The organism is Prauserella salsuginis (assembly GCF_024648885.1).
GTDB classification, from domain to species: Bacteria; Actinomycetota; Actinomycetes; order Mycobacteriales; family Pseudonocardiaceae; genus Prauserella; species Prauserella salsuginis.
Genome location: NZ_JANBBF010000008.1, coordinates 1 through 922,746, shown reverse-complemented (window position 1 = coordinate 922,746; position 922,746 = coordinate 1). Strand labels below are relative to the sequence as shown.

850 protein-coding genes, 4 tRNA genes, 5 pseudogenes and 2 riboswitches (1 of these 861 only partly in view) are annotated in these 922,746 nt (G+C 70.9%); of the genes and pseudogenes, 533 read left to right on the top strand and 326 right to left on the bottom strand.

Features of this window, described 5'->3' with window-relative positions:
- From LY40_RS05770 to LY40_RS05735, 8 genes are all read right to left on the bottom strand, one after another.
- Nucleotide 1: a 1-nt sliver of a TenA family protein gene (locus tag LY40_RS05770; RefSeq protein WP_258936155.1), read on the bottom strand. The gene continues 572 nt to the left of window position 1, outside the view; a 1-nt sliver of its 573-nt coding sequence is all that appears in the window; only part of the start codon is in view: it crosses the left edge, with 1 base visible at nt 1; its stop codon lies beyond the left edge, outside the window.
- 56 nt (nt 2–57) lie between these two features.
- Entirely contained in the window at nt 58–801 is a 744-nt protein-coding gene (locus LY40_RS05765) for a glutamine amidotransferase (protein WP_258936154.1), read from the bottom strand.
- 133 nt (nt 802–934) lie between these two features.
- A complete protein-coding gene (locus LY40_RS05760) occupies nt 935–1,975 on the bottom strand; it encodes a phosphotriesterase family protein (RefSeq protein WP_183787220.1) in 1,041 nt (346 codons plus the stop codon).
- Nucleotides 1,972–2,994, bottom strand: a complete 1,023-nt coding sequence (locus tag LY40_RS05755) for an ABC transporter permease (RefSeq protein WP_183787219.1) — start codon at nt 2,992–2,994, stop codon at nt 1,972–1,974. The genes LY40_RS05760 and LY40_RS05755 overlap by 4 nt, the downstream gene beginning before the upstream one ends.
- The gene (locus tag LY40_RS05750) at nt 2,991–3,770 is read right to left on the bottom strand and encodes an ATP-binding cassette domain-containing protein (RefSeq protein WP_258936153.1); all 780 of its coding nucleotides are present in this window, start codon (nt 3,768–3,770) and stop codon (nt 2,991–2,993) included. The genes LY40_RS05755 and LY40_RS05750 overlap by 4 nt, the downstream gene beginning before the upstream one ends.
- Nucleotides 3,767–4,780, bottom strand: a complete 1,014-nt coding sequence (locus LY40_RS05745; protein ID WP_258936152.1) for a substrate-binding domain-containing protein — start codon at nt 4,778–4,780, stop codon at nt 3,767–3,769. The genes LY40_RS05750 and LY40_RS05745 overlap by 4 nt, the downstream gene beginning before the upstream one ends.
- Entirely contained in the window at nt 4,765–5,709 is a 945-nt protein-coding gene (locus LY40_RS05740; RefSeq protein WP_258936151.1) for a carbohydrate kinase family protein, read from the bottom strand. The genes LY40_RS05745 and LY40_RS05740 overlap by 16 nt, the downstream gene beginning before the upstream one ends.
- Entirely contained in the window at nt 5,706–6,560 is an 855-nt protein-coding gene (locus LY40_RS05735) for a BtpA/SgcQ family protein (protein ID WP_258936150.1), read from the bottom strand. The genes LY40_RS05740 and LY40_RS05735 overlap by 4 nt, the downstream gene beginning before the upstream one ends.
- Before the next feature lie 283 nt (nt 6,561–6,843).
- Here LY40_RS05735 and LY40_RS05730 point away from each other — a divergent pair, with 283 nt between their 5' ends.
- The 6 genes from LY40_RS05730 to LY40_RS05705 all read left to right on the top strand — a co-directional run bounded on the left by LY40_RS05730 (nt 6,844) and on the right by LY40_RS05705 (nt 13,423).
- Nucleotides 6,844–7,857, top strand: a complete 1,014-nt coding sequence (locus LY40_RS05730; RefSeq protein WP_183787214.1) for a LacI family DNA-binding transcriptional regulator — start codon at nt 6,844–6,846, stop codon at nt 7,855–7,857.
- A gap of 130 nt (nt 7,858–7,987) precedes the next feature.
- On the top strand, nt 7,988–8,350 hold the full coding sequence (locus tag LY40_RS05725) for a hypothetical protein (RefSeq protein WP_258936149.1): 363 nt from the start codon (nt 7,988–7,990) through the stop codon (nt 8,348–8,350).
- The gene (locus tag LY40_RS05720) at nt 8,351–9,589 is read left to right on the top strand and encodes a putative T7SS-secreted protein (protein ID WP_183787212.1); all 1,239 of its coding nucleotides are present in this window, start codon (nt 8,351–8,353) and stop codon (nt 9,587–9,589) included.
- Between the two features lie 2 nt (nt 9,590–9,591).
- A complete protein-coding gene (locus tag LY40_RS05715; protein ID WP_258936148.1) occupies nt 9,592–10,578 on the top strand; it encodes a hypothetical protein in 987 nt (328 codons plus the stop codon).
- A gap of 116 nt (nt 10,579–10,694) precedes the next feature.
- Entirely contained in the window at nt 10,695–11,204 is a 510-nt protein-coding gene (locus tag LY40_RS05710) for a YbaB/EbfC family nucleoid-associated protein (RefSeq protein WP_258936147.1), read from the top strand.
- 113 nt (nt 11,205–11,317) lie between these two features.
- Nucleotides 11,318–13,423, top strand: coding sequence for an AfsR/SARP family transcriptional regulator (locus tag LY40_RS05705; RefSeq protein ID WP_258936146.1), 2,106 nt, complete (start codon nt 11,318–11,320; stop codon nt 13,421–13,423).
- 61 nt (nt 13,424–13,484) lie between these two features.
- On the opposite strand, the gene LY40_RS05700 is transcribed toward LY40_RS05705, so the two are convergent.
- From LY40_RS05700 to pruA, 7 genes are all read right to left on the bottom strand, one after another.
- Nucleotides 13,485–14,111 (bottom strand): response regulator, encoded by a 627-nt coding sequence (locus LY40_RS05700; protein WP_308216668.1) that lies wholly within the window; start codon nt 14,109–14,111, stop codon nt 13,485–13,487.
- A gap of 5 nt (nt 14,112–14,116) precedes the next feature.
- Nucleotides 14,117–15,346 (bottom strand): hypothetical protein, encoded by a 1,230-nt coding sequence (locus LY40_RS05695; RefSeq protein WP_258936145.1) that lies wholly within the window; start codon nt 15,344–15,346, stop codon nt 14,117–14,119.
- Nucleotides 15,339–16,409 (bottom strand): sensor histidine kinase, encoded by a 1,071-nt coding sequence (locus LY40_RS05690; RefSeq protein WP_258936144.1) that lies wholly within the window; start codon nt 16,407–16,409, stop codon nt 15,339–15,341. Before LY40_RS05690 ends, LY40_RS05695 begins: the two co-directional genes overlap by 8 nt.
- A gap of 446 nt (nt 16,410–16,855) precedes the next feature.
- Entirely contained in the window at nt 16,856–18,364 is a 1,509-nt protein-coding gene (locus LY40_RS05685) for a methyltransferase domain-containing protein (RefSeq protein WP_258936143.1), read from the bottom strand.
- Nucleotides 18,365–18,455: 91 nt separating this feature from the next.
- Entirely contained in the window at nt 18,456–19,427 is a 972-nt protein-coding gene (locus LY40_RS05680; RefSeq protein WP_258936142.1) for an NADPH:quinone oxidoreductase family protein, read from the bottom strand.
- 187 nt (nt 19,428–19,614) lie between these two features.
- On the bottom strand, nt 19,615–20,571 hold the full coding sequence (locus LY40_RS05675) for a proline dehydrogenase family protein (RefSeq protein ID WP_183787204.1): 957 nt from the start codon (nt 20,569–20,571) through the stop codon (nt 19,615–19,617).
- Between the two features lie 5 nt (nt 20,572–20,576).
- Entirely contained in the window at nt 20,577–22,214 is a 1,638-nt protein-coding gene (gene pruA, locus LY40_RS05670; protein ID WP_183787203.1) for an L-glutamate gamma-semialdehyde dehydrogenase, read from the bottom strand.
- A gap of 151 nt (nt 22,215–22,365) precedes the next feature.
- Here pruA and LY40_RS05665 point away from each other — a divergent pair, with 151 nt between their 5' ends.
- Complete coding sequence (locus LY40_RS05665; protein ID WP_258936141.1) at nt 22,366–23,994, top strand: PucR family transcriptional regulator; 1,629 nt, start codon at nt 22,366–22,368, stop codon at nt 23,992–23,994.
- 17 nt (nt 23,995–24,011) lie between these two features.
- On the opposite strand, the gene LY40_RS05660 is transcribed toward LY40_RS05665, so the two are convergent.
- The gene (locus LY40_RS05660; RefSeq protein ID WP_258936140.1) at nt 24,012–24,743 is read right to left on the bottom strand and encodes a hypothetical protein; all 732 of its coding nucleotides are present in this window, start codon (nt 24,741–24,743) and stop codon (nt 24,012–24,014) included.
- A gap of 133 nt (nt 24,744–24,876) precedes the next feature.
- Between LY40_RS05660 and LY40_RS05655 the strand changes: the two genes are divergently transcribed.
- Nucleotides 24,877–26,238 carry a dicarboxylate/amino acid:cation symporter gene (locus tag LY40_RS05655; protein ID WP_258936139.1) on the top strand — a complete coding sequence of 454 codons (1,362 nt, stop codon included), beginning with the start codon at nt 24,877–24,879 and terminating at the stop codon, nt 26,236–26,238.
- Between the two features lie 438 nt (nt 26,239–26,676).
- Here LY40_RS05655 and LY40_RS05650 read toward each other — a convergent pair.
- Nucleotides 26,677–26,752: transfer RNA gene (locus tag LY40_RS05650), tRNA-Lys, on the bottom strand.
- Nucleotides 26,753–27,050: 298 nt separating this feature from the next.
- Between LY40_RS05650 and LY40_RS05645 the strand changes: the two genes are divergently transcribed.
- Nucleotides 27,051–28,259 (top strand): L,D-transpeptidase, encoded by a 1,209-nt coding sequence (locus LY40_RS05645; protein WP_258936138.1) that lies wholly within the window; start codon nt 27,051–27,053, stop codon nt 28,257–28,259.
- Nucleotides 28,260–28,543: 284 nt separating this feature from the next.
- Here LY40_RS05645 and LY40_RS05640 read toward each other — a convergent pair whose 3' ends face one another.
- The 4 genes from LY40_RS05640 to orn all read right to left on the bottom strand — a co-directional run bounded on the left by LY40_RS05640 (nt 28,544) and on the right by orn (nt 30,402).
- Nucleotides 28,544–29,017 (bottom strand): SRPBCC family protein, encoded by a 474-nt coding sequence (locus tag LY40_RS05640; RefSeq protein ID WP_258936137.1) that lies wholly within the window; start codon nt 29,015–29,017, stop codon nt 28,544–28,546.
- Nucleotides 29,014–29,367: an ArsR/SmtB family transcription factor gene (locus tag LY40_RS05635; RefSeq protein ID WP_258936136.1), complete on the bottom strand. Its 354-nt coding sequence runs from the start codon at nt 29,365–29,367 to the stop codon at nt 29,014–29,016. The genes LY40_RS05640 and LY40_RS05635 overlap by 4 nt, the downstream gene beginning before the upstream one ends.
- Nucleotides 29,368–29,627: 260 nt before the next feature.
- Nucleotides 29,628–29,703: transfer RNA gene (locus tag LY40_RS05630), tRNA-His, on the bottom strand.
- 96 nt (nt 29,704–29,799) lie between these two features.
- The gene (gene orn, locus LY40_RS05625; protein WP_258936135.1) at nt 29,800–30,402 is read right to left on the bottom strand and encodes an oligoribonuclease; all 603 of its coding nucleotides are present in this window, start codon (nt 30,400–30,402) and stop codon (nt 29,800–29,802) included.
- Nucleotides 30,403–30,772: 370 nt separating this feature from the next.
- On the opposite strand from orn, the gene LY40_RS05620 reads away from it, so the two are divergent.
- The 4 genes from LY40_RS05620 (at nt 30,773) to LY40_RS05605 (ending at nt 36,056) form a co-directional block, all read left to right on the top strand.
- Nucleotides 30,773–31,810 carry a DNA-3-methyladenine glycosylase family protein gene (locus tag LY40_RS05620; RefSeq protein ID WP_258936134.1) on the top strand — a complete coding sequence of 346 codons (1,038 nt, stop codon included), beginning with the start codon at nt 30,773–30,775 and terminating at the stop codon, nt 31,808–31,810.
- A 9-nt stretch (nt 31,811–31,819) separates the two neighbouring features.
- Complete coding sequence (locus LY40_RS05615; protein WP_258936133.1) at nt 31,820–32,545, top strand: M50 family metallopeptidase; 726 nt, start codon at nt 31,820–31,822, stop codon at nt 32,543–32,545.
- A 139-nt stretch (nt 32,546–32,684) separates the two neighbouring features.
- Complete coding sequence (locus tag LY40_RS05610) at nt 32,685–33,926, top strand: aldehyde dehydrogenase family protein (RefSeq protein WP_183787101.1); 1,242 nt, start codon at nt 32,685–32,687, stop codon at nt 33,924–33,926.
- Between the two features lie 420 nt (nt 33,927–34,346).
- On the top strand, nt 34,347–36,056 hold the full coding sequence (locus LY40_RS05605; RefSeq protein ID WP_258936272.1) for a DEAD/DEAH box helicase: 1,710 nt from the start codon (nt 34,347–34,349) through the stop codon (nt 36,054–36,056).
- 77 nt (nt 36,057–36,133) lie between these two features.
- Here the strand turns inward: LY40_RS05605 and LY40_RS05600 are convergent, their stop codons facing one another.
- From LY40_RS05600 to LY40_RS05590, 3 genes are all read right to left on the bottom strand, one after another.
- Complete coding sequence (locus LY40_RS05600; protein ID WP_258936132.1) at nt 36,134–37,216, bottom strand: adenylate/guanylate cyclase domain-containing protein; 1,083 nt, start codon at nt 37,214–37,216, stop codon at nt 36,134–36,136.
- 7 nt (nt 37,217–37,223) lie between these two features.
- Entirely contained in the window at nt 37,224–37,673 is a 450-nt protein-coding gene (locus tag LY40_RS05595) for a universal stress protein (protein WP_183787099.1), read from the bottom strand.
- Between the two features lie 90 nt (nt 37,674–37,763).
- Nucleotides 37,764–38,885, bottom strand: a complete 1,122-nt coding sequence (locus tag LY40_RS05590) for a coiled-coil domain-containing protein (RefSeq protein ID WP_228726651.1) — start codon at nt 38,883–38,885, stop codon at nt 37,764–37,766.
- Nucleotides 38,886–39,218: 333 nt separating this feature from the next.
- On the opposite strand from LY40_RS05590, the gene LY40_RS05585 reads away from it, so the two are divergent.
- On the top strand, nt 39,219–39,596 hold the full coding sequence (locus LY40_RS05585) for an SPW repeat protein (RefSeq protein ID WP_183787098.1): 378 nt from the start codon (nt 39,219–39,221) through the stop codon (nt 39,594–39,596).
- A 66-nt stretch (nt 39,597–39,662) separates the two neighbouring features.
- On the opposite strand, the gene mce is transcribed toward LY40_RS05585, so the two are convergent.
- Nucleotides 39,663–40,109, bottom strand: coding sequence for a methylmalonyl-CoA epimerase (mce, locus tag LY40_RS05580; protein WP_183787097.1), 447 nt, complete (start codon nt 40,107–40,109; stop codon nt 39,663–39,665).
- A 190-nt stretch (nt 40,110–40,299) separates the two neighbouring features.
- Here mce and LY40_RS05575 point away from each other — a divergent pair, with 190 nt between their 5' ends.
- Complete coding sequence (locus LY40_RS05575) at nt 40,300–41,484, top strand: acetyl-CoA C-acetyltransferase (protein WP_258936131.1); 1,185 nt, start codon at nt 40,300–40,302, stop codon at nt 41,482–41,484.
- Between the two features lie 122 nt (nt 41,485–41,606).
- Here the strand turns inward: LY40_RS05575 and LY40_RS05570 are convergent, their stop codons facing one another.
- Nucleotides 41,607–42,557, bottom strand: a complete 951-nt coding sequence (locus LY40_RS05570; protein WP_228726650.1) for a LysR family transcriptional regulator — start codon at nt 42,555–42,557, stop codon at nt 41,607–41,609.
- 51 nt (nt 42,558–42,608) lie between these two features.
- Between LY40_RS05570 and LY40_RS05565 the strand changes: the two genes are divergently transcribed.
- Nucleotides 42,609–44,054 carry an MFS transporter gene (locus LY40_RS05565; protein ID WP_183787095.1) on the top strand — a complete coding sequence of 482 codons (1,446 nt, stop codon included), beginning with the start codon at nt 42,609–42,611 and terminating at the stop codon, nt 44,052–44,054.
- 30 nt (nt 44,055–44,084) lie between these two features.
- Here the strand turns inward: LY40_RS05565 and LY40_RS05560 are convergent, their stop codons facing one another.
- Nucleotides 44,085–45,131: a class I mannose-6-phosphate isomerase gene (locus LY40_RS05560; RefSeq protein WP_183787094.1), complete on the bottom strand. Its 1,047-nt coding sequence runs from the start codon at nt 45,129–45,131 to the stop codon at nt 44,085–44,087.
- 61 nt (nt 45,132–45,192) lie between these two features.
- Nucleotides 45,193–46,314 carry a 5-methyltetrahydropteroyltriglutamate--homocysteine S-methyltransferase gene (locus tag LY40_RS05555; protein WP_258936130.1) on the bottom strand — a complete coding sequence of 374 codons (1,122 nt, stop codon included), beginning with the start codon at nt 46,312–46,314 and terminating at the stop codon, nt 45,193–45,195.
- 310 nt (nt 46,315–46,624) lie between these two features.
- On the opposite strand from LY40_RS05555, the gene LY40_RS05550 reads away from it, so the two are divergent.
- A complete protein-coding gene (locus LY40_RS05550; protein WP_183787092.1) occupies nt 46,625–46,981 on the top strand; it encodes a DUF3817 domain-containing protein in 357 nt (118 codons plus the stop codon).
- Nucleotides 46,982–47,017: 36 nt separating this feature from the next.
- Here the strand turns inward: LY40_RS05550 and LY40_RS05545 are convergent, their stop codons facing one another.
- The gene (locus tag LY40_RS05545; RefSeq protein WP_183787091.1) at nt 47,018–47,518 is read right to left on the bottom strand and encodes a MarR family winged helix-turn-helix transcriptional regulator; all 501 of its coding nucleotides are present in this window, start codon (nt 47,516–47,518) and stop codon (nt 47,018–47,020) included.
- A gap of 219 nt (nt 47,519–47,737) precedes the next feature.
- Between LY40_RS05545 and LY40_RS05540 the strand changes: the two genes are divergently transcribed.
- Entirely contained in the window at nt 47,738–48,043 is a 306-nt protein-coding gene (locus LY40_RS05540) for a thiamine-binding protein (RefSeq protein WP_183787090.1), read from the top strand.
- 33 nt (nt 48,044–48,076) lie between these two features.
- On the opposite strand, the gene LY40_RS05535 is transcribed toward LY40_RS05540, so the two are convergent.
- Nucleotides 48,077–48,481 carry a hypothetical protein gene (locus tag LY40_RS05535; protein WP_258936129.1) on the bottom strand — a complete coding sequence of 135 codons (405 nt, stop codon included), beginning with the start codon at nt 48,479–48,481 and terminating at the stop codon, nt 48,077–48,079.
- A gap of 258 nt (nt 48,482–48,739) precedes the next feature.
- On the opposite strand from LY40_RS05535, the gene trxA reads away from it, so the two are divergent.
- A complete protein-coding gene (gene trxA, locus LY40_RS05530) occupies nt 48,740–49,726 on the top strand; it encodes a thioredoxin (RefSeq protein ID WP_258936128.1) in 987 nt (328 codons plus the stop codon).
- 181 nt (nt 49,727–49,907) lie between these two features.
- On the opposite strand, the gene LY40_RS05525 is transcribed toward trxA, so the two are convergent.
- Complete coding sequence (locus tag LY40_RS05525) at nt 49,908–50,528, bottom strand: LysE family translocator (RefSeq protein WP_258936127.1); 621 nt, start codon at nt 50,526–50,528, stop codon at nt 49,908–49,910.
- A gap of 89 nt (nt 50,529–50,617) precedes the next feature.
- Here LY40_RS05525 and LY40_RS05520 point away from each other — a divergent pair, with 89 nt between their 5' ends.
- Nucleotides 50,618–51,091 carry an Lrp/AsnC family transcriptional regulator gene (locus LY40_RS05520; protein ID WP_258936126.1) on the top strand — a complete coding sequence of 158 codons (474 nt, stop codon included), beginning with the start codon at nt 50,618–50,620 and terminating at the stop codon, nt 51,089–51,091.
- Nucleotides 51,092–51,129: 38 nt separating this feature from the next.
- On the opposite strand, the gene LY40_RS05515 is transcribed toward LY40_RS05520, so the two are convergent.
- The gene (locus LY40_RS05515; RefSeq protein ID WP_183787087.1) at nt 51,130–52,602 is read right to left on the bottom strand and encodes a neutral zinc metallopeptidase; all 1,473 of its coding nucleotides are present in this window, start codon (nt 52,600–52,602) and stop codon (nt 51,130–51,132) included.
- A 124-nt stretch (nt 52,603–52,726) separates the two neighbouring features.
- On the opposite strand from LY40_RS05515, the gene glgP reads away from it, so the two are divergent.
- The 6 genes from glgP to LY40_RS05485 all read left to right on the top strand — a co-directional run bounded on the left by glgP (nt 52,727) and on the right by LY40_RS05485 (nt 59,770).
- On the top strand, nt 52,727–55,282 hold the full coding sequence (glgP, locus tag LY40_RS05510; RefSeq protein WP_258936125.1) for an alpha-glucan family phosphorylase: 2,556 nt from the start codon (nt 52,727–52,729) through the stop codon (nt 55,280–55,282).
- Between the two features lie 48 nt (nt 55,283–55,330).
- A complete protein-coding gene (locus LY40_RS05505) occupies nt 55,331–56,173 on the top strand; it encodes an ABC transporter ATP-binding protein (RefSeq protein ID WP_258936124.1) in 843 nt (280 codons plus the stop codon).
- A 63-nt stretch (nt 56,174–56,236) separates the two neighbouring features.
- A complete protein-coding gene (locus LY40_RS05500) occupies nt 56,237–57,016 on the top strand; it encodes an enoyl-CoA hydratase/isomerase family protein (protein ID WP_258936123.1) in 780 nt (259 codons plus the stop codon).
- A gap of 2 nt (nt 57,017–57,018) precedes the next feature.
- Nucleotides 57,019–58,005: a class I SAM-dependent methyltransferase gene (locus LY40_RS05495; protein WP_183787084.1), complete on the top strand. Its 987-nt coding sequence runs from the start codon at nt 57,019–57,021 to the stop codon at nt 58,003–58,005.
- Between the two features lie 75 nt (nt 58,006–58,080).
- Complete coding sequence (locus LY40_RS05490) at nt 58,081–59,271, top strand: class I SAM-dependent methyltransferase (protein ID WP_258936122.1); 1,191 nt, start codon at nt 58,081–58,083, stop codon at nt 59,269–59,271.
- A gap of 73 nt (nt 59,272–59,344) precedes the next feature.
- Nucleotides 59,345–59,770, top strand: coding sequence for a hypothetical protein (locus tag LY40_RS05485; RefSeq protein ID WP_183787082.1), 426 nt, complete (start codon nt 59,345–59,347; stop codon nt 59,768–59,770).
- 36 nt (nt 59,771–59,806) lie between these two features.
- On the opposite strand, the gene LY40_RS05480 is transcribed toward LY40_RS05485, so the two are convergent.
- Nucleotides 59,807–60,151, bottom strand: a complete 345-nt coding sequence (locus LY40_RS05480; RefSeq protein WP_258936121.1) for a MerR family transcriptional regulator — start codon at nt 60,149–60,151, stop codon at nt 59,807–59,809.
- 120 nt (nt 60,152–60,271) lie between these two features.
- On the opposite strand from LY40_RS05480, the gene LY40_RS05475 reads away from it, so the two are divergent.
- Nucleotides 60,272–60,985 carry an SDR family oxidoreductase gene (locus LY40_RS05475; protein ID WP_183787102.1) on the top strand — a complete coding sequence of 238 codons (714 nt, stop codon included), beginning with the start codon at nt 60,272–60,274 and terminating at the stop codon, nt 60,983–60,985.
- A gap of 81 nt (nt 60,986–61,066) precedes the next feature.
- On the opposite strand, the gene LY40_RS05470 is transcribed toward LY40_RS05475, so the two are convergent.
- Nucleotides 61,067–61,561 carry a carboxymuconolactone decarboxylase family protein gene (locus LY40_RS05470; protein ID WP_258936120.1) on the bottom strand — a complete coding sequence of 165 codons (495 nt, stop codon included), beginning with the start codon at nt 61,559–61,561 and terminating at the stop codon, nt 61,067–61,069.
- A gap of 264 nt (nt 61,562–61,825) precedes the next feature.
- Here LY40_RS05470 and LY40_RS05465 point away from each other — a divergent pair, with 264 nt between their 5' ends.
- The 7 genes from LY40_RS05465 to LY40_RS05435 all read left to right on the top strand — a co-directional run bounded on the left by LY40_RS05465 (nt 61,826) and on the right by LY40_RS05435 (nt 68,334).
- The gene (locus tag LY40_RS05465) at nt 61,826–62,737 is read left to right on the top strand and encodes an RNA polymerase sigma-70 factor (protein WP_183787079.1); all 912 of its coding nucleotides are present in this window, start codon (nt 61,826–61,828) and stop codon (nt 62,735–62,737) included.
- 300 nt (nt 62,738–63,037) lie between these two features.
- Entirely contained in the window at nt 63,038–63,445 is a 408-nt protein-coding gene (locus LY40_RS05460) for a YciI family protein (RefSeq protein WP_183787078.1), read from the top strand.
- Nucleotides 63,442–64,617, top strand: a complete 1,176-nt coding sequence (locus LY40_RS05455; protein ID WP_258936119.1) for an RNA polymerase sigma factor — start codon at nt 63,442–63,444, stop codon at nt 64,615–64,617. The genes LY40_RS05460 and LY40_RS05455 overlap by 4 nt, the downstream gene beginning before the upstream one ends.
- A gap of 259 nt (nt 64,618–64,876) precedes the next feature.
- Nucleotides 64,877–65,398, top strand: a complete 522-nt coding sequence (locus LY40_RS05450) for a YlcI/YnfO family protein (protein ID WP_183787076.1) — start codon at nt 64,877–64,879, stop codon at nt 65,396–65,398.
- Between the two features lie 97 nt (nt 65,399–65,495).
- Nucleotides 65,496–66,344, top strand: coding sequence for a DUF4097 family beta strand repeat-containing protein (locus tag LY40_RS05445; RefSeq protein ID WP_258936118.1), 849 nt, complete (start codon nt 65,496–65,498; stop codon nt 66,342–66,344).
- Nucleotides 66,345–66,550: 206 nt separating this feature from the next.
- Complete coding sequence (locus tag LY40_RS05440; protein ID WP_258936117.1) at nt 66,551–67,510, top strand: ATP-binding cassette domain-containing protein; 960 nt, start codon at nt 66,551–66,553, stop codon at nt 67,508–67,510.
- A complete protein-coding gene (locus LY40_RS05435) occupies nt 67,507–68,334 on the top strand; it encodes an ABC transporter permease (protein ID WP_258936116.1) in 828 nt (275 codons plus the stop codon). The genes LY40_RS05440 and LY40_RS05435 overlap by 4 nt, the downstream gene beginning before the upstream one ends.
- 145 nt (nt 68,335–68,479) lie before the next feature.
- Here the strand turns inward: LY40_RS05435 and LY40_RS05430 are convergent, their stop codons facing one another.
- The 3 genes from LY40_RS05430 to LY40_RS05420 all read right to left on the bottom strand — a co-directional run bounded on the left by LY40_RS05430 (nt 68,480) and on the right by LY40_RS05420 (nt 72,183).
- A complete protein-coding gene (locus tag LY40_RS05430) occupies nt 68,480–69,325 on the bottom strand; it encodes an alpha/beta fold hydrolase (RefSeq protein ID WP_228726648.1) in 846 nt (281 codons plus the stop codon).
- A 618-nt stretch (nt 69,326–69,943) separates the two neighbouring features.
- Nucleotides 69,944–71,182, bottom strand: a complete 1,239-nt coding sequence (locus LY40_RS05425; RefSeq protein ID WP_258936115.1) for a C40 family peptidase — start codon at nt 71,180–71,182, stop codon at nt 69,944–69,946.
- Between the two features lie 44 nt (nt 71,183–71,226).
- A complete protein-coding gene (locus LY40_RS05420; protein ID WP_258936114.1) occupies nt 71,227–72,183 on the bottom strand; it encodes a nucleoside hydrolase in 957 nt (318 codons plus the stop codon).
- A gap of 297 nt (nt 72,184–72,480) precedes the next feature.
- Between LY40_RS05420 and LY40_RS05415 the strand changes: the two genes are divergently transcribed.
- The 3 genes from LY40_RS05415 to LY40_RS05405 all read left to right on the top strand — a co-directional run bounded on the left by LY40_RS05415 (nt 72,481) and on the right by LY40_RS05405 (nt 75,220).
- Nucleotides 72,481–72,675 (top strand): hypothetical protein, encoded by a 195-nt coding sequence (locus LY40_RS05415; protein ID WP_183787069.1) that lies wholly within the window; start codon nt 72,481–72,483, stop codon nt 72,673–72,675.
- Between the two features lie 278 nt (nt 72,676–72,953).
- Entirely contained in the window at nt 72,954–73,709 is a 756-nt protein-coding gene (locus LY40_RS05410) for an acyltransferase (RefSeq protein ID WP_183787068.1), read from the top strand.
- 254 nt (nt 73,710–73,963) lie between these two features.
- Nucleotides 73,964–75,220, top strand: coding sequence for a M14 family zinc carboxypeptidase (locus LY40_RS05405; protein WP_372497681.1), 1,257 nt, complete (start codon nt 73,964–73,966; stop codon nt 75,218–75,220).
- Nucleotides 75,221–75,363: 143 nt separating this feature from the next.
- On the opposite strand, the gene LY40_RS05400 is transcribed toward LY40_RS05405, so the two are convergent.
- Entirely contained in the window at nt 75,364–75,753 is a 390-nt protein-coding gene (locus LY40_RS05400) for a cupin domain-containing protein (RefSeq protein WP_183787066.1), read from the bottom strand.
- 52 nt (nt 75,754–75,805) lie between these two features.
- Between LY40_RS05400 and LY40_RS05395 the strand changes: the two genes are divergently transcribed.
- A complete protein-coding gene (locus tag LY40_RS05395) occupies nt 75,806–76,771 on the top strand; it encodes a GlxA family transcriptional regulator (protein WP_258936112.1) in 966 nt (321 codons plus the stop codon).
- A gap of 166 nt (nt 76,772–76,937) precedes the next feature.
- On the opposite strand, the gene LY40_RS05390 is transcribed toward LY40_RS05395, so the two are convergent.
- On the bottom strand, nt 76,938–78,371 hold the full coding sequence (locus LY40_RS05390; protein WP_183787064.1) for a short-chain fatty acyl-CoA regulator family protein: 1,434 nt from the start codon (nt 78,369–78,371) through the stop codon (nt 76,938–76,940).
- 225 nt (nt 78,372–78,596) lie between these two features.
- Here LY40_RS05390 and aceA point away from each other — a divergent pair, with 225 nt between their 5' ends.
- From aceA to LY40_RS05375, 3 genes are all read left to right on the top strand, one after another.
- On the top strand, nt 78,597–79,874 hold the full coding sequence (aceA, locus tag LY40_RS05385; RefSeq protein WP_258936111.1) for an isocitrate lyase: 1,278 nt from the start codon (nt 78,597–78,599) through the stop codon (nt 79,872–79,874).
- A gap of 153 nt (nt 79,875–80,027) precedes the next feature.
- A complete protein-coding gene (gene aceB, locus LY40_RS05380; protein WP_183787062.1) occupies nt 80,028–81,635 on the top strand; it encodes a malate synthase A in 1,608 nt (535 codons plus the stop codon).
- A 327-nt stretch (nt 81,636–81,962) separates the two neighbouring features.
- Nucleotides 81,963–82,805, top strand: coding sequence for a Pr6Pr family membrane protein (locus LY40_RS05375; protein WP_258936110.1), 843 nt, complete (start codon nt 81,963–81,965; stop codon nt 82,803–82,805).
- On the opposite strand, the gene LY40_RS05370 is transcribed toward LY40_RS05375, so the two are convergent.
- Entirely contained in the window at nt 82,762–83,208 is a 447-nt protein-coding gene (locus tag LY40_RS05370) for a MarR family winged helix-turn-helix transcriptional regulator (RefSeq protein ID WP_183787060.1), read from the bottom strand. The genes LY40_RS05375 and LY40_RS05370 overlap by 44 nt on opposite strands.
- Nucleotides 83,209–83,255: 47 nt before the next feature.
- Between LY40_RS05370 and LY40_RS05365 the strand changes: the two genes are divergently transcribed.
- Nucleotides 83,256–83,654, top strand: coding sequence for a DUF5313 family protein (locus LY40_RS05365; RefSeq protein WP_258936109.1), 399 nt, complete (start codon nt 83,256–83,258; stop codon nt 83,652–83,654).
- Nucleotides 83,655–84,060: 406 nt separating this feature from the next.
- Nucleotides 84,061–84,873, top strand: a complete 813-nt coding sequence (locus tag LY40_RS05360; protein WP_183787058.1) for a S1 family peptidase — start codon at nt 84,061–84,063, stop codon at nt 84,871–84,873.
- A 117-nt stretch (nt 84,874–84,990) separates the two neighbouring features.
- Here LY40_RS05360 and LY40_RS05355 read toward each other — a convergent pair whose 3' ends face one another.
- Nucleotides 84,991–86,256 (bottom strand): glycosyltransferase family 4 protein, encoded by a 1,266-nt coding sequence (locus LY40_RS05355; protein ID WP_258936108.1) that lies wholly within the window; start codon nt 86,254–86,256, stop codon nt 84,991–84,993.
- 733 nt (nt 86,257–86,989) lie between these two features.
- Between LY40_RS05355 and LY40_RS05350 the strand changes: the two genes are divergently transcribed.
- Nucleotides 86,990–88,741: a glycoside hydrolase family 2 protein gene (locus tag LY40_RS05350; RefSeq protein WP_307876637.1), complete on the top strand. Its 1,752-nt coding sequence runs from the start codon at nt 86,990–86,992 to the stop codon at nt 88,739–88,741.
- A 31-nt stretch (nt 88,742–88,772) separates the two neighbouring features.
- On the opposite strand, the gene LY40_RS05345 is transcribed toward LY40_RS05350, so the two are convergent.
- The 4 genes from LY40_RS05345 to LY40_RS05330 all read right to left on the bottom strand — a co-directional run bounded on the left by LY40_RS05345 (nt 88,773) and on the right by LY40_RS05330 (nt 92,367).
- The gene (locus tag LY40_RS05345) at nt 88,773–90,281 is read right to left on the bottom strand and encodes a 1,4-alpha-glucan branching protein domain-containing protein (RefSeq protein ID WP_258936107.1); all 1,509 of its coding nucleotides are present in this window, start codon (nt 90,279–90,281) and stop codon (nt 88,773–88,775) included.
- Nucleotides 90,278–91,048, bottom strand: coding sequence for a class I SAM-dependent methyltransferase (locus LY40_RS05340; RefSeq protein ID WP_183787054.1), 771 nt, complete (start codon nt 91,046–91,048; stop codon nt 90,278–90,280). The genes LY40_RS05345 and LY40_RS05340 overlap by 4 nt, the downstream gene beginning before the upstream one ends.
- Before the next feature lie 75 nt (nt 91,049–91,123).
- Nucleotides 91,124–91,309: a hypothetical protein gene (locus LY40_RS05335; RefSeq protein WP_183787053.1), complete on the bottom strand. Its 186-nt coding sequence runs from the start codon at nt 91,307–91,309 to the stop codon at nt 91,124–91,126.
- Between the two features lie 176 nt (nt 91,310–91,485).
- Entirely contained in the window at nt 91,486–92,367 is an 882-nt protein-coding gene (locus tag LY40_RS05330) for a DegV family protein (RefSeq protein WP_258936106.1), read from the bottom strand.
- Nucleotides 92,368–92,561: 194 nt separating this feature from the next.
- Between LY40_RS05330 and LY40_RS05325 the strand changes: the two genes are divergently transcribed.
- From LY40_RS05325 to LY40_RS05305, 5 genes are all read left to right on the top strand, one after another.
- Nucleotides 92,562–93,347, top strand: coding sequence for an electron transfer flavoprotein subunit beta/FixA family protein (locus tag LY40_RS05325; protein WP_258936105.1), 786 nt, complete (start codon nt 92,562–92,564; stop codon nt 93,345–93,347).
- A gap of 32 nt (nt 93,348–93,379) precedes the next feature.
- Complete coding sequence (locus LY40_RS05320) at nt 93,380–94,339, top strand: electron transfer flavoprotein subunit alpha/FixB family protein (protein ID WP_258936104.1); 960 nt, start codon at nt 93,380–93,382, stop codon at nt 94,337–94,339.
- 159 nt (nt 94,340–94,498) lie between these two features.
- Nucleotides 94,499–95,266 carry a GNAT family N-acetyltransferase gene (locus tag LY40_RS05315; protein WP_258936103.1) on the top strand — a complete coding sequence of 256 codons (768 nt, stop codon included), beginning with the start codon at nt 94,499–94,501 and terminating at the stop codon, nt 95,264–95,266.
- On the top strand, nt 95,263–96,288 hold the full coding sequence (locus LY40_RS05310; protein WP_372497680.1) for a lysophospholipid acyltransferase family protein: 1,026 nt from the start codon (nt 95,263–95,265) through the stop codon (nt 96,286–96,288). The genes LY40_RS05315 and LY40_RS05310 overlap by 4 nt, the downstream gene beginning before the upstream one ends.
- A 222-nt stretch (nt 96,289–96,510) precedes the next feature.
- Nucleotides 96,511–97,587 carry a Glu/Leu/Phe/Val dehydrogenase dimerization domain-containing protein gene (locus LY40_RS05305; protein WP_183787047.1) on the top strand — a complete coding sequence of 359 codons (1,077 nt, stop codon included), beginning with the start codon at nt 96,511–96,513 and terminating at the stop codon, nt 97,585–97,587.
- A 94-nt stretch (nt 97,588–97,681) separates the two neighbouring features.
- On the opposite strand, the gene LY40_RS05300 is transcribed toward LY40_RS05305, so the two are convergent.
- Nucleotides 97,682–99,799: a VanW family protein gene (locus LY40_RS05300; RefSeq protein ID WP_307876534.1), complete on the bottom strand. Its 2,118-nt coding sequence runs from the start codon at nt 99,797–99,799 to the stop codon at nt 97,682–97,684.
- A gap of 505 nt (nt 99,800–100,304) precedes the next feature.
- Between LY40_RS05300 and LY40_RS05295 the strand changes: the two genes are divergently transcribed.
- The 4 genes from LY40_RS05295 to priA all read left to right on the top strand — a co-directional run bounded on the left by LY40_RS05295 (nt 100,305) and on the right by priA (nt 104,030).
- The gene (locus LY40_RS05295; RefSeq protein ID WP_183787045.1) at nt 100,305–101,312 is read left to right on the top strand and encodes a PHP domain-containing protein; all 1,008 of its coding nucleotides are present in this window, start codon (nt 100,305–100,307) and stop codon (nt 101,310–101,312) included.
- A 92-nt stretch (nt 101,313–101,404) separates the two neighbouring features.
- The gene (locus LY40_RS05290) at nt 101,405–102,562 is read left to right on the top strand and encodes an MFS transporter (protein WP_258936102.1); all 1,158 of its coding nucleotides are present in this window, start codon (nt 101,405–101,407) and stop codon (nt 102,560–102,562) included.
- 9 nt (nt 102,563–102,571) lie between these two features.
- Entirely contained in the window at nt 102,572–103,201 is a 630-nt protein-coding gene (hisH, locus tag LY40_RS05285; protein WP_183787043.1) for an imidazole glycerol phosphate synthase subunit HisH, read from the top strand.
- A 91-nt stretch (nt 103,202–103,292) separates the two neighbouring features.
- Nucleotides 103,293–104,030: a bifunctional 1-(5-phosphoribosyl)-5-((5-phosphoribosylamino)methylideneamino)imidazole-4-carboxamide isomerase/phosphoribosylanthranilate isomerase PriA gene (priA, locus tag LY40_RS05280; protein ID WP_183787042.1), complete on the top strand. Its 738-nt coding sequence runs from the start codon at nt 103,293–103,295 to the stop codon at nt 104,028–104,030.
- Nucleotides 104,031–104,061: 31 nt separating this feature from the next.
- Here the strand turns inward: priA and LY40_RS05275 are convergent, their stop codons facing one another.
- Entirely contained in the window at nt 104,062–104,445 is a 384-nt protein-coding gene (locus LY40_RS05275) for a PPOX class F420-dependent oxidoreductase (RefSeq protein ID WP_183787041.1), read from the bottom strand.
- A 10-nt stretch (nt 104,446–104,455) separates the two neighbouring features.
- Nucleotides 104,456–106,234 carry a hypothetical protein gene (locus LY40_RS05270; protein WP_258936101.1) on the bottom strand — a complete coding sequence of 593 codons (1,779 nt, stop codon included), beginning with the start codon at nt 106,232–106,234 and terminating at the stop codon, nt 104,456–104,458.
- Between the two features lie 257 nt (nt 106,235–106,491).
- Here LY40_RS05270 and hisF point away from each other — a divergent pair, with 257 nt between their 5' ends.
- Both hisF and hisI read left to right on the top strand, forming a co-directional pair.
- Nucleotides 106,492–107,265 (top strand): imidazole glycerol phosphate synthase subunit HisF, encoded by a 774-nt coding sequence (gene hisF, locus LY40_RS05265; protein WP_258936100.1) that lies wholly within the window; start codon nt 106,492–106,494, stop codon nt 107,263–107,265.
- On the top strand, nt 107,262–107,633 hold the full coding sequence (gene hisI, locus LY40_RS05260) for a phosphoribosyl-AMP cyclohydrolase (protein ID WP_258936099.1): 372 nt from the start codon (nt 107,262–107,264) through the stop codon (nt 107,631–107,633). The genes hisF and hisI overlap by 4 nt, the downstream gene beginning before the upstream one ends.
- Before the next feature lie 33 nt (nt 107,634–107,666).
- Here hisI and LY40_RS05255 read toward each other — a convergent pair whose 3' ends face one another.
- Entirely contained in the window at nt 107,667–108,296 is a 630-nt protein-coding gene (locus LY40_RS05255; RefSeq protein ID WP_258936098.1) for a TetR/AcrR family transcriptional regulator, read from the bottom strand.
- 75 nt (nt 108,297–108,371) lie between these two features.
- Here LY40_RS05255 and LY40_RS05250 point away from each other — a divergent pair, with 75 nt between their 5' ends.
- From LY40_RS05250 to glyA, 24 genes are all read left to right on the top strand, one after another.
- Entirely contained in the window at nt 108,372–109,946 is a 1,575-nt protein-coding gene (locus tag LY40_RS05250; RefSeq protein ID WP_258936097.1) for an anthranilate synthase component I, read from the top strand.
- A complete protein-coding gene (locus tag LY40_RS05245) occupies nt 109,939–110,703 on the top strand; it encodes a Trp biosynthesis-associated membrane protein (protein WP_258936096.1) in 765 nt (254 codons plus the stop codon). The genes LY40_RS05250 and LY40_RS05245 overlap by 8 nt, the downstream gene beginning before the upstream one ends.
- A gap of 145 nt (nt 110,704–110,848) precedes the next feature.
- Nucleotides 110,849–111,658 carry an indole-3-glycerol phosphate synthase TrpC gene (gene trpC / locus LY40_RS05240; RefSeq protein WP_183787034.1) on the top strand — a complete coding sequence of 270 codons (810 nt, stop codon included), beginning with the start codon at nt 110,849–110,851 and terminating at the stop codon, nt 111,656–111,658.
- A gap of 5 nt (nt 111,659–111,663) precedes the next feature.
- The gene (trpB, locus tag LY40_RS05235) at nt 111,664–112,887 is read left to right on the top strand and encodes a tryptophan synthase subunit beta (RefSeq protein WP_183787033.1); all 1,224 of its coding nucleotides are present in this window, start codon (nt 111,664–111,666) and stop codon (nt 112,885–112,887) included.
- A complete protein-coding gene (trpA, locus tag LY40_RS05230) occupies nt 112,884–113,669 on the top strand; it encodes a tryptophan synthase subunit alpha (protein WP_258936095.1) in 786 nt (261 codons plus the stop codon). Before trpB ends, trpA begins: the two co-directional genes overlap by 4 nt.
- Nucleotides 113,670–113,711: 42 nt before the next feature.
- Nucleotides 113,712–114,911: a prolipoprotein diacylglyceryl transferase gene (gene lgt, locus LY40_RS05225; protein WP_258936094.1), complete on the top strand. Its 1,200-nt coding sequence runs from the start codon at nt 113,712–113,714 to the stop codon at nt 114,909–114,911.
- A gap of 290 nt (nt 114,912–115,201) precedes the next feature.
- Nucleotides 115,202–116,050: a CoA transferase subunit A gene (locus LY40_RS05220; protein WP_258936093.1), complete on the top strand. Its 849-nt coding sequence runs from the start codon at nt 115,202–115,204 to the stop codon at nt 116,048–116,050.
- Nucleotides 116,047–116,841, top strand: a complete 795-nt coding sequence (locus LY40_RS05215) for a CoA-transferase subunit beta (RefSeq protein ID WP_183787029.1) — start codon at nt 116,047–116,049, stop codon at nt 116,839–116,841. The genes LY40_RS05220 and LY40_RS05215 overlap by 4 nt, the downstream gene beginning before the upstream one ends.
- Nucleotides 116,838–118,013, top strand: a complete 1,176-nt coding sequence (locus LY40_RS05210) for a thiolase family protein (protein ID WP_258936092.1) — start codon at nt 116,838–116,840, stop codon at nt 118,011–118,013. The genes LY40_RS05215 and LY40_RS05210 overlap by 4 nt, the downstream gene beginning before the upstream one ends.
- Nucleotides 118,014–118,074: 61 nt before the next feature.
- Nucleotides 118,075–118,842, top strand: a complete 768-nt coding sequence (pcaD, locus tag LY40_RS05205; RefSeq protein ID WP_183787027.1) for a 3-oxoadipate enol-lactonase — start codon at nt 118,075–118,077, stop codon at nt 118,840–118,842.
- 26 nt (nt 118,843–118,868) lie between these two features.
- Nucleotides 118,869–119,693 (top strand): IclR family transcriptional regulator domain-containing protein, encoded by an 825-nt coding sequence (locus tag LY40_RS05200; protein ID WP_258936091.1) that lies wholly within the window; start codon nt 118,869–118,871, stop codon nt 119,691–119,693.
- The gene (locus tag LY40_RS05195; RefSeq protein WP_258936090.1) at nt 119,690–120,259 is read left to right on the top strand and encodes a nucleotidyltransferase family protein; all 570 of its coding nucleotides are present in this window, start codon (nt 119,690–119,692) and stop codon (nt 120,257–120,259) included. The genes LY40_RS05200 and LY40_RS05195 overlap by 4 nt, the downstream gene beginning before the upstream one ends.
- A gap of 99 nt (nt 120,260–120,358) precedes the next feature.
- The gene (locus LY40_RS05190) at nt 120,359–121,234 is read left to right on the top strand and encodes an AAA family ATPase (protein ID WP_258936269.1); all 876 of its coding nucleotides are present in this window, start codon (nt 120,359–120,361) and stop codon (nt 121,232–121,234) included.
- Between the two features lie 56 nt (nt 121,235–121,290).
- A complete protein-coding gene (locus LY40_RS05185) occupies nt 121,291–122,406 on the top strand; it encodes a vWA domain-containing protein (RefSeq protein WP_258936089.1) in 1,116 nt (371 codons plus the stop codon).
- A complete protein-coding gene (locus tag LY40_RS05180) occupies nt 122,399–123,523 on the top strand; it encodes an XdhC family protein (protein ID WP_258936088.1) in 1,125 nt (374 codons plus the stop codon). Before LY40_RS05185 ends, LY40_RS05180 begins: the two co-directional genes overlap by 8 nt.
- A 304-nt stretch (nt 123,524–123,827) precedes the next feature.
- The gene (locus tag LY40_RS05175) at nt 123,828–124,361 is read left to right on the top strand and encodes a (2Fe-2S)-binding protein (RefSeq protein ID WP_258936087.1); all 534 of its coding nucleotides are present in this window, start codon (nt 123,828–123,830) and stop codon (nt 124,359–124,361) included.
- Nucleotides 124,358–126,799 carry a xanthine dehydrogenase family protein molybdopterin-binding subunit gene (locus LY40_RS05170; RefSeq protein WP_258936086.1) on the top strand — a complete coding sequence of 814 codons (2,442 nt, stop codon included), beginning with the start codon at nt 124,358–124,360 and terminating at the stop codon, nt 126,797–126,799. Before LY40_RS05175 ends, LY40_RS05170 begins: the two co-directional genes overlap by 4 nt.
- Nucleotides 126,796–127,650: an FAD binding domain-containing protein gene (locus tag LY40_RS05165; protein ID WP_258936085.1), complete on the top strand. Its 855-nt coding sequence runs from the start codon at nt 126,796–126,798 to the stop codon at nt 127,648–127,650. Before LY40_RS05170 ends, LY40_RS05165 begins: the two co-directional genes overlap by 4 nt.
- A gap of 283 nt (nt 127,651–127,933) precedes the next feature.
- Complete coding sequence (locus tag LY40_RS05160; RefSeq protein ID WP_258936084.1) at nt 127,934–128,773, top strand: SRPBCC family protein; 840 nt, start codon at nt 127,934–127,936, stop codon at nt 128,771–128,773.
- Between the two features lie 76 nt (nt 128,774–128,849).
- On the top strand, nt 128,850–129,917 hold the full coding sequence (locus LY40_RS05155) for an NAD(P)-binding domain-containing protein (protein ID WP_258936268.1): 1,068 nt from the start codon (nt 128,850–128,852) through the stop codon (nt 129,915–129,917).
- Nucleotides 129,918–130,234: 317 nt separating this feature from the next.
- A riboswitch (glycine riboswitch) is annotated at nt 130,235–130,332 on the top strand.
- A gap of 47 nt (nt 130,333–130,379) precedes the next feature.
- Complete coding sequence (gene gcvP / locus LY40_RS05150) at nt 130,380–133,223, top strand: aminomethyl-transferring glycine dehydrogenase (RefSeq protein ID WP_258936083.1); 2,844 nt, start codon at nt 130,380–130,382, stop codon at nt 133,221–133,223.
- A 4-nt stretch (nt 133,224–133,227) separates the two neighbouring features.
- Nucleotides 133,228–134,307 carry a glycine cleavage system aminomethyltransferase GcvT gene (gene gcvT, locus LY40_RS05145; protein ID WP_258936082.1) on the top strand — a complete coding sequence of 360 codons (1,080 nt, stop codon included), beginning with the start codon at nt 133,228–133,230 and terminating at the stop codon, nt 134,305–134,307.
- 10 nt (nt 134,308–134,317) lie between these two features.
- On the top strand, nt 134,318–134,692 hold the full coding sequence (gene gcvH, locus LY40_RS05140) for a glycine cleavage system protein GcvH (protein WP_183786725.1): 375 nt from the start codon (nt 134,318–134,320) through the stop codon (nt 134,690–134,692).
- 3 nt (nt 134,693–134,695) lie between these two features.
- Nucleotides 134,696–135,967, top strand: a complete 1,272-nt coding sequence (gene glyA / locus LY40_RS05135) for a serine hydroxymethyltransferase (protein ID WP_258936081.1) — start codon at nt 134,696–134,698, stop codon at nt 135,965–135,967.
- Nucleotides 135,968–136,085: 118 nt separating this feature from the next.
- Here the strand turns inward: glyA and LY40_RS05130 are convergent, their stop codons facing one another.
- Both LY40_RS05130 and LY40_RS05125 read right to left on the bottom strand, forming a co-directional pair.
- Entirely contained in the window at nt 136,086–136,748 is a 663-nt protein-coding gene (locus LY40_RS05130) for an O-methyltransferase (RefSeq protein WP_258936080.1), read from the bottom strand.
- 214 nt (nt 136,749–136,962) lie between these two features.
- Entirely contained in the window at nt 136,963–137,754 is a 792-nt protein-coding gene (locus tag LY40_RS05125; protein WP_258936079.1) for an IclR family transcriptional regulator, read from the bottom strand.
- A 155-nt stretch (nt 137,755–137,909) separates the two neighbouring features.
- Between LY40_RS05125 and LY40_RS05120 the strand changes: the two genes are divergently transcribed.
- The 8 genes and pseudogenes from LY40_RS05120 to LY40_RS05085 all read left to right on the top strand — a co-directional run bounded on the left by LY40_RS05120 (nt 137,910) and on the right by LY40_RS05085 (nt 147,266).
- Nucleotides 137,910–138,623 carry a CoA transferase subunit A gene (locus tag LY40_RS05120; RefSeq protein WP_183786729.1) on the top strand — a complete coding sequence of 238 codons (714 nt, stop codon included), beginning with the start codon at nt 137,910–137,912 and terminating at the stop codon, nt 138,621–138,623.
- A gap of 9 nt (nt 138,624–138,632) precedes the next feature.
- Nucleotides 138,633–139,283 (top strand): CoA transferase subunit B, encoded by a 651-nt coding sequence (locus LY40_RS05115; protein WP_258936078.1) that lies wholly within the window; start codon nt 138,633–138,635, stop codon nt 139,281–139,283.
- 1,103 nt (nt 139,284–140,386) lie between these two features.
- On the top strand, nt 140,387–141,736 hold the full coding sequence (locus LY40_RS05110; protein WP_183786731.1) for a sodium/glutamate symporter: 1,350 nt from the start codon (nt 140,387–140,389) through the stop codon (nt 141,734–141,736).
- A gap of 57 nt (nt 141,737–141,793) precedes the next feature.
- Complete coding sequence (locus tag LY40_RS05105) at nt 141,794–142,603, top strand: IclR family transcriptional regulator (RefSeq protein WP_183786732.1); 810 nt, start codon at nt 141,794–141,796, stop codon at nt 142,601–142,603.
- On the top strand, nt 142,600–143,430 hold the full coding sequence (locus tag LY40_RS05100) for a DUF6282 family protein (RefSeq protein ID WP_258936077.1): 831 nt from the start codon (nt 142,600–142,602) through the stop codon (nt 143,428–143,430). The genes LY40_RS05105 and LY40_RS05100 overlap by 4 nt, the downstream gene beginning before the upstream one ends.
- A 54-nt stretch (nt 143,431–143,484) precedes the next feature.
- Entirely contained in the window at nt 143,485–144,405 is a 921-nt protein-coding gene (locus tag LY40_RS05095; protein ID WP_183786733.1) for an alpha/beta hydrolase, read from the top strand.
- 17 nt (nt 144,406–144,422) lie between these two features.
- Nucleotides 144,423–144,896, top strand: a pseudogene (locus tag LY40_RS05090) (FAD-binding oxidoreductase); the annotation flags it as partial.
- A 207-nt stretch (nt 144,897–145,103) separates the two neighbouring features.
- Nucleotides 145,104–147,266 carry an FAD-binding and (Fe-S)-binding domain-containing protein gene (locus LY40_RS05085; RefSeq protein ID WP_258936267.1) on the top strand — a complete coding sequence of 721 codons (2,163 nt, stop codon included), beginning with the start codon at nt 145,104–145,106 and terminating at the stop codon, nt 147,264–147,266.
- Nucleotides 147,267–147,609: 343 nt separating this feature from the next.
- Here the strand turns inward: LY40_RS05085 and LY40_RS05080 are convergent, their stop codons facing one another.
- Nucleotides 147,610–147,957 (bottom strand): hypothetical protein, encoded by a 348-nt coding sequence (locus LY40_RS05080; RefSeq protein ID WP_258936076.1) that lies wholly within the window; start codon nt 147,955–147,957, stop codon nt 147,610–147,612.
- Between the two features lie 229 nt (nt 147,958–148,186).
- Here LY40_RS05080 and LY40_RS05075 point away from each other — a divergent pair, with 229 nt between their 5' ends.
- From LY40_RS05075 to LY40_RS05055, 5 genes are all read left to right on the top strand, one after another.
- Nucleotides 148,187–150,469 (top strand): molybdopterin-containing oxidoreductase family protein, encoded by a 2,283-nt coding sequence (locus LY40_RS05075; RefSeq protein WP_258936075.1) that lies wholly within the window; start codon nt 148,187–148,189, stop codon nt 150,467–150,469.
- On the top strand, nt 150,469–151,254 hold the full coding sequence (locus tag LY40_RS05070) for an SDR family NAD(P)-dependent oxidoreductase (protein ID WP_183786736.1): 786 nt from the start codon (nt 150,469–150,471) through the stop codon (nt 151,252–151,254). Before LY40_RS05075 ends, LY40_RS05070 begins: the two co-directional genes overlap by 1 nt.
- A gap of 351 nt (nt 151,255–151,605) precedes the next feature.
- A complete protein-coding gene (locus tag LY40_RS05065) occupies nt 151,606–152,709 on the top strand; it encodes a TRAP transporter substrate-binding protein (protein ID WP_258936074.1) in 1,104 nt (367 codons plus the stop codon).
- Nucleotides 152,710–152,785: 76 nt separating this feature from the next.
- A complete protein-coding gene (locus tag LY40_RS05060) occupies nt 152,786–154,123 on the top strand; it encodes a TRAP transporter large permease (protein ID WP_258936073.1) in 1,338 nt (445 codons plus the stop codon).
- On the top strand, nt 154,120–154,680 hold the full coding sequence (locus LY40_RS05055; RefSeq protein WP_258936072.1) for a TRAP transporter small permease: 561 nt from the start codon (nt 154,120–154,122) through the stop codon (nt 154,678–154,680). Before LY40_RS05060 ends, LY40_RS05055 begins: the two co-directional genes overlap by 4 nt.
- Before the next feature lie 15 nt (nt 154,681–154,695).
- On the opposite strand, the gene LY40_RS05050 is transcribed toward LY40_RS05055, so the two are convergent.
- A complete protein-coding gene (locus tag LY40_RS05050) occupies nt 154,696–155,652 on the bottom strand; it encodes an alpha/beta fold hydrolase (RefSeq protein WP_258936071.1) in 957 nt (318 codons plus the stop codon).
- 131 nt (nt 155,653–155,783) lie between these two features.
- Here LY40_RS05050 and moaA point away from each other — a divergent pair, with 131 nt between their 5' ends.
- The 14 genes from moaA to LY40_RS04980 all read left to right on the top strand — a co-directional run bounded on the left by moaA (nt 155,784) and on the right by LY40_RS04980 (nt 166,934).
- Complete coding sequence (gene moaA, locus LY40_RS05045) at nt 155,784–156,815, top strand: GTP 3',8-cyclase MoaA (RefSeq protein WP_258936070.1); 1,032 nt, start codon at nt 155,784–155,786, stop codon at nt 156,813–156,815.
- 40 nt (nt 156,816–156,855) lie between these two features.
- Nucleotides 156,856–157,371 (top strand): VOC family protein, encoded by a 516-nt coding sequence (locus tag LY40_RS05040; protein WP_183786742.1) that lies wholly within the window; start codon nt 156,856–156,858, stop codon nt 157,369–157,371.
- Nucleotides 157,361–157,882 (top strand): nuclear transport factor 2 family protein, encoded by a 522-nt coding sequence (locus tag LY40_RS05035; protein ID WP_258936069.1) that lies wholly within the window; start codon nt 157,361–157,363, stop codon nt 157,880–157,882. Before LY40_RS05040 ends, LY40_RS05035 begins: the two co-directional genes overlap by 11 nt.
- 4 nt (nt 157,883–157,886) lie before the next feature.
- On the top strand, nt 157,887–158,570 hold the full coding sequence (locus tag LY40_RS05030; protein WP_183786744.1) for a TetR/AcrR family transcriptional regulator: 684 nt from the start codon (nt 157,887–157,889) through the stop codon (nt 158,568–158,570).
- A 169-nt stretch (nt 158,571–158,739) separates the two neighbouring features.
- Nucleotides 158,740–159,180: a hypothetical protein gene (locus tag LY40_RS05025; RefSeq protein WP_258936068.1), complete on the top strand. Its 441-nt coding sequence runs from the start codon at nt 158,740–158,742 to the stop codon at nt 159,178–159,180.
- The gene (locus LY40_RS05020) at nt 159,177–159,623 is read left to right on the top strand and encodes a MaoC family dehydratase (RefSeq protein ID WP_258936067.1); all 447 of its coding nucleotides are present in this window, start codon (nt 159,177–159,179) and stop codon (nt 159,621–159,623) included. The genes LY40_RS05025 and LY40_RS05020 overlap by 4 nt, the downstream gene beginning before the upstream one ends.
- Nucleotides 159,624–159,639: 16 nt before the next feature.
- Nucleotides 159,640–160,596 carry an LLM class flavin-dependent oxidoreductase gene (locus LY40_RS05015; RefSeq protein ID WP_183786746.1) on the top strand — a complete coding sequence of 319 codons (957 nt, stop codon included), beginning with the start codon at nt 159,640–159,642 and terminating at the stop codon, nt 160,594–160,596.
- Nucleotides 160,593–161,453 (top strand): LLM class flavin-dependent oxidoreductase, encoded by an 861-nt coding sequence (locus LY40_RS05010; RefSeq protein ID WP_258936066.1) that lies wholly within the window; start codon nt 160,593–160,595, stop codon nt 161,451–161,453. The genes LY40_RS05015 and LY40_RS05010 overlap by 4 nt, the downstream gene beginning before the upstream one ends.
- Nucleotides 161,454–161,464: 11 nt before the next feature.
- Entirely contained in the window at nt 161,465–162,619 is a 1,155-nt protein-coding gene (locus LY40_RS05005; RefSeq protein WP_183786748.1) for an acetyl-CoA C-acyltransferase, read from the top strand.
- A 54-nt stretch (nt 162,620–162,673) separates the two neighbouring features.
- Entirely contained in the window at nt 162,674–163,069 is a 396-nt protein-coding gene (locus LY40_RS05000) for an OB-fold domain-containing protein (protein WP_183786749.1), read from the top strand.
- Complete coding sequence (locus LY40_RS04995) at nt 163,066–164,202, top strand: thiolase family protein (protein ID WP_183786750.1); 1,137 nt, start codon at nt 163,066–163,068, stop codon at nt 164,200–164,202. The genes LY40_RS05000 and LY40_RS04995 overlap by 4 nt, the downstream gene beginning before the upstream one ends.
- Nucleotides 164,195–165,421: a cytochrome P450 gene (locus LY40_RS04990; protein ID WP_258936065.1), complete on the top strand. Its 1,227-nt coding sequence runs from the start codon at nt 164,195–164,197 to the stop codon at nt 165,419–165,421. Before LY40_RS04995 ends, LY40_RS04990 begins: the two co-directional genes overlap by 8 nt.
- Nucleotides 165,418–166,182, top strand: a complete 765-nt coding sequence (locus tag LY40_RS04985; RefSeq protein WP_183786751.1) for an SDR family NAD(P)-dependent oxidoreductase — start codon at nt 165,418–165,420, stop codon at nt 166,180–166,182. Before LY40_RS04990 ends, LY40_RS04985 begins: the two co-directional genes overlap by 4 nt.
- 32 nt (nt 166,183–166,214) lie before the next feature.
- Complete coding sequence (locus LY40_RS04980; protein WP_258936064.1) at nt 166,215–166,934, top strand: SDR family NAD(P)-dependent oxidoreductase; 720 nt, start codon at nt 166,215–166,217, stop codon at nt 166,932–166,934.
- A gap of 77 nt (nt 166,935–167,011) precedes the next feature.
- On the opposite strand, the gene LY40_RS04975 is transcribed toward LY40_RS04980, so the two are convergent.
- Genes LY40_RS04975 through LY40_RS04955 form a run of 5 tightly spaced genes read right to left on the bottom strand, consistent with a single transcriptional unit; the run spans nt 167,012 to nt 170,359 of the window.
- Nucleotides 167,012–168,037 (bottom strand): alcohol dehydrogenase catalytic domain-containing protein, encoded by a 1,026-nt coding sequence (locus tag LY40_RS04975; protein ID WP_258936063.1) that lies wholly within the window; start codon nt 168,035–168,037, stop codon nt 167,012–167,014.
- Nucleotides 168,034–168,354, bottom strand: a complete 321-nt coding sequence (fdxA, locus tag LY40_RS04970) for a ferredoxin (RefSeq protein WP_258936062.1) — start codon at nt 168,352–168,354, stop codon at nt 168,034–168,036. The genes LY40_RS04975 and fdxA overlap by 4 nt, the downstream gene beginning before the upstream one ends.
- A gap of 24 nt (nt 168,355–168,378) precedes the next feature.
- Complete coding sequence (locus tag LY40_RS04965; protein WP_258936061.1) at nt 168,379–169,617, bottom strand: NAD(P)/FAD-dependent oxidoreductase; 1,239 nt, start codon at nt 169,615–169,617, stop codon at nt 168,379–168,381.
- Nucleotides 169,614–169,802 carry a ferredoxin gene (locus LY40_RS04960; protein WP_258936060.1) on the bottom strand — a complete coding sequence of 63 codons (189 nt, stop codon included), beginning with the start codon at nt 169,800–169,802 and terminating at the stop codon, nt 169,614–169,616. The genes LY40_RS04965 and LY40_RS04960 overlap by 4 nt, the downstream gene beginning before the upstream one ends.
- On the bottom strand, nt 169,799–170,359 hold the full coding sequence (locus tag LY40_RS04955) for a VOC family protein (protein ID WP_258936059.1): 561 nt from the start codon (nt 170,357–170,359) through the stop codon (nt 169,799–169,801). The genes LY40_RS04960 and LY40_RS04955 overlap by 4 nt, the downstream gene beginning before the upstream one ends.
- A 179-nt stretch (nt 170,360–170,538) precedes the next feature.
- Here LY40_RS04955 and LY40_RS26340 point away from each other — a divergent pair, with 179 nt between their 5' ends.
- The 9 genes from LY40_RS26340 (at nt 170,539) to LY40_RS04910 (ending at nt 179,667) form a co-directional block, all read left to right on the top strand.
- Nucleotides 170,539–171,702 carry an acyl-CoA dehydrogenase family protein gene (locus tag LY40_RS26340; protein ID WP_183786757.1) on the top strand — a complete coding sequence of 388 codons (1,164 nt, stop codon included), beginning with the start codon at nt 170,539–170,541 and terminating at the stop codon, nt 171,700–171,702.
- Nucleotides 171,703–171,870: 168 nt separating this feature from the next.
- Entirely contained in the window at nt 171,871–173,574 is a 1,704-nt protein-coding gene (locus LY40_RS04945) for a class I adenylate-forming enzyme family protein (protein ID WP_183786834.1), read from the top strand.
- Nucleotides 173,571–174,161, top strand: coding sequence for a VOC family protein (locus LY40_RS04940; RefSeq protein ID WP_183786758.1), 591 nt, complete (start codon nt 173,571–173,573; stop codon nt 174,159–174,161). The genes LY40_RS04945 and LY40_RS04940 overlap by 4 nt, the downstream gene beginning before the upstream one ends.
- Nucleotides 174,162–174,216: 55 nt before the next feature.
- The gene (locus LY40_RS04935; protein WP_258936058.1) at nt 174,217–174,753 is read left to right on the top strand and encodes a VOC family protein; all 537 of its coding nucleotides are present in this window, start codon (nt 174,217–174,219) and stop codon (nt 174,751–174,753) included.
- The gene (locus tag LY40_RS04930) at nt 174,750–175,613 is read left to right on the top strand and encodes a sugar phosphate isomerase/epimerase family protein (RefSeq protein WP_258936057.1); all 864 of its coding nucleotides are present in this window, start codon (nt 174,750–174,752) and stop codon (nt 175,611–175,613) included. Before LY40_RS04935 ends, LY40_RS04930 begins: the two co-directional genes overlap by 4 nt.
- 88 nt (nt 175,614–175,701) lie before the next feature.
- Nucleotides 175,702–177,156, top strand: coding sequence for an aldehyde dehydrogenase family protein (locus tag LY40_RS04925; protein WP_258936056.1), 1,455 nt, complete (start codon nt 175,702–175,704; stop codon nt 177,154–177,156).
- A 14-nt stretch (nt 177,157–177,170) separates the two neighbouring features.
- Nucleotides 177,171–178,301 carry an NDMA-dependent alcohol dehydrogenase gene (locus LY40_RS04920; protein WP_258936055.1) on the top strand — a complete coding sequence of 377 codons (1,131 nt, stop codon included), beginning with the start codon at nt 177,171–177,173 and terminating at the stop codon, nt 178,299–178,301.
- A 22-nt stretch (nt 178,302–178,323) separates the two neighbouring features.
- Nucleotides 178,324–178,866, top strand: a complete 543-nt coding sequence (locus LY40_RS04915; RefSeq protein WP_258936054.1) for an EthD domain-containing protein — start codon at nt 178,324–178,326, stop codon at nt 178,864–178,866.
- A gap of 21 nt (nt 178,867–178,887) precedes the next feature.
- The gene (locus LY40_RS04910; RefSeq protein ID WP_183786764.1) at nt 178,888–179,667 is read left to right on the top strand and encodes an SDR family NAD(P)-dependent oxidoreductase; all 780 of its coding nucleotides are present in this window, start codon (nt 178,888–178,890) and stop codon (nt 179,665–179,667) included.
- 343 nt (nt 179,668–180,010) lie between these two features.
- Here the strand turns inward: LY40_RS04910 and LY40_RS04905 are convergent, their stop codons facing one another.
- From LY40_RS04905 to LY40_RS04890, 4 genes are read right to left on the bottom strand one after another with little or no spacing between them, the layout of a single operon-like run.
- Nucleotides 180,011–180,934 (bottom strand): PfkB family carbohydrate kinase, encoded by a 924-nt coding sequence (locus LY40_RS04905; RefSeq protein ID WP_258936053.1) that lies wholly within the window; start codon nt 180,932–180,934, stop codon nt 180,011–180,013.
- Nucleotides 180,931–182,400, bottom strand: a complete 1,470-nt coding sequence (locus LY40_RS04900) for a purine-cytosine permease family protein (RefSeq protein ID WP_183786687.1) — start codon at nt 182,398–182,400, stop codon at nt 180,931–180,933. Before LY40_RS04900 ends, LY40_RS04905 begins: the two co-directional genes overlap by 4 nt.
- Nucleotides 182,401–182,423: 23 nt before the next feature.
- The gene (locus LY40_RS04895) at nt 182,424–183,425 is read right to left on the bottom strand and encodes an ADP-ribosylglycohydrolase family protein (protein WP_258936052.1); all 1,002 of its coding nucleotides are present in this window, start codon (nt 183,423–183,425) and stop codon (nt 182,424–182,426) included.
- The gene (locus LY40_RS04890) at nt 183,422–184,147 is read right to left on the bottom strand and encodes a GntR family transcriptional regulator (protein WP_258936051.1); all 726 of its coding nucleotides are present in this window, start codon (nt 184,145–184,147) and stop codon (nt 183,422–183,424) included. The genes LY40_RS04895 and LY40_RS04890 overlap by 4 nt, the downstream gene beginning before the upstream one ends.
- A gap of 346 nt (nt 184,148–184,493) precedes the next feature.
- Between LY40_RS04890 and LY40_RS04885 the strand changes: the two genes are divergently transcribed.
- On the top strand, nt 184,494–184,721 hold the full coding sequence (locus LY40_RS04885; protein WP_258936050.1) for a hypothetical protein: 228 nt from the start codon (nt 184,494–184,496) through the stop codon (nt 184,719–184,721).
- Between the two features lie 58 nt (nt 184,722–184,779).
- Here LY40_RS04885 and LY40_RS04880 read toward each other — a convergent pair whose 3' ends face one another.
- From LY40_RS04880 to LY40_RS04860, 5 genes are all read right to left on the bottom strand, one after another.
- A complete protein-coding gene (locus tag LY40_RS04880; protein ID WP_183786673.1) occupies nt 184,780–185,001 on the bottom strand; it encodes a hypothetical protein in 222 nt (73 codons plus the stop codon).
- A 103-nt stretch (nt 185,002–185,104) separates the two neighbouring features.
- Nucleotides 185,105–185,392 carry a YrhK family protein gene (locus LY40_RS04875; RefSeq protein ID WP_183786672.1) on the bottom strand — a complete coding sequence of 96 codons (288 nt, stop codon included), beginning with the start codon at nt 185,390–185,392 and terminating at the stop codon, nt 185,105–185,107.
- Nucleotides 185,393–185,428: 36 nt separating this feature from the next.
- Nucleotides 185,429–186,670 carry a multidrug effflux MFS transporter gene (locus LY40_RS04870; RefSeq protein ID WP_372497679.1) on the bottom strand — a complete coding sequence of 414 codons (1,242 nt, stop codon included), beginning with the start codon at nt 186,668–186,670 and terminating at the stop codon, nt 185,429–185,431.
- A gap of 185 nt (nt 186,671–186,855) precedes the next feature.
- On the bottom strand, nt 186,856–187,494 hold the full coding sequence (locus LY40_RS04865; RefSeq protein ID WP_183786670.1) for a hypothetical protein: 639 nt from the start codon (nt 187,492–187,494) through the stop codon (nt 186,856–186,858).
- A gap of 2 nt (nt 187,495–187,496) precedes the next feature.
- Nucleotides 187,497–188,159, bottom strand: a complete 663-nt coding sequence (locus tag LY40_RS04860; RefSeq protein WP_183786669.1) for a hypothetical protein — start codon at nt 188,157–188,159, stop codon at nt 187,497–187,499.
- 199 nt (nt 188,160–188,358) lie between these two features.
- Here LY40_RS04860 and hrpA point away from each other — a divergent pair, with 199 nt between their 5' ends.
- The gene (hrpA, locus tag LY40_RS04855) at nt 188,359–192,270 is read left to right on the top strand and encodes an ATP-dependent RNA helicase HrpA (RefSeq protein WP_258936049.1); all 3,912 of its coding nucleotides are present in this window, start codon (nt 188,359–188,361) and stop codon (nt 192,268–192,270) included.
- A gap of 80 nt (nt 192,271–192,350) precedes the next feature.
- Here hrpA and LY40_RS04850 read toward each other — a convergent pair whose 3' ends face one another.
- Nucleotides 192,351–193,949, bottom strand: coding sequence for an ABC-F family ATP-binding cassette domain-containing protein (locus LY40_RS04850; protein WP_258936048.1), 1,599 nt, complete (start codon nt 193,947–193,949; stop codon nt 192,351–192,353).
- Between the two features lie 273 nt (nt 193,950–194,222).
- Nucleotides 194,223–195,818: a bifunctional 3'-5' exonuclease/DNA polymerase gene (locus tag LY40_RS04845; protein ID WP_372497702.1), complete on the bottom strand. Its 1,596-nt coding sequence runs from the start codon at nt 195,816–195,818 to the stop codon at nt 194,223–194,225.
- A gap of 492 nt (nt 195,819–196,310) precedes the next feature.
- Between LY40_RS04845 and LY40_RS04840 the strand changes: the two genes are divergently transcribed.
- Nucleotides 196,311–197,936, top strand: a complete 1,626-nt coding sequence (locus tag LY40_RS04840; RefSeq protein WP_258936046.1) for an acyl-CoA synthetase — start codon at nt 196,311–196,313, stop codon at nt 197,934–197,936.
- A 258-nt stretch (nt 197,937–198,194) separates the two neighbouring features.
- On the opposite strand, the gene LY40_RS04835 is transcribed toward LY40_RS04840, so the two are convergent.
- On the bottom strand, nt 198,195–199,061 hold the full coding sequence (locus LY40_RS04835; protein WP_258936045.1) for a hypothetical protein: 867 nt from the start codon (nt 199,059–199,061) through the stop codon (nt 198,195–198,197).
- Between the two features lie 223 nt (nt 199,062–199,284).
- Here LY40_RS04835 and LY40_RS04830 point away from each other — a divergent pair, with 223 nt between their 5' ends.
- The 6 genes from LY40_RS04830 (at nt 199,285) to pucL (ending at nt 204,350) form a co-directional block, all read left to right on the top strand.
- On the top strand, nt 199,285–200,484 hold the full coding sequence (locus LY40_RS04830; RefSeq protein WP_258936044.1) for a S8 family peptidase: 1,200 nt from the start codon (nt 199,285–199,287) through the stop codon (nt 200,482–200,484).
- 162 nt (nt 200,485–200,646) lie between these two features.
- Nucleotides 200,647–201,402, top strand: coding sequence for an SDR family oxidoreductase (locus tag LY40_RS04825; RefSeq protein ID WP_258936043.1), 756 nt, complete (start codon nt 200,647–200,649; stop codon nt 201,400–201,402).
- Nucleotides 201,402–202,064 carry a histidine phosphatase family protein gene (locus LY40_RS04820; RefSeq protein ID WP_258936042.1) on the top strand — a complete coding sequence of 221 codons (663 nt, stop codon included), beginning with the start codon at nt 201,402–201,404 and terminating at the stop codon, nt 202,062–202,064. Before LY40_RS04825 ends, LY40_RS04820 begins: the two co-directional genes overlap by 1 nt.
- 460 nt (nt 202,065–202,524) lie before the next feature.
- The gene (uraD, locus tag LY40_RS04815; protein ID WP_228726586.1) at nt 202,525–203,037 is read left to right on the top strand and encodes a 2-oxo-4-hydroxy-4-carboxy-5-ureidoimidazoline decarboxylase; all 513 of its coding nucleotides are present in this window, start codon (nt 202,525–202,527) and stop codon (nt 203,035–203,037) included.
- Nucleotides 203,034–203,360: a hydroxyisourate hydrolase gene (uraH, locus tag LY40_RS04810; protein WP_183786656.1), complete on the top strand. Its 327-nt coding sequence runs from the start codon at nt 203,034–203,036 to the stop codon at nt 203,358–203,360. Before uraD ends, uraH begins: the two co-directional genes overlap by 4 nt.
- A gap of 105 nt (nt 203,361–203,465) precedes the next feature.
- Nucleotides 203,466–204,350 carry a factor-independent urate hydroxylase gene (pucL, locus tag LY40_RS04805; protein ID WP_183786655.1) on the top strand — a complete coding sequence of 295 codons (885 nt, stop codon included), beginning with the start codon at nt 203,466–203,468 and terminating at the stop codon, nt 204,348–204,350.
- A gap of 180 nt (nt 204,351–204,530) precedes the next feature.
- On the opposite strand, the gene LY40_RS04800 is transcribed toward pucL, so the two are convergent.
- Nucleotides 204,531–205,358, bottom strand: a complete 828-nt coding sequence (locus LY40_RS04800; RefSeq protein ID WP_308216667.1) for an IclR family transcriptional regulator — start codon at nt 205,356–205,358, stop codon at nt 204,531–204,533.
- 214 nt (nt 205,359–205,572) lie between these two features.
- Here LY40_RS04800 and LY40_RS04795 point away from each other — a divergent pair, with 214 nt between their 5' ends.
- From LY40_RS04795 to LY40_RS04785, 3 genes are read left to right on the top strand one after another with little or no spacing between them, the layout of a single operon-like run.
- Entirely contained in the window at nt 205,573–207,030 is a 1,458-nt protein-coding gene (locus LY40_RS04795) for an NAD(P)-dependent malic enzyme (RefSeq protein ID WP_183786654.1), read from the top strand.
- Complete coding sequence (locus LY40_RS04790; protein WP_183786653.1) at nt 207,027–208,379, top strand: DUF6986 family protein; 1,353 nt, start codon at nt 207,027–207,029, stop codon at nt 208,377–208,379. The genes LY40_RS04795 and LY40_RS04790 overlap by 4 nt, the downstream gene beginning before the upstream one ends.
- A 46-nt stretch (nt 208,380–208,425) precedes the next feature.
- Nucleotides 208,426–209,274: a bifunctional allantoicase/(S)-ureidoglycine aminohydrolase gene (locus LY40_RS04785; RefSeq protein ID WP_183786652.1), complete on the top strand. Its 849-nt coding sequence runs from the start codon at nt 208,426–208,428 to the stop codon at nt 209,272–209,274.
- 481 nt (nt 209,275–209,755) lie between these two features.
- Here the strand turns inward: LY40_RS04785 and LY40_RS04780 are convergent, their stop codons facing one another.
- On the bottom strand, nt 209,756–211,462 hold the full coding sequence (locus tag LY40_RS04780) for a nucleobase:cation symporter-2 family protein (RefSeq protein ID WP_258936041.1): 1,707 nt from the start codon (nt 211,460–211,462) through the stop codon (nt 209,756–209,758).
- Nucleotides 211,463–211,966: 504 nt separating this feature from the next.
- On the opposite strand from LY40_RS04780, the gene LY40_RS04775 reads away from it, so the two are divergent.
- From LY40_RS04775 to LY40_RS04760, 4 genes are all read left to right on the top strand, one after another.
- Nucleotides 211,967–212,803, top strand: coding sequence for a hydroxypyruvate isomerase family protein (locus LY40_RS04775; RefSeq protein ID WP_258936040.1), 837 nt, complete (start codon nt 211,967–211,969; stop codon nt 212,801–212,803).
- A gap of 61 nt (nt 212,804–212,864) precedes the next feature.
- A complete protein-coding gene (locus LY40_RS04770) occupies nt 212,865–213,809 on the top strand; it encodes a 2-hydroxy-3-oxopropionate reductase (RefSeq protein ID WP_258936039.1) in 945 nt (314 codons plus the stop codon).
- A gap of 84 nt (nt 213,810–213,893) precedes the next feature.
- Complete coding sequence (gene gcl / locus LY40_RS04765) at nt 213,894–215,681, top strand: glyoxylate carboligase (RefSeq protein ID WP_183786649.1); 1,788 nt, start codon at nt 213,894–213,896, stop codon at nt 215,679–215,681.
- Between the two features lie 5 nt (nt 215,682–215,686).
- Nucleotides 215,687–216,961 (top strand): glycerate kinase, encoded by a 1,275-nt coding sequence (locus tag LY40_RS04760; RefSeq protein WP_258936038.1) that lies wholly within the window; start codon nt 215,687–215,689, stop codon nt 216,959–216,961.
- 222 nt (nt 216,962–217,183) lie between these two features.
- On the opposite strand, the gene bcp is transcribed toward LY40_RS04760, so the two are convergent.
- The 3 genes from bcp to LY40_RS04745 form a co-directional block, all read right to left on the bottom strand.
- Nucleotides 217,184–217,648, bottom strand: a complete 465-nt coding sequence (gene bcp / locus LY40_RS04755) for a thioredoxin-dependent thiol peroxidase (protein ID WP_183786647.1) — start codon at nt 217,646–217,648, stop codon at nt 217,184–217,186.
- Between the two features lie 153 nt (nt 217,649–217,801).
- On the bottom strand, nt 217,802–218,428 hold the full coding sequence (locus LY40_RS04750) for a TetR/AcrR family transcriptional regulator (protein ID WP_258936037.1): 627 nt from the start codon (nt 218,426–218,428) through the stop codon (nt 217,802–217,804).
- 30 nt (nt 218,429–218,458) lie between these two features.
- Nucleotides 218,459–220,141, bottom strand: coding sequence for a GMC family oxidoreductase N-terminal domain-containing protein (locus tag LY40_RS04745; RefSeq protein WP_258936036.1), 1,683 nt, complete (start codon nt 220,139–220,141; stop codon nt 218,459–218,461).
- Nucleotides 220,142–220,331: 190 nt separating this feature from the next.
- Here LY40_RS04745 and LY40_RS04740 point away from each other — a divergent pair, with 190 nt between their 5' ends.
- Nucleotides 220,332–221,141 carry a siderophore-interacting protein gene (locus tag LY40_RS04740; RefSeq protein ID WP_183786644.1) on the top strand — a complete coding sequence of 270 codons (810 nt, stop codon included), beginning with the start codon at nt 220,332–220,334 and terminating at the stop codon, nt 221,139–221,141.
- Between the two features lie 172 nt (nt 221,142–221,313).
- On the opposite strand, the gene LY40_RS04735 is transcribed toward LY40_RS04740, so the two are convergent.
- From LY40_RS04735 to LY40_RS04710, 6 genes are all read right to left on the bottom strand, one after another.
- Complete coding sequence (locus tag LY40_RS04735) at nt 221,314–222,312, bottom strand: TIGR03842 family LLM class F420-dependent oxidoreductase (protein ID WP_258936035.1); 999 nt, start codon at nt 222,310–222,312, stop codon at nt 221,314–221,316.
- Nucleotides 222,313–222,324: 12 nt separating this feature from the next.
- Nucleotides 222,325–223,722 (bottom strand): dihydropyrimidinase, encoded by a 1,398-nt coding sequence (gene hydA / locus LY40_RS04730; protein ID WP_258936034.1) that lies wholly within the window; start codon nt 223,720–223,722, stop codon nt 222,325–222,327.
- Between the two features lie 13 nt (nt 223,723–223,735).
- Complete coding sequence (locus LY40_RS04725; RefSeq protein WP_258936033.1) at nt 223,736–224,578, bottom strand: nitrilase-related carbon-nitrogen hydrolase; 843 nt, start codon at nt 224,576–224,578, stop codon at nt 223,736–223,738.
- A complete protein-coding gene (locus LY40_RS04720; protein WP_183786640.1) occupies nt 224,529–226,145 on the bottom strand; it encodes an NCS1 family nucleobase:cation symporter-1 in 1,617 nt (538 codons plus the stop codon). Before LY40_RS04720 ends, LY40_RS04725 begins: the two co-directional genes overlap by 50 nt.
- A gap of 197 nt (nt 226,146–226,342) precedes the next feature.
- A complete protein-coding gene (locus LY40_RS04715; protein ID WP_183786639.1) occupies nt 226,343–226,744 on the bottom strand; it encodes an SSI family serine proteinase inhibitor in 402 nt (133 codons plus the stop codon).
- A gap of 36 nt (nt 226,745–226,780) precedes the next feature.
- Nucleotides 226,781–228,436, bottom strand: a complete 1,656-nt coding sequence (locus LY40_RS04710) for a PucR family transcriptional regulator (RefSeq protein ID WP_258936032.1) — start codon at nt 228,434–228,436, stop codon at nt 226,781–226,783.
- A 109-nt stretch (nt 228,437–228,545) separates the two neighbouring features.
- Here LY40_RS04710 and LY40_RS04705 point away from each other — a divergent pair, with 109 nt between their 5' ends.
- The 20 genes and pseudogenes from LY40_RS04705 (at nt 228,546) to LY40_RS04610 (ending at nt 246,561) form a co-directional block, all read left to right on the top strand.
- Nucleotides 228,546–229,862, top strand: coding sequence for an aspartate aminotransferase family protein (locus LY40_RS04705; RefSeq protein WP_258936031.1), 1,317 nt, complete (start codon nt 228,546–228,548; stop codon nt 229,860–229,862).
- A 64-nt stretch (nt 229,863–229,926) separates the two neighbouring features.
- Nucleotides 229,927–231,426 carry a CoA-acylating methylmalonate-semialdehyde dehydrogenase gene (locus LY40_RS04700; RefSeq protein WP_183786636.1) on the top strand — a complete coding sequence of 500 codons (1,500 nt, stop codon included), beginning with the start codon at nt 229,927–229,929 and terminating at the stop codon, nt 231,424–231,426.
- A 108-nt stretch (nt 231,427–231,534) separates the two neighbouring features.
- Nucleotides 231,535–232,560: a heat-inducible transcriptional repressor HrcA gene (hrcA, locus tag LY40_RS04695; RefSeq protein WP_183786635.1), complete on the top strand. Its 1,026-nt coding sequence runs from the start codon at nt 231,535–231,537 to the stop codon at nt 232,558–232,560.
- A gap of 39 nt (nt 232,561–232,599) precedes the next feature.
- Nucleotides 232,600–233,760 carry a molecular chaperone DnaJ gene (dnaJ, locus tag LY40_RS04690; RefSeq protein WP_183786634.1) on the top strand — a complete coding sequence of 387 codons (1,161 nt, stop codon included), beginning with the start codon at nt 232,600–232,602 and terminating at the stop codon, nt 233,758–233,760.
- Nucleotides 233,761–233,762: 2 nt separating this feature from the next.
- On the top strand, nt 233,763–234,560 hold the full coding sequence (locus LY40_RS04685) for a 16S rRNA (uracil(1498)-N(3))-methyltransferase (protein ID WP_258936030.1): 798 nt from the start codon (nt 233,763–233,765) through the stop codon (nt 234,558–234,560).
- Between the two features lie 310 nt (nt 234,561–234,870).
- Nucleotides 234,871–235,254, top strand: coding sequence for a histidine triad nucleotide-binding protein (locus LY40_RS04680; RefSeq protein ID WP_258936029.1), 384 nt, complete (start codon nt 234,871–234,873; stop codon nt 235,252–235,254).
- 140 nt (nt 235,255–235,394) lie between these two features.
- Nucleotides 235,395–236,498, top strand: coding sequence for a PhoH family protein (locus LY40_RS04675; protein WP_258936028.1), 1,104 nt, complete (start codon nt 235,395–235,397; stop codon nt 236,496–236,498).
- Nucleotides 236,495–237,046, top strand: coding sequence for an rRNA maturation RNase YbeY (ybeY, locus tag LY40_RS04670; RefSeq protein WP_183786631.1), 552 nt, complete (start codon nt 236,495–236,497; stop codon nt 237,044–237,046). Before LY40_RS04675 ends, ybeY begins: the two co-directional genes overlap by 4 nt.
- A complete protein-coding gene (locus LY40_RS04665) occupies nt 237,043–238,377 on the top strand; it encodes a hemolysin family protein (protein WP_183786630.1) in 1,335 nt (444 codons plus the stop codon). Before ybeY ends, LY40_RS04665 begins: the two co-directional genes overlap by 4 nt.
- The gene (locus LY40_RS04660) at nt 238,370–238,705 is read left to right on the top strand and encodes a cytidine deaminase-like protein (RefSeq protein ID WP_183786629.1); all 336 of its coding nucleotides are present in this window, start codon (nt 238,370–238,372) and stop codon (nt 238,703–238,705) included. Before LY40_RS04665 ends, LY40_RS04660 begins: the two co-directional genes overlap by 8 nt.
- A gap of 86 nt (nt 238,706–238,791) precedes the next feature.
- Nucleotides 238,792–239,715: a GTPase Era gene (era, locus tag LY40_RS04655; protein ID WP_183786714.1), complete on the top strand. Its 924-nt coding sequence runs from the start codon at nt 238,792–238,794 to the stop codon at nt 239,713–239,715.
- Between the two features lie 124 nt (nt 239,716–239,839).
- Nucleotides 239,840–240,229, top strand: a complete 390-nt coding sequence (locus tag LY40_RS04650; protein WP_258936027.1) for a CD225/dispanin family protein — start codon at nt 239,840–239,842, stop codon at nt 240,227–240,229.
- Nucleotides 240,226–240,675 carry a DUF2752 domain-containing protein gene (locus tag LY40_RS04645; RefSeq protein WP_258936026.1) on the top strand — a complete coding sequence of 150 codons (450 nt, stop codon included), beginning with the start codon at nt 240,226–240,228 and terminating at the stop codon, nt 240,673–240,675. Before LY40_RS04650 ends, LY40_RS04645 begins: the two co-directional genes overlap by 4 nt.
- Nucleotides 240,676–240,763: 88 nt before the next feature.
- Entirely contained in the window at nt 240,764–241,258 is a 495-nt protein-coding gene (locus LY40_RS04640) for a CD225/dispanin family protein (RefSeq protein ID WP_258936025.1), read from the top strand.
- A 524-nt stretch (nt 241,259–241,782) separates the two neighbouring features.
- Nucleotides 241,783–242,259, top strand: coding sequence for an RDD family protein (locus tag LY40_RS04635; RefSeq protein ID WP_258936024.1), 477 nt, complete (start codon nt 241,783–241,785; stop codon nt 242,257–242,259).
- Between the two features lie 117 nt (nt 242,260–242,376).
- Nucleotides 242,377–243,210 (top strand): annotated as a pseudogene (gene recO, locus LY40_RS04630) (DNA repair protein RecO); the annotation flags it as partial.
- A gap of 271 nt (nt 243,211–243,481) precedes the next feature.
- Nucleotides 243,482–244,336: an isoprenyl transferase gene (locus tag LY40_RS04625; RefSeq protein ID WP_183786625.1), complete on the top strand. Its 855-nt coding sequence runs from the start codon at nt 243,482–243,484 to the stop codon at nt 244,334–244,336.
- Complete coding sequence (locus LY40_RS04620; protein ID WP_183786624.1) at nt 244,333–244,743, top strand: YbjN domain-containing protein; 411 nt, start codon at nt 244,333–244,335, stop codon at nt 244,741–244,743. The genes LY40_RS04625 and LY40_RS04620 overlap by 4 nt, the downstream gene beginning before the upstream one ends.
- A 37-nt stretch (nt 244,744–244,780) precedes the next feature.
- Nucleotides 244,781–245,800 carry a permease gene (locus LY40_RS04615; protein ID WP_183786623.1) on the top strand — a complete coding sequence of 340 codons (1,020 nt, stop codon included), beginning with the start codon at nt 244,781–244,783 and terminating at the stop codon, nt 245,798–245,800.
- A complete protein-coding gene (locus tag LY40_RS04610; protein ID WP_258936023.1) occupies nt 245,797–246,561 on the top strand; it encodes a TIGR03943 family putative permease subunit in 765 nt (254 codons plus the stop codon). The genes LY40_RS04615 and LY40_RS04610 overlap by 4 nt, the downstream gene beginning before the upstream one ends.
- A 4-nt stretch (nt 246,562–246,565) precedes the next feature.
- On the opposite strand, the gene LY40_RS04605 is transcribed toward LY40_RS04610, so the two are convergent.
- Together LY40_RS04605 and LY40_RS04600 are read right to left on the bottom strand one after the other, a co-directional pair.
- The gene (locus tag LY40_RS04605; protein WP_183786621.1) at nt 246,566–247,033 is read right to left on the bottom strand and encodes a Fur family transcriptional regulator; all 468 of its coding nucleotides are present in this window, start codon (nt 247,031–247,033) and stop codon (nt 246,566–246,568) included.
- Nucleotides 247,030–247,533, bottom strand: coding sequence for an ArsR/SmtB family transcription factor (locus LY40_RS04600; protein WP_183786620.1), 504 nt, complete (start codon nt 247,531–247,533; stop codon nt 247,030–247,032). Before LY40_RS04600 ends, LY40_RS04605 begins: the two co-directional genes overlap by 4 nt.
- 348 nt (nt 247,534–247,881) lie before the next feature.
- Between LY40_RS04600 and LY40_RS04595 the strand changes: the two genes are divergently transcribed.
- From LY40_RS04595 to LY40_RS04570, 6 genes are all read left to right on the top strand, one after another.
- Complete coding sequence (locus LY40_RS04595; RefSeq protein WP_258936022.1) at nt 247,882–249,270, top strand: glycine--tRNA ligase; 1,389 nt, start codon at nt 247,882–247,884, stop codon at nt 249,268–249,270.
- A 59-nt stretch (nt 249,271–249,329) separates the two neighbouring features.
- The gene (locus tag LY40_RS04590; protein WP_183786713.1) at nt 249,330–249,890 is read left to right on the top strand and encodes a YdcF family protein; all 561 of its coding nucleotides are present in this window, start codon (nt 249,330–249,332) and stop codon (nt 249,888–249,890) included.
- 105 nt (nt 249,891–249,995) lie between these two features.
- Nucleotides 249,996–251,420, top strand: coding sequence for a deoxyguanosinetriphosphate triphosphohydrolase family protein (locus tag LY40_RS04585; protein WP_308216666.1), 1,425 nt, complete (start codon nt 249,996–249,998; stop codon nt 251,418–251,420).
- Between the two features lie 28 nt (nt 251,421–251,448).
- Nucleotides 251,449–252,576: a serpin family protein gene (locus LY40_RS04580; protein WP_183786617.1), complete on the top strand. Its 1,128-nt coding sequence runs from the start codon at nt 251,449–251,451 to the stop codon at nt 252,574–252,576.
- Nucleotides 252,573–254,351 carry a glycosyl transferase gene (locus LY40_RS04575; protein ID WP_258936021.1) on the top strand — a complete coding sequence of 593 codons (1,779 nt, stop codon included), beginning with the start codon at nt 252,573–252,575 and terminating at the stop codon, nt 254,349–254,351. The genes LY40_RS04580 and LY40_RS04575 overlap by 4 nt, the downstream gene beginning before the upstream one ends.
- 210 nt (nt 254,352–254,561) lie before the next feature.
- Nucleotides 254,562–255,158, top strand: coding sequence for a carboxymuconolactone decarboxylase family protein (locus LY40_RS04570; protein ID WP_183786616.1), 597 nt, complete (start codon nt 254,562–254,564; stop codon nt 255,156–255,158).
- Here the strand turns inward: LY40_RS04570 and LY40_RS04565 are convergent.
- Nucleotides 255,130–256,062 carry a sigma-70 family RNA polymerase sigma factor gene (locus LY40_RS04565; RefSeq protein ID WP_183786615.1) on the bottom strand — a complete coding sequence of 311 codons (933 nt, stop codon included), beginning with the start codon at nt 256,060–256,062 and terminating at the stop codon, nt 255,130–255,132. The genes LY40_RS04570 and LY40_RS04565 overlap by 29 nt on opposite strands.
- A 52-nt stretch (nt 256,063–256,114) precedes the next feature.
- On the opposite strand from LY40_RS04565, the gene dnaG reads away from it, so the two are divergent.
- From dnaG to LY40_RS04550, 3 genes are all read left to right on the top strand, one after another.
- Nucleotides 256,115–258,013, top strand: coding sequence for a DNA primase (gene dnaG / locus LY40_RS04560; protein ID WP_258936020.1), 1,899 nt, complete (start codon nt 256,115–256,117; stop codon nt 258,011–258,013).
- A complete protein-coding gene (locus LY40_RS04555) occupies nt 258,010–258,540 on the top strand; it encodes a hypothetical protein (protein ID WP_183786613.1) in 531 nt (176 codons plus the stop codon). Before dnaG ends, LY40_RS04555 begins: the two co-directional genes overlap by 4 nt.
- Nucleotides 258,541–258,618: 78 nt before the next feature.
- Nucleotides 258,619–259,383 (top strand): trans-aconitate 2-methyltransferase, encoded by a 765-nt coding sequence (locus LY40_RS04550; protein ID WP_183786612.1) that lies wholly within the window; start codon nt 258,619–258,621, stop codon nt 259,381–259,383.
- Between the two features lie 75 nt (nt 259,384–259,458).
- Here LY40_RS04550 and LY40_RS04545 read toward each other — a convergent pair whose 3' ends face one another.
- Nucleotides 259,459–259,659 (bottom strand): hypothetical protein, encoded by a 201-nt coding sequence (locus LY40_RS04545; RefSeq protein WP_183786611.1) that lies wholly within the window; start codon nt 259,657–259,659, stop codon nt 259,459–259,461.
- Between the two features lie 186 nt (nt 259,660–259,845).
- Here LY40_RS04545 and LY40_RS04540 point away from each other — a divergent pair.
- Nucleotides 259,846–259,918: transfer RNA gene (locus tag LY40_RS04540), tRNA-Asn, on the top strand.
- Between the two features lie 355 nt (nt 259,919–260,273).
- Nucleotides 260,274–261,854 carry a cation:proton antiporter domain-containing protein gene (locus LY40_RS04535; RefSeq protein ID WP_258936019.1) on the top strand — a complete coding sequence of 527 codons (1,581 nt, stop codon included), beginning with the start codon at nt 260,274–260,276 and terminating at the stop codon, nt 261,852–261,854.
- A 28-nt stretch (nt 261,855–261,882) separates the two neighbouring features.
- Here LY40_RS04535 and LY40_RS04530 read toward each other — a convergent pair whose 3' ends face one another.
- The 4 genes from LY40_RS04530 to LY40_RS04515 all read right to left on the bottom strand — a co-directional run bounded on the left by LY40_RS04530 (nt 261,883) and on the right by LY40_RS04515 (nt 266,008).
- Nucleotides 261,883–262,761: an alpha/beta fold hydrolase gene (locus LY40_RS04530; protein ID WP_258936018.1), complete on the bottom strand. Its 879-nt coding sequence runs from the start codon at nt 262,759–262,761 to the stop codon at nt 261,883–261,885.
- Nucleotides 262,762–262,906: 145 nt separating this feature from the next.
- Nucleotides 262,907–264,352, bottom strand: coding sequence for a PepSY-associated TM helix domain-containing protein (locus tag LY40_RS04525; RefSeq protein ID WP_258936017.1), 1,446 nt, complete (start codon nt 264,350–264,352; stop codon nt 262,907–262,909).
- Between the two features lie 91 nt (nt 264,353–264,443).
- A complete protein-coding gene (locus LY40_RS04520) occupies nt 264,444–264,998 on the bottom strand; it encodes a hypothetical protein (RefSeq protein ID WP_258936016.1) in 555 nt (184 codons plus the stop codon).
- A 260-nt stretch (nt 264,999–265,258) separates the two neighbouring features.
- Nucleotides 265,259–266,008, bottom strand: a complete 750-nt coding sequence (locus tag LY40_RS04515) for a FadR/GntR family transcriptional regulator (protein WP_183786373.1) — start codon at nt 266,006–266,008, stop codon at nt 265,259–265,261.
- Nucleotides 266,009–266,335: 327 nt separating this feature from the next.
- Here LY40_RS04515 and LY40_RS04510 point away from each other — a divergent pair, with 327 nt between their 5' ends.
- The 25 genes from LY40_RS04510 to LY40_RS04390 all read left to right on the top strand — a co-directional run bounded on the left by LY40_RS04510 (nt 266,336) and on the right by LY40_RS04390 (nt 291,267).
- Nucleotides 266,336–267,265: an alpha/beta hydrolase gene (locus LY40_RS04510; RefSeq protein WP_183786372.1), complete on the top strand. Its 930-nt coding sequence runs from the start codon at nt 266,336–266,338 to the stop codon at nt 267,263–267,265.
- Nucleotides 267,266–267,375: 110 nt separating this feature from the next.
- Nucleotides 267,376–268,992: a flavin-containing monooxygenase gene (locus tag LY40_RS04505; RefSeq protein ID WP_183786371.1), complete on the top strand. Its 1,617-nt coding sequence runs from the start codon at nt 267,376–267,378 to the stop codon at nt 268,990–268,992.
- Nucleotides 268,993–269,011: 19 nt separating this feature from the next.
- Complete coding sequence (locus tag LY40_RS04500; RefSeq protein ID WP_183786370.1) at nt 269,012–269,335, top strand: EthD family reductase; 324 nt, start codon at nt 269,012–269,014, stop codon at nt 269,333–269,335.
- Between the two features lies 1 nt (nt 269,336).
- The gene (locus LY40_RS04495; RefSeq protein WP_183786369.1) at nt 269,337–269,792 is read left to right on the top strand and encodes a nuclear transport factor 2 family protein; all 456 of its coding nucleotides are present in this window, start codon (nt 269,337–269,339) and stop codon (nt 269,790–269,792) included.
- Between the two features lie 80 nt (nt 269,793–269,872).
- On the top strand, nt 269,873–270,991 hold the full coding sequence (locus LY40_RS04490) for an NDMA-dependent alcohol dehydrogenase (RefSeq protein ID WP_183786368.1): 1,119 nt from the start codon (nt 269,873–269,875) through the stop codon (nt 270,989–270,991).
- A gap of 13 nt (nt 270,992–271,004) precedes the next feature.
- Entirely contained in the window at nt 271,005–271,433 is a 429-nt protein-coding gene (locus LY40_RS04485) for a nuclear transport factor 2 family protein (RefSeq protein WP_258936015.1), read from the top strand.
- Nucleotides 271,430–271,867, top strand: a complete 438-nt coding sequence (locus LY40_RS04480) for a nuclear transport factor 2 family protein (protein WP_258936014.1) — start codon at nt 271,430–271,432, stop codon at nt 271,865–271,867. Before LY40_RS04485 ends, LY40_RS04480 begins: the two co-directional genes overlap by 4 nt.
- Before the next feature lie 13 nt (nt 271,868–271,880).
- Nucleotides 271,881–272,297 carry a nuclear transport factor 2 family protein gene (locus tag LY40_RS04475; RefSeq protein ID WP_258936013.1) on the top strand — a complete coding sequence of 139 codons (417 nt, stop codon included), beginning with the start codon at nt 271,881–271,883 and terminating at the stop codon, nt 272,295–272,297.
- Nucleotides 272,298–272,330: 33 nt separating this feature from the next.
- Nucleotides 272,331–273,926 carry an AMP-binding protein gene (locus tag LY40_RS04470; RefSeq protein ID WP_258936012.1) on the top strand — a complete coding sequence of 532 codons (1,596 nt, stop codon included), beginning with the start codon at nt 272,331–272,333 and terminating at the stop codon, nt 273,924–273,926.
- Nucleotides 273,919–274,407 (top strand): hypothetical protein, encoded by a 489-nt coding sequence (locus tag LY40_RS04465; RefSeq protein WP_258936011.1) that lies wholly within the window; start codon nt 273,919–273,921, stop codon nt 274,405–274,407. Before LY40_RS04470 ends, LY40_RS04465 begins: the two co-directional genes overlap by 8 nt.
- Nucleotides 274,404–274,907 carry a MaoC family dehydratase gene (locus LY40_RS04460; protein WP_258936010.1) on the top strand — a complete coding sequence of 168 codons (504 nt, stop codon included), beginning with the start codon at nt 274,404–274,406 and terminating at the stop codon, nt 274,905–274,907. The genes LY40_RS04465 and LY40_RS04460 overlap by 4 nt, the downstream gene beginning before the upstream one ends.
- Nucleotides 274,900–275,325, top strand: a complete 426-nt coding sequence (locus LY40_RS04455; RefSeq protein WP_183786362.1) for an acyl-CoA thioesterase — start codon at nt 274,900–274,902, stop codon at nt 275,323–275,325. The genes LY40_RS04460 and LY40_RS04455 overlap by 8 nt, the downstream gene beginning before the upstream one ends.
- Nucleotides 275,326–275,592: 267 nt before the next feature.
- On the top strand, nt 275,593–277,053 hold the full coding sequence (locus LY40_RS04450) for an aldehyde dehydrogenase (protein WP_258936009.1): 1,461 nt from the start codon (nt 275,593–275,595) through the stop codon (nt 277,051–277,053).
- 91 nt (nt 277,054–277,144) lie between these two features.
- A complete protein-coding gene (locus LY40_RS04445) occupies nt 277,145–278,824 on the top strand; it encodes an FAD-dependent oxidoreductase (protein ID WP_258936008.1) in 1,680 nt (559 codons plus the stop codon).
- Between the two features lie 48 nt (nt 278,825–278,872).
- The gene (locus LY40_RS04440) at nt 278,873–280,060 is read left to right on the top strand and encodes an ABC transporter substrate-binding protein (RefSeq protein ID WP_221213402.1); all 1,188 of its coding nucleotides are present in this window, start codon (nt 278,873–278,875) and stop codon (nt 280,058–280,060) included.
- A 46-nt stretch (nt 280,061–280,106) separates the two neighbouring features.
- On the top strand, nt 280,107–280,997 hold the full coding sequence (locus LY40_RS04435; protein ID WP_183786359.1) for a branched-chain amino acid ABC transporter permease: 891 nt from the start codon (nt 280,107–280,109) through the stop codon (nt 280,995–280,997).
- Nucleotides 280,994–281,914 (top strand): branched-chain amino acid ABC transporter permease, encoded by a 921-nt coding sequence (locus tag LY40_RS04430; RefSeq protein WP_183786358.1) that lies wholly within the window; start codon nt 280,994–280,996, stop codon nt 281,912–281,914. Before LY40_RS04435 ends, LY40_RS04430 begins: the two co-directional genes overlap by 4 nt.
- Entirely contained in the window at nt 281,914–282,714 is an 801-nt protein-coding gene (locus LY40_RS04425) for an ABC transporter ATP-binding protein (RefSeq protein WP_258936007.1), read from the top strand. The genes LY40_RS04430 and LY40_RS04425 overlap by 1 nt, the downstream gene beginning before the upstream one ends.
- Complete coding sequence (locus tag LY40_RS04420; protein ID WP_258936006.1) at nt 282,707–283,435, top strand: ABC transporter ATP-binding protein; 729 nt, start codon at nt 282,707–282,709, stop codon at nt 283,433–283,435. The genes LY40_RS04425 and LY40_RS04420 overlap by 8 nt, the downstream gene beginning before the upstream one ends.
- The gene (locus tag LY40_RS04415; protein ID WP_258936005.1) at nt 283,432–285,060 is read left to right on the top strand and encodes an AMP-binding protein; all 1,629 of its coding nucleotides are present in this window, start codon (nt 283,432–283,434) and stop codon (nt 285,058–285,060) included. Before LY40_RS04420 ends, LY40_RS04415 begins: the two co-directional genes overlap by 4 nt.
- Nucleotides 285,050–285,820: an enoyl-CoA hydratase/isomerase family protein gene (locus LY40_RS04410; RefSeq protein ID WP_183786352.1), complete on the top strand. Its 771-nt coding sequence runs from the start codon at nt 285,050–285,052 to the stop codon at nt 285,818–285,820. The genes LY40_RS04415 and LY40_RS04410 overlap by 11 nt, the downstream gene beginning before the upstream one ends.
- A 114-nt stretch (nt 285,821–285,934) precedes the next feature.
- Nucleotides 285,935–287,431 carry an aldehyde dehydrogenase family protein gene (locus tag LY40_RS04405; protein WP_258936004.1) on the top strand — a complete coding sequence of 499 codons (1,497 nt, stop codon included), beginning with the start codon at nt 285,935–285,937 and terminating at the stop codon, nt 287,429–287,431.
- Nucleotides 287,432–287,489: 58 nt separating this feature from the next.
- On the top strand, nt 287,490–288,254 hold the full coding sequence (locus LY40_RS04400) for an SDR family NAD(P)-dependent oxidoreductase (RefSeq protein ID WP_258936003.1): 765 nt from the start codon (nt 287,490–287,492) through the stop codon (nt 288,252–288,254).
- A 29-nt stretch (nt 288,255–288,283) separates the two neighbouring features.
- Nucleotides 288,284–289,324 (top strand): LLM class flavin-dependent oxidoreductase, encoded by a 1,041-nt coding sequence (locus tag LY40_RS04395; protein ID WP_258936002.1) that lies wholly within the window; start codon nt 288,284–288,286, stop codon nt 289,322–289,324.
- Between the two features lie 245 nt (nt 289,325–289,569).
- Nucleotides 289,570–291,267 (top strand): alpha-amylase family glycosyl hydrolase, encoded by a 1,698-nt coding sequence (locus tag LY40_RS04390; protein ID WP_258936001.1) that lies wholly within the window; start codon nt 289,570–289,572, stop codon nt 291,265–291,267.
- A gap of 164 nt (nt 291,268–291,431) precedes the next feature.
- On the opposite strand, the gene LY40_RS04385 is transcribed toward LY40_RS04390, so the two are convergent.
- Both LY40_RS04385 and LY40_RS26335 read right to left on the bottom strand, forming a co-directional pair.
- Complete coding sequence (locus LY40_RS04385; protein WP_258936000.1) at nt 291,432–292,580, bottom strand: NAD(P)/FAD-dependent oxidoreductase; 1,149 nt, start codon at nt 292,578–292,580, stop codon at nt 291,432–291,434.
- A complete protein-coding gene (locus LY40_RS26335) occupies nt 292,577–293,827 on the bottom strand; it encodes a cytochrome P450 (protein ID WP_183786347.1) in 1,251 nt (416 codons plus the stop codon). The genes LY40_RS04385 and LY40_RS26335 overlap by 4 nt, the downstream gene beginning before the upstream one ends.
- 180 nt (nt 293,828–294,007) lie before the next feature.
- Here LY40_RS26335 and LY40_RS04375 point away from each other — a divergent pair, with 180 nt between their 5' ends.
- From LY40_RS04375 to LY40_RS04350, 6 genes are all read left to right on the top strand, one after another.
- Entirely contained in the window at nt 294,008–294,205 is a 198-nt protein-coding gene (locus LY40_RS04375; protein ID WP_258935999.1) for a ferredoxin, read from the top strand.
- 8 nt (nt 294,206–294,213) lie between these two features.
- On the top strand, nt 294,214–295,029 hold the full coding sequence (locus LY40_RS04370; RefSeq protein ID WP_221213398.1) for an enoyl-CoA hydratase/isomerase family protein: 816 nt from the start codon (nt 294,214–294,216) through the stop codon (nt 295,027–295,029).
- Nucleotides 295,029–296,702 (top strand): AMP-binding protein, encoded by a 1,674-nt coding sequence (locus LY40_RS04365; protein WP_258935998.1) that lies wholly within the window; start codon nt 295,029–295,031, stop codon nt 296,700–296,702. The genes LY40_RS04370 and LY40_RS04365 overlap by 1 nt, the downstream gene beginning before the upstream one ends.
- Before the next feature lie 133 nt (nt 296,703–296,835).
- Nucleotides 296,836–297,765 (top strand): HpcH/HpaI aldolase/citrate lyase family protein, encoded by a 930-nt coding sequence (locus LY40_RS04360; RefSeq protein ID WP_258935997.1) that lies wholly within the window; start codon nt 296,836–296,838, stop codon nt 297,763–297,765.
- Nucleotides 297,758–298,252 carry a MaoC family dehydratase gene (locus LY40_RS04355; protein WP_372497678.1) on the top strand — a complete coding sequence of 165 codons (495 nt, stop codon included), beginning with the start codon at nt 297,758–297,760 and terminating at the stop codon, nt 298,250–298,252. The genes LY40_RS04360 and LY40_RS04355 overlap by 8 nt, the downstream gene beginning before the upstream one ends.
- A 64-nt stretch (nt 298,253–298,316) precedes the next feature.
- Entirely contained in the window at nt 298,317–299,486 is a 1,170-nt protein-coding gene (locus tag LY40_RS04350; protein ID WP_258935996.1) for an acyl-CoA dehydrogenase family protein, read from the top strand.
- Between the two features lie 131 nt (nt 299,487–299,617).
- On the opposite strand, the gene LY40_RS04345 is transcribed toward LY40_RS04350, so the two are convergent.
- The 3 genes from LY40_RS04345 to LY40_RS04335 form a co-directional block, all read right to left on the bottom strand.
- On the bottom strand, nt 299,618–300,400 hold the full coding sequence (locus tag LY40_RS04345; protein WP_258935995.1) for a crotonase/enoyl-CoA hydratase family protein: 783 nt from the start codon (nt 300,398–300,400) through the stop codon (nt 299,618–299,620).
- A gap of 60 nt (nt 300,401–300,460) precedes the next feature.
- Nucleotides 300,461–301,219, bottom strand: coding sequence for an SDR family NAD(P)-dependent oxidoreductase (locus LY40_RS04340; RefSeq protein ID WP_183786338.1), 759 nt, complete (start codon nt 301,217–301,219; stop codon nt 300,461–300,463).
- Between the two features lie 105 nt (nt 301,220–301,324).
- Entirely contained in the window at nt 301,325–302,530 is a 1,206-nt protein-coding gene (locus LY40_RS04335) for a thiolase family protein (protein WP_258935994.1), read from the bottom strand.
- Between the two features lie 173 nt (nt 302,531–302,703).
- Between LY40_RS04335 and LY40_RS04330 the strand changes: the two genes are divergently transcribed.
- The 4 genes from LY40_RS04330 (at nt 302,704) to LY40_RS04315 (ending at nt 306,801) form a co-directional block, all read left to right on the top strand.
- A complete protein-coding gene (locus tag LY40_RS04330; RefSeq protein WP_258935993.1) occupies nt 302,704–303,852 on the top strand; it encodes an acyl-CoA dehydrogenase family protein in 1,149 nt (382 codons plus the stop codon).
- A 220-nt stretch (nt 303,853–304,072) separates the two neighbouring features.
- Nucleotides 304,073–305,242: an acyl-CoA dehydrogenase family protein gene (locus LY40_RS04325; protein WP_258935992.1), complete on the top strand. Its 1,170-nt coding sequence runs from the start codon at nt 304,073–304,075 to the stop codon at nt 305,240–305,242.
- On the top strand, nt 305,243–305,992 hold the full coding sequence (locus tag LY40_RS04320) for an SDR family NAD(P)-dependent oxidoreductase (protein WP_258935991.1): 750 nt from the start codon (nt 305,243–305,245) through the stop codon (nt 305,990–305,992).
- 5 nt (nt 305,993–305,997) lie between these two features.
- Nucleotides 305,998–306,801: an amidohydrolase family protein gene (locus LY40_RS04315; RefSeq protein ID WP_183786333.1), complete on the top strand. Its 804-nt coding sequence runs from the start codon at nt 305,998–306,000 to the stop codon at nt 306,799–306,801.
- 157 nt (nt 306,802–306,958) lie between these two features.
- Here the strand turns inward: LY40_RS04315 and LY40_RS04310 are convergent, their stop codons facing one another.
- Complete coding sequence (locus tag LY40_RS04310; protein WP_221213397.1) at nt 306,959–307,696, bottom strand: FadR/GntR family transcriptional regulator; 738 nt, start codon at nt 307,694–307,696, stop codon at nt 306,959–306,961.
- Complete coding sequence (locus tag LY40_RS04305; RefSeq protein ID WP_258935990.1) at nt 307,696–309,045, bottom strand: CaiB/BaiF CoA transferase family protein; 1,350 nt, start codon at nt 309,043–309,045, stop codon at nt 307,696–307,698. The genes LY40_RS04310 and LY40_RS04305 overlap by 1 nt, the downstream gene beginning before the upstream one ends.
- A gap of 281 nt (nt 309,046–309,326) precedes the next feature.
- On the opposite strand from LY40_RS04305, the gene LY40_RS04300 reads away from it, so the two are divergent.
- Nucleotides 309,327–310,748, top strand: coding sequence for an MFS transporter (locus LY40_RS04300; RefSeq protein ID WP_258935989.1), 1,422 nt, complete (start codon nt 309,327–309,329; stop codon nt 310,746–310,748).
- Nucleotides 310,749–310,773: 25 nt separating this feature from the next.
- Here the strand turns inward: LY40_RS04300 and LY40_RS04295 are convergent, their stop codons facing one another.
- Both LY40_RS04295 and LY40_RS04290 read right to left on the bottom strand, forming a co-directional pair.
- Nucleotides 310,774–311,784 (bottom strand): NAD(P)-dependent oxidoreductase, encoded by a 1,011-nt coding sequence (locus LY40_RS04295; RefSeq protein ID WP_258935988.1) that lies wholly within the window; start codon nt 311,782–311,784, stop codon nt 310,774–310,776.
- A complete protein-coding gene (locus tag LY40_RS04290) occupies nt 311,784–312,854 on the bottom strand; it encodes an FGGY-family carbohydrate kinase (protein ID WP_258935987.1) in 1,071 nt (356 codons plus the stop codon). Before LY40_RS04290 ends, LY40_RS04295 begins: the two co-directional genes overlap by 1 nt.
- Before the next feature lie 288 nt (nt 312,855–313,142).
- Between LY40_RS04290 and LY40_RS04285 the strand changes: the two genes are divergently transcribed.
- The 4 genes from LY40_RS04285 to LY40_RS04270 all read left to right on the top strand — a co-directional run bounded on the left by LY40_RS04285 (nt 313,143) and on the right by LY40_RS04270 (nt 317,157).
- Complete coding sequence (locus tag LY40_RS04285) at nt 313,143–314,462, top strand: MFS transporter (protein ID WP_258935986.1); 1,320 nt, start codon at nt 313,143–313,145, stop codon at nt 314,460–314,462.
- A 155-nt stretch (nt 314,463–314,617) separates the two neighbouring features.
- Complete coding sequence (locus tag LY40_RS04280; RefSeq protein WP_258935985.1) at nt 314,618–315,604, top strand: sugar-binding transcriptional regulator; 987 nt, start codon at nt 314,618–314,620, stop codon at nt 315,602–315,604.
- Nucleotides 315,601–316,236 carry a class II aldolase/adducin family protein gene (locus tag LY40_RS04275; protein ID WP_183786325.1) on the top strand — a complete coding sequence of 212 codons (636 nt, stop codon included), beginning with the start codon at nt 315,601–315,603 and terminating at the stop codon, nt 316,234–316,236. The genes LY40_RS04280 and LY40_RS04275 overlap by 4 nt, the downstream gene beginning before the upstream one ends.
- 165 nt (nt 316,237–316,401) lie before the next feature.
- On the top strand, nt 316,402–317,157 hold the full coding sequence (locus tag LY40_RS04270) for an SDR family NAD(P)-dependent oxidoreductase (protein ID WP_258935984.1): 756 nt from the start codon (nt 316,402–316,404) through the stop codon (nt 317,155–317,157).
- 14 nt (nt 317,158–317,171) lie between these two features.
- On the opposite strand, the gene LY40_RS04265 is transcribed toward LY40_RS04270, so the two are convergent.
- Nucleotides 317,172–318,110, bottom strand: a complete 939-nt coding sequence (locus tag LY40_RS04265; protein ID WP_183786323.1) for a LysR family transcriptional regulator — start codon at nt 318,108–318,110, stop codon at nt 317,172–317,174.
- A gap of 95 nt (nt 318,111–318,205) precedes the next feature.
- On the opposite strand from LY40_RS04265, the gene LY40_RS04260 reads away from it, so the two are divergent.
- The 14 genes from LY40_RS04260 (at nt 318,206) to nrfD (ending at nt 335,696) form a co-directional block, all read left to right on the top strand.
- Complete coding sequence (locus tag LY40_RS04260; RefSeq protein ID WP_258935983.1) at nt 318,206–319,630, top strand: CitMHS family transporter; 1,425 nt, start codon at nt 318,206–318,208, stop codon at nt 319,628–319,630.
- The gene (locus tag LY40_RS04255; protein ID WP_258935982.1) at nt 319,627–320,967 is read left to right on the top strand and encodes an acyclic terpene utilization AtuA family protein; all 1,341 of its coding nucleotides are present in this window, start codon (nt 319,627–319,629) and stop codon (nt 320,965–320,967) included. The genes LY40_RS04260 and LY40_RS04255 overlap by 4 nt, the downstream gene beginning before the upstream one ends.
- Before the next feature lie 82 nt (nt 320,968–321,049).
- Nucleotides 321,050–321,355: an AtuA-related protein gene (locus LY40_RS04250; RefSeq protein WP_183786320.1), complete on the top strand. Its 306-nt coding sequence runs from the start codon at nt 321,050–321,052 to the stop codon at nt 321,353–321,355.
- A 442-nt stretch (nt 321,356–321,797) separates the two neighbouring features.
- Entirely contained in the window at nt 321,798–323,255 is a 1,458-nt protein-coding gene (locus LY40_RS04245) for a GntP family permease (protein WP_258935981.1), read from the top strand.
- A 114-nt stretch (nt 323,256–323,369) separates the two neighbouring features.
- Nucleotides 323,370–324,545 (top strand): CaiB/BaiF CoA transferase family protein, encoded by a 1,176-nt coding sequence (locus tag LY40_RS04240; protein ID WP_258935980.1) that lies wholly within the window; start codon nt 323,370–323,372, stop codon nt 324,543–324,545.
- 69 nt (nt 324,546–324,614) lie between these two features.
- Nucleotides 324,615–325,445, top strand: coding sequence for an HpcH/HpaI aldolase/citrate lyase family protein (locus LY40_RS04235; protein WP_183786317.1), 831 nt, complete (start codon nt 324,615–324,617; stop codon nt 325,443–325,445).
- Nucleotides 325,446–325,466: 21 nt separating this feature from the next.
- Nucleotides 325,467–326,390, top strand: coding sequence for a LysR substrate-binding domain-containing protein (locus LY40_RS04230; protein WP_183786316.1), 924 nt, complete (start codon nt 325,467–325,469; stop codon nt 326,388–326,390).
- 196 nt (nt 326,391–326,586) lie between these two features.
- Nucleotides 326,587–327,213, top strand: coding sequence for a YjiH family protein (locus LY40_RS04225; protein ID WP_258935979.1), 627 nt, complete (start codon nt 326,587–326,589; stop codon nt 327,211–327,213).
- A gap of 102 nt (nt 327,214–327,315) precedes the next feature.
- Nucleotides 327,316–327,954 carry a YjiH family protein gene (locus tag LY40_RS04220; protein WP_258935978.1) on the top strand — a complete coding sequence of 213 codons (639 nt, stop codon included), beginning with the start codon at nt 327,316–327,318 and terminating at the stop codon, nt 327,952–327,954.
- 384 nt (nt 327,955–328,338) lie between these two features.
- Nucleotides 328,339–329,385 carry an ABC transporter ATP-binding protein gene (locus LY40_RS04215; RefSeq protein WP_308292554.1) on the top strand — a complete coding sequence of 349 codons (1,047 nt, stop codon included), beginning with the start codon at nt 328,339–328,341 and terminating at the stop codon, nt 329,383–329,385.
- Between the two features lie 120 nt (nt 329,386–329,505).
- On the top strand, nt 329,506–330,342 hold the full coding sequence (folP, locus tag LY40_RS04210; protein WP_183786432.1) for a dihydropteroate synthase: 837 nt from the start codon (nt 329,506–329,508) through the stop codon (nt 330,340–330,342).
- A gap of 73 nt (nt 330,343–330,415) precedes the next feature.
- Nucleotides 330,416–333,793 carry a formate dehydrogenase gene (gene fdh, locus LY40_RS04205; RefSeq protein WP_258935977.1) on the top strand — a complete coding sequence of 1,126 codons (3,378 nt, stop codon included), beginning with the start codon at nt 330,416–330,418 and terminating at the stop codon, nt 333,791–333,793.
- Nucleotides 333,790–334,719 (top strand): 4Fe-4S dicluster domain-containing protein, encoded by a 930-nt coding sequence (locus tag LY40_RS04200; RefSeq protein WP_258935976.1) that lies wholly within the window; start codon nt 333,790–333,792, stop codon nt 334,717–334,719. The genes fdh and LY40_RS04200 overlap by 4 nt, the downstream gene beginning before the upstream one ends.
- The gene (gene nrfD, locus LY40_RS04195; protein WP_183786312.1) at nt 334,716–335,696 is read left to right on the top strand and encodes an NrfD/PsrC family molybdoenzyme membrane anchor subunit; all 981 of its coding nucleotides are present in this window, start codon (nt 334,716–334,718) and stop codon (nt 335,694–335,696) included. The genes LY40_RS04200 and nrfD overlap by 4 nt, the downstream gene beginning before the upstream one ends.
- A gap of 28 nt (nt 335,697–335,724) precedes the next feature.
- Here nrfD and LY40_RS04190 read toward each other — a convergent pair whose 3' ends face one another.
- Nucleotides 335,725–336,138, bottom strand: coding sequence for a nitroreductase/quinone reductase family protein (locus tag LY40_RS04190; protein WP_258935975.1), 414 nt, complete (start codon nt 336,136–336,138; stop codon nt 335,725–335,727).
- Between the two features lie 94 nt (nt 336,139–336,232).
- On the opposite strand from LY40_RS04190, the gene LY40_RS04185 reads away from it, so the two are divergent.
- On the top strand, nt 336,233–336,790 hold the full coding sequence (locus LY40_RS04185; RefSeq protein ID WP_183786310.1) for a TetR/AcrR family transcriptional regulator: 558 nt from the start codon (nt 336,233–336,235) through the stop codon (nt 336,788–336,790).
- A 366-nt stretch (nt 336,791–337,156) separates the two neighbouring features.
- Here LY40_RS04185 and LY40_RS04180 read toward each other — a convergent pair whose 3' ends face one another.
- The 3 genes from LY40_RS04180 to LY40_RS04170 all read right to left on the bottom strand — a co-directional run bounded on the left by LY40_RS04180 (nt 337,157) and on the right by LY40_RS04170 (nt 339,286).
- On the bottom strand, nt 337,157–337,687 hold the full coding sequence (locus LY40_RS04180; protein ID WP_258935974.1) for a glyoxalase superfamily protein: 531 nt from the start codon (nt 337,685–337,687) through the stop codon (nt 337,157–337,159).
- Nucleotides 337,688–338,164: 477 nt separating this feature from the next.
- Nucleotides 338,165–338,473: a hypothetical protein gene (locus LY40_RS04175; protein ID WP_183786308.1), complete on the bottom strand. Its 309-nt coding sequence runs from the start codon at nt 338,471–338,473 to the stop codon at nt 338,165–338,167.
- A 204-nt stretch (nt 338,474–338,677) separates the two neighbouring features.
- A complete protein-coding gene (locus LY40_RS04170; protein ID WP_258935973.1) occupies nt 338,678–339,286 on the bottom strand; it encodes a TetR/AcrR family transcriptional regulator in 609 nt (202 codons plus the stop codon).
- An 86-nt stretch (nt 339,287–339,372) separates the two neighbouring features.
- Here LY40_RS04170 and LY40_RS04165 point away from each other — a divergent pair, with 86 nt between their 5' ends.
- Complete coding sequence (locus LY40_RS04165) at nt 339,373–340,110, top strand: GAP family protein (RefSeq protein WP_258935972.1); 738 nt, start codon at nt 339,373–339,375, stop codon at nt 340,108–340,110.
- Between the two features lie 608 nt (nt 340,111–340,718).
- Nucleotides 340,719–340,943, top strand: coding sequence for a hypothetical protein (locus LY40_RS04160; RefSeq protein WP_258935971.1), 225 nt, complete (start codon nt 340,719–340,721; stop codon nt 340,941–340,943).
- Nucleotides 340,944–341,316: 373 nt separating this feature from the next.
- Here LY40_RS04160 and LY40_RS04155 read toward each other — a convergent pair whose 3' ends face one another.
- From LY40_RS04155 to LY40_RS04145, 3 genes are read right to left on the bottom strand one after another with little or no spacing between them, the layout of a single operon-like run.
- A complete protein-coding gene (locus LY40_RS04155; RefSeq protein ID WP_183786304.1) occupies nt 341,317–341,934 on the bottom strand; it encodes a TetR/AcrR family transcriptional regulator in 618 nt (205 codons plus the stop codon).
- Between the two features lie 33 nt (nt 341,935–341,967).
- Complete coding sequence (locus LY40_RS04150) at nt 341,968–344,352, bottom strand: acetyl-CoA acetyltransferase (RefSeq protein ID WP_183786303.1); 2,385 nt, start codon at nt 344,350–344,352, stop codon at nt 341,968–341,970.
- Nucleotides 344,349–345,479, bottom strand: coding sequence for an MBL fold metallo-hydrolase (locus tag LY40_RS04145; RefSeq protein WP_258935970.1), 1,131 nt, complete (start codon nt 345,477–345,479; stop codon nt 344,349–344,351). The genes LY40_RS04150 and LY40_RS04145 overlap by 4 nt, the downstream gene beginning before the upstream one ends.
- A 133-nt stretch (nt 345,480–345,612) precedes the next feature.
- Between LY40_RS04145 and LY40_RS04140 the strand changes: the two genes are divergently transcribed.
- Together LY40_RS04140 and LY40_RS04135 are read left to right on the top strand one after the other, a co-directional pair.
- Nucleotides 345,613–346,362, top strand: a complete 750-nt coding sequence (locus LY40_RS04140) for a vitamin K epoxide reductase family protein (protein ID WP_308216664.1) — start codon at nt 345,613–345,615, stop codon at nt 346,360–346,362.
- A 60-nt stretch (nt 346,363–346,422) separates the two neighbouring features.
- On the top strand, nt 346,423–347,022 hold the full coding sequence (locus LY40_RS04135) for a class I SAM-dependent methyltransferase (protein WP_258935969.1): 600 nt from the start codon (nt 346,423–346,425) through the stop codon (nt 347,020–347,022).
- 45 nt (nt 347,023–347,067) lie between these two features.
- Here LY40_RS04135 and LY40_RS04130 read toward each other — a convergent pair whose 3' ends face one another.
- From LY40_RS04130 to LY40_RS04120, 3 genes are all read right to left on the bottom strand, one after another.
- Complete coding sequence (locus tag LY40_RS04130) at nt 347,068–347,829, bottom strand: tyrosine-protein phosphatase (protein ID WP_183786430.1); 762 nt, start codon at nt 347,827–347,829, stop codon at nt 347,068–347,070.
- 58 nt (nt 347,830–347,887) lie between these two features.
- The gene (locus LY40_RS04125; protein WP_372497701.1) at nt 347,888–349,453 is read right to left on the bottom strand and encodes a long-chain-fatty-acid--CoA ligase; all 1,566 of its coding nucleotides are present in this window, start codon (nt 349,451–349,453) and stop codon (nt 347,888–347,890) included.
- Between the two features lie 178 nt (nt 349,454–349,631).
- Nucleotides 349,632–350,387: a TetR/AcrR family transcriptional regulator gene (locus LY40_RS04120; protein WP_183786300.1), complete on the bottom strand. Its 756-nt coding sequence runs from the start codon at nt 350,385–350,387 to the stop codon at nt 349,632–349,634.
- 105 nt (nt 350,388–350,492) lie between these two features.
- On the opposite strand from LY40_RS04120, the gene LY40_RS04115 reads away from it, so the two are divergent.
- The 8 genes from LY40_RS04115 (at nt 350,493) to LY40_RS04080 (ending at nt 359,650) form a co-directional block, all read left to right on the top strand.
- A complete protein-coding gene (locus tag LY40_RS04115) occupies nt 350,493–352,028 on the top strand; it encodes an acyl-CoA synthetase (RefSeq protein WP_258935967.1) in 1,536 nt (511 codons plus the stop codon).
- Nucleotides 352,029–352,077: 49 nt separating this feature from the next.
- Nucleotides 352,078–353,367, top strand: a complete 1,290-nt coding sequence (locus tag LY40_RS04110; protein ID WP_258935966.1) for an acyl-CoA dehydrogenase family protein — start codon at nt 352,078–352,080, stop codon at nt 353,365–353,367.
- Between the two features lie 7 nt (nt 353,368–353,374).
- A complete protein-coding gene (locus LY40_RS04105) occupies nt 353,375–354,469 on the top strand; it encodes an acyl-CoA dehydrogenase family protein (protein ID WP_258935965.1) in 1,095 nt (364 codons plus the stop codon).
- Between the two features lie 74 nt (nt 354,470–354,543).
- Nucleotides 354,544–355,326 (top strand): enoyl-CoA hydratase/isomerase family protein, encoded by a 783-nt coding sequence (locus LY40_RS04100; RefSeq protein ID WP_183786297.1) that lies wholly within the window; start codon nt 354,544–354,546, stop codon nt 355,324–355,326.
- Nucleotides 355,323–356,210, top strand: coding sequence for a crotonase/enoyl-CoA hydratase family protein (locus LY40_RS04095; RefSeq protein WP_258935964.1), 888 nt, complete (start codon nt 355,323–355,325; stop codon nt 356,208–356,210). The genes LY40_RS04100 and LY40_RS04095 overlap by 4 nt, the downstream gene beginning before the upstream one ends.
- A gap of 148 nt (nt 356,211–356,358) precedes the next feature.
- Entirely contained in the window at nt 356,359–357,696 is a 1,338-nt protein-coding gene (locus LY40_RS04090) for an acyl-CoA dehydrogenase family protein (protein ID WP_258935963.1), read from the top strand.
- Entirely contained in the window at nt 357,693–359,045 is a 1,353-nt protein-coding gene (locus tag LY40_RS04085; protein WP_258935962.1) for a phosphotransferase family protein, read from the top strand. The genes LY40_RS04090 and LY40_RS04085 overlap by 4 nt, the downstream gene beginning before the upstream one ends.
- A 194-nt stretch (nt 359,046–359,239) precedes the next feature.
- Entirely contained in the window at nt 359,240–359,650 is a 411-nt protein-coding gene (locus LY40_RS04080; protein WP_258935961.1) for a ChaB family protein, read from the top strand.
- A 27-nt stretch (nt 359,651–359,677) separates the two neighbouring features.
- On the opposite strand, the gene ligD is transcribed toward LY40_RS04080, so the two are convergent.
- From ligD to LY40_RS04060, 4 genes are all read right to left on the bottom strand, one after another.
- The gene (ligD, locus tag LY40_RS04075) at nt 359,678–360,709 is read right to left on the bottom strand and encodes a non-homologous end-joining DNA ligase (protein WP_183786292.1); all 1,032 of its coding nucleotides are present in this window, start codon (nt 360,707–360,709) and stop codon (nt 359,678–359,680) included.
- Entirely contained in the window at nt 360,706–361,791 is a 1,086-nt protein-coding gene (locus LY40_RS04070) for an ATP-dependent DNA ligase (protein ID WP_258935960.1), read from the bottom strand. Before LY40_RS04070 ends, ligD begins: the two co-directional genes overlap by 4 nt.
- 216 nt (nt 361,792–362,007) lie before the next feature.
- Nucleotides 362,008–363,054: a sigma-70 family RNA polymerase sigma factor gene (locus LY40_RS04065; protein WP_258935959.1), complete on the bottom strand. Its 1,047-nt coding sequence runs from the start codon at nt 363,052–363,054 to the stop codon at nt 362,008–362,010.
- A gap of 34 nt (nt 363,055–363,088) precedes the next feature.
- A complete protein-coding gene (locus LY40_RS04060) occupies nt 363,089–364,105 on the bottom strand; it encodes a GlxA family transcriptional regulator (RefSeq protein WP_183786290.1) in 1,017 nt (338 codons plus the stop codon).
- Between the two features lie 114 nt (nt 364,106–364,219).
- On the opposite strand from LY40_RS04060, the gene LY40_RS04055 reads away from it, so the two are divergent.
- A complete protein-coding gene (locus tag LY40_RS04055; protein WP_258935958.1) occupies nt 364,220–364,450 on the top strand; it encodes a hypothetical protein in 231 nt (76 codons plus the stop codon).
- Between the two features lie 63 nt (nt 364,451–364,513).
- The gene (locus tag LY40_RS04050; protein ID WP_258935957.1) at nt 364,514–365,281 is read left to right on the top strand and encodes an NAD(P)H-dependent oxidoreductase; all 768 of its coding nucleotides are present in this window, start codon (nt 364,514–364,516) and stop codon (nt 365,279–365,281) included.
- A 307-nt stretch (nt 365,282–365,588) separates the two neighbouring features.
- On the opposite strand, the gene LY40_RS04045 is transcribed toward LY40_RS04050, so the two are convergent.
- Nucleotides 365,589–365,804 (bottom strand): hypothetical protein, encoded by a 216-nt coding sequence (locus tag LY40_RS04045; RefSeq protein ID WP_258935956.1) that lies wholly within the window; start codon nt 365,802–365,804, stop codon nt 365,589–365,591.
- A gap of 83 nt (nt 365,805–365,887) precedes the next feature.
- Here LY40_RS04045 and LY40_RS04040 point away from each other — a divergent pair, with 83 nt between their 5' ends.
- The 6 genes from LY40_RS04040 to LY40_RS04015 all read left to right on the top strand — a co-directional run bounded on the left by LY40_RS04040 (nt 365,888) and on the right by LY40_RS04015 (nt 372,922).
- Nucleotides 365,888–367,384 carry an aminotransferase-like domain-containing protein gene (locus LY40_RS04040; protein WP_183786286.1) on the top strand — a complete coding sequence of 499 codons (1,497 nt, stop codon included), beginning with the start codon at nt 365,888–365,890 and terminating at the stop codon, nt 367,382–367,384.
- Nucleotides 367,385–367,572: 188 nt separating this feature from the next.
- On the top strand, nt 367,573–368,631 hold the full coding sequence (locus tag LY40_RS04035; protein WP_307876611.1) for an MBL fold metallo-hydrolase: 1,059 nt from the start codon (nt 367,573–367,575) through the stop codon (nt 368,629–368,631).
- 222 nt (nt 368,632–368,853) lie between these two features.
- On the top strand, nt 368,854–369,339 hold the full coding sequence (locus LY40_RS04030) for a PH domain-containing protein (protein ID WP_183786425.1): 486 nt from the start codon (nt 368,854–368,856) through the stop codon (nt 369,337–369,339).
- Entirely contained in the window at nt 369,336–370,871 is a 1,536-nt protein-coding gene (locus LY40_RS04025; protein ID WP_258935954.1) for a PH domain-containing protein, read from the top strand. The genes LY40_RS04030 and LY40_RS04025 overlap by 4 nt, the downstream gene beginning before the upstream one ends.
- Nucleotides 370,872–370,910: 39 nt before the next feature.
- Nucleotides 370,911–371,948: an aminotransferase class V-fold PLP-dependent enzyme gene (locus LY40_RS04020; RefSeq protein ID WP_183786285.1), complete on the top strand. Its 1,038-nt coding sequence runs from the start codon at nt 370,911–370,913 to the stop codon at nt 371,946–371,948.
- Nucleotides 371,949–372,340: 392 nt separating this feature from the next.
- The gene (locus LY40_RS04015; protein ID WP_258935953.1) at nt 372,341–372,922 is read left to right on the top strand and encodes a hypothetical protein; all 582 of its coding nucleotides are present in this window, start codon (nt 372,341–372,343) and stop codon (nt 372,920–372,922) included.
- Here the strand turns inward: LY40_RS04015 and LY40_RS04010 are convergent.
- Nucleotides 372,905–373,840 (bottom strand): ferritin-like domain-containing protein, encoded by a 936-nt coding sequence (locus tag LY40_RS04010; protein WP_258935952.1) that lies wholly within the window; start codon nt 373,838–373,840, stop codon nt 372,905–372,907. The genes LY40_RS04015 and LY40_RS04010 overlap by 18 nt on opposite strands.
- Before the next feature lie 277 nt (nt 373,841–374,117).
- On the opposite strand from LY40_RS04010, the gene rimP reads away from it, so the two are divergent.
- The 6 genes from rimP (at nt 374,118) to rbfA (ending at nt 380,085) form a co-directional block, all read left to right on the top strand.
- Complete coding sequence (gene rimP / locus LY40_RS04005; protein ID WP_183786282.1) at nt 374,118–374,684, top strand: ribosome maturation factor RimP; 567 nt, start codon at nt 374,118–374,120, stop codon at nt 374,682–374,684.
- Nucleotides 374,681–375,742, top strand: coding sequence for a transcription termination factor NusA (gene nusA, locus LY40_RS04000; protein WP_183786281.1), 1,062 nt, complete (start codon nt 374,681–374,683; stop codon nt 375,740–375,742). The genes rimP and nusA overlap by 4 nt, the downstream gene beginning before the upstream one ends.
- Nucleotides 375,743–375,846: 104 nt before the next feature.
- Complete coding sequence (locus tag LY40_RS03995) at nt 375,847–376,050, top strand: YlxR family protein (protein ID WP_372497677.1); 204 nt, start codon at nt 375,847–375,849, stop codon at nt 376,048–376,050.
- 147 nt (nt 376,051–376,197) lie between these two features.
- Nucleotides 376,198–379,146 carry a translation initiation factor IF-2 gene (gene infB, locus LY40_RS03990; protein ID WP_258935951.1) on the top strand — a complete coding sequence of 983 codons (2,949 nt, stop codon included), beginning with the start codon at nt 376,198–376,200 and terminating at the stop codon, nt 379,144–379,146.
- A 96-nt stretch (nt 379,147–379,242) separates the two neighbouring features.
- The gene (locus LY40_RS03985; protein ID WP_258935950.1) at nt 379,243–379,539 is read left to right on the top strand and encodes a DUF503 domain-containing protein; all 297 of its coding nucleotides are present in this window, start codon (nt 379,243–379,245) and stop codon (nt 379,537–379,539) included.
- Between the two features lie 96 nt (nt 379,540–379,635).
- A complete protein-coding gene (gene rbfA, locus LY40_RS03980) occupies nt 379,636–380,085 on the top strand; it encodes a 30S ribosome-binding factor RbfA (RefSeq protein ID WP_183786276.1) in 450 nt (149 codons plus the stop codon).
- 223 nt (nt 380,086–380,308) lie between these two features.
- Here the strand turns inward: rbfA and LY40_RS03975 are convergent, their stop codons facing one another.
- Together LY40_RS03975 and LY40_RS03970 are read right to left on the bottom strand one after the other, a co-directional pair.
- On the bottom strand, nt 380,309–381,349 hold the full coding sequence (locus LY40_RS03975; protein ID WP_258935949.1) for a TRM11 family SAM-dependent methyltransferase: 1,041 nt from the start codon (nt 381,347–381,349) through the stop codon (nt 380,309–380,311).
- Nucleotides 381,350–381,438: 89 nt separating this feature from the next.
- Nucleotides 381,439–382,977 (bottom strand): NAD(P)H-binding protein, encoded by a 1,539-nt coding sequence (locus tag LY40_RS03970; protein WP_258935948.1) that lies wholly within the window; start codon nt 382,975–382,977, stop codon nt 381,439–381,441.
- A 94-nt stretch (nt 382,978–383,071) separates the two neighbouring features.
- Here LY40_RS03970 and LY40_RS03965 point away from each other — a divergent pair, with 94 nt between their 5' ends.
- The 11 genes from LY40_RS03965 (at nt 383,072) to LY40_RS03915 (ending at nt 394,601) form a co-directional block, all read left to right on the top strand.
- Nucleotides 383,072–384,376 carry an MATE family efflux transporter gene (locus LY40_RS03965; RefSeq protein ID WP_183786422.1) on the top strand — a complete coding sequence of 435 codons (1,305 nt, stop codon included), beginning with the start codon at nt 383,072–383,074 and terminating at the stop codon, nt 384,374–384,376.
- A 129-nt stretch (nt 384,377–384,505) separates the two neighbouring features.
- The gene (locus tag LY40_RS03960) at nt 384,506–385,837 is read left to right on the top strand and encodes an MFS transporter (RefSeq protein WP_372497676.1); all 1,332 of its coding nucleotides are present in this window, start codon (nt 384,506–384,508) and stop codon (nt 385,835–385,837) included.
- A gap of 25 nt (nt 385,838–385,862) precedes the next feature.
- The gene (gene truB / locus LY40_RS03955; protein ID WP_183786268.1) at nt 385,863–386,753 is read left to right on the top strand and encodes a tRNA pseudouridine(55) synthase TruB; all 891 of its coding nucleotides are present in this window, start codon (nt 385,863–385,865) and stop codon (nt 386,751–386,753) included.
- A gap of 102 nt (nt 386,754–386,855) precedes the next feature.
- Entirely contained in the window at nt 386,856–387,815 is a 960-nt protein-coding gene (locus LY40_RS03950) for a bifunctional riboflavin kinase/FAD synthetase (protein WP_183786266.1), read from the top strand.
- Nucleotides 387,816–387,977: 162 nt separating this feature from the next.
- Nucleotides 387,978–388,460 carry a helix-turn-helix transcriptional regulator gene (locus LY40_RS03945; RefSeq protein ID WP_183786264.1) on the top strand — a complete coding sequence of 161 codons (483 nt, stop codon included), beginning with the start codon at nt 387,978–387,980 and terminating at the stop codon, nt 388,458–388,460.
- A 31-nt stretch (nt 388,461–388,491) separates the two neighbouring features.
- Nucleotides 388,492–389,010 (top strand): RNA 2',3'-cyclic phosphodiesterase, encoded by a 519-nt coding sequence (gene thpR / locus LY40_RS03940; RefSeq protein ID WP_183786262.1) that lies wholly within the window; start codon nt 388,492–388,494, stop codon nt 389,008–389,010.
- A 97-nt stretch (nt 389,011–389,107) separates the two neighbouring features.
- Nucleotides 389,108–389,377, top strand: coding sequence for a 30S ribosomal protein S15 (gene rpsO / locus LY40_RS03935; protein ID WP_183786260.1), 270 nt, complete (start codon nt 389,108–389,110; stop codon nt 389,375–389,377).
- A gap of 299 nt (nt 389,378–389,676) precedes the next feature.
- Entirely contained in the window at nt 389,677–391,926 is a 2,250-nt protein-coding gene (locus tag LY40_RS03930; protein ID WP_183786258.1) for a polyribonucleotide nucleotidyltransferase, read from the top strand.
- 103 nt (nt 391,927–392,029) lie between these two features.
- Nucleotides 392,030–393,391: a M16 family metallopeptidase gene (locus LY40_RS03925; protein ID WP_258935946.1), complete on the top strand. Its 1,362-nt coding sequence runs from the start codon at nt 392,030–392,032 to the stop codon at nt 393,389–393,391.
- On the top strand, nt 393,388–394,143 hold the full coding sequence (gene dapB, locus LY40_RS03920) for a 4-hydroxy-tetrahydrodipicolinate reductase (protein WP_183786254.1): 756 nt from the start codon (nt 393,388–393,390) through the stop codon (nt 394,141–394,143). The genes LY40_RS03925 and dapB overlap by 4 nt, the downstream gene beginning before the upstream one ends.
- Nucleotides 394,140–394,601 carry a hypothetical protein gene (locus tag LY40_RS03915; protein WP_183786252.1) on the top strand — a complete coding sequence of 154 codons (462 nt, stop codon included), beginning with the start codon at nt 394,140–394,142 and terminating at the stop codon, nt 394,599–394,601. The genes dapB and LY40_RS03915 overlap by 4 nt, the downstream gene beginning before the upstream one ends.
- 160 nt (nt 394,602–394,761) lie before the next feature.
- Here LY40_RS03915 and LY40_RS03910 read toward each other — a convergent pair whose 3' ends face one another.
- A complete protein-coding gene (locus LY40_RS03910; protein ID WP_183786250.1) occupies nt 394,762–395,301 on the bottom strand; it encodes a hypothetical protein in 540 nt (179 codons plus the stop codon).
- A 298-nt stretch (nt 395,302–395,599) separates the two neighbouring features.
- Nucleotides 395,600–396,160 carry a GNAT family N-acetyltransferase gene (locus LY40_RS03905; protein WP_183786248.1) on the bottom strand — a complete coding sequence of 187 codons (561 nt, stop codon included), beginning with the start codon at nt 396,158–396,160 and terminating at the stop codon, nt 395,600–395,602.
- Between the two features lie 52 nt (nt 396,161–396,212).
- On the opposite strand from LY40_RS03905, the gene LY40_RS03900 reads away from it, so the two are divergent.
- Complete coding sequence (locus tag LY40_RS03900) at nt 396,213–397,442, top strand: winged helix-turn-helix domain-containing protein (protein ID WP_258935945.1); 1,230 nt, start codon at nt 396,213–396,215, stop codon at nt 397,440–397,442.
- Here the strand turns inward: LY40_RS03900 and LY40_RS03895 are convergent.
- A complete protein-coding gene (locus LY40_RS03895) occupies nt 397,426–398,325 on the bottom strand; it encodes a DUF4097 family beta strand repeat-containing protein (RefSeq protein ID WP_258935944.1) in 900 nt (299 codons plus the stop codon). The two genes, LY40_RS03900 and LY40_RS03895, sit on opposite strands and share 17 nt — an antisense overlap.
- Before the next feature lie 2 nt (nt 398,326–398,327).
- Nucleotides 398,328–399,014: a toxin-antitoxin system HicB family antitoxin gene (locus LY40_RS03890; RefSeq protein ID WP_183786242.1), complete on the bottom strand. Its 687-nt coding sequence runs from the start codon at nt 399,012–399,014 to the stop codon at nt 398,328–398,330.
- A 21-nt stretch (nt 399,015–399,035) separates the two neighbouring features.
- Here LY40_RS03890 and LY40_RS03885 point away from each other — a divergent pair, with 21 nt between their 5' ends.
- The 6 genes from LY40_RS03885 to LY40_RS03860 all read left to right on the top strand — a co-directional run bounded on the left by LY40_RS03885 (nt 399,036) and on the right by LY40_RS03860 (nt 404,980).
- A complete protein-coding gene (locus LY40_RS03885; RefSeq protein WP_258935943.1) occupies nt 399,036–399,158 on the top strand; it encodes a hypothetical protein in 123 nt (40 codons plus the stop codon).
- A gap of 167 nt (nt 399,159–399,325) precedes the next feature.
- Nucleotides 399,326–400,078, top strand: coding sequence for an FAD-dependent thymidylate synthase (gene thyX, locus LY40_RS03880; protein WP_183786240.1), 753 nt, complete (start codon nt 399,326–399,328; stop codon nt 400,076–400,078).
- 9 nt (nt 400,079–400,087) lie between these two features.
- Nucleotides 400,088–400,489, top strand: a complete 402-nt coding sequence (locus LY40_RS03875; RefSeq protein ID WP_258935942.1) for an ACT domain-containing protein — start codon at nt 400,088–400,090, stop codon at nt 400,487–400,489.
- 55 nt (nt 400,490–400,544) lie between these two features.
- On the top strand, nt 400,545–402,086 hold the full coding sequence (locus LY40_RS03870) for a serine/threonine-protein kinase (protein WP_258935941.1): 1,542 nt from the start codon (nt 400,545–400,547) through the stop codon (nt 402,084–402,086).
- A gap of 174 nt (nt 402,087–402,260) precedes the next feature.
- Nucleotides 402,261–403,286, top strand: a complete 1,026-nt coding sequence (gene dapA, locus LY40_RS03865; protein ID WP_183786234.1) for a 4-hydroxy-tetrahydrodipicolinate synthase — start codon at nt 402,261–402,263, stop codon at nt 403,284–403,286.
- Complete coding sequence (locus tag LY40_RS03860) at nt 403,283–404,980, top strand: ribonuclease J (protein WP_183786232.1); 1,698 nt, start codon at nt 403,283–403,285, stop codon at nt 404,978–404,980. Before dapA ends, LY40_RS03860 begins: the two co-directional genes overlap by 4 nt.
- Before the next feature lie 50 nt (nt 404,981–405,030).
- Here LY40_RS03860 and LY40_RS03855 read toward each other — a convergent pair whose 3' ends face one another.
- Nucleotides 405,031–406,047: an EamA family transporter gene (locus tag LY40_RS03855; RefSeq protein WP_183786230.1), complete on the bottom strand. Its 1,017-nt coding sequence runs from the start codon at nt 406,045–406,047 to the stop codon at nt 405,031–405,033.
- A gap of 108 nt (nt 406,048–406,155) precedes the next feature.
- On the opposite strand from LY40_RS03855, the gene LY40_RS03850 reads away from it, so the two are divergent.
- Nucleotides 406,156–406,677 (top strand): Lrp/AsnC family transcriptional regulator, encoded by a 522-nt coding sequence (locus tag LY40_RS03850; RefSeq protein WP_258935940.1) that lies wholly within the window; start codon nt 406,156–406,158, stop codon nt 406,675–406,677.
- On the opposite strand, the gene LY40_RS03845 is transcribed toward LY40_RS03850, so the two are convergent.
- Nucleotides 406,658–407,401, bottom strand: coding sequence for a lysophospholipid acyltransferase family protein (locus tag LY40_RS03845; RefSeq protein ID WP_183786420.1), 744 nt, complete (start codon nt 407,399–407,401; stop codon nt 406,658–406,660). The two genes, LY40_RS03850 and LY40_RS03845, sit on opposite strands and share 20 nt — an antisense overlap.
- A 236-nt stretch (nt 407,402–407,637) precedes the next feature.
- Here LY40_RS03845 and LY40_RS03840 point away from each other — a divergent pair, with 236 nt between their 5' ends.
- Entirely contained in the window at nt 407,638–410,352 is a 2,715-nt protein-coding gene (locus LY40_RS03840) for an FtsK/SpoIIIE family DNA translocase (protein WP_183786228.1), read from the top strand.
- 89 nt (nt 410,353–410,441) lie between these two features.
- Here LY40_RS03840 and LY40_RS03835 read toward each other — a convergent pair whose 3' ends face one another.
- Both LY40_RS03835 and LY40_RS03830 read right to left on the bottom strand, forming a co-directional pair.
- Entirely contained in the window at nt 410,442–410,882 is a 441-nt protein-coding gene (locus tag LY40_RS03835) for a phospholipase (RefSeq protein WP_258935939.1), read from the bottom strand.
- 195 nt (nt 410,883–411,077) lie between these two features.
- The gene (locus tag LY40_RS03830) at nt 411,078–411,575 is read right to left on the bottom strand and encodes an amino-acid N-acetyltransferase (RefSeq protein ID WP_183786224.1); all 498 of its coding nucleotides are present in this window, start codon (nt 411,573–411,575) and stop codon (nt 411,078–411,080) included.
- Between the two features lie 64 nt (nt 411,576–411,639).
- Here LY40_RS03830 and rimO point away from each other — a divergent pair, with 64 nt between their 5' ends.
- The 6 genes from rimO to pspM all read left to right on the top strand — a co-directional run bounded on the left by rimO (nt 411,640) and on the right by pspM (nt 417,028).
- Nucleotides 411,640–413,091 carry a 30S ribosomal protein S12 methylthiotransferase RimO gene (rimO, locus tag LY40_RS03825; protein ID WP_183786222.1) on the top strand — a complete coding sequence of 484 codons (1,452 nt, stop codon included), beginning with the start codon at nt 411,640–411,642 and terminating at the stop codon, nt 413,089–413,091.
- Entirely contained in the window at nt 413,088–413,756 is a 669-nt protein-coding gene (pgsA, locus tag LY40_RS03820; RefSeq protein ID WP_372497675.1) for a CDP-diacylglycerol--glycerol-3-phosphate 3-phosphatidyltransferase, read from the top strand. The genes rimO and pgsA overlap by 4 nt, the downstream gene beginning before the upstream one ends.
- A gap of 31 nt (nt 413,757–413,787) precedes the next feature.
- Complete coding sequence (locus LY40_RS03815) at nt 413,788–414,264, top strand: CinA family protein (RefSeq protein ID WP_258935938.1); 477 nt, start codon at nt 413,788–413,790, stop codon at nt 414,262–414,264.
- 189 nt (nt 414,265–414,453) lie between these two features.
- A complete protein-coding gene (locus LY40_RS03810) occupies nt 414,454–414,936 on the top strand; it encodes a helix-turn-helix domain-containing protein (RefSeq protein ID WP_183786218.1) in 483 nt (160 codons plus the stop codon).
- A gap of 202 nt (nt 414,937–415,138) precedes the next feature.
- Nucleotides 415,139–416,005 carry a PspA/IM30 family protein gene (locus LY40_RS03805; protein WP_183786216.1) on the top strand — a complete coding sequence of 289 codons (867 nt, stop codon included), beginning with the start codon at nt 415,139–415,141 and terminating at the stop codon, nt 416,003–416,005.
- A gap of 45 nt (nt 416,006–416,050) precedes the next feature.
- A complete protein-coding gene (gene pspM / locus LY40_RS03800; RefSeq protein ID WP_183786214.1) occupies nt 416,051–417,028 on the top strand; it encodes a phage shock envelope stress response protein PspM in 978 nt (325 codons plus the stop codon).
- A gap of 45 nt (nt 417,029–417,073) precedes the next feature.
- Here pspM and LY40_RS03795 read toward each other — a convergent pair whose 3' ends face one another.
- From LY40_RS03795 to LY40_RS03785, 3 genes are all read right to left on the bottom strand, one after another.
- A complete protein-coding gene (locus LY40_RS03795; RefSeq protein WP_183786212.1) occupies nt 417,074–418,123 on the bottom strand; it encodes a quinone-dependent dihydroorotate dehydrogenase in 1,050 nt (349 codons plus the stop codon).
- 809 nt (nt 418,124–418,932) lie between these two features.
- Nucleotides 418,933–419,778, bottom strand: a complete 846-nt coding sequence (locus LY40_RS03790; protein WP_183786210.1) for a DNA-formamidopyrimidine glycosylase family protein — start codon at nt 419,776–419,778, stop codon at nt 418,933–418,935.
- A gap of 3 nt (nt 419,779–419,781) precedes the next feature.
- A complete protein-coding gene (locus LY40_RS03785) occupies nt 419,782–420,627 on the bottom strand; it encodes a ParA family protein (protein ID WP_183786208.1) in 846 nt (281 codons plus the stop codon).
- 157 nt (nt 420,628–420,784) lie between these two features.
- On the opposite strand from LY40_RS03785, the gene LY40_RS03780 reads away from it, so the two are divergent.
- From LY40_RS03780 to LY40_RS03770, 3 genes are all read left to right on the top strand, one after another.
- Complete coding sequence (locus LY40_RS03780) at nt 420,785–421,546, top strand: class I SAM-dependent methyltransferase (RefSeq protein ID WP_258935937.1); 762 nt, start codon at nt 420,785–420,787, stop codon at nt 421,544–421,546.
- A gap of 58 nt (nt 421,547–421,604) precedes the next feature.
- Nucleotides 421,605–422,858 (top strand): DNA polymerase IV, encoded by a 1,254-nt coding sequence (locus tag LY40_RS03775; RefSeq protein WP_183786204.1) that lies wholly within the window; start codon nt 421,605–421,607, stop codon nt 422,856–422,858.
- Nucleotides 422,859–423,064: 206 nt separating this feature from the next.
- Entirely contained in the window at nt 423,065–423,481 is a 417-nt protein-coding gene (locus LY40_RS03770) for an SCO2097 family morphological protein (protein ID WP_183786202.1), read from the top strand.
- Between the two features lie 324 nt (nt 423,482–423,805).
- On the opposite strand, the gene LY40_RS03765 is transcribed toward LY40_RS03770, so the two are convergent.
- The 3 genes from LY40_RS03765 to LY40_RS03755 all read right to left on the bottom strand — a co-directional run bounded on the left by LY40_RS03765 (nt 423,806) and on the right by LY40_RS03755 (nt 428,897).
- Nucleotides 423,806–426,304 (bottom strand): transglutaminase TgpA family protein, encoded by a 2,499-nt coding sequence (locus tag LY40_RS03765; protein ID WP_258935936.1) that lies wholly within the window; start codon nt 426,302–426,304, stop codon nt 423,806–423,808.
- Nucleotides 426,301–427,572: a DUF58 domain-containing protein gene (locus LY40_RS03760; RefSeq protein ID WP_183786417.1), complete on the bottom strand. Its 1,272-nt coding sequence runs from the start codon at nt 427,570–427,572 to the stop codon at nt 426,301–426,303. The genes LY40_RS03765 and LY40_RS03760 overlap by 4 nt, the downstream gene beginning before the upstream one ends.
- Nucleotides 427,573–427,703: 131 nt before the next feature.
- Nucleotides 427,704–428,897, bottom strand: a complete 1,194-nt coding sequence (locus tag LY40_RS03755; protein ID WP_258935935.1) for an AAA family ATPase — start codon at nt 428,895–428,897, stop codon at nt 427,704–427,706.
- Nucleotides 428,898–429,124: 227 nt separating this feature from the next.
- Between LY40_RS03755 and LY40_RS03750 the strand changes: the two genes are divergently transcribed.
- The 8 genes from LY40_RS03750 to LY40_RS03715 all read left to right on the top strand — a co-directional run bounded on the left by LY40_RS03750 (nt 429,125) and on the right by LY40_RS03715 (nt 436,475).
- Nucleotides 429,125–429,520 carry a hypothetical protein gene (locus LY40_RS03750; RefSeq protein WP_183786197.1) on the top strand — a complete coding sequence of 132 codons (396 nt, stop codon included), beginning with the start codon at nt 429,125–429,127 and terminating at the stop codon, nt 429,518–429,520.
- A 62-nt stretch (nt 429,521–429,582) separates the two neighbouring features.
- Nucleotides 429,583–430,158: a DUF3558 family protein gene (locus tag LY40_RS03745; protein WP_258935934.1), complete on the top strand. Its 576-nt coding sequence runs from the start codon at nt 429,583–429,585 to the stop codon at nt 430,156–430,158.
- A complete protein-coding gene (locus LY40_RS03740) occupies nt 430,155–430,799 on the top strand; it encodes a PE-PGRS family protein (protein ID WP_183786195.1) in 645 nt (214 codons plus the stop codon). The genes LY40_RS03745 and LY40_RS03740 overlap by 4 nt, the downstream gene beginning before the upstream one ends.
- A complete protein-coding gene (locus LY40_RS03735) occupies nt 430,796–431,581 on the top strand; it encodes an ESX secretion-associated protein EspG (protein ID WP_258935933.1) in 786 nt (261 codons plus the stop codon). The genes LY40_RS03740 and LY40_RS03735 overlap by 4 nt, the downstream gene beginning before the upstream one ends.
- A gap of 440 nt (nt 431,582–432,021) precedes the next feature.
- Nucleotides 432,022–432,453 (top strand): division/cell wall cluster transcriptional repressor MraZ, encoded by a 432-nt coding sequence (gene mraZ, locus LY40_RS03730; RefSeq protein ID WP_183652950.1) that lies wholly within the window; start codon nt 432,022–432,024, stop codon nt 432,451–432,453.
- Between the two features lie 199 nt (nt 432,454–432,652).
- Entirely contained in the window at nt 432,653–433,612 is a 960-nt protein-coding gene (gene rsmH / locus LY40_RS03725) for a 16S rRNA (cytosine(1402)-N(4))-methyltransferase RsmH (RefSeq protein ID WP_183786191.1), read from the top strand.
- Nucleotides 433,609–434,481: a cell division protein FtsL gene (gene ftsL, locus LY40_RS26475; RefSeq protein WP_372497674.1), complete on the top strand. Its 873-nt coding sequence runs from the start codon at nt 433,609–433,611 to the stop codon at nt 434,479–434,481. The genes rsmH and ftsL overlap by 4 nt, the downstream gene beginning before the upstream one ends.
- A gap of 53 nt (nt 434,482–434,534) precedes the next feature.
- A complete protein-coding gene (locus LY40_RS03715; protein ID WP_258935932.1) occupies nt 434,535–436,475 on the top strand; it encodes a peptidoglycan D,D-transpeptidase FtsI family protein in 1,941 nt (646 codons plus the stop codon).
- A gap of 347 nt (nt 436,476–436,822) precedes the next feature.
- On the opposite strand, the gene LY40_RS03710 is transcribed toward LY40_RS03715, so the two are convergent.
- Nucleotides 436,823–438,616, bottom strand: coding sequence for an AMP-dependent synthetase/ligase (locus tag LY40_RS03710; protein ID WP_183786184.1), 1,794 nt, complete (start codon nt 438,614–438,616; stop codon nt 436,823–436,825).
- Between the two features lie 121 nt (nt 438,617–438,737).
- Between LY40_RS03710 and LY40_RS03705 the strand changes: the two genes are divergently transcribed.
- The 7 genes from LY40_RS03705 to LY40_RS03675 are packed head-to-tail and all read left to right on the top strand — an operon-like array spanning nt 438,738 to nt 444,140.
- A complete protein-coding gene (locus tag LY40_RS03705; protein ID WP_183786182.1) occupies nt 438,738–439,154 on the top strand; it encodes a polyketide cyclase / dehydrase and lipid transport in 417 nt (138 codons plus the stop codon).
- A 4-nt stretch (nt 439,155–439,158) separates the two neighbouring features.
- The gene (locus LY40_RS03700; protein WP_258935931.1) at nt 439,159–439,947 is read left to right on the top strand and encodes a metallophosphoesterase family protein; all 789 of its coding nucleotides are present in this window, start codon (nt 439,159–439,161) and stop codon (nt 439,945–439,947) included.
- 27 nt (nt 439,948–439,974) lie between these two features.
- On the top strand, nt 439,975–440,418 hold the full coding sequence (locus LY40_RS03695) for an SRPBCC family protein (RefSeq protein ID WP_258935930.1): 444 nt from the start codon (nt 439,975–439,977) through the stop codon (nt 440,416–440,418).
- Between the two features lie 5 nt (nt 440,419–440,423).
- Nucleotides 440,424–441,596 carry an ArsA family ATPase gene (locus tag LY40_RS03690; protein WP_258935929.1) on the top strand — a complete coding sequence of 391 codons (1,173 nt, stop codon included), beginning with the start codon at nt 440,424–440,426 and terminating at the stop codon, nt 441,594–441,596.
- Nucleotides 441,593–442,237, top strand: a complete 645-nt coding sequence (locus LY40_RS03685) for a hypothetical protein (RefSeq protein ID WP_228726486.1) — start codon at nt 441,593–441,595, stop codon at nt 442,235–442,237. The genes LY40_RS03690 and LY40_RS03685 overlap by 4 nt, the downstream gene beginning before the upstream one ends.
- Before the next feature lie 18 nt (nt 442,238–442,255).
- A complete protein-coding gene (locus tag LY40_RS03680) occupies nt 442,256–443,194 on the top strand; it encodes an ROK family protein (protein ID WP_183786414.1) in 939 nt (312 codons plus the stop codon).
- Between the two features lie 49 nt (nt 443,195–443,243).
- Nucleotides 443,244–444,140, top strand: coding sequence for an NUDIX hydrolase (locus tag LY40_RS03675; RefSeq protein WP_258935927.1), 897 nt, complete (start codon nt 443,244–443,246; stop codon nt 444,138–444,140).
- A gap of 22 nt (nt 444,141–444,162) precedes the next feature.
- On the opposite strand, the gene LY40_RS03670 is transcribed toward LY40_RS03675, so the two are convergent.
- Together LY40_RS03670 and LY40_RS03665 are read right to left on the bottom strand one after the other, a co-directional pair.
- Entirely contained in the window at nt 444,163–444,756 is a 594-nt protein-coding gene (locus tag LY40_RS03670) for a hypothetical protein (protein ID WP_183786172.1), read from the bottom strand.
- Entirely contained in the window at nt 444,753–444,992 is a 240-nt protein-coding gene (locus LY40_RS03665; protein ID WP_183786170.1) for a hypothetical protein, read from the bottom strand. Before LY40_RS03665 ends, LY40_RS03670 begins: the two co-directional genes overlap by 4 nt.
- A gap of 229 nt (nt 444,993–445,221) precedes the next feature.
- Here LY40_RS03665 and LY40_RS03660 point away from each other — a divergent pair, with 229 nt between their 5' ends.
- Together LY40_RS03660 and LY40_RS03655 are read left to right on the top strand one after the other, a co-directional pair.
- Nucleotides 445,222–446,001 carry a lysophospholipid acyltransferase family protein gene (locus tag LY40_RS03660; RefSeq protein WP_183786413.1) on the top strand — a complete coding sequence of 260 codons (780 nt, stop codon included), beginning with the start codon at nt 445,222–445,224 and terminating at the stop codon, nt 445,999–446,001.
- Nucleotides 446,002–446,146: 145 nt separating this feature from the next.
- On the top strand, nt 446,147–446,647 hold the full coding sequence (locus tag LY40_RS03655) for a polyadenylate-specific 3'-exoribonuclease AS (protein WP_183786168.1): 501 nt from the start codon (nt 446,147–446,149) through the stop codon (nt 446,645–446,647).
- A gap of 58 nt (nt 446,648–446,705) precedes the next feature.
- Here LY40_RS03655 and LY40_RS03650 read toward each other — a convergent pair whose 3' ends face one another.
- Both LY40_RS03650 and LY40_RS03645 read right to left on the bottom strand, forming a co-directional pair.
- Nucleotides 446,706–447,818 (bottom strand): 3-deoxy-7-phosphoheptulonate synthase, encoded by a 1,113-nt coding sequence (locus tag LY40_RS03650; protein ID WP_183786166.1) that lies wholly within the window; start codon nt 447,816–447,818, stop codon nt 446,706–446,708.
- Between the two features lie 295 nt (nt 447,819–448,113).
- Nucleotides 448,114–448,527 (bottom strand): hypothetical protein, encoded by a 414-nt coding sequence (locus LY40_RS03645; protein ID WP_258935926.1) that lies wholly within the window; start codon nt 448,525–448,527, stop codon nt 448,114–448,116.
- A 167-nt stretch (nt 448,528–448,694) separates the two neighbouring features.
- On the opposite strand from LY40_RS03645, the gene LY40_RS03640 reads away from it, so the two are divergent.
- On the top strand, nt 448,695–449,720 hold the full coding sequence (locus LY40_RS03640) for a 6-phosphofructokinase (RefSeq protein WP_258935925.1): 1,026 nt from the start codon (nt 448,695–448,697) through the stop codon (nt 449,718–449,720).
- A gap of 180 nt (nt 449,721–449,900) precedes the next feature.
- Nucleotides 449,901–450,590 carry a GntR family transcriptional regulator gene (locus LY40_RS03635; protein ID WP_183786160.1) on the top strand — a complete coding sequence of 230 codons (690 nt, stop codon included), beginning with the start codon at nt 449,901–449,903 and terminating at the stop codon, nt 450,588–450,590.
- Nucleotides 450,591–450,637: 47 nt separating this feature from the next.
- Here LY40_RS03635 and LY40_RS03630 read toward each other — a convergent pair whose 3' ends face one another.
- Complete coding sequence (locus LY40_RS03630; protein WP_258935924.1) at nt 450,638–451,369, bottom strand: aspartate/glutamate racemase family protein; 732 nt, start codon at nt 451,367–451,369, stop codon at nt 450,638–450,640.
- Nucleotides 451,370–451,475: 106 nt separating this feature from the next.
- A complete protein-coding gene (locus LY40_RS03625) occupies nt 451,476–452,957 on the bottom strand; it encodes an NCS1 family nucleobase:cation symporter-1 (protein WP_258935923.1) in 1,482 nt (493 codons plus the stop codon).
- Nucleotides 452,958–453,374: 417 nt separating this feature from the next.
- Between LY40_RS03625 and LY40_RS03620 the strand changes: the two genes are divergently transcribed.
- From LY40_RS03620 to LY40_RS03600, 5 genes are all read left to right on the top strand, one after another.
- Entirely contained in the window at nt 453,375–454,037 is a 663-nt protein-coding gene (locus LY40_RS03620) for a DUF2461 domain-containing protein (protein WP_183786153.1), read from the top strand.
- Between the two features lie 91 nt (nt 454,038–454,128).
- Nucleotides 454,129–455,553, top strand: coding sequence for a pyruvate kinase (gene pyk / locus LY40_RS03615; protein WP_183786151.1), 1,425 nt, complete (start codon nt 454,129–454,131; stop codon nt 455,551–455,553).
- Nucleotides 455,554–455,600: 47 nt separating this feature from the next.
- Complete coding sequence (gene tesB / locus LY40_RS03610) at nt 455,601–456,503, top strand: acyl-CoA thioesterase II (protein WP_183786149.1); 903 nt, start codon at nt 455,601–455,603, stop codon at nt 456,501–456,503.
- 220 nt (nt 456,504–456,723) lie between these two features.
- The gene (locus tag LY40_RS03605; protein ID WP_258935922.1) at nt 456,724–457,584 is read left to right on the top strand and encodes a helix-turn-helix domain-containing protein; all 861 of its coding nucleotides are present in this window, start codon (nt 456,724–456,726) and stop codon (nt 457,582–457,584) included.
- A 22-nt stretch (nt 457,585–457,606) separates the two neighbouring features.
- Nucleotides 457,607–457,855, top strand: coding sequence for a DUF397 domain-containing protein (locus LY40_RS03600; RefSeq protein WP_183786145.1), 249 nt, complete (start codon nt 457,607–457,609; stop codon nt 457,853–457,855).
- A 272-nt stretch (nt 457,856–458,127) separates the two neighbouring features.
- Here LY40_RS03600 and LY40_RS03595 read toward each other — a convergent pair whose 3' ends face one another.
- Entirely contained in the window at nt 458,128–459,750 is a 1,623-nt protein-coding gene (locus LY40_RS03595) for a succinic semialdehyde dehydrogenase (protein ID WP_258935921.1), read from the bottom strand.
- Between the two features lie 223 nt (nt 459,751–459,973).
- Nucleotides 459,974–460,618: a TetR/AcrR family transcriptional regulator gene (locus LY40_RS03590; protein ID WP_258935920.1), complete on the bottom strand. Its 645-nt coding sequence runs from the start codon at nt 460,616–460,618 to the stop codon at nt 459,974–459,976.
- 118 nt (nt 460,619–460,736) lie between these two features.
- Between LY40_RS03590 and LY40_RS03585 the strand changes: the two genes are divergently transcribed.
- From LY40_RS03585 to LY40_RS03555, 7 genes are all read left to right on the top strand, one after another.
- The gene (locus LY40_RS03585; protein WP_183786139.1) at nt 460,737–461,894 is read left to right on the top strand and encodes an acyl-CoA dehydrogenase family protein; all 1,158 of its coding nucleotides are present in this window, start codon (nt 460,737–460,739) and stop codon (nt 461,892–461,894) included.
- Nucleotides 461,895–461,922: 28 nt separating this feature from the next.
- Complete coding sequence (locus tag LY40_RS03580; protein WP_183786137.1) at nt 461,923–463,065, top strand: CaiB/BaiF CoA transferase family protein; 1,143 nt, start codon at nt 461,923–461,925, stop codon at nt 463,063–463,065.
- A gap of 327 nt (nt 463,066–463,392) precedes the next feature.
- Nucleotides 463,393–463,560, top strand: a complete 168-nt coding sequence (locus LY40_RS03575) for a hypothetical protein (protein ID WP_183786135.1) — start codon at nt 463,393–463,395, stop codon at nt 463,558–463,560.
- A 356-nt stretch (nt 463,561–463,916) separates the two neighbouring features.
- Entirely contained in the window at nt 463,917–464,420 is a 504-nt protein-coding gene (locus LY40_RS03570; protein WP_183786133.1) for a helix-turn-helix transcriptional regulator, read from the top strand.
- 401 nt (nt 464,421–464,821) lie between these two features.
- Nucleotides 464,822–465,655: a lytic transglycosylase domain-containing protein gene (locus tag LY40_RS03565; RefSeq protein ID WP_258935919.1), complete on the top strand. Its 834-nt coding sequence runs from the start codon at nt 464,822–464,824 to the stop codon at nt 465,653–465,655.
- Nucleotides 465,656–465,751: 96 nt separating this feature from the next.
- Nucleotides 465,752–466,198, top strand: a complete 447-nt coding sequence (locus LY40_RS03560; RefSeq protein WP_258935918.1) for a hypothetical protein — start codon at nt 465,752–465,754, stop codon at nt 466,196–466,198.
- Nucleotides 466,199–466,202: 4 nt separating this feature from the next.
- Nucleotides 466,203–466,583, top strand: coding sequence for a DUF3817 domain-containing protein (locus LY40_RS03555; RefSeq protein ID WP_258935917.1), 381 nt, complete (start codon nt 466,203–466,205; stop codon nt 466,581–466,583).
- Here LY40_RS03555 and LY40_RS03550 read toward each other — a convergent pair.
- From LY40_RS03550 to LY40_RS03540, 3 genes are all read right to left on the bottom strand, one after another.
- A complete protein-coding gene (locus LY40_RS03550; protein WP_183786412.1) occupies nt 466,561–467,418 on the bottom strand; it encodes a spermidine synthase in 858 nt (285 codons plus the stop codon). The two genes, LY40_RS03555 and LY40_RS03550, sit on opposite strands and share 23 nt — an antisense overlap.
- Nucleotides 467,419–467,484: 66 nt before the next feature.
- Nucleotides 467,485–467,883: an adenosylmethionine decarboxylase gene (gene speD, locus LY40_RS03545; RefSeq protein ID WP_183786125.1), complete on the bottom strand. Its 399-nt coding sequence runs from the start codon at nt 467,881–467,883 to the stop codon at nt 467,485–467,487.
- Nucleotides 467,873–469,060 carry a type III PLP-dependent enzyme gene (locus LY40_RS03540; RefSeq protein WP_258935916.1) on the bottom strand — a complete coding sequence of 396 codons (1,188 nt, stop codon included), beginning with the start codon at nt 469,058–469,060 and terminating at the stop codon, nt 467,873–467,875. The genes speD and LY40_RS03540 overlap by 11 nt, the downstream gene beginning before the upstream one ends.
- A gap of 1,142 nt (nt 469,061–470,202) precedes the next feature.
- On the opposite strand from LY40_RS03540, the gene LY40_RS03535 reads away from it, so the two are divergent.
- The 6 genes from LY40_RS03535 (at nt 470,203) to LY40_RS03510 (ending at nt 480,320) form a co-directional block, all read left to right on the top strand.
- On the top strand, nt 470,203–474,309 hold the full coding sequence (locus tag LY40_RS03535) for a sensor histidine kinase (RefSeq protein ID WP_258935915.1): 4,107 nt from the start codon (nt 470,203–470,205) through the stop codon (nt 474,307–474,309).
- Nucleotides 474,306–474,758: a roadblock/LC7 domain-containing protein gene (locus tag LY40_RS03530; RefSeq protein WP_030533451.1), complete on the top strand. Its 453-nt coding sequence runs from the start codon at nt 474,306–474,308 to the stop codon at nt 474,756–474,758. Before LY40_RS03535 ends, LY40_RS03530 begins: the two co-directional genes overlap by 4 nt.
- A gap of 8 nt (nt 474,759–474,766) precedes the next feature.
- Nucleotides 474,767–475,414: a DUF742 domain-containing protein gene (locus LY40_RS03525; protein ID WP_228726485.1), complete on the top strand. Its 648-nt coding sequence runs from the start codon at nt 474,767–474,769 to the stop codon at nt 475,412–475,414.
- Entirely contained in the window at nt 475,395–476,018 is a 624-nt protein-coding gene (locus tag LY40_RS03520; protein WP_183786121.1) for a GTP-binding protein, read from the top strand. Before LY40_RS03525 ends, LY40_RS03520 begins: the two co-directional genes overlap by 20 nt.
- Before the next feature lie 108 nt (nt 476,019–476,126).
- The gene (icmF, locus tag LY40_RS03515; RefSeq protein WP_258935914.1) at nt 476,127–479,363 is read left to right on the top strand and encodes a fused isobutyryl-CoA mutase/GTPase IcmF; all 3,237 of its coding nucleotides are present in this window, start codon (nt 476,127–476,129) and stop codon (nt 479,361–479,363) included.
- A gap of 123 nt (nt 479,364–479,486) precedes the next feature.
- Nucleotides 479,487–480,320 carry an LLM class F420-dependent oxidoreductase gene (locus LY40_RS03510; protein ID WP_183786410.1) on the top strand — a complete coding sequence of 278 codons (834 nt, stop codon included), beginning with the start codon at nt 479,487–479,489 and terminating at the stop codon, nt 480,318–480,320.
- A gap of 65 nt (nt 480,321–480,385) precedes the next feature.
- Here the strand turns inward: LY40_RS03510 and kstR are convergent, their stop codons facing one another.
- Nucleotides 480,386–481,030: a cholesterol catabolism transcriptional regulator KstR gene (gene kstR, locus LY40_RS03505; RefSeq protein ID WP_183786117.1), complete on the bottom strand. Its 645-nt coding sequence runs from the start codon at nt 481,028–481,030 to the stop codon at nt 480,386–480,388.
- A 131-nt stretch (nt 481,031–481,161) separates the two neighbouring features.
- Here kstR and LY40_RS03500 point away from each other — a divergent pair, with 131 nt between their 5' ends.
- On the top strand, nt 481,162–483,336 hold the full coding sequence (locus LY40_RS03500; protein WP_307876599.1) for an acyl-CoA dehydrogenase family protein: 2,175 nt from the start codon (nt 481,162–481,164) through the stop codon (nt 483,334–483,336).
- On the opposite strand, the gene LY40_RS03495 is transcribed toward LY40_RS03500, so the two are convergent.
- On the bottom strand, nt 483,293–484,567 hold the full coding sequence (locus LY40_RS03495; protein ID WP_258935912.1) for an alpha/beta hydrolase: 1,275 nt from the start codon (nt 484,565–484,567) through the stop codon (nt 483,293–483,295). The two genes, LY40_RS03500 and LY40_RS03495, sit on opposite strands and share 44 nt — an antisense overlap.
- A 220-nt stretch (nt 484,568–484,787) precedes the next feature.
- Here LY40_RS03495 and LY40_RS03490 point away from each other — a divergent pair, with 220 nt between their 5' ends.
- From LY40_RS03490 to LY40_RS03470, 5 genes are read left to right on the top strand one after another with little or no spacing between them, the layout of a single operon-like run.
- Nucleotides 484,788–485,906 (top strand): acyl-CoA dehydrogenase family protein, encoded by a 1,119-nt coding sequence (locus LY40_RS03490; protein WP_258935911.1) that lies wholly within the window; start codon nt 484,788–484,790, stop codon nt 485,904–485,906.
- Nucleotides 485,906–487,087 carry an acyl-CoA dehydrogenase family protein gene (locus LY40_RS03485; RefSeq protein ID WP_258935910.1) on the top strand — a complete coding sequence of 394 codons (1,182 nt, stop codon included), beginning with the start codon at nt 485,906–485,908 and terminating at the stop codon, nt 487,085–487,087. The genes LY40_RS03490 and LY40_RS03485 overlap by 1 nt, the downstream gene beginning before the upstream one ends.
- Nucleotides 487,084–488,289, top strand: coding sequence for a bifunctional MaoC family dehydratase N-terminal/OB-fold nucleic acid binding domain-containing protein (locus tag LY40_RS03480; RefSeq protein WP_258935909.1), 1,206 nt, complete (start codon nt 487,084–487,086; stop codon nt 488,287–488,289). Before LY40_RS03485 ends, LY40_RS03480 begins: the two co-directional genes overlap by 4 nt.
- A complete protein-coding gene (locus tag LY40_RS03475) occupies nt 488,286–488,675 on the top strand; it encodes a hotdog family protein (protein ID WP_183786107.1) in 390 nt (129 codons plus the stop codon). The genes LY40_RS03480 and LY40_RS03475 overlap by 4 nt, the downstream gene beginning before the upstream one ends.
- Nucleotides 488,672–489,844, top strand: coding sequence for a lipid-transfer protein (locus tag LY40_RS03470; protein WP_258935908.1), 1,173 nt, complete (start codon nt 488,672–488,674; stop codon nt 489,842–489,844). The genes LY40_RS03475 and LY40_RS03470 overlap by 4 nt, the downstream gene beginning before the upstream one ends.
- A 225-nt stretch (nt 489,845–490,069) precedes the next feature.
- Here LY40_RS03470 and chsH3 read toward each other — a convergent pair whose 3' ends face one another.
- Genes chsH3 through LY40_RS03450 form a run of 4 tightly spaced genes read right to left on the bottom strand, consistent with a single transcriptional unit; the run spans nt 490,070 to nt 493,689 of the window.
- A complete protein-coding gene (gene chsH3 / locus LY40_RS03465) occupies nt 490,070–490,930 on the bottom strand; it encodes an enoyl-CoA hydratase ChsH3 (protein ID WP_183786103.1) in 861 nt (286 codons plus the stop codon).
- Between the two features lie 10 nt (nt 490,931–490,940).
- Nucleotides 490,941–492,095, bottom strand: a complete 1,155-nt coding sequence (locus LY40_RS03460; RefSeq protein ID WP_258935907.1) for a ferredoxin--NADP reductase — start codon at nt 492,093–492,095, stop codon at nt 490,941–490,943.
- Entirely contained in the window at nt 492,085–492,531 is a 447-nt protein-coding gene (locus LY40_RS03455) for a hypothetical protein (RefSeq protein ID WP_258935906.1), read from the bottom strand. The genes LY40_RS03460 and LY40_RS03455 overlap by 11 nt, the downstream gene beginning before the upstream one ends.
- Entirely contained in the window at nt 492,532–493,689 is a 1,158-nt protein-coding gene (locus LY40_RS03450; RefSeq protein ID WP_258936261.1) for a 3-ketosteroid-9-alpha-monooxygenase, oxygenase component, read from the bottom strand.
- Nucleotides 493,690–494,043: 354 nt separating this feature from the next.
- On the opposite strand from LY40_RS03450, the gene hsaA reads away from it, so the two are divergent.
- The 5 genes from hsaA (at nt 494,044) to LY40_RS03425 (ending at nt 498,419) form a co-directional block, all read left to right on the top strand.
- Nucleotides 494,044–495,246, top strand: coding sequence for a 3-hydroxy-9,10-secoandrosta-1,3,5(10)-triene-9,17-dione monooxygenase oxygenase subunit (gene hsaA / locus LY40_RS03445; protein WP_183786099.1), 1,203 nt, complete (start codon nt 494,044–494,046; stop codon nt 495,244–495,246).
- An 8-nt stretch (nt 495,247–495,254) separates the two neighbouring features.
- The gene (gene hsaD / locus LY40_RS03440; protein WP_372497673.1) at nt 495,255–496,127 is read left to right on the top strand and encodes a 4,5:9,10-diseco-3-hydroxy-5,9,17-trioxoandrosta-1(10),2-diene-4-oate hydrolase; all 873 of its coding nucleotides are present in this window, start codon (nt 495,255–495,257) and stop codon (nt 496,125–496,127) included.
- On the top strand, nt 496,127–497,026 hold the full coding sequence (hsaC, locus tag LY40_RS03435) for an iron-dependent extradiol dioxygenase HsaC (RefSeq protein ID WP_258935905.1): 900 nt from the start codon (nt 496,127–496,129) through the stop codon (nt 497,024–497,026). Before hsaD ends, hsaC begins: the two co-directional genes overlap by 1 nt.
- Nucleotides 497,023–497,598, top strand: coding sequence for a 3-hydroxy-9,10-secoandrosta-1,3,5(10)-triene-9,17-dione monooxygenase reductase subunit (hsaB, locus tag LY40_RS03430; RefSeq protein ID WP_258935904.1), 576 nt, complete (start codon nt 497,023–497,025; stop codon nt 497,596–497,598). The genes hsaC and hsaB overlap by 4 nt, the downstream gene beginning before the upstream one ends.
- Before the next feature lie 80 nt (nt 497,599–497,678).
- A complete protein-coding gene (locus tag LY40_RS03425) occupies nt 497,679–498,419 on the top strand; it encodes an SDR family oxidoreductase (protein ID WP_183786093.1) in 741 nt (246 codons plus the stop codon).
- An 83-nt stretch (nt 498,420–498,502) separates the two neighbouring features.
- Here the strand turns inward: LY40_RS03425 and LY40_RS03420 are convergent, their stop codons facing one another.
- The gene (locus tag LY40_RS03420; protein ID WP_258935903.1) at nt 498,503–499,663 is read right to left on the bottom strand and encodes a steroid 3-ketoacyl-CoA thiolase; all 1,161 of its coding nucleotides are present in this window, start codon (nt 499,661–499,663) and stop codon (nt 498,503–498,505) included.
- Nucleotides 499,664–499,896: 233 nt separating this feature from the next.
- On the opposite strand from LY40_RS03420, the gene LY40_RS03415 reads away from it, so the two are divergent.
- Complete coding sequence (locus LY40_RS03415; RefSeq protein WP_183786406.1) at nt 499,897–501,123, top strand: cytochrome P450; 1,227 nt, start codon at nt 499,897–499,899, stop codon at nt 501,121–501,123.
- 371 nt (nt 501,124–501,494) lie between these two features.
- On the opposite strand, the gene LY40_RS03410 is transcribed toward LY40_RS03415, so the two are convergent.
- The 3 genes from LY40_RS03410 to LY40_RS03400 are packed head-to-tail and all read right to left on the bottom strand — an operon-like array spanning nt 501,495 to nt 504,742.
- Nucleotides 501,495–502,655, bottom strand: coding sequence for a thiolase family protein (locus tag LY40_RS03410; protein WP_183786089.1), 1,161 nt, complete (start codon nt 502,653–502,655; stop codon nt 501,495–501,497).
- Nucleotides 502,656–502,658: 3 nt separating this feature from the next.
- The gene (locus LY40_RS03405; RefSeq protein WP_258935902.1) at nt 502,659–503,711 is read right to left on the bottom strand and encodes a thiolase family protein; all 1,053 of its coding nucleotides are present in this window, start codon (nt 503,709–503,711) and stop codon (nt 502,659–502,661) included.
- 11 nt (nt 503,712–503,722) lie between these two features.
- Nucleotides 503,723–504,742 (bottom strand): Zn-ribbon domain-containing OB-fold protein, encoded by a 1,020-nt coding sequence (locus tag LY40_RS03400; protein ID WP_258935901.1) that lies wholly within the window; start codon nt 504,740–504,742, stop codon nt 503,723–503,725.
- 100 nt (nt 504,743–504,842) lie between these two features.
- On the opposite strand from LY40_RS03400, the gene LY40_RS03395 reads away from it, so the two are divergent.
- The gene (locus LY40_RS03395) at nt 504,843–506,435 is read left to right on the top strand and encodes an acyl-CoA synthetase (protein ID WP_183786083.1); all 1,593 of its coding nucleotides are present in this window, start codon (nt 504,843–504,845) and stop codon (nt 506,433–506,435) included.
- Between the two features lie 99 nt (nt 506,436–506,534).
- On the opposite strand, the gene LY40_RS03390 is transcribed toward LY40_RS03395, so the two are convergent.
- Nucleotides 506,535–507,323, bottom strand: coding sequence for a crotonase/enoyl-CoA hydratase family protein (locus LY40_RS03390; RefSeq protein WP_183786405.1), 789 nt, complete (start codon nt 507,321–507,323; stop codon nt 506,535–506,537).
- A gap of 172 nt (nt 507,324–507,495) precedes the next feature.
- Between LY40_RS03390 and LY40_RS03385 the strand changes: the two genes are divergently transcribed.
- Nucleotides 507,496–509,112, top strand: a complete 1,617-nt coding sequence (locus LY40_RS03385; protein WP_258935900.1) for an acyl-CoA synthetase — start codon at nt 507,496–507,498, stop codon at nt 509,110–509,112.
- A gap of 94 nt (nt 509,113–509,206) precedes the next feature.
- Nucleotides 509,207–510,316 carry an NAD(P)H-dependent flavin oxidoreductase gene (locus LY40_RS03380; RefSeq protein ID WP_258935899.1) on the top strand — a complete coding sequence of 370 codons (1,110 nt, stop codon included), beginning with the start codon at nt 509,207–509,209 and terminating at the stop codon, nt 510,314–510,316.
- 14 nt (nt 510,317–510,330) lie between these two features.
- Here LY40_RS03380 and LY40_RS03375 read toward each other — a convergent pair whose 3' ends face one another.
- From LY40_RS03375 to LY40_RS03360, 4 genes are all read right to left on the bottom strand, one after another.
- On the bottom strand, nt 510,331–512,283 hold the full coding sequence (locus tag LY40_RS03375; protein WP_258935898.1) for a hypothetical protein: 1,953 nt from the start codon (nt 512,281–512,283) through the stop codon (nt 510,331–510,333).
- Nucleotides 512,280–513,407, bottom strand: a complete 1,128-nt coding sequence (locus LY40_RS03370; RefSeq protein ID WP_258935897.1) for a 5'-methylthioadenosine/S-adenosylhomocysteine nucleosidase family protein — start codon at nt 513,405–513,407, stop codon at nt 512,280–512,282. The genes LY40_RS03375 and LY40_RS03370 overlap by 4 nt, the downstream gene beginning before the upstream one ends.
- A 23-nt stretch (nt 513,408–513,430) precedes the next feature.
- Nucleotides 513,431–514,159, bottom strand: coding sequence for an NrtR DNA-binding winged helix domain-containing protein (locus LY40_RS03365; RefSeq protein WP_258935896.1), 729 nt, complete (start codon nt 514,157–514,159; stop codon nt 513,431–513,433).
- A gap of 124 nt (nt 514,160–514,283) precedes the next feature.
- Entirely contained in the window at nt 514,284–515,519 is a 1,236-nt protein-coding gene (locus tag LY40_RS03360) for an APC family permease (RefSeq protein ID WP_183786071.1), read from the bottom strand.
- A 41-nt stretch (nt 515,520–515,560) separates the two neighbouring features.
- Here LY40_RS03360 and LY40_RS03355 point away from each other — a divergent pair, with 41 nt between their 5' ends.
- Entirely contained in the window at nt 515,561–516,013 is a 453-nt protein-coding gene (locus LY40_RS03355; RefSeq protein ID WP_183786069.1) for a hypothetical protein, read from the top strand.
- A gap of 40 nt (nt 516,014–516,053) precedes the next feature.
- Nucleotides 516,054–516,491, top strand: a complete 438-nt coding sequence (locus LY40_RS03350) for an SRPBCC family protein (protein WP_258935895.1) — start codon at nt 516,054–516,056, stop codon at nt 516,489–516,491.
- 74 nt (nt 516,492–516,565) lie between these two features.
- Here the strand turns inward: LY40_RS03350 and LY40_RS03345 are convergent, their stop codons facing one another.
- The 4 genes from LY40_RS03345 to LY40_RS03330 all read right to left on the bottom strand — a co-directional run bounded on the left by LY40_RS03345 (nt 516,566) and on the right by LY40_RS03330 (nt 522,123).
- Nucleotides 516,566–518,245, bottom strand: coding sequence for a fumarate hydratase (locus tag LY40_RS03345; RefSeq protein WP_258935894.1), 1,680 nt, complete (start codon nt 518,243–518,245; stop codon nt 516,566–516,568).
- A gap of 525 nt (nt 518,246–518,770) precedes the next feature.
- Nucleotides 518,771–519,895, bottom strand: a complete 1,125-nt coding sequence (locus tag LY40_RS03340; RefSeq protein ID WP_258935893.1) for a sigma-70 family RNA polymerase sigma factor — start codon at nt 519,893–519,895, stop codon at nt 518,771–518,773.
- 252 nt (nt 519,896–520,147) lie between these two features.
- Nucleotides 520,148–520,573 (bottom strand): D-aminoacyl-tRNA deacylase, encoded by a 426-nt coding sequence (dtd, locus tag LY40_RS03335; RefSeq protein WP_183786063.1) that lies wholly within the window; start codon nt 520,571–520,573, stop codon nt 520,148–520,150.
- Nucleotides 520,570–522,123: a DUF7782 domain-containing protein gene (locus LY40_RS03330; RefSeq protein ID WP_183786061.1), complete on the bottom strand. Its 1,554-nt coding sequence runs from the start codon at nt 522,121–522,123 to the stop codon at nt 520,570–520,572. Before LY40_RS03330 ends, dtd begins: the two co-directional genes overlap by 4 nt.
- 123 nt (nt 522,124–522,246) lie before the next feature.
- Between LY40_RS03330 and LY40_RS03325 the strand changes: the two are divergent.
- Nucleotides 522,247–522,586: pseudogene (locus LY40_RS03325) on the top strand (DUF3099 domain-containing protein); the annotation flags it as partial.
- Nucleotides 522,587–522,828: 242 nt separating this feature from the next.
- Here the strand turns inward: LY40_RS03325 and LY40_RS03320 are convergent.
- A complete protein-coding gene (locus LY40_RS03320) occupies nt 522,829–523,725 on the bottom strand; it encodes a carbohydrate kinase family protein (protein WP_258935892.1) in 897 nt (298 codons plus the stop codon).
- Nucleotides 523,722–524,705 (bottom strand): pseudouridine-5'-phosphate glycosidase, encoded by a 984-nt coding sequence (locus tag LY40_RS03315; RefSeq protein ID WP_372497672.1) that lies wholly within the window; start codon nt 524,703–524,705, stop codon nt 523,722–523,724. The genes LY40_RS03320 and LY40_RS03315 overlap by 4 nt, the downstream gene beginning before the upstream one ends.
- Nucleotides 524,706–524,766: 61 nt before the next feature.
- Here LY40_RS03315 and LY40_RS03310 point away from each other — a divergent pair, with 61 nt between their 5' ends.
- On the top strand, nt 524,767–525,015 hold the full coding sequence (locus LY40_RS03310; protein WP_183786055.1) for a DUF3039 domain-containing protein: 249 nt from the start codon (nt 524,767–524,769) through the stop codon (nt 525,013–525,015).
- Between the two features lie 72 nt (nt 525,016–525,087).
- On the opposite strand, the gene LY40_RS03305 is transcribed toward LY40_RS03310, so the two are convergent.
- On the bottom strand, nt 525,088–526,452 hold the full coding sequence (locus LY40_RS03305) for a YihY/virulence factor BrkB family protein (RefSeq protein WP_258935891.1): 1,365 nt from the start codon (nt 526,450–526,452) through the stop codon (nt 525,088–525,090).
- 356 nt (nt 526,453–526,808) lie between these two features.
- On the opposite strand from LY40_RS03305, the gene LY40_RS03300 reads away from it, so the two are divergent.
- Complete coding sequence (locus LY40_RS03300) at nt 526,809–528,539, top strand: DEAD/DEAH box helicase (protein ID WP_183786053.1); 1,731 nt, start codon at nt 526,809–526,811, stop codon at nt 528,537–528,539.
- Between the two features lie 378 nt (nt 528,540–528,917).
- On the opposite strand, the gene LY40_RS03295 is transcribed toward LY40_RS03300, so the two are convergent.
- Nucleotides 528,918–529,097, bottom strand: a complete 180-nt coding sequence (locus LY40_RS03295; RefSeq protein WP_183652685.1) for a DUF7455 domain-containing protein — start codon at nt 529,095–529,097, stop codon at nt 528,918–528,920.
- Between the two features lie 263 nt (nt 529,098–529,360).
- Here LY40_RS03295 and LY40_RS03290 point away from each other — a divergent pair, with 263 nt between their 5' ends.
- Nucleotides 529,361–530,233, top strand: a complete 873-nt coding sequence (locus LY40_RS03290; RefSeq protein WP_258935890.1) for an EamA family transporter — start codon at nt 529,361–529,363, stop codon at nt 530,231–530,233.
- 359 nt (nt 530,234–530,592) lie between these two features.
- Here the strand turns inward: LY40_RS03290 and LY40_RS03285 are convergent, their stop codons facing one another.
- Both LY40_RS03285 and ppgK read right to left on the bottom strand, forming a co-directional pair.
- Complete coding sequence (locus tag LY40_RS03285) at nt 530,593–531,996, bottom strand: RNA polymerase sigma factor (protein WP_183786403.1); 1,404 nt, start codon at nt 531,994–531,996, stop codon at nt 530,593–530,595.
- Between the two features lie 206 nt (nt 531,997–532,202).
- The gene (ppgK, locus tag LY40_RS03280) at nt 532,203–532,964 is read right to left on the bottom strand and encodes a polyphosphate--glucose phosphotransferase (protein ID WP_183786049.1); all 762 of its coding nucleotides are present in this window, start codon (nt 532,962–532,964) and stop codon (nt 532,203–532,205) included.
- Nucleotides 532,965–533,141: 177 nt separating this feature from the next.
- On the opposite strand from ppgK, the gene LY40_RS03275 reads away from it, so the two are divergent.
- The gene (locus LY40_RS03275) at nt 533,142–533,951 is read left to right on the top strand and encodes an inositol monophosphatase family protein (protein WP_183786402.1); all 810 of its coding nucleotides are present in this window, start codon (nt 533,142–533,144) and stop codon (nt 533,949–533,951) included.
- Nucleotides 533,952–533,997: 46 nt separating this feature from the next.
- Here the strand turns inward: LY40_RS03275 and cei are convergent, their stop codons facing one another.
- Nucleotides 533,998–534,684, bottom strand: coding sequence for an envelope integrity protein Cei (cei, locus tag LY40_RS03270; protein WP_308292553.1), 687 nt, complete (start codon nt 534,682–534,684; stop codon nt 533,998–534,000).
- Nucleotides 534,685–535,174: 490 nt separating this feature from the next.
- Between cei and LY40_RS03265 the strand changes: the two genes are divergently transcribed.
- Nucleotides 535,175–535,483: a DUF4193 domain-containing protein gene (locus LY40_RS03265; protein WP_183786045.1), complete on the top strand. Its 309-nt coding sequence runs from the start codon at nt 535,175–535,177 to the stop codon at nt 535,481–535,483.
- Between the two features lie 133 nt (nt 535,484–535,616).
- Here LY40_RS03265 and LY40_RS03260 read toward each other — a convergent pair whose 3' ends face one another.
- Nucleotides 535,617–536,111, bottom strand: coding sequence for a DUF3093 domain-containing protein (locus LY40_RS03260; RefSeq protein WP_258936259.1), 495 nt, complete (start codon nt 536,109–536,111; stop codon nt 535,617–535,619).
- 138 nt (nt 536,112–536,249) lie between these two features.
- Here LY40_RS03260 and dut point away from each other — a divergent pair, with 138 nt between their 5' ends.
- Nucleotides 536,250–536,714 carry a dUTP diphosphatase gene (dut, locus tag LY40_RS03255; protein ID WP_258935889.1) on the top strand — a complete coding sequence of 155 codons (465 nt, stop codon included), beginning with the start codon at nt 536,250–536,252 and terminating at the stop codon, nt 536,712–536,714.
- The gene (locus LY40_RS03250) at nt 536,714–537,406 is read left to right on the top strand and encodes a DUF3710 domain-containing protein (RefSeq protein WP_258935888.1); all 693 of its coding nucleotides are present in this window, start codon (nt 536,714–536,716) and stop codon (nt 537,404–537,406) included. The genes dut and LY40_RS03250 overlap by 1 nt, the downstream gene beginning before the upstream one ends.
- Before the next feature lie 70 nt (nt 537,407–537,476).
- Here the strand turns inward: LY40_RS03250 and LY40_RS03245 are convergent, their stop codons facing one another.
- The gene (locus LY40_RS03245) at nt 537,477–538,211 is read right to left on the bottom strand and encodes an alpha/beta fold hydrolase (protein ID WP_258935887.1); all 735 of its coding nucleotides are present in this window, start codon (nt 538,209–538,211) and stop codon (nt 537,477–537,479) included.
- Between the two features lie 191 nt (nt 538,212–538,402).
- On the opposite strand from LY40_RS03245, the gene LY40_RS03240 reads away from it, so the two are divergent.
- Together LY40_RS03240 and LY40_RS03235 are read left to right on the top strand one after the other, a co-directional pair.
- Nucleotides 538,403–538,780, top strand: coding sequence for an OB-fold nucleic acid binding domain-containing protein (locus LY40_RS03240; RefSeq protein ID WP_183786041.1), 378 nt, complete (start codon nt 538,403–538,405; stop codon nt 538,778–538,780).
- Between the two features lie 27 nt (nt 538,781–538,807).
- Nucleotides 538,808–539,677, top strand: a complete 870-nt coding sequence (locus LY40_RS03235) for a DUF3159 domain-containing protein (RefSeq protein ID WP_258935886.1) — start codon at nt 538,808–538,810, stop codon at nt 539,675–539,677.
- A gap of 27 nt (nt 539,678–539,704) precedes the next feature.
- Here LY40_RS03235 and LY40_RS03230 read toward each other — a convergent pair whose 3' ends face one another.
- Nucleotides 539,705–540,361 carry a potassium channel family protein gene (locus tag LY40_RS03230; RefSeq protein ID WP_183786039.1) on the bottom strand — a complete coding sequence of 219 codons (657 nt, stop codon included), beginning with the start codon at nt 540,359–540,361 and terminating at the stop codon, nt 539,705–539,707.
- Nucleotides 540,362–541,027: a potassium channel family protein gene (locus LY40_RS03225; protein ID WP_183786037.1), complete on the bottom strand. Its 666-nt coding sequence runs from the start codon at nt 541,025–541,027 to the stop codon at nt 540,362–540,364.
- Nucleotides 541,028–541,125: 98 nt separating this feature from the next.
- Here LY40_RS03225 and LY40_RS03220 point away from each other — a divergent pair, with 98 nt between their 5' ends.
- From LY40_RS03220 to LY40_RS03210, 3 genes are all read left to right on the top strand, one after another.
- Nucleotides 541,126–543,186, top strand: a complete 2,061-nt coding sequence (locus tag LY40_RS03220; RefSeq protein WP_183786035.1) for an APC family permease — start codon at nt 541,126–541,128, stop codon at nt 543,184–543,186.
- Nucleotides 543,183–544,418, top strand: a complete 1,236-nt coding sequence (locus LY40_RS03215) for a class I SAM-dependent RNA methyltransferase (protein ID WP_258935885.1) — start codon at nt 543,183–543,185, stop codon at nt 544,416–544,418. The genes LY40_RS03220 and LY40_RS03215 overlap by 4 nt, the downstream gene beginning before the upstream one ends.
- A gap of 376 nt (nt 544,419–544,794) precedes the next feature.
- Nucleotides 544,795–545,685, top strand: coding sequence for a hypothetical protein (locus LY40_RS03210; RefSeq protein ID WP_183786031.1), 891 nt, complete (start codon nt 544,795–544,797; stop codon nt 545,683–545,685).
- Nucleotides 545,686–545,837: 152 nt separating this feature from the next.
- Here the strand turns inward: LY40_RS03210 and LY40_RS03205 are convergent, their stop codons facing one another.
- The 3 genes from LY40_RS03205 to LY40_RS03195 form a co-directional block, all read right to left on the bottom strand.
- A complete protein-coding gene (locus LY40_RS03205; protein WP_258935884.1) occupies nt 545,838–547,052 on the bottom strand; it encodes an alpha-hydroxy acid oxidase in 1,215 nt (404 codons plus the stop codon).
- A gap of 459 nt (nt 547,053–547,511) precedes the next feature.
- Nucleotides 547,512–548,900, bottom strand: coding sequence for a GntP family permease (locus tag LY40_RS03200; RefSeq protein WP_183786027.1), 1,389 nt, complete (start codon nt 548,898–548,900; stop codon nt 547,512–547,514).
- Between the two features lie 35 nt (nt 548,901–548,935).
- Nucleotides 548,936–549,487 carry a gluconokinase gene (locus tag LY40_RS03195; RefSeq protein ID WP_183786025.1) on the bottom strand — a complete coding sequence of 184 codons (552 nt, stop codon included), beginning with the start codon at nt 549,485–549,487 and terminating at the stop codon, nt 548,936–548,938.
- Between the two features lie 197 nt (nt 549,488–549,684).
- Here LY40_RS03195 and LY40_RS03190 point away from each other — a divergent pair, with 197 nt between their 5' ends.
- The 5 genes from LY40_RS03190 (at nt 549,685) to LY40_RS03170 (ending at nt 556,379) form a co-directional block, all read left to right on the top strand.
- Nucleotides 549,685–550,407 carry a FadR/GntR family transcriptional regulator gene (locus tag LY40_RS03190; protein WP_258935883.1) on the top strand — a complete coding sequence of 241 codons (723 nt, stop codon included), beginning with the start codon at nt 549,685–549,687 and terminating at the stop codon, nt 550,405–550,407.
- A gap of 40 nt (nt 550,408–550,447) precedes the next feature.
- Complete coding sequence (gene dxs / locus LY40_RS03185) at nt 550,448–552,364, top strand: 1-deoxy-D-xylulose-5-phosphate synthase (RefSeq protein WP_258935882.1); 1,917 nt, start codon at nt 550,448–550,450, stop codon at nt 552,362–552,364.
- Nucleotides 552,365–552,516: 152 nt separating this feature from the next.
- On the top strand, nt 552,517–553,257 hold the full coding sequence (locus LY40_RS03180; RefSeq protein ID WP_258935881.1) for a response regulator transcription factor: 741 nt from the start codon (nt 552,517–552,519) through the stop codon (nt 553,255–553,257).
- 18 nt (nt 553,258–553,275) lie between these two features.
- The gene (locus LY40_RS03175; protein WP_183786396.1) at nt 553,276–554,394 is read left to right on the top strand and encodes a HAMP domain-containing sensor histidine kinase; all 1,119 of its coding nucleotides are present in this window, start codon (nt 553,276–553,278) and stop codon (nt 554,392–554,394) included.
- Between the two features lie 152 nt (nt 554,395–554,546).
- On the top strand, nt 554,547–556,379 hold the full coding sequence (locus LY40_RS03170) for a C69 family dipeptidase (protein WP_258935880.1): 1,833 nt from the start codon (nt 554,547–554,549) through the stop codon (nt 556,377–556,379).
- A 69-nt stretch (nt 556,380–556,448) separates the two neighbouring features.
- Here LY40_RS03170 and LY40_RS03165 read toward each other — a convergent pair whose 3' ends face one another.
- The 5 genes from LY40_RS03165 to LY40_RS03145 all read right to left on the bottom strand — a co-directional run bounded on the left by LY40_RS03165 (nt 556,449) and on the right by LY40_RS03145 (nt 563,218).
- Nucleotides 556,449–558,557, bottom strand: coding sequence for a 3-hydroxyacyl-CoA dehydrogenase NAD-binding domain-containing protein (locus LY40_RS03165; protein WP_183786019.1), 2,109 nt, complete (start codon nt 558,555–558,557; stop codon nt 556,449–556,451).
- Nucleotides 558,554–559,756, bottom strand: coding sequence for a thiolase family protein (locus LY40_RS03160; protein ID WP_258935879.1), 1,203 nt, complete (start codon nt 559,754–559,756; stop codon nt 558,554–558,556). Before LY40_RS03160 ends, LY40_RS03165 begins: the two co-directional genes overlap by 4 nt.
- A 316-nt stretch (nt 559,757–560,072) precedes the next feature.
- Nucleotides 560,073–561,263: a ribonuclease D gene (locus tag LY40_RS03155; protein ID WP_228726508.1), complete on the bottom strand. Its 1,191-nt coding sequence runs from the start codon at nt 561,261–561,263 to the stop codon at nt 560,073–560,075.
- 145 nt (nt 561,264–561,408) lie between these two features.
- Nucleotides 561,409–562,125 (bottom strand): LuxR C-terminal-related transcriptional regulator, encoded by a 717-nt coding sequence (locus tag LY40_RS03150; RefSeq protein ID WP_183786017.1) that lies wholly within the window; start codon nt 562,123–562,125, stop codon nt 561,409–561,411.
- 538 nt (nt 562,126–562,663) lie between these two features.
- On the bottom strand, nt 562,664–563,218 hold the full coding sequence (locus LY40_RS03145) for a DUF3000 domain-containing protein (RefSeq protein ID WP_228726506.1): 555 nt from the start codon (nt 563,216–563,218) through the stop codon (nt 562,664–562,666).
- 98 nt (nt 563,219–563,316) lie between these two features.
- Between LY40_RS03145 and hemE the strand changes: the two genes are divergently transcribed.
- The 5 genes from hemE to LY40_RS03120 are packed head-to-tail and all read left to right on the top strand — an operon-like array spanning nt 563,317 to nt 567,277.
- On the top strand, nt 563,317–564,417 hold the full coding sequence (hemE, locus tag LY40_RS03140; RefSeq protein WP_183786013.1) for a uroporphyrinogen decarboxylase: 1,101 nt from the start codon (nt 563,317–563,319) through the stop codon (nt 564,415–564,417).
- 10 nt (nt 564,418–564,427) lie between these two features.
- Nucleotides 564,428–565,852 (top strand): protoporphyrinogen oxidase, encoded by a 1,425-nt coding sequence (hemG, locus tag LY40_RS03135; RefSeq protein ID WP_258935878.1) that lies wholly within the window; start codon nt 564,428–564,430, stop codon nt 565,850–565,852.
- 4 nt (nt 565,853–565,856) lie between these two features.
- Nucleotides 565,857–566,552 carry a hydrogen peroxide-dependent heme synthase gene (gene hemQ / locus LY40_RS03130; RefSeq protein WP_183786008.1) on the top strand — a complete coding sequence of 232 codons (696 nt, stop codon included), beginning with the start codon at nt 565,857–565,859 and terminating at the stop codon, nt 566,550–566,552.
- Nucleotides 566,553–566,598: 46 nt separating this feature from the next.
- Entirely contained in the window at nt 566,599–566,874 is a 276-nt protein-coding gene (locus LY40_RS03125) for a FitA-like ribbon-helix-helix domain-containing protein (protein WP_183786006.1), read from the top strand.
- Nucleotides 566,864–567,277 (top strand): type II toxin-antitoxin system VapC family toxin, encoded by a 414-nt coding sequence (locus LY40_RS03120; protein ID WP_183786004.1) that lies wholly within the window; start codon nt 566,864–566,866, stop codon nt 567,275–567,277. Before LY40_RS03125 ends, LY40_RS03120 begins: the two co-directional genes overlap by 11 nt.
- Before the next feature lie 173 nt (nt 567,278–567,450).
- On the opposite strand, the gene msrB is transcribed toward LY40_RS03120, so the two are convergent.
- The 7 genes from msrB to LY40_RS03085 form a co-directional block, all read right to left on the bottom strand.
- Nucleotides 567,451–567,888, bottom strand: a complete 438-nt coding sequence (gene msrB, locus LY40_RS03115; protein WP_183786002.1) for a peptide-methionine (R)-S-oxide reductase MsrB — start codon at nt 567,886–567,888, stop codon at nt 567,451–567,453.
- Between the two features lie 10 nt (nt 567,889–567,898).
- On the bottom strand, nt 567,899–568,198 hold the full coding sequence (locus tag LY40_RS03110; RefSeq protein WP_183786000.1) for a hypothetical protein: 300 nt from the start codon (nt 568,196–568,198) through the stop codon (nt 567,899–567,901).
- Nucleotides 568,199–568,246: 48 nt separating this feature from the next.
- The gene (locus LY40_RS03105) at nt 568,247–569,740 is read right to left on the bottom strand and encodes a serine/threonine-protein kinase (protein WP_258935877.1); all 1,494 of its coding nucleotides are present in this window, start codon (nt 569,738–569,740) and stop codon (nt 568,247–568,249) included.
- A gap of 170 nt (nt 569,741–569,910) precedes the next feature.
- A complete protein-coding gene (locus LY40_RS03100; RefSeq protein ID WP_183785996.1) occupies nt 569,911–570,594 on the bottom strand; it encodes a TVP38/TMEM64 family protein in 684 nt (227 codons plus the stop codon).
- Nucleotides 570,595–570,623: 29 nt separating this feature from the next.
- Nucleotides 570,624–571,880 (bottom strand): AMP-binding protein, encoded by a 1,257-nt coding sequence (locus LY40_RS03095; RefSeq protein ID WP_258935876.1) that lies wholly within the window; start codon nt 571,878–571,880, stop codon nt 570,624–570,626.
- A gap of 172 nt (nt 571,881–572,052) precedes the next feature.
- Nucleotides 572,053–573,552: an alpha/beta hydrolase gene (locus LY40_RS03090; protein WP_258935875.1), complete on the bottom strand. Its 1,500-nt coding sequence runs from the start codon at nt 573,550–573,552 to the stop codon at nt 572,053–572,055.
- Nucleotides 573,553–573,845: 293 nt separating this feature from the next.
- Nucleotides 573,846–574,637 (bottom strand): pyrimidine reductase family protein, encoded by a 792-nt coding sequence (locus tag LY40_RS03085; RefSeq protein WP_372497671.1) that lies wholly within the window; start codon nt 574,635–574,637, stop codon nt 573,846–573,848.
- Between the two features lie 108 nt (nt 574,638–574,745).
- On the opposite strand from LY40_RS03085, the gene zapE reads away from it, so the two are divergent.
- On the top strand, nt 574,746–575,801 hold the full coding sequence (gene zapE / locus LY40_RS03080) for a cell division protein ZapE (RefSeq protein WP_258935874.1): 1,056 nt from the start codon (nt 574,746–574,748) through the stop codon (nt 575,799–575,801).
- Here zapE and LY40_RS03075 read toward each other — a convergent pair.
- On the bottom strand, nt 575,730–576,347 hold the full coding sequence (locus LY40_RS03075) for a phosphatase PAP2 family protein (RefSeq protein ID WP_183785988.1): 618 nt from the start codon (nt 576,345–576,347) through the stop codon (nt 575,730–575,732). The genes zapE and LY40_RS03075 overlap by 72 nt on opposite strands.
- Before the next feature lie 128 nt (nt 576,348–576,475).
- Here LY40_RS03075 and LY40_RS03070 point away from each other — a divergent pair, with 128 nt between their 5' ends.
- The 6 genes from LY40_RS03070 (at nt 576,476) to LY40_RS03045 (ending at nt 583,873) form a co-directional block, all read left to right on the top strand.
- Complete coding sequence (locus LY40_RS03070) at nt 576,476–577,144, top strand: GntR family transcriptional regulator (RefSeq protein ID WP_258935873.1); 669 nt, start codon at nt 576,476–576,478, stop codon at nt 577,142–577,144.
- A complete protein-coding gene (locus tag LY40_RS03065; protein WP_258935872.1) occupies nt 577,141–578,277 on the top strand; it encodes a mandelate racemase/muconate lactonizing enzyme family protein in 1,137 nt (378 codons plus the stop codon). Before LY40_RS03070 ends, LY40_RS03065 begins: the two co-directional genes overlap by 4 nt.
- A gap of 132 nt (nt 578,278–578,409) precedes the next feature.
- Entirely contained in the window at nt 578,410–580,140 is a 1,731-nt protein-coding gene (locus tag LY40_RS03060; RefSeq protein WP_183785982.1) for an IlvD/Edd family dehydratase, read from the top strand.
- Between the two features lie 39 nt (nt 580,141–580,179).
- The gene (locus LY40_RS03055; protein ID WP_258935871.1) at nt 580,180–580,797 is read left to right on the top strand and encodes a bifunctional 4-hydroxy-2-oxoglutarate aldolase/2-dehydro-3-deoxy-phosphogluconate aldolase; all 618 of its coding nucleotides are present in this window, start codon (nt 580,180–580,182) and stop codon (nt 580,795–580,797) included.
- A 63-nt stretch (nt 580,798–580,860) separates the two neighbouring features.
- Nucleotides 580,861–582,276, top strand: a complete 1,416-nt coding sequence (locus LY40_RS03050; RefSeq protein WP_258935870.1) for an Nramp family divalent metal transporter — start codon at nt 580,861–580,863, stop codon at nt 582,274–582,276.
- A gap of 160 nt (nt 582,277–582,436) precedes the next feature.
- The gene (locus LY40_RS03045) at nt 582,437–583,873 is read left to right on the top strand and encodes an NAD-dependent succinate-semialdehyde dehydrogenase (protein ID WP_183785976.1); all 1,437 of its coding nucleotides are present in this window, start codon (nt 582,437–582,439) and stop codon (nt 583,871–583,873) included.
- A gap of 108 nt (nt 583,874–583,981) precedes the next feature.
- Here the strand turns inward: LY40_RS03045 and LY40_RS03040 are convergent, their stop codons facing one another.
- A complete protein-coding gene (locus LY40_RS03040; RefSeq protein ID WP_258935869.1) occupies nt 583,982–585,349 on the bottom strand; it encodes a DUF2252 domain-containing protein in 1,368 nt (455 codons plus the stop codon).
- Between the two features lie 34 nt (nt 585,350–585,383).
- Complete coding sequence (rocD, locus tag LY40_RS03035) at nt 585,384–586,640, bottom strand: ornithine--oxo-acid transaminase (RefSeq protein ID WP_183785972.1); 1,257 nt, start codon at nt 586,638–586,640, stop codon at nt 585,384–585,386.
- 179 nt (nt 586,641–586,819) lie between these two features.
- Here rocD and LY40_RS03030 point away from each other — a divergent pair, with 179 nt between their 5' ends.
- Together LY40_RS03030 and LY40_RS03025 are read left to right on the top strand one after the other, a co-directional pair.
- Nucleotides 586,820–588,916, top strand: coding sequence for a S9 family peptidase (locus LY40_RS03030; RefSeq protein ID WP_258935868.1), 2,097 nt, complete (start codon nt 586,820–586,822; stop codon nt 588,914–588,916).
- Nucleotides 588,913–589,866, top strand: coding sequence for an LLM class F420-dependent oxidoreductase (locus LY40_RS03025; RefSeq protein ID WP_258935867.1), 954 nt, complete (start codon nt 588,913–588,915; stop codon nt 589,864–589,866). The genes LY40_RS03030 and LY40_RS03025 overlap by 4 nt, the downstream gene beginning before the upstream one ends.
- Before the next feature lie 28 nt (nt 589,867–589,894).
- Here LY40_RS03025 and crcB read toward each other — a convergent pair whose 3' ends face one another.
- From crcB to LY40_RS03010, 3 genes are all read right to left on the bottom strand, one after another.
- Nucleotides 589,895–590,272, bottom strand: coding sequence for a fluoride efflux transporter CrcB (crcB, locus tag LY40_RS03020; protein ID WP_258935866.1), 378 nt, complete (start codon nt 590,270–590,272; stop codon nt 589,895–589,897).
- A complete protein-coding gene (locus tag LY40_RS03015; protein WP_183786392.1) occupies nt 590,269–590,673 on the bottom strand; it encodes a fluoride efflux transporter FluC in 405 nt (134 codons plus the stop codon). Before LY40_RS03015 ends, crcB begins: the two co-directional genes overlap by 4 nt.
- A gap of 120 nt (nt 590,674–590,793) precedes the next feature.
- Nucleotides 590,794–591,438: a dihydrofolate reductase family protein gene (locus tag LY40_RS03010; RefSeq protein WP_258935865.1), complete on the bottom strand. Its 645-nt coding sequence runs from the start codon at nt 591,436–591,438 to the stop codon at nt 590,794–590,796.
- Nucleotides 591,439–591,655: 217 nt separating this feature from the next.
- On the opposite strand from LY40_RS03010, the gene LY40_RS03005 reads away from it, so the two are divergent.
- The 3 genes from LY40_RS03005 to LY40_RS03000 are packed head-to-tail and all read left to right on the top strand — an operon-like array spanning nt 591,656 to nt 593,247.
- On the top strand, nt 591,656–592,024 hold the full coding sequence (locus LY40_RS03005; RefSeq protein ID WP_183785962.1) for a YciI family protein: 369 nt from the start codon (nt 591,656–591,658) through the stop codon (nt 592,022–592,024).
- A complete protein-coding gene (locus tag LY40_RS26030) occupies nt 592,021–592,164 on the top strand; it encodes a hypothetical protein (RefSeq protein WP_307876530.1) in 144 nt (47 codons plus the stop codon). The genes LY40_RS03005 and LY40_RS26030 overlap by 4 nt, the downstream gene beginning before the upstream one ends.
- 36 nt (nt 592,165–592,200) lie before the next feature.
- The gene (locus LY40_RS03000) at nt 592,201–593,247 is read left to right on the top strand and encodes an RNA polymerase sigma factor (protein WP_307876529.1); all 1,047 of its coding nucleotides are present in this window, start codon (nt 592,201–592,203) and stop codon (nt 593,245–593,247) included.
- Nucleotides 593,248–593,337: 90 nt separating this feature from the next.
- Here the strand turns inward: LY40_RS03000 and LY40_RS02995 are convergent, their stop codons facing one another.
- A complete protein-coding gene (locus LY40_RS02995; protein WP_258935864.1) occupies nt 593,338–594,606 on the bottom strand; it encodes a hypothetical protein in 1,269 nt (422 codons plus the stop codon).
- Nucleotides 594,607–594,860: 254 nt separating this feature from the next.
- Complete coding sequence (locus tag LY40_RS02990; protein ID WP_258935863.1) at nt 594,861–595,583, bottom strand: YdcF family protein; 723 nt, start codon at nt 595,581–595,583, stop codon at nt 594,861–594,863.
- A gap of 169 nt (nt 595,584–595,752) precedes the next feature.
- Between LY40_RS02990 and mgtE the strand changes: the two genes are divergently transcribed.
- Complete coding sequence (gene mgtE / locus LY40_RS02985) at nt 595,753–597,090, top strand: magnesium transporter (protein WP_258935862.1); 1,338 nt, start codon at nt 595,753–595,755, stop codon at nt 597,088–597,090.
- Between the two features lie 223 nt (nt 597,091–597,313).
- Here the strand turns inward: mgtE and LY40_RS02980 are convergent, their stop codons facing one another.
- The 3 genes from LY40_RS02980 to LY40_RS02970 all read right to left on the bottom strand — a co-directional run bounded on the left by LY40_RS02980 (nt 597,314) and on the right by LY40_RS02970 (nt 600,072).
- A complete protein-coding gene (locus LY40_RS02980; protein WP_258935861.1) occupies nt 597,314–599,209 on the bottom strand; it encodes an alkyl/aryl-sulfatase in 1,896 nt (631 codons plus the stop codon).
- 141 nt (nt 599,210–599,350) lie between these two features.
- Nucleotides 599,351–599,593 (bottom strand): DUF8691 family protein, encoded by a 243-nt coding sequence (locus tag LY40_RS02975; protein ID WP_183785950.1) that lies wholly within the window; start codon nt 599,591–599,593, stop codon nt 599,351–599,353.
- Between the two features lie 32 nt (nt 599,594–599,625).
- Nucleotides 599,626–600,072, bottom strand: a complete 447-nt coding sequence (locus tag LY40_RS02970) for a DUF7144 family membrane protein (protein ID WP_221213382.1) — start codon at nt 600,070–600,072, stop codon at nt 599,626–599,628.
- Nucleotides 600,073–600,238: 166 nt separating this feature from the next.
- Between LY40_RS02970 and LY40_RS02965 the strand changes: the two genes are divergently transcribed.
- The 4 genes from LY40_RS02965 (at nt 600,239) to LY40_RS02950 (ending at nt 607,345) form a co-directional block, all read left to right on the top strand.
- Nucleotides 600,239–602,887, top strand: a complete 2,649-nt coding sequence (locus tag LY40_RS02965) for a winged helix-turn-helix domain-containing protein (RefSeq protein ID WP_258935860.1) — start codon at nt 600,239–600,241, stop codon at nt 602,885–602,887.
- A gap of 283 nt (nt 602,888–603,170) precedes the next feature.
- Nucleotides 603,171–605,771: a winged helix-turn-helix domain-containing protein gene (locus LY40_RS02960; protein WP_258935859.1), complete on the top strand. Its 2,601-nt coding sequence runs from the start codon at nt 603,171–603,173 to the stop codon at nt 605,769–605,771.
- Between the two features lie 13 nt (nt 605,772–605,784).
- Nucleotides 605,785–606,006 carry a LapA family protein gene (locus LY40_RS02955; RefSeq protein WP_183785944.1) on the top strand — a complete coding sequence of 74 codons (222 nt, stop codon included), beginning with the start codon at nt 605,785–605,787 and terminating at the stop codon, nt 606,004–606,006.
- A gap of 169 nt (nt 606,007–606,175) precedes the next feature.
- Entirely contained in the window at nt 606,176–607,345 is a 1,170-nt protein-coding gene (locus tag LY40_RS02950; RefSeq protein ID WP_258935858.1) for an AI-2E family transporter, read from the top strand.
- 259 nt (nt 607,346–607,604) lie between these two features.
- Here LY40_RS02950 and LY40_RS02945 read toward each other — a convergent pair.
- Nucleotides 607,605–607,678: transfer RNA gene (locus LY40_RS02945), tRNA-Pro, on the bottom strand.
- 359 nt (nt 607,679–608,037) lie between these two features.
- On the opposite strand from LY40_RS02945, the gene LY40_RS02940 reads away from it, so the two are divergent.
- Nucleotides 608,038–608,502 (top strand): hypothetical protein, encoded by a 465-nt coding sequence (locus LY40_RS02940; RefSeq protein WP_183785942.1) that lies wholly within the window; start codon nt 608,038–608,040, stop codon nt 608,500–608,502.
- Between the two features lie 403 nt (nt 608,503–608,905).
- Here the strand turns inward: LY40_RS02940 and LY40_RS02935 are convergent, their stop codons facing one another.
- Entirely contained in the window at nt 608,906–609,484 is a 579-nt protein-coding gene (locus tag LY40_RS02935) for a YdcF family protein (RefSeq protein WP_258935857.1), read from the bottom strand.
- Nucleotides 609,485–609,645: 161 nt separating this feature from the next.
- Between LY40_RS02935 and LY40_RS02930 the strand changes: the two genes are divergently transcribed.
- A complete protein-coding gene (locus LY40_RS02930; protein ID WP_183785938.1) occupies nt 609,646–610,491 on the top strand; it encodes an acyl-CoA thioesterase in 846 nt (281 codons plus the stop codon).
- A gap of 200 nt (nt 610,492–610,691) precedes the next feature.
- Here LY40_RS02930 and LY40_RS02925 read toward each other — a convergent pair whose 3' ends face one another.
- The gene (locus LY40_RS02925) at nt 610,692–611,936 is read right to left on the bottom strand and encodes a Glu/Leu/Phe/Val dehydrogenase dimerization domain-containing protein (RefSeq protein WP_372497670.1); all 1,245 of its coding nucleotides are present in this window, start codon (nt 611,934–611,936) and stop codon (nt 610,692–610,694) included.
- Nucleotides 611,937–612,200: 264 nt separating this feature from the next.
- On the opposite strand from LY40_RS02925, the gene LY40_RS02920 reads away from it, so the two are divergent.
- Entirely contained in the window at nt 612,201–613,124 is a 924-nt protein-coding gene (locus tag LY40_RS02920) for a LysR family transcriptional regulator (RefSeq protein ID WP_183785936.1), read from the top strand.
- 70 nt (nt 613,125–613,194) lie between these two features.
- Here the strand turns inward: LY40_RS02920 and LY40_RS02915 are convergent, their stop codons facing one another.
- Nucleotides 613,195–613,392 (bottom strand): PspC domain-containing protein, encoded by a 198-nt coding sequence (locus tag LY40_RS02915; protein ID WP_258935856.1) that lies wholly within the window; start codon nt 613,390–613,392, stop codon nt 613,195–613,197.
- Nucleotides 613,393–613,501: 109 nt separating this feature from the next.
- On the opposite strand from LY40_RS02915, the gene LY40_RS02910 reads away from it, so the two are divergent.
- From LY40_RS02910 to LY40_RS02895, 4 genes are all read left to right on the top strand, one after another.
- A complete protein-coding gene (locus tag LY40_RS02910; RefSeq protein ID WP_183785932.1) occupies nt 613,502–614,455 on the top strand; it encodes a LysR substrate-binding domain-containing protein in 954 nt (317 codons plus the stop codon).
- Between the two features lie 95 nt (nt 614,456–614,550).
- On the top strand, nt 614,551–615,939 hold the full coding sequence (locus LY40_RS02905; RefSeq protein ID WP_183785930.1) for an MFS transporter: 1,389 nt from the start codon (nt 614,551–614,553) through the stop codon (nt 615,937–615,939).
- A 1-nt stretch (nt 615,940) separates the two neighbouring features.
- Nucleotides 615,941–617,890 (top strand): FAD-dependent monooxygenase, encoded by a 1,950-nt coding sequence (locus tag LY40_RS02900; protein ID WP_258935855.1) that lies wholly within the window; start codon nt 615,941–615,943, stop codon nt 617,888–617,890.
- A 105-nt stretch (nt 617,891–617,995) separates the two neighbouring features.
- Complete coding sequence (locus LY40_RS02895; RefSeq protein ID WP_258935854.1) at nt 617,996–618,505, top strand: DnaJ family domain-containing protein; 510 nt, start codon at nt 617,996–617,998, stop codon at nt 618,503–618,505.
- Nucleotides 618,506–618,599: 94 nt separating this feature from the next.
- Here the strand turns inward: LY40_RS02895 and LY40_RS02890 are convergent, their stop codons facing one another.
- Nucleotides 618,600–619,220 (bottom strand): TetR/AcrR family transcriptional regulator, encoded by a 621-nt coding sequence (locus LY40_RS02890; RefSeq protein ID WP_183785927.1) that lies wholly within the window; start codon nt 619,218–619,220, stop codon nt 618,600–618,602.
- 256 nt (nt 619,221–619,476) lie between these two features.
- On the opposite strand from LY40_RS02890, the gene LY40_RS02885 reads away from it, so the two are divergent.
- From LY40_RS02885 to LY40_RS02850, 8 genes are all read left to right on the top strand, one after another.
- Entirely contained in the window at nt 619,477–620,274 is a 798-nt protein-coding gene (locus LY40_RS02885) for an oxygenase MpaB family protein (RefSeq protein WP_258936257.1), read from the top strand.
- Nucleotides 620,275–620,479: 205 nt separating this feature from the next.
- Nucleotides 620,480–621,013 (top strand): MarR family winged helix-turn-helix transcriptional regulator, encoded by a 534-nt coding sequence (locus LY40_RS02880; protein WP_258935853.1) that lies wholly within the window; start codon nt 620,480–620,482, stop codon nt 621,011–621,013.
- A 161-nt stretch (nt 621,014–621,174) separates the two neighbouring features.
- Nucleotides 621,175–622,374 (top strand): homogentisate 1,2-dioxygenase, encoded by a 1,200-nt coding sequence (locus tag LY40_RS02875; protein ID WP_258935852.1) that lies wholly within the window; start codon nt 621,175–621,177, stop codon nt 622,372–622,374.
- Nucleotides 622,371–623,240: a hypothetical protein gene (locus LY40_RS02870; protein ID WP_258935851.1), complete on the top strand. Its 870-nt coding sequence runs from the start codon at nt 622,371–622,373 to the stop codon at nt 623,238–623,240. The genes LY40_RS02875 and LY40_RS02870 overlap by 4 nt, the downstream gene beginning before the upstream one ends.
- Entirely contained in the window at nt 623,237–624,415 is a 1,179-nt protein-coding gene (gene fahA / locus LY40_RS02865; RefSeq protein ID WP_183785917.1) for a fumarylacetoacetase, read from the top strand. Before LY40_RS02870 ends, fahA begins: the two co-directional genes overlap by 4 nt.
- Nucleotides 624,412–625,182 (top strand): CoA transferase subunit A, encoded by a 771-nt coding sequence (locus LY40_RS02860; RefSeq protein WP_258935850.1) that lies wholly within the window; start codon nt 624,412–624,414, stop codon nt 625,180–625,182. Before fahA ends, LY40_RS02860 begins: the two co-directional genes overlap by 4 nt.
- On the top strand, nt 625,179–625,835 hold the full coding sequence (locus tag LY40_RS02855) for a 3-oxoacid CoA-transferase subunit B (protein WP_258935849.1): 657 nt from the start codon (nt 625,179–625,181) through the stop codon (nt 625,833–625,835). Before LY40_RS02860 ends, LY40_RS02855 begins: the two co-directional genes overlap by 4 nt.
- 276 nt (nt 625,836–626,111) lie before the next feature.
- A complete protein-coding gene (locus tag LY40_RS02850) occupies nt 626,112–628,151 on the top strand; it encodes an acyltransferase family protein (RefSeq protein WP_258935848.1) in 2,040 nt (679 codons plus the stop codon).
- A gap of 52 nt (nt 628,152–628,203) precedes the next feature.
- On the opposite strand, the gene LY40_RS02845 is transcribed toward LY40_RS02850, so the two are convergent.
- On the bottom strand, nt 628,204–628,407 hold the full coding sequence (locus LY40_RS02845; protein WP_183785913.1) for a hypothetical protein: 204 nt from the start codon (nt 628,405–628,407) through the stop codon (nt 628,204–628,206).
- 97 nt (nt 628,408–628,504) lie between these two features.
- Complete coding sequence (locus LY40_RS02840; protein WP_258935847.1) at nt 628,505–629,599, bottom strand: CaiB/BaiF CoA transferase family protein; 1,095 nt, start codon at nt 629,597–629,599, stop codon at nt 628,505–628,507.
- A gap of 396 nt (nt 629,600–629,995) precedes the next feature.
- Between LY40_RS02840 and LY40_RS02835 the strand changes: the two genes are divergently transcribed.
- On the top strand, nt 629,996–630,970 hold the full coding sequence (locus LY40_RS02835) for an NAD(P)H-dependent flavin oxidoreductase (RefSeq protein WP_183785909.1): 975 nt from the start codon (nt 629,996–629,998) through the stop codon (nt 630,968–630,970).
- 97 nt (nt 630,971–631,067) lie between these two features.
- A complete protein-coding gene (locus LY40_RS02830; RefSeq protein ID WP_183785907.1) occupies nt 631,068–631,829 on the top strand; it encodes a 3-hydroxyacyl-CoA dehydrogenase in 762 nt (253 codons plus the stop codon).
- A gap of 73 nt (nt 631,830–631,902) precedes the next feature.
- On the opposite strand, the gene LY40_RS02825 is transcribed toward LY40_RS02830, so the two are convergent.
- Together LY40_RS02825 and LY40_RS02820 are read right to left on the bottom strand one after the other, a co-directional pair.
- Nucleotides 631,903–633,108: an acyl-CoA dehydrogenase family protein gene (locus tag LY40_RS02825; protein ID WP_258935846.1), complete on the bottom strand. Its 1,206-nt coding sequence runs from the start codon at nt 633,106–633,108 to the stop codon at nt 631,903–631,905.
- Between the two features lie 52 nt (nt 633,109–633,160).
- Nucleotides 633,161–634,105 (bottom strand): HTD2 family dehydratase, encoded by a 945-nt coding sequence (locus tag LY40_RS02820; protein WP_258935845.1) that lies wholly within the window; start codon nt 634,103–634,105, stop codon nt 633,161–633,163.
- Between the two features lie 646 nt (nt 634,106–634,751).
- Between LY40_RS02820 and LY40_RS02815 the strand changes: the two genes are divergently transcribed.
- The 4 genes from LY40_RS02815 (at nt 634,752) to LY40_RS02800 (ending at nt 642,748) form a co-directional block, all read left to right on the top strand.
- Nucleotides 634,752–635,573 (top strand): N-acyl homoserine lactonase family protein, encoded by an 822-nt coding sequence (locus tag LY40_RS02815; protein ID WP_258935844.1) that lies wholly within the window; start codon nt 634,752–634,754, stop codon nt 635,571–635,573.
- A gap of 33 nt (nt 635,574–635,606) precedes the next feature.
- Nucleotides 635,607–636,119 (top strand): FmdB family zinc ribbon protein, encoded by a 513-nt coding sequence (locus tag LY40_RS02810; RefSeq protein WP_258935843.1) that lies wholly within the window; start codon nt 635,607–635,609, stop codon nt 636,117–636,119.
- Between the two features lie 9 nt (nt 636,120–636,128).
- On the top strand, nt 636,129–636,842 hold the full coding sequence (locus LY40_RS02805) for a GntR family transcriptional regulator (RefSeq protein ID WP_258935842.1): 714 nt from the start codon (nt 636,129–636,131) through the stop codon (nt 636,840–636,842).
- Between the two features lie 353 nt (nt 636,843–637,195).
- Entirely contained in the window at nt 637,196–642,748 is a 5,553-nt protein-coding gene (locus LY40_RS02800; RefSeq protein WP_258936256.1) for an ATP-binding protein, read from the top strand.
- A gap of 82 nt (nt 642,749–642,830) precedes the next feature.
- Here LY40_RS02800 and LY40_RS02795 read toward each other — a convergent pair whose 3' ends face one another.
- Nucleotides 642,831–643,838, bottom strand: a complete 1,008-nt coding sequence (locus tag LY40_RS02795) for a sulfite exporter TauE/SafE family protein (RefSeq protein ID WP_258935841.1) — start codon at nt 643,836–643,838, stop codon at nt 642,831–642,833.
- Nucleotides 643,839–644,259: 421 nt separating this feature from the next.
- Here LY40_RS02795 and LY40_RS02790 point away from each other — a divergent pair, with 421 nt between their 5' ends.
- Complete coding sequence (locus LY40_RS02790) at nt 644,260–645,471, top strand: ROK family transcriptional regulator (RefSeq protein ID WP_183785897.1); 1,212 nt, start codon at nt 644,260–644,262, stop codon at nt 645,469–645,471.
- A gap of 83 nt (nt 645,472–645,554) precedes the next feature.
- On the opposite strand, the gene LY40_RS02785 is transcribed toward LY40_RS02790, so the two are convergent.
- The 12 genes from LY40_RS02785 to LY40_RS02730 are packed head-to-tail and all read right to left on the bottom strand — an operon-like array spanning nt 645,555 to nt 658,932.
- Nucleotides 645,555–646,664, bottom strand: a complete 1,110-nt coding sequence (locus tag LY40_RS02785; RefSeq protein WP_258936255.1) for an acyl-CoA dehydrogenase family protein — start codon at nt 646,662–646,664, stop codon at nt 645,555–645,557.
- Between the two features lie 5 nt (nt 646,665–646,669).
- A complete protein-coding gene (locus LY40_RS02780) occupies nt 646,670–648,508 on the bottom strand; it encodes an AMP-dependent synthetase/ligase (RefSeq protein WP_258935840.1) in 1,839 nt (612 codons plus the stop codon).
- Nucleotides 648,509–648,522: 14 nt separating this feature from the next.
- Complete coding sequence (locus LY40_RS02775; protein WP_258935839.1) at nt 648,523–649,359, bottom strand: Rv1363c family protein; 837 nt, start codon at nt 649,357–649,359, stop codon at nt 648,523–648,525.
- Complete coding sequence (locus LY40_RS02770; RefSeq protein WP_258935838.1) at nt 649,359–650,681, bottom strand: MlaD family protein; 1,323 nt, start codon at nt 650,679–650,681, stop codon at nt 649,359–649,361. The genes LY40_RS02775 and LY40_RS02770 overlap by 1 nt, the downstream gene beginning before the upstream one ends.
- Nucleotides 650,678–651,886 (bottom strand): MCE family protein, encoded by a 1,209-nt coding sequence (locus tag LY40_RS02765; RefSeq protein WP_258935837.1) that lies wholly within the window; start codon nt 651,884–651,886, stop codon nt 650,678–650,680. Before LY40_RS02765 ends, LY40_RS02770 begins: the two co-directional genes overlap by 4 nt.
- Nucleotides 651,883–652,995, bottom strand: coding sequence for an MCE family protein (locus LY40_RS02760; RefSeq protein WP_183785886.1), 1,113 nt, complete (start codon nt 652,993–652,995; stop codon nt 651,883–651,885). Before LY40_RS02760 ends, LY40_RS02765 begins: the two co-directional genes overlap by 4 nt.
- Nucleotides 652,992–653,999, bottom strand: coding sequence for an MCE family protein (locus tag LY40_RS02755; RefSeq protein WP_183785884.1), 1,008 nt, complete (start codon nt 653,997–653,999; stop codon nt 652,992–652,994). Before LY40_RS02755 ends, LY40_RS02760 begins: the two co-directional genes overlap by 4 nt.
- Nucleotides 653,996–655,030 carry an MCE family protein gene (locus tag LY40_RS02750; protein WP_258935836.1) on the bottom strand — a complete coding sequence of 345 codons (1,035 nt, stop codon included), beginning with the start codon at nt 655,028–655,030 and terminating at the stop codon, nt 653,996–653,998. The genes LY40_RS02755 and LY40_RS02750 overlap by 4 nt, the downstream gene beginning before the upstream one ends.
- On the bottom strand, nt 655,027–656,370 hold the full coding sequence (locus LY40_RS02745; protein WP_258936254.1) for an MCE family protein: 1,344 nt from the start codon (nt 656,368–656,370) through the stop codon (nt 655,027–655,029). The genes LY40_RS02750 and LY40_RS02745 overlap by 4 nt, the downstream gene beginning before the upstream one ends.
- 2 nt (nt 656,371–656,372) lie before the next feature.
- The gene (locus LY40_RS02740) at nt 656,373–657,218 is read right to left on the bottom strand and encodes an MlaE family ABC transporter permease (protein ID WP_183785880.1); all 846 of its coding nucleotides are present in this window, start codon (nt 657,216–657,218) and stop codon (nt 656,373–656,375) included.
- Complete coding sequence (locus LY40_RS02735; protein WP_183785878.1) at nt 657,218–658,027, bottom strand: MlaE family ABC transporter permease; 810 nt, start codon at nt 658,025–658,027, stop codon at nt 657,218–657,220. Before LY40_RS02735 ends, LY40_RS02740 begins: the two co-directional genes overlap by 1 nt.
- On the bottom strand, nt 658,027–658,932 hold the full coding sequence (locus tag LY40_RS02730) for an oxygenase MpaB family protein (RefSeq protein ID WP_183785876.1): 906 nt from the start codon (nt 658,930–658,932) through the stop codon (nt 658,027–658,029). The genes LY40_RS02735 and LY40_RS02730 overlap by 1 nt, the downstream gene beginning before the upstream one ends.
- Before the next feature lie 118 nt (nt 658,933–659,050).
- Here LY40_RS02730 and LY40_RS02725 point away from each other — a divergent pair, with 118 nt between their 5' ends.
- The 3 genes from LY40_RS02725 to LY40_RS02715 all read left to right on the top strand — a co-directional run bounded on the left by LY40_RS02725 (nt 659,051) and on the right by LY40_RS02715 (nt 662,938).
- Nucleotides 659,051–660,301, top strand: a complete 1,251-nt coding sequence (locus LY40_RS02725) for a TetR/AcrR family transcriptional regulator (RefSeq protein WP_183785873.1) — start codon at nt 659,051–659,053, stop codon at nt 660,299–660,301.
- Between the two features lie 126 nt (nt 660,302–660,427).
- Nucleotides 660,428–662,167, top strand: a complete 1,740-nt coding sequence (locus LY40_RS02720) for a pyruvate dehydrogenase (protein WP_258935835.1) — start codon at nt 660,428–660,430, stop codon at nt 662,165–662,167.
- Between the two features lie 201 nt (nt 662,168–662,368).
- Nucleotides 662,369–662,938: a DinB family protein gene (locus LY40_RS02715; RefSeq protein ID WP_258935834.1), complete on the top strand. Its 570-nt coding sequence runs from the start codon at nt 662,369–662,371 to the stop codon at nt 662,936–662,938.
- Nucleotides 662,939–662,963: 25 nt separating this feature from the next.
- On the opposite strand, the gene LY40_RS02710 is transcribed toward LY40_RS02715, so the two are convergent.
- The 3 genes from LY40_RS02710 to LY40_RS02700 all read right to left on the bottom strand — a co-directional run bounded on the left by LY40_RS02710 (nt 662,964) and on the right by LY40_RS02700 (nt 664,922).
- Nucleotides 662,964–663,599, bottom strand: coding sequence for a phosphoribosyltransferase (locus LY40_RS02710; protein ID WP_183785867.1), 636 nt, complete (start codon nt 663,597–663,599; stop codon nt 662,964–662,966).
- Nucleotides 663,600–663,699: 100 nt separating this feature from the next.
- Nucleotides 663,700–664,320 (bottom strand): 5,6-dimethylbenzimidazole synthase, encoded by a 621-nt coding sequence (gene bluB / locus LY40_RS02705; RefSeq protein WP_258936253.1) that lies wholly within the window; start codon nt 664,318–664,320, stop codon nt 663,700–663,702.
- 86 nt (nt 664,321–664,406) lie between these two features.
- Nucleotides 664,407–664,922 carry an ATP-binding protein gene (locus tag LY40_RS02700; protein ID WP_183785865.1) on the bottom strand — a complete coding sequence of 172 codons (516 nt, stop codon included), beginning with the start codon at nt 664,920–664,922 and terminating at the stop codon, nt 664,407–664,409.
- A gap of 465 nt (nt 664,923–665,387) precedes the next feature.
- Between LY40_RS02700 and LY40_RS02695 the strand changes: the two genes are divergently transcribed.
- The 7 genes from LY40_RS02695 (at nt 665,388) to LY40_RS02665 (ending at nt 671,472) form a co-directional block, all read left to right on the top strand.
- Complete coding sequence (locus LY40_RS02695) at nt 665,388–666,791, top strand: sensor histidine kinase (RefSeq protein ID WP_308216661.1); 1,404 nt, start codon at nt 665,388–665,390, stop codon at nt 666,789–666,791.
- A complete protein-coding gene (locus LY40_RS02690; RefSeq protein ID WP_183785860.1) occupies nt 666,788–667,225 on the top strand; it encodes a roadblock/LC7 domain-containing protein in 438 nt (145 codons plus the stop codon). Before LY40_RS02695 ends, LY40_RS02690 begins: the two co-directional genes overlap by 4 nt.
- Before the next feature lie 64 nt (nt 667,226–667,289).
- On the top strand, nt 667,290–667,631 hold the full coding sequence (locus LY40_RS02685; RefSeq protein WP_183653775.1) for a DUF742 domain-containing protein: 342 nt from the start codon (nt 667,290–667,292) through the stop codon (nt 667,629–667,631).
- A complete protein-coding gene (locus LY40_RS02680; RefSeq protein ID WP_183785858.1) occupies nt 667,606–668,259 on the top strand; it encodes a GTP-binding protein in 654 nt (217 codons plus the stop codon). Before LY40_RS02685 ends, LY40_RS02680 begins: the two co-directional genes overlap by 26 nt.
- Nucleotides 668,252–669,481, top strand: a complete 1,230-nt coding sequence (locus LY40_RS02675; protein ID WP_183785856.1) for a styrene monooxygenase/indole monooxygenase family protein — start codon at nt 668,252–668,254, stop codon at nt 669,479–669,481. Before LY40_RS02680 ends, LY40_RS02675 begins: the two co-directional genes overlap by 8 nt.
- 259 nt (nt 669,482–669,740) lie before the next feature.
- The gene (locus LY40_RS02670; RefSeq protein WP_258935832.1) at nt 669,741–670,340 is read left to right on the top strand and encodes an Rv1733c family protein; all 600 of its coding nucleotides are present in this window, start codon (nt 669,741–669,743) and stop codon (nt 670,338–670,340) included.
- 145 nt (nt 670,341–670,485) lie between these two features.
- Nucleotides 670,486–671,472 carry a DUF3048 domain-containing protein gene (locus LY40_RS02665; protein WP_258935831.1) on the top strand — a complete coding sequence of 329 codons (987 nt, stop codon included), beginning with the start codon at nt 670,486–670,488 and terminating at the stop codon, nt 671,470–671,472.
- A 127-nt stretch (nt 671,473–671,599) separates the two neighbouring features.
- Here LY40_RS02665 and LY40_RS02660 read toward each other — a convergent pair whose 3' ends face one another.
- The 3 genes from LY40_RS02660 to LY40_RS02650 form a co-directional block, all read right to left on the bottom strand.
- Nucleotides 671,600–672,511, bottom strand: coding sequence for a universal stress protein (locus LY40_RS02660; protein WP_258935830.1), 912 nt, complete (start codon nt 672,509–672,511; stop codon nt 671,600–671,602).
- A gap of 174 nt (nt 672,512–672,685) precedes the next feature.
- Complete coding sequence (dprE2, locus tag LY40_RS02655; protein WP_183785848.1) at nt 672,686–673,429, bottom strand: decaprenylphospho-beta-D-erythro-pentofuranosid-2-ulose 2-reductase; 744 nt, start codon at nt 673,427–673,429, stop codon at nt 672,686–672,688.
- A 30-nt stretch (nt 673,430–673,459) separates the two neighbouring features.
- The gene (locus LY40_RS02650; protein WP_258935829.1) at nt 673,460–673,933 is read right to left on the bottom strand and encodes a hypothetical protein; all 474 of its coding nucleotides are present in this window, start codon (nt 673,931–673,933) and stop codon (nt 673,460–673,462) included.
- A 203-nt stretch (nt 673,934–674,136) separates the two neighbouring features.
- On the opposite strand from LY40_RS02650, the gene LY40_RS02645 reads away from it, so the two are divergent.
- Complete coding sequence (locus LY40_RS02645; protein ID WP_183785844.1) at nt 674,137–674,844, top strand: MBL fold metallo-hydrolase; 708 nt, start codon at nt 674,137–674,139, stop codon at nt 674,842–674,844.
- 25 nt (nt 674,845–674,869) lie between these two features.
- Here the strand turns inward: LY40_RS02645 and LY40_RS02640 are convergent, their stop codons facing one another.
- A complete protein-coding gene (locus LY40_RS02640; RefSeq protein ID WP_183785842.1) occupies nt 674,870–675,268 on the bottom strand; it encodes a pyridoxamine 5'-phosphate oxidase family protein in 399 nt (132 codons plus the stop codon).
- A 141-nt stretch (nt 675,269–675,409) separates the two neighbouring features.
- The gene (locus LY40_RS02635) at nt 675,410–676,117 is read right to left on the bottom strand and encodes an IclR family transcriptional regulator (RefSeq protein WP_228726493.1); all 708 of its coding nucleotides are present in this window, start codon (nt 676,115–676,117) and stop codon (nt 675,410–675,412) included.
- Nucleotides 676,118–676,361: 244 nt separating this feature from the next.
- On the opposite strand from LY40_RS02635, the gene LY40_RS02630 reads away from it, so the two are divergent.
- Together LY40_RS02630 and dmpG are read left to right on the top strand one after the other, a co-directional pair.
- Entirely contained in the window at nt 676,362–677,279 is a 918-nt protein-coding gene (locus tag LY40_RS02630; protein WP_183785838.1) for an acetaldehyde dehydrogenase (acetylating), read from the top strand.
- The gene (gene dmpG / locus LY40_RS02625; protein WP_183785836.1) at nt 677,276–678,304 is read left to right on the top strand and encodes a 4-hydroxy-2-oxovalerate aldolase; all 1,029 of its coding nucleotides are present in this window, start codon (nt 677,276–677,278) and stop codon (nt 678,302–678,304) included. Before LY40_RS02630 ends, dmpG begins: the two co-directional genes overlap by 4 nt.
- 11 nt (nt 678,305–678,315) lie before the next feature.
- Here dmpG and LY40_RS02620 read toward each other — a convergent pair whose 3' ends face one another.
- The gene (locus LY40_RS02620; RefSeq protein ID WP_258935828.1) at nt 678,316–678,927 is read right to left on the bottom strand and encodes a TetR/AcrR family transcriptional regulator; all 612 of its coding nucleotides are present in this window, start codon (nt 678,925–678,927) and stop codon (nt 678,316–678,318) included.
- A gap of 91 nt (nt 678,928–679,018) precedes the next feature.
- On the opposite strand from LY40_RS02620, the gene LY40_RS02615 reads away from it, so the two are divergent.
- The 4 genes from LY40_RS02615 (at nt 679,019) to LY40_RS02600 (ending at nt 684,036) form a co-directional block, all read left to right on the top strand.
- Nucleotides 679,019–679,981: an oxygenase MpaB family protein gene (locus LY40_RS02615; protein WP_183785832.1), complete on the top strand. Its 963-nt coding sequence runs from the start codon at nt 679,019–679,021 to the stop codon at nt 679,979–679,981.
- Nucleotides 679,982–680,078: 97 nt separating this feature from the next.
- Nucleotides 680,079–681,098, top strand: coding sequence for an LLM class F420-dependent oxidoreductase (locus tag LY40_RS02610; RefSeq protein WP_183785830.1), 1,020 nt, complete (start codon nt 680,079–680,081; stop codon nt 681,096–681,098).
- Nucleotides 681,099–681,220: 122 nt separating this feature from the next.
- The gene (locus tag LY40_RS02605) at nt 681,221–682,567 is read left to right on the top strand and encodes an MFS transporter (RefSeq protein ID WP_258935827.1); all 1,347 of its coding nucleotides are present in this window, start codon (nt 681,221–681,223) and stop codon (nt 682,565–682,567) included.
- The gene (locus LY40_RS02600) at nt 682,564–684,036 is read left to right on the top strand and encodes a pyridoxal phosphate-dependent decarboxylase family protein (protein WP_258935826.1); all 1,473 of its coding nucleotides are present in this window, start codon (nt 682,564–682,566) and stop codon (nt 684,034–684,036) included. Before LY40_RS02605 ends, LY40_RS02600 begins: the two co-directional genes overlap by 4 nt.
- On the opposite strand, the gene LY40_RS02595 is transcribed toward LY40_RS02600, so the two are convergent.
- Both LY40_RS02595 and mrf read right to left on the bottom strand, forming a co-directional pair.
- A complete protein-coding gene (locus LY40_RS02595; protein ID WP_183785826.1) occupies nt 684,037–684,309 on the bottom strand; it encodes a type B 50S ribosomal protein L31 in 273 nt (90 codons plus the stop codon). It abuts the gene before it with no gap.
- A 7-nt stretch (nt 684,310–684,316) separates the two neighbouring features.
- A complete protein-coding gene (mrf, locus tag LY40_RS02590; RefSeq protein WP_258935825.1) occupies nt 684,317–685,567 on the bottom strand; it encodes a ribosome hibernation factor-recruiting GTPase MRF in 1,251 nt (416 codons plus the stop codon).
- A gap of 50 nt (nt 685,568–685,617) precedes the next feature.
- Here mrf and rpmB point away from each other — a divergent pair, with 50 nt between their 5' ends.
- The 18 genes from rpmB to LY40_RS02500 all read left to right on the top strand — a co-directional run bounded on the left by rpmB (nt 685,618) and on the right by LY40_RS02500 (nt 699,922).
- A complete protein-coding gene (rpmB, locus tag LY40_RS02585) occupies nt 685,618–685,854 on the top strand; it encodes a 50S ribosomal protein L28 (RefSeq protein ID WP_258935824.1) in 237 nt (78 codons plus the stop codon).
- Nucleotides 685,854–686,021: a 50S ribosomal protein L33 gene (gene rpmG / locus LY40_RS02580; protein WP_183785820.1), complete on the top strand. Its 168-nt coding sequence runs from the start codon at nt 685,854–685,856 to the stop codon at nt 686,019–686,021. Before rpmB ends, rpmG begins: the two co-directional genes overlap by 1 nt.
- Nucleotides 686,021–686,326 carry a 30S ribosomal protein S14 gene (gene rpsN / locus LY40_RS02575; protein WP_183785818.1) on the top strand — a complete coding sequence of 102 codons (306 nt, stop codon included), beginning with the start codon at nt 686,021–686,023 and terminating at the stop codon, nt 686,324–686,326. The genes rpmG and rpsN overlap by 1 nt, the downstream gene beginning before the upstream one ends.
- Nucleotides 686,327–686,336: 10 nt before the next feature.
- A complete protein-coding gene (gene rpsR / locus LY40_RS02570) occupies nt 686,337–686,567 on the top strand; it encodes a 30S ribosomal protein S18 (protein ID WP_183785809.1) in 231 nt (76 codons plus the stop codon).
- Nucleotides 686,568–686,623: 56 nt separating this feature from the next.
- On the top strand, nt 686,624–687,076 hold the full coding sequence (locus LY40_RS02565; RefSeq protein ID WP_258935823.1) for an ankyrin repeat domain-containing protein: 453 nt from the start codon (nt 686,624–686,626) through the stop codon (nt 687,074–687,076).
- Nucleotides 687,077–687,114: 38 nt separating this feature from the next.
- The gene (gene cobA, locus LY40_RS02560) at nt 687,115–688,362 is read left to right on the top strand and encodes a uroporphyrinogen-III C-methyltransferase (RefSeq protein ID WP_183786378.1); all 1,248 of its coding nucleotides are present in this window, start codon (nt 687,115–687,117) and stop codon (nt 688,360–688,362) included.
- A gap of 914 nt (nt 688,363–689,276) precedes the next feature.
- Nucleotides 689,277–690,038 (top strand): DeoR/GlpR family DNA-binding transcription regulator, encoded by a 762-nt coding sequence (locus tag LY40_RS02555; RefSeq protein ID WP_183785805.1) that lies wholly within the window; start codon nt 689,277–689,279, stop codon nt 690,036–690,038.
- The gene (locus LY40_RS02550; protein ID WP_258935822.1) at nt 690,035–690,979 is read left to right on the top strand and encodes a 1-phosphofructokinase family hexose kinase; all 945 of its coding nucleotides are present in this window, start codon (nt 690,035–690,037) and stop codon (nt 690,977–690,979) included. Before LY40_RS02555 ends, LY40_RS02550 begins: the two co-directional genes overlap by 4 nt.
- 1 nt (nt 690,980) lies before the next feature.
- A complete protein-coding gene (locus LY40_RS02545) occupies nt 690,981–691,433 on the top strand; it encodes a PTS sugar transporter subunit IIA (protein WP_183785801.1) in 453 nt (150 codons plus the stop codon).
- Entirely contained in the window at nt 691,430–692,992 is a 1,563-nt protein-coding gene (locus tag LY40_RS02540) for a PTS fructose transporter subunit IIC (protein WP_258935821.1), read from the top strand. The genes LY40_RS02545 and LY40_RS02540 overlap by 4 nt, the downstream gene beginning before the upstream one ends.
- A gap of 21 nt (nt 692,993–693,013) precedes the next feature.
- Nucleotides 693,014–693,283 (top strand): HPr family phosphocarrier protein, encoded by a 270-nt coding sequence (locus tag LY40_RS02535; RefSeq protein ID WP_258935820.1) that lies wholly within the window; start codon nt 693,014–693,016, stop codon nt 693,281–693,283.
- A 125-nt stretch (nt 693,284–693,408) separates the two neighbouring features.
- Complete coding sequence (locus LY40_RS02530) at nt 693,409–694,257, top strand: crotonase/enoyl-CoA hydratase family protein (protein ID WP_258935819.1); 849 nt, start codon at nt 693,409–693,411, stop codon at nt 694,255–694,257.
- 41 nt (nt 694,258–694,298) lie between these two features.
- On the top strand, nt 694,299–696,026 hold the full coding sequence (locus LY40_RS02525) for an AMP-binding protein (RefSeq protein ID WP_258935818.1): 1,728 nt from the start codon (nt 694,299–694,301) through the stop codon (nt 696,024–696,026).
- Between the two features lie 705 nt (nt 696,027–696,731).
- The gene (gene clsA, locus LY40_RS02520) at nt 696,732–697,301 is read left to right on the top strand and encodes a cardiolipin synthase ClsA (protein WP_183786377.1); all 570 of its coding nucleotides are present in this window, start codon (nt 696,732–696,734) and stop codon (nt 697,299–697,301) included.
- A gap of 115 nt (nt 697,302–697,416) precedes the next feature.
- Nucleotides 697,417–697,809, top strand: a complete 393-nt coding sequence (gcvH, locus tag LY40_RS02515; protein ID WP_228726480.1) for a glycine cleavage system protein GcvH — start codon at nt 697,417–697,419, stop codon at nt 697,807–697,809.
- 138 nt (nt 697,810–697,947) lie between these two features.
- Nucleotides 697,948–698,400, top strand: a complete 453-nt coding sequence (gene garA / locus LY40_RS02510) for a glycogen accumulation regulator GarA (RefSeq protein WP_183785793.1) — start codon at nt 697,948–697,950, stop codon at nt 698,398–698,400.
- Nucleotides 698,397–699,158, top strand: a complete 762-nt coding sequence (ftsR, locus tag LY40_RS02505) for a transcriptional regulator FtsR (RefSeq protein ID WP_258935817.1) — start codon at nt 698,397–698,399, stop codon at nt 699,156–699,158. Before garA ends, ftsR begins: the two co-directional genes overlap by 4 nt.
- Before the next feature lie 290 nt (nt 699,159–699,448).
- Entirely contained in the window at nt 699,449–699,922 is a 474-nt protein-coding gene (locus tag LY40_RS02500) for a bifunctional nuclease family protein (protein ID WP_183785789.1), read from the top strand.
- A gap of 6 nt (nt 699,923–699,928) precedes the next feature.
- Here the strand turns inward: LY40_RS02500 and LY40_RS02495 are convergent, their stop codons facing one another.
- The gene (locus LY40_RS02495) at nt 699,929–700,603 is read right to left on the bottom strand and encodes a TetR/AcrR family transcriptional regulator (protein WP_258935816.1); all 675 of its coding nucleotides are present in this window, start codon (nt 700,601–700,603) and stop codon (nt 699,929–699,931) included.
- A 235-nt stretch (nt 700,604–700,838) separates the two neighbouring features.
- Here LY40_RS02495 and LY40_RS02490 point away from each other — a divergent pair, with 235 nt between their 5' ends.
- The gene (locus tag LY40_RS02490) at nt 700,839–701,408 is read left to right on the top strand and encodes a MerR family transcriptional regulator (protein ID WP_183785785.1); all 570 of its coding nucleotides are present in this window, start codon (nt 700,839–700,841) and stop codon (nt 701,406–701,408) included.
- Nucleotides 701,409–701,642: 234 nt separating this feature from the next.
- Here the strand turns inward: LY40_RS02490 and LY40_RS02485 are convergent, their stop codons facing one another.
- The 5 genes from LY40_RS02485 to LY40_RS02465 form a co-directional block, all read right to left on the bottom strand.
- Nucleotides 701,643–702,932, bottom strand: coding sequence for a substrate-binding domain-containing protein (locus LY40_RS02485; protein ID WP_258935815.1), 1,290 nt, complete (start codon nt 702,930–702,932; stop codon nt 701,643–701,645).
- Between the two features lie 86 nt (nt 702,933–703,018).
- The gene (locus LY40_RS02480; protein WP_258935814.1) at nt 703,019–703,915 is read right to left on the bottom strand and encodes a 3-methyladenine DNA glycosylase; all 897 of its coding nucleotides are present in this window, start codon (nt 703,913–703,915) and stop codon (nt 703,019–703,021) included.
- Nucleotides 703,905–704,951 (bottom strand): hemolysin family protein, encoded by a 1,047-nt coding sequence (locus LY40_RS02475; RefSeq protein ID WP_258935813.1) that lies wholly within the window; start codon nt 704,949–704,951, stop codon nt 703,905–703,907. Before LY40_RS02475 ends, LY40_RS02480 begins: the two co-directional genes overlap by 11 nt.
- Nucleotides 704,948–706,264 carry a hemolysin family protein gene (locus LY40_RS02470; protein WP_183785779.1) on the bottom strand — a complete coding sequence of 439 codons (1,317 nt, stop codon included), beginning with the start codon at nt 706,262–706,264 and terminating at the stop codon, nt 704,948–704,950. The genes LY40_RS02475 and LY40_RS02470 overlap by 4 nt, the downstream gene beginning before the upstream one ends.
- 241 nt (nt 706,265–706,505) lie before the next feature.
- Nucleotides 706,506–707,084, bottom strand: a complete 579-nt coding sequence (locus LY40_RS02465; RefSeq protein ID WP_183785777.1) for a TetR/AcrR family transcriptional regulator — start codon at nt 707,082–707,084, stop codon at nt 706,506–706,508.
- A gap of 328 nt (nt 707,085–707,412) precedes the next feature.
- On the opposite strand from LY40_RS02465, the gene LY40_RS02460 reads away from it, so the two are divergent.
- From LY40_RS02460 to egtD, 4 genes are all read left to right on the top strand, one after another.
- On the top strand, nt 707,413–708,666 hold the full coding sequence (locus LY40_RS02460; RefSeq protein ID WP_258935812.1) for a glutamate-cysteine ligase family protein: 1,254 nt from the start codon (nt 707,413–707,415) through the stop codon (nt 708,664–708,666).
- A gap of 86 nt (nt 708,667–708,752) precedes the next feature.
- Entirely contained in the window at nt 708,753–710,183 is a 1,431-nt protein-coding gene (gene egtB / locus LY40_RS02455) for an ergothioneine biosynthesis protein EgtB (protein ID WP_258935811.1), read from the top strand.
- Nucleotides 710,184–710,186: 3 nt separating this feature from the next.
- Nucleotides 710,187–710,960: an ergothioneine biosynthesis protein EgtC gene (gene egtC, locus LY40_RS02450; protein WP_258935810.1), complete on the top strand. Its 774-nt coding sequence runs from the start codon at nt 710,187–710,189 to the stop codon at nt 710,958–710,960.
- The gene (gene egtD / locus LY40_RS02445) at nt 710,957–711,928 is read left to right on the top strand and encodes an L-histidine N(alpha)-methyltransferase (RefSeq protein ID WP_183785771.1); all 972 of its coding nucleotides are present in this window, start codon (nt 710,957–710,959) and stop codon (nt 711,926–711,928) included. Before egtC ends, egtD begins: the two co-directional genes overlap by 4 nt.
- A 70-nt stretch (nt 711,929–711,998) precedes the next feature.
- On the opposite strand, the gene LY40_RS02440 is transcribed toward egtD, so the two are convergent.
- Nucleotides 711,999–712,883 carry a phosphotransferase family protein gene (locus LY40_RS02440; RefSeq protein ID WP_258935809.1) on the bottom strand — a complete coding sequence of 295 codons (885 nt, stop codon included), beginning with the start codon at nt 712,881–712,883 and terminating at the stop codon, nt 711,999–712,001.
- Nucleotides 712,884–713,032: 149 nt separating this feature from the next.
- Between LY40_RS02440 and LY40_RS02435 the strand changes: the two are divergent.
- Both LY40_RS02435 and LY40_RS02430 read left to right on the top strand, forming a co-directional pair.
- Nucleotides 713,033–713,248 (top strand): annotated as a pseudogene (locus LY40_RS02435) (nitroreductase family deazaflavin-dependent oxidoreductase); the annotation flags it as partial.
- Nucleotides 713,243–713,701: a nitroreductase/quinone reductase family protein gene (locus LY40_RS02430; protein ID WP_258936251.1), complete on the top strand. Its 459-nt coding sequence runs from the start codon at nt 713,243–713,245 to the stop codon at nt 713,699–713,701. The pseudogene LY40_RS02435 and the gene LY40_RS02430, both read left to right, overlap by 6 nt.
- On the opposite strand, the gene LY40_RS02425 is transcribed toward LY40_RS02430, so the two are convergent.
- Together LY40_RS02425 and acnA are read right to left on the bottom strand one after the other, a co-directional pair.
- The gene (locus LY40_RS02425) at nt 713,673–714,233 is read right to left on the bottom strand and encodes a GNAT family N-acetyltransferase (protein WP_258935808.1); all 561 of its coding nucleotides are present in this window, start codon (nt 714,231–714,233) and stop codon (nt 713,673–713,675) included. The genes LY40_RS02430 and LY40_RS02425 overlap by 29 nt on opposite strands.
- 190 nt (nt 714,234–714,423) lie before the next feature.
- Nucleotides 714,424–717,234: an aconitate hydratase AcnA gene (acnA, locus tag LY40_RS02420; protein WP_258935807.1), complete on the bottom strand. Its 2,811-nt coding sequence runs from the start codon at nt 717,232–717,234 to the stop codon at nt 714,424–714,426.
- 344 nt (nt 717,235–717,578) lie between these two features.
- On the opposite strand from acnA, the gene LY40_RS02415 reads away from it, so the two are divergent.
- Nucleotides 717,579–718,262 carry a nitroreductase family protein gene (locus LY40_RS02415; protein ID WP_258935806.1) on the top strand — a complete coding sequence of 228 codons (684 nt, stop codon included), beginning with the start codon at nt 717,579–717,581 and terminating at the stop codon, nt 718,260–718,262.
- Between the two features lie 91 nt (nt 718,263–718,353).
- Here LY40_RS02415 and LY40_RS02410 read toward each other — a convergent pair whose 3' ends face one another.
- Nucleotides 718,354–719,865, bottom strand: coding sequence for a flagellar basal body protein FliL (locus LY40_RS02410; RefSeq protein WP_258935805.1), 1,512 nt, complete (start codon nt 719,863–719,865; stop codon nt 718,354–718,356).
- Nucleotides 719,866–720,026: 161 nt separating this feature from the next.
- A complete protein-coding gene (locus LY40_RS02405; RefSeq protein WP_183787411.1) occupies nt 720,027–720,536 on the bottom strand; it encodes a hypothetical protein in 510 nt (169 codons plus the stop codon).
- A gap of 155 nt (nt 720,537–720,691) precedes the next feature.
- Here LY40_RS02405 and LY40_RS02400 point away from each other — a divergent pair, with 155 nt between their 5' ends.
- The 5 genes from LY40_RS02400 (at nt 720,692) to LY40_RS02380 (ending at nt 725,907) form a co-directional block, all read left to right on the top strand.
- Nucleotides 720,692–722,077, top strand: coding sequence for an NlpC/P60 family protein (locus tag LY40_RS02400; RefSeq protein WP_183787412.1), 1,386 nt, complete (start codon nt 720,692–720,694; stop codon nt 722,075–722,077).
- Nucleotides 722,078–722,136: 59 nt separating this feature from the next.
- Nucleotides 722,137–722,724 (top strand): molybdenum cofactor guanylyltransferase, encoded by a 588-nt coding sequence (mobA, locus tag LY40_RS02395; protein WP_258935804.1) that lies wholly within the window; start codon nt 722,137–722,139, stop codon nt 722,722–722,724.
- A 130-nt stretch (nt 722,725–722,854) separates the two neighbouring features.
- Nucleotides 722,855–723,928 (top strand): AAA family ATPase, encoded by a 1,074-nt coding sequence (locus LY40_RS02390; protein WP_183787414.1) that lies wholly within the window; start codon nt 722,855–722,857, stop codon nt 723,926–723,928.
- A gap of 9 nt (nt 723,929–723,937) precedes the next feature.
- Nucleotides 723,938–724,927: a DUF58 domain-containing protein gene (locus tag LY40_RS02385; protein WP_183787415.1), complete on the top strand. Its 990-nt coding sequence runs from the start codon at nt 723,938–723,940 to the stop codon at nt 724,925–724,927.
- Complete coding sequence (locus LY40_RS02380) at nt 724,924–725,907, top strand: VWA domain-containing protein (protein WP_183787416.1); 984 nt, start codon at nt 724,924–724,926, stop codon at nt 725,905–725,907. The genes LY40_RS02385 and LY40_RS02380 overlap by 4 nt, the downstream gene beginning before the upstream one ends.
- 57 nt (nt 725,908–725,964) lie before the next feature.
- Here LY40_RS02380 and LY40_RS02375 read toward each other — a convergent pair whose 3' ends face one another.
- The gene (locus LY40_RS02375) at nt 725,965–726,441 is read right to left on the bottom strand and encodes a tRNA (cytidine(34)-2'-O)-methyltransferase (protein ID WP_183787417.1); all 477 of its coding nucleotides are present in this window, start codon (nt 726,439–726,441) and stop codon (nt 725,965–725,967) included.
- 340 nt (nt 726,442–726,781) lie between these two features.
- Here LY40_RS02375 and fabG point away from each other — a divergent pair, with 340 nt between their 5' ends.
- The 3 genes from fabG to LY40_RS02360 all read left to right on the top strand — a co-directional run bounded on the left by fabG (nt 726,782) and on the right by LY40_RS02360 (nt 729,607).
- Nucleotides 726,782–727,486, top strand: coding sequence for a 3-oxoacyl-ACP reductase FabG (gene fabG, locus LY40_RS02370; protein ID WP_258935802.1), 705 nt, complete (start codon nt 726,782–726,784; stop codon nt 727,484–727,486).
- 161 nt (nt 727,487–727,647) lie between these two features.
- Entirely contained in the window at nt 727,648–728,415 is a 768-nt protein-coding gene (gene fabI, locus LY40_RS02365) for an enoyl-ACP reductase FabI (protein WP_258935801.1), read from the top strand.
- 145 nt (nt 728,416–728,560) lie between these two features.
- Nucleotides 728,561–729,607 (top strand): ferrochelatase, encoded by a 1,047-nt coding sequence (locus tag LY40_RS02360; RefSeq protein WP_258935800.1) that lies wholly within the window; start codon nt 728,561–728,563, stop codon nt 729,605–729,607.
- Between the two features lie 105 nt (nt 729,608–729,712).
- On the opposite strand, the gene LY40_RS02355 is transcribed toward LY40_RS02360, so the two are convergent.
- Nucleotides 729,713–730,528: an Rv1486c family protein gene (locus LY40_RS02355; RefSeq protein ID WP_183787420.1), complete on the bottom strand. Its 816-nt coding sequence runs from the start codon at nt 730,526–730,528 to the stop codon at nt 729,713–729,715.
- A 79-nt stretch (nt 730,529–730,607) separates the two neighbouring features.
- Between LY40_RS02355 and LY40_RS02350 the strand changes: the two genes are divergently transcribed.
- On the top strand, nt 730,608–732,035 hold the full coding sequence (locus tag LY40_RS02350; RefSeq protein ID WP_183787421.1) for an ATP-binding protein: 1,428 nt from the start codon (nt 730,608–730,610) through the stop codon (nt 732,033–732,035).
- A 40-nt stretch (nt 732,036–732,075) separates the two neighbouring features.
- Nucleotides 732,076–734,028: a vWA domain-containing protein gene (locus LY40_RS02345; protein WP_258935799.1), complete on the top strand. Its 1,953-nt coding sequence runs from the start codon at nt 732,076–732,078 to the stop codon at nt 734,026–734,028.
- A gap of 146 nt (nt 734,029–734,174) precedes the next feature.
- Here LY40_RS02345 and LY40_RS02340 read toward each other — a convergent pair whose 3' ends face one another.
- Nucleotides 734,175–735,533 carry a cytochrome P450 gene (locus LY40_RS02340; RefSeq protein WP_183787423.1) on the bottom strand — a complete coding sequence of 453 codons (1,359 nt, stop codon included), beginning with the start codon at nt 735,531–735,533 and terminating at the stop codon, nt 734,175–734,177.
- 186 nt (nt 735,534–735,719) lie between these two features.
- Between LY40_RS02340 and LY40_RS02335 the strand changes: the two genes are divergently transcribed.
- The 3 genes from LY40_RS02335 to LY40_RS02325 are packed head-to-tail and all read left to right on the top strand — an operon-like array spanning nt 735,720 to nt 738,447.
- Nucleotides 735,720–736,331, top strand: a complete 612-nt coding sequence (locus LY40_RS02335) for a TetR/AcrR family transcriptional regulator (RefSeq protein WP_183787424.1) — start codon at nt 735,720–735,722, stop codon at nt 736,329–736,331.
- A 9-nt stretch (nt 736,332–736,340) separates the two neighbouring features.
- Complete coding sequence (gene mshC, locus LY40_RS02330) at nt 736,341–737,591, top strand: cysteine--1-D-myo-inosityl 2-amino-2-deoxy-alpha-D-glucopyranoside ligase (RefSeq protein ID WP_183787425.1); 1,251 nt, start codon at nt 736,341–736,343, stop codon at nt 737,589–737,591.
- Between the two features lie 13 nt (nt 737,592–737,604).
- A complete protein-coding gene (locus LY40_RS02325) occupies nt 737,605–738,447 on the top strand; it encodes a metallophosphoesterase (protein WP_258935798.1) in 843 nt (280 codons plus the stop codon).
- A 12-nt stretch (nt 738,448–738,459) separates the two neighbouring features.
- Here the strand turns inward: LY40_RS02325 and LY40_RS02320 are convergent, their stop codons facing one another.
- Together LY40_RS02320 and LY40_RS02315 are read right to left on the bottom strand one after the other, a co-directional pair.
- On the bottom strand, nt 738,460–739,602 hold the full coding sequence (locus tag LY40_RS02320) for an MFS transporter (protein ID WP_258935797.1): 1,143 nt from the start codon (nt 739,600–739,602) through the stop codon (nt 738,460–738,462).
- A complete protein-coding gene (locus LY40_RS02315) occupies nt 739,599–740,426 on the bottom strand; it encodes a PAC2 family protein (protein ID WP_183787449.1) in 828 nt (275 codons plus the stop codon). Before LY40_RS02315 ends, LY40_RS02320 begins: the two co-directional genes overlap by 4 nt.
- 175 nt (nt 740,427–740,601) lie before the next feature.
- On the opposite strand from LY40_RS02315, the gene LY40_RS02310 reads away from it, so the two are divergent.
- The 3 genes from LY40_RS02310 to hisG all read left to right on the top strand — a co-directional run bounded on the left by LY40_RS02310 (nt 740,602) and on the right by hisG (nt 742,484).
- Nucleotides 740,602–741,294: an HAD family hydrolase gene (locus LY40_RS02310; protein WP_372497699.1), complete on the top strand. Its 693-nt coding sequence runs from the start codon at nt 740,602–740,604 to the stop codon at nt 741,292–741,294.
- Nucleotides 741,295–741,357: 63 nt separating this feature from the next.
- Entirely contained in the window at nt 741,358–741,621 is a 264-nt protein-coding gene (locus LY40_RS02305; RefSeq protein WP_183787451.1) for a phosphoribosyl-ATP diphosphatase, read from the top strand.
- A 17-nt stretch (nt 741,622–741,638) separates the two neighbouring features.
- Nucleotides 741,639–742,484 carry an ATP phosphoribosyltransferase gene (gene hisG / locus LY40_RS02300; protein ID WP_183787427.1) on the top strand — a complete coding sequence of 282 codons (846 nt, stop codon included), beginning with the start codon at nt 741,639–741,641 and terminating at the stop codon, nt 742,482–742,484.
- Nucleotides 742,485–742,620: 136 nt separating this feature from the next.
- Here the strand turns inward: hisG and LY40_RS02295 are convergent, their stop codons facing one another.
- The 3 genes from LY40_RS02295 to LY40_RS02285 all read right to left on the bottom strand — a co-directional run bounded on the left by LY40_RS02295 (nt 742,621) and on the right by LY40_RS02285 (nt 745,218).
- A complete protein-coding gene (locus LY40_RS02295; protein WP_258935795.1) occupies nt 742,621–743,094 on the bottom strand; it encodes an SRPBCC family protein in 474 nt (157 codons plus the stop codon).
- Nucleotides 743,095–743,224: 130 nt separating this feature from the next.
- Nucleotides 743,225–744,154 (bottom strand): ParA family protein, encoded by a 930-nt coding sequence (locus tag LY40_RS02290; protein ID WP_183787428.1) that lies wholly within the window; start codon nt 744,152–744,154, stop codon nt 743,225–743,227.
- Nucleotides 744,155–744,267: 113 nt separating this feature from the next.
- Entirely contained in the window at nt 744,268–745,218 is a 951-nt protein-coding gene (locus LY40_RS02285) for a RecB family exonuclease (protein WP_258935794.1), read from the bottom strand.
- Between the two features lie 147 nt (nt 745,219–745,365).
- On the opposite strand from LY40_RS02285, the gene LY40_RS02280 reads away from it, so the two are divergent.
- A complete protein-coding gene (locus tag LY40_RS02280) occupies nt 745,366–746,508 on the top strand; it encodes a site-2 protease family protein (RefSeq protein ID WP_258935793.1) in 1,143 nt (380 codons plus the stop codon).
- 75 nt (nt 746,509–746,583) lie between these two features.
- Nucleotides 746,584–747,405 carry a tRNA (adenine-N1)-methyltransferase gene (locus LY40_RS02275; protein ID WP_258935792.1) on the top strand — a complete coding sequence of 274 codons (822 nt, stop codon included), beginning with the start codon at nt 746,584–746,586 and terminating at the stop codon, nt 747,403–747,405.
- A gap of 99 nt (nt 747,406–747,504) precedes the next feature.
- Here LY40_RS02275 and LY40_RS02270 read toward each other — a convergent pair whose 3' ends face one another.
- Nucleotides 747,505–748,266, bottom strand: a complete 762-nt coding sequence (locus tag LY40_RS02270; protein WP_183787431.1) for a hypothetical protein — start codon at nt 748,264–748,266, stop codon at nt 747,505–747,507.
- Nucleotides 748,267–748,841: 575 nt separating this feature from the next.
- Between LY40_RS02270 and arc the strand changes: the two genes are divergently transcribed.
- The 4 genes from arc (at nt 748,842) to LY40_RS02250 (ending at nt 752,925) form a co-directional block, all read left to right on the top strand.
- Nucleotides 748,842–750,656 (top strand): proteasome ATPase, encoded by a 1,815-nt coding sequence (gene arc / locus LY40_RS02265; RefSeq protein WP_183787432.1) that lies wholly within the window; start codon nt 748,842–748,844, stop codon nt 750,654–750,656.
- A gap of 168 nt (nt 750,657–750,824) precedes the next feature.
- Nucleotides 750,825–751,202, top strand: a complete 378-nt coding sequence (locus LY40_RS02260) for a hypothetical protein (RefSeq protein ID WP_183787453.1) — start codon at nt 750,825–750,827, stop codon at nt 751,200–751,202.
- Nucleotides 751,203–751,263: 61 nt separating this feature from the next.
- Nucleotides 751,264–752,202, top strand: coding sequence for an aldo/keto reductase (locus LY40_RS02255; protein ID WP_183787433.1), 939 nt, complete (start codon nt 751,264–751,266; stop codon nt 752,200–752,202).
- Between the two features lie 48 nt (nt 752,203–752,250).
- The gene (locus LY40_RS02250) at nt 752,251–752,925 is read left to right on the top strand and encodes a hypothetical protein (protein ID WP_183787434.1); all 675 of its coding nucleotides are present in this window, start codon (nt 752,251–752,253) and stop codon (nt 752,923–752,925) included.
- Nucleotides 752,926–752,933: 8 nt separating this feature from the next.
- On the opposite strand, the gene LY40_RS02245 is transcribed toward LY40_RS02250, so the two are convergent.
- Nucleotides 752,934–753,482 (bottom strand): NUDIX hydrolase, encoded by a 549-nt coding sequence (locus LY40_RS02245; protein ID WP_258935791.1) that lies wholly within the window; start codon nt 753,480–753,482, stop codon nt 752,934–752,936.
- Between LY40_RS02245 and dop the strand changes: the two genes are divergently transcribed.
- From dop to prcA, 4 genes are all read left to right on the top strand, one after another.
- Nucleotides 753,481–754,983: a depupylase/deamidase Dop gene (dop, locus tag LY40_RS02240; RefSeq protein WP_183787436.1), complete on the top strand. Its 1,503-nt coding sequence runs from the start codon at nt 753,481–753,483 to the stop codon at nt 754,981–754,983. The two genes, LY40_RS02245 and dop, sit on opposite strands and share 2 nt — an antisense overlap.
- Nucleotides 754,984–755,078: 95 nt before the next feature.
- Nucleotides 755,079–755,273 carry a ubiquitin-like protein Pup gene (locus tag LY40_RS02235; protein WP_183787437.1) on the top strand — a complete coding sequence of 65 codons (195 nt, stop codon included), beginning with the start codon at nt 755,079–755,081 and terminating at the stop codon, nt 755,271–755,273.
- Between the two features lie 79 nt (nt 755,274–755,352).
- The gene (gene prcB, locus LY40_RS02230) at nt 755,353–756,213 is read left to right on the top strand and encodes a proteasome subunit beta (RefSeq protein ID WP_183787438.1); all 861 of its coding nucleotides are present in this window, start codon (nt 755,353–755,355) and stop codon (nt 756,211–756,213) included.
- Between the two features lie 96 nt (nt 756,214–756,309).
- Nucleotides 756,310–757,104 carry a proteasome subunit alpha gene (gene prcA / locus LY40_RS02225; RefSeq protein ID WP_258935790.1) on the top strand — a complete coding sequence of 265 codons (795 nt, stop codon included), beginning with the start codon at nt 756,310–756,312 and terminating at the stop codon, nt 757,102–757,104.
- 69 nt (nt 757,105–757,173) lie between these two features.
- On the opposite strand, the gene LY40_RS02220 is transcribed toward prcA, so the two are convergent.
- A complete protein-coding gene (locus tag LY40_RS02220; protein ID WP_183787440.1) occupies nt 757,174–758,676 on the bottom strand; it encodes a bifunctional phosphatase PAP2/diacylglycerol kinase family protein in 1,503 nt (500 codons plus the stop codon).
- A 100-nt stretch (nt 758,677–758,776) separates the two neighbouring features.
- Between LY40_RS02220 and pafA the strand changes: the two genes are divergently transcribed.
- The 6 genes from pafA (at nt 758,777) to LY40_RS02190 (ending at nt 764,858) form a co-directional block, all read left to right on the top strand.
- A complete protein-coding gene (gene pafA, locus LY40_RS02215; protein ID WP_258935789.1) occupies nt 758,777–760,135 on the top strand; it encodes a Pup--protein ligase in 1,359 nt (452 codons plus the stop codon).
- A 226-nt stretch (nt 760,136–760,361) separates the two neighbouring features.
- The gene (locus tag LY40_RS02210) at nt 760,362–761,345 is read left to right on the top strand and encodes a helix-turn-helix transcriptional regulator (protein ID WP_258935788.1); all 984 of its coding nucleotides are present in this window, start codon (nt 760,362–760,364) and stop codon (nt 761,343–761,345) included.
- The gene (locus LY40_RS02205) at nt 761,342–762,322 is read left to right on the top strand and encodes a helix-turn-helix transcriptional regulator (protein WP_258935787.1); all 981 of its coding nucleotides are present in this window, start codon (nt 761,342–761,344) and stop codon (nt 762,320–762,322) included. Before LY40_RS02210 ends, LY40_RS02205 begins: the two co-directional genes overlap by 4 nt.
- 282 nt (nt 762,323–762,604) lie before the next feature.
- Nucleotides 762,605–762,967: a Sec-independent protein translocase subunit TatA gene (gene tatA, locus LY40_RS02200; protein ID WP_258935786.1), complete on the top strand. Its 363-nt coding sequence runs from the start codon at nt 762,605–762,607 to the stop codon at nt 762,965–762,967.
- Between the two features lie 32 nt (nt 762,968–762,999).
- The gene (gene tatC / locus LY40_RS02195) at nt 763,000–763,956 is read left to right on the top strand and encodes a twin-arginine translocase subunit TatC (RefSeq protein WP_258935785.1); all 957 of its coding nucleotides are present in this window, start codon (nt 763,000–763,002) and stop codon (nt 763,954–763,956) included.
- Entirely contained in the window at nt 763,953–764,858 is a 906-nt protein-coding gene (locus LY40_RS02190; RefSeq protein WP_183787445.1) for a diacylglycerol/lipid kinase family protein, read from the top strand. Before tatC ends, LY40_RS02190 begins: the two co-directional genes overlap by 4 nt.
- Here the strand turns inward: LY40_RS02190 and LY40_RS02185 are convergent.
- Nucleotides 764,821–765,234, bottom strand: coding sequence for an MmcQ/YjbR family DNA-binding protein (locus LY40_RS02185; protein ID WP_258935784.1), 414 nt, complete (start codon nt 765,232–765,234; stop codon nt 764,821–764,823). The two genes, LY40_RS02190 and LY40_RS02185, sit on opposite strands and share 38 nt — an antisense overlap.
- Before the next feature lie 137 nt (nt 765,235–765,371).
- Here LY40_RS02185 and LY40_RS02180 point away from each other — a divergent pair, with 137 nt between their 5' ends.
- The 4 genes from LY40_RS02180 to LY40_RS02165 all read left to right on the top strand — a co-directional run bounded on the left by LY40_RS02180 (nt 765,372) and on the right by LY40_RS02165 (nt 770,885).
- Nucleotides 765,372–768,185, top strand: a complete 2,814-nt coding sequence (locus LY40_RS02180) for a DEAD/DEAH box helicase (protein WP_258935783.1) — start codon at nt 765,372–765,374, stop codon at nt 768,183–768,185.
- A 178-nt stretch (nt 768,186–768,363) separates the two neighbouring features.
- Nucleotides 768,364–769,152 carry a DUF4333 domain-containing protein gene (locus tag LY40_RS02175; RefSeq protein WP_258935782.1) on the top strand — a complete coding sequence of 263 codons (789 nt, stop codon included), beginning with the start codon at nt 768,364–768,366 and terminating at the stop codon, nt 769,150–769,152.
- Between the two features lie 81 nt (nt 769,153–769,233).
- The gene (locus LY40_RS02170; RefSeq protein WP_258935781.1) at nt 769,234–770,436 is read left to right on the top strand and encodes a GNAT family N-acetyltransferase; all 1,203 of its coding nucleotides are present in this window, start codon (nt 769,234–769,236) and stop codon (nt 770,434–770,436) included.
- A 32-nt stretch (nt 770,437–770,468) separates the two neighbouring features.
- A complete protein-coding gene (locus tag LY40_RS02165) occupies nt 770,469–770,885 on the top strand; it encodes a DUF4333 domain-containing protein (protein WP_258935780.1) in 417 nt (138 codons plus the stop codon).
- A gap of 157 nt (nt 770,886–771,042) precedes the next feature.
- Here LY40_RS02165 and LY40_RS02160 read toward each other — a convergent pair whose 3' ends face one another.
- Nucleotides 771,043–771,996 carry a 5'-3' exonuclease gene (locus tag LY40_RS02160; RefSeq protein WP_258935779.1) on the bottom strand — a complete coding sequence of 318 codons (954 nt, stop codon included), beginning with the start codon at nt 771,994–771,996 and terminating at the stop codon, nt 771,043–771,045.
- Nucleotides 771,997–772,131: 135 nt separating this feature from the next.
- On the opposite strand from LY40_RS02160, the gene LY40_RS02155 reads away from it, so the two are divergent.
- Together LY40_RS02155 and LY40_RS02150 are read left to right on the top strand one after the other, a co-directional pair.
- Nucleotides 772,132–773,277, top strand: coding sequence for a M24 family metallopeptidase (locus LY40_RS02155; RefSeq protein ID WP_258935778.1), 1,146 nt, complete (start codon nt 772,132–772,134; stop codon nt 773,275–773,277).
- On the top strand, nt 773,274–773,750 hold the full coding sequence (locus tag LY40_RS02150) for an Lrp/AsnC family transcriptional regulator (RefSeq protein WP_258935777.1): 477 nt from the start codon (nt 773,274–773,276) through the stop codon (nt 773,748–773,750). The genes LY40_RS02155 and LY40_RS02150 overlap by 4 nt, the downstream gene beginning before the upstream one ends.
- Nucleotides 773,751–773,763: 13 nt before the next feature.
- Here the strand turns inward: LY40_RS02150 and LY40_RS02145 are convergent, their stop codons facing one another.
- The 4 genes from LY40_RS02145 to LY40_RS02130 form a co-directional block, all read right to left on the bottom strand.
- Nucleotides 773,764–774,843, bottom strand: a complete 1,080-nt coding sequence (locus LY40_RS02145; protein ID WP_258935776.1) for a GDSL-type esterase/lipase family protein — start codon at nt 774,841–774,843, stop codon at nt 773,764–773,766.
- Between the two features lie 97 nt (nt 774,844–774,940).
- Nucleotides 774,941–775,669, bottom strand: a complete 729-nt coding sequence (locus LY40_RS02140) for an ABC transporter ATP-binding protein (RefSeq protein WP_258935775.1) — start codon at nt 775,667–775,669, stop codon at nt 774,941–774,943.
- Entirely contained in the window at nt 775,666–776,397 is a 732-nt protein-coding gene (locus LY40_RS02135) for an ABC transporter ATP-binding protein (RefSeq protein WP_258935774.1), read from the bottom strand. Before LY40_RS02135 ends, LY40_RS02140 begins: the two co-directional genes overlap by 4 nt.
- Nucleotides 776,390–778,987: an FtsX-like permease family protein gene (locus LY40_RS02130; RefSeq protein ID WP_258935773.1), complete on the bottom strand. Its 2,598-nt coding sequence runs from the start codon at nt 778,985–778,987 to the stop codon at nt 776,390–776,392. Before LY40_RS02130 ends, LY40_RS02135 begins: the two co-directional genes overlap by 8 nt.
- Before the next feature lie 80 nt (nt 778,988–779,067).
- Here LY40_RS02130 and LY40_RS02125 point away from each other — a divergent pair, with 80 nt between their 5' ends.
- Nucleotides 779,068–779,643 carry a dihydrofolate reductase family protein gene (locus tag LY40_RS02125; protein WP_183787312.1) on the top strand — a complete coding sequence of 192 codons (576 nt, stop codon included), beginning with the start codon at nt 779,068–779,070 and terminating at the stop codon, nt 779,641–779,643.
- Nucleotides 779,644–779,704: 61 nt separating this feature from the next.
- Here the strand turns inward: LY40_RS02125 and LY40_RS02120 are convergent, their stop codons facing one another.
- Nucleotides 779,705–781,096, bottom strand: coding sequence for a sugar porter family MFS transporter (locus LY40_RS02120; protein ID WP_183787311.1), 1,392 nt, complete (start codon nt 781,094–781,096; stop codon nt 779,705–779,707).
- 328 nt (nt 781,097–781,424) lie between these two features.
- On the opposite strand from LY40_RS02120, the gene LY40_RS02115 reads away from it, so the two are divergent.
- Nucleotides 781,425–782,408, top strand: a complete 984-nt coding sequence (locus tag LY40_RS02115; RefSeq protein ID WP_258935772.1) for a LacI family DNA-binding transcriptional regulator — start codon at nt 781,425–781,427, stop codon at nt 782,406–782,408.
- Nucleotides 782,409–782,432: 24 nt separating this feature from the next.
- Here the strand turns inward: LY40_RS02115 and LY40_RS02110 are convergent, their stop codons facing one another.
- Nucleotides 782,433–783,674 (bottom strand): HAD-IA family hydrolase, encoded by a 1,242-nt coding sequence (locus LY40_RS02110; protein WP_258935771.1) that lies wholly within the window; start codon nt 783,672–783,674, stop codon nt 782,433–782,435.
- 87 nt (nt 783,675–783,761) lie between these two features.
- On the opposite strand from LY40_RS02110, the gene LY40_RS02105 reads away from it, so the two are divergent.
- The gene (locus LY40_RS02105; RefSeq protein ID WP_258935770.1) at nt 783,762–785,105 is read left to right on the top strand and encodes an FGGY-family carbohydrate kinase; all 1,344 of its coding nucleotides are present in this window, start codon (nt 783,762–783,764) and stop codon (nt 785,103–785,105) included.
- 59 nt (nt 785,106–785,164) lie between these two features.
- The gene (locus LY40_RS02100) at nt 785,165–786,049 is read left to right on the top strand and encodes a tagatose-bisphosphate aldolase (protein WP_258935769.1); all 885 of its coding nucleotides are present in this window, start codon (nt 785,165–785,167) and stop codon (nt 786,047–786,049) included.
- Nucleotides 786,050–786,105: 56 nt separating this feature from the next.
- Here LY40_RS02100 and LY40_RS02095 read toward each other — a convergent pair whose 3' ends face one another.
- Nucleotides 786,106–787,527 (bottom strand): KamA family radical SAM protein, encoded by a 1,422-nt coding sequence (locus tag LY40_RS02095; RefSeq protein ID WP_258935768.1) that lies wholly within the window; start codon nt 787,525–787,527, stop codon nt 786,106–786,108.
- Between the two features lie 98 nt (nt 787,528–787,625).
- Between LY40_RS02095 and LY40_RS02090 the strand changes: the two genes are divergently transcribed.
- The 5 genes from LY40_RS02090 (at nt 787,626) to LY40_RS02070 (ending at nt 793,354) form a co-directional block, all read left to right on the top strand.
- Nucleotides 787,626–789,263: an amidohydrolase gene (locus LY40_RS02090; RefSeq protein WP_258935767.1), complete on the top strand. Its 1,638-nt coding sequence runs from the start codon at nt 787,626–787,628 to the stop codon at nt 789,261–789,263.
- A 61-nt stretch (nt 789,264–789,324) separates the two neighbouring features.
- Complete coding sequence (gene lnt, locus LY40_RS02085; protein WP_372497698.1) at nt 789,325–790,899, top strand: apolipoprotein N-acyltransferase; 1,575 nt, start codon at nt 789,325–789,327, stop codon at nt 790,897–790,899.
- Between the two features lie 137 nt (nt 790,900–791,036).
- Nucleotides 791,037–791,801, top strand: coding sequence for a polyprenol monophosphomannose synthase (locus tag LY40_RS02080; RefSeq protein ID WP_183787307.1), 765 nt, complete (start codon nt 791,037–791,039; stop codon nt 791,799–791,801).
- Nucleotides 791,802–791,803: 2 nt separating this feature from the next.
- On the top strand, nt 791,804–792,766 hold the full coding sequence (locus LY40_RS02075; protein WP_258935766.1) for a threonine/serine dehydratase: 963 nt from the start codon (nt 791,804–791,806) through the stop codon (nt 792,764–792,766).
- A 198-nt stretch (nt 792,767–792,964) separates the two neighbouring features.
- Nucleotides 792,965–793,354, top strand: a complete 390-nt coding sequence (locus LY40_RS02070; RefSeq protein WP_258935765.1) for a hypothetical protein — start codon at nt 792,965–792,967, stop codon at nt 793,352–793,354.
- Nucleotides 793,355–793,385: 31 nt separating this feature from the next.
- Here the strand turns inward: LY40_RS02070 and LY40_RS02065 are convergent, their stop codons facing one another.
- Entirely contained in the window at nt 793,386–794,291 is a 906-nt protein-coding gene (locus tag LY40_RS02065; protein ID WP_258935764.1) for a helix-turn-helix transcriptional regulator, read from the bottom strand.
- A 100-nt stretch (nt 794,292–794,391) separates the two neighbouring features.
- Here LY40_RS02065 and LY40_RS02060 point away from each other — a divergent pair, with 100 nt between their 5' ends.
- Nucleotides 794,392–795,831 (top strand): MFS transporter, encoded by a 1,440-nt coding sequence (locus LY40_RS02060; protein ID WP_258935763.1) that lies wholly within the window; start codon nt 794,392–794,394, stop codon nt 795,829–795,831.
- A 134-nt stretch (nt 795,832–795,965) separates the two neighbouring features.
- Here LY40_RS02060 and LY40_RS02055 read toward each other — a convergent pair whose 3' ends face one another.
- From LY40_RS02055 to LY40_RS02040, 4 genes are all read right to left on the bottom strand, one after another.
- The gene (locus LY40_RS02055) at nt 795,966–796,319 is read right to left on the bottom strand and encodes a VOC family protein (RefSeq protein WP_183787302.1); all 354 of its coding nucleotides are present in this window, start codon (nt 796,317–796,319) and stop codon (nt 795,966–795,968) included.
- 268 nt (nt 796,320–796,587) lie between these two features.
- A complete protein-coding gene (locus tag LY40_RS02050; RefSeq protein ID WP_183652060.1) occupies nt 796,588–796,929 on the bottom strand; it encodes an RNA polymerase-binding protein RbpA in 342 nt (113 codons plus the stop codon).
- Nucleotides 796,930–797,187: 258 nt separating this feature from the next.
- Nucleotides 797,188–798,093 (bottom strand): thymidine kinase, encoded by a 906-nt coding sequence (locus LY40_RS02045; RefSeq protein ID WP_258935762.1) that lies wholly within the window; start codon nt 798,091–798,093, stop codon nt 797,188–797,190.
- A 27-nt stretch (nt 798,094–798,120) separates the two neighbouring features.
- Nucleotides 798,121–799,545, bottom strand: coding sequence for an MFS transporter (locus tag LY40_RS02040; RefSeq protein ID WP_258935761.1), 1,425 nt, complete (start codon nt 799,543–799,545; stop codon nt 798,121–798,123).
- Nucleotides 799,546–799,783: 238 nt separating this feature from the next.
- On the opposite strand from LY40_RS02040, the gene LY40_RS02035 reads away from it, so the two are divergent.
- Nucleotides 799,784–800,464: a transglycosylase family protein gene (locus tag LY40_RS02035; protein ID WP_183787300.1), complete on the top strand. Its 681-nt coding sequence runs from the start codon at nt 799,784–799,786 to the stop codon at nt 800,462–800,464.
- A 22-nt stretch (nt 800,465–800,486) separates the two neighbouring features.
- On the opposite strand, the gene LY40_RS02030 is transcribed toward LY40_RS02035, so the two are convergent.
- Nucleotides 800,487–801,335, bottom strand: a complete 849-nt coding sequence (locus LY40_RS02030; protein WP_258935760.1) for a glycerophosphodiester phosphodiesterase family protein — start codon at nt 801,333–801,335, stop codon at nt 800,487–800,489.
- 67 nt (nt 801,336–801,402) lie between these two features.
- Here LY40_RS02030 and LY40_RS02025 point away from each other — a divergent pair, with 67 nt between their 5' ends.
- Nucleotides 801,403–801,768, top strand: a complete 366-nt coding sequence (locus LY40_RS02025) for a hypothetical protein (RefSeq protein ID WP_372497669.1) — start codon at nt 801,403–801,405, stop codon at nt 801,766–801,768.
- 238 nt (nt 801,769–802,006) lie between these two features.
- Here the strand turns inward: LY40_RS02025 and LY40_RS02020 are convergent, their stop codons facing one another.
- The 3 genes from LY40_RS02020 to LY40_RS26470 all read right to left on the bottom strand — a co-directional run bounded on the left by LY40_RS02020 (nt 802,007) and on the right by LY40_RS26470 (nt 803,402).
- Nucleotides 802,007–802,618 (bottom strand): MSMEG_1061 family FMN-dependent PPOX-type flavoprotein, encoded by a 612-nt coding sequence (locus LY40_RS02020; protein WP_258936249.1) that lies wholly within the window; start codon nt 802,616–802,618, stop codon nt 802,007–802,009.
- 294 nt (nt 802,619–802,912) lie between these two features.
- Nucleotides 802,913–803,221: a DUF3626 domain-containing protein gene (locus LY40_RS02015; protein ID WP_258935759.1), complete on the bottom strand. Its 309-nt coding sequence runs from the start codon at nt 803,219–803,221 to the stop codon at nt 802,913–802,915.
- Nucleotides 803,222–803,303: 82 nt separating this feature from the next.
- The gene (locus LY40_RS26470; protein WP_372497697.1) at nt 803,304–803,402 is read right to left on the bottom strand and encodes a DUF3626 domain-containing protein; all 99 of its coding nucleotides are present in this window, start codon (nt 803,400–803,402) and stop codon (nt 803,304–803,306) included.
- 324 nt (nt 803,403–803,726) lie between these two features.
- Here LY40_RS26470 and LY40_RS02010 point away from each other — a divergent pair, with 324 nt between their 5' ends.
- A complete protein-coding gene (locus tag LY40_RS02010) occupies nt 803,727–804,155 on the top strand; it encodes a PGPGW domain-containing protein (protein WP_258935758.1) in 429 nt (142 codons plus the stop codon).
- Nucleotides 804,156–804,389: 234 nt separating this feature from the next.
- On the opposite strand, the gene LY40_RS02005 is transcribed toward LY40_RS02010, so the two are convergent.
- Genes LY40_RS02005 through LY40_RS01980 form a run of 6 tightly spaced genes read right to left on the bottom strand, consistent with a single transcriptional unit; the run spans nt 804,390 to nt 810,516 of the window.
- Nucleotides 804,390–805,133, bottom strand: a complete 744-nt coding sequence (locus tag LY40_RS02005) for a lysophospholipid acyltransferase family protein (RefSeq protein ID WP_258935757.1) — start codon at nt 805,131–805,133, stop codon at nt 804,390–804,392.
- Between the two features lie 51 nt (nt 805,134–805,184).
- Entirely contained in the window at nt 805,185–806,639 is a 1,455-nt protein-coding gene (locus tag LY40_RS02000) for an FGGY-family carbohydrate kinase (protein ID WP_183787295.1), read from the bottom strand.
- Nucleotides 806,636–807,664 (bottom strand): 2-hydroxyacid dehydrogenase, encoded by a 1,029-nt coding sequence (locus tag LY40_RS01995; protein ID WP_258936248.1) that lies wholly within the window; start codon nt 807,662–807,664, stop codon nt 806,636–806,638. The genes LY40_RS02000 and LY40_RS01995 overlap by 4 nt, the downstream gene beginning before the upstream one ends.
- A 43-nt stretch (nt 807,665–807,707) precedes the next feature.
- The gene (locus tag LY40_RS01990) at nt 807,708–808,172 is read right to left on the bottom strand and encodes a ribose-5-phosphate isomerase (protein ID WP_183787294.1); all 465 of its coding nucleotides are present in this window, start codon (nt 808,170–808,172) and stop codon (nt 807,708–807,710) included.
- Nucleotides 808,172–809,842: a dihydroxyacetone kinase family protein gene (locus LY40_RS01985; protein WP_258935756.1), complete on the bottom strand. Its 1,671-nt coding sequence runs from the start codon at nt 809,840–809,842 to the stop codon at nt 808,172–808,174. The genes LY40_RS01990 and LY40_RS01985 overlap by 1 nt, the downstream gene beginning before the upstream one ends.
- Nucleotides 809,839–810,516, bottom strand: coding sequence for an HAD family hydrolase (locus LY40_RS01980; protein WP_183787292.1), 678 nt, complete (start codon nt 810,514–810,516; stop codon nt 809,839–809,841). Before LY40_RS01980 ends, LY40_RS01985 begins: the two co-directional genes overlap by 4 nt.
- A 69-nt stretch (nt 810,517–810,585) precedes the next feature.
- On the opposite strand from LY40_RS01980, the gene LY40_RS01975 reads away from it, so the two are divergent.
- The 7 genes from LY40_RS01975 (at nt 810,586) to LY40_RS01945 (ending at nt 818,004) form a co-directional block, all read left to right on the top strand.
- The gene (locus LY40_RS01975; protein WP_258935755.1) at nt 810,586–811,197 is read left to right on the top strand and encodes a histidine phosphatase family protein; all 612 of its coding nucleotides are present in this window, start codon (nt 810,586–810,588) and stop codon (nt 811,195–811,197) included.
- Between the two features lies 1 nt (nt 811,198).
- The gene (locus tag LY40_RS01970) at nt 811,199–811,999 is read left to right on the top strand and encodes a DeoR/GlpR family DNA-binding transcription regulator (RefSeq protein WP_183787290.1); all 801 of its coding nucleotides are present in this window, start codon (nt 811,199–811,201) and stop codon (nt 811,997–811,999) included.
- An 84-nt stretch (nt 812,000–812,083) separates the two neighbouring features.
- Nucleotides 812,084–813,436, top strand: a complete 1,353-nt coding sequence (locus tag LY40_RS01965; RefSeq protein ID WP_183787289.1) for an MFS transporter — start codon at nt 812,084–812,086, stop codon at nt 813,434–813,436.
- Nucleotides 813,433–814,836 carry an FGGY-family carbohydrate kinase gene (locus tag LY40_RS01960; RefSeq protein WP_258935754.1) on the top strand — a complete coding sequence of 468 codons (1,404 nt, stop codon included), beginning with the start codon at nt 813,433–813,435 and terminating at the stop codon, nt 814,834–814,836. Before LY40_RS01965 ends, LY40_RS01960 begins: the two co-directional genes overlap by 4 nt.
- Nucleotides 814,837–814,992: 156 nt before the next feature.
- A complete protein-coding gene (locus tag LY40_RS01955; protein WP_258935753.1) occupies nt 814,993–815,814 on the top strand; it encodes a DUF899 family protein in 822 nt (273 codons plus the stop codon).
- A 474-nt stretch (nt 815,815–816,288) separates the two neighbouring features.
- Nucleotides 816,289–817,233 (top strand): adenosine deaminase, encoded by a 945-nt coding sequence (add, locus tag LY40_RS01950; RefSeq protein WP_183787286.1) that lies wholly within the window; start codon nt 816,289–816,291, stop codon nt 817,231–817,233.
- 9 nt (nt 817,234–817,242) lie between these two features.
- Nucleotides 817,243–818,004: a putative protein N(5)-glutamine methyltransferase gene (locus tag LY40_RS01945; RefSeq protein ID WP_258935752.1), complete on the top strand. Its 762-nt coding sequence runs from the start codon at nt 817,243–817,245 to the stop codon at nt 818,002–818,004.
- Nucleotides 818,005–818,017: 13 nt separating this feature from the next.
- On the opposite strand, the gene LY40_RS01940 is transcribed toward LY40_RS01945, so the two are convergent.
- Entirely contained in the window at nt 818,018–818,419 is a 402-nt protein-coding gene (locus LY40_RS01940) for a VOC family protein (protein ID WP_307876528.1), read from the bottom strand.
- Nucleotides 818,420–818,655: 236 nt separating this feature from the next.
- Between LY40_RS01940 and LY40_RS01935 the strand changes: the two genes are divergently transcribed.
- Together LY40_RS01935 and LY40_RS01930 are read left to right on the top strand one after the other, a co-directional pair.
- Nucleotides 818,656–819,654 carry an AAA family ATPase gene (locus LY40_RS01935; protein ID WP_372497668.1) on the top strand — a complete coding sequence of 333 codons (999 nt, stop codon included), beginning with the start codon at nt 818,656–818,658 and terminating at the stop codon, nt 819,652–819,654.
- A complete protein-coding gene (locus LY40_RS01930) occupies nt 819,651–821,093 on the top strand; it encodes a VWA domain-containing protein (protein ID WP_258935750.1) in 1,443 nt (480 codons plus the stop codon). Before LY40_RS01935 ends, LY40_RS01930 begins: the two co-directional genes overlap by 4 nt.
- 24 nt (nt 821,094–821,117) lie before the next feature.
- On the opposite strand, the gene LY40_RS01925 is transcribed toward LY40_RS01930, so the two are convergent.
- Nucleotides 821,118–821,972 (bottom strand): arylamine N-acetyltransferase family protein, encoded by an 855-nt coding sequence (locus LY40_RS01925; RefSeq protein WP_258935749.1) that lies wholly within the window; start codon nt 821,970–821,972, stop codon nt 821,118–821,120.
- A 295-nt stretch (nt 821,973–822,267) separates the two neighbouring features.
- Here LY40_RS01925 and LY40_RS01920 point away from each other — a divergent pair, with 295 nt between their 5' ends.
- Together LY40_RS01920 and LY40_RS01915 are read left to right on the top strand one after the other, a co-directional pair.
- Nucleotides 822,268–824,802, top strand: a complete 2,535-nt coding sequence (locus tag LY40_RS01920; protein ID WP_258935748.1) for an MFS transporter — start codon at nt 822,268–822,270, stop codon at nt 824,800–824,802.
- Between the two features lie 74 nt (nt 824,803–824,876).
- On the top strand, nt 824,877–825,323 hold the full coding sequence (locus LY40_RS01915; RefSeq protein WP_183787280.1) for a cupin domain-containing protein: 447 nt from the start codon (nt 824,877–824,879) through the stop codon (nt 825,321–825,323).
- Between the two features lie 81 nt (nt 825,324–825,404).
- Here the strand turns inward: LY40_RS01915 and LY40_RS01910 are convergent, their stop codons facing one another.
- A complete protein-coding gene (locus tag LY40_RS01910; protein WP_258935747.1) occupies nt 825,405–826,160 on the bottom strand; it encodes an endonuclease/exonuclease/phosphatase family protein in 756 nt (251 codons plus the stop codon).
- A 268-nt stretch (nt 826,161–826,428) separates the two neighbouring features.
- On the opposite strand from LY40_RS01910, the gene LY40_RS01905 reads away from it, so the two are divergent.
- The gene (locus LY40_RS01905) at nt 826,429–827,193 is read left to right on the top strand and encodes an SGNH/GDSL hydrolase family protein (RefSeq protein ID WP_258935746.1); all 765 of its coding nucleotides are present in this window, start codon (nt 826,429–826,431) and stop codon (nt 827,191–827,193) included.
- Between the two features lie 236 nt (nt 827,194–827,429).
- On the opposite strand, the pseudogene LY40_RS26465 reads toward LY40_RS01905, so the two are convergent.
- A pseudogene (locus LY40_RS26465) lies at nt 827,430–828,014 on the bottom strand (glycosyltransferase); the annotation flags it as partial.
- Nucleotides 828,015–828,335: 321 nt separating this feature from the next.
- On the opposite strand from LY40_RS26465, the gene LY40_RS01895 reads away from it, so the two are divergent.
- Entirely contained in the window at nt 828,336–828,773 is a 438-nt protein-coding gene (locus LY40_RS01895; RefSeq protein ID WP_258935744.1) for a VOC family protein, read from the top strand.
- Nucleotides 828,774–829,065: 292 nt separating this feature from the next.
- Here the strand turns inward: LY40_RS01895 and LY40_RS01890 are convergent, their stop codons facing one another.
- Nucleotides 829,066–830,193 (bottom strand): hypothetical protein, encoded by a 1,128-nt coding sequence (locus LY40_RS01890; protein WP_258935743.1) that lies wholly within the window; start codon nt 830,191–830,193, stop codon nt 829,066–829,068.
- A 352-nt stretch (nt 830,194–830,545) separates the two neighbouring features.
- On the opposite strand from LY40_RS01890, the gene LY40_RS01885 reads away from it, so the two are divergent.
- Entirely contained in the window at nt 830,546–831,691 is a 1,146-nt protein-coding gene (locus tag LY40_RS01885) for a response regulator receiver protein (RefSeq protein ID WP_258935742.1), read from the top strand.
- 27 nt (nt 831,692–831,718) lie between these two features.
- On the opposite strand, the gene LY40_RS01880 is transcribed toward LY40_RS01885, so the two are convergent.
- Nucleotides 831,719–832,393, bottom strand: a complete 675-nt coding sequence (locus tag LY40_RS01880) for a class I SAM-dependent methyltransferase (protein WP_258935741.1) — start codon at nt 832,391–832,393, stop codon at nt 831,719–831,721.
- Nucleotides 832,394–832,432: 39 nt separating this feature from the next.
- Here LY40_RS01880 and LY40_RS01875 point away from each other — a divergent pair, with 39 nt between their 5' ends.
- From LY40_RS01875 to LY40_RS01865, 3 genes are all read left to right on the top strand, one after another.
- A complete protein-coding gene (locus LY40_RS01875) occupies nt 832,433–833,089 on the top strand; it encodes an ArsR/SmtB family transcription factor (protein ID WP_183787268.1) in 657 nt (218 codons plus the stop codon).
- A gap of 26 nt (nt 833,090–833,115) precedes the next feature.
- Nucleotides 833,116–834,456 carry an MFS transporter gene (locus tag LY40_RS01870; protein ID WP_258935740.1) on the top strand — a complete coding sequence of 447 codons (1,341 nt, stop codon included), beginning with the start codon at nt 833,116–833,118 and terminating at the stop codon, nt 834,454–834,456.
- Between the two features lie 409 nt (nt 834,457–834,865).
- Nucleotides 834,866–835,069, top strand: coding sequence for a cold-shock protein (locus LY40_RS01865; RefSeq protein WP_183787266.1), 204 nt, complete (start codon nt 834,866–834,868; stop codon nt 835,067–835,069).
- A 223-nt stretch (nt 835,070–835,292) separates the two neighbouring features.
- On the opposite strand, the gene LY40_RS01860 is transcribed toward LY40_RS01865, so the two are convergent.
- The 6 genes from LY40_RS01860 to LY40_RS01835 form a co-directional block, all read right to left on the bottom strand.
- Nucleotides 835,293–836,660 (bottom strand): tyrosine-type recombinase/integrase, encoded by a 1,368-nt coding sequence (locus LY40_RS01860; RefSeq protein ID WP_258935739.1) that lies wholly within the window; start codon nt 836,658–836,660, stop codon nt 835,293–835,295.
- A gap of 279 nt (nt 836,661–836,939) precedes the next feature.
- Nucleotides 836,940–838,304, bottom strand: a complete 1,365-nt coding sequence (locus LY40_RS01855) for an SPFH domain-containing protein (RefSeq protein WP_258936246.1) — start codon at nt 838,302–838,304, stop codon at nt 836,940–836,942.
- Nucleotides 838,305–838,528: 224 nt separating this feature from the next.
- The gene (locus tag LY40_RS01850; RefSeq protein ID WP_183787264.1) at nt 838,529–838,960 is read right to left on the bottom strand and encodes an NfeD family protein; all 432 of its coding nucleotides are present in this window, start codon (nt 838,958–838,960) and stop codon (nt 838,529–838,531) included.
- Between the two features lie 176 nt (nt 838,961–839,136).
- The gene (locus LY40_RS01845; protein ID WP_183787263.1) at nt 839,137–839,949 is read right to left on the bottom strand and encodes a DUF3097 domain-containing protein; all 813 of its coding nucleotides are present in this window, start codon (nt 839,947–839,949) and stop codon (nt 839,137–839,139) included.
- Nucleotides 839,950–840,090: 141 nt separating this feature from the next.
- The gene (locus LY40_RS01840) at nt 840,091–840,915 is read right to left on the bottom strand and encodes an SCO1664 family protein (protein WP_183787262.1); all 825 of its coding nucleotides are present in this window, start codon (nt 840,913–840,915) and stop codon (nt 840,091–840,093) included.
- A 6-nt stretch (nt 840,916–840,921) separates the two neighbouring features.
- Nucleotides 840,922–841,500, bottom strand: coding sequence for a DUF3090 domain-containing protein (locus LY40_RS01835; RefSeq protein ID WP_258935738.1), 579 nt, complete (start codon nt 841,498–841,500; stop codon nt 840,922–840,924).
- A gap of 106 nt (nt 841,501–841,606) precedes the next feature.
- Here LY40_RS01835 and LY40_RS01830 point away from each other — a divergent pair, with 106 nt between their 5' ends.
- The 3 genes from LY40_RS01830 to LY40_RS01820 are packed head-to-tail and all read left to right on the top strand — an operon-like array spanning nt 841,607 to nt 844,937.
- Nucleotides 841,607–843,586, top strand: coding sequence for a S9 family peptidase (locus tag LY40_RS01830; RefSeq protein ID WP_258935737.1), 1,980 nt, complete (start codon nt 841,607–841,609; stop codon nt 843,584–843,586).
- Nucleotides 843,583–844,494, top strand: a complete 912-nt coding sequence (locus tag LY40_RS01825) for a S66 peptidase family protein (RefSeq protein WP_258935736.1) — start codon at nt 843,583–843,585, stop codon at nt 844,492–844,494. Before LY40_RS01830 ends, LY40_RS01825 begins: the two co-directional genes overlap by 4 nt.
- A gap of 26 nt (nt 844,495–844,520) precedes the next feature.
- On the top strand, nt 844,521–844,937 hold the full coding sequence (locus LY40_RS01820; RefSeq protein ID WP_258935735.1) for a TIGR03668 family PPOX class F420-dependent oxidoreductase: 417 nt from the start codon (nt 844,521–844,523) through the stop codon (nt 844,935–844,937).
- On the opposite strand, the gene mptB is transcribed toward LY40_RS01820, so the two are convergent.
- The 6 genes from mptB to LY40_RS01790 all read right to left on the bottom strand — a co-directional run bounded on the left by mptB (nt 844,906) and on the right by LY40_RS01790 (nt 852,575).
- Nucleotides 844,906–846,513 carry a polyprenol phosphomannose-dependent alpha 1,6 mannosyltransferase MptB gene (gene mptB, locus LY40_RS01815; RefSeq protein WP_258935734.1) on the bottom strand — a complete coding sequence of 536 codons (1,608 nt, stop codon included), beginning with the start codon at nt 846,511–846,513 and terminating at the stop codon, nt 844,906–844,908. The genes LY40_RS01820 and mptB overlap by 32 nt on opposite strands.
- A gap of 111 nt (nt 846,514–846,624) precedes the next feature.
- On the bottom strand, nt 846,625–848,262 hold the full coding sequence (locus LY40_RS01810) for a dipeptide ABC transporter ATP-binding protein (RefSeq protein WP_258935733.1): 1,638 nt from the start codon (nt 848,260–848,262) through the stop codon (nt 846,625–846,627).
- On the bottom strand, nt 848,259–849,140 hold the full coding sequence (locus LY40_RS01805) for an ABC transporter permease (protein WP_258935732.1): 882 nt from the start codon (nt 849,138–849,140) through the stop codon (nt 848,259–848,261). The genes LY40_RS01810 and LY40_RS01805 overlap by 4 nt, the downstream gene beginning before the upstream one ends.
- Nucleotides 849,137–850,156 (bottom strand): ABC transporter permease, encoded by a 1,020-nt coding sequence (locus LY40_RS01800; protein WP_258935731.1) that lies wholly within the window; start codon nt 850,154–850,156, stop codon nt 849,137–849,139. The genes LY40_RS01805 and LY40_RS01800 overlap by 4 nt, the downstream gene beginning before the upstream one ends.
- A 10-nt stretch (nt 850,157–850,166) precedes the next feature.
- Entirely contained in the window at nt 850,167–851,984 is a 1,818-nt protein-coding gene (locus LY40_RS01795) for an ABC transporter substrate-binding protein (RefSeq protein ID WP_258935730.1), read from the bottom strand.
- Between the two features lie 171 nt (nt 851,985–852,155).
- A complete protein-coding gene (locus LY40_RS01790) occupies nt 852,156–852,575 on the bottom strand; it encodes a hypothetical protein (RefSeq protein ID WP_258935729.1) in 420 nt (139 codons plus the stop codon).
- A 49-nt stretch (nt 852,576–852,624) separates the two neighbouring features.
- On the opposite strand from LY40_RS01790, the gene LY40_RS01785 reads away from it, so the two are divergent.
- Entirely contained in the window at nt 852,625–853,500 is an 876-nt protein-coding gene (locus LY40_RS01785; protein ID WP_183787517.1) for a M55 family metallopeptidase, read from the top strand.
- Between the two features lie 48 nt (nt 853,501–853,548).
- On the opposite strand, the gene LY40_RS01780 is transcribed toward LY40_RS01785, so the two are convergent.
- Nucleotides 853,549–854,034 (bottom strand): DUF6069 family protein, encoded by a 486-nt coding sequence (locus LY40_RS01780; protein ID WP_221213703.1) that lies wholly within the window; start codon nt 854,032–854,034, stop codon nt 853,549–853,551.
- A 240-nt stretch (nt 854,035–854,274) separates the two neighbouring features.
- On the opposite strand from LY40_RS01780, the gene LY40_RS01775 reads away from it, so the two are divergent.
- From LY40_RS01775 to LY40_RS01765, 3 genes are all read left to right on the top strand, one after another.
- A complete protein-coding gene (locus tag LY40_RS01775) occupies nt 854,275–856,395 on the top strand; it encodes an FUSC family protein (protein WP_183787516.1) in 2,121 nt (706 codons plus the stop codon).
- A gap of 42 nt (nt 856,396–856,437) precedes the next feature.
- Entirely contained in the window at nt 856,438–857,427 is a 990-nt protein-coding gene (locus LY40_RS01770; protein ID WP_183787515.1) for a malate dehydrogenase, read from the top strand.
- A gap of 256 nt (nt 857,428–857,683) precedes the next feature.
- Entirely contained in the window at nt 857,684–858,346 is a 663-nt protein-coding gene (locus tag LY40_RS01765; protein ID WP_183787514.1) for a hypothetical protein, read from the top strand.
- Nucleotides 858,347–858,555: 209 nt separating this feature from the next.
- Here LY40_RS01765 and LY40_RS01760 read toward each other — a convergent pair whose 3' ends face one another.
- The 7 genes from LY40_RS01760 to LY40_RS01730 form a co-directional block, all read right to left on the bottom strand.
- Entirely contained in the window at nt 858,556–859,611 is a 1,056-nt protein-coding gene (locus LY40_RS01760; protein ID WP_258935728.1) for a hypothetical protein, read from the bottom strand.
- Nucleotides 859,608–860,948 (bottom strand): hypothetical protein, encoded by a 1,341-nt coding sequence (locus LY40_RS01755; protein ID WP_258935727.1) that lies wholly within the window; start codon nt 860,946–860,948, stop codon nt 859,608–859,610. The genes LY40_RS01760 and LY40_RS01755 overlap by 4 nt, the downstream gene beginning before the upstream one ends.
- On the bottom strand, nt 860,941–861,315 hold the full coding sequence (locus LY40_RS01750; RefSeq protein WP_183787511.1) for a hypothetical protein: 375 nt from the start codon (nt 861,313–861,315) through the stop codon (nt 860,941–860,943). Before LY40_RS01750 ends, LY40_RS01755 begins: the two co-directional genes overlap by 8 nt.
- A 63-nt stretch (nt 861,316–861,378) precedes the next feature.
- Nucleotides 861,379–863,424 carry a M3 family metallopeptidase gene (locus tag LY40_RS01745; protein ID WP_258935726.1) on the bottom strand — a complete coding sequence of 682 codons (2,046 nt, stop codon included), beginning with the start codon at nt 863,422–863,424 and terminating at the stop codon, nt 861,379–861,381.
- Entirely contained in the window at nt 863,421–864,146 is a 726-nt protein-coding gene (locus tag LY40_RS01740; RefSeq protein WP_258935725.1) for a histidine phosphatase family protein, read from the bottom strand. Before LY40_RS01740 ends, LY40_RS01745 begins: the two co-directional genes overlap by 4 nt.
- 33 nt (nt 864,147–864,179) lie before the next feature.
- Entirely contained in the window at nt 864,180–865,019 is an 840-nt protein-coding gene (locus tag LY40_RS01735) for an undecaprenyl-diphosphate phosphatase (RefSeq protein ID WP_183787508.1), read from the bottom strand.
- The gene (locus tag LY40_RS01730; RefSeq protein WP_183787507.1) at nt 865,019–866,065 is read right to left on the bottom strand and encodes an LLM class F420-dependent oxidoreductase; all 1,047 of its coding nucleotides are present in this window, start codon (nt 866,063–866,065) and stop codon (nt 865,019–865,021) included. The genes LY40_RS01735 and LY40_RS01730 overlap by 1 nt, the downstream gene beginning before the upstream one ends.
- 86 nt (nt 866,066–866,151) lie before the next feature.
- On the opposite strand from LY40_RS01730, the gene LY40_RS01725 reads away from it, so the two are divergent.
- Genes LY40_RS01725 through LY40_RS01715 form a run of 3 tightly spaced genes read left to right on the top strand, consistent with a single transcriptional unit; the run spans nt 866,152 to nt 868,435 of the window.
- A complete protein-coding gene (locus LY40_RS01725; RefSeq protein ID WP_258935724.1) occupies nt 866,152–867,153 on the top strand; it encodes an aldo/keto reductase in 1,002 nt (333 codons plus the stop codon).
- Nucleotides 867,150–868,211, top strand: a complete 1,062-nt coding sequence (locus LY40_RS01720) for an NHL repeat-containing protein (RefSeq protein ID WP_308216660.1) — start codon at nt 867,150–867,152, stop codon at nt 868,209–868,211. Before LY40_RS01725 ends, LY40_RS01720 begins: the two co-directional genes overlap by 4 nt.
- The gene (locus LY40_RS01715) at nt 868,208–868,435 is read left to right on the top strand and encodes a DUF5703 family protein (RefSeq protein ID WP_258935723.1); all 228 of its coding nucleotides are present in this window, start codon (nt 868,208–868,210) and stop codon (nt 868,433–868,435) included. The genes LY40_RS01720 and LY40_RS01715 overlap by 4 nt, the downstream gene beginning before the upstream one ends.
- Before the next feature lie 123 nt (nt 868,436–868,558).
- Here LY40_RS01715 and LY40_RS01710 read toward each other — a convergent pair whose 3' ends face one another.
- Together LY40_RS01710 and LY40_RS01705 are read right to left on the bottom strand one after the other, a co-directional pair.
- Nucleotides 868,559–869,311, bottom strand: coding sequence for an enoyl-CoA hydratase (locus tag LY40_RS01710; RefSeq protein ID WP_258935722.1), 753 nt, complete (start codon nt 869,309–869,311; stop codon nt 868,559–868,561).
- Between the two features lie 59 nt (nt 869,312–869,370).
- Entirely contained in the window at nt 869,371–870,555 is a 1,185-nt protein-coding gene (locus LY40_RS01705; RefSeq protein WP_258935721.1) for a hypothetical protein, read from the bottom strand.
- A gap of 129 nt (nt 870,556–870,684) precedes the next feature.
- Here LY40_RS01705 and cysC point away from each other — a divergent pair, with 129 nt between their 5' ends.
- From cysC to LY40_RS01690, 3 genes are all read left to right on the top strand, one after another.
- Entirely contained in the window at nt 870,685–871,314 is a 630-nt protein-coding gene (gene cysC / locus LY40_RS01700; protein WP_258935720.1) for an adenylyl-sulfate kinase, read from the top strand.
- Nucleotides 871,315–871,466: 152 nt separating this feature from the next.
- Nucleotides 871,467–872,255 (top strand): crotonase/enoyl-CoA hydratase family protein, encoded by a 789-nt coding sequence (locus LY40_RS01695; protein ID WP_258935719.1) that lies wholly within the window; start codon nt 871,467–871,469, stop codon nt 872,253–872,255.
- Between the two features lie 18 nt (nt 872,256–872,273).
- On the top strand, nt 872,274–873,452 hold the full coding sequence (locus LY40_RS01690; protein ID WP_258935718.1) for a carboxylate-amine ligase: 1,179 nt from the start codon (nt 872,274–872,276) through the stop codon (nt 873,450–873,452).
- Between the two features lie 3 nt (nt 873,453–873,455).
- Here the strand turns inward: LY40_RS01690 and LY40_RS01685 are convergent, their stop codons facing one another.
- Complete coding sequence (locus tag LY40_RS01685) at nt 873,456–875,048, bottom strand: phytoene desaturase family protein (protein ID WP_258935717.1); 1,593 nt, start codon at nt 875,046–875,048, stop codon at nt 873,456–873,458.
- A 153-nt stretch (nt 875,049–875,201) separates the two neighbouring features.
- Between LY40_RS01685 and LY40_RS01680 the strand changes: the two genes are divergently transcribed.
- Both LY40_RS01680 and LY40_RS01675 read left to right on the top strand, forming a co-directional pair.
- The gene (locus LY40_RS01680; protein WP_258935716.1) at nt 875,202–876,179 is read left to right on the top strand and encodes a bile acid:sodium symporter family protein; all 978 of its coding nucleotides are present in this window, start codon (nt 875,202–875,204) and stop codon (nt 876,177–876,179) included.
- Nucleotides 876,180–876,232: 53 nt separating this feature from the next.
- Nucleotides 876,233–877,348 (top strand): CaiB/BaiF CoA transferase family protein, encoded by a 1,116-nt coding sequence (locus tag LY40_RS01675; RefSeq protein WP_183786843.1) that lies wholly within the window; start codon nt 876,233–876,235, stop codon nt 877,346–877,348.
- Here LY40_RS01675 and LY40_RS01670 read toward each other — a convergent pair.
- Complete coding sequence (locus tag LY40_RS01670) at nt 877,312–878,832, bottom strand: flavin-containing monooxygenase (RefSeq protein ID WP_443687880.1); 1,521 nt, start codon at nt 878,830–878,832, stop codon at nt 877,312–877,314. The two genes, LY40_RS01675 and LY40_RS01670, sit on opposite strands and share 37 nt — an antisense overlap.
- 215 nt (nt 878,833–879,047) lie before the next feature.
- On the opposite strand from LY40_RS01670, the gene LY40_RS01665 reads away from it, so the two are divergent.
- A complete protein-coding gene (locus tag LY40_RS01665) occupies nt 879,048–879,380 on the top strand; it encodes a MerR family transcriptional regulator (RefSeq protein ID WP_183786844.1) in 333 nt (110 codons plus the stop codon).
- A gap of 167 nt (nt 879,381–879,547) precedes the next feature.
- Entirely contained in the window at nt 879,548–880,009 is a 462-nt protein-coding gene (locus tag LY40_RS01660; protein WP_258935715.1) for a DUF6292 family protein, read from the top strand.
- Nucleotides 880,010–880,073: 64 nt separating this feature from the next.
- On the opposite strand, the gene LY40_RS01655 is transcribed toward LY40_RS01660, so the two are convergent.
- Nucleotides 880,074–880,895, bottom strand: a complete 822-nt coding sequence (locus LY40_RS01655; RefSeq protein WP_258935714.1) for a pentapeptide repeat-containing protein — start codon at nt 880,893–880,895, stop codon at nt 880,074–880,076.
- A gap of 224 nt (nt 880,896–881,119) precedes the next feature.
- On the opposite strand from LY40_RS01655, the gene LY40_RS01650 reads away from it, so the two are divergent.
- The 3 genes from LY40_RS01650 (at nt 881,120) to LY40_RS01640 (ending at nt 885,789) form a co-directional block, all read left to right on the top strand.
- The gene (locus LY40_RS01650) at nt 881,120–881,803 is read left to right on the top strand and encodes an IclR family transcriptional regulator (RefSeq protein WP_183786847.1); all 684 of its coding nucleotides are present in this window, start codon (nt 881,120–881,122) and stop codon (nt 881,801–881,803) included.
- A gap of 236 nt (nt 881,804–882,039) precedes the next feature.
- Entirely contained in the window at nt 882,040–884,364 is a 2,325-nt protein-coding gene (locus LY40_RS01645) for a cytochrome P450/oxidoreductase (RefSeq protein ID WP_258935713.1), read from the top strand.
- Between the two features lie 66 nt (nt 884,365–884,430).
- Entirely contained in the window at nt 884,431–885,789 is a 1,359-nt protein-coding gene (locus LY40_RS01640; protein ID WP_258935712.1) for an MFS transporter, read from the top strand.
- Nucleotides 885,790–885,826: 37 nt separating this feature from the next.
- On the opposite strand, the gene LY40_RS01635 is transcribed toward LY40_RS01640, so the two are convergent.
- Complete coding sequence (locus LY40_RS01635; protein ID WP_258935711.1) at nt 885,827–886,117, bottom strand: DUF2277 domain-containing protein; 291 nt, start codon at nt 886,115–886,117, stop codon at nt 885,827–885,829.
- Nucleotides 886,118–886,256: 139 nt separating this feature from the next.
- Between LY40_RS01635 and LY40_RS01630 the strand changes: the two genes are divergently transcribed.
- Both LY40_RS01630 and LY40_RS01625 read left to right on the top strand, forming a co-directional pair.
- Nucleotides 886,257–886,889, top strand: a complete 633-nt coding sequence (locus tag LY40_RS01630; protein WP_183786851.1) for a TetR family transcriptional regulator — start codon at nt 886,257–886,259, stop codon at nt 886,887–886,889.
- 52 nt (nt 886,890–886,941) lie between these two features.
- Nucleotides 886,942–888,117 (top strand): NADH:flavin oxidoreductase, encoded by a 1,176-nt coding sequence (locus LY40_RS01625; RefSeq protein WP_258935710.1) that lies wholly within the window; start codon nt 886,942–886,944, stop codon nt 888,115–888,117.
- 15 nt (nt 888,118–888,132) lie between these two features.
- Here the strand turns inward: LY40_RS01625 and LY40_RS01620 are convergent, their stop codons facing one another.
- From LY40_RS01620 to LY40_RS01610, 3 genes are all read right to left on the bottom strand, one after another.
- The gene (locus tag LY40_RS01620; RefSeq protein ID WP_183786853.1) at nt 888,133–888,753 is read right to left on the bottom strand and encodes an L-threonylcarbamoyladenylate synthase; all 621 of its coding nucleotides are present in this window, start codon (nt 888,751–888,753) and stop codon (nt 888,133–888,135) included.
- A gap of 26 nt (nt 888,754–888,779) precedes the next feature.
- The gene (locus LY40_RS01615; protein ID WP_183786854.1) at nt 888,780–889,103 is read right to left on the bottom strand and encodes an STAS domain-containing protein; all 324 of its coding nucleotides are present in this window, start codon (nt 889,101–889,103) and stop codon (nt 888,780–888,782) included.
- A 169-nt stretch (nt 889,104–889,272) separates the two neighbouring features.
- Nucleotides 889,273–890,202: an AEC family transporter gene (locus LY40_RS01610; protein WP_183786855.1), complete on the bottom strand. Its 930-nt coding sequence runs from the start codon at nt 890,200–890,202 to the stop codon at nt 889,273–889,275.
- A 375-nt stretch (nt 890,203–890,577) separates the two neighbouring features.
- Between LY40_RS01610 and LY40_RS01605 the strand changes: the two genes are divergently transcribed.
- Nucleotides 890,578–890,859 (top strand): hypothetical protein, encoded by a 282-nt coding sequence (locus LY40_RS01605; protein ID WP_183786856.1) that lies wholly within the window; start codon nt 890,578–890,580, stop codon nt 890,857–890,859.
- 27 nt (nt 890,860–890,886) lie between these two features.
- On the opposite strand, the gene LY40_RS01600 is transcribed toward LY40_RS01605, so the two are convergent.
- Together LY40_RS01600 and LY40_RS01595 are read right to left on the bottom strand one after the other, a co-directional pair.
- The gene (locus LY40_RS01600; protein ID WP_258935709.1) at nt 890,887–891,783 is read right to left on the bottom strand and encodes a universal stress protein; all 897 of its coding nucleotides are present in this window, start codon (nt 891,781–891,783) and stop codon (nt 890,887–890,889) included.
- 61 nt (nt 891,784–891,844) lie between these two features.
- Nucleotides 891,845–892,735 carry a universal stress protein gene (locus LY40_RS01595; protein ID WP_258935708.1) on the bottom strand — a complete coding sequence of 297 codons (891 nt, stop codon included), beginning with the start codon at nt 892,733–892,735 and terminating at the stop codon, nt 891,845–891,847.
- A gap of 197 nt (nt 892,736–892,932) precedes the next feature.
- Here LY40_RS01595 and LY40_RS01590 point away from each other — a divergent pair, with 197 nt between their 5' ends.
- Both LY40_RS01590 and LY40_RS01585 read left to right on the top strand, forming a co-directional pair.
- Nucleotides 892,933–895,293, top strand: coding sequence for a molybdopterin-dependent oxidoreductase (locus LY40_RS01590; protein ID WP_258935707.1), 2,361 nt, complete (start codon nt 892,933–892,935; stop codon nt 895,291–895,293).
- Between the two features lie 227 nt (nt 895,294–895,520).
- Nucleotides 895,521–896,792, top strand: coding sequence for a YeeE/YedE family protein (locus tag LY40_RS01585; protein WP_372497696.1), 1,272 nt, complete (start codon nt 895,521–895,523; stop codon nt 896,790–896,792).
- A 317-nt stretch (nt 896,793–897,109) separates the two neighbouring features.
- On the opposite strand, the gene LY40_RS01580 is transcribed toward LY40_RS01585, so the two are convergent.
- From LY40_RS01580 to LY40_RS01555, 6 genes are all read right to left on the bottom strand, one after another.
- Nucleotides 897,110–898,498 carry an MFS transporter gene (locus tag LY40_RS01580; RefSeq protein WP_183786861.1) on the bottom strand — a complete coding sequence of 463 codons (1,389 nt, stop codon included), beginning with the start codon at nt 898,496–898,498 and terminating at the stop codon, nt 897,110–897,112.
- A gap of 155 nt (nt 898,499–898,653) precedes the next feature.
- Complete coding sequence (locus LY40_RS01575) at nt 898,654–900,288, bottom strand: FAD-dependent monooxygenase (RefSeq protein WP_258935706.1); 1,635 nt, start codon at nt 900,286–900,288, stop codon at nt 898,654–898,656.
- Nucleotides 900,289–900,307: 19 nt separating this feature from the next.
- Nucleotides 900,308–901,270, bottom strand: a complete 963-nt coding sequence (locus LY40_RS01570) for an MBL fold metallo-hydrolase (RefSeq protein WP_258935705.1) — start codon at nt 901,268–901,270, stop codon at nt 900,308–900,310.
- 111 nt (nt 901,271–901,381) lie between these two features.
- Nucleotides 901,382–902,047 (bottom strand): methyltransferase domain-containing protein, encoded by a 666-nt coding sequence (locus tag LY40_RS01565; protein ID WP_183786864.1) that lies wholly within the window; start codon nt 902,045–902,047, stop codon nt 901,382–901,384.
- The gene (locus LY40_RS01560) at nt 902,044–902,772 is read right to left on the bottom strand and encodes a TIGR04282 family arsenosugar biosynthesis glycosyltransferase (protein ID WP_258935704.1); all 729 of its coding nucleotides are present in this window, start codon (nt 902,770–902,772) and stop codon (nt 902,044–902,046) included. The genes LY40_RS01565 and LY40_RS01560 overlap by 4 nt, the downstream gene beginning before the upstream one ends.
- Nucleotides 902,769–903,404, bottom strand: a complete 636-nt coding sequence (locus tag LY40_RS01555; protein WP_183786925.1) for a glycosyltransferase family 2 protein — start codon at nt 903,402–903,404, stop codon at nt 902,769–902,771. The genes LY40_RS01560 and LY40_RS01555 overlap by 4 nt, the downstream gene beginning before the upstream one ends.
- Nucleotides 903,405–903,655: 251 nt before the next feature.
- On the opposite strand from LY40_RS01555, the gene LY40_RS01550 reads away from it, so the two are divergent.
- From LY40_RS01550 to LY40_RS01540, 3 genes are read left to right on the top strand one after another with little or no spacing between them, the layout of a single operon-like run.
- Nucleotides 903,656–905,038 carry a hypothetical protein gene (locus tag LY40_RS01550; RefSeq protein ID WP_258935703.1) on the top strand — a complete coding sequence of 461 codons (1,383 nt, stop codon included), beginning with the start codon at nt 903,656–903,658 and terminating at the stop codon, nt 905,036–905,038.
- Between the two features lie 37 nt (nt 905,039–905,075).
- Nucleotides 905,076–905,813, top strand: a complete 738-nt coding sequence (locus LY40_RS01545; protein WP_183786867.1) for a response regulator transcription factor — start codon at nt 905,076–905,078, stop codon at nt 905,811–905,813.
- On the top strand, nt 905,810–906,856 hold the full coding sequence (locus tag LY40_RS01540) for a sensor histidine kinase (RefSeq protein ID WP_183786868.1): 1,047 nt from the start codon (nt 905,810–905,812) through the stop codon (nt 906,854–906,856). The genes LY40_RS01545 and LY40_RS01540 overlap by 4 nt, the downstream gene beginning before the upstream one ends.
- A 27-nt stretch (nt 906,857–906,883) precedes the next feature.
- Here LY40_RS01540 and LY40_RS01535 read toward each other — a convergent pair whose 3' ends face one another.
- Nucleotides 906,884–907,942 carry an NAD-dependent epimerase/dehydratase family protein gene (locus tag LY40_RS01535; RefSeq protein WP_183786869.1) on the bottom strand — a complete coding sequence of 353 codons (1,059 nt, stop codon included), beginning with the start codon at nt 907,940–907,942 and terminating at the stop codon, nt 906,884–906,886.
- A gap of 363 nt (nt 907,943–908,305) precedes the next feature.
- Between LY40_RS01535 and LY40_RS26025 the strand changes: the two genes are divergently transcribed.
- Together LY40_RS26025 and LY40_RS01525 are read left to right on the top strand one after the other, a co-directional pair.
- Nucleotides 908,306–909,679, top strand: a complete 1,374-nt coding sequence (locus LY40_RS26025; protein ID WP_307876527.1) for a lysozyme — start codon at nt 908,306–908,308, stop codon at nt 909,677–909,679.
- 275 nt (nt 909,680–909,954) lie between these two features.
- A complete protein-coding gene (locus LY40_RS01525) occupies nt 909,955–911,268 on the top strand; it encodes a cytosine permease (RefSeq protein WP_258935702.1) in 1,314 nt (437 codons plus the stop codon).
- A gap of 61 nt (nt 911,269–911,329) precedes the next feature.
- Here the strand turns inward: LY40_RS01525 and metE are convergent, their stop codons facing one another.
- The 3 genes from metE to LY40_RS01510 form a co-directional block, all read right to left on the bottom strand.
- The gene (metE, locus tag LY40_RS01520) at nt 911,330–913,426 is read right to left on the bottom strand and encodes a 5-methyltetrahydropteroyltriglutamate--homocysteine S-methyltransferase (protein WP_258935701.1); all 2,097 of its coding nucleotides are present in this window, start codon (nt 913,424–913,426) and stop codon (nt 911,330–911,332) included.
- A 129-nt stretch (nt 913,427–913,555) separates the two neighbouring features.
- Nucleotides 913,556–913,781, bottom strand: a riboswitch (cobalamin riboswitch).
- Between the two features lie 125 nt (nt 913,782–913,906).
- Nucleotides 913,907–915,079: an acyl-CoA dehydrogenase family protein gene (locus LY40_RS01515; protein ID WP_258935700.1), complete on the bottom strand. Its 1,173-nt coding sequence runs from the start codon at nt 915,077–915,079 to the stop codon at nt 913,907–913,909.
- 99 nt (nt 915,080–915,178) lie between these two features.
- On the bottom strand, nt 915,179–915,823 hold the full coding sequence (locus LY40_RS01510) for a TetR/AcrR family transcriptional regulator (protein ID WP_308216659.1): 645 nt from the start codon (nt 915,821–915,823) through the stop codon (nt 915,179–915,181).
- A 231-nt stretch (nt 915,824–916,054) separates the two neighbouring features.
- On the opposite strand from LY40_RS01510, the gene LY40_RS01505 reads away from it, so the two are divergent.
- The 3 genes from LY40_RS01505 (at nt 916,055) to LY40_RS01495 (ending at nt 919,595) form a co-directional block, all read left to right on the top strand.
- A complete protein-coding gene (locus LY40_RS01505) occupies nt 916,055–918,358 on the top strand; it encodes a molybdopterin cofactor-binding domain-containing protein (RefSeq protein ID WP_258935699.1) in 2,304 nt (767 codons plus the stop codon).
- 53 nt (nt 918,359–918,411) lie between these two features.
- The gene (locus LY40_RS01500) at nt 918,412–918,906 is read left to right on the top strand and encodes a (2Fe-2S)-binding protein (RefSeq protein WP_183786874.1); all 495 of its coding nucleotides are present in this window, start codon (nt 918,412–918,414) and stop codon (nt 918,904–918,906) included.
- A gap of 98 nt (nt 918,907–919,004) precedes the next feature.
- Nucleotides 919,005–919,595, top strand: a complete 591-nt coding sequence (locus LY40_RS01495) for a TetR/AcrR family transcriptional regulator (RefSeq protein ID WP_183786875.1) — start codon at nt 919,005–919,007, stop codon at nt 919,593–919,595.
- Between the two features lie 180 nt (nt 919,596–919,775).
- Here LY40_RS01495 and LY40_RS01490 read toward each other — a convergent pair whose 3' ends face one another.
- Nucleotides 919,776–922,121 carry an MMPL family transporter gene (locus tag LY40_RS01490; RefSeq protein WP_258935698.1) on the bottom strand — a complete coding sequence of 782 codons (2,346 nt, stop codon included), beginning with the start codon at nt 922,119–922,121 and terminating at the stop codon, nt 919,776–919,778.
- Nucleotides 922,122–922,746 lie beyond the last annotated feature (625 nt).

Here is a 922,746-nt window from a genome sequence, read left to right as displayed (position 1 = left end):
TGCCGGCCGCCCGCTCGAGTGCGGGTTCGCAGGTATGCAGGAGGTGACGCGACCGGCTCACGCCGCGAGCCAGTCGATCAGGCCGCCGAACACGGCCGCGTAGCCGGGCCATTGTTCGCAGAACTCGGGTGGGGCCCAGTGCGGCGAGCAGTCGGAGGTGAACACGGCGGTGCGGCCCTCGCCGTAGCCGCCGACAGCGACGAGCGGGTCGTCGCCGATCGTCGCGAGGATCTCGGTGGCAGGCCGTGGGCGCACCCGGTTGTAGCCGAGCAGGCGCGGCCACTCGCCACTCACGTCGCCGAGGGCCGGATGCTCGGCGACGACCTGCCCGTGGGCGCCCGCCGGCAGCTCCACCCGGTCGTCCTCGGGCAGCAGGTCCACCGGCAGCACCTCGTGCAGGACCGTGTTGCGGTAGGCGGCCTTCGCCTCGAACCCGGTGAACGACAGGTAGCCGCCCACCATCAGCAGGCCGCCGCCCGCGTCGACCCAGTCGCGCAGTGCGGCGAGACGGTCGCCGCCGGGGCGTGCCCCTTCGAAGACCGCCGGTGCGAGCTGCACCGAGTTCGCGCCGATGTCGGACAGCACGACGACGTCGTAGGCCTCCAGCGCCGCCTGGTCCTCGGGGAAGTCCGACGGCACGAGGTGCGCGGGCAGGTGCACGACGTCGTGCCCCCGTGCGGTCAGTGCCGTCCGCAGCGGAGCGACGCCTTCCACGTACGAACTCGTGACGAACGAGTCCACTCCCTTGATGTGGGTGGACTGCGTGATCCAGCTTTCACCGGCGATCAGTACTCGTGCCACGGAGATTTTCCCTTTCTGGTTGCTGGTTGACGCCCCGTCTCGGGGTCGGGTGCGGGTTGGTAGGACAGCGGGTCTCGGTGGGGCAGCGGATCGGTGGAGAATCGGGCTGGTGGTACAGCGCGCCGGTGGGCCCTCAGCCGCCCGCGGCGGCCTCGAACAGCCGCGGCGGGTTGGCGCGCAGCAGCGCCGACGTCACGTCGGCGGGCACGCCGAGCTCGTGCAGGCGCGCGGTGAACAGTGTCGGGACGTACCGGAAACCGTTGCCGCCGTGCACGGTGAGCATGCTCTTGAGGAACACGTCGTGGCTGAGCAGCAGCCGGTCGCCGAATCCGTCGGTGATCAGTCCGGCGACCGCCCGTGCCGTGTCGGCGGGCGCGGGCGACTGGCCTTCACCGGGGTAGCGGAACGGCATGCCGATCATGTCGAACTCCAGCCACACGCCGCGCCGTGCGACCGACCGCTGGTAGTCGACGTCGTGGCCGGACGGGTCCATGTGGCACAACACGACGGCCCCGGGTGCCGCGCCGACCTCGTCGAGGACGATGTCGAGCACCTCGTGGGCCCGGCGCTGCCATCCCGGCAGGTGCACGTACAGCGGGACGCCGGCCTCGCGTTGCGCGACGGCGGCTGCGCGCAGCGCGAGACGTTCGGCGTCGGTGAAGGCGGGGGAGACGCCGATCTCGCCGATGACCCCGGGGGAGATGCCCGTGCCACCGGCCCCGCTCCGGAACTCGTCGAGCAGCGCTGCCGCCAGTCCAGATTCGTCCGTTGTGGACAGTCCGGGAGGATGGAAGTTCTCCAGGTACCAACCCGATCCCATGATGATCCGCACTCCGGTGCGTTCGGACAGTTCCTTGAGTACCAGCGGATCCCTGCCCAGGCCCGGTGGCGTGACGTCGACGACCGTGCCGCCGCCCGCCGCGGCGAACGCGGCCAGGTCGTCGGCCACCGGTCCCGGATCGTCCAGCGTGCAGTGGTCCAGGCACGCGTAGGGCTCCTCGCGCAGCAACCATGCGATCCGAGAATCGGTCTCGGCGTCACGCAACCACGCCAGCCCGGGGTCGGCGGGAGGGCCGACCGCGGCCCGCACGTCGTTGTGCAGATGCTCGTGCGTGAGGGTCAGCCCGAGCTGGGCGGCGGGCACCGGGCCGGTGACCGTGGTGACGGCGGTCATGTGCGCCGCGCCGTCAGGTGGGAGAACAGCTGGGCCAGCGACCGCCCGCGCAGGTTGATCCAGATCGCTGCGATCAGCACCAGACCCGTCACGATCGGCGTGAGGAACGGGCTCACACCCATCAACGTCAGGCCGTTGGCGATCATGCCGGTGATCAGTGCGCCGATCACGGTGCCGACGATCGTGCCGCGACCGCCGAACAGGTTCGTGCCGCCCAGCACCACCGCCGCGATCACCGTGAGCTCGAAGCCCTCCGCCGCGTTCGCGGATCCGGAACCGAGCCGCGCCGCCGTGAGAATGCCCGCCGCTCCCGCCGCGAGTCCCGTCAGCATCAGCGTGATCATCTTGATGCGGCGGGTGTTCACACCCGCACGGCGCACCGACTCCTCCTGTGCGCCGATGCCGTTGACGTAGCGGCCGAAGCGCATGCGCGACAACAGGATCCCGCCGACCACGGCGGTGGCCAGCGCGATCCACGCCAGCGCCGAGAACCCGAGGAACTCGGCCTCGCCGATTTTCGCGACGAACAGCCGCCGGTCGATGGGGACCGAGAATCCCTCCGTCCACAGCAGAGCGAATCCGCGGATGATCGACATCGCGGCGAGGGTGACGATGAACGGCGGGATGTTCTGGTACGCCGACAGCCAGCCGTTGACCGAACCCCAGAACAGGCCGGCCAGCAGACCCACCACGATGACGAGCGACGAATCGAGACCCAGCTGCAGCAGCTCGGCGGTCATCGCCGCGACGAACGCGACCGTGGAGCCGACCGACAGGTCGATTTGCCCCGTCGTGATCACGAACGTCATCGCGATCGCCACGATCAGCGTGATCGCCACCTGCGTCGCCAGGTTCGACATGTTGTCGAACGTCAGGAAGTTCGGCGACGCCAGGCCGAACCCGATGAACAGCGCCACCGTGACGCCGAGCATCGCGACGGTCGCCTTGTTCACCCGTTCCCACCACGACGGCTCCGCCGCCAGGTCCCGCTGCGGCGGGGACTCGACCTGCGTCGTCATGCGGCCTCCTCGGTCGTCGTGTTCGAGCGGGTGATCATCCCGACGAGCGTCTCGATGTCGAGGTCGGCGATCGCGGCGTCCTCCACGCTCCGCCCCTCGTACATCACCGTGATGCGGTCGCACACCTCGAACAGGTCCTGCAGCCGGTGGGTGATGAGGATGACGCCGACACCGCGGGCGGCGACCTCGCGGATCATGCGCAGCACCTGCCGCACCTCGGCGACCGCCAGGGCGGCCGTCGGCTCGTCGAGGATCAGCACCTTCGGCTGGAACGACACGGCGCGCGCGATCGCGACCGCCTGCCGTTGCCCGCCGGACAGCTCGCCGATCTCCTGGTGCGTCGAGCGCACCCGCACGTGCAATGTGGACAGCATCTCGGCGGCCTGCCGGTGCATCTCGCCGCGGTCGACGAACGGCCCCCGGCGCGGTTCCCTGCCGAGGAACAGGTTGCTGGCGACGTCGAGCGTGTCGCACAGGGCCAGGTCCTGATAGACGATGCCGATGTGCTCGCTGCGGGCGTCGGCAGGGCTGTGGAACCGCACCTGCCTGCCGCCCACGGTGATCGAGCCCGCGTCGTGCCGGATCGCCCCGGCCAGCACCTTCATCAGGGTGGACTTCCCCGCGCCGTTGTCGCCGACGAGGCCGAGCACCTCGCCTGCGCCCAGCCGGAGATCGACCCCGCGCAGTGACTGCACCGCGCCGAACGACTTCGTGATGCCCTCGAGCGTGACGAGCGTGTCGCCGGCCCGGGCATCGGTGCTCTCGTGACTCATCATCCCCGCTCCAGGTAGTAGAGGTACTCGGACACGTTCTCCGGGGTGACGATCTGGGTCGGCACCGGAACGTCCGCGGGCACGTCGCGTCCGCAGACCAGGTCGATCGCCGCGTTCATCGACTGATAGCCGAACTCGAACGTGTTCTGCTGCACGACGCCCTTGATCCAGCCTGCGCGCAGCCCGTCGACCGCCTGTGCCGACAGGTCCCAGCCGACGACCTCGATGTCGTCGCTGCGCTGTTGGCTCGCGACCGCCGCGGCGAGGCCGATGAGTGCCGGTTCGCCGGTCGCGTAGGCGTACGGCAGATCGGGATTCCCGGTGAGCAGGTTCTCGGCCACGGTCTGGGCCTGCTCCTGGATGTTGCGCCCGTCCACGACGTGCCGGATCGCCATGCCGCCCTCGGTCACACGGTCGGTGAAACCCTTCTGCCGTTGGAGCTGCACGGTGCTGTTGAGCGCACCCACGATCCCGACGTCGCCGTCGCCGCCGCTGAGTTTCAGCAGCTGCTCGCCGAGTTGCCGGCCGCCTTCGACGTTCGCCGTGCCCACCTGCGTCGATACCGCCTCGTCGTCGACGACGGCGTCGACGGCGACCACCGGCACCCCGGCGGCGTCGGCCCGGCGGATCGCGGGCCTGATGCCGTCGGTGTCGACCGCGTCGACGATGATCGCGTCGAAGTTGTTGGCCACGAGGTCGTCGATCGCGTTCGCCTGCTTCTGCGAATCGTCGTCCCCGTTGACGACCTGCACGTCGACCCCAGCCTGCTGGGCGACGTCCTCGGCGCCGGTGATGATCTGGTTGAAGAACAGCGCCTGCAGGTTGATCGGCACGACGCCGATCTTCGGCCGGCCCCCGTCGACCTCGCAGGATTCGGCCACCTCGGACGGCGGGGGCGGGCCCTGCTGCTGCGCGCGCGCCTCTGCCGCCATTTCGCGCCTCGCCGCGGTGTCGCAGGCCGTGGCGACGAGCAGTACCCCCAGTGCGGCGAGCGCGATCAGCTTGCGTCGCATGGTGTTCGCTCCTTTCCGGGTGAACCGGTGTCCGGGCCGGATCCGCCGGCTTCGAGACGGGACAGCACCGCGGCGCGGTACGGAAGTCCGGCGCGCGCACCCGCGCGCGTGCAGGACAGGCCCGCGGCCACGGCCGCGAACCGGGCGGCGCTCGCGGGCGAGGCGTCGCGTGCGAGTTCGGTGCAGTAGGCGCCGACGAAGCAGTCGCCAGCGCCCGTCGAGTCCACAACGGACACGTCGATCGGCGGTATCTGCTGCGGCGGTCCTTCCGGCGGGACGAGTAGCGCCCCGCGGCCGCCGTCGGTGACGACCACGTGGACGTCGTGGCGCTGGGCCAGCTGCGCCCAGGCGTCGTCGTCGCCGAGCAGCGCGGTCGCCTGGGTGCGCCCGAGCACGACGTGCTCGGCGGCGCCGAGCGCGGCGATTGCCGCGGACCGGGTCTCGCAGCCGTCGAGATCGACCACCACCCGCGCCCTGTCCGGCAGGACCGACGCGGCGCTGTCCGGCAGGACCGACGCGGCGTCGGGAAAGCGGTAGCCGTCCAGGTAGAGCCAGCCGCCGGCCGCTTGCCTGGCCGCCTCGGCGATGTCGGTGCCGTCGAGGTCGTCGTCCTGGCTGATGATCGACCGTTCCCCGTCCGGGGTGAGCAGTACGAGCGCGGTCGTCAGCTGCGCGTTCCGGCGCGTCGGGCTCACGTCGACGCCGTCGGCGGCGAGGGTGTCGAGGAAGGCCGTCGACAGGGCGTCGGCACCGACCGCACCGGCGAACCGGGCGTCGGCGCCGAGGCGGGCGGCGGCGGCCGCGGCGTTGGCCGCCATGCCGCCGTCGCCCCGCTCGACCGCCACGGCCTGGATCCGCTGCCCTGCGGCGGGCAGGGCCGGCACCGCTGCCGTGACGTCGCTGTTGGCGTACCCGCAGAACACGATCACGGCAGAACCGCGCCCGCCCGCTCGGCTGCCGTGGTCAGTTCGCGGACCTTGGCCGGATCGACCCGGCCCCACCAGCGGCCGTTGTCTTTCACCGACGAGGCCACGATGACGCCGTCGCAGGCGGGCAGCAGCTCGCCGATGTTGCCCGCGGTGATTCCGGAGCCGATGACGACGGGCAGGCTCGTGTGCTCCTTGATGCCGGCCACCTCGTCGACGGCCGCGGCGTCCCCGGTGCGGGAACCGGTGGCGATGAGCACGTCGGCGTCGAAGAACTCGGCGTCCTCGGTCTGCTCGGCCAGTGTCCGGTCGGCGACGATCGCATGGGCGCCGTGCTTGACGTGGACGTCGGCGAACACCTTGACCGGGCCCGCGCCGATGCGGCTGCGGTAGCGCGTGGCGTCGGCAGCCTGGCCTTCGATGATGCCCTCGTTGGCGACGTAGGCGTTGGCCCACTGGTTGACCCGCACGAACCCGCCGCCGCCGGACCAGGCGGAGGCGATCGCGCACTCGGCGGCGTTGGACAGCACGCTCACGCCGACGCCGCCGTCTGTCGCGTCGCGCACCGCGGCGGTGACGACGGCCATCGCGGCCGACGTTTCGTAGCCGTGTCTTCCGGGCTTCGGGAACGGGATGTCCCAGTGGTTCTCCACGATGACGCCGTGGCATCCGCCGTCGAGGTAGGCGCGGGCCTCTTCCACGGCGAACGTGCGGATGTCGGCCATCGGGGCTCCGGTGTAGTGCGGACTGCCGGGCAGGGCGGGCAGGTGCACGACGCCGATCACGACCTTGTCGGTGCCGAACAGCTCACGCAGGGCGTGCGGTTTGGGAGGGAAGACTCCGAGAGTGCTCATCTGTGCTCTCTGTGCTCGGTGGGCGGGGATGCTCGGGGAAGTGGGTTCGGCGACCACGGCTTCGACACGGCCGCCGACGGGTGTGCACCGCGGGAACGGTGACTCGGGTGTGCAACTGACTTCGGTCTGCAACTGACTCCGGTGGGCAAGTCGTGTAATCGATTGCCAGCGAATTGCGGAGTACGTTAGAGAGGCTTTCAGTGGAAGGTCAATGGTCTAGCCTGGACTCGTGCCAGGGGAACCGATTAAGTTCCGGTTTCACCCACGACGGAGAGGTAAACGATTGCACCGGGTCACCATCGCGGACGTTGCCCGCCGCGCCGGAGTCTCGACGGCCACGGTCTCCCGTGCGCTGTCGGGCGGGCGCAAGGTCTCGTCGGACGTCGCCGAACGGGTCCGGGCGGCCGCCACGGAGCTCGGCTACGAGGTGAACCCGATCGCGCGGGCGCTGCGGGTGAGCCGCACCGACACCGTCGGCATGGTGGTGCCGAGCATCCGGAATCCCTTCTTCACCGCGCTGGTGGAGAGCGTCGAGCATGCGCTCGGGGCCGACGGCAAGGAACTACTGCTCTGCGACGCCCAGTCCGACCCCGACACCGAGGCCAAGCGCCTGGACGCCCTCGTGACCCGCAACGTCGACGGCATCATCGTCAGCCCGTGCCACGGCACCGACAGCACCGCCGCGGTGCAGCGGACCGCCGAACGCCTGCCGCTCGTGCAGCTCGACCGCTTCGTCGGCGGGACCAGCACCGACTGGGTCGGGGTGGACGACATGGCGGCGATGCGTGCCGTCCTGGACCACGTCCGGGCCGGCGGCGCGCGCTCGGCCGCCTACCTCGGTGCGCGGCTGACGAACTCGTCGAGCGAGTTGCGCCACGCCGGGTTCGGCCGGCACGCCGAAGAGTTCGACCTCGCCACGGATCCACAGTGGACCTTGCTCGGCGACTACAGCGTGGAGTGGGGCGAACGGGCGGTGGGCCTGCTGCACGACGCCGGGCAGCTGCCGGACGCGCTGGTGTGCGCCGACGACCTGATCGCGCTCGGTGCCGTGCGTGCCTGTCGCACCAGGGGAATCGCCGTCCCCGATCAGGTCCAGGTCACCGGGTTCGACAACATCGAGTTCACCCGCCTGGCCGAGCCGCCGCTGACCACTGTGGACCAGCCGACCCGGCGCATCGCCGACGAGGCGGTACGGCTGCTGGCCGACGCAGCCGGCGGCGGGTCCGCCACGCGCGACGCCGCACACGTCGCCCTGGTGCCGAAGCTCGTCGTGCGGGACAGCACGCGCGCAGGCTGATCGCGCCCGTGTGACGGCCGAACCACCGGCGAACCACCGGGAAACCACCACGCCCCGGCAGCATCGCGCGCAGCGCGGCAACCCACGGGTCCGCCGCGCCAGGCGGAGCCGACGAGGCACAGGGGATGGCATGGCTGGTTTCGGGGCGGTGCCCGACGAACTGCGGCTGACCGCGGGCCGGATCGCCGAGACGGTGGAGCGGGCGGCGGACGTCGCCTGGCACGGACCCGGTGGCGACTACGGGCACAGCGACATCCAGTCGGCGTGGGCCGGCTTCATGGCGGACGTCGAACAGCAGCTGCGCTCGCTCCGGGAGCGGGCCGACGAGCACGGCAGCGGATTGCGCGATGCCGCCGACCGGTACCTGGAGCAGGAACAGGAAGGCCTGAGCGTCTTCTCCGGGTTGCAGGAAGCCGTGGCACAGGCTCCGCAGGCACCCGCGTCCGGCGGGCAGCCGGGCCGGATCGCGAGTGTGCTGGACGGGGGACGGTAGATGGTCGCTCAGCTCGGGCAGACGACGGATCCGAAGCAGCTCGTTCCGGGGCACCCGGAGCAGATCGCCGAGGATCTGCGGCAGATCGTCGGCAACCTCGGCACCGTCGGCGAGGTCGGCGGCCTGCTGGGGCAGATCGATCCGCAGCACTGGATCGGCGAGGCGAGCACCATGTTCCGCGACGCGTTCGGCGCCGAACCGCCGAAGTGGACGGAACTGGTCGACACGGTCGCCAGGGGAGGGCAGACGCTCGCGGACTTCGCAGACGTGCTGGCCTGGGGGCAGGGCGAGGCGCAGCGCGCGATCGAGCTGCACACCCAGGCCCAGGCGGCCGGGCGCGCCGCGACGGCGCAGCACCAGATGCACGCTGCGGCGGGCGCGCCGGCGCCGCAGGCCGACCCGGGCGGCGGGCTGTTGGCCGAGGCGCAGGCCGTGCTCGACCACGCGCGGCAACGCGTCGACGCGGCCGGCACGCAGCTGGCCTCGACGCTCGGGCTGCAGCCCGACGGGCAGGGCGGCTACAGCCGGGAGCATGAACGGGTCCGGGAACGTCGGATCGATCGGCCGTGGGGCGGTCAGCAGGGACTGAAAGAGGATCCCGTCGCGCGGCTGGTCGACACGCTCGGCATCCAGCTGCCCAGTGCGAGCGCGCAGGCAGCAGCGGGCGTGAGTGTCGCCGAGGGCGAGATCGGCGGCGAATTCGACACGAGCGTGGTCGGGGGTCAGGGCATGCTCGGCGGTTCCCTGCTCGGAGCATCCGCCGATGCCGAGGCGACGGCCGACGCCACCGGTGCGTCGCTGGGCGCCGGGGCCGAGGCACATGCCGCCCGGGGCAGTGCCGAAGGCGGCCTCGACGCCGGTCCACTCGGCGTCAACGGCCACGCCAACGCGGCGGTCGAGGCGGCGGCCAACGCCAACGCCGACGTCGGCCTGACCGGTATCGACATCGGTGCCGACGCGTTCGCCGGCGGACGGGCGGACGTCGGCGCCGCCGTCGAGGTCGCCGGTGTCGAAGCCGGTGTCAACGCCGAGGGCTGGGCCGGCGCGGGCGCCGAGGCCGGTGCCGCGTTCGGCATGGGTGAGGACGGCAAGTTCCACGTCGGCGGCGACCTCGGGATCGGGCTCGGACTGGGCGGCAGGCTCGGCGGCGGGATCGCCATCGACCCCGCCCAGGTCACCGAATCCGTCACCGGAGCGGCCGACACCGTCGGCTCGATGGTGCGCGACCTGGGCTGGTGACGATGCTGCCGGTTCCGATCGAATTCATCCTGCCCGACGGGTGGCGCTCGGTGCCGCCTGCGCAGGCCGGCGCCCCGGACACGGAATTCCTGGCGGTGCACCCCGGTTCGAGTGCGGGCTTCACCGCGACGATCGCCGTGACCGGCGGGGTGCGCGAGGACGGTGCGGGTCTCGACGAGCTCGCCGACGAGACCGCGCACCGTCTCGCCGGGACGGCGGCCGCGGTCACGGTCGGCAGGCGCGAACGTGCCGGCGGCCGCACCAGCGGCAGCCTCACGCAGGCGCTCGGCGTGCGGGTGCGCACCGGTGGCGAGCTCACCGACCTGGCTCAGCTGCAGACCTTCCTCACGGTCGCCGAGCGCACGGGTACCGGGCGGCTGCTCGTCGTGAACATCGTGATGACGGCCACGCCCGCACAGTTGGCCGAACTGATCGGCGACTTCCAGGCCTTCGTCGCGGGCATCCGGCCGGACCTGTCGGGCTCGCCCCGTTCGTCGGCTGCCCAGGGGCCTGCCACCGCGCCGGGTCCGGCCGTTCCCGAATCGCCGGCTCCAGGAACACCGCCTGCCGAGCCACCGTCTCCGGGGTCGCCGTCCGCCTGGCCCCGACCTCCGGCGCCGCCACGACCTCCGGCGCCGCAGCGGCCCCCTGCCTCGCCACGGCCACGACCGGCTCCCGGGGCGCCGGGTGCGCCCGCCCAGCGGCCGTCACCCCAGCGCCCCTCATACCAGCGCCCCTCATCCCAGTCGCCGTCTCCGCCGGCCCCGCCGCCGGCCCCTCCGCAACCGCACGCTCCGCAGCCGCAGTTTCCGCAGCGGCACTCCACCCCGCCGCAGAGCACCGGAGAGGGCAGGCACCGCGCGCCCGGCGGGCCGGGGGAGCGCGGGATCCCGCGACCGATGCCGCGTCCTCCCGCGCCTCGCGACCGCCCCGCCGCGGCGCCGCATCCGCCGCCGCGGCGGCCTGGCCGGCATCGCAGGGACCCCTGACCGGCGGGCCACCGTTGCCGTGCCGGTCCGGCACCCGCAGGTGGCATTCGGCAAGGACAGGACTGCGTGGATCCGCCCACGCGCGACCCCGGCACACGGCGAGGAGGTACAGGGACGTGACCGATCCCGGGCAGGATCTGATGCGCCGCATCGAGGCGATCGACACGGCGGCGGCCGACAACGCGCGGGCCGCGGAGGCGTACCGGCAGGTCACCGAGGAACTCGCCGAGGTGACCGGTACGGCGACCTCGGCGGACGGCGTCGTCACGGTGGTCGCGACCGCGGACGGCGGCGTCAGCCGCGTGACGTTCACCGGCGGTGTCGGCGACGTCGCGCCGGAGGCGCTGTCGGCGTCGGTGACACACACGATCGCGCAGGCCCGCTACGCCGCGGCGCGGCAGCAGGCCGAGGTGGTGCGACGCGGTTTCGGCGACACCGACCTGCTCGACCGCGTCCTGGACGCCGACGAGCGGGTGTTCGGCGACCGCAGACCCGCCGACCCGGGGCCGTCGCCGGAACCGCAGCACGTCTCGCAGGCACCGCCACCGGTCCGACCGGGTCGCCGTGACCGCCGACCGGAACCGGATGACTACTCGGAGTTCTCCTACCTGCGCCGTGGTCGCTGATCTGGACGATTTTGTAGGCAGTTCTACCGACAAACCCTTCCGGTGCGTGTCGTTAGCGTCGGCGACGCACCGGGCGACCGGCCGGTGGCCATCACGTTCAGGTGGGGGACACGATGACGTCGATCGACATCGGCATGCTCGGGGAACTGGATGTGCGCGTGGCCGGCGCACCGGTGCTCATTCCGGGTGGCAAACAGCGACTCCTGCTCGCGGCGCTCGCGCTCCGCGCGGGGCGGCTGCTGACCACCGAGGAGCTCATCGACCGGGTGTGGGACGAGGATCCCCCCGAGACGGCGCGCACGACCCTGCGCGGCTACGTCAAACGGTTGCGGACCGGGTTCTCCCGCGCCGGGTCCGGCACCGCCATCGAGGCGGTCTCCGGTGGATACCGGCTCTGCGTGTGCCCGGGGGACATCGACCTGGAGCGGTTCCGGGCGTCGCGGCGGAAGGCGGCCGAGGCGTCCGCTCCGGCCACGGCCTGGCGGAACGGAGCCGGCGATCACGCGGCGCGCGGTGCGGCCGCGGGCAGGCGCGGCCGCACCGAGGAACTCGGACGGTTGCAGGACGCGCTGGGACAGTGGCGCGGACGGGCGTTGAGCGGACTCGAACCGATGCCGTGGGTCACGAGCGCGGCCGATGCGGCGGAGGAGGAGTACCTCCAGGTCTGCGAACGCCGCGCGGAACTGCGGCTCGAACTCGGCCAGGCGGAGCGCGCCGTGTCCGAACTACGTCCGCTCACCAGTGCGCATCCGCACCGGGAGAGCCTGTGGACGCGGCTGCTGCTGGCGCTGCACCACAGCGGCCGAACCGCCGAGGCGCTGCTCACCTACGACGAGGTGCGGCGCATGCTGGCCGACGGCCTCGGCGTCGAACCCTGTGCGAGCCTGCGGGGCGTGCACGAGCGGCTGCTCCGCGAGGACGGCCCGCAGCGTGCCCCGTCCGTGGGGAGCGGCAGGCCCGCCACGACCCCGCCCGCCGAAACCCCGCCCGCCGCAACGCCGCCCGGTCCGAACTCGCCCGCCGCTGCGGCGCCTGCTCCGAAGCCGCCCGTTCCGGCATCGGCTCCCGCGGCGTCGCCGGGCAGTGACCACGACCCCGCCCTCACCGTCGGCACGGCCATCCCCGGCGGCACCGGCACCTCAAGCAACACCGACACCCCCGGCGGCACCGACACCGACGTCGCCGCCGATGCCTGGACCGGCTCGCTGAGCGGGGCGGTCGCGGTGGCCGATGCGGCTCACCCGTTGCCCGGCAGGCGAAAGGAACTGGCCGTGCTCGATGGTGCGCTCGGCCGGGGGAGAGCGCGGCTCGTCGTCGTCGACGGTCCGGCAGGTGTCGGCAAGACGGCGCTGGTCTCCCACTGGGTGAGCGCGGCAGCGGCGGAGACGTCCCAGCCACGCTTTCCGGGCGGCGTGCTGCACGTGGACCTGCGCGGATTCGACACCGAACCCCCGCTGACGACGGCCGAGGCGCTGACCGATCTGCTCGTCCAGGCCGGCTGCGAGGTGGGTGAGCTCCCCGCCGAACCGGTGGCGCTAGCCGCGTTGCTGCGCCGGGTGACCACGCGGAACCGCACGCTCGTCGTGCTCGACAACGCCAGGGACGCCGAGGCCGCCCGGCCGCTGCTGCCGGGCGGCACGTCGGCCGCGGTCGTCACCAGCCGGAACCAGCTGCGCGGGCTGGTCGCCCGTGAGGGCGCGGTGCGGGTGAGCGTGCCGCCGCTGGGACCGCAGGACGGGGCGCGCGTGCTGGCCGCGTGCACCGGTGCCGCTGCCGGGGACCCGGCCGACGTCTACGAGTTGGTGGACCTGTGCGACGGACTGCCGTTGGCGCTGCGGATCGCCGCCGAGGAACTCACCCACGGTGGGGACTCGGATCCGGCGCGGCTCGTGGGCAGGCTGGCGGCCGAAGCGACCCGGCTCGACCAGCTCGACGCAGGGGACGAGGCCACCAGCATGCGTGCGGTGCTGACGCGGGCGCACGCGCAGCTCACCCCGCAACAGGCCGAACTGCTGCACATGCTGGCAGCCGGGGGGAAGCTGGACTTCGACGTCGACGACGTCGCAGGCCTCACCGGTCGTGGCCGGAACGAGGCGCGGACGCTGGTGCGCGGACTCGTCATGGTGAACCTCGTCGCCCAGCGCGGCCCGGACACCTTCCGGCTCGGTGACCTGAACCGGCTCGCCACCGTCGAGTGGCGGCCGTCGGACGTCCGGTGATCGTGCGTCTGGGGGTGGCACGATCACCGGACGGTCCGCCTCCGGTACCGGCTCGGCCGGATCAGAGGTCGTCGACGTTGATCAGGCCGTCCTGAATGGCCCGCGCGACCAGGGCGGCCTTGCTGCGCGCGGGCCTGCCCGCGTTGGCGTATTTCAGCCGCACGCGGTCGAGGTAGGTCGTGACGGTCTTCGGCGACAGGTTCAGCCGCTGGGCCACGAGGTCCCGTGACTCGGACTGGAACCACTCGACCAGCACTTCCTCCTCGCGGATCGACAGTTTCGGCCGATCCGAGCTGGTGTTGGCCGACAGGGCACCGGCCAGCGCGGGTGGGGTGTACGGGCGGTTCCGGGCGGCGGCCAACGTGGCGGACACGAGGTGATCGGCGCCCTCGGTCTTGGTCAGGAAGGTCACGGCGCCCAGATCGAGGCAGGTCAGCGCGGTCTGCTCGTCGTCGCGCATGGTGTAGACGATGACGTTCCTGCCCGCGTCGACGAGGCGGCGCAGCTCACCGAACGCCGGCGTGGTCTGGCCCGCCAGCTGCAGGTCGAACACCACGACATCCGCGGCGTCGCCCGGCGGCAGCCACGCGGTCTTCGAGGTCGCGCCGCTCGCCACGACCCGCAGCGGCTCCGCGGCGGCGGCATACCACTGCTCGATGCCGACCAGCATCGCAGGATGATCGTCCACGACCGTCACGGTGATTTCGTCCGCCATACCGCCTCTACCCAGAGCTTCCCGTTCTTCGTAGTGGTCGTGGTCTCGGTGCGGGTCCGTTGTTCGGCGTCGATCGCCGCGCCGATCTCGGCGGGGGCGTCGGCCACGACACTCACGCGGACCGCTGCCTGCGTGCGCATCACTGTGGCACGGGCCGTGGTGCGCGCCGACGCGAGCACCGCCGCCGCGGCCGCCACCAGTTCCTGCCGCACCGGCTGCGGCACCGGCCGGATCTCACCGCGTACCGCGAGCTGCACCGACACGCCCTGCCGCTCGGCCACGTCGATTCCCGCACGCAGCTCGTGGAGCAGCGGGTCGGACACCTCGTCGGTCTCGGCGAACAGCTGGCGCATACGGGCCGTTTCGATGGCTGCGCGCCGGCGCACCGTCTCGTCGCCCGGGTCGAGCGCACCGTAGGCCAGGCCGGTGAGCAGTGGGACGGTCGTGTCGAGAAGCCGGGCGTAGCGGGCCTGGTGGTCGCGGTGCGTGGCCTCGGCGATCTCCTCCGCGGTGCGGGTGCGCTCCTCGCGTTCGGCAGCCTCGCCCGCGTCGGACGCGGTGTGGTGCAGCACCACGGCGAGCAGGGCCACTGCGAGCTCCAACCCGAACACCGACACCGCCACCATGCCCATCTGGACCGTGATGTACCGCTCGGGCACGCCCTTGAGCAGCACCTCGATGAGAGTGACCAGCGCATGGCACGCGAAGAACGCCGCGATCGTGCGCATGCGCATGCGCAGCAGCAGGGCGAGGATGTACCAGCCCGCGATGCCGAACGACCAGTCGTCGGCGACGAGGAGCAGGTCGGGCGGAATCGGTATCGACGCCAGGGCGGAGGCGGCCACGCACACGCCGCACAGTGCGAACGCTAGCGGACGGGGCATCGGCCTGGGGCGCAGCAGGCCTGCCGCGGCAGTCACGGCGACGCCCGCCAGCATGACGAACGCGACCAGCTCGGTCCACCACGGACCGAAGCGGTCGCGGTTGGCGATCAGCTGGGGCAGGCAACTGGTGAGCTGCACCGCCACACCGACGAGCAGCACCGCGGATTGTGCGCCCCGTACCAGCCGGTCCCGCACCTGCTCGGCCGTCTGCCCGAGCGGCGGGGACGCCTCCGGCGACGGCGGATCCGGTGGGTGCGCAGTCGAGGCGGGCCAAGGAGCGGGTACCGGACCGGTCGCGGACGTGGCGGTGGCGTGGTCAGTCATACCAGCTCCAGCGGACCGTCGTGCCGTGGCCGGGAGCGGATTCGATCACGGCGGTGCCGCCGGCGTCGGTCATGCGCCCTGAGATCGACTCGCTCGTGCCGTGGTGGTGGTCGCCGACGGTGGCGGGATCGAAGCCGCTGCCGGCGTCGGCCAGTGTGACCTCGACCGCGCCCGCCGAACGCTGCACCCGCAGGTGGGCTTCGGTCACGCCGGAGTGGCGGGCCACGTTCTCCACCGCTTCGCGTACCCCGTGGGAGATCGCCAGGGCCGGCCGCGCGGGCAACGGCAGTGTGTCCGGAACGTCCCAGCTCACGTCGACGAGTGGGTGCGCGGTCGCCTGGCGGAGCAGGACCGGGAGGTCGACGGTGCCCTGGCGGGTTCCCGGCGGCGTGGGAACGGTGGTGATCGCGTCGAGGTCCCGGCGTGCGCGATCGGGCAGCCACGAGCCCTGGGGCGCACCGGCGCCGAGGGACACCATCATCAGCGTGGCGCTGGCCGTGTCGTGCAGCGTGGCGAGGTACTCGCGTTCGGTGCTGCGGCGGGCCGCGGCGACCTGGGCGGCGCGCCGTTGCGCGGCCGCCCGTTCCCGCCCGCGATCGGCCGCACGGGCGCGGGACCGGATCAGCAGGAACACAGAGCGCGACAGCAGGGCGTCGAGCAGCAGCCTGACCCCGAACAGTGCTGCGTCGGCCAGCGGGCGCACCATCGCCGCACCGGCGACGTAGGAACCGGCGGCGACGACGGTGACCAGCAAGGCGAGCCGGGGCCGGGTGGGCAGTTCGAACTGGATGCTGATACTCGTGATGCTCGCGACCGCGAACGCCCAGCCGTTGTACGCGCCGATGGCCGTCCAGGGCTGGGTGAGTTCCACGGCCGGCAGCGCGACGAGCGCCGCGGCGACGACCCTGGCCGGAACGGCGTGGTGCGGGGCCCGCCACGTCCACCACGCAGACAGTCCGCACCATGCCGTGACGACTGCGGCGACCAGCACCGCCGGTTCGTAGCGGTCCGGCACGCCGATCATGGCGAGCGCGGTGCAGGCGAGTACCACGGCGATCCGCACGCCGACGGCGTAGCGGCGGAAGGCGGCGTACAGCTTCGCCTCCGTGGGGCCCGCACTGGCCGGGTCGCTCGTCGTCGCCTGCCGGATCGGTGCTCACCTCGTCTTGCGCCGTCTGCGCGCGCGTGCCGCGCGGTCCCAGGTCTCCCCAAAAGTGCGAGCGGAGGTTATCGCTCCCCACCGACTGCCGGTCAGCCGTATGCGCTGCCACCAGCGGAAACCGGGACAACAGGGACGAATCGCCGCGGCTCGCGGAGCGCAGAGCCAAGGCCGGGCACGGCGACGTTTGGGGGACGGGCACGGCGAGGTCGGGGCGCAGCGAGGCCGGGGCGCAGCGACGTCGGGGCACGGGGACGTCGGGCACGGGGACGACGCCACGGATCGGACACCGAGTCCCACGGTCACCGGGGTCGGTGACAGCGGCGCCGAGTCCTGCGCCGGAACCGGGGTCAGGGCAGCGGCACGGTCACCGGGGCCGACCCGTTGATCGAGAACCAGCACACGAACTCGCTGACCAGGTCGAACTCCACGGCGACCGGCGCGGCGCCGGTGGCGTCGCCGAGCTGCCCGGGCACGTCGAGTCGTACCGCGACGGTCACCTCCTCGCCCGGGGCGACACCGCGTCCGGGCAACGGAGTCCGGCCGCCGGAGTCGGCGAGCCGGTCGCTCAGCATGCCGTCGGCCGTGCGCAGGCGGGCGCCGAGGAACACGGGACCGTGCGCCGCGTCGGACGGCAGCCAGGTGCGGGTGCCGGTGTTGCGCAGCAGGCACGTCCCGCGGACGGTGGTGCCGCCCACACCGGAGGTGGATGCGGTGACCTCGAGGTCGGAGAACGTCAGCTCGGCGCGGAGCCCGTCCGCGGCGCGGCTGTCGGGCGTCTCGACGCCGTCGCGGCGGAGCACGAACATGCGCCGGTCGCCGATCGCCGCGCGCGTGGGCTCCGGGAACACCGAGCCGTCGGCGTGGGCGGCCAGCACGTCCTGGAACGTTGGCAGGTCGACCCACTGCGGTGCCGAGTCGAGCAGGCAGAGCCGCAGGTCGGCGAACCCGATCCGGCGCGCCCGGTCCCACACCTGTTCGATCACCACGTCGTTCTCGAGTACCCCGAAGTGCCGCATCTCGTACTGCGACTGCGGTTGCAGCGAGTGTTCGGGGCCCGGTTCGGCGAACGCGGCCAGGCCTCCCGGCCGCAGCACGCGCACGAACTCGGCGAGTACCTGGTCGGGGTTCGGCACATGGTGGAGTGCGTCGTAGGACAGGATCCGGTCGACGCTGCCGTCGGGCAGGTCGATGCGGTGGCCGTCGAACGTCAGGAACTCCGGTTCCGGCCGGTCGCCGAGCACGGGCTGGCGGGCGTACAGCTCGCGGCCGAGTGCGAGCGCCGACGGTGAGACGTCCGCGGCGATCACGTGGCAGCCGAGCTGGGTGAGCAACCGGCTCGTCCAGCAGGTGCCCGCGCCGAAATCCAGCACCGTCATGCCCGCCGCCGGTTGCAGCCCGCGCAGCACCTGGCCGAACGTCACCAGCAGATCGGCGGCCTCGCCGGGCTCCTTCAACGGCTTCGTCAGCAGCAGCTCGGCGTCGTCGAGCGAGGAGAAGTACTCCTCGGCGGTGGCGGCCAGGTCCTCGACCGTCGTGGTGCGGATGAGTTCGGCGGCGTCGACGAACTCGGGGTCACGCGCGGCCGCTGCCCGGGCCGCGCCGGCTTCCGGCGCCGCCTGCTCGGGGGAGAGCCTGCCGGCGAACTCGTCCGAACTCGCCAGCGCTGCGCACAACTGCGGCTTCGACAGTTCTCCGCAGCGCAGCCGCTCCGTGTAGTACGCCAGCCCGTCGGCGTCCGGGGCTCTGCCGAGGATCAGCCGGTAGGCGCGATCCACGACGGCCGTCGCGGTGTGGGCGTCGGTCGCCGTGTCGGTCGCGTTGTCGGTATCGGCGGCGGTGGCTCCGGGCGTGCTCATCGCCTTCGAGGCTAACGAATGAGGGTGGCGGCACCGGGCGTTTCCCTCACGATCGCGGGCGGCCGCCGTCGCCGGCCGCCCGGCCGCCTGGTTACGCCGTCGGGTCCACCACGACCTTGCCGAGCACGGCGCGGTCCTCGAGTTGGGCGACGGCTTCGCCCGCCCGGGACAGCGGATAGGTCGCCGCGATCGGCGGATCGACCACACCGGACTCGAGGTAGGGGAGCAGCACGTCCCACTCCCCGCGCAGGCGCGCCGGATTGGCCATGACGTAGGCGCCCCACGCGACCCCGCGGACGTCGATGTTGTTCAGCAGCAGGCGGTTGACCTTGACGGTGGGGATGTCACCCGCGGTGAAACCGATGACCAGCAGCCGGCCCAGCGGGGCGAGGCTGCGCAGGGAGTCGGTGAAACGGTCGCCGCCGACCGGGTCGACCACCAGGTCGACGCCGCGGCCGCCGGTGAGTTCGGCGACTGCGTCCTTGAACCCGTCGGCTCCGGCGACGTCGTGGGAACCGACCGACGACACGAACCGCGCCTTGTCCTCAGTGGACACCACGGAGACGACATGTGCGCCCATGGCCGAGGCGAGTTGGATGGTGGCCGTGCCGATGCCACCCGCCGCGCCGTGCACGAGCACCGTTTCGCCCTGCTGCAGCTGCCCTCGCTTGAGTAGCGCGAACGTCATGGTCAGGTAGTTCATCGGCAGGCAGGCGCCCGCGGCGAAACTCATCGCATCCGGTAGTGGGAACACGTTGGTGACCGGCGCGACGACCTGCTCGGCGAAGGCGCCCGTGGTGGTGCTGGCGGCGACGCGATCGCCGGGGGAGAAACGGGAATCGGCCGGGGCCTCGCGGACGACCCCCGCCAGCTCCCCGCCGAGCGTGAACGGCGGCTCCGGCTTGTACTGGTACATGTTCTTCGTCAGCAGCAGGTCGGGGAAATTGACCCCGGCGGCCTTGACGTCGATGAGGATCTGGTCGTCGCCGGCTTTCGGCGCGGGAGTGTCGGTGACCTCGAGAGCTGCCGGGCCATCGGTGCGGGTGACCGTTGCTGCGTACATCCTTGTGCGCGCCTTTCGCCGTTGATCATCGATCGCGGGCGAGTCTATGGCGGTGGCGGGACCCCGGGACACCCCGAGGACCCGCCACCCGATGTGACACCGACGACCCCCGGCGCGCCCCCCGGGGGGCCAGCCCTGGCCCAAGCCTCCGGTGCTTTTGGGGCGCACCAGGAGCGCGGCCCGGCGGTCACTTCTGCGAAGTCAGTGCCCTCAGGAACAGCGCCAGATTGGCGGGTTTCTCGGCAAGGCGGCGCATGAAGTAGCCGTACCACTCGGTGCCGTAGGGCAGGTACACGCGCAGGTGCCGCTGCTGCCCGACGAGCCGGAGCTGCTCGGTGTCGCGGACGCCGTAGAGCATCTGCATCTCGTACTCGTCGGTGCCGCGGCCCGACTCGGTAGCCAGGCGAAGTCCGGCCTGCACCATCGCCGGATCGTGCGTGGCCACCATCGGGTAGCCGCGGCCGTTCATCAGCACCCGCAGGCACCGCACGTACGCCTCGTCGACCGCATCGCCCTGGTAGGCCACGCTCGCCGGCTCGGCGTAGGCGCCCTTGCACAGCCGGATCCGGGACCCCGGTCCGGACAGGTCGGCGCAGTCGGCCTCGGTGCGTTTGAGATAGGCCTGCAGCACCGTGCCCAGCTGCGGGAAATCGCTGCGCAGCTCGCGCACGATCGACAACGTCGAATCGGTCGTCGTGTGGTCCTCGGCGTCGACCGTGACCCACACGCCGGCCTCCTCGGCCGCGGTGCAGATCTTGTGCGCGTTCTCCAGCGCGATCCGATCTCCGTCGGCTCCCACGAACTGGCCGAGGGCCGACAACTTCAGCGAGACCTCCACGGGACGGGGTCCGCCCGCCGCGGCCTGCTCGCCGGCCAGCGGCGCGAGAGCCGACAGGAGCGACAGGTAGGCCTGCACGGTCGCGGTCGCCTGCGAGGTGTCCGTGGTGTCCTCGCCGAGGTGGTCGATCGTGATGAACCGGCCCGAGTCGAGGATGTCCCGGGAGGTGGCGAGCGCCTGCTGTTCGGTCTCGCCGGCCACGAAGCGGTCGACGACCTTGCGCGTGAGCGAGAGCCGGGAGGCCATCCGTTCGAGGCGCTTCGACCTCGCCGCGGCGAGCAGGCTCGTGCGCAGCGGAGACGGCATGGTGATCACACCCCCTGGTGCGGGTAGCGGTGATCGGTCGGGGCCACGAAGGTCTCCTTGATGGAGCGTGCCGAGGCCCACCGCAGCAGGTTCTGCGGCGAACCCGCCTTGTCGTTGGTGCCCGAGGCGCGGGCACCGCCGAACGGCTGCTGACCCACGATCGAACCGGTCGGTTTGTCGTTGATGTAGAAGTTGCCCGCGGCGAACCGCAGCTTTTCGGACGCCCTGGCCACGGCGTCGCGGTCGTCCGCGATCACCGCGCCGGTCAGGGCGTACGCCGAGCCGGAGTCCACCGTCTCCAGGATCTCATCGAACGCGCCCGGCTTCGAGTCGTCGTAGACGTGGATCGCCAGGATCGGGCCGAAGTACTCCTGCTGGAACGCCTCGTCGGTCGGGTCGTCGCCGAGCAGGATCGTCGGCTCGATGAAGTAGCCGACGCTGTCGTCGGCGCCGCCGCCGGCGGCGACCGTCAGGCTCGGCGTCGACTTGGCGCGCTCCAGTGCGGCGGCGTTGCGGTCGAACGAGCGCTTGTCGATGACGGCTCCGCCGTAGTTAGACAGGTCGGCCACGTCGCCGTAGGAGAGGGCGCTGGTCTTGGCGATGAGGTCCTCGCCCATCTTCGCCCACACCGATCGCGGGATGAACGCGCGCGAGGCCGCGGAGCACTTCTGGCCCTGGTAGTCGAACGCGCCGCGGATCAGCGCGGTCGTGAGGACGTCGGGGTTGGCCGAGCTGTGTGCGACGACGAAGTCCTTGCCGCCGGTCTCGCCGACCAGGCGCGGGTAGGAGCGGTAGCGCGAGATGTTGGTGCCGACCTCGGCCCAGAGGGTCTGGAACGTCTGCGTGGAGCCGGTGAAGTGGATGCCGGACAGGCGCGGGTCGGGCAGCACGACGTCGGAGATGTCGGGGCCGGGGCCGGTGACGAGGTTGATGACGCCCTTGGGCAGGCCGGCCGCCTCGAGCAGCTGCATCGTCAGGTACGCCGACACGGCCTGGGTGTCCGACGGCTTCCACACGACCGTGTTGCCCATGAGCGCGGGTGCGGTGGGCAGGTTGCCGGCGATGGCGGTGAAGTTGAACGGCGTGACCGCGTAGACGAATCCTTCGAGCGGCCTGTACTCGACGCGGTTCCACACGCCGGGCACCGACAGCGGCTGTTCGGTCATCAGCTGACGTGCGAAGTGGACGTTGAACCGCCAGAAGTCGATGAGCTCGCACGGGGCGTCGATCTCGGCCTGGTAGGCGGTCTTCGACTGGCCCAGCATCGTCGCGGCGGCGATGGTCTCGCGCCACGGACCGGACAGCAGGTCGGCGGCGCGCAGGAAGATCGCGGCCCGCTCGTCGAACGGCATGGCCGCCCATGCGGGCGCCGCGGCATCGGCCGCCTCGACGGCGTCGCTGACGTCCTGCCGCGTGGCGTGCGTGAACGTGCCGAGCACGGAGGCGTGCTTGTGTGGCTGCACCACGTTCTGCACGGTCGTCGCGCTGCGGCGATGCTCGCCGCCGATGACGTGGTGGACCTCGGTGGGGTTCGCGTCCAGCTCGGCCAGCTTCGCCTCCAGCCGGGCGCGTTCGGGTGTGCCGGGCGCGTACGAGTTGACCGGTTCGTTCGCCGGCTGCGGAACGTTGGTGATGCCGTCCATGGACCTCGAGACCTCCTTCGCGGACGTGCGAGCGGGTTCGCACACGTGGGTAGTGAAGCAGCGCGTGAGCATCCGTAAACTGAGCCGATCGGACAAAGCGAGCGGGAATACTTCGTCCAATCGGACAACGACCGCGTGAGGGAGGTATCCGATGGCCGACAGCGGTCGCGCGAGCACGCTGCGCGAACTCGTCGACGCCCTCGACACCGCCGTCGTGGGCGCGGTCGTGGGCGATCCGTCCGCGGTGGTCTCCTCGGTGGCGCTCGTCGACGGCGCGGAGCTCGCCGATGGCGGGCCGGCGGAGGAGAAGACCTCCGCCCCCGACGTGTGCGTGCACGTGGGGGTGCGCGATGACGAGGAGCTGGCGTACTTCGCCGCGCTGACCGGGAGGCCGGCGAGTCTGCGGCCCCGAGCCGTGCTGTCGAAGACGGCGTCGCCGGAGGTGCACGAGGCGGCCCGGAGCGCAGGGGTGGCGTTCGTCGAGGTGCATCCCCGGGCGCGCTGGGACCACGTCTTCCCGCGGGTACAGCGCATGCTCGACCGCAGCCACCGGCAACCCACCGCACCCGCCGACCCCGACCTGCTCGCCGCCGACACGGACCTGTTCGACCTGGCACAGAGCGTCGCGCGCAACGCGGGCGGCATGGTGTCGATCGAGGACGCCGCCTCGCGGGTGCTGGCCCACTCGCCGTCCGACGAGACCGCCGACGAACTGCGCACCCTGTCGATCCTCGGGAGGGAAGGCCCGCGCGACTACCTGCGGGTGCTGCACCGATGGGGCGTCTACGACCGGCTGCGCACCGGCGACGAGGTCGTCGACGTGCCCGAGCACGCCGAGCTCGGCACGAAACGACGGCTGGTCGTCGGTATCCGTGAACCGGCTGATGACGGGGAGACCGGGCGCACGCTGGGATCGATCTGGCTGCAGCAGGGTGAGCAGCCGTTCTCGCCGGATGCCGCGGACGTGCTGCGGGGCGCCGCGGCGATCGCGGCACGGATCATCGTGCGCACCCACAACGCGCCGTCCACGGAGGAGATGCTCATCCAGCGGCTGTTCGGGCTGCACGGCGAGGGCGTGGACGTGCCGTCACTGGCGGGTGCGCTGAACCTGCCGTCGGCCGGTCCGGTCGCGGTGATCGGGTTCGCGGCCTCGGAGCCGGGACGTCTCGGCCGGACCGGCAGCGTGCTGCGGCTGCACGCGAGCGCCTTCCGCCGTGACTCGGTGACGACGATGCTCGGCGACCGTGCCTACGTCCTGCTTCCCGGGTACAGCTCGCAGCAGGCGGTCGCGGCGTGGGCGCGGCAGCTGGTCGGGGCGCTCGAGGAGACGCGGTCGGTGGTGTTGCGCGCGGCGATCGCGGGCGGGGTCGCCCGGCTCGGGGACGTCGCGGCGGCACGTGCCGAGGTGGATCGGGTCCTGGACGGCACCGCCGACACCCCGCCGCAGGGGCGGGTGACGACGCTCGCCGAATCCCGGACCGCGGTGCTGCTGGGCGAGATCCTCGACATGGTCGGCTCGCGTCCGGAGATGCACGACCCGCGGGTCGACGCGTTGGGCGAGTACGACGACCGCCACGGCACCGAGCTGCGCGCGAGCGCCGCGGCGTTCCTGGCCTGCCACGGCGACGTCCGCAGCGCGGCCGAACGCGTGCGGGTGCATCCGAACACGCTGCGGTACCGCCTGCGCCGCGTGGAACAGCTGACGGGGCTGGACCTGCGCGACTCTTCGGACCGGCTGTTGCTGGAACTCCAGCTGGCCGTGCGCCTCCGCCACCGATGACGGCGTCCGGCCGGTGGTCAGGTCGCCTCGCTCGCGTGCTCGGCATGGTGGGACCGCAGGAGGGCGAGCACCGCCGCGGGATCGCCGGCGAACCGTTCGATCGGCAGCAACGCCAGGCACGCGCCGTCGCGGCCGGTCACCGCGATGTGGTTGCGGTAGTGGCGCGGGAACGTCCACCGCCTCCCGACGAACGTCCAACCGCGGTCGATCGAGGCGACGTCGGGCCACGGTGTCTCGCCGTACCCGTCCACGTCGGGTACGGCGAGCCCTTGAGCGGTGACCAGGAGCGGCGCGGGCCTGCGGGCGCGCGGATGGAAGGCCGTGGCGGCACCGGCGAGAGTGACGAGCCCGCCGAGCACGGCCATCACGGGTTCCGCTTCGCCGTCGACCCGCCAGGAGCCGACGGCCGCGACGACGAGCGTCACTCCCAGCACGAGCGTCGCCATCGCCGAGGACAGCCGGATGCCCCGCCGAGGGACGGCCGTGGCAGCAACGCCGTCGTGGATCGTCGGATACGGTGCGCGCCTGCCGCGGCGGCCGTTCGGCCAGGCCAGCAGCAGGAGGACGGCGCCGAACCCGGCGAGCAGGACACGGGCGCCCGGCGGCGCGCCGATCACGGGCAGCGCGGCGCAGACCACCATCGCTAGCCCGAACAGGCTGAGCAGGACCGGCACGACCAGATTCGCGCGGGTGCGCCAACCGCTGCCGTCGGGTGCGCGGCGGGCCGGTCGGCGTTCGGGCGTCGTCACACCTGCCATCGTCCCAGCTGAGGTAGGGCCGCCGGACCGGCCGGGTTCCACGATCTGGGACGAGGAAGACGGCGGGGGCCCGCCGTGTTGTCGATACCGGATCTATCGGCAACCCCGTCTTCGGAGCGGCTTCGTGTCCTTGCTGCGCGTGTATACGAAACCCGCGGTCTTCGCGTCCGCGGTCATCGGTTCTCTCCTCCTCGGTGCCGGGCTGGGCGCGTTGGCCCGCGTCACAGGGACGACCTGGCTCGCCGAGGTGCTGGACCACATCGGTTCGGTGTTCACCACCCTGCTGCAGATCGCGGTGGTGCCGCTGGTGTTCACCGCGATCATCGTCGGTATCAACAGCCTCCGCGGACTCGGCGGCGGGCGCACCGCGGCGCGGCTCGGCGGGAAGACGGTCGCGTGGTTCGCGACGACGTCCCTGATCGCCGTACTGATCGGCATCGGAGTGGGCCTGCTGTTCAACCCGGGCAGCGGTGGTCTCGGCGGGGTCGAGGCCACGGCCGAGAACGCCGAGAAGGCCGCCGGCAGCGTCGGGGAGTGGGGTTCGTGGACGGCGTTCCTCGACGGCATCGTGCCGGACAACTTCGTCGCCGCGTTCGCCGACGGGCAGACGCTCCAGGTGCTGTTCCTGGCGCTGGTGATCGGCGCCGCTGCCTACAGTCTGGGCGAGCGCGCCGCGCCGTTCATCGACGTCGTCACGAGCGTGTTCGAGATCATCCAGCGGTACCTCGGCTGGATCGTGCGGCTGGCTCCGCTGGGCATTCTCGGTCTCATCGGTGCCGCTGTGGCCGAGTACGGCGATTCGCTGTTCCGGCCGCTGCTGTCGATGACGGTGGCCGTGTACGTCGGCAGTGGACTGGTCATGTTCGTCGTCTACCCGACGTTGCTCCGTCTGGTGGCGAGGGTGAGCCCGGGACGCTTCTTCGGTAAGGCGTGGACGGCGATCCAATTCGCGTTCGTGTCGCAGTCGTCGGGCGCGACGCTGCCGTTGACGCGGCAGACGACGGTGAATCTGGGTGTCGACCCCGGCTACGCAGCCTTCGCGACGCCGCTCGCGAGTGCGACCAAAATGGATGGTTGCGCTGCGGTCTTTCCCGCCATCGGCGCGATCTTCATCGCCAACATCTCCGGGGTTTCGCTGAGTGTCGGGCAGTACCTCGGCATCGTCGTGGTGGCCGTGTTCGGCGCGCTCGCCACGGCGGGCACCACGGGCTGGCTCACCGCGCTGACGCTCACCGGGACGGTCATCGGGCTCGACCCGGCGCAGGTCGCCACGGGCATCGCGCTGATCTACTCGGTGAACCCGATCATGGACATGATGCGCACGGCGACCAACGTCGCGGGCCAGATCGCGGTGCCGACCGTGGTCGCTCGCACCGAGGGGCTGCTCGACGACGAGGTGCTCGACGCTCCGAGTGCGCCGCCGCTGTTGACGGACACGGGTGCCAGAGCGAGCGAGGAGAACGTCAAGGAGGGCGCGCCGGTCTGACGCACCGTTCCGGCACGTGCCGACCTGCGTGTGCCGGCACGGCACGGACACGGTGCCCACCTGGGGCGAGGCGCGCGATCCCACGGCGCGACATGGGATCGCGCGCCTCGCTGTCGGTGCCGCATGCTGCGGTGCACGGCGTGACTCGCGTTCGGTGGGTTACTGCGGTCCGGCGTGGCCCGTCGTTCGGTCGAGTGGTCTGTACCACGTTCGGTCCGTCGGCCCCCGCTGCAGACACGCGTACTACGGCGGGCTGGCGGGTCGGGGTGCCGCGTTTCGATCGCGGGCTTGGGAGGGTGCGCATCGGCTCGCGCCGGACCGGCGGCGAACGCGGAGTGGCTTCGTTCGAACCGATAGTGACTTCGACCCGAACGGAGAAGGGGCCTGAAAGAAACGGGCCGGAATGAAGAAGAGCCCCAGACCGATGGCCTGGGGCTGTGGTGCGCCGTCAGGGACTCGAACCCCGAACCCGCTGGTTAAGAGCCAGCTGCTCTGCCTATTGAGCTAACGGCGCGTCACGCGAATGAAAACCCGGTCGCTTCGGCCTGTCCGGCGCGGCGTCCTCGGTCTCCCTTGCGACGGGAAAAAGATTAGCACGGTGTGTACCGGCCCCGAACGACCCCCCTCCGGTTCCGCATCATCGCACGTCGGCGCTGGGGCGGAGGTGGAAGTGACGGCACCGGCAGACGACGCAACGAATCGGGGTGCTCGTACGTCTCACTCCTATTAACTCCGCCCTGCACACGGGGTGTGATCCGGCAGACTGGCGGTATTCGCACGAAGGACTGACAACGTCAACTGAAAGGTTGTCGATGGGGCGTTGGGGGATGGCCGCACCGGGCAGCTGGGCGCGGCTGGCAACGATCATGATCGTCGGGGGCGTGCTCGCCGCGGGATGCACGTCGACGGCACAGGAACGCGGCGCGAGTGGCGGTGGGGATGGTTCCGGGGACACGACGCGGCCAGCGCAGCCTGCCGAGCTGGACCTGTCGGTGAGACAGGGAGCCGACGACGTCGCGCCCGGCCGCGCGTTCACGGCCACGGTGCAGCACGGCACGATCACCGAGGCCTCCCTCGTGGGTGAGGACGGCACCGTCGTCGACGGCGGCACGACACAGCAGGACACCGCGTGGCGGGCGTCCGAACCGCTCGGGTACGGCAAGACCTACACGCTGAAGGCGACCGCCGAGGGGGACGACGGCGAGACCGTCACGGAGAAGGCGACGTTCACCACGCTCGTCCCACAGGGGCAGGCCGAGGTCTATCTCAACGTGCAGGAGGGCCAGAAGGTCGGCGTCGGTATGCCGCTGGTGTTCACGTTCAGCACCGACGTCCCCGACCGCAAGCTCGCCGAGCGGGCGTTGCGCGTCCGCACCGACAACGACACCGAGGGTGCGTTCCGCTGGCGCAGTGACTCCGAGGTGACGTGGCGGCCGAAGGCGTACTGGGAGCCCGGTACGAAAGTCACCGTCGATGCGGCGATCTACGGCAAACCGCTCGGCGGTGGCCTCTACGGAGCCGAGGATCAGCAGGCCTCGCTGGAGATCGGCCGCAAGGTCACCGCTATCGCGGACGGGAAGTCGCATCACATGTCCGTGTTCGTCGACGACGAACGGGTCAGGCGAATGCCGATCTCGATGGGCAAGTCGTCCTCGCCGACACCGAACGGCACCTACACGGTGATGAGCGAGCACAACGGCTACACGATGGATTCCAGCACCTACGGCGTGCCGACCGACAGCGGTGACGGCTACCGGCTGTGGGTCGAGTACGCGACTCGGATGTCGTACTCGGGCATCTTCTACCATTCGGCGCCGTGGTCGGTGGGGTATCAGGGCAATACCAACACCAGTCACGGGTGCATCAACCTGTCCACGGAGAACGCCGCGTGGCTGATGAAGAACTCGAAACCCGGTGATCTGATCACCGTGCGGAACGCGGGTGGGCAAACACTCGAACCGACCGACGGCTGGAGTGTGTGGCAGATGTCGTGGGACGAGTGGACCTCCGAGGACGCCTGAGGATCCGACGTCCGTGTCGTGGCGGGGCCGCGGCGAGATACTCCGGGGCCCCGCCACTCGACCTGCGGCGACGTGGAAACGCCGACCGGGTCCGCACCGTGTCGTTCCGGGTTGGCACCGTGTCGTTCGAGGTTGGCACCGCGTCGTTCGAGGGTGAGTCTCGGACAGCACGCCACGGTTGTCCGCAGCTGCCGAACTGTCGGTCGGGGCCGGTCGCCCGTCGTGGCCGGCCCCATGCATCCGGCCGGCAGCAGAACCCGGCCGTCGCACGACCCCGTTCGGGGTTAGCCGAGCAGGGCCGCGTACCGCTGCAGATACAGCGGCCAGCCGCCGTCGCCTGCCACGCCGTCCGCGACGGCCTGCCAGCCCGGGCCGTGCCGGTCGATGTGCCGGTGCTCCAGTTCGAGCCGCGTGCGCTCCGGGCTTTCGGCCACGAACCGGACCTCCACCTCGCTGGCGTTCGCGGGGTCGGTCTCCAGTTGCCACGTCGGGCCGATATCCCAGCTGAACACCACCCGACTCGGCGGCTCGTACACGAGCACGCGTGCCCACCGGCATTCGCTGCCGTCCTCGGCGCGGTCGTAGATGTGCCCGCCTACGTGCGGCTCGAACAACGTCTCGGTGATCGGCGCGCCGAGCAGATTGTGCTCCTTCGGCTTGAAGTCGCCGAACCGTTCGGTGAAGGTGCGGAAGGCCTTGTCGCGGGGCGCCTCGACGACGATCTGTCGCCGCACCACCGTGGTTTGTGTCTGCATCATTCTTCCTCCTTGGGCTGTTCATCCGTCGTGTTCCGGGTACGGCTGTTCCGGTCTTCGGCGACCTTGCGGTATCCGGTCAGAGCTCGGTTCCAGAACGTCTCCAGCTGTTCTCGTAGCGCGGCGACCCCTGCCGGGTTGAGCCGATAGATCCGCCTCGTGCCCGCGGTGCGTTCCGCGACGAGCCCGGCGTTCTTCAACACCTTCAGGTGCTGGGAGACGGCCGGCCTGCTGACGGGCAGCTCGTCGGCGAGTTCCCCGACCGCCAGTTCCTGTCCGGCCAGGCAGGTCATGATCGCCCGCCGGGTGGGATCGCCGATCGCGTCCCACGCCTCCGATTCGTAAGCCTCCACGAACGGTAAGCGTATACTTACGGATAGGGGGATGCAAGGCCCGTGGGCGGCAGTCAGCACCGGTGTTCAGCGCGGAGTGATCCGCGGGTGTTCAGGGATCATGTCCGCCTGCTCGCGACGTTCGGGCACGGCAGCTCACCGGCGACGGCCCGCCACGGAGGTCGCGTGGACAACCCGGATGGCTCCGGGAACTCGAGGGCACAACAAAGAACCCCGGAGGGGACGCCTCCGGGGTTCTCACTGCGTGATCTGCAGTTGTGTGGGGTGAATGACGGGGCTCGAACCCGCGACCTCCTGGACCACAACCAGGTGCTCTACCAGCTGAGCTACATCCACCATGCGAGCCGCTGAGCGCCTCGGCTGACATATCGTAGCGCACCGCCCGCGCGCGGTTTCGGGGAGGTCCACCACGGTGGTCTCCGCGGCGGGCGGTCACGGAGCAGCGGTCACCTGGTCCGCCGCGGCGCGTGCTTCGTCGCTGCTCGGCCCGGGGTGGGGTACGAACGCCGTTGCGCGGTAGTAACGCAGTTCGGCGATCGACTCCTTGATGTCGGCCAGTGCGCGGTGGGCGAGGCCCTTCTCCGGCTTGGCGTAGTACACGCGCGGGTACCAGCGGCGCACGAGCTCCTTGACCGACGACACGTCCACCATGCGGTAGTGCAGGTGGGCGTCGAGTGCCGGCATGTCGCGGGCGATGTAGCCACGATCGGTGCCGATCGAGTTGCCGGCGAGGGGAGCGGTCTGTGCATCGGGCACGTACCGCTTGATGTGGTCGAGCACCTGCTGTTCGGCGTCGGCGAGGGTGGTCGTCGAGCGACGCACCTCGTCGGTCAGTCCCGATTTCTCGTGCATCTCGGCCACGACGTCGGGCATGGCGGCCAGCGCATCGTCGTCGGCGTGGATGACGAGGTCGAGGCCGTCGTCGAGCACGTTGAGGTCGGCGTCGGTGATGAGCACGGCGATCTCGATCAGCGCGTCGGTCGCGAGATCGAGTCCCGTCATTTCGCAGTCGATCCAGACTAGACGGTCAGTCACCCGGCCACACTAACGCGCGGCCCGCAGCGCCGTGCGCCGCGCCGCTTCCCGTCGTGTCGGTAGGCCGGACGGCGCGGACGAGTGGGGGCGTGGCCGAGGTGGATGGTGGCACGAGTGGTCCCCTCGCGGCGCCGGGAGGCGAACAGAAGTCGACACTCGTGTCACGTGCGCCGGGAAACCGCCGCATTCCGGTGAATCGTGGCTGCCGCATCGCCACCTGTCGCTCTAGTGTTCGAATCAATCCGGAAACGACGACGCCCGGGACGGCGGGCGAAAAGTGGGGGACGCGATGGGAACCGGCGGGATCGGAAACGGCGGGATGGGAAACGGCGGGATCGGAAACGGCGGGATGCGATCGGGTTCGGCGCGAATGCCGGCCGCGATCGCGCGCGGGCCGGGTTCGGCCGTGATCACCCGGCTGGAACCGGCGCCCCGGGGCGACATCGACCTGACGGTGTCCGGCAGCGTCGCGCACGCGATCACGCCCGCGGTGGGCGGAGACCTGTGGGGCGTCGACGAACTGCGGCTGGCGTTCCTCCTGGACGGTGTCCGGCGCGCGGTCGGGGTGCACGTGCGGCGCCGGTCACCCGCGATGCTGGAGCTGCGAGTCACCGGAGCCGTCACGGGTGGTGTGGGCACGGACGAGGCGGCCCTCGGCGGCGTGTCGCAGGCCGATGTCGACCGCGCCGTGTCGCAGGCCCGCCGCATACTCTCGCTCGACTGCGACGGGGCGGCGTTCGCAGCCGGCGCCCGCGGCGATGCCGTACTCGACGGGCTCCGCAGGGCCTCCCCGGGGACGCGGCCGATCCTGTTCGGGTCGCCGTACGAGGCCGCATGCTGGGCCGTGATCTGCCAAGGGCTGCGGATGCCACAGGCGGTCGCCCTGTACTCGCGGGTGGTTACGCGGTACGGGCGGGTCGTTCCCGTCGGAGGCCGCAGGCGGCCGGTGATCGCACCGCCGCCGGAGTTGCGGGCGGTCTCGCCCGCGACACGGCTGTCGGCCGGCAAGCGCGAGCGGCTGGCGATCGTCGCTGACGCGGCGGAGTCCGGACTGCTCGACGCGGCTGCGTTGCGTGCGATGGATCCGGGGGACGCGGTCGACTTGGTCCGGCAGGTTCCCGGGATCGGGCCGCTGTCCGCCGAGCTGATCGTCGCCCGCGGGGCCGGGCACCCCGACGTGTTCCCCGCCCACGACAGGCTGTTGCTGGCGGCGATGGCCGACCTCTACGACCGGCCGCCCGCCGAGGTGGCCGAGCGATGGCGGCCGTACCGGAGCTGGGCGAGCTTCGTGATCAGGTTCGCCGCGGTGCTGCGCGGTGCCGGTGGGCGCGGTGTCAATGGGCGGGGTGTCGGCAAGGAGGGTGCCCGCGGGCGGGGTGTCACCACGACCCGACACCCGTTGTGGTGAGCTGGCGCGGTGCAGGACGGTATCGACGAGATCACCCGGGCGTTCGATCTGGACGTCACGACGGCGGGCACGATCATTCTCCTCAGCGGCGTGGCCACGCTGATCGTGGTCTTGTCCGGAGCGCCGTGGCGGCTGGCGCGGAACCTGCTGACGATCGTCCACGAGGCGGGGCACGCGCTCGCCGCGCTCGCGGTGGGCAGGCGGCTGCAGGGAATCCGGCTGCATTCGGACACCTCGGGCGTGACGGTCTCGCGGGGCCGTCCCGAAGGCCCCGGCATGGTGCTGACGTCGCTGGCGGGCTACCCGGCGCCCGCACTGCTGGGGCTGCTGTTCTCGTGGTTGGTGTGGGCCGAGCAGCTCTCGGCGGTCCTCGGCGTCACCGCGGTGCTGCTGCTCGGCGTGCTGGTCCTCGTCCGCAATGCCTACGGGGTCTTCTCCGTGCTGGTTGCGGCGGCGGTGCTCGGTGCCGTGGCGTGGTTCGCCCCGCCAGGGGTGCAGGCCGTGTTCGTGTACGTCGTGACGTGGTTCCTGATCCTGGGTGCGGTGCGGCCGCTGTTCGAGCTGCAGAGCAAACGCCGTCGTGGTGCCGCCCGCGACTCGGACATCGACCAGTTGGCCCGGTTGACCGGCCTGCCTGCGGCGCTGTGGCTGCTCGTGCTCGGAGTCCTGATCGGAGGCTGTGCCGTCGTGGGCGGCATGTTGCTCGTCGATCCGGCCGTCGGCGGGCCGCTGTAGCCCCCTGAGCAGGTGCCCGACCCGGGGACCGCCCGTGGGCACGCACCGGCGGTGGGGCACACTGAGGAGTCGACACCGTGACGATGACGGTGCGGACGACTGCGGGCCCGGCGCCCGCGAGCGGGGAAGGGCTCAGGCTGTGACGGACGAGGTCGCCAAGGCTGTCGAGGAGTGCGCGCGAGTGGCGAAGCACGCGGCGCCGTCGTTGGCGACCGCGTCGGACGAGGCGATCGACGTCGCCCTGACCGCGATGGCGGACCGTCTCGTCGAGTACCGGGCCGACATTCTCGCCGCCAACGACGCCGACGTGACTCGTGCGCGCGCCGAGGGGATGAGCGCGGGTCTGCTCGACCGGCTCACCATCACCGAGGACCGCCTGACCGGGATGGCCGACCAGCTCCGGCTGCTCGCCGGTGCCCCGCACCAGGCGCGCTCGGTCGACGTGTCCGCGCTCGACGGCGGGCTGAAGCTCGTCGAGCGGCGCAGGCCGGTCGGTGTCATCGGCGCGAACTACGAGGCGCGGCCCAACGTCACGGTCGACGTGGCCTCGCAGCTGGTCAAATCGCGCAACGCGGGCGTGCTGCGCACCGGTTCGGCCGCGCTCGGCTCGGCCCAGCGGCTGATCGAGATCGTCGTCGCCCCCGCCCTGGCCGCGGCCGGTATCGACGCCGGCGTCGTCCAGCTCGTCCCGCGCACCGAACGGGAGGCCGCGGCGGCGCTCGTGCGCCTGCCGAACCTCGTGCCGCTCGTCATCCTGCGTGGCAGCGGTGAGACCACGCGCGCGCTGGCGACGGAGGGTGCGAACTGCGGCGTGCGCACGCTCGCGCACGCCGACGGCGGCGGCGTGCTGTACGTCGACGAGGCGGCCGACGCCGACACGGTGGCCGGTCTCGTCAGCGGCAGCCTCGACCGGCTCGGCGTCTGCAACCGGCTCAACCTGCTGCTGGTCCACTCCGCGGTCTACGACCGGTTGTGGCCGGTCATCTCCGAGGCCCTCGCCGGCCGCGGAGTGACCCCGTCGCTGCCGCCGCACGAGCACCCGATCGGCTACGAGTGGGCCCTGGACTCGGACCGCGAGGCCACGGTTACCGTCGCTCCCGTCGGCGGCCTCACCGAGGCCGTGGCGATCGCCAACGAGCAGACTTCCGGCCTCGCCGCCGGCATCGCGACCGAGGACTCCGCCACGGCCGAGGCCTTCTTCGACGCTTATCAGGGCACCGGCGTGTTCTGGAACGCCCCGACCCGGCTGCTCGACGGCTTCAAGCTGCTCGGCGTGCCGGAGACCGGCATCAACCTGGACCGCGTGCCTGGCCCGCGTGGCCCGGTCACCTACACCGACCTGTACGTCCGCCAGTACGCCGTACTCCCGGCGTCGCGGTGAACGCACCCCCACCGCCGCAGCACCTGCGGCCGGTGGTCACCTCTGTCGGGGATGTCACGGCTGTGGCGTCGCCGCACATTCCCCGGATCAGGAAGGTCCACCACAGTGAACGACACCGCCACCGGCGACAGTACCGATAGCGCCACCGGCGCAGCGGCCACGTCGGACGACAACGACTCCAACGCCGGCGAGCCCACCGCCGGCGAGCCCAACCCCGGCGAGCCCACCGCCGCGGTCGCAGCGACCGCCGACACCACCGAAGCCCCCGACACCACCGAAGCCGGGTACGACACGGCCGACACCGACACCGACAACGACGACGACACGGCCGAGGACGAAGACGAGGACACACCCGGTCCCGCCGCTGACGCCACCGCGGACACCGCCGCGGCCGACACCGACGAGGACGCGGCCGACACCGTGGACTCCGACGAGGGCAGTGGCGAGGCGGGCGTGACGTTCGCCGACCTGGACCTGCGGCCGGAGCTGCTCGGCGCGCTGTCGTCGCTCGGCTACGAGGAGCCGACCCCCATCCAGCGGGAGGCGATCCCGCCGATGCTGGCAGGGCGCGACCTCGTCGGGCAGGCCGCGACGGGCACGGGCAAGACCGCGGCGTTCGCGCTGCCGATCCTGCAGCGCATCACCGGGCACGGGAAGGGTGCCGGTCCCAAGGCGCTCGTGCTCACACCGACCCGCGAACTCGCCGTACAGGTCTCCGAGGCGTTGCACCGCTACGGCAGCGAGCTCGGCACGCGCGTGCTGCCGATCTACGGTGGGCAGCCCATCGGCAGGCAGCTGAAGGCGCTCGAACGCGGCGTCGACGTGGTGATCGCGACGCCGGGCCGCGCGCTCGACCACCTGTCGCGGGGAACGCTGTCGCTCGGCGAGCTGAGTATGGCGGTGCTCGACGAGGCCGACGAGATGCTCGACATGGGCTTCGCCGAGGACATCGACGCGATCTTCGCGGAGATGCCCACGGAGCGGCAGACGATGCTCTTCTCCGCGACGATGCCGCCGCGCATCAACGGTCTCGTCAAGCGATTCCTGGCCGACCCCGTGCAGATCAGCGTCGGCAGGGAACGCACCGCCGGCGGGGCCGAGTCGCCGATCACGCAGACCGCCTACGTGGTGCCGCGCGGGCACAAGCCGGCGGCGCTCGGCCGTGTGCTGGACGTCGAATCGCCCGCAGCGGCGATCGTGTTCTGTCGCACCCGGGACGAGGTGGACACGCTCACCGAAACCCTCAACGGCCGCGGCTACCGGGCCGAACCCTTGCACGGTGGCATGAATCAGCTGCAGCGCGACCGGGTCGTCGAACGTCTCCGCGGGTCGAGTGCCGACCTGGTCGTCGCGACCGACGTGGCGGCGCGCGGACTCGACATCGATCAGCTCACGCACGTCGTCAACTACAACGTGCCGAGTGCGCCCGAGTCGTACACGCACCGGATCGGCCGCGTCGGCCGCGCGGGCCGTGAGGGTACGGCCATCACGCTCGCCGAGCCGCGGGAACACCGCATGCTCAAGACGATCGAACGCGTCACCGGCCACAAGATCGCCGTCAAGAAGCTGCCGACGATCGCGGATCTGCGTGCGCAGCGGCTCGAACAGACCCGCTCCTCGCTGACCGAGGCGCTGCAGGACACCGCGGATCTCGACCGGTTCCGCTCGGTCGTCGAGCCGCTCGCCGACGAGTACGACGTCGTCGAGATCGCGCTCGCCGCGGTCAAACTGGCGCACGAGGCCGGCGGCTCCATCACCGAAGAGGAAGAGATTCCCGAGGTGAAGGCGTGGCCGCCGGCGGAAGGCAAACGCGGTGGCAAGCGCGAGGGCGGCCAGGGCAACGGTCCCGGCGGCAAGCAGAAGGGCGCCCGCGCCGTCGGCCCGGGTATGACGCGCCTGTTCGTCGGCGTCGGCCGCACGTCGGGCGTCCGGCCGCAGGATCTCGTCGGCGCGATCGCGGGCGAGTCGCGACTGCGTGGCCGCGACATCGGTGCCATCGACATCGCTGATCGGTTCTCGCTCGTCGACGTGCCCTCCGGAGCGGCGGAGGACGTGATCGCCGCGCTGAAGGGCACGAGCATCAAGGGACGCAAGGCCACGGTGCGCCGCGAGCGGTACCAGAAGAAGTAGCGCACTCCCGCCGGCCGCCGGCGCTTGCGCCACGTCGCAGACCGGCCGGGTCCGTCCGTCACCGGTGCCGGCCGCCGTCAGCCGTCGCGATCGGTCCCGGCGTCGTGCTCGGTGCCGGGACCGGTGTCGCGGTCGGTCCGGCTGAGTCCCAGCAGGTCCGCTGCCAGCTGCTGGCCGCTCGACACCCGCCGGGTCGCACCTGCGCGCCGCAGCACTCCGGGGCGGAGCCGGCTGTAGCCGCGCACCGAGGTGGCGCGGCGGGACCGCACGTCGAAGTCGTCGAGTCCGTCCAGCTCGCGGCCGAGTTCGCGGTCCACCAGGACCGTGCCCGGCCTGGCGAGCGATGTCAGCCTGCTCGCCAGGTTCACCACCGAGCCGTACACGTCGCCGAACCGGCTCAGCACGCGGCCGGCCGCCATGCCGACCCGCACGTGCGGCAGGTCCTCGTCCTCACCGGCGCGTTCGGACAGGGTAAGGGCGATCTCGGCGGCGTCGGCGGGTTCGTCGCAGACGAACAGCACCTCGTCGCCGATCATCTTCACGATCCGGCCGTGGCGGTCGGCGATGATGTCGGAGGCGAGCGCTTCGAACCGCTCCAATACGGCGCTCAACTCGGCCTCGTCGACCCGGCGGGTCATCCGGGTGTAACCGACCATGTCGGCGAATCCGACGACTTCGGTGCGCGACTCCGGTTCCTCGTCGGCACCGGTGAGCAGGCGCGCCGAGTACGCGGCGAGGTGGCGCCGCCAGACGAAGTTCTGCACCCGTTCGAGCTCCGGGAGCACGCTTTCGACGAGCTTGCCGATGCGGCGTTCGTCGCCGGCCAGCTTCGGGTTGTCGGCCACCAGCGACCACAACAGATCGGCCTGCCATTCGGCCAGTCGTGACAGGTGCAGGCCGACGGCGCGGGCCACCGACGTTTCGAGTTCCTCGTCGAGCAGCCCGGCCGTCACGAGCCGGTCGACGATGCGCACGGCTTCGACGTCGGCGTCGGTGAACACGGTCTCGTCGTCAGCGGCTGTCGCCAGGCCCAGCGCACGCCACAGCCGTTTCGTCCGCTCCGGGGGAACGCCGGCCTTGTCCGCGACCTGCTGTCGCGTGTACTTGCGCTTGCCGTCGAGGAGGATTCGCTCCAGCCGGCGCGCGAGCGCCTCGTCCACGGGCGGCCTAGGTGGTGTGCACGATCAGCACGTCGACGCCGGATTTGCGCGCAACCTCGGACGGCACGGAGCCGAGGATACGGCCGGCGAGCGTGTTGAGCCCGCGGTTACCGACGACGAGCAGATCGGCGCGGCGCTCCTGGGCGGTGCTGCGCAGCGCATCCACCGGCTCACCCTTGACGGCAACCGTTTCGATGTCACGGGCGCCGGCTTTCAGCGCGCGGTCCCGCGCCGACTGCAACGTGTCCTCGGCCGGCGCGGAGCCGACGACCTGGTACGCCTCGTCGCCCAGTTCGTCCTGCGCGCGCAGCACCTCGTCCTTGCTGGCGGGGAAATAGGCACACACGATCACGACGGTGGCGCCGGCGTCCGCGGCGACGGCGGCGGCCCGGTCCACGGCGGCGTAGGACGAATCGGACCCGTCCGTGCCCACGATGACGGTCTGGTAAGCGGCCATGCTTCTCGCATCCTCCAGCGGGCTCGGTGAACCTCGGTGGTACTGCAGGCCGAACAGTAGCCGGTCGCCGTACCGGGGGCCACACCGTACCTACTCGCGAGTCGCTTCCGCTCCCGACGCACCGGCCGATGCTCCCGCGTGGGCCTTCTGGCCGTTGCGTTGCGGCAGCGACGAGTCAGTGCCGGACTGCTTGCCCTCGATGGCTGCGTCGACCTCGGCGAGCATCGACTTCGCGGACAGGACCTGGTCGGAGACCTTGTGTCGCAGCGTGCGCAGCGCTTGGACCTTGTCCTTGGCGTCGGAGACCCGCCGCTTGGCGAGCTCGGTCGCTTCGCGCACCCGGCGGTTGGCTTCCTCGGTCGCCTCGCGCACGCGCCGGTTCGCCTCGTCGGTCGCCTCGGCGACGCGGGCGTTGGCCTCGCTGATCGAGTTCTGCTTGCGCCGGTTGGCGTCCTCCACGGACTCGCGCTGCCGCCGCTCGATGTCGGCCTTCGCCGTGGCCTGCTCCTCGGCGACCTCGGCGCGGATCGCGGCGGCCTCCTCGGTCGCCTCGCGCACCCGGCGTTCTGCCTCGGCCTTGCTCGCGGCCTCCTGCTCGGCCAACTCACGCATCGCTTCGGTGCGACGCGTGGCCATCGCGATCTCGAAGTCTTCCTCGACCTTGGTGCGGCGCTGCTCGGCCTCGGTGTCGAGGCGCTCGCGCTCGTCCTTGGCCTTGGTGAGGATCGAGTCGGCCTCGGCCCGCGCGTCCGCGATGACCTTGCGGTGCTCGGCCTCCATCTCGCGGCGCCGCTCGGCCAGCTCCGTCAACAGCTGCTCGTAGCGGGCCCGCATCGCGCTGGCGTCAGCCTCGGCCTTGGCGCGGATGTGCCCGGCCTCGGCCTCGGCGCGCGCCTGCGTGTCGGCGGCCTCCTCCTGCGCGAGCCGCAGCATGCGCTGGAGACGTTCCGAGAGCCCCTCGATCGTCGTCGGCGGCTGTGCGAGGCGGTCGACCTGGCCCCGCAGGTCGTCGATCTCGACGCGGGCCGATTCGAGTTGTTTCGCCAGATCGCCGGCTTGGGAGATCGCCGCGTCGCGGTCGGAGGTGAGCATCCGCAGATCGGCGTCCAGCCGTTCCAGATGCTCATCCACCTGTGCCCGGCTGTAGCCGCGCTTCTCGAAGTCGAAGCCGGCCCCCAGCGGCACGAGATCCCGTTCGTCGCCAAGGCTCATGTCCCCACCCTAACCGCACGCGTGATCGCCACGCCGCCGAATGCGCCCGTGGCGCCGCGGTGCTTCACACGGGATTCACAGCCGGGCCGCGGCCCGGCTGTCGAGTGCCTCCCGATTCCGTCTTGCGCTGGGAAAACGGCGACGTCCGAACCATCGCCGGCGGCATTGACCGGGGGCACCCGGAAGCGCATGCTGAGGTGAGGGGCCGCCGTCGTCACCCAAGCATTCGGCAGGCGGGCACCAGCGCACCTGCCGGCGTGTGGTCCGGCGGTCGACCCCGACGGCGGGCACATGGTGTGCCCTCCGTGGGCCGATCTCCAGGAGGTGATCACGATGGCCGGATCATCGACTCATCCGGCACGTGCGTGGACCCGGCCGCACGACTGGGCCGAGGTCGTACTCGGTGCGGTACTGGCGCTGTCCCCGGTCTGGATGAGCACGGACACCGCGGCAGCGTGGACCATGTCCGTGCTCGGCGCGCTCATCGCCATCGACGGGCTGGTCTCGCTGGCCATGCCCGGCATGATCGTCGGTGAGGGAATCCAGGTGGTACTCGGTGTGTTGGCGTTCGTGTCTCCGTGGGTGATGGGCTACACGGCCTTCACCGGCGCGGCGTGGACGTCCTGGATCATCGGTGGGCTGACCGTGCTCGTGGGCGCGGCGGCGGTACCGGTGGCCAGCGCCGCACATCGGATGGCGGGCCAGCACTAGCGGCCGGAACAGTGTCGCTCACGGCGTTCCCGGCAACGCCGTGAGCGGGCATCCGGCCCTGGCGGATCAGGCGGGCTGCACCAGTTCCACGAGCACGCCGCCCGCGTCCTTGGGGTGCACGAAGTTCACGCTGCTGCCCGCGGTGCCGCGTTTGGCCTCCGGGTAGAGCATCCGCAATCCCTTGTCGCGCAACGCCTGTGCGGCGGCCTCGACATCGGTGACCCGGTAGGCGAGCTGCTGCAACCCCGGTCCCTTGGTGTCGAGGAACTTCGCGATCGTCGACTCCGCCCGCAACGGGGCGAGCAGCTGCACCGCGGTGCCACTCTCGTCGCCGGGTGCGTGCAGCATCGCTTCGCGCACGCCCTGCTCCTCGTTGACCTCGACGTGCGTGGCCTCGAGGCCGAAGCTGTCGCGGTAGAACGCGATTGCCTCGTCCAGGTCGGCGACGGCGACGCCCACGTGGTCGATCGTCGTGATGTACGGCGCCAGCGCCGCGGTTGCCTGCTGCTGCATACGCGCAGGATAGGGTCACCGGAACGCCGGTTGGGGTGCGCTTGTTCACACCGTGGGTTGGGCCGCCGCGGAGTCCGATTCCGCCGCGGCGACCGGTATCGTTCCCCGGTGAAGCGCCGCTGGTGCACAGGGCACGCGAGGCGTGCCGGGTCAGCGCCGAGAAGCATCGTCAACGCTTGGAGGAAGACACGTGTCCGGTTCCGTGATCCTGGGGGCGGCCCGCACGCCGATCGGCCGGTTGCTCGGCTCGTTGAAGGACTTCTCGGGCGCCCAGCTCGGCGGTGTCGCCATCAAGGCGGCGCTCGAGCAGGCGGGCGTGGCGCCCGAGAAGGTGCAGTACACGATCATGGGTCAGGTGCTGACCGCCGGCGCGGGGCAGATGCCCGCGCGGCAGGCCGCCGTGGACGCGGGCATCCCGATGGACGTGCCCGCCCTGTCGATCAACAAGGTGTGCCTGTCCGGCCTGGACGCCATCGCGCTGGCCGACCAGCTCGTAAGGGCGGGCGAGTTCGACCTCGTCGTGGCCGGCGGCCAGGAGTCGATGACCCAGGCGCCGCACCTGCTGCCGAAGTCGCGCTCCGGGTTCAAGTACGGCGACGCGACGCTCGTCGACCACATGGCCTTCGACGGCCTCCACTGCGCGTTCGACCAGGTCGCGATGGGCGTGTCGACGGAGAAGTACAACGCGCGCTACGGCCTGACCCGTGAGCAGCAGGACGAGTTCGCCGCACGGTCGCACCAGCGTGCGGCGAAGGCGATCGCCGACGGCGTGTTCGCCGCCGAGCTGGCGCCCGTCGAGGTGCCGCAGCGCAAGGGCGACCCGGTCGTGTTCGACACCGATGAGGGTGTGCGCGGGGACACCACGCCGGAGTCGCTGGGCAAGCTGCGCCCGTCGTTCGCCGCCGACGGCACGATCACGGCCGGTTCGGCGTCGCAGATCTCCGACGGTGCGGCCGCGGTCGTCGTGGCGAGCCCGGCGATGGCCGAGCAGCTGGGCCTGACCCCGCTGGCCGAGATCGGCGCGCACGGTGTCGTCGCCGGTCCCGACGCGAGCCTGCACGAACAGCCGTCGAACGCGGTGGGCGCGGCACTGCGCAAGGCCGGGCTCGACGCCTCGTCGCTGGACCTCGTGGAGATCAACGAGGCGTTCGCGGCCGTCGGCCTCGTCTCGACCGACAAGCTCGGCGTCGACCCGGAGATCGTGAACGTCAACGGCGGTGCGATCGCGCTCGGCCACCCCATCGGCGCCTCCGGTGCCCGGCTGGCCGTGCACCTGGTGCACGAGCTGCGCCGTCGCGGCGGCGGCCTCGGTGCGGCCTCGCTGTGCGGCGGTGGCGGCCAGGGCGACGCGCTGCTGCTGAACGTGCCCGCGTAGCCCTCGCTCACACCACGTCCGGCGCCGGTGAGCCCTCGGCTCCCGGCGCCGGACGTGTATCCGGGGCCGGGAACCGCGCGGCGTGTCCGGGGCCGGCTCGACCCACCGCGCGCGGCGGCGGGTCACCGCGGTTGCGGTGCTTCCGTGGGCAGGAGCTGGGCCGCGACCTCGTTGATCTCGTCGAGCGCCTCGGTCACGAGCGGGTGCCCGGCGTGGCCGCTGCGGGTCGCGGCGATCACCCGTCGTGCGGGTGCGGGATCGCCGGACAGCGGGACGCGCGCGACGGGACGGTCGTCGTGCAGCCGTGCCAGCCGGGGCACGAGGATCACGCCGAACCGCTGTGCGACGAGCGCCGCTCCGGTGTCCCATTCGTCGGCGTAGTGCGCGATGTTCGGGGAGAAGCCGGCTGCGGAGCACGCGGTGCGGACCAGGTCGTGGTAAGCGGTGCCGGGCCGTCCGACGATCCACTCCTGGTCGGCCGCGTCCGCCAGCGTGACGCGGCGACGTGCGGTGAACGGGTGGTCCGTGGGCACGACCAGGTCGAGCGGATCGTCCAGCAGCGGTTGCTGGTGGAACCGGTCGTCGCCGGTCGGCGGTGTGTGGGCCGTATTGATCACCAGGGCGAGGTCCACGTCACCGGCCAGCAGCAGGTCGAAGCACCGGCCCGGCTCGGCCTCGATCACCCGCATGCGGACGTGCGGGTGCCGATCGCGCAGGGCCGCCGCGACCGGGGGCAGCAGGTGCGTGGCGGCCGTCGAGAAGCCGCACACGGTGAACGGGCCGCTGGGCTCGCCGGCGAGGGCCGCGAGTTCGGCGTGGGCGCGTTCGGCCTGCGCGGACAGGACGTCGACGTGCCGCAGCACGGTACGCGCCGCGGTGGTCAGCTGGATTCCGCGGCCGCGGGCTTCGATCAGCGGAACGCCGAGTTCCTCGGCGAGCTGACGCAACTGATACGAGACCGCCGACGGCGTGTAGTGCGAGGCCGCCGCGGCCGCAGTGACGGTGCCGTGCTGCGCGACGAGTTGGAGTACCCGCAACTTCGGGTCGATCATGCAGTCATTTTGCACGGTCATGATGAAAATCGTTTGATTCTCCTCACCGAATAATCTCGGCACCATGGTCGTGTGCTGCTGGAACGTCTCGCTTCCCCTCGTCACCGCCCACTTCTCAGCTCGCCCGCGCGCACCGGTGCCTACGTGCTCGCCGTGCTGACTTTCGGCGCCTATCTGCCGAGCACGCTGTATCCGGCGTATCAGCAGACCTTCGGCGTCGACGATCTGACGATGACCGTGGTGTACGCGACGTTCGCCCTGGTCAGCGCGCCGGCGCTGCTGCTGTTCGGGCAGGCGGCCGATGCGCTCGGTGCGCGTCCCGTGCTCCGTGGGGCGCTGATCGTCGCGGCGGCCGGCTCGGCGTGTTTCGTGTTCGCCACCGGCACCACGTGGCTGCTGCTGGGCCGCGGGGCACAGGGCCTTGCGCTCGGCGCTGCGACGGCGGCTGCGAGCGCGCTCACCTCGCTGCACGGCGGCAGGCGGATCGCACCCGCGGCACTGGCGGGCATCGCGTTCGTGGGCGGCACCGCCGCCGGACCGGTCGTCGGCGGGCTGCTCGCGCGGTACGCGCCAGCTCCGGAGACCGTGCCGTTCGTGCTCCACCTCGGACTGTTGGCGCTCGGGTGGCGCCTGGTGTCCGGGTTGGGCGGCAGCGCCCCCGGGATGACCGTCGCGGCGGGCACGTCGGGTCGTGCGGGGTGGCGTCCCACGAAGCCGGCGATCCCGCGCGGCATGCGCAGGGTGTTCGCCTCGGCGGCTGCCGCGGGTTTCGTCGCGTGGATGGTGGCGGGCCTGTTCCTGGCCATCATTCCGACGCTGCTGAACCGGGCAGGGCAGACCAGCCCCGCGGTGACGGGCGCGATTCTCGGGCTGGTGCTGGTGTGCTCGGTGGCGACCCAGCCGTTCGTGGCCAGGCTGCGGGACCGGCGGGCGCAGGTACTGGGGCTCGCCGCGCTGCTGACGAGCCTGGCGTTGCTGGCGTTCACGGCGGGCGGGTCGACGGTGGTGACCCTCGTGGCCGCGGTGATCGCCGGTGCCGGGCACGGCCTGGCCTACGGCGGTGCGGCCGCGGCCGTCGACGCCGTCGCACCCGTCGCACGCACCGGCGCGATCACCGGCGCGTTGCACGTGGCGTTCTACCTCGGTTCCGGGGCGCCCGCGGTCGTGGTCGGGCTGATCACGCTCACGCATCCGCTCGCTACGGCGACCACCTGGGTCACGGCTGTGACGGCGGCGTTGGTGCCGCTGGTCGCGGTGGCGGTCGCCGTCTTTCAGCGCCCCGCGTTCCCGGTCCGCCGGACTCGCGTGTGGTGGCCGGGCGGCCTGCGGCGCGACGGGGGCCGCCGCAGGGCGGTCGCCGCGCCGTCGCGGGCGTCCGCGGCGCTGTCCCGGGTCGCCGGTACGCCGTCGCGCGAACGCCGGATCCGGCACGCCGCCGCGCATCCCGGCAGGGGTCCTGCCTTCCTGCGCCCGCGCACACGGTCGGCCGAGCGTCGGCGGCGGCGCACCAGCCGCTGAGCACCCGGCGGTCCCGGCCGGACCTGCCGGTCAGGCCGGTGGGCGGCAGCGCAGGACGGTGACGTCGCCGGACAGCTCCAGCGCGCCCGCTCCGTAGGGCACGACGACGGTGTCGCCCCGGGCGATGGGTGTTTCGCCGTGCGGCGAGGCCAGCGTGCCCGCGCCGCCGAGTGCCACCAGCACGGCGAAGCCCGGCGTGAGGGTGAGCGTGCCGGCAGGCGCGGCGCGGGGGAACAGCCGCTCGGCGCGGAAGAATCCGTCGGCGAGCGGGGCGAGCAGTTCGGCCGCCGCAGGGTCGGTGGCGTCCCGGCCGGCGGGCTCGTCATCGCCGCGCCGGATGAGCGAGGTCAGGCGCTGCTCGTCCCAGCCGGAGGTGTCGAGGACCTGCAACGCGGTGTCGAAGCCCAGACCCAGGTGGCCCTGCTCGGGGGAGTCGAGGAAGTCCCGCCACTCCATGGTGAGCGAGAAGTCGGTGGGCTGCTGCAGTTCGACGACGAACACGCCCGCGCCGATCGCGTGCGGCAGGCCGGCCGGGATCACGACCGTGTCGCCGGGTGCGACCGGGACGGCGTTGAGCGCCTCCAGCATGGACGGCGCGTCCTGGTCGCGTACCCAGTCGCGGACCGTCGCGGCGGGGAGCGTCTCGCGGAATCCGGTGTAGACGGTCGGATCGTCGCCGGAGGCCCCGACGACGATCCACGCCTCGGTCTTGCCGAAGTGCGAGTCGAAGTGCGCGCGGGCGAACCGGTCGTCGGGGTGGAAGTGGACGGGCAGTCGCTGGCCGGCGTCGAGCAGTTTCACCAGCAGTGCGGTCGAATCGCCGAACCGGCGCAGGTGCGGGTCGCCGAGCCAGCCGCGGGGGTCGGCGGTGACGGCGTCGGCCAGCCACCGGCCGTCCGGCAGGCGGGTGAGCCCGTCGGGGCCGCCCGTGAACCTCGTGGTCGTCGAGGCGACCCAGTCCTCGGGGCCGTACTCACGTGTCTCGTCCCCACGGAGAGCGGCGATGGCGGCGCCGCCGCGGTAGAACTGCGGCGGCTGGTTGGCGGGCAGGACGATCGGTTCGAGTGGCTCCGGCACGGCTCCGCACTGTAGGCCACGCGCGGGCCGACGGGTATCGCACGCGCCGCCGGCGCAGGCGTCAGCCCCAGACCTGTTCGGCCGTCTCGACGATCAACTCCAGCTTGCGGATCTGCTCGTCCTCGGTGATGTCGTTGCCCTCCTCCGTGGAGGAGAAGCCGCACTGCGGGGACAGGCAGAGCTGGTCGACGTCGATGTACTGCGACGCCTGCTCGATGCGCCGCCGCAGTCCGTCGACCGTCTCCAGCTCGCCGCGCTTGGTCGTGACCAGGCCGAGTACGACGTGCTTGCCTTTCGGCACGAACCGCAGCGGTTCGAACCCGCCGGAGCGTTCGTCGTCGAACTCGAGGAAGTAACCGTCCACGTCGAGTTCGTTGAACAGCGCCTCGGCGACGAAGTCGTAGCCGCCCTCTGCGGCCCAGGAGGAGCGATAATTGCCGCGGCACAGGTGGGTAGTGATCGCCATGCCGTCGGGCTTGGCGGCGATCGCGGCGTTCATGGTCCGGATGTTGCGCAGGTGCAGCGTCTGCGGGTCGAAGCCCATCTCGGCGACGAACTCGCGCTGTGCGGGGTCGTTGAGATAGGCGAGGCTCGTGTCGTCGAGCTGCAGATACCGGCAGCCACGGTCACCGACGGCCGCGATCTGCGCGGCGTACGCGGCGCCGAGGTCGGCGAAGAAGTCCTCGAGATCGGGGTAGACGCTCGGGTCTACGGCCGCCCTGCCGCCGCGGTAGTAGACCATGCTCGGCGACGGGATCGTGAGTTTCGGCGTGACTTCGGGGTCCACAGTGGACTTGAGGAAGTCGAAGTGGTCGCCGAAGATCGTGTGGCCGAGGCCCACCGTGCCGTCGACCTTCAGGCCCGACGGACTGAATTCGAGCTCCCCGTCGGCGTTGCGGAACTTCACCTGAAGCTTCTCGTCGCTCGCCGAGATGCCTTCGAGTTGGTAGATGAAGTCCATGTGCCACGACGAACGGCGGAACTCGCCGTCGGTGGCCGACCGCAGGCCAACCCTGCGCTGCATGTCGACGACGTCGCGGATCGCCTCGTCCTCGGCGGCTCGCAGCTGCTCGGCGGTGATGGCGCCCTGGGCTGCCTGCCGTCGCACTTCGTGGAGCGCCGCGGGGCGCAACAGGCTCCCGACGTGGTCTGCGCGGAACGGCGGCGTTCGACGCTGAGTCATGATCGCATCGTCACACAGTCACCGGCGCCCATCAATGACGCCGATTCGGCGCAGCTCGGCACCGTTCGCCGGGTGCTCCTTCACTTCCGCGCCGCAGGCCGTCCGGAGTAGAAGTCACAAAGCGCCCGAAGCGGTGACAATTCGCACCGCACGGTTACGTGTGGTCACAGTCTCACCAGGTCATGCCGACGTTCGTGAGTACGGTCACGGAACGCACGGGCATGTTGCGCGTCGCGGGCGGCGTTGGCGTATACAGCAAGTGACGTGGCTGCCCGTCCGTGGCGGCACAATCCGAGCGGAGGAGGAACCGTTGTCGAACAAGGCCGCCGTCTTGTTCCGCGTGGTCGCCGTGGCCGAGGCGCTGTCGTGGGCCGGCCTGCTGATCGGCATGTTCCTGAAGTACGTCGTCGAACTCGGCGAGGGCGGCGTGCCCGTCCTTGGCGCCGTGCACGGCGCCATGTTCGTGGTGTATCTCGTCGTGACGCTGGGCGTCGCGAAGCCGCTGGGGTGGTCGGCCGGCACCACCGTCACCGCGTTGCTGGCGAGCATCCCGCCGCTGTTCACCTGGTGGTTCGAGACCTGGGCGCTGCGCCGCGGCAAGCTCGACGGCCCGCAGCATTCCCAGCGCGGCGGCACGGCACTGTTCCGTCAGCCGGTCGGCGCCTGAGCGCCGCTCACTTCCGAATCCGCATCGGCCGGCGGCTCACTCGGTGAAGTCGCCGGCCGCTTTGCGCACCTTGGTCAACAGTTCGGTCAGCTGCTGTGTCTGCCGTTCCGTCAGGCCGTGGAGTCCGAAGTCGATGTCGGTGACGGCTTTCGTCGCGACCTCGTACCGTGCACGCCCGTCGTCGGTGATCTCGACGAGGGTCGTGCGCCGGTCCGTCGGATGCGGTACTCGCGTGACCAGGCCTCCGGATTCCAACCGGTCGACAATGTTGGTGACGCTCGTCGGGTGCAGCTGCAGCCGTTCGCCCATGACCCGCATCGGCAGTGCTCCCTGTCGCGAGAAGGTCAGCAGCACCAGCGCCTCGTAGCGGGCGAACGTCAGCCCGTGCGGCTTCAGCGCGCCGTCGACGGCCGACTGCACGATCTGCTGTACCCGCATGACGCCGGTGACGGCCGCCATGGTGTCGGAAGGCCCGATGCGGTCCTCCCACAGTTGCGCCGCGCGGGCGATCGGGTCGAACGGCAACGGACGGTTCATGGCGCCCGAAGTTAGCAGCGCGGGCGACGTCGGCGGGCACGCGCCCCGAGTCGATCGCCCACGCCGCCGCCCAGTGTCGCCGTCCAGTGTCGCCGCCTCGTGTGGCCGTCGTGTGGCGCCGCCGGAGGTGCCGGGCAGGACGCGGTCACGGTAGAACACGGGGCACGAGACGACCGGCGCACGAGGCGACCGGTACGAGAACCCCAGGGGAGCCCCACCATGATCGTCGCGTTCAGTGTCAGCCCGGCGGCCGCGCCCGACTCCGACGGCGGTGTGAGCGAGGCCGTCGCCCGCGCCGTCCGTGTCGTCCGCGAGTCCGGCCTGCCGCACCGCACCGGGTCGATGTTCACCGAGATCGAAGGCGAATGGGACGAGGTGATGGACGTGGTCAAGCGTGCCACCGACGCCGCGGGGGAGGGGTCCGCCCGGGTCGGCCTGGTGATCAAGGCCGACATCCGGCCCGGCTACACCGGCCAGCTCGACGCCAAGCTCGACCGCGTCGAGGCGCACCTGCGCGAGCAGTGACCCCTGCCGCCCGCCCGCCGGAGCGGTGCCAACTCAGCCGGTAGCCAGCGTGACGGTTGCGACGATCGCCGACAAGGACGCCGCCAACGCACTTACCGACGCGGCAGCGTTCCCGAATCCCGACCAACAGCGGCGCATCAATTCGGCCCAGCGTGAGCTGCTCGCGAGCATTGTGACGTTCTGCCACTTGTGGGAGCGGATCCAACAACCCAGCAGCAGGCCATAAGCATTGTTTCGGCATCGCTCGTGTGCACGGGTGGGCGCCAGGCACCATGTGGGTGCCGCAAAGAGCATGTACAGCAGCGACGCACAGGAGCCGGCGATGATGATCGGTAGGCTGACGTCACGTGCGGTCCACGCGTAAACGACACCGGCGACCACGAGGTATCCCCAGAAGCGAAATACTGTCCGCAATAGCTTGTTCTTCGTTTTCGCCATGCCTGCCGAGCGTATTGAGCATACGGTGACGCTACGACTGCTGAGCGTGTACGGAATCGGATACACCGATGTGACCGGGCGTATAGCTCACATCCGTGTGACTTCGTCCGTGTTGGGAGCGAGCCGCACGTGAGTGATGCCACGACGCGGCGCGAGCAGTGCCCCCCGCCGCCCGCCCGCCGGAGCGGTGCCGAGCTGCGGATTCGCTAGGATTCCACCAGTGACCCAGCTCCCAGCAGTCCGTGCCAGGATGGAACCGTGACACAGCCACGCAACACTCCAGGGGTACCGGCGGCCCTCTCCGGAGCGGTCGATCTGTCCGGTTTGAAGCAGCGCGCCGAGGCCTCGCAGCAGCAGGCAGGCCCGTCCGCGGCGAGTGGTGAGGCGCCGCCGCCGTCCGGTGGAGCCGGCGGTGATGGAGCCGGCGGCGCCGGCGGTGCCGTTATCGACGTGACCGAGTCGTCGTTCCAGGCCGAGATCGTCGAGCGGTCGATGAACACGCTCGTCGTCGTCGACCTGTGGGCCGACTGGTGCGGGCCGTGCAAGCAGCTCAGCCCGGTGCTCGAGAAACTCGCCGGTGAGGCGAACGGTGCGTGGGTGCTGGCGAAGGTCGACGTCGACGCCAACCCGCGGATCTCGCAGCTGTTCGGCGTGCAGTCGATCCCGACGATCGTGGCGATCGCGGGCGGTCAGCCCGTCGACGCCTTCTCCGGCGCGTTGCCGGAGCCGGAGATCAAGCAGTGGCTGAACAAGCTGCTGGACGCGCTGCGCGACAAGCTGCCCGGCATCCGCGCCGCGGAGGAAGGCGCGGCCGCGGAGCCCGTCGAAGAACCGGAGGACGAGCGGTTCACCGAGGCCGAGGACGCGTTCGCCCGCGGCGACCTGGCCGCCGCCGAGGCGGCTTACCAGCGGATCCTCGACGCCGAGCCCGCCAACGAGCAGGCCAAGGCCGCGCTGAACCAGGTGCGCTTCGCCGCCAGGGCGGCGGAGTCCGACGCGTCGGCGATCGCCAAGGCCGACGCCGACCCGGCCGATCTCGACGCCCAGCTCGCCGCGGCTGACCAGGAGGTCGCCCAGCAACAGGTCGAGGCGGCGTTCGCCCGCCTCATCGACACGATCCGCCGCACCGCGGGCCAGGACCGCGACCGTGTCCGGGAGCACCTGGTCGGGCTGTTCGAGTTGTTCGACCCGGCCGACGACCGCGTCGCCAAGGCCCGCCGGGACCTGGCCGGCGCCCTGTTCTGAGCAAGCGCATCCGCCCCGTCGTCCGCGGCTCCGGCCGTGGTCGGCGGGGCGGTGGCGTGCCTGGGTGTGGTGCGGCGGAAGGTGCTGCGGCGGGGTGTGGTGCGACGGAATGTGCTGCGGCGGGTTCGCCGGCCGTCGTCCACCGGCCGGTGTCGTGCGGGCCCCGGCAGGAGCCGTCGGATCATCCGAGGGCGCTCGCGAGCGTGGTGACCCCCAGTACGGCGAGTGCGAGGCCCGCGCCGATGTCGAGTGTGAGGCGCACCCGCGGCCGGGCCAGTACCGCACCGAGCGCGCCGAGCGCCGTCACGTAGAGCGTCCACCACAGTGCGGCGCAGCCGACCACCAGACCGCCGAGCAGCAGCGTCTGCGTCGGCACCGAGCCGCCGGTGTGCACGAACTGGGGAATGAACGTCAGGTAGAAGATCAGCGCTTTCGGGTTCAGCACGTTGCAGGCGAAGCCCTGCACCACCGGTGACCCGGCGCTGCGGACGGTGTCCGGGGCGCCGGTGTCCGCGCGGCGGGACCGTGCGGCGAGGGCGAAGGACATGCCGAGTGCCGCGAGGTATGCGCCCCCGCAGATCCGCAGGGCCGACAACACGTGCGGGTCCGAGGCGGCCGCGGTGACACCGGCCGCGGCGACGAGTGTCAACAGCGCGAGCCCGCTGCAGATGCCGATCGTGGTGGCGTGACCGCGGCGCGCTCCTCCGGTTGCGGTGTTGCGGGTGACCAGGACGAAATCGGGACCGGGGATGATGAGCATCAGCAGCGTGGTCCCGATGAACACGGGTAGTTGCTGGGGCATGGCAGGCTCCCGTATCGGTGGGGAAGGACATGCCGCAGCATCGGCGTCGAGTCGGCGAATATCCACCGCCCCCGGTTAGGGTTCTGCGTATGGCCAGAAGTGCCGAACTCGATTCGGTGGACATGCGCATACTCGCAGCGCTGCAGAACGATTCCCGAATCCCCAACAAGGACCTCGCCGCGGCGGTCGGCATCGCGCCCTCGACCTGTCTCGACCGGGTCAACCGGCTGCGTGAAGCGGGCGTCATCCTCGGTTACAGCGTCCGCGTCGATGCCGAGAAGATCGGGCGGCCGTTGCAGGCGCTGCTGTTCATCCGGGTCCAGCCGCACCGCCGGCCACTGGTCGACCCGTTCATCCAGCACGTGCTCGCGCTGCCGGAGACGCTGGAGCTGTACCACGTGAGCGGACCGGACGACTTCCTCGTGCACGTGGCCGCCGAGAACCCGCAGGAACTCCAGCGGCTGGTGCTCGACGAGTTCACCGACCGCCCGGAGGTCGCGCTGGTCCACACGAACCTCGTCTTCGAGCGCTGGGACGCGGGACCGCTCCTGCCGCCCGGCTGAGCCCCGAACCGCGATTCCCACACCCGCGGGCCGCGGTGCTACTTGTAGGTCTCGGTGCAGACCGAGGAACCGTCGAGGAAACCGTTGCGCAGGGCTTCGATGCGGGCGAAACCGTTGGCGACCCGATGGCCGCTGATGTCGGCCGCCAGCAGGCTGCGCGGTTGCAGCAACTCGGCGATCGCCTCGTCGAGGTCACCGGGGGACAGATACAGCGTGGAACCGCTGTTGGGGTCGTTGGCGTACTGCGCCCACGCGCCGACCAGACAGGCCGTGCGCAGCCCTGCCTGCCCGCCCTCGGTGGGGGCGCCGACGCCGTGCTGGATCCCCTGCACGTACCGGGACGCCACCTCCGAGAACACGGCGAAGTCGCCGAGGCCCGCGTCGGGTGACTTCTCGCCGGTCAGCTCGCCGACCTGGTCCGCGGGCTGGCCGATCTTCTCGAGCGTGGCCAGGTCGATGTTCACCTCGTTGCCCTGCTGGCAGTACGACACCGGTGGTGTGGACCTGCCCTGGTCACACGTCCCGTCGCCCTCGACAATCTCCGGAGCGTCGACGCCGGAACCGGAGAACGCCTGGTCGAGGCTGCGCTGGACGTGCACCATGGTGCCGGCCGTGATGGGGGCCTGGCCCTGCTGGGCCTGGTCGGTCGCGTTCTTGAACGGCACCTCGGTAATGCGCTGGTCGACCTCGGCCTTGTCGATCTCCGCGCACCGCTTCGCACCCTCTTCGAAGCCGAGCTGCACCGCGTAGGTCCGGTCGAATCCGGAGCCGTGCGCCCCTTGTTCGTTGGCGTGCGCGCCGGGTGCGTCGCGGATCAGGAACAACGCGCCGAGCACCTCGTTCACGCCGTCGGAGGTCGACAACTCGAAGTACTTGCTGTCGCCTTCGGCGATCCAGCGCATGTACGAACCGGTGAAGCAGTCGGCCTGCTGCTCCTTGACGATCGTGGACGTGCCCTCGTCGATGCCCGCCTTGTCCCCGAGCCGGGTCTGGACCGCGTGCCCGAATTCGTGGGCCAGCACCGCGGCGACGGCCATGTCGCCGAACTTCTCGCGCAGCAGCGGCAGCAGGACGCCGCGATCCCAGGCGACGAGGTCCTCCGGCGGGCAGTAGAAGGCGTTGAGTGCCATGTCCCGCGTGTTGGTGCCGCAGACCTCCTGCGAGTCGCCCTCCGGGTCGTAGGACATGAGCTTGTCGACGTGCTCGAACTTCTCGCCGAAGTGCTCCGGCATCTGCTCGTCCCAGTAATCGGTGACGTCGGCGATCGAGGCCAGTGCCAGCCGGTCCTCCATGGCGTCGGTCGCACCCTCGGCCTGTACGTCCGGTTTCGCCGCGTTGTCCTTGAGCCCGCTCTCGAAATGGGTCACCGGCAGTCCGGCGACGTCTCCGACCGTCTGAAGCTCGCCGGTGACCTGTTCACCCGCGCAGCCGGTCGCGGTCAGGGCCACGACGGCCATGCCGGCGATGATCCGTGCTGCGGCGATGCGTCCCGGGCGCCCCCCTGTCCTCATGGGGGTGCACCTTACTGAGTGGCTGCGGACGACATGCGGCGATCCGGACACCGAGTCCCGCCGAATGGTGGTGATCACGCCCCCCGCGGCTGCGTACCGGTGATCCAGTAGGTTGAATCGCAGCATGAGAGCAGTCCGCCGCTTCACCGTGCACGCGCGCATTCCGGACCAGTTGGCAGGGCTCACGGCGCTGGCGACGAACCTGCGCTGGACCTGGCACCCGCCGACGCGGGACCTGTTCGCGTCCATGGACGACGCACTGTTCCGGCGGATCCGTGACCCGCTGCGGATGCTCACCGAGATGCCCGCGGACCGGCTCGACGAGCTCGCCCGCGACGAAGCGTTCCTGAAGCGCACCCGCGACGCCGTCGACGGACTGCACCGGTACTTGACCGAACCGCGCTGGTATCAGCGGCTGGCCGCCGACCGCGAGCGCGTGCCCGCGGCGGTCGCCTACTTCTCGATGGAGTTCGGCGTGCACGAGGCGCTGCCGAACTACTCCGGTGGTCTCGGCGTGCTCGCGGGGGACCACCTCAAGGCCGCCTCCGACCTGGGGGTGCCGATCATCGGTGTCGGTCCGCTGTACCGCGCCGGGTACTTCCGCCAGGCGCTGTCGCTCGACGGTTGGCAGGTCGAGCACTACCCGGTGATCGACCCCGACGGGCTGCCCCTCGAACTGGTCACCGAGGAGTCGGGCAGGCCCGCTCTGGTGAGCGTGGCGATGCCGGGCGGCCGTGAGCTGCGCGCCCAGTTGTGGAAGGCGAGTGTCGGCAGGGCGGTCCTGCTGCTGCTCGACACCGACGTCGACGGCAACGACGACGACCTGCGGCGGATCACCGACCGCCTCTACGGCGGCGACGCCGACCACCGCATCCGGCAGGAGATCCTCGCCGGCATCGGCGGCATGCGCGCGGTGCGGCGCTACTGCGAACTCACGGGGCATCCGCAACCGGAGGTGTTCCACACCAATGAGGGGCACGCCGGGTTCCTCGGCCTGGAACGCGCCGACGAGATCCTCTCCGGAGGCGGCCTCGACTTCGACGAAGCGCTGTCGGCGGTCCGGGCGGGCACGGTGTTCACCACGCACACGCCCGTGCCGGCCGGCATCGACCGGTTCCCCGTCGACCTGGTGCAGCACTACTTCGGCGACGGCGCACTGCTGCCGCACGTCGACCCGCGGCGGGTGCTCGCGCTCGGTGCGGAGGACAACCCGGGCATGTTCAACATGGCGCACATGGGGCTGCGGCTGGCGCAGCGCGCCAACGGTGTGTCCGCGCTGCACGGCCGCGTGTCGCGGCGGATGTTCGCCGGGCTGTGGCCGGGTTTCGACGTCGACGAGGTGCCTGTCCGCTCGGTCACCAACGGGGTGCACGGCCCGACCTGGGTGGCGCGTGAGATGACCGCGCTGCTCGGCGGCAACGACGAGGAGTGGGGCCACGAGGGGGACGGGAACGGCACGCGCATCGCGGCCGACGTGACCGACGAACAGTTGTGGGCGCTGCGCCGGGAACTGCGGTCCAACCTGGTCGGCGAGGTGCGCAGGCGCGCGAGGGAGGCGTGGTTGCAGCGCGGCGCCTCGGCCCTCGAACTGGGCTGGACGGATCGGATCTTCGACCCGGACGTGCTGACCGTGGGCTTCGCCCGCCGGGTGCCCACCTACAAGCGGCTGACGCTGATGCTGCGGGACCCGGAGCGGTTGCGCGCCCTGTTGCTCGACGAGCACCGGCCGATCCAGATCGTCGTCGCGGGCAAGTCGCACCCTGCCGATGAGGGCGGCAAGGCGCTCATCCAGCAGATCGTGCGGTTCATCGACGGCGATCCCGAGGTACGCAGGCGCATCGTGTTCCTGCCGGACTACGGCATGCAGATGGCCCGCTACCTCTACCGCGGGTGCGACGTGTGGCTGAACAACCCGACCCGCCCACTCGAGGCGTGCGGTACCTCGGGGATGAAGGCGGCGCTCAACGGTTGCCTGAACCTGTCCACCAGTGACGGCTGGTGGGACGAGTTCTACGACGGCAGCAACGGTTGGGCGATCCCGACGGCCGACGGTGTCACCGACCCGCTGCAGCGGGACGACCTGGAGGCCGCGGCACTGTACGACCTGCTCGGCCAGCAGATCGCGCCGCTGTTCTACGACCGGGACGAGCGTGGGGTGCCGAAGGGCTGGCTCTCGCGCGTGTGGCACACGCTGCGCACGCTGGGCCCGAGCGTGCAGGCCTCGCGCATGGTGCGCGAGTACGTCGAGTCGTACTACCTGCCTGCGGCGGAGACGGTCGCGGAGGCCACGGCCGACGGGTACGCCGGCTCGCGCGCGTTCCACGACTACCGCACGCGCCTCGAGGTGGCCTGGCCGCGGGTGCGCGTGGCCGACACGGAGCTGCTGGCCGACGGGTCCGAGACGCTCGTGGTGGGCGCGGACGTGCGGGTGCGCGCCCGCGTCGACCTGGCGGGACTGGACGACGCCGACGTCGAGGTGCAGGCCGTGGTCGGCCGGGTCGGCGACACCGACGACCTGGCCGACGTCGTACACGTGGCGATGGAGCCGGTCGAGCGCGGCGTGTTCGAGGCGCGGCTGCGGCTGCCGCACGCGGGGGCGCTGGGGTACACGGTGCGCGTGCTGCCGCGGCACCGGCTGCTGGCGAGTCCGGCCGAGCTCGGCAAGGTCGTGTCGGCGTGACGCGGGCCCACACGCGGGCGCCCGCGGCCGGTCGGTGAGAATGTCCCCGTGAACGCGGCGCATGACACTCCACGGGACGACTCACGCACCGGCGAGCCGGAGAACCTCGAGGACCTGGTGGTCCACGCCTCGGGCGTCGGGGTCCGGCGGGGCGGCAACAAGTTGCTCGCCGATTTCGACTGGTCGGTGGAACTCGACGAACGCTGGGTGATCCTCGGCCCGAACGGTGCGGGCAAGACCACGCTGCTCAAGCTGGCGGCGGCGGAGCTGCACCCGACGACGGGCACCGTGCACGTGCTGGGGGAGCGGATCGGCCGTACCAACGTGTTCGAACTCCGCACGCGGATCGGGTTCACGTCGGCTGCGGTCAACTTGCGTGTCCCCGGTGAGGAGAAGGTGCGGGACGTCGTGGTCAGCGCCGGGTACGCGGTCATGGGCCGCTGGCGGGAGCGCTACGACGAGCTCGACACCGAGCGGGCCGACGAGCTGCTGGCCGCGCTCGGTATCGCTCACCTGGCCACACGGGAGTACGGCACGCTCTCGGAGGGCGAGCGCAAGCGCACGCTGATCGCCCGCGCGCAGATGACGGATCCGGAGCTGCTGCTGCTCGACGAACCGGCCGCGGGACTGGATCTCGGCGGGCGCGAGGACCTCGTGGCGCGGCTCTCGGGGCTGGCGCTCGACCCGGACGCGCCCGCGATGGCGCTGGTCACTCACCACGTGGAGGAGATCCCGCCCGGGTTCACCCACGCGCTGTTGCTGGCCGAGGGCCGTACCGTCGCGGCGGGTCTGCTCGACGACGTGCTGACGGCGGAGAATCTGTCGGCTACGTTCGGCCAGGACCTCGTGCTGGAGCGCTCGGGCGATCGCTTCTTCGCACGGCGCAGGTAAGCTCATTACCGGCCGGTAGCTTCCGGTCGCAGGCACGTCGAGCAAGCGTTCAAGGAGGAAGGCGTGGGCGAGTTCGTACGACTCGAGGTCGAGGCAGGCGTCGGCACCATCAGGCTGGACCGGCCGCCGGTCAACGCGCTGAACAACCAGGTGCAGCGTGAGCTCGCCGAGGCCGCGAAGGAGGCAGCGGGCCGCGACGACGTCCGCGCCGTGATCCTCTACGGCGGCGAGAAGACGTTCGCGGGCGGCGCCGACATCAAGGAGATGGCCGCCAGGTCCTACGTCGAGATCAACGAGTTCGGCGCCGAGCTGCAGGCGTCGCTGGCGTCGCTCGCCGAGTTGCCGAAGCCGACGGTCGCGGCGGTGACCGGCTACGCGCTCGGCGGTGGCCTCGAGCTGGCCATGACCGCCGACCGCCGGGTCGTCGGGGACAACGTGAAGGTCGGCCAGCCGGAGATCCAGCTCGGCATCATCCCTGGCGCGGGCGGGACGCAGCGGCTGACTCGGCTCGTGGGCCCGAGCAAGGCCAAGGACATCGTCTACACGGGACGGTTCGTCAAGGCCGAGGAGGCCCTGTCGATCGGCCTGGTCGACGAGGTCGTCGCCCCGGACGAGGTGTACGCCGCGGCGCACAAGTGGGCCGCGCAGTTCGCCGACGGCCCCGCGGTGGCGCTGAAGGCCGCCAAGGCCGCGATCGACGGTGGCCAGGACATGGATCTGCGCAACGCGCTGAAGCTCGAGACGCAGCTGTTCACGGCGCTGTGGGCCACCGAGGACCAGGCTGCGGGCATGGAGTCGTTCATCGAGAACGGCCCCGGCAAGGCCCAGTTCAAGGGGAAGTGACCGTGTCCGACGCGACGGAACGTCTCGACCCGGCGCCGAACCCGCACGCGAGCGCCGACGAGGTGCAGGCGGCCTACGCCGACCCGAAGCTCGCCAACGTGCTCTACCACGACTGGGAGGCGGGCACGTACGACGAGAAGTGGTCGATCTCGTACGACGAGCGCTGCATCGAGTACGCGACCGACGTGTTCACCGCCGTGGCGGGCGAGGAGGACAGGCCGTACCCCACCGCCATGGAACTGGGCAGCGGCACGGGCTTCTTCCTGCTGAACCTGATGCAGGGCGGCGTGATCAAGAAGGGCTCGGTGACGGACCTGTCGCCGGGCATGGTCGAGGTCGCGCTGCGTAACGCCGAGGCGCTCGGGCTCGACGTCGACGGCCGGGTCGCGGACGCTGAGCGGATCCCGTACGAGGACAACAGTTTCGACCTCGTGGTTGGGCACGCCGTGCTGCACCACATCCCGGACGTCGAGGCGTCGCTGCGTGAGGTGCTGCGCGTGCTCAAGCCGGGGGGCCGGTTCGTGTTCGCGGGTGAGCCGACGAAGATCGGCGACCTCTACGCCCGCAAGCTCGGCCAGCTCACGTGGTGGGTGACGACGAACCTGACCAAACTGCCTGCCTTGAGCGGGTGGCGGCGGCCGCAGGCGGAGTTGGACGAGTCCTCGCGGGCAGCGGCACTGGAGGCCGTGGTCGATCTGCACACGTTCGATCCGTCCGAATTGGAGCGCACGGCGCGGTCGGCGGGTGCTGCCGACGTTCGAGCGGTCACCGACGAGTTCAGCGCCGCACTTGCGGGCTGGCCGATCCGGACGTTCGAGGCCGCGGTGCCGGACGAGAAACTGACCCTGAAGTGGCGGCTGTTCGCCTACAAGCTGTGGCTGCGACTGTCCGCAGTGGACAAGAAACTGCTGTCCAAGGTGTTGCCGCGCGAGCTGTTCTACAACGTGATGATCACGGGTACCAAGCCGCCCGAGTCCGTCGAGTCGTGATCGGCCCGCAATGCGGGATCACCGGAACCAGCATCACCGGGACAACCATCACCGGAACCAGGAGCGCCGGAACCGTTGCCGTACGCCTTCTCACCCGACGACGTCGCCTTCCTGGCCTCGGCCGAGGGTGAGAAGGCGATCGCGGCCTGTGACGGGCTGGCGCTGACCGATGCGAGTTGGCTCTCCGACGTCACCACCGCGCGCCGCGTCGTGGGCGACCGCTACGCCGCGGTCCTGGAAACCGTGCTGCTGCGCCGGAAAGCGGTATCCAAACTGGACGGATCGGGCTCGTGGCTGCTGACGGCCGATGCGCTGCAGCAGGCGAGTGCCTCCCCGGTGGCACGGCATCGGGCCGAACGGCTCGCGGGCCGGGACGTGCACGACGTGACGTGTTCCATCGGGGCCGACCTGGTGGCGCTGGCCGGGACGGCGGCGCGTTGCGTGGGCTCGGACCTCGACCCGGCGCGGCTGGCGATGGCACGGCACAACGTCACCGCCGCCGGGGTGGCGCCCGCGCTGGTGCGTGCGGACGCGCTGGCGCCGGTCACGCGCGGGGCCGTGGTGGTGGCCGACCCGGCGCGGCGGGACTCGTCGGGACGCCGCGCGTGGAAGCCCGGCGACTTCGTGCCCCCGCTGGACGAGGTCGCGTCCGTTTATGCGGGGCGCGACCTCGTCGTGAAATGCGCGCCGGGCCTCGACCCTTCGGTCGTGCCGTGGGCGCGTGAGGTCGAACTCGTCTCGCTCGACGGCCAGGTGCGGGAATCGTGCCTGTGGAGCGAGGGCCTCGCCACCACGCGCAGGCGTGCGACGGTGCTCCGGAGCGACGAGGCCGGTACCGGCGTGATGCGGTGGACGATCACCGACGACGAGCCCGATGACATCGGTGTGGGCGAGCCGGGGGAGTGGATCGTCGACCCCGACGGTGCCGTCGTCCGGGCCGGCCTGGTGCGGCACTACGGTGCGCGGCACGGCCTGTGGCAGTTGGACGAGCGCATCGCCTACCTGACCGGCGACGAGCCGCCACCCGGGGTGCGGGCGTTCCGGGTGCTGGAGTTCGGCCGCTACAGCGAGAAGGAGCTGGCGGCGATGCTGCGCCGCCACGACGTGGGCCGGGTGGAGATCCTCGTGCGCGGGTTGGACGTGGATCCGAACACGCTGCGCCGCAGGCTCAAGCCGTCCGGCGCCGGCGAGGCGAGCGTCGTGCTGACCCGGATCGGGCGCCGGCCCACCGCGCTGCTCTGCAGGGCCGAACGCGTCCCGGCCTGAGCCGAGCCGGTCGTCGACACGAAAACCCGCGTTCCGCGTCCGTCGCTCGGTCCGGTGGGGCAGAATCCGGCGCATGGATATCGAGGTGTTCCTGCTGGCCATGCTGATCGTGGCCGTCGTGGTCTCCGTACCGCTGGTGATCGCGCTGACGCGGAAAGGATCGGTCGCGACCGTGCCGATGACGAAGCGGCGGCAGGTCGTGCGGGTCGAGGCGGCACCGGAACACGTCTACGCCTGGATCACCCAGCGCTGCCCGGCCGGGTTCGCCGTCGTCGACACGGACCCCGGGCGGGGCCTTGCGCTGCTCGACTCGCGGATGTCATTGGCCACCTGGGGATTCTTCTACCCCGTGCTGGTGACGCCCGAGCCGGCGGGCACGCGGGTGGAGATCGGCATCAAGTCCAAGGCGATCCAGTACGGCCCGCTGGTGACGCGCCAGCACCGGAAGCTCGCCGACGCACTGGCCACCCTCACCCACGGCCGCGTCGAGGCGGGCTGACCGGCACGCTGGCCGAGCCCGCCCTGCCTGCGTTCACTATCCGCGGCGGTCGGCAGCGTCGACGAGTTCGTCGAGGCGGGCGAGCGTGGCGGTGAGCTCGTCGATCTGTGCGCGGATGCGGTCGCGTTCGGCCCTGAGCATCGCTCGTTGATGGTCGGTGGTGGTGTCGGTGTCCATGCAGGGGAGCAGTTCGGCAACGCGGCGGCTGGGCAGGCCTGCGGCATAGAGCTGTTGTATGGCCCGAACCCGTTGGACGGCGTCCTCGGTGTACTCGCGCTGCCCTCCGGGGCTGCGGCCGGGGACGAGCAGCCCCTGTTCTTCGTAGTACCGCAGCGCGCGGACGCTGACTCCCGATCGCCGGGCGATCTCTCCGATGCGCACGGCTTCCCTTCTCTCGACATCCCGGCACGAGACTTGCACCTCACGTCTACGTGAGGTTTTAGCGTACGTGACATGACATCGAACACCGAAACCGCCGGACCCGCCGCCCCGGTTCCCGGCCTGCGCATCGAGGGTGCCGTCGCGCTCGTCACCGGGGCGAACCGCGGGCTCGGCCGCCATTTCGCCGTGCAGCTCCTCGAACGCGGCGCGGCACGCGTGTACGCGACGGCCCGGCGGCCCGAGACGATCGACCTGCCCGGCGTCGTTGCGCTGCAACTCGACATCACCGACGACGAGGCGGTCCGGGCCGCGGCCGACGCGGCGACCGACGTGACGCTCGTGGTGAACAACGCCGGGCTCAGCAACTTCACGAGCCTGGTCACCTCCGACCCGGCAGCCATTCGTGCGGAGATGGAGACGAACTTCTGGGGCACCCTGGCCGTCGTGCGTGCCTTCGCCCCGGCGCTCGCGGCGCGCGGAGGGGGCGCGATCCTCAATGTGTTGTCCGCGCAGTCCTGGCATCCCTACCCGGGCACGAACGGTTACCACGCGGCCAAAGCCGCCCAGTGGGCATTGACGAACGGGGTGCGCACCGAGCTCGCCGACCAGGGCACGCTGGTGACCGGTCTGCACCTGGGCGCCGTCGACACCGACTTCAGCGCCGCCTACGACGGCCCCAAGGGTGACCCGGCCGTCGTCGCCGGCGCGGGCCTGGACGGCGTCGAGGCGGGCTCGGTCGAGGTGCTCGCCGACGACTGGAGCGCACACGTCAAGGCTTCGCTGGCAGCCGATCCTCGCCGGATCTACGACGAGATCCGGGCAGGCGTCGTCTGACCGCTACGCCGTGCCCGGAGGCGAGCGTCACGACTCCGCGGCCGTGCGGGACGCTCGCGAGCGCCCCGCACGGCCGTCACGTCACGACTGTCCCGCGAGGGCGGCCTCGAACATGCCGGGCCGGTACGAACCGCCCTTCTGGTGGACGATCACGGCCATGCGGTTGGCCGCGTTGATCAGGCCGAGGAGCGCCACGAGCGCCGCGGTCTGGTCGTCGTCGTAGTGCTCGCGCACCGCGGCCCACGTCTCGTCCGACACTCCCTGGTGGGCGTCGGCCAGCCGGGTTCCCTCCTCGGCGAAGGCCAGCGCCGCCCGCTCCGCCGCGGTGAACACCGTGCTCTCCCGCCAAACCGCGACGAGGTTGAGTCGCTCGGCGCTCTCCCCGTGGGCGGCGGCCTCCTTGGTGTGCATGTCGACGCACCAGCCGCAGCCGTTGATCTGGCTGGCGCGCAGCGAGACGAGTTCCTGGACGGATGCGGGCAACGGCGAGTCGGTGATGACGGCACCCGCATTGGCGAACCGCTTGGCGAACTTCAGTGCCAGTTCGTTGCCGAACATGTCGAATCGGGTTTCCATGGCTGTGTCCTCCTCGTGTGTCGGATGGATGACCACACGACGCCGGCCAAGGGCGGACTGTGACAGCGACCCCCGTGTGACAGTTGTGTCGGGTGACGGGGAACCGCCGCGACCGTCGTGCCCGCACGCCGTATCGGCGCCGGACCGGTGCTGCCGCGACGAGGTTCCGCCCGGACGCCGGGGGCGCCGCGTGCCGCTGTGGGCGGACTGTCACAACGCGGGTACCCACGGCGTCGTAGGGGTGTTGTCACCGAAGGGAGCCCCATGGCCGGCATCTCGCATTCGCCCGCACCGGACTCCGACACGGCCACCGAGGTGTTCGTGGCGTACCGGAACCTGCTGTTCACCGTCGCCTACGAGATGCTCGGCTCGGCCGCCGACGCCGAGGACGTCCTGCAGGAGACGTGGCTGAAGTGGACGGGCGTCGACCTGGCGCAGGTGCGGGACCGGCGGGCGTATCTGGTGCGGATCACCACGAGGCAGGCGCTCACGCGGATGCGCACCCTCGGCAGGCGGAAGGAGTCCTACGTCGGTGCGTGGCTGCCCGAACCGCTGACCACCGTGGCCGATGTGGCCGAGGACGTGGAGCTGGCCGAGAGCGTGTCGATGGCGATGTTGCTGGTGCTGGAGACCCTTTCGCCGACCGAGCGCGCCGTGTTCGTGCTGCGGGACGTGTTCGCCGTCGACTACGAGGAGATCGCCGATGCGGTAGGCAAGAGCGCGGCGGCGGTGCGGCAGATCGCCCACCGGGCGCGCGGGCACGTGAGCGCGCGCAGGCCTCGGGGTCCGGCATCCCCGGACGAGGCGCGGCGGGCGCTCGAGGCGTTCCGCCGTGCGGTCGACACGGGCGACCTGCAGAGCCTGCTCGACATCCTGGCGCCCGACGTGGTGCTCATCGGTGACGGCGGCGGGCAGGCGCAGGCCGTGCCGAATCCCGTCGTGGGCGCCGCCAAGGTGGGCAGGCTGCTCGCGGCCGGTGCGTGGCGCGTCCCCGAGATCGGCACGCTCGCTCCGGCGAGCGTCAACGGCCACCCGGCACTCGTGCTGTGGCGCGGCGACGAGGTCGACACGGTTGTGGCGGTCCGCATCGACGACGGCCTGGTCACCGGTCTCTACGGGGTACGCAACCCGGAGAAGCTCTCCCGCATCCGGAGCGAGACGGTGCTGAGCCGCTGAGCCGCTGAGCCGCTGAGCCGCTGAGCCGCTGAGCCGCTGAGCCGCTGAGCCGCTGAGCCGCTGAGCCGCTGAGTGGCTGAGCCGCTGGGTCGCTGAGTCCCTGGGTTGCGGGCGGCACGGGAGGCCGAGACGTCGCACCGCGGAGGACGGTGGCCGACCGACGGCCCGTCTCGGGGCGAAGACGTGCGCCGGAGAAAAAGTCGGAGAAAAATCCTCGGGATCGTGTCGAGAACGGCGCACCGGCTCCGTCCCAGGGGCACGAGCGGCCACGAGGCGCCGCCACGACGAAGGAGAGAGACGATGAAGTACCTGCTGCTGAAGCACTACCGGGGTGGACCGGAACCCGTCGTCGACACCGGCCCGATCGATCGCTGGAGCCCCGACGAGGTCGACGCACACATGCGCTACATGAGCGACTTCGCCTCGAAGCTCGAAGCCACGGGCGAGCTCGTCGACGCCCAGGCGCTGGCCCCCGAGGGCACCTTCGTGCGCTACGACGGCGAAGGCCGCCCGCCCGTGACGGACGGGCCGTTCGCCGAGACCAAGGATCTCGTCGCGGGCTGGATGGCCATCGACGTCGAGTCCTACGAGCGGGCGCTCGAACTGGCGGGGGAACTGTCGGCCGCACCCGGGCCGGGCGGCGAACCGATCCACGAATGGCTCGAACTGCGGCCGTTCATGTCGGGCAAGGCCGAGACCGCCGGGTGAACCCGTCGCTGCTGCGGGAACTGGTGCCCGCGGTGATCGGAGTGCTGGTCCGGCGCGGAGCGGATTTCGCCTCGGCCGAGGACGCGGTGCAGGAAGCCGTGGTCCGAGCGCTGGAGACGTGGCCCGAGGAGTCTTCCCCAAGCTCGCCGAGCAGGGGTGACCCCATGCGCGACCCGAAGGGCTGGCTCATTGCGGCGTCGTGGCACCGGTTCGTCGACGCCGCGCGTGCGGAGGCCTCGCGGCGGGGGCGCGAGGCCGCGGTGGCGGCCGAGCCCCCGCCGGGCCCGGGTCCCGCTGCGGACGACACGTTGCGGCTGTACTTCCTGTGCGCACATCCCGCGCTGGCCCCCGCATCGGCGGTAGCGCTCACACTGCGTGCCGTCGGCGGGCTCACCACACGGCAGATCGCGGCAGCGTATTTCGTGCCCGAGGCGACGATGGCGCAGCGGATCAGCAGGGCGAAGCGGCGCATCGCGGGGGAACCGCTCGACCGGTCCGGCGACCTCGGCACGGTGTTGCGGGTGCTCTACCTCGTCTTCAACGAGGGTTACAGCGGTGACGTCGACCTGGCCGCGGAGGCCATCCGGCTCGCCCGCCAGCTCGCGTCGCTGACCGGCGATCCCGAGGTGGCGGGCCTGCTGGCGCTCATGCTGCTGCACCATGCGCGCCGCGGCGCCCGCACCGACGCCGACGGGCGGCTCGTGCCGCTCGCCGAGCAGGATCGCCGCCGGTGGGACACCGGGCTGATCGCGGAGGGCGTGCAGATTCTGCAGCGCGCGCTGGCGCGCGGCCGGCTCGGCGAGTACCAGGCTCAGGCGGCGATCGCGGCGCTGCACGCCGACGCCCCGGCGGCGGCGGAGACGGATTGGCCGCAGATCGTCGAGTGGTACGACGAACTGCTGCGGCTCACCGGAAGTCCCGTCGTGCAGCTGAACCGTGCGGTCGCGATCGGGGAGGCCGACGGGCCGCGTGCCGGCCTGGCGGCGCTGGGCGAGGTGGATCCGGGATTGCCCCGCTACACCGCCGCGTCGGCCTACCTGCATGAACGCGCGGGCGAACATGCCCGTGCGGCGGACCTGTACGCCGAGGCCGCCCGCCTCGCCACGAGCGTTCCCGAGCGGGACCACCTCACCCGGGAGGCTGCGCGGGTGAGGCACGGGGTGCGCCCGTGACGGCCGTCGTGAGTGTGAGGTGCTGCCCGGAGTGATGCCGGCGCCGGCCATCGGCGACCTGTTCCCGATGTGATCGGCATCCGGCGCGATCACGAGCTGTCGAGTCGTGATGATGCCACGATGACGCCGTGATGGCTCACCGCTGGTCGGTCCGTGGCCTGGTCATTCTCTTGTGTTCAGAGTTCGCCAGTAGCTTCGCGCTCACGCTCTGAGTCGCATCGTCTTGCTTTTGGCATCATTGTGATGCCATATTGGCGCCATGGAGCTCAACGTATACGTGAACAATCTCGGCCGCGAGTTCGCCGCACTCGCCGAGGCCGGTGGCGAGGACGCTCGCGCGCTGGTCGAACGGTTGGCGGGGTCGCTCGAGTCGGCGATACGGATGACGCTGCTGGACGCGTTGTCCGGGGCCGCCGACGAGATCACGCGGGACCTCGCTCCAGGTGCCGTGGAATTGCGGTTGCGCGGTCGCGATCCCGAGTTCGTCGTGACGCCGGCGGCCGGGGAGCCCGCATCCGACGCCGGCGGTACGGCGTCACAGGGTGACCGGCCGGACGCGGCGGTTCCGATCGCCGAGGACGGTCCGACCACCCGGATCAACGTTCGCCTGCCCGAACAGCTGAAGGCCGCCGTGGAAGAGGCCGCTGCCGAGGAGGGCCGGTCGGTCAATGCCTGGCTGGTGCGCGCCGCGTCGGCCGCGCTGGGGGGCGACGGCGGCCGCCCCGATTCCGGCACGTCGGGTGCGCCGTCCCGACAGCGCTTCACCGGCTGGGTGCGTTGACCGTGCGCACGCCATTCGGGCGCGCTGCGTCCATACGAGTTCGCCCGGTCTTGCCGGCTGCACGGCCGAAGACCCGGGCGCGTCAGAAAGGGTGAGCATGTTTGTCTTCGACACTCCCGGCCCCGTCTCCGTGATGCTCGAACTCGGCGTCGCTCGCGACGTCCGCATCGTTGCGAGCGACCGGGCGGACACGATCGTCGAGGCCGCCGCGAGTAATCCATCGGATGAGTCCGATGTGGATGCTGCACGGAACCTCCGCGCCGATCGTTCCGGTGATGAGGTACGGATCACCGGGCATAAGAACCGGCCGTTCGATTTCTCCCGGAGAACCCGATCGGCCGACATCACGGTCAAGCTGCCCGCCGGATCCCGTGTGCATGCCAAGGTTCAGCTGGGTAGCCTCCGCTGCGAGGGCGTACTGGGACAGCTGCAGGTCAAGACCGGGATGGGCGACATCCGGGTCGAACGCAGCGGTCCGGCGCGGCTCGAGACCGGTACGGGCCACGTCACCGTCGACGGAATCGGCGGCGACGGAGACATCCGCACCGGTTCCGGCAAGGTCAACGTCGGCAGGGTCGACGGCGGCGTGACCGTCCGAAACTCCAACGGCGACACCGAGATCGATGCGGTGGCCGGTGACGTTCGAGTACGGTCCGCCAACGGCGCCATCGTCGTGGACCAGGCTGGTGCGAACGTTGATGTGCGGACCCATCACGGCCCCATTCGGATCGGCGCGATCGCACGTGGGGTCGCGGAGTTGGGAACCTCGATGGGCGACCTCGACCTCGGCATCGCCACGGGCACGGCCGCATGGCTCGACCTGGAAACCTCGTTCGGGCAACTGCGCAATCTGCTGGACGACGTCGCGCGGCCGGAGGAGGCCGACGACACCGTGGCGGTGCGGGGCCGCACCTCTACCGGAAACGTCACCATCCACCGCGCCTGACCCGGATCCGCACCCTTTCACCGTTCGGTGATTCGCCGGTACGTCCCGTTCGATCGCGCTTCGCCGAACCCACTTGTCACCGTCACCGCTCGCCGCCGGTCATCGGCACGGTTCGCGAGCGACACCCGCCCCGGTCTTCGTCCGGGCGGTGCTGAGTTGGTTCCCCTTTTCTCATGTCGATGCCACCTGTCTGCGAAAGGATGAACATGACCACCACGCACAGCCCACCGGCGATCGCGATGAACGGTCTCCGACGATCGTTCGCCGACCACGTTGTCCTCGACGGTCTCGACCTGACCGTCGCACCCGGAACGGTGTTCGCACTGCTCGGTGCGAACGGTGCGGGTAAGACCACGGCCGTCCGGATTCTCACGACGCTGCTCGGCGCCGACGCAGGCAGCGTCCGGGTCGCGGGCCATGACATCGCCGCCGAGCCGGATGCCGTCCGGGCGGCCATCGGCGTGACCGGCCAGTTCTCCGCCGTGGACGGCTTGCTCACCGGCGCCGAGAACCTGCGGTTGATGGCCGACCTGCACCACCTCGGCCGTGTCACCGGGCGCGCGCGAACAGTCGAACTGCTGGACCGGTTCGAACTCACCGAGGCCGCCGACAAACCGGCCGCCACGTATTCCGGCGGCATGCGGCGAAAGCTCGACCTAGCCATGACGTTGATGGGCGAGCCACGGGTGCTCTTCCTCGACGAGCCGACCACCGGCCTCGATCCACGCAGCCGCCGCGACGTGTGGCGGATCGTCCGCGCACTGGTGGCCGACGGCGTGACCGTGTTCCTGACGACGCAGTACCTGGAAGAGGCTGATGAGCTGGCCGATCGGGTCGGCGTTCTCGACCACGGCCGTCTGGTCGCCGATGGTACGCCCGCCGAGCTGAAGCGCCGGATGCCCGGCGGACACATCCGGTTGCAACTGCGTGATGGGGACGGACTCGACGCGGCCGCACGTGTCCTGGGCCCGTCGGCCCGTGACGACGAGGCACTCACCTTGCAGGTTCCCGGCGACGGCGGCATCGGAGCGCTGAAAGATCTATTGGCTCGTCTCGATCGTCACGACATCGACGTAACGAGGCTGTCGATTCACACGCCGGACCTCGACGACGTATTCCTCGCCCTCACCGGAAATTCGGCCCAGGAGAAAGCAGGTGTGTCATGACGAGCCCGGTCATCGGACAATCCGATGTGCACTTCGGACGGTTCTATCCACTACGGGACTCGGCGACCATGTTGCGGCGGAACCTCCGGCACATGCTGCGGTATCCGTCGATGACGCTGACGCTCGTCGGCATGCCGGTCGTGTTCCTGCTGCTGTTCGTCTACGTCTTCGGTGAGGCTCTGGGGTCGGGTATCGCAGGGGCCGCCAGCGCGGGCCGCGCCGAGTACGTGGCCTATGTCGTGCCTGCGATCATCGTCATGACCGTGACGTCCACGGTGCAGGGTACCGCGATCTCGGTCGCGACCGACATGACCGAGGGCATCGTCGCGCGGTTCCGCACGATGCACATCGCCCGCGTGTCGGTGCTCACCGGGCACGTGCTGGGCAGCGTGATCCAAGCGGCTGTCGCGCTAGTGATCGTGATAGGAGTGGCGCTGCTCGTGGGCTTCCGTCCTTCGGCGGGGCCTGCGGCCTGGCTGGCCGCGGTCGGACTGCTCGTCGGTGTGACCTTCGCCCTGGTGTGGCTGGCCGTCGCCGCCGGACAGGCGTGTTCGAGTGTCGAGACAGCCAGCAACGTGCTGATGCCGCTGGTGCTGCTGCCGTTCCTCGGCAGTGGGTTCGTCCCCACGGAATCAATGCCCGCGGGGTTGCGCTGGTTCGCCGAATATCAGCCGTTCACGCCGATCATCGAGACCCTGCGTGGGCTGCTCACCGGCGGTCCGATCGGGAACCAGGCGTGGTTCGCGCTCGGCTGGTGCGTGTTGTGCGCCCTCGGTGGCTACCTGTGGTCGCGACGGCTGTTCAACCGTGAGTACGGCCGGTGACGACAGGCCACCACCCGGTGCGCATGTTCCGTGCTGTCACGCGTCTCAACTCATGGCGGGGCTCGGCCTCGTCGATGTGGCGTTGAGACTCCCGGCACGCGGGGCACCGGCCGAGCCGAGCCCGCCCACGCGTGGCGCCGCACGTCTACCGCGCGATCATGGCGTCGGCGACCTCCTCGGCGAGATCGGCGGGAAGGTCGGTCGCGGCCTGGTCGAGTACGTGCAGCCGGGCGTCGGGGATCTCACGGGCGAGTGCTTCCCCGTTGCCGACCGGGAAGAACGGGTCGCGGCGGCCGTGCACGACGAGTGTCGGCACCGCCAGCTCGGCGAGCCGCTCCCGCCAGCGCGGGGTGCAGTCCAGTGCGGCGAACACCATGCCCAGCTGGTTGGCCCCGCCGGCGGCGGGATCGGCCGACGGTGTGCGATCGAAGATGCGCGCGGCGGTGGCGCGTGCCGCGGCGGGGTCGTCGCCGAGGATCTCGGCCTTCGCGGCGGCGAACTCCACCACGGCGTCGCGATCGGACCAGTCGGGCATGGGGAGCGCGAACATGCGCTCCATGGTGTGGGTGTCGTGGTCGGGCAGGTCGGCGTCGACCGGGCCCGGCGCGACGGGCCGGGTGCCCGCGAGGGTGAGCGCCGAGAACGCGTCGGGATGGTCGAGCGCCGCGACCTGGGCGACCATGCCGCCGATGCCGATGCCTGCCAGATGCGCGGGCAGGTCGTCGAGCCCGCGGGCGAGCGCCGCCGCGTCGTTGGCCAGGTCGCGCAGCGTGTAGGCAGGCGATTCCGGGTCGACGGTCGTCGACGCGCCCGTGTCACGCAGGTCGTAGCGCACGACGTGCCGTCCCCGGCGGGCCAGCGCCTCGCACAGCGCATCCGGCCACGACAGCATCGTCGGGCCTCCCACGAGCAGCACGAGGGGCGCGGCGGCATCGCCGAAGTGCTCGAGCCCGAGCGTGATGCCGGCGGGCGTGCGGAAGGAATCAGTCATGGTCTCCATGGTCACGCAATCGGCGCGGTGTGGGTATGGCAACGCCGCCGCGTTCCCTCTCGAGTGACGCGGTGGTCCACTCTTGGCGATGTGCTCGCCGTGGGATCGACCGGTGCTGCCCCGTTCGGTACTGCTCCGTCCGGATCGACCTCGGCGATGTAGAGCTGTTCGGCGACCGGGTAGCGGTCGGCGGTGCGGGGCTTCGGCGTCGGAGCCGGCCCAATCCTGGTCGCGTTCGGTTCGTCTTCGGCCGGACAGCTCCGGGTCGACGTCCAGCCGGATCCGGGCGTCCCGGTACTCGCCTGAACTCAGGCCGGAATGCGAACACGCCGTCGACGATGAGCACGGCGTGCGGTTCGGCGAAAGTGATCGCGGACGAGTGGTCCGCCTGAGTCAACGGATCGATGCTGCAGAGTGCGCATGCGCCCGACTCCTGTGGGCCCGCCGGATCCAGCAGGAGCCTGATCACGGCGTCGTAGTCGAAGGCATTTGCGGTAGTAGCCTTCGCCGGATTCGCGATCGTGGAGATGCCGGTCGCGCCACGGCGTCTTTACCGGACCTCTCGGGCGTGCCCACGATGCCGGACGAGCCCGCTGGTTCGTACCGGGCTCGCGGGGGTCAGGCCACCGGCCGTCCGGCGCCCGCGTAGGAGTCACCCGGTTTGCGGTAGTTGTGCACCTGCACGGCCTGCCCGAAGGTCGGCGCGTCGATCATCTGCTGGTTGCCGATGTACATGCCGACGTGGTGGATCTTCGTGTTCGGGTCGCCGAAGAACACCAGATCGCCCAGTCTGGGCTCCTCGTCCGGGCCGATGATCGGCAGCGACGAGTACTGCCAGTGCGCCGTGCGTTCCAGTGACACTCCCGCCTTGCCGTACGCGGCGGTCGTCAGCCCGGAACAGTCGAATCCGGCATCGCCCTGTTCGGTGCCGTTGCCGCCCCACACGTACGGCAGGCCGATCTTCTCGATGGCGAACGTGACGGCCTGCAGGACCTTCTTGTTGGGCGGCTCGTCGGACATACCCACCGTGCCGTAGACGTTGGCCGTGGCCAGCACGCGGTGCAGGAACAGCGGTTCGTCGTGCAGCGCGGACACGCCCGCGAGCCACTGCTGGCCCTGATCGAGGTCGCGTCCGCCGTCGCACAGCGCCCGTCCCGCGGTGAGCGCCGCGTCGTCGATGTCCTGGATGTTCGGAGCGTCGCCCGATGCGGTCGCCGCCCACCGCTGCCACGCGGCGGGGGAGAGCTGCAGCGGCCCCTCGGCGCCCGCTTGCGAGATCACGTCGCCCGCGAAGTTGCGCAGCTCGATGGTGCCGATGGGGGAGGTGGGCCTGCCGTCGCGCGTGAGCTGACGGTCGCCCTCACGGCCGTGGTCGCTCGTGGTGCGCCCGATCCCGGCGAGCGTGACCCACGAGAGGTTGCATCCCGGTTGCTCCTGCTCCAAGCGAACGGTCGCCGTCGCGTAGGCGTGCATGGCACGCCGCGGGATGTCGAGCCAGCCCGCGACCTCGTCGACCCACGCCTCGAACCGGGCCCCCTGTTCCTGCGGTACGCGCTGGGCGGGGCGGGAGGTCGCATCCTCCGGTGCGGGTTCGGGCTGCGGGGTCCGCCGGGACGGAGACATCCCGCCGGACTCGGCCGGCTGCCCGCCGGCGGCGGCACCGTCGGCCGCCGCTGCCGCGGCACCGGTGTCCGCCGAGGGGTCGGGCGACAACTGGACCGCCGTGATGACACCGGCCGCCAGTACTACCGCGGTCGCGAGCGCCAGCAGCGTGGCGAAGCGACGCCGGCCGAGCGAGGCCGGCGATCCGGACGCCGGTGCCGTGGACGACGCTGTCTCGGTCTCCCCCGAAGTCATGGCTCAGAGGATACGGAGCGCCGCGGTGCGAGGCACGGTCGAGGTCAGCGCAATCCGTCGAGCAGCAGTGCGCGAAGTGCGTCCAGATCGGTGTCCACCGCGACGTCGACGTCCGACGCCGCGTCGGGAGCGTCGGTGGAGGCGCGCAGCGCCGGCAGGCGGCGGTCGGCGTGCGTGGCGCCGCGGCCAGGGCCGAACGAGCACTCGACCTGCACCGGAACGCGGTCGGTCCGCAGCGTGCCCGGCCGGATCGCCTCGGCGACGGCGACCGCGTCGTGGATCACCATGCCGTCCCAGCCGAGCGCCCCGCGGTAGTGCTCGCGGTAGTCCGGGGTGAGGGCGTGCAAGGCTGCGCCGATCGGTCCGGACGAGTCCAGTTCGTCGAGCCACGCCGCGTCGACGGCACAGCGGTAGGTCAGGTCCATCGGAACGAGCACGCACGGGGCGTCATCGCCGGCCAGCACGCGCTGGGCGGCCTCGGGGTCGCTCCAAATGTTGAACTCGGCGGCGGCCGTGGTGTTGCCGTGGCCGAGAGCGCCGCCCATGATCACGATCCGCTCGATCTTGGCCGCAGCGGCCGGATGTGCGGCCAGCAGCGCGGCGATGTTGGTGAGCGGGCCGATCGGGGCGATCGTCACCGGCTCGTCGGCGGCCTCCAACAGGTCGGCCAGGAGTGTGACGGCGTCGCGCTCGTCGAGCGGCCGGGACGGCTCGGGCAGTGCCGCCGACCGGCCGGACAGTCCGTCGGCGCCGTGGACCTCACCCGCCTCCTTCCTGCGACGGTGGACCAGCGGCCGGGCAGCGCCCGCCGCGACGGGCACGTCGGCCCGCTTGCACAGCGCCAGGATGCGACGGGCGTTGATCGTCGTCGCCGACAGCGGGACGTTGCCGTGGACCGTGGTCACGCCCAACAGGTCGACCTCGCTGCTGAGGGCGGCCAGGGCGAGGGCGAACGCGTCGTCCACGCCGGGGTCGGTGTCGATGATCAGCTTCCGTGCCACGTCCACTCCTCGCCGTTCGGTTCTTCACCGCCAGGTTACGGCCGCGGGGAGTGTCGATACGGCCGTGGCGGCGGCCGGGCCGCGGAGCCGGCATGCGGTGGACCTGACGCGGCGGATGCCGCGGATGCTCGAGTCGAAGCGGGCAGGGGAACTCGAGTCGTACGCTGCGCAGCGGGTTCTGTGCCGACCGAGGTCACACCCTCCGACTCACCGCCAGGGCGGAGGCTGTGCGGGCGGAGGCCCTGCCGGAACCGGCCGGGGCATGTCCGCCGGCCGGAGGCTCGGTACGGTCCCGGTATGAACCCCAAGGCGTTCGGTCCCCTTGCCGCCTGCCTCGGCTGTGTCGCGGCGCTGCTGGGTGGACTGGCCGCGGCACTCGACCTGCTGATGTCGGTGGAAGTCGCGATGATCGTCGGCGCTTTCGTGCTACTGGCAGGCGCGGGTGTGCTCATCGGGGCCGCGGTCGCCGCTCAGAAGAAGTCGGGATCGTAGGTTTGCCCGGCCGGGTTCCTCGCGCCCCAAGGCCTCTCGCCACCCCGCTGCGCCCACCCCGCTGCGGCCATCCCGTTGCGCCACCCCGGTAACCCGGTCAGCACGTGCCACGGACAGCGGGCGGACGAGTCCTCCGGCGTCCCGTGGCGGGACTCCGTGATGGGGGAGTGCGCGGCGTCGCTGCTCGGGCCGGAGCCGTCGCATGCCGAGCCGAGCCGGTCACGCTCCCGGCCACCTCCCGGCGGGAGACGCCGCGTGGCACAGCTACTCTCCGGGGCATGACGTCGATGTGGGGTTCGCCCGTGCTGCACCGCGTCCAGGCCTGGCGACGGGTCCGCAACGATCCCGGTCAGGCCCGGTTCCTGACGAAGGAGTCGCTGCGCTGGGTGCTGCGCAACCGTGCGTACACGCCCTGGTACCTCGTCCGGTACTGGCGACTGTTGAAGTTCCGCATCGCGAATCCCCACATCGTGCTGCGCGGCATGGTGTTCCTCGGCAAGAACGTCGAGATCCACGCGCGCCCCGGTTACGGGCGCATGGAGATCGGCAGGTGGGTGCACATCGGCGACGGCAACGCGATCCGCTGCCACGAGGGATCGCTGCGCATCGGGGACAAGACCGTATTCGGCAGACAGAACGTGCTCAACGGCTACCTGGACATCGAGATCGGCGGCTCCTCGATCATCGCCGACTGGGTGTACGTCACCGACTTCGACCACGTGACCACCGACATCAACCTGCCGATCAAGGACCAGGGCATCGTCAAGGCGCCGGTGCGGATCGGGCCCGACACCTGGATCGGCACCAAGGTGTCGGTCCTCAAAGGAACCCGCGTCGGGCGCGGCTGCGTGCTCGGTGCGCACGCCGTGGTCCGCGGCGACATCCAGGACTTCGGTATCGCCGTCGGCGCGCCCGCGCGGGTCGTGCGCGACCGCCGGGCCGACTACGAGGCCGACGCCGAGCGCCGCGAGGCGGTCAAAGACATGGCGCGCAAAGCCAACGAAGCGCTGCAGCAGACTCTCGACGAGTCCTGAGTCCGTCCTCGGGGGAGGGCACCGTCGTCCCGTCCGGTAACGGGTCGCTGTCCGCGGTGACGGTCGCTGTCCACGGTGTGGCCACCGACCGTCCTCGCTGCAGTCGGTGACACGACGCGAGATGTCCACCCGTTCGGCGGTGCGGCCCATCCGGTGCTTAGCTGTTATAACTAACTTTCGCGGTGGCGCCACCACGACATTTCTGTGCCGACCCCGCGGAGTCCTGCGGGACCCGCCGACACATGAGGAGTGCCGTGTTCAGACCGAAACGTTCGCTGGCGGCCGTCGTCGCCGGTGCCGCCGTGTTGTCGCTCGTCGCCGCCGTGCCGGCGACGGCCCAGCAGCCGGCCACGGGCGCACCCGCTGCCCAGAAGTGCAGTGACGAACCGCAGGATCTGCCCGTCCACGAGTTCACCGATCACCGGGAACTCGGCATCGAACTGCAGCGCCTCGAGCGGGTGTCCGGCGGCAAGATCGACGTCGACGAGATCGGCCGGAGCAACCGCGACCGCGAGATCTGGTCGGCCCGCGCGGGACACGGCCCCAAGGCCGTCCTGCTGACCAGCGAGATCCACGGTAACGAGAAGACCGGCACCGACGCGTTGCTGCGGCTGCTCGAGTTCGTCGGGACGAGCGACAGCCCGAAGGCCGAGCGCTGGCGCGACGAGCTGACGATCGTGGCGGTCCCGAAGATGAACCCGGACGCCGCGGAACTCGACCGGCGCGGCAACGACATGACGTGGGACGAGGTCGTCCAGCGGTACCCGCAGCTCGCCGATGCCGACCCGGCGTGGAACTACTACACCGGTCAGCGCCAGGGTGACGACTACTCGCAGCGGCCTGGTTTCGACATCAACCGTGACTACAACCCCGACCTATCGTACGAGCCGAAGGCCGCGGACTTCCCCGGAACCTCCGCCGACACCGGTTGGTACCTCTCCCCGGAGACGCGCGCCGTCCGCGACGTCTACGTCGGACTGGAGGAGGAGTTCGGCACGGTCGACACGTACGTCGATCTGCACCACCAGGGCGCGTGCTACGTGATGCCGGACGACCCGGACCGGTTCGTGACGATGTCGCTGTCCGGCAAGTTCGTCGACGACCCGGCCGCCACACCGGGTTATCAGCAGTACGCCGACGAATACGACCTCGACTACGCGAAGCAGCTCAACGTCGCGGCCTACAACGCATTGCAGGCCAAGGCGAACCACAACCCGCTGTTCGGCAACATCACCCTGTACCCGCAGGACATCAACCTGCCGGGGACGGGCTTGGGATCGTTCGCCCTGAACGGCAGTGGCGCGGTCCTGTTCGAGGTACGGGGACAGACCCAGACGCTCGGCCAGAAGTACCGCGAACAGCTCGTGCGCACCGTCTACACGGGACTCGACGGAATGTTGTCGTCGCTGTCGAGCGGTCAGGTGGACAACCTGGATCCGGCCGCCTACGACGCGATCCCGCCGCGCGGTCCGAGCATCGGGGACACGGCCCGCACCGTCGCCGAGCCGTAAGCCGGTCTCCACGACGCCGAGGACGGTCCGGGAACCCGGGCCGTCCTCGGCGTCGTCCCGGCTCGGCGCCCGTGCAGGCCGCCCGTCGGCCCGTGGCCCGGCCGATCGCGCCTGGTCGACACGTCCCGGCAGGTCCGCGGGGTCTACGCGGGCAGGCCCGTCGTCGAGGTGATGTGGTCGGGGATGCCCCCGTCGTAATCGCCGGTGCTGAGCGTCCCGGTCGGCTCGAGCAGCATCACCGCCGCACCCTCCGCCGACTCCGGGCAGTGCTCGACACCGCGTGGGACGACGAAGACGTCGTGGCGACCGAGGTGCACGACGGTCTCCGTGCCGGATTCCCGGAGGTGGATGTCGAGACTGCCATCGAGGACGACGAACAGCTCGTCGGTGTCCGGGTGGGAATGCCACACGAATGCACCCTCCAGCTTCGCCAGGCGGACGTCGTAGTCGTTGACCCGGGTGAGGATGCGGGGACTCCACGGCTCCTGGAACGACGCCAGGGCGGTGTCGATGTTCGCGGTCGCATGCGTCATATCCCGATCCTGGAGTCTTGCGCGTCTCGCCCGACAGTGCAAGGAATGACGTATGTCGCAACATTCCTCGCAGCGCCGCACCGTGGTCGCTCTGATCGACGTGGGCTCGAACCCGTTCGAGGTGGCGTGTCTGACGGAGGTCCTCGGCATCGACCGGCCAGAGATCGGCGGGCTGCTCTACGACGTGCGGCTGTGTGCGCGCGGGCCGACGGTGACGATGCGACAGGGCTTGTTCGCCATGACCGGTGTCGCGAGCCTGTCGGCGCTGCAGCACGCGGACACGGTGATCGTCCCGAATCGGCCCGACACCGCAGCGCCGCACCACCCCGACGTGCTCCGCGCGATCGCGCGGGCGCATGACCGTGGCTCCCGCATGATCGGGATGTGCACCGGTGCGTTCACCCTCGCCGAGGCGGGCGTACTGAACGGGCGCCGCGTCACGATGCACTGGCAGTGGGCCGAGGAGTTCCGCGCCCGGTACCCACACGTGTGCGTCGACGACGCCGTCCTCTTCGTCGACGACGGCGACGTCCTCACCTCGGCGGGCAGCGCCGCCGCCCTCGACCTGGCTCTGCACGTGGTGCGCCGCGATCACGGCGCGGAGATCGGTGCGGCGGTCGCACGCCGTCTCGTGTTTCCGGGACACCGGCCCGGTGGGCAGCGGCAGTTCATCGAACGCCCCATCCCCACGGAAGCCGAAAGTCCCCTCACCGCCGCCCTGCGCTGGGCCGAACACCACGCGACCGGGCCCATCTCGGTCGCGGACATCGCCGCACGGGCGGCCATGAGCCCGGCGACCCTGCACCGGCGATTCCGTGCCGAACTCGGCTGCACCCCGATCCAATGGCTGACCACGGTCCGTGTCGAGCACGCTCGGCGGCTCCTCGAACGGACCGACCTGTCCGTCGACCAGGTCGCGGACCAGAGCGGCCTGGGCACGGCGGCCAACCTCCGCAACCGCCTCGCCGAGCACACCGGTCTCACACCGACCGCCTACCGCAGAACCTTCGCCGCGTGAACCGCATCGGCGACCGCCGCCCTGCTCGCTGTCGCGCTGCTCGCTGTCGCGTCGAGGGTCCGGCACCGGCGCCCGGGCGGGCCGGCCGGCAGTCGCAGGGCCGCACGGTCCGGCTGCCGCCCTGCGACGGCGGGCGGTCAGTCGCCGGACAGTCAGTTCTCCGCCGTCACTCCTCGGGTTTCGGCACCGCCGGGTAGGGGACGAACGTGCTGGTGTTCTCGTCGACCGTGAGTTGCTTGCCGATGTGGGGGAACGCCCGCTGCGGGCAGGCGGGACGTTCACACACCTTGCAGCCCATGCCGATCGGCGTGGCCGCGGTGCGGTCGTCGAGGTCGAGGCCGGCCGAGTACACCAGCCGCCGGGCGTGCCGGAGTTCGCAGCCGAGGCCGACCGAGAACGTCTTGCCGGGACTCGCGTAGCCGCCCACGTTGCGCGAGATCGTGCGCGCGATCCAGAAGTAACTCTTGCCGTCCGGCAGCGTCGCCACCTGGGTGATGACCTTGCCCGGGGAGGTGAACGCCTCGTAGATGTTCCACAGCGGGCACGCGCCGCCCACCCGGGAGAAGTGGAACCCGGCCGCGGACTGCCGCTTCGACATGTTGCCGGCCCGGTCGACGCGCACGAACGAGAACGGCACGCCGCGCGCCTTCGGCCGCTGCATCGTCGACAGCCGGTGACACACCGTCTCGAACCCCACGCCGAACTCGTCGCACAGCCGCTCGATGTCGTAGCGGTACTTCTCGGCCATCGACAGGAACGGCCCGTAGGGCAGGATCAGCGCACCCGCGAAGTAGTTGGCCAGTCCCACGCGCGCCAGCGAGCGCGCGGCGGGGCCGGAGAACGCCCACGAGTCGGCCAGTTCGGTGATCAGGTCGTCGTACTCGAGCAGCGCGATCTGCGAGGCCATGCGGAACGCCCGCTGACCGATGCGCAGGCTCGGGGCAAGGCGCAGCACTTTCGCATCCGGCTCGTAGCGGTGCTGCTGACCTGCAGCCTCGTCGATGCCGTCGCCGGTGACCTGCACGCCGTAGTGGTCGGTGAGCCTGTCCAGCAGGGTCCGGTGCACCGTCTCGCCCCTGCGCAGGCCCATGTCGGCGGCCATGCGCTCGGCGCGTTCGTCGAGCTCGCCGACGTAGTTCTCCCGTTCGTAGAAGAAGTCGCGCACCTCCTCGTGGGGCAGGGGAGCGGCGGCGCTGCCGTGCTGGCCCATGCCGTTCTCGGTGACCAGCGCGGCGGTGGTCTCCACGGCGTTGCGGTAGTTGCGGTGCAGCTTGACCAGGGCGGATGCCACGTGCGGCAGGTTGGAGGCGAGCTCGTTGAGTTCGCCGGTCGTGGCCTCGATGCCGACCGCCTCGTCGAGCAGCGCCTCCTTCACGTCCGCGACCAGGCGCGCGGTGTCGGTGTTGGAGAAGAACTCGGTGTCGACGCCGAACGCCTCGGTGATCCGCAGCAGCACCGGAACGGTCAGCGGACGGGAGTTGTGCTCGATCTGGTTGAGGTAGCTGGGCGAGATGTCGAGCAGTCTGGCCATGTCCGCCTGGCTCATCGAGCGGCTTTCCCTCAGATGGCGCAGCTTGCCCCCGGCGAAAGTCTTGTCCATCGCAGCATCACGTCCCGTAGATCTTTCGTACCGAAACGGTCAAGTAACCGGTTCAGTCGCCGTCTTTTCCCGTTCGTGCGAATGCCGTGTTCGCAACCTTCACAACATCCTACGGAAATTTTGCAGAAATTTGCAAATTGGAGATGTGGCCGAGTTTTCGCAGCGCATGTCATGGTCGATCTACACAGCGAGTCAATCGCAAAGTTCGCAAAGGTGGAGAGTTCGATGGCACAGAACCTGGAGCAGACGGCCGCGGAGCTGAAGAAGAAGTGGGACACCGACCCCCGTTGGAAGGATGTCGAGCGCGCCTACACCGCGGAGGACGTCGCCAAGCTGCGCGGCAGCGTCGTCGAGGAGAACACCCTCGCGCGCCGTGGTGCCGAGAAGCTGTGGGACCTGCTGCACACCGAGGACTACGTGCACGCCCTCGGTGCGCTGACCGGTAACCAGGCCGTCCAGCAGGTGCGTGCCGGCCTCAAGGCGATCTACCTGTCCGGTTGGCAGGTCGCGGCCGACGCCAACCTGTCCGGCCAGACCTACCCCGACCAGAGCCTGTACCCGGCCAACTCGGTCCCGGCCGTCGTGCGCCGCATCAACAACGCGCTGGGCCGCGCCGACCAGATCGCCTGGTCCGAGGGCAACACCGACATCGACTGGTACGCCCCGATCGTCGCCGACGCCGAGGCGGGCTTCGGTGGCCCGCTCAACGCGTTCGAGCTGATGAAGGGCATGATCAACGCCGGCGCCGCGGGCGTGCACTGGGAGGACCAGCTGGCCTCCGAGAAGAAGTGCGGTCACCTGGGCGGCAAGGTCCTCATCCCGACGAAGCAGCACGAGCGGACGCTGAACGCCGCCCGGCTGGCCTCCGACGTGATGGACGTTCCTTCGCTCATCATCGCCCGCACCGACGCCGAGGCCGCGACGCTGATGACCAGCGACGTCGACGAGCGCGACCAGCAGTTCCTGACCGGCGAGCGCACGTCCGAGGGTTTCTACAAGGTCCGCAACGGCATCGAGCCCTGCATCGAGCGTGCCAAGGCCTACGCGCCGTACTCCGACCTCATCTGGATGGAGACCGGCACGCCGGACCTCGAGGTGGCCCGCAAGTTCGCCGAGGCGGTCAAGGCCGAGTACCCGGACCAGATGCTCGCCTACAACTGCTCGCCGTCGTTCAACTGGAGCAAGCACCTCGACGCCGACACGATCGCGCGCTTCCAGCGTGAGCTCGGCGCCATGGGCTTCAAGTTCCAGTTCATCACGCTGGCCGGCTTCCACGCGCTGAACTACTCGATGTTCGACCTGGCCCACGGCTACGCCCGCAACGGCATGACCGCCTACGTGGACCTGCAGGAGCGCGAGTTCGCCTCGGAGGACCGGGGTTACACCGCCACCAAGCACCAGCGTGAGGTCGGCACCGGCTGGTTCGACCTCGTGTCGACCGCCCTGAACCCCGAGAGCTCCACCACGGCGCTGACCGGTTCCACCGAGGAAGCGCAGTTCTGAGAAAACACCGTGTCACGGCCCGTTGCGTAGCGCTCATGCCGTGACACCCCCATAGCGGGTGGGCCGGTCACATCCACCGGGCCGGCCCACCCGCTTTCCCGACCACTCCGCAGCGCCCGCCGCCCGGAGTGCCCGCCCGAGAGGGGTCCGATCATGGCTGACAGGTTCGACCACAGGCTGACCGTCACCGGCGAGGCCGCAGGTCGCTACGACGAGATCCTCACCCCCGCCGCGCTCGCGTTCGTGGCGAAGCTCGACAACGCCTTCGCCGAGCGTCGCCGTGAACTGCTCGACGTGCGGCGCCACCGCCGCGAGCGGATCGCCGCAGGTGAGGAGCAGCTCGACTTCCTGCCCGAGACCGCCGCGATCCGTGACGACGCCTCCTGGCAGGTGGCGTTGCCGGCCCCGGGGCTGGAGGACCGCCGAGTGGAGATCACCGGCCCGGTCGACCGCAGGATGACCGTGAACGCCCTCAACTCGGGTGCGAAGGTGTGGCTGGCCGACTTCGAGGACGCCACGTCGCCCACCTGGGAGAACGTGGTCGGCGGCCAGCTGAACCTCTACGACGCGATCCGCCGGGACATCGACTTCGAATCGGGCGGCAAGCACTACACGATCGGCGAGGACCCGGCCACGCCCGTCGTCCGGCCGCGCGGCTGGCACCTCGTGGAGAAGCACGTCCGCATCGACGGGCGGCCGGTGTCGGCGAGCCTGTTCGACTTCGGCCTGTACTTCTTCCACAACGCCAAGCGGCTCGTGGCGAAGGGACTCGGACCGTACTTCTACCTGCCGAAGCTCGAGAGCCACCGCGAGGCGCGGCTGTGGAACGACGTGTTCCGCATGGCGCAGCGGGAGATCGGCCTGCCCCAGGGCACGATTCGGGCGACCGTGCTGATCGAGACGATCACCGCGGCGTTCGAGATGGACGAGATCCTCTACGAACTGCGAGAGCACGCCGCCGGGCTCAACGCCGGCCGCTGGGACTACATCTTCTCGATGATCAAGACCTTCGGCGACGCCGGTGCGGACTTCGTCCTGCCCGACCGCGGCGACGTCACCATGACGGTCCCGTTCATGCGTGCCTACACCGAGCGGCTGGTCCAGACCTGTCACCGGCGCGGGGCCCACGCGATCGGCGGTATGGCCGCGTTCGTGCCGAGCAAGGACGCCGAGGCCAATGCCGTCGCGCTGGAGAAGGTCCGTCAGGACAAGCAGCGTGAGGCCGCGGACGGGTTCGACGGTTCGTGGGTCGCCCACCCCGGTTTGGTGGAGACCTGCCGCGAAACGTTCGACGCCGTCCTCGGCGACGAGCCGAACCAGCTCGCCGTGCGGCGCGACGACGTCGACGTCACCGCGGCGGACCTGCTGGACGTCGCCAGCGCGGGCGGCGAGGTGACCGAGGAGGGTGTGCGCGGCAACATCAACGTCACGCTCCGGTACCTCGACGCGTGGCTGCGCGGCACCGGCGCCGCGGCCATCCACGGGCTGATGGAGGACGCCGCCACGGCGGAGATCGCCCGCTGCCAGGTGTGGCAGTGGATCCGCCACGACACCAAGCTCACCGACGGCACGGTCGTCACGCGTGAGCTGGTCACCGAATGGCTCGACGAGGAACTCGCCGCGGTGCGTGCCGATCTTGGGGATGAGACCCGGCTGTCCGACGCGCGTGAGCTCTTCGTCGAGACCGCGCTCGGGGAGAAGCTGCCGGGCTTCGTCACCACGGGTGCGTACGCGCGCTACCTGACCAACGCCACGGTCTGAGCAGCGCGACCCCGGGCACCGTCTGCCGCGCCGCCGCCTGGCGGCAGACGGTGCCCGTTCGCGTCTCCCGGAAAGAGTCACTGCGGCCGGAGCGGCTCTGTCAGGATGACGCGCATGGCAGGGCGGACACCCCAGGGGCCTGCGCAGGGCCCGCGGTCTCAGCAGCCGTACGGCGACCCGCGACAGCAGGCTCCGCAGGATCGGCTGTCCCACGGACAGCCATCGCACGGACAGTCGTCACAGTGGTCGCCTCCGCCGGGGCCGCCGGAGCCTGTGTCACCGGGACAGGGGCCGCCGCAGCCGGCAGCGGGGTCACAGCCGCCGCGGGTGCCAGGGGCTCCGCAGGGGGCGCATCCTCCGCCGCCGGGCTATCCGCCGCCCGGATACCAGGCCCCGCAAGGGCAGCCGGCGCAGCCGTCGTACGGCGCGCCGCAGCCCCGGCGGGTGCACCCCGGTGTGCTGGCCGGGGTCAGCGTGTGGCGGCTCGTTGTCGCCGCGTGTGCCCTGTACGGGGTCGGCGACGCGACCGGCTGGAGCGAGAACTTCGAGGCACTGAGCCAGCTCGCCAGCCTGCTCGCGGGCATCGTCTACCTCGGACTGCTGGCGTATCCGCTGTTCACGGCAGGCAGGCGGCACGAGCCGCGCAGTCCCTGGTTGCGCGGCGCCACGACCGTGCTGTTGCTCCTCGTCGCGGGTGCGTTCTTCGGGCTCATGGGCGGCGATCCGGATTATCTGCCGTTCGAGCACATCGTGACGCCGCTGCTGGTGCTCGTGGACTGGTGTGCCGTGGGCCGGAATCAGGCCGACACGCGGTGGTGGCACCCACTGACGTGGATCGCGTTCCCGCTGGCCTACCTCGTGTACTACCTCGCCGCGGGGCTGAGCATCTACGGGTTCCTGGACCCCGGTGACGACGAGTTCGCCGGCATGATCGCCGTGTTGCTGATCGCGGTGGTCGCTGCCGGCTACGTGCTCTACGGCATCGGCAAACTGGGCGCCGCGGTGCGGCGGGCGAACGCCCCGGCCGCACCGCCTGCTCACGGTGGCCCGCCTGCTCACGGTGGCCCGCCCGCTCACGGTGGCCCGCCCGCTCACGATGGCCCGCCCGCTCACGGTGGACCGCCGCTCAGTGACGCGCGGCCTCGATCACACGGTGCAGGGCGCCGTTGAGCCGCTCGAGCTCCGCGACGTCGAGTCCCAGGCGTTCGACGACGCGGTACGGGATGTGCTCGGCCTCGGTGCGGAGCCGTTGCCCCGCATCGGTCAGTGATACCTCGAGGGTGCGCTCGTCGCCTGCGCGTCGCCTGCGTGCGATGTAGCCCAACGTCTCCAGACGTTTGAGCAACGGCGACAGCGTGGCGGGTTCGGAGCACAACGTCTCGCCGAGGTCGCGCACGGAGCGAGGGGACCGTTCCCACAGCGCGAGCAGCACGAGGTACTGCGGATGCGTGAGCCCGTGTGGTTCGAGCAACGGCCGGTAGACGCCGATGACACTCCGGGACGCGACCGACAGGGCGAAGCACACCTGCCGTTCCAGCGCTAGCGGATCCTCTCCCAGATCGATGTCTGTCATCACCGTCACCCCGTTCGGTTAGTGCATTAACTGTTAGCCTATCGATTATGGCGGCGAGCGAGGAGAAGGTGCGTCCCGGTCCGATCCACTGGCTCCGGTACTCGGTGGGTGGCCGGCTGCCGGCCGACCTCGCTCCGTGGGTGCTGAAGGACGCGACGAACCGGGCGTGGCGTTGGCGACTCGCCGCGCGCAACCTGGTGTATCTGGTGCCGCTCGCGTCCGTGTGGTTGCTGTTGCCGGGCCCGTTGGGGCTGCGGCTGTCCCTGTCGCTGATGGCGATCGTGGTGGGCGTGTTCTACTCCCAGGCCTACGGTGACGAGAGTGTCGAACTGCGCGTCGCCAAGCACGGTTTCGCCTACGGCCAGGCGCGTGCGATCCGGCGTGAGCGGGCCATCGCGGCCGACGCCGCGAACCGGGAGCTCTACGAGGCGATCTACCGGTCGTGAGGCGCGGCCGCGGCGAGTTCGGGGCGCGTCTCAGGGGCGCATCGGAAGGCCGCGGGCCGCGGGAGGTGCGGTGTGCGCTCGGTGCCGCGCTCTTGGCCTCCGTCGTCGCCGCGCCCGCCGTGTCCGGGGTGCCGCGAACGGGCCTTTCGCACCGTGCCGGGGCCACACGTGTGGACCGTTCGTGACGATCTGACAAGGAGCGGGAGCGGGTGTCCGCCGGGAGGAACCGACGGCCGTAGGTGGTGCGGACCTGCGCATTATCCGCCCTGCGACCAGGAACAACACAGATCGCGCCGCGAGGCAAGACCCGGTTTTTGCCAGTACTTCCGTCGCTTGTCGGGCACGGGTGCGGTGCGCTGCCATGGGTGGGCGGTCAGTGACTTTCCCACATTGGAGGTAGCTCCCCATGGCTCGAAACGCACGCAACTTCGCCCGCGCCGCGGGCGTGAGCGTGGCGGCGCTGGCGGTCGTCTGCGGCTCGTTCACGGTCGCGCACGCCGACGAGACCACCGGCGTCACGCCCAACGTCGTCGGCGGGTCGCCCGCCGACATCGCCGATTTCCCCTACGCGGTCGCGCTCACCGACGCCTCGGGTTTCCAGTTCTGCGGCGGCTCGCTCATCGCCGAGGACAAGGTCCTCACGGCGGCACACTGCGCCGAGGGCCAGGATCCGGCCGACGTCGTGGCTGTCACCGGTCGCACCGACCTGACCACCGACGAGGGGAGTGAGACTCCGGTCAGCGACATCTGGGTACACCCGGACTACACCAGTGTCACGAGCGGGGCCGATGTCGCGGTGCTGACACTCTCGTCACCGGTGACCGACGCCGAACCGATCGAACTGGCCTCCGCCACCGACGATCCGAGCTACGAGCCGGGTACCGACGCGACGGTTGCGGGTTGGGGCACCACTTCGGAAGGCGGTTCCTCGTCGGACACCTTGCTCCAAGGCGCAGTGCCGATGACCTCGGACGAGGACTGCGCCGCGTCCTACGGCTCCGAGTACGACCCCGAGGGAATGGTTTGTGCCGGCTTCCCGGAGGGCGGCGTCGACGCCTGTCAGGGTGATTCGGGCGGCCCGCTGGTCGTCGACGGCAGGCTGGCCGGTGTCGTGTCGTGGGGCAACGGCTGCGCGCGTCCGGACAATCCAGGCGTGTACGCCCGCGTCGGCACCTACGCCGACGACATCGCACAGCAGCTGACCTCGGCCCGGGCATGAGGCCGGGTGGGGAACGGCCGCCCCGGCGTTCCCCACCCGCCCGGCATGTTCCGGAACGGGCGCGCAGCCCGGAGCCGTGCGGTGGTTCCGCCCGGCGTCTAGAGGTCGCCGTGGTGTTCAGTCGCCGTGGTGCCTGTCGAACACGTTGCCGGTGGGGATCTTCGGGCGGGCGAGGCCCTGTGGGCCGCCGGGCCGGGCGCGCCGATACACCTCGGCGGTGCTGGCGGCGATCCGTGCCCAGTCGAAATCGGCGGCCAACCGGGACTGCGCGGCGTGCGCGCGGCGTTCCGCGGCGCCGCTGTCGGCCAGCACGGCGTCGACGGCGCCGGAGATGGCCGGCACGTCGCCCGGATCGAACGCCAGGCCGGTCTCGCCGTCGATCACGACCTCACCGAGGCCGCCTGCCGTGGATGCCACGAGGGGACGTCGGGCCGCGGCGGCCTCGAGCGCGACGATGCCGAACGGTTCGTACCGGCTGGGCAGTACCACCGCGTCGGCGGCGGCGAGCACAGCGCGCAGGCGCAGATCGGGAAGGTGGCCGACGAAGTCGATCGCCTCGGACAGGCCGAGCGTGCCCGCCTGCTCGACGAGCTCGTCGTGGTGCCTGCCGACGCCCGCCACGACCAGCCGGGTGCCGGGATGCCGGCCCCGCACCTCGGGGAGTGCGGCCAGCAGGTCCTGCACGCCCTTCTCCCATTCCAGCCTGCCGAAGTACAGCAGCAGGGGAGCGCCGTCCGGGCTGTGGCGTGCGCGCGCGGTGGTGATCTCGTCGATGGGGACCTGCCAGCCGCGTTCCTCGATGCCGTTGTGGATCACGCTGATCGCCTCCTGATCGAGGTCGAACAGCTGTGCCACTTCGCGGCGCATCGCCTGCGAACACGTGATGAGCGCATCGGACCGGTTGGCCAGCCACCACTCGGCCGAGTGCACCTGTTGGTTCAGCGGGTGCGACAACCATCCCGAATGCCTGCCGGCCTCGGTCGCGTGGATCGTCCCGACCAACGGCACACCCGCCGTGTCGGCGAGTGCGACCGCGGGGTTCGTGACCAGCCAGTCGTGCGCGTGTACCACGTCGGGCGGCCATTCGCGCACCAGTCGTGCACCGGCACGGATCATCGCGTGGCCCATCGACAGTGTCCAGGCCACCAGGTCGCGTTCGAATGTCACATGCAGCGGGTCCTCGGCCACGCGGATGATCCGTACGCCCTCGGCTACCTCGTCGGACGTCGGATGCGTCTCGGCATCGGTCCCCGCGACATGCCGGCACAGCACCGTCACCTCGTGGCCGTCGGCGACGAGGTGACGGGCCAGAGCGTGGACATGCCGGGCGAGCCCGCCGACCACGACCGGCGGGTACTCCCACGAGAGCATCAACACGCGCATGATTGGAGGTTACTCATCGGTATGGGTACCGGCCAGCTACACCCGGCCGAGTGGTCGGTACGCCCGTCGCTCCGCCGGTGGCGATCGCGCACGGTTCACCCGATGAGCGGGACGCGCCGCGGTATGGAGGGGAGGACCATGGCCGTCCGGGTCGTTCGTGCGGCGGCTCGGGGTGCGGAGTCCCGCACACGTCCGCCAGGGCCGTGCGGGACTTCCGTTGTCCCGCCTCACCCGTGTGGCAGCCGCGGCGTCGTTCGGGCGTTCCGGTGCCGGGAGATGACGCGACCCGGCGGCGCGGCCCGGCAGCGCGATCGGGTGCCGGAGGCGGTGCCGCGGGGCGGTGCCGCGGGTGCGTGTGCCGGTGCCCGCGCCACGGTTTCTGGAACCATCGGTGGCGATGAACGCCGACATCACATCGCACTCCGCCGTGAACTCCGCAGCAGACTCCGCCGCCCAGTCAGCGCCGGAACACGCCCGGGACACCACCGCGCACCCTGTCGAGGATCCCACCGCAGCTCCAGTGGCGGAGCCCGGGACGGCTCCCGCATCGGGGCCCTCCGGGTCGACCACCGGGTCGGCGACCGGGGCCGACGCGCACGCCCTGGCAGCCGCATCGGCGCCGACGGCACCCGCCGGGCCCGTGGCACCCGATGCGGTCGGGCCGTCCGACGAGCTCGACCGCGATCCCGACCGCACGGCCGCGATCGGACCCGACGGCAGGCCGGTCGCGCCGTTGACGACGCCGTGGACCGCCGACGTCGACCCGGACGACCCGCTGCCGGAACATCCGCGCCCGCAGCTCACCCGTGGTGACCGGTGGCGGACCCTGAACGGGCGGTGGGAGTTCACCGCTGCGAGCGCCGACGGGACGCCGCAGCGCAGGGACGAGATCGTCGTCCCGTTCCCGCCCGAGGCCGCACTCTCCGGAATCGGCCGCCGGGCGGAGCGGATGTGGTACCGGCGCACCTTCGACGTGCCAGCGGACTGGCGCGCAGGCCGGATCCTGCTCCACTTCGGGGCGGTCGACCAGATCGCCACGGTGTGGGTCAACCACCAGCTCGTCGCACGTCACGAGGGCGGATACACGCCGTTCAGCGTCGACATCACCGACGTGCTGCGGGCCGAGGGCCCGGCAGGCAGCGCCCCGGACGGCAGGGGGAGCGGGGAGCAGGAGATCCTCGTGCGTGCCGAGGACACGGGTAACAGCGGCACCTTCCCCGTCGGCAAACAGGCCAACCGGCCCGGCGGGATCCTCTACACCGGCGCGTCCGGTATCTGGCAGACCGTGTGGCTGGAAGCCGTGCCGCACACCCGTATCGACCGGCTCGACATGACCTCGGACCTCGCGGGGTTCGCCGTGACGGCAGCCGTGTCCGGGGCCGAGGAACCCGCAGCGACCGGCGCCGTCGTCGAGGTCGAGGCCGCAGGCGTGACGGTCACGGGGATGCCGGAACGTCCGGTTCGGGTCGAGGTGCCGTCACCGCGGCCGTGGAGTCCGGAGGATCCGCACCTGTACGACGTCACCGTCCGGCTGCGCACCACATCGGGTGCGCTGCTCGACGAGGTCCACAGTCATGTCGGCCTGCGCACGGTCGGTCTGGTCCGCGACACCGAGGGCCGTCCGCGGATCGCTGTCAACGGGCGGATCACGTTCCTGTACGGCCCGCTCGACCAGGGCTACTGGCCGGACGGCATCTACACCGCTCCCACGGACGAGGCGCTGAGGCACGACCTGGAACAGGCGAAGGCCTACGGCTTCAACACGGTCCGCAAACACGTCAAGGTCGAGCCCGCCCGCTGGTACCACTGGGCGGACCGGCTCGGGCTGCTCGTATGGCAGGACATCCCGTCGCTGCCGATCGTGCTCGACAACCCTCCCGGCCCGCAGGCCCGTCCCGTGGACCGAGCCTGCGGGCGGTTCGAGGACGACCTGGCCGACATCGTCGCGACGCTGCGGTCGGTCACGTCGCTCGTGGTGTGGACACCGTTCAACGAGGGCTGGGGTGAGTACGACACCGCGCGAATCACCGAGGAGCTGGTGGCGGCCGACCCGGAACGGCTCGTCGTCGCCGACAGCGGCGTCAACTGCTGTCATTCGCACCCCGACTCCGGGGCCGGGCACATCTACGACGACCACACCTACGTCGGCCCGGGTAGGCCGCTCGCGACCGATCATCGGGCCACGGCCGACGGCGAGTACGGCGGGCTGGGACTGGCCGTCGAGGGACACCTGTGGCCGGGTGAGCCCGTGGCCTACGAGCTGACCGGCTCCGCCGAGGAGCTGACCCGCCGGTACGTCGAGGTGGCTCGCGAGTTGCGCACCGTGGTGCGCGAGCTGGGGCTGTCCGCGGCGATCTACACGCAGACCACGGACGTCGAGAACGAGGTCAACGGCCTGCTGACCTACGACCGCCGCGTGCACAAGGTCGACCTCGACGCCGCGGCCGAGGCCAACCGCGCGGTGCTCGCCGAGGGCACCGGTTGAGCCGCTCCGGCAGAGCGAGCGGGCCTCGAGGTCAGAGCGAACGGGCGTCGAGGCGGCCGAACGGGCTCGCCCTGCGCCGCTCGGCGGCCAGTCGGCCGCCGCGCGGGTCGCCGGCGCGATGCAGGGCCGCCAGCTCGTCGAAGCGGGCGGTGTGCTCACGGGCGCGCCGGCGCGCGTAGTCGGCGGCCGAGTCCTTGGTGACCATGAAGGCCCAGTCGCTGGACAGGGCGAGCAGTGCCTCCCGTAGGGCCTGATCCGCGACCGGGTCGCGATGGTCGCGTGGCACGTCCAGCGACAGCAGCCGCTGCTGCAGCCGGGTGTTCGCGTCGACCATGTCGGCCACCTGTTCGCCGTCCCACACGCGCCAGTCCTTGCCCGATCCCCACGAGGAGGCGGGCAGCTCCACGGGCGCGCCGACGTGGCCGGCGTCGACGGCGCCGCGCAGCGTCGTCACACGGACCCCGGCTTCCGGCAGCGCGCGCAGCACGCCCTCCAGCCACTGCGGCCCTTCGTGCCACCAGTGCCCGAACAGCTCGGTGTCGTAGGCGGCCACCACGAGCGCTTCGCGACCGTCACGTGCGCGCAACGACCGCAGTCGGGTCACGACGGTGTCGACGAAATCCTTCACGTGCGTCTGCACGGTGCCCGCGGCCCTGGCCGGGTCGTAGGGCGCCTTGTCCTGAGGCGGGACCTCTTTGCCGGTGACGCGTGACGGTTTGATGCCCACCTCGTGTGCCCACGTGTGGAAGTCGCGGTACGTCGCATGTCCGGGGTAGCCGGCCTTCGGCGACCAGACCCGGTAGGTGACGTCGAGGTCGCGGCCGAAGCAGACCACGCCGGAGTCGCCGACCGTACGTGCCGTGGCCGTGTCACCGTGGAGGGCCGGGCCGTCGACGAGGAAGCGCTGCACGCCCGCCGCCGCGTACGTGTCGGCCATGCCCGGTGCGTAACCGCACTCCGGCGCCCAGATGCCCGCGGGCCGGTTGCCGAGCCGTAGCGCCGTGTCGGCGAGTCCTTCCGACAGCGCGAACCTGCGGACCCGGTCGTCGAGCAACGGCTGGAACGGGTGCGCCAGTGGGCCGCCGAGGAGTTCGACGACATCACTGTCCACAAGCGACCGCAGGACGGGGGAGAGCCCGTGCCGCCACGTCGTCTCGAGTTCACCCAGCGCGTGGGTGGCGGCGCGGTGTTCGCCGGCCGCGAGGTCGGACAGGAGCGGGTCGCCGCGCCACAGGCTCGCGGCGTGCTCGGCACGCAGTCGCCACGTGCCGAGCCAGTCGTGCATCGCGCGCAGTGCGTACGGATCGTCGAGCTGTGCCGCCAGCACCGGAGTGACACCGAGGGTCAGCACGTCGCGTTTGCCCTCGTCGGCGAACCGACGCAGCAGGTCCATCACCGGCAGGTACGAATGGGCCCACGCCTGGTAGAGCCATTCCTCACCGACCGGCCAGGTGCCGTGGTGCGGCAGCCACGGCAAGTGGCTGTGCAGTACGAGGCAGAACGTGCCCTCGGAGTCGCTGCCGGATCCCGCGCCCGTCACGGCCGCACCGCCACGGCCACCAGGTCGAGGCTCGCGTCGAGGTCGTGGTCGTGAATGTCGAAGTCCTCGGCGCGGATGGCGGCGACGTCGGCGAGGAGCGCGTCGGGCCACTGCGCCTGCCCTGGCAGCGAGCCCATGACGACCTCGAGCTGGGCGTCGATGATCGACCCGCCGTAGCGCTCGTCGAGCGACCGCACGCCGGCACCGTGGTGCAGCCCCGCGAGCCGTTCGACCGCGAACCCGGCCTCGCGGAGCATCTCGTCCAATTCGGAGGGTGAGAGTTCCCGGGTGTGATACGGGTTCAGCGGGGTGTCGCTGTCGGGGGTGAAGGTGAGCCGGTTCGGGGTGGTCAGCAGGAGCCGTCCCCCCGGCCGGAGCACCCGGCGACATTCTGCGAGGAATCCGTACTGGTCCCAGAGGTGTTCGAGCACCTGAAGGTTGGCGACGACGTCGAGCCGGTCACCGGCCAGCGGCAGCGCCGCGAGGTTGCCGTGCAGCGCCTGTACGGCGGGGTAGCCGCGGGCGACGTGGCCGATGGCGGACCGGTCGTAGTCGAGCGCGACGACCCGGGCCGCGTGGTCGGCGATCAGGCCGGCGCCGTATCCCTCGCCGCAGCCCGCCTCGAGGACGATGGCGCCCGCGCAGTACGGCAGCAGCGCGTGATAAGCGGCTTCGTGCCTGCGGTACCAGTAATTCTCCTCCGGTACGCCCGGCACGGTGCGCTCACCGGTGAGGTGCAGGGCTTCGGCGCGCGTCGTCGTGTCCACGCCGAGAGACTAGCCGCCGTGCTGTGCCGTCCTACCTGCCGGTAACCAGACGCGGGCGCCGTCCGAGAGAACTGGTCAGCGGGACGTGGGCGGCTGTCCACCGCCGCGGGAGCCACCCGCGCCCTTGCGGATCTTGTCGAAGGCCTCCTTGGCCTGCTGGCGCTTGTGGGGGTCGCGGGCCATCCGCTTCGCCTCGGAGATCGCGCGCCTGCCCGCCGGGCTCTTCGCGAACCGGGCCACCTTGTGGAACAGCGATGCCATGTGTGGTCCTTTCCGTCGGCCGTCCGGCCGGTCATCGGGTCCGGCTGCGGGGCGTCTCACCCCGTCCGGCGCCGGCCGCGTCCTACAGTACCGGCGAGGGAGTGGCCATCGGGGTGATCGGTGGCAGTACGAGACGTTCGGAGCGATACTGCCGCCGGCTCACCGGATACGAGGGGTCATTGGGCCGGGGAGACGGTGATCCCCAGTGCTCCCGGGCCGACGTGTGCGCCGATGACGGTGCTTCCCTGTACGAGCGTGAGGTCGCCGAGGGAGGGTAGGCGCCTGCGGAGCTCGCCGGCGACGCGGTGTTCGCGGTCGCCGACCTCCATCGAGGAGATGGCGACGTCGACGGTTGCCTCGCCCGCGTGTGCCACGGCCAGGTCGACGAGTTTGGCGAGGGCACGTTTGGTCCCGGGGACCCGCGCGAGCGGCGCCACCTCGCCGCTTTTGAGCGTCAGGATCGGCCGGATCGACAGCGCGGATCCGATCACGGCGGCCGCACCGCCGATACGTCCGCCCCGGCGCAGGTAGTCGAGCGTGTCGACGTAGATGAGCTCGATGCTGCCGCGGATGCGGGCGTCCGCCGCGCTCATCACACGTTCCACCGGTGCGCCGGCGGCCGCGGCGCGCGCGGCCGAGACAGCGGCGAAGCCGAGGCTCATGTTCGTGGTGCCGCTGTCGAGGACGTACACGGGAACGCCGACCTGCTGAGCCGCCTCGCGGGCCGCGTCCGCCGTTGCCGAGAGCTTGGTGGAGATGTGCAGGCAGACGATCGCGGTGGCGCCCGCGCTCACGGCGTCCTGGAACGTCCAGAAGAACGCGCCCGGGTCCGGGGGTTGCGTGGTGACCGGTTCCTGGGCGCGCAATCGGCGCACGAGCTCGTCGCGGTCGTAGCGGTTCTCGTCGTCGGCCCGGTCGCCGACGACGACCTGGACGGGCACGACGGAGATGTCCCACTGCTTGGCGGTCCGCTCCGGCAGGCTGGCCGTGGAATCGGTGATCACTGCGACAGGCACGCGACTGACGCTACCCGGCGGCCGGCCAAAGTTTGCACCCATTAGGGGGAGTGTCATGCAGCATGCGCACACACGACGTGCACGTGGTGTAATGACGAGCGGATCGGGCAGTTATCTGAACGATCGTCCCACTAAAACGCGATTCCGGGTGAACGTGGTCACCTAGGCGCGCGTACCAGTGGTTTTGCGCCTAATCTACCGACCAGTAACGCCCTGCATTGCGCCTAAGGAGTTCCATGACCAACATCGTTGTACTGGTCAAGCAGGTGCCGGACACGTACTCGGAGCGCAAGCTCAACGAGAGTGACCACACCCTCGACCGCGAGTCCGCCGACGCGGTGATCGACGAGATCAACGAGCGCGCCGTCGAAGAGGCACTCAAGATCAAGGAGGCCGGCGAGGGCGAGGTGACCGTCCTGTGCGTCGGTCCCGACCGAGCCACCGACGCCATCCGTAAGGCTCTGTCCATGGGCGCCGACAAGGCCGTCCACGTCTCCGACGAGGCCCTGCAGGGTTCGGACATGGTCGCCACCGCGAAGGTCATCGCCGGTGCCCTGGGCAAGGTCGACGGCTACGACCTGGTCATCGCCGGTAACGAGGCCTCCGATGGCCGCGGCGGTGCGATCCCGGCGATGCTCGCCGAGATCCTCGGTGTGCCGCAGCTGACCCACGCCCGCGAGCTGTCCCTCGACGGCACGACCCTCAAGGTCGACCGCGAGACAGAGGACGGCGTGACCCACCTTGAGGCGAGCCTGCCCGCCGTCGTGAGCGTCACCGAGAAGATCAACGAGCCGCGGTACCCGTCCTTCAAGGGCATCATGGCCGCCAAGAAGAAGCCCGTGGAGACCGTCACGGTCGCCGACCTCGGCGTCGACGCGGGTGAGCTCGGCCTGGCGGGCGCCGCCGCGACCGTGCTCGAGGTCGCACCGAAGCCGCCGCGCGCCGCGGGTGAGCGGGTCGACGACGACGGTGACGGCGGCACGAAGGTCGCCGAGTACCTGGTCGGCCAGAAGCTCATCTGAGACAGACCTCATCCCACTCAAGGAGACGAACCATGGCTGAAGTACTCGTGCTCGTCGACCACGTCGACGGTGAGGTCAAGAAGTCCACGTTCGAGCTGCTCACCGCCGCTCGCTCGCTGGGCGAGGCGTCCGCGGTCGTCGTCGGCGCCCCGGGCACGGCCGGCAAGGTGAAGGACGCGCTGGCCTCCTACGGCGCGGCGAAGGTGTACGCGGCCGAGTCCGATGACGCCACCGGCTACCTGGTGACGCCGAAGGTCGACGCGCTCGCCACCGTCGCGGGGCAGGCGTCGCCGGCCGCCGTGCTGGTGTCCGCCACGGCCGAGGGCAAGGAGGTCTCGGGCCGGCTCGCGATCCGCCTCGGCGGCGCCGTGCTCGTCGACGCGGTCGGTGTGAACGCCGACGGCTCGGTCGACCAGTCCATCTTCGGTGGTGCCTTCTCGGTCAAGTCCAAGGCTGCCAAGGGCACGCCGGTCGTGTCGGTGCGCCCGGGTGCGGTCGAGGCCGAGCAGGCCGACGGTGCCGCCGCCGAGGAGACGGTGGCCCTGCCCGCCGCCGACCCGGCCAAGTCCGCCAAGGTGACCGGTGTCGAGCCGGTCGTAGGCGGCGACCGGCCCGAGCTGACGGAGGCGTCGATCGTCGTCTCCGGTGGCCGCGGTGTCGGCTCGGCCGAGAAGTTCGACGTCGTCGAGAAGCTGGCCGACTCGCTCGGTGCCGCCGTCGGTGCCTCGCGTGCCGCCGTCGACTCCGGCTACTACCCGGCGCAGTTCCAGGTCGGCCAGACCGGTAAGACGGTCTCGCCGCAGCTGTACGTCGCGCTCGGCATCTCCGGTGCCATCCAGCACCGCGCCGGCATGCAGACGTCGAAGACGATCGTCGCGGTCAACAAGGACGCCGAGGCCCCGATCTTCGAGATCGCCGACTTCGGTGTCGTGGGCGACCTGTTCGCCGTCGCTCCGCAGCTGACCGACGAGGTCGCCAAGCGCAAGGGCTGAGACACCCACGCTCGCAGCACACGGCCGCCTTCCCGCACTGCGCGGGGAGGCGGCCGTTCGCGTGTGAGGCCGGTGTGAACGGAGCGTTCACCGGGTGTGCAGCCACCGGCCACGGCCGGTGCCCGCCGCGGTTTGCCTGCCGACGCGAGCATCCCTGTCATGACGCGGTCACAGCCCCTGCTCAGTACGGACCGGACGGCGGGCGGTGCGCGGTACTCACTGCGCGTCGCCTCAGGGGAGGACGAGGTGCTCGCCGCGCAGCGGCTGCGGCACCGGGTCTTCGCGGAGGAAATGGGCGCGCGGCTCGCACCAGGGCCGGGCGGTGCGGACGTCGACCCGTTCGACGCCTTCTGCGACCACCTCGTGGTCACCGACGACGAGACCGGAGCGATCGTCGGCACCTACCGGATGCTGCCGCCGGACCGGGCGCGCGAGGCCGGGCATCTCTACTCCGACACCGAATTCGACCTCTCTGCACTGAACCCGCTGCGTGGTTCGCTCGTCGAAACCGGACGGTCCTGTGTGGACGCCGACCACCGGACGGGAGCCGTCGTCAGCCTGGTGTGGGCGGGTATCGCGCGGTACATGCTGCTGTCCGGGCATCGGTACCTCGCGGGCTGCGCCTCGGTGCCGCTCGCCGACGGCGGCGCGCAGGCCGCGGGCGTCTGGGACATCGTGCGCAGCAAGCACTTCGCCGACGAAACCCACCGCGTGACACCGCTGCAGCCGTGGCGATGCGACGAGCTCGCCCGACCCGCCCGCCCGGTCTTGCCACCGCTGCTGCGCGGGTACGTCCGCCTCGGTGCACGGGTCTGCGGGCCACCCGCCCACGACCCGGACTTCGACGTCGCCGACTTCTTCGTGCTGCTCGACCTGCAACAGGTCGACGAGCGGTACCTCAAGTACTTTCTCGGAGCCGCGGTATGAGCCACCCGTGGATGCCCGTGTCGCCGTGCGGCGACGGCTGTCTCACCCCGGAGGCGACACGCGTCGGCGCGGTGCGGCGGGCGTTGCGGCTGACCGGGGCGGCGCTGGTCGTCACCGCCGGTCTGCTGCTCGTGCCGGTGCTGGCGATACCGCCCTGCCGCGACCGCGTCGTACGCGGCGTGTTCCGCGGGCTGCTGGCCGCGCTGGGAATCCGGCTCGTGGTCCACGGTGAGCTCGACGGCAGCGGCCGCGGTGCACTCGTGGTCAGCAATCACATCTCGTTCGCCGACATACTCGGTCTGAACGCGACGCGTCCCATGCGGGCGCTCGCGAAACGGGAGATCGCCTCGTGGCCGGTGCTGGGAACGCTGGCGTCGCGGGCGGGCACGGTGTTCCTCGACCGCGAGCGGTTGTCGGCGCTGCCCGCCGCCGTGGACGCGTTGGCCACGGCGCTGCGCTCCGGGGCATTGATCACCGTGAATCCTGAGGGCACGACGTGGTGCGGTTCGGCGTCCGGCCGGTTCCGCCCTGCGCTGTTCCAGGCGGCGATCGACGCGGGTGTGCCCGTGCGGCCGGTGGCCGTCCGGTACCTGGCGGGCGGCCGGGAGACGACCCGGCCCGCGTTCATCGGCCCCGAGTCGCTCATCGCCTCGCTGCGGCGCACCGTCGCCATCCCCGACCTGACGCTCGAACTGACAGTGTGCCCCGAGATCGCACCGGGCCGCGCCGGGGATCGACGGGAACTAGCGGCGCTCGCCGACGCGGCCGTCGCCTCGGCGCTGGGCACGGTCACCGTCGCCGGCGCGGCCCTGCGGCCACGGGGTGGCAGGCCGGCGCCGGTTCCCGAGCCGGATGACGGGGCGGGTGCGTCGACACCGTCGACCGCTACGGCCGAACCCGCCCCGATGCCGGAGGAGACGGCAGGGCGGTCCGCCACGGCGCCGGTGTCGAGGGAGCCGGTGTCGAGGGAGCGCGTGTCGAGCACGGCGGTGCCGAGGGCGGCGGTCCGTCACCGACCGTGACCCCGGCGGCGCGCGGCTGCCGACGTCACGCGGCTGCGGAGCGCGTGGCACCCGGCAGGGCGGTCGGCGACCTCCGTCGCTTCCCCCTCGCCTCGACGCGGGGCTATCGTGAGCTCGCGCGGTGTGCGCTGCGGCAACCCCGCAGCCGTCGCCGTGGACCACAACCGATCCCGACCGGCGCCGACCGGCGCCGCGCCGGAACCGACAAAGGAGTCACCACCCGTGACCGACGGTGTATTCGGCCGCGAGAGCGGCCACGAGCAGGTCGTCTACTGTCATGACCGTGCCACCGGACTGAAGGCCATCATCGCGGTGTACTCGACCGCGCTGGGCCCGGCACTCGGCGGCACCCGCTTCTACCCGTACCCGGACGAGGACGCCGCACTCGACGATGTGCTGGCCCTGTCGAAGGGGATGGCCTACAAGAACGCGCTCGCCGGACTGGACCTCGGCGGTGGCAAGGCGGTCATCATCGGTGATCCCGCCACGCTCAAGACGGAGGCTCTGCTGCGTGCCTACGGCCGGTTCATCCAGTCGCTGAGCGGCCGGTACATCACGGCGTGCGACGTCGGCACGTATGTGCGCGACATGGACATCATCGCCAGGGAGACCGGTTTCGTCACCGGCCGCTCGCGCGAGGAAGGCGGTGCGGGTGACTCCTCGGAGCTCACCGCGTTCGGTGTCTACCAGGGCATGCGCGCCTCGGCGGAACACGCCTGGGGAAGTCCTGAGCTGAAGGGCAAGCGGGTCGGTGTCGAAGGCGTCGGCAAGGTCGGCAAACTGCTCGTCGGCCACCTGGCGCAGGCAGGGGCGGAGATCGTCATCACCGACGTCGACGAGCAGGCCGTCGACCAGGTCCGTGCGGTCCACCCGTCGGTGGAGGTCGTCGACGACACCGCCGCACTGATCGCGTCCGATGTGGACATCTTCGCCCCGTGCGCGCTCGGTGGTGTGCTCGACGACGACACCGTGCCCGCGTTGCGCGCGGCGATCGTTTGCGGCGCCGCCAACAACCAGCTCGCCCATCCTGGCGTCGAGAAGCTGCTGCAGGACCGCGGCATCCTGTTCGCCCCCGACTATCTCGTCAACGCCGGTGGCACGATCCAGGTCAGTGACGAACTGCGTGGCTACGACGCCGATCGGGCCCGGCTCAAGGCGACGTCGCTGTACGACACGGCCAAGGCGGTGTTCGCGCTCGCAGACGAGGAGGGTGTGCCCGCGGTGACGGCAGCCGACCGGCTGGCCGAGCGCCGCATGTCGGAGGTCTCGCACCTGCGGTCGATCCTCACCGTGGGCTGACACCGGCCGCGCGGCGACGAGAGCGGGCGGGCCCGGTTCGGGCCCGCCCGCTCTTCGTGTTCGTGGTGATCGCCGCCCGGCGTGCTGCCGGGAGTCAGGGCCGGTTGTTCCCGCAGACGATCTTGGGCTGCGGGTTGTAGCGCACCGTTCGCGTCTCCTCGTTGACGGAACCGGAGTCGAGGTCCCGCAGCACCCGCGTGTCGGTCACGGTGAAACCGGGGGCGCCCTCGCTCGGCGAGCAGTCCTCGCCCTCGGGCCCCTTCTTCGTCTTCGGCTTGACGACGTCGGTGCGCTCGCCGGTGCGGGACTGCACGTCGTACTTCTTCGTGCCCCACAGCCGGATCGTGATGTCGTTCGGCGTCCACTCGGTCTGGATCGCCACGCCGTTCGGCAGATTGTTCGTGAAGGCCAGGTCGATGATGCTTGAACCGTCCGAGTTCTGGAACACCGTCGCCTCCCGGCCCTCGGGATAGCGGCTGATGTAGTAGCTGTGCTCCTGGTGGCCGGCGTCGGTCATGCCCGCGAAGTACGACGCGTTGTACAGCGTGGTCGCGAACTGCGAGATGCCCCCGCCGACGGCCTTGCCCGGAGCGCCGTCCTCGATGATGCCCGCCTCGACGTAGCCCTGCGCCTTCGTGCGTGGGCCGGTGTGCTGGTTGAGGCTGAAGGTCTCGCCCGGCTTGACGATGGCGCCGTTGACCTCTTCGGCGACGCGGCGGATGTTGACCCCGGAATCGGCGGCGAAGTCGCCGGTCGTGAACTCGCCGATGACCTCCTTGACGCCGAGCTGCTTGGCCTCCTTCGTCGTGGTCTCGGCTTCCTGCTTCTCGTACTCGGCCTTGATCTCGCGCTGCTGGTCACGCTGCAGCACGTCCATCAGTGGCTGGAACGTCTCTTTCCACTTGATGTGTTTGCCGTCCTTGGACGGTTTGACCGTCGGTGAGCCGCCTTCGAACACGATCTCGGCGTCGCGGCCCTTCTGGACCGTGCTCGACAACTCCTCCTGGACGCCCTCGACCATCTTCTTCCGGTCGATCTTCGGCGTGAGCGTGCCGCTCTCGGGGGTGAAGCTCAGCGCCGCGGCGATCTCCTCCGGTTCGAGCGTGCCGTCGGCGCCCTCGCCGCGGACGAGTACCGGCGCCGACACCGCGGGCTCGGCGACGTCGCGCAGCATCTTCTGCACGTCCTGCGCGCTGACCGAGACCGGGGTGCTGTCGACCGGCAGTGCGATCCGCTTGCCGTCGGCCCAGTCACGCGTGATGACGTTCTCGGCACTCGACACGTCGAGCTTCTGCCCGTTCTTCGGCTCGACGGCCTTCGGATCGGCACCCTCGAACTCGATCGTGCCTTCGACCGGTTCGCGGTCCACGGTCTCCTGCACCGACACGAGCGCGTTCTCCAGCTGGTTGCGCTCGGTCTCCGTGGCGACGTCGACCTCGCGCTCGGTGAACAGGGACGCGATCCGGCTGAACGGGTTGAGCGGCTGGTCGCCCGCGCGGTCGAGGGTCTCCTTCCAGTTCAGCCGGAGTCCGGCCTGCTGGGGGTCGAACTCGTCCTCGACGTCGCCCGCGCGGTACTGCACGGGTTGCGTCATGCGCGGCTCCAGCTCGGAGCGGAGTTTCTCCTCGGCGTCCGCGCGGCTCATGCCGCCCACCTCGACGCCCGCCACGACGGTGCCGCGCGGGACGTCGCCCGAGGTGGCGAACACGTCGACCACGTAGACGAGCGCCAGCACCCCGAAGACGGCGGCGGCGATCAGCAGGGGCTTGCGGGCCTTGCCCAGCGCGGCGAGGCGGCTCTCGCCGCGCTCGTCGTCGCCGGTGTCGCCGGGGTCGGTGCCGTCGTTCCCGGAGCCGGTGCCTGCGGGCCCCGCCGCGGCGCCCTGCGCGGGAAGTGCCGCCGTCAGGTGGTGCGGCGGCGGATCGTCGGCCGGGACGGAGGGGATGAACTGCGTGGTCTCGCTCGCCGTGTCCGGCGACGTCCCGGGCGAGAGCGGTGTGCTCGCAGCAGCGGTGACGACCGTGTCCTCGTCGGAGCCGGAGCCGGAGCCGGAGCCGGAGCCGGAGACCTGCTGCGTGGTTTCCGCGTCCGTCTCCGGCCACGCGATGTGCTGGGTGGCCTCCGCGGAGCCGGCCGGCTCACCCGAGTCGCTCGCCGGGTCCGGCGCAGCGGTGTCCCGGGTCGGCGCATCGCCCGAGTCGACCCCGGGCATCAGCTGCGTGCTCTCCGTAGCAGACTCGGTACTGTCCGTGCCCGCTGGTGGGACGGCGGGCAGAATATCGGTCTGCTCGGTGTGGGATTCGGGCCACTCGTTCGGCTGCGATTCCGAAGGCCCTGGCCACCGAGGTTCCTGCGGCAAAACAACCCCTCCACGCGCTGTGCGTGCAATAACGGACCCCGACTACCGGGTCAAGATACGGCCTGTGTGCACGGTGGTCCGACGCGACCCCCGTCGGACCACCGCAGCTCGTTCTCGCAGGCCGGAACGGGTTACGACGGTCGTAGGGTGCACTGGGCCGGATGGCCGAGGGCACGGTCACGCCGGGTGCGGACGCCGACCGGATCCGGTGATCGGCAGCGCCGCGTGAAAACCGCCGCTGTCCACGATAATGACGTCACCGGATCGTAGTACGCCGACCGCGACCGGCCCGGCCGGCGGACCCTGCGGCCGGACGAGTCCCGCGGCCGGGTGAGCCGCCGAACCGGCGAGGTGAGCGATGGACCCCGTGAACGTGCTGCGCCAGATCGCCCTGCACCTGGAACGCTCCGGGGAGCCGAGCTACCGGGTGCGGGCCTTCCGCAACGCCGCCGCCGTGGTCGCGGACCTACCCGACGGGGAGCTGGCCCGCAGGGTCGAGGCCGGCACGTTGACCGAACTCGCCGGAATCGGGAAGACGACCGCGGGGGTCGTCGCCGAGGCCGTGCAGGGCAGGGAACCGGCATATCTGACGGACCTGGAATCGCGCGGTGCACCAGGCATCCCGGACGGCGGGCCGTTGCATGCAGCCCTGCGCGGGGACTGCCATACGCACTCGGACTGGTCCGACGGCGGCAGCTCCATCGAGGAGATGGCCGAGGCCGCCCGCGCGCTCGGTCACGAGTATCTCGTGCTCACCGACCACTCGCCCCGGTTGACGGTCGCCCGCGGCTTGTCGGCCGAGCGGCTCCGCAGGCAGCTCGACGTCGTGGCCGAGTGCAGCGAGCGCCTCGCCCCGCTGCGGATCCTCACCGGCATTGAAGTCGACATCCTCGACGACGGTTCGCTCGACCAGGATCCGGACCTGCTCGAACAGCTCGACGTCGTCGTCGCGAGCGTGCATTCGAAACTGCGGATGTCCGCGGCGGAGATGACCGAGCGGATGCTGACGGCCGTGGCGAACCCGCGGGTGAACATCCTCGGCCACTGCACCGGCAGGCTCGTCGCCGGACGGGGCAGGCCCGAATCGCAGTTCGACGCGAAGGCGGTGTTCGCGGCCTGCCGGGAGTTCGACGTCGCCGTGGAGATCAACTCGCGGCCGGAGCGGCTCGACCCGCCGCGGCGGCTGTTGCGGCTCGCGCAGGAGGAGGGATGCCGGTTCGCCATCGACACCGACGCGCACGCGCCGGGACAGCTGTCGTGGCTGCCGTTCGGCTGCGTGCGCGCCAGCGAATGCGGCGTGACCCCCGACCGGATCGTGAACACGTGGACCGCCGACGAGCTGACCTCGTGGGCCGCTCTGCGGTGAGGCCCTACGGTGAGGCCCTACGGTGAGGCCCTGCACACGTTCCCTGCGCCCGCCCCTGGTGGGAGCTGTACGCACGTACTAGAACTGTCGCCATGCCTGACGACGCATCCGAGGCCCGGCCCCGCGACGAGTCGCCGTGGCGGCACGGGCCGTTCCGGTTGTCGCTCGTCGCGACCGCCCTCGCGTTGACCGGCTTCTCGCTGCTGCTGCCCGTCGTCCCGCTGTGGGCGGTCCGCCAGGGAGCGGGCACGTTCGCCGCGGGCGCCGCCACCGGCGTGTTCATGGCCAGCACCGTGGTGACCCAGCTCGGCACGGGCCTGCTCGTGCGCCGCTACGGCTACCGCACGGCGATCCTCGCCGGCATCGCGTTCCTCGGCGTGCCCACCCCGGTGCTGATCGAGTGGAGTTCCCCCGAGGGCATCCTGACGCTCTCGCTGCTGCGCGGCATCGGGTTCGGCCTGCTGACGGTGTGCGGCAGCGCGCTCATCGCCGAACTCCTGCCGCCCGCCGCCGTTCCCCGCGGCTCGGGCATCTACGGTCTCGCCACCGGCCTGCCGCAGCTCATCGGGCTGCCCGCCGGTCCGTGGCTGGCCGAGCACTGGGGTTTCGTCGCCGTGTTCCTGCTCGCGACCGTGCTGCCCGCGCTCGCACTCCTGCCCGCCGTGTTCCTGCCACCCGCCCGGCCCAGTACGGAACCGGAGCGCGGCGGCGGCTTCCTTCCGACCGTGCGGGAGACGTGGCGGCCGTGGCTGCCGATGCTCGCCGCCTCGACCGGTCTCGGCGCCCTGGCGACGTTCACCCCGATCCTGCTGCTCGCCCCGGGTTCGTCCGTCGCGCTGTTGCTGATGCCGCTCGCCACCACCCTGTCGCGCTGGGCGGCCGGCAGGCTCGGCACCCGGTGGACCGGCCGGTTGCTGACGCCGGGCAGGGCCCTGTCGGGTCTCGGTCTGGCGGGCTACGCGCTGTTCAGCGAGGGCGGCCCGGTCTGGCTCGTCGTGATGTCGATGATCGTGTTCGGCATCGGCTTCGGCGCCGTGCAGAACGACTCGCTCGTGTCGATGTTCCAGCGCACGTCGGCCGGCCGCGCGAGCATCTCGTGGAACGTGGCGTTCGACGCGGGTCAGGGACTGGGCGCGGTCGCCGTCGGCGCCATCGTGTCCGGCACGTCGTACGTTGTGGCCTTCGGCCTGCTCGCGGCGTGGTCACTGGCGCTGTTGCCGGTAGCGGTGGCGCCACGGCGCGCCGGGTAGCCTGGAACCGTGCCTTCAGTTGTGATTCTCGACTACGGATCGGGCAACCTCCGCAGTGCCGAACGCGCCCTCGAGCGCGCGGGTGCCGACGTCGAGGTGACCGCGGATCCGCATGCCGCGCTCGAGGCCGACGGGCTGGTCGTGCCCGGGGTCGGCGCGTTCGCGGCGTGCGCCGAGGGATTGCGGTCGGTGCAGGGGGACCGCATCGTCGGCAAACGCCTCGCGGGCGGTAGGCCCGTGCTGGGCATCTGTGTCGGAATGCAGATCCTGTTCGAGCGCGGGGTCGAGCACGGTGTCGAGACCGAGGGCACGGGGGAGTGGCCGGGCACGGTCGAACGGCTCGAGGCCGACGTCCTCCCGCACATGGGCTGGAACACGGTGCGGGCGCCGGAGGGGTCGCGGCTGTTCGACGGCATCGACCCCGGCGAGCGGTTCTACTTCGTGCACTCCTACGCGGTCCGCGAGTGGACCCTGCAGTCGGAGCTCGGCGGCACGCAGCCGCGGGTGACGTGGGCCCACCACGGCGAGGATTTCGTCGCCGCCGTGGAGAACGGCGCGTTGAGCGCCACCCAGTTCCACCCGGAGAAGTCCGGCGACGCGGGGGCGCAGCTGCTGCGCAACTGGGTCACCGCGCTGTAGGCCCCGGTGCCGGGAGCCGTCGGTGCCGGTCCGATGCGGGCGACTGCCCCTGTAGGCCGATCGGCGGAGCCGGGCCTTAGAGTTGGCAACCGTGACGCTGACACTCCTTCCCGCCGTTGATGTCGCCGACGGCCAGGCCGTACGCCTGGTGCAGGGCGAGGCCGGCACCGAGACGTCCTACGGATCGCCGCTCGAGGCGGCGCTGACCTGGCAGCGCGACGGTGCCGAGTGGGTGCATCTGGTCGACCTCGACGCCGCGTTCGGCAAGGGATCGAACCGGGAGCTGCTGGCCGACGTCGTGGCGAAGCTCGACGCCGCGGTGGAACTGTCGGGCGGTATCCGCGACGACGAGTCGCTGAAGGCCGCGCTCGCCACCGGCGCCCGGCGGGTCAACCTGGGCACGGCGGCGCTCGAATCGCCCGACTGGTGCGCGAAGGTCGTGTCCGAGTACGGCGACCGGGTCGCGATCGGCCTGGACGTGCGGATCGGCGAGGACGGGTACCGGCTCGCCGCCCGCGGCTGGACCCAGGACGGCGGTGACCTCTGGCAGGTCATGGACCGTCTGGACCACGACGGTGCCCAGCGCTACGTCGTGACCGACGTCAGCAAGGACGGCACGCTGAAGGGGCCGAACGTCGGCCTGCTGCGCGAGGTGACGGCCCGCACCGATGCCGCGATCATCGCCTCCGGTGGTGTGTCCAGTGTGGACGACCTGCGGTCGCTGGCGGCACTGGAACGCGACGGCGTCGAAGGTGCGATCATCGGCAAGGCGCTCTACGCCCAGGCCTTCACCCTGCCGGAAGCCCTCGAAGCCGTCGCCGCGGTCTGAACGGCCGCGACGTGCCCGTTCCCTGACGGGGTCATGCGGCCAGGGTGATGGCGATGCCGACGGTGCGGGACGTCCCGCCTCGGAGCCTGCTGCCCAGCATCGCGAGCTTGCCGAACAGCCCGTACTTGCGGGCGATCGCCTCGCGGGCGCGAGCGCTGCCGGTCTCGTCGAGCACCCTGGCCGTCCCGTGCACGGTGTCGCCATGGGTGTTGGCGCCGCGCACGTCGCACGCAATCACCTCGACCTCGACGCTCGCACGGATGCGTTTGACCTTGCCTGCGTCGCGGGCGCTGTAGAGCACGAGCTCGTCGCCGTCGCGCGCGATCCACACCGGGGTCGGCACCGCCGTGCCCGACCGCCGGAACGTGGTCAGCAGCACGTACTTCTCGGCACCGAGCCGTTCCAATTCGCTCACGCCGGCGAGCCTATTCGCCGGGGCGGCCGTCGGGGCCTCCGGGCGGGGCGGGGCGTAGCGTCGAGCCGACGCCCAGGGTGTCGCCGCACGAACTGGTCGGAGCCACCGAGGCGTCGGCGACGCGCCCCGCGGTCGCCCCGGCGTAGGCACGCAGCCGTTCCAGCGTCGCCGAGTCGGGTACCACGTCCCGGCGGACCCAATCGCCGTCCGGCCACGGATGCCCGGGCTCGGCGAAGATCCGCACGTAGTCGCGCGTGAACCGCGGATCCTCCGTGAGATCACCCCCGCCCGTCCACGGCAGGCGAGTGTGGATGAACGTGGGCCGGACCTCGTCGAAGACGTAGCGTTTCGTGCCCGCCCTGTCCTCGTTGCGGATCATGTGCGCCATGCGGACGTCGGTCAGCCCGGCCATGTCGACCAGCCGTAGCCTGCTGGTCATCGAGGTGCCGCCGAGATCGGGCAGCAGTAGCGACGCGCGGTCCAGGCCGAGCAGGTCGGCGTAGCCGTTGAACGCGCGGCCGTAGCGATCCGCCACGTGACAGGCCGACAACGTCGGCGCGCGGCGGAAGTCGTAGGCGGCCACCGCGAACGACGACCCGCTCGCCACCAGCGCCACCACCATCCCGGTCACGACCGCCGCTCGGGCCCCGCCCCGCACGCGCCGTACGACCTCGGCCGCCGCCAGCACCGCGGTGAGCGCGCCGAGAACCCAGATCGGCGTGGCGAACCGCAGGTGCCCCATCCAGTCGTCCTCGAGCACGGTGAACGCGACGAGCCCCAGTCCCAGCGGCACCAGCAGTGCGAAGAGCCCGCGCCGCCACCACGGCGGCCTGGCCAGCAGCATCCCGACGAACACGCAGACCAGCAGGATCGCGGGTGCGCCCGCATAGCCGACGATCTGCCCCGCCTTCGGCAGGTCCGTCGGATACGGAAGACCTTGGGACTTCGCGATCGACGGCGCCGACAGCCACTCGCCGAACGTGACCCGGCGCCACAGAAAGTACGCACCGGCCGCACCGACGAACGCCGCCGTCGACAGCGCGATGTACCGCACCGCCGTCGACACCGGCGCTCCTCGCGACCGCCACAGCGTCCCCAGCACGACCAGCGGATACACACCGCCGTAGATCAGCCCCTCGGGCCGCGTGAGTGCCGCCAGTGCGGCGAGCAGGCCCGCACCGACCGCCAGCCGCCACCGCAGCACGGCATCGTCCAGTACCGCACGGAACACCAGCACTGCCAGCGTCGTGATCAGCAGCCCGTAGAGAGCGTTCTCCAGCCCCGAGACCACCCAGATCACGAACGACGGCGTCATCGCGAGCAGGCCGCCCACGGCGAGGGTCCCCAGCCACGGCCGCACGAGCACCCGGGTCAGCGCGGCATGGCACGCGGTGAGGATGCCCGCGCACAGCACGAGCGCGAGCACCTTCGGCAGCAGGACGTAGTCGGGGATCCCGAAGATCGTGCCGTGGTCGAACAGGCCCACGAGTCGGGCCAGCGCGAGCAACAGCGTCCACGTGACGTTGGAGAACCCTTCGACCGGCTGGGCCCCGGCCTGCACGACGGGGCCCAGGCCTTCCGAGAAACTGCGCGCGTAGGAGAACGTGATCGCGGCGTCGTCGACGATCCAGTTGCCGTAGTAGGCACCGTGCGCGCCGATCATGGCCGAACCCGCGGCCACGGCTGCCGCGCCCTGCAGGCGCGAGCGCCACCGCGGCAGGCGCGCCGCCCCGGACGCCGACTTCTCCTGCGGGTGCGCGGTCTCCGCCGCCGTTCGGGTTGCGACCATTGCTCCGTCTGCCGTCACAATCACGGGATCGTACGCAGGACCGCCGGTCGAGCCCGGGCGACACCGCGCGTGATGATCGCGTCGGGCGACCGCGGATCCCTTCTGTGCACACCGGCTTCCCCGTCGCCGCCGCAGTGATGCCCGCCTGCCTCCCACACCGCCTGAACGGACGCGTGTCGCGCGGCTTACCTAGGCACGCCCGTCTCCCACCACCGCCCAACCGGACGCGCTCCGCACGGCTTACCTACTCTGGGGGCATGTCCGTTGCGGTGAGGGTGATCCCGTGTCTCGACGTCGACGCGGGACGTGTCGTCAAAGGCGTCAATTTCGTCGACCTGCGTGATGCGGGCGACCCCGTCGAGTTGGCGCGCGCCTACGACGCCGCAGGCGCCGACGAACTGACGTTCCTCGACGTGACCGCGTCCTCGGGCGACCGCGAGACCACCTACGACGTGGTGCGGCGCACCGCCGAGCAGGTGTTCATCCCACTCACCGTCGGAGGCGGGGTGCGCAGCACCGACGACGTCGACCGGCTGCTGCGCGCGGGCGCCGACAAGGTCAGCATCAACACGGCGGCGATCGCCCGCCCGGAACTGCTGCGGGAGGCCTCCCAGCGGTTCGGCGCGCAATGCGTCGTGCTGTCGGTCGACGCCCGCCGCGTGCCCGACGGCGGCGAGCCGACCCCGTCCGGTTTCGAGGTGACCACGCACGGCGGGCGGCAGGGCACCGGTATCGACGCGGTGGAATGGGCGGTACGGGGCGAACAGCTCGGCGTCGGCGAGATCCTGCTGAACTCGATGGACGCCGACGGCACCAAGGCCGGTTTCGACCTCGAACTGCTGCGGCTCGTGCGCGCGGCGGTGCGGGTGCCGGTGATCGCGAGCGGTGGCGCCGGCGCGGTCGAGCACTTCCTGCCCGCGGTCGACGCGGGCGCCGACGCGGTACTCGCCGCCAGCGTGTTCCACTTCGGGGAGTTCACGATCGGCGACGTCAAGACGGCCCTGAAGGCCGGAAACGTGGAGATCCGGTGAGCGCGGGGGAGGCGGGCCTCGACCCGGCCCTCGCCGACAGGCTCAAACGGGGTGCCGACGAGCTCGTGTGCGCCGTGGTCGTCGATCACGCGACGTCCGACGTGCTCATGGTGGCGTGGATGGACGACGAGGCGCTCGCGCGCACGCTCACGACGCGTCGCGCGACCTACTTCTCGCGGAGCAGGCAGCAGCTGTGGGTCAAGGGCGAGACCTCGGGCAACGTGCAGCACGTGCGTGAGGTCCGGCTGGACTGCGATGGCGACACGCTGCTGGTGCGGGTCGACCAGACCGGGCCCGCGTGCCACACGGGCGCGCGGACGTGCTTCGACGCCGATCTCCTGCTGGCCGACGACGCACAGTCGAGCTGACCCCGAACACCCCTCACCCGCGACGGCCGCCGGTCACGGGTGGTCGAGGTCGCCGGTGAGGTAACGCTGGAGGGTCGGGGCGACCGCCGCGACGACGGTGTCCGGATCGGCCGAACTGAGCGGTTCGAACCGGGCGACGTAGCGCGCCATACCCAGGCCGACCACCTGGCTCGCGCACAGTGACGCGCGCAGCTCCGGGCGGTCGGTGTCAGCGGCGGCCGCGACCGGGCCGATCACCTTGGCGACCAGCACGGCGCGCAGCGTGCGCATCGCCTCGGGGTTGGCCGTGACACTGCGGATCAGTGCGGTGAAGCGGTCGCCGCCCGCGCCGTCCCAGAGTCCGACGAACGTGCGGACGATGCCTTCGCCGAGGCGGTCGCGGCCGTAGGAGGTGACGGTGGCGACCACCTCGGCCAGATCGAACGGCACCTGCAGCACCGCCTCGGCGAACAGCTGGTCCTTGCCGCCGAACCAGTGATTGACCATGGCGGCGTCGACGCCCGCGCGGGTCGCGATCGCGCGCACGGTCGCTCCGCCGAACCCGCCGTCGGCGAACTCTGCGCGTGCGGCCTCCAACAACGCGGTGCGCGTGTCCTCGCCGGCGGGCCTGCGGCCGCGGCGCCGGGATCCGTCGTCGGCGGTGCGGTGGGGTGTGCTGGTCACCCCGCCATCATCGCTGATCCGCGGGCACCGATCCCACCGCCGGGCCCGGCGGGCAGCGACGGCACAATGAACCCCATGGTCACTGCCCATTCCGTCGAGGCCGCCCGTGCCGGCCTGGGCGCTGTCACCCCGACGGCCTCGGAGTTCCGCGAACTCGCCGAGGACCGGCGCGTGATCCCGGTCGTCCGCCGTGTGCTCGCGGACGCCGACACGCCCGTCGCCCTGTACCGCAAGCTCGCCGAGGACCGCCCCGGCACGTTCCTGCTCGAGTCGGCGGAGAACGGCGAGTCCTGGTCGCGATGGTCGTTCATCGGCGTGCACAGCCCGTCGGCGCTGACCGTGCGCGACGGCGAAGCGGTATGGACGGGGACCCCGGTGGCGGGCCTGCCCACGGGCGGCGACCCGCTGGCGGTACTGCGCGAGACGCTCGAGACGCTGCACACCGAGCCGCTGCCCGGAATGCCGCCGCTGACCGGCGGCATGGTCGGCTACATCGGTTACGACGCCGTGCGCTGGCTCGAACGGCTGCCGGAGATCGCCGAGAAGGACCTCGACATTCCCGAGGTGACGATGCTGCTGGCGACCGACCTGGCGGCGTTCGACCACCACGAGGGCACGGTCACGCTCATCGCCAACGCGGTGAACTGGGACGACAGTCCGGAACGGGTCGACGCCGCCTACGAGGACGCGGTTCGCAGACTCGACGCCATGACCGCACGGCTCGGCGCGCCCGCGCCCGCCACGAACGCGGTGTTCGACCGGCCGGCTCCCGAGTTCGACCGGGCCCGCACCAAGGACGACTTCCACGCGGCCGTCGAGGCGGCGAAGGAGGCCATCCACGCGGGCGAGGCGTTCCAGATCGTGCCGTCGCAACGGTTCGAACTGCGCACCGGTGCCGATGCGCTGGACATCTACCGGGTCCTGCGCACTTCCAACCCGAGCCCGTACATGTACCTGCTGCGCCTCGACGGGTTCGACATCGTCGGCTCGAGTCCCGAATCGCTGGTGACGGTGCGCGACGGCAAGGCCACGACGCACCCGATCGCGGGCACCCGCTGGCGCGGCGCCGATCCCGAGGAGGACGCCCAGCTGGCCAAGGGACTGCTCGCCGACGAGAAGGAACGGGCCGAGCACCTGATGCTCGTCGACCTCGGCCGCAACGACCTCGGCAAGGTGTGCAAGCCCGGTTCGGTCCAGGTGGTCGACTTCTTCGCCATCGAGCGCTACAGCCACGTCATGCACATCGTGTCGACCGTGACCGGTGAGCTCGCCGACGAGGCGACGGCGATCGACGCGGTCGCCGCGTGCTTTCCCGCCGGCACACTCTCCGGTGCGCCCAAGGTGCGGGCGATGGAGCTCATCGAGCGGCTCGAACCGACCCGGCGCGGGCTGTACGGCGGCGTCGTGGGCTATCTCGACTTCGCCGGCAACGCCGACACGGCCATCGCGATCCGTACGGCCCTGGTGCGTGGCGGAGTGGCCTACGTCCAGGCTGGCGGCGGTGTCGTCGCCGACTCCGAACCCGACTACGAGGACACCGAGGCTCTGAACAAGGCCCGCACCGTGCTGTCGGCCGTCGCGGCGGCCGACACGTTGCGATCGGTGGACCCGCTGCCGCCCGTGGAAAGGACGGGCGACGACGGTGTCTGACCACGAGGGCGGTCCGCACGGTGCCGAGGAGGCCCCTGCCGCCGGAGGAGGGGCAGCAGGGCCCGCCGGGCAGGACAAGCGATCCCTGTGGGCCGTCGTGGTCGTGCTGCTGCTCGGCTCGGGCGCACTCTGGGGCGCCTCGGGGCTGGTGTGGCTGGAGGTGCCGCAGGGCCGCACGGTCGACGGCAGGCTGGCCGACGACTTCACCGGCGGCGAGCTGGTCCAGTGGCCGGTGCCGATCGCACTGCTGGCGCTCGCGGCCGTCGCCGCGACGCTCGCCCTGCGCGGTGCGGCGCGGCGGGCACTGGGCGTGCTGCTGGCGGTCGTCGGCGCGTGGACCGTGTACCTGGCCCTCGCTGGCGACACCCGCGACATCGCCTGGTCCGGGTGGGCCCCTGGCTACGAGGGCCGCACGGCTGAGCCGGTGTGGACGTTCTGGGGCCCTGCTGCCGCCGTCGCGGGCGGCGCCTGCCTCGCGCTGGCGGGTGCGGTGCTGGTCTGGCGCGGGCACCGGATGGCACGCATGGGCGCGAAGTACTCGGCTCCCGGGGACCGCGGGGCGGCGACGGACCCCGAGCTGGAGCTGTGGGACGCACTGTCGGAGGGTGACGATCCGACCGACTCCGCGGCCGCCTCCGGGGATCCGGCTGCGTCCGAGCACGCAACCGGGCCGGACGCCGCGGCCGGGCCCGGCAACGAGATCGAGCCCGGTGGCCCCCCGGGTGCCGACCGGCCGCGCGATGGCCACCCCGAGTGAAACCCGTGGTGGGCCGGGCTGTTGCCGACCCGCTGCCCGGTCTGGACGAGCCCGCGGGTTAGCATCGGTAGAGCGGGAAGGGGAAGGTTTTTGTGAGCCACCTTGCGAGTGAATCAACGGCCCCGGCACCCGGTGAGGTCGACCGGTGAGCGTTCTCGAGGACATCGTCGCGGGCGTGCGGGCCGACCTGGCCGAGCGTGAGTCGGCGCTGCCGTTCGACGAGTTGAAGAAGCGTGCCGCGGAGGCTCCCGCGCCACGGGACGTCATGGGTTCGCTGCAGGAATCGGGCATCGGCGTCATTGCCGAGGTGAAGCGGAAGAGCCCGTCGAAGGGCGACCTCGCCGCGATCCACGATCCTGCCGTGCTGGCCAAGGACTACGAGGACGCGGGCGCACGCGTCATCAGCGTGCTCACCGAGCAGCGCCGGTTCGGCGGGTCGTTGGCCGACCTCGACGCCGTCCGGGCCGCCGTGGACGTGCCGATCCTGCGCAAGGACTTCATCGTCAGCCCGTACCAGGTGCACGAGGCCCGACTGCACGGCGCCGACATGGTGCTGCTCATCGTCGCCGCTCTCGAGCAGAACGCGCTCGCCGCACTGCTCGACCGCGTCGAATCGCTGGGCATGACCGCACTGGTCGAGGTGCACAACGCCGAGGAGTGCGACCGCGCGCTGGAGGCGGGCGCGTCCGTCATCGGCATCAACGCCCGCGATCTGCACACCCTCGAGGTCGACCGGGACGTCTTCGCACGGCTCGCGCCCGGCCTGCCGATGGAGACGTTCAAGATCGCAGAGTCCGGCGTGCGCGGTCCCGGCGACCTGATGGCCTACGCGGGCCACGGGGCCGACGCCGTGCTGGTCGGCGAGGGGCTCGTGAGCACCGACGATCCGAAGGCGGCACTGGTGCAGCTCGTCACCGCGGGGTCGCACCCCGCCTGTCCGCGTCCGAGCCGGTGACCGGGATGGCCGACACCGCTTCACAGTCGTCACAGCACGACCCGGACGCCCGCGGTCACTTCGGTGACTACGGCGGCCGGTTCCTGCCCGAGGCGCTCATGGGCGCGCTCGACGAACTGGCCGCCGAATACGACAAGGCACAGCACGACCCGGAGTTCACCGCGGAGTTCCAGCGGCTGCTCTCCGGCTACGCGGGCAGGCCGTCGCTGCTGACCGAGGCGCCGCGATTCGCCGAGCACGCCGGTGGTGCGCGGATCTTCCTCAAGCGGGAGGACCTCAACCACACCGGCTCCCACAAGATCAACAACGTGCTGGGCCAGGCGCTGCTGACCAAGCGGATGGGCAAGAAGCGCGTCATCGCCGAGACCGGCGCCGGTCAGCACGGTGTCGCCACCGCGACCGCTTGCGCCCTGCTCGACCTCGAGTGCGTCGTGTACATGGGCGAGGTCGACACCGAGCGCCAGGCGCTCAACGTGGCCCGTATGCGGCTGCTCGGCGCCGAGGTCGTTCCGGTGGGGACCGGTTCGCGCACCCTGAAGGACGCCATCAACGAGGCGCTGCGCGACTGGGTCACCAACGTCGACACCACGCACTACCTGCTGGGCACCGCCGCCGGGGCGCACCCGTTTCCGGTGATGGTGCGGAACTTCCACAAGGTCATCGGCCAGGAGGCCCGCGAGCAGATCCTCGAACGGACGGGCCGGCTCCCGGACGCCGTCGCCGCCTGTGTCGGTGGTGGATCGAACGCGATCGGCATCTTCCACGGCTTCCTCGACGACGCCGACGTCAGGCTGGTGGGCCTCGAACCCGGCGGCAAGGGACTCGACTCCGGCGAACACGGCGCGACCCTGACCCAGGGCACGCCGGGCACGCTGCACGGCGCCCTGTCCTACCTGCTCCAGGACGACGACGGGCAGACGATCGAGGCCTATTCGATCTCGGCGGGCCTGGACTATCCGGGCGTCGGCCCCGAACACTCACATCTGAAGGATGTGGGCCGCGCTGAGTACCGCGCCGTCACCGACGACGAGGCGATGGACGCCTTCCAGCTGCTGTCGAAGACCGAGGGCATCATTCCCGCGGTCGAGTCCGCTCACGCGCTTGCGGGCGCGCTGCAGCTCGGTCGGGAACTCGGCCCGGACGGGTTGATCGTGGTCAGCCTGTCCGGCCGCGGCGACAAGGACGTCGACACCGCCGCCCGGTACTTCAACCTCGTGGAGGGCGTGTGAGCCGCATCGACGAGCTGTTCGCGCAGACCCGCGGTGAGGGCCGCGGTGCGTTGATCGGCTATCTGCCAGCGGGGTACCCGACGGTCGCCGAGTCCAAGGAATTGCTCGCCGCGACCGTCGACGCCGGCGCGGACCTGGTCGAGGTCGGATTCCCGTACTCGGACCCCGTCATGGACGGACCGACGATCCAGGCTGCGGCCGACACGGCGCTGCGGAACGGGTTCCGCCTCAAGGACCTGTTCGAGGTCGTCGAATCGGTCGCCAATCGCGGCGGCCGCGCGGTCGTGATGACGTACTGGAACCCGGTGTTCCACTACGGGGTCGACGCGTTCGCCCGTGATCTCGCCGCAGCGGGCGGCCTCGGGTTGATCACGCCGGACCTCACGCCCGACGAGGGATCGGAGTGGATCGCCGCGTCGGACACCCACGGCCTGGACCGCATCTTCCTCGTGGCGCCGTCGTCGTCGGACGAGCGCATCGCGTTGACCACCGCGGCCGCGAGCGGATTCGTCTACGCCACCGCGGTGATGGGCGTGACCGGCGCCCGCGACACCGTCGGAGCCGCGGCGCAGGGACTCGTGAACCGCACCCGGGCGCACACCGACCTGCCGGTCGGTGTCGGGCTGGGCGTACGTTCCGGTGATCAGGCCGCCGAGGTGTCGGCGTTCGCCGACGGCGTCATCGTCGGGTCCGCGCTGGTGACGAAGGCCGGCGAGGGCACCGATGCGGTCGCCGCGCTGACGAAGGAGCTGGCCGAGGGCGTGCGCCGGCCGCGTGCGTGACGCGGCCGAGCCCGCCCGGGTGCGCCACGTTACGGTGACCCTGTGAGTACCGCCTCTTCTGCCTTCCTCGCCACCATTCCCAGTCCGGACCGTGGCGTCTGGGAGATCGGCCCGTTCTCGCTGCGGGCGTACGCACTCTGCATCATCCTCGGCATCGTCGTCGCGATCTGGCTCGGCGAGCGCCGCTGGCAGGCACGTGGCGGTACCAAGGGCACGATCATCGACATCGCGGTGTGGGCCGCGCCGATGGGTCTCGTCGGTGGCCGGCTCTACCACGTCATCACCGACCACCACCTGTACTTCGGTGAGGGTCGCGATCCGATCCGCGCGCTGTACATCTGGGAGGGCGGACTCGGCATCTGGGGCGCGATCGCCCTCGGCGCGGTCGGTGCGTGGATCGCCTGCCGCCGCAGGGGAATCCCGCTGCCCGCGGTCGCCGACGCCGTCGCGCCCGGCATCGTGATCGCACAGGCGGTGGGGCGCCTCGGTAACTACTTCAACCAGGAGCTTTACGGCGGGCCCACGGATCTGCCCTGGGGGCTGGAGATCTACCGCCGGGTGTCGCCGGACAACCCCGCCGTCGAGGATCCGCTCGGCGGGGTGGCGATCAACGACGTGCCGGTCGAGGTCGTGCATCCGACCTTCCTGTACGAGCTGTTGTGGAACCTCGGCGTCGCGCTGCTGATCATCTGGCTCGACCGCAGGCTGCGGCTCGGCCACGGGCGCGTGTTCGCGCTCTACGTCGCGGGATACACCGCGGGCCGCTTCTGGATCGAGCTCATGCGCACCGACCCCGCCAACGAGATCCTGGGCCAGCGCGTCAACGTGTGGGTGTCCGCGCTCGTGTTCCTCGGCGCCGTGGCGTACTTCGTCCTGGCGCGGGTCAAGGGGCCGCGGGAAGCGCCGGAAACGCTGCGCAGCCCGGACGATCCGGACGTCGGCGACGGTGACGGTGACGCCGCCGAATCCGAGTCCGGCACCGCGATCTCCTCCGGCGACGGTGACGCGGACGCCGATGCCGATGCCGATGCCGCCGACGGTGGACCGGCGACGCGGCAGGGAACGGCACCGTCCGATGTCGACGACTCCGGCGATGGGCCCGCGACCGAGACCGCCGCGCACTCGGAGACCACCAGGCCCGCGGAGAACACCAGGCCCGCGGAGAACACCGCCGAGTCGGCGTCCGGTGCGGGCGACCCCGGCGGCGGGGACTCGTCCGAGAAATCCGGTGGCAGTACCTGATCCCACGACGGTTCGTCAGCAGCGCCCCCGCGGCCCACTCTGTGGCCGCGGGGGCGCTGTCGTGTGCGGCACGGACGTGCAGGGCTCGGCAGCGCCGTGTGTTGACGGGATGTTCCGCCACGGCGTATGTTCATATAAAGAACACTCGTGCGTTATACGAACACCGGTGAGGCGAAGCAGGGCCGCGCGCGTTGGCTGCGTGCACGCTCCCGTGCGCCGACCGGGCGTGCGCGTGCGACGACCACGGCGGTGACGGTGCCGCCGGTATCGGGTGAACGAGGTGGCAGAAGGTGGCGGACATCGTGTCGCTGGCCGACGGGGTCGGCGAACTGGTGCGCGACGGTGACGTCGTCGCGCTCGAAGGATTCACGCACCTGATCCCGCACGCGGCGGGGCAGGAGATCATCCGGCAGGGGCGCAAGGACCTGACGCTGGTCCGCATGACGCCGGACATCGTGTACGACCAGCTCATCGGTGCGGGCTGCGCGCGGAAGCTGATCTTCTCGTGGGGAGGTAACCCGGGCGTCGGCTCGCTGCACCGGTTCCGCGATGCGGTGCAGCACGCGTGGCCGGTGCCGCTGGAGATCGAGGAACACAGCCACGCGGGCATGGCCAACAGGTACGTCGCGGGTGCGTCCGGCCTGCCGTTCGCCGTGCTGCGCGGATATCGCGGCACGGATCTGCCGGAGCACACGGCCACGATCAAGTGGATCACCTGCCCGTTCACCGGCGAGGAGCTCGCAGCGGTGCCCGCGATCAACCCCGACGTGTCGATCATCCACGCGCAGCGTGCCGACCGCGCCGGCAACGTGCAGATGTGGGGTCTGGTCGGCGTGCAGAAGGAGGCCGTGCTGGCCGCCGAGCGCAGTCTCGTGACGGTTGAGGAGGTCGTCGACGAGCTCGAGCCCGTCGCCGGCCAGGTCGTCCTGCCGCACTGGGCCGTCACCGCCGTGGCCGAGGTTCCCGGCGGCGCTCACCCGTCGTACGCGCAGGGCTACTCCGAACGCGACAACGCCTACTACAAGTACTGGGACTCCATCGGCCGCGACCGCGACACCTTCCGGACCTGGGTCCGCGACGAGGTGCTCGCGGGACGGTCCGCGACCGAGACGACCGGCGACAAGGAGGGTGTGCGATGACCGGGGCCGCATCCACGACCGCTGTGTCCGGCGCGCAGCCGGAGTACACGTCCGACGAGATGATGTCGATCGCCGCGGCCCGTGCGCTGGAGAACGGCAAGCGGTGTTTCGTCGGTATCGGGCTGCCGTCGACGGCGGCGAACGTCGCACGGCGGACCCACGCGCCGGACCTGGTGCTGATCTACGAGTCCGGCACGCTCGGATCCAAACCGGACGTCCTGCCGTCGTCGATCGGTGACGGTGTGCTGGCCGAAACGGCCGACGCCGTGATCGGCGTGCCCGAGGTGTTCAACTACTGGCTGCAGCCGGGGCGCATCGACGTCGGGTTCCTCGGTGCCGCGCAGCTGGACAGGTTCGGCAACATCAACACGACGGTCATCGGCGACGACTACACCGACCCGAAGGTGCGGCTGCCCGGTGCGGGCGGTGCGCCGGAGATCGCCGCATCGTGCCGCGAGGTCTTCGTGGTGGTGCGCCAGAGCGCGCGCAGTTTCGTCGACAAGGTCGACTTCGTGACGTCCGTCGGTCACGGTTCGGGCAAGGGTGACCGGGAGCGGCTCGGCCTGCCGGGAGCCGGTCCGACCCTGGTGATCACCGACCTCGGCGTGCTGCGGCCCGATCCGGAGACGGCCGAGCTGGTTCTCACTCAACTGCACCCCGGTGTGGAGGTCGAGGACGTGCGTGCCGCGACCGGGTGGGACCTGCAGATCTCGCCGGATCTGACGCGGACCGAGGCACCGACCGCGGCCGAACTGTCCACATTGCGCACACTGAAGGAGGCTTCGCGGTGACCGACGTCTTCGTGCTCGACGCCGTCCGTACGCCGTTCGGCAAGTACTCCGGCTCGCTGTCGGGGGTTCGGCCCGACGACCTGGCCGCTCACGTGCTGTCGGCGCTGCAGGAGCGCAGCGGCCTCGATCCGGCCACAGTGGATGAAGTGCTGCTCGGTGACGCCAACCAGGCAGGCGAGGACAACCGCAACGTGGCGCGCATGGCCTCGCTGCTCGCCGGGTGGCCGACGTCCGTCCCCGGCGGCACCGTCAATCGGCTGTGCGGGTCCGGCCTCGACGCTGCGATGCAGGTGAGCCGGACCATCGCCGTCGGCGACGCGTCCCTGGCCGTGGCGGGCGGTGTCGAATCGATGAGCCGCGCCCCATGGGTCCTGCAGAAACCGGAGAAGGCCTTCCCCGCGACGAATCAACAGCTGCACTCGACCACGCTCGGCTGGCGGATGGTGAACCCGCGGATGCCGGAGCGGTGGACGGTGTCGCTCGGCGAGTCGACCGAACGCGTCGCCGAGCAGTACGCGATCTCGCGGGAGGCGCAGGACGAGTTCGCCGTCCGCAGTCACGTGAACGCGGCGAAGGCGTGGGACAACGGGTTCTACGACACCCATGTCGTTCCGGTTCCCGGCACCGAGTTGACGCGGGACGAGGGAATCCGGCCGGAATCCACTGTGGACAAGCTGGCGAAGCTCAAGCCGGCGTTCCGTCCGGAAGGCACGATCACCGCGGGCAACGCCTCGCCGCTCAACGACGGTGCGTCGGCGCTGCTGCTCGGTGACCGGGCGGGCGCCGACCGGATCGGCGCCACCCCGCTGGCCCGCATCGCAGGCCGTGGTGCCGCCGGGGTCGACCCGGACGTGTTCGGCATCGGCCCGGTGCGTGCCGCCGAGATCGCACTCCAGCGTGCCGGCATCGGCTGGGGAGACCTGGCCGCGGTGGAGCTGAACGAGGCGTTCGCCGCACAATCCCTGGCATGTCTGGCCGACTGGCCCGAGCTCGACCCGGACATCGTCAACGTCAACGGTGGGGCCATCGCGATCGGCCATCCGCTCGGCGCCTCCGGCGGCAGGATCCTCGGCACCCTCGCCCACGAACTGCGGCGCCGCGGCGGTGGGTACGGTCTGGCCGCGATCTGCATCGGGGTCGGGCAGGGCCTGGCGGTCGTGCTCGACGCCTGAGACCGGCGCCCGGCCCGCTCCGGGAGCGGGCCGGGCCGAAGTGGACAGCGAGGGAGAACGCATGCAGGTGCACAGCGAGGTCGAGGGACCCGCCGACGGGGACGTCGTGGTTCTGTCCGGGTCGATCGGGTCCAACCTGACGATGTGGCAGCCGCAGGTCGAGCCGTTGGTGCGAGCGGGCTACCGGGTCGTCCGGTACGACCAGCGCGGTCACGGCCGCACCGGCGTCCCGGACGGGGACGTGACCATGGCCGATCTCGGTGGCGACGTGGTCGAACTGCTCGACGGTCTCGGGGTGGACCGCGCGCACTTCGTCGGACTGTCACTCGGCGGCATGACGGGGATGTGGCTCGGCATCCACGCACCCGAGCGGCTGCGCAGCCTCGTGCTGTGCTGCACGTCGGCGAAGCTCGGCACCCCGGAGTCGTGGGCCGAACGCGGCCGGGTCGCGCGCGAGCAGGGTATGACGGCGATCGCCGACGGCAGCGTCGAACGGTGGTTCACCCCCGGCTGGCTGGCCGCCCATCCGCAGGCTCGCCGCGAGTACCATCACATGACCGCCGCGACGCCCGCGGCCGGGTACGCCGCGTGCTGCCACGCCATCGGCACCATGGATCTGCTCGACGGACTGCCGTCGATCCCGGTGCCGACCCTGGTGGTCGCCGGTGCCGACGACCCGGCGACCCCGCCCGACGGTCACGGCAGGGTCATCGCCGACGCCGTTCCGGACGCGCGGCTCGAGGTCGTCCCGGACGCCGCGCACCTGGGTAACGTCGAGCAGCCGGAACGGTTCACCGAGCTGATCACCACGCACCTCGCGAAGGCGTGAGGCGCTCCGGCTAGGTTGGGGCCTCTATGGATGGAGCAGCAGGTGCCGACGGCACGCCGGACGCGGCCGACGGGGGCAGGGGCACGCACCACGTGCAGTCGCTGGAACGCGGGCTGGCCGTCATCACCGCGTTCGGCCCGGCGACACCGCAGCTGACGCTCAGCGAGGTCGCGAAGGCCACGGGCCTGACCCGCGCCGCCGCGCGCCGGTTCCTGCTCACGCTCGTCGACCTCGGGTACGTGCGCAGCGACGGCCGGCAGTTCTCGCTCACCGCCAAGGTCCTCGAACTCGGCTACTCGTTCCTGTCCTCGCTGTCGCTGCCCGGGCTGGCACAGCCCCACCTGGAACGGCTGTCGGCCGAGGTGAGTGAATCCAGCTCCATGTCGGTGCTCGACGGCACGGACATCGTGTACGTCGCACGCGTGGCGGTGTCGCGGATCATGGCCGTGACCATCAGTGTCGGCACGCGCTTCCCGGCTCACGCCACGTCGATGGGGCACGTGCTGCTGTCCGGGCTGTCCGATGACGTGTTGGAGTCCTACCTGACCGCGGCCAGTTTCGACCGGTTCACCGATCGCACCACCGGTTCGGCCGAGGCACTGCGCAGCGAGCTCGTCTCCGTGCGCGAGGCGGGATACGCGCTCGTCGACCAGGAGCTGGAGGACGGCCTGCGGTCGATCGCGGTGCCCGTGCACGGTGCCGACGGCGCGGTCGCGGCGGCGGTGAATCTGTCCACGCACGCCTCCCGCCGCAGCCCGGAGGCGATGCGGGCCGAATTGCTGCCGCCGTTGCGCGACGCGGCCGCCCGTATCGAAGCCGACCTGGCCGCCGTCGCCCCGCCACGCGCATGACCGCCGGGTTACTGCTCGCCGCGGGGGAGGGCAGGCGTTTCGGCATGCCCAAGGCCCTCGCGGCGCATCGCGGCCACGCGCTCGTGACCCGTGCCGCCGACGCCCTGCTCGAGGGCGGCTGCGATCCGGTGGTCGTCGTCCTCGGTGCCTGCGCCGACGAGGCCCGCCCGCTGGTCCCCGCCGGGGCACGGGCGGTGGTTGCCGGCGACTGGGCCGAGGGCATGGGCGCATCGCTGCGGACGGGGTTGCGTGCGCTCGCCGACGCCGATCCACCGCCGGTGGCGGCGCTCGTCCACCTCGTCGACCTGCCCGACGTCGATGCGGAGGTCGTCGCGCGGATGTGCGGGTACGCCGGCACGGACGTGGTCGCGCGCGCCGCGTACGCCGGGATCCCCGGACATCCCGTGCTGTTCGGGCGCCGCTGGTGGGCGGAGATCGCCACGCAGGCGGCGGGCGACCGGGGTGCGCGGGACTGGCTGCGCGCCCGCGACGACGTGCAGCTCGTCGACTGCGGGGACATCGGCGGCGGGCGCGACGCCGACACGCCCGAGCTGCTTGACCCGTAAGAAGGTTGCCGCTCGCACCCTGACAGTGCCTAGGGTGAAGACGTGACACGCGAACCCGCCGCAGCCCGCTCCACCTCGCCTGCCGAGGCCGAGACGTCCGTGCCTCACGTGGCGTCGCCGGCCAAACTGGCGGCGCTGCTCGAAGACATTGGGTACCTCGCCGACGACGGGGTCGCCACCGCCGCGTTCCTGTCCCTGCGCATGGGCAAGCCGCTGTTCTGCGAAGGCGAGCCCGGCACGGGCAAGACGTCGCTCGCCGTGGCGCTGTCGGAGAGCCTGGGCCTGCCGCTGGTGCGGTTGCAGTGCCACGAGGGCATCGACGCCGCGCAGGCGCTGTACGAATGGGATTTCCCCCGGCAGCTTTTGCATCTGCGCGCGCTCGAGGCCGCCGAGGGCGGCAGGCTGAACGTCAACGACGCCGAGCAGTCGCTGTACACCGAGCGGTTCCTGCTTGCCAGGCCGCTGCTGACGGCGCTGCGCTCGTCGCCGTGCGTGCTGCTCGTCGACGAGATCGACCGTGCCGACGACGAGTTCGAGGCGTTCCTGCTCCAACTGCTCGACGAGAACACCGTGACGATCCCCGAGTTCGGCGAGGTGCGGGCCGAGCAGCCGCCACTCGTGGTGCTCACCTCCAATCGCACCCGCGAGGTGCACGACGCCCTCAAACGCCGCTGCCTTTACCACTGGCTCGAGCACCCCGACCTGTCACGGGAGATCGCGATCCTCCGGGCACGCGTGCCCGGGATCGGACAGCGGCTGGCCGAGCAGATCGCCGAGACGTTGCAGCGGCTGCGCACGATGGAACTGCTCAAGCCGCCCGGCGTCGCGGAGGCACTCGACTGGGCCAACGCACTGCGTGCGCTGGGCCGCGACGAGCTCGACGCGGCCTCGGCGGCCTCCACTCTGGGCGCGGTGCTGAAGTTCAGTGAGGACCTCGACCGCGTCCGCGCGCGGCTGGACGCGGTCCTCGGCTGAGGCGATGCCGATTCTTCGTGCTCGGACCATCGGCCCCGGCGGTGCATGATGGAACCATGGCCGAAACGGACGTGACCGATCCGCTGCCGGGTCTGGTCGGTTTCACGACCGCACTGCGTGAGGCGGGACTGCCCTGCGACCGGCATCGCGTGCGGACGTATCTCGACGCGGTCGAGCGGGTCGACGTCGGTGACGCGACCCAGCTGTACTGGGCGGGCAGGCTGACGCTGTGCGCCGATCCGGACGACCTGCCGCGCTACGACCAGGCGTTCGCGAGCTGGTTCGGCGGTGGGGAACCGGAGGCGGGCGGCCTGCCGGTGCACCGGCAGCAGCGGGCTCGCATCGCGCCGCTGTCCGGAGACGGCGAAGGTGACGGCGACGGCGAGGAGTCCGAACAGCTCAGCGTTGCCGCCAGCGATGTCGAACTGCTGCGTGACCGCGACCTCGGGGAGTTGTCGGACGCCGAACGCCGCCACCTCCGTGAGCTGTTCCAGACATTGCGTCCGGTCGCGCCGCGGCGATGGTCCTCGCGCCTGCGCCCGGCACACCGGGGCAAGCTGGACCCGCGCCGCACGTTCCGCGCGATGCTCGCCGGGGGCGGCGAGCCGGCACGGCTGGTCTACGCGCGCAGGCGCACCCGGCCGCGCCGGATCGTGCTGCTGGTGGACGTGTCCGGCTCGATGAAGCCGTACGCGGACTCGCTGCTGCGGTTCGCTCACGTCGTCGTCCGCAGCTCACCCGCCGACGTCGAAGCGTTCACCCTCGGCACGCGGCTCACCAGGGTCTCGCGAGCCCTGCGGCAGCGGGATCCGGAGCGCGCGATGCTCGCCGCAGGGGAGGCCGTCGCCGATTTCGCCGGCGGTACCCGGCTCGGCGAGACCCTCCGGGCGTTCCTCGACCGGTGGGGCCAGCGGGGACTCGCCCGGCGGGCCGTGGTCGTGGTGTTCTCCGACGGCTGGGAACGCGGCGACACGGCACTGCTCGGCGAGCAGATGGCGCGGCTGCGGCGGCTGGCGCACACCGTGCTGTGGGTGAATCCGCACGCAGGCCACGACGGGTACGAGCCGGTGCAGTCCGGCATCGCCGCCGCGCTGCCGCATGTGGACCGGTTACTGGCGGGGCACAGCCTGGCCACGTTGGAACGACTGTTGCGGGAGGTCCGAGATGCATGACGTGCTGGACGAGGTGTACCGCCGGTGGGAGGCGGGGGAGACGGTCGGCGTCGGCACGGTCGTCGCGACCTTCTCGTCGGCACCGCGCGCACCCGGGGCGGCGATGCTGGTGGGCGCCGACGGGGAAGCGGTCGGCAGCGTGTCCGGTGGCTGCGTCGAAGGAGCCGTCTACGAACTCGCGCAACAGGTGATCTCCGACGGCGCCCCGGTGCTGCAGCGGTACGGCGTCAGCGACGACGACGCGTTCGCCGTCGGTCTCACCTGCGGCGGCATCATCGACATCTTCGTCGAGCGCATCGACCGGGAGTCCATGCCGGACCTGCCGGAGCTCGTCTCGTCGGTGCGGGACGGCACTCCGGTCGCCCTGGTGACCACGATCGAGCACCCCGACGCCGAGCTGCGGGGCAGGCGGATGCTCGTGTGGCCCGAGGACGCCCGCGGCGGGCTGGGCTCGGAGCGCATCGACGACGCGGTGCTCGACGACGCCCGCGGCATGCTCGCCGGTGGTCGCTCCGGCACCCTGCACTACGGACCGGACGGGCAGCGGCGCGGCGAGGGGATGTCGGTGTTCGTCAACACCTTCGAACCGCCGCCGCGGATGCTGGTGTTCGGTGCGATCGACTTCGCCGCGGCCATGGCCCGCATGGGTGCGTATCTCGGCTACGAGGTGACGGTGTGCGACGCGCGCCCGGTGTTCGCGACGACGACCCGGTTCCCCGAGGCCGACGAGGTGGTCGTCGACTGGCCGCACCGGTACTTGAAGGCCGAGGCCGATGCGGGGCGGATCGACCGCCGCACCGTGGTCGCCGTGCTCACACACGATCCGAAGTTCGACGTGCCGGTGCTGGAGGTCGCGTTGCGGCTCGACGTCGGCTACGTCGGGGCGATGGGGTCGCGGCGTACCCACGACGACCGGCTGGCGCGGCTCCGCGAGGCCGGGCTGACCGACGCCGAGCTCAAACGGCTCGCCTCACCGATCGGATTGGATCTCGGTGCGCGGACGCCGGAGGAGACCGCGGTGTCCATCGCCGCGGAGATCATCGCGCTGAAGTGGGGCGGTGGTGGCCGCAGGCTGACCGACGTCGACGGCCGCATCCACGCCGAACAGCAGCGTTGACGGTGCGCGCTCGGGCGTGCCGGCGGTACACGTCCGGCTACGGGGTGTGGCGCAACGACGGTGGCGTGAACGGACCGTTCGTACCACCGATCGGGGGATAAGCGGCGCGACCGGAATGCGGTCTCCCTAGCTGAACTCCGCGAATGCCGAAATCACCCGGACGCGCACCCATGATCGGGGTTGTCGACTGACCGCAGACGTAGCAGGCTCGAGTGTGAAGCCGATCACCGTAGGCGGCGGTCGGTTCCGGCCGTTCCACGCGGCCCGTCCACATCCGGCGGACCGAGCCACCACAGGAGGCCCCATGCGCATCACCGTCACCGTCGACGGGACCAGCTACACGGACGACGTCGAACCACGAACCCTGCTCGTACATCACCTGCGGGAGAAGCTCGGCAAGACCGGAACCGTGGTTGGTTGCGACACCAGTAACTGCGGCGCCTGCACGGTGCACCTGAACGGGCAGAGTGTGAAGTCCTGTTCGGTGCTGGCCGTCCAGGCGGACGAGGGCGAGGTCACCACCGTGGAAGGGCTCGCCCGCGACGGGCAGCTCCACCCGGTGCAGCAGGCCTTCCGCGACAACCACGCGCTGCAGTGCGGGTTCTGCACGCCCGGCATGATCATGCAGTCGATCGATCTGCTGGCCGACAATCCGAACCCCGACGAGGAGGCCGTCCGCGAAGGACTCGAAGGCAACCTCTGCCGCTGCACCGGCTACCAGAACATCGTCCGCGCCGTACGCGATGCGGCCGGTCATATGCGGCCGGGCGCCGGCCCGGAGGCCGAGCAGGTCGCCGGCGGCGAGCGGACCACGACAGGCGTCGGAGGTGACGCATGACCGCCATGGCCGAGCCCGAGGTCGGGCGGGCGCGTGTCCGGAAGGAGGACGAGCGCCTCATCACCGGCCGCACTCGCTGGACCGACAACATCACGCTGCCCGGCATGGTGCACATGGCACTGCTGCGCAGCCCGACGGCCCACGCGCGGATCACCGCCATGGACACGTCGGCGGCCAAGGAGATGCCGGGTGTGATCGCCGTGTACACCGGCGACGACCTCGACCCCGGCGGGGAGGTCGGCATGCCCAATGCCTGGCCGATCACCCCGGACCAGAAGACCCCGCGCAGGCCGATGCTCGCCCAGGGGACCGTGAACTTCGCGGGTGAGGCGGTCGCCGCGGTCATCGCGCGCAGTGCCGCCGAGGCGGAGGACGCGCTCGCGGAGATCGACGTCGACTACGAGGATCTGCCCGTGGTGCTGGGCCTCGACAACGCGGTGGCCGACGGCGCGCCGCTGGTGCACGAGGACATGGGCACGAACAAGAGCGCGGAGTGGATCTTCGACTCGTCCCAGGCCGGTTCGGGCGGCGACGTGCAGCAGGCGATCAGCAGCTCGGACGTCGTGGTGACGCGGCGATTCCGGCAGCAGCGGCTGGTGCCTGCGTTCATGGAGCCGCGGTCGGTGGTCGTGGACCCGACGGCGCCGCAGCTGACCATGTGGTCGGCCACCCAGGTGCCGCACATCCTCAAGACCATGGTGGCCATGACGCTCGGCCTGCCTGAGCACCACGTGCGGGTGATCGCGCCCGACGTCGGCGGCGGCTTCGGCGGCAAGCTCGCGGTGACGCCGGAGGAATGCGCCGCCGTGGTCGTGGCGCAGAAGCTCGGCAAGCCCGTGAAATGGACCGAGTCGCGCTCCGAGACCATGGTCTCCGCCCACCACGGCCGTGACCAGATGCAGGACATCACGATCTCGGCCTCGCGGGACGGCACCATCACGGGGCTGAAGGTGGACCTGCTGGCCGACATGGGTGCCTACCTGGGCATCGTCGGCGGCGGTGTTCCGGTGCTGGGCGCGTTCATGTTCAACGCGATCTACAAGATCCCGGCGTACCGCTTCTCCTGCACCACCGTGTTCACCAACACCACCCTGACCGACGCCTATCGCGGGGCGGGGCGGCCCGAGGCGACGTTCGCCATCGAGCGGATCATGGACGAGCTCGCGGCCGAGCTCGGCATGGACCCGATGCAGCTGCGCGAGAAGAACTGGATCGCTCACGACGAGTTCCCGTACACCACGGTCTCGACGTTGACCTACGACTCGGGCAACTACGAGGCCGCCACCGCGAAGGCGATGCAGCTGTTCGACTACGACGGCCTACGCCGCGAGCAGGCCGAACGTCGCGACCGGGGCGACCGGGTGCAGCTCGGCATCGGCATCTCGACGTTCACCGAGATGTGCGGCCTCGCGCCGTCGCGCGTGCTCGGCTCGCTCGACTACGGCGCAGGCGGCTGGGAGCACGCGGCGATCCGCATGCTGCCGACCGGCAAGGTCGAGGTGGTGACGGGTGCCTCCCCGCACGGTCAGGGCCACGAGACGGCCTGGAGCCAGATCGTCGCCGACCAGCTCGGAGTGGGATTCGACGACATCGAGATCCTGCACGGCGACACGCAGTCCTCGCACAAGGGACTCGACACCTACGGTTCGCGGTCGCTGACCGTCGGTGGTATCGCCGTGGTCAAGGCCGCGGAGAAGGTGATCGCCAAGGCCCGCAAGGTCGCCGCGCATCTGATGGAGGCCTCCGAGGACGACCTCGAATTCGCCGACGGCAAGTTCACCGTCCGGGGCACCGACACCTCGACGGCGATCCAGGACATCGCCCTCGCGGTGTTCGCGGCACACGACCTGCCGGACGGCGTGGAGCCCACGCTGGACTCCGAGGCGGTGTTCGACCCCGAGAACTTCTCGTTCCCGCACGGCACACACCTGTGCGCCACGGAGGTCGACACCGAGACCGGTCAGGTGCGGCTGCGCTCGTACGTCTGCGTCGACGACATCGGCAAGGTCATCAACCCGCTGATCGTCGAAGGCCAGATGCACGGCGGGCTGGCGCAGGGCATCGCCCAGGCGCTGTACGAGGAAGCGGTGTACGACGAGTTCGGCACGCTCACCTCGGGCACGTTCGCCGATTACCTGGTGCCGTCGGCGATGGACCTGCCTTCGTTCACCACCGACCGCACCGAGACGGCCGCGACGTCGAATCCGCTCGGCGTCAAGGGCGTCGGTGAGGCGGGCACCATCGCCTCGACGCCGGCCGTGGTCAACGCGGTCGTGGACGCGGTGCGGCATCGCGGTGTCAACGACATTGAGATGCCGCTCAGTCCGATGCGCGTGTGGCGTGCCGTGCACAAGGGTGACACGGCAGCAGGTGGCCCCGGCGCCGAGGCCGGCGGCGGACTCGGCTCGATCGACTCAGCACACGGAGGTGCGCAGTGATCCCCGCTCCGTTCGACTACGTAGCACCGTCCACTGTGGATGAAGCGGTGCGTGCGCTCGCCGACGCGGGCGAGGACGCCAAGGTGCTGGCAGGCGGGCAGAGTCTGCTGCCCGTGCTGCGGATGCGCCTCGCCGCACCGACCACGGTCGTGGACCTGGGCAAGATCGGCGAGCTGAAGGGCGTGCGTGACGAGGGCGATGCCGTCGTGATCGGTGCGATGACCACGCACTACGACGTGCAGCGTGATCCGCTCGTGCACGACCATGCGCTGCTGCTGGCCAGGGCCACGGACACGGTGGCGGACCCGCAGGTGCGGCACCGCGGCACGTTCGGTGGTTCGCTCGCACACGCCGACCCCGCGGGTGATCTGCTCGCCCCGGCGCTGGCGCTGGACGCCGAGATGGTCATCCAGGGAACCGGGGGCCGGCGCACCGTGTCGGCCGCCGAGTTCTTCCAGGACTTCTTCACGACGTCGCTGGCTCCCGAGGACATCCTCGTGGAGGTTCGCGTGCCGAAGCACACGGGCTGGACGGCGCACTACGAGAAGTTCAACCGGGTGGCCCAGGCGTGGTCGATGGTCGCAGTGGCCGCCACCGTGCGCGCCGAGGGCGGCACGGTCGCCGAGGCGCGGATCGGACTGACCAACATGGCCTCCATCCCGGTCCGGGCGACCGCGGTGGAACAGGCTCTCGTGGGCAGGTCCGCCGACGCCGAGACGATCCGCGCGGCAGCCGAACACGCTGCCGAGGGCACGAGCCCGACCGTCGACGGCAACGCCGACGTGGAGTACCGCCAGCACCTGGCGAAGGTGCTTACGGGACGTGCCGTTGAGGCGGCGATGGCGGGCTGAACGCCGTGACCGACGAGGGCACCGCGGGCGGCCTGTCCGCGGTGCCCTCGCGGTACGTCCGCGGGGCGGGAGCGGCGCACCGACTGCTCGGGTCCGCACGGCTTGGGCCGCAGGACCCGAGCCTGCACGACACAGGCCCGCATGACCAAGCCCGCATGACACAGGCCCGCATGACACAGGGCGGCGACGGTAACCCCTCCGGAAGGAGAACGGGCTCCGACCGCCGCCGGAGCACGAGACGAGTGCGCCACCGAGCGCAGGCATCGAGGAAGGAGGTCGGCCCGTGCGGCTGGACCACGAATTCACCGTCCCGGCACCCATCGACGAGGTGTGGAAGGCGATCATCGACCCGGAGCGCGTGGCACCGTGCATGCCCGGGGCAACGCTGACGGCCGTCGAGGGCGACACGTTCAAGGGCACGGTGAAGGTCAAGCTGGGCCCGGTCTCCCTGCTCTACAAGGGCAGTGGCGAGTTTCTCGACAAGAACGAGGCGTCCCGGCAGATCACGATCAAGGCCTCGGGCAAGGACTCTCGCGGCGCGGGGACGGCAGCGGCGACGGTCACCGTCACTCTGACCGCCGAGGGTGAGACCACGAAGGGTGAGGTCGCGACCGACCTGAACGTGACCGGCAAGCCCGCGCAGTTCGGCCGCGGCATGATCTCCGAGGTCGGCGGCAAGATCCTCGACAGCTTCGCCGGCAACCTGTCGGCCGAACTGGGCACGGACTCGGCGGGCGCGGGTTCGGCGGACGCGGGTTCTGCGGGCACGGCAGCGTCGGCGGGAGCAGCGGGGTCAACGGCCGCGGGTTCTGCCGGCGGTTCGTCGGGTGCCGCGGAATCGGCGGGCCGGGACACCACTCCGGGTGCCGGGACGGGCCCGGGGCTCGCCAGCGGTGCGGCCGCTGCCTCGCCGCCCCCGCAGCCGGAGAAGCCGCAGCTCGAGTCGGTCAAACCCGGCGGCGGACAGGAAGCGGAGGCCATCGACCTGTTCGACTACGCGGGCGCATCGGTCGCCAAACGTGCCGCCCCGGTGATCGGCGGCCTCGTCGCGCTGATCGGCGTGATCGCGATCATCCGGATGCTGTGCGGCAAGAAGCAGGGCGGCGACACCGGCGGGAGCTGAGTACGAGCCCGGTCCGGCTCTACCGGCCGGGCCGGGCCTGCGGAATGAGCGGCACGAGCGTGTGGTTGAACCGGGCATGCGGGCCGACCACACTGCGGAAGTCGTCGTCATCGGCGCGGGGCAAGCCGGGTTGTCCGCCGCGTATTTCCTCCGCCGCGCCGGGCTCGCACCGGCCTCCGAATTCGTGGTCCTCGACCACGCCAAACGAGCGGGCGGTGCCTGGCAGTACCGGTGGCCGTCGTTGCGGCTCGGCGGAGTGCACGGATTGCACGATCTGCCAGGGCTCGCGTTGGGCGAGGCCGACCAGGACAGGCCTGCGTCCGAGGTGGTCAGCGAGTACTTCGCCCGCTACGAACACACCTTCGACCTTCCGGTGCACCGGCCCGCCGATGTCCGCACCGTCCGCTATTCCGGCGACGACCGGGACGGTTTCCTCGTTGAGACGCCCACCGAGTCGTGGCTGGCCAGGGGGATCGTCAACGCGACCGGCACATGGGATCGCCCGTTCCGGCCGTATTACCCGGGCCGGGAGACCTTCGCGGGCCGCCAGCTACACACCGCCGACTACACCGGCGCCCACGAGTTCCGGGATCGGCGTGTCGTGGTCGTCGGCGGGGGCAGTTCGGCCGTCCAGCAGCTGTTGGAGATCGCCCCGATCGCTGCGGAAACGACGTGGGTCACGCGCACGCCGCCCGTGTTCCGCGACGAGGAGTTCACGCCCGAGTACGGCCGCGAGGTCGTCGCTGCGGTCGACGCGCGGGTTCGGGAGGGCAGGCCGCCGCGCAGTGTCGTCAGCGTGACCGGGTTGATGCTGACGCCGGAGGTCCGCGCCGCGAGAGAGGCCGGTGTTCTCGACCGCAGGCCGATGTTCGAGCGCATCACCCCGCACGGCGTCGTCTGGGCGGACGGCACCGAGCAGCGTGCCGACGTCATTCTGTGGGCCACCGGGTTCCGCGCGGCCCTCGACCACCTGGCGCCGCTGGGGCTGCGAGAACGGGGAGGCGGCATCCGGATGAACGGAACGGAGGTCGTGGCGGAACCGCGCGTGCATCTCGTCGGCTACGGTCCGTCGGCGAGCACGGTCGGCGCCAGCCGGGCGGGTCGTGCGGCCGTCCGGGGACTGTGCGCCACACTCGCGCGCTGACCAGGGCGGGCGTCGAGACCGCGAGCACCGGGCGGTGGTGGACTCGGCGTCGCTGTGCCGGGGCGCGGCAGCGCGCAGAGACCTCCGGATACCGAGAGTAGCCGGAGGTCCTTCGGCGGGTCGACGCCGTGGCGGTATACGTCACTGCCGAGGCGCACAGGGTGGACTCGGTCAATCCCGACGCGTACGTTTAACCCCCTGATAACCGAAGATCGAGGCTGCTCGAACCATGAGCGGGAGAGACCTCGTGCGCTGGTAGCACGAGGCGCCGAAGGAGCAAAGACCCCACAATCTCTCAGGTACCGTTACCGCCATGGTGAGGCCACTCTGGAAAGTGGGCTCAGGTGAGCCTCACCCAAGGTGAAAGCCGTGTACGCACGGTGAAACTCTCAGGTGTCATGACAGAGGGGGAGTTCCCAGCGTGGCGGGTATCCCTGTCATGCGCTTGAAAGGAGCTCCTCGATGACAGTGCCCGCACTGCCTTCGACGTTCATGCCCCGGCACATCGGCCCTGCCGAGTCGGAGCAGGCAAAGATGCTGGCCGAATGCGGTTACGGCAGCCTCGACGCGCTCGTCGCCGCCGCTGTGCCGTCGGCCATCCAGACGTCGGGTGCGTTGTCGCTGCCCGAGCCCGCCTCCGAACAGGAGGCCATCGGTGAGCTGCGCGCCCTCGCGGAGAAGAACCGGCCGATGACCCAGATGATCGGGCTCGGCTATCACGACACCGTGACGCCGGCCGTCATCCGCCGGAACGTGCTGGAGAACCCGGCCTGGTACACGGCCTACACGCCGTACCAGCCGGAGATCTCGCAGGGCCGTCTCGAAGCGCTGCTCAACTTCCAGACGATGGTGTCCGACCTGACGGGCCTGGACACTGCGAACGCCTCGATGCTCGACGAGCCGACGGCCGTGGCCGAGGCGATGATGCTGATGCGCCGTGCGTCGAAGGCCAAGTCCTCGACGTTGGTAGTCGACGCCGAGTGCCTGCCGCAGACCGTCTCGGTGCTGCGCACGCGGGCGGAGGTCATCGGCATCGAACTCGATGTCCGCGACCTCTCGCAGGGGCTGCCCGACGAGTTCTTCGGCGTCGTCGTCCAGTATCCCGGTGTGTCCGGTGTGCTGCGCGAGCCGGAGTTCTACTCGCGCATCGGTGAGGCCGCCAAGGAAGCCAAGGCGCTCTACTGCGTCGCGGGTGACCTGCTGGCGCTGACCATGGTGCAGGCTCCCGGCGAGTTCGGCGCCGACGTGGCCGCGGGCAGCAGCCAACGGTTCGGCGTGCCCATGGGATACGGCGGTCCGCACGCCGGTTACCTGGCCGTGCGGGAGGGGCTCGAGCGGTCGCTGCCGGGCAGGCTGGTGGGCGTGTCGGTCGACGAGGCAGGCGCCCCCGCGTACCGGCTCGCGCTGCAGACCCGTGAACAGCACATCCGCCGGGAGAAGGCGACCAGCAACATCTGCACGGCGCAGGTGCTGCTGGCGGTGATGGCCTCGATGTACGCGGTCTACCACGGCCCGGAGGGGTTGCGCGGGATCGCCGAACGCGTGCACGGTCATGCCACGGCGCTGGCAGCCGGCCTGCGGGACGGGGGCGTCGAGGTCGTCCACGAACACTTCTTCGACACGGTGCTGGCCCGGGTGCCGGGTAAGGCCGACGCCGTCGTCACGGCCGCCCGCGAGGCCGGCATCAACCTCGGCCGCGACGGCGCGGACCACGTGCGGATCGCCTGTGACGAGGCCACGTCGGCCGAGACGGTGGCCGCGGTGCTCGCCGCGTTCGGCGTCACCGCACAGCCGGAAGGCGACTCGGCGGTCCCGGTCGGACTCGAGCGCACCACCGAGTACCTGACGCACGAGGTCTTCCACACGTACCGGTCGGAGACGGCGATGCTGCGCTACCTGCGCCGGCTGGCCGACCTGGATTACGCGCTGGACCGCGGCATGATCCCGCTGGGCTCGTGCACGATGAAGCTGAACGCCACCACGGAGATGGAGGCGGTCACCTGGCCGGAGTTCGCGGGCATCCACCCCTTCGCCCCTGCGGAGGACGCGCTCGGCTACCGGGAGCTGACCGACCAGCTCAGTACCTGGCTGGCCGAGGTCACCGGCTATCACACGGTGTCGCTGCAGCCGAATGCCGGCAGCCAGGGCGAGCTCGCCGGGCTGCTCGCGATCCGCGCCTACCACCGTGCGAACGGCCACCCCGCGCGCGACGTCTGCCTGATCCCGTCGTCGGCGCACGGCACGAACGCGGCCTCGGCGGTGCTGGCCGGTATGCGCGTGGTCGTCGTGGCCTGCACCGACGACGGCGACATCGACCTCGCCGACCTGCGGTCCAAGGTGGACGAGCACAGCGACACGCTGGCCGCGATCATGGTGACCTATCCGTCGACGCACGGTGTCTACGAGACCGGGATCGCCGAGCTGGCCGACATCGTGCACGAGGCGGGCGGACAGGTCTATGTGGACGGTGCGAACCTGAACGCGCTGCTGGGACTGGCGAAACCGGGCGAGTTCGGCGGCGACGTGTCGCACCTGAACCTGCACAAGACGTTCTGCATCCCGCACGGTGGTGGCGGTCCGGGCGTGGGCCCGGTGGCGGTGCGTGAGCACCTCGCGCCGTACCTGCCCAACCACCCGCAGTTCGAGGAGGCCGGGCCCGCGACCGGCGTGGGGCCGATCTCCGGTGCGCCGTTCGGCTCGGCGTCGATCCTGCCGATCTCGTGGGCGTACGTGCGGATGATGGGCTCGGCCGGGCTCACCAGCGCGACGCAGGTCGCCGTGCTGGCGGCGAACTACGTCGCCGCGCGGTTGAGCCCGCACTATCCGGTGCTCTACACCGGCCAGCACGGTCTCGTGGCGCACGAGTGCATCATCGACCTGCGGCAGCTGACCAAGCAGACCGGCGTGACCGTCGACGACGTCGCCAAGCGGCTCATCGACTACGGCTTCCACGCGCCCACGATGTCGTTCCCGGTGGCGGGCACGTTCATGGTCGAGCCGACCGAGAGCGAGGACCTGGGGGAGCTGGACCGGTTCTGCGAGGCGATGATCTCGATCCGTCGCGAGGTCGCCGAGGTCGCCTCGGGCACGTGGGAGGTCGAGCAGAGCCCGTTGCGGGGTGCGCCGCACACCGCCGAGCAGATCGCGGGGGAGTGGGACCGGCCGTACGATCGCATGCTGGCGGTCTACCCGGGCAAGACGCGGGCCAAGGGCAAGTACTTCTCGCCCGTGCGCCGCATCGAAGGCGCTTACGGTGACCGCAATCTCGTGTGCTCCTGCCCGCCCGTCACCGATTTCGAAAGCTGAGACGATGAAGACTCCGCTACACGACGTCCACAGTGGACTGGGCGCGTCGTTCACCGACTTCGCCGGCTGGGACATGCCGGTGCGGTACTCCAGCGACCTCGCCGAACACCGGGCGGTGCGCGAGGCGTCCGGGCTGTTCGACCTCTCGCACATGGGCGAGATCGAACTGGCCGGTCCGCAGGCCGCCGATGCGCTCGACTACGCGTTCAGCGGAAAGCTGTCGGCCGTGGCCGTGGGCCGCGCCCGGTACACCATGATGTGCAACGAGCGCGGCGGTGTGGTCGACGACCTGGTCGTCTACCGCCTCGCCGAGGAGCGCTACCTGGTGGTCGCCAACGCGGGCAACGCCGCCGAGGTGTCGGCCGAACTGGTGCGCCGCGCCGAGGGGTTCGACACGACGGTCACCGACCGTTCCGCCGAGACCGCTCTGATCGCGGTGCAGGGTCCGACCTCTGCGGCCATCGTCGGCGCCGTCAGCGACGCGGACCTGTCCACGCTGAAGTACTACGCGAGCGTGCCGACCACTGTCGCTGGGCGGGACGTGCTGCTCGCACGCACCGGATACACCGGCGAGGACGGCTTCGAGCTGTTCGTCGCGGCCGACGACGCGGCCGCCGTGTGGCAGGTGCTGACCGAGGCGGGCCAGGGCCACGGGATCGTGCCGTGCGGTCTGGCCTGTCGGGACACGCTTCGCCTCGAGGCGGGCATGCCGCTGTACGGCAACGAGCTTTCCGCGGACGGGTCCCCCTTCGCGGCGAACCTCGGCCGGGTGGTTCGGTTCGACAAGGAGGGTGATTTCGTCGGCCGTGCGGCCCTCGAGGGCCGGCCCGCACCGGAGACGGTCCTGGTCGGGCTCACCGGCAGTGGTCGGCGCGCGCCGCGGCACGGCTACCGTGTGCTGCAGGGCGACGACGAGGTCGGGGAGATCACCAGCGGTGCACTCTCGCCGACTCTCGGGCATCCGATCGCCATGGCGTACGTGCCCGTCCGGTGCTCGGAGCCCGGGACCACCCTGTCCGCCGACATCCGCGGTCGCCTCGAACCCGTCGAGGTGGTCGCCCTGCCGTTCTACCAGCGTCGCTGAAAGGCCTGACATGACGATTCCCCAGAACCTGCGCTACACCAAGGAACACGAGTGGATCTCCGTCGACGGTGACGTCGCCACCGTGGGTATCACCGCATTCGCGGCCGAGGCCCTCGGCGACGTCGTCTTCGTCGAACTGCCGGAGGCCGGTTCGGAGGTGAGCGCGGGCACGCCGTGCGGCGAGATCGAGTCGACCAAGTCGGTCAGTGAGATCTACGCCCCGGTCGACGGCGAGATCACGGAGGTCAACCAGGCCGTCATCGACACCCCGGAGTCCGTGAACTCCGATCCGTATGAACAAGGCTGGCTGTTCAAGGTCCGCGTCGAGAGCATGCCGGAGCTGATGGACGCCGCTGCCTATACCGCGCTCACCCAGGAGGGCTGACCATTGAGTTCGTTCGAAGCCGATCTGTCCACTGTAGACCCTGAGGTCGCGGCGGCCGTCAGCGACGAGCTGCGCCGCCAGCAGTCGACGTTGGAGATGATCGCCTCCGAGAACTTCGCGCCCGTATCGGTTCTCGAGGCGCAGGGCTCGGTGCTGACGAACAAGTACGCCGAGGGTTACCCGGGCAAGCGGTACTACGGTGGCTGCGAGCACGTCGACGTCATCGAGGACCTCGCGATCGAGCGTGCCAAGTCGCTCTTCGGCGCCGAGCACGCCAACGTGCAGCCGCACTCGGGCGCGCAGGCCAACGCGGCCGCCATGGTGTCGCTGCTCAACCCGGGTGACACGATCCTCGGGCTGGACCTCGCGCACGGCGGCCACCTGACGCACGGCATGAAGCTGAACTTCTCCGGCAAGCTCTACAACGTCGCGGCCTACCATGTCGACAAGGAGACCGGTCTGATCGACATGGCCGAGGTCGAGCGGCTGGCCGGCGAGCACAAGCCGCAGTTGATCATCGCCGGCTGGTCGGCCTACCCGCGGCAGCTCGACTTCGCCGAGTTCCGCCGGATCGCCGATTCCGTGGGCGCCAAGCTCATGGTCGACATGGCGCACTTCGCCGGTCTGGTCGCCGCCGGCCTGCACCCGAACCCGGTGCCGTACGCCGACGTCGTCACCACCACGACGCACAAGACGCTCGGCGGTCCGCGCGGCGGCATCGTGCTGTCGAAGCAGGAGTACGCCAAGAAGATCAACTCGGCGGTCTTCCCCGGGCAGCAGGGCGGTCCGCTCGAACACGTCATCGCAGGCAAGGCCGTCGCGCTGAAGATCGCTGCCAGCGACGAGTTCAAGGAGCGGCAGCAGCGCGTGATCGAGGGCGCGAAGATCCTCGCGAACCGGCTGTCCGAGTCCGACGCGGCCGAGGCTGGAGTGCGCGTGCTGACCGGCGGTACGGACGTCCACCTGGTGCTCGTCGACCTGGTCAACTCCACGTTGGACGGACAGCAGGCCGAGGACCGGCTGCACGAGATCGGCATCACGGTGAACCGCAACGCCGTGCCGTTCGACCCGCGGCCGCCGATGGTGACGTCGGGGCTGCGCGTCGGCGCGCCGGCACTGGCCACGCGCGGTTTCGGTGCCGAGGACTTCACCGAGGTAGCCGACATCATCGTCCGTGCGCTGCAGCCGAGCACCGGCGATGCCGCGCTCGGTGAGCTGCGCGGGCGCGTCGAGCTGCTCGCCAAGAAGCACCCGCTGTATCCCGGTCTTTCCTGACGGCGGTACCAGCACCGATCGGCAACGGCCCGATCGCGCCTCGGCGCGGCGGGCCGTTGCCGTGTTTGCCAGAAGAGTGCTCAGCCGGTGACAGAGTGCTCAGCCGGTGACAGAGTGCTCAGCCGGTGACGAGGGCCAGTGCGAAGCCGTCGTAGCCCTTGTCTGCGACGGTCTGCAGTGCCGTGGCGTCCACGCGCGGCTCGGTCGCCATCAGCTCGAACATGTGCCGGGTGCCGCGCACCCCGGGGTCGTCGGAGGCGGCGTCGGCGACGGCGCCGCCCCGGACGACGTTGTCCACGACGATCACCGTCCCGGGCCGGCTCAGCTCGAGTGCCCAGCGGAAGTAGTTGGCGTTGTTGCCCTTGTCCGCGTCGAGGAAGACGAGGTCGAACGGGGCTTCGTCGTGGAGGGTGGGCAGGGTGTCGAGTGCGGTGCCGACACGGATGTCGATCCGGTCGCCGACTCCGGCGCGGTCGACGTTGCCGCGTGCCACGTCGGCGAACCGCGGGTCGGCCTCGAGCGTGATCAGCGTGCCCTCCGGTGGCAGCGCGCGCGCGAGACAGATGGCGCTGTAGCCGCCGAGCGTGCCGACCTCGAGGATCGACCGCGCACCGACCATGCCGGCCAGCAGCGTGAGGAACCGGCCCTGTGGCGCGCTGACGGCGATGTCCGGGAGGCCGGCCTCCGCGGCCGCGCGGGCCGCGCCGTCGAGCGCCTCGTCGGAACCGAGCAGGTTGTCGGTCAGGTAGTCGTCCACCGTGGCCCATGTCCGAGGATCCATGCCCGGTAGGTTAGGCGCTGCTCGCGCAGCGTGCTCGGCAGTTTCCGCCGCGGCTCGGTGCCCGACAGTTGGAGAACCGGTACGCCGATTTGCGCCGGTGCCGGGTGCCGGTCGATCGAGAGTGTCGAATTCACGACCGTAGGCGCGGCGGGGCGGGTGCTGGCACTGCCCGTGATTGCGCTCGGTCAGCTGCCAAAGGTCGTGCGGCGGTGTGTCATCGCCCTTGTGCGGGCTTCGCGTTCGGGGTGTTGAGGTGTTGGCTGAGGACGTGTGCCTCGTGGAGGAGTAGTGCGCCGAGTTCGGGTTGCCGCTCGGGTGTGAAGCGGGTTTCGATGCCGGTGAGTGTGAGGGCCCAGGAGGGGCGTCCGGTGGGGTCGAAGACGGCTGCTGCCATGCCCCAGCTGCCTTCGACGACGAGGCCGGGGTTGACGGCGTATCCGTCGCGGCGGGTGCGTTCGATGCGGGCACGGATGTCGTCGGGGGAGTGGGCCTGCCCCCATCGGCGGGTCAGGTCGGTGCGGTCGAGGTAGGAGTCGATCTCCGCGTCGTCGAGGAAGGCAAGGGTGACAAGTCCTGCCGAGACGACGCCGAGGGGGAATCGGGCGCCTTGGTAGAGCACGAACGAGCGGATGGGGAAATCGCCGTCCTCGCGGATCAGGCACACGGTTTCCTCGCCGCGTAGCGCGGAGAAGAAGGCGCTCTCGCCGGTTGCTTCGGCCAGCCGGTGCACGCTGGCGCGGGCGTGGTGGGTGACGTCGTAGCGACTGCCCGCGGTCTGGCCCAGTAGGTAGAGCTCCGGGCCGAGGAACCAGCGGCCGGTCGACTGGTCGCGGTCGACGAAGCCTTCCTCGGCCAGCGAGGTGAGGAGGCGGTGCACCGTGGGTCGTGGGAGGTCGGTGTCACGGGCCAGCTCGGCGGTGAGGGCGCCGCTGTCGTTTCTCGCGGACAGCGCGCGCAACACGCCTCCGACTCTGCCGACCAGGTGTGCGTTCGATACCTCGCGCATGGCTCGAGCCTAGGCGTTCATTCAGTGAACGCCTAGGAAGGTGTGCGCTCGGTGTGCGATCACCTTTCGGTGGATATGCCTGGATATATTGCCAAACAGCGAGCGAGTCGTTGTACTTCTCGCCGTTCGGTAGTCGGACGGTGGGAGGTGACGAGGTGTCGAAGCTGCGTGCCGGGGCGCAGGAGGCGTTGGCCGATGTGCTCGTGGACGGGATGACGCTCGCCGTCGGCGGGTTCGGCCTGTGCGGGATCCCGAACGACCTGATCGAGGCGGTTCGGGACAGCGGGGTGACCGGGTTGACGGTGGTGTCGAACAACATGGGTGTCGATGGCAAGGGTCTCGGGATTCTGCTGGAGAACAAGCAGGTCGCCAAGGTCATCGCCTCGTATGTGGGGGAGAACAAGCTGTTCGCCCAGCAGTTCCTCGACGAGACCCTGGAGGTGGAGTTCGCGCCGCAGGGCACCCTGTCGGAGCGGCTCCGTGCCGGCGGCGCGGGTATCGCGGCGTTCTACACGCGTGCCGGGGTGGGAACTCCGGTGGCCGAGGGTAAGCCGCTGGCCGAGTTCGACGGGCATTTGCATGTACAGGAACGGGGGATCGTCGCCGACGTGGCGCTGGTGCACGCGCACACCGCGGACCCGGCGGGCAACCTCGTCTATCGGGCCAGCGCGCGCAACTTCAACCCGGTGGTGGCGACCTGCGGCCGGGTGACGGTGGTGGAAGCCGAACACCTCACCGGCGAGTTCCTCGACCCGGAACGGGTCGTGACACCGGGCATCTACGTGGACCGCATGGTTCAAGCGGCGCCGCGCGTCAAGGACATCGAGAAGCGTACGGTGCGCGCTCGCGCCGACGTGCCGACCGACTAGGAGCTACCCATGGCCTGGACACGTGACGACATGGCAGCCGTCGCCGCCGCCGAGCTGCGCGACGGCGACTACGTCAACCTCGGGATCGGCATCCCGACCCTGGTCGCCAATTATGTGCCGGACGGGGTGCAGGTGACGCTGCAGAGCGAGAACGGCATTCTGGGTGTCGGGCCGTTCCCGGTCGAGGGGGAGGACGACGCCGACCTGATCAACGCCGGGAAACAGACCGTCACGGTCAACCCCGGCGCCAGCTACTTCGACTCGGCCGCATCGTTCGGCATGATGCGCGGCGGGCACATCGACATCGCCGTCCTGGGGGCGTTGCAGGTCAGCAAAGCCGGCGACCTGGCCAACTGGACGATCCCGGGGGCGCTCGTCAAAGGTATGGGCGGTGCGATGGACCTGGTCGTCGGAGCACGCCGGGTCGTCGTGCTCACCGACCACGTGGCCAAGGACGGTACCCCGAAGATCGTCGAGGAATGCACCCTGCCGCTGACCGGCTCGGGCGTCGTCAACCGGATCATCACCGACCTCGCGGTGCTCGACGTGACCGACACCGGCCTCCGCCTGGTCGCGCTCGCCCCCGGCGTCACCGAAGACGAGGTCCGGAACCGTACCGACGCGCCGATCGCGGAGACGGCCGAAGCCGGTCGCCGATAACCGCCGAACGCGGCGATGCCACGTTTAGTCAGGCGCACCACCGGCGTCCCACGCGTCGGTTTCAGCGCTGATGGATGCCCGGGTGCGAGTGTGGGTGCGAAAAGGTTGCTTATGCGGCCTGGTTCGCACCCACGGTGACGTCTTGCGCGAGTGTTTTCCACCTGTGAACGGGCTGTGCGACGACTGCCGGACGTCTCATCATCCTTCGGCCGTCGGTTCAAGTCCGACCCGGCCCACACCAGCGGAAACGCGGCGGATGCGAACTCGTTCGGTGCTCGTACGGCCAAGGACTCGCCCGTCGACGTTTGCACCATGAGCCGTAGCGGAACGAGGCGGGCTTCCGTCTCGCTAGACGACCTGCGTGACCTGCTGCCGGAATGGCAGAGGCACCTGCGTGCCACCAACGACGATGTCGTTTACGGACTTCCCGCGGGTAAGGCTGCTACCCGGGTCGGACGGAGCAGGGTGCCGTTGCAGGTGAGTCGTGCGGGAGCTGGTCCTCGTGTATGCGGGTCGAGTCTCGGTGCGTCGGAGACGGCTGTGTGGCCTCGCCGGTGTCCCCCACGTACGCGGCGACGGAGCCGTCCGTGAGCGCGTATAGCTGCCGGAAACGCGGTGCGATCAAGCCGCAGCGCACCACCACGTGCTTGGCTCGGGTGACGTCGGCGGCCGGCATCAACGAGGCTCGTCACTCAAGTCCATGTGAGCCGTGGTTCGATATGGCGCGGTGATGCGACGTTTCTTAGCGTGATGCGTCACTGTGCGACACCGGCAAGTATGGGCCGAGAAGTCGCCGATCCCTGTCGTGACGTGGTGCGTAAGGACTTCAGGCACTCACGTGCAAACACCGGTGCATGGCGCATCATCGGCATGTTCGGGCGCATCAGGGTTCGGCGTGATCCACGGCATCGGCGATAACGCTCCGCCCGGTGAGGCAGCGCCGACTGGCTTCGGGTTGCAATAAGCGCAACAGGAAGTTGCCCCAGGTTCTCGTCAGCCTCACGCTTGGGCGCCGGCAATGACGCGTAGGGCAAGAGTTCCCATGGCTGCGTCTTCGATGTGGTCAGCGGCGAAGGCTGGCCGCTGAGGCAAGGGAGATTGATGTGACGGCGTGGGAGCTTTTCACTGATCTGGGGTTTATGTGCCTCCTACTGCTGGTAGGAACATGGCTGCGAGCGCGGGTCAGGGTTCTCCAGGCTCTTTTCCTGCCGGCCAGTCTTATTGCGGGAATGCTGGGGCTCGTCTTGGGTCCCAACGGCTTTGGCGTTGTTCCATTCTCGGAGTCCCTCGCCGACTATTCGGGGATTCTCATTGCGGTGGTGTTTGCGGCCATGCCCTTCACTTCCCGGCTGGGATCTTTCTCCCAAGCGGTCAGAAACGTCGCTGCGACCTGGGCGACGTTCCAATCGGTTGTCATTCTGTACTGGGGAGTCGGACTTCTCTTCTCTCTGGGAATCATCACCATGTTGTTCCCGATGATGGATATACCTGACGGGTTCGGTCTGATGCTGGCCGCAGGCTTCATGGGAGGACACGGCACCGCTGCGGCCATTGCCGATGTCTACGGTGACAGGTGGGTAGAGGCTCAAGCGCTGGGGATGACGGCTGCCACGGTCGGGATCGTGGTAGCCATCGTCGGTGGGATTCTGCTGATCAAGTACGAGTCTCAGCGGGGTCGGACGTCGTATCTTCAGAAATTCAGCGATCTTCCCCAGGAGCTGCGCACCGGGATGGTCCACCCTGACCGTCGGCAGTCGGTCGGGAAAAGTCCGGTCTCGACCATGTCCATCGATCCGCTGGTCTACCACGCGGGGGTGATCCTGGCGGTATCGGCCGTGGCTTACCTCATCGCCGAATGGATCTCGCAGGCGGCGGGCGGTCTCAGCGTGCCCACCTTCTCTGTTGCGTTCCTGCTTGCGATCCTCGTGGTTCTCGTGATGCGGGCCACCAAGGCGAGCAGGCATTTCGACGTGCAGCTCTTCGAGCGCACCTCCAGCTCCGCCAGCGATCTGTTGGTGGCGTTCGGTGTTGCCAGCATCAGCCCCGACATCGTGGTTTCCTATGCCGGGCCGTTGGCCCTGCTGTTGACCTTCGGTGTGGTGTTCATCGCCTCCTACTACTTCCTGGTCGCCAAGAGGACCTTTACGGACCACCCCGTCGAACAGTCCCTGTTCCTCTGGGGAGTACACACGGGCACGGTGGCGATGGGGATCGCCGTGTTGCGCATCGTCGACCCGGAGATGAAGTCGAAGACGCTCGACTACTACGGGGTGGCCTATGTGCCGATCGGCTTCGTCGACATCGCGATCATCGCTGTGTTGCCCGTGTTGGTCATCGCAGGATGGGCGTGGACAACTGCGCTGGTGCTGACCGCTGTCGGGATCGCCATCATCACGCTCGCCAAGCTGACCTTCGCCCGCACTCCGGCTGCCGCGCAGACGGAGAAGGTGTAGTTGCAAGTCATGCAACACGTAGTTGCACCGGTCGCACCGGCGACAGACAGTGGTTCCATGGACGGCATCGGCGACACGGCGGCGGGGCGGGTTCTGGCGGTACTGGAAGCTCTCGCAGAGGCCAATCGAACCGGGCGGGCCGGCATGACGACCTCGTCTCTGGCGAGGGTTATGGACCGGGACAAGTCCAGCGTGTCGCGCCAGCTCAAGCCTCTGGTGGCCCTTGGTCTGGTGGAGAAGGACCCCGACGGCGTTCACCGCCTCGGGTGGCGCCTGTTCGCTGTGGCGGCTCAGGCGGGAGACCAGCGGCTGCTGCTGCTTGCGCCACCGGTGATGCGGCAACTCAGTCGTACTGTCGGTGAACGCACTCATCTGAGTATCCGTCGCCATGATCAGGTTCTGACGATCCTCACCGAAGGGCCGCAGCGTGCAGTGGAGGCGGTGAACTGGGTGGGTAAAACCGTTCCGATGACAAGCACCTCGACGGGGCGGGCCCTGATGCTCGATGACTCAGCCGACGAGGTTCGCAGTGTGGTCGCCCTCAGTTCCGAACGCAGCGCGGAGGGGGAATCTCCTGTCGGTGATTTGTCGCAGGTCAAAGGCACGTTGGACAGCATTCAGGCTGGCCGTTCGCTGGGCTACGTCGCCGTGGTCGACGAGTTCGAAGAGGGTCTCTCGGCGGTCGCTGCGCCGGTGCGTGATGTCCACGGCCGCATCGCTGCGGCGCTGAACATCTCCGTGCCCTCGTACCGCCTGGGCGGTGGCCTGCCCGACCTGGGGCGGCGCATCCGTCATGCAGCCGACTACGTCAGCACGACCCTGGCCTCACCGGAGGCCGGCCCGACGTATCCGCCCAAGGACCAATGATGTTCGACAGCCATGTACACGCGGGCCCCGATGTCATCGACAGATTCGGGGACGACACGGTCATTGCCGAGACCTATACCAACTCGGACTTCGACGGTTTCGTACTGAAGGCCCACTACGAGTCGACCGTTGGCCGCGCACATGCGGCTTCGCGCGCGGTCGGAAAGTCGGTCTACGGCGGTATCGCCCTCAATCAGCACTGCGGCGGAATCAACCCGAGTGCCGTCGCGGCGGCTCTGGCCGCAGGGGGTCGGGTGGTGTGGATGCCCACTGCGGACGCGCACACCCAGCACGCAGCCGATCTGCCCCGGCTGTGCCGACAAGAGCCCCGTCTCGGGACACACACCTACGCCATACCCCCATTGGACGAGACGGCGGCCGACGATGTCGAACAGGTTATGGCGCTCATCGCCGATCACGATGCCGTCCTGGCGACGGGACACCTCAGCGGCGAAGAATGCCGCTGGCTCGCCGAGAGGTCCCGCTATTACGGCATCAACCGGGTGCTGTTCACGCATCCCTCCTACACCGTCCCCGGGCTGAGCCCAGCGGCGACCGGAGAGCTCGTGGCTGCCGGAGGGTACGCGGAGATCACCACGTTTCAACTGCTCCACCAGCCGGGGTGTACTCCCGCAATGTTGGCCAGGGTCGCCGAGGCGGCCGGTCGCCGGCTGGTGCTGGCATCGGATGCCGGCCAGATCGACTCTCCGGCGCCACCCGATGCCCTGGAGATGCTCATCGACGCCCTGACAGGCGAAGGTCTGGACCGAAACTGGCTCGAGGACGCGGCCTCACGTGTGCCGCAGGGGCTTTTCGCTCCAGCCTAAAGATCCTCACCTCTGTGCCGCGGAAAGATTCCTACGAAAGAAAAGGACAGAACCGTGATCGAGAACAAGACTGCCTTCTACAGTGAAGGTGCGCGCCTTCAGGCAAGTTTTTATTACCCCGAGAATGTGCCCGTCAATGTTTCCAAGCCGGTGGTCATCATCAATTCCGGTTATCAGGGTTTCAATGAATTCTACCCGAAGATGTTCGCCAAGCGGCTCACCTCGCAAGGGTTCAGCTGTTTCGGATTCGACTACCGAGGCATGGCTGACAGTGAGGGTGAGAAAGGAACCGTGCTCATCGAGCAGCAAGTCGAGGACGTTCGTAACGCTGTAACCTTCGTTCAATCCCGCGACGACGTCGACTCCCGCCAGGTCGGCCTCATCGGCTGGGGCATGGGGGCAGCCAACGTCGTCCTCGCCGCGCAACAAGGACCGAGGGTCGCTGCCGTTGCGGCGCTCAACGGTTTCTACGACGGCGAACGCTGGCTGAGGTCGGTGCACACGTACGACGAGTGGACCGCCATCCTCGAAACCGTCCGCCAAGACCGGACCCAACGCGTCCTTTGCGGTGAATCCGCACTGGCCGATACATTCGAGCATTACCCGTTGGACCCGGCGACCAAGGAGTACGTCGGTAAGGAGCTCGAGCAGGTCTACGGGTTCGGGCATCCGACTCGGCTGCAGTTCACCGAGTCCGTCATCTCCACCAAGGTCGAACGAGTCGTCCAGCACCTGGCTGGAACTCCGTTGTTCATCGGGCACGGCGTGCACAACACGCTGCATCCCATGACCGAAGCGGAGTCGCTGTTCGCCGCGGCTCCGTCGCCGAAGAGTTTCTACACGATCGACGGTCGCCACAACGACTTCATGTACGGAGACCATCCGGAGTTCATCCGGCTCTGTGAGCACGTGGAAGAGTTCATGACCGACGCCTTTCGTGACAGCGTAGAGCCCGCGCGTCTCGTTCGGGCCTGAACACGTCGGGAGAACTGATGGTGGCGCTTCGCAGCGACCTGACGACACGGGCCGCCTATGCCTCGGACGCGTCGATCTACCGGCGTGTGCCCGAGGTCGTCGTCGAGCCCCGCACCGAGGAGGACATCCGGCAAGCACTCGCTCTGGCGGCCCAGAAGGGCTGGCCCGTGGTCTCTCGCGGTGGAGGTACGTCGGTGGCCGGCAACACGATCAGCACTGGCATGCTGATCGACACCTCACGGCACTTCAACCGCATCCTGTCCATCGATCCGGACGAGATGACCGCCGTGGTTCAACCCGGGGTTGTATGTGACCAGCTGCGTAATGCGGCCGCGGCGTACGGTCTGACCTACGGGCCCGACCCTTCGACGCATGCTCGCTGCACGATCGGTGGGATGGTCGGCAACAACGCCTGCGGGTCGCATTCAGTGGTCTGGGGTACCAGCGCCGAGAACCTGGTCGCCGTGACTGTGATGCTTGCCGACGGCAGAACGGTGCAGCTGCACAGGGGCGGAACCTCTGATCCGGCGATCGAGAGTGCGTTGGCTGCGATCCGAGATCAGAACCTGTCGACACTGCGTACGGAGCTCGGACAGTTCCCCCGGCAGGTGTCGGGATACGGGTTGCACCATCTGCTCCCCGAGCACGGATTCGATGTCGCCAAATCCTTCGCCGGGAGCGAGGGGACGTGCGGGATCATGACCTCACTCACCGTGAGACTGGTCCGGAAACCCGCCGCGACCGCGTTGAGCGTCATGGGATTCGACGACGTCTTCGATGCCGCGGCAGCTGCACCGCGGCTGAAGCTTGCGGGAGTGCAGACCATTGAGGGCATGGGCGCTGATCTGCTCACTGCCCTGCGTTCCAGGCCCGGGAGAGAGCAGGCCGGATCGGCGCTTCCCCGTGGGGGCGGGTGGCTCTACTGCGAAGTAGGTGCCGATACGCAGGACGAAGCCGAGCGGTTGGCTGCCGAGCTGCCTGGATACGTCTCAGACCTCGTGAGCGATTCGCTGGTCGTCACCGACCCAGGTCATGTCCGGAAGCTGTGGTCGATCCGTGAAGCAGGCGCGGGCATCGTCACCAGACTCCCGGACGGCGGCGAGGCGTGGCCAGGCTGGGAGGACTCGGCCGTCCCCGCGGAGTACCTCAGCGACTACCTGCGCAAGCTCTACGTATTGCTCGATGAACTCGGACTGGAGGGGATTCCGTTCGGCCACTTCGGAGAGGGCTGCATCCATCTCCGGATCTCCTTCGACCTCGAGACCGAACAGGGCCTGGCCCGGTACCGCCGGTTCGTCGAACATGCTGCGGAGCTCGTCCGTTCCTACGGAGGCTCGGTGTCGGGGGAGCACGGCGACGGGCGGGCTCGTTCGGAACTTCTTCCGGCGATCTACTCACCAGCAGCGCTGAGAGCGTTCCGGGCATTCAAGGAAACCTTCGACCCTGACGGAGTGTTCAATCCGGGCGTGCTCGTTGCTCCCGAACCCATCGATCAAGGAGTACGCCCGGGGCCGGAACGGGACCAACTTGAGCTGACGCCGGTGCACGCCTTCTCTCGTGACGGAGGATCATTCACCAGTGCCGTCAACCGGTGTGTGGGTGTGGGAGCGTGCCGCTCCGACGTCGGAGCCATGTGTCCGTCGTTCCAGGCCAGCGGTGACGAGGTCCACTCCACTCGCGGGCGAGCTCGCGTGCTGGCGGAGATGCTGCGGGGCGAGAGCGTCAGCGAAGGATGGAAGTCCGCAGAGGTCCGCGAGGCGCTGGACATGTGCCTGTCCTGCAAGGCGTGTGTTTCGGAATGCCCGGTCAACGTGGACATGGCGACTTACAAGTCCGAGTTCCTTCATCATCACTACCGCCGCGGAGTCAAGGGGTTCTTCGGAAAGAATCGGCGGCCGCGCGCGCACTTCACCATGGGTTGGATGCCGCGCGTGCTGCGCTGGTTGGCGAAGGTCCCAGGCGCGTTGCGACTGGTCAACTTTGTCGAATCGTTCCGTCTTGTCGAAGAGTTCACCAAGCGGCTCGGCGGTATCGAACCGCGACGCCGGATGATCCGGTTCAACCCTGTCCCGTTGGGTCGTTGGCACAGCCGTCGGAAGAGCACATTCGAGGAGGTTGAAAGGCCGGCTGTGGTGCTGTGGCCAGACACCTTCACCAACTTCGCCTCCGCCGGCCCAGGCAAGGCGGCCGTCGAAGTGCTGGAGACCCTGGGTTACCGGGTGCTCATGCCGGCTGACGATGTCTGCTGTGGGTTGACGTGGCACTCCACGGGGCAGCTCGACACGGCGCGAAAGGTGCTCGGCCGGGCATTGGATGTCATGGACCCGCTCATCGCGGGCGGCTATCCCGTCATCGGTCTGGAACCCTCGTGCGCGGCAGTGCTCAAACACGAGATTACCGAGCTCGTCCCTGACGATTCGAGGGCCCACAGGGTCACCGAACTCGCGTCATCCTTCGGCGAGTTCATCTCCCGGCACAAGGCCGAAGGTGGTTGCTGGCCGTTCGATTCTGTTCGGGGCAATGAGCCGTCGCGGGTGTTGTGCCAGGTCCACTGCCACCAGAAAGCCACTACCGGCTACGACGCAGAGCTGGAGATCCTTGCCAGCCTGGGCGTCGATGTCGATGTGGTCGGCGGCGGGTGTTGTGGACTGGCCGGCAACTGGGGATTCGAGCCCGGCCACTTCGAGATGTCTCAGGACCTCGGCGAGCGGGAGCTGTATCCGAAGGTGCGGGCGGCAGGGGAGAACGACATCGTCCTTGCGGACGGGTTCTCGTGCCGGACGCAGATCCACCAAGGCACAGACGTCGAAAGCTGGCACCTGGCGGAAGTGTTGGCAGCTGCGCTACGGGCGGGCAGGTAGGCCAGATTCGATGGTAGTCCCGGTCGGTGCCAACGACTCGGTCGGCGTTCATCGAGTGTCGCATGCGGTGGCGGCGTGGATCGGTGACCTTGATTGTGCGTTGGCACTGGTAACTCGGTGTCGTGTACCAGTGGCCACCCGCCCATCGGCGGGCACGCACCCGCAATCAACGCACCTTTGATGGGCTCACTGGTCGCTGTCAGTCCGGCAGTGTGTTCAGCACGAGCTGACAGGATCGGAAACCCGTTCCTCGGCCGACTGCGTGTCGATCGAGCCGCCGGGAGCGAGGGTGACTCAGCGCCGCTTTTTCATGTGGCACCCGGCGGTGATGTCGACATATGCCTCACGGAGCGGCGTCGATCATGGGTGAGTCCGGATGCCAGCATCGGGATCTGAGGGTCGCCGCGCCATCTGATCGGAGCGCAGAACCTCGCCTGCAATCCACGTTCAGCATTGCGCGGAATGATGCCGGGGGCCAGGTGGCGGCACCTTGCGCGAGGGTATGCACGATGGCTTTGCTGAGGGTCGCTCGGTTGCGCAACGCATACACGCGCACGGAGTCCTCGTCGCCGAAGTGGGCACTGTTGCATAGAAGCTCAAGTCGCGAGTCGGCGACCACCACCGATCGCTGTAGGCGCTCGGCCAGATCGCCGACGAGGAACTGCGCCTCATCGGTTGCCTTGCTGCTCATCCTGGAGAACAAGAAGGTCTCGGCTCACCGTCCGCCGGCGCCCTCGAAACAGCGACTGTCGCCACTGCCTGCGGGTGCGAGGCTCGGCCCGGTGGCCGGCGGCAGCCATGGCCGGTGCATCGGAGCCTGATCTACGCGACGTGTTCGCGCCGACATCCCTTGTGGGCGAGTTCCGCACAAGGTAGCTTAAATTCACCAAACGATTGGTAGGTCGGATTGGAGTGCTGCCTTGGCCAAGCTCAACTACACCGACGGTTCCGAGGTCCGTCGGACGTTCTGCACTCTGTGCCCACAGCACTGCGGGATGCTCTTCCGGGTGGACGGCGAGGGGGAGCCGCAGGCGTTCGACGGTGATCGCAACAATCCGGTTGCCAACGGCAAGCTGTGCATCAAGGGGACGACCGCGCTCGAGATCCACCGGCACGATGACCGCCTCAACTTCCCGCTGAAGCGAGTGGGCAAGCGAGGCGAGGGCAAATGGGAGCGGATCTCCTGGCAGCAGGCCATGGACGAGATCGCGGCGAAACTGCGTGATCTGCGTGAGCAGGACGGTCCCGAGTCGGTCGCGACGCTCGGCGGTACGCACAAGACGCCGGGCGATTGGGCGAGTTGGCGTTGGGCGGCGGATTTCGGTACCCCGAACTTCGTCAGCCAGGGACGCAATTGCGGCGTCAGCGAGTACATTGCCGAGATCTCGATGTACGGCTGGGACACCGTGTACCAGAGTTTCTACCCCGGTAAGACCAAGTGCATCGTGATCTGGGGATCCAATCCCGCGGAGTCGTCGCCGCCCTCGTTCGAGCGGCTGCGCCAGTGTCAGGCCCAGGGGGCCAAGCTGATCGTGGTCGACCCGCGCAGGACCAAGACCGCGGCGCGCGCTGATCTGCACCTGCCGGTTCGTCCGCGTACCGACGGCGCTCTCGCGCTCGGCCTGATCCACGTGATGATCCGCGACGGGATCTACGACAAGGAGTTCGTCGAGAACTGGTGCACCGGCTTCGACGAGGTGGAGAAGGAGGCCGCGCAGTGGACTCCCGAACGCACCGAAGAGATCACCGGAGTCCCGGCGGACGACATCGTGACCGCCGCACACATGTACGCCACGCTCGGTCCCGCGCGGCTGTCGTTCGGTGTCGCCGCGACGCAGCTCGGGGAGGGCGCTTCGCGGTCGGCGGTGCTCGGCAGATCGATTCTGCGCGCCATCTCCGGCAACCTCGACCGTCCTGGCGGCGAACCGCTCGGCAACCCCTACGACGAGAACACCTTCTCGTGGTTGCCCAACATCAACTTCGAGAAGCTGGTCGACCACCCGCTGCGCACGCGGGAGAGCGTGAACGCACACGAAACGCCCATCACCTCGATCTCCGGATACAAGGCTTTCCGGGAGGCCACGGCGAAGATCTACCCGGAGGGTCACACGGGCACCGCCTACGTCCTGTTCGCCAGCCAGCCCGCCATCTACCGCGCCATCACCGAGCAGGACCCGTACCCGGTCAAGGCGGTACTCGTGCAGTGCGGCGAGCCGTTGCTGTCGATGGGTGCGGGCAAAGCCGCTTACGATGCGTTCACCAGTGAGAAGCTGGAACTCCTGGTGACCATGGACATGTGGATGACCCCGACCGCGCAGCTGTCGGATTACGTCCTGCCGGCCGCGGATTTCATGGAGCGCGCGGACCTCAGTGCTCACTGGGGCATCGGCAACTTCTTCGTCGTCGGCCAGCAGAGCGCCGAACCGGTGGGGGAGCGCCGCAACGACTACGACCTGTGGGCCGAGTTGGGGCGCAGGCTCTCCGACGATCCGGACTACTGGCCGGAGACCGTCGAGGGCATGTTCGACCGTTTCCTGGCTCCCTCGGGCAAGAGCTACCGCGAGTGGGCCGACGGAGAGGTGAACCACCGATTCATCAAGCCGGTGTTCTACAAGTACAAGGAACGCGGCTTCGCCACTCCCTCCGGCAAGGTGGAACTGGTGCCCAGCCTGTTCGAACGATTCGGGGTCGAGGCCCGTCCCGTCTACACCGGACCGCCGTACTCGGTGCCCGACGCCCCGGAGGGGGAGTACCCGCTGCAGATGATCCCGGGCAGCAGGGTCCGTGAGCTCACGGCCTCCAACCTCCGGCAGAGTGAGCGCCTGAAGCGGATTCATCCCGAGCCGATCTGCGATGTCCATCCTGACACCGCCACGCAGTACGGAATCTCCGACGGGGAATGGATGATCATCGAACGGCCGGAGGGGGCAATCAGGCAGCGGGCGCGACTGGACCCCTCGTTGCGGCTGGACACCGTCAATCCCGACGGTTACTGGTGGAACCCCGACGAGGCGCAGTACGAGCCGCACCTTTCGGGTGTGTGGGTGTCGAACGCGAACGCCATCACCCCGGGCGCGCCGGAACTGTCGAGCTTCGCGGGCGACCAGCCGCTGCGCGGTGCGCGGTGCCGTATCCGCGCCGGTGAGGAACCGGTAGCGCCGCCGAGGGAGCGAGTCCTGACCGGGACGACGACGGAGGACTGATGACTACGCGGGATCAGGGCGCTTTCGGCGGTCGGGCCGGCGGATGCCTCGTGATCGGCGGCAGCGGCGCGATCGGGCGGTCCGTCGCGGTTCGGCTTGCGGAACTCGGCGGCGACGTGACCGTGACCTACGCCGGCAACAGCGCCGCGGCCGAGGAGACCGCCCTGGCCGTGAAGGAGGTGGGCCGGGACGGTGTCGCGGTCCACCTGGACCTCGGCGACGCCTTCCGGGTGCGTGAGGTCGTCGGAGAAGCGGTCGCGCGGCACGGCGGGCTGCACACGGTGGTGCTGGCCGCGTCCCCGACGAACTTCCAGGGCTGGACCAGCACGATTCCGCCGGAGCAGTACCTCGAGCAGTTGCGCGTGGACTCCGGCGGCACCTACACGGTGATCTCGGCGGCTCTGCCTTCCTTGCGGGAGAGTCGCGGCTCGGTGGTGGTCGTGTCCACGGTTGCCAACCGACGTTTCGTGCTGCGGGACGTCCTCTCGAGCGGTCCAAAGGCGGCGAACGAAGCGGTCGTGCGGGCGGTGGCGGCGGAAGAGGGACGCTACGGCGTGCGTGCGAACGCCGTGGGTGTCGGCATTCTCGATGAGGGTATGACGCAGGTCCTGATCGACCACGGCGACATTCGGCCCGAAAGCCTCGAGGTGGCGCGTGGGCGGATTCCGCTGGGCACATTCGGCAAGGCGCGCGACATCGCGGCCACGGTTGGCTTCCTGGTCTCCGATGAGGCCCGTTATGTGACCGGCCAGTGGATCGACGTGGACGGAGGTTATTCGCTGTGACGGCTGCTGCTGATCCGGGACTCCCGGTTCGGTATTGACGCCGACGACGTCGTCAACCGGTCGGAGACCTGGTTCTTCGCGAACGCTTCACATGATCCGTGAGGTGTCGGGCCCCTCGTTGACGCGGGGAGCTGCCGCGACTCCGGCTCTGTTCTCGACCATGTGATCCGTGCCCGCTGGTGTTGGTCTCCCGCGCGTGACCGGGTCGGCCGAAGGTGTTCGGCGAGCGACCAACGCAAACCCGATCACGTGACCCACGTCACTATCTCCACGTTCGTGTGTGCTTGACACCACACCCCCTCGTCGAGATTAATTGACCAATCGGTTGGTGGAACAATATGAGGAGGCGCAATGACGCGCACCACCACGAGAGGCCGGGCGTCCCGGTTCCTCGCGATACTCTCGGTTGTCGCCCTGGCGATCAGTGGCTGCGGAGGTGCCGCATCCAACGCGGGCGGTCCGGTGGAGATCCGTGCAGCCCAGGTGCTTCCGCCGGGCGGCTCGCAGTCGGACCTCATCGCATGGTTCATGTCGGAACTGGAGAAGCGCACCGACGGTCAGGTCAAGACGGACGTCACGTACGGCGGCGGACTTCTGGCGGGCACCGACACGCTTCCTGGGCTGCAGCAGGGGCGCGCCGAGGCGGGCAACGTCGTACCCGCGTACTTTCCCGCCGAGTTGCCACTGAACAACATCAACATGGTGCCGATCTCGGATGCGGACCAGTCGGCTCGACTGCGGGCGTTGCAGGACCTCGCCGACGGAGTGGAGCAGTTCGAGCGAGAGTTCGAGCAACAGCAGATCGAACTCATCGGTTTCCTGCCCAACAACGCGTCCGCTGTGACCTTTGGTCCGGAGGTCACCTCGCTGGCCGACGTGGAGGGGCTCAAGATCCGCATCCCGGCGCAGCCGTCATCGGTGGTGTGGGAGGAACTCGGCGCCAAGGCGACGTTTCAGGCATCCGAAGAGGTGTACGAGTCGGTCGAACGCGGGATCGTCGACGGTGTCACGTACCCGATGGACACCCAGGTCGCCAACGGCATCACCGATGTCGCGAAGTACATGGCCTCGGATGTCGGCGAGAGTGGTGGTTCGGTCTTCGCCTTCAGTAGTCGCACTTACGAGCGACTGCCCGAGGATGCCAAGGAGGTCGTGGAGCAACTGAAGAAGGAATGGCCCGCCAAGGCCGACGAGTTGATGACCAAGTACGACCGACAGGCGTGTCGTGATTTCCTCGAGTCGGGCGGAACCATCGTGCGCTGGCGCAACGCGGACCGCGAAACGATGAAGGAAGCGGTCGAACGCCTGGCACCGCCGGTGTGGAAGGCCGAGGCGGCCAAGTCCGTCGACCGGTCCGTGGCGGACGAGTTGTGGCAGCAGTACACCGATTCCCTGGCCCGTCACTCCGGCGAGACGGGCTATGTGAACGGGCTGAGTACATGTGGTCGGAACTAGCGACGTGGTGCGGCACGGCCGGGATCACCGTGATGTGGTCAGGAAATGCCGCTGATGCGGAGCGGAGGGGTCGCCGATGAGCACGGTGGAGCTCTTCCTCGTGGTCGTCGGGATCCTGGCGGGGTGTCTGCTCGTGGGCATGCGCATCGCGCTGGCGCTGACCTTCGCAGGGTTCGTCGGCTATTACCTGCTCGACGGCTGGGACGTCGGCATGTCGACGTTGGGTGCGCTGCCGATCGAGAGCGCCTCCAAGTTCACGCTGCTGGTGATCCCCATGTTCGTGCTGCTCGGCAATGCCGCCGAGCGTGCGAACCTCGCGGAGGGTGCCTATCGCGTACTCGGGTGGTTTCTTCGTGGCCTGCCCGGCGGTCTGGCGGTGGCGACTCTGACGGCGTGCGCGTGTTTCGCCGCCGTCAGTGGCTCCAGCATCGCCACGGTGATCTCGATCGGCAATCTCGCCATCACGGAGATGCGCAAGGCCGGCTACGCGATGCATGTCGCCGCCGGTGTGGTCGGCGCGGCCGGCACGCTCGGTGTCCTCATTCCGCCGAGCGTGCCGCTGGTCATCTACGGCGTACTGACCGGTGAACCCATCGGCGCGCTGCTCATGGCCGGCATCGGGCCGGGTGTGGTCACTGCGACCGTGTACGGCGTCAGCATCATGATCCGGGCCAAGCGCAAACCGGAGCTGTTCGGCAAGGGAGCAGAGGAGGTCCTTCCGCTCAGCGACCGGCCCGCACTGCTGGCGGGTGTCTACAGCCTGTTCCGGATCGGTCTGCTGTTCGTGATCGTCATCGGCGGAATGTATTCCGGCCTGTTCACGGCCGTGGAGGCCGCGGCGGTCGGTGCGTTCGTCGCGGTGCTCATGGTGATCATCGAACACCTCCGAAAGCCACGGGAACTGCGGCGCAACCTGTGGGGTGCGCTCACCGCCGCGGTCAGTCTCAACGGAATGGTCTTCTCGCTACTCATCGGCGGGGCGATCTTCTCCTCGTTCATGGTGGCGGCCGGCGCTCCGCAGCTGCTCACCGACGGGCTGACAGGTCTGTCGCTGCCGGCGTGGCTGATCGTCGCCCTGCTGTTGATCGTGCTCGTCCCGATGGGAATGTTCCTCGACCCGACGTCGATCCTGCTGATCATGGTTCCGCTGACCTACCCGGTCGTCAGCGAGCTGGGTATGAACGGGATCTGGTTCGGGCTGCTGTTCGTCAAGTTGATCGAGATCGGCCTGCTCACGCCGCCGCTCGGGCTCAACGCCTTCGTCGTCGCGGGAATTCGGAAGGACATCGAGATCAGCACCGCCTTCCGCGGGGTGCTGTGGTACGTGCGACTGGACATCATCGTCGTGGTCCTGATGTTCACCTTTCCCGCGATCGTCACCTTCATCCCGAGCCAGATGGGACTGAGCTCATGACCGAGCGCGCCGCCACAGGAATCGGCAGGATCGCGGGTGCGACCGGCCGAGGGTTCGCCGCCGCCGTGCACGCCCTGGCGCGGGCGATGTCAGTCGTGTCGGTCGTCGGCATGTTGTTCGTGATGCTGCTCGTGACCTACAACGTCGTGCTGCGCCTGTCCGGGCAACCGGAGGTACGCGGCATCGTCGAGTACGTCGAGTTGGCGATGGCGGTACTGGCCTTCTTCGCCCTGGGCGAGGCGGAACGACGCCGACAGCACGTCTCGATGTCGTCCGTTGTGGACCGGCTGTCGGGGCGCACGTACCGGGTCGTGCGGTTCGTGGGCGGGTTGGGTGCCGCATCGGTCGCCGTGCTGCTGGCATGGGCGTCCTGGGACGTGCTGGCTGCCGCACTGGAGACGGGTGAATACAAGCTGGGTCTCGTACGACTGCCGATGTGGCCGGCACGGGTCGCCGTGTTCGCCGGTTTCCTCATCCTTGCGCTGGAACAGATCGTGACGGCTGTCGAGGATGTGCGACGTGGGCCGGAAGGCGGTACCCGGGTCCACGGTCTGTGAGCGCGGGCCTGTCGGTCACGGCCAGGTTGTGAGCAGGGAACGCAGGGTCGAGAGCAGGCTCAGCGGCTGGTCGAGCATCACGTGATGCGCGGCATCCGGAACGAAGAGCAGCGGTGTGTCGGGCCGCCCGGCCAGTGCCCGCCGCGCGCCCTCGGCGAGATACGAACGTTCACCCATGACCACGGCGAACGGCCGACACGCCTCGTCGAGGTCGCCGCCGAACCGGACGATCTGGTGGTTGCCGGTCGGGTTGGCGAAGATCCGCGGGTCGAACCGCCACTGCACGCCCGCAGCGGGCGCGTGCGGCTCGTCGACCGGTCGCAGGCCGTGCCAGGCGATGTGGTCGACGTACCAGTCGTTGTCGCACGGCTGCGGAGGGACGAGGCGAAAGCGGGCGACTCCTTCGGCGGCCGCAGCGTAGATCCGGTGCGGGCGCACCTCCCGTTCGGCCAGCGGCTGCTCGGGGGCAGGTGCGTCCGGCCAGGCAGGTGTGTCCACCAGCACCACGCGCCGGACGTGTTCGGCCAGGGCGGGATCGGTCAGGACGACGGAACTCGCGATCCCTCCGAGCGAGTGCGCGACGATGGTCGCCGGGTCGGGCGATACGGCCTCCGCCACCGCCACGACCTCGCGTGCCCACGTTCCCACTGAGTAGACCGGCCGGTGGTCGCTGAGTCCGTGCCCGGACAGGTCGAGTGCGACGACGTGTCCGCCGTGGTCGAGCAGTGCGGCCAGGGGAGCCCACCACATGGCGTGCGCCGCGCCGCCGTGGACCAGCACCGTCGCGGGTGCAGCGGGGTCACCCCAGCTGAGGTAGCGGATCGTCACGCCGTCGCACACGACCCGGCCCATCCGTCGCTCGCGTCCGAGTGCGTGGGACGCCCAGTCGGGCGGTTCGGCGACCCCGGCAGATGTCGGTGGTGTGCGGTAGTCCGCAGTGTCGGCGCGTCCGATGCGTTCCGTGGCGGCCATGCACACGTCCCCTCCGGTATGGGTACTTGATCCTGGATCGCTCTGACAATTAAACTACCAAACGAACGGTTGTCAAAAACTCGAGCAGGTGGGCGTTTCGGCGACGACGTCCCGCGTCGGAAGGGGCGTTGATGACACAACACGTTGTTCCGCGGCAGCTGGTCGACCGACTCGGCCGGCCGCTGACCGATCTGCGGTTGTCGGTGACCGACCGGTGCAACTTCCGGTGCCGCTACTGCATGCCCCGTGAGCTGTTCGGTGCCGATCACGCGTTCCTCGAGCGTTCCGAGCTGCTCGGTTTCGAGGAGATCGCCCGACTGCTCGGGGTTCTGCGGCGCGGCGGGATTCGCAAGATCCGACTGACCGGAGGTGAGCCGCTGCTCCGCAGTGGGTTGCCCGAGCTCGTGGCACAGCTGTCCGAAGTGGATGGTTGCGGGTTCGACGATCTCGCGATGACGTCGAACGGCGTGCTGTTGCCGAAGTTCGCCGACGCGCTCGCGAGTGCGGGGCTGCACCGTGTCACGGTGAGCCTGGACGCGCTGGACGAGCCGACCTTCCGTGTCATGGCCGACACCCTGGTACCGCTCTCGGCGGTGCTGGACGGGATCGCCGCCGCGCAGCAGGCCGGTCTGGGGGTCAAGGTCAACACCGTGGTCCAGCGCGGTGTCAACGACCACCAGATCGAGGATCTCGCCGCGTGGGCCCGCGAACAGGGTGTGTGCGTGCGGTTCATCGAGTACATGGACGTCGGTACGACCAACGGCTGGGTGCGCGACAAGGTGGTGCCCGCGGAGGAGGTACGTGCCCGCATCGATGCGCTGTGGCCGCTGGAGGAGGTCGCCTCTGAGGCAGCCGGCGAGGTCGCGACCCGTTTCCGTTATCGCGACGGCGGGGGAGAGGTCGGCATCATCGCCTCGGTGACCAAGCCGTTCTGCCGTACGTGCACCCGCGGCCGGATCTCCGCGGTGGGCGAGCTCTACACGTGCCTGTTCGCGGCGACCGGGTTCGATCTGCGCACGCTGCTACGCGGTGGGTGCAGTGACCGGGAGCTCCACGACGCCGTCGCCGACGTCTGGGGCGGCCGTGCCGATCGCGCGTCCGAGCTGCGCGGTGCCGGCGGTCTGAGCGGGCCGCGGGTGGAGATGTCCTACATCGGCGGTTGACCGCATCATCGGCGAGCCCATCGATCAGAAGGAGAACGCGATGCTCGACATCACCGACATCTACCACACTGGCTTCGTCGTGCCGGATCTCGACGCGGCGATGGCCGAGTTGGCCACCGTCTTCGGCGTGACCTGGAATGCCGTCGAGGAGCGGGACATGCCGGTGCTGACACCGGACGGGCATGTCGACGCGCACATGCGCTTCGTGTACTCGCGAGGCGGATCGCCGCGGCTGGAGCTGCTCGAGCCGGTTCCCGGGACGGCCTGGGAATCACCCGTGAACGCCTTCGGCCCCGGCGGTGCGCACCACATCGGAGTGTGGGCCGACGATTTCGCCGAGACGTCCGCAAAGCTCGAGGCCGCGGGTCTGCCGCGGGTGTTGACCTTCGACGACGGTAGTGGCGCCGCCGTCCGGTTCGCCTACCACCGGCTGCCCAGTGGGCCGTTCGTGGAGCTCGTGGACGGTACGCGGCGTGCCGAACTCGAGGCGTGGTTCGAGGGCGCCGAGTATCCGGCGCCGGACTCGAGCACCTTCGGGTCCTCTGATGCCGGCTGATCCGCGGGCATGGGCGTCGCATCCGCTCGACGCCGTCGCAGCGACCGCGGTCGCCGGTGAGGTGCTCAGCCGTTACTGTTGGGCGATCGATGACGGGGCGTACGACGAGCTGCACGAGCTTTTCCTCCCGGATGCCCGCGCCGACTACGGTGCGTTCCGGTGCCGGGGCGACGAACTCGCGGACGTGATGGCCGGCCTCCACCGGCATCTGCGCACCACCCAGCATCTGCTCGGCAGCGTGCACGCCGCAGCCGGGGAGGTGGGCGGGGTGCGGGTCCGCAGCCACGTCCGTGCCACTCTGGTGGGGCGCCGCGAGGGTGCGGGCTCGGCGCGGGTCGAGGTTGCCGCGTCCTATCGTGATCTGCTGCGCCGCGCCGAACGGGGCTGGCGCATCGCCGAGCGTACGGTCGATGGCCGGTGGATCGCCGGGGACCGGACTATTCTGCCGTGGTTCGGCCGCGCGTGGCGGAGTGCAGGCGCCGCGGGTACATCTAGCACAAGGGGGACGTGACCACATGTCGAAGACGGGCACCGAGCCGGCCAAGCGCGGGCGACCGCGTCGTGGACCGGACCCCGAGCGCTTCGCCGAGATCGTCGAGGCCGCCGCAGCGGTGATCCTCGAGAAGGGGTACAGCGCCACCAGTATTCAGGACATCGCCGACCGAATCGGGATCCTGAAGGGAAGTCTGTACCACTATGTCCGATCCAAGGAAGACTTCCTCTACAAGATCATCAAGGACGTGTACGACGAGGCGATCGCCGATATGCGGTCGGTGACCGAGGCCGAGCGTGCGCCCCTGGAGCAGCTGGCCGCCTTCGTGCGTGCGCACGTACTGTTCGCCGCCAAGCACCTCGTCGCCTACACGATCCAGCTGCGCGAGTTCGACCGGCTGAGCGAGGCGCGGCGCGCCGAGATTCGCGAGGGTGGCGACACCTACGTCGTGGTGCTCCAGCGGATCCTCGAGGAAGGGCAGCGTGAGGGTGTCATCGACGGGGCGATCGACCCGCGGCTGGCGAGCATCATGATCACCGGTGAGCTGAATTCGATGACGCGGTGGTACCGGCCCGACGGGGCCAAGAGCGCCGAACAGCTCGCCGACGTCTACTCCGGGATGATCGTCTCTTCGGTCGCGTCCGAGGCCGCGGTCTCCTCGGCCGGCGGAATCGAGGTGTTGCGCGCCGCGTTCGTGCAGGCCTGACGCGTCGCAGCCCGTCCAGTCCCGGCCCCAAGCCCCCAGCCCCGAGCCCCGTTCCGGTTCCCCGCCGACCCGGTGGTGGCTCGGGGTTTTTCGTTGCCGCTTCTTGGCACGGCCCGCGCCGTCTGGCAGACTTCTACCAATCAGTCGGTTGATTAAATCGGAGGTCTCGATGGCGATGACCGAGAGCGAGCTGGCGGCGATCGTCGGCACGCCGATCCCGGGCGGGTCGTACACCGTCGAGCCGTACGTGGACTGGCTGCTCAACGATGTCGTCGAGTCCCCGCGGGACGGGCGGGTCGCACACCCGCTGTTCGCCTACGTCGCCGTCGCCGTCGGCAAGACTGTGAGCTGGGACGGGCTGTTCGAGATCTGCGGTGCGACCGCCGACGACGGGCCGATGTTCGGCGAACACGAGACGGTGCTCGAACGGCCGCTGCTGGTCGGCGAGACCTTCACCGTCGGCGGGGAGTTCATCTCCGCCGAACGCAAACGGGGTCAGCGGACCGGGGTCTTCGACATCGTGGGCTTTCGGCTCTCGCTCACCGACGTCGACGGCGCGACCGTCGCCTCCACCTACAACTCGATCGTCTTCCCGAGGAGGGGTGCATGACCGTGACGAACGGACGACCCGCCGTGGACGCCGGAACGGTACTGCCCGAATGGGAGCTGCCCGCGGTGAGTGCCGAGAAGATGAAGACGATGGCGTTGGTGCTCGCCGACCCCAATCCGATTCATTTCGACCTGGACTCGGTGCGCGAGCTGGGTATGGGCGATCGTCCGGTCAACCAGGGGCCGAACAACCTCGCCTACGTCATGAACATGCTCGCGGTCTGGTCCGGTGGTCACGAGCACCTGCGGGGCATCCGGGTGCGCTTCCGTGGCAACGTCCTCGGCGGCGACCGGGTCGTCGCGCGGGGAACCGTCTCGGGCCTGCGCGACGAAGCCGAGTGTGTACTGGCCGACTGCGACGTCGAGCTGGTCGTCGACGAGAAGGTCGTGCTGGCCGGCACGGCGACCGTCGACGTCACGCACCTGACCGGTTCGGCGCAGTGACGACGGGCGGCTGCTGATGGGTGTCGACCTGGGCGTCGGGCTGTGGAGCTTCCAGTCCACTGTGTCCATGCCGCGTTCGCTTCCCGGCCTGTACCGGGATTTCCCCGCCGTCGCGCGACGTGTGGAGGAACTCGGTTACGCGCACCTGTGGCTCGCCGAGCACCGACTCTGGTACGACGGCTGGTGCCCCGCGCCCCTGATCCCGGTGGCCGCGGCCGCGGGCGCGACCAGCACGCTGCGCTTCGGCACGGCCGTGCTGCTGCTGCCGCAGCACGACCCCCGGCGGCTGCGCTCGGTCGCGGCGGCGGTTGACGCCGCGGCGCGGGGACGCCTCGAACTCGGTGTCGGTCTGGGGCACCGCGATGCCGAGTTCGACGGTGTGGGCCTGGCGCGCACCGGCCGCGGCCGCCGCATGGACGCCGGACTGGAGGTGCTCGACCGCGAGCCGCCGTGTGGCCGGTCGAACGCGGTGTGGGTCGGCGGGATGGCGACCGCCGCATTGGAGCGGATCGGACGGCACGGGATGTCGGCGCTGCTGCCCCAGACCCTCGACGCTGCCGGCATCCGCAGGGCGGTCGACACGGTGTACGCGGCCGCCCGGGCGGCAGGACGCGAACCCGGGCGCATCGGCATGGTCAAGGACGTGTGGGTCGACCCGGACGGAGACCACGCACGTTCCTGGTTCCTGCCCCGACTGCGACGGCACTACGTGGAGGAGGCCGGTGCGTGGTGGGTGCTGGACGGCTCCCACGGCTTCGCACGGCCCGAACGGCTCGACAAGCAGGTCGACCGGGCCGTGCGCAGCGCCGCGGTGGGTACTCCCGCCGAGGTCGCCGCGAGCGTCGCGGAGGCCGAGGAGGCCGGGGTCGACACGATCGTGGCCAGGATCAACTTCGATTTCGTCGCCGACCACGAGCTGGACCGGCAGCTCGAACTGCTGGCCTCGACCGTGCTCAAGGAGGTGACGGCATGAGGATCGGCGTGACCGTGCCGCTCGGCACCGTCCCCCCGGCCGAGGTCGCGGGAGTGGCCGCGGCCGTGGAGGCGGCGGCGCTCGACCTGGTGTGGCTCGACGCGGCGGACGGGCAGGAGAGTCCCGAGGCGGCGCTGGTGGCTGCCGCCTCGTGCGCCGAGGGCACGCGGACTCTGCTCGTCGGTGCAGGCACCTCGGTGACCGGTCACAACCCGCTCTATCTGGCCGAGGAACGGCATGTGGCCGATCAGCTGCTCGGCGGTCGGCTGGTGCTGGGACTGCGTGGCGACGACTACGACCGGCTCAGCGAATGGACCGGGTTCCTGCTCTCGGCCGCGGCGAACGTCCCGTTCTTCCATCGGGGCGCCGAACACGCCGTCCCGGCCGGGCTGCCGCAGCATACGGTGAATCCGGAGCAGCGGGTGCGGGTGATGCCCGCGCCGCAGTCACTCGAACCCCCGCTGTGGCTGCTCGGTGACGCAGCCACGCCGGTGGCAGCGCAGTATGCGCTCAGCCCCGTGGTGGAGCGGGACGGTTCCGCTGTATGGCGCCGGGTGGCCGACCGGCTCGGGTCGGCGGCCCGGCGGTTGCGCCGTCCGGCATTTCGCGCGTGGGATCCCGGCCGGGAGGACGCCGCCGCCCTCGCCACCCGGCTGAGGGCCGAGCGCGACGACTGGGGCCTCGACACCGCGCTGTTACGGCTTGACCCGGCTACGGGATCGGCGGCATGGCGCGCAGCAGTGGCCGACCTGGCCTCCGTGGTCCGCCCACGGCTTCAGCAGGACCGGCTTCCGGCGGGCCTGGAGGAACTCTGGGATGCCGAACGCCGCGCACATCCTTGCCCGCGAGTGGAATGAGAGGCAACGACATGACCGAAACACGGCCCGAGGCGTACATCGTGGACGCCGTCCGGACTCCGACAGGGAAGAAGGGCGGGGGCCTCAGCGCCTTGCACCCCGCGGACCTGCTGGGCGAGGTGTTCACCGCTCTGCTCGACCGTACCGGTGTCGATCCGTCCACAGTGGATGACGTGATCACCGGATGCGTCGCCCAGCTGGGAGACCAGGCGTTCAACGTCGGACGGAACGCGTGGCTCTCCGCGGGACTGCCCGTCGAGGTCCCCGCGGTCACGATCGATCGGCAGTGCGGATCCTCCCAGCAGGCGGTGCATTTCGCGGCGCAGGCGATCAAGGCCGGCGAGCAGGACATCGTGGTCGCCGGGGGCGTCGAGTCGATGAGCCGGGTCCCGCTCAACAGCTCCGGGGACCCGGGCCTCGGCTACGGGTACCCGTTCGCAGGCGAGGGCTGGGCCGAACACTTCGGTGCCGAGGAGATCCATCAGTTCCGCGGCGGCGACCTCATCGCTGAGCGCTGGGGGATCGACCGCGAGGCCATGTTCGACCTCGCCATCGCCAGTCACGCCAACGCCGCCAGAGCGCAGGAGGAGGGGCGTTTCGACGATCAGCTGCTGCCCGTCGCGGACGTGACGGCTGACGAGGGCGTGCGGCGCACGGCCGACCGCGACAAGATGCGCGGCATTCCGCCGATCAGGGACGGGGGCTTCCACAACGCCCCGCTCGCCAGTCAGATCGCCGACGGCGCCGCCGGACTCCTGGTGGCCTCCGAGCGCGCGGTGAACGAACTGGGACTGACACCCCTTGCTCGCGTGCATACGACCACGGTCGTCGGCAGCGACCCGGTGCTGATCCTGTCCGGACCGATTCCCGCGACCCGCAAGGTCCTCGACAGGGCCGGACTGTCCGCCGACGACGTCGACCTCTACGAATGCAACGAGGCGTTCGCCGCCGTCGTACTGGCCTGGGCGAAGGACGTGGGCGTGGACCTGGACAGGGTCAACGTCAACGGCGGGGCCATGGCGATCGGCCACCCGCTCGGCGCCTCGGGTGCGCGGCTGATGACCACGCTCGTGCACGAGATGCGGCGCAGCGGCGCGCGGTACGGCCTGCAGACGATGTGCGAGGGCGGCGGCCTGTCCAACGCAACCGTGCTGGAGCGGGTGTAGCGATGCGCCGCGCCGTCGGTCCGAGCCGAGGGGCGTGTGCCAGGGAGGAACACGATGAGTACGACCGACCAGACCACCGAGCCCGTGGACGATCCGCGACCGGGGTTCACTGACGGCCCGGACGGTGGCAGCGTCACCGGCTGGCGGTGCACCGCATGCCGACACCCTGTCGCACAGCTGGTGCTGTACTGCCCGGTCTGCCGGTCGCCGGTCGCCGAGAGTGCGTTCGCCCCCACCGGCGAGGTCTGGGCGTCGACGTGTCTGCGGGTGCGTGTGCCGGGCCGGACCCCGCCGTTCGCGGTGGCCTACCTCGTACTCGACGACGGGCCGCGAGTGCTCGTGCACACGCAGGGCGATCACCCACAGCCGCCGGGAAGCCGGGCGCGGGTCACCGGGGTCGCCGACACCGGCGATCTCGTCGCGGAACCCGAACAGGAGGAACTCTCATGATCGGGACCGCCTTCGTCCAGGGCGTCGGCACCTCGAGCTTCGGCCGCCAACCGGGTGTCGGCGCGCCGCTGCTGGCGCAGCAGGCCGTGGGCGAGGCGCTGGCCGACGCCGGTGTCGACGACGTGCGGGACATCGACGCGGTCTTCGCCGGCACGGTGTTCGGCGCACCCGGCACGGCGCAGCGCATGCTGCAACTGCTCGGCGTGACCGGGGTGCCGGTGCTGACCTTCGAGAACGCCTGTGCGACGTCGACGACCGCGCTGCACGAGGCTCGGCAGTCGGTGCTGTCCGGCCGTTTCGAGCGTGTGCTGTGCCTCGGCGTGGAGACGATGACGCTGCACTTCGCCGGGCCGATCACACCGGAGCACACCGATGCCGAAGGGCGCGCCGGCCTCGCGTTGCCGGGTGTCTACGCGATGGTCGCCAGCAGGTACGAGCACTTGTACGGACTCGAACCGAAGGCGTTGGCGGCGGTCGCGGTGAAGAACCGCCGGCACGGTGCGCTCAATCCACGGGCCCAGCACGGCGCGGAGGTCACCGCCGAACAGGTGCTGGCCTCGCGCATGGTCGCCGACCCCCTGACGTTGCTGCAGTGCTGCGACATCTCCGATGCCGCGACCGCCGCGGTGATCGGCCGTGGGCGTGGCGTCGACCGCGACGTGCCGATCGCCGCGTCGGCGCTGCGTTCGGGAGAACTGTGGGACCACCGCAGCACTCATCCGTGGGGTTACGAGCTGATGGCGAGGGTTGCGGGAGAGGCCTGGCACGAGGCGGGGATCGGTCCCGGTGACGTCGACCTGTTCGAGGTGCACGACGCCTTCACCATCGGTGAGATCACGGCCACCGAGGCACTCGGCATCGCGGAACCGGGTGGTGGTGGCGATCTGGTGCTCTCGGGGCACACCGCGCTCGGCGGACGGCAGCCCGTGAACCCCTCCGGCGGCCTGCTCAGCCGCGGGCACCCGCTGGGCGCCACCGGGCTGGCGCAGATCGCCGAGGCCGTGTGGCAGCTGCGGGGAGAGGCCGGGCAGCGGCAGGTGGAAGGCGCCAGAATCGCCGCCGTCGAGACGATGGGCGGCGGTACGGCGGGAATCGACGGAAACGGGTGTGTGGTGGTGGTGCTCGGTGGCTGAGACGGTGGAGCTCGACGACGTGCTCGGCGGGGAGCGGCTCGCCGATCCCTATCCCTATTTCGCCCGGATGCTCGAGGAGCATCCGGTGTACTGGAACCAGCGGTACCGGGCATGGTTTCTGCACAAGCACGAGGACGTGCTGTGGGCACTGCGGCATCCGGGGTTCTCGTCCGACCGCGTGCGACCGGTCTACGAGACGCACCTCTCGCCGGAGAAGCGCGCGGAGCGGGAGCCGACGTTCGACGTGCTGCGGCATTGGATGGTGTTCCTCGACCCGCCCGAACACACCCGCCTGCGCAAGCTCGTGACGCCCGCGTTCAGTCCGAAGCGGGTGGCGGCCTGGCGACCGCGGGTCGAGCAGGTGGTGAAGGAGACCCTGGCGGCGCTGGAGGGCAGGACGCGGTTCGACTTCATCGCGGATTTCGCCTATCCGATTCCGGCGATCGTGGTCGCCGAACTGATCGGTGTGCCGGCTGCGGACCGCGACATGTTCAAGAAGTGGTCCGACGACATCCTCACGCTCGTGTTCGGCGCACAGGGTGAGCCCGGCCGGCGGGAGAAGGCCCAGCAGGGACTCATCGAGCTGACCGACTACCTCGCCGATCTGATCACCCGCATCCGCCGCGAGCCGGGTGACGACGTCATCTCCAGCCTCGTCACCGCCGACGAGGTCGATCCGCCCCTCGACGACCGGGAGATCATCTCCACGTGCGCGCTGCTGGTGTTCGGCGGCCACGAGACGACCACCAACCTGATCGCCAACGGCACTCGCCAGCTGATGCGCCATCCGCGCCAGTGGCAGCTGCTGCGGGACGAGCCGGAACGGGTGAACACGGCGGTGGAGGAACTGCTGCGATTCGACGGGCCCTCAAGGCTGGAACAGCGGCTCATGGCTGAGGACGTGGAGCTTCGCGGCGCGACGCTGCGCAAGGGAGACAGCGTCTTCCTCGTGCAGAGCGCGGCTAATCGCGATCCCGATGTGTTCGACCGTCCGCACGAGCTCGACATCACTCGCGTCCGCAACAACCACGTCGGCTTCGGGTTCGGCGTGCATCATTGCCTCGGCAACTTCCTGGCGAGGTTGGAGGCACAGGTGGCATTCCCCGCGGTGATCGGGGCGATGCCGGACCTGGAACCGGACGGCACCGAGGAATGGCACACCACGATGATGAGCCGTGGCATGAAGACGATGCCGGTACGGCGTGGGGCTGCGGTATGAGCGAGCGGGCGGGCGTGCTTGCCGGGAAGGTCGCCGTGGTCACGGGTGCGAGCGGTGGGATCGGGCGCGCGGTCGCCTGCGCGCTGGCCCGTGCGGGTGCGGACGTGGGACTGCTCGCCCGGCGCCGCGAGGCGCTGGAGGAGACCGCCGCCATGGTGGAACCCACCGGGCGGCGGACCGTTGTGGCCACCGCGGACGTGACCGATGAGGACCAGGTGGCCGAGGCCGTGGCCGGTGTGGCCGCCGAGCTGGGCGACCCGACCGTCGTGGTGAACAACGCCGGCGGCGCGCGGTTCCTGGCACCGCTGGCCGAGATGCGGCTGTCGGGGTGGCAGAAGACGGTCGCCCTCAACCTCGATGCTCCGTTGATCTGTGCGCACGCGGCTCTGCCGGGCATGATCCGCGCCGGCGGCGGATCCGTCGTGCACGTTGGGTCGATCGTCGGTGAGTCGGCGCAGCACGGCATGGCCCATTACGGCACGAGCAAGGCGGGGCTGACGATGCTCAGCCGCGCCATGGCCCGGGAATGGGGGCGGCACGGGATACGCAGCAACGTCGTCGTACCGGGTCTCGTCGACTCCGGCGCACACGAGCACTACGAGAGTGACACCAACATGGGCCGGCTCTACTCGGCCGAGATCCCGCTCGGGCGCTGGGCCACGCCGGAGGAGATCGCGGCGCCCGTCGTGTTCCTCGCCTCCGATGCGGCCTCGTACGTGACAGGCGGGACTCTCGTGGTCGACGGCGGGCAGACCAGCTGACCGGACCGCAGATTCATGGGGAAGGGCGGAACATGACCAGAACCGTGATCGTCACCGGCGCGGCCGGTGGTGTGGGACGGGCCGCGGTGGCGCGTTTCGCCGGCGCGGGCGACCGGGTGGTCGCGGTGGACCGGGATGCGGAGGGCGTGCGGACGCTGGCCGACCGGTACGACAGCGTGACCGGTGTCGCCGCCGACGTCACCGATCCCGACGACGTCGCCCGCGTGATCGCCGCGGCGGGGGAGGTCCACGTCCTGGTCAACAACGCGGGTGTGATCGACCGTCTCGGACGGGCACACGAAGCCGGGCTCGACGAGTGGAACCGGCTGCTCGCGGTGAATCTCACCGGCCCGTACCTGTTCTGCCACGAGGTGTTGCCGGGGATGCTGGAGCGCGGCGGCGGCGTGATCGTCAACGTCGCGTCCGTCGCGGGACTGCGTGGTGGCCGCGCCGGAGCGGCGTACACGGCGTCGAAACACGGTCTGGTCGGGCTCACGCTGAACATCGCCGCCACACTCGGCGACCAGGGGATCCGCAGCAACGTCGTGTGCCCCGGCTCGATCCGCACCGGGATGCAGGTCGTCGACCACGTCTTCCCGGCCGCCGCCGAGGGCCTGCAGCGGGACCGCCGCAAGCCGCCGCCCGCGGAGGCCGACGAGATCGTCGACGCGATCGTCTACCTTGCCTCGCCGCAGGCATCCCGGATCAACGGCACGGCACTGCCGGTCGACGGCGGGTTCATCGCCTACTGAGACGCCGGTACGCCGAGGCCGGCACACGAGGCGCGCAGACGAGGCGCGCCGGACGTTCGTTCCCTGTGCCGCCGGCGTCAGCGGATCGCGATGACCGCCTTGACCACCGACTGCGGATTGTCGTGGGCGAACGCGAGTGCGTCGCCGACCTCGTCGAGGCCGAAGGTGTGGCTGATCAGGCTTCGCACGTCGGCCTGTCGTCGCTCGGCAAGTGCGACAGCGCCTGGGAAGTCCAGTGTGGACCGGCTGCCGTAGACGTCCAGCTCCTTTGCCGTGAACGTGCGCATGTTCAGGCCTACGGCCTGTTCCGAGACACCGACCAGGGAGATCCGTCCGGCCGTTGCGACGACGTCGAACGCACGCTCGACGACGGGCGCTGCACCTGTGGCCTCCACGACCACGGGCGCCCCCTCCCCGTCGGTCCACGCGTCGACCCGCTCGGGTAGCTCGTCGACGCCCCGAACGGTCTCCTCCGCACCGAGCGCACGGGCGAGGTCCAATCTGGACTCGTGTAGGTCAGCGATCAGGATTCGGGCGCCGGCATCCCTGGCCGCCACGACGACACCGAGTCCGATCGGACCGGCACCGAGGACGACGACCTGCTCGCCGGAGCGCACGTCCGGGCGCGTGACCGCCCGCAGACTCACCGACAGCGTCTCGGCGAGTGCTGCGACATCGGCGTCGAGCCCGGTCGCGGCGTGACAGTTACCCACGGGCACTGCCACCCGTTCCTGGAACCCGCCGGGCCGATGGACCCCGACCGCGTCCATCGAGCGGCACGTGTTGCGACGGCCGATCCGACACGGATAGCAGGAACCGCAGGCCACCACCGGTTCGACCGCCACGCGATCGCCGACCGAGAGCATCCCGGCGTAGGCGTCGGGCAGTGCGGCAACGGTGCCGCTGATCTCGTGGCCCTGCACGACCGGCAGCGTGGTGGCATAACTGCCGTCCCAGATGTGCAGGTCGGTGCCGCAGATACCGACGCGGTCGACCTCCAGCAGGGCCTCGTCCGGGCCGGCGCGTGGAGGTGAGGCCGGAGCTACCGTGACTGTGCGCAGTGCCGTGGTGGTGGCCGCGAGCGGCATGGCTCCGCCGCTCACGACATCACCTTCGGCAGCGCCGCGACATGCGGATGGTCTCGTTCCTCGGCGCCGTGCCCGGTGGCGCCTCCAGGGCTGCCGAGTGCGCCGAAGAACTCGGCGTTGACGGCGGTGTAGACGGACAGTTCCGTGGGCACGTCGTCCTCGTAGTAGATCGCTTCCACCGGGCACACCGGCTCACAGGCTCCGCAGTCGACACACTCGTCGGGGTGGATGTAGAGCATCCGGTCGCCCTCGTAGATGCAGTCGACGGGGCATTCATCCATACAGGCCTTGTCCTTGAGGTCCACACAGGACTCGGCGATCACGTAGGTCATCGGGTCTCCTCTGTTGCCGGGTGTTCAGGTCAGGGAGGGGCACATCGGTGCGGGATCGGACAAGGACGCGAGCAGCTTCCTGCGGACCGCCACGGCCCGTCGGGGCAGTCCGAGGGCGAGTGCGCCGACCAGGCGGTTGTCCCGGAAGTAGCCGACCACGGCGGCGTGTTCGGCGAGGTCGCCCTCGAGAACGTCGATCCGGTCGGCAAGACCCGGTGCGCCGAAGGACTGCAGGCGCAGCTCGTACTGATCGGACCAGAAGGAGGGAAGGGGAGTGAACGGCGCCGGATCGGTGTCCGCGCCGGCCAGATCGCCGAGCAGGGTCGACGCCGCCCGTCGCGCGGTGTCCAGGGGCATCTGCCAGTGCTCGACCCGACGTGGGACGTCGTCGAAGAGCGGGTTCGGGAACCGAGCCACGTCACCGACGGCGACCACGCCGGGGACGGATCCGGCCCGCATCCGGTTGTCGGTCTCGATACCGTCGGTGAGGTCGAGGCCGTTGTCTGCGAGCCATTCGACACAGGGCGACGAGCCCACGGACTGCACCACGACGTCGCCCGCCACGGACGTGCCGTCGTCGAGCTCCACGATGTGCACCCGGCCCTCGGTTCGCACGGACGACACCGCAGAGCCGAGCCGGAACTCCACGCCCTCCTGCTCGTGCCGGGTCCGCACCGCGTCGCCGACCGCACGGCCGAGCGGTCGCAGCATCGGCGCCTCGTCGAGGGCGACCACGGTGACCCGGCAGCCCAGTCCGGCCGCCGTCGCGGCGACCTCACAGCCGATGAACCCCGCCCCGAGCACGACCACTCGCGGGTGCGACCGCAGCGCGCCGTGCAACGCGCGGCAGTCCTCCACCGTGCGGATGACGTGCGTCGCGCCGCCGGTGCGGTCCACACCGGCGGGCAGCTGTCGCGGCCGCACCCCGGTGGCGGCGACCAGACCGTCGTATCCGAGGGTGCTGCCGTCGGCGAGGGTCACGGTGCGGCCGGCGAGGTCCGCGGCCACGGCCCGGGCGCCGAACCGCCACTGTGCCCGTCCGGCCTCGAGCCCGTGTTTGAACGCCAGCGCGTCGGGGTCCGGTCCCGTCACCAACGCCGTCTTGGACAGCGGCGGGCGGGTGTAGGGCGCGTGTGTCTCAGCGGAGACGACGACGATCTCGCCCTCCCAGCCGCCGGTCGCGATCGCCTCGGTGACGCGGAGTCCGCCGAGGGAGCCGCCGACGACGACGATGCGTCGGTCCCGGGTGGACGCCATGCTCATCCCTCGATCGTGATGGCCTGCACCGGGCACGCCATCGCAGCGGCCTCGACCTCGCCCCGTGCGGTGTCGCCCACCGTCGGCTGGTAGACGAGGCCACCGGCGTCGTCGAGATCGAACACCTCCGGCGCGGCGAACACGCACTGCCCGTAGTTCTGGCAGACGTTCATGTCGACGCTGATCTTCACGGCTTGCCTCCGCCCTTGAGTCCCGGGTCGGTGTAGAACCGGTCGGTGAGTTCCTTCTGCAGGTCGTCGTTCTCGGCATTGCCCGGGTGGGGCAGCCACCGGTCGCCTCCGACCTGGTAACGCGTGGCGAGTTCGATCAGCACACCGTGCGCCTTGGACTCGGGCAGGAAGTTCCACTTGAGCCACGGCATGGTGTCGGGGTGGCTGTCTTCGTCGAGCAGTACGGGCAGGCCTGCCTCGCGGCACTGCTGCATGGTGTGCCCGAAGTTGTCGCTCAGGAACGCGATGTGGTGGACGAACTCACCGCGTTTGGCGAGCACCTTGTGCACCCAGCTGTCGGGCGAGCCGGGTGCCCACATCTGGATGGAGACACCGGTCGGATCGGGGTTCTGGAAGGTGGCCCACACCATCTCGGTGCCGTCCGAGCTGCCGCGGGAGTAGGTGATCGTCTCTGTCAGCTCGGGGGTGAGCACGCCGAGGATGTCCGTCCAGTCCTCGATGGCCTGGTCGAGATCCTTCACGCAGAGCGCGACGTGGTCGATGTGCACGCGGGTCATGGAGGTCCTTTCGTTGGCCCTGATCGCTCCACTATTACACCAAACGATTGGTTGATGAAAGTCCTCGTCGTGCTTGACATCGCCCGGGGGTCGGTGTTCCATAAATCGAGCAATCGTTTGGTGGAAATCACGAGGGCTGTCGAGGTGCCGCTGCGCCGAGCCGCCCACCAGGAGGAACCGTGGACTTCGCGCTCACAGACGAGCAGGAGGCGTTCCGGAAGACCGTCCGGGAGTGGGTCGAGAAGGAGTGCCCGAAGGAGGCGGCACTCGAACTGGAGAAGCAGGAGTTCGAATACCCCCACGAACTCTTCGCGAGGATGGCCGAGGTGGGATTCCACGGCATCGGGATCGACGAGGCCTACGGCGGTTCCGGTGGCACCGAGCTCGATCAGGTCATCCTGATCCGCGAACTCGCCCGTTCCCTGGGGGGTATCGCGTGGATCTGGGGCATCAACGCCTTCGCCGGAGCGAAATCCGTCGGCTACTACGGCACGGAGGAGCAGAAGCGTCGGCTGCTGCCACAGGTTGCCGACGGCTCGAAGAAGTTCGCGATCTCGGTGACCGAGCCGGCCGGGGGGACCGACCTACTCGGCGTGCTCGCGACTACAGCCACCCGTTCCGAGGGTGGCTGGGTCATCAACGGCCAGAAGATCTGGTCCACGCAGGCCCACGTCGCCGACTACCTCCTCCTGCTGGCCCGTACGGAGAAGAACCCGGCCAAGAAGACCGGTGGTACCACACTGTTCCTCGTCCCACGCGAGGCCGAGGGCGTCGAATGCAGGCAGATCCCCAAGCTAGGCATGAAGAACGTGGGATCCTGCGAGGTGTTCCTCGATGACGTGTTCGTGCCGGACGAACTCGTGCTCGGCGATCCGGGGCAGGCGTGGTACATGCTGCTCAAGACCCTCAACAACGAGCGGATCGTGATGTCCGCGCTCGCGTTGGGCATTCTCGACGGTGTCATCGAGGAGGCCAAGCGTTATCTCGACGAGCGCGACGTGTTCGGCAAGAAGCTCGGCCGGATGCAGGTGCTGCAGCACTACTACGCCGATATGCTCATCGCCCAGAAGTCGGCGGAGCTGCTGATCTACGAGGCCGCGTGGCGCCAGGCCGAAGGGTTGGACTGCGGCATGCAGGCCAACATGGCCAAGATCGTCGCGTCCGAGGGCGCGGTCACGGCCGCCGACCGCGGTATCCAGATCTTCGGCGGCATGGGCTACGCGCTCGAAACCCAGATGCAACGGTACTGGCGGGACGCGCGCCTGTACCGGATCGGGCCGATCGCCAACGAGATGGCCCGCAACTCGATCGCCGAGATGGCCGGGCTGCCCCGGTCGTTCTGAGCCGGCCCCGCCGGACGTCGGAATCCGTGGGGGTGGCGAGGACCTGGTGTCACCGGCGGTGCCGGTGGTGCACTGTCGTCCTCTGATGTGCGCCCGGCGGGTCGAGTCTCGGCTGTCGGCAATCAGCGCACGCACACGAGCAGCAGGGAGGACACCGCGGTGACGACAATGGAGACGTCCTCGCAGCAGGTTCCGGTACCGAGAACCGTGCCAGCCGGTCGCGGCGCGGCCGGGTCGCCCGGGTGGGCCGAGGCGGTTCCGATCGGCGACGTGGTCGTGCGGGCGGCCGCACTGTGGCCCGACTCCGAGGCGCTGGTCTTCCCGGGAGAACGACTCACCTTCGCCGAGCTCGCCGCCGACGCGGAGCTGGCCGCACGCGCGCTTCGCGCGATGGGCGTAGGGCCGGGGGACCACGTCGGCATCCTCATGGCGAACTGTGCCGACTTCGCGCGCGTGTCCTACGGCGCGACGATGCTCGGCGCCGTGGCGGTGCTGATCAACGCGCGTTACCAGGGCGACGACCTGGCGCACGTGCTCGGCGACGCCGACGTCAAGGTGCTCGTGTCGGCTTGCCACGCGGGGCAGCCGTTCGGGCTCACCGACCGCATCGAGGCCGCGATGCCGGAACTCGACCCGCGCCGTCGCGACGCGTTCCCGGTGCCGTCGGTGCCCACGCTGGAGGCCGTGGTCGTCCTCGGCGACGGTGAGTGCGGACCGGCGTACCTGCGCCGGGAGGGGTTCTACACGGGTGCCGAGCACATCACGCCGGAAGAGGTGCACGCGCTGCGCAGACAGGTGTCGCTGCGCGAGGTCGGCATGATGATGTACACCTCCGGAACCACGGCCCAGCCCAAGGGCTGCGCGCTCAGCCACGAGATGGTGGTACGCAACGCCATCGCGGTGGCCGACCGCCTGGACGTTCATGGTGGGGACCGCTTCTGGGATCCGCTGCCGATGTTCCATATGTCGTCGGTGCTGCCGATGAACGGCTGCTTCTACACGGGCGCGACGTTCCTGTCGATGGAGCATTTCGAGCCCGACGGAGCCATCGCGATGCTCCGCTCCGCGCGGCTCACGCATTTCTACCCGACGTTCCCGACGATCACCCAGGCTCTGGCCGACCATCCGGAGTTCTCTGCCGTGGACTGGAGCGCTGTGCGCGTGATCAACGGTGTGGCGCCGCCCGCGACGCTGCGCGAACTGCAGAAGCTGTGGCCGCACGCCGCCGTGGTGACCGCGTACGGTTCCACGGAGACCGGTGGGTGCGTCTCGTTCTCGGTCCCCACCGACACGCTCGAGCAGCGCACCAACACGAGCGGGCCGCCGTTCCCCGGAATTCAGGTACGCGTTGTCGACGCCGAGACCGGCGTGCCGGTGCCGACCGGTGAGCGCGGCGAGATATGTGTCCGCGGCTATTCGATGTTCGAGGGCTATCGGAACGACCCCGAGGCCACCGCGGCGGTGATCGATGACGAGGGCTGGTTCCACACCGGCGACATCGGCACGGTCGACGCGGACGGGCGGATCTCGTACCTGGGGCGGCTGAAGGACATGCTGAAGGTCGGCGGGGAGAACGTGGCCGCCGTCGAGATCGAGGAGGCGCTGCAGCGACATCCCGCGGTCGGTATCGCACAGGTGGTCGGCATTCCCGACGACCGGCTCGTGGAGGTCCCCGTCGCGGCGGTCGAGCTGCGGGACGGGCACGAGATCACCGGCGAGGAACTGCGGGAGTGGCTGCACGGGCGGATCGCCAGCTTCAAACTGCCCCGGTACGTGCGTGTGGTCGACGAGTGGCCGATGGCCGCGACGAAGATCCAGAAGTTCCGCCTGCGCGAGGCACTGTGCGCCGAGCTGGGAATCGACCTGCCGTGAGCGCCGAGCCGGCGTCCGCGGCAGGCACGGCGGGCGGTGTCGGCGCCGCGGGCACTGCGAGCGCCGTGGCGGGGCTGGTGACGCGGTTCGATCACATCGCCGTCGCGGTGCCCGACCTTGCCCCGGCGGCCGCGCTCTACGCCGATCTGCTCGGCGGCACGTTGATCGCGGGCGGGGACGACGACCGGCTCGGGCTCCGGACGGTGCAGCTGCGCTTCCCGCCGGGCGTGAAAGTCGAGCTGCTGTCGCCGCTGCACCCTGAGTCGTACCTCGCGGCCTATCTCGACCGCCACGGCCCCGGTTTCCACCACATGACCTGTTTCGTCCGGGACGTCACCGAGGCGGCGAGGCGACTGGAGGAGGCCGGTTTCCGCACCGTCGACACGCGTACCGGAACCGGATGGTGGGACGAGACCTTCATCCGCCCTTCCTCCGGATTCGGCACGTTGGTCCAGCTCACCGATTCCCCGCTGTCGTGGTCGGAGCCGGTCATGCCCGACGGGGCCGGGATCGCGGACGTGCTGGCGGGTCGGATCGAGTGGAACGAGGCGCGGCCACGTTGGAAGGCCACCACGCACCCGGAATGAGACCCCGGTGCGCGGGCCGGCCGGAGAAAGCGGGAGGGAAGCGGAGGAGAACGCGATGGGGCTTCCGCACGGGGCAAGCATGGTGCAGGTCGCGTACGCGACCACGGACGTGCGTACCAGCGCCCGCCGTTGGTACGAGCTCTACGGGGCAGGGCCGTTCTACGTGCGCGAACACGTGCCGGCTCCGCGGGTCCGGGTGCCGGGGGAGGGCGGGACCGTGCTGGACGGCGTCTTCGACCACACCTGCGCGCTGGGACAGTGGGGCCCGGTGATGGTCGAGTTCGTCCACCATCACGCGCTCGAACCGGCTCCGCTGGAGCGGGACATGCGCAGGCACGGTATCGGCGTCCACCATGTCGCGTGCTTCGTCGACGACCTCGAGCAGGCGTGCGAGCGGATGGTGGAGGGCGGGGCGCGGGTGGTGGTGGACGCCGAGACGCCCGAGGTGCGATTCGTCTTCCTCGATGTGGGACCGGCCATGGGGCATCTGGTCGAACTGTACGAGCGAACCCCCTATCTGTCCGAGCTGTACGGGCGCGTGGCGCGCGCCGCCGAGGGGTGGGACGGCACCGACCTGTTCCGCGAGCGATGACCGGACCGCCGCCGGAGCGGGCGGACACGGACTGCCTGCGGGCGCTGGCTTGTCTGGACTTCCTGGACACCGAGCCCGAGGTGTTCATCGCTGCCGCTGCGGCGGCAGGGTTCGACGGGGTCACTCTCCGTGTGGCAGGCAGCCGCACCTCGGTCGCCGGTGACGTCGGCCGGGACCCCGGCCGGCGCGCGCGGGTGCTGGCCGCGCTGCGGTCTACGGGGATGCACGTGCTCGACGTGGAGGTGCTCCGGCTGCGCTGCGATCTCACGGCAGGCGAGATCAGGTCCGTGATCGACGGTGCCGCCGAACTGGGCGCGCCACGTGTACTGGTCGTCGACAGCGAGCTCGGGACCGATCGCGCACGCGACCTGCTCGCCGGGATCGTCGATGAGGCCTCTGCGGTCGGGGTGCTGCCGTGCCTGGAGCCGATGGCGTTCACGGCGTGTCGCACGCTCTCCGACGCGCTCGCGACGGCCGTGCCGGCCGGGGCGGGGGTGCTGGTCGACGCGCTGCACCTGCACCGTTCGGGCGGGACGCCCGCTGACGTGGCGGCCGCCGTCACGGCCTGCGGCGATGCCTGCATGCCCTACGTGCAGCTGTGTGACGCGTCGTGGGAACCGCCGGGACATGAGTCCGGCGGGGAGAACGACGCGCTTCGACGGGAGGCGATCGGACGGCGGTTGCTGCCCGGGCACGGCGACCTCGATCTGATGGGCCTCCTCGCGGCGTTGCCCGGCAGGCCGCTCGTGGTGGAGGCGCCCACTGCGGGCAGCGCGGCGATGTCGCCGGAGGCGCGGGCAACCGCTGCGGCGACGGCGCTGACCGAGCTTCTCCATAATTTCTACCAAACGATTGCTTGACTAGTTGCGTGTCGATCTGGAAGTGTCGTGGATCACGCGCAGACGTTCCGTGGCTGAGCAGAGTGGCTGAGCAAACCCGGAGGACACCGTGACACTGAGCGCCGACCCGACCGTTCACATCGGCCGCCTCTACATCGGCGGCGAATGGGTGCACAAGCAGCGAGATGCCCCGACCTACGAGGTCGTCTCACCCGCGACCGGGGCGGTGGTCGCCACGGCCCCGGACCCAACGATTGACGACGCCGACCGCGCCGTGGCCGCGGCACGCGACGCGTTCGACCACGGCCCGTGGCCGACGTTGCCGCTCGCCGAGCGGATCGAGGCGCTGAGCCGGTTCTGCGATCGTTTCGAGGAGCGCAAGGAGGAGTTCGACCTGGCGTGGGTCACCGAGTCCGGGCCCACGCTGGCGCACTCCGCCGCGCTCAACGGTGGCGTCGTGCTCATGTGGCGGGATCTGCTCGAACGCGCCAGGTCTGTGGCGCTGTCCGAGCGTCGCGAGGTGCCCGACGGGGTCGTGGACGTCGTTCGGGAGCCGATCGGCCCGGCCCTCGTCATCACCGCGTGGAACGGTCCCGGGCTCTACCTTGCGATGAAACTGGTCCCGGCCCTCCTCGCCGGTTGTCCGGTGGTGCTGAAGATGGCGCAGGAATCGCAACTCACCGCCGCCCTCGTCGGCGAGATGGCCGACGCCGCCGGGCTGCCGCCCGGAGTGTTGAGCGTGCTGCCGGCCTCGGCAGAGGTCAGTGCCCACCTCGTCGAGCATCCAGGCATCGACAAGGTCAGCCTCACCGGCTCCATCGGTGCAGGGAAGGCAGTCATGAGCGCGTGCGCGGGCCGGCTGGCCAACGTGACGCTCGAACTCGGCGGCAAGTCACCCGCCATCCTCCTCGGCGACGTCCCACTCGAGGACGTCCTGCCGTCCCTGGTTCCGGGGTTCATCGCGTTCAACGGGCAGATCTGTGCTGCCCTGACACGTGTTCTGGTTCCCCGTGCGCGGCACGACGAGGTGGTTGCCGCACTGGTGGCGCGGCTGGAGGCGATGCGGGTCGGAGACCCTGCCGACGACTCGTCGGATCTCGGACCGCTGGCCAGTGCGCGGCAGTTCGAGCGGGTCATGGACTATATCGCCACCGGGAAGGCCGAGGGCGGCGATCTCGTCCTCGGCGGCGGCCGGCCGGACGGACTCGACCAGGGCTTCTACGTCGCGCCGACGGTCTTCGCGAACGTCGCACCAGACGCGACCATCGCCCAGGAGGAGATCTTCGGGCCGGTGCTCAGTGTCATTCCCTACGACAGCGTCGACGAAGCCGTCGCTATTGCCAACGGCACGGCGTACGGCCTGGCTGCCTCGGTGTACGCGGCCGACGAGGAACTGGCCCGCACGGTCGCGGGCCGGATCAGGGCGGGCACCGTCGCGGTCAACACGGCCGGTGTGTCGATGTTCGCGCCGTTCGGCGGATTCAAACAGTCCGGTTTCGGCCGCGAGTTCGGTCTCGAAGGGCTCGGGGAGTTCCTCCAGTACAAGTCCGTCAAGGTGAAGTGAGCGGGAGAGATCCGATGAAGTCTCACGGTGCGGTCCTTCTGAAGACCCAGCAGAACGTGCGTAACGACTGGCACGTCGAGGAGCTGGAGGTCTCGCCGCCGAAACGCGGTGAGGTCATGGTGAAACTCAAGGCGGCCGGCCTGTGCCACTCCGACAACCACGCCGCGGCCGGTGACCAGGCGGTGGACTTCGCGCCGTTCCTCGGCGGCCACGAGGGAGCCGGCATCGTCGAGCAGGTCGGCGAGGACGTCACGGAGCTGTCCGTCGGCGACCACGTCACGTGCACCTTCATGCCCTCCTGCGGAAAGTGCGTGCCGTGCGTGCGCGGCGTCGGACAGTTGTGCGACCGGGGAGCGGGTCTGCTGCAGGGCGTCATGCTCGACGGCACCAACCGCATCCACACGGCGGCGGGCGAGCCCGTCGGCCCGATGACCTATCTCGGCACGTTCAGCGAGCGCATCGTCACCCCCGTCGATTCGGTCATCAAGATCGACGACGACATCCCGTTCCCGGCTGCGGCCGTGGCCGGGTGTGCCGTACCGACCGGCTGGGGGACGGCCGTGCGGATCGCGGACGTCGAGATCGACGACGTCGTCGTGGTCCTCGGCGTCGGCGGTGTCGGCATGAGCGCGGTGCAGGGCGCCAAACACGCCGGAGCCCGGGAGATCATCGTCATCGACCCGGTGGAGTTCAAGCGGCAAGAGGCGCCGAGGTTCGGAGCGACGCACGTGGCGGGCTCGATCGAGGAGGCGATGCCGCTGCTGACGGACCTGACCCATGGCCGGATGGCCGACAAGGTGATCGTCACCATCGGAGTGGTCGAAGGCACGATGATCCAGCCGATGCTGGGAATGCTGGCGAAAGGCGGCACGATGGCGATCGCCGGCGTGTCGTCCATGTGGGACACCGAAGCCGCTTTCAACGTCTTCGGCTTCGTGATGATGCAGCAGACAATCAAGGGCGGTCTGTACGGTGGCCTCCAGCCGCACGTCGACATTCCGCGGCTTCTCGACCGCTACCGGCGCGGGCAGCTGATGATCGACGAGATGATCACGCGCACCTACTCGCTCGATCAGATCAACGAGGCGTACGCGGATATGGAGGCCGCCCGCAACATTCGGGGCGTCATCCTCTACGACGACTGAACCGGTTTACCGGGAGCGTCCGGTGCAGCATCGCATCTTCCTCGTGCCGCCGAGTGGCGACGCCGACCGCGGGCGACGGCACTGGGAGCATCGCCACGGTGACCTGTTCGTCCGGACTCCCGGACTGCTCGGCTACCGGCAGAACCGACCGGTGGCCGAGCAGTGGGCCCGTGGCACGGCCCGCTTCTGCTCCGAGACATGGTTCGCCGACCGCGAATCCGAACGGCGAGCCTACGCATCCGCGTACTACCGCGACGTAGTGACACCCGACGAGGCCGTATTCCTCGTCCGCGACCAGGCGTGGACGGCGGCTGTGCTCGAGGGCCCCGAGTCCGCATTGCAGCCGCCCGACGGCGGCGCCGCCGTCCTGTGGTTCGACGAATCACCGCCTCGCGGCGTGTCCTGGGATCGCTGGGAGCTGGCCGTACCTGTGCCGCCACCGGGACGGGGCAAGAGGCTGTACACGACGGTCGTCGCCGACGTGGGCCGGGCGCTCACACTGGGCGCCGATGCCGGACCGGTGGCGTTGGTGGTCCGGCCGCGGGACTACCCGACGACCGGATGAAACGTCCACATTGGAGGGAAAATGCGCGAGGGGCGTGTGGCATTGGTGACGGGAGCCGGCTCCGGGCTGGGGAAGGCGTTCGCGGAGCTGTGGCTGGACCGGCACGGGCCGGTCGTCGGTGTGGACGTCGCCGCCGAGCGGATCGAGTGGCTCAACCGGGACCTCGGCCGCGGGCATCCGTCTGCCGGGTTGTGTGCCGACGTGACCGAGGCTGCCGGCAACGAGGCCGCCGTCCGCCTGGCGGAGGAGCGCTTCGGCGGGCTCGACGCGGTCGTTCTGTCCGCGGGCATCACGGCGTGGGGCGACATCGAACAGCTGGACATGGCGGTGTACGACCGGGTGATGGACGTGAACGTCAGAGCCGGTGCGCTCGGTATCCGGGCCGCAGCTCCGGCGCTCCGGCGGTCGGATGGCGGTTCGGTCGTCCTGCTGTCGTCTACGTCGGGGACAGCGGGCGAGCCGGAACACTGGGCGTACTGCACGTCGAAGGCGGCCGTCGCGAACCTCGCCCGTTCGGCGGCCGTCGACCTCGCAGTCGCGGGCATCCGCGTCAACGTGATCGCGCCGGGCCCGGTCCATACCGAGCTCACCCGGCCGATCAAGGAAACTCAGCCGGACAAGTACGACGCCCTCCGCCGGAGTCTGCCGCTGCAGCGTTGGGGAGAACAACACGAGATCGCCGAGGCCATCGCGTTCCTCGCCTTGCCGGCGTCGTCGTTCGTGACCGGGGCGGTCCTGCCCGTCGACGGTGGCGTCACGGCGATCACGGCTCAGCTGGCGCCTCGGGAGGTACCGCTGTGAGGGTGGGCGTGGCTTTGTCTAGTGGTCGTACCGCCGTGCGCCCGTGCCGAGTGGTCTCCGGGTGGCTCGCCCACGTTCCGGAGGTCGCCCGCGCGGTCGTATCGAGCAACGCGGCGACGGTCTTCATGTGGTCGTGTTCGCCGGGACGGATCCGGTGATGGGTCGTCGGACGTATCTGGGCGAGAAGATCGAGGGCACGGACGACGTGGTGTGCGGGAAAGTCGATAACACCTGACGAGGCTGCGGGTGACGGTGTGCAAGCAGCGGTCGAAGTCGCGCCCGCCTGATCCTCGGCCCGACGAACCACCACCCCCGTGCCGAACACGCGGTTCACGGGAAGATCTCACCCGCCGGGGAGGAGGAACTCGTTGAGCTCGGCTGCGGTCGGCGCCGTCGCCGGTCCGGGGCGCAGCACCGACAATGCGGCTGCCGCGTTGGCCCGTCGCGCAGCCGCACGGAGTGTCGCGCCGTCGAGCAACATCGCCGCCAGCACGCCGCAATGGGCATCGCCCGCGCCGTTCGTATCGACCGGTGATACCGGGAAACCGTCGACCCGCTCGACCGTTCCGTCCATCGCCACGAGGCACCCCGCCGCACCGTCGCGCACCACGACTGTCGACGACGGACGCAGGCGGTCGGCCAGTTCGGCGGCTGCCTTGTGCAGATCCTCGGACCCGGTCAAGCCGCGCGCCTCGCGGGCGTTCGTGCTGAGAATGTCCACCTGCGATAGCGTCGAATCCAGCACCTCCTGCGGAATCTGGGAGGCCAGGGGACCGGGATCCAACAGCACCGCCGCACCGTCCACGGACGGCAACCATGCAGCCAGCGCCGCCCTATTGGCTCCGTGCAGCAGGCTGTACCCGCTCACATACACCACATCACCCGGGCCCGCCTTGACATCGGCCAGCCGCTCGGCCGTCAGTCCGGCCTCGGCGCCGCTGCCGGTCACGAAGGTGCGCTCACCCGAATCGTCCACCAGAGCGACACACACACCGGTATCGCTCTCCTCGCTCGGCGGGCACGCCGCGGTGACGCCCTCATCGTGCAACGCCGACCGCACGCGGTCACCGAACTGGCCGGTGCCGTGCGCGCCGGCGTACACCACCTGCGCACCCGACCTGGCCGCAGCGGCCATCACATTGAAACCACCGCCCGGCAACAACGCCGTCTCCGACGCCAACACGTCACCACCCGGCTCGGGTAACGAGTCCACTCGCATCACCAGGTCCAGAATGACCTGGCCGGTGTGCACCAAGCGGCCCGTCACTGCGCGCGCTCCTGCTTCCGGCCGTGCAAGCGTGCGCCGCCGAAGGCGGCGTACAACCCACCGGCCACGACGAACGCGATGATCCAGCCCAAGCCGTTGCGTCCCAGCCAACTGTCGGCCCACACGCCGCTGAACCACACATCGCCCTGCGGGCCCGCGACGATGAACTGGTACCCGACCACGATCGCCACCGCCCACGCCCCGAGTGCACGCGGCTCGATGCCACCGCGGTACCAGTACGAACTCGACCGGCTCAGATCCATCAGCCCGGCCGCGTCGTAGCGGGTGCGCCGCAGCATGTCGACCAGGAACACACCGACCCACGCCGTCGTCGGAATGGCCAGCAGGTTGATGAACGCGATGAACGGCGTGTAGAAGCTGTCGGCGATCAACATGAAGTAGATCGCACCGAGGGTTGTCACGACGACGTCGAGAATCACCGCATACACCCGCTTCGTGCGGATGCCCAACGTCAACGTCGTCAACCCCGCCGAGTACACCGACAGGTGGTTCGACAACAACAACCCGCCGAACGCGGCGATCAGATACGGAACGGCCATCCACGACGGCAGCATGTCGCGGATCGCGGCCACCGGATCGCCGGCCTCGGCCAACGTGGGATCACCCGCGGACAGCAGGCTGCCCAACGAGATCAGCAGCACCAACGGAATACCCGCCCCTGCGGCCGCGGACGCCACGAGCGACCCTGCCCGCACGGACGGCCGCTGATAACGCGACATGTCCGCGGACGCATTCGCCCAGCCGATACCCGTGCCCGCCGCGATGGTTCCGACACCGGCGATCATCGCGCCGACGGACGCGGGCTGCGCCGCACCGACGGCGGCCCAGTCCACGGTGGCGATGAGGTTCACGGCCACGACGATGTTCAACGCCCCGAAGATCCACGTCGACCACCGCTGCACCGCGACCAACACCTGGTGGCCCAGGCCCGAAACCACCACGGTGGCCAGGACGAACACACCGATGCACACGAGCGTCAACGCCGGAGCGCTCTTCGCTCCCGCGTCCGTGCCGAACACGATGGCGCACAACGACAGCAACGCGAACGCCGCCGTCGTCGTGTTCACCGTCTCCCAGCCGAGCCGCGAGATCAGGGACACCAGCGTCGGTCCCGCGTTGCCCCGGACACCGAACACCGCTCGCGACAACGTCAATCCCGGAGCGCCGCCCCTTCGGCCCGCGATCGAGATGACACCGACGATCGCGAACGAACCGACGGCGCCGAGGATCGCCACGAGAACGGCCTGCCAGAACGCGAGATGCTGGATCGCTACGAGAGTCGCGCCGAGCGGCAATCCCAGGATCGAGATGTTCGCGGCGAACCAGACCCAGAACAACTGCATCGGATGACCGGTGCGTTCGTTCTCGGGAACGGGCTCGATGCCCCGCGTCTCGAGGACACCCTCAGCGGGCTCGTCGACACCGGTGTCGGTCGCAGTGCTCACGGCAGCCTCCTTGCTGTGTGCGCTCAGCTGTTGCGCAGTTCGAGAAGTCCCTCGGTGACATCGCCGAGGTCGAGGTCGTTGACCTTCCGCACGACGGCGGTGAGGTCGGCGGGCAGGCCCGAGGCTCCGTGCCGGGAACCGAGGACCGCTCCGCAGATGGCGGCGACCGTGTCGGTGTCCCCGCCGAGCCGGGCAGCCAGCGTCAACGCATCCAGCGGTCGATCTCCCAGGGCCTCGGCGAGCGCGAACGCGGCCACGACCGACTCCTGTGCGGCCACCGACGTGCCGATCACCTCGGCTATCGCCGCCGGCAGCGCCTCGGCGTCCAACTCCCGCACCCAGCCGCGGGCCCACCGGATCCGGGATGCGATCTCCCCGCCGGCGACCCACGGCGCCCGCGCAGCCCCTTCGGAGGCCACGCGTTCCGCGTGGTCCATCGCCGGGCCGAGGTCCGCGCCGTCGATCCCCGCCGACACCGCGGCCGCCACGGCCGCGGCCGCCGAGATGCCGAGGCTCGTGTTGTGGGTCAGCCTGCTCGCGCTCACGACCGCGTCCAGGAGCGGGTCCACGTCGGGTTTTGTGGCGATGGCGACCGGCGTGATCCGCATCGCCGCACCGTTCGTCGTGCCCGTGCGTCCCGCCTCATCGGGTGCGGCCCCGGACTCCAGCAGCTCGAGGGCCCGCTTCGTCGACGGTCCGAGCAGGTCGGCGAGGTTCCGGCGGATCATGTCCGCTTCCCAGTCCAGCAACGCACGGGCGAACGCGTGCGGCTCGATCCGCCCACGACCCTCGATGAGCAGTCGTGCGACCAGGACCGCCTGCTCGGTGTCGTCCGTGACCGTGCCTGCGGGCAGGCCGGGGGAGATGGGTTGGTGCTCGACGGCGTCGCGCAGCCCTTCCAATCGTCCGTAGTAGGTGGCGATGGACTCGCGCGACAGCGACTGGGTCGGCATGCCGAGTGCATCACCGAGCGCGAGACCTTCGAACGCACCGAGCGCGCGGTCACGGACACCGGCGCCGCTCATGCGGTACCGAACGTCAGGTGGAACTGGAAACGAGCCGGGTCCAGCAGACTGATGACGTGCTCGACGAGTCCGCCGGCGGAGTCGGTGCTGGTCCTCGTCGCCCGAAGGAACAACTCGCCCTCACGCCGCTCGAGTAGTTCGGCCGTGTGCGCGGTCAGCGACTCGGTGCCGATCCACTGCTCTCCCCGTGCCGGATGCAATCCCGCCGCGGCGAGGGTCGCGGTGAGGGAGTCGTCGACCAGCCCGCGTCGCGGCAGGTTCGCGAGCTCGCCGGTCTTGGGCACCAATGCCACCTCGTAGGACACTGGCCCCGCGGCCCGGTCACGTCGAAGTCGGCGGACCGCGATGAACTCCGCGACCCCGAAGCGGGCGGTCAGCTCGGGGTCGGCCGCCTTCTCGATGTCGAGCAGTTCCGCCCGGATGTCGAAACCCGATCGCGAGAGCGCGGTCGCCCAGCCGATGGTCTGGTCCAGTTCGACACCGTCGAACGTCACGAAGGATCCGACGCCCGTCTGGGTGGCGATGAGCTCGCGGCGCTGCAGCTCGGACAGCGCGCTGCGCACGGTGCCGCGGCTGACTTCGAACCGTTCGGCGAGTTCGTGTTCCGCGGGCAGCTGCTGGCCGCGGGTCAGCACGCCCGTATGGATCTGTCGGGAGAGTTCGTGCACCAGCCGGTCCCGCTTGCTGAACCTCGTCGGACGATCCTGATCAGTCCTGTTCATACCTGTACATTAGGTGGCGAGGTGGGTGAGCACAAGCGGCGTTCGCAGGGCCCCGGGCTCCCGCGCCGGCGGTCGCATCGTTGTGATCTGCCTCGGTTCGGAGAAATTGCGTTCGCACGCGTCTCCCGAGGTGTGGCGTGTGCCGAGGACCTGTCGACGGCCCGCCGAGGACCAACGTCGACAACACCGACACCGTCGGGTGCTGCGGCGTCGGGATGGGAGCACACCATGGTCGCTTACGTCATGGCGAACCGGTCGGCGGCGTAATCGGTATGGCCATGGCCGAAGTGCTGGGACCCGGTCGGCGCAGCGCGATCTGTGACTGATCAGCGCGATCGGCGACAGCATGGGCTCACCCGAACCGGACCTGCGCATGCACAACATGGAGCAATTCCACGGGGACGGTTCGGTCGCGACGGTCAAGGATCACGGCGGTGCGCGGGTGCAGCCCGGCACGCCGTGGTGGGGGAGGGAAGTCGAGCCCGGTGCCGTCGCCGTGCGTATCGAGGACTCCTACGACGAGGCGGTACGCCATACCGCGACGGCGGGCTTGCGCCGCGATGACCACAACTGACATCCGGCAGGGCCGGTTCCGGCCGCCGGTCGTGCCCGCGCCGGGCGGGGCGGGCACGTCACACGAGGTCGCCCGCTTCGTCCTGGTCGTGCTGGGCGAGATGGACGACGGCGTCGCGCAACGCGGCGCGGAACCGGCCGACCTCGAGCGGGCCGAGCACGGCCGTCTCCCCGGGCGGAGCGACGACGACCACCTGCTGCTCGCTGGAGAACACGGTGAGCTTGCGTTTGCGTCCCGCCAGGTCACGGCAGGGAACGACCCACTCGTTCTGATCCGACATGCCGACCGCCTTCCTCCTGCTTCATCGGGCTGAGCACAGGTGGGACGCAGCCGCGGCTACCCCATGACGCGACTGACGCACGGAATGTCACAAACCCGCTGCCTCAGAAGTCGTGTGAGGCTTCGGTGGGCTCGCCGGATCGGAATCGTCGCAGGTGAACGCGCCGCCGGAGCCGAATGGCGGGACGGATCATCAGCTGGATGCTGCCGATGAGAAACAGCCACGTCCCGGCGTACTCGGTGCTGTCGGAGAAGAACAGCACGCTGCCGATGACGAACCAGAGCGCGATCAGCAGGTCGTTGACGATGCTCGCCACTTCGTAGCGGCGGCGGATGAGTAGTTCTTCGTCGCCGATCCGGATGTGAAGCGGTCCGGGGTCCTCGTCGGCCATGTGATCACGGTGCCATTGCCGGCGCGGGACCGCAGGTCAGGCTCGGTTCGCTGTGCGGGATCCGACCATGAGCAGGAAGCTCGTCAGGGCCAGTCCGAAGAACACGGCCATGAGCGCGGCCATCGGGACGGCCGAGCCTTCGCCGAACAGTCCGATCAGCGGGGAGGCCGCACCCGCGACGAGGAACTGCAGCACGCCGAGCAGTGCCGATGCCGATCCCGCTTTGTCCGGGTGGTCCGCCATCGCCAGCGCCATGGCGTTGGGCATCACCATGCCGTTCGAGCACACGACCAGGTAGATCGCGGGCAGCAGCACGGGCAGGCCGAGCCCGGCGGCCGCGGCGATCGTGGCGGCGACGGCCGCCGTCGTGCCGGTCAACAGTCCGGTGCGCAGCAGGGACCGTTGGCTGAATCGGCCGACCAAGCGGGCGTTGACCTGTGTCATCGCGACCAGGCCGACCGCGCCGCCGCCGAAGACGAAGCTGTAGGTCTGCGGGCCGAGGCCGTAGATGTCCTGGAGTACGAAGCTGGACGCCGAGATGTAGGTGAACATGCCGGCGAACCCGAGGCCGATGGTGAGGGCGCAGCCCAGGAATGCACGGTGCCGCAGCAGGCTGAGGTACGTGCGCAGGACGCCACCGATCCGTGCCGGCCTGCGCGAGGCCTCCGGCAGCGTCTCCGGCAGAGCCAGCGCGGCGACCAGCAGGAGCAGCCCGCCGAACGCGGCGAGGACGGCGAAGATTCCGCGCCAGGAGGTGACGGTGAGCAGCTGACCGCCGATGATCGGTGCGAGGATCGGCGCCACGCCCGAGACCAGCATCAGCGCGGAGAAGAACCGGGACATGGCGATGCCGGAGAAGAGGTCGCGGACGGTCGCACGGGCGATGACGATGCCCGCGGCCGCGCCGAAGGCCTGCAGCGCTCGCGCCGCGATCAGCACTTCGATCGAGGGGCTGAGCACACACAGCACACTCGCGGCGATGTAGAGCGCGACGCCGGCCAGCAGCGGTACCCGTCTGCCGAAGGCATCCGACAGTGGCCCTGCGACGAGCTGGCCCGCTCCGAGCCCGACGACGAACGCCGCGAGCGTGAGCTGGACCAGCGAATTGGCGGCGGAGAAGTCGCCTGCCATGCCGGGCAGCGCCGGCAGGTACATGTCGATCGACAGCGGGCCGAACGCGGTCAACCCGCCGAGGATGAGCGCGAATCGCAACCGGCCGGTGCGGCTGAGCCGAGCTCCTGCATCGGCGACGGGGGCCACGGTCGTGGCTGCGGTCACGGTTCCTCCCGGTGATCGATGTGACGACGCACGTCCTCCTCGAACAAGTACCGAGCATGGCTAACTATTCCCGGGATGCGGAGTGATCTGAGACGGGTGTACCGCTCACGGTGCAAACGGGACCAATCGGGCAGGGTTGGCCGGGGGTTGCCCGTGTCGTCGCCGGTGCAGGCGGGGCGCGCCGGTCAGAGCCAGGCGGTGCGGATGCTCACCCGGCGCGGCGGGCCCGGCTCGTCGGCGCCTCCGTGCCGGTTGGTGATCGTCCACACGTGTTTCGTGGTGTCCGGCAGGCCGTAGAGGTGGTCGTCGCTGCCGCACGTGTAGGTCGGCCTGCCGGGCGGGTCGTCCTCGGTGGGGCTGGGCGCGGGGACGCAGCGACGACCGTCGGCGAGTTCGAGGAACCACGGCCGGTCGGGACGCACGTCGCCGGGCGGTCTCGGCGTGTCCTCGACGATCCGGATGCGCACGGCCTCGGACGTCGTCGGGTTCTGCACGCACAGCGCGACGTCGGGGCGCGGCCGGTGCCGGACGAAACACGGGTCGTACAGGAAGTAGCCGTCCGTGGTCATGCACCGGCGCGCATCGGGATCCGACAGGTTCACCCCGGACGCGGAGCATTTCGCCGCGGCGCGGTCGACGACGGTGAATTCCGGTGCGGGCCGGCCGGACGGGGTGAACGGGTCGAGGTGCACCGCGCGGGTCGCCGTCACCGGGGAGGTGCGAGCGGATCCGTCCGCGTCCGCATCGGTGCAGCCTGCGAGGGCGACGAGTGCGGCGCCCAGGCCGATGGCGGCGCGGCGGGTGCGCGAGCGGCGGGTCGTCACGGTCAGAACCACACCGTGCGGATCGATGCCCTGTCGAGCTCCGGGCCGGGTTCGGTGCGCCGCTCGGCCTCGCCGTGCCGGTTGGCGATCGTCCACACGCGTTTCGTCATGTCCGGCAGGCCGTAGAGGTAGTCGTTCCGGCCGCACCCGTAGGTCGGGTCCTCCTCGGTGGACTCGGGGTCGTCGGCGCCGGGCATCGGCACGCAGCGGCGGCCGTCGGCGAGCTCGATGAACCACGGCCGGTGGCGCTGTGCTTCCTCCGGTGCGGGCCCGGTGTCCTCCACGACCTCGAAACCCGTCGCCTCGCCGGTCGTCGGGTTCTGGATGCAGATCGCCCGATCCGGCCCCGGCCGGACGTGCAGGTAGCACGGGTCGTGCACTTCCTGCGAGGTGTGCGAGTCGCCCTTCAGCACGGGAGCGCAGCGGCGGGCATCCGAGCCCGCGATGCTGACCCACGACTGCCAGCAGTTGCCCTCGCCCTTCTCGACGATGTCGAGGCCGGGGTCGGGTTCGCCGGACTCGGTGAAGGGGTCCACGGTGATCTGCTCGGTCGCGGTGACGGGCCGGGTGTCCGCCGCGAGCCGGGTGTCGGGCGCGCCGCTGCATCCGCCGAGTCCCGTCAGTGCCGCGATGGCCACGACGACTCCCGGGAGGATCTTCCTCACGTGCCGCTGCCTTCCGTGTCGCGTTCACCCGTGCTGCCGGTCCCGGCCGCGAACCGCCTGGGCCGGGACACGCGCCGGGGTGCGTGTGTGGGGACACGCGCAGCCTAGAGGGCGCGTGTGAGCGCCGGTGCGGGCCCCGCCGCCGAGTGGCGATAATCGGAGGAGCGGAGCGGACGCGCCCGGTAGGCTGTCGGGCGGTATGTCTGCACGTTCCCCTCTCGATGAGCTGCGTCCGCGGCTGTCCGGTCTGACCATCGGCGACGCCCACCGGGTGCGGCGCCGGATCGACGGCGCCCGCAAGTCCCGCAACGCGAAGCCTGCCAAGCTCTCGGCGATCGCCGCGGAGATCTCCTCCGACATCGACCGGGCCGAGGAGCGGGTGCGCAGGCGCCGCGAGGCGATGCCGCACATCACATACCCGCAGCAGCTTCCGGTGAGCGGCCGCGCCGAGGACCTCGCCGAGGCGATCCGGGACAACCAGGTCGTGATCGTGGCGGGGGAGACCGGGTCGGGCAAGACCACCCAGCTGCCGAAGATCTGCCTCGACCTGGGACTCGGCGTGCGCGGGCAGATCGGGCACACGCAGCCGCGGCGACTCGCGGCCCGCACCGTCGCCGAGCGAGTGGCGAGCGAGGTGAAGTCCGAGCTCGGCGCGGCCGTCGGCTACAAGGTGCGGTTCACCGACACCTCGAGCGACGACACGCTGCTGAAGGTGATGACCGACGGCATCCTGCTCGCGGAGATCGCGCGCGACCGGATGCTGCGCCAGTACGAGGTCCTCATCATCGACGAGGCACACGAGCGCAGCCTCAACATCGACTTCCTGCTCGGGTACCTGAAACAGCTACTGCCGAAGCGGCCCGACCTGAAGGTGATCATCACCTCCGCCACGATCGATCCCGACCGCTTCGCGCGGCACTTCGCCGGCGCTGACGGGGAGCCTGCGCCGGTGCTGGAGGTCTCGGGACGGACGTATCCGGTCGAGGTGCGCTACCGGCCGATCGTCGATCCCGACGACCCCGACGCCGATTCGGACCGCGACCAGACGCAGGCGATCACCGACGCCGTCCGGGAACTGGTCGCCGAGGGGCCGGGCGACATCCTCGTGTTCGCGTCGGGCGAGCGGGAGATCCGCGACGCCGGGGACGCACTGGCCGCGATGGAGCTGCCGAACACCGAGGTGGTGCCGCTGTACGCGCGGCTGTCGGCCGCCGATCAGCACCGGGTGTTCCAGCGGCACACGGGCAGGCGCATCGTCGTCGCCACCAACGTCGCGGAGACCTCGCTGACCGTGCCCGGCATCAAGTACGTCGTCGATCCGGGAACGGCACGCATCTCGCGTTACAGCCACCGCACGAAGGTGCAGCGGCTGCCGATCGAGCCGGTGTCACAGGCCTCGGCCAACCAGCGCAAGGGCCGCTGCGGCCGGACGTCGGACGGTATCTGCATCAGGCTGTACTCCGAGGACGACTTCGACGCCCGTCCTGAGTTCACCGATCCGGAGATCCTGCGCACCAACCTGGCCTCGGTCATCCTGCAGATGACCTCGCTGGGCCTGGGCGACGTGGCCGCGTTCCCGTTCGTCGAGCCGCCGGACCGCAGGCAGGTCACCGCGGGGGTGCAGCTGCTGCAGGAACTGGGTGCGCTCGACGCGCAGAAGGGCAGGCTGACGCCGGTCGGCAAGCGGCTCGCACAGTTGCCGGTCGATCCGCGGCTCGGCAGGATGATCCTCGAAGGTGCCGAGAACGGCTGCGTCCGCGAAGTGATGATCATCGCGGCCGGGCTGTCCATTCAGGATCCACGGGAGCGGCCCGCCGAGCACAAGGAGGCCGCCGCGCAGCAACATGCGCGGTTCCGCGACAAGGATTCCGACTTCCTGGCGTATCTGAACCTGTGGAACTATCTGCGCGAGAAGCAGAAGGAACTGTCGGGCAACCAGTTCCGCAAGATGTGCCGCGCGGAGTACCTGAATCATCTGCGGGTGCGGGAGTGGCAGGACGTCTACAGCCAGCTGCGGCAGCTGCTCAAACCGCTCGACATCACGCTCAACAGTGTGCCGGGCGATCCGCAGCGTATCCACACCTCACTGCTGGCGGGACTGCTGTCGCACATCGGTCTGAAGGACCCCGAGAAGGGCGACTACCTCGGCGCGCGCGGCACTCGGTTCTCCGTCTTCCCCGGTTCGGCGCTGTTCAAGAAGCAGCCGCGCTGGATCGCCTCCGCGGAACTGGTCGAGACGTCCAGGCTGTGGGCGCGGGTGAACGCGCGGGTGGAGCCCGAGTGGATCGAGCCGCTCGCCGGGCACCTGGTCAAGCGCACGTACTCGGAACCGCACTGGGAGCGTAAGCAGGCGGCGGTGATGGCGTCGGAGCGCGTGACGCTCTACGGCGTGCCCCTGGTCGCGGGCCGCACGGTGAACTACGGCCGGATCGATCCGGAGACCTCGCGGGAACTGTTCATCCGCCGCGCGCTCGTCGACGGCGACTGGGACACCCGGCACCGGTTCTTCCACGAGAACCGGGCACTGCTCGACGAGGTCGAGGATCTGGAGAACCGCGCCCGCAGACGGGACATCCTCGTCGACGACGAAACGTTGTTCGTCTTCTACGACGAGCGGATCCCCGACGACGTGGTGTCGGGAAGCCACTTCGACGCGTGGTGGAAGAAGGCCTCGCGCAGCGAACCGGACCTGCTGAGCTTCGAGAAGACGATGCTCATCAACGCCGCGTCCGACGAGGTGCGCGCCGCCGACTATCCCGACACGTGGCAGCAGGGGGAGTTGCGGCTGTCGCTGACGTACCAGTTCGAGCCGGGCGCGGACGCCGACGGCGTCACCGTCCATATTCCACTCCCCGTCCTGAACCAGGTCGCGGCCGACGGGTTCGACTGGCAGGTCCCGGGACTGCGCGAGGAGCTCGTGACCGCGCTGATCAAGTCGCTGCCGAAGGCGACCCGGCGCAATTTCGTGCCCGCCCCGGACACCGCCCGTGAGGTGCTCGCGCACGTGGACCCCTCGCGTGGGCCGCTGCTCGACGAACTGAGTGCACAGCTGGAGCGGCTGCGCGGGGTCGCCGTGCCGGTCGGTGAGTGGGACCCGGAGGCCGTGGCCGACCACCTGCGGATGACGTTCCGCATCGTCGACGACACCGGCGCCGCGGTGGCCGAGGGCAAGGAGCTCGAGGCGTTGCGCGACAAGCTCGGCGACCGGGTGCGGGAGACGATCTCCGCCGCGGCCGACGACGTGGAACGCGACGGGTTGACCACCGCGGCGTTCGGAACGCTGCCGGAGGTGTTCGAGGCGAACCGCGGCGGCCACGCGGTCAAGGCGTATCCCGCGTTGGTCGACAAGGGCGACTCCGTTGCGGTGCGGATGTTCGACACACCCGGCCAGCAGGTCGCGGCGATGCGTGCGGGCACACGCAAGCTCGTCCGGCTCGCCCTGCCGTCGCCGATGAAGTACATCAACCGCAATCTCGGCAACCGGTCGAAGCTCGTCCTGTCGCGCAATCCGCACGGCGGCGTGCAGGGGCTGCTCGAGGACTGCGTCGACTGTGCGGTGGACAAGCTGATCGCCGAGGCCGGTGGACCGGTGCGGGACGAGGCCGCGTTCCCCTCGTTGGTGAAGGCGGTGGGGCAGCGGCTGAACCCGACCGTCCTCACCGTGCTGGGTGAGGTGGAGCAGATCCTCACCGCGGCCCACGAGGTCGAAGCTGCGTTGTCCGATATGGACGGACGAGCGATCGCGGAGTCGTTGGCCGACGCCCGGGCGCATCTGGATTCGCTCGTGTACGACGGTTTCGTCACCGCGACCGGCTACGACCGGTTGCCCGACCTGGTGCGGTACGTACGGGGCGTCGCTCGAAGGCTGGAGAAACTGCCCACCGATCCGGCGCGGGACGTCGAGCGGCTGCGGGAGATCACCTGGCTGGCCGACGAGTACCGCGGGGTGCTCGACGAGGTGCCGCCGCGAGCGGAACCGAGCCCGGAACTCGCCGAGATCCGCTGGATGATCGAGGAGCTCCGGATCAGCTTCTTCGCCCAGACGCTCAAGACCGCGTATCCGGTGTCGGTGAAGCGCATCATCAAGGCCCTCGACAAGGCACCGTTGTAGACAGTACCCCGTTGTAGACAAGGCCCCGTTGTAGACAAGGCCCCGTTGTAGACAGGACCCCCGTTGTACCGGCGCCGCGACTACGGGGCTTCCGTGCGGTTCAGCGTGCCGTCCAACCGTAGCCACCGCGTTGCGCCGATGGCGCGCAGGAATTCCGTGTCGTGGCTGGTCACGATGAGTGCGCCCGGGTAGGAGGCGAGCTCCCGGGTGAGGTGGCGGACACTGCTCGCGTCCAGATCGGTGGTGGGTTCGTCCAGCAGCAGTAGCTGCGGTGCCGGTTCGGCGAGCAGGAGCTGCGCCAGGCTCGCGCGGAAACGCTCGCCGCCGGAGAGCTCGCCTGCGGGCAGGTCGGCGAGGTCACCGCGCAGCAGGAAGCGCGCTAGTCGGGCGCGGATGGCGTTCGCGGTCAATCCGGGAGCCGCGGCGGCGACGTTCTGTACGGCCGATGCGGTGTCGTCGAGGGTGTCGAGCCGCTGTGGCAGGAGCCGGGCCGGCACCGGTGCGGTGACGGTGCCGGCCCGAGGAGTCAGGTCGCCGACGACGGTGTGCAGCAGGGTGCTCTTGCCCGCCCCGTTCGGCCCGACGAGCGCGATCCGTTCCGGTCCGTGGACGTTCAGGTTCACCATCGGGCCGTTGCGGAGTTCCACATCGGTCAGTCGCAGTACGTGGCGTCCGGCCGGCACCGCGGCAGTGGGCAGATCGACCCGGATCTCCTTGTCGGACCGCACGGCGTGTTCGGCCTGCTCGAGTCGTTGTCTGGCCTGTGCCAGCTTGTCGGAGCGCATCGCACGGTGCTTGCCTGCGGCGATCTCGGCATCCTCCTGGCGCTTACGCATCCGCACCTTCGGTTCGCGTTTCGTGTCCCACTGTTTCCTGCCGTAGCGAACTCTGCGGGCGAGGGTGACCTGCCCCGTCACGAGTTCCCGGCGCTGCCGTTCCACATCGGATTCGGCGGCGCGGACCATGCGTTCGGCCGCCTGCTGATGCGCCGCGACGACTGCCTCGTGATGGTCGAGGTCGCCGCCGTAGAAGGTCAGCGATCGGTCGCGAAGTTCCGCGATGCGATCGACCTCGCCGAGGATCTCGCGGTCGTGCGAGACGACCACGATCGCTCCTTTCCAGGTGCGGACGAATTCGGTGACGAGCGTGCGTGCGCGTGCGTCGAGGTTGTTGGTCGGTTCGTCGAGCAGTAGTACGTCCGGCTGGTGGAGGAACTGGGCGCCGAGCCCGAGCAGCACTGCCTCGCCTGCCGACAGGTCACCGATGTGCCGGCCGGTGTCGAGGTGTGCGAGACCGAGACGGTCGAGCGTGGCCCGGGTGCGTTCCGCGATGTCCCACCGGTCACCGACGACCGCGAAATGGTGCTCGTCGGTATCGCCGCGTTCGATCGCGGCGATGGCGGAGGTGATGTCGGCGGTGCCGAGTACGTCGGCCACGGTGCTGTCGGTGTCGAGCGTCAGGTTCTGCGACAGATGGCCGAGGCGGCCGGTCACGGTGACCGAGCCCGAGGTCGGTGTCAAGTCGCCGGTGATGAGTCGGAGCAGCGTGGACTTGCCTGAGCCGTTGAGCCCGACGAGGCCGGTGCGCCCCGGACCGAAGACGGCGGTCAGCCGATCGAGGACGACCTCGCCGTCGGGCCAGGCGAACGAGAGGTCGGTGCAGATGACGGAGGTGGACATGAGGAAGGCTCCCCGCTGTACGTGGACGACGGACAACGTGGCGATACGCGAGCAGTTCGCGGTATCTCGGAGAACCTCAGCGGACCAACGTCTCACTCCGTTCGGCGGCGGCAACTGGCGACGACGCTAGACCGCCGCGCCGGGTGGGGCAACGGATTTACGGGGCACGGAGGCCTCAGGTGAGGATGACGACGGCACCGGATGTCGGCGACCGGCCACCGGCGCCCTGCATTCCGGGTGCCGGTGGCCGGCCTGTGGGTGCGGGGCCGGTGCTCACTTGGCGTCGGCGTAGGAATCGACGACGGCGGCCGGCATCGGGAACCGCACCGGGCAGGCGGGGCCGAACACGAGGCGGGTCGTCTCGTCGACCGCCTCACTGAGACAGGTGACGACGGTGTCGGCGAGCTCGGCGGGGGTGTGCACGAGCACCTCGTCGTGCACGAAGAACACCAGCCCAGCCGGTTCGGGCAGGCGGCGGCGCAGCGTGGCGAGCAGTACCGCCGTCCAGTCGGCCGCACTGGCCTGGACGGCGAAGTTCCGGGTGAACCTGCCCCAGTCCCGGGAGGCCCGCCGCGCGGTGTCCTCGGCGCCGTCGCCTCCGGTGAGCTCGCGCCATGCCTCCGACGGCGGCGGCGACGTGCGGCCCAGCCGGGAGCGGACGGTCCCGCCGCGTTCGCCCTCCGCCGCTGCGTTTTCCACATAGGACACTGCGGCCGGGAAACGGCGCCGCAGCAGGGCGAGCGTGGCCGCGGCCTCCCCCGCGGTTCCGCCGTACATCGCCGACAGCATCGCGATCTTGGCGTTCGGCCGGTGTTCGGCCGCCGCACCGGGATGCAGCTCGGCCGCCAGGCTCGTGTACAGGTCCTCCGACCGGGACACCTCGGCCAGTCGGCGGTCGCCGGACAACGCCGCCAGAATCCGTGGTTCGAGCTGCGCGGCATCGGCCACCACGAGCTTCCATCCCTCGTCGGCGGTCACACACCCGCGCAGCACCCGGGGGATCTGCAACGCCGCACCGCCTCGGCTCGCCCACCGGCCCGACACGACGCCGCCGACGACGTAGACCGGGCGGAACCGGTCGCCCCGCACCCACTGGTCCAGCCACGCCCACCCGTGCGCGGCGTGAAGCCGCGCCAGCTCCTTGTATTCGAGCAGCGGGGCCACCGCGGGGTGGTCGATCCGCCGCAGCACGTGGGCCCGCGCCGACGGCACGGCGAGCCCCGCCCTGCCGAACGCACGCACGATGCTCTCCGGATGATCGGGATTGACCGGCCTGCCGAACGCCTCGTCGATGCGCTGCGCCAACGCCGCGAGCGCAGGTGGCCGCGAACCGGCCGGGACCCGTGGTCCGAGCAGCTCGGTCAACAACGCCTCGTGACGATCGCTGCGCCACGGCAGCCCGTCGGCCGACATCTCCACGGCCGCGAGCGCGCTGGCCGACTCGGCGGCCACCAGCAGCCGGAGCCGGCCCGACGGGTCCAGCCGGTCCAGCCGGACCCGCTGGTCGGCCAGCACGACCTCGGCGGCATCGGCCGGGTCGAGGCCGGGCGGCAGTCCCGAGCTCTGCGGGTCGAACAGCGCAGGCTGCTCATCGGGCGCGGCCACGTGCTCCGTCTCCACCGGCGGGGCGAGCCCTCGCACCCGCGCGTACGCGGCCGCGAGGGACCGTGACCGGTCGTGCGCGCCCGCGAACGCCAGCAACAGTCCTTCGACGAGCGCGAGATCGTGACAGCGCCGCAACCGGACCCCGCAGCCGACCAGCGCGGGGTAGTCGCGCTCCACCGACGGCAGCACCCACCTGGGCCGGCGTGGTTCCAGCCGCGCGGCGACTGCCGCCACCGCTTCGGCCGACAGTGCGGTGGCGACCACGGCACCCGTGCCGTCCCTGCGGAGCAGACCGCCCCCGACGAGCACACCGCTCCCAGAGACCGCACCGCTCCCAGAGACCGCACCGCTCCCAGAGACCGCACCGTCCCCGGCGAGGGCAGCGTTCCCGGCGAGGGCACCGTCCCCGGCGAGTGCGCAGTCCCGAGAGACTGCACCGACGCTGCGGACCTCGTCGTCGAGTACGGGCCCGTCCTCGGCGGTCAACTCGCCGTCCGGGATGCGCAGCGAGAAGCGGCCTGCGGAGTCCCGGGCGACGATCACATGCACGCCGCCGATTCTGCTCCCCGCCACCGACAGTCCGCTCCGCGGCCGGCGTCGTACCGTGAGTGCCTCCCCGTGCGTCGGCGATCCCGGTGCAGAGGTGATGTGGGTGAGACGTCCGTTACTCCACGGGAACGTTCACCGTGGCGAGGGTTGATCCGATTGCCCTACTACCCGGTAGGTTATGCCGGACGAGCCCGAGGAGGTGCGCGGATGAAGACGCCGCCGGCGGTATCAGAGCTGGTCACGCGTGTGACGGAGAAGGCGCGCAGTGTCGGAGTCATGTGGCGGGCCGGCCTGCTGCCCTTTCCCCGCCTGGACGAGGGTGTGCGTTCGCTCGTCCTGACGAGCACGTACGGCCCGATCGCCGGTGCGGTCCGTATCGCCGCGCGCCGGAACCCGGCCGACATCGGCCTCGTCGACGAACGCGGCCCGCTGACCTTCGACGAACTCGAGCGCAAGTCGAACGCGCTCGCCCGCGCGTGGGCCGACCGCGGCGTGGGTCCGGGCGCGAGCATCGCCGCGCTGTGCCGGGACCACCGGGGTCTGGTGCTGACCATGCTCGCGGCCAACAAGCTGGGTGCGGCGCTGCTGCTGATGAACACCGGCTTCGCGCGTCCCCAGCTGACCGACGTCGCCGCCCGGGAGAAGGTGCGGGTGCTGGTCTACGACGAGGAGTTCGGCGAGCTGCTCGGCGGCATCGAGAACGTGGACCGCTACCTCGGCTGGGTCGACGACCCGGCTGCGACCGGCGGCGTCACCACCGTCGACGAGCTGATCGACGGCACCGACGACACGGCTCCCGAAGCGCCGCCGAAGCCGGGTGGGCTCGTGCTGCTCACCAGCGGCACCACCGGAACCCCGAAGGGGGCGCCGCGGCCGAAGATCTCCGGGCTCGACTCGGCACAGTTCCTCGACCGCATCCCACTGCGGGTCGGCGAGGCGACCTACATGGGCGCCCCGCTGTTCCACGGCACGGGCATCTCCCAGTTCATCCTGTCGCTCGCGTTGGGGAACACGGTCGTGGTGCGGCGCAAGTTCGATCCGGAGGAGGCGCTGCGCGGGGTCTCGCGGTACGACTGCACGGCTCTCGTACTGGTGCCGACCATGCTGCAGCGGATCATCGACCTGGGCCCCGAGAGCATCGGCAAGTACGACACCTCGAGCCTGCGGATCATCTTCCTGGCCGGCTCGGCGCTGCCTCCGGACATCGGCAACCGTGCCACGGAGGTCTTCGGCCCCGTGATCCACAACCTGTACGGCTCGACCGAGGTCGCGGTCGCGGCAGTGGCCACGCCCGAGGACTGGGCCAAGGCACCGGGGACGGTCGGCAGGCCGCCGGTCGGCTGCCGGGTGGCGCTCTACGACGAGCGGGGCACCCGGATCACCGACCCGCACGTCACCGGCCGGGTCTTCGTCGGCAGCGGGCTGGCGTTCGAGGGCTACACCGACGGCCGCAACAAGGAGATCATCGACGGCCTGCTTGCCAGCGGCGACGTCGGCCACTTCGATGAGGACGGGCTGCTGTTCATCGACGGCCGGGACGACGAGATGATCGTCTCCGGCGGGGAGAACGTGTATCCCATCGAGGTCGAGAACCTGCTCGTCGAGCATCCCGAGATTCTCGAGGCGGGGGTCGTGGGCGTGCCCGACGAGGAGTTCGGCCAGCGACTCAAGGCGGTCGTGGCGAGGGGCGAAGGGTCCACACTGGATGCCGACGCGGTGCGTTCGTTCGTCAAGGACAACCTCGCCCGCTACAAGGTGCCGCGGGATGTGGAGTTCGTGGAGGCGCTGCCTCGGAACGCGACCGGGAAACTGTTGCGCGACAAGCTCGGCTGAGCATCCACCGCTGTCACGGCGCCGGAATCCGCGGGATTCCGGCGCCGTTTCGCGTTCGGCCGCCCACGGTCCGGTTCGGATTTCTCCGGCTCCGGGGCAATCGAGGAGTACGGGTACCGACGGAAGTTCCCGTCGAAATCGGACGACGGCGGCGAAATCGGATATGTGGTGCGGTATCCGGCAATCTGGTGCGACCGACGTCGCCTGCGGCGATCACACTCGGCGGGCCACGCTCGGTGATCGGACCGACGAAAGTCGCTACAGCCAGCCGATCCCGAAGACTCCGGGGCCGAAATCCACGGCGACGGCGTGTGCGCGCCCCAGGTCGTCGAGTGTGACGTCCTGGGACTCGGCCGTGCCGCCGTGGTTGCGGTAGGAATACCGCCAGCACTGCTCGGGCGGATGTGCCTGCTCGAAATCGACTTCGAGCAGGTATTCGGGGATGGGTTCCCAGAATTCCCGGAAATGCGCCTTCCGGGTGTCGGGACACGGATCGTGCCGATAGGACAGCGAGTATTCGACGAGATGCGTCTCGCCGGTGTCGATCGCGTTGCTGAAGATCAGCTCCGCGAGGGTGAGGTTCGTGGTGGGGTCGGCTTCGATGCGGCCCACCGAGCAGTTCCGTAACGCCGTGAGTTCCGGGGCTTCGTCGTCGTCCGAGCCGTCCTGTCGGTAGGCCAGCAACCAGCGGTCCTGGCCGTCGGCGCGGGCGCGGAAGACGGCCTTGGCCGTCACGGTGCTGTGTGCACCTTCCCCGGGCAGGTCGCCCTCGGTGACCACGCAGTGGTCGTGCAGTCCGACGAGCGACACGTCGCGTGCATCGTCGAGGCTGAGGCGCCGTGAGCGGTCATCGAGTCTGCGCCGGGACGTGCTGCCGCGCGGCCGGGGCGGGGGCAGCAGGCCGAGCAGGGTGCCGGTCGGTACGTCCAGAATCTCTTCGAGCGTGCGCACCGCGGAGATCGAACTCTGGCGTTCCGGTTGTCGTTTTCCGGATTGCCAATAGCTCAGCGCGGTGACGCTGATCGTGATGCCGTGATCCTGAAGTCGTGCCTGAATGCGGTCCAGACCGAGTCCGCTCGTGGCGATGGCGGAGCGCAGGGCCGCCGAGAACGCGGTGCCACTCACGTGCCGGATCGCCTCCCGATGCCGCACCGATAACGATATGGACAACGCTAGCAGGATCCTGTAACGCGTCAGTGGTTGACTGCACATAGTGACATTTAGACCATTCGGACTATCGCTCATTACGGTGTTCAGTCCACAACTGGTAACTGTGAATCATTGCCACTGGGCTTACCGCGCCGCTTGCATGAGTCGCGAACCTGCCGGGATAACGGAAGGAATCCGAATGGGTAACTCTCGCAAGCTGAGGCGGAGCCTGAACGTGGGCGTCGTGGCGGCCGGTGTGACCGGACTGGTCGCGGCCGGCCTGGGGTCCGCCGCTGCGGCGCCGGAGGGGCAGATCCTCTCGGCGAACACGCCCAACGCGGTCGACGGCAGCTACATCGTCGTCCTCGAGGACGGGACGAAGACGGCTTCGGTGTCGACGATGGCCACGCAGCTGGCCGGTGAGTACGGCACGAACGTGTCGAAGACCTACGACACCGTGCTGAACGGCTTCACCGTCAAGGCCGACGAGGCGGAGGCGAAGCGGCTGGCGGCCGACCCGTCCGTCGACTACGTCGTGCAGAACCAGCGGGTGCACGCGACCGAGACGCAGTCGCCGACCCCGTCGTGGGGTCTGGACCGCATCGACCAGGCGCAGCTGCCGCTGGACGACTCGTACACCTACAACACGCCGGCCGACAACGTCACCACGTACGTCATCGACACCGGTGTGGACGCCAGCCATGAGGACTTCGGCGACCGCGTGCAGCCCGGCAAGGACTTCATCGACAACGACGATGACGCCGACGACGAGCAGGGCCACGGCACGCACGTAGCCGGCACGGTCGCCGGCACCGAGTACGGCGTCGCCAAGGGTGCGAACATCGTGCCGGTGCGCGTGCTGGACGCGAACGGCTCGGGCACGACCGACGGCGTGATCTCCGGCGTCGAGTGGGTCGCCGAGAACGCCTCGGGTCCGGCCGTGGCCAACATGAGCCTCGGCGGCACCCCTGACGAGGCTCTCGACACCGCGGTGCAGGGTGCGATCGACGCCGGCGTGACGTTCGCCGTCGCCGCGGGCAACGAGAGCTCCGATGCGAGCGGCAGCTCGCCGGCGCGGGTCGAGGACGCCATCACGGTGGCGGCCTCGGGCGAGCAGGACGAGCAGGCCGACTTCTCCAACTACGGCGAGGTCGTCGACATCTACGCCCCGGGCGTGGACATCGTGTCGGCCCAGATGGGCGGCGGTGAGACGGCCCTGTCCGGCACGTCGATGGCCGCTCCGCACGTGGCCGGTGCCGCGGCGCTGTACCTGGCCGACAACCCGGAGGCCACCCCGGCCGAGGTGTCCGAGGCGCTGACGACGTCGGCGACGCCGGACGTCATCACCAACCCGACCGGCGCCACGCCGAACCTCCTGCTCAACACAGTGCAGCAGTGATCGGCTGTTGAGTGAAGCCCGCGGCAGCGGGCGGACTGCACCGGTGGCCCGGCGCCCGACGGCGCCGGGCCACCGGTCGTCGTGCACCTGGCCTTGTCCGCTGCGGGAGTGTGTTGTCACCGACACTCCGCACGCGGCGGCGGGCATGGCAGAGTTCGGCGCATGACCACCCGGAAGAGGATCCTGATCACCGGCGCCAGCTCGGGTCTCGGCGAGGGCATGGCCCGGCGGTTCGCCGCCGCGGGCCGGGACCTGGCGCTGTGCGCACGCCGCACCGACCGGCTGGACGGTTTGGCAGCGGAACTGACCGAACGGCACCCCGGAATCCGCGTGGCGGTGGCCGGTCTCGACGTGAACGCCCACGACGACGTGTTCACCGTGTTCCGATCGATGGCCGACGAGCTCGGCGGACTGGACCGGGTCATCGTCAACGCCGGTCTCGGCAAGGGACAGTCGATCGGCACCGGGTACTTCGCCGCGAACCGCCAGACGATCGAGACCAATCTGGTGGCAGCCCTGGCGCAGTGCGAGGCCGCGATGGAACTGTTCCGGGAGCAGAACGCCGGCCACCTCGTCGTGGTGTCGTCGTTCAGTGCGATCCGCGGCATGCCGCGCAACATGACGGCCTACGGCGCGTCGAAGGCCGGTGCGGCGGCGCTCGCCGACGGCATCAGGGCCGACGTGTACGGATCCCCGATCCGGGTCAGCACCGTGCTGCCGGGCTTCATCGAATCGGAGATGACCTCGCGCTCCGGTGGGCGCACCCCGCTGGTCGCCGGAGCGGACCGCGGTGCCGACGCGATGGTGAAGGCCGTCGAATCCGAGCGCGCCACCGCGTACGTGCCGTCGTGGCCCTGGACGCCGCTGTCGGTGTTGCTCAAGGCGCTACCGGTCGGTGTGTTCCGGAAGCTCGTCTGATGGGCGCGATCCACCTGGTGCGGCACGGACAGGCGTCGTTCGGGGCAGCCGATTACGACAAGCTGTCCGACCTGGGCCGCGAGCAGGCCGGGTTGGTGGGCGTCGAGCTGGCGCGCAGGCAGGTGCGGGTCGACCACGCGTGGTGCGGTTCGCTGTCCCGGCAGCGGGACACCGCGGAGCTGGCCCTGGCCGAGTGTGCGCCCGGCGTCACGGTGACCGAGGACCCGCGCTGGAACGAGTACGCCGACGGCGACGTCCTCGGCGCGCACGGTGACGGCAGGCCGCAGGACGCGCAGGATCCGCGGAGTTTCCAGCGCGTGCTGGAGGCGGCGCTCGCGGCGTGGGCGGCCGCGGGAACGCAAAGTGATGCGGCCGAGACGTGGACCGCGTTCCGCGACCGCGTCGAGGCAGCCGTCACCGAGGTGGCCGGCGCGCTCGGCAAAGGTGAGCAGGCCGTCGTGTTCACCTCGGGCGGTGTGATCGCGACGCTGTGCGGGCTGTTGCTCGGCACTCCGGAGACCCACTTGGTGCCGCTGAGCCGCGTCGCGGTGAACGCCGGGATCAGCAAGCTCGCCACCGGCCGCTCGGGCCTGACGCTCGTGTCGTTCAACGAACACGGCCACTTCGACGGCCCGACCGCCGACCACGTGACCTACCGCTAGTCGGACGAACAAATGCCGTTAGTGCGCCGGATTCGGTGCGATCACCTGTCCGATTCGGACGGTTGCGCAGGGGAGGGCGGGGCGATTCGTGCCCGCAGGCGCCGGAGGACTGCGTTCCCGTGGGTGGTGTGGTTCCCGTGACGGCACCGTTCCCGTGGACGCGGTCGTGGTGAGGGCGGTCCGTCCGGGTCCCGGCGGGCGCCGGAGCTGTATCGCACGGGTGTGATCGGTGGTTCGACCGGCCGTCCCGGCTGGTGTAACGGCCACCGCGATGACGCGCGGCCCGCCGCCGATGTCCGCCGTCGCCGCCCGTGTCCCGGGGTGATCGGGCGCCCCGTTCCTGGTCTCGAACCTTCCGGTGCTCATTCCCGGGGCCGCGTGCGATCTCGGTCGGCTCGGCGCCTTGACATCTCCCAGAGCCGCGGCTCAAAGTTACGGATAGCGAAAGTTTTAGTCCGTAATGCGAGAAGAGGAGTCGATGACGCTCGAGGAGTTCAACAGCCTCGCCGTCGCTGAGGCGGTGGAGGCGCTCCGGCCGTGCCTCGACGTCGACCGCTGGATCCACGCGGTGGCCGACGGGCGTCCCTACACCGACGTCGAGTCCTGCGTGGCCGCGGCGCGGCAGGTCGCGCACCCGCTGCGGCCCGCGGAGATCGAGGCCGCTCTGGCCCATCATCCGAGGATCGGGGAGCGGTCGAAGGGCGGCTCGGCCGAGGCCCGCCACTCCCGCCGGGAGCAGGCGGGACTCGGGGAGGCCGACGCCGACGTCGAACAGCGTCTGGCCGCGGGTAACGCCGCCTACGAGGAGCGCTTCGGGCGGGTCTTCCTCATCCGCGCCGCAGGCCGGAGTCACCGCGAGATCCTCGACGAACTCGAACGCCGGCTGGAGCAGGATCCCGACGACGAGCTCGCCGAGACCGGTGAGCAGCTCGAGCAGATCGCCGCCCTGCGACTGGAGGGACTTCTCCGATGAGCTTCATCACCGCCCACGTGCTCGACTCCACCAGCGGCACACCCGCCGCCGGCGTCGACGTCGAGCTGTACGCCGCCGACGGCGCGCGTATCGCCGCAGCTCGGACCGACCAGGACGGTCGCGTCTCCGAACTCGGCCCACAGACCCTGGAGTCCGGCGACTACCGGATCACCTTCCGGACGGGTTCCTATTTCGCCGCACGGGGGCAGGCGCACTTCCACCCGTCGGTGACCGTGGACTTCACGGTGCAGCCGGGGGAGAAGCACTACCACATCCCGCTGCTGCTGAGTCCGTTCGCCTATTCCACGTATCGCGGCAGCTGACCCAGGAGTCGGCGGGACGGTGCGGATCGGGCACGAGGGAGCACTCGGCCACGCGGCGTTCCCCGGCGGCTGGCGCGGGACATCCTTCGAGAACAGGAGCACGCGATGAGCGCTGTGAAGCTCACGAGCAACCAGTACGGCAAGGCCGAGAACCACGTGGTCCGGGTGTACCGGGACACCCCGCGCCACGAACTGCGGGATCTGAACGTCACCTCGCAACTGCACGGCGACTTCGAGGCGGCGCACACCGAAGGCGACAACGGGCACGTGGTCGCCACCGACACCCAGAAGAACACGGTCTTCGCCAAGGCCAAGGAGGAGGGTGTCGACTCGCCCGAGCGGTTCCTGCTGACCCTGGCGGGCCACTTCACCGCCTCCTTCGACTGGGTCACCGGCGGTCGCTGGTCCGCCGAGGAGTACGGCTGGTCGCGGATCGACGGCCACGACCACTCGTTCTTCCGCTCCGAGCCGGAGGTGCGCACCGCCGTGCTGGTGCGCGACGGCGCCGACGATCAGCTGGTCGCCGGCTTCTACGGGCTCACGGTGCTCAAGACGACGGAGTCGGGATTCGTGGGCTATCCGAAGGACAAGTACACGACGCTGGGCGAGACGGAGGACCGGATCCTGGCCACCGACATCTCGACCCGCTGGCGATACAACACCACTGACGTGGACTTCGACGCGGTCTACCGGCAGGTGCGCGGCATCATCCTGTCGACGTTCACCGACCACTACTCCAAGGCGCTGCAGCACACGCTGTACCAGATGGGTCAGAACGTGATCGACGCCGTCGACGAGATCGAGGAGATCCGTTTCTCCTGCCCGAACAAGCACCACTTCGTCTCGGACCTCTCGCCGTTCGGGCTGGAGAACCCCAACGAGGTGTTCTACGCCGCCGACCGGCCCTACGGCCTGATCGAGGCGACCATCGCGCGCGAGGAGGCGACCGAACGGCCGGATGTCTGGGCCGTCGTCAACGGCTTCTGCTGAGCCGGCGCGACTCGTCGCCCGGCCGCGTTGCCTCCTCGGCGCGCGTCCGGGCGACGGCCAGGCCGCCGGTGGGGCGATGCACTGCCGGGTGACGGGCCGGTGGGGCGATGCGTCGCCGGGGTGATGAACTGTCGGGGTGATGGGCCGGTGGGCGATGTGCGTGTCGGCGGAGCCGGCTGGTCATGCCTGCGCGAGGGCCTCGGAGATCTGCTCGGCGCAGCGCTGCAGTAGCGGGACGGCGCGATCGGCGAAGTCCTCGCCCACACGGCTGGTGGGACCCGAGACGGAGATCGCCAGCGGCGTCGGCGCGTTCGGCACCGCCGTGGCGTAGCAGCGCACTCCGAGCTCCTGCTCCTGCTCGTCGACGGAGTAGCCCCGCTCGCGGATGCGGTCGAGCTCCTCCTCCAGTTCTTCGAGCGAACGGATGCTGTGATCGGTGTGCGGCGGCAGGCCGGCGGTGTTGATGATCTGGCGGACCTGCTCGATGGGCAGCTGCGCGAGGATCGCCTTGCCCGCGCCGGTGTCGTGGGTGTGGGCGCGGCGGCCCACCTCGGTGAACATGCGCATCTGGTGCGGCGACGGGACCTGGTCGACGTAGACGACCATGTCGCCGTCGAGGGTGGCGACGTTGGCGCTCTCGCCGAGCTGATCGACCAGCGTGCGCAGATGCGGCCGGATGAGCGCGCCCAGCTGACGTCCGGCGAGTTCGCCCAGGCGTGCCAGCTCCGGGCCCAGGGCGTAGCCCCGGTCGGGTAGCTGCCGCACCACACCGATGCCGAGTAGCGTCTTCAGCAGGCGGTGGATCGTGGGAATCGGCAGGTCGACGGCCGCGGCCAGCTCGCTGAGTGTGGTGCGGCCACCGGAGGCGGCGATCACCGAGAGCAGGTCGAAGACGCGCTCGACGGATTGGACTCCGCCGCGCGTCGGCCGGTCGGCAGGGGTGCTGCTGACCATGGCGTCGGCGTCCTCCTCGAGGTCGGGAGTGGGCGCGGCGGGCTCCACCGGCACTCTAGATCGACTCTGGTGTGTCCGACTCTATCCGGTATCGGCCTCCGAGCCCCGACGGGGCGTTGCGGTGCGGCCGGATTCGCGCTGTGGGGTGGGCGGCGAGAGCCATCTAAGTTACCGTATCGCGGAGAGTATAGTTCGCATTGCGGAAAACCCTCCGGTGTTGAACCTCCCTGTGGAACGATGATCACTGTTGATCGGAAAGGCCCACTCCATGACACAGCCGAGCCCCGGACACTCCATCACGCTGCGGGTGGCGACACCCGCCGGACCGTCGTCGGCCACCGATCTGGTGGCGGCGGTCGCGGATGCCGGCGCGGCGCTGACCGCCTTCGACGTCGTCGAAGCCGCTCAGAACGAGCTGCTCGTCGACATCACCTGCGACACCCTCGGCGCCGAGCATGCCGCAGAGGTGGCCTCCGTCCTCTCCGCACTCGAGGGCGTGACGGTGAAGAAGTCCTCGGACCGCACGTTCCTGGTCCACCTCGGCGGCAAGCTGGAATCGACGCCGAAGGCGCCGATCCGCACCCGCGACGACCTCTCCCGCGCCTACACCCCGGGCGTCGCGCGCGTCTGCCGCGCCATCGCGGCCAACCCCGCCGACGCCCGCCGGCTCACCATCAAGCGCAACACCGTCGCCGTCGTCACCGACGGCTCCGCGGTGCTGGGACTCGGTGACATCGGCCCCGAGGCCTCCATGCCCGTCATGGAGGGCAAGGCCGTGCTCTTCAAAGAGTTCGCCGGCGTCGACGCCTGGCCGGTACCCCTCAACGCCCGCGACACCGAGCAGATCATCACGATCTGCAAGGCTCTCGCCCCGGCCTACGGCGGCATCAACCTGGAGGACATCGCCGCGCCCCGCTGCTTCGAGATCGAAGCCCGGCTGCGCGAGGAACTCGACATCCCGGTGTTCCACGACGACCAGCACGGCACCGCCATCGTCACGTTGGCGGCCCTGAGGAACGCGCTGAAGGTCGTGACCAAGCGGCTCGACGACGTCCGCATCGTGATCTCCGGGGCCGGCGCGGCCGGCCACGCCATCGCGAAGCTGCTGCAGGCCGCCGGCGCGCGCGACATCGTCGTCTGCGGCCGCAGTGGTGTGCTCGACCCGCGGGCCGAGTACGCCGACGCCCACCGCGGCTGGCTGGCCACACACACCAACCCGGAGGGCGTCACCGGCACGCTGAAGGAAGCCGTGGTCGGCGCCGACGTGTTCATCGGTGTCTCCGCACCCGACCTGCTGGACGGCGCCGACATCGCGGCGATGGCCTCGGACGCGGTGGTCTTCGCGATGTCCAACCCGGACCCCGAGGTCGACCCCGCGGTGGCGGGCCGCACCGCCGCCGTCGTGGCCACCGGGCGCAGCGACTACCCGAACCAGATCAACAACGTGCTGGCCTTCCCCGGCTTCTTCCGCGGCCTGCTGGACGCGGGGGCCAGCGACATCACCGATGACATGCTGGTCGCCGCCGCCGAGGCGATCGCGGGGTGCATCTCCGGCGAGGCGCTGAATCCGCACCACATCATTCCCACGGTCTTCGAACACGGGGTGGCCGAGCGCGTCGCAGCCGCCGTCGCCGAGGCCGCGCGCCGGGACGCGGTCGCGGCACGGTCCGCCGCGAAGGTCGTCGAGGACCACGCCCCGGTCGTCGCCGAGGGGGCGAGTGCATGAGTGCGCCGAGTTTCCACGGCGTGCTCGGCGAGGAGCTCGCCGCGGACCTGGATACGCGTCTGGCCGGTGTCGACGCCGAACTGGCAGCCCGCCACGACGGGGTCGCCGCACCGCAGCCGGTCCACACCGTCTACGTCCCCGCCGACTCCTGGCACCCGGGCCTGCCCGGGGAATGGGGCGAGCGCGCCCTCACGGCCGTCGAGCGACACGGCGGTATGCAGGCGCTGGCCGAGCGTGTGCTGCGCGCCGCGGAACGGGAGCCCGGCCCGGTGCGCACCACCGGATCGGCGCCGGACTCACCGGCCGGTGCGGCAGCCCGCGAGCAGGCGGCCGCCGGGCTCGCCGAGGCGGTGACCGCCAAGCTGCACAGCGAGCCGATCGAAGACCTGCGACTGGACTTCGAGGACGGTTTCGGCGACCGGAGCGACGAGGAGGAGGACCACTGGGCCGCCGAGGCGGGCCGCCGCGTCGGCCGGACATCGGGAGCGCCGGCTCCTCGCCGGATCGGACTGCGGATCAAATGCTTCGAGGCCCCGGTACGCCGCCGCGCACTGCGCACCCTCGACCTGTTCGTGGCCCACGTGCTCGAGGCCGCAGGGACCTGGCCGCGCGGCCTGGTGATCACACTGCCGAAGGTCTCCACCCCAGAACAGGTCAGCGCCATGGTGCAGGTCTGCCGCACGCTCGAGCGGGCCCACGGCCTCGGCGACGGCGTCATCGGGTTCGAGATCCAGGTCGAGACGCCACGGTTGATCCTCGGGCCCGACGGGACGGTGCCGCTGGCCGCGGCCGTGCGGGCCGGCGAGGGCCGGGTCACCGGGCTGCACTACGGCACGTTCGACTACAGCGCCGCCGTCGGAGTGCCGGCGGCGCAGCAGGCGCCCGATCACCCGGTGGCCGACGTCGCCAAGCACCAGATGCTGTTGGCCGTCGCAGGCACCGGCGTCGAGATCTCCGACGGGTCGACCAACGTGCTGCCCCTCGGCGACGACGACGCCGTGCTGGCCGCCTGGGACCTGCACGCCGCGCTGGTGCGGCGGCAACTGCAGCACGGCATCCGGCAGGGTTGGGACATGCACCCGCACCACCTGCCCACGCGGCACCTGGCGACCTTCCACTTCTTCCGGCTCGGTTTCGGCCCGGCCGCCGCCCGGCTCCGCGCCTACGTCCGCCGCGAGCACGGCGCGGTGCTCGACGAACCGGCGACCGCGATGGCCCTCGCAGGCCACATCCGCCGCGGACTCGACTGCGGCGCACTCGCCGTCGCCGACCTGGAGTGCTCGGTCGGCATCGACCGGGAGGAGCTGGAACACCTCACGCGCACCGGACGGACGAGGATGCCCGGCTGAGCACATTCGGTTCCCTGACCGTCGTCCCTTCGAGGAAGGAGCCCCTGTGGCAGACCATCGAGACGCACCGGAGCGGCCCGCGGCCACGACCGGCTACTACGCCCCGCACGGCGGCCACCCGCCGCAGACCGACCTGCTCACCGACCGGGCGCGGGTCACCGAGGCATACACGGTGATCCCGCGTGGGGTGCTGCGCGACATCGTCACCACCGTGCTGCCGGAATGGCGCGACACCCGGGCGTGGGTGCTCCACCGGCCGGTCGCCGGGGGAGCGGTGACCTTCTCGCAGACCATCCTCGAGATCTCCCCGGGCGGCGGTTCCGACGATCCCGAGCCGCAGCCGGAGGTCGAAGGTCTGCTCTTCGTCATGGAGGGCGAGCTGGACCTGACCCTCGACGGCGCCGCGCATCGTCTCGGCCCCGGCGGATACGCCTTCGTGCCGCCTGCGGCGGCGTGGACGCTGCACGCCGCCGGCGAGCAGCCGGCCCGGCTGCACTGGTTGCGCAAACGGCACCAGCCGCTGCCGGGCAGGCGGCCCGGCCCCGTCGTCGGGCGGGAACAGGACATCGAGCCCAGCCCGATGCCGGGCACGGAGGGGCGGTGGCGCACCACGCGGCTGCTCGATCCGCAGGACGTCGCCTACGACATGCACGTCAACATCGTCACCTTCGAGCCCGGCGCGGTGATTCCCTTCTCCGAGACGCACGAGATGGAGCACGGGCTGTACGTGTTGCAGGGCAAGGCCGTCTACCGGCTCAACGAGGACTGGGTGGAGGTCCAGGAGGGGGATTTCCTCTCGCTGCGCGCCTTCTGCCCGCAGGCCTGCTACGCCGGTGGCCCCGGTCCCTTCCGTTACCTGCTCTACAAGGACGTCAACCGGCAAGTGATGCTGTGAGCGCGACGGCAGGCTGACCACCGCGTCGTTCCGCCGGCAGCTGCCGGTTTCTTCGCCGGTTCGTCGCGGCGGTCTGCGGCGCCCGGGCCGAGGTTTCGCACATCGGCCCGGGCGCCGTCGTGTCCGGACCGTCGTTCGTGGACAGCCGCTCCCCGGGCAGCCGGTTTGGGGAGGGCCGGTGGGCCGACGGTTCCGGGGGTCCGTGGGTTGCCCGGACCGTGTCGCGTGCGCCGGCGTAACGGCAGCGGGGACGACGGCTGCCGCCGTGTCTCGAAGCCGCGGCGTGCAACCCGCAACAGGCGCACACCCCGAACCCGCAACACGAGCCCCGACATCCGCAACACGGCCCCCGGAAAGCGCGACACGGCCGCCGGAAAGCGCAACACGATGGCGGGGCCGAGGTGCGTGCTGCACCTCGGCCCCGGATGTTCGTCGCCGCCCCGTGCCGTACCCGCGTCCGGCAGGCCGGTGTGCGGCCGGTTCAGTCCTGGCGTTCGGCCGTGCCGTGGACCTGGGGCTCGCGCCGGGGCCGGGGCGGCTCCTGCGCGGCGCCTGTCTCGTCGGTGCGTCCGGTGCCGCCGCCGTCGGGTCCCGCATCCGACGGGTCGTCTCCGTCGGGGGCGACCACCTCGGGAATCTGGCTGGTGTCGGTGATCTCGCCGCACTCGATCTTCGCGCGGACCTCCTCGAGCTTGTCGTCGGGCACCAGCGGGACCTCCTCGCCGTCGCAGTCGACGAACCGCCCGTCGACGAACACGTCGCCTTCGCGCAGGTCCCGCAGATCCGACGGGGAGAGCACCCGCACCGGTTTGGCGGCGAACACCGACGGGTTGCGGGAATTGCCGGCGGTGAGCTCGTTGAACAACAGGTTCAGCAGCACCGCCATGATGGCCGCCGACGAGATGCCGGAGTGGAAGATCGTCTGGAACCACTCGGGGAAGTGGTGGTAAAAGTCCTCCTTCACCACCGGGATCATCGCGAACGCCAGCGAGGTCGACACGATGATGAGGTTCATGTTGCCGTCGTAGGACACGCTGCGCAGGTTCCGGATGCCGGACCCGGTCACCGTGCCGAACAGGACGACGCCGGCCCCGCCGAGCACCGGCATCGGGATCGCCGAGATGACCTGGCCGAAGATCGGCAGCAGCCCCAGCACGATCATGATGACACCACTGCTGGCGACCACGAAGCGGCTCTTGACCCCGGTCAGGGCCACGAGGCCGACGTTCTGGGCGAAGGCGGACTGGGTGAAGGAACCGAACAGCGGGGCCGCGGCCGAGGAGAGCATGTCGGCGCGCAGACCGTTGGCGATCCGGCGGCGGTCGACCGACGTGCCGATGATCTCGCCGACCGCGATGATGTCGGCGGCGGTCTCGGTCTTGATCACCAGGATGACGATGGTCATCGAGATGATCGAGGCGATGTCGAATTCCGGCACGCCGAAGGCCAGGAACTCCGGTGCGGCGACCGGCGAGCCGGAGCCCACCTCGCTGAAATCGGTCAGCCCGAGCAGTGCGCCGACGAGGGTTCCGCCGACGAGACCCAGCAAAATGGACAGTCGCGACAGCGTCGCCGAGCCGACCTTGCTCAGCAGCAGGATGATCACGAGCGTCAGGAACGCCAGGCCGATGTTGGCCAGCGAACCGTAGTCGTCGGACTCGGAGTCACCGCCCATCGCCCAGTCCGCGGCCACCGGTACCAGCGTCAGGCCGATGGCGGTGATGACCACTCCGGTGACCACCGGTGGGAAGAACCGGATGATACGGGCGAAGAACGGCGCCACCACGAAACCCAGGATGCTGGCCGCGACGATGGAGCCCGCCACCGTGGACAGGTCGTTGCCGGGTCCGGCGAGGATCGCCACCATCGTCGCGACCGACGCGAAGGACACGCCCTGCACCAGGGGCAGTTTGGAGCCGAGGAACGGTAGTCCCACGCTCTGCAGCACCGTGGCCAGGCCGCCGATGAACAGGCTCGCGGTGACGAGCACCGCCGTGCGGTCGGCACTCAGCCCGGCGGCCCCGCCGACGATCAGGGGGACGGCGATCAGCCCGCCGTACATCGTGAGCACGTGCTGCAACCCGAACGTGGCGAGCTTGCCGAGGGGCAGCCGTTCATCCTCCGGGCGCTCCGGGGAGGGCGGGTTCGCCTGCCGCGGCTGCGCGTCTCGGGAGGTCTTCTTGCTCATCGTTGAGCACCTTTCTGAGGTGTCGTGCCTACCGCCGCCCGGGTCGTACGGCATCGATGGGGCTCGCGGCGGCGCGGGCGCCGGAGGCCGTGGGGCGGCGGTCTTGCACGGTCGAAGCTTGAACTCCGCGATGCGATATTGGCATTCCGTATGGTGATTCAGTCACCTGCTCGCGGTCAACAGGCGATGCGCCGACGCCTTGCGAGCTCAGCGATGAGCGACCGGCGTGACGGCGGCCGCGCTTCTGATGTGAATCGGATCGTCCCTGTTCGCGGCGGGTTCCACGGCGACTTCAGGCTGGCCGCGCCGCCGGTCCGGAATGTCTCAGGGGGTGTCGGTCATCCGTCCGTCGTCCGGGGTCGACCGGAGTGGGGTGGTTGACCGCGCTTCGGCCCCCGCCCTATGCTTTTTTCATCTTACGGAGTCAAACTTCCACAATGTGGAGTTTTCCGCATTTGGATGTCCGACTCAGGTGTCCCACCGAGATCCCCACAGGAGGCCCTCATGGCATCGCGCATGAACGTCACCTCACCCGAGAGCTACATCGTCAACTGCTCGACACTGCTGACCGAGCATGCGGTCGTCGATCGCGCCGCGGCGGCTGCCCGTGCCGGCTTCACCCGCGTCGAGTTCTGGTGGCCGTTCGACGGCGAGCCCCACCCCTCCGACGCCGACGTCGACGCCTTCGTCGATTCGCTCTCCGCCGCCGGGGTTTCCTTGGCAGGCCTGAACTTCTGGGCCGGCAACATGGCGGGCGGTGACCGCGGCATGGTCGCGGTGGCGGGCCACCGCGCCGAATTCGCCGACAACGCCGCCCTCGCCGCCGAGATCGGCCGTCGCACCGGCTGCACGGCGTTCAACGCCCTGTACGGGCTGCGTCAGGGCGACCAGGAGCCGCAGGCCCAGGACGAGCTCGCCGTCGAGAACCTGATCACCGCCGCCCAGGCGGTGGCGCCCATCGGCGGCACCGTCCTCGTCGAGCCGGTGTCCGGCGCGGAGGCCTACCCGCTGAAGACCGCCGCCGACGCCCTCGCCGTCGTCGAGAAGGTCCACCGAGCGGGGGCGACCAACGTCGCGCTGCTGGCGGACTTCTTCCACATGGCCGTCAACGGCGACGACGTCGCCGCGGTCATCGAGCAGCACGCGCCGCAGTTCGGTCACGTGCAGATCGCCGACTCCCCGGGCCGCGGCGCGCCGGGCACCGGTGACCTGCCGCTGCAGGAGTGGATCGACCTCGCCTACGCCCGCGGCTACACCGGCTCCGTGGCGTTGGAATACAAGCAGGAGCAGGACACCGCGTTCGACTGGCTCCGGCAGCCCGCCGGTAGCTCGCTGGGCTGATCACCGGCCCGCGCGGACGCGCATACATCGCACCACCCGCCCCGCGCCGGGGGAGGCCGGCGTGGGGGACACACGTCGAGAGGACACCGAACTCATGAGCAAGAACATCGCCGTCATCGGACTGGGCATCATGGGCCTGCCGATGGCCAAGAACCTTGTCGGCGCCGGCTTCGCGGTGAGCGGCTACAACCGCTCCCCGGAGAAGGCGAAGGCGCTCGCCGCCGCGGGCGGCACCGCCGCCGGCTCGATCGCCGAGGCCGTCGCCGAGGCCGACGTCATCATCACCATGGTCCCGGACTCCCCGGACGTCGAGGCCGTGTTGACCGGTGACGACGGCATCCTCGCCAACGCCAGGGCGGGGACCACCTGGATCGACGCCTCCACGATCCGTCCGGACACGGCAATCGAGCTTGCCCGCCAGGCCCGCGAGGCCGGTCTCAAGCCGATCGACGCCCCGGTTTCCGGCGGCGAACAGGGCGCGATCGACGGCGTGCTGTCCATCATGGTCGGCGGCGAGCAGGCCGACTTCGACGCCATGGCCGAGGTCTTCGACGCCGTCGGCAAGACGATCGTGCGCGTCGGCCCCTCCGGCTCCGGGCAGACCGTCAAGGCCGCCAACCAGCTCATTGTCGCGGTGAACATCCAGGCGCTCGCCGAGGCCGTGGCCTTCCTCGAGGCGTACGGCGTGGACACCACGGCGGCGTTGCAGGTCCTCGGCGGTGGGCTGGCGGGTTCCAAGGTGCTCGACCAGAAGGGCCAGAAGATGCTCGACCGTTCCTTCGAGCCGGGCTTCCGGCTCCAGCTGCACCACAAGGACATGGGCATCGTCACCTCCGCCGCCCGCGAAGCCGGCGTCGCGACGCCGCTGGCCGCGTCCGTGGCCCAGCTGGTCGCCGCGACGGTCCAGCAGGGCAACGGCCACCTCGACCACTCAGGGCTGTTCACCCTCGTCGAGCAGCTCTCCAGCGGTTCAGGGGACTCCGGCAGCACGCGGAACGTCGCCTGACCGGCGGCGGATCCGTGGTCGTGTCCCAACCACCCAGCCACGATCCACATCCCAGCAGACGTCCCACAGAGAAGGAGGCGCGCGATGACACGCATGCGCGCAGTTGATGCGATAGCGCTCATCCTCGAGAAGGAGGGCGCTGTGGAGACCTTCGGGCTGCCCGGTGCGGCGATCAACCCGCTGTACTCGGCGATGAAGGCCCGCGGAGGGATCCGCCACACGCTGGCGCGCCATGTGGAGGGCGCCTCCCACATGGCCGACGGCTACACCCGCGCTGCCCCGGGCAACATCGGGGTCTGCATCGGGACGTCGGGCCCAGCGGGCACCGACATGATCACCGGCCTCTACGCCGCGCAGGCCGACTCGCAGCCCATCCTGTGCATCACGGGACAGGCGCCGGTGGCCGTGCTGGACAAGGAGGACTTCCAGGCGGTGGACATCGCCTCCATCGCGGCGCCGCTGACCAAGATGGCCAAGACGGTGCTGGAAGCCGCCCAGGTTCCCGGCACGTTCCAGAAGGCCTTCCAGCTGATGCGGTCCTCGCGGCCGGGGCCGGTGCTCATCGACCTGCCGCTGGACGTCCAGCAGACCGAGATCGAGTTCGACATCGACACCTACGAGCCGCTGCCGGTGATCACGCCGAGGGCCACCGAGGCCCAGGCGGAGAAGATCCTGGACATGCTCGCGGAGGCCGAGCGGCCGCTGATCGTCGCCGGCGGGGGCGTGCTGAACGCCGACGCGGCCGATGAGCTGGTCGAACTCGCCGAGCTGCTGGACATCCCGGTCTCGCCCACGCTGATGGGCTGGGGTGCCATCCCGGACGACCACCCGTTGATGGCGGGCATGGTCGGCATCCAGACCCACACCCGCTACGGCAACGCCACGTTCCTCGAATCCGACGTGGTGTTGGGTCTGGGCAACCGCTGGGCCAACCGGCACACCGGCGACCTGGAGACCTACCGGTCGGGACGGCGTTTCATCCACGTCGACATCGAGCCCACCCAGATCGGAAGGGTGTTCGCGCCCGACTACTCGGTGGTCTCGGACGCGGGAGCCGCGCTGGAGGCCCTGTTGACGGCCGCGCGCCGTCGAGCGGAGGGCGGCCGCGGGCTCGGCTTCGCCGACTGGGCGCGCCGGTGCGCCGCACGCAAGGGCACGCTGCAGCGCAAGACTCACTTCGAGGACGTGCCGATCAAGCCGCAGCGGGTCTACCAGGAGATGAACGCGGCCTTCGGGCGCGAGGTCACCTACGTGACCACCATCGGACTCAGCCAGATCGCCGGTGCGCAGATGCTGCACGCCTACCGGCCGCGGTCCTGGATCAACGCCGGCCAGGCAGGGCCGCTCGGATGGACCGGGCCCGCGGCGCTCGGGGTGGCCCGCGCCCTGCCGGACACGACCGTCGTCGCGCTCTCGGGCGACTACGACTTCCAGTTCATGGTCGAGGAGCTCGCCGTCGGTGCCCAGCACCGGATCCCGTACGTCCACGTCGTGGTCAACAATTCGTACCTGGGGCTGATCCGCCAGGCCCAGCGCGGCTTCGAGATGGACTACGAGGTCTCCCTCGCCTTCGACAACATCAACGCGACGGGGCGCAACGCCGGTTACGGCGTGGACCACGTCGCCGTCGCCGAGGGGCTCGGCTGCAAGGCCCTCCGCGTCGAGGACCCGGAGAAGATCCGCGGGGCCCTCGAGAAGGCGGTGAGCCAGGCCGAGGAGTACCGGGTGCCGGTGGTCGTGGAGGTGATCCTCGAGCGTGTCACCAACATCTCGATGGGCACCTCGTTGAGCGCCATCAACGAGTTCGAGCCGATGGCCGAGCGGCCGGAGGACGCGCCCACGGCGCTCACGGCGCTCGCCGTCTCGGAGTGACGCCGATGGCGGGGGCGGCGGCCGGCGGGTCACCGGGCGGGTGCGCGGGCCGATCACCGGGCACGGTGGTGATCGCTCCGGACACGTTCAAGGGCTCCGTCCCCGCCCGGGAGGTGGCGGCGGCGCTGAGCTCCGGGATCCGCCGGGCAGCACCGTCGGCCTGGGTGGTGGCCGTCCCGATGGCGGACGGGGGCGAGGGCACACTCGCGGCCGTGACCGCGGACGGGGAGGCGGACTGGGACATCGAGGTCCACCGGGTCACCGGCCCGGACGGGCGACCGGTCCCGGCACGGTGGGGTACCCGTGCCGGGACCGGGGGCACGCTCGCGGTCGTGGAGCTGGCCGAGGCATCCGGGCTGGGCGACATGGGCCCCGACGCGGATCCCATGCGTGCCACCAGCCGCGGGACCGGGGAACTGGTGCGGGCGGCGCTGGACCGTGGAGCGCGCAGCATCGTGCTGGCGCTCGGCGGAAGCGCCTGCAGCGACGGCGGAGCGGGGTTGCTGTCCGCGCTCGGAGCCCGGCTGCTGGACCACTCAGGACGGCCCGTCACCGAGGGGGCGGCGGGGGTGGCCGACCTCGCCGCGGCGGACCTGCGAACGCTGGATCCCCGGTTGCGGGACACCCGGATCGTCATCGCCGCCGACGTGGATTCACCGCTGGCCGGCCCGGGTGGGGCGGCCGAGGTCTTCGGTCCGCAGAAGGGACTCGACGCGCAGCAGGTGCGCCGCACCGCGCAGGCCCTCCGCAGGGCCGTGCCGATCCTGGCGGAGGCGGCGCGGCGGTCCGGGGGAGTGGCCTGGTCCGAACGGGTCGTCGGCGCCGCGGACGAACCCGGCGCGGGGGCGGCGGGTGGTGTCGGCTTCGCCGCGCTGGGACTGCTCGGGGCGGTCCGCCGACCGGGCGTGGAGGTCGTCTCCGAGCTCGTGGGGCTCGAGGACAAGGTCGCGACCGCGGATCTGGTGGTCACGGGCGAGGGCAGTTTGGACACGCAGTCGCTGGCGGGCAAGGTCCCGGTCGGGGTCGCAGGGTGCGCCGCCCGCCGCGGCGTCCCGGTGGTCGCGGTATGCGGGCGCAACGTCCTGGACCCGGCACAGTCGGCGGCCGCGGGGATCGACCGCGTCTGGGCGCTGAGCGACCTGGCCGCCGACGAGACGGAGTCGATGGCCCGGGCACGTGAGCTGCTGGAGACCGTGGGGAGTCGGATCGCGAGCGACCGTAGCCGCCTCGCCGCGGGGGTACCGGTGCAGGCCGGCTCCGGGGGCTCCCGGGAGGAGTGACGAGCGCTGCGCGGGTTCGGCGCTGCTGTCGGCCGGATGCCGGGCCGCAGAGAGCACCGCGACGGCCGGTGATCGCCACGGCGGCCGGTGCTCCGGCTCTGCCGCGCCGCCGGTCGGTGTCCGGTCGGTGCACGCCCCAGAGCCGGACTGCACGGGCGACCATTCGACGACGCGGGTCCCGGCCGATTCAGGCCGGGACCCGCGTCGTCGGTGTGACCGTGCTCAGACTCCGAGCGTGCGCCGCAGCTCGGCGACGTGGCCCTGTGCGTCGACCTCGTAGGCGACGTGCGCGAGGGTGCCGTCGGGACCGATGACGAACGTGGACCGCAGCGTGCCCTCCACGGTGCGGTTGCCGAGCGTCTTGGTGCCGTACGTGCCGTAGGCGCGCGCCACGGACTGGTCGGTGTCGGAGAGCAACGGGAACGTGAGTGCCTGATCGTCGATGAACGTCCGCAGCGCCTCGGGCTCGTCGGGCGAGATCCCGACGACGGCGTAACCGGCGGCCTCCAGGGACGCCAGGTTGTCGCGGAAGTCGCAGGCCTCGGTGGTGCAGCCCGGGGTGGCGGCCTTGGGATAGAAGTAGACGATCAGGTGCCGGCCGGCGTAGTCGGCCGAGCTGACCTGCTGCTGACGGGCATCGGTCAGGGTGAAGGCGGGGGCCGGCTGACCGGCCTGCAGTCGAGTCATGGGGCACTCCTGGTCCGACGAAAGATGACACTCAACCCTATCGAAATGCAGAAGAAGTTATCCACGATGCGAAGTTTCGATGTCGGGGTGTCGATGCTCCAGGGCATGAGGGCACACCCCGGGTCGGACCGGGGGACGGGTACGGACCTGGCGTTACTCGGACTGATTGCGGGCGCGCGGGATCACGTCCGCGACGAGTGTGCGGAGCACGTGGGACAGCACCGTGTGCACCTGACCGCGGTTGAGCGTCTCGCGGTCGAGCCATTCGCGGCTGGCGGCCTTCACCATGCCCGCGTAGGTGCGCACGATCGCGATCAGCTGCTCCCAGCGCTCGTCCCCGCGGTCGAACCCCATCGCTTCCAGCACCAGACCCGCCGCCTCGCGGTCGGCCTCGTCGAGGATGCGCTCGACCTCCTCGTCGCGGCCGATGCCTTCCGGGGTGATCGCGGCCAGCCACGTCTTCTGCTGTTTGCTGACCATGTCGAGGAACCAGTCGACGGCCGCGTCGGTGCGTTCGGTGAGGGAACCGTCCGGCAGGGTGGCCACGGCCGACGGCGGCAGGGTCAGCGCCCGCCGGACGACCGCGAGATACAGCTCCCGCTTCGTGCCGAAGTAGTGGTTGATCAGCCCGCGGGCGACACCGGCACGCGCCGCGATATCGCCGGTGGACACGGCGGCGTACGGCCGCTCGCCGAACAGCTCGGCGGCGCAGGTGAAGATCTGCTCCCTGCGTTCGTCGGGCTCGAGCCTGCGCCACTTCGGCGCGGATCCGGCGGTCATGCCGTGCAGTTTCGCATGTGCGCGTCCGGTTCACGCCGGTGACAGGGGGAGCCGCAGCGCACCCGGCGCGGCCTCGGGGACAACCGGGTTCTTCGGGGGCACCGCCCGGACGCGGCGGTAGTCGGAGCCGAGTGCGGGCCGCGGATCGGGCTCGCCCTTGTTGGGCCACAGCGCCATCGCTCGCTCGGCCTGCGCGGTGATGGTCAGCGACGGGTTCACTCCGAGGTTCGCCGAGATCGTCGAACCGTCCACGACGTGCAGTCCCTCGTACCCGTAGAGCCGCTGGTAGGGATCGACGACACCGGTCTCCGCGGAGTCGCCGATGGTGCAGCCGCCGATGAAGTGCCCGGTCAGTGGGACGTTGGCCAGGTCGTTCCAGCCGCCGCCGGGCAGTCCGCCGATCTTGTCGGCCACTCGCCGGGTGACATCGTGACCCGCGGGGATCCACGTCGGGTTGGGTTCGCCGACGCCCTGTCTCGTCCTGAGCCTGCCGCGCCTGGTGTAGGTGGTGACCGAGTTGTCGAGGGTCTGCATCACCAGGAGTGCGATCGTCTGCTCCGACCAGCGTCTCGGGTTGTGCAGTTTCGGCAGGTCCCGCCGCCGGCGCCACATCTCCTGCAGTCCGAGCGGCCAGCGCGGCCTGCCGGGCTTCGGGTCGACGAGCACCGCACCGAGCAGGGCGAGCAGGTTGCTGCCCTTGCCGTAGCGCACGGGTTCGACGTGTGTCACCTCGTCGGGGTGGATCGACGAGGTGATGGCGACGCCGCGGTGGTACTCGGTGTCCTCCCGGAGGGAGCGGGCGGCGAGAATCGCCTCCGAGTTGGTGCGTGCCAGTACCCCGAGCCGGTCCGAGAGCCGCGGCAGAACGCCGCGGTCGCGCATGCGGTGCAGCAGCCGTTGTGTGCCGAGGGCGGCCGCCGAGAAGACGACCTGTTCGGCGTGCAGCGTCCGCTTCCGCCATGGTTTCCCGGTGGCGGCGGTCTCGACGGCGTAGCCACCGCCGGGCCGGGGCCGCACCGCGGTCACGGTGGTGAGCGGGTGGACCCGTGCGCCAGCCCGTTCGGCCAGATACAGGTAATTCTTGACGGTCGTGTTCTTGGCGTTGTGGCGGCAGCCCGTCATGCACTCGCCGCAGTGGGTGCAGGTGCGCCGGTGCGGACCGGCGCCGCCGAAGTAGGGATCGGGCACGGTCACGCCGCGTTTCGTGCCCTCCGCACCGAAGAACACGCCGACCGGTGCGGGGCCGTGGGTGTCGCCGATCCCCATGTCGTCGGCGACCGAGCGCATGACCTCGTCGGCGGGCGTCGTGCACGGATAGTTGGTGACTCCGAGCATGCGGCGCGCCTGGTCGTAGTACGGCTCGAGCTCGGTCTTCCAATCGGTGATGTGAGCCCACTGCGGGTCGGCGTAGAACGCGTCGGGCGGTTGGTAGAGCGTGTTGGCGTAGACCAGTGACCCGCCGCCGACGCCCGCCCCGGAGAGGATCATCGCCTCCGTGAGTGGGGTGATGCGCAGAATGCCCGTGCAGCCCAGCGCGGGCGCGAACACGTAGTCGCGCAGCCGCCACGAGGTCCGGGGCAGTTCGTGGTCGGCGAACCGGCGGCCCTGTTCGAGAACACCGACCGAGTAGCCCTTCTCCGTCAGCCTGAGTGCGCTCACGCTGCCGCCGAAGCCGGAGCCGATGACCAGGACGTCGTAGTCGAACTGCGTCATGAGCACACGCTCGCCGCTTGTTGGCGAAGTGTCAAGAGGAGGAGGTCGCGCGGTCGGGTCTTCGGTTGTGTGCGCGGAGTGCGGAGGTGCCGCGCCCCTCCCGTCCCGACCGGTGGTACGGGTGGGTGCATCCGGGTTTACCTAAGGGTAGCCTTACTTCTGGGAACGACGTGAGGTGAGGAGTGCACGGATGGTCGAGAAGCGAGGTCGCAGTAGGCCGGTGATGCGCGCCGAGGTGCGGCGCACCGAACGTCTCACCCCGCACCTGATCCGCGTCGTCTGTGGCGGCGACGGCCTCGCGGCGTTCACGCCGAACACGTGCACCGACAGCTACGTCAAGGTGCTGTTCGCGCCGGACGGGGTGACCTATCCGGATCCGCTCGACCTGGCCGACCTGCCCGCCGAGCAGCGGCCCCGGATGCGGACCTACACCGTGCGCGGATTCGATCCGGACGCCCGCGAACTCGTCCTCGACTTCGTCCATCACGGCGATCGCGGGCTGGCGGGCCCGTGGGCGGCCCGGTTGGACAAGGGCGACGAGGTGCTGCTGGTCGGTCCCGGCGGCGGCTACGCGCCGTCGGACGAGGCCGACTGTCACCTGCTCGTGGGCGACGAGAGTGCGCTGCCGGCCATCGCCAACGCGCTCGAGGCGATGCCGGACGGTGCCGATGCCCGGGTCTTCGTACTGGTCGAGGACGAGCACGAACAGCTGCCGCTCGTGACGAAGGCCGACGCCCAGGTGCACTGGTTGCACCGGTCCCGCGGCGACGACCTCGTCGCCGCGGTGCGCGAGCTCGACTTCCCCGCGGCAGGGGTGCAGGCGTTCGTCCACGGCGAGGCGGGGTTCGTCCGCGACCTGCGCCGGTACCTGCTGCACGAGTGCGATGTCTCCCGCGACCGGGTGTCGATCTCCGGGTACTGGCGCCGCGGCGCCGACGACGAGACCTGGCGCGAGGAGAAGGCCGCCGAGCGGGCGGCCGAGGAGGCCGCCAACGGCTGACACACCGTCGGAACTGTCGGTGGCCGCGTCCGGAGGTCGTCCGAGAGGTGGACGGCGGGCCCGGATCGTGGGCCGGACGGCGGCCACGATGCCGACGGCAGCGGTCGCGTCCGGTCGAGACGTGGCCGGCCGGTGTTCCGGCGGCCGAACCACCGGAACACCGCCGTTGTGATCATGCGGCGAGCTTGCCGATGACGTCGCGGCCGTAGGCTCGCAGTGTCTCCTCGCGCCGGTCGTGCATGAGGTAGACGGCGAACTGGTCGACACCCAGCTCGGCGAGTTCCTCCAGTCGCCGGACATGGGCCTCGGCGGGACCGGTCAGGCAGAATCGCTCGACGATCTCGTCCGGTACGAAATCCGTCGACGGGTTGCCGGCGCGACCGTGATGGGCGTAGTCGTACCCGTCCCGCGCCGCGATGTAGTCGGTCAGCTCCTTCGGCACGGGCCCCGAGTCGCCGTAGCGTGCGACGAGGTCGGCCACATGGTTGCCGACCATGCCGCCGAACCAGCGCAACTGCTCCCGTTGGTGCGCCACGTTGTCGCCGACGTAGGCTGGAGCAGCGACACAGATCGTGATGCCCTCCGGATCACGGCCCGCGGCGCTCGCCGCGTCGCGCACGGCACCGATCGTCCACCGTGCGATGGCCGGGTCCGCGCACTGCAGGATGAAACCGTCGGCGTGTTGTCCGACCGTTTGCAGCGCCTTCGGCCCGTAACCGGCCATCCACATCTCCAGCCTGCCGCCCGACACCCACGGTATGCGCACCGCGGTGTCGTGCAGGGTCGTCTCGCGGCCCTCGGCCAGATCCTTCACGGTAGCCATACAGTCGCGGAGGGTGGCCAATGTGGACGGAGGTTTGCCGATGACGCGGTGCGCCGAATCGCCGCGGCCGATGCCGCACACCGTGCGGTTGCCGTACATCTCGTTGAGCGTCGCGAACAGTGAGGCCAGCACCGACCAGTCCCGCGTACCGGGGCTGGTCACCATCGGCCCGACCGTCATCGACGACGTCGCGGCGAGGATCTGCGAATAGATGACGAACGGTTCCTGCCACAGCACCACCGAGTCGAACGTCCACCCGTAGCGGAAACCCTCGTCCTCGGCCAGGCCAGCCAGCCGCACGACGTCCCGCGCGGGCGGATCGGTCTGCAGCACCACTCCGAAGTCCACACCCGGCTCCTCTCAGTTCAGGTACTGGCACAGGTCGCGTTCGAGGAACCGGCCGTGTCCCGCTCGGCCGTGGTAGGTGCCGCGGTCGACCACGACGCTGCCGCGGGAGAGCACGGTCTCGCACCGGCCGGTGACCGTCATGCCCTCGTATGCGGAGTAGTCGACGTTCATGTGATGCGTCTCGGCCGAGATGGTCTGCTCGGCCGCCGGGTCGTAGACGACGATGTCGGCGTCGGCGCCCGGTGCGATCACGCCCTTGCGGGGATACAACCCGAACATGCGGGCCGGCGTCGTCGAACACGCTTCGACCCAGCGGGCCAGGGAGATCTCGCCGGCCACCACACCCTGGTGCAGCAGGTCGATGCGGTGCTCGACACCGGGCATGCCGTTCGGGATCTTGGTGAAGTCGCCGCGCCCGAGCTCCTTCTGGTCCTTGAAGCAGAACGGGCAGTGGTCGGTGGAGACCACCGACAGGTCGTTGGTACGCAGGCCCCGCCACAGGTCGGGCTGGTGGTGCTTCTCGCGCAGCGGGGGAGAGGCGACGTACTTGGCTCCTCCGAAATCGGGCTTTCCGAGGTCCTCGATGGACAGGTACAGATACTGCGGGCACGTCTCGGCGAAGACGTTCTGCCCCTCGTCCCGCGCCTCGGCCACGGCCGAGAGTGCCTGTGCGGCCGACAGGTGCACGATGTACAGCGGTGACCCGGTGACCTTGGCGAGGGTGATCGCACGCGACGTCGCTTCGCCCTCCAGCTCCGGGGGACGGGTAACACCGTGTTGGTACGGCTCGCTCCTGCCCTCGGCGAGCGCGCGGGCGACGAGTTCGTCGATCGCGATGCCGTTCTCGGCGTGCATCGCGATCGTGCCGCCGATGTCGGCCGCCTTGTTCATCGCGCGCAGGATCTCGCCGTCGGTCGAGTAGAACACCCCGGGATAGGCCATGAACATCTTGAAGCTGCTCACCCCGGCGGCCACGCACGACTCCATCTCCTTGAGCGTCGCGTCGTTGACGTCGGAGACGATCATGTGGAAACCGTAGTCGACGGCACAGTCGCCGTCGGCCTTCTCGTGCCAGTTGTCCAGTGTGGACAACAGGGAACTGCCCTTGGGCTGGACGGCGAAGTCGATGATCGTCGTCGTTCCGCCCCACGCGGCGGCACGGGTTCCCGTCTCGAACGTGTCGGCCGAGAACGTGCCCCCGAACGGCATCTCCATGTGCGTGTGGGCGTCGATCCCGCCCGGCATGACGTACTTGCCCGTGGCGTCGAACTCGGTGTCGACCTCCACGTTCTGCCCGGCCAGCATGCCCGGGGCGGTCACGGCGGCGATCGTCTCGCCGTCGACGAGGACGTCGGCGGTCACGGCACCGGTGCTGCTGAGCACGGTGCCGCCGCGGATCAGAGTGCGCATCGGATCGGCCTCCTCAGGGTTTCACCAGCGTGTCGTACGAGTCGGGCCTACGGTCGCGGTAGAACGCCCACAGGTTCCGCACCTCGGCGAGCTTGCCCATGTCCAGGTCACGCACGACGACCTCGTCGTCGGTGTCCGAGGCCGCGTCACCGACCAGCTGTCCCCGCGGGTCGGCGAAATAGGTCTGGCCGTAGAAATCGTTGTCGCCCAACGGTTCCACGCCGACCCGGTTGATCGCGCCGACGTAGTACTCGTTGGCCACCGCCGCGGCGGGCTGCTCGAGCCGCCAGAGGTACTGCGACAGGCCGCGGCTCGTCGCCGACGGGTTGAACACGATCTTCGCGCCCGCCAGGCCCAACGCCCGCCAGCCCTCCGGGAAGTGCCGGTCGTAACAGATGTACACCCCGATGCGCCCCACGGCCGTGTCGAACACCGGATAGCCCGTGTTGCCGGGACGGAAGTAGAACTTCTCCCAGAATCCCTTCACCTGGGGAATGTGGTTCTTGCGGTACTTGCCGAGATAGGTGCCGTCCGCGTCGATCACCGCTGCCGTGTTGTACAGCAAGCCTGGCTGCTCCTGCTCGTACATCGGGGCGACGACCACGATGCCGTGCCGTTCGGCCACCTCCTGCATGAGCCGGGTCGTCGGGCCGTCGGGAACCGCTTCGGTGTAGGAGTAGTACTCGGTGTCCTGTACCTGGCAGAAGTAGGGTCCGTAGAACAGTTCCTGCAGGCACACCACCTGCGCGCCCTGCGAGGCCGCCGAGGCGATGGCGTCGACGGACGCCTGGATCATCGAATCCTTGTCACCGGTCCACCGCTGCTGGACCAGGGCGGCCCTCACCACTTCGTTCACCTGTTTCCTCCTCCGGAATCGGGTTGTGCGACTTGGGGTTGTCCGAGGTCGGGTTGTTCGACCCGCCGCCACCGGGCAGCGAGAGCGCGAGGAATGCCAGGAACGCGACCACGAGGCCGACGATCCAGCTGTAGTCGTAGAGGGGCTGAAGAATCGGGATGAGCCCGTCGGCGGGGAAGGGCCCCTCGCCCGGCGCGGAGTACGCCCCGCCGACGGCGAAGACCGCACCGATGACAGTCGCCGCGAGGGCGCGCCAGTTCCAGCCGCCCGTGAACCAGTAGCGTCCGCCGCCGTCGGCGAACAGATCGGTCAGCGACAGCGTTCGGCGTGCCTGGACCCAGTACCCCGCGGCGAGCACTCCTGCGGTCGTGGCGAGCACGCCGCCGTAGAAGCCCAGCCAGGCGTAGATGTAGATGTTCGGATCGGAGATGAGCCGCCACGGCTGGATCACGACGCCGATGACGCCGGTGATCAGCCCGCCCATGCGGAAGCTGATCCTGCGCGGGAACGCGTTGGAGAAGTCGTAGGAGGGGCTGACCGTGTTCGCCGCCAGGTTGGTGGTGATCGTGGCGAGCACGATGCCGAGGAGTGCGGCGATCACCACGATCGGCGAGTCGAACCGGCTGGCCAGTTCGACGGGGTCCCAGATGGCCTCGCCGTAGACCACCATGCCGCCCGAGGTGATCATGATCGACATGATCGCGATGAACGACATCGTGGTCGGCAGCCCGAGCACCTGCCCCCACGCCTGTTTCCGCTGGCCCTGCCCGAACCGCGTGAAGTCCGGCATGTTCAACGACAGCGTCGCCCAGAAGGCGATCATGCCGGTCAGCGACGGCGCGAACACCGCCCAGAACTCCGCGCCCCAGCCCAGCTGCGACTCCTGCGAGAAGATCGGGCCGAAACCGCCGGCCTTGATGAGGATCCAGATCAGCAGGATCACGAAACCGACGGTGACCAGCGGTGCGGCCCAGCTCTCGAGCCGTTTGATGGCCTCCATGCCGCGCCAGATGATCGCCATCTGCAGCGCCCAGAACGCGGCGAAGCACAGCCACAGGGTCCACGGCTGGTCGTAGAACTCCGCGGCGCCGGTCCAGCCGTCACCGAACAGTTTGCCGAGGATGACGAAGACGGCCTGGCCGCCGACCCAGGTCTGGATGCCGAACCAGCCACAGGCCACGAGCCCGCGCAGCAGCGCGGCCAGATTCGCGCCGCGAACACCGAAAAACGCCCGGGCGAAGACGGGGAACGGAATACCGTATTTCGTTCCCGCGTGGCTGTTGAGCAGCATCGGCACGAGAACGATCACATTGCCGATCGCGATCGTCATGAAGGCCTGCACCCAGTTCATGCCGATGGCGATCAGGCCGGACGCGAGCAGATAGGACGGAAGGTTGAAGGCCATTCCGTTCCACAACGCGAAGTAGTTGTAGGTGGTCCAGGTTCGTCGCTCGACGGGTACCGGGGCTAGTTCGTCGTTGAAGAACCGGCTTCCGTGAAGTGACGACGCATCGCGTAGTTCCACCCGACCGTCCGGGTGGCGGAGTTGTGCGGTCGTCGACGCCATTGGCGCATCGTGCGCGCCGTGGCGTGACGGCAGGGATTGGCAGAGTGTTCAAAGATGTGTGACCGCGGCAACAGAATGTCGATTGCGCCGCTCGGGGAAACCCGGCCGATATCACGCACGAAACCGTGGAGAAATGAGAATACCGGGTCCGATCGCCACCGCGGATGCCGGTGGCGACGGCGGCCTCCGGGAGGGAGTCAGAACCCGAACACACCGCCGGACTCGACGTCGGCGAGACACGCGTTGTTGTAGGTCGTGGTGAAGTGCACCGGCTCGCCGCGCCAGTGCCCGTGGGCCGAGGCACGCACCGGCGCGTGGATCATCGGGCATGCGGTGCCGGGTCGCACGGCTTCGAGAGCCGCGGGCTCGCCACCGGCGTCGTCGAGCGCCGCGCAGGCCTGGGCGCTGGCCGGGTGTGACCCTCCCGCCGGGTCGCAGAGCAGCTGCGTGATGGCGACCGCGCCATCGTTGTGATGCAACGACAGGGTCAAGGACGATTCCGGCGGTGCGGCGGTCGCCTGGCTGCCCAGTCCGAGCACGGCGAACGTGCACGCGGCGGTGGTCAGGGTCCGGGACAGGCGGGCGCTGAACGTACGCATGCCCTCCCTATCGGCAGGCCCGCGGGGTCGACTGTGCTACTCCGTCGAGTGGTTGTTATCGCCCGATGGGGTGAGTACGTCGTGGATCAGCAGGGCGACATGCAGTGAGACGAGGGACTCCGGGTCCTCGAGCGAGACGTTCAGCGCCGCTTCGATGCGCGCCAATTGCTGGTAGTACGCCGTCCGTGAGGTGTGTGCCGCCGCGGCCGCCGCCGACTTGTTGCCGCCGTGGTCGCAGAACCGGCGCAGCGCTTCGACGAGGCGGCTGCCGGTCGCCGCGTCCTTCGCCAGCAACGGGCCGAGCTCGCGCCGGGCGAAAGCGCCCAGTCGGTCGTCGTCCGAGAGCAGATGCAGCAGACCGTGCAGCCGCACGTCGTCGAGCCGGTGATAGCCGCCGGGCGGATTCTCGTCGCGGTGCAGCGCCGCCGAGGCGACGTGCCCGGCCTCGGCGAGGCTGCGACCGGCGTCGGCGGGCCGGTCCACGGCGGTGCCGACGGCCAGCACGAGCGGCACCGCCTGCTTCGCCTGCCGCACCTCGCCGGCAAGACGGCGCAGTACCGCGTCCGTGTCGGCCCGGGGCGAAAGTGCCAGCAGTACATGGACGCCGATGCCGTCGAGGTCGGCGACCAGCGCGGCCGCGCGCGCCCGGCGGGTCGCCAGTGCCGTCGCCTCCGCGAGGTCGCGCAACAGTGGCCCGGTCGACGCCGCCGCAGGCGGGCCGGGCAGGTCCGACAGCCGCGGCCGGATCGCGGCGCCGATCAGGCGGTGGCCGGTCAGCGGCACGTGCAGCGCTTCGGCGCGCGCGACCAGCTCGGCGAGCGGGGTGACCGTCGACGGTGTGGCGAGCAGTTGCCGGAGCACGTCACGGTGGGCCTGCCGCTCCAGACTGTCGCCACCGGCGGCCAGCAGGTGGTGCACGGCGAGTGCCGACGCGGCACGTTCGGCCACCACGACGTGCCGGTGCGGCGGCTGCTCCCCGCACAGCAGCACCAGCCGTCCCCAGTCGCGCCCGCGGGCGCCCACGATGGCCACCAGCCTGCCCGAGGCGCGGTCGTATCCGGTGCGTTCGCCGGTCCGCACCCGGCGTGAGCGCTGCTTCCAGTCGGCCAGCAGCTCGGCCGGGTCCGCGCCCGCCGCGTCGTAGGCCAACACCTCGTGGCTGAGCGTTTCCAGCACCACGGCGTGCCCGGTCAGGCGCGCCACCTCGCGCAGCACCACCTGCGGTTCCGCGCCGGAGACGGTGAGCTCGGTGAACGTCTCGTGCACCTGAGCCGCGGCCCGCAGTTCGTCGACCTGGGCGTCGACGATGAGCCCGTTCACCGTCTCGGTCACCGTCACGTACCGCGTCTCCCGCGACAACGTCACCAGCGGCAGCCGGTGCTTGTCCGCCGCGACGACCAGCGCCTGCGGCAGCCGGTGGTGCCAGTGCCGCACGAGCTCCACGACCACGCCCGCCACGCCGACGGCGGCCAGGTCGTCGACGTACCGAGCCAGCGTCGCGTCGTCGTCCGGCAGCGCGACCCCGGTGGTGAGCACCAGCTCGCCGCCTTTCAACAGCGGGGCGATCTCGGCGATCTCGGCGACGTGGACCCATCGCACCGGGGTGTCGAGACCGTCGGCGCCCGCCACGACGTGGGGCCCGCCCTGCCGCATCACGGGCAGTGCGAGTACGTCGCCGACCGTCGGGTACATGTCACCTCCGCGAGGGACCTGCCGGAACGGCAGACTGTACGGGCCCCGAGGGGAGTCCGTACAGATTGTGTGTGGCCTCGGTGCACGGCGCGCGCCGAAACTCGGAGGCATGACGGAACCGGACCTGTCGCGAAGCCACCCGCCCGACCGCCCCCTGCTCGACCGTCACCGTGCCGTGCTGCCGAGCTGGCTGTCCCTCTACTACGACGAGCCGATCGAGATCGTGAGCGCCGACGGCAGGCGGGTCACCGACGGCGACGGCCGGACCTACCTCGACTTCTTCGCCGGCATCCTCACCAACGCGATCGGCTACGACGTGGCCGAGATCTCCGACGCCGTGCGCCGGCAGCTCGACTCGGGCGTGCTGCACACCTCGACGCTGTATCTGATCCGCAAGCAGGTCGAACTCGCCGAGCGCATCGCCGAGCTGTCGGGCATCCCGGACGCGAAGGTGTTCTTCACCAACTCCGGCACGGAGGCGAACGAGACCGCGCTGATGCTGGCCACGCAGTACCGGCGCAGCAACCAGATCCTGGCGTTGCGCAACTCGTACCACGGCAGGGCGTTCGGCACGGTCGGCATCACCGGCAACCGCGGGTGGTCGGCGAGTTCGCTCTCCCCGGTGAAGGTCAGCTACGTGCACGGTGGCTACCGCTACCGCGGTCCGTTCTCCGGATTCGACGACGCCGGCTACATCGAGGCCTGCACCGAGGATCTGCGCGACGTACTGCGCACGACCACCTCCGGTGACGTGGCGGCGCTCATCGCCGAGCCGATCCAGGGCGTCGGCGGTTTCGCCACGCCGCCCGACGGCCTGTTCGGCGCGTTCAAGGAGGTGCTCGACGAGCACGGCATCCTGCTGATCTCCGACGAGGTCCAGACCGGTTGGGGCCGCACCGGCGAACACTTCTGGGGCATCGACGCGCACGGCGTGACGCCGGACATCATGACGTTCGCCAAGGGGCTGGGCAACGGCCTGGCCATCGGCGGTGTCGTCGCCCGCGGCGAGGTCATGGACTGCCTCGGGGCGAACTCGATCTCCACGTTCGGCGGCAACCCGATCGCCACGGCGGGAGCGCAGGCGACCCTCGAGTACGTGCTCGACCACGACCTGCAGGGCAACGCCGCGAAACAGGGCGCGGCGCTGATGGCCGGCCTGCGGGACATCCAGGGCAGGTACGCCCTCGTCGGCGACGTCCGGGGCAAGGGCCTGATGATCGGGATCGAACTGGTGCGGCCAGGCGGCGACGAACCGGACCCGGCCGCTGCGGGCAGGGTCCTGGAGGAGACCAAGGCGCGCGGCCTGCTCATCGGCAAGGGCGGACTGCACGGCAACGTGCTGCGCCTCGCCCCGCCGATGACGCTCGCCGACGAGGAGACCACCGAGGCGCTCGGCATCCTCGGCGAGTCGATCGCCGCCGTCTGAGCTCACCGGCCGCCCACCGGCTCGCACCGTCCACCCGATCGCATCGAACGCCGAGGAGTACGTCGTGACCGAGCACATCACCCACCGGATCGCGGGCAAGCCGTGGAACGGAACCGCCGAGCGCACGGGGGAGGTGTACGACCCGGCCACCGGCAGCGTTCGGGCCTCGGTGGACTTCGCGGGGCCCGCCGAGGTCGGCGAGGCCGTGCGTGCCGCAGCCGCCGCCTTCCCCGCGTGGCGCGACACCTCGCTCGCCGGCCGCGGTCGGGTGCTGTTCCGGTTCCGCGAGCTGCTCGCGCAGCGGCAGGACGAGCTCGCCCGGCTGATCACCGCCGAGCACGGCAAGGTCGTCTCCGACGCCGCTGGCGAGGTCGCACGGGCACTGGAGAACGTCGAATACGCCTGCAGTGCACCGCAACTGCTGAAAGGTGAGTTCAGCGAGAACGCCTCGACGGGTGTCGACGTGCACTCCACGGCCCAGCCGCTCGGGGTCGTCGGCGTGATCTCGCCGTTCAACTTCCCGGCGATGGTGCCGCTGTGGTTCGTGCCGGGCGCGATCGCCTGCGGCAACACCGTCGTCCTCAAGCCCAGCGAGAAGGATCCCTCGGCGTCGCTGCTGATCGCCGAGCTGCTCGCCGAGGCGGGCCTGCCCGACGGTGTGCTGAACGTCGTCCACGGCGACAAGACGGCGGTCGACGCGGTGCTCGAGCACCCCGAGGTGGCGGCCGTATCGTTCGTGGGCTCCACCCCGATCGCGCGCTACGTCTACGAGAAGGCCACCGCTGCGGGCAAGCGCTGTCAGGCCCTGGGTGGTGCGAAGAACCACATGGCCGTACTGCCCGACGCGGACCTCGACGGTGCCGCCGACGCCGCCGTGTCGGCCGGCTTCGGCTCGGCGGGGGAACGGTGCATGGCCGTGTCGGTCGTCGTGGCCGTCGACCCGATCGGCGACGAGCTCGTGGCGAAGATCACCGAGCGGATGCGCAGGCTGCGCGTCGGCGACGGCCGCGACCCGGACTCGGAGATGGGACCGCTGGTGACGGCCGCACATCGCGAGCGGGTCGCCTCCTACGTCGACGCCGGGGCCCAGGCGGGGGCCACCCTCGCCGTCGACGGCCGTGAGCCCGGCATCGACGGGGACGGATTCTGGCTCGGGCCGACCCTGTTCGACCACGTCCGGCCGGAGATGTCGATCTACACCGACGAGATCTTCGGCCCGGTGCTGTCGGTGGTGCGGGCCGAATCGCTGGACGCGGCGCTGGAGCTGATCAACGCCGGTCACTACGGCAACGGCACCGCCGTGTTCACCGGCGACGGCGCCGCCGCCCGCCGGTTCACGCGGGAGGTCGAGGTCGGCATGGTCGGCGTCAACGTGCCCATCCCGGTGCCGGTCGGCTACTACAGCTTCGGCGGGTGGAAGGACTCGCTGTTCGGCGACAGTCACGCCTACGGCCCCGAGGGTTTCCACTTCTACACCCGCCGCAAGGTCGTCACCTCGCGCTGGCCGTCCCCGTCGACCGCCGCGGCCGGCGGTGTCAACCTGCGGTTCCCCGGCAACACGTGACCCGCTCGCCGGCGCGTGGCCCGTAAACTCGTCGGGTGAGAGGCTCCGGTGACCCCGGCGGGCGGCGCCCGCCGGGGCGGCCGGTCCCGACGGGTGAGGAGGTGCTTGGTGGCCAGCGCTGACGAGCGACGGTTCGAGGTGCTGCGCGCGATCGTCGCCGACTACGTGTCCGAACAGGAACCGGTCGGTTCCAAGGCCCTGGTCGACCGGCACAACCTCGGCGTGTCCAGCGCCACGGTGCGCAACGACATGGCCACGCTGGAGGAGGACGGCTACATCACGCAGCCGCACACCAGCGCGGGCCGGATCCCCACCGACAAGGGGTACCGGCTGTTCGTCGACCGGCTCTCGGAGATCAAGCCGCTCTCCACAGCCGAGCGCAGGGCGATCCACCGGTTCCTCGACGGTGCGAGCGACCTGGACGACGTGCTGCGCCGGTCGGTGCGGCTGCTGGCCCAGCTGACGCGCCAGGTCGCCGTCGTGCAGTACCCGACACTGACCAACTCGACCGTGCGGCACGTCGAGGTGGTGCCGCTCACGTCGGCGCGGCTGATGCTGGTGCTGATCACCGACACCGGCCGGGTCGACCAGCGCAACGTCGACCTCGGCGATGTCGTCGCCGAGGACTCCGTGGCGCTGCTGCGCGACCAGCTCAACAACGCGCTGGCCGGCCGTAAACTGGCGGACGCGGCGGCGAAGGTGTCGGACCTGCCCGAACAGGGCCCGCCGGAGCTCCGCGACGTCATGACCAGGGTCGCGACGACGCTGGTCGAGTCGCTGGTCGAGGACCCCGAGGACCGGCTCGTGCTCGGCGGCACGGCGAACCTGACCAACAACGTCGCGGACTTCCCCGATTCGCTGCGAGAGGTCCTCGAAGCGCTCGAGGAACAGGTCGTCGTGCTGAAGCTGCTGGCGGCCGCCCGCAACCCCGGTTCGGTGACGGTGCGCATCGGTGAGGAGAATGAGGACGCGCAGATGCGGAGCACCTCGGTCGTGTCGATCGGGTACGGGTCCGACGATCTGTTGCTGGGTGGCATGGGCGTGGTCGGTCCGACACGGATGGACTACCCCGGGACGATCGCCGCGGTACGCGCGGTGGCCAATTACGTGGGCCGGATCCTGGCCGGCGGCTGACCCCGGTTTCAGGTGCGGTACTAGGAGGACGTCGAAACGGTGGCGAGGGACTACTACGGAACTCTGGGCGTGTCGAAAGACGCGAGCGACCAGGAGATCAAGCGGGCCTACCGCAAGCTCGCGCGTGAGTTGCACCCCGACGTCAACCCGTCCGAGGACGCGCAACAGAAGTTCGGCGAGGTCACGACCGCCTACGAGGTGCTGTCCGACCCCCAGAAGCGCAAGGTCGTCGACCTGGGCGGCGACCCGATGGACGGCGGCGCGGGCGGCGCCCGTGGCGGCGGCGATCCGTTCGGCGGCTTCGGCGGACTGGGCGACATCATGGACGCCTTCTTCGGCGCGGCTGCGGGTGGCGGCCGGGGCCGGGGACCGCGCAGCCGGGTCCAGCCCGGTTCGGACGCGCTGATCCGGCTGCGGCTGACGCTCGAAGAGTGCGCGACGGGTATCGACAAGGAGATCGCCGTCGACACGGCCGTGCTGTGCGACGAGTGCCGCGGTGCCGGTATGGGCGAGAACGGCTCGGTGGCCACCTGCGACACCTGCGGTGGCCAGGGCGAGGTGCAGTCGGTGCAGCGCTCGTTCCTGGGTCAGGTCGTCACGGCGCGGCCGTGCCCCGCGTGCCAGGGCCTCGGCGAGACGATCACCGATCCGTGCCGCAAGTGCAGCGGCGACGGCCGGGTGCGCGCCCGGCGCAACGTCACCGCCAAGATCCCCGCCGGTGTCGGCGACGGCATGCGCATCCGGCTGTCCGGGCAGGGTGAGGTCGGCCCGGGCGGCGGCCCCGCGGGTGATCTCTACGTCGAGGTCGACGAAGAGCCGAACGAGGTCTTCGAGCGCCAGGGCAACGACCTGCACTGCCGGCTGCGGATTCCGATGACCAGCGCTGCGCTCGGCGCGTCCGTGCCGCTCGAGACGCTCATCGACGGCGAGGTGGACGTCGAGATCGAACCGGGCACGCAGCCGGAGACCGAGCTGGTGTTCACCGGCAAGGGTATGCCGCGGCTCCGGTCGTCCGGCCGTGTCGACGGCCGTGGCGACCTGCATGTGCACGTCGACGTCGTCGTGCCGTCGAAGGTGGATGACGAGCAGGCTGAGCTGCTGCGGCAGCTGGCGAAGCTGCGCGGCGAGGAGGCGCCCGAGCTCGCGGGCAGCAGTGCCCACCGCGGCGGGCTGTTCTCCAAGCTGCGCGCCAAGAAGTGACCGTGACCGGCGGTGACGACGCCGGCGGTGACACCGGCCGGCACGCGCCGGAACCGGAGTCGACACCGCCGGTGTTCCTGGTCGACGCGCTCCCTCCGGGGGAGCACGCCGTGCTCGACGGCGAGGAGGCGCGGCACGCGGTCACCGTGCGCCGCACGCGCGCAGGCGAGCGGCTGACGCTCTCGGACGGTGCCGGCGGGCTCGCCGACTGCGTCGTCGACGCGGTCGCGCCGGGCAGGCACCCGTCGCTCGAGGTCACGGTCCGCGGCAGGCGTGCGGATCCGCCGCCGGAGCTGCGCGTCACCATCGTGCAGGCGCTGGCGAAAGGCGATCGCGGTGAGCTCGCCGTCGAACTGGCCACCGAGGCCGGGGCGGACGCGGTGCTGCCGTGGCGCGCCGCCCGCAGCGTCGCGCGCTGGGACGACGGCCCGCGGGGCGCGAAGGCGCTCGCCCGTTGGCGCACGGCCGCCCGCTCGGCGGCGAAACAGGCGCGGCGCGGCCGGGTGCCCGAGGTGCCCGAGCCGGTCGACACGGCCGGTCTGGCCGCACTCGTGGCCGAGGCCGACGGCGGGTACCTGCTCGAGGCCACGGCCGAGACGGGGTTGAAGGACGTGTCGCTGCCGGAACGCGGCGAGCTGTACCTGATCGTCGGTCCGGAAGGCGGAGTCACCGGCGAGGAGCTGACGGCGCTCACCCGCGCCGGCGCGATCGGGGTGCGGCTCGGTCCGACCGTGCTGCGGACGTCGACCGCGGGCGCGGTGGCGCTCGGCACGCTCGGCGCGCTGACCGCACGGTGGTGACCGCTCACCGAGACACGGCGACGACGAGCGGTCACCGTGGTCGCTCGTTCGCGGAGAAACAGTTACGCTGGTTAACGATCGGCCGGATCCCCTGCATGCGGCCGATTCGTCGAGACCACGCCGGGCACCTCCCCCTCGGCCCGGCGGAGCCGCGGCGCGGGTGGCGCGCGTCCCCCACGTTCCACCTGCGCCGCGGTGTTTCGGTCACCGGATCATCCCGGTCCCCACGGTGCGGTGCTTTTCGGCGCGCCGCAGGCCTCCCCGCTCTCCGGTCCCCACCCGCTGTGTCCCGACCGCTACAGTTCCCGCCATGACTGAGTCCGACCCGTCGGAAACCCTGTTCGAACGGATCATCGCGCGCGAGATCCCGGCCGACATCGTCCACGAAACGGCCACCACAATGGCGTTCCGCGACATCTCCCCGCAGGCGGACACGCACGTGCTCGTCGTGCCGAAGACGCGGTACCGCAACGTGGGTGAGCTCGCGGCCGCCGATCCGGCGCTGCTCGCCGACGTGATCGCCACCGCGCACCGTGTCGCCGAACTCGACGGTCTGGTCGACAGCGGCTACCGCGTCGTGTTCAACACCGGTGCCGATGCAGGGCAGACCGTCTTCCACGTGCACGCTCACGTGCTGGGCGGGGAACAGCTCGGCTTCTTCGGGCGTTACCGGGACGAGGCCGACGACGACTGACGTCGACGTGGGTGAGGGCGCCACAGGGCGCGGGGGAGCCGAGAATCCGGGCGCCCACGTGCCGGTGCGGCCGTTAGCATGACAGGCAGACATCCGTTATCGATCGGCACGATGAGTGCAGAAGGCAGGCCAGAGGCCACGTGGCCGGAACCGTTCCGCAGCAGACCCCCGACAGCGGCGGCACCCAGGCGCGCTCGAAGTTCCCGATTCCCGACGCGGCAACGCTGGCGCTGCTCGGGTCGAGCGATGAGAACCTGCGCGTCATCGAGGAGCTGCTCGACGCCGATGTGCACGTACGGGGCAACGAGGTCACGCTGACCGGCGAGCCCGGCGAGATCGCCTTCGCCGAGCGGGCGCTGAGTGAACTCGTCACCCTGGCCTCCAAAGGACAGCCGCTCGGCCCGGACGCGGTGCGCCGCACCGTCGGCATGCTGTCGGCGGGTAATGCGGAGTCGCCTGCCGAGGTCCTGAGCATGGACATCGTGTCCCGGCGCGGGCGCACCATCCGGCCGAAGACGCTGAACCAGAAGCGTTACGTCGAGGCCATCGACCAGCACACGATCGTGTTCGGCATCGGGCCTGCCGGTACCGGCAAGACGTATCTGGCCATGGCGAAGGCCGTCCAGGCACTGCAGGCGAAGCAGGTCAACCGCATCATTCTCACGCGCCCGGCCGTCGAGGCGGGGGAGCGGCTCGGCTATCTGCCGGGAACGCTCAACGAGAAGATCGATCCGTACCTGCGACCGCTGTACGACGCGCTGCACGACATGGTCGATCCCGAGTCGATCCCGCGTCTCACGCAGGCGGGCACCATAGAGATCGCCCCGCTCGCCTACATGCGCGGCCGGTCCCTCAACGATGCCTTCGTCATTCTCGACGAGGCCCAGAACACCACGCCCGAGCAGATGAAGATGTTTCTGACCCGGCTCGGGTTCGGCTCGAAGGTCGTCGTGACCGGCGACATCACCCAGGTCGACCTGCCGGGAGGCCAGCGCAGCGGACTGCGGATCGTGCGCGAGATCCTCGACGGGGTCGACGACCTGCACTTCTCCACCCTGACCAGCACCGACGTCGTGCGGCACAAGCTCGTCGGCGACATCGTGGACGCCTACGAGAAGTGGCAGGCCACGCAGGACGCCGCGGCCGGCGAGGCGTCCGGGGCCGCTGCTGCGGACGGCCGCGGTGCCGGCGGGGGCCGTGACGGGGCTGCGGGCAACGGCAAGCACAACGAGGATCGCGCGTGAGTATCGAGATCGCCAACGAGTCCGGGGTCGGGGTCGACGAGGAGTCGATCGTGTCGGCCGCCCGGTTCGCACTGGACCAGATGGAGGTGAGCCCGCTCGCCGAGCTGTCGGTGCTGCTGGTGAACCTCGACGTGATGGAGGACCTCCACGAACGGTGGATGGACCTGCCGGGCCCGACCGACGTCATGGCGTTCCCCATGGACGAGATGGAGGGCACGCGCAGGCCCGACGCGCCGGACGACACCTCGGCGCTGCTCGGTGACATCGTGCTGTGCCCGGCGTTCGCGCGCGACCAGGCCAAGAAGGCGGGTCATTCGCTGATGGACGAGCTGCACCTGCTGACCGTCCACGGCACGCTGCACCTGCTCGGCTACGACCACGCCGAGCCCGCCGAGGAACGCGAGATGTTCGGCCTGCAGAACCGCATCCTCGCCGACTACCAGGCGGCGCGGCTGGAGGCGTCCCGCCGGGAGGCGCAGCGCAGCGTCGACGACCGTCTGCTCGGCGCGGCCGGGCTCGACGGAGGGACGGATCAGGAGACGCCGTGAGCAGTACCGCGGCCCTGCTGCTGGCCGTCGTGCTGGTGTTGTTGGGCGGGGTGTTCGCCGCGGCGGACTCCGCGGTGAGTGCTGTGTCGCAGGCCCGTGCCGAGGGCATGGTCCGCGCGGGCCGCACCGGTGCCCGTCAGCTTGTGGCCGTCATCGGCGAACGCAGCAGGCACATCAACCTGCTGATGCTGCTCCGGCTCGCGTGCGAATTGACGGCGACGGTCCTGGTCACGGTCGTCAGCATCCGCTGGTTCCAGCAGGACTGGTTCGCCGTCGCCGGTGCGGGCGTGGTGATGGTGGTGGTCAGCTACGTGCTGGTCGGCGTCGGCCCGCGCACGATCGGCAGGCAGCATCCCTATCCCGTCGGACTGGTGGTGGCCGGTCCGGTGCGCGTGCTGGGGAAGGTGCTGGGGCCGCTGAGCAGGCTGCTCATCGCGGTCGGCAATGCGATCACACCGGGCAAGGGCTTCCGCGAGGGCCCGTTCACCACGGAGGCCGAACTCCGCGAGCTCGTCGACCTCGCGGGGGAGCGGGGCGTCGTCGGGACCGACGAGCGGGAGATGATCCACTCGGTGTTCGAACTCGGCGACACCGTGGCCCGTGGGGTGATGGTGCCGCGCACCGAGATCGTGTGGATCGAGCAGATCAAGACCGTGCGGCAGGCGCTGGCGCTGTCGATGCGGACCGGGTTCACACGATTGCCGGTGATCGGTGACACGGCCGATGACGTCGTCGGCGTGGTGAACCTGAAGGATCTGGTGCACGCCTCGATGTCCCCAGGCGGCAACGCCCGTTCGGTGGCCGAGGTGATGAGCCCGGCGGCGTTCGTGCCCGATTCGAAGCGCCTCGACAGCCTGCTCAAAGAGATGCAGGTCTCCCGGCACCACCTGGTCATCGCGGTCGACGAGTACGGTGGCACGGCAGGGTTGCTGACCATCGAGGACGTCCTCGAGGAGATCGTCGGTGACATCACCGACGAGTCCGACACCGAGGAACGCCCCGACGTCGAAGAGCTGGACGACGGCGCCGTGCGGGTGTCGGCGCGGTTGGGTGTCGACGACCTGAGCGAACTGTTCGACGTCGATCTGTCCGATCACGACGTCGAAACGGTCGGCGGACTGATGGCGCAGCGGCTGGGAAGGGTGCCGCTGCCCGGTGCCGAGGCGGAGATCGGCGAGTTGCGGCTGCGCGCCGAGGGCGGCAAGGATCGCCGCGGCCGGATGCGGATCACGACGGTCGTCGTGCGTTCCACCGACGAGAACGCGGACCGGCCGCAGCGCACCAACGGAAGCGACGAGAGTGACAGCGATAGGAGCGTCGAACATGCCTGACCTCGACCCGGAGGACGAGAAGCTCGTCATTCTGGCCCGCTCGACGAGGGCGCGGATCCAGGCCGCCGAGGGCGCCGCGGTGCGCGACACCGACGGGCGGACCTACGCGGCGGCAACGATCGACCTGCCGTCGCTGAAGCTCACCGCGCTGCAGGCCGCCGTCGCGGCCGCGGTGTCGAGCGGGGCCGAGGGACTCGAGGCGGCGGCCGTGGTGACGGCGGAACCGCTCGTGGCTGAGACATCGGTGCACGCGGTGCGTGACCTGGCGGCCGACGCGCCGGTGCTGCGCGCCGACGCCGCCGGGGACGTGCAGGAGACCGTCCGGTGACCGCTGGCGGCGGTCGCGGCCGGGACGACACCGGTGGCACGGACGAGCCGGGCGACGACCTCGCCGCGAAGCTGCGCGAGGCCGGCATCCAGGACACCGGATGGCGCGAGACGCCGGCCGAACACCGGTCGGGGTTTGCCTGTTTCGTCGGACGCCCCAACGCGGGCAAGTCGACGCTGACCAACGCGCTGGTCGGCACGAAGATCGCGATCACGTCCAACAAGCCGCAGACCACGCGGCACGCAGTGCGCGGCATCGTGCACCGCGACGACGCGCAGCTGATCATTGTGGACACTCCGGGGCTGCACCGGCCGCGCACGCTGCTGGGAGAACGCCTCAACGACGTCGTGCGCGCCACGTGGTCCGAAGTGGACGTCGTCGGGTTCTGCGTGCCCGCGGGCGAGAAGATCGGACCGGGCGACAAGTACATCGCGGCGGAACTGGCCAAGATCGCGCGGCGCACACCCGTCATCGGGATCGTCACGAAGACCGACCTCGTCAAGCCGGAGGTCGTGGCCGAGCAGCTGCTCGAGCTGCAGCACGTGATGGAGTTCGCCGACCTCGTTCCGGTGTCCGCCACCGGCGGCTACCAGGTCGACACGGTCGCCGACGTGCTGGTGAGCCAGCTGCCCGAGGGCCCGCAGCTGTATCCGGACGGCGACCTGACCGACGAACCGGAACAGCGGCTCGTCGCCGAACTCATCCGCGAGGCCGCGCTGGAGGACGTGCGCGACGAACTGCCGCATTCGATCGCCGTCACGGTCGAGGAGATGATCCCGCGCGAGGGCCGCGACGACATGGTCGACATCTACGCGCACCTGTTCGTGGAACGGCCGAGTCAGAAGGCCATCGTGCTGGGCCACAAAGGGAGCAGGCTCAAGCAGGTCGGTGCCAACGCCCGCACGCACATCGAGGCGCTGCTCGGGTCGAAGGTCTACCTCGACCTGCACATCAAGGTGGCCAAGGAGTGGCAGCGGGACCCGAAGCAGTTGGGCCGCCTGGGCTTCTAGGGCCAGCTACTGCTGGGCCGGCCGGCGATCCGCGGTGACCTCCGATCCGCGGTATCGGGTAGCCTCTCCCCGCCGTCGCCCCGGCGGGGAGAGCCGGGGTTCGGCTCGTGCCGAGGAGGGGACCGTGACCGGGCAGCATCCGCCGTATCCGGATGGCTATTCGCAGCAGCCGCAGTACCCGCAGCAGGGCTATCCGCCGGGATACGGGCAACCGCCCGGGTACGGCTACGGGTATCCGCCACCCCCGCCGGAGAACCACCTGGTGTGGGGCATTCTCACGACCATCATGTGTTGTATGCCGCTCGGCATCGTGTCGATCGTCAAGGCCAACCAGGTCTCGACACTCTGGGCTCAGGGCCTGTACGCCGAGGCGAAGGAATCCGCCGACCAGGCCAAGAAATGGGCGATGTGGTCGGCGATCACCGTGGGCATCTTCTTCGCGTTGTACATCCTGTTCATCGTCGTGGCCCTGCTGATCGTCGGTTTGTCTCTCGAGGAGATCACGCCTACATGAGTCGTCCCCACCCGGACGTACCGGTGCGGGGGCGGTCGGATCGGCTGCGACGGCTGGGTGCGCCCGCAGCCGTTGCGGTCTTGGTGATCGGCGCATCATGGCTGGTCGTGTGGGCCGAGCCGACCACGCCGGGCGGGCCGATTCCCGCGTGCCCGACCAAGGCACTTTTCGGTGTCGTGTGCCCGGGATGCGGTGCGATGCGCATGATCTACAGCCTCTTACAGGGTGACCTGGGGGCCGCGTTGCTGTACAACGCCGTCGGCGTGGTGGCCGTGGGACTGCTGGTGTGGAGTCTGGTGGCGTGGACCGTCGGGCGCTGGCGTGGCCGACCGGCGCGGAGCTGGCAGCATTGGCGCTTCGCGCCCATCGTCTCCGCCGCGGTGATCGCCGGGTGGCTCGTTGTTCGGAATCTTCCGGTAAGTCCGTTCTCGGCGCTGGCGGTGTAGCAGATCTCGGGTCCGCCCGTCGGGCGACCGACCAGCGCGGTACAGTCCCGGCGCGACGATGTTCCCGGTTCGGGGGAGGACTTACACCATGACCAATCCGTACGGACACCAGCAGGGGTACGGCCAGCCGCCTTCCGGCGGAATGCCTGCGCAGCAGCCCGGTCAGTTCGGTCAGCCGCCGCAGGGGCAACCCCAGCCGTACGGGCAACAGCCGTATGGGCAACCGTACGGGCAGCAGGCGGGCCAGTTCGGCCAGCAGCCCGGTCAGTTCGGGCAGCCCTACGGCCAGCCGGGAATGGGTCAGCCGGGGATGGGCCAGGAGATCAAGGACTACTTCGGCTGGGCGATCGGGTGCATCTTCCTGTTCTGGCCGCTCGCGATCTTCGCGATCATCAAGTCGAACGAGGTCAAGTCCAATGTGCGGCTGGGTAATCTCCCGGCCGCTCAGGAGGCCTCGAACAGCACCAAGACGATGTGCATGATCGCCACGATCATCGGCGCGATTGGTTGGGTCATCTCGATCATCATGATCATCGTGTCCATTTCGGCGGTGGACACGTACACGACGTACAGCGGCTACTGATCGTTCGTTCCGTTGGCCACGCAGCACATGCGTACTGCGTCGACAACGCTCGGCGGCGAACGACGAGTCCGTCCGCGCGCCATGCTCCAGTGGGCCGTACGGATGGGGTGGGACGGTCGGCCACTGCGACGTGTGGATCGAGGACGTTCCGGCTGTCGAGGCGAGCTCACCGCTCCGGTGGCGTGGACGGTGGAGGAGTGAGAGTGAACGAGCCGGGTCAGTGGCATAGCGGGTCGTACGGAGGGAATCGATACGGTGCGCCGCCAGGGCCTCCGGGACAGCAGATTCCACCGGGTGCGCATCCCGAGTCTCCACAGCAGCCTGCCGCGCCCGGTGGAGTCCCACCGCAGTCCGTACCGGGACGGCCGATGAGGCCCGGTTCGCAGCCGCTGCACGGCTTCCCACCACACCAGGCTCCCGGATTCGGGCCGGGCGGATTCGGCCGACCCGTTCCGCCCAGCAAACCCGGCGAAGCGTATGTGCTGATCCCTGGATCCTGGGTCCAGTTCGACGGTGGAGCGCCTTTGGAGCTGGGTCCGCTGTTGCATCGGTTCCTGGCCCGATTGTTGGATCTGCTCATCGTCGGTGCCGTGGCGGGTGCAGTCCTGGTGCCGCTGGCGATCATTTTTGGACGCGACCACGGATTCCTCGGTACCGGAGAAATGCTCCGCGGTGGCTACGCCGTGCTGCTTCCCTTGGTCCTGATGGTCTATGAGGCCATCGGACTGGCCAAACGTGGTCGTACGGTCGGCAAGAAGATCATGGGGTTGCGCGTTGTCACCCGGTCGTCGAGCACAACCGGGGCCGGGCTCGTCGCCGGTCCGGCCATCGGCCGTGCGTTCCTGACGTCCGGATTGGGCGTGCTGAACATACTCCTGTACGTCGGCTCGCTGCTTCTCCTGCTGTTCTGGCTGTCACCCGTGTTCGACACGCTCGGCCGCCGCGGCTGGCACGACGCGCACGCGAAGACCTACGTGATCTCTACCAAGCCGACGTACTGACCGGGTGGTAGGCACCCCGTCGCCGCGGCCCCACCCGCCGTTGCGTCCGCGGCGATGAGTGTCACGCCTCGGCGCTGCTGGCCACGGGTTGTCGCCCGGGCGTGGGATCATGGTCCGGTGAGCTTGTATCGGGACACCGGCGTGGTGCTGCGCGTGCACAAGCTCGGTGAGGCCGACCGCATCATCACCCTGCTGACGCGCCGCAACGGCAAGGTGCGCGCCGTCGCCAAGGGCGTGCGGCGGACGACGTCCCGGTTCGGTGCGAGGCTCGAACCGTTCGGGCACGTCGACGTGCAGTTCTACACCGGCCGCACGCTCGACGTCGTCACGCAGGTGCAGACGGTCGACGCGTTCGCACTACCCATCGTGAGCGACTACCAGGCGTACACGGCGGCCGCCGCGATCGTGGAGACCGCCGACCGGCTGGCCGCCGAGGAGGAACAGCCCGCGCTGAAGTTGTATCTCCTCGTCGTCGGCGCGCTGCGGGCGCTCGCCGGCGGCCAGCGCGACTCGTCGCTCGTGCTCGACGCGTTTCTGCTGCGCGCCATGGCGTTCGCAGGCTGGGAGCCGGCACTCACCGAATGCGCCCGCTGCGGCGAACGCGGCCCGCACGCCGCGTTCAACGTGCAGGCGGGCGGCCTGCTGTGCCCGCGCTGTCGCGTCCCCGGTTCCGTGCACCCCGCACCGGACGTGCTGGCCGTGATGGCGGCGCTGCTGCACGGCGACTGGCCCGTCGCCGAGGACAGCACCCAGTCCGTGCGCCGCGACGTCAGCGGCCTGGTCGCGGCGCATCTGCAATGGCACCTGGAACGCCGCCTGCGCTCCCTGCCGTTCGTGGAACGCCGTGCCCGCGAGGCGCCGCTGACCGCCGCGTTAGGGTCGGACCCGCATGCCAGCGGTGACACCGACGACGGCACCGACGATCCGGGCACCGGTGCCGCCGACCCGGCAGCGGTCCACCCGGAACAACAGGCCCCAGAACAACAGGCCCCGGAACAACAGGCCCGGGCACCACAGGACCCGGCAGAACACGGCCCGGCACACTCGGACGCCGCACACTCGAACACTGCGGTGACTGCGGCGACGTCCACCGCGTCGACCGGTGGCCGGGAAGCAGGCGGCGAGCCGGCGGCAGCCTCCGACGACGAGGAGTTCGGGACGGCTGCAACGGCGTGGACGGACACGGCACGGGCGACCGCGCCCGGCGAGGTGGAGGTGACAGGTGCGCTGGAAGGCTCGCGACGCGACACGCATCCAGGAGGTGCGGGAACCTGACCCGCACCCGTCGGGTGCCCGTCCGCCCCGGATCCCGTCGGAACTGGTGCCGAACCACGTCGCCCTCGTGATGGACGGCAACGGCCGGTGGGCCAACCAGCGCGGCATGCCGCGCATCGAAGGCCACAAGCGCGGCGAGTCGGTGATGATCGACGTCGCCAGCGGCGCGGTGGAACTCGGCGTCAAGTGGCTGTCGGTGTACGCCTTCTCGACGGAGAACTGGAAGCGCAGTCCCGACGAGGTGCGTTTCCTGATGGGCTTCAACCGCGACACGATTCGCCGCCAGGTCGACTACCTCGGCTCCATCGGCGTGCGCATCCGGTGGGCGGGCCGCAGGCCCAAGCTGTGGCGCAGCGTGATCAAGGAACTCGAGGCCGCCGAGGAGAAGACCAAGCACAACACGCGCATGAACATGACTATGTGCGTCAACTACGGCGGTCGCGCCGAGATCGGCGACGCGGCGCGGCACATCGCGCGGCTGGCGGCCGAGGGCAAGATCAACCCCGACAAGGTCGACGAGCGCACCGTCGCCAAATACCTGTACCAGCCGCAGATGCCGGACGTGGACCTGTTCCTGCGGCCCTCCGGCGAACTGCGCACCTCGAATTTCCTGCTGTGGGAGTCGGCCTACGCCGAGTTCGTCTTCCAGGACACGCTGTTCCCCGACTTCGACCGCACCCAGCTGTGGGACGCGTGCCTCGAATACGCCAAGCGCGACCGCCGGTTCGGCGGCGCCGTCGACCAGAGCGACGGCACCGACGCCGCCGACACCACCGCCGAACCCGGGAAGGACACCGCATGACCTCTGAGGCCGCCGACACCGCCCAGCTGCTCGCCGCAGCCAAGGAAGCGCTCGAGAACTACCTGGACGTGCAGGTCGACGACGACGGCACGCTCACGTTCAAACACTCCGACGTGCCGTGCGTCGTGCAGGCGATGCAGCTGGCCGACGGCCTGCTGGTGCTGAGCCTGACGTGTGTCGTGGCGTGGGACCTGCCGGACGATCCGAAGCTGGCCGCGGTCGTGGCCGAGCGTGCGGGGCAGGGCCTGTTCGGCACGCTCGGCATCGTGCACGGCGACAGCGGCACGGACGTCACGCTGCGGTACGCGTTCCCCGCGCAGGGGCTCGACCCGGGGCCGCTCGGCACGCTGCTGATGCTCGTCGTGTCGACGGCTTCGCAGGTGCGCTCGGAGCTCGTCAGCGCCTGAAGGGCCGCGGAACGTCGCCTGGCATGATGGCGCACTGATGGAAACCGTTGTCGACAGTGCGCGCCGGGCAGGCCGGCCGGGCAGGCGGTGGCGCATCACCTCGATGCAGGTGCTGTGCGCGCTGTTGGTGCTGGCGATCCTCGCGCAGGATCAGCTCCGCGAGGCCGTCGACGTCCCGGTGCTGCAGACGGCGACGACGGTGTTCGTGGCGATCTGCGTGCAGGCGTTGCCGTTCCTCGTGCTCGGGGTGCTGCTCAGCGGGGCGATCGCCGCGTTCGTGCCCGCGCGGGCGCTACGCCGGGTGCTGCCGCGCAGGGACTCGGCTGCTGTCGGCGTCGCCGGAGTGTCGGGCGTCGTGCTGGCCGGGTGCGAATGCGCGTCGGTGCCCGTGGCGCGCCGACTGATCGGACAGGGCGTCGCCCCGGCGGCCGCGCTGGCGTTCCTGCTGGCGGCACCCGCGGTGAACCCCATCGTGCTCGTCTCGACCGCTGTGGCGTTCCCCGGCGAACCCGCCATGGTGGCCGCCCGTTTCGCAGGCTCGCTCGCCACGGCGCTGATCATGGGCTGGTTGTGGCTGCGCTGGGGCAAGCTCGACTGGATCGCCGAGCGCGCCCTGCGGCGGCTGCCCGACACGGCAGGGCGCGACCGGTGGCGCGTGTTCGCCGAGACCGCCAGGGCCGACCTCGTCGACGCGGGCGGTTTCCTCGTGCTGGGCGGTCTGGTCGCTGCGGCGTTCGGCGTGGTTATCCCCGCGGACTGGTTCTCCTCCCTCGGTGAGCAGATCGTGCTGGGTGTCCTGGTCATGGCGGTGCTGGCCGTGGTGCTGTCGCTGTGCAGCGAGGCCGATGCGTTCGTCGCCGCGTCACTGTCGGCGCTGCCGCTGTTGCCGCGGCTGGTGTTCCTCGTCGTCGGCCCCGCCATCGACGCGAAGCTGTTCGCCCTGCAGGCCGGCACGTTCGGACGGGCGTTCGCGCTGCGGTTCGCGCCGGTCACGTTCGTGGTGGCGATCGGCTGTGCCGTCGTGTCGGGATTGGTCTTCCTGGGAGGCGTGCGGTGAGGCGCGAGACCCAGAACGTCCTGCTGCTACTGCTCGGCGGTGCGCTGCTGAAGATCGCCGTGACCGGCGACTACCTGCGCTATGTCAAGCCCACACACCAGCCGTGGCTGGTCGGTGCGGGCATCGTCATGCTCGTGCTGGCGGGCGTGGCGATCGTGCGGGACGTCCGCGACGGAGCGCGCGCTGCGGCGGGAGACACCGACGAAACCGACGACGCCGGTGACGGCCGTGGCTGCGCACCCGACGCGTGCGCGGGGGAGGGCGGACACGAACACACCGCGCGTTCGGCGTGGCTGATCGTCGTGCCCGTGCTCGCCGTGCTGCTCGTGGCGCCCCCGGCGCTGGGCGCCGACTCGGTGCTGCGGACCAGGCAGAACACCGAACCCGGAAACACGGAGTTCGCACCGCTCCCGCCCCGCGAGGTCGTGTCGCTGCCGGTGGGCGATTTCGTCGCCCGCGCCGGATGGGACGAACGCGATTCCCTCGACGGACGCACGGTGCGGCTCACCGGCTTCGTCGTGCAGACCGCCGACGGTCCGCAGTTGGCGCGCATGACCATGAGCTGTTGCGCGGCGGACGCGTTCGCCGTCCGCACCGGCCTCACCGGTGGGCAGGCGGACCTGCTGCCGTCGGACACGTGGGTCGAGGTCACGGGACACCTGGTGCCCGCCGACGACACGCGCGCCCGCGACTACGTCCCCGACCTTGCCGTGCGCACGCTGCGGGAGATTCCCCGGCCGGAGGAGCCGTACGAGACCTGACCGGTCAGCTCGCCTGCTGCGCGGCGCAGGTCGAGCAGGTGCCCATGATCTCGATCATGTGGCTGATGTCGGAGAAACCGTTGCCGGAGGCGATCGCCTCGGCCCAGCGTTCCACGGCCGGTCCCTCCACTTCGACCGTATAGCCGCAGCTGCGGCACACCAGGTGGTGGTGATGGTGTTCCGAACAGCGTCGGTACAGCGCCTCGCCGGAGTCGGTGCGCAGCACGTCGATCTCGTCGGCGTCGCTCAGCGACTGGAGTGTCCGGTACACGGTCGTGAGGCCGATGCCCTCGCCGCGGCGGCGCAGTTCGTCGTGCAGCTCCTGCGCCGACCGGAAATCGTCCACCTCGGCCAGCAGCTCGACGACCGCGGCCCGCTGCCGGGTCGCCCTGCGCCCCGGCAGCGGCGCCTTGGACGCCTTGGCTCCCGCCGAGGTGCTGTCGGCCGACGAGCTGCTCGTCGAAGTGCTCATCGCTTCGCCTCCTCCTGCACGTGTGCGACGGCGTCCACCACGATATGTGCCAGGTGATCGTCGACCAGTCGGTAGGCGACCTCGCGTCCGCGTCGCTGACCGTGTACAACGCCGGCCGCCTTGAGGACACGCAGGTGCTGGCTGATCAGCGGCTGGGCCACGTCCAGGGCGTCCACCAGGTCGTGCACGCACCGGTCGCCGTCCCGCAGCTGCAGCACGATGGCGATCCGCACCGGTGCGGCCAGTGCCCGCAGCAGCTCGCCCGCATCGGTCAGCGCGGTCGGTGACGGCGGCGGCGTCAGCGGCACCGGACCGCCCGGGTGATCGTGCCCCGCGACATCGTGCCCTGCGACATCGTGTCCGGTGTCGTCGGGATGCGGGTGACCGTCGCGGTGGCCCGGTACGGCCGGGTCGTGGCCGGCGTCGACGTGACCGTCCGCGCCCGTCTCACCGGGGCCGGGTGGGCCCGCGGGCGCCGCGTCGGAACTCGCCGTCGCCATGTCGCATGCTCCAGCCTGCGTCCGCCGTGTGCCGGCACACGGCTCTCCGGTGGGTGATCTGTGTTGTGCGGTCGCTGTGTTGTGCGGTCGTGGTCGGTTGATGGGTGTGTGCGCGTCCATCCTAGTGCGCCGACGCGGCCGGTCCCGTCGCTCGGCCGCGGAGCGGCGAGCCGGGTGCACGGGTGGGGCCGGCGCCGGTGGCCGGACGCTGCGGATCGGCGGCCCCGCGGGAGCGGCCCGCCCCTCGCAGGAGCGGCCCGCCCCTCGCAGGAGCGGCCGCGGCCTCGGGCTAGTCTGGTGCTTCACATAATCCGACCCACCACTGCGATAGTTCCCACGGAGCGTGGAGTGCCCGCCAACAACATCGAGACCGTCGTCAACCTCTGCAAGCGTCGTGGCTTCGTCTTCCCCTCGGGGGAGATCTACGGCGGTACCCGGTCGGCGTGGGACTACGGACCGCTCGGCGTCGAGCTGAAGGACAACATCAAACGCCAGTGGTGGAAGACCGTGGTGCAGGGCCGTGAGGACGTCGTCGGCATCGACTCGTCGGTCATCCTGCCGCGTCAGGTGTGGGAGGCCTCCGGCCACGTCGGCGCGTTCCACGACCCGCTGGTCGAATGCCTGGAGTGCCACCGCCGGTTCCGTTCCGACCAGCTGGCCGAGGACTACGCCGAGCGCACGGGCACGCCGATCAACGAGGACGACCTCTCCGACGTGCCGTGCCCCAACTGCGGCAACCGCGGCCGGTACACCGAGCCGCGCGAGTTCAACATGATGCTCAAGACGTTCCTCGGTCCCGTCGAGTCCGAGGAGGGGCTGCACTACCTGCGCCCCGAGACCGCGCAGGGCATCTTCGTGAACTTCCTCAACGTGCAGACCACGGCCCGGAAGAAGCCGCCGTTCGGCATCGGCCAGATCGGCAAGTCGTTCCGCAACGAGATCACGCCCGGCAACTTCATCTTCCGCACACGCGAGTTCGAGCAGATGGAGATGGAGTTCTTCGTCGAACCGGGCGAGGACGAGTCGTGGCACGAGTACTGGATCGAGCAGCGCAAGGCCTGGTACGTCGACCTCGGCATCCGGGAGGAGAACCTGCGGCTGTACGAGCACCCGCAGGAGAAGCTGTCCCACTACTCGAAGCGGACCGTCGACGTCGAGTACCGATTCCAGTTCTCCGCGGGCCAGGAGTGGGGTGAACTCGAGGGCATCGCCAACCGCACCGACTTCGACCTCACGACCCACTCGAACCACTCGGGTGTCGACCTGTCCTACTTCGACCAGGCTGGCGGCGAGCGGTACCGGCCGTTCGTGATCGAGCCCGCGGCGGGTGTCGGCCGTCCGATGATGGCGTTCCTGCTCGACGCCTACATCGAGGACGAGGTGCCGAACGCCAAGGGCGGCGTCGACAAGCGCACGGTGCTGAAGATCGACCCGCGGCTGGCGCCGTACAAGGTCGCGGTGCTGCCGCTGTCGCGCAACTCCGACCTGACGCCGAAAGCTCGGGACATCGCGGCGATGCTGCGCAAGCACTGGAACGTCGACTTCGACGACGCGCAGTCCATTGGAAAGCGGTACCGGCGCCAGGAGGAGATCGGCACGCCGTTCTGCATCACGGTCGACTTCGACACGCTCGACGACCACGCGGTGACGGTGCGTGAGCGCGACACGATGAGCCAGGAACGCATCGCCATCGACAAACTCGAGTCGTATCTGGCGGCTCGCCTCATCGGCTGCTGAGAGGCGTTGCCGTGGGGGTGACGCGGTGGATCCGCCGCGCCGTCGCCGGTGTCCTGATCATGGCGCTCGTGCTGGTCGGCGGTACGGCACTACGGGTGTGGTACGTGGCGCGTGCCGACGAACGCCCGCAGGTCGACGCGATCGTGGTGCTCGGCGCCGCGCAGTACAACGGCACGCCATCGCAGGTGTTCGCCTATCGTCTCGGCCAGGCGAAGGAGCTGTACGACCAGGGCGTCGCGCCGCGCATCGTCACGACGGGCGGACGCGCTCCCGGGGACACCTACAGCGAGGCCGAATCGGGTGCCCGGTGGCTCACCGACAACGGCGTTCCGGAGAAGGACGTGCTGACGGTGCCGGAGGGTGCCGACACGTTGCGGTCGTTGCAGGCTGCGGCGCGGGAGCTGCAGGACCGCGGCTGGGCCACGACGGTGATCGTCAGCGATCCGTGGCACTCGCTGCGGGCCCGCACGATGGCCGAGGACGCCGGTCTCGAGGCGTGGACGTCGCCGACGCACTCGGGGCCGATCGTGCGGACACGGGAGACGCAGGCCTGGTACATCGGGCGGGAGACCGTCGCGTTGCTGTACTACCACCTATTCGGCACCGACAGCATTCGGTAGTGACGACCGGCGGGGCCCGACTGCCGAGGTCGCGGACCGGCGCGCCCGCGGCCGCCGCGGCGCGCTTGCCGTGACAGGACGGGCCGGGTTCGTAGACTGACGCGGGTGTCGTACACCGAGCAGGACCGCGCACGGTTGCATCCCGAACCGGCCAAGGGCGGTGCACTGAGCGGAGCGCGGGAGGACACCCGGTCGCCGTTCGCCAGGGACCGCGCCCGCGTGCTGCATTCGGCGGCGCTGCGCAGGCTGGCCGGCAAGACCCAGGTCGTCGGCCCGGGGGAGGGGGCCGAGGTGAGCGGTGTGCCGCGAACCCGGCTCACCCATTCCCTCGAAGTCGCTCAGATCGGCAGGGGGATCGCCGAGGACCTCGGTGCCGATCCGGACATCGTCGACACGGCGGGGCTGGCCCACGACATCGGACATCCGCCGTTCGGCCACAACGGCGAGCACGCCCTCAACGAGGCGGCGGAGCCGTGCGGCGGTTTCGAAGGCAACGCCCAGACCCTGCGCATCCTCACCCGGCTCGAACCGAAGATCCTGGGCGGCGACCCGGATGTCGCCCCCGGACTCGCGGACACGGTCACCGGTGGGCTCAACCTCACGCGCGCCAGCCTCGACGCCGCGACCAAGTATCCGTGGCCGCGGCGGCCCGGCACGGCGAAGTTCGGGGTGTACGCCGACGATCTGGCCGTGTTCCGCTGGCTCCGCGGTGGTGGTGGCGGCGACGGTGGTGGCGACGGCGTCCGCACGCACGGCAACACGGGCAGCGACCCCACGAACCGCGACCCCACGAACCGCGACCCCACGGGCAGCGACGGCGGGACCGGCGACGAGGCAGGGCCACACGGTGGCCGGCGGTGTCTCGAGGCACAGATCATGGACTGGGCCGACGACGTCGCCTACTCGGTGCACGACGTCGAGGACGCGGTCCGGGCGGGCCGGATCTCGTTCGGGATGCTCGCCGACCCCGTCGAACGGGCGGCCGTCGCGGCGCTCGCGGCGAAACACTTCACGGCCGAACCGGTGTCGGCGGTCGAGGACGCCGCGGCGGAACTGCTCACGTTGCCGGTCGTGGCCGAGCTCGCCGCGCGCGGCTACGACTCGACCCTCGGCGCGCAGGTCACGCTGAAGCGGCTCACCAGCGAGCTCGTCGGACGGTTCGCCTCCGCGGCCGTGACCGCCACCCGCGAGGAGTACGGGCACCGCCCGCTGTGGCGTTACGAGGCCGACCTGCGGGTGCCCGCCCGCGTGGCGGCCGAGGTCGCGCTGCTGAAGGCGATGGCGCTGCGGTACGTCATGAGTGACCGGCGCAGGCTTGCGCTGCAGGAGGGGCAGCGGCAGCTGCTCGCCGAGCTGATCGACGTGCTGCTCGCGCGGTCCCCCGAGGCACTCGAGCCGGTGTTCCGGCAGATGTGGTCCGGCGCCGAGAGCGACGCCGAACGGCTGCGTGTGGTGATCGACCAGGTGGCGACGCTCACCGATGCGCAGGCGCACGCCTGGCATTCCTGGCACACGGGCCGCCACGCATAACCGCGCCGGATGACGATACGGTCACGGAATGGAGGTCACGACGGACCCGGCGGAAGCCGCGCACCGGACGTTCGCGCTCGCCGTGCATCGTGCGACCGCGGGGGACCCCGGAACCGACGACGCCTGCGTGTCGCCGTACTCGGCGGCGGGCGCGTTGGGGCTCGTGGCCGACGGTGCACGGGGTGAGACCGCCGACGAGATCACCGCGCTGGTCGCCGGACAGACGTCCGCGCTCGCGGACCAGACCCGGCTGCTGGACGCCGCTGCGGTGCTCGAGGCCAGGACCGGCCAGGAGGAACCGGTGCTCGCCGTGTCGAACACGCTGTGGGCGTGGGACGGCCTGGCCGTCGAGGACGGCTACGCGGAGGCGCTCGAACAGCGGGCTTCGGGCCGGGTCGCGGCCGCGCCGTTCGTCGACGACCCCGAGGCCGCCCGGGCCGCGATCAACGCCGACGTGGCCGCCACGACGCGGGACCTGATTCCCGAGCTGCTGCCACCGGGCTCGGTCGGCCCGGACACGGTCGCCACGCTGGTCAACGCGCTGTACCTGCGCTGCGCCTGGCGGCATCCGTTCCCCACCGACGCCACGGCCGACGCCGATTTCCACGGGCCCGACGGGCCGCTGACCGTGCCGATGATGCGGCAGACGGCGCGGATGCGTTACGCCGAGTTCGGGGGCTGGCAGGCCGTCGCCGTGCCCGCGGTCGGCGGTGTCGAGGCGGTGGTCCTCCTACCGGACCGCAGGCTCGCCGACGCCGAGGTCGCCCTGGACGAGACCGCGCTGGCCGACCTGCTCGCGGCGCTGGCACCGGAACAGGTGCGGTTGACGATGCCGCGGGTGTCGCTCGACGTGCCGGTTCCGCTCGGTGACGCGTTGCGGGGCCTCGGGGTGCGGCGCATGTTCACCCCGCAGGCCGATCTCGGCGGCCTGTCCGGCGATCCGCGGCTGCATGTCTCCGATGTACTGCACCGGGCGGTGCTGCGACTGGACGAGCACGGCCTCGAAGGTGCCGCGGCGACGGCGGCCACGATGCGACTCGTGTCCATGCCGACCGGTGAACCCGTGGTCGTCGACGTCAACCGGCCCTTCCTGTTGCTGGTACGCCACGCCGGTACCGGCGCCGTCTACTTCGTCGCGCGGGTGGTCACGCCGTGACATGCGCGTCGCCCGCCGCACCCTCCCGGGTGCGGCTCGACACGCGCGCCCGCGGCCGCATCGCCGACCTGCTCGTCGTGGTGGCCTGCGTGGCGGCGGCGCTGCTGGTCTACCGCGGGTTGTGGCAGAACCTCGACTCCGGCTACCTGGCGGGCAGCGGGCAGGACCAGAACATGTGGGAGTGGTTCTTCGCCGTCGCCGCGAAGAACGTGCTGACGCTGTCGAATCCGCTGCACACCGATCTGCAGAACCATCCGCTCGGCGTCAACCTCATGGCCAACACGGCGATGCTCGGCGTCGGCATCCCGCTGACGCCGGTGACCGTCCTGTTCGGACCGACCGTGACGTGGGCGCTCACCCTCACCGGCGGGCTCGCCGGGACGGCCGTCGCCTGGTACTGGCTGCTGTCCCGGCACGTCGTCGCCAGCCGAGGTGCCGCAGCGATCGGCGCGGCGCTCGCCGGGTTCGCTCCGCCCATCATCTCCCACGCCAACGCCCACCCCAACTTCGTCGTGCTGCTGCTGGTACCGCTGCTGGTGCACCGGTTGTTGTTGCTGGCGCGCGGTGAGCGGCCGGTCGCGGGCGGCGTGATCCTCGGACTGCTGGCGGCGTACCAGGTGCTGCTGGGCGAGGAGCCGCTGCTGATCGCGGCGCTGGCGCTGACGGTGTTCGCGCTGGTGTACGCGCTGTCGAGGCCCGCGGAGATCGGGCCGATGGTGCGCCCGCTCGGTACGGGCATCGGTATCGGCGCGATCGTCGCGGGCGCGATCGTGGCGGTGCCACTGTGGTGGCAGTTCGCCGGTCCGCAGAGTTACACGGGGATCGAGCACGGCTTCCAGGGCAACGATCTCGGTGCATTCACCGCGTACGCGACGGCATCGCTGGCGGGCACCGAGTCGTCGGCCGTGGACCTGTCGCTCAACCGCACCGAGGAGAACGCGTTCTTCGGCTGGCCGCTCGTGCTGGTGCTGCTCGGCGTGACGGTCGCGCTGTGGCGGGTCGCCGCCGCCCGCGCGGTCGCCGTCTCGATGCTGGCGATGGCGTGGTTGTCCACGGGGGTGCTGCTCGTCGTGAACGGCACGGGGACGTCGATTCCCGGGCCGTGGCTGTTGCTGGTCGACGCGCCGCTCGTGTCGTCGGTGCTCGAATCCCGGTTCGCGATGGCGTGCGCGCCGTTGGGCGGCATCCTGCTCGCGCTGGCCACCGAGCGCGTGCTGCGCCTGCCGTGGCTCCGGGAGTGGGCGTACGTCGCGCGGGTGGGCTGGTTCGGCGCGCTGCTGGTCGCGCTCGTGCCGATCATGCCCACCGAACTTCCCGTGGCAGAACGCGAGCCGGTGCCCGAGTTCCTCGCGTCCGGCCAGTGGGCCGACCATGTGAGGGACGGCCGATCGGTCGCCGTCGTGCCGCTGCCCGACACCGGCTACGCCGATCCGCTGCACTGGCAGGTCAGCCAGGGGCTCGGCTTCCCCCTCGCGGAGGGCTACTTCGTCGGCCCCGCCGAGGACGGTTCCGGCATCTACGGGGCGCAGCGCACGCTGCTGTCGTCGATCCTCGACGAGGTCGACGAGAGCGGTATCGCCGCCGACGTGGGAGAGGCCGAACGCACGCAGGCCGAGGCGGATCTGCGGCAGTGGCGGACCGACCTGGTCGTACTGGACGCGGATCACCCCCACGCGGAAGCGCTCCGCAGCACGACCGAAGGGCTGATCGGCAAGCCCGGACAGTTCCGTGGGGACATGTGGATCTGGGACGTCCGGTCGCTCACGTCCCCCTGAACGCGGCGGGCCCGGCTGTCGACCGTGTGCGGCGGGCGGGCGGAGCTCGAGGCACGGCCCTGCCCGAGGTACCGGCCTTCGACGTGGCGGCCGTAGGCGTGCCTGGCGCGCCGATCGGGGCTTCGACGCGGCATCCCCGTGCTGTCACATCGGCAGGCGCCGTCTCGTCCCCAGGGTGAGAATCGATCGCACACCCGAGGAGGAATCGCCATGCCCCGCATTCCCGTCGTCACCGCCGACCAGGCAGGCCCGGTGACGCGTGTGCTGTACCGCGTCGTCGCACGCAAGTACGGCGCCGTGCCGGAGCCGTTCGCCGTGACCGCCCACCACCCGAAACTGATGCGCGCCTACGGCGTGTTCGAGATGCTCGCCGAACGCGCCTCGACCGTGCTGCCGACCAGCGTGCGCGAGTTGGCCGTCTATCGGGTCGCGGTGCGGCTGGGCTGCTCGTGGTGCATCGACTTCGGGACGATGCTGCAGCAGCACGACGGACTCGACATCGACCGGTTGAAGGACATCGACCACTACGCCACCTCGCCGTTGTACACGCGGCCGGAACGGCTGGCGCTGGCCTACGCCGACGCCATGACCGACACACCGATCGCGGTGACCGACGAGCAGGTCGCCGAACTGGAACGCGAGTTCGGCCCGGCGGGTGTGGTCGAACTGTCGCTGCAGATCGGACTGGAGAACATGCGCGGACGGTCGAACGCCGCGCTCGGCATCGTCGACCAGGGGTTCACCTCCGGCGACGCCTGCCGGGTGGAACTCGGCGAGGTCAGGCGGGAGGGGACGGCAGGCGCGTGAGCTTGTCGGGGTTTACCTGGTCGTAGATCGCCACGATCCGGCCGCCGGCGACGGCGACCGTCTGCACGTGGGCGTCGAGGTCGTGGTAACCCTCGCCGCCCGGCACCGGCGGCAGGTACACGCCGAGGTCACCGTTGACCATCACCGGCCGGGCCGCCGCGAAAGCGCCCGGCCGGTAGACGGTGAGCAGGCCCACGAAGAACCGTGCGATCCTGTCGGCCCCCGACATGACGCGCCGCGCGGTGCGGGCCTTGCCGTCGGAATCGCCGATGAGCACCACGTCGGGGTGCAGCACGCGGGCGACCGCCTGGACGTCACCGGTTGCCATGGCGGTGAGCAGCTGCTCGACGACCCGCCGGTGGTCGTCGCCGGCGCGCGGCGGCGGATCCGCATCGCGCACCGTGCGCCTGCCACGGGAGGCGTACTGCCGCGCCGCGTCGGAGCTGCAGCCGAGGGTCTCGGCGATCTCGGCGAACGGCACCCCGAACGCGTCGTGGAGCACGAACGCCAGGCGCTGCTCGGGTGGCAGGGTGTCGAGCACGACCATGGCCGCCATGCGGGCGCCGTCGTCGGCCACCACGGCCTCGAGGGGGTCGGGCCTGCCGTCGGTGGCGGTCACGACCGGTTCGGGCAGCCACGGGCCGACATACCGTTCGCGGCGGGTGGCCGCCGACCGGAGCCGGTCCAGGCACAGCCGGGCGACGACGGTCGTCAGCCAGGCCGTCAGGTCGTGGATCGCCGCGCGCCGGTCGTCGTCGAGCGAGGTCAGTCGCAGCCACGCGTCCTGCACGGCGTCCTCGGCGTCGGCCAGAGAGCCGGTCAGCCGGTATCCGACGCCGACGAGATGGGCGCGTACGGCGGTGAAACGGGCGGCCTCGTCGGACGCCGCCGGAGTGTCGGGCATGGGCAGAGTATGCCCGGTCGGAGGCGATCGGGTCCTGGCCTAAAGTGGGGGCGTGGCGGGACGGATCCGGGACAGCGACATCGCGCAGGTACGCGAGCGCAATCGGATCGACGACGTCGTCGGCGAGTATGTGGGGTTGCGCCGAGCCGGTGGCGGGGCGCTGAAGGGCCTGTGCCCGTTCCACGAGGAGAAGACGCCGTCGATGAACGTGCGCCCGACGCACGGGACCTTCCACTGCTTCGGCTGTGGCGAGGGCGGCGACGTCATCAAATTCATCATGCAGATCGAGCACCTGCCGTTCGTGGAGGCGGTCGAACGGCTGGCCGACCGCATCGGGCTGCAGCTGACCTACGAGGGCGGCGGCCGTGACGTCCGCAGGGAGAACCGTGGCACGCGGCTGCGGCTGGTCGAGGTGCACAAGGCGGCACAGGCGTTCTACGCCGAGCAGCTCACCACGCCCGAGGCGGAGACGGCGCGGACGTTCCTGAAGGAACGCGGGTTCGATCAGGCGGCGGCGGCCCGGTTCGGCTGCGGGTTCGCCCCCGGCGGGTGGGACAAGCTCACCAAGCATCTGCTGAACCAGGGTTTCGAACTGGGGGAGCTGTACAAGGCGCAGATCTCCAAGGAGGGCCGTAACGGGCCGATCGACCGGTTCCACCGCCGCCTGGTGTGGCCGATCAAGGACCGCGGCGGTGACGTCGTCGGGTTCGGCGCGCGCCGGTTGTTCGACGACGACCCGATCCAGGCCAAGTACCTGAACACGAGCGAGAGCCCGATCTACAAGAAGTCACAGGTGCTGTTCGGGCTCGACCTGGCCAAACGGGAGATCGCCAAACGGCATCAGGTGGTCGTCGTCGAGGGCTACACCGACGTGATGGCGATGCACGAGGCGGGTGTGCCCACCGCGGTCGCCTCGTCGGGTACCGCGTTCGGCGAGGAGCACATGCGGGTGCTGCGCCAGCTGATGATGGACGACGACGCGTTCCGCGGCGAGGTCATCTTCACGTTCGACGGCGACGAGGCCGGTAAGAAGGCGGCGCTGAAGGCGTTCGAGGGCGACCAGACGTTCGCGGGGCAGACCTACATCGCGATCGCCCCCGAGGGCATGGACCCGTGCGAGTTGCGCCTGAACAAGGGCGACTCGGCGGTGCGAGACCTGGTGTCGCGCCGGACCCCGCTGTTCGAGTTCGCGATCCGCAGCCTGCTGGCCGAGTACGACCTCGACTCCGTGGACGGCCAGGTCGCCGCGCTGCAGCGCACCGTCCCGCTCGTCGCCCAGATCAGGGACCGCGCCAAGCGGGACGGCTACGCGACGAAGCTCGCGTGGTGGACCGGCTGGCAGGACGAGGCGATGGTCGTGCGGCGGGTGCGCGAGAGCGCGGGTGCGCCGGTGAAGGCGAGCGGGCGGAAACAGCCCTCGCGCGGTGCCGGCGCCGAGAACGGCGAGGCGCCCGCGTTCGCCCGGCCCGATCCGCGTGATCCCGAGCGCACGGCGCAGCGCGAGGTGCTGAAGGCGGCGCTGCAGGAACCCGCGCTGGCGGGCCCGCAGTACGACACGTTGCCCGAGGATGCCTTCACCCATCCCGCGTACGTCGCGGTGCACCGGGCCGTGCTCGCCGCCGGCGGCACCGGTTCCGGACTGTCCGGCCCCGCGCTGCTCGAGGCCGCGGCGCAGCAGGCCGAGAACGCGGGGGTGGCGTCGCTGCTCTCGGAGCTGGCCGTCGAGCCGCCGCAGTCGGTGGGGGACGCCGATGCGCGCTACGTGCAGTCGATGTTCTCGGCCGTGCAGGAGAATCTCGTTGGCCGTCAGATCGGTGAACTGAAGTCGAAGCTCCAGCGACTGTCCCCTGTGGACTCACCGGACGAGTACCGGGACCTGTTCGGTGACCTCGTCGCGCTCGAGGAGTACCGGAAGGCCCTCAAAGGCCAGGCCGCGGGCGGGTTCGAATGACGGTGTCGCGGTGGTGGCGCAGGCTGTCGGGGCCGTCGGTGCCGGAGGAGATCCGGGCCGTGCTGGAGCGCGGCGAGGACGTCGTCGCCGCTGCGGAGGCCGACCGTGGTCACGTGGTGGTGACGCGGCTCGGGTTGTGGTTGCCCGGACAGGACGGTCCGCGGCGGGTGGACTGGCACCTGGTGAGCAAGGCCGGGTGGGACGCCGGGACGCTCACGGTGGTCGAAGCCGAGGAGGCCGAGGAGGTGGGCGGCGCGGTTCTGCTTCGTGATCGGCCACCGGTGCGGGTCGGGCTTCCGCGTGCGGGACGGCTGCCGGAGCTCGTGCGACGGCGCGTGGAAGGGTCCATTCGGGCGCGGCACCGCACCGACCTCGCCGACGGCGGGGGAGCGTGGTTCGTGCTGCGCAAGGTGCCCGGCGCCGACGGTGTGATGCTGCAGGCCCGGCCCGATCCCGGCACCGACGTCGACGCGGTGCGGGCCATGGCCAGGGAGGCCGCCGAACGCCTCTCCGGTGGACAGTCCTGAGGCCGGTGCCGACCGGGTCCCGGCGGCCGCGGGTGGTGGGTTGTGACGCCGCCCGCCGCAGCAGTACGGTTGTACGGTATGTGGGATCCTGCTGCGTATCTGACCTACGGTGACCTGCGTGGCAGGCCCTTCCACGAGCTCGTCGCGCGGGTGCCGGCCGAGCGGCCACGACGGGTCGTCGACGCCGGCTGCGGGCCCGGCAACCTGACGGCGAGCCTGGCGCGGCGGTGGCCTTCGGCGCAGCTCGAGGCGTTCGACAGCTCACCGGAGATGGTCGAGGCGGCCCGTGCCGCGGGGATCGCGGCCGAGGTCGCCGATGTCGGCACCTGGACACCGAAACCCGACACCGACGTGCTGGTGAGTAACGCGGTGCTGCATTGGGTCAGCGGGCACGGCGACCTGTTGCGGCGCTGGGCGCGGCAGCTGCCGTCCGGGGCGTGGCTGGCGATGCAGGTGCCGGGCAACTTCAACGCGCCCTCCCATGTGCTCACCCGCAGGCTCGCCGCGAGCGAGCGGTGGCGGAGCAGATTGGCGAGCGTGTCACTGCGCGGTGCCGATGCGGTCGACGACCCCGAGGACTACGCCGACCTGTTGGCCGATGCCGGGTGCACGGTCGACGCCTGGGAAACGACCTACGTGCAGCCGCTGCACGGCGACGACGCGGTACTGGAGTGGATCACCGGCACCGCGCTGCGGCCGATCAGGGCGGCGCTCGCCGACGCCGACTGGGACGAGTTCCGCGGCGAGCTCGCCGAGCTGCTCGCCGAGGCCTACCCACAGCGGGCCGACGGGACGACGTGGCTGCCGTTCCGGCGCGTGTTCGTCGTCGCACGGACGCCGTGACCGACCCGGAGCGACCCGGCGTGGCCCGCGGCGATCTCGGCGCCGGACTGCCGCAGCGCCCGGCGCCGAGCCGGGTCAGTGCTGGGCCGACCGCCCGAACGGAACGCGTTCGCCCATCTTCTCGCCGAGCTTGGCACGCGCGACCCCCGCGGCACCCTGCACGGCGGGGTGATCGGCGACCTTGCGGTACGTCCGCACGATCTGCTCGTACCGGGTGCGCCCGGCGCGAGCGCCCAGGACATAGCCGACGGCCGCACCCAGCAGGAACTTGTTCATGGCGGTGAGCCTCCTCGTGCTGTTTCCTTGAAGCGCTCATTCTCCACCGGCCCCGTCCACGCCGAGGCACCTGGCCACCGGAAACGGTGGCGGCGCACCGGAGGGGGACCCCGTGTGAAGGCGCCAGCGGCCATGGTCTAAAGTTACTACCCGTCGACAGCGAGAGCGCCGACGACAACAGAACATTCCCCCATAGCTCAATTGGCAGAGCATTCGGCTGTTAACCGGAGGGTTGTTGGTTCGAATCCAACTGGGGGAGCAAACGCCCAGGTCGTAGACCTGGGCTTGTTTTTTGTCCGAGGTCGAGCCGGAGGGGCCCACGCGTCCCTCCGGTGCTGCGGGGACACGCCTCGATCACAGCCGATCGCCGTACCGGACGGTGCCGGGCCGTGCGCCGCGTCGTGGTGGGGGCCGTTCCGGCTCGGCGGGCCGTGGCAGGGGAGTCGGCGTGCGTCGCGGTGCGGCGTCCAAGGGGATCCACAGTGGACCGCGGGTGCGACCGCGGTGGCTGCGCCGTGACGACGTCGGTACACCCGGTGAATGCGCGACCGGAACCGGGACGATCCGGGCGCGCTGGGTACGCTGCTGCGGCGATTCGGCGGAAAGAGGGGCCCATGGAAACAGCAGCGATCTATCTCGTCGCCGCGTTCGCGGCCGGCGGCCTGGCATTGCTCGTGAAACTCCCACCGCTGGTGGGGTTCCTCGTCGCCGGTTTCGGTCTGCAGGCCGCGGGGGTCGACCACATGCCCGGCCTGCAGACACTCGCCGACCTCGGCGTGACCCTGCTGCTGTTCGGCATCGGCCTCAAACTCGACGTGCGGTCGCTGCTCAAGGCCAGGGTGTGGCTGACGTCGCTGGCGCACATGGCCTTCAGCGTCCTGCTGGGCGTCGCCATGCTGTTGGCCATCGCCCCGTTCGGCTTCGCACTGTTGGCCGACGCCGACCTGACGGAGATGGCGATCGTCGCGCTCGCGCTGTCGTTCTCGTCGACGGTGTTCGTCGTCAAGGTGCTCGACGAACGCCGGGACAACCAGACGCTGTACGGTCGCATCGCCATCGGCGTGCTGATCATGCAGGACATCGTCGCCGTGATCGTGCTGACCGTGTCCAAGGGAACGCTGCCCTCGCCGTGGGCGCTGGCGCTCGTGCTGCTCGTGCCGGGAGTCTGGCTGGCCGGCAAGGCCTGGGACCGCATCGACTCGGTCGAACTCGGTGCCCTGTTCGGCCTGACGATGGCGCTCGTGCCCGGATACGTGCTGTTCGACCTGGTCGGGCTCAAAGGCGACCTGGGCGCACTGATCATCGGCGCGCTGCTGGCCGGTCACCGCCGCGCGGGGGACCTGGCACGGCTGCTGCTGACCGGCAAGGAAGTGCTGCTGATCGCCTTCTTCGTCAGCATCGGCCTGACGGGCACGCCCACGTGGGAGGCCGTCGGCATCGCCGCGCTGCTGGCCGTGCTGATCCCCGTGAAGTCGCTGGCGTTCTTCACGCTGCTGTGGCTGATGCGCCTGCGCTACCGCACCGCCACGCTCGCGTCCCTCGCGCTCGGCAACTACTCCGAGTTCGCCCTCATCGTCGCCACGGTCGTCGCCGCCACCGGAGGCATCTCCGAGGACTGGGTCGTCGTGCTGGCACTCGCCGTGGCGCTGAGTTTCCTCCTCTCGGCCGTGCTCAACCGGCTCGCCCCCGGAATCGAGGCGTGGGTGACGCGGCGGCTGCCCGAACGCGACGCCGAATCCCTCGCCCCGGACGACCGGCCGATCGATCTCGGCGACGCCGACACCCTGGTGCTCGGCATGGGCAGGGTGGGCCAGGCCGCCGTCCAACAGCTCCACGAGGTGCACGGCCGCAGGGCCGTCGGCGTCGAGCACGACAGCGGCCGTGCCGGGCAGCTGCGGGAACGCGGCTTCGACGTCGTCGAAGCCGACGCGACCGATCTGGACTTCTGGGCCCGAGTCAGGCGCTCGGGCCGGGTCGAGCTGATTCTGCTGGCCATGCCGTTCCATGGGGAGAACCTGCTCGTGCTCGACCTGCTCCGCAAGAAGGGTTTCACCGGAAGGGTGGCCGCGATCGCGCAACGCGGCGAGGAACTCGACGACCTGCGTTCCCGCGGCATCGACGCGGCCTTCAACCTCTACGGCAGCGCCGGCATCAACCTCGCCGACCATGCCGTCGAACAGACCTCGGCCGACTGACGGTCCGCCGCGCGCCTGCGGTGAGGCCTCACACGTCGGCGGTGAGGAAGTCGAGCACGAGCGGCCCGGCGATGTCGCGGCGCTCTTCGAAGTACGCGTGCCGTGCCCCCGGTATCAGGCGCAGCGTGGCGCCGGGGATGCGCTCGGCGAGCAGCGGGGCATTGGCCGCCGGGTTGAACACGTCGTCGGTGCCGTGGACGACGAGGGTCGGTGCGGTGATGTCGGGCAGCACGTCCCACGCGTCGTGCCGGTGACTGGCGATACGGTGCCGCCGCAGCACGTGCGGGGGCGTGTCGCGTTCGCCGATCGTGCGGTACGGCCCGGGATGGGCCGCCAGCCAGGCCGGGGTGTACATCAGATCGAGCAGTGCCTGCCGGACGGCTGCGGCGTCGTGTTGTGCGAGCCGCCGTGTCACGTCCGGGTCGCGCTCGACCGCGTGCGACCCACCGGGCGAGGTGCAGCCCAGCACGAGCCTGTCGACCCGCTCGGGGTGGTCGGCGGCCAGCCATTGCGCGACCCGCCCGCCCATCGACGTGCCGTAGACGTGTGCGCGTCCTGCTCCGGCGGCGTCCAGTACGGCGACCGCGTCCTCGGCGAACCCGCGGGTGCTGTACGAGTCGTCGTCCGGCTTGTCGCTGCGGCCGATACCGCGGTGGTCCATTGTGATCACGCGGAACGCTCGCTCGAAGTCACCGCGCGCGGAGTCCCACCAGCGCCGGCTGTTCGACTGCCCGGCGATGAGCAGCAGGACCGGCCGATCCGCCCGCGCGGCGCCACGTTCCTGGGCGCCGGCTCCGTGGTCCGCACCACCCTGGGCCGCACCACCGCGGCCTCTGCCGGCAGCGTTCTCAGGGCCGTGGATCTCGTAGTACAGGGCGACCCCGTCGGCCGCGTAGGCGTAAGGCACGCCAGCGATCCTAGGCAGCGGCGCGCAGCGCCTCCGGTTGGGCGGCGGTGGGAGATGGGTGGGCCCAAAGCAGTCACGCGGAGCGTGCCCGGTTGGGGTGACGGGAGACGGGCGGGCCGCCCGCGACAGGACGGCCCGCCCGTGATCATCCGGTGTGGGACAGGCGGCGCCTGCGCAGTGCCGCCAGCCGTCCGATGAGGACGTCGACGACAACGAAGACGAGCAGGCTGAGCCCGAACAGCGGTGTCAGCAGGCCGATGGCGGCCGCGGTGGCCCCCGCGGCGACAAGAGCCCACCGGGGCAGGCCGCGCCACTGTCCGCGGGATACCGGCCTGCCGAACCCGGCGCGGCCGGGCCTGCGCTGCCACCACAGGCGGTAGCCGAGCACCGTCACGGCCGTCAGACCGGCACCGACCGCGGCGAGCGCGACCTGGTTCGGCCAGCCGAACAGCGTGCCCATGTGCAGGTCGATGCCCCAGCGGGCCAGCTTCGCGCCGAGCGGGTAGTCGGCGAATCGCACCCGGTCGGTGACCTCGCCGGTGGCACCGTCGACGGCGACCGTGTCGACCTGGGTCGGCCAGCTCCGGTCGATCTCACTGACCGTCCAGGCGTCGCCAGGCCGCTCGGGTACGGCGATCTCGATCGTGGAGGCGTCGATTCCGGCGCCGCGAGCCGCGGCGAGCACGGTCTCGACCGTCGCGTCGTCGGACGGCGCGGGCGCGGCGGTGTCACCAGGCACGGAGTCGCCGTCGGCGCCGCGGTGTTCGGCGTGCGGGTCCTGCTCCCGGTGCGCGGCCGAGGTGTCGACCTCCGGCGTGCTCCAGCCCGCCGCGGTGCGCAGCTCGGCGATGTTCGCACCGGCGTAGGCGGACCACGTGAGCCCGGTCGCCGACAGCAGTAGCGCCCCGCCCAGCATCGCGATGCCCAGCCGGCTGTGCCGGCGCGTCGCGGTTGCACGTGCCGGGGCCGGGTCCCGCCGCCGGGTGCGGTTCCGCTTCCGGCGTGCGGCCCACAGGGTGACCCCGGCCAGTGCGACCACCCACAACCAGGACGCGGCGAGTTCGCTGTAGATCCGGCCGGGTTCACCGAGCAGCAGGTTGCGGTGGAGCTGATCGAGGGTCATGCGCAGCGGCAGCACGCCGCTGGTGCCGTAGGTCGTCAGGTCTCCCGTGACCGTGCCGTCGCCCGGGTCGACGAACACCGTGCGGAACTCGGACGCTCCGAGGGAGGGATCGGCGAACAGCACGCGGGTGGTCGCCCCTGGTTCGGGGGCGGGCCGGACGGCGTGCAGCGGCGCGCCCGCGACGACCTGCTGCGCCGCGTGGACCTGCTCGGCCAGGGGGAGCGGGTCGTGCGGGGACGTCGCGGTCAGTTCGTCGTGGTACAGCCACGCTTCGAGCTGCGGGGTGAGTGCGTAGGCCGTGCCGGTGAGGGCGGCGATGAGGATGAACGGGCCGATGAAGACGCCCGCGTAGAAGTGCAGTCGCAGCAGCGCACCGCGCCAGCGGGCACGGCGGCGCGGTGCCGGGTCTGCCGGGTCTTCGGTCGTGGTGGCTGCGCGCTCCGGTGGGCGCAGTGTGGTCTCGGACATGACGGATCGCTCCTGGGACGGGCATGCGGACGTGGACGCGCAGCGGCGTCCGCCGGGACATGCAGATCACGGGCGTTTCGTCGGGTACGCGTCACACGGTGATGACGAGGGGTCGAACCGTCGACGGGGGCGGGCCGCGTCGGCCGCGGATGCGCGGGCGCAAGGCGTGCGAGACCGGCCGCTGTTGCGGTGGCGGCGGACACGGTGTCCACACCGGCCCGACGACGGCGAGCGGGGTCGGTCCGGCGGGCAGGCGTGCGGCGAGAGCGGCGACCAGGGCGAACAGGGTGTGTTCGGCGCCGGTGAGACCGGCGAACACGATCGCGGTCGCCGCGAGATGCGCGAAGGTCATCACGGCGGTGTCGGGTGCGTGGCCGTGACCCGCTCCGAGCGTGAGTACGGCGTGTACCGCGAGCTGGCCGAGGCCGAGAACGGCCAGCAGTGCCGTGGGCCGGAGCCGGACGCGGGCCAGCCCGCTGGCGATCGTGCCGATCGCCAGCACCGGACCGGCGACCGCGGGCCAGCCCGGTAGCGCACCGCCCGCGGAGGCGTGCGCGAACACGGCGAGCAGCCCGGTGGCGGTACCCGCGGCGGCGCCGCGCAGCAGGCGGCCCATACCCGTGGTCAGGCCGTCGCGTGCGCGCATGCTCGAATCCTAGACAGTGGCGCGCAGCGCCTCCGGTTGGGCGGCGGTGGGAGACGGGTGGGCCCTAGACAGTGGCGCGCAGCGCCTTCGGTTGGGCGGTGGTGGGAGACGGGTGGGCCTCAGGAGGCAGGGCCTCGCGTGTCCGTCCGGGTGACGGTGGGAGGCCCGAACCCGGCAGCTCCGTCCATGGTGGACGCCCGGTCGGCGGCCCGCCGCGGACCGGACCGGCCGGCGTACCGGTGTGGCGTGGCGGGCTCCGGTCAGCGCCAGTCGACGACCTCGTTGATCAGCGTCGGGTGGCCGCGTTTGACGTAGTTGACGTACTTGGCCATGTGTTCGTACATCAGGTCGTGCGCCGCATCGGGCTCGCCGTTCTCGATGGCCTTGGCGATCGCGACGTGGGCGTCGGAGACCTCTTTCCGTCGCGACTTGGGGAACACGATGCCGCTGACCCGGTCGCGGAAGATGTCCGACAGGGACTGGCCGAGCAGGCTGAGGATGCCGTTGCCGGACATCTCCGCGATGAGCCGGTGGAAGTCGCCGGTGTATTCGAGGTAGGCCGCATCGTCGTCGACCTTGAGGGACCCGCTGACGCGTCGCAGCTCGTCCATGTGCTGTGGGTCCTGCCGCTGCGCGGCGAGTCGGGCCATGAGCGGCTCGACGGCCAGGCGTGCTTCGATGAGCTCGCGGAACGTCGTGCCCTGTGCCTGCAGGTACAGCGTCGCCATCTGTCCGAAGTGGTCGGGCTGTGCGCCGCTGACGATCGGGCCGCCGCCCGGTCCGGGCTTGAGCCAGATCAAGCCGTTGACCTCGAGGATCCGCAGCGCCTCCCGCAGCGATCCGCGCCCGATGCCGTACTCCTTGAGCATGTGCGCTTCCGACGGCAGGTGGGCGCCCGGTTCGAGGCCCTCGGTGCGGATCTTCCGCATGATGCTCCGTGCCACGGCCTGCGCGACCTTGTCGCCCCGCTTGTACGGCCGCTGGCGCGGTTCCAGCGCGTCTTGGTCCATGTGGCGACGATACCGATGATGATCCTGGATCCCGGGCAAGGACCTGGTTACCGGCCCGGCGTCGTGGCGCGTGACGGCAATTCTCTGAACATGATTCGGTTTCGACTGTCGGTGGGGCCGATTCGCGTACTCCGCCGGCTCCGGGTCGTGCCCTGCGGCGCGCTGCGGTCGGCCGTCCGGCATGCGAACAAGACCATGCTAATCCTTGACATGAATTCGGCGCCGCCGCATACTTGCCGAGCATGTGACGCAGGTCTCTCGCCCAGGTGAGGTCCGCCTCGCGTCCACCGGTCGCACACACTCGCCAGTAGCACAAAGAGGTGCCCCATGGCTCTCGACGAGGCCACCAGTTCACTGCTCGCCCAACTCGCCGAATCCGGACAGCCGCCGATCCACGAAATGGATCCGCAGCAGGCTCGCGGGATCACCGCGGCGCTGCAGGAGATGTACGGCCCGGGGCCGGACATGGCGCGGGCCGAGACCCGGTCGATCGACCTGCCGGGCCGCTCCGTCCCGGTGCAGATCCTGGTGCCGAACGCCGCGCCGCGCGGTGTGATCGTCTACTACCACGGCGGTGGCTGGGTGATCGGCAGGATCGAGGAGTTCGAGACGCTCGGCAGGCAGCTGGCCGACAGGACGGGCTGCGCCGTGGTGCTCGTCGACTACCGGCTCGCGCCCGAGCACCGCTATCCAGCGGCGGCCGACGACGCCTGGGACTCGCTCCGCTGGGTCGAGGCCCACCTCGACGAGATCGCGGGCCGGCGAGTGCCGCTGATCGTCGCAGGCGACAGCGCGGGCGGGAATCTCGCCGCCATCGTCGCCCAGAAAGCCCGTTCCGGTGGTCCGGAGATCTCCCAGCAGATCCTCGTGTACCCCGTCACCGACTGCGACTTCGACAACTCGTCCTATGCCGACCCGGAGAACCAGCTGATGGTCAACCGTGAGGCCATGATCTGGTTCTGGGACCACTACGCCGACGCCGAGCAGCGCGCCAACGCCGACGCCTGCCCCGCGAAGGCCGGCGACCTCTCGGGCCAGGCGCCCGCCGTCGTGGTGACCGCGGAGCACGACGTCCTCCGGGACGAGGGCGAGGCGTACGCGAAGGCGCTCGAGGCCGCGGGCGTGCCGGTCCGCCACCGGAGATTCGCGGGTCAGATGCACGGCTTCTTCACCATGGTCAACGTGCTGCCCGGTAGCGCGGAGGCGATCGCCTACGTCGCCACGGAGATCGACAGTCAGCTGTCGGCCGCGGGCTGACGCCCCGGCCCAGCACCGGCTCTTCCCTCCCCGGCCGGTTCGCGGCGCCCGAGGCGGGTGCTCGTCCGTTGCCGTTCCGTCCGCCTGTCTGAATGTGAGGACACCGCTCCATGTCTGCTACCAGGAATCTGCCAGCCGAGTTGGACGCCGTCATCGTGGGCGCCGGGTTCTCCGGCCTGTATCAGCTGTACAAGCTCCGGAACCTGGGGCTGCGCGTCAAGGTCGTCGAAGCCGGTTCCGACATCGGCGGCACGTGGTACTGGAACCGGTATCCCGGCGCCCGGTGCGACGTCGAGAGCATGCACTACTCCTATTCGTTCGACGTGGATCTCGAACAGGAATGGGAGTGGACGGAGAAGTACCCGAGCCAGCCCGAGATCCTCGCCTACATCCACCACGTGGCCGACCGGCACGACCTGCGCAAGGACGTCGTGCTGGACACCAAGGTCACCGCGGCACACTACGACGAGGACGCCGCACTGTGGACGGTGCACACCGAATCCGGGGACCAGGTCTCGGCCCGCTACTGCATCATGGCCGTCGGATGCCTGTCGGTGCCGAAGAAGCCCGAGGTGCCCGGCCTCGAACGGTTCCGCGGCGACTGGTACCACACCTGCGACTGGCCGGAGTCCGGTGTGGACTTCACCGGCAAACGGGTCGCCGTCGTCGGAACCGGCTCGTCCGGCATCCAGGCCATCCCGATCATCGCGAAGCAGGCCGATGAGCTGACGGTGTTCCAGCGCACGCCGAACTTCAGCCTGCCGACCTTCAACGGTCCGATCGACCAGGAGATGGTCGCCGACATCAAGGCGCGCTACCGCGAGATCCGGGAGGAGAGCAGGCAGTCCGGTTTCGGGGTCGCGGTCGAACCGCCTACGCGGTCGGCACTCGAGGTCGACCCCGACGACCGGCACCGCAACTACGAGGAGCGTTGGCAGCGCGGCAACCTCACCGGCGTGCTCCAGGCCTACACCGACCTGCTGGTCGACGAGCAGGCCAACGAGACGGCCGCCGAGTTCGTCAGGGGGAAGATCCGCGAGATCGTCGAGGACCCGGCGACGGCCGAGAAACTGTGCCCGAAGGGTTATGCGTTCGGCACGAAGCGGCCCTGTCTCGACACCGGGTACTACGAGACGTTCAACTCCGACCACGTACAGCTGGTCGACCTGAAGGAAACCCCGCTGGTCGAGATCACCGAGCGGGGCGTGCGCACCAGTGATCGCGAGTACGAGGTCGACAGCCTGGTACTGGCCACCGGCTTCGACGCGATGACGGGTGCACTGCTGAACATCGACATCCGCGGCAGGGACGGCCTGACGCTCCGGGAGAAGTGGCAGGACGGGCCGGCGCTGTACCTGGGCCTGAACCCGGCGGGGTTCCCGAATCTGTTCACGATCACCGGCCCCGGAAGCCCGTCGGTGCTGTCGAACATGATCGTCTCGATCGAGCAGCACGTCGAATGGATCGCCGATCTGGTCGAGCACATGCAGCGCAGGGAGCTCCGCACCGTGGAGGCGACCGAGACGGCGGAGAAGGAATGGACCGACCACGTGCGCGAGGTCGGCGACATGACGCTCTACCCCCGGACCGACTCCTGGTACATGGGCGCGAACGTGCCCGGCAAGCCACGGTTGCTCATGGCCTATCTCGGCGGGGTCGGGTCGTACTGGCAGAAGTGCCAGGACGTCGCGGCCAACGACTACGAGGGCTTCGCGCTGAGCGCGTGACGGCCGGGAGGAGACATCGATGTTCCGCATCACCGTGCACTACCACCACCCGGACGATCCGGAGCGGTTCCTCGAGCACTACCGGGGGACGCACGCCGTGCTCGCGGCGAAACTGCCGGGCCTGCGGTCCTACGGCTGGGGCCGGACCACCACGTTCGACGGCTCGACACCGCAGCACTTCCTCGTCGCCGTCATGGAATGGGACAGCCGGGACGCGTGCGCCGCGGCGTTCGCCTCGCCCGAAGGGCAGGCGGCCCAGGCCGACATGGCCAACTTCGCGGGAGCCGGCGCGGACGTGAACTTCCACGAGGTCGTCGACGTCGAGCCCACGGGGAGCAGGTGAGATGGGTACCGCGATCGACGACGACCTCGCCGTCCGGCTGGACCGGGTCGAGGCGCTGGAGGAGATCCGGCGAGTGCTGCACGGCTACGCACACGCCTTCGACAAGCGGGACCTGCCGTGGTTCCTGTCGCTGTGGACCGAGGACGCGAGGTGGCAGCCGGACCCGGACACGGTGTTCCGCGGCCGGGACGGGATCCGCCGTGGCGCGAGCGAACTGTGGGAGACCGTGTTCGCCTCGCACCACTGGTCGGTCAACTCGGTGATCGACGTCGACGTGGTCGGCGGCACGGCCACGGCCGTCACCGACGTGCTGGCGATGGCCGGCACCGCCGACGGCTGGGCACAGACCGCCGCGACCTACCGCGACCTGCTCCGCCGGGTCGACGGCCGCTGGCGCATCGCCACCCGCGAGACGGACGTCCACCGGGCCGTTCCGGTGGCCGATCCGGCGGGCTGACCCACGGCAGGGCCGCCCGGCCCCGGCCGGAGCGGCCTGCCCTCTCACGAACTCTCCGCACCGCACCGAAGGGACGATCGATGAAGACGAAGGGTGCGCTCCTGTGGGCGCCGGGAACGCAATCGGGCTGGTCGGTCGAGGAGATCGAACTCGATCCGCCGAAACCGACCGAGGCGACCGTCAAGCTCGCCGCGTCGGGCATCTGTCACAGCGACGACCACCTCGACACGGGCGACATCCCGCTCGACTGGGCGCCGATCCTCGGCGGGCACGAGGGCGCGGGTGTCGTCACCGAGGTCGGGGACCACGTCGCCGACCTCGAGGTCGGCGATCACGTCGTCTGTTCGTTCCTGCCGTCGTGCGGCAAGTGCTCGATGTGCGTCGCGGGCAAGGCCAACATGTGCGCGCTCGGGGCGGGCGTGCTGGGCGGCACGTCGCCGGACGGTACGCACCGGATCCGCGCACGCGGCCAGGGTGTCGGCGCCATGTCCTATCTCGGCACGTTCGCGCCGTACGTCACGGTGCCGACGGACGCGCTGGTGAAGATCGACAAGGACATTCCGCTCGACAAGGCCGCGCTCATCGGGTGCGGGGTGCCCACGGGCTGGGGGTCGACGATGTACGCGGCCGAGCTGCAGCTCGGTGACGTCGTCGTGATCTTCGGCGTCGGCGGCGTCGGCATGAACGCGGTCCAGGGTGCCCGGCACCGCGGCGCGAAGGCGATCATCGCGGTCGACCCGGTGGACTACAAACGCGAGCGGGCGCCGGAGTTCGGCGCCACCCACACCGCCGCCACGGCGGCGGAGGCGGCGCAGCTCGTCGAGAACATGACCAACGGCCAGGGCGCCGACCGGGTGATCGTCACCGTGGGCGTCGCGTACGGCTCGGTCCTCGAGCCCGCGCAGGCGATGACCCGGCGGGGCGGTGTGCTGGTGCTCACCGCGGCGGCTCCCGTGCTGCAACGCGACGTGGAGTTCGACATGTTCACGTTCGCGATGTCGGGCAAGCGGTTGCAGGGCACGCTCTACGGTTCGACCAACGCGCGCAACGACATCCCGCTGATCGCCGACCTGTACCGGCGCGGCGAGATGAAGCTCGACGAGCTGGTCACGCGCACCTACGCGCTGGAGGACATCAACACCGCCTTCCAGGATCTGCGCGAGGGCAAGAACATCCGCGGCGTCATCGTCTACGACTGAGCGAGGGGTCGACATGGAGGAGCGCGCCGCGGAGCGGTACGAGATCATGCAACTGTCCCACCTGTACGCACGCGGCCTCGACCGGTTCGACCCGCTCGAGGCGCTCTCGGCGTTCAGTGACGACGCGGTCTGGGACGCCACGGCGGTCGGCCTCGACCGGTTCGAGGGCAGCGAGGAGATCCGCGAGTTCTTCGAACGGGACGCCGCATCGGTGGCCGACCAGTTCCACATCATCACCAACCACATCGTCGAGTTCGACGGGCCTGACTCCGCGCACGGCACCAACTACGTCTTCTCCGAAGGGCACGCCGCGTCGGGTGCGAAGTTCCGCGCCGCTGCGCTGAACGAGGACACCTACGTGCGCACGGCGTCGGGGTGGCGGATCGCCTCCAGGGCGATCTCCCCGTTGACGCCGCCGGAGCTGGAAGGGCTCGACGTATGACCACCGCCGCCGGTACCGACGTCGGCCGCGCGCTGATCGTGTCCTACCTGGATGCGGTGGGAACTCTGGACGTGGCTGCGATTCCCGGGCTGTTCCACGTCGACGGCGTACTCGACATCCCGTACGCCCCGGAGGGCATTCCCCGCACGATCCGGGGACGGGCCGCGATCGCCGAGTTCTACGCGGGCCTGCCGGACCTGGTGACGCCGATGAACTTCGCGTCCTACCGGATCGATGCGCTGGACGTCGAGGGGGAGTACGTCGCGGAGTACACATCGGACGCTTCGGTGCGGACGACGGGCCTGCCGTACCGCAACGACTACATCGCGCGCATCACCGTGCGCGGTGACCGGATCGCCCGGTTCGCCGAGTTCTTCGACCCGATTCCGCTGGTCGTTGCGCTCGGCGGGACGGTAACGCCCCCGAGCGCGTGAGGAGCACAGGAACATGGGAATCGCCGACCACCGCGCCGAGATCGAGAACCTGCTCGGCGTGTACACCTTCGCCTACGACGAGAACGACATGACGGCGATGGCGGGCTGTTTCACGGCCGACGCCGTCATGTCGATGCGGGTCGCCGACGGAGACCTCGTCGGCCCGTTCGAGGGTCGCGACCAGATCGTCGGCCTGATGGAGAAATCGCTGGCATCGCAGAACGACCAGCGCAGGCACCTGGTGTCGAACGTGGTCGTGCGTGACCTCACCGACGACACCGCCACGGTGACGTCGTACCTGACGCTGATCTCCATCGCGGATCAGACGCTGGCGGTGCTGTCCACGGCACGCTACGAGGACGAGCTGGCCCGCGAGAACGGTGCCTGGCGATTCGCCCGCCGGCACGTCCAGCTCGATCTGCCGTACTGACGTGATCGGCGCTACGGACGGAGCGGAGGACCGGTGGCCAATCAGGGTTTGATCCCCGCCAAATGGGCGGCGCTGACGCCCGGCGGGCAGGCGATCTACGACGTGACCGCCGACCGGCGGCTCACCTGGCGGCAGTTCGACGACCTCGTGCGGCGGCTGGCCAACGGCCTGCTCGCCCGTGGGCTGACCCCGGGCGACCGGGTGGCCGTCCTGTCGCGCAACTGCGCCGAGTACCAGGCGCTGTACTTCGCGGCCGGCCGCGCGGGGCTGGTGCTGCAACCGCTGAACTGGCGGCTGGCCGCACCGGAACTGGCCGCGATCGTGGCCGACGCCGCACCGCGTGCGCTCGTCGCCGAGGCCGAGTGGTCGGCTGTGGTCGACGAGCTGTGCCGCACGGTGGACGTGCCGCACGTGCTGCGGTTCGGGCCCGACGGGGACGGCGGACTGGAAGAGCTCGTCGAAGCCGCATCGGACGAGGAGCCCGCGTTCTCGGCGAAGATCGGTGACGACGATCCGTTCTTCATCCTCTACACCGGCGGCACGACAGGGCAGGCGAAAGGTGCGCTGCACTCGCACCGGAGCGCGGCCGCGGGGATGTTGAACCAGACCGTGGCCGAGCGCATCGTGCCGTCCGACGTGTATCTGTTGACCGGGCAGCTGTTCCACATTCCCGTCGTGCTGGCGATGAACTACCTCAAGCACGGCTGCCCGCTCGTGATGATGAACTTCGAGGCGAAACGGGCGCTGGAGGTGATCGAGGCCGAACGGGTGTCGGCGCTGCTGGGCATCACCACGATGCTGAACTGGATGATGGCGGTCGAAGGCTTCGAGCGTTACGACCTGTCGAGCCTGCGCAACATCCAGTACGGCGGCGGGCCGATGCCCTCGGCCATCGTGCGCCAGGCGCTGGAGGCGTTCCCCTGCACGCTGATCCAGGGGTACGGGCAGACCGAGGGCTCGACGATGTGTTTCCTGTCGCAGGAGGACCACGCGTCCGCGGTGGCCGGTGTCCGGCCGGAGCGGCTGCAGTCCTGCGGCAGGGAGGGCTTCGGCACACAGGTGCGGGTGGTCGACGAGACCGGCCGCGACGTGCCGCAGGACGGGCGCACGCCGGGACAGATCGTCGTCCGGTCCGAGGCGAACATGCTCGGCTACTGGAACCGGCCCGACCTCACGGCCGAGACGCTGCGGGGTGCGGGTACCCCCGACAGTAGGGGTATAGCTCTCGGGGGAGGCTGGATGTGGACCGGCGACATCGCGACCTGGGACGAGGACCGGTACGTGTTCATCGTGGACCGTTCGAAGGACATGATCATCTCCGGTGGCGAGAACATCTTCAGCGTGCAGGTCGAGGAGGCCATCGCCCGGCATCCGGCGGTGCTGGAATGCGCCGTGATCGGCGTGCCCGACGACGAGTGGGGCGAGTCGGTGAAGGCGGTCGTCGTGCTCAAGTCGGGACAGCGGGCCACGGAGGCCGAGATCATCGAGCAGGCTCGGGCGCACCTGGCCGGGTACCAGAAGCCGAAGTCGGTGGACTTCGTGGCCGAGCTGCCCAAGGCGCCGACCGGCAAGATCCTCAAACGGGAACTGCGCGAGCCGTACTGGTCCGGCAGGGAGCGGGATGTCTGAGACGGCCCGTGAGCCGGCCGGGATGTCGGCCGACGACGTTGCCGCCCGGATCGGACGGGCGTTCCCCGGCGGGGAGTTCACCGTGGAGCGCTGGTTCGCGTGGCTGTTGGCCGATGCCGCGCTGGCCGGGCCGGAAACGTCGACGCCCGGCGGGCCGGTCGGTGAGCCGGCCCATCCGCTGTTGGCGTGGACGGCTGCGACGCAGGCGATGGGCGTCACGTGGGACGAGCTGTTCTCCTGGTTCGGTTCGAGTGCCGACGACGGGCCGATGTTCGGCGAACACGAGACGGTGTGGCACGCGCCGATGCGCGTGGGCCGCACCTACCTCGTGTCGGGCGAGGTGACCTCGGCCGACCGCAAGTCCGGCCGCAGCGGGGTGTTCGACGTGATCGGCTATGTGTTCCGACTGCACGACAAGGAGAGTGGCGCCCACGTGGCCGACTGTTGGAACTCACTGATCCTGCCGAGGAGGCTTTCGTGAGCGACCGGGCCGACGAGGGCGTGACCGGTGCCGACGGCGCGGCGGTGGCGGATCGCATCGGGCCGCTCTCGCCGGGAATGCGACTACCGGACTGGCACGTGGCGAAGGTCGACGGCGAGAAGATGAAGACCACGGCGGCACTGCTGCGCGACCCCACGCCGATCCACTGGGACACGGCGGCACTGCGGGAGCTCGGCATGGGTGACCGTGCGATCAACCAGGGGCCGCTGAACATGGCGTACGTGATGAACATGCTCGCCGGGTTCGCGGGCGGTTACGAACGGGTACGGCGGTTGCGGGTGCGCTTCCGCGGCAACGTGCGCGAGGGAGACTCCCTGCGAGCGGGCGGCGTCGTCACCGACGTGCGCAGGCAGCGGGCGGACGACGGTGACGAGATCCTGTGCGACTGCGACGTCGAACTGTCCGTTGTCGACGGTGACGCCGTGTTGACGGGTACGGCGACCGTCGCCCTGCCGGGGAAGGGGAGCGGTGATGAGTGACCGGGATCGGCTGACGTTCCAGCTCAGCTACGGAGACTGCGATGCGATGGGTATCGCGTACTTCGCCATCTACTACCGGTGGATGGAACGCACGTACACCACGTGGCTGTACTCCCACGGGCTGCGCAGCGGCGATCTCGAACCCGACCTCGGGGTCGTCACGGTCGGCGTGAGCTCCGGTGCGACGTACCACCGGACGGCGCAGGTGTTCGACGAACTCGTCTGCCAGGCCGTGCTCGACCGGGTGGGCACCTCGTCCTACACGGTCGGCTACGAGTTCACGTGTGAGGGCGACCTGGTCACGCGAGGGCAGATGACCTACGCCTGCCGCGACGAGACGTTCGCGAAGACTGCGGTGCCGGATCGCCTCGCGGGCATCCTGCGGACGCTGCCGTCGCCGCGGTTCGACGTGCCGTAGCCGTTGCTGCTGGAGTGGCCGGGCTTACTCGTCCGGTCCGGACCACGCCGCCGTGGCGGGGAGAATCTCCCTGCCACGGCGGCGTTTTCGTGTGCCGTCCACGGAATCTCCCGGGATCGCGCCGGTTCTCCTCGTCCGAGAATTCATGACAATAAATCCTATGAAAGGCATTGACTTGGTCCCGGTCGCGGGTCAAGGTTGTTAGCGACGTCACCGCGCCCAGGCGCCGATGACGGCCAGGTTCGGTACCCGCAAAGGAGCGCGTCCATGACCTCGACGATGCACGCACCCGAGACCGTGCGGAGCTTTTCGAAGCTGTTCATCGGCGGCCGGTGGGTCGACCCGGCGGGCGACGGCGTCATCGACGTCGTGTCGCCGGTGACCGAGGAGCGCCTCGCGACGGTGCCGGATCCGACGGTCGCCGACATCGATGCGGCGGTGGCCGCGGCGCGGACGGCGTTCGACGAAGGGCCGTGGCCCCGCATGACCCCCGCCGAGCGCGCCGCGGTGCTGACCAGGGTCGGCGCCGAGGTCGAGAAGCGCTTCGGCGACATGGCTGCCTCGTTCACCGCGGAGATCGGCGCCCCGTCCGCGGTGAGCGAGGCTTTCCACCAGAACGCGCTCAAGATGTGGGCCGATGCGTCGACCCTCCACGAGCGGTTCGAGTTCGAGGAAGAGCGTTCCTGGGAGGGCGGCCACGGGGTGCTGGTCCGCGAGCCGGTCGGCGTCGTCGCCACGATCATTCCCTGGAACGGGCCGGTGGCCACGGCGTCACTGAAGATCGGCCCTGCGCTCGCGGCCGGCTGCACGGTCGTGCTCAAGCCCGCGCCGGAAGGGCCCGTGAGCCTGTACCTGCTCGCCGAGGCGCTCGAGGCCGCGGGGCTGCCCGAGGGCGTGATCAGCGTGCTGCCCGGCGGTCGCGAGGTCGGTGAGCACCTGGTGACCCACCCCGGCGTCGACAAGGTCGCGTTCACCGGCAGCACCGCCGCGGGCAGGCGGATCATGAGCCTGTGCGGCGAGCGGATCACACGCGTGACGCTCGAGCTCGGCGGCAAATCGGCCGCGATCATCGCCGACGACGTGCCGCTCGACGAGGTGCTGCCGACGCTGGCGTTCGCCGGGATCGGCCACTCCGGCCAGGTGTGCGCCGCGCTGACCCGCATCCTGGTGCCGCGCCACCGCCAGGAGGAGCTGCTCTCGGCCCTCGTGCCGATGTTCGAAGGCCTGAAGGTCGGCGATCCGACCGACGGTGACACCGTGCTCGGCCCACTCGCCGCCGAACGGCAGCGGGACCGGGTGGAGAGCTACATCAAGCTCGGCCTCGACGAGGGCGCACGGCTCGTCACGGGAGGTGGCAGGCCCGAGGCGCTGGACCACGGCTGGTTCGTCCAGCCGACCGTGTTCGCCGACGTGCGCAACGACATGCGCATCGCCCAGGAGGAGATCTTCGGCCCGGTCGTCTGCGTCATCCCGTTCGACGACGTCGAGGAGGCTGTCGCGCTGGCCAACGACTCGGACTACGGCCTCTCCGGGGCCGTGTACGCCCGCGACGCCGCCGAGGGTGAACGGATCGCCCGCCGCATCCGCACCGGCCAGGTGTCGGTCAACGGCTGGGACATGTGCGTGGTGCAGCCGTTCGGCGGCTACAAGCAGTCCGGCCTGGGCCGCGAGGGCAACGTCGAGGGTCTCGGTGCCTACCTCGAGACGAAGCTGATCCAGCGCCGGTGACCGCGCCGCTGGCAGTCCCGAGGGTTCGCGGACCTGTCGGCCGTCGCCCCGCACGTCCCGCGACCGCGTATCGCGAAAGGAACACCGAACGATGGTTGATGCGAGCGAACCGGTGATCGTCGTCGGAGCCGGTCTGTCCGGCCTGGCGACGGCTCTCGGCGCGGCGGTCGGCGGTCGGGACGTGATCGTGTTCGAGGCGGCGGACCAGGTGGGCGGTGCGGCCGCCTACTCGGGCGGACAGGTGTGGATCGGCGCCAATCCCGTCGCCGCGCGTGAGGGCATCGAGGACTCGCCCGAACTCACCGAGACCTACGTGCGGGCGATCGCCCGCGACGCTCCCGAGGTGCTCGACGAGAAGGCGATGCTGCGCTGGATCCGGACCGGTCCGGACGCGATCGGCTACTGGGAGGAGCTCGGGGCGATCCGCTGGAGGGTCATTCCCGGTCTCGCCGACTACCACAACGAGGCCGACGGCGCGCTGCCCGTCGGGAGGTACCTCACGGGCGAGGTGATCGACGGCAGTGTGCTCGGGTCATGGCGCGACACGCTCCGCGTCAGCCCGTACTTCCCGGTCGGCACGACCTACGACGAGCTCATGGAGAAGGGTCGCCGGGCGACCTATGTGGACTCCGAGGAGTCCAGATCGGGCAAGGCGGATCACGCGGGAGTGCCTGCGTTCGGTATCGCCGACGGCCGTGAGTTCGACGCGACCGAGGGAACCGACCCACTGACCTTCGGGACCGGCGTCGTGGCGAGCTTCCTGCGCCGCGTGCTGCAGGAGGACCGGATCGACATCCGCCTCTCCCACCCGGTGACCGAACTGCTCTCCGACGGCGGCCGCGTCGCGGGCGTGCGCGCCGACGGCCCGGACGGCCCGGTCGAGGTGCGCGGCCCGGTCGTACTCGCCACGAGCACCTACGACTGGGACGCCGATCTCGTGCGCGAGATGGTCGATCTCGAACCGGAGGATTTCGGCAGCGTCGCGCCGGAATCGCTGCGCGGGGACGGGATCAAACTCGCCCGCGGCGTGGGTGCCGGCATCGCGAAGATCCCGGCCACGAGCGTGCCGATGCTCCCGGGATGGCGGTCCCAGGTCGGCACCGGGTACGGCTACGGCCCCGAGTACGCGATGCCGCACACGATGATCGTCGACGCCGCGGGCAACCGATTCTGCAACGACTCCTACTGGGTCGACATCGTCGCCAAGACCCTCGCGCCCGGAGATCGGCACCTGCCGTTCTTCCTCGTCTGGGACGACCAGCACCGGAAGAAGTACGGCCTCGCCGCCACCCCGCCCGGCGGCGAATACCCCGAAGGCTGGGTCAGCTCCGCCCCGACGTTCGCCGCGCTCGGCGAGCAGCTCGGCATCGACGGGGCACAGCTGACCAGGACGGCCGAGCGGTTCAACCACTATGCGGCCCGCGGCGAGGACCCCGATTTCGGCCGCGGCACGGTCACCTACGTCAACAAGTTCGCGGGCGATCCGGACAACACCCCGAGTCCGGTCCTCGGACAGCTCACCGAGGCGCCGTTCCACGGCCTGCGGCTGAAGTTCGTGGGCACCGGCATCGGGTCCAGCGGCGTGCACATCGACGGTGACGGACGGGTGCTGGACCCCGACGGCGACGTGATCGACGGCCTCTACGCCGTGGGGTCGTGCGCCGCGCTGACCACCACCGGCACCGGCTACAACAGCGGGTTCGCACTCGGCCGCGGCGTGACACTGGCCTACCTCGTCGCACGCGAGCTGCGCGGTGAGCCGGTCCCGTAACCCCGGGCGGCACAGACATCCCCACCGACGACAGGCAGGAGGACGAGCATGCGGGCTCCCCACCGGTGGCGCCGGCTGCGGCGCGCCACCGCATGCGCCCTTGCGGTCGTGGCCGCGGTCGCGATGAGCGGCTGCGACGCGGCGCAGGGCGGTATCGCCACTCAGGAAGGCATTCCGGAGGAGATCAAGCTGCTCGGCGTGCGGGACCAGACCGGACCGGTCGCCTACGCGGGCATCGGCGGCGCCCGTGGCGGCGAGCTCGCGATCTCCGAGATCAACCGCTCCGGTTTCCTCGGCGACGGCGTGAAGCTGACCATTGAGGAGATCGACACCGCCGGGTCGATCGAGACGGCGTCGGCCGAGATGGCACAGGCCACCGCCGACCGGACCGTGCACGCGATCATGGGACCGACCCAGGGGCAGCAGGCCGCGACGGTCGCGCCGATGGTGGAACGCGCACAGGTGCCCACCATCTTCACCCAGGCGGGCTCGGACGGGGTCGTCGTCAACGACTACACGTACCGGGCCACGGCGCCGATGGCGTCGTACTACGACCTGGCAACGGAGTATCTCGCCGACAAGCGGCTCGGGGACGTCAGCGTGCTCTACAACGCCACGTTCCCGACGTTCGCGGAGATCGGCAAGGGTTCGCTGCCGAAGCAGGCCGAGCAGCACGGACTGGACATCATCTCGAGCACTCCGGTGCAGTCGACCACCCAGGACTTCACCACGCCTGTGCGGTCGATCGCCGGCGAGGACCCGGACGCGGTCGTGATGCTGCTGACCGAACCGCAGTCGGTCACCGCGCTGACGCAGCTGCGTCAGGCCGGGTACGACGGCCAGGTGATGGCGACCTCGGTGCAGGGCGGCGGCAACCTGACGGAGGCGGGTAAGCACGGTGAAGGCGTCATCTACCCGACAGATTTCTCCCCGGCGCTGACGAGCGAGAAGGCCCGTGACTTCGTGGCGGCGTTCCAGGAGCGGTTCGGGCAGAAGCCGGACGTCTACGCCGCCGAGGGCTATGACGGCATGTGGTGGCTGGCACGCGCGATCAAGGCATCCGGTTCGGCGAGTCGCGAGGGCATCAAACGCGGACTGCAGCAGGTCGCGAAGGAAGGCTTCGACGGTGCGATGGGCGAGCTCACCTTCGAGGGCAACGACATGCGCGTGCCCGGTGTGCTGGTGCGCTGGAACGGCACGAGCGAGGAACTGGTCTCACGCGGCGGTGCGTCATGACCCGCCGCATCGGCCGTGACCCGCGATCCGGAGGGAGGTGGCGGTCGTGGCACAGCACATCCTGAACGCCGTCGCCCTCGGCTCGGTGTACCTCGTGTTCGCACTCGGCATGGCGCTCGCGTGGAGCACGATCGGCATTCTCAACTTCGCCCACGGTGCGACGTTCATGTTCTCGGCGTTCACCGCGCACGTGATCACCCAGCAGGTCGCGCTGCCGATGCCGGCCGTGGTGCTGATCGCCGTCGCGGCGGGTGCGCTGATCGCGACCCTGACGCAGGTGCTCGCGTTCGGGCCGATCATGCGCAGGGCCACCGAGCACCGGGCCGCCGAGTTGCGCATCCTCATCGGCGGTATCGGGGTGGCCGCCATCCCGCTCGCCATCGCCGAGCGCGTGACGGCGAGCGCGCCCTTCGGCTTCCGCGGCAGCACCTACCAGGCGCAGGTGTTCGAGGTCTTCGGCCTGCGGATGACGACCACCGTGCTGGTGATCGTCGTCGCGGGTATCGGTATCGGCGTCGGCGTGTGGCGCTGGCTGGCGACGTCGCGGCAGGGACTGGCCCTGCGGGCGATCGGCGTCGACTCGGAGACCGCCTCGTTGATGGGCGTCGACCGGGCCACGCTCGCGCTCGGCACGATGGCGACGTCGGGGGCACTGGCGGGGCTGGCCGGGGCGCTGCTGACGTTCCAGCTCGGCGCGATCGCCCCCGCGAGCGGGGACCAGCTGCTCATCAAGGCGTTCGCGATCGTCGTGCTCGGTGGCCTCGGCAGTATGGGCGGCGTCATCGTCGGTGCGTTCGTGCTCGCGGGCGCCGAGACCTTCGTGCTGGCGATGAACCAGGGAACCTGGGTCGACGCCGTCTCGTTCGGACTCATCTTCCTCGTGCTCCTGCTGCGCCCGCAGGGCCTGTTCGGCAGGAAGGAGGTGCGGCGGACATGATCGACTGGTACTTCTCCCACATCGTGCTCATCCAGAGCACCTTCACGACGTTGCTGCTGGCGCTGAGCGTGCAGGTTCCGTTGCGTGCCGGGGTGTTCTCGTTCGCCGGCGTCGGGTGCTACGGCATCGGCGGTTACCTCGCGGCCATCGGAATGGTCCACTACGGACTGTCGACGGCTACGGCGATCCTGCTGGCCGCGGTCGCGGGTGGGGCCGTGGCGTATGCGCTCGGCCTGCTGATCCAGCGCCTCACCGGGCTGTACCTCGCGATGGCGACCGTGGCCTTCACGCTGATCATCTCGGTTCTCGTGGTCAACGGCGGCGACCTCACGGGCGGCGCCTCGGGCCTGTTCGGCGCACTCGGCATGCTCGACACCGGGCATCTGCTGGCCGTGGTGGTCGTTGTCGTGGCCGCACTGACGTTCACCGAGCTCGGACCACTGGGGCGCCGCATCGAGGCGGTCCGTGAGGACCCCGAACTGGCGTCGGCGATGGGGATCGACGTCGCCCGCTACCGGCGTGCCACGTTCGCCGTCAGCGGCATGCTGGGCGGGCTGTCCGGCTCGATGACGGTCCTGTTGCGATCGACGGTCACGCCGGACGACATCAACTTCCACCTGGTCGTGCTCGCGCTGACCATCATCATCGTCGGGGGCTCGCGGTCGTGGATCGGCGCTCTCATCGGCACGGTCATCTTCGTGTGGATGCCCGAGGTGCTGGCGTTCGTGGGCGAGTGGGAGGACGTCGTGTACGGCGTGCTCGTCGCCGCGGCGGCCGTGTACCTGCCGGGCGGAGTCACCGGTGCCGCCGTCGACGGCTATCGGAAGTACCGCAGGAAACGGCGGGAGGCGGCCGCCTCCCCGCCGGACGCGCCACCACCGCAGCAGGCGGCGGCCGCCGTGGGAGGTGATTCGTGATGACATCGAGCGCACTCGCCGGTGCCGGAGCAGGCGATGGCCGTGACGCCGAGGCCGCGACGAGCGTGTTGCGCGCCGACGACGTGGCCGTCCACTTCGGAGGCGTGAAAGCCGTCGACGGCGTGTCGATCGTGCTGACCCCGGGCCGGCTGTTCGGCATCCTCGGGCCGAACGGGTCGGGCAAGAGCACGCTGCTGGCGGCGCTGACGCGCCTCGTGCCGCTGACTCGCGGCCGGCTCGAATTCGAGGGCAGACGTTACGACAGGGTGCGACCGCACACGATCGCCGCACGCGGTGTCGCGCGGACGTTCCAGACGGTACGGATCCTGCCTGGTCGCACCGTGTTCGACAACGTCGCGCTCGGCGCCGAATCGGCGGGCTCCGGCAGCAAGGCAGAACGCGGCCGGGCACGGGAGCGGGTGCGCAGGGCCATCGAACGCACTGGATTGTCCGGAAAGGAACGGCACCGCCCTGACGAACTGTCCTACGGTCACCAGCGGCGGGTGGAGATCGCGCGTGCCATCGCGAGCGAACCGACGTTGCTGCTGCTGGACGAACCGACAGCGGGCATGAACCGGCAGGAGCGCGACGACATCACCGGCCTGCTGGCCGACCTGCGCGCCGAAGGCCTGACGCAGCTGCTCATCGAGCACGACGTGCAGATGATGGTCGACGCCTGCGATCACCTGTTCGCCATGAACTTCGGCGCGTTGATCGCCGAGGGAGAGCCCGAAGCCGTGGTGCGGCATCCGGCCGTACAGGAGGCCTACCTGGGAACGCAGGGGAGGGCACATGCTTGACGTCTCCGAATTGCACGTCAGCTACGGGCCGGTGCACGCCGTGCGCGGGGTGTCGTTCGCCGTCGAGCCGAAGCGGATCACCCTGGTGCTCGGCGCCAACGGGGCGGGCAAGTCGACGAGCCTGCGCGCGATCTGCGGTCTGCAACCCGCGCGGGGCGGGTCGGTGCGCCTGGACGGTGCGGAGCTGCTGGGCAAGCGACCCCACCGGATCGTCCGGGACGGTGTCAGCCTCGTGCCCGAGGGACGGCGGATCTTCGCCCCGCTGTCGGTGGCCGAGAACCTCCGTATCGGCGGCTACACGGCGACGCGGTCGCAGGTCGCTGCGCTCGTCGACGAGGTGTACGACCGATTCCCAATTCTCGCGCAGCGACGGGACATGCCGGCGGGACTGCTGTCCGGCGGGGAACAGCAGATGCTCGCGTTCGGCAGAGCGCTGATGGGCCAGCCGCGGGTGATGCTGCTCGACGAGCCGTCCATGGGCCTGGCACCGGGAATGGTCGACACGGTGCTGACGAGTGTCCGCGCGATCGCCGACTCCGGCATCGGTGTGCTGATGGTCGAGCAGAACGTCGACGCGGGACTGGCGGTCGCCGACACGGTGTCGATCGTGGCTCGCGGCGAGGTCGTCCGCAGCGGTGAGGCCGAGCAGCTCCGCGAGGACGCCGCGGTCGTGCACGCGCTGCTGGGGGAGGCGGCGCTGGCGGCGGAGGGGACCGCATGATCCTACCGGCCGAACCAGCCGCAGCGACGCGGTCGTCGCGGACCACCGCCCGCACGCTGGGTGCCTGGCTGGCCGAGGCGGCCGGGGCGGCGCCGGCCGGCGCCGGGGTGCTCGTCGACGGCGTCCGACTCGGCTATCGGGACCTGGACGCGCGCGCAGGGCGGGTGGCCGCCGGCCTCGCCGAGCTCGGCATCGGCCACGGCGAGCGGGTGGGTGTGGTGCTGGACGCATGCCCCGAGTTCCTCGCGGTGTGGTTCGGCCTGGCGCGGCGCGGAATCGTGGAGGTGCCGGTGAACCCGGAGGCGGGGGAATACCTGCTGCGGCATTACCTGGCCGACGCCGGTGCGGTCGCCGTGGTGTGCGATGCCCGGTACGAGGACGCCGTGCGCGGCTGCCTGCCGGCGTCGGTGCGGCACGTCGTCGTGGTCGGGGAGCCGGCCGGCGGACGCGACGGCGTAGCCGGTGACGGTGTGGCGCGGCACCGTATGTCCGATGTGGAGGAACGTGGCGCGCTGGCGGACGTGACGGCCGCTTCGGTGTCGCCGGCGGACCCGGCGGTGATCCTCTACACGTCCGGCACGACCGGCCCGCCGAAGGGTGTGGTGCTCAGTCATCAGGCCAACGTCAACCTGGCTCGGCACACCGCGGCGCTCATGGGATACACGGCCGCCGACCGGCTCTACAGCGTCTTCCCGCTGTTCCACAGCAACGCCCGGTACTGCAGCGTCATGGCCGCACTCGAGGCGGGCGCGGATCTGGTGATGCACCGGCGGTTCTCGGCGAGCCGGTTCTGGGACATCTGCCGGGAGCACGGCATCACCGCGTTCAACTACCAGGGCGCGATGATGAGCATCCTGTTCAAACGGCCGCCGCGCTCCGACGACGCCGACAACCCGGTCCGGGCGGCGTTCGGGGCGCCGTGCCCGCGGGAGATCTTCGCGGCCTTCGAGGAGCGGTTCGGCGTCCGGCTGACCGAGATCTTCGGCAGCACGGAGGTCTCCATCGTCACCGACATGCCGCCGGAGCGACGCCGGATCGGCACCTCGGGCCGGGCCTCGGTCAACTACGAGGTGGCCGTGGTGGACGACCGCGACGAGTCGTTGCCGCCCGGGCAGGCGGGAGAGATCGTGGTCCGCCCGCGCGAACCCGGCTGGATGTTCGACGGTTACCACGGCATGCCCGCCGAGACCGCGCGCAGCTGGCGCAACCTGTGGTTCCACACCGGGGACCGCGGATACCTCGACGAGGACGGCTACCTGACGTTCCTCGACCGGCTCAAGGACACGGTGCGACGGCGCGGCGAGAACATCTCCTCGTGGGAGGTCGAACGCGTCGTGGCGGAGCATCCGTCGGTGGGCGCGGTCGCGGCCTACGGTGTGCCGTCGGCGCTGTCCGAGGAGGACGTCATGGTGGCCGTCGTGCCGTCCGCCGGGGCGACGGTGGATCCGGTCGCGCTGATCCGGCACTGTCAGCGGCGGCTGACGTCGTTCGCGATCCCGCGGTACGTGCGCGTGCTGGAGGCCCTCCCGCTCACACCGAGCCAGCGGGTGGAGAAGTACCGGCTCCGCGCCGACGGCGTGCCCCCGGGAACGTTCGACCGGGAGGGGAGCACGGATGGCGGCTGAGCTCACCCGCTTCGAGCGCACCGAACCGCGGTCCGGTGTCGTCGTGCTGACGATGTCGCGGCCGGAGAAGCTCAACGCGATGGACCAGTCGTGGTTCCGTGAGCTGCACGACGTCATGGGCACGTTCGGCCACGGCGACGAGGCCCACGTGCGGGCGGTTGTGCTGACCGGCTCGGGCCGGGCGTTCTCCGCGGGCGGCGACATCGACATGTTCGCCGGTCTGGACGGGGACGTCGCGCGGGTACGACCGCATCTCCGGCTCGTATACGACGCGTTCCACGCGGTGGAACGGTGCGCCGTGCCGGTGATCGCCGCGGTCAACGGACTCGCCTACGGCGGCGGGACCGAACTGGCACTGGCGAGCGACGTCGTGCTCGCGGGCGGGTCGGCGCGGTTCGCCTTCAAAGAACCCACGGTCGGGCTGATGCCCGGCTACGGCATCGTGCGGGGCCCTGACGTCATCGGCAGGCACTGGACGCGCTACCTGGCCCTCAGCGGCCGGGACATCGGTGCCGAACGGGCCGAACGCATCGGCCTGGTGCAGGAGGTGTACCCGGACGACGAGCTGAACGAGCAGGCCGTGGCGCTGGCGGCAGAGATGGCGGCGCACCCGCCGCTGGCCGTGCAGGTCGGCAAAGCGTTCGTCAACCGCGACACGGATGGCGGTTTCGCCGAGTCGGTGGAAGCGACGGCGCTGCTGTTCGACACCGACGACCACCGGACGGCCGTGCGGACCTTCCGCGCGGCCCGTGGCAGGTGATGTGCACGCATTCGAGTTTTTCGCGCACGACGAGAACTGTCGCACGGCCGTGCGGGCTGCCTACGATCCATCCGGCGGTCGGCGGCCGTCACCGAGGACGACGAAGGAGCAGGCATGAGTGGCCTGGAGACGCGAAGTAAGAGCACCTACATCGACGGTGCCTGGTGCGACGGTGAGTCCGGAGAGACCTACACGTCGTGGAGCCCGTCGACCGAGCAGGCCGTCGGCACCGCGCAGCTGAGTTCCCCGGAACAGGTGGATGCCGCGGTCGCGAGCGCGCGGGCGGCGTTCGAGGGCGACGCGTGGCGTTCGTACGGGCCGAAGGACCGTGCGCGGGTGGTGAACCGGCTGGCCGACCTGCTCGAGAAGAACACCGAGCCGCTTGCCCGGCTGATCGGCGACGAGGTCGGCACACCCATCGGAGCGGCCCGCGGTATGCAGGTCGGCGGCCCGGTCGAGGCGCTGCGGTGGTATGCCGAGATGGCCGAACGCGGCCCACGCGGCGGTTACTCGCACGCACTGCCGCTGTACGACAAGCCGGTGCTGTCGACGAGCCTGCTGCGTTACGAACCGGCCGGGGTGCTGGCCGCACTGCCCGCCTACAACTATCCGATCAATCTGCTCGCCTGGAAGCTCGGCGGGGCGCTCGCCAGCGGATGCACCACGGTCGTGCTGCCGTCGCCGCAGGGCATGCAGACGACGCTGCGTGTGTTCGAACTGATCGACGAACTCGACCTGCCGCCCGGCGTGGTGAACCTCGTCGTCGGCGGCCCGGACGTGGGCAAACGGCTCACCGGGCATCCGGACGTGAACCTCGTGTCGTTCACCGGTTCCGACGCGGTCGGCGGGCAGGTTATGTCGCAGTCCGCGCTCGGGTCGCTGTCCAAGGCCGTGCTCGAACTCGGCGGCAAGAGCCCCAACATCATCCTGCCCGCCGCGGACCTGGATGCGACGGTCGGCCCGTCGATCCTGCGGTTCGCGCGCAACGCGGGCCAGGGCTGCGCGGCGTGGAGCCGGGTGCTGGTACCGCAGGACCGGCTCGACGAGTTCTGCGAGAAGGCCGACGCGTTCATCAGGACGATCGCCGTCGGCGACCCGCAGGAGGACGCGACGGTCGTCGGCCCCGTGATCTCGGCAGAACACCGGGCGAAGGTCGAAGGCATGGTGGCCGACGCGGTGTCGGCCGGTGCCACGGTGGCCGCCGGCGGTGGACGGCCAGATCTTCCCACCGGCCACTACCTGAACCCGGCGATCCTGACCGGAGTGGACGTCGACGCGCCGATCGCGCAGACCGAACTGTTCGCCCCCGTCGCGATCGCACTGCCATACACCGACGTCGACGAGGCGGTGCGGATCGCCAACGCGACGTCGTACGGACTGGCAGCCAACGTCTTCGGTCCGCTGGACGAGGCGATGCCCGTCGCCGAACGGCTGCGATCCGGCACGGTCACGATCAACGGCGGTGCCGGTATGCGCCCGGACGCGCCGTGGGGCGGCCCGGGGCGCAGCGGTGTCGGCCGGGAACTGGGCGAGGACGGCTTCGCCGAGTTCTTCGAGGTCAAACACATCCAGTGGCCACTGGCAGGCGTGACGCGCCCGCCGGGCACGTGACAGTCGCCGTCGCCGAACAATCCACAGTGGACCACCTGTCGAGATCGGAGAATTCGCCATGCTGCTCAAGAACAGGACCGCGCTCATCACCGCAGGCGGCTCGGGCATGGGCCGCGCCGCGGCGGAGGCGTTCGCCGCACAGGGCGCGCACGTGATCGTCGTCGACGTCGACGAGGGCGCCGCCAAGGACGTCGTGGGCGCCATCGACGGCGCGGGCGGCAGCGCGCGCGCCGAGGTGATCGACGTCCGTGACCTCGATGCGCTCAAGGCGCTCGCCGAACGCGTGCAGACCGACCACGGCTCACTCGACGTGCTGTACAACAACGTCGGGATCCCCGGGGCCGCCGGTACGGATCTGGCGATCGAGGACTGGGACGCCCTGATCGAGATCAACGCGCGCGCGAGCTTCTACCTGACCAACTACCTCACCGACGCGCTGCGGGCCTCGGGTAACGCCTCGGTGATCTTCACCAGCTCCAGCTCAGGGCTGGTCGGCTCGCCGTACAGCCCGCTGTACTCGTTCACCAAGGGCGGCATCATCGCGCTCGTGCGCTCGCTCGCGCTGGCGTTCGCGCAGGACGGGGTGCGCGTGAACGCCATCGCGCCCGGTTCGGTCGACACGCCGGGACTGCCCGCGTTCTTCCGCACCAACACCGAGGAGGAGCTGGCCGAGCGTAAGAAGGCGTTCTTCGCCCAGATCCCGATGGGCCGCCCGTCCCAGCCGGAGGAGATCGCCCAGGTCGCGCTGTTCCTCGCCAGCGACATGGCGAGCTTCGTGACGGGCGTGACGATTCCCGTCGACGGCGGCATGACGGCCAAGTAGCCCGCGCAGTCCACATCGGAGGAGAAACCGTGGAATTCGGCATCCTGATGGGAGACCAGCCGGTCGCCTCGTCGGCCCGGGAACATCTCGACCTGATGCTGCGCAAGGCCGAGGCCGCGCAACGGGCCGGGTTCACCTACCTGACGATCGGCCAGCACTTCCTCTACGACGGGTTCCGCTGGTTCCAGCCCGTGCCGCTGCTGGCACGACTGGCCGCCGAGCTCGACGAGGACGTCAAGATCGGCACGACGGTCCTCATCGGACCCGTGCACCATCCGGTGGTGCTCGGTGAAGAACTGGCCACACTGGACGTCGTGACCGGAGGGCGGCTCGTCGTCGGGCTCGGCACCGGTTATCTGCCGCAGGAGTACGCCACGATGGGCGTGCCGTTCGATCAGCGCTACCGGCTGCTGGAAGAGCTGATCGAGGTGATGACGGCGATGTGGTCGCAGGATCGCGTGAGTCATCACGGCCGGTTCTGGCAGATCGACGATCTGCCGACGCACGTGCACCCGCTGCAGCAGCCGCGGCCCCCGGTCTGGCTCGGGGCGATGCGGGAAACCGGCGTGCGCCGGGCCGCGCGTCACGGTGACGTCTGGACGATCACCCCGCAGCAGACGATCGAGCAGGTCGATGCGCTCATCCGCACCTACGCCGCCGAGCGCACGAGCCGCGGACTGCCGCTGAACCCGCTGCCGCTGCGGCGTGAGCTGATGATCGGCGACGACTTCGACGACGCGGTGTCGCGCTTCGCCGCGGTGGCGCGGGGCAAGTACGAGGCCTACGCCGGGCGCGGCATGACGCTGCTCGGTGACGACGAGGTGCGCAACTTCGGCGACACCGTGCGCGATCACGTCATCCTCGGCGACGCCGAAGCCTGCCGGAAACAGATCGCCGACATCGCGGCCGCGCTGCCGGTCGGCCCGCTGTTGGTGCGGCCCCACTGGCCCGGCATGGACGCCGAGCAGACCGAGGCCTACCTCGAGCAGGTCGGCCGGGAGATCGTGCAACCCCTACGCGGTCTGCAATCGCGCTCGTTCGACGACTTCCTGGACGGATCCGCCGTGTGATCGTCGGCCTCGTGGGCAGCGGAGGGCCGCCGCCGGCCTTCCGCGCGCCGTCACCGCACCCTGGTCGCCCGGAAGGTCGAGCGCGGTGTGTCCCCTCTCCCCGCCGTCGAATGCATACGTAGGTCTTCACTCTCGGCGATCAGCAGAGTACGCTGAGCCCGCTTGTGCATACGTAAGCATTCGGTGGAAAGGTTCAGCGGGAGGGTTCAGTGGGCCGGTCGGAGGATGCATGGTCAGCGACAGCGGTGTCCCGGGGATCGCTGCCCCGGGGATCGCTGTCACGGCGGTCGCTGCTGATCGGCGCGGGGGCGGCGCTCGCCGGTGCGGCCGCCGCGGCGGGGACGGCGTCGGCGAGCCCCGGTCACACCATCGGTGGGGCAGGCCGCGACACGCCGGGTTCGTCCTGGCTGGGCAACGCCATCCTGTACGAGCTGTATCCCCAGAGCTTCGCCGACACGTCCGGTGACGGCATCGGCGATCTCGCGGGCGTGCTGGACCGGCTCGACCACCTGCACTGGCTCGGGGTCGACACGGTGTGGATGAACCCGATCTTCCCGTCCCCGTTCACCGACGCCGGCTACGACATCGCCGACTACACCGGGGTGCACCCGCGTTACGGCACCGAGGACGACGTCGTCGCGGTCGTCGCGGCGGCGCGCCGGCGGGGAATCCGCATCCTGTTCGATCTCGTCGCTGGCCACAGTTCGGACCAGCACCCGTGGTTCCTACGGTCGCTGGGGGACGAGACCGATCACCGCTATATCTGGGCGAGCCCGGACCAGCTCCCCGAGGACGGGTCGTTGCCGGAGTCCTTCGTCGCCTCGCCGGGACCACGGCCGGGCGCGTTCTACATGAACTACTACGAGACGCAGCCCGCGATCAACTACGGTTATGCGCGGAGCAACCCCGACGAGCCATGGCGTCAGCCCGTCGACGCCGAAGGGCCTCGCCGAAACCGGGCGGCGATGCGGCAGATCATGGCTCACTGGCTCGAGATGGGGATCTCCGGGTTCCGGTGCGACATGGCCGCGACGCTCGTCAAGGACGATCCCGGCTGGGTCGAGACCGGGAAACTGTGGGGTGAGTTCCGCGCGTGGCTCGAGGCCCGTTATCCCGGAGCCGTCATGGTTTCGGAGTGGGGCGACCCGGCCACATCGGTGACCGCCGGATTCCACGGCGACTTCTACCTGCCCGTCAACGGTCCGGGCGACGGCGCGCCGTGGCGATCGCTGTGGCGGGACGAGCCGTTCTTCTCCGCGGAGGGGAAGGGGACGGCGAAGACGTTCGTCGATGCCTGGGTCGAGGCGGCCGACACGATCGGCGACGCGGGATACACGATGATGCCGATCGCCAACCACGACAGTGCCACGCGGCTCAACGACGGTGTGCGCACACCCGAGGAGTTCCCCGCGGCGTGGACCTTCCTGCTGACATGGCCCTGTGTGCCGACGCTGTACTACGGCGAGGAAATCGGCATGCGTGCCGTGCCCGGGCTGCCCGACGTCGAAGGCAGCGACGGGCGGCAGAACAACCGCACCCCCATGCAGTGGGACGACGGTCCGAACGCCGGATTCTCGGACGCGCCGGCCGACAAGCTCTACCTGCCGATCGATCCCGACCCACAGCGGCCGACGGTGGCCGCGCAGCGGCGCGATCCGGGGTCGTTGTTGCACTTCGTGCGCAGGCTGATCCGATTGCGCACCCGGTACCCGGAGTTGGGCACGGCCGGTGACGTTCGGGTGTTCCATGACGGGTATCCGCTGACCTACCTGCGGGGCGACCGCTTCCTCGTGACCGTCAACCCCTCGCGCGAGGCCGTCACGGTCGACGTCCCCGATGATCGGGTACCGCACGCGCGCCGCGTCGAGGGGCGCGGGGTGCGCGTCGACGGCCGTGGACTGGTCGTCCGCGGATTCGGCTACGCGATCCTGGACCTCGGGTGACGACCGCCGGGACGGGGTGTGAGCCGGGGGACGGTGTCTGAGCGCAGGACACGCGGTGCCGAGTGCAGGACACGCGGTGCCGGGCGCAGGACACGCGGTGCCGAGCGCAGGACACGCGGTGCCGAGCGCAGGACACGCGTGTTTGAGCGGGGACGTGCGCGGGGTCAGGACAGGGCGACCAGAGTGTCGGCGATCTGTTTCCTGGCTGGGACGAGCTCCTTCACCCGGTCCACGCCGAGCCACGCGGTGAGCCCGCCGTCGGGGGAGTACCAGCGGACCGCCGGCCTCGCCGTGTCGCTCGTGTCGACCTCGGCGCGGTCCGCAGGACCGTGCCGGCCGACGTGCTGGATTTTGCGGCCGAACTGGTCGGACCAGAAGTACGGCACGGGATCGTGCACCGGCAGATCTGCCTCGGGCGTGCCCGCGGCGCAGGCCAGCAGGACCTGGGCGGCGACCGTCGCGGCGGCACCCGCCTCGTCCCAGTGTTCGACCCGTAGCCGCGCGCCCAGCCGCGGAGACCAGCGGGCGGCGAGGTCGCCGACGGCGAACACGCCCGGCGCCGAGGTGCGGAGGTACTCGTCGACGTGTACGCCGTTTCCGATCTCGAGCCCCGATCCGGCGAGCCAACCGGTCGCGGGCCGCACGCCGACGCCGGTGACGACCACGTCGGCGGTCACGACCGCGCCGTCGGCCAGCTGCACCCCACCGGGGTCGACCGAGGCGACCTTCGTGTCGAGCCGCAGGTCGACGTCGGACCACCAGGGCGTGAACAGGGCACCGACCTCGCCGCCCAGTGCGGCCGACAGCGGGGCGGGTCCCGCTTCGAGGCACGTCACCCGGCAGCCCGCGGCGAGAGCGGCCGTGGCCACCTCGGCGCCGATCCAGCTCGCCCCGATGACCACGACCCGTGCACCGGGGCGGAGTCGGGAACGCAGGGTGTACGCGTCGTCGAGCGTGCGCACGGTCAGTTGCTCGCCGGATCCGGGCAGGCGGACCGGTTCGGCGCCCGTGGCCAGCAGCAGGCCGTCGAACGGTTCGTCGCCGTCGTCGGTGCGTACCACGCGCTCGGTAACGTTCAGCCCGGTGGCGGTCACGCCCGCCCGGAACCGCACGCCGAGCGTGTCGACGTCGAACGGCAGCGGCGCGTCGTCGCGGTCGCCCCTGAGCACGGCCTTCGACAGTGGAGGCCGGTCGTAGGGGGCGTGGTGCTCCGCGCCCAGCACGACGAGCTCGCCGTCGAAGCCCTTGCGGCGCAGCGTCGCGCAGGCGCGGGCGGCCGCGAGGCCGGCACCGGCGACGACGAACCTGGTCATCGGCCCGAACCGAACAGCGGTTCGCCGCGCCGCTCGCCGGGCGTGAACCGGCACGGAATCGAGTGGAACCCCGCGTTCGTGCCCTGGTCCGGATAGGTGACGAGACCGTCGAGGTCCACCTCGTAGTCCGGCATCCGCTCCAGGACCTGGCTGATCATCGCGCGCGCCATCGCCCGCCCGAGGTGTGATCCGGCGCAGCGGTGAACCCCCAGGCCGAACGCCATGTGGCGGTTGGGCCAGCGGGTGATGTCGATCGTGTCCGGGTCGTCGAACTGCTCCGGGTCGCGGTTGGCCGACGCCCAGCTGAGCAGTGCGCGATCGCCGCCGCGGATGTGGACGCCCTGGAACTCGGCGTCGCGCGTGACCGTGCGCGCAAGCGCCTGCGTCGGTGAGAACACCCGGAGGAACTCCTCCACCGCGACGTCGAGCAGGCTCGGGTCGTCGACCAGCCGCTGCCGTTGGTCCGGGTTCTCGTACAGCCACACCAGCGACTGCGTCACCAGCGACGCGGTCGTGCCGACACCGCCGGAGATGAGGAGTTCGAGGATGGAGTAGATCTCGTCGTCCGACATCGCTCTGCCGTCGATCTCGGCGAGGATGAACTCGCTCGTGGCGTCGTCGGTCGGGTTCTCGCGCCGCTTCGCGATGTGGGCGCGGACCGTCTTCTCGACCCACGGCACGGCGACGTCGCGGGCGTGGTTGTACTCCGCGGAGCCCGGCGCCGCCGACACGAGCGTGTGCATCGCGTCGACATAGCGCTTGTACTCCGAGGCGTCCAGCCCGAGCCAGTCGACGGTCACCGCGGCCGGCACGCCCGCCACGAAGGCGAGATCGGCCTCGCCGCTCTCGATGATCTCGTCGATGAACCCGGTGACGAACCGGTCGATGACGGGATCGAGCTTCTTCACGGCGGCGGGCGCTGTCACCTTGTTCACGATCTTGCGGTAGCCGCGGAACGTCGGAGGGTCGAGCTCGATCGGGATGTGGAAGGCGGTGGGAGCCTTCGGGATGACGATCGCCAGGCCCTCACCGCCGGATTCGTGCCGCGCCGAGGAGAACAGATCGTCGTCGCGCGAGGCTTCGAAGACGCTGGCGTAGTCGCCGAGCACCCAGTATCCGCCGTGCGCCTCGGTCCACGCGACCGGATGCTCGGCGCGGAGCCTGCGGTAGGTGCCGACCGGGTCGGCCGCGTGCTCTTCGGAGTGGTGGTCGAACGCGGCGATCGGACTACGAGCCTGCTCGGTCACGGCGCATCCCTCCTTTGGGCTTTCTCTGATAATAGTTATATGACTGCCCCAGTCAAGGCTCGACCTTTCGGTAGTTCTCTGATAATGGTTATATGTGAACAACGTGAGTGCGCCGGAGCGCTCACCCGGGGCCGCGTTGCCCCGGCCCGTTCCCGAAGCAGCGTCGCACGGAGGACAGTCATGAAGGTCCGAGCTGACGAGAACCGGTGTCAGGGACACGGTCTGTGCAACATGACCGCACCCGACGTCTTCGACCTGTCCGACGAGGACGGGCACGTCGTCGTGCGTACGCCGGATGTGCCACCGGGGCTCGAGGACGACGCCGTCCGCGGCGCCGAGGCGTGCCCGGAGCTCGCCCTGTCGGTCACCGACGAATGAGCGCGCCGATGGCAGACGGCACCCACGGCGTCGAGGTGCGCGAACACGACGGAGCCCTGTGGATCCGGCTCAACCGCCCCGATCGGCGCAACGCCTACGACATCGACATGGCGCACACGGTCATCGAGGCGCTCGGGCGGGCGACGAAACTCCACGCCGTGGTCATCACCGGCTCGGGCGGCAGTTTCTGCGCGGGCGGCGCACTCGACCAGCTCGACGATCCCGACCCGGACCTGCTGCGCACGCTGTTCCACACATCGGCGCGCATGCTGCAGGCCGTGCGCGACTGCCCCCGGCCGGTGTTCGCCGCGGTCGACGGTGCGGCCGCCGGTGGCGGCAACGAACTGGTCGTGGCCTGCGACCTCGCGATCGCGACCCCGCGAGCCACGTTCGGCCAGACCGGTCCGCGAGTGGGGTCGGCGCCGGTGCTCGGCGCGACCAACCACATGGCGGTGCAGATCGGCGAGAAGAAGGCCAAGGAGCTCACGCTGCTGTGCCGCCGCTACAGCGCGCAGCAGGCCCTGGCGATGGGGCTGATCAACGAGGTGGTCGACGTCCCGGATGGCGGTGACCAGGTCGCCGCCCTCGAAGACCGCGTCGGCGCGTGGATCGATGAGCTGAAGGCCCTCAGCCCGCTGTATCTGGAGATCAGCAAGGTCAGCTCGAACCTGTGGTGGAACACCGGCCAGGACTCGATGTCCAGCGGCCTCGCCATGCTCACGCAGGCCGTCGGCAGTGACGACATGCGGGAGGGCGCGCGGGCGTTCATCGAGAAACGGCGCCCGGAGTTCCCACCCCCGGGGACCGGAACACGGAGGTCGTGATGACACGGCGGTACTACACGGAGCTGCGCCCGACGTTCCCGGATCGCGCGCAGTGGGCCCTGCCGACGGTGCTGCGGCACTGGGCGGAGGCCACGCCGGACCGGGTCTTCCTCGACACTCCTGAGGAAGCGGCCACCTGGACCTACGCCGACACGCTCGCCGCCGCCGAGCGGATCGGCCGGGCGCTGCTCACCGCGGGCACCGTGCCGGGCGACCGCGTGGTGATCATGGCGGCGAACTCGTCGCGGTTCGTGCGCACCTGGCTGGGCACCGCGGTCGCCGGCCTGGTCGAGGTGCCGATCAACACCGCCTACGAGCACGACTTCCTCGCCCACCAGGTGCGGACCGTCGCAGCGCGCATCGCGGTCATCGACGACGTGCACGCCGAGCGGTTCGCCGCCGTCGCCGAGGCCGCGGCCGACATCACCCGGTTCTACGTCATCGACACCGGCTCCCGTGACGCCGCGCTCGCGACGTTGCGCGGTGCGGGCTGGGAGGCCGAGCCCTGGGAGGCCCTCGAAGACGGCGGCACGGCCGACCTGCCCGAGGTCGCACCGGGAGACCTCGCGTCGGTGTTCTTCACGTCCGGCACCACTGGGCCGTCGAAGGGCGTCGCGATGCCGCACGGCCAGATGTACTTCTTCGGCGACGAATGCGTGTCGCTGACCCGCCTCACCGCCGACGACGCCTGGATGACGGTCACGCCCCTGTTCCACGGCAACGCCCAGTTCATGGCCGTGTATCCGGCGCTCGTGGCCGGGGCGCGGGCGGTGGTGCGCTCGCGGTTCAGCGCCAGCAACTGGATCGCCCAGATCCGCGAGAGCCGGGCGACGGTCACCAACTTCATCGGCGTGATGATGGACTTCCTGTCCAAACAGCCGCCGCGACCCGACGACGCCGACAACGTGCTCCGCTGCGTGTTCGCCGCACCGACCGCGGCCTCGCTGGTCGAGGAGTTCCGGTCGCGCTACGGCATCGAGGCGTTCGTCGAGGTGTTCGGGCTGACCGAGACCTCGGCGCCGATCCTCTCGCCCTACGGCGAGGACCGCCCGGCCGGTGCCGCGGGCCTGGCCGCCGACGACTGGTTCGACGTGCGTCTGGTCGACCCGGACACCGACGAGGAGGTCGGCGTCGGCGAGGTCGGCGAGCTCGTGGTGCGCCCGCGGGTGCCGTGGATCTGCAGCATGGGCTACTTCAACATGCCCGACCGCACCGTCGAGGCCTGGCGGAACCTGTGGTTCCACACCGGCGACGCGCTCAAGCGGGACGTCGACGGGTGGTTCTACTTCGTCGACCGGTTCAAGGACGCCCTGCGCCGCCGCGGGGAGAACATCAGCTCGTACGAGGTGGAGACGGCGTTGCTGAGTCATCCCGCGGTGCTCGAATGCGCCGTCATCGCCGTGCCCGCCGACGCCGAGGCGGGCGAGGACGAGGTCATGGCCTATCTCATCGCCGAGGGCCCGGTGAGCGCCGAGGAGATGTGGCGCTGGTGCGCCGGCAAGGTGCCGGCCTTCGCCGTGCCGCGGTTCCTGCGGTTCGTCGACGAGCTGCCGAAGACGCCGAGCCAGCGGGTGCAGAAGGCGAAGCTGCGCGAACTGGGCATCACGCCGGACACCCTCGACCGCGTTGCCCTGCCCGCCGCGGCGCCCGCCGGTGCAGCATCGGTGCCCTGAGCGACGCAGCCGCGCCCCCGAAACCGACACGCCGGGCACCAACGCACTGGGCACCGACACACCGGGTACCGACGCTCGGCATCGGCCCACCGACACCGACCCGCGAGAGCACCGACCTGCGAGGAGCCGTCCGATGCACCCCTATCGATCCGTGCTGTTCGTGCCCGCGCACAAGCCTGAGTGGGTCACGAAGGCGATCGCCAGCGGCGCGGACGCGGTCGTGCTCGACCTCGAGGACTCCGTGCCTGCCGACCGCAAGGCCGAGGCCCGCGGCCTTGTCGCCGATACGGTCGGTCGCGCGCGGGAGGCGGGGCACGAGGTCGGGCTGTTCGTACGGCCGAACGCCCTGGACACCGGGCTGGCGGGCACCGACCTCGAAGCCGCGGTGTGCCCGGGGCTGACCGGGCTGTTCGTACCCAAGGTGCGTGATCGTGACGACGTGCTCCGGTGGGAGACGCTCGTCGACTGGTTCGAGCTCCGCAACATTCTCGAGCTCCGTGACGGTCTGGAGCCGAGCAACGGTGCCGCGGCGGGCTCGGCACTCGAGCTGATCGTGCCGGTCGAGATGGTCGAGGCGATCCAGAACTGCCGGGAGATCGCGGGTGCCTCGCCGCGGGTGGGTGCGATGATCGGGCCGACGGCCGAGCACGCCGACATCGCCCGCGCTGTGGGCTACCGGTGGAGCCGGGAGGGCACCGAGACGCTGTACCTGCGGAGCCGGATACTGCTGGCCTGCCGCGAGTACGGTCTGCACGCACTGACCGGACTGTGGGAGGACCTGTCCGACCTGGACGGCCTGAAGGCGTTCGCCGACTACGGACTGCAGCTCGGGTTCCGCGGTCAGATCGCGATCCACCCCTCGCACGTGTCGACGATCAACGAGGTGTTCTCACCGACCCCGGAGGAGATCGAGTTCCGCGAAGGCCTCGTCGCCGCCTTCGAGGAGGCCTCCGCGCGGGGTGACGGCGCCGTGCGTTACCGCGGCATCCACATCGACAAGGCGCACGCCGACACGGCGCGGGAGTGGCTCGCCCACGCCCGCCGCGTGACCGGCCGTGCGTGAGCAGCTACTCACTCGCAAGGAGCCGACCATGCCGGGCCTGTACTTCGAGGAGCTCGTCGAAGGGGAGGTCTACGACCACCCGATGACGCGCACGGTGACCGAGATGGACAACGTCATGTTCACCTCGCTGACCATGAATCCGCAGCCGTTGCATCTGGACGAGGAGTTCGCCAAGACCACGATCCACGGGCATCGCCTGGTGAACAGCCTGTTCACCATGGCGCTGGTCGGCGGGATGATCGTGTACGACCTGACCTACGGCACCACGCTGGGCAACCTCGGCTACGAGAAGGTCGAGTTCCCGAACCCGGTGTTCCACGGCGACACGATCCACGCGAGCAGCACGATCCTGCGCAAGCGTGAGTCGAAGTCGCGACCTGACGCGGGCATCGTCTGGTTCGAGCACCGTGGCATCAACCAGCGCGACGAGATCGTCTGCCTGTGCGAACGTGCCGGCATGATGATGAAACGCCCGGCGGAGGCATGAATCGTCCACTTCGGACTTTCCACGATCGCGGTATCGGTGACCGCGGCTGCCGGCTCAGGAGGCCATGATGGGATTCGGCTACGACGAGACGCACGAGGACATCCGCCAGGCGGTGCGGCAGATGTGCGGCCGCTTCGGCGACGAGTACTGGGCGGCCCACGACCGGTCGCACGAGTTCCCGTGGGAGTTCTACCGGGCTGTCGTGGCCGGCGGCTGGCTCGGACTGACCGTGCCCGAGGAGTACGGCGGCGGCGGGCTCGGCGTGACCGAGGCGGCGATCGTCGAACAGGAGATCTCCGCATCCGGCGCCGGGATGAACGGGTGCAGCAGTGTCCACATCGGCATCTTCGGCTTCGAGCCGCTCATCCGTCACGGCAGTGAGGAGCTCAAGAAGCGGTTCCTGCCGCGGCTGGTCGACGGCGACCTGCACACCTCGTTCGCGGTCACCGAACCGGACGCCGGGACCGACACGCTGAACCTGTCGACCACGGCGCGCAAGGTCGACGGCGGCTTCCGGGTGTCGGGCAAGAAGGTGTGGATCACCAAGGCCCAGGAGGCCGAGCGGATGATGCTGCTCTGCCGCACCTCGCCGCGCGAGGAGGGTGCGGGTCGCAGGCGGGGGCTGACGCTGATGTTCGCCGAGGTCGACCGCGACCACGTGGACATCAAGCCGATCCCCAAACTCGGCCGCAACGCCGTCGACACCAACGAGCTGTTCATCGACGACCTGTTCGTGGCCGACGGGGACGTCATCGGCGAGGTCGGTGAGGGCTTCACGGCCATCCTGGCCGGGCTGAACGCGGAGCGCGTGCTCTCGGCCAACGCGGCGATCGGCCTGGGCAGGGCCGCGCTGGCGCGCGCGTGCGACTACGCGGGCGAGCGCGTCGTGTTCGGCCGTCCCATCGGCAGGAACCAGCTCATCTCGGGGCAGCTCGCCGAGGCGAAGATCAAGCTCGACGCGGCCGACCTGATGTGTAAACAGGCCGCGTGGATGATCGACAACGACATCCCGTGCGGCAAGGAGGCCAACGAGGCCAAGTATCTGGCCGCCGAGGCGGGATTCAACGCCGCCGACGTGGCCATCAGCGTCCACGGCGGGTACGGCTTCGCCCAGGAATACCACGTGGAGCGCTACTTCCGGGAGGCGCGGTTGATGCGGATCGCGCCGATCAGCCAGGAGATGGTGCTCAACTACGTCGCCGAGCACGTGCTGGGACTGCCCCGCAGTTACTGAGACGCCCCACCCGCCGGGTCGTCGTGCCGGCGGGTGGGGACGGCAGACGGAGGGGCCGCCGATCCACAGTGGATCGGCGGCCCTGTTACGTGCGGTGTCCGGACGGCGGCGTGGTTAGCGATCCGGGGTGGTCATTCACCCCGCCACACCGGCTTGCGCTTCTCGGCGAAAGCGGCCGCGCCCTCCTGGGCGTCGGCCGACTTCCGCACCGGATCCAGAAACTCGTTCTGCTTGCTGAACTTCTCGTCGAGCGGCCAGTCGGCGGAGCGGACGAGCACCTGCTTGGACGCGGCCAGCGCCAGCGGGGCGTTCTCGGCGATCGTGTCGGCCAGTTCCAACGCGCCGTCGAGCGCCTCGCCGTCGCCGGTCAGCCTGTTGACCAGCCGGGCGTCCGCGGCGTCGGCGGCCGGCCACGTCCGTCCGGTGAACACGAGTTCCATCGCGAGGTGGTACGGGATGCGCTCCTGCAGTCGCAGCAATCCGCCCGCGCCGGCGGTGAGGCCGCGCTTGACCTCGGGCAGCCCGAACGACGCCCCGCCCGCGGCGACGACGAGATCGCACGCGAGCACTATCTCGAACCCGCCGCCCAGCGCGTAGCCTTCGACCGCGGCGATGAGCGGCTTCGTCGGCGGTTGCTGCACCAGCCCGGCGAACCCGCGGCCTTCGACGACGGGGATCTCGCCGCGGGCGAACCCTTTCAGGTCCATGCCCGCGGAGAACGTGCCACCCGCACCGGTGATGACGCCGACCGACAAGTCGGGCCTGCGGTCGAGTTCGTCGACGGCCTCCGCGATCTGCCGCGCCATGGCCAGCGACACGGCGTTTTTCGCCTTCGGCCGGTTCATCGTCAGCACGAGCACGCGCCCGCGCTCGCTCACCTGGAGCTCGGGGTCGTCGGTCACGGAATCGGTCACTGCACGCTCCACGAGGTCGGCGCTGGCTGGTCGGCGTTGGGTTGATCGGCGTTGGGTTGATCAGCGCGGTGCCATGCGGATGGCACCGTCGAGTCGGATCGTCTCGCCGTTCAGCATCGGATTGTCGATGATCTGTTCCGCCAGCTGAGCGTACTCGCCCGGGATGCCGAGCCTGCTGGGATTCGGGATGGTCCTGCCCAGCGAGTCGCGCACCTCCTCGGGCAGGCGCGCGAGGATCGGCGTGTCGAACAGGCCCGGGGCGATCGTGGTGACGCGGATCTGCTTGGAGGCCAGGTCCCGCGCCGCGACGAGGGTCATGCCGACGATGCCCGCCTTCGACGAGGCGTACGGCAGCTGGCCGATCTGGCCCTCGTAGGCCGCGACGGACGCGGTCAACACGCACACCCCGCGCTCGCCTTCGACCGGCTCGTTGCGCGCCATCCGTGCGGCGGCGAACCGCAGCACGTTGAATGTGCCGTAGAGATTGGTCTTCACGACGGTGTCGAACATGTCCATCGACCCGGGATTGCCGTCGCGGTCGACCAACCGCAGCGCACCGCCGCGCCCGGCGCAGTGCACGACCGCCCGCAACGGGGCCGCCGCGACGGCCGTGTCGACGGCCGATTCCACCTGGTCGGCGTCGGTCACGTCGGCGGGCGCGAACGTGCCGCCGAGCTTGTCGGCCACGGCCGCACCCTCGGAGGACGGCAGGTCCAGCACCACCACGTGGGCACCACGGTCGGCCAGCCGGGTCGCACTGGCCAGGCCGAGGCCGGAGGCGCCGCCGGTGACGACGACGGAGCTGTCGGTGAGGTCCACGGTGATTCTCCTTGTCGCGTGCGGGAGCTGCGGGAAGCTGCGGCGTTCGGAAAGCTGTGGCGTGAGAAAGCCGCGGCGTGGGGAAGTCTCAGAGTCGTTCGGGTGTCAGAGTCGTTCGAGGATGGTGGCGTTGGCCATGCCGCCGGCCTCGCACATGAGCTGGAGGCCGTAGCGGTGGCCGCCGTCGTCGAGTGCGGACAGCATCGTCGTCATCAGCCGGGCGCCGGAGGCGCCGAGCGGATGCCCGAGCGCGATCGCGCCGCCGCGCGGGTTGAGCCGTGCCTCGTCGGCGCCCTCGTCGCCGAACTCGCGCAACCAGGCCAGCGGGACCGGGGCGAACGCCTCGTTGAGTTCGACGTGACCGATGTCGGCCAGTGCCATGCCGGAGCGCTCGAGGATGCGGTGGGTGGCCGGGATCGGGGCGGTGAGCATGAGCAGCGGATCGTCGCCGCAGGCGTGCATCGCGCGGATGCGGGCCCGCGGGGTGAGTCCCAATTGCGCGCATTTCTCGGCGCTCATCAGCAGCAGCGCGCTCGCGCCGTCGGTGATCTGCGACGAGTTGCCCGGCGTGATGTGCCAGCCGATGTCGGGGAATCGGGCGCTCGTCGCCTCGGTTCGGAACGCCGGTTCGAGACCGCCGAGTTTCTCGGCCGAACTGCCGGGCCGGATCGTCTCGTCCTCGGTGACGGTGCCGTCGGGTGTGGTGACCGGGACTATCTCGCGCGCGAAGGCGCCCGCCTCGCGCGCGGCCGCCGCCCGATGGTGTGAGCGGGCCGAGTACTCGTCGAGTTCGGCGCGGTCGAGCTTCCACCGGGCGGCGACCAGTTCGGCGGCGACGCCCTGGGAGACCAGGCCGGGGGAGTAGCGCTCGGCGACGCCGTCGCCGTACGGGTCGGCATCGAGCCGCGCCGATCCCATGCGGACACGGCTCATCGATTCCACACCGCCCGCAATGGCGATGTCGTAGGAGCCGGCCATGATCGCCTGGGCCGCGAAGTGCACGGCCTGCTGGCCGGATCCGCATTTGCGGTCGATCGTGGTGGCGGGGACGTGTTCGGGAAGGCCAGCGGCGAGCCAGGCCATGCGGCCGGGAGTGGCGGACTGCTCGCCCACCTGCGAGACGCAGCCGATGAGGACGTCGTCCACGGTCGTCGGGTCGACGCCGGTGCGGTCGAGGAGCCCGGTCAGCGTCTGAGCCAGCAGGTCGACGGGGTGCACCCCGGCGAGTGCACCGCCGGGTTTGCCCTTGCCCATCGGGGTGCGGACCGCGTCGACGAGGACGACGTCGCTGACTTGCCGCGCTGGAATCATGGGTAATTACTTATCATGATATGCATGTCTAAGTCCATGTTCGCCGTCGACGATGCCGGCTCGGACGTCGGGAGTGTGCGAACTTCCCGGCGGTCGGGGCGGTGTCATCCGGTCGCCTGTTGACAACTGCGGTGGATAAACCAGGATAATGATTACAACCAAGGAGGTCGACGATGACCGATGACATCCGGGAGATCCGCCGGCTCGCCGCGCAGGTGGCCGTGGACGTCTACGCCCCGATGGCCGACGAGTTGGACGCCGAGCGCAGGCCGCTGCCGGTCCAGGAGCGCAAACGCCTCGGCGAACTGGGCTTCCTGGGCATTGCCCTTCCCGAGGAGTTCGGTGGGTCCGGAGCGCCGATCAGCCACGCCCTGGCGGTCATCGAAGAGCTCGGCAAGGTGTGCCGTCCCGCCGCGTTCCAGGTCTTCGAGTCCAACACCGGCCCCGCGCAGGTGATCAACCACCTCGGCACCGAGGATCAGCGCAGACGCTGGCTCCCCGACATCATCGCGGGCGAGAAGACGATGGCGGTCGCGATCTCCGAACCGGACGCCGGGTCGGCCGCCACCGACATGCGCACCGCCGCCAAGCCCGTCGACGACGCCTACGTCATCAACGGCACCAAACGGTGGATCTCCAACGGCGGCGAGGCCGACCTGTACCTGACCTATGCCCGGTTGTCCGACGCGCCCGGGTCGAAGGGCATCGGCGGCATCGTCGTCGAGAAGACCGCTCCGGGCCTGAGCTTCGGCGCCCAGGAGAAGCTCATGGGTTTCCGCGGCATCCCCTCGGCCGACGTCATCTTCGACGACGTCGTCGCGCCCGCCGAGGACGTCGTGGTGCCCGCGGGCGGCTTCGGCAAGCTGTTCGGCGTCTTCTCCATCGAACGGCTCGGCAACACCACCATGAGCCTCGCCGTCGCCCAGGCCGCCCTCGACCGGACGGTGGCCTACGTGCAGGAACGCGAACAGTTCGGCAAACCGCTCGTCGAGTTCCAGAGCGTGCAGACCAACCTGGCCGACATGGTGCTCCAGGTCGAAGCGGCGCGCGCCCTGCTGGAGAAGGCGGCCGACAGCGCGGGAACCGGCCTGCCCGACCCGTTCAAGGTTTCGCTCGCCAAATGCACCGCCAACGAGATGGCCAAACGGGTCACCGACCTGGGCATGCAACTGCACGGCGGCAACGGCTACACCGAGGAGTACGGCCTCGAGCGACTCCACCGCGACTCGCACGGCTGGGCCATCGCCGGCGGCACCCCGGCCATGCAGCGCACCCGCATCGTCTCCGAGTTGCTCGGCCGCCGCTTCGACCAACGCCGCTGAAGAATGTTGTTGCCAGGCTTGCGTAGCAGCGCGGGTGGCAGAACCTCACCGAGGCTATGGCTCCGGGATCGACGCCTCATGAATGCCGATTCACCACGTCGTCGCTGTCCTCGCCGGAGCCACGCTGAGAATCCGCGGCGGCGCGGGCCGGCGGACGTGCGGGCGAGCGCGACCTCGTCACTGCCCACAACACATGCGCACTAGTGAAAGGCGAGAGACAGTGGCTTCCGAGCAGTTGTTCGACCTGTCCGACGGGCACCGCAGAATTCAGCAGGTGGCCCGTGAGGTGGCCGCGGCCGTCGACCCGTTCGCCGCCGAGGCGGACGAATGTCCCGGCGTGCACGAGCGGACCGCCGCCGTGCTCCGGGAATCGGGTCTGGCCAGGCAGGTCGTTCCCGCGGCCCACGGCGGGGAGTCCGAGACGCTCGACCCGCTGTCCATCGCCGTGGTCCGGGAAGCGCTGATGTACAGCTCGGCGCATCTGGACTCGCTGTTCGGGATGCAGGGCGTGGGCAGCTACTCGCTGTCGGTCGGCGGCGCGGAGGACCTGAAGGCCGAGTGGTTGCCGAAGGTCGCGGCGCTCGAGGCGATCGCCGGGCTGGCGCTGACCGAACCGGACGTCGGCTCGGACCTGCGCGCGATCACGACGACGATCGAACGCCGCGGCGGTGATCTCGTGGTGCGCGGCCGCAAGTCGTTCATCACCAACGGCGGCGCCGCGTCGTTCTACTGCGTGCTCGGCAAGGAGGACGACGGCTACTCGATGGTGCTGGTGCCCGCGTCGTCGGCGGGACTGAAGACCGAGCGGGGTGCCGACATCATCGCCCCGCACATCCTCGGCGAGCTGACGTTCGACGACGTGGTGGTGCCGGAGGCGAACCGGCTGGGCGAGCCCGGCAAGGCGTTCTCGCTGATGCTGCAGACCCTCGCCGTGTTCCGGGTGACCGTGGCCGGATCGGGCGTCGGACTCGGGCAGGCCGCGGTCGACGAGGCGACCGCGCACGCCACGACGCGGACCCAGTTCGGCAGGCCGCTGCTCGAACTGGGCGCGGTCGGGCAGAACATCGCCTCCTCGTGGGCCGACGTCGAGAGTGCCCGGGCGATGACCTACCGCGCCGCATCGCTCGCCAGGACCGATCCGCTGTCGCACCTGGACTACTCGTCGATCGCGAAGGTCGTGGCCACCGAGGCGGCGGGCCGCGCGGCCGACCGTGCGGTGCAGAGCATGGGCCGGTTCGGCTTGGTACGCGGTTCGAAGATCGAACGGCTGTATCGCAACGCGCGCCCGCTGCGCGTGTACGAAGGGGCGACCGAGGTGCTGCTCGACTCGCTCGCCCGCAGGCTCGGCAAGGAGGCCGCGAAGAAGCAGGCCGGAAAGCAGGTGTCCTGAATGGACTTCGGACTGGACGGCGCCGTCATGCTCGTCACCGGTGCCAGCCGCGGGCTGGGCGCGGCGATGGCGACGACGCTCGCCGCGGAAGGGGCGTCCGTGGTGGCCGCCGCGCGCAGCACCGGCAGTCTCGCCGAGGTCGCCGCACGCGGGAAGGGGCGGATCACCGCGGAAGCGGTCGACATGCGCGACGAGGACGCGGTCACTGCCCTCGTCGAGACCGTGGTGGCCCGGCACGGCCGGATCGACGCGCTCGTCAACAACGCGGGCATCGCGCCCGCGGGCAAGTTCGTCGACCAGGATCCGGGTGTGTGGAAGGAGACCATGGCCGTCAACGTGATCGCGCCGATGCTGCTGGCCCAGGCTGCGGGCAGGCACATGATCGCCCAGGGGAGCGGCCGCATCGTCAACGTCGCCTCCACCACGGGAGTGCGCGGCAAACCGCACCTGGTCGGCTATTCGACGTCCAAGGGCGCCGTCGTGCGAATGACCGAATCCCTCGCCGCCGAGTGGGCGGGCAAGGGAGTGCAGGTCAACTGCATTGCGCCGGGAGCATTCGCGACCGATGCGCAGAGCGCCGTGCTCGAATCGCCCGATCTGCTGGCCCGGCGGGTCAAGAAGATCCCAGCCGGCCGCATGGCCGAGGCGGAGGAACTGATGCCGCTCGTCTGCCTGCTCGTGTCCGCCCGCTCGCCGTTCACCACGGGCTCGGTCTTCGTGGTCGACGGCGGTGAATCCGGAAAGTTGTGACAGCCATGATCATCGATGCGCACACGCACGTCTGGCCCGACAAGATCGCCGCGGCGGCTCTCGCGGGTAACCGGCTGCCCGGGCTGACCCCGCGCGGCGACGGCACCGTCGGCGGCCTGACCTCCACCATGGCGGGCAGTGGCGTCGACATGAGCTGTTGTCTGGGGATCGCGGCCGAGGCGAGGCACGTCGACTCGGTCAACCGGTTCGTCGCCGGAACGGCCAGCGACCGCCATGTCGCGGTCGGCACGGTCCACGTGGACCTGTCGGTCGAGGAGAACCTGGCGAGCCTGCGCCGGCACGGCATCCGCGCCGTGAAGATCCATCCGCTGTTCCAGAACTACGCGCTCGACGATCCGCGGCTGTGGTCGATCCTCGAGGCGTTCGGCCCGGACATCGCCGTGATCACCCACGTCGGCGCCGGCAGTGCCGACGCCCGCACCAACAACCTCTCCAGTCCGCGGATGATCGCCGACATCGCCGAACAGTTCCCCGAACTGCGACTGATGGCCTGCCACTTCGGCGGCTACAAGATCCTCGACGACGCCGAGGAGATGCTCTCCGGCGCCGACGTGGTGCTGGAGACGTCGTGGCCGCCCGGATTGAACACGCTCCGCCCGGAACGGGTGCGCAGGCTGATCCGCAACCACGGCGCGGAACGGATCGTGTTCGGCTCCGACTGGCCGATGGCCGACCCGGGTGCCGAGATCGCCGCCATCGACGCCCTCGGGCTCACCGACGACGAGACGAAGTCCGTGCTCGGCGGCACCCTCGCCCGCGTACTGGACATCGACTCACCGTGGCGCTGAGACGTGGTGCCGAGACGTGGCGCTGAGGCTCGCACTCGCGACGAGACCCGTGCGCGTGGGCGCCGCGTCGAGTGGCGCGGCGACGATCAGGGACGGTCGAGCAGTGCTGGGACTGCCGGCTTGACGGTGTGCAGGGGGCGCGACAACGTCGCGGCCCTCAGGTCAGCTGCGTCCAGGTGATCGGTGCGGCGAGGATGTCGGGGAACTTGCGTTCGGCGTACCGGACGTACTCCTCGATATGGTGCGCCATCGCGGCCGAGGACGCCTGCGGGTCGCGGGTCGCGATCGCCTCGTAGATCCGCAGGTGCGCCTTGTGTACCGCGGTGCGCCGCACCTTCGGGTAGTCGATGCCGATCGCCGACCCGTCGAGGATGCCGAGCAGGGCGTCGACGAGGTAGCCGAACATCGCGTTGCCGCTGCCGTGGGCGATGATGTCGTGGAACCGCTTGTTCTCGGCGAGGAACACGTGCTGGTCGTCCAGCTGCGCGTACATGGTGTCGACGCTGAGTTTCAGCTGGCCCAGCGACTCGTCTCCGATCCGCTCGGCGGCCAGCTGCGCCATCATCGGCTCCAGGCCCGTCCGTGCCTCCGCGATCGTGCGGAACGGGGCGTTCTCGAACTGCAGCAGCAGCGTCAGCGCTGTCGCCAGGCTCGAGGCGTCCGGTTGTTCCACCACCGGCCCGCCGCCGGGGCCGGGCCGCAGCGAGATCACGCCCTGCAGTTCGAGGAAGCGGAGCGACTCCCGGAGCGTGCCGCGTCCCACGGCGTATTCGTCGAGCATGACCCGCTCCGGCGGCAGCCGTTCGCCGACCGTGTTGCCACGCTCGTGGATGTCGGCGACGATCCGCTGCGCGACGAGCATGGCCGTCTTGCGCGGCCGGAGCGGCTGTGTCATCACGCCGCCCCGCTGGCTGCCACCCCGCCGGCGTCCGCGCCACCGGTGTGCGCGCCGGCTCGGGCGGTCCCGCCCGCAGTGGCCGCAGCCGCACCGCTGGGGTCCGCGCCGGTGCCGGGCGTCTCGCCGGCTACGGCGCCGATCACCCCGTCGGCCGCCAACGCGGAAAGCGCGTCCGCCGGCATGCCCAATTCCCCCGCCAGCACCTGGCCCGTGTGCTCGCCGACCGCGGGCACGCCCTCGTAGACGGGCCGGTCGGTGTCGCGTACGTGCAGGATCGGCCCCGGCATCATGGCGGGGCCGAGGGCGCTTCCCGCGAGGTCGACAAGCGTGCGCTGCAGGAAGTGCGGATCCGCCGCGATGTCGCTCGCGTCGTTGACCGCCGCCGACACGACCTCGTGCTCGTCGAGGATCGCCAACGCCTCGTCGCGGGACCGCGCGCCGATCCACTCGCGTACGAGCGCCTGCAGCGACTCGTTGTTGGCCATGCGCGCCGTGTTGGTGGCGTACCGGTCGTCGGTCTTCAGCTCCGGCATGCCCATGGCGTCGAACAGGCGCATCGCGATGGCCTGGTTGGACGCGGCGATCGACAGCCAGCCGCCGTCGCCGGCTTGGTAGATCCCGCGCGGCGAGGCCGCACCCGAGGCGTTGCCGTGCCGCTGCATGATCGTGCCGGACGAGGTGTAGTTCAGCACCGCGTCGCCGAGGATGAACATCAGCGGTTCGTACAGCGCGACGTCGACCTCCGAACCGTGTCCCGACAGCTCACGGCGGTACAGCGCCATCGCCGTGCCGAACGCGGCCGAGATGCCGGCGATCGAATCGGCGAAGCCGAACGGGGGAGCGGTCGGCGGAGTCTCCGGCCAGCCGTTGAGGAACGCGTAGCCGCTGGCCGTCTCGGCCACCGTGCCGAAACCGGGACGCTCGCGGTACGGGCCGGTCTGACCGAACCCGCTGACCCGGGTCATCACCAGGCGCGGATTGCGCGCGGCGAGGTCGTCGAAGCCCATGCCCCAGCTCTCGAGCCGTCCCGGGCGGAAGTTCTCGATAAGCACGTCCGCCTCGTCGATCAGCGGCATCACCACGTCGCGGCCGCGCGGGGTGCGCAGATCGATGCCGACGGAGCGCTTGCCCGAGTTCAGCCGGGCGAACCCGATGGCGGTGCCGTTGTGGGCCGGCTGCCACTGCCGGGCGAAATCACCGGCGGACGGGTCCTCGACCTTGACGACATCGGCACCGAAGTCGCGCAGCATGCGGCCGGTCGTCGGCGCCGCGTACATCGAGCCGAGTTCGATCACCCGTACACCGGCCAGCGGCCGCGCGTCGGAGGGGACGGTGTCCGTCGCCATGTCGTCTCCTCTATGCGAATGGTGATGATAGATTAGCACAACGATACGCGGTCGAAAGGTGCTTCTGTCCAGAGTTCCCAGTCAGGTTCACCTGTAAGTCAGGTCCCCACCGAAGCGCTCCGGTCAACTGTCCTGATGATGAGCATGATTGTCGAGCGTGGTCCACAACACTCGTCTTGCACGGTCGCGGGCGAAACCTGTTTACTCGGTCGGCTGACATCGTCGGCGTCCTCACCCGTGCGTGATGCGCCGGACATCGAGTGAAACGGAGGACACCGGCCGTGGCCCGAACGTCCGCGCCGTGGTCCGTGGTCGCCGTGCTCGCCGCGTCGGGGATCGCCGTTTCCCTGATGCAGACACTGGCCGTACCGCTGCTGCCCGAGTTCCCACGCCTGCTGGACACGACCCCGTCCAACGCCGCGTGGCTGATCACGATCACCCTGCTGACCGGCGCCGTGTGTGCGCCCGTGCTCGGCAGGCTCGGCGACATGTACGGCAAGCGGCGCATGTTGCTCGTGGCGCTGGGGTCGATGACCGCTGGCAGCGCACTCGGCGCCGTGAGCAGCGAGTTCGTCGTCGTGCTCGCGGCGCGCGGCCTGCAGGGGGTCGCCATCGGCGTCATCCCGCTCGGCATCAGCATCATGCGTGACGAGCTGCCGCCCGAACGGGTCGGCACGGGTATCGCCGTGATGAGTTCGACGCTGGGCGCGGGCGGGGCGATCGGCCTGCCGCTGACCGGGTTCGTCGCCGAGTACGCCGACTGGCACTGGTTGTTCGCCGGGGCGGCGGTGTTCGCCGTGCTGCAGCTCGTACTGGTGGCGATGCTCGTGCCGGAATCGCCGGTGCGCAGCGGTGGCCGCTTCGACCTGGGCGGGGCGGTGGGGCTGTCGGCGGCACTGCTGTGCCTGCTGCTGCCCGTCTCCCGCGGCAGCACCTGGGGCTGGGCCAGCCCGGAGGTGCTGCTCCTGCTTGCGGCCGCCGCGGTGATCTTCGTGGGCTGGGGCTGGTACGAACTGCGCCTGCCCGGAGGTCCGCTCGTCGACCTGCGGGTGTCGGCCCGGCCGGCCGTGCTGTTGACGAACATCGCGTCCGTGCTGATCGGCGTGGCGATGTTCGCCTCGTTCATGGTCAGCGCGCAGATGCTGCAGGCGCCGGCGGGGACCGGTTACGGCTTCGACCTGTCGCTGATGGCCAGCGGGCTCGCACTACTGCCCGTGGGCGGTGCCATGGTCGCGTTCTCGCCGTTGTCGGCGGTCATCTCCCGCCGATGGGGCCCGAAGGTGACGGTCGTGGCCGGCACGGCGCTGCTCGCCGTGGGCAACCTGGCCCGGGTCGCGGTGCACGACGCGCTGGTGGCGGTGATCGTGGTGATCACCGTCCCGGCGATCGGCGCGGCTCTCGCCTACGGTGCCGTTCCCGCGCTGATCATGCGTGCCGTGCCGCAGTCGGAGACGGCGGCCGCCAACAGTCTCAACGCGCTGTGCCGGTCGATCGGCACGTCGAGCTGTAGCGCCGTCGTCGCCACCGTGACGGCGGGGATCGTGGTCCGGGTCGGGGGCGTGACATACCCCGGTATCACCGCCTACACCGTGATCTTCGTGATCGCCGGCCTCTCCGCCGCGCTGGCAGGGGTGATCGCGCTGTTGACACCCGCGCCGCGGGCGCTCGAACCCGGGGCGCAGGCGCCCGCCGCCGCGCGCTGACACCCGGCTTCCGCCGCTGGGCGGGTCAGCCCCGTGCGGGCAGGGTCGCCGCGTTGGCGACCGACGGGATCGGACTGCCGCCCCGCCAGGCGCGCAGGGCACCGGCGGCAAGCCGTGAGTGTTCGACGATCACGTCGTCCGAGGCGCCGCCGATGTGCGGGGTGAGGGTCACGTTCGGCAGTGACAGGAGCGGGTGATCGGCCGGAAGCGGCTCGGTCCAGTACACGTCGAGGCCCGCGCCGGCTAGGTGCCCGCTGCGCAACGCGTCGATCAGTGGCTGTTCCTCCACGACGGCGGCCCTGCCCGCGTTGATGAGGTACGTGCCGCGCCGCATGGTGGCGAGCTGTTCGGCCCCGAGCAGTCCGATCGTCGACTCCATCAGCGGGACGTGCACGGTGACGACGTCGGAACCGGCCAGCAACTCGTCGAGCGGCACGACCGCGGCGTCGTCGCCGAACGTGTCGGCGGGCAGATAGGGGTCGTAGACGAGCACGCGCATGCCGAACGCCCGTGCCCTGGCCAGGACCCGGCGGCCCACGGCACCGCCGCCGAGGATGCCGAGGGTGCGCCCGCGGAGACTCAGACCGCGGAAGGCGCGATAGGGCTCGAACACGTCGTCGCTCGTCCACGCCCCGGTCCGCAACCACGCCTCGGCACGGGCGGTGTTGCGCAGTGCCGACAGCAGGAGCGAGAACGTGAGATCCGCGGTGACGTCGGCGTTGCGGCCGGGCGTGGTGGCCACCGGGATGCCCCGCCTGCTGCACGCCTCGAGGTCGACGTTGACCGGCGCCGCCCGGCACGACACGGCGAGCCCGAGATTCCCGGCGAGCGCCAGCGACGGCTCGTCGAGTACGTCGAGTTCACACACGACCGCGTCGGCCGCGGCGAGCTCGTCGTCGAGTCCGGCTTCGGCCAGCGAACGTCCCGTGCCGGACGGCGGGACCACGGTGAGGTCGAAATCGGCCGCCAGTTCGTCGGCGACGCGCTGGTCGAACGCGGCGGTGACGAGAACGCGCGGGGCGGTCGAAGAGGGCATCAGGCAAGCTCCTTGTGAGTGGGGGACGGGTGTTCGTCCCCGGCGGACGTGCTCGCTGGGGAGGACGGGTCGTCGCCGAGGGCGCGCAGGCCACGCAGGTCGGGCCAATGTGGACGGATCGCGTCGCGGACGGCGACGAACGCGGCGAACCGGGTCTCGTAGGCGGTGCGCAGGCCGGGGTCGGGCCGGAAGACGTCGAGTTCGCCGAGCAGTCGCGCGGCGGCCGCCTGGACCTCGGTTCCGGTGATCGCGGCGAGCGCGTGGGCGGCGACCCCGCGCGCGCCGAGTTCGGCGGCGGAGGCGCGTTCGATCGTGCATCCGGTGATGTCGGCGAGGATCTGGCACAGCAGTCCGCTCGTGGCCGCTCCGCCGCAGAGGCGCAGCGTTCCGCCGACACCGAGCGCCTCCTGGCATTCCCGCAGGCTGAAGGCGATTCCCTCGTACACGGCCCGCAGCAGCTGACCGGGCGTCGTCTCGGTGGACAGTCCCAGCCAGCTCGCCGAGGCGTGCGGATCGGCGAACGGGGCGCGCTCACCGGCCTCGGCTCCGTAGGGCAGGTACAGCACGCCGCCTGCGCCCGCGGAGACCGCACGCGCCTCGGCCTCGAGCGCCTCCCAGCTCTGCCCGCCTCGGCCGAGCAGGTCGCGGACCCAGTCGAGGTTCGGGGTGCCCGACATCGGGCAGAGGCATTCGAGCACCGCGCCGTCCTGCCCGGTGGCCAGCGTGATGCCGACGTCGGTGCCGACGTCCGCTCTCGTCGCGTGCACGGTTCCGAGGAAGGCGGTCGTGCCGATGATCGCGTAGGACTGACCCGGGTCGCTCACGCCGAGACCTGCGCCGCCGGCGGCGACGTCGACGTCGCCTGCCGTCTCCAGGGCCTCCCTCACGGTGCGGACCACGGCGTGCCACAGCTCGGTCATCGATTGCTCCGCCTGCGCCGGACCGGGCCGGGCGACGTGCACCGGGGCCCGGGCCGTGGCGAGTTCCGCGCCGTCGGTGGTGAGCACGGTGGCCTTGACGGCCGTGGTTCCCGCATCGATGCCGACCACGGCGACCGGGGGTTGACTCATCCGCTCTCCAGTGAACGCATTCGGTGGCACGTGTCCGGTCGAACACGCTCCGGTCGAACCCACGTCGTGACCCCACCCGGCGCATCCCGCCCGGTGAACCCACTCAGCGAACCAATTGAACATTAGTTCACTCCGCTGGTCCGTCGTTCAGTCACGCTACGACGTGAAGCTTCCGGTGGTCAACTCGCTCGGTGTCACTTGACAGCGGTCCGCCCTCGGGTCACGCTGCCGATCGCAAGTGCACGGGAGTGAACAGATGTTCAGCCGGAGCTCAAAGGAGAGTTCGCGATGGCAGAGGTGACCGGGGAACCACGCACGGGTTTCGCAGGCTGGCTGGAACGGCAGGGCATCGTCCGATCGCTGGCCTGGGGATATGTCGCGCTTCTGCTGTTCATGGTCGGCGACGGGATCGAACTCGGCTTCCTGGGGCCGTACCTGGAGTCCCGGGGTTTCGGCGCCGCCGGAGTCGCGACGCTGATCAGCGTCTACGGGGTCGTCGTCGCGGTCGCCGCATGGCTCGCCGGAGCACTCGCCGAGGCGTGGGGCCCGCGGCGCGTGATGCTCATCGGCTTCACCGTGTGGGTCGCGTTCGAGATCGTCTTCCTCGGGTTCGGCGTCGTCGCCGGCAACTACGAGGTGATGCTGCTCTCCTACGGCGTCCGCGGGATCGGGTATCCGTTCTTCGCGTACGGGTTCCTGGTCTGGGTCACCATGGACACGCCCAAGGCCGTGATCGGCAGGGCCGTCGGCTGGTACTGGTTCGCCTCCACCGCCGGACTCGGCGTGCTCAGCTCCTATTTCGCCGGTGCGGTAATCCCGCTCGTCGGCGAACTGGCGACGATGTGGCTGTCGCTGGTGTTCGTCGCGGCCGGCGGCGTGATCGTGCTCTTCCTCGTGCGCACGCGGCGGCACGAGGCCGAGGCCGGCGCGTGGGCGAACCTGCGGCAGGTGGCCCGGGGGCTCACGGTGGTGCGCACGCACCCGAAGGTCGGCCTCGGCGGTGTCGTGCGGATCATCAACACACTGTGCTTCTACGCGTTCCCGGTGTTCCTCGCCTCGCACATGGTCAACGAGGTGGGGTTCTCGCTGCCGCAGTGGCAGACGATCTGGGGCACGATGCTCTTCGCCAACATCATCGGCAACGTGCTGGCCGGGTACCTCGGTGACCGGATCGGCCCGGTGAACGTCGTGGCGTGGTTCGGCGGACTCGGCTGCGTGATCACCGTGCTCGGCATGTACTACCTGCCCGAGTGGCTCGGGCCCAACTTCCCCGTGGCCATGATCGCGGCGATCCTGCTCGGCCTCGCGATGGCGGCCTATGTTCCGCTCAGCGCGATCGTGCCGCTGCTGGCCCCGACGCAGAAGGCCGCGGCGGTCGCGATTCTGAACCTGGGTGCCGGGCTGAGCAACGCGACCGGTCCGCTGCTGGCCCGCGCGTTCCTCGGGCCGTTCGGCGTCGGCGGCATGATGTGGCTGCTCGCCGGACTCTACGCCGTCGGCATCGCGCTCACCTTCGGCCTGCGCGCGCCGGAGCTCGAGTCGGCCGATGCGGACGAGACGCTCGATGTGGAGGGTTCGTCCGGTCGTGACGAGGTGGCGACGTCGTGAGCACCGCCGGTGGGGCCGTGGTGGCCGGCGCGTCGCCGGAGGGGGAGCCGGGTGCCGGTGCGCGCGACACGCGGACGCGGCGGTCGACGGCGCTCCGGCCGGCACGGCAGGATGGTGTGAACGTACGGTCATACAGAAGAACGGATGTTCACGGCATGGAGTCGCGAGAACTGCAGGGCCGCGTCGCCCGCCTGCACTACCAGCACGGCATGACCCACCAGGAGATCGGCGACCTGCTCGGACTGTCCAGGGTGAAGGTGACACGGCTGCTCGCCGATGCGCGCCGCTCGGGGATCGTCGAGATCACGATCCACAGTTCGGCCAGCCCGTTCGGTGACCTGGAGGCCGCGCTCGTCGGCCGGTTCGGGCTGCAACAGGTGTGGATTGCCCCGAGCTTCGCCGACGAACGGCGCACCACCGAGTCGGTCGGCATGGCAGGGGCGGAATGCCTGCGCGCGCTCGTGCCGACGTCGGGAACCGTCGCGGTGGGGCTGTCGTCCAGCGTGGCGGCCACCGCCGCGCACGTGCACGCAGACCCGGCGCCGGAACTCGGATTCGTCCCGCTGGCGGGCAGCTGGGGCGGCATCTCACGCGGCATGAACCCGCACGAGGTGGCGCTGCGACTCGGTTCGGCCTTCGGCGCGCGGACCTACCACCTGCCGGCCCCGATCCTGGCTTCGTCGCCCGAGACGGCCGCCGCGTTCCGCTCCGACCCCGGCGTGCAGGAGACGATGCGCCGCGCCGCCGACGCCGACCTGCTGATCGCGGGCGTCGGCGGCATGGAGCCGCGCGCGGGGCTCCTCATCGACGAGCTCGGCCCGTCCGAACAGCGGCAGCTGACGGCCGGCGGCGCCGTCGGCGACATCTCGGCCCGGTTCTTCGACGACGAGGGAAGGGCCGTGTCCGGCGACGTGGACGGGCGGGTGGTCGGGCTCTCGCTCGACCAGCTGTCGGCGATTCCGCACCGGGTGGCCGTCTCGTTCGGGCCGCACAAGGTGCGGGCGCTGGAAACCGCGCTGCGCGCAGGACTGATGAACATGGTCGTGACCGACGCCGAGACGGCCACCGCCCTCGCGGACCCGGCAGCAGGCAACACGTCGGCCGAGAACAGCGAATCCCGGAACAGAAGGAGTGGGGCATGAAGCAGGCGAGAACGGTCGACGAACTGGTCGAGCAGCTCATCGATGTCGGCCGGATGGCCGTCGAACGCGGGCTCGTGCTCGCGAGCGGAGGCAATCTCTCCGCCCGACTCCCCGGCTCCGGCGAGTTCGTGGTGACCGCGTCCGGAACCTGGCTCGATCGACTCGAACCCGGCGATTTCACCAGAATGGACCTCGACGGCCAGGTCGTCGGAGGGCATCCGTCGCCGTCGAGCGAGTGGAAGCTGCACCAGCGCACCTACCGGGTCCGGGAGGACGTGAACGCGGTGGTGCACATCCACCCGCAGCACGCCGTGCTCGTGGACGCCCTCGGCCACCCCGTCCGGCTGTTCACATTGGACCATGCCGTCTACGTCCGGTCGGTGGGGCGCACCGACTACTACCCCAACGGGTCCGACGAACTGGCCGACACGGCCGCGGCCGAGGCCAAGGTCCACGACTGCGTGATCCTGGGCCACCACGGCTGTTCGGCGATGGGGCCGGATGTGGGTATGGCGTTCCGCCGGGCCATGAACCTGGAGGAGGCCGCCATCGCGACCTACCGGGCCCTGGCCGTCGGGGACACCGAGACGGCGTTTCCCGCCGAGGCGTATCACGCGCTGCACCACGCCTGACCGTCGGCCGCCCGACACGTCGGGTCGATTCGCGCACCCGGCTGCGGCCGGCACGCCTCGCGATCGGGGCCGCGGTCGGGCACGGTGAGCAGTGCCGTGATCGGCATCGGGCCGGCGGCGAGACGGTGGACGAACCGGTGCCACGCATCGGGGACAGGAGGACACATGGCGACCTACGACGTGGCGAACCGGTCGGCGATCGTGACGGGCGCCGGCAGCGGCATCGGACGTGCGGTGGCGCGATTGCTGGCCGCCAACGGTGCGGCCGTGGTCGCCGCCGACATCGACGGCGACGCGGCAGCGGCCGTGGCCGGCGAGATCTCCGACGCGGGCGGCACGGTGGCCGCCCTGGTCGGCGACGCGTCCGATGTCGACTTCCATGTCGAGGCGGTGGCCGAGGCCGAGAAGCTCGCCCCGCTGCGGATCGCGGTCAACAACGCGGGCATCGGCGGCGCGGCCGCCGAGCTGGCCGACCTTCCGCTCGAGTCGTGGCGGTCGGTGCTCGACCTGAACCTCAGCGGCGTCCTGTACGGGCTGCAGGCGCAGGTCCCCGTGATGGTCGCTCACGGCGGGGGCAGCGTGGTGAACATGTCGTCGATGCTCGGCTCGGTCGGTTTCCCGGGCAACGGGGCGTACGTGACGAGCAAACACGCGCTGCAGGGTCTGACCAAGAACGCCGCGCTCGAATACGGCGCGCGGGGGATCCGCGTCAACGCCGTGGGTCCCGGTTTCGTCAACACACCGGCCGTGGCCAACGCGCTCGACGAGGCCACGCAGCGCGACCTGGCAGGCAGGCACGCCCTGGGCAGGATGGCCGAACCGGAGGAGGTGGCACACCTCGTGGCCTTCCTGGCCAGCGACGCGGCCGGGTTCGTCACCGGTAGCTACCACCTCGTCGACGGCGGCTACACCGCGAGCTGACCGGGGAGCCGGGCTCAGTCGCCGGTGGTCCACCGCGCCCCGGCGGGCAGGTCGAGACCACGGGCGGCGGCGCCGAGCAGCGTGTCCCGCAACGCGCGGGCGATGCGGGACAGCGGGCGGGCGGGGTCGTGGACGAGCCGGATGTCGCGCTCGACCACGGGTCCGGTGGCGGCGGTGTGCTGCACTCCCGCGAAGCCCATCATGGGCACCACGAGCGCCGGGACCATCGACACGCCCAGGCCGGCCGCCACGAGGCCCGCGACCGCGCCGATGTTGCGGGCCTCGGTGACGGGCCCGAGCTCGATCCCGGCTTCGGTGAGAGTGCGGTCGACGTAAGTGCGGATGCTCGTGTCGCGGTCGAACGCGACGAACGGCTCGCCGGCCAGATCACCCCAGGTGACCCGTGTGCGACCGTCGAAACGGTGACCGGGCGGGAAGACACCGACGAACCGGTCGACCGCGATACGGGGAGCGCTGAGCCCGGCCGGCACCGTCGGCGCCACCGTGACCGCCATGTCCGCCGTTCCCTCGACGACGTGCGCCAGCACCTCGTCGGCGAGTCCGTCGCGCACCGACACCGTCACGTCCGGCCGGTCGCGGCGGAAATCCGCCAGCGCAGTCGGCAGCATGCTGCCCGCCAGCGAGGGCAGGGCGGCGACGGTGACCGAGCCGCGGGTGCCCGCGAGGTACCCCTCGAAGTGGTTGAGCGCCGCGTCGAAGTCGGCCAGCAGTCGGCGCGCGATCGTGAGGAATTCCGCGCCGTCCGGCGTCGGCACGACACTTCTCGTGGTGCGTTCGAACAGGGACACGCCCACTCGACGTTCGAATTCCAGCACCGATCTACTCACAGAGGACTGTGCGATGTGGAGTTCGCGAGCCGCCGCGCTGTAGCCGCCGGCATCGGCCACGGCGACGATCGCACGCAGGTGCCGCATCGACAAGTCTATGCTCATAGTGCATCAATCTATCCGGAATCAATGCTGGACGGCAGTGGGTGTCGGCAGCACACTTCTCCGCAGATCCGAAACCGTGGAGAGGTCCTGGGACAATGTTGTCTTGGCTGGGCTTTGCAACCGTCGGCGTCATCCTGGTGTTACTGCTGACCAACCGGGTGGCCGCCGTCGTGGCGCTCGCCGGCGTGCCGATCGTGGCCGCGTTCGTCGCGGGGTTCACCCCGGCCGACGTCGGTGAGTTCGCGGGCGCCGGCATCGCCGACGTCGCAGGTACCGCCGCGATGTTCGTGTTCGCCATCGCCTTCTTCGGAGTGCTGCGGGACGCGGGCATGTTCGACCCGATCATCGACCGGATCGTCGGTCTCGCCGGTGACACACCCGCCACCGTGTGCGTGGCGACGACCGCACTGGCGTGCGCCGTGCACCTGGACGGTGCCGGGGCCACGACGTTCCTCATCACGATCCCCGCGATGCTGCCGGTCTTCGACGGGCTCGGCATGCGGCGCCTGCTGCTCGCCACGTGTGTCGGCCTGGGCGCGGGTGTGATGAACCTGTTGCCGTGGGGCGGTCCCGCGCTGCGGGCCGCGAGCACCACCGACGTCCCGGTCAACGACCTCTGGGTTCCGTTGATCCCCGCGCAGATCGCAGGGATCGTGACGGTGCTGGTGATCGCATGGTGGCTCGGCAGGCGGGAGAGCAAGCGGATCACCGCCGAGGAACCGGTCCCCGTCGCGGCGGCGGGCGGGCCGGAGCCCCGCGCGGTGACGCACCCGGCCGAGTCCGGCGGTTCCGGGACGAATGCCGTCTATGCAGGCACCGACCCCGGCCCGGCCGGCTCGTCCGACGGCGGCGACTCCGACGGCGGTGACGCCACGGCGGGCGGCCTGCGCAGGCCGAGGCTGTTCTGGTTCAACATCGCGCTGACCGCTGCGGTGGTCGGCGGCCTCGTCGCAGGCCTCGCGTCCGCCGAAACACTGTTCCTGGCCGGACTGGTGCTGGCACTGGTCGTGAACTACCCGGGTCTGCGGGCACAGACCGAGCGCATCGAGGCGCACGCCAAGGGCGCCATGCTCATGGTCACCACCCTGTTGGCCGCGGGCGTGTTCCTCGGCATTCTCGAAGCCACCGGCATGATCGAGGCGATGGCGACCGCGTCCGCCGAGGCCATCCCGGCCGGTGCCGCACCCGCACTGCCATTGATCGTCGGAGTGCTCGGCGTGCCGCTGAGTCTGCTGTTCGGGCCCGACGCCTTCTACTTCGGTGTGCTGCCCGTGCTGACCGGGGTCGGTGAACAGTTCGGCATCACCGGAACCGAACTCGCGCAGGCAGCGCTGCTCGGCCAGGAGACCCTCGGATTCCCGATCAGCCCGCTGACCGGATCCTTCTACCTGCTCGTCGGCCTCGCCGGCGTGGAGATCGGCAAGCACATCCGCGCGCTCATCGGCTGGGCGTGGCTGGCGAGCCTGGTGATGCTGGCCGTCGCGCTGGCCACCGGCGCGATCCCGGTGTGGGCGGCATGACGGCGGCGCGGACGGTGCGCCTCGGCGCGGGTGCGGGATTCGCCGGAGACCGGATCGACCCGGCGGTGGAGCTCGCGCGCCACGCCCGGCCGGACTACCTCGTGTTCGAATGCCTCGGCGAGCGCACCGTCGCGGCCGGACACGCCCGCAGGCTCGCCGACCCGGCCGCCGGATTCGACCCGCTGCTGGCGGCGCGACTGCGCGGGGTGTTGCCGCACTGCCACGCGGCCGGGACGACCGTCGTCACCAACTCGGGTGCGGCCAATCCGGAGGCTGCAGGCGACTGCGCGGCGCGCGTCGCGGCGGAGGCCGGGCTCGGCACGCGGATCGCCGTGGTCACCGGCGATGACGTGCTCGACCTCGTGCGCGCACTCGACCCGGTGGTGTGGGAGACCGGTACGCCGCTGTCGGAGATCGACGACGAACTCATCTCCGCCAACGCCTACCTCGGTGCCGAGCCGGTCGCCGACGCGGTCTCCGCCGGCGCGGACGTCGTGGTGACCGGCCGCGTCGCGGACCCGGCGCTGTACCTCGGCCCGCTCCGCCACGAGTTCGGCTGGGATGTCGATGAGCACGAACTGCTGGGCAAGGGCACGCTCGTGGGTCATCTGCTCGAATGCGCGGGCCAGCTCACGGGCGGCTACTTCGCCGACCCGGTCACCAAACCCGTACCGGCCCCTGCCCGGCTCGGCTTCCCGTTCGCCGACGTGAGCTCGGACGGGACCGCCGTGCTCGGCAAACCCGACGGCACAGGGGGCAGGCTCGACAGGCGGACGTGCGGCGAGCAGCTGCTGTACGAAGTGGACGATCCCGCTGCCTACGTGACACCGGACGTGGTTGCCGACTTCAGCGGTGTCAGCTTCACCGAGGTCGGGCCCGACCGGGTCGCGGCGCAGGGCGCGACGGGCCGGCCGCGTCCCGGCGGGCTGAAGGTGACACTCGGGTTCCGGGGAGGCTGGCTGGGTGAGGGGCAGCTGACGTACGCGGGCCCGCGCTGCCTCGACCGTGCCCGGATGGCGGCCGACATCGCGCGCGAACGCCTCGTCGCCGTGCACGGCCTGCCGGAGGAGGCGATCGACGTCGAGTACATCGGTGCGGGCGCGGCGCTGCGCGGACTCGCCCCCGCGGTCGACCCCGTGGAGGTGCGGGTGCGCGTGTCCGCGCGCGTGCCGTCGGCCGAGGCCGCCGAGGCTGTCGGCTGGGAGGTGGAATCCCTCTACACCAACGGGCCCGCGGGCGGTGGCGGTGCGCGCAGGAGCGTCACGGAGGTCGTCGCGGTGCGGTCGTGTGTGGTGCCGCGCGAGCACGTGTCCCCGCGGGTGACGGTGCTGCCGTGATGGATGGGTGTCGTAGCGGTCGTGCCGCGGTGACGGGACGCGAGAAGGTGACGGCGGGTGCCGTGACGACGGGGGTGGTGTGATGGCCACGGTGGACGAGCTGGCCGACGTCCGGGCGGGCGACAAGGGGGACACGCTGATGCTGGCCGTGCTGCCCCGTGACGACGCCGCGTTCGCCGTGCTCGAGCGGCGGCTCACTGCCGATGTGGTGCGGGCGCATTTCGCCCCACTCGTCACCGGTGACGTCGGCAGGCACGTCGTGGCCGGGCTGCCCGCGCTGGTGTTCCGCCTTCCCGGGGTGCTCGGTGGCGGCGTCACCGGCTCGACGGTGCTGGACGGGCACGGCAAGACCCTCGGCTACCACCTGCTGACGCTGGAACTCGGCTGACGAACGAACACCCGCACGGGCCTGGCGGTGGTACGGACCACGCGGCCGCAGCGTCGACAGGGTCGGCGGTGACCGCGGGGCGGTGACTGTGGGGGAGGCGACCGCGGGGTGTCGAGCCGGGCGGCACGCAGCATCGTCGAACCGGTGTCGACCTGCGGGGCCGGGATCGCGGGCAGTTGACCGACCGGCAGCCACGGCCATCCACCAGCGGCGGCCGAGCCTGCGACCGGCGACAGCTGGGCCTGCGATCACCACGTCGACCAGGACGCCTCCTTCGAAGGAACACGGGCGGCCTGCCGGGCCGAACGACCGGCGGCGCCGTGGTCGCGCGGCCGGTATAAGGCCGGCCTATACCGATCTTGGTGATCACCGTCTACCGGTGCCGGCCGAGGCGTGTTTCGATCGCGTACCGGCGCTTCGGCGGAGAGGAACGGAAGACACAATGGTCGTGTTGCACGCGGCGGTCGCGATCGCCGCCGTCATCGCTCTGATCCTGGTGGTCAAGGTCGAACCGGTCATCGCGCTCGTCGTCGGTTCGCTCTATCTCGGGTTGGCGTCGGGACTCGGCTTCGAGAAGACGATCACCACGGTGGCCACGGGTTTCGGCGACATCATGGCCGAGGTCGGCCTGCTCATCGGATTCGGCGTGCTGCTGGGAGGTCTGCTGCACGCGATGGGCGCGCTGCAGAAGGTCGTGGAGAAGCTGTTGCGGGCGCTGGGGCCACGGCGACTGCCGTACGCGCTCGCCGTCGCACTGAGCTCGGTCTTCCCCTCGATCTACGTCGACGTTCAGCTCGTGCTCGCCGCGCCGCTGGCCCGGTCCGCAGCACCTCACCTCGGCCGCAACGGTCTGCCGATGATGGCCGGTTCGCTGACCGCGGGAATCCTCATCGGCTACGTGTTCGTCGTTCCGGGCCTCGGCACCATCTCGATAGCGGGGCTGCTCGACGTGCCGCTCGGCACGATCCTGCTCTACGGCTTCGTGCTCGGCCCGGTGACGGCGCTGCTGACCGTGTTCGTCTACGGCAGGATGCTGGCGAGGGGATTCTGGAACGCCGCCAAGGACGAAAGCGGGTCCACACCGGACACTCAGGCGGTGGCTGCCACCGGAGACGATGTGGGGACCGCCGCTCCGGCATCCACTCCGAAACCCGCTCCGGAACCCGCCGCGGACACCCGTGACGACGGGAGCGGCCCGGCAGCCGCGGGTGGGACGACCACCACGGCGGTCCCGGAACGTGCGATGCCTCCGCTGACCGTGTCGCTGCTGCCCATCGTCGTGCCGTTGCTGCTCATCGCGACCGGTGCGATCACCGAGGCGGCCGGGGTGAAGTCCGATGTGCTCGCGTTCCTCGGGGACCCGGTGTTCGCACTGTTCGCGGGCCTCGTCGGAGCGTATGTCCTGGCACGCAGGACACTCGGCGCCGATGCCCTCGGCGAGTCGATGACCGCGGGCTTCAACTCCACGGGGCAGATCCTGCTGGTCACCGGAGTGGGCGGGTCGCTCGGGGCGGTCATCGGCGAGACGAACCTCGACGACGTGCTCTCCGGCATGTTCACCGCGGGCGCCGGGGTGCCCGCACTGGTGACGGTGCTGCTGGCCTGGCTCGTCGCCGCCGTGCTGCACCTGGCCATCGGCTCCATCGCGGTCGCCGGGATCGCCGCGGCCGGAATCCTGGCGCCGATCATGGGCGGGCTCGGCATCCCCGCCGAGGTCCTCGCGCTGGCGATCGGTTCGGGTGCCCTGTTCGCGCTGCAGCTCAACAGCAACTTCTTCTGGATGTTCCAGACCCTGCTCGGTGTCACCACACGCGGTGCGCTGAAGGCACTGACGTTCGTGACCTCCCTAGCGTCGGTGGTGTCGCTGGTACTGGTCATGGCTCTGGGCATGGTGGTGTGACGTGCTACCGGCCGGGCGGCGGGCCACGACGACGGCACGAACCGGGCGAGGCGGTGCCCGGCGCGCCCGGAAAGCCGGAAGGAAGATCGGTGGTCGACAGCGAAAGGCGCAGGTATGCAACCTCTCCGTGGCGTGACCGTCGTGTCGCTCGAACAGGCCATCGCCGCTCCGTACGCGAGCAGGCAGTTGGCCGACCTGGGCGCGCGGGTGATCAAAGTGGAGCGTCCCGGTGTCGGGGATTTCGCCCGTGCCTACGATTCCCGGGTGCGGGGGCTGAGCTCGCACTTCGTGTGGGTGAACCGCAACAAGGAATCCCTCACACTCGACATCAAGGATCCGCGCGGCATGTCGGTGCTGCGCACGCTCATCGACGACGCGGACGTGTTCATCCAGAACCTGGCGCCCGGTGCGGCGGAGCGGGTCGGGCTCGGTGCGCAGGCCCTGCGGCAGCGTGATCCGCGCCTGATCGTCTGCGACGTCTCCGGCTACGGCGCTCCCGGTCCCTACGAGACACGCAAGGCCTACGACCTGATGGTCCAGAGCGAGGCAGGATTGGTGTCGGCCACCGGAACGCCCGAGGAGATGGCGAAGGTGGGTATCTCCGTGTCCGACATCGCCGCCGGCATGTACGCCTACAGCTCCGTGCTCGCGGCACTGCTGGAACGCGGCCGGACGGGCGTGGGCACGCACATCGACGTCTCGATGCTGGAATCCACCGTGGAGTGGATGGGGTTTCCGATGTACTACGCCTACGACGGTGCCGAGCCACCGCCGCGCGCGGGCGCGGCGCACGCGACGATCTACCCGTACGGACCGTTCACCGCAGGCGACGGCAAGGTCGTCATGATGGCCATCCAGAACGAGCGTGAGTGGAAGCTGTTCTGCGAGCGGTTCCTCGGACGTGCCGAACTTGCCGACCACCCGGACTACGCCACCAACACCGACCGCAACGCTCATCGCGACGCGCTGGGAGCGATCGTCGCCGGCCGGTTCGCCGAGTTGTCGAGCGACGCCGCCATCGCGCTGCTGTCGGACATCCCCGTCGCCAACGCCCGGGTCAACAGCGTGAGCGAGGTATGGGAGCACCCGCAGTTGGCGGCCCGCGGCCGCTGGCACGAGGTGCAGACGCCGGCGGGGCCGGTCGCCTCGCCCGCGCTGCCCGGCCTCACCGATTTCGCACCGAGGATGGACCCGGTGCCCGCACTCGGGGAGCACACGCGGGGGATCCTGGCCGGACTCGGCATGTCGGGTGACGAGATCGATGACCTGGTCGCCGACGGTGTGGCATGACCGGCGGCTCGACGAGGACGGAGACCGGGACGTCCGGTGGGCGGCCGGCAGGCGATGTGGAGGGTAGCGATGGGCGAGGACGGTAGGGAACGGACGGCGATCGCCGAGGCGGTGAGCTGGTTGTTCGTGCCGGCATCCCGTCCCGAACGGTTCGAGCGGGCGATCGGTGCGGGTGCCGACGTGGTGGTGATCGACCTCGAGGACGCTGTCGGTGCCGACGAGAAGGACACGGCCAGGGACAACCTGGTGCGGCACTGGCCGGGCGGCGACCACGTCGTCGTGGTGGTCCGCGTCAACGCGCTGCACACCGAGCACGGTGAAGCCGACCTGGCCGCATGCCGGCGGCTCGGCCCCGACGCGGTGGTGCTGCCCAAGACCGAGAGCGCCGACGACGTCGCCGCCGCAGCCACGGCCGCAGCGGCACCGGTGCTGCCACTCGTCGAGACCGCGCGGGGTCTGGTGGAGCTCGGCGGCATCGCGGCCGCCGACGACGTCGTGCGGTTGCTGTTCGGCAGCGTCGACCTCGCGCTCGATCTGGGGGTGAGCGCCGACGCGGCCCTCGACACCGCCCGTTCCGACCTCGTCCGCTGGTCCGCGGCCCGCGGGCTGCCGCAACCGGTCGACGGAGTGAGCACCGCGATCCGCGACACCGATGCGGTGACCCGTTCCGCCGAACGCGCGCTCGCTTGGGGATTCGGCGGCAAGCTGTGTATCCACCCCACGCAGGTGCCGCTCGTGCACGCCGCGTTCGCACCCACCGCCGAGGAACTGGCGTGGGCCGAGCGCGTGCTGGCCGTCGAGTCCGACGGCGCGGCGGTCGTGGACGGTGAGATGATCGATCGTCCCGTTGTCGAACGTGCGCGGCGCATCGCGTGGCGCCGGCGGCGGGACGGCGACTGACGATCGGCGACGGGCGGCTACGTGGACATCGCGCACCTGCGGGACTTCATCAGCGTGGTGGAGGCCGGGAGCCTGTCCACGGCCGCGGGCAGGCTGCACGTGTCGCAGCCCGCGCTGAGCCAGCGCATGACGCAGCTCGAGGCCCGGTTGGGGGTGCAGCTGTTGGTCCGCGGCCCCCGGGGCGTGCGCCCGACGCCCACCGGCACCGCGCTCTACCGCGACGCCCAGCAACTCGTGCGGCAGTTCGACCGGCTCGCGCGCGACGTCGCCGACCACCGTGACAACGTGCACGGACCGGTGGCGGTCGGCCTGCCGACCACGGTCGCGGCACCACTGGCTCCCGCCCTGTTCGACTGGGTCAAGCACCACTATCCCGGTATCCACCTGCAGCTGTTCGAGTCGATGAGCGGCTACATCCACGAACTGCTGCTGGCGGGCAGGCTCGATCTCGCCGCGGTGTTCCGCGAGGACGCCGCGCCGCGGGCCGGTGAGGTGCCGCTGTACTCCGAGGAGCTCTATCTCGTCGGACAGCCCGATCCGCGGCCTCCGTCCGACGCCGAGGTGGCCCTGTCCGAGCTGCACGCCGTGCCGCTCGTCACGCCCGGTGCGAACAGTCACCTGCGTGCGCTCATCGACCGCACTTTCGCCGCCGCCGGGCTGCGGCCCGCCGTCGTGGGCGACGTGGAGTCGCTCGGCACGATGCTGCGGATCGCGGCAGGCGGGCAGGCCTGCACGATCCTGCCGCTGTCGGTCGTCCCCGGTCGCGGTGAGGCCCGAGAGCTCGGTGTCCGCCGCATCGTCGAACCGGGCCTGCGCCGACACGTGGCCGTCCGGACCACCACCGAGTCGTACGAGCCGCGGGAAGCCGTGGTGGCGGTGCGTCGCGGCGTCGTGGAGGTCACCGAGCGACTCGCCGCCGAAGGGCAGTGGCCGGGCATCGAGTGACCGTGTGGCGGCCGTCGGTGCCCGCCGGTGACCGCGTGGCGGCCGCGGGTGCCCGCCGGTGCGTCGGCCGTGGCCGGGACCCGGCGGGCCGCCGTCGGCGGACCGTCGTCTGAGATCCGAGACCATTCGTGGGTGTGAGCTGTTCAACGCCGGTGCGGAGTGGTGCGACGCTGCCTGCCATCGAAGGAGGTGGCGTATGGCGACCGAACAGCGACGGGACGACGATCCCGGCGGCCACGACGCCGGGGACGGCCGTGCCGAACCCCAAGGCGGTGCCGGCCGGGTTCCGATGTGGAAGTTCTTCGCCTACAGCGTCGTCGGTGCGTTCGTGTTCTTCGTCCCGGTCTCGATCGGCGGCGAGAGCTCGATCGTGCTGGACCATCTGGTCACCGCGGTCGAGGCCGCGATACCCGCGGCGTTGCCGTATCTGATGCTGGCGATCATTCTCGCCGGCGCGGTGTACCCGTTCGTCTCCGGGACGTGGAACCGGTCGGCGATGTCGGTGGTGTTCTCGATCGCCAAGGTGGCCGGGTTCGTCGTCGGCGGCATGCTGGTGTTCGACGTCGGACCGGCATGGCTGTTCGACGAGGACATGGGCCCGTTCCTGATGAACAGTCTCGTGATCCCGGTGGGCCTGCTGGTGCCGATCGGGGCGGTGTTCCTCGCGCTGCTCGTCGGATACGGCCTGCTCGAGTTCATCGGCGTACTGCTGCGCCCCGTCATGCGGCCGGTGTGGCGCACCCCGGGACGATCGGCCATCGACGCGGTCGCCTCGTTCGTCGGCAGCTACTCGCTGGGCCTGCTGATCACGGACCGGGTGTAGCGGCAGGGCAAGTACACCGGTCGCGAGGCCGCCATCATCGCGACAGGGTTCTCCACGGTCTCGGCCACGTTCATGGTGGTCGTCGCCTCCACGCTGGATCTGATGGGCAGCTGGAACACCTATTTCTGGACCACGCTGGTGATCACGTTCGTGGTGACCGCCGTGACGGTGCGGATCCCGCCGCTGTCGCGGATCCCCGACACCTGCGCCGACGGCGTGACTCCGCGGCCGGAACAGGACGTCGGCGGCCGCCGAGTCGCGCGCGCCTGGCAGGAGGCACGTGCCACCGTGGCCGCGGCGCCGTCGCTGGGGCGCAACATCGTCGTCAACGTCGCCTCCGGGCTGCGCATGACCATGGCGATCCTGCCGTCGATCCTGTCGATCGGACTGCTGGGCCTCGCCCTCGCGACCTACACCCCGCTGTTCGACTGGCTCGGCTACCTGTTCTACCCGTTCGCCTGGATCGCACAGGCCCCGGAGCCGTTGCTGATCGGCAAGGCCGCCGCGGTGGGCATCGCCGAGATGTTCCTCCCGGCGCTGGTGGTCGCCGGATCCACGGCGGTGGTGAAGTTCATCGTGGCCGTGATCTGCGTGTCCGAGATCGTGTTCTTCTCCGCACTGGTCCCGTGCGTGCTGGCGACCGACATCCCGATCTCGGTACCGCGGATGATCGTCATCTGGTTCCAGCGTGTGGCCCTGACGATCCTGCTGGTCACTCCGGTGGCGCTGCTGCTGCACTGAGTGTCCTCGGTGCGTCCGGTCCGCCGGTCGCACCGGGGCCGTCCGGTGCATCGACGCCGCACCGCTGTGTCGCCGCGCCACTGTGGTGCTGTGCCGCCGCGCCGCCGTGCCGCCGTGCCGCCGTGCCGCCGTGCCGCTGTGTCGCCGCGCCGCTGCACCGCTGTGTCGCCGCGCCTGCCGCCGATCCACAGCCGTGCCCGACACCGGTAAACCGCGCCGCGCCCGCCGCCGTGCCGGTGCGGTGTGCCTGCCGCCGAGTCGGCGCTACCGAAGCGTGCCACCGTTAATCCGGATTCGCCTCGCTTGACCCCTCTGTGCTGGGGTGTCAGGCTGGAACGTGTTTCACATCCGGCCGCTCGTCGGAGCGCGGTTTCAGGAGGCAGTGTGGGTGCGGAAGTCGTCGTCGAAGGACTGTCCAAGTCGTTCGGCAAGCAGCCGATCTGGCGGGACGTGACGCTGACGCTGCCACCGGGTGAGGTGTCGGTCCTGCTCGGCCCGTCGGGCACCGGCAAGTCGGTGTTCCTCAAGTCGATGATCGGCCTGCTCAAACCCGACCGTGGCTCCTGCACGGTCGACGGCACCGACATCGTGCGCTGTTCGGAACGCAAGCTCTACGACACCCGCAAGCTGTTCGGCGTGCTGTTCCAGGACGGTGCGCTGTTCGGGTCGATGAACCTCTACGACAACGTGGCGTTCCCGCTGCGGGAGCACACCAAGAAGTCGGAAACCGAGGTGCGCCGGATCGTGCTGGAGAAGCTCGAGCTGACCGGTCTGTCCGGGGCCGAGGACAAGCTGCCCGGTGAGATCTCCGGCGGTATGCGCAAGCGCGCGGGTCTGGCTCGCGCGTTGGTGCTCGACCCGGAGATCATCCTGTGCGACGAGCCGGACTCCGGTCTGGACCCGGTGCGTACGGCGTACCTCTCCCAGCTGCTGGTCGACCTGAATGCGCAGATCGACGCGACGATCCTGATCGTCACCCACAACATCAACGTGGCGCGTACCGTGCCGGACAACATCGGCATGCTGTTCCGCAAGGAACTCGTCATGTTCGGCCCGCGCGAGGTGCTGCTGACCTCGGACGAGCCCGTCGTCGAGCAGTTCCTCAACGGCCGCGTCCGCGGCCCGATCGGCATGAGCGAGGAGAAGGACTCGGCGCAGATCGCCCGTGAGGAGGCCCACGCGGCCGCGGGCCACCACGACGGATCGGTCGACGATGTGCGCGGCGTCGTCCCGCAGCTGCAGCCGACCCCAGGACTGCCGCCGCGAGAGGGGGCGATCCGGCGCAAGGACCGGGTGATGTCGATCCTGCACACGCTGCCGCCCGAGGCGCAGCGGGGGATCACCGCGTCGCTGTCGGACGAGGACCGGCTCCGGTACGGCATCGGCGGCACCGGAGGGGCAGGCGCGGGGGTCGGCGCTCGACCGCGGTGACGGACGACCGGTGCCGGCGTGGCCGAGCGGCCCGGGGCCGGCGGTGGGAACCGATACGTTGGAGGGGTGCAGACCGGTGAGACTTCCGCAGGATCCGTGATCCGCTTCCGTGGCCGGGCGATGCGCTCGGACCGGCCGCTGGTCATGGCGATCGTGAACCGCACGCCGGACTCGTTCTACGACCGCGGCGCCACCTACGCCGCCGACGAGGCCCTCGCCGCGGCCGAGCGGGCGGTCGCCGACGGTGCGGACATCATCGACGTGGGCGGGGTGAAGGCGGGGCCCGGCGCGGACGTGGACGTCGACGAGGAGACGCGGCGTGTGGTGCCGTTCGTGGCGCAGTTGCGACAGCGGTTCCCCGACGTGGTGATCAGCGTCGACACCTGGCGTCGTGAGGTCGGCAGGCTCGCGTGCGAGGAGGGTGCCGACCTGCTCAACGACACCTGGGCGGGCGCCGACCCGGGGCTGGCGGAGGTCGCCGCCGAGTACGGGGCGGGCTACGTCTGCTCGCACACCGGTGGCGCGGTTCCCCGTACCCGGCCACACCGGGTGCATTATCCCGACGTCGTGGCCGACGTGATCGCCGAGGTCACGCGCCGTGCCGAGGACATGGTCCGCATGGGGGTCCCCGCCGAGGGGCTGCTGGTCGACCCCACGCACGACTTCGGCAAGAACACGTGGCACTCACTCACACTCACCAGGGAGCTGGGACGGCTGGTCGACACCGGGTGGCCGGTGCTGGTGGCGCTGTCCAACAAGGACTTCATCGGCGAGACGCTCGACCGGGCGGTGGGCGAGCGGTTGCCCGGCACGCTGGCCGCGACCGCCGTGTGTGCCTGGCAGGGTGCAGCGGTCTTCCGCGCGCACAACGTGGCCGAGACGTGCCAGGCGCTCGACGTCGTGTCGGCGATCCGCGGCGACAAACCGCCCGCCCGCGTGATCCGCGGACTGGCGTGATCGTCGCGAGCTGACGGAGCCGCGCTCGAGCGGTACGATCCCGGATACGCGACGAGCCGAGTGGAGGACGTCCATGGGTGTGAGCGATTGGATCCGGTCGTGGCCGGTCTATCGCCAGCTCACGGGCGCCGACCGGCTCGGAAGGGGAGACGCCGCCGCTTCGCCGCAGTCCCGCGAGCGGCAGCCGCGCACCGCCGATGCCGACCGGGTGGCGGCCTCGGTCTGCCCGTACTGCGCGGTCGGCTGCGCCCAGAACGTCTACGTCGGCAGCGACGCCGCGGGCGAGCGCGTGCTGCAGATCGAAGGCAACCCGGACAGTCCGGTCTCCCGCGGGCGGTTGTGCCCGAAAGGCTCGGCCAGCAAGCAGCTCGTCACCGGTGATCACCGGGAGGACCGGGTGTTGTACCGGCCCGCCTACGGCACCGAGTGGCAGGAGCTCGACCTGCCCACGGCGATGGACATGCTGGCCGACCGGGTGCTCGACGCGCGCCGCAAGGGCTGGCAGGAGACCGACGCCCACGGCAACCCGCTCCGGCGCACCCAGGGCATCGCCAGCCTCGGCGGCGCGACGCTCGACAACGAAGAGAACTACCTGATCAAGAAGCTCTTCACGGCCCTCGGCGCGGTGCAGATCGAGAACCAGGCGCGTATTTGACACTCCGCCACGGTTCCCGGTCTGGGAGCCTCCTTCGGTCGCGGTGGCGCGACGGACTATCAGCAGGACCTGGCCAACGCCGACTGTGTCGTCATCATGGGTTCGAACATGGCCGAGGCCCATCCGGTGGGCTTTCAGTGGGTCATGGAGGCGAAGACGCGCGGCGCCACGGTGCTGCACATCGACCCGCGGTTCACGCGGACGAGCGCGCTCGCGGACAAGCACGTCCCGCTGCGGGCGGGCTCGGACATCGCGTTCCTCGGCGGCGTGATCAACCACATCCTGTCGAACGACCTGGACTTCCGGGAGTACGTGCAGGCCTACACGAACGCGTCGTTCCTGGTCAGTGAGGAGTTCGTCGACACAGAGGATCTCGACGGGCTGTTCTCGGGCTACGATCCGGATACCAGCACGTACGACACCTCGACGTGGCAGTACGAGAACGGATTCCCGGAGGACTCGGTCGAAGGCGACCGGCACCGGGAGCAGTCCGCGGGCGAACAGCACGGGTCGGGCGGGCCGAAACTCGAGAGCGGCACCGGGATCGCGACCGACGAGACACTCCAGCATCCGCGCTGCGTGTTCCAGATCCTGAAACGTCACTTCTCGCGGTACACGCCGGAGATGGTGGAGCGGATCTGCGGCGTCTCCCGTGATGACTTCCTCGAGGTGTGTCGGGCGTGGACGAGCGCGTCCGGGCGGGAGCACACCGCGGCGCTGGTCTACAGCGTCGGCTGGACCCAGCATTCGATGGGCGCCCAGTACATCCGCGCGGGAGCGATCATCCAGCTGCTGCTCGGCAACATCGGCAGGCCCGGCGGGGGAGTGCTGGCCCTGCGCGGGCACGCGAGCATCCAGGGCTCGACCGACATTCCCACGCTGTACAACCTGCTGCCCGGATACCTGCCCATGCCGGACGCCCGGCACGCGGGCAAAGCCGACTACGTCGAGTCGATCCGCGGCACCCACCAGAAGGGGTATTGGCACAACGCGGACGACTACCTCGTCTCGCTGCTCAAGGAGTACTGGGGCGAGGCCGCGTCCGAGGAGAACGACTACCGCTTCGACTACCTGCCGCGCATCGACGGTGACCACGGCACCTACCGCACCGTGATGGACATGATCGACGGGAAGGTCTTCGGTTACTTCCTGCTCGGCCAGAATCCCGCGGTCGGCTCGGCGCACGGGCGGCTGCAGCGGCTCGGCATGGCCAACCTCGACTGGCTCGTCGTGCGCGACCTGACGATGATCGAGAGCGCCGAGTTCTGGCGCAACGCGCCGGAGATCGAGACCGGCGAGATCGTCGCCGAACAGTGCCGCACCGAGGTGTTCTTCTTCCCTGCAGCCTCACACGTGGAGAAGGAGGGCACGTTCACCCAGACCCAGCGGATGCTGCAGTGGCGTGACCGGGCCGTCGAGCCGCGAGGGGACCAGCGCTCGGAGCTGTGGTTCATCTACCACCTGGGACGGCTGCTGCGGCGCAAGCTCGCCAGGTCGACCGACGATCGTGACCGGCCGTTGCAGGACCTGGCGTGGGACTACCGGACCGAGGGGGACGGGGATTTCCCGGAGCCCTCAGCCGACGACGTGCTGCGCCGCATCAACGGCGTGGACCTGACCACGGGCGAACTCCTCGACAGCTACCTCCAGCTGCGTTCCGACGGCACGACGGCGGCGGGCTGCTGGATCTACAGCGGTGTCTACGCGGGCGGGGTCAATCGTGCCCGCAACCGCACCGCACGGACCGAGCAGGACGAAACGGCACTCGAATGGGGCTGGGCGTGGCCCGCGAACCGGCGGGTGCTCTACAACCGCGCCTCGGCCGATCCGCAGGGCAGGCCGTGGAGCGAGCGCAAGAAGCTCGTCTGGTGGGACGCCGAACGCGGCGAGTGGACCGGCCACGACGTGCCGGACTTCCCGAAGACCACCCCGCCCGGCTTCGAACCGGAGTACGGCGAGGCCGGACCGGGCGCGCTTGCCGGTGACGACCCGTTCATCATGCAGGCCGACGGCAAGGCGTGGCTGTTCGCACCGAGCGGCGTGGTCGACGGGCCGCTGCCGACGCACTACGAACCGCACGAGTCGCCGATGCCGAACCTGCTCTACGGCCAGCAGGGCAGTCCGGCCCGCAAGGTGTACAGCCGTGCGGACAATCCGTCGAACCCTGCACCGCCCGAGTCCGGCGGTGAGGTGTTCCCGTTCGTGTTCACCGCGGCCCGGCTGACCGAGCACCACACGGCAGGCGGCATGAGCAGGCAGCTGGCCTACCTGTCGGAGTTGCAGCCCGCGCTGTTCGTGGAGGTCTCGCCGCAACTGGCGGCCGAGCGCGGACTCACCAACCTCGACTGGGCCCACGTGGTCACCAGCCGTGCCGCCGTCGACGCGCGGGTGCTGGTCACCGAGCGAATGCGGCCGCTGCGGCTCGACGGCCGGGTGGTGCACCAGGTGTGGATGCCGTATCACTGGGGGCCGAGCGGCAAGGTCGACGGCGACATCGTCAACGACCTGCTCGGCGTGGTGCTGGACCCGAACACGCTGATCCAGGAGAGCAAGGTGGCCACCTGCGACATCCGGCCCGGCAGGCGGCCGCGCGGACGTGAGCTGCTGGAGTACCTGGCCGAGTACCGCAGGCGCGCGGGGGTGACCGTGGCGACCGGATCGCACGTGCTCACCGCGGACACGGCGGGGTCGGATGCCGCCGCACCGGGCATGACCGTGTCGGATGCGACCGTGTCGGACAGGCCGGCACCGGACACGACAGCACCGGACACGACCGATCGGGAGGAGGACGCATGACCGTCTCGCGGGAGAGCTTCTTCGGGCCGCTGGACGACGTCTCGGGCGATGCCGGTTACACCGAGCACCCGGAGCGAGTCGGGTTCTTCACCGACACGTCGGTGTGCATCGGCTGCAAGGCGTGCGAGGTGGCGTGCAAGGAGTGGAACCTCCTTCCGGACGGCGGGTTCGACCTGCTCGGCATGTCCTTCGACAACACCGGTGAGCTGAGCGCGAACTCCTGGCGGCACGTGGCGTTCATCGAACAGCCCGCGCCCCCACGCGAGGCGAGTCCGGCGAGGGAGGCGGACGCGGTCGATCTCGGGCTGCCGTCGTTCGATCTGCCCGGAGCCGGTACCGGAGAGGAGACGCGGACCGACTTCCGGTGGCTGATGAGTTCGGACGTGTGCAAACACTGCACGCACGCCGGCTGCCTCGACGTCTGCCCGACCGGCGCGTTGTTCCGCACCGAGTTCGGCACGGTCGTGGTGCAGGACGACATCTGCAATGGGTGCGGCTACTGCGTGTCCGGTTGTCCGTACGGCGTGATCGACCGGCGGGAGGGCGACGGCAGGGCGTGGAAGTGCACCATGTGCTACGACCGGTTGCGTGACGGCATGGAACCGGCCTGCGCCAAGGCCTGTCCGACCGACTCCATCCAATTCGGACCGCTGGACGAGCTGCGGGAGCGGGCGCGGGAGCGCGTGGCCACGCTGCACGAGCACGGTGTCACCGAGGCGCGGCTGTACGGCGAGGATCCGAACGACGGCGTCGGCGGCGACGGTGCGTTCTTCCTGCTGCTGGACGAACCCGAGGTGTACGGGCTGCCGCCGGATCCCGTGGTGCCGACGCGTGACGCGGGATCGATGTGGTCGCGGGCGGGCGTGGCCGCGGCTGCGTTCGCCGCGGCGGCCGTGTCCGTCTTCTTCGGACGGAGCCGCCGATGAGCCGGTCGCTGGGCCGCGTGAGTGCCGGGGACGGACGCCGCGAGCAGCGGCAGGCCGGCGAGGAGGACTTCCGCTCGTACTACGGCCGGCGGGTGCTGAAGGAGCCGGTGTGGGAATGGCTCGTACCGGCGTACCTGTTCGCGGGCGGGCTGTCTGCGGCGTGTGCCGAGCTCGCCGCGGGCGCCGACCTGACACGGCGGCCGCGGCTGCGGAAGGCCGCCCGCCTCGGGGCGCTCGGCGGCCTCGGCACGAGCATGTACTTCCTGATCGCCGATCTGGGCAGGCCCGAGCGGTTCCACCACATGTTGCGTGTGGCGAAGCCGAGTTCGCCGATGAGCGTCGGCACGTGGATCCTCGTGGCCTACGGGCCCGGTGTCGGTGTCGCGGCGATGGCGGAACTCCTGCCGTCCCGGCTGCGGCGGAGTCGGCCGGGAAAGCTGCTCGGCGTGCTGGCGCGCCCGGCCGGTCTGGCGTCGGCGGCCGTGGCTCCGGGCGTGGCGTCGTACACGGCCGTGCTGCTGTCGCACACGGCGGTGCCGGCGTGGAACGAGGCCCGTGACCGGCTGCCGTTCGTGTTCACCGGCTCGGCCGCGGCAGCGGGCGGCGGGTTCGGCATGGTGTGCGCGCCTGTCGACGAGGCCGAACCCGCGCGCAAACTCGCCGCGGTCGGCGCCGTCACCGAGCTGGTCACGTCCCGGCAGCTGGACGAGCGGCTCGGCGTCGTCAGTGAGGCCTACCGGACGGGCAAGGCCCACCGGTTGCGGCGGTGGTCGGAGTATCTGACCGCGGGCGGTGCACTGGGCAGTCTGCTGGCCGGCCGGAGCCGTGCCGCTGCGGTGGCCTCGGGCCTGGCGCTGCTCGCTGGGAGTGCGCTGCAGCGGTTCGGCATCTTCGAGGCGGGCGTCGAGTCCACGAAGGACCCGAAGTACGTCGTCGTGCCGCAGCGCAGGCGGGTCGACCGGGGCGAGCAGGCCTGAGGCGTGACACCGCGTGCGCCGGAGCTCGTCAGTCGTCGAGGTCGATGCGGATGGTCGTCAGGTTCGTGCCGAGCGCCCTGACCATGACGCCGTTCAGTCGCGGAAGGGTGCGTAGGCGGGCGCGGGCGTCGTCGTCGGGCAGGACGTGCGCGGTGCCGGAGTACCAGACGCCGCGCTGCCGGACCCGTACGCGTGGCTCGGCCATCAGGTTGCGCACGTAGGCCGACGCCTCGCCGTGGTCGGAGACGAACCAGAACCGTCCGTCGCGGATCGCCCCGCCGATGGGCGTGTGCCGGACACGGCCGGTGCGGTGTCCGGTGGTTTCGAGGAGCGCCTGGCCGGGCATGCGGCCGACGATCCGGCGCATCACCGGGTTGACCATCCGGTGCAGCCGGTTGACGACCCGGAACTTGCCTGCGGAGCGGGAGTCGCGTGCGCACATCATCCGTCCTTTCGAACGGTCGGCAGTTGCCGGTACTGGTGGTCTCTGTTGGCTACCGGTCGAAATTAGTCGAGACTGTTGGTACCGTCAAGGAATGCGTGCACACACCGGACGCCGCCGGAACGACGAGGCCAGGGCGGCGATCCTCACGGCCGCCACGGACCTGCTCGCCGCGGGTGAGCCGGTGACACTCGGTGCGATCGCGGGCAGGGCGCAGGTCGGCAAGCAGACCATCTACCGCTGGTGGCCGTCGAAAGGGGCGGTCGTGCTCGAGGCGATGACCGAACGGGCGCGGAGTCTCGCGCCGACGGCGTCCACCGGCTCCCTCGAAGGCGACCTCGAGGCGTTCGTCGCCGCGACCTTCGCCGCCGCGGGAACACCCGAATACACCGCAACCCTGCGGGGGATCGTGGCGGAGGCACTGCGGGACGAGCACGCCGCCGCGGTGCTCGCCGAGTTCACCGCCGACCGGCGGGAACAGCTGTATCTGGTCATCGAGCGATGGCTGCCGGACGTCGACGCCGACCTCGCCGTCGACCAGGTCTACGGCGTGCTCTGGTACCGCATCCTGATCGGCCACGCCGCGGTCGACGACACCGCGGGCAGGCAGTTGGCCGCAACCATCGCGGCACAGCTGCGGGCCGGCTCCTGAGTGCAACGGTGGTGTGGGCGGATGCTGCGGACTCGTGGTGCGGAATCGGCAGTGGGGCGTGAAGGCGTCTCGGCGGCAAGCGATCCGACGGAGCGTTGTCCGGTGGATTCGAGGCCCGGTCGTGGCACACCCGGCTGTCCGTGAATGTTGCCGCCCCGGTTGTTCGCAGCTCGATAGGGACATGTATCAAATGTCTGTTCGGTAATGGAAACCGTGGATGACGTTGGGGAATGATCGAGCGGGTGCGGGCCTCCGGGTGGACGACTCGCTGGCGGAGAAACTGGTGGATGCGCCCGTGACGGCGTCGCATCCGAGGAACCTCCCGGCGCTGCATGCCGGGAGGTTCCTGCCGTTCATGCCTCCGTGTTAGTCGTGCGTTTCGCAGAAGCGGAGGACGTTCCCGACCGAGTCGGTGATCTCGATCGTGGCCCCACCGGGAGCGTCGCGATCGATGCCGGGGTTGAGGCGTGGGTGCGATCGTCCGGAGATGTCGGCCAGGAAGGTGGCGGCGTTGGCTACGGGTACCCAGACTACGGTTCCCGGTGTGCCGTCACCGTGGTGCTCGGAGAGGTCGAGGATCGTCTCGCCACGGCGTATTCGCAGGTACAAAGGCATCCCGGGCTCGAAGCGGTGTTCCCATTCGACGTTGAAGCCCAGATAGTTCAGGTAGAACTCCCGTGCCAGGGCTTCGTCGTGGATGCGCAGCACCGGGACCGGTGCTCCCGTACCAGGGCATCCAGCGGACAGGTGCGCTGATGCGGTGTTCCAGTCGGTGAAGCCGAGTTGTTGCGAGACGATCTCCAGCGCGCGGCTATGGCTGATGATGACGTCAGTCGCGGCCAGACTTCGTCGCAGCGTTCGCGCGGCCATTTTGGCGTCGTTCAGGGTGAAGTGCATACGTTCGTCGCCATCTCGGTGCCGTCAGCGTGGCCGGTGCCCGCGTTGCCGTCCGGGGCACCGTGACAGTCACGAGAACCTCTGGCAGAAGATGCATTCGATGTGTTCACCAAGCCGAGATTCTCGGCGCGGGCGGCAGGCCCATCGAGTAGCCCTGCGAACAGAGTACCAAAAACGAATGTCCAGCATCCAGCGGTGAGTGAGCCGCCCCGCTGCGGGCCGTCATCGTACCGATGGCGGCCGCGAAACCTCTTTGCAGGAGAATCCATCGGGAGCTGGATGCCGATTTCAAAGCCTTCGCGGGTTCCCGCGCAGGCAAGGTCACCGGCCGGTCGCGTGGTGGGACGGCGGCGCCCCTTCCTGCGCCGCGTTCTTCTGCTTCGTCCTTGTCCAAGGTTGACCGAGACGATGAGCCGGGGCCACTCAGGACTTTGCGGTTGAGGCCGCAGGCATCCGGCAATCCAGGACATCGGACCGTCACCTGCACCAGCCCTGCGCATCTGCCGCGCGATTTCGAGCAGTGGCCGTATCCGTCGGCTCTTCGAGTGCCGCCACGGACACGTGTTGGTGCGAGAACCACGGGAGAAAGCGCGCGTAGTCGACCCGGAGGTCGCTGAGTGCGGCGAAAGCGCGGTCGTGCGCGGGTGCACCGCGCTCGAGAGGCGGCGCGGTCCACGCGTGCGTCGTGAGGACTGTGCGCACCGTGCGGCCTTCGGCGGACCAGTCGGGCGAAACGGGGATCGTGGGCAGCGAAGCGTGTGGGGTGAGCTTTGTGGTCTCGGACATAATTTCTCCTCTGTTCGAGAATGTGGTACCGCTCATGTTTAGCGGACGTCTAATACATATGTGAAGATCATGGAACTGGAAAGTGTCGACAAGATTCGGCGACAAAAGCCACCAGGGCCGCAATCCCCAGTGGGTCAAGTAGGTCGATGTGAAGTAATGGCCGCTCGCGACGCGTGGCAGGAGTGCGAACCGTCGATAGTCGGCTCAGTGCGAGATCTCGCCGCTATTCGCGTCGGCGGCGATAGTGGACACCTCGCTCCAGATGATGTCGAGCGCCCAGGTGGTGTCGCCGTCAACGGGCTGATGAAACAGGTGGAATGCGAGCCCGTCGACCAGTGCGTGAAGTCGATGCGCCCGTGAAGTCACAGCTGGAGTTCCGGCCTGTCCTGTCAGTATCTCGACTAGGCGGACGCAGAGTTTGGCGAGCTGGTGATGTGCGTCGAGGCGTACCTGCAGCAGTCCTGGCACGGCGGCCCGCTCCGCAAGGAGTGCGAGATTGACCTCGTACTCGGCTCGGGTGTCAGGGTCGAGCGGGAGAACGTTCTTGATTTTCGCGAACGCATACTCGCGTGAGTCATCGTGGGGCGTAGCAGTGAGGAGTCGTTCGGTAACGCGCTCCATCATGAGCTCGGCTGAGAATTGCACGAGTTCCGAGCGCGTCGGGAAGACATGTCTGAGCGAACCGACGACGACGCCTGCATGTTCGGCGACCGTACGAACTGAAACCGCCGAAATGCCCTGATCGAGGATCACCTGCCACACCGCCTCCGCGAGCTGGGCCTTACGTGCGTCCCTGTCCATCGTCCGCGGCATGGACACATACTAGCACAGTCGTGCTACGCTGCTGTCAAACATAGAAGCACACTCGTACTACAACCTGAAAGTGAGGGCATGTGCTCATGCCCGACACCATGAGTCTGGGCACCTTGGTTGTGCTCGCCTTGGTCGACTCCATGAGTTTTGGCACTTTGCTCATCCCGGTCTGGCTGCTGATGACACCGGGTCGGGTGCGAGTGGGGCGCGTCCTGCTGTTCCTGCTCGCCGTGACGGCGACCTACTTCCTCATCGGGCTGGCTCTGCTCGTGGGTGCCATTGCGCTGATCGACACGTTCAACGGTCTGCGGGAGACTGATGCATTCCTGATCGGCCAACTCGCGGTCGGACTCGGCCTGTTCGTCGCCAGCATCCGGATGGACAACAAGGGCGCGAGGGCGCGGGCCGCTGAGCGTGCAGCGAACGGTGAAGGACGCATCTCGCGGTGGCGGGCGAAGGCGATGGGCGACGGCACGGTCAAAGTCGGGTCGGCAGCGGCCCTGATGGCACTGGCGGTCACCGCGGTCGTGGTGGAAGTCGCGACGATGATCCCCTATCTCGCGGCGATCGGAATCATCACCACCCAAGGGCCGGGCTGGCCCGGCGATGCTGCCCTGTTGGCGGGGTACTGCTTCGTCATGATCATCCCCGCGCTCGTGCTGACGTTCGGACGTATCGTCGCCCACTCCGCGCTTGCGGGGCCGCTGAGCAGGCTCGATCACTGGCTCACCAAGCATGCGCACTCCACGACCGCATGGATCATCGGCATCGTGGGCGCGATCCTCGCCCTGCGGGCGGTATCCGCGCTGGAATGGATCGGCTGATGAGCAACGCGCCGCCATCAGCTGTCGCCGCGCTCCTCGGCCGGAACCGTCCCTTGCTCCTGAAACCCACCGAACGTCCGGAGAGCGGCAATGAAAAGAGACACACATCCTCCCACGCCGACCGGCTGGCAGGTTCTTACTTCTCTCCGTCACCGTGTCCCTCGCGTCGCTTGGGTTCGGCCGGCTGTTCCACAGAAGTATCGAGTTCAGTTCCGGGCGCCAAGACCTTCGCCTGCACCGGCGAAACCCGCGCCTCAGGACGAACGAAGTTGGCACTCGTGTCATCGCAACCCATGGCGAGGACATCCGGTCACCCGCTGGTTCGCACATTCAGCAGAGTTCAGAAAGCTCAAATGGGAGCTCGACAATGACGCTCAGGGATCGAGGCCGGATGCCACGGCACAGTGATCTGCGACGCCCGCGTCGGAGTCGATCTGCGACCCCCGGGTCGAGGTCGAGGTGCCACAAGGCCTCATCGTCGAGCTCGATGTCCGGGCAGCCACACCCCGCGGACACACAAGGCGCATATCACCCATGACCCATGCCCAGCCGGCGGTAACCGGCAGTCAGGGGTGGGCCGAAAATCAGTCAACGAAAGGTGAGAGCTGATGCGAGCAGCAATAGAGATCGTCGGAATAGTTCTGGTGATCAACGGAATCGGTGGTTTGTGGAACGACGACTTCGGGCTTTTGGCACGCTTCGCCGACGGTGCTGGTCTCACCGCAGTCCAAATAGGAGCAACCGCTGCAGGTGTGGCGCTGGTCGGTGTAAGTCTGCTGGGACGAAAGAACGCGAAGCAGCGCCAAAGGAAAACCGCAAGGTCCGACGACTGACCCGATGAGGACACTGACGATCTCCGCCGGCACAGACAGGCGTGCCACTTTTGAGTGGCCAGGTTTCCTGGCTCACAACGAAGATATGACACGTTTCGATCGGAACACCTTTCCCGAGCGGGATGCCGAGGCGTGGCCGCGCTTTCGTGCATGAAGTCACTTCCCGAGCGGTAGGGTTCTCGCCCGCCTCGGCGGCTGGTCTTCGCCCACCTGGTCGCGGAGTGGAGCCAGTGGCAGCGCGGAGCCAGCGGCAGCGCTACGACGTCCAGTGGGCGATGACCGACCTGATGGAGCGGTCCTATGTGCTGGGCGAGGCATCGACCCAGCTCCCTCGCCGACCCCTGCTTCCCAGTCCCGCCGCCGACCCGTGCCGCTACGTGCGGGTCGAGCCGAGCAGAAAGCCGACCAGATTCTCGGTGAACTCGTCCAGCCCTGCCTGGACGGCCTCCTCCAGATGCTGAGGGGTCGACAGGATGTGCGCGATCACCCCGCCGCACAGCGTGTCGAGCAGCAGGGTGACCGAGCTGTCGTCGGGCAGGTCCCCGCGCCGGATGCCGCGCCGCACCATGGCGCGGGCCGCCTTCACCTGCGCCTGCCGCAGCTGGTCGCAGCGCTCGGCGAGGCCAGGGATCATCGGTGCCTCGAGCATCATCCGCAGCGCGGCCTGCCTGCTCGGCCCCGCGTACAGCTCGACCAGCTGCCGAGCCAGTGCGGTCAGATCACCGCGCAGCGAACCGGTGTCCGCGTCGACGACCGGCGCTACGTGGGCGGCCAGCGCATCCAGCAGCAGCTGTTCCTTCGTCTCCCAGCGCAGGTAGATCGACGCTTTGCCGACGCCCGCCTGCCGGGCGACCGATTCGACGCTGAAGCCCGCCCAGCCGGCCTCGCCGAACACGGCGACGGCGGCCAGTGCGATCCGGCGGTCGACCTCAGGATCGCGTGGCCTGCCCGTGCTGGCGTGCGCGCGGTCGTGGTCAGAAGGTGCCGACATCGGCGGGTTCCGATCAGTGTGGCCGGTGCGGGGTCAGCGGTTCTTCCACTGCGGCTCCCGTTTCTGGGTGAACGCCACGATGCCCTCCATCGTGTCCTCGGCGACCAGCAGATGGTCCATCACCGACGACGGGTGGTTCACCGCCTCGACCGTGTCCGCGATGCCCGCGGTCTCGGCCATGAACCGCAGCGACGCGCGTACCGACGTCGGGGATCCGGCGAGGATCTCGGCGGCCACCTCGCGGGCTCCCTCGACGGCGCCGCCCGCGTCGACCACGCGGTTCACGAGCCCGTGGCGCTGCGCCTCGTGGGCGTCGAGACGTTTGCCGGTCAGGATCATCTCGTTGGCCAGCTTCGGCGGGATGGTCCGCGGCAGCCGCACGAGGCCGCCCGCCGCGGCGATGAGCCCGACCTTGACCTCGCTGAGCGCGAACCGGGCGGTCTCGTCGGCGACGACGACGTGGCACGCCATCGCGATCTCCAGGCCGCCGCCCATGGCGTACCCGTTGACGGCCGCGATCACCGGCTTCGGCAGGTGCTCGCGATGCGTGAGGCCCGCGAACCCGTTCTTCGGCGCCCACGGCAGGTTGCCGGACGCGGTGTAGCTCAGGTCGTTGCCCGCCGAGAACGCCTTGTCGCCGGCGCCCGTCAGGATGGCGACCCACAGGTCCGGATCGGCGAAGTAGGCGTCGAAGATCTCGTCGAGCTCGGTGTTGGCGTCCGGATGCAGGCTGTTGCGCGCCTCCGGACGGTTGATCGTGACCTCGAGGACGTGCCCGTCTCGACGGACGAGCACGTGCTCGTACGACTCGCGCAGCGCGGGAGTGCGGGGCGGGTGGAACTCGTTCATCCGCTCCTCGGTGAGCGTGACCCGGTTGCCGTAACCGAACGAGCGTGCGTACACGCGGGTGCCCACCGGGTCGCCGGTCGTGAGCAGGTCGAGCAGCTCGTCGTCGCCGCGCTCGGTGCCCGCGACGAACCGCGTGCCGTCGGCCTCCAACCGGCCCACGACAACGCCCTTCGGCCGGCCGGAGCGGCCGTGGACGGCGGTGAACGTCTCGATCGTCGCCCAGCCGTCGGCATACCTCGTGTGGCCCGGTTTCTCGGCGGCGTCCAGTTCGGACTGCAGCCGCGCGCTGTCGTCGGGCCGCCACGGCGTGGGCGTCGTCGAGTACACGCCGACGGAGTACTTGCTGAGCATGCCGCCGTTGGCGCCGACGAGGCCGTACTCGCCGGGCCGGCCGCGTAGCAGCGTCACGGCCTCGGCGATCGCGTGCATCGAGTAGTTGTTGCCCGCGCCGCCGAAGAACGGCAGTCCGCCGGTGAGCGTCAGCCCGCGCGGATCGTCCGGCGCGATCCCGAGCCCGTCGCAGAGCGCGAACACGGCGATGGGGAAGCAGCTGTAGAGGTCGAACGCGGCCACGTCGTCGAGTCGGATGCCGGCGACCTCGAGCGCGTGCCGCACGGCCGCGACGGCCGCCGGATACGACGAGAGGTCGGCCCGGTCGACGAGGGCGTGTTCGCGCAGATCCGCCTGGCCGTGCAGGAACACCCACTTCTCGCGCGGCACCCCGAGCCGCTGCGCCGCCGACAGCGACATCATCAGCACGGCCGCACCCTGGTTGACCTTGTCGCGTGAGACGACGTAGCGCGGATACGGATCGGCGATCATCCGGTTCGACTCGGTGACCGTCGTCAGTTCGGCGGCCGAGCGTTCGACCGGCGCCGCGGCGTACGGATTGCGCGCTGCGACGGCCGTGAACGGGGCGAACAGCTCGCCCATGGCGCGCGCGTACTCCTCGCGCGAGGTTTTCAGCCTGCCGCGGCGGGCGTTCTCGAACAGTGCGTACTGACCCGCCGGGTCGGCCAGGCCCGCCGCGAGGAGCTCCTGGGTCATCAGGCCCTGCAGGCCGCGGCCACGGTCGTCGAGCTGTCCGCCGACGTGTTCGGTGAAGTCGGGCTTGTCCGTCGCCGACGCGAGATGCTGGGCGGTCGAGATCGCCTCGGAACCGAACAGCAACGCCACCTCGGCCTCGCCCGCGGCGATCGTGGCGGCGAACTCGTTGACCAGATGCTGCGGACCGTGCCCGCCGACGACGTCGAGGATCGCGCGCCGCGGATCGGCGCCGACCCGCCCCGCGACCGACCGCGGATAGTTGTCCGAGCTCCCCAGCGGCGGGAACGCACCGGGAGTCGAATGCTCGAACTGGCGCATCGCGGCGGCGGTGTCGACGGCCGCCGCCACCGCTTCGGCGTCCGCGCCCGTGTCGGCCAACGCGGCACGGGCCGCCTCTGCGGCCAGGTCGACCGCCGAGAGCCGGCGATAATCCGCGTCGTCGATGCGTTCGGCGGACTGGCCCACGCCGACCAGCACGGGCGTGCGGGGATCGAGACCGTCGAGGCTGCGTGGGGTGGTCATGTCGTGCTCCTTGCGGTGGTCGACGTGGGAAACGCGGCGAGCCGGATCCGCGCGGCCTGCGCCTCCGGTCCGCTGCCGGGGTCGCCGTGCCACGTGAGCCTGCCTTGCCCGACGAGGTGCTCGAGGTGCGATTCGGTTTCGGCGAGGGCGCTGATCCGCATGTGCCCGACCTCGTCCCACGGGCGGGACCAGGTCAGGTGCGTCGCGACCTGCCACGGCGTCGGGGTGCCCAGGTCGGCGACCACATCGACGATCTCCTGGCAGCGGCGCTCGTGGTGGTCGGCGAGCAGCCGGGCACGCTCACCGAGTCCGCGGAAGCGATACTCGTGGGCCGGGAGCGCGTCGTGGTCGTCGAAGTCCTTGGTGCGCGCGAGTGAGGTGAGAAAGTCCGCCAGCGGCGAACCGGTGCCGCCCGGGTACAGCCCGATGTTCGGGGTGATGCGCGGCAGCAGGTGGTCGCCGGTCAGCAGCAACCGCTCGTCGACCTCCTGCAGGCACAGGTGCCCTGGCGTGTGACCCGGGGTCCACACCGCGCGCAGCGTCCGCCCCGCCAGCGGGACGAGATCGCCGTCCTCCAGCAGGACATCCGGATCGGCCATCGCCGCGGCCGCCGGGTCCCGCGCGTCGAACGGGCCGCCGAGTTCGTGGGCGTCCCCCTCGGGCGCGCCCCGGTTCCGCAGCCACTCGGTGAGCGTGCCGTGCGCGCCGAGGGCGCCGGACATGCGCTGGGGCAGCGTGTCGCGCTCCGCGGGGTGCATCGCGATCCAGGCGCCGGAAGTCTCGCGGAGCCGTGCGGACAGGCCGTGGTGGTCGGGGTGGATGTGGGTGGCGACGATGCCGGTCACGTCGGCGGCCGCGGCACCCGCTTCGGCGAGCCCGGCCCGCAGCGCGTCCCAACCCTCCTGCGAATCCCAGCCGGGGTCGACGACGAGCAGCCCGCCGTCGCCTTCGACGAGGTAGCTGAGCGTGTAGCGCAGCGGGTTGTGGGGAATCGGCACCGGCACCGACCAGATCCCGCCGGCCACCCGCTCGACCGGCGGCAGCGTGCGCTCCTGCCACGCGGTCCACTGGGCAGTGCCGAGGACCGTGACGCCCTCGGGTGGATTGTGTCGGCTCGGGTCCGTCAACGTTGACTCACCGGCTTTCCTAGACGGTCGTCGTCCATAAGTGCCTCACCGAACGTATCCCGCCGCGTCGACGCCGCTCAACGAGTGCTTGATCACGTCCCTTTCACGCGCGGCGCACCCGGCGGTGCGTACCGTGCGGGCAGCAGAGGTCGAGAAAGGGGAGACCGGGGGCATGTCCGGCATCAACAGCGACGACGGCGGCCGGCGGGCCGGCGAGGTGGACGGCGCCGAGAGCGATCCGGCCGACGAGACCGGCGAGGCCGAGGAGACCGGCGTGGTCGACGGGCCCGGCGGCCACTCCGGTCCCGTCGACGGCAGGTTGCGGACCGTCACCGGCTGGGTGCTGACGATCGGCGGACTGTTCGGCCTGGCGGCCGCGTTCGTGTTGACGCTCGAGAAACTCGCGCTGCTGGAGAATCCGGACTACCGGCCGAGCTGCACGCTCGATGCCACGGTGTCGTGCACCTCGGTGATGCAGAGCGACCAAGCGGCCGCGTTCGGCTTCCCCAACCCGCTCGTCGGCCTCGTGGCGTTCCCCGTCGTGGTCACGGTCGGCGTGGCCGTGCTGGCCCGCGCACGGTTGCCGCGGTGGTTCTGGCTCGGCATGCAGGCGGGCACGCTGTTCGGCGTCGGGTTCGTGCACTGGCTGATCACCCAGAGCTTGTACGAGATCGGAGCGCTGTGCCCGTACTGCCTCGTCGTGTGGGCGGTGACCATCCCCGTCTTCTGGTACACCACGGCCCACAACGTCGCCGCCGGACACCTGCCCGGCATCGCGGCGCGGCCGGTGCGTCACCACGTGTGGGGACTGGCGCTGTGGCTCGCGCTCGTCGTGTTCCTGGTCGTGCAGCGGTTCTGGGACTACTTCTCGGGCCTGCTGTGAGCGTGGGATCGGCTCTGGATCCGGCGCCGTGCCGGGGCCGGCCGTGGCACGGGGCCGGTCGTGCGTGACGCCGACCCCGCCGCAGCGGACCGGATCCGGTGGAACGAGCGGTACGCCGCGCGGCGGCCCGACTTCGCCCCGCACCCGCTCGTCGCGGACGCGCGGGCTGCGGGCCTGCCCGGTGGGCCGGTGCTCGAACTCGCGGGCGGCCGGTCGGGGAGTGCTCTCGCGCTGGCGGCGGACGGTCGCGCGGTGACCGTCGTCGACGTCTCCGACGTGGCACTGGCCCAGCTGCGCGATGAGGCGGTGCGACGTGGACTGGACTCGTGCATCGACTGCGTGTGGGCCGACGCGGCGCCCGTGCTCGCCGGTGGGGCGCATGCCGGGCCGTGGGCCCTCGTGCTCGCCACCCGATTCTGGGACGAGGCGGCCTTCACCGCCGGCGCGTCCGCCGTCGCGCCGGGCGGCGTACTCGCCTGGGAGGCGCTGCGGCAGGACGAGCCGCAGGACGAGGAGACGGCCCCGCATCCGTACCGCATTCCGCACGGCGGCCTGTCGGCTCGCCTGCCCAGCGGATTCACGGTGCTGGCCGAACAGGCGACCGACACGACGACCCGGCTGCTCGCCCGCGCACCCGGCCGAGCGGCGGACAGGCGCTGACAGGCGCTGACAGGCGGCGCGGCGACCGTGCGGGGGCGGGTCCGGTCAGTCGCGGAGCTTGGCGCGCAGCCGATCGACCTCGGCCTGTGCGAAACCATGGGTGTGCAGGTACGGGCGCACGCCGCCGTGCCGGGCGTCGACCTCCCGCAGGAACCGCTCCATCGACTCGGCGCGGGGCCGGTGCTCGTCGATCGTCTTGCGGTCGATGTCCTCGCGGTAGGTCTCCGAGCGGCGCAGTCTGCCGATGATCGCCTCGATCCGGTGCGCCGTCGCCGCGTAGTCGGCGGCGATCGCCTCCCGGTCGACGCCGGCGATCTCCAGCGCGAACGCCGTGACGACGCCCGTGCGGTCCTTACCGGCCGCACAGTGCACCAGCGCGGCACCCGGCGCGTCCGTGATCGCCCGCAGTGCGCCGACGATGCTGTCCGGCCGGTGGGCGACGTAGCCGAGGTAGTGCGCTACGACGCGGTCGGGTTCGCCGTCCGGTCCGGCGTCGCCGTCGGCCCGGTTGCGGGCCAGCAACGCGTCGTCGCCGCCGTCCGGCAGGAGGGAATGGTGGACATGCCGCACGCGCGAGTACGCACGCAGTGGTGCCGGCCCCTCGGCGTCGATCTCGTGGGCGGTGCGCAGGTCGACGACCGTGTCGAGGCCGATCGTGTCCACCAGCAGGCCGAGGTCGGCCGCCGACAGGTCCTGCAGATTGTCGGCCCGCAGCAACCGGTTGCGGGCGGTCGTCGTGCCGTCGGTGGTCGGGATGCCGCCGACGTCGCGGATGTTGACCGCGCCGTCGAGTTCGAGCCAGAGGATGCCTTCGGGGTTCGCCAGATGCGTCACGTCCGCCAGTCTTCCAGAACGTGAGCGGCGTTCACACCGCCTCGATCGGCAGCGCCCCGGAGTCGCGGTCCGCACGCAGCGTCGTCTTGAGCACCTTGCCGCTGGGATTGCGCGGCAGCGCGGACACGACGGCCAGCTTCCGCGGCCGCTTGTAGCGGGCCAGCCGCTGCGTGCACCACTCCTCCAGCTCCGCGGCCGTCGGCGGGTCGCCCTTCTCGTGCGGCGCGAGCACGGCCAGCGGTGTCTCGCCCCACTTCTCGTCGGCCATGCCGATCAGCGCGACCTCGGCGATCTTCGGGTGGCCCGCCAGGACGTCCTCCACCTCGGCACAGTAGATGTTCTCCCCGCCGGAGATGATCATGTCCTTCTTCCGGTCGACGACGTAGAAGTAGCCGTCCTCGTCCTGCCGGACCAGGTCGCCGGAATGGAACCAGCCGCCGCGGAACACCTCGGCCGTCTCGACGGGCTTGTTCCAGTACTCCTTCATCACCATCGGGCTGCGGTAGACGATCTCGCCGACCTCGCCGCGTGGGACGTCGTTCATGTCGTCGTCCACCACGCGCACCTCGACGTTGAGCATCGGCGTGCCCACCGAGCCGATCTTGCGCAGCGAGTCCTCGCCGCGCAGCAGCGTGGTGATCGGACTGCACTCGGTCTGCCCGAACGCGGTCGACAGCTCCGCCTGCGGGAACTTCTCCATGATCGTGCGCAGCAGCGTCGTCGAGGCCGGTGCGGCACCCCAGGAGATCTGCTTCAGGCACGACAGGTCCCGCTGGTCGATGTCCGGCACCGAGACGATCGCCTGCCACTGCGCGGGAACGAGGAACACCGACGACACACGCTCGCGTTCGAACGTGTCCAGCATCCCCGCCGGGTCGAACCGGCCCGACGGGGACAGCACGGTGCGCCCGCCCATGAGCAGGGTCGGCAGCATCCCGGACATGCCCGCGATGTGGAACAGGGGAGCGGCGGCCATCCACACGCGGTCCTCGCCGGTGATGCCGATCGTCGCCATGTTGCTGAACGCGTGCATGACGAGGTTGAAGTGCGTCAGCACCGCACCTTTCGGTTTCCCCGTGGTTCCGGAGGTGTACATGATGAACGCGGGGTCGTGCTCGTCGACGCGCAGCTCGTCGAACTCCGGTGACGCGTCGCCGAGGGCCGGTTCGTACTCGTCGGCGCCGGGCACGGATCCGGCCGCGGCCGCGTCGCCGTAGACGAGGCACACCGGCGGATCGGTGAGTTCGGCCGCCGCCTGCGCGTAGGTCTCGGCCAGCGGTGCGTGGACGACGGCTGCCGCGGCGCCGCTGTCGCCCAGTACGTAGGCGATCTCCCCGGCCGCGAGGCGGAAGTTGACCGGCACGCAGATGCCCCCGACGCGCGTGGCGGCGAAGAAGGCCTCGACCACTTCGAGCGTGTTCAGGCCCAGCACGGCGATCCGGTCGCCCTGCCCGACGCCGCGGTTGCGCAGGGCGTTGGCGAGCCTGCTCACCCGCTGGTCGAGTTCGCGGTAGGTGCGCACCGTGGTGCCGAAGACGAACGCCGGTTCGTCGCCGATCGTGCGGGAGTGCCGGGCGAGCTGGTCGCCCATCGTCATGCCGCGGCCCAGCATGCGGGGGATCTCTGGGGACCGGCGGGGATCGGGGGTGACTGCAGAGGGTGCGGACATCGTTGACCTCGCCATCCTCGGGAGTGGCCGTCGTCGGCGGCCACCCACGGTGTCGCCGGTCGGGCCGTGTGACCGGCGCCATAGTCGCCCGCCGTGCCGCTCGCGGTCAAGGCAGTCGAGTTAATCCTGGTTCGCCGTACAGCAGTGCCCGCGCGGCGGATTTCCACACCTCGACGTGACGATCCGTCGCCGGATCACGGGATTCGAAGGCGTACGGCAGGGCGGCGCCGCGCATGCTGGTGAACAGCAGTTCGCGCAGCTCGTCGTATCGCGGGTGCTCGCGGACCGACGGGCCCCAGATCCGGTCGGTGACCGCCCGGATGGACTCGCGCAGCTGTCGTTCGGCGGGACGCAACGCGCTCGCGAGTGCCTCGTTGGTACGCGCGGCGGCCCACAGTTCCACCGCCGCCCAGAAGTGCGGTTCGTGGAACGTGGCCCACAGCAGCTCGATACAGCGGTCGACACGTTCCGGCCCGTCGGGGTGCCCCGCCAGTGCGTCGGACACGCGGATCTCGGTCTCCCGGAGCCTGCGGTTCGCCAGATGCTGTGCCGCCGCCACCAGCAGCCCGTCGCGGGAGGGGAAATGGTGCAGCAACCGTCCCCGCGACACGCCCGCCCTGGCCTGGATCGCGAGTGTGGACGCACCCGCGTAACCGCTGTCGACGAGACAGTCGACCGCGGCGTTGAGGATCAGTTCACGACTGCCCGCGCTGCGTTCTTCCCGGCTGCGTGGTTCCTCCCGGCGGCGCGGTTCCTCGCGACGGCGCCGTGCCGCGAGCGATCCGGTGCCGCGGCCGGAGGCCGCCGCGGGTGCCGGGCCGTCGGTCGTTCCTCCATCCGGAGGGCGCGCGCGATCGGTCATGTTCGCAGCGTAAGCCCCCTCGCCGTCGCGGAACAGTCGGCATTGACTGCTACCGGTGCCACAGGGCAGGCTCACGGCAACGTCTCGGTTCGAGGAGGAGCCGTCATGTATCCGGGTACCTTCGCCGCAACCCAACCGGACAAGCCGGCCGTGATCATGGCGGGTTCCGGGGATCGCCTGACCTACGCCGAACTCGACGACCGCTCGATCCGGCTGGCGAATGCCTTGCGTGCTGCCGGATTCCGCAGCGGCGACACCGTCGCGCTGCTCAGTGACAATTCGCTCCGCGCCTACGAGGTGTACTGGGCCGCCGTGCGCTCCGGTCTCTACATCACCGCCGTCAACAGCCACCTCACCGCCGACGAGATCGCCTACATCGTGTCCGATTCCGGGGCGAAGGCACTCGTCGTGTCGGCCCCGCTGGGGCAGCTGCCCGCGCAGGTGGCCGAGCGGGTCGACGTGCCCCTGCGGCTGGCCTACGACGGAGCCGTGGCGGGCTACGACGACTACGACGCCGTGCTGGCCGCCGCCTCGCCCACCCGGCCGGACGACCAGCCCGCGGGTGCGGACCTGCTCTACTCGTCGGGCACGACGGGCAGGCCGAAGGGCATCAAGGTGACCCTGCCCGAACGGCAGATCGACGAGCCGGGGAATCCGCTGCTGCCGTTGGTGCAACTGATGTACGGCTTCGACGACACCATCACCTATCTCTCGCCCGCGCCGGTGTACCACGCGGCGCCGCTGCGGTACGGCGCGTGCGTGCACGCGGTCGGCGGGACGCTCGTGATGATGGAGAGGTTCGAGCCGGAGGCGGCACTGCGGGCGATCGAGACGTACGGCGTGACGCACAGCCAGTGGGTGCCGACGATGTTCGTGCGCATGCTGAAACTGCCCGACGAGACCCGCGGCCGGTACGACCTGTCCAGCCACCGGGTTGCGATCCACGCCGCCGCGCCGTGCCCGGTCGAGGTCAAGCAGGCGATGATCGAGTGGTGGGGACCGATCCTCCACGAGTACTACGCCGCCACCGAGGGTGCCGGCATCACGTTCATCTCGCCGCAGGAATGGCTGGAACGTCCGGGATCGGTCGGCCGCGCCGGACTCGGCGTCGTCCGCATCTGCGACGACGAGGGCGCCGAGCTGCCCGCAGGGGAGATCGGCACCGTCTACTTCGAACGCGACGAGGTGTCGTTCACCTACCACAACGAGCCGGACAAGACCCGCGGCGCGCAGCATCCCGACCACCCGAACTGGGCCACGAGCGGCGACGTCGGCTACGTCGACGCCGAGGGGTACCTCTACCTCACCGACCGCAAGGCGTTCATGATCATCTCGGGTGGGGTGAACATCTACCCGCAGGAGGTCGAGGACGTGCTGACGCTGCATCCCGCCGTCTACGACGTCGCCGTCATCGGGGTACCGGACGAGGAGATGGGGCAGCAGGTGAAGGCGGTCGTGCAGCCATCGTCCACAGTGGACGCCGGGCCGGAGCTCGCCGACGAACTGCTCGCCTACGTCCGGGAGCGGATCGCGCACTACAAGGCGCCGCAGACGGTCGACTTCGTCGACGAACTACCACGCACCCCCACCGGCAAACTGGTCAAACACAAGCTCACGGCGCGCTACGCGGTCGCGGGATGACCGGGCGCGGGCGACGGGGCCGGCAGGGCGGGGCACCACGGGGACGGGGATGGCAGAGACGTCGAAGGCAGGACCGTCGATGACAGGGCAGCAGGGGACAGGGCACTCGGGGACGGGGCAGCGGGGGACAGCGTTCCGCGAGCGGGTCCGCGGCTGGCTGGCCGAGCACGCGCCGGGCGGTGACGATCACGTGCCCGAGGCCAGCGAGAGTGCGCCGACCGAGCAGCAGCTCGCGGCGGCCAAACGGTTCCAGGCGGCGCTCTTCGACGCCGGCTTGGCGGGGCTGACCTGGCCCGCCGAGTACGGCGGACAGGGGTTGACGGCGGCCGAACTGCAGATCTTCCAGGAGGAAGCGGCGGCCTACGACCTGCCGACGGGCGTGTTCCTGATCAGCATGGGCATGTGCGGGCCGACCCTGGTCGACCTCGGCACGCACGAGCAGAAGGTGCGGTATCTGCCGCCGTTGCTGCGCGGTGAGGAGATCTGGTGCCAGCTGTTCTCCGAGCCCGGCGCCGGGTCGGACGTGGCGAGCCTGCAGACCCGTGCCGTCCGCGACGGTTCCGGCGACTGGGTCGTGACCGGCCAGAAGGTCTGGACCTCGGGTGCGCAGTACGCCGACTTCGGCGCCCTGCTGGCACGCACGAATCCGGACGAGGCCAAACACCGGGGGTTGACGATGTTCGTCGTCGACATGCACGCCCCCGGCGTGACCGTGCGGCCGTTGCGGGACATGACGGGCTCGGCACCGTTCAACGAGGTGTACTTCGACGACGTGCGGATCCCGGCCGACGCGGTGATCGGTGAGGTCGACGCCGGGTGGGCCGCGGCCGTGACGATGCTCGGGCACGAGCGCGTGTCGATCGGCGGTTCGGTGCGGCGCCGCTACGACCCGATGACGTTCGACAGTCTGCGCGACGAGGCGCGCGCACGCGGAGTGGCCGGCGATCCGGTCGTTCGCGGCGAACTCGCGGAGCTCTACGCCGCTGAGCGGAAGTTGGCGCTGCTGAACGCCCGGCTGCGGCAGCAGAGCGACGCCGGTCTCGCGCCGGGCGCCCGCGGGTCGGTGGCGAAGCTCGCGGGTGCGCAGGTGCTGTGGCAGGCGGTGCGGGTGGCGGGTCTGGTGGTCGGCCCCCGCGCGATCGCGTGGGAGCCCGGCGATCCGTCCGGCGACGCGCTCGCGCTGGCGATCAACGCGACGCCCGCCTCGAGTATCGCGGGCGGCACCAACCAGATCCAGCGCGGCATCATCGGTGACCGTGTGCTGGGGCTGCCGAAGGAACCCCAGGTCGACCGCGACGTGCCGTTCCGCGAGCTGCGCGTCGGTACCCAGGCGAGGTGACACGGCGATGCGGCTGATACTCGACGAGGAACAACGCAGGCTGGCCGACAGCGTCCGTGCCCTGCTGGCCGACCACTGCCCGCCGCAGCGGGTCCGGGAGGTCATGGCCGACGACGGTGCCGGTATCGACCGTCGACTGTGGACACAGCTGGCGGAGCTCGGCGTGACCGGGTTGCTCGTGCCCGAGGCCGCCGGCGGCGCGGGTGCCGGGCACGTCGACCGCTGCGTCGTACTGGCCGAACTGGGCGCCGCGCTGGCGCCGGTGCCGTACCTGGCCTCCGCGGTGCTGGCGACCGACGCGGCGATCGCACTGGGTGACGACACACTGGCCGAGGACCTGTTGCCGGAGATCGCAGCGGGACAGCAGACCGTCGCGGTGGCCGTGGCCGACGCGGGCGGCCGGTGGGGCTCGGCGGCCGACAGCGTGCAGGCGGCGCGGGACGGCGGCCACTGGAGGCTCGCCGGGGAAGCGGCGTTCGTCGTCGACGGTCCGTTCGCCGACCACGTCCTCGTGTACGCCGACCACGGTTGGTTCGTCGTCGACGGCGGAGCCGTGTCGTGGCGCCCCTCGCGCACGCTCGACCCGACACGGCGGATGGCGCGGGCCGAGTTCGCGCGGACGTCGGCGCGGTACGTGCCGTGCGCGGATCCCGCCGGGGTGCTGGAGGCGGTGTGGCAGCGCGCCGCCGTGGCCCTCGCCGCGGAACAGCTCGGCGGGATGCGGCGGGTGCTCGACGACACGGTCGAGTACGCGAAGGTGCGGGTGCAGTTCGGCAGGCCCATCGGCTCGCAGCAGGCCGTCAAACACGCGTGCGCCGACCTGTACGCCTCGTGTGAACAGGCCGAAGCGGTGCTGTGGCACGCGGCGTGGACCGCGGATCACGATCCGGCGGCGCTGCCCGAGGCGGCGGCGCTGGCTCAGGTCGTGCTCGGCCCGGCCGCGTTCGACACCGCGGCGTCCGGCCTGCAACTGCACGGCGGGATCGGCTACACGTGGGAACACGACGCGCACCTGTACTACAAGCGCGCCAAGACGTCCGAGCTGCTACTGGGCACCCCGGCCGAACACCGGGCGCGGCTGGCCGACGCACTGTCCATCTGAGACCGGCGGCCGAGCCGCCCACGGCAGAGTGGCGGCCGGTCCGCACCGCAGTATCCAGGACCGAAAGGGAATCCGTGGACGAACCGACCGTACTGGTGTCCCGCAGCGACGCCGTCACGACGATCACGCTGAACCGCCCGCACCGCAAGAACGCGATCGACACCCATACGTGGCCGTTGCTCGCCGAACGGTTGCGGGAGGCCGACGCGGACGAGCGGACCCGGGTGATCGTGCTCACCGGGGCTGGCGGCGACTTCTGCGCCGGGGCCGACCTGTCGGTGGAGTCGGGACTGCATCCGCTGCAGCGCATGCACCTGGTCAACCGCACGGCGATCACGCTGCACGAACTGGATACGCCGACGATCGCGCAGGTGGACGGCGTCGCCGTCGGCGCGGGCTGGAACCTGGCGCTCGGCTGCGACCTGGTCGCGGCCTCCGACCGCGCGCGATTCAGTCAGATCTTCGCCAAACGCGGACTGTCCCTCGACTTCGGCGGCTCGTGGCTGCTGCCCAAGCTCGTCGGTCTGCAACAGGCGAAACGCATCGCGTTGCTGGCTGACTTCGTCGGCGCCGACGAGGCCGAGCGGCTCGGTCTCGTGACGTGGGTCAAGCCCGCGGGCGAGCTGGCGGCGTTCGTCGCCGAGACGGCGGCCACGCTGGCCGCGGGCCCGCCCGTCGCGCTCGCCCAGACGAAGGCGCTGCTGAACGAGGGCGCCGACGCGACACTCCGGGAGGCACTGGAGAGCGAGGCCCGCGCTCAGGCTGTCAACTTCGGCACGACCGATGCGCGCGCGGCGTTCGAGGCGTTCCGGAACAAGACCGAACCCGAGTTCACCGGCGAATGGGGAGGTCCGTGACGGTGGGTGGCGATTCGACGGCCCACGGCGGGGCTTCCCACGACGCGTCACCGGCCGGCGCCGCTGCCGATGATCCGGCGGCTGCGGCGCGAGTGTCGTACACGGTGCGCGACGGGATCGCCGACGTTCGCCTCGACCGGCCGGACAAGCGCAACGCACTCGACCCGGCGATGTTCACCGGCCTGGTGCAGGTGGGTGAACGGCTGCGGGCCGATCCCGCGGTGCGCGTGGTCGTGCTGTCCGGCAATGGCCGGTCGTTCTGTGCGGGCCTCGACGTCGCCGCGTTCGAGGCGATGACCACCGGCGAGCACACGCGGCCCGACGAGGCCCGGTCCACCGACGGCCCGGCACGGTCACTCGGCCAGCAGGCGGCCCACGTGTGGACCGAACTCGCCGTCCCCGTGATCGCCGCACTCCACGGGCACGCCTATGGCGGCGGCCTGCAGATCGCGCTGGGCGCGGACATCCGCCTGGCCGCTCCGGACACGCGGCTCTCGGTCATGGAGATCGCCTGGGCGCTCGTGCCGGACATGACCGGTACCCAGGTGCTGCCGGAGCTGGTCGGCCGGGACGTGGCGATGGAGCTGACGCTGACCGGCCGTGTCGTCGAGGCCGCGGAAGCAGCGCGGCTCGGCCTGGTCACCCGCACCGAGGACGATCCGCTCGCGGCGGCGCATGCACTGGCCGGCGAGATCGCCGAGCAGAGTCCCGATGCCGTCCGCGACGCCAAGTACCTGGTGAATCTGGCGGGCCGCACCGGTCTGGCCGAGGGGTTCGCCGCCGAACAGGCCGCGATCGGCCGGCTCATCGGCAGCCCCAATCAGGTCGAGGCCGTGCGGGCGAAGCAGTCCTCGCGCCCGCCCACCTTCACCGACCCGGCCTGATCGCGGCGGAATCGGGCAACCCGCTCGCCCTGCCCGTGCCGCCTTGGTGCGGCTGCTCGCACCGGGGCACCGGCCGCCCCGGCACCGACGACACGAACCGCCCCCGGCTCCCGAGCCGCTCGGGCACCGAGGATACGAAGGAGCCCCATTGGATTTCGCGTTGCCCGAGCGACTGCACCGTCTTCTGGGCGAGCTCGACGAGTTCATCGCCACGGAGATCGCGCCCCTGCAGCACAGCGACGACAACGAGCGCTTCTTCGATCACCGCCGTGAGTTCGCCCGCACCGATCTGGCCGGTGGCGGGACGCCCAACCCCGAGTGGGAGGAACTGCTGGCCGAGGCCGCCCACCGCGCCGACAGGGCCGGTTGGCTCCGCTACGGCCTGCCGGAGGAGGCGGGCGGCAGCGGCGGGTCCACTCTGGACATGGCCGTCATCAGGGAGCACCTCGCGGCCACCGGTCTGGGCCTGCATAACGATCTGCAGAACGAAGCCTCGGTCGTGGGGAACTTCCCACTGGTGCACCTGCTGCTGGAGTTCGGTACCGAGATGCAGCGGGAGCGGTTCGTCGAATCGGTCGTCACCGGCGGGACGCGGATGGCGTTCGGCCTGACCGAACCGGACCACGGCAGCGACGCCACCTGGCTCGAGACGACGGCGGTCCGCGCAGCCGGTGGGGTTGGGGGTCCCCCCACCAATGAGGGCGTAGCCGGTGGGGTTGGGGGTCCCCCCACCAATGAGGGCGTAGCCGGTGGGGGATGGATCCTGAACGGACGGAAGCGGTTCAACACCGGCCTGCACACCGCGACCCACGACGTGATCTTCGCGCGGACGTCCGGTGAGAACGGTTCGCCCGAGGGCATCACGGCCTTCATCGTCCCCACGGACACGCCGGGCTTCTCGGTCGACTTCCACTGGTGGACGTTCACCATGCCCACCGACCATGCCGAGGTGACGCTCCGCGACGTGTGGGTTCCCGAGGACGCGGTGTTCGGTGAGGTCGGCCAGGGGCTCGCGCTGGCGCAGCACTTCGTGCACGAGAACCGCATCCGGCAGGCCGCCTCCAGTGTCGGCGCCGCCCGGTACTGCATCGAGGCCAGCGTCGCCTACGCGCGGGAACGGGTCGCGTTCGGCGCGCCGCTCGCGTCCCGGCAGGCGATCCAGTGGCCGCTCGTCGAACTGGAGACCGACGCCGAACTGGTGCGCACGCTGGTCCACAAGACCGCGTGGCAGCTCGACCGGATGCCTGCCGGCGAGATCAGCGACAAGGTGTCGATGTGCAACTACCGGGCAAACCGACTCGTGTGCGAGGCCGCCGACCGGGCGATGCAGGTGCACGGCGGCCTCGGCTACACGCGGCACCTGCCGTTCGAGCACATCTACCGCCACCATCGGCGGTACCGCATCACCGAGGGATCCGAGGAGGTGCAGATGCGCAAGGTCGCCGGCTACCTGTTCGGGTACGCCGGGCCGCGCAGGCGAGTATGACGTCGGCGGATCTGGCCACGCGACTGGCGGTCCGGCTCGGGGGCCTGTGGGGCGAGGCGGTGGCGGTCGGCGAGCCGCGGCGGCTGTCGGCGGGTGCGAGCCGCGAGACGTGGTCGTTCGAGGCCAACAGACCCGGCGCCGAGCCGGTGCGGCTCGTGCTGCGCCGAGACCCGTCCGGGCAACCGGACCCCGAGACGATCGCGCGGGAGGCCGCCCTGCTGCCCGCGGCCCTGCGGCACGGCGTTCCGGTGCCCGAACTCGTCGACCACGGCACCCACGGCGAGCCGGTCACCGACGACGGTGCCACCGGTCTTGGCGCGCCGTACCTGATCAGCCGCCATATCGAAGGGGAGACGATCCCGCGGCGGCTGTTGCGCGACGACGACTACGCGCACGCGCGTGCCGGATTGGCTGCCGAACTGGGCCGGGTTCTGGCGCGCATCCACCGCATTCCTGTCGACCGGGTCCCGGGGCTGCCGGCCCCGGACCCGCTCGCGTGGCTCACCGAGCACTACGACGCGCTCGACGAACCGTTGCCGACCGTGGAGATCGCCCTGCGGTGGCTGCATCGGCACCGGCCCGGGCCGGCCGGGGACACGCTGGTGCACGGCGACTTTCGCAACGGCAACCTCATCGTCGGCCCCGACGGGCTGCGCGCCGTGCTGGACTGGGAACTGGCGCATCGCGGGGATCCGATGGAGGACCTGGGCTGGCTGTGCGTCAAGGCGTGGCGATTCGGCGCGCCCGAACCGGTCGGCGGTTTCGGATCGCGTGCGCAGCTGCTTGACGGCTACGCCGAGGTCGCGGGGGTCCGGCCCGACGCCGGCACGCTGCACTGGTGGGAGGTGTACGGCACGGCCAGGTGGGCGGTGATGTGCGGGATGCAGGCGCGGCGGCATCTGTCCGGGCAGGCGCGCTCGGTCGAGCTCGCCACGGTGGGGCGGCGCGTGTGCGAACAGGAACACGACCTGCTGCTCGCCCTCGGTATCGAACCGGCCGAACCCGATCCGGTGACCGCACCCGAGGCGCCGGACCTGCACGGCAGGCCGACGGCGTCGGAACTCCTCGAGGCCGTACGCGACTACCTCGGCGCCGACGGCGACTATCACGCCAGGGTGGCCGCCAATGCGCTCGGCATGGTGCAGCGCGAACTCGCCGTCGGCGCCGCCCAGCAGCAGCGACACGACCGGCGACTGGCCGAACTGGGCGTGGCAGACTCCCGCGCCTTGGCCGACGCGCTCCGCCGCGGGGACCTCGACGCCGGCGACGAGTCGGTGCTCGACGTCGTCCGCCGGGACGTCGCCGACCGTCTCGCGGTGGCGAACCCCCGTTACCGCGACCGGCCGTGACGTGGACCGGCGGTGACGGGGGCCGGCCGTGACGTGGACCGGGCGTGACGTGGACCGAGGCTGCACCTGTGACGTTTCCCCACGTGCGGGCCGGGTAGCACTCGGACGGAACGCACTCCGTCGCCGGGAACCCGCCACCGGGCCTCGGTCGTGAGGGAGCTGTCGTGAGGGAGCTGTCGCGAGGAGGTGGAGCCATGCCCGGACGTCGGGAGCTGCCCGGCACGGTGCGGCGATCGTCCGAGAAGGCGCAGCGTACGTGGATCAAGGCACACGACTCGGCCGTCGAGGAGTACGGCGAGGGGCCGCGCGCCCACCGCACGGCGTTCGCCGCGCTGAAGCGCGGCTACGAGAAGGTCGGCGACCGCTGGAAGGCCAAACGCCGGCACGGGCCCTCGGACACGCAGGCCGAGCGCGGAGGCGCGGGCCGGCAGCAGTACGCGACCGCAGGCGGTGTCGACACGCGGGCACCCAAACGGCACCTGTACGAACGCGCCAAGGAACTCGACATCCGGGGCCGCGCCACGATGACCAAGCAGCAGCTCGTCAACGCGCTGCAGCGGGCGAGCCGGCTCCGCACCGCCCGTTCCCGCGACCGGTCGGACTGACCCCGGCCGGGGACGTCCCGCTCAGGCTCAGGTCTTCTTCGCCCTGCTCGGCGCCACCCGCGGGGGTTCGCCGGGCTGTTTCGGATACACCGGCGGCCACGGCGCGTCCATCAGCCCCGCCGCCAGGTCCCGCCGCGACATCTCCAGCAGCGGCTCGAGCGACTGCGGCCGCTCGCCGATTCCCGCCCACGGATCGCCGCGCTCGGCCAGCAGGCCGGGCACGGTGGCGATCGTGAGTTCGCGCGGATCGACGTCGGCCAGCTCGTCCCAGGCGATCGGCGCCGACACGAGCGCGCCGGCGACCGGACGGACGCACCAGGCACCGAACACCGTCTTGTGGGGCGCGTTCTGGTTGAAGTCGACGAACACGCGCGTGCCCCGCTCCTCCTTCCACCATTGCGCGGTGATCAGGTCCGGATGCCGCCGTTCCAGCTCGCGTGCGAGGGCGACGGCGGCGGCGCGCACGGCGTAGCTGTCCCATCGAGGTTCGAGGCGCACGTACAGGTGCAGTCCGCGTGAGCCGGTCGTCTTGATGACCGGCTCGATGCCGAGCTCGTCCAGCAGCGCACGTGCCCGTACTGCCGCCTCACGCACCTGGTCGAACGTCACACCGGGGGAGGGGTCGAGATCGATCCGCAGCTCGTCGGCCACCTCGGGAGCCGCCGCGAGGTACGGCCAGACGTGGAAGCCCAGGCAGCCCAGGTTCACCGCCCACAGCACGTGCGCCAGGTCGGCGGCCACGAGTGCGTCACTGGTCGTGCCGTTCGGCGTCGCCACGACGGTCGTGGCGAGCCAGTCCGGAACCGAGGACGGCACGCGTTTCTGGAACCACGATTTCCCGCCGGCGCCGTTGGGATAGCGCTCCATCAGCAGCGGCCTGCCGCCGAGCGTCGCCAGCAGCGGCCCGGCCACGGCCTCGTAGTAGCGCGCCAGGTCGAGTTTCGTCTCGCCGCGTTCGGCGAAGAACACCTTGCCCGGACTGGAAATCGCGACCGCGGTCCGGCGCCCGTCCGGTCCCGGCACCTCGAGCGTGACCGAGTCCTTCGCCGCCGGGCTCATGCCGGAGCCGCCTCGTCGAACAGCGCCGTCAGCTCCGCGGGAGGCACTTCCTCCAGCTGGGCGTAGGTGCACGAGGCCGGGTCCCGATCGGACCGGAACCGCACCAGCCTGCCGCCGTGCCGGAACCGGCCCGCTTGGAGGTGTTCGTACCGCACCTCGGCGACCCGCTCGATGCGCAGTGGCTCCCAGGACAGATCCTTGCCCGCGCTCCACCGGCTCTGCCCGCCCGGCATGCGGCCGCCGTGGACGGCCTGCGCCCCGGGGTCCGCCCAGTCGCGCCACGGATGCCGGTCCAGCGCGCCGGAGCGGAGCGGTTCCAGTTCGGCGGCCAGCTCGCGCCTGCGCGCCGCGGTGAAGCTGCTCGCCACGCCGACGTGGTGCAGCGTGCCCGCCTCGTCGTAGAGCCCCAACAGCAACGAGCCGACGCCCTCGCCGTCTTTGTGCCAGCGGAATCCGGCCACGACGCAGTCGGCCGTGCGCTCGTGTTTGACCTTGCGCATGGTCCGCTTGTCCTGCCGGTACGGCTCGTCGGCGGCCTTGACCATGACCCCGTCGAATCCTGCTCCTTCGAACCGGGTGAACCAGTCCTCGGCGATGTCGGCATCGCCGGTCACCGGCGTGAGGTGCACCCGGGCCGGTGCGGTGTCGAGGATGTCCTCGAGCCTCGTACGGCGCAGCGAGAACGCCTCGCCGGTCAGGTCCTCGTCGCCGAGCGCGAGCAGGTCGAACGCCACGAAGCCCGCGGGCGTCTCCGCCGCGAGCTTGCGCACCCGTGAAGCCGCCGGGTGGAGGCGTTGTTGCAGCGCGTCGAAATCCAGGCCGGACTCGCCGACGATGACGATCTCCCCGTCCACGACGCAGCGCGGCGGCAACGCTTCGGCCAGCAGCGCGACCAGCTCGGGAAAGTACCGGGTCAGCGGGCGGTCGTTGCGGGAACCGAGTTCGATCTCGTCGCCGTCGCGGAACACGATGCACCGGAAGCCGTCCCACTTGGGCTCGTAGCGCAGACCGGGCTCACGTGGAAGCTCGCGCACGAGAGTGGCGAGCATCGGCCGGACCGGCGGCATCACAGGCAGCTGCACACCAGCGATCGTAGAGCCGCGGCGGCCGTCCGGCACGGTACTTCCGGCTGCGCAGCCCGGCCACGGCGGCCGGACGCCGGCCGCGAGCTGCCGCTACGCGCCGCTGTCGACGGCGCGGACCACCGCCGATGTCTCGCGGGTGATACGACCGCCGACAGGGGAAGGCCGCCTCCGGCGCGGGGTGGACGCCGGAGACGGCCGCAGCGACAGGACGGCTCAGCTGGCCCAGGCCAGCAGCGAGCCGTGGTTCTCCGCGCGGAGCCGCGACAGGCCGCGTTCCTCGAGCGAGCGCACCCGTTTGCGCGTCAGCCCCAGCCTGCGGGCGATGTCGGGCACCGTGTGCGGGTCGCCGTCGGTGAGGCCGTACCGCAGCGCCAGCACCGTCGCCTCCTGGGCTGGCAGCGTTTCGAGCGCGGCGTTGAGTTCGCCGACCATCGACGAGTGCTCGAGCGATTCGCTGACGCCGGGTACCGATCCGGTGGTGACCAGATCGCCGAGGGTGAGCTCACCGTCGTCGTCCACCGGGACGTCGAGACTCGCCGTGCTCTGCCCCGCCTGCCGCAGCGCCAGAACGCGTTCGACCGACATGTCCGCGGCCTGCGCGAGCTCGTCGACCGACAGGTTGTGCCGGCCCTGCGCCTCGAGCGTGCGCTGCAGCCGGTCGAGCTTGGCGATCTGCTCGGCCGTGTGCATCGGCAGCCGGATCGTGCCGCTGAAGAACGCATTGCCGCGCTGGATGGCCTGCCGGATCCACCACATCGCGTAGGTGGAGAACTTGAACCCCTTGGCGTAGTCGAACTTCTCCACCGCGTGGATCAGGCCGAGATTGCCCTCCTGCACGGCGTCGAGCAACGACAGGTTGGAGTTGCGATTCTTGCGGGCCGCCGTGACCACCAGCCGCAGGTTCGCCTGCACCATGTGGTCCTTCGCGGCCTCGCCGTCACGCGCGATCTGCTCGAGGTCCCGGCGGTCGGCGGGCAGCTCGACGGCGCCGGACGGCAGCGTCGGGGCGGCGCTGCCGTCGTGCCCGGCCTGGTGGGAGCCGGTGTCGTCGCGGCCGCCGCGGGCTCGGTCGGCCCGACGGAGCAGCTCGGTGGCGTAGACGCCCGCCTCGATGCGCTTGGCCAGGTCGATCTCCTGCTCGGCGGTCAGCAGCGGGGTCCTACCGATCTCGTCGAGGTAGACACGGACCAGGTCGGCGTCTGCCTCGCCGCTGCCCGTTGCGCGCGTGCGGCGGGTCGGGGTCTTGGTGGCTTCTGCCAATCGTTGTCACCTCTTTCCGTTATGACAACGCTTGTCAGTCCTGTGGCATTCCGCCCCGGAACGTGGCGCGGTACACGCCGGGGGAGACGCCGACCACATCACGGAAGTGTGCCCGCAGCGAGGCCCCCGTGCCGAATCCCACGTCGTCGGCGATCACCTCGACGGGCCGGTCGGTCTCCTCGAGCAGCACCCTGGCCCGTTCCACCCGTTGCCGGGTGAGCCACCGGCCGGGGGAACAGCCGGTCTCGGCGCGGAAACGGCGGGTGAACGTGCGCACGCTCATCGATGCCCGTTCCGCCAGTTCGGACAACGATACGGGCCGGTCGAGATGTTCCAGCGCCCACGCCCGGGCCGGCGCCGTGGACGTACCGCCCGCCTCGGGCACCGGCTGTGGCACGTACTGGGCCTGTCCACCCTCCCGGTACGGCGGCACGACGGTGCGGCGGGCCACGTCGGCGGCCACCGCAGCGCCGTGATCGCGCCGGATCAGGTGGAGGCACAGGTCGATGCCGGCGGCCTCGCCCGCGGACGTGAGGACGTCGCCGCCGTCGGTGAACAGCACGTCGGGGTCCAGTTCGATGTGCGGGAACTGCCGGCGGAAGGTGTCGGCGGACCGCCAGTGGGTCGTGGCGCGGCGGCCGTCGAGCAGCCCGGCCGCGGCGAGCACGAACGCCCCGGTGCAGATCGACGCGATCCGGACGCCGGGCCGGACCCGGGCGAGGGCGCCCGCCAGCGCGGGTCCCAGCGCGCCGCCCGTCTCCGGCTGGCCGGGTTCCTCCGACGCGGGCACGAGCACCGTGCCCGCGTCGTCGATGACGTCCGGACCGTGGGACACGTGGATGGGGAAGTCGGCGTCGGTCGGCACCGGACCGGGCTCGAGCGTGCAGGTCACGACGTCGTACAGCAGGGTGCCCGCGCCCGGGCCGGACTGCCTGCGGGCCGAACCGAACAGCTGGTGGACGAGGCCGAGTTCGAGGGGCATGACCCCGGGACGTACGAGCACGGCGACGCGGTGCGGCCGATCGCGGTGAAGCTCTGCCTCAGGTCGCATGGCCGGATTCTTTCACATACTGGCCCTCCGGCCACTTATCTCGGCTCGGTGTCCCGATCATGCTGAGTCATGAAACGCACCTGCCGAGTACGACCCGTGAGGAGACGAGACGCAATGGTGACCACACTCCTGTTCGCGGCAGGCCTGATCCTGGTTCTGGCAGTGATCGGGCGGACGGTGCACTACCCGGGACTGCCGTTCGACGTGGAACCGGCGTTCGCCCGCTACGTCGTGACCGGCCTGGTGATCCTCTGGCACATCGGCCAGGCCAACGCCGGCGCGCGCAGCGGCGCGAGCCGCGGCAGGACGAAGCGCCGTTCGGCGGCCCGAAATGGAATGGCCTGATCCTTTCGGACAGTGGCTGTATAGCCACTGGACTGGAATAGTGGACTGGTCGAGGCTGGGCGCATGAACGTCCTGTGGATTCACGCTCATCCCGAACCGCGCTCGCTCGGCGGCATGCTCGCCGCCGAGGGCAGGCGTGCCCTGGTGGCGTCCGGCCATGCCGTGACCGTGTCCGACCTGTACGCGATGCGCTGGAACCCCGTGGTCGACGCGGCCGATTTCGGTCACGATCCGGCCTGCCGGCTCCACGTGGGCGCCGCGTCCCGCCGCGCCTACGACGCGGGCGAACTCAGCGCCGACATCGCCGCCGAACAGGAGAAGCTGCGCTGGGCGGACGCCGTCGTGCTGCAGTTCCCGCTGTGGTGGCTCGGCCCGCCCGCGATCCTGAAAGGCTGGCTGGACCGGGTCCTGGTCCACGGTTTCGGATTCGGGGTGACCGATCCGGCCACTGGCAGGGTGCGCCGCTACGGCGACGGGGAACTGGCGGGCAAACGCGGGCTCGTGGTCACGACGATCGGGGCCAGGGAGAGTTCGTTCGGCCCGCGGGGCATCCACGGACACCTCGACGATGTGTTGTTCCCGCTGCACCACGGTGTGTTCTGGTACACGGGGATGGAGGCGCTGCCGCCGCTGGCCGTCTACGGCGCCGACCGCGCCGACGAGGGCGCCGCGGGTCGCGCCGTCGCGCGGCTCCGTGACCGCCTGGCCGGACTGGCTTGCGACGAGCCGTTGCCGTTCCGCAGCGAGCGCGGGGGCGACTACGACGCGGATCTCGTGCTCCGCCCGGGGCTCGGTCCGGGGCGGTCAGGGCCCGCGCTCCACTATCGGTGAGCCCTGGTCCGGCGCGATGGGGGTGCGCCGCGGAGGTGTGCCGCGCCCGTGCGCTCCCGGCGGGCGCGGCCGCGGTGAGGGAGGGGCCCGCCGTCGGCCCGGTTCTCGCGGCGGTGGTGGTCGGCTCCCGAGGGGATGGTTGCGGCGCACGAGGGCCCGTGCCGGCCGTGACCGGGGGAAATCGACGCGGCGTCGGATCGCCGCGGGTACCTGCGGGGCACCACGGTGTGCCACGCAGGCGGAGCGTTCCGGCGGTGGCGCCGGGCACCGCGGACGGGCCGGCCTGCCTCCACCGGTGGCGCGGACGTCAGCGTGCGATCGGGGTCCGGTGGCTGGACTGTTCGGTGCGGTCCATTCGGTCGGCGTTGGCCTGGCCGATGTGCCAGAGGATCACCAGGCCGGTCACGACGTAGCGGGCGAACGCCGGTTCCACGTCGAACGGCAGTCCCGGGTAGTGCACCGTCCGCCCGATCACTGCCAGAACCAGGATCAGGCCTGCCGCGAACAGGAGTGTGGTCACCATTGCGTCTCGTCTCCTCACGGGTCGTACTCGATGGGGGTGTCATGGACTAGAATCCACGGAACACTGGACTGGAGTAAGTACCAATGGCACGAGAATTGGACCGTTTTTCTCGCGGGGGCGACCTGGTCGCCGTGCTCGGTGACTGGACTGCCGGCGAGGGGCCGCTGTACCGCAAGCTCGCGGACGCGGTGGCCAGGGCCGTCGACGAGGGCGCGCTGGCGGCCGGACGGCGCCTGCCGTCGGAACGTGAACTGGCCCGGCTGCTGGCGGTCAGCCGCGCCACCGTGGTTGCCGCGTACGAGGAGCTCGAGGCCCGGGAACTGCTGGAACGGAAGCAGGGCAGCGGGACGCGGATCAGCGACGTGGCCCGCGCCGTCCCTGCCGACGGCCGAGTGAGCGGTGGCAGGGCGGCTGCGACCTTCCAACGGCTCATCGACGGTCCCGGCTCGGTCATCTCGCTCGCCTGCGCCGCCGACGCCGGCGTGCCCGAGGTCGCCGAGGCGCTCGAGGAGGTCGCCCGCTACGACCTGCCCGGCCTGCTCGGCGACCCCGGCTACCAGGTTCGCGGCCTGCCCGCCCTGCGCGAGGCCGTCGCCGACTACTACACCGGCCAGGGACTGCCGACCTCACCGGACGAGGTCATGATCACCAACGGCGCCCACCAGGCGCTCGTGCTGCTGTCGGAGGTCTACCTCCGGGGCGCTGCGACGGTCGCCGTGGAGGCCCCGAGCTGGCAGCCGTGCCTCGATGTGTTCCGCGACGCCGGTGCCGGGGTCGTGCCCGTGCCCCTCGACGACGAGGGCATCGACGAGCGGCGCCTCGCCGCGGTGCTGGCCGAGCACCGGCCCTCGGTGCTGTACGTGATGCCGACCTTCCACAACCCGGCCGGCGTGCTGATGTCCGACCGCAGGCGCCGCCGCGTCGCCGAACTCGCCGCGCGCCACGACGTCGCCGTCATCGAGGACAATGCCTACGCCGGCTGCATCCTGGCCCGCGAGGACGCACCCGAGATCCCCGCCCCGTTGTCGGCGTACCTTCCCGCCGGGGTCGAGTCGGTCGTCGTCGAGTCGTTGAAGGCGGTGTGGGGCGGACTGCGGATCGGCTGGATCCGCGGGCCGCGCGGTCTGCTCCAGCGGTGCGCGCGCCGCAAGGCACTCGCCGACCTCGGCGGCCCGCTCATCGAACAGGCCATCGCCGCACGCCTGTTCCCGCGGCTGCCCGAGATCGTCAAGACCGGCTCGGTGGAACGCGCCGAGCGGTGCGACCAGGCCGAGCGGCTGATCACCGAGCACCTGCCGGGGTGGACCTGGCGCACCCCCGACGGGGGTTCCTCGCTGTGGCTCGCCCTGCCCGAGCGGGACGCCGACGTGTTCGCCCAGATCGCACTCCGCCACGGTGTCGAGGTCATCCCCGGTTCGACGATGGACCCGACCGGTGCGCACGACAACTACCTGCGGCTGCCTTTCATGCAGGAACCACAGGTGCTCGACGAACTCGTACGCCGGCTCGCCGACGCGTGGGGCGATCTCGTGCGCCACGGCCCCGGCGAGGAGGAGCCCCGGGCCCGCACCATCGTGTGATCCCGCGCCCGGCAGAACACGGCCCCCGGTTCGCGCGGGGCGAGCGTGGGAACCGGGCGCGGACCGTCGACGTTGCACGGAGGGGCCCTCGGGGCACCCTGCTGCAGGTTCGCGGGCCAGTGCCGTCCGCGGCCCGACATCCGTCCGTCGTTTCGAGGAGCCGCCCGGTGCGCAGAATCGCTGGCCCGATGGGATTCGCGTTCGCCGCGGCCGTCGCCGCCGTCACCGCCGACCTGGCCGCCGCGCTCGGTGGCAGGCCCGGCCCGTACCCCGGGTCGCCACAGTTCCGTGACGGTGCGTTCCGCAATCCCGAACCGCTGCGCTGGGTGCCGCCGGGAAGTGTGCGGGAGGCGGTCGGCGACATGGTCCGTGGTCGACGCAAGCGCCGTCCCTCCGGTCCCGTGCCGCAGTGCCGGACACCGGATGCCGCACCCGGCGACGGTCTACACGTGACGTGGTTCGGCCACGCGTCGACGCTCGTCGAACTCGCCGGCACGCGGGTGCTGATCGATCCGATGTGGAGCGACCGCGCCTCGCCGTCGCGTGTCATCGGTCCGCGCAGGTTGTTCGCCCCGCCGCAGGCGCTCACCGACCTGCCGGACCCGGACGTGGTCCTCGTGTCCCACGACCACTACGACCACCTGGACATGCGCACCGTCCGGCACCTCGCACACCGGAGCGCCGCGGCGTTCGTCGTCCCCCTGGGAGTGGGCACCCACCTGCGCCGGTGGGGCGTGGCGCCCGAGCGGATCACCGAACTCGACTGGCACGACGAGACCCGCCTCGCCGGACTGCGGATCACCGCCACGCCCGGACGGCACTTCTCGGGACGGGCCTTCGCCCGCAACAACACGCTGTGGGCCTCGTGGGTGCTGGCCGGGCAGCGGCACCGGGTGTTCTACAGCGGCGACACCGGCTACTTCGACGGTTTCGCCCGCATCGGTGCCGACCACGGTCCGTTCGACGTGACCCTCATGCAGCTGGGCGCCTACGCGCCGAGCTGGCCGGACGTGCACATGACCCCCGAGGAAGCGGTGGCGGCACACGTCGACGTCGGCGGCGGCCTGCTCGTGCCGGTCCACTGGGGCACGTTCGACCTCGGTCCGCACGGCTGGGCCGATCCCGTCGACCGGGCGCGCAAGGAGGCGGCCGCCCGCGGCGTCGCCCTCACCGTGCCGAAACCGGGGGAGCGGGTCGACGTGGCATCGCCGCCGGAGCTCGACCCGTGGTGGGAGTCCCTCGCCTGACCGCCCGTCGTGGTGCAGAACACGCGGTGGGGTGGGGGTGCGGCACTGCTGCTAGCGTCCGGCTCGTCACAGGTGGTCCAGAGCTCGCGACAGGGGGCGACCGTGGGGGACTCCGAATCCGGCGACGCCGACGCCGGGCGCGGCGGCACGGGTACCGCGCACGACAGGTCGCAGCATCGGACCGAGCCGGGGCGCGGGGACGGCCGCGACGACACCGGCGTCCTGCGGCTGCGGCCGCCCGCGCACCGGGTGCACCGCAAGGCCGTCGCGTGGTGGCGCACGCGCATCCTGCTCGTCGCCGCGGCGGCGGTCGCGGTGCTGGTCGTGCCGGCGGCGCTGCTGCCCGATGCAGCCCGCTTCTGGGTGCTGGTGCCCGCGGCGGTTCTCGCTGTCGCGGGCGTGGCCGCGGCGGTGGGCATGCCGATGTGGTGGTACCGCGTGCACCGCTGGGAGGTCACCGGCGACGCCGTGTACACCCGGACCGGCGCGCTGTGGCAGGAATGGCGCGTCGCGCCGATGTCGCGCATCCAGACGGTCGACAGCGAACGCGGTCCGCTGGAGCAGGTCTTCGGCCTCGCCACCGTCACGGTGACGACCGCATCGGCGAAAGGGGCGCTGACGATCCCCGGCCTGGACCGCGACCTCGCCGCCGACCTCGTGCACGAGCTCACCGAGACCACCCAGGCGACCCCGGGCGACGCGACGTGACCACACCCGACGGCGAACTCGACGGCGAGGGCACCGTGGAGCCGGACGCCGGCTGGCGGCGGCTCGACCCGCGTACCGTCCGGGTCAGCCTGCTCACCGTCGCCGGGATCTGCGTGGCCGCGGGAGTGCCCACCGGGCTAGGAATCGCCTCGTCCTCGCTGTTCTGGGCGCTCGTCACCGTGCTGCCCGCCTCGGCCGCGGCATTGGCCGGCACCGTCGTCGTCGAAGGTGTGCGGCTGCGCCGGACCCGCTACCGCGTGCTCGCCGACCGGGTCGAGCTCACGAAGGGCGTCGCCGTGCTTACTCGCAGGTCGGTCTCCCGTGACCGCATCCGCACCGTCGATCTCACCGCGGGCCCACCGTCCCGATTCCTCGGCATCGTCACCGTGAAGATCGACACCGGGGAGCAGGGTGGGTCCAGCGCGAGCTCGGTGACGCTCTTCGCCGTCTCGCGCGAGGAGGGGGAGCGGCTGCGCGCCGAACTGCTCGATCGCGGGCGCCCGGACTCGGCAGGCACGGCCGACGGCAGAATCGCGACGTTCGACCCCCGGTGGGCGCGGTACGGGCCGCTGTCGGTCCTCACTCCGGCGCTGGGCGCGGCCGCCTACGGCGGCGTGCTGCAGGTCGCCGAATGGTTCGGCCTGCGCCGCGGCGTGATCACCGGGGCGATCGACCTGCTCGGAGGGTTCGGCCTCGTCGGGGGCATCGCGATGGTCGTGGCCGTCGGCCTGGTCATCGGCGTGCTCGGCTCGCTCGCGGTCCTGGTGGAGATGTGGTGGAACTTCCGCCTCGACCGCGAGCCCGGTGGCACGTTGCGGGTCCGCCGGGGACTGCTGACGGCACGGTCGATCTCGATCGAGGAGCAACGCCTGCGCGGGGTCGAACTCGTCGAACCGCTCGGCGTGCGCCTCGCGGGCGGGGCGCGGGTCGACGCCGTCGCCACCGGGCTGCGGTCGCAGAGCGACGAGGACAAGGGCGCACGCAAGACGCTGCTGCCCGCGGCCCCGCACGGTGAGGCGAGCCGGGTCGCCGCGGCCGTGTTGCGGGAGACCGCCGGTCCGGCGTCGACCGTGCTGACGCGACATCCGGTCGCCGCGCGCGGCAGGAGGATTCGCTGGGCGCTGGCCGCCGCGGCCGCACCCGTCGCGGTGGCGGCCGCTTGCGGGTGGGTGTTCTCCTCGGCGCTGTTCGGCCAGTTGGCGTGGATCGGTGCGGTCGTCGGCGTGCCGATCGCCCTCGCGCTCGCCGTCGACGCCTACCGCAACCTCGGCCACGGCCTCAGCGGCGACTACCTCGTGGCCCGCCGCGGCAGCGTGCGCCGCAGCACCGTGGCCCTGCAGCGCCGCGGGGTCATCGGCCTGACCGCCCGGCAGTCGCTCTTCCAGCGCCGCAGGGGACTTCTCACGATCACCGCGACGACGGCGGCGGGCTCCGGTGCCTACTCCGTGCCGGACGTCGACGCGTCCGAGGGGCTCGCGTTCGCCGACGACGCCGTGCCGGGACTGTTCGGCCCGTTGCTCGAACGCGTGTGACGGTCGCCCGACGGGCGTGCCCGGCGTAGCGTGTTGATCATGAGCGCTTCCCGTCACGCCTTCGGCGCCGCGTTCGACGTACCGACCGGGTACGTCAACACGCCGAGCATCGGCATCCCTTCCGCCGCCGTGGCCGACACGGTCGCGGCGGCCGTCGACCGGTGGCGGACCGGTGCCGACGACCCGCCCGATTTCACGGCCGCCGTCGACACCTCACGCGATGCGTTCGCCCGGCTGGTGGGCGTGCCGGCCGAGCGGGTCGCGGTCGGTGCCACCGTGGCGGGGTTGCTCGCGCCGGTCGCGGCGGGCCTGCCCGACGGTGCGCGCGTCCTGTCTGTGACGGGCGAGTTCACCAGCGTCACGTTCCCGTTCGCCGCACAGGCCCACCGCGGGGTGACCGTCGAGACGGTGCCGGTCGCCGAACTGGCCTCCGCGGTCGACGGGCACGACCTCGTGGTCGTGAGTGTGGTCCAGTCCGCCGACGGAACCGTCGCCGATCTCGACGCACTGCGCGCCGTCACCGCCGATGCCGGGATCGCCGTGGCGCTGGACGTCTCGCAGGCGGCCGGGTGGCTGGCGCTCGACCTCGACTGGGCCGACTGGGTCGTCGGCGCGGGCTACAAGTGGCTGCTGAGCCCGCGTGGTGCGGCGTGGTTGGCGGTGCACCCGCGGGCGCTGGAGCGGGGCCACCCCGTTGGCGCCAACTGGTATGCGGGCGAGGATCCGTGGGACACCGTGTACGGCTTGCCGCTGCGGCTGGCCTCCGGGGCGCGCCGGTTCGACGCCTCACCGGCGTGGCTGCCGTTCGTCGGGGCCGCGGCGGCGCTCGACTACCTGGCCTCGCTCGATCTCGACGCCGTGCACGCGCACTGCGCCGGTCTGGCCGATGCGCTGCTGGACGAGCTCGGCCTGCCGGCCGCGGGCAGCGCGATCGTGGCGGTCGACACCGATGTGGCACCGGAACAGCTCGCCCGCGCGGGGTTGCGCGCCAGCGTGCGGGCGGGTCGGCTCCGCATGGGGTTCCATCTGTACAACACCTGGGAGGACGTCGATCTGGCGGTTGCGGCCCTCCGCTGACACCGGATCCGCTACCGTCACGGGCCGTGCCAGGACAGCAGCCGCAGTTCCCCGGAACGAGTGGACCACAGCCCGGACCGGTGTATGGACATCACGGACCGCAACCGCAGTGGTCCGGTCCGTCGGCAGGTCCCTCCGCCCCGGCAGCGTCGTCGACCCCGGCAGTGCCGTCGACTCCGGCAGTGCCGTCGACTCCGTCGGCGCCCACTCGCGCGGCACCACCTGCTCCCACCGTGACGGGCGCGCCCGCCGCGGCCACGGCACCGCACGCGGCAGGGGTTGCACCGGCCGGCCAGCACGCACCACCCGGTCGGCAGGCGCCACTCGGACAGCCGACACCAACCGGACAGCAGGCGCCGACGGACGGCTCCGGCAGGTCCGGTCCGTCCGGCATGTCGCCGCGGATGCGGACCGCGTTGCGCGGTGGCGCGCTGGTGGCGATCGCGGTGGTCTCCGGACTCGTGTGGTGGCTGATCCGCTACGAGCCGGCGGGCCAGGATCCGACCGCGGCGCCGCAGCAGAATCCGCTGACCAGCGGCGAGTTCGACTACACGCAGGTGGCGGGGCCGGAGATCTCGGCGGGGTGCGCGGCCAACGCCTACGGCGACGTCGTCGGCTGGTTCCGGGAGCACCCGTGTGAACAGGTGCATCGCTCGCTGTACGAGACGCGCGCACAGGACGCCCGCGCCCTGGTGTCGGTCGTGGTCGTGACGATGCCGGGGCAGACCGGCGCCAAGCAGTTGAAGGTCACCACCGACACGGACGGCACGGGCAACGTCAACGACCTGATCCGCGACGGCACCGCGAACCTGCCGGGCGCGCCGAACGTCGCCACCGGTGAGTACGCCTCCCGGGTCGTCGGCAACCGGCTCACGATCGTCGAGACCCAGTTCTTCGCCGACTCGGCAGGCCCGCCGGAGCTGCTGGGCGAGATCGCCCACGACGCGCTGCGGCTGTCAGCCGCGGCCCGGTAACGCGATCGCCGCGGGTGTTCTCCCCGCGTCGAGGCGCCAGCTCGTGCACCGGGTCGCCGATCCGACGAGGGCCTGGGTGGCGACGTCGCGCAATCCGGGATCCTCGGTGCGTTCCAGCACGCCGTGCCAGGCGCCGATCGCGTCCGTCTCGGCGTCGATCACGAGCCGCACCGCCGAATCCTGGTCGGACACCGGGTCCTCACCGCTGTACGCGGGTTCGGCCGCGCGCGGGGTGACGCCGGCGGCGCGCAGCAGCGTCTCACATGCCAGCCTGCGGTCCCGGTGCGCCTCGCCGCCGCCGGTCAGCCCGTTGTCGTAACTGTCGGGCAGGAACGCCGTCACCGTGGTGTACACCCATTCCGCGGCGTGTTCCCCGGCCAGCGCCTGTTGCAGGGCACCGACGGCCGCCTCGTCGAGCGGACCGGCCGAGACCCGTTGCAGCGGCCCCGGTTGGCCCGCGCCGAACGCCTCGTCGAGCTGTTGTGCGGCGGCGCAGCCCGCGGCCACCGCGCCGACGAGGCCTGCGCGGTATGCGGGCAGCTCGGGCACCAGGCGGGCGGCGTGCGTGCGGGCGTCGCCGAGTCGTTGGCCCAGCTCCGCCGCGCCCGCGACGGTGGCGGGTTGTGCGGACGTCGCCGTCGGCCGTGGCCGGTTGAGCCGGTCGACCTCGCGCCGCAACGCCGTGGCGTGCGCCGAGCGGACGGCCGCGACCTGTTCGGCACCGGATCCGCCGAGTGCACGGGCCGCCTGCGCGTCGGCCTCGGCGGCGTCCAGGAGCGGGAGCAGCGCGTCCGGGCTGTCGTCGTAGTCCGTGCAGCCCGCGACCGTACCCAGGCCCACGGCGGCGGGGACGGCCAGCGCGAGGCCGCGGAGCACGGCCCGGCGATTCGGAGGGGACACCGGTCGGCGGAAGGTCACGAGAAGCCATCCTGCCAGGCGATCCGGTACGGCGGCTCGCGCGGACCCCGCTGGTCGGCGGACGGCGGCGGCGACACGATAAGCTGGACCACCCCTGTCCGGCGGCGCGCGCGGCCGCCGGCGGCCGTACATTCGGACGACCTCGGCACACCGCCGGACAGACCACAGCCGGACACCGACGAACCCCCGACACCCGGAACCACAGCCACAACACCCGTACCGACGACACACATACCGACAAGACCCATACACAACAGCAACTCACGGGAGCATCACGGTGCCCAACGAACTCGCCAGCCGGCTGGAGCCCATCGTGGCCGAGGCCGTCACGGCCGCGGGTTTCGATCTCGACGCGCTCGACGTGCAGCAGGCCGGGCGGCGCAAACTCGTCAAGGTCGTCGTCGACAGCGACGACGGTGTCGGACTGGACGAGGTCGCCGACGTCAGCCGGGTCCTGTCCGAGACGCTCGACCAGCACGAACACCTCATCGCGGGCGCCTACACGCTGGAAGTCACCTCGCCGGGCGTCGACCGGCCCCTGACCACGCAGCGGCACTGGCGCCGCGCGAAGTTCCGCCAGGTGCGGGTGACCCCGACCGAGGGTGCCGAGTTCACCGGCAGGGTGGGCCGGGCCGACGAGACCGCGGTGCGCCTGCTCGTCGACGGCACGATCCGGGACGTGCGCTACGCCGATGTCGCGAAGGCCGTGCTCGAGGTCGAGTTCAAGCAACCGCCCGCAGGCGAGCTGAAGCGCCTGGAACAGGACGCCGGCGAGGCAGCCGAGGGCGACAACGACAACAGCGAGGGTGCCGCGGCGGCAGCACCGGAGGAGGAGCCGAGGTGAACGTCGACATCGCCGCGCTGCGGGCCATCGAGGCGGACAAGGACATTCCGTTCGAAGCGGTACTCGAGGCCATCGAGTCCGCACTGCTCACGGCTTACAAGCACACCGAGGGCCATCAGCCCCGCGCCCGGATCGACATCGACCGCAAGACCGGATACGTGCGGGTGCTGGCCCACACGCTCGACGAGAACGGCGAGATCGCCGAGGAGTGGGACGACACGCCCGAGGGCTTCGGGCGGATCGCCGCGACGACCGCGCGCCAGGTCATCCTGCAGCGGCTGCGCGACGCCGAGCAGGAGAAGACCTACGGCGAGTTCTCCGCGAAGGAGGGCGAGATCGTCGCGGGCGTGATCCAGCGGGACGCGCGCGCCAACGCCCGGGGCATGGTTGTGGTCGACATCGGCGGCGACACCGAAGGCGTCCTCCCGGCCGCCGAGCAGGTGCCGGGGGAGAACTATCCGCACGGCGGCCGGGTCAAGGCGTACGTGTGGCAGGTCGCCCGCAGTGCCCGCGGTCCGCAGATCACCCTCTCGCGCACGCACCCGAACCTGGTGCGCAAGCTGTTCGCACTGGAGGTGCCGGAGATCGCCGACGGCACGGTGGAGATCACGGCCGTGGCCAGGGAGCCGGGCCACCGGTCCAAGATCTCCGTGCGGTCCACGGTTCCCGGCGTGAACGCCAAGGGTGCCTGCATCGGGCCGGTCGGCGCGCGGGTGCGCAACGTCATGAGCGAGCTCGGTGGTGAGAAGATCGACATCATCGACTACTCGGACGATCCGGCGCAGTTCGTGGGGAACGCGCTCTCGCCCGCGAAGGCAGTGTCCGTCACCGTCGTTGACGAGCGGACCAAGACCGCACGGGTGGTCGTGCCGGATTTCCAGCTGTCGCTGGCGATCGGCAAGGAAGGCCAGAACGCCCGGCTCGCGGCGCGGCTGACCGGCTGGCGGATCGACATCCGCAGCGACGCCGCACCCGATGCCGGACCCCAGCAGGAGGCATCTCCTGACCCCCAGCCGGAGGACTCACCGCACACTGCGGTAACCGGTTCCACCGAGTGACAGGTCACGGGCTAAACTGGGAAGCGGTGCAACGCCCGACGTCGATGACCGGCCCGATGCGTACGTGCGTCGGTTGCCGTCGACGGGCGTGTAGCGACGAGTTGTTGCGGTTGGTCGTGGCAGGCGGCGAGCTCGTCGCCGACGAACGGCGACGGCTCCCCGGACGTGGTGCCTGGGTGCATCACGACCCGGCGTGCCTGGCCAAGGCCGAACGGAAACGAGCGTTTCCCCGTGCGCTGCGCGTGTCCGGTCCGCTGGACACGTCCGGCGTGCGGAGCGTCGTGGAACGGCTCGCCACCGGAGAATGAGAGCCCGGGAACTCCCCGGGCTCTGGTCGGAAACAAGGAAGCAGGTCGACCCGTCATGAGTCAGCCGTGAAGCTGAAGCCATGAACGCGCGACGATAAGACGAGGTCAGCGGGTACTCTGCCTGCCTGGCCTCAGTTGAGGAGAGCAGTGGCAGGCAAGGCCCGCGTGCACGAGCTCGCGAAAGAGCTCGGTGTCACGAGCAAAGAAGTACTCGCCAAGCTCAAGGAGCAGGGCGAGTTCGTGAAGTCCGCGTCGTCCACCGTGGAGGCACCGGTCGCCCGGCGTCTCCGCGATGCCTACGGCGGCGCCGGAGACAAGAGCGGCGGCAAGGGCGGCGGCAAGTCCGCGGCGAAGCCCGCCGCCAACAGTGGTGCGCCCGAATCGCAGGCGCAGGCATCGGAGGCACAGCCCGCCGCGTCGGCGCAGTCCGCGCCGCAGCAGGCGGACAAGCAGGAGGCCGCGAAGTCGGCCGCGCCGAAGCCCGGTCCCAAGCCGGGACCGAAGCCCGGCCCGAAGCCGGCCCAGCCTGCGCAGCCGGCACAGCCCGCCGAGCCGGCCGAGCAGGTGCCGGCCGCGAAGGCGACCCCAGAGAAGGAAGCGCCCAAGCAGGACGACGCCGGTGGCTCCGTGGTGCCACCGAAGCCGCAGGGCCCCAAGCCCGGGCCGAAGCCGGGTCCGAAGCAGCCGCGGGTCGGCAACAACCCGTTCGGCGTCGGTGCCGGTTCGCCCACGCCGAGGCCGGCCCCGCCGCGTCCCGGCGGCGGCCAGCAAGGCGGCGGCCAGGGCGGCCAGAAGCAGGGCGGCCAGGGTGGCCAGAAGCAGGGTGGCCAGCAGCAAGGTGGCCAGCAGCAGGGCGGTCAGCAGCAGGGCGGCGGTAACCGGCCGAGCCCCGGCAACATGCCGCCCCGCCCCAACCCGGGCATGATGCCGTCGCGCCCCGCTCGCCCGAGCGGGCCCGGCGGTGGCCGCGGCGGTCCCGGTGGCGGCCGTGGTGGACCCGGTGGCGGCCGTGGTGGACCCGGCGGTGGTCGTGGTGGACCCGGCGGCGGTCGCGGTGGACCCGGTGGTCCTCCCGCCGGCGGCGGCGGTCCCGGTGGCGGCCGTGGCGGTCCCGGTGGTCCCCCCGGCGGCGGCGGTTTCCGTGGTCGCGGCGGCGGTGGTGGCCGCGGCGGCACGGCCGGTGCCTTCGGGCGTCCCGGTGGTCCCTCGCGCAAGGGCCGCAAGTCGAAGCGGCAGAAGCGCCAGGAGTACATGGAGAACATGCAGGCGCCGTCCGTGGGTGGCGTGCGTCTGCCGAAGGGCAGCGGCGAGACGATCCGTCTGCCCCGCGGTGCTTCGCTGACCGACTTCGCCGAGAAGATCGACGCCAACCCGGCGTCGCTGGTCCAGGTGCTGTTCCACCTCGGCGAGATGGTCACCGCGACGCAGTCGGTCTCCGAGGACGTGCTCGAGCTGCTCGGCACGGAGATGAACTACAACGTCCAGGTCGTCAGCCCGGAGGAAGAGGACCGCGAGCTCCTCGAGGCCTTCGACATCACCTACGGCGAGGACGCGGGCACCGACGAGGACCTGCAGGTGCGGCCCCCGGTCGTGACCGTGATGGGTCACGTCGACCACGGTAAGACCAAGCTGCTGGACACGATCCGGAAGTCGAAGGTCGCCGAGGGCGAGGCCGGTGGCATCACCCAGCACATCGGTGCCTACCAGGTCGAGACCGAGCTCGAAGGTGACGAGCGGACCATCACGTTCATCGACACCCCGGGTCACGAGGCGTTCACCGCCATGCGTGCCCGCGGTGCGCAGGCCACGGACATCGCGGTGATCGTGGTCGCGGCCGACGACGGCGTGATGCCGCAGACGATCGAGGCGATCAACCACGCGCAGGCGGCCAAGGCCCCGATCGTGGTCGCGGTCAACAAGATCGACGTCGAGGGTGCGAACCCGCAGAAGATCCGTCAGCAGCTCACCGAGTACGGCCTGGTCGCCGAGGAGTACGGCGGCGAGACGATGTTCGTCGACGTCGCGGCCAAGCCGGGCATCAACCTCGACGGGCTGCTCGAGGCGATCCTGCTGACCGCGGACGCGGCGCTGGACCTGCGGGCCAACCCGGCGATGGAGGCACAGGGTGTCGCGATCGAGGCCCACCTCGACCGCGGTCGTGGTCCCGTGGCCACCGTGCTGGTGCAGCGCGGCACGCTCCGGGTCGGCGACTCCGTTGTGGCGGGCGATGCCTACGGGCGCGTGCGCCGCATGGTCGACGAGCACAACCGGGACGTCACCCAGGCCGATCCGTCGCGTCCGGTGCAGGTCATCGGCTTCACGTCGGTGCCGCGTGCCGGTGACACGTTCCTCGTCGTGGAGGAGGACCGGGTGGCACGGCAGATCGCCGAGCGCCGCCAGGCCCGCATCCGCAACGCCGAGAACGCGGCCAAGCGCAAGCGCGTCAGCCTCGAGGACCTGGACTCCGCGCTGAAGGAGACCAACAGCCTCAACCTGATCATCAAGGGCGACAACTCGGGCACCGTCGAGGCGCTCGAGAGCTCGCTCAACCAGATCGACGTGGGCGAGGAGGTCGAGCTCAGCATCGTGCACCGCGGTGTCGGTGGCGTGACCGAGAGCGACATCGACCTGGCGACGGCGTCCGACGCCGTGGTGATCGGGTTCAACGTGCGGGCGCAGGGCAAGGCGACCGAGCGGGCGAGCCGTGAGGGCGTCGACGTCCGGTACTACACGGTGATCTACCAGGCGATCGAGGAGATCGAGCAGGCTCTGAAGGGCATGCTCAAGCCGGAGTACGAAGAGGTCGAGCTCGGCAAGGCGGAGGTGCGCGAGGTCTTCAAGTCCTCGAAGTTCGGCACCATCGCCGGTTGCCTCGTCACCTCGGGGCTCATCCGGCGCAACGCCAAGGCGCGGGTGCTGCGCGACGGGGTCGTGGTCAGGGAGGAGCTGCCGGTGGCATCGCTGCGGCGGTTCAAGGACGACGCGACCGAGGTCCGCGACGGCTACGAATGCGGTATGACTCTCGGCAAGTTCTCCGACCTCAAGGTCGGCGACATCGTCGAGACGTACGAGCAGCGCGAGAAGCCGCGCGTGTAAGACGGACACGGCCGGTGGGGCGGGGCAGGTTCCCGCCCCACCGGCGTGATCCGTTCCGATGCGCGTACCGGCGCGGTGTGACAGGACGGTGCGACGGTGTTCGTGGGGTCGCTGGAGCTGGACGTGCTCCTCGGGGACGTGCGTTCACTGAAGCAGAAGCGTTCCGTGGTGCGGCCGATCGTGGCTGAGTTGCGCAGGCGCTTCGACGTCGCTGTCGCCGAGGCCGGACAGCGCGAGCTCTACCGCCGCGTCACCATCGGTGTTGCGGCGGTCGCGGCCGATGGCGCACGTGTGCGCGACGTGCTGGATGCCTGCGAACGGTTCGTGGCCGAACGCCCCGAGGTCGAGCTGCTCTCGGCCGGCAGGCGGGTGTACGGCGCGGACGACGAATAGCGGCCGTGTCGCCGACGCCGGGCGAGACGGCCGGAACATCAGGGTGGTACGCCGGATCCGTGAGGTGCCGGCGATCGGACGAGTGAGGGGATGGCCGTGGCTGACAAGGCTCGGGCACGCAGGCTGGCGAAGCGGATCGCGCAGATCGTCGCGTCCGCGATCGAACACGAGATCAAAGACCCGCGGCTGGGCAACGTGACGATCACCGACGCCCGGGTCACCGGTGACCTGCGGGACGCCACCGTGTACTACACCGTGCTCGGCGAAACCCTCGACGCGGCACCGGATTTCGCCGGTGCCGCCGCCGCACTGGAGTCCGCCCGTGGGGTGCTGCGGACGAAGGTGGGGCAGGGCACGGGCGTGCGGTACACGCCCACGCTGACGTTCGTCGCGGACAACATCCCGTCCGAGGCGCGCAACATCGACGAACTCCTCGCCAAGGCGCGAGAGGCCGATGCCGAGGTCGCCCGACAAGCCACCGCGGCGCAGCCCGCGGGGGAGCCCGACCCGTACAAGCCGGCCAAGTCCGACGAGGACGACCAGTAGTCCCACCCGGCCGCTACCGGTCGGCGAGGATCATCGCGGTCCGCGTGCGATGTCGCCGAGCGTGGGGGGCGCGGGCCACGGTCCCGTCGTGGCAGATCCCGCGGCGCGGTGTCTGAGCCTGTGGCGCAGTGGCAGATCCCGCGGCGCGGTGCCAGACCCCGCAGCGCGACCGAGGCCCATTCGGAGCAGGGCCGATTCGGATCGAGAGGTCCGCCGTTCGTCGTCAGCCGTCCTTCGTCGCGACGAGGATGTCGCGCACGATGGCCTGGTCCACGCGGTGGCCCAGGGTGTCGTAGGGGTCGCCGTCGCGGACGGTCAGGCCGGCGCCGGTGAGGATGCGGGCGAGTTCGTCGCGTGGCACCACGTGGGTGTTCCACGACAGGCCCAGAGCGCCGCCGCGCCGCAGGACCCTGGCCCACCCCGGAACGGCCGCGGCCAGCAGGTCGCGCGGGCTGCGTGCCGGCACTCGATCCGGTGTGCGGCTGCCGTGCTGCACGCCGTAGGGCGCGTCGGTGACAACGAGGTCGACCGAACCGGGGCGCAGCAGTTCGTCGGTGTGCAGCGTGTCGCAGTTGAGGTAGCCGAGGGTGCGGGTCTCGCCCGCCTTGTACTGCTCCTTCGACGCGGCGTACTCGACGTCCAGCCTGCGCCCCAGCCGCGCCTTGTGGTGGCGCAGCATCCCGGCCTCGGCCTTGTGCTTGACCCGCTTGGTGCGCAGCCACGTCTTGATGAACTGCTGGTAGGCCTCGAAATCCTTGCCGTCGAGTTCCAGCCCGGTGGCGTCGAACCCGTACATCATGGCCTGGTTGAGCGTCGTTCCCCTGCCGCACAACGGATCCAGCAGCCGCAGACCACCCTCGACCATCGCCCGCGGGCGGTCGGAGGCGAGCACGGTGAGGTTCAGCAGCAGCTTGGTGAACAGCTCGTTGGTCTTGCCACTGTACTTCTGGATGGTGAGCAGGTCCGAGTCGAACACGTCGGCCGGTGACAGGGGCAGTGGCCGGAGCAGCTCGCCGGTGATCTCGAACAGCACGTACGCCGACGACAGGTTCGACAGCAACGCGATGTCGTCGGCGGTCAGTGGCTCGGGCGTGCTGAACGTGACGTAGGACGCGCCGCCGATCGTGCGCGTGCCCGGCTCCCGCACCTCGGTGGACAGCACGGCCTCGCCGAATGCGGTCAGCTCGGCCTGCAGCAGTCGGGGCGAGGTGTCGGTGTAGACCCGGTTGGCCGACGGCAGGATCAGAATCGCGTACTCGGACATCGGCGTAAGAGTAGGCGAGCCCCGCTCGCGCCGGCCGTATGGGCGCGGGGCGAGCGGGGCGGCACCGAGCTGACGTCACCGTGCGGACGTCAGCGGACCGGCGGTCCGTAGACGGTGCGGTAGGGCACGAACCGCTGGAACCCGACAGCGTCGAGTCCCGGTGTGCGCTCCACGAGCTGGGGCACATCGTCGTCGGCCTGGAGGCGCTCCGCCACGACGCGCTCGTGCGCCTCCACGGTGGCGAACTCCGCCCAGTTGAGCATCCGGCTGCCGTCGACGGCGATGTGGAAGTGGTTGCCCGCCATGCCCTCCGGAGCCGGTTCGCCGTTGGTCACCGGATGCCGGCCGATCAACTCGTCGACGAACCGCTCGCCGGTGGCGGCGGTGTCGGTGCGGAACGACACGAGCACGACGACGCCGGGCTCGAACGGCTGCTCGGGGACCGCCTCGCGGTAGAGCCGGTAGCCAGCCGCGTCGAGGCGCTCGATGCCGGGGACGTCCGCGTCGATGGTGTCGTTGCGTGCGGTCCGGCCTGCCCGCCGGAACTGCTCGAGTGACTCCTCATCCGTCCACTGCGAGTAGTGCACCAGGGTGTGGCCGTCGGTGCCGAGCAGCACGCTGTGCGCCAGCAGGCCCGCGGGCCACGGGCGGTCGCGCCAGTCGTCGACGGCGGCGGCCCCGGCCGCGCGCTGGGAGCCGGTGTCGGCGACCCGCCAGGTGCTGACGAGCACGTAGCCGGCGTCGGCGCGCGAGACCGGCGGCAGCAGGCCGGCCAGATCCCGGGTGTGTGCCTCGACCCAGTCGCGATACGTGTGTGCCGGCCTGCCGGTGACGCGGGCGACGGTGTCGGTGTGGGCGGGGTCGCGGTCGGTGAAGTCGTCGACCATCCCGGCGATCACCTCGTCCGGCGTGTCCGGCCCGAGCAGCGAGCGGGCCCATTCCTCGGCGGGTTGTTCCTTCCAGGCGATGTGCCTGCCGGTGACCTCGCCGATGATCTCCAGCTGCCGTGCCGGGGTGACGAGTTCGGGTCCGGTGAGCTCGTAGCGTGCCCCGTCGTGGCCGTCCTCGGTCAGGGCCCGCACGGCGACGGCCGCGATGTCCCGTTCGTCGACCGGAGCGGTGGGCATCTCGGGCTGTACCAGGGCGACGGGCTGCCGGGAACGGATCGCCTGCGCCCATTCCAGCGTGTTGGCCGCGAACCCGTAGGGCCGCAGGAACGTCCACGACACCCCCGTGGCGCGGATCGCCTCCTCGAGGACGGCGTGCGCATGGGCGATCGGCCCCGGCTGCTCGCCGGTGGGGACGTCGTCGCGCACCGCGCCGGAGGACAGCAGCACCACGTGCCGGACGTGATCGCCGACGACGCGCACGCTCTCGGTGAGGGCGTCGAGGTCGAAGTCCGGCAGCATGAACAGCACGGCCGACACACCGTCGAGGTGCCGTGCCAGGCCGGCGGGGTCGAGTTGGCTGCCCGCCACCACTTCGGCGTCGTCCGGCAGATCCGCCGTCTCCGGGTTGCGCGTCAGCGCCCGCACGGGCACCCCTGCCTCCACTAGTCCCGCGACGACGTGGCGTCCCACCTGTCCCGTCGCCCCTGTCACCAGCACTGTTTCGTTCGTCTCGTCCATGTCCGAGACGCTAGGCGGGCTGTGACGATCACGGCATCTGTCACATGACCGGGTTGTCGGTGGGCCCGTTTACGCTCGGTGCGTGGTCGAGGTGATGGAGGAACGTGCCCCGGCGCGTACGGTGTTCGGCTTGGCCGTTCCCGCGCTCGGCGTGCTGGCGGCGGAACCGCTGTACGTGCTCGTGGACACCGCGGTGGTCGGGCATCTGGGGGCACTGCCGCTGGCGGGGCTCGCGCTGGGCGGCACGCTGCTGGCGCTGGTGTCGACCCAGCTCACGTTCCTGTCCTACGGCACGACCTCGCGGACGGCGCGGCTGCACGGCGCGGGCAGGCGCGGCGAAGCCGTCGAGGAGGGTGTGCAGGCCACGTGGCTGGCGCTCGCCGTGGGCCTGGTCATCCTCGGGCTCGGCCAGCTGCTGGCCGAGCCCGTGGCGAGCATGCTCTCCGGCGACGAGGCGATCACCGACGCGACGGTGTCGTGGTTGCGGATCGCGCTGTGCGGCACGCCGATGATCCTCGTGACGATGGCGGGCAACGGGTGGATGCGCGGGGTGCAGGACGCGGTGCGTCCGCTGCGGTACGTGCTGGCCGGCAACGGCCTGTCGGCGGTGTTGTGCCCGGTCTTCGTGTATCCGTTCGGGTGGGGGCTGGAAGGGTCGGCGATCGCCAACGTCGTCGCCCAGACCGTGGCGGGCGGGCTCTTCCTGCGCGCGCTGGCGAAGGAACGCGCCCGGCTGCGCCCGCACCCGGGCGTGATGTGGGCCCAGCTGATCCTCGGCCGCGACCTGGTGCTGCGCAGTCTCGGCTTCCAGGCATGCTTCCTGTCGGCGACCGCGGTCGCCGCACGAACCTCGACCGAGGCGGTCGGTGCCCATCAGGTCGTGTGGCAGCTGTGGACGTTCCTGTCGCTCGTGCTCGACTCGGTGGCGATCGCCGCCCAGTCCCTGATCGGCGCCGCGCTGGGCGCCGAGTCGAGGCGGCGTGCGCGGGGGATCGCCACGCAGATCGTCCGGTACGGCCTCATACTCGGCTGCGGCCTCGGCGTCGTGTTCGCGGCCGTGTCGCAGGTGTTGCCGCTGGCGTTCACCAGCGACGCCGGTGTGCTCGGCGAGATCCCGCATGCCTGGTGGTTCTTCGTGGCGCTCCAGCCCGTCGCCGGTGTGGTGTTCGCGCTCGACGGCGTGCTGCTCGGCGCGGGCGACGCCGCCTACCTGCGCAACGCCACGCTCGGCAGCGCGCTGCTGGGATTCCTGCCGCTGATCTGGGCCTCGCTCGGCTTCGGCTGGGGACTGGCCGGCATCTGGACGGGACTGACGGTGTTCATGGTGCTGCGCCTGGGATTCGTCGTGGTGCGTTGGCGTGGTGGCCGGTGGGCGGTGACCGGCGCGGTCCGGACCTGACACCGCCACAGGGCCGGCGCCCGCCCTGTGGGCAACTCCACTGCGGTCACGGGGCCGGTGCGGGTGCCGACCGGGCAGCCGATGCACTAGAACGTATGGGGACGGCCGCTGCGTCTGTCCACCCATTCGATGCGACGAGGAGGACAGGTGCCGTCGAGTAGACCGCTGAACGCCTCCGCGCCCGGTCGGGCGTGGCTGATCTGGGGCGCCGGCGCGTTCGTCTACCTGCTCGCGCTGTTCCACCGGGCCTCCTTCGGTGTCGCCGGGCTCGACGCGGCCGAACGGTTCGGTGTCGGTGCGGCGGCGCTGGGCACCTTCACGGTGCTGCAGGTCGGTGTCTACGCCGCGATGCAGATCCCGACCGGACTGCTCGTCGACCGGTACGGCCCGCGGGCCGTACTGACCGCCGCCGCGCTGATGCTCGGGTCCGGGCAGGTGCTGCTCGCACTCGTCGACACCTACGCGCTGGGCCTGCTCGCCCGCGGCGTCCTGGGCGTCGGCGACGCGCTCGCCTTCGTGTCGGTGCTGCGGCTCGCGGCCAACCACTTCCCGGGGCGCCAGTACGTCCTCGTCACGACGCTCACCGGTTCGCTCGGGTTCGTCGGCAACCTCGCCGCGACCCTGCCGTTGGCGCTGCTGCTGTCCGGCCCCGGCTGGACCCCGACGTTCCTCGTCGCCGGCCTGGTCACGCTGGGGTACGTGGTCGTGGTGCTGGCCGCGGTGCGCGACACCCCGGAGCGGCGCACGGCCTCGGCCGAGGCCAAGTCCCTCGCGGAGGTCGGCGGTGACCTGCGGGCCGCGTGGCGGGTTCCGGGGACGCGGCTCGGGTTCTGGACGCATTTCTCGATGCCGTTCAGCCTCAACGTGATGACCCTGCTGTGGGGCGTGCCCTACATGGTCGAAGAGCTCGGCTACTCGGAGACGAGCGCGAGCTCGCTGCTGATGGTGTTCGTCATCGGCGCGATGCTGTCCAACCCGCTCGCGGGCGGGTTCTTCAGCCGCAGGCCGGACCTGCGCATGCCGACGGTGCTCGGCTACGGCGCACTGCTCACGCTGACCTGGGCGGTGCTGCTCGCGTGGCCGGGCCAGGTGCCGATCGCGGTGCTGGTGGTGGCGTTCGTCCTCATGTCGCTCGGGGCGCCGGTCTCGTCGGTCGGGTTCGCCCTGGTGCGCGACTACAACCCGCTGCCGCGTGTCGGCACGGCCACGGGCGCGGTCAACGTGGGCGGGTTCTGCGCCACGACCGCCGCCTCGCTGCTCGTCGGCGTGCTGCTGGAACTGACCGGCGGCGCCTATCGGATCGCCCTGCTGGCGATCGTGGCCGTGCTCGTGTTCGGCACGTCGCGGGTCGTCGTGTGGTTCCGGCGGGCGCGGGCGGCGGTCCTCGCCGCCCAGGAGCGCGGCGAGGACGTGCCCGTGCCGGTCACCCGCACCCGTTGGGACCTGGCCTCGGTGGCCTAGTCGGCGCTCGCTACAGTCGGCGGCCGTGTCCAGACCGCCCGCGCCACCTCCCGGCCTGCTGATCGTCGACAAGCCCGCCGGCATGACGTCGCACGACGTCGTCGCCAAGGCACGCCGTTTCCTCGGCACCCGCAAGATCGGCCACGCAGGCACGCTCGACCCGATGGCCACGGGTGTGCTCGTGCTCGGGGTCGAACGCGCGACGAAACTGCTCGGCCACCTCGCGCTCGACCGCAAGACCTATCTCGCCACGATCACGCTCGGCGCCGCCACGACGACCGACGACGCCGAAGGGGAGATCCTCACCGAGACCGATGCGAGCGCGGTCACCGACGGGGCGATCGCCGCGGGAATCGTCGGCCTGACCGGCGAGCTGCAGCAGGTGCCCAGCGCCGTCAGCGCCGTGAAGGTCGACGGCAAACGGGCCTACGCGCGGGTGCGCGACGGCGAGGACGTCGACCTGCCGCCGCGGCCGGTGACGGTGCACCGCTTCGATCTGCTCGCCACCCGCAGGGAGGGTGACCGGATCGCGCTGGACGTGATGGTGGACTGCTCGTCGGGCACCTACGTGCGCGCGCTCGCCCGTGACCTGGGCGCCGCACTGGGCGTGGGCGGGCATCTGATGCAGTTGCGCCGCACCACCGTCGGTCCGTTCACGCTGGCCGCGGCGCGCACGCTCGAGGCCGTGGAGGCCGAGCCGGGGCTGTCGCTGACCCTGGCCGAGGCCGTGGCCGCGGCGTTCCCGCGCCGGGACGTCGACGCCGCCGAGACGCGGGCGGTGCGGCACGGCCAGCGGTTGCCCGCGGCCGGCATCGCGGGCGTGTACGGCGTGTTCGGCCCCGACGGCGAGGTGCTCGCACTCGCGGAGGACCAGCGCGGCGCGGCCAAGCCCGTGGTCGTCCTGCTCCCGGCCTGACGGCACACCGCTGCCGCAGCGGACCGGCCCGGCCCGGCCGCAGGGCACCCGGTCCAGCCCGGCTGACCCCGGCTGCGCGCACGGTCGTTAGGCTGCTGCACTGTGCAGCGTTGGCGCGGTTTGACAGATCTGCCCGGTGGCTGGGGGCGTTGCGTCGTCACCGTCGGGGTGTTCGACGGGGTTCACCGGGGGCATCAGGTACTCATCGATCGGACGGTGGCCACGGCCGCCGAGCTCGGGGTGCCGTCGGTGGTCCTGACCTTCGACCCGCATCCGTCCGAAGTGGTGCGGCCGGGTTCGCACCCCGCCCAGCTCACGACCCTGCGCCGCAAGGCCGACCTGGTCGAGCAGCGCGGCGTCGACGTGTTCTGTGTCCTGCCGTTCACGCCGGAGCTGTCCCGGCTCGAACCCGACGAGTTCGTGCACGAGATCCTCGTCGACAAGCTGCACGCGGCGGCGGTGATCGTGGGGGAGAACTTCACGTTCGGGCGCAAGGCCGCGGGCAACGTCGAAACGTTGGAGCGACTGGGGAAACGGTTCGGGTTCACCGCGCAGGGCGCCACGTTGCAGGGGACCGCGTTGCCGGGTGGACCCCGCGAGGCCGAGCAGATCACGTTCTCGTCGACCTATGTGCGCTCGTGCATCGACGCCGGTGACGTGGTGGCGGCCGCGGACGCGCTCGGCAGGCCGCACCGGCTCGACGGCATCGTCGTGCGGGGCGACGGCCGGGGACACGATCTCGGCTACCCGACGGCGAACCTGTCGCCGCCGCGGTTCGCGGCGATCCCGGCCGACGGCGTGTACGCCTGTTGGTTCGTCCGCGCGGACGGCGGGCAGCTGCCCGCCGCCGTGTCCGTCGGCACGAACCCGACTTTCTCCGGCCGGGAACGCACCGTCGAGGCCTTCGTGCTCGACGTCGACGAGGACTTCTACGGCCAGCAGGTATCGCTGGACTTCGTCGGGCGGATCCGTGGCCAGATCGCGTTCGACGGCGTGGACGGGCTGGTCGACCAGATCGCCGACGACGTGGTGCGGACCAGGCGGCTGCTCGGCGTGGCCTGACGCCGGTCCCGGGGACCCGTCGGCGGTGGTGGGCCGGCCGCGCGGGTGCAATAGTGAACAGCTGGTCCGTTCCGTCCCGACCGCCGGCTGCGGCCTGGCAAGATGCCGGGAGGGTCGCCGGGCCGTCCGGGGACCGGACATGCGAGGGGAGCAGGGGCTGACGTGGAGGACCACAAAATCGTCCAGCGCAACGTCTCGTTGCAGCGCGAGTGGTACGGGGAACCACTCGGCGACCGCGTGCGCAGGCTCGTCGTGGCCTTCGACGTGTCGCAGGCCTATCTGGCCGAGGTACTGGGGATCAGCGCACCGATGCTGAGCCAGGTGATGAGCGGCAGGCGCGCCAAGATCGGGAATCCGGTCGTGCTGGCGCGGCTCATCATGTTGGAGCGCAAAGTGCTGTTGCCGGAGGTCGCCGGCGGCAGCAAGGAGGCCATCCAGGCGGCGCTCGAAGACGTCAAGGAATCGCGGCCGACGGTCAGCAGGGACAGCATGCCGCTGGCTGCGGGGCCGGACGACCAGCAGGTGCTCAATGCGCTGCGCGAGGTCGCCGAGGGGGAGAACCTGATCGGCGCCGCCGAACGGCTCGATGCCGACTTCCCCTCGATCGCCGACCTGCTGCGGAGGGCGGGCAAGGACCCGCGATGACGGCGGGCCGCCCGGGAAGGTAGACGTGGGCGTGCGGCTGTTCAGTGCCCTGCCGGTGCCCGAGGCGGCGGCCGACGCGCTGCGTGCCCGGCTGGCGGAGTGCGCGGCCACCGATGCCGAGGGGCTGCGCTGGACCGCTCCGGAGGGCTGGCACATCACGCTGGGTTTCTACGGTGAGGACGAGCCGGAGGCGCGCACCGCCTGGCTGGCACGGCGGCTCGACGGTCTGCAGGCGCCCGTGCTGCGCCTGGCGGGCGCGGGCGTGTTCCCCGGGGTGCTGTGGGCAGGGGTGATCGTCGAATCCGGGCAGCTCGCCCCGCTCGCCGACGCCGTGCGCCCCACTGGTGAGCGCCGCCGGTTCCGCGCACACGTGACGGTGGCACGCGGCGGTCCGCGTGCGGGACTGGAGGAGCTGGCCAGTGACCTGGCCGGCCATCGCGGCCCGGCCTGGGAACCGGCGGAGGTCCTGCTGCTGCGTAGCGACCGCGGGCCCGCGGGGCCGGTGTATACGCCGGTGTCCCGCTTCGGCCTCGGCCGTGCGCTGCGGTGACCGCAACCGCTGATAGGCTGGATAGTCGAGTCCGGCTGCAGTCCGTGGCGGCCGGTACCGACATGACGAACACGGCACTGAACACAAGGAGTGACGCGTGGCGCTGTCCACCGACGAGAAGAAGGCGATCCTGTCCGAGTACGGCTTGCACGAGTCGGACACCGGTTCGCCCGAGGCTCAGGTTGCCCTGCTGACCAAGCGGATCACCGGGCTCACCGAGCACCTCAAGACCCACAAGCACGACCACCACTCGCGTCGTGGTCTGCTGCTGCTGGTCGGCCGTCGCCGTCGGCTGCTCAACTACGTGATGAGGGTCGACATCGCGCGGTACCGTTCGCTCATCCAGCGACTCGGCCTCCGCCGATGACTTCGTGACGAAGGGGAGTGGCCCGGCGGGTCGCTCCCCTTCGCTCCATCGGAGCCGCAATAGGCTCCCCTCGGGCGCGCGTGTCGGCACAGCGCAGGCGGGCGCGGCCCGAGACACACTTAGAGAGAGTTTCGCAGGCGATACGCGCCGCGTGCGGGGACGCCGCAGCCGGTCCTCGGTAGTGGCTCCCGGGAGTTCCTCCCGTGAGCTTCGATCGATGGCCGGCCTCGTACCCGGACGGGCCCCGAAGGGCGGGGAAGTGCGTGTCGCGTGCGGCAGTACGAGGAGTAATCACTTTCATGACAGACACAGACACCGTGCACGAAACCGAAGCCGTACTGGACAACGGCCGGTTCGGCACGCGCACGGTGCGCTTCGAAACGGGCAGGCTGGCCAAGCAGGCCGCCGGTTCCGTCGTGGCGTACCTGGACGACGAGACCATGCTGCTGTCGGCCACCACGGCCTCGAAGCAGCCCAAGGAGCACTTCGACTTCTTCCCGCTGACGGTGGACGTCGAGGAGCGCATGTACGCCGCCGGCCGTATCCCCGGCGCGTTCTTCCGCCGCGAGGGTCGCCCGTCGACCGACGCGGTGCTGACCTGCCGGCTGATCGACCGGCCGCTGCGCCCGTCGTTCGCCGACGGCCTGCGCAACGAGATCCAGGTCGTCATCACGGTGCAGAGCCTCAGCCCCGAGGACCCGTACGACGTGCTGGCGATCAACGCCGCATCGGCCTCCACGCAGATCGGCGGCCTGCCGTTCTCCGGTCCGATCGGCGGCGTGCGCGTCGCGCTGATCGAGGACCAGTGGGTCGCGTTCCCGACCTGGTCGCAGCTCGAGAAGGCGACGTTCAACATGGTCGTCGCGGGCCGCGTCGTCGGTGACGGCGCCGGTGACGTCGCGATCATGATGGTCGAGGCCGAGGGCACCGAGAACACCCTCGACCTGGTGGCCGAGGGCTCGACCGCGCCGACCGAGACGACGGTCGCGCAGGGCCTGGACGCCGCGAAGCCGTTCATCCGCGCGCTGTGCGAGGCGCAGCAGCGGTTGGCCGAGGTGTCGGCGAAGCCGACGGGCGAGTACCCGCTGTTCCCCGCCTACCAGCAGGACGCCTACGACGCCGTCGCCGCGATCGCGACCGACGAGCTCACCAAGGCGCTGGCCATCGGCGGCAAGCAGGACCGCGACGACGCCACCGACGAGGTCAAGGCGGCGGTGCTCGAGAAGGTCGGCATCGGCGAGGGCGAGGCCTTCGAAGGCCGCGAGAAGGAGGTCGGCGCGGCGTTCAAGTCGCTGACCAAGCACCTCGTGCGCCAGCGCATCCTGCGGGACCAGGTGCGCATCGACGGTCGTGGCCTGACCGACATCCGGCAGTTGGCCGCCGAGGTCGCCGCCATCCCGCGGGCCCACGGTTCGGCGCTGTTCGAGCGCGGTGAGACCCAGATCCTGGGCGTCACCACGCTGAACATGCTCCGGATGGAGCAGACACTGGACACGCTCTCGCCGGAGACGTCCAAGCGCTACCTGCACCACTACAACTTCCCGCCGTTCTCCACCGGGGAGACGGGCCGCGTCGGCACGCCGAAGCGGCGCGAGATCGGCCACGGCATGCTCGCCGAGCGTGCGCTGGTGCCGGTGCTGCCGAAGCGCGACGAGTTCCCGTACGCCATCCGCCAGGTCTCGGAGGCGCTGGGCTCGAACGGGTCGACGTCGATGGGCTCGGTCTGCGCGTCCACGATGAGCCTGTACAACGCCGGTGTGCCGCTGAAGGCGCCGGTGGCCGGTATCGCGATGGGCCTGGTCTCCGACGAGGTCGACGGGGAGACGCGCTATGTTGCCCTGACCGACATCCTGGGCGCCGAGGACGCGTTCGGCGACATGGACTTCAAGGTCGCGGGTACCAAGGACGTCATCACGGCCCTGCAGCTGGACACCAAGCTCGACGGCATCCCGTCGGACGTGCTGGCCGCCGCGCTGAACCAGGCCCGTGACGCCCGGCTGACGATCATGGACGTGATGTCCGAGGCGATCGACGAGCCGGACGACATGAGCCCGTACGCCCCGCGCGTGACCACGGTGAAGGTGCCGGTCGACAAGATCGGTGAGGTCATCGGGCCGAAGGGCAAGATGATCAACACGATCACCGAGGAGACCGGCGCCGACATCTCCATCGAGGACGACGGCACCATCTACGTCGGTGCGGCGGACGGTCCGTCCGCCGAGGCCGCGATCGACAAGATCAACGCCATCGCCAACCCGCAGCTGCCGAAGGTGGGCGAGCGCTTCCTCGGCACGGTCGTGAAGACGGCAGCCTTCGGCGCGTTCGTCTCGCTGCTGCCCGGTAAGGACGGCCTCGTCCACATCTCGAAGCTGGGCAACGGCAAGCGCATCGGCAAGGTCGAGGACGTCGTCAACGTCGGCGACAAGCTGCGCGTCGAGATCGCCGACATCGACCAGCGCGGCAAGATCAGCCTGGTCGTGGTCGACGAGGACGGCGAGAGCGACAACGACGGCGCCGCGTCGGAGGAGGCCGAGTCGACCGACGCCTGACCGGCGCAGGCACGGACGAGGACGAACACACACGACGGCGACCCGCCGACGGCATACCCTGCCGCGGCGGGTCGCCGTGTGACATGGGGCGAAAAGCAGGTTGATGGCACGGCAGAATCCCGGGCACGAACAGCCCGTCGGCAGCACCCGCACCCTGGAGTCGGTCTCCGGAGGCGGGCGGGTGAAGCGCACCGTCCTGCCCGGTGGGATGCGCGTGATCACCGAGCAGGTTCCGGGCGTGCGGTCGGCGACGGTCGGCCTGTGGGTCGGTGTCGGTTCCCGTGACGAGCGGCCCGCGGTCGCCGGTGCGGCGCACTACCTCGAACATCTGCTGTTCAAAGGCACCGGCCGGCGCGACGCGACGGCCATCGCCGAGGAGATCGACGCCGTCGGCGGGGAGCTGAACGCGTTCACCGCCAAGGAACACACCTGCTACTACGCGCAGGTCATCGACGAGGACCTGCCGGTGGCGATGGACCTGGTGACCGACGTGGTGTTCGAGGCCCGGTGCACGGACGCCGACGTCGACACCGAGCGCAGCGTGGTCCTCGAAGAGATCGCCATGCGCGACGACGACCCGGAGGATCTGCTCCACGAGACGTTCGTGGAGACCGTCATGGGTGGGCACGCGCTCGGCAGGCCGGTGCTCGGCAACCAGGAGTCCATTCAGGACATGTCGGCGCGAGCGCTGCGCGGCTTCTACCGCAGGCAGTACGTGCCGCACCGGATGGTGCTGGCGGTCGCGGGCAACGTCACACACGGCGCAGTGCTGCGGCTGGTGCGCAAGGCTCTCGGCGACAGGCTCGACGGCGACACTGCGCCCGTGGCCCCGCGTGCGGGTCGCGCACGGCCCCGCCGGACACGGAGTCTGCAGCTGCGCACCGACGACACCGAGCAGGCGCACGTCATGCTCGGCATGCCTGCCCTCGGCAGGCACGACGAGCGGCGATACGCCCTCGGAGTGCTCAACGCCGCTCTGGGCGGCGGGATGAGCTCGCGCCTGTTCCAGGAGGTCCGTGAGCGCCGCGGCCTCGCGTACCAGGTCTACTCCTCGGTGGCGACCTACGCAGACACCGGCCACCTGTCGGTGTACGCCGGATGCCAGCCCGACCGGCTCGGCGAGGTCACCGAGGTCGCGGCCGGGGTGCTCGCCGACGTTGCCGCCGACGGGTTGAGCGAGGCCGAGGTCGCGCGGGCGAAAGGTCAGCTGCGCGGCGCTCTGGTGCTGGGCATGGAGGACACGGCCGCACGGATGACCAGGCTCGGCAAGAACGAACTGAACCACGGCCGGTATCTGAGCGTCGAGGACAACGTCGCCCGGATCGACGCCGTCACGGCCGACGACGTCGCGGCGCTCGCGCGGACGCTGCTGGGCAGGCCGGGAGGTGTCACCAGCGGCGTGGTCGTCGGGCCGTACGCTCACGACGAGGACCTTCCCGACGAGTTGCACGAGGTGATCGCATGACCAGCAGTCCGATTCGCGTCGGCGTTCTCGGCCACACGGGCCGGATGGGCGCGGAGACCGTGCGTGCGGTCGAGGGCGCTCCGGACATGGACCTGGTCGCGACCGTCGGTTCGGCCGGTGACCGGGCTGCGCTGGTCGAGGCGAAGGCCGATGTCGTCGTCGACTTCACCCGGCCCGACGCCGTGATGGGCAACCTCGAATTCGTGCTGTCCCACGGCATGCACGCCGTGGTGGGCACGACCGGGTTCACCGACGAGCGCCTGGGCCAACTGCGTTCGTGGCTCGCCGAGCGGTCGGAGCTGGGCGTGCTCATCGCGCCGAACTTCGCGCTCGGGGCCGTGCTGGCGATGCGGTTCGCGCAGCAGGCAGCGCGGTTCTACGACTCGGCCGAGGTCATCGAACTGCACCACAACCGCAAGGCCGACGCCCCGTCGGGCACGGCCGCCCACACCGCGCGGATGATCTCGCAGGCCAGGGCGGAGGCCGGGATCGAACCGGGCAGCGACGCGACGGTGTCCGAAATGGATGGAGCGCGCGGTGCGGACCTGGGCGACGTCCGGGTGCACTCGGTGCGCCTACCGGGACTCGTGGCGCACGAGGAGATCATGTTCGGCGCCGCGGGGGAGACGCTGACGATCCGGCACGACTCGATGGACCGGAGCTCGTTCATGCCGGGTGTGCTGCTCGGGATCCGCGAGATGCCGAAGCGGCCCGGGCTGACGGTCGGGCTGGAGAAGGTGCTCGACCTGTGAAGGCCCGCAACGTCGCCATCGTGCTCACGGCCGCGGTGGCGCTGTACCTGGTCCTGCTGGCCGGCCGTGCGGTGGCGCTGCTCAGGACCGGTGAGCCGGTTCCCATGGTTCTCGGCGCGGGCGTGTTCGTGCTGCCCCTGTTGGGCGCGTGGATGCTGTGGACGACGTGGCGCTCCGGGAACCGGATCCAGCGGCTGGCGCGCAGGCTCGAGGCCGAAGGCGGACTGCCGGACGTCTCGGACCTGCCGCGCCGTCCGTCGGGGCGGGTGGACCGGGACGCCGCCGATGCGTGGTTCGACGAGCGCCGCGCCGAGCTCGAACAGGAGCCCGACGACTGGCGCCGCTGGTACCGGCTGGCCTACGCCTACGACATCGCGGGCGACCGCAAACGCGCCCGCGCCACGATGCACAAGGCCGTCGAGCTCGAAGCCCTCGAATCCGGCGCCGCCGACCGCTGAACGCGGATCCGGCGGCGGGGTCGCGGACTCCTGCCGCCGGGTGCGTGAACACGGCTGCGACGCGGTCGGCAACCGATCCGCCGTGCTCGTCGTCCGCTGCCACGCCGTTCGATCGATGGCCAGGATGCTCGACCGGTAGCCGGGTGCTCGTCGTCCGGTGTCAGAGCGGGATGCCGAGCCAGCCCGCGGCGACGGCGGGGGACGCGGCGAGCAGGCTGAACCGGACGAACCGGCCCGCCAGGCCCGCCCCCACGAACAGCGACGGGCGCATGTTGACGAAACCGGCCAGCACGACGGTGGCCATGTACGGCGGCAGGCCGACCACGGAGCTGACGCCGTAGGTGCTCGCCATCCAATGCGGGTGCCGGTGGCAGCGCTCGCGCAGTGCCTCCAGCCAGCCGCGCATCCGTTTCGTGCGACGGCGCCAGCGTTCCCGGCGCGGGGTGGGCGGCCGTTCCTGCCGGTGGCGGTGCAACCGCTCGTGCAGGAACCGCGGCAGGTGGATCGAGCCCCGCGCCGCGAGGTAGTACGGCAGCTTGCCGACGACCTGCCCCGCCGCGACGACGGCGCCCATGAGCAGCCAGGGGATCGTCTCGCTCTCGCCGGTCATCACCGTGATGAGGAAGAGCTCGACGCTGACCACCGGCAGCAGTGCCGACCCGACGGCGACACCGAAGGCGACGCACAACCAGGTCAGCACAGTGTCTCCGCAGGCGGTCGGGGTCGGTGGTCGGATCCGCTGGGCGGTAGCGACGCGGACGGCCGGGTCCGCGGTGCCACCACCGGCGTCACCGCGGTGGGCGCAGCATCGCAGCGGTGAAGTGTCGGTGCGGTGAAGGGATCACCGGTTCGGTGCGGTTACAGGGACGGAATCGACTATGACAGACATCGCCGCCGCGATGTGATCGGTCGCACCGATTCGCCGCCGGTTTCTCGGTTCGGGCGCGGCCGGAACCGCGCCGCCGGGTTGGCTGTTGCGGGCGTGACGGCCCGGCGTGTCAGTGGTCCAATCGGACGTCGAGTCCGCCGGTGAGGCGGAGCTCCCGCACCGTCCGTTCCCCCGTGTCGAGGGTGCGCACGGTGCCGTCCGGGTTCCAGCCTATGCCGCGGAAGAACGACAGCGCCGCCGAATCGGATTGCGAGACCCAGGTCACCCCACGGCTGTGGCCCATCGCCCGCAGGTCGGTGGCGGCCGTACCGAACAGGCGGCCACCGTGCCCGCGCCGGCCCCAGCGCGGTTCGACGAGCACCGTCGCGATCAGAGCCACCTCGGCGGCGTCGGCGGGCGGGGAGCCGTCGGCGGCCGCGGTGTCGTCGGCGGGGGCGGGGCCGGCGGCGCAGAAACCCACGGTCGTGGTCCCTTCGCGGGCCACGTAGACCGTGGAGGCCGGGTGCTCGACGGCGCGTGCCCATTCGTCGGCGAGCGTGGCCTCGTCGAGCGCGTCGACGGTGGCCTGGCCGAGCGCGTCCGCGTACGCCGTGCGCCACGTGCGCACCTGGATGGCGGCGATGTCGGCGGCGTCGTCGGGGCCCGCGACGCGAACCGTGGCGTCCGTCATACCGGCACCCTACTGGCCGGTGACGACGGAATCGTCGGGGGCGGCTGGCAGCATGCCACGGGTGAGGACCATGAGCCTGCCCGTCGCGCGCCGCACCGCCCTCGCCGCACAGGGGTTCACCGATCCGCGCCCTGCGGCGGCCCCGACCCGCCGGCACCTGCGCCGCGTCCTGTCGCGCACGAAACTCCTGCAACTCGACTCGGTGAACGTGGCGATGCGTGCCCACTACGCCCCGCTGCTGTCCCGGCTCGGCCCATACGACCCTGCGCTCGTCGACGACGCCGCGTGGCGCGACACCGCTCGTAAACCGAGGTTGCTCGTCGAGGCCTGGGCCCACGAGGCGAGCCTGATCCCCGTGGCCGATTGGCCGCTGCTGATGTCCGGGGCGAAACGGCCGGGCTGGTGGCGGGGGTATGCGCGGCTCGCCGAGCAGTCCCCGGGCCTGGTCGACGACGTGCTCGCCGTCGTCAAGGAGCTCGGCCCGGTGGGGGCGGGAACGGTCGAGAAGGAACTGACCGGCGGGGAGCGCCGCACACCCGGCTCGTGGTGGGAGCGCTCGGAGGTGAAGAAAATCTGCGAGTGGCTGTTCGGCACGGGCGAGCTGACCACGGGCACGCGCCGCGGTTTCGAGCGTTGCTACGACCTCACCGAACGGGTCGTGCCCGCCGACATCCGGCAGCGGCGCGTCGGCCCCGAGGAGGCGGCGCGCGAACTCGTCGCCTCCTCCGCCGAAGCCCTCGGTGTCGCGACCGAGACGGACCTGCGCGACTACTACCGGCTCCGCCCGCCAGAGACGCGCGCGGCCGTGGCCGACCTGGTCGAAGCCGGCACACTCGAACCGGTCCGGGTCGACGGCTGGCGGCAGCAGGCGTACCGCCATACCGCGGCCACGACGCCGCGGACGGTGACCGGCAGCGCACTGTTGTGCCCGTTCGATCCGCTCATCTGGGAGCGCGACCGCACCGAGCGGCTGTTCGGGTTCCGCTACCGCATCGAGATCTACGTACCGGCACAGCGTCGCGAGTACGGCTACTACGTTTTCCCGTTCCTGTGCGACGGCCGGCTGGTCGGGCGCGTGGACCTGAAAGCCGATCGCGCCGCGTCGGTGCTGCGCGTGCCCGGTGCGTTCGCCGAACCGGGCGTCGACCACGGCCGCGTCGCCGCGGAGCTCGCCGCGCGGCTGCGCGAGACGGCCGACTGGCTCGCGCTCGAGGACATCGAGGTCGGCGAACGCGGTGACCTGGTACCCGTGCTGCGCCGCGAGGTCAGCCCGCGGAGGTGACGAGAGCCCCGGTGACGACGACGTCGCCCGCGCCCGTGCGAGCGCGCACGGCGAGGGGAACCTCCCGGTCCGGTGCCATGTCGGCCACGTCCAGCTCACTGCGCACCCGTCCCGATCCGGAGGACAGGTCGATCTCGGCGGCCACTCCGGAGCGGACGCCGATGCGGATGGTGCCGGACCCGGTGGTCGCCTCGACCGTGCCGGCACCCGCGTCGGCCACGGTCACGTCACCGCTGCTCGTGCGGACCAGGACGTCGCCGGTGACCTCGCCGAGGCGGACCGCGCCACCGGCCGTCGTCACGCTCCCGGTCGCGGGCAGGGCGGCGACCGCCACGTCGCCCCGGCTCGCGCGCAGTTGCAGCCCGCCGCGGAGCGTGCCGGTCGTGACGTCACCGCCGCCCGCGCGGATCGTCGCCGGCCCGTCGGCGTCGCCCACACGCACCTCGCCGGAGCCGGTGGTCAGCTCGAGCCGGTGTGCCGTCCCGGTCACCGTGACGGGACCGGCCGCGGCGCGGACCCGGACGGCCGAGCCCTCGGGCGCGTGCACCGTCACCGCGAGCGGCACGCCGTGCAGGGGCAGCGCCTGCGGCCCGCGCACGACGAGAGCTCGCGCCTCGCGCTCGATGCGGCACTGCGCGATCGCCTCCTCCGGTGAGCCGACCAGGTCTTCGGTGCCGAACCGGTCGCCCACCCAGCTGAGGATGCCGGCGACGCTCTCGGTCCACGGCAGATGCGCGGCCGGGTCGTGCCGGATCTCCACCGAGCCCGGTTCACCACCGAGGTGCACGGCCACCCGTCCGAACGGGATGTCGACGTCGATGTCCACCGGATCGGAAGCCTCGAACGCTTCGGTGCGCATCGGCTCGGACTGCTGTTCGTTCATGGTCAACCTTCCACCCAGCCGTGCAGGTGTGATCGGGTCGGGTGCTCGGAGCGGCCGCCCGGGCCGCAGTCGCCGCGCTCGCCAGTCGGGCCCCGGCCATGGGGCTCGCCGGCGCCGCGCGGGCCTCGCCGGCCTCCGTGGCCGTGCAGTCCGCCGCGGACCGCCTGCTGCACCGCCTGGGCGACGAACGCGTTCAGCGACTGTCCCTGGGCCGCGGCGGCCTGTTCTGCCTGGGCCTTGATCTGCTCGACGATGCGCAGCGTGATGCGGCTGATGTCACCACCGGCGCCGGCGGCGTCGCCGAAGCCGCCCGGAGCGCCCGACGGGCCGGTGCCGCCGGTGTCGGGCCCGCCGTCGGTGTCACCAGTGACGTCATCGCCGCCGGTTCCGTTGCCGGCCGCGGGGCCGGCGCCGTCCGTGGTGCCCCCGATGCCCGAGCCCGGTCGCTCCGGTCCGGTCACGACGACCCGGACGTCGCGTCCGTCGAGCCGGACGTCCACGACCTGATCGTGCAGGTGAGCGGTGACCTCGGCCGCCATGTCGGCGAGGGCGTTCATGAGGGTGAGCCGCGCGGCGGGTTCGAGGGCGGCCGAGAGCACCGCCGCGGTGCGCTTCATGTCCTGATCGCCCGCCGAGGCGCTCGTGGCGAGGTCCTCGCGGAGGCGATCCAGATACGGCGTGAGATCCATGACACCACTCTGACGTCATTCGTGACATCACGCAACCGGATCGTGGTGTCGGACAGTGGTTCCGGTGGTGTCACCGGCGTCGTCGGGGACGTGGTGCTGCGGTGCGGTGAGTGCTGCGGTGCGGTGAGTGCTGCGGGGCAGTGAGTGCGGCGGTGCGGTGAGTACTGCGGGTGCGGTGAGTTGCTGCGGGGCGGTGATTCACCCCGCGCGGGCGCTTGCTCACCCGCGCGGGCGCTTCCGGCCCGGCCGGACGGAAAGGTCGGAGCCGGGCAGTACGCTGCCTGAGGAGTCGTCGGCAGAGGGAGTCGGACGTGGCCGAAACGGTGTCACCGCAGGTGCGCGTGATCGCGAAGACGGAGTTCCTGCCACCGGAGGACGTGGCGTGGAGCACCGACGCCGACGGCGGGCAGGCGCTCGCGGAGTTCGCCGGACGGGCCTGCTACCAGTCGTGGCAGAAGCCGAACCCGAAGACCGCCACGAACGCCGGTTACCTCGACCACATCATCGAGGTCGGCCACCTGTCGGTCCTCGAACACGGGTCGGTCACCTTCTACATCACCGGCATCTCGCGGTCGCTGACCCACGAACTGATCCGGCACCGGCACTTCTCGTACTCGCAGCTGTCGCAGCGGTACGTGCCGGAGAAGGACGCCGCGTTCGTCGAGCCGGAGGTCATCGCCGAGGACCCCGAGCTGCACGAGAAGTTCCTCGCCGCCGCCCAGGCCAGCGTGGATGCCTACACCGACCTGCTGGCGGGGCTCGAGGAGAAGTTCGCCGACGCGCCGAACGCCACGCTGCGCCGCAAGCAGGCCCGCCAGGCCGCCCGCGCGGTGCTGCCGAACGCCACCGAGACGCGCGTCGTCGTCACCGGCAACTACCGCGCATGGCGGCACTTCGTCGGCATGCGCGCCACCGAGCACGCCGACGTCGAGATCCGCGAACTGGCCGTGGCCTGTCTGCGGGAGCTGCAGAAGGCCGCGCCGAACGTGTTCGCCGACTTCACGATCTCCGAGTTGCCCGACGGCACCGAGGTCGCCACCAGTCCGCGCGTCGCGGAAGGCTGAGGGGGAAACGTGCGCCGGCTCGCCATCGACGTTCAGCCAGGGGAATACACGGTCGCCCGGTTCGACGCGGGTGCACCCGTGCCCGCCGCGTTGCTCGACCCACCGGGCGGGGAGCTCGTGTCGGTCGTCCGCACGGCCGAGGAGCTGTCCGTGGTCGGGCCGTCGGAGCGCGTGCCCGTCACCGACCGGGCCGAACCGGGGTGGCGGCTGCTGACGGTGCGCGGCCCGCTCGCGTTCAGCCTCACCGGAATCGTGGCGGCCCTGTCGAGCGAACTGGCCGCGGCCGGGGTCGCGCTGTTCGCGCTCTCGACCTTCGACACCGACCATTTCCTCGTCGCGGCCGGTGATCTCGACCGCGCGGTCGATGCGTTGCGATCCGGAGGGCACGAGGTGCACCGCGCCGACGTCTGACCGGGTGATGCGCCGCTAGGATGCGGCACGCACCGTGAGGACGAAGTGAGGGCGTGTGACCGAGAACCCCGAGCAGCAGACCGATTCGAGTACCCGGGCCCACGCGGCGTTGCGCACGGTGGCCGGGCGTTACGCCCTGCTGGAGGAGCTGGGCCGCGGCGGCATGGGCGTTGTCTGGCGCGGTGAGGACACCGTGATCGGCAGGCACGTGGCCGTGAAGGAATTGCGCCTGCCGGACGGTGCCGAGGACGCGGGCGTGTTCTCCGAGCGCATCCTGCGTGAGGTGCGTACCGGCGGACGGCTCAACGACCCGGCCGTGGTGACCGTGTTCGACGTGGTCGCCGACGGCGACGCGACGTTCATCGTCATGGAACTGGTCGAGGCGCCGACCCTGTCGGACCTCGTCGACCGGCGCGGCCCGCTGCCGGCGCACGAAGTGGCCCGCATCGGTGAGCAGGTGCTGTCGGCGCTCGAGGCCGCGCACCGGGCCGGGATCGTTCACCGGGACGTCAAACCCGGCAACATCATGGTCGCGCCGAACGGCAGGGTGAAACTGACCGACTTCGGCATCGCCCAGGCCGTCGACGATCCCCGGATCACCACCAGCGGCATGCTCGTCGGCTCACCGGCGTTCATGGCTCCGGAACGCGTCGCGGGCCAGGAGGCCATGGCCGCGTCCGACCTGTGGTCGCTGGGCGCGACGCTGTACTTCGCCGCCGAGGGCATGTTGCCGTTCCAGCGCTCGACCACGGCGGCGACCCTGCACGCGATCATGCACGAGATGCCGCCGCTGGCCCGGGCGCACGGCCCGTTGGCGCAGGCGATCATGGGCATGCTGACCGCGGCGCCCGAAGCGCGGATCCCGGCGGGCCAGGCGCGGGGCCTGCTGACCGCCGCCGCGCAGCCCGGCGTGGCGCAACCGGGACCGCCCACCCCTCCCGGCGGCGACGCCCAGGCCACGGCCATGCACTACGGCGGTCCGCCGACGCTCGCCGCGACGCCGGGCCCGGGCCCCGCGTCCGCGAACCCGACGCGGCGCAAGCTGCTGATCGTCGGCGGCGCCGTGGCGGCGGTGGCACTGCTGGTCGGCGGATTCCTCGCGGGCAAGCCGTTCTGGGGCCCGGCGGTTGACGACGCGATGGCCGAGACCCTGACCTACGGCCGCGGTGGCGACATCGCCAACTACGACATCGACGGCAGTTCGAACTACTGCGTCAACACGCCGCTCGCGAGCGGCCGGGCGCTCGCGTCGAGCAACTGGGTCGACTGCGAGGACGAGGCCCACGACGCGCAGCTGTTCGAGATCGCCCCCGCGGTACCGGAGTCGAGCGATTCCGACGCCGCGGCGGCGACGTACCCGGGTGAGGACCGGCTGCGCGCGTTCGCCGAGGCCAAGTGCACCGCGACGTTCCACACCAACCGGGTCCAGGATGACGAGCGGCCGGGCCTGCGGTTCCTGGCACTGGTGCCGACCGAGGACGAGTGGAACCAGGAGCCCGCCGACGACTTCGACTCGCCGGTCCGCAGCGTGCTGTGTTTCCTGGTTCCCGCCGACAGCGGAAGGCTCGAAGGGACGGTCACGCGGGGCGTCGCCTGACCCCGGCTCGGCCCGGGTTGCCGACCGAGGTTCCGCAGCGAGAGCGCAAGAACTTCCGGTGGTGACGCGGCGTCGGCGGTGATCCTCCGGCGCGCGGCGGGACGCGCGTGGAGTCCCGCCCGCGGGGCATGGTCGACGCGCCGACCCGGCCCTGCGGGAGGTACCGTCAGCGGCATGTCGACCGCTTTGCCTACCGCGCCCACCGCCGCGCCGGGACGTCCCTTCGGCCGCGTGCTGACCGCCATGATCACCCCGTTCGACGACCAGGGCGAACTGGACGTGACGCGGGCGCAGGAGATCGCCGAACACCTGGTGGACCTGGGCAACGACGGCCTCGTGGTCAACGGGACGACCGGTGAGAGCCCCACGACGACCGACGACGAGAAGGCGCGCCTATTGCGTGCCGTCGTCGAGGCGGTCGGTGACCGCGCCGCCGTCGTCGCCGGAGCCGGCACCTACGACACGCGGCACAGTGTCGAACTCGCCCAGCAGGCAGAGAAGGCCGGTGCCCACGGCCTGCTCGTCGTCACGCCGTACTACTCGCGGCCGACGCAGGCCGGCGTGCAGGCGCACTTCACCGCGGTCGCCGACGCGACGGAACTGCCGGTGATGCTCTACGACATCCCGCCCCGGTCGATCGTGCCCATCGAGGTCGACACGTTGCGCAGGCTCGCCGAGCATCCCCGCGTCGTCGCCGTCAAGGACGCCAAGGGTGACCTGCTGGCAGGCAGCGAGGTCATCGCCAACACGCACCTGGCCTACTACTCGGGCGACGACGCGCTGAACCTGCCGTGGCTGTCGGTCGGCGCGGCCGGTGTGGTCAGCGTGATCGGCCACGTGGTCGCGGGCCGCATCCGCGCGATGATCGAGGCCTACGAGGACGGCGACACGTCCACCGCACGCACCAACCATCGCGGCATGCTCGCGGTGTATCGTGCGTTCTCCCGCGTCGGCGGTGTCGTGTTCTCGAAGACCGCCCTGCGCCTGCGTGGCTTCGACGTCGGTGGCCCTCGGCTGCCGATCGTCCCCGCCACCGACGACCAGGTGGAGGCGATCGCCGCGGACCTGACCCAGGCCGGCGTGCCGCTCGACGCATACCGAGCGGAGGACTGGGCCGGTTCTCGTGCGCGCCGTGCGGACGAGGCCGCGGCCTACGTCACGCCCACCACCCACACCAGCGTTGGGACACTGCATCAGTGAGTGAACTCGCGGTCGGCCCCGGACCGACCTCCGCACCACCCGCACTGCCGGACGGCGCGCTGCGCACGGTCGCCCTGGGCGGCATCAGCGAAGTCGGCCGGAACATGACCGTCTTCGAGTACGGCGGCAGGCTGCTGATCGTCGACTGCGGGGTGCTGTTCCCCGAGGACCCGCACCCGGGCGTCGACCTGATCCTGCCGGACTTCCGCGCCATCGAGGACAGGCTCGACGAGGTCGACGGCCTCGTGCTCACGCACGGGCACGAGGATCACATCGGGGCGGTGCCGTTCCTGCTCCGGCTGCGGCCCGATCTGCCGGTGTACGGTTCGAACTTCACCCTGGCGCTGCTCGCGGCGAAGTGCCGCGAGCACAAACAGAAGCCGGTGCTGGTCGAGGTCGCCGAGGGTGAGCGGCGGAACGTGGGTGCGTTCGACCTCGAGTTCTTCGCGGTCAACCACTCCATTCCGGACGCGCTGGCCGTGGCGATCCGCACGCCCGCCGGTGTCGTGCTGCACACCGGCGACATCAAGCTCGACCAGCTGCCGCTCGACGGCAGGCTCACCGACCTGGCCGGGTTCTCCCGGCTCGGCGACGAGGGCGTGGACCTGTTGTGCGTGGACTCCACCAACGCCGAGGTGCCCGGTTTCGTCACGCCGGAGCGGGAGATCGGGCCCGTGCTCGACGACGTGATCGGGAAGGTGCGGCAGCGGGTCATCGTCGCGTGCTTCGCCAGCCATGTGCACCGGGTGCAACAGGTGCTGGACGCGGCGGTCAGGCACGGCAGGCGGGTGGCCCTGGTGGGCCGGTCGATGGTGCGGAACATGAACATCGCCGCCGAGCTTGGCCTGCTGAACGTGCCCGAGGGCCTGCTGATCGATCTCGACGAGGCGGTGAACCTGCCGGAGTCGCACGTCCTGTTCGTCTCCACCGGTTCGCAGGGCGAACCGCTGTCGGCGCTCTCGCGCATGGCGCGCGGCGAGCACCGGCAGATCTCCATCCGCGCCGGGGACACGGTCGTGCTGGCCAGCTCGCTGATCCCCGGCAACGAGAACGCCGTGTTCGGCGTCATCAACGGGCTCGTGCGGCTGGGCGCCGACGTGGTGCACCAGAGCAACGCCAAGGTGCACGTCTCCGGGCACGCCTCGGCCGGCGAGCTGCTGTTCCTGTACAACGCGGTCCGACCGAGCAACGTCATGCCGGTGCACGGTGAATGGCGGCACCTGCGGGCCAACGGGGAACTCGCGGTACGCACCGGGGTGACGCCGGAGAACGTGGTGCTCGCCGAGAACGGTGTGGTCGTCGACCTGATCGACGGCAAGGCGCAGGCCACGGGGCGGGTCGAGATCGGCGAGGTGTACGTCGACGGGCTGTCGGTCGGCGACGTCGGCGAGTCGACGCTGTCGGACCGGCTGATCCTGGGGGAGGGCGGGTTCATCGCGATCACCGTCGTCGTCGACTCCGCGACCGGCCGTGCGATGAGTGAACCGACCGTGTCCGGCCGGGGCTTCTCCGATGATCCGAAGGCGCTCGACGAGGCGGCGTCGCTGGTCGAGATGGAACTGTCGCGCACCGAGGCGGAGGGCATCACCGACACCCACCGCATCGCCCAGGCGATCCGCCGCGCGGTGGGCCGTTGGGTCGCCGAGACCTACCGGCGCCGCCCGATGATCGTCCCGACGGTCATTCCGGTCTGACCCGCGTGGTGAGCGGGCCCCACCCGGCCGTCCGGGTGGGGCCGTCCGGGTCAGTCGGCGGCGGGGAGTGGTTCGCCCACGGGCTGTTTCCGCGGTGACGTCAGCTGCACCAGTGCGGCACCGCCGAGCAGGATCCCGGCGCCGAGGACCTGCGACCAGGTGAGCGCTTCGCCGAGGAGTAGCCAGGCCAACCCGGTCGCGATCAGCGGTTCCATGAGCGCGAGCACGCTTGCCGCAGCCGCGGGAAGATGCCGCAGGGACGCCGTGCCCGCGCTGTAGGCCAGCACGGTCGACAGCAGGGCCACGGCGACCAGCAGTACCCACACCGGCGGCTGCCACGGTCCGAGCTCGGCCGGTGCGGTCACGACGTCGGCGGGCCACGTCCACGGCGGCGCGACGGCGCACACCGCGACGGCACCGACCGTCATGCCCCACGTGACCATGCCGAGCGGGTGCTGATCGGCGACGCCGCGTTCGCCGAGCAGGAAGTACGCCGCCGAGCACAGGGCCGCCCCCGCGCCGGCCAGCAGTCCGACCGCGTCGAGGGTGAGGCCGGCGCCGATCTGCGCCACCATGGCCAGCCCGGTCAGTGCGAGCGCGATGCCGAGCCACATCGGCCACGGCAGCCGGACCCGCCGGACGAACCGCACCCACAGCGCCACGAGCACGGGCGAGGTGAACTCCAGCAGGATCGCCACCCCGACCGGGATCCGGGACGCGGCCACGAAGTACAGCAGCTGCACACCCGCGACGCCCAGCAGGCCGTAGGCGACCAGCAACCGCCACTGCCCGCGGCGGACCCGCAGCAGCGACGGGCGCAGCAGCGCGACGCACGTGAGCATCACGAGCGCCGCGATGCCGATCCGCGCGGCGGCGACCTGTTCCGGGCCGAGGCCCGCGGTCATCGCGGGCTTGCCGATCACACCGGAACTGCCGAAACAGAGCGAGGCCACGATCAGCAACAGCACCCCGCGGCCGGCGTGCGGGCGCAGGGTGGGCGGTGAGGTGGCTGGCGGTGCGGGGGCGGCGTCGCCGCCGGCCGGCTGTGCGGGCCGGGTCGTGGTCATGCGCAGAGGTCCTCGTCGAGGTCGAAGGGATCGGGGATAACGCTGACGGTAATCGGGATCAGGGTGCGGCCGATTGAAAATTATCCCGGCGCAGCGCAACATTATTGCGTGAGTGATCTGATGCTGGACGACGTCGACCACGACCTGCTCGCGCTGCTGCAGCGGGACGCGTCCCGCACGCTGCGGGACCTCGGCGACGAGGTGGGACTGTCGCCGAGTGCGGTGCTGCGGCGGGTTCAGCGCTACCGCTCGGCCGGGCTGCTGAGCCACAACGTCGCGGTGCTCGACCCGCGGCACGTGCCCGAGGTGATCCTGTCCGTCTGCCTCGTGACGATCGAGGACGACACTCCCGAGGAGGGCCGCCGCTACCGTGCACGGCTGCTCGAGGCCCCCGAGGTGCAGCAGGCCTACGAGGTCTCCGGCGACTACGACTACGTCGTGGTGCTCGCCTGCGTGGGCATGCGCCACGAGAACGAGGTGGCGAAACGCCTGTTCCAGCAGGATCCGAACGTCAAGCGCTACACCACGCTGTTCGTGCTCGACCCCGTGCGCACCGGGGTGGCGGTGCCGACACGCGAGCCGGCGCGCGGCCGGGCCCCTGCCGGTGAGGTCAGGGGCGCCACGGACTGATCGTGTCCGTCGGCCTCGTCGGATCGTGGAACCGTGGGACGTCGGGTTCGTCGCGGCGCAGCGGGACGAGACCGTCGGTGATCGTCTGCATGATCTTGGCGTGGGCCTTCACGGCGTGGCCGGGTGTACCCGCGTCGAACCCGCTGAGGTCGACGGGGTCGCCGAAGTGCACCCGGAACGTCGGCCTGCGCAGCGGCGCGGTGAAGCCCGACCGTGCCAGAGGAACCACATCGCCCAACCCGCCGACCGTCTCGGTGCCCCAGTAGACCGCTTCGTGTGCGCCCCACTGGCTGATCGGCACGACCGGCACGCCCGAGCCCAGCGCGAGGCGGGCCAGGCCGGTCTTGCCGCGTTCGGGCCACAGACCGCGGTCGTGGCTGATCCGCCCTTCGGGATAGACGATGATCGGCACGCGCGTCGAGGTGAGTTCGTCGACGGCGTCGGCGAACTGTTGCACCGCCGAGGCGGATCCGCGGTCGACGCGCAGGTGGCCGCTGGCCTTGAGCGCCGTGCCGAGCACCGGGGCGTCCAGGAGGCCGCCCGCGAGCATGAACCGCGGTGCCAGCCCGATCGACCGGCATGCGGCCATCAGCACGAACGGGTCGAAATTGCCGATGTGGTTCGCGGCGATGAGCAGGGGCCTGCCGCGCAGCCGCCGGGGTACGGAGCCGGTGACCCGGAGCCGGCCCGCGACGCGGACGAGGTTGTGGTCCGCCGCGAGCATCGCGCGCCAGATGGCCGGCGTCCCGCCATCGCGTGACGGAGAGTGATCGTGGGTGTTACCGCCGGTCGTACCGCTCAGCATGTCCAGAAGGATGTCACGCGCACGGATGAGTGCAGCCGCCCGGTCGGCGGCGTATCGCCCTTCAGGGCCGGGTCACGGTGTGACCTCGTCGTTCGTGACGCGCGGGCCGCGTGTGGCGGCTGGGACGCAGGTGGTGATCCGGTTACCGTGGGGACATGGCGAGTGGGTCGGTGACGAAAGGCCGAGGCGGCGCGGCGCGCGGATCAGGCAGCTCCGGCGCCAAGTCCGGCGGATCCCGGCGCTCGGGCGCCGGTTCCGGGGCCCGCGGCTCCGGCGGCGGGACGGGCGGCGGGACGAAGCGTGCCTCGTCGTCGCGCACCAGGGCCGCGTCGTCGTCCCGCACCCCGGCGAGGAAACCCGCCGCGGGCGGAAAAGGTGCCGCGGCCAGGTCCGGGGCGAAGGGCCGCTCGGGCGGCAACGCGGGCTCGGCCGTCCGCGGAGGCTGGAACCTCGCGGCGAAGGCCGTCGGCGGCCTGGCCCGCACGGTCGGCCGGACCCGCGACCTGGAACCGGAACACCGCCGGGACGGGCTCGCGCTCGGCCTGATCGCCCTGGCGCTCATCACGGCCGTGGGTGTGCTGTGGGAGAGCGCGGGACCGGTCGGTGAGATCGTCACGATCGGCATGCGCACGGTCTTCGGCGCCGGTTCGGTGGCGATTCCGCTCGTGCTGCTCGTGCTCGCCGTGGCACTGATGCGCTCGGAGCCGAATCCGGAGACGCGTCCGCGCCGGGTCATCGGCATGCTGCTGATGGGCCTGGCGGTGCTGGGACTGCTGCACCTGATCAACGCGCGCCCGCAGGGGCACGAAGGACTCATGTACGCCGGCGGCGGGCTCGGCTGGTTCTCGGGCGACCTGCTCGCCCGCGGCGTCACGGTGTGGGTGGCCGCTCCGCTGCTCGTGCTGGCGCTGGTGTTCGGGGTCCTCGTGTTCACGGGAACCCCGGTGCGCGACATTCCGCGGCGGCTCAGTGAATGGGGTGCCGAGCCCGACGACGACGGCGACGCGTTCGAAGTCGACGGCGAGACGGCACGGGGCCGCGGCGGCGCGGATCCGGTGGCAGAGGGCGACCCGTCGGCGGTGCGGTTGCGCAAGCCGTCGCGACGGCGGCAGTCCGCGTCGGGGGCGGCGTCGACACTGGACGAGATGCTCGACGGCGAGGCCGCCGACACGGCTGCGTCCGAGGCGGCCGAGCAGAGCGCGACGGCGGCGTCCGGGGCCCGGCCGAAGAGCGCGGACAAGGCCGTCGACAAGAGCGCGGACAAGGCCGCGGAGAAGACCGGTGGCAAGGCCGCGGCCAAGGCGGAGGCGAAGTCCGACGCCGCGCAGGCCGAGCCCGCGCTGGCGATCACACGCACCGTCGACGGCGACTACACCCTGCCGCCGCCGGACCTGCTGACCCTCGGCGACCCGCCGAAGGCCCGCAGCAAGGTCAACGACGCCATGATCGAGTCGATCACGGGTGTGCTGGAACAGTTCAACATCGATGCGCAGGTCACCGGCTTCGTCCGCGGTCCGACGGTGACGCGCTACGAGGTGGAACTCGGCCCCGGCGTGAAGGTCGAGAAGATCACGGCGCTGACGAAGAACATCGCCTACGCCGTGGCCACCGACAACGTCCGGTTGCTCGCGCCGATCCCCGGCAAGTCGGCCGTCGGGATCGAGGTGCCCAACTCCGACCGCGAGATGGTCCGGCTCGGTGACGTTCTCCGGTCGTCCAAGGCCGGCAAGGACACGCACCCGATGGTGATCGGTCTCGGCAAGGACATCGAAGGCGACTTCGTGACCGCGAACCTCACGAAGATGCCGCACCTGCTCGTCGCCGGTTCCACCGGTTCCGGTAAGTCGAGCTTCGTCAACTCGATGCTCGTTTCGCTGCTGGCACGGTCGACGCCCGACGAGTGCCGGATGATCCTCATCGACCCGAAGATGGTCGAGCTGACGCCGTACGAGGGCATCCCGCACCTGATCACGCCCATCATCACCCAGCCGAAGAAGGCGGCGGCCGCGCTGGCGTGGCTGGTGGAGGAGATGGAGCAGCGCTACCAGGACATGCAGGCCAACCGGGTGCGCCACATCGACGACTTCAACGCCAAGGTGCGCTCCGGGGAGATCACGGCACCGCCCGGCAGCGAACGCGAGTACCGGCCGTACCCGTACATCCTCGCCATCGTCGACGAGCTCGCCGACCTGATGATGACCGCGCCCCGGGACGTCGAGGACGCGATCGTGCGCATCACGCAGAAGGCACGTGCCGCCGGTATCCACCTCGTGCTGGCGACCCAGCGGCCGTCGGTGGACGTCGTCACCGGTCTGATCAAGACGAACGTGCCCTCGCGGCTGGCGTTCGCCACGTCGTCGCTGACCGACTCGCGCGTCATCCTCGACCAGCCGGGCGCCGAGAAGCTGATCGGCATGGGTGACGGTCTGTACCTGCCGATGGGCGCCGGCAAGACGATCCGCATCCAGGGCTCGTTCATCGGCGACGACGAGATCCAGTCGGTTGTCGACTTCACCAAGCAGCAGGCCGAGCCCGAGTACACCGAGGGCGTCACCCAGGCCAAGGCCGACGAGAAGAAGCAGATCGACGAGGACATCGGCGACGATCTCGACGTGCTGCTGCAGGCCACCGAACTCGTCGTCACCTCACAGTTCGGGTCGACCTCGATGCTGCAGCGCAAGCTCCGCGTCGGGTTCGCCAAGGCCGGGCGGCTGATGGACCTGCTCGAAAGCAGAGGTGTCGTCGGACCGTCCGAGGGTTCGAAGGCCAGGGACGTGCTCGTCAAGCCCGACGATCTGCCCGCGACGCTCGCGTTCATCCGCGGTGACGACCCGCCGCAGACCGACGACGAGCCGTCCTCCGAGGAGTGATGCCCCCGGGGGCGCTGAATGCCCCAAGGGCACCTTCGGGGTATTCAGCGCCCCCGGGGCCCTTCGGGGCGCGCGTGCGGCCGCGAGTGTCAGCTCGCGCCGAACTGGCGGACCGCCTGGTAGTAGGTCCAGGCCGCCGCGTTGCACGCCGACGCGCTGCCGCACTGGTGCCGCATGTCGGTGTAGAAGTTGTCGTCGATCCGCAGCCGCGCGGCCTCGGTGAACCGGCCCTGTCGCTTGTAGTTGCGGTAGCCGAAGTCGTGGCGGTGACAGGCCGGGGTGAAGTCGTAGCCCAGCGGCCGGTCGGGTGACCAGGAACAGGCGTCGGACGACCAGTCGAGCTGGTCGGGGTAGGGCTGCTGGGCGCGGATCGCGCCGAACTGCGACAGTGAGGTGTCGAACAGGTACTGGTCGGTGATCGCGGGGGCGTCCATCGCCTGGGCGGCGGGTGCTCCGACGACGACGGCCGCCGCGACGGCGGACGAGGCGACGACGCCGCGCAGGGCGCGTTTCAGGGACGCGGAGGTCATACCGGGTGCTCCTCACGGTCGCGGGTGACAGCGAGGAACAGTGTCGCGGGAAGTGGTATGGACCACTACCGCTCTCGGTGGGACGGACGGTGAACGTTCGGCTACGTATCCGGTGACGGAGCGTCATCCCCACACGTCCTGGGGCCGCTGCGGCGACCGACGGCAGCGTTCGGCGCGGGGTCCTGCGCCGTGGGGTCAGAGTTCGAGGAGCATGCGGGTGTTGCCGAGGGTGTTGGGCTTGACGAACGGCAGGTCGAGGAACTCGGCGACACCCGTGTCGGGGGAGCGGCGCATCTCCTCGTAGACCTCCTCGGGGACGGGTGCGCCGTCGATGGCGCGGAAGCCGTGCCTGCTGAAGAAGTCGGTCTCGAACGTCAGCACGAACAGGCGGGGCAGGCCGAGTCTGCGCGCGAGGTCGATCAGCGCCGACACCAGCGCGTGCCCGATGCCGTGGCCGCGGGCGGCGCGATCGACCGCCACGGTGCGGATCTCGGCGAGGTCCTCCCACAGCACGTGCAGGGCGCCGCAGCCGACGACCTCGCCATCCAGCTCGGCGACCCAGAATTCCTGCACGGCCTCGTAGAGCGTGACCAGGTCCTTCTCGAGGAGCACCTTGCCCGCGTCCGCGTCGACGAGGCGTTTGATCTCGGCGACATCGGCGATACGGGCACGGCGAATGATCGGTGACTCCACCGCACAAACGCTAGCGGCCGGGTTGCGCGGACACGTCGATGGCCTGGTCGTTACTCTTGTCGAGATGTCTTCCGCAGATTCCTCGCCCGGCCGCAGGGTGTCCCTGCTGACCCTGGGCTGCTCCCGTAACGAGGTCGACTCCGAGGAACTCGCGGGGCGACTCGCCGCGGGAGGCTGGGAACTGGCGGGCGATCCAGAGGGCAGCGACGTCGTCGTGGTCAACACGTGCGGCTTCGTCGAGTCGGCGAAGAAGGATTCGGTGGACACGCTGCTGGCCGCGTCCGACACGGGTGCGAAGGTCGTGGCCGTCGGCTGCATGGCGGAACGTTACGGCGAACAGCTCGCCGAGAGCCTGCCGGAGGCCGACGCGGTACTGGGCTTCGACCATTACGCGAACCTCGCCGAGCGGCTCGACGACGTCGCCGCGGGCAAGCAGGTCGCCTCGCACACGCCGGCGGACCGTAGGAAGCTGCTGCCGATCAGTCCCGTCGAACGGCCCGCCGCGGCCGAGGACGTCGCGGTGCCCGGCCACACTGGCTGGGGTCCCCGTGTGCTGCGCTCGCGGCTCGACGACGCGCCGGTCGCGTCGCTGAAGATCGCCTCCGGATGTGACCGTCGGTGCTCGTTCTGCGCGATCCCGTCGTTCCGGGGTTCGTTCGTCTCCCGTCACCCCGATGAGATCGTGGCCGAGGCCGCATGGCTGGCCACACAGGGCGCGCGCGAACTGTTCCTGGTCAGCGAGAACTCGACGTCCTACGGCAAGGATCTCGGGCGTGAGTTGGGCGGCACGCGGGCGTTGGAGGCGCTGCTGCCGCGGCTGGCCGGTGTCGAGGGCATCGAGCGCGTGCGCGTGTCGTACCTGCAGCCCGCCGAGACACGTCCCGACCTGGTCAGGGCGATCGCCACGACACCGGGTGTCGCCGACTACTTCGACCTGTCGTTCCAGCATTCCAGCGAGTCCGTACTGCGGCGGATGCGGCGATTCGGGTCCACCGACTCGTTCCTGGCGCTGGTGGACCAGATTCGCGAGTACGCACCCGAGGCGGGCATCCGCACCAACGTCATCGTGGGATTCCCCGGCGAGACCGAGGACGACGTGGCCGAACTGGAGCGCTTCCTGACGGGAGCTCGCCTGGACGCCGTCGGGGTGTTCGGGTACTCCGACGAGGACGGCACCGAGGCCGAGGGCTACGACGGCAAACTCGACGAGGACGTGATCGCCGAGCGCGTCGCGCGGATATCGGCACTGGTCGAGGAGCTGACGGCCCAGCGGGCGGAGGACCGGATCGGCACCGTCGTCGACGTGCTCGTCGAACAGTCGGGCGACGACTCCGAGGACGAGGTCACCGGGCGCGCCGCCCACCAGGCACCCGAGGTCGACGGCGAGTGCGTCGTGCTCGGCGCAGGGAGTGTCGAGCGGGGTGAGCTGATCCGCTGCGAGGTGGTCGACACGGCCGGTGTCGATCTGATCGTGCGCCCGGCAGGGCCTGCCGGCGGTGAGGACGCAGCGCCGTGACCGGCGCAGCCGGAGGCGACGGTGCCTCGGGGGCTGCGGGCGGTTCCGGTCCGGCCGACGGGGCTGCGCAGCCGAGCACGGTGCCGGTGCCCACGTTGAACATCGCCAACCTGCTGACGATCTCGCGGCTGGTGCTGGTGCCGCTGTTCGTCGTCGCCCTGTTCGCGAGCAGCGCCGGCGAGGCCGAGGGCGACAGCGGTGAGATGTGGCGGTACGTCGCGGCGGCGCTGTTCGCGCTCGCGGCGCTCACCGACAACGTCGACGGCTGGGTCGCCCGCAAGTACGACCTCATCACCGATTTCGGCAAGATCGCCGATCCGATCGCCGACAAGGCGCTGATCGGTGCCGCACTGGTCGGGCTGAGCATGCTCGGCGAGCTGTCGTGGTGGGTGACGATCGTGATCGCCGTCAGGGAACTGGGTGTCACCCTGCTGCGATTCTGGGTGATCCGGCGCGGGGTGATCCCGGCGAGCCGCGGCGGCAAGGCCAAGACCCTTGCCCAGGTCGTCGCCATCGGGCTGTTCCTGCTGCCGTTGCCTGCGGTATTGGACGTGGTGAGCTGGGCGGTGCTGGTCGCGGCACTGGTGCTGACGGTCGCGACCGGCCTCGACTACGTCGTGCGTGCGCTGCGCCTGCGCGCGAGCACCTCGGGAGGGGACTCGTGACCGGCGGGTGTGTGGTGATCGGCAGGCGTTCGTGACGGAGCAGGGCGGACTGTCGCGGCGGGTCGTCGAGCTGTTGACAGATGCGGGGCAGACGGTCGCCGCGGCCGAGTCACTGACGGCGGGCCTGGTGTGCGCGACCCTGGCCGAGGTGCCGGGCTCGAGCGCGGTGTTGCGGGGCGGCCTGGTCGTGTACGCGACGGAACTCAAGCACGAGCTGGCCGGTGTGTCGGCGTCGTTGCTGGAGGCCGAGGGCGCGGTGCATCCCGAGGTGGCGGCGCAGTTGGCGGCCGGGGCGCGGCGGCGGTGCGGAGCCGATTGGGGGCTCGGACTGACCGGTGTCGCAGGTCCGGCGGCCCAGGACGGGGTGGCTCCGGGAACGGTGCACGTCGCCGTGTGTGGTCCTGACGGCCGCCACGCCCGGACGTTGCAGCTCGCGGGGGACCGCGACGCGGTGCGTACCGGTGCGGTCGGCGGGGTTCTCCTCCTGCTCGCGGAACAACTGGGCTGATGCCGGCGTTGTACCTGGACACAGCCCGCCCGGACGTTCCGGGTGCGGATGCCGACGATCGTCGCCGACGTCGTGGTGACGCCCGGTCCGGGTGGCCGGTCGTTCGCCGATGGCGGACGGGCCGCGCTAATCACTGTGCGGTGTCGGTCCCGGTCGGTACCGTGGGCGGTGGTTGAAGGGAGGCGCGTGATGACCGTGCTGCTACGTGAGGCGATCGGTGACCGGCTCCGCCATGCCCGGACCACGAGGCAGCGGACGCTGCGTGACATCTCGCGCGTCGCGAGGGTGAGCCTGGGATACCTGTCCGAAGTCGAACGCGGGCAGAAGGAGGCGTCCAGCGAGCTGCTCGCCTCGATCTGCGAGGCTCTGGATCTTCCCCTGTCGGATCTGCTGGTCAGCGTCGCCGGTGACGTCTCCGCGCTGGACAGCGTGGACACCGTCGGGGGCGTGGACGGGCCCGTCGAACCCGCTGTCGACGGCACGGACGCACCGGCCGACCGAGGGGTCGACGTCGGCGAGGCGCACGCGAGCGCCGCGAGCGGCCGTGAGGGGTTCGAGGGCGGTTCGCTCGTGACGGGCCCCGTCGGCGACGAGCTGACCGACCTCCAGCTGTCGCCGGTGCTGCGCACGACGATCCATCAGCCCGAGGCGAAGGCCGCGCTGGTGGCCTGAGTCCGATCACCTGCCGAGATCATCCGTTCGTTCGGTGGAGGCCGGTGAAAACCCCGAAATCCTTCGGGGTCTTGTGGAACGACCGCGGTCGACCTGACACGATGGAACCCAACACCGGGGGTTGCACGTTGCCAGGTCGACGGCCAGCGGTGACAACACCGGACCAGTAAGCCCGTGGGACGTGGAGAAGGCAGGCGGAAAGATGGCCAACCCTTTCGTGAAGGCATGGAAGTACCTGATGGCGGCGTTTTCGGCGAAGGTCGATGAGAACGCCGACCCGAAGGTGCAGATCCAGCAGGCCATCGAGGAGGCGCAGCGCAACCACCAGCAGCTGTCGCAGCAGGCCGCCTCGGTGATCGGTAACCAGCGGCAGCTGGAGATGAAGCTGAACCGCCAGCTCGGCGAGGTGGAGAAGCTGCAGTCGTCGACCCGTCAGGCGCTCACGCTGGCCGAGGAGGCCCGCGCCCGCGGTGACGAGCAGAAGGCGCAGGAGTACGAGACGGCCGCGGAGGGTTTCGCCGCCCAGCTGGTCACCGCCGAGCAGAGCATCGAGGACCTCAAGACGCTGCACGACCAGGCGCTGCAGGCCGCCGACCAGGCGAAGCAGGCCGTCGAGCGCAACGCCAGCATGCTGCAGCAGAAGCTGGCCGAGCGCACCAAGCTGATGTCGCAGCTCGAGCAGGCCAAGATGCAGGAGCAGGTCTCCGCGTCCCTGAACCAGATGACCGAGCTGGCCGCCCCGGGCAACACGCCGTCGCTGGAAGAGGTCCGTGACAAGATCGAGAAGCGGTACACCACGGCCGTAGGATCGGCCGAGCTGGCGCAGAACTCGGTGCAGGGCCGCATGATGGAGGTCCAGCATTCGACGACGCAGCTCGCCGGGCACAACCGGCTGGAACAGATCCGTGCGTCGATGGGCGGCGGGGCCGTGGCAGGCGAGGTGACCGACGGTGCCACCACGTCCGGTACGTCGTCGGCGGGCGCCGCGCAGCCTGCAGCCACCGGTTCGGACATCCAGAAGGAGATCCAGCAGCGCGTGCAGGCCGAACAGCAGAAGAACCAGGCCTGATAGCGGCCGGATCGGGCCGGTTCACGAGCTTTCCGGGAGGCGGTCATGGCGGGGAAGTCGGGCAGACGAGATTTCAGCGAGCTGACGGCGAAGCTCGGTAAGCACGTTGAACGACTGCCCGACTACGCGCAGAAGGCCCAGGAGAAGGTTCAGAAGTACCTGCCGCCGGAGGACCAGCGGGCATCCGGCAGTGCGGACCGCGCGTCGGATCGGGACGGTGACCGGACCGGAAGGTCCGACGGTGCGCGCACTGGCGGGCCACCCGCGCCGCGCCCGAAGGTGGACCTCACGGTCGTCACCGACGTCCGTGACAAGCTCGCCGCCTGGAACTCTCCCGAAGCCAAACACGCCCGGCGGGTGCGCTGGACGCGCCGAGCCTTCACGTTGTGGGCGATGCTGACGCTGCTGGCCGTGCTGTGGGCGGTCGCCGGGTACTTCGGCGTCATCGGGGCGTACGAGGGCGTCGAAGGTGCCCTGACCGGTGCGGCCGGCACGGTCGTGTTCGGCGCACTGGCCGTGTCGTCCGGTACGAAACTGCGCAGACTCGGCAAGGTCGAACCGCCGCGGCCCGATCCGGCGTCGATGTTGCCGCCCACCGGTTCGGCTGCGCGGGCGCCGATGGAGAAGCTCGTCGACAGCGAGCGGACGCTCACGGACCTGCTCGACCAGCTGGCCACACCGCAGCACGGTGCGCCCTCGGGCGCGACCGGCTTCGACGTCGAGGATGCGCGGGCCACGGCGATGGACGCCTCGGCGGCGCTGCGGGGGCTCGCGGCTCGTCTCGAATCGATCGAACGCGCGCGGGACGCCGCGCCGGCACGGGAACGGGACGGCCTGGACTCGGCGGTGACGGCACTGCGCGAGCAGCTCGACGAGGGCCTCGAGGGGTACGGCGCGCTCGTCGCCGCGGCCGGCAGGGCCGTCGCGGCGAGCAGCGACGGCGCGAGCCCGGCGAAGGATGCACTCACCGACGCGACCGACCGGCTCGCCGGTCTCGCCGTTGCGTTGCGCGAGCTGTCCTGAGCGAACCCGGCGCTCCGGCGCCGGAGGCCGCGCCCGACCTCGGACTCAGTGCACGTCGCGCCACCGTGCGTGCTCCGCGGCGAGACTCCGGTTGATGGAGCGCACCACCGACGGGCCGTGCAACGCCAGTGCCGTGTACAGCTGCACCAACGCGGCGCCCGCGTCGAGCATCGCCTCGGCGTCGGCCGGCCCGCCGATCCCGCCGACCCCGATGATCGGCAGCGCGCCGCCGGTGCGCGTGTGGACGAATCGCACCACCTCGCGGGCTCGCCGCGTGAGCGGGCTGCCGGAGAGCCCGCCGGTCTCGGCCGCTGCCGCGGCGTCGGCGTCCGCCAGGCCGTCGCGGCCGAGCGTGGTGTTGGTGGCGATGACCCCGGCGACGCCGTGGTCGGTGCACACCTGCAACAGTTCTCCCAGCGCGGCGTCGGTCAGATCGGGCGCGACCTTCACCAGCAACGGCGTCGTGGGGGCGAGATCGCGCAGTGCGGCGAGGATCTCGGTGAGGGAATCGCGGTCCTGCAGGCTGCGCAGGCCCGGCGTGTTGGGCGAACTGACGTTGATCGCGACGTAGTCGGCGAACGGGTGCAGGGCGCGCAGGGACGTCTCGTAATCGGCCACGGCCTCGTCGATCGGCGTGACCTTCGACTTGCCGATGCTGATCCCCAGCGGGACGTCCGGTGTGCCGTCACGGGCCAGCCGCGCCGCGAGTGCCTCGGCGCCCGCGTTGTTGAAGCCCATGCGGTTGATCACCGCGTCGCTCGCGGGGAGCGTGAACAGTCGCGGCCGGGGATTGCCCGGCTGGGCACGTCCGGTGACGGTGCCGACCTCGACGAACGAGAACCCGAGCGCGGGCCAGGCGTGCAGTGCCCGCCCGTCCTTGTCCATGCCCGCGGCCAGCCCGACGCGGCCGGGAAACCGAACTCCGAAGGCGGTGACCGGCGTGTCGGCCGCGTAGGTGCGCCGCAGTGCCGCCCGGACCGGGGCGGGCGCGGAACTCAGCAGGCCGAGCGCACGAACGGTGCGTTCGTGTACCTGCTCGGCGTCGCCGCCGTGCAGCCGATACAACGCGGGCCGGAGCAGACTGTCGAAGAGCACGGCTGTTCATGGTGCCGCATGTGTGCGCGGGCCGCCCGCGCCGGGCCGCCGGGAGCGGCGGAGAGCACAGGGACGGCCGTAGGTCACCGGTACGGTGGCAGGGCGCAGGGGTACAGCAGGTCCGGGACACGGAAACACGGCGAAGCCGGCCGGACACGGCTGAGCCGGGGTGCAGCAGCGCGGCGCGCAGCAGCGGCCGTTGCCGCCCAGCAGAGCTGTGGGACACAGCGGAGGCCGTGGGACACAGAAAGATGCTGGTGGGACACGGCCAAGCCGGGCAGCCCCCGGTGCGTCGGCCGGGGTTTCCCGGTGCCGCGGGCGGAGCCACTCGCCGATCTCGGTCGGCGGGTGCGGAATGGGGAAACCCCCGATGCGACTCCCGGACGTCGTCAGCCGTCCGGGCCCGTGGTGGACCGGTCCTCGGGAGCATCGGGGGCCGGTGACCGCCTGGTATTCGCCGGGCGGCACGCGGTGGTCCGCATACCGTCCTAGCGGACGGCCACCTCACGAGTCCTGTAGTTCTTCACTGTCGGACCACCTCCTTTCTCGTGTACCCGCCACGCTAGGCGCGTGCGGTCGTGTCCGGCAACGTGTTTTTCCGGCGGCGCGTGGACACGGCTCGCCGGCGGCCGGTTCCGGTGCTACGGGGAGCCGCGCCGTCACGGGACGCGCTGAACCCCCCGAGCCTTCGCGTGCCCCCACGGTTCGGTGTGACCGGACATGGCGCGGTGTCATCAAGGAAGGCGCCGGTCACCAAGGAAGGCGCCGGTCACCAGGGGAGGCGCGGGTCGCGAGGGGAGGCGCGGGAGTCAGCGGTGCGGTACGGGGCCGTGTTGGCATCGCGGGCAGAACCAGGTCGGTCGGCGTTCGATGCCGGCGCCCTGGTCGGCCACCCGGACGGGGCCGCCGCAGCGGAAACAGCCCTGGCGGGTGCGTTCGTACACCCAGGTGCGCCTGCCTCGGGCGAGGTCGCCGGTGGTGCTCTGTTCCCAGCGTGTCGCATTGGCGCGCAACAGCCGCCGTGCCAGGGCGACGGCGGCGGCTACGTCTACATCGGACACCGGGGTCCACGGTGTGACGCCCAACCGGAAGCAGATCTCGACCTTGTACAGGTTCCCGATGCCGGCCACTGCGGTCTGGTCGAGCAGGGCGCTGCCGATCTCGCGTCCGGGGTCGGCGGTCAGTGCGGCGACGGCGCGTGCGGTGTGGTCGTCGGTCCATTCCGGATCGAGCAGGTCGGGCCCGAGTCGGCCGACCCAGCGATGCTCGTCCGATGTGGACAGCAGGGCCAGGTCGTGCACTCGCACGCCGACGGTTTCGACGTCGCCGGCGGCCAGCACGACGCGCACCTGATGGGCGGGTACGCCCCAACGGCGGCCGGAGGGGTACGTGCGCCAGGCGCCGTCCATGCGCAGGTGGCTGTGCAGGCTCAGCTCACGGCCGGCGCCGTCGGCGCGGCGGCGGGAGCCGTGGGGTACGCCGCGGAACCGGAAGAACAGGTGCTTGCCCACCGTGCGCACGCCGGCGAACTCGGATCCGGCGAGGTCGGCGGTAGCCAGGGACGGGACGCGGAAATCCGTTCTCGTCAGTGTGCGCCCGGTCAGTGCGCGGCCGACCAGCGCGCCGGTGAGGAAGACGGTGTCGCCCTCGGGCACGGTTCACGCCGAGTCGGGCTGGGCGGAGGGGTCGTCGGCCGCACCGGGGAGGCGGTGCCGGCCCGCGCGGCTGGAGCGCAGGATCTTGGCCAGCACCATGTTGAACGTCAGCCCGATCTCGTGTGCGCCGGGGGATTTCCACTCGTGGATCGGCAGACAGGCGCCCTGGGCCTGTTGGATCGCGAGCCGGTCGGGGATGGCCGTGGGCATGACGGACCGGCCGAACGTCTCCCGTAGTTCTTCCACGCGGTAGTGGTGTTCGTACGAGCGCGGGCGCATCCGGTTCACCAGGACGCCCGCCGACTGCAACCGCGGGTTCGGGCCTTGCCGGACGGCCTCGATCGCCTCGAACGCGCGCTCGGCTCCCGACACGGCGTACATGGTGGGCTCGGTCACCAGCAGAGCCGTGTCGGCGGCCAGCAGTGCCGACCGGGTGAGCCTGCCCAGTGACGGCGGGCAGTCGAGGATCGCCACCTCGTACGGCCGTTCGCCCTGTGGCCGGGCGCGGAGCTGCTCGAGCGCGCGGGCGAGGTTGTCCAGCCGCCTGCTGTCGGGGCCGGGCTCGTTGAGCAGCTCCAGGTCCTCGGAGCTGACGAGGACGTCCAGTTCGGGACTCCAGCTGCTGGGGGCGAGTGCATCGGCGATGACCGCGTCGCGTGGCGTGTCCAGCACCGCGGTCAGGGAGGCCGTCGTCATCGGCGGGTTGAGGGTGGCCGTGGCGTTGCCCTGCGGGTCCAGGTCCGCGACCAGCGTGCGGGCGCCCCGGCGCAGCGCGGCGGAGGCCAGCCCGAGGGCGACCGTCGTCTTGCCCACGCCTCCCTTGAGACTCAGTACCGCGACCGTATGCACGCGCCCAGCGTATCGGCTCGCGGAGTGTCACGGGGTGGCGCCGCGATCACGGGGGAGATCCCTCACTCGGGTGGCGGTCGGCCGCGGGGCGTCGTCGGCGGCGTGTCCCGGTGGCGGGGCGCGCGGGCCCGGACCGCCGTGACTACGCTGGGCGCCCATGCGAACGGAGTACGCGGCCGGCCACGGATCCCCGGCCGTACGGCGAGTGCTGGTGGACGAACTGGCGCAGGCGCGCGAGCGAAGGTCCGGCAGGCCGCGGGTGATCGACGTCGGCGGTGGCACCGGCGGCTGGGCGGTCCCGCTGGCCGGGCAGGGCTGTGACGTGACGGTCGTCGAGCCGAATCCGGATGCCGTCGCCACACTCCGCCGCCGGGCCCGCGAGGTGGGTGCGGACGAACGGATCACCGTGGTGGCCGACGACGTCGACGGGCTGGCCCACCGGGTGCCGGAGGGGTCCGCCGACCTGGTGCTGGCCCACGGTCTGCTCGAGGTGGTCGACGATCCGGCCGCCGCGGTGCGTGCCTTCGCGGCGGTGACCGCACCCGGCGGCGCCGTGTCGGTGCTCGTGGCGAACCGTCACGCCGCGGTGCTGCACCGCGCACTGGCCGGCCGGCTCTCCGAGGCCACGGCCCTGCTCACCGCGCCGGACGGCGTGCTGTCGGGCGATTCGGAGACGGTGCTGCGCCGGTTCGACACCTCCGGCCTGGAAATGCTGCTCGGCGGCGCGGGCCTGGCCGTGGCGTTGATGCAGGGCGACGGCGTGGTCGCCGACGTGGTCCACCAGCTCGATGCCGGCGACGACGGCGCGGACGCCGCCAGGGAGCGGGAGATCACTGAGTTCGAGGACCTGGCCGCCGTGACCCCGCCGCTGCGGGACATCGCGAGCAGGCTGCACGTCCTGGCACGCCGGCCCGGCTGAGGTCTCCGGCCGCGCCGTGACTGCCGGGATCGTCGGTGGCGGCCGCTAGTCTGGCGCCGTGGGACGTAATGCGCAGCTGCCCGGCGGGCACGAGCGGTTCCTGGTGCGCACCGGCACCCCGCGCGAGGCGTCGCCGGACGACACCGGGTGCGGGGTGCTGCATGTCGACATGGACGCCTTCTACGCGGCGGTCGAGTTGCGCAGCCGCCCCGAGCTCGTCGGCAGGCCCGTCGTCGTGGCCGGTGCGGGCCCGCGGTCGGTGGTGCTGTCGGCCACGTACGAGGCGCGGCGCTACGGCGTGCGCTCGGCGATGCCCGCCGCGGCGGCGCGGAAGCTGTGCCCGGACGCGGTGTGGTTGCCGCCCAGCCGGGACGCCTACCGCGAGGTCTCGGACGGTGTCATGGCCCTGTTCCGCGGGATCACGCCGCTGGTGGAACCGCTCAGCCTCGACGAGGCGTTCCTCGACGTGAGCGGTGCGCTGCGCAGGCTGCAGGCGACACCGGCCGACATCGGGGCGCGGATCCGCGAGCGGGTGGCCGCCGACCACGGCATCACCTGCTCGGTCGGTGTCGGGAGGGCGAAGTTCGTCGCCAAGCTCGCATCCGGGATGGCGAAACCCGACGGCATGGTCGTCGTGCCCGCCGCGGAGACCCTGGCGTTCCTGCACCCGCTGCCGGTGTCGGCCCTGTGGGGTGTCGGCAGGCGCACCGAGGAGGCGCTCCGCAGCCACGGTTACGCCACGATCGCCGACGTCGCGGCCGCGCCGGTGGACCGCCTCCGCCGCAGCGTCGGCGCCGCGGCGGGCGAGCACCTGCATGCGCTGGCCCACGGTCATGACGACCGCACGGTGGTGCCGGAGTCGGAGGAGAAGTCGGTCGGTGCCGAGCACACCTTCGACGCCGATGTCCACGATCGTGGGACGTGTGAGCGGGAGCTGCTGCGGTTGGCCCAGCGGGTCGCCGCGACGCTGCGCCGGAAGGGGCTGAAGGGCAGGACGGTGTCGCTGAAGCTGCGGTTCTCCGACTTCCGTACGATCACTCGGGCCCGCACGCTGCCTGCCGCCACCGACGTGGCCCGCGAGATCCACGCCACCGCGACCGAACTGTTGCGTGAGGCCGCGTCCGGCGTGGCGGTGCGCCTCGTGGGGGTACGGGTCGAAGGCCTGACGGCCGGCGACGCCGCGGAACAGCTCAGTTTCGACGCGCCCGAGCCCCGGTGGCGCGATGCCGAGGTCGCGGCCGACGACGCACGATCGCGATTCGGGGCCGGGGCCGTGCGGCCGGCGTCCCTGTTGTCACCCGATGAGAGGTGATGTCGGTCGCGTTCCGTGCCCGTCCGGCGACGGCCGGAGGTCGCCGCAGGAAACACTGCGGCTGGAAGGGGAGATCGGGTAGTCGCCGACGCGCGGTGCTCGTATCCTGGAGTCTGACACCCCGACCGGGGCTGTCAGGGTCCACGTTTAAATGCGGTCCGGTGCCGCCAGGTGGCGCCGGGAAGCGCTGTGCCGGAGGAGGAAAGATGCCACTCTCCGAGCATGAGCAGCGGCTGCTCGATCAGATCGAGCGCGAGCTCTATGCCGAGGACCCCAAGTTCGCATCGTCGGTACGCGGCGCGAAGGTACGCCGCCCGAAGCGGGGCAGGCGCCTGCAGGGCGCCGCGCTGTTCGTGGTGGGCATCGGCCTGCTCGTGCTCGGCGTCGTCGTGCCGGTGCGGGTGGCCGAGATCCCGCTGATCAGCGTGTTCGGCTTCCTGGCGATGTTCTTGGGGGTGGTGCTCGTCGTCACTGCCATGCGAGCAGGTGGGGAGCCGGAGGAGGAATCCGGCAACGGTTCGGGCGGATCCGGTGGCGGTTCGTCCGGTGCCGCTCAACGTCGGCGCAGCTCGTTCTCCCAACGGATGGAGGACCGGCTCCGCCAGCGGTTCGACGACAGATGACGACGCCCGTCCGGTCCACGCCGCGACGGCGGGTCACCGAGGCCCGGGTTCCCGTGCAGGTGTGACCCGTCCGGCGCCGGATCGCGCCGACCGCACAGCCGTTCTCGAGCAGGGCTCCCCTCGCAGGAGCCCTGCTCGAGTTGTGTCGACCCCACTCGACCGGAACCGGCTCCTCGCCAGTGCCCGAAAGCGTCCCGTGGTTGCCGGATCCGGCACCGTCGCGTCGAGCCTGTCCCGTTGGGTGATCGCCGTGGGCCGGAACGAACGCGGGCTGGCGTGAACGCGGGACCGGGCGGATCGCCGCGGGCCGGGGTGCTCGCGGGTTCAGCGGTCGCGGCGGTGCAGCAGCGACCGCGGCAGTACCCGTCGCCGCCACGACAACGGTGCGCAGCGGGCGAGGCTCTCGCGCAGGCCCGCGAGTGCGCGGTCCAGTTCCGGCCGTGGGGAGTCCTCCGGTTGCGCGGAGCCGTGTCCTTCCTCACCGGCACCCGCGGCCGGGCTGTACCACGCCCGCTCCACGGCGGTGACGATCGTCTGCAGCTCGCGGCGGCCGGTGTCGTCGAGTTCGAGCCGGTCGCCGATCGTCTCCGCGGCCTGCCGGAGTGTCGCCGTGGACGGCAGGTCGAGTCCTCGGTCGGTGCATTCGGCCCGTACCTCGCGCCACGCGGCGTCCGGTGACGCCGCTGTCACGCGGGAGACCTCGGCGAGCCGCCGGCGGCGGATCAGCTCCCGGGCGCACGCGGGTCCGAGGAGTCCGGCGACGACGACGAACACGCCGAGTGCAACGGCCCAGTGCACGAGCCACGCGGCCAGCACCAGCGTGACACCCCAGGCGGCGACCACTGCCGAGACCACGGCGACGGGTGCGGCGCGGGTCGTGGCGACGCGTCTGCCCAGCACGGCGACCCCGCCGGTGGTCAGCACCAGCAGGATGCCGGCCAGCCAGCCGGGCCACTGCGGCGGCGGTCCGGCGCCCTCGCCGCGGGCCTGCTGCTCCGGAGCGTCGGCGGGCCGGGACGGTTCCGATGCGGGCGTCGAACTGTCCGGAACCTGCGACGACTCGTCCGGGTCGTCGCGAGCCGGGTTGTCCTCGGTGTCGAGGTAGTCGGGCGTGTATCCGCGGCCGTTGGTGAGCGGGGTGGGGTCGAACGTCACCCAGCCGAGCTCGTCGCCGAAATAGACCTCGACCCACGCGTGGGCGTCCTCCGAGGTGAGCACGCGGGTGCCCTGACCGTCGGTGGTGCCGCGGGTGAACCCGACCGCGACCCGGGACGGCACGTCGAGGGAACGGAGCATGACCGCCATGGCGGAGGCGTACTGCTCGCAGAAGCCGCGTTTGCCGCGCAGGACGAAGTCGGCGAGCGCGTCCGGATCGGACGCCGGTGCGGTCTCGGTGTCGTAGACGAAGCCGTTGGACGGGTCGGTGAAGTACCGCCACACGGCCTGTGCCTTGCCGAACGTCGTCGGCGCGTCGGAGGTGAGGTCCTGTGCGAGGGCACGCACGCGTGGGTCGATCCGGGCGACCTCCCGGTACCGCGGATCGGGTCCGGAGACGGTGCCGGCGGCGCGTAGTTGCTCCCGCGTCGGTTCGGACAGCGACGTCGTCATCGTGTAGGACCGCGGTCTGCGCCTGTCCTCGCTGTACACCGACCCGCTGCCCGGGTCGTAGTACCAGTCGCCCGGAGGCGGATCGAGGTTGCGGATCTTCCCGTAGGTCGGCAGCCAGACGTCGAACCAGTTGACGGGCGTGACCCGGACGGTCCGTGCCTCCCCGGAGACCGTGTCGCCCGGCACCGTCGGCAGCGGACCGTCGGCGGGACGACCCGCAGGCATGCGGCGCCCGTCCGGCAGCCCCCAGCCCTGCCCGGGTATGTACCGGGACAGCGTGAACGCGCGCATCAGCGGCGCGTTGTCGCCGAGGCCGTCTACCTCGAACATCCGGGTGGGGGTGCGGTCGCCGAGCATGCCGCGCAGCGAGGTGAACGGTTCCACGCCGAGTCCGCCGGGGGCCGACTGTCGGTCGGGTTCCGAGCCCGGCAGGCTGCCTTCGGTGCCGACGAAGGTCAGCGTCGCGCCCGCGAGTAGACCCGCTGCGACGGCGGTGGCGACGAGTCCCGACGGAGCGGCCATCGACCCCACACCGGCCCCCGATCCCCGGGCGGGGGCGCCGGTGCGCCACACCCGGTGCCGGTGGCTGCCGTCGACGGCCAGCAGCGCGGCGTACGCGACGACACCGAGCACGAACGTCCACCACGGCAGCAGTTCCGGGGTGAGTGCCGACGGCACGGCGTAGACGCACAACAGGAGGAGACCGGTCGCCGCCGGAGCGGCGGCGGTCACCGCCAGCAGATCGACCACCAGCGCGACGAGCCCGACGGTGATCATGATCAGGCAGCGGATGCCGGCACTGGCCTCGACCGGCGGGAGCCCGGTGCGGATGTCGGCGAAACCGGCTGTCAGCACCTCGTGCAGTTCGCCGAACGCCTGCGGCCCCGGGAACAGGCCGAGCACACCACCGGTGGTGAACGATCCGGTGACGAGCAGGAGCAGCGCCCCCAGTTGGGCGGCGCCGACGAGGAACGGGTGCAGTCGCAGGATGCGCAGCGCGATCCCGGTGACCGCGATGAGCAGCGCCGCCGTCACGATGTCGCCGAACCACGACCAGCCCTGCACGACGCCGGTGAGCGCCGTGGCGACGGCGATCGTCGCGAGCGCCGCCATGAGCGGTCCGACGATGCCGTGCAGGCTCACCCGTGGCCGCCAGCGTGACGGTGCGGTCTCCGGGCCGGGCGGTGGCGGTGCGGTCGGTGCGGGCGCGCTCACCGGGAACCACCCGCCTGCAGCGGGGTGGTCGCCGTGGCGCGGCACAGCTGCGCCCAGATGTCCGCGACGTCCGCGCGCCGGCCTGCGACGACGACGCGCCAGCCCGCGGCCCGCAGCAGCGCGGCCGTGTCGGTGACGGCCGCGGTGGGACCGCCACCGGGCTGCTGCCACGACGCGGTGTCGACCAGCACCGCGAGGCTGGGCGCTCCGCGGGGGCGGGTGTGGGTCAGCTCGGCGATGCCGTGGCCGCCGACGGTGCCGAGCACGGCGATCAGCTCGTGGCCCTGCGCGTGTGCCGGGCCGGAGGAGACGGCGAGGTCGCGTTCGTGGGCGGGCTGCAGGGCGGCCAGCGCGTCGAGGACGACACCGCCGCCCGCCGGGCCCGCACCGTCAGGGAGGTCGGCCAGGACGTCGCCGCGCTCGTCGGCAAGGCGCACGGGGCTGCCGGAACCGCTCAGGTGCACGCACACGCTCGCGGCGAATTCGACGGCCCATTCGAGGCTGCCGTCGGGGTGGCCGACGCCGTGGTGCGCGGCGGCACGGCGGTCGAGCAGGACGGTGGTGCCGCCCCGCCACGGCCGTTCCTCGACGCGCACCATGATCTCGTCGCGGCGCGCGGTGGAGCGCCAGTGCACCTTCCGCATGTCGTCGCCCGTGCGGTACTGGCGCACCATGACGTCCGGGTCACCCTGGCCCGCGTGGTGGCGGTTGCTGCCGCTGTCGACCCCGCCGGTGCCCGCGCCGCCGGGACGGCCGCGCAGCGGGGTGACCCGTGGCACGACCACGACCGGCGACGGCGCCGCGAGATCGCGTTCGACCTCGCAGAGCCCGAACGGATCGGTGATCGTCGCCCGCAGCGCGGCGATGCGGTGGACACCGCGCATGCCGGGCCGGATCGGGTAGCGCAACGTGACGGGGTGGTGGGGGAGCCGTTCCACCACGAACCGTGGCCGCGGGCCGAGCGGGGGCGGCAGGCGGTCTTCGAGCAGGATCTCCCCGGCGGGGAGCCGGCCGGTGCGCCACAGGTCGAGGCACACGTCGCCGTCGCCACCCGCGGGTACGCGCTCGGGGGTGACGGTGCGCCGCGCCCCGATCCGCACCTTGGACGCCGCCGCGAGCGCCGCCGCCAGCAGGGGCAGTGCCACGACGAAGGCCGCGACGCGGAGCAGCCCGCGCTCGTCGAGGACCACGGCGCAGACCGCTGCGGCGACGCCCGCGGCGAGCAGGCAGCGGCCGCGGGTGGTCAGGCCCGACAGCGCGCGTGGCAGGACCCGGCGGCGCGGTCGCACCGCCGGGGGTGCCGTCGCTCGCTCGGACCCGGTGCCGCTCGCGGGCCTGCCGGCAGGTGTCCGCGGAGCCGGATCGCCCGCCGCGTAGCTGGTCATGGTCGGATCCGTGTTCAGTGGCCGTACGGGCCGCCGTGGCCGTCCGGCGCGCCGGGCTGGCCCGCACCGGCACCCGGCCGCGCCGGCTGGCCGCCGTGGCCGTTGGCGGAGTGCGGTACCGGCGGGCGGGCGCCGGCACCGGGTGCTCCGGTGCCGGCCGCCCCACCCGCCGGCGCGCCGCGCTGGGGCACGGGAACCCGCTGCAGGACGGTGTGAATGACGTCCGAGGCGGAGCGGCGTGCGGCGAGTGCCTCGGTCGTGAGGACGAGCCGGTGGGCCAGTACGGGCACGGCGACCGCGTGCAGATCGTCCGGCACGACGAACTCGCGGCCGGCGAGCGCGGCCTGGGCGCGCGCGGCGCGGACCAACTGCAGCGTCGCCCTCGGGGAGGCGCCGAGCCGCAGTTCCGGCAGCTGCCGGGTGGCCGACACCAGGTCGACCGCGTACTGCCGCACCTCGGGCGCGACGTGCAGCTGCTGGACGGCGCGAGCCAGCTGATGCACGGTCTCGCCGTCCGACACCGGCGTGAGGTCTTCGAGCGGGTTGTGGCCCGCGTGCTCGTCGACCATCGCCAGTTCGGCCTGCGGGTCCGGGTAGCCGACCGAGACGCGCGCGGTGAAGCGGTCGCGCTGGGCCTCGGGGAGCGCGTAGGTGCCCTCCATCTCGATCGGGTTCTGCGTGGCGATGACCATGAACGGCGAGTCGAGCGGGTACGTCGTCGTGTCGACGGTGACCTGCCGTTCCTCCATGCACTCCAGCAGCGCGGACTGGGTCTTGGGAGAGGCGCGGTTGATCTCGTCGCCGACGACGATGTTCGCGAACACCGGACCGGGGCGGAACTCGAACGTCGCCTGCTGGCGGTTGTAGATCGACACGCCGGTGACGTCGCTCGGCATGAGGTCGGGGGTGAACTGGATACGGCTCACGGTGCAGTCGATGGACCGGCCCAGCGCCTTGGCGAGGGAGGTCTTGCCGACGCCGGGGACGTCTTCGACGAGCAGGTGCCCCTCGGACAGCAGGGTGACCAGTGCGATGCGGACGACGTCGGGCTTGCCGACCAGCACGCGTTCCACGTTCGCGCCGATGCGCTGTGCCGTGTCGTGCAGGTCGCCGAGGACCGCGTGCGGTGCGGGCGTTCCGGCCGTCGGATACGCGGGGCGGTCACCGAACGTCTCGGTGGTTGCGGCAGTGTGCCCTCTCGACGTCACGCGACCTCCACATTCGTGCATGCGCCCTGCTCCAGACTCCCATGAAGTGTGTCAAACACGGGCGAAACGAGGGGATTCACCCCGCGTGGTGCCTCGGTGACACCGGGCACACGGCCGCAGGCGCACGGCCACCGCGGCCGCGCGAGACGAGTGGCGGGCTGGACACCGGCACACGGTCGCCTAGGATTGCGGGCTGGAACCGTCCGGTTACGGAGAGGCACCTCGCGATGACCAGTGGTACGCCCACCCCCGTCACGGGCCCGGTCGACGTGCCGGCCGGCACCTTCGCCGTGGCGCCGGAGCTGGCCGAGGACGCGTTGCAGCAGATCAATGACCTCCAGGACGTCGTCGGCAGGCTCGTCCGGGAGGCGAAGGTGCTCGGCCGATCGGTGCCGCTCGGCGGTGGCTACGCCGGGGAGATCGGCGAGTTCATGGCCCGCTACGGCATCGACCCCGCGGGCGGGGCCGAACCGGCCTCGGGTGCGGTCTCGGACGCGCTCGTGGCGTTCGGCAGGGAGCTGGCGGATCTGCGATCCCGGATCACCACCGCGCTCGAGCAGTACCGCAGTCAGGACGAGCAGGCCGAGGGCGAGTTGAAGGGCGTCGATTGTCACGGCGGGTGAACCGGTGGTTAGGCCGGCCGCGCGGTACCGGAACGGGTGAGGGTGTACGCAGCGGTGGTGCGGTGAAGCTCCGCGCGGGGCTCGTGGCGGCGCTGTCCGGTGCGGCTCTGCTCGGGGTGTCGGCGTGCGGCGAGGCCGGCGGGGACGCGGCGGCGGGTGCAGGCGGTGCGTCGCCGGACACGCCGGTGGAGACCGGGCCGTCGGGAACGACGGCACCGTCCGCGAGCGCGGTGACGGCCGATCCGGATCCGTGTGCGTGGCTGACGCCCGCCGAGCGGTCGACGGCCGGGCTGACCGTGCCGGGGGAGCGGCGCACCGTCGGCTCGGTCCGCGCCTGCGACTACACCGAGCCGGGTGCCGGCGGCGTCACCGTCACGTTCGACACCACGTCCGCACTGGCCGAGCTGCAGCCGGAGGGGCAGACGACCCCGCTGCAGATCGCGGGGCGCGAGGCGCGGCGCGTCGCCGATCCCGCCGCCGACGACGGCACCTGCACGGTGCTGCTCGCCGCGGGGCCGGCCGCGTCGGTCCACATCGATGTCTCCACGGCGGACTTCCGCGGTACCAGCGAGTCCTGCGACCGTGCGTCGGCCGTGGCGGAGCTGATTGCACCCGATCTTCCCGGGAGGGCCGGATGAGCGAGCCGTCACCCAGCGAGCCGTCCCACGGCGGGTCACCACAGGGCGGTGCGGGCGCCGCCGGGGGAGAGGGCACCGCCGGCCCCGCACTCCCGGAACCGGGAGTGCGGTACGAGTGGTACAGCCACGAGCAGCTCAAGGACATCGTCGACAGCGGCAACGATCCCGAGTCCGCCGGTGAGATCGGCACGGGATGGCGGAGCCTCGGTCGCACGCTGCAGCAGGCGAGCGAGCAACTGGCCGGCACGGCCGCAGCCTCGGAGGAGGCGTGGCAGGGCGAGGCCGGCCAGGCGCTGCGGGCGGCGCTGGGCCGGGCCACCGCCTGGGCAGGACAGGCCGCGGCGACCGCCGGCACGCTGGGCGATGCCGTGTCGGCGCAGACGGGTGCGTCGGCGCACGCGCGGTCGGCGATGCCGGATCCGGTCTCGTACGACCCGGGCGCGATGATCCGTGACGCCATGGGCACCGGCGACCTGGCCGCCCTGGCCGGTCTGACCGACGTGATGGCGGAGCGTCGCGCCGAGGCCGAGGAGGCGCGGCGCCGGGCCATCGACGTGCTGCACGCGCGTGATCTCGCGCTGCGCGACGCGGCGCGGGTGCCCTCGTTCACGGTGCCGCCGTCGCTGAGCGGCCCGGCATGATCCGCCTCTCGGCATCGGCGTTCGACGTGCTCTGGTCGGACCTGGAACTCGGCGCGCCGCCGTCCGTGCTCGCCGTGCCGAGCGTGGGCCGCACCGAGGACGAACGCGCGAGCATCCGCCGAGATGTCTACGCCAACCTCGCCGACCGCGGTCTGTACCCCGGCGAACTGGACGAGGCGCTGCGCGGCCGGCTGGCCGGCATCGCTGCGGCGGCTGCGACGATCGAGTGCGAAGTGCTGTTCGACGCGGCCGACCCCGAACCACTCCGCGGACTGGTTGCGCAACTGCCCGACGGCAGGGGAGTGCTGGCCGTCCAGCCGAACCGCACCATCGGTCTCGACGCCGTTGCACGCGACCGCGCCTGTGCAGAGGCGGCGGCGATCCTGCCCGATGTCGAGGGCGGGCCAGGACACGGCGTGAGCCTGCCGTCGGCCACCCTCGACACGGCCGCCGATCCGGTCTACGAGGGCGGCACCGGTTCGCGCGCCCACGACCGCCAGGTGCGCGAGGTGCTGGCCATCCAGGCACGACCGGTGCTGTCGGCAGGACAGTTCTCCGTGTACCGCCGCGAGGCGACCCGGCTCGTCAGGCAGGGTGGCATCAGCTGGTTCCTCACCGACGTGGGCGCTTACACGGCCGTCGTCCGGCCCGGCCCCGCCGGCGATCCCTGGCTGACGGTGGCGCCCGCCGGCCGTGAGCGCGTGGCGGCCCGTCTCGCCGACCTCCTCGCAGGGGAACAGACCACCGTCGCCGGGTCCCCTGCGGCACCCGGCCGCCGCTGACGGCGTTCGCGCCCACGGCCGCCCGCCCCGGACGCCGGCGACCATGGTTCCCCACCCCGCTCCCCACCGGTGGTCCCATCCACTCCGGGGGCTCCCCACGGTGCTCCCCACTTCGGGGACGACGGTTCCCCACTGTCACCCACCGGACCTGCCGAACGGCGAATTTCGCCCGCGAATCGGGCATAGCGGGCGTCTTGCGGGCGTCGGGAGGTCGACTACATCCCCCGGGGCGGCGATCTTCCCCCACCGTCCCCCACTGTAGAACCACGGCTGTGACCTGGGTGAACGCCACTGGTTCGATCCTGTTTCCCGGCTTTTCACGTTGACTGTGGGGAGAAGTGGGGTACGGTGGTGAGCAGTGGGGCGGAAGGGAGCTCCGTGGTCGATGCCGGCGGGTCCGACGGGACGGATTGCGGGCTCGGCAGGGGAGGTGGAGGCCGATGTTCCTCGGCACTCACACCCCGAAGCTGGACGACAAGGGGCGGTTGACGCTGCCCTCGAAGTTCCGGGAAGCGTTGGCTGGGGGTCTGATGATCACCAAAGGTCAGGACCACTGCCTCTACGTCTTCCCGCGAGCGGAGTTCGAACAGATGGCCAGGAAGGTCGCGGAGGCCCCGTTCACGAACGAATCGGTGCGGGCCTACCAGCGGTACCTGTTCGCGGGAACCGACGAACAGCGACCGGACAGCCAGGGTCGGATTCCGATCGCACCCGAGTTGCGGCGCTATGCCGGGCTCAACAAGGAATGCGTGGTGATCGGGGCGATCACCAGGCTGGAGATCTGGGATTCCGAGGCGTGGCAGTCCTATCTGGACGAGAACGAGGACAACTACGCCAAGGCGCAGGAGGAGATCCTGCCCGGTGTCTTCTGACGCGGGAAACCGGAGATCCGGTCATGGCGTGCTTCCCGAGTTGTCGGGGACGCGGGAAGCAACGAACGGACGACGTGGGCGCGGATGCCCTCAGGCTGCGGCCCTGATGCACCTTCCCCGGTATCAGGCCCGCAACCTGTAGGCATCCGCCCCGCGTCGGGGAGGACAGTCCCGGTGGGGCGGGACGGAAGGGGGCGCAGTGACCAGTGACTCCGCGCACCTGCCCGTGCTGCTGGACCGGGTCACCGCGCTGCTGACTCCCGCGGTGGCCGACCGCGACGCCGTTCTGGTCGACACGACACTCGGTCTCGGCGGCCACGCCGACGCCCTGCTGGCGGCACATCCACGGTTGCGGCTCATCGGTCTGGACCGGGACCCGAACGCACTCGAGCGCGCCCGGCAGCGGCTGGCGCGCCACGGGGACCGTGTCGAGTACGTCCACGCCGTGTACGACGCGCTGCCCGACGTCCTCGACGAGTTCGGCCTGTCGCATGTGGACGGCGTGCTCATGGACCTGGGTGTCTCGTCGATGCAACTCGACGTCGCCGACCGTGGCTTCGCCTACGCTCAGGACGCTCCACTGGACATGCGCATGGACCAGACCACGGGTCTGCGTGCGGCCGATGTGCTCAACACGTACTCGGTCCCGGAGCTGTCCCGCATCCTGCGCGAGTACGGCGAGGAACGGTTCGCCCAGCGGATCGCCAAGGCGATCGTCGCCGAACGGGAGTCCGAGCCCTTCGACCGCAGTGAGCGGCTCGTCCGGTTGCTCTACGACGTCGTGCCCGCCGCCAGCAGGCGCACCGGCGGGCATCCGGCGAAGCGGACGTTCCAGGCCCTGCGTATCGAGGTGAACCAGGAGCTGGACGTGCTGCGTACCGCCGTGCCGGCCGCGCTCGACGCGCTCGGCGAAGGCGGTCGCATCGTCGTCGAGGCCTACCACTCGCTCGAGGACCGCATCGTCAAGCGGACCCTCGCCGACCGTGCCGCCTCGCGGACCCCGGAGGGACTGCCCGTCGAGCTTCCCGGCCACGGCCCCGAGTTCCGCCTGCTCACCCGCGGTGCCGAGAAGGCGGGCGAGCAGGAGATCGAGCACAACCCGCGTGCGGCGTCGGTACGTCTGCGCGCGGCCGAGCGGATTGGAGCGGCTGCCTCATGACTGCACCCGCACGTCCTCGTTCCCAGCCGGTCGAGCGGCCGCGGCAGAGTCCGCGGCGTGGCACGAGGCAGGCACCGGCTTCCGCTCCCGCGACCGGCTCGCCGCGCCGCCGCAGCTCTGCGGCAGAGCGCGCCTACGCTCGCCGGGCGCAGCGCGTCGAGGCGCTGCAGCGGCAGACCGAACGCAGCGAGACGCCCGAGCCGCGCAGGCTGCGCCTGCAGCTCCGGTGGCCGCGGTCCCGGGCGTCGTTCGTGCTGATGCTCATGGCGTTGATGGCCGTGGGAGTGGCGACGACGCTGTGGCTCTCGACCCAGGCGATCTCCGATTCGTACCGGCTCGAACAACTCCGCCAGAACAACGACTCGCTGGCCGAACGGTCCGAGGAACTCCAGCGTGCGGTCGCGTCGGCCGGTGCGCCGGCACAGCTCGCCGAACGGGCCGAGGCGCTTGGCATGGTCCCGGGCGGCGATCCGGCGCGGCTCGTCGTGGCCACCGACGGCGCGGTGCGCGTGGTCGGCGAGCCGAAGCGCGCGAACGGGCCCGCGCCGCAACAGCCCGCCGAGCACGGGAACGACGGCCGGGCCGCCGACGGTGGTGGCGGCCGGGATGGCGGCAACGCAGCCGACAACGACTCGCAGGGGAACGACTCGCGGGGGAACGACGCACGGGGCGGCGACGAACCGGACGACGACGCACCGGACGACGACGCACCGGACGGGCAACGCGGGCAGCAGCGTGACCAGCAGGCCGGAGCCGACACGCGCGGTGACCGCGGCAGTGGCGACGACAGCTCCCGCAGCGGTGACACTGGGGACGCCGGCGCCGATGACCGGGCTGCCGAGTCCGACGGCCAGGAGACGGCCGACTGACTCCCCGCCCGTCGGCGCGGGCGGGGAGAGTGTGAGTGATCCGGAGGGGACCGATGCGACCGAAACGACCGGCTGGTGCGGGGGGCGCGAGCGGTAAGGCGCCGTCGCGGGGGCGCGGCCCGGTGGGACGGACGTACTCGGCGAAGGCTCGTCGCGCCGGGCAGGCCCCGGCCGACCGTGGTACGCGGAGCCGGTTCGTGGCGGGCCGGATCGCGCTCGCCGTGGTGCTCGTCGCCACCGGCGTCAAACTCGTCCACGTGCAGGGATTCCAGGCGGAGGCGTTGTCGGCGCGCGCCGAGCAGCAGCGCACCACCACGATCGACATCCCGGCCCAGCGCGGTTCCATTGTGGACCGCAACGGCGCGAAACTCGCGTTCAGCGTCGAGACGAGGACCCTGTGGGCGAACCTGCGGCTGATGCGCAAGAACTGGTCCGAGGCCGAGAAGAAGAACCCGGACTCGGACGAGAGCTTCGACACGCGGGTCGCCGAGATCGCGAAGTTCATCGCGCAGCAGGTGCCGGACAAGACGACCGAGTCCGAGCTGCTCGAGAAGTTCCGCGACAAGGACTCGAGCTTCACCTATCTCGTCGACGACGTGAAGCCGTCGGTCGCCGACGAGATCCAGGAGAAGTTCCCGGAGATCGGCTACGAGAAGCGCGCCCGCAGGGAGTATCCGGCAGGGAAAATCGGGTCGAACATCGTCGGCTTCGCCAACTGGCGGATGGAGGAGCCGGACCAGTCCAAACACAACATCGAAGGGCTCGCCGGACTGGAGAGCGCGCACAACAGCGTGCTGACGGGTGAGCCGGGCCGGCAGGTCGTGGACACGGCGCAGGGCACCGACGTGGTGATCCCGGGTACGGAGCGGGAGGTGCAACCGGCGGTTCCCGGGTCCGACCTCGAACTGACCCTCGACTCCGACGTGCAGTACAACCTGCAGCGGATGCTGTCGGACTACGTCGCGAAATCGCGCGCCGACGGCGGCAGCGCAGTGGTGCTGGATTCGAAGACCGGCGAGATCTACGGGTTGACGAGCGAGCAGACCCTCGACCCGGACAACCTCGACCCGGACCTCATGACGGAGGAGGCTGTCACGCAGCCGTTCGAACCGGGCTCGGTGAACAAGCTCGTCACGGCGGCGGGGGCGATCGAGGACGGTGTCACCGGCCCCCGGGACGTCCACCGGGTCCCCGGTTCGATGAAGGTCGCCGACCACACGGTGCGCGACGCGTGGGAACACGGCACGCAGCCGTTCACCACCACCGGCATCTTCGCCAAGTCGTCGAACGTCGGCACGCTGATGCTCGCCCAGGAGCTCGGCCCCGACCGGTACATGGACCTGATGAAGAAGTTCGGTCTCGGCCAGCGCACCGGCGCCGGCCTGCCGGGCGAGAGCCCCGGCTACATTCCGCCGCGCAACCAGTGGTCGGGCACCACGTTCGGCAACCTGCCGATCGGCCAGGGTCTGTCGATGACGGTGCTGCAGATGGCGGGGATGTACCAGGCGATCGCGAACGACGGCGTGCGCGTCCAACCGCGGGTCGTCGCCGCGACCCGCACGCCCGACGGCAGGCGCGTCGCCGAATCGAAGCCGGAGCGCACGCGCGTCGTGAGTGCGAAGACCGCCCGCGAGGTGCGCAACATGCTGCGGGCGACGACGCAGGACGGCGACCTCTACGACAGCGGCACGGCGCCGCAGGCCGCGATCGAGGGGTACCAGATCTCGGGCAAGACCGGCACGGGTCAGCAGGTCGACCCGAAGACGGGTGCCTACAGCAACGAGCTCTACAACATCACGTTCACCGGGATTCTGCCCGCCGACGACCCCCGTTTCGTCGTCGGCATCCGGCTCGACGCTCCGGACACGACGCTGCCCGCGGGCAGCTCGGCCGCGCCGCTGTTCAAGCAGATCTCGTCCTACCTGGCGCAGCGGTACGAGATCCCGCTGTCGGACAAGCAGGCGCCGGTCGTGCCGCTGATTCGGCGGCAGTGACCGTCGGCGGTGGCCCGCGGCCGTCGCGGTCCGAGACACCCCGGAGGGGCGGCCACGGGTCGCGGTGGCGGTGCCCCTTCCGGGAGCACCGCTGATCCGGACGTGGCGGCACGGCCCGAGAGTGGCGGCAGGACCCCGGGGACGGTGATGTCCGCAGCGGACGGTGATGATCGCGTCTGCGACGTCGGCGTGGCCGGGATCGTGCGGCGGCCGGGGACCGTGTGCGGCGACCGCGGACGGACGGCAGGCGGTGCCGGACCCGCCGGGTGGGGCGGGAGGAGGCACACATGTGGGAGGGGTGCTCACCGCGCGGTGAGCACCCCTCCCACGTGGAACCGGCCGCTGACCTACTTGGCGTACAGCGAGTCGATGTCGCCCGCGTAGTTCTTGCTGACGACATTGCGCTTGAGCTTCATGCTCGGCGTGACCTCGCCGCCCGCCTCGGTGAAGTCCCGCGGCAGGATGCTGAACTTCTTGACAGCCTCGGCGTGTGAGACGAGCTTGTTCGCCTCGTCCACGGCGGCCTGCACGTCCGCACGCAGCTTCTCGTCCCCGGCCAGGTCGGCCACGGTGGCGTCGGCGGGCTTGCCGTTCTGCTCCTTCCACGTCGGGAAGAACTCCTCGTCGATGGTCACCAGCGCGCCGATGAACGGACGCTGGTCGCCGACCACCATCGCCTGGCTGATCAACGGGTGCGCCTTGAGCGCGTCCTCCATCGTCGACGGGGCGACGTTCTTGCCGCCCGCCGTCACGATGATCTCCTTCTTCCTGCCGGTGATCTTGACGAAGCCCTCGTCGTCGACCTCGCCCAGATCGCCGGTGTGGAACCAGCCGTCCTCGAGGGACTCGGCGGTGGCCTGTTCGTTGCGCCAGTACTCGCCGAACACCACACCACCGGAGAGCATGAGCTCACCGTCCTCGGCCACGCGCACGGAGGTGCCCGCGACCGGCCTGCCGACGGTGCCGACCTTGAAGGCATCGCGCGTGTTGACGCATGCGGCGGCGGTGGTCTCGGTCAGGCCGTAGCCTTCGAACACCGGCACCCCGATACCGCGGAAGAAGTGCGCGAGGCGCGTGCCCAGCGGGGCGCCGCCCGACACGGCCGCGATGCACCGCCCGCCCAGTGCCGCGTGCAGCTTGCTGTAGACGAGCTTGGCGAACACCGCGTGCTTGAGCTTGAGGCCCAGGCCGACCTTGCCGGCGTCGGTGGCCTGGCTGTAGGCGATCGCGGTCGCCTCGGCCGCGTCGAAGATCTTGCCCTTGCCCGCGGCGTGTGCCTTGAGCTTGGCCGAGTTGTAGACCTTCTCGAACACGCGCGGCACGGCGACCACGAACGTCGGCCGGAAGGCGCCGAGGTCGGAGACCAGATCCGTGGTGTCGGTGTGGCCGAGCGTGACGCGGGAGGTGAACGCGGTGATGGCGATGGCGCGCGCCAGGATGTGGGCGAGCGGCAGGAACAGCAGCAGCGAGTTGCCGGACTCCATCAGATCCGGGAACGCGTCGATGTCGGCCCGCACCTCGGAGAGCAGGTTCCGGTGGGTGAGGGTGACGCCCTTCGGCCTGCCCGTCGTGCCGGACGTGTAGCAGATCGTGGCGACGTCGTCGGCCCCCACGGAGCGGCGGCGGGTGTGGACGTCGTCGTCGGCGCGGTCGGCGCCGAGCGCGGTCAGCGCCTCGACCGCGGGGTCGCCGCCGTCGATCTGCCAGGCGTGGGCCAGCTCGGGCAGCCGGTCGCGGACCTCGCCGAGGGCGGCGGTGTGCTCGTCGGTCTCGACGATGACCGCCTTGGCGCCCGAGTCGGACAGGATCCAGTGGACCTGCTCGGCCGAGGACGTCTCGTAGATGGGCACGGTGACGCCGCCCGCGGCCCAGATCGCGAAGTCGAACAGGGTCCACTCGTAGCGGGTCTTCGACATCAGGCCGACCCGGTCGCCGCGCTCGATACCGGCGGCGATGAGGCCCTTGGCGGCGGAGAGCACTTCGGCGGCGAAGGTGCGCGCGGTGACGTCGCGCCACGACCCGTCGATCAGTCGACGGAAGCTCACGGTGTCGCCGAACCGCTCGGCGTTGGCCCAGACGACGTCGGAGGCGTTCTCGTCGTCGGCGATGGGCCGTAGTGCTGGGGCGCTGTATTCGCGCACGTCAACCTCCGCAGTGGGATTCCAAACAACGTTGTTACTCGCCGGTCAACTTAGCCGGTGCCGGTGCCGTTCACCATGGGTGGGTGTGCGCGTGTTGTGAGGCGCATACCATCTCGCAACCGTGACCGGATCCGAATCCGAGCCTGCGCTCGACATCGTCGACGAGACCTTCCTGACCGTGCCCCCGAGCACACTCGCCGCGGTCTTCGCGGACCCGGCGGCGTGGCGGCGGTACTGGCCCGACCTGGTCTTGGAAGTCTATACCGACCGCGGCGATCAGGGCTTGCGCTGGACCGTGCGGGGCGCGCTGGTCGGCACGATGGAGGTGTGGCTGGAACCCGTGCTCGACGGCACCCTGCTGCACTATTTCCTGCGCGCTACCCCCGTCACGGGTGAGGGCCAGCGCCTCTCCGGTGCGCTCCTGCGGCGCGAATTCGACCGACGGGCGCGTGCGGCGAAGGCGATCGCGCTGGACCTGAAGGTGACGCTGGAGGACGGCCGCGCCGCCGGGATGCCGCCGCCGGCGGCGGTAGAATGATCACGTGCGGGTTCATGTGGTCTCCGACGTGCACGGCAACGCCGAGGCGCTGGCGCGCGCCGGGGACGGTGCCGATGCGCTCGTCGTGCTCGGTGACCTGATCGATTTTGTCGACTACCACGAGCACGGTGGCGGCATCCTCGGTTCGCTGTTCGGCGCCGAGCACGTCGCCACCTTCGCCACGCTGCGCCGCGAAGGCCGCAGGCGGGAGATGGTCGAGCTGTCGAAACGGCTGTGGGGAAGCCTGGACGACCCGCGGTCGGCGGTCGACGAGGCCGTGCGCGAGCAGTACACGCGACTGTTCGGCGTGCTGTCAGCGCCGACCTATGCGATCCCCGGCAACGTGGACGCCCCCGCGCTGTGGCCGGAGTTCGAGGCGCCCGGCCTGCACTTCGTCGACGGTGACGTCTGCGACATCGGCGGGCTCCGGTTCGGGTTCGTCGGGGGTGCGGTGCTGCCGGTGGGTGCGGCCCCGCGGCGCGACCAGGCGTGGCGGCCCTACCTGCGCACGCGTGAGGAGTTCGACAAGGCCGTCGCCGGGTTGACCGGCGTGGACGTGCTGTGCAGTCACATCCCGCCCGCGCTGCCGGAACTGACCTACGACGTCGTCGCGCGGCGGGGTGAGCTCGGCTCGGAGGCGCTTGCCGACCTGATCGTGCGGGAGCGGCCCCGGTGGTCGCTGTTCGGCCACGTTCACCAGCCGCTGGCCGCTGCGAAGCGGGTCGGGGTGACCGAATGCCGCAACGTGGGACATTTCAAGCGCGACCCGCGGCCCTACGTGCTGCGATGGTGAAACACCGGACCGCTACGCTCTAGCGCCATGGCCGACCAGTCCACGCAGTCCATCGAGGTCGATGCCCCTCCGGAGCAGATCATGGCCGTCATCGCCGATCTGCCTGCCTATCCGGAGTGGGCCAAGGCGGTGCAGCAGACCGAGGTGCTGGGCACCGACGAACGGGGCCGGGCCACGCAGGTGCGGTTCACGCTCGACTCGGGCCCGGTCAAGGACGTCTACACGCTCGAGTACGACTGGGCCGACGACGGGTTGTCGGTGAGCTGGCATCTGGTGAAAGGCCAGATGCAGAAGACCCAGAACGGCAGGTACGAGCTCGAACCGCTCGGCGGTGACCGCACCAAGGTCACGTACACGCTGGCCGTGGAGCTGGCGCTGCCGATGATCGGAATGCTGCGGCGCAAGGCCGAGAAAATGATCATGGACACTGCTCTGAAGGAACTGAAGAAGCGCGTCGAGGCCGAGGGCTAACGCGCGTGCGACTGCTGCTGCTGACCGGGAAGGGCGGTGTCGGCAAGACGACGCTGGCTGCCGCGACCGGTGCCGCACTGGCGGACCGCGGGGCCGCGACACTGGTCGTGTCGACCGACCCGGCACATTCGCTGGCCGATGCGTTCGCGGTGCCGCTCGGGCACGAGCCGGCGGCGGTGGCCGACGGGTTGTACGGCGCGCAGCTCGACGTCCGCGCTCTGGCCGACGGCGCGTGGGACGGCGTGCGCGAGCAGCTGCAGGCGGCGCTGGTGCGCGGCGGCGGACTGGACGGGCTCGCCGCCGAGGAGCTGAGCGTCGTTCCCGGGGTCGACGAGCTGCTGGCACTCGGCGAGGTGCAGCGGCTCGCCGGGACGCGGCAGTGGGACGCCGTCGTCGTCGACTGCGGCCCGACGGCCGAGACGTTGCGCCTGTTGGCGCTGCCCGAGGCCGTGTCGGGGTATCTGAGGCGTATGGCGGGTCCTGTGGCCAAGCGGTCCGGGCTGGCCCGGTCGATGGCCCGGCTGGCGGACCACACCCGGTCGCTGCGGGACCTGCTGACCGACCCTGTGCGCACGAGCGTGCGGCTGGTGTTCACGCCCGAGCGGGTCGTCGTCGCCGAGACGCGGCGGACGCTGACCTCGCTCGCCTTGCGCGGCATCCGCGTCGACGGGATGATCGCGAACCGCGTGATGCCCTCGCCGGGCTGGTGGCGCGGCGCAGCCGCCGCATGGGTACGGCAGCGCCGCCGGCAACAGGACGAGGTGCTGGCGGAGCTGGCCCGTTCCGGGCTGGGCGAGGCCGCGGAGCGGTTGCGCTCGGTCGAGTACCGCGCCGACGAACCGGTCGGGGTGGCCGCGCTGCGGGAGATCGCCACCGAGCTGTACGGCACGTCGAACCCGCTCGGGCAGGGCTCGACGGCCGACGGCTCCGCACCGACGGAGGCCGGCGGCCCGCTGTTGCAGATGTTCGAAGCCGGCGACGGCTATCGGCTCCGGGTGGCAGTGCCGCTCGCCCGGGACAGCGTCGTCGACCTGGCGCGGGTCGACGACGATCTCGCGATCACGGTCGACGGTGTGCGCAGGCTGATCGCGCTGCCGGAACCACTGCGCGCCTGCCGGATCACGGATGCCGAATCCGATCCCCGCGGCGTGCTCGTGCACCTGGAGGGAGCGGAATGAGCGGCACCGACGGGCCCGCGGGCCGCGCGGGGGAACCGGGAGCCGGGGCCGGGCCCACGGCCGACGGCGCGCGTCTGGCCGAGGAGATCCGGCTGCTGGTCGACCTCGTCACCGAGCGGGCCGAGCCGTGGCTGCGGAGCGTGTTCGCCGCGGGACACGGCCAGGGTGATCCGGGCTCGTGCGAGGCGCAGACCCCGTGGGGCGGCGCCTCGCAGCCGGGCTCGCACGAGAGCGCCGCGCACCCCGGCTCGCCGGCCGGTTCCGGGGCCGACGCCGCGGCGGAGGGTGACGGCGACCGGGCATCGGCGTGTTCGTGGTGCCCGCTCTGCGCCGTCATCGCGATCGTGCGGGGTGAGACGCCGGAGATCGCGGTGCGCGTGCTCGACCAGGCCGCTGCGCTCATCGCGCTGCTCCGCGCCGTGCTCGCCGACCGGTGGCAGCCGGACGAGGGGGTGCACATGCCCGGCTACCGTCCGTCGTCCCGGCCGGGGCCCGCCCCGGCGGGCTTCACCGCCACACCGGCGTCGGTGTTCGCCGAGCGGCCCGGCCGCGGTTCCGGCGGGAGCGGGCCCGCAGGCTCGTCGCGTCGGGTTCAGCGGGTGCCCGTACGCCCGCGTGAGAGTTGGGAACCGGGGGAGTAGCCCGTGGCCGCGATCGGAATCGACGTCGGCGGCACGAGCATCCGTGCCGGGGTCGTCGACGGGACCGGCGACGTGCTCGACACCGCGCGCACCGGTACCCCGCGCGACGAGACGGCACTCGAGGAGGCGATCGCCGGTGTCGTGGCAGACCTGCGGAGCAGGCACGAGGTGGCCGCCGTGGGCCTGGCCGTCGCCGGATTCGTCGGGAGCGATCGCACGTCGGTGATGTTCGCCCCGCACCTGCCGTGGCGGACCGCCACGGTGGCCGAGCACATGAGTGCCCGGCTGGGACTGCCGGTGACCCTCGAACACGACGCCAACGCGGCGACGTTCGCCGAGTATCGCTTCGGAGCGGCGCGGGGCGCGTCGGTGGGCGTGTTCGTCGCGCTCGGCACCGGTATCGGCGCCGGCCTGCTGCTCGGCGGTGAACTGTTCCGCGGCGCGCACGGCGTGGCGCCCGAGCTGGGCCATCTGTGCCTCGTGCCGGGCGGACGGCAGTGCCCGTGCGGCAAGTCCGGCTGCTGGGAGCGGTACTGCAGCGGCACGGCCCTGGCCGCCACGGCGATCGAACTGCTGGCGACCCGGCCCGAGCACTCGACGGTGCTGGCGCGGGAGGCCGCCGGGGACCCGGGCGCCGTGACGGGCCGCCGTGTTGCCGGGGCCGCGCGGGACGGTGACCCCCTCGCGCGCAGAGCCATGGCCGAGCTCGCCCGGTGGCTCGGGGAAGGCCTGGCGCTCGTGGCCGACGTCTACGACCCGGAAGTCGTGGTCATCGGCGGGGGCGTATCGGCGTCGGCGCCGCTGTTCCTCGACGACGCGCGGGAGACGTACCTGCGCGCGGTGACGGGCGGGAAACACCGTCCGCACGCACGGATCCGGACGGCGCAGTTGGGCGACGAGGCCGCCATCGTCGGCGCCGCCACGCTCGCGGCCGAGAGCGGCCGGGGAGTGGTCTGATCCTGTCGGCCACGGGCGTGTCGCGGGCCGGACACGCTAGATTCGAACGATGCTGGTCGGCAACGGGGACGGATTCGTCAGCTGCGACTGCGGACGGCGGCACTGGGGGCTGTTCGGAGCCGCCGGGCTGCTGCTGAGCGATCCGCGTCGCGGAGTGCTGCTGCAGCACCGCGCCGACTGGACGCACGAAGGCGGCTCGTGGGCGCTGCCGGGCGGCGCGGTGCAGCCGCAGGAGACGTCTGCCCAGGCAGCGGCCAGGGAGACCGAGGAGGAGACGGCCGTGTCCGGCGAGGCCTTCCGGGTGCTCGCCCAGCGCGCCGACGAACACGGCAGCTGGCGGTACACCACGGTCCTCGCGACGGCGGTCGGTGACGCGGCGCAGCCGCGTGTGACCAACGCCGAGAGCACGGCCCTGCGCTGGGTACCGCCCGCTGACGTCGCCGACTATCCGCTGCACAGCGGGTTCGCCGCGGCCTGGCCGGAGCTTCGCGGTCAGCTCGACCGGCGGCTCGTGCTGTTGGTCGACGCCGACACCGTGCTCGGCGCGCGCCCCGGCCGGCCGGGTGGCGAGGCCGGAGCGGTGCCGCGGCTGCGCGACCAGCTGACGGTACTCGCCGGCGTCGGCGTGGCCGCGGGCGATCTGGGCCTGGGCGACGTGGCCGGAGCTGCGCATTGGACGTGGTGGCCGCACGTGGTGCTGGTCGCCGACGGCCCGGCGGCGGGCGGCTCCGGTGCCGGTGCCGGTGTCGAGCTGGTGGACGCAGGCGGCACCGGTGACGGCGGGTTCCCGGCGGTCGTCCGTCGTGCGCGGGCCGCCGGGCCCGGCGATCATCTCGTCGCGGTCACGGCCGACGACCGGCGGCGGGGGAGTCTCGGCGCCGGTGCCACGGCGACCATGGCCCCGGACGCGCTGTGGCGACTGCTCGACGCCTGCACGCCCGAGTGAGGAGCCCGCCCACGACGATGGGTCAGACCTGGGCACCGTTGGTCGGGTCGGCTCCGTCCGGCGGGCCCTGCCTGACGCGCAACAGCAGCAGCGCGAGTCCCGCCGCGAGCGCGAGCATGCCGAGCGGCGTGGCCACCCCTCCGGACAGGCCGACGAGCGACGGGGCGATCAACAGCAGCATTCCGAGGACCAGCAGCACCAGTACGACCACCGCGCCCTTGCGCGGCTTCGGCAGCGGCGGCGGTTCGGGCGGGACGAAGTGGTCGTCGGGATCCTCGTCGCCGCCGGGCGCCGGGCCGAACATCGTCTCGTCCCAGGCGATCGGGCTGTCCCGCCACCCGTCACCGCGCGAGCCCGGGGCGGTCCCGGCCGGGCCGCCGTCGTCGTCACGGTCGTCGTCGCGGTCGTCGGCAGGACCCGGTCCGGGGCGCTCCGCCAGCGCGCCGCCGCGATCGCCCGCGGCCCCGCCCCGGTCGTCACGGTGGTCGCCGCCGGGTTCGTCGAAGCCCTGCGGATCGAACGCGTGCTCGTCGAAACCCTGCGCACGGAGATCCGCGACGATCTCCTCGAACGTCGCGTCGACGTTCTCCGGTCCGTCGGAGCCTGGTCTGCTCACTTGGTCCCCACCTGCCTGACCGCGGCCGCGAACGCGGTGCCGCGTTCGAAGAGAAGCGGCGCGTCGCCACCGAGGGTGGCGACGCGGAAGCCGTTGTGCAAGACGATGTCGGCGACCCATGCCGGATCGGTACCGACGCCGTCGGTCGCGCCGCGGGCGACACCGCGGCACCGCGACACCCCGGTTCGACTGTTCCCGGTGTGCCGGAACGGCTCGGAGCCGGCGAGCACGGGCATGCCGCAGGTCCCTCCCTCTGCACGGGTGATCGGGTGTCATCGTCGCACGGCGGCGCGGCGTGCGGGCGCGAAGCGTCGGCTCTCCCCGTGGGAGGGGAGGCCGACGCCTCGCCGCAGCGGTGTCCGGTGTGAGATACATGGTGGTTGCGGTCCCGCTGTTGTGGCGGTGCACACGGCGTTCGTACTGTGATCGCTTCGGTTGGGTGCGGAGATGAGGAGGCGCGGCCCGGTGCTGTATCGGCTGCTCAAACACGTGTTGCTCGGTCCGCTGCTGCGGCTGCTGTGGCCGACGAAGGTCACCGGCACGGAGAACATCCCGGCCGAGGGCGGCGCCATCATCGCGAGCAACCACCTCGCCGTGGCCGACTCGTTCTTCATGCCGGTGTACGTGTCCCGGCGGGTGACGTTCCCCGCCAAGCAGGAGTACTTCACTGCGCCCGGCATCAAGGGGCGGCTCAAGAAGTGGTTCTTCACCGCCTCCGGCCAGTTCCCGATCGACCGCTCGGGCGCCTCGGCGGCGCAGGCCGCGCTCGACACGGCCGTCCGGCTGCTCGACGAGGGGCGGCTGCTCGGGATCTACCCGGAGGGCACCCGCTCGCCCGACGGACGGTTGTACAAGGGCAAGACCGGCGTCGCGCGCATCGCGCTCGAGGCGCAGGCGCCGGTGATCCCCGTCGCCATGATCGGCACCGACAAGGTCAACCCCATCGGCTCGAAGATGTGGTGGCCGCGGCGGCTCGAGATCCGCTTCGGCAGGCCGCTCGACTTCTCGCGTTACGAGGGGCTCGCCGGTGACCGGTTCGTGGAGCGGTCGATCGCCGACGAGATCATGTACGCGCTCATGGAACTGTCCGGCCAGGAGTACGTCGACGTCTACGCCGCCAAGGCCAAGGAGGACCTCGGCGAGGCGGCGGTGCCGCTGCAGCCGCAGGCCGGCGAGGTCGGTGGGGTCGGCCGGTCCGGGGCCGATGTGGCCTCGTCCCGGATGCCGGAGAGTCGCGCGGGCTGAGTACTCGAAGCCCGCGCCTGTGCGACGGGGTGGACGGGCGGGTTGCACGCGTGCGGGCGGCCACGGGCGGGCGGACCGCGGTACGGTCACGGGTACCGCCGGACCGGCCCACACGCTCCGGCGGGGCGCCCGTTACGGTGCTGCGGTGCGATTCTTCTACGACACCGAATTCATCGAGGACGGCGTGACCATCGACCTGGTGTCGATCGGTGTGGTGGACGAATCCGGACGCAGCTTCTACGCGGTCTCGACCGAGTTCGACCCGGCCAAGGCGGGCAAGTGGGTGCGCGACAACGTGCTCGACAAGCTGCCGTCGCCCGCCGACAAGGCCTGGCGCAGTCGCGAACGGATCCGCGAGGACCTGCTCGAGTTCTTCGGCAAGCCGTCGGACGGCATCGAACTGTGGGCCTGGTACGCCGCCTACGACCACGTCGCACTGGCCCAGCTGTGGGGTGCGATGCCGAAGCTGCCGCGGCAGCTGCCCCGGTTCACCCGGGACCTGCGCCAGCGCTGGGAGGACGTCGGCAAGCCCGCGTTGCCCAAACAGCCGGCCGACGCCCACGACGCGCTCGCCGACGCGCAGCACAACCTGGAGCGATGGAAGATCATCGAACAGGTGCGCCGGAGCGCCGGGTTCACCGACTGACCGGGCGCGGCAGGCGATTCCGCCGCGCCCGGTCGGCCAGCTCGGCCGCGCGGGACCGTCAGCCCCGGCGGGCGCGTACCGCCGCGGCGAGGTCGTCGAGCAGCGACGCCGTCGTGGTCCAGTCCAGACACGCGTCGGTGATGCTGCGGCCGTAGTCCAGGTCCGCCGCGCGCCCGAGGGTGAGATCCTGCCTGCCGTCGGCGAGGAAGCTCTCCAGCATGAGGCCGGAGATCCCGGGCTCGCCCGCGCCGATGCGTTCGGCCAGCTCCGTCACGACCCCGGCCTGGCGGACGTGGTCCTTACCGCTGTTGCCGTGGCTGGCGTCCACGACGACGCGTTCGGGCAGGTCCGCCTTTCGCAACCGGGCAAGCGTGTCGGCGACCGTGCCGGAGTCGTGGTTCGGGCCCGCGCTGCCGCCGCGGAGGATGACGTGGCAGTCCTCGTTGCCCGCCGTGGTCAGCAGCGCGGACACGCCGTCGGTGGTGATTCCGGGGAAGACGTGGCTCCCCGCGGCGGCGCGGGTGGCGTCGACCGCGACCTGCACGTCGCCTTCCGTGGAGTTCTTGATCCCCACCGGCATCGACAGTCCGCTGCAGAGCTGGCGGTGCACCTGGCTGGCCGCGGTGCGCGCGCCGATGGAACCCCACGTCACGATGTCGGCGATGTACTGCGGAATGATCGGGTCGAGGAACTCGCAGCCGACCGGCAGGCCGAGCGCGGAGACGTCGAGCAGCAACTGGCGCGCGAGGCGCAGGCCCTTGTTGACGGCGAAGCGGCCGTCGAGGTCGGGATCGTTGATCAGGCCCTTCCACCCGAGTGTGGTGCGGGGCTTCTCGAAGTACACGCGCATCACGATGTGCAGCTCGCCGCGGACCTTCTCGGCGTGGGCCGCGAGCTTCCGGGCGTAGTCGAGTGCGGCCTCGGGGTCGTGGACCGAGCACGGTCCGGCGACGACCAGCAGCCGGTCGTCGCGGCCGGACAGGATGTCCACGGCGGCCTCGCGGCCCGCGGTGACGGTGCGGGCGACGGTGTCGTCGACGGGGTGTTCCTGGCGCAGCAGCGCGGGCGACATCAGCGGGCTGACATGGGTGATGCGGTGATCGTCCAGGCGGGTGCCCGCAGGGGATGCCGCGGTGGGATCGGGGGATTCCGTGGTCGGCAGAGTGGCCATCGGGGTGACTTCCTTTCCGCAAGCCGCCCCGGGCAACACCGAGCCGGCTCGTCGTCCGGCTCGAAGTGGTTGTGGGTCAGCGCACGGTCACGCCGACCGGCCCACTCCGGGCCGGCCAGGTAAACCAGTAATAGCGCTGCATGCCCTGGACCGTAGCAGAGGCTTACCTAGCTTCATCGGTCCAGTGACCTTTGTCTAAGCCGATGGGGGCCTTGTCGATTCCGATGGGCCGCTGTCTACTCCGCTGAGGCCAGTGTCTACTCCGATGGGGTCATGCGTGGCCGGCGCGATCCGATCACCAGAGCAGGAGGGCGGCGACGGTGTCTCCCAGCGCGGCGGCCGGGGCGGCGATGCACGCCAGGAAGCCGCGGTGCCGCCACCGCGGGGGCAGTCGTCCCGTGCGCATTCCTGCGTGGACGGCGACGGCCACGCAGGAGAGGACGACGAGGATCCCGCCGGCGATCATCGGAAGGTTCGGGCCGGTGCACGAGACCGAGTCAGCCGTGCAGGCACGGAACGGCACGCCCCGTCCGCTCGCGTCCCACGATTCCATGGCCAGCAGGGCAACCAGGAGGGCGAGACCGTGCAGCGGGGTGAGTACGAGCATGACGGCGGCTGTCGCCGCACGTCCTGTCGCGCGCCGCTCGACCGGGCCGCCGGGTGGGCCCGCAAGGCCGGGCAGCTGTCCCGCGCGCGAAGTATCCGGCATGTCGGAAATATCGACACGGAAGCCGCGTCTGTTATCCGCCGCCGCGGTGAGCAGCCGAATCCGCCGCGCACGCCCCGCCGACTCCCGCCGTCCGCTGCACCGATCCAGTGATGTGTGTCTATCCTGGGCGCACACAGTGACGTGCGAACTGCGGAGGGTGGAACTCGATGCGCGTGGGTGTCCTGACCGGTGGCGGCGACTGTCCCGGGCTGAACGCGGTGATCCGCGCGGTGACCCTGAAGGGCATCGGTGAACGGGGCTGGGACGTCGTCGGATTCCGCAACGGCTGGCACGGCCCGCTCACCGGATCACTGCGCCCGCTCAGTCCCGACGACGTCGAACCGATCCTCACCCGCGGCGGCACGATCCTGGGCTCGTCGCGTACCAATCCGTACACCGAGGGCGGCGGGACGGAGCGGATCCTGGAGGTCCTGGCCGCCGAGCACGTCGACGCGCTGATCGCCATCGGTGGCGAGGACACGCTCGGCGTGGCGGAACGGCTGTGCCGGGAAGGCGTGAACGTGGTCGGCGTCCCGAAGACGATCGACAACGACCTCGGCGCCACCGATTACACGTTCGGCTTCGACACCGCGGTGCACATCGCCACCGAGGCGATCGACCGGCTCCACACCACGGCGGAATCGCACCACCGGGCCCTGGTCGTCGAGGTGATGGGCAGGCACGCCGGGTGGATCGCGCTGCACTCCGGCATGGCGGGCGGGGCGAGCGTCATCCTCGTGCCGGAACGGCCGTTCTCGATCGAGCAGGTGTCGGGCTGGGTCCAGTCGCGGTTCGAACGCGAGTACGCACCGATCGTCGTGGTCTCCGAGGGGGCGCAGCCCGACGGTGGGGCCGAGGTGCTCCAGACCGGCGAGAAGGATGCGTTCGGACACGTGCGGCTCGGCGGAGTGGGCCAGTGGCTCGCCGACGAGCTCGCGCGGCGGACCGGCAAGGAATCGCGCGCGGTCGTCCTCGGCCACACCCAGCGCGGCGGCACGCCGACCGCCTACGACCGCGTGCTCGCCACGCGATTCGGCCTGCACGCCGTGGACGCGGTCGCCGACGGGGACTTCGGGACGATGACGGCCCTGCGTGGCACGGACATCGTCCGCGTGCCGCTCGCCGAGGCCACCGCCGAGCTGAAGACGGTGCCCGCCGAGCGCTACGCCGAGGCCGAGGTCTTCTTCGGCTGATCGCGAGGATTCCTCCCGCGGCCGGTTCGGCCCGGTTGGGCGCCGGTTGCGGTCGCACGGTGGTCGAGGGGCCGTCGAATCCTGATCTACGCTGGGCAGCACCGAGAATCACCCGCAGCTGATACCGCGGTGTGCCCGGACCGGGCGCCCCCGCGTCGGGGCGAGCGACGAGGAGGAGCCGTGTCCGCTGGGAAGCTCCGTACGGATTCGCGTGCCCCGTTGCGCGAGCAGGTGCGCGACATCCTGCACGCGCGCATCGCCGAGGGAGAACTGCGGCCGGGTGACCGCCTGCTCGAGCACGACCTCGCCGCTGAGCTCGGCATCTCACGGGTTCCGGTGCGCGAGGCGATTCGCATGCTGCAGAGCGAGGGACTGCTCGAGGTGCTCCCTCGGCGGGGTGGTGTGTTCGTCCGCAGCCTGAATCGGCGTGAGCTGGAAGAGCTCTTCGACGTGCGGGAAGCGCTCGAAGTGCTCGCGGCGCGGCGGGCGGTCGAACAGGCTGGCTCGCGGCGAGCAGGGCGCATGGGCGAGCTCGCCGAGCAGGCCCGCGCGGCGCTGCGAGCGGGGGAGACCGAGGAGATGTTCCGGGCCAACGCGGCGTTCCACGACGAGCTCGTCGCGCTGGCGGGCAACGAACTGCTGATGTCGATGCTGGAACCGTTGCACGGCCGGTTGGCGTGGTTGTTCCGGTTGAACCTCGAGCCGGAACGCGTGTGCCGAGAGCACGAGGAGTTGCACGCCGCCATCGTTCGCGAGGATGCCGAGGCCGCTGCCGAGGTCGCTCTGCGGCACGTCCGCTCCAGCCGGCGCATGGTGCTCGACCACCTTGTCGACGGGGCGCTGAGCGCACCGGAACCCAGCGGGGCATGAGCTGTACCGCCGGCTGCGTCGGCGCCCGGGCCTGACACACGCGCACATCACGCCTTCGGCTGCGGTGGCGGCCAGTCGGTCATGTTCTTGCTGCGCCGCGGTGCGTACGTGCGGACCTTCGATGTCTTCAGCTGGAGGCGCACGAGGGACTCGGCGATCGTGACCGCCGCAGTCACCCCGTCGACCACGGGAGCCCCGGTGCGTTCCACGACGCGTTCGGCGAGCCCCGACATGCCGCCGCACCCCAAACAGATGACCTCCGCCCGGTCGTCGCGTACCGCACTCACCGCCTGTTCGGCGATGGCGTCGACGGCGGCCTGCGGGTCGCGTTCGAGGTCCAACACGGCCATCCCACTGGCACGCACCGAGGCGCACCGGGAGCTGAGGCCGGCGAGGGTGAGCCGGTCCTCGATCAAGGGGACGGTGCGGTCCAGGCTGGTCACGACCGAATAGGTGCGGCCGAGGAACTGGGCGGTGCTCGCGGCCGCCTCGGTGATGTCGACGACGGGGACGTCGAACAGTTCCTGCAGTCCCTCCCGGCCGTGCTCGCCGTAACCGGCCTGGATGATGGCGTCGAACGGCTCGGGATAGGCCCGGACCCGTTCCATCACGGCGATCGCAGCGAGGTGGCTCTCGTAGTTTCCTTCGACCGACTCCGCGCCGAAGGACGGCGTCAACCCAACGATCTCGGTGTCTGCGGATGCGGCAGCCTCGGCCTGTTTGCCGATCGATTCGGTGATCGAGGTCGTGGTGTTGACGTTGACGACGAGAATGCGCATCGCTGTTGTTCCCTCTGGGTTCGCTGAGTTCGTCCGTGCTGCGCGGGGAGGTTGCCCCGCAACTGCGCCTGCGGGCGGTGGTCCGGTGGATCGTGCGGCTGGTGGTCTATTCGGAGGTCACGGCGATGGACTCGCCGTCCACATCGTGCGCGTCGGACTTGCGCTCGCCGATGACGACGTAGAAGGCCGCACCGAGCAGCGCCCCGATGAACCAGGAGAAGCCGGAGACGGCACCGAAGGCAGGCACCAGCGCCAGCACGACGGCGATCGCCGCCGCAGGGACGAAGGCCCACACCGCCTTGGGGTTGTAGCCGCGCCGGTAGTGGTATTCGCCCTGCGCATCCTCCGTGTAGAGGTCCGGCACGTTCACGCGGGTCCTGCGCAACACCCAGTAGTCGGCCATGATGACGCCGAAGAGAGGGCCGAGCAGTGCGCCGAGCCCACCGAGGAAGTAGTTCACCACGACGGGGCTGTTGTAGAGGTTCCACGGCAGGATGGCCAGGCCGATGAGTGCGCTGACGATGCCCGCTCGGCGGAAGTTGAGCTGTCGTGGGAAGAGGTTGACGAGCGTGTAGATGGGCGCCACGAAGTTGGCCAGCAGATTCACCGCGATCGTGAGGACGATGAGCGCGATGGAGGCCGCGGCCAGCAGGAACATGTTGGGGATCGTCTGGACGATGTCGGTGGGGCTGGTGATCACGCGTCCGTTCAGCTCGAACTGCGCCCCACTGAGCACGACGACGATGACCGCGAAGAACAGCATGTTCACCGGGATCCCGACAAGGTTTCCGCGGACGATCGAGCGGCGGCTCTTGGCCGAGCGCGTGAAGTCGCAGAAGTTCAGCACGAACGTGCCGTAGATCACGACCCAGAGAGCGGCGCCCTCCAGGACCTGCAGCCACATCGCGCCACCGGTCAACGGGTCCGCTGTGGACAACGACATGGATCCGCCTGCTTCGATGAACAACCAGATCGCCAGGCCGCACATCGTGATGAGCGTTGTCGGAGCCGCGATCGCCATGTACTGGCGGATCACGTGCATGCCGTAACTGACGATGACGACCTGAACGACCCAGAGGGCGAGGAAGGTGATCCAGCCCAGCAGCGACAATCCCAGTACCGACTGGTTCTCCAGCACCTGCATCGAGGGGAACATGGCCACGAGCAGTGTGCTGAGCACGCTCGACGCGAGGTACGTCTGGATACCGAACCACGCGATGGCGACCAACCCGCGGACGGCCGCCGGTATCTGCGCGCCCTTGATCCCGAAGGCGATCCGGCTCATGACGGGAAACGGCACGCCGGTCTTGTGTCCCATGTATCCGGACAGGTTGAGAAGCAGGAACAGGAAGGCGGACGCGAGCGCGAAGGCTACGAGGATGCCCCACACGTTGAGTCCGATCGCGAACAGGCCGATCGCGAAGGTGTAGTTCCCGAGGCTGTGCGCATCGTTGGCCCAGAGCGTGAAGACGTTGTAGGCGCCCCAACGGCGTCCTTCGCGCTTCGTCGGGGCGAGGTCGTAACTGTACAGGCGGGAGCTGGCGGCTCCTCGGGATTCCGCAGTCGGCTGCTCGTCCGTGGTCGTCATTGACCAGCCTCCAAGTTTCCGCTGGGCAGTGGTCGGTCCGCTCGTTTCGGCGGCCACTGCCGGGGGCAGTGGCCCGCGGACGGAAGAAGGCCGCTCGCTCCTGGCGGATCCGAGGTCGGGTAGGCGGTGCTGCTGCGAGTAGCGGGTAGCGCCACGACGTTATGACGCTGTTGTGTTTTGGCGCTGTTGTGGGTTTATTCCGTTATGCGAAAGTATACTTTCGACGTGCGTGAGGCACGCTAGTCACGCCGTCAATCCACGTCAAGGCTGGGTGCGGGCGTGCGATGGGCGGCCTTCCGTCGCTGATCAGCCGGCACCGATAGCGCCTCGGTCGGTGGGCGCGAGGTGAGCGGGGCCCGTGGCGGGCACGGCCGGGGCCGGCGACCCGCTCGGCCGGCATGATCTAGGTTCGGCGCCGTGGGGTTCACGGGATTCGGCGAGTACGCGATCGACTTCTACGACGGCCTGGTGGCCGACAACTCGAAGCCGTACTGGAACGCCAATGTCGAGATCTACCGCCGCGACGTGCGCGGGCCGATGGAGGCGCTGCTCGCCGAACTGGCCGACGAGTTCTCCGACCTGGGTGAGCCCAAGGTGTTCCGCCCGTACCGCGACGTGCGGTTCGCCAACGACAAGACGCCCTACAAGACCCACTGCGGCGGGGTGATCGAAGCGGGCCGCGGCGGGGGTGCCTGCTACGTCGAGGTCGGGCCCGCCGGTCTGCGGGCGGGTGGCGGGTGTTTCCACCTCGCGTCCGACCAGCTCGCCCGGTTCCGGCAAGCGGTCGACACCGACGTACACGGCCGTGCCCTCGAGCGCATCCTCGACGATCTGCGCGACCAGGGGTGGCAGATCGCGGGGGAGACCCTCAAGACCCGCCCGCGTGGCGTGCCGGCCGACCATCCCCGCCTCGACCTGCTGCGGCATCGGAGGCTGTACGCGATCCACACGTGGGAGCCCGACGACACGCTCCACGAACCGGAGTGTCTCGACCGGGTGCGCCGCGCGTGGCGGCAGGTGCGGGCGCTGAACGAGTGGGCTCGTGATCACGTCGGTGTGAGTGCACAACCACGCCGCTGACCGGGGTGTGATCGGGCACACCGCTCGGTGTGGCGCGCGGAGACCGGATCGGTCAAGACGCGACGGCGACGACCGTCTAGGCTGTGCAGGCGTGAGCCGACGAGCGAAGATCGTATGCACCCTGGGCCCCGCAACGGCGACGGCGGAGAAGGTCCGAGACCTCGTCGAATCGGGGATGGACGTCGCCCGGATGAATTTCAGCCACGGCGACCACGACGACCACAAGCAGGTCTACAACCTCGTCCGTTCCGCCGCGGCCGAGACCGGCCGGGCCGTCGGCATCCTCGCCGATCTGCAGGGTCCGAAGATCCGACTCGGCACGTTCGCCAGCGGCCCTGTCGAATGGCGCACCGGCGACACGGTCCGCATCACCGTCGAGGACGTGGTCGGTACCCACGACCGCGTGTCCACGACGTACAAGGGGCTGGCCGAGGACGCCAAGCAGGGCGACCGGCTGCTGGTCGACGACGGCAAGGTCGGGCTGACGGTCGACGAGGTCGACGGGTCGGACGTGGTGTGCACCGTGACCGAGGGCGGCACGGTCAGCAACAACAAGGGCGTGTCGCTGCCGGGCATGAACGTGTCGGTGCCGGCGCTGTCCGACAAGGACGTCGAGGACCTGGAGTTCGCCCTCGAGCTGGGCGTCGACTTCATCGCGCTGTCGTTCGTCCGTTCGCCCGCCGACATCGACCTCGTCCACCAGGTGATGGACCGGGTCGGCAAGGGCCGTGTGCCGGTGATCGCCAAGTTGGAGAAGCCCGAGGCGGTCTACAACCTCGAGGCGGTCGTGCTGGCCTTCGACGGTCTGATGGTGGCGCGCGGCGATCTCGGCGTGGAACTGCCGCTCGAACAGGTGCCGCTGGTGCAGAAACGCGCCATCCAGATCGCGCGGGAGAACGCCAAGCCGGTCATCGTCGCGACACAGATGCTGGACTCCATGATCGGCAACTCCCGGCCGACCCGAGCCGAGGCCTCGGACGTCGCGAACGCGGTGCTCGACGGCGCCGACGCGGTGATGCTCTCCGGAGAGACGAGCGTGGGCCGGTACCCGATCGAGACGGTGCAGACCATGTCGCGCATCGTCGAGGCCGTCGAATCCGACCTGCCCGCGGTGCCCCCGCTGTCGCACGTGCCGCGCACCAAGCGGGGTGTCATCTCCTACGCGGCGCGCGACATCGGCGAGCGGCTCAATGCGAAGGCGCTCGTGGCGTTCACTCAATCGGGCGACACGATGCGCAGGCTCGCGCGACTGCACACCCGGTTGCCACTGCTGGCGTTCACGCCGCTGGAGAGCGTGCGCAGTCAGCTCGCGCTGACGTGGGGCACCCACACGCAGCTCGTGCCGAAGGCTGACTCGACGGACCGGATGATCCAGCAGTGCGACCGGGCGATGATCGAGACGGGCCGGTATCAGCCGGGCGACCTGGTGGTCATCGTCGCCGGTTCGCCGCCGGGAACGGTCGGTTCGACCAATCTCATCCGCGTTCACCGGCTCGGTGAGGACGACCACGCCTGAGGTGTGTCCGCCCGGTCGCTCCGCCGCGGCGGTGAAAGAATCGGGCCATGACGGAACTGGCGCGCGCGGCGGCATCGGAACCCGGCGACGACTCGGGCGGTGGGCAGCCGGTGCTGGACCGGTTGGTGAATCTCCTCGACCTCGAGAAGATCGAGGAGAACATCTTCCGCGGGGTGAGCCCGCCGAACTCGCCGACCCGCGTGTTCGGCGGGCAGGTCGCAGGGCAGGCTCTCGTCGCCGCAGGCCGCACGGTGCCTGCCGAGCGTCACGTGCACTCGCTGCACGCCTACTTCATCCGCGGCGGCGATCCGGCCGTGCCGATCGTGTACGAGGTCGACCGGGTCCGAGACGGTCGGTCCTTCACCACGCGGCGGGTCGTGGCGGTCCAGCACGGCAAGGCGATCTTCACGCTGTCGGCGTCGTTCCAGCTGGCCGAGGACGGCGTGGAGCACTCGGGGGAGATGCCGGACGTGCCGGCTCCCGAGACGCTTCCGACGCTCGCCGAGCGCGTCGCCCCGTACGCCGACACGCTCGCCCTGCGTGCCGGCCCGCGGCCGCTGGACATGCGGTACGTCAACCAGCCGCCGTGGGTGACCCGCGAGACCGGCGACTGGGAAGGCCGCAACCGGGTGTGGATGAAGGCCGACGGCGTGCTCCCGGACGACCCGCTGCTGCACGTCTGCGTGCTGACCTACGCCTCGGACCTCACGCTGCTGGACTCCGTGCTCGCCGAACACGACGTGTACTGGGAGTTCGACCGGGTGCTCGGAGCCAGTCTCGACCACGCACTGTGGTTCCACCGCCCGTTCCGGGCCGACGAATGGTTCCTCTACGACAGCACCTCGCCGACCGCCTCCGGGGCGCGCGGTCTGGCCACGGGCCGGTTCTTCGCCCACGACGGCGGCCACATCGCGACCGTCGTCCAGGAAGGCCTGGTCCGCGTCCTCTAGTCCACGCGCCGCGCATGTGGTGACCCGGCCGGCGCGCGGCTCGAGTGTTTTCGCGGGTGGTGTCCGCGTGGACTGCGGTGCTACCGGTCGACATTTCGCGGAAATGCAATTTGCAGTTCTCGGAATGGTCGCGAACACGGAGTGCCGACGTGATTCACCGGCACCTTCTTTTCGGCGCGCTCGGTGGTTAGATGGGGCGCGGCACGAGTGGAGGTGAGCGATGACGCGTGGTCAGGGCCCGACCGTGCGCCGCCGCAGGCTGGCCGGAGAACTGCGCAGGCTGCGGGAGGCCGCGGAGTTGACGATCGACGACGTGGCCGAACGGCTGGAATGCTCCGCATCCAAGGTGAGCCGGGTCGAGACCGGCCACGTCGGGGTCACCCCGCGGGATGCGCGCGACATGCTGGGGCTGTACGGCGTCACGGGGGAAGACGCCGACGCGCTGGTGCAGCTGGCGCGGGAGGCACGCAAACGCGGCTGGTGGCACGCCTACAACGAGGTCTTCACCGGCACGTTCGTCGGGCTCGAAGCGGACGCCGCCTCGCTGCGGGCGTACCAGGCGCTGCTCGTACCGGGCCTACTGCAGACGCGCCGGTACGCCCGTGCGGTGATCCGAGCGATGCGGCCCGACGCCACCGAGAGCGAGGTCGATCGCCGGGTCGAGGCGCGGATGGAACGGCAGGCGTTACTGCAGGACGCACATCCGCCCGAGTACTGGGCGGTGATGGACGAGGCCGTGCTGCATCGGGCCGTCGGCGGCGTGGAGGTCATGGCCGAACAGCTGTGGCGCATGCTCGACGTCGCGGCGTTGCCACACGCGACGATTCAGGTCGTTCCGTTCGGCGGTGGTGCCCATCCGGGAATGGAGGGCCCGTTTCTCATTCTCGGATTTCCGGAACAGGCCGATCAGGACGTCGTCTACGTCGACAGCACGAATGGCGGGCTGTATCTCGAGGACAGCGCCGAAGTGCATCGCTATGCGCTCATGTTCGACCATTTGCGCGCTGCGGCCGCCAACCCCGATGATTCGCTGGACATGATCGAGGCCGCCGCGCGGCGGTTCGAGAAACACGACAACTGAAACGGATCGACAAGGAGAACACATGGCCAGCGCCCCGTCCTCCCACTGCAGCGTGTCGGACAGCTCGCACGGGATCGAGCCCGGCGCGCTCGCATGGCGCAAGAGCAGCTACAGCGGTGGCGGCAACGACTGCGTCGAAGTGGCGTTCACCCCCGGCGGAACGGCGGTGCGGGACTCGAAGAATCCCGCGGGCGGCATGCTGCGGATGACGGCGTCCGAATGGGACGTGCTGTTGACGGCCGCGCGCAGCGGCGTACTCGACCGTCCTTGATCCCTTACCCGCTGCGGGTCGCGTAAGGCGGCGGGTAAGGGCCCGCGGCAGGCGCGAGCGACGTGATCGCCCGATGCCGCGGGTCCGGCCTTGCGGCGATCGTCTCGTTCACAGTCACCCGTGAACGAGGCAGTCCCGCATCATGAACCGGCGTGCGTCGCGGGGCCGAGGCTGTGGCCGCCGCATACGACCGCGGACTGTTGGGAGAAGCCGGCTGACGCGGGCGGCGCGCCCTGCCGAGCCGGTGGCCCTCGGCCCGGCAGGGGCGAGCGTCAGCGGCGGGGGAGTCGCCGCAGCGCCGCGATACCGGCCGACATGGCCTTGGCCCACAGGCGCGGCGGCATTCCGCGGAACGGGCGGAGCCGCAGGCCGCGTTGCACGGCCACCGCCTGGGCCTCGGTGTACTTGAGCAGCCCTTCGGCGCTGTTGCGCCTGCCGACGCCGGACTCCTTCATGCCGCCCATCGGCACCCCGACGGTGCCGAACGTGGCGGCGTAGCCCTCGTTGACGTTGACGGTGCCGGCCTTGATCCGCCGGGCGACCTCCTCGCCGCGGCGGGAGTCACGGGTCCACACGCTCGCGTTGAGGCCGAACTCGGTGTCGTTGGCGCGTGCGACCGCCTCGTCGACGTCCGAGTAGGAGTACACGGCCACGACCGGGCCGAACGTCTCCTCGCGGAACAGCTTCGCCTGCTCGGTGACGCCGGTGAGCACTGTCGGCTCGTAGAACAGGGGGCCCAGGTCCGGCCTCGGCGCCCCGCCCGTGACGACGGTCGCTCCGGCCGCGCGGGCGTCGTCCACGTGTGCTGCCACTGTGGTCAGCTGGTCCTGGGAGGTGAGCGAGCCCATGCCGGCGTGGTAGTCGAGGCCTGCACCGAGCGTGAGCCCCCCGGTCCGTTCGGCCAGTGCGCGGACGAATTCGTCGTGGATGCTCTCATGCACGTAGATCCGCTCGACCGACACGCACAGCTGGCCCGCCGACGAGAAACACGCGGTGACGGCACCGGCGGCGGCTTTACGGACGTCGGCGTCCGGCAGCACGACCATCGGATTCTTGCCGCCGAGTTCCAGGGAATAGCCGGTGAGCCGCTCGGCGATCTGCCCGGCCAGCCGTTTGCCCGTGGGCGTCGAGCCGGTGAAGCATACGTAGTCCGATTCCTCGACGATCGCGTCGCCGATGGTCGATCCGCGTCCCAGCACGATCTGCCAGACGTCGGCGGGCAGCCCGGCCTGCTCGGCGAGCTCGTGCAGCCACAGCGCCGACAGCGCCGTCTGGTTGTCGGGCTTCTGCACGATCGCGTTGCCCGCGGCCAGGGCAGGCAGTACGTCCATCGCCGTCAGCGCGAGCGGATAGTTCCACGGCGAGACGACCCCGACGACGCCCTTGGGGTGGCGGACCTCGCTGGCCTTCGTCAGCAGCGGCAGCGCACCCGCGGCCCGGCGTGGGGCGAGCAGCCGCGCGCTGTGCTTTCCGTAGTACGAGGCGACCAGGGCGGTCGCGCTCACCTCGTCGAAGGCGTCGATCCTCGCCTTGCCCGCTTCGACCTGCACCAGGTCGAGAACCTCGTCCTGGTGGGCCAAAACCAGATCGGCCAGCCGCAGCAGCACGCGCTGGCGCTCCCGCGCGGGCCATTCGGCCCAGGACGGCTGCACCTCGCGTGCCCGGGTGAACACCTGCCGGACCTCGGCGTCGGCCGCCTGTGGCAGCGGGGTGATCGGCTGACCGGTGAACGGAGCGGACATCGTCACCGGTGCTGCGTCCATGCCGGTGGCGACCCGGTGGGTGAGCTGCTCGGCACGCCGCCGGGCAGGCGCCCCGGACACCCCGCCGACAGGGTCAGCGGGGCCGGCCGTGGAGCCGGGGTGGCTGGGCGTGTTCGGCACGGTGCTGGTCACGGGAGCCTCCGGGGAGCCAAAAAACTGTTACTCGCGAGTAATACCTTACCGCCGAATGCAATCCCCGCAAGGCTGCGGGCGCGTTCACCCGCGACGACACCGTGGCGCCACCGGGGTGCCCCGCAGTGGCCGAGCTCGGGCGCCGCAGGGAGGCAGATCCGCGGCGGGGCCTTCTTCACCGAAGCGCAGCACTCACCGGAGTGCGGCGTCATTCACCGCAGAGTCATTCGCCGAAGTGCAGCGTCGCGATGCGCTTCCACTCGGCGAGCAGCTGCTCCCGGCGGCGCGGATCACCGCCGAGCTCGGCGTCGAGGGCCAGGCCCCGGGTCAGGTTCACCGTGAGCCAGAACAGTGTCTGCATCCGCTCCTCGGGCAGGTGGCCCGACAACCCCGTGAGCAGTTCCAGGGTCGACCGGCCCAGTGCGCGGTCGACCGGCCGGATCGCGCTGCGCAGTTCGGGGTCGGTGCGTGCGGCGATCCAGAGTTCCATCGCGGCCGTGGCGAGGGTTCCGGAGTAGGAGTCCCACAGCAGGTCGATCGCGGCGGCGATGCGGTCCGGCCCCTCGGGCAGTTCCTTGGCCTCCGGTGCACGCCTGCGCTGCAGCCTGGTCGTCAGGTGTTCCACCGCCGAGGCCATGAGATCGGACTTGGAGGCGAAGTGGTGCTGGAACGCGCCTTTCGAGACTCCGGCGCGCGCGCATATCTCCTGCATCGAGGTGCGTGGATACCCCAGCTCCACCAGGCATTCGATGGTGGCGTCGAGCAGGGCCGCGCGGGTCTGTGCGCGCCGCTCCGCCTGGGTGCGGTGTGCCCGCGCGGACGAGGGCGTGCGCGAGGACGACGGCGGTGTCGGTGGCGTCGTGGTCATGAGCGCATCACCTGTGCCCCCTTTACCGGCTGGGACGGTGGTTGTAGATTCCGATCGGAACTTACATTCCATGCGGAATGTTTTCCACCCCAGTGCCAGGTGATCAAGGAGGCCCGCCGTGCCGCTGCAACTGCCCAGGAGCCCGTGGCTGACCGAGGAGCTCGACGACTTCCGCGAGATGGCGCGGTCGTTCTGCCAGAAGGAGCTCACCCCGCATCAGGACCGGTGGATCGAGAACAAGCAGATCGACCGGGAGGTCTGGACCAAAGCGGGCGAGATCGGTCTGCTGTGCCTGTCCGTCCCCGAGGAGTACGGCGGCGGTGGCGGCAGCTTCGCGCACGAGACGGTGCTCTACGAGGAGCAGGCCCGCAGCGGTGACAGCGCGTGGGGCGTGTCCGTGCACAACGGGATCGTGGCCCACTACCTGCTCGCCTACGCGGCCGAGGAGAAGAAGCGTGAGTGGCTTCCCAAACTCGCGAGCGGCGAGTGGATCGGCGCGATCGCCATGACCGAACCGGGCACCGGATCGGACCTGCAGGGCATCACGACGCGCGCGGTGCGAGACGGTGACGAGTACGTCATCAACGGTGCCAAGACGTTCATCACCAACGGCGCGATGGCCGACTTCGTCGTGGTGGCGTGCAAGACCGATCCCGATCCCGACGCCGGGGCCAAGGGCATGTCGCTGATCGCCGTTCCGACGTCGGCGGCGGGGTTCCGCCGCGGCCGCGTGCTCGACAAGATCGGTCTGAAGGGGCAGGACACGGCCGAGCTGTTCTTCGACGACGTCCGGGTGCCCGTCGCCAATCTGCTCGGGGACCAGGAGGGCCTGGGCTTCTTCCAGCTGATGCAGCAGCTGCCGCAGGAACGGCTGCTGATCGCCGTCACCGCGGTGGCCGGGATGGAGGCGGCGGTGGACCAGACCATCGCCTACACCCACGAACGCGAGGCGTTCGGCAGGCCGCTGTCGAAGTTCCAGAACACCAAGTTCACCCTGGCCGACGCGGCCACCGAGGTAGCGGTGTCCCGCGCGTTCCTCGACCAGTGCATCGAACGGCATCTGCGCGGCGACCTCGACGTGCAGGGCGCCGCCATGGCGAAGCTGTGGACCACCGAGCGGGCCAACCGCGTCATCGACGACTGCGTACAGCTGTTCGGCGGCTACGGCTACATGATGGAGTACCCCGTCGCGCGCGCCTGGGCCGACATGCGCATCTCGCGGATCTTCGGTGGGACCAGCGAGATCATGAAGGACATCATCTCCAGGACGCTGTGAGCCGGCCCGCGGCGGAAAGGTGACATCCATGAACGCTGGACCTCTCGGCGGGCTGACCGTGATCGAACTGGCCGGTCTCGCACCGGCTCCGTTCGCGGCCACGATGCTGGCCGACCTCGGCGCCGACGTCGTGCGCGTGGACCGGGCGAGTCCGGGGGCGGACGTGCTCGGTATTCCGAACGACCCGCTCACGCGGAGTCGCCGCACGATCGGCGTCGACACCAAGACGCCGGACGGCGTCGAGGTGGTGCTGTCGCTGGCGGAGCGGGCCGACGTGCTCATCGAAGGGTTCCGGCCCGGCGTCGCCGAGCGCATGGGACTGGGGCCGGAGCAGGTGCACGCGCGGAACCCGCGCCTGGTGTACGGGCGCATCACCGGCTGGGGCCAGGACGGCCCGCTCGCGCCGGTCGCGGGGCACGACATCAACTACATCGGACTCTCCGGCGCCCTGTCCACCATCGGCAGGGCAGGCGACAAGCCGGTGGCGCCGGTGAACTATCTCGGCGATTTCGGTGGCGGCGGGCTGTACCTCGCGATGGGTGTGCTCGCGGCGCTCTACGAACGCATGTCCTCCGGTGTGGGGCAGGTCGTCGACGCGTCGATGGTCGACGGGTCGGCGCTGCTGACCACGCAGCTGTACGGCATGAAGGCGGCCGGTGCGTGGAGTGGGGAGCGGGGCGCGAACCTCCTCGACGGGGGCGCGCCGTTCTACGACACCTACGCCTGCGCCGACGGCCGGTACGTGGCCGTCGGCGCGATCGAGATGCGGTTCTGGGCCGCGCTGGTGGAGGTGCTCGAACTCGACGCCGAGTCGCTGCCGCTGCACCTGGACCAGTCGCAGTGGCCGAAGCTCCGGGAGATCCTGGCCGAGGCGATCGGGAAGTACTCCCGCGACGAGCTGGTCGCCAAGGCCGCGGGTACCGACGCGTGCCTGACGCCGGTGCTCACGCCGGAGGAAGCCGCCGACCACCCGCACAACGTCGCCCGCGGGACGTTCGCAGAGGTCGGCGGGATGGTGCAGCCCGCGCCGGGGCCGAAGTTCGGCCGCACGCCGGCGCCGGAGCCGCAGGCGCCGCATCCGGCGGGTGCGGACACGGCCGAGGTGCTGGGCGAGTTCGGCTACGACGGCGACGCCATCGCCGCGTTACGGGAGGCCGGCGCCGTCGCGTGAGGTGCGGGTGCCGGTCGCGGCCATGGGCACGCGACCGGCATCGGCGGCCGCCGTGACGGCGCGGCGTGTCGCTCCGCCGGCCCGGGCTCTCACCCTTCTAGGGTGCCACCCGGACGTGTCATCTACGGGCGCGTTCCGTAACCGGCTTCCGCCGTTCGTGTGGGAACCGGTCAGGCGGCCCACGGCCCGGTGACGATGATGTTGAATGAGCCGCGTGAGCGGCCTGGTTCACCGGCGTTCATCGGGCCGTCACCGCGTACGGCCCCCGGCACGGCGGAACCGGTGGGAGACGCGACCGGCCGCCGATGTGAAGAATTGAGTGGAGCGATGTCACCGGGACTCAAGAAATTCCTCATCTTCGGCGTCGTCGCTCTCGTCCTGTTCCTGTTGATCAGCAAACCCACCGAGTCGGCCGACGCCGTGCAGACCGCCCTGGGCTGGCTGGGAGACGGTGCCCAGGCTCTCGTGACCTTTGTGGAGCGCCTCTTTTCCTGACGGTTACGCCGCAGTATCCACATCATGGACAGTTCGTCGTCCGGTGCTCGAAACCCGGCACCGGCAAAACGTCGTGACCACCTGAAGAATGCGATCACACAGCGTATATCCAGGGCGTTTTCGGGCGGCGGACTGGACCATCCGGGTGGATTCCGAGGCCTAAAGCGCAGGTCACCGAATCTGTCGCCGAGAGGGTCTGGCGTGGAGCCGAGTCGCTCTCCTACGGTGCTCACATTGCGTGATCGGGCCGATTCGACGATTGCCCGGCGGCAGTTCGAACAGCGTTGCTCTGGTGAGCACGTTGTTCTCGGTCTTTCCGCAAGCGACTCCGATGTGCGTTGCAGAAGGAGGCAGGGATGCACGATCCCGGCGTTGACGCGGTCATCCAGCAGTGGACCTCTGAGCGTGAACAGAGCGCCGAGGAGGTCGAGGCGCACCGCATCGCCACGTCCTGGCTCGCCGAGGCCCCGCGGACGGCACAGGCGGCCCAGCAGGCCCCCGGGATTCCGGGGCAGCGGGGTGCGGCGGGTGCCGGTGCGTGGGCCGCTCTCGACAGCGCCGACACCACCTATCTGGACGCCATGCGGCAGCGGTTGCCCGAGGCGCCCGACGAGCTTCTCGTCGCCGCCGCGGGGTGGTGGCAGATGCTCGGTGACGTGCGCGAGGCCGAGGCGTGGTGGGATGCCGGCATCAGCCCGCTCGACCAGCGGGCGCTCGACTACCGCGCGGCCGGGCTGACCCCGGACGATCTCGCCAAGTGGCTCGGTCCTCTCACGGTCCTCGAACACCTGCGCAGGGGCAGCGCGCCAGCCTGGTGCGTGGCCCGCTTGGCGCGGCAGCGCCGCGACGCCGCGAGCTGAGAGCGCCCGCCGGCGCCACCGGGCGCCGGGCCGCCGGGCCATGATGCAGGCGGGCACCGGTGGAGGCGGGCAACGGCGCCGTCGCACGTGTCCGGGCCTGCGGAAGCCGCCGGCACGTGTACGGACGGACGCTGCGGCGCTGCCCGGCGTGCGCGGTGCGGCGTGCGGTGTCCTACGGAGCCGTTCGGCGTGCACGGTGCGGCGGGAGTCGTCCCGGTGCGGGCCGGCCCGCCGTGACGGCCGATCGCGCGTGACGATCCGTTCGGCGTGCCGTCCCCGTCACCGGACGGGCGTAACGTTACGGTGCCTCCGTTCGTTAGCCCCACGGGTGAATCGGTGCACGGAAAGGCCAGGCGGTGCGCACAGCGGGAACCGGGGACGGTGGGCAGCACCGTGGCGGCATGATGCCGGGACTGAGGCCCGTGGCGGCGCGACTGGGAATCGTTCTGCTCGTGCTCGCCCTCGGTGCGGGTGGCGTCTGGCTGGCGGCCGGCGCGGCGACGCCGGAGGCGAGCCCGACGACGACCGACGTGCCCGCGCGCGACATCGAACCGGCACGTGTGACGCCCGGCTCGGCTGCTCCCGCCGAGCAGGCGTCGGTGGCGCCGGAACCGCGTTCGGACCCGGGTGCCAGCAGTGGCGGTGGCCGGGAACGTTCCGCCGATTCACTCGACGCCTGGGCCGAACACACCGCGGCGGCCACCGGTGTGCCGGCCCGCGCGCTGCGGGCCTACGGCTACGCGGAGCTCGCGATGCGCGAGCACGAGCCGGAGTGCCGCGTCTCCTGGGCCACGCTGGCCGGCATCGGCCGTGTCGAATCCGACCACGGCCGTTACGGCGGCGTCACACTCCAGCAGGACGGCAGGCCCTCGGGCCCGATCATCGGTGTGCCCCTCAACGGAACCCCCGGTGTCCGCAGCATCACCGACACCGACGGCGGCCGACTCGACGGCGATCGCCGGCACGACCGGGCCGTCGGGCCCATGCAGTTCATCCCGAGTACCTGGGTGCGCTACGCCAGTGACGGCAACGGCGACGGCCGGGCCGATCCGCAGCAGATCGACGACGCCGCCGTCACCGCGGCGCGCTACCTGTGCGCCGGCGGCCGGGACATGTCCGGAGCCGACGGCTGGTGGGCCGGGATCATGTCCTACAACAACTCCGTCGAGTACGCGCAGAAGGTCTTCGGTCTCGCCGACGGCTACGCGGCGCAGGCCGCGGGCTCGCGAGGCTGAGCGGTCCCGCCGGGCCACCCGTGGTGCGGGCCCGACCTCCGTGGCCCGGGGGTGTGTGACCGCGGTCGCGGCGGTGGGAGTGCTAGCGTCGGAGACGTGAATCCCCGCTCCGTCACCTGCCGTGCCGTGGGCATCACGCTGCTGTGTGTCGCGGCCATGGTGGTGTGCTTCGGACTGGCCTGGTGGCAGTGGGACCGATTCTCCTCGGCAGGCGGAACGTTCCAGAACCTCGGCTACGTCCTGCAGTGGCCGCTGTTCGGGCTGTTTCCCGCGTTCATGGTCTGGCGGTGGCGGGTACTGAGCCGCCGCAGGGCCGACGAGGCCACCGACGGATCCGGCGCCGAGCACGGCCACGCCACGGCTCAGAACGGTGATCCGTCCGCCCCGGTGGCCGATTCCCGCGAACCCGCCCGGCGCCCCGCCCCGAAGTGGCGCAGGTCCGACAGTGACGGAAGCGACCGGGAAGACCCCGCCGACGCCGAACTCGCCGCGTACAACCGGTACCTGGCCGAGCTCAACGCACGTGACCAAGAGGTGAAGTGACGACATGGTGACGACCGACCGCGACGCCGACGGCGGGAACACCGCGGCCACGACCGCCACGGGCGGCCAGGCCCCGGGACCGTTGCGCGGGCCACTGGCCCGGTTCCGCGTCGCCGCCTTCGCCACCGGTATCGGGCTGCTCGGGCTGGTGGTCGTGATGGTGATCCGCTACGGCTTCGACAACGCGGGCCCGTCGGCGGTGTACTCGCCGATCCACGGCGTCGTCTACATGATCTACCTGGTGCTGGCGGTGGACCTCGCGCTCAAGGCCCGTTGGTCGGTGAAGGGCACGATCGGCGTACTGCTTGCCGGATGCGTGCCGCTGCTGTCGTTCTGGGTCGAGCGCAAGGTCCACCAGCGGGTCACCGCGGGGAAGAAGCTCTGACCGACGTCCGCACCGCATGCGGGGGCACGGTGCCCGCCCGCAATGCCTCGGCGTCGATCGACTCGGGTCGGTAGCCCTCGCCGCCCGCGGTGACGGCCGCGAGCCGGTCCTGCATCGTGGCCACCGGGTCGCCGATCCGGTCGTGCCTGCCCGACAGGAACGCCCACTCGTGTTCGTCGGAGCCGTAGTAGACGGCGGTGTCGAACAGCTCGGTGAATCGCCGCCATGCGGCGACGAGCGTGCGGTTGCGCCACATCGTGGGACAGCCGCCCTGGCAGGTCACCACGCCGCCGGGGGCGAGCAGGCCGGCGCATCGCCGCAGGAAATCGGCCTCGTAGAGGCGGTTGTGCTGAGCCTCGGGATCTTCGCTCTCGTCAGGTAGGTCGATCAGCACGACGTCGTAGCGGGTGCCCGCGGACTCGGCCGAGGCCAGGAAGTCGAAGCCGTCGCGGTAGTGCATCCGCACCGGTCCGTCGTGCGACTCGGCGGCGGCCAGCTCGGCCTCGGTGTAGCCGTAGGGCAGGTGCCGGGCGCACAGGCGGACCGTCTCGGCGTCGATGTCGACGTGGTCCACCCGTGCCGCCCCGTGCGCGAGGGCCATCGCACTCGCGACACCTTCGCTCGAACCGATGATCAACACGGAACGCACCTGGTCGGCCAGCAGCAGCGGCGGCACGGTCAGCGCCTCGTGGTAGACGAGCTGGGTGGCGTCGGTGCTCTGCCGCTCGCCGTCGCAGAACAGGGTGAGGCCGTGGGCGGTGCGGCCGATCACGACGTGCTGGAACTCGGTCGTCGTGTCGACCACCACCTCGTCGACCCGCCAGGTACGGGTCATGCCGTCGGCGAGCGGTTCGACGATCTCGGTCGCGGTGGCGGATCCGGTGCTGGTGGGGGACACGCCTCACCCTCCTGTCATGGTCGTCTGCCGGGCGGGGTGGCCGCGCCGGACGGTGGACATGGTCACCGGCCCGCTGCTCAGGGCGTCGCCGAGCAGCTGGACGGCATGAGCGGGGTCGGCGCGGTCACCGCACGTGAACACGTCCACGAACGCCGCCCCGATCTCCGGGTACGTATGCACCGACGCGTGGGACTCGGCGAGCATCGCCAGCACGGTCACCCCCTGTGGCTGGAACCGATGGGCGATGACGTCACAGACCGTCGCGCCGGCCTCGGTGAGCGTGCGCGCCAGCGCGGCGCGCAGAAACGGCTCGTCGTCGAGCAACCGTGGGTCGACACCGTCGAGCTCGGCGAGAACGTGCGTTCCCGAGAACGCACCGACGTCGCTGCGGTCAGTCGGCACCGGTTGGCCTCCCTTCGCGGATGCAGTAGGTACGGAGTGGCGGAATGCCGTTGAACGCCACCGACGAGTAACTCGCCGTGTACGCGCCGGCGGCAAGGATGTCGATCCGGTCCCCGGCGCGCAAGGACTCGGGTAACCGGTACCGCGTCCGCTGATACAGCACGTCGTCGCCGTCACACGTCGGGCCGGCCAGGATCACCGGACCGTCGGGACCGCCGCGGGGGTCGACGGGTTCGACGGGGTAGGTGATCGCCTCGTTCTCGGTTTCGGCGAGCCCGTTGTAGCGGCCGATGTCGAGGTACACCCAGCGGTGGTCGTCGTGCGGGTCCTTGCGGCTCACCAGGACCACCTCGGCGCGGATCAGCCCGGCCTCGGCGACGATCGCGCGCCCGGGTTCGACGACCAGTTCCGGTTCCCCGTCGGGGAGATGCGTGCGCAGGGACCGGCCGATCGCGGCGGCGTAGTCGGCCGGGTCCGGCGCGGGCCGTCGGTAGCTCGTGGCCAGGCCTCCGCCGATGTTGAGCCTGCGCAGCTGCACGCCGCGTGCTGCCGTTTCGGTGAACACGGAGGCGGCCGACGCGATCGCGCCGTCCCACGCGTCCGGGTCCTGTTGCTGTGAGCCGACGTGGATGCTGACGCCCACCGGGTCCAGACCCAGCTCTGCCGCCTCGACGAGCAGGTCCGTGGCGAGCGCGGGGCTGCAGCCGAACTTGCGGCCGAACGGCGTCGCCGAGTCCGGCGGGTCCACGAGGAGCCGCACCGAGACCTGCGCCCCGGGGGCGTGAGCGGCGATGGCGTGGAGATCGCTGCCGGCCTCGCAGGTGTACTCCGCCACGCCGGCGGCGTGGGCGTGGGCGATGTCGGCCGGCTTCTTGATGGTGTTGCCGTAGGACAGTGTGTGGCCTTCGGATCCCGCGGCCAGGCACAGGTCGATCTCGGCGGGGCTGGCGACGTCGAACCAGGCGCCCTCCTCGGCCAACCCCTGCAGGACCTCGTGGGCGGGATTGGCCTTGACGGCGTACTGGATGCGGGCCTGCGGGAATGCCGCCACGAGTGCCCGGTACCGGGCCACGACGGTGTCGGTGTCCACGACGAGGCACGGGGTCGGCGGGTTGTGCTCGGCCAGGAACCGTCGTAACGCCGGAGGCGGTGTCGGGGTGTGGTCACGGTGGTTCACGTGGGTGAGGTTCGCAGGTCCTGACCTCGGCGCCCGGTCCTGGGCCGGGTGAGTGTGCGGCGTGCAACTTGATCACCGGTCCGAGCGGCGTCCATTCACCAACCGTGTAGGCCACGCGTGGAACTGTTGCGTGTCGTGAATTCCGTGGGTGGACGGTATGGCCACCCTGTCATTTCTGTCCGCATTGCGGCCGATGATGTAGAACCACAGCAATTGTGCTCTCCGTTTTCAGGGGAGTCGCGAAAGTCGCTGAATCGGGTGACAGGAACCAGGGTTGACAGGAGAGTTCTGTTGCACGGTGTAGTGATCAGGCCGCTGATATGCCGCCGACCGGCGCGGGGAGGCGGCGGAGGACGGGGTCTGCGGACGGGTGAGTCGGCCGGCGTCCCTTCGGCGGGGTAGAGGACTGGACCACCGGTTCGAGGGACACCGGCCGGGTAGGTGCATCCGGGATACACCACAAGATCGGGGACTCTTTGAACTCGCTGCGTAATCGCCGCCCCGGTGGAGGTGGACTGCTGGAGGCGTTCAAGGCTGAGGTCTGATCCATGTGGGTGAAACTTGACCAGGAAGCTGCTGCGACTTCAGTAACCAAATTCCCACGCCGTGTTCCCGGAAAGTGGAAACCGAGTGCCGCCGAGTCGGGTGAATGACGATTTCCGCTGGTCATGCTGTGGCTGTCGAGATCATTTGGTGGCAACCCGATTGGCTGTACGATTTCTGACGCCCCGGCCAAGCGAATTGAGTGCCACGGCACGGATCTGTGGATTCAACCTGCAGATCGCAACTCGCCGGCCGGTGTCTGTGGGGAGGACGGCACGGCCGGGGCGGACGGAAGCGACAGCGGCGACCGGGCCGACGGGCCGGGTGGCGACAGCGTCGGTGGCGTCCGCGGTCTTCGGGCCTGCGGCGTCACGGCGGCGGTGTCCGGCACGAGGCCGGGCGTATCCGGCGCCCGTCCCGGAGAAGCCGGATACGGAGGAACGACCAGACATGCGGTACAGCGCGCGGTGCACAGGCCGGGTCCCGGCCGGTCCGTCCGGGCCGGCGTGCCCTGCCGGACTCCCGGACAGGGCCGCCCCGCGCCGTACCGGGCCGGAGATCGTCGTGGCCGTGAGCGAGCCGGAGAGGGAGTCACGTACGTGACCGTTGCAGGAGAAGGCCGAGTGCCCGTGGGGCAGCTTCTCGGAGAGGGCGCCCCGAAGCCGTCCCCGTGGAAGGCTCTGGCGCGCTGGCGGGACTGGAAACTGCCAGCCAAGCTCGGAGCCGTCACGGTGATTCCCATCGTCATCGCGCTGGTGCTGGGCGGACTGACGCTCGCGGCCCAGCTCGACCGAGCGGACCGGTACGACCGGGTGGCGGAGCTGGCGGAGCTCAACTCCGCATCCCGCACGCTGCTCGACGCCCTGCAGCGGGAGCGCACCGCCACCGCGGCCGCGCTCACCCAGGGCAACGGTGCCGATTCGGCGCAGCTGACCGAACTCCGCGACGAGGTGGACCGCGCGGTGGGTCCGGTGCGGGCCGCGCTCGGCACGGAGGGGGCCGAGCTCGACGCGCTCACCGAGCCGCGCGCCGACCTGAACGAGCAGCTCGACCGCCTCTCGTCGCTGCGGGAACGGGTCCGCACCGGCCAGCTCGGCGCGATCCAGGCGGCACAGTCCTACTCGGTCATCACGTCCTCGCTGCTCGCGGTCGACGTCGCAGCGGTGTCGGGTATGGGCGACCGTGCCGTGGGTGGCACTCCCACCGCGTTGCACGATGTCCTGGTCGCCCGTGAGGAGGTGTCGATCCAGCAGGTGCTGGTGTCGCACGGCATCGACCGCGGGGGACTCGCCCCGAGCGAGTTCGACCAGCTCCGGACCTCGGCGGTGCGGCTGGACGACCGGTTGACCGAGTTCGGCAGCGCGGCCACCGTCGAGCAGCGCAACGCCTTCAACGAGGCCGTGCGCGGCGAGGCGTTCGACAACCGCGAACAGATCATGCGCGGACTCCTCGCCGGGCAGGGCGCCGACGCCGCGTTCGACGAGATCCCGGCGGGCCAGTGGCAGGACGTCTCCGGTGGCGTGTTCGCCTCGACGGGGCAGTTCGCGGGCCAGCTGGGCGACGAGGTCATGACCGGCGCCGACGACGCCGCGAGCGGTGCGCACGCGGCGGTGGTCTGGCTGGCCGTGCTGTTCGTCCTGGCACTGGCCCTGGCCGCGGTCGTCGTGTTCGTGATCACGCGGCAGCTGCTGCGTTCGCTGAACGTGCTGCGCACCGCGGCGCTCGACGTGGCGGACCGGGCGCTGCCTGAAGCCGTCCGGTCGATCCAGGACGGCCAGTCGCAGAACCCGGTCGTGCGCCCCGTCCCGGTATCCACCGATGACGAGATCGGGCAGGTCGCCCGTGCGTTCGACGCCGTGCACAACCAGGCGCTGCGTCTCGCGGTCGAGCAGGCCGGTATGCGGGCGGGATTCGCGGGCGTGTTCGTCAACCTGTCCCGGCGGAGTCAGAGCCTCGTGCAGCGGCAGCTGCAGCTCATCGAGCGGCTGGAACGGGACGAGGAGGACGCCGACCAGCTGGCCACGCTGTTCCAGCTCGACCACCTCGCCACGCGGATGCGGCGCAACAACGAGAACCTCATGGTGCTGTCCGGTGACGAGCCGGGCAGGAGGTCCGGTCGGCCGGTGTCGGCGACCGACGTCCTCCGTGCGGCCGTGTCCGAGATCGAGCAGTACCAGCGGGTCGTGGTGAACACCCCGCCGTCGGCGCGGATCGTCGGCTACGCCGCGGGCGACCTCGTCCGCCTGGTGGCCGAGCTGCTCGACAACGCGACCGCGTTCTCCGCACCGGAGACTCGGGTCACGCTCTCCAGCAGGCTCCTGGACGACGGCGCGCTGCAGGTCGACATCACCGACCGTGGCATCGGTATGAACGAGGCCGAACTGGAGGAGGCCAACGGCCGGCTCCGCGACGTCGGTCCCGTCGACATCGCGACCTCCCGGCGGATGGGCCTGTTCGTGGTCGGCCGGCTGGCCGAGCGGCACGGCTTCCGCATCGCCCTGCAGGGCGGTGCGGACTCCACCGGTGTCACGGCCGTCGTGACCGTGCCCTCCGAAGTCGTCATCGTCGAACAGCAGGCGCCCACGGAGGTGCTCGCGCAGACCGCTCCCGGGGACACGGCACGCCCTGCCGGTACGCGGGGTTCGGCGACCGGGGCGGTCACCGGCCGTGGCCCGACCGCTGCGAACGGCACGGCTGCGAACGGCACGGCTGCGAACGGAACGGCGGCCACCGGCAACGGCGGGGCCGCCGGGACGAGCAGCGGACTGCCGCAGCGCCGTGCCGCCGGCTCGGCACTGCCGGCCTCCTTCGCTCCGCTGACCCAGGGCGGCGATGCTCCGTCGGAAACCGAGGTGTCCGGAACGGCGTTGTTCAGCCCGGTCACCGGTGCCGAACAGCAGGGTGGCGACACGGACCGGCCGGCGTCCGGGAACGACGACGCGGCGGGGTCCGGCCCAGGCAACGGCGGCGACCGAAACGGGCGCTCGACGGCGGACGAGGGTGGCCTGCCGATCCCGCAGCAGGGCGGCCCGGCCGACGAGCCACGGTCCGGATCACAGCACGATGCCGAGGACCAGGACCACGAGAGCGGCTCCGAATCGTCGAGCGACGGGACCGGCTCGGGAACGCGGAACGGCGCCAAGCCGAACCTTCCGCGCCGCAAGCCGGGTGCGAGCCGCACCTCCCACGACGGGAGTTCGCGGTCCGGCGGATCGGCGGGCACCGGTGCCGCGGCCGGATCCGACGGCACGTCGGACGCCGCTGCGGAGCCCGACGACGCGGACCGGAACGGTGCGGCCGCGCCGAGCTCCGGTCTCGGTGGGTCCGCCCTGTTCGCAGCGCCGGACACCGAGGTCACCGACTGGTGGAACGCCGCGACGTCGGCCAAGCAGCCGCCGGCTCCCGAACCGAAACCGAAGCAGAAGGACGGCTCCGAGGGCACGCCGATCTTCAACGACATGCTGTCGGCCTGGTTCCGCAGCACTTCGGACGGACACGAGGACCAGGGTTGGGGTACGTCGACCGACCCGCGTCGTCGGTCGGCCGCCGACGAACCCGCGGGCTACACGTCGGCGGGCCTGCCCCAGCGGCAGCGCGGCCGGAAGCTGATGCCGGGCAGCGCGTCGGACGCCGACAGCGGTGCCGTGAACGGCGTGTCACACGAGGCGCCGAAGCCTCCGCGGGACGCCTCGGGCGTGCGCAGCCGCCTGAGCAGTTTCCAGCAGGGCGTCAGCCGCGGTCGGCGCAGGAAGGACCCGGAGGACCAGGCCGACGCCACGACGGCATCGGACGCGCCCGTGAACGGCGTCGCGGCAGCCGCCGACCGGGCCGCCGCCGACTCCCAGAGCACGGCGCCGGATGCGACGGCACCGGAGACGGCAGCACAGGAGACGGCAGCACAGGAGACGGCAGGGCACGGGACGGCGACACCGGCCTCGGCGAACGCCTCGGAGAACGCCACAGCGCAGGACTCCGCTTCTCAGGACTCGGCGTCGCAGGACGCTGCATCGCCGACCCCGAAGTCGCGGGAGTCGGGGTCGGCGGCACCGGGCGGACGGGGCCCGCAGCCCCGGCGCTCCGGGGCCGACGCGCCGACGACCGCGGCGGGCCTGCCGCAGCGGCGGCGCAAGCCGCGGCCCGCCTCGGCGACGACTCCGCAGCCGCAGGCGAACCCGGCGGCCGACGGCACCTCACCGGTGAACGGCGTCCGTGCGGAGGCGACGCAGGCCGACGCGAGCGCTGCGACCGCCGAGCCGGCGACCGCAGGCGCTACGGCTGAGGATGACGCGGCCAGCGCCGCGGGCGCCGAAGCCACGACCACGGAAGCCGTGACGACGGAAGCGGCGACCACGGAAGCGGCGACCACCGAAGCCGGGACCAGGGAAGCAGCCGACACCGAGGGGAGCCCGGCCGCCACGTCCGACTGGACGTTCGCCGCGGACGAGCGGTGGCGGACGGTGGAGTCGGCGTCGGATGCGGCGCCGACCGGTTACACCCCGGCCGGGTTGCCCCGCCGCCAGCGCGGCCAGCAGCTCATGCCGGGCAGTGCGACGTCGACGGGACCGGCGGGTAGCCGGCCGCGGCGCGAGCGTGACCCCGCCGACGTGCAGGGCAGGCTCAGCAGTTTCCAGCAGGGAATTCGCCGAGGCCGGCATCGGACCGCTCAGGCGAGCGACAGCAGTGAACAGAAAGTGGAGGGTGAATGACCGCGCCGGATCGGGCTCAGCCCCAACAGAACCAGTTCGGATGGCTGGTGAACGACTTCGCCGAGCGAGTGCCGGGCGTGGCGCATGCCGTCGTCGTGTCGGCGGATGGGTTGCTACTCACCGCGTCGAACCGGCTGCCGCTCGACCGCGCCGACCAGCTCGCCGCCGTCGCCTCCGGCCTGATCAGCCTGACCCAGGGTGCCGCCCGTTGCTTCGAGGCGGGTGCCGTCAACGAGACGGTCGTCGAAATGGAACTCGGCATCATGGTGCTGATGTCCATCAGTGACGGTTCGTGCCTGGCCGTGCTGGCCGCGCCGAACTGTGACATCGGTCAGGTGGCGTACGAGATGACGCTCCTCGTCGACCGGGTCGGGCAGATCCTGACGCCCGAGCTGCGTGCGCAGCTCCAGGGCGCGGGCGGCCCGCTGGTCGGCGGATCGGTGGGATGACCGTAGCGATGAGCACTGACTCCGGATTCGGGAGCGGGAACGACGAGAGCGCGATCGCTGACGTGCTCAACGGCTTCGCGCTCACGTCCGGACTGCGCGGCCGCAAGAGCGGCAAGCGCAGGGACGAGCCCGACGACAGTCGGGAAGCAACCGGCGAGCACGACAGCCGGGAAGCAGCGTCGTCCGCACCGGCCGAACCCACCGACGTGGTGTGGCCCGGTGAGGAGGACCACGACCGGTCATGGACCGGAGAGGAGCAGTTTGTGTCGGCCGAACCCATCCCCGTCGAGCCGGTGGCGCCGCCGCTGGCGGCTGAGGAAACCGGTTTCGTCCGTCCTTACGCCATCACCGGCGGCCGGACGAAAGCGAACTACCCGCTGGAACTCGAGACGCTGATCTCGACCCGTGATGCCGCGGTCCTTCCGGTCCCCGATCAGCTCGAGCATCAGGTCATCATGGAAGAATGCCGGACTCCGCGTTCGGTGGCCGAGATCGCAGCGGTTCTGCAGGTGCCGCTCGGGGTGGCGCGAGTGCTGATCAGCGACGCGGCGGACACGGGGTTGGTGACCGTGCACCGCACCGTGGCGGGCAGCGAGAACGCCGAAGCGCATTTTACGTTGATGGAAAGGGTGTTGAGTGGACTCCGTCGGCTTTAAGGCACCGCGCCAGGCCGCGCCGCAGACGATGACCTCGGCGAAGATCGTCGTGGCAGGCGGATTCGGCGCGGGCAAGACAACATTCGTCGGTTCGGTGTCCGAGATCGTGCCGTTGACGACCGAGGCGATGATGACGGACGCGAGCACCGGCATCGACGACACGGCGGCGACGCCGAACAAGTCCACCACCACGGTGGCCATGGATTTCGGTCGCGTCTCGCTCGACGAGGACCTGATCCTGTACCTGTTCGGCACGCCCGGCCAGGAGCGCTTCTGGTTCATGTGGGACGACCTGGTGCGCGGCGCGATCGGCGCCGTCGTACTGGCCGACACCCGGCGCCTCGCCGACTCGTTCGCACCCATCGACTTCTTCGAGGACCGGGGCCTGCCGTACATCGTCGGCGTCAACACCTTCGACGGTGTGCTCCAGCACGACCTGGGTGACGTGCGGGAGGCGCTGTCGATCGACGAGAGCATCCCACTGGTGCGCTGCGACGCCCGGCAACGCGAATCGACCAAGCAGACGCTGATCACGATGGTCGAATACGCCATGCAGCAGTGGCTGGCGGTGCGCGGCGCCGCGGCTCCGAAGCCTGTCGGCTGAGTGGACGACCCCGGCGGCCGTGCTTCCGCGGCCACCGCGGGCGGGAGAGACCGTCGTCACGGTCGACTGCGGCTTTGAATTAGTAGGAAGTCCAAGTATTTTGGTGGCATGACCACCGAGCTGCACCAGCCTGTGCATCCCGTCCGGTTCGTCACTGCGGCGAGTCTGTTCGACGGACACGATGCCTCGATCAACATCATGCGGCGCATCCTGCAGGCGCAGGGTGCGGAGGTGATCCACCTCGGGCACAACCGCTCCGTCGACGAGGTCGTGACGGCCGCCATCACCGAGGATGTGCAGGGCGTGGCCATCAGCGCGTATCAGGGCGGCCACGTCGAGTACTTCTCGTACCTGGTCGAGCTGCTCCGGGAACGCGGGGCGGGCCATGTGAAGGTGTTCGGTGGTGGCGGCGGCGTCATCGTCCAGGACGAGATCGACCTGCTGCACTCGCGCGGTGTGGCGCGGATCTTTTCGCCGGAGGACGGGCTGGAGCTCGGCCTGCCGGGCATGATCAACCACATGGTCCGGGAGTGCGACGTCGACCTGGCCCAGCAGCCCGCCGGCGACCTGGACCAGCTGTTGGCGGGTGATACCCGGACGCTGTCGCGAGTGGTCTCGCAGCTGCAGCAGGGCGTCCTGTCCGCCGAGTGGCTCGGTGCCGTCCGCGAGGCGGCCCAGGCGCGGACGGTGCCCGTGCTCGGTATTACCGGCACCGGAGGGTCCGGCAAGTCGTCGCTGACCGACGAACTCGTGCGCCGGTTCCGCAACGACCAGGAGGACAAGCTCCGGATCGCGGTGCTGGCGGTCGACCCGACGCGCCGCCGCGGCGGTGGTGCACTGCTCGGCGACCGCATCCGGATGAACTGTCTCGACGGCGACCGCGTGTTCTTCCGGTCGCTGGCCACGCGCACCACCAGTGGCGAGATCCCGCAGGGCCTCGACGAGACCGTGCTGGCCTGTAAGGCGGCCGGATTCGACCTCGTCATCGTCGAGACCCCCGGTATCGGCCAGGGTGACGCGGGGATCGTCGACCACGTCGACCACTCGCTGTATGTCATGACGCCCGAGTTCGGCGCGGCCTCGCAGCTCGAGAAGATCGACATGCTCGACTTCGCCGACGTGGTGGCGATCAACAAGTTCGAACGGCGCGGCGCCGAGGACGCGCGCCGTGACGTCGCACGGCAGCTGGTGCGCAACCGTGAGGCGTTCGGTTCCGACCCCGAGGACATGCCCGTCTACGGCACGAGCGCGGCCACGTTCAACGACGACGGCGTCACGGCGCTGTACCAGGAGCTGCGCGACATGCTGGCCGACGGCGGGCTGTCGGTGTCGGCGGGGACGCTGGCGCAGGTCGAGGGCAAGGTGTCGACGCAGACGGCGACGATCATCCCGCAGCACCGGGTCCGGTACCTGGCGGAGATCGCCGAGACCGTGCGCGGCTACCACGCCGAGACCGAACGTCAGGCCGACGCCGTGCGCACCCGCGAGCACTTCGCCGTGGCCAGGGAGGCGCTCGCCGCCGACGGCGGGGACGCAGCGGCGCTCGACCGTCTGCTCGAACGTGCCGAGTCCGACGTGGACGGCAAGACGACCGAGCTGCTCGGCCGTTGGGAGGAGTTGTCCGAGTCCTACCGCGGCGAGGAGCTCGCGTTCACGGTGCGGGACAAGGAGATCCGCACCGATCTGTGGCGGGACACGCTCTCCGGCAGCAGGATTCCGCGCGTGGCGTTGCCGCGGTACAAGGACAAGGGCGAACTCGTGTCGTTCCTGCGGCGTGAGAACCTGCCCGGCTACTTCCCGTACACCGCGGGCGTGTTCCCGTTCAAGCGCGACGGCGAGGATCCGGCCCGCATGTTCGCCGGCGAAGGTGATGCGTTCCGGACGAACCGGCGGTTCAAGTACCTGTCCGCCGACTCCGAGGCAAAGCGACTGTCGACGGCGTTCGACTCGGTGACGCTCTACGGTTTCGATCCGGACACCCGCCCGGACATCTACGGCAAGGTGGGCACGTCGGGTGTCTCCATCGCGACGCTCGAGGACATGAAGGCGCTCTACGACGGCTTCGACCTCACGGCGCCGTCGACGTCGGTCTCGATGACCATCAACGGTCCCGCTCCGACGATCCTGGCGTTCTTCCTGAACACGGCGATCGACCAGCGGGTGGACGTGTTCCGTTCGGAGCACGGGCGCGAGCCGAGCGCCGACGAGGCCGCCGAGATTCGCGAGTGGACACTGCGGCAGGTGCGCGGCACGGTGCAGGCCGACATCCTCAAGGAGGACCAGGGGCAGAACACCTGTATCTTCTCCACCGAGTTCAGCCTCCGGATGATGTCGGATATCCAGGAGTGGTTCATCGAACACGGCGTCCGGAACTTCTACTCGGTGTCCATTTCGGGCTATCACATCGCCGAGGCCGGGGCGAACCCGATCTCGCAGCTGGCGTTCACGCTGGCCAACGGCTTCACCTACGTCGAGTCCTATTTGGCCAGGGGCATGGACATCGACGAGTTCGCCCCCAGCCTGTCGTTCTTCTTCTCCAACGGCATGGACGCCGAGTACTCGGTGCTGGGCCGGGTGGCCCGCCGGATCTGGTCCGTGGCGATGCGCGAACGCTACGGCGCGGGGGAGCGGTCGCAGAAGCTCAAGTACCACGTGCAGACCTCGGGGCGGTCGCTGCACGCGCAGGAGATGAACTTCAACGACATCCGCACGACGCTGCAGGCGTTGTGCGCGCTGTACGACAACGCCAACTCGTTGCACACCAACGCCTACGACGAGGCGATCACGACCCCGAGCGAGAGTTCGGTGCGCCGTGCCATGGCCATCCAGATGATCATCAACAAGGAATGGGGCCTGTCGAAGAACGAGAACCCGCTGCAGGGATCGTTCATCATCGACGAGCTCACCGACCTCGTGGAGGAGGCCGTGCTCACCGAGTTCGAGCGCATCTCCGAACGCGGCGGTGTGCTCGGCGCGATGGAGACCGGTTATCAGCGCGGCAAGATCCAGGACGAGTCGATCACCTACGAGCGGCTCAAGCACAACGGCGAGCTGCCGATCGTCGGGGTGAACACGTTCCGCAACCCGGACGACGACGAGGCGGAGGGCGAGGTCGAACTCGCCCGTGCCACCGAGGACGAGAAGCGCTCGCAGCTGCAGCGCCTCGAGGACTTCCAGACGAGGAACCACGCCGAGGCCCAGGTGCAGCTGACGCGGCTGCGGGACGCGGCGGCACGGGACGAGAACGTGTTCGCCGTCCTCATGGACGCGGCGCGGGTGTGCTCGCTCGGGCAGATCACCGAGGCGTTCTTCGAGGTGGGCGGCCAGTACCGACGCAACGTCTGACCGCGATCGGTCGGGCACCACTCCCTCCGCCGGTCACGGCCTCGGCGGAGGGAGTGACCTGTCTTTGGTCCCCGGTTGTCCGTTCCGGGAATGCATGCCGAGGGCGGCCGGTTGGGCATGGGTATGAAGTTCGGTGTTTCGACGTTCGTGACCGACGAGGGAATCCGGCCGGGCCGACTGGGTGCGGCGCTGGAGGAACGGGGCCTGAGCTCGCTGTTCCTCGCCGAGCATTCCCACATCCCCGTCAGCAGGGAGTCGCCGTATCCCGACGGCGGTGACCTGCCGCGCAAGTATTACCGCACGCTCGACCCGTTCGTGGCGCTCACCGCGGCCGCCGCGACGACGCGGGAGCTGACCGTGGGCACGGGAATCGCCCTGCTGCCACAGCGTGATCTGATCCACACCGCGAACGAGGGCGCCAGCCTGGATCTGGTGTCGGACGGCCGGTTCGTGCTCGGCGTCGGTGTCGGATGGAACCGTGAGGAAATGCGCAACCACGGCGTGGACCCGGCGACCCGCGGCGCACTGATGAACGAGCAGCTGGAGGCGTTGACCCGGCTGTGGACCGAGGAGCAGGCCGAGTTCCACGGCCGGTTCGTGGACTTCGACCCCGTGTACGCGTGGCCGAAGCCGGCCGCCACGCCGCATCCACCGATCTATGTGGGCGGTGAGAGTCCGGCGGCGTTGCGCCGTACCGTCGCCTGGGGCGACGGCTGGTTGCCGCGGCCGCACACCAGCCCGGACGAGATCCGGCAGGCGCAGGACTGGTTCGCCGAGCAGGGGAAGCCGGATGTGCCGATGGCGATCTTCGGGGCGCCCGCCGACGAGAAGGTGATCGCGGGGTGGGCCGAGGCCGGTGTCGACCACGTGACCTTCATGCTCGAGACCGCGCCGGAATCGGACACGCTGCGGGAACTCGACGAGTTCGCCGCCTTCGCGCAGCGCTACGGCAGCTGAGAGTCCGGCGGATCGTGCGGGCGTTCCCCCGGACCGCGGGGTTTGCGGGGGAACGCCCTGACGGTTCAGTCGAGGAGCAGGTGGACCGACAACTCGAGGCGTTTGGCGACGTCCGCCGCGGACGCACGGCGGGTGACCCAGGCAACGAGGTTGGCCATCCAGACGTCGGCGATCACGTGGAAGACGTCGCGGTCGTGGTCGGTGGGCTCCTCGATGCCCATCGCCTTGGCGAACATGTTCTCCATCATGGCGCCGACCTGTTCGACCTCGGCCGCCGCCGTGGTGTCGGCGAACATGAACGCCCGCACCATCGCCTCGGTGAGATGCGGGTCCCGTTGCATCATGCGGGTGTTGCGGCCCAGGACCACGAGCAGTCGCTCGGTGGACGTCTCGCCCGGGATGCTGCCGCGGTCGAGCTTGTCCTGTGCTCGTTCGAACTCGCGCGCGAGTCCGGACACGAGCAGGTGGATCTTGGACGGGAAGTAGCGGTAGAGAGTGCCGAGGGCGACGTCGGCGCGTTCGGCCACGGTACGCATCTGCACGGCGTCGTAGCCGCCCTTCGCCGCGAGGGCGAGCGTCGCGTCGAGGATGCGCTTGCGCCGGTCGCGCTGTGCCGCCGTCCCGGGCTCGTCCCCGCCCATCGGGCCGAGAGCGGTCGAGCTCCGGGACGCCGTCTTCGACGAGGCCGGCGCCTTGGGCTTGCTTGCCATCGGCATCTCTCCTGATTAAAGAACCTGTTCCAGTCCTGATCTGCAGTCTACCCAATATCGGCTGAAACCGATGCTCGGGCTACACCCGGTTAAGTGAAACATGTTCTACAATCGCCGTCGTGGGTATCGCGATGACGGACGAGCAACGAGCACTGGCCGACGCCGTGTGCGCCGCGGCGCAGTCCCCGGACCCGGCCACGGCGATCGGCGGCATCGGGTTGCCGTCGATCGCCCTGCCGGAGTCGCTCGGCGGGGCGGGCGGCGGTGTGACGGACCTGGTGGCGGGAATCGCGGCCGCAGCGGGTGAGCTGGCGGGCGGCGCCGGATTCGGCACGATCCTCGCCGGGCTCTCGTGGGCCCAGCGGCCGGAGTCCGCTGTGGCCGCCCGGCATGCACCCGCCGTGGCCGCGGGCACGGTGCGGGCGGCGGTGGCACTCGATGCGGCGGATCTCGTCGCGTGGCCGGGCGGGGACGGCGGCCTCGTCGTCGACGGCACCACACCGGTGCTGGTGGACGGTCCCGACGCGGATGTGCTGGTGCTCGCCGCGCGCACCGGTACCGACGGTGCCGAGGGCGAGCACGTGGCGAGCGTGTCCGCTGCGGACACGGTGTGGTTCGCGGTCGAAGCAGGGCGAGTCCGGGTGGCCGAGCACGAATCGTTCGACCCGAGCCGCCGCGTCGCGACGGCGCAGCTCCGGGCGGTGACCGTGCCGGCGGCCGACGTGCTGGGCCGGATCGCGGTGCCGGAACTCGCGGCCACGCTGGCGGCCGCGGAGGCTGCGGGCGTGGCGGACTGGTGCGTGCGCACGGCGAGCGAGTACGCGCGGGTCCGGGAGCAGTTCGGCAGTCCCATCGGCGCGTTCCAGGCGGTGCAGCACCTGTGCGCGGAGATGCTGTGCCGGTCCGAGTCGGCCGCGGCGCTCGCGTGGGATGCCGCACGGGCCGCCGACACGGGCGACGGCGAGCAGTTCGCCGTCGCCGCGGCGGTCGCTGCTGCGGGCGCGCTCGACGCGGCCGTCGACACCGCCAAGGACTGCATCCAGGTGCTCGGCGGGATCGGCTTCACCTGGGAGCACGACGCGCACCGGTACCTGCGCCGCGCGGTGTCGTTGCGTCAGCTGCTCGGTGGCACGGCGCGGTGGCGCTGCCGTGCGGGGGAGCTGACCCGGGGCGGTCTCCGGCGCGGTGTCGAGGTCGACGTCGACGCCCACGCCGGCAGCGGCGCCCCCGAGGGGGAGGCACTGGCCGAGACGCGCCGCGCAGCGGCCGCACTGGCGGCTGAGGTCGCCGGCCTGGCCGGGAGTGACGCCCGGGTGCGGCTCGCCGAGAGCGGTTACCTGGCGCCGCACTGGCCTCGGCCGTACGGGCTCGACGCCACGCCGGCCCAGCAGCTGGTGATCGACGCCGAGTTCGATCGCGCCGACGTGACGCGGCCCGACCTGGTGGTCGGCGCGTGGGCGCTGCCGACCATCCTCGAACACGGCTCCGAGGAGCAGCGGCGACGGTTCGTCCTGCCGACGTTGCGCGGCGAGGTGACGTGGTGCCAGCTGTTCAGCGAACCCGGAGCAGGATCCGACCTCGCGTCCCTGCGCACCTCGGCGGAACGGGCCGAGCGCGAGGGCGTCGCCGGATGGCGACTTTCCGGTCAGAAGGTCTGGACCTCGCTCGCGCACGAGGCGGACCGGGCGATCTGCCTTGCCCGCACCGACCCGGACGCCCCGAAACACCGTGGCATCACGTACTTCCTCGTCGACATGCGGGCGCCGGGCATCGAGGTGCGGCCGCTGCGCGAGATCACCGGTGAGGTGCGGTTCAACGAGGTGTTCCTGGACGGGGTGTTCGTTCCGGACGCCGATGTCGTGGGTGAGGTGAACGGCGGGTGGTCGCTCGCGCGTACGACCCTCGCCAACGAGCGCGTCGCACTCGGCGGCGGATCGGCCGTCGGCGAGGCCGTGGAGGAACTGCTGGTCGCGCAGCCCGACCTGGATGCGGAACGTCTCGGTGCGCTGGTCGTCGACGGGTCGGCCGTGTCGGTTCTCGGCGTGCGGGACACGGTCCGGAGGCTCGGGGGCGGTCAGCCCGGTGCGGAGTCGAGCGTGCAGAAGCTGCTGGGGGTGCGGCACCGGCAGGAGGTCGCCGAGACGGCACTGGAGGTGCGGGGTTCCCGCGGAGTCGTCGTCGACGAGGCGACGTCGGCGGCGCAGCACGAGTTCCTGCTCACGCGGTGTTTGAGCATCGCGGGCGGGACGACGCAGGTGCTGCTCAACGTGGTGGCGCAGCGGTTGCTGGGCCTGCCTCGCCACTGACGGGCGTTCCCGGGCCGTTGCGGTGTTGGGCGCGGGTCCATTCGAGAAACCGTTCCACGCCGCCGACGACGTGGGCGCTGCGGATCGACGGGAAGATGTCGAACGCGTGCTGTGCGCCCGGGATCTCGGCGTAGGCCACGGGCTGCGGCGAGACGGCGCGCAGGGCGTCGACGAACCGGCGTGCCTCGCGGACGGGTACGAGGCTGTCCAGGTCGCCGTGGATCACGAAGAACGGCGGTGCCGCGTCGGTGATGCGGTCCAGCGGGGAGGCGGCGACGTAGTCCTCGTGGGTCGGGTCGGGGCCCATGACGAACCGCGCCAGCAGGCCGCGCATCCGAGCGGCGCTGGCGCGGGAGCCGCTCGTCGCGGCGAAGTCGTAGACGCCGTAGTGCGGTACGCAGCCCTGCACGCTGGTGTCGCTGTCGGTGAAGCCCGGTTGGAACGCGGGGTCGTTCGGGGTCAGTGCCAGCAGCGACGCCAGGTGCCCGCCCGCCGAACCGCCCGTGGTGACGACGAACGAGGGATCTCCGCCGTAGTCGGTGATGTGGTCCCGGATCCAGGCGAGGGCGCGTTTGGCGGCCACGATGTGCTCGGGCCAGCGGGACCGGGGCGAGAGCGGGTAGTTGATCGCCACGCACGTCCAGCCGCGCCGGGCCATGTGCAGCATCAGCGGGACGCCCTGCTCGTTCTTGCTGCCGGTCATCCACGCGCCGCCGTGTACCTGCAGCAGCACGGGCCTGCCGGTGCCGGGTTCGCTCGGCCGGTAGACGTCCAGCAGGAACCGGCGTCCGCCCTGGGCGTAGGCGATGTCGCGGTCGCGCCGGACACCGCGGGTGTCCATGCGGAACGGGAACGCCAGCCTGCCCCACAGTGTCGCCACGTCGTCGGGTGCGCGCTCACCGGTCGCGGCGCGGTGGTCCGGACCGAGGGCGTCGGTGAGAGCGGTGTCGACGACGTCACGGGCGCGGCGGGCGGATGCGATGAGGGTGGCGAGTCCGCCCGCGGACGCGGCCGCCATCGCCAGGCCGGCGGGGTCGCTCGTGCGGCGATGACGGACGAGGTGGGCGGCCGTGTCGGCGGCGGTGAGCGCGAGCAGGTGCGGCGCGAGTTCGGAGGTCAGCCAGCCTGCGACGAAGGTGGGGACGGAGACCCGGTGTCCGGACCACGGCCGGATCGCGTTGGTGGTCAGGGCCAGTTGCAGCGCTCGGCGCGCACGGAACAACGCGTGCATGCGGCCAGCGTATCCGGGAACCGGTGGCGTCCTGTGTCGAGAACTGGTTCCTCCCTTGGAAATCGGGAGCGTCCTTGCCAGCGGGTGCATCCATCCAGCAAACTAGAACATGTTATAAATATCGATGGTGTCGGACCGGCGGGTCGCGGTCGTCGTGGGGACGGTCCTGCGGCGCCCGCGAGGACCGGCGACGCCGCACGGCGCTGGACGAAGGAGTCGCGTGGATTTCACTCCGGACGAGACGCAGCGCACCGCGTCCGAACTCACGGCGGGTGCACTGGCCCGGGCCGCGGGCGATGGCGGCGGTGCCGCCGACGGGGCCGAGGCCTGGCGTGAACTGGCCGATGCCGGACTGCTCGCCCTCGCCGTGCCGGAATCGCTCGGCGGGGACGGGCTCGGTCCCGCGGAGACGGCCGCCGTGGTGCGGGAGGTCGGCCGCGCCGGCTCGCACGCGCCCGCGTGGGCGACCCTGACGCTCGGCCTGGCGCCACTCGTGGACCTCGGTGCGGCCGAGCGGTACGCCGGCCTGCTGCAGGCCGTGGCGGCGGGGGACGCGCTGCTGACCGCCGCGTTGCACGAACCCTCGGCCCCGATGGCCGAACGTCCCGCGACCACCGCGACCACCGCGTCGGCTCCGGGGCAGACGGCCGCGGCCACGACGTGGCGGCTCGACGGGGTGAAGACCGCGGTGCCGCTGGGTGCCGAGGCCGAGCGGATCCTCGTGCCCGCCACCGTCGTCGGCGGCGGTACGGGCGTGTTCCTGCTCGACCCGTCGGCGCCCGGTGTGCAGGTCGTCCCGGCGCCCACGGCGTCGGGCGCGCCGGAGGCGGGCCTGCGGCTCGACGGAGCCGAGACGGGACCGCCGCTGGGTGCCGCCGGTGACCCCGGCGGTGCGCTGCGGGCGCTGCACCGACACGCGCTCTCCGGGGCCGCGGCGTTCGGCGACGGACTGCTCGCCGGGGCCCTCGGGCTCACCACGCAGCACCTGGCGACCCGGGAACAGTTCGGCCGCCCGCTGGCCACGTTCCAGGCCGTGGCGCAGCAGGTCGCGGATGTCTACGTAGCCGCGCGCACGGTGCACCTGGCCGCGGAGTCGGCGTCCTGGCGGCTCGCCGAGGGGTCCGGCGCCGACGCCGATCTCGAGATCGCGGCGTACTGGCTGGCCGAGCAGGCGCCCCCGGCGATGGCGACGTGCCACCACCTGCACGGCGGTATCGGCCTTGACGAGACCTACCCGCTGCACCGGTACTCATCCCTGTTGAAAGACCTGGTTCGCGGCATCGGCGGGATGTCGCTGCGGCTCGACCGGGTCGGTGCGCTCGCCGGAGGTGCCGCCTGATGGACATCGCGCTCACCGCTGAGCAGGAGCGGCTGCGGGACGAACTGCGCCGGTACTTCACCGGGCTCGTCACGTCGGAGGAACGCACGCTGCTGCTCAGCGAACGGCACGGACCCACCTACCGCGAGGTGGTACGGCGGATGGGCCGCGACGGGTGGCTCGGCGTCGGCTGGCCGAAGGAATACGGCGGCCTGGGCTTCGGGCCGGTCGAACAGCACATCTTCGCCGACGAGGCCGCCCGTGCCGACATCCAGCTGCCGGCGGTGACGCTGCAGACCGTCGGGCCGACGCTGCAGCGGTTCGGCACCGAGGAACAGAAGCGCCGCTTCCTGCCCGCGATCCTGGCGGGCGAGGTGCACTTCGCCATCGGCTACAGCGAACCGGAGGCTGGCACCGACCTCGCGGCCCTGCGCACCACGGCGGTCCGCGACGGCGAGTCCTATGTGGTCAACGGGCAGAAGATCTTCACGACGGGCGGCCACGACGCCGACTACATCTGGCTCGCGGTCCGCACCGATCCCGGCGCGCTGTCGGACGAGAACCGGCGGCGGCACGAGGGCATCTCCATCCTCATGGTCGACACGTCCGATCCGGGCTACTCGTGGACACCGATCATCACCTGCGACGGCGCGCACCACGTCAACGCGACCTACTACTCGGACGTGCGGGTCCCGCGGGCCATGCTGGTGGGTGAGGAGAACGCCGGGTGGAAGCTCATCACGACCCAGCTCAACCACGAGCGGGTCATGCTCGGGCCCGCCGGCCGGATAGGCGGGCTCTACGACCGGGTGCGCCGCTGGGCGGCCGAGCGGTCGACTCCCGACGGCACGCCGCTGCTGGACCTGCCCGACGTGCGCCGCGCGCTCGGTGAGATCCACGCCGTCACCCGCGTCAACGAACTGCTCAACTGGCAGGTCGCGGTGTCCGAACCCGGGTCGGTGGCGGACGCCTCGGCCACGAAGGTGCTCTCGTCCGAGCGGCACCAGCGGGTGAGCAGGCTGCTGGAGGAGCTGGTCGGCAGGCACGGCGATCCGTCCGATCCGGACACGGCCGAACTCGCCGCCTGGCTGGACACGCTCACGAAACGCAACACCGTGCTGACGTTCGGAGGCGGAGTGAACGAGATCCAACGGGAACTGATCGCACAGTTCGGACTGGGACTGCCGAGGGTGCCGCGATGAGCGCGGCCGCGGACCGTGCCACCACAGACAGTGCCACTACGGACGGCGCCGCCACGGACGGCGCCGCGGCGGACGGTCGCGGCGACCCGGCCGGTGCCGGCCGGCGCATCGAGGAGGCCGCGCGCGAGATCACCGAGGCCGGACCGTCGGCTCCTGAGCCGGCGCGGGATCCGGTGAACCAGGCGATGATCAACAACTGGGTCGAGGCGATCGGCGACGCGAACCCGGTGTACACCGACGCGGAGGCGGCGGCTGCATCCGTGCACGGCGAACTCGTCGCCCCGCCCGCGATGGCCCAGGTGTGGACGATGCGCGGACTGTACGGGGTGCGGCCCCCCGACGATCCGCTCCGCCGGGCGACCGAACTGCTCGACGAGGCGGGTTACACGTCGGTCGTGGCGACCGACTCGGCGCAGACCTACCACCGCTATCTGCGCCCCGGTGAGCACGTCGCCGCATCGTCGGTGCTGGAGAACATCGTCGGGCCGAAACGGACCGCGCTGGGGGAAGGCTGGTTCGTCACCACCCGCACGACCTGGTACGTCGGTGACGAGGCCGTCGCGGAGATGACGTTCCGGATCCTGAAGTTCCGGCCGCCGGAACAGCAGGCCACCGGCCACTCCACGGGGACAACCAACGCAGGGACAACCGGAGAAGCAGGGACAACCGGAGAAGCAGGGACCACGGCGGGCGGGCGCGATGCCCCGTCCGGTGCGGCGACGACGGACACGGCCGGCAGCGGTGACGACGGCCGTGGTGACTCCGGCACTGGTGACTCCGGCGGTGGTGAGGGGCGGGCGGCCGAGGCCGCACAGGTGCTGCGTCCGGTGGTGACGCGGGACAACGCGTTCTTCTGGGACGGTCTGCGTGAGGGCGAGCTGCGCATCCAGCGCTGGGGCGAGACACTCCGGCATCCGCCGGGGCCGATGCCGCCGGACGGTGACCTGAATGCCGAACCGGACTACGTGGTCGCGGCGGGAACCGGGACCGTCTACAGCTTTCTCGTCCATCACCATCCGCCGGTGCCCGGCAAGCGGCTGCCGTTCGTGCTCGCGCTGGTCGAACTGGACGAGGGCGTGCGGATGCTCGGCGAACTGCACGGGGTGGACCCGGCCGACGTCCACATCGGGCTCGCGGTGGAGGCGAGCTTCGACCGGATCGACGACGAGCTGACGTTGCCGGCATGGAGGGTGCGGTCATGACCATCACCGTGGGTACGGAGCTGCCACCGCTGACCGTCGAGGTGACGCCGACGTTCGTGGTCGCCACGGCGCTGGCCACCCGGGACTTCCAGGACGTGCACCACGACCGTGATGCCGCCGTCACGCGCGGGTCGCGGGACATCTTCCTGAACATCCTCACCGACACGGGCCTGGTGCAGCGGTTCGTCACCGACTGGGCCGGACCCGACGCGCTGGTCCGGTCGGTCGACCTCCGGCTCGGCGTGCCGTGCTATGCGGGCGACGAACTGACCTTCACCGGCAGTGTGGCGGAGGTCGACGGCCACGACGTGACCGTGTCGGTCTCCGGTACGGACAGTCTGGGGCAACACGTGTCGGCAACGGTACGGATCGAGGTGGCGGCATGACGGCGCTCAGCGGGACGGCGGCGATCGCCGGCATCGGCGCGACCGAGTTCTCCAAGGACTCCGGCCGCACGGAACTGCGGCTCGCGACCGAGTGCGTCTCGGCGGCGCTCACCGATGCGGGGCTGGCGCCGTCCGACGTGGACGGTCTGGTGACGTTCACGATGGACGGCAACGCCGAGATCGCCGTCGCGCGGGAACTGGGCATTCCCGAGTTGACGTTCTTCAGCCGCATCCACTACGGCGGCGGTGCGGCCGCCGCCACCGTGCAGCAGGCCGCGATGGCCGTCGCGACCGGGATGGCCGACGTCGTCGTGGCCTACCGTGCCTTCAACGAGCGCTCCGGCAGCCGATTCGGGCAGGTGTCCTCGGCGGTCGCCCAGCAGGTCAACACCTCGGGCGTGGACAACGGCTACCACTACCCGGCGGGTCTGGCGACCCCCGCGGCGACCGTCGCGATGGTGGCCCGGCGCTACCTGCACGAATACGGGGCCAGCAGCGAGGACTTCGGCAGGATCGCCGTCACGGCGCGCGCCCGCGCCGCGACCAACCCGCACGCGTGGTTCCACGGCAAGCCGATCACGCTCGCCGACCACCAGGCCTCCAAATGGGTCGCCGAGCCGCTGCACCTGCTGGACTGCTGCCAGGAGAGCGACGGCGGCGTCGCGCTGGTCGTGACGAGCGCGGAGCGGGCCCGCGACCTGCGCAGACCGCCCGCGGTCATCGCCGGCGCGGCCCAGGGGAGCGGGCCGGACCAGTACATCATGACCAGTTACTACCGCGACGATCTCGCCGGACTGCCCGAGATGGGCGTCGTCGGACGCCAGCTGTGGCGGCAGTCGGGCCGCACGACGTCCGATGTGGACGTGGCCGTGCTGTACGACCACTTCACCCCGTACGTGCTGATGCAGCTGGAGGAACTCGGGTTCTGCAGCCGTGGCGAGGCGAAGGACTTCATCGCCGACGGCAGGCTGGACCTGGACGGGCAATTGCCGCTGAACCCGCACGGCGGGCAGTTGGGCGAGGCCTACATCCACGGGATGAACGGCATCGCGGAGGCGGTGCGGCAGCTGCGCGGCACCGCGGTCAATCAGGTCCCGGGCGCGGAGACGGCACTGGTCACCGCCGGTACCGGCGTGCCGACCAGCGGCCTCGTCCTCACCGCGCCCTGACCGCGTGTCCTGCGTTCGTGCCCGCGTGTTCTGCACCCGGACACGCGTGTCCTGCGTTCGTGCCCGCGTGTCCTGCGCTCGCGGGGTTTCTGACCCTGCGCGGCCCCCAGCCGTGCCGGTCCCGCCCGGCACATCGCAGCTCCGGCGCGGTTTGCGGCGGCCGTGTGACGCCTGACCCCCGCACCTGCCGGTCGTGCGGGTGCGGGATCAGGCGTGGCGGCCGGGTCAGGCCGGTTCGAGTACGGCGTCGGAGAGGACCGCGGCGTCGTCGCGGTCGGGGGAGGTGACGCTCACGAGGATCCGGCCGCCCTCGTGCCACATGCGCACGCGCAGCGTCTCGCCCGGAAGCACGATGCCGGCGAAGGTCGCCGACCACGAGCCGACGCGGGTCACGTCGCCGTCGAGGGCGGCGTCGGTGACGGCCTTGGCGACCATGCCGTAGGTGCAGAGGCCGTGCAGGATCGGTGCGTCGAAACCCGCTCCGCGGGCGAACTCGGGGTCGGAGTGGAGCGGGTTGCGGTCGCCGCAGAGTCGGTACAGCAGCGCCTGTTGCGGCAGCGTCGGCACGTCGACGAGAAGGTCCGGGTCACGTTCCGGCGGTGCGATGCGGGCCGAGGCACCGCGGTGGCCGCCGAATCCGCCTTCCCCGCGGGCGAAGATGCTCGACCGCGCCGTCCACAGGGGATCGCCCGATTCGCCGGTGACCTCCGTCTCCTGGACGATCACCGCGGCCTTGCCCTTGTCGAGCACGTCGGCGATGCGGCTGTGCGCGGTCGCCGTACCCGACACGGGTAGCGGCCGGTGTGCGACGACCTGCTGCGTCCCGTGGACGACCTTCGCGAGGTCGATGTCGATGCCGGGAAACCGGACGGCGGGCGGTTCGGTGGCGCGGATCGTGGCGGCGACGGTGGCGAACGTCGGCAGCACCTGAAGGTCGCGTTCGGTGGCATAGCGGAGTTCCCGGGGTTCGGTCGGTGCCGACCCCGCGCCGAGTGCGAGGTGGTACAGCAGCACGTCGGAGACGCCCCACGAGAACGTGGTCTCGCCGAGGTCGGCGCCGATCGCGCGGTCGGGGTCGATGGGCATGGCGCGGCTCCTACTCGTAGCTGATCGACACGTCGTCGGTGAGCGGCAGGGACTGGCACGCGAGCACGATGCCGTCGGCGACGTCGTCGGAGTCGAGCACCTCGTTGTTCAGCATCTTCACCTCGCCGGAGGTGACCCGGCACGCGCAGGCGCTGCACTGGCCCTCGCGGCACGAGTACGGGGCGTCCCGGCCCGCGGCCAGCAGGACATCGAGCAGCTTGGCACCGCGTGGCCAGGAGTGTTGCGTGGTCGTGCCGTCGAGGTCGACGGTGATCCGCGCCGGCGCCTCATCGGTGCCGTCCGGTGTGCCGTCCCCCGCGCTGACGTCCCCGCTGCGGTCGTCCTGGCCACCGAGGTCGGACCCGTCGTCCCCGGCGGAGTCGGAGGCGGCGGCCGGTGCGGCGTTCGCGGCGAGGTCACCGGTGCCCGGTTCGGCAGCCGCAAACGGATCGCCGCCGAGCGAGACGAACGTCTCGCGGTGGATCCGCGCCCGTGGGGTGCCTGCGGCCTTGGCCGCCGCGACCACCGCACGCATGTACGGTGCGGGACCGCAGACGAACGTCTCGCGGCCGGCCAGCAGCTCGGCGATCGGAGCCAGCCGCTCGGTGGTCGGCAGCCCCTGCAGCGTCTCGAGCCAGTGCACCACGGTGAGCCTGCCCGGATACGCCTCCTCGAGCTCGCGCAGCACGCCCGCGAAGATCACCGACGGTTCGTCGGCGTTGGCGTAGACCAGGGTCATCGCGCCCGTCCCGTGGGCGAGCACGGACCGGACGATCGACAACATCGGGGTGATACCGCTGCCGCCGGCGAACAGTGCGAGGTCGGCGTCGAGGTCGGCGGGGGTGAACACACCGCTCGCCGGCAGGACGTCGAGTTCGTCGCCCGCGGCGATGTGGTCGCACAGCCAGTTCGAGGCGTAGCCGTCGCGTTTGACGGTGACCTGTGGGCGGTCCCCGGTGTATGGCGAGCTCGACAGGGAGTAGCACCGCGCCACCGGTCCGCGTTCGTCCCCGGGCACGCGCACCGTGAGGAACTGGCCCGGCCGATAGTCCAGTTCCGCGTCGAACACGATCGACCGTGCCGCCGCGGTCTCGTCCACCACGGTCTCGTCCACCACCTCGGCGACGCGGAGTCGCTGCACCCGCACCGTGCCGTCACCGCTCATAGCCGAATGCTCCGTCCCGTTCGGCGGTCGTGATGCTCTCGCGCAGGCGCTCACACGTGCCGGCGCGAGCGGCGGGGACGCCGCTCGCGACCCGTTCGGCCAGCACCGGGCAGCTCGTCGCCGCGTCGCTGATCCACTGGATGCTGGTGTGCTCCGGGCTGTTCTTCTTGACCAGGACCGTCGTCGCACAGGCGTGGCAGGCGACCGGGACGAGTCCCGCGGTGAGGAACTCCTCCCGGTCGGCGCGGGTCTGGGCGCGGACGGCCTCGGCACGTGCCGCGTCGGCACCCGAGGGCGTTGCACCCGAGGGCGTTGCGTCCGGCGCCGATGCACCCGAGGACGAGGTACCCGACGCCGCACCGGACGACGCCGCCCCGGACGGGGTCGCGCCGGGGTCGGCCGCTGCGGTGTGCGGGGAGCTGGTGTCGGCGGTCACTCAGGACACTCCCGCCTGGTCGGCCGCTGCCTCCTGCTGCTGCCGGGCGAGGTTGTCGGCGACCTCCTGCTCCCAGACCTGGTTGGCGCGGGTGACGTCCACTTCGAACTCGAACCGCCGCGTCATGTCCTCGTCGATGTCGTCGACGTCCACATAGAACTGCTCGTACCACCGGCGCAGCTGGTAGACCGGACCGTCCTCCTCGCACAGCAGCGGGTTGTCGATGCGGGTCTTGTTCTTCCAGATCTCGACGTCCTGGAGGAATCCGACGCCGACGCCCTCGGCGAACTTCTGCGCGATCTTGTCGGCCTGGGCGCCGTCGACGCCGGGCGGTTTGCGCACCGCCACGCCCCACTGCAGCACGAACGACGTCGGGCTGACCGGGTAGTGGCAGTTGATGAGCACCGTGTCGATCTTGATGCCTTTGTAGTCGTTGTGCAGCGTGTTGATCATGTACGCGGGGCCGTAGTACGAGGCCTCGGATTCGAGGAGGTTGTCCTCACCGCCGTAGTTGGACGACATGCCCATGTCGGCGCGGCCTTTCGAATTCAGGTACTGCGAGGCGATGTGGCCTTCGAAGACGTTCTTGAAGTACGTCGGGATGCCGTAGTGGATGTAGAAGAAGTGGGCCATGTCGACGACGTTGTCGACGATCTCGCGGCAGTTGGCGCCCTCGATGGTGACCGAGTCCCAGGTCCAGTTGCTCCACTCGTCGGTGAAGATGCCGTCGATCCGGGGGATCGTCACCTCCTCGGGTGGCGGGTTGCCCTCGGGGTCGTGCCACACGAACAGCTGCTTGTTCTCCTGCAGCGTCCGCCACGCGCGGGTGCGGGCCCGCAGCGGAACCCGCTTGGCGTAGGGGATCGACTTGCATTTGCCGTCGCCGCCCCAGCGCCAGTCGTGGAACGGGCACGCGACCTCGTTGCCCTTGACCTCGCCCTGCGTCAGATCGCCGCCCATGTGGCGGCAGTACCCGTCGAGCACGTTGATCTCACCGTCGGCGCCCTGGAACACGACCAGCTTGGTGCCGAACGCGTGGACGGCGTGCGGTTTGCCGTCGGCGAAGTGCTCGACGAGGCCGAGACAGTGCCAGCCGCGGGCGAACCGTTCGGGCGGCGCGCCGACGTCGATCGTGCGGACGGAGCCTGCCTGCGTCATGACGAACCTCCAGCTCTCCGGGCTGCTCTGCCCGTGGCGCATGCCCCGCTCCTCCCGTCGGCGGGCGGCGGGGGCGGTGGCACGTGCCTGTCGTAGTGAATGCCGGTCGACGACGCCTACCATAGATGAGAACGTGTTCCAGTTCTAGCGGGGATCGGCAACGCGTTTCGCCGCGTCGCGGGTCGGCGCGCAGGGGTGTGTCGCGATGGTTTCGGCCTGGCGACGCCGTGTTCGGCGGATTTCTCTCCTGGTCAGGGCCCGATGCAGTGACAAAAACAAGAACGTGTTCTACTCTGGCGGCAGGACACCGAGCAGGCGGACCTCCGGGTTCGGCGGAGAAGGAACGAGGAAGGTATGAGCGAGCAGGGCGCGCACGCGGTGATCGCCGGGATCGAAGAGTTGCTGCCCGTGCTGCGGGAGCGTGCACAGGAAGCCGAGGACGCACGGAGGATTCCCGACGAGTCGATCAAAGCCCTGCAGGAGACCGGGTTCTTCAAGCTGTTGCAGCCGAAGCCCTACGGCGGCTACGAGGCCGACCCGGTCACCTTCTACACGGCCGTCAAGCTCGTCGCGAGCGCGTGCGGGTCGACCGGCTGGGTCGCCTCGATCCTCGGCGTGCACCCGTGGCATCTGGGCCTGTTCGAGGCGCAGGCACAGGAGGACGTCTGGGGTGGCGGCGCGGGCAGCGACGGCAGTGCCGGCCCTGACACGCTGATCTCCTCGTCGTACGCGCCGATGGGGAAGGCGACCGTCGTCGAGGGCGGATACCGGCTCAGCGGCAAGTGGAGCTTCTCGTCGGGCTGCGGCCACGCGACGTGGGTGCTGCTGGGTGCGCCCGCATTCGACGCCGAGGGCAACGCCGTCGACTTCTGCACCTATCTGCTGCCCGCAGCCGACTACGCGGTGGACGACGTGTGGGACACGGTCGGCCTGCGCGGTACGGGCAGCAACGACATCCTCGTCGAGGACGTGTTCGTGCCGAAGCACCGGACGTTGAGCTTCCTGCTCACGTCCAAACTGGATACCCCGGGACAGCAGGTGAATCCGGGGCCGCTGTACCGGTTGCCGTACGGATCGGTGCATCCGAGCACGATCACGGCGCCGATCATCGGCATGGCGCAGGGCGCCTACGACGCGCACGTCGAACACCAGCGCAGGCGGGTCCGCGCCGCGTATGCGGGGGAGAAGTCGCAGGAGGACCCGTTCGCCAAGGTGCGGATCGCCGAGGCCGCCAGCGAGATCGACGCCGCGTGGCTGCAGCTGACCCACAACATCGACGAGCTCTACCAGCTGGCCTGCCGCGGCGAGAAGCTGCCGTTCGACACCCGGCTGCGCGTCCGGCGGGATCAGGTACGTGGCACCGAGCGGGCGATCGCCGCCATCGACCGGCTCTTCGAGAACTCCGGGGGTCGCGCGTTGCGGACGGGCACGCCGATCCAGCGGTTCTGGCGGGACGCGCACGCGGGCCGGGTGCACGCGGCCAACGATCCGGAGCGGGCCTACACGATGTTCGGCACCGGCGAGTTCGGCCTGCCGGTCGAGAACGCGATGGTCTAGGGGGCCGCATGTCCGACACCGCCGAGGAGGGCGACATGAGCGAGGGTTCGTACGTCACGACCGCCGACGGTCTGCGGTTGCACTACCACGAGGCGGGCACCGAGCACGCCGAGGTGGTCATCCTGCTGCACGGTGGCGGACCCGGGGCGTCGGCGTGGAGCAACTTCTCCCGCAACATCCCGGAGCTGGCCAAGACGTTCCGCACGATCGCCGTCGACCAGCCGGGCTTCGGCCGCTCCGACAAACCGACCGACCATCCGCAGTACTTCGTGCACAGTTCGACCGCCGTCGTCGGCCTGATGGACGCACTCGGCATCGAGAAGGCTCACCTGATCGGCAACTCGCTCGGTGGCGGGACGGCGGTACGCCTGGCACTGGACCACCCGGACCGGGCGGGAAGGCTCGTGCTCATGGGCCCGGGCGGGCTGAGCGTGAACCTCTTCGCGCCCGATCCGACCGAGGGTGTGAAGAACCTCGCCCGATTCGCCGCGCCGCCGGGGCCGAGCAAGGAGAAGCTCGAGGAGTTCCTGCGGGTGATGGTGTACGACCAGTCGCTGATCACCGACGAGCTGGTCGAGGAGCGGTTCGCCGCGGCGAGCACGCCGGAGTCGCTGGCCGCGATGGCGGCGATGGGCGCCTCGTTCGCGGGGCCGGACTACGAGCTGGGCATGCTGTGGCGCGAGGCGCATCGGCTCCGGCAGCGCGTGTTGCTGATCTGGGGTCGGGAGGACCGCGTCAACCCGCTCGACGGAGCGCTGGTGGCGCTGAAGACGATTCCGCGCGCGCAGTTGCACGTGTTCGGCCGGTGCGGCCACTGGGCGCAGCTGGAGTGTTTCGACGAGTTCAACCGGATCGCGACCGACTTCCTCGAGGACACGTGATGAGTATTCGTTCACTGGCATACCTGCGCATCGAGGCCACCGACATGGCGGCGTGGCGCGAGTACGGACTCAAGGTCCTCGGCATGGTCGAGGGCGAGGGCCGGAACCCGGACGCGCTGTACCTGCGCATGGACGACTTCCCGGCGCGGCTGGTGATCGTGCCGGGCCAGGCCGACCGCCTCGCGACCGCGGGCTGGGAGACGGCCAACGCGGCCGGTCTGGAGGAGGTTCGGCAGCGGCTGTCGGCCCACGGCGTGCCGTTCAAGGAGGGCACCGCCGAGCAGACGGCCGATCGCGGGGTCGACGAGCTGATCGAGTTCAGCGACCCGTCGGGCAACACGCTCGAGGTGTTCCACGGCATCGCATTGCAGCACCGCCGGGTCGTGAGTCCGTACGGGCACCGGTTCGTCACCGGTGAGCAGGGGCTCGGGCACGTGGTGCTGTCCACCCACGACGACGGGGCGGCGCTGGAGTTCTACCGGGACGTGCTCGGCTTCCGGCTGCGGGATTCGATGCGGCTGCCGCCGGAGGCCGTGGGCAGGCCCGCCGACGGAGATCCGGCGTGGCTGCGGTTCTTCGGCTGCAACCCGCGGCACCACAGCCTCGCGTTCCTGCCGATGCCGACGCCCAGCGGGATCGTCCACCTCATGGTCGAGGTCGAAAGCACCGACGACGTCGGCCTGTGCCTGGACCGGGCGCTGCGCAGGAAGGTGCCGATGTCGGCCACCCTCGGCCGGCACGTCAACGACCTGATGCTGTCGTTCTACATGAAGACGCCCGGCGGGTTCGACGTCGAATTCGGCTGTGAGGGCAGGCAGGTCGACGACGACACCTGGATCGCCCGCGAGAGCACCGCGGTGAGTCTGTGGGGACACGACTTCTCGGTGGGCATGGCATGACCTCCGCTCCGGACGCCGTGGATTCGACGGGCGCAGTGGATTCGGCCGACGCGGTGGACGTGTCCGCACGGTTCCGGTCGGTGCTCGGTCACTTCTGCACCGGTGTGGCGATCGTGACGGCGTGCGAGGACGGCGAACCCGTCGGGTTCGCGTGCCAGTCGTTCACCGCGCTGTCGCTCGAGCCGCCGCTGGTGTTGTTCTGTCCGGCGAGGACCTCGGGCACGTGGCCGGTGATCGAGCGGGTCGGGCGGTTCGCGGTGAACGTGCTGGCGGGGGAGCAGCGGGACGTCAGCGCCGTGTTCGGTTCCCGTGGTGCGGACAAGTTCTCGTCGGTGTCCTGGACACCCGCGCCGAGTGGCTCCCCGCTACTGGACGGAGCCCTCACCTGGGTGGACTGCGCCGTCGAGACCGTGCACGAGGCCGGTGACCACTACGTGGTGATCGGCAGGGTCGTCGCGCTGGGGGAGGCGTCGGCCCGGCGGCCGTTGCTGTTCTACCGCGGCGGTTACACGGTCACCGAGGCGGCGCCGGACGCGATGCCCGGAGGGCCGCGGCCCGACGACTGGTTCTGACCCAGCAGGTGGGACCGCCGGGGTCAGGGGCCGGTGACCACGCCCGCACCGGCGCCGGGCCGCGGGGATAGCCTGCAGCCATGACGAAGGTTGCCGTGGTGACGGGTGCAGGGACAGGAATCGGCAGGCAGGTCGCGCGGGCGCTGCTCGGCGAGGGCTACGGAGTCGCGCTGGCCGGGCGCAGGCGGGAACCGCTGCAGGAGGTGGCGGGTGGGTCCGCCGAGGCGCTGGTCGTGCCCACGGACGTCACCGACCCGGACTCGGTCGCCGCGCTGTTCAACGCGGTCCGTGAGCGATGGGGCCGGATCGACGTGCTGTTCAACAACGCGGGCACGACCGGCACGCGCGGGTCGGTGGACACCCTGCCGGTCGAGGACTGGAAGGCGATCGTCGACGTCAACCTCACCGGCATGTTCCTGTGCGCTCAGCAGGCCGTGCGCATGATGAAGGACCAGTCCCCGCAGGGCGGGCGCATCATCAACAACGGATCGATCTCGGCGCACACGCCGCGTCCGGAGACCGTCGCCTACGCCGCCACCAAACACGCGTTGACGGGCCTGACCAAGTCCATCGCCCTCGACGGCAGGCCGCACGACATCGCCTGCGGGCAGATCGACATCGGCAACGCCGCCACCGAGCTGACCAGTGGCTTCTCCGACGTCGGCATGCCGCAGGCCGACGGCAGCCTCAAGCCGGAGCCGACGTTCGACGCCGCCCACGTGGCCGACGCGGTGCTGACCATGGTCAACCTGCCGTTGTCGGCGAACGTGCCGTTCCTGACGATCATGGCCAACGGCATGCCGTTCATCGGCCGCGGCTGACCGCGACCGAGGGGAGCGGCCGGGCCGGCCCCCGTCGGTGTCCGCCCCGGGCGGAGGGGACGGCGCTCCGCCCGGGGCGGAGGTCACAGGCGTTCGAGGATCGTGGCCGTGGACATGGCGCCGCCCGCGCACATGCTCACCAGTGCCGTCGCCCCGTCACGCCGTTCGAGCTCGTGCAGCGCTGTGGTGAGCAGGCGCGATCCGGTGTTGCCGACCGGGTGGCCCAGCGCGATCGCGCCGCCGTTGACGTTGACCAGGTCCGGGTCGGGTTTGTGCACCTGTTGCCAGGACAGCACCACCGACGCGAACGCCTCGTTGACCTCGAACAGGTCCAGATCCCCGATCGTCATGCCCGCCCGGTCGAGCACACGCTGCGTGGACTGGACCGGGCCGTCGAGGTGGTAGTACGGCTCGGCGCCGACGAGTGCCTGAGCCCGGATGCGTGCCCGCGGGCGCAGGCCGAGGTCACGGGCCCGAGTGGCATCCATGATCAGCACGGCCGAGGCGCCGTCGGAGATCTGCGACGACGTTCCCGCGGTGTGCAGGCCGCCGTCCAGTACGGGCTTGAGGCGGCCGAGAGCCTCGCGGCTGGTCTCGCGCAGCCCCTGGTCGCGAGTGGTGAGCCGGTGCTCACCCGTCGGTGAGCCGTCGTCGCCCAGTACGGGTGCGGTGACGGCGACGACCTCGCGGTCGAAGCGGCCCTCGTCCCAGGCGGCAGCCGCCTTCTGCTGGGAGGCGAGGCCGAAGGTGTCGAGGTCCTCGCGCGTCAGGTCGCGGCGGCGGGCGATGCGCTCGGCCGCGCTGTACTGGTCGGGCAGGTCCACCGACCAAGACTCGGGCCTGCGGTGTGTCGTGCCGACGACGTTCGCCCCCAGCGGTACGCGACTCATGGCTTCGACGCCGCAGGCGATGCCCACGTCGATCGCGCCGGTGGCGACGAGCCCGGTGACCAGGTGTGCCGCCTGCTGGGCGGAGCCGCACTGGGCGTCGATGGAGGTCGCCCCGCACGCCTCGGGCAGGCCCGCATGGAGCCAGGCGGTGCGCGCGACGTTGCCCGCCTGCTCGCCGGCCTGGGTGACCGTGCCGCTGATGAGCTGTTCGACCTCGGCCGGATCGATGCCGGCCCGGTCCAGGACGGCGGTCTGGGCTGCGCCGAGCAGCTCGGCGGCATGCAGACCGGCGAGGTCCCCGCCGCGCTTCCCGATCGGCGTTCGGACGGCTTCCACGATGACCGGATCGCCCACGTCACACTCCTCCGTATGTCGGCTTCCCTTCAAAAGTAGAACATGTTCTTGTCTAGATCAATGTGACCACGCAACCCTTTCCCGGAGGAGCTGTTCGGTGGCTGTCCGTGATCAAGTTGATCCCAATCGATTCAGTAAACGGGGTTCACTCAATCTCTTCACCGAGTTAACGCCGTATGCTTCACTCGGCGAGTAGAACGAGTTCCATGACGCTGCTCGCGGAGGTCCGGCGCATGACGACGTCACTGTTGCCCAAAGGTTTCGATTTCACCGATCCCGATCTGCTTGCGCGGCGACTGCCGCTCGACGAACTGGCGCTGCTGCGCCGCACCGCACCCGTGTGGTGGAACGACCAGCCGCACAACGTGGCGGGCTTCGGCGACGACGGCTTCTGGGTGGTGACCCGCCTCGAGGACGTCAAGACGGTCTCGAAGGACAGCGAGCTGTTCTCCTCGAGCGAGAAGACCGCGATCGTCCGGTTCGACGAGAACATGGACGAGGACGGCCTCAACGCCAACCGCCTCGTGCTGCTCAACATGGACGCGCCGCAGCACACGAAGCTGCGCCGGATCGTGTCCAAGGGCTTCACGCCGCGTGCGATCAACAGGCTCGAAGAGGGCCTGCGCGAACGTGCGCGGCAGATCGTCGCCGACGCCAAGGAGAAGGGTTCCGGCGACTTCGTGCAGGACGTGGCCTGCGAACTGCCGCTGCAGGCGATCGCCGACCTGATCGGCATCCCGCAGGAGGACCGGCTGAAGATCTTCGACTGGTCCAACCAGATGATCGGCTACGACGACCCCGAGTACGACGTGGACCCGTTGACGGCCTCGGCCGAACTGGTCAGCTACGCGTTCGCGATGGCGGAGGAGCGGCGGCAGAACCCGACCGACGACATCGTCACCAAGCTCGTCCAGGCCGATGTGGACGGTGAATCGCTCGCATCCGACGAGTTCGGCTTCTTCGTCATCCTGCTGGCGGTGGCGGGCAACGAGACCACGCGCAACGCCATCACCCACGGCATGAAGGCGTTCCTCGATCATCCGGAGCAGTGGGACCTCTACAAGCGCACGCGCCCGGAGACGACCGCCGACGAGATCGTGCGGTGGGCGACACCGGTCGTGGCGTTCCAGCGCACGGCCACCGCCGACACCGAGTTGGGCGGCCAGCACATCCGCAAGGGCGACCGCGTGGCGATGTTCTACAGCTCGGCCAATTTCGACCCCGAGGTGTTCGACGAACCGGAGACGTTCGACATCCTGCGCGACCCGAATCCGCACGTCGGTTTCGGCGGTACCGGGGCGCACTACTGCATCGGCGCCAACCTGGCGCGGCTGGAGATGAACCTGATCTTCAACGCGATCGCCGACGCCATGCCCGACATCCAGGAGGTCTCGCCGCCGGAACGACTGCGCTCCGGTTGGCTCAACGGCATCAAGCACTACCAGGTCGCCTACGAGTAACCGGCCCGCCGAACCACCCGACGAACACGCGCGCACCCGCCGGGTGCGCGCGTGTTCTGCGTTCGGCACCGCGTGTTCTGCGTTCGGGCATCACGGGCCCTGTGCCCGCACGTCGTCCGGCGGCCGCCTGGCGCGGTGTGCTCGCGTGTGGCTGGTCCGTCTGTTGTCCGGCCGCCGGCCCTCGGCGTCGCGTTCACGCGGGGTTGCGCGCCTTCCGGGCTCCGCGCGGGTGTGGCGCGGTAGCCGGTGTGTTCGGAGAGCCGGGACCGGCGTCGGAACCGGCGGCGGGACCGGCGCAGCGGTGTGCCGGAACCGACGCAGCGCTGTGCCCCGGTCGCCGACGTCGGCGACCGGGGCACAGGGTGAGCGGATCAGGCGGGCTTGCCGGCGCCGACCAGCCACATGGAGAAGTACTGGGAGCCGCCGCCGTAAGCGTGGCCGACCGCCGTGCGGGCACCGTCCACCTGGTAGTCGCCCGCGCGGCCCATGACCTGTTTGGCCGCCTCGGAGAATCGGAGCATGCCGGAGGCGCCGATCGGGTTGGACGACAGCACGCCGCCCGACGGGTTGACCGGTAGTGTGCCGCCGAGCGCGGTCTCGCCCGCCTCCGTGAGCTTCCAGCCCTCGCCGTCGGCGGCGAAGCCGAGGTTCTCCAGCCACATGGGTTCGAACCACGAGAACGGCACGTAGATCTCCGCCGCGTCCACCTGGGACAGCGGGTCGGTGATGCCGGCCTGCCGCCACAGTTCCGTAGCCGCGTCCCGGCCCGCCTGCGGGTTGACCTGGTCGCGGCCGGCGAACGTGGTCGGTTCGGTGCGCATCGCCGTCGCGTGGATCCAGGCCGGAGCCGGGGCGTCGTCACCTGCCCGTTCGTCCCCGATCACCATCGCGCAGGCACCGTCGGACGACGGGCACGTCTCGTCGTAGCGGATCGGATCCCACAGCATCTGCGAGGCCTGCACGGATTCGACGGTGATCTCGGACTGGCGCAGATGGGCATGCGGGTTCAGCGCGCCGTTACGGCGGTCCTTCGCCGCAACGATCGCCCCGACGTGTTCCGGGGCCCCGGACCTGCGCAGATAGGAGCGCACATGCGGGGCGAAGTACCCGCCCGCGCCCGCACCCACCGGCATCGTGAACGGAACCCGGATGGACAGCGCCCACATCGCATTGGACTCTGACTGCTTCTCGAACGCCACGGTCAGCACCCTGCGGTGCACCCCGGACTGCACCAGGCTCGCGGCCACGAGCGCGGTCGAACCGCCGACCGAGCCTGCGGTGTGGACGCGCAGCAGTGGTTTGCCGTTCGCGCCGAGCGCGTCGGCGAGGAACAGTTCCGGCATCATGACGCCTTCGAACAGGTCGGGCGCCTTGCCCACCACGACGGCGTCGATATCGGACCAGGTCACGTCCGCGTCGACCATGGCACGGTCGACCGCCTCGCGGAGCAGTCCCGGCATCGAGACGTCGGTGCGCTTGCTGCGGTGGTGCGTCTGCCCGGTGCCCAGGACCGCGGCGCGTTGCTTGGTCATCTGTCAGCCCCTCTCCAGGACGGTGACCAGGTTCTGCTGCAGCGCGGGACCGCTCGTGGCGTGACCGAGAGTGCGGGTGGCGTCGCCGTCGAGGATGCGCTGTGCGGCCTCGCCGATCCGCGCGAGCCCGGCCGAGAACATCGGGTTGCCGGTGAGCGTGCCGCCGGACGGGTTGATCCGTACCTCGTCGCCGAGCCCGAGCTCGGTGCGCACGATCAGTTCCTGGTGGGTGAACGGTGCGTGGATCTCGGCGATCTCGACTCCGTCGGTGCCGACCGCCTCACCGGCGATGCGTGTCGACGGCGAGGTGGTGAGGTCGCGGGCGCCGAGCGACGGTGTGTCGATGCGATGGTCGATACCGTTGATCACGGCGGGCCGCTCGGTGAGGTCGCGGGCCCGGTCGGCCGCGGCGAGCACGATGACCGCGGCACCGTCGGTCACCGGGGCGATGTCGTGGCGGCGCAGCGGATCCGCGACCGGTTCGGAGTCGAGCAGGGCCGCCACATCGGTCTCGCCGCCGAACTGGGCCCGGGGATTTCCGGTGGCGTCCCGCCTGCTGCGGGCTGCGACCTCGGCGAGGTCCTTCTCGGTCCACCGGCCGGACTCCAGTCCCAGCCGGGCCTGCAGCGCGGCGATACTTACCGAGTCCGGCCACAGCGGTGCGACCGTGTACGGGTCCAGCTGGAGCGAGAGCACGCGCCGCAGCTCGCCCGCCGAGGACTTGCCGAAGCCGTAGACGAGGGCCGTGTCGACCTCGCCCATGCGGATCTTCAGCCACGCCTCGTACAGCGCCCACGCCGCGTCCATCTCGACGTGCGACTCGTGGATCGGCGGGAAGGCGCCGATCGCATCGACCGCCGAGATGAACGAGAACGCCCGCCCCGCCAGATAGTCCGACGATCCGGAACACCAGAAACCGATGTCGGTCTTGGACAGTCCGGTGCGGGTGTAGACCTCGTCGAAGATCGGCACGAGCATCTCGACGCCGTTGGTGGTGCCGTGGGTCCGCCGCACGTTGGGTGCCTGCGCGAACGCGACCACCGCGACTTCCGTCATGACTGGCCTCTCTACAGGTGGTGGGCGTACGACGCGTACGGCGCGTCGGCCTCGCCCGTCGGTTCGAAGTGCGCGATGTTCTCGAGCGTCGTGGACCACTCCTCACGCGGTCTCCACGCGGCGCGCACGCGCATGCCCATGCGCACCTCGGAGGCCTCGCAGCCGAGCACGAGGTGCAGGAAGGGGATGTCGGCGCCGTCGAGCAGGATGTAGGCGCCGACGTACGGCGGCGTGATGCGCTGGCCGAGGAACGGCACGTTGACGATGCAGAACGTCGTCACGATCCCGGTGTCCGGCAGTTCGACCTCGTCGGTGGTCGGCACGCCGCAGGTCGGGCATGCGCCGCGTGGCGGGATGTAGACCTTGTGGCAGCCGGGGCAGCGCTGGCCCAGCAGCCGGCCGTCGGCGAGTGCCCTGAGGTAGCGGCTCTCCTCGAGGGAGGCCGAATGTGTGTAGTTCAGGTGCACCGGGGTGATGACGGTGTCGATCACGCCGTCGTCGGCGTCGGTCTTCGCCGCAGGGGGAGCGGGTGCCGTCGGCGCCGCGTCGGCGGGCGGATCCGCCGCGGGCACGAAGTAGGCGATGTCGCGGATGTGCCCGACCGGTTCGTCGGCCCAGCGGACCCGGACGCGCTGGCCGGTACGGGCCGACGCCGGGTCGCCGCCGGTGTCGAGGGCGTGCAGCAGGGCGGTGTCGGCGCCGTCGAGGCGGATCAGTGCCCAGGCGAACGGCCGCTGCACCGGCTGACCGGGCAGCGGGTCGGCGACCCACGACCACGACACGACCGTGCCCTCGGCCTCGACGTCGACCAGCTCCTCGAGCGGTTCGGCGGTGCCGGGGTCGTATTCGACCGGGGGTACGTGGACCCGGCCGTCGGAGCCGCGGACGCCGAGAATGCGGCGCTGCGCGAGCGCGGTCATGAACCGCCCGAGTACGGGGCCGACCGAACGGGTGTAGTCGAAGCCGATGTCGAGCGGGGCGGACAACGGCTGTTCTGGCGTCTCGGCTGGTTCGGATTCGACAGCAGTCACGCAAGAAAGTGAAACACGTTCTCGATATGTTCGGCAACCCGTTCCTATGTTGCAACGGAGAGGGTTGCCCAAATGTGGAACGAGTTCTAGATTCGCGGATATGACCTCGACGAATGCTGCGCGCCCCGCGACCGACCGCCCCGCCGAGACCGTCGGACTGTGGAACATCGCCGCCGAACGTCCCGAGCTGACCGCCGCCGTCGATCCCGACGGCACCGAGGTCACCTACGGGCAGCTGGCCGCCAAGGCGAACACGTACGCCCGCGGTCTGCAGGCGCTCGGCCTGGAGACCGGGGACGCCATCGTGGTGCTGCAACCGAACGGGGTCGAGCTCGTCGCCGCCTACTTCGCGGCGATCCAGTCGGGCCTGTACGTGGTCATGGCGAACTGGCACCTGACGGGCCCCGAGGTGGCGTATCTGATCACCGACTCGGGGGCGAAAGCCCTGCTGGTGCACGAGCGGTTCGCCGACACCGCCGTCGCCGCCGCCGACGAGGCGGGTCTCGACGCCCGCTGCAGGTTCGCCGTCGGCTCCGTGGACGGCTTCCGCCGCGTCGAAGAGCTCGGCGCCGGCGAGGGCGACGGTAGGCCGCCGCGGCGCACGGCCGGTTCGCCGATGCTCTACACCTCCGGCACGACCGGTAAGCCGAAGGGGGTTCGGCGCCCGTTGACGGGAGCGGATCCCGACGAGGTGTCACCGGCCAACCGCGGGTTCTTCGCGATCTTCGGCATCGAACCCTTCGACGGGCACGTGCACCTGTGCGGTTCGCCGCTTTACCACACCGCCGTGCTCAACTTCGTGGCGATCTCCATCCAGCTCGGGCATCCGGCGGTGCTGATGGACCGGTGGGACCCCGAGGAGATGCTCCGGCTCATCGAACGGCACCGGGTGACCCACAGCCACATGGTGCCCACCCAGTTCCGCAGGCTGCTCGCCCTGCCGGACGAGACCCGCCTGCATTACGACGTGTCGTCGCTGCGCGTGATGATCCACGGCGCCGCTCCGTGTCCGGACGAGATCAAACGGCGGATGCTCGACTGGTGGGGCCCGGTGGTCACCGAGTACTACGCCGCGACCGAGGGCGGCGGGACCGTCATCAGCGGCACGGAGTGGTTGCGCAAGCCCGGCTCGGTGGGCAGGCCGTGGCCGAACTCCACCGTGAAGATCCTCGACGACGACGGCAACGAGCTGCCCGCGGGGGAGACGGGGTCGGTCTACCTGCAGATGGGCGGCTCGCGGTTCGAGTACCACAACGACCGGGACAAGACCGAGCGCGCGAAGGTCGGCGAGCTGTTCACGCTCGGCGATGTCGGTCACCTCGACGAGGACGGGTACCTGTACCTGCACGACCGCAAGAGCGACATGATCATCTCCGGTGGTGTGAACATCTATCCCGCCGAGATCGAAGGCGAGTTGGCCGTGCATCCCAAGGTCGCCGACGTCGCCGTGTTCGGTGTGCCGCACGACGACTGGGGTGAGGAGATCAAGGCCGTCGTGCAGCCCGCCGAGGGCGTCGACGGTTCGGCCGCGCTGACCGAGGAGCTCCTGGACTACGCCCGCGGGCGGCTGGCGAAGTTCAAGCTGCCGAAGAGCATCGACTACCGCGACAGCCTGCCGCGCGACCCCAACGGCAAGCTGTACAAGCGGCGCCTGCGTGATCCGTACTGGGAGGGCCGCAGCCGCGCCATTTGAGCTATCCGGATGCTCGGCCTCGAGATTCGTCGAGGTCGAGCACCCGCCTCTGTGTCCCATGCGAAACGCCCCCGGGGCGCCCCGGGGGCGTTTCGCATGTCAGCGGGCGCGGAAGTTCGGGGTGCGTTTCTCGGCGAACGCGCGCGGGCCCTCCTTGGCGTCCTCGCTCGCGAACACGCCGACCCCGTACTGGGACTCCAGTTTGAAGGCCTCCTCCTCGTGCATGCCCTCGGTGTCGCGCATCGTGCGGAGGATGGCCTGCACCGCGAGCGGGCCGTTCGCGGCGATGGTGTCGGCGATCTCCAACGCCGTGTCCAGGGCACTGCCGTCGGGGACGAGGCGGCCCACCAGGCCGATGTCCCGTGCCTCGGCGGCGGTGACGTGCCTGCCGGTCAGCAGGATCTCCGCGGCGACCGTGTAGGGGATCTGCCGCGGCAGGCGTACCGCCGACCCGCCGAGCGGGAACAGCCCCCAGCGCGCCTCGGAGACGCCGAACTTCGCGCTCTCACCCGCGACCCGGATGTCGGTGCCCTGGAGGATCTCGGTGCCGCCTGCGATCGCGGGGCCTTCGACGGCGGCGATGAGCGGCTTGGTCAGCCTGCGGCCTTTGAGCAGGCCGTCCATGCGGCTCGGGTCGAACGTGCCCTTGTCGAACGCGTCCGAGGGCCGGTTGCTGTTCATCGCCTTCAGGTCCGCGCCTGCGCAGAAGGTGCCGCCCGCGCCGGTCAACACGCAGCTGCGGATCTCGGCGTCCTCGTCGACCCGGTCCCAGGCCTCGGCCATGATCGCGAGCATGTCGGCCGTGAGCGCATTGCGCGCTTCCGGTCGGTTCATCGTCACCACGAGGGTGTGTCCCCGTTGTTCCACCAGAGCGTGCGCCTCGGTCATGTACGTCCTTTCGCCGGTCGGGATGCGGCGCCGGGGGTGCGCGGTCGCCGCGGGCACCGGCGTGGCCGGTGCGGACTCGCCTGCCGTGGCAGGTCCGGGATCGGTTCTGCGGAACTCCATCATTGCCCAGAAACCATTGCCCAGAACGATAACATGTTCTAGTTTGTTCGTCGTGGCCTTCAACATCGCAGACCTGCTGGAGCACGCCGTCGACGTCGCGGGCGATCGCACCGCGGTCGTCTGTGGTGACCGGAGCCTGACCTACACCGAACTGGACGAGCGGGCCAACCGGCTCGCGCACCACCTGGCGTCCATCGGGGTCGGCAAGGGTGATCACATCGGCGTGTACTCGCGGAACTCACTGGAAATGATCGAGACGATGTTCGCGGCGTACAAGCTCCGCGCCATCGCGATCAACGTCAACTATCGCTACGTCGAGGCCGAGCTGAGTTATCTGCTCGACAACGGCGACGTCGCCGTGCTGATGTACGAGCGGCAGTACTCCGACCGTGTCGCGACGGTCCTGCCCTCGCTACCGAAACTGAAACACGTTTTCGTCATCGAGGACGGCACGGACACCGAGGCGGCGCCCGGCGCGGTCCGGTACGAGGACGCCGTCGCGGGAAGCTCACCGGAGCGTGACTTCCCGCAGCGCAGCGGCGACGATCTCTACATCCTCTACACCGGCGGCACGACCGGGTACCCGAAGGGCGTCATGTGGCGCCACGAGGACGTCTTCCGCGCGCTGGGCGGTGGTATCGACTTCATCACCGGCGAGTACGTGCCCGACGAGTGGGCCCTCGCCGAACAGGGCCGTGACGGCGCGATGGTGCGTCTCCCCGCGGCACCGTTGATCCACGGCGCGGCGCAGTGGGCGGCGTTCGGAGCGCTGTTCGCGTGCGGCACGGTCGTGTTCGTGCCGCAGTTCGACGCGGACGAGGTCTGGCGCGCGATCGAGCGGCACCGGGTCAACGTGCTCACGATCGTCGGGGACGCCATGGGACGGCCGCTGCTCGACGCCTACCGCGCCGGCTCGTACGACGCCTCGTCGGTCGTGGCCGTCTCCAGTCACGCGGCGCTGTTCTCGCAGTCCGTGAAGCAGGAGTACCTCACCGAGTTCCCGAACCTCGTGCTCACCGACGCGATCGGCTCCTCCGAGAGCGGCTTCACGGGCATCGGGATGATGGGGCGCGAGGACGACCATTCGGCGGGCCCGCGCGTCAACTTCGGCAAGGACGCGGTACTGCTGGACGACGACGGCACCATCGTGCCCGCCGAGCCCGGTGCGGTCGGGCGGATCGGCAGGCGCGGCCACGTGCCGCTCGGCTACTACAAGGACCCGGCCAAGAGCGAGACGATCTTCGTCGAGGCCGGGGGAGTGCGCTACGTGGTGCCCGGCGACTACGCCCGGTACGAGGAAGACGGCACGGTCACGCTGCTCGGGCGCGGATCGCAGTGCGTCAACACCGGTGGGGAGAAGGTCTTCCCCGAAGAGGTCGAAGGTGCGCTCAAGTCGCATCCCGACGTGTTCGACGCGCTCGTGATCGGCGTGCCGGACGAGCGGATGGGCCAGCGGGTCGGCGCAGTCGTCGAACCGCGGCCGGGCGTTCAGCTGGACCTGGCCGCGCTCGAGGAGCACGTCCGGGGCGCGGTCGCGGGGTACAAGGTGCCGCGCAGCGTGTGGCTCGTGCCGCAGGTCGAACGGCTCCCCAGCGGCAAGCCCGACTATCAGTGGGCCCAGCGTCACGCCGGCGCCCACACACCCGACACCGAGAAATCGGCGGCCTGAGCGGCGCTCGCGGCCCGGGGCCGGCGCCACCCGGTGCCGCGGCCCGGCGCTGCGCCCTGTCCGGCCGGCCACCCCCAGCGTAGGAGGATCTGCGATGCGCACGTCCCTGTGCGACACCCTCGGCATCGACGTGCCGATCATCGGCTTCACCCCGTCCGAACACGTCGCCGCGGCGATCAGCCGCGCGGGTGGGCTCGGGGTCCTCGGTTGCGTGCGGTTCAACGACGCCGACGAGCTCGACAAGGTGCTCGGGTGGATGGACGCCAACACCGATGGCAAGCCCTACGGCGTGGACGTCGTGATGCCGGCCAAGGTGCCCGACGAGGTCAAAGGCGTCGATCCCGAGACGCTGATCCCGGAGCAGCACCGCGAGTTCGTCGACCGCACGCTCGCGCAGCTGGGCGTGCCCGAGCTGCCCGAGGGCGAGGGGCGCGACGGCGTACTGGGGTGGCTGCACTCGGTGGCCCGCTCGCACGTCGAGGTGGCGCTGGAACATCCGATCGCGCTGATCGCCAACGCGCTCGGCTCGCCCCCGCCCGACGTCATCGCGCAGGCGCACGACGCGGGCGTGCCGGTGGCGGCGCTCGCGGGGAAGGCCGAGCACGCGGTTCGGCACGTCGACAACGGCGTGGACTTCGTCGTGGCACAGGGGCACGAGGCGGGCGGGCACACCGGTGAGATCGCCTCGATGGTGCTGTTGCCCGAGATCGTCGACGCCGTGGGCGACCGGGCCCCGGTGCTGGCCGCGGGCGGGATCGGCTCGGGCAGGCAGGCCGCGGCGGCGCTGGCGCTCGGCGCGTCCGGTGTGTGGACCGGCTCGATCTGGCTCGGCACCCGCGAGTACCTGGAGACGATGCCGTCGTCGGAGCCGATGCAGCAGGCGCTGCTGGCGGCGACGTCGGCCGACACCGTGCGGACCCGGATCTACACGGGCAAGCCGGCGCGGCTGCTCAAGACGCGCTGGACGGAGGCGTGGTCGCAGCCGGACGCCCCGCAGCCGCTGCCGATGCCGTTGCAGAACCTGCTCGTGGCGCCCGCGCACAACCGCATCCACGCCTCGTCCGACCCGTCGGTGGTGTCGATGCCCGTCGGTCAGATCGTGGGCCGGATGAACGAGGTCCGCCCCGTCGCCGACGTCGTCGCCGATCTATGCTCCGGCTTCTCCGGTGCCGTGCAGCGGCTCACCGGGATCGACGACGGTTGATCGCCCGCTTCCTGTCAGTGTTGCACCGGTTCGCGTTGGATCCACTCCTTTCCCTCGGCCGCGATGCCTTCCAACAGTCGTAACGTATGGACAAAGCCAGAGGCATCGAGGTTCATCTGTGCCACGTTTTCCGTCTTTTCGGACTTCTGTAGACCTTCTCCGGAAGAAATGACTACCGGTATATTTCGAGGGTCGCCGTTTGTTAGGGTAAGATTCAGTTCGTACTCGGACTCTGCTGATTGCCTGACGTGAATTGAGGAAACCGCATCAAACCGGAAGTTGTGACGGTCCTGTTCTCCTGGGTCAAGGTTCTTGAAGTCGAGTTCGGTACTTATCTCACGAACGCCATCCCTGGTGATAAGGAATGTTTGTACATTGTATTTCGAGTAGCGCCAGGGGCCAAGATTTCGGCGTGCGCGGTAGCTGTTGGCCGCAGGTGATATGAGCGTTGCTTCGCGAATCACGTCCGTCCATGATATGCGATAGTTTCTTAGTGCTTTGTCCAGGATGAGCGTAGTGTCGCAATTGAGCCAGTGCTCCATTTCCTCCTCGGTGGGGCAGTGGTCGTCGATCTTCTTCAACCATCGGTTCCGCCACGCTTCACGTTGAGCAATATCCTCTTGGTATTCGTTTTCGTCGTCTTCAAACCGGCGTCGTTCTTGGACTATGTGTGTCCAGCGTTTCACGCTAGTTAATGTTACGCCCAGTGTTATGAGTGCTGCGGCAGCAGTTCTTATTGGGAAGGCTGAAAAAAGGTCTACTATCGTGCCGATCCAGAATGTAGCCCCCAGTGCAGCTGCACCAATGCACCAAAGTTTTGTCGGGTATGGCGTGCGATAACGTTCCCGGTATGTATAAAGGTATCCGTTGGTGTATCGGTTCTGGATATCCCAAGTCAAGTCGCAGATGAGCCAACGGACCTTGCCGACGTATTTCTTCTGATCGCCGTACAGATCCACGATTTCGTTGCACAGGGCAGCTCTCAGTCCTGCGGTATCATCCATCCAAGTCTTTTTGTCAACGTTGGCTGGAATGCTCTTCTGAAAACGCTCTCGGACGTAGTCGGTGACCTTTCCGGCGAACCCTGCTTCGGGGCGACGTCTAAACGGGTCGTATGTGTACAGGCGATCTTTATACGCTATTCGCTTGCTCCGGTAATGCCATTCCATTCCGCAAGTCACGCTGACAAAGGTTAAGCCTACCGCAATGACATAGGTCGCTACGGTGGGTATTCCGGTGTTCGTTACGAGAAACCAGCCGATATAGGTCAATGATAACAATAGCATGGCGAGCCAGGATTTGGCATGGAGAACGTCACTGTTGGTCGTGGCGATCGGGGGTGGTATATGGGCGCGTGCACTGGCAGGTTTCGGGCAGAAATATGCCCATATTCGACCCTCGCGGTTGTTGGAGTACTGGCCCTCTTTTGCCCGGAGTCGAATTTGCTCCCAAATAAGCTCTTTTTCCTCGCCGGCTAACACGTGTTTCAGATGATCGGAAACGAGGCCTTTCTGTTCTGGTTCGAGCTTTTCAATTTGACAAGCGAGGCGATCCGCGTCGGGAGTGCCGTTGTCATGTCTGTCGATAAGTTCGCAGATGAGCTCTGCAGTATTCGTCCATAGTGGGTCGTTGTGCCATTTAATGAACCGGCGAAGCCCGTCGAGTTGGCATCTTTCGTCTTCGTCGAGATCGCGGAGCGAGCGTCCGCTGAGTAAGGCGAGTGCCAAGTAGACTCGGGATTCGAGTGTGCCGAGTTCTGCTACGGCGGTTTTTAGTAGTTCAAGTGCTTGTGTTCGAGCTCTGACGTCGAGTAATTTCTGGGCCTTTTGGAGAAGCTCGTGGGGTGTGGCGTCCGCGCGCAGTTCAAAGTGGGTTGACGCGTGGACCTCGCTGTTCTGGATCGCGAACCCTCCGTTTTCGATATTCACGGAGGTGTCGCCCTGGTCTTTGTTACCCGATTCTGTCATGCGAGACCTTCTGCTGCTGCGATCATTGTCGCCACCCGTGCGGCCACTTCTGAAATGTTTCCTACGAGTCCCTGAAAGCGCTTTAGTGCCAATATGAAAGACTTCTTAGTTGTGGACGGATCGGAAAGTGTTGTGCCTGCTGTATTGAGTTCTGCCTCGGCGGCATCGGCAGTGTCCGTGTCGATCTGGTTGCTTTCCTGCAGGTGGCGCAACTCGGACCGGAGGGACATGATCTCGCGTCGAAAATCCGCAACTGTTCGAATAGTCTGCGCTGTTGCGTCTGTGGAGAATGAGTTATTTGTTACGGTACTTCCTTGGATCGCCACCGATCCATTCCCGACCTTCTGTACGTAATGCGCGTTCGGGTTCCCGTGCTGTGTCATGGTCGAATGCTCCTGTTCTGTGGCCAGTTCACTTGCGAGGCGGACCCCGAACGCCGCGGCATGGTCGGCTGCGACGGGTTGCCATGCGGAATCCGAGGTCGTTGCTTTGGTCCCGTCGGCGTGGTCGCTGATCCCTCGTACGACTGCGACCGGGACGCCGCTCAGCTGGCCGGCCTGAGCTACGCCGGCTGCCTCCATCTCCACCGCGCGGGCATCGTTGTAGTGCTGGCGGAGCCAGGTCGCCTCGTGTGACGTACTGGAGTTCTGCACGATCTCGCCTGCGGCGATCGGCGCGATGTGCGCGGTCGGGGCGGTGCCTGGTTCGTCACGGCCGATGTCGGCAACCCAGTGGTTGTCCCGTTTGAGCTGATGAACGAGTTGGCTGAGCCGGTGGTCGAGCTGCCAGGACTCCGGGCGTGCCTTGAGGCCGTCATCCTCACTTGTTCCGCCGTGATACGCGTAGATCTTCGAGGCGATGACGACGTCGCCGAGTGGTGTGTTCCACAGCCCGCCGGCCACGCCGATGAACAAGACGGCCAGGGGCTCGAACTCGGTGAGCGCGCGCTCGGCCATGACGGCTGCCTTGTGGTTGCCTTTATCGGCGAGTCCGAGGGCTATCCGGTGTGTCGTGCCGGGAATGGTCCCCACTTCGAAGCGGGTGCCCTTGTCGTGTGGATGGCTGCGGAGACTCGAGAGTCGATTTCGTACGGCGTCGTACTCGAGATCGAGCGCGGTCAGCACGACGACAGTGTGGCTCGTTGTCATCATTCCCCCTGACGAGAGGCGGTATGGTCCGGGCGCGGGATCGGTGGATGAAGCGTGGTGGCAGGTCCGGCGGTGAAGAGCCGAGCCGGTCGGCCCTTGGTGACTCGGCGTTCGGCATCGACGGGAAGCAGAAAGTTCGGAACCTTCTGCACCTTCCGGTAGAAGTTCCGCGGGTCCAGGTCGACTCCCCACACGGCCTCGTAGACCTGCTGAAGGTCGGAGATCGTGAAGACCGGCTCGCAGAACGCTGTTGCGAGCGGGGTGTGCTCCAACTTCGAGCGAGCCCGTTCGATGCCGTCGGCGATGATGACGTCGTGGTCGAAGGCCAGGGGAAGCTCGCCGGAGACGATGGCGTCGACAGGTCGCCACGCGGCCCGTGCGGCATCCGTGCCGGCCGTGGGCTCCGGCAGGCGTGGTGCGATCGCCAGGTACGTCACGGAGACAACACGTCCACGTGGGTCGCGGTTCGCATCGCCGTAGGTGCCCAACTGTTCGAGGTGCAGCTGAGTCGCGTCGAGATCAGCTTCCTCGTCGAGCTCTCGATGGGCGGCCGCGAGAAGTCCCTCCCTGTCGTTGTTGAGGAAGCCGCCCGGCAACGCCGCACAACCTCGGTACGGTTCGATGCCCCGCTCCACGAGAAGGACGTGGAGGTGGGTCTCTCGTAGCGTCAAGATCACGAGGTCGACGGCGAGAAGGATGTGTGGTGGTGACCAGGTGTCGTCGGTCATGTTGCAGACCGTAGCTTTTTGTTAGAGTGACAAAAAGGGTCCGACTGGGTGATGAGAAGGTGGGTCTTGCCGTGTCCCGGTTAGCAGGGGAGTTGGGACGGCTTCTCCGCCGCCGTCGGCAGGCTCACCGAGATCGACGACGGTTGACGGCGTAGGCGAGCGCGCCCAGTGCGAGCACGCCGAGTCCACTGAGGACCGACGCGATCGGCAGATTCGCGGCGAGCAGCAGGCAGCCCGCGAACCCGGCGACGGGAACGATCCTGCGGCCGAGCGTGAACGCGCTCGCGTTGGCGATCGCGTAGTACACGAGCACGGCAAGCGACGAGAATCCGATGGCCTCGCGCAGGTCGACGGTCGCCGCCAGCGTGGCGACGACGACGCCGACGGCGACCTCCGCGCGGTGCGGCACACCGAACCGCGGATGCACCGCGGCGAGGCCGTGGGGCAGATGCCGGTCACGGGCCATCGCGAGCACCGTCCGCGACACGCCGAGCACGAGCGCCAGCAGTGCGCCCAGCGCGGCGAGCACGGCACCGACGCGCACGACGGGGACGAGGCCGGTCAGCCCGGTCGCGGCGACCGCCTCGGCCACCGGATCCTCGGCTCCCGCGATCCCGGCGGGGCCGAGGGTGGTCAGCAGCGCGAGCGCGACGAGGGCGTAGACGGCGAGTACGAGGCCGAGCGCCCACCCGACGGCACGGGGGATGGTGCGCTCCGGATCGCGGACCTCCTCGCCGAGTGTGGCCACCCGTGCGTACCCGGCGAACGCGAAGAACAGCAGCCCCGCCGCCTCCAGGGTGCCTCGTGGCCCGGCACCCGCGGTCGGGTCGAGCCCGCTCGCCTGCGGATCGCCCGCAGTGAGTGTCGCCACGACCGCGGTCGCCAGCGCCAGCAGGCTGACCGTCACCAGCACGGCGGCGGCGCGGGTGGACCGGTGCACGCCGCGGTAGTCGAGCGTCGTGATCGCCGCGACCACCGCCACGGCGAGCAGGCCGCGCCACGGCTGGCCGAGTCCGGGCGCAGCGTAGGCGACCACGGTGAGTGTCATCGCGGCGCAGCTGGCCGTTTTGCCGACGACGAAGCCCCACCCGGCCAGATATCCCCAGAACGGACCGAGGCGCTCCCGGCCGTAGACGTACGTCCCGCCCGATTCGGGGTACCGCGCGGCGAGTCGGGCCGAGGACGTGGCGTTGCAGTAGGCCACCACCGCGGCCAGGAGCAACGCGACGGGCAACGCCCCGCCCGCGGCGGCCGCCGCCGGGGCGAAGGCGGTGTAGACGCCCGCGCCGACCATGGCGCTCAGGCCCACGACGACCGCCTGCGGGGTCCCCAGTCTGCGTGCGAGCCGATCCACCGTCATCGCATGCAACCTACCGGGCTCCCGGTTACGTCCAGACGAACATGAGATGGAAACAGACGACCCTCGGCGTTCTCGCAGGCGTGCTCGTGCTGTCGGCGTGCGGCCAGCCGCCCGCCGAGCAGGACGCGGGCAGCGGCCCCTCGGAGTCGGCGTCGGAGCAGTTCAAGAAGCAGCCCGCCGAACACGAGGCGAAGGACGGTCCGCTGCCCGACTCCCAGCTCAACGCGGGCGGCCTGCCGGACGGCTTTCCCCGGGAAGCCGAGGCCGACGACACCTCGCTGACCATCACCGCGCAGGAAGGCGGCTGCGGCGAGGCCAGCGCCGAAGTGACCGACCAGAGCGCCGACACCGTGACCGTGCTGCTGGTCGAGACCGAGCCCGCGGGCAAGATGATGTGCACGATGGACATCCGCTATCCGCCGGTGACGGTCGAACTCGACCAGCCGTTGGGCGAGCGCACCCTTGTGCTCGAACACACGAAACGCAAGGAGTAGATCGATCTACTGACGAGTAGGTAGGCGCTACCGTGGGCGTATGACACGACAGGTCAGCGTCACCCGCACGATTCCCGCGAGTGCGCCGGAGATCTTCGCCCTGCTCACCGACCCGGAGAAACATCCGATTCTGGACGGTTCCGGCACCGTCCGGGGCGCCCGGGGCGGCAATCCGGAACGACTCGAACTCGGGGCCCGGTTCGCGATGGACATGAAGCTGGGCGCGAAGTACCGCATCACGAACAAGGTCGTCGAATTCGACCAGGACCGGCTCATCGCCTGGCGCCACTTCAACGGCCACCGGTGGCGGTGGGAACTGGCACCGAACGACGACGGCACCACCGACGTCACGGAGACGTTCGACTGGGCTCCGGCGCGGATCGCGGCGCTGATGGACCGCACTCCGATCCCCCGTAAGAACGAGGTCGCCATCCGCAAGACCCTCGAACGGCTCGCGCGTCACTTCGGCGAGCGGTGACCCTCCGGTGTCCTCCCGGCCGCATCGGGGCGCGGCCGGGAGGACACCGGAAGCCTGGTGGGCCGGTGGCCCGGTCAGCGGAACGAGATCTGCAACACCGGCTCGGAGGTCTCGGCGAAGAAGTCGTTTCCCTTGTCGTCGATCACGATGAACGCGGGGAAGTCCGCCACCTCGATCTTCCAGACCGCCTCCATGCCGAGCTCCGGGTACTCCAGCACCTCGACGCTGTGGATGCAGTCCTGGGCGAGCCGCGCGGCGGGGCCGCCGATCGAGCCGAGGTAGAAGCCGCCGTGCTGCCGGCACGACTCGGTGACCTGCTTCGAACGGTTGCCCTTCGCCAGCATGACCATCGAGCCGCCCGCGGCCTGGAACTGGCTGACGTACGAGTCCATGCGGCCTGCCGTGGTGGGCCCGAACGAGCCGGAGGCGTAGCCGTCCGGAGTCTTGGCCGGGCCCGCGTAGTACACCGGGTGGTCACGCAGGTACTGCGGCATCTCCTCGCCGGCCTCGAGTCGTTCGGCGATCTTGGAGTGCGCGATGTCGCGTGCCACGACCAGCGGGCCGGTGAGGCTCAGCCGGGTCTTGACCGGCAACTGCGAGAGCTGCTCGCGGATCTCGTCCATCGGCCGGTTCAGGTCCACCGGCACGACCTCGTCCGACAGGTCCTCGTCGGTGACCTCCGGCAGGAAGCGGGCCGGGTCGCGCTCCAACTGCTCGATGAACACGCCGTCGGCCGTGATCTTGGCCTTGGCCTGCCGGTCGGCCGAGCACGACACGGCGATGCCCACCGGGCAGGACGCGCCGTGCCGCGGCAGCCGGATGACGCGCACGTCGTGGCAGAAGTACTTGCCGCCGAACTGTGCGCCGATGCCGAACTGCCGCGTCATCTCCAGGACCTGCTGTTCGAGGTCGGTGTCGCGGAAGCCGTGGCCCAGCGGTGAGCCCTCGGTCGGCAGCGTGTCCAGGTCACGTGCCGAGGCCAGCTTGGCGACCTTGAGGTTGTACTCGGCCGACATGCCGCCCACGACGATCGCGAGGTGGTACGGCGGGCATGCCGCGGTGCCGAGTCCGCGCAGTTTCTCGTCGAGGAACTTGGCCAGCCGCTTCGGGTTCAGGACGGCCTTCGTCTCCTGGTAGAGGAACGTCTTGTTGGCGCTGCCGCCGCCCTTGGCCATGAACAGGAACTCGTACGACGGGTCGGCTCCGTCGGCGGGGTCGGTGCCGTCCTTGTGGTACAGCTCGATCTGGGCGGGCAGATTCGTGCCGGTGTTGCGTTCCTCCCAGAAGTTCACCGGCGCCATCTGCGAGTACCGCAGGTTGAGGTCGCGGTAGGCCTCGAAGATGCCGCGCGAGATCGCCTCCTCGTCGGTACCGCCGGTGAGCACGCCCTCGGTGCGCTTGCCGATCGTGATCGCGGTGCCGGTGTCCTGGCACATCGGCAGTACGCCGCCCGCGGAGATCGCCGCGTTGCGCAGCAGGTCCATGGCGACGAACCGGTCGTTGCCGCTGGCCTCCGGGTCGTCGACGATCGAGCGCAGCTGCTGCAGGTGCGAGGTGCGCAGCAGATGCTGGATGTCGGTGATCGCGGTCCGCGCGAGCGTGGTCAGCGCCTCCTGCGACACCTCGAGGAACCTGCGCCCGGCCGCCTCGACGACCTTGACGCCGTCGGCGGTGACGAGCCGGTACTCGGTCTCGGTGTCCTTACCCTTGGGGAGAACGTCGGTGTACTCGAACTGGGGAGTGGAAGAGGTCACGGTAGCTGCTCGCCTCGCACGCGGTCGGTAAAAGGGCGGTTACTCACGAAACGAGCCGACAGTACAACGCCCGCAGCCCCCCGGGGCGGCCACCGGGCGCGGCGGGCGATCCAGATCACGCCGGTGACGGGCCGCCGCGCAGCCGGTGTGCCTGCGGAGTCGCGCTACGACGGACGGGCCGACCGGCAGTAACGGGCACGGGCAGGGGAGTGGGGCCCGGCGCGGCGGTAGTGGCGGGGTCGCGGTGCACGGCGAGGGTGCACGGCGACGAGCGGCCCGGGCGGGGCCGGACATGGTGAAGGCCGGGCCCCACCCCGAGGGACCCGGCCTTCGACAGGCAGGCGGCATGCTCCGTGGAACGCGTGCCGCGTTGCCCTAACCCCACTAGGTAGACGTCCGGTCGGCCGAAAGGTTGCGCGATTCTCGGCACCGAATTGTTCGTACCAGCCGTGATCCGGGTTACAGGCGAGCAGCCGACGTTCCGGCGGGGTCCAGCGTTGCGACAGGACCAGCGCCCCGGAGGGCTCAGCTGGCGTAGGCGCGGAGCTTGTCGGCCCGCTCACCCTGCCGCAGCTTCGCCATGACTTCCCGTTCGATCTGCCGCACCCGCTCGCGGGAGAGGCCGAAGTGGCGGCCGATCTGGTCGAGCGTGCGCGGCTGGCCGTCGTCGAGGCCGTAGCGCATGCGGATCACGTTCTGCTCGCGGTCGTCGAGCGTGCCCAGGACCCGCCGCATGTCGTCGTGCAACAGGCCCGAGATGACGCTCGTCTCGGCGTCGGCGGCCTCGGCGTCCTCGACGAAGTCGCCCAGCGGGGCGTCCTCCTCGTTGCCGACCGGCATGTCCAGGCTCACCGGGTCGCGCGCGTGGTCCAGCAGCGTGGAGACCTTGTCCACCGAGATGCCCGACTCGGCCGCCAGTTCCTCGTTGGTGGCCTCCCGCCCGTGCTTCTGATGCAGGTCCCGCTTGATGCGGGCCAGCTTGTTGACCTGCTCGACAAGGTGGACCGGCAGGCGGATGGTCCGGCCCTGGTCGGCCATCCCGCGGGTGATCGCCTGGCGGATCCACCACGTGGCGTACGTGGAGAACTTGAAGCCCTTCGCGTAGTCGAACTTCTCGACGGCGCGGATCAGCCCGAGGTTACCCTCCTGGATGAGGTCGAGCAGCGGCATGCCGCGGCCGGTGTAGCGCTTGGCCAGCGACACGACCAGTCGCAGGTTCGCCTGCAGCAGGTGGTTCTTGGCGCGGCGGCCGTCCCGAGCGACCAGACGCAACTCCCACGCGCGCTCGTCGGCGAGGCCCTCAGCGGCGTCCAGCAGGTGCTGGGCGTACACGCCGGCCTCGATGCGCTTGGCCAGGTCGACCTCTTCGGCGGCACTGAGCAGCGCGGTCTTGCCGATGCCGTTCAGATACACGCGGACGAGGTCGGCCGCGGGGCCCTGGGCGTCGAGGTCTTCGAGCTGCAGCGCGGCGCGTGCCGCGGGCTCGACGGGCTCCGGTATCGACGCCACCGCGTTCGCCGCGCCCGTGGCGTCGGCGTCGGCGTCGGCGGCGGCCGGTTCGACCGCACCGACCGTGGGCATCGGGACGTCGGCCGCGGTGTCGCGGTCGCGGATGTCCCGGGCCTCGCGTTCGAGAGTCTGGACGGTCATTCTGCCTCCCCGGATGGCGGGCTCACGTGCGGTGCGATGCGGCGGGCGCCCGCCGCCTGTGTGTTGCCGCGCGGTGTTCCCCAGAAGAGTCGATCAATCCTGCGGAACCGTTACGCACCGGCCGGCTTCGTGGCCGGTTACCTCGAACAACGTCGATCCACGCGAAATCGTTCCCGGGGTTTTCCCGTGCTGTGCAACGCCTCACGTTCACGTTTCACCACACGCCGGACGGGGGCACGCGGCGGCAGGTGGTCAGACGTCGACGAGCACCGTGAACGGGCCGTCGTTCACGCTGTGGACCTGCATCATCGCCCCGAACCGGCCGGTTTCCACGTGGGCGCCGCGTTCGGCCAGTGCGGCGACGACGGCGTTCACCAACGGCTCCGCGTGCTCGGGCCGGGCCGCGGCCGTCCACGATGGACGGCGACCTTTTCGGGTGTCGCCGTGGAGGGTGAACTGGCTGACGACGAGAAGTGGTGCATCGGCCGTGGCGCACGACTCATCGTCGCGCAGTAGTCGCATTTCGTGCAGTTTCCGCGCCATTGTGTCGGCTTTGTCCGACGTGTCGTCCGTGTGAATTCCGAGTAGTACCAACAAACCCGGCTTGTCGAGTGCACCGACGACCTCGCCGCCGACGGTCACCGTCGCCTCGGTGACCCTCGTCACGACCGCCTTCACCGCGCGGCCTCCCGCGCCGGCAGCGGGCCCGACTCGGGGAATCCGCCGGCGGGTTCGAGCATGCCGTGGCGGACGAGCTCACGCACCAGCGACGTCGCGGTGCCGCGCAGCTGCGCGACGTCCTCGCCGTGGGCGGCGGCCAGCAGTTCCAACAGGTCCTCGAGTGGCAGCAGGCCACGGCAGCCGCCGAGCAGGGCCGCTGCGAGGTCGTCCACCTCGTGCTGCCAGCCGGGGCCGTCGACCCGGTGCAGCCGCCGTATCGACGTCTCCCAGCCCTCGTCCGACGGCGCGTCGATCCGTTCGAGCACGACGCTGTCCGGCACCCGGAACGGCGTCGCCAGCAGCGCTGCGTCGTCGCGGGGACGCAGCCACTCCACGCGGTCCAGCCACGCCGCCGCCTCGGCGCCCAGCGGGTCGTCGTAGGCCTGCCGCAGGTCCTCGCACACGATCGTCGGCTCGCCGGCCGTCTTGCGGAGCGTGACGAACCCGAACCCGATGCCGCGCACATCGTGGGCGGCGAACCAGTCGAGCCACGCCTCCGCCTTCGCCAGGCCCTCCGGCGACCTCGGATCGATACCCTCGTCGCGCAGCCACGTGCCGACGTACAGTGCCGGATCGGCCACGTCGCGTTGCACGAACCACGCGTCGGTGCCGTGCGGCAGCCAGCGGGTGACGCGGTCCGACCAGTCCTCGTCGCCGACGTGCAGCCAGGACGCGAGCAGCTGCCCCACACCGCCGTCGGTCAGCAGCGACGGCAGCTGCCGGACGACCAGTGCGCTCGCGTCGTCGCCGCCGAGGCCGGCGTCGCGGTAGGTGTAGTCGACGCGCGGCGGCCCCACGACGAACGGCGGGTTGCACACGATCTGGTCGAACCGGCGGCGCGCCACCGGTGTGAACCACTCGCCCTGCACGAGTTCGACGTCGAGCTGGTTGAGCAGGAACGTCGCGCGCGCCAGCGCCAGCGCGCGCGCCGATACGTCTGTGGCGGTGATGTGCTCGGCGTGCCTGCTGGCGTGCAGCGCTTGCACCCCGTTGCCGGTGCCGAGGTCGAGCAGCGATCCCACCGGCCTGCGGCTCGTCGCCCGCACCAGGCTCAGCGAGGCGTGCCCGACCCCGAGGACGTGTTCGCGGTCGACCGGACGGCCCAGCTGGTCGGAGTCCAGGTCGGCGACCACCCACCACGACCCCTCGTCGTCGCTGTGCGGACGGATGTCCAGGCCCGCGCGGAACCCGTCGCCGTCCGGCCGCAGGATCGCCGCGGCGACGGCGTCCTCGACGGTCAGCGGGGCGAACGCGGCGGCCACCGCGTCGGCGGGCTCGCTCCGGCCGAGCAGGAACAGCCGGACGAGGGTGCCGAGTTCGCCGGCCTCGGCGCTCGCGCGCAGTGCGGGCAGCGGCTCACCGCGACCGAGCGCGGCGTGCGCGGCCGAGCCGAGGGCTTCGGTGACGCCGTCGACGTCGTACCGGCAGCGGAGCAGCGCCTCGCGCAGGCGCGCGCACACGGCGGGGGTGAGTGCGGGAACGGTCTCGGAGGATTCGGCACTGTTCACGGTGTGTCATCGTCGCACGGCTCACGCCCGCCCGGCGGTGTGTGGTCGGCCGCACGGGCGCGGATCACCTCTCCGGCGCCGGTGCCCGCGCGCCTCGCCCCGCCTGTCGCTCGTCGGGTCGCGGTGGGAGCATGGACCCGTGGAGGTGAGGCCGGTGGAGGAACGCGACAGGCCCGGCGACCCGGTCCTGATCACCGAGGCGGCGCCCTCCTACGACGACGAGCTCGCTGCCCGCAAACGCAAGTACGTCCTCACGATGGGGATGCGCTTCCCGTGCCTGGTGCTGGCCGGCGTCTTCTACCAGACGTGGTGGCTCGCACTGGCGCTGCTCGTGCTGTCGATCCCGCTGCCGTGGATCGCCGTCCTCATCGCCAACGACCGGCCGCCCCGCAAGAGCGAAGAGGTGAATCGCTACCACCGGCAGCACCGTGCACTCGAGGCAACTCCGCACCAGGTGATCGACGTCGCCGGAGCGGCGGGAGCTGCTGGCCCCGGAACTGCTGCCCCCGGAGCTGCTGGACCGGGTACGTCCGGGCCGGACGCGTCCGCCGCGTCGTGGTCACGTTCGGCAGGCGGCAGCGCGCCCGGCGAGTAGCGGTCGCCGCGGTACACGCCGGGGTTGCCGCTGTGCGACGGGCGGCGAGCCGCATTGCGTCCCGGGCCTGTCCGGGCCCGGTCAACATCCGTCGCCGCCGGACGTGCCGCTCAGACCGGCAGTGAGCCCGGTGCGGGCTGGGCGCCCACCTGGCTGACGACCTGTGCACCCAGCTGCACGCCTGCCGTCAGACAGTCCCGCACCGGTTCGCCGCGCAGACGTGCGGTGAGCAGGCCCGCGTTGAACGCGTCCCCGGCTCCCGTGCTGTCGACGCACGGCGCAGGCTGCGCGGGTACGGTCCGCATGCCGTCAGCGTCGACCCAGGCGGCCCCGTCGAGACCGGTGGTGACGGCGACGGCTCCCACGTGCCCGAGCAGTTCGCCTGCCGCGGCCGGATCGCCGGACCCGGTGAGCGCGGCCAGTTCGGCCGCGTTGGGCAGCAACAGGTCGACGCCGCGGACATCGGCGAGGAACCGGTCGGGATCGGTGATGAGCGCGGCCGCCTGCGGGTCCACCGACGTCGGCACCCCGGCGGCCCGTGCGGCCTCGAGAGCCGCGAGGCCCGCGGGCCGCGACGACGGGTCCAGCAGCACGTAACCCGACAGGTGCAGGTGGTCGGCGCCTGCGAGTGCCCTGGGGCCCACCGTGTCGACGTCGGCGGGACTGAAGTGCTTGTTGGCGCCCCGGTCGGGCAGCATCGTGCGCTGGCCGTCGGGGTCGACGAGCACCACGACGCAGCACGTCGCGGCGTCGGCGTCGACGGCGAAGGCGCACGTGACGCCCGCCGCCTCGAGCTCCGTGCGCAGCAGCCGGCCACCGGGATCCTCCCCGACGCGGGCCAGCAGCACCGGATCCGCGCCCGCGGCCCGCAGCCACAGGGCCGTGTTGGCGCCGGCCCCACCGCCGGTCAGCCCCACCTGGGCGCGAGTGTCGCCGCCGTGGACCAGCGGGCCCTCGTGCCGGGCCACCACGTCCAGGCCGGCGTCGCCGACGACGACGATCCTCATCGGGCGAGCTCCACGGCCACGCGGGAGGCGAGCTCGGCGTTGGCGACGACCAGCTCCTCGTTGGCGTCGAGACTCACGCCGCCGGACGCGGTGTGGAAATGCTCCAGGAGGACCGGCGTGACGTCGGCGCCGCTCACCGCCGCCTCACCGACCTTTGCCAGGCCCTCGGCGAGCAGGCGGTCGTGCAGCTCGAGGTCCATCTCCGCCTCGGCGGGAATCGGGTTGGCCAGCAGCATGCCCGCCGACGAGAACGCCCGGTGGGCGGTCATCGCCCCGGCGACCTGTCCGGGGCTGTCGACCCGATGCGGCACCGGCAGCCCCGACGAACGCAGGTAGAACGCGGGGAACTCGTCGACGCCGTAGCCGAGCACCGGTACCGAACCGGTCTCCAGGACCTCCAACGTGGCGGGGATGTCGAGGATCGACTTCATTCCGGAGCACACGACCAGGATCGGCGTGCGGCCGAGCACGCCCAGGTCGGCGGAGACGTCCCAGGTCGTCGTCGCGCCCGGCGGGGGCAGGTGGACGCCGCCGAGGCCGCCGGTGGCGAACACACCGATGCCCGCGGCGTGGGCCAGGACCGACGTGCTGGCCACGGTCGTCGCACCGGAACGGCCCGCGGCCAGGGTGGGGCCGAGGTCGCGGGCGGAGAGCTTGTCGAGTTCCTCGTCCGCCGAGCAGACACGTTCGAGCTGGGCCGCCGTCAGTCCCACCTGCGGGGTGCCGTCCAGCACCGCTATCGTGGCCGGCACGGCGCCCGCGCGGCGGACCGTGTCCTCGAGCCGGGCCGCGACCTCCAGGTTCCGGCCGGCCGGCAGACCGTGCGAGAGGATCGTGCTCTCGAGCGCGACGACGGCGGCGCCGGCATCGCGCGCCTCGGCGACCTCGGTCGACAGCGTCACCGGAGCGTCGGCGGCGGGATTCGCGGCGTGGCGGGGAGCGGCGGGGCGGGGAGTGGCGGGGCGGGGCGTACTGGTCACAGCGGGCAATCCTGGCCCATAGGCATCCACTCGTGTGGCCGTGGGTGGCAAACTGGTGCACATGAGCACTGCAACGTTGCCTGATGTCGACACCCGCCCCGAGGGCACCGAGAGCACCGACGACGACGCCCCCGAGGTGTTCCACTACGTGCAGAAGAACAAGATCGCCGAGAGTGCGGTCACGGGTACGCACGTGGTGGCGCTCTGCGGCGAGGTCTTCCCTGTCACGAAGTCGGCCAAGCCGGGTTCGCCGGTGTGCCCCGACTGCAAGAAGATCTTCGAGGGCCTGCCGCCCGGCGGCGACGAGTGACACGTCCGGCCGTGCGGCCGCGCCGGAGTCGGGCCGGGCGGCCGTTCCCGGCCTGACCGGGCTGCCGCCACGTCAGGCGTCGGCCGCCCGGTCGTCTTGTGGGGCCGTGTCACGGACGGCGTCACCCTGAGCTGGGCCGCCCTGAGCTGGGCCGCTACGGCCCGGATCGTTGTGGCCCGGATCGTTGTGTGCTGCGTCGTTCGGTGGCACGGCGTCGTGTGCTGTCCCCCTGTGTGCCGGGCCCTCGTGTGCCGTGTGCTCCTGTGTGGTGCCTTCCCGCGGTGTGCTGCGGGGATCCCGGGACGGTCCCGGCTGCCGGGACGGCTTCCTGCGGAGCGGCAGCGTGGTTCGGCTGGCCAGCGGCCGGTTCTCGTCGGCCTTGATGTGTTCCGCGGCGCGTTCCCGTTCGAGCCGTTGCCAGGCTCGCCGCTGCCTGCGGGTCGGCTTGGCGGGCCATAGCTCCTGGATGGCGCTGTTGAAGTAGGCACCCGCGACGATGGCCAGGCCGATGAAGAACGCGAACAGCAGGAAGGCGATCGGCGTGGCGAGCGCACCGTAGGTGTAGCCGGTCGTCGTGATCCAGCCGATGTAGAGCCGCAGCCCGACACTGGAGAGCAGGAAGATCACCATCGCGAGCACGGCGCCGGGAAGGCCGCGGTGCCACGGGAGTTTGCGGGGCAGCGAGAGCTTGTACAGCGTCGCCAGGGCCAGCACGAGCGCCACGCCGGCCGTCGGGTAGTACAGCGTGCCGACCCACGTCGACACGGTCGGTCGCCATTCCGGGGGGAAGAAGTCGGGCAACAGGTCCGGCCCGATGGCGATGATCGGCAGGCCGACGATGAGCAGTGCCAGACTCGCCATGTACAGCAGCAGCGCGAAGATCCGCTGCCAGACCTCGTTGCGCACCCCGTACTGGTCGTGAGCGACCGTGATCGCGTCGACGAACGAGGACATGGCCGACGACCCGGCCCACAGTGAGATCAGGAAACCGACGGAGACGATCTCACCCTTGCCGGTGGTCAGGATGTCGTTGACCGTGGGTTCGATGATCCGCTGGACCACGCTGTCGCTGAAGATCGTGTCGGCGAACCCGATGATGTTGTCGTGGACCCGGGTCACGACCTGCTGCCCGAACCAGTCGCCGATGTAGCCGATGCTGCCGAGCAGGCCCAGCAGCAGCGGCGGGAGGGACAGGGTCTGCCAGAAGGCGGCCTCGGCGGCCTCGGAGAAGATGTTGCCTTCCCACGCCTTGTTCAACGTGCGCCCGAGCAGGCGAAACGGGCCTTTGCGACGTCGCGGCGCCTTCTGGCCGCCCGACGGTGAGCGCTCCGGGCCGTGTTCCGGTGTGTCCGCGGGGCGCTCGTCGGTGCCGGCGTCGCCGCCCGGCGGTGCGGACGCCTCGTCGCCGGTGGGCCTGCCGATGTTCTGGTCGTTCATGACGGGTCCCAGCATGGTCCATCGGGTCGGAATCGGCGCGCTCGCCCGTGCGATCGGCCCCGGCGTGTCGCGGGAAACTGCCTCGCCGGGCGATGTCGCGGGCCCGGCCGTGAGCCGATCCTGTCGGACGGTCCGGGTACTCTTTCCGACGCGCCCTCACCACGACGGCCGCCAGCGGAGCCGGTCGGCGCGGGAGGGTTTTGCTGTGCGAGCCGCCCGGTGGGCGGGTGTGCGCGAACGGGTCACCGGCGGACGGCCGGTGACCGTTGTCGGTTCTGGTGGGAAAGGGGAGTGCATCGGCTGTGTCGGCGACGTCGGACCAGAGGTCGGCTCAGGCGCGCCACGAGGAGCGCGCCGTGTCCGCACCGGAGCCCGACAGCGACGCGACGGCCCGGCCGCTGCGCGCATGGCAGCGCCGGGCGCTGACGAAGTACCTCACGCAGCGGCCGAAGGATTTCCTCGCCGTGGCGACGCCCGGTGCCGGTAAGACCGTGTTCGGTCTGCGGGTGGCGGCCGAGCTGCTGTCCGACCGGACGATCGAGGCGATCACGATCGTCACGCCGACCGAGCACCTCAAACACCAGTGGGCCGCATCCGCCGCGGCCGCGGGCATCGCGATCGATTCGAACTTCCGCAACACCACCGGCGTCACCTCGTCCGACTACCAGGGTGTCGCGGTCACGTATGCGCAGATCGCCGCGCATCCGAACCTGCACCGCGTCCGCACCGAGAACCGCAAGACACTGGTGATCCTCGACGAGATCCACCACGCGGGCGATGCCAAGTCGTGGGGTGAGGCCGTCGAGGAGGCCTGCACCCCTGCGGTCCGCAGGCTGGCCCTGACCGGTACGCCGTTCCGCAGCGACGACTCGCCCATCCCGTTCGTCACCTACGAACCGGACGCCGACGGTGCGCTGCGCAGTAAGGCCGACAGCAGCTACAACTACTCCGACGCCCTCGCCGACGGTGTCGTGCGGCCCGTCGTGTTCCTGGCCTACTCCGGGGAGGCGTCGTGGCGCACCAGCGCGGGCGACGAGTTCACCGCCCGCCTGGGGGAGCCGTTGACGGCCGAACAGACCGCGCGGGCCTGGCGCACTGCCCTCGATCCGGGCGGGGAGTGGGTGCCGTCGGTGCTGCAGGCCGCCGACACGCGGCTCTCGCAGCTGCGGGCGAACGGGATACCGGACGCCGGTGGGCTGGTGATCGCCAGCGACCAGGACTCCGCGCGTGCCTACGCGAAGATCCTGCAGCGCATCGCGGGGGAGCCGCCCGTGGTCGTGCTGTCCGACGATCCGAAGGCCACCCAGCGCATCGGTGAGTTCGCCGAGTCGACGGAGCGGTGGCTGGTGGCCGTGCGGATGGTGTCCGAGGGTGTCGACGTGCCGCGGCTGGCGGTCGGTGTCTACGCCACGAGCGCCTCGACGCCGCTGTTCTTCGCCCAGGCCATCGGCCGTTTCGTGCGTGCGCGCAAGCCGGGGGAGACGGCGAGCATCTTCCTGCCGAGCGTGCCGGTGCTGCTGGAGCTGGCCAGCCAGCTGGAGGCCGAACGCGACCACGTGCTGGGCAAACCCCACCGGGAAAAGGACGGTTGGGACGACGAGCTGCTGCTGGCGGCCAACCGCACCGAGGACGAGCCCGGTGAGGAGGAGAAGGCGTTCACCTCGCTCGGCGCGTCGGCCGAGCTCGACCAGGTGATCTACGACGGCGACTCGTTCGGCACCGCCGTGTTCTCCGGCAGCGAGGAGGAGCAGGAGTACCTCGGTCTGCCGGGGCTGCTCGAACCCGATCAGGTGCGGGCACTGCTGCGCAAGCGGCAGGAGGAGCAGCTCGCCGACGAACAGCGACGGAAGCCGAAGCAGCCCGAACCGGCCGCTCCCGAGCCCGCGGCGCGGCCGCAGGCGGTCGGGGAGCGGATCCATGCGCTGCGCAAGGAGCTGAACGCGCTCGTCGGCGTCTACCACCACCGGACGAAGAAGCCGCACGGCGCGATCCACAACGAGTTGCGGCGGATCTGCGGCGGCCCGCCGACGGCGATGGCGACCGTCGAACAGCTCGAGGAGCGGATCGCGACACTGCGCTCCTGGTGACCGCGGGCTCGCGGTGCGCGTGCCCGCCGAGACCCTGTGCGCGGTGACCGTGCCCACGCGGAGATGCGGCCCTGCGTGCGATGGGCGCCGTGCCCGTGGTGACGGCAACGCGCAGGCACGGAACCGAGGAGACACCGAACCGAGCGGGCACGGAACCGAGGAGACACCGAACCGAGCGGGCGCAGAACCGAGTAGGGGCGGAACCGAGTAGGGGCGGAACCGAGTAGGGGCGGAACCCGAATCGGGTTCCGCCCCTACTGCGTGTCGGCTGTTGTTGTCATGTCGGTGCGGGCCTCACAGCGGCGCTCTCAGTGCCGCTCCGCTCCTCGCCCCGGTCCCGACTCCGGACAAGCCGTGTTGACGGCTGGTGATGGCTACTCAGCGCTGAATGTCGGCGTCCTGTTCCTTCAGCTTGGCCTCGTACTCACGGCCGTGGTGTCCGCAGAAGAGCAGTTCGCCGCCGCTGGGGAGTACCGCTCGCAACTGGGCTGCGGCTCCGCACCGGTCGCAACGGTCCGCGCGGGTCAGTTCGGGGCGGGTGAGCGTCGGTGAAGTCATGGGAGTCTCCCTCCGTCCCGGCATCGGCGCGCCGATGCCATCAATTCAGCCGCGAGAACGAAGTCGGCTCTGGTTGCCGCTTTCGTTGTTCGCTGCCGTCCACTCTTACAGACGTTTTGGCGCCCGCAAGTGTTCCCGCGCCGGTGGGAGGTGTGTCACGTCGCGGCCGTCCTTGCGTCGGCGGCCGTTTCGTGCGTGGTCACCGCGGTGCGGCGCGCAGGGCCCTCAGCTGGGTATTTTCGGTGGTCGGGCACCATCGTCGTGTGGATATCTCGGCTGCGAAACGGCGAATCGACACGGTTCCCGCACCGGCCCTGTTCGTTCTCAGCGGAATTTCGATCTACGTGGGCGCGGCCGTTGCCGTGTGGCTTTTCGAGGCCTCGACCCCGGCGGGCGTGGCGTGGCTGCGCTGCCTCGGTGCCGCTGTGATTCTTCTCGCATGGCGCAGGCCGGGCCGGGCGGCGTGGCGAGGCAGGCCGTTGCTGTTGGCGGGCACGTTCGGCGTGGTCACGGCCCTGATGAACGTCGTCTACTACGAGGCGATCGCCCGGTTGCCCCTCGGCACGGCCACGGCCATCGAGTTCGTCGGGCCGGTGCTGGTCGCCGCGCTCGGCTCGCGCACGAAGCGGGACTTCGCCGCGCTGGCACTCGTGGTGGCGGGCGTGTTGGCCATCGCCGACGTGCAGTGGAGCGGCAGTCCGGCGGGCGTCGCGTTCGCACTGGCCGCCGCGGCGGCGTGGGCCGGGTACATCGTGCTCGGCAAGAAGGTCGCGCTCGGCGGCAACGGGATCGACAGCCTCGCGGTGGGCTTCGCAGTCGCGACGGTGGTGCTCAGCCCGCTGGCGCTCGGTACGGGCGGCGTGTGGGCCGAGCCGGACCTGCTCCTGCTCGGCATCGGCGTCGGCCTGCTGTCGACCGTTGTGCCGTACGGCCTGGATCAGGTGGTCCTGCGGCGGGTCGGGCAGGCGCGGTTCGCCGTCCTGCTGGCCCTGCTGCCGGTGACCGCGACGCTGGTCGGACTGGTGGTGCTGCGGCAGGTGCCGGCGCTCACGGAGGCCCTCGGCATCCTCGCCGTCGTGTGCGGTGTGCTGTTGCGCTCGCGGGGTTCGGACGAGTCGGTGCGCGAACCGCCCTGATCTCGCCCACCCGTCCCGACCCCGTCGTGCCGGCGGGGGCATGGTCGGCACGGCAGGTGGGGCGCTTGCGCACCACCGTCGGGCACGACCCCGCCGTTTCCGGCCCTGGTCGATCCATCGGGAGGTGTTTCCGGACACAATGGACGGTTCCCGTGATTCTCGCCTGAGATCGGCAAAGCTGCACCGCTGGTGTGTCCACACCGGACGCGCCAGCCTGGGAGGCCGACGACTCGGGAGATCGCGGCGACTGCCGGATGCCCGGGCGGTCACGGCGACGGTTGCCCGACACGACAACGGCCGCCGGCCCGCGGTGTGCGGGCCGGCGGCCGGGTGCCGGGCTGTGACAGCCGCGCCGGTCGTCAGTCCAGGTAGTCGCGCAGGACCTGGGACCGCGACGGGTGACGCAGCTTGGACATCGTTTTCGACTCGATCTGACGGATCCGCTCGCGCGTGACCCCGTAGACCTGACCGATCTCGTCTAAAGTCCTCGGCTGACCGTCGGTGAGGCCGAAGCGCAGCCGGACCACGCCGGCCTCGCGCTCGGACAGCGTCTGCAGCACCGACTGGAGCTGGTCCTGCAGCAGCGTGAACGACACGGCGTCGACCGCGACAACCGCCTCGGAGTCCTCGATGAAGTCGCCGAGCTGCGAATCGCCCTCGTCGCCGATGGTCTGGTCGAGCGAGATCGGCTCGCGGGCGTACTGCTGGATCTCCAGGACCTTCTCCGGGGAGATGTCCATCTCCTTGGCGAGCTCCTCCGGAGTGGGCTCGCGGCCGAGGTCCTGCAGCAGCTCACGCTGGATGCGGCCGAGCTTGTTGATGACCTCGACCATGTGCACCGGGATACGGATGGTGCGAGCCTGGTCGGCCATCGCGCGCGTGATCGCCTGGCGGATCCACCACGTGGCGTACGTGGAGAACTTGAAGCCCTTGGTGTAGTCGAACTTCTCGACCGCACGGATCAGGCCCAGGTTGCCCTCCTGGATCAGGTCCAGGAACGCCATGCCACGGCCGGTGTAGCGCTTGGCCAGCGACACGACCAGTCGCAGGTTCGCCTCGAGCAGGTGGCTCTTGGCGCGCTCGCCGTCGCGGATGATCCACTTGAGGTCGCGGCGCATCTGAGTGGTGAGCTTCTCGCCCTTTTCCTCGATGACGCGCATGCGCTCGGAGGCGTACAGGCCGGCCTCGATGCGCTTGGCGAGCTCGACCTCTTCCTCCGCGTTCAGGAGGGCGACCTTGCCGATCTGCTTCAGGTAGGCGCGGACCGAGTCGGCCGACGCGGTGAGTTCGGCGTCCTTGCGGGCCTGCCGCAGGGCCTCCGACTCCTCCTCGTCCCAGACGAAGTCGCCGTCCGGCGTCTGCTGCTTCTTCTTGCCGCTCGGAGCCTCCTCGGATTCGGCCTCCTCGGCGTCCTCCTCGGTCACCGTGGCGTCGACGACATCCACCTCGACCGCGTCGACGTCGAGGTCGGACAGGTCGACGTCCTCGACATCGGCGCCGTCGAGGTCGGGTTCCTCGCCCTCGGCCTTCGGCTTCGCCTTGGCGGAAGCCGTCGACTTGGCCGACTTGGTGGACTTGGCGGAAGACTTCTTCGCGGCCGTCTTGCGCGCAGGCTTGGTCGCTGTCGCTTCCGGCGCCTCGGCACCGTCGGCGGCCGCCGTCTCCTCGGCTGTCGCTTGCTCGGCGGCGCTCGTTGTCTTCGGCCCGCTTCGGGTTGCGGTCTTTGCGGCTGCCACGTACGCCCTTTCGCAGCGGTCGATCATGACGAACCGGTACGCATGCGTCCCGGCTGCCTTGGATTCGGGGGACATGCCCTCGGCCTGCGGTTTCGCATCCCGCAGTCGAGGGCCGTGTTCCATTGTAACGACGTCGCCGCGCGGAGTCGGGGCGCGATCATGTTTTTCGTCGTCGAAATCCCGTTGCCCGCCCGGTGGGCGAGGCGTGGCGGGGGCGCCGTGGCGGTCGCCGGTCAGGGTTCGATGCCCTCCGCCGCGGCCGCCGCCGCGCCCGCGATCCCCGCGTTGTTCTGCAACGATGCCGCCACCACGGGCGTCCGGTTCGTCAGCAGGGGCACCCATTTCTCGGCCTTCTTGCTCACGCCGCCGCCGACGATGAACCGATCCGGCCAGATCAGATTCTCGAGCACGGTCAGATAACGATCCACGCGCGCGGCCCACTCCGGGTACGACAGTTCCTCGCGGTCCTTCACCGACGCGGCGGCGCGGGTCTCACCGTCGTGGCCGTCGACCTCGATGTGGCCGAACTCGGTGTTGGGCATGAGTTTGCCGTCGTCGAACAGTGCGCTGCCGATGCCCGTGCCGAAGGTCAGCAGTGCCACGACACCGGAGCGCACAGCCGGATCGCCGAAGCGCATCTCGGCCAGACCCGCGGCGTCCGCGTCGTTGAGCATGGCGACGTCGTCGCGGCTGCGGCCGAGTCGCTTGGCGAACAGGGCGTCGGCGTCCGTGCCGATCCAACTGGGGTCGATGTTGGCCGCGGTGTGGGCGACGCCCTGCTTGACGACGGCCGGCAGCGTCACGCCGACCGGGCCGTCCCAGTCGAAGTGGCGGACGATCTCGCCGACGACGTCCGCCACGGCTCCGGGCGTGGCCGGCTGCGGCGTGTCGATGCGCAACCGGTCGCCGATGAACTCGCCCGTGTCGAGGTCGACGAGCGCGCCCTTGATTCCGCTCCCGCCGACGTCGATGCCGAACCCTCGCGTCGCCGCCATCGGCGTCGCCCCTTCCTGCTCGATTCAGATTCCTGGCGGGAGACTTTAGCCGGATCGGCGGCGCGGTGTGGTCCTATAGACCCCGTGGACACGATCGAACCCGAATCCGGAACCCCGGCCCCGAACCGTTCCGCCACCTCCGGCTCCGCCGACGGTGCCGCCTCGCCGTACGTCGACCTGGTCGAGGTCGCCGAGCGCGTCGCCGTGGAGGCGGCCGCGTTCGTCGCGGCCGAACGCGAGTCGATGCTCGACGGCGCCGGCGTGGACGTGCAGACCAAGACCAGCCGTACCGACGTCGTCACGGCCGTGGACGTCGCCTCGGAGAAGCTCATCCGCGCCCGGCTCGCCCAGCTGCGCCCGGGGGAGCCGGTCCTCGGCGAGGAAGGCGGCGGCGGTCAGGACGGTGACGGTCGCGCCGGTGACGGTGACGTCACGTGGGTCGCCGACCCGATCGACGGCACCGTGAACTTCCTGTACGGCCTGCCGGACTTCGCCGTGTCCGTCGGCGCGCAGATCGACGGCGTGTCCGTCGCGGGCGCGGTCGTCGAACCGGTGAGCGGACGCCGGTGGACGGCGGTGCGCGGTGGCGGCGCGTGGCTGGACGGGCGCAGGCTGACGGTGTCGCGGCCCGCTGGGCTGGACATGGCCCTGATCGGTACCGGCTTCAACTACGTGACCGAGCGACGGAAGCGGCAGGCCGCGATGATCGCCGCGCTGCTCGGCCGGGTGCGGGACATCCGCCGTGGCGGATCGGCTTCACTCGACCTGTGCCACGTCGCGGCGGGTTGGCTGGACGGCTACGCCGAGCACGGCCTCGCGCGGTGGGACTGGGCGGCGGGCGCGCTGCTGGCCGAGGAAGCGGGCGCCGTCGTGGCGCTGCCTGGCCAGGACCCCGAGCTCGGGACCGACGGCACGATGGCGGCCGCACCGGCCATTGCCGAACCGCTGCGCGCGTCCCTGATCGAGTGCGGGATGGGCGGCATCTGACCGAGGGTGGCAGCCGGCCGGGCGAGGGCTGTCGCCCGGCCGCGGGTCAGCAGTGCTCGGGCTCGGTCTGGTCGAGCAGTTCGCGGTCGATGAGCGAACTCGTCCCGGACGCGCCGCCTGCGGACTGCTCACTGCCCGAGGTGTTGTTCTTGCTCGAGCGCTTCAGCTGCTCGAGGACGTCGAGGGCCTCGCTGGTGGGGCGCACGTCGTTGAAGGCCGAGCCGATGGCCAGGTCGACGGTGGCGTCCTTCCTGCCGTCCTCCACGAGCTGCAGGCAGGGGTCGATGAGCCGGAGCGTGCGGGCAGCGGCCTCGCCGTTCGGGCCGTAGCGGAGTTGGCCGTGGCACGACGCCTCGCCCTTCGGGAAGGCGTCGTCGTTCCCTGGTTCACCGAGTTGAGTGAATCCGAGCTGTTCGAGTGCCGACGTGGTCATCGCCGCCTCGCCGCGCAGCCCGCTCGCGTTGAGTACCTGCACGTTCACCCGGTGCGGCGGGGCGGGCTGAGTACTGGAGAGCGCGTCGTGGGGCTGCGGGTTGAATGTCACCCCTTCGGGTGGATGTGCCGCAGGGGTGCAGCGAATGGCCTCGTCGAGATCCTCGGTGGAGGTGACGACGTTGATCCAGATCGCCGACGCCGCCAGGCCCAGCACCGCCACCACGATCAGTGCAGGCAGCGGCTTGTGCTTCCGGTACGGCTTGACACGGCTTCTCCGGAAGCCCCCGGTCCCCGACACCACTGAGCCGTCCCTTCGCCGATCCCCGCCCAACTATCGTCTATGTCGCCGTTGATCAGCTTAGGCGTTACAACGGCGGCGCAGGCCGGGACCCGCCGGGGACACGCCGTCCGAGCCGGTCACAGCGCCGCCGTGACGCGGCGAAGGCGGCTGTACCGGCAGCGACGACGTGTTCTCCGGGGCGTATGGGTCGCGGCACCCCATCCCGGGTAACCCGCCTCGGACCGAATCAAATGCCCCGCCCGAGTGACGTCCCACCGGGTCGGGGTGACCTGCTGTGGAGCCGGGTACGTCGTGGGCTACCCTCTCCGGGCTCCCGGGCTGTGGCGACGTGTGACGCAGGTGGCAACACCGATGAGACGACACTCACCCTTCTCCCGGGCACAAACACAGGCGCTGGAACGTTGACCAGCGGAAGCGACAGGACCGCCGGAGTTCGCCTCCGACGGTCGCGTATCGAGAGAAATGCTGATCGCAGGGGTGAAGGACAATGGCGACCGACTACGACGCTCCGCGCCGCAGTGAGGCGGACGAGCTCGCCGAAGACTCGCTGGAGGAACTGAAGGCGCGGCGCAACGAGAACCAGTCCGGCGTCGTCGACGTCGACGAAGACGTGAGCGCCGAGAACTTCGAGCTCCCGGGCGCCGACCTGTCGGGGCTCTCCGGTGAGGACCTGACCGTCAAGGTCGTGCCGAAGCAGGCCGACGAGTTCACCTGCTCGGTGTGCTTCCTGGTGCACCACCGCAGCAGGCTCGCCGAGGAGTCGGGTTCTCAGCTGATCTGCCGCGACTGCGCGTGAGCCGGGCCCGCATCGGCGGGCGCGGCGGCGGTAGGGGGCGACACAGGCGGAACGGGATACAGGCAGAACGGGAGCGGCCGGGTGATGGCGGACATCACCCGGCCGCTCCTGTCGTGTCGGCAGGCCGTGCGGGTCAGTCCTCCGCGGACGGGGTCTGTGGCGTGTCGGGGTGCAGCGGCGGACGTGCCTCCCGCAGCAGCGCGGCGACACGCTCCGGGTGGCGCGTGCTGAACAACCAGTACGGGGTCGGATCGTCGGGGTCGGTCACCTCGACCCGCACGAGTGTGGGGACCCAGCCCCGGTTGACGACGAACGCGGCCGGGTCGAGCTCGGGTCCGAGGGTCCTGCGCCGGGCGCCCTTGCCGATCACCTCGACCGCGCCGACGTGCCGCAGCGGCAGATGGGCGTCGCCGACCCACAGCTCGGGACGGCCGCCGCCGGTGACCTGGATCTTCAGCCGGCCGAAGCCAAGCAGCAGCAGTGCGGCCAGCGGCAGCAGGATCACGTACGGCAGCCAGGCCCGCACCCCCGGATAGCCCATGTGGACCTCCGCGGCGAGCAGGGCGGCGCCGATCAACGGCAGCGGCCAGCACCACCAGGCCATGTACAACCGCTCGCTGAATCGCACCTCGGATTCGCCCGCCGAACCGCGGTCGCGGCCGCCGGAGTCGTTGCCCTGCGTGTTGTCGGGGCCGGTCGCCGGATCGTCGCCGTCGGGCCGCGCGCGTGCACTCGTGCTCACGGGTTCAGGGTAGTCTCGCCAGCCGTGTCCAGCGTGCAGGTCCTGCTTTCCCGCGTCGATCCCGATGTTCCCCTCCCGTCCTACGCGCGGCCCGACGATGCCGGTGCCGACCTCGTGACCACCCGGGACGTCGTGCTCGCGCCGGGCGAGCGCGCGGTGGTGGGAACCGGGGTGGCGATCGCGCTCCCGTCCGGATACGCCGGCTTCGTGCACCCGAGGTCGGGGCTCGCCGCGCGGGTCGGCCTGTCGATCGTGAACACGCCCGGCACCATCGACGCCGGATACCGCGGTGAGATCAAGGTGTGCCTGGTGAACCTCGACCCGGCCGAGCCTGTCGAACTCACGCGGGGCGACCGGATCGCGCAGCTGATCGTGCAGCGCGTCAGCCGCGCGGAGTTCGTCGAGGTTGACGAACTCGAGCCGACCGAGCGGGGGACGGGCGGCTACGGTTCGACGGGTGGGCACGCGACCCTCGGAACGGAGAACTAGTGGGGATTTTCGGACGGAAGCGACGACAGGCGGCCGGCGACGAGGCCGGGGCGGGAGCCGACATCGGCGACGAACCGGTGACGGCCGCGTCCGGCGCCGGTGAGGCCGAGGACGTCGAGGGCGACCCGCCTGCGGACCGGGTCGACGGCGCGTCGGGCCCGTACGACGAGGCGGACGCCCCCGACGACGGACTGCCGCGCATGGACCTCGGCTCGGTGCGCGTGCCCGTGCCGGACGGGTCGCAGGTGCAGGTCGAGATGGACCAGCAGGGCGGCAACGTCCGCGCCGTGCACATCGTGGTGCCGCAGGGGCAGGTCACGGTCAGCGCGTACGCGGCGCCCCGTTCGGGCGGGCAGTGGCGGTCGGTGAGCGACGAACTCGCCGAACAGCTGCGCGGCGACGGTGCGAAGGTCTCGCTCGGCCGGGGCGAGTGGGGGATGGAGCTGTCGGCCGTCATCGGTGAGATGGCACTGCGGTTCGTCGGTGTCGACGGCCCGAGGTGGATGCTGCGGGGCGTGATCGCAGGCCCGCAGACGCAGGCCGCCGAGGCGCCAGAGGTGCTGCGGGACATCGTGCGCGGCACGATCGTGGCGCGCGGGGACGCGCCGATGCCCGTGCGCACGCCGCTGCCGGTGCGGCTGCCCGAGCAGGTCGCGCAGCACATCGCGGCGCAGCAGTCCGGGCAGGGTTGAGTCCGTTCGGCCCGGGCTCCGGGCAGGGCTGACCACGCGCCGAGGCGGGGCCCGCCGGACGGGATCCGCCTCAGCGAGCCCGGCAGGCCTCCCGCCAGGCGTCGATCGTGGCCCGGCCCGCCGATGCGGGGTCGGCACCGAACGCCGCCAGCGGCATCTCGCGCAGGCTCGCGTCCGGTAGCGCCGTCGCCCAGGCTCGCGCGAGCTCGACCGGATGCACCGGATCGTCGGTGCAGGCGCTGATGCCGACCGGCACCCGGCACCGGGTCAGCGCGTCGAGATCCGGTGCCGGGTGCGCGGCGGCTGCGCGGAGCCCCGCGGCGAGGCCGTCGCCGTGGCGGCGCCAGGAGCGGGTCAGTTCGGCCGCCAGCCACGGTGGCACGCCGTCGGTCGCGATCGTGAGCGCGCGATCGAGCCCTTCGCGGTCGATGAGGTCCGCCGAGGTGCGGGCGGCGATCGCGCCCGGTGCATCGCCCGGCGTGCCCGCCCACGCCGGCAGCACGGCCAGCACCCCGGCGCAGCGTGTGTCGTTGCGCAGTGCCCATTCGACGGCCAGCTGGGCCCCGAGGGACACACCACCGACCAGGATCGGCCCGCTCGCGGCCGCGGCGAACGCGTCCAGCGCCGCGAGCGATTCCCGGACGAGCGCGGCTCCTGCACGGGGCCGGGGCGCGGCCACGGCGATCCCGGCGGTGGTGAGCGCCGGAGCGAACACGGCGCGGGCGAACACCTCGTCGGAACCGGTGCCGGGCAGGACGGCGGCGCCGCAGGGCAGAGCGGGATGGGAAAGGTGTGTGGCGGGCACACCGACATCCTGCTCGACCGGCTTTCCGGTCCCCGTGACCGGCCCGCACGCGGACATAACGCAGCTCACGTCGTGGCGCCTTGCCACAGTCGACCTCCGTCGGCTTCCCTGTGCCTGTAGGAAAGCTACGCTGAACACGTACGGGCCGTGAAATGCTGAGTCGGGGGCCCTCGAAGTACAGGAGCAGGCACATGCCCGCCAAGGACGGCGGCTACTTCAGCCGCTTGGTCAAGAAACTCACCAGTGACGTCGAGACCCTCGACGCCGACGATCTCTCCGAGAAATCCGAAGCGAGCGGCGCCCAGCGGGCGTGCGACTGTCGCTGCGGCGACGAGGTCACCGTTCTCGGGCGGTTGCGGAGTGTCGAGTTGTGCCCCGCGACCGAGGCGGCCACGTTGGAGGCCGAGCTGTTCGACGGCACCGACGAGGTCACGCTCGTGTGGCTCGGCCGCAGGCGGATTCCCGGCATCGAACCGGGCCGCACCATCAAGGCCCGTGGCCGCATGGCGGACCGCGAGGGCCGTAAAGTGCTGTACAACCCGTACTACGAGTTGCTGCAGCCCACCTGACCACGACGAGATCCGGAGAGTTCCCGCGTGACCGCACCCGACCGTGAGCCCGACCGCACCGGCGAGCCGGACGAGACCGACGGCTCCGAGGCGGGCCGCGGTGGCAACGACCCGGGCTCCCGGGAGGCCGGCGCCGACCGTGCGCCGACGATGCTCGAGCAGATGGGCGGCGTGTCGGGGCTGATCTACTCCGGCATCCCCGTCGTGGTGTTCGTGCTGGCGAACGCGATGTTCGGGCTCATGCCGGCCATCTGGATCGCCCTGGGCAGCGCCGTGGCGATCACCGTGGTGCGCGTCGTGCGCAAGGAACCGGTGCAGCCCGCGATCTCCGGTTTCCTCGGCGTGGCGATCGCGGCGTTCATCGCCTACCGCACCGGCGAGGCCAAGGGCTTCTTCCTGTTCGGCATCTGGACGTCGGTGGTGTACTTCAGCGTGCTGGCCCTGTCGGTGCTCGTGCGCTGGCCTCTGGCCGGCGTCGTGTGGAACGCGCTCAACGGCACCGGCATGGACTGGCGCAAGGACAAGCCGTCGCGCCGGGGCTACGACATCGCCACGCTCGCCCTGGCCGCCGTGTTCGCCGCGCGGTTCATCGTGCAGCGGTGGCTCTACGACGAGGACCACACGGGCTGGTTGGCGTTCGCGAAGATCGCCATGGGATATCCGCTCTACGGCCTGGCACTGCTGGTGGTCGTGTGGGCGGTGCGCCGTTCGGACCGCAGGCTCAAACACCTGCGTGAGAGCCGGACACGCACCGACGCCGAGATCGAGGCGGAACTGCGTGCCAAATACGACCGGCCCGCCCAGGGCGCGCCCGGCGCCGTGCCGTCCGGTGCGGTCTCGACGGGCGCCGGCGGAGCGGCCTCCGACGACGAGTCGTCCGACAACCCACCCCGCTGACGCCCGCTTCGCCCGGACGCGCCCGGCTCAGCGGCCGAGCGCGGTCCGGAGCTCCGGTTCGACGCTTTCCGGTGCCACGAACAACACCTCGTCACCGCCTTCGACCGGATCGTCGGGCTGCGGCACGATGACGCGTTCGCCCCGCAGGATGGCCACCAGCGCGGCGTCTCGCGGCAGGTTGAGCCGCTCGACGGGCGTGCCGGCCAGCGGGGTCTCCTCGGGCAGGGTGAGTTCGACGAGGTTGGCCTGGCTCTTACGGAACGTCATCAGCCGCACCAGGTCGCCGACGCTCACGGCCTCTTCGACCATCGCCGCCAGCATCCTCGGCGTGGACACCGCGACGTCCACACCCCAGCTCTCGTTGAACAGCCACTCGTTGGCCGGATTGTTGACCCGCGCCACCACGCGCTGCACCGCGAACTCGGTCTTGGCCAACAGCGCCAGCACGAGATTGACCTTGTCGTCGCCCGTGGCGGCGATGACGACGTCACAGCGTTCGATACCCGACGCCTCGAGCGTGGACATCTCGCAGGCGTCGCCGAGCACCCACTCCGCGGCCTCGACGACCTCGGGGGTGAACTGGCGGGAGAGCCGTTCGATCAGCAGCACCGTGTGGCCGGCCTCGATGAGCTCGGAGGCGATGGACCGGCCCACCGCGCCGGCACCGGCGATCGCGACACGCATCTAGTCCTCCTCCTCGGGCGCGCGGGCGGCCACGGCGGTGACGTCGCCGACGGTGCCGGACTGCGCGGCGACGTACACCTCGTCGTCGGCCTGGATGACGGTCGTGGTGGTCGGCAGCACACCGGTGCCGAAGCGCATCACGAACGCCACGCGGACCCCGGCGGCTCGTTCGATGTCGCGCACGTTGCGGCCGATCCAGTCTTCGTGCAGCGGCAGTTGCAGCAGGGCCACCGTCCCGGTGGGATCACGCCACGACGTGGCCACACCGTCGGGCAGCAGCGTGCGCAGGAACCGGTCGGTCGTCCACGGCACGGTGGCGATCGTCGGGATGCCGAGGCGCTCGTAGACGGCGGCGCGCTTGTGGTCGTAGATGCGGGCCACGACGTGTTCGATGCCGAACAGCTCGCGCGCCACCCGGGCGGAGATGATGTTCGAGTTGTCGCCGCTGGACACCGCCGCGAACGCGCCCGCGCGTTCGATCCCGGCCTCGGTCAGCACGTCCCGGTCGAATCCCATGCCGACGACCTGCTGGCCGTGGAAGTCGCTGCCGAGTCTGCGGAACGCCTCCTGGTCGCGATCGATGACGGCGACCTCGTGATCGAGCCGTTCGAGGGCGGCGGCCAGGGACGCGCCCACCCGGCCGCATCCCATGATCACCACGTGCACGGTTGTCTCCGCCTCCTTGTGCGTGTTGTCGGCGACTGCGATGCAACCTACCGCGCCGCGGCGACATGCGGGCCACGGGCGGTGATTACCCTGCACGGGTGTCCAAGTTCGCCACCGCGACGAAACGGTTGCTGCTGGGCCGCCCCTTCCGGAGCGACCGCCTGGCGCACACCCGGCTACCGAAGCGCATCGCGTTGCCGGTCTTCGCCTCCGACCCGATGTCGAGTGTGGCCTACGCGCCCGAGGAGATTCTCCTCGTCCTCTCGATCGCCGGTACGTCGGCGTACGTCTACAGCCCGTGGGTCGGCCTCGTCATCGCGCTCGTCATGGCGGCGGTCGTCGCCTCGTACCGGCAGAACGTCCGCGCCTACACCTCGGGCGGCGGCGATTACGAGGTGGCGACCGTCAACCACGGCCCGAACTGGGGCCTCGGAGTGGCGTGCGCGCTACTCGTCGACTACGTGCTCACCGTCGCGGTGTCGATCTCCGCGGCGGCGGCGAACATCGGCTCGGTGATCCCGTTCGTCGCCGATCACCAGGTGCTGTTCTCCGTCGGGGCGATCGTGTTGCTGGCGGCGGGGAACCTGCGCGGGGTGCGGGAGTCCGGTACGGCGTTCGCGATCCCGACCTACGCCTTCGTCGTGGGCGTTCTCACCATGATCGGGTGGGGTTTTGTCCGCACGGTGGTGCAAGGCGAGGACGTGCGTGCCGAGAGCGCCGGGTTCGAGCTGGCCACCGAGGGGGAGCACCTGGCGGGGCTGGCTTTCGTGTTCGTGGTGCTACGGGCGTTCTCGACCGGCAGCGCCGCGCTGACCGGTGTCGAGTCGATCGCCAACGGGGTGCCGGCGTTCCGCAAACCCAAGGGCAAGAACGCGGCGACGACGCTGCTGCTCATGGGCGTGCTCGCGGTGACGATGTTCCTCGGGCTGCTGTTTCTGGCCAACGTCACCGGCGTGATCATGGCCGAGGACCCGGCGACCCAGCTCGTCGGCGCGCCGGAGGGCTACGAGCAGAAGACCCTCGTGGCCCAGCTGGCCGGGGCCGTGTTCGGCGGCTTCGCGCCGGCGATCTGGTACATCATCTTCTTCACCGGTCTGATCCTCGTCCTGGCTGCCAACACGGCGTTCAACGGCTTTCCGGTACTGGCCTCGATCCTGGCGCAGGACCGGTTCCTGCCCCGGCAGCTCCACACGCGCGGCGACCGGTTGGCCTTCAGCAACGGCATCCTCTTCCTGGCGCTGCTGGCCATCGTGCTCGTTGCGGTGTTCGACGCCCAGGTCACCCAGCTGATCCAGCTCTACATCGTCGGGGTGTTCGTCTCGTTCGTGCTCAGCCAGAGCGGGATGATCCGGCACTGGAACCGCAGGCTCGCCGTGGAGACCGACGAGGCCGCTCGCAAGCAGATGCGCCGGGCACAGCTGATCAACTCGTTCGGCCTGGTGATGACCGCGACCGTGCTGGTGATCGTGCTCGTGACGAAGTTCCTGGAGGGCGCGTGGATCTCGATCGTGGCGATGGCGGCGATCTACGTGCTCATGCGCGGCATCCGGCGTCACTACGACCACGTGGCCGAGGAGATCAAGGAGGTCGAGGGTGAGGAAGTGACGCTGCCGGCGCGCAACCACGCCATCGTGCTGGTCTCCCAGATTCACCGGCCCACGTTGCGCGCCCTGGCGTACGCGAAGGCCACGAAACCGGATGTGCTCGAGGCGGTGACGGTCAACGTCGACGACGTCGACACACGCAGGCTCACCGACGACTGGAACCGCCGGAAGTTCACGGTCCCGCTGAAGGTCGTCGAATCGCCGTACCGGGAGATCACGCGGCCGGTGCTCGACTACGTGAAGCGGGTCCGCGGGGACAACCCGCGCAACGTTGTGACGATCTTCATCCCCGAGTACGTCGTCGGCCGCTGGTGGGAGCAGGTGCTGCACAACCAGAGCGCGCTGCGGCTCAAGACGCGGCTGCTGTTCCAGTCCCGGGTGATGGTGACGAGCGTGCCGTGGCAGCTCGAGTCGTCGAAGCGGGCGCACGGCTCCGACCCCGACGGGCCCCGTGCGGTCGCCGGGGACGTGCGGCGCGGTCTGACGGGCGGCGGGCAGGACGGGAACGGCCGGACCCGCCGGGACGGACCGGGTGCCGGGAAGGACGACCGATGAGCGACGGCGACTGGAGCGGCCGGGAGTTCGACGTCACCGTGGGCGACGTCGCCCACGGTGGCCACTGTGTGTCCCGCGTCGAGGGCCGGGTCGTGTTCGTCCGCCACGCCCTGCCGGGGGAGCGGGTGCGGGTGCGTGTGACGGAGGACCGCGGTGGATCGTTCTGCCGCGGCGACGCGATCGCCGTGCTCGAGGCCTCGTCCGACCGGGTCACACCGCCGTGCCCGGTCGCGGGTCCCGGTCTGTGCGGTGGGTGCGACTGGCAGCACGCCGCCCCGGTGGCACAGCGCGCACTGAAGGCGCGGGTGGTCGCCGAGCAGTTGGAACGACTGGCGGGCGTCACGTGGCCGGTCGAGGTGGAGGCGCTGACCGACGAGCCGCTGCGCTGGCGCAGCCGGGTGCGGTTCGTGACCGGGCCGGACGGCAGGCCCGGGCTGCGGGCGCACCGGAGTCACGACGTGATCGCGCTGGAGGACTGCCCCATCACCCTCGAGGGGGCGGCCGGGGCGGGCCTGGCACGCCGGGCCCGCCCCGGCACCGAGTTCGAGGTGGCCGAGGACGCGCGGGGCACCGTGCACCTGGCGGAGATCCGCCGCGGCGGCAGGCCGAAACAGGTCTCGGGCGGGATCGCCGTCGAACACGCCGCGGACCGCACCTGGCGGGTGGCGGCCCACGGCTTCTGGCAGGTGCACCCGGCCGCGGCGTCGACGCTGGCCGCGGTGGTGGCCGAGTGGGCTGCGGCGCCTGCGGGCGGCCGGGTCTGGGATCTCTACGCGGGTGCGGGCCTGTTCGCCTCCGTACTGGCGGAACAGGTCGGCAGGGACGGATCGGTGCTGGCGATCGAGTCCGGCAGGCGGGCCGTCCGCGACGGACAGTCCAATCTGTCCGATCTGCCCCAGGTGGAGTGGCACTGCGGCACGGTCGAACGGATCGTGTCCACAGTGGAGGCGGCGGCCGATGTCGTGGTGCTCGACCCGCCGCGGAAGGGTGCGGGGCGCGGTGTCGTCGACGCGATCGCGGGCGCATCGCCGGCCCGTGTGGTGTACGTCGCCTGCGACCCGGCGGCACTGGCCCGCGATGTCGCGACACTGCAGGGCCACGGTTACCGCATGACCGCACTGCGTGCGTTCGACGCGTTCCCCATGACCCATCATGTCGAATGCGTCGCGCTGCTCGAATGCCGGGAGTCGGGCGCCGGCGGCGGCAGCGGCGGCGCGGCCCGAGCCGAGTGAGGCGGCTCCCGAGGCACAACACCCCGTAGGGCCGATGTTCGACGACGATCGACCTACCGAAGGTCCGGTACGAGCCCGCACGTAGCGGTTCGATCCGCAGCGGGCTCGGCTCGCGTACGTACGGCCGGGATTGCCTATTCACCGCGGCCCGGAACCGGGTGAGGGGCCACCGCAGGCTCTGGACGGGCCGAGGGGACGGGGTTACACTCCGTGATGTTGCGTTACACGATGCGCATAGGGGGCTGTCATGTCGTCCGACAACTCGGCCGAACGCGCACGGCGGCGGTCCGCACGCGATCTTCTCAAGCAGTCGCACGGTTCCGACTCCAACGTCAACGGGTTCGCGCTCGGGCGTCGTCGACGGGGTGGACAGCGCATGGATGAGTCGGTCGTCGTCGTGTACGTATCCCGCAAAGATCCGCCCGAGCTCGTGGCCAGGGACCGGTTGCTCCCGGCGAGCGTCCCGGTCGACGGCATCGACGTGCCGGTCGACGTCGTCGAGGCGGGCCCCTTCTACGCGCTGGGTTCCCCGGACGTCGGGGCCGACGAGTCGGGGCCCGACGTCCTCGAGCACACCGAACGGGTTCGTCCGGTGCGCACCGGAGCGAGCATCGGTCATGTCGACATCTCCGCCGGCACCGTGGGATGCCTGGTGCGTGACAACACCGACGGTTCGCGGCAGGTGTTGTCGAACAATCATGTGCTGGCGAACATGAACGACGCCGAGGTGGGTGATCCTGTGGTGCAGCCGGGCCCGGCGGACGGAGGGGTTGACCCCGCTGACCGGGTTGCGACGCTAACGCGCTGGGTGGATGTTGTCGAGGACGGCAACCGCGTCGACTGCGCGATCGCGGCTCCGACCGACGACGCCCTCATATCCGGCGAGGTGATGGACGAGCAGATGCCTCCGGTTTCGCCGGAGCACCCGGCGGTCGGCCTGCTCTTCGCGGGCGACTGTTCGGGCCGGATCATTGGCTGCCGCATGACCACTGTCCTCGAGGAGCTCGACGTCACGCTCGTGGCCGGCGACGCCGCCGCGGCCGAGCCGGAGGAGGACATGGTCGTGGAGAAGGTGGGCCGGACCACCGAGTACACCTCGTCGGTAATCGAGGACGACGAGGTGGTCGTGATGGTGGGGTTCGGGGGAATCACGGCGGAGTTCGTCGACTGCTTCGCCGTACCGGGTTTCGGGCATGCCGGCGACTCCGGCTCGATCATCTGCGTCGGTGGCGAGGGTGACACGCGCACCGACAACCGATGCGAATGAAGGTCTGACCGGGCGAACGTGCGTGCTCGCCGCCCTCGGGCGGCGAGCGGCACGCCACTTCGGTACCTGCGGCCGACCCGGTCCGCGAACCGGCATCCGCGGTACGAGGTGCCGGCAGTCGCGGCGAGCGAGTGCCGGCACCTCCTGATCGGTCAGTTCCGCAGCGTGGCGTGCTCCTCGGTCAGGTCGTCGACGGAGGTCACGCCGAGCAGTTGCAGCGTGCGCGTGATCTCGGAGCTGAGGATCTCGACGGTGCGCGCTACCCCGCGTTCCCCGCCGGCCATGAGGCCGTACAGGAAGGCGCGACCGACCAGGCATCCGCGTGCGCCGCGCGCCAGTGCGGCCACGATGTCGGCGCCGCTGCGGATTCCGGTGTCGAGGTAGATTTCGGCGTCGTCACCCACCCGGTCCAGCACCGAAGGGAGCAGTTCCAGCATGGTGGGCGCGCGGTCGAGCTGCCGCCCGCCGTGGTTGGACAGGATCACGGCGTCCGCGCCGTGATCCACGACCATGCGCGCGTCGGCTGCGTTCTGAATCCCTTTGACGATCAACGGCCCCTTCCACAGCCCGCGCAGCCACTCCAGATCCTCGACCGTGATGGTCGGGTCGAACATCTTGTTGATCAGGTCGGCGACCGTGCCTTCCCAACTGCTCAGCGAGGCGAACTGGAGGGGCTCGGTGGTGAGGAGGTTGAACCACCAGGTGGGGTGTGTCGCACCGTCGAGGACCGTGCGCAACGTCAGCGACGGCGGGATGGTCAGGCCGTTGCGGACGTCGCGCATGCGAGCACCGGCCACCGGTGTATCGACGGTGAGCACGAGTGCCTCGTAGCCGCTTTCCTGGGCGCGGCGGACGAGCTCTTCGCCGGCTGCGCGGTCCTTCCAGACATACAGCTGGAACCATTTGCGGGCGCGAGGGGCGGCCGAGGCGACGTCCTCGATCGAGGTCGTCCCCATGGTGGACAGCCCGAACGGGATGCCCGCGCGGTCGGCAACGCGGACGACGGCGCGTTCGCCCTCGTGCTGCATCATTCGGGTGAAGCCCGTTGGGGCGAAGGCGAACGGAAGCGCGCTGCGGCTGCCCAACATGCTGCGTGACGTGTCCACTGCGGACACGTCACGCAGGACGTTCGGGTGGAACTCGATCCGGCTGAAGCTCTGATGCGCCCGTCGCAAGCTGGTTTCCTGCTCGGCGGCGCCGTCGGTGTAGTCGAAGACGGCGCGCGGGGTTCTGCGTCGCGCGACGGTGCGCAGATCGTCGATGGTGTGGGCCTGTGCGAGCCGTCGCTGGACCGGGTCGAGCGTGGGCGTTTTCACTCGCAGCAGTGGCCGGAGCTCGGACCATCGGGGCAGTTGGCGGCGCGCCATGGTCGACCTTCCTTCAGGTTTCTCGAAACGGCGTGCGGGGGTGATCACCCCTGAACAGGGTGCTCGCCCGTGGACGGACGGGACTCGTCACGGCTGAGCATCCGGCTCAGGCGCGGTGGTGTACAGCGCGATCACGTGCGCACCGCACGAGCAACGGCCCGAGGCTCCACTCGGCCACGGGACTCGACCATGAGCAGCCGAACGCCACGCCACGACGATCCCGCTCGCCGCCACAGCAGTCCCGGGGAGGACGGCTGTTCGAGGCTGTGGCTGAGCCGATCGGATCTCGGCTCAGGTGGGGAGGTCGAAGCGGCGACGGCGCCCACCGGCTGTCGCGAGTTCGCCGTACTCGGGGATCGGCAGAGACGGACACGACACGGTCGACCGGCCGCAGCAGGACATTCCCGGTACGGCGCGACAGATCGCACCGTACCGGGAACTGCGCAGCCTTCCTCGGGGCTATCCGAGGAGGAACAGGACGCCGGCGAGACCGAATCCGACGAGGCCGATCGTGGTCTCCATGACGGTCCACGTCTTCAGCGTCGTCTTGGTGTCCATTTCGAAGAATCGGCCGACCAGCCAGAATCCCGAGTCGTTGACGTGGCTCGCCGTCACCGAACCGGCGGCGAGTGCCAACACGATCGCCACGACCTCGACGCTCGAGAACGAGCCGGTCATCACCAGCGGCTGCACCAGGCCCGCCGCGGTGGTGAGCGCGACGGTCGCCGAACCCTGTGCGATGCGCAGGACCGCGGCGATCACGTAGGCGGCGATGAACACGGGCATGCCGACGCCGTCGAGTGCGTCGGCGAGCGCCTCGCCGATGCCGCTGGCCTGCAGGACGGCGCCGAACATGCCACCTGCGCCGGTGATGAGGATGATGGCGCACACCGGGCCGAGCGAGGAGTCCAGCAGTCGCTCGATGACGCTGCGGCTGCGGTCACGGCGGGTGCCGAGCACGTAGCTGGCGACGAACACGGTCACCAGCAGAGCGACCGGCGTGGAGCCGACCACCATCGCCACCTGGACCCAGCTCGCGTCGCCGTCGATCCAGCCCGCCTCGCCCGCGGTGTCGAGCCCGGTATTGGCGAAGATCATCACGAGGGGGATGAGCAGCAGGCCGATGACCGTCGACGCCGGGGGCGGGTTCTGGTCCTGCTCGGTGGTGTCCGCTCCGCCGCGGAGGATCTCCGGGACGGGCAGCGCGATCCGCTTGCCGACCATCACGCCGTACAGGTAGCTGGTGATGTACCAGGTCGGCACGGCGATGATCAGGCCGAACAGCAGGACCAGGCCGACATCGGCGCCCAGCAGGCCGCTCGCGGCAACCGGGCCGGGGTGCGGCGGCACGTAGATGTGCATGACGGAGAAGGCGCCCGCCACGGGCAGGCCGTAGCGCAGCACGCCGCCGCCCAGCCGTCGTGCCACGGAGAACACGATCGGCAACATCACGACGAGTCCCGCGTCGAAGAAGATCGGGAAGCCGAAGATGAGGGAGGCGACGCCGAGGGCGAGCGGGGCGCGTTTCTCCCCGAAGCGGCGGATCATCGCGTCGGTCAGCGACTGTGCGCCGCCGCTGATCTCGAGGAGTCTGCCCAGCATCGCGCCGAGGCCGACGAGCAGGGCCACGCTGGCGAGCGTGGACCCGAAGCCGTCGGTGAGCGTGTCCATGACCGAGCCCGCGGGGATGCCCGCCGCGAAGGCAGTGGCGATGCTGACCACGACCAGCGCGAGGAAGGCGTGCACGCGCAGCCCGATGATCAGTATCAGCAGGACCGCCACGGCGGCCCCGGCGATGCCCAGTAGCGGCCCTGCTCCGAGGGTCTGGGTCCACTCGTCGGTGTTCATACCGGCTCCGTTTCCGACCTCGTTGTCGTTGTTGTTCAGCCTGGTGCGTTCGTGTCGGCCGGGGCGTCGCCGCGGCCGCCGGACCGGAGCCCGAGACGGTCGAGGGCGGTGGCGGTGATCGAATCGGGGGCGTCGCTCACGTCGAGTGCCACGCCGTCCTCGTCGGCGTCGAGGGGTTCCAGATCGGCGAACTGGGACTCCAGCAGTGCGGGTGGCATGAAGTGGCCGGACCGGCCGGAAAGCCTCCCGCCGACGGTGTCCACCGAGCCGCTCAGGTGGACGAACCGCACCCGTACGCCGGCTCGCCGGAGCACGTCGCGGTAGGTCCGTTTGAGCGCCGAGCACGTCACGACGACGCTTTCACCGTCCGCACCGCGCTCGTCGATCCACGCTCGCAGGGCTTCGAGCCACGGGATGCGGTCCGCGTCGGTGAGGGGGGTTCCCGCCGACATCTTCGCGATGTTGGCCTCGGGATGGAACTCGTCGGCTTCGGCCATCGGCCAGCCGAGTTCGTCGGCGAGGTGAGCGGCGATCGTGCTCTTGCCTGCGCCGGACACTCCCATCACCACGAGACAGGTGGCTGGCATGGGCGCTCCTCGGTGAACGTGTGCGGCGGTGATGCATCGGGATGTGCACCAGGTTGCATGGAAAGGTACTACGTTTGAACTCGAAAGGTAACACCATTGCGGGGACGGGGTGGTGACGGCCTCCGGCGTGTGACGACGGCCCCGGTCGCGGGCGGGTCGCCCCCACGGTCGGCCCACCACGACTAGCCTGGACGGTCGTGAGCAGGGTGGGGTTCGAGAGCAGACACGGCGCGGTGCTGGAGGCCATCGGGCGCGAGATCACCGACGGCGATCTGGAGTCGGGGGACACGCTCACCCTCGAGCACATCCAGGAGCGCTTCGGCGTCTCCCGCACGGTCGCCCGCGAGACGATGCGCATCCTCGAGTCCATGGGGCTGGTCACCTCGCGCCGCCGGGTCGGCATCACCGTGCAGGACGCCACGTCGTGGAACGTCTTCGACCCCAGGGTGATCTGGTGGCGGCTCGCCGGCAGCGGACGAGACGCGCAGCTGCGCTCGCTCACCGAACTCCGCATCGCGGTGGAGCCCCTCGCCGCGGGCGCGGCCGCCTGGAACGCCTCGGCGGAGCAGCGCACGCGCATCGTCGAACTCGGCGCGCGACTGCGCGGGCTCGGCGAACGCGGCCTGTTGGAGGACTTCATGCAGACCGACATCGCCTTCCACACGTTGCTGCTCGAGGCGAGCGGCAACGAGATGTTCGCCGCGCTGGCCGACGTCGTCGCCGTCGTGCTGCGGGGCAGGACCCAGCTGGGGTTGATGCCCCGGCAGCCGGTCCCCGAGGCGCTCGACGCCCACGAGAACGTCGCCGCGGCGGTGTCGGCAGGGCAGTACCGCCGGGCCGAGGAGGCGATGCGGGATCTGCTCGGCGAGGTGCGCGACGCCATGGCGCCGCTCGGCACCGGGAATCCCTCTTTAGACTGAGCGGTCAGGCACCGTGAACCGACGGCGAATGAGGTGGAGAGTGACGTTGCTGGAGTCCGTACACGGGCCGGCGGATCTCAAGGCGATGGACCACGAGCAGGTCGGCGCCCTGGCGGAGGAGATCAGGACGTTCCTCGTCGACAACGTTCGCCGCACCGGCGGGCACCTGGGACCCAATCTCGGCGTCGTGGAGCTGACGCTCGCGCTCCACCGGGTGTTCGACTCGCCGCGCGATCCGCTGCTGTTCGACGTCGGCCACCAGTCGTACGTGCACAAGATCGTCACCGGGCGCGCGGCGGAGTTCGACGGGCTGCGCCAGCGCGGCGGGATCGCCGGCTACCCGGCCCGCGACGAGAGCGAGCACGATCACATCGAGAACAGCCACGCCTCCACGGCGCTGTCGTACGCCGACGGGCTCGCCAAGTCCTTCCGGCTCGCGGGCGACACCGATCGGTGTGCGGTCGCCGTCGTCGGCGACGGCGCACTGACGGGCGGCATGTGCTGGGAGGCGCTCAACAACATCGCCGCGCAGCCGGATCTGCCCGTGGTGATCGTCGTCAACGACAACGGCCGGTCGTACTCGCCGACCATCGGCGGTCTCGCCGAGCACCTCTCGGCGCTGCGGTTGCGGCCCGGCTACGAACGGATCCTCGACGGCGGGCGTGAGCTGCTGCAGCACACGCCCGTGGTCGGCAAGCCGATCTACACGGCGCTGCACGCCGCGAAGGCCGGCATCAAGGACGCGTTCACCCCGCAGGTGATGTTCTCCGACCTCGGCCTCAAGTACCTCGGCCCGGTGGACGGACACGACGTCGCGGCACTGGAGAAGGCGCTGCAGAGCGCGAAGGCGTTCGGCGGCCCGGTGATCGTGCACGTGGCCACGGAGAAGGGGCACGGCTACGAACCGGCCGTCAACCACGAGGCCGACCAGATGCACCAGACCGATCCGGTCGATCCGGAGACGGGCCTGCCGCCGGCGAAGGGGCCGAGCTGGACCTCGGTGTTCGGGGAGGAGCTGACCCGCCTCGGCGGGCAGCGCGAGGACCTCGTCGCGATCACCGCCGCGATGCTGCGCTCGACCGGGCTGCACACGTTCGCCGAGGCCCATCCGGATCGCTGGTTCGACGTCGGCATCGCCGAGCAGCACGCGGTGACGTCCGCGGCCGGGCTGGCCATGGACGGCCGCCATCCGGTCGTGGCCGTGTACTCGACCTTCCTGAACCGGGCGTTCGACCAGACGTTGATGGACGTCGCGCTGCACCGTCTGCCCGTGACGCTGGTGCTCGACCGCGCGGGCGTGACCGGTCCCGACGGGCCCAGCCACCACGGCATGTGGGACCTGTCACTGCTGGGCATGGTGCCGGGGATGCGGGTCGCCGCGCCGCGTGACGCCGAGACGCTGCGGGAGGAACTCCGCGAGGCCGTCGCCACCTCCGACGGGCCGACGGCGCTGCGGTTCTCCAAGGGCGGCGTGGTCGACGCGGTGCCCGCCACCGAGCGGTTCGGCACGGTCGACGTGCTGCGCCGCAGCGAGCGGGAGGACGTGCTGCTGGTGTCGGTGGGCGCGTTCGCGGGGCTCGGCCTCGACGCCGCGGACCGGCTCGCCGACCAGGGCATCGACGTCACCGTGGTGGACCCGCGGTGGGTCGTGCCGGTGCCGGCCGAGCTCACCGCGCTGGCCCGCAGGCACCGTCTCGTCGTCACCGTCGAGGACAGCGGCCGGCACGGCGGTTTCGGCTCCGCGTTCGCCGCCGCCCTGCGGGACGCCGAGTGCGACGTGCCGCTGCGGGATCTGGCCGTGCCGCAGCGGTTCCACGCCCACGGCAGCCGCGGCGAGGTCCTCGCCGACGTCGGCCTCACGGCGCAGGACGTCGCCCGCACCGTCACCGAGTGGGCAGCGGGCCGGATCGACGAGGCCCGTGGTGACGCCGAGGCGGATCCGACCCCGCGGACCTGACACGGCGGGGATCGGGCGAGCCGGAGTGGTGCCCGCCTCCGCCGGTCCGAAGTGGACCGGCCGGCACGGCCCGCGGGTGCGGGTGGGTGCCCGCGCTCACGCCGCATCGCCGAATCAGGAATCTCTCAGAAAACTGTGGCACGGTGGTTGACGTGCGCGTGTTGGTAGTTGAGGACGAGGCGCCGCTCGCGGAAGCGATCGCGCGCGGCCTGCGTCGTGAAGGTATGGCCGTGGACGTGGCGCTGGACGGCGACGACGGACACGAGAAGGCGTCGGTGACGCGGTACGACGTCGTGGTGCTCGACCGCGACCTGCCCGGGATGCCGGGCGACGACCTGTGCCGCGAGATCGTGCGTTCCGGCGAGCTGACCAGGGTGCTGATGTTGACGGCCAGCACCGCGGTCTCCGAACGGGTCGAAGGCCTGTCGCTGGGCGCCGACGACTACGTGGCGAAGCCGTTCGCCTTCCCCGAGTTGGTCGCGCGCGTGCGCGCGCTGGGCAGGCGTGCCACGCCCGCCGCCCCGCCGGTGCTGACGGCGGGCGACATCGAGCTGGACCCCTCCCGTCGCACGGTCCATCGCGGTGGTGAACCGGTGGACCTGACACGGAAGGAGTTCGGCGTCCTCGAGGTGCTGCTGTCCGCGGGCGGTGCCGTCGTCAGCAGTGAGGATCTGCTGGAGCGGGTGTGGGACGAGAACGCGGACCCGTTCACCACGACGGTGCGTGTCACGGTGATGACACTGCGCAAGAAGCTCGGGGAGCCCGGTGTGATCGAGACGGTCGTCGGTTCGGGCTATCGCGTGCCCGGCGCGGGGCCGGCGGAGGACGCGCAGGGAGAGGCCGGCGGCACGTCGGGCGCGCGGGGATCCTCGGAGTCCGGTTCCCTGACGTAAGTGATCCGGCGCACAGGCATGGCGGCGCGCAGTCTGCGCGCTCGCATCACGATCCTCGCGACGGCGCTCGTGGCGCTGGTCAGCGCGTTGTTGCTGTGGCTGGCCTGGACACTCGTCGGTGACGCGGTGGGTGGGGTGCCGCAGCTGCCGCCGGGCACGGTCGTGGAGGTCGACGGCGTCCACGTCAAAGCGGCCGACCTCGCCGAGCATCTGCGGGACGAGGCGCGCGGCAGGGTCGTCATCGCCGGGGGTATCGCGTTCTGCTTCGTGGTGGCCGCGGCGGGCATCCTGGCGTGGACGTTCACCTCGCGCGTGCTGCAGCCGCTGCGGGACATCACCGGAACGGCACAGCGGCTGTCCGGCGAGTCGATGGGGGAGCGCATCGGTGAGGTGGCCACCCGCGACGAGCTGGCCGAACTGGCGGGCACGATCGACGCGATGCTGGACCGGCTGCAGGCGGCGTTCGACACGCAGCGGCAGTTCGTCGCCAACGCGAGCCACGAGTTGCGCACACCGCTGGCCGTCATCCGCACGGAACTCGACGTCACACTGTCCGACGAGGACGCCGACGAGGCCGAACTGCGACGTATGGCCAGCGTGGTGCGGGACGCCACCGAACGCGCCGAACGGCTCGTCACGTCGCTCTTGCTACTCGCTCGCACCGACGGTGCCGGGATCGCCCTGACCGAACGCGTGAACGTCGCTGAGGTCGCCGGTCGTGCGTGGAGTGTCGTCGAAGCCGACGCGCGGCGGCGGGAACTGACCGTCGACCTGCGCCTGGCCCCGGCGTTGACCACGGGGGACGCGGCGTTGCTGGAACGCGTCGCGGGCAACCTGCTGGAGAACGCCGTGCGGCACAACGTCGACTCCGGCTGGATCGAGGTCACCACCACTGCCGGGGACCGGTGGACCACGCTGACGGTCCGATCGTCCGGGGCACTGCTGGACCCGGAGACCGTGAAGGGATTGTTCGAACCGTTCCGCCGCGCGGGAGTGGCCCGGACGGCACGCCACGGTGCGGGCCTGGGGCTGTCGATCGTGCGTGCGGCCGCGGAGGCGCACGAAGGCGACGTCTCCGCCGAGCCGGTCGTGGGCGGCGGCCTGTCGGTCACCGTCCGCTTGCCCGCGGCGACCTGACGTCGCGGGCACACCCGCGTGTCCGGTTGGGGAAGAATCACACGTCCGTACTACTGCTTCCGTATTAATCGTTATCGTCGCTAACCTTTCCTGTCGGTTGATCCCCGAGAGGAAGGAATGCCGTGCGTATTCGCCGAACGAGGCGTCTTCGAGTGAGGAGGCGCGGCTCCGGTGCGGCGCTGAGTGTGCTCGTCGCCGCCGGGCTGATCGTCGTCCCCGGTGCTGCCGCCGTCCCCGGTGACGCCGCCGCGGCCGGGAGCGAAGACGGTGTGCTGCGACCGGACGCGCCGACGAAGAGCATCGCGTTCTACGTCGGCAAGAACCTCACCGAGGACGGTGCGACGCTGCTCGGCGGGTTCGGTCACGAGCCGTCCAGTCACTGGCTCGAGATCGTGCCGAGCCGCGATTTCCCCGACGATGCGACCACGACGGTCGGCGTCACCGACCGCGCCGGATATCCGGGCGAACTGACCGAGATCCCGCAGGCACGCCGGACGGCCAAGTACATCTCGTCGAACTACTCCGAGTTCGAAGGCTTCCCGGCCCCGCTGACCAACGGCGGGCTCAACGAGCACGGCGTCGCCGCCCGTGACGTCTGGTCGCCGACGAGCGACCGGTTGCTGGACAAGACCGACGCGGTGCAGACCGGTCCGAACTACAGCGACCTGTCCCGTATCGCCATGGAACGCGCCACGAGCGCCCGCGAGGCCGTGGAGATCGTCGGCGGTCTGATCGACGAGCACGGGTACTCGACCTACGGTGGCAACTCGCACCTGTTCGCCGACGAGAACGAGGGCTGGGTGCTCGTGAACTACGGCGGCAGTCAGGGCCTGTGGGCCGCCGAGCGGCTCGGCCCGGACGAGGCTCGCGTGTCCTTCCCCGGCTACCTCGACCCGCTGCCCCTGGACTACCGGGACCGGCCCGGCGAGTACCTCGCCTCGGACCACTTCGTCGACTACGCGGTGGAGCAGGGCTGGTTCGACCCGGCCGGCCGCGACACGTTCGACCCGCAGGCGGTCTACGGTGGCTGGCAGCCCAACGAGCGCGAGGTGAGCCCGACCCATCCGTGGGGTGCGAACGTGCAGGGTGAGCTGGAAGGTGAACTGGCCGACGAGCTCGCACCGGTGTCGCTGGAGGACATGCTCGCCTACGTGCGCGACCCGCGGTGGTCGCACGACCGTGCAGGCTACGGGCAGGTCGCGCAGTTGTCCGACGTGGACAACGAGAACCTGAATGCACTGTGGACCGCCGTCACCGGTGCGGTCACAACGCCGTACGTGCCCGTCTACATCGGAGCCGAGGATGTGCCGCCGGAGTTCAAGCAGCACCGGTACCTGACGAACGACACGGCGTCGACGCACGTCGCAGCCGACTACGCGCCGCTCGAGGCGACCGAGTACGCGACCCGGACGTTCAAGCGGTTGATGTATCACACGTGCGAGCACCCCGAGGCGTTCTACCGGCCGGTGACCGCCGAGATCGAGGAGTTCGAACGTGGGCTCGTGTCCGAGCAGGACGGTGTCGTGGCGAAGGCGGCCCGGCACTACGACGCGGGCCGTGAGGACAAGGCCGCGCAGTACCTGACCCGGTACGTCGGCGATCGGCTCGGTGCGAGCCTGGAACTCGGCGACCGGCTCGTCGGCGGCGTCGAGAACGAGACGCGCGAGCGGTTCGGTATCCGCATGCCCGCCGGCCGTGACCTGCCGGGGGAGACCGCGCGGTCGGAGAGCCAGAGCATGAACCGCGGTGGTGGTCTCGACGGCGACGCCGACGGTATCGCTCACTGCTACCGCGAGGGGCTGGGCGACTTCCCGCGCGAGCACGGCTCGTACGCCGAGCGGACCGGAGAGCTGGAGCTCCCCGTGTCGCGGCTGTCGAAGGAGGCGTTCCTGCGCGCCATGGAGCAGGCCGCGCCCGGCAACGGGAACGGCTGGCGCGAGCAGGCCGAGCGGGCCTGGGCGCGGCTGCAGAACGCCGGCGAGTGATCGCCGTATAACGATATATACGGCGTGGCACGGGAGCGTACGCTCCCGTGCCACGCCGCGGCCGTCACCTCACGCCGGGGGAACCGACGCCACGCCCGGAGCCAGGAAGGGCTTGCCCGCGACCTTCTCGGACACGCCGGCGCGGTCGAGGTACGGCGTGATGCCGCCCAGCCAGAACGGCCAGCCCGCGCCGAGGATCATGCACAGGTCGATGTCCTGCGCCTCGGCGACGACGCCCTCGTCGAGCATGATGCGGATCTCCTCGGCCAGCGCGGCCAGGGCGCGCTCGCGCACCTGCTCGGCCGTCGACGGTGCGTCGCCCTGCTGCCACAGCTCGGCGACTTCGGGATCGACCGTCTGGTTGCCGGCGGAGTCCCACTGCCAGACCGCGGACTTGCCGGCCTCGACGAAGCGCTTCAGGTTCTCGCTCACGCCGTAGCGCTCGGGGAACGCCTCGTGCATCGTCTCGGCCACGTGCAGCGCCACCGGCGGGCCGACCAGCTGCAGCAGCGTCATCGGCGACATCGGCAGGCCCAGCGGGTCGAGCGCGGAGTCGGCCACGTCGAACGGCGTGCCCTCGTCCACTGTGGCCAGCACCTCGCCCAGGAAGCGGGTCAGCACACGGTTCACCACGAACGCCGGGGCGTCCTTGACGAGCACGCTCGACTTCTTCAGCTGCTTGCCGACCGAGAACGCCGTCGCCAGCGTCTCGTCGTCGGTCCGGCGGCCACGGACGATCTCCAGCAGCGGCAGCACCGCGACCGGGTTGAAGAAGTGGAACCCGACGACCCGCTCCGGGTGCTGGAGCTCGGCGGCCATCGCGGTGATCGACAGCGACGAGGTGTTGGTCGCCAGCACGCACTCCGGGCTGACGTGCTGCTCGACCTCGGCGAAGACTTTCCGCTTGACGCCCAGGTCCTCGAACACGGCCTCGATGACGAAGCCCGCGTCGGCGAACGCCGCCTTGTCCAGCGAACCGGACACCAGGGCCCGCAGGCGGTTGGCCTCGTCCTGGCCGATCCGCTGCTTCTCGAGCAGCTTGTCGATCTCGCCGTGCACATAGGACACGCCCTTGTCGACGCGCTCCTGGTCGACGTCGGTGAGCACGACCGGCACCTTGAGTCTGCGCACGAACAGCAGCGCCAGCTGGCTGGCCATCAGGCCCGCGCCGACGATGCCGACCTTGCCGACCTGCCGGGCGAGCGACTTGTCCGGCGCACCCGCCGGCTTCTTCGCCCGCTTGTTGACCAGGTTGAACGAGTACAGCCCGGATCGCAGCGGGTCGGACATCAGCAGCTCGGCCAGGGCGTCGGTCTCGGCGGCGTAGCCGGCGTCCCGGTCGGCGGTGCGCGCCAGCTCGAGCAGCTCGAGGGCCTTCTCCGCGCCCGGAGAGGCGCCCTTCGTCTTGCCCGCGACGACGGCCTTCGCACGTCCCATCGCGGCGTCCCAGCCCGCGCCGCGGTCGATCTCCGGGCGCGGCGGCGTGACTTCGCCGCGTACGACGCGGGCCAGCCACAGCAGCGACTGCTCCAGGTAGTCCGCCGACGGCAGCAGCTCGTCGGTGATGCCCAGTTCGGCCGCCTGCTTCGGCTTGAGCATCTTGTTCTGGTTGAGCGCGTTCTCGACGATCACCGTCACCGCGGCGTCCGGGCCGATCAGGTTCGGCAGCAGCTGGGTGCCGCCCCAGCCCGGGAACAGCCCCAGGAACACCTCGGGCAACGCGATCGCGGCGACGTTGTCGGCCATCGTGCGGTAGTGGCACGAGAGCGCGAGCTCGAGCCCGCCGCCCATCACCGCGCCGTTGACGAACGCGAACGTCGGGATCTCGGACTCGGTGAACCTGCGGAACACGTCGTGCCCGGTCTGGGCGATCTGCCGCGCCAGCTCCGGGTCGGAGATCTGTTCCACGCCCGACAGGTCCGCGCCGACGGCGAACACGAACGGCTTGCCCGTGACGGCGATCGCGGCGGGCTCGGCGGCCACGGCCTCGTCGAAGGCCGCGTTCAGGCTCACCAGGCTCTGCGGACCGAAGGTCGACGGTCGCGTGTGGTCGTGGCCGTTGTCGATCGTGATGAGGGCGACCGGTTTGTCGAGACCGGGTACCGACACGATGCGGGTCGCCGCGCGGGTGACGACCTCGTCGGGGAATGCGCTCTGCGCCTGCTCTGCGGAAATCACTTGTTGCCCTCCCAGTGGGGGTTCTCCCAGATGACCGTGCCGCCCATGCCGATGCCGATGCACATCGTCGTCATGCCGTAGCGCACGTCGGGGCGCTCGGCGAACCGGCGCGAGAGCTGGGTCATCAGCCGCACCCCGGAGGAGGCGAGCGGGTGACCGCAGGCGATCGCGCCGCCCCAGGCGTTGACGCGGGTGTCGTCCTCGGCGATACCGAAGTGGTCGAGGAAGGCCAGGACCTGGACGGCGAACGCCTCGTTGATCTCGAACAGGTCGATGTCGGCGATGGACAGCCCTGCGCGGGCGAGCGCCTTCTCGGTCGCCGGCACCGGGCCGACGCCCATGACCTCCGGCTCGACGCCCGCGAACGAGTAGCCCACCAGGCGCATGCCCACCGGCAGGCCCAGCTCGCGCGCGGTGTCCTCACCGGCGAGCAGTGCGCCGGTCGCACCGTCGTTCAGGCCCGCGGCGTTGCCCGCCGTGACCCGGCCGTGGGGACGGAACGGCGTCTTGAGTCCGGCGAGGCTCTCCATCGTCGTGCCGGGGCGGGGCGGCTCGTCCTCGGTGGCCAGGTCCCAGCCCAGCTCCGGGTGCCGCGTGGCGACCGGCACCAGTTCCGGGCCGATCTTGCCCGCCTTCACGGCGTCGGCGAACCGCTCCTGGCTGCGGACCGCGAACGCGTCGCAGCGCTCCTTGGTGATCGCCGGGTAGCGGTCGTGGACGTTCTCCGCGGTCTGGCCCATGACCAGTGCGGACGGATCGACGAGCTTGTCGGACAGGAACCGCGGGTTCGGGTCGACGCCTTCGCCCATGGGGTGCCTGCCCATGTGCTCGACCCCGCCGGCGAGCGCGACGTCGTAGGCGCCGAACGCGATGCCGCCGGCGACCGAGGTCACGGCCGTCATGGCGCCCGCACACATGCGGTCGATGGCGAAGCCGGGGACGGACTTCGGCAGGCCGGCCAGCAGGGCGGCCGTGCGGCCGATGGTGAGGCCCTGGTCGCCCGTCTGGGTCGTGGCGGCGATGGCGACGTCGTCGATCCGCTCGGCCGGCAGCTCGGGGTGGCGGCGCAGCAGTTCGCGGATGACCTTGACGACGAGATCGTCGGCCCGCGTGTTGGCGTAGATGCCCTTGTCGCCGGCCTTGCCGAACGGGGTCCGTACCCCGTCGACGAAGGCCACGGTGCGCGCGGGTGCGGACACGGGTGCTCCTTCGGAGGTGATGTTCGCGGTGTTGGGAACTCGGAAGCCGGCCGACAGCGTTGTTACTAGCCGGTAACCTCGATGGTAGACCCGGTCTCGTCCGGTTCGCAGGGTGGCCTCGCCCACCGTGTGACACCCCACCGAGTGGGCCGGTTCGGTGAAACACCCGCGGCCTGTCGATGCCGCGGTGGTCCTGGACACGGGCCATCGCGGCCGGACGCACCCGGCCGCGATGGCAGAGAGTCACGCGTTCACGGGCCGGGCTTCCGGGCGCCCGTGCCCGACCATGATGCGGGCTCGTCGAGAGGCCGGCGGTTCAGGCCGTGGCGTGCAGCGCGGTGCTCAGCGCGTCGGAGGTGAGTTCGATCTGCCACGGCCGCGCGCCGCCGTCGGCGAGGACCGCGGCGACGCCGTCGGGGGAGCGGTCCTCGGGCGGGATCCAGCAGGTGCGGCGCAGCAGGTCGGGCAGCAGGACGTTCTCCACGGGGAGCGTTTGTGCCTCGGCGATCTTGGTCAGCGCCGTCCGTGCGGCGGCCAGCCTGGCCGCCGCATCCGGATCCTTGTCGGCCCACCGGTTGACCGGCGGGGGCCCGTCACCCCCCGTCGCCGTGCTGGGCAGCTCGTCGGCGGGAAGCTCCCTGGCTGCCTCGAGTTGGCGGAGCCAGTGGGCGCTGTAGCGGCGTTGCACCCGGCCGCCGAACACCGGCAACGCCTGCAGCTGCTGCGGTGTCGTCGGATCGGCGAGCACGGCGTTGACGATCGCGCTGTCCGGCAGCACCCGGCTCGGCGCGCGGTCGCGTTTGCGCGCCATCTCGTCGCGCGCCTCCCAGAGTGCGCGGACGGCGGCGAGTCCGCGGGGCGTACGCACCTTGTGCACGCCGGAGGTGCGGCGCCACGGTTCGGCCCGCGGTGGCGCGGCGGGAGTGGTACGCACGGACTCGAACTCCTGCCGGGCCCAGTCGAGCTTGCCCTGGGCGGTGAGTTCGGCTTCGAGGGTGTCGCGGAGCGGTACGAGCAGCTCGACGTCGAGTGCGGCGTAGTTGAGCCAGTCCTGCGGCAACGGCCGGCGGGACCAGTCCGCGGCACTGTGCCCTTTCTCCAGGGCGTAGCCGAGCAGTTTCTCGACGAGGGTGCCGAGTGCGACACGTTCGTGGCCGGCGAGCCTGCCCGCGAGCTCGGTGTCGAACAGCGCGGGCGGGTGCAGCCCCAGCTCCGCCAGGCACGGCAGGTCCTGCGACGCGGCGTGCAGCACCCACTCGGCGTCGCCGAGCGCGGCCGCCAGTGGCGCCAGCTCGTCGGCGAGCGGGATCGGGTCGATGAGCAGCGTGCCCGCACCGGCCCGGCGGATCTGCACGAGGTAGGCCTTGGGCCAGTAGCGATAGCCCGAGGCCCGTTCGGTGTCGATGGCGATCGGACCGCTGCCCGCTGCCAGCCGGTCACAGGCGAGACGAAGTGTCTCGGCGTCCTCGATGACGGGCGGGGTGCCGTCGACCGGTTCGGTCAGCAACTCCGGCGCAGCCGCCTCCTGGCGGTCCGGCGCATCGGTCGCGGCCGCCGCGGGGGAAGCGTGTTCTGCGTTGTACACGGGTGTCAACCCTACGGGACGGGCCGCCTGCCGCTCGGCGAGCCCGTCCCGTAGGAGGAGGTCGGGGCTAGCGGATGACGCCGGCACGCATGGCCAGCGCCACCATCTGGGCCCGGTCACCGGTGCCGAGCTTGCGGCCGATCCGCGACAGGTGGGACTTCACCGTGAGCGCGGACAGGCTGAGCTCCTCACCGATCTCCTTGTTGGATTGCCCGTCGGCTACGAGCTGCAGGACCTCCACCTCGCGCGCCGAGAGCTCGCGCGGGGTGTTGTCGGTGCCGGGAACCCGGGTGCCGGTGGCCAGCACCGGAGCGACACTCGGATCGGCGTAGACGCCGCCGTCGAGTACCCGGCGCACGCCGTCGGTGACGACCACCGGCGACGCGGACTTGAGCAGGTAGGCCTGCGCGCCGGCCTGGAACGCCGAACGCACCGCGTACGGGTCGTCCGACGAGGCCAGGACCACCACACGGGGCCAGCCGTTGCTGCGCAGCTCGGTGACCAGCTCAATGCCGCTGCCGTCCGGCAGGCCGAGATCCAGGATGGCGAGGTCGCACGGCCCGGTGGCCGTCGCGCGCGCCCTGGCCTCGGCCACCGTGGCGGCCTCGTGCACCGTGCCGGCGCCCATTTGGGCAAGTCGTCCGGCGATCGCCTCCCTCAACAACGGGTGGTCATCGACCACCATCACGGAAAACAACTCTTCCCGCGGATGCGGAACCATGCTCGCCGGCAAGGCGCCGGCTGGCGTGGATCGAACGGCCTGAGAAAAGCCGACGGCAGCCACGTCACTACCTCCCTGGAGTCGGTCGTGCCCCCCGACCGGCACCGGGACTTTCGGCCGTTCAGCCGCGCCAGCTTTAGACCGAAAGTGGTGTCGTCGACAGGTACTGTAGCCGCCTGAGTGGGGTAGTGGGGGCATCAAATGGGTATCTATCCCGATCGGATTGCACTCCACGGTGTCCGTTGTAGCGCGATGGGATTAATCCCTGCGAAAGGTGTAACGCGTTCCGATTTGAGCGCGATAAGTCGGGGTTGTGGTGCGTGAACTGGGCGTGCATATGCCGTGTGCACCTGCCGGGAACAAGTATGCCGTAGCGATTACGCGGACGCGTTCGCGCGGTCGCGGCCGCGCGTGAACGGGTTCCCGTCGCGATCTCGCCGGCGGTGGGAAGACACGACGTTCGGCGGGGTGGCGAACCGCCGAACGGGGTAAGGCGTCGTTGCTACGCCGTCCGGCCGCTACGCCGTCGGGCCAGCGCGCTGTGGCGCTGCTGCGTCTTCGGGGCGGTCCGTCGGGGCTGTGCCGTCGGGTGGGTGCGGTGTCAGGAGGTGCGGCGTTGGCCGAACATCGTGACACCGACCGGGGGAAGTCCCGCGTAGCTGGCCATCAGTTGGCAGAACGCGTCCCCGTGGGCGCCGAGTTCGGGGGTCAACGGTGTCCACGACGCCCGCAACTCGAGATCGTCGGTGCGGGAAGGGCCCGCGATCTCACCGAACCGCGCGGACGAGGTCTCCGTGACGGTGCCGCCGAGCGCGGTGAAGTCCGCACCGGTGGCCTCGAGCGCGTCGGTGAGCCACGACCACCCGACCGACGGCAGGAACGGATCGGTCGCCAGCTCCCTGTCGATGCCCGCGCGCACGTAGACCACGAGGCGGAACACGCCGTTCCACGTCTCCTGGCCGTCGGGGTCGTGCAGCAGGACGAGCCTGCCGGAGGCCTCGACCTCGGCGGGCCCGGTCGTCTCGCAGCTGAGTGCGTAGGCCCAGGGCGCGAGTCGTTGCGGAGCCTTGATCGGCTCGAGGTTCACCTCGGGTCGCGGCTGCAGCGCCTGCAGTGCGGCGACGGCCTGGCGGAATTCCTCCGGCGCCTGGGTCAACACGGTCACCCCGAGACTGTAAGCCGTCGCACGCCGCGGGTCGCTGTCCGACGCGCCGACGACGGCCCGGATATCCGGGCGTGGCACCATGAACCGTGATGACAGCCCCGTTCTCCGCGCCGTCCGCTTCTTCGTCACCGGCCGGCGCCCCCGCGACCGCGCGGCGCGCGCTGCCCGACGCTCCGCTGCTGGTCGCGGCGCGTGGGGGCACGCCCGCGCGCGTGCCCGTGTGGTTCATGCGCCAGGCCGGTCGTTCGTTGCCGGAGTACCGCTCGGTGCGCGAGGGCGTGCCGATGCTGCAGTCCTGTTTCGACCCCGCGTTGCTGGCTGAGATCACGATGCAGCCGGTGCGCCGGCACGGGGTCGACGGCGCGATCCTGTTCAGCGACATCGTCGTCCCGCTGTACGCCGCCGGTCTCGGCATCGACATCGTGCCCGGGACCGGACCCGTCGTGGCGCACCCGGTGCGATCGGCGGCCGACGTCGACGCCCTCCCGGAACTCGCGACGGAGCAGGTCCGCCCCATCACCGACGGGATCGGGCTGCTGCTGCGGGAACTCGGCGACACACCCCTGATCGGCTTCGCGGGCGCGCCGTTCACCCTCGCCTCGTACCTCATCGAAGGCGGGCCCAGCCGCAACCACGAGCACACCAAGGCGCTCATGCACGCCGAGCCCGAGCTGTGGCACCGGCTGGCCTCCCACCTCGCCGACGTCACGGCGACGTTCCTGAAGGCCCAGCTCGACGCAGGGGTCGACGCGGTGCAGCTGTTCGACTCGTGGGCGGGTGCGCTCTCGCCCCGCGACTACCGCGAGTTCGTGCTGCCGCACTCGGCGAGGGTGCTGGCGGCCGTCGCGGAGTACGACGTGCCGCGGATCCACTTCGGGGTCGGTACCGGTGAGCTGCTGCCGGCGATGCGTGAGGCCGGAGCCGACGTCGTCGGTGTCGACTGGCGGGTCCCGTTGGACGAGGCCGCGCGCCGACTGCAGGCGTCCGGTGAGCCGCGGCCGGTCGTCCAGGGCAATCTCGACCCGGCGCTGCTGATGTCGTCCTGGCCCGTCGTCGAGGCCGAGGTGCGGCGCATCGTCGCCGAGGGGCGCGGCGCCGCCGGGCACATCTTCAACCTGGGTCACGGGGTGCTGCCGGAAACCGACCCCGAGGTGCTGACCCGCGTGGTGGAGCTGGTGCACAGCCTGTGAGGAGCGCGCTGTGAGGGTCGCGGTCGTCGGTGGAGGCGTCTCGGGGCTGACCGCCGCCTATCGGCTGCGGACGCTGCTCGGACCCGACGCCGCGATCACCGTGTGCGAGTCTTCCGGCGAGCTCGGTGGGAAGCTGCGCACCGTGGAGCTGGCCGGCGCGGCGTGCGACGTCGGGGCGGAGGCGTTCCTGGCGCGCAGACCGGAGGCGCTCGACCTGGTGCACGAACTGGGGCTGGCCGACCGGCTGCGGCACCCCTCGGGTGCGTCCTCGACCGTGCGCGCGGGCGGGCGGACCGTCGCCCTGCCGAAACGCACCGTCATGGGTGTGCCCGCCGCCGCCGACGCGGTGTCGTCGGTGTTGTCCGAGACGGGCTGCGCCGCCGTCGCCGGGGAATCGCGGCTGCCGCCGGTCGGCCCCGTCGGGGACGACGTGTCGCTCGGAGCGCTGCTGCGCAACCGACTCGGCGACGAGGTCGTCGATCGGCTCGTCGATCCGCTGCTCGGCGGGGTGTACGCGGGCGGTGCGGACGGACTCGGCCTCCGCGCGGTGCTGCCCGCCCTCGCCAACGCGCTGGACGGCGGGGCGGAGTCGGTGACCTCGGCTATCGCCGCACTGCTGCCCGATCCCGCCGCCCCGCCGAACCCCGCGCCGGTGTTCGGCACGCTGTCCGGCGGGCTCGCCACGCTCATCTCCGAGCTCGCGGCCCGTGCCGAGGCCGAGCTGAGGTCGGGGGTACCGGTCCGCGCGCTGAGCCCCCGGGACGGCGGCTGGCGGCTGACCTTCGGCGCGGTGGCGGCCGCACACGCACCCGCCGCACCGGACCTCGACGTCGACGCCGTCGTGCTCGCCGTTCCGGCCCCGGCCGCGGCGCGCCTGCTGGCCGATGTCGCGCCGGCCGCCGCGGCCGCCTACGGCGAGGTCGAACTCGCGTCGATGGCCGTGGTCGGCCTGGCCCTGCCCCCCGGGACCGCGCTTCCCGACTCGTCCGGAGTGCTGATCGGGGCGGGGGAGCACACGTGCGAAGGCGGGCGGTTCACCGCCAAGGCATTCACGTTCTCCGCCCGTAAGTGGCCGCACCAGTCCGATCCGGACGGTCCCGTGCTGCTGCGCGGCTCGGTGGGCCGGTTCGGCGACCCGTCCGCGTTGCGTGCCACCGACGACGAACTCGTCCGGCGCGTGCGCGCGGACCTGGCGGAGTTGACCGGCATCACCGCCGACCCCGTGGCGGCCCGGGTGCAGCGCTGGGGTGGCGGTCTGCCGCAGTACGGCGTCGGGCACCGTGACCGGGTCGCGCGGATCGAGGCGGCCGTGTCCGCTCTGCCGGGCATCGCGGTGGCCGGAGCGGCGCTGCACGGCGTGGGCATTCCCGCCTGCATCGGGACGGGTGACGCCGCGGCCCGGCGCGTGGCCGCCCAGGTGGCGGTGGGATCATAGAGTCATGGCTCGGTTGAACTACGACGAACTGAACAGCACGATCCGCTACACGATGTGGTCGGTCTTCCGGGTCGAGCCCGGCAAGCTCGGTGACGATCGCGACGCCGCGGCGCGGGCGACCGCCGAGTACCTGGATGCGCTCGACGGCAAGGGTGTCGTCGTCCGCGGCGTGTACGACGTCGCGGGCGTGCGCGCCGACGCCGATTTCATGATCTGGTGGCATGCCGAGGAGCTCGAACAGCTGCAGGCGGCCTACACCGGATTCCGCCGCACGACCCCGCTCGGCCGGGTGTCGACGCCGGTGTGGAGCCAGGTCGCGCTGCACCGGCCCGCCGAGTTCAACAAGAGCCACGTCCCGGCGTTCCTCGCGGGCGAGGACCCGAAGAAGTACGTCTGCGTGTACCCGTTCGTGCGGTCCTACGAGTGGTACCTGTTGCCGGACGACGAGCGTCGGAAGATGCTCGCCGACCACGGCAAGGAGGCTCGCGACTACCCGGACGTGCGCGCCAACACCGTGCCCGCCTTCGCGCTCGGCGACTACGAGTGGATCCTCGCGTTCGAGGCCGACGAGCTGCACCGCATCGTCGACCTCATGCGGCACCTGCGCGGCACCGAGGCGCGGCGTCACGTGCGGGAGGAGATCCCGTTCTACACGGGCCCGCGCGTCGAGCCCGCCGAACTGGTGCGCACGCTGCCCTGAGCTGGTGAGATGGTCCGTACGGTCGCTGTAGCGCTAAAATGGCGCTATGGCGACCATTCAGATCCGTGACATCCCGGACGAGGAGTACGAGGCCCTGCGCGCGGCGGCCAGCGCGGAGGGCAAGTCGCTGCAGTCCTACATGCGGGAGCAGACGGGTTTCCTGGCGCGGGTCGCACGGAAGCGTTCGGTGTTCGAACGCGTGCGGGCGGAGTTGGCGGACCGGGACGAGCCGGGCGTGACGACGGAGAGTGTCGTGTCCGATCTCGACGACATCCGGGGCCGGTGGCCGGAAGACGAGGACGCGTCGCATCGTGGGCGATGAGGTCGTGGCCGACGCCTCGACGCTGGTGGTGCTGTTGACCGAGCGGACTTCACGGGCCGAGGAACTGGGGAGACGTCTCGTCGCCGGCGCGGTGCACGCGCCACACCTCGTCGACGCCGAGGTGGGTGACGTGCTGCGCAAGCATGTGCTGCGAGGTGACCTCTCGACCGACGGTGCATCGGCGGCGCTGGCCGCGATGGACCTCCTGGTCGACGAACGCTATCCCCACGCGGGGCCGTTGAACCGCGGTGCCTGGGAGCTGCGGGACCGCGTGCGGTTCTACGACGGGCTGTACGTGAGTCTGGCCGCGCGGCTCGACCTGCCCCTGGTCACCGCGGATGCGCGGTTGGGAAGAACACACGGTCTGCCGTGCCACGTCGAGGTCGTCCACGCCGGTGCGTGAGGCGCGCCCCGCGCGACGCCAGGTCCCGTGAGTTGCCACAGGCCCTCACGCGGCGGCGCTCTCACTCGGCAGCGCTCTCGCCCGACGGTGTTCTCTCTCGACGGTGTTCTCAGGCGGCCGTCTTCTCAGGCGCCGTCTTCGCAGGCGGCAGGGCCCTCACGCGAAGGCGGCCCTCACTCGGCCGGCACGAGGCGCAGCGCGACCGAGTTGATGCAGTAGCGCTGGTCGGTCGGCGTCGCGTAGCCCTCGCCTTCGAAGACGTGCCCGAGGTGGCCGTGGCACGAGGCGCACAGCACCTCGACGCGCACCATGCCGAGGGACGCGTCCTTGCGCAGGATGACCGCGTCCGAGTCGGCCGGATCGTAGAACGACGGCCAGCCGCAGTGGCTCTCGAACTTCGTCGTCGAACGGAACAACTCGGCTCCGCAGCCCCGGCACTCGTAGACGCCTTCGGCGGTGGTGTCGGTGTACTCACCGGTGAACGGGCGTTCGGTGGCGGATTTGCGCAACACGGCATACGCCTCGGGGTCCAGTTCTGCACGCCACTCGTCGTCGGACTTGGTGACGCGCGGAGTGGTCTCGGCAGGAGTGGTGTTCGCGGCGGGATCCATACCGTCCAGATTACCCGGTCAGATGCGCGACGAAGGCGCTCAGCTGGTCCCAGGCCCCGACGACGACACCCAGCAGAAGCAGCAGAACGATCACCACGGCCGTCCACCAGCGCAGCCCGCTCGCACGGGTGCTGCCCTCGGCGAAGTCGGCGACCCCGCGCAGCGACCCTTCGACGGTGAACGCCGGATCGGCGCGCTGCATCCGGTTCAGGTGGTCGGCGAACTCCTGGGCCTCGGGATCGTCCGGGTCGAGCCCGACGAGCTCGTCGTCGAACAGCCGCCGACGGCGGGTGATGTCGTCATCCGGCATGGTGCCCACGGTAGGACATGTGCGATGGCCTGCCCACCTCGTCGCCGGTCAGCGCGACGAGGCGGCGGCCGGCCGGGTGTCGCCGTCGAGCTTCAGCTCGCCCCCGGAGCTGACGACCCGCACGGTGTGCGGCTGTTTGCCGTTGCCGAAGTCGAGCTGAACCTGGATGTCGACCGAACCGTCACCGTTGGCGCCGTTGGGGGCCGACGCGTCGGACCAACCGGACAGGCTGTGCTCGTCCCAGTACGTCTCGAACTCGTCCTCCGAGCCGTACACGGCCTGCGCGGCCGGGGTGAGCTGGTCCCAGTCGGGGTCGTTGTAGAACTCGCCGACCAGCGCGCCCGCCTCTCCCCAGGACACCGGCTCGCCCGCGTCGGAACGGGTGCTCGACGACGGGGCCGCCGACGACGACGTGGGTTGCGGTGCCTGCGACGGGCCCCCGCCCGCCGCGGGCTCGTCGTCACCGCTGAGCGCGAACACCAGGACGGCGGCCAGGGCGAGCACCGCGACACCGAGCGCGGCCAGCAGCAGTGGCGTCCGCCGCCTGCCGCCCGTGCCGCCGTTCGCGCCTTCAGCCGCCGAGGCCGAGGAGGCCACGGCCGGGCTGTCGGTGGCGGTCGCCTGCGGAGCCGCCGGCTGGTCGTTGCGCTGCCACGGTGCGGCGGGCTTGCGGCCTCCGCCGTGGTCGGAGACGGCGGGCGAGACCGCGGTAGCCGCCAGCGGCACACCGGCCGCGGCTGCGCCGCCGGCCAGCTGAGCGAGCTGGTCCTGCGCCTCGCTCATGGTGGGGCGTTCCGTGGGCTCGGTGCGCAGCAGGCTCATCAGCAGCGCGGTCGCCTGGCCCGAGTACTGGGGCGGGTTGATCTGGCCGTTCGCCGCGGAGTACAGCAGGGCGAGCTGGTTGGTGTTGTCGCCGTACGGCGGCAGACCCTCGATCGCGTGGTACAGCGTCGCGCCGAGGGCGAACACGTCGGACGCCGGTGTCGGGTCGGCGCCGCGGGCGAGCTCCGGGGCGAGATACGCGGGCGTCCCTCCGATGAGCCCGGTCTGGGTGAGGGTGAGGTCGCCGCTGGCCCGCGAGATGCCGAAGTCGGTGATCTTGCAGACGCCGGCCGAGTCGATCAGCAGGTTGCCCGGCTTGATGTCGCGATGCACGATGCCCGCGCGATGGGCCGCGACCAGCGCCGCCGCGACCTGTTCGCCGATGCGCGCGACCTCGGGTACCGGCAGCGGGCCACGCTCGGCGAGGATCGCCGACAGGCTCTGCGACGGCAGGTACTCCATGACGAGCACGGGGTCGCCGTCGTGCTCGGCGATGTCGAACACGACGATGGCGTTGGGGTGCTGGAACCGGGCCGCGTTCTTCGCCTCGCGCATGGCGCGTTGGCGCACGGTCGTGCGCTCGGTCTCGGACAGGCCGGGCTGCGTCAGGATCTGTTTGACGGCGACCGACCGTTCGAGGCGTTCATCGACGGCGCGCCAGACGATGCCCATGGCGCCGCTGCCGACGTGCTCTACGAGGCGATAGTGGCCTGCGACCAACTGACCGGTGTCGATGACGCCTACTCCTCGGGTACTGCTCGGCTGCTGCTCGAGTCCGTCGCCGATGCCGGGACGGCTCGAGTTCTCGGAAGGACCGGTGCGCCACCCCGCTAGCGCCCGTGTCGAGTGTAGCTGCCCGGTACGGCCTGCCCGACCGAACCGCCTGCCGACTAGTCGGCTGCCTCGTCCGTCCGGGACGCCGTGTCGGCCATGGGGCCGCGGGCCGGTGCCGCCGTTCGGATGACACGCAGCAGGCCGGCTGCGCCGAGTGCGGCGAACACGGCGTAACAGACCAGCAGCGCAGGCGGCGTGCCGCCGGTCAGGGCGTCACCGAGTACGACGACGGCGATCGTGCCCGGCACGCTGCCGAGCGCGGTGCCGACGAGGTACGGCCGAAGTGCGATCGACGACACACCGCAGCAGTAGCTCAGCGGTGCGAACGGCACGACCGGGATCAGCCGCAGCGAGGCGACGGCGAGCATACCGCCGCCGGAGAGTCGCGCGTTGACCGCGTGCACCGGAGTGCGGTGCAGGTGGCGGGTGACGAACTCCCGGCCGAGGAGGCGTGCGAGCAGGAAGCCGCACAGGCCCGAGAGGACGGTGGCGGTGGTCGCGACGAGCACGCCTGCGACGTGCCCGAGCAGCAGTCCCGCGGCGAGGTTGAACACGGTGCGGGGGATGGGTGCGACCGTGCACACGACGTAGGCGACCAGGAATGCGGCCGCGCCGGCCCCACCTGCCTCGTCGGCCCATGCACGCATCTCCGCCGGGGTGGGGATCGGCAGCAGCAGTGCCGCGAGAACGAATGCCGCGAGCAGCGAGATCCCGAGAAACAGCTTGGTCCGGCGCGGCACGGATCAACCGTAATGGACCGCGGGGCCGCTCACGCGTCGTGGTGGACGGAGCCGTCGTAGCGCACGTCCCCGCCGGCGGTCAGCGTGCCCAGATCACCGGTGGTGAACCATTCGGCGTCGGCCGTCTCGTCGGTGCCGGAACGCGGTTCGGGCACGCAGGCGCCGCGCAGCTCGATCACGCCCCTCTCGCCGGCGGCCGTGGGTTCGCCGGACTCGGGGTCGGTCACGCGAATGTCGATGTCGGCGCACACCGGGTGACCGCCGCCGAGCCACCGGTCGGCGGTCGGTCTGCCGGTGGGCCACACCGCGAACGGCGCGAGCACTCCGGACGGGGCGTAGAAGCCCCGGGCCGGTATGCCGAGTTCGTCGAGGCTCTGCGCGGCATCGGCGGAGGTGGCGTTCGCGATGCCGACCCACCGGAGCGCCGGCAGTGAGGCACCGGCGTCGCGGCCGTGGGCGTGGCAGGACTTGGCCAGCCGCATGGCGGTCGGCTCGTCGGCGGCCAGGTGCGTGGCGCCGAACCGGGCGAGTTCGCCGGGCAGGGTGGATTCGTCGAGATTCGGGTCGAACAGGTACGTCGCCCCTCCGGCGAGCGCGGCGAGGGCGAACGACCACGCGATCGGCCGCGTCGCCGGGCGGGTGCACACGACGAGGTCGCCGTCGCCGAGTCCGAGCGCGGTCGCCGTCGAGGTCGCGTGCCGCACCACGACCGACTCCCGGTAGCACGCCAGGCCCGGCGCGAACGCCACGGCGGGTTCGTCGCCGCCGGTCTCCGGCATCGGCATACCCGCGGTGGCGGCGCTGGGCTGCCATGCGCCGCCACCCAGGTCCCACGGCGACGGGTCGACCGGCGGCTCGGACCGCGGACCGGGCACGACGGCGACGGCCGGCGCCGGATCACCCGGAGAGGCGGCGCGTTCGGCGCGGAGGCGGTCGATGAGTGCCACGGGCACGTCCCGGTCGAGTGCGAGCACCCGCGGCCGCGCGTCCGTCACGGCGCGGGCCAGGTCGGCGACCGGGGCGGCGGGGTCGAGTCCGAGGGCGCACGCGCCGAGCGAGGCCGTCGCGATCTGCCAGCCGAACAGGTCGGACCAGTTCGGCAGGCACACGGCGACGACGTCACCACGCCCCACACCCGCCGTCGCCAGGTCCGCGCGTAGCTGCAGCGTGCGCCGCCACAGTTCGGAGCGGCTCACGTGGACGGGCTGCACGGGATCGGCGTCGATCGCGATGATGGCGTGTGGGTCGTGCTTGGTCAGACCGGAGAGCAACGACAGAAGATTCACCGCGCGCCAGCGAAACATTCCCCATGCCCTCCGTCAAGTGATCGCGGGCCGGGCGCCTGTCATGATCGACACCGGTGGGCACGGCCCGCGCGAGCCCGGGACGGGGAACCGATGGCGCGGTCCGGAGCCGGAGCCGGCCGACCCGGGGTGTCGGGCCGTCCCGAGGATCGGGTCAGGCCGGGCAGAGCGTGCCGTCCCGCGGCACGTCGCCGTCGACGAGGAAGCCTCGGACCGCGTCGGTCACACACGACGAGCTCAGCGCGCCGTGTCCGGCTCCCTTCCACGACACCTGCACCGCGGACGGCATCTGGTCCGCGGCCCGGACGGTTCCCTTCCCCGGCGTGACCGGATCGGTCTCGGTGCTGGCGACCACGATGGGCGGGGCCTTGTCGGAGGCGATCCCGCCGCTCCGGTCGGACCGGGTGGGCCACGGGCTGCACCACACGAGTTCCTGGGCGACGGTCGCGCCGAAGACGGGATGGTCGCGCGCCAGCTTGCGGGCGGTCGAGGCCAGCTGGTCCGCAGGCAGTCGGGTGGCCGTGTCGTTGCATCGTGTCGCGATCGTGCCGTCGAGCCGGGCGGCCGAGGCCTGATCCTCGACGAGGTGCGGGCGGACGAACCGGAACAGCGGGTTCGGGTCGCCGGCGCGCGCCGAGGCGACGGCGTCGGCCAGGTCGGACCAGCGATCCCGGTCGGCCAGCCCGGTCAGCACCGCGCGGAGGGCGAGCTGCGGGGTGAGCCGGTAGCCGTCGGAGGTCGGCGGCGCGCCGCGGCCGAGCCGGTCGGTCAGCGCGGTCACGTCGGCGCGCAGATCGCGGCCGAGCTGCTCGCCCGCGGCGTCGAGGGTGGCTTCCGCGTCACGGGCGACACCACCCAGCACGCCTGCCTGATCGTCGGACGGGTCCGGCATCCCGTCGAGAACCATCCGCCCGGTCTTGCCGGGGAAGCGGGCGCTGTACATCGCGAGCACGCGGGAACCCTCGCCGTGGCCCAGAGCGTGGAGCCGGTCCATGCCGAGGTGCTCGCGGAGCGTGTCGAGGTCGCTGGTGGTGCGTTCACTGTCGAGGGCGCCCTGTTCGTCCTCGAGCGCGATGGCGCACTGCTGCCCCGCGGTGCGGGCGGCGTCCAGCGGCCGTTCGACCCCGGCCGACGGGTCACTGTCGAGCAGCGTCGCGCGTTCGTCGGACGGGATACAGCGCACGGCGTCGGAACCGCCCGTGCCGCGACGGTCCACGCCGATGAGCGAGAACCGTTCCAGCAGCTCGTCGGGCAGCGTCGCGGCCAGCTGCGCCGCGTACAGCGTGCCGGGCCGGCCGTCGACGTCGTTGACCACGACCAGCGGCACCGGGCCGTTGCCGGCCTTCAGGACCGACATGCGGGCCAGTCCCTGCCCCGGCATGCCCGGCGGATCGAGGGTGGTCGTGAGGTACGCACATTCGTAGGTCAGGTTCCGGCGTGCGGCGCCGCCCAACTGCTGCCGGGTGTCGGCCGCACAGTCCGACCAGTCGAGTGCGGACGGTCCGGGCTCGCCGAGCGGCGGCAACGGCTGCTGTGACTCCTCCCGGTCGCGGCCGGTGGGCGCCGGGGCGTCGTTCTGGACGACGGCGGGCCGGGTCGAGGGGCCGACCGTGCAGCCTGCGACGACGAGGACGGGCAGCAGGGCGGCCAGCACGGCCCGTCGGTACCGGCGACGTGGCGGATGGCGGCGCGGCAACGGTCAGGTCCTCACTCGGGTCGTTCGGCGGTGCCCCGCGCTGAGCGGGCGCGCACCGGCTACGGCGCACCGAGGCCGGTGCGCGGCGTTACTGTCGCACGGCGGCGGTGAGCACGCCGTGAGGGCCGCCCGGTGGCAATGCTTCCGGACCGGGCGGCGCGCAGGGTCGTTCCGGGACGGCTGGTCCGGCGGCCGCCTGCCGGGCCGGAAGCCCGCGTACGTGACGGGGGCGGGCCGTCCCCGTCACCGTGTCAGGCTCGCCGGTAGCGGGCGAGCAGGAACCCGTCCTCGTGCAGCAGCGACCGCAGCGTCATGTCCCGGGGCGTCGAGGGCAGACCCGCGACGATCCGGCCCGGTCCGGGCCCGGCCAGCAGCGGCGCGTAGGTCAGGCACAGCTGGTCGACCAGGTCTGCGGCCACGAGGGAGGCCAGCAGGTGCGGTCCGCCCTCGCAGTCGATACGGCGGAGGCCGCGTTCGTCGAGCAGGCGGATCGCCGTGGCCGGGTCCACCGTGTCCTCCCCGGCTAGCAGTACCTCGGCGCCCGCGTCGGCGAGCGCGGCCCTGCGGTCGGCGGGTGCGTCGGCGGCCGTGACGACCAGGGTGGGCACCGCGGTGTCGGTGATGACCGGCGCGTCCGGCGGGATCGAACAGCGGCGGGTGACGACGGCGATCGGCGGCACGTCCGACAGACCGTGGCGGTGTCTGCGTGCCCGGCGGGTCTCGGTGGTGCGGGCGCCGCCGTAGTTCTCGGCCAGCGCGGTGCCCGCACCCACGAGCACGACGTCGGCCAGGTCGCGGCCGAGTAGGAACACTCGCTTGTCGGCCGTGCTGGACAGGCCGTCGGACCGTTCGTCGACGCTCACCGCTCCGTCGGCGGAGGTGACGAAATTGGCCTGGACCCACGGGCGGCCGAGGTCGGCGGGGTAGCCGTAGAGCGCTTCGAGGTCCTCGTCGGACAGTTCCGGCGGAGCGGCGGATCCGGCGCCGGGATCGGATGTCGTGCCGGGATCGGATGCGGTCGGCAGGGGCCACAGCTGATGCACTCCGCCATCCCAGCATGTGCCGTCGCGGTCCGCAGCACCGTTGGGCGCTTGGCGGCCCAGGTCACATCGGGGACGGGACGGGTGGGGGCGAGGACTAACCTGAGGAACATGGCTGTCGAGAAGCTGACCGAGCGTCGTCCCGAGATCGGCGCGGACGAGCTGATCACCACGCTCGTGCCCCCGCCGCGGTTCGACGATGTGCGGCTCTCGACCTACATTCCCAATCCCGATGAGCCGAGTCAGGCCGCGGCGATCACCGACTGCGGTGCGTTCGCCGAGCGTGTCGGCGCGGCCGGCGCCAAGCGGTCCGGGCTGCGCGGGCTGTTCGGCCGCAGGGGATCCGGCGGCGATGCGGGCGACGGCAAGCTCGGGCTGTACCTGGACGGCGGCTTCGGGGTCGGCAAGACTCACCTGCTGGCGTCGATCTGGCACGCGGTGCCCGGGCCGAAGTCGTACGGCACGTTCGTCGAACTGACCCACGTCGTGGGCGCGCTCGGGTTCGGGGAGGCGGTGCGGCGGCTGTCGGAGCACCGGCTACTGGCGATCGACGAGTTCGAACTCGACGATCCGGGCGACACCATGCTGGTCGGCCGGCTGCTCAAGGAGTTGACGGCGGCGGGCGTGTTCGTCGCCGCCACCTCGAACACGCTGCCGGACAAGCTGGGGGAGGGCCGCTTCGCGGCCGAGGACTTCCTACGGGAGATCCAGGCGTTGTCGGCGAAGTTCGGCGTCGTGCGCGTCGACGGACCCGACTACCGGCACCGCGGCCTGCCCGAGCCACCCGCGGCACTGTCCGAGGACACGCTTCTCGCGTCGGCCGAGCAGCGCCCCGGCTCGACACTCGACGACTTCGACGCGCTGTGCGAGCACCTGGCGAGCCTGCATCCGTCCGCGTACGGCCGGCTGGTCGACGGGGTGCCGGCGGTGCACATCCGCGGCATCCGCGCCGCCGACGACCAGGCCATCGCGCTGCGGCTGGTGGCACTGGCCGACCGGCTCTACGACCGGGCGATCCCGGTGCTGGTGTCCGGCGGCTCGCTCGACGCGCTGTTCACCCCGGAGATGCTGGCCGGCGGCTACCGCAAGAAGTACCTACGCGCCGTCAGCAGGCTCACGGCTCTCGCGCGGGACGCCGAGGCGTCCGCGCCGGTCTCGCACGGCTAGTCGCGCCACGACAGCCAGCCTCGCCACGATGAGCGTCGCGGCCACGGCGAGCGCGGCACCTCCCACGACGTCGGTGGCGTAGTGGTAGCCGAGGCCGACCATGCCGAGTCCGGCGAGTGCCGTCAGCGCGACGGCGGCGGCCACGAGCATGCGGCGCCACGAGGGCGGGGCCATCAGGATCGCCACGGTGAGTGTCGAGACGAGGGCGGCGGTGTGCCCGCTGGGGTAGGCGAGGTGGTCGTCGTACCAGCGGGCGAACAGCGGTTTGCACACCCAGGTGGTCAGGGCGATGGTCAGCGCGGGGCAGGCGACGGCCGCTGCCGCGAGATCCCAGCGGCGCCGCCACAGTGCGCCTCCGGTGAGCAGTGCGAGGATCGCCAGCCACACCGGAGGCTCGGTCGGTAGCACCAGGGCGGTGAGCACGCCCGTGTCGAACCGTTCGGCGAACGCGGCCACGGGTGCGTCGACGGCGGTCGGCGACCGTCCGCCCGCGACGACGGCACCCGTCCCGAACAGGACGACGATGCAGGCGAACGCGAGCGGCATGGCGGCATCGTAGGGCGGTGCCGGTGGGGAGTGCCGGGCGCGGCGCGGTCGGGCCGGGGTGGATCGCACCTCGGCGCGTGACCTGCTCAGGGAATGTAACGGGCTGCGATTGCATGTAAAATCGGGTCATGGCCGGAGTGAACGAGACGACCGCGGCCCGGACGAGGGTCGCCGACGCGGTCTGCGAACGACTGCGCGAGATGATCTTCACGGGTGAGCTTCCCCCGGGTGCGCGGCTGAGTGTGCCCGCGCTCGCCGAACGACTGGAGGTCAGCCGCAGTCCGGTGCGCGACGCGGTGTTGCGGCTGGTTCAGGAGCGCCTCGCCAGGGAGGAACCGCGCAGGGGTGCCGTCGTTGCGTACGTGGGGGCGGCCGAACTGGTCGCGATCTACGAGGTCCGGGAGGTGCTCGAAGGGCTGGCGGCCCGGTTGGCGGTCGAGAACGCCGGCCGCAGGCTGGTGCGAGCACTCCAGGAGACGCTCGAGGATCACGAGGCCGCCACGCGCACGGCGGATCTCGCGGCGAGCACCGAGGCGGACCTGCGGTTCCACCGGCTCATCCGGGAGGCCTGCGGCAACGCCGAGGTCGTCCGGCTCCTGGATGATGTGCAGACGCAGGTCCGGCTCGCCATGCGCACGACGACGGTGACCTCGGGGCCCCGGCAGGCGCTCGACGACCACCGTGCAATCCTCACCGCGATCGACGCCGGCGACGCCACGGCCGCTGAACAGGCGGCGCGCGCCCACATCTTCCGGTTGCGGGCCCTGTTGCAACAGCAGGCCGAGGCGGGTGCATGAGCCGCATCGTCGACGCGCGCCTGCGGGTCATGCGCGCCCCGGTCGGCGACGGCATCGCGATGTCGTTCTCCCCGTTGCGCCACCGTTCCGCGGTGCTGGTGGAGCTGACCACCGACGACGGACTCACCGGCAGGGGGGAGAGCTGGACCAACTATCCGCCGTGGGCCGTGCGGGAACGGGTGGCGACCCTGCGGGAGGGTGTGTTCCCGCTGCTGCGGGGTGAGGACGCGACGCGGATCGCGGCGCTGCACCGGCGCCTGTGCACGCAGCTGGACCCGCTGGGCAGGCAGTGGGGCGCGCCGGGTCCGATCCGGCAGGCCATCAGCGGCGCCGACCTCGCGCTGTGGGACCTCGCGGGACAGCGTGCGGGGTGTGCGGTCGCGGCACTCGGGGCGGGCAGGGTCCGGGACCGAGTTCCGGTGTACGCGAGCAGTCTCGGGCCCGATCACGTCGGGGCCATGGCGCGGTCGTGCGTGGCGGCAGGACACACCGCGGTGAAGGTCAAACTCGGCTTCGGCCGCGCGACCGACGAGCGCAACCTCGCGGCCGCGCGCGATGCGGTGGGCCCCGATGTGGCCTTGTACGCCGACGCGAACCAGGCGTGGGATGTGGCCGAGGCGGTCGCGATGGCGCCGTTGCTCCGGGACGCGGATGTGGCGTGGCTCGAGGAACCGCTGCGCGGCAATCCGCTCGACGGGCTCGAGGAGCTGCACCGGCGCACCGGGCTGGTCCTCGCCACGGGAGAGAACCACTACGGCGTCGAGGAGTTCCGTTCCCTCGCCGCGTCGCCTGCGGTCGCGATTCTGCAACCGGATCTGGCCAAGACCGGCGGGTTGACCGAGACGATGGCGATCTGCCAGCTCGCGGCGGCGCACGGCAAGCGGGTCTTCCCGCACCTGTACGGGGGAGCGGTCGCCTTCGCCGCCACGTTGCAGCTCGCCGCCCTGGCCGAGCCGGTGGCCGCGGTCGAGTACGACGTCAGGGACAACCCGCTGCGCGATCCGCTGCTCCGTGATCCGCCTACGCCGTCCGGCGGGGTGATCGACGTGCCAGGGCGGACCGGGCTCGGGGTCCGGCTCGACGAGGCCGCCGTGGCAGCGGTCACCGAGTCCGAGGACCGTGCCGTGGCCTGAGCGTCGGCGCATGGACGGCCGCGCGCCCGCGGTCGAACGATGCATGGAGCCGGTGGATATTGCATGTAATTTGGCTAGATCATATGCTGCACAAGTTCATTGCATGCACAGAGTGCTCACGGTGGAGTGACGATGGCGTCAGAACACACCCGGTCCGACCGTCGCAGCCAGGCGTGGTTCGGGCTCGACGGCAAGCTCGGGTTCGTGCATCGGTCGAAGATGTACAACCAGGGCTACTCGGCGTCGATGTTCGACGGGCGTCCGGTGATCGGCATCGCGAACAGTGCCTCGGACCTGGCTCCGTGCAATGCACACCTGCGGCAGGTCGCCGAGGCCGTCAAGCGCGGGGTACTGATGGCCGGTGGGGTCCCGTTCGAATTCCCGACGATCTCGCTCGGCGAGACGTTGATGCGGCCCTCGGCCATGCAGTTCCGCAACCTCATGGCCATGGACGTCGAAGAGACGCTCCGTGCCAACCCGCTCGACGGCGTGGTGCTGCTCGGGGGTTGCGACAAGACCGTCCCGGCGCAGCTGATGGGCGCGCTGAGCGCCGACCTCCCGATGGTGATGGTCACCGGCGGCCCGATGCTGAACGGCAAGTTCCAGGGCTGCGACGCGGGATCCGGTACGCACGTGTGGCAGTTCAGCGAAGAGGTGCGCGCGGGCCGGATGAGCCGGGAGGACTTCGCTGCCGCCGAGGCTTGCCTGTCCCGCAGCGCCGGGCACTGCACGACGATGGGCACCGCCTCGACGATGGCTTGCCTGACCGAGGCACTCGGTCTCTCGTTGCCCGGCAGCGCCGCGATCCCGGCCGTCGACGCGCAGCGGCACCGCATCGCCGAGCAGGCGGGCGGCCGGATCGTCGACATGGTGGAGCAAGGCCTCGTTCCGTCGTCCGTTGTGGACCGCCGGTCGTTCGAGAACGCGATCCGTGTCAACGCGGCTATCGGCGGGTCGACGAACGCCGTGGTCCACCTGCTCGCGATCGCCGGGCGCGCGGAGGTCGAGCTGGCGCTCGACGACTTCGACACGCTCGCCGCGGATGTCCCGCTGCTGGTGGATCTGTTGCCGTCCGGCCGGTTCCTCATGGAGGAGTTCTTCCATGCGGGCGGGCTGCCCGCGGTGATCCGCGAACTGGGGGAGCTGCTGCACACCGACGCCGCCACCGTGACGGGCCGCAGCCTCGGTGAGAACTGCGCCGACGCGCCGAACTGGCGGACCGACGTCGTCCGCACCCGGGCCGAACCGGTGCACGAGGCCGGTTCCCACACCGCCGTCGTTCGCGGCAACCTCGCACCGGACGGTGCGGTGATCAAAGTGTCGGCGGCATCCGAGGACCTGGTGCGGCACACGGGCCCGGCGCTCGTGTTCGACACGATCGAGGACTACCACGCCAGGGTCGACTCGCCGGATCTTCCGGTGGACGCCTCGACGGTGCTCGTCGTGCGGGGAGCCGGGCCTGCGGGTTATCCGGGCATGCCCGAGATCGGCAACCTGGCCATCCCGAAGAAGTTGCTCGACGCCGGAGTGCGGGACATGGTGCGCATCACCGACGGGCGGATGAGCGGCACCTCCTACGGGACGGTCGTGCTGCACGTCGCGCCCGAGTCGGCACGAGGTGGGCCGCTGTCACTGCTGCGCACGGGTGATCGCGTGACGCTGGACGTGCCCGGCCGCCGGATCGACATGGACGTGTCCGACGACGAGCTCCGCCGCAGAGCCGCCGAGAGCCCGGCGCCGACCGGGACCGGATCCGGTTACGAGTGGCTGTATCGCACCCACGTACGGCAGGCCGACACCGGTGCCGATTTCGACTTCCTCGTGGGCAGACGGGGACACGCCGTGCCCCGCAGGCACCTGTAGTGGCCCGAACCGACCGTCCCCGCAGAAGGTGAGGAGACCATGGCCGACGACGTCCTCCGACAGGTCCGGCAGCACCGCGCGATGGTGATCTACCGCGGACAGTCCATACGGGAATGTCTCGACCTCACCGCGTTGCTGCGGGACGAGGGAATCCGGCTGTTCGAGGTGACGCTGAACTCCGACGAGCCGTTCGCCGCGATCCGCGCGTTGCGGGACGAGTACGGCGACGGCCTCGCCCTCGGTGCGGGCACCGTGATGACCGCCGACGACGTCTCGCGTGCGGCGGAGGCGGGCGCTCGGTTCGTGGTTTCCCCGCACGTGGACGAAGCCGTCATCGAGCGGGCGAAGGAACTCGGGCTCGGTGCGGTGCCCGGCGCGTTCACCCCGACCGAGGTGGTGCAGGCGGTGCGGCTCGGCGCCGACGTGGTGAAGGTGTTTCCGATCGCCCCGGTGGGCGTGGGACACCTCCGGCAACTCAAGGGGCCGCTGCCCGATGTTCCGATGTTGGCCACCGGCGGCGTGGGCCCCGACCTCGCCCGTGCGTGCCTGGACGAGGGCTGCGCGGGTGTGGGCGTCGGCGTGCAGCTGCTCGGTGTCCCCGGCGACCCGGACACGGTGCGCACACAGGCACGCCGCCTCGTCGAGGCGGTGAGCTAGCAGCTCCACACCCGTCCACCAGGCCTCCCGGCAACGACGCCGACCCCGAAAGGAAGCCTCGTCATGTCGACCAAGGACGTGCCCGACACTCCCATCGAGGACCCCTACCGGCTCCGCGCGGACGACGTCAGAGAGCCGCCGACGACATTGCGCGGCAGGCTGCGTCACCTCGGTCCCGGCATCGTGCTCACCGCTTCGGTGGTGGGATCGGGTGAACTGCTTGTCACGACGTCGCTGGGGGCTCGCGCCGGGTTCGTCCTGTTGTGGCTGGTCATCGTCGGCGCCGCCGTCAAGGTGTGGGTGCAGATGGAGCTCGCCCGCTGGGCGATCCTCAACGGCAGGACCGCGATGGCGGGCTATTCCACGATCCCGCCGAAGATCGGCCCCATGGGCTGGATCAACTGGTTGTGGATCGGTCTCGACATCGCGAAGAACTTCCAGCGCGGCGGCGTGATCGGTGGTGCCGCGGCCGCGTTCTCGATCCTGTGGCCCATCGTGGGTGAGCCGCTCAGCGGCGCGTCGCTCAGTACGTGGGCCGTCATCGTCACCGCGCTCACCATCGGACTGCTGCGCAGCAACCGCTACAGCGTGGTCGAGATGATCACGACGTGGTCGGTGGCGCTGTTCACGTTGAGCACGGTGGCGCTCGTGCTGGCGCTGCCGTTCACGCCGTTCGCGTACAGCCCCGGAGATTTCGGCGACGGCCTGAGCTTCGCGATTCCCGCAGGCACGGTCGGCCTCGCGGTCGCGATGTTCGGCTCGACCGGCGTCGGTGCCGACGACATGACCAACTACACCTACTGGTGCCTCGAGAAGGGGTACGCGCGCTGGACCGGCGCAGACGACGGCACGGAGGAACGGGCGCGGCGCGCCGAGGGCTGGATCAAGGTGATGCAGCTGGACGTGTTCGTCTCGTGGCTGATCTGCACGGTGGCCACGCTGTCGTTCTACGTGGTCGGTGCGAGCGTGTTGCACTCGCAGAATCTGGTGCCCGAGGGCAACCAGGTGATCACCACCGTCTCGCGGATGTACACCGACACTCTCGGCCCGTGGGCCGAGGCGTTGTTCCTCGTCGGTGCGATCTGTGTGCTGTTCTCCACCAACATCGCCTCGGCGGCCGCGGTACCCCGGCTGTGGACCAACACGCTCGGGCTGATGGGTGTGATCGACTGGTACGACGCCAGGGTCCGTGCGCGGGTACTGAAGATCTTCACGGTGTGTCTGCCGGTCCTCTGGATGGTGATGTTCCTGTTCGTGCGCTCGCCGTTGGTGCTGATGCAGATCGGCGCGATCGCGACCGGGATCTTCCTGCTGGCGGTGCTCGTCGCCGTGTGGCGGTTGCGCGCCACGGAGGTCGACGCGCGGTTCAAACGCAACGGGTGGCTCACGGTCGCCTTCGTCATCAGCAGTGTCGCCATCACGCTGCTGGCGGTCTACACCGTGATGGAGGTGGTGGGTCTCGAACTGTCGGGCGCATAGCGGCGGGTAGGTGGCGATGCGCGGTACCGTCGGGGGTGGCCGGCGCGCGGGAACCACCTGGTGCATCCCGCCGCGACGTCGCGCCCGTTGCCGTTCCGGCCGCGGCGCCCGTCACCCGTTGCCGCAAACCGAGCGCACGCGATCAAGGAGGCTTTCCGAGATGACCTATCCGGACACCCGGCTCTTCATCGACGACGACTGGAGGGACGGGGAGGACGGACGTTCCCTCGACGTGCACAACCCCGCGACCGGCGAGGTCATCGGCCAGGTGGCCCGCGCCTCGCGGCGGGACCTCGACCTCGCCGCCGACTCGGTGCGCCGTGGCTTCGAGGTGTGGCGTGACTACACGCCCGCGCAGCGGGCCGCGATCATGCACCGCGCCGCCGGACTGGTGCGCGAGCGGGTCGACGAGATCGCCGATCTGATGACCCGTGAGCAGGGCAAGCCGCTGTTCGAGGCCAAGGGCGAGATCCTGGCCGGCGCGGACATCATCGACTGGTTCGCCGACGAGGGGCTGCGCGTCTACGGCCGCACGGTGCCGCATCGCGGCGACCCGACGATCCGCCAGCTCGTGGTGAAGGACCCGGTCGGCCCAGTGGCGGCCTTCACGCCGTGGAACTTCCCGATCAACCAGGTGGTGCGCAAACTCGGCGCCTGCCTGGCCACGGGCTGTTCGATGGTCGTCAAGGCGCCGGAGGAGACGCCGGCCAGTCCGGCGGCGCTGGTGCGCGCGTTCCAGGACGCCGGCCTGCCCGCGGGTGTCCTTGCGCTCGTCTACGGCGATCCCGCGGAGATCTCCGAGTACCTGATCGCGCACCCGGTGATCCGCAAGATCACGTTCACGGGCTCGACCGCGGTCGGCAAGCAACTGGCCGAGCTCGCCGGCAGGCACATGAAGCGGGTGTCGATGGAGCTGGGCGGACATGCGCCGGTGATCGTGTGCGAGGACGCCGACGTCGAGCGCGCCGTGAAGATCATGGCCAAGGCCAAGTTCCGCAACGCGGGCCAGGTGTGCATCTCGCCGACGCGGTTCCTCGTCCACGAGTCGGTGCGGCAGGACTTCGCCAAGGCGTTGGCGCAGTCGGCCACCGGCGTGTCCGTGGGTGACGGCCTGGCCGAGGGCACCGAGATGGGTCCGCTGGCCAACAGCAGGCGCCTCGACGCGATGGCCTCGCTGTACGACGACGCCGTGGGCCGCGGGGCGGCCACCCTCGCGGGAGGTGAACGGATCGGCGACGCCGGGAACTTCTGGGCGCCGACCGTGCTCGACGACGTTCCCTCCGACGCGCGGCTGTTCAACGAGGAGCCGTTCGGACCCCTCGCCGCGATCCGCGGGTTCACCGACCTCGACGAGGCGATCACCGAGGCCAACCGGTTGTCCTACGGGCTCGCCGGTTATGCCTTCACCCGCTCGCTGGCCGCCGCGGACACGCTGACGCGGAAGGTGGAAGTGGGCATGCTGTGGGTCAACATGCCCGCCATGCCGTCGGCGGAGCTGCCGTTCGGCGGCGTGAAGGACTCCGGCTACGGCTCCGAAGGCGGCCCCGAGGCGATGGAGGCCTACCTGAACACCCGTTCGGTCAGTATCGCGCACTGAGCCACTCCCGGCCGGTCCGGCGCAGCGGCATCCGCCACGGCGCCGGACCGGCCCGGCTCGGTCGTTCTCCAACCGGTGTCGTTCTCGGACCGGATCCTCGTCCTCGGCTCAGTCGTCGGAGGACTCGGCCGCGAGCTTGCCGGCGTCGATGGCGGCGACCAGTTCGGCGTGGTCGGCCTCGGTCCGGTCGGCGTAGCGCACGGCGTAGCGGCCGACCGCCTCGTCCATGTCGCTGTCCTCGGCGAAGTAGCCCGCCAGCAGGCGCGGGTCGAGCGAACGGGTGTGGGCCCGCGCGAGTAGCGCCCCGGCGAGCCTGCCGTAGTCGTCGAGATGCCCGCCGTCGAGACCGGTCGGGTCGATGTCGCCCTTCATGTTGCGGAACTGGCGCACGATGTACGCCCTGCCCTCGATCGTCGTCCAGCCGAGCAGGATGTCGGTCTCGGCCTGCACCAGGCGTGCGCCGTGCACGATGCGGTGTCCCTCGTGATCCCACGGCTCGGGGGTGAGGACGTCGGCCAGCGCGGACGGGCATGCCTCCTTGAGCTGCAGCACGAGTGCCTCGTCGCCGTTGCCGCGCAGCAGTGCGATGTACCCGCGGCGGCCGACACTCCCGGTGCCGACGACGCGGAAGGCCACATCGGACACCGAGTAGCGGGCGATGAGGTTGCGCCGGGACTCCCGTAGTGTGTCCACGTAGGACTCGAGGCCGGCGATCACGGCGTCGGCCGTGGCATCGTCGACGCGAGTGCGCTTCGGCGGTTCCTCGGTGAACCGCCACTCGCTCTCGCCCGAACCGTGGGAATACTCCTCGGTGCGCTTCGCCGCGATCTTGGCACTCGTGTTCTTCCGCGCCTTCGCGGCGGCCTTCTCGAAGTCGTCGATCAGCTCGTCGGCCTTCGCCTTCTCCACGACCGACGAGTCCGGCAGCGCGTTCCACGACCGCAGAAACGGCACCTCGGCGAGTTCGCGCACCGTGCGGCGGTAGGACTTCACGACGTCCTCGGCCGCTTTCAAGCACTTCCCGTCCGACACGCCGCCTTCGCGGCCCGCGAGCACGAGACTCGTCGCGAGGCGCTTGAGGTCCCACTCCCACGGCCCCGGCACGGTCTCGTCGAAATCGTTGATGTCCATGACGATCTCGCCCTCGGGGGTGCCGTAGAGCCCGAAGTTCGCCGCGTGGGCGTCGCCGCACAACTGGACGTGCAGTCCGCTCGACGGCGTCCCCGCCAGGTCGGTGGCCATCAGTCCGGCGGCGCCGCGGTAGAAGGCGAACGGGGACGCGGCCATCCGGCCGTGCCGTAACGGCAGCAGATGCGGCAGTCGTCCGGCGTTGCTCGCCTCGATGTAGGCGAGCACGTCCGGGCGCTGCGGATTCGCCGCGTCGTGGTCGTGGGAGGTGGGCGGCGTCGCGTCCCGCAACACCTTGCCACGGGCGACGACCTCGTCGGTGCTCACCGGCGTGCGCAGATCGATCATGGCCTCATTCTGCCCGCGCCGGGTACCGCCGGGGTCAGCCGGTAACCACGGCTTCGATCGCGTCGATCCCGCGGTCGAGTTCGGCCTCGGTGATCACCAGCGGCGGCGCGATCCGCAGTGTCGAGCCGTGGGTCTCCTTGCAGAGCACGCCGCGTTCGCGCAGTGCCTCGGAGGCCTGCCGGCCGGTCGGCCCGCCGGGGGCGATGTCGACCCCCGCCCAGAGCCCGCGGCCGCGGATCGCGCTGACGCCGTGGCCGACGAGCCCGGACAGTCGGCCGTGGAGGTGTTCGCCGAGCGCGGTGGCACGCTCGGCGAACTCGCCGGTCGACAGCAGCCGCACCACGGCACGACCGACGGCGCAGGCCAGCGGGTTGCCGCCGAACGTCGAGCCGTGTTCCCCCGGCCGCAGCACGCCGAGGACGTCGCGGCGGCCGACGACGGCCGACACCGGCACGATGCCGCCGCCGAGGGCCTTGCCGAGGGTGTACAGGTCCGCCCGCACGCCCTCGTGCTCCAGCGCGAAGATCGTGCCCGTGCGGCACAGGCCGGACTGGATCTCGTCGGCGATGAGAAGGGCGCCGGCCTCGTCGCACAGCCTGCGGACCTCGGCCAGGTATCCGGCGGGCGGGACGATGACGCCGGCCTCGCCCTGGACCGGTTCGACGAGCACCGCCGCGGTGTGGTCGGTGATCGCACCGGCGAGCGCCTCGGCGTCGCCGTAGGGCACGACGTCGAAGCCCGGGGTGAAGGGACCGAAGTCGGCGCGTGCGTCGTCGTCGGTGGAGAACGAGACGATGGTCGTGGTGCGCCCGTGGAAGTTGTCGGAGGCGACGACGATGCGCGCCTGCCCGTCGGGCACGCCCTTCACGCGGTGGGCCCACTTGCGCGCGACCTTGATGGCGGATTCGACCGCCTCGGCGCCGGAGTTCATCGGCAGCACCATCTCGGTGCCGGTCAGCTCGGCGAGCTCGCGGCAGAACAGGCCGAACTGGTCGTGGTGGAAGGCGCGGGAGGTCAGCGTGACCCGGTCCAGCTGCGCGGTCGCGGCGGCGACGAGATCCGGGTGCCGATGCCCGAAGTTCAGGGCCGAATAGCCGGACAGGAAGTCCAGGTACGTCGTTCCGTCGACGTCGGTGACGGTGGCGCCCTCGCCGCCGGCGATCACGACGGGCAGCGGGTGGTAGTTGTGCGTGCTCCACTGCTCGTCGAGCGCGATGTAGTCGGCCGTGGCCGCCGGGGCGGCCTCGGAGGGCGTGGGCGTGTCGGCAGTGCGGTCGGCGAACGTCGTCATGCGTTCAGATTAGGGCCGATCGGTGCCGAGATCAGCCGGAATGCATTGCGCAGAAGCGAGGATCGTTGCGTGCTCGTCCGGATCAAGCGGTGATTCGTTGTCCCCGCGGCGGCGGGTTGTGCGGCGCCGCGGCCGCGGCCGTGGCAGCGCGGCTGCCGGGTCTGCCAGAGTGTCCTTCCGTGACAGACGATCTCTCCTTCCTCCGCGCACAGGCCCGCACCCAACGGTTCACGCTCGGCACGCCCCGGCAGTTCCAGGCCACGCCCGACGGCGAGCGCGTGCTGTTCCTCCGCTCCGAATCCGGCCACGACCGGCGCAACAGCCTGTGGCAACTCGACGTCGCCTCCGGCGAGGAATCGAAACTCGTCGATGCGGCCGAGCTGTTGCCCGGCGAGGAGGACCTGCCCGCCGAGGAACGGGCCAGGCGCGAGCGTGCGCGGGAGACGTCGGGGGGTGTCGTCGGCTACGCGACCGATGCCGAGGGCGCGGTCGCGGCCTTCTCGCTGTCCGGCAGGCTCTACACCGCCGACCTCGCCACGGGTGCGGCGCGGATGCTCGTGGACGCCGCGGTGATCGATCCGCGGCCGAATCCGCAGGGCACCCACGTGGCCTACGTCGCGGACCGGCGGCTGCACGTGGTGGACCTGGCGACCGGTGACGATCGGGTCGTGGCCGGGCCGGAGGAGACCGACGACGAGGACGTCAGCTGGGGGCTGGCCGAGTTCATCGCGGCCGAGGAGATGCGCCGGGTGCGCGGCTACTGGTGGTCGCCGGACGGGCGGAGCCTGCTCGTCCAGCGCAGCGACCGCTCGGAGGTGCCGCGCTGGCACATCGCCGACCCGGCCAACCCCGCGGCACCGGTGAACACGGTCGCCTACCCGGCGGCCGGCACCACGAACGTCGCCGTGTCGCTGGCGGTCGTCACGCTCGACGGGGTCCGGGTGGACGTGCCGGCCGGCGAATGGGAATACCTCGTGGCGGTGCACTGGTCGGCGGGTGGGCCGCCGCTGCTGACCGTGCAGTCGCGGGACCAGAAGTGTCTCGAGATCCGCGCCCTCGACGTCACCGACGGGTCGACGCGGCTGCTGCACACCGAGAAGGACCCGGACTGGGTCGAGATCGTCCCCGGGGTCCCCGCGTGGACCCCGGACGGGCGGCTGGTGCACGTCGGTGTCGCCGAAGGGGCGTACCGGCTGTTCGTCGACGGTGCCCCCGTGACGGGCACGGACCTGCAGGTGCGTTCGGTCATCGACGTCGGCGACGAGGTGCTGTTCAGCGCCTCCGACGACGATCCGACCCAGATTCACGTCTACCGCACCGAAGGCGGTGCGGTGCGGCGGCTGTCGGACGGGGTGGGTGTCCACAACGGAGCCGGGACGGCCGAGACGGCGGTGCTCGCTTCGTGGAGCCCCGACTACGCCGGCATTCGCGTCTCCGTGCTGGCCGGGGGCGAGCGCGTCGGCGACATCGCCTCCGTCGCCGCCGACCCCGGCCTGGTGCCGAACGTGCACTGGCTCGAACTGGGGGAGCGCGCGCTGCGTGCGGCGCTGGTGCTGCCCACCGGTCACGAACCGGGCGAGGGGCCGCTGCCCGTACTGCTCGATCCCTACGGCGGGCCGCACGCACAACGGGTGTTGCGCAGCAGGAACGCGATGCTCACCCCGCAGTGGCTGGCCGACCAGGGATTCGCCGTGCTCGTCGTCGACGGCCGGGGATCGCCGGGGCGCGGGCCGGAGTGGGAACGGGCGATGGCCGGTGACCTCGGCGACGTCGCGTTGGCCGACCAGGTCGACGCGCTGCACGCTGCGGCGGAGCGGTTCGGCGACCTCGACCTCGGGCGGGTCGCCATCCGCGGCTGGTCGTTCGGCGGTTATCTGGCGGCCGCCGCCGTCCTGCGCAGGCCGGACGTGTTCACCGCGGGCGTCGCGGGCGCCCCGGTGACCGACTGGAGCCTGTACGACACGCACTACACCGAGCGCTACCTCGGCGACCCCGACGAACGGCCGGAGGTCTACGAGCGCAACTCGCTGATCACCGACGCTCCGGAACTGGAACGCTCACTGCTGATCGTGCACGGGCTCGCCGACGACAACGTGTTCGTCGCCCACGCACTGCGGCTCTCGTCGGAGCTGCTGGCCGCGGGACGGGCGCACACGTTCCTGCCGCTGGCCGGGGCGACGCACATGACGCCACAGGCCGAGGAGGTCGCCGAGAACCTCATGCTCACGCAGGTGCGCTGGCTCAAGCAGCAACTCGGCGTGGAGGTGGGTGCGTGACCGGCCGATGGGGGCTGACGGTTCCGCTCGAGGGACTGTCGCTGCCGGAGCACCGCGAGCTCGTCACGCAGCTGCCGGATCTCGGCTACACGGACCTGTGGTCGGCCGAGGCCAACGGCGCGGACGCGTTCACGCCGCTGGTGCTGGCCTCGCAGTGGGCTCCCGAGCTGCGGCTCGGCACGGCGATCGCGCCGGTGTACACCCGCGGTCCGGGCTTGCTGGCGATGAGCGCGGCGAGCGCCGCCGACTGCGCGCCGGGCCGGTTCGTCCTCGGCGTCGGGACGTCGTCGCAGGTCATCGTGGAGAACTGGAACGCGGCCGAGTTCACCGAGCCGTACGCGCGCACCCGCGACACGGTGCGGTTCCTGCGCACCGCGCTGGCGGGCGAGAAGGTCACCGCGGAGTACCCGACGTTCACGGTCCGCGGGTTCCGGCTCGGCCGCCCGCCCGAGACGCCGCCGCCGGTGATGGTCGCGGCGCTGCGGCCGGGGATGTTGCGGATGGCGGGCCGCGAATCCGACGGGGCGATCACCAACTGGCTCGCGGCCTCCGACGTCCCGGCGGTGCGCGGCGAACTCGGTGCCGACGCCGAACTGGTGGCGCGCATCTTCGTGTGCCCGGTCGACGACGCAGACGAGGCACGGGCGCTGGCACGCAGGCACATCTGCGCCTATCTGACGGTGCCGGTCTACCGCGCGTTCCACGACTGGCTCGGGCGCGGCGAACGGCTCGCACCGATGCAGGAGGCGTGGGCGGCGGGCGACCGGAAACGTGCCGTCGAGCTCGTACCGGACGACGTGGTCGACGAGCTGGTCGTGCACGGCAGTCCGGACGCCTGCCGGGAGGGTGTGCGCGCCTACGCCGAGGCGGGCGTGACGACGCCGGTGCTGATGCCGCTGACCACGGGCGGCGATCCGGCGGGCCTGGTGCGCGCGCTCGCGCCCGAGTGACCGATCGCCCGGTTCGCTCGCCGGCGGGTCAGCCCCACAGGGCGCCGCCTGCGAGCAGGCCGGCGAGCGCGGCGGCGAATCCGGCGAGGACGGTCACCACGACGTTGGCGGCCGCGTGCCCGTGCCGCCGCTCGGTGATCAGGCGCACCGTGTCGTAGCCGAACGTCGAGAACGTCGTCAGCGAGCCGCACAGCCCCACCCCCGCCAGCGCGAACGCCGCGCCACCGGTGGCGCCCGTCGCCAGCACCCACGCGGTGAGGAGCCCGAGCAGCGCCGAGCCGAGCACGTTCACCGTGAGTGTGCCCCAGGGGAAGGCGGAGACACGGCCCCGCTGCAGCCGCAGGTCGATGAGATAGCGCAGGACCGCACCGGCGGCCCCGCCGAGCATCACCATGGCCGCCGTCATGCCGCGCTCCGCGGGCGGTCGAGCAGCCGGCGGACACCGGCGATGCCCGCGACGACCGCCAGCACCGATGCCAGGACCGATCCCGCGGCGTAGGCGAATGCGGCGACGAGGTGCCCGTCGCGGGCGGTCGAGAGCGCGTCGAGCACATACGTCGAGAACGTCGTGAACCCGCCGAGCACGCCGACGCCCAGGAACGGCCGCAGCAGCCGGGGCGGTGCGGGCCTGCGCGTCAGGACGGCCATGAGTGCGCCGAGGGCGAGACACCCCGCGACGTTGCCCAGCAGCGTCGCCACGCCCGCGGGGGACGGCAGGGCCACCCCCAAGCCGTAGCGTGCGAGGCTGCCGAGCGCGCCGCCCGCCGCCACGGCGGGTAGCACGTCCCAGTGGCGGGTCCCGGTCATCGCCCCATCATCACCGATGGTCGCCCGCGGCCGGGCGCGGCCCACGGCCTGCCCGCCGGTCGCAGCGGCCAGGTCGTGGACCACGGCCGGCGACGGTGCCTCTGGCCGCTGGCGGGGCGGTCAGCGCCGCCAGAAGAAGTGGTGCACGACCCCGCTCGGGCTCGGTATGCGTTCCAGATGGAAGCGATCGGTCAGCTCGTCGGGTGTGTCCCAGAGGCGTTTGCCCCTGCCGAGTTCGGTGGGGGTGACGGCGACGTGCATGTCGTCGATCAGGTCCGCCTCGAGGAAGGCACGCAGGGTGGTGACGCCGCCGCCGATGCGCACGTCACCGCCGTCCGCGGCCCCCTTCGCCCGCTCCACGGCCCGCTGCGGCGTGCCGTCGAGGAAGTGGAACGTCGTCTCGCCGAGTGTCAGACTCGGCCGCGGATGGTGGGTGAGCACGAACACCGGCGTGCGGAACGGCGGCTGGTCGCCCCACCAGCCCTGCCATTCGTGATCGGACCACGGGCCGGTCTGCGGACCGAACTTGCCGCGGCCCATGATCTCGGCCCCGATGCCGTGGGCGAAGTCGCGGGTGATCCAGTCGTCGAGTCCCCGGTCGCCGCCGGGCTCGGTGCGATTGACCCAGCTGGCCGTGGCACCCGCCCAGGCGAACAGCTCGCCGGGGTCGACGTCGCCGAAAGGCCGGTCGAAGCTCTGGTCGTGGCCGGCGCCGACACCGTCGGCGGTGACGGTGATGCAGTGGACCCGGACTCGCTGTGTCATGGCGTCTCCTCGGAGGTCGTTCGTGGGCTGTGGTGAGCGCGCGGTGCGGCGCTCTTCTCGTGGTCGTCACCGGCAGCCGGTTTCGCGACACCCGCGCCCCGGAATTCTCGGTCACAATTTCCCGACATCCGATCGCCTGGGCTGTCGCGTCGGCCGGTTCGGTGACGACCCCTGGGTGTGCCGCCGCGGTGGCGGCGCACCGACCGAGGAGGAAACAGTGAAGTACGTGATCCTGATGCAGGTCGACCCTGCGGTGCTGGAGAACCTCACCGAGGAGCAGCAACAGCAGATCGGGGAGGGGCACGGCGCGTTCATGGCCGAGACCAAGGAGCGCGGTGAGTTCGTCGCGACCCAGGCGCTCGCCGATCCGAGCCGGAGCAAGGTCGTCCGCAGCGGCGCCGACGGTCCGGAGGTGACCGACGGCCCGTTCGCCGAGAGCAAGGAGTACCTGGGCGGGTTCTACCTGGTCGACGTCGCCGACGAGGCGCGCGCGCTGGAGTTGGCGAAACGGATCCCCGACGCGAGTATTCCGGGGCTGGCGCTGGAGGTGCGTCCGGTGATGTTCGCGGACCTGGGCGAGGAGTGACCGAGCGGGACCGGGCGGAGGACCCGTGGCGCGACGCGGCGCCGCGGGTCCTCGCCCGCCTGCTGCGGGCCTACGGCAGCGGCCGGTTCGACCTGTGCGAGGACGCGGTGCAGGAGGCGCTGCTCGACGCGTATCGGTAGTGGCCGGCCGCACTTCCCGACGACCCGGTGGGCTGGTTGACGTCGACCGCCCGCCGGCGGTACGTCGACCGGGTCCGCAGCGACGCACGCCGCAGGGACCGCGAGGAGCGGACGGCCCGGCTCCATCCGCCGGTACACCCGGAGGTGGCCGAACGGGACGATTCGCTGCTGGTGCTGCAGTTGTGCTGTCATCCGGACCTGCCCCCGTCGGGCCGGGTCGCGCTGACCCTGCGCGCCGTGGCGGGGCTGAGCACGACGCAGATCGCCGGCGTCTACCAGCTGCCGGAACGGACGATCGCGCAACGCATCACGCGGGCCAAGCGCAAGCTCGCCGCGGTGGGCAGGGCCTTGCCCCGGCCGGAGCATGCGGCCGAGCGGCTGACGTCGGTCCTGGACGTGCTGTACGTCATGTTCACCGAAGCGCACCACACGACCGGCGGCTCGCCGCCGCGCGACGCCGACCTGGCCGCCGAGGCGATCCGCCTCGCTCGGTTGCTGCGCAGGAGCCTGCCCGATTCGGCCGAGGTGGCAGGGCTGCTGGCGCTGATGCTGCTGACCGAGGCGCGCCAGCCCGCGAGGATCGGCCAGGACGGTGGGCTGCGCCCACTCGACGAGCAGGACCGCTCACTGTGGGACCGCGCGCTGATCGACGAGGGGACGACGCTGGTCGAGCAGACCGTCCCCGGCGTCGACCCGGGGCCGTATCTGCTGCAGGCGTGCATTGCCGCGGTGCACGCAGAAGCGCCCGATACCGACCGGACGGACTGGGACGAGATCCTCGTGCTGTACCGGTTGCTGGAGGCGGCGACCGCGCACGCGAACCCGACGATCACGTTGAACCGCATCATCGCGCAGGCGATGGTCCAGGGCGACGCGGTGGGGCTCGCCGGTCTCGACGAGCTCGAGGCGCGCCGGCCCGGGCTGCCGCGGGTGGATGCGGTGCGGGCGCACCTGCTGGAACGGTCGGGGCGGGCCGACGAGGCGGTGGCCGCATACCGCCGCGCGATCGCCGCCGCGGACAACCTCGCGGAACAACGGCACCTGCGGGACCGGGTGCGGCGACTGGTTGCGAGCGACTGCTGAAGGCGTGGGCACCGGCGGTGGGCGAGCGGCTGCCGGGCGAGTGGATGCCGGGGGAGCGGCGCGGTGGAAGCCGGGTCCGGCGGCCGGGTGTTACGCCGGTCGTGCCTGTGCGGTCCGCGCTTTCGCCGGTGGTCCCTGGGGCGCCGGTCCGGTGTCGCGGGCGGCGTCAGGGATGCGTTTCGCCGCGCCGGCGGTGGGGTCGCCGATCTGGTGGGACGGCGCGGGCGCGGTGTGGTCGGAGCCGTTCCGCAGTGCCTCGTTCCGCTGTTCCTTGTCCCGCATCGCCGCGATCTGCGGGGTCCCGTTGCGCTGGACTCCGTTCTGCCCGTTCCCGGTTTGCGGGGTCTCCTGCTGCGCGGTCCCGTGCTGGCCGGATGTCACCGGAGTCGGCGCCTGCTGGGCTGCTGGTTGCTGTGTCCCCGGTTGCTGGGTCCCCGGCTGCCGAGTCACGGTCCGCTGGGAACCCGACTGCTGGGAACCCGACTGCTGAGCCGCGGTCCGGTGTGCCGTCTCGTTGGTCGGCTGGTTGGCGGTCCGGCCGGTGCCGTCCTGCAGACCCGGGGGCGGTGCGGCGGCGACACGCAGGGGCGTGTCAGCTGCCGGCGCGCCCTCGATGCGGCGGTCACCGGTGTCGGCGGAGCCTGCCTCGTGGATCTCGGTTTCGCCCACCGCGGCGAGACTGGCACTGATCGTGCGCTGGAACTGCCGGTGCACGTTGGCCAGTTCGTGGCGTAGCGCGTGGACGCTCTGTGTCACCGGGTCCTTGTCGGACAGCGTGCCCGTTTCGGTGGCGCGCAGCAGGACGTCGATGTGGCCGTGCAGCCGCTGGTGTACGTAGCCGAACGCGATGAGCTGGTGTTGCACCTCCAGGCTCGGCGACGTCCGGGAGAGCGCCTTGATCATGGTGTCCTGCCAGCGCTGGCAGGACTGGCGGTAGTGCCGGTTCGCGGACTGGCGGTAGTGCGGTGCCACCTGGGTGTCGAGGCCGATGCGGATGAGTTCGGTGCTGGCGTCGACCAGTTCGCGGGCGGCCATGGTGAGCGCGTAGGCCCATTCCCACTGCTCGGCCTGGGCGCTGGCCTGGTTCTCCTGTTGCGCCTGTTCGAGCTGGGTGTTGGCGAGTTTGACCTGCTCCCACGCCCAGCGCGCCTGGTCGCGGGCGCTCTCGTCGGCCTCGGCCGCTTGCCCGGCGTGGTTCTGGGTCTCGCTGGACAGGTCGCGGACCTTGACGGCCAGTCTTCGCATCTGCTGTGCCTGCCGGCGGGCCACCACGAGCTGCCAGCCGGCGAGGGACACGGCGACGACCGCCACTGCTGCCAGGCCCACCGCCACCCAGAGGGCTACCTCCGCTGTCCGCATGGGTGCCGAGGTTCTCACATTCCGTTTTGATGAACATGAGAGGTGAGGTAGGACTCACCGGTTAGGATGCGCGTTCTTACGGAGAGTGTTCCAGTTGTGTCGGTTCGCTCTCACGATCGGGACGAATCGGAACCGCGGCCACACTGCTCTCGACAGAGTTGCCCACGACCACACTGCCGGCGACGACGCCGTCGCATCCGCCGTGTCGCCGGACTCGGGTCAGGAGCGGGCGCACGCCTCGCCGGTTGTCCGATTCAGCTCGGGTCGTGGCGGGTGTCCCGGCGGGGTGTGATGAGGCGGTCGGTGTAGCCGGCCGCGACGAGGCGCTCGTAGGCACGACGGACGTCGCCGGGGATGTGCGCAGGTGCGATCTCGCCGGATCGGCTCTGCAGCTCGAGCCGTTGCGTGTCGCCGACGAGCATCGCCGCCACGAGGTCCGGTTCGCCGATGGCGGCGAGGTAGGTGTCGAGGTCCTGGCGGGCGCCGCTGCAGCGGATGTCGACGCCCGGCCAGCGTGCCGCCGCGACGGCTTGTGCGCGGCGTTGTTGGTAGGGGCGGGAGACGAGCAGCACGCTGCGGGGCGTGACGCCCTCGGCCGTGAGCAGGGCGCGGGTGTTGTCGATGTTCTGGACGGTGCTGGTCGCCTCGGTCTCGATGTGCACGGCCTCGTCCGGAACGCCGTGGCGTATCGCGATTTCCCGGAAGTGGACGGCCTCGCCGCGCGGGAACCGCCCGGCGGTGGTGGGTTTGGTGGCGCCGGTGAACACGAGGAGCGGGAACAGGCCGCGGCGATACAGTTCGGCGGCGTGGACGGCGACGCCGCCGTCGTGGCTGCCGAGGCCGACCGCGACGTCGGCCGGTTGCAACGGATCGTCGACACGGTGGAAGTCCCAGAGCGTCTCGACATCGGCGCGGACGGGGCCGGGCCAGCCGTCACCGGGGGCGGCACGGACGTCGCGGCGGCTCGGGTCCGTCATGAGCCCATCCTCGCCGACCGAGGGCCGGAGCGGCCGCTGTGACCCCCGAATGGCTGTGGCTCACCGCACCATGCACGGATCGCGAGCGTGCATGCGCGCCGAGATCGCGAATGATGGAACCCGACAGGCGCCGATAGGCCTCGGCGGCAGGCGGCGGAGGAGTAGCGGGATGGCCGCGGACACGGACACGCTGGACGACCTGTTCGACGCACACGATCTACCGGGTCTGGAGCGGTGGGTTGCCGACCACCCGCCGCACGAGGTCGCCGACGAGCTCGCCCGCGCCGATGGAGTCAGGGCGGCCCTGCTGTTCCGGTTGCTCGACAAGGATCGCGCGCTGACGGTGTTCGAGGAGCTCGACCCGCCGGACCAGCACAAGGTGCTCGCCGAACTGCGCGGCGAGGCGTTCCGGGACGTCGTCGAGGAGATGGACCCCGACGACCGTGCGCGCCTGCTCGGCGAGGCGCCCGCGAAGTTCGCCCGGCAGGTGCTCGCCGGGCTCAGCCCGCGGAAGCGGTCGATGACGGCGGCCCTGCTCGGCTATCCGGACGGTTCCGTCGGCCGGTATATGAGCCCGGAGACCGTGGCGTTGCGGCAGCGGCGGACTGCGGGCGAAGCGCTCGGCGTGGTTCGTGAACGCGGCGCCGACGCCGAGACCGTCTACACGTTGCCGGTTACCGACGACCAACGACGGTTCGTGGGCGTGGTGTCGTTGCGCGATGTCGTGCTGAGCGACCCCGATCGGTCCGTGACCGAACTACTCAAAGAGGACTATCCGCTGGTGGAGGCCACCGACCAGGCCGAGGACGCCGCCCGCCTCATGCAGGAGGCGAACGTGCTGGCGCTGCCGGTGGTCGACAGCGAGAACCGTGTGCTGGGACTGCTCACCATCGACGACGCGTTCGAGGTCATCGAGGCGGCCGACACCGAGGACATCGCTCGGCAGGCTGCCGCGGCGCCGTGGAGTGGTCACTACATGTCGGCGAGCGTCGTGCAGTTGGCCCGATCCCGGGTGGTGTGGTTGTTGCTGCTCATCGTGGCGGCGACGTTGACGGTCAACGTGCTGCAGTTCTTCGAGGACTCACTCACGGCGGTCACCGCACTGGCTCTGTTCATCCCGTTGCTCACCGGCGCCGGCGGCAACGCGGGGTCGCAGGCGGCGACGGCGACCGTGCGCGCGCTCGCCGTCGGCGAGGTGCGCACGCGCGACCTGTTGCGCGTGGCGTGGCGGGAAAGCAGGGTGGGTCTGCTGCTCGGAGCGGCGCTCGGCGCCGTCGGATTGATGATCGGCAGCGTCCTGGTCGACGTGCCGGTGGCCACGACCGTTGCCCTGTCCCTGGTCGTCATCTGCAGCTGGGCCGCCACGGTGGGCGCCACCATGCCGCTGCTGGCCAAGCGGCTCGGCATCGACCCCGCTGTGATCTCCGCGCCGCTCGTCACGACCCTGGTCGACGCCACAGGCCTGCTGATCTACTTCGTCATCGCCCATGCGGTGCTCGGCGTCTGAGGCGGTTGAGGCCGAGTGCGTCGGTACCGCGGTGCCGGCGTTCGCGCACCGGAAAACACAACTCCACCGGAAGACCACCGACGCCGCCACGTCGTGACCACCGACCCGCTCCGGCGCCGGTGCTCGGTCGGTCGCTCGGAGATGTGAGGAGCGGGCTCCTGCCGTGCCTGGCCCGCCGTCCGGTGGAGCGGCGTTGGTGGTCACGGTGTGACGGCGGCGTTGGTCACGGCGTGACGATGGCGAATCCCGGATCGGGAGGGTCGAGCACACCGAGCAACCGGGCGAGTACATCGGTGGGACCGTCGATGGCCAGGTCGCCGGAACGCTCCAGCTCGTCGGGTGTCGACCGTCCGGTCACGAGCGCGATCAGCGCGCTCCGCCCGACCCTGATCCGGGCATCCGCAGGCTCTCTGCCGATGCCCGTGCCGTGGACGAGCACCCCGTTCGACAGCCGGGTCCAATGGTGCTGTTCGTCCTCGGCGGTGACCGTCCAGTCGATCCCGGCCTGCGTCGCCGCGGCGCGTGGACCGTCGACCTGGATGGCCATGCTGTCGAAGATCTGCCCCAGGCTCAGCTGCGCGAGGATGTCCGGCGACGCGGTGACGGTCGGTGTGCCGATGTTGCCGTGGCGCAGTTCGAAGGCACCGGTGAGGTAGAAGTTGCGCCAGGGGCCGTTCTCCGCTCCGAAGCCGAGCTGCTCGAACGCCGCCGCCTGCAGTTCCCGGGCCGCGGCGTTGCCGGGTTCGGCGAAGACCAGATGCCCGGTGAGTTCTGCTGCCCACCGGAAATCGCCCTCGTCGTAGGCGCGGCGCGCGACCGTCAGGAGCGCCTCGGGACCGCCCATCGCATCGACGTAGCGCCGCCCGGCCTGTTCCGGCGGGTGCTGCCACAGGTGGGCGGGATTGCCGTCGAACCAGCCCATGTAGCGCTGGTACACAGCTTTCACGTTGTGACTGATCGAACCGTAGTAGCCATGGGTGTGCCAGGCGTCCACGAGCCCGGGAGGCGGCTCGAGTATCTCGGCGATCTCGGTGCCGACATAGCCCTGGTTCAGGAGTCGCAGGGTCTGGTCGTGCTGGTAGGCGTACAGGTCGCGCTGCTCGGACAGATACGCCACGAGCTCGTCGCGGCCCCACGTCGGCCAGTGGTGCGAGGCGAACACGACATCGGCCGAGTCGGCGAACAGCTCGATCGACTCCTGGAGATAGGCGGCCCATGCGTGCGGGTCGCGGACCTGGGCGCCGCGCAGGGTCAGCAGGTTGTGCAGCGTGCGGGTGGCGTTCTCCGCCATGCACAACGCGCCGTGGTCGGGGAAGAGGAAATTCATCTCCGACGGTGCCTCCGTCCCCGGAGTGACCTGGAAGACGATGCGCACGCCGTCGAGGACCGCCTCGTGCCCCGTGGTGCCGACGTCCTGCGTGGGCGGGATCAGGGTGACCGTTCCCGTCGACACCGTCATCCCGAGACCGGCGCCCAGTTGTCCCGTGGCCCCGATAGGCAGAGCCGCGCCATACATGTACGCCGCGCGGCGAGCCATGGCGGTCCCGGCGTAGACGTTCTCGGCCACCGCATGCTCGAGGAAGCCCTCGGGGGCCAGGATCGGCACCGCTCCGGAGGTCACGTCGTCGTCGGTGATCACACCCCGCACGCCGCCGAAGTGGTCGGCGTGGCTGTGCGTGTAGATCACCGCCGTGACCGGCCGGTCGCCGCGGTGCCTGCGGTAGAGGGCCAGTGCGGCGGCTGCGGTCTCGGCGCAGAGCAGGGGGTCGATGACGATGATCCCCTCGCGGCCCTCGACCACGGTCATGTTCGACAGATCCAGCCCGCGCACCTGGTAGATGCCGCCCGTGACCTCGTAGAGGCCGTGCCGGGCGACCAGCTGGGCCTGCCGCCACAGGCTGGGGTTCACGGTGTCCGGCCGCGGGCTCCGCAGGACGTCCGCCCACGCGTCGGCATCCCAGACCACCCTGCCGTCGTCCGCACGCACCTGCGCGGGCCGGATCGTGCCGATGAAACCACGGTCGGCGTTGCGGGTGTCGGTGGTGTCGGAGAACGGGAGGCGGTCCTGAAGGTCGGCGTTCGCGGCGGCGACGCCCGCGCTGGCGACGGTGTCGGTCATGGGACTGTCGTTCCTTTCCGGATGACGAGAGGCCGCGGTCATGGCAGCCGGTGGCCGCGCCCGTGATTGTCAGCGGATCGCCCCTCGACCGGCGTCATCCGCCGCGGGTGAGCGGCGGGCCGTCGCGCCGAGCGTGGTGCGTCAGCCGGGATCCGTATCGCCGGACGAGAATTCGGGAACACGCTGCAGCGCGACGAGGCGGAGCCCGAGATTGCCCAGCAGCCCGATGATGCCCTGGAGATGCGCATCGTCGGTCACGACTCCGTAGATGATGGTCTCGGGCGGTGCCGGCACGACCTCGAGCGGGCCGAGTTGCCCGACGGCGTGCCGGGTGCTTTCTGACATGTGTCCGCTCACGCGGAACTCGTAGCGGGTCGGCGGCACCGGTCCCCTCCTTCGGGTGACGCGTGCGGTGACTACCGGGTGGCCGGTTTGCCGGCGTGCACCACGACGGCCCAGATCACGAGGACGTCCAGGGCGATCGCGACGAGTGACCACGCCGGGAAGGCTGGCAGGAACGCGACCTGGGCGAGTGCGTTCAGCCCGGCCAGTCCAGCGGCGACCGCTCGTGCCCAGGTCGCGCCGGTGGTGAGCGCGACACCGGCGAGGACGGCGGCGCCCCCGATGATGAGGTGGATCCAGCCCCACCCGGTCAGGTCGAAGACCAGCAGACCTGCGGAACCGACCAGGTAGTAATCCTGCTCGAACAGTGCGACCAGCCCGAAGAGCACATTGAACAGTCCGACCAGGACCAACATGATGCTGGCGAACGCGACCCAGCCGGCCCCCTGCTCGGGGTGCAGGTCGTCGATCCGGCTCGTGCCGCTGCCGCCGCGATGGGTGCCCGGATGTGTCTCGCTCATGCTCGTCTCCCGTGTGCGCCTGCCGATGGTGCTCCGGTCCGGGTTCCACACTGCGCCGTGTCCCGCGTGCCCGGGTCACCCGTCGTTGGTGAATCGGGCGGCGATTCGCGCGCTCCGCCGTGCGGTGTGACCGTGGAGGGGAGCGCGTCGGGAGGAGAGTGCCGCAGTGGAGCACGATGTCCCGCGCCGTAGCCGGGTGCCGAGGCTGAAGACCGCGGTGCCGGCTCTCGCGCCGAACCTCGTGACACGCGAACGGTTGTCGGCGGTCCTCGACCGCGCACCGAGCGCGGGTGTCGTGTGGGTGTGTGCGCCTGCGGGAACCGGTAAGACCACGCTGCTGACCCAATGGTGCGGCGGGCGGGCCGGTGCCACCCCGGTGTGGGTGTCATTGGACGCCGACGACAACGACGAGCCGCGATTCTGGTCGGCGCTGCTGCAGGCGGTGGAGAACGGTGTGCCGTCCGTCCGCGAGCGCCCGGTGTCCGTCCCTGCGCATCCGAGCGAGGACCCGGAGTTCCTCGCGACGATCGCCGAGACTCTGGGCAGTGTGGCCGGCGGTGCCGTCCTCGTACTCGACGATGTCCACGAGCTCACGAATCAGGCGACGTTGCACGGCCTGGCCGGTGTGCTGCGGGGCCTGCCTCGGACCGCGCGAGTGGTGCTGTCCGGGCGTGCGGTCCCGGGCGCGCCGCTGACCCGGAAGGGTCTCGGGGTGAGCGTGACGGAAGTGTCGGCCGAGCAGCTACGGTTCACGGCCGGCGAGGCCGCACACCTGCTCGCCGAGGCGCAGCCGGATGCGCCACCCGGCACACTGCCCGAGCTGATGCGGCGCACGGAAGGGTGGGCCGCGGGGTTGCGGCACGCGGCGCTGGAGCTGCGCGCGCACGCCGGTGACGGCCGGGATATGGCGGCGCCGGCTGCGGTGCGGGCCCTGCCCGCGGCCGGCCACATCGCCGATGAGGTGTTGTCGGCGATGGGGGAGCGGGACCGGCAACTGGTGGCCGCGCTGGGCGTGTGCGACGAGGTGAGCCCGGAACTCGCCGCGGCGCTGTCGGGCCGTCCCGACACCGAGGCGCGGCTCGCGGCTCTCGAACGTGGGTCCGTCGTCGCCCGGCGACAGGTCCCCGGCGGCACGCGGTATCGCCTCCGTGCGCCGTTCCGTGAGCACGCACGCGCCGTGCTGTACCGACGGGATCCGGAACGTGCGGCACGACTCGCCGGGGTGGCGGCGGAGTGGTACGCCGCGGGGGCGGAACCGGCGGCGGCACTGGCCCACGCGTGCGCCTCGCGGCAATCCGGCACGATCCGCGCCGTACTGCGCCGATGCGCGATCCCGGCGGTGCTCGCGGGCGAACACGACCTCGTGCGGCGGGCGTTGGCGGCACTTCCCGCCGAAACCGCGGCGGGGGACGGGCTCCTCGCTCTCGTCGCCGCCTTCGTGCGGGTGGAGGCGGGCGAGGCGGAACTGGCCGAACTGGACCTCGTTCGGGCGGACGCGCTGGTGCGTTACCGCGCCGGCACGGAAACGGACACCCTGCGGCGCCTCGTCGGAGCGCGGATCCGCCGCATCACCGGCCAACCCGACGACGGCGGGGACAACGGCGATGCCGCACGGGTCGTGCCGTCGTCCCCGCTGGAGGCGATGGTGCAGCTCCACCGGGCCGACCTGCTGCTGTGCCGGGACAGGCCCGGCGAAGCCGGTGAGCTGGCGGACTCCGCACTGCGCGCGGCCAGGGCCGGGCGTGCGGATTACGTGGTGGCCCGGTGCCTGACCACCCTGAGCGGGGTCGCTGCGCTTCGCGGGGATTTCCGGTCGATGACCGAGTTGGCATCGAATGCCGCCGCGGCCGACGCGGAGGGACCGTGGGAGGCGGGAACGGCCGCGGCGGAGGCACACCTGCTGCTCGGCTACGGCGCCCTGCTCCGCGCAGAGCTGCGTTGCTGCCTGCAGCACGTCGACGAGGTCCTCCGGCTGCTGGACCGACACCGGACGGGTGCACACGGGACACGGCTTGTCGCGACGACCCTGCGCGGTGCCGCCGAGTCCGAGCGGGGCGAACGGACGCGCGGGCTGCACCGGGTGTGCTCCGCGCGCGACGCGGCCGACACCGGCCGGGCACCCGGCATCGCGGTGCTGCTCTGCGGTTTCCTCGAACATCGGCTCGCCCTGGACCTGCACCGCCCCGACGTCGCGGTGCGGGCCCGGGAGCGGTGCCACGAGGTGGCCCCGGGCAGCGGCGAGATCGCCGTGATGCGGGCGCGCGAGCAGCTCGCCTCGGGACGCCACGGACCTGCGGCGCGAGTGCTCAGGCCGGCGCTGACGGAGCGTCTTCCGATGGCTCTGCCGTGGTCGACAGTGTGCGCGGTGCTGGCCGACGCCGAGATCCAGCAGCTCGCGGGCCGGTCCCGGGAGGCCGAACGCGCGCTGGTGCGGGCGATGGAGCACGCGCAGTCCCAGAATGTGCTCTACCCGCTCGTGGTCGCACCGCCGTTGATCGGGGATGTGCTGGAGACCGGTCTCGGCCGATTCGGCGCATGCGAGCCGTTGGCGCGCAGGGTCGCCGCCGCACGCCGTGGTCTGCCTCAGCTGGCTCCGCTCACGCTGACCGAGCGGGAGCGCGCGGTACTGGGTCTGTTGCCGACCGCGCTCTCGCTGGAGGAGATCGCCGACGACCTCACGGTGTCGCTGAACACGGTCAAGACGCACACGCGGGCCATCTATCTCAAGCTTGGGGTCACCAAGCGCGCCGACGCCGTGGGTGTCGCGCGGGCACACGGACTCCTCGACGATGTGCACCTCACCGTCGCCGGGTGAGGATTCCGCCCCCGCGGGAGCGTCCGCACGCGGGCGCGGTGGCGGCGTCGCGGGTGTGGCAGCGCGGCGAGCCTGTGGAGGTGACAGCAGGGGAGAGCGGAACGCGCCGTCTGCGGTCGTCGGGCACCAGGGGCGTGACACGGTCACGCGAGCGGTGAACGACCCGCGGCAGCACGTCCCGGATTGGCCTATCGTCGGTCGCGTGGGAGCTTCGCGGTCCACGGGGACGTGTCGGCACGGCCCGGTACCGCACACCAAGATCGCTGTCCCGGCTGTGGCGGCCATGTCACTCACCCGTGAGGACTTGTTCGCTGCGCTCGACGACGCCGTCGAACGTTGCCCGGTCACGCTGGTGTGCGCCCCCGCCGGGTACGGGAAGACCAGCCTGCTCGCCGGCTGGGTCGCGGCGAGCGGCGCCGCGGCCGCATGGGTCTCGGCCGATCGTCGCGACGACGACCCCCAACGGCTGTTCTGTGCCATGGCGCGCACGATCCGCCGGCATTGCCCGGTCCCGCGAGGAAACGGGCTGCACGGCTGGAGCCATCGAGCGGGGGACCAGGCGGACACTGTCGCCGAGTTGCTCGACGCGGTGGGGGAATTGCCGGGCCGGATTCGGCTGGTCGTCGACGATGTGCACGAGATCTCGGATCCCTCGGTCTGGCACGGCATCGAGACCATGATCCGGTACCAGCCGGACAATCTGCGGCTGGTGCTGTCGAGCAGGGCGGACCCGCCGTTGCCGTTGGCGCGACTGCGGTTGCGCGGTGAGCTGGCCGAGCTGCGCGCGGGCGACCTGAGATTCGCCGAGCCGGAGGCCGATGCGCTGCTGCGCCGCGCCGGCGTCGTACTCGAGGCCGGAAGGCTCACGCGGCTCGTGGAGCGCACGGCAGGCTGGCCGGCCGGACTGCGCATGGTCGCCCGTGCGTTGCAGCACGACCCGGACCGAGCCGGGTTCGTCGACGACTTCGCCGTGAACGATCAGTCCGTGGCGGCGTTTCTCATGGGAGAAGTGCTGGCGGGAATGCCGGAGGGGACCGCAGAGGTTCTCCGGGCCGTCAGCGTCTGCGCCGAGGTGAGTCCGAGGTTGGCCGCGGCACTGTCGGGCCGGCCGGATGCCGGGTCCGTCCTCGCCGATCTGGAGTGGGAGGGGGCTTTCGTCGCTCGTGTCGGGCAGCGGGAACCCCGGTATCGGGTCCATCCGATGTGGCGCTCGTTCCTGTACGGCGACGTGCGGCGGCGCCGCCCCGACGCGGTCGGCCGACTGCATGCGACGGCGGCCGCCGGACTGGCGAGTGAGGGGCTGCTGCCGGACGCGCTGGACGAGGCGGCGCGGTGTGACGACTCCGGGTTCCTGGTGCGCCTGCTCGTGCGGTACGGGCCCGTGCTGCTGTTCCGCGGCGAGGGTGACGCCGTGCGGCGGGCGCTGGAAGTCGCCGAGCGAGATCCGAGGGCGCGGAACGATCCACGCCTGCTTGTGGTGTCGGCGATCGCCGACCTGCAGGCCGGACGGCCGCCCGCGGATGCGGCTGCCACCGCATCCGCGCCGGCGACCGGCTCCGACGCCGACGGCATGGTGAGAACCCTGCTCCGTTCCGCGCTGGCGCTGTCCCGGGGCGGCGAGCCGGAGCAGGTTCCCGATACGGCCGGGACCGGCCGACCCGAACTGCAGGCCTGGGCATGGTTGAACCGCGGTTGGATCGCGCTGCGCGACGGCCGGGTCGATGCCGCGCGTGAGGCGCTGCGGGCTGCGCAGCGCCTCGCGGAGGAGCACGGCCTGCCCGGGATCCTGTCGCATGTACAGCCCGCCCGGGAGTCGGCCGCGTGGCTCGCCGGGGACCTCGCGGATGCGGCGGCCGCGCACGAGGCCCGGGAGGGGAGCGCCGAGCCGGGTGGTCCGGATGTGTCGCTGTTGCTGCACAGGCTCACCGGTGCGTTCTTCCAGCTGCTTCGAGCGGAGCCCGACGCGGCCCGCCGGTCGATCGGTGATGCGGCCGAGGTCGACCTGACGAGACATCCGGTCCTGGCCTACCTCGTCGAGGTGGTCAACGGAACGTGCGCGATGGACGGCGGGAAGCGCTCCGCAGGCTTGTGGCGGTTGCGCAGGGCGCGGACGACGCTCGGGACGATACCGGTGCCGGCTCCGGTCGCCGCCGTGGGAGCGCTGGCCGAAGCCGGCGGCGCCGTACTGGCCGGGGACGAATCGGCTGCCCGTGAGACGGCCGACTGGCTGTGCGAGCGGGTCGGACCGAGCGCGGAAGTGGCACTCATCCGCGCGTGGACGGCGGGGGTACCCGTCGGCGTGCCCGACTCCGGCGGCGCGGGCAGTCGGGCGGTCCTGCCGGTGCTGACCGAGGTGCACGGCCGGGTGCACGACATCGGCCTGGCGTTGAGTTCGGGGCGCCGGACGCATGCGTTCGAGCTCCTCCACGTCGCGTTGCGCACCGCAGAGCCGGTTCACCTGATCAGGCCGTTCGCGGTGGCAGACCGGCGAATCGCCCGGCTGCTGGTCGAGCATGCCGGTGGCTTCGCTTCGCTGGAGCCGTTCGGCCTGGCGATCCGGCAGGCGGTTTTCGGCGCAGGCCGGAGCGGCGCCGGTGACGGAGGCGTGGGGCTGACCGCTCGTGAACGGGACGTGCTCGGCCACCTGAGCTCGATGCGTTCCCTGGAGGAGCTCGCCGCGACACTCGGGGTCTCGGTGAACACGGTCAAGACACACGTGCGGTCCGTCTACGCCAAGCTCGGAGTCCACACCAGGCGAGGGGCGTTGGCCGAGGCTCGGCAGCGGGGGCTGGTCGACGTGCCCGCCGGTGACGTCCGGGTGCCTCACCCACGCCGGATGAGGCATCCGGACCCGGACGTCGCGCACGATACGGCGGAGGGCTGAAGGGAGGCGGGTCATGACCGCGAAACCGGGCCCGCACCGACGTTTCCACATCGGACCACGCCAGGTCGTGGCACTGCTCGTCGCCGTGGTCGTGGTGCTGTTCGTCGTGCAGAACCGCGACGTCGTGGACATGCACCTGTTCACGATCGTGGTGTCGGCGCCGTTGTGGACCGCGTTGGTCGTCGTGGCCGCGTTGGGGGCGCTCGCAGGGTTCCTGCTGACCCGGAAACGGTGACCGCGCGAGGCGACCCCTGACATTCGCGTCCCGGAAGGGCCGGTCACGAAGGACAGCCGTGCCGGAATGCCGCAGAGTCCGCGTCGTCGGGGGAGGCAGGGGCTCGCCGCGGGTTTCTCATCCGGTACGGACGAGGTGTGCCGCAGCGGTGCCGGTTAACGTCGCCGCCATGACGGCCGGCCCGGACCTCGTGGTGCGCGGAATGCCGCGCGCGGTCGTGTTGCTGATCGGCGCGGCGTCGGCCGTCGTGGTCCTCGTCGGACTGATGGCGGCGTCCTGGCTGGTCGGTCCGCTGTTTCTCGCCCTGGTCGTCGTCATCACCGTGAGTCCGGCATCGCAGTTGTTGCGCAGGTGGGGACTGCCGACCTGGGTCGCGACGTCCGTGCTCGTGCTGCTGGTGTACGCGCTGCTCGCCGGACTGGTCGGGGTGCTGGTCGTGTCGGTCGCGCAGCTGGCCGCATTGCTGCCCCGCTACACCGCGCGCGCCGACGACCTGGTGTCGTCGGCCACCGCGGCACTGGGCAGATTCGGCGTGGATGCGGAACATCTCCGGCCCGCGACGTCCAGTCTGGACCTGAACCGGGTGCTGGGATACGTCCAGGCCGTGCTGTCCTCTGTGACCGGGGTGGGCGCGAGTGTGCTCTTCCTGCTCGCATTGCTGTTGTTCCTCAGCATGGAAGCGACCGGCGCCGATGCCCGTCACGGTGCCGTGAGCGCCGACCGGCCCGGGATCGGCACCGCGATCGCGGGATTCGTTCGGGGCACTCGGCGGTACATGCTCGTGACGACGGTGTTCGGCCTGATCGTCGCCGTGCTGGACGGTGTCGCCCTGTGGTTGTTGGGTATCCCGCTGCCGGTGCTGTGGGCGCTGCTCGCGTTCATGACGAACTACATCCCCAACGTCGGGTTCGTGCTGGGTGTCGCGCCACCGGCGATTCTCGGTCTGCTGGAGGGCGACTGGCGTCTCATGGTCGGCGTCATCGCCGTCTACGTCGTACTCAACTTCGTCGTGCAGTCGGTGATCCAGCCTCGGTTCGTGGGTAACGCGGTGGGGCTGTCGACGATCGCGACGTTCCTGTCGCTGGTGCTGTGGGGGTGGGTTCTCGGACCGGTCGGGGCGATCCTCGCGGTGCCGCTGACCCTGTTGACGAAGGCGGTGCTGGTCGACGTGGATCCCCGGGCCCGGTGGGTCGACGCGCTGCTGGCGAGTAGCGCACTCGTGGCTGTTCCCCGGGCGCCGCAACCCGGTCCGTCGGATGCCGCCCCGCCGCCTGCGGCCGCCCCGCAGTCGGAAGCTGATCCGCCGTCGGACGGTGATCGGCGGGACGGATCGACCTGAGTCGGGAACGAACACCCGACGGCCGGCTGAGTCGCCGCGTGCCGCTGCGGATAGTTCGATCCTGGGGTTCTTCGTGAGGTGGATGGTGGGGAACCGGTCTCGAGTGGTGCGCGTGAGCCAACTCGCCGTCGTGGGTCCCCACGTGGTCCCAAGACGAAGGCTGTGCAGATCGAGGGCCGGCACACGAAAAGCCACTGATCTCAACAGCAAGAAGCCCCTGACCTCGAAAACTCCGAGATCAGGGGCTTCTTCCCGCCGGTCGGGCTGACAGGATTTGAACCTGCGACCCCTTGACCCCCAGTCAAGTGCGCTACCAAACTGCGCCACAGCCCGGCCATCACCTCGCGTCGAGGCGATGTCGGTACTGTACCGCGTCCGCGACAGCCGCCTCACAGCGGGTCGCCGAAGATCAGGCACCGTCGACTGCGCTGCGGAGCCGCGGCGAGGACCACGCCGGTACGCAGGCGCGACCGCCAGCGGCCACGGGACCGCGTCTGCAGGTGGCTGGCTCATCGCGCTCGACCGGTGGCGCGCACTCGACCCCGCGGACTGCTCCGAACAGGGGATGGGACGGCCGAGTGGTGTGCTCACGGCGGTGCGCTCGGACACACCCGGCGGCCGCGGCCGTTTCCGCGGCGAGCGCTCCCGGCTACCCGATGAAGGCATCTCTCGCAGGGTGAAGGGAGACCGACATGCCTGACGACGCCTTTCTGGCCTTCCTCGTGCTGGGCGCGCTGATGATCGTGGCGGACGGTCAGATCCTGTACCGCAGCGGGAAGCGTTACTTGTCCGATGTGGACGACACCAGGGCGGGTTCGCAGGCCCGCCTCGCCAGCGTGCTGTTCCATCTGCTGATGCTCGGCGTGCTGGCACTGGTGGCCGTGCTCGACCTCGGCTTCGGCGGCGGAGTCCTGCGCGCGACCGTCGGCAACCTGGGCGTGCTCCTCCTGTTGCTCGCCGCCGCGCACGCGGTCACGATGACCGTGCTGGCGAACATGCACGAGACCGTCCTCGTCGAGGAACGCCTCGACGCACCGGGCCGTGCCGCGGGGGACCGGCGGGCGCGGCGCCAGGCAGGACCCGTCGTGGCACCGGTGCCGGGACAGCGCGGCCGCGACCCGCAGCTGAGCCCGTCCATCGAGGACCATGCCGAATGACCCGCTGCTATCCGGGACGACCTACAGCGCCGCCGCGCCGTCCGCGACCCACAACCGGCCGCCGACGGCGGGCGCGGGCGGTCATCGACCCCACGTCGGCCAACGCGGCGACGACCACAACGCGGTGACGGCCGGCCGGGGACGACCACAGCCCGGCGACGAGCACGGAGCAGTGACAACCCCGGACCTGTGACAACCCCGGACCTGCGACAACCACAGAACCGGCGACGACCACAGAACCGGCGACGACCACAGAACCGGCGACGACCACAGAACCGGCGACGACCACAGAACCGGCGACGACCACAGAACGGTGACAACCGCCGGAGCGGGAACGGGCACGTGGCAGCGACCGTCACGGCACGTCCAGGAAAGCGGGTGCCGACTCCGACGGCGCCCACCGTCACCGCGACGGTGACAGCAACGCGCGCAGCCGGAGTCTCCCGGCGACAGCCAGCGCGGGCTTGGCCAGAACCCATTCCCCCAATCGATACTCCCGCCCGCGCACCAGCCGCACGGCGAGATCGGGCCGGTTGCGCCAGAGGCATACGCGCGCCTTCTCCGCGTGCAGCGCGTGCGAGACGACGGCGATCGTGCCGGCGTCCTCGAGCAGGGGCGCGACGTTGACCACGTTCTCCCACGTGGTGCGGCTGGCCGTCTCGGTCAGCAACGGCCCGTCGTAGCCGCGGACGCCGCGAGCGTAGGCAGCCATCACGGTCGCCTCCGGGACCGGCCCGGCCACCGCGCCGCCGGTCAGGATCAGCCGCGCGCCCCGTGTGCGCGACCGGAGCCCCGCGCGCACGCGCCAGCGGTTGACGGCGTTCGCCCGTACGCCACGGTTGCGGTACCCGAGCACGACGACGACATCAGGCCCGTCGCCGCGACGGGACGTGCCGAGCCACCGCCGTGACGACCGCCAATGCTCGACCTCGCCCCACACCAGGACGGCGATCACCGCGGCGGCCGCCGTCGTCACACGCATACCCCGACCGTAGGCCGGGACCGCCGGGACGCGCTCGTGGACGCGGCCGCAGGTGCTGTGACCACGGTCGCTCCGGCCGCGGTCACGGCAGGGTCCTGTTACTGCGCCGTGCTAAGCATGTCGGCGTCCCAGCGGGAGCGGGACGGACCGAGGAGGCAGGCATGAGTGGATCCGACGGCAGCGGCCCGGCGGGCCGTGACCATCCGTTCGACGCGGCCGTCGCGCTGAAGCCGGCCGACACCGGCGACGGCACGTACACGGGGGCGACGCACCCGGCCTACGCCAACATGGTCGGCCCCTACGGCGGCATCACCGCGGCGACGCTGCTCGAAGCCGTGCAGTGCCACCCCGAACGCCTCGGCGTGCCCGTGTCACTGACCGTCAACTACGCGGGGCCCGTCGCCGACGGCGAATTCACCGTGTCGGCCCGCCCGTCGCGCACCAACCGCTCCACCCAGCACTGGTCGCTCGAACTGACCCAGGACGGCCGGGTCATCACCACCGCCACCGCCGTGTACGCGGCACGGCGCGACACGTGGGCCGACACCGAGGCGACCATGCCGGACGTGCCCGAGCCGGAGGCCGTACCCGTCACGCCCATGCCGGACGAGGTCCAATGGGCCAAGAACTACGAGATGCGGTTCCTCGACGGCGCTCTGCCCGCACTCGAAGGAGCCCCGGAATCGCCGGACTCGACGACGATGCTGTGGGTCCGCGACGCCCCGGCCCGCCCGCTCGACTTCCCGGCCCTGGCCTCGCTGTGCGACGTGTTCTACCCGCGCGTCTTCCTGCGCCGCGGACAGGCCATGCCCGCGGGCACGATCTCGCTCACGGTCTACTTCCACGCCGACGAGGCGGTCCTGGCCGACCACGGCACACGTCCGGTGCTCGCCCGCGCCCGCTCGAACCGCTTCGGGCGCAGCTACTTCGACCAGTCCGCGTGCCTGTGGGGCACCGGCGGTGAGCTGCTCGCCACCACACACCAGCTGGTCTACTTCAAAGGCTGACACCGCCCCGGCCGGTCGCCCCGCCGCGGCATCGCCGGTGGACCGCCGCCACCGCCGCAGGACACGGCAAAGCAGAGGGGCCACGGCAAAGCAGCGGGCCACGGCGAAGCAGAGGGGCCACGGCAAAGCGGCGGAACACGGCGAAGCGGGCCCCGGCGCCGGGTGACGGCGACCGGGACCCGCTCCGTGTCCGGCGGCGACTACGGGATCGCCACGTCGGGCGACTCGGCGAGAACCTCCCGGTTGGCGGACGCGAGCTGCCAGGCGGTCTCCCGCAGCGGCACCCCGTCGACGTCCCACGAGCTCAGCAGCATCGCCACCTTCGACTGCATCTCGGTGCGCAGCCGGTGGAACGACGTTGCCGGATCGGCGTCGACGTAGCCGAGCAGCAGCCACCACGCCCACGCCGCTGCACCGGCGTTGGCGACGAAGTCCGGGATGACCGGGATCTCGCGGGCCGCGAGCATCGCCTCGGCCTCCGGCGTCGTCGCCGAGTTGGCGGCCTCGACGACGACCTTGGCCGCAACGTCGGAGACGTTGTCCGGCGTGACCGCGTACGAGATCGCAGCGGGGACGAGGATGTCCGCAGCCGTGGCGATCACGGCGTCCCGCGGCAGCTGCTGCACGTCCTCCGGAAGCCGGCTCCGGTCGATCTCGCCGTAGGCGTCCCGCAGTTCGAGCAGCGCGGGCACGTCGAGCCCCTCCGGCCGGTACAGCGTGCCCGCGGCGTCCGCCACGGCCACGACGGGCATACCGGCCTCGTGGAGGTAGAACGCCGCGCCACCACCCATCGTGCCGATGCCCTGGATCGCCACGGTGGTCGTCTCGTTCTCCCAGCCCCACGCACCGGCCGCGCCGAGGCAGGCCTGGGCGACGCCGTAACCGCCGATCACGTCGCCGAGCAGCAGGCCACCGGGCACGGGCGCGTTGAGCCCGGCCTGCACCCGCCGGAGCGTGCGCTCCGGGTGCGGGGCCCGCCTGATCGCGGCGTGGTAGCTCTGCTCCAGCCCGAGCCGGTCGAAGACGTCGTCGATCAGGTGCTGCGGCACACCGAGGTCTTCGGCCGTGACCCAGTGCGCGTCCAGCCACGGACGCATCGCCTGGCAGAAGCGTTCGAGGACCTCGAGCGCGCGGGGGTCCTTCGGGTCGAAGTCGATGCCGCCCTTGGCGCCGCCCACGGGAAGGTCGAACGTCGCGGTCTTGGCCGCCATGCCGCGGGCGAGGTCTTCGACCTCCTTCATGGTGCAGCCCGCGCGCATCCGAGTGCCGCCGGTCGCCAGGCCGGAGGCGAGGGTGTGCACCACGAGGAAGCCCTGGGCACCCGTGACCGGGTCGGTCCAGGTCAGCCGCAGCAGGGGCTCGCTGGTGCGAATGTCGGTCGCGCCAGCGGCCCGGGTGCCGGCCGCGGTGCCGCCGGCCGCTGGACGGTTTTCCATCGTGGTCACCTGAAACGCACCTCCACCATTCGTGTCGCCTGTTGTCGCCTGCTGCCGGGCCCGGCGCACCTGAAAACGGCAGCGTCCACCGCCACTCGGCGGTGTGCCGTTTCGTCGGTGAGGATCGGTGCTCAGCTGCGCTGATGCCGTGGTCGCCCGCTGCCTGCCCGCTACCTACAGCGTGGGCCCGGGAACGGCTGCGCGTCCAGTTAAAGATCACGCACGGAACCGTTCACGCTTCCTGCACAGGCCCACGTGTCTACGCTGACGGCCATGGAACTGTCGTTGCACCGCCTGCGCATGCTGCGCGAACTGAACCGGAGGGGCACCGTCACCGCGGCGGCCGGTGCGCTGCACTACTCGGCCTCGGCCGTCTCGCAGCAACTGGCTCAACTGGAACGCGACGTGGGCGTGCAGCTGTTCGAACGGCTGGGACGGAGGGTGCAGCTGACCGAGCTCGGCACGCTGCTGGCCGAGCACGCGGAGGAGATCCTCGACTCGGTGGGCAGGGCGACGCATGCGCTGGAGAACGCCCAGGACGGGCTGTCGGCGCGGCTGACGGCGGGAGTGTGGGCGTCGGTGGCCTCGGGGCTGCTGCCGCCCGCGCTGACGGCGCTGGCATCCGAACATCCCGGCATCGAGGTGCGTACGCGCGAACTGGCTCCCGAGGAGACGGCGGGCGCGGTGCGGGACGGCACGCTCGATTTCTCGTTCGTGATCGACTACTCGGACTATCCGATGCCGTGGGATCCGGCGCTGGCGCGCGAGGTCGTCGCGGTGGAACGGCTGCACGCCGCGGTGCCGACCGGTGTCGTGCCCGAACCGGCGGTCTCGCTCATCGACCTCGCCGAACACCCGTGGGTGCTGGCGGGACCGCGGTCGCATTTCGGCCGCGCCGTCCGGATCGCCTGTCAGCAGCGGGGATTCGAACCGAAGATCGCGCACGAGGTTGAGGAACAGGCCACCGCCCTGGCGATGGTCGGTTCCGGGCTGGGCGTCACGCTGGTGTCAGACCTCGGACTGTCGCTGCTGCCGCCCGGTGTGGACATCATCGCGCTGACCGAACCGGTCATGCGGCGCGTGTCGATCGCCTATCGGGCGAAGGGCACACCCCGGCCGTCGCTCCGGCTGGTCATCGAGGCGGTGCGGGCCGCGGCGGCCGAGAAGGGACTCGGCGCCAGCGCCACGCTGCCGTGACCCGGCTCCGCAGGGACGTGGCCGGCGGGACGGGTCCGCTCCGGGACACGGCAGCCGGGGACGGGTCCGCTCAGCGGTCTCCGGCCGGGATGACGATCCAGAGCGCGAGGTACAGCAGGAACTGCGGGCCGGGCAGCAGGCAGGAGGCGACGAATGCCAGCCGCATGGTCCGCGGCTTCCAGCCGAATCGGTGGGCCAGGCCCGCGCACACCCCGCCGAGTACGCGGTCGCTGCGGGAACGGGTGAGCTTCGTGGTCGTCGTCGTCATACCTCCACCATGCTCCCGCGGCATGCATGCGGCATCGGGGACGTCCCCGATGCGGCCCCCGAGATCGTGGCTGTCCACGAACCCGGCCGCCCGGCGCTACGGTCGGTGCATGTCGCGTGCGGACAACCTGCCCACCTATACGATCCGCCAGCTGGCCGCGTTCGTGGCGGTGGCGGACACCGGAACGATCAGTGGTGCAGCTGAGCGCCTGCACCTGTCGCAGTCGGCGCTCGCGGCGGCCGTCACCGATCTGGAGAAGGCGCTGAAAGTCCAGCTCACCGTGCGGAAGCGCGCGCGGGGCGTGCAGCTGACGCCGACCGGCGAGACCGTGCTGAGTCGGGCGCGGACCCTGCTGCGGCAGGCGGGCGAACTGCAGGCCGACGCCGCGGGTGAGAACGGTGTCGTGGCGGGGCCACTGGCACTCGGCTGCTACCCGTCGCTCGGGCCGACCGTTCTGCCGGAACTGTTCCGCGCTTTCACCCAGTGTTACCCCGACGTGCGGATCGAACTGCACGAGGCGACGCAGAACCGGCTCCGCAGCAGCCTCGACGACGGTGAGCTCGACCTGGCCATCGCCTACGACCTCGGGCTGTCGCAGGATTGGCGGACCAGCACGCTGGGGACCCGCGATCCGCTCGTGCTGCTCGCTCCGGACCACCCGTTGGCCGGTGCTCCCGGGCCGCTCCGGCTGGTGGACCTCGCCGCTGAACCGATGGTACTGCTCGATGCACCCCCGAGTTCCGAGCACGCCTTCGAGGTCTGTCGGCAGGCCGGGTTCGCCCCACGCGTGGCGTACCGGACGCAGAATTTCGAGACCGCGAGGGCGTTCGTCGGCCGCGGTCTGGGGTGGACCCTGCTCGTGCAACGGCCGCAACACGACCGGACCTACGACGGTTCCAGCGTCGTCGCCCGTACCGATCTGGAGCCGCGGCCTGATCCGGTCGAGATCGTCGTCGCCTGGAACCGAGGATCGATGTTGAGCACGGTCTCGCGGACGTTCGTGCAGTTCGCGGCCGGCGCGAGGAGCACTTCCCTGGAATCCCCGGGGAACAACCCTGGATAGTTGCGCTTTTCGGGGCGCGGAAAGGCGGGCGATGCTTCCTGCGGTGCGCGGTGCACCGGAGCCCGCGCACACAGACATCCCGAAAGGCGAGACCAATGACGGCGACCGCCACACCGGCGTCCGGTTCCTCCGGGACGCCTGATCCCCAGCCGACCGACACGCAGCCTGGCGCCTCGGCCGAGCACGACCGCCGGAACGCCCGCCGAGCCGTGACGTCGAGTTTCGTCGGCACCGCCATCGAGTGGTACGACTTCTTCATCTACGGCACGGCCGCGGCACTGGTGATTGGTCCGCAGTTCTTCCCCGGCGGATCGTCGGTAGCCTCGACCCTCGCGGCGTTCGCGACGTTCGCGGTCGGGTTCGTCGCCCGCCCGATGGGCGGCGTCGTGATGGGCCACTACGGCGACCGGATCGGCCGCAAGTCGATGCTCGTGCTGTCGCTGGTGCTGATGGGAGCGGCGACCGTCGGCATCGGCCTCTTGCCGACGTTCGACGCGATCGGCGTCGCGGCGCCGATTTTGCTGGTGCTGCTGCGGTTCGTGCAGGGCATCGGCGTCGGCGGCGAATGGGGCGGTGCGGTGCTCGTGGCGACGGAGAACGCGCCCACGGGCAAACGGGGTCTCTACGGCGCCGCACCGCAGCTCGGTGTTCCCGCGGGCGTACTCGGCGCCAACCTGGTGTTCCTGCTCATGACGACGTTGCTCGACGACGCCGCGTTCGCGTCATGGGGCTGGCGCATCCCGTTCCTCGTCAGCGCCGCGCTCGTCGGCGTGGCGATGTGGATCAGACTGGGTGTCGCCGAGAGCGATGAGTTCAGCAGCGCGCGCCAGACCGACGCGGTCGCGAAGCTGCCCGTCGTCGAGGTGTTGCGCCGCAACGGGAAAGTCGTGTTGCTGGCCGCGGGCACGTTCGTCGCCACCAACGGCATCGCCTATGCCTTCATGGTCTACGTGCTCACCTACGGCACCGAGGAACTCGGCTTCCCCCGTTCGACCATGCTGTGGCTGCTCATCGGTGCTTGTCCTGTGTGGATGGCGGGGATGGCCCTGTCGGCGTGGAAATCCGACACCGTGGGCCGGCTGCGGGTGTACGTTATCGCTTCCACGGCGTTGGTCGTCGCGGCCGCCGCGTTCTTCCCGTTGCTCGACACCGCATCGATACCGCTGATGACGGTCGCCATGCTCGTGCTCGGTTTCGTGCTCGGGACCACGGCGGGGCCGCAGTCGGCGCTGTTCGCGGAGTTGTTCCCGGTGCACCTGCGCTACAGCGGGGCCTCACTCGGCTACCAGATCGGCGCGATTCTCGGCGGTGGCCTCGCCCCGTTGCTGGCCACGTCGCTCTACGCGGCCTTCGGCGATTCGTTGGCCGTCACCGGTTACTTCGTCGTGCTCGCCGTGATCAGCCTCGGCTCGGTGCTCGCCCTCCGTGCCTCCCGCGCCGAGCCTCCGACCCCCACGCGCGCCGATCAGGAGGTGACGGCCTGACATGACCGCCTATTACCGGCCCCCGACCTATCCCGCCACCGACGTCGTCCCGACGGCCGAGGGCGTCGAGCCGCTGCCGGTCCTCGTCATCGGAGCCGGACCGGTCGGGCTCGGCGTCGCGCTCGGGCTGGTGCGTCGCGGCATTCCCGTCACGGCCGTCGAGGCGGGCGAGTCCGTGTCGTTCGGCAGCAGGGCGATCTGCTTGTCGCGGCACAGCCTCGAAGTCTCCGACCGGCTCGGTTTCGGCCCCGAGCTCGAGAAGATCGTGCTGCCGTGGACCGGCGGCCGCACGCACCACCGCGACCGCGAGGTGCTGCACTTCCAAATGCCGCACGGTGAGCACGCCGCGCGGCCGCCCATGGTCAACGTGTCCCAGTCGGAGATCGAACAGGTGATGGTCGATGCACTGCTCGAGCATCCGCTGGCCACACTCCACTGGTCCGCCGAGGTGACCGGCCTGGTTCAGGACGAGGAGGCCGCGCGGGTGACGCTGCAGACCCCGTTCGGCGAGCGGGACCTGCGGGCACGGTGGGTGGTCGCCGCGGACGGTGGGCGCAGCACCGTGCGCCGCCTCGCCGGGCTGCGGATGCAGGGCACGAGTTACGAAGGCAACTACGTGATCGCCGACATCCATTGGCCGTCCGAGCTGCCCGCGGAACGGCTGGTCTGGTTCGACGCGCCCAGCAACCCCGGGTCGACGATCATCATGCACCGGCAGCCGCGAGATATTTGGCGGATCGATTACCAGCTCGACGCCGCCGACGACCCCGCGGCCGAAACGGCCGAGGAGCGCATTCGTGACCGGATCACGCGACATCTGACGTGGCTCGGCAGCGATGTTCCGTGGACGCTCGAATGGCACGGCTACTACCAGGCCCGCGCGCTGGCGCTGCCCGACTTCGTCCACGGGCGCGTGGTGTTCGCGGGGGATGCGGCGCACCTGGTGCCGATCTTCGGCGTGCGCGGGCTGAACTCGGGTATGGAGGACGCGGAAACGTTGGTGTGGCAGCTCGCAGAGGTGGTGCGTGGCAGGGCCGACGCGTCGTTGCTCGCCGCGTACTCGGTCGAACGGCACGCGGCGTGGCGGCAGAACGTGGACAACGCGGGCAAGTCCACCTTGATCATGTCGCCCGGCACCCGCGGCCACCGCCTCACCCGCGATGCGGTGCTGGCGCTTTCGGCCGACCATCCGGAGTTCTCCCATCTGCTCAACCCGCGGCAGTCGTCGGCCACGCACACGCACGGCTCACCGTTGACCTGGCCCGCGGCGGCTGACGTGCCGGGCATGCGGCCGGGTGACCCGCTCGAAGACCGGCGGGTGCGGCGCCGCGTCCCAGGGGCGCCGGCGCAGGAGACGTCGTTGCACGCAGTGCGGGGCCACGGCTTCAGCGTGCTGGTGGCCGGTGCGAGTCCGGCGCGGGCGGCCGAGGTGGTCGCCGCGACCCGGCGGCTCGCCGACGAGCTCGCACCGGAACCGGTGTCTGCGGTCATCGTGCCGGCGGACACCGACGCCGATCACCCGGCCGGGGACATCGCCGGAGACGTGGCGGTGCTCGACGACCCGGCCGGCGAACTGGCTGCGGCATGGGGCGCCGAGCCGGGGGAGATGTTCGTCGTGCGGCCCGACGGGCAGGTGTTGGCGCGCACCCGCGAGCCCGCCATGCTCGATCGTGTGGCGCCGCAGCTACGCGCGGGCACGGCACCGGACCCGGCAGCCGGCCAGGCCACCGGCGACGCGTTGCAGCGTCCGGTCGCCGTGTCCGCCGACGAAGCGGCGCGAGAGCAGGTGTGGCTCGCCCTCTCCTCCGGCATCGACAGCGTGGCAGGGGAGGGCGAGTCCGGAGGGTCCGGCGTCGAGGCGTTCCTGACCCGGTTGGCGATGGTGCTCGGTGACCGAGTCGGCGCGGACGAGTTCGCGCGGTGTCTCGAGATGGCGGCGCGGGCACGCTGATCGACGTGCCCGCGCGGGGTGTTCGCCTCCCGGGGTGCGGTGGTGGCACGTGTCCGGTTGCGGGTGGGCACCGGCCGGCGCGATCATCGCGGACGAGGTGGGGCCATGACCGAACGCAAGCCACCCGGCGTCGACTTCGAATCGTGGGTGGAGAAGCAGATCCGCGAAGCCCAGGAACGCGGGGAGTTCGACGCGCTCCCCGGCGCGGGGAAGCCGCTGACCGGATTGGATCGTGACTGGCTGAGCACCTACCTCGAGCGCGAGGGGCTGTCGATCGACGCCGCGCTTCCGGAACCGCTACGGCTGCGCAAAGAGGTCGAGAACCTTCACGAGGCGGTTGCGTCGCTGCGGAGCGAGGACGAGGTTCGCGAGACCGTGCGGGAGCTGAATCTGCGCATCGCCGCGTGGATGCGCTCCGGGGAGGGCCCGCGCATCCGCCTGGCACCCGTCGACGTCGACGACGTCCTCGGTGGCTGGCGCCGAGCTCGTAGCCGTGTCCGCCCGGAACGGCCCACCGAACCGCCGGCCCCCGCGCGCGGGGAGCGGCCGGAATCGCCGCGCGCGGAGACGTCGTCGCGGAAGCGCCGCGCGTGGTGGCGCCGGCGCCGGGAGTGAGGGCGCGCCGAGCACGACGGCAGTGGCGGCACCACACCTGCCGCCAGGGCAGGGGAGTGCGAACCCGGCACGTGGTGGAGCAGGGCGAAGCTGATCAAGGTGCGTCGGCCACGGCGAGGAACAGCTCGGCGCAGTGGCCGACGATCTCGTCCTCGGTGGCCTCGAGGCTGCCGTCGAGCCACGACGTGAACGTCTGCGCCAGCCCACCCACGAGCATCTCGGCCAGGATGTCGAGCCGCGTGCTGCCGTCGACGCCGTAGAACTCGCGGGCCTGGAGTCCGAGCAGCCGGACGAACATGCGGGTGGAGGCGACCCGCCGCGCGGCGAGTGTGGAATCGGCCATCGACGGCGAGAACAGCAGCCTGCCGCGGCGCGGGTCCTCGGCGACGGCGCGCACGAGGCGCGCCAGTCCGGCACGGACCTTGGCGTCCGCGTCGGCGGGAGCCTGTTGCACGGCCTCGAGGGTGGTGGCGGCGATGCCCTCGACGACATGGTCGTAGACCGCGGCCGCGAGGGCGTCCCGGTCGGCGAAGTTCTCGTAGAAGTACCGCGCGGCCAGTCCGGCGTGGCGGCACACCCCGCGCACCGTGAGGGCGCGGACGCCGTCGTCCGACCCGAGCAGGTCGAGGCCCGCGGCGACGAGCTGGGCGCGGCGTTCGGCTTGCCGGTCGGTCCCGCTGACGCCGCCGTAGGTACGGAGCGGTGCGCTGCTCATGGGTCCTATCTTGACATCCCCGTCGCGATCGCGGTTCCATATCTGCGAACGGCCGTGTGCAGATAATTGCGGACGGTGACGGCCGGGACGAGCCGGTCGCGTGGAGCGCGTCGAGCGAGGAGGCCCGATGAGCACCGATCAGGCAGCGCAGTCCCCACGGCCGGCGGCAGGAGGCGGGGGCGGCGATCGGGAGGAACCCGCCGTGCGGGAGACGTCGCCGGTTCACGGGCGGGAGGACGAGGTGTCGAGCCCGACCATGCGCCGGGACGTCGTGGTTGGTGCCGGGCTGCTGGCCGCGGCGGCCAACATCATCATGCAGCTGGCGCGGCCCGGTGTCGGCTACGGCGTGGTGGAGAGCAAGGTGGACGACGGCAACGTCTACAAGCGACCGTTCAAGCGCGGTCGCACCACGTTGACGTACCTGGCGGTGGCGATGCTCGGCACCGACGAGGAGCGCAGCGCCTACCGCAGGGCCGTCAACAAGCAGCACGTGCAGGTGCGCTCGGACGAGTCGAGCCCGGTCGAGTACAACGCGATGGACCCGGAACTGCAGCTGTGGGTCGCGGCGTGCCTCTACAAGGGGTTCGAGGACGTCTACGTCGCCTACCTGGGTGAGCTACCCGCCGACGAGCTCGACGCGATCTACCGCTCGGCCGCCCCGCTGGGGACCACGCTGCAGGTGCGGGAGGATATGTGGCCGGCGAGTCGCGCGGCGTTCGAGGAGTACTGGCAGCGCAATCTGGCGAAGGTCGACATCGACGACACGGTTCGTGAGTACCTGTACGGCATCGCCACCGCGTCGTTCCTGCCGAAGCCGCTCCACCTGCTGCTGCGCCGGTTCAACCTGTTCGTCACCACCGGATTCCTGCCACAGGAGTTCCGGCAGCAGATGCGGCTGCGATGGACGCCGCGTCAGCAGCGGCGGTTCGACGCCATGAACCGTGTGCTCGGCCGGGTGATCCGCACGGCGCCGCTCTCGCTGCGCGCGTTTCCGTACAACGCCTACCTGTGGGACGTGCGGCGACGGCTCCGCGCCGGCAAACCCTTGGTGTGAGCCCGTGGCCCGCGTACCGAGACCCCGCAGGCCGAGGCCGGACACTATGGCCGGGTCTCGGCGGGTCTCGGCCCGTGAGTGCAGAACACGCGGTGCTGGGTGCAGAACACGCGGTGCTGGGTGCAGAACACGCGGGGTGGACGGGTGGCCGACGCGGTAGTAGTTTATGTATTTACTAGATTGATCGGACGGTAGGGTTGGCGACATGGCGGCGAGTGATCCCGGCGAGCTGGACTTCTGGTCGTTCGTCGAGCTCGCCAATCGCAGACTCGCCCGGGAGTACGGCTTCCGGCACCAGCTCGCGACCGAGCTGCTGCTGACCCTCAACCGCGCGTCCAACATCGTCACCTACGACCTCGAGGCGTCCGTGCACCGGCCACGGGGGCTGTCCTGGTCGGGGTTCCGGCTGTTGTTCGTCACGTGGCTGGCCGGTCCGCTCGAGGCGAAGAAGGCGGCCGAGCTGACGGGGATGAGCCGTGCGGCCGTATCCAATCTGGCCAAGACGCTGGTGTCGGACGGGCTGTTGAGCAGGGAACCCGGATCGCGTGACGGCCGGTCGGTCCTGTTGTCGCTGACCGACGAGGGTCACCGCGACATGGTCGAGGTCTTCCGCGTGCACAACGAGCGCGAGGACGAGTGGGCGGGCGTGCTGTCCCCGGAAGAACAGCGGATCCTGATCATGCTGCTGGACAAGCTCGTCACCAACCGCGATCAGTTCGACGTCCGCGGCCGGAACTGAGTCCTCGCCGGAACGTACGCGCGGGCGAGGACGGCCCCGGCGCTGATTCCATTCAGTCGCATCCCGGTACGCGCACGTCTTGAAACTAGTACATCTGTTAACTAATGTGAGGATCGCGTGCCCTCGTGGTACGCGGGCGAGGCGACAGCAAGGAGGCAGTCATGGCCTATTACCGCCAGGTCGGCAGCGTGCCACCGAAACGCCACACGCAGCACCGGCGTCCGGACGGCGGGCTGTACTACGAAGAGCTCATGGGCGAGGAGGGGTTCTCCTCGGACTCGTCGCTGCTGTACCACCGCGGCGTTCCGTCTGCGATCGTCGACGCGCGGGTCTGGGATCTGCCGGACCTGTCGACCACACCGAACCACCCACTCAAACCGCGGCATCTGAAGCTGCACGACCTGTTCCCGAAGGAGACCTGGGCCGAGACCGACGTGGTCACCGGGCGCAGGCTCGTGCTCGGCAACGGCGACGTGCGCCTGTCCTACGTCGTGTCCACGAAGGACTCGCCGCTGTACCGCAACGCGACCGGCGACGAGATCGTCTACGTCGAATCCGGGCAGGCGACGGTCGAGACGGTGTTCGGCAGCCTGGAGGCGACGGCGGGCGACTACGTGTTCCTGCCGATGTCCACCACCCACCGGTGGCTGCCCCACGGTGACGGGCCGCTGCGGGCGTATGCGATCGAGGCGGGCAGTCACATCGCCCCGCCGAAGCGGTACCTGTCGCGGTACGGCCAGTTCCTGGAACATGCGCCGTACTGCGAGCGCGACCTGCACGGACCCGCCGAGCCGCTGATGCGGGAGGGGACCGACGTGGCGGTGTACGTCAAACACCGCGCCGGCGGCGCGATCGGCGGCAGCGTCCTCGTCTACCCGGAGCACCCGTTCGACGTCGTCGGCTGGGACGGTTGCCTGTACCCGTTCACGTTCAGCGTGCACGACTTCGAACCCATCACCGGCCGCGTGCACCAGCCGCCGCCCGTGCACCAGGCCTTCGAGGGCAACAACTTCGTCATCTGCAACTTCGTCCCCCGCAAGGTGGACTATCACCCGCTGTCGGTGCCGGTGCCGTACTACCACTCCAATGTGGACTCCGACGAGATCATGTTCTACTGCGGCGGCGACTACGAGGCGAGGAAGGGGTCGGGCATCGGGCAGGGCTCGATCTCGTGGCACCCCGGTGGTCATTCGCACGGGCCGCAGCCCGGCGCGGTGGAGAAGAGCCTGGGCGCCGAGTTCTTCGACGAGCTGGCCGTCATGGTCGACACGTTCCGTCCGCTCGAACTCGGCGAGGGCGCCCTCGCGTGCGAGGACTCGAACTACGCCTGGACCTGGTCCGGGCGGGGGCCCGGCCGGTGAGCGCGGCGGCGACCGCGCTGCCGGTGTTCGCCCGCGGGCTTTGCGACGACGCTGCGGTCTTCCCGCCCGGCCGTGCGCCGCTGCCCGAGGCGGTGGACCGGCACCGCGGCCACTGCTCGGCCGCCTACCGGGACCTCGTCGGGCCGCTGGTTCTGGCCGCGCCCGCCCTCGACGAGCTGCGTCCGCTGGTGCGGCCCGACGACGACCTGGCGCTCGCCGTGACCGCACCCGCGGGCCCCGGCCAGCTCGCCGGCGCGGTCGAGGCTGCGGCGACACTGCCTGTGCGGATGGTCGCCGCGGAGGTCGCGGTGCCCGGCGACGTCACGGAGTTCTTCGCCGAACTGGACCGGCTCGAGGTGCCGGACGTGACCGTCCACGTCGAGGTGCCGCGCGACGAGCGCAGGCCCGCCGTCCTCGCCGGGCTCGCCGAACGCGGGTTGCGGGCCAAGTTCCGCACCGGCGGGGTCAGCGCCGAGTTGCACCCCGGGGAGGACGAGCTCGCGGCGGCCGTCGTCGCGGCGGTGCGCGCCGACCTCCCTTTCAAAGCGACGGCGGGGCTGCACCACGCGATCCGCAACACCGATCCGGAGACAGGCTTCCAGCAGCACGGATTCCTCAACCTGCTGCTCGCCACCGACGCGGCGCTGCAGGGCTCGGACGAGACCGCGGTCGCCGGGCTGCTGGCCCGGCGCGACGCTGCGGCGATCGCGGCGGCGGTGCGCGGGCTCGGCGCAGACAGGGCCGAGACCGTGCGGCGCTCGTTCGTGTCGTTCGGAACCTGCAGCATCACAGAGCCGCTCGCCGAGCTCGTGGACCTCGACCTGATTCCCGCCGCGCTGGCCGGTGGGCAAGGAGTGAACGCATGACCACCATCCCCATCCCCGCGGGCTCGCTGTTCGGGCTCGACAACCTGCCCTACGGGGTGTTCTCCACGCCGGGAACCGGCCCGCGGGTCGGCGTGCGCGTCGCCGACTCGGTCGTCGACCTGGCGGCCACATTGGGCGACGCGGAGTTCGCACGCCCGTCGCTCAACGACTTCATGGCGCAGGGGCGCGCCCGGTGGGACGAGGTGCGGCGGCGGGTCGCCGAACTCGCCGCAGGGGAGATTCCCGCCGAGGCGGTGCATCCCGCATCGTCGGTGACGATGCACCGGCCGTTCGACGTCGCCGACTACGTCGACTTCTACGCCTCGGAGAACCACGCCACGAACCTCGGCCGCATCCTGCGCCCGAACTCGGAGCCGCTCCTGCCGAACTGGAAGCACCTGCCGGTCGGCTATCACGGCCGGTCGAGCACGGTCGTGGTCACCGGCACCGACGTCGTCCGCCCCTGCGGACAGCGTAAGACCGACGACGGCCCGGTGTTCGGCCCGTCGCAGCGGCTCGACATCGAGGCGGAGCTCGGCTTCGTCGTCGGCACCGGATCGCCGCTCGGATCCCGCGTGACGACCGCGGAGTTCGCCGAGCACGTGTTCGGCGCGGTGCTGGTGAACGACTGGTCGGCACGCGACATCCAGGCGTGGGAGTACCAGCCGCTCGGCCCGAACCTCGGCAAGAGTTTCGCGACGTCGATCTCCGCGTGGGTGGTGCCGCTGCAGGCGCTGGAGGCCGCCCGTGTGCCGGGGCCGAAGCAGGAACCGGAAGTGCTGCCGTACCTGAAGGAGGACCAGGACTGGGGGCTGGACATCGACCTGGCCGTCAGCTGGAACGGCCAGGTCGTCTCCCGCCCGGTGTACCGGGAGATGTACTGGTCGCCCGCGCAGATGCTGGCGCACATGACCGTCAACGGCGCCGCGGCGAGCACGGGCGACCTGTACGCGTCCGGCACGATCTCCGGCGCGGGCACACACGAACGGGGAGCGTTCATCGAGGTCACCTGGGGCGGTCAGGAACCGGTCGACGTGGCGGGGAGGAAGAGCACGTTCCTCGAGGACGGCGACGAGGTGGCCATCAGCGCCTCGGCGCCCGGCGCCGGCGGCGGTCGCATCGGCTTCGGCGAGGTGACCGGCCGGATCCTGCCGGCCGCGGACGTGGCCGGATGAGCGGCGGCAAGGTGGTCGCCGGTGCGGCGGAGGCCGTGGCCGACATCGCCGACGGCGCGAGGCTGGCCGTCGGCGGGTTCGGGCTGTCCGGCATCCCCGACACCCTGATCACGGCGCTCGCCGAGGGCGACGCGACCGGGCTCGAGGTGTATTCCAACAACTGCGGCGTGGACGGTCACGGCCTGGGCGTGCTGCTGGCCGCGGGCAGGATCTCCCGGGTCACCGCCTCGTACGTGGGTGAGAACAAGGAGTTCGCCCGGCAGTACCTGGCCGGCGAACTGGAGGTGGAGCTGACGCCCCAGGGCACGCTGTCGGAGCGGCTGCGTGCCGGCGGGGTGGGAGTGCCCGCGTTCTACACCCCGGCCGGGGTCGGCACGCCGATCGCCGACGGCGGCCTGCCGTGGCGGTACGCCGTGGACGGTTCCGTCGCGGTGGCCTCCCCGCCGAAGGAGACCCGCGAGTTCGACGGCGTCGAGTACGTGCTGGAGAAGGCGATCAACGCCGACTTCGCACTCGTGCACGCAGCGCTGGGCGACACCGAGGGCAACCTCGTGTTCCACAAGACGGCGATGAACTTCAACCCGCTCGCCGCCATGGCGGGCAGGATCACGATCGCGGAGGTCGAACGGCTCGTCGAGCCCGGCCAGATCGATCCCGAGCAGGTCCACCTGCCCGGGGTGTTCGTCCAGCGGGTCGTCCACAGCGGAGCGCAGGACAAACGGATCGAGAAACGCACGGTCCGGGCGAGCGAGGAGGGCGGGCAGTGAGCGCGGCGACCGAGGCACCGGCCGGCTGGTCCCGGCAGGACATGGCGGCCAGGGCAGCCCGTGAACTACGGGCCGGGGAGTACGTCAACCTCGGCATCGGGCTGCCGACCCTCATCCCCGCCCACCTGCCCGAGGCCGTCGAGGTGATGCTGCACAGCGAGAACGGCATCCTCGGCACCGGGCCGTACCCGGCCGAGGACGAACTCGACCCGGACCTGATCAACGCGGGCAAGGAGACCGTCACGGTGACGCCAGGGGCGTCGTTCTTCGACTCCGCCCTGTCGTTCGGCATGATCCGCGGTGGGCACATCGACACCGCCGTCCTGGGCGGCATGCAGGTGTCGGCCACGGGCGACCTGGCCAACTGGATGGTGCCGGGTGCCATGGTCAAAGGCATGGGCGGCGCCATGGACCTCGTGCACGGCGCTCGGCGCGTCCTGGTGCTGATGGAACACACCACCAGGAAGGGGGAGCCGAAACTCCTTCCCGAGTGCACGTTGCCGCTCACGGGGCGAGGTGTGGTGCACCGGATCATCACCGACCTCGCTGTGATCGATGTCACTTCCCGTGGGTTCGTGTTACACGAGACGGCGCCGGGCGTCACCGCCGAGCAGGTGGCGGCGGTCACCGACGCGCCGCTCGCGGTGGGCTGAACCCGCACCGGCGGCCGTCGAGATCCAGCTGGACCTCGACGGCCGCCGCCCCGGTTCGCCCGCGCCGCGATGCCCGGCCGGCCGCGTGTCCGCGCCGCCGCAGCCCCTCCCGGCTGTGCGCCTTGACCAGGGGAAACGTCAATCTCGTCGGGTCGGCCGGCGGGTCGAGCCAACCTTTCAGGCGCATTCTGCGTCACAGTGCATGGAAGTGGTGGAAACCACCTGAATGGGGGTTGGCATCATGGAGCGCCGGTACGGACGAGAGTGAGGTATCCCGTGACGCAGTCGCCGCCAGCGCCGCCGGAGGTGTCGTCGCCGGTCGCCCCGGCCCCCGGCAAGACCCGGTACCGGCCCGAGTTGCAGGGTCTCCGGGCGCTTGCCTGTGCGCTGGTCGTCATCTACCACGTGTGGCTGGACCGGGTGTCCGGTGGCGTGGACGTGTTCTTCTTCGTCACCGGTTTCCTGATCACCGGCCAGCTCTTCCGGGCGAGCCTTCGCGACCGGGTCCGGTTCCGTGCCACGTGGGGCAGGTTCGTCAAACGGCTCTTCCCGGCGACGATGACCGTGCTCGTCGGCACCGTCGTCGCGGCCTATTTCCTGCTTCCGGAGACGCGCTGGGAGCAGACCGCGAGCGAGATCGTCGCTTCGGCGCTGTTCTTCGAGAACTGGCAGCTGGCAGCCCAGTCTGCCGACTATTTCGCTCAGCACGACCAGGCGAGCGTCGTGCAGCACTTCTGGTCGCTGTCCATCCAGGGCCAGTTCTACCTCGTGTGGCCGCTGCTGATCGCCGCGTTCGCGTTCGTCGTCAAGCGACTCGGCGGGAACCTGCACCGGTGGCTGATCGGCCTGCTGCTCGTGCTGACGGCCGGGTCGCTGGCCTACTCGGTGTACCTCACGGCCGCCGACCAGCAGTTCGCCTACTTCATGTCGGCGACCCGCGTGTGGGAGTTCGCCATCGGCGGGCTCGTGGCGCTGTCGATCGACAAGCTGTCCGTGCCGAGGGCGATCCGGGTGCTGCTCGGCTGGCTCGGCGTCGCGGGGCTAGTGCTGTGCGGTCTGGTGCTGCAGGTCGGCACCATGTTCCCCGGGTACGTGGCCCTGTGGCCGGTCGTGGCCGCCGCGCTGGTTCTGGTGGCAGGCCAGACGGGCACGGTGCTCGGCGCCGACCGCATCCTGTCGTCGCGGCCGCTGAACTACCTGGGCAACCTCAGCTTCTCGCTGTACCTGTGGCACTGGCCCGTGCTGCTGTTCTACGTACTGCTGCGGGACCGGCCCGAGGTCGGCCTGCGCGGTGGCGCGGTCATCATCGCCGCGTCACTGGCGCTGGCCATGCTGACCTACCACCTGGTGGAACAGCCGGTGTTGCGGGCGAAGCTGGACACCCGCACCGTGTGGGGTTCCTACCGCGTCGGCGCGGCGACGCTCGCGGTCGTGCTCGCCATGGCGGGTGCGTGGCAGCTGGCGGCCGTCGAACGGGCCACGTTCGTGCAGAAGGAGGACGACCCGGCACACCCCGGCGCTGAGGTCCTCTCGCCCGACGGGCCCAGCGCAGACGGTGGTGCCGAACCGATCCCGCCGTTCGCGGCACTGCCCAAGCAGTACGACAACTTCACCCAGGAGCAGTGCCGCCACTCGGGCAAGAACGAGATCGTCATCATCTGCAACGAAAGTCTCCACCCGAACCCGACACGGCGCATCGTCGTCGCGGGCGACTCGCATTCGCAGCAGTTCAACGCGGCGCTGCGGCCTGCGGCGGAGAAGGCGGGCTGGGAGATCATCTCCATGGGCCGCGGCGGCTGCCCGCTCACCACCGAGGCGCCCAACAACCCGGAGTGCACGGCCTGGAACGAGACGGTCATGCAGGAGATCCTCGAGATCAAGCCGGACGCCGTGTTCACCATGGCCAGCAGGGACGCGCACCCGATGCGGGACGAGATCACCCCGCCCGGGTACGTCGAGCAGTGGCGGACGCTCGAGGAGGCCGGTATTCCGGTGATCGCCGCGCGGGACAACCCGCGGTACAACCGGTCCCTGGCCGACTGTGCCGAGAAGCGCGGTGTCGACGATCCGTCGTGCTCGGTCTCGCGGGACGCGGTCTACGACCCTCAGCCGTCGTGGACGGCGGTGGAGAGCCTGCCGGAGAACGTGCACTTCGTCGACTTCAGCGACTACTTCTGCACGCCGACCGAATGCCCGCCGATGATCGGGAACGTGCTGGTCTACCTGGACAACAACCACATCACCAAGGCGTACATGAAGACGCTGTCGCCGATGGTGCAGGAGCGCGTGTCGGGGATCCTCGACCGCGTCGGCTGAGCACGACCCGGCCGGGGCGACGGGGTTCCCCGCCGCCCCGGCCGGTGCCGGATCATTCGCCGCGGCGGTTCTTCGCGCGCTGGTAGAAGTACGCGGCCCAGAAGCCGACGGCCGCCAGGACCATCACGACGGCGAACACCCACATGCCGAGGTTCGGTTCGGTCTCGGTCAGCATCAGCACGACCACCGCCACCGCCAGGACGGACAGCGCGACCATGCCGCGCACGACGCTCCGCGGGATCTCGATTTCGGCCATGCCGGCTATCCTGTCAAGGCTGCGGTCCTCATCGGCGACCGGTCCGGTGTCGCCGATGAGGGACCGCCGGGGTGCGTCGCCGACGGGCTGGGCCTGCTCAGAGTCCCCAGTCGGCGGCAACGGCGTCGTTGTCGGATCCCGGGCGGTGCGGCGCGGCCGGAACCGGCGGACTCGTGCGTGAGAAGCGGGGTGCGGGTGCGGGCTGGACGACGCCGTCGATCTCGAGGAACGTCTGCCGGGCGGCGATATGCGGATGGTCGGCGACCTCGCCCCAGGTCAACACCGGGGTGACACACGCGTCCGTGCCGTCGAACACGGCCGCCCACTCGTCGCGGGTGCGGCTCGCGAACACCTGCGTGAACCGTGCGCGCAGCGCGGGCCAGCCGGACCGGTCGTTCTGGTCGGGCAGCTGCTCACCCGCCAGTCCGAGTCCCTCCAGCAGCTGGGCGTAGAACTGCGATTCGAGCGCGCCGACCGCGACGTACCGGCCGTCCGAGCAGACGTAGGTGTCGTAGAACGGGGCACCCGAGTCGAGCAGGTTGCCTGCGCGCTCCGAGGACCAGGCGCCGGCACCGCGCAGTGCCCAGAGCAGCTGGGTGAGCATGCTGGCACCGTCGACCATCGCCGCGTCGATCACCTGGCCGTTGCCGGAACGCTCGCGCTCCCACAGTGCCGAGAGGACACCGGTGAGCAGGAACATCGACCCGCCGCCGTAGTCGCCGACGAGATTGAGCGGCGGCGGCGGTGGCTCCTCGGCCCTGCCGATCGCGTGCAGCGACCCGGTCAGGCTGATGTAGTTGATGTCGTGGCCCGCCTGCTTGGCCATCGGCCCGTCCTGTCCCCAGCCGGTCATCCGGCCGTAGACGAGCCGCGGGTTGGCTCCGGTGCACTCGTCGGGCCCGAGGCCGAGGCGCTCGGCCACGCCCGGTCGGAACCCTTCGAGCAGCACGTCGGCCCGCGCGACGAGGTCGTGCACGAAACGCAGCCCGTCGGCGTCCTTGACGTCGGCCGCCACCGAGCGTTTGCCGCGCATCAGATGGTCGGGCTTGCCGCCGTGGAGGTCGAGCGCGCCGGACGGGCGTTCCACCCGGACGACGTCCGCGCCGAGATCGGCCAGGATCATGCCGGCGTGCGGAACCGGGCCGATGGCGGGCAGTTCGACGACTTTCAGACCGCTGAGAGGGCCAGGCACGTTGGGGTTCACCTCGTTGCTCGGTGGTTGTTCGGACAGTCGTTGCTCGAACGCTGACGGGGCGTCGCAGCGGTGGGCGTTGGAGCGGTGGGATCTTGGGTGGTGGGATCTGGGTTGGTGGCCGGCGGAACGTGGGTCGCGAGCGCGGGACGGTCCGCCCCGCCGGCACGGGCCGACTCCGCCACGGTAGCGGGCGAGTACGTCGGCGGCTCGGAATCATCATGCTGCGTCCCGCACTCCGAGCGGGGGAGACGTACGTCACGAGTGATGTAGCGCCCCCATGGTTACGCTGCGCGGTAAGCGCACGCTTTCCTAGTCGGCGTGGGTGGCACTCGTATGCCGCCGACGTTGTTCGGCGGAGCCGGCGGCTCCAGACGTCCTGCGAAAGGAAACCCAATGGTTCGCACCCGATTCTGCGATGTGTTCGGCGTCGAGCATCCGATCGTGCAGGGCGGGATGCAGTGGGTCGGTAAAGCCGAACTGGTCTCGGCCGTGGCCAACGCCGGGGCGCTCGGCTTCCTCACGGCGCTCACGCAGCCCACCCCCGAGGACCTGGCCAAGGAGATCGCGCGCTGCCGCGAGATGACCGACCGGCCGTTCGGTGTGAACCTCACGATCCTGCCGTCGATCAATCCGCCGCCGTACGCCGAGTACCGCGACGTGATCGTCGAATCCGGCATCCCCGTGGTCGAGACCGCCGGGTTCAACCCCGCCGAGCACCTGCCGACGTTCCAGGGTGGCGGGGTGAAGGTGCTGCACAAGTGCACCAGCGTGCGCCACGCCGTGAAGGCTCAGGAACTGGGCGTCGACGGCATTTCCATCGACGGGTTCGAATGCGCGGGCCACCCCGGTGAGGACGACATCCCGGGCCTGGTGCTGATCCCCGCGGCCGCCGACAAGATCACCATCCCGATGGTCGCCTCCGGCGGGTTCGGCGACGCTCGCGGGCTGGTCGCGGCCCTCGCGCTCGGTGCGGACGGCATCAACATGGGCACGCGTTTCGTCGCCACCCGGGAGGCGCCGGTGCACGAGAACGTCAAGCAGGCCATGGTCGCCAACAGCGAACGCGACACCGAGCTGATCTTCCGCCCGCTGCGCAACACCGCGCGGGTCGCGAGTAACAGCGTGAGCCGCGAAGTCGTGTCCGTGCTGGACGACGGCGGTCAGTTCGAGGACGTGCAGGAGCTCGTGGCCGGTAGCCGCGGCCGCACCCGCGTGCTCGAGGAGGGCGACACCGACGGCGGTATCTGGTCCGCCGGCCTGGTGCAGGGCCTCATCGAGGACGTCCCCACGGTCGCCGAGCTCGTCTCGCGCATCGCGGGCGGCGCCGACGAGCTGATCAACGACCGCCTCGCCGGGCTGGTGCGCTGAGGCACCGAGTCCCGGCCCGGCGTCTCGGCCGGCCGCCGATGAGCCCACCGCCCGGGCACAGGTCTGTACATCGTCGTACATCGGAAGAGAGGAACGTATGGACATCGCAGGTTCGGTCGCGCTGGTCACCGGCGGAGCGTCCGGTCTCGGGCTCGCCACGGTGCGGGAACTGCACGGGCAGGGCGCGAAGATCGTGATCCTCGACCTGCCGTCGTCGGACGGCGAGGCGGTCGCCGAGCAGCTGGGCGAGAACGTCGTGTTCGCGCCGGGGGACGTCACGAAGGAGGACGACGTCGCGGCCGCCGTCGACGCCGCAGCGAAGCTCGGCCCGCTGCGGATCACGGTCAACTGCGCGGGGATCGGCAACGCGGTCAAGACCGTGTCGAAGAAGGGCGCGTTCCCGCTCGCCGACTTCACCAAGGTCGTGAACATCAACCTCATCGGCACGTTCAACGTCATCCGGCTCGCCGCCGAGCGCATGTCGCAGACCGAGGAGTCCGGTGAGGAACGCGGAGTCATCATCAACACCGCGTCGGTCGCGGCCTACGACGGCCAGATCGGGCAGGCCGCGTACTCGGCGTCGAAGGGCGGCATCGTCGGCATGACCCTGCCGATCGCCCGCGACCTGGCGAACCTGAAGATCCGCGTGGTGACGATCGCGCCGGGCCTGTTCGAGACCCCGCTTTTCGCGGGCCTGCCCGAGGACGCCGTCAAGTCGCTCGGGGAGCAGGTGCCGCACCCGTCGCGGCTGGGTGCCCCGGCCGAGTACGGCTCGCTGGCGCGGCACATCGTGGAGAACCCGATGCTCAACGGGGAGACGATCCGGCTCGACGGCGCCATCCGCATGGCGCCGCGCTGACGGCGCCGACCGCGCGATCCGTGCCGGCGCCGGGACGCACCGGGCGCCGGCACGGATGCGGGCCTGCGGGCGGTCAGAGCCCGTCGCGGGCCACCAGCTGGGAGACGATCACGTTCCGCTGGATCTCGTTCGTGCCCTCACCGACGATCATCAGCGGTGCGTCCCGGAAATAGCGTTCGACGTCGAACTCGGTCGAATAGCCGTATCCGCCGTGCACCCGCACCGCGTTCAGGGCGATCTCCATCGCCGTCTCGGAGCAGAACAGTTTCGCCATGCCGGCTTCCATGTCGGCACGCTGCCCCGAGTCGTAGCGCCGCGCCGCGTGCAGCAGCAGCTGCCGGGCCGCGGTGAGCTTGGTGCCCATCTCCGCCAGGTGGTTGCCGACCGACTGGTGCTGCCAGATGGGAACGCCGAACGACTCACGTTCCTGGGCATAGCGGAGCGCGTCGTCGAACGCCGCGCGCGCGACCCCGGTGGCCCTGGCGGCGACCTGGATGCGGCCGATCTCGAGCCCGCGCATCATCTGTCCGAAGCCCTTGCCTTCGACACCGCCGAGCAGGGCGTCGCCGGGTACGCGGCAGTCGTCGAACGACAGCTCACAACTCTCGACGCCCTTGTATCCGAGTTTGGGCAGATCACGGGACACCGAGAAGCCCGGTACCTCCTTCTCCACCAGCAGCACGCTGATGCCGCGGTGCGCCGGCTCGGCCGCAGGGTCGGTCTTGCACAGCACGGCCACCAGCCCGGCGCGGCGGGCGTTGCTGATCCAGGTCTTCGCACCGTTGAGTACGTAGCCTCCCTCGCCGGCTACGCCCCCACTGGCGGGGGTGTCCCCGCTGCCGTCGGTGCGCGTGGCGACGGTGCGCATCGCCTGCAGGTCCGAACCACCGCCGGGCTCGGTGAGTGCCATGGTGGCGCGCAGCTCGCCGGTCGCCATCCGCGGCAGATACCGTCGCTTCTGTTCCTCGGTGCCGTAGTCCGACAGCAGCTTGGCGACGACGGTGTGCCCGCCCATCGCGCCGGCGAGGCTCATCCACCCACGGGCGAGTTCCTCGGTCACGAGCGCATAGCACGATGCCGAGACCCGCACCTCGCCGTAGGGCTCCGGTACGGCCAGCCCGAAGATCCCGAGTCGTTTCATCTGCTCGATGAGTTTCTCGGGATAGGTGTTGTCGTGTTCCAGTTGCCGCACCACCGGGCGTACGTCTCGGTCGACGAAATCACGCACGGTGTCCACGATGGCCTGTTCGGCCTCGTCCAGATCCGTTTCGGTCGTCACTGCTGGCTCCCTGTCCGAAGAGTCGTTCGTTGTCGTATCCGGCGGGTGCCGGTCAGCTGCGGAACCGCACGTCCGCGGTCGCGTGGCGGTCGTCGGCGGCGCTCGCGACCGCCATGGCCGCCCCTCCCGCCTCGTCCGGGCCACCGCGGACGAGGACCGGCATGCCGCTGAACACCGGGCGCCGCAGCCGGAACCGCACCTCGGCCACCGGCCGGGAGTCGGCACGGCCCACGGCCTCCAACATCAGCAGCACGAGGAGCGGGCCGTGGACGACCAGCCCCGGATACCCTTCGACGTCCCGGGCGTAGGGCGCGTCGTAGTGGATGCGGTGCGCGTTGGCCGTCAACGCGCTGAACCGGAACAGCGCCACCGGAGAGGTGTCCGGGGTGAGGCGCCACGGCACGCGGGTATCGGTATCGGCGTCCGGTGGGGGATCGGTCGGGACGTCGAAGACGCGTGGGCCCTCGTCACCGGAGCGGTAGACATAGTCCAGTTCGTCCGTGACGCGCAGTTCGCCGTCCTGGTACCAGTCGCTCCGGACGGTCACGAACGCGAGCTGGCCGTTGCGGCCGTCCTTGACGGTGCATGCGGTCATCGAGGACGTCCGTTCGACTGTCGTGCCGACGACGAGTGGAGCCGGACAGTGCACCCGCCCGCCCGCGAACATGCGCCTGCGGTCCGGGATCGGCGGCAGGAACGGCCCGGTGAGCGGATGCCCGTCGGGTCCGAGGCGGTGTTGTTCGGGCCAGTCGAGGAGATGGAGCCAGTGCCACAGCGGTGGGAGAGGGTCGCCGGGTGTCGCGGCCGGTGGGCGGTCGAACAACGCCGACAGTGCTGCCACCGGTTCCGGCGCGACGACGCCGGAGTCCCGGACCGGCGGCGGGTTCCAGCCGTCGAGGTGCTCTCGCAGGCCCGGAACGCCGCTCAACGCCGCCGTGTCCGTGGCGCCGTCCGGTGCGGTGGCACGGTGCGGCTTCCCGGTGCCGTTCGGATCCATGTCGCTCCTGATGGTCGTGCCGACGCTCGTGGAGGTCGGATGCCGGCGGGTGCCGGTGGGCGGGGCGGACCTGTCGCCGCGGTGCAAGCCGGATGCGTTCTCGGCGAGCAGGGTGGCGGGGCAGGCGTGCGGCCGTGCGTGCCGTGGTCGCACGGTGCTCTCATGATGACTGGATTCTATAGAATCCGGCAACAGGATCCATAGTTGTGGTTCACATCACTCCCATCTCAGGGTTGTTGCCGACGGACTGCTCCGGTCGGGGCGGTGACGGGTGCACGGCGCAGCTCCACCTCGGCACGTGGGCCGTCACCGGGTTCGCGTGTGCCGGCCCGCGTGCGGCGCGCGCAGCGGCTCGACGATTCGTCGGATGGTGGGTCACCGATTCCCTTCCGGCCGCGTCCGGCGTACCGAGGAAAGAGCGCTGACACGAGCGGCGGCATCCCGGCGGTGTCGCCCGGTGACGGCGGCCCGGTGACGGCGGAACGGAGGAGGTGGGCGGCGCATGCGAGGCGGCCGCGGGTGACCCGCGGCGTCAACGGACTCCCTGACCCGAGCACGACCCGACGACGTGTCTGCTCCCGGCGGCCCGGCCTGCACCGGGCGAGGCTCCGGGTGCGGGTGACCCGCATATCCAGTGGAGGAAGCGATGGCGACGGACGCCGACAAGATCAAGGTGACCATCCTGCCGACGGGCACGATGCACGCCGACCTGACGTGGCTGCTCATCGACCCGCAGCGGATGGCGACGCGCGGCAACCCCGGAAAACAGCGCGATTGGGTGCCGGTGCCGACCCACGTGGTCTACATCGAACACCCCGACGGCACGAAACTCCTGTGGGACGCCGGTGTCCCGCGCGACTGGGAACAGCGCTGGGGCCCGACCGGGCTGGACCAGTTCTTCCCGGTCGACGAGGTCACCGACGACACGTGGCTAGACTCGCGGCTCGACCAGCTGAACCTCGAACCCGGCGACATCGACTACCTGCTGCTGTCGCACCTGCACATGGACCACGCGGCCAACGCGAAGCTGTGGCAGGACACCGGAACGAGGATCGTCGTCGACGAGGCCGAGAAGCAGGGCGCGCTGGGCTTCGACGGCTACAACAAGGGCGCCCACATCAAGTCCGACTACGACGGTCTCGAACTGGACACGATCACCGAGGACACCCAGCTGTTGCCGGGCGTGACGCTGTTACGGACCCCCGGCCACACGTGGGGCACGTTGTCGCTGCAGGTCGACCTCGCCGACTCCGGAACGATGCTGTTCACGTCCGACTCGCTGTACCTGCGGGAGAGCTACGGCCCGCCCCCGATCGCGGCCGGCATCGTCTACGACACCGTCGCCTGGTTCGCCTCGGTCGAGAAGATCCGTTCCGTCGAGGAGAAGACCGGCGCGACCATCGTCTTCGGGCACGCCGCCGACCAGATGGCCGAACTCAGGACCGGACCGGGCAACTACTACACGTGAACCGCTGCGGAGCACGCGAAGGAGGTGGTGACGATGCCGCTGTTCGACTACCGCTGTGCATGCGGGGCACGGTTCGAGAAGCTCCAACCCAGTTGGCGCAGCCCCGACCCGGACTGCCCGGCCTGTGGCGCCACCACGGCGAGACTGCCGTCCGCGGTCTCGCTCGCCGGCGGCGCCCGGCCGCCGGTGGGGCCGGACCGGGCCCCGACCTCGTGGGAGGGCACCGGGCGCGGTGACCGCGAGTACGTCGCCCAGTGGCGGCGGAACCTCGAACACCGCGAACGACTGGCCGAGAAGTACCCGGAACTGTCGACCCGCCGCGACGCGGTCGCCGCCCACGAGGGCCGGTTCGAGCGGGCGCCGCTGACGTACCGCGAACTGGCGCAGCGTGCGTCGGCCTCCGGCGACGCGAGCGCGGCGGCCGCCGACGCGGCGCGCTCCCGTCGTGTCGGCGGCCCCGGTGACGGGGCGTCCACCGGTGGCTCCTCCGGCGAGGCGGCCTCCGGCGGCTCCGGCGTCACGGGAGGTGATCACGGTCGCGCCTAGAATCGAACGGTGACCGACAACGCAGAAGAGGCGCTCCGCGGCCGGGCGGTGCCCGCTCGGCGCGGCCCGTTCGGTGACAAGCAGCAGCTGAGCGAGCGCGTCGCCGCATACGTGCGCGAGGGCATCATGGTGGGCGAGTTCCCGCCGGGGGAGTTCGTCCGCACCGAGCACCTCGCGGCACAGCTCGGCGTCAGTCAGACGCCCGTGCGCGAGGCGCTCATGATTCTGCACAGCGAAGGCTCGGTGCGGTGGGAGCCGCGGCGCGGTTATCGCGTCGTGGCTCTCACCGGCGGCGACGTACGCGACCTGTTCCAGGTGCAGGCCTACATCGCGGGTGAGCTTGCGGCGCGCGCGGCCGAACACCTCGACGAGGCCGAGATCGCCCGCCTGTGCTCGGTCCAGGACGAGCTGGCCGATGCCGAGCGGGCGGGCGAGACCGACCTGGTCGACAGCCTCAACCACGAGATCCACCGGACGGTCAACAAGGCCTCGGGCTCGGCCCGGATGGCCTCACTGCTGAACCTGACCGTCAACTACGTGCCGCTGCGCTTCTTCGGCACGATCGAAGGCTGGCCGTCGGCGTCGGCCCACGATCACGCGGAGATCCTGGCGGCGTTGCGCGCCCGGGACCCGGAGGCCGCGCGCCGCACGATGGTCGGGCACATCGAACACATCGGTGAACTGCTCGTCGCTCACCTCACCAAGCACGGCATCCTGGCCTGACCCGCACCCGGCCCTGCGCGCGGCCGGGCCCTGCCGACGCCGTCGTGGCGCGGAGGGGTGCGGTCCGGCCGTCGGCGCGAGGTCGGCGGCTCGTGGCCCGTCCGCGTCCCACCGCGTCGATTTTTGGTGGATTTCTACAAACCGCCCCGGTGCGACGTGGCGGCTGCGATCATTCCGGAGCCGGCGCCCGTGCGGGGAAGCTGGGGAAGCGCGGACGGACGTGTGCCGGGACCCGGTTCGCCTGTGTCCGCACGCGTGTCGCGGACACCGACGTCCGAACGCGAAGAAACCCGAACGCGAGAGCCCGGAGTCACCGCCCGGGGCGTGACAGCAGGTTGTGAGGTTTGCCCAGGTTGTTCACCCGCATCGCCATCGTCAACAGAGGTGAGGCCGCGATGCGGCTCATCCGTGCCGTGCGCGAACTCAACGCCGAGGACGGGGGTCGTCGCGAGACGATCGCCTTCCACACCGACGTCGACCGCGGCGCCACGTTCGTGCGCGAAGCGGATCACGCCTGGGAGCTGGGCAACGCCGCCGACCGGCCGTACCTGGACATGGCGGTGCTGGAGCGCGCCCTGACCGGTTCGGGAGCGGACGCGGCGTGGGTCGGATGGGGATTCGTCGCCGAGGATCCGGCGTTCGCGCAGCTGTGCGAACGGCTCGGCGTGGCCTTCGTCGGCCCGTCCCCGGAGGCGATGCGCAGGCTCGGCGACAAGATCGGCGCCAAGCTGATCGCCGAGGAGGTCGGCGTGCCCGTCGCGCCGTGGAGCCGAGGTCCGGTCGACGGTCTCGACGGTGCGCTCGAGGCCGCGGGCGGCATCGGCTACCCGCTGATGCTGAAGGCGACCGCGGGCGGTGGCGGCCGCGGCATCCGCGTGGTCGAGACCGCTGATGATCTGGCGGAAGCCTACGAACGGACCAGTGCCGAGGCCGAGCGTGCGTTCGGCAGCGGCGTGGTGTTCCTGGAACGACTCGTCACCGGCGCGCGGCACGTCGAGGTGCAGGTGATCGCCGACGGCCAGGGCACGGCCTGGGCCCTCGGCGTGCGTGACTGCTCGGTGCAGCGCCGCAACCAGAAGGTGATCGAGGAGTCGGCGTCGGTGCGGCTCGAGGCCGAGCAGGTGGCCGAGCTCAAGGCCTCGGCCGAACGGCTCGCGCTCGCCGTCGGATACCGCGGTGCGGCGACCGTCGAGTTCCTGTACCACCCGGGTGAGCGACTGCTGGCGTTCCTCGAGGTGAACACCCGCCTGCAGGTCGAACACCCCATCACCGAGGCGACGACGTCATTCGACCTGGTCAAGGCGCAGCTGCACGTGGCCGAAGGCGGTGCACTGACCGGTCCGCAGCCGCAGGAGCTCGGTCACGCCGTCGAGGCGCGGCTCAACGCCGAAGACCCGGACCGCGACTTCGCACCGGCCCCCGGGCACATCTCGCTGCTGAACCTGCCGAGTGGTCCCGGGGTCCGGGTCGACACCGGGGTGGGCGCCGGCGACGACATCCCGGCGGACTTCGACTCGATGATCGCGAAGATCATCACCTATGGCCGCACCCGGGACGAGGCGCTCGCCCGGCTGCGCCGCGCGGTGCGGGACACGACCGTGCTCATCGACGGCGGTGCCACCAACAAGAGCTTCCTGCTCGACCTGCTGGACGCACCCGAGGTGATCGACGGCAGCGCCGACACCGGCTGGATCGACCGGGTGCGCGCGGAGGGCAGGCTGGCCTCGCACCGCCACTCCGGGGTCGCGCTCGCGGCGGCGGCGATCGAGGCCTACGAGGAGGGTGAGCAGGCGGAACGGCAGCGCCTGCTGGCCACGGCCCACGGCGGGCGGCCCCAGGTGCGGCACGACGGTGCCACGGCGATTGACCTGAAGCTGCGCGGTGCGGGCTATCGCGTGACCGTCGCGCGGACCGGGCCACGGCGGTTCCGGGTCGAGATCGACGGCGCGGGGACGGCACCGGCGTTCGACGCCACGCTGGAACGGTTCGACGACCGGAGCGGCCAGGTCACGGTGCACGGCCACCGGTACCGCCTCGTGACCGGCACGCACGGACCGGTCCACCTGGTCGAGGTTGACGGCGTGACCCACCGGGTCAGCCGGGACGAGGGCGGCGTGCTGCGCTCACCGGCTCCTGCGCTCGTGGTGGCGACGCCGATCGAACCGGGCGACGAGGTCGAGGCGGGCGCACCCGTGCTCGTGCTGGAGAGCATGAAGATGGAGACGGTGCTGCGAGCACCGTTCCGCGGCAGGCTGGTGCAGCGCCCGGTATCGGTGGGCAGCCAGGTCGAGGCGGGCGCGCCGCTGCTGCGGCTCGAACCGGTGGCCGACGAGGACGCCGCCGAGACCGCCGAGACCGCCGAGACCGCCGACGTGGCACAGCGCGTGGATCTGGAGCTGCCTGTCGCGCCCCCGGAAGGCTCGGCGGCCGATCAGGTCGGTCGTGGTCTGGACCGGCTGCACTGGCGGTTGTTGGGCTTCGACATCGGACCGGACGAGGACGCCGGCGCCCCGGTCGGGTACTCCAAGGCCCGGGCGCAGCTGGCCGACGACGGCACCCGCCCGCTGTCCGGGGAGGCCGGTCTGCTGCGGGTGTTCGCCGACCTGTGCGAGCTGACGCGCAATCGGCCGGTCGTCGGCGGGCAGGCCGATCAGGACGCCGGGGCCAGCGTCCACAGTGCACGCGAGTACTTCCACACCTACCTGCAGAGCCTCGACACCGAGCGTGCCGGGTTGTCCGAGGGGTTCCTGGCCAAGCTGACCCGCGTGCTCGGGCACTACGGCGTCACCGAGCTCGACCGCACCCCGCAGCTCGAAGAGGCGGTCTTCCGTATCTTCCTTGCACAGCAGCGCGGCACGGCCGATGCGGCCGTCGTGACGGCGGTGCTGCAGCAGTGGCTGACCGAACCGGCTCCGCCGGAGGCCGTGCGGCTGACGGTCGGGGAGGCACTGGAGCACCTCGTCGTCGCGACCCAGTTGCGGTTCCCGGTGGTCACGGACCTGGCGAGGAGTCTGGTGTTCCGGTGGTTCGGCCAGCCGATGTACCGGCGTAACCGGGCCGAGAGCTACACCGCCGTGCGCCGCCACCTGCGGCACCTCGACGCCCATCCGGACGCGCCCGACCGCGACGAGCGGATCGCCGCCATGGTCGCGACCCCGGAACCGCTGGTCCGGGTGCTCGCCCAGCGCATGGTGCGTCCCGGCACCGATCAGCGGCCGATGCTCGAGGTGCTGGCCCGGCGTTACTACGGTTCCCGCCGACTGCACGGGATCGACACGGGCCGCAGCTCCGGATTCGACTGCGTCACCGGCGAATACCGGCCAGGCGGTTCCGATCCGGCGAGGTACCGGCTCGTCAGCACCGCGACCGACATGGCCCGGTTCGGCGACGCGCTCGGCGTCGTGGCGGCACTGGCCGACGGCGAACCGGGCGACGGCGGACCCGCCGACGGCGGACCCGCCGACGTGGTGGCCGACGTCTACGTGACCTGGCCCGACCAGCCCGGCGACGCCGACGCGATGGCCGAGCGCCTCCGGAACGAACTCGCGGCGGCTCCGCTGCCGGACCGTACGGTGCGGGTCACGGCCAGCGTCGCCGGCCGCACCGGAGCGGCCATGCACCACCACTTCACGTTCACGGCCACGGCCGATGGGCTGGCCGAGGACCGGGTCATCCGCGGGTTGCACCCGATGATCGCGCAGCGGCTGCAGCTGCCCCGGTGGCGCAACTTCGACCTGACCCGGTTGCCGTCGGACGACGAGGAGGTCTACCTCTACCGCGCCGTGGCGACGGGCAACGAGGCCGACGAGCGCCTCGTGGCGATGGCGCAGGTGCGCGACCTGACGCCGTTGAAGGACGAGGACACCGGCCGGATCCTGGCGTTGCCGGACGTCGAGGACACGCTCGACGCGTGCGTGGCGGCGATCCGGCAGCAGCAGGCGGGGCGTCCGGCCAAGAAGCGGCTCGACACGAACCGGGTGCTGTTGTACGTCTGGCCGCCCAACCGGCTGACGCTCGACGAGGTCGACGCCATCGCGCGGCGCGTGCTGCCCACCACGGCGGGCGCGGGCCTGGAAGAGGTGCTCCTGATCGGCCGCCGGTCGGACGAGGAGCACGGCGAGCTGCGCGACACCGCCGTGCGCATCAGCTACGACGTCGGCTCCGGTGTGAAGGTCGAGGTCGTCGAACCGCCGTCCGAGGACATCCGGCCGCTCGACGACTACGGTCAGAAGGTGCTGCGGGCGCGGCGCCGCGGTGCGGTGTACCCGTACGAACTCACCGCGATGCTCGCCGGCAGCGACGGGACGTTCACCGAGCACGACCTCGACGAGGCCGGTGCGCTCGTCCCCGTCGATCGGCCGAAGGGTGGCAACACGACCGGCATCGTCGCGGGTGTCGTGTCCACCCCGACGGCGTTGCATCCCGACGGTGTCACCCGGGTCGTGCTGCTGGGTGACCCCACGAAGTCGTTGGGATCACTGTCGGAACCGGAGTGCGCGCGTGTGATCGCCGCGTTGGACCTGGCCGACCGGATGCAGGTGCCGGTCGAATGGTTCGCCCTGTCGGCGGGTGCCCGCATCGCGATGGACTCGGGTACCGAGAACATGGACTGGGTCGCGGCCGCGCTGAAGCGCATCGTGGAGTTCACCCAGGCCGGCGGTGAGATCAACATCGTGGTCGCCGGCATCAACGTCGGCGCCCAGCCGTACTGGAACGCCGAGGCCACGATGCTGATGCACACCAAGGGCATCCTGGTGATGACGCCGGATTCGGCCATGGTGCTCACCGGTAAGCAGTCGCTGGACTTCTCCGGCGGCGTCTCGGCGGAGGACAACTTCGGCATCGGCGGTTACGACCGGGTGATGGGGCCGAACGGGCAGGCGCAGTACTGGGCCTCCGATCTGGCCGGGGCGCGGGACGTGCTGATGCGGCACTACGACCACACGTACGTGGCGGCGGGGGAGTCCGCGCCGCGGGTGGCGGGCACGGTCGACCCTGCCGACCGCGACGTCTCCGGGTTCCCGCACCACGTGGCGGGCAGCGACTTCAGCACTGTCGGGGAGATCTTCTCCGCCGAGTCCAACCCGGACCGGAAGAAGCCGTTCGACATCCGCACCGTGATGCGCGCACTGTCCGATCAGGACCACCCGGTGCTGGAACGCTGGGCGGGCATGGCCGATGCGGACACCGCCGTCGTGCAGGACGTGCACCTGGGCGGGCGCCCGGTGTGCCTGCTGGGCATCGAATCGCGACCGGTGCCGCGCCGTGGGTTCCCGCCGACGGACGGTCCGGACACCTACACCGCGGGCACGCTGTTCCCGCGGTCGTCGAAGAAGGCCGCGCGCGCGATCAACGCGACGAGCGGTAATCGGCCGCTCGTGGTGCTGGCCAACCTGTCCGGGTTCGACGGCAGCCCCGAGTCGATGCGCAAGCTCCAGCTGGAGTACGGCGCCGAGATCGGCAGGGCGATCGTGAACTTCGACGGGCCGATCGTGTTCTGCGTGATCTCGCGCTACCACGGGGGCGCGTTCGTGGTGTTCTCCAAGGCGCTCAACCCGAACATGACGGTGCTGGCCGTCGACGGTTCGTATGCCTCGGTGCTCGGCGGTGCGCCCGCCGCCGCGGTGGTGTTCTCCGCGGATGTCGACGCGCGCACGGCGGCGGATCCGCGCGTGCAGGAGGCGCAGCGGGCCGCGGCCGCGGCGGAGGGCGGTGACCGTGCTGCGGCGGCCGCCACGCTGGCCGAGGTGCGCGCCGAGGTGCGTGCCGACAAGCTCGGCGAGGTGGCCGCGGAGTTCGACGGCATCCACAGCATCGCCCGCGCCGTCGAGGTCGGCTCGGTCGACGCGGTCATCCGGCCCGAGCAGCTGCGCCCGGCGATCATCGAGGCGATCGAACGGTCCTGACGACCGGGTCCGAGGCGAACTGGCACGCACGTGGGCGGGGCGGGGGAGCGATCCCCGGCCCCGCCCACGTGGTTCTCGGCCGTCAGGTGTGTTCGGCCGGCCGGTTTCGGGTGGCGGACACGGCGTCGTCGTCGGCGACGTCGGCGACGACGTGCGTGGTGACCTCACCGGCGACGGTGGCCGTGTTGCCGGGGTCCGGATCGGTCTCGCCGGCCAGGACGTTCAGGCGTCGCTCGGCCCGGATGGAGCGGATCGCCGCGGTGAGGCCGGTGGCCCACAGCACGCCGATGCCCGCCAGTACGGCCACGGTGACCGTCGTCGAAGCGTCGAGCGCGTTCAGCAGGGAGCGCGAGTTGGTGAACACGATGAGCCCACCGGCCGCCGCTCCGAGGATCCGCGGTGGCAGCTTGCGCACCAGCCATGCAGCGAACGGCGCGGCGATCATGCCGCCGATCATCAGCCCCGCGACGACCGTGTAGTTCATGCCGTCGGTGTGCGACAGCGCGAACAGGAAGCCCACGCTCGCGGCGATCGCCACGATGAACTCGGAGGTGTCCACCGAGCCGACGACCTTGCGCGGTTCGAGCCTGCCGGACGACAGCAGGGTCGTGGTCGCGACCGGGCCCCAGCCGCCTCCACCGCTGGCGTCGACGAACCCGGCGACGACGCCCAGCGGGGCGAGGAATCGCGCACCGGGCCGTTTCGCGGTGATCAGCGAGCCCAGCTCGAGGAACGCGAACCGGATCAGCACGTAGAGGCCGAGCAGTAGCAGGATCGTCGTGATCCACAACTCGGCCGACGACGTGGCAAGCGACGTGAGCACGTAGGCGCCGAGCACTGCTCCGACGGCTCCCGGCAGGGCCAGCGTTGCGACGACGCGCCAGTCGACGTTGCGCATCTTCCAGTGGGACAGGCCGGACGCCAGCGTCGTACCGACCTCGGCAAGGTGCACGGCCGCGGAGGCGACGGCCGGCGTGGTGCCGGCCACCAACAGCGTCGTCGTGGCGGTGACACCGAAGGCCATGCCGAGCGAGCCGTCGACCAGCTGGGCCAGGAATCCGGCCAGTCCGAACAGGAGAAGTGTGTGCATGCCGCCCCCGGTGAATCGAAAGGTGTCCGGCAATTTCACAGGTTGTCGGAATTGCCGGTGTCGAGCGTGTTCAGTAATGCGGCGAGACCCTTTTCCCGTCCGTGGTGGGCGCATTTCTGCCGCTCACCGCGTCGCCCGCGGCTCTGTTCGGACGATGGTGGAGTCCGATCGAAGGCGCGTGTGGTCGCAGGCGAAGACAGTCGTGCCTGCCGCGTGTCCGATGCTGGCACGACGATCATCCCGCGGTCCACTGTTTCGGAAAACTGTGGAACGTGACGGGTGACACGGTTTTTCTAACTTGGTGAAAAGAAATTCTGCAACATCGAGAAATTAATACCCCGTCGGTTTCGAGGTGTGGGAAATCCGGTGGGATGGCCGGTGAGCACGTAGGGTTTCGACCGAGACGAAAGCGAGGTAACGAGTGGGCAGGCGACTACCGGAGTCGGTCCGGGACGTCCCCGGCGCGGGCGGGGTGAGGGAGTCGAACGCGGCCGCGGTGCTGGCCGCGGCGCGTACGGACGGTCCGTTGTCGCGCGCGGAGATCGCACGGCTGACCGGGCTGAGCATGCCCACGGTCAGCAGGCAGGTGACCGCGCTGACCGACCTGGCGTTGTTGCGGGAAGCACCCGAGATGGCGACCGGCGGCGGGATCGGGAGGCCGACGGTGCCGGTGCGGCTCGACGACGACGTCATCGCCGCGTGCGGCGTCCACATCGGCATCGTGACCACGACCTACGGCCTGACCAACCTCTCCGGCACGTTGCTGGGTAGCGAGCGCATCCCGACCCCGCAGGGCTCGGCGACCGAGGTGCTGCGGGCCATCGGCGACGAGGTGAGCACCTTCCTGGCCGAATGGCCGCAGCGGCGCATCATCGGGATCGGACTGGCCATCGGCGGACAGGTCGACGCCGAGCGCGGGCTGCTCGACCACGGCCCGTTGGGCTGGCGCGGCGTGCCTGCGCGCGCGGTGCTGGAACAGGTGACCGGGCTGCCGGTGCACCTGGACGGGCACGTGCCCGCGATGGCGACCGCGGAACTGCTGTTCGGGGTGTCCGGCCGCGCTGCCAGCTCGCTGTACTTCTACGCGCGGGAGATGGCCGGCGTGGCGATCGCCGTCGACGGGGTGCTGCATCGCGGTCCGGGCCAGTCCGGCAGCATCGCCCACCTGCCGGTCGGCACCGACGTGCGGTGCGAGTGCGGGCGCACGGGCTGCCTCGAGGCGACGGTCGCGGAACGGGCAGTGGTCGAACGCGCCCGGAGCGCCGGGATCATCACGGGCTCGGAACTGGGCGACCTCGTCGCCGCGGCCGACCGGGACCCGCGGGCACGTGAGTTGCTCACCCAACGCGCCCGCGCCCTCGGCAGGGCGATCGCCATGACGCGGGACCTGGTCAACCCGGAACTCGTCGTCCTCGGCGGGCAGGCGATCACCGAGGCGCCCGCGTACCTCGACACGGTGCGGGAGGAGTTCGCCGCCGCCACGACGTTGCCGGGCACGGACCTGATCACCGTGACCCGGTTCGGGCGGAACGTGCAGGCGATGGCGGCGTGCACGGGTCTGCTCACCCAGCTCTACGACCACCCGCTGTCGCTGCTCGGCGCCGGGGCGCCGAGCGAGCGCCGGGACGCGTGAGCGGACCGGACGTGTGCCGGAGACGGTGTCTGCGGGAGGGCCGGTGGTGGTGCGCCGCCCGGCGCACCACCACCGCCGACCCGTCACAGCCCGTAGGTCTTGCCGATGATGTCGCGCTGGATCTCGCTGGTCCCGCCGTACACGGTGGACACGACGGTCGAGCGGAGCATCGCCTCCATACCGTACTCGGTGGCGTAGCCGTAGCCGCCCATCATCTGCATGCCCTCCAGGGCCATGGTCTTGGCCAGCTCGGTGGCCTTCAGTTTGGCCATCGAGGCCTCGCGCGGGAACAGCTCGCCCGGGGCGGCGTCCATGCGCGCGGCGGCGTCGTGCACCAGCAGGCGGGTCGCCTCGAGGTCGGTGGCAAGGTCGGCGATCCGGTGCTTGAGTGCCTGGAATGAGCCGATCGGGCGGCCGAACTGCTCCCGCTCGGTCACGTAGGCGACGGTGTCGTCGAAGATCCGCCGCGCCGTGCCGAGCATGAGCCCGGCAAGGATCATCCGCTCGATGTTCAGCCCGGCCATCAGCTGCGGCCACGCGCGGCCGCAGGTCCCGACGACTGCGTCCTCGGGAAGATGACAGTCGGTGAAGTAGAGGTCGTTGACCTCACGGCCGCCCATCGTCTCGATGCCGCGGATCGCCAGCCCGTCCGCATCGGCGGGCACGAGGAACATGGTGAGCCCCTCGTGCTTGCCGCCCGCGGTCGAGGTCCGGGCCACCAGGAGGATGTGCTTGGCGATGTGCGCGTTCGAGCACCACGTCTTCTGTCCGTCCACGACCCAGCCGCCGTCGACCTTCTCGGCACGGCAAATCAGCCCGCCGACATCGGATCCCGCTCCGGGTTCGGACATCGAGATGGACAGCACGTCGCCGGCCACGAAGTCGCCGAGCACGGTGCGTTTCTGATCGGGCGTGCCGAACTTCTCGAACGCCGCCGCGGTGATCACCGACGTCGCGTAACCGCCCGTCGGGGCCTTGCCGTGGGCGCTGGTCTCCAGCAGCAGTAACAGGTCCCGCATGCCGCGGCCCGCACCCCCGTACTCCTCGGGTGTCGTGACGCCGAGCCAGCCGAGGTCGGCCATCTTCCGGTAGAGGCCGTCGTCGTGCGGCCGAGCGACGTCGTCGCTGACCTCGCGGCGGCAGAAGTCGGTGACGGCGTCGACGAAGTCCTGCTGCTCCTGGGTGAGGGTCATGAGTGTCACGAGGTGCTCGCCTTTCCGTCGGCGTACAGGGATGCGATGGCGGAGGCGTAGCGGTCGCTGATCACCCGGCGTTTGAGCTTCATCGTCGGGGTCAGCTCGCCGCTCTCCGGTGTCCACGGCTGCGGCAGCACGCGGTGGTTCTTGATCTGTTCGGGCCGAGCCAGCTCGGCGTTGGCCGTCTCGACGGCGTCGGCGAGCGCGGCCAGCACGTCCGGGTGCTCGGCGAGCTCGGCCAGATCGGTCGTGTCGATGCCGCGCGCCTTCGCCCACGCCGGGGCGGATTCCTCGTCGAGGGTCAGCAGCGCCGTGACGTACGGCCGCTGATCTCCGATGACGGCGGCGCAGCCGACCAGCGGATGGGTGCGCAACAGGCCTTCGGCTTTGCTCGGGGAGACGTTCTTGCCGCTGGAGGTGATGATCAGCTCCTTCTTGCGGTCGGTGATGGTGAGGAAGCCGTCCTCGTCGAAGGAGCCGATGTCGCCGGTCGCCAGCCAGCCGTCGGCGTCGGTGTCCCGGCGGATGCCGCCGTCGTCGTCGAGGTAGCCGAGGAACACCAGTGGGCCGCGCACCTCGACCTCGCCGTCCTCGGCGATCCGTGCCGCCATGCCCGGCATCGGCATGCCGACGGTACCGGCGCGGTACCTCGTGGGGAGGGTCGAGGTCGCCGCACCGGTCGTCTCCGACAGGCCCCAGACCTCCATGATCGTCATGCCGAGGCTGCCGAAAAACTCCAGCACCGACGCCGGGATCGGGGCCGCGCCGCTGCCGAGGCGCTCGGCCTCGCCGAGCCCGAGCTGTTCGCGCAACGGCCGGAGCACCGCCCGGTCGGCGCGGTCGAACGCGTCGGCGACCTCGGGCGCCGGCTCTCCGCCGTCGGCGCGGATCCCGTACACGGTCGCGGCGACCTCGCGGGCCCGTTCGATCGCGGCGCGCTGGTCCTCGGGCAGGCCGCCGAGGATGCCCTGGATGCCGGCCGCGATCTTCTCCCACACGCGCGGCACCCCGAAGAAGCCGTGCGGGCGGATCTTCTGCAGTGTCGGCACCAGCTGCGCCTGATCCGGGCACACGGTGGCGTGGCCCGCCGACAGCAGCAGCAGGTACATCCCCAGCACGCGTTCGGCCACGTGCGCCAGTGGCAGGTAGGCCACCATGCGCGGGTGGTCCTCGACCGGGCGGATCAGCTCCTGGGCCGCTGCCTGGTACAGCACGTTCTCATGGCTCAACACCACGCCTTTCGGCGCGCCGGTCGTGCCGGAGGTGTAGATCATGCACACCGGATCGGACTGCCGCGGAGTGTCGGCCCACCGCTCGACGGCGGCCGGATCGCGGCGGTGCAGATCGGCTCCACCGCGGCGGAGCTCGTCGTAGGAGACGAACACGGATTCGCCCTCGGGGATCTCCGCGGCGTCGAGGACGACGACCGCCCGCAGATTCGGCAGAGCGTCGAGCACGGGCCGCCACCGGTGCAGCTGTGCGGCTCCCTCCAGCACGACGACCGTGGCCGCACTGTGGGTGGCCACGTGCCGAATCTGCTCGGTCGAGAGCGTGGCGTAGGTCGTGCACGGCAGCGCGCCGAGGTGCACCGCGGCGAAGTCGACGATCCAGTGCTCGGGGCGGCTGGTGACGTCGATGAGCATGCGATCGCCCCGGCCGAGCCCGGCGGCCGACAGCCCGTGGGCGACGGCCGCGATCTGCTCGCGCACGTCGGCCCACGTGTGGGTGCCGTCGGATCCGGACAGGGCGGGCTTGTCGCCGCAGCGCTCGGCGTTGCGGCGAACCAGCGAGGGGACGGTCGCGTCGCCGAGGCTGGCGCGCACGTCGGATTCAGTGAGCATGCGATGGGTTCCTCTCACAGCAGGGTGACCTTGTCGACGAGCCACCGGTCCTCGTGGCGGACCAAGGTCATCTCCATCCGGTTGCGGTCGACGCGGGGCTGGTCGGTGTTGGTGTTGCTGATCGTCTGGTCGACGAACAGCAGGACGACGGCGCGGTCGGCGCCCGCCTCGGCGATCCCGGCGCGGACGACGTTGCCCTCCGAGGTCGCCTTGTGCTGTTTGAGCAGTGTCGTCAGGTTTTCGCTCACCTGCCGGTACTGCTGTCCGAACTGGCCGGTGGCATTGCTTTGCACCGTCCGGAAGTTGCCGTCGAGGTCCTCGTGGTCGTACGAGGACAGGTCCACCGCGTAGCGCTCGGCGGCTGCGAGGGCCTCGGTCCGCGCCTGCTGCTCGGCGCGCTGGGCGAAGAACGCGCTCGCGGCGACCCCAAGGCCGCCGAGGACCGCCAGCACGAGTACCGCGGCGAGGATCCGCCGCGGCCGCAGCCGCGCTGCCAGGGTCGCGGCACGGCCACGCGGCTCGGCGCCGTCGTCGGCCGCGGTGTCGACCTCGGACCCGTCGTTTTCGGACACGTCGCCTTCGGACCCGTCGGGATCGGGCGCGTCGGCCTCGGTGGGGGTCGCCTCGGTGGGGGTCGCCTCGGCCGGGTCGGACGGTGCGGCGTCGGACCCGGCCGCGGTGTCGGCACGTGTCGTCACCGCGACGGTGGTGGGTACGGCAGGCCCGCTCGTGGAGTCCTCGGTGGACCTTGCATCGGGTGCGGCGCCGGCGGTGTCGTCGGGTGGATCGTCGTCGGCGATCGAGCGGGGTCGGGGCGACGGTTTCCGGCCGGCCGGGTCGGGAGAGTGCATCAGTGAACTCCTTGCAACAACAGTGAGGACCAGGAACGGGGCCCGAGCACGGCGGCTTGGCCGCCGGTGGTGCCGAGCGTGAACGGCGCGCGCTCACCGGTGGCGGCTTCGTGGGGCGCGGTTTCGTGGGTCGCAGGTTCGTGGGTTGCAGGTTCGTGGGTGGTGGCGTCGGGGGAGGGATCGCTGTGGGTGCCGCCGGCCGGAGGAGCGGGATCGGTGTTCGCGTCGGAGCCGGACGAGGTGGGAACCCCCGCATCGGGGCGGGGAGCGTGCTGCGCGCCGCGCTGGTTCAGGTCTTGCCCGGGGGTGCAGTGCCACTGCCACTGCGGTTCGCGCGGCTCGGTGCGCTGCGGTGCCCGGCGCGGCGTGTCGTTGTAGCAGACCGGACCCTGCGTGCCGACGAGGTAGAAGTTGGCGGTGTCCCCGTCGACGACGCTGCCGAGCGAGTGGAACGCCTTCGGCGCCGAGCGCAGGAGCTGCTCCACCGCGGGCCCGCGCATGCCGACGAGTCGGGTGGTCGTGACCAGGTTGCCCAGCAGCGTGCCGAGCGACGGTTCCGTGCGTTCGATCAGCTCCGTGACCCGCCGCGCCGGTTCGGGGACGTTGCGGACCAGCGTCCGCAATTCCGGCGCGGTGGCGCGCAGCCCGCCGCTGAGGCTGCGCATGGCGGAGGCGAGCTGGCGCAGCCGGGACCCGTTGGTCTCGGCGACGAGCCTGCCGCTCTCGAGGATGCGCTCGAGCTGGTCCGTGCGTTCGCTGCCGAAGTCGAGGAGCGCGTCGGTGCCCTCGAGGATCCGGTCCAGGTCGCCGGTGGCGTTCTGCAGTCCGGTGGCGAGGGAGTCGGCGAGCACGGAGACGTCCTCGGTCGGCAGCGTGTCGGCCAGCCGGACGAAGTCGCCGAGCAGCGCTTCCAGGGGGAGCGGCCTGCGGGTGCGGTCGGCGGTGACGGTGTCGCCGGTGGCGAGGTAGGGCCCGGAACGGTCGTCGGGCCGGAAGTCGAGGCGGAGGATCGCCACGGGGCTCTCCATGGTGACCACGGCGTCGGTGTCGGCGGGGACGCGCGTGCGGGGATGCAGCGAGGCGACCACCTCGACGCCCTCGCGGTCGCGTGCGATCCGCACGTCCGAGACCTCACCGACGCCGACGCCGCGATAGGTCACCTGCGAGCCGGTGATCAGCCCACCGGTGTCGGGCATGCGCACGGTCACGGTGATCGGGTCGCCGGTGGCGTTCGGCCCGAACACGCGGTCGGCGACGTAATAGCCGCAGGCCACGGCGACGATCGCGAACACGAGCAGCTGGGCGAGGGCGAGCCTGCTCATCGGAGGCCACCTCCCAGCAGGCGGTGCAGACCACCCGGCCCGGGATCACGTGTGCGGGCACCGGCCCCGGTGGTACCGCTACCGCCCCCGCCGTTCCCGGCGCCGGCCGCGTCGCCGAGGTCGAGGGCGGGCGGTCCCGAGTTCTCGCCGTAGAGGTCGATGTCGAGCAGCTCGGCGACGCCGGTGGGCACGTTGACCGTGCCGTCGAGGTTCAGGTAGTCGCCGGGGGTGGCGCTGCGCAGCGCCCGGGAGAAACGGGTCAGCGACTGCAGTGTCGGACCGAGTTTGCTGTCCAGCGTGGACAGCTCGTGGAGGACGGGGCGGAGCTCGTCGAGCTGCTGGGTGAGCGCGCCGCCGGTCTTGTCGATCAGGGTGCGCGTCGTCGCGCCGAGCGAACCGACGCTTCGCAACAGCGTGGTGAACCGGGTGCGTTCGTCCAGCAGGGTCTGCAACCCGGGCTGGATGTCGGTCAGGCCCTTCTCGAGCGTCGGCGTGCCCTTCTTCAGGGTCGCGGCCACCGTGTCCATCGAGTCGATGACGCCGGTGATCTGGTCGCCGCGGCGGGCGAGCCTGCCGAGGACGTCGTCCAGCCGCTCCACGATGCGCCGGACCTTCGCCTCCCGGCCGCCGAGCGCGGTGTTGACCTCGCGCACGACTGTCCGGGCCTGGTCGAGGCCCGAACCGTTGAGCAGCGTGCCCAGCGCGGCCAGCGTGTCCTCGACGTCGGGGCCGCGGGAGGTTCGCTCGAACGGGATGCGTGCGGCGTCGGCGAGCGTCCGTCCACCTGCCGGGGAGTCGGCCGCGGGGACGCCACCGGAACGGGGCCGCCCCGGCCCGCCGCCCGCGCGGTCACCGGAGCGGGGCGGTTCGAGCACGACGAACTGGTCGCCGAGCGCCGACGTGAGTTCCAGCCGTGCCCCCGTGTCGGCCGGGAGCCGGACCGACGTGTCGATCTCGAGGTCGACGTGTGCCCGGAAACGCTCGGCGCGGATGGCCGTCACCCGGCCCACCTCGGCCTGTCCGATGCGGACGATCCCGCCCTCCGGCAGGTTCGCGGCGTCGGCGAAGACCGCCGTGACCGAGTACGTGTCGGCGGGGCCGCCGAAGGAGGCGGTGCGCTGCAGGCTGATGCCGCAGCCGGCCGCCGGCAGCAGTGCGGCCGACAGCGCGACCGCCACCAGGGTGCGCGGGGTGCGAGGCGTCATCGGCGACCCCCGCTGAGCAGATCCAGGATCCCCAGTGTGTTGGGGAAGTCGACCGGGTTGACGATCCCGGCGCCGCTGCACAGGGGGAGCGGCAGCCGGTCACAGAGTTTCGCCGTGGTGCCGAACTGGCGGAGATTCGTGGACAGGTTCAGCCGGATGCGCAGGCGGTCGTCGTCGGACACCGCGCGGTCGAAGTTGTCGAGCGCGAGCGGCAACGTGTCGAGGGTCTCGGCGAGCTGCTCCTTGCGGGACACCAGCGTGGTCGACAACCGGGTCAGCCGGGACACGTCCCCTGGCAGCTGCTCGCCGTGCTTGCGCAGCAGTGTGTTCAGCGTGCCGAGGGCGCGCGAGAGCCTGCTGATCGAGCGAGTGACGGACTGCTGCTGCGCGTTGAAATCCTCCGACGCGGTCGTCACCGTCGTGGTCAGACCGTCGATCGTGGAGCGGTGGTTCTTCAGGACCGTCAGCAGGGTGTCCACATTGTCCAGTACGGCGCCGAGGTCGCCGGTGCTGCCCGCAGCGACCTCGGTGGCCCCGGCGAGGGTGTTCAGCGCGGCCCGGAACTCGGGTCCGTTGCCGCCCAGCGAATCGGCGGCGGTGGAGGCCAGCTCACCGAGGCCGCCACTGCCCTCGCCGTCCGGACCGAACGTGGTCAGGATCGTGTCGAGCGAGGCGGTCAGTTCGTCCCAGGTGACCGGGGCGTGCGTGCGGGAGACGGGGATGACGGCGCCCTCGTCGAGCGTCGGACCGCCGGTGTGGGCGGGGGAGAGCTCGACGAAGCGGTCGCTGACGACGGCGGGGTTCATGATGTAGGCGTGTGCCGACGTCGGCAGCCTGGTGTCGCCGGGCAGGGTCATCGTGACCCGCACGGAGTCGCCGCGCGGGGCGGTCCGTTCGACGCGCCCTACCGGCACGCCCAGCAACGCGACCCGGCTGCCGGGGAAGATGCCGTCGGCCGTGGCGAAGTCGGCGGATATGCGCAGCTGCGGGTCCGGCCGCAGCAGGACGTACCAGCCCGACGCGGCGACGAGCGCGACGACGAGTCCGATCGTCACGATGCGGGTGAGCGGGCGGCGCGGTGAGCCGGCCGCCGGGGACCGCTCGGTCATCGGCATCCCTCCACGAGCCGGGCCAGGCACAACAGGTTGTCCGGCAGCGGGCCGACCGGGCCGGAGACGTCGCCCCACGGGCCGTTGCCGGTCGCGTTGGTGACGTAGCGGCTCACCGGCCCGAGCTTCTCGAGCGTCCGGGAGAGGGCGCGGTCGTTGCGCTTGAGCGTCGTGGTGATCGAATGCAGGTCGGTCAGCAGCGGCGAGAACGTCGGCTTGCTCTCCCGGATCACCTCGTCGAGTGCAGCGGTGAGCGCGTCGACCTCGCGCACGAGGGTGCGGATCGTCTCGCGCCGCTGCGTCAGGGTCTGCGCGACGAGCTTGGCGTCGCCGAGCAGTGCGGTGAGGTGGCCGCGCTGTCCGGCCAGCGTGGAGGTCAGCGTGCGTACGCCGCCGAGCAGCCGCTGGAACTGCTCGCCCCGGTCGCCGACGATCTGCGCGGCACGGCGGATTCCTTCGAGTGCCTCGCTCAGCACCGCACCGTCCGGTGCGGCCTCCTGCAGAGTGGAGATCATGGTGCGCAGCTGTGTCGTGTCGAGCTCGCCTGTGGTGCGGTGGGCGTCGTCGGCGATGTCGGCGAGGCTGTAGGGCACGGACGTGCGCTTCCGGGGGATGGTGGCGTCGGCGAGTTCGCCGGTGCCGCGGGGATGTACCGCCAGGTAGCGGGTGCCGAGCACCGTCGCGAGCTTCACCGAGGCGCTGCTGGAGCGGCCGAGCGGTTGCACCTCGTCGAGCCGGAACCGCACGTCGACGTGGTCACCCGCCAGTTCGACGGCGACGACCCGGCCCGCGGGCACGCCCGCGACGTGGACCTGATCGCCCGCCGCGAGCCCGGCCGCGTTGGCGAACTCGGCGGTGAACTCGGCCGTGTCGGCGCGGAACCGCAGCTGGGGCACGGCCACGGCCGCCGCGACGAGCAGAGCCAGCACGAGAGCGCCTGCGACGCCGGAGAACACGGGACCGCGCCGGGTGAGCGCCCGTGCGAGAACACGAAGCCGGCTCATCGGCACACCTCTGAATGCGGCCCGGGGCTGAGGTTGACGGGAGCATCACCGGTGACGTCCACGCGCAGGTTGCAGACGTAGACGTTGACCCACGACCCGTAGTCGGTCGCGCGGCCGACGGTGTCGAGTAGATCGGGTGCCTCGGCCATGAGCGTGTCGAACCGCCCGGTGTTGTCGACGAGCGAGGAACTCACCGTCTTCAGCGCGGTGATGTCCTCGGACAGGTTCGGTGTGATGCCCGCCAGCAGCGTGTTCAGCGATCCCGCGAGTTTCGTGCCGCTGTCGAGCGCGGTGGCGATGTCGCCGCGGTGCTGCGCGGCGTACGACGTCAGCCGCTTCAGCCCGCCGACGAGCGCCGTGAACTGTTCGGTGTGGCCGTTCATCGTGTCGAGCACCGACGTCAGGTTCCGCAGCAGCCGGTCGAGGACCTGTTCCTTGTCGTTCACCGTCGAGGTCAGCGAGACCACATTGGACAGCAGTGATTCGACGGCCGGGCCTTCGCCCTGGAACACGGCGACGATCGTGCGCGCGAGCCGGTTGACCTCGCCGGGTTCGACCGCCTCGAACAGCGGCTTGAACCCGTTGAACAGCGCGGTCAGGTCCAGGGGAGGGCGGGTGCGCGACACGGGGATCGTGGCACCCGGCTGCAGCTGTTCGTCGTCGTCGGCGCCCTCCCGGGCCGCCGCGTCCCCGATGGGACCGGCGGCCAGTGCGAGGTGGCGCGAGCCGAGCAGGTCGGCGTAATGGATGGCGGCGTGCACGCCGGCGGGGACGCGCTGGTCGGTGGACACCTCGAACGTGACGTGCGCGCGGCCCCGGTCGAGGCGCAGGTCCCGCACCGTGCCGACCCGCACGCCCGCGATCGTCACGTCCGACCCGGCGTAGAGACCGTGGGCGTCGGTGAACACCGCGTGGTATGTGCGAGTGTCGCCGGGCAGCGGGTCGGTGAGCGTGTTGACCACGAGTACGGCCGCGAGCGCGCACGCGGCCACGAATGCCGTCAGCTTGGTGACGATCGGGGTGAGCCTCACGGGACCACCACCGTTTCGCCCCGCACCAGCGGTCCCAGCATCAGGCCGAGCAGGTCCGGATCCCGCGACGTCTCGGCGCGAGGACCGGCCGGCAGCAGGCCGCCGAGTTCTCGCAGCGAGCGCTTCTCCTGCGCGCTGCCCACGGGCCCGCTCGTGCCGCCGATGACGGCATCGCCGCCGAAGCCTCGCCGCTGAATCTCGCCGCGGTGCCGTGTCTCGCCGCTGCGTTCCGGGGTTCGGTCGGCTCCGGAGTCCCGCTGCGGCTGCGGAAACCTCCGGTCGTGCCGGGACGAGGGGGCCTGCCCACAGTTCTGCCCCGCCAGTCCCGGGTAGCGCGGGCAGTCCTCGGACGTGTACGGGAACGGCTGGTCGAGCGTCAGCGCAGCGTCGATCTTGAAGTTCCCCGTGGCGAACGTGCGGGCACCGCGGTGGAGGAAGAACCGCGCCGCGTCGAGCGTCTCCCCGACGGCGTCCGGGTAGCGGGCCAGCACGTCGGCGATCGGTCGGGTCGACTCGGCGAGGGTGACGACCCGCTGCGCGTGATCGGACACGACCCGGCGGCCGGTGTCGGTGAGCTCGATGCCGGAGCCGAGGAGCGCCCCGATCGACCCCCGCTCCTCGGTGATCGTGGCGGAGAGCGAGGCCACGTTGTCGACGGTGGCGAGGAGGTCGGGGGTTGCGGCCTCGGCGTCCGACGACAGCCGCGCGACCGTGTCGAGGTCCTGTTCGAGCGTCTCCAGCAGCGGTGAGGTCTCGGTGAGCAGGGCGTCGGCGTCGTCGATCATGCGGCCGAGGCGCTCCCCGCGACCGCGGACCGTGTCGGCCAGTGTGCTGATCGCGACCTGCAGCTCGGCGGGCCGCAGCGCGGTGATCACGTCGTAGAGCCGCGTGTAGGCCGAGTACAGCTGCACGGTGCGCCGCGAGGTGTCGGGCCGCAGCCTCGCGTCTGCGCCGAGCGTGCCGCGTGGCTCGGCGCCCCGGGGCACGACGAGGTCGACGTACTGGTCGCCGAACAGCGTGCGCGGCAGCACCCGCACGCGCACGTTGGCCGGCAGCTGCCCGAGGAACTCCTCGTCCATGCGCAGCCGCAGCTCGGAGCCGTCGATCCCGCCGTCGACCGCCGCGAGTCTGCCGACCGTGACGCCGTGGTACTGCACGGCCGAGTTCTCCCGCACCGGACCGGCCGACGCGGGCAGCACCGCCGTGACCTCCGGTGCGGGCCGCAGCCCGTCGCCCGCGCCGGCGACCAGCACGCCGGTGCACACCACGAGCGCGGTGGCGACGGCGAGCCCGCGGAGGGCCAGTGCGGTGCGGCCGGTGTCGCGCCGGTGCGATCGCATCGTCACGCCCCCAATCCCGGCAGCGTGGGCTGCGTGCCCCAGATCGTGAGGGTCAGCAGGACGTCGACGACGGCGATGGTGACGATGCTCGTGCGCAAGGCACGGCCCGCGGCCTTGCCGACGCCCTCGGGCCCGCCCGCGGCGTGGAAGCCGTAGCCGCAGTGGACGAGGGTGATGATCACGGCGAAGATCACGGCCTTCAGGAGGGAGAAGCCGACGTCGCCCGGGGTCAGCAGCAGCTGGAAGTAGTAGTCGTAGGTGCCGCTCGACTGGCCTTTGAGCTGCGTGACCGCCAGGCTCGTCGCGGCGTAGGAGGCGAAGAGCCCGACCAGGTACAGCGGGACCACGGAGATGACGGCCGCCGCCATCCGGGTGCTGACCAGGAACGGCACCGACGGCACAGCCATGGTCTCCAGCGCGTCGATCTCGTCGGAGATGCGCATCGCGCCGAGCTGGGCGGTGAACCCGGTGCCGACCTTCGCGGCGAGCGCCACGCTCGCGACCACCGGGGCGATCTCCCGGGTGTTGACCAGCGCCGACATCAGGCCGGTCATCGGGGACAGGCCGATGATGTCGAGACCGCGGTAGCCCTCCAGTCCGATCTGCGTGCTGGCCACCGCCGACATCGCGAACACCACGCCGATCGTGCCGCCGCCCGCCAGTAGCGAGGCCGAGCCGAAGCTGATGTCGTTGACGTGCCGGAGCACGTGCCGCCAGTAGCGCACCAGCACGGTCGGCACCGCGGCGAGCACCCGGGCGTAGAACGTCGAGTGCCGGCCCAGTGCGGCGAACCCGTCCACCACGGGGCGTGCCGCTCTGGCGGGGAGGCGCGAGACGGTCACGGGCATCAGTACGCCCCTCTTGCCGGGACGATCGCCGCGTACAGCTCGGTCAGCACCGTGTTCGCGACGAACACGAGGATGAACGCGAGCACGACGGCCTCGTTGACGGCGTCGCCCACGCCGCTCGGCCCGCCCTTGGCGGTGAGGCCCTTGAAACAGGCCACCAGCGCGGCGATCACGCCGAACGCGGCGGCCTTGATCTCGGCGATGACGAAGTCCTCGACGCGCGAGAACTCGGTGAGGCTGCCGAGGAAACTGCCCGGCGAGTCGCCGAGCACGAGCGTCTGGAAGCCGTAGCTCGCGCTGATCCCGACCGCCATCACGAGACAGGCCAGCAGTGTCGTGACCACCACGGCGGCGATCACCCGTGGCACGACGAAGCGTTCGATCGCGGGGATGCCCATGACCTCCATGGCGTCGACCTCTTCGCGGATCGTCCGCGCGCCGAGGTCCGCGCACACCGCCGAGCCGCCCACACCGGAGATCATCAGTGCGCAGATCAGGGGAGACGCCTGTGCGACGATGACGAACGCGACGACCGCGCCGCCGTATCCCTCGGCGCCGAGCTGCCCCGCCATCGACCCGACGTTCAGCGCGACGACCACGCCGAGCGGCACCGTCACGAGCAGCGACGGAAACGTCGTGACCGACGCGAGGAACCACGTCTGGTCGAGGACGTCCCGCCAGGCCAGCCGACGGCGCACGACGGTGCGGCCGAGCGCGGCGATCGTGCTCGCCGTGAAACTCAGCAGCATCCCGGCCTGGGCGAACGCGTCACCGACGGCCGTGCGAGTGGGCGGCGGGGAGAACGCCATCAGGCTGCCCGTGCGGAGCCGTCCGCGCCACCTGCGCGGTGACCCGCCACGCGGTGACGTGCAGCGCGGCGGCCCCGCACGATCAGCCAGTACGCCAGCGGGGAGTACCGGAGCGGCTCCGGGGCCCTGCGGTGGGTGGCCCGGACCATCGAGGCGAGCCGTGTGAGTGTGCGCCGGTCGGAATCGGTCCATTCCAGACCCAGTCGCTCGCGCACCAGGGGCGGCAGCGTGCCAACCGTGGTCAGCCGTACGAGCCGTGCCGCGGGGGCGATGCCGGCATTCCACAGTGGAGCGGGCAGTGCGCGGGCGGGGCGCCGGGGACGGGTCAAGGCCTCGAGCACGTCGGCCGTGCTCCGGTTCGCCTCGAGGCGGTCGCGCACCATCTCGTCGATGTAGGCCTCGGCGCCCGGCCAGTCGATGGGAAGGTGGTGTGGTTTCAGGCCGAGTGCCATGCCGATCGCGCGCCACTCCCGCCACATCCGGGCCAGTTCCGCAGGTGTCATGGGCTCGCAGAACCAGGCCGCGGTGTCGACCATGAACTTGGCCAGCGTGGTGTGGACCCAGGCGTAGGCCTCCGGGTTCAGGGCGTGATATCGCCTGCCCTCGCCGTCGACCCCCTTGATGTCCCGGTGCAGTGCGATGAGTCGGTCACCTTCGGCGCGGGCCCCGTCGCCCATCCCGTAGACGAACCGCATCGTGGACAGATGGGTTCCCCACGCGCGTTTCCACGGGTGCTGCTGGAACTCGGAGTGGTCGAGCACTCCCTGGCCGACCACGGGATGGGCCACCTGAAGCAGCAGACCGGTTCCGGCGAGCAGTGCGCCGGGGGCGACACCGAACCGTTGCCACGTCACCGAGCCGGGGCCGGGGAGCGTGGCCTCATCGATGGGGGAGGTCTCGGCCATGGTCCCTCCAAATTCAGCACCATTGCGAATCTGGATTAACATAGCGTCTTGACACGGGACGTTGTCAAGTATTCCCGCGCTGCTGCTGTGCGGCAGCGGGTTAAGGTCGGAGACGAGAATGGGACAGCGCAGGAGCGAGTCGGAGGTAACGCCGTTGCAGCAACAGGACACCGGCTCCGCCCCGGCCGCAGCACCGTCGCGCCGCCGCGGCGACCGCAAGGCACAACTGGCCCGGATCGCAGTCGACCTGTTCTGTCAGCGCGGGTACCACGCCGTGGGACTCGGCGACATCGCGACCGAAGCGGGTATTACCGGTCCGGCGATCTACCGGCACTTCAAGAATAAGCAGGCGATTCTCACCTATGCCGCCGACGATCTGGCGGCCGCGACGCGCAGTGCCGTGGAGACCGCGCTCGCGCAGGGGGCGACGGCTGATCCGTGGTCCCGCATCGATGCGATCGTGCGTTCACTGACCACGCTGGTGATCGACCGCAGGGAAGGCGCACAGCTGTACCAATGGGAGCGGCGCCACCTCGATCCCGAGGACCACGCCCGATTCACCGCGACCATGGAGTGGCTGGTGGACACCGTCGCCGGACTCGTCGGTGAAGGGCGTCCCCGGTTGCCCGAGGCGGACCGCACGACGTTGGCGACCGCGGCGCTGAGCGCCATCGCCAGCCTGTCGACCCACCGCACGACGGTGCCGGCGCGGGTGGCGGAACGCGGACTGCGGAGCATCGCGCTCGGCGTACTGGCCACCGGGCTGCCTCCCCGACTCGGCGGCGAACTCGCGGAGGAGCGGCCGGAGCAGCCGGCGCTGAACCGGTTCGTCTCCCGCCGGGAACGGCTCGTCGTCGCGGCACTGCGGCCGATCCGCGAACGCGGCTTCCATGCGGTCACGATGGAGGAACTCGGTGCCGCGGCCGGCATCGGCGGTTCGAGTGTGTACCGGCATTTCGCCAGCAAGGCCGAACTGCTCGCCGCGGTCTACTACCGTGCGGCCGACCGGCTGACCGTCGCGACCAGCACGGCCGTCGAATCGGCGACCGAACCGGGGGAGGCGCTGCGGGCCCTCGTCGACGCCTACGTCGGTTACAACTATTCGGACAGTGACCTGGCCGCCGTGTACCGGTCCGAACACGGCAACCTGCCCGACGAGGACCGGAGACAGCTGCGGAAGGTGCAACGCGAGCACGTCGAGCAATGGGTGCGGCTCGTCATGGCCGTCCGCGGGGACACGCGCGCCACCTATGCGCGGCTCGCCGTGCACGCGGCCCTGAACATCGCGGGCGACCTGTGCATCCGGCGGCAGCGCATCGCCGACGCCGACCAGATCAAACACGTCGTCTTCGCCGCACTGGCCAGCTGATCACACGCTGCACCATCCGGGTGCACGGCCGGGGAACACGATCGACTCCGGTTCCGGATCGCGCGGCGGGCGCGGCGGCCCGACAATCGTCGGCGAAGCACCCGTCGATCCGTGAAGGAGTACCAGATGGCCCGAACCTCGGTCGCCGATCAGTTCATCGAGGTGCTGGTCCAGGCCGGCGTGTCCCGCATCTACGGCGTCGTCGGCGACAGTCTCAACCCGATCGTCGACGCGATCCGGCGCACGGCCGATATCGAATGGGTGCACGTGCGCAACGAGGAGGCCGGTGCGTTCGCCGCGGCCGCGGAGGCACAGCTGACCGGCAGGCTCGCGGTGTGTGCGGGCAGCTGCGGACCCGGCAACACGCACCTCGTCCAGGGCCTCTACGACGCTCACCGCACGGGCGCACCGGTGCTCGCGCTGGCCTCGCACATCCCGGCCAGCCAGATCGGCACCGGATTCTTCCAGGAGACGCATCCGGAACGGCTCTTCGTGGACTGCAGCGGCTACTGCGAGACGATCTCCACGCCGGAGCAGGTGCCGCGCCTGCCGCGTATCGCCGTCCAGCGTGCGCTGGCCGGCGGCGGCGTGTCGGTGCTGGTGATGCCGGGCGACCTGGCGCACCGGGATGCTGCGGGGGACACCGGAACGAGCACGTTCATCACCGAACGCGCGGTCGCCGTTCCGCCGCAGACGCAGGTCCACGCCCTGGCCGACGCGATCAATCGGGCGAGGACCGTCACCCTGTTCTGCGGTGCGGGCGTCGCCGAAGCCCACGCCGAGGTCATGGAGCTGGCGGGCCGGGTGAACGCCCCGGTGGGGCATTCGCTGCGCGGTAAGGAATGGGTGCAGTACGACAACCCCTACGACGTCGGCATGAGCGGACTACTCGGTTATGGGGCCTGCTACCGGGCCACGCAGGATGCGGATCTGCTGGTGCTGCTCGGAACGGACTTCCCCTACGACGGCTTCCTGCCCCTCGAGCGCACCGTGCAGGTCGACCACGACGCGAGCAGGCTCGGCAGGCGCACCCCGCTCGAGCTCGGCGTGCACGGCGACGTCGGCGAGACCCTGCGCGCCGTACTGCCGATGGTGGAGCAGAAGACCGACCGCAGCTTCCTCGACGACATGCTCCGTGAACACTGCCGGGCGCTGGAAACGGTGGTCGATGCCTACACCAACCGGGTCGGTGACCGCACGCCGATCCACCCGGAGTACGTGGCCGACGTGCTGGACGACCTCGCGGCCGAGGACGCGGTCTTCACCGTCGACACCGGGATGTGCAACGTGTGGGCGGCGCGCTACATCACCCCGAACGGGCGCAGGCGCGTGATCGGGTCGTTCCTGCACGGGACGATGGCCAACGCACTGCCGCACGCGGTGGGCGCGCAGCTGGCGTATCCGCAGCGGCAGGTCGTGTCGATGTCCGGTGACGGCGGCCTGGCGATGCTGCTCGGCGAACTGCTCACGGTGCGGCTGCACGACCTGCCGGTGAAGATCGTGCTGTTCAACAACTCGTCGCTCGGCATGGTCAAACTCGAGATGCTGGTGGACGGCCTGCCGGACTACCAGACCGACCACGCGGGCGTGGACTACGCCGCGATCGCCCAGGGCGCGGGGATTCCGGCCATCCGCGTCACCGAACCGGGCGAGGTTCCGGCCGCGCTCGCCGACGCGCTCGCGCGGCCGGGCCCGGCACTCGTCGACGTGGTCACGGATCCGAACGCCATGTCCATGCCACCGCACATCACGGCGCAGCAGATGAAGGGCTTCGCCCTGGCCGCGAGCAAGGTGGTGTTGGGAGGCGGTGTCGGCAAGATGGTGGAACTGGCCCGCTCCAACCTGCGCAACATCCCGCGCCCGTGACGGAGGATCCACAACGGACGTCCGAAGTGGAGGTCAGGCGGAGAACGTGGGGAGGGTGTCGGGGCAGCCGGTTGCCGGCGGCGCGGCACCGCTGGCCGCGACACCGTTGCCGGCGGGAAACCCACGGGCGATAGCGGACCGTCCCTGTCCGCTATCGCCCGTAGCGTCGCCGCCATCAGCCGATACGAAGGGAACCCGACCATGGCGACGACGACCCCGACCTCCACGACGTCCACCGCGGCGTCCAGCGCGGCATCCGCGGACCGTCGCGACGAGCCGGCGGCGGTGCGCGAACACGCGGACCTGGCGTGGGTGCTCGCGCGGCAGCGCTGGTTCCTGCGTTTCACCACCAGGGACCTCGACGACGAGCAGGCAGCCCGGCGCACCACCGTCAGCGCCCTGACGCTCGGCGGGATCATCAAGCACGTCTCGGCGACCGAACGTGCCTGGATCGCGTTCGCGGGCGGCGACCCGCGGGCGGTCTCGGGCGCGGGCACCGACGACCGATCCGACGAGTTCCGCATGCTGCCCGGTGAGACCCTGTCCGGCCTGCTGGACGAGTATGCCGAGACCGCGCGGCGCACCGAGGAGTTCCTCGCCACCGCCGACCTCGACACAACGTTCCCGCTGCCCGAGGCGCCGTGGTTCCAGCCGGGCGAGCGCTGGTCGGTACGGCAGGTGCTGCAGCACATCGCCGCCGAGACCGCCCAGCACTCCGGGCACGCCGACATCATCCGGGAATCCGTCGACGGCGCGCGCACGATGGGCTGACGGTTGCCGCGGCTCCGGCCGGGGCTCACGCGTGCTGCGGATGCAGCAGCGCCATGACCTCGTCGTCGGTCACCGGCCGGAAGTCGCGGTACCAGTTCCCGACGGCGCGCATCCACACCCGTGGATTCGGGCAGACCGTCCGGTCGGCGGACGAGGACAGCTCCTCGAGGACGTCGGCGGGCGCCACGGGGACGGCCAGGGTGAGCAGTCGGGCGCCGCGCGAGGCCACCGAATGCAGCGCTGCGCGGGTGGTCGCGCCGGTGGCGATGCCGTCGTCCACGACGATCACGCAGCGGCCTTCGAGTGAGACCGGTGGCCTGCCGCGGCGCAGTCGTGCGACGGCCTTGTCCAGTTCGGGAAACGCCTCGGCCGCGGCGCGTTCGAGGTCGGCGGGACCGAGTCGGCGATGGCGCAGTACGTCCGGGTTGGCGACGATCGTGCCGCCTTCGGCGATCGCCCCGAGCGCCAGCTCCGGATCGCCGGGCACACCGAGTTTGCGGACGCCGATGATGTCGAGCTCCCCGCCGAGCGCTTCCGCCACCGGGCCGGCGACCACGACACCGCCGCGGGGCAGCCCGAGCACGAGCGGCCGCTGCCCGGCCAGGTCGTGCAGGCGGGCGGCCAGCTCACGTCCGGCGTCGCGGCGGTCGGTGAACTCCATACGCGCATGCTCCGTACGCGGGGGACGTCTCCATACCTCAGGGTGCGCGCCCGCGGCCGCTGGTGTCCAGCGCCCGGCAGGGCGGTTCCGGGCGTACGGATCACGAATCGGGGTAGCGCTCCGCGTGCACGACCGCGTCGAGGGGAAGGCGGGTGCGCCAACCGTGCCGTTCCAGATCCGGGGTCTGCTCCAGGTGGGTCACCGGTCCCAGGCACAGCCACGCGACGGGCCGGACCCGCTCGGGAATGCCCAGCAGTTCGCGGAGCACGGGTTCGCGGTAGAAGCTGACCCAGCCGACGCCCAGGCCCTCGGCTGTGGCGGCGAGCCACAGGTTCTGGATCGCCAGGCACACCGAGTACAGCCCGGCGTCGGCGATCGCGTGCCGGCCCAGCACGGCGGGCGAGCCACGGTCGGGGTCGTAGGTGACGACGACCGAGAGCGTGGATTCGAGGATGCCCTCGATCTTGATCTTCGAGAACGTCGCGGCGTCCTCACCGGAGAGTTCGCGGGCGAACGTGTCGCGCTCGGTGGCGACGTGCTCGCGGAAGGCCTCGCGGGTGTCCCGGTCGCGCACGAGCACGAAATCCCACGGCTGGCTCATCCCGACACTCGGCGCCGCGTGGGCGGCCCCGAGGATGCGCCGCAGCACGGCGTCGTCGACCGGTTCGCCGGTGAACTGCCCGCGCACGTCGCGCCGCCGCCCGCACAGGGCGTAGAACAGGTCCGCGACCTCCCCGGGGAAGGCGTCACCGGTTGCATGCCCACCGGAGGTCTCGGCCTGCGGGCCGCCCCGGTCCTGCCGCGGGCTCACCACTCGCGGTTCTTCAGGCCGACGAGAACCCGATCGGCGAGGGCCGGGTCGACCGTCTGCTGCTGTTCGGCGGGCCGGTTCGCGGCCTCGGGCGGCAGGTTGCGCCGTTCGCCGCGGTGCGGCAACCGCACCTGCGTGGCCGACATGCCCGGCGGCAGCGGTACCTCGCACCAGACGAGCTTGCCGCGGCCCTGCACCGGTACCGCGCCGGTGCGGCGGCCGTCGACGGCGGGGGCCTCGTCGTGGGCGTGGGCGAGCTGGTCGTCCTCGACCTCGATGACCAGGCAGTCGCCCTTCAACCGGAGCCGCACGTTGACGAACCCGGGGTTGTTGCCGTCGGCATGGTCGAGCACGTTCTGCACGAGCGCGCGCGCAGCCTCGGCCGCGGTGTCGCGCAGCATCGGCAGCCGCCACTCGGTCAGCGAGAACTCGACGAACATGGTCGTGCAGTTCAGCGCACTGGGCATGGCCACGAGCCGGATGTCGTCGACCTGTGCGGTGTGGCTGCTCACTCGTGATCCTTCCGCGGCGCGTATCGGCCGGGACCGCCAGCCGCGTGGCGGCCCGGGTGCTGTCGTACGGGCGTCGATGCTGTCGGTGCTGTCTCCGGGTCCGGCGCCTGACGGTAGCGCCGGCGGTCGTGCCACCCGCGAGGATCGCACGTCCGGACGCCCCTCCGGCAGAGATCCGGCCACTCTAGGTGTGATCTGTGTGGCAGTACATGGGCCACGGACCGTGATCCGTGTCCCACGAACGGGTGCATGGAGCGCTTCTTTGCGGTGGTGAGAGTAGGGCATTACCGCGTGCGACAAGGCAGGGACTGCTAGTGGACATCGGCAAGGCCGTCTGCTTGCATAGGCCACCGTTGGTCGGGGGACATACGGCCGAATTCCGAGGCCCGTACGCGAGACTCAAGAAAGTGTGGACACCGAATGGCGAGGCGGGCGAGAGCGCGGGAAATCCTGGAGCGCTCGCGTGTGTTACTTGACCGCTCCCGGGTGGCGGCGGCACAGCTGCTGGATCCTCCGAGGCAGGACGGGGAGGGATCCGGCGGTACGGCGATCGCCGCTCTGGCGCAGCCGCTGCCGGCGCGCGGCGGCGAACAACAGCAGGCCCTGGTCGACATGTGCGCGAACCTCGCGCTCCGTGACCTGAACCTGGTCGACACCCTGCTGCAGGAACTCGAGAAGATGGAGATCGACGAGGAGGACGAGGAACGGCTGGGTCAGCTGTACCGCCTCGACCACCTCGCGGCTCGGCTGCGGCGTAACGCGGAGAACCTCCGGGTGCTCGCGGGCAAGGACGCGGGCGGACCGACGACGGACGCGTTGTCGCTGGTGGACGTCGTGCGCGGGGCGATGTCGTCGATCGACCAGTACTCGCGCGTCACCATCGGACGTGTCGCGTCGCTCGGCGTCGCCGGATTCGCGGCCGAGGACATCAGCCGGCTGCTGGCCGAGCTGCTGGACAACGCGGCGAACCAGTCGCCGCCCAACGCCCCGGTGCGGGTCAGTGCCCATCTGACCGACAGCGGCAGCGTTCTGCTGCGGATCGAGGACGAGGGCATCGGCCTGCCGCCGGAGCGGATGGACGAGCTCAACCGGCGGCTGTCGCCGTCCGAGACCGACGTCGACGAGGTCATCGACGACGAGGCGGTCCGCAGCATGGGCCTGACCGTGGTGCGGCGGCTGGCCGACCGGCACAAGCTCACCGTGTCGCTGGCCAACCGGTTGCCGAGCGGGACGACCGCGACGGTGCTGCTGCCGCTCGCGCTCGTCACCGAGGTGCCGGACGCGATGTGGTCGGGCAACGAGACGGTCTTCTACTCGCAGGGACCCGGCCTGGTGGAACCGGCTCCGGAGCAGCCGGAACGGTCCACGGGCGCGATCTCGGGTCAGCTGCCGCAGCGCGTGCCGCAGCAGACCGGTGCGGCGGCGACCCCGCCGCCCCCGGCCGACACCGCGGCACCTGCGGCGGACACCACGGCACCCGGGGCGGACACCGCGCAGCCTGCGACGCCGGTCGAGGAGCCGCCGTCGCCGCGGCCGCGGCCACGTCCGTCGTCGAACGCGACCGGCGGCACGACCGCCAGCGGGCTGCCCCGGCGGGTGTCACAGAGCCTGAAGGACGCCAGCGCCGCCGGTGCGGGCTCCGGCGTGGGTTCGAGCGGGAATCAGGAGCCGATGTCGGCGCCGGAGGACGTGCTCGAGGACCCGGTGTCCATGGAGGAGAGCCACGACCGCCTGCTGGCCGACCTGGACGCGTTCTCCGACGGCGAGCAGCTGGCCGCGGAGAACACCGAGCCGGACCAGGACGGTGAGGACACCCCGCGGGCCAAGCACCGCAGGCTCGACGACGTGGGTGAGGAGTCCGCCGAGTGAATCCTCAGGTCTCAGGCAAACAGAACTTCGCGTGGTTGATCAACGACTTCGTCCGCAAGGTCCACGGGGTCACGCACGCGCTGATCATGTCCTCCGACGGGTTTCCGCTCACCGCGTCCGACGAGGTCTCGACGGACGAATCGGAGCAGCTCGCGGCGATCGCGAGCGGGATGCTCAGCCTCGCGCGCAACAGCGCGACGCTGTTCGACAAGGGCGGGTGTGAGCAGATCATCATCCGGCTCACCCACGGCTACTTCCTGTTCATGGGCATCGGCAACGGCGCCGGACTCGCCGTGCTGACCGGGCCCGACTGCGACATGAAGGTGGTGGCGTACGAGATGACCCAGTTCGTCCGCAACGCCGGCCACGCCCTGACCCCGGAAATCCGTGCCGACATGCGACGCGTGCTGACCGCCCGCAGGGCGCAGGCGTGACGACCCCACTGGTGAGGAAGTGACCACCGTGTCCACAGAGAATGGGGCCGGTCAGCCGAACCGGATGCGCAGCAAGCGGATCCGTCCTTACGCGCTCACCGGCGGCCGCACCAAACCGCGTTACGACCTGCTGGTCGAAACGTTGATTTCGGTGCCGCGTTATGACCCGAGCCTGGCCGACTCACTGATGCCGGAGTCGCGTCGGCTGTACGAGCGTGCGCGCACGCGTGTGTCGATCGCCGAGCTGTCGGTGTCGCTGGGACTGCCGTTGGGTGTGATCCGCGTGCTGGTCAGCGACCTGGCGGCCCAGGGAGCGATCTACATCCACCCCACGGCGTACGCGTACGCGCACGATCGGAACGTACTCGAGAGGATCCTCGATGGACTCAAGCGGCTACCGGTCTGACGGCGCGCAGGCGGCGGCCGGCGGCGCCGCTGGCGGCGACCCGGATCAGCTGGCGGTCTCGGCGAAGATCGTGGTGGCCGGAGGCTTCGGCGTCGGCAAGACCACCTTCGTCGGGTCCGTGTCCGAAGTACCGCCGATCAACAGCGAAGCCTGGATGACCGAGGCGGGCACGGGTATCGACGAGGCGCCCGACACCGCACAGAAGTCGACCACGACCGTGGCGATGGACTTCGGCAAGATCACGCTGCACAGCGATCTCCTGCTGTACCTGTTCGGCACGCCCGGTCAGGCACGGTTCTGGTTCCTGTGGGACGACCTGTCCCGCGGTGCGCTGGGCGCCGTGGTGCTGGTCGACACCCGCCGGATCGACCAGTCCTTCGCTGCCATCAACTACTTCGAGAACGATTCGGACCTGCCGTTCATCGTGGCGGTCAACCGGTTCGACGGCGAGATGCACCACGACCTCGACGACGTCCGGGACGCGCTGGCGCTCGACGAGTCAATTCCGCTGGTCACCGTCGACGCGCGGGAGCCGAAATCCACGGCCGAGACGTTGCGTGAGCTCGTGAGCTACACGCTGGCGTTGGCCGAACTGTCTGACCCCGGGAGGGCACGAACGCATGCGTAAGATTCTGGTCGTCGGAGCCGGCCAGTCCGGGCTGCAGCTGGCCCTGTCTCTGCAGCAGCACGGATACGACGTCACGGTGATGTCGGCGCGTACCGCGGACGAGATCCGCGGGGGCCGCGTGATGTCCACCCAGTGCATGTTCAACGACGCCTTGCAGACCGAGCGCAACGAGGGGCTCAACCTGTGGGAGGCCGAGTGCGTGACCGTCGACGGGCTCGGTGTCTCGGTCGCGGGTGAGGACTCCAGCCGGGTGATGAACTGGATCGGCTGGCTCGACAACTACGGACAGTCGGTCGACCAGCGGGTGAAGATGGCGGGCTGGCTGGAGCTGTTCGAACAGCGTGGCGGCAAGCTCGTCATCCACGGCGTGACGACGGCGGATCTGAACTCGCTGTCGACGATGTACGACCTGACCGTGGTCGCCGCGGGCAAGGGCGAGCTGGTGCAGCTGTTCGACCGCGACCACGAGCGCTCGGTGTGGACGAAGCCGCAGCGTGCCCTGTCGGTGGTCTACGCGCACGGGGTCGAGCCCCGGCCGGAACACCCGAACAACCGCGCCGTGCGGTTCAACCTGATCCCGGGCGTGGGCGAGCTGTTCATGATCCCGGGACTGACGTTGAGCGGGAACTGCGAGATCCTGTTCTTCGAGGGCATCCCCGGTGGGCCGCTCGACGTGTTCACCGACCGGCCGTCGCCGCAGGAGCACCTCGACCGCACGCTGTCGCTGATGAAGCAGTACCTGCCGTGGGAGTACGACCGGTCCCGGAATGCGGAGCTGACCGACGACCGGGCCACGCTGGCCGGTGGCTACACGCCGGTCATCCGCAAGCCGGTCGGCACGCTGCCGTCGGGTGGCAAGGTGCTGGGCATGGCCGACGTCGTCGTCGCCAACGACCCGATCACTGGTCAGGGGTCGAACAACGCGGCCAAGTGTGCGGACTCGTACCTGAGCTCGATCATCGAGCGCGGCGACCAGCCGTTCGACGACGCGTGGATGACCGACACGTTCGAGAAGTACTGGGAGTACGCGCAGCACGTCACCAACTGGACGAACGCGCTGCTCACGCCGCCGCCCCCGCACGTCATGGACATTCTGGGCGCGGCGCAGGAGAACCCGGTGGTGGCGAAGCGGTTCGCGAACGGCTTCTCCGACCCGTCCGACTACCAGCACTGGTTCATGGACCCGCAGAAGGCGGCCGACTACCTGGCCAGCGTGTCCTGACACCGCGTCCCCTTCGGCGGCGAGCCGCCGGGGATCCGGATCCTCGGCTCACGGCTGCGGCCTCGGCGTGATCACGGCGGGCCGGCACATCGACGATGTGCCGGCCCGCCGTCGTCCGTTCGGGGCCTTCTTCGGGTGGGTACGCACGTGATGAGTTGAATAGCCCGCTGCTCCGGCGGGAATATGAGATGCGCGGGGAACCGTATGGCGTGTTCCCGCCGCAGGCGGTGCACCCGGAGCGGCCGATGAGGGGAGAACGGTGACGGCGAGAAGCGTGGCATCGTCCGGACGGTTCACGCGGGCGTGGCGGCGGATCCGTCCGGGCAGGAACCCGTTGGCACGGAGCGGTGATCGCTGGGAGGGCCGGCTGCTGGCGATGATCGTGGTGCTGGTGATCGCGGCGGTGCCCGCGGCGGTCACCTGGGGCGGCGACGTATACGCGGGCCGGCTCGACGACGCGGCGCGCGATGCGGCTGCCAAACACCAGGTCACGGCCGTGTTGACCGCCGATGCTCCGGTGTCGGCGACCGCGGGTTACGCCCGCGGTGTGCGCGCGCCGGCGCAGTGGACGGCGCCGGACGGTGGGGAGCGCACCGGTTCGGTGCCCGCTTACCGCGGCGCCACCGGAGGCACGGAGGTGACGATATGGGTCGGTCACGGCGGGGAGGTCACCTCGGCGCCGGTGACCCAGACAGGTGCGATCGTCGACGGGGTGAGTGCCGGCGTGGCCCTGTGGCTGCTCGTGGCGGGGGCCGGCGGGCTCGGCTACGGCGTGTTCCGGGTGCTGCTCGCCCGGTCCCGTCAGGCGTGGTGGGACCGCGAATGGGAACGAGCGGCCCAGGACTGGACTCGGCAGTGACGCCATGACCGCGGCCAGCGCCCCGGACCGGCCCACGGCACCGCCGCCGACGGGCCGATGGCACCGGAACGCGGCGCAGCCCCCGGCCACGGCGCTGGCGCTCCCGGCCGCGGTGCGTACGGCCGGGCCTGCAGGGTAGGCGACGATGGCTTTGTCGCGCCCCGCGTCGCGGCTGATCGCCGCGGTGGCCGTGTTCCTGATCGCCGCGCTGGCGGTGACCTTGTTGCTGCTCCGCGGCGACGGGGAGGGCGGCGACGGGGGCGGCGGCGACAGCGCAACCCGGTCGGCACGGCCGGACGCCGGCGGAAGCGATCCGCCGCGGCGACCGGTCGTGGTCGTGAAGATCGACAACGTGGAGCAGGCACGTCCGCAGACCGGCCTGTCGGCGGCGGACATCGTGTACGTCGAACCGGTCGAAGGCGGGCTGACTCGGCTGGCGGCGGTGTACGCGAGCAGGCTGCCGGAGGTGGTCGGTCCGGTGCGCAGCGCCCGGGAGACCGACATCGCGCTCGTCCGGCAGTTCGGCAGGCCGGTGCTGGTGTACTCGGGCGGTGCACCCGAGATCGAGCCGTTGCTGCGGCGTGCACCGATCACCCTCGTGACGGATGAGACGCGGCCCGGCGCGTACTTCCGCGGTGGCGATCGGCCGATCCCGCACAACCTGTACGTGCGTCCGCACCAGCTCCCGGGGCAGCAGCGCGAGCGGGCGCCGAAGCCGGTGACCGAGACGGGAGCAGCGCCCGAGGGCGGCAGGCCGACCGATGCCCGCGCGGTGGACTTCCGGGCCGCCAGCTACCGGTTCACGTGGTCGGGCGAGGACGGCCGCTGGCGGGTCTCGCTCAACGATTCACCGCTGCGGACCAGGGAGGCGGGCCCGGCCACCGCGGGCACGGTCGTCGTGCAGCGGGTCGCCGTGCGCGAGGGCAGGCAGGTACGTGACTCCGGCGGACAGCTGTCGCCGGTGGCCGTCACGGTCGGCCGTGGTGAGGCGACGATCCTGCGCGACGGCAAGGCGTACGAGGGCACGTGGTCCCGTCCGTCCCCGGACGAGCCGACGACGTACCGCACCGGTGGCGGACAGCGTGTGACGGTCGCGGAGGGGCCGACGTGGGTGCTGCTCACTCCGCGGTGACGATCCGGCGTGCGCCGACGCGGGGTTCAGCCGATCAGGTGTGTGCCCACCCGGCCGGTGCGGACGTGGGGGCGCGAGCGATGCTCCCGGGTGGGGCGCCGCCGGGGCACGAGGGCGGCGGCCCCGGTCAGGCTTCCTCGGGGCGCGCGACGAGCACGGGACAGCCGGCGTTGTGGATCAGCGCGTGGCTGGTCGATCCGAGCAGCAGGCCGCGGAAGCCGCCGCGGCCGCGGCTGCCCACGACGACGAGCTGCGCCCGCTGACTCCACTCGAGCAGTTCGTGTCGGGGCTTGTCCTTGACCAGCACTCGCTCCACGGGAACGTCGGGGTAACGCTCGCGCCAGCCGGCGAGGCGTTCGGCGAGCCGCCGCTCCTCGGTGTCGCGCAGCGGCTCCCAGTCCACATGGGTCTCGCGGAACGCGGACGTGTCCGAATCACTCCACGTGTGGACCGCGACGAGTGCGACACCGCGGAACGAGGCCTCGTCGAACGCGCAGCCCAGGGCGCGTTCGCTCAGCGGGCTGCCGTCGACGCCGACCACGACCGGCCTGTGATCGGGTTCTCCGGTGTCGCCGACGTCGCCTCGCACCGACACCACGGGACTGTGGGCGTGGCCGACGAGCGCGATGGTCGTGGAGCCGACGATGAGGCCGGTGATGCTGCGGTGCGCCGACGTACCGAGCACGAGGAGGCGGGCGGCGGCGGAGGCGTGGACGAGAGCGGGGATCGGCTGTTCCGGATCGAGCACGGTCGCCACGTCGAGCCGGGGCAGCCCGGCCGCGGTGACGGTGTCGATCGCCGACTGCCGCGCCGCGTGCAGGAACTCCCATCGTTGGCGCCGCAGCTCGGCCTTGAACGACTCGGGCGGCAACATCGACTCGCCGGTGTAGCGTTCCGGATAGCCGGACGCGTGCAGGATCTGCAGCGGTGCGCGCCGGATCGCCGCGGCCCGCGCCGCCCACTGCACGCCGCGCAACGCGGTGTCGGAACCGTCGGTTCCGACGATGACGGGTCCCTGTCCTCGGCCGGCCTCGGTCATCGGCGGTCTCCGTTCGTGATCACATCCCCTGCGCCGGTGACGGTACGCCACGACCCGACGCAGAGCGCGCGGCGAAACCCCGCTCCGGGGCGAAACCCCGCTCCGTGGTGAAAGCTCGCTCCGCGCCGAACCTCCACGCTGCGGCGACGCGCGGCGGGGAGCGGGGGAGAGCGCTCAGCGGGGCAGGCGCCGCCAGAGCGCACGCGGCAGCAGGCGCATGCCGAAGAACACCGGCCGCAGGATCCGCGGCACCCACGCGGTGTGGCGGCCCGCCCGCAGGGCGGCGACGGTGGCGTCGGCGACCTGGTCCGGTGTGCTGGAGAACGGGGCCGGCGACATGCCTTCGGTCATGCGTCCGACGACGAAGCCCGGCCGCACGAGCAGCAGGTGTACGCCGCTGCCGGCCAGGGCATCGGCCAGGCCGCTCGCGAATCCGTCGAGCCCGGCTTTCGCCGAGCCGTAGACGTAGTTGGCGCGGCGCACCCGGATCCCGGCGACCGAGGAGAACACGACGAGGCTGCCGCTGCCCTGGGCACGCAGCAGGCTCGCCAGCTGGGTCAGGGCGCTGACGTGCGCGGTGTAGTCGGTGTGGACGATCTCCAGCGCGTGCGCCGCGTCACGTTCGGCGCGAGCCTGGTCACCGAGGATCCCGAATGCGGTGATCACGACGCCGACCGGGCCGTGGGCGGTCATGATCTCGCCCAGCACCTCGGCGTGCCGCGCCGTGTCGTCGGCGTCGAATTCGACCCGCGCGACGGAGGTGGCCCCGGCGTTGCGGAGGGTTCGCTCCTGCTCGTCGAGGTCGTGGCTGCGGCGAGCGGCGAGGACGACCTCGGTGGCGCCACCGCGGACGAGACGCAGGGCGACGGCGAGCCCGATCTCGCTGCGCCCGCCGAGGACGACGACGGTTCCGTTCATGGCCGTCGAGTCTGGCGGACGGCACCCCGGCTAGACGCCACGGGGCACCGTGCACTGGACCTGCGCCAGTCCGGTCTCGTCCCGGCTCGCCGCGCGCTGCTGGGCGACGACGTCGCCGTCGACGGTGATGCGGCAGTGCACGGCCGCGTCCGCTTGCTTACTCGCCGCGGCGACCTGAATCCCGAGATAGCCGTCGCTGCCAGCCGGTTCGGTGAAGGAGTGGTCGAACGGTTCACCGCCGAGCGCCACCTGAGTGCCGTGGCCTCCGCGGAGTACGCGCATGAGGGTGTCGTCCGGACCGGACACATGGATGCGCACCGTGTGCGGGCGGGCGATGTCCGGTGCGGGACCGGGAGAGGGGGTTTCGGCCGTGCTCGACGGCGAGTGAGGGGACGCGCGGTGGTTCTCGTCGCCGGCGCCGGAATCGAGCGCCGCGCTCGCGACGCCGGTGACCATGATCGCGACACCCAGCACCACGCCGGCGGCGGCTCGTCCGATATGCATGAGGCCCTCCTCGCCGGCGGATTCAGGTCCGGGGATTGTCGCATCCGTGACCACCCGGCCACGCATCGCGGCCACCGATGCCGCTCGAACGGCCGCCGCGAGCCCGGCGCCGCCGCGCGGATGCCCGGGTGGTGCGCGTGCGTGGCGGGGTACCCGGGACTGCGGCGGCGTACCCGCTGGCGGGGACCGGTAGCCTGCGCGCCATGTCCGATCGGCTGTACTTCCGCCAGTTGCTCGCGGGCCGGGACTTCGCCGTGGGCGATCCCGTCGCGACCCAGATGCGCAACTTCGCCTACCTCATCGGGGACGCCGAGACGCGGGAGGCCGTGGTCGTCGATCCGGCGTACGCGGCGGGCGACCTGCTCGACACGTTGGCCGCCGACGACATGCGGCTGACCGGCGTGCTCGTCACGCATCACCACCCCGACCACGTGGGCGGCGACTTCATGGGGTTCTCGCTGCCCGGGCTCGCCGAACTGCTGGAACGGCAGCAGGTGCCGGTGCACGTGAGCGATGCCGAGGCCGAGTGGGTGCGGCGCACCACCGGCGTCTCCGAGGACCTCGTCGCGCACGAGCACGACGACCGGCTCGACGTCGGCGCCGTCGGCATCCGGCTGCTGCACACGCCCGGGCACACCCCGGGGAGTCAGTGTTTCCTCGTCGGCGACAAGCTGGTCGCGGGCGACACGCTGTTCCTGGAAGGTTGTGGACGCACGGACTTCCCCGGCGGGGACGCCGACGCGATGTATCACAGCCTGCAGGCGCTGGCGCGGCTTTCCGGTGATCCCGTCGTGCATCCGGGGCATCTCTACTCGGCCGAGCCGTCGGCACCGCTGTCGGAGGTCACGGAGAACAACTTCGTCTACCGCGCCTCGTCGCTGGAGCAGTTCCGCGCGATGTTCGGCGGCTGATCCGGCGCCGGATCAGCCGCCGGGGTCAGCGCATGCCCAGCCGGCGGGTGAGTGTGACCTCGAGGACGACGCGCTTGGGGTTGACGCGCGGCGTGCGATACCGCTCGGCGTAGCGCCGCTCCGCCTCGGCCACCGCGTCCGCGTCGTCCCGGACGACGGCGCGCCCTTCGAGGGTCGACCACCGGCGGCCGTCGACCTGGCTGATGGCCACCGGAAGGCCTTCGGGACCCCCGCGGCGGACGTTGCGGGCTTTGACGCTGTCGCCGGAGCAGATGACCCGCGCGACGGCGAACTCCTCGTCGACGGTCACCCCGACGGGCACCACGTGCGGGGTGCCGTCGGCGCGCGATGTCGTCAGTGTCGCGATGTGGCGTTCGCGCCAGAACTCGGTCACGTCGTCGCTCGGCTCGGGTGGGCTGGACATGCGCCCACCCTATGCGCCGCGACGACGGCAGCCGTCGACACCGGCCGGCCGAGGACATGGGCAGGGCGGAGGACGTGGGCAGGGTGGAGGACGTGGGCAGGGTGGAGTCCCGGGCAGGGGAACGTCGCTGCCGGAGGCCGTTCAGGGCAGGAGCCGGGACAGGGTCAGCGCGGCGGTGCGGACGGCCGGGGCGACCCGCTCGAGACGCATCCGGTTCGTCCAGCCGGACAGTGACACTGCGCCGACGGCGGTGCCGTCCGAGCCGAGCAGCGGTGCGCCGGCGCAGACCACGCCGACGCCGGACTCCTCCCTGTCGTAGGCGATCCCCTCGCGGGCGATCGTGGTCAACTGGGACCGGAACAGCCCCGGCGCCGTCACGGTGCGCGGGCTGATCCGGCTCAGCCCGGCCGTGATCACACCGTCCACAACGGACTCCGAGGAGAAGGCCAGGATCGCCTTGCCGACCGACGTGGCGTGCGCGGGAAACCGGCCGCCCACGCGTGAGGGCAGTGTCGGAGCGTCGGGGCCGCGGAGAATGTCGAGGTAGACGACCTCGGTGCCTTCCAGCACGGCCAGGTGCGCGGTGTTGCGTGTCGCTTCGCGCAGATCGGCGAGGTAGGGCCGGGCTGTGTCGACCAGGCCCCGCTGGGCCACGGCGAGCTGGCCGATCTCGAACAGCTTCAGCGCGAGCCGGAGTCTGCCTTTGCCCGCCGGGTCGAGCAGTCCCTCGTCCACCAGGTGGGCGGTGAGGCGGTGCGTGGTCGACTTCGGCACGCCGGTCCTGCGGGCCAGTTCGGACACGCCGAGGGCCTCGTCCCCGGGGCGGAACGCCGACAGCAGTGCGGCCAGCCGGGAGGCCGTCGAGGTGGTCTCGTCTGTCGGCGCGGCGCCGTGGACCGGGGCGTCACGGACGGGAGTGTCACGGACGGCCGACTCGGCGTCGTTCCCGGCCGCGGCGGGGTGCGCAGGTGATGCGGCGCCGTCCGGTGACACGGACTGACCGGCGCGGTGCGGGCCGCGGTCTGCCTCTTCGTTCCGATGAGCGGGACACATGCGTTGATCCTGGCGCATGCGGTGCCGCAGCGTCATCCCCATGAGCAGATCTCGAGCGGTGGCCGCGATCGTCGGCCCCGGCAACATCGGCACCGATTTGCTGGCGAAACTGCAGCGCAGCGACCTCGTCGAGGTCCGGTACATGGTGGGCGTCGACCCGGCCTCGGACGGCCTGGCGCGTGCCGAGAAACTCGGCGTGCAGGCCTCGGCGGGCGGTGTCGACTGGCTGTTGGCCCGGGACGAGGCACCGGACCTGGTGTTCGACGCGACGTCGGCGAAGGCGCACCTGGCGGCTGCGCCGCGCTACGCGGAGGCCGGCATCAGGGCGGTCGATCTGACCCCGGCGGCGACCGGCCCGTTCACGTGCCCGGTCGTGAACCTGCAGGAGCACCTCGACGCGCCCAACGTGAACATGATCACCTGCGGCGGGCAGGCGACGATCCCGATCGTGCACGCGGTCAGCAGCGTCACCGCCGTGCCGTACGCCGAGATCGTGGCGTCCGTGTCGTCGCGGTCCGCGGGACCGGGTACGCGCGCCAACATCGACGAGTTCACCGAGACGACCGCGCACGGTCTCGAGGTGGTCGGCGGCGCCGAACGCGGCAAGGCGGTCATCATCATCAATCCGATGGACCCGCCGATGATCATGCGGGACACGGTGTTCTGCGCCATCGATCCGGACGCCGACCGCGAGGCCGTCGCACAGTCCATTCACGACACGGTCCGGCGCGTACAGGAGTACGTGCCCGGCTACACGCTCAAGGCCGAGCCACAGTTCGACGACCCGCGCCCCGACTGGAACGGCCGCGCCCGCGTCGGGGTGTTCCTGGAAGTGGCAGGGGGCGGCGACTACCTGCCTGCCTACGCCGGAAACCTGGACATCATGACCGCCGCTGCCGCGCGGGTCGGCGAACTCGTCGCGGAGCGGATCCTCGAGACGAAGGCGGTGCACGCATGACGGGCCCGGTCCGGATCGTCGACACGACGCTGCGCGACGGCAGCCACGCCATGGCGCACCGGTTCACCGAGCGGCACGTGCGCGACACCGTGCGCGCGCTCGACGGCGCGGGGGTGTCGCTCATCGAGGTCAGCCACGGCGACGGGCTCGGCGGATCGACGTTCAACTACGGCTTCTCGCTCGTCGACGAGAGAACGCTGATCGCCGCGGCCGTCGAGGAGGCGCGGCAGGCACGGATCGCGGTGCTGCTCCTGCCGGGGCTCGGCACGGTGACCGACCTGCGGGCCGCGGCGGACCTCGGTGCGGGGGCGGTGCGCATCGCGACACACTGCACCGAGGCCGATGTGTCGGTGCAGCACTTCACCGCAGCCAGGGAGCTCGGCCTGGAGACCGTCGGATTCCTGATGCTCTCGCACATGTCCGAGCCGGAGGCGCTGGCGAAGCAGGCGCGGATCATGGCCGACGCGGGCTGTCAGTGTGTGTACGTCGTCGACTCCGCGGGCGCGCTCATCCTGGAGGGCGCCTCGGACCGCGTCGCGGCGTTGGTGGCCGAACTCGGCGACGACGCGCAGGTCGGCTATCACGGGCACCAGAACCTCAGCTTCGGCGTGGCCAACTCGGTATTGGCCCACCGTGCGGGCGCGCGGCAGATCGACGGGTCGCTCGTCGCGCTCGGCGCCGGCGCCGGCAACTCGCCGACCGAGGTGCTCGCCGCGACGTTCGAACGACTCGGGGTCGAGACCGGGGTGGACAAGGATGCGCTGATGGACGCGGCGGAGAACGTCGTGAAGCCGTTCATCACGCGCCTGCCGGTCATGGACCGCTCGTCGATCGTGCAGGGCTTCGGTGGTGTGTACTCGAGCTTCCTGCTTCACGCCGAACGTGCGGCCGAGCGGTACGGCGTGCCCGCGCACGAGATCCTCTACCGCGTCGGTGAGCGGCGCTACGTCGGCGGCCAGGAGGACATGATCATCGACATCGCACTGGAACTCGTGGCCGAGCGCGAGGGCGCCGTGGGCGTGTGAGCGGGGTGCGCTCAGCTGTGCAGGGCGTCGACGCCGAGCACGAGCTTGACGCAGTGGGCGACGAGCCGGTCGCGGCTGACGTCGAGGGTGCCGTCGAGGTAGGCGGTGAACAGATTGGCGAGTCCGCCCACCAGTGCGGTGGCCGTCATCGCGCGGTCCTCCTCGTCGGCGTTGGCGGAGAGCTCGTCCCGCACGAGCGCGGCGAACATCGGGATGCGCTGTACGCCGCTGCGGCTCAGCGCGGGGTGGGAGAGCGGTGCCAGCAGCAGTACGCGACCTTTGCGGGGGTCGTCGATGATCAGCTCGACGAAGGCGGTGACCGCGGCCTTCGCCCTGGCCGGGCGGTCGTGGGTGGGCGCGGCCGCCACGGCGTCGACGAGGACGCGGTGTGCTTCGGCGGCGAGCGCGTCGTAGACGGCCGCGATGAGTTCGTCGCGGTCGGCGAAGTTTTCGTAGAAGTAGCGTTCGGTGAGCCTGCTGTGGCGGCAGACGGCACGCACGCTGAGAGCGGCGCCGTCCTCGGAGCCGAGCAGGGTCAGCCCGGAGTCGAGCAGCTGCTGCCTGCGGGCGGCCTTGCGGTCGGCCAGTGTCGTCCCCGCCCAGGTGCGACTTTCGGTCGTCATGTGTACGTCCCTCGATTGACCACGAACGTTGTCGACCGTACCGTGAGTCACGAGATTGACAACGGTCGTAGTCACATTTGGGGAGTCGACGATGACACAGCCCCCGTCGCGAGTCGCAGGGCGCGATCCGGAGCCGCTCGGACCCGATTCGCTCACGTGGCACATCTTCGGCGACTGGCGGGGACTGCTCATCGCGCTGTGGGCGGGCAGCATGCAGAACATGCACCCCGAGCTCGGTGCCGGCGTCGAGCAGCACTCGCGGTTCTTCGACGAACGCTGGCAGCGGTTGTTCCGCTCGCTGTACCCGATCGGCGGGGTGATCTACGACGGGCCCCGGGCCCACGCCACGGCACGAGAGGTGCGGGGCTATCACGACACCATCAAGGGCACCGACAGGTTCGGCCGCCGCTACCACGCCCTCAACCCCGGCACGTTCTACTGGGCGCACGCGACCTTCTTCGTCAGCACGCTGATCATCGCCGAGAACTTCATGGGCGGACTGACCGAGTCGCAGCGGCGGCAGCTGTTCGACGAGCACAAACGCTGGTACCGGATGTACGGCATGTCCATGCGGCCGGTGCCGGACACATGGGAGGAGTTCCAGGAGTACTGGGACCACATGTGCCGGGAGGTGCTCGAGGACAACCGGGCCACCCGCGACGTGCTCGATCTCTCCCGGATCGGCAGACCACCGCTGCTCGCCCGGCTGCCGAGTCCGCTGTGGACACTCGTGCGGCCGGTCGTGCACCGCAGCTTCGTGTGGCTGACGGTCGGCATGTACGACCCGCCGGTACGCGAACGGCTCGGCTACACCTGGACGCCCCGCGACGAGCGGCTGCACCGCCTGGTGGGCACCGCGATCGGGTTCGCGTTCCGTTTCGTGCCGTGGCAACGGCGCTACCATCCACGCGCGAGAGCGGGCTGGCGGCGCGCTCTCGGCAAGGAGCCGGCCACGGCCCCGACCGTCGAGACCCCGCCACGGAATCTGCCACCCGTGGCGGAGCGGTCGCGGCCCACCCACTATGTGCCCGCCGAACACCGGCCCACGGGATGAACCGGCGGCGGCAGTAACTCGAACGGCAGCGACATGAACGGCAGTGACTGGAACGGCAGCGACGTCCCGGGACCGCGCAGGTGAAGGAGAGTGCGACGTGAAGCTCGGTTACCACCTCGGCTACTGGTCGTCCGGCCCGCCGGACGGCGCGCTCGAGGCGATCACGACGGCCGAACAGCTCGGGTTCGACTCGGTGTGGACCGCCGAAGGCTACGGCTCCGACGCCCTGACCCCGCTCGCCTGGTGGGGGTCGGCGACCTCCCGGGTCACGCTCGGCACCAACATCATCCAGATGTCTGCCCGCACGCCGACCGCCACGGCGATGGCCGCGCTGACCCTGGACCATCTCTCCGGCGGACGGTTCGTCCTCGGGATCGGCGCATCCGGCCCGCAGGTCGTCGAAGGCTGGTACGGCCAGCCGTACCCGAAACCCCTCGCCAGAACGCGCGAATACGTCGACATCGTGCGGCAGGTCGTGGCCCGCGAGGCGCCGGTCACCCACGACGGCAAGCAGTACCAGCTGCCGCTGCAGGGAGGCACCGGCCTGGGCAAGCCGCTCAAATCCACGGTGCATCCGCTGCGGCCGCGCATCCCGATCCACCTCGCCGCCGAGGGGCCGAAGAACGTGGCGCTGTCGGCGGAGATCTGCGACGGCTGGCTGCCGCTGTTCTTCTCGCCGAAGAGCGACGCGTTCTACCGCGCGGCGCTCGACGAGGGCTTCACCGCACGCGGGCATCGGCCGGACGATTTCGAGGTGGCCGCGTCGGTCCCCGTCATCGTGCACGACGACGTCGAACAGGCGGCTGCGATGATCAAGCCGTCGTTGGCGCTCTACATCGGCGGCATGGGTGCCAAGGACGTCAACTTCCACCACGACGTGTTCGCACGCATGGGCTACGCCGACGTCGCCGACAAGGTCCAGGACCTCTACCTCGCGGGCCGCAAGGAGGAGGCCACCGCGGCGATCCCCACAGCACTGGTGGAGGACACGTCCCTGATCGGCCCGCCGGCGAAGATCCGCGACGAGCTGCAGGCATGGGAGGAGACGGTCGTGACCACGTTGCTGATCCGCGGTGACGCCGCGACGCTGCGCCGCGTGGCCGACGCGCTGTCCTGACGCGCCGAGCGCGCCGGCACAACCGACACACCGGCCCGCCCGGCCGTTGCGTGGCGGGGTCGCATTCGGGTGATGTGGCGGGGGTGACACGATTCCTCCACTCACATCGTCCGAGGAGGAGCATGTCGGCGCTGGGGACCAGGACCCGTCTCGGATACTCGCTCGGGTCGTTCGCCACGGGCGCGTTCGGGACGGTGCCGGGTCTGCTGCTGTTGCCGTACCTGACCGACACGATGGCGGTGCCGGCCGCGCTGGCGGGGGCGATCGTGCTGCTGCCGAAGGCGTGGGACGTGCTGTTCAACCCCGTCGCCGGGCGAATCTCGGACGGCGTGTTGCGCAAACACGGGAGTCGCAGGCCGTTCCTGCTGGTCGGCGGACTGGTGCTGGCCGCCTGCTTCGCGGCGCTGTTCGCCGGTCCCGGGCTCGGGTCGACGGCCGCGGACGCCGGCTACGTCGTGGTCGTGTTCTTCGTCTGTGCCACGGCGTTCGCCTTCTTCCAGGTGCCGTTCAACGCACTGCCCGCGGAACTGACCGAGGACTACCACGAGCGCACGCGGTTGACGACCTGGCGCATCGGCGTGCTGGCACTGGCGATCCTCGTCTCCGGCGCGGTCGCGCCCGCCATCGCGAGCGGGCTCGGCGGTACCACCGGCTACCGCGTCATGGGCGTGTTCGTCGGCGTACTCATCGCGCTCGGCGCCGTCGCCGTCTACGCGGGCACGCGTGGGGCACCCGTCGGCAGGCTGCGCGAACCCACACCGGGATGGCGCGAACTGCTGCGCACCATGCGGTCCTGGCGGGCGTTCCGCTGGCTGCTGGCGGTCTACTTCCTGCAGGCACTCGGCGTCGCGACGCTGCTGGCCGGCGTCAACTACGTCGCGCGGTACGTGCTCGGTGATCCGGACCTGCAGTCGATGCTGTTCGCCGGATTCGTCGGCCCGGCATTGCTGGTCATGCCCGTGTGGGACCGCATAGGCCGCAGCGGCGGCAAACTCACGGGCTTCCGCGTGTCGTCCGTGCTGCTGGCCGGCGCCCTCGGCGCCCTCGCGTTCTCCCCGATGATGGCGATCCCGGCGGTGTTCGTCTTCGTCGCGATCGCCGGGGTGGGCTATGCCGGCATCCAGGTGTTCCCGCTGGCGATCCTGCCGGACCTGATCTCCGCGGAGGAGGAGCGGACCGGCGCCACCAGGGCGGGGATCACCGCCGGGGTGTGGACCGCCGCCGAAACGCTCGGCCTCGCCGTGGGCCCCGGTCTGTTCGGGCTCGTGCTGGCCGTCGGCGGCTACGTCTCGAGCGGGCAGGCCGCGGCCACCCAGCCCGACAGCGCGGTCACGGCGATCGCCCTCGGCTTCTCCGTGCTGCCGGCCGTGTTCGTCGCGCTGGCGCTGCCGTTGCTGCGGCGGAGCGTCCTCGGTGACCGGCGGCCCGAACGGGACACGGGAGCGGCGGCCGGGGGAGGCGGCGCGTGATCCCCGGCGCGACCCTCGGTGTGGAGGAAGTGCTCGCCGAACTCACCCGGCTACGGAGCGGCGACGCGCCCACCCACGGCGGACGCACGCTCGCCTACGTCTACGACAGCGGTCTCGCCGAGCTCGACGAGCTGGCCGCACGTGCGCATGCGGCGGCCGTGTCGGCCAACGGACTCGATCCGACGGCCTTCCCCAGCCTGCTGCGCATGGAGAACGACCTGGTCGCCGCGGCGATCGGCCTGCTCGGTGGGGGACCGGACGCGGTCGGGACGGCGACGTCCGGCGGTACCGAGTCGTGCCTGCTGGCCGTGCTGGCCGCGCGCGAGGGGCGGCGGGACGTCGCGGACCCTTCGGTCGTCGTCCCGTCGACGGTGCACGCGGCGTTCCGCAAGGCGGGGCACCTGTTCGGTGTCCGCGTCGTCGATGTGCCGGTGGATCCCGTCACCTTCCGCGCCGATCCGGTCGCGACGGCGGCCGCCGTCGACGACACGACCGTGCTCGTCGTGGGGAGCGCACCGTCGTACGCCCACGGCGTCGTCGATCCGATCGCCGAACTCGCGGCGGTGGCCGGGGATCGTGGCGCGAGAATGCACGTCGACGCGTGCATCGGCGGTTGGGTGTTGCCGTACCTGCGGCGCGGTGATGCGGACGGGCGGCCGCCGGTGTTCGACCTGTCCGTTCCCGGGGTCACGAGCCTGTCGGTGGACCTGCACAAGTACGCCTACTGCGCCAAAGGCGTGTCGGTGCTGCTGCACGCCGGTCCGGAGCAGCGCCGCGGACACTACTTCGCCAGCGCTGACTGGCCGGGCTACACGATGCTCAACCCGACGTTGCAGTCGACACGGTCGGGTGGTCCGATAGCCGCCGCGTGGGCCGTCGTCCGCCACGTCGGCGACGACGGCTACGCGCAGCTGGCCCTGTCCGCCCGCGCCGCCACCGAGCGGATCCGCGATGGCCTCGCGGCGATCGACGGACTGCGGGTCCTCGGCGATCCCGATGCGACACTCCTGGCCGTCGCGCTGGACGGGGAACCGGGGTTCGACCTGTTCACGGTCGCCGACGAGCTGGCCGCCCGCGGCTGGCACGTGCAGCCGCAGTTCCCGCACCGGTCCTCGCCCGCCAACCTGCACCTGACGGTCACCGCTTCGAACCGAGGCCACGAGGACGCGCTGCTGACGGCGGTGCAGGAGGCGGTCGGCGCCGCCCGCGCCGCAGGCCCGGTGACGATCGACGCCGACCTCGCGGCACTCATCGGCGCCCTCGACCCGGATACGCTCACCGAGCAGCAGTTCGCCGGCGTACTCGCCGCGGCCGGTCTGGACCCGGCCACCGGCGACGGTGCCGAGCCCGGCCATCCGCTCCGGTTGCCGGAACGGATGGCCGAGATCAACACGATGCTCGCCGCGGCGTCGCCGCGGCTGCGGGAACGGCTGCTCGCCGAGTTCCTCGGCCTGCTGTACCGGCCGTGATCAGCGCCCGTTCGCGCCGCCGCGCCCGGGTGAGGTGCCGTAGCGGCGGCGGAACTTCTCCACCTGTCCCGCGCTGTCCATGATCCGCTGCGTGCCCGTCCAGAACGGGTGTGACGCGGAGCTGATCTCGACGGTCACGAGCGGATACGTGGTGCCGTCCTCCCATTCGGTCGTGCGGTCCGAGGTGGCCGTCGACCGTGTCAGGAACCGGTCCCCGGTGTTGGCGTCCTGGAAGACCACCGGGTGGTACTCGGGGTGGATATCGGGCTTCATTCGTGCGTCACCTTTCGTCCTGTCGGATCGTGGGGGAGTCGCCGACGCTCGCGGGTGCGGCGCCGGCGGTGTCGTCGCGGGGCTCGTCGGGTCCCGCGGCGAACGGGTCGGGGTAGTGGCGCCAGGCCTCCGGTCCTTCGGCGAGTTCGGCGTCGGTGAGTAGCGCGCCACGCAGGGTGTGGTCGATGTCGGCCGGATCGGCCCGATGCGCGACCACGGCGAGTTCCTGCACCCGGTCGCCCCACACCGGGTGCCATCGGAGCGCGGCGAAGGTGCGGTGTTCCGGCGAGGCCTCGTCCCAGTCGGGACCGTGCGGCGAGTCCAGCCAGCCGCCGGCGAGGCGGATGCCGAGGCCACCGCCCGCGGACTCGACCCACAGGTGATCGTCGGGCCTGCCTGCCAGCCACGCGCGGCCGCGCGTGCGCACGACGCCGTCGAGCAGGACGTCCAGTGCCTCGTGCAGCCGTTGCGGATGGAACGGGCGCCCTGCGGCGAACGTCAGGAGCGTGACGCCGCAGTCCGGGTCGAGCGGCGGCTGTCCGGTCACCACAGGGCCGTGCGGGTCGCGGGGCTTTCCCCGGTGACCCTCGTCGGGCACGGCGCCGAGCATCCGGTCGGTGTCGGCCCCGCACAGGTCCAGCAGGGCGGCGCGGGGTGCCAGCCGCTGAAGGACGGCCCCGGTGCGCGCCGCTGTCCAGGCGTCCGGCGCCTCGCCTGCCAACACGAGGACGTCGGCGAATTCGGCCTGGGCCACCGCGACCTGGGCGAGGGTGCGGTCGTCGTCGTGCCCCGCGTGCAGGTCGACCTCGTCGAGTGCGGCATCGCCGGTGGCAGCCGCGAGCCAGGACGCCTGGTCGATCGCCGTGATCACGGCCTCCACCTCGACGTCCTCGGTCACGGGTGTGTCGTCGACCAGTGCCGTGTGCAGTTCCTGGCACACGAGTTCCGGCTCCAACGCCTCGTCCAGCCGGACGACGATGCGCTCCACCTCGGGACGTCGCGACAGCGCACGCACCAGTGGCAGCAGGTCCTGGCGCAGCGTGCAGGACACGCAGTCGTGGTCGAGTGGCACGGTCTCGATCCGCTCCGCCGTGCCGAGGCGGACGAGTCGCCGAATGACGCCGTCACCGGTGTGGCGCAGATCGTGGTGGACGAGGGCGGTGCCGGAGGTGGCCGTGAGCCGGTCGGCGAGCAGTCGGACCGGTGGCTCGGCGAGGCCGGAGAGCAGGACCAGGGGTGTGCGGTGCAGATCGATCACGTCGTGTACTGTAAATGAAAACGATTATCAACACCAATTAGGGAGGGTCGATGTCGGCGATCTGCCAGGTCACCGGCCGCGCGCCGGGCTACGGCAAGCAGGTCTCGCACTCGCACCGGCGCACCTCACGGCGCTGGGAACCGAACATCCAGACGTGTCGCTACTGGGTTCCCTCCGAGAACCGCTGGGTGCGGCTCCGGGTCTCGGTGAAGGGCATGAAGACGATCGACAAGCGCGGGATCGACGCCGTCGTGGCGGACCTGCGCGCACGAGGGGAGAAGCTCTGATGGCGAGCACCACCGACGTGCGCCCGATCATCAAACTGCGCTCTACTGCCGGCACCGGCTACACGTACGTGACGCGGAAGAACCGGCGTAACAATCCCGACCGCATGGTGCTGCGCAAGTACGACCCGCTCGCCCGCAGGCACGTCGAGTTTCGGGAGGAGCGCTGATGGCCAAGAAGTCGAAGATCGCGAAGAACGAGCAGCGCAAGGTCGTCGCCGCTCGCCATGCCGAACGTCGCGCGGCACTCAAGGAGACGGTGCGCTCGCCGCAGAGCACGGCGGAGCAGAAGAGCGCAGCCGTGTCCGCGCTGCAGAAGCTGCCACGCGACGCGAGCCCCACCCGGATCCGGAACCGGGACGCCGTCGACGGCCGCCCGCGCGCCTACTACGGCGCCTTCGGCCTGTCCCGGATCCGGTTGCGTGAGATGGCGCATCGGGGCGAGTTGCCCGGTGTGAGCAAGTCGAGCTGGTAGGAGGAGATCGGTGAAGCCTGCACCGCAGAAGCGCCGCAAGCGGAATCTGTTGCGCGCCGAGGGTGTCGAGCACGTCGACTGGAAGGACACCGCCCTGCTGCGCAAGTTCGTGTCCGACCGCGGCAAGATCCGGGCCCGCCGGATCACCGGCCTGACCCCGCGGGAGCAGAAGGACGTCGCACGGGCGATCAAGAATGCCCGCGAGATGGCGCTGCTGCCCTACCCGGTCAAGAAGGGCTGACCACGCGCGCGTTCCGGCGCCGGGCACCGCGCGCCGGAACGTGTCACCCTGGCTGCATGACGGAGCGGCAGCGAGACACCGCACCCGGGCGAGCGGGCGGCACGGGCGGGCCGCCCGCTGTCGGCGCCGAGATCGACCCGGAGCTGCTGGAACTCGCGGCGCGGGTGTTCGACTTCGCACGTCGCGGCGAGACCGACACGCTGGCCGCCTACGTGGACGCCGGCGTGCCGGTGAACCTGTCCAACGACAGCGGCGACACCCTCGTGATGCTCGCCGCGTACCACGGCCACGCCGGGACGGTCACCGCACTGCTGCGCCGCGGCGCCGACCCCGACCGGCTCAACGACCGCGGCCAGAGTCCGCTGGCCGGTGCGGTGTTCAAGGGGGAGGCCGACGTGGTGCGTGTGCTGCTCGACGGCGGCGCCAATCCGCACGCCGGTCAGCCGACCGCCGTGGAGACCGCTCGGATGTTCGGCGCAGAGGAACTGCTCACGTTGCGTAGGCCCTGAGCGCACGCACCTGACAGGGTGCCGTCATGCTGACTGGCATGGCGCAGGAGGAGCACTACCTGGTCGGACTCGACCTCACCGGGCGGCGCGTGGTCGTCGTGGGCGGCGGCACCGTCGCTCAACGGCGGCTGCCACGCCTGGTCAAGGCAGGGGCCGTCATCGAACTCGTGTCCCCGGACACCACCCCGTCGGTCGGAGCGATGGCGGACGAGGGCGAGATCACCTGGACCCGGCGGGACTACACCGACGGCGATCTCGCCGACGCGTGGTACGCCCTGGCGTGCACGGACGACGCGGAGGTCAACGCCGCCGTGTGCGCCGAGGCCGAACGTCGCCGCATCTTCTGTGTCCGGGCCGACTCGGGCCCCGACGGCAGTGCCGTGACACCGGCGGTGGGCGGCAACGACGGCGTGCTGGTGGGTGTGCTGTCCGGTGGGGAGCCCCAGCGGTCCGCCGTCGTGCGCGACAGCCTCCTGGACGCACTGCGATCCGGCGCAGCGGCCGATCCCGGGCCCGGCTACGGCCAGGACGCGGCCGGTGACGCCCGTCGCCCCGAACCCGGCGTCGCGCTGGTCGGAGGCGGGCCCGGTGACGCCGAGCTGATCACCGTGCGCGGCCGCAGGTTGCTGGCCCGCGCCGACGTCGTGGTGGTGGACCGGCTCGCGCCGCGCGAACTGCTCGACGAACTGCCGCCGCACGTCCAGGTGATCGATGCCGCGAAGATCCCGTACGGCCGCGCGGCCAGTCAGGACGTCATCAACAGCGCGTTGATCGACAACGCGAAGGCGGGCAAGTTCGTGGTCCGCCTCAAGGGCGGCGATCCGTACGTGTTCGGCCGCGGCTTCGAAGAGCTGCTCGCCTGCGCGGAAGCCGGGGTGGCGGTCTCGGTCGTGCCCGGCATCACCAGTGCGTTCGCCGTCCCGGCTCTCGCCGACGTGCCGGTGACCCACCGCGGCGTCACCCACGAGGTCGTCGTCGTGTCCGGGCACGTACCGCCGGACCACGAGACGTCGCTGACCGACTGGGACGCGCTGGGCCGCATGCGCGGCACGATCGTGCTGATGATGGGCGTCGAGCGGATCGACCGGTTCGCCGATGCGCTGATGACCGCGGGCAGGCCCGCCGACACGCCGGTCGCGATGATCCAGGACGGCACCATGCGCACGCAGAAGGTGCTGCGCTCGACCCTGAAGGAAGTGGGTGCCGATGCCGCCCGCGAAGGGATGCGGCCGCCCGCGGTGACGGTGATCGGCCCGGTCGTCGACCTGCTCGGTCAGGAGTCCTGACCCCGTCCACCGCGTGACCGCCCGCCCCGGGCGGCCTCCTGCCGGTGCGGATGTGCCCGGCATCCACCCGCAGGAGGCTCCCGGCAACGGCGGTGGCTGCCGGTGTCACCGTGGTCTCCGGCTGAGCGTGGCGCGCCGCGCCCGCTCCGTCGCCGCGCCGGTGCCGTTGCACCTGTGCCGTCGCGTGCTTCCGCGCCGTGCTGCGTTGTCCGGTGCCGCTGTTCTTTCACGGCGCTGTTCTTTCACGGCGCTGTTCCTTCGGTGCCGGGTTTCTTTCGGTGCTGGAGTTCTTTCGGTGCCGGAGTTCTTTCAGTGCTGCAGTCCCGTGATTTCTTGCGGTGCCGCTGTGCTCGCGCGGCGCCGTTCTTTCACGGCGCGCTCCTCTCTTTCATGGGGCTCTTCTCTCGCGGCGCTCTCTGAAACCCGTTGTCGGTGGGGTGGTTGAGAGTCCACGGCGCTGTTGTCTCACAGCGCTGTTGTCTCACGGCGCTGTTCTTTCGGGACGCTGTTCTTTCGGGACGCTGTTCCTCCGTGGTCCGTTTCTTTCGTGGCTGGTTTCTCGGGACGCTCTGTCCTTCGTCGCCGCGCTCTTCTCCGCCCTCTTCGCCGCGCCGTTCTCGCCACTGCGTCGTTCTCCGCCGCGTCGTTCCGCTGTACGTGCTCGGTGGCGGGCCCAGCCGTTACCGCGCCGCGTGTCCGTCGGCCGCCGGTGACGCCACCGAGGTGGGTCGCGGCATCCGGAGGTCGCAACCCGAGCTCCGCAGCCGCAACACGCGCTCCGCAGCGCGACCACACGCGCCCTCGGGGTCGCGACACGGTCTCGACGGCGGCGGCTGTGCTTCCTGCACGGTTGACATCTGCCGGTAACCCACATATAACCAACTAAACCAAAGCAAACCGGCAAGGAAAGCCACATGTACGCACAGGAGCGTCAACGGAAGATCGCCGAGCGGGCCCGCGCCGAGGGTCGCGCCGACGTGGCCGAGCTCGCCGCCGACTTCGACGTCACCACGGAGACGGTCCGGCGGGACCTCACCGTCCTCGAACGGCAGGGCCTGCTCCGCCGCGTGCACGGGGGCGCGATTCCGGTCGAACGGCTCGGGTTCGAGCCCGGTCTCGCCGATCGCGACGCGGTCCTGACCTCGGAGAAGGAGCGCATCGCGAAGGCCGCCCTCGCCGAACTGCCCGCAGAAGGCTCGATCCTGCTCGACGCGGGCACCACCACCGCGCGGTTCGCCGAGATCCTGCCCAACGATCGTGAGCTGACCGTCGTGACCAACGCGGTGCCGCTCGTCGCGTCGCTCGCGGTCCGGCCTCAGCTGACGGTCCTGCTGCTGGGCGGAAAGGTCCGGGGCCGCACGATGGCGGCCGTCGAGGACTGGACGCTGCGCGCCCTCGCCGACACCTACGTCGACGTAGCCTTCCTCGGCACCAACGGCATGTCCGCCGAACGTGGCCTGACCACCCCCGACACCGGCGAGGCCGCGGTGAAACGGGCGATGATCCACGCGGCCCGCCGGGTGGTCGTGCTCGCCGATCACACGAAGGCAGGCAACGACTGTCTCGCACGCTTCGGCGACCTATCCGATGCGGACGTGATCGTCACCGACAGCGGACTGGCCCCCGAGTTGGAGGAACAGCTCGCCGCCGCCGGGCCCGAGGTGGTGCGGTCGTGATCGTCACCATGACCCCCAACCCGAGCATCGACCACACCGTCGAAGTCGGGTCCCTGCGCCGCGGCGAGGTGCTGCGGGCGCAGCGGTCCCATGTGGACCCCGGCGGCAAAGGCGTCAACGTCTCCCGCGCGCTCGCCGCGCACGGCCGTAAGACCGCGGCCGTCCTGCTCGCCGGCGGCGCCGAGGGCGCCCGGCTCACCGAGCTGCTCGACGAGCAGGGTGTCGCCGTCCACGCGGTGCCGGTTGCCGAGGGGACCCGTACCAACATCACGCTCGCCGAGCCGGACGGCACGGTCACCAAGCTCAACCTGCCGGGGCCGGCGTGTGCGGACACGGAACTCAACGCGCTGCTCGACGCCACGCTCGCTGCGTGCGGGCACGACACGACCTGGATCGCAGGCTGCGGCAGTCTGCCGCCTGAGGCCGCCGACGACTGCTATGCGCGGCTGGTCGCCTCGGCGCACGCGGCCGGTGTCCGCGTGGCCGTCGACTCGTCGGGTCCCGCGCTCGCGCGGAGTCTCGCCGCCGAGCCCGACCTGGTCAAACCGAACCGGGAGGAGCTCGCGGCGTGCGCGGGCGTTCCCGTCCGCACCCTCGGCGACGCCGCGCGGGCAGCCGAGGTGCTGCGGGCCCGCGGGGCGCGGGCCGTGCTCGCCAGCCTCGGTCCCGACGGCGCTTTGCTCGCTGACTCCCGCGGCGTCCTGCACGGCGAGGCGCCCGTCGACGCCGCCCGCAGCAGCGTGGGTGCCGGCGACGCGTTGCTCGCCGGGTTCCTCGCCGCCGGCGGCGGGAGGGACGCCCTCGGCCCGGCGCTCGCATGGGGCGCCGCCGCCACCGGGCTCGCCGGCAGCCGGATGCCGGCGCCGCCCGACGTCGACCGTGTCGGCGTCACGATCCACCCCGCGGTCGACGGCGATCGCGTACTCGAAGAGGAGCGCTGACATGGCCGAACTCATCACCGCCGATTTCGTCGACCTCGATCTCCGCGGCAGTGACCGCGAGGAGGTCACCGCCGACCTCGCGAAGCGGCTGGCCGCGGCTGGCCGCGTCGGCGACCTCGACGGGTTCCTCGCCGACCTGCGCGAACGTGAGGCGCAGATGCCCACCGGCATCGAAGGCGGCATCGGCATCCCGCACGCAAGGTCGGTGCACGTCACCGAACCCACACTGGGTTTCGGGCGCAGCAAGTCCGGTGTGGACTTCGGCGCCTCGGACGGCCCGGCACACCTGATCTTCCTCATCGCGGCGCCCGAGGGCGGCGGCGACGAGCACCTCACCGTGCTCGGCGCGCTCGCCCGGCGCCTGATGCACCAGTCGTTCCGCCAGTCGCTGCTCGACGCCTCCGACGCGGAGTCCGTCGTGCGGCTCGTCCGCGAGGAGGTGTTCGGACAATGAAGTTCGTCGCCGTCACGTCGTGCCCCACCGGCATCGCGCACACCTATATGGCCGCAGAGGCCCTCGAACAGGCCGCGACGGCCGCCGGGCACGAGATCGCCGTCGAGACGCAGGGCTCGGCGGGCTCGGCCCCGCTGGGTGGCGACGACATCGCGGCCGCCGACGCGGTCGTGTTCGCCGCCGACGTCGACGTCCGCGACCGTGAGCGGTTCGCGGACAAGCCACAGGTCACGGCAGGTGTGAAGGCCGCGATCAACGACGCCGCCGCGCTCATCGACCAGGCCACGGCCGCCGCCCGGTCCGCCGCGGCGGCGCCGGCCGAGACCGGGACCGATGCCGAGACCGAGGCCGAGCCGGCAGGTGCGCCGGAATCGGCCTCGTCGGCAGCCGAACCGGAGAACGCGGTCGAGGCGCGCACCGGGGCGGGCACGCGGGTGCGTCAGTGGCTGATGACCGGCGTGAGCTACATGATCCCGTTCGTCGCGGCGGGCGGCATCCTCATCGCGATCGCGTTCCTGATCGGCGGTGCCGAGATCGCGGCCGTGGTGGACGGCGGAGACTTCCGCGGCGTGCACTACGACGGCATCTCCGACCCGGCCGACCTCCTCGGCGAGGCGGGGATCGCGGGCGTGCTGTTCAAAGTCGGCTCCACGGCGTTCGACATGCTCGTTCCGGTGCTGTCCGGGTTCATCGCGTTCGGCATGGCCGACCGGCCCGGCATCGCGCCGGGCATCGTCGGCGGGCTCCTGGCGAGCGCGATCGGCGCCGGGTTCCTCGGCGGCCTCGTGTCCGGTCTGCTGGCGGGTTTCGTCGTCATGGGGCTGAAGCGGATCAGGGTGCCGCGCGGTGTGGCCGGGGTGATGCCCGTCGTGGTGATCCCGCTCGTGGCGTGCTTCGTGGTGGGCCTGTTGATGCTCGTGGTCGTCGGCGAACCGATCGCCGCGGCGCAGAGCGGGATGACCGACTGGCTCGCCGGGCTCTCCGGCGGCACGGCGTGGCTGCTCGGCGGTCTGCTCGGCCTCATGATGGCCTTCGACACGGGCGGCCCGGTGAACAAGGTCGCCTACACGTTCGGCATCGCGGCACTGGCCAGCGGGGACACCGTGATCATGGCGGCGGTCATGGCGGCCGGGATGACACCCCCGCTGGGGCTGGCCCTCGCGACCGTCGTCCGTCGACGGTTGTTCACGCGCGCGGAGCGCGACGCGGGCAAGGCCGCCTGGCTGCTCGGGCTGTCGTTCATCACCGAGGGCGCCATCCCGTTCGCCGCGGCCGACCCGCTGCGCGTGATCCCGTCGTTGATGGCAGGCAGTGCCACGACCGGCGCCCTCGTCGTGGCGTTCGGCGCCACCTCGCCCGCACCCCACGGCGGGATCTGGGTACTCGGACTCGTCGGCTCGCCGCTGCTGTATCTCGTGGCCGTCGCCGCCGGCATGGTCGTCACCTGCGGCTGCCTCGTAGCGGCCAAGAGTTTCCTCGGCCGCCGCGAGCGGCCCGCCCGGCAGGACGCCCAGGCCGGGGCACCGGAACACGGACTCATCGGCGCCCAGCAGGGTTAGCCGCAACGGAAGGAGCACCCGATGGTGGAACGTCACGTGACCGTGGGCTCGGCGGTGGGCCTGCACGCCAGGCCCGCTGCCGTGTTCGCCAAGGCGGCGGCGAGCCAGCCGGTGCCCGTGACGATCGGCAAGGCCGATGCCGATCCGGTCGACGCGCGCAGCGTGCTGTCGGTGATCGGGCTCGGTGCCCGCAACGGCGACGAGGTCGTCCTGCGCGCCGACGGGCCCGACGCCGAGCGAGTCCTGGACGAACTCGCCGAGGTCGTCGCCACCGATCACGACGAGGCGTGAAGCGCGTGGGCCGGGTGGCGATCCGCCGCCCGGCCGATGCCGTCCCGACACCGGCCGACGCGGCGGCGCGCCGGTGCGGGCGGGTCCTGTCGGTGGTGGCGGGGCGGTGAGCGAGGATGACGGCCATGAACGCCGAGAACACCGCAGCACTGCCCGAGAATCCGGTCGCCTTCGACATCCGCCGTGACGGTCACATCGCCGAGGTCACCCTCCTCGGTCCCGCCAAGGGCAACGCGATGGGCCCGGATTTCTGGCGCGAGCTGCCGCTGGTCTTCCGCGCGCTCGACGCCGACCCCGAGGTACGGGCGATCGTGCTGGCAGGCAGCGGCAAGCACTTCTCGTACGGCCTCGACCTGAACGCGATGCTGCCCGGGTGGAGCGAGTTCCTCGCCGGGGACGCCCAGGCGGGTCCGCGCACTCGCTTCCTCGACGAGGTGCGCACGATGCAGGACGCCGTCAGCACGGTCGCCAAGTGCCGGACGCCGGTGATCGCCGCTGTGTCCGGCTGGTGCATCGGCGGCGGGGTCGACCTCATCGCGGGTGCCGACATTCGGCTGGCCAGCGCTGACGCACAGTTCAGCGTGCGGGAGGTCAAGGTCGCGATCGTCGCCGACATCGGCAGCCTGCAGCGCCTCGGCGCGATCATCGGGGAGGGGCACCTGCGGGAGCTCGCGCTCACCGGCAAGGACATCGACGCCGCACGCGCCGAGAAGATCGGTCTCGTCAACGACACCTACCCGGATCGGGACGCGCTGCTGGCCGCCGCCCGCGAGCTGGCCGCCGAGCTGGCGGCCAATCCTCCGCTGGTCGTGCGGGGGATCAAGGACGTACTGTCCATGGGCACCGAGCAGCAGGTCGACGCCGGGCTGCGGTACGTGTCCGCGTGGAACGCGGCGTTCCTGCCCAGCAAGGACCTCGGCGAGGCGGTGCAGGCGTTCCTGGAGAAGCGCCGGCCCCACTTCACCGGCGAATAGCGCCAGGCAGCAGGAAACGGCGAGCGAGGAGAAGCACGAACGTGAGCAACGAGGCCCACACCGCCCACTCGAGCGGGGACGGTCACGACGAGTTCCGGCGGGCCCGGGATTTCCTGGTGGCCCACAGGGAGGACTACGACACGGCCCGCGCGGAGTTCCGCTGGCCCGAGCTGACCGAGTTCAACTGGGCGCTCGACTGGTTCGACCGCGTGGCGGCCGATCCGGCCAACGCCGAGCGCTACGCACTGTGGATCGTCGAGGAGGACGGCACCGAGGGCCGGTGGACCTACCCGGAGCTGTCGCGGCGATCGAACCAGGTGGCGAACTGGCTGCGCGCCCAGGGCGTGCAGCGCGGGGACCGGCTGATCCTGATGCTCGGCAACCAGGTCGAGCTGTGGGAGACGATCCTCGCCGCGATCAAACTCGGTGCCGTGCTCATCCCGGCGACGACACTGCTGGGACCGGCCGACCTGCGGGACCGCGTCGATCGGGGAGAGGCGCGGCACGTCGTGGCGCGGTCGGTCGACGCGGAGAAGTTCGCCGACGTTCCCGGCGGTTACACACGCATCGCCGTCGGTGAGCCCGCGGGCGGTTGGCTGTCGTACACCGACGCCTACTCGGCCGACGACGCGTTCACCCCGGACGGGCCGACACAGGCGGCCGACCCGCTGCTGCTGTACTTCACCTCGGGCACGACGGCGAAGCCGAAGCTGGTGCAGCACACACACGTGTCGTACCCGGCGGGGCACCTGTCGACGATGTATTGGATCGGCCTCGAACCCGGCGACGTGCACCTGAACGTCGCGTCGCCGGGCTGGGCCAAGCACGCCTGGAGCAACGTGTTCGCGCCGTGGAACGCGGAGGCCACGGTGTTCCTGTACAACTACACGCGCTTCGACGCCGACGCCCTGCTGGCGCAGCTGGAGCGGTGCGGCGTCACGAGCTTCTGCGCTCCGCCGACGGTGTGGCGGATGCTCATCCAGGCGGACCTGAGCGCGTTGCCGACGCCGCCCACGAAGGTGGTCGGTGCGGGCGAGCCACTGAATCCTGAGGTCATCGAGCAGGTGCGGGCCGCGTGGGGAGTGACCATCCGCGACGGGTTCGGCCAGACCGAGACCACGGTGCAGATCGCCAACACACCGGGGCAGGAGGTCAAGCCGGGATCGATGGGCCGTGCGGTGCCGGGCTTCGACGTCGTGCTGGTCGACCCGGCCAGCGGAGAGCCGGCCACGGAGGGCGAGCTGTGCCTCGACCTGTCGCGGCGCCCGACCGGCCTGATGGTCGGGTACGCCGGCGACGAGGAGCGCACGGCCACGGCGTTCGCCGACGGCTACTACCACACCGGTGACGTCGGATCGATCGACGAGGACGGCTACATCACCTACGTCGGCCGTACCGACGACGTGTTCAAGGCCTCCGACTACCGCATCTCACCGTTCGAGTTGGAGAGCGTGCTGCTGGAACACGAGGCGGTCGCCGAGGCGGCCGTCGTGCCCGCTCCCGACCCGATCCGCCTGGCCGTGCCGAAGGCGTACGTCGTGCTGGCGTCGGGGCACGAGCCCGACGGTGCGACCGCGGAGAGCATCCTGGCGTTCTGCCGCGAGCACCTGGCGCCGTACAAGCGGGTGCGCAGGCTCGAATTCGGCGAGCTGCCGAAAACGATCTCCGGCAAGATCCGCAGGGTCGAGTTGCGTGGCAAGGAGAACGACGCCGCGGAGCGTCCGGCGGGGGAGTTCCGCGACGAGGATTTCCCGGGGTTGAAGGGCTGATCGGACGGGGACCGTCTGCCTGGAACGTCCATTATGGACCGAATTGGTGCCGGCGGGGTCGCCGCGCGGACGGGTGAACCGTGCGGCGGCCCGTTAACGCCGGGCCCGTCCCGGCCGATAACCAGAGTGATGAACGATAGTGAGCAAGGTACTGCCCGGACTTCCGACGCCTGGACTCCCGGCGCGCAGCGGGATGCAACGGCGTCCCCCCAGGCGCCCGCGCGCCGGGACACCACGACTCGGCAGCCGACGAGTGCGCCACCGACGACGCCTTGCACGGTCGTGTGGAGTCAGGGCAGGCCGTACGTGCTCGAGAACCCCACCGGCCGTCCGCGGTGGATGGGCATGGACCGGCACGGCCGGCCGCAGGCCCTCACCGGTGACGAACTGCGCCGCCGTGGCTGGAGCTACCACCGCTCCCGGTGACCGTCGTCGGATCCCTCGTCGCGCCACCGGTACCGCAGGGCCTGGTGGCCGAAACGCCCGTGAGCCCGGCCACCTCACCCCTGGCCGGCGACTCGATACGGTGAACGGGTGAACGAGTCTGCGGGGTCGGGGGAGAGCGCGGGCCGGGGAGCCCGCGACCAGTTCTCGGAAGAGAAGGTGGGCGCAGGGGGTACGGTGGGCCGCGAGGACGAGGGCGGCCAGCCTGTGACGACCGCGTCCTCCGGCACGGACGGGCCGTCCCTGCTGCGGCAGGCCGTCATGGCGCCGAACCTGCTGTCGATTCTGCGGTTGGCCGGCGTCCCGGTGTTCCTGTGGCTGCTGCTCGGCCCCCACGCCGACGGTTGGGCACTGGCGATCCTCGTGTTCAGCGGGCTGACCGACTGGCTCGACGGCAAACTCGCCCGCTGGCTGAATCAGATGAGCCGGCTGGGCCAGCTGCTCGACCCGGCGGCCGACCGGCTCTACATCGTCGCCACGCTCGTGGCGTTCCTGCTCCGCGACATCATCCCGTGGTGGGCCGTCGCCGTCCTGCTGCTGCGTGAGGCCGTCGCGGGGATCTGCCTGCTGGTGCTGCGGCACAACCGGTTCGAACCACCGGAGGTCACCTACGTCGGCAAGGGCGCCACGTTCGTCCTCATGTACGCCTTCCCGTTGTTGCTGCTGGTTCAGGGCGATTCGACCGCGGCCGCGGTCGCGGCTCCGCTCGCCTACGCCTTCACGATCTGGGGCGGCGTGCTCTACGTGTGGTCCGGTGCGCTCTACGCGGCGCAGACCCTGCTGGCCGTGACGCGCGACCGCCGTGACCGGAGGCGCGAGGCGGCGGGCTGAACGGCCGGAACGTGCCCGCCGGACGGCCGGCGGCGACGTCGGCCTGACGTGATCGCAGCGCCGTGCGACGATTCCCCTCGTTCGTGGCCACGCAGTGAGTGAAAGGGGAACGGCCTTGGCTGCACAGTCCACACCGGAGGAACTGCGCTACACCGAGGACCACGAATGGGTCGCCGAACGCGACGAGGGCGTCGTGCGGGTGGGCATCACCGAGTACGCCCAGGACCAGCTGGGCGACGTGGTGTTCGTCGACCTGCCGGAGCCCGGCGCCGAGGTGACGGCGGGGGACACGTTCGGCGAGGTCGAGTCGACCAAGAGCGTGTCCGAGATCTACGCGCCCCTGGACGGCGAGGTCATCGCCGTCAACGACGCGGTCACTGCGACCCCGGAGCTGATCAACGGCGACCCCTACGGCGAAGGCTGGCTCGTCGAACTCCGCGTCGCCGATCCGGCGACCCTGGAGGGGTTGCTCGATGCCGAGGCATACCAGCGCCTGACCGGGAGTTGATCGGGGAGCCCGGGCATTGCGCGCGGCCGCCCGCGCGGTACGTTGAGGCGCACCAGGTTTCATGGCCGCCTGCGGTTTCGCGACCACGGGCGGTGAGAAGGCCAAGTGACACACTGTCAGTGCGTAAGGAGAGCTCAGGTGAGCACGAACGACGGGCCCGAGATTCCCCCGGAGGGAGCTCCGGAGAGGACCTCCGTGTTCCGGGCGGACTTCCTGTCGGAAGGGGAAGGGCAGGAGGCGCCGGCGGTCGAGCCGCAGGAGGCCGGCGTTGACGCGCTGCCCGCGGGCTCGGCGTTGCTGGTGGTCAAGCGGGGCCCGAACGCGGGTTCGCGATTCCTGCTCGACCGCGACACGACGAGCGCGGGCCGGCACCCCGACAGCGATATCTTCCTCGACGACGTCACGGTCTCGCGGCGGCACGCGGAGTTCCGCCGCGAAGGCGGGTCGTTCGTCGTGATCGACGTCGGCAGCCTCAACGGCACGTACGTCAACCGCGAGCCGGTCGACCAGGCCGTCCTGGCGGGCGGCGACGAAGTGCAGATCGGCAAGTTCCGTCTGGTGTTCCTGACCGGAGGCCAGGGGGCGCAGTGACGGCTGCCGGACGGCAACCACGCGAGGGTTTGAGCATCGGGGCCGTGCTGGCGCAACTGCGCAAGGATTTCCCCGGGGTGACGATCTCGAAGATCAGGTTTCTCGAATCCGAGGGCCTGGTCCGGCCTGCTCGCACGCCGTCCGGCTACCGTCAGTTCACGAGCGCCGACGTGGAGCGGCTCCGGTTCGTGCTGACGGCCCAGCGAGATCATTACCTCCCGCTGAAGGTCATCAAGGAGCAGCTCGAGGCGGCGGATCGCGGCGCGGCCGCGGGGCGCGAACCGACTCCCGATCCGGGGTCGCGGCCCGCGCGGCGGCTGGTTCCGCTCGACGCTCCGGACACCGGTGTGCCCGCGCCGACGGCGGACGACTTCGCCGGCGACGCCACGGCCCGGTTGTCCTCGGAGGAGCTACTGGCCGAGGCGGAGATCGACGAGGCACTGCTGGCCGAACTCGTCCAGTACGGCCTGATCCGGCCGGGTGCCGGCGGGTTCTACGACGCCGACGCCGTGACGATCGCGAAGACGGTCACCGCGATGGGGGCGTTCGGTATCGAACCGCGGCACCTGCGGGCGTTGCGGGTCTCGGCCGACCGTGAGGTCGGGCTCCTCGAGCAGGTTGCGGCGCCCGTATACCGGCACCGCGACGAGGGCGCCAGGGAACGCGGGGACGAGCTCGTCCGCGAACTGGCGGCCCTGTCGGTCACGCTGCACACCCTCCTCGTGAAGGCGGGCATCCGGGGGCTGACCCACGGGTGAGCGCGCGGCCGACCGGGGATCGGCATTCGGCGGTCTCCGGGCGCTCGGACGGAGCAGTGCGGCGGTCACAGCTGCAGAAGCCGGGTGGCGAAACTTCGGTGTAGCGCCCGGGATGACGTACGGTTGAGGGCGGGCTCGAAGAGACCGGGCCGGCGAGAGTGAGAAGCGAGCACAGCGCACCGATGGCGGGTAGCGTCGGCGGTGTCCGCGTGGAACCCGCGTGGGCCGGCCGAACGGCTGATCCACCGCGAAGCGCTGCAGCCCGCGCGCAGAGAGGGAGGCGAAGCCCGATGAGCGAGATGCGCGTCGTCGGCGTCCGGGTCGAGCTGCCCGCGAACCAGCCGATCTTGTTGCTGCGGGAGACGGAAGGCGAGCGGTACCTGCCGATCTGGATCGGCTCGGTGGAGGCGACCGCGATCGCCTTGGAACAGCAAGGCGTGCGGCCGGCCCGTCCGCTGACTCACGATCTGCTCAAGGACGTCATCGGCGGCCTCGGCCGCGAGCTCGAACAGGTGATCATCACCGATCTGCAGGAGAGCACCTTCTTCGCCGAGCTCGTGTTCGACGGGGACGTGCGGGTATCGGCGCGGCCCAGTGACTCGGTTGCGCTCGCCCTCCGCATGGGGGTGCCGATCCACGCGGAAGAGGGCGTGCTCGACGAAGCCGGCCTGATCATCCCGGACGAGCAGGAGGACGAGGTCGAGAAGTTCCGCGAGTTCCTCGACTCCGTGTCGCCGGAGGACTTCCGCGGCGCCGACACATAGCCGCCGTCACTCCGCGCGGACGGCCCGGTCGAACAGGTCGGCCAGTTCGCGGCCGCAGGCGTCCAGATCGAGCGAGGGTTGCTGGCGGAGCCGGAGGACGACGCCGTCGATCGCCTGGCGCATGGTGAGCGCCATGATCTGTGGATCGCACTCGCGGAACACCCCATGGCGGGTGCCTTGCGCGAGTTGCCGTTCGAACCTGCCCACCCGGATCGCGTGTACGACCTGAGCGGAGACGTCGGCGTCGTCGGCGGTGGCGGCGTGGGTGCCGATCTCGACGAGTGCGGTCGATTCCTGCGGATGCGTCGCGAGGAAGGCGACCTCGGCCCGGAGCTGGCCGAGCAGCAGCCGGCGGAGGTCCTGTTCGCCGGCGAGGCGTTCGACGACGAACGTGTCCTGCCGGTCGACGATGGTTCCGAGCGTCGCCTGGACGAGATCACTCTTGCCGGCGAAGTGGTAGGAGACCATTCGCGTGCTGGACAGTCCCGCCCGTTCGACGATCCGGGCGAACGAGGTCTTCACGTAGCCCAGTTCGGCGATGGCCGAGATCGTGGCATCGATGATCTGCCTGCGGCGGACGTCTTCGGTGAGGGTGAGTCCGGTGCCTGCGCCGAACTCGGTGAGTTCGGTGTCGGACAGCTCGAGGTCCGGGTGTCCGTCGGACGACGCGTTTACCTGCATGAGTAATAGTTTACTCATGTGAGTAAAACATGGCAACCGCGTAATCGGGTCGAGATGTCGTCACGGTGCCCGCGCGTCGCGTTGACCGCCCCGTGGGGCAGGCATACCGTTCGAAGAGCGACGAAACGCGCCGTGGCCGGCGACCGGGCCGCACGGGCGTAGGTCGTACCGGTCGGCCCGCCCGGGTCGGCGGTCTTGTTTCGTCGGCCGCGCGGCCGGACGAGAGGAGGCATGCGTGGTCGACGACAGTCCGATCAGGGGCATCGACGGTGGCGAGCAGGGGGCGTTGTTTCCCGACGACTCACTGCCGGATGAGCTGGTCGGCTACCGCGGCCCAGCGGCCTGTCAGATCGCCGGAATCACCTATCGCCAGCTGGACTACTGGGCGCGCACCAAGCTGATCGCGCCCAGTATCCGCACGGCGCACGGTTCGGGGTCGCAGCGGCTGTACTCGTTCAAGGACCTGCTGGTCCTGAAGATCATCAAGCGGCTGCTCGACACGGGTATCTCCCTGCAGAACATCCGGGTCGCGGTCGATCACCTGCGGGGCAGGGGAGTGCGTGACCTGGCCAGGGTGACGCTGTTCTCCGACGGGACGACCGTCTACGAATGCACCTCACCGGAGGAGATCGTCGATCTGCTGCAGGGTGGACAGGGCGTGTTCGGCATCGCCGTCAGTGGTGCGATGCAGGAGATCAGTGGTTCGCTGCACGAGTTCCCCGCGGAGCGGGCCGACGGCGGCGAGTTGGACACGCCGGTGGCCGACGAGCTGACCCAGCGGCGTAACGCCCGCCGTACCGGCTGAGCGACACCCCGACCACGACTTCCGAACACGCGACTCTCGGACATCCAGCGCCCGGACACTCACCGAGTGTGCGGGTGTAGTTGTGTGCGGGGCGGTCGCACCGGTCATTGTATAACGTCCTATACGGCTCGTCTTTCGTGGCCGGCCCACTGCTCCTCGCCGTCGCTCGGATAAGCCGGCAGAACCGCACGGAGGTGCGGGAGCCGGCCCGCGAGCCCGCCCCGTGAGCTCGCGTCAGCCGGTGAACCCGGCCTCGGCGAATCGCTTCTGCTGTTCCGGCGAGGTCAGGTGCGCACGGAACGACTGCGCGGCCCGCTGCTGCACCGTGTCCACGCCGTTGCCGGCGAGGCTGACGTAGGTGAACGTGCCGTCCGGTCCGGAGGCGATCTTCTCCGGGGACGCGCCGATCCGGTCGGGTTGGTCCGAGGCGAGGCGGTCCGACCACTTCGTGTCGTCCATGATCCACGCGGCGGGCGTGCCACGGGTGCGATCGCCGGTCAGGTCGGTGAACACCTCCGACGAGGTACCCGGCTGCACCTTGACGGTGACGCAGTGGCCGTGGACCACGGTTTCCTCGTCGTTCCACGCTTTGGCGGCCTGCCGGACGGGGTCGGCCACGGCCGGGGCGGTGGCCACCCGCAGTGTGGACTCGCCTTCCTCGCACGCCGCGGCCTGAGCCTCGGCACGGTTCGACAGGACGCCGTCGGCCCAGTTCCAGCCGAAGATTCCGGCCACGATGAGCACGACGAGGACACCGCAGGCCACCGGCCACGCCGCAATCCTCCGCTTGGGCTTCTTGTCCACTGCGCGATGGCTGCCCGTGGACGTGACCGTGCCGTGTCTGCCGGTCGACGTGACAGCCCTGCGACCGCCCGTGGCGCTGACGGCGCTGTGGCGGCCCGTCGCGGTGACCCGCCGACGGCCGCCGGTCGACGTCACCGTGTCGCGGTCGTCCGACGTCGCGGACGACGGCGCGGCGGCCGGGGTCGTGTTGGCCGGGGTCGTGTTGGCCGGAGTCGGGTTGGCCGGCGCCGTGCCGGGCGAGGGCGCGCCGGATGTTCGCGTGGTATCCGGCTGGGCCGTCGTCGCGCTGCCGGCTCCGGCGGGCGAGTCGGTGACCGCCGGGCGGCCGGCGTCGTGGACGTGCGGGCGGTCCGGGCGCGGACGCGGCCGCGGGGGCCTGCCTGCCGCCGCGGGACGAGTCGCCGCGTCCTCGGCGGGACCTGTGCCGCCGGACGGCCCCGCGGCAGGGACGGGATCGATACGCGTGGTCAGTTCGGCCGCGCTCTCGTCGCCGGTGTGGGCCTGTGCCACCGGGTGCATCGCCGGTGAGGTGGACAGGACGTCGTCCGGGGCCGGTGAGTAGCCGGGCGCGCTGCGGTACGCCGCCGGCGGCGTCGTCGTGTCGCGGAACCAGTCGTCCGGCGAGCCGCCTGTACGTGCGCCGCCGATCGCCTGTCTGGCCTTGCGCAGCGGATCAGGCTGCCCGGGAGCCGGGTCCTCGGCTCGGTAGTGCCGCCCCATTCGCGTCCTCTCACCTGCACGGAGTGCTGATCACACTCTGTCGACGTGACAAAAACGTAACCACCCTAACAGCCCAGCCCGCTGGATCACTGTGATTCGGATCCGACTTCCGTCGCCGAAAGCAACCCGCGGTAGAGGGTGATCAACCGTTCGCGTAGCGGAGCCGCGCGCCGGGCGAACGCGGCCTGCTGCCGTGCGTACTCCGCCCGGCCCGCCGGGGTCTCGATGCGCACGGGGGAGTAGCCGAGTGCCGACAGGTCGTACGGACTCGCGCGCATGTCGAGTACGCGGATGTCGGCTGCCAGTTCGAAGCAGTCGCCGAGCAGTTCGGACGGTACGAGCGGACCGAGCTTGTAAGCCCATTTGTACAGGTCCATACCGACGTGCAGGCACCCAGGTTGATCGAGCTCACGCTGCGTCTCGCGGGTCGGCTGCAGCGTGTTCAGCGGCCGTGCCGGTTCGGTGAAGAACCGGAAGGCGTCGAAGTGGCCGCAGCGGATGTCGAGGCTTTCGACGACGTCGTCCGTACCTTCGGAGCCCAGCCGCAGCGGTAACTGAGCGTGTCGGACCTGATCGACCGGGTGCTGATACACCATCGCCCATTCGTGGAGCCCGAAGCAGTTGAGCCGGGCCGGTCGTGCGGCCGTCGCCTCCAACAGCGAGACGACGTAGCGCGCCATGCGTGCCCGCTTGGGCGGCAGTACCGGATCGGCGTGGACGCCGTCGCCGGTGGCGACGTACCCGGTGCGGTCGAGGAACCGGCGGGAGCCCTCGCCGGTGAGCAGTACGCCGGGTCCCGGCTGCCACCGTTCCAACTGCGAGGGCGGCAGCGAGTAGTACGTGAACAGGAAGTCCAGCACCGGATGCTTCTCGCCGCGGGACCGCCGTGCCTGGTGCGGCCCGGTCCACGGCCGCATTCGGGCGGCGTGCGCCTCCTCCATGGCACGCCACTCCGACTCGGTGAGCATCGTGTCAGGTGACATGCGTGCCGTCCCGCACCGTGCCGACGTACTCCTCGACCAGATCCTCCAGCGCCGCCACTCCGACCACCGCGCCGCTGTCGTCGGTGGCCGTGGCCAGGTGGCTGCCCTCCCGGCGCATCGCCGACAGGGCCGTGTCGAGGCGCGCGTGCACCGGCAGCTCGGTCAGCCGCCGGATCTTGTCCGCTGGAACGTGTGCGCCCGGGTCGTCGCCGAGGTGGGCGAGCATGTCCTTGACGTGCAGGTATCCGACGAGCTCGCCGTCGTCGGCGCGGAGCGGGTAGCGGGAGAACCCGGTGGCCGACACGGCTGCCTCGACGTCGCCGAGCGTGGGGTGGTCCGGCACGGTGCGCAGCTCGGACATCGGCACGACGATGTCGGCGACCGTCTTGTCGGCCGACGAGAGCGTCTGTGACAGGCGCCGGTGCTCGGCGTGCTCGATGAGCCCCTCCCTGCGCGACTCGCTGAGCAGCGCCGCCAGCTCGTCGGAGGTGTAGCCGGTGTCGACCTCGTCCTTCGGCTCGACCCGCATCAGCCGGAGTGCGCCGTTGGCGATGCCGTTGAGCAACCAGAGGAACGGGTGCACCACCCGGACCCACGCCACGTGCACGGGCACGAGCCACAGCGCCATTCGCTCCGGCTCGGCGATCGCGATGTTCTTCGGCACCATCTCGCCGACCAGCACGTGCAGCAGGGTGATGGCCACGAGTGTGACGACGAAGGCGACGGCGTGGACCACGTACGCGGGCAGGGGCACACCGAGCGCGTTGACGGCGGCCTCGAGCCGGTGCGCCACCGCCGGTTCGCCGAACTGGAGCAGCAGCAGCGAGCACACCGTGATGCCCAGCTGGGCGCCGGCGAGCATCAGCGACACGTTCTGGCCCGCCTTGATGACGATTTTCGCGCGGCTCTTGCCCGCTTCCAACAGCGCTTCGAGGCGGTCGCGGCGGGAGGAGATGAGCGCGAACTCGGCGCCGACGAAGAACGCGTTCAACCCCAGCAGGACGGCGATCAGCGAGATGGCGACCCAGTCGTTCACGCGGGCACCTCCCGTCGCTCGACGCGGACCTCGGCGATGCGGTGCCGGTCCATCTCCGTGACGGTGAGCCGCCAGCCGTCGATGTCCACCGCGTCGCCGGCGTCGGGGATGCGGCCGAGCCGTTCGAGGATCAGGCCTGCGATCGTCTCGTAGTCGCCGTCGGGCATGGCGAACCCGGTGATGTCGGCGACCTCGTCACCGCGCAGCTGTCCGGAGACCGCCCAGCTGTCGGCGCCGATCTGCTGTGAGGCCGGCTCCTCGCGGTCGTCGTGTTCGTCCCGTACGTCGCCGATGATCTCCTCGACCACGTCTTCGAGGGTGACGAGTCCTGCGCTGCCACCGTATTCGTCGACCACGATCGCGAGCTGGAACCGGGAGGCACGGAGCCGGTCGAGCAACGCGTCCCCCGGCAGCGACTCGGGTACCGTCGGGACGGGGCGCATCACCGAGCCGATCGGCACCGTGCGGCGTTCGTCGGCGCGGACCGTGAACGCCTGTTTGATGTGCACGGCGCCCTGGACGTCGTCGAGGTCCTCGCGGTACACGGGGAAGCGGGACAGTCCGGTGCTGCGCGAGAGGTCGACGAGGTCGGCGACCGCGTCGTCGACGTGCAGCGACTGGACGCGCACGCGCGGGGTCATCAGTTCGGCCGCGGTGCGCTCGCCGAACCGCAGCGACCGGTCGAGCAGCTGGGCCGTCGCGACGTCGAGGGTGCCGCTGGCTGCGCTCGTGCGCACGATCGAGCCCAGCTCCTGGGGTGAACGCGCCGACCGCAACTCCTCCTGCGGTTCGATGCCGAGCTTGCGGACGACGACGTTGGCGCTGTTGTTCATGAGCGTGATCAGCCAGCGGAACAGCGCAGAGAACCGGGAGTGATATCCGGCCACCGCTCGCGCCGTCTTCAGCGGCAGCGAGACGGCGAGGTTCTTCGGCACCATCTCGCCGATGACCATGGACAACACGGTGGCGAGCAGCATCGACAGCACCAGGGAGGCACCGCGCGCACCGCTGTCGGGCAGGCCGAGGCCCGTCAGCGCGGGCCGGAGGACCTTGCCCAGCAGGGGCTCGGCGACGTAGCCGGTGAGCAGAGTCGTCAGCGTGATCGCGACCTGGGCGCCGGACAGTTGGAACGACAGGGTCCGGTGCGCCTTGAGGACGGTCTTCGACCGGCGGTCGCCGACCTGGCGGACGTTGGCCTCGATGGTGCTGCGTTCGAGCGTGGTCAGGGAGAACTCCGCGGCCACCGCGAGCCCGGTGCCGACGGTCAGCAGCACGACGACCAGCAGGCCCCCGATGGTGAGCAGGACGTCCATCAGACTGCGCCGCCCTGGTCCTGATGATCGGGGCGGGAGAGGGGAGACATCGGTGAGCCGGGTCTGTCACCCGGCCGAATACTGTCTCCCGGTGACTGCGCATCGCGCACGAACGACGTCAACTCCTCGGGGAACACGGACCGTCAGGGAACAGGGGTATCCTAACCAGGACAAACGGTGGCGACGGCGGCGGAGTTCCCGAACCGGGCGGGCCTGCGCCGTGCCGCGCCGACGGGCGGGTTCAGTCGCTCCGGTGGCGGCGGACGCTGTCCTCGACGACGTCCAGGACGGGTTCCAGGTCGTCGGCGGGCAGGCCCATGGCGAGGTGGGAGACCAGGCCCTCGAGGACGAGCTGCAGGTACTCGGCGAGGACGTCGACCCCGATGTCGTCGCGCAGGTTGCCGGACCGGCGCTGCCATTCGAGCCGTTTGCGGGTGGCGATGGTCAGCTGCTGCGAGTGCTCGGCCCAGCGGCCGCGGAACTCCGGATCGGTTCGCAGCCTGCGGGAGACCTCGAGACGGGTGCCGAGCCAGTCGGCGGGATGTTCGGAGTCGCCGGCCAGCAGGTCGCGCATCACCTGGACGAGACCCTGCTGGGCGACGACGTCGGCCATGCGGGAGGCGTCGTCCTCTGCCAGCGCGAGGAACAGCGACTCCTTGTCGCGGAAGTGGTGGAAGATGGCGCCGCGTGACAGGCCGGTCGCCTCTTCGAGCCTGCGGACGGTGGCACCCTCGTAGCCGAATCGTCCGAAACACAGGCGTGCCCCGTCGAGGATCTGGCGCCGACGCGCCTCGAGGTGGTCCTGGCTGACCCGTGGCATTCATCGATCTTGACACCGGGCGGGGATCGGATGCAAACCGTACGTACGTACTGGGAGGGTGGGTCGACCCCGCGCCACCCGCGCGGGTTATTCGCGCGGGGTTCACGCGCAGAGGCTGCGATTGTCGGTGGCCGCCGGTAGCGTCCGACACCGACGGTCCTCGAGCGGATGCGGTGGTCGCATGACGGCGATGCACGGTTCTGTCACTCCAACCCCGGACACCCCCACCGACACTCGACCTCCGGGCACCTCGCCCTCCGAGGCATCGGCGCCGAACCTCTCGCCGCCCGGCGGCTCGCACGGAGGCGGCGCCGGTCCGGGTGCTCCGGTGTCGACGGGTGCGCGGGAGGCGGCCGCCGAGGTCGCCGCGTGCGCGATCGCCGATCGCGCCGCAGGGGAGGCCTATGTCGCCTCGGTCTGTTTCAAACACGGCCCCCCGCGGCTGACCGGTGCCGAGCTCGAATTCCTCGTCCACGACGCCCTCGCCCCCCGTCGCCCTCCGGACCCCGCCCGCCTGCGCCGGGCACTCGGCGGGCACGCCCCGGCCACCCTGGTGCCCGGCGGCCGCGCCGCGCCGCTGCCCGCCGGGTCGGCGCTCACCCTCGAACCGGGCGGTCAGGTGGAGATCTCCACCCGCCCTCACTCCTCGGTGCAGGCACTGGTCACCGACGCCGGTGCCGACCTCGCCCACGTCGCCGATCTGCTCGCAGGCGAGGGCCTCGTGCTGGGTGAGCGGGCGATCGACCCGCTGCGCCCACCCGTGCGCGTCCTCGACACGGCACGGTATGCCGCGATGCAACGCCGTTTCGCAGAGTTCGGCCCCGGTGGCGAGACGATGATGTGCAGTACCGCGGCGGTGCAGGTGTGCGTCGACGCCGGTGAGCCCGACGCGGTGCCCGCCCGGTGGGCGGCCGTCCACGCCCTCGGTCCCGTCCTGCTCGCGTTGTTCGCCAACTCGCGCACGCACGCTGGCCGCGACACGGGGTACGCCTCGGCGCGCTGGCGGGCCGTCATGGGCACCGAACCCGCGCGCACCGACCCTGCCGCGTGCGGCGGCGCCGTCGACGATCCGCCCGCGCGCTGGGCCTCCCGTGTGCTGGACACGCCTTTGATGGTGCGCAGGCGCACGACCGGCGCGTGGGACGCCCCCGGCCGGGTGACGTTCGCCGACTGGATCGCCCGCCGCGGTGCCGCGCGTCACTGGGCTCCGCCGACCTTCGAAGACCTGGACTACCACCTGACCACACTGTTCACGCCGGTCCGGCCGCGAGGACACCTCGAGGTGCGCTACGTCGACGCCCAGCCCGCCGGCCGCTGGGTCGATCCCGTCGCACTGCTGACGGCGCTGCTGCGCAGCCCCGTGGTCGTCGACCGGGTCCTCGAGGTCTGTGCGCCCACCGAGGGCCGCTGGGCCGACGCCGCCCGTCTGGGGCTTGCCGACCCCGCACTGCACCGCGGCGCCCGTGCGGTCGCCGAGCTCGGCTGCGACGGGCTGGCCGACCTCGGCCTGGCACCGGCGCTCGTCGACGAGATCGCCACCGCCGTCGCAGCCCGGCTCGACGGCCGCCAGCGCGCCGCGTGACGCCGACACCGGCAGACGTCGCCGGTGTGCCGACATCCCGGTGCGTCAACCCGTTGATCGTCCCCGTTGTCCTTCGAGGAGGAAGCATGGCCGCGTTCGATCGTTCCCCGGTTCCCGCCGCCGCGGAGGTGTCCGGCGCACCCGACTCCGCAGACTCGGCCGAGCCCGTCGGCGCGGCGAGCGGCCCCACCGGGCGGCACGGCGCCGACACCGCCGAAGACCTGCGTGCCCACGCGGCCACGGCACTGGACCGGGCGCGCCGGCGCACCGCGGCGCTGACCGACATCGACGACGAGGAGCTCACCCGGCAGCATTCGAAGCTCATGTCACCGCTGGTGTGGGATCTCGCGCACGTCGGCAGCCAGGAGGAGATCTGGCTCGTACGGGACGTCGGGGGTCGTGAACCGCTGCGCCCCGACATCGACGACCTCTACGACGCGTTCCAGCATCCGCGTTCCGACCGGCCGGCACTGCCGCTGCTCGGACCGGACGAGGCGCGCGCCTACGTCGGCCAGGTCAGGGAGAAGGCACTCGACGCCCTCGACCGCGCTCCGCTGGAGGGCGGCGGACTGACCGCGTCGGGGTTCGCGTTCGGCATGATCGCCCAGCACGAGCAGCAACACGACGAGACGATGCTCGCCACCCATCAGCTGCGCCGCGGCGATCCGCTGCTCGACGCGCCCGCCCCGCCGGGCAGGCGTGCCGGTCCGCTGCCGGAGGAGGTCGTCGTTCCCGCGGGCCCGTTCGTCATGGGGACGTCGGTGGAACCGTGGGCGCTCGACAACGAACGGCCGGCCCACGAGGTGTACGTCGACGCCTTCGCGCTCGACACGGTCCCCGTGACGTGTGAGCGGTACGCCGCGTTCGTCGACGCGGGCGGGTACACCGATCCGCGGTGGTGGAACGACGAGGGCTGGGCGTACGTGACCGGCAACGGCATCACCGCGCCGCGATTCTGGTATCGGGACGGCGAGCGCTGGCGGCGCAGGCGATTCGGCGTGGACGAGCCGGTACCGGCCGACGAACCGGTGCTGCACGTGTCGTTCCACGAGGCAGCGGCCTACGCCGCGTGGGCGGGGAAACGGCTACCCACCGAGGCCGAATGGGAGAAGGCGGCCCGCTACGAGCCGGCGTCCGGACGGTCGCTGCGCTACCCGTGGGGCGACGACGAACCCACTGTCGACCGCGCCAACCTCGGACAGCGGCACCTGCGTCCCGCGCCGGTCGGCGCCTACCCGGACGGCGCGTCGCCGGTGGGGGCGCATCAGCTGATCGGCGACGTCTGGGAATGGACGGCCACGGATTTCCGAGGCTATCCGGGATTCGCGGCGTTCCCGTACCGCGAGTACTCCGAGGTGTTCTTCGGCAGTGACCACAAGGTCCTGCGCGGCGGTTCGTTCGGCACGGATCCGGTGGCGATCCGTGGCACGTTCCGCAACTGGGACTTCCCGATCCGGCGGCAGATTTTCACGGGGTTCCGCTGTGCGCGCGACCTGTCCCGTGACGAGGTGGTGTGAGCGGTGTGCCGGCATCTGGCGTATCTCGGCGTCCCGACCTCTCCCACGGGCTCGCTGATCGAAGCGCCGCACGCGCTGCTCGTGCAGTCCTACGCCCCGGCGGACATGCGCGGCGGCGGCACCGTCAGCGCCGACGGGTTCGGTCTCGCCTGGCTGGCCGACGACGCGGGTCCTCCGGTGCAGTACCGCCGTGCTCGTCCGATGTGGACCGACGGCACCCTGCCGCGGCTCGTCGAGACGTTACGTCCGCCGGTGTTCGTCGGCGCGGTGCGATCGGGTACCCCGGGGATGCCGGTCGAGGAGGCGGCGTGTGCGCCCCTGGCCGACGACCGGTGGATGTTCAGCCACAACGGGGTGGTGGCCGGCTGGCCGTCCTCGGTCGCGGGACTTGCGGAAAAACTGCCGGTCGTCGACCTGCTGGGGCTCGAATCGCGCACCGATTCGGCGCTGCTGTGGGCGTTGCTGCGGCACCGGTTGGCCGCGGGCGGCGACCCGGTGGGCGAGGTCGCGCAATTGGTGTCCGATGTGGACCGCGCTGCACCGGGGTCCCGGCTGAACCTCCTGCTCGCGGATCGAGACCTGCTCGTCGCGACGGCATGGACCCACTCGCTGTCGGTCCGCGTCGCGGCCGGCGGTGTCGCCGTGGCCTCCGAACCCTACGACGGTGACCCGGCATGGCGGCCCGTTCCGGACGGTCACCTCGTCGTCGCCCGCCGGGACTCCACCGGCGGGGTCACCAGCGAGATCCTGCCCATCGACGAACGGAGCTCCGAGTGAACAACGTGATCATCGAACGGCACCGCAGCGGCGACGACCTGACCACGGCGCTGCGGCAGGACGTCCGGGAAGGACTGTCCGCGTCGCAGAAATGGTTGCCCGCCACGTGGTTCTACGACGCGCGGGGCAGTGAGCTGTTCGAAGAGATCACCGCGCTGCCCGAGTACTACCCCACGCGCGCCGAGCGGGAGGTGCTCCTGCGCGAGGCGCCCGCGGTCGCCGCCGCCACCGGGGCGCGCACACTCGTGGAACTCGGCGCCGGATCGAGTGAGAAGACGCGTGCGCTGCTCGACGCGCTGCGGTCGGCGGGCACACTGACGGGCTTCGTGCCCCAGGACGTGTCCGCCTCGGCGCTGACGGAGGCGGCCGAGGCGATCGCCGCGGACTACCCGGACCTGGCCGTGCACGGCGTCGTCGGGGACTTCACCGCGAATCTCGGCGAGCTGCCGGGCACGTCGCCCCGACTGGTGGCGTTCCTCGGCGGCACGATCGGGAACTTCCCGCCCGCCGAACGTGCGGCGTTCCTCCGGTCGGTGCGTGCGGTGCTGAAACCGGGGGAGTGGCTGTTGCTCGGAACCGACCTCGTGAAGGATCCCGCCACTCTCGTGGCCGCCTACGACGACGCGCGCGGTGTGACGGCCGAGTTCAACCGCAACGTGCTCACCGTGCTGAACGCCCGGCTGGGCGCGGACGCGGACCCGGCGGACTTCGACCACGTGGCGGTGTGGGACGCCGAGCACGAGTGGATCGAGATGCGCCTGCGCGCGCGTCGCGATCTGGTGGTGCACGTGCCGGGCGCCGGGCTGGACGTCGAGTTCCGCGCCGGCGAGCACCTGCGGACCGAGGTCTCCGCCAAGTTCCGGCCCGAGGTGGTGCGGTCCGAACTCGCCGACGCCGGGTTCACCCGCGAACACTGGTGGACCGACGAGGCGAACCGGTTCGGTGTCTCCCTCTCCCGCGCCGTGTGACGACTGCGTCCTGCCGCGTGTTCTGCACCCGGCCCCGCGTGTTCTGCGGCCGGTACCCCGGGCCGGCGGGTCACCCCTCGTGGCGGCGGAGGAGGTCGGTCGTCCACGCCGTGTGCCGCCGGCGCAGTTCCGCGGCCGTGAGGTCGGTGCGGCCGAGATCGCGGTAGTTGGGTACCCACGTCTCCACCGAACGGTGCGACCGCGCCAACGTCCACAGGTCCCACGGATACGGGTCGTGCACCAGTCCACCGGCCTCCCGATATGCCCGCAGGCACGTGTCGGCCACCGGTTCGCCGTACAACAGGTACAGGTCGAACCGGCACCAGCTCAGGTCGTACCCGGCAGGGCCGCGGGCGGCGCCTTCCCAATCGACGACGCCGGTGAGCCGGTCGCCGGACCAGACCACGTTGCCGGACTGGTAGTCGCCGTGCGTCAGTACCAGCGGTGCCGCGGCGATCGTCGTGTGCCACAGGGCGTCCACGACCGAAGCCGCCGGGCCCGACAACCGGGTCCGGCGGCCGCGTCGTTCGAACACGGTCTGCAGCTGCGGGGAGCTGCCGCATTCCGCGGAATGGAGCCGCGCCAGTGTCTCGCCGAGTTGGCGGGCGGCACGGTGGGGATCGGCCGGACGGATGTCGGCCGTGCCCGGCATTCGACTGATCAGCACCCACGGTGTCGTGTCCGGAGCATCACCACTGCGGGCCAGTAGCCGCGGAGCAAGGCCCCCGGCCGTGTCGATGATCCGCAGTGCGCGCGCCTCGTCGTCGGCCGCGGGGTCGCCGGCCTCGAACTGTCGCAGAATCAGGTCCCGATCCGGATTCGTGGTTCGGACCAGGAAGGTCGACGCATGCGCACCACCGGTCAGCGGGGACACGGAGGCGACCGATGAGCCCGGTCCCGCCACCCGGGCGGCGGCGGACAGGGCCCCGGGCGCGGGGGAGGCGACGAGCGACACGGGTGACGTCCCTTCGCGTGAGGGGGCGTCGACACGGTACTCGGCCGGCGCGGCTCGACGGCCCGTGAGGCCCGTGCACCGGGCCGGTGCCGTACACCGGCGGGAAACCGATGTGCGGCACGTCCGTCGGAAATGATCGAATGTCCGGTATGCGGAACCCTCTGCCCGCCGTTGCCCGGGTCCTCGGCCGACGGCGGTCGTTGATGAAGCTCGCCGAGGGCATCGTGTGGGCCGACACGCGCCTGCACCGCGCTTCCCGAGGACGGGCCAGTCTGGTCGGCATCGCGGGCCTGCCGTCGTTGCGGCTGGTCACCACGGGTCGGCGGACCGGACAGCCGCGGGAGAACAACCTGCTCTACATGCCCGACCGCCGGGCTCCGGACGATGAAGCTCCGGGCGGCGAGGTTCGGGGCGATGAAGCTCGGGACGATGAGGCTCGGGGCGGCGAGGCCTCCGATGCCCAAGCCTCCGATGATCGGACGCCCGGCAACGCGCCCGGGCGTGGCACCGCACGGGGCGCCGTGGGCGGGCAAGGGGAGACGGGAGACGACGGCGAGATCTTCGTTGTCACCGGGTCGAACTGGGGCCGCGCCCACGATCCGGCATGGGCGCTCAACCTGCGTGCGTGCCCGGACGCCCGCGTGCTGGTGCGCGGCAAGGACATCGCGGTGCGCGCCAGGGAACTCACCGGCCTCGACCGCGATGCCATGTGGCGGCGGGTGCTGGCGTTCTGGCCCGGTTACGGCATGGAACGGGACCAGGCGGGCCGCGACTTTCCCATCTTCGTGCTCACGCCGGTCGCGGATCGCTCGCGATGATCCCCATCGCGATCACGTCGTGCCAGATGCCGTCCCAGTACAGCGCGCTGCGGTAGATACCTTCCCGGACGAACCCGCACTTCTCGTAGACCCGCTGGGCGCGGACGTTGAAGTCGAACACCTCCAGCCCCACGCGGTGCAGTCCGGCCACGTCGAACGCGTAGTTCAGCACCAGCCGGGTCGCCGCGGTGCCGTAGCCGCGGCTGAAGACCTCCGGGCCGAGCAGTGAGATGCGATAACCCGCCGTGGCGTTCGGAGCGTCCAGCTCGTGCAGCACCGCCTCGCCGAGGAACGCGCCCGTGGCGGCTTCGGTGATGGCCCAGTCCGCGCGGTCGTGATGGTCGGCCCTGGTCGCCAGGTGCCGGCGCACCTCGTCGTCGGTGAACGTGTGGTGCGTACCGGTCAGCCGGCGACCGACAGGATCGTCGAGCATCCGCCGCACCCCGTCGAAATGCTCCTCGGCGAGCGGGACGAGACGCAGCCGGTCGTCGGTCAGGACCGGCAGGTCGCGGAAGACGTCGGAGGGGATCACTCCGACACGGAACCATCACCGGTGCGTGTGCGCGACCGATTATCGCCGGAACGGACGCACGGGCCTGGCGCGACCGCGCGGGCCCGGTCCGGACCGCGCGGATCGCCGGCCCCGCGCAGCGCGGGCCCGCACGGCGAACGGCGCCGCGAGCCGGATGGCCCGCGGCGCCGTTCGTCCGGGTGATACGGAATCAGGACTTGGTCAGGTTCCGCAGCACGTACTGCAGGATGCCGCCGTTGCGGTAGTAGTCCGCCTCACCGGGGGTGTCGATGCGGACGTCGGCGTCGAACTCGACCTGCTGGCCGTCGGCCTTGGTGGCCGTGACCTTGACCGTCGACGGCGTCACACCGTTGTTCAGCTCGGTGATGCCGGCGATGTCGTAGGTCTCCGTACCGTCCAGGCCCAGCGAGGACGCCGAGGAGCGTTGCGGGAACTGCAGCGGCACGACGCCCATGCCGATCAGGTTGGAGCGGTGGATGCGCTCGAACGACTCGGCGATCACCGCGCGCACGCCCAGCAGGCGCGTGCCCTTGGCCGCCCAGTCACGCGACGACCCGGAGCCGTACTCCTTGCCGCCCAGCACGACCAGCGGGGTGTCCTGCGCGGCGTAGTTCTGGGCCGCGTCGTAGATGAACGCCTGGGGGCCGCCCTCCTGCGTGAAGTCGCGGGTGTACCCACCCTGGACGTCGTCGAGCAGCAGGTTGCGCAGCCGGATGTTGGCGAACGTGCCGCGGATCATCACCTCGTGGTTGCCGCGCCGCGAGCCGTAGGAGTTGAAGTCCTTGCGCTCGAGGCCGTTCTCCTTGAGGTACCGGCCCGCGGGCGAGTCCTCCTTGATGGCGCCGGCGGGGGAGATGTGGTCCGTGGTGACCGAGTCGCCCAGCAGCGCCAGCACCCGGGCGCCGGAGATGTCGGTGACCGGCTCCGGCTCGGCACCCATGCCGTCGAAGTACGGGGGCTTGCGGACGTAGGTGGACTGCGCGTCCCAGTCGAACGTCTTGCCCTCGGGTGTGGGCAGCGACTTCCAGCGCTCACCGCCGTCGAACACGTCGGAGTAGTCCTTGGTGAACATCTCCTGCGTGATCGCCGAGTCGATCGTGGACTGGATCTCCTGCGGCGACGGCCAGATGTCGCGCAGGAACACGTCGTTTCCGTCGGTGTCCTGGCCGAGCGGCTGGTTCTCGAAGTCGAAGTCCATCGTGCCCGCCAGGGCGTAGGCGATGACCAGCGGCGGCGAGGCCAGGTAGTTCATCTTGACGTCGGGGTTGATCCGGCCCTCGAAGTTGCGGTTACCGGACAGCACCGACACGGCCGTGAGGTCGTTGTCCTGGATGGCCTGCGAGATCTCCTCCGGAAGCGGGCCGGAGTTGCCGATGCAGGTGGTGCAGCCGTAGCCGACCAGGTGGTAGCCGAGCTTCTCCAGGTACGGCCACAGGCCGGCCTTCTCGTAGTAGTCGGTGACGACCTGCGAGCCCGGGGCCATCGACGTCTTGACCCACGGCTTCGACGACAGGCCCTTCTCGACGGCGTTGCGGGCGAGCAGCGCGGCGCCGAGCATGACCGACGGGTTCGAGGTGTTGGTGCACGAGGTGATCGAGGCGATCACCACGGCGCCGTGGTCGAGCACGAACTCGCCGCGCTCCTCGGACTTGACGGTGACGGGCTTCGACGGGCGGCCGGTGGCGCCGTTGGCGGCCGACTGCACCGCGACGGAGTCCTCGTCGGCGAACGACAGCGCGGGCGCGTCGCTGGCCGGGAAGCTCTCCTCGACCTTCTCGTCGATCTGGGTGTGCGGCGTGGCCTGGTCGTGCTGGACGTAGTCGCGGACCGACTTGCGGAACGAGGCCTTGGCGTCGGTCAGCTCGATGCGGTCCTGCGGGCGCTTCGGTCCAGCGATGGAGGGGACGACCGTCGACAGGTCCAGCTCGAGGTACTCGGAGTACTCCGGCTCGTGGGACGGGTCGTGCCAGAGGCCCTGCTCCTTGGAGTAGGCCTCGACGAGCGCGAGCTGCTCCTCGGACCGGCCGGTGAGCTTGAGGTACCGGATCGTCTCCTCGTCGATCGGGAAGATCGCGGCGGTGGAACCGAACTCGGGGCTCATGTTGCCGATCGTGGCGCGGTTGGCCAGCGGCACAGCACCGACGCCGTCGCCGTAGAACTCGACGAACTTGCCGACCACGCCGTGCTTGCGCAGCATCTCGGTGATCGTCAGCACGACGTCGGTCGCGGTGGCACCGGGCGGGATCTGGCCGGTCAGCTTGAAGCCGACGACCTTCGGGATGAGCATCGAGACCGGCTGACCGAGCATCGCGGCCTCGGCTTCGATGCCGCCGACGCCCCAGCCCAGCACGCCGAGGCCGTTGACCATCGTGGTGTGCGAGTCGGTGCCGACGCAGGTGTCCGGGTAGGCCTGGCCGCCCCGGGCCATGATCGTGCGCGCCAGGTGCTCGATGTTGACCTGGTGGACGATGCCGGTGCCCGGCGGCACGACCTTGAACTCCTCGAAGGCGTTCTGGCCCCAGCGCAGGAACTGGTAGCGCTCCCTGTTGCGCTCGTACTCGATCTCGACGTTGCGCTCGAAGGCGTCGGCGCGGCCGAAGATGTCGATCACCACCGAGTGGTCGATGACCATCTCGGCGGGCGCGAGCGGGTTGACCTGGTCCGGGTCGCCGCCGAGAGCGGTGACGGCCTCGCGCATCGTGGCGAGGTCGACCACACACGGCACACCGGTGAAGTCCTGCATCACCACGCGTGCGGGCGTGAACTGGATCTCGGTGGACGGGTCGGCCTTCGGATCCCAGCTGCCCAGGGCGCGGATGTGCTCCGCGGTGATGTTGGCGCCGTCCTCGGTGCGCAGAAGGTTCTCGAGGAGAATCTTCAGGCTGTACGGCAGCCGCTGCGAGCCCTCGACCTTGTTCAGGCGGAACACCTCGTACGAGGCGTCACCGACCTTCAGTGTGTCGCGAGCGCCGAAGCTGTTTTTGCTGGCGGGTGCAGTCACGTCTCACTCCATGCGGCGGTTAGTTCGGGTACCCAGGGCCGAGTCTTGCGCACCCCCGTCGCGCCCGCAGAGGTGGGCTCGGACAATCCCTGCGCTGTAAACAGTACGCTTGTCCTTTTTTATCTTCAAGCAAGGGTACGGCCGGATGTCGCCGGAGGTGTGTGATATCCGCCGCGGTCCCCGGGTCGCGTGCCCAGGGCGGCGGACAGGCAGGCCCGCCGACGGCCCGGTCCTTCCTCGGCGGCCCGCCCGCCGGGGCCGTTCCGGTGATAAGGCTGGGACAGGCCGGCGGCGCGGGCATCCGGCCCGTGCCGGGCCACCGATGACCCGGGAGGGACCCGATCATGACCGACGGCGCGACCGCCGACACCCGAACCGGCGACGAGGGGCGGGCCGACGAGGTGCCGAGCGCACTCGACGTCCTGCATTCGACGCCGGCCCGTCGCTATCTCTCGCCGGAGCCGATTCCGGACGAGGTGCTCTGGGAGATCCTGGACGCCGCGGTCAGGGGCCCCTCCGGCGGCAACCGGCAGGAGTGGGGCTGGGTCGTGGTCACCGACCCGCAGGTGAAACGCCGGATCGCGCCCTGGTACCGCGACAACTGGGAGCGGGCCTACGGTCACCGGCGGGAGGAGTTCCTCGCGGGCACGGCCGAGGGACTGAGCCCGGCCGGGTTCCGGGGCGCCGAGCACCTGGCGCACCATCTCGAAGAGGCGCCGGTGTGGGTCTTCCCCGTGCTGCGGGGAGCGGCGGCGGCCACCGATCCCCGCACGGGCGCGTCGATCTACGGCGCCGTGCAGAACCTGTGCCTGGCCGCGCGGGTACACGGCATCGGCACGTCGCTGACCACGCTCTACGCCGGACACGAGGACGAGCTGCGAGCGCTGCTCGGACTGCCCGAGGACGCGCTGACGATGGCGCTGGTCCCGATGGGCTATCCCGAGCGCGGTCGGTGGGCGACGCCGAAACGGGCGCCGGTCGAGGACGTCGTGCACTGGGGAACATGGGGCGTCCACGCCCGGCGCTGACGCTCGTCGCCCCGCGCGAGAACGGGCCCCGGCACCTCTCGGGTGCCGGGGCCCGTCGCCCTCGTGTCGTCCGGCCGGCGGCCGGACGGCCTCAGTAGCCGCTCTCGAGCATGGCCTTGAAGTCCTCCGGCTGCATGCTGCGGACGACCGTCATGCCCAGCTCGCTCAGCGTGCGTACCGGGCTGACGTAATGCTTGCCGTCGACCTCCGTGGTCACCACGGCGACGCCCTGTTCCATGATCCCGCCCGCGAGGTTCGAGACCGTCTGGGCGGCGGCGGGCGGCAGGTCGCCGTCCTCCGCGGCGAGTTGCGCGACCTGGTCCGCGCACAGTCGCTGGCTCCTGCCCTGGGCCTGCATCTCGTAGCAGTCGCCGGACTTGGCGACCGTGACGGTGCTGCCCTGGACCGAGACCGTCACCGACGTGATCGTGGCGCGCGTGCCGCCCGAGATCTCGCTGGTCTCGGTCTGCAGATCGGTGACCTCGGCGTCCGGCACGCCTTCCATGTCGCCCGCCGAGTCGACCAGCAGCGGGCCCGCGTCGTGCAGGACTCCCATCTCGTCCGGCGGCAGCAGCTTGATCACACCTTCGAGATCGGCGCTCAGCGCGGCATTGACGACACCCTTGACGGCGTCATCGGGGGAACCGGCCCCCTCGGCCGGGATCGACCGGGACGGCCACTCGAGTCCCTCTTCCTGCAGGATGTTGTCGGCGATCGTGTAGAAGAGGCTCGGATACCACTCGCCGTCCTCCTGGACGGCCGCGATCCGGAGAGGCCCGTCGACGTCCTCGGCGATGTCGATGGTCGTGGTCTGCTCGCCGGAGGGTGCGTCGTCGAGCATCTGCTGCTTGATCTCGGGCGTCAGCGGCAGCTCGGCCGCGTTGCCCTTGATCGTGATCGTTCCGCCCGTGAGCTTGGTGATCGTGACGCGGTCGTTGACCCGTTCCTCGGCCTGCTCGTCGAAGCGCAGGTTCTCGGTGGTGATGCTGAGGCCGCTGAGCTGTTCGGGGTCGGCCTCCTCGGTGAGCACGCCGAGGCGCTTGTACTCGGCGACCGCTTCGTCGAGCGAGTCGGTCAGCAGTCGCGACTCCGACGGGGCGAAGGTCGTCAGGGTCCCCGCGAGGTCACCGCCCTCGAACGACGTCGCGAGCTTGCGGACCGCGTCGGTCGGGGAGGAGGCGCCCGCGGCGACGGAGCTCTGCTGGAAGAACGCGAAATAGCTGCCGACTGCGCCCGCGGCCACGACGAGTGCGACGACGAGCCCGATGATCAGCCCGCGCTTGCGGCCCTTACCCGGCGGCTGTGGGGTGGGAACGAAGCCGCCCTGCTGGTCGCCCGCGTACTGGCCGGGCTGGCCGTAGGGCTGCTGCGGATACCCCTGCTGGCCGTACCCCTGCTGGCCGTACGCCTGCTGTGGGTGCCCGTACGGTGGCTGCCCGCCCTGCGGGTAGCCACCCTGCTGCGGCTGACCGCCGTACGGGGGCTGCTGGCCGTACTGGGGCTGGCCGTACTGCGGGCCCTGCTGCCCGTACGGGCCCTGCTGGCCCGGATAGCCGCCGGGCTGGTTCGCCCACGGGTCCCCGGGGCCTTGCGGAGTGGTCACGATTCCCACCTGCTCTGTGTCGATCCCTGTGCGTGGTCGCTGCCTGCGCGCGACGCGTGCACGGGGTGTGTGCCTGCCGGACTCCCGCGGCGGGAGCCCGGTTGGTCGGTGACGGCGACGACGCCCCTCTGCATGTCGTCGCCGGTCGTGCTGCCCGTGTTTCAGCCGTGTCGTGCGTCGGTGCTGCCGACAGCGGTCCGCGGCATCCGGCCGGCCCGGCGTGCCCGTCCGGCGACGGCCACGGTCCCGAGCGCGGCGACGGCTGCCAGGCCCGCGCCGACGGCGGTGACGACGGGGCCGGTCGGGGCGATCCCGATCAGTCCCTGATCGCGTTCGCCGGCTTGGACGGCGACGAGTACCGCGACGGTTCCCACCGCGACCGACAGAATCAGACAGAGCACCGCGGCGGTTCGGACGAACCGCGTGACGAGTACGGCGGCGCACACCGCCGCGGCCAGCGGGACGCCCGCCCACACGGCGAGTGCCTGTTCGGCGCCGCCCGCCAGGTGGAAGTGCTCGATCAGGCCGGCCGCCTCGTAGCTGCTGCGTGCCACATCGCCGGACAGGAACCAGGGCAGGAACGTGCCCACGACGGCGAGGGCGATGCCGACGCCGGTCAGTGCGGTGGCGGTGATGCGGGCCACGACGGCGTTCGGGCGGGTGGCGGACATGGCCCTCATCTTGCCGGGTTTGCCGGACATTCCGGGCGAGGGTCCCCCACTACGGGGAAATGTGACGAGCGAGACCGATGTTTCGCCTGTGGCGAATGGTGATGCAGTGATGGTGATGGCACAGTTCTGCTCGGAGAAGCAGGAGGTGGGATCGGATGCGGACGAGCGTGGGCCGGACGGTGCAGTCGTCGGCGTCGCAATCGACGGCGCGGCCGGGTGGGAAACGGTCCCGGCGCGGGCTGGCGGCCGGGGCGTTCGCGCTCGCCGTGCTGGTGGGCGCTCCGGGCACGGCCATCGCGGTGCCACCACCACCGCCCAATCCGAGTGACGCTGAGCTCGAATCCGGCCGCGCGGAGGCGTCCGAGAAGGCGGGCGAGGTCGGACGGCTCACCAGCCGGCTCGCCGACGCCGATGCCAAGCTGACCACGCTGCGCAACCGGGTGGAACGGAAGCTGGAAGAGGCCAACAAGGCCAGGGTGGATCTGCAGCGGGCACGTGCGGCGGCCGACACGGCGGAGTCCCGCGCCGAATCGGCGCGCACGGAGGTCCGGACCGCGTCGGGTGCGATCCGGAACGCGCGGCAGGTCCTGGACCGCTTCGTCGCGGCGAGTCACCGGCAGGGCACCACGATCGGCTCGTTGAGCGCCTATCTGGGCGCCGATTCACCGAAGGACCTGCTCGCGCGTGAGCAGCTGCTGGGCGCCGTCGGCGACAGCGAACTCGACGCGCTGGGCAGTATGAAGCGTGCGCAGGTGCGCAAGTCGAACAAGGAGGCCGCGGCCAGGCAGGCGCTCGAGAAGGCGCGCGAGAAGCGAGCCGAGGCGGCCCAGGCGAAGACCGCGGCGCAGCAAGCCCAGCAGGCGGCCGTCGCCGCGCGCAGCAGGCAGGCCTCCCGTGCGGAGGAGCTGCGGACCGAGAAGAACACCGTCGAACAGCAGCTGCGCGAGGCACGCGCCCACGTCGGCGGGCTCGAAGGCCAGCGTGAGCAATACCGGGAATGGCTCGCCGAGAAGGAGGCCGAGGAGGAGGCCCAGGCTCAGCAGGCGGCCGCCGCGGCGTCCGGTGGGGGCGGTTCCGCTCCGGCCCCACCGGCCCAGCAGGCCCCGTCGTCGGCACCCGCGGGCGCGAGTGTCGAAGCCGCGGTGCAGCGCGCGATGTCGCAGCTCGGCGTGCAGTACGCGTGGGGCGGCGGTAATGCGCACGGCCCCACCTACGGCATCCGTGACGGCGGCGTCGCCGACGCCCACGGCGACTACGCGAAGATCGGCTTCGACTGTTCGGGCCTGATGATCTATGCGTTCGCCGGGGTGCAGGCGCTGCCGCACTACAGCGGGTACCAGTACGACGCGGGGCGCAAGGTGCCGCTGTCGCAGATGCGCCGCGGCGACATGCTGTTCTGGGGCAACGGCGGCATCCACCACGTCGCGATGTACCTGGGCAACGGGCAGATGATCGAGGCGCCGTACTCCGGTGGTCACGTCCGCGTGGTTCCGGTGCGTTACGGCGACATCCTCCCGTACGCCACGCGCCTCATCGGGTGAGGACACCGGCAGCGTCCCCGCCGCCGGGCTCGCCGGCAGGCGCGGAGCCTTACGCAGGCGTGGTCGTCGCGGGCGGCGAGGCGCGCCGGCTCGGCGGGGTGGACAAGCCGATGCTCGAGATCGACGGGCGCACCCTCCTCGCACGCTCGCTCGAGGCGCTCGCCGGTGCCGACCCGCTCGTGGTCGTCGGCCCGCGGCGGGAAGGCGTGAGCGGGGTGCGGTGGACACGGGAGGAACCGCCCGGTGGTGGGCCGGTCGCGGCAGTCGCTGCAGGCCTGTCCATCGTCGACCGGCCGCGCGTGGTGGTGTTGGCCGCCGATCTGCGTGGCATCACGGCCGCCGTGGTCGACCGGCTGCTGGGTGCGCTCGACCGCGACCCGGGCGCCGGGGGCCCCGAAGGTGGCACGGTCCGCGGTGCGGCGGATCGGCCTCCAGCTGATGCGGTGGACGGCGCCGTGCTGGTCGACTCCGCCGGCCGCCGGCAGTGGCTGGTCGGTGCCTGGCGGACGGCGGCGTTGCGTGCGGCCCTGCCCACCCGGCCGGAAGGGCTCGCGCTGCGCCGAGTGCTCAACGGCCTGACGATCGTCGACGTACCCGCCCGCGGTGACGAGTCGGCCGACGTCGACACGGTCGACGACCTGCCCTGAGGTCGGAGCGGTTCACAGTCGTCATACCGCGTGTCGGGTTCCATGAGACCCTCCACCTCACCCGCCGGGCGCGCGCCTGCGAGCGGTACGGTCCCGGCGAGAGGCAAGATCACCGGCAAGGAGGTTAGGTGTGACCGAGCCCGGCACCCCCGACAACGCGAACGGGGCGGAACCCGGCGCACCGGCACGCGACGCCCAGTTGCTCGAACGAACGGTGTTCGAGGTCAAGCGCGTCATCGTCGGCCAGGACCGGTTGGTCGAGCGGATGCTGGTGGGGCTGCTCGCGAAAGGTCACCTCCTGCTGGAAGGCGTGCCCGGCGTCGCGAAGACCCTGGCCGTCGAGACGTTCGCGAAGGTCGTCGGCGGGTCGTTCTCGCGCGTGCAGTTCACGCCCGACCTCGTGCCGGCCGACATCCTCGGCACCCGCATCTACCGCCAGGGCAGTGAGAAGTTCGACGTCGAACTCGGGCCGGTGGTCGCCAACTTCGTCCTGGCCGACGAGATCAACCGCGCTCCGGCGAAGGTGCAGTCGGCAATGCTCGAGGTGATGGCCGAACGGCACGTCTCGCTCGGCGGCGAGACCTTTCCGATGCCGGATCCGTTCCTCGTGCTCGCGACGCAGAACCCGATCGAGAACGAAGGCGTCTACCCGCTCCCGGAGGCGCAGCGCGACCGGTTCCTCTTCAAGATCGTCGTCGAGTACCCGACGGCCGAGGAGGAGCGCGAGATCGTCTACCGGATGGGCGTGGCCGCCCCCGAGCCGCAGACGGTGCTCACCCCGGACGAACTGGTCCGGCTGCAGGGCGTGGCCTCGCAGGTGTTCGTCCACCATGCGCTCGTCGATTACGTGGTGCGCCTGGTCCTCGCCACCCGGACCCCGAACGACCACGGGCTGTCCGACGTCGCGGGCTGGGTGTCCTACGGCGCCTCGCCGCGTGCCAGCCTGGGCATCATCGCCGCGGCGCGCGCGCTCGCACTCGTGCGTGGCCGGGACTACGTGCTGCCGCAGGACATCGTCGACGTCGCAGGGGACGTGCTGCGGCACCGGCTGGTGCTGTCCTACGACGCGCTCGCCGACGGCGTCCCCCTCGACCACATCGTGAGCCGCATCCTGCAGACCGTGCCGTTGCCCCAGGTCACGGCGAGGCCGCAGGGTCCGCACGGCGGCCAGCAGTCCGTCGCGGCCGGCGCGCCGGGCAGGTAACCGTTCGACATGGCGCGCACGAACGATCCCGCAAACCCGTCCGGTGCAGGTGTGAGTGGTGCCGACAGCAGGGAAGGGCGGCCCTCGTGGGCCCCGCCCGTGCTGCGGGGCGACCGGCTCGCGGCCGGCCTGCGGACGCTCGAACTCGAGATCCGCGGCCGGCTCGACGGGCTGCTGCAGGGCAACCACCTCGGCCTGGTGCCGGGGCCCGGATCGGAACCGGGGGAGGCGCGCCCGTACCAACCCGGTGACGACGTGCGGCGGATGGACTGGGCCGTGACCGCCCGCACCACGACGCCGCACATCCGGGAGTCGATCGCCGACCGTGAGCTGGAGACGTGGATCGTCGCGGACGTCTCGGCGAGCCTCGACTTCGGGACGGCCGTGTGCGAGAAGCGTGACCTCGCGGTGTGCGCCGCCGCGGCGATCACGCATCTCACGCTCGGCGGCGGGAACCGCGTCGGCGCGCTGATATCGAACGGCGCCGAGACCGTGCGGGTGCCGGCCAGGGGCGGGCGGGCGCACGCGCGCAATCTGGTGCGCAAGATTGCCGAGATGCCCCGCGCCGCCGAGGGCACACGCGGCGACCTGGCCCAGCTCGTCGACCAGCTCCGCAGGCCGCCCCGGCGGCGCGGGCTCGCCGTGGTGGTCTCCGACTTCCTGGGCGACACCGCATGGCAGCGGCCGCTGCGGGGACTGTCGGGGCGGCACGACCTGATCGGCGTGGAGGTGCTGGACCCGCGTGACGTCGACCTGCCCGAGGTCGGTGACATCGTGCTGGCGGACCCGGAGACCGGCAGACAGCGTGAGGTGCACGCGTCGGCGCAGCTGCGCAAGGAGTTCGCCGCGGCAGCACAGCGGCACCGCAGCGACGTGGCCCGGGCGCTGCGGCAAGCCGGGGCCGGGCATCTCGTACTGCGCACCGACTCCGACTGGATCGCCGACACGGTGCGGTTCGTCGTCGCCCGCAAGCGCGGCTGGTCGGGAGCGGCGTCATGAACCTGACCGGCTTCTCCTCGCCCTGGTGGTTCCTGCTGCTGCTCGTCGTCGCGGCGGTGGTGGTCGGCTACGTGGTGGCGATCCGCTCGCGCCGCAAGCGGACGATGCGGTTCTCGAACCTCGCGCTCCTCGAGCGGGTCGCGCCCAGCGGCAGGCGGTGGACCCGGCACGTGCCGTCGGCGCTGCTGGTGGTGTCGCTGCTGTTGCTGACGTTCGCCCTCGCCGGGCCGACGGCGGAGCAGAAGGTCCCGCGGAACCGGGCGACGGTCATGCTCGTGATGGACGTGTCGCTGTCGATGGAGGCGACCGACGTCGAACCCACCCGGCTGAAGGCGGCGCAGGACGCGGCGTCGCAGTTCGCCGAAGGGCTCACTCCGGGCGTGAACCTGGGGTTGATCTCGTTCGCGGGCACGGCGACCGTCCTGGTGGCACCCACGACGGAACGGGACGGGGTGACCCACGCGATCCGGAACCTCAAACTGGCCCAGTCCACCGCGACGGGCGAGGGCATCTTCGCCGCCCTGCAATCGGTGGAGAGCTTCTCCGCGGTGGTGGGCGGCGCGCAGGGGCCGCCCCCGGCGCGGATCGTGCTCATGACCGACGGCAAGCAGACGGTGCCGCAGGACGAGTACGCCCCGCGTGGGGCGTTCACCGCAGCGACCAAGGCGAAGGAGAAGGACATCCCGGTCAGCACGATCTCCTTCGGCACGTCGCACGGCAGCGTCGAGATCGAAGGCAAGGACGTGCCGGTGCAGGTCGACGACGCGTCGATGCGGGAGATCGCGCGGTTGTCCGGCGGCGACTTCTACAAGGCCGCCACGGCCGAGGAGCTCGACGAGGTCTACGCGAGCCTCGGTGAGCAGATCGGGTACGAGACCAAGGACACCGACGCCAGCAGACCCTGGGTGGTACTCGGCACGCTCGTGCTGTTCGGCGCCGCGGCCAGCTCCCTGTTGATCGGCAGGCGCCTGCCCGACTGACCGTGCCTGCCCGACTGGCCGCGGGCCCGCGCGACTGGCTGCGTTCGCCGAGGGCCGTCAGCTCCCGGCGGGCCGGGCTCCGGGAAAGCCGTGCTGGCGCCAGGCCTCGTAGACGGCGATCGAGGCGGTGTTGGTCAGATTCAACGATCGCGACGTCGGCAGCATCGGCAGGTGCACGCGCTCGCTGATCGCGGGGTCGGCGAGTACCCCGTCTGGCAGGCCGGTCGATTCCGGGCCGAACAGCAGCACGTCGCCGTCGGTGTAGGACACGTCGGTGTAGAGCCGGTCGCCCTTCGCGGTGAACGCGTAGACGTTGGCCGGCAGCAGGGCCTCCCACGCCGCGTCGAGGGTCGGGTGCACGTGGACGTCGGCCAGGTCGTGGTAGTCGAGCCCGGCGCGGCGCAGCTGCTTGTCCTCGAAGCCGAACCCGAGCGGTTCGATCAGGTGCAGTTGGCAGCCGGTGTTGGCCGACAGCCGGATCGCGTTGCCCGTGTTGGGCGGGATCTCGGGGTGGTAGAAGACGACCCGGAACACGTCGGTGGTTACTCCTCGTTCGTACGGCGCGGGGGTACGCGGTGTGGTGTGCGCACGGTGCGAGCCCGCTGTGCGGCGGCCCGCACCGATTCTGCCGACCGCGTTCCGCCGATCGCGCGCGGGTTTGCCCGGTGGGCACGCGGCCGGAACGAGCCTCGGGCGGCCGGGTGGAGGTCTCGCACGCTCCTGCCGAACCGGCCGGTCCGTCGGCGGGCGGGCCCGTGTGGTGAAGACCATGACCGACGCGGCCGGGTTACCTGCGGGTACCGGCAACCGGCGAGGCCCGTGCCGGATAGCCTCACGGCGGACATTTGCCATGCGGCGTGAGGAGAGGTTTCTCGTGGGACGGTCGGTTCTGGTCACCGGAGGCAACCGCGGCATCGGACTGGCGATCGCACGCGGTCTCGCGGATGCCGGACATCAGGTGGCGGTGACCCACCGCGGATCCGGAGCCCCCGAGGGGCTGTTCGGCGTGCAGGCCGACGTCACCGACGGTGAGCAGATCGATGCGGCGTTCGCGGCGGTCGAGCAGCACCAGGGGCCCGTGGAGGTGTTGGTCTCCAACGCCGGCATCACCGACGACACGCTGCTGATGCGGATGAACGAGGACTCGTTCACCCGCGTCGTCGACGCCAACCTCACCGGCGCCTACCGGGTCGCCAAGCGGGCTACCCGCGGCATGCTGCGAGCGAAGTGGGGCCGGTTGGTGTTCATCTCGTCGGTAGTCGGCCTGTCCGGCGGTGCGGGTCAGGTGAACTACGCGGCGAGCAAGGCCGGCCTGGTGGGTGTGACCCGCTCCATCACTCGCGAACTCGGTTCGCGGAACATCACGGCGAACGTCGTCTCGCCCGGCTTCATCGAGACCGACATGACCGGTGAGCTGACCGAGCAGCAGCGGGAATCGGCGCTGGCGCAGATTCCGGCCGGCCGGTACGGCAGGCCCGAGGACATCGCCCATATGGTGCGATTCCTGGCTTCGGACGACGCGGCCTACGTCAACGGCGCCGTGCTGCCGGTCGACGGTGGCCTCGGTATGGGCCACTGAACCCCCGCGCGAGACACTGATCGCACGCGCGGGCACCGTGGCTCGCAGTGGCATCCGGCCGCCCGCATCGGCCGTCGGGCCGCGGCGCGGATCGGGCCGCGGCCCTGCAACCGGCATCACCGCCGCCATCACCATCGGCACACAGCGAAGGGAAGAATTCCGTGTCCGGACTGCTCGAAGGTAAGCGCCTGTTGATCACCGGCGTCATCACGGACGCGTCGATCGCGTTCCACGCCGCGAAGACGGCGCAGGAACAGGGTGCGCAGGTGGTGCTGACCGGCTTCGGCAGGCTGTCGCTCATCGAGCGCATCGCCAAGCGACTGCCCGAGCCGGCACCCGTGGTCGAACTGGACGTGCAGAATCCCGAGCATCTCGACACGCTCGCCGACCGCGTGCGCGAGCACGTCGACGGGCTCGACGGCGTGCTGCACTCGATCGCGTTCGCTCCCGAGAGCTGCTTGGGTTCGCCGTTCCTGGACGCGCCGTCGGAGGACGTCGGCACAGCCGTCGAGGTGTCCGCCTACTCGTACAAGGCGGTCGCGAAGGCGGTGCTGCCGCTGCTGAGCCCCGGTTCATCGCTGGTGGGCATGGACTTCGACGCCCGCGTCGCCTGGCCCGCCTACAACTGGATGGGTGTTGCGAAGGCGGCGCTGGAATCGGTCAACCGGTACCTCGCCCGTGACCTCGGACCGCACGGCGTGCGGTCCAACCTCGTGTCGGCGGGACCGGTCAAGACCATGGCGGCCAGGTCGATTCCCGGCTTCGGGGAACTCGAGGACGGCTGGGGTGACCGCGCACCGCTCGGCTGGGACACCACCGACCCGACGCCGGTGGCCAAGACGATCTGTGCCGCGCTGTCCGATTGGATGCCCGCCACGACGGGTTCGATGCTCATGGTCGACGGTGGGGTGCACGCCACCGGCCAGTAGTCCCGGTATGTCGCGGCGCCGGGCCGGTGCGCGGTTCGCGGACGACCGTCCGCCCGCATCGGCCCGGCGCGGGCGACACTCCTGTCCGCCCTCGACGACCGACCCGGTGCCGCGTGCCGTGGACCACAGCGGAAAGATAGGCACCGTGAGTTACGACGCGCTGCTGTGGTTGTCGTTCGGCGGACCGGAGGGCCCGGACGACGTGATGCCGTTCCTGGAGAACGTGACGCGCGGCCGCGGAGTGCCGCGGGAGCGGCTCGAGGAGGTGGCCGAGCACTACCGGCATTTCGGGGGAGTCTCGCCCATCAATCGCCTCAACCGGGAGGCGATGGCGGCGGTGCAGCAGGAACTGTCCGCGCGCGGCATCGACCTTCCCGTCTACTTCGGCAACCGCAACTGGCATCCGATGGTTGAGGACGCCCTCGAACGCATGCGGTCCGACGGCGTGCGGCGGGCGCTGGTGTTCCCGACGAGCGCCTACGGCGGCTACTCGGCGTGCCGCCAGTACGACGAGGACATCGAACGGGCCCGTGCCACCGTCGGTGAGGGCGCGCCCGAACTGTTGAAGCTCCGCCAGTTCTTCGACCACCCGCTGTTCGTGGCCGCGAATGCCGACGCCATCAGGGCCGCACACGCCCGGCTGGCCGGGCGGCCGGCCCGCACGGTCTTCACCGCGCATTCCATCCCGACGGCCGCGGACGCCGCCGCAGGACCGCCGGAGACGGGCGGGGAGTGGTACTCGAAGCAGGTCTTCGAGGCGGCGCGGCTCGTGGCGGCGCAGTCGGGTGTCGAGGAGTACGACGTCGTGTGGCAGTCACGGTCGGGGCCGCCGCACATTCCGTGGCTCGAGCCGGACATCGTCGACCACATCGACGCGCTGCACGAGCAGGGCGTCCGGGACGTCGTGGTGAGCCCGATCGGTTTCGTGTCGGACCACCTGGAGGTCGTGTGGGACCTCGACAACGAGGTGGCCGATCGGGCGGCAGAGCTCGGCATGGGCTTCGCCCGTGCGGCCACGCCGAACGGGGATCCGCGCTTCGCCGAACTCGTCGTCGAGCTCGCACAGGAGCACCTCGCCGGCGGGGGAGTGCGCAAGCTGTCCGAGGCCTTCCCGGTGGCCGGATGCACCCTGAATGGCGCGCCGTGCGCCGAGGGGTGCTGCGCGCCGGTGAGGCGGCCGGCGACGAGCTGACCGTGGGTCGCGTCCTGCGAATTCGTGACACCGGCAGGCGGAACTGCACCCTGTTGTCTGCCGACTTATGGCGTATAACAACCTATACGGCGCGGCATGACGGTGTCACCGCCGGTTCGCCTGATCGGCAAACACCCGCACGGCTTCGTTGACCGCAGCGCACCTGGCGGTGCGCACCGCCTCGGAGAGCGGGCGGAGTGCGTCCGCCCGGCGCTCCGCGGCCGATGCCGACAGTGCGCCGCCCGGCTCCTCGGCCGTGGCGACCTCGAGAATCGCGCCGATCTCCTCGGCCCGCTGCAGCACCCGCAGGGCCCGCGCAGGCGTGCCGTCGGGCCAGTCGGGCGCAGGTCGCGCGCGTAGGTGCGCGGACAGCTCTGCGCGCACGCTCGGCCGGTCGCTGGCCACGTCGAGCGCCTGCAGAGCGCCCGCGCTGTCCCGGATGGCGTCGGTCAGCCCGTGCTCGGCCTCGGCGATGCTCACGTGGTCCAGTCCCACGTCCTGCGGCGTGGCGGGGCCCGCGGTGGCGAGCGGGTGGACGGTCCAGCGGACGAGCCCCTCCGCGATGTGGTGCGGCACGATGCCGTAGCCGGCCCCGGGCAGGACGACGGCCTCGCCCGCGGCCAGTGCCGCCTTCGGCAGCTCCCCGCCGCCGCCGAGGCCGCGGACGTCGCCCGGCACGGGCAGCACGAGGCGGGCGTCGGTGACGCCGAGCCTCCGGAGAGTGCCGAGCAGATGGGCCGGTTGGGCCGGGAAGCCGCCCGTCACGGGCAGGTCGAGAGCGGCGCCGGTGGCGTCGTCGGCCGAGACCACCTCGTGCGCTTCGCCCCATGACAGCAGGGCGTCGAGCACATTGTCGGACGCGGCCGCGCCGTGGAGCCACGCCGAGGACCACACGGCCAGAGTCGCACTGGGACAACACACAGCGCCCGAGGATACCGGCCGGGGCGGCCGGGGTCGCCGATCGTGACGCGACTGTCGCAGCGGGGATAGGCTGGTCGAGGTGAATGCCTCAGAGGAGACCCCGCCCGCGGGCTTGCCACGCACGGTCGGGGAGCTGCGCGCCGCCGGTTACCCACCGCGTGGTGTCAAGGACGAGATCGCTGCCAACCTGCTCGCGGCGTTGCGCGAGGGCCGCGACCCGTGGCCGGGCATCGTCGGGTTCGGCGGCACGGTCGTGCCGCAGCTGGAACGAGCGCTGCTGGCGAGGCACGACGTCGCACTGCTCGGTGAACGAGGCCAAGGCAAGACCCGGCTGCTGCGGACGCTCGGCGGCCTGCTCGACGAGTGGACTCCCGCCATCGAGGGCTCCGAGCTGGCCGAACACCCGCTGGAACCGATCACACCCGCGTCGCGCCGTCGGGCGGCCGAACTCGGCGACGCACTGCCGGTCCGTTGGCTGCACCGCAGCGAGCGGTACACGGAGAAGCTCGCCACTCCCGACACCTCGGTGGGAGACCTCATCGGCGACGTCGACCCGGTGAAGGTCGCCGAAGGCAGGACGCTCGGCGACCCGGAGACCATCCACTTCGGACTGGTGCCGCGGGCGCACCGGGGGATCGTGGCGGTCAACGAGCTGCCGGATCTGGCCGAGCGCATCCAGGTGGCGCTGCTGAACGTGATGGAGGAGCGCGACATCCAGGTTCGCGGCTACACGCTGCGCCTGCCGCTCGACGTGCTGCTCGTCGCGACGGCGAATCCCGAGGACTACACGAACCGCGGCCGGATCATCACCCCGCTCAAGGACCGGTTCGGGGCGGAGATCCGCACGCACTACCCACGCGTGCTCGACGCGGAGATCGACCTCGTGCGGCAGGAGGCGGAGCTGGCTGCGGAGGTCGGCGATCCGCTGGTGGAGGTGCTGGCACGGTTCGTGCGCCGACTGCGCGAGTCGACGGTGATCGACCAGCGGTCCGGCGTGTCGGCGCGATTCGCCGTGGCGGCCGCCGAGACGGTGGCCGCGGCGGCGTTGCGGCGCGGTGCCCTGACGGGCGAGGAGCCCGCGGTGGCGCGCCCGGTGGACCTCGAGTCGGTCCCCGAGGTGCTGCGCGGCAAGCTCGAATTCGAACCCGGTGAAGAGGGCCGCGAGCTCGAACAACTGGTGCACCTGCTGCGGGTGGCCGTGGCCGAGACGGCACGCGCCCGCTTCGCGGGGCTGGATCTCACGCCGCTGGCGGAGGCCGTCACCGAGGGGCATCCGGTCGAGACGGGCGAGCGGGTCCGCGGCCGGGAACTGCTCGCCGCGTTGCCGGAGCTGCCGGTGTTGCACGACGTGGCGGAGCGGTGCGGCGCGGGTCCGGGCGATGCGCCGGCACGGATCGCCGCGGCGGTCGAGCTCGCGCTCGAATCACTCTATCTCGGCAGGAAGGTCGCCAAGGACGTCCGCGAGCCGGGCGACGACGGTGGCCCGGCGACGGTCTACGGGCCGTGAGCACGGATCCGCCGACACCCGGAACCCTACGGAGGCGGCCATGAGTTCCGACGGATACCGGTACGGGCCGTATCACGACGGTCCCGATCCGCTGGCACCGCCGGTGGACCTGCGGGAGGCCGTCGACGAGATCGGCCGTGACGTCATGGAGGGCGCATCGCCCCGCTCGGCGATGGACGAACTGCTGCGCCGGGGCACAGAGGCCACGACCGGGCTGGACGAACTCACCCGCAAGGTGTGGCAGCGGCGGTCGGAGATCCAGCGCCGGCACCGCCTGGACGGCACGTTGCAGGAGGTGCAGCGGCTGCTCGACGAGGCGCTTGCGGCGGAGCGCGAGCAGCTGGCGAGCGACCCGTCCGACGACGCCCGTTTCGAGGAGATGCGGCTGGACGCGCTGCCGCCGGGGACGGCGGGCGCGGTGTCGGATCTGGCCGACCACGAGTGGCGATCGCAGACCGGCAGGGACAACTACGAACGGATCCGCCAACTCCTGGGTGAGGAACTGCTGGGGGCGCGGTTCGAGGGCATGAAGGAGGCATTGCGGCAGGCGACGCAGGCGGACGCGGACCGCGTCGGTGCGATGTTGGCCGACCTGAGCGATCTGCTCGCCGCACACGCCAGGGGTGATGCGGACCTGCAGGACCGGTTCGCCGAGTTCATGCGCCGGCACGGCGAGTTCTTCCCGGAGAACCCGTCGACCGTGGACGAGCTGATCGACGCGCTGGCGGCGCGGTCGGCCGCGTCGCAGCGGGCGCTGAACTCGATGACGCCGGAGCAGCGGCAGGAGCTCGCGGAGCTGTCACAGCAGGCGTTCGGGGACCCGAGGATCGCCGAACAGCTGTCGCGATTGGACGAACAGCTGCGCGCCGCGAGGCCGGGAGAGGACTGGTCGTCGTCCAGCCGGTTCCGCGGCGACGACCCGCTCGGACTGGCCGAGGGTGCCAGGGCGATGACGGATCTGTCCGAACTGGACGCGCTCGCGCAGCAGCTGGCGCAGAGCCACCCGGGCGCCCGACTCGAGGACATCGACCTCGAATCACTGGAACGCCAGCTCGGCGACGACGCGGCCGTGGACGCGCGCAGGCTCGCCGAACTGGAACGCGAACTGAGCAGGCAGGGCGTGTTCGAACGCGCGCCGGACGGGTCGTTACGTCTATCGCCGAAAGCGCTGCGCAGGCTGGGGGAGACGGCACTGTCCGATGTGGTTCGTGCGCTGCGGGCAGGGCGCGGCGAGCGCGACACCACGGCGGCGGGCGCGGCAGGCGAGGTCACGGGGTCGAGCCGGCCCTGGCAGTTCGGGGACACCCAACCGTGGGCGGTGTCGAAGACGGTGCAGAACGCGGTGCTGCGTACCGCGTCGGCGGGCCGTCCGGCGGTGCGACTCGATGTGTCCGACGTGGAGGTCGCGGAGACCGAACATCGCTCGCGGGCGGCGGTGGCGCTGTGCGTGGACACCTCGTGGTCGATGATCGCCGAGGACCGGTGGCTGCCGATGAAACGCACCGCGTTGGCCCTGCACCAGCTGATCTCGACCCGGTTCCGCACGGACGCGCTCCAGATCATCACGTTCGGGCGCTACGCGCGGCAGGTCGAACTGTCCGAACTGGTGGCGCTCGACGGCACGTGGGAACAGGGGACGAACGCACACCACGCGCTGCTGCTCGCCGGGCGTCACCTGCGGCGGCATCCGGGTGCGCAGCCCGTGGTGCTGATGGTCACCGACGGCGAACCCACCGCCCACCTCGAACCGGACGGCGAGGCGATGTTCGACTACCCGCCGAGCCCGGTGACCCTCACCAAGACGCTGTCCGAAGTGGAGCGGCTGGCGAAGTCGGGCGCGGCGATGTCGGTGTTCCGGCTCGGCGAGGACCCGCGCCTGGAGGCGTTCGTGGACCTGCTCGCGCGCCGCGCGGGCGGGCGCGTGCTGGCACCGGACGTCGACGGCCTGGGCGCTGCCGTGGTGGGCGATTACCTGCACAGCCGGCGCGGCTGAGCGGCGCACGGCGACCGGGGCCGCGGGTCCGAGCGCAGGACACGCGGGCCTGAACGCAGGACACGCGGGCGAACGCAGTCGCGCGGTAGCGCGTCCGTGAGAGGTGGTGGCGCGACGGGTGGGCGCAGGACACGCGCGGGTGTGCGTCAGCGCGGCCTGACGACGAGGCGGGCGCCGCGGGCGGGCACCATCGTGATGTTGCGAGCCTTGGCGCGTTCGGGCCGCGGCCGGTCCGGGGAGAGGTGGAAGCGTCGCAACACCTCGCCGAGCACGACCGCGGATTCGAGCAGGGAGAATCCCGCCCCCAGGCAGCGCCGCACCCCGCCGCCGAAGGGGAACCACGTGCCGGTGGCGGGCCCGGAGCCGGTGAACCGTTCCGGGCGGAACGCGTGCGGGTCGTCGTGGTGTGCCGGGTCGTGCTGCACCATCGTGATCGACGGCATGACGGTGTGGCCTGCGGGGATGCGATAGCCGTCGATCTCGATGTCGCGGGTGGCGACCCGGGCGACCTCCGAGATGACCGGATGCAGTCGCATCGCCTCCTTCACGACCGCCTCGAGGTGCTTCTCGTCGTGGTCGTCGGCGGCGCGGACGGCGTCGGCGAGTCTGCGCGGGTCGCGGGCCAGTTCGTGCAGTGACCACGCCAGGGCGGTCGCCGTCGTTTCGTGGCCGGCGAGGAGCAGGGTGATGAGCTGGTCGCGCAACTCGGCATCGGTGAGCCCGTCGGTGTCGGCGCCGTTGCCGACGGCCAATAGCCGGGAGAGCACGTCACGTCGGTCGGCGAGATCTCCGGCGCGCCTGCGGTCGGCGATCTCGGCGTAGATCAGCTCGTCGGCGGTCCTGCGCACCTCGGCGTCCCGTTTCCACACACCGAAACGCTGCAGTTTCGGCTGGTGCCAGCCGAGGATGTCGACCGGGCCGATGTCGACGATGCGCCGCAGCAGCGCGCGCAGGCGGTCGAGTCGCGGCCCTTCGGCGACACCGAACACCACGCGCAGGATGATCTCGAGCGTCACGGCCTGCATCCGCTCGTGCGAGCGCAGCGGGCCCGGTCGCCAGCCGTCGACCTCGGCCTCGGCGAGCTCGGTGATCAGGTCGCGGTAACCGCGCAGGGAGGCACCGTTGAACGCGGGCATGAGCAGTTTGCGGGCCCGCAGGTGCACCTCCTCGTCGGTGAGCAGGACCGAGTGGCGGCCCATCGCGGGCTTGAGGATGACGTTTCCCTCCCCGGCGTGGAACACCTCGGCCGGGCCGCCGAACACCGCGCGGATGTGCTCGACGTTCGCCAGCTGCACGACGTCCCGCTCGGGGAAGAGCCGGAGCCGGAACACGTCGCCGTGGCGGCGGCGCAACCGGGGCAACCACTGATGCCGGTACGAACCGAACAGCAGGGTCTGGATCGCCTGCGGCAGGCGCGGGCCCGGAGGCAGGGCGGTCGCGGTGACGTCGTCGATACGCACTGCCGTGTGCTGTGCGGTGGCTGCGGCTGACTCGGTCGTCGTCATGGGCGCGCTCCTTTGCGCGGAGGTGGTCGCACCGGTGGCGGGCGCGGTGGCGGCCGTCCGAGCCGGTGTCTGCTCCTTGAGCCGATTTATACGCCCGTATAGATTCGCTGTCCACCTTGACGACCGCGGTGGCCGCCGGCGGCCGCGATCCGGTCCACGGGGGCGGCGGGCAGTACGCTGCTCGGCGTGAGCCACCGGGACGACCTGCTCGCCGCGGCGCGAACGCTGCTCGAGGACAAGGGCTACGCGCACATCACCGCGCGTGACCTCGTCGCGGCGTCCGGCACGAACCTGGCGTCCATCGGCTATCACTTCGGCTCGAAGGCCGGCCTGTTGAACGCGGCGATCGCGACCGTGTTCGAGGAGTGGACCGATCAGCTCGCCGAACTCGCCATGGCCGATCCGACAGCCTCGCCGATCGAACGCGGCCACGTGACCTGGGCAGCGTGGCTGGCGGGGCTGGCGGGCAAACGCCGGCTGCTCGTCTCGTACATCGAGGCGCTCGCCCAGGCCGAACGCGCGCCGGACCTGCGCAGGCAACTGGCCGAGCTGTACCGCACCTGCCGGGTGCGGGTGGCCGGCTTGGTCGCCGAGTCGCTGGGCGACGGAACGCGCGGTGACGATCCCCGGTGCCGGGCCGTCGCGAGCTTCGTCGTGGCAGTCTGCGACGGGCTCGCCGTCCAGTCGCTGGTCGACCCGGACGGTGTGCCCACACCCGACGACCTGCTCGCCGGTCTGGCGACATTGTGGTCGGCGTCCTTCCCACCAGACGGGAACGATACGTCCGGGCGCACATAGGGTTGAGGCATGCAGACTTGGTCCTCGGTCGCCGTGCCCCGTGTCCCCGGAGAGTCCCGCCCGCTGCGGCTGTACGACACGGCATCCGGCGACATCCGCCCCGTCTCACCCGGCCGGATCGCCCGGATGTACGTCTGCGGCATCACGCCGTACGACGCCACGCATCTGGGTCACGCCGCGACGTATCTCGCGTTCGACCTGGTGCACCGGCTGTGGCTCGACGCCGGGCACGAGGTGCACTACGTCCAGAACGTCACCGACATCGACGATCCGCTGCTCGAACGCGCCGAGCGGGACCAGGACGACTGGGTCGTGCTCGCGATGCGCGAAACGGCGCTGTTCCGCGAGGACATGGAGGCGCTGCGGGTGGTGCCGCCTCGCGACTTCATCGGCGCCGTCGAGACCATTCCGCGCATCGTGGAGGTCATCGGGAAGCTGCTGGCTTCCGGCGCGGCCTACCGGGTGGATGACCCGGAGTACCCGGACATCTACTTCGACCGCTCGTACACCGGCCGGTTCGGCTACGAGTCGGGCTACGACGCCGAGACGATGGCCCGGTTCTTCGCCGAGCGGGGCGGCGATCCCGAGCGGCCCGGCAAACGCGACCCGCTCGACGCGCTGCTGTGGCGGGCCCAGCGGCCGGGGGAGCCGTACTGGGAGTCCGAGCTCGGCCACGGCAGGCCCGGTTGGCACATCGAGTGCAGCGTGATCGCCCTCGACCAGCTCGGTGTCGGTTTCGACGTGCAGGGCGGCGGTTCGGACCTGGCGTTCCCGCACCACGAGTACAGCGCCGCACATGCCGAGGCGCTCGCGGGCGACCATCCGTTCGCGCGGCACTATGTGCACGCCGGGATGATCGGGCTCGACGGCGAGAAGATGTCCAAGTCGAAGGGCAACCTGGTGTTCGTGTCCCGGCTGCGGGCCGCCGACGTCGAACCGGCCGCCATCCGGCTGGGGCTGTTCGCGGGCCACTACCGGGACGACCGCGCATGGACCGACGAAGTGCTCGCGACGGCCCAGCAGCGGCTCGCCCGGTGGCGGGAGGCCGTGCGGCTGCCCGCGGGGCCCGCCGCCGACGACACGATCGCCCGCCTTCGCGAGCATCTGGCCAACGACCTCGACACCCCCCGTGCGCTCGCCGCCCTCGATGCGTGGGCCGACGAGGCGCTGCGGGGCGGCGGGCACGGCTCCGGCGGTGACGAGGACGCACCCACGGCGATCCGCACGGCGGTGGACGCGCTGCTCGGTGTCGCTCTGTAGCACGGGCGATACCGTGGGCCGCGTGCCAACTCTCTACGCCACGAGCGACCTGCACGTCACCCACACCGGTAACGAGGCGCACGTCGACGTGATCCGGCCGGACATCCCGGAGGACTGGCTGCTGGTGGCCGGTGACGTCGGCGAGCGCCTGAACACCGTGGTCGACACCCTGGCGCAGCTGCGCCGGAGGTTCGCCACGGTCGTGTGGGTTCCCGGCAACCACGAGTTGTGGACCACGGCGAAGGACCCCGACCAGGCCTCCGGCCGCCCCCGCTACGACGAGCTGGTCCGCCGTTGCCGGGAGATCGGGGTGCTCACCCCCGAGGACGAGTTCCCCGTGTGGCCCTACGCCGACCGTCCGCTGACGATCGCGCCACTGTTCGTGCTGTACGACTACAGCTGGCGGACGCCGTCGGCGCAGGGGGCGTCGCTGGCGGAGGCGCTGCGGCAGGCCAGGGAAGCCGGCGTGGTCTGCACCGACGAGTACCTGCTCGGCCACGAGCCGTACGCGGGCCGCGCGGAGTGGTGCGAGGACCGGCTGACGCTGAGCGAGAAGCGCCTGGCGGAGATCCCCGCCGACCACGAGACGGTGCTGCTGTCGCACTGGCCGCTGCACCGGCACCCCACCGCGCCGCTGTACTACCCGGAGTTCGCCATGTGGTGCGGCACGACCCGGACCGAGGACTGGCACCTCCGGTTCCGCGCCCGGCTCGCGGTGTACGGGCACCTGCACATCCCGCGCACCACGTATGCCGACGGCGTGCGCTTCGAAGAGGTGTCGTTGGGCTATCCGCGTGAGTGGCGCAGGCGTGCCCGTGGGCCGGTGGCGTTCCGGCAGGTGCTGACGTCCGACTGACGCGTCGCGGGCTCACGTGCGGGCGCGCGTCAGGGTTGCCGTGAGCGGGACCGCGGCGAGCAGTACCGCGGCGGGCAACGCGAAGCCCAGCAGCGGGTCGGCGTGGTACGGCGCTGTGAACACGGCCGGTGCTGCGGCCATCCCGAGGAACCGCATCGCCTGGACCACCGAGATCGCGCCGCTGCGCCCGGGGCCGTCGGCCGACAGCACGGTCGTGTTCACCGCGACGAGCACCAGTTGACTGCACACGCCCGCCGCCGCCCACGCTGCCACGGCCACGGGTGCCACCCCGGTCGCGCCGATGACCAACACCAGTGCGGCACCGGTGAGCAGGCCGATGAGTGCGGTGAGGCGGCCGCCGAAGCGGTCCGCGGCGGCGCCGGCGAACCGGGCGGCCAGAAACCCGGCGACGCCGAACCCGGTCAGCAGCAGGCCGCGCATCCCCGCGCCGAAACCGAACGCGTCCTGCATGCGCAGCGCGAAGAGGAACGAGAGCCCCGCCATGCACCCCCACGCCGCCAGCGCGGCCAGGCCCGGAAGCAGGACTGATGCACGCCACGGGTCGCGGAGCCGAGCCGCGGTGTCCGGACCGGCCTCGTCGTCGGCCGGCAGCGGCCATGTCGCCAGAACGGCGCCGACCAGCGCGATACCGGCGAAGGCCCACCGCCACGACGCCTCGGCCGCGAGACCGCCCACCAGCGGAGCCGACGTCTGGCCCACGGCCTGCATCGCCCCGAACACCCCGAGTGCCCTGCCCAGCCGATCCGGCGGGGTCATCGCAGCCAGCCGCGCCATCAGCAGCGGCGTCGTGAACGCATTGGCGCATCCCTGCAGCCCGCGGCTGACCTGGAACAACCAGAACCACGGCGCCACGGCGGCTGCGAGGGTGAACACGGCGTACGCGACGTAGGCGAGCCGGATGGTGCGGGCGGGTCCCCACCGCTGGCCGAGCGTGCCCGACACGAGCATCAGCGCCGCGAACGGCAGCAGGTACACGGTCAGTGACGACGCCGCAGCCTGCGCGGACACGCCGAAGCTGGCCCCGATCTCGGGCAGGACTGCCGCGACGACCCCGCCGCCGAACGGGCCGAGCAGCGCGCCCAGCTGGAGCCCTGCGCGCGCGGCGGGCGCATCGCCTGCGGCCGCCGCGGTCACCGGCCTGCGGGGCCGGGTCCGTCGTTCCTGCGCCGCCGGAGGTAGCGCTCGAACTCGGCGGCGATCATGTCGCCGCTCGCGCCTTCGAGGTCGATCTCCGCGTCGCCCCGCTCCTCGAGGGAGCGCACGTACTCGGAGATCTCCTCGTCCTCGTCGGCCATCTCGCTGACGGTCTTCTGCCAGTCCTCGGCCTGCTCCGGCAGCGCGCCCAGCGGAATGCCGACGTCGAGGATGTCCTCGAGCTTGTTCAGCAGTGCGATCGTGGCCTTCGGCGAGGGCGGGTGCGACACGTAGTGCGGCACGACCGCCCAGAGGGACACCGCGGGCACACCTTCCTTGACGCACAGGTCCTGGAACACGCCGACGATCCCGGTCGGGCCCTGGTACCGCTCGCGTTCGAGCCCGAACCGTTTCGCGGCCTCCGCGTCGTAGGCCGTGCCGGTCACCGGGATCGGCCGGGTGTGGGCGGTGTCACCGACCAGCGCACCGATCGTGATCACGGTCTGCACCCCGAGCTGTTCGACGTGTTCGAGGAGCTCGGCGCAGAACGCCCGCCACCGCATGCTCGGTTCGGGGCCCTGCACCAGCACGACATCCTGATCGGCGCCCGCGGGCCGGCACACCGACAGCCGCGTCGTCGGCCACTCGACGCGGCGGGTCACCCCGTCCACCATCCGCACCGTCGGCCGGGCGACCTGGAAGTCGTAGTAGTCGTCCGGTTCGAGCTCGGCCAGCGGTGTCGCGTCCCAGTTCAGCGCGAGATGCTCGATGGCGGTACTGGCGGCGTCGCCCGCGTCGTTCCAGCCGTCGAAACAGGCGATCATGACAGGGCCGCGGCGCTGCCGGGTCTCGTCGCCACCGGTGTCGCCGTCGGTGAAGTCGTTGAAGGGCGTGCTCACCCGCCCAGCGTACGTCCCGTCGTCGGAGTGGCCCGCCACCGTAGGCTGGACGGGCCGCCGCGGCCCGCGGTGCGCTCGCCGACCCGAGGAGATGCCCGTGATCGATCCGTCCTCCGACCCCGGTGAAGGCGGTCCGGCCGCCGTGTTGTGGGACATGGACGGCACCCTGGTCGACTCAGAGAAGCTCTGGGACGTGGTGCTCGCCGAGGGAGCGCAGCGCATGGTCGGGGAACTGACCGCCGCGGAACGCACGGCGCTCGTCGGATCCAACATGGCCGCCACATCCCGTCGGCTCCTCGAGCTCGCGGGGCGCGCGGTGACCGACGAGGCCGCGGACGAGGTCGCCGACTGGATGCGGGGACGCACGGCGGAGCTGTTCTCCGGTGCGCTGCCGTGGCGGCCGGGCGCCCGGGAGGCCCTCGAGGCGCTGCGCGCGGCGGACGTGCCGTGTGCGCTGGTGACGTCGACCGAGCGGGGACTGACCGAACTCGCGCTGAACACGATCGGGCGAGAGTTCTTCGCCGCCACGGTGTGCGGGGACGAGGTCGACGGGAAGAACAAGCCGCATCCCGAGCCGTACCTGCGGGCCGCGCGGCTGCTCGGCGTGGACCCGGCGGCGTGCGTGGCCGTCGAGGACTCGCCGGTGGGCGCGGCCTCGGCGGAGGCGGCGGGCTGCGCTGTGCTGGTCGTCGAGGCGGACGTATCCGTCGAGCGCGGTCCGGGCCGGACGTTCCGCCCGTCCCTGGTGGGGGTCGACCCCGGTGAATTCTCCCGGCTGATCCGGAGCCGGTGACCTGCGACATCACGGGCCAGGCCGCTCGAAGGTCGCTGCGACGTGGATGACAAGATTCTCCGCGTGAAGACCTTCGATGAGCTGTACGCCGAGCTGACCGAGCGCGCCCGCACCCGACCCGCGGATTCGGGCACCGTCGCCGCGCTGGACGCCGGGGTGCATGCGCAGGGTAAGAAGGTGCTGGAAGAGGCTGGCGAGGTGTGGATCGCCGCCGAGCACGAATCCGACGAGCGGCTGGCCGAAGAGGTCTCGCAGCTGCTCTACCGGGTTCAGGTGCTGATGATCGGCCGGGGCGTCCCGATGGACGACGTCTACCGGTACCTGTGAGCGAGAGAGGACGTCAGATGCTGCGTGTCGCGGTGCCGAACAAGGGTGCGCTCGCCGGACCCTCGTCGGAGATGCTCGGTGAAGCGGGCTACCGCAAGCGACATGAACAGCGGGACCTGACCGTGCTCGACCCGGTCAACGACGTGGAGTTCTTCTTCCTCCGGCCGAAGGACATCCCGATCTACGTCGGTTCGGGCGAACTCGACCTGGGCATCACCGGCCGCGACCTCGCGCTGGACTCGGGCGCGGACGTGCAGGAGAAGCTGGGCCTCGGGTTCGGCGGCTCGACGTTCCGCTACGCGGGACCGGCCGACCGGGACTGGACCGTGGCGGACCTGCACGGCAAACGGCTCGCCACGTCCTATCCGCGGCTGGTGCGGGACGACCTGGCCCGGCAGGGCGTCGAGGCCGACGTCATCCCCCTCGACGGGGCCGTCGAGATCTCGGTGCAGCTCGGCGTCGCCGAGGCGATCGCCGACGTGGTCGGTTCCGGCCGAACCCTGCGCCAGCACGACCTCGTGGCGTTCGGCGACCCGATCTGCGTCTCCGAGGCGGTACTGATCGAACACAGCGGAAACGGCAAGACCCCCGCGGTCGAACAGCTCACGGCCCGGTTGCAGGGCGTGGTGTTCGCCCAGCACTACATGATGCTCGACTACGACTGCCCGAGGTCGTTGCTGGAGCAGGCCGCCGCGATCACGCCAGGCCTCGAATCGCCCACCGTGGCGCCGCTCGCCGATCCGGACTGGGTGGCCGTGCGGGCGATGGTGTCGCGCAAGAAGGTCAACGCCGTGATGGACGAGCTCGCCGCCGTCGGGGCGAAGGCGATCCTCGCCTCGGACATTCGCTCCTGCCGGCTGTAGAACTCCGGCGCAGCACACGACAACACACAACTCGGGGCACGACGGCGTATGGCGCTGCCGTGCCCCGAGCTGCGTCGGCGGATTGCGTGCCGCGCACCAGGATCGGGCCGGCCGCCGGGTCCTCGGCGTGAGGCTTTCACATCCGGGAGGTCCGCGCGGCGAGGTCGGCGAGGTGACGCAGTGAGTTGGGGAGATGCTCCGGGCCGAACGGCGGGAACCGGAGGTACGACCGGACGGACTCCGGTACTGCCGACCAGTCGTAGGTGAGCGTGACCTCGGTCTCCGACGGGCCGGAGGACGCCAGGTCATAGCGCCAGGACCAGCCGCCGAACTCGAGGTTGCCGTCACCCTGCGGGTCGTGTCCTGTCAGCCACCCGATCGCGCGCGGTGGATCGAGGACGTGGATCTTGTTGGCCACCTCGTAGTAACCGTCTCGGGCGTCGGGGTGATACATGGCCATCCGGAAGATCTGCCCCACCTCGGTCAACGTTGCCTGATCGATCGGTTCCTGCACCCAGCCGGTGCCATCGATCGCGGCGTGTGTCGTCGGGTCCGCCAGCACCGCGAAGACGGTCTCGACGGATGCGGCGGCCGACCGGGTGGCGCTCACCTTCGCCTGCTTCACGACGCAGCCTTCCGTGCGGTGGTGCGACCTCAAACCTGCGCGAATCGGGACATTACCGGGCCGCCGTCATCGCGGCGAGGCCGAAAGCGACGGGACGTCCGCCCGTGCCGCAGGCTCAGTGGTCCTTGCTGCGTTTCGGCAGCAGGTCGTAAAGCTTCTTGCGCGCGCCGTTGTCGTTGGCGTTGCGGGTGTGCGCCACGTCGGTGATGAAGTCCTCGAAGTCGAAGTCCTGCTCCGGTGCCGCGGGCGCCTGCGGGGCCGTGCCCGGTGATTCGTCCAGCGTACGGGCGATCTCGCGGAACGCCGCGGCGTGCGTGGTCTCCGGCGCGAACGTCGTGACCGGCATACCGCGCGCCGCTGCTTCGTTCATCACCACTCCCAGCGGCACGTGCGGCAGCACGGGGATACCGAACTGTTCCAGCTCCCGCAACGCCGTGACGGCGTAGCCCGAGATGGGCCGCCGGTACAGCCCCGGCACGAGGCCGTAGTAGTCGATCGGCGGCCGCTCGACCATGGTTTCCAAGTGGCGGATCTGCTCCTGCATGAGCCGGAGCGCACGGATGCTGGTGCGGTCCGGCTGCACGGGCACGAGCAGCCCACTGGTGGCCACGAGCGCGTTGTTGGTCAGCACGTCGAGCGCGGGCGGACAGTCGATGACCACATGGTCGTAGTTGGCGAACTGGATCACGCGTGCCAGCTGCCATCCCGGGACCCGGAACTGGTCGAGTCTGCGGACCAGGTCGAACATGCCGGGCGAGGTGGGGATGACGTCGAACGCCCCGCCCCGGCCGACGTTGCTGCGCGGATGCGGGACGACGAGCTCCTCGACCGGGCCGCGCCACGTCTTGGTGAGCGCCTTGGCGAGGCTGGGCCGGTCGGCCGGAATCTCGGGCAGGCCGAGCATCTCCGTCGTGGCGTGCCCTTGCGGGTCCAGGTCGATGAGAAGAACGCGGCGGCCCCGCTCCGCGAGTGCGGCGGCGGCGCCGACACTCAGCGCGGTCTTGCCGACCCCGCCCTTCTGATTGACCACCGAGGTGATCTGCACTGTGCGCCGCTCCTGGATCTCGATTGCCGGGAACAGACTAGTCGATCAGCACTCGCGTGCGGCGCTGATCGCGCCCGGCGTGCCGGTCGATCCTGTCACGGCTCGCGACGGGGTCAATCCGCGCGGTCGAGCGCGGACTCCTCGCCGCCGGTCGGCTCGGGCCAGCCGGGGTACTCGGGCGGCGTGCCACCGAACGCCGGGCACAACGACTGGTGGGCGCACCAGTCGCACAGCTTGCTCGGGCTGGGACGGAAATCGCCGGTCCTGCCCGCGGCGAGGATGGCCGACCAGATCGCCTCGAGCGTGCGCTCGAACCGCGCCAGTTCGTCCTCGTCGGGGGTGTAGGCCAGGTCCTGCCCGTCGCGCAGGTACATCAGCTTGAGTTGCCGGGGCACGACGCCGCGGGTGCGCCACAGCACCACGGCGTAGAACTTCATCTGGAACAGCGCCTTGGCCTCGCCGATCGCGCGGGGCGCGGCGCCCGTCTTGTAATCGACGACCCGGATCTCACCGGTCGGCGCGACGTCCAGGCGGTCGACGTAGCCGCGCAGCCGCACGCCCGAGCCGAGCTCGGTTTCGACGTGCAGCTCGCATGCCTCCGGTTCGAGGCGGTTCGGGTCCTCGAGGCCGAAGTACGCGTCGAGCAGCTTGCCGGCACCGTCGAGCCACCCGGCCGCGTGACCGTCCGGGCCCGTTTCGTCCTCGGCGAACAGCTCCGCCCACTCGGGGCTCTGCTGGGAGAGCTCCTCCCACGTCGGCGCGAGCAGCTCGTGCGCGCGCTCGGGGCTGCGGTCGCCGCGGGGGAGTGCGAACAGCCGCTCCAACACCGAGTGCACGAGCGTGCCGCGGACCTGAGCCTTCGTGGGTGGCTCGGGAATCCGGTCGATCGCCCGGAACCGGTAGAGCAGTGGGCACTGCTTGAAATCGCCCGCGCGCGACGGCGAGAGCGCGGGCCGCCGGCGTGGCGCTCCGGAGTCACCGGCGGGCTGCGCGGTGTCGGTGGGCTGCGTGGTGTCGGTGGGCGCGGTGTCGGTGGGCGTGGCGGAGGCCGTCGTGTCAGTCATGCGTGCCCTCGGTCATGCCCGGCACCCTAACGAGCGCTGCCGACAGGAACCGATCACGGCTACCGGCGCGGCGCAGGTCGGGGGAACGATGCGGAGCCGGGCGCGGCGGTAACGGTGCTCGTACACGGCGCGTTCTACCCTCGCCTCGTGAACACGACGAGCCGGTCCCGGCGCGGGACCGTCACCGACGGCGGACTGCTGCTGTTCCGCGTCGACGGGGTGCCCGTGCTGCTCTCCCCCTCCTGGTGGGTCGGGTCGCTGCTCATCGTCGTGCTGTACAGCCCGCTGGTGGGCAGGTTGCTGCCGGGCGCGGGTCCGGGCGTGTCGTGGGCGCTGGCCGGCGCATTCGCGGTGCTGCTGGGGCTGTCGGTGCTGGCCCACGAGCTCGGCCACGTCCTCGTCGCACTGCGTCTGGGGATACCCGTGCGCAGGCTGCGACTGTTCCTGCTCGGCGGCCTGTCCGAGGTGGCGCGCAGCCCGGACAAGCCGAAACAGGAGGGGCTGGTCGCGGCGGCGGGCCCGATCGTGTCGGTGCTGCTCGCGGTGTTCTGCGGACTCCTGCTGGTGGCGGTTCCGCCGGGCGGCGCGGTGTGGCTGCTCGTCGCCCAGTGTGCGGTGGCCAACCTGGCGGTCGGTGTGTTCAACCTGTTGCCGGGCCTGCCCCTCGACGGCGGGCGCATGCTCCGGGCCGGGGTGTGGTCGCTCACGGGCAACCGTGCGTCGGGCACGCGTGCGGCCGTGTTCGGCGGCGGTCTGGTCGCGTTGGCTCTGCTGGTGTGGGCGCTGTGGGGCCTCGCGGAGGGCAGCGACGACCGCTGGCTGCGGCTCGGGGTCTGTGTGGTGACGGCGTGGTTCGTCGTCACCGGCGCCACCGGTGAGATGGCCGCCGAACAGCGGCGCAGCTGGCCCGCCGGCCTCGTGCTGGGGGATCTGACACGGCCGGTGCTGCAGCTGCCGGCCGAGAGTCCGGTGGAATCGGCGCTGTCGGCGTCGGCGGGCAGGGGAGTGGTGCTCGTGCGAGCCGACGGGGTCGCGGCGGGACTGCTCGACGAGGCCGCGGCCGAGCAGCTCGCGGCCGAATCACCGCGTGCGCCCGCCGAACTGGCGGCCGAGCCGATCCGCGCGGAGACCGTGCTGCTCGAATCCGAGGCGGGCGACGCCGTGATCGAACGGGTTGCGGAGGTCGCCGCGTGGCAGTTCCTCGTGGTCGACGACGAGGGCAGGCCCGCGGGCGTGTTGCACCGTGACGATCTGCGCGCGGCGTTGTCCGGGGGCCGCCGCACCCGCTGACCCGCGTGCCCGGGCGATCTGCGACGATCGAGCGCCGCCGAAGGCTGCCGCAGAGGGCGTGAGATTGGGAGTTTCGTGAGCGCAGGACCGTTCCGTGTCGGGGATCGCGTGCAATTGACCGACCCGAAGGGACGGCACTACACGATCGTGCTCGCGGAAGGCGAGCAGTATCACACCCACCGCGGCGCGCTCGCCCACGACGACATCATCGGCAAGCCCGAGGCGTCGGTCATCACGTCCGCGGGCGGTACGAGCTACCTGGCGGTGCGGCCGCTGCTGTCGGACTACGTGCTGTCGATGCCGCGCGGCGCCCAGGTGATCTACCCGAAGGACGCCGCCCAGATCGTGATGTGGGGCGACATCTTCCCCGGGGCGCGGGTTCTCGAGGCCGGTGCCGGCTCCGGAGCGCTGACCTGCTCGCTCCTGCGGGCCGTCGGCGCCGACGGCAGCGTCACGTCGTACGAGGTCAGGGACGACCACGCCGAGCACGCCGAGCGGAACGTCGAGCGGTTCTTCGGGCACCGGCCCGACAACTGGGAGCTGCACCGCGGGGACCTCGCCGAACACGAGGGCGAGGTCGACCGGGTCATCCTCGACATGCTCTCGCCCTGGGACGTGCTGCCGACGGTGCACCGAAACCTTGTCCCCGGCGGCGTGCTGGTGGTGTACGTGGCCACGACCACGCAGTTGTCGTCCGTCACCGAGGCGTTGCGCGAGCAGCAGTGCTGGACCGAACCGCAGGCATGGGAGACCGTGTTGCGGCCGTGGCACGTCGTCGGCCTCGCGGTACGCCCGGAGCACCGGATGGTCGCGCACACCGCCTTCCTGCTCACGACCCGCCGGTTGGCCGACGGGGTCACCCCGCCGCGGCAGCAGCGCAGGCCGAGCCGGGGCTGACCGGGCACGGCCCGGGCGGGCCCGCCGACGTTCGTGCCGGGGACGGCCGTGGCCGGTGCCCTGGCACGAACGCGATCGGGAACCTCGTGGAGGCCTCGCTCAGGACGTGAGCTGGTCACCCATGTAGCACCAGCCGCCGCCCTCGTTCTTGAGGACGATGTAGTAGTCCCGGTCCTGGGCGGTGTTCTGTGCAGGGACCTTCGCGGCGTCGCCCGTGACCTCGGCGGAACCGGCGATCCTGATGGACACGTTGTCGGGGATCGCGGGCACCTCCTGCGGGTTGCTCAGGCAGATCGTGTCGGCGACGGCCTGCCGGTCGCCCGAGTTGAAGCCCGCCACGATGGCCTCGGCGGTGGCCTCGGGGGTGCCCTGCGCCCCGGGCGCGCGCTGGTCGCTCGGCGCGCTCTCGCTGGTCTCGGGTGAGGCCTGCGACTCGGAGGTGGTCGGCTCGCTGGACTGGCTCGTCGCGGGCGAGGCGTTCTGGCCGCTGTCGCCCGAGTCGTCCTCGTCGTCGAGCAGGAATCCGGGCGCGACCCACGCGAGGAAGGCGAACACGCCTGCGAGCAGGACGACGCCGCCGAGGGAGATGCCGACGATGAGGCCGGTCTTCTTCTTGGGCGGTTCACCGCCGGGGCCTCCCGGACCGCCGGGGTGGGCGCCGTAGGGCTGTTGCCCGAACTGCTGGCCGCCGTAGGGCTGACCATAGGGCTGCTGACCGTAGGGGTCCTGCTGACCGTACGGGCCGGGGTGGGGCGGTTGTTGCCCGTACTGCTGAGGTCCGGGTTGCCCGTACTGGCCGGGCTGCTGGCCGTACGGGTCCGGCTGGCCCGGCTGACCGGGTTGCTGTGGCGGATAGGTCATGCGGGTCCCCTTACCATCGGCGCGAACTGTGGCCCCCTCAGTGGGACCTGATCGTATCCGCGCAGATTCCGGCCGCTCATCCACCCGTGTACCACGGTCGGTCACATCGATGTCGGCCGTGACCTCGGCCGCACCGGTCGGGCGAGGACGGCTCCGCCGGGTCTCGCGGCCGTGTCGTGTTCACACCGCGGGCGCCGTCGAGTACGACCGGCGGCGGCGTGCCGGCACGGGCGGTACTGACCCGCAGTGGGCGGTACCGGTCTCGTGGACGCGGTGAGCTGCGGCGATGTGGGCCCGCCGCCCCGTGGTGCCCGTCGATCGCGGCCCGGGCGGCGGTGGCGCGGTGCTGCGGTTGTCCGGTCCACGTCAGGGAGTCCGGCCGGATCGCGACGCGCGCGGGCTGTGCGGCCGTTCGGTGGAAAATGCGCAGTGCGGCGGAGTTCTGCATCCCTGCACGGAGCTGTGGGTAGTCGGTCGGGCCCGCGCGACGCACCGATTCCGTAACGTGCCGAAGGCTTTTCTTGTCGGTGATCGCCGGTACCGTGGAAGCACATGCATTCCGAGGAGGTGCCGAAATGCAACACGACCTTCCCGGTGGTCGGCACGAGGAGGCCGACTCTTCAGAACCGAACGGAGCGACCAGCGCGGGGTCTCCCGCGGAAACCCCCGCCGGCGACGAGGCGAGCCAGATCCGGCAGCTGGAAGAAGAAGTCGCACTGCTGCGCCGGAAACTGACCGACTCGCCGCGGCAGAACCGCGTTCTCGAGCAACGCCTCGCCGAGGCGACCGAGCGCGTCGAACAGCTCACCGAGCGGAACGAGAAGCTCGTCGAAACGTTGCGTGAGGCCCGGAGCCAGCTGCTGACGCTCCGCGAGGAGGTCGACCGGCTCGCGCAGCCGCCGAGCGGGTACGGCGTCTTTGTCGAGGCCTACGAGGACAACACGGTGGACGTGTTCACGTCCGGCAGGAAGATGCGCGTCGCCGTGTCGCCGAACGTCGAGGTCGAGTCGTTGCAACGCGGGCAGACCCTGCGGTTGAACGAGGCACTCACGGTCGTCGAGAGCGGAGGCTTCGAGCGCACCGGCGAGGTGTGCACGTTGCGTGAGGTGCTCTCCCCGGAGACCGAGGGCGGCAGCGCCCGCGGTCTCATCGTCGGGCACGCCGACGAGGAACGTGTCGTGTGGCTCTCGGACCCCCTCGCGGCGGAGGAACTGAAGTCCGGGGACTCGGTGCTGGTCGACTCCAAGGCCGGGTACGCCTACGAGCGGGTGCCCAAGGCGGAGGTCGAGGACCTCGTGCTGGAGGAGGTGCCGGACGTCGCGTACGAGGACATCGGCGGCCTCTTCGGGCAGATCGAGCAGATCCGGGACGCCGTCGAGCTCCCGTTCCTGCACGCGGATCTGTTCCGGCAGTACCAACTGCAGCCGCCGAAGGGTGTCCTGCTGTACGGCCCGCCCGGGTGCGGTAAGACGCTGATCGCCAAGGCGGTGGCGAATTCGCTGGCCAAGAAGGTGTCCGGTGACGCGGCCGATGCGAAGTCGTACTTCCTGAACGTCAAGGGCCCCGAGCTGCTGAACAAGTTCGTCGGCGAGACCGAGCGGCACATCCGGATGATCTTCCAGCGGGCTCGGGAGAAGGCGTCCGAGGGAACGCCGGTCATCGTCTTCTTCGACGAGATGGAGTCGATCTTCCGCACCCGTGGCAGCGGAGTGTCGTCGGACGTCGAGACGACGATCGTGCCGCAGTTGCTGGCGGAGATCGACGGCGTCGAAGGGCTCGAGAACGTCATCGTCATCGGTGCCTCGAACCGTGAGGACATGATCGACCCGGCGATCCTGCGTCCCGGCAGGCTCGACGTGAAGATCAAGATCGAGCGGCCGGACGCCGAGGGCGCGAAGGACATCTTCTCGAAGTACCTGACGGCGGATCTCCCGATCCACGCCGACGATCTGCTCGAGTTCGCCGGTGACTCGCAGGCCACGTTGGATGCGATGATCCAGCACACCGTCGAGCGGATGTACGAGGAGTCCGACGAGAACCGGTTCCTGGAGGTGACCTACGCCAACGGGGACAAGGAGGTGCTCTACTTCCGCGACTTCAACTCGGGCGCGATGATTCAGAACATCGTGGACCGGGCGAAGAAGGCCGCGATCAAGTCGGTGCTGGAGACCGATCAGTCGGGTCTCCGGGTGCAGCATCTGCTGGACGCGATCGTGGACGAGTTCGCGGAGAACGAGGACCTGCCGAACACGACCAACCCGGACGACTGGGCCCGGATCTCCGGCAAGAAGGGGGAGCGGATCGTCTACATCCGCACGCTCGTCACCGGCAAGAATCAGGACTCCGGCAGGGTGATCGACACAGCGACCAACACCGGCCAGTACCTGTGACGGCCTCGTTGTCGTGACAGACGCGGTGTTGTAGCGGATACGTGCGAACGGCCCGCTCCGGCGATGTCGGGGCGGGCCGTTCGCACGTTCTCGGACATGTCGTTCTCGGGCATGTCGCAGCACCCGGATTGTATAATGACCTATACGATCCGGCCTATGAGTGACGAGATGCCTCCCGTTGATCCGCCGGACCCGCTGACGGAAGCAGGGGAGCGCCACGTAGCCGCTCCCATTACGGCCGCTGCGGTGCTCGCGTGGCTCGAGGAAACCGCGGAGGCCGTGGCCGCAGGGGAGTTGGCGGCCGAGGAGCTGATCGCGCTGCTCGGGGAGTTGCGACAGGCGTCGACGGCGTGTGCGAACGCGTCGGACTGGACACTGCTCGCGGCTCGTGAGGCCGGTGCCAGTCTGCGGCAGATCGCGCCGGTGTTCGGCAAGGGGTACGTCCGCGCACCGGCGGCGCGATTGGAGAAGCTGCATCGCGAGGTGCTGTCGGCCGATCAGTTCCTCGAGCTGATGCGGCGGCGTGCGAGCGAACCAACTGTATAATGACCTATACGGACGGGCACGGTAGCGGCCCTCCTCGCACGCGCCCGCTACCGTGCCCGTCATGGACAACATCGCACGGACGGCGGTGGGTCTCGCCTCGTTGGGGCGGCCCGCGTACATCAACCTCGGCCGGGAATCCGAACTGCCCGCGGATCGCACGGTCGCCGCGATGCGCGACGCGACCTTCGCCGTGCTCGACCGCGCCTACGACGCGGGGGTCCGCCGGGTCGACGTCGCGCGCTCCTACGGCAGGGCGGAGGAGTTCCTCGCCGCGTGGCTGTCCGACAGGGGGCGCTCCGACGTAACGGTGTCCAGCAAGTGGGGATACGCCTACGTCGGCGACTGGCGGACGGACGCCCCGGTCCACGAGGTCAAGGAGCACTCGCTCGCGCGGTTCCGGCAGCAGTGGGCCGAGACCCGAGACACGCTGCCCACCGCGCCGGCGCTCTACCAGGTGCATTCGCTGACCCCCGACAGCGCACTGTTCGACGACCGGGAACTGCAGGTGGCGCTCGCCGAACTCGTCGACACCGGGGTGCGGGTGGGGTTTTCGACGTCGGGGCCTGCGCAGGCCGACACGATCCGGCGGGCGCTGGAACTGACCGTGGACGGCAGGCACCTGTTCACGGCCGTGCAGTCGACGTGGAACGTGCTCGAATCGTCGGCCGGGCTGGCGCTGGCCGAGGCGCACCGGGCAGGGGTGTTGGTCCAACTGAAGGAGACGCTGGCCAACGGCAGACTCGCCGTCGACCCGCCGGACGTCGTCGCCGACATCGCGCGGGCCCACGGCACGACGCCGGACGTCGTGGCGCTCGCGGCGGCGTATGCCGAGGACTGGGCCGACGTCGTGCTGCTCGGCCCGGCCGGGGTCACGCAGCTCGACACGAACCTGGCGGCAGCCGCCCTGCGGCTGAATGACGATGACCTGGAGAACCTCGCCGAGCTGCGCGAGAACCCGCGTGAATACTGGGCCCGCCGGTCGCAGCTCGTGTGGGAGTGACTACTGTCGCGAGCGCCCAGTGAGCGAGTCGGAGAGGACGAGACACAGGTGCGACGCGCACGAACGACCACCATGGCCGGTCTGCCCGTGGCGATCACGCTGCTGACGGTCGTGGCCGGTTGCGCCGACCGCGAGAACGACCTGGACACGTACTACGACGACAGGCCCGCGACGGGTGAGCGCTCCGACGACGCCGAAGCGGCGCCGCGGTCCGACGGCGATTCCCAGGACGAGGCGACGCGGCAGGGCGAAGGGAGCGCGGACGCGGGCCCCGAGCAACCCGCCGGCCAGCGTGTCCTCCTCACCGCCGAGGACGTCCGGGAGGAGGGTGTCGTGCCGATCGCGCCGTCGACGGTGGGCGCGGATCCCGCTGCGCCGACGTGTCTCGCGACGATCGCCCAGCAGTCCGGGGCCGCGGAGGTCCAGGAGCGTGCGTGGCGTTACCCCACGGGCTCGACGCTGCACCACCTCGTGACGCGCTACGAGGACCGGCCGGCCGCCGACGCGCTGGCGGGGCAGGTCGCATGCGGCGGCGAGGAGCTCCCCGTCAGCGGTGCCCCGGAAGACGTCGAGACGCACGCGTGGTGCCAGGCGGCGACCTGCACCGTCGTCATCGCGGCCGAGGACACGCTCTCGACCGTCGAGGTGCGGGCCGCCGACCAGGGCAGCGCCACGGAGGCCATTCACCGTCTTGCGCCGCTCGCCGTCGGCAAGTACGCCTGAACCGGCCGTCAGCCGTAGCGTCGGAACCATTCGAGGGCGCCGAGGCGCCCGTCGGGCACGAACGTGCCGTCGTCGTCGGCCAGTCGCCGCCGCAGCAGCGGCAGCGGGATCCACCAGCCGTCGGCCACCTCCTCGGGCTGGTGCACCACGGGGCCGTCCCATCGCACCTCGTAGGTGAAGTTGTGGCAGCGCACGGAGCCGGCGGTGAATGTCCACGTGAACAGCGGCCGCGGCGTCACGCCGCCGATGCCGAGCTCCTCGGCCAGTTCGCGCGCCGCGCACTCGTCCGGCGATTCACCCGCCGCGACCACGCCGCCCGCCCAGCAGTCGAGTGCGGACGGGTACACGTCCTTGGTGGCTGTCCGGCGGTGGAGGTACACGGACTGACCGTCACCCGAACGCACCAGTACGACGGCAGCGGCGTGCCACAGCCCGCGGCTGCGCACATCGGCCCTGGTCGTGGCGCCGACGGCGCGTGCCTGTGCGTCGTAGATCGCAACGCGCTCGTCACCGCCCATGAGGTGATCGTGGCACGAGGCGCCGTAGGGTGGTGGCATGCGGCGGATCATGGGAACAGAGGTGGAATACGGGATCGCGGTCCCGGGCGATGCCACCGCCAACCCGGTGCTGACTTCCACCCAGGTCGTGCTGGCCTACGCGGCGGCGGCCGACATTCCGCGCGCCCGGCGGGCGCGCTGGGATTACGAGGTCGAGTCACCGTTGCGTGACGCGCGGGGCTTCGATCTCACCGGCCCCAGCCAGCCCACGCAGGACAACGACGTCGAAGACCTCGGCGCGGCCAACGTCATCCTCACCAACGGCGCGCGGCTGTACGTCGACCACGCGCACCCGGAGTACTCGGCTCCCGAGGTGACCAATCCGCGGGATGCCGTGGTGTGGGACAAGGCCGGGGAACGGGTCATGGAGCAGGCCGCGATGCGCGCCGCCACCGTGCCCGGCCAGCCGCAACTGCAGCTGTACAAGAACAACGTGGACGGCAAGGGCGCTTCGTACGGCACGCACGAGAACTACCTGATGGACAGGGCGACGCCGTTCACGTCCGTCATCACGGGGCTGACGCCGTTCTTCGTGTCGCGCCAGGTGGTCACCGGTTCGGGCCGCGTGGGGATCGGGCCCCAGGGCGAGGAGCCAGGGTTCCAGCTGTCCCAGCGTTCGGACTACGTGGAGGTCGAGGTCGGGCTGGAGACCACGCTCAAGCGCGGCATCATCAACACGCGCGACGAACCGCACGCCGACGCGGACAAGTACCGCAGGCTGCACGTCATCATCGGCGACGCGAACCTGGCCGAGTACTCGACATACCTGAAGGTCGGCACCACCGCGCTGGTGCTCGACATGATCGAGGCGGGGGTGCGGTTCGACGACCTCAAGCTCGACGAGCCGGTGCGCGCGGTGCACGAGATCAGTCACGATCCGTCACTGAAGACGACGGTGGATGTCGCGGGCGGCCGCAAGTACACGGGGCTCGACCTGCAGTTCGCCTACCACGAGCTGGCCTCGGCGCACGTCGAGCGGACCGGCGGGGACGAGCAGTCCAAGGAGGTACTGCGGGTGTGGGGCGAGGTGCTCGACACGCTCGCGAAGGACCCCATGGACGCGGCCGACCGGCTGGACTGGCCCGCGAAGCTGCGGCTGGTCGAGGCCTATCGCGAACGTGATCAGCTCGGGTGGGCTGCGCCGCGGTTGCACCTGGTCGACCTGCAGTACTCGGATGTGCGCCTCGACAAGGGCCTGTACAACCGCCTCGTGACGCGCGGGTCCATGAAACGCCTCGTCGGCGAGGACGAGGTGCAGCGGGCGGTCACGACGCCGCCGGAGGACACGCGGGCCTACTTCCGCGGTCGCACGCTGGAGAAGTACGCCAGCTCGATCGCCGCGGCGTCGTGGGACTCGGTCATCTTCGACGTGGGCAGGGATTCGCTGGTGCGAATCCCGACGCTCGAGCCGCTGCGGGGCACGAAGGCGCACGTCGGCGCGTTGCTGGACCGGGCCGAGACGGCGGAGGAACTGGTCGAGGCGCTGACCGGATCGGAGTAGCCGAAGATCACCACTCCGACAACGATCGTCCCGAATCGCCCTTCCTCTGGGTAGGCTGGGCGCAGGAAGCTCATCGGTCACACCGGGAGGCGGCAATGGCTCAGGAGAAGGTCGAGAAGCACGGCGGCGGCGACTCCGAGGACGAGGCCGAAGGCGCAGCCCCGGCCGGTCAGGAACGTCGTGAGCAGATGGGCGAGGACGTCGACACGATCCTCGACGAGATCGACGACGTCCTCGAGGAGAACGCCGAGGACTTCGTGCGGGCCTACGTGCAGAAGGGCGGCGAGTGACGCAGGCGCTCGCGTGACATAGGCTCGCTGATCAACATTTCGGTACTGTCCCTTTCGTCGATGGGAACTACGAGCACGCATGGAACAGATTCCGCGCAACTCGGGCTTCGCGCTGCCCTCCGCCTACCTGTCGTCGACGACGTCGTCCTTCGCCGATTTCCTGCGTGCCGAGGCGCCGGATCTGCTGCCCAGCAAGCGGTCCGCGGGCATGGGCACCTCGGGTGGCGATCTCGACGCGCCGCACGGCACGACGATCGTGGCCTCGACGTTCAACGGCGGGGTGCTGATCGCGGGTGACCGGCGTGCGACGAGCGGCAACCTCATTGCGACCCGTGACATGGACAAGGTCTACGTGACCGACGCCTATTCGGCCGTGGGCATCGCGGGTACGGCGGGCATCGCTCTCGAGCTCGTCCGGCTCTACACCGTGGAGCTGGCGCACTACGAGAAGATCGAGGGCGTGTCGCTCTCGCTCGACGGTAAGTCGAACAAGCTCGCGACGATGGTGCGGGGCAATCTCGACGTCGCGATGGCGGGCCTCGCAGTGGTCCCGCTGTTCGTCGGTTACGACATCGAGGCGTCCGATCCGAAGCGGGCGGGGCGCATCGTGTCCTTCGACGTCACGGGCGGCCGGTACGAGGAGAACGCGGGTTTCCACGCGATCGGTTCCGGGTCGGTGTTCGCCAAGTCGGCGATGAAGAAGCTCTACGACCCCGAGGCCGATCAGGACGCCGCGGTGCGGGCGGCGATCGAGTCGCTCTACGACGCCGCCGACGACGACACGGCGACCGGTGGCCCGGATGTCGCGCGGAAGATCTATCCGAGCGTCGTCACGATCACGGCGGAGCACGGCGCCGTGGAGTTGCCCACGGAGGAGACCTCGACCATCGCGGAGGCCGTCGTGGCCGACCGTGCGGCCCAGCAGGACTGGCGCAGCTGATCCGAGTGCCGGGCCGACGCGGCCCGGCACCGGACCGGTTCGCCCGGGTCCCCACTCGTCAGCTTCCCATCCCCGAACAGAGCGGAGCCAACGCAAGTGTCGATGCCGCTGTACGCCTCGCCCGAACAGTTGATGCGGGAGCGTTCCGAACTCGCGCGGAAGGGTATTGCCCGCGGTCGGAGCGTCGTGGTGCTCAAATACCGGGGCGGAGTCCTGTTCGTGGCGGAGAATCCGTCGCCCACGCTGCACAAGGTGTCGGAGATCTACGACCGCATCGGTTTCGCCGCGGTCGGCCGCTACAGCGAGTTCGAGAGCCTGCGCCGGGGTGGTATCCGGCACGTGGACCTGCAGGGATACCAGTACGACCGGCGGGACGTCAGCGCACGGGCGCTGGCGAACGTATATGCCCAGACCTTGAGCACGATCTTCACCGAGCAGCTCAAGCCGTTCGAGGTCGAGATCTGTGTGGCGCAGGTCGGGGCGAACGCCAACGAGGACGAGTTGTACCGGCTGACCTACGACGGGTCGATCGTCGACGAGCCGCAGTTCGTGGTGATGGGCGGTCAGACGGACGCGATCAACACGAAGCTGAAGGAGACCTTCTCCGACGGCATGGAGCTGTCCGACGCGGTGCGGGTGGCGGCGGAGGCTTTCCGCCCGTCGACGTCGTCGGGCAGCGGGACGAACGGCAGCAGCTCGTCGGGTTCGGCGCAGGAGGGTGAGCCGAGCAAGCTGGAGGTCGCCGTGCTGGAGCGTGAGCGGCCGGGCCGGAAGTTCCGCCGTATCACCGGGGCTGCGCTCGATGCGCTGCTGCCCGCGCGTACGGAGGCGGCCGACAGCAGCGATTCGGGCTCCGAAGGCTCCGAAGGCTCCGAGAAGTCCGACAACTGACCGGGTTCGCGCCCCACGCCCCGGCAGGCGTGGGGCGCGGGTGCGGCCGGGCCGCACCCGCGCGGCCGGTCATCTCCGGTAGATCGTCAGCGCACTGGGCCGGGACCGGAACCGGAATTCGCGGCCCAGCGGCCCGATTTCGCCGTCGGTGGCGAGCCTGCGGTAGCCGTCGAGCAGTTCGACGTCGAGAGCCGGCAGGTCGCGCTGCCGGTAGACACGGCTGGCGTGCAGTGTCTTGGTGACGACCGACAGCACGAACCGTGCCCTCGAATACGGGACGTCGGCGCGCAGGTACCGCACGTCGAGCAGGCCGGTGTCGAGTGCGGGCCTGCGGTTGGGCCAGAATCCCTTGGGCGCGTAGGTGCCGTTGCCCACGAACACGAGCCACACGAGTGCTCGTTTGCCGCCCAGGCGCACCGGGAACGGTTTGGCCCGGCGGAGGACACGGATCATCGCGATGACCGCCGACGGCCATTTGGGATGCCGCTGTTCGATTTTTTCGCGCAGCCGCACCATTTCCGGGTAGCCGCCGAGGCTTGCGGTGTTGACGAACCATCGTCGGTGCGTGCCGCTCGGCCCGTGCACCGACACCTCGCCGAGGTCGATGCCGACCGCCGAGCCGTGTTCGGTCGCGACGTCGGCGTCGGGCATGGAGCGGACACCGACGTCGCGGGCGAAGTGGTTGAGCGTGCCCGCGGGGATGAGCGCGAGCGGCAGGCCGGTGTCGGCGGCGACCGAGGCGACGGCGGCCACGGTGCCGTCACCGCCCGCGACGCCGAGGGCGCGGACGGCGGGTCCTGTGTCGGTGCGGCGGGCGATCTCGGCGGTGATCTGGCTGCGCAGGTCGGTGTCGGGGTCGGGGTAGAGCAGGTCGGCTTTCGGCCAGGCGAAGCGGACTTCGGGGGTCGGGTCGTCGGCGGGATCGCCCGAGGCCGGGTTGACGACGGCGAGCATGTCCTCGCCGTCGACCATGAGGGGTGCGTCGGCCCGGTGGGCCGTGCGGCCGGGCCGGTCGTCGTGGACGGGCCACCAGTGGCGGGTGGCGAACGAGGCGGCGACGCCGAGGGCTGCGCCGGCACCGACGTCGGTGGGCCAGTGCACCCCGGTGTGAACGCGTGAGTAGGCGACGGCCGCGCCGAGCGGCAACAGCGCCACGCCGGTGGCGGGTGACTCCTGGAATGCGCCGGTGATGAATGCCGCCGCGGAGGCGGCGTGGCCGGAGGGGAACGACGACGAGGCGGGCCGCCGGTCCAGCCTGCGGTGTTGCGGGACGGCGGAGGCTGCGGGACGGCGCCGTGGCAGGAGTTCCTTGGCGACGAAGCTGGCGCTCAGGCTCGCGAACCCGACGCTGCCGATGCCGCGCAGGGCGGCCCTCCGGGATGCTCCGCCCCTGGCGGCGAGGACGCCCGCGACGACCCACCACAGAACCGCCTTGTCCGCCGACCGGGTGATCATGGTCAGCAGGTCGTCGGCGCGGGTGCGGGGCAGTGCGGCGCTGCGGGCCATCAGCCGGCGGTCGGGGCGACCGACGCGCTGAAGTGCGGCGACGCGTCGGAGCAGGGGCGGAGTCATGGCGGATATGCTGCCGTACGGCGCTTGAAGGTGGCGTTGGCGTCCGATCGGCGGCGATTTCGTTCCCCAGTTCCTGGCGCTGACCGCCTACCCTTGAGGGATGCAGCGGCGGATCTTTGGGATCGAAACCGAGTTCGGAGTGACCTGCACGTTCCACGGGCAGCGCAGGCTCTCGCCCGACGAGGTGGCGCGGTATCTGTTCCGGCGTGTCGTGTCGTGGGGCCGGTCGTCGAACGTCTTCCTGTCCAACGGGTCACGGCTCTACCTCGACGTGGGGTCGCATCCGGAGTACGCGACGGCCGAGTGTGATGACCTGACCCAGCTGGTCACGCATGACAAGGCAGGGGAGCGGATTCTCGAGGACCTGCTGGTGGACGCCGAGCGCAGGTTGGCCGACGAGGGCATCGGCGGCGACATCTTCCTGTTCAAGAACAACACCGACTCGGCGGGCAACTCGTACGGTTGTCACGAGAACTATCTGGTCACGCGCGCGGGCGAGTTCTCGCGGATCGCGGACGTGCTGTTGCCGTTCCTGGTGACGCGGCAGCTGATCTGCGGCGCGGGCAAGGTGCTGCAGACGCCGAGGGGCGCGGTGTACTGCCTGTCGCAGCGGGCCGAGCACATCTGGGAGGGCGTGTCGAGCGCGACGACGCGGTCCCGGCCCATCATCAACACCCGCGACGAGCCGCACGCCGACGCCGAGCGGTACCGCAGGCTGCACGTGATCGTCGGCGACTCGAACATGGCGGAGCCGACGACGTTGCTGAAGGTCGGCACGGCGCACCTGGTGCTGGAGATGATCGAGCAGGGGGTGCAGTTCCGGGATTTCAGTCTGGACAACCCGATCCGTGCGATCCGGGAGATCAGCCACGATATGACGGGCCGTAGGCAGGTGCGCCTCGCCGGGGGCCGGGAGGCCTCGGCGCTGGAGATTCAGCGGGAGTACTACGCGCGGGCGGTGCAGCACGTCGAGGCGACCGACGCGAGCCCGTTGATGCATCGGGTGGTCGATCTGTGGGGCCGCGCGCTCGATGCGATCGAGCAGCAGGACTTCTCCCTGGTGGACACCGAGATCGACTGGGCGATCAAGCACCGGTTCGTCGAGCGGTACCGGGCCAAGCACAATCTCGACCTGTCGGACCCGCGGGTGGCGCAGCTGGACCTGGCTTACCACGACATCCGACGGGGCCGCGGTGTGTTCGATCTGCTGCAGCGCAAGGGCCTGGTGCAGCGGGTGACCGATGACGGCGAGATCGAGGCCGCCAAGGACACGCCGCCGCAGTCGACGCGGGCGAAGCTGCGTGGCGACTTCATCGCCGCGGCGCAGCAGGCGGGCCGCGACTTCACCGTGGACTGGGTGCACTTGAAGCTGAACGACCAGGCGCAGCGGACGGTGCTGTGCAAGGACCCGTTCCGCGCCGTGGACGAACGGGTCGACCGGTTGATCAACTCGTTGTAGACCGGGCGGCTCGGGTCCGGCTGGGGCCGTGGGTGGCCGTCGCCAACAGCGACACGGTTCCGGACGGCGACCGGCTGACCAGGCATGACGCGACGGTTCCCAGTGCGGTCGGCAGGGCGAACAGCACCAGCAGGGCGGCCTGCCGACCGCACCCGTCGCGAGGAGTGCGGGGCGCGCAGGGGAGACCTCCCGGACGCGCCGATCGGGGCGAGCTAGGGTTGGTGAGGTGTCCACCGCCCGTGCAGAACGCCTGGTCAACCTGGTGCTGGCGCTGCTGTCCACCCGGCAGTACCTGCCGGCCGAGCGAATTCGGGGCATCGTGCCCGGCTACGCGGACGCGGCGAGCACCGAGGCGTTCTTCCGCATGTTCGAACGCGACAAGGCCGAGCTGCGTGAGCTGGGGATTCCGCTGGAGACGGGCACCAATTCGGCATTCGACCCCGAGGGGTATCGGATCGCGCGCCGCGACTACGAGCTCGGCGACATCGACCTCGCACCCGACGAAGCGACCGCCGTCGCGCTCGCGGCGCGGCTGTGGGACTCGCCGGACCTGACGGGGCAGGCGCACGGTGCACTGGTGAAGCTGCGCGCCGCGGGCGTCGAAGTCGACGACCGGGCGCACGCCATGGTCGAACCGCGGGTGCACACCGAACCGGCGTTCGCGCCGCTGTTGGCGGCCGTGCAGGCAGGTGAGACGGTGCGGTTCGACTATCGGCGGTCGGACTCGCCCGAGCGGCGCACGCGCACCCTCGAACCGTGGGGTGTGGTGTCGTGGCGGGGGCGCTGGTACGTCGTCGGTCATGACCGGGACCGCGAAGCGCCGCGGTGTTTCCGGCTCTCGCGCATCAGCGGCGAGGTCGTGACGACCGGGGAGCGGGCGGTCGTGCGGCGGCCGGAGGATGCGAAGCTGCTCGACTTCGTGGCGGGCACGTCCGTGAGCGACGACGGCTCGGCTGCCACGACGGCCCGGTTGTGGCTCGCCGAAGGCAGGGCCACCGGAATCCGCAGGCACGCGCAGGTGCTGGAGCACCGCTCGGTCGACGGTGAGGACGGCGACGTCGTCGAGATCGAGCTGCAGCATCCGGAGGGCGCCGCGGACTGGATCGCCGGCCACGGCCCGGACGCGGTCGTGCTGGCGCCCGACGTGCTGGCCAAGGCCGTGGCGGACCGGCTCGAACGGGTCGCCGCGGGTGGGGGAGGGATGCGATGAGCGCGGCCACCGACCGGATGCCGAGGCTGCTGGCTCTGGTGCCGTACCTGCTGGCCAGGCCCGGGATCAGGATCGACCAGGCGGCACAGGACTTCGACGTCACGCCGAAGCAGCTGCGCAAGGACCTGCAACTGCTGTGGTTGTGTGGGCTGCCCGGGTACGGCCCCGGCGATCTGATCGACCTCTCGTTCGACGGCGACACCGTGTCGGTGACGTTCGATGCGGGGATGCGCAGGCCGTTGCGGCTGACCGGAGGTGAGGCGAGTGCGCTGGTCATCGCGCTGAAGGCGCTCGCCGAGACGCCCGGTGTGGTCGACACCGACGCCGTCGGCCGTGCGATCGCGAAGATCGAAGCCGCGGCGGGCGCCGCCGAGCCGGCCGGAGTCGTCGTCGGCAACGGCGTCCGCGAACACGAGACGACGGCGCGCACGCGCGAGATCGTCCGCGAGGCGCTGCAGTTCGGGCGTGCGGTGCGGATGCGGTACTACGCGGCCTCCAACGACCGGATCACCGAGCGCACGGTCGACCCGATGCGGCTGCTGATCGTGCAGGCACACAGCTACCTGGAGGGCTGGTGTCGCCGCGCCGAGGACGTGCGGTTGTTCCGCCTCGACCGGATCGACGAGCTGGACGTGCTCGACGAGCTGGCGGCGCCGCCGCCCCACGCCCGCCACTCCGACGTCTCCGACGGCGTGTTCTCGGCACACGAGAGCTACCCCGAGGCCGACCTGGTGCTCGAACCCGATGCGCGGTGGGTCGCCGAGTACTACCCGTGCGAGGAACTGGCTGAGCTCGAGGGCGGCCGGCTGCGGGTCCGGATGCGCTACGGCGACGAATCGTGGATGGTCAGGCTCGTGCTGGGGCTGGGTGGCCGCGCGACGGTCGAACGGCCGGGTGAACTCGCGGTGGCCGTGCGGCGCCGTGCCGCCGCCGGGTTGGCACGAGCACGTCACCTGTCGATCACCGGCGGGCAGTAGGCTTACGGGCGTGTTCTACGTGCTGAGTGCCGCCGTGGCAGGGGCCGGGCTCATCGTGCTCGTCCTCGCACTGGTCCGATTGGCGGGTGCGGCGAGAGGATTCGGCCGCGCTGCCGAGGTCATGCGGTCGGACGTGGAATCCCGCCTGGGCATGCTCCGCGCCCGCGCGGCCGCGGTCGGCGTCGCCGTTCGCGACCTTCGTACCCGACGTGTCCGAATCGGTTCGGAATCGGCATCCGAGCCAGTACGATCGGGCCTGAACGAATAGGGAGGCCACCCAATATGAACGCCTTTCAGCCGTGGCACTTGATCATCCTCGTGCTCGTCGTCGTGGTGCTGTTCGGCGCCAAGCGCCTGCCGGATGCGGCCCGCTCGGTCGGCAAATCCATGAAGGTCTTCAAGGCCGAGACCAAGGACCTGCGTGGCGACCAGTCGGAGCAGGACTCCGCCGAGTCCGAGACGACCAGCTCCACCACGATGGCGGCGGACGCCAAGCAGATCCCGGCGACGACGGTCAAAGCCGACGCCGAGGTCGCCGACAGCAAGTCGGCCGACCCGACCAGTGACCAGGTGGAACAGCTGCAGCGCCAGCTCGACGAGCTCAAGCAGCAGCAGTCCGCCGAACAGGCACAGAAGAACGGCTGACCACACCGCACGGATCGAGAACGGACGCTTTCGTGGGAGACACCTCCGCACAGCGCGAGGGACGAGGCGGTAAACGGAAGGCTCGGAGTCGTCGGCACAACCCCGACGGCACGATGTCGCTCGTCGAGCACATCTACGAGTTCCGCCGCCGCCTCGGCTACGCGCTGCTCGCCCTGGTTGCGGGCGGGATCGTCGGGTTTCTGTGGTTCGGCCACAGCATCGGCCCGATCCCGACACTCGGCGACCTGGTCACCGAGCCCTATTGCGCCATTCCGCAGGAGCAGCGCTACCCCAAGGGTGGGGACTGTCAGCTGTTGCAGACGGTCCCGTTCGAAGCGTTCATGATCCAGATGAAGGTCGGCCTCAGCGCCGGGGCCGTGCTGTTCTCGCCGCTGTGGCTGTACCAGCTGTGGGCGTTCATCGCGCCCGGGCTGTACTCCAAGGAACGCAAGTACGCGATGACGTTCGTCGGCATCGCGTCCCTGCTGTTCGCGGGCGGTGCACTGCTGGCCTACTTCATGGCCCCGCACGCGCTCGAGATCCTCACGACCTTCGGTGCGGGCGAGTTCGCCACGTGGTTCACCGGTGACAAGTACATCTCGTTCGTGCTGTCGCTGTTGCTCATCTTCGGGGTGAGCTTCGAGCTGCCGCTGCTGATCATCATGCTGAACCGGGTCGGCGTGGTGCGCTATCAGATGCTCAAGAAGTGGCGCCGCGGCATCATCATGATCATGTTCGTGTTCGCGGCGTTCGTGACGCCCGCGGACCCGTTCTCCATGATCGGCCTGGCCGGTGCGCTGTGCATCCTGTTCGAGATCTCGTTGCAGATCACGCGCTTCCACGACCGCAAGCTCGATCGCCAACGCGGCACCGAGGGTTGGGACGAGCTGGCCGACGACGAGCCGGCTCCGTTCGAATACACCCCGAGCACCGTGAACGACGACGACACCGACGGCGGCCGGCGCAGCGGCACCGACGACATCACGTGACCGGAGGTCCTCGCGTAGCCCTGGCGTTCCACCCCGGATCCGGCAGGGGAGCAGCGGCGCGGTTGGCCGGGGCCGTCGCTTCGCGGCTCCGGCCGCACGTCGCGCGGCTCGACGTGATCGATGCCGACACCGTCGAGGGCGCACGGCAACGACTGGAGGCGGCCCGCGAATCCGGGCTCGACGCGCTGGTCGTCGTCGGTGGTGACGGCGCGGCGCACCTGGCCGTGCAATTCTGCGCCGGTACGCCCGTCGCGCTCGGCCTCGTCCCGTCGGGCACCGGCAACGACCTCGCCCGCGCCCTGGACGTACCCGGTGATCCCGCCGCGGCCGTGGACTCGCTCGCCCACGCGCTGCGCACCGGCCACCGGCGCCGACTCGACCTCGGCAGAGCCGGCGACACCTGGTACGGCACCGTGCTGTGCAGCGGTTTCGACGCCGCGGTCAACGACAGAGCCAACCGGCTCCGATGGCCCCGCGGTCCGCGTCGATACGACGTCGCGATCGCCGCGGAGATCGCGTCCTTCCGCGCGCGAGACATCCGCGTGACCGCCGACGGCGAGACGCTCACGGCGCCCGCGATGCTCGTCGCCGTCGGTAACACGCCCTGGTATGGCGCAGGCATCCCGGTCTGTCCCGGCGCCGACCCCACCGACGGACTGCTCGACGTGACCGTCGTCGGCAAGGTCGGTTACCGCGAACTGGCCCGGGTACTGCCGCGCCTGCGCACCGGCAGGCACGTCGAGCACCCGGCGGTCACGACGCTGCGGGCACGGACGGTCGAGGTGGCCGACGTCGGCCGGGCCGGTGGGGCGGACTGGCCGGTGTTCGCCGACGGCGACCCGCTCGGCACGCTGCCCGTGTCGATCAGTTGCGTCCCGCGGGCCCTGACGGTCCTCGCCTGACGTTCTCCTCGGCGAGCGCCCTCCACCCGAGCCGTTCCCGCATGTCCCGCGGCAGCTTGGCGACCACGAGGTCGTAGGAGTCCTCGATGAGGTCGAGGATCAGTTGCTCGGGAAGCGTCCCGTCGTCGAGCACCACCGTGTTCCAGTGCCGCTTGTTCATGTGCCACCCGGGCCGGACAGCCGGATACGAGGCCCGCAACTGCAACGCGAGCTCCGGGTCGCATTTGAGGTTCACGCTCAGCGGCGTGCGCCCGAGCGCCGACAACGCGAACATCTTCCCGCCCACCTTGAACACGCTCAGGTGCTCGTCGAACGGGAACTCCTCGCCGGCGCCGGTGAACGCCAGACACGCCGCCTTCAGCCGGTCCGGGGTCATGATGCGGACGGTAGCGCCACCCACCGACAATCGCCGCCGCCGGTGTCCGCACGGCGGTCGGCCGCGGATCCGCCGACACCGGATCTGCCACGGAGCGCCTCATGCGGGTGTGACCGCCGATGTGAAACCCTGGCGGCGTGGACTCATCCGCCTCTCCCAGCCCGGCCGAGGCGTACGCCGCAGCCCGCCGGCGCAGCGACTACCCGCAGCTGGCCCGGTTCGCGGCCGATCTCGCCTTCGACTTCGACGACTTCCAGGTGCGCGGGTGTGAGGCGCTCGAGGACGGTCACGGCGTGCTCGTGTGCGCGCCCACCGGTGCCGGTAAGACCGTTGTCGGCGAGTTCGCCGTGCACCTCGCGCTGGCCGAAGGCCGGAAGTGCTTCTACACGACGCCCATCAAGGCGCTGTCGAACCAGAAGTACGCCGACCTGGTCGAACGGTACGGCTCCGACGCGGTGGGCCTGCTGACCGGCGACACCGCCGTGAACGGCAACGCGCAGGTCGTCGTCATGACCACCGAGGTCCTGCGCAACATGCTGTACGCCGGGTCGGCCGCGCTCGACGAACTGGGTTACGTCGTCATGGACGAGGTGCACTACCTCGCCGACCGGTTCCGCGGCGCGGTGTGGGAGGAGGTCATCCTGCACCTGCCCGAGTACGTGCGTGTGGTCGGGCTGTCGGCCACGGTCAGCAACGCCGAGGAGTTCGGCGAGTGGCTGGTCGCCGTCCGCGGCGACACGGCGGTGGTGGTGGACGAGCACCGGCCCGTGCCGCTGTGGCAGCACATGATGGTCGGGAACCGGCTCATGGACCTGTTCGTCGGCGAGGAGCACGGCGACGAACCGAAGATCAACCGGCAGCTGTTGCGCCGTGTCGAAGAGGTCGCGCGGATGCACGCACCGGCCGCCTTCGGCGGTGGGCGGGGCAAGCGTGGCCGTGACCGGGGCAAATCGCGGATGCCGCGGTTCCGGCCGCCGTCGCGGGTCGACGTCATCGACCGGCTGGACCGTGCCGGGCTGCTGCCCGCGATCACATTCATCTTCTCCCGTGCCGGGTGCGACGCCGCCGTGGGCCAGTGCGTACACGCCGGGGTGCGGCTCAACAGCCCCGAGGAGATCGCCGAGGTCCGCCGGATCGTCGACGAACGCACCGCCGACCTGCCCGAGTCGGACCTGGCCGTGCTGGGCTACTGGGAGTGGCGCGACGGGCTCGAACACGGCGTCGCGGCACACCACGCCGGGCTGTTGCCCGCGTTCAAGGAGACCGTCGAGGAGCTGTTCGTCCGCGGTCTGGTGAAGGTCGTGTTCGCCACCGAGACCCTCGCGCTCGGTATCAACATGCCTGCGCGGACCGTCGTGCTGGAACGGCTGGTCAAGTACAACGGCGAGGCGCACGTCGACCTCACGCCCGGCGAGTACACGCAGCTGACCGGTCGCGCCGGCCGCCGGGGGATCGACGTCGAAGGCCACGCCGTCGTGCTGTGGCAACCCGGGGTCGACCCGCGCCACGTGGGCGGGCTGGCCTCGACGCGGACCTACCCGCTCAAGTCGTCGTTCCGGCCCGGGTACAACATGGCCATCAACCTGGTGGGCCAGTTCGGCGCCCAGTCGGCCCGGGAGCTGCTGGAACAGTCGTTCGCGCAGTTCCAGGCGGACCGTGCCGTCGTCGGCACGGCCAAGCGGATCGAGCGCAACAAGGAAGCGCTCGCCGGCTACGCCGAAGCCGTGTCCGGCGACTTCGACGAGCTGCTGTCGTACGTCGAGCTGCGCAAGAAGGTCTCGGACCGCGAGAAGTACCTCGCCAAGCAGAACAGTCAGCACCGGCGGGCCGAGGCCGCCCGGTCACTGGAGAAGCTGCGCAAGGGCGACGTCATCCTTGTGCCGTCCGGCCGCAGATCGGGACTGGCCGTCGTGATCGACCCGGGCGTCGACCCGCTGCACGAACCGCGTCCGGTGGTCGTCACCGAGGATCGGTGGTCTGGCACCCTGTCGGCCGCCGACTTCCCGTCCGCCGTGGAGTCGCTGGGACGCGTCAAGCTGCCCAAACACGTCGAGCTGCGGTCGCCGAAGGTACGGCGCGACATCGCCTCGTCACTGCGGAACACCGGCATCGAGAAGCCGTCCGCGCAACGCAAACGGTCGGGGGCGAACGACGACGAGGAGCTGGCGGACCTGCGGCAGCAGTTACGCCGGCACCCCGTGCACGGGTTGGCCGACCGCGAGGCCAGCCTGCGCTGGGTCGAGCGCTATCAGCGACTGCAGGCCGAGACGCAACAACTCGAACGCAAGGTCGCGGCGACCACACACTCGCTGGCCCGTTCGTTCGACCGGATCTGCGCACTGCTGGCCGAACGCGGCTACCTCGAACGCGATGGATCCACCGGGAACACGGATGCCGGGGACGCCGAAACCGGGGATACCGACAACGACCGGGTGACCGAGGACGGCATGCTGCTGGCCCGGATCTACAGCGAGTCCGACCTGCTGGCCGCCGAGTGCGTGCGCAGGCACGTCTGGCACGGCCTGGCGGCACCGGAACTCGCCGCGGTCGTGTCGGCGCTGGTCTACGAGGCGCGGCGGGACGCGATGGCCGAGCCGAAACTGCCACAGGGCGCCGTGTCGAAGGCGTGGCAGGACACGGTGACGATCTGGAGTGAGCTGACCGAGGACGAACGCAGGCACCGGCTCGACCGCACCCGCGAACCGGACGCCGGTTTCGCCTGGCCGGTGTACCGGTGGGCACGGGGCGAATCGCTCGAACGCGTCCTCACGACTTCGGAGGCCAACGGGCAGGAACTCACGGCCGGTGACTTCGTCCGCTGGGCGCGCCAGGTGATCGACCTCCTCGACCAGCTGCGGGTCGTGCTCGGGAAGGAGCACCCGGTGGGCGGCACCGCGGCCAAAGCGGTACGGGCCCTGCGGCGCGGTGTCGTCGCCGCGGGCGAGGTGTGAGGCGGCCGCGGCCAGCCGCGGCACGTACCGGTTGCAGCGGCGGCGCGTGGCCGTCGACCTTCACACACCCGCCACACGACGTTGTGGTTGGATCACACGCGACGCATGGACGAGAATGCCCGGGGACCGGTCGCGCAGGTGACGTGGCGGCCGGGTGGTGATTGGCGGAGGCAGGACGATGAGCACGCCGTACGGAGGCAACGACCCGCAGCAGTGGGGCCAGCAACCGCCTCCGGGTCCGCCGTCCGGCGGGTTCCCGGGACAGCCGGGCTACGGCCAGTACCCGGGGCAGCAGCCGCCTCCGCAGCCCGGCTATCCGCAGCAGCCGGGCCAACCCGGTCCGCAGGGGCAGCCGGGGTACGGCCAGCCCCAGGGGTATCCGCCGGGCCAGCAGCCGCCACCGGGACAGCCTGCGCCGACCCCGCCGCCCGGACAGCCGATGCCACCGGGGCAGCCCGGCCAGCCGGGGCAGTTCACCCAACCGGGACAGGCGCCGCAGGCGGGCGGTCACGGCACCGCGTCGTACACGCAGCCGGGTCAGCAGCCCGGCCAGTTCACCCAGCCCGGCCAGACCCCGCCGCCCGGACAGCCGTACGGGCCGCCGCCCGGCATGGGCGCTGCGGGGCCCGCCCCGCAGAAGCCGAAGAACAGCTCCGGCAAGGGCATGTGGATCGGGCTCGGCGCCGCGGTCGTGGTCGTTGCCGCCGCGGCGGTCGTGCTGTTCTGGATCCCGGGCTTTCTGGTGCAGAAGGTCTTCGACGCCGAGGCCATGAACCAGGACGTGCAGCGGGTGCTCGCCGAGAACTACGGTGTCGAAGGCGTGCAGAGCGTGTCGTGCCCGGAGGACCAGCCGGTGACCGTCGACGAGACGTTCACCTGCGACGTCAACGTCGACGGTGAGACGCGGCAGGTCACGATCACGGTGAAGAGCGAGGACGCCCGGTACCAGGTCGGCAGGCTGCAGTAACCGCCCGCGGCGCCGGGTTCTGGGTTCGTCACAGCGTAATCCGGTGGCGGGCATGTCGAGACGTCGGAAATGATCGGTGCCATGACCGATCACGTTGTCCGGACCCTGACCGATGACGAGCTGCGCGCCTCGCAAGACCTGTTCCGTGCCACGCTGCACGTCAAACCGCTCACCGACGACCAGTGGCCGAGCGTGCGGGCCTCGCTGCAGCCGGCGCGCTCGCTCGGGGTTCACGAGGTCGATTCCGGCGCGCTGATCGGGACCGCGCGGTCGTTCGACTCGGCGATCACGGTGCCCGGCGGGGGTGATGTGCCGCTCGGCGCCGTCACCAGCGTTGGCGTGCGCGCCGACTGCACGCGGCGCGGGGTGCTCACCGAGCTCATGCATGCTCAGCTGCGCGAGTTCGCCGACCGCGGGCTCGTGGCGGCGGGGCTGCACGCGTCGGAATCGGCGATCTACGGCCGGTTCGGGTACGGCATCGCCACCCGGGCGCGCGACTACACAGTGGACGTCCGCAGGGCGAAGGTGCGGCAGGACGCGCCAGCCGGCGGACGCGTGAACATCGAGAACCTCGATTCCGCGATGGAACGGTGGGCGGCGGCGTATCCGGCGATGGCGACGCGGCCGGGCATGCTGGCCCGCCCCGACGAGTGGTGGGCCGGACTGCGAAGCCATCTGGCCAGGGAGGAAGGCCCGGTCACCGCCGTGACGCACGAGGGCACCGGCGGGGTCGACGGATTCGCCGTCTACTCCGTGGATCGGCCCCGACCCGGTTCGGCGACGTTGAACCTGATCGAGATGCAGGCGGCCGGCCCGGAGGCGTTCTGCGGAGTGTGGCGTTACCTGCTGTCGGTCGACCTCGTCCACGAGGTCACCGCGTCGGTACGTCCCCTCGACGATCCGCTCGAACTGCTGCTGACCGACCCTCGCGCGGTGTCGACCACCGGGCAGTTCGACGACCTGTGGGTGCGGCTCGTCGACGTGCCGGCGGCGCTCGCGATGCGCACCTACGACGGCGAGCCCGTCGTGCTCGAGGTGACCGATCCGGTGCTGCCCGGCAACGAGGGCTGCTACCGCCTCGGCCCCGACGGGGCGGTGCGCACCGACCAACCGGCCGAGCTGCAGCTGTCTGTGGACACGCTCGCGATGATTCACCTCGGAGCGTGGCGGCCGTCGCAACTGGTCGACACGGGCCGTGTCCGGGAGACCGCGCCGGGTGCCGCGGAACGGGCGGACCGGCTGTTGTCGACCGCAACGCCACCGTGGTGCGGTACGTTCTTCTAGCCCACAACAGATCAACACCGAGGTGAGGGCTCGTGGGGAGACGTCCGCTTGCGGTACTCGCGGGAATCGTGTGCCTGGGCCTGCTGACGGCGTGCAACCAGTCGGCGGGCGACGAGGAGTCGGGGTCGGGAACCGGCTCGGACGCCGAGCCGACCTCGGCCGCGACGACGGAGAGCACCGACGACGGCGCGACCGGCTCGTCGCCGGTGCCGAGCCCGACCGAGACGGTGCGGTTCTTCGACGTGAACCGGATGAACGCCGACGTGCGTCGTGTGGTGGCCGAGGACTACGGCCTGGAACAGGTGCGCGAGGTGTCCTGCCCACGCAACGAGCCGGTCGAGGTCGGCGCGTCGTTCACGTGCTACATCGAGCTGGCCGCAGGCGAGCGCACGGTGACGATCACCGTCCAGAACGAGCAGGGCCGGTACCGGGTCGGCGCTCCCGAGTAACAACGCCCGAGTAGTAGCGCCGGAACGACAGCGCCAGGATGACGGCGCCGGATTGACACGCCGCGGAGCGGCACTCATCCGGAACGGCTCGTACCGGCCTCGGGTCCTCCCGGCCCGCCGCTCCGCGGCAGCCTGCCTGCCCGAGCGGCGGCGCCCGTCAGGTGCGGTAGGTCGCGAGCGCGTCCAGCAGCCGGGTGGCCGATCCGCCGAGGTTCCAGCGTTCGGCCAGGTCCCGGACCCGCGGTTCGTCCGCGGCGCCGGCGGGCACGACGTCCGCGCCGGACAGCGTGACCGGCGCATCGGCCGCGACGCGCACCACCGTCGGCGCTGCAGAGAGGTACTGGGCGGCGTCGTTGAGCCGGGCGCGGGTCTTGACCGGCAGGTCCGGGCTCTCGGCGCGGGCGGCCTCGACCAGCGCCTCGAACGAGCCGAACTGGGTGATGAGCTTGGCGGCGGTCTTCTCGCCGATACCGGCGACGCCCGGCAGTCCGTCGGAGGGATCGCCGCGGAGCATCGCCATGTCCGCGTAGGCCGCACCGGCACGCTCGGCCGGGACTCCGTATCGCCCGGCGAGGGCCTGAGGGTCGAGGATCTCGGCCTTGGCCCAGCCCTTGCCGACGTAGATCACCGAGGCCGGGGTGGGCTCGGTCCGCACAAGCTGGAACAGGTCCCGGTCGCCGGTGATCACCTCGACGGCGCCCTCGGTCTCGCGCGCGGTCAACGTGCCGATCACATCGTCGGCCTCGTACCCGGGAGCTTCGGCCACGGCGAGACCCGCCGCGTCGAGCAGTTCGAGAATGATCGGCACCTGCGGAGTCAGCGTGTCGGGCACTTCCTCGACGTCCGAACCGGTTTCGACCTCCTCGGCGACCCGGTGCGCCTTGTAGCTCGGCAGCGCGTCCACGCGGAACTGCGGTCGCCAGTCCGCGTCGAGACACGCCACGAGCCGGGCGGGCCTGCGGTCGGTGAGGATGCGCGCCACGGTGTCGGCGAACCCGCGGACCGCGTTCACGGGCGTGCCGTCGGGAGCCGTCATCGACTCGGGCAGGGCGAAGTACGAACGGAAATACAGGCTCGCCGCGTCGAGCAGCGCCACGGGACCGGTGCTCACCCCCACAGCTTCCCACGTCCCGCTTCGCTGGCCGGTACGCCATGCGCGGGGGTGTCGCCCGAAACGGGCGAGATGGGAACGCGCCTGTTCGACCGACCACGACCCGTCCCGGGCCCGCTGGGTATTGTCGGGCTCATGTCCCGCCGATCGCTGCACAATCCCGCGCCCGACGCCGCCACGCTGCGGTCCCGCCTCGACCGTGCCGGCAAGGCCGCCGCCGATGCCGGTACCGACGCGCTGCTCATCGCGCCCGGTTCGGACCTGCGCTATCTCGTGGGTCAGGCGGGCGGTTCGTTCGAGCGGCTGACCACGCTCGTGGTGCCCGCGGGCGACGCCCCGCCCGCGTTGGTCGTGCCGAAGCTCGAGCTGCCCGGTTATTCCGACGTGCCGACCGACGAGCTGGGCATCGACGTCGTCACCTGGGTCGACGGCGACGACCCGTACCGCCTCGTCGCGGACCGGGTCGGGGCCGCGGGCCGGGTCGCCGTGAGCGACATGATGGCCGCGCTGCACGTGCTGGGCGTGCGCCGGGCGGTGCCGGGTGCCGAGCAGGTGCTGGCCGGGCAGGTGCTGCGTGAGCTGCGGATGCGCAAGGACGCCGCCGAGATCGCCGCACTCCGCGCGGCGGGCGCCGCGATCGACCGCGTGCACGCGCGGATGGGCGAGTGGCTGCGCCCCGGCCGCACCGAGGCCGAGGTGGGTGCCGACATCACCGCGGCGATCGTCGAGGAGGGCCACACCTCGGCCGAATTCGTTATCGTCGGCTCCGGGCCCAACGGCGCGAGCCCGCACCACGACGTGTCGGACCGGGTCATCGAGCCGGGTGATGTCGTGGTCGTCGACATCGGCGGTCCGATCCCGGAGGGCTACAACTCGGACTCCACGCGCACGTACGCCGTCGGCGAGCCCAAGGCCCCCGATGTCGCGGCGACCTACGCGGTCCTGCAGCGGGCCCAGCAGGCCGCGGTCGACGCGGTGCGCCCCGGGGTCAGCGCCGAATCGGTCGACGCGGCGGCCCGGGACATCATCGCCGACGCCGGATTCGGCGACCGGTTCATCCACCGCACCGGCCACGGCATCGGCCTGGACGTGCACGAGGAGCCCTACATCGTCGCGGGCAACGATCTGCCGCTCGAAGAGGGCATGGCCTTCAGTATCGAACCCGGCATCTACACGGCCGGGCACTGGGGCGCGCGGATCGAGGACATCGTCGTGGTGACCGCGGACGGGGCCGAACCGCTCAACACGCGCCCCCACGAGCTGGTCGTGCTCGACTCATGACGGCATCCGGGGCAAGCACGCCGGGCGCCGGGTTGGAGCCACTGGACAAGGCGATCGTGGCGGAGCTGTCGGCCGACGGGCGGCGCAGCTTCACCGACCTCGCCGAGCGGGTGGGCCTGTCGGTGTCGGCGGTCCACCAGCGGGTGCGCAGGCTCGAACAGCGAGGCGTCATCCGCGGCTACACAGCCAAGCTCGACGGCGAGCAGATCGGCCTCCCGCTGACGGCGCTGATCTCGCTCACCCCCAACGACCCGGCGGCACCCGACGACTACCCGCAGCGGCTGGAGCACATCGCCGAGATCGAGTCGTGCTACTCGGTGGCGGGCGATGAGTCGTACATCCTGCTGGTGCGGGTGCCGTCCCCGTTGGGGCTGGAGGACCTGCTGCGGCGCATCCGGGAGGTCGCGAAGGTGTCGACGCGGACGACGGTCGTGCTGTCCACGCCGTTCGAAGGACGCTCGCCGACCCTGTGACGGGCCGCCCGCGTCACCGGCCGTGTTCGGCTCTCACCGATGCCGCGGGGTGGAGGTTTCCGTCGTCGCCCGAGAGACAGGCGGCGGAGTCCTCTGTGGACGCGAGGAACTCGCTCAGGCAGCGTGCGAACTGCCGGTGCCCGCGGGCGTTGGGGTGGAACGACTCCTGAATCGCATGGCTCGCACGGTCGGTGTGTTCCAGGTCGGACCAGCGGACGGTGAACCGGGTGAACCATTCCGAGTTCTTGTCGTCGCCGCCGCTGCACGCCTCGTGGCCCAGCGCCGCGCGGGACAGGTCGAGGAATCTCGCGCCGGCTTGCTGTGCCGCGCGGCGCAGGCCCGCGGCCAGGTCGACGGCGCCGGTGTCGCGAACCCAGCGCAGGTCGGCCTTGCGGAACGGGCAGCCGTCGAGGTTGCGAAGGCTCTCCGGCATGTCCGGTCCGATCGGTGACGCGTACGACTGCAGCACGAGCTGGTAGTCGTCACGCTGATAGCCGGCCTCGCGCAGGACCGTCTGGATGTCGTTCAGGGCCCGGGCGACCTTCGGCACCATCGTGTCGATGCGCTGCTGCCAGTCGGACCGGATGTTCTCGTTGCACGGCGCGGCCTCGTCGGAGAACCACGCGGTAAAGCACTGCGAGATCAGGCGGGAGAACTGCGGCTCGTCGTTCGCTCCGATACCCACGACCACGGCCGCGACCCGGTGGTCGGTCACCAGTTCCCGCAGCTGCTGCGCTTGTGACGGCTCGGTCCACTGTTTCTCGTCGCCGAGGCGGATGTGCTTCGACGCCGCTCCGGAACAGGCCAGGTTGACGTGTTCGGTGACGCCCCGCAACTCGATGTGGTTGACCAGCGCGCGGGGGGAGCGGTGACACCAGTTGCCGTCCGTGCCGTCGGTGGCAGCGGTGTAGTCGCCCGTGCCCTCGCCGGAGACGGTGCTGTCACCGATCGAGACCACGGTGAGTGGTCCGCGACCGGGCGGGCCGGTGAGGTCGTCGGGTTGTCGGTCGGCCGTCATCAGCGCGAACACCGCGACGAGCAGGACAACCCCGGCCAGTGCACATGCACCGAGCCACCAGCGAGATCTGGCCATCGCGGTGATTCTACGGTCGTCGACGTTTCGTCCGGATACGGTGGTGTCCCGATTCGGGCCGGGCCGTCCGGTCACCGCTGCCGTGCCGGGTGTGGTCTCACCGGAGGACGTTCTCGGCGACGGTGCCACCGTGGGTGTCCGGGACTCGGGCGATGACACCGCCGGTGAGATCGAGCCGGCGGTCGGCGATGGCGTGCACGGCGTCGTCGTGGGTCGCGACGAGCACCGCGCCGCCGCCGTCGGCATGAGCGCGCAGCACCGACAGCACCGCAGGTACCGTGCCCGCGTCGAGGTGGGCGGTTGGTTCGTCCGCGACGAGGACGGTCGGGTGCGGCGCGAGTGCTCTGGCCAGCGCGACGCGCTGCTGCTGTCCGAACGACAGCTCGGGCGGGTAGCGGTCGGAGAGCCCGTCGAGGCGCAGTGCCGCCAGCAGCTCCGTCGTCGTGGCGATGACCTCGGAGTCCGGAACGTGCCTCAACCGCAGCGGCAGGGCCACGTTCTCGCCGGCGGTGAGCTCCTGCACCAAGCCGAGCGCCTGCGGCAGCAAGGCGCACCGCTGCCACGGCACGTCCGCGGTGACGGGTTCGCCCGCGATCAGCACCGAACCGGCGTCGGCCGTGTCGAAACCGGACAGCAGTGCCAGCAGTGTGCTCTTGCCCGAACCCGAACGGCCCGCGATCGTCACCAGTTCGCCCGCCCCGACCGTGACGTCGACGCCGCGGAGCACGTCGACGTCCCCGCCGGGGTGCGGGAAGCTGCGGCGCAGGCCGGTGGCCCGAAGTCCGTCTGCGCTCCCGGAGCCCGCCGTGAGGTCCGTGGCCGTCATGGGGTGTCGACTCCCTTCGGCGTCCGCGTATCGCCCGCGGGGGGAACGTCGTGCAGCGCGCCGTCCCGCAGCCGGACGAGGTGGGTGGCCAGGTCGATGAGGCGGCCGTCGTGGGAGGTGACCACGATCGTGAGGTCGTGGTCGGCGAGCCGGCGCAGCACGTCCAGCACGCGCTCGGCCGACACGTCGTCCAACTGCGACGTCGGTTCGTCCGCGAGGATCACCGGGGTGCGGCGGGCCAGTGCGCAGCCGAACGCGAGCCGCTGTTGCTGCCCGCCCGACAGTGCCGACACGCTCCAGTCGCCGGTGCCGTCGAGTCCGAGCTCGCCGAGGATGTCGTCGTCGGTGGTGTGGTCGTGGCCTGCGGACTCGGCGGCCGCGCGGAGATTGCCGGTCACCGACAGCTGGGGCAGCAGGTTGTCCACCGGGTTCTGGAACACGAGGCTGATCCGGTCGCGGCGCAGTGCGCGCCTGCGCCGGTGTGAGAGCCCGGCGACGTCCGTGCCGTCCAGTTCCACGGTTCCCCGGTCGGGACGTTCGACCAGCCCGAGCACCCGCAACAGTGTCGATTTGCCGGACCCCGAAGGGCCGGCGAGCACGGTCATGCCGGAGGCCGGCACGTCGAGGGTGATGTCCCGCGCGCCTGCCACCGGCCCGGCCGGGGTCGCGTAGTCGACGCACACGGATCGGAGCCGGTAGGTGGCGCGGCCGGTAGGGGATTCAGGCACGTAGCAGCTCCGCGGGGACGGCGGTACGCGCGGAGCGCACCGCGAGCAGTGCGGTCAGCAGCACCACGACGGTGCTCACGCCGACCACGGTCACGATCAAACCGGTGAGGTCGGGCAGCTGGGGAACCGGCGCGAGCCAGCGGACCGGATCGAACTGGCGCACGGAGACCGCGGCCACGGTCACGCCGCTCGCCACGCCGGCCACGGTGGCGAGCCCGCCGATCGCACCGAGTTCGGCCAGATGGCTGCGCAACAGCGCGGCCGGGCGCATCCCCATCCGCACCAGCAGCGTGGCGGCGAGTGCGTTCTGCCTGCGACGGGTCTCGACCGCCACCACCAGGATCAGCACGGCCACCACGGCGAGGACGATGCCCAGCAGCGTCACGAACGAGAACGTCCACTCGACGACGTGGAACGGCAGCGCGTCGAGCACGTCGGCGCGGCTCTCGGCGTTCGGATGCACCAGGCCGGCGTCCCGGAAGGCTGTCGTCAGCTCCTGGAGCGGCCCCGACGACAGCACCGTCCACTGCGGAACCTCCGCCAGCTGGGCGTCGGTGAGGGCTGTCCGGGAGACGACGTAGCCGGGCTCGCCGCCGAGCAGCGGGAAGGCGTCGAGCCGGGCCGTGACCTCCAGCGGCGGCAGGCCGGTCACCGTGGGAGGTGCCGCGCCTGCCGCACCGATGCTGATGGCGGGCACGGTCCCTTCGGCCGGCGCGGAAACGCGTTGCAGCACCTCGCCGATCCGGGTGTCGTCGAACGTGCCGGTCCAGGCGGCGTCGAGGAACGTGTCCGGGTCGACGACGGCGACGGTGGGCTCGCCCGCCGTGTAGTTGAACCGGCCGATGAGCGAGGTGCCGGCCCGCGCACCTTCGGGCAGGGCTGTCTCCCCGGTGCCGACGGTGCGCTCGACGTCCACGGAGGACTCGGCTCCGACGTACATGCCCGTCTTGTTCTCTAGCGCACTCCGCTGCCCCTCGGCCACGCCGGTCCCGACCGCGAGGGTGCCGACGGCGAGCATCGCGATCACCAGCACGCCGACCACGGCGGCGCGGGCACCGGCGAGGCGGCGGATCGCGAGCTGCAACGCGGGCCGCGACCACAGCCGGGCCCGGTGCGAGAGCCGCAGCGCGAGGAAGGTCAGCCGCGCCACGACGATCCCGACCGTGAGTACCACCGCGACGGGGTAGGTCAGAGCCAGCGGATCGACCTGGGGGAGCGGATCGCCGAGCCGGGACGTGCCGCCGTACTCGGCCAGGCGCAGCCAGCCCGCGCAGGCCACGGCAGCGGTGGCGAGTTCCCACGGCAGGTAGGCCGCCAGCCGGCGCCGGGCCCGTCTGCCCGAGGCACGGCCCTGTTGGAACTCCCGGTGCGCCCGCACCGCCACGACCGACACCAGCAGCGCCAGCGACAGCACCAGTGCTCCGGTGCCGTATCCCGCCGCCGTCCAGAACTCGGCCGGGTCCATTTCGCCGGGTGGGCCGTAGGCGGGGAGCAATCCGCGGGCCAGCAGGACGCCTGCCACACCGCCGAACGCCATGGGCAGCCCCAGTTCGGCGAGCGCCAGCAGACCGAGCGCCCCGGGCCCGTACCCGCGGGAGGAGAGAAGTCTGATCCGCGCATGCCGGCGCTGGTACCACTGCACGGCGAGCGTGCCTGCCCCGGCGCAGCCGACGAGGACCGCCAGAATCGCCAACGGCAGGATCGACAGGCCCACGTTGGTCTCCGCGCGGTTCGCGAGGTCGATGGATCGCTGGAACGGGACGGAGCCGTGCACCAGGCCGGCATGACCGCCCGCCTGCAGGTCGGCCTCGACGTCGGCGATCAGGGCGCGGGCACGGGCGGCGCGGTCCTCGGCCTCGGCGAGCGTGGCAGGTGGTGGCAGCCGGAAGCTGACGACCGCGCGTTCCAACCGGTCGAACTGGCGGACGGCTCGGTCGAACGCCCGCTGGTCGGTGGCGAAGACGATGGCGCCGGTCTCGATGTGGTCGACGAGCCGGTTGGTGACCGTCATGTCGCGGACCGAACACCACGGGCCGGGTGCGGGCAGGTGCAGGTCCCGGTAGACGCCGGTCGCGGGCGGCAGCGCGCCGCCGGCTCCACGGGTGCCGAGCGGGATGTTCTCGGCGTCGGCGAGCTCGGTGCCCAGCCACAGCCCGGACGCGCTGGTGCCGCGGAGCAGTTCGAGATCGTCCACGCCCCCGTCGCGGTAGGCGAGTCGGTAGTCGAACGTCTCGCCGTCGAACTCGGCGGCACCCACCGGCGTGTACATGCCGACCATCGGCCGGCCGAAGCCGTGCTCGCCGGCGCGGGCGCGGACGGTGTCGGACACCAGCTGCGCGTCGGACCGCGAGAGCGAGCGGGCGTTGAAGAACGGGCCGTACTGGTCCTCGCACACGCTCTCGGCACGGCCCGCGATCGCCGCGCCCGCGGAGGCCGAGGTGTGCAGCGGGGTGGCCGTGGCGAGGAAACAGGTGAGCAGGGCGGTGGCCGCGGTGACGAGCGCGACCAGCGGGCTCGACAGGGCGGCCTTCGGCGCGGTCCGCCACGCCAGGGGCATGCGGAGCAGTCCTGGCCGCCGTCGTCGCCGCATGAGCGGGAACTGTAGTGCGTTCGGGCTCGGGTTACGGGAGAATTCCCAGGATCGTCCCCGGGGAGCGAAATGAGCGCGTGATGCCGGATCTGATGGTCGACTTCATTATCTCGCTCGACGGCTATGGCGCCGCCGAGGGCTGGCCGGGGTTCTGGGGCATGGAATCACCGGAGTATCTCGCCTGGCTCGACGAGGACGGAACAGCCGACTGCACCCTGCTCATGGGTGCGACGACGTACCGGCTGATGTCCGGGTTCGCGGCCGACGCGCGCGGCGACCCCGGTATGGCGCAGCTGACCGCGACTCCGAAAGTGGTGTTCTCCTCGACGCTGCAGGCTCCGCTGTCGTGGGACAACACCGAGCTCGTCGCCGACGAGGCTGTGGACACGGTGCGCGAGCGGAAGGACGGCGACGGCAGGTCCCTGCGCACGCTCGGCAGCATCAGCCTGTGCCGATCGCTGTTGCGGGCCGGGGTGGTGGACCGGTTCCGGCTCGTCGTGTTCCCCGTCATCACGGGTGCGAGCGGCCGGGACCGGATCTTCGACGGGTACCCCGATGTCACGCTCGAACTGATCGCGCAGCGCACCTTCGAGGGCGGACTCCAGCTGCTCGAATACGTCCCCACCGTGCTCGACGGACCGCCCGGCACCGGGTGAAGCCCGTGGCCCACCGGTGCGCGTGGCCGAGCGGGGCTCGACCACGCGCACCGCTCGCGGGTCAGCTCGCGACCGAGGTGCGTGCTGCGGGGCCGCCGTTGAGCTGGGCGTCGACCTCCTCGAGCGTGCGCCCGCGGGTCTCGGGCAACCGCCGGTGGAGGAACAGCAGACCGAGTCCGCCGAGGACCGCGTAGAGCCAGAACAGCCCACTGGGCGACAGCGCGTTGATGGTCGTCAGCACGGTGACCGAGATCAGGAGGTTCAGGATCCAGTGCGTGGCCAGGCCCGCGCTTCCGGCCTTGCCGCGCACCTCTGTCGGGAACACCTCGCTGTTGACCAGCCACATCGCCAGGCCGAGGCTCGCCGAGAAGGACGCCTGGTAGATCATGAGGAACGTCAGCAGCACGCCCGCCCACACGCCGCTGAGGTCGGTGAAGGCGTACACGGCGCCGATCACGACCAGTGACAGCACCACGAGCGCGGTGCCGCCGAGCACCAGCGGGCGTCTGCCGATCCGGTCGACGAGCAGCAGCCCGACGAGGGTGAAGCCGACGTTGGCGATGCCGAGGCCGACCGAGGACAGGATCGCCGCGGAGTCACCGAAGCCCGAGCCGGTGAGCAGGGTCGGGGTGTAGTAGGTGACGGCGTTGACGCCGACCAGCTGGTTCGTCGCGGCGACGCCGACGCCGAGAATGATGCCGGGCCGGAACCGGGACGAGAGCAGGTCCCGGAAGGTGTGACGGTTCTCGGCGTGCATCGCAGAGGTGATCTCGGCGACCTCGTCGTCGACGGCGTCCGCGGAACGAGTGCGCCGCAGCAGTGCGCGCGCCTCCTGCTCCCGGCCTTGCGACAGCAGCCAGCGCGGACTCTCCGGCAGCATCGGCAACGCCGCCAGCATGATCACGGCCGGCACGGCCGCGACGGCGAGCATCCAGCGCCACGCCTGCGCATCGGACAGCACGTACCCGGTGATGTACGAGATCAGGATTCCGGACGAGATCATCAACTGATTCACCGACACCAGCCGGCCGCGCAGATGGGCAGGCGCGATCTCGGCGATGTAGGCGGGAACCGCGACCGAGGCCGCACCGATCGCCAGGCCCAGCACGATGCGTGCCAGCAGGAGGATCGTCGTCGACGCCGCCACTCCGGAGGCGATTGCACCGGCGAGGAACAGCACAGCGACCGCGAGCAATGTCCGGCGCCTGCCGAGCCGGTCCATGATCGCACCGCCCGCCGCGACGCCGATGATCGCGCCGACGAGAAGTGACGCGACGACGAATTCCTTGGCCTGGTCGCTGAGGCCGAACTCCGGCCCGATGTACAGCAGTGCCGCGGAGATAATGCCGGTGTCGTAACCGAACAGTAGGCCACCGAATGCCGCGATCACCGTGGCGCCCATGCCCGCGCCCTTGCGCGGACGGGCGCTGCCGACGACAGCGTTGTCGTTCATCTGTCGACTCCCGTTGTCTCGTTCCCGCATCGCGATGATCCGCGACGGCTCAGGGCCGGGTGGATTCCCACCCGGAGGCATACGGCTGCGTGACGGCGGCCGCACCGGGACAGTAGACGGCGTCATGTCACCGATGTCAAGCTCGGATACGTCACCGGTGTCATAGTGGGACGACGCGTGGCGCGTTGCCGCCCGTCAGCTCCTCGGATCCCGACCGGCACCGACGCCGGGCTCCGAGGTTCCGAGCACCGGTGCCCGGAATCGATACACTGCGCTCGAAGCCGATGCGTCCAGCGCGTCCCCTCGTCGAAAGGTCCGCCCGAATCTCATGACCACGATGCGAGATGTCGCCGCGCTCGCCGGAGTGAGCGCGAAGACCGTGTCGCGTGTGTTCAACAACGACGAGCACGTGTTACCGGAGACCAGGACACGGGTCGAGCTCGCCATGCGGGAGCTGAGCTACGTCCCGAATGCGGTGGCCACCACGTTCCGCAACGGCAGGGCTCCCGTCGTCGGTGTCGTCGTGCCCGACCTGCTCGACCCGTTCTTCGCCGCCGTGGCCGAAGCGGTGAACCACGTGGCCGTGGAACACGGAATGTCCACGATGGTCACCACGATCGGCGAGGATGCCGAGCAGGAGGGCACACTCGTCGGGCGGCTGCTGTCACAGTCACTCAGCGGCCTGGTGATCGCACCGGTCGCGACGGACAACTCGTACCTGACGCGGTGGTCGGACCGGCTTCCCATCGTGTTCGTGGACCGCGCTCCCGGTGGCGTTGCCGCCGACGCCTTTCTGGAGGACGACGAAGGCGGCGCGCGGATGGGCGTGACCCATCTGTTGGAACGCGGCCACGAGCGGATCGCGTTCGTGGCCGACATCTCCGATGTGCCGACCGGCAGGAGCAGGCTGCGCGGCTATCGCGCGGCGCTGGCCGAGCACGGCATCGAGCGCGACGAATCCTGCGAGGTTTTCGGCGTCGTCGACAGGGAGAGTGCGGCTACGGCCGTCGCGAGGCTGACCGCGCTGCCGGAGCCGCCGACCGCGATCTTCTCGTCGAACGCCCGCAGCAGCATGGCGCTGGTGCCCCAACTCCGGGACGGCCGCTTCGCGGTGGTCGGATTCGGCGACTTCCCGATGGCGGACATGGTCACGCCTGCGATGACGGTGATCGACCAGGATCCCGCGCTACTCGGCGACCACGCGGCCCGGCGTGTGTTCGACCGGCTGGACAATCCGAAACGGCGCTACCGGAGGAGAACGGTGCTGCCGGTGCGCCTCATCGAACGCGAATCCTGCGCCGTGCGCCGGTGACCGGGCCGCGGCCGGTGCGGTGTCTCAGCCCGGGCCCGAGTTGGCGCCCGGCGTCGGTGTCAGGCCGACGCCCGACTCGTCGGCAGAGACTGTGAGCCGGTCCAGGCCGTCCACGAGCACGTCCGCCGTAGCCAGCTCGCCGGGAGCGACCGTGCCGAGCATCCCGATCACCGCGCATCCGGCTGCGCGGGCGGCGGCGACCCCGGCCGGTGCGTCCTCGACGACCAGGCATCGTTCCGGCGCGACACTCAGCCGCTGCGCCGCGAGGCGATAGGGCTCGGGGTCGGGCTTGCCGGCGTGCACGTCGTCGGCCGTGACCAGCACCGGAGGTGGGGTGATCCCGGCGGCGGCCAGTCGCGCGCGGGCGATCGCGGGCGTACCGGAGGTCACCAGCCCGTACCGCGTCGCTGGGAGCGCATCGAGGAGGGCGTGGGCTCCCGGCACCTCGGTGACCGTGGGCGCGTCGTCGACCTCGAGTCGTTCGATGTGCCGCATCCCCTCGGCCACGCGCGCTGCGGGCAGGAACTGGGAGAGGAGAGCACGGGCCGGGCGGCCGTGGTTCTGCTCGACCGTGGCCGGCGGGATGTCGAGGTCGCCGGCGAGTCGTTCCCAGGACCGCAGTACCGACGCGGTCGAATCCACCAGTACACCGTCCACATCGAACAGCACTGCGTCGAAAGGCCGGTCGAACACCGGGGCGTCGGGGTTGATCGGAACGCGGTGGCCCAGCGCGCGTCGCACCCGGAAACACTGCTGCTGCGGCGTCAGCTCCGCGTCGACACCGGTGTGCGGGACGGCGGGCGGAGCGGAGGGTGAGTCGGCGGGCCGGTGCGAGTCGCGGGCTGCGCCGCGGCCGGCCCGTCGGCGCGCGAACAGCTCGGGAGCTCCGCGCATGTGCACCATCCGCAGCTCGGCGGGAGCGAGCGCCTCGGTGAGCTCCCGCCAGGCGCGCCCGCCTGCGAGCTCGGCGGTGAACGGCGCGACGAGCACCGCGGTGCCCGCGGTCGCCACGACGTCGGTGGCGGTGGCGCGCAGCGCCGCGTAGCGGGCGTCGCGGATCGTGTCGCGGTGCGGAGGGGCGAGCCAGTGCTCGGCGAAGACCGGCCCGTGCATCCGGTCGAGCAGCGGCGTCGTGAGCGAATCCAGGTCCAGCAACGGCGCTCCGAGCGCGGCGGCGAGATGCCGGCCGAGGGTCGTCTTCCCGCTCCCGGCCGGTCCCGATACGCCGACCGCGAGCGGCCGGGCGGTTTGACAATGCGACGCCATGCTCCTGATGATAGCCGCGTACGTCACCGGTGTCATGGACAGTCATGTCACCGGAGTCATAAGCGGACTTCGGGAAGGGGTGGGTCGATGAGCGGCGGCCTCGTGGCGGGGATCGACCTCGGGAGCACCACCGTCAAGATGCTGGTGGTCGGCGAGGACGGAACGGAGCTGGCGCTCGAGCAGATACCGACGCCGTGGCGGCACGGACCGGACGGCACGACCGACCTGCCCGCCGACCGGCTGCACGCCGCGCTGCACCGGCTCGTCGACGGTGCGGTCGAGCGGCTGGCCGCGGTCACGGAACGGCGGATCGACGCCGTCGCGGTGTCCGGTATGGGGGAGAGCGGCGTGCTGCTCGACCGCACCGGCCGTGCCGTCGCGCCGGCATTCGCGTGGTTCGACCCGCGCGGCGGCGAGCAGATCGCGGCGTTCCCCGCGGAGATCCGCACCGAGTTCGCCGGACGGACGGGCTTGCCGTTGGGGGCGCAGACGTCGGCGGCGAAGCTGGCGTACCTGCGTGACGGTGGACAGCGGCTGGCCGGGCTCCGGTGGCTCAACCTGCCCGAGTTCGCCGCGACCGTGCTGGGTGGCCGTCCGTCGCTGGAGGCGTCACTCGCCTCGCGCACCGGACTGCTCGACCAGGACACCGGCGAGCCGTGGCCCGCGATGCTCGCCGAGCTGGGCGCGGATGACGGCCTACTGGCGCCGATCGAGCCCGCGGGCACCGACCTCGGGGCGGTGTCGGGCGACTTCCCGGCGACCGTGGCAGGAGCCCGGATCGCCGTCGCGGGCCACGACCACCTGGTCGCCGCCGAGGCCGACGGCCCGATCCGACCCGGCAACTACCACGTGTCGATGGGCACGGCGGAGGTACTGCTGCGGGTGATCGACGAACCGCTCGGCTACGAGGCTCGCACCCGGCTCGCCGGACGGTTGATCAACGAGGTGCGTCATGTCGCGGACGGCAAGCACGTGCTCGTCGCCGGCGTGAAGACCGGTTTGTTGCTGCGACGCGCGATGCAGACGTTCGGCATCACCGACCGCGCCGGGCGCGACCGGCTCGACGAGGCCGTGATGGCGCTGCCTTATGAGGGCGAGCTGCCCGCGGGCGGGCTGGAGGTCTCGGGTGCGCGCAACGACGACGGCGACCTCGCGGTGACCGTACGGACCGACGGTGCCGGACCGGCCGAGGTGTTCGGCGCCGTGCTGCGCCACAGCAACGACGAGATCCGGACGCTCGTCGCCGCGCTCGACCGGGAAGTGCCGCCTGCGACGTCGGCGACGCTCACCGGCGGTTGGGCGGGCATGCGCAGCGTGCAGCGCGCCCGCGCGGAGGTGCTGCCGCAGTTGGCCGTGTCCGGCAGGGCACAGGAAACCGCGTTCGGTGCAGCGCGTGTCGCCGCCGGTCTGTTGCCCGCCCCGGCCCACTGAGGCCCGTGCCGGGAGACCGCACACCAACCCGAGACCGCACCAGAACACAGGAGGAAAGAATGAACACCCTGACCACGTCCGAACGCCGCGGTCTCGCCGCGATCTCCACCCCGGCAGGGCGGATGCTGATCGTCGCCGCCGACCAGCGCAACGGCATGAAGAAGGCCATGGACGATGCACCCGAAGGGCCGTCCGGGATCAGCACGGACGAGTTGGCCGCGGCGAAGAGCGACCTCGTGGCGCATCTGGCCAATCAGGCGCCCGCGATCCTGCTGGACGCCGAGGTCGCACTGCCGAAGGTCGTCGACGACGGCACGTTGGCACGGGACACGGGCCTGGTCGTGGGGATGGACGCGTCGGGCTACGAGACGGTCGACGGGTTGCGCTACACGCGGTACGTGCCGGGCGTGACCGCGCGCACCGTGCGGGACCTCGGTGGTGACGTGGCGAAGATGCTGTTCTACACCCGCCCCGACCGGCAGGGCCCGGACTCGGCCGTGGCCGATCAGATCCGCGAGCTGGTGCGTTCCTGTGCCGAGGAGGGCGTGCTGCTGATCGTCGAGCTGCTGACCTACCGCCTGGACGGCGAGTCCGAAGAGGACTACGCCGCCGCGTTCCCGAAGCTCGTGGCCGATGGGGCCCGGCTGGCCGTCGAGTGCGGTGCCAAGGTGCTCAAGCTGCAGTACCCCGGATCGGCCGAGGCATGCGCCGCGGTGACCGAGGCGGCCGCGGGCGTGCCGTGGGCCGTGCTCTCTGCGGGGGTGGATCACGAGACGTTCATCGGCCAGGTGAAGGTCGCGGTCGACGGCGGCGCGAGCGGTGCGATGGCGGGCCGTTCGCTGTGGAAGGACAGCCTGTCGATCTCCGGCGACGTGCGCAGGGAGCGGTTGACCGACCGCGCGCTGCCGCGGCTGCGGGAACTGGAAGCCGTCGTCGACGGGTGACCGGCGGGCCGGGGCGGCGACGCGGGTCGCGCGGCCGCCCCGGCCCGGCGAGCGGCTCAGCCGTGCTCGGCCCACCAGGCCCGGCCCGCCTCGGGCAGGGTCGAGATCGGGTCGTAGTACGGATAGCGCCGTTCCAGCGCCTCGGGGTCGTCGAGTTCGATGCCGGTGCGGTAGTTCTTCGTCCAGTACGAGATACCGCGTTCGCGGTCGTACTCGGCGAGCTGGTGCACCCAGCGCTTCCCGACGTAGGGCACGTCGCACACGATGCGCGGCGTGGCGTACCCGGGCAGATAGCCCATGATCGCGTGCTGCAGGTGCTGCGCCTCGGCGACCGAGAGCCGCCAGTGCTCGGCGTTGGGGATCATGTCGCACATGTAGAAGTAGTACGGCAGGATGTTCGCCTCGCCCTGCAGCGCGAAGCACAGGTCGAGCAGCGATGCGGGCGTGTCGTTCACCCCGCGCATGAGCACGCCCTGGTTGCGCACGTCCCGCACACCCACTTCGAGGGCCGTCCTGGCGGCCTCGGCGACGAGCGGGGTCACCGACTGCGCGTGGTTGACGTGCGTGTGGATCGCCAGGTTGACCCCGCGCCGTCGTGCCGTGCCCGCGACGCGTTCGAGTCCTTCGACGACCTTGGGCTGCAGCCAGTGCTGCGGCAGGCCCGCGAGCGCCTTGGTGGCGAGCCGGATGTCGCGCACCGTCTCGATGTCCAGCAGCCGCATGAGGAACGCCTCGAGCTGGTGCCACGGCACGTTCGCCACGTCGCCGCCGGAGACCACGACGTCGCGCACGCCCGGGGTGCGGTTGAGGTAGTCGACGATCTGGTCCTGCCGGTCGACCGGTTTGAGCTCGAGCTTGTGCTTGTCGATCTGCTCGGTCGAGTTGCCGACGAGGTCCATGCGGGTGCAGTGGCCGCAGTACTGCGGGCAGGTCGACAGCAGTTCGGCGAGCACCTTGGTGGGGTAGCGGTGGGTCAGCCCCTCGACGACCCACATCTCCGCCTCGTGCAGCGAGTCGCGCTCCGAGTGCGGATGGCTCGGCCACTCGGGGTCGCGGTCACTGCGCACCGGCAGCATGTAGCGCCGGATCGGATCGGCGTACAGCGCATCGGTGAACCGGCGTGGGTCGGTGTCCGCGTGCGGCGCCATCGTGTTGAGCATCTGCGGCGGGAGCAGCATCGACATGGTCGCCATGTCCCGCTGGTCGGCGGCCAGGTCGTCGAAGAACCGGTCCTCGACCAGATCCCCCAGCACGGAGCGGAGCTGCTTGAGGTTGCGGACGCAGTGGACCCGCTGCCACTGGGCGTCGCGCCATTGGGCCTCGGTCACGTCACGCCAGCCGGGGAACCGGCGCCAGTCCGGTTCGACCAGCTCGGCGCGCCGGTACTCGTATGGCTGTTCGACACCGTGCTGCCCTGCCTGGTCGGCGGCGGGCGCGGACGGGTGTGTGCCGGTAGCAGGCTCCTGGGTCGCAGTCACATCTGCTCCTCAAATCGCGGATACGTTGAAAATATCCTGTCATATCGATCATTAGATGCAAACATTCTCGTCAGCTTCGTCGTGGCACACTGCCGGACGTGACGAGTTCTTCCGCTGGATCCGCAGGTCCCCACAGCACGACTGCCCGCACCACACTGCTGCTCGGCGGGCACGTCCACACGCCGGCCTCCAGTGGTGCCACGGCGATGGCCGTCACCGACGGCACCGTCGTGTGGGTCGGGCAGGACGGGCCGGGACGGGCACTGCACCCGGACGCCGAGGTGATCGACCTCGACGGTGCGTTCGTCACCCCCGGATTCGTCGACGCGCACGTGCACGCCACCAACGCAGGCCTGCACCTGGCCGGCATCGACCTGGCCCGCGTGAGCGACGCGGGCCAGCTGCTCGCCGCGGTCCGGAGCGCCGCCAGGCCAGGCGAGGTGCTGATCGCGCACGGTTGGGACGAGACGCGGTGGACCGAGCCGCGGTTGCCGAGCCGGACCGAGCTCGACGAGGCGGCGGGCGGCGCGCCCGTGTATCTGAGCCGCGTGGACGTGCACTCCGCGCTCGTGTCGAGCGCGCTCGTCGACCTCGCCCCGGGAATCCGGCAGCTGTCCGGCTGGTCCGACGACGGGCCGGTGACCAGGGAGGCGCACAGCGCCGCGATCACCGCGTCCCGCAGCGCGCTCACCCCGGAGCACCGACATCGGGTACAGGAGACCTTCCTGCGGGAGGCCGCCGCCCGCGGAATCGTTGCGGTGCACGAGAACGCCGCCCCCGGCATCTCGAGCGAGGAGGACCTGCGCGGACTGCTCGAGCTGGCCGACGACCCCGGGCTGCCCGAGGTCGTCGGCTATTGGGGCGCAAGCGGACAGGACGCCGTCGACACGGCCCGCAGGCTCGGCGCCCGCGGCCTGGCGGGCGACCTGCTCGTCGACGGCTCGCTCGGCTCCCGCACCGCGGCGCTGCACGCGCCGTACGCCGACGCCGACACCACCGGAAACCGCTACCTCGAGGCCCACGAGATCGCCGACCACATCGCACTGTGCACCGACGCGGGCCTGCAGGCCGGATTCCACGTCATCGGCGACGCCGGCGTCAGCGAGGTGGTCGAGGGCTTCCGGCTGGCGGAGAAACAGGTCGGCCGGCGAGCACTCGCGGGTGCGGGGCACCGGCTCGAGCACGTCGAGATGATCGATGCCGACCAGGCCGACGTGCTCGCCGGCTACAACGTGGCCGCGTCGATGCAGCCGCTGTTCGACGGGAACTGGGGCGGCCGCGAGGGCATGTACGCGACCCGGCTGGGCGCCGACCGTGCCGCCGGGCTGAACCCGTTCGCGACGCTGGCCGCCGCCGGCGTGCCGCTCGCGTTCGGGTCGGACGTGCCTGTCACCCCGCTCGCGCCGTGGGAAAGCGTGCGGGCCGCCGTGCACCATCGCACCCCGGGCTCCGGCATCTCGCCCCGCGCCGCCTTCAACGCCCACACCCGCGGTGGGCACCGCGCCGCGGGTGTGGCCGACGGCATCACCGGTTCGCTCGTGCCGGGCGCGCCCGCCCACTACGCGGTCTGGGAGCCGGTGGAGCTGGTCGTCGCCGCACCGGACAGCCGGGTGCAGCGGTGGTCGACCGACCCACGCGCCCAGGTCCCCGGGCTGCCGCCGCTCGAACCCGAGACGCCGCTGCCCAGGTGCCTGCGCACCGTCCGCGCCGGTGAGGTCATCCACTCCCGTGACTGAGCCGAAGCAGCAGACGGCCACCTCGGCCGCCCACCCGGTCGCCGGGGACACACCGCCCGGCGTGGGCGATGGGGCTCCGAACGGGACCGGAACCCGGTGGGAACGGCTACGGCCCGTGCTGGGCAGGCTCGCGCTCGCCGCAGCCTCCGGGGTCGTGTTGTTCCTGGCGTTCGCACCGCGCCCGCTGTGGTGGCTGGCTCCCTTCGCGTTCGCCGGTTTCGGGCTCGCACTGCACGGCAGGCGGCTGTGGGGCGCGGCGGGCTACGGCCTCGTGTTCGGCCTCACGTTCAACCTGCTGCACCTGCTGTGGATCGAGGACTTCCTCGGCGCGGAGTTCGGACCCGGCCCGTGGCTGGCGCTGTCGGGGGTCATGGCGCTCTACGTCGCGGTCGCCGCCGCGATCATGCCGCTGGCAGGCCGGCTGCCCGCGGCGCCGGTGTGGCTGGCGGTCGTGTTCCTGCTGCAGGAGTACGCCCGCTCCCGCTGGCCCGCCAACGGCTTCCCGTGGGGCAGGGTCGGGTTCAGCCAGCCCGAGGGCGCCTACACCCCGCTCGCGGCAATCGGCGGCGCACCGTTGGTCGGCTTCGCAGTCCTGACATCCGGTTTCGGCCTCGCATGGCTGATCGTGCGCCTCCGCCGCGACGGCGCCACGCCGTGGACCGGTCTCGCACCCGCCGCGGCCTGCGCCCTCGTGCCGCCGCTGGCCGGCCTGGCGCTCTGGCCCGCTGTCGGCACCGGAGCGGAGGCCGGCAGCCGCACCGTGGCCGTCGTGCAGGGCAACGCACCGAACGCCGGCATCGGCCTGTTGGGCGAGCGCGAGACCATCCGCGCAGGTGCGCTGGCCGAGAGTGACCGGCTCGCCACCGGGATCGACCGCGGCGAGGTGCCCCGGCCGGACCTCGTCGTGTGGCCGGAGACCACCGTTGACGTCGTCGGCGGCAGGGACGCCGACGTCACCGCCGCGGTGGACGAACTCGGCTTGCCGACGCTCGTCGGATCGTTGTACCGCACCGACGACGGCAAGACCGACAACGCCGTCGTCGCCTGGCGACCCGGCGAGGGCCCGGGGGAGCGGTACACCAAACAGGAGCTCGTGCCGTTCTCGGAGTACGTGCCGATGCGGCAGATCGCCGCCTGGTTCACCCCGTTCGTCGGCAACACGCGGGACATGCGCTGGGGCGGCGAGCCCGGTGTGTTCGACATCGCGGGCACACGCGTCGGTACCGCGATCTGCTACGAGGCCGCCTACGACTATCCGTCGCGCGACGCGGCCGACGCCGGTGCCCGCATGATCGTGCTGCCCACGAACAACGCGTGGTTCGGCGACGGTGAGATGACCTACCAGCAGCTCGCGATGGCCAGGCTGCGCGCGGTCGAGCATGGCCGCGCCGTCGTCGTCGCCGCGACCAGTGGCGTGAGCGCCGTCGTCCGGCCGGACGGTACCGTCGCGCAGCAGACGGAGATGTACACGGCCGATTCGCTGGTCGCCGACGTGCCGCTGCGGGAAACGACTACGCTGGCGGACCGGTTCGGACCGTGGACCGAACGCGTGATGCTCGGCGCGGGTGTCTGCGCGGTGCTGGCGGGACTCGTCCTGCGGCGCCGTGCGGTGCAGACCACCGGCCGTGTCGGCTGACGCCGGCCGTCCGGGCACACGTCACGGAGGCAGAACCGGGTGAGAGCCCGGCGCGGCCACGATGCGGTGGCCGGTGAACCACGGCGCACCGGATGCCGGTGACGCCGCAACCGACACAGGGGAGACAGGGGAGCGACATGGCGGAGGGCGCGCACGCCGGCGAGATCGATCCTGTGCTGGTGATCGTCCCGACCTACAACGAGCGGGAGAACCTCACGCCACTCCTGCAACGTCTCCACGACGCGCTGCCCGAGGTGCACGCGCTCGTCGTCGACGACGGCAGCCCGGACGGCACCGGCGAGCTCGCCGACAAGTTCGCCGCCTCCGACGACCGCGTCCACGTGCTGCACCGCACGGAGAAGTCCGGGCTCGGAGCCGCCTACATCGCCGGTTTCCACTGGGGACTCGACCACGGCTACCGCACACTCGTCGAAATGGACGCCGACGGCTCCCACGCCCCGGAGGACCTGCCGCGGCTGCTCGCCGCACTCGACGAGTCCGACCTGGTCATCGGTTCGCGTTACGTGCCGGGCGGAGCGTTGGTCAACTGGCCGAAGCACCGCGAGGCGCTCTCGCGCGGCGCCAACCTCTATTCGCGGATAGCGCTCGGCGTGCCGGTCAACGACATGACAGCCGGGTTCCGCGCCTACCGCGCGCCGGTGCTGGCCGCACTGCCGCTCGGCGAGGTCGTCTCCGCTGGCTACTGCTTCCAGATCGACCTGACGCTGCGCACGGCCGAGGCCGGGTTCGACATCGTCGAGGTGCCGATCACGTTCACCGAGCGGGAGATCGGCACGTCGAAGATGAACGGCTCGATCGTCGGTGAGGCCATGCTGCGCGTCGCCCAGTGGGGCCTGCGACGGAGGCTGGGCCAGTTGCGCCGGCTGGTGACCCGGCGCTGACCATGCTCACCCCAGCCGACGTGGCCGCCGCCCGTGACCGGATCCGCGGCCACATCCGCACCACGCCGCTGCTGCAGGCCGACACCGCCTCGCTGCACCGGGACTCCCCGCCGCACGCCGACGCGGCGGCCACCGTGTGGCTCAAACTCGAACAGCTGCAGCACACCGGGTCGTTCAAGGCCCGGGGCGCGTACAACCGCATCCTCGCGGCGGCCGCCGACGGGCAACTGACCGAGGCCGGTGTCGTGGCGGCCTCGGGTGGCAACGCGGGCCTGGCCGTCGCACACGCCGCCGCCCGGCAGGGCGTGCCCGCACGCGTGTACGTGCCCGAAACGGCACCGGCGGTGAAACAGGCCAAGCTCGCGGACCTCGGCGCCACCGTCGTGGCCACCGGGACCAAGTACGCCGACGCCTACGACGCCGCGACGGCCGACGTCGCCGAGACGGGCGCGCTGTTCTGCCACGCCTACGACCAGCCAGAGATCTGCGCCGGACAGGGCACACTGGGTGCGGAACTGCTGGAGCAGACCGGTGGCGTCGACACGATCCTCGTCGCGGTCGGCGGCGGCGGGCTGCTGGCCGGCATCGCCGCGGCGACCGAGGGGCGGGCCCACGTCGTCGGTGTCGAACCCCAGACGATCCCCACGCTGCACACGGCGCTCGCCGAGGGCACCCCGGTGGACGTCGACGTCTCGGGCGTCGCGGCCGACTCGCTCGGCGCCACCCGCCTCGGCGAGATCGCCCACGAGGTCGCCGTGCGCACCGGTGTCGCCTCGGTCCTGGTCGACGACGCCGACATCGTCGCGGCACGGACGCTGCTGTGGCGCGAGTACCGCATCGCCGTCGAGCACGGAACCGCGGCGGCACCGGCGGCCCTGCTGGCGGGCGCCTACCGGCCTGTCGCAGGCGAGCGCGTCGCCGTCGTGCTGTGCGGCGCCAACACCGACCTGTCGGATCTCGTCTGACCGTTCCGCGGCGCAGTCCCCGGCGGTCCCAGGGAACGCCGGGGATGCGGTGCAAGACCCGTCGCCCGGAGACCGTCGCTCGGAGGCCTCCGGCGTGATCGGCCCGCGTCGTCCTCGGCAGGTCGACCATTCCGGACATCGGCCGGCGCCGAGCGAGCTACGATCACGCGAGGCGGCGCAGGCGGGAGGGCACGGACGATGACGATCCTGGCGCTCGGGCTGGCGCTCGCCGTGCTGGCCGGACTCACGGTGATGCAGCTCCTGCTCATCGGCGGCCGACCGCTCGGGGAGTACGCGTGGGGAGGCCAGCACCGAGTGGCGACACCCCGCCTGCGGCAGGCGGCCGTGGTCGCCGTCGTGTTGTACGCCGGGTTCGCTCTCTTGCTGCTGAGCCGAGCCGGCGTCCTGCACGGTGGCGACACCACGGCGATCACGGCGGCCACCTGGGTGCTGTTCGCCTACTGCGCGAGCAGCATCGCGCTGAACGCGATCTCGCGCAGCCGGCGCGAACGCATCGTCCAGACGCCCGTCAGCATGCTGCTCGCCCTCGACGTGCTGGTCATCGCGATCAACGGTCCCGGCGCCTGACACCGCAGCCCGCGCCGCACGACGCCGGTGTTCACCCCGCGACGATGCCGCGGTCGTCGTCGGCCGTGACCGCAGTCAGATGCCGCCGGGCCTGCTGCCCGGTCTCGATCCGCCCGGTCTCGATGAGGTTCTGCAGCGTCTCGAGCCGTGCCTGAGTGGTGTTGTCGGCAGGTTGGAACACCCGGAGGGTCAGGCGCGTGTTCTCGGCGACCGTGAACCCGAGAGTGTGGAGCATCAGGGTGCCGACGTAGGGATTTCTGATCTGCGGCTGGCAGCGGGATTCGACGCCCACGGCACCGGAGTCCCAGAGGTCGACGAACCGGGGGACGGTGCGCAGCCGCTCCAGCAGCGGCGGCCAGGCAGGGTCCGTGAGAGTGGTGCCGTAGACCCCGCGCATTCTCGCCACGAGTGCGGTCGCGTAGTCGTCGACGTTGACGAATGCGGCCCTCCAGTGTGGATCGGCGAGAGTCAGCAGGACGTTGTTGCGGTCCTCCGGGGCGTAGGACTCGATGTCGTGCACCAGGTAGCGGTAGGACTGGTTGTACGCGCGCAGGAAGTACTGCGAGTCGGTCACCATGGCGGGAAAGGGCGACAGCTGGTCGAGCGTGGTGCGGAGCCGGTCCGAGATCGCCGATTCGCCCGCGTGGTCGGCCGCGGCGGTGTAGCCCGCCAGCCGGAACAGATGGGCACGTTCGGCGTGGCTCAGCAGCAGCGCGTCGGCGATCGATTCGAGCACGGTGATCGACGGCTGCACGCGGCGGCCCTGTTCCAGCCACGTGTACCAGGTGGTTCCGACGTTCGCGAGCACCGCCACTTCCTCCCTGCGCAGCCCGGGAACCCGCCGCCGGGTGCCTGGCGGCAATCCGACCTCGGCCGGTGTGACACATGCGCGCCGGCTCTTGAGGAACACGCCGAGCTCCTCGCTACTCGTGGCCATGCCCCGATTATGCGTCCCGGCATGTCACCGAGGGTGGTGCTCGCGCCACCAGCATGCCGACACACTGGGCGCGCGAGGTGCCCGCCCGCACGCTCGAGGCATGACAACCACCGATGCACCTCCGGCCGACCCCGAGGTCGGCATCGCGGCCCTGTGGCCGCTCTACCTCGGCTCGTTCTTCTCCACATCACTGATGGCGCTGTCCAACACGGTCGCTCCGGCTACGCAGGCCGCGCTCGGCGCCACGGATTCCGAACTCGCCCTGGCGACCGCCGCGCTGGGCGCCGCCTTCGCGTCCGGCCTGGTTTTCGCCGGCCGACTCGGCGACCGCATCGGGCGCAGGCTCCTGTTCCGCAGCGGCATCGCGTCGATCGCGGTCGCCTGCGTGCTCGTGGCCTTCGCACCGAGCGTGCCGGTCCTCGTGGCTGCCCGGTTCGTTCTGGGTGCCGCTGCGGCGGTCACGCTGCCGCAGGTGCTGGCGACGATCCAGCACACCTTCGACGGAGCCGCCCGGGCGCGGGCGATCGGGTGGTACGGCGCGTCCTCCGGCTTCGGCACCATCGGCGGACTGGCCACGGGTGGCGTGCTGGTCGACGCGCTGGGCACGGCCAGTGGGTGGCGGGCGTCGTTCCTGGCCTTCGCCGTGTTCGCCGGCCTCGGCTGGTTCGGGTCGCGCCGGGTGCCGGAGACCCGGAGCAATGCACCCGGCACCCTCGACCACACCGGCACGGTCCTACTGGCCGTCGGACTGTTCACGCTGATCGTGGGCCTGTCACTGGGTCCGGGCCGGGACTGGTCCGGGGACGTGCTCGCCGTGCTGGGCCTGGCCGTGGTCGCGTTCACCGCGCTCGGCGTCCACCAGTGGCGGCTCGAACGGCGGGGCGGCGAGCCGGTCCTTCCCCCGTCGGTGCTGGGCATGCCTGCCATGCGGATCGGTCTCGCGATGGTGGTGATCTTCTTTGTGGGTTTCGGGGCGTTCATGTTCGACTTCGCGCTCATCACCCAGCGAGGCCACGGCCTGTCCGTGCTGGAATCGGGTGCTGCGCTGCTGTTGTGCTGCGTCGCCTTCGTCGTCGGCATGCGGCTCACGCCGCGGGTGGTCGGCCGGTTCGGCGGTCCGCGTGTCCTGGCCGCGGCGGCGTTGGCCCAGGCCGTGCTGCTGGCGGTCATGGCCACGATCTCGTTCGTCGGCCCCGCCGGGCGCTGGTCGTGGGAGTTGTGGTTCCAAGTGCCGGGAACCGTCTACGGCGTGGTGCTGGCGTTGGAGTTCGGACCGTTGCTCGGTGTCGTGATGGACGCGGTGCCGAAGGAGATCGCCGGTCTCACTGGCGGACTGTTCTCGACGATGCAACAGGCGAGCGTAGCGATCGGTGTGGCCACTCTGGGCGGGCTGCTGACCACGATCGCGGCGACCTCGGGGTTCGACACCGCGTTCGGCGTGGTCGCTGTGATCAACATCGCCGGTGCACTCGGGTTCGGTGCGGCGGCCGTCGTGCTCGGCCGGCGGAGCCGCGCGCAGGGGGCCGCGCAGGGGGCATAGTGCGGCCGGATCCGGCGATGCACCGGCCGCGACCACTCCGGCCTGCGTCGCTGACGCTCTGCCCGCACCGTCACGACGAGGAGGATCTCAGTCCGCATGGCCGGTCCCGGGAAGTTCGGCCTCGATGTGGGCGATCAGCTCAGATGGGCGACCACGTTCACGACCGTGCCGCCGGGATCCTCCACGAAGAAGCGGCGCACACCCCACGGCTCGTCGGTCAGCGGATAGACGACACGCAGACCTCGCCGCATCACCTCGGCGTGCGCCGCGTCGACGGCCGCAGGCTCGCCCACGTCGATCCCGAAGTGCGGCGAAGGGTTCTCCATCCCTCGTGGAGGGATCAGGACCTGGTCGGAGGGATCGGCAGGCGACGCCAAGCCCAGGACCGGCTCTTCCATGACGACCTCGAACCCGAACACCGCGACGTAGAACTCCCGGGACGCCGGAAGATCGTCACCGTCTGCGTAGGGAATGACTCTCTTGATCATGCACGCACGATCGCATGCCGCCGTGCGGTTGGCTTGGAGAAATCGGAGGCGCTGCTCGCGGCCGCGGTGACGGCTCGGGCCGGTGCGACGAGCTCGGGCCGGTGCGACGAGCTCGGGTCGGGCGGTGGCAGGGGAGCGAACGGACCCGGACAGACGTTGGCGCCCGCACCTCAAATGAGATGCGGGCGCCAACGATGTGGTGGGAGCGGAATCTCCGGCCGACGACCCGGACGAGCCTCGCCTCGGCGGGGCCGTCAGCGACGCCGCGTCACGCGCGGCCCCGGCGGGCCTTCAGCTCCTCGAGGCGCTCGTTGAGCAGTTCCTCGAGTTCCGGCACCGACCGGCGTTCCAGGAGCATGTCCCAGTGCGTACGCGGAGGCTTGACCTCCTTCTGCTCCGTCTGACCGCCCTCGATGATGTCCGACTCACTGCCGTGCAGTCGGCATTCCCACGTCGCGGGGATCTCGGCGTCGTCGGAGAACGGAACCTCGAACTCGTGGCCCTTGGGGCACGCGTAGCGCACGCTACGCCGCGGAGCGAGGTCGTGATTGCGGTCGGTCTCGTAGCTAACCGCTCCCAACCTGCTGCCACGGAGAACACGGTCGGCCATGATGAGTCCTTTCAGTCGGCTCCTGGCGGAGCCCGGGTCATGCTCACCGAGTGCAACGAACGCCGCCGCCGGGTTCATTCCCCGTACGCCGGATCGTAACCCACGGCACTCGGTACACCCGCCGCGACGAATCGCGCCGGGACAACGGTCTTCTCCCGAAAGGGAGACGGCAGCCGCGCTCGTATGACGCTCCGATGGCGCGCTTCTCGGACACACCCCCGCACGGGGGACCCCGCGGGTGCGGGGCCGAGCCGATCGTCAGGTCAGCCGCAGCTGACCGTGGCCGGAACCGGCAGGTCCGAGATCTCCGAGGCGGTAATGCCGCCGACACAGTACTTGGTAACGCACCGTAGTGCTGTCGGTCTGCGAGGGTGGTGTCGTCCGATTCACCTCCGCGATGGACACCTCGCCGTCGTCGTCCGAGGTGTGGGCCACCGCGGGTGACACGGTCAGGGGAGCGCCCGGCGGGTTCGGCGTGGCGCCGTCCGCGCCGGGGGCGTGTGTGTCGCCGGCGGTCTCGTGCAGCGGCTGCGCGTCCTCGGTCACGTCTGCCGTGTCTGCGACGACCACCGTGTCACCCGTGCGCTGCACTTCGTCGCCGTACACCCGCGCGTTGAACCGGCCGGGCAGTCCACACCAGCACAGCACCTCCACCTGCACCGGCTGCAGCTCGTCCGCGAGTTCGAACAGCCGCCGCGCGCCGGGGAACAGCCTGCTGCGGAAGTCGGTCGCGATGCCGAAGCAGTACACGTCGATCGTGGCCTCGTCGGCGAGCTCGCCAAGTTGTTCGACCTGGGCAGGGGAGAGGAACTGCGCCTCGTCGACGATCAGGTAGTCGACGTGCGTGCCCTGTTCCCACGCCTGCCGCACCACGCTGCGCAGATCCGTGCCCACGTCCAGTTCGAGTGCCTCCCGCGTGATCCCGATCCGGCTCGTGATCTGGCCGGGCCCGGAGCGGTCGTTGCTCACCAGCAGCAGTCCCTGTCTGCCCTGCCGCGCCAGATTGTGATCGATCTGCAGCGCGAGGGTCGATTTCCCGCAGTCCATCGGACCGTACGAGAACTTGATCTTTCCGACGTTCGGCACCTCGCGGCGCGAACCCCAGGCGGGGACCGGGGAAAGAGCGTCGGTCGGGTCTGCTCCGGGGCTCTCGAGCGCTGTCACGCCGGAGAACCCTAGCGGCCGGCGACGCTACAGCACCTTAGGCTCCTCGTTGCCGGCCGCCGCGATGGCCCTTCTCACAGGCACCAGCGCCACGAGGACGAAGCCGGCCACGAAGAAGATCACCAGGGCGATGATCGCGTACCGGAACGACCCCGTCGCCTGGCCCACGCCCGCGAACACGAGCGGCCCCAGCCACGACGTGCCACGCTCACCGACCTCGTAGAGCGAATAGAACTGCGCTTCCTTGCCCGCCGGGATGAGCTGGCTGTACAGCGATCGCGACAGCGCGTTCGTGCCGCCGAGAACCAGGCCGATCCCGACGGCCAGCGCGTAGAACTGCATCGCCTGGCCCTCCTCGACGAAGTAGGCGAACACCAGCACCAGCACCCACACGGCCAGGCTCGCCAGGATCACCTTCTTCGCTCCGAATCTGCGAGCCGCGAAGCCGTGCAACATACCGCCGATGTAGGCCACGAACTGGATGACCAGCACCGTCGCGATCAGCACCTGGTCGCTGAACCCGAGCTCCTCCGTGCCGTACTGCGCAGACACGCTGACCACGGTGTTGATGCCGTCGGTGTAGACGAGATATGCGCCGAGGAAGCCGAGCGTCAGCGGGAGGGCCTGCGCCGCCTTGAACGTGTCCTTCAGCTCCACGAATCCGGCCGTGAGCACGCGGAGGCCCTTCTCGCCGCCGTGCGGGCTCTGGTGTTCCTGCAGCCTGCGCAGCGGGATCAGCGTGAACAGGGCCCACCACAGTCCCGAGGAGAGATAGCAGATCCGCACCGCGGTCGACTCGCTCACGCCGACCATGTCGCGACTGAGATAGAACGCCAACTGCAACGCGAGTGCGACACCGCCACCGAGGTAGCCGAACGCCCAGCCCTTGGCCGAGACGTCATCGCGCTCATCGGGTGTCGCAATCCCGGGCAGGAAGGCGTAGTAGGTCACGATCGAGGCGCCGTAGCCGATGTTGGCCACGACGTAGAGGACCGCTCCCAGCTCCCATCGCCCGTCGTCGACGAAGAACAGCAACGCCGACGCCGTCGCACCGAGGAACGCGAACCCCGCGAGGATCCTCTTCTTGCGCTGGCTGCGGTCGGCGATCGCGCCGGCGATCGGCAGGATCAGGACCTGCACGATCGTCGCGACAGCCAGCAGGTAGCCCCACAACGACCCGGCGGGGAACGACAGCCCGAACGCCGAGATGTCGCAGTCGACGAGCCGGTTCTCGCCGCCGTCGGGACCGGTGCAGGCGGCCGGGCCGTTGCGTGCGACGTCGGCCCGCGCGGCGTCGGCGGCGACGGAACTCATGTACAGCGCGCCGAAGACGGTGATCACGGACGTGTAGAACGCCGAGTTCGCCCAGTCGTAGAAGTACCAGCCGCGTTGCTCCCGTTTTCGCTGTGCGGGATCGGCGGGCGGTTGCGGGCCGGGCAACGTGCTCGTCATGCGGTGTCGGTGTCCTTCGATGTGGTCGTGGTCGTTCGCGTGGGCCGGATCGGCCACGCCTGTCGCCGTCGGTGTGACGCCCGGGCCGCGGTACCGGTGCCACCGGCCCGACGTTCGGCGGTGCCGTGCATCCGGGTGATCCCGGGTGTCGTAGCAGTATCCCCCGCGTGTGGTATGTGATACTGCCGTTTCCAGTGTGACTGTTGTGGCGGGTGTCCGGTTTGCTTACCGTGCCGTTATGAACAGCCGCCGACTCCGTGGCCTGGCACGGGGATCCACCAGACTGCTCCTCGTCGCCCTGGCCGCGCTCGGCGCGCAGTTCGCGCTCGCGGTACCCACGTCAGCCGATCCCGACCGCGCCGACTGGGCCAAACTGCGTATGTGCGAGTCGACCGAGCGGTACCACGTCAACACGGGAACCGGATACTACGGCGCCTACCAGTTCGATCTGCCGACCTGGCGGAGTGTCGGCGGCACCGGTAGACCCGATCGGGCGACGCCGGCCGAACAGGATTACCGCGCGCTGTACCTGTACCGCATGCGTGGCTGGCAGCCGTGGGAGTGCGCGGGAATGGTCGGGTTGGCTGACGACGTCGACGCACGGAGCAAGGTGGTGCCGAGTCGCGGCGAGTCCGCGTACATCGGCGGCAGGCAGCCCGCGGCACCGTCGCCGAGTCGGCCGGCCATGCCGGACTGGCCGGGCGTGGTCTACGCCTACGGCGACTGCGCCCCGCAACTGCGCACGTTCCAGTTGCGCATGAACGACTTCGGCTACGACTTCGAGGGCACCGGCTGCTATTACGACGAGACGAAGGAAGCAGTCCTCGACCTGCAGCGCGCCAACGACATCCGCGATTCGGGCAGGCTCGGCCCCAAGACCTGGAAGGCCGCGTGGGAGGGAACCGCGCCGCCGCGGTGAGGACGGCCGCGGCGGCGCGGTCTCAACCATCCGCGGAGTCCGCGCTCCCGGCCGGGTCGGGGGCGGCTTCCGACCGCTCCGTGGTCCATGCGCCCCGCTCCTGCAGCACCTCGCGCAGCACGTCGGGACGGTCGGTGATGATGCCGTCCACTCCCTGGTCCAGCAACGTGCGCATCTCGTCGGCGTCGTCGACGGTCCAGACGTGCACCTCCACACCGGCGCTGCGCGCCGCGCGCACGAACGCGCGGTCCACGACCGTCATGCGGCCCTGCCGTCGCGGCACCTGCGCCATCGACCCGCGGGAGAAACGGCCGAGCCGCAGGAACGGCGCCCAGCCGTTCGCCCACAGCACGGCCACCGAACGCGGGCCGCACGCGGTGAGCAGGCGCTCGCCGCCCAGCGCACGCAGCCGTGCCAGCCGGGAGTCGGCGAACGCCGCGGCCGCGACCCGGTCGAAGGTGCCGGTTCGCGTGAGCACCCGCACGAACGGCTCGACCGCGTCGTCGGCCTTTACATCGATGTTGAACCGCACATCCGGCAGTTCTTCGAGGACGTCCTCGAGCCGCGACACCGCCACACGGCCGTCGATCTTCGCGCGGCGGACCGCTTCCCACTGCTGTTCGGCGATGGGGCCGGTGCCGTCGGTAGTGCGGTCGAGCAGCGCGTCGTGATGCACCACGACGACGCCGTCGGACGTGGCGTGCACATCCGTCTCGACGTACCGGTAGCCCTCCTCGGCCGCGCGCCGGAAGGCGGGCAGCGAGTTCTCGAGTCCGTCGAGCTCGCCCACGTGCCAGCCGCGGTGAGCCAGCGCGCGGGGGAACGTGTCGTCGAGATAGGGATGCGGATGCCGATGCCAGGTATGCGCCACGCCGTCCAGTCTGCCGGACCGGCGTGGCCGCGGCATGGACTGCGCATGGCCGTCTAAGGTCGGAGTGGTGAGTGAGGCACCGTCCCGCGAGGAACTGCAGGCTCTGCGTACACCCGTGCCGCAGCACTGCGGCTGGTGCGGCCGCGCCGTCGAACAGCCCGCTGCGGCAGGGCGTCGGCGACGGTACTGCGGCCGCTCGTGCCGCCAACGTGCCTACGAACGTCGGACGGCCGTCCAGCGCACCGGACTTCCCGAGGATGCCGTGGTGCTGTCGGGCGCAGAGGTCGCGTCGCTGCAGGACCGGCTGTTCCAGCTCCGCTGCGCCGCCGAGGACGTCGCCACAGCGGCCGCGGACGGCGCTGGACCGGACGAGCTCGAGAAGCTGTCCACCGAGGTGGCTCGCATCGCCCATGACATCGAGGCGCTCCGCTGAGTCGGCGTGGTCGACGCGTGGCGGGCTGGCGCTGTGGGGTGTTTGGGCTGTGGGGTTTGGACTGTGGGATGCGATCACGCATGCGTCGCTCACGGACGTGACGGTGCTCGGCGCGCGATGAGCAGTCGCCGCCGTCAGCGACAACCACCCGCCGCTGAAACACCCGCCACTATTTCGACACCGTGACAAAACAGCGGCGGGTGTCCGGACCTTCGATCCGAAGGGGAGAGGGTGCCGATCAGCCGCGATAGAGCTTCTCGTGGTAGCGCTCGCCGTAGTGGTCGTCCAGTTCGCCGAGTGTCATGCCGGTGTTCTCGACCCGATCGGCGATCATGGCGCGCCGCGGCAGATCGTCGGGACGCCAGGATTCGGGCTGCCACAGGCCGGACCGGAGGAACGCCTTCGAACAATGGAAGAAAATCTGTTCGATGTGGACGACGACGGCCAGTACGGGCCGGTGACCTTTGACGATCATGTCGTCGAAGAACGGCGCGTCACTCACGAGTCGTGCGCGGCCGTTGATGCGCAAGGTGTCACCGCGGCCCGGGGCGACGAAGTTCAGGCCGACGTGCGGGTTCGCCAGGATGTTGCGGTAGCCGTCGGCACGGCGATTTCCCGGCCGTTCCGCGATGGCGATCGTGTGGCCGTCGAGTACGTGCACGAGACGGCCCGCCGGGTCGCCTTTCGGTGAGACGTCGCAGCGGCCGTCGGAATCGGCTGTCGCCAGGAAGCAGAACGGCGACATGGCCAGCCAGTCCCGGTCGATGTCGGTGAGCTCGGTGCGTTCCTTGGTCCAGGCGCGTGGCTGGGGTTCACCGAGCAGCTCCGTGAGTGCCGCGGCGTCGGTGATCTCCGCATGTGCGAGCGTGGGAGCTGCTGTGTACGTCGCTGTGTGCGCCGTCGTGAGTGCTGCCGTGGGTGCAGTGGCGTCCTGGACGGCTGTCGTTCGGCCCGTGGCGATGTGGTCGTCGGCGTGGTCATCGGTGGTCACCGCATCGAGGCTACGGAGGCCGGCGCCGCGGGCACAGATGTCGCGGACCTGTCGGCCGCTGTGTCGGGGCCTGTCCAGCGGTTTTCGTGTGTGTCCGATGCCGCTATCCGGATCCACACCGCCGTTATACGAGTGCCGATAATGCACATTATGTTAAGTATTGTTCTGAGGGGCGCCCCCGGCCGCTCTCCGGCCGAAGCGCGCCAGGCAGTGCCACAGCTGTTTGATCCACTGCCGTGGATGCTCCCCGCGCCGTGCGGCGTCGCCGATGACGTTCGGGGTCAGCACGGGTGCCAGTTCCCGCGCGAGTGCGACGATGTGCGCTCCGCGGTACGACTCGTCGATGTCGTCCGGTGCAGCCAGGAACCCTGGATGGAACTCGACGCGCCAGCCGGTCCGTGCGGCCGCCTCCGTCACGTCGGTGTCGGCGAAGCACGGATCGCGCCGCCGTAAGGACGGCACCACGGTTCCATGCCCCGTAGACGGGCCGCTCCGACGCCGGTCGGTGGTCGTAGTGGCGATGGAACAGCCTGCTCTCCCACTGTCACCGGTCCCCTCCCGGAAATGCGGTGAGCCCACCGTTGGAGACACCGGTCGTGAACTGTGACCGGTAGACGTTGTCCGCTGCGAGCGATTGGATGATCTTCTGCCCGCCGTGTGGTCAATCGGGGTGGAACTGCAGGGTCACGGCCTCGACGCGGGCGGCGGGCCGCATGTGGTCGTCACCGTGGGCACCCATGGCCGCATCGTAGGCATCCGCTCCCCTGTTTCCAGGATCTCAATTGAGCGGGCTGACCGAACGGTCGGTCTCGGTCCGAACCTGTGGTCGGGTCCGTCCGCGCCTAACCCCGCTCTCCCCTGTCACTTTGCCGTTGTGGCGGGCCGGAGGCCGCCCGCGAGAACGGCGTATCCGATGGCAGAACCGTAGACTGACGACAACGGCCGCCGGCGCGGACGAAGGAGGCACATGGGCCACCGACACCCGGTGACGCGGGTCGTGCTCGCCGTGGTCGGCAGCGTGGTGCTGCTGATCGGACTGGCACTGCTGGTGCTGCCCGGCCCGGGACTGCTGCTGGTGCTCGCCGGGCTGATCGCCCTCGCGGCGGCGTTTCCCGCGCTGCAACGCTACATCGAGCCGGTCAGAGCGCGGGCGATGCAGGCGGCCGAGAGCAGCGTGGCGACTCCGCTGCGCATTGCCGGGTCGGTGCTGGCCGGACTGGGGCTGATCGGCGCCGGGGTCGTATCGGGACTCGTGCCGCAGCTGCCGCTGGCGGGGTGGGCCACCGGCGTGAGCTTGATCATTTCCGGGGTCGTGTTGCTCGGCCTGCTCTACTACAGCCACCGGCGCGTGCGGTCAGGTTCCGCATACGCCAGCGGAAGCCGCGAAACCCGCTAGGCGGCCCCGGCACTCTTGGCCGGTGGTCCCTATGAACGCCAACGGTCACGAGGGTTGACCGTACGCTCGCGGTGGTTCGTGGTTCGCGTTCGTTTCCACGCCGGAGACGCGGGTGGGCCGGTGAGGATCCCGGGTGGAAATCCGCACCGCCTCTCCCCTGTCCCGTACGGCACCCTGCTCCGTGTGGTGCTCACTCCGTGCGGACCGATGGGCGACACTCGGCCGCGGTGCGCTTCAGTCCCGGTCGCGACCTTTGGCGTCGAGTGCGGCCGCTTCCTCCGGGGTCGGCGCGGTGCCGCCGAGGTGTGCAGGCAGCCACCAGCGGTCGTCGTCGCCGGCAGGCCGGTCCGGGTAGCCGGCCTGCAACTCGTCGAGGATCGCCTGGAGCCGCACGCGGAGGTCGCTGCTGAGCGCGTCGGGGTCGTCGCCGGGTGTCGGGCGCAGCGGCTCCCCCGCGTGGATGTGGATCGGGACGTGCCGCTTCGTGAGCTCCTTCGGACGCCCCTTCGTCCAGAGCCGCTGCGTGCCCCACAGCGCCATCGGCACGACCGGCACGCCCGCGTCGGCGGCCATGCGCACGGCACCCGACTTGATCGGCTTGATCGTGAACGACCGGCTGATCGTCGCCTCCGGGAACACGCCGACCACCTCACCGGAGCGCAGTCGGTCGACCGCTTCGTCGTAGGAAGCCTTGCCCGCTCCCCTGTCCACCGGGATGTGGTGCATCCCGCGCATGAGCGGACCGGCGATCCGGTTGTCGAAGATCTCCTTCTTGGCCATGAACCGCACCAGCCGCTTCGCCGGCTGCGCGCCGAGACCGCAGAAGATGAAGTCCAGATAGCCGATGTGGTTGCAGGCGATCACCGCACCGCCGGTGCGCGGGACGTGTTCGGTGCCCGTCACCCGCAGTCGGTTGTCGAGCACACGGAACATGGTCTTGGCCGCCAGCACGACGGGCGGGTAAACGATCTCTGCCACACCGTCAGGCTACGCAACCGTAGGTTTACCCGCTCGTGGCTGGGTCGCCGATCACAGCCGCCACAGCTGGCGTGCCGCGGCCAGCGACGCCTGGTAGTCGTCGTAGCCCGACCGGTAGAACTCGGCCGCCGACGGGTCGAACTGCACGGTGCGCGAACTGGCGGCCCAGCGTTCGGCGTCGTACGGCTCGCCCAGCGCCTCGGCCGCCACGAGGACCGCTCCGCGTGCGCCCACACCCGGGTCGCTCGGAATGACGATCGGCCTGCCCAGCACGTCGGCGAAGATCTGGGTCCACTCGGCCGAACGGACCCCGCCCCCGCAGGCGTACAGCGTCCCCGACAGCCCAGCGGCGTCGAAGCAGTGCCGGGCGGCGTAGGCGATCGACTCGCACAGCGCGCGCACGATGTCCGCCGGTCCGTGTTCGAGACTGAGCCCGGAGAACTGGGCGCGTGCCGCCGCGTCCACGAACGGCGCCCGCTCCCCCGACGCCGACAGGAACGGCAGCGCGCGGACCCCGCCCGCGCCCGGGCCGCTCTGCGCCAGCAGCTCGCCGATCCGCCCGACCTCGATCCCGAACATCCGGCACGCCCAGTCGATGCTCGCGGTACCGACCATGGCGGGCATGGCTCGCAGATACTGCCCCTCGTCGGGCGTCGACAGGAACATGCCCGCGGGTTCGCCGTCCGGGTCGAACGTGGCGTCGCCGGTGAGTACCTGGCACGCGAGCGTCGTACCGGCCGTGAGGATGCCGTCGCCCGGTTTGCGCACGCCCGCGCCGATGGCGCTGGCCGGCAGGTCGAACGGTCCCGCCGTCACCGGCAGGCCGGCGGGGAGCCCGAGCAGCTCGGCGCCGTGGGCGTCGAGAGCGAACACGCTCCTGGGCGCGGCCGGTTCGGCGAGCAGATCCCTGCGGTGCGTGAGGCCGCACGCGGCGATGGCCGCGTCGTCGTAGCGGCGGGTCGCAGGGTCGAGGAACGGCAGCGACGCGTCGGACACGTCGACGGTGATCTCGCCGGTGAGCCGTTGCAGCACGGCGTCGACGCAGTACCCGGCGACTGCCGCACGGTCCAGTGTCTCCGGTTCGTGGGCGTCCAGATACGACAGCACGGGGCCTGCGCAGCCGGGGAACATGCCCGATCCGGTGCGGCCGAACACCTCCGAGGACACGCCACCGGCCTGCCATTCGGCCAGCAGTGCGTTCGCCCGGCCGTCCAACCAGGACACGGCGGGACGGACGGCACGGCCGTGCTCGTCGCGCAGCCACACGCCGTCGCCCTGGCCGGTGAGCGCGACGGCGCCGACCGGCTCGGCCAGCTCGGCCGCGACCTGACGCACCACCGTCGCGACGGTGCCGACGACCTGGTCGAGGTCCTGTTCGACGCGGCCGCCGGGCAGTTGGACGAGCTCGGACGGGGTGCACGCCTCGGCGACGGCCAACCCGTCGTCGTCGAACGCGACGGCCTTGGTCAGCGAGGTTCCGATGTCGACGCCGATGATGCGGGTCATCGCAGCACTGCCGGGTTGGCGACGTTGCGCAGCTGCTCGCCGCGCGCGTAGCGGCCCACCTCCGCCGCGACGATCTCGGCGGCCCGCTCCGCGGTCTGCTTGCTGCAGCCGGCCAGGTGCGGCGTCGCGATCACGTTGGGCAGGTCCCGCAGTTCCCAGTCGGCGGGCGGCGGCTCCTCGTCGTACACGTCGAGGGCCAGCGCTCCGAGCTTGCCGCTGCGCAGCAGCCCGGGCAGCGGGGCGTAGTCCAGCAGGCCGCCGCGAGCGGAGTTGACGAGAACCGCGCCGTCGGGCAGCAGCGCCAGCTTCTCGGCGTCGATCAGGTGCCTGGTGTCCTCGGTGAGGCGTGCGTGCAGGCTCACGACCGGGCTGCGCCGCAGCAGGTCGTCGAGGTCGACCAGCTCGGCACCGTCGGCGGCGATCCGGTCGGGGTCGGCGAACGGATCGGCGACCAGCACGCGGGAACCGAAGGCCACGAGTACCTTGGCCACCCGCGCGCCGATCGCGCCGTAGCCGACCAGGCCGACCGTCGTGCCGTCGAGTTCGAGACCTGCGTTGGGGTAGGCGTAGTAGTCCCCGCGCCACTGCCCGCCGAGCAGTTCCGCGGACGCGGTGGGGATGCGGCGCATAGCGGCCAGGATGAGACCGAGGGCGAACTCGGCAGCCGCGGCCGCGTTGCGGCCCGGCGCATACGTCACCGCGACACCGGCCTCGGTGGCAGCGTCCAGGTCGACGTTCACCGGGCCCCCGCGGGAGACGGACACCAGCTTCAGCTGCGGTGCCGCGGCGAACACCTGTTTCGTGAACGGGGCCATCTGCGTGACCGCGACCTCGGCGCTGCCGAGCGCCTCGATCACCTGTTGTTCGGTGCCGCTGGCCTCCTGCACCCCGCCGACCGGGCCGAACGGTTCGACCGGCCAGGGCAGCGACAACCGCGACAGCTCGGCGTCGGGGACCTGGCCGTGCACCGCGTCGGCGAGCAGCTCGGTCCTGACGAACTCGTCTCCTGCAGCGAGTATCCGCAACGTCATTGTTCCTCTCGGTGCTGGGTTCCCGGTACCGCCGGACTCAGGTCGCGGCGCCCGCTTGTTCGTAGTCGGTGATGTGGGCGACCTTGGCGGCGCTGGCCGAGGCCGGGTCGAAGGTGTAGCCGAGCCACTCGCCGACGATCCGTTTGGCGAGTTCGGGGCCGATCACGCGGGCCCCGAACGTGATCACCTGGCAGTTGTTCGACTTGACGGACCGTTCGGCGGAGTAGGAGTCGTGGGCCACGGTGGCGCGGACACCGGGCACCTTGTTCGCCGAGATGGCCACGCCGATGCCGGTACCGCAGACAAGTACCCCGCGATCGGCCTCGCCCGCGGCGATCTTCTCGGCGGCGGCCAGTCCGAGCACGGGATAGGCCCGGTGGTCGTCGGGTCCGTCGACGCCCACGTCGATCACTTCGGTGACCCGGTCGTCGGCGGACAACAGGTTCCGCACCTCGTTCTTCAATCCCACGCCGGCGTCATCGGCCGCGACGACGACTCGCATCAGTTCTGCCCTCCCAGTACGTCGCCGACCGCGGTGACGAGGAGCGCGAACGACGTCGCCCCCGGGTCGGCGTGTCCCTTGCTGCGTTCTGCCAGACGTGCTGCGCGGCCCTTGCCCGGCAGCAGGTCGGCGGTCTCCTGTGCTGCGGCCGTGGCCGCCTGGGCGGCCTTGCGCCACGCGTCGGCGATGCCGGAGCCGGTGTGGGTGCGGAGTGTGGCGCGGAACGGTTCGATCGCGTCCAGCATGGTCTTGTCCCCCGGCTGGGCCTTGCCCAACGCGGTGAACGCCTGCACTGCGCTGTCGACGGCGTCGGCCAGCGTCTCGGCGGTGATGTCGCCGCGCAGCCCCGCGCCGGTTTCGGCCAACAGCACCCCGTACAACGCGCCGGAGGCGCCGCCCGCCGCGTCGGCGAACGCCGTGCCCGCGGCGAGTAGTTGCTCGGCCGGGTTCTCGCAGGTGCGTGCGGCCGCGACGGCCGCGCGCATGCCGCGGGTCATGCCGAGCCCGTGGTCGCCGTCGGCGGCCACGGCGTCGAGCCTGCCGAGCGTGTCCTCGTTCTCCTCGATCAGGCGGAGCGCGGCGGTGAGCGCCCTGTCCACGGTGCTCTCCCCCGCAGCCTGCGGTGCGGCCAGCGCGTCGTCGACCGTGATCGAGGGCCGCACCGGCGCGGCCGGTCGGCCGTCGCTGCGGTATCCGGGGGACGAGCACGGTGCGGTGTACAGCTCGGCCAGTTCGTCGTCGAGGACCATGGCCGACAGTGACACGCCCGCCATGTCGAGGGAGGTGACGAACTCGCCGACCTCGATGTGGACGGGACCCAGACCTGCGGCCGTGAGACGTTCGTGAATGCGCTTGTAGGTCACGAACATCTCCTCGTACTTGGTGCGGCCGAGTCCGTTGAGCAGGACCGCGATGCGGCCGTCCCCGCTCGGCAGCTCCGGCAGGAGACCGTCGACGAGCTCGTCGGCCAGTTCGGTGGCTGCCAGTCTGCCGACGGTGCGCACTCCGGGCTCGCCGTGGATGCCCAGGCCGAGCTCCATGTCGGTGTCGGCGACGGTGAACAGTGGTTCGGTGGCTCCGGGCAGGGTGCAGCCGCCGAAGGCGGCGCCGAACGTGCGGGTGCGGGCGTTGGCCTTCACCGCTGCGGCGTGCACGCCGTCGAGGTCGTCGCCGCGTTCGGCCGCGGCGCCTGCCACCTTGAAGACGAAGAAGTCGCCCGCCACGCCGCGACGGCTCGCGGGGTCCTCGGCGGGGCCGCTGGCGACGTCGTCGGTGACCAGGATGGTGCGGCTGTCGATGCCCTCGGCGGCCAGCCGTCGTGCCGCGAGTCCGAAGTGGAGCACGTCGCCCTGGTAGTTGCCGTAGCCGAACAGGACCCCGGCGCCGCCGTCCGCCTCTCGCGCGGTGCGGTAGACCTGCTCGGCGCTGGGGCTCGTGAACACGTCGCCCACGACGGCGCCGTCGGCCAGTCCGTGACCGACGAGGCCGGCGAACGCGGGGTAATGTCCGCAGCCGCCGCCGATGATCACCGCGACCTTGTCCTGCCTCGGTGTGTCGGCGGCGACGACGCCGTAGGCGTCCGGAACCTTGCGCACCTCACGTCCGTACGCGGTGACGAAGCCGTCGACCCAGTCCCGTTTGAAGGTCTCGGCGCTTCCCAGCAGGGTCATGATCGCACCAACTCTCCGGCGAGGTAGGCGAGCAGGGTTCGGCGGACGTCGTCGTTGTCGGCCGCAACGGCGGCCGCGAGTTCGAGTGCGTCCGGCTTCGGTGGGTAGGTCGGGTTGGGCAGTGCCACGACGGTGAGTCCGGCGGCCGCGGCCGCCCGGATCCCGTTGCTCGAGTCCTCCACCCCGAGGCAGCGCGTGCCCGGCAGCCCCAGCCGCGAGGCGGCCTCGGCGTACACATCGGGGCTCGGCTTGCCCCGCGGCACCTCGGCGCTCGACACGGTGGCGCTGAACTCGCCGGTCAGGTCGTGCGTGGCCAGCACGGCATCGATCACCCGGCGCGCCGCCGAGGACGCGAGCGCGATGGGTGCGCGGGCGGCGACGCCGCGCACCATGGCGTCCGCACCGGCCAGCAGGGGCGCCTCGCCCGCCTCGATCGAGGCGATCATGCCGTCGACCACCGCGTCCTCGACCTGCTTCGTGGTCTCGGTCGTGCCGCTGCGGTCGGCGAGATACGCGGCCCATTCGGGCGCGCTCATCCCCTGCACCGTCGCGGTGTCCTCGGCCGTCCATTTCACACCGTGTCGCGCGGCGTAGGCGACCCAGTTCTCTTCCCAGAGGTGTTCACTCTCGACCAGTACTCCGTCGAGGTCGAACACGACCGCGCCGAACGTCATTCACAGCCCCTTTCACGTCGCAGATGTTAAATTAACACCAGAGTCGCGATTTGTCACCGGAGGTTCTGCATGGGAGCTCGACTACTGCTGGTTCGGCACGGGGAAACCACGTGGCACGCCGAGAACCGGTACGCGGGAAGCAGTGACGTGGCACTGACCGAGCGCGGTGCGGCGCAAGCTGCGGCGCTGGCCCGGCGCATCGCGGGCGCCGCCGAACCTCCCGTGGCGATTCACGCCTCCCCGTTGCGCAGGGCGATGGCGACGGCCGAGCCGGTCGGCTTCGCCCTGGGCCTGCCGGTCGGCGTCGAACCGGAGCTGCGGGAGGCGCACTTCGGCCTGGCCGAGGGCCGCACGCTCGCCGAACTGCCGGCCGCCGTGGTCGAGCGGTTCCGCGCCGACCCGGTCGCGGGCGCCTTTCCGGACGCCGAGCCGCCCGCGACGGTTGCCGATCGCGCGGTGACCGCCCTCGCCGGTATCGCGGAACGGGCCGAGGGTGCAGGGGGTCGAGCCCTGGTGGTGGCACACAACACCCTGCTGCGGTTGGCGCTGTGCCGGCTCCTCGGCATCCCGCTGTCGAACTACCGCCGCGCACTGCCCCGGTTGGAGAACGGCGCGATCACCGAGGTCGGCATCGAGGCAGGACACGCCAGCCTGTACCGGCTGAACGCGCCCGCGGAATGAGATGCTGGGCCGCGTGACGGAGAAGAGCGACAAGAGTGCGGGGCAGCGCGCCGGCAGGCAGCAGCGCATCACCGACTACGTGGTGAACAACGGCTCGGCGTCGGCGGCGGAGCTGGCCGAGTTGACGGGTGTCAGTGTGATGACGGTCCACCGTGACCTCGACGAGCTCGCGCGCCGCGGCCTGCTGCGCAAGTTTCGCGGCGGGGTGTCCGCACAGCCGTCGACGGTGTTCGAGAGCAACTCCGAGTACCGCCTCAATGCCAACGTCGACGCCAAGGCCGCCATCGCCCGGCAGGCACTGACCTATGTGGAACCGGGGATGTCGATCCTGCTGGACGACTCGACGAGCGCCCTCGCGCTGGCGAAGCTGCTCGGCGAGGTCACGCCGTTGACCGTCGCGACGAACTACCTCCGGGCGATCGACGTGCTCAAGGACGTCGAGGACGTGCGCCTGATCGCGATCGGCGGCGACTACTCGCCCACGCACGACGCCTTCCTCGGCATGCCGTGCCTGGAGGCGGTCGAACGGCTCACCGTGGACACGACGTTCGTCTCGACGTCGGCGATGAACACCGAGCTGACGTTCCACCAGGAGCCCGAGATCGTGATGGTCAAGCGGGCCATGCTGCAGAGCGCGCAGAACCGCGTGCTGCTGATGGACTCGAGCAAGATGGCACGCACCGCACTGCACCGGCTCGCGCCCGTCACCGACTACCACCGGCTGATCGTGGACTCGAGCACCCCGGAGGCGACGGTGGAGGAGCTGCGTAACCGCACGGAGGTGGACGTCGCGCCGCTCTGACGGCGCCACGGAAACCTGAAATCACATCTTGTCTGTGAACATCACATGGGTGATGATGCTGCGAGCGACACCCATGGAGGCAAGATGACTGCGCAGACAACACCGACGTTGTCCGGATCCGGCGGAGGGTTCCGCGGGTTACTCGAGAAGTGGGGCCTTCCCGCGCCGTTGCTGTTCGGCTACGTGGGCCTGCTCCTGTTCATGATCGGTGACGGCGTCGAATCCGGGTTCATCGCGCCGTTCATGGCCGATCACGGCGCCGGAACCGACATCCGCGCGTCGTACGTGATCACCGTGTACGGCGTCGCCGTGATGCTCGCGTCCTGGCTGTCCGGCGCCCTGTCCGAACTGTGGGGGCCGCGCCGGGTCATGATGCTCGGCCTCGCCATCTGGCTGGTGTTCGACGTCCTGTTCCTCGCGATCGCGGTCACCGGTGAGAACTACGCACTGATGATGGTGTTCTACGGTATCCGCGGGTTCGGCTACCCGATGTTCGCGTTCGGGTTCCTGGTGTGGATCACGGCAGTGGCACCGGTCGCGCGGCTGGGAGCCGCCGTCGGATGGTTCTACTTCGCCTTCACCGGCGGACTGCCGACCCTGGGCTCGCTCGTCGCGAGCGTCACCAACCCGATCTTCGGCCACTACGGCACGCTCTGGCTCTCCATCGGCATCCTCGGACTCGGCGGCCTGGTCTGCTTGCTCGGCGTGCGGGAGCGCACCGGCTTCCAGCGCCTCGCTCCGCCCGAGGTGAAACCCGTGCAGAGTCTAGTCTCGAGCGTGTCGATCGCGTGGCAGAAGCCGCAGGTCGGGCTCGGCATGATCGCGCGCGTCATCAACACCGCACCCGAGTTCGGCATGCTCGTGTTCTTCCCGACGATCTTCGCCCACCAGATCGGCTTCGGCGAAGCACGTTGGCTGCTGCTCGTGTCGGTCATCTACGGCACGAACATCGTGTTCAACCTGATCTTCGGCGTCGTCTCCGACAAGATCGGCTGGCGCACGACGATCTTCTGGTTCGGCGCCGTCGGCTGTGCCGTCTCGATCCTCCTGCTCTACTTCGTGCCGCTCGCCCTCGGTGCCGACTACTACTGGGTGGCCCTGCTCGTCGGCGCGCTGTACGGGGCGACGCTGGCAGGGTTCGTGCCGATCTCGGCGTTGCTGCCGTCGCTGGCGCCCGAGAACAAGGGCGGTGCGATGGCGTTGCTGAACCTCGGTGCCGGTGCCGCGACCTTCGTCGGGCCCGCGATCGTGAGCCTGTTCCTCGGGCCGACCGGAGCCGCAGGCGTGGTGATCATCTTCTCGGCGCTGTACGTGGTGGCCGCGGTGATCGTGCGGTTCCTCAAACTCCCGGAGGCCACCGAGGAGGCCATCGCGAAGGACACGAACCTGCAGGCGGTCACCGAGGAGGTCACCGACGAAGCGGTGGTGCCGCGGTGACGGTCGTCGGCATCGACGTGGCGACCGCGGGGGTCCGGGCCTTCGCGGTCGCCCCCGACGGCGCTGTTCTCGCCCGCGCCGCCGCGGACCTGCCCCGCCCCGTCCGTTCGCCCGAAGGGCACAGCGAGCAGGACGCCCGCACCTGGTGGCCCGCGGCGGAGTCGGCGATCCGGCGGGTGTGTGAGCGTCCCGAGGTGGGCCCGGTCGAAGCGGTGGCCGTGTCGGCGACGTCCGGCACGATCGTCGCGGTCGACCGTCACGGCGAACCGGCGTCACCCGCGCTCATGTACGACGACCGGCGGGCCGCGCAGGAGAACACCGTCGCCGCGGAGGCCGGTGCCCAGCGCTGGGCCGCACTCGGAATGACGGTCTCCCCGACCGCGGCGCTCGGCCGGATCGCGTGGCTGCACGCGGCGTACCCCGACGCGGCCGGCGTCGTGCACACACCCGAGCTCATCGGTGCGGCGCTCACGGGCCGGCCGGTCGCCGCTGACTGGTCGCACACACTCAAGAGCGGTTACGACCCGGTCCGCGGCGAGTGGGCGTGGGAGGTGTTCGACGCACTGGGAGTGCCGGCGTCGTGGCTGCCCGAGGTCGTGGCCCCGACCCGCCTGCTCGGTGAGACGCAGCGGCCCGTCGCGGGACTGCCGAAAGGATGCCCGGTGGTCGCAGGCATGACCGACGGCTGTGCCGCGCAGCTCGCCACCGGCGCGGCACAGCCGGGCCGGTTCGTGGGCATCCTCGGGACGACGTACGTACTGAAAGGCGTCACCGAACGGCTCGTCGCCGACCCGTGGGGCGCGTTGTACAGCCATCGGCATCCGGACGGTTGGTGGCTCGCCGGCGGCGCGTCCAACACCGGCGGCGAGGGCGTGACCGGTGATCTCGCGCGGCTCGACGACGAGGCGGCCGCGCGTGGCCCGGCCCGGATGCTGGCCTACCCCTTGGCACGGCACGGCGAACGGTTCCCGTTCCCGGCACCGGAGGCGACCGGATTCGTCGTCGGCGATCCCGCCGACGACGTCGAGCTCCACCGGGCCCGGCTCGAAGGCGTCGCGTTTCTCGAACGTCTCGCGCTCGAACACATCCGTGACCTCGGCGTGGACGTCCGCGGGCCGTTGCTCGCCGCCGGGGGCGGCAGTGCGAGCACGCTGTGGACCACGATCCGCGCGACCGTGACCGGCCGGAGCATGCAGGTGTCGGCGCACGCCGAGACCGCCTACGGCGCGGCGTTGCTGGCCGCAGCAGGCACCGCGCCCGGAGGACTGTCCGAGGTGTCCGCGCGGATCGACGCGGGTGGCATGGTCGTCGATCCCGACCCGGCACAGCGCGACCGGCTCGAGGAGTCCTACCGGCGGTTCACCGCCGAACTGCGTGACCGGGGCTGGCTTCCCGAATGAGCCGCGGCCGGGGCCGGTCGCAGCCGCGCACGGCGCCGGTTCTGCCAGTTGCCCCGGGCAGTCGCGCGGTCGAGTGGCCGTCGGTTCGGTGTCGTACCCGGTGCGGCGGTGTCGTGCACGCGTCACAATGAGCGCATCCGACGAGCGGACGACGCCATGACTGATCGTGACACCACGGCCCACGATGCGCCGGCGTTGCCGGCGGTGGTCGACCGGGCCACTTTCCAGGCCGAACTGGATGAGCTGCGCGTGCGGGAGAAGGCGCACACCCGCGAGGGTGACGCGATCGCCTCGGCGCGGCGGCGGCTGCCCATGGTCGAGATGGACGCCGGCCTGGAGCTGCTCGGCCCTGCCGGGCCGCTGACCCTGCTCGACGCGTTCGAAGGCCGCCGACAGCTCATCGCCTACTACTTCATGTGGAACCCCGGCAGACCCGCGGCCGAGCAGTGCGAGGGCTGCACGGTGTACACGAGCCAGGTCGGCGAACTGTCCTATCTGCACTCCCGCGGCGCCACCTATGCAGTCTTCTGCCAGGGCCGCAACGTCGCCGTCGACGGGGCCGACGCCCGGGTGAGCTACGACGAGAGCCTCCGTTATCGCGACTTCATGGGCTGGGACATGCCGTGGTACTCGGCACAGCCCTCCCTCGACGCGCTCCTCGTCGGTCGTGAGATCGGCTTGTTCCACCTGGTGTGCTACCTGCGAGACGGTGACCGTGTCTTCGAGACCTACTGGACCACACGCCGCGGCGTCGAGGCGATGGACTACAGCTGGGCGCTGCTGGACCTGACCGTCTACGGGCGGCAGGAGGCCTGGGAAGACTCGCCCGTGGGCTGGCCGGTCGAGTGGGAGGCCGACGAGGACCAGTACCGGACCGACGGACGGCCCACCGCCCAGTGGTCGCGACTCGACGCCGGACGCTCCGACGAGCTCGGAACCACGGGGACGGGGACGGCATCCGGACCTCACTGTCACTGACAGCACCGTTCGCGTGCCGGTGTCGTGGCGGTCCGGTACTCCGCAGCGGGTGTCGCCGGATACGGACCGGCCGACAGCGCCCTGAGCGTTGAACGGTGATCATCGGCCGGTCTAGAATGCCGACCATGCTTGCTGTGCGGAGCGCCGACGCCGATCGCGTGTTCGCGGTCTTCGGCGACCACAGCTATCGCATGGACCTTCGCGGCTGACCAGCGCCCGGCACCGCACCCGCGGTGTGTCGGATGCCCGCGGTGTGTCGGCGTCCGCGACGTCCCGGCGCTGTCCCGGCGTTGGCGCTGTCGCGAGCCGGTGACGTCGCGGTGTGCAGCGCTCCGGCGCGTGTGTGTCGTCCGGCGCCACGGTGTCCGATCGCCCGGTGGTTGCGGTGCCTGCCTCGGTGTGTCTGGTTCCCAGCGGTCGCCTTGCGGGGTCTCGCCCCGGCGTTCCGCTCGTCGCGAAGGGTTTCGTTCATCCATGTCCATTCCGCTGCCCGAATCCGGTCCGCTGATCGATCTGCACCGGCATCTGGAAGGTTCGATCCGGCCGTCCACGGCGCACCGCCTCGCCGCGCGGGCGGGCGCCCGTGCGTCCCGGAGTGAGTTCGTGGCGGGCCGTGAAGGCGACCTGCTCCCCTACCTGGCGAAGATCGACAACGCCGCGAAATTCGCGACCATGACCGACGACTGGTGGTGGATCACCCACGAGGCCGTGGCGGACGCCTGCGACGACGGGCTCACCGCGGTCGAGTTCCGGTTCAGCCCACAGTTCATCGCCGCTCAGACAGGGCTGGAGGCCGACGCCGTCATCGAAGTCGTCACCGATGCCGCCGCGGGCCACGGGCTGCCGATCGACGTCGGGCTCATCGGCATCGTCGTGCGTGACGAAGGCCCGGACTCTGCCGGTCGGCAGATGCGCAGGCTCCTGCGGCACGCCGACCGGCTCGTCGGTGTCGACCTGGCGGGTGATGAGGCGGGATACCCCGTCGCGCAGTTCTCCCCCGCGTTCGGCCTGGCCCACGACGCAGGCGTGCCGGTCACGATCCATGCCGGCGAGGCGGCCGGTCCGGGGAGCGTGTGGAACGCCGTCCGGGAGCTGCGCCCGATGCGGATCGGCCACGGAGTGCGGTCCGCCGAGGATCCGCGGCTGCTCGACCACCTCGCCGCCCACGGCATCACGCTCGAGGTCGCGATCACCAGCAACGTGCAGACCGGTGCGGCCGAGAACCGGCGGCACCACCAGCTGGGCACCCTCGTTGCAGCGGGCGTGCCGGTGGCGCTGTGCACCGACAACCCGTCGGTCAGCAACACCCGCCTGAGTCGCGAGTTCGACATCGCACGAGAGCTGGTGGGCGCCGAGGCGGCCGAGCGCATCCGCAGACACGGGTTCACCGCCCGCTTCGGCCGCCGTACGCGGCGCTAACCTGAGGCGGTGCCGCCATCGCCGATCGTGTCGTCCCTCCGCAGCGCCGGATGCGTGTTCGCCGAGGACGAGGCCGCGCTGCTGCAGGACGCGGCCACCGGCCCGGCGGAATTGGAGCGGCTGGTCGCACGCCGAGTGGGTGGCGAGCCCCTCGAGTACGTGCTCGGCTGGGCCGCCTTCCGCGGGCTGCGCGTGGCGGTCGATCCGGGCGTGTTCGTGCCGCGGCAACGGACCGGTTTCCTCGTGGAGCAGGCCCTCGAGGTGCTGCCGGCCGGTGGTGTCGTCGTCGACCTGTGTTGCGGGTCCGGCGCGCTCGGTGCGGCGGTCGCGGCGGAACGTCCCGATGCGACGGTCCATGCCGCCGACCTCGACCCTGCCGCGGTGCGGTGCGCCCGCCGGAACCTGCCCGGTCGCGTCCACGAGGGCGACCTGTTCGCCGCGCTGCCGCCCGGTCTGCGGGGCACCGTGGACGTCGTCGTGGCCAACGTGCCGTACGTGCCGTCGGAGGCGATCGCGTCGATGCCGCCGGAGGCCCGTGACCACGAACCGGGGATCGCGCTCGACGGCGGCGCCGACGGGCTCGACACGCTCCGCGCGCTCGCAGGTGAGGCGCCGTCGTGGCTCGCCCGCGGCGGCCACGTGCTGAGCGAGACCAGCGAGCGGCAGGCCGTCGGCGCGGCCGCGGCGTTCGCCGGGGCGGGGCTCGTGCCGCGCGTGGAGCGGTGCGAGGACCTCGGCGCCACCGTGATCATCGGCCGCGGCGCGCCGTAGGCGCCACCCGCGACTAGTGCCCGCCCTGGGAGCCTTCGACATCGGGGCGGGCGTGCGGGTTGCGGATGACACCGACGATGTTGCCGAACGGATCGCGCACCGACGCCGTGACGAAACCCTCGCCCCGTTCGATCGGGCCTTCGTGTTCGGTGGCGCCCTTTGTGAGCAGTTCCTCGTAGGCGGCGCGCGGGTCGTCGACGTGCCAGTAGAGGACGATGCCGCCGTCCCCGAGTCGGTGCGGCGCGTAGCGCGCGTCGATGATGCCCAGCTCGTGCTGCTCCGGCCCGATCCGGAACTCGATGTACGCGGGAGGCCCGTCGAGCGGGCGGACGAAGTAGGGCTGGATGCCGAGCAGATCGGCGTACCAGTCGCTCGCCTGGGACACGTCGTCGGCGAACAGGCTGACGGTGCTCATGCCGTGGAACACGGTGACTCCTCTGGCCGGACTCTTCTGGTGGGAGCTGTCCGGATGCTGCTGGCCGGATGCTGTGTGGACTCTCCCGGTCGACCGGGGCCGCCGTGGACGACCGCTGCCGTAGGGAACCGTTGTCTCACCTACCCCTGACAAAACACGTGAGCTGAACCACCGGCCTCGCGACGAAACGCCCGCGAGCGCGAGAATGAGCGGACGCTTACCACGAGGAGTCCGTTGTGACAGAGTCATCGACGTCGCAGGCCGTGCCGCAATCGTCCGAGCAGGAGCCGGTGTTCGCATCGGTCGACGAGGTCGTCGAACGCCTGGCAGGGGCCGGATACCTCGCGTCGAACGCCGTGGCGACCACGGTGTTCCTCGCCGACCGGCTCGGCAAGCCACTGCTGGTCGAAGGTCCTGCCGGGGTCGGCAAGACCGAGCTGGCCCGCGCCATGGCGGCCGCGACCGACAGCGAGCTGATCCGGCTGCAGTGCTACGAGGGCATCGACGAGTCACGCGCGTTGTACGAGTGGAACCACGCCAGTCAGCTCCTGCGCATCACGGCGGCCAAGGACGAGAGCTGGGACGCTACCCGCGAGCACGTGTTCAGCGAGGAGTTCCTGCTGTCGCGCCCGTTGCTGACGGCGATCCGCAACGAGGACCCGACGGTGCTGCTCATCGACGAGATCGACAAGGCGGACGTCGAAGTCGAGGGGTTGCTGTTGGAGGTGCTGGGTGACTTCCAGGTCACCGTCCCCGAGCTCGGCACGATCGCGGCGACGCGGCGGCCGCTCGTGGTACTCACCTCGAACGCCACGCGCGAGCTGTCCGAAGCGCTGAAACGCCGATGCCTGTTCCTGCACCTGGACTTCCCGCCCGCCGAGCTGGAACGGGACATCGTCACACTGCGCGTACCGCAGCTCGACACCGAGCTGGCTGCCTCGCTGGTGCGGGTGGTCGGCGCGCTGCGGGAGCTGGAACTGCGCAAATCGCCGTCGATCGCCGAGTCGGTGGACTGGGCGCGCACGCTGCTGGCGCTCGGGGCGGACACGCTCGACGAGCAGGTCGTGCACGCGACGCTCGGGGTGATCCTCAAGTACGAGACCGACCAGCGGAAGGCACTGTCCGAACTGCGACTCGACCGGGTGCTCTCCCCCGGTGACGCCACCGACAGCGTCGCGGCCGCCGCAGGAACGGCGTCGTCCGGAAACTTCTCGCCCGAGAACGCCGCGTCATGACGGCGCACGCCGTGGCCGGCAGGCTCGTCGAGTTCGCGCACGCGCTGCGCGAGCACGGCATCGCCGTCGGAACCGGCGAGACGGTCGATGCTGCGGCAGCGGCCGAGGCCGTCGGGTTGGCCGACCGGGAGCGGCTCCGCGAAGCCCTGGCCGCGAGTGTGTTGCGGGGCGCGGCCCAGCGGCCCGTGTTCGACGGTGTCTTCGACCTCTACTTCCCCACCGCGCACGGCACGTCGGAGACCACGGTCGACGAGCCCGCCACACCGGCCCAACTGCGTGATCAGCTTCTCGACGCTCTCGTGGCGGGGGACGACGCGCGCGTGCGCGCGCTGGCAGCCACCGGAATCGACCTGTTCGGCGGCTACGGCGCGGCCTCCGGCGGACAAGGCGGGCAGGGAACGCAGGGCACCACGGGCGAGGCAGGCGGGAACGGCGGTTCTGCCGCGCGGTTGAGTGGTTGGTCGGCGTATCAGACGTTGTCCGAGGTGCGCCCCCAGGCGTTGCGGGCCCGGTTGCGGGACGCGATCCGGGAGGCCAGAACCGACGGCCTGGACGGCGAGCCGGCGGATGCGCTGGCCGACCGTGAGGCCGCCGCGGGGATCGCGGCCTTCACCGACCACGTGCGCGCGGAGGCGCGCAGGCGAACCGCGGAGCTACGCGGCCGGGACCGGATCGCGCGGCACGCCGTCGCACCGCAGACCGACCTCGTGTCGTTCACGAGCGCCACGGCGGAGCAGTTCGCCGAGATGCGCCGCGCGGTGCAGCCGCTCTCTCGCAAGCTCGCCACCCGGTTGGCGGCGCGGCGCAGGCGGGCGACGCGCGGCCGCATCGACCTACGGCGCACCGTGCGCCGGTCGTTGGCCACCGGCGGGGTGCCGATGCGTCCCGTGATGCGCCGCAGGCGTCCCGGCCGCCCGGAACTGGTGCTGCTCTGCGACATGTCCGGCTCGGTCGCGGGATTCGCCCAGTTCACCCTGTTGCTCACGCAGGCGCTGAGCGACCAGTTCTCGAAGGTCCGCAGTTTCGCGTTCGTCTCACGCACCGACGAGATCACCGAGCTGGTGCGGGCCGGACGGGACGAACCCGAGAACCTGGCCGACCGCATCGTGGCCGAGGCCGATCTGACGCAGGTCGGCATGAGCAGCGATTACGACGGGGCGTTGCAGACGTTCGCCGACGGCTGGGGCGACGTGCTCGGCCCCCGCACCAGCGTGCTCATCCTCGGTGACGGCCGCACCAACGGCGCCCCGCCGAACCTTCCCGCGTTGCGGGCGATGGCCGAGCGTGCGCGGCACGTCTACTGGCTCAACCCGGAGCGCGAGTCGTCGTGGGGCACCGGCGATTCGGAGGCGCACCGCTACGCGCGGGAGGTGCCGATGTTCGAATGCCGCACGATCCGCCAGCTGTCCCGGCTCGTGACCCGGCTGCTGCCCGACTGATCGGCCAACCCGGTCGGCGGGCGATCAGTCGGCGGCCTTCATCGCCTCGGTCAGCGCGGCCGCCTCGTCGTCGGTCAGCACGACGTCCATCCTGCGCAGCTCGTCGACGATGTCGTCGTGGTCGAGCTCGGTCTCGTCCTTGCTGCCGTCGGGACGTTCGACGACACGCTTGCGGCCGAGGAGTTTCGTGCTGACGCCCGGTTCGAGCCGCATCACGATGAGCCCGCCGGTGAACGGCGACTTCGGGTGCGTGGCGACGTAGTGGTTGAACACCTCGTAGTCGATCGGGCGCTGAGGCGCCTCGTCGAACGCGTGGAGCGGCTCCCAGCCGTCGGCCGTCCGCTTCTCGAGCGTCCACGTTCCGTCGTCGTGACTGAGCCGGTTCGCCCACCCCGCCTGGTCCACGACGACCCCGTCTTCGAGCGGCATGGGGTGCAGCACGCCGGCACCGAAACCGACGTCGGCGAGATAGGACGTGCCGTCGACGGTGACGCGCAGGCTCATGTGGGATCTCGGGCCGTTGCGGTGCGGTTGTACGCGTGCCGTCAGCCGCGTGACGCCGTAGCCGAGACGTTCGAGTACGGCGGCGAACAGCAGGCTGTGCTCGTAGCAGTAGCCGCCGCGGTGCCGTGTGACGAGCTTGGCCTGGATCGTGTCGAGGTCGAGTGACGGGGATCTGCCGGTGAACGGGTCGACGTTCTCGAACGGGATCGTCAGCACATGCGCCTCGTGCAACGCGGTGAGCGCTGAGAACGACGGCGGCTCCGCGGGGCGGCCGATCCGTGCAAGGTAGGCGTCGAGATCGAGGGCGTCGATGCCCCACGGATCGGTGGACGGGACGCCGGTGTCGGTGCTTGCAGGGGCGGTCTGCGCTGTCATGGGTTCAGCCTCGCACCTCCAGCGCACTGGAGGTCAATGCGACAGTGGCGGCCGGGCACGGAGCGGACGTGAGTTGTCGCACGCCGACCTCGGGCGAATCCCGTACGAACTACGCAAATCCCCTCGCCTGATCGGGCTAGGTGCTGCCACGGCCGGGAATATGTAGTTGCATCAATCAAGTTATTTGTTATGTTGAGTCAACCGGCTTACGACTCTCGTCGTCACAACTCTGTCCTTACTCAGGGGGTTCATCACGTCCGCGCACGCCCAGACCGTCGAGGATCCCGACGCCACGATGTCCAAGCGGGAGATCATGCAGGCCTTCATCGGCCTGCTGCTCGCGCTGCTCGTCGCGATCCTCTCGTCGACGATCGTTTCCAACGCCCTGCCCCGCATCATCGCCGACCTCGACGGCACCCAGAGCCAATACACCTGGGTGATCACCGCGATGCTGCTGACCTCGACGGCCACCACGCCGATCTGGGGAAAGCTCGCCGACCTGTTCAGCAAGAAGCTGCTGTACCAGCTCGCGATCGTCATCTTCACCGTCGGCTCGGTCCTCGGCGGCTTCGCCGAGTCGATGCCGGAGCTGATCACCTACCGCGCCATCCAGGGCATCGGCATGGGCGGCCTGCAGGCACTCGTCCAGGCGGTCATCGCCGCGATGATCTCGCCGCGTGACCGTGGCCGCTACTCCGGCTACATCGGCGCGACGTTCGCCGTCGCCACGGTGTCCGGCCCACTGCTCGGCGGCATCATCGTCGACTCGCCGCTCGGCTGGCGCTGGTGCTTCTGGGTCACCGTGCCCGTCGCCGTGATCGCGCTGATCGTACTCGGCAAGACGCTCAAACTGCCCGTGATCAAGCGGCAGGTGAAAATCGACTGGCTGGGCGCGACGCTCATCGTCGGCGGTGTCGCCCTGGTGCTGATCTGGGTCTCGCTCGCCGGCAAGGAGTTCGACTGGTGGTCGCCGACGACCGCCGCGTTCCTCGGTGGCGCAGCCGTTGCGCTGATCCTGGCCGTGTTCGTGGAGACGAAGGTCTCCGAACCGGTGGTGCCGCTCAAACTGTTCCGCAACCGGTCCTTCTCGCTCACCGTGATCGGCACGCTCGCCGTCGGCACGGCGATGTTCGGCGGCGCGGTCTTCCTGGCGCAGTACTACCAGATCGCGCGCGGTTACTCGCCCACCGAAGCCGGCCTGATGACCATGCCGATGGTGCTCGGCATGTTCCTGTCAACAACGATCTCGGGCCAGGTCGTGTCCCGTATCGGCAGGACGAAGCCGTTCCTGGTGGGCGGCGCGTCGATCCTCGTCGTCGCGCTGGGTCTGCTCGGCACGATCGACAGTGAGATCAACCTGGCCCAGATGGGCGTCTACCTGGCGCTGATGGGTATCGGAACCGGCTGCCTCATGCAGAACCTGGTGCTGGTCGCCCAGAACACGGTCGGCATGCGCGACGTCGGTTCCAGCACCGCCGTGGTGACGTTCTTCCGCACGCTCGGCGGCTCGGCGGGTGTGTCCGCGCTCGGCGCGGTGCTCGCGCACAACGTCTCCGACTACATCGCCGAAGCGGCGGCCGCCCGCGGTATGCCGATGAGCGGTGGGGCAGGTGGCTCCGGCGGGAGCACGCTCGACGTCGAGGCGATGCCCGCACCCGTGCAGGCCATCGTGCGGTCGGCCTACGGCGACGCCATCGGCGACGTGTTCCTCATCGGTGCCGTCGTCGCCGTCATCACGCTCATCGCCGTGATGTTCATCAAGGAGACGCCGCTGCGCAGCACCCTCGACATTGCCGAAACGAAGGACGAGGACACCGCCGGTGCCGCGGAGGCTCCCGCCACCGACCGGATTCCCGCCGCCGCGACGGCAGTCGGGCCGGCGCAGTCCCCCGTCCCCGCCGCACGTGCGGCTGCGGACATGCCTGCGCCCGGCCCCGTGGCCGCGGTGCGGGACGGTTCGGCCGCCGGCCGGCGAGCCACGGTGCACGGCGTCGTCACGGCAGCGGGCTCCCCCGCCGCCGGGGTCACGCTCACGCTCACCGACTCCTCGGGGGCACAGGTCGACCTGGCACGGAGCGGCGACGACGGAGCATTCCGCGTCGGCGCCCGCGAGCCGGGCCGGTACATCCTCATCGCTGCCGCCGAGCACCTCCAGCCGTCGGCCCAGTCGGTCGAACTCGGCGGGACCCCGCTTCGCCGCGACATCGCGCTGACGGGCTCGGGCCAGGTCACCGGCCGCGTCCGGACCCCGCAGGCGCGGCCGGTGGGCGGCGCGACGGTCGTGCTGACCGACGTCGGCGGCGACGTGCTCGACGCGAGCCTCACCGGAGGCGACGGCTGGTACCGGTTCCCCGACGTGGCCGGCGGCACCTACACCCTTGCCGTGACGGCCCAGGGCTACCGGCCGCAGGCAACGCCGGTCCGCCTGGCCACCGGCGAGCGCGTCACCCAGGACGTCGAGCTCAGCGCGGCGGGCCATCTGGAAGGAATCGTGCGCTCGGAGCTCAGTGGCGCGGCGGTCGCCGAGGCTCGCGTGGTGCTGCTCGACGAGGTCGGTGAGGTCGCGGGCGTCACGATGACCGCCTCCGACGGCACCTACCGATTCGACGATGTCGAGCACGGTCACTACACGGTGATCGCCAGCGGCTACGGTCCCGCCACGGCGACGGTCCACGTCGGCGTCGAACACGGCAGGCAGGACTTCGACCTCGGTTATTCGACCGACGGCACTCCCTCGTCCCGCGCCGGGGCGTCCCGTGACCGGAGGGCCGAGGACACCCCGGTTCGGGGTGACAGCGTTCCCGGCGTTCCCGGCGAGCCGGAGGCCTGACGACGAACCGAGGACGGGAGGTGGGGCGGTCGTCGCGACCGCCCCACCTCCCACGCCGACTAGACTTCGCGATCATGTCGACCCCGCAACGACCGCCGCTCGCCGCGGCCCTCGACCTCGAACCCCACCCGGAAGGCGGCTGGTACCGGCAGACGTGGGTGGCCGGCCACACGTTCCGTCCCGAGGGCTATCCGGGCGAGCGTTCGGCGGCCACCGGCATCCACTATCTGCTCGCGCCGGGTGAGGAATCGGCGTGGCATCGGGTCCGCAGTGACGAGCTGTGGCTCTGGCACCGCGGCGGGCCGCTCACCCTGCAGCTCGGCGGCACCGGTGACGAACCAGCGTCCGAACCGCAGACCTACACGCTCGGCCCCGCGGTCGAGGACGGCCAGCACCTCCAGGTGCTCGTGCCGGCCGGTGTGTGGCAGACCGCCAGGCCCGCAGGCGACGCCGAGGCGCTCGTCTCGTGCATCGTCTCCCCCGGCTTCGACTTCGAGGATTTCGAACTGCTGCCGAGTTGACACGACTCGGCCGTGATCACACGAGAGGGCGCCGGGCTCGCAGCCGAGCCCGGCGCCCCGTGTCGCGATGAACGACCGCTGTTACAACCGGACGCGCATCTTGTAGGCGTGGTGGTCGGAACCCCACTTCGGCCGCTGCAGCGCCTTCGAGTGCGGCACGTTCGTCGGCGCGTACATGTGGTCCAGACGCACTCCGCGGACGCCCTTGATCGGCGTGTACTTCAGCGGGGACGGCATCGACAGCGCCTTGCGCCGGTTGAAGTCCCCCACCACGAACAGCTGTGCGTTCGGGTGGTTCGAGTGCAACGTGCGGACCTTGCTGCGCAGCTTCCGCATGTGGGTCCGCCACCGATCCCGCCGCTCCGGATGCTTGGACCACGCACCGGAGATGAGATGCGTGTTCACCACGATGACCTTCTTGTTCGTGCCGCGCAGCTGCAGCTTCACCCACGTGACGAAACGCGCGGGCGTGACGCCGGCCTCGCCCGGGTGCGTCCGCTTGTAGCCGGACGCGAGCTTCTCGAACCGGTGGCTGCGCCACGAGATCGGCACCTGGTGCGAACCGGCCGAGTTCGGGCCCTTGGCGAAGTAGTGCCGATAGTTGTCGGGAAGCTGGCGCTTGAGCTTGTTCTTCGACGCCGTGCCCTTGACCTCCTGCCAGCCGATGATGCCGGCGAAGTTGTGATAGTCGGCCGCCCCGCGCAGCGTGTTGTGCGTGCCGATCGTGATCCGTGGATCCACTTGCGCGGTGGCCGGTGCCGCCGCGGCCGGCGGAGCGAGGGTCGCCCCGAAGACCGCGCTCAGCGCCACGACGCCGAGCTTCACTCGTTTCCTCATGATTACGAAAACCCCCAGGTTTCCTTCGTCGGCCGAGATGTGACCGTCGGTTGTGTCGCTGTTCGGTTGTCGTTGTTCGGTTGTGACGACGTCGGTGTCGCCTCGAGCTCCGGCCGCCGGCTGCGGCCGGAGCTCGAGGCTACGACGCCGAGGCGGACACTACGGTTGCAACCGGGCACGGGGAACCTTCGCCGGTAGGCGGTGTCAGCGGTAGCGGTAATCCCGGTGCGTGCCCGATCACAGGCGCCCGCTGACTAGAGTCATGACCATGTTCGAGCGGTTCGTCGCAGTGGGAGATTCGTTCACCGAGGGGGTCGGCGACGACGACCCCGCCTACCCGAACGGCGTCCGCGGGTGGGCCGACCTCGTGGCAGAGTCCCTCGCGGCGGCTCACCCCGGTCTCGGCTACGCGAACCTGGCCGTGCGCGGCCGATTGCTCGGCGAGGTGGTGGCCGAACAGCTCGACCCCGCACTCGCGCTGCGCCCCGACCTGGTGACGCTCTACGCCGGCGGCAACGATCTGATGCGGCCCCGGCCCGACCTCGACGGTCTCGCCGAGGTCTACGACGAGGCCGTCGGCAAGCTCGCCGCGTCGGGGACGACGGTGGTGCTGTTCACCGGCGTCGACGGGGTCGACGATCCGGTGTTCCGGAAGCTGCGGGGCCGCACCGCCGTCTACAACGAGCACGTCCGGCTCATCGCGGCGCGGCACGGTGCGCTCGTCGTGGACATGTGGGCGATGCGCGAACTGCGGGACCGCCGGATGTGGTCCGACGACCGCATCCACCTCGGCCCCCACGGCCACCGGGCCGTCGCGTCGGCCGTACTCGACGCCCTCGGCGCCCCGCACACACTGCGGCCCGCCGACCTACCGCCCGTCCCCGCGGAGACGCCTGCGCAGCGGCGCAGCGAGGACCTCCGGTGGGTCCGCACCCACGTCGTCCCCTGGATCCACCGGCGGCTGACCGGCACCTCCTCCGGTGACGGCGTCGCACCGAAGCGGCCGACCCCGGAGCCGATCACACCCCGCTGAGGCGCGTCGAGGACTCGCGGCCCCGCTCGCGGGCCGCCTACCAGCGGATGCACGCCGCAGCCGGTCACCACGGCGAGGTCGCCCACCGTGGTGCGGACCGTTACTCGGTCATCTCTCCCAGCGGGGCGCTGTCCTGTTCGAGCTCGTCGAGCCAGCGCAGGAACGCGCGTGCGGATGCGGTGCGGTGCGTCGAGCGGGCGGAGCAGGTAGTGGGCTTGACGCATCGGCCACGTCCGGTCGAGGGCGAGGCTGACGCGACCGGTGCGGACGGCGGTGCGAGCGAACCGTTCGGGCACGACCGCGCAGACATCGTCGGCGGCGGCCATCTCGAGTGCGGCGAGGCTGGTGTCGACGGTGATGGCGCGCTCGGGCTCCACCGCATCGCCCGGCAGGATCCGCTGCCACACGTCGTCGAAACCGAGTACCTGGACTCTGGGGCGGGCGGCGAGATCGGCGTGGGCGGGACTGTTGGCCTGATGGACCACGAGATCGGCACCGCCGTCGGCCGCGGCAGCCATGTCCGTGAGCACGCGAGCCATGGCCGGCTTGGCCTCCCGCAGCACACTCAGCATCGCCGCGATCCGCCGCCCGTTCCCGCCCTTGCCTGCAAGGACCGGCTCGAGGCGCCCGGGATCGTCCAATATCCGGTTCGGCCCGTCGTCCAACGCCGCGAAGCGCACGCCGTGCTGCTCGACGAAGGGGCCGAATGCCGCAGGCGCTGCCAACACTGGTTCGTGACCTGCGGCGAGTAAGCCCGTCGCCAACGCGACGAAGGGCTGTACATTACCCCGAGTGCCGTGCGTGACGAGCAGGACTCGCATCCCGGTCTCCCCTCTCGCTCCCTGTGGCGGGCTTTGCCACGAGCCCCGATGCGTTCGATCCATGATGGCTCCGCTGTCCCGTTGACGAACCCGTGCCGCACCGGCCGGACGTCCGAGCCGGCGCACGATCCGCGATGCAGCAACGGGACCGCGGCTGCCTCGTCGGGCGCGGTCACTCCCGGCCCAACCGGCCGGTTGGCCCACCGCTGCAGGAATCCCCGACCACGCCGGCGATCTGTTCGCGCGGCTGCTCGTGCCGACCGGCGCCCAGGCAGGACTCGACAACCGGCGACCTGCGCCACGGTTCGTTACCGTGCGCGCATGCCCATCAGACTCGAGAACATCGGCATCGCCGTGCGCGATCTCGACGCAGCGATAGCGTTCTTCACCGACCTGGGGCTGACCGTCCTCGGCCGTGACACGGTCAGCGGGGAGTGGACCGAGACAGCCGTCGGCCTCGACGGCAACCACGCCAACATCGCCATGCTCCAGACGCCGGACGGCACCGGTCGTCTCGAGCTTTTCGAGTACATCCACCCCGACGCCATCGAGACGGCGCCCACGCAGCCCAACGAGATCGGCATGCACCGAGTCGCCTTCTCGGTCGACGACATCGACGCGGCTCTCGCGGTCGCCGCGCGGCACGGTTGCCACCCGCTGCGCGGCGTGGCCACCTACGGGGACGTCTACAAACTCACCTATGTCCGTGGCCCGAGCGGCATCATCCTCATGCTCGCCCAGGACCTGACGAAGAGCTGACCCCGCGTCGATCCCCACGGACGCACAGTCCCGCAGGAGTGCACTGTGCAGCAGGAGTGCACTGTGCAGCAGGCCCGTGCCGATGGCACGGGCCTGGCAGTGCGACGCCGCCCTGGACGTAGGCGGCTGGAACGCGGTGCGCGGCGTTGACCGGATCGCCCGGCACGATGTCCACCGCCGAGATGTCCACCACCGAGGCGCGCACACGGGTGACGACCGGCGTGTGCGAGACCTGTTTCCCGTGGACGCGGTGTGGCGGACCGTGGTCCGGCGCACCGCTGGTCTAGGTGGTTCACGTGCTGGTCAGAAGCGTCCCCGGGGCGGACCGCAGCGCGTCGAGGACGGCCGCGGCGGTCTCGTCGGCGTTCTGTCCGCTCGTGTCGAGGATGATCCCATCGGTTCCGACACATCGAAGCCGGGTTGCCTCGGCTGCTGCTCGAGTAGCCACCCGACGTTGGACGGCGGGCGATGCGCCTCGCAGTTCGTCGCCGGCCAGCAGCGCCGATTCACCGTCGGCTCGGCGGCGTACGCGGGCGGCCAGCGTCGCGGCGTCCGCGTCGAGATGCACGACGGTGACGGGATCGTCCGGCACGGCGTCCACCACCGAGGCGGGCTCGCGGGCCACGACGAGCAATGCCCGCGCCCCGGTCCGTCGATAGCCATCCCACAATGACCGGAGGGCAGCGGCCTGCAGGGCAGGATCCGGGCCCGGGTGGACGAACCCGAGCTGGCCGAGGTCCACGTAGGCGGTCACGACGTTGCGTCGCCAGAGGTCGCGCAGCACCTTCCAGCTGATGGTGGACTTGCCCACCGCGGTCGCACCGGTCACCACGGCCACCAGGGCCGACCGGAAGCTGCCATCGGAGGGAGCGGCGGGCAACGGGAGCACCGGAGCGGTACGCACGGTGGTCCATGCCATCAACGTGTCGACGGTGTCCGCCGGATTCTGCCCGGTCGTGTCGACCATCGAGCCTGTATCGGAACGGTCGAGCTCGTCGACCAGGTCGAACAGTTCCGTGAGCATCTCCGGCGACGATCCGCGTCCCAGGAAGCGCCGGCGCAGCTCTTCCCGCTCGCAGGTGAGCCGCACGTGCGTGAGATCGATGTGGGCCGCCTCGGTCTTGTGCATGAGGTACGGCTCGATTCCCTGCTGCGGATCCACAACGCCCGACACGAGCACCTGCTGCACACCGCGGCGACGCAGGGTGGCGACCATGCGCAGGAGGTTGTCGGCCTTGATCCGGTGGCTCGCGCCTCCTCCGCCGGGCGGTGGCCCGATCAGTCCGAGCTGGTCGATATCGACATAGGCGACGCTGCCACCTCGGTCGGCAATGCGTCGGTACAGACCCCAACCGGCTGTCGTCTTCCCCGTGCCACGCGCCCCGCTCACCCACAGCACCGGCGTGTTGCTCGTGGTCACGTCGCTGACCGTAGCCCCGTGTGTCCAGCGATTTTCGCTGCACGCTCGAGGGCACACACTCCGGCCCGCTCCGTCTGTTCTGCCCCCTGCTCCGCCCGTTCCCGTCGGGTCGACGATCGACCCGCCACGTGCACCGTCCGAGGCCATCGAGTGTGCGTTGGCGGTTTTCCCGACGGCGCGGAACCGGCCTGGTTCGGTCCCCTCAGCGTCCTCTTCGAGTCCCTCGTCGGGACGTGGCGAACCCCCGATTCACTCAGCTACAAAATATACCTTCTGTAGCGAACTCCTGGTTGTAGTTACAAAACTCAAAACCCAAGTTACGAGATAGATAATCTGTAAGTAGGATGGTCGCATGAGTGCGGAAAGTGTGACGGTGCACGTGACGGATCCGCAGGCGGCGCGGTGTGGGTTTCGGCACTGCAGAGAGCCCCTGCCGCCACCCGGGCCGCGCGGCGGACGGCCGTACGAGTTCTGCCCCGACCGCCGGTGGCCCGGGGACAAGACGTGCAAGCAACTGGCGGCCGCCGAACACGCTCTCCGCACTGCGCTCGGCGACACCGATCCCCCGACGGCGCTGCGCGAAGCGACCGACACGTTCGCCGAGACCGCCCGGCAGGTCCTGGAACCGCTGCAGACGCTCGGCGGTGCACTCGACGACGTCACGGCCCGCATGCAGGACGAGCTGAACGCCGCTGCCACCAGGGCGGACGAGGCGGACGCGGCCGCCGAGGAGGCCCGGCGTGCAGAGGCCGAGGCCGAACAGCGGGCGGACGAGGCGCTACGGCTCCGGGACGAGGCCGTCGCCGAAGCCGACCGCGCACGCGCTGACGCGGACGCGGCGCAGGACACCGCACAACAGGCCACCGCCGCAGCGGACGCCGCCGCGCTCGCACAGGCCCGCGCCGAGGCCACGGCCGAGGCCGCGGCCGACCGGGCCCGCACCGCGGAGGATCAGAACCGCGTCGTCCGTGCCCGGGTCGACGAGCTCACCGAACGTCTCGACGAGCTGCGCGGGCAGCTGGCGGAACGCACCGGTGAGCGCGACACCGCACAGGCCGCGCTCGACGAACACCGGGCGCGTAGCCGCGATCTGGAACAGAGCCTCACCGAGCGCCTGACGACCGCGACGGCCCAGCTCGACGAGACGCGCGACGCGCTGCGCCAGGCTTCCCAGCGGGAACGCGACGCTGCGCAGCGGGCCGAAGAACTCGCCCGGCGACTCGACGAGGCGCTGGCCGCCCAGCAGCAGGCCGACCAGGACCTGAGCAGCGTGCGCGGCGAACTCGCCGACCTGCGAGGCGAAGTGGAGCGACTCCGGACGCGGGTGGCCGAGTCCGATCGTGAGCGCTCCGCCACGGACGGCGTGCTCCGGCGCGTGCACCGGGCGGTGCTTGACGCCGGCGACGATCCGGCCACCCTCCGCGAGCTCGTACTGCGGGAACTCCTGTCCCGAGACGCACCGTCCGGCGACGTGCCACCGGACGGAGAGGGGTCCTGAACCGCGCCGGACCACCGATCGGCTGCGTCAGCTCGCAGGGCGCGGATGTCGTGGTGTGGTCTGGGTTATCCGCCAGAGCCGCCGAGGCAGTTCCCCCTCGCTGAAGGAGTGCACCTCGCGCAACCGCCAGCCACGGGCAAGGTCGTCGACGAGCTCACGAGAGAAGAAGTGCACGGCGAAGCCGCCGTGTTCATAGATGTCGTCGCCATGGGTCGTGCCGACGCCGTAGTGAGCGTCGCTGGTGTTGCGGACGGTGTAGACCAGAGTTCCACGCGGCCGCAACACACGTTCCACCTCTGCGACGACGGCACGGATCTCCTGCGTGGACAACGCCATGCACAGCAACATGTGCGCGAACACCCCGTCCACGGAGGCGTCGGGAAGCGGGAGCGGGTCGCGCGCATCGTGCACCGTGGTCCGGACCTGCTCGGCCACTCCTTCGTGGGAGGCCTGGGCGCGGAGTCGATCCAACGCGGTGCCGCTGAAATCGGTGGCGTGCACCGGGAAGCCTTCCCGTGCGAAGTGCAGCGAATCCCGGCCGTGGCCGGCACCCAGCTCCAGTACCGAGCCGGCACGCGAGGCGCTGAAGACCTCGGCCGCGTACCGGGCGGGCTCGGAGGGGCGCCAGCCGTACATCTCCGGGTGTGCCGTGTAGACCGACTGCCAGTGTTTCCGCTGGGCGCCGTGTAGCTCCTCGAGCATATCTTCAGTATTCCATGGATTTGTGGAACACTGCCACGTGTGGACGTCGACAAGGCCGATCTGTACGACGCCGTCGCCGGTACCGGCAAAGCCCTGGCGCACGGCAAGCGGCTCGAACTACTGGAACTCCTGGCCCAGGGCGAGCGTCCCGTGCGCGAACTGTCCCGAGCGGCCGGGCTGAAGCTGACGACCGCGTCGGCGCACCTGCAGATACTGCACGACGCGGGCCTGGTGACCACTCGCAAACGGGGAACGAGCGTGCTGTACCGGTTGACCGGCGCCGACGTGGCCGAACTGTTGTCGGTGCTGTGCCGGGTCGCCGATACGCACCGTGCCGAGGTGGAGAGCGTCCGCCGCGCCTACCTCGACACCGAGCAGGTCCGGCTGGTCGATCGTGAGGAGCTTCTCCGCGAGACCGCTGAAGGCCGGGTCCTCGTACTGGATGTGCGTCCCCCCGAGGAGTACGCGGCCGGGCACGTGCCAGGGGCCGTCTCGATCCCCTTGGAACAGCTTGCCGACCGAATGGCCGAGATCCCGCCCGATGTCGAGGTGGTCGCCTACTGCCGGGGGCGCTACTGCGTGCTCTCCCACGACGCGGTGCGCCTGCTGCACGACAGCGGACGCGAGGCCGCACTGCTGGAGGACGGCATCCTCGAATGGCGCCGTGACGGCATGCCCATCACCACCGCTGCGTGAACGACCGCCTGCCGAAGGGACCGGGGATGACCACCACGGCCGCACTGCATCGTGCCCAACGACGCATCCTCACCGTCCTGATCGCCGCCCAGATCCTCAGTGGGGCGGGACTGGCCGCGGGCATCACCGTCGGAGCCCTGCTGGCCGAAGACATGCTCGGCACCACTGGCCTGTCCGGCCTGCCCAGCGCCCTGTTCACCGCCGGCTCGGCCGTGGCGGCCGCCCTGGTCGGAGCGATCTCCCAGCGCCGTGGGCGTCGCACGGGCCTCGCGGCCGGCTACGCCACCGGGGCGGTGGGTGCGCTGGGCGTCGTGATCGCCGCCGCCGTCGACGACGTCGCCCTGTTGCTGGCCGCCCTCGTCGTCTACGGGGCAGGCACCGCCACCAACCTGCAGGCCCGCTATTCCGGCGCCGACCTCGCCACGCCCGCGCACCGGGCACGTGCGCTCAGCGTCGTCCTCGTGGCCACCACACTCGGCGCGGTCGTCGGTCCCAACCTGGTCACCCCACTGGGCGCATTGGCCACGTCGTGGCACATTCCGCCGTTGGCCGGCCCCTTCTCGCTGGCCACCGTCGCCTACGGAGCCGCCGCAGTCGTGCTCTGGGCGCTGCTGCGTCCCGACCCCCTGCTCACCGCACGTGCCGTGGCCGGCTCGGACCCGGCCGACCCGAGTCACAGCACTGCGGGCCACAGCGCGGCAGGACTCAGCGATACAGGACCCAGCGCGGCAGGACTCAGCGATACGGCATCCGGGGACTCGGCGGGCGACCGGCGCCGCGTGCTGCTCGGGTCCGCGGTGATGGTGCTGGCTCAACTCGTCATGGTCGCGATCATGACGATGACCCCGATCCACATGCAGCACCACGGCCACTCGGTCGGAGCCGCCGGAGTCGTCATCGCCGTCCACGTCGCCGCGATGTATCTGCCGTCGCCGCTGAGCGGCTATCTCGTCGACCGTTACGGCCGAATGCCCGTCGCAGTTGCCTCCGGCATCACCCTCCTGGCGGCAGGTCTGGTCGCCGGGTTCTCGCCACCGCAGTCGGTCACGCTGCTGGCGGTCGCCCTGGGCCTGTTGGGCCTGGGATGGAGCTTCGGTCTGGTCAGCGGCACCACGCTCATCACCGACAACACGTCACTGGCGACCCGCGCCAAGACTCAAGGACTGGTCGACGTCGCCATCGCAGTCGCCGGAGCAGGCGGTGGACTGGCCTCCGGCCTGGTCGTGGCCACCGGCAGCTACACCGTGCTGTCGTTGGGCGGAGGGGTGCTGGCCGTCGCGCTGCTCCCCGTGATCGCGCTCGCCACCCGCCCCCGCCGCACCTCGCACCGGGATGACCGGCCCACAGCCACCCCCACCGGGCACTGACCTCCGGCGAAGCCCCGCATCAGGTCGTCACCGGGGTCCGGTGTTCCCGGGAGATGGCTGTCCCTGCCGTGCGGGCGGCGTGCGCTCCACAGTGGATTGCAGGACAGTGGAGCCGCGGGACAGTGGAGTCGCGGGGCCTCGGCACCGATTTCGGGGACCTGCCCGGCGGGGCCGACGCGGCGACAAGGGCCATCGTGGTCGCCGCTGATGTCCGGCGGGTGATACGTGTAGACTGATAAGTGGCCGATGAATTTCTGGGTTCGTGTTTTGTGCATGCTCGCAGGATGTTGATGCGGGCGAGCTTCTTTCTTTGGTGTAGCTGGAGTGAGCCGCCGTCTGAGATCGCCAGGCCCGGGCCTCCACACGGTGTGGTTGCCCGTCATACCCCCAGCTCCTGAAGGAGACAATCATGACCAACGGAACCGTGAAGTGGTTCAACTCGGAAAAGGGCTTCGGCTTCATCGCCCCGGACGAGGGCGGCCCGGACGTGTTCGTTCACTACTCCGCCATTGACGCGGCAGGCTTCCGGACCCTCGAGGAGAACCAGCAGGTGACCTACGACGTCAGCCAGGGCCCCAAGGGCCCGCAGGCCGACGTCGTGCGCGTGGCCTGATCCTCCCCGATTTCCTCCCCGGCTCGCACCTCGTGTGCGGGCCGGGGATTTCGGCCTGTCGGCATGCTTCCCCGCTCGCCACGTGAGGCGGGGGAAGGGGCGTGCCGCACCCAGCGAGCTCAGCACCCGCACGGACCGGCGTGACGACGCTGCCCTCGACCGGGCCGGCCGGTGCTGCGGCGACCAGACGCTGCGGCGACGAGACACTGCGACACCGAACGCCTCACGACGAAGGGCGGTCCGATTCCGGGGAGCCGTCACCTGATTCGTCCGCGAGCCCGGTGCCTGCCGTGTCGTACCAGGTTCCTGCCACGAGGTCGACGGCGCTGCGCTGGGGATCAGGCGCGGCGTGGTCGTAGACCTTGCGTGTGGTGTCGATGCTGCTGTGCCCGACGTCGCCCTGTACGTGGGCGAGGTCCGCACCGGCCTCGACCGCGGTGGTGACGTAGAAGTGCCGCAACGCGTGCGGATGCATGGCGTCGGCGACCTCGGCCAGCTCCGGTCCCGCCGAGACTGCGACCCTGCGGAGCAACTGCCAGATCGCCTGCCGCTGGAAACGCCGTCCAGTGCGGGTGCGCAGCAACGGCCGGTCGTCGGCGGTGCCGACGTGGTCGCGTTGCACCGCGGTCTCCCGTGAGCCCACGGCCTCGCGCAGTCGCAGCCGGTACTCGGTCAGCGCGGCGTCGGCGGGTTCGCTCAGATACACGATGCGGGTCTTGCCGCCCTTGCCGTGCACCCGCAACGCCCGGCGGCCGCGCGTCACGTGCAGATCGGACTCGTCGAGCCCGCACAGCTCACTCACGCGCAGACCGAGGGTGAACAGCGCGACGACCGCGGCTGCGCGGGCGGTGTCCACCGGACCCGCTCCCCTGCGCGGCGCCGCCGCCGCGGTGTGCAGTGCACGTACCTGCCGTCCGGTCAGCGTGACGGTGGCCGAGGTGCTCGCCGCCGCGGTCGCCAGCCCGAGTCGCCGCCTGTTCAGAGCCGCCGGATTCCCCGTGACGAGGCCGATCTCGGCAAGGTACGAGTACAGGGTCTTCACGGTCGTGAGCAGACGGTCGCGAGTGGACGGTGCAGCCCCGGCGGCGGACACGGCGTCGAGCCACGCCTTCACATGCGTGCTCGTGACCTGCACGGGGTCCACTCCCCGGGCGGCGCACCAGCGGAACCAGTGGACCGCGCGCAACCGGCCACGCGGCGCCGGTGGCGGCCGCCGGACCGAACCGGCATCGTCGTCACGACCGGGCGGGCTCAGTTGCAATGCGGCCGCGTAGGCCGCCACCGCTTCGGGCCAGCCGTCGCCCGCTGCCGCGGTGTGCCGGCCTCCGGTGTCCTGTCGAGCCCCGTCCGCTGTGGACGCCACGAGTGATGCCGGACCCGGCCCGGGGACGGTCCGGGCCCAGTGTTCGACGTCGGTACTCGTGACGGGCAGTCCGAGGCCTTCGGCGTACGTGCGCCGGGTCTGCACGTTGCCGTAACCGGTGAGCCAGTCGGCGATCCCCGCGAGTAACGCGGCTGGATCGGATGACCCGGGCCACGGATCCGGCCCGGCCACCACCGACCGCGTGAGGGGAACCGGATGCTCGCTCATCACGACCGACCGTAGCGCATGACCACCGCCCCGGACCGGCAGGAACCGCCGCGGTGAAGGCGTGCGGGGATCGACACCGCCGAGTACGCCGACGGCTGCGTGATCACCACGCCCAGGTGCTGGAACTCGGCCATCCACCCCGGACTCGGACCGTCGGCGTCCACGTCGTGGCGTCGTCGTGCCGATCGGTGGCAGCAGGCGACCGGAGGGGGGCGAACACAGAAGGGCCGGTTCCCACACCATCCGTGGGAACCGGCCCTTCTGTGTTGTTGCTGACGCCTACTGCCGACGGGGCGGGCCACCGAACGGCGGGCCCTGCTGCGGCGGGTACTGCCCGCCCTGCGGCGGCTGCGGAGGCGGAGTCGGACCACCCTGCGGCGGCTGCTGCTGCCCCGGATTACCGCCGTACGGACCCGCGGGCGGCTGCTGCTGCGGAGCCTGCTGCGGCGGTGCGGGCGGCGGAGTCGGCTGTGCCGGCGGCGCCGGAGGCAGTTCCGGAGCCTCGTCCTTCTCCTCTTCCGCAGCGGCCTCGGGCTGAGCGGGCGACGGGGTACCGCCGCCGAGCGCCTGCAGTGCCGCGGGCGGCGGAGTGGGCGCCTGCGGAGTACCGTGCAGCGGGCCGACCTCCTGGCGCGCGACCTTCTCGGCTTCCCGCACGGCCTCGGCGACGCTCGGGTCCGACTTGGTGTCGAACCAGGACGCGACCTCCTCGTCCTCCAGCGGCGGCATCTCCGTGTCGTCGCCGGTGGGCGGCTCGTAGCGGAACACGCCGTCCTCGCCCGGGGCGCCGAGCTTGCGGGCGAAGCCTTCGAGAGCCTGGCCGTACTCGCTCGGAATCATCCAGACCTTGTTCGCGTCGCCCTGCGCCATCTGCGGCAGGGTCTGCAGGTACTGGTAGGCCAGCACCTCCGGGGTCGGCTTGCCCGCCTTGATGGCCGCGAAGACCTTCTCGATGGCCTTGGCCTGCCCCTGTGCCTGCAGATAACGGGCGGCACGTTCACCCTGCGCCCGCAGGATCCGCGACTGCCGCTCGGCCTCCGCGGACAGAATCGAGGCCTGTTTGGACCCCTCCGCCGCGAGGATCTGACTCTGCTTCTGACCCTCGGCGGTCTTGATGGCCGACTCGCGTTCACCTTCGGCCGTCAGCACCATGGCGCGCTTCTCACGGTCCGCGCGCATCTGCTTCTCCATCGAGTCCTGAATGGACGGCGGAGGATCGATCGCCTTCAGCTCGACACGGGCGACCCGGATGCCCCAGCGGCCGGTCGCCTCGTCGAGCACGCCGCGCAGCTGCTGGTTGATCTGGTCACGGGAGGTCAGCGCGTCCTCGAGGCTCATGCCGCCGACGAGGTTCCGCAGCGTGGTGGTGGTCAGCTGCTCGACACCGACGATGTAGTTCGAGATCTCGTACACCGCGGCACGGGAGTCGGTGACCTGGAAGTAGACGACCGTGTCGATCGAGACCGTCAGGTTGTCCTGCGTGATCACGGGTTGCGGCGGGAACGAAACGACCTGTTCCCGCAGGTCCACCTTCGCGCGCACCTTGTCCAGGAACGGCACGAGGAAGTTCAGGCCGGGACCGGCCACCATCCGGAACCGTCCGAGCCGCTCGATGACGGCCGATTGTGATTGCGGCACCACCATCAGCGCCTTCGCGACCACGACGATCACGAGCAGCGCGATGACGGCGACAACAATCAGTCCTGTTGTCTCCACCTAGTTTCTCCCCTTCACGGTGCGGACCGGGCCTGATGGCACGCTCGATCGCATGCGCCGTCCCGGTCGGCGGCTATTCGGTTCTGCGGAGCACTGTCGACCCGGCCCGCGCGGCGGGCGCGGCGGGCACTGCCCCGGATGCGGCCGTCACATCAGATCGCGGCGGACACGATGGCGGTGGCTCCCTGGATTTCCACGACGGTCACGTGCGTACCCGCCTCGATGACGTCGCCTTCGGTCAGGGCCCGTGCGGACCAGGGTTCCCCGGCGAGCTTCACCTGACCGCCGTGCGAGTCCACCTCGGACATCGCCACGGCCTGACTCCCCACCAGCGCCTCGGCGTTCGTCTTGATGCCGGGCCCCGCGAGGAAACGCCGTTTGAGTGCGGGCCGGACGAGCCCGAGCATGCCCGTCGAGACGATCGCGAACACGGCGACGTCGATGTAGATGTTGCCCGTGATCGCCTCCGCTCCGGCTGCGGCGAGCGCCCCGGCGCCGAGCATGAGCAGGACGAAGTCGCCCGACAGCACCTCGGTCACGATCAGAGCGATGCCGATGATGAGCCAGATGAGCGCCGCTGTCATGCGCACATGCTCCCAGATACGATTCGGCGAGATGAACCGGATCACAGTACGTGACCGAGGTGTGACCTCACTGGTGTCGCGGACGCCGCCCGTGCCCGACACAGTTCACCCGTTCGGCCTACGGGGTGCTCGGCCGCGGTGCGCGGACCCCGCGATACGTCGGGAGACGCTCCCGCTCAGTCGGCGGGCTCGGTGACGAAGTCGATGAGCCGCTCCATCGCACCGATGAGGGGCGTTTCGACGTCACGGAAACTCCCGACCGCGGCCAGTACCCGCTGCCAGCCCTCGTAGGTCTCGCCCCAGCCGAGCGCGTCGCACACGCCGCGTTTCCACTCGACCCCTTTCGGGATCCGCGGCCACGCCTCGATCCCGAGGACGTCGGGTTTGACCGCCTCCCAGATGTCCACGTACGGATGGCCGGTGATCATCACGTTCGGGTCGGTGATGCCGTCGACGATCCGCGACTCCTTGCTGCCGGGGACGAGGTGGTCGACGAGCACGCCGAGCCGTCGTCCGGGGCCGGTGCCGAACTCGGCGATCGCGTCCGAAAGCACGTCCACACCGTCGAGCGGTTCGACGACCACGCCTTCGACGCGCAGATCGTGTCCCCAGATGCGTTCGACGAGTTCGGCGTCGTGCTTGCCCTCGACCCAGATACGCGAGTCCCGCGCCACGCGGGCGCGCAGCCCGTCGACGTGCACCGAGCCGGAGGCCGACTGCGTGCGCTGCGGCGCGGCGGGCTGGGACGGTCGCGCCGGCACGAGGGTCACGGGCTTGCCGTCGAGCAGGAACGCGGCGGGGCCGAGGGGGAACACCCGGTGCTTGCCGTTCCGGTCCTCGAGTACCGCGTTGCCGTGTTCGAGCCGGACGAGCGCGCCGCAGAATCCGCTCGCCGGGTCTTCCACGACGAGGCCCGGCTCGGCGGGCACCTCGGGGATCTTGCGCTTGCGGGAACCGGACAGGATGTTGCCGTAGGAATGGGAACGCACGAATCGGAATCTAGCGGCCGGGGTAGTGGGATCCGGGGAGCGCCACACCCCTGCGGCTCCGGGGCGCTGGGATGCGGCCCCTGTCGTCGCACCGGCGGTCGTCGTGCGGGACGGGCCCCACCGGTCGGAGCGGGCTTTCGGTCAGAACAACGGCCAGGGAATCGCGCGCCATTCGCCGCTGGGAACAGGGAAAGCTCCCGCCTCGATCAGACCGTCGGTGCGCGTGGCGAGCGCGGCGATCTCGTCGCGGGTCAGGTGCTGCGACAGCGTGGTGCCGAGGTCACGGTCGAGTGCCCAGCGGAGTTTGCGCAGCTTGTCCAGCACGTCGTCACCCAGCGGTTCGCCCGCCCAGCCCCACAGCACGGTGCGCAGTTTCGGGTCGGCGTGCAGGCAGATGCCGTGGTCGATGCCGTAGCTCCGGCCGCAGGGCCCCGGCAGGATGTGCCCGCCCTTGCGGTCGGTGTTGTTGACGACGACGTCGAGGATCGCCAGCTCGCGCAGCTCCTCGTCGTCGGCGTGCGCCACCACGAGGGGCTGCCCCTCCTGATCCTGGGCACGGAGGACGACCAGCCAGTGGTCGGGCAACTCCTCGGGGGCGAGGACGTCGACCAGTTCCCGTTCGGTGACGTCGATCCAGAGCTGCACCATGCCGTCGCCGAACGGGCCGTCCCGCAGCACGGTCGGCGGCACCCTGCCGATCTCGGCCGCCTCGGCGATCAGCGCCGTGGCGACCTCACGGCCAGCCAGGGTGCCGTCGGGGAAATCCCAGAGCGGCCGCTCGCCGGTGACGGGCTTGTACACGACGTCGGCTTCGGCACCGTCGAGCTCCACGGTGCCGAACAGGGTCAGGTTCGACGCGTCGACTACCCGGCCCTGCACGTCGAGCCGGCCGCGCGTGATCAGCTCGACGACGGCCGGATCCGCCGGGTCGACGGTTCTGCCGGGCTCGTTGTGCGCCTCTGCCACGCCGGCTCAGCTTTCGTCGGTCAGTTCCGAGTCGCGCCGGTAGCCGTTCTGCCGCGGGCAGATGTGGCCGGCGGGGTCGAGCGGCTCACCGCACAGCGGACACGGTTTCCGGCCCGCGCCGACGACGCGGTCGGCGCGGGAGGCGAAGGCACGTGCGGCGGGCGGACTCAGGAACACCCGCACGGCGTCGGGGCCCTCCTCGGTGTCGTCCAGCACGACGGTCTCGTCCACTTCGCCCTCGGTCACGGCGAGCAGTTCGACCACGACGGCCTGGCTCTCGGCGTCCCAGCCCAGACCCATCGTGCCGACGCGGAACTCCTCCTCGACGGGCACGCTGAGCGGCTCGTTGTCGACCAGCTCGTCCGGGGCCTCTTCCGGCACCTCGGCGTCGAATCTGCTGGCGATCTCCTCGAGCAGCGAGCTCAGACGTTCGGCGAGCACCGAGACCTGCTGCTTCTCGATGGTCACGCTGATCGTCCGCGTGTCCTCGGTGGCCTGCAGGTAGAAGGTGCGATCGCCGGGTTCCCCGACGGTTCCTGCGACGAACCGGTCGGGCTGGCGGAAGACGTGGATGACACGAGCCATGGCCCCTCCGACCCTAAGCCAACTTCCCCGCCGGGTCTCGTCCGGGTGCGACTCGTGGTCTGATCTTCGTCCCACCGGCCCCGGCGACTCCCCTAAGGTGGCCCGCATGCCTGCGATCGCTCCGTTCGGTACCTGGCCGTCCCCGATCACCGCCGGTGATGTCGCCGCAGCGGGTGTGACGCCGCAGTGGCTCGACGTGGTCCGCGCCGCGGACGTGGCTCGAGGGTCGGAGGTGTGGTGGGCCGAGGCCCGTCCCGCCGAGGGCGGCCGGGTTGCGTTGGTACGTGCCGGCGACGACGGCCGCGTGGCGGACGTGCTGCCTGCGCCCTGGAACGTCCGGAACCGGCTCCACGAGTACGGCGGCAGGCCGTGGGCGGTGGTCGACGACACGCTCGTGTTCACCCACTGGGACGACCAGCGAATCCATGCCGTGCCGCTCCCGGACGGCGCCGCAGCCACGGCCGCACCGGTGCGGCCGCTGACCCCCGAACCCGACGTCGCACACGGGTTCCGCTACGGCGATCTGCGCCCCGGCCCCGGCGGCGCGGTGTGGGCGGTGCGCGAGACCGTCACCGGCCCCCGCCGCATCGACATCGCCCGTGACCTGGTCGCCGTGGGCCGCGACGGCGACGTCCGGTCCCTGGCCGCCACGCACCACTTCCTCACCTCCCCGCAGCTCTCCCCCGACGGCCGGCGCGCCGCCTGGCTGGGCTGGGACCACCCGGCCATGCCGTGGGACGAGACGAGCGTCTGTGTGGCCGAGGTCGAGGCCGACGGCACGCTCGGTCCGCCCCGCGTGGTGGCGGGCGGCGACGGTGTGTCGGTGTGCCAGCTGACGTGGGGACCTGCGGGCGAGCTGCTCGCACTGGCCGATCCGTCGGGCTGGTGGAACCTGCACCGGGTGCCGCTCGACGGGGGCGGCCGTGACGCCGGTCTGGTCGCGCTCGCGCCGGTCGAGGCCGAACTCGGCGGGGCGATGTGGAAGACGGGCGCGCGCTGGTTGGCGCCGCTCGACCGGGACCGGTACGCCGTGCTGGCGTCCGGCCGGTTGGCCGTCCTCGACACGACCTCGGGGACGCTCACCCCCGTCGCCCCGGAACTGACAGCGTGGTCGCCGTCGATCGCCGTCGCCGACGGTGACGTCGTGGGCATCGCGGCGGGACCGCACACGGAGAACGCCGTCGTCAGGGTGCGGCCCGCCGACGGAACGGTCACCCACCTCACCCCGCAGCCCGAGCTGCCGCCCGCCGAGTACCTGTCGGTGCCGCAGGAGCGCACGTTCCACACCGCCGACGGCCACGCCGTGCCCGCCTATGTCTACCCGCCGCGGCACCCGGATCACGCGGGCCCTGACGACGAACGGCCGCCCTACCTCGTGCACGCCCACGGCGGCCCGACCGGCCGCAACTACGCGGTGTTGGACCTGGACTTCTCCTACTTCACCAGCCGCGGCATCGGTGTCGTGGCCGTCGACTACGGCGGGTCCGTCGGTTACGGCAGGCACTACCGGGAACGGCTGCGGCAGCAGTGGGGCGTCGTCGACGTAGCCGACTGCGCCGCGGTCGCCCGCGCCCTCGCCGAGGACGGCACGGCCGACCCCGAGCGGATCGCGATCCGCGGCGGCAGCGCGGGCGGGTTCACCTCCGCCGCCTCGATGACGGTGACCGACACCTATCGCGCGGCGACGATCAAGTTCCCGATCCTCGACCTGGCGCAGTGGACGGGCGACGGCGGCGAGGTGCACGACTTCGAGTCGCAGTACGTCTACGGGCTCGTCGGACCGCTCCCGGAGACGGCCGAGCGGCACCGCGTCCGCTCCCCCATGCACAATCTGGGCGGCCTGGCGGGCCCGGTGCTGCTGCTGCAGGGACTCGACGACGAGATCTGCCCGCCCGACCAGGCCGAACGATTCGTCGAGGCGCTCGAGGGCAGCGGAATTCCGCACGCCTATCTCCCGTTCGAGGGAGAACAGCACGGCTTCCGCGGTGCTGCCACGATCGTTGCCGCTCTCGAGGCCGAACTGGCCTTCTACGGGCAGGTGTTCGGGTTCACCCCGGACGTTCCGCCGCTGGAGCTGCGCCGGTGAGCCCGCGCGCCCTGCGGCCCGGGGACGCCGTGGCCCTGGTCGCCCCGTCCGGGCCGATCGCCGACGACCTGGTGGACCAGGCGGTCGGCGCGCTCACCGCGTGGGGGCTGCGGGTCGAGGTGTTCGACGGCGTCCGCGCGCGGCACCCGCGGTATCCGTACCTGGCGGGAACCGACGAACAACGCGCGGCCGACTTCACGCGCGCGTGGACACGCGAGGACATTGCCGCGGTCGTGGCGGCGCGCGGCGGGTACGGTGCCCAGCGCATGATCGACCTGATCGACTGGGACGCCGTCCGAGCTGCCGGGCCGAAGCCGTTCGCGGGTTCGAGCGACATCACCGCCCTGCACGCCGCACTCGCCCGCCACCTCGGTACCCCGACGGTGTTCGCCACGATGCCGGCCTCGACCCATTTCGACGCCGCCGCGGCCGAGAGCCTGCGTGAGGCGCTGTTCCACCCCGACGCCACCCGCACCATCCGCGGTCCGTCCGCGCGCACGCTCGCCGGTGGCACCGCCACCGGCCGCACCGTGGGCGGCAACCTCAGCCTGCTCGCCGCGAGTGCGGGCACCCCGGAGCAGCAGTGCGCGGCCGGTGGGATCGCGCTGCTCGAAGACGTCGGAGAGGACGTCTACCGGATCGACCGGATGCTGACCCAGTTGTTGCGGTCCGGGTGGTTCGACGGCGTCGCCGGGATCGCGCTCGGATCGTGGGCCGAGTGCGGCGATCCGGCCGACGTCGAGGCGCTGGTTCTCGAACGCCTCGGCTCGCTCGGTGTGCCGATGGTGTGGGAGCTGGGGTTCGGTCACCACAAGGGCGCGCTCACCCTTCCGCTCGGGGTCCCGGCCACGTTGGACGCCGACGCCGCCCACCTCGTGATCAATCCCGGACGCGGCGGCGGCCGCTGACGCGCCGCGGACCCTAGGCTCGGGGCATGAAACTCGACCCGGTCGAAGCCCGCTCCCGGTTCCTGGCCGCCCGGGTGGCGACGCTGGCCACCGCCGATGCCGACGGCGTGCCACACCTCGTGCCGGTGACGTTCGCGGTGGAGGGCGACACCGTGGTGTTCGCGATCGACGACAAGCCCAAGTCGACGCTCAACCTGCGACGACTGCGCAACATCACCGCGAACCCGCGGGTGTCGTTGCTGGTCGATCACTACGAGGACGACTGGCGCAGGCTCTGGTGGGTGCGCGCCGACGGCACCGCCACGGTCCACGACGACGGCACGGACCGGATGCCGGCGATCCGCGCGCTGACGGCGCGCTATCCCCAGTACGAGGACAGCCCGCCACGCGGTCCGGTGGTGGCGATCGCCGTCAGCGCGTGGAGCGGCTGGTCGGCGAGCTGAGGGGAAGCTCGGGTCGGTGCACGTCGGGCCGCCGCCACGCGGCCACCAGCCCCAGCGGGTCGGGCTTGAGCAGCGACGCCGCCGCGTACAGGCTCGCCGCGACGACGCCCACGATGAACCACCAGTGGTACAGGCTCTGCTCGCCCGTCGGGTAGTAGACGAGTACGAGGAACACGCTGATCCCGACAACCGCAGCCAGGTGGGTCCGCTTCCAGCGGAACAGCGCCAGGATCATGAAGCCCCAGGTGAGGTACCACGGCAACGTCGGCGGTGCGAAGATCGCCACCGTCAGCAGCGCGATCCCCATCCGGAAGATCGTGGTGTTGGCGCCACCGTGGCGCGCCAGCCACCACTGCCGCACGACGATGGCGGCGAGAGCCAGCCAGCCGAGACCACGTGCCGCGTCGATGAACGGCCCTGGCGGCACGTCGACGATCGTCTTCACGAGGGTGTGCACGGCCTCGCCGACACCGCTCGGGAAGTTCAGCCAGTTGACGATGATCTGCGGCGCGGACAGGCCGGCGAACCAGCCGAGGTTGAACGAGCCGAGCGAGGCCCACGTGCCGGCGACGAACACCACGCCGAAGATGCCCACCGCAGGTGTCACGGCGGCGACGAAACGGCGGAACAGGCTGCGTTCGGGCGGTAGGTGGTTCGCCCAGATCCAGACCAGGAAGGGAAGGGCGATCGCGGCCGTCGGCTTGATCAGCATCCCGACCGTGACGAGTGCGACGGCGAGTGCGTGCTTCCGCTCGAGGGCCAGCAGCACGCCGACGGCGAGGAATCCGAGCATCAGCAGGTCGTTGTGGGGGCCGCCGACGAGGTGGATGACCATCATCGGGCTGGCCACCGCCAGCCACATCGTCACGGCGAGGTTGCCGCCGAGCTTGCGGACCAGTTTCGGCAGCGCCCACAGCACCGCGGCGAGTCCCACCAGCAGGACCAGCCGGGTGACGATCACGCCGGCGATCATGTTCTCGCCGGTGGCGCCCACGATGTGCTGGGAGATCCACAGGAACAGCGGCCCGTACGGCGCGGGCGTCGTCTGCCACAGCGGATGCACGTTCTCCACGACCGTGGGCAACGTGTCGAGCGCCGCGGGACCGTAGGCGTACGGATCGAGCCCGTGCAGCAGCTGCGCGCCCTGGCCGAGGTACGAGAAGACGTCCCGGGTGAACAGCGGCGGAGCGACGAGCAGTGGCGCCATCCACGACAACGCGGCGATCACCACCGGGCGCGCGCCGATCAGCCCTGCGAGCACGTACCGGCCGAGCCGGACCCACGCCCACACGACGAGGCCGAACCCGATGTACAGCAACCCGGTCATCAGGACCTTGCCGTGGCCGTACCGGATCCACGACAGCGGGCCTTCGCTGAGGACCGGATCGTGCACCAGTACCCCGGCGGCACCGAACGACGCGATCAGGACCAGCACGCTGCCTACCACGCCCATGAGCGTGGTGCGCAGCGGAAACCTTCCCGCGCCGCGCTCCGCGTCGGCCGGGATGAACGTGTCCGCAAGGCCCTTGCCGGTCCGGGTTCCGGCGCCGGGCACGGGGTCTGTGGTGGTCGCCATACTAGGTTTTGAGGTTACACACCACGTTGGGACGCCCTGATATCACCCGATGTATCCGGAGTCACTACGCGTATCGGCGTATTCGACTCGTGCGGGTCCCGTGGCCGTGTGTCAACCGGTGTAGCGGGCATCGTCCGGACCGGGTGACGGCAGCGCCGCGAGCAGCGCCTTGGTGTACTCGTGGTTCGGTTCGAGCAGCACCTGGTCCACCGGCCCGACCTCGACGAGCTCACCCCGGTACATCACCGCGACGCGGTCGGCGATGTTCCACGCGAGGCCGAGGTCGTGGGTGATCACGAGCCCGGCGAGGCCGAGCTGCCTGCGCAGCCGCAACAGCAGCCCGAGGATCTCCCCGCGCACCGAGGCGTCCAGCGACGCGACCGGTTCGTCGGCCACCAGCACGCTCGGGTTCAGGGCCAGCGCCCCGGCGATCACCACACGCTGGCGTTGGCCGCCGGAGAGTTCGTGTGGCAACCGTGTCAGATACTGCGCGGCCGGCCTGAGCTCCGCCGCCTCGAGCGCGGCCACGACCAGGTCGTGCTCGTCGCCGCCCAGCCGGTGGATGCGAGGGCCTTCGGCCACGGACTCGTACACCGTGTGCCGCGGGTTGAGCGCGCTGCTCGGGTCCTGCAGGACCAGCTGGACGTGACGCCGGTAGTCCCGTAACCCGGACGAGGAGGTCGGCACGGGTCTGCCGTCGTAGTGCACCTCGCCCGACGTCGGCCGCTGCAGGCCGAGCAGTGTCCTGGCGAGGGTGGTCTTGCCCGATCCGGACTGCCCGACGAGCGCGACGATCTCGTCGCGCCGCACGTCGAGGTCGACACCGTCCACCGCGGCCACGGTGGTCCCGGTGCGGTCGCGGAAGTGCACCCGCAGCTCGCGCGCCGACAACAGCACCGGCTGCTGCGGGTCCCGCTCCCCTTCCTGCGGCAGCGGCTCCGACGTGGCGGGTGCGTACCGCGACGCCGGGTCGCCGACCTCGGGGAACGCGGCGGCGAGGGCCTGTGTGTGCTCGTGGCGCGGCGCGGTGATGACGTCCTTCGCGTCCCCGGTCTCCACGATCCGCCCCTGGTACATGACCGCGATCCGGCTGCAGGTCGCGGCGAGCACCGACAGGTCGTGGGTGATGAACACGAGGCCGATACCGCGCTCGGCGACCAGCCTGCCGAGCAGGTCGAGCACCTGCGCCTGCACGATCACGTCGAGGGCGGTCGTCGGCTCGTCGGCGATGACGAGCCTCGGGTCGCACGCCAACGCCATGGCGATCATCACGCGCTGCTTCTGCCCACCGGACAGCTCGTGCGGATACGCCCGTGCTTTCGCCGCGGGCAGGTCCACCTGTTCGAGCAGTTCCCGTACGCGTGCGTCGATCTCGGTCTCGCTGGCCCCGGTGTGCAGCCGGAGCGGTTCGGCGATCTGCCTGCCGATCCGCTGTACCGGGTTGAGCGCGTGCATCGCACCCTGGAACACCACCGAGGCCTCCGACCAGCGTGCGGCCCGCAGCCTGCCCCAGCGCATCGCGCCGACGTCCTCGCCGTCGAGCAGTACCCGGCCGGTCACGGTCGCCGACTTCGGCAGCAGTCGCAGCACGCTCGCGACGACGGTGGACTTGCCGGACCCCGACTCGCCGGCGATGCCGAGGGTCTCGCCCGGTTGCAGGGTGAGGTCGACGCCGCGCACGGCTTCGAGGTCACCCTCGCCGGTCCGGTACGTGACCCCGAGGTCCTGCAGTTCGAGTAGTGAGGTCACCGGTCCCCCTTCAGCCGCGGGTCGAGCACGGTCTCCAGCGCGCGCCCCACGAGCGTGAACGACAGCACGACCAGCACGATCGCGACGCCGGGCGGCAACAGGTACCACCAGGCACCCGCCGTCACCGCGCCCGACTGGTTCGCGCGGTCGAGCATCGAGCCCCACGAGATCTCCGGTCCGGACATGCCCAGGAACGCCAGCGTCGACTCGGCGATGATCGATCCGCCGACGACGAGTGTCGTGTTCGCGAACACCAGCGGCAGCACCGACGGCAACACGTGTTTGCCGACGATGTGGCCGTGCCCGCCACCGAGGGCCCTCGACCGTTCGATGTACGGCCGGCTCTCCACCGCCAGCGTCTGCGCCCGCACCAGCCGCGCCGTGGTCGGCCAGGACGTGATGCCGATCGCCATGATCACGGTCCACATCGACTTGGGCAGCACGGCCATCAGCACCGCCGCCAGCACCAGCGCCGGCAGCACGAGGAAGAAGTCGGTGATGCGCATCAGCACCGCCGAGACCCACCCGCCGAAGTGCGCCGACACCACGCCGACGAGCGTGCCCACGACCACCGACAACAGCGTGGCCGCGAACCCGACCAGCAGCGACACCCGCGCGCCCCACAACGTCAGCAGCAGCACCGACCGGCCGGATTCGTCCGTGCCCAGCCAGTACTCACCGCTCGGCGGTTCCAGCGACCCGCCCGTGGCCCTGACGACGTCCAGGCCGTCCTGGTCGATCAGCAACGGAGCCAGCAGCGAGAACGCCACGAGCAATGCGATGAACGCGGCCCCGAACAGTCCACCTCGGTTCGTCCGGAACCGCTGCCACACCTGCGCCGCGGCTGCGCGCCTGCGTGCCCACACCGGCGCGCTCATGAGGCACGCACCCTCGGGTCGACGACGCGGTACAGCAGGTCCGCGATCAGGTTCATCACGATCACCGAACCGGCCAGAATCACGAACACCCCTTGCAGCACGGGCAGATCGGGCCCGCGCAGAGACTCATAGGTGAGCAGGCCGAGACCCGGCCAGGAGAACACGGCCTCGACGGTCACCGTGCCGGACACGACCATGCCGAACTGCAGGAAGATCAGGGTCATCGTCGGCAGCAGCGCATTGGGCACCGCGTGCCGCCTGCGCACCAGGTCGTCGCGGAGCCCCTTGGCCCGGGCCGTGCGCAGATAGTCGGCGCCCATCTCCTCGAGCAGGGACGAACGCATGACCAGCATGTACTGGGCGTAGATCACCAGCAGCAACGTCAGGCACGGCAGCGTCAGATGCCACCCGACGTCGAGTGCCTGCATGACGAAACCGTCCGGCTGGTCGACCGAGGTCATGCCTCGGCTGGGGAACACGCCCTGCGTGGCGATGAGCAGCAACAGACCGAGCCAGAACTGCGGCATCGACCACAACGCGAGCGCGATGCCGGTCTGTGTGCGGTCGAACAGCCCGCCCCTGCGCCACGCCGCGCGGACGCCGAGCCAGAGCCCCAGCAACACCGCCAGCGCCGTCGCGGTACCGACCAGCAGCAATGTGGGCCAGACCCGCTCGGCGATCATGTCGCCCACGGGACGCCGGTACAGGTAGGACGTGCCGAAGTCGCCCTGCAACAGGCCGCCCACGTAGTCGAGGAACTGCTGCCAGACGGGCTGGTCCAGTCCCAGTCGTTCGCGCAGGTGAGCGAGCTGCTCCGGGCCCGTCGGACGTTCCCGCGTCATCGTGGCGAGCGGGTCGCCGGGGATCATCCGGAACAGGAAGAACCCCAGCGCCACGACGAATACGAGGCTCACCAGCGCGCCGCCGACCTTTCCGGCGACGTATCGCACCGTGGAGGTGCCGCTGCGTCGTTCGTCGGGGTCGGCGGCGTGCTGGTCGGTCGGACTCGTGGTCACCGGGTGCTACCTACTCCCTGTCGTCCACGGAACCCTTGCGGCGCGCCAGCATCGTGCCGCCGCCGGCGAGCACGATCAGCGCGACCGCGCCGATGGCCACCCACGCGCCGGTCGGCATGCCGCCCGACTGGCCGCCGTCGACCGGTCGAGCTCCGGCGAAGCCCCAGTACCCGGTCTGTTCCATGATGACGCCCTCGCCCTTCGGCTGGCGCGGGAAACCGTCCCACCGGTCCGAGCGGTACGCCTCGAGCGCCTGCTCGTAGCCGATGATCACGCTCGGCGCCGCCTTGTAGTACAGCTCCTGTGCCTGTTTGACGATCTCGGCGCGCTTGTCGGTGTCCATCTCGGCGAGCTGCTGGCGGTAGAGCTTGTCGTAGGCCGGGTCGCAGTAGAACGCGCTGCTCGTGCTGTTGCCCTCAGAGGTGGGCAGTGCGTCGCAGGTCTGCTTCGCGAGGATGTAGTCCGGATCGGGGTTCGTCCCCCAGCCGGACAGCGCCAGGTCGTAGTTGGCCGCTGTGGTCTGCTCGTCGACCTGGTTGTCGGACACCAGGTTCTTCGTGACGCGGATGCCGACGTCGCCGAGCCAGCCCGCGATGAAGTCGGCGGCGCGGACGTCGAAGTCCTCACTGGACCGCCCGGTCAGCCGTAACTCGAGGGGCCGGCCGTTCTCGTCCCGGCGGACGCCGTCGGGCCCCTTCTCGTAGCCCGCCTCGTCCAGCATCCGGTTCGCGCGGTCGGGGTCGTACGTGTACCTGTCCTCTTCGGACGGCTCGTAGTGGAACGTCTCGTAGATCGCGGGCACGAGACCGCCGGGCAGCTGGCCGTATCCGCCGAGTACGCGGTCGACGAGGGTCTTCGGATCGATTGCGTAGGCGATCGCCTGCCGCACCTGCTGCTTCCGCAGCGCGGGGTGGCCGTCGCCGATGCTCTCGCCGTCCTGGTTCTCCGCACCCGGGTTGATCATGAGCTCGCTGAACCGGCGCCCGTTGGCGGAGTTGGTGGCGACGCCGTCGCTGCCTTCGAGCGTCTCGAACTGTGCCGGTGTGAGGCGGTTGACGAAGTCGACCTCGCCGCTCTGCAGCGCCGACACCGCGGCGTCGGCGTTCTCGTACTGGATGAACTGCAGTTCGTCGACCGCGACATCACTGCGCCAGAAACGGTCGTTGGCCTCGAGCTTGACGAACCGGTTCGGCTGGTAGTCGCTGATCACGAACGGGCCGCTGCCCACGCCGACGTACTCGAGCGTGTCGGTCTTCGGGGCGGAGAAGTCCGCCACGTCCGACCAGATGTGCTCGGGCACGATCGGGATGTCGAGGGCGGTCATGCTGGCCTGCGGCTCGGAGGTCCGGACCTGGACGGTGTCCTCGTCCGGCGTGGTGACCTTCTCGAAGTTCTCGACGTAGCTGCCGTTGGCCTCGGCGGCCACCGGGTCGTTCATGATCTTCTCGAAGGTGAACTTCACGTCCTCGGACGTGACGTCCTCACCGTCGGACCACTTCACGTCCGGGTTGATCGTGTAGGTCCACGTCAGGCCGTCCTCCGACGACTCCCACTCCGAGGCCACGCCCGGGGACGGTGTGGCGTCCTCGGCCGACGGTGGCGTCATGAACTCCCAGGTCATCCGGCCGATCATCGTGCTGGAGGCGAAGCTGGCGGTGAACGGATTCAGGTGGTCGATCTCCTGCACCAGTGCGACACGGAGCACCGACTTCTCGCCGTCGCCGGTCTCCTGTGCGCCGGCTGCGGGAGTGAACGGCCCCGCTACGAGCAGGGGCGTCAACAGGGCGGCGGATACGGCTCTGCCGCGCCGGGATCGAGCGAATCGCACGGTTGCACCTCGTTGTCGACTGAGCGGATGACCCGAAGCGCAAAAAGTAACCACCCCCGCGAACGTGCTGTCAACGTTTTGCACACGGGTTGCCCACCGGAAACAGACGGAAGTAGGAAAGCCGCGCGGAAGCCGGTCCCGTGCCGAGGCGGTGCGCTGGTGGGCCGTCCGTCAGTGCGGAGCGAGGCCACGCTGGATGAGCGCTTCCTCCAGTTCGAGCCGCGCGATGTCGCGGTCGATGCCGGTCGCATCGTCGAGCCGGTCGGTCGGGATGTCGGCGATCGCGCAGGCTTCGGCCAGCACCGCGTCGTAGTGGGCGCAGGCTTCGTCCCGGTGGAAACGGGACGCATCGGCATCGAGGGTCACCAGGGCGTAGTGAGCGCGGCGCAGGTCGGCGGCCACGACTTCGACGGCGCGGTGTCGCGGGATCGGCCCTCCACCGGCCTGGTGCCGGAGGGCGGCACGGCGCGCGGCGCCCGGCAGCAACACGATGAGCAGCACCACGATCGTCGGTGCCACGAAGATCGCAGCGTGCACGAGGACGCCGGTGGCCATACCCCAGGATACGACGATTCCGGTCGAATCCGACACCGTCGGCGGCATGATCCTTTAGCGCGCCTAGGCGTCGTAGCCTGTGCCCATGACACAGCCTGCACCCGGCAGCGAGCCCGGTCGCCCCACCTCGGGGCCGAGAATCCTGATCTCCGCCGACATGGAAGGCGTCACCGGCGTCACCTGGACCGACGACGTCGTGCCGGGGACCGAGCAGTGGCAGCGGTTCCGCAAGCTGTTCACCGGTGACGTGAACGCGGCGGTCGCGGGCCTGTGCGCGGGTGGAGCAGACGGCGCCCTCGTCAACGAGGCGCACCTGTCGCAGCGAAACCTGCTCCTGGAGGAGCTCGACACCCGGGCGCGGCTGCTGACCGGCAGGCACAAGCCGCTGTCCATGATGGAAGGTGTCGATTCCGGTGTGGACGGTGCGGTGCTGCTCGGGTATCACGCGGGCTCCGGGTGCGAGGGCGTGCTGTCCCACACCTACCTGCCCGCGCACATCACCGGCGTGTGGCTCGACGACGCACCCGCCAGCGAAGGCAGGCTCAACACCGCGCTGGCCGCCGAGTACGGAGTGCCGGTCCTCGTCGTCACCGGCGACGACCGGGCGTGCGCCGACGCGGCCGAGTACGCCCCGGATGCCGAACACGTCGTCGTCAAGGAGTGCGTGAGCCGGTACGCGGCGGTGTGCGACCCGCCGTCGGTCACGGCGAGTCGGATCGCCGAGGCGGCCGAGCGGTCGATGACCCGCGCGAGCCGGGTGGCGCCGGTCGTCGCCCCGCACCGGATCGAGATCGAGTTCGATGCAAGCCATCTCGCGCAGGCCGCCGCGGTCGTGCCGACGGTGGCCGAAACCGGCCTGCGGCGGATCGCGTTCGAGGCCGCGACGATGACCGAGGCGATGAAGGCGTTCAAGGTCGTCACCGCGATCGCCGACAGCGCGGTGCAGGGCAAGTACGGCTGAGCCGGCCCCACCCCGCACCCCGCGAGCCGGATCGTGCGGGGCGCACCCTCAGTCGTCGAGGGCCTTGGTCGCCATGCCGGTGACCAGCGAGCCGATCGCGATGCCCATGACGACATACACCAGGGCGCTGGCGACCTGTACTTCGATCTCGACCGCGATCGTGAACGGCCACACCGCGAACACGACCGTCACCAGGCCGACGATCCAGCCGAGGAACGCCATCGGCCGGGGCGCGACCAGCAACAGCAGGTGTGCCAGCGCGGTGGCCAACAGCGAACCGACGACGCCGAAACCGGCCAGCCAGACGGCGCCGATGTAGTCGACGGCCCCTTCGGCGTTCGCCGGGGCGATCACGGGGATGTCGAACACGCCGGTGACGACCAGGGTGGCGACCACCCCGACCAGCGCGGCGACGAGCGCGGTCGCGGCGCCGCCCGCCCACAGCGTGCCTGCGTTGACACGCGGCTTCGCCGAGTCCGCGTGGCGGTAGTCGCCGTGGGACTCGTACCCGTCGGATCCGTAATAGCTGCTCACCATGCCTGACGGTAAACGCGGTGCAGCGTGTCCGCGACTCGACGCGGTACTCGATCGGGGGCGGTACTCCATCAGGGGATGTGGCTCGCGGTCTGCGGCGGTGTGTCCGGACGCGCTTCCCCGGCGGTCTACGGTGTGGTGCGTGGCTCATACCGGTTCCCGCTGTACGCCTCGCTGCACGCTGAGCGCCGACGGGTGCGGAGGCGGTGTCCTCCGTCCAGCGTCACCGGGACCGTGCGGATGATCGGCACCGTCATGGAGACCGCGGTCGACCGGCTGCGCGCGTCGGATCCCGGATGGAGCCGTAGCCGCCGCGCCCTGTCGGCGATACTCGGCATCGGGATCGCGGTGTCGGTCCTCGTTCCGATCGGCCTGCCGCTGCCGGTGGTACTGGTCGGTTCCGTGAGTGCGCTGATGGCGGCGTTCACGATCAGCGATCCGGAGCCTGCGGGGCAGGCGGTGTCGCTCGGCCTCGTGTTCGTGGTCGGCGCCGCCGCGCTGACGGCCGCGAGTCTCGGCCAGGCCGTGCCGCCCCTCGACGGCATCGTGTTCGTGCTGCTGATCTTCGTGGCGGTCTACGCACAGCGGTTCGGTGTGCGCGGCATCGCACTCGGTTCGGCACCGTTCTTCCTGTTCTTCTTCGCGATGTTCCTGCAGACGCAGGTCCACCAGGTGCCTGTACTGCTGCTGGCGCTCGCCACGGGGCTGGGCGCGAACGCGATCGTGCGCTTCGTGCTGCTGCCGCGCAGGGCGGGCCGCGAGCTGCTCGCGATACGCCGTTCGTTCCGCACCAGGCTCAGTGCCAGCGTGACAGCCGCCGCGAACCACCTCGCAGCCGGCGGCACACAGCGCACCGGCAAACAACTCCGCCGCGCGGGCGACCGGTTGCACGAGGCGGTCCTGCTGATCGAGGACACCATCGCCGACGTCTTCGACGACCCGAAAGCCGCCGCACTGCTGCGGAGACGGGCACTGGAGGTCGAACTGGCCGCGCAGTGGCTCGCGATCACCACGCGCAGGGTGTGCGCCGAGAACCTCGACGAGGCGGTGCGCGACGACCTCGTGACGCGGCTGCAGCGCTTCCGCTCCCTCATCGAGCGCGATCCGCGGGAACTCCCGGTCATCGCCGACACCCGGGAGTTCAGCGAACTGCTCGTCAGTGGCAGCAGGCTGGGTGATCGCACCGAACCCGGCGACGACGTGCGCCGGGCGATCGCCGAACTCGCGCTCGCCGACCTCAACGCGCAGCGGATCGCCGAGAACGACTTCTCGGCCGAGGCGGAACCACCCGAGGGTGAGGAGGCCGAACGCACTCGGGTGTTCGCCTACGACAACAAGACGCGCAGTGCGATCCAGGCCGTGCTGGGCGGCGGCCTCGCGGTCGTCGGCGGCGAACTCGTGTCACACCAGCGGTGGTACTGGGCGGTGCTGACCGTGTTCGTCGTCTTCCTCGGCACCTCGAGTGCGGGCGCGACCCTGATCAAGAGCGCTCGCCGGATCGTGGGCACGATCGTCGGGATCTTCGCGGGCGCCCTGTGCGCCCTCGTCGTGGCCGAGAACGTGCCCGCCACGATCGTGCTGATCCTCGTGTGCGTGTTCGGCATGGTGTTCTTCGCGCGCGCCTCGCAGGTCGCGATGACGTTCTTCATCACGACGATGCTCGGATTGCTCTACAGCCTGCTCGGCACGTTCAGCATCGACGTGCTCGGCGTGCGACTCGCCGAGACGGCCGTCGGCGCGGCCTCCGGGGTACTGGCCGCCGTCGTGATCGTGCCGGTCCGTACCCGTGCGGTGATGCTCGACGACGTCGCGACCGCGCTCGAAGACCTGCGGGAGTACGTGACGCAGGCCAGAGCGCTGCTGTCCGGGGTGGACAACGTGAATGTCATCGAGCTGTCGCGCACGCTGGACCGCGACGTCGAACAGGTCCGCGCCGTCGTCGAGCCGCTGACCCACCCGATCAGTCTGCGCGCGGCGCGGCGCGACTACGGCTGGTACGTGCTCGACACCCTCGACGCCGTCGCGTTCCGGGCACGGCACATCGCCGCGCGGGCCCGGCCGGGGCTGCTGGCGCTCGATGACCGGCTCGACACCGTCACCACGAGGATCACCCACAACATCGACGTGCTGCTGGACACCATCCGCTCCTCCCCCGGCATCCAGGGCCACATCGAACCGCCCCCCGGCGACGACGGGATCCGTCCCGACGACGAACCGGCACCGCGGGTCGTGCTGGCGAGTTTCGCGAAGCTCGACGAGGCCGTCGGCGCGCTAGGCAAAGCGTTCGGCGTCACACCTCGGCCCGGCTCAATCGGTACAGGTGAGGCGACGCACCCGCCCGGATCCGGCACCGCCGGATAGCATCCCGAGTACAAGCACTGAACCCATCAGCAGGAGAACGTTATGACCCAGGCCCCTGTCAACGTCACCGTCACCGGCGCGGCCGGCCAGATCGGTTACGCGCTGCTGTTCCGCATCGCGTCCGGTCAGCTGCTCGGCCAGGACACGCCGGTCAAGCTGCGGTTGCTGGAGATTCCGCAGGCGGTGAAGGCGGCCGAGGGCACCGCGCTGGAGCTCGAGGACTGTGCATTCCCGCTGCTGGCCGGTGTCGACATCTTCGACGACGCCAAGAAGGCCTTCGAAGGCGCCAATGTCGGCCTGCTCGTCGGCGCCCGTCCCCGCGCCAAGGGCATGGAGCGCGGCGACCTGCTGGAGGCCAACGGCGGCATCTTCAAGCCGCAGGGTGAGGCCATCAACGCCGGCGCGGCCGACGACGTGAAGGTCCTCGTCGTGGGCAACCCGGCCAACACGAACGCGCTGATCGCCCAGGCGCACGCCCCCGACGTGCCCAAGGAGCGCTTCACCGCCATGACGCGGCTGGACCACAACCGCGCCGCGGCTCAGCTGGCCACGAAGCTCGGTGTCGGCGTCGCCGACATCAAGAAGCTCACGATCTGGGGCAACCACTCTGCCACGCAGTACCCGGACATCTTCCACGCCGAGGTCGACGGCAAGAACGCCGCCGAGGCCGTCGGCGACCAGAAGTGGCTCGAGGACGAGTTCATCCCGCGCGTGGCCAAGCGCGGCGCGGAGATCATCGAGGCCCGTGGTGCCTCGTCCGCTGCGTCGGCGGCCAACGCCGCCATTGACCACGTCTACGACTGGGTCAACGGGACGGCCGAGGGCGACTGGGTCTCGATGGGGATTCCGTCGGACGGCTCCTACGGCGTGCCGGAGGGCATCATCTCCTCCTTCCCGGTCACCACGAAGAACGGCAAGTACGAGATCGTCCAGGGCCTGGAGATCGACGAGTTCTCCCGCGGCAAGATCGACGCCTCGGTCCAGGAGCTCACGGACGAGCGCGACACCGTGAAGCAGCTCGGCCTGATCTGATCACGTCTCCCGCACACAGGGGCCGCCGGAACCGCTCGTCGTTCCGGCGGCCCCTGTTGCTGCGCGGGCCTTCTCACGTACCCGGTCGTGGCCGGTCGGTCGTGCGGGTCGATGACCGACTCGTGTCGAACCCGGTGACTACTCAACGTGCCGGCGGTCACGTTTCGAAATGCACGGAACGCCAGCTCTGCCCGATACGTCAATACTCCACATGCTGTCACGTCGACAGCGCCGACAACGCAGAGTGAGGTATACCGTGCGCAAGGGACGTATTGCCGCCGCGGCAGCACTGACCACGATGGGTCTGGCCCTTTCGGCCTGCGGTGGCGAGGGGGACGCCGACGCAGGCCAGCAGCAGAACCAGGAACAGAACTCCGCTCCGGCCAGCAGTTCCGCACCGGCCGAGTCCTCCGAGCCGGCCGACGGTGGCGACGTCAGCGCGCTCCCGGTCGACGACGAGGTCACCGCGCCCGGAACGACACTCGAGGTGGGTGAGCGCGCCGTCGTTCCGTTCGAGTACACCGGCGACAAGAAGGGCACGGTCGCCATCACCGTGACCGACATCAAGAAGGGTTCGCACGACGACCTTCCCAAGAAGAGCGACGGCTCGTCGGCCGACGAGCGCATCACGCCGTACTACATCGAGTTCACGGTCGAGAACGTCGGTGGCGACGAGCTGAAGTACTCCCGGGTCGACCTCGACGGGCGGCTCGCCGGCGGCGACTCCACGGGAGCAGTCCTCACCGTGATGGGTGGTGTGGACCAGTGTGAGAGCGAATCGGCACCGTCCGAGTTCGACGAACAGGGCGCTTCGTACGAGAGCTGCACCATCCAGGGCTCGGCGCGGGGCGATGTGACCGAGGTCCACTTCACCGAGTCCCCCGACTACGAGGAGAACCCGGTCGTCTGGACCAAGTGATCCGGACCTCTCCCCCGTCCCGGACCGCCGTGTGTCGGGAGGCACCCGTCGGCGCCGCTGCTCCTCCGCGCCCTGTCGCCGCACGCCGCGGCATGCGGCGACAGGGCTGAGGCGACAGGGCTGAGGGGACGGCGCCGGAACGGCTTCCGTGGTCCCGGCGTCGGTTCGGCGCCGGGACCACGGCGTATCCGCCGCAAGGTCGCGGCTGCTCAACCCGCCGGTGTGGCGTCCGGTTCGAGCAGCCGCCGCGCCTGCCGCGAGATCTCCGCGTACTGCCCCGTGGTCTCGGCGGTCTCGATCCGCCTGGCTAGGTCGAGGTATCCCTCGGCGAGCCGGAGCACGTAGGCCGCATCGGGTGCCGCCTCCTCCGACAGGAGCCGCTCGGCCTGCTCGCGTTCGAGTGCGAGGACACGATCCGCCAGCGCGTGGACGTCGGCACGGGCCGAGACACGCGCGGACCTACGGTCGCGGCGGCGCTCCCGCACCGATGTTCCGCTCGCGATGATCCCGTACCGCAGGAGCAGGAACAGCGCCGCGGCCGCGACGACACCGCCGACCACGTAGGCACTGATCCGCAGAGTCCGGAACGGCCCCGCGAGATCCCGGTCCCCCGGCGGCGGGTCGAGCCGTTCGATACCCGTCTCGTACGCCGGTACCAGCCCGTCGATGAGGGGAAGTCTGTCCGTGCGGTCCGCACGGGGGGCGCCGGCGCCTCCAGCGGAGGCGAGCACACCTTCGGCCCACGACACGGGCTCGTCCTCGGATCCGTGCGCCGGGAACTCGGGGCCGGCGCACGCGGTCTCGAACCCGGGACGCGGATGCAGCACAACCACCATCGTGTCCGGATACTCCCCGGCGATCGCCTCACACGTGGCCTCCATCGGCCCGTCGTACTCGGCCAGGTCGCCGAGAGCGCCGGGGCGCCGTTGCACCTCGGCGATCGCGTCGCGGAAGTACGGCGCCTCCGCCTGCAACGTGTCCTTGCCCGCGAAGCCGGCGACGAGGATCGGCCGGTCGCCGATGAGTTCACGGGCCGCGGACACGTCGAGCTGCCACTCGGCCCTGTCGCCGGACTCGACGTAGACGCTGCGTTCCCGTAATCCGTCGATCGCCCGGTCGGCCTCCGGGATCGACGTCGTCGACGAGGGCTCGTCGGGCGCTGCGAGCAGCGGGATCAGTACGCCGGCGATCGAGAACAACGCGCCGCCGACCAGCAGGATCCCGATCAGCCACCGCAGGCCCCGGCTCCGGGCCTCTCCGGTCATCGCACGTCCTCCAGCATCCGGCGGGCCTCACCGGCCACGTCGAGCGCGACGGCCAGCTCCGCGTCGGTGGTCGCCTGCTCGGCGAGGCCGACCGCCGTGGCATACCGCTCCGCCGCGGCTGCGCGGCCGGGGCCGGGGCCGTCGCGACCGTCGGCCACCGTGATGGCCGCGGCGACACGCGCCAGTTCCGCCGTCAATTCCGCACTCGCGAGCCGGAAGGCCCTCGCCTCGGATTCCTGGCGGCGGCGACGCCGCCACCACCACGCGCCCGCCGAGACGCTCGCGATGACGACGCCCGTCGCTGCGAACGCCCACGGGCCCACCACGCCACCGGTCTCGTCCGCGCTCGGCGGTTTCACCGGCACTCCTCGGGGATCGAGCGTGCCGCGGCGGATCTGACCGATCCGCTCGTAGAAGTCACCGACCGCCGACGCGGGCCGGCCCAGCCACAGCAGGTCGTCGTTCCGGTTGTCCCTGGCGTACTGCAGCGCCGTGTCGACGGCGTCGCGGTCACCGGGCCCGGCCGCGTCGACCCACAGGCCACGGACGACGACCACGGTGTCTTCGGGGAACCGCCGCGACAAGGCCGGTAGCGGGTCGTCCACGGCCTGTCCCGGCCTGGCCGGAGGAAGGTAGGCGATGCGGAAGCGGCCGAACTCCTCTGCGTCGTACGGCGGCCGTTCGATGTCGCCGTGGCCGATGCCGTCGGTGCTCATGCCGTCGGCGATCCGGTCGCGCTCCAGGTCGGTCGCGAGCCGGTCGACGGTGGCGCGCGGGGCCGGTTCACGCGCCGGCGGCGGCGCAGGATCGGCAGGGTCGGCGCGGCGCGCCATGCGGAGGACATCGACCAACGGCGCGGTGACGTCGTAGGTCGTCATGACCCTGCGGGCGTGCCTGCGATTCACGGCGTTCGACCAGTCGCCTTCGGGACCGTCGCCGTAGTACCGGCCGCCGGCGAACTCGAACCAATCGGTACCCACCTGCAGTCCGCCGACGGTGATCAGTTCGTCCTGCTCGCCGAGGTGGTCGTCGAGCGCGTTCCTGATGGAGATCCCGGATCGGCCGATCGGGGCGACCACGATGTACACCGCTCCTGCGACCTCGGCGTCGGCACTCCGGCGCTGCTGCCGGATGGTCGCGTCGTCGAACCGGGCCTGCGCGCCCGGCATCACGTGCACCGGATCCTGCTGGAGGCCGCGCCAGATCGCCTCTCCGTCCGGTTCCGGACGCTCCTGCGCTTTCCCCGCGGTCGCAGCTGTCCCAGGCACACCGGTCCCGGACACGCCGAGTCCGAGGACACACCCCAGTACGGCGAGCGTCGCAGCAGCCCTACGCACCGGTGTCGTCCACGGCACCGCTGTACGGAAGTGGCGTGCCCAGCAGGCGGCACGCACGAACGATGTGGTCCATACCGGCGGCGGCGACCTCGTCGGCGACCCGGCACTCCTCGGCCGTAGTCGCCTCGGCGAGCAGTGCGCCCGTGGTGTGCCACCGCTCCCGCGCCCGCGCGAGACTGTCCGCCGCGGCGGCGTTGTCACCGGGCGCGAGGGTCTCCAGGCAGAAGCCGAGCCGGTTGTGGGCGGCGCGCGCGGTGGCCGTCGCCGCGGCCAGTTCACGCCGGTGTTCGCTGCGGCGACGAGCGGGCAGCGCGGCACCGGCTACGACGGCGCCGACACCGATGGCCAGGGGAATGATCGGGAGCACGAACCCGAAGCCTAGCGAGCGCGGATGGGACCCGCGTTCGGGGCAGGCCCATCCGCGCCCGGGTCACGCTGCGGTCAGGCCTCGGCGCTCCAGCAACGGCCGCAACTCCGGGTCGCGGCCGCGGAAGGCACGGAATGCCTCCATCACGTCGACACTGCCGCCCTTGGCGAGCAGCTCCGTACGGAATCGGTCCCCGTTCTCCCTCGTCAGCCCGCCGCTGGCCCGGAACCACTCGACCGATTCGGCGTCGAGCACCTCGGACCAGATGTAGGAGTAGTAGCCGGCCGCGTAGGAGTTGCTGAACACGTGGGCGAAGTACGTGCTGCGGTAGCGCGGCGGGATCGTCGCCAGCGCGACGCCCGCCTTCTCCAACGCTTCGGCCTCGAACCGGTCGACGTCGGTCACGTCGGCGTCCGGGGAAAGGGTGTGCCAGGCGAGGTCGAGCAGCGACGCCGCGAGGTACTCCGTGGTGCGGAACCCTTCGCCGTAGCGGCTCGCCTCCTCCAGCTTGGACGCCGTCTCCTGCGGCAGCGGCTCGCCGGTGAGGTGGTGCCGCGCGTAGTTCGCCAGCACCTCCGGCCACAACGCCCACATCTCGTTGACCTGCGACGGGAACTCGACGAAGTCGCGCGGCACGTTCGTGCCCTCCAGCGACTGGTACTCCACATCGGACACCAGCCCGTGCAGAGCGTGGCCGAACTCGTGGAAGAGCGTGGTCACCTCGACGTAGGTCAGCAGTGCCGACTCACCCTCCGGAGGCTTGGTGATGTTGAGGTTGTTCACCACTACCGGACGCTGTCCCAGCAGCCGCGACTGCTCGACGAGGTTGTTCATCCACGCTCCGCCGCGCTTGGCGTCACGCGTGAAGTAGTCGCCCAGATACAACCCGATCGGCCGGCCGTCGGCGTCGAACACCTCCCACACGCGCACATCCGGGTGGTATCCGGACAAGTCCGGCCGCTCGGTGAACGTGAGCCCGTACAGCTTGCCCGCGGCGTGGAACACGCCGTCGACGAGCACACGTTCCAGTTCGAAGTACGGCCGGAGTGCGGCGTCGTCGATGTCGTACTTGCGTTTCCGGACCCGCTCGGCGTAGTAGGCCCAGTCCCAGGGCTGCAGGTCGCCCTCGACGCCGTCGGCGGTGAGTTCCTCCTGCAGTTCGGCCGCCTCCGCGTTCGCGTTGGCGACGGCGGCGGGCGCCAGCCGCTCCAGCATGGCCACCGCGGCATCGGCGGACCCGGCCGTCTGGTCCTCGATGGCGTACGCCGCGTGATGCGGGTAGCCCAGTACGGCAGCGCGTTCGGCCCGCAGGCGGGCGATCGTGGCCAGCACGTCCTTGTTGTCGTGTTCGTTGCCGCGGCCGGCCCGTGAGACGGACGCGCGGAACACCCGCTTGCGCAGTTCGCGGTTCTCCAGCGACGCGAGTACCGGCTGGGCCGACGGCAGGCCGAGCGTGAGCAGGTACTTGCCGTCCTCACCCCGCGCGGTGGCCGCCTCTGCCGCCGCCGCGATCGCGCCGTCGGACAGCCCCGCCAGCTCGTCGCGTGTGGACACCAGAACCGCGAGGTCGTTGGTGTCGGCCAGCAGGTTGTCCTGGAACCGGGTCTCCAGCCGGGACAGCTCCTCGTTCAGCTCGCGCAGCCGCGTCTGCTTGTCCTCGGGAAGATCCGCGCCGGCACGCCGGAACGCGATGTGGGTGCGGTGCAGCAGCCAGTCCTGTTCCGGGGTGAGGTCGAGCTCCTCGCGCTGGGCGTGGACCGCATCGACGCGGGCGAACAGCGCGGCGTTGAGATGGATCTCGTCCGAGTGGGCCGCCAGCCGCGGAGCCACCTCGGTCTGTACCTCCCGGCGCACGTCCGTGGAGTCCGCCGCGGTCAGGTTGAACAGAATCTGGGACACGCGGTGCAGCAACTGCCCCGAACACTCGAGCGCGACGATCGTGTTCTCGAACGTCGGCGACTCCGGGTCGTCGGCGATCGCCGCGATCTCCGCCCGGTGCTCGGCGAACGCCGCCTCGAAAGCGGGCAGGAAGTGCTCGTCGGAGATGCGGTCGAACGTCGGCAGCCCGTACGGCAGATCACTCGGCGCCAGCAGCGGGTTGTCGGTCACGCGTTGTCCTTTCGTCCAGTGGTACCACCGATGACGGCGTCGGAGGAGTCGGCGCGCTTACCGCGCCTGCGGCCGCGCTTGGCGGGTTTCGGGGGCACGATCCCGGAGAGATCGCCCGCGTTGTCGTTGATGCGCAACACGAACGGCCTGGTCTCGCTGTAGCGCACGACCGACAGCGACCCCGGGTCGACGACGATGCGCTGGAAACCGTCGAGGTGCTGGCCGAGGGCATCGGCGAGGATCGACTTGATGACGTCGCCGTGGCTGCACAGTGCCCACACGACGTGCTCACCGTGCTCGGCCGTCAGCCGTGCGTCGTGGTCCCGCACAGCCGCCACGGCGCGAGCCTGCACGCCGGCCAGGCCCTCCCCGCCGGGAAACACCGCCGCGGACGGATGAGCCTGGACGACCCGCCACAGCGGCTCCTGCGTGAGACTCTTCAGTTCCCGGCCGGTCCAGTCGCCGTAGTCCACTTCGGATAACCGCGACTCGGCCACCCGCGTGAGCCCGCGCGCCTTCGCGAGCGGTTCGAGCGTCTGCTTGCACCGCAGCAGCGGTGACGACACGAGCGCGGCCAACGGCACGTCCGCAAGCCGGTCCACCAGCCGTTGCGCCTGCTCGCGCCCCGTTTCGTCCAGGCCGACCTTCGGCGTGCGTCCGGCGAGCACACCCGAGCCGTTGGCCGACGACCGACCGTGCCGCAGCAGAATGACGGTTCCCACGCCCGTCACCCTACGCCGACTCCGGGGCGTGGATCAGCTCTCCACCGGTCCGGCGTGCGGGTCGAGCACGCCCGTGAACACCAGCACGTACAGTAGCACGCCCAGCGCAACCCGGTAGATCACGAACGGCAGGAACGAGTGCCGCTTGATGTAGGACATCAGCCAGGCGATCACCGCGAATCCGACGCCGAACGCCACGACCGTCGCCAGGATCGTCGGCCCCCATGCCGGACCCTGCCCTTCACCGATGTCGGTGAGCTTGTACAGACCGGACGCAAGCACCGCGGGCACCGCGAGCAGGAACGAGTACTCCGCGGCGGCCGAACGGTTGTAGCCCATCAGCCGGCCACCGGTGATCGTGCCGCCGGACCGGGACACGCCGGGCACGAGCGCGAGCGCCTGGAAGAACCCGTACGTCAGACCGTGCTTGACGGTCAGATGGTCCAGATCGCGGTCCTGCCTGCCCATCCGGTCGGCCAGCAGCAGGAAGATGCCGAACACGATCAGCGTCGTGGCGATGAGCCGCAGGTCGCGGAACACGTGGCTGATCTGTTCCTCGAACAGCAACCCCAGCACACCGATGGGGATCGAACCGACGATGATCAGCCAGCCCATCCGCGCGTCCGGATGGCGGCGGTACTCGGGCTTGTAAATCGAGAAGAACCAGTTCTTCAGGATGCTGCCGATCTTCTTCCCGAAGTACAGCAGCACGGCCAGCTCTGTCCCGATCTGCGTCACGGCCGTGAACGCCGCGCCAGGGTCACCCCAGCCCGCGAACGCCGCCGTCACCCGCAGGTGCGCGCTCGACGAGATCGGCAGGAACTCCGTCAGCCCCTGGACGATGCCCAGGACCAGCGCCTCGAACCACCCCATCAGCCGGCCACCCCCGCCAGTTCCAGCGCCTCGACGGCCGTGCGCAGCGCGTCGAAGCCCTGCTCGGGAGCCACGAACGGCGACAGGCTCACCGTCGTCGCGCCGGCCTCGGCGAACGCGGCCAGCCGCTCGGCGATCCGCTCCTTCGGGCCCAGCAGCGACGTCGCGTCCAGGAACTCGGCCGGCACCGCGGCCATCGCGCCCGCGTGATCCTTCGCGAGGAACTTCTCCTGGACCTCGGCGGCCTCGGCCTCGAAGCCCATCCGCACCGCGAGCCGGTTGTAGAAGTTCTTGTCCTTGCTGCCCATGCCGCCCAGGTACAGCGCGGCGTAGGCACGCACCGAGTCGGCACACACCCGCCAGTCCTCGCCCGGCACGAGCGGCACCGTCGGCGCGATGTCGAACGACGAGAGGTCACGGCCTGCCTTCTCCGCACCAGCCCGCAGCTGGGCCAGCTGGTCGCCGGCGTGTTCGGGCGAGAAGAACACCGGCAGCCAGCCGTCGGCGAGCTCGCCGGTCAACTCGACGTTCTTCGGGCCGATCGCGGCGAGGTACATCGGCACGTGCTCGCGCACCGGATGCACGGTCAGCCGCAGCGCCTTGCCCGGCCCGTCCGGCAGCGGCAGCCGGAAGTGCTCGCCCTCGTAGGCGACCTTCTCGCGGCGCAGTGCCGTCCGGACGATGTCCATGTACTCCCGCGTGCGACCCAGCGGCGAGGTGAACCGCACTCCGTGCCAGCCCTCCGACACCTGTGGGCCCGACACCCCGAGCCCCAGCCGGAACCGGCCACCGGACAGCGAGTCGAGCGTCGCGGCCGTCATCGCCGTCGTCGCGGGCGTGCGCGCCGGGATCTGCAGCACCGCGCTGCCGACGTCGATATTCGACGTCTGTGCTGCGACCCACGCCAGCACGGTCGGCGCGTCCGAGCCGTACGCCTCCGCCGCCCACACGACGGAGAAACCGAGCTCGTCGGCGTGTTTGGCCAGTGTCAAATTACTCGCATCGTTCCCGGCGCCCCAGTAGCCGAGATTCAAACCCAGTCGCACGGGCAGCGACACTATCGGTGGCCGGACATGCCGCCGATAGTGCCTTGGTCAATCTCGCGGACGGGTGATGACTACGCTGGGCAGCCATGGAATGTCGCCCGCTCGGCGCTTCGGGCGCGCAGGTGTCCCGCATGGGCCTCGGCACGTTGTCGTGGGGCACCGGCACCGACGCCGAAGAAGCCGCCAACCAGCTCGTGGCCTTCGTCGACGCGGGAGGCACGCTCGTCGACACCGCCGATGTCTACGGCGACGGCGAGAGCGAACGGATCCTCGGTTCCCTCATGGCCGACCTCGTGCCCCGCGAGGACATCGTGCTCGCCACGAAGGCCGCGGCCCGCCGTGAGTCAGGGCCGTTCGGCGGTGGCGCCTCCCGCGGGTCGCTGCTGGCCGCGCTCGAGGGTTCGCTGCGGCGCCTCGGCGTCGACCACATCGACCTGTGGCAGGTGCACGCGTGGGATCCGGCCGTGCCGCTCGATGAGACGCTTTCGGCCCTCGACCACGCCATCACCAGCGGAAAGGTCCGCTACATCGGCGTGTCCAACTACGCGGGCTGGCAACTGGCCACGGCGGCGTGCGGCCTGCGCACCACGCGCATCGTGGCCACCCAGACCGAGTACTCCCTGCTCGAACGCACCCCCGAGCGGGAGATCGTGCCCGCTGCGGGCCATCACGGCATCGGCCTGCTGCCGTGGGCACCACTCGGCCGCGGGGTGCTGACCGGCAAGTACCGGTCGGGCACGCCCGCGGACTCCCGTGGCGCCGACCCTGCCTACGGCGGCTACGTCGACCATCACCGCACCGACCGCGCGAGCCGCATCGTCGAAGCCGTCGCCACCGCGGCCGAGGGCCTCGGCACCTCGCCGTTGGCGGTCGCGCTGGCCTGGGTCCGCGACCGGCCCGGCGTCGTCGCTCCCGTCGTCGGAGCCCGCGACGCCACCCAGCTCGCCGGATCACTCGCCGCCGAGGAACTGACCCTGCCGGAGGCCATCCGCGGCGCACTCGACGACGTCAGCCTGCCCGCCGACGACGGCGCGACCGCACGCTCCGGTGCGGCCGACGCCACCGACCCGAACGAGGATTCCCCGTGACCGCGCCGCCCACAGCTCACCCCGCGCCGGACGCCGGCGCACCGTCCGTGTCCCGGCGAGCGTTCCGGTGGACGGCTCTCGCGCTCACCTCGGTCCTGCTACTGACCGGCTGTTCCGATGCGGGCGCCGGGCGCGACCAACTTCAGGTCGTCGAGGATCCGGAGCGGGCGAGCGCCGCATCCGCGCCCCCGACGACCGAGGAGCCGGCGGGCCGGGTGGTGCCGGCCGACGGAGACATCACCGACGTCGCCACGGCCCACGGCACCCTGGCGGCCGCCATGGCCGACGAGGACGCCGTGCGGCTCTACGATCTCGAAAAACCCGGCGCCGAGGCACGCACCGTCTCACTGCCGGGTGAGGTCACGAGCCTGACCACGATCGAGGGCACAGTCGTCGCCGCCATGCCGGACGCCGGAGCCTTCGCCCGCATCGATGTCGGGGCGGGCGAGGCCGACGTCGTCGAACTCGACGGGGCGCCCGCGGGCGTCGCCGCCGACGGCGACCGCACCCTCGTGGCCCTGCGCGACGCCAAGGCGGTGCAGGTCCTCGACGCCGACGACCGGCCGGTGCGCACCATCCGCGACGATCTCTACAGCGCCGACGACGTCCTCGTCGGCGACGGTGGCGCAGTCGTGCTGGACCAGCTGCGGACCGCCGTGTTCTCGGTCGACCTCGCCGACGGCACGATCAGCGAGGGCCTCAGGGCCGGACAGGGAGCTGCCGACGCGACGACCGACGAGTACGGCCGCGTCCTGGTCACCGACGCACGCAACGGTGCCCTGCTCGCCTTCGATGCGGACCCGCTGCTGCTGCGCCAGCGACACCCGGTTCCGGGAGGTGCCTACGGCATCGCCTACGACGCGAAGCGGCACGTCGCGTGGATCACGCTGACCGAACGCAACCAGGTCGTCGGATACGACGTACGCGGCGGACAACCGGAGGAAAAGTTCCGGCTACCCACCGTTCGCCAGCCCGATTCCGTTACCGTCGATGAGCGGACGTCCCGGGTCGTCATCGGTTCGGCAGCCGAGGAAGGTATCCAGGTGATCACGCCATGACGAGTACGGAAGCGGTGGTCGAAGACGATTGGGAGTACCAGCGGGTCCAGCTCCCGCCGGGTGTCTCCCGCGTGACCGCATCCGTGCAGCTGGCCATCCAGGCCGAGTTCACCGGCTGGGAGCTGGCCAACGTGCGGCTCTACTCCGACGGCACGCGCCGGGTGTGGCTCCGCCGTCGCCGCCGCAGCCGGGACCTGCTGACCGCGCAGGGTGTCGTGGCCTGAGGTTCGTTCGAGATCCCGGAGATCGTGCCGAGCGCCGATGTCTCCGACTCGACCCGTGTTCTCCGCGGTTCACCCGTCGAACACGCTCCGGGAGCTCGCGCGACCCCGCGTACGCCCACGCGATCACTTCCGGAAACGCTCGACCACCTCGCGGATCTTCGGTCCGGTCGCGCTGGAGGCCTGCGCCCACGCCTCGAACTCCAGGGTCGCGTCGAAGTCGCCACCCGCGGCCAGGCCGACGGCCGCCTTGATGTCCCGCGCCAGCGCCGGGTCGTGCCCCGCCCACCGGTCAGCCATCTCCTGCGCACGGGCCAGCGGGTCCTCGGCGAGCTCCAGCGCCAGCCCCTGCGCGACGGCCGCCTCGCCGTCCAGCGTCCCGCCGTCGAGCAGCAACGCCATCGCTCGCTGCCGCCCCAGGGCGTCGACGAGGAACCACGTGCACCCGCCGCCCGGGTGCAGCCCGATCCGCGAGAACGTCGCGGCGAACGACGCGTGCGGACCGGCGATACGGACGTCACAGGCCATCGCCAGGTTCAACCCCGCGCCGACGGCCGCACCCTGCACCGCCGCGATCGTCGGGATGTCCAACCGGCGCAGCCGCAAGAAGCTGTCGTAGACCGAGTGCAGGTGCCTGCGCAGTTCGCCGACCGCACGCTCGGAGGCGTCACCGAACAGCGCGGGCAGGTCCGCACCCGCGCAGAACGCCTTGCCCTCCCCCGCCACGACGAGGGTGCGCGCGTCCTCGGCCGAGGCGACCGTGTCGATCGCCTCGCCGAGCTCACGGCAGGTCACGTCGTCGAGGCAGTTGCGCCGGTCGGGATCGGTCAGGGTGAGGGTCCACCGGCCGTCGCTGTCGCTGAGCACCACTCGGCTCATCACGTGCTCCATCCCGCCCGCCGGCGCCTGCCGCGGGCCCTCGGCGTGGTCGAATCCGGTCAGCGACCCAGCTTGGCGCGCGCCCGCCAGTACGCCCGGCGTGCGGCCATGACCTGCGGATACTGATCCGACATGCGCATCACGAACTGCCGCAGCTTCAGCGCCTTCGCCTGCTGCGGCGGCTTGCGCTTCATCATCCGGCGAGAACCGGCCGGGTGGCGGAGCAGGTCGGTGACCGACTCCATCGCGATCTCGCCGATCTCCGCCTCGCTCGGGGTCAGCTCGTCGGCCGTCGCCGGTTCGTCACCGCGCGGCGCGGCCGGCCGCAGATCCTCGAGGTCGCCGACGACGTGATACCCGGCGTCGCGGACCCGTTCGATGTAGTGCTCCGCCGCTTCGCGCACCCAGTCCTGATCCTGCTTGGGCAACGGGATGCTGCCGCGGCCGCTGCGCGCGCTCAGCGTGTGTGCGGCGAAGTCGTCCTTGACCCGGCGCGCGTACTGGAGCCACGGGAACCGCTCGGGCAGTGACGCGTTGATCCGCCGCAGGAACTCCGTCTCCGGGTAGCCGAGGGAGAAGTTGCCGTAGTGCGGGATGTCCGTCTCGTACTTGGCCGGGTCCAGGCCGAGCAGTCCGGCGAACCGCTCCCACAGCACGTCCGGACGCCCGCCACGGGGCGGCACGGTCACCACGTGAACGCGGTCGGCCGGAACTCCCGCACCCCACGTCTCGAGTACGCGCGGCAGATCCTGGTAGTCCCAGAACAGCGTCGCCGTGTCGTCGAGCTCGCCGCTGCGGAGCGAGGCGAGCAGATCGGGGTACGACGTGCTCTGCCTGGTCTTGACGTTCTCCTGCCACACCGATGGGATCTGGCGCGCCAGGTCGCGGACGGTACACACGATGTGCACCTCGGCGAACGACAACGACGAGACGACCTGTTCGGCCTCGTCGGGACTCGCCGGTGCCAGCAGTTCCGAGGAGATCAGCGTCGCCCCTTCGAACGCCCTCGCCTGCTCGACCAGCCAGTTCCACGACCCGGGCGTGCGCTTCTCCTTCCAGCCGCCGTAGCGACCGGGATGCACGTCGGCGACGGCCCGGTGATGGGCACCGAGGTCGTAGCCGGGGAACGACACGCCGTCCGAGGTCAGGGCGCTCTGGTTGTGCCACAGCAGCTCCTGCAGCGATGTCGTTCCGGTCTTGGGTAACCCGATGTGCAGGTACACACGCTGTGTTGCGGAGCTCATGGCCCCGGGAGCGTACTCGGTCACACCGGATGGTTTGCTGTGGCCTTCACGGTGAGTTTTCTTTCCGCACGGATGATGTCCCGTGCACCACCACCACAGGTAGGTAACGGTTTCCTGGAGGAGCTTCTTATGACTGCGGACCGGTCCCTTCGCGTCACCCGCGGCGCGACCGTCTGGTTGACCGGATTGTCCGGCGCGGGCAAGTCGACGGTGGCCGGGGCCGTCGCGACGCTCGTCGCGGGCGAGAGCATCGACGCGGAGGTCGAGGTGCTCGACGGCGACGAGATCCGCCGCACGATCTCCAGCGACCTCGGCTTCAGCCGCGAGGACCGGGACAAGCAGGGACAACGCGTGGGGTTCATCGCGGAACTGTTGTCGCGGCATCGCGTGCTCACCCTCGTGCCGGTGATCGCCCCGTACGCGGAGACGCGGGACGCGGTCCGCGCGCACCACGCCGAGCGTGGCTGCGCGTTCTTCGAGGTTTATGTGAGCACTCCCCTGCAGGAATGCGCGCGCCGGGACCCCAAGGGGCTCTACGCGCGCGCGGCCGCGGGCGAGGTCAAGGGCCTGACGGGCGTCGACGACGTCTACGAACACCCGGAGGCGCCGGACCTGCAGATCGACACGAGCACGGGTTCGCCGGAGGGCGCGGCGGACCGGATTCTGGAGCTGCTCCGCGAGGCGGGTGTCGTCGAGTACGTGGACGAGGCCGCGACCTCGGCAAACCCCGCGACCTCGGAAAACTCTGTCGCCTCTTGAGCTGATCACTGGTGGTGGAGACGCGGTGGCGAGAGCGGGAGACGTCGCCACTAAACGCCGTGCCGTATAGGCCGTTATACACCTGAGGAGCGTGACACGCTGCTCCCTGATCGTCGTACGTGCTCACCGAGCCGAGGAGGACCAGGACTTCCATGTCGCCCCGAGTCACCGTCGAACGCGACGGCCACGTACTGCTCATCGGCGTGAACCGGCCCGAGAAGCGCAATGCGTGGGATCGCCGCACCATCGACGAGGTGGGCCTCGCCTACGACCGGCTGGCCGAGGACTCCGAGGCTCGCGTCGGGGTGCTGTACGGCCACGGTGACCATTTCAGTGCCGGTCTCGACCTGGCGGACGTCTGGCCCTCCGTGCAGGACGACGGGCCGTCCGCACTGTCGGGAGGCGGCGCGTACGACCCGTTCGGCCTGTGGAAGCCACCGGTGCCGAAGCCGGTCGTGCTGGCCGTCCAGGGCATCTCCTTCACGCTCTCGATCGAGCTCGCGCTGGCCTCCGACATCGTCATCGGCGCAGCCGACGTGCGGTTCCGGCAGCTGGAGATCGGCCGGGGCATCATCCCGTTCGGCGGAGCGACGGTCCGCGCGACGACCCAGCTCGGCTGGGGCAACGCGATGCGGTTCCTCCTCACCGGTGAGGAGTTCGGCGCCGCGGAGGCCCACCGGATCGGCCTGGTCCAGGAAGTCGTCCCGGCCGGCACTCAGCTCGAGAAGGCCACCGAGATCGCGCGCGTCATCGCCGAGCAGGCGCCGCTGGGCGTGCAGGGCACACTGGCCAACGCCCGCGTCGCGCAGCGGCTGGAGAACGAGCGTGCTGCTGCCGACCACCTGCGGGAGCTCCTGCCCGGCGTTCTCGCCAGCGAGGACGCCGCCGAAGGCCTCCAAAGCTTCGTCGACCGCCGCCAGGCCCGTTTTACCGGCCGCTGACCCGGAAGGCCCGATCGAGTGTCCGCCGCACGCACCGTCGGGATCGAAGAGGAGTTCCTGCTCGTCGACCCCGACACCTGGCAGACCGTCCCCGCCGCCGAAGACGTGCTCGCACATCTGCCCGCCGCGCCGTCCGACATCGACGGTCCCGGCCTGACCGACGACGAGGTCCGGGACCCGGCATGGCACGGCGAGTTGCGCGCCAGCCAGGTGGAGGCCGCCACCGGCGTCTGCACGACGGCCTCGGCCCTCCGGAGGCAACTGCTGACCGGCAGGCGCGGGCTCGCCACGGCCGCCCAGGCCGAGGGCCTCGCGCTCGTCGCGTCCGGAACCCCCGCGCTCGCCGGCCCCACCGTTCCGCTCGGGCCGGACCCCCAGTACGCCGAACTCGACGGCCTCTACCGGGGACTGATCGGCGACTACGAGGGCTGCGGCTGCCATGTGCACGTCGGCGTGCCCGACCGGGAGGCAGCCGTCGTCGCCGTGAACCACCTGCGCCCGTGGCTGCCCACGCTGCTCGCGCTGTCGGCCAACTCGCCGTACGACCGCGGACACGACACCGGATACGCCAGCTGGCGGACGGTGCAGCATTCACGCTTCCCCACCGCGGGTGTCCCTCCCCGGTTCGCCGGCGTCGCAGAACACGACGCGCTGGTCGACCGCCTCGTCACGTCCGGAGCCCTCGGCGCCCAGTACACGACGTTCTGGCTCGCCCGCCCCTCCCCCGTGCTGCCGACCGTCGAGGTGCGCGTCGCCGACACCGCGACCACACCCGACGAAGCCCTGTTGCAGGCGCTGCTGTGCCGCGCCCTCGTCGACACGGCCCTCGGCGCCCCGGGTTCGGCCGGCACCGGAAGCGGTGAGCCGGCCGGGGAGCAGCAGGCCGGGGAGGCAGCGCCGCTCGAGGAGATACTCCCCGCAGCGGTGTGGTCGGCCGCCCGGTACGGCCTCAGCGGCCGCGGTGTCGACCCGTGGACCGGCCACACCCGCCCCGCGGCCGAGCTCGTCGACGATCTGCTGGGCCACGTGCGTCCCGCGCTGGAACGCTCGGGCGACGCCGACCTCGTCGATGCACTCGCCCGCCGAGTGCTCGCCGAGGGTTCGGGTGCACAGCGTCAGCGCCGCGCAGCGGCAAGCGGCATCCGGAACGCCATGCGCACCGTCGCCGACGACACGATCCGCGACCTGCCCGAGTAAGGCTCAGCCGTACAGCAGCCGGTGCACACCGGCGACCGCTGCGGCATAGGCACCGCCACTCGCACCGGCGCGGGCCACCGCGGCCCGCGCAGCGTTCGCGCCGGGACCGCCGTGCACCGCACCGCCGGGGTGAGCGGACGCGCCGGCCAGGAACAACCGGTCGACCGGCGTGTCGGCACGGCCCAGCCCCGGCACGGGCCGGAACACGAGCTGCTGGTGCATCGCCGAGCTGCCCCCGCCGACCGCGCCTTCGACGAGCGCCGGGTTCGCGCGCTCCAGTTCCCCCGGCCCCTGCACCAGCCTGCCGCGGACGCGGGCACGGAAGCCCGGGGCGTGCCGTTCGAGGAGCGTCTCCATCCGATCGGTGAACCTGCGGAGCCGATCGCCGTCCCAGACGAGTCCGCGGGGCACGTGGGTGTAGGCCCACGCGGACTCGCTCCCTTCCGGTGCCCGCGACCGATCCGCAACGGCCATCTGCCCGATCACCAACATCGGGTCGGCGGGCACGGTGCCGAGCTCGACATCGAGTCCGTACCGGGCGAGGCCGTCGAGGTCACCACCGAGGTGCACCGTGCCCGCTCGTGCCGCCTCCGGGGCCGTCCACGGAATCGGCCCCGACAGCGTCCAGTTCACCTTGACCGTGGCCGCGTCCCATTCGAACCGGCGAAGATCACCGCGCAGGCGGGCAGGTAGCACGTCCTCGTCGAGCATGCGGCCGTACAGCAGCGGCGCGGGCACGGCCGCCAGCACCGCACGGCGTGCCCGCACCGGCGTGCCGGCGAGCACTCCCATCGCCCGACCTCGGCCCGTGAACACCCGCGTCACGGGCCTGCCGCACTCGATGCGCCCGCCGCGGGCCGTGAGCCGCCGCGTCAGTGCCGCGGTGAGCGCACCGGACCCGCCGTCCGGTACGGGGAATCCGACGTCCTGCGCCAGCATCGACAGCAGCCACCCGAAGACCGCGCTGCCCGCCTGCGCCGGGCCCAGGTCGGTGTGGAGCGCGTTGCCGGCAGCCAGGACCGGGGCGCCCGCGCCGCGGAATCGCTCGCGCGCCCACAGCGTCACGGGCATCGCGACCATCCGGGCGAGTCGCATCCCGTCCGCCGTGCCCGCGGCCCGCGCCAGCCGGCTTGCCGCGCGTACCGGTGGGAACGGCGACAGCAACGCCTCCAGCAGGGGTTCACGGATCCGGTGCCACAGCTCAACCTCTTCGCGCCATGCCGCCCCGTCTCCCGGCGCGAACGCCGCCAGCGACGCCGTCGTTTCGTCGAGATCGCGGGACACGAGCGCAGCCCGGTCGTCCGGCAGCACGTGCGCCAGCGCGGCTGGCGCGTGCCGCCAGGCCAGCCCGTAGCTTTCGAGCCCCAGACCGGCGATGACCGGCGAGGCGGCGGCCATCGGGTAAAAGGCGCTGAACAGGTCCGTCACGAAGCCGGGTTCGATCGCCTCGGCACTGCGCACGGCACCGCCCGGGGTCGCAGTCGCCTCCAGCACGAGGACGTCCCAGCCCGCGTCGGCGAGGAGGTTCGCCGCGACGAGCCCGTTCGGCCCCGCACCGATGACCACGGCGTCGGCCGTCTCCGAGGAATACCGCACGCGCCCTGCTTACCCCAGAGCCGCCCGGTACGCCGGACAGCGCCCCGCACGGAAGCCGGTCCGGCGTGGCCCGCGACACCACCACCGCGTCCCGGCCACCACCGGCAGGGCACTTCGCCTACAGTGCCTCCGGACCACGAGCTGGAGGCGAACATGACAGAGCGGCACGGTGCGGTGCGCAAGCTGGCGGAAGCGGCGAGCCGGTGGTTCGCACTTCTCGTCGTACTCGGAGTGGCCGTCGGTCTACTGGCGCCCGACCAGTCGGCGACGCTCGTGGAACACGTGCCGCTGCTGCTCGGCGTGATCATGTTCGGCATGGGGCTCACGCTGCGGGGAGCCGACTTCGCCCTCGTCGCACGCCGCCCCCTCGCCGTCCTGTTCGGACTCGTGGCACAGTTCCTGATCATGCCGCTCACGGCATCGGGCATCGGTCAGCTGTTCGGACTCTCCGGAGCCCTGCTCGTGGGCATGGTGCTGGTCGGTTCCGCACCGGGTGGCACGGCGTCCAACGTGGTCGTCTACCTCGCCAAGGGCGACGTGGCGCTGTCGGTGACGTTGACGTCGGTGTCGACGCTGCTGGCACCACTGCTCACCCCGTTGCTCGTGCTGCTCCTCGCGGGATCCGATCTGCCCGTCGGCTTCGGCGACCTGTTCGTCTCCATCGCACAGGTCGTGCTCCTGCCGGTCATGGCGGGCCTGATCATCAGAGCGCTCGCGGACCGGTACGTCCGCCTGGTGCTGCCCTATCTGCCCCTGGTGTCGGTGCTCGGCGTGGCGCTGGTCGTGACGGCGGTCGTCGGCGCGAACGCCGGCACGATCGCAGAGAGCGGGGTGCTGCTCATGCTCGCGGTCGTCGCCCACAACTCGGTGGGCCTGGCACTCGGCTACGGCGCCGCGCGGCTCGCCGGTCTCGACGAGTCCGCACGGCGCGCCGTGAGCGTCGAGGTCGGCATGCAGAACTCGGGGCTCGCCTCGAGCCTCGCCACGACCCACTTCACCGCGGCGGCCGCACTGCCCGGCGCGCTGTTCTCCGTGTGGCACAACCTCTCCGGCGCGCTGCTCGCGACGTTCTGGGCTCGCCGTCCCACGTCGTCGGCGGCCACGGCGCCCGACGAGCACACCGGCGCCTGACCTCCGCAGCACGCCCTCGCGGCGCCCCGTTCCAGCGAAGGAGCACTCCCCCGATGTCCTCCTCCCTCGGAGATCTGCGCATCGTCGACTTCTCCCGGGTCCTCGCCGGGCCGTTCGCCACGATGCTGCTGGCCGACCTGGGCGCCACCGTCGTCAAGGTCGAACGCCCCGGCACGGGCGATGACACCCGGGCGTGGGGCCCGCCGTACGACGACCTCGGTGAGGCGACCTACTACCAGGCCGTCAATCGCAACAAGGAGTCGGTGACGCTCGATCTGCGCACCGATGAGGGCATCGCCCGCGCACGGGAGCTCGCCGCGGGCGCGGACGTCGTGGTCGAGAACTTCCGCCCGGGCCTGATGGACGAGCTCGGGCTCGGCTACGAGGAGCTTCGGGCCGCCGACCCCGGGCTGATCTATTGCTCCATCACCGGGTTCGGGGCCGGTGCCGGTGCGCAGCTTCCGGGATACGACCTGCTGATCCAGGCGCTCGGCGGCCTGATGAGCGTGACGGGTCGGCCCGACGGTGAACCGCAGAAAGTCGGCGTCGCCCTCGTCGACGTCCTGTCCGGGCAGTTCGCCACGGTCGGCATGCTCGCCGCGCTACGACATCGCGACGCGACCGGCGAGGGCCAGCGCGTGGAGGTGAACCTGCTGTCGTCGTTGCTCGCGGCGCTGGTCAACCAGAGCTCGGCCTACACCTCGGGCGGTGTGGTGCCCCAGCGGATGGGCAACGCGCACCCCAGCGTCGCACCGTACGAGGTGCTGCCCTGCGGCGACGGGGAGCTCGTCCTCGCCGTCGGCAACGACCGGCAGTTCCGGACCCTGTGCGAGCAGCTGGGCGAGGCCGAGCTCGGCACCGACGCCCGGTTCGCCACCAACACCGCCAGGGTCGACCGCAGGGAGGAACTGCGCGAGCATCTGATTCGGCTGCTGAAGGCCCGCGATGCGCGCACGTGGGCCGACCTGCTCACCGAGGCGCGGGTTCCCGCGGGGGTCGTCAACGACATGGCGGGCGCGTTCCACCTCGCCGCCCAACTCGGGCTCGATCCCGTCGTCGGGATCGCACGTCCCGACGGCACCGAGGTTCGGCTCCCCAGAAACCCGATCGGCCTGTCGGCCACCCCGCCGTCCTATCGCTGCGCGCCGCCGCCGCTCAGCGACGACTGACGCCGTCCGGCCGCGACGCCGAAGTCCATGTCCTCGGTGACGCTGCCGTGGCGCAGGTGCCACACGTCGCGGACGTAGTTCTGATGGAGCCGCCAGGGGGCCGCATGCCCCTGCTTCGGCATCCGGTCGATGCTGCGCAGCACGTACCCGGCCTGCAGGTCGATCAACGGCTCCGCGGGCCGGTCACCGGGCGGCAGCACCGGGGTCGCGCTGTCGAGGTCGTGCTCGTCGAGGTGCGTGAGCAGCCGGCACACGTACTCGGCGACGAGATCGGCCTTCAACGTCCACGACGCGTTCGTGTAGCCGATCGTCATCGCGAAGTTCGGCACGCCGTCGAGCATCATGCCCTTGTAGGTCACGGCCTTGCCGACGTCGACCGGCTCGCCGTCGACGTCGAGGGCGATGCCGCCGATGGCGAGCAGGTTCAGACCCGTCGCCGTCACGACGATGTCCGCGGCCAGTTCGGCGCCCGAGGTGAGCCGGATGCCGTCGGGGGTGAACGTGTCGATGGTGTCGGTGACGACCGAGGCGTCGCCGCGCCGCAGTGTGCGGAACAGGTCGCCGTCCGGCACGAAACACAGCCGCTGGTCCCACGGGCGGTACTCGGGTGAGAAATGCCGGTCGACGTCGAACCCGTCGGGCAGCGCCGACCGGACACCCCGCTCGATCAACCGGCGCACGAGTCCGGGCGCGCGGCGGCTGAGCCGGAAGAACAGGCCCATGGTCAGCGCGTTCTTCCATCGCACCACCGGGAAGGTCACGCTGTCGGGCAGCACGCGCTTCAGCAGCCGCGCGAGTGGATCGACCGAGGGCAGTGCCATCACGTAACTCGGCGACCGCTGCAGCATCGTCACGTGTGCGGCGTCGGACGCCATTGCGGGCACCAGTGTGACGGCGGTGGCACCGCTGCCGATCACCACCACGCGGCGGCCGCGGTGTTCGAGCTCCTCGGGCCAGTGCTGCGGGTGGACCAGCCTGCCCTCGTATCGGTCCACGCCCGGCAACTGCGGCGTATATCCCTCGTCGTAGCGGTAGTAACCCGAGCAGACGTACAGCAGCGAACACGTCAGCGTGACCTGCTCGCCGGTGTCGGACCGATGTGCGGTGACCGTCCACAGTGCCCGATCGCTCGACCAGGACGCCGCGTCGACCCGGTGATGGAACCGGATCCGCTCGTCGATCCCGAACTCGCGCGCGGTGTCGCGGATGTACTCCCGGATCGACGGCCCGTCGGCGATCGCCTCGGCCCGTCGCCACGGGCGGAAACCGTAGCCGAGCGTGAACATGTCCGAATCGGACCGCACCCCGGGATAGCGGAACTGGTCCCAGGTGCCGCCGATCGCACCGCGCGCCTCGAGTACGGCCACCGTGCGGCGCGGATGCCGCTGGCGTAGCCGGCAGGCCGCGCCGATGCCTGCCAGCCCTGCTCCCACGACGAGCACGTCCATGTGTTCGGCGGGCATGGCGCTGTGTTCGGCGGGCATGGCGCTCCTCCGCACCCGGGGCGACACCGCCGTCGCCCGACCGCGGTCGACGCTACCGATCACGCCCGCCCGGTGCCACGGCCTACATCGGTCACGCCGGCGCCGGGGCCCACATCCACCACTTGACGAAACCTGTACCGGCCACTAAAACTTCACTACAACAGCCGAGTTACTGAACCCCAAATGGTGAGATCAGTTTTCCGGAGCGAGAGCGCATGACCCTGAACGATCTGGACGACGAGCACCGGCCGACGTTCACCACGGGCCAGGCGGCCGACATCCTCGGCGTCGAGCAGCCGTTCCTGCGGAGCCTCGACACGGCAGGCGTGGTTTCCCCCGAACGTTCCGGCGGCGGCCACCGGCGCTACTCCCGGCATCAGCTCGGCCAGGCGAGTCGCATGCGCGCGCTGTTCGACGAAGGCATGAACCTCAACGCGGCGCAGCGCATCCTCGCGCTCGAATACGAACTCGACGCGGCCCGCCGGGAGATCACGGCGCTGCGCAGGCGACTCGGAGAGCCGCCCGACAGCGCCTCCGCTGACGCCTGAGCACGGGCGCGACCCCATACCACCGCAGCACTCCAGCGCATCCCACACCGCGCACCGGCACCGCCGGACTGCGGACACCGCGTACCGGGCGGGCCGAACCCGGCCGGGCGGGCGTGAACCGCCGGCGCATCACACACGCCGGCCAGAACGAATCGAGGTGATCATCAGTGGACGTCTACGATTGGCACTCGACGGAACCGGCACTGCACGCCTACATCTCGGCCGTCGCCACCGCACTCGCACCGGCCGACGCCGCTGCCGCGCAGTACACCTGCGACGCCTCCACCACTCCTGCGGGCGCGTACATCGCCGTGGACGGGAGTCTTCCCGGCTTCCCTGACCGCGACGTCGCTCTCATCTGGGACGAACGGCACGGCTGGGGCGTCGCGATCGAGACCCACTGCGGTGAGGACCTGCTCATGGTGTCCTACCTCGGCGGCAACGACCCCGTGCCCGAGCCGGAACGCGTGGCACGGTTCGCTCGCAGGGTTCTCGACGGTGCGATGCCAGGACATCTCGACCCACCGGAGTTCGCCACGCTGCCCGACCTGCCCCGACGGCTGTCCGCGGCCGCCGCCACCGCGGACGTCCCCGCACCGGAAGCCACCTCCGCGGCGCACGTGCTCTGACACCGGGCCGCTCTGACACCGAAGCGCTCTGCAATCGGACCGCTCCGGCACCGAAGCCGCGGGGTCAACCCGCCCAGTGCGCGGGGACGCGTGCCCAGTCGGGCAGCCGGGTGGCCGCGTCCCCGCGGGCGGCGTCCAGCTGCGCCTGGGTCAGGAACAGCGTCTCGGCCACCGCAGCACCCGCCAGATCGGCACCGCGCAGGTCGGCGCCCGTCACATCGGCCAGCGCGAGGTCCGCTGCCCGCAGGTCGGCACCGAGCAGCACCGCACCCCGGAGGTTCGCGCCCCGCAGGTCCGCTCGACGGAGGCCCGCCCCGACGAGGTCGGCGCCTCGCAGCTCACGTCCCGCGGCCTGCGCCCGCACCAGCTCGCTCGCCCGCGAGAGAACCGCGTTGGCCCCGGCCCAGTGCTCGGCGAGGGACGTCTGCGCGAGCTCGTCGAGTCCGCGTCCGGCAAGGCGTTCGGTCGCGGTGATCGTCTCGTCCAGCTCGGCGTGCACCTCGGCCGCCGCCGCGATGCCTCGCGCCTCGTGGAGGTAGTACAGCAGCTCGTGCAGATCGCGGAGCACCGGATAGGCCGCGAACATACGCCGCGCCCTCGCAGCATCGCCCCGCCAATCGCCACCCGCCCGTGCGGCCACGCTCTGCCCCGCACCGAAACAGTCGTACACGGTGCAGCCGGGGAATCCCCGCTCGCGCAGTGTGTCGTGGACACCGCACCACGAGTCGTCCCTGAGATGCGGACACGGTGTCTCCGCGGGCTTGGTGATCGCGAAATCGGCCGAGGTCACGAAACCCGGCGCCACGCAACAGATTCCGTAGCACCGGCCGCAGTCCGCCCGCAGCCGGTCCCGGAACTGCCCGTCCGGTGTGGACTCCTCAGTCACGCTCTCCCCTGAATCCTCGATACTGCGTGTTCGGGTACGCGGGTCACCGGAACCACATCACCGGTACCGCACCGACCGCCCGAATCCACCGGATCCGACTCGCCCGACGGCCACGTCCAGCCTAGGCCCGGCGCCGCTACGCTCGAGCACCACACCGAATCCACCACACCCGAACGTGCCGCGGGCGGAATCCGACACCGCCGCCGAGGAAAGGACATGCGCCGATGAGCACGCTGCAGACGCTCGACCGAGGCCTGCGCGCGCTCGACGTGATCTCCCAGGCACCCGGCGGCATGTCGGTCGCCGAGCTCGCGCGCAGGCTCGACGTGCACCGCGCCATCTGCTATCGCATCGTGTCCACGCTCGAGGAACACCAGCTCATCGCCAGAACCGAGGACGGGAAACTGCGCCTCGCCGTCGGCGTGTCGGTGCTCGCGGCCCGCTTCGAACCCCAGCTCCATCACGACGTGCGGCCCCTGCTGCAGGAACTGGCCAACGAGACGCGGGCGACGGCCTTCCTGTCCGCGGCCGAGGGCGGCGACTGTGTCGCGTTGCAGGTCGCCGAGCCGGATGCGCAACTCCTGACGGTCGGCTACCGGGTCGGCAGCAGGCATCCGCTGTCGAAGGGTGCCGCCGGCATCGCGATCCTCGCCCGGCGCCCGGAACAGCCCGACGACCCCGCCGCGGTGGTACGCGCCCGCCGGGACGGCTACAGCCTCACCCGCGGCGAACTCGAGCACGGCGCCGTCGGTGTCGCGGCGGGAATCGGCGTTCCCGAGGGAAGGCATGCGGTCGGGCACGCCGAACGGTCGGTCGGCGTCGTGGCGATCGAGGGCCTCGACACCGACAGGGCCGCCCACGCCGTCACCCGCGCGGCACGACGACTCGAAGAGCTCCTCACGGCCTGACGCAGCGGCCACCCCGGCGCGTCAGGCGTCCGTTCCCGTTCTCCCGGCCGACGGTCACCGCGGATCCCGCCGGCCGCCGTGCCGACGTACTGCCGCGTCGCTGCCCCACTTGACGCCCCCACCGGACCCGCTTACCTTCCTGGTGTTCGCTATTCGACTCAGCGTGTGCGTTATTAGTAACATGCCAGGTCATAGCAACTGCGCGAGTCGAAGCAGAGACGCCGAGGAGGGCGCCGATGAGCACGGAGTCGTGTCCCGTCGACCACGCCGACCGTCCGACGGATCCGGTCTCGGGTTGTCCCGTCAGCGTCGGCGCGGCGGCGTTCGATCCGTTCGGCGACGCGTACCAGGCCGATCCGCCGGAGGCCGTGCGCTGGTCCCGCGACGAGGAGCCGGTGTTCTACAGCCCGTCGCTCGGCTACTGGGTCGTGACGCGCTACGACGACGTGAAGGCCGTCTTCCGCGACAACATCACGTTCTCCCCCTCGATCGCACTCGAGAAGATCACGCCCGTCTCCGACGAGGCCATAGCCACCCTCGAACGCTACGACTACGCGATGAACCGGACCCTCGTGAACGAGGACGAGCCGGAGCACATGCCGCGCCGCCGCGTGCTCATGGACCCCTTCACCCCCGACCGGCTCTCCCACCACGAACCGATGGTCCGAAGGCTGACCCGGGAGTACGTCGACCGGTTCGTCGATGCGGGCAAGGCCGACCTCGTCGACGAGATGCTGTGGGAGGTGCCGCTCACGGTCGCGCTGCACTTCCTCGGTGTACCCGAGGAGGACATGGCGACGCTGCGGAAGTATTCGATCGCCCACACGGTCAACACCTGGGGCAGACCGTCCCCCGAGGAGCAGCTCACGGTCGCCGAGAACGTCGGCAAATTCTGGCAGTACGCGGGCACCGTGCTGGACAAGCTCCGGCGTGACCCGTCCGGCGACGGCTGGATGCCCTACAGCATCCGCAAACAGCGGGAGTTCCCCGACGTCATCACCGACTCTTATCTGCACTCGATGATGATGGCCGGCATCGTCGCGGCCCACGAGACGACGGCCAACGCCGCGGCCAACGCACTGAAGCTGCTGCTGGAGAACCGCACGGTGTGGGAGGAGCTCTGCGCCGACCCCGGACTGATCCCCAACGCGGTCGAGGAGTGCCTGCGGCATTCCGGATCGGTGGCCGCATGGCGGCGGCTCGTCACCTCCGACACCACGGTCGGCGGCGTGCCTATCCCGGCGGGCGCGAAGCTGCTGATCGTCAACTCCTCGGCCAACCGCGACGAACGGCACTTCGAGGACCCGGACAGCGTCGACATCCGCAGGGACAACGCGACCGAGCACCTGACGTTCGGCTACGGCAGCCACCAGTGCATGGGCAAGAACCTCGCGCGGATGGAACTGCAGGTGTTCCTCGAAGAGCTCACCCGCAGGCTGCCGCATCTGGACCTGGTGCCCGGTCAGCGCTTCACCTACGTCCCGAACACGTCGTTCCGCGGCCCGGAGCACCTGTGGGTGCAGTGGGACCCCGCCGCCAACCCCGAACGCACCGACCCGGCGCTGTTGCACACCCGGCACCCGGTGCGTATCGGCGAGCCCACCACCCGCGGCCTCAGTCGCACCCTCACCGTGGAACGGGCCGAACCCGCCGCCCGCGACGTCGTCGAGATCACGCTCGCCGCACCGGCCGGCACACCGCTCCCTTCGTGGTCCCCCGGCGCCCACATCGAGCTGCAGCTCGGCGACGACGTCTCCCGGCAGTACTCACTGTGCGGCGATCCCGAGGACCGGAGCCGGTACCGCATCGCCGTGCTGCGTGACCCGGACAGCCGCGGCGGCTCCCGGTACGTGCACGACGAGCTGCGCCCCGGGACCTCGGTCGCCGTCCGGGGACCGCGGAACCATTTCCGCCTCGACGCCGCCACCCGCCACCACGTGTTCGTCGCCGGCGGCATCGGCATCACCCCGATCCTCGCCATGGCCGACGCCGTCCGCGCCGCAGGCGGCAGCTACGAACTCCACTACTGCGGCCGCTCGGCCGACACGATGGCCCTGCTCGACCGCGTACGCCGGGACCACGGGCCACGGCTGCACGAGCACGTCTCCGACGCCGGCACCCGGCTCGACGTCACCACGCTCCTGGCCGAGCCCGCCGACGGCACGCGGATCTACGCGTGCGGCCCGCAGCGACTCCTGTCCGCCCTCGACGCGGCGAGCGCGCACTGGCCCGAGGACGCCCTCAGCGTCGAACACTTCACCACGGCGGGCCGGGAACTCGACCCGGCCGTCGAGCACGCCTTCGACGTAAGCCTCGCCGACTCCGGCCTCACCGTGCGGGTCGCGCCCGATCAGACCGTGCTCGCAGCACTGCGCGCCGCCAACATCGACGTGCCCAGCGACTGCGAGGAAGGCCTCTGCGGCACGTGCGAGGCACCGGTGCTCGACGGCGAGGTCGACCACCGCGACGTCGTGCTGACCCGGGCCGAGCGGTCGGCGGGCACCAGGATGATGACCTGTTGCTCCCGCGCCTGCGGCGCCTCGCTCACGCTCGGCCTCTGACCCCACGCTCCCCTCCCCGTCTCCCCACTCGGTTCTCCCCACCCCTTGCGAAAGGACCGTCCGACAATGACGTCATCGGCCTCCCCGCGCGTCGACGGCCTGCCCGGCAGACGCGGCACGAGTTTCCGCCGTGTCCTGACCGGATCGATGGCAGGCGCCGTGCTCGAGTGGTACGACTTCGCCATCTACGGCGTGCTCGCCGCGACCGTGCTCGGCCCGCTGTTCTTCCCGGGCGAGAGCGACATCATCAAACTGCTGCTCGCGCTCGCCACGCAGGGCATCGGGTTCATCGCCCGGCCGCTCGGCGGGATCGTGTTCGGCCATCTCGGCGACAAGTTCGGCCGCAAGCCGATGCTCGTCACGACCTTCCTGCTACTCGGCACCTCCACCGCGGCCATCGGCCTGCTGCCGACCTACGAGCAGATCGGCCTCGGCGCGACGGTGCTGCTCGTGCTGCTCCGCCTGACCCAGGGATTCGCGCTCGGCGGCGAGTTCGGCGCGGCCGTGCTGATGGTGAGCGAGTACGGCGATCCGAAGCGCCGCGGGTTCTGGGCGTCGTGGCCGCAGGCGGGCGCGCCACTGGGCACCGTGCTCGCCACCGTCGTGGTCAGCACCATCGCCCTGGCCCTGCCCGGTGACGCGTTCGACCAGTGGGGCTGGCGGCTCGCGTTCCTGGTCGCGCTGCCACTGCTGGTCGTCGGCTTCTGGGTGCGCCGCAGCGTCGAGGAGTCACCGGTGTTCCAGGCCGCGCAGGAACGCGCCGCGCTGGAACCCGAGACCACGTCGGAAGAACCCGCCGCGACCGCGCCGCGCCGGTCCAGCGTGCTGGAGGCGCTCCGCAATCCGCGGCCGGTGCTCCACGGCCTCGGCATGCGGCTCGGTGAGAACATCGCGTTCTACATCTACACCGTGTTCGTCATCGCCTACGCCACCACGTACTTCGGCTACGAACGGGGCGACGTCGTCCTGGCCGTCACGTTCGCGTCGGCCGCGCAGTTCGCCGGCATGATCGGCGGTGGTGCCTGGTCGGACCGGGTGGGCAGGAAGAAGGCGATGCTCGTCCCTTCGGCGCTGCTCGTCGTCTGGGCACCGCTGTTCTTCGTTCTCGTGCAGCAGGAGAGCCTGTCGCTGCTGTGGTTGGGCACGTGTGTCGGTGCCTTCCTGCACGGCATGCTCGCGGGGCCGGAAGCCGCGTGGATCACCGAGCTGTTCCCGACGCGGCGCCGGTACGCGGGATCGTCGCTGGTGTTCCAGGGATCGTCGATCATCGCCGGCGCCCCGGCTCCGTTCATCGCCGTGTGGCTCATCGATTCGTTCGGCGTCGGCATGGTCGTCGGCTACCTCGTCGTCACGATGCTGATCACCGTGATCGCCGTCGCCACGAGCAAGGAGACCCGCGGAAGCGACCTCGACAGGGTCGAATGACCGCCCACGGGTGCCGGCCACCGTGCGCCGGCACCCGTCAGGCGCGTTCCGCCGCTTCCCCGGCCTGCACCTCGAGACGGCGCTGAACCTCCGGGCGGCGAAGGGGCGGTACGGTGCGCGGCGGTTGGCGCCGCTCCGGCAGCTGCGCGAGCAGACGTGCCGTCGTGGCGGTCACCTCCGCGACGGGCTGTTCGAACGGTTCGCGGGTCGCATCAGACACGCTCTGCACACCGCTGACCTTCCGCACGTACTGCCGCGCCGCCGCCTCGATCTCCTCGGGCGTTGCGGACGGTTCGAGTCCCCGCAGGGTCGTGATGTTCCGGCACATACCCGTGACGGTAGTCCCCGCCCGGCCCGCCGGCGACTGTTCGGCGGACGCCTCCGGGACGACGAGTGCGGGCGATCGGAACCCATCACTGATTGAAACACCACTTGAGGCGAGACCACCGCTGCGCTCTACTGGCGGCATGCCAACGACGGCCCCATCCTCGGCCAGGTCCGCGCCCGCAGCCGACGGGAACCGGCCGACCACCCGTGACCGGCTCCTCGAGGCAGCCGAATCCCTATTGCTCGCGCGCGACATCGACGAGGTCTCGATCCGCGCCATCAACGCCGCCGCGGGGATGAACCCGGCAGCCGTGCACTACCACTTCGGTTCGAAGGACGCCCTGATCGGCGCACTGCTCGAACGGCGCCTGGCACCCCACTGGCACGACGGCCTCGCCCGGCTCACCGGACGCCACCGTGCGGGCGATCCACCGGCGGTCGGTGAACTCGTCGACGTCGTGCTCACCCCGCTCGGCGAGCTGACCCGCACCGAGCACGGCCGGCTGCAGCTGCGACTGCTGGCCCGGGTGGTACTGGCGCGGCGCGACGTCGGGTTCGCCTCCGGCTGGTTCGGACTACGGCCGTGGATCGCACTCCTGCGAGGCGCGATACCCGGACTCGGCGGCACCGAAGCCGCTCGCAGGCTGCTGCTGGCGTTCGACCTCATCCTCCACACCCTGTCCGCGGCCGGACCGGCCGAGCCTCCCACACGCGACAGCTTCCGCTCGCTGCGCGCGTTCACCGTCGCCGGGCTCTCGGCGCCGCCGCGGTGAACCGCCCCGGCCCACGCACAGCCCGTTCCGCACCAGCCGCACCGGAGGGATCGTGACCACTGCCCCGGATGTCTTCAGCTCCGCGAGACTCGGACCAGTCACGCTGCGCAACCGCATCATCAAGGCGGCGACGTTCGAAGGCCGCACACCGGAAGGCGTGATCACCGACGACCTCGTCGACTTCCACGCCGAGGTCGCCCGCGGCGGCGCAGCCATGACCACCGTCGCCTATTGCGCGGTCGCCCCTGAGGGCCGGACCGACCGCCACCAGATCCTGATGCGACCCGAGGCCGTGCCGGACCTGCGCCGGCTCACCGATGCGGTGCATGCGGAAGGGGCCGCCGTCAGCGCCCAGCTCGGCCACGCCGGCCCGGTCGCCAACGGCGCATCGAATCGCCTTCCCGCCCTCGCTCCCCATGCGCTGCCCAGCCCACTCGGCATGCGCATGATGCGGAGGGCGAGCGAGGCCGACCTCGCCCGGATCGTCGTCGCCCACGCGGACGCCGCGCGTGTCGCGGTGGCCGCCGGGTTCGACGCCGTCGAACTCCACTTCGGGCACAACTACCTGATCAGCTCGTTCCTCAGTCCGGCACTGAACCACCGCTCCGACGGCTACGGCGGTTCCCTCACCCGCCGCGCGCGACTGGCGAGGGACACGGCCGCAGCGGTGCGCGAGGCCGTGGGCGACCGTGTCGCCGTCACGGCCAAGCTCAACATGGACGACGGCGTACCGGGCGGGCTCTGGCTCGAGGAGAGCCTGCAGATCGCGCGCTGGCTCGAAGCCGACGCCACCCTCGACGCGCTCGCACTCACCGCGGGCAGCTCGCTGCTCAACCCGATGTACCTGTTCACCGGCGACGCCCCCGTCACGGAGTTCGCGCGCGCCTTCGGGCAACCGTTGCGAACCGGACTGCGCCTGGCCGGCTCGGCCTTCCTGCGCAGCTACTCCTACCGCGACGCCTACCTGCTCGACCGTGCGCTCCAGTTCCGAGACGCCCTCGACCTGCCGCTCGTCCTGCTGGGCGGCATCACCGGCCGCGACACGATGGACCTGGCGATGCGCCACGGCTTCGCATTCGTCGCGATGGCCAGGGCACTGCTGCGCGAGCCCGATCTGCCGAACCGGCTGCGGTCCGAACCGCGGCACCGTTCCCTGTGCGTGCACTGCAACAAGTGCATGCCCACCATCTACAGCCGCACCCGGTGCGTGCTGGCCCCGCCCGCGTGAGTGGCGGGGCGCCCGCTATTCGAACCGTGCGGGATCGCCGGCACCGACCCGGACGATCTCGGGTTCGTCGCCGGAGAAGTCGACGACGGTGGTCGGTTCGACGCCGCAGTCGCCCGAGTCGATCACCGCATCCAACACGTGATCGAGGGCCTCCTTGATCTCCCATCCCTGGGTGAGCGGCTCCTCCTCGCCCGGCAGCAGCAGCGTGCTCGACACGAGGGGCTCGCCGAGCCCCTCGAGCAGCGCCTGCGTCGTCACATGATCCGGAATGCGCACGCCGACGGTCTTCTTCTTCGGGTGCAGCAACCGCCGCGGCACTTCCTTCGTCGCGGGCAGGATGAACGTGTACTGGCCGGGTGTCGCGGACTTGATCGCCCGGAAGACGCTGTTGTCGACGTGGACGAACTGCCCCAACTGGGAGAAGTCCTGGCACACGAGCGTGAAGTGGTGCTTGTCGTCCAGCTTGCGGATGCTCCGGATCCGGTCGAGTCCTTCGCGGTTGTCGAGCGAGGTGCCGAGCGCGAAGCACGAATCGGTGGGATAGGCGATCAGCCCGCCGGAGCGGAGCAGGTCGACGACCTTACCGATCGACCGCGGCTGGGGATTGTCCTGATGTACGTCGTAGTAGACCGCCATGGGCGACACCCTATGCGCCGCGGGCGCTATTCGCTCTCGCGCAGGTCGAGCAACTTGTCCAGACCGGTCACCTCGAAGCCGCGCAGCACCGCGCGGTTGCCGACGATCACGCGCAGCGGCGTGCCGGCCTTTTCACAGCGTTCATGGGCCCGGACGAGGGCGCTGAGCCCGGACGAGGCCAGGAAGGTGACCCCGCTCAGATCTGCGACCACGGCCATGGGGGGCGAGGCCTCCTCGCACGCGGCGTCGAGGGCGGAGTTGAGCTGGGCCACCGTACCCAGGTCCACCTCGCCCTTCGCACGGACGAACAAGGCATCGTCACTTCGGTCGGCCGTGATCACCAGTTCCATATGCTCTCCGTCACCAAGCCGTGTGCACATCGGGTCTTCTCTTGTATCACGGCTGCGCCGTTCCGGCGCTTCGTACGACTGGCCGCGGGTGACGCCGCAGCGCGCCACGACCCGCACGCCACCTCCTCGACAGGGTCGCCGGTGGGCCGTCGCGCTCGCTTCAGCGGCGTCAGCCGACTGCCGCGACCACGGCGAACAGCATCGGCAGCGACACGATCGTCGTCGTGAGTGCGGCATCGCGCGCGAGCTGCACACCCTGGTCGAATCGGACCGCGTAGCCGAAGACGTTCTGCGCGGTGGGCAGCGCGGCGCACACCACCGCCGCGAGCAGCGCGTGCTGGCCTGCACCGATCGCGGTGGCGAGCACCCACGCGAGCAGCGGATGCACCAGGTTCTTCAGTACCACCACCGTGACCAGCGAGGAGCGCAGGTCACGGTCACGACCCGGCAGGGTCGAGGCGTGCAACGAGATGCCGAAGGCCAGCAACATCGCCGGCACCGCCAGATTGCCCATGAGGTCGATCGGGTCCATCACGGCCTCGGGCGGCAGAAAGCCCGTCGCGGAGCAGGCGATGCCGGCCGCACTCGCCAGCGCGAGCGGATTGCGCAGTGGTGCGCTGAACGCCCGCAGCCAGTTCGGGCTGCCGCCGCCGGCACGTTCGGACAGGACGTCGAGCACCGACGTGAACACCGGTGTCAGCACCGCCAGCTGAAACAGCAGGACGGGCGCCACGTCGGCGACGCCGTGCAGGACATAGGTCGCGATCGGGATGCCGAGATTGCCCGCGTTGACGTAGCCGCTGGCCATCGAGCCGACGGTGAGCTCACCGGCCGCCCTGCGCCGCATCAGCCCGAACGGCAGGTACAGCGCGCACGCCAGCGTGCTGGTGACACCCGTGACGAGTAGCGCGGTGGAGAAGACCGAGCCGACATCGGTGCGCGCGAGCGTGCCGAACAGCAGTGCCGGACTGCCGACGAAGAACGCGGTACGGGACAGCACCTGCATGGCCGATCCGCCCAGTGCACCGGATCGGCCGAGGACGTATCCGACCGCGACCACGAATCCGATGACCAGGAACCCTTCGAGCACCCCGTTCATGCGGCTGTCACACGCCAAACCCTAGATCTGTGACTTATATCACTGACTGCCGGGTAGGCGTCATTCAGTCCACTGTGGACCAGCGGGTACCGGCGACGATCCTGACCGGCCGCCGCAACTCCGGCGCAGACCACCCGTTCGCCCGGTGCCGTCGAGCCGTTCCCGCACCGCGCTCCCGGGTGTAGCTTGCCGTGCGGGGAAACGTGCACACACCGAGCGCCGCACACGGCTGGGGTAGGACGGCCACGGCGGGACCCGCACCGGACACGGCAGGGGTGTTCCGGGCGAACCGGACCGTCGGACACTTCCGGCACCTCCCGCGGCGCCGACGGACGCCGGCTTTCGGGTACCGGCACGCACGCGAAGGGAGTCGCCATGATCGAACGCGCGAACGACATCGGCGTCGGAGACCGCGTCACCTATCTGCCGGGCGGTGCGCCGGCCACGCGGCACTGTCTCCAGCAGAACGTCGGCCACGAGAAGGTCGTCCACGGGCACGTCGTCGCACCGCCCGTGCCCGATCCCTACACCGCCGTGGTCTGGCTGCCGACCCGGCCGGACGGTGCCGCCGACGACGTCGAACCGACGTGGGTGCGGCACGACCGCGTCGTCGATTTCACGCACCCGCCGCTCGGCCCACGGCCGCGCCCGGCCTGACCGGCGGCCGCACCGCCTCGTTCCCGGTCAACCCCGGTGCGGCCGGACGATCATGACCGGGCACGAGGCGTGATGGAGGAGCGCCTGGCTCGTCGATCCCAGGAGCATCCCGCGGAAACCACCGCGCCCGCGGCTGCCCGCAACCAGCAACCGCGCGCCCTGCGAGCGTTCCAGCAGCTGCTGCCGTGGTTTGCCCGGCACCACGACACGTTCCACGGCCACGTCCGGATACCGCTCCGGCATGCCGGCCAGCGCTTCCGACAGCACGATCTGCTCGGACTGCTCCCGTGACGAGCTCTCGACCATCTCCGGCATGCCCCATTCGTACTCGACGTCCGCCCACGCGTGTACGGCGACCAGTGGGGCGCCCAGCAGGGAGGCCGTCTGGAACGCGGCGGTCACAGCGGCCGTGCTAACCCCGCTGCCGTCGACGCCGACGACCACCGGCCCTTCGGTCGCCAACCCGCTGCCGCCGCCCCGCACGATGACCACGGGGCACTGCGCGTGCGCGGTCAGCGAGACCGACGTCGAACCGACCAGCATGCCGGTGAAGCCGCCACGCCCGGAGGTGCCGACCACGAGCACGCTCGCCCGCTCCGACTCGTCCACCAGCATCGGGACCGACCCCTGCAGGGGCATGTCGGTCTCGACGGCGAGTTCGGGCGCCCGGGCCGTCACGTGGTCGACCGCCTCGTCGAGGAACTTGCGCCCCTCGTCCTCCATCGACTGATACACCTCGGGACTCGCCGGCAGGTCCCCGCCGTAGAACCCCTGCACGTAGGTGAAGGCGTGCACGATGCGCAGCGGCCGGTTGCTCAGGACGGCCATGTCGGCGGCCCAGTCCAGTGCACGGGTCGCACCGTCCGACCCGTCGGTCCCGACCACCACCGGGCCGTCGCGCAGCACTGGCGGTTCGGTGTCCATACCTGGCGCTCCTTTCGACGTCACCGGACGCGACCCCTCGCGTGTCGCGACCCGGTGAGGATCAGGCTCCCGCATCCTCGTGGCGGATCACGAGCACCGGACACGGTGCGTGGATCACGAGTGCCTGGCTCGTGGATCCGAGCAGCATGCCGGCGAACCCACCGTGGCCCCGGGTACCGACGACCACCAGCTGCGCGCCGTCGGCCTGCTGCAGCAGGGCACGCGCCGGCCGACCCGGTTCGAGCACTTCCCGCACCTCGACGTCGGGGTAGCGCTTCCGCCACGGTGCGAGCCTTTCGTCGAGCAGTTCGTCACCCGCGGTCTCGACATCCGACAGGTCTGTCGAGAACGGGTGCGCGTACGGCCCTTCCGCGGCAACCAGGTCGTTCCACGTGTGCACAGCCACGAGCGGCACCGCACGCTCGTGCGCCGCATCGAACGCATGCCCCAGTGCCGGCCCGGCGTGGTCGGAGGCGTCGATGCCGACAACCACGGGCCCGGTCGTGGGCGGCGGGTCGTCGTGGTGCTCGCCGCGGACCACCACGACGTTGCTGTGCGCATGCGAGGCCAGCGTCACCGCCATCGAGCCGACGAGCATGCCGGTGAACCCGCCGTGGCCGCGCGATCCGATCACCACGCACCGCGCCCCACGCGATTCACCGGTGAGCACATGGCCCGGCTGACCCTCGGTCCGCTGCGCCTCGACCTCGACACCCGGCACCGTCCGGGCGATCTCGGTACGGGCGACGTCCAGCGCGGTCTGGGCCTGTTGCTCCGCGCTCTCCCGCACTTCGGACGACGACGTCGCAAACGCCGGGTAGGCGCTGGTCGGGACGACGTATGCGTGGACGAGGCGCACCGTGTCGCCGCGCCGCGCCGCCTCCTGGGCCGCCCACACGGCCGCGTTCATCGCCGATGCCGACCCGTCGATGCCCGCCACGATCGTTGCCATGAACTGCGCTCCCCTCGGGTGCCTGCCGCCGGCCCGGCCTGCGTGACCACGATCACGTCCGGTCACCGAGTCGGAGATTACTCGCGACCATCCGGTTCGGCAGTGCGCTCGCCCGGCCGCGAGCCCAGGACACGCGCCCCGGACTCACACGACCGTGGCAGCCGCCGCCCGCCCGGCACACGAGTACCGTCGCCGGGGTGACTGGCGACAGTTCGGCAGGCGAGACCATCCGCACCCCGACGACCTTTCACTGGGGCCGCTACGACGTCCTGTCCTCGGGCGACCGGGTCGTGGCGCTGGAACCGCATCCGGGCGATCCGGATCCGTCCCCGATCGGCGCGGGCGTGCCCGAGGTGAACCACGCGCCGTACCGGATCACCCGTCCGATAGTGCGCGAAGGCTGGCTCCGGGGCGACCACGGCTCGGAGCGCGGGCGTGACCGGTTCGTCGCCGTGAGCTGGGACCGCGCGTCCGACCTTGCGGCCGGGGAACTCGCCCGGGTCCGCGACGAGCACGGGCCCGCGGCGATCTACGGCGGTTCGTACGGTTGGGGCAGCGCCGGCCGGTTCCACCATCCCCAGAGCCAGATCCACCGGTTCCTCGCCATGGCCGGCGGGTACACCGCGTCGGTCAACACCTACAGCTTCGCGGCCATGGAGGTCGTCCTGCCGCACGTGATCGGAGGCGGGCCGACCAGCCTGCACGAGCGCGGCCCGACGTGGCGGGAGATCACCGAACACGCCGGCCTCGTCGTCTCCTTCGGCGGGCTGGCAGCCAAGAACACCCAGATGGTGCCGGGAGGTCCGAGCAGGCACACGCAGACCTCGTGGCAACGGGCCGCGGCCGAGGCCGGGGTGCGATTCGTCAACGTCTCCCCCGTGCGCGACGACGCCGCGGCCGACCTCGGCGCGCAGTGGCTGCCGTTGCGGCCCGGAACCGACACGGCGCTGATGCTCGCGCTCATCCACGTGCTGCTCACCGAGGACCTCGCCGACACCGACTTCGCGAACCGTTGTTGCAGCGGCTTCGACCGGCTCCGCGACTATGTGCTCGGCCGCGGCGACGGCACGGCGAAGGATCCGGCGTGGGCAACCGGCATCACCGGAGTGCCTGCGGGCGACATCCGCGACCTGGCCCGCACGATCGCCGCCCACCGCACGGTGATCAACCTCGCGTGGTCGATCCAACGGCACGACCACGGCGAGCAGCCGTACTGGGCGGGCATCGCGCTGGCGGCGCTGTCCGGGTCGTGCGGCCTGCCCGGCGGCGGACCCGCGGGCGGACTGGGCATCGCCGAGCACGGGACCCGCGGCCATCGGCGGATCGCTGCGCTCCCCCAGCCCCCTGGCGGTGCCGTGGCTCGCATTCCCGTCGCGCGCGTCGCGGACATGCTGCTCGACCCGGGCGCGACGATCGACTACGACGGCGAGCGCATCACGTTTCCGGACATCCGGCTCGTGTACTGGGCCGGCGGCAACCCGTTCCACCACCACCAGGATCTCGGCAGGCTCGAACGGGCTTGGCGGCGACCGGACACGGTGATCGTCCACGAATCCTGGTGGAACGCGACGGCCACGCGTGCCGACATCGTCTTCCCGGTGGCCACCACGCTCGAACGGGACGATTTCGCGCTGGGCTCGGCCGACTCCACCATCAGCGCCATGCACCGGGCGGTGCCGCCGCCCGCGGAGGTGCGCACCGACCACGCGGTCTTCGCCGGACTGGCCGAGCGGCTCGGCTTCGGTGAGCGGTTCACCGAGGGCCGCTCCGAGTGGCAGTGGGTGCGCGAACTGTACGACCGCACGCGCGATCGGCTGCGCGACGAGGGCGTCGACCTGCCCGGCTTCGACGCGTTCTGGAACGCGGGCTCGGCGGCACTGCCGGAGAAGGACATGACGCCCGACGGCGGTTCGTTCGCCGCCCTCCGCGCGGACCCCGCGGCCGCTCCCCTCGCCACGCCGTCGGGCAGGATCGAACTGGTCAGCGACACGGTCGCCGCGTTCGGGTATCCGGACTGTCCCGGCATGCCCATGTGGCTCGAACCCTACGAGCGGCTCGGCACGGAGGCGGCCGAGCGCCACGGGCTGCACCTGGTGTCGAACCAACCGAAGACCCGGCTGCACTCGCAGTACGACGGCGGCCGCGTCAGCCGGGAGTCGAAGGTCGGCGGCCGCGAGCCCGTCGACCTGCACCCCGACGACGCTCGTGCCCGCGGCATCGCCGACGGCGACACCGTGCGAATTCACAACGACCGCGGCGCCTGCCTCGCCGGTGCGCGGCTCACCGACGCGGTGCGGCCCGGCGTGGCGGTGCTGGCGACGGGCGCGTGGTACGACCCGGACGCCGACGGACTCTGCCGGCACGGCAACCCGAACGTGCTGACCCGCGACGTCGGGACGTCCCGGCTCGCCCAGGGGCCGACCTCCGGCACCACGCTCGTCGAGATCGAACCGGCGGGCCCGGACGTGCCCGACGTCCGTGCGTTCGATCCGCCCGAGATCGTCGACGACGACACAGGGCACGCGCCCACGACACTGCCTTCCGGGCGTCCCGGATAGTGGACGCCGGTCGCGTCTCCTGCGCACGGACGTAGGCTGCAGAACGGCAGGCACCGGCGCCGAGCCCGGCCCGCCGTCCCCGCTCACGATCGCCGCGTGACGATCACCGCATGACCGCCGCCGAGGGATTCCGAGCGGCCGCGGGCCTGCCACCCATCAACCGGGCGGCCCGGTGGTTCCACTGTGGATCGCCGCGGCCGCGGCATCGCATCGACGCAGGAGCGACCGTGTCCACCGACACCGACCCCACCCCCGTACGCACCTTCCTGACCACGTCGCCGACCTCCGGGCCGGCGCCGCACCGGGAACCCGAAGGCCCCGTGCGGCCGGTGCCCCTCGTCGTCGCGGGAATCGGCGCCCTCGCACTCGCCTGGTACGTCTGGTCCGTGCACGGCGCCCAGTTCGGCGCACTGTTGGTCATCGGGCTGCTGCTCGGGGCGGCGCTGTTCCATTCCCGATTCGGTTTCACCTCCGCCTGGAGGCAGCTGATCGGCGTCGGCAACGGCGAGGGGCTGCGCGCTCACACTCTGCTGCTCGGCACCGCGGCCACGCTCATCGCCCTCGTCATCGGCACCGGCACCGGGCTGTTCGGCACCACGCCCGAGGCCAGTGCAGGACCCATCGGGCTCGCGCTGTTCGTGGGCGCCACCCTGTTCGCGATCGGCATGCAACTGGGTGGTGCGTGCGCATCCGGCACGTTGTTCGCCGTCGGCTCGGGCCAGTCGACGATCGTGCTCACGCTGGGCGGGTTCGTCATCGGCTCGGTCCTCTACACGTTCGCCTTCCCCGTACTCGACGGCTGGCCCGCGGTACCGGGCGTGCTGCTGTCCGACCACGTCGGATGGTTCGGTTCCTGGGCGATCACGCTCGCGGTCCTCCTGCTCATCGTCGTGGCGACCCGGGTCGTCCAGGCCCGGCGCAACCCGCCGCCCGTCGGCACTCCGCCCACCGCGAGGGGCGTCGCCCGGGTGTTCCGCGGTTCCTGGCCGATGCTGGTCGGAGCCCTCGTGCTGGGCGTGCTGGCCGCCGCGGTCGTACTCGTTTCCGGTGGCATCTGGGGTGTGACCACCGCGTTCGCCCTGTGGGGCGCGAAGCTGCTGCAGTTGATCGGTCTGCATCCCGAGACGTGGGACTTCTGGCAGCAGCCACGGTTCGCCGAGATGCTGAGCGACTCGGTGTGGACGGAGAAGACGACGCTCACGAACGTGGGGATCATTCTCGGTGCGGCCGTCGCCGCCGCCGCGGCGGGCGCCTGGAAGATCAGGGCGGAGATCCCGTGGCGCACGGCCGTCGCCGCGGTCCTCGGCGGCGTCCTGATGGGACTCGGCGCCCGCCTCGCCGGCGGCTGCAACATCGGCGCCTATCTCGGCGGCATCTCCACCGGCAGCCTGCACGGCTGGCTGTGGGGCGCGTTCGCGCTGTTCGGTACCTGGGTCGGCATCAAGCTCCGTCCGCTCTTCGGGCTCGGCGTCCCCCGGCCGAGCGATGGCGTCTGCTGATTCGGCCGCTGATCGCGCATGCCGCCTCGACCCGGGCGCCTCGGGTGACTCGGTGAAGGTCATTCAGCGGCTGCTGCGCAGCCGCAACTTCGCCGATCTGCGCGTCGACGGCCGACTCGGGTCGGTCCCAAGTCGGCCGTCGAGAAGCCCAGTCGGTCAACCGGCTCGTCACCGACAGGGTGTGCGGGCCGAAGACCTGGCGGGCCCTCATGTCCTGGCCGGCGGCCTCCGTCGTCGCGTGGCGTCGTGGCCCGCCCTGGACGAGGCCGGGCCACGACGCCACACCGTCCGAATGCGGCACCGGTCGTCGTGCCCCGTCAGGTGCCTGCGCGGTCGGCGGACGCCCGCCCTGCGGCAGCGTCGACCCCGAGGTCGACCCCCTTCGGCTCCTTCACCAGCGACACCGCGCCGCCCGAGATCACCGCGAGCAGCATGATGTACAGGCCGACCGAACCGCCCCATCCGGTGCCCTGCACCAGCAGTTCGGCGATCGTCGGGGCGAACGCACCGCCGAGGATCGCACCGAGCGCATACCCGATCGACACGCCCGAATAGCGCACACTCACCGGGAACATCTCGGCGTACAGGGCCGACATCGGGCCGTAGGAGAAGCCGAGTCCCAGGGCCAGGATCACGATCCCGGCGGCGAACAGCATCAGGTCACCGGTGTCGACCAGCAGGAACATCGGCAGCATCCACACGAACATGAACGCGTAGCCGAACTGGAACGTGCGCACGCGGCCGATGCGGTCCGACAACATCCCGCCCCACAGTGTGGACAGCAGCCAGGCCACCGAGGCGATGACGATCACGGTCAGGATCGCGGACCGCTCCAGCCCGAGCACGTTCGTGCCGTAGGTCAGGAAGTACGCGATGACCAGGTACCCGGCCGCGTTGTTGCCCACGAAGATCAGCGCGGTCAATACGACTTCCCGCTTGTGGCCGCGCATCAGGTCCCGCAGCGGTGCCGACGATTCCTTCCGCCGCTCCAGCATCTCCTGGAACACCGGACTCTCCTCGACGGCCCGCCGGATCGCGTAGCCCACGCCGACCAGCACCACGGAGAACAGGAACGGGACCCGCCAGCCCCACGCCTCGAACTGCGCCGCCGTGGTGAGCGACGTGACCGCCCACAGCATGCCGGTGGCGAGGATCAGGCCGATCGGGACGCCGATCTGCGGGTACGCTCCGAACACCCCTCGCCGGTTCACCGGCGCGTGCTCCACCGACATCAGGGCGGCGCCGCCCCACTCGCCGCCCGCGGAGAATCCCTGCAGGATCCGCAACAGCATCAGCAGGATCGGGGCCGCGACACCGATCTCCGCGTAGGTCGGGAGCAGGCCGATCAGGGTCGTCGCCCCGCCCATCGTGACGAGCGTGAGCACCAGCATCTTCTTGCGGCCGAGGCGGTCACCGTATCGTCCGGCGATGATCGCGCCGAGCGGCCGGAACAGGAAACTGATGCCGATCGTCGCCAGCGACACGACCGCGGCGAGCCCGGGTGACTCCTCGCTGAGCGGGCCGAAGAACAGTGGCGCGAGCACCAGACCGGCGGCCTGCGCGTAGATGAAGAAGTCGAACCATTCGATGGACGTACCGGCGAGGGTGCTGGCCAGCACCTTCCGTTCGCCGGTCGTCAACTTCCGCCGTTCCGGTCGGCGGTCGCCGGCCGCTGCGGATCCGTGCAGTGGGGACTGCGGTTCCATGTGAACTCCGTTGTTCGAACCGTGCCGGGGAGGCGGTCGCCTGCCGGCGCACCGCACCTCGCCCGGCAGGCGGGGCGCGGCGATGAACGAGAATGCGGCATCGGACGGCGTGACGCCAGCCCTCGGCGGGGCCGATTCCCCGGCCTGCGCCGCCGTCACCGGACAGGGGTGGCCGCGCGGCCGCAGGCCCGGCGCAGGACGGGCCCGAGGTCCCGTGGGTCGGTGATCACCGCGGCCACGTACGCGTCCGGTCGCAGCACCCACAGCTCCCCGCTGCGCATGCCCAGCTCGGCCGCCACGGATCCGGTCGGGTCGACGTCGTCGGCCGCCAGCACCCGCAGCGGTCCCGTCCACTCCCCCTCGTCCGTCCCGCCGCGCCTGTTCCCTGCCGTCAGCACGGCCTCCGCCGCAGCCAGGTCCGCCTCCGGCGCCGCCAGGACGAGGAAGCCGCTGCGGGCGAGTTCCCGCAGTCGGGTGCAATCGGCCACCGACACCGGAACGTCGGGAACCAGAATGCCGGGGCCGGGCGACGGCACCGTCGCACGCGGCGGCCTGCCCGCGAACGGACGAGTCTCGTCGACCGTGGTCAGCGGCGAGGCGACGTACCAGAACGGCTCCGCGAGCCGCCCCGAGTCGACCTGCCCGCGCAGCCCCGGGTCGGACACCGCGCCGGTCAGTACGGCCTCCCGCCTGCGCCGCCGGTCCTCGTCGTGCGGGACGAGGAAATCCATGGTCGCCGTCGTCACCGCGAGGTTCTCCTCCGCAGCGGCGTGACGTTCGGCGTGATAGCTCTCCAGCAGCGCCTCGCCCGCCCAGCCCCGCAGCACCCACGCGAGCTTCCACGCGGCATTGTCGGCGTCGCCGACACCCGAGTTCAGCCCGCGGGCGCCGAACGGGGCGTACAGGTGCGCGCAGTCGCCGGCCAGCAACACCCGGCCGACCCGCATCCGGTCCACCACGCGGGAATGGAACCGGTACACCGATGACCAGACGACGTCGTAGCCGACGTCGCCGACGATCGCGCGGATCCGCTCGTCCAGCGCTCCGGACCACTGCTCCGCCACCAGGTCGTAATCCTCGGGCACCTGCCAGTCGATCCGGAACACGCCGCCCGGACACGGGTGGATCAGCACCTGTCTGCCCGGATTCCAGGCCGGGTCGAAGTAGAACCGGCGCTCATCGGCCCAGTCCGGCAGGTCAGCGCGGATGTCGCAGATCAGGAACCGGTCGTCGAACGAGCGCCCGCCGAAGGTCACGCCGAGTGCCCGCCGGACGGACTCCGCGCGGGCACCGGCGCACGCCACCGCATACGCGGCACGCAGGTCTCGGCCACCGACGCACCGGATCGTCACACCGGAGGAGTCCTGCGCGAGTCCCACCACCTCCCGGTCCCACCGGACCTCGATCAGCGGCTGCCGCGCGATCTGCTCGTCGAGGATCTCCTCCACCCGCGCCTGCGAGATGTTCACGAACGGAGGGAACTCCGATACCCCCGCGTCGGGCAGGTGGTCGGCGAACAGTTCGCGGTCACGGTGGAACGTCCGTGCGGTCCGCCACGTCACGCCCTCGGCCGCGATGCGCCGTCCGCCGCCGGCGAACTCCCACACGTCGAGCACGTCGCGCTGCTGGCAGATGGCCTTCGAGCCGACCGGGTCACGCTCCGGTCTGCCGTCGAGCAGCACCACGGGCACGCCCCGGCGGGCCAGCAGCAGGCTCGTCGTCTGTCCGACCGGGCCCGCACCGATCACCGCGACACCACGGGTGGCGACCGCGTCGTCGAGGTCTGCCACGCTTCATCCTCCGCCCGTCTCAGTCCTGCAGCCGGTCCCACACCTCACGGTCGCGCTGGGCCGTCCAGATCACCGGGCGCTCGACGCCGGACAGTTCGTCCCACAGCCGGGAGACGTCGAACGGCAGGCAGTGCTCGAAGATCGGCCAATGCCCGTAGCCGGGTGCCAGTGCGGCGTGGGCGCGGTCGAAAGCCTCCTTGAGCGTGCCTCCGGACTCGTGCACCGCACCGACCTCGCGGAGCATCACGCTGAGGAACTCCCGTGTCTGGGCGATGGCGGCGTCGACGGCCGAGCGGCCCCTCGTGACGCCGCCGCGGCCGCCGACCAACTGCTCGGCACCGTAGGCCGCGACTCGATCCAACGTCGACGACGCCCATTCGCGATGGAACGCGTCGCCGGTGTACAGCGCCGCTTCGGCCTCCACGAGATCGCCCGCGAACAGGATCTTCTGCTGCGGCAGCCACGCCACGAGGTCGCCCTCGGTGTGCCCGCGGCCGCAATGGTCGAGCACCAGGTCTCCCCGGTCGCCGCCGAGGTCGATGGTCAGCCGGTCGGAGAAGGTCAGCGTCGGCCAGGTCAACCCCGGCACCGACTCGGCACCTTTCGCGAGCCGCGGCATCCGCCCGAACTCGCTCTCCCAGTCCTCGGCTCCGCGCTCGGCAACCAGTGCGCGGGTGTTCTCGTGGGCGACGATGACGTCGGCGTCGAATGCCGACGCACCCAGCACCCGCACCGCGTGGTAGTGCGACAGCACCAGGTATCGCACCGGCTTGTCCGTGTACTCGCGCAGCATGGCCAGCCATTCGCGGGCGACGACGGGCGTGGCCAGGGCCTCGAAACAGACGAGGAAGTCCTCGCCCTCGATCGCGCCCACGTTCGGGTCGCCCTCGGCGGTGAGGGCGTACACGCCGTCGGCGAGCACCTCGAGCGTCCGTTCCTTCTCGTCGAGGTCCGCCGACGAGGCGAATGCCTTCTGGGCCACGCTGCCCTCCAGGTCGTGCCGGTGCCCACGCGGACGGGCACACTCGGTCCGCGGCGACGGTAGCTCCGCCACGACCGGGCCGACAAGCCTCGGCCGCGCGATCGGCCCGGCTCAGGACCCGGCCTGCCGCTCGGCATCACCCGGCGGATCCGACGCCCTGCCGGGTTTGCGGAACTCCGCGAACCACCGGCCACCGCGGCCCACCACCCAGTCCAACCGCAGGCCCGCGTCGGAGGCGAGTCCGGGAGCGGCGTCGGCGGCGACCCACGCCCAATCGAACCAGGTCCCGGGCGCGCTCTCCCCTGTCGAGACCCGTGCCCGGCCCCGCCGCAGGCCACCGCCAGGCGGGTCGAGCTCCACGAGCGCGCTCCCGCCCGGGGCCAGCAGCCTCGCCACCCGGTGCAGCAGGCCCACCGGATCGCCACCGATCCCGATGTTGCCGTCCGCCAGCAGCGCGTGGCGCCAACGGCCTTCGGCCGGCAACGACTCGAAGACGTTGCGCAGGACGACGGGCGCGCCGCGCCGCCGGGTCAGGTCCACCGCGACCGGCGACGAATCCACCCCCAGTACCGGCACCCCCAGGTCACCGAGAGCGGCACTCAGCCGTCCGGGGCCGCACCCGATGTCGACGGTCGGCCCGGTGCAGGCGCCGAGCAGCAGTTCGTCGCCGTCGGCCGGTGCCGCGTGCCACCGTTCTGCGGGCAGGGCGATACGGGCACCACTCGCCGCTTCGAGCCAGGCCGGGCCGCCCAGCAGGCCGGTGTCGAACCCGTTCACCGCTCCCCTTCTTCCCACCGCTGCCCTTGCCACTGCGGCCCTTGCCACTGCGCAGCGCTGCCTGCGCCGAGTTCGGTCTCGACGGCGCGTGCGAACCGGCTGCCCGGCACCGAGCGCGCCACCGCGCGTGCGTCCTGCTCGGTGTCCACGTCGGACATCAGCGGCAGGGCCGCCACGTCGAGGCCGATGCCCGCCAACGCCGCACGAGTGGCCGCCGCCGTGTCCGCAGTGGACATCGGAACTCCCCTGAGCACCGCGGCGTGGCGCGGATTCCGTAGCGCGAGGGCCCACCATCCGCCGTCCACGGCCGGGCCCAGCGCCGCATCCACGGTGTCCAACCGGGACAGCGCCGATGCGAGCAGCCCCGGCGTGACCTGGGGACTGTCCATGCCGATCTGCACCACGGATGCCCCCGCGTACCGGTCGGCCACGTCCGCGTGCGCGGCCGCCAGCCGCTCCGCGAACCCGAGGCCCCGCTGACCGAACACCACGCACCGGCCGAGCAACCCCACCAGCTCCGCATGCTCCTCCGCGGCCGAGACGTCACCCGTGAACGCGACTGCGGTCGTCGCGGCCGGGGTGTGCACCGCCGCCTCGATCGTGTCCAGCAGCGATGCCGCGGCCACCCGGGCCGCCGCCACGGCGCCGACCGACGCCGCCAGCCGCGTCTTCGCCGCTCCGGCCACCGGCGCTTTCGCGACGACCAGCACGACCGCGCCGGTCACAGGACCCTCGCCATGTCGCGGACCGCTCGCCACGTGCCCCGGACCGAGCCCGTCACTTTGCTGGACGTGCCGGCCGCTCGCTCGTGGTAGTCGACCGGTAGTTCCACCACGGACCAGCCCGCCTCCGCCGCCCGCAACAGCACCTCGAGCGGATAGCCGAACGCACGGTCGCGCACGTCCAGCGCCAGCAACGACGTCCGGTACGCCACCCGCACCGGGCCGAGGTCGGTCACCGGCACGCCGCGCCGCCGCAGCAGCGCCGCGATCACCCGGTTACCCGTCCGCGCGTGCCACGGCCAGGCCGTCGCGGTCACCGGTCGCCGCGCACCCACGACGAGCCGGGAAGACCGGACGTGCGCCACCAGATCCGGCAGCCGAGCGGCGTCGAGGGAGCCGTCCGCGTCCATCACGCACACGATGTCGGCCGTGGCCGAGACGAGTCCGGTGTGGACGGCAGCTCCGTAACCGGGCCGGGACTCGGGGACGACCGTCGCGCCATGGGCCCGTGCCACGTCCGCCGAGCCGTCGGTCGAACCGTTGTCCACCACCAGTGCGTGGTATCCGGCAGGCAGGCGGGCCAGCACGCCCGGCAGCGCCGCGGCCTCGTCGAGGCACGGCAGCACCACGTCCACCGTGCCGTGCGCCGCGCCGTCCGCCGGGCTACTCGGGGCCGCGAGTTCGGTCCCCTCTGCGTCGTCGTCCACCTCTCCGACGCTAGGACGACCGGACGCGGCGCGGAAACCGAGCGGCGGCTTACGAAACCCTGACGTCGCGGCCGCCGGCGCGCTGCCGGCCGTCGCATCACCCGGAACGTCTTACGAAGTCCTGACGTCACGCCGCGTCGGCTGGGCCGCCGGCGGCCGCGCCGCTAGATTCGACGGCGATGACCGCCGACCAGCGCGACGACCCCGGTGGCGAACCCTCCGGCCCGGCCACCCGCAGCCGGCCGGTGCCTCCCGCCGACCTCCTCGCCGCCACCGTGGTCGTCGCGCTGGTCGGTGCCGCTGTGGCGGGCACCCTCTGGTGGAATCCCGCTCGCCAGCTCGGCCCGAGTTCCTTCAAGGGAGCCCCGGAGGACTTCGGGGAGTGGCCGCTCCTCGGCACGCCGCTGGCCCACGCCGGGCCCGGCACGGTGCCCGCGGTGCTGCTCGCCGTCCTCACCATCTGCTACGGGCCGTCACTCGCGGCGCGCCTGCCCTGGCGCAGGGCTCTGGTGCTCGGCTATGTCACGGCGCTGGGCTGGATCACCTCGCTCGCGCTCGTGGACGGCTGGCAGCGGGGCTTCGCGGGCCGGCTCACCCCCGGTACCGAGTATCTGGCCGAGGTCCCCGGCATCACCGACATCCCCGCGATGCTCGCCGGCTTCACCGACCGCATCGCTCACGGTCAACCGGACTCGTGGACCGTCCACGTGGCAGGCCATCCGCCCGGTGCGACGCTGGTGTTCGTCTGGCTCGACCGCATCGGGCTCGGCGGCGGGGTCGCCGCGTCGACCGTGTGCGTGCTGGCCGGTGCCCTCGCGGCGGTGGCCGTCCCGGCGACGGTGTCGCTGCTCGGTCACCGCGACCGCGCCCGCACCGCGCTGCCGCTGCTGGTGCTGTTCCCGGGCGCGGTGTGGCTCGGGGTCTCGGCCGACGCCCTGTTCGCGGGTGTGACCGCCACCGGCATCGCGCTGCTCGCACTCGCTGCGGTGCGCCACCCGGCGTGGGCCCTGCCCGCGGGCGCGATCCTCGGGTTCGGCATCTTCCTCTCGTACGGGCTGATCACGCTGGGCGCGATCGCGCTCGCCGTCGTCGTGGCCACCCGCGCCTGGCGGGCGTTCGGCCTCGCCGTGGCCGGTGCTCTCGCCGTGGTCGGGCTGTTCGCGCTCGGCGGGTTCTGGTGGCTCGACGGGTACCACGCCGTGGTCGACCGCTACTACGAAGGCATCGCCGCGGACCGGCCGTACACCTTCTGGGTGTGGGCCAACCTCGGCTGCCTGGCCCTGGCGACCGGTCCGGCTATCGGGCCGGCGCTCCGCCGGGCCGCGTGCGGGCTGCGTGCCGCACCTCGCCTCGTGGCCGTGGTGGCCGGTGCCGTCGTGACCGTTGCCGCCGCCGACCTGTCGGGCCTGTCGAAGGCCGAGGTCGAACGCATCTGGCTGCCGTTCGCCGTGTGGCTCCTCGCTGCCGCGGCGTTCCTACCGGCACGCAGTGCACGCTGGTGGCTGGCGCTGCAAGCGGCGACCGCACTCGCGGTGAACCATCTGTTCCTGACGAACTGGTGACGCGGACGGCTGCCCGCGTGAGACGAGGAGGATCGCCATGACCACGAGCGCGGCCGCGCGGGCCGATTCCGAGGGCACGATCCTCGTCGTCGACGACGACGTGACCGTCCGCGACGTCGTCCGCCGATATCTCGAACTCGCCGGATACACGGTCGCGCTCGCCGGCACCGGACAGGAGGCGCTCCGCGCCCACGAGCAGCGCCCCGCCGACCTCGTCGTGCTCGATCTGATGCTCCCGGACCTCGACGGGTTGGAAGTGTGCCGCCGGATCCGCGGCGCACGCGAGGCCTCGGACGTGCCGGTGGTGATGCTGACCGCCCTGGGCGAGGAGGAGAACCGGATCGCCGGGCTGCAACTCGGCGCGGACGACTACGTGACGAAACCGTTCAGTCCGCGCGAGCTGGCGCTGCGGGTGACCTCGGTGCTGCGGCGCGTCAGGCCCGCGGCCGACACCGCCGGTTCCGGAGACGTGGTCACCGACGGGCCGCTGACGCTCGACCCCGCAGCGCGCACCGCGACACTGCACGGCGGTGGACTCGCACTGACCACCCGCGAGTTCGACCTGCTCTGGTTCTTCCTCACCCATCCCGGCAAGGCGTTCACGCGGCAGCAGTTGCTCGAACGCGTGTGGGGCTGGGACTTCGGCGACCAGTCCACCGTGACCGTCCACGTGCGACGGCTGCGGGAGAAGATCGAACGGGTGCCCGCCGAGCCCGCCCGGATCGCCACCGTGTGGGGCGTCGGCTACCGCTACGACGCGGGCCTCCGCTCATGATCACGCCCGACGAGTCCTTCGCAGCGATGCTGGAGCACGCACTCCACATTCTGCCCGTGGCACTGGCGCTGGTGATTCCCGTCGTGCTGGCCGGCGCGCTGGTGCTCCGCGCGGTGCGCCGCCGCACCCTGGCCACGACGATGACCGTGCTGGTCCTGATCCCGGTGATCGCCATGTTCGCGGGCGTGCTCGGCATCAGTGGGTTCATGTTCGACGCGACCCTCACGACGATGTGGCTCGTCTGCCTGCTGGTGGCGCTCGTGACCGTGCCAGTGGCCGTGTTGTTCGGACGCCTGATCGCGCGCCGCAGTGTGTGGGAACGCGAGGCGCGCCGCAGGGAACGGGCCGCCGAGGAATCGCGTCGCGAGCTCGTCGCGTGGATCAGCCACGACCTGCGCAGCCCACTGTCCGGGATTCGCGCGATGGCCGAGGCGCTGTCCGACGGGGTGGTCAGCAGGCCCGAGGAGGTGGCCGACTACGCGAACCGGATCGGCACCGAAAGCGCGCGGCTGTCCGGCATGGTCGACGACCTGTTCGAGCTCTCCCGCATCACCGCCGGCGCGCTCCACCTGACGTTGGCGGCCGTGCCGCTACGGGAGGTCGTCGAGGACGCCCTGGCCGCACAGGGGCCCGTCGCACACCGGAAACGGATCCGGGTGCACACCGACGCCGCGGCCTGGCCCGTCGTACTCGGCAGCGACACCGAGCTCGGCCGCGTCGTGCGCAACCTGCTGTCCAACGCCATCCGCCACACACCGCAGGACGGCACGGTCGTGGTGCACGCCGGTGTCGACGAGGGCCGGGGCGTACTCGCGATCGACGACGCCTGCGGTGGCATCGCCGAATCCGACCTGCCGAAGGTGTTCGACGTGGCCTACCGCGGCACCGCCGCCCGCACGCCGGAGTCCGGTGACCAGCCGGCCGGCGCGGGCCTCGGCCTGGCGATCGCGAAAGGCCTCGTCGAGGCGCATTCCGGCCGCATCGAGGTGCGCAACCACGGGCCGGGGTGCCGGTTCGAGGTTCGGCTGCCCCTGGCAGGCTGACCCGCGCCGGTCGCGATGCCGGTGCGCTCAGCCGAGACCGGCGGAGGAACGGAGCGGATCAGTCGCGAAGGCCGTCACACCGGCCGCGAACGGCACCGACGACTGGAAGCCCAGCAGCTCGCGCGCCCGCGCCGGGTCCGCCACGACGTGCCGCACGTCCCCGGGCCGGGCACCGCCGACGATCCGCGGCTCCGGGCCCGCCATCGCACGGGACAGTTCGGCCGCGAGCTCGCCGACCGTGTGCGGCTCACCCGAGCACACGTTGACCGGGGTGAGGCCCTCGGTCGGCCGTTCCACCGCGAGCGCGTTCGCCAGCGCCACGTCGCGCACATGGACGAAGTCGCGCCGCTGCCCGCCGTCCTCGAGCACCACCGGCTCGTCGCCACGTTCCAGCCGGGAGCGGAACAGCGACGCCACGCCCGCGTACGGGGTGTCTCGCGGCATCCTCGGGCCGTACACGTTGTGGTAGCGCAACGCCCACACGTCGCCGCCGGTCTGCCGCGCCCACGCGCTCGCGAGATGCTCCTGAGCGACCTTCGACGCCGCATAGACACTGCGCGGGTCGAGCGGAGCGTCCTCCGGCACGAGCAACGGTTCCAGGTCGGAGCCGCAGTGGGGGCACGGTGGTTCGAACCGCCCGCCGGCGATCGCGTCGCTGCGCCGCGGCGCAGGCGGCGTCACGCCGTGCTCGCGGCACGCGTAACGACCCTCGCCGTACACGACCATCGACGACGCCAGCACGAGCCGCTGCACCCCGGCCCGGAACATCGCCGCGAGCAGCACAGCCGTGCCGTGATCGTTGTGGGCGGTGTACCGCGGCGCGTCCGACGGATCGAGCCCGTGCCCGACGACCGCGGCCTGATGGCAGACGACATCCACATCGGACAGCACCGAGTCGAGGACCTCGTCGGAGCGCACGTCTCCGAGCACCGTGTCGTAACCACGCACCCAGGCCGGCGGCCTGCCACCACCGTGGGCGGTGTCGACCAGCAGGTCGAGCAGCCGCACCTCGTGGCCGCGCTCGGTCAGGACGTCCGCCACGTGCGATCCGACGAATCCGGCGCCACCGGTGATGAGAACACGCATGCCGACACCGTAGGAGCGGCCGCGGACGTTCGCGGCCGGACCGGCGCCGATGTCACGAATCCGTCAGATCCGCACGACCGCGACACCGTGGACCCACCCGATACCCCCGGTGAGCGCAAGGCACGTCCCCTCGTAGACGTCACCCACGAAGGTGACTTCGCCTGCACTGCGCCAGGGCGGACGGTCACCTGACCTGCGTAAACCACAGAAGTCACACGAGTCACACCCGACCCACATATTTACACCAGCACCATGTGAACCGATCCTGAAGGCGCTTGTGCAGACCAGGGCCGCGCGCATGCCGAGCGCGGCCCGAACCGAACGCCGCGCCCGGCCCTGCAGGTGCGGCTTGGGAGGAACACCATGCCGGCGAACGGCCTGCGCACCGCCTCGCGGATCTCGTTGACCCTGGCCGCACTCGCGGCGATGCTGCTCGGATCACTGACCCTGCTGGGCGGATCGCGCGCCGCGGCGGCCCCGGACGGCGTTCCGGGCATCGACGTCTCCGGGCACCAGCGGAACGTCGATTGGCAGCACGCGTGGAACACGGGCGCACGGTTCGCCTACGTCAAGGCCACCGAGGGCACCGGATTCACCAACTCGTACTTCGCCCAGCAGTACAACGGCGCCCACGACGTCGGCATGATCCGCGGCGCCTATCACTTCGCCCGCCCGGACGTCGGTCCGGCGGCGCCGCAGGCCGACTACTTCGTCGCGAACGGCGGCGGCTGGTCTGCGGACGGCAAGACACTGCCGCCGCTGCTCGACATGGAGTACAACCCGTACGGCGCCGACCCGTGCTACGGCCGGTCGCACGGCGAGATGGTCCGGTGGATCAAGAGCTTCTCCGAGCGGGTCCACACCAAGACCGGCCGGTGGCCGATGATCTACACGACCACGGACTGGTGGAAGAACTGCACCGGCAACTCGCCCCGATTCGGCAGCGACCACCCGCTGTTCATCGCCCGCTACAACGATCGCGTCGGCGAACTGCCGAACGGCTGGACCCACTACACGCTGTGGCAGTACAACGATCACGGCCCGATGCCCGGCGACCAGAACACCTTCAACGGCTCGATGGCTCAGTTGAAGCAGCTGGCCCGCGGCGACGACGACAAGTCCGACCCCGAACCGAAACCGGAGCCAAAACCGGACCCGAAGCCGGACCCGGACCCGAAGCCCGATCCGAAACCGGACCCCGACCCCGAGCCGAGCCCGGAACCGGAACCGGAGCCGGAGCCGGAACCCGAACCGAGTCCCGAACCCGATCCCGAGCCGAGCCCGGAGCCGGAACCGTCCACGCCGGATTCGCCGGAGTCCGACGCTCCCGCCACGCCGTCCGATGACGACGCACCATCCGATGACGACGCGGCGGACGGCCGGGACGAGGCGACCGACCCGCAGGCCGGCGACGACGGTGACCAGGGACAGGATGGCGCCGGCACTGGTTCGGACGACGCCGGTGGGGCGGCGGACCAGAACGCCGTCGCGGACGGCACCGGCAGCGACCAGCTCGTGCTGGAGGAAGCACCGAAGCAGGCCGCCGAGCAGGCTCCGCAGCAGTCACAGCAGAAGGCTGGCGGCGACGTGGCCACGCAGGACGACGGTCCGGACAAGCTCGCCGAGACGGGCGCCGAGCAGGACCTGCCGCGGCTGATCGTGTTCGCCGCCGCGATGATCGTGCTCGGCCTGATCGTGCTGACGCTGACCCGCGCGCCCGCACGCAGCCGGCGCTGACCCCTTCCGGCGGTGCCCGTCCCGCGCGCCGAGCGCGGGACGGGCACCGCCGGAACCGGCCGGGCGTCCACTCCCTGCCCTCCACCCGGCCGACGCACCCCGAACCCCTGACGTCGTCACCGTGACCTCCACGGGCGTGCCCGCGGGCGCCCGTGCCGAACGCACGCAACACGGCGGTACGCTGTCGGGCTAACGTCCGCCGCTGTGCGCACGTACGCTCCCCGTCGCCGTGGAGCGGTGCTCCCCTCTCCCCGTCCCCTCCCGAGAGGTGCTCCGTGACGACGTCGCAGACACCATCCGATCCGGGCGCCGCCGACCCGGGCGCCGCCCCGGCACCGATCGACCGCGATCATCCGCTGAGCAGGGTTCCCGACCACGCGCGCAAAGGCATCGCCTCCCTCGCCGTGGTCATCGCCGGCTTCGGGTTCTTCACCCCGACGATGGCGACGGGCGGACAGGTCGCGGGCGCGTTCGGCTTCCCGACGTTCCTCGTACTGGCGCTGATCTCGGCGCTCGTGCTGGCCGGCTACATCGCGACCCTGGGCATCGCCGCCGCCCGCACCGGTCTCACCACCGTGTTGCTGGCACGGCTCGCGCTCGGCAAAGCCGGCGGCAAATGGGCCTCGCTCCTGCTCGGCGGCACCCAGATCGGCTGGTACGGCATCACGGTCGGTGTGCTCGCCACCCTGTTGGGCGGTGCGTTCGACCTGTCGGTGACCTGGCCACTCGTGTTGGTCGGCGGAATCGCCATGGCCGTGACGGCCTACACCGGGTTTCGCGGCATCGAGCTGCTGTCGTGGATCTCCGTACCGCTCATGACGGCGCTGTGCCTCTGGGTCGCGATCTCGGCGGTCGGCGAGGCGGGCGGCTGGGACGCCGTGGTGTCCTACGAGGGGACGGGAGCGATCAGCGCAGGCACGGCGCTGACCATGATGATCGGCACGTTCGTCAGCGGTGGTTCGCAGATCGGCAACTGGACGCGGTTCGCCCCGGGCAGCACGCTCGCCTTCGCGATGACGGCCGGAACGATGCTGCTGGTCCAGTTCGGACTCCTCGCCTTCGGCGGGCTGGGAGCGATCGGCTACGGCGAACCGGACTTCGCGAACGTGCTCCTCGGGCTCGGTTCGACAGGTCTGGCGGTCCTGCTCATCGTGACGAATCTGTGGACCACCAACGACAACACGGCGTACGCGTTCGGCGTCGCGGGTGCCGAGCTGTTCGGCAAACCCGACAAGCGGCCGTTCATCGTCGGTGGCGTGGCCATCGGCATCGGGATGGCACTCACCGGTATCGACGAGGCGATCACGGCCTTCCTCACGCTGCTCGGAGTGTTCGTTCCCCCGCTGGGCGGAGTGCTGATCGGCATGTTCCTGTTCGCGTGGCGACGCCGCGATCCCGGCACCGCGGTCGAGGACGTCCCGCTCGTGGTGTGGCCCGGACTGCTCGCCTATGTCGGCGGCACGGCCGCAGCACTGGTCGGATCACTGTTCGACGTGGGGATCCCTGCGGTACAGGGCATCGCCGTCGCTTTCGCCCTCGTCGTCGCGTTCACGGCCGCGCTCGGCCGCCGGCCGGCGACGGCGGACTGACCCGCACCGCGGCAGACGATGCCCGGCCCGCCGTGGTGCCGGGCATCGTCGGTCACGGGCGTTACGGCAACGGCCTGCCGGCCGACTCCGGTCCGGCCGCCGCGTTCCGCAGCATCGCGAGCGCGTCCGCATGGGCACGAGACCCCGCCGTCGCCGCGGCGGTCGTCGTCACGTCGGCGTCGAGCGCCGCGGTGACCTGCAGCGTCTCCTCGATCCCCGCATCACCCAGCTGTGTGCGGATCCGCGTCGACGCCGCGGCGCCCGACGTCGCCACCCGGAACGCCTCGGTCGCCCACGTCCACCGGTCACGGCGGGCCCGCTCACGCAGCGGCGGCCGCCGCCACAACGCGGGCTCGTCCACCTGGATCTCGCGAATGCCGGCCGCTTCCAGGTCTCGCACCTCGTCGCGCAGCGCGAGCGCCAGCTGCGCCGCCGTGTCGAGCACCGGGACGTCGTCGCGTACGAACATCCCCGCGATCGCCGTCACCGGACCGGGCAACACGCCTTTCACCGCAGCCGTGGTCAGCCGCTGGGCGGTCGTGACCCACTTGACCGTCATGGGCGCCGCCCTACTCACGTCACCCACCACGATCGGTGGCCGGACACAGTAGGCGCCGCTGTGCTGCACCCACGCGTGTTCGGGGGTCACGACGCCGCGCAGCCGCTGCGCGACGAAACACACCAGGTCGTCGTAGCGCCGCTGGTCGGCCGAGGGCGCTGCGAGGTCTGCCGCGTGCGGTCCGAGCACTTCCTGCAGGCGCACCACGTCGTGCAGGCCCGCGCGCATCCGTTCGGCGTACGACTCGTCGCCGCCGCTGTCGGTGCGCGCCCGCCGGTCGACGGCCGCCACGAGCGGGTCGATCGGTTCGTCCGACCCGCGGTTACGGTCTTGCGCCGCGCGCCGGTCGGCGTACGCGGCGCGCCGGAGATGCGCAGGCCGCAGGGTGGCCAGCCGCGCCCGGACGCGCCGGTCGGTAGGCGGGTTCGCACCGCGGTGGGCGAGGATCTCCCGGGTGCGGGTCAGCTCGGCTGCGGCGGTGTCGGGGCCGCGGCGCAACGCCGTGGCCAGCGCCACCACCTCCCGCACCTTCTGCGAGGCGAACGCGAGCCACGGCGCGACCTGCGGGTCCAGCGCGGTCTCCCGGTCGAGGTCGTACGGCACGTGCAGCAGCGAGCACGATGTGCCCACCACGACCTCCCGTGCCGAACCGAGCAGCGTGGCCGCCGTGACCAGCGCCGTGTCGAGGTCGGTGCGCCACACGTTGCGCCCGTCGACCAGCCCGGCCACGAGCGTCTTGTCCGACAGGCCCGGCGCGGCGACGACCGTGTTCACCGTGGACGTCTCCGACACGAGGTCGACCGCGACGCCCTCGACGGGTGTGGCGGCGAGGGCGCCGAGTGCCGGCCCCGGGTCGCCGTACGGCACGGCGGCCAACAGGGCCGGGCGCCGCGTCCGGGCGCCCAGGACGTCGTAGGCGTCCCGCAGGGCGTCACGGTCGGCGGCGGTGCGGTCGGCGGCGAACGCCGGTTCGTCGAGCTGCACCCAGTCGGCTCCAGCCGCCTGCAACTCGCCGAGCACCCAGGCGTACACCCCGAGCAGTTCGCCGAGCCGATCGAGGGGCCGGAAACCGGGCGGCGACCCCGGCTCCGGGGCGCACAGCAGCAGGAACGTCACGGGGCCGAGCAGCACCGGCCGGGTGTGCACGCCGAGCCGCAACGCCTCGAGATAGTCCCGCACCGGGGTTCGGTCGGCGAACGTGAGCGGGGTGTCCGGACCGATCTCCGGCACCAGGTGGTGGTAGGACGTGCCGAACCAGGACGCGGTGGCCAACGGTGACACCGAGTCGGTGCCCCGTGCCATGGCGAAGTACGTGTCCAACGGGCCGAGGCCGAGCGCACGGAACCGCTCGGGCACGGCACCGGCCATCACGGCCGTGTCGAGGACGTGGTCGTAGTACGAGAAGGTGCCGCCCGGCACCGAGTCGAGCCCCGCGGCGGACAGCTCCCGCCACGTGCGCGCCCGCAGTTCCCGGGCGACGGCACGGAGTTCGGACTCGTCCGCGCGGTGGGTCCAGTAACGTTCGAGCGCCCGCGGCAGCTCCCTGCCGGGGCCGATGCGGGGATATCCCAGGACGGTGGAACCGATGATGCCGGTCAATGCTCTCTCCTCGCGAGCTCGTCGACACGGGTGCCGACGGTCCCGCCGGAGGGGCGCACGCCGATCGGGGCACACACCCCGGCCCGTCCGCCCGGTCCACCCGCGAGACCTCGGACCCGCGCGCACCGGGTGGTGCGCGCGCCGGTGGCAGGTCTTCGGACTCGCGGGCACTCCCGGCCTGGGCCGGAGGTCCTACTGGCCGTCGCTTCCCGGACCCGGGGTCCAGTGCTGTTGACGGCGGTCGTTCCCGCTCACCGCTGCGGGGCAGTCCCGGATTCGCACCGGGTTCCCTCTTGCCTCACCCGGCAGGCCCGTGCGGGCCCGGCGCGGGTGAACCACCAGCACCGCCACCCTAGCCTCCCGCGGCCCGCCGTCGCGCCCGGCGACGACGCGGTGAAGACCGCTCGCCCACCCCGGGATCGGCGCCGGCCTGCATCGTTGCCGCGGGTGGAGACCTCGCTCACAGGCCGGCGCCGGCCGTCACCGGAACGCCGAGTGGCCCGTCAGGGTCTGCCCGATGACGAGCTGGTGCACCTCCGACGTGCCCTCGTAGGTCAGCACCGATTCGAGATTGTTGGCGTGCCGCAGGACCGGGTATTCGAGGCTGATGCCGTTGGCACCGAGCAGCGTCCGGCATTCCCGCGCGATCGCGATGGCCTCCCGCACGTTGTTCAGCTTGCCGGTGCTGACCTGCTCGGACGTGAGCGTGCCGGCATCCTTGAGCTTTCCGAGGTGCAGCGCCAGCAGCATTCCCTTGCCGAGCTCGAGGCTCATGTCGGCGAGTTTGAGCTGGGTGGCCTGGTAGGAGGCCAGGGGTTTGCCGAAGATGTCGCGTTCCTGCGCATAGGCGATCGCGGTCTCGAGGCAGTCCCGGGCCGCGCCGAGTGCGCCGAACACGATGCCGTAGCGGGCCTCGTTCAGGCACGACAGTGGTCCGGACAGGCCGCGCGCCTCCGGCAGCATGGCGGACGCGGGCAGCCGGACGTCCTCCAGCACGAGCTCACTGGTCACCGAAGCCCGCAGCGACAGCTTCTTCGTGATCTCCGGAGCCGAGAATCCGGGTGTGTCCGTGGGCACGACGAAGCCCCGGATCTTGTCGTCGGTCTGCGCCCACACCACGGCCACGTCGGCCACGGAACCGTTGGTGATCCACATCTTCGTGCCGTTGAGCACCCAGTCTTCCCCGTCACGGCGCGCGTAGGTCCGCATCTCGCCGGGGTTCGACCCGAAATCGGGCTCGGTCAGGCCGAAGCACCCGATCGCCTCCCCCGCGGCCATCCGCGGCAGCCACTCCTGCTTCTGTTCCTCCGAGCCCCAGCGCCAGATCGCGTACATCGCGAGCGACCCCTGCACCGACACGAGACTCCGCAGTCCCGAATCGGCGGCCTCGAGCTCCATACAGGCCAGGCCGTAGGCCGTCGCCGTGGTACCGGCGCAGCCGTACCCCTCGAGATGCATGCCGAGCACACCGAGCTTGCCGAGTTCGCGGGCCAGGTCGCGCGCAGGGATCGACGCGCTGTCGAACCAGTCCGCCAGATGCGGGCGGATCCGGTCAGCGGTGAACGCCCGCACCGTGTCGCGGATCGCCCTGTCGTCCTCGCAGATCAGGTCCTCGGTGCCGAACAGGCCGAGCGGTGTCTGTGTGCCGGGCATGGCCGATCCTCTCGTCGTCTTCGCCTCTGGCGGGCGTCCCGTGGCGGACGTCATCGTGCCGCCCTCCGGCCGTCATCGTGCCGCCGACGGGACGACGCGTCACTGGGGAGTCAGCAAGGACACGGCCGCGTGGACCGCCGATTCGACCACGCCGTCGAGGCTCCCGCCGTCCTCGACAGTCGTCGCCACGAGTTCCCGCAGCCCGCCGAGCAGGATGATCACACTCTCGCGCGGCACCGGCGCGCCGGCGCCGCGGAGCTCCGTGCGCTGCCGGAGTCGCTGCGCCAGCGTCACGAAACCGTCGAGCTGCATCCGCTGCAGCTGCCGCGCCTTGTCCCCGAGTGCGGGCACGTCCCTGATCCAGCTGACGACGATCGCCGGTTCGGCCTCGGCGTAGGCGAACCACGCTTCGACGGCGCTGCGCACCTGCTCGGGCCACGGCTCCGTCTCGTCGACGGCCTCGGAGACGTAGCGGACCATCTCGCCCGTGGTCTCGGCCATCAGCGTCACGAAACACTCGTCGCGGTCGGCGAAGTGCTGGTAGAAGGTGCGGCGCGAGGTCCGGGCGCGGCGCACGATCCCGGCGACGGTGGCGTCGCGGTAACTGCCGGCCGCGAGCTCGGCGGCCAGGCCGTCGAGCAGGCGCCTGCGGAAGGCCGCCGGACCGGAGCGCCGCTCACCGTCACTGCGGACTCCCGGCACACAGCCGGTGGTGGCCGCGGAACTCGTGGCGGGCGAACTCACCGCGGGCGAATTCACTCCGGCCGCGTCGCCGGGGGCCGCTCTGGTGGACAACAGTTCATGTCCCCTAACGGATGACGATGTTTGCCCCTCAATGGTACGCCTGTGTACCGTTCCGCTCCGGTACACAGGCGTACCACGAACGGTGGATCAAGGGACCGCGCCCGACCCGCGCCGCGTCCGTTCCCGTACCCGCCGCACCGCCGCACGAAAACACGCAAAGGAGCGTGCCTCGTGACCACCACGGATGGCCCGCGCACGGTCAACCGGCGCAAGTTCATCGGTTATCTGCTCGGCGGTGCGACCGTCGTCGCCGCCGCCGACCTCGGGATGTTCGCCCGCGGCGCCACGGCCGATGCCGGCGAACTGCCGACCCTTCCCCAGCCCGCCGAGATCGCCGATCTCAGCGACCTGCTCACCCTCGCCGCCGCGCCGACGTCGCAGCTGATCACCGTCACGATCAACGACGACGGCACCGCCTCGTTCGAGCTGCCTCGCGCCGAGGTCGGCCAGGGCATCACGACGGCTGCCGCGATGCTCATCGCCGAAGAGCTCGACCTGCCCCTCGACAAGGTCCACGTCACGCTGGCTCCTGCCAGGCCCGAGCTGCTGTACAACCAGATCACTGGTGGGTCGAACACGATCCACGCGATGTACACACCGATCCGCGTGGCCGCCGCGGTCGCAAAGGGTGCACTACTGCAGGCCGCGGCGACCGTGCTCGGCGACAGCGCGAACAAGCTGACCTCGCACCTCGGCCACATCGTGGCGCCCGACGGCCGCCGCGTGGACTACGGCAGGCTCTCCGCCCTCGCGGCGAAAGAACAGCCCGAAGCGGTCGAGGTCCAGCTCAAGGACGAGGGTTCCCACGGCGTCGTCGGCACGCCGGTCAACCGGATCGACGCGCTCGACGCCGTGACCGGCACCAAGCGGTTCGCCACCGACCTCGACGTCACGGACGCGCTGCCGACGATGGTGTGCCGCGCCCCGACACTCAACGGCACCCCGAACGCGGTGCACAACGCGGACGAGGTGCGCGACATGCCGGGTGTCACGCACGTGGCGACGGTCCCGACGGGAGTCGCGGTACGGGCCTCGACGTTCGGCCAGTGCATCGACGCGGTCCGAGCACTCGACGTGTCCTGGAACGACGGTCCGGTCGCAGGCATGTCCGACGAGGACGCGCTCGCCGGTGTCCGCGCCGCCGAGGGGCCCGTCCCCGCGCTTCCCGCGGGCGAGACCGTCTCGGGCGACTTCACGTTCTGGTTCCGCAGCAACTCCGCGATGGACACCAACAGTGCGGTCGCCGACGTGCGCGAAGGCCGCGCCGAGATCTGGGCGAGCCTGAAGAACCCCAACGTCGCCCAGGGCCGCATCGCCGAGGCCCTCGGCATTCCCCTGAACAACGTGACGGTCCACGTGGTCCAGGGCGGTGGCTCGTTCGGCAGGCGACTGTTCGACGAACCCGCGATCGAAGCGGCGCGGATCAGCCACGCGATGGGCGTGCCGGTCAAGCTCATGTGGCACCGCGCCGACGACGCCCGCGTGGGCCGTACCCATCCGCTCGCCACGTCCCGCATCCGCGCCTGCTACTCCGGCGACACCGTGCTCGGCTTCCAGCAGGCGCACACCAGCATCGAGACCGACTTCCGGCACGGCCTCGGCGACATCATCACCGCCAAGGCCGCCGACCTGCCCGCCGGCCTGGGAAATCTCCCGTTCGCCCAGGTGATCTTCCACCTGACGACGATCCTGCCGTACGACTTCGGCGCCGTCGGCCAATCGCTGGTCGAGACCGACACGCGGTTCAACACCAGCTCGATGCGCAACATCTACTCCCCCGACGTCCGCACGGCCAACGAACTGATCGTCGACCAGCTCGCGCAGCGCATGGGCACGGATCCGCTCGAGTTCCGGCTCTCGCACCTGCGCAACGGCCGACTCCGCACCGCGCTCGAGACGGCAGCCGAGAAGGCCGAGTGGGGCAAGGAGCTGCCGGAGGGCATGGCGCAGGGCATCGGCGTGCATGTCGAGTACAAGGGCGTCACCGCCTGCATCATGGAGATCGACTGCCGCCCGGAGACGGTCAATCGCAAGGTCCGCAACGCCGTGACCGGGCCGCGCGTCACGAAGGCGACGATGGTGATCGACTGCGGCAGGGCGATCAACCCGCGCGGGGTCGAGGCGCAGATGCAAGGCTGCGTCAACGACGGCATCGCGATGACGCTCACCAGCAGCCTCCACCTGCGCGACGGGCACTTCCAGGAAGCCAGCTGGGACAACTACTTCTACACCCGGCAGTGGAACACCCCGCCGGAACTCGACGTGGTCGTGCTCGAGTCCACCGAACCGCCGGGCGGGGTCGGCGAGGCGGGCGTCGCCGCATCGGCCGCGGCGGCCGCGTGCGCCTACGCCCGAGCCACCGGCACGATGCCGACCGAGTTCCCGATCAACCACCAGACCCTGTCGTTCGATCCGAAGCCGTACACACCGCCGGTGCCGCAGTCACCGACCGACGGCCTCGATCACACCTACTGACCACCTACTGACCACCTACTTTCCAGCACCGATGGGAAACACGGAGACCCCAGATGCCTGAACAGACTTTCATCGTCAACGGTGAGCGGGTGACGGTCGAGGTCGAGGACAACGTGCGGGTGCTGTGGGTGCTGCGCGACCTGCTCGGCGTCACCGGCCCGAAGTACGGCTGCGGCATCAACGTCTGCAAGGCCTGCACGTCGCACATCAACGGCAAGGCGTTCAACCCGTGCGCCGTACAGGTCGGTGATCTGTCCGCCGACGACGAGGTGACCACCATCGAGGGCCTGCCTGCGCAGGCCTCCGAGGGGGCGCGCGGGCAGCACGGCCTGCACCCGATGCAGGAGGCCTGGCTCGAACGCGATGTCGTCCAGTGCGGCTACTGTCAGCCCGGCCAGATCATGGCTGCGGTCGCGCTGGTGCGGAAGGTCCGTGACGAAGGCAGGACGATCACCGACGCCGACCTCGACGGCATCCGCAACATCTGCCGCTGCGGCACCTACACGCGCATTCGCGAGGCCATCCGGGACGGCGAAACACGCATGTGAACGCCTCCGGGCCGTCCCGCTCGGCTGCGGGCGACGACGTTCCGGCCGGGCCTTCCGGGACGCGCACCGCACCACGCCCGGTACAGTGCTGGGTCGGCATGACTGACCACAGCGATCCGGCGCGCACGACCCGCCGCAGCGGCGAACAGCTGCGGGACGCGATCCTCGACGCCGTGTTGTCCGAACTGTTCGAACGCGGCTACGCGGGCCTGACGTTCGACGGCATCGCCCACCGCGCGCACACCAGCAAACCGGTGATCTACCGTCGGTATGCGACGCGTGCCCAGCTGGTCCTCGACGCGCTCGTCCGCCGCGCACCGGCGGATCTGCCGTCGCCGAGCGCGGGCGACCTGCGCTCGGACCTGATGGCGCTCGGCCTCGCCCTCGGGAGGCGGTTCGAGCAGATCGGCATCACCACCGTGCGGCGGCTCATCGCCGACGTCGACGACGACCTGTTGCCGCAGCTCGCCGAACTCGCGACGGCTCCGGCGGAAGCCGCGCTGCAACGAGTGCTGGACGCCGCGCGTGCCCGTGGCGAACTCGGCCCGGAACCGCTACCGGAACGCATCGCGATGTTGCCGCTGGCCCTGTGGCATCACGAGATGTTGTTCATCGGGCACGTCGACGAGGCCGCGGTCGCCGACATCGTCGACCGCATCTGCCTGCCCCTGCTGACCCGCCGGGCCTGACTTCCCTCGCGGACTCCGGCCGCACGGAACGGTTCCCCGCGTACGGCTGAACCCTCGGACATCGCAGGACCCTCGGATACCGCAGCACCCTCGGACGCTGAAGCGCCCCTGGACGCGGCAGGGCCCCTCGGACGTCGAGGTGTCCGAGGGGCCCTGCCGCTCTGCCCGCCGACGGCGGTGCTACACGTTCGCCGGTTCCCGTTCGGAGTCGGCGTGATCCCGGGCGGTGCCGGGCCGCTCGAGGCTCTCCCCTTCGACGTCGACGTTCGGGATGATCCTGTCGAGCCACCTGGGCATGGCCCACGCCTTCTCCTTCATCAGGTACATCAGCGACGGGATGAGCAGCATCCGGATCACGAACGCGTCGAACACGACGGCCACGGCGAGTGCGAAGCCCATCGACTTGATGATCACGTCGTCCATGAGCATGAAGCCGGCGAACACCGAGGTCATGATCAGCGCGGCGGCGGTCACGACGCGGGCCGAGTTGCGGAAGCCGTCGACGATGGCGTCCTTGTACGACGCGCCGTGCACGTGCGCCTCACGGATCCGGGTCACCAGGAACACCTGGTAGTCCATCGCCAGTCCGAACACCACACCGACCAGGATGATCGGCATGAAGCTGATGATCGGCCCGCCCTCGAAGATGCCGAACCAGCCCTCCTGGAACAGCGCCACGGTCACGCCGAGCGTGGCCAGCACCGACAGCAGGAAGCCGATGGTCGCCGTCAACGGCACGAGCAGTGAGCGGAACACCAGCACCAGCAGGACGAACGCCAGGCCGACGACGGTGGCCAGGTACGGCACGAGCGCGTCGTTGAGCTGCTGGGAGATATCCTCCATGATCGCGACGGTGCCGGTGATGCCGAGGTCCACACCGGTGCGGTCCTCGAACCCGGCCTCGCCCGCGCGAAGACTCTCGAGCAGCTGCGCGGTACGCGGGTCGTCCGGCCCGAACTCGGGCTGCAGCATGACCATCGTGCCCTTGTCGTTGCCGGGCGCCGGCACGATGTGGCTCACGCCGTCCTGTTCGGCGGCCCACTGCTGGGCCTCCTGGTAGGCGGCCTGCTGGGCCTGCGGGTCGTCGGAGATGCCGCGGGCGTCGACGACCAGCATCAGCGGATCGAGCTTGCCGGGGCCGAACGCGTCGCCGATCATCTCGGCGGCCTGCCTGCGCGAGGAGTCGCCGGGGGCCGTCGAGTCGCTCGGCATGCCGAGGCGCAGGTCCTTGAACGGGATCGCCAGCGCGCCGAGTGCCACGACCACGAGCAGCGTCCACACGAGCGGCTTCTTGCCGATGAACCGCGACCAACGCACGCCGTTGTTCAGGACCAGTCCGGAGTCCTCGCGTTTCGGGCTGTACTTGCGGAACTTCAGCCCGAACGTCCTGCCCTTGAGCATGCCGACCACCGCGGGCAGCAGCGTCAGGGCGACGAGCACGGCGATGGCGACGGTGGCCGCGGCGGCCAGCCCCATCGTGGTGAGGAACGGAATGCCGACGACGCTGAGCGCGGCGAGCGCGATGATCACCGTGAGGCCGGCGAACACGACCGCCGACCCGGCTGTGCCCACGGCGATGCCGAGCGCGGCCGACCGGTCGTCGGTGTGCTCGAGTTCGCTGCGATAGCGCGCGAGGATGAACAACGCATAGTCGATGCCGACCGCCAGGCCGATCATCGTGGCGAGGATCGGCGTGGTCGACGAGATGTCGGTGAACACGGTCATCGCCGTGATGCCCATCGATCCCATCGCGACGCCGATCCCCGCGGTCACAACCGGCATGCCCGCGGACACCAGCGAGCCGAACGTCAGCGCGAGGATGATCAGCGCCATGACGATGCCGATGAGCTCGGCCGTCGCACCACCGATCTCCATCACCTGCATGCCCGAACCGCGGACCTCCATGGCGAGGTCCGAGGAGTCGGCGTGTTGCTCGACGACGTCGAGGATCTCCTGCTGGGTCTCCGGTTCGACGTCGGTGACCTGCTCGACCTCGAGTGCGAAGTCGACCAGACCGGTGCGGCCGTCCTCCGACAGCGGCGAGGACGCGGCGAGCTGCGGTTCGACCTGTTGGAGTGCCGCCTCGCGGTTGAACGGCTGCCCGTTGGCCTCGGCCTGTTGCCGGGCCTGCTGGAGCGCCTGCTGCTCGAGACCCGCGTCCGCCTGCACGGGGCCGACGATCGACTGCTCGCCCTGCGGCACCGTGTCGATGCCGCGCAGATCGGCGATCAGCTGGTCGACCGCCCGCATGTGCTGCGGCGCGGCGAGCTGCTCACCTTCGGGGGCCTGTACGACGACCTGGACGTTGGCCTCGTCCATCGGCGAGGACTGGCCGTCCATGATCTCCGGCAGCGTCTCGGCGGCTTCGACGGACTCGATCCCGGGGATCGTGAACTGGTCCGACATCGGCTGCGATTGCGTGACGGAGAACGTGCCCACTCCGGCGAGCACGACGAGCCAGGCGATCAGGAAGAACGGCCATCGGCGGTAGGCGGTCCTGCCGAGGCGGAAGAGTAGTTTGGCCATGCGCGGTCTTCGGCTCCTGGATACGTGACGGACTGGGGCTCGTGTCACACGATCGCCGGCCCCGTTGCCGGACTGGTCGGCACGAATCCGCCCGCTGCTGCCGCATGCGGTCGGTTCGGGCGCGGTTGCCGCACACCCGCATCGGTGAGGCCGCAGCCCGGAGCACATGCGGGTGGCGCGGCAGGCCCTCCCGCAGAACGGGCCACATCCACGATGCGCGATTCGGGCCACGCATCCGCCACGGTGATCCCCCGGCCGGCGACCTCGGCGGGCGCCTCGGTCAACACCCCGCCGTAAGATACGGCTCGTATCTTACGGCGTGCGACTTAGCGTACATGACCCGACGGCGCGAGCCCCGAAGGCGTGATGGCGGCCCTCAACGTCACGGCGCGTGCCGAACCACCACTCGACCGGGCAGAATTCGCCGTCGCACGCACGAATGCCGCACCCGGGACCCAGTCACCCGAGTGCGGAAGATCACAGCGACATCAGGCCACTCGTCGCCCGGCCTCCAACGCCGCGCTACCGCGCGACTAGGTGCTGTTTAGGAATTGATCTTGGTGAGGTCGGCGAGCCAGATGTTGATGGCGGCGATGTGCAGGGTGGCTTCGTAGCGGACGGCGAG

Coding starts and splice junctions, on each gene's coding strand:
- LY40_RS05760 (WP_183787220.1), bottom strand. CDS start 1,975: ATGACCGCCGTCACCACGGTCACCGGCCCGGTGCCCGCCGCCCAGCTC.
- LY40_RS05755 (WP_183787219.1), bottom strand. CDS start 2,994: ATGACGACGCAGGTCGAGTCCCCGCCGCAGCGGGACCTGGCGGCGGAG.
- LY40_RS05750 (WP_258936153.1), bottom strand. CDS start 3,770: ATGATGAGTCACGAGAGCACCGATGCCCGGGCCGGCGACACGCTCGTC.
- LY40_RS05745 (WP_258936152.1), bottom strand. CDS start 4,780: ATGCGACGCAAGCTGATCGCGCTCGCCGCACTGGGGGTACTGCTCGTC.
- LY40_RS05735 (WP_258936150.1), bottom strand. CDS start 6,560: ATGAGCACTCTCGGAGTCTTCCCTCCCAAACCGCACGCCCTGCGTGAG.
- LY40_RS05725 (WP_258936149.1), top strand. CDS start 7,988: ATGGCTGGTTTCGGGGCGGTGCCCGACGAACTGCGGCTGACCGCGGGC.
- LY40_RS05720 (WP_183787212.1), top strand. CDS start 8,351: ATGGTCGCTCAGCTCGGGCAGACGACGGATCCGAAGCAGCTCGTTCCG.
- LY40_RS05715 (WP_258936148.1), top strand. CDS start 9,592: ATGCTGCCGGTTCCGATCGAATTCATCCTGCCCGACGGGTGGCGCTCG.
- LY40_RS05705 (WP_258936146.1), top strand. CDS start 11,318: ATGACGTCGATCGACATCGGCATGCTCGGGGAACTGGATGTGCGCGTG.
- LY40_RS05695 (WP_258936145.1), bottom strand. CDS start 15,346: ATGACTGACCACGCCACCGCCACGTCCGCGACCGGTCCGGTACCCGCT.
- LY40_RS05685 (WP_258936143.1), bottom strand. CDS start 18,364: ATGAGCACGCCCGGAGCCACCGCCGCCGATACCGACAACGCGACCGAC.
- LY40_RS05680 (WP_258936142.1), bottom strand. CDS start 19,427: ATGTACGCAGCAACGGTCACCCGCACCGATGGCCCGGCAGCTCTCGAG.
- LY40_RS05675 (WP_183787204.1), bottom strand. CDS start 20,571: ATGCCGTCTCCGCTGCGCACGAGCCTGCTCGCCGCGGCGAGGTCGAAG.
- pruA (WP_183787203.1), bottom strand. CDS start 22,214: ATGGACGGCATCACCAACGTTCCGCAGCCGGCGAACGAACCGGTCAAC.
- LY40_RS05665 (WP_258936141.1), top strand. CDS start 22,366: ATGGCCGACAGCGGTCGCGCGAGCACGCTGCGCGAACTCGTCGACGCC.
- LY40_RS05645 (WP_258936138.1), top strand. CDS start 27,051: ATGGGGCGTTGGGGGATGGCCGCACCGGGCAGCTGGGCGCGGCTGGCA.
- LY40_RS05640 (WP_258936137.1), bottom strand. CDS start 29,017: ATGATGCAGACACAAACCACGGTGGTGCGGCGACAGATCGTCGTCGAG.
- LY40_RS05620 (WP_258936134.1), top strand. CDS start 30,773: ATGCCGGCCGCGATCGCGCGCGGGCCGGGTTCGGCCGTGATCACCCGG.
- LY40_RS05595 (WP_183787099.1), bottom strand. CDS start 37,673: ATGGCCGCTTACCAGACCGTCATCGTGGGCACGGACGGGTCCGATTCG.
- LY40_RS05590 (WP_228726651.1), bottom strand. CDS start 38,885: ATGAGCCTTGGCGACGAACGGGATCTCGTGCCGCTGGGGGCCGGCTTC.
- LY40_RS05585 (WP_183787098.1), top strand. CDS start 39,219: ATGGCCGGATCATCGACTCATCCGGCACGTGCGTGGACCCGGCCGCAC.
- mce (WP_183787097.1), bottom strand. CDS start 40,109: ATGCAGCAGCAGGCAACCGCGGCGCTGGCGCCGTACATCACGACGATC.
- LY40_RS05570 (WP_228726650.1), bottom strand. CDS start 42,557: ATGACCGTGCAAAATGACTGCATGATCGACCCGAAGTTGCGGGTACTC.
- LY40_RS05555 (WP_258936130.1), bottom strand. CDS start 46,314: ATGACTCAGCGTCGAACGCCGCCGTTCCGCGCAGACCACGTCGGGAGC.
- LY40_RS05545 (WP_183787091.1), bottom strand. CDS start 47,518: ATGAACCGTCCGTTGCCGTTCGACCCGATCGCCCGCGCGGCGCAACTG.
- LY40_RS05540 (WP_183787090.1), top strand. CDS start 47,738: ATGATCGTCGCGTTCAGTGTCAGCCCGGCGGCCGCGCCCGACTCCGAC.
- LY40_RS05535 (WP_258936129.1), bottom strand. CDS start 48,481: ATGGCGAAAACGAAGAACAAGCTATTGCGGACAGTATTTCGCTTCTGG.
- LY40_RS05525 (WP_258936127.1), bottom strand. CDS start 50,528: ATGCCCCAGCAACTACCCGTGTTCATCGGGACCACGCTGCTGATGCTC.
- LY40_RS05520 (WP_258936126.1), top strand. CDS start 50,618: ATGGCCAGAAGTGCCGAACTCGATTCGGTGGACATGCGCATACTCGCA.
- LY40_RS05515 (WP_183787087.1), bottom strand. CDS start 52,602: ATGAGGACAGGGGGGCGCCCGGGACGCATCGCCGCAGCACGGATCATC.
- glgP (WP_258936125.1), top strand. CDS start 52,727: ATGAGAGCAGTCCGCCGCTTCACCGTGCACGCGCGCATTCCGGACCAG.
- LY40_RS05485 (WP_183787082.1), top strand. CDS start 59,345: ATGGATATCGAGGTGTTCCTGCTGGCCATGCTGATCGTGGCCGTCGTG.
- LY40_RS05470 (WP_258936120.1), bottom strand. CDS start 61,561: ATGGAAACCCGATTCGACATGTTCGGCAACGAACTGGCACTGAAGTTC.
- LY40_RS05465 (WP_183787079.1), top strand. CDS start 61,826: ATGGCCGGCATCTCGCATTCGCCCGCACCGGACTCCGACACGGCCACC.
- LY40_RS05460 (WP_183787078.1), top strand. CDS start 63,038: ATGAAGTACCTGCTGCTGAAGCACTACCGGGGTGGACCGGAACCCGTC.
- LY40_RS05450 (WP_183787076.1), top strand. CDS start 64,877: ATGGAGCTCAACGTATACGTGAACAATCTCGGCCGCGAGTTCGCCGCA.
- LY40_RS05445 (WP_258936118.1), top strand. CDS start 65,496: ATGTTTGTCTTCGACACTCCCGGCCCCGTCTCCGTGATGCTCGAACTC.
- LY40_RS05440 (WP_258936117.1), top strand. CDS start 66,551: ATGACCACCACGCACAGCCCACCGGCGATCGCGATGAACGGTCTCCGA.
- LY40_RS05435 (WP_258936116.1), top strand. CDS start 67,507: ATGACGAGCCCGGTCATCGGACAATCCGATGTGCACTTCGGACGGTTC.
- LY40_RS05430 (WP_228726648.1), bottom strand. CDS start 69,325: ATGACTGATTCCTTCCGCACGCCCGCCGGCATCACGCTCGGGCTCGAG.
- LY40_RS05425 (WP_258936115.1), bottom strand. CDS start 71,182: ATGACTTCGGGGGAGACCGAGACAGCGTCGTCCACGGCACCGGCGTCC.
- LY40_RS05415 (WP_183787069.1), top strand. CDS start 72,481: ATGAACCCCAAGGCGTTCGGTCCCCTTGCCGCCTGCCTCGGCTGTGTC.
- LY40_RS05410 (WP_183787068.1), top strand. CDS start 72,954: ATGACGTCGATGTGGGGTTCGCCCGTGCTGCACCGCGTCCAGGCCTGG.
- LY40_RS05400 (WP_183787066.1), bottom strand. CDS start 75,753: ATGACGCATGCGACCGCGAACATCGACACCGCCCTGGCGTCGTTCCAG.
- LY40_RS05395 (WP_258936112.1), top strand. CDS start 75,806: ATGTCGCAACATTCCTCGCAGCGCCGCACCGTGGTCGCTCTGATCGAC.
- LY40_RS05390 (WP_183787064.1), bottom strand. CDS start 78,371: ATGGACAAGACTTTCGCCGGGGGCAAGCTGCGCCATCTGAGGGAAAGC.
- aceA (WP_258936111.1), top strand. CDS start 78,597: ATGGCACAGAACCTGGAGCAGACGGCCGCGGAGCTGAAGAAGAAGTGG.
- aceB (WP_183787062.1), top strand. CDS start 80,028: ATGGCTGACAGGTTCGACCACAGGCTGACCGTCACCGGCGAGGCCGCA.
- LY40_RS05370 (WP_183787060.1), bottom strand. CDS start 83,208: ATGACAGACATCGATCTGGGAGAGGATCCGCTAGCGCTGGAACGGCAG.
- LY40_RS05365 (WP_258936109.1), top strand. CDS start 83,256: ATGGCGGCGAGCGAGGAGAAGGTGCGTCCCGGTCCGATCCACTGGCTC.
- LY40_RS05360 (WP_183787058.1), top strand. CDS start 84,061: ATGGCTCGAAACGCACGCAACTTCGCCCGCGCCGCGGGCGTGAGCGTG.
- LY40_RS05355 (WP_258936108.1), bottom strand. CDS start 86,256: ATGCGCGTGTTGATGCTCTCGTGGGAGTACCCGCCGGTCGTGGTCGGC.
- LY40_RS05335 (WP_183787053.1), bottom strand. CDS start 91,309: ATGGCATCGCTGTTCCACAAGGTGGCCCGGTTCGCGAAGAGCCCGGCG.
- LY40_RS05330 (WP_258936106.1), bottom strand. CDS start 92,367: ATGGGTGCAAACTTTGGCCGGCCGCCGGGTAGCGTCAGTCGCGTGCCT.
- LY40_RS05325 (WP_258936105.1), top strand. CDS start 92,562: ATGACCAACATCGTTGTACTGGTCAAGCAGGTGCCGGACACGTACTCG.
- LY40_RS05320 (WP_258936104.1), top strand. CDS start 93,380: ATGGCTGAAGTACTCGTGCTCGTCGACCACGTCGACGGTGAGGTCAAG.
- LY40_RS05315 (WP_258936103.1), top strand. CDS start 94,499: ATGACGCGGTCACAGCCCCTGCTCAGTACGGACCGGACGGCGGGCGGT.
- LY40_RS05310 (WP_372497680.1), top strand. CDS start 95,263: ATGAGCCACCCGTGGATGCCCGTGTCGCCGTGCGGCGACGGCTGTCTC.
- LY40_RS05300 (WP_307876534.1), bottom strand. CDS start 99,799: ATGCCCGGGGTCGACTCGGGCGATGCGCCGACCCGGGACACCGCTGCG.
- LY40_RS05295 (WP_183787045.1), top strand. CDS start 100,305: ATGGACCCCGTGAACGTGCTGCGCCAGATCGCCCTGCACCTGGAACGC.
- LY40_RS05290 (WP_258936102.1), top strand. CDS start 101,405: ATGCCTGACGACGCATCCGAGGCCCGGCCCCGCGACGAGTCGCCGTGG.
- LY40_RS05270 (WP_258936101.1), bottom strand. CDS start 106,234: ATGGTCGCAACCCGAACGGCGGCGGAGACCGCGCACCCGCAGGAGAAG.
- hisF (WP_258936100.1), top strand. CDS start 106,492: ATGTCCGTTGCGGTGAGGGTGATCCCGTGTCTCGACGTCGACGCGGGA.
- LY40_RS05250 (WP_258936097.1), top strand. CDS start 108,372: ATGGTCACTGCCCATTCCGTCGAGGCCGCCCGTGCCGGCCTGGGCGCT.
- trpB (WP_183787033.1), top strand. CDS start 111,664: ATGGCCGACACCGCTTCACAGTCGTCACAGCACGACCCGGACGCCCGC.
- LY40_RS05215 (WP_183787029.1), top strand. CDS start 116,047: ATGACCGGGGCCGCATCCACGACCGCTGTGTCCGGCGCGCAGCCGGAG.
- pcaD (WP_183787027.1), top strand. CDS start 118,075: ATGCAGGTGCACAGCGAGGTCGAGGGACCCGCCGACGGGGACGTCGTG.
- LY40_RS05200 (WP_258936091.1), top strand. CDS start 118,869: ATGGATGGAGCAGCAGGTGCCGACGGCACGCCGGACGCGGCCGACGGG.
- LY40_RS05195 (WP_258936090.1), top strand. CDS start 119,690: ATGACCGCCGGGTTACTGCTCGCCGCGGGGGAGGGCAGGCGTTTCGGC.
- LY40_RS05185 (WP_258936089.1), top strand. CDS start 121,291: ATGGCCGAAACGGACGTGACCGATCCGCTGCCGGGTCTGGTCGGTTTC.
- LY40_RS05180 (WP_258936088.1), top strand. CDS start 122,399: ATGCATGACGTGCTGGACGAGGTGTACCGCCGGTGGGAGGCGGGGGAG.
- LY40_RS05175 (WP_258936087.1), top strand. CDS start 123,828: ATGCGCATCACCGTCACCGTCGACGGGACCAGCTACACGGACGACGTC.
- LY40_RS05170 (WP_258936086.1), top strand. CDS start 124,358: ATGACCGCCATGGCCGAGCCCGAGGTCGGGCGGGCGCGTGTCCGGAAG.
- LY40_RS05155 (WP_258936268.1), top strand. CDS start 128,850: ATGCGGGCCGACCACACTGCGGAAGTCGTCGTCATCGGCGCGGGGCAA.
- gcvP (WP_258936083.1), top strand. CDS start 130,380: ATGACAGTGCCCGCACTGCCTTCGACGTTCATGCCCCGGCACATCGGC.
- gcvT (WP_258936082.1), top strand. CDS start 133,228: ATGAAGACTCCGCTACACGACGTCCACAGTGGACTGGGCGCGTCGTTC.
- gcvH (WP_183786725.1), top strand. CDS start 134,318: ATGACGATTCCCCAGAACCTGCGCTACACCAAGGAACACGAGTGGATC.
- LY40_RS05130 (WP_258936080.1), bottom strand. CDS start 136,748: ATGGATCCTCGGACATGGGCCACGGTGGACGACTACCTGACCGACAAC.
- LY40_RS05125 (WP_258936079.1), bottom strand. CDS start 137,754: ATGCGCGAGGTATCGAACGCACACCTGGTCGGCAGAGTCGGAGGCGTG.
- LY40_RS05115 (WP_258936078.1), top strand. CDS start 138,633: ATGGCCTGGACACGTGACGACATGGCAGCCGTCGCCGCCGCCGAGCTG.
- LY40_RS05105 (WP_183786732.1), top strand. CDS start 141,794: ATGGACGGCATCGGCGACACGGCGGCGGGGCGGGTTCTGGCGGTACTG.
- LY40_RS05100 (WP_258936077.1), top strand. CDS start 142,600: ATGATGTTCGACAGCCATGTACACGCGGGCCCCGATGTCATCGACAGA.
- LY40_RS05085 (WP_258936267.1), top strand. CDS start 145,104: ATGACCTCACTCACCGTGAGACTGGTCCGGAAACCCGCCGCGACCGCG.
- LY40_RS05080 (WP_258936076.1), bottom strand. CDS start 147,957: ATGAGCAGCAAGGCAACCGATGAGGCGCAGTTCCTCGTCGGCGATCTG.
- LY40_RS05070 (WP_183786736.1), top strand. CDS start 150,469: ATGACTACGCGGGATCAGGGCGCTTTCGGCGGTCGGGCCGGCGGATGC.
- LY40_RS05065 (WP_258936074.1), top strand. CDS start 151,606: ATGACGCGCACCACCACGAGAGGCCGGGCGTCCCGGTTCCTCGCGATA.
- LY40_RS05060 (WP_258936073.1), top strand. CDS start 152,786: ATGAGCACGGTGGAGCTCTTCCTCGTGGTCGTCGGGATCCTGGCGGGG.
- LY40_RS05055 (WP_258936072.1), top strand. CDS start 154,120: ATGACCGAGCGCGCCGCCACAGGAATCGGCAGGATCGCGGGTGCGACC.
- LY40_RS05050 (WP_258936071.1), bottom strand. CDS start 155,652: ATGGCCGCCACGGAACGCATCGGACGCGCCGACACTGCGGACTACCGC.
- moaA (WP_258936070.1), top strand. CDS start 155,784: ATGACACAACACGTTGTTCCGCGGCAGCTGGTCGACCGACTCGGCCGG.
- LY40_RS05040 (WP_183786742.1), top strand. CDS start 156,856: ATGCTCGACATCACCGACATCTACCACACTGGCTTCGTCGTGCCGGAT.
- LY40_RS05035 (WP_258936069.1), top strand. CDS start 157,361: ATGCCGGCTGATCCGCGGGCATGGGCGTCGCATCCGCTCGACGCCGTC.
- LY40_RS05030 (WP_183786744.1), top strand. CDS start 157,887: ATGTCGAAGACGGGCACCGAGCCGGCCAAGCGCGGGCGACCGCGTCGT.
- LY40_RS05025 (WP_258936068.1), top strand. CDS start 158,740: ATGGCGATGACCGAGAGCGAGCTGGCGGCGATCGTCGGCACGCCGATC.
- LY40_RS05020 (WP_258936067.1), top strand. CDS start 159,177: ATGACCGTGACGAACGGACGACCCGCCGTGGACGCCGGAACGGTACTG.
- LY40_RS05015 (WP_183786746.1), top strand. CDS start 159,640: ATGGGTGTCGACCTGGGCGTCGGGCTGTGGAGCTTCCAGTCCACTGTG.
- LY40_RS05010 (WP_258936066.1), top strand. CDS start 160,593: ATGAGGATCGGCGTGACCGTGCCGCTCGGCACCGTCCCCCCGGCCGAG.
- LY40_RS05005 (WP_183786748.1), top strand. CDS start 161,465: ATGACCGAAACACGGCCCGAGGCGTACATCGTGGACGCCGTCCGGACT.
- LY40_RS05000 (WP_183786749.1), top strand. CDS start 162,674: ATGAGTACGACCGACCAGACCACCGAGCCCGTGGACGATCCGCGACCG.
- LY40_RS04995 (WP_183786750.1), top strand. CDS start 163,066: ATGATCGGGACCGCCTTCGTCCAGGGCGTCGGCACCTCGAGCTTCGGC.
- LY40_RS04985 (WP_183786751.1), top strand. CDS start 165,418: ATGAGCGAGCGGGCGGGCGTGCTTGCCGGGAAGGTCGCCGTGGTCACG.
- LY40_RS04980 (WP_258936064.1), top strand. CDS start 166,215: ATGACCAGAACCGTGATCGTCACCGGCGCGGCCGGTGGTGTGGGACGG.
- fdxA (WP_258936062.1), bottom strand. CDS start 168,354: ATGACCTACGTGATCGCCGAGTCCTGTGTGGACCTCAAGGACAAGGCC.
- LY40_RS04965 (WP_258936061.1), bottom strand. CDS start 169,617: ATGAGCATGGCGTCCACCCGGGACCGACGCATCGTCGTCGTCGGCGGC.
- LY40_RS04955 (WP_258936059.1), bottom strand. CDS start 170,359: ATGACCCGCGTGCACATCGACCACGTCGCGCTCTGCGTGAAGGATCTC.
- LY40_RS04945 (WP_183786834.1), top strand. CDS start 171,871: ATGGAGACGTCCTCGCAGCAGGTTCCGGTACCGAGAACCGTGCCAGCC.
- LY40_RS04935 (WP_258936058.1), top strand. CDS start 174,217: ATGGGGCTTCCGCACGGGGCAAGCATGGTGCAGGTCGCGTACGCGACC.
- LY40_RS04930 (WP_258936057.1), top strand. CDS start 174,750: ATGACCGGACCGCCGCCGGAGCGGGCGGACACGGACTGCCTGCGGGCG.
- LY40_RS04920 (WP_258936055.1), top strand. CDS start 177,171: ATGAAGTCTCACGGTGCGGTCCTTCTGAAGACCCAGCAGAACGTGCGT.
- LY40_RS04910 (WP_183786764.1), top strand. CDS start 178,888: ATGCGCGAGGGGCGTGTGGCATTGGTGACGGGAGCCGGCTCCGGGCTG.
- LY40_RS04895 (WP_258936052.1), bottom strand. CDS start 183,425: ATGAGCGGCGCCGGTGTCCGTGACCGCGCGCTCGGTGCGTTCGAAGGT.
- LY40_RS04890 (WP_258936051.1), bottom strand. CDS start 184,147: ATGAACAGGACTGATCAGGATCGTCCGACGAGGTTCAGCAAGCGGGAC.
- LY40_RS04885 (WP_258936050.1), top strand. CDS start 184,494: ATGGGCTCACCCGAACCGGACCTGCGCATGCACAACATGGAGCAATTC.
- LY40_RS04880 (WP_183786673.1), bottom strand. CDS start 185,001: ATGTCGGATCAGAACGAGTGGGTCGTTCCCTGCCGTGACCTGGCGGGA.
- LY40_RS04875 (WP_183786672.1), bottom strand. CDS start 185,392: ATGGCCGACGAGGACCCCGGACCGCTTCACATCCGGATCGGCGACGAA.
- hrpA (WP_258936049.1), top strand. CDS start 188,359: ATGTCTGCACGTTCCCCTCTCGATGAGCTGCGTCCGCGGCTGTCCGGT.
- LY40_RS04850 (WP_258936048.1), bottom strand. CDS start 193,949: ATGTCCACCTCCGTCATCTGCACCGACCTCTCGTTCGCCTGGCCCGAC.
- LY40_RS04840 (WP_258936046.1), top strand. CDS start 196,311: ATGAAGACGCCGCCGGCGGTATCAGAGCTGGTCACGCGTGTGACGGAG.
- LY40_RS04830 (WP_258936044.1), top strand. CDS start 199,285: ATGGGTAACTCTCGCAAGCTGAGGCGGAGCCTGAACGTGGGCGTCGTG.
- LY40_RS04825 (WP_258936043.1), top strand. CDS start 200,647: ATGACCACCCGGAAGAGGATCCTGATCACCGGCGCCAGCTCGGGTCTC.
- LY40_RS04820 (WP_258936042.1), top strand. CDS start 201,402: ATGGGCGCGATCCACCTGGTGCGGCACGGACAGGCGTCGTTCGGGGCA.
- uraD (WP_228726586.1), top strand. CDS start 202,525: ATGCGAGAAGAGGAGTCGATGACGCTCGAGGAGTTCAACAGCCTCGCC.
- uraH (WP_183786656.1), top strand. CDS start 203,034: ATGAGCTTCATCACCGCCCACGTGCTCGACTCCACCAGCGGCACACCC.
- pucL (WP_183786655.1), top strand. CDS start 203,466: ATGAGCGCTGTGAAGCTCACGAGCAACCAGTACGGCAAGGCCGAGAAC.
- LY40_RS04795 (WP_183786654.1), top strand. CDS start 205,573: ATGACACAGCCGAGCCCCGGACACTCCATCACGCTGCGGGTGGCGACA.
- LY40_RS04790 (WP_183786653.1), top strand. CDS start 207,027: ATGAGTGCGCCGAGTTTCCACGGCGTGCTCGGCGAGGAGCTCGCCGCG.
- LY40_RS04780 (WP_258936041.1), bottom strand. CDS start 211,462: ATGAGCAAGAAGACCTCCCGAGACGCGCAGCCGCGGCAGGCGAACCCG.
- LY40_RS04775 (WP_258936040.1), top strand. CDS start 211,967: ATGGCATCGCGCATGAACGTCACCTCACCCGAGAGCTACATCGTCAAC.
- gcl (WP_183786649.1), top strand. CDS start 213,894: ATGACACGCATGCGCGCAGTTGATGCGATAGCGCTCATCCTCGAGAAG.
- LY40_RS04760 (WP_258936038.1), top strand. CDS start 215,687: ATGGCGGGGGCGGCGGCCGGCGGGTCACCGGGCGGGTGCGCGGGCCGA.
- bcp (WP_183786647.1), bottom strand. CDS start 217,648: ATGACTCGACTGCAGGCCGGTCAGCCGGCCCCCGCCTTCACCCTGACC.
- LY40_RS04750 (WP_258936037.1), bottom strand. CDS start 218,428: ATGACCGCCGGATCCGCGCCGAAGTGGCGCAGGCTCGAGCCCGACGAA.
- LY40_RS04745 (WP_258936036.1), bottom strand. CDS start 220,141: ATGACGCAGTTCGACTACGACGTCCTGGTCATCGGCTCCGGCTTCGGC.
- LY40_RS04740 (WP_183786644.1), top strand. CDS start 220,332: ATGGTCGAGAAGCGAGGTCGCAGTAGGCCGGTGATGCGCGCCGAGGTG.
- hydA (WP_258936034.1), bottom strand. CDS start 223,722: ATGCGCACTCTGATCCGCGGCGGCACCGTGCTCAGCAGCACCGGTGCC.
- LY40_RS04720 (WP_183786640.1), bottom strand. CDS start 226,145: ATGGCGTCGACGACCGCACAACTCCGCCACCCGGACGGTCGGGTGGAA.
- LY40_RS04715 (WP_183786639.1), bottom strand. CDS start 226,744: ATGCGTACGTTCAGCGCCCGCCTGTCCCGGACCCTGACCACCGCCGCG.
- LY40_RS04710 (WP_258936032.1), bottom strand. CDS start 228,436: ATGTACCCGACGGTCGGCGACGTACTCGCACTGCCCGTGATGCGGCAG.
- LY40_RS04705 (WP_258936031.1), top strand. CDS start 228,546: ATGACGGAACCGGACCTGTCGCGAAGCCACCCGCCCGACCGCCCCCTG.
- LY40_RS04680 (WP_258936029.1), top strand. CDS start 234,871: ATGACTGAGTCCGACCCGTCGGAAACCCTGTTCGAACGGATCATCGCG.
- LY40_RS04660 (WP_183786629.1), top strand. CDS start 238,370: ATGCCTGACCTCGACCCGGAGGACGAGAAGCTCGTCATTCTGGCCCGC.
- LY40_RS04645 (WP_258936026.1), top strand. CDS start 240,226: ATGAGTCGTCCCCACCCGGACGTACCGGTGCGGGGGCGGTCGGATCGG.
- LY40_RS04640 (WP_258936025.1), top strand. CDS start 240,764: ATGACCAATCCGTACGGACACCAGCAGGGGTACGGCCAGCCGCCTTCC.
- LY40_RS04620 (WP_183786624.1), top strand. CDS start 244,333: ATGACCTCTGAGGCCGCCGACACCGCCCAGCTGCTCGCCGCAGCCAAG.
- LY40_RS04615 (WP_183786623.1), top strand. CDS start 244,781: ATGGAAACCGTTGTCGACAGTGCGCGCCGGGCAGGCCGGCCGGGCAGG.
- LY40_RS04605 (WP_183786621.1), bottom strand. CDS start 247,033: ATGAGCACTTCGACGAGCAGCTCGTCGGCCGACAGCACCTCGGCGGGA.
- LY40_RS04600 (WP_183786620.1), bottom strand. CDS start 247,533: ATGGCGACGGCGAGTTCCGACGCGGCGCCCGCGGGCCCACCCGGCCCC.
- LY40_RS04590 (WP_183786713.1), top strand. CDS start 249,330: ATGGCGCTCGTGCTGGTCGGCGGTACGGCACTACGGGTGTGGTACGTG.
- LY40_RS04580 (WP_183786617.1), top strand. CDS start 251,449: ATGGAGGTCACGACGGACCCGGCGGAAGCCGCGCACCGGACGTTCGCG.
- LY40_RS04570 (WP_183786616.1), top strand. CDS start 254,562: ATGCCCCGCATTCCCGTCGTCACCGCCGACCAGGCAGGCCCGGTGACG.
- LY40_RS04565 (WP_183786615.1), bottom strand. CDS start 256,062: ATGCCCGACACTCCGGCGGCGTCCGACGAGGCCGCCCGTTTCACCGCC.
- LY40_RS04555 (WP_183786613.1), top strand. CDS start 258,010: ATGACGGTGTCGCGGTGGTGGCGCAGGCTGTCGGGGCCGTCGGTGCCG.
- LY40_RS04550 (WP_183786612.1), top strand. CDS start 258,619: ATGTGGGATCCTGCTGCGTATCTGACCTACGGTGACCTGCGTGGCAGG.
- LY40_RS04545 (WP_183786611.1), bottom strand. CDS start 259,659: ATGAACAAGTTCCTGCTGGGTGCGGCCGTCGGCTATGTCCTGGGCGCT.
- LY40_RS04535 (WP_258936019.1), top strand. CDS start 260,274: ATGGAAACAGCAGCGATCTATCTCGTCGCCGCGTTCGCGGCCGGCGGC.
- LY40_RS04525 (WP_258936017.1), bottom strand. CDS start 264,352: ATGTCCGAGACCACACTGCGCCCACCGGAGCGCGCAGCCACCACGACC.
- LY40_RS04520 (WP_258936016.1), bottom strand. CDS start 264,998: ATGCGCGCACGCGACGGCCTGACCACGGGTATGGGCCGCCTGCTGCGC.
- LY40_RS04515 (WP_183786373.1), bottom strand. CDS start 266,008: ATGGACCAAGACGCGCTGGAACCGCGCCAGCGGCCGTACAAGCGGGGC.
- LY40_RS04510 (WP_183786372.1), top strand. CDS start 266,336: ATGGCTCTCGACGAGGCCACCAGTTCACTGCTCGCCCAACTCGCCGAA.
- LY40_RS04505 (WP_183786371.1), top strand. CDS start 267,376: ATGTCTGCTACCAGGAATCTGCCAGCCGAGTTGGACGCCGTCATCGTG.
- LY40_RS04500 (WP_183786370.1), top strand. CDS start 269,012: ATGTTCCGCATCACCGTGCACTACCACCACCCGGACGATCCGGAGCGG.
- LY40_RS04495 (WP_183786369.1), top strand. CDS start 269,337: ATGGGTACCGCGATCGACGACGACCTCGCCGTCCGGCTGGACCGGGTC.
- LY40_RS04490 (WP_183786368.1), top strand. CDS start 269,873: ATGAAGACGAAGGGTGCGCTCCTGTGGGCGCCGGGAACGCAATCGGGC.
- LY40_RS04485 (WP_258936015.1), top strand. CDS start 271,005: ATGGAGGAGCGCGCCGCGGAGCGGTACGAGATCATGCAACTGTCCCAC.
- LY40_RS04480 (WP_258936014.1), top strand. CDS start 271,430: ATGACCACCGCCGCCGGTACCGACGTCGGCCGCGCGCTGATCGTGTCC.
- LY40_RS04475 (WP_258936013.1), top strand. CDS start 271,881: ATGGGAATCGCCGACCACCGCGCCGAGATCGAGAACCTGCTCGGCGTG.
- LY40_RS04465 (WP_258936011.1), top strand. CDS start 273,919: ATGTCTGAGACGGCCCGTGAGCCGGCCGGGATGTCGGCCGACGACGTT.
- LY40_RS04455 (WP_183786362.1), top strand. CDS start 274,900: ATGAGTGACCGGGATCGGCTGACGTTCCAGCTCAGCTACGGAGACTGC.
- LY40_RS04450 (WP_258936009.1), top strand. CDS start 275,593: ATGACCTCGACGATGCACGCACCCGAGACCGTGCGGAGCTTTTCGAAG.
- LY40_RS04445 (WP_258936008.1), top strand. CDS start 277,145: ATGGTTGATGCGAGCGAACCGGTGATCGTCGTCGGAGCCGGTCTGTCC.
- LY40_RS04440 (WP_221213402.1), top strand. CDS start 278,873: ATGCGGGCTCCCCACCGGTGGCGCCGGCTGCGGCGCGCCACCGCATGC.
- LY40_RS04430 (WP_183786358.1), top strand. CDS start 280,994: ATGATCGACTGGTACTTCTCCCACATCGTGCTCATCCAGAGCACCTTC.
- LY40_RS04425 (WP_258936007.1), top strand. CDS start 281,914: ATGACATCGAGCGCACTCGCCGGTGCCGGAGCAGGCGATGGCCGTGAC.
- LY40_RS04420 (WP_258936006.1), top strand. CDS start 282,707: ATGCTTGACGTCTCCGAATTGCACGTCAGCTACGGGCCGGTGCACGCC.
- LY40_RS04415 (WP_258936005.1), top strand. CDS start 283,432: ATGATCCTACCGGCCGAACCAGCCGCAGCGACGCGGTCGTCGCGGACC.
- LY40_RS04410 (WP_183786352.1), top strand. CDS start 285,050: ATGGCGGCTGAGCTCACCCGCTTCGAGCGCACCGAACCGCGGTCCGGT.
- LY40_RS04405 (WP_258936004.1), top strand. CDS start 285,935: ATGAGTGGCCTGGAGACGCGAAGTAAGAGCACCTACATCGACGGTGCC.
- LY40_RS04400 (WP_258936003.1), top strand. CDS start 287,490: ATGCTGCTCAAGAACAGGACCGCGCTCATCACCGCAGGCGGCTCGGGC.
- LY40_RS04385 (WP_258936000.1), bottom strand. CDS start 292,580: ATGACCAGGTTCGTCGTCGCCGGTGCCGGCCTCGCGGCCGCCCGCGCC.
- LY40_RS04375 (WP_258935999.1), top strand. CDS start 294,008: ATGAAGGTCCGAGCTGACGAGAACCGGTGTCAGGGACACGGTCTGTGC.
- LY40_RS04370 (WP_221213398.1), top strand. CDS start 294,214: ATGGCAGACGGCACCCACGGCGTCGAGGTGCGCGAACACGACGGAGCC.
- LY40_RS04365 (WP_258935998.1), top strand. CDS start 295,029: ATGACACGGCGGTACTACACGGAGCTGCGCCCGACGTTCCCGGATCGC.
- LY40_RS04360 (WP_258935997.1), top strand. CDS start 296,836: ATGCACCCCTATCGATCCGTGCTGTTCGTGCCCGCGCACAAGCCTGAG.
- LY40_RS04350 (WP_258935996.1), top strand. CDS start 298,317: ATGATGGGATTCGGCTACGACGAGACGCACGAGGACATCCGCCAGGCG.
- LY40_RS04335 (WP_258935994.1), bottom strand. CDS start 302,530: ATGATTCCAGCGCGGCAAGTCAGCGACGTCGTCCTCGTCGACGCGGTC.
- LY40_RS04330 (WP_258935993.1), top strand. CDS start 302,704: ATGACCGATGACATCCGGGAGATCCGCCGGCTCGCCGCGCAGGTGGCC.
- LY40_RS04320 (WP_258935991.1), top strand. CDS start 305,243: ATGGACTTCGGACTGGACGGCGCCGTCATGCTCGTCACCGGTGCCAGC.
- LY40_RS04315 (WP_183786333.1), top strand. CDS start 305,998: ATGATCATCGATGCGCACACGCACGTCTGGCCCGACAAGATCGCCGCG.
- LY40_RS04310 (WP_221213397.1), bottom strand. CDS start 307,696: ATGACACAGCCGCTCCGGCCGCGCAAGACGGCCATGCTCGTCGCGCAG.
- LY40_RS04305 (WP_258935990.1), bottom strand. CDS start 309,045: ATGGCGACGGACACCGTCCCCTCCGACGCGCGGCCGCTGGCCGGTGTA.
- LY40_RS04295 (WP_258935988.1), bottom strand. CDS start 311,784: ATGCCCTCTTCGACCGCCCCGCGCGTTCTCGTCACCGCCGCGTTCGAC.
- LY40_RS04290 (WP_258935987.1), bottom strand. CDS start 312,854: ATGAGTCAACCCCCGGTCGCCGTGGTCGGCATCGATGCGGGAACCACG.
- LY40_RS04285 (WP_258935986.1), top strand. CDS start 313,143: ATGGCAGAGGTGACCGGGGAACCACGCACGGGTTTCGCAGGCTGGCTG.
- LY40_RS04280 (WP_258935985.1), top strand. CDS start 314,618: ATGGAGTCGCGAGAACTGCAGGGCCGCGTCGCCCGCCTGCACTACCAG.
- LY40_RS04275 (WP_183786325.1), top strand. CDS start 315,601: ATGAAGCAGGCGAGAACGGTCGACGAACTGGTCGAGCAGCTCATCGAT.
- LY40_RS04270 (WP_258935984.1), top strand. CDS start 316,402: ATGGCGACCTACGACGTGGCGAACCGGTCGGCGATCGTGACGGGCGCC.
- LY40_RS04265 (WP_183786323.1), bottom strand. CDS start 318,110: ATGAGCATAGACTTGTCGATGCGGCACCTGCGTGCGATCGTCGCCGTG.
- LY40_RS04260 (WP_258935983.1), top strand. CDS start 318,206: ATGTTGTCTTGGCTGGGCTTTGCAACCGTCGGCGTCATCCTGGTGTTA.
- LY40_RS04255 (WP_258935982.1), top strand. CDS start 319,627: ATGACGGCGGCGCGGACGGTGCGCCTCGGCGCGGGTGCGGGATTCGCC.
- LY40_RS04250 (WP_183786320.1), top strand. CDS start 321,050: ATGGCCACGGTGGACGAGCTGGCCGACGTCCGGGCGGGCGACAAGGGG.
- LY40_RS04245 (WP_258935981.1), top strand. CDS start 321,798: ATGGTCGTGTTGCACGCGGCGGTCGCGATCGCCGCCGTCATCGCTCTG.
- LY40_RS04240 (WP_258935980.1), top strand. CDS start 323,370: ATGCAACCTCTCCGTGGCGTGACCGTCGTGTCGCTCGAACAGGCCATC.
- LY40_RS04235 (WP_183786317.1), top strand. CDS start 324,615: ATGGGCGAGGACGGTAGGGAACGGACGGCGATCGCCGAGGCGGTGAGC.
- LY40_RS04225 (WP_258935979.1), top strand. CDS start 326,587: ATGGCGACCGAACAGCGACGGGACGACGATCCCGGCGGCCACGACGCC.
- LY40_RS04220 (WP_258935978.1), top strand. CDS start 327,316: ATGGGCAGCTGGAACACCTATTTCTGGACCACGCTGGTGATCACGTTC.
- folP (WP_183786432.1), top strand. CDS start 329,506: ATGCGCTCGGACCGGCCGCTGGTCATGGCGATCGTGAACCGCACGCCG.
- LY40_RS04200 (WP_258935976.1), top strand. CDS start 333,790: ATGACCGTCTCGCGGGAGAGCTTCTTCGGGCCGCTGGACGACGTCTCG.
- nrfD (WP_183786312.1), top strand. CDS start 334,716: ATGAGCCGGTCGCTGGGCCGCGTGAGTGCCGGGGACGGACGCCGCGAG.
- LY40_RS04190 (WP_258935975.1), bottom strand. CDS start 336,138: ATGTGCGCACGCGACTCCCGCTCCGCAGGCAAGTTCCGGGTCGTCAAC.
- LY40_RS04185 (WP_183786310.1), top strand. CDS start 336,233: ATGCGTGCACACACCGGACGCCGCCGGAACGACGAGGCCAGGGCGGCG.
- LY40_RS04180 (WP_258935974.1), bottom strand. CDS start 337,687: ATGCACTTCACCCTGAACGACGCCAAAATGGCCGCGCGAACGCTGCGA.
- LY40_RS04175 (WP_183786308.1), bottom strand. CDS start 338,473: ATGTCCGAGACCACAAAGCTCACCCCACACGCTTCGCTGCCCACGATC.
- LY40_RS04170 (WP_258935973.1), bottom strand. CDS start 339,286: ATGCCGCGGACGATGGACAGGGACGCACGTAAGGCCCAGCTCGCGGAG.
- LY40_RS04165 (WP_258935972.1), top strand. CDS start 339,373: ATGCCCGACACCATGAGTCTGGGCACCTTGGTTGTGCTCGCCTTGGTC.
- LY40_RS04160 (WP_258935971.1), top strand. CDS start 340,719: ATGCGAGCAGCAATAGAGATCGTCGGAATAGTTCTGGTGATCAACGGA.
- LY40_RS04155 (WP_183786304.1), bottom strand. CDS start 341,934: ATGTCGGCACCTTCTGACCACGACCGCGCGCACGCCAGCACGGGCAGG.
- LY40_RS04150 (WP_183786303.1), bottom strand. CDS start 344,352: ATGACCACCCCACGCAGCCTCGACGGTCTCGATCCCCGCACGCCCGTG.
- LY40_RS04125 (WP_372497701.1), bottom strand. CDS start 349,453: ATGACGATGGGCGACCAGCTCGCCCGGCACTCCCGCACGATCGGCGAC.
- LY40_RS04120 (WP_183786300.1), bottom strand. CDS start 350,387: ATGACCGATCGCGCGCGCCCTCCGGATGGAGGAACGACCGACGGCCCG.
- LY40_RS04115 (WP_258935967.1), top strand. CDS start 350,493: ATGTATCCGGGTACCTTCGCCGCAACCCAACCGGACAAGCCGGCCGTG.
- LY40_RS04110 (WP_258935966.1), top strand. CDS start 352,078: ATGGCAGAGACGTCGAAGGCAGGACCGTCGATGACAGGGCAGCAGGGG.
- LY40_RS04105 (WP_258935965.1), top strand. CDS start 353,375: ATGCGGCTGATACTCGACGAGGAACAACGCAGGCTGGCCGACAGCGTC.
- LY40_RS04085 (WP_258935962.1), top strand. CDS start 357,693: ATGACGTCGGCGGATCTGGCCACGCGACTGGCGGTCCGGCTCGGGGGC.
- LY40_RS04080 (WP_258935961.1), top strand. CDS start 359,240: ATGCCCGGACGTCGGGAGCTGCCCGGCACGGTGCGGCGATCGTCCGAG.
- ligD (WP_183786292.1), bottom strand. CDS start 360,709: ATGAGCCCGGCGGCGAAGGACTCGGTCACGCTCGAGGTGCCGGGACCG.
- LY40_RS04060 (WP_183786290.1), bottom strand. CDS start 364,105: ATGCGACCTGAGGCAGAGCTTCACCGCGATCGGCCGCACCGCGTCGCC.
- LY40_RS04055 (WP_258935958.1), top strand. CDS start 364,220: ATGGTGACCACACTCCTGTTCGCGGCAGGCCTGATCCTGGTTCTGGCA.
- LY40_RS04050 (WP_258935957.1), top strand. CDS start 364,514: ATGAACGTCCTGTGGATTCACGCTCATCCCGAACCGCGCTCGCTCGGC.
- LY40_RS04045 (WP_258935956.1), bottom strand. CDS start 365,804: ATGGTGACCACACTCCTGTTCGCGGCAGGCCTGATCCTGGTTCTGGCA.
- LY40_RS04040 (WP_183786286.1), top strand. CDS start 365,888: ATGGCACGAGAATTGGACCGTTTTTCTCGCGGGGGCGACCTGGTCGCC.
- LY40_RS04035 (WP_307876611.1), top strand. CDS start 367,573: ATGGGATTCGCGTTCGCCGCGGCCGTCGCCGCCGTCACCGCCGACCTG.
- LY40_RS04020 (WP_183786285.1), top strand. CDS start 370,911: ATGAGCGCTTCCCGTCACGCCTTCGGCGCCGCGTTCGACGTACCGACC.
- LY40_RS04015 (WP_258935953.1), top strand. CDS start 372,341: ATGTCGCCGCGGATGCGGACCGCGTTGCGCGGTGGCGCGCTGGTGGCG.
- LY40_RS03975 (WP_258935949.1), bottom strand. CDS start 381,349: ATGTCCGAGTACGCGATTCTGATCCTGCCGTCGGCCAACCGGGTCTAC.
- LY40_RS03970 (WP_258935948.1), bottom strand. CDS start 382,977: ATGGACGAGACGAACGAAACAGTGCTGGTGACAGGGGCGACGGGACAG.
- LY40_RS03965 (WP_183786422.1), top strand. CDS start 383,072: ATGGAGGAACGTGCCCCGGCGCGTACGGTGTTCGGCTTGGCCGTTCCC.
- LY40_RS03960 (WP_372497676.1), top strand. CDS start 384,506: ATGCGACGAGGAGGACAGGTGCCGTCGAGTAGACCGCTGAACGCCTCC.
- LY40_RS03930 (WP_183786258.1), top strand. CDS start 389,677: ATGACAGACACAGACACCGTGCACGAAACCGAAGCCGTACTGGACAAC.
- LY40_RS03925 (WP_258935946.1), top strand. CDS start 392,030: ATGGCACGGCAGAATCCCGGGCACGAACAGCCCGTCGGCAGCACCCGC.
- dapB (WP_183786254.1), top strand. CDS start 393,388: ATGACCAGCAGTCCGATTCGCGTCGGCGTTCTCGGCCACACGGGCCGG.
- LY40_RS03905 (WP_183786248.1), bottom strand. CDS start 396,160: ATGACGGACGCCACGGTTCGCGTCGCGGGCCCCGACGACGCCGCCGAC.
- LY40_RS03900 (WP_258935945.1), top strand. CDS start 396,213: ATGCCACGGGTGAGGACCATGAGCCTGCCCGTCGCGCGCCGCACCGCC.
- LY40_RS03895 (WP_258935944.1), bottom strand. CDS start 398,325: ATGAACGAACAGCAGTCCGAGCCGATGCGCACCGAAGCGTTCGAGGCT.
- LY40_RS03890 (WP_183786242.1), bottom strand. CDS start 399,014: ATGGATCTCACGCCGTATCTGGATCGCCTCCGCGAGGACCTCGCCACG.
- dapA (WP_183786234.1), top strand. CDS start 402,261: ATGTCGACCGCTTTGCCTACCGCGCCCACCGCCGCGCCGGGACGTCCC.
- LY40_RS03855 (WP_183786230.1), bottom strand. CDS start 406,047: ATGACCACGACCCGGCCCGCACAGCCGGCCGGCGGCGACGCCGCCCCC.
- LY40_RS03845 (WP_183786420.1), bottom strand. CDS start 407,401: ATGCTCGCGGCGGACCACAACCTCGTCCGCGTCGCGGGCCGGCTCCGG.
- LY40_RS03840 (WP_183786228.1), top strand. CDS start 407,638: ATGGCGAGTGGGTCGGTGACGAAAGGCCGAGGCGGCGCGGCGCGCGGA.
- LY40_RS03835 (WP_258935939.1), bottom strand. CDS start 410,882: ATGACCTCCGCGTCCCTGAAACGCGCCCTGCGCGGCGTCGTCGCCTCG.
- rimO (WP_183786222.1), top strand. CDS start 411,640: ATGTCTTCCGCAGATTCCTCGCCCGGCCGCAGGGTGTCCCTGCTGACC.
- LY40_RS03810 (WP_183786218.1), top strand. CDS start 414,454: ATGACCGTGCTGCTACGTGAGGCGATCGGTGACCGGCTCCGCCATGCC.
- LY40_RS03805 (WP_183786216.1), top strand. CDS start 415,139: ATGGCCAACCCTTTCGTGAAGGCATGGAAGTACCTGATGGCGGCGTTT.
- pspM (WP_183786214.1), top strand. CDS start 416,051: ATGGCGGGGAAGTCGGGCAGACGAGATTTCAGCGAGCTGACGGCGAAG.
- LY40_RS03780 (WP_258935937.1), top strand. CDS start 420,785: ATGCGAACGGAGTACGCGGCCGGCCACGGATCCCCGGCCGTACGGCGA.
- LY40_RS03770 (WP_183786202.1), top strand. CDS start 423,065: ATGCCACTCTCCGAGCATGAGCAGCGGCTGCTCGATCAGATCGAGCGC.
- LY40_RS03750 (WP_183786197.1), top strand. CDS start 429,125: ATGACCAGTGGTACGCCCACCCCCGTCACGGGCCCGGTCGACGTGCCG.
- LY40_RS03740 (WP_183786195.1), top strand. CDS start 430,155: ATGAGCGAGCCGTCACCCAGCGAGCCGTCCCACGGCGGGTCACCACAG.
- LY40_RS03735 (WP_258935933.1), top strand. CDS start 430,796: ATGATCCGCCTCTCGGCATCGGCGTTCGACGTGCTCTGGTCGGACCTG.
- mraZ (WP_183652950.1), top strand. CDS start 432,022: ATGTTCCTCGGCACTCACACCCCGAAGCTGGACGACAAGGGGCGGTTG.
- ftsL (WP_372497674.1), top strand. CDS start 433,609: ATGACTGCACCCGCACGTCCTCGTTCCCAGCCGGTCGAGCGGCCGCGG.
- LY40_RS03715 (WP_258935932.1), top strand. CDS start 434,535: ATGCGACCGAAACGACCGGCTGGTGCGGGGGGCGCGAGCGGTAAGGCG.
- LY40_RS03695 (WP_258935930.1), top strand. CDS start 439,975: ATGGCCGACCAGTCCACGCAGTCCATCGAGGTCGATGCCCCTCCGGAG.
- LY40_RS03685 (WP_228726486.1), top strand. CDS start 441,593: ATGAGCGGCACCGACGGGCCCGCGGGCCGCGCGGGGGAACCGGGAGCC.
- LY40_RS03675 (WP_258935927.1), top strand. CDS start 443,244: ATGCTGGTCGGCAACGGGGACGGATTCGTCAGCTGCGACTGCGGACGG.
- LY40_RS03665 (WP_183786170.1), bottom strand. CDS start 444,992: ATGCCCGTGCTCGCCGGCTCCGAGCCGTTCCGGCACACCGGGAACAGT.
- LY40_RS03650 (WP_183786166.1), bottom strand. CDS start 447,818: ATGGCCACTCTGCCGACCACGGAATCCCCCGATCCCACCGCGGCATCC.
- LY40_RS03645 (WP_258935926.1), bottom strand. CDS start 448,527: ATGCCGGATACTTCGCGCGCGGGACAGCTGCCCGGCCTTGCGGGCCCA.
- LY40_RS03640 (WP_258935925.1), top strand. CDS start 448,695: ATGCGCGTGGGTGTCCTGACCGGTGGCGGCGACTGTCCCGGGCTGAAC.
- LY40_RS03630 (WP_258935924.1), bottom strand. CDS start 451,369: ATGCGCATTCTCGTCGTCAACGTCAACACCACGACCTCGATCACCGAA.
- LY40_RS03625 (WP_258935923.1), bottom strand. CDS start 452,957: ATGACGACCACGGACGAGCAGCCGACTGCGGAATCCCGAGGAGCCGCC.
- tesB (WP_183786149.1), top strand. CDS start 455,601: ATGACGGAACTGGCGCGCGCGGCGGCATCGGAACCCGGCGACGACTCG.
- LY40_RS03605 (WP_258935922.1), top strand. CDS start 456,724: ATGACGCGTGGTCAGGGCCCGACCGTGCGCCGCCGCAGGCTGGCCGGA.
- LY40_RS03600 (WP_183786145.1), top strand. CDS start 457,607: ATGGCCAGCGCCCCGTCCTCCCACTGCAGCGTGTCGGACAGCTCGCAC.
- LY40_RS03590 (WP_258935920.1), bottom strand. CDS start 460,618: ATGACCACGACGCCACCGACACCGCCGTCGTCCTCGCGCACGCCCTCG.
- LY40_RS03580 (WP_183786137.1), top strand. CDS start 461,923: ATGAACGCTGGACCTCTCGGCGGGCTGACCGTGATCGAACTGGCCGGT.
- LY40_RS03575 (WP_183786135.1), top strand. CDS start 463,393: ATGTCACCGGGACTCAAGAAATTCCTCATCTTCGGCGTCGTCGCTCTC.
- LY40_RS03570 (WP_183786133.1), top strand. CDS start 463,917: ATGCACGATCCCGGCGTTGACGCGGTCATCCAGCAGTGGACCTCTGAG.
- LY40_RS03565 (WP_258935919.1), top strand. CDS start 464,822: ATGATGCCGGGACTGAGGCCCGTGGCGGCGCGACTGGGAATCGTTCTG.
- LY40_RS03555 (WP_258935917.1), top strand. CDS start 466,203: ATGGTGACGACCGACCGCGACGCCGACGGCGGGAACACCGCGGCCACG.
- LY40_RS03550 (WP_183786412.1), bottom strand. CDS start 467,418: ATGACCCGTACCTGGCGGGTCGACGAGGTGGTGGTCGACACGACGACC.
- LY40_RS03530 (WP_030533451.1), top strand. CDS start 474,306: ATGACCGCGCCGGATCGGGCTCAGCCCCAACAGAACCAGTTCGGATGG.
- LY40_RS03525 (WP_228726485.1), top strand. CDS start 474,767: ATGAGCACTGACTCCGGATTCGGGAGCGGGAACGACGAGAGCGCGATC.
- icmF (WP_258935914.1), top strand. CDS start 476,127: ATGACCACCGAGCTGCACCAGCCTGTGCATCCCGTCCGGTTCGTCACT.
- LY40_RS03510 (WP_183786410.1), top strand. CDS start 479,487: ATGAAGTTCGGTGTTTCGACGTTCGTGACCGACGAGGGAATCCGGCCG.
- kstR (WP_183786117.1), bottom strand. CDS start 481,030: ATGGCAAGCAAGCCCAAGGCGCCGGCCTCGTCGAAGACGGCGTCCCGG.
- LY40_RS03500 (WP_307876599.1), top strand. CDS start 481,162: ATGACGGACGAGCAACGAGCACTGGCCGACGCCGTGTGCGCCGCGGCG.
- LY40_RS03495 (WP_258935912.1), bottom strand. CDS start 484,567: ATGCACGCGTTGTTCCGTGCGCGCCGAGCGCTGCAACTGGCCCTGACC.
- LY40_RS03485 (WP_258935910.1), top strand. CDS start 485,906: ATGGACATCGCGCTCACCGCTGAGCAGGAGCGGCTGCGGGACGAACTG.
- LY40_RS03480 (WP_258935909.1), top strand. CDS start 487,084: ATGAGCGCGGCCGCGGACCGTGCCACCACAGACAGTGCCACTACGGAC.
- LY40_RS03475 (WP_183786107.1), top strand. CDS start 488,286: ATGACCATCACCGTGGGTACGGAGCTGCCACCGCTGACCGTCGAGGTG.
- LY40_RS03470 (WP_258935908.1), top strand. CDS start 488,672: ATGACGGCGCTCAGCGGGACGGCGGCGATCGCCGGCATCGGCGCGACC.
- chsH3 (WP_183786103.1), bottom strand. CDS start 490,930: ATGCCCATCGACCCCGACCGCGCGATCGGCGCCGACCTCGGCGAGACC.
- LY40_RS03460 (WP_258935907.1), bottom strand. CDS start 492,095: ATGAGCGGTGACGGCACGGTGCGGGTGCAGCGACTCCGCGTCGCCGAG.
- LY40_RS03450 (WP_258936261.1), bottom strand. CDS start 493,689: ATGACGCAGGCAGGCTCCGTCCGCACGATCGACGTCGGCGCGCCGCCC.
- hsaA (WP_183786099.1), top strand. CDS start 494,044: ATGAGCGAGCAGGGCGCGCACGCGGTGATCGCCGGGATCGAAGAGTTG.
- hsaD (WP_372497673.1), top strand. CDS start 495,255: ATGTCCGACACCGCCGAGGAGGGCGACATGAGCGAGGGTTCGTACGTC.
- hsaC (WP_258935905.1), top strand. CDS start 496,127: ATGAGTATTCGTTCACTGGCATACCTGCGCATCGAGGCCACCGACATG.
- hsaB (WP_258935904.1), top strand. CDS start 497,023: ATGACCTCCGCTCCGGACGCCGTGGATTCGACGGGCGCAGTGGATTCG.
- LY40_RS03425 (WP_183786093.1), top strand. CDS start 497,679: ATGACGAAGGTTGCCGTGGTGACGGGTGCAGGGACAGGAATCGGCAGG.
- LY40_RS03415 (WP_183786406.1), top strand. CDS start 499,897: ATGACGACGTCACTGTTGCCCAAAGGTTTCGATTTCACCGATCCCGAT.
- LY40_RS03410 (WP_183786089.1), bottom strand. CDS start 502,655: ATGACCAAGCAACGCGCCGCGGTCCTGGGCACCGGGCAGACGCACCAC.
- LY40_RS03405 (WP_258935902.1), bottom strand. CDS start 503,711: ATGACGGAAGTCGCGGTGGTCGCGTTCGCGCAGGCACCCAACGTGCGG.
- LY40_RS03395 (WP_183786083.1), top strand. CDS start 504,843: ATGACCTCGACGAATGCTGCGCGCCCCGCGACCGACCGCCCCGCCGAG.
- LY40_RS03390 (WP_183786405.1), bottom strand. CDS start 507,323: ATGACCGAGGCGCACGCTCTGGTGGAACAACGGGGACACACCCTCGTG.
- LY40_RS03380 (WP_258935899.1), top strand. CDS start 509,207: ATGCGCACGTCCCTGTGCGACACCCTCGGCATCGACGTGCCGATCATC.
- LY40_RS03375 (WP_258935898.1), bottom strand. CDS start 512,283: ATGACAGAATCGGGTAACAAAGACCAGGGCGACACCTCCGTGAATATC.
- LY40_RS03365 (WP_258935896.1), bottom strand. CDS start 514,159: ATGACCGACGACACCTGGTCACCACCACACATCCTTCTCGCCGTCGAC.
- LY40_RS03360 (WP_183786071.1), bottom strand. CDS start 515,519: ATGACGGTGGATCGGCTCGCACGCAGACTGGGGACCCCGCAGGCGGTC.
- LY40_RS03355 (WP_183786069.1), top strand. CDS start 515,561: ATGAGATGGAAACAGACGACCCTCGGCGTTCTCGCAGGCGTGCTCGTG.
- LY40_RS03350 (WP_258935895.1), top strand. CDS start 516,054: ATGACACGACAGGTCAGCGTCACCCGCACGATTCCCGCGAGTGCGCCG.
- LY40_RS03340 (WP_258935893.1), bottom strand. CDS start 519,895: ATGACCGTCCAGACTCTCGAACGCGAGGCCCGGGACATCCGCGACCGC.
- LY40_RS03320 (WP_258935892.1), bottom strand. CDS start 523,725: ATGAGGATCGTCGTCGTCGGCGACGCCGGCCTGGACGTGGTGGCCCGG.
- LY40_RS03310 (WP_183786055.1), top strand. CDS start 524,767: ATGAGCACTGCAACGTTGCCTGATGTCGACACCCGCCCCGAGGGCACC.
- LY40_RS03305 (WP_258935891.1), bottom strand. CDS start 526,452: ATGAACGACCAGAACATCGGCAGGCCCACCGGCGACGAGGCGTCCGCA.
- LY40_RS03295 (WP_183652685.1), bottom strand. CDS start 529,097: ATGACTTCACCGACGCTCACCCGCCCCGAACTGACCCGCGCGGACCGT.
- LY40_RS03285 (WP_183786403.1), bottom strand. CDS start 531,996: ATGATCGACCGCTGCGAAAGGGCGTACGTGGCAGCCGCAAAGACCGCA.
- ppgK (WP_183786049.1), bottom strand. CDS start 532,964: ATGGCGGCGACGCGAGGGTTCGGCATCGACGTCGGCGGGAGCGGAATC.
- LY40_RS03265 (WP_183786045.1), top strand. CDS start 535,175: ATGGCGACCGACTACGACGCTCCGCGCCGCAGTGAGGCGGACGAGCTC.
- LY40_RS03240 (WP_183786041.1), top strand. CDS start 538,403: ATGCCCGCCAAGGACGGCGGCTACTTCAGCCGCTTGGTCAAGAAACTC.
- LY40_RS03230 (WP_183786039.1), bottom strand. CDS start 540,361: ATGCGTGTCGCGATCGCCGGTGCCGGCGCGGTGGGCCGGTCCATCGCC.
- LY40_RS03215 (WP_258935885.1), top strand. CDS start 543,183: ATGAGCGACGGCGACTGGAGCGGCCGGGAGTTCGACGTCACCGTGGGC.
- LY40_RS03210 (WP_183786031.1), top strand. CDS start 544,795: ATGGATGAGTCGGTCGTCGTCGTGTACGTATCCCGCAAAGATCCGCCC.
- LY40_RS03205 (WP_258935884.1), bottom strand. CDS start 547,052: ATGGCGCGCCGCCAACTGCCCCGATGGTCCGAGCTCCGGCCACTGCTG.
- LY40_RS03200 (WP_183786027.1), bottom strand. CDS start 548,900: ATGAACACCGACGAGTGGACCCAGACCCTCGGAGCAGGGCCGCTACTG.
- LY40_RS03195 (WP_183786025.1), bottom strand. CDS start 549,487: ATGCCAGCCACCTGTCTCGTGGTGATGGGAGTGTCCGGCGCAGGCAAG.
- LY40_RS03175 (WP_183786396.1), top strand. CDS start 553,276: ATGGCGGCGCGCAGTCTGCGCGCTCGCATCACGATCCTCGCGACGGCG.
- hemE (WP_183786013.1), top strand. CDS start 563,317: ATGACAGCCCCGTTCTCCGCGCCGTCCGCTTCTTCGTCACCGGCCGGC.
- hemQ (WP_183786008.1), top strand. CDS start 565,857: ATGGCTCGGTTGAACTACGACGAACTGAACAGCACGATCCGCTACACG.
- LY40_RS03125 (WP_183786006.1), top strand. CDS start 566,599: ATGGCGACCATTCAGATCCGTGACATCCCGGACGAGGAGTACGAGGCC.
- msrB (WP_183786002.1), bottom strand. CDS start 567,888: ATGGATCCCGCCGCGAACACCACTCCTGCCGAGACCACTCCGCGCGTC.
- LY40_RS03110 (WP_183786000.1), bottom strand. CDS start 568,198: ATGCCGGATGACGACATCACCCGCCGTCGGCGGCTGTTCGACGACGAG.
- zapE (WP_258935874.1), top strand. CDS start 574,746: ATGGCTGTCGAGAAGCTGACCGAGCGTCGTCCCGAGATCGGCGCGGAC.
- LY40_RS03075 (WP_183785988.1), bottom strand. CDS start 576,347: ATGCCGCTCGCGTTCGCCTGCATCGTCGTCCTGTTCGGGACGGGTGCC.
- LY40_RS03070 (WP_258935873.1), top strand. CDS start 576,476: ATGGCCGGAGTGAACGAGACGACCGCGGCCCGGACGAGGGTCGCCGAC.
- LY40_RS03065 (WP_258935872.1), top strand. CDS start 577,141: ATGAGCCGCATCGTCGACGCGCGCCTGCGGGTCATGCGCGCCCCGGTC.
- LY40_RS03060 (WP_183785982.1), top strand. CDS start 578,410: ATGGCGTCAGAACACACCCGGTCCGACCGTCGCAGCCAGGCGTGGTTC.
- LY40_RS03055 (WP_258935871.1), top strand. CDS start 580,180: ATGGCCGACGACGTCCTCCGACAGGTCCGGCAGCACCGCGCGATGGTG.
- LY40_RS03050 (WP_258935870.1), top strand. CDS start 580,861: ATGTCGACCAAGGACGTGCCCGACACTCCCATCGAGGACCCCTACCGG.
- LY40_RS03045 (WP_183785976.1), top strand. CDS start 582,437: ATGACCTATCCGGACACCCGGCTCTTCATCGACGACGACTGGAGGGAC.
- LY40_RS03040 (WP_258935869.1), bottom strand. CDS start 585,349: ATGATCGATCTGCGCACGCCGGTGAGCACCGACGAGGTCGTCGCCCGT.
- rocD (WP_183785972.1), bottom strand. CDS start 586,640: ATGACGACGTTCGCCGACCGCACTGCCGACACGCCCACGCCCTCCGAG.
- crcB (WP_258935866.1), bottom strand. CDS start 590,272: ATGACGGCGGCCATGGTGATGCTCGGCGGGGCCGCCGGTGCGGTCCTG.
- LY40_RS03015 (WP_183786392.1), bottom strand. CDS start 590,673: ATGACCGGGACCCGCCACTGGGACGTGCTACCCGCCGTGGCGGCGGGC.
- LY40_RS03010 (WP_258935865.1), bottom strand. CDS start 591,438: ATGACACAGCGAGTCCGGGTCCACTGCATCACCGTCACCGCCGACGGT.
- LY40_RS02995 (WP_258935864.1), bottom strand. CDS start 594,606: ATGCGGACAGCGGAGGTAGCCCTCTGGGTGGCGGTGGGCCTGGCAGCA.
- LY40_RS02990 (WP_258935863.1), bottom strand. CDS start 595,583: ATGACGGACCCGAGCCGCCGCGACGTCCGTGCCGCCCCCGGTGACGGC.
- mgtE (WP_258935862.1), top strand. CDS start 595,753: ATGGCCGCGGACACGGACACGCTGGACGACCTGTTCGACGCACACGAT.
- LY40_RS02980 (WP_258935861.1), bottom strand. CDS start 599,209: ATGACCGACACCGTCGCCAGCGCGGGCGTCGCCGCCGCGAACGCCGAC.
- LY40_RS02970 (WP_221213382.1), bottom strand. CDS start 600,072: ATGAGCGAGACACATCCGGGCACCCATCGCGGCGGCAGCGGCACGAGC.
- LY40_RS02960 (WP_258935859.1), top strand. CDS start 603,171: ATGTCACTCACCCGTGAGGACTTGTTCGCTGCGCTCGACGACGCCGTC.
- LY40_RS02955 (WP_183785944.1), top strand. CDS start 605,785: ATGACCGCGAAACCGGGCCCGCACCGACGTTTCCACATCGGACCACGC.
- LY40_RS02950 (WP_258935858.1), top strand. CDS start 606,176: ATGACGGCCGGCCCGGACCTCGTGGTGCGCGGAATGCCGCGCGCGGTC.
- LY40_RS02940 (WP_183785942.1), top strand. CDS start 608,038: ATGCCTGACGACGCCTTTCTGGCCTTCCTCGTGCTGGGCGCGCTGATG.
- LY40_RS02935 (WP_258935857.1), bottom strand. CDS start 609,484: ATGCGTGTGACGACGGCGGCCGCCGCGGTGATCGCCGTCCTGGTGTGG.
- LY40_RS02930 (WP_183785938.1), top strand. CDS start 609,646: ATGAGTGGATCCGACGGCAGCGGCCCGGCGGGCCGTGACCATCCGTTC.
- LY40_RS02920 (WP_183785936.1), top strand. CDS start 612,201: ATGGAACTGTCGTTGCACCGCCTGCGCATGCTGCGCGAACTGAACCGG.
- LY40_RS02915 (WP_258935856.1), bottom strand. CDS start 613,392: ATGACGACGACGACCACGAAGCTCACCCGTTCCCGCAGCGACCGCGTA.
- LY40_RS02910 (WP_183785932.1), top strand. CDS start 613,502: ATGTCGCGTGCGGACAACCTGCCCACCTATACGATCCGCCAGCTGGCC.
- LY40_RS02905 (WP_183785930.1), top strand. CDS start 614,551: ATGACGGCGACCGCCACACCGGCGTCCGGTTCCTCCGGGACGCCTGAT.
- LY40_RS02900 (WP_258935855.1), top strand. CDS start 615,941: ATGACCGCCTATTACCGGCCCCCGACCTATCCCGCCACCGACGTCGTC.
- LY40_RS02895 (WP_258935854.1), top strand. CDS start 617,996: ATGACCGAACGCAAGCCACCCGGCGTCGACTTCGAATCGTGGGTGGAG.
- LY40_RS02890 (WP_183785927.1), bottom strand. CDS start 619,220: ATGAGCAGCGCACCGCTCCGTACCTACGGCGGCGTCAGCGGGACCGAC.
- LY40_RS02885 (WP_258936257.1), top strand. CDS start 619,477: ATGCGCCGGGACGTCGTGGTTGGTGCCGGGCTGCTGGCCGCGGCGGCC.
- LY40_RS02880 (WP_258935853.1), top strand. CDS start 620,480: ATGGCGGCGAGTGATCCCGGCGAGCTGGACTTCTGGTCGTTCGTCGAG.
- LY40_RS02875 (WP_258935852.1), top strand. CDS start 621,175: ATGGCCTATTACCGCCAGGTCGGCAGCGTGCCACCGAAACGCCACACG.
- fahA (WP_183785917.1), top strand. CDS start 623,237: ATGACCACCATCCCCATCCCCGCGGGCTCGCTGTTCGGGCTCGACAAC.
- LY40_RS02860 (WP_258935850.1), top strand. CDS start 624,412: ATGAGCGGCGGCAAGGTGGTCGCCGGTGCGGCGGAGGCCGTGGCCGAC.
- LY40_RS02845 (WP_183785913.1), bottom strand. CDS start 628,407: ATGGCCGAAATCGAGATCCCGCGGAGCGTCGTGCGCGGCATGGTCGCG.
- LY40_RS02835 (WP_183785909.1), top strand. CDS start 629,996: ATGGTTCGCACCCGATTCTGCGATGTGTTCGGCGTCGAGCATCCGATC.
- LY40_RS02830 (WP_183785907.1), top strand. CDS start 631,068: ATGGACATCGCAGGTTCGGTCGCGCTGGTCACCGGCGGAGCGTCCGGT.
- LY40_RS02820 (WP_258935845.1), bottom strand. CDS start 634,105: ATGGATCCGAACGGCACCGGGAAGCCGCACCGTGCCACCGCACCGGAC.
- LY40_RS02815 (WP_258935844.1), top strand. CDS start 634,752: ATGGCGACGGACGCCGACAAGATCAAGGTGACCATCCTGCCGACGGGC.
- LY40_RS02810 (WP_258935843.1), top strand. CDS start 635,607: ATGCCGCTGTTCGACTACCGCTGTGCATGCGGGGCACGGTTCGAGAAG.
- LY40_RS02795 (WP_258935841.1), bottom strand. CDS start 643,838: ATGCACACACTTCTCCTGTTCGGACTGGCCGGATTCCTGGCCCAGCTG.
- LY40_RS02785 (WP_258936255.1), bottom strand. CDS start 646,664: ATGACCCTCACCCAGGAGCAGCAGGACTTCGTCGACGCCGTCACCGAC.
- LY40_RS02780 (WP_258935840.1), bottom strand. CDS start 648,508: ATGCTCACTGAATCCGACGTGCGCGCCAGCCTCGGCGACGCGACCGTC.
- LY40_RS02775 (WP_258935839.1), bottom strand. CDS start 649,359: ATGCACTCTCCCGACCCGGCCGGCCGGAAACCGTCGCCCCGACCCCGC.
- LY40_RS02770 (WP_258935838.1), bottom strand. CDS start 650,681: ATGAGCAGGCTCGCCCTCGCCCAGCTGCTCGTGTTCGCGATCGTCGCC.
- LY40_RS02765 (WP_258935837.1), bottom strand. CDS start 651,886: ATGACGCCTCGCACCCCGCGCACCCTGGTGGCGGTCGCGCTGTCGGCC.
- LY40_RS02760 (WP_183785886.1), bottom strand. CDS start 652,995: ATGACCGAGCGGTCCCCGGCGGCCGGCTCACCGCGCCGCCCGCTCACC.
- LY40_RS02755 (WP_183785884.1), bottom strand. CDS start 653,999: ATGAGCCGGCTTCGTGTTCTCGCACGGGCGCTCACCCGGCGCGGTCCC.
- LY40_RS02745 (WP_258936254.1), bottom strand. CDS start 656,370: ATGCGATCGCACCGGCGCGACACCGGCCGCACCGCACTGGCCCTCCGC.
- LY40_RS02740 (WP_183785880.1), bottom strand. CDS start 657,218: ATGCCCGTGACCGTCTCGCGCCTCCCCGCCAGAGCGGCACGCCCCGTG.
- LY40_RS02735 (WP_183785878.1), bottom strand. CDS start 658,027: ATGGCGTTCTCCCCGCCGCCCACTCGCACGGCCGTCGGTGACGCGTTC.
- LY40_RS02730 (WP_183785876.1), bottom strand. CDS start 658,932: ATGGCCGAGACCTCCCCCATCGATGAGGCCACGCTCCCCGGCCCCGGC.
- LY40_RS02725 (WP_183785873.1), top strand. CDS start 659,051: ATGGGACAGCGCAGGAGCGAGTCGGAGGTAACGCCGTTGCAGCAACAG.
- LY40_RS02720 (WP_258935835.1), top strand. CDS start 660,428: ATGGCCCGAACCTCGGTCGCCGATCAGTTCATCGAGGTGCTGGTCCAG.
- LY40_RS02715 (WP_258935834.1), top strand. CDS start 662,369: ATGGCGACGACGACCCCGACCTCCACGACGTCCACCGCGGCGTCCAGC.
- LY40_RS02710 (WP_183785867.1), bottom strand. CDS start 663,599: ATGGAGTTCACCGACCGCCGCGACGCCGGACGTGAGCTGGCCGCCCGC.
- LY40_RS02685 (WP_183653775.1), top strand. CDS start 667,290: ATGCGCAGCAAGCGGATCCGTCCTTACGCGCTCACCGGCGGCCGCACC.
- LY40_RS02680 (WP_183785858.1), top strand. CDS start 667,606: ATGGACTCAAGCGGCTACCGGTCTGACGGCGCGCAGGCGGCGGCCGGC.
- LY40_RS02675 (WP_183785856.1), top strand. CDS start 668,252: ATGCGTAAGATTCTGGTCGTCGGAGCCGGCCAGTCCGGGCTGCAGCTG.
- LY40_RS02665 (WP_258935831.1), top strand. CDS start 670,486: ATGGCTTTGTCGCGCCCCGCGTCGCGGCTGATCGCCGCGGTGGCCGTG.
- LY40_RS02660 (WP_258935830.1), bottom strand. CDS start 672,511: ATGACCGAGGCCGGCCGAGGACAGGGACCCGTCATCGTCGGAACCGAC.
- dprE2 (WP_183785848.1), bottom strand. CDS start 673,429: ATGAACGGAACCGTCGTCGTCCTCGGCGGGCGCAGCGAGATCGGGCTC.
- LY40_RS02650 (WP_258935829.1), bottom strand. CDS start 673,933: ATGCATATCGGACGAGCCGCCGCCGGCGTGGTGCTGGGTGTCGCGATC.
- LY40_RS02645 (WP_183785844.1), top strand. CDS start 674,137: ATGTCCGATCGGCTGTACTTCCGCCAGTTGCTCGCGGGCCGGGACTTC.
- LY40_RS02640 (WP_183785842.1), bottom strand. CDS start 675,268: ATGTCCAGCCCACCCGAGCCGAGCGACGACGTGACCGAGTTCTGGCGC.
- LY40_RS02630 (WP_183785838.1), top strand. CDS start 676,362: ATGAGCAGATCTCGAGCGGTGGCCGCGATCGTCGGCCCCGGCAACATC.
- dmpG (WP_183785836.1), top strand. CDS start 677,276: ATGACGGGCCCGGTCCGGATCGTCGACACGACGCTGCGCGACGGCAGC.
- LY40_RS02620 (WP_258935828.1), bottom strand. CDS start 678,927: ATGACGACCGAAAGTCGCACCTGGGCGGGGACGACACTGGCCGACCGC.
- LY40_RS02615 (WP_183785832.1), top strand. CDS start 679,019: ATGACACAGCCCCCGTCGCGAGTCGCAGGGCGCGATCCGGAGCCGCTC.
- LY40_RS02605 (WP_258935827.1), top strand. CDS start 681,221: ATGTCGGCGCTGGGGACCAGGACCCGTCTCGGATACTCGCTCGGGTCG.
- LY40_RS02595 (WP_183785826.1), bottom strand. CDS start 684,309: ATGAAGCCCGATATCCACCCCGAGTACCACCCGGTGGTCTTCCAGGAC.
- rpmB (WP_258935824.1), top strand. CDS start 685,618: ATGTCGGCGATCTGCCAGGTCACCGGCCGCGCGCCGGGCTACGGCAAG.
- rpmG (WP_183785820.1), top strand. CDS start 685,854: ATGGCGAGCACCACCGACGTGCGCCCGATCATCAAACTGCGCTCTACT.
- rpsN (WP_183785818.1), top strand. CDS start 686,021: ATGGCCAAGAAGTCGAAGATCGCGAAGAACGAGCAGCGCAAGGTCGTC.
- LY40_RS02565 (WP_258935823.1), top strand. CDS start 686,624: ATGACGGAGCGGCAGCGAGACACCGCACCCGGGCGAGCGGGCGGCACG.
- cobA (WP_183786378.1), top strand. CDS start 687,115: ATGGCGCAGGAGGAGCACTACCTGGTCGGACTCGACCTCACCGGGCGG.
- LY40_RS02555 (WP_183785805.1), top strand. CDS start 689,277: ATGTACGCACAGGAGCGTCAACGGAAGATCGCCGAGCGGGCCCGCGCC.
- LY40_RS02545 (WP_183785801.1), top strand. CDS start 690,981: ATGGCCGAACTCATCACCGCCGATTTCGTCGACCTCGATCTCCGCGGC.
- LY40_RS02540 (WP_258935821.1), top strand. CDS start 691,430: ATGAAGTTCGTCGCCGTCACGTCGTGCCCCACCGGCATCGCGCACACC.
- LY40_RS02535 (WP_258935820.1), top strand. CDS start 693,014: ATGGTGGAACGTCACGTGACCGTGGGCTCGGCGGTGGGCCTGCACGCC.
- LY40_RS02530 (WP_258935819.1), top strand. CDS start 693,409: ATGAACGCCGAGAACACCGCAGCACTGCCCGAGAATCCGGTCGCCTTC.
- clsA (WP_183786377.1), top strand. CDS start 696,732: ATGGCGCCGAACCTGCTGTCGATTCTGCGGTTGGCCGGCGTCCCGGTG.
- LY40_RS02500 (WP_183785789.1), top strand. CDS start 699,449: ATGAGCGAGATGCGCGTCGTCGGCGTCCGGGTCGAGCTGCCCGCGAAC.
- LY40_RS02495 (WP_258935816.1), bottom strand. CDS start 700,603: ATGCAGGTAAACGCGTCGTCCGACGGACACCCGGACCTCGAGCTGTCC.
- LY40_RS02485 (WP_258935815.1), bottom strand. CDS start 702,932: ATGGGGCGGCACTACCGAGCCGAGGACCCGGCTCCCGGGCAGCCTGAT.
- LY40_RS02480 (WP_258935814.1), bottom strand. CDS start 703,915: ATGTCACCTGACACGATGCTCACCGAGTCGGAGTGGCGTGCCATGGAG.
- LY40_RS02470 (WP_183785779.1), bottom strand. CDS start 706,264: ATGGACGTCCTGCTCACCATCGGGGGCCTGCTGGTCGTCGTGCTGCTG.
- LY40_RS02465 (WP_183785777.1), bottom strand. CDS start 707,084: ATGCCACGGGTCAGCCAGGACCACCTCGAGGCGCGTCGGCGCCAGATC.
- egtB (WP_258935811.1), top strand. CDS start 708,753: ATGGCCGCGTTCGATCGTTCCCCGGTTCCCGCCGCCGCGGAGGTGTCC.
- LY40_RS02430 (WP_258936251.1), top strand. CDS start 713,243: ATGCCCGACCGCCGGGCTCCGGACGATGAAGCTCCGGGCGGCGAGGTT.
- LY40_RS02415 (WP_258935806.1), top strand. CDS start 717,579: ATGACCGACGGCGCGACCGCCGACACCCGAACCGGCGACGAGGGGCGG.
- LY40_RS02405 (WP_183787411.1), bottom strand. CDS start 720,536: ATGTCCGCCACCCGCCCGAACGCCGTCGTGGCCCGCATCACCGCCACC.
- LY40_RS02400 (WP_183787412.1), top strand. CDS start 720,692: ATGCGGACGAGCGTGGGCCGGACGGTGCAGTCGTCGGCGTCGCAATCG.
- LY40_RS02385 (WP_183787415.1), top strand. CDS start 723,938: ATGGCGCGCACGAACGATCCCGCAAACCCGTCCGGTGCAGGTGTGAGT.
- LY40_RS02380 (WP_183787416.1), top strand. CDS start 724,924: ATGAACCTGACCGGCTTCTCCTCGCCCTGGTGGTTCCTGCTGCTGCTC.
- LY40_RS02345 (WP_258935799.1), top strand. CDS start 732,076: ATGAGTTCCGACGGATACCGGTACGGGCCGTATCACGACGGTCCCGAT.
- LY40_RS02340 (WP_183787423.1), bottom strand. CDS start 735,533: ATGACGACGACCGAGTCAGCCGCAGCCACCGCACAGCACACGGCAGTG.
- mshC (WP_183787425.1), top strand. CDS start 736,341: ATGCAGACTTGGTCCTCGGTCGCCGTGCCCCGTGTCCCCGGAGAGTCC.
- LY40_RS02315 (WP_183787449.1), bottom strand. CDS start 740,426: ATGATCGCCTGTTTCGACGGCTGGAACGACGCGGGCGACGCCGCCAGT.
- hisG (WP_183787427.1), top strand. CDS start 741,639: ATGCTGCGTGTCGCGGTGCCGAACAAGGGTGCGCTCGCCGGACCCTCG.
- LY40_RS02285 (WP_258935794.1), bottom strand. CDS start 745,218: ATGACTGACACGACGGCCTCCGCCACGCCCACCGACACCGCGCCCACC.
- LY40_RS02270 (WP_183787431.1), bottom strand. CDS start 748,266: ATGACCTATCCGCCACAGCAACCCGGTCAGCCGGGCCAGCCGGACCCG.
- arc (WP_183787432.1), top strand. CDS start 748,842: ATGCAACACGACCTTCCCGGTGGTCGGCACGAGGAGGCCGACTCTTCA.
- LY40_RS02260 (WP_183787453.1), top strand. CDS start 750,825: ATGCCTCCCGTTGATCCGCCGGACCCGCTGACGGAAGCAGGGGAGCGC.
- LY40_RS02255 (WP_183787433.1), top strand. CDS start 751,264: ATGGACAACATCGCACGGACGGCGGTGGGTCTCGCCTCGTTGGGGCGG.
- dop (WP_183787436.1), top strand. CDS start 753,481: ATGCGGCGGATCATGGGAACAGAGGTGGAATACGGGATCGCGGTCCCG.
- LY40_RS02245 (WP_258935791.1), bottom strand. CDS start 753,482: ATGCCACCACCCTACGGCGCCTCGTGCCACGATCACCTCATGGGCGGT.
- LY40_RS02235 (WP_183787437.1), top strand. CDS start 755,079: ATGGCTCAGGAGAAGGTCGAGAAGCACGGCGGCGGCGACTCCGAGGAC.
- prcB (WP_183787438.1), top strand. CDS start 755,353: ATGGAACAGATTCCGCGCAACTCGGGCTTCGCGCTGCCCTCCGCCTAC.
- LY40_RS02220 (WP_183787440.1), bottom strand. CDS start 758,676: ATGACTCCGCCCCTGCTCCGACGCGTCGCCGCACTTCAGCGCGTCGGT.
- pafA (WP_258935789.1), top strand. CDS start 758,777: ATGCAGCGGCGGATCTTTGGGATCGAAACCGAGTTCGGAGTGACCTGC.
- LY40_RS02205 (WP_258935787.1), top strand. CDS start 761,342: ATGAGCGCGGCCACCGACCGGATGCCGAGGCTGCTGGCTCTGGTGCCG.
- tatA (WP_258935786.1), top strand. CDS start 762,605: ATGAACGCCTTTCAGCCGTGGCACTTGATCATCCTCGTGCTCGTCGTC.
- LY40_RS02185 (WP_258935784.1), bottom strand. CDS start 765,234: ATGACCCCGGACCGGCTGAAGGCGGCGTGTCTGGCGTTCACCGGCGCC.
- LY40_RS02175 (WP_258935782.1), top strand. CDS start 768,364: ATGAGCACGCCGTACGGAGGCAACGACCCGCAGCAGTGGGGCCAGCAA.
- LY40_RS02170 (WP_258935781.1), top strand. CDS start 769,234: ATGACCGATCACGTTGTCCGGACCCTGACCGATGACGAGCTGCGCGCC.
- LY40_RS02155 (WP_258935778.1), top strand. CDS start 772,132: ATGTCCCGCCGATCGCTGCACAATCCCGCGCCCGACGCCGCCACGCTG.
- LY40_RS02150 (WP_258935777.1), top strand. CDS start 773,274: ATGACGGCATCCGGGGCAAGCACGCCGGGCGCCGGGTTGGAGCCACTG.
- LY40_RS02145 (WP_258935776.1), bottom strand. CDS start 774,843: ATGGCCAGATCTCGCTGGTGGCTCGGTGCATGTGCACTGGCCGGGGTT.
- LY40_RS02140 (WP_258935775.1), bottom strand. CDS start 775,669: ATGACGGCCACGGACCTCACGGCGGGCTCCGGGAGCGCAGACGGACTT.
- LY40_RS02130 (WP_258935773.1), bottom strand. CDS start 778,987: ATGCGGCGACGACGGCGGCCAGGACTGCTCCGCATGCCCCTGGCGTGG.
- LY40_RS02125 (WP_183787312.1), top strand. CDS start 779,068: ATGCCGGATCTGATGGTCGACTTCATTATCTCGCTCGACGGCTATGGC.
- LY40_RS02120 (WP_183787311.1), bottom strand. CDS start 781,096: ATGAACGACAACGCTGTCGTCGGCAGCGCCCGTCCGCGCAAGGGCGCG.
- LY40_RS02115 (WP_258935772.1), top strand. CDS start 781,425: ATGACCACGATGCGAGATGTCGCCGCGCTCGCCGGAGTGAGCGCGAAG.
- LY40_RS02110 (WP_258935771.1), bottom strand. CDS start 783,674: ATGGCGTCGCATTGTCAAACCGCCCGGCCGCTCGCGGTCGGCGTATCG.
- LY40_RS02105 (WP_258935770.1), top strand. CDS start 783,762: ATGAGCGGCGGCCTCGTGGCGGGGATCGACCTCGGGAGCACCACCGTC.
- LY40_RS02100 (WP_258935769.1), top strand. CDS start 785,165: ATGAACACCCTGACCACGTCCGAACGCCGCGGTCTCGCCGCGATCTCC.
- LY40_RS02080 (WP_183787307.1), top strand. CDS start 791,037: ATGGCGGAGGGCGCGCACGCCGGCGAGATCGATCCTGTGCTGGTGATC.
- LY40_RS02075 (WP_258935766.1), top strand. CDS start 791,804: ATGCTCACCCCAGCCGACGTGGCCGCCGCCCGTGACCGGATCCGCGGC.
- LY40_RS02070 (WP_258935765.1), top strand. CDS start 792,965: ATGACGATCCTGGCGCTCGGGCTGGCGCTCGCCGTGCTGGCCGGACTC.
- LY40_RS02065 (WP_258935764.1), bottom strand. CDS start 794,291: ATGGCCACGAGTAGCGAGGAGCTCGGCGTGTTCCTCAAGAGCCGGCGC.
- LY40_RS02060 (WP_258935763.1), top strand. CDS start 794,392: ATGACAACCACCGATGCACCTCCGGCCGACCCCGAGGTCGGCATCGCG.
- LY40_RS02055 (WP_183787302.1), bottom strand. CDS start 796,319: ATGATCAAGAGAGTCATTCCCTACGCAGACGGTGACGATCTTCCGGCG.
- LY40_RS02050 (WP_183652060.1), bottom strand. CDS start 796,929: ATGGCCGACCGTGTTCTCCGTGGCAGCAGGTTGGGAGCGGTTAGCTAC.
- LY40_RS02040 (WP_258935761.1), bottom strand. CDS start 799,545: ATGACGAGCACGTTGCCCGGCCCGCAACCGCCCGCCGATCCCGCACAG.
- LY40_RS02035 (WP_183787300.1), top strand. CDS start 799,784: ATGAACAGCCGCCGACTCCGTGGCCTGGCACGGGGATCCACCAGACTG.
- LY40_RS02010 (WP_258935758.1), top strand. CDS start 803,727: ATGGGCCACCGACACCCGGTGACGCGGGTCGTGCTCGCCGTGGTCGGC.
- LY40_RS02000 (WP_183787295.1), bottom strand. CDS start 806,639: ATGACCCGCATCATCGGCGTCGACATCGGAACCTCGCTGACCAAGGCC.
- LY40_RS01990 (WP_183787294.1), bottom strand. CDS start 808,172: ATGCGAGTCGTCGTCGCGGCCGATGACGCCGGCGTGGGATTGAAGAAC.
- LY40_RS01985 (WP_258935756.1), bottom strand. CDS start 809,842: ATGACCCTGCTGGGAAGCGCCGAGACCTTCAAACGGGACTGGGTCGAC.
- LY40_RS01980 (WP_183787292.1), bottom strand. CDS start 810,516: ATGACGTTCGGCGCGGTCGTGTTCGACCTCGACGGAGTACTGGTCGAG.
- LY40_RS01975 (WP_258935755.1), top strand. CDS start 810,586: ATGGGAGCTCGACTACTGCTGGTTCGGCACGGGGAAACCACGTGGCAC.
- LY40_RS01970 (WP_183787290.1), top strand. CDS start 811,199: ATGCTGGGCCGCGTGACGGAGAAGAGCGACAAGAGTGCGGGGCAGCGC.
- LY40_RS01965 (WP_183787289.1), top strand. CDS start 812,084: ATGACTGCGCAGACAACACCGACGTTGTCCGGATCCGGCGGAGGGTTC.
- LY40_RS01955 (WP_258935753.1), top strand. CDS start 814,993: ATGACTGATCGTGACACCACGGCCCACGATGCGCCGGCGTTGCCGGCG.
- add (WP_183787286.1), top strand. CDS start 816,289: ATGTCCATTCCGCTGCCCGAATCCGGTCCGCTGATCGATCTGCACCGG.
- LY40_RS01940 (WP_307876528.1), bottom strand. CDS start 818,419: ATGAGCACCGTCAGCCTGTTCGCCGACGACGTGTCCCAGGCGAGCGAC.
- LY40_RS01930 (WP_258935750.1), top strand. CDS start 819,651: ATGACGGCGCACGCCGTGGCCGGCAGGCTCGTCGAGTTCGCGCACGCG.
- LY40_RS01925 (WP_258935749.1), bottom strand. CDS start 821,972: ATGACAGCGCAGACCGCCCCTGCAAGCACCGACACCGGCGTCCCGTCC.
- LY40_RS01920 (WP_258935748.1), top strand. CDS start 822,268: ATGTCCAAGCGGGAGATCATGCAGGCCTTCATCGGCCTGCTGCTCGCG.
- LY40_RS01915 (WP_183787280.1), top strand. CDS start 824,877: ATGTCGACCCCGCAACGACCGCCGCTCGCCGCGGCCCTCGACCTCGAA.
- LY40_RS01910 (WP_258935747.1), bottom strand. CDS start 826,160: ATGAGGAAACGAGTGAAGCTCGGCGTCGTGGCGCTGAGCGCGGTCTTC.
- LY40_RS01905 (WP_258935746.1), top strand. CDS start 826,429: ATGTTCGAGCGGTTCGTCGCAGTGGGAGATTCGTTCACCGAGGGGGTC.
- LY40_RS01895 (WP_258935744.1), top strand. CDS start 828,336: ATGCCCATCAGACTCGAGAACATCGGCATCGCCGTGCGCGATCTCGAC.
- LY40_RS01885 (WP_258935742.1), top strand. CDS start 830,546: ATGAGTGCGGAAAGTGTGACGGTGCACGTGACGGATCCGCAGGCGGCG.
- LY40_RS01880 (WP_258935741.1), bottom strand. CDS start 832,393: ATGCTCGAGGAGCTACACGGCGCCCAGCGGAAACACTGGCAGTCGGTC.
- LY40_RS01870 (WP_258935740.1), top strand. CDS start 833,116: ATGACCACCACGGCCGCACTGCATCGTGCCCAACGACGCATCCTCACC.
- LY40_RS01865 (WP_183787266.1), top strand. CDS start 834,866: ATGACCAACGGAACCGTGAAGTGGTTCAACTCGGAAAAGGGCTTCGGC.
- LY40_RS01860 (WP_258935739.1), bottom strand. CDS start 836,660: ATGAGCGAGCATCCGGTTCCCCTCACGCGGTCGGTGGTGGCCGGGCCG.
- LY40_RS01855 (WP_258936246.1), bottom strand. CDS start 838,304: ATGGTGGTGCCGCAATCACAATCGGCCGTCATCGAGCGGCTCGGACGG.
- LY40_RS01850 (WP_183787264.1), bottom strand. CDS start 838,960: ATGACAGCGGCGCTCATCTGGCTCATCATCGGCATCGCTCTGATCGTG.
- LY40_RS01835 (WP_258935738.1), bottom strand. CDS start 841,500: ATGGCTCGTGTCATCCACGTCTTCCGCCAGCCCGACCGGTTCGTCGCA.
- LY40_RS01830 (WP_258935737.1), top strand. CDS start 841,607: ATGCCTGCGATCGCTCCGTTCGGTACCTGGCCGTCCCCGATCACCGCC.
- LY40_RS01820 (WP_258935735.1), top strand. CDS start 844,521: ATGAAACTCGACCCGGTCGAAGCCCGCTCCCGGTTCCTGGCCGCCCGG.
- mptB (WP_258935734.1), bottom strand. CDS start 846,513: ATGGCGACCACCACAGACCCCGTGCCCGGCGCCGGAACCCGGACCGGC.
- LY40_RS01805 (WP_258935732.1), bottom strand. CDS start 849,140: ATGAGCGCGCCGGTGTGGGCACGCAGGCGCGCAGCCGCGGCGCAGGTG.
- LY40_RS01785 (WP_183787517.1), top strand. CDS start 852,625: ATGACACAGCCTGCACCCGGCAGCGAGCCCGGTCGCCCCACCTCGGGG.
- LY40_RS01775 (WP_183787516.1), top strand. CDS start 854,275: ATGATCGGCACCGTCATGGAGACCGCGGTCGACCGGCTGCGCGCGTCG.
- LY40_RS01770 (WP_183787515.1), top strand. CDS start 856,438: ATGACCCAGGCCCCTGTCAACGTCACCGTCACCGGCGCGGCCGGCCAG.
- LY40_RS01760 (WP_258935728.1), bottom strand. CDS start 859,611: ATGACCGGAGAGGCCCGGAGCCGGGGCCTGCGGTGGCTGATCGGGATC.
- LY40_RS01735 (WP_183787508.1), bottom strand. CDS start 865,019: ATGGGGTGGTTCGAGGCGCTGGTCCTGGGCATCGTCCAGGGGCTGACG.
- LY40_RS01725 (WP_258935724.1), top strand. CDS start 866,152: ATGGAATGTCGCCCGCTCGGCGCTTCGGGCGCGCAGGTGTCCCGCATG.
- LY40_RS01715 (WP_258935723.1), top strand. CDS start 868,208: ATGACGAGTACGGAAGCGGTGGTCGAAGACGATTGGGAGTACCAGCGG.
- LY40_RS01710 (WP_258935722.1), bottom strand. CDS start 869,311: ATGAGCCGAGTGGTGCTCAGCGACAGCGACGGCCGGTGGACCCTCACC.
- LY40_RS01705 (WP_258935721.1), bottom strand. CDS start 870,555: ATGAGCTCCGCAACACAGCGTGTGTACCTGCACATCGGGTTACCCAAG.
- cysC (WP_258935720.1), top strand. CDS start 870,685: ATGACTGCGGACCGGTCCCTTCGCGTCACCCGCGGCGCGACCGTCTGG.
- LY40_RS01695 (WP_258935719.1), top strand. CDS start 871,467: ATGTCGCCCCGAGTCACCGTCGAACGCGACGGCCACGTACTGCTCATC.
- LY40_RS01680 (WP_258935716.1), top strand. CDS start 875,202: ATGACAGAGCGGCACGGTGCGGTGCGCAAGCTGGCGGAAGCGGCGAGC.
- LY40_RS01675 (WP_183786843.1), top strand. CDS start 876,233: ATGTCCTCCTCCCTCGGAGATCTGCGCATCGTCGACTTCTCCCGGGTC.
- LY40_RS01670 (WP_443687880.1), bottom strand. CDS start 878,832: ATGCCCGCCGAACACAGCGCCATGCCCGCCGAACACATGGACGTGCTC.
- LY40_RS01665 (WP_183786844.1), top strand. CDS start 879,048: ATGACCCTGAACGATCTGGACGACGAGCACCGGCCGACGTTCACCACG.
- LY40_RS01650 (WP_183786847.1), top strand. CDS start 881,120: ATGAGCACGCTGCAGACGCTCGACCGAGGCCTGCGCGCGCTCGACGTG.
- LY40_RS01645 (WP_258935713.1), top strand. CDS start 882,040: ATGAGCACGGAGTCGTGTCCCGTCGACCACGCCGACCGTCCGACGGAT.
- LY40_RS01640 (WP_258935712.1), top strand. CDS start 884,431: ATGACGTCATCGGCCTCCCCGCGCGTCGACGGCCTGCCCGGCAGACGC.
- LY40_RS01635 (WP_258935711.1), bottom strand. CDS start 886,117: ATGTGCCGGAACATCACGACCCTGCGGGGACTCGAACCGTCCGCAACG.
- LY40_RS01630 (WP_183786851.1), top strand. CDS start 886,257: ATGCCAACGACGGCCCCATCCTCGGCCAGGTCCGCGCCCGCAGCCGAC.
- LY40_RS01620 (WP_183786853.1), bottom strand. CDS start 888,753: ATGGCGGTCTACTACGACGTACATCAGGACAATCCCCAGCCGCGGTCG.
- LY40_RS01615 (WP_183786854.1), bottom strand. CDS start 889,103: ATGGAACTGGTGATCACGGCCGACCGAAGTGACGATGCCTTGTTCGTC.
- LY40_RS01610 (WP_183786855.1), bottom strand. CDS start 890,202: ATGAACGGGGTGCTCGAAGGGTTCCTGGTCATCGGATTCGTGGTCGCG.
- LY40_RS01605 (WP_183786856.1), top strand. CDS start 890,578: ATGATCGAACGCGCGAACGACATCGGCGTCGGAGACCGCGTCACCTAT.
- LY40_RS01600 (WP_258935709.1), bottom strand. CDS start 891,783: ATGGACACCGAACCGCCAGTGCTGCGCGACGGCCCGGTGGTGGTCGGG.
- LY40_RS01595 (WP_258935708.1), bottom strand. CDS start 892,735: ATGGCAACGATCGTGGCGGGCATCGACGGGTCGGCATCGGCGATGAAC.
- LY40_RS01580 (WP_183786861.1), bottom strand. CDS start 898,498: ATGGAACCGCAGTCCCCACTGCACGGATCCGCAGCGGCCGGCGACCGC.
- LY40_RS01550 (WP_258935703.1), top strand. CDS start 903,656: ATGACCGCCGACCAGCGCGACGACCCCGGTGGCGAACCCTCCGGCCCG.
- LY40_RS01545 (WP_183786867.1), top strand. CDS start 905,076: ATGACCACGAGCGCGGCCGCGCGGGCCGATTCCGAGGGCACGATCCTC.
- LY40_RS01540 (WP_183786868.1), top strand. CDS start 905,810: ATGATCACGCCCGACGAGTCCTTCGCAGCGATGCTGGAGCACGCACTC.
- LY40_RS01535 (WP_183786869.1), bottom strand. CDS start 907,942: ATGCGTGTTCTCATCACCGGTGGCGCCGGATTCGTCGGATCGCACGTG.
- LY40_RS26025 (WP_307876527.1), top strand. CDS start 908,306: ATGCCGGCGAACGGCCTGCGCACCGCCTCGCGGATCTCGTTGACCCTG.
- LY40_RS01515 (WP_258935700.1), bottom strand. CDS start 915,079: ATGCCCGGCACACAGACACCGCTCGGCCTGTTCGGCACCGAGGACCTG.
- LY40_RS01500 (WP_183786874.1), top strand. CDS start 918,412: ATGCCTGAACAGACTTTCATCGTCAACGGTGAGCGGGTGACGGTCGAG.
- LY40_RS01495 (WP_183786875.1), top strand. CDS start 919,005: ATGACTGACCACAGCGATCCGGCGCGCACGACCCGCCGCAGCGGCGAA.
- LY40_RS01490 (WP_258935698.1), bottom strand. CDS start 922,121: ATGGCCAAACTACTCTTCCGCCTCGGCAGGACCGCCTACCGCCGATGG.